The organism is Lysinibacillus sp. NPDC097868 (assembly GCF_044761135.1).
Classification (GTDB): domain Bacteria; phylum Bacillota; class Bacilli; order Bacillales_A; family Planococcaceae; genus Lysinibacillus.
This window is the reverse complement of the sequence record NZ_JBIWBS010000001.1, coordinates 1,334,259-2,257,004: the sequence shown is the minus strand read 5'-3', so window position 1 is coordinate 2,257,004 and position 922,746 is coordinate 1,334,259. Positions and strand designations below refer to the sequence as shown.

Below are 922,746 nucleotides of genomic sequence, written 5' to 3'. Positions count from 1 at the left end.
TTACTACTGTTTCACTTTCCTTCTCAATGACAGCTACAATCGCTTCCTCTTTTAATGCAAGATGGATATAGTGCGCTGATAGAGCTAAAGCTTCGATCATTTTCATGAGATACCTCCAAGTCTTTATAAAAACAGTGATTTCTAGATTATTCCTTCACTGTAGCATACTAATTGCTAATTCAAAATAGTAAAAACATTCATTTAACAGAAAAAAGATATTTTTCTATGGCATGGGTATTATTTGAAGAATTAGTGACACAGAATTATACTTTCTATGAAATTGTCAAATAAAAATAGTGGGAACAAAAAGAAAAGTTCATATAGTTTGTCTAAGTTTTGACAACCTTCCAGTGTTTTTTACAGATTGTTGTATTAGAATAATAGATAGCTAGAACTCGTCACTGAAAGGAGATAAAGATGGACTATATAGAGAAGGGAACAAAAGCATTTAACAGAGCAAATTGGGCATTATTTTTAGCAGGGTTTATTACCTTCGCGAACTTATATGTATCGCAGCCATTGTTACCGACATTTGCAGAAGAGTTTCATGTTTCGCCAGCAGTTGCGAGTTTGTCATTATCGGTAACTACATTGGCACTATCGATTAGTATGATAATTGTCGGCTCGTTTTCTGAAGCTTGGGGAAGAAAGTCGTTAATGACAATATCTATATTTGCAGCATCGGCTTTAACGCTAGCCCTAGCTTTTTCACCAAACTTTGAAACTATATTAGTTTTGCGTGTTATTCAAGGTGTTGTGTTTGCTGGGCTACCAGCTATTGCTATGGCTTATTTAGGTGAGGAAATTGCCCCGACTAGTTTAGGTGTTGCGATGGGGCTTTATATAAGTGGCAATTCTGTAGGGGGGCTAAGCGGTCGTGTCATTATAGGTACGTTGACAGACTTGTATAACTGGCAAGTTGGCATGATTGTGCTTGGTGTAATTAGTTTGATGATTAGTGTGTTATTTATATGGATGCTACCGAATTCCAAGCATTTTACGGCACGGCCGTTACAAATAAAGGCGCTAACAAAATCACTTATTCAGCATTTAAAGGACCCATCTATGCTTTGTTTATTTGGCATCAGCTTTGTGTTAATGGGAAGCTTTGTGACGCTCTACAACTATATTGGTTTTAAATTAATGGCACCACCATATAATTTAAGTTCCACAATTGTCGGGTGGATATTTGTTATTTATTTAGTAGGGACATTTAGCTCGGCATGGTTTGGCAGTTTGTCCGATCGATTTGGGCGTCAAAAAATGTTATTGTTAGCAATTGCTATTATGCTTGCAGGAGCCATTATTACATTACAAAGTCTTCTTTTATTAAAAATTGTAGGTATTACGGTTTTTACATTTGGCTTCTTTGCAGCCCATTCAATTGCCAGTGGCTGGGTAAGCAAACGTGCCACTCATGATAAGGCACAAGCATCATCGCTGTATTTATTTTTCTATTATTTTGGCTCGAGTGTGGGTGGAACCGCAGGGGGTGTGTTTTGGATGCACTTCGGCTGGATTGGTGTAATTGCAATGATTACAGTATTTTTAGTCATTGCTTGTGTGCTAACATTTGTATTAAAGGGCGTCATTGCTAAACAACGGTTAGATACTAGCTTAGTAAAGTAAGTACTAAGTTGATAGAACTCATTTTATTTTTCACATGACGGAAAATTGAACAATCACCTCATCTCTAACTGTTCGTAGAGGTGAGGTGATTTTTTATCCTCTTGAAAACAATATTTAGTATATATTATTGACAAAATGGAAAGTTGTACCATAAAATAGTATAGACAGACAGTCGGTCAGTAAGGGGGAAGAAATGCGAAAAGAAGCGGAAGAACGTCGAAACGAAATATTGGATGTAGCTGATGAACTTTTCGGTCAAAAAGGTTTTGATAGCACAAGTACAAATGAAATTTTAGAAAAAGTAGGTATTGCACGGGGTACGCTTTATTATCACTTTAAGTCGAAAGAGGATATTATGGACGCGTTGATTGAACGCTATACGATGCAAATTTTAGAATCTGCCAAGAAGATTGCAGCAGATAAGAATATATCCGTCTATGAGCGTATTATCGGCGTTGTCATGGCATTGAATATAAGTGACGGTAATGGCAAAGAAGTAATAGAGCATATGCATAAGCCGCAGAATGCGCTTATGCATCAGAAAATCCAAAAAGTTATAGTTAACGAGGTTCCACCAGTATTAACTGGGATTATTCGTGAAGGTATTGAGCAAGGACTATTTAATACGCCATATCCATATGAATGTATGGAAATGATTGTGGCATATACCAATACTGTTTTTGATGACGCAATGGTCAATTTGACGAATGCAGCGTTCGTCGGTCGAATACAAGCATTAATTTTTAACGTCGAACGACTGTTAGGCGTTGAAAGTGGAAGTCTTACGCACATGATGAGAATGTTTGAAAGTGGAAAAGGGGCTATCGGAGTTGAGAAAAATGCTGATTAATTTGGCTATATTTCAGGAAATTCCTTTTTCTTAGGTCAGGAAGGCTAGTTGGTGGGGTATGTTTTTCAATCTGTTAAAAAGCTCAAACAGAGGTGACGTATGTATTACAGAATAATCCGTAATGACATTTCAAATAGCAAACTAATTTCGCTAACAACAATGATATTTGTTGCGGTCGCGGCTATGCTTGTTGCGCTATCAGCAATACTTGTTGTCAATCTTTCGGGGGCGTTAGATACACTTATGAAGCAGGCGAAAACCCCTCATTTTATGCAAATGCATGTAGGTGATATTAATACAGTGCGACTTAGAGGCTTTGCTGAACAGAATAGTAACGTCCAAGATTTTCAAGTGCTTGAGTTTCTTAATATTGACGGTTCGCAAATTATTTTAGGCAATAGTTCTTTTGCAAATAATGTTCAGGATAATGGTTTTAGCATTCAAAGTGAGAAATTCGATTACCTGTTGGATCTCGATGGTAATATTATCAACGCATCTGATGGTGAGCTTTATGTTCCATTGCGTTATATGAAGGAAAACAACGTAAAGGTCGGGGACAAGGCAGCGATAAGTGGGAAACCATTTACTGTTGCGGGATTTTTAAGAGATTCACAGATGAATTCCATGCTCTCCTCTTCGAAGAGATTTCTTATTAGTAAAAATGATTACGCAGACATAAAAGGCTTTGGCCGTACGGAATATTTAATTGAGTTCAGATTAAAGTATTTATCGTCGCTCGGCGCATTTGAAACCGCCTATGCTACCGCAGGACTTGAAGCGAATGGACCGACAATAACATATCCACTGTTTAAAACGATTAATGCTCTTTCAGACGGGATGATGATAGCAATCATACTTCTTATAAGTGTACTAGTTGTTGCCATTGCATTTATGTGCATTCGTTTCACCCTCCTTGCGAAAATTGAAGTAGACTACCGTGAAATTGGTGTTATGAAGGCAATCGGATTACCAGTCTCAGACATAAAGAAGATATATCTTGCAAAATACGCAGCAATTGCGTTGGCGGGTAGTGTAATCGGTTATGCATGTGCATTCTTGTTCAAAAATATGCTTCTTGAAAATATTAAGCTTTATATGGGGGAAAGCAACAATTCATCTCTTGCATCGCTTTTCGGAATAATTGGTATAGTAATTGTATTTTTTGCAATTATTGCTTATGTAAATGGGGTGTTGAAACGCTTTCGGAAAATTTCCGCTGCTGAAGCAATACGCTATGGCACTTCGCAAGAAAAAAACGGTGCTACAAAGAGGTTTTGCTTAAACAGCAACCGTCTATTGAACACAAATATATTTCTTGGCATCAAAGATGTACTATCAAGAAAAAGACTTTACGCCACAATGCTAACAGTGCTTGTAATTTCGGCATTTATCATGATTGTTCCACTAAACCTTTACAACACGATTTCCTCAAATCATTTCATCAAGTATATGGGTATTGGAAACTACGATATGCGTATTGACATTCAGCAGACTGATAATATTTCTCAAAAAACGGAACAAATTTTATATGCCATAAACAACGACAGTACCGTTTCAAAGCATACTGTTCTTTCGACAAAAACATTTAACGTAAAAATGGAAGATGGAACAGAGCGAAATATCAAAATCGAACTTGGTGATCATTCAATCTTCCCAATAGAATATTCAACTGGGAGGGCACCCACTTCACAACTTGAAATCTCACTTTCAGAGTTAAACGCTGATGAGCTTGGTAAAAAAATAGGCGATATTATAACTCTAATCATTGCAGGAAAGGAGCAAAATTTCACGATAAGCGGCATTTATTCCGATATTACAAACGGTGGAAAAACTGCAAAGGCTATTTTTAATGACAATTCTACAGACATGATGTGGAGTGTTATTAGCGTGGAATTTACCGATAAAGCTGTGCTGGATAGTAGAATGACAGCGTATACGAATCTCTTTACCTATGCAAAAGTTTCAGACATTAATGATTACGTCTTACAAACTTTCGGCTCAACAATTGATGCAGTTGGAAAGGCTTCTCGTGCCGCAATTGCCGTTGCGCTCTTTATTACTGTATTAGTTACGTTATTGTTTATGAAAATGCTTGTCGCAAAGGATAGATACTCTATTGCTGTAATGAAAGCGTTAGGTTTTACAAATTCAGATATTACGACACAGTATGCTGCCCGTTCATTATTCGTTCTACTGATTGGAATTGTTGTTGGTACACTTTTTGCTAACACGCTTGGGGGATTACTGGCAGGCGCGGTTATCTCTTCTTTTGGTGCTTCGTCGTTTACATTTTCGGTCAATCCGTTAGCGGCGTACTTACTTTGTCCGCTATTGATGGCATGCTCGGTACTAATTGCAACAATTATTAGTACTTCAGGGGCTGGGAAAATAAAAATATCCGAAAATATAAAGGAGTAGTTTATGAAGAAAATGATTATCGGAGACAATATTGTAAAATCGTTCGGTGAAGGAGAGAAAAAGCACAATGTTCTGAATGGTGTGTCTGTTGAAATAAATGAGGGAGAATTCGTTGCTATTATGGGTCCATCTGGCTCAGGGAAATCTACACTTATGTATGCAGTAAGTGGAATGGATAGCATTGACACGGGAAAGGTGTTTTTTGAAGGTATGGATTTGTCAATACTTAGTGAACAGGAGCTTGCCGATTTACGGAGAACAAAAATGGGATTTGTTTTTCAGCAGCCGACTTTACTTAAAAACTTAAATATTATAGATAATATTATACTTCCTTCCATGCGTGATAACAGAAAAAGCGTTGATAAGATTACAAAAAAAGCAAGAGCGCTTATGAAAAAGGTAGGTATTAGCGATCTTGAAAAACGTCATATTACACAAGTTTCAGGAGGACAGCTACAACGTGCAGGAATTTGCCGCGCACTGATAAGCAATCCTAAAATTATTTTTGGTGATGAGCCGACTGGTGCGCTTAATTCAAAATCAGCACAGGAAATAATGGACATCATTACTGAAATTAATGCAGAAGGGACAGCGGTACTGCTTGTAACGCATGATCCAAAGATTGCAGCAAGGACGGATCGTATACTGTTTATGCGTGACGGAAAAATAGTCGATGAAATACAATTTAATCGACTTACTGTCACAAATATTGAAAACAAAGTGGAAATGATTCTAGAGGAAATGCGGAAAAACGGCATATAATTTCTATCTGTAGCAGTAAATAAAATTAGAAGAGAATACTAGTTGATGGTAGCTGAGGTGAGTGACTCCTGCAGGAACAGCACAAAACGTAAGCCGCACCAGGCGGCGCGCAAGCGACGGTTGCGGCTTACGATGTGCCCGCGGAAAGCACGCGCCGTAGCGGACATCAACGGTGCAACAAAAAAGTGTAAGAATGATGGTATTTTTCCGCTATGTAAAATGAATGAAACCATAGCTGTTCTCTTTTGCAGTAAATAAAATTAGTAAGAGAATACTAGTTGATGGTAGCGGAGGTGAGTGACTCCTGCGGGAACAGCACAAAACGTAAGACGCAACAACAGCGCCATAGCTAGGCTTGCGGCTTACGATGTGCCCGCGGAAAGCACTTGCCGTAGTGTGTATCAAAGGCGCAGAAAAAAAGTGTTAGATTGATTGAAGTCAATCTAACACTTTTTTTCTTTTATTAACCCATAATATTGTAGCCAGCGTCGATGTAGATTGTTTCGCCAGTTACCCCACGTGATAGGTGAGATAGCATGACAATTGTCATATCAGCTACTTCATCTTGTTGAACATTGCGTTTTAACGGTGCTGTTTCTTCGATTTTGTGTAAAATTGTATTGAATGAAGGAACACCTTTTGCCGCAAGTGTACGAATAGCACCAGCAGAAATTGCATTTACACGGATATTGTCTTGACCAATATCAGCAGCTAAGTAGCGCATTGACGCTTCTAATGCAGCTTTGGCAACACCCATTACGTTATAGCCATCAAGTACGCGTTCAGCGCCTAAATAACTCATCGTTACAATAGAGCCACCTTCTGTCATATACGGGTGTGCTGCTTTTGCAGTTGAAATAAGCGAATACGCACTTGTATCTTGTGCGAATGCATAGCCATCGCGTGTTGTTTCTAAAAAGCGATTGTGTAAGTCTTCTGCATTGGCAAATGCTACAGAGTGAACAATACCGTGGATAACGCCTACTTTTGCACCGATTGTATCGAAGGCTGCTTTTGTGCTTTCATCACTGTTAACGTCACATTGTACGACAAATGCATCTGCTTGCCCGTAGTTTTCAAGTTGCTTTTGTAATTTTTTTAATGAACGTTCTTGGCGATACGTGAAAATAACATTAGCGCCTACGTCAAATAAACGTTTTGCAATACCCCAAGCAATACTGCGATCGTTTGCAACACCCATTACGACAATGTTTTTATCTTTTAATTGTAATAAATTGCCCATCATTTATAAGAACCCCTTTACGAAATAATATCTGTTATTAGTACCAACTACTAAAATCTTATCATACATAAATTATGGTTGCAATAACAAGATGAAAAGAGCTTACAACTTCATTTGAAATTACCTATACTCACTCTATATCTTAATATCAAAATATAAATAAAACTCATACAAAAAGGCATCCAATGAAGGATGCCTTTTTTTAGTAATGGTGTTTTACTATTCGAATTTTAAAGAGTCGCCATCAAAAGGTTCATCAGCCACTTTGATAGAATCTGTTGGGCAACCTTCAAAAGCGTCTTGCATGTCTTCTAGTAGATCTTCTGGAACTTCAGCAGTTCCCATGTTATCATCTAAAATAACGAAGGCAATTCCTTCATCATCATAATCATAAATATCGGGTGCTGCGGCTCCGCATGCGCCACAAGCGATGCATGTATCTTTATCAACAATTGTGTATTTAGCCATTTCTTTCTCTCCTTTTACGATGGTCCTACAAAGCTTCATACTCATTTTAAAGATGTTTAACTTACATTTCAACCTAATACTATTAAATTGGAGGAATTTGCTTCAATGTTTTATCAAATTTTATTGCAAATCTTTCAAAAACTTAATAATGAACGTACAGTTTCTGCAGCTTATCATATCCTTAGAGGAAAGCGCTCAGGTCAGACAATCCAAGATGTTGGACTGTTTCAGCTACATAACTATTTTGGATTACTTCCCAAGTTACCGCGCGCGACATTTGACGAGGCTGTAGCAACTTTTTTGCAATATAGTTGGTTAAGTATGCAGGAATCTGGTCATTATTCCATGAAAAAGCTAGGTTTACAGCGCGCAGAGCAAACATCTACTTTTTTATTTGACGGCTGGCATTATCGAGGAAATGAACATGTATTTTTTGCTCGTCTTTCTTTAGTTGTGCAAAGTCTGTCTTATCAAAAAGAGGGGATTCGTTCATTTTCACCTATTAGTAAGGATGCCCAAGTTCAATCATGGGTACGTAATTTTTTGCAGGACTATCAGTATCAATCAGGAAAATTGCAAAAACAACTACTGGAAGAGTGCCTTCGTGTATTAACTACTTTACCTGTATCAGATAGTAATAAACAACTCGTTCTTTACCGATTAAGTGGCCATAGTTTACCTGGTTGGACATGGCAGCAGCTTTCTAATGAACGTAAAGAAACTGTGCTTGATAGTCAATTAGCATTTATCGAATTACTACATACATTAATGAATGAAGTGCATGCAACAAATAATTACCCGTTACTTGGCCAAATGGCTGAGGAACTTCGCGTTAAAGCATTGTTGACTGATTCTGCACAACAAACGGCCATTTTATATGAACAAGGATATTCAATTGACCAAATTGTGCAAATAAGAAAATTGAAACAAAGTACGATTGAGGATCATTTAGTTGAGTTAGCGATGAATGAACCGAACTTTTCTATTGGCCCATTCGTCTCATATAAAGAAGCGGAAAAAGTTTGGCAGGCTTCCAAGCAATACCAAACGAAAAAATTAAAGGCATTGCACGAAGTAGTAAAAGATATGAGTTATTTCCAGCTGAGACTTGTCCTCGCGAAAGGGGAAGTATAAATGGAATTAGAGCAAACATTAGCTAAGCACTTTGGCTATACAACATTTCGACCAGGTCAAAAGGAAGTAATTGAAGCAATTCTTGATGGAAAAGATGTAATTGCGTTATTGCCAACTGGCATGGGTAAATCACTGTGTTATCAATTGCCAGCATATCTATTGCAAAAGCCGGTGTTAATCGTGTCACCTTTATTGTCTCTAATGCAGGACCAGGTAGAGCAACTTAAACGTTTTGGCGAAAAAAGAGTAGTAGCATTAAATTCATTTTTAGCAGCAGATGAAAAACGATATGCACTCCATTTTTTAGAACAGTATCGCTTTATTTTTACGTCACCAGAAATGCTTTTGCAACAACAGGTGCAGGAAAAACTAGCGAAAATGTCATTAAGTCTCATTGTAGTTGATGAAGCGCATTGTATATCGCAGTGGGGATTTGATTTTCGTCCCGATTATTTGCGAATTGGTGACTGGTTTTCGCGAAACAATCGCCCACCAGTGTTAGCTTTGTCAGCGACTGCAACCCAAAAAGTAGTAAAGGATATTCATACTACACTTTCGCTGAACGCCCCGTTTGAATTTATGTATAATGTGGATCGTCCTAATATTCATCTTGGGCGTGTTGGATTTGAGGATAGGGCTGATAAGGCAAGATGGATTTTAGAGCATGTCAAAAAAACAGCTGGACCAGGTATTTTGTATATGTCATCACGTAAACGTGCAGAGCAATATTGTGAAACATTCATGCAAGCAGGTATTCGGGCTGCCGCATATCATGCAGGTTATAGTGCAGAGGATCGTCAATTTATTCAGCAGCAATTTATTGATGGAGAGCTAGATTGGATTGTGGCGACCAATGCTTTTGGCATGGGTATCAATAAGGCAAATATTCGACAGGTGATCCATGAAACAATGCCAGCCAATGTCGCTAATTATATGCAAGAAATAGGACGCGCAGGTCGTGATGGAAAACCAGCTCTAGCCATTTTACTTTATAGTGATGGTGACGAGGAGCTTGCGAAATTTGTTGTAACAGGCGATTTGCCGTCAGCAAGTCATGTCGACCGTTATCAAGAGCTTGTAATACAACATATCGAGCCATCGCAAATGTTGAAAAATGGTGAGTTGAGTGAAACAGCCTTTCGTGTGCTAGATTACTGGTACCATCAGGAATCTGTTCAGGAAGTGAAAGCGCGACTTAATTATTTTGCACTTGAAAAATACCAGGCAGTTGATGAAATGTTAAAAATTACTCAGACAAAAGGCTGTATTCGTGAGCAGCTTGTCGGGTATTTTGGGCAAAAATTGCAGAAAAAACCTGAAAACTGTTGTGAAAATTGTGGAATCCATTATGATGAAATCAATATAGTACGCGTTAAGGAACAGAAAAAAGTAGAAATGGTTGCTTGGGAAAGTCGATTAAAACAGCTTTTATTAAGCGATTAGACTATAATTGACGGTCATTTACTTTTTTCGCAAAATTCGTCATAATAGAATGATAGAAGAATGCGTAGCAAGGTTGGAGGAAAGTCGAATGAGTAAAGAAGACTATCGTGATAAAATCGAAGAACATCGTCAGTCATTTGAAGAAGAACAACAAGAACAGCAAAATCTATCGAGAGTTTCAAGAATGAATAAAAATGGAAGCAATAACAAAAAGCCGAAAAATACAAAACGAAAATCACCGTTAATGACGATACTTTTTGTTACATTTATTTTAATTCCATTAACTATATTAATTTATTTCGTGCAATTCTATGATCCTGGTAAAACGATTGAGGAAGCCGAAAAGGATACGATGGATTCTGTTGTAGAAATTGATAAGACTGGTAGTAAAGCGGAAGCATCTACATCATCTGATAAAGACAAAGATGATAAAGCAAACGACCAAGCCAAAGAACAGGCACAAAAAGACGCTGAAAAGTTAGCTGCACAACAAAAGGCTGCTGAAGAAGCGAAAAAGGCTGAAGAGGCGAAAAAAGCCGAGGAAGCTAAAGTGGCACAGCAACAGGCTGAGGTAGCAAAAAAAGCAGAAGAAGCTAAAAAAGCTGAGCAAGCACGTAAAGCAGAACAGGAAAAGCAAAATGCTGCAAAAGCAAAAACACATACAGTTAAAGCAAATGAAAACCTATATCGTATTGCATTAAATTACTACGGTGATGGTAGTGAAGCAACGTTAGCGAAAATTCGAGCTGCGAACGGTATGCCTAATGACACTGTATTTGTTGGTCAAGTCATTAAACTACCGTAAGAAAAATGGTGTCATTCTTTGGCAATGATGTTTTTCTAGTATAAAATAAAGGACAATCGTCAACACCAATGAATGGTTGAGGCAAACGTCTGATTAGCAAAGAGGCGATTCTACAGCATAATGAATCGCCTTTTTGCTGTCATAAGGAGAAGTGAGGGAATGATATATATTGGACTATTTCTTTTAATAGTTATCGCCTTCCTACTCTATATGTGGAAGGTCGCGCATGAAAATAATGTGTTGCATCATCAATTATCACTTAAAGGTGAACAAGAAAAGATTCGACTATTTTTTATTTCAGATACGCATTTAAGAAAAATTAATCGTCCAATGATTGAACGATTAAAAGGCACATTTGATGCGGTAATAATCGGTGGAGACTTTGCAGATGGGCGCACACCTATTCAACGTATCAATGACAATCTCGATTTATTGACACCGTTAGGACCTACTTATTTTGTCTGGGGGAATAATGATAGAGAAGTAGGTGAGGAGCGATTTCGAGACATTCTACAACAACACGGTGTCGAAATTATTGCCAATGATGCGGTTTTATTACCTAACAAGAATCGCTTATGGTTAAGTGCGATTGAAGATACTTCTACGAAGAAATATAGTTTTGATGCCGCTTTTGAAAAAGTTGGCGAAAATGATTTAGTTGTTTTTATTTCACATAATCCTGGTGTCTTTGCCAGAGTGCGTGCGAAATTTAAAGCTGACTTAATGATCGGTGGACATTTGCACGGTGGTCAAATAAGAGTTGGACCGTATGGTGTTCATCCGCTTGGTTCTTATCGGGAACGTGACGGTGTGATGACACTTGTGAGTAACGGCTATGGCACAACGCTATTGCCATTCCGTTTAGGAGCGAAACCTGAATGCCATATAATTGACATTGAAATTTCGGGTAAATAAACAACCAATAATGCGTAGAAGGCGTATAATGGAGACGAGAGTTATTTTTAAAAATGTAGATGCCCAATAGAGGGATTGTAATCTGCATGAAAGCGAAGCATCTGTGTTAACTACACTGATGCCTATTTGATAGGAGTGTCAAACAATGCAACAAGTTGATGCAATAATTGTTGGAGGAGGCCCTTGTGGTTTAGCGGCAGCAATATCTTTACAAAAAATTGGTTTGCGACCGATTGTCATTGAAAAAGGAAATATCGTAAATGCCATTTACAATTATCCAACACATCAAACTTTCTTTAGTACGAGTGAACGTTTAGCCATTGGTGACGTACCATTCATTATTGAGGGACGTAAGCCAAAGCGAAATCAAGCACTTGTTTATTATCGTGAGGTAGTGCGCTTAAAAAATATTCAAGTTAACCGTTTTGAAAAAGTCGGAAGCGTTGTGAAAAATGGAGAGATTTTTACGGTAACGACGGATAAGGATGTATATGAAACGCCATATGTTGTCGTAGCAACAGGTTACTACGACAATCCTAACTATATGGATATTCCTGGTGAGGAATTACCAAAAGTTCACCATTACTTTAAAGAAGGACATGAATTTTTTGATACAGATGTCCTTGTAATCGGTGGAAAAAATTCAGCTGTAGATGCAGCATTAGAATTAAACAAGGCTGGAGCTCGTGTCACAGTTGTGTATCGTGGCAGTGAATATTCTCCAAGCGTAAAGCCGTGGGTTCTACCTGAATTTGACGGGGTTGTACGTGGCGGGGAAGTTACAATGCACTTTAATACAAATGTAGTAGAAATTCGTGAGCATGAAGTTGTAGTAAATATTGACGGTCGTGAAGAAGTATTAAAAAATGACTTTGTTTTTGCTATGACAGGCTATCACCCAGATCATTCATTTATTCGAGCGATGGGTGTTACGATTGACGAGGAAACAGGTCGACCATTTTGTCAACCTGACACAATGGAAACAAATGTAGCAGGGTTATTTATTGCTGGGGTCATCGCAGCAGGCAATAATGCCAATGAAATTTTTATTGAAAATGGACGCTTCCATGGTGATTGTATCGCACAAACAATTGCAGACAGAAGTTAAATATAAGAAGCTGTATAGGCGTGACTGCTTATACAGCTTCTTTTAGAATAGAGGCTATAAAGGTGGGGGAAAATGACTTGGTTATATTGGATAATTAGCTATTTTATTGGAAACTTTTTGACTGCTTTTTTCGTTGGAAAAGTATATGGCGTCAATTTGCAGGAGGAACGCAGTAAAAACCTAGGTGCACGAAATGCAGGGAGTGTAATAGGGAAGGCTGCATTTATGTGGACATTTTTTGGGGATTCATTGAAAGGTGTTCTCGTTGTGTTATTAGGAAGTATTTGGCATATGGAACAGTGGGCAATTATTGTAGGAGGCTGTCTTGTTATAATCGGACATATGTATCCCATTTGGCTGAAATTTAAAGGTGGCAAGGGCGTGGCAACATTTATCGGTGTTGGGCTTGCTTTATCACCGACTGTATTTTCCTTGATGATTGTCGGCACAGCAATTGTGTTTAGTGTAACAAGAAGCCTTACACTTGGCATGTTGGGTGGCTTCGTGTTTTACATTGGAGCAATCGTACTAACAGGTCAATTACTGCTATACATACCGATGCTAGTTGCAATTATTTGTATGTTAATTAAGCATACATCCAATATTAAGGAGTCTTTAAGAAGAAGGAAGTGATTTTATGTATTGGTGTAAAGTCGCACAGACAGAAAAGGAATTTGATGCGATCGCGCAGTTGAATTATGAAACCTTTGTTGAAGAAATTCCACAGCATGAACCAAATACGATGAAAAGAAAAGTAGATCGTTTCCATCAAGAAAATACGTATTTAGTTGTTTATAAAGGAACTGAGCTTATTGGAATGTTAGCCTTTCGAGATCAACGACCGTTTTCAATAGATGAAAAAATTGGTGAAGTGGAGCAGTATTTACCAAAGGAAATTTGTACAAAGCTTTGTGAAATTCGCTTACTTGCAGTGAAAAAGCAATATCGTACAGGACGCGTATTATTAAGATTGACACAGGCGTTGAATGCTTTTGCTTATGAAAAAGGCTACTCAGCAGCTGTAATTTCAGGTACTACGCGTGAGGAAAAATTGTATAAGCAAATGGGCTTTACCCAATTCGCACCAGCAGTAGGTACAGCTGAAGCTATGTTTTTACCAATGGTATTAACAAGGCAACAATTTGAACATTCCTTACAACAAAAACTGGCACAAGAAAGTTTTACATTTTACCCAGGACCAGTTAAACAGCAAGGAGCTATTTTGTATTCTGAGATGTCGCACCGATCTCAAGCCTTTCAATCACTATATGAACGTATGCGCAGCAAGCTTTTTGAATTATCAAATGCCACGCATATCGCTACTTTAGTAGGAACAGGGACATTAGCGAATGAGGTGATGCTCGGACAACTCAAGGCACAAAAAGTTGGTCATGGACTTATTTTAACGAATGGGGAATTTGGAGAACGCCTTCACAAGCAGGCTGAGCGCTGGTCATTAGATTTTGACGTCGTTACACAAGAATGGGGAAGCGCATTTGATTTAAAGTCAGTGGAGGCAATATTACAAACGGGTTCCTATCATTGGCTACTCATGGTGCACGGGGAAACTTCAACAGGTACATGTAATGATTTAGAAGGTATTTTACAATTGGTTAAGCGCTATAATTTAAAGCTTTGTGTTGATTGTATTAGCTCATTTGGGGCAATGCCGTTTTCATTAGCTGAATGCTACTTAGCTACAGCGGTGAGTGGTAAAGCGATTGGGGCTCTTAGTGGCTTGTCATTTGTATTTTCCCAACAACTTGTGGAGCCTTCCTCTACTATACCTGCTTACTTGGATTTAGCTAATTATCAACAAGGTGTTATTCCCTCTACGTTACCAGCAGTGCTTATTGGCAATGTAGTAAATGCTTTACAAGCATACCCAGCTCGCTATAGTCAACTACAGCAGCACTATGAAGCGCTGCTGCAGCTACCATTTATGGACTATCGCTTACCAACTACTGCGTATCCAATGATTTTGACATTACAATGTCCAAGGAATCTCACTAATTTATCGACCGATTTAAAATTAAACGGATTATATGTCCATGGAGATAGTGAATATTTACGCAACCGAAATTTTATACAGTTGTCAGTAATCCAACCTGATTTTGAGTTGGCACTAGGTCGCTTACGTGATCTGTTAACTTATTATGAGCAAACAGTAGATGTATAAGCGAACTTATAAATTATGTTTTAATGGCGCTATTTCATGATTTAGTGGCGTTATCGAGAAATTCATAGGACTTACTGGAAAAATTCCTTTAAGTCCAATGGATTTCCTTCTTTATTTAAACCGATTAGCAATTTTAATCGTGCTTTTTGTCCGTTAATGCCTGTCGCAAAAATTGCGCCTAAGTCTTCTAGCATTTTACCACCACCAATGTAACCATATACGCCTTCAGCAATGCCATTGAAGCAACGGGATACAAGCACAACAGGGATACCGCGTTCCAATAGACTTTCAATGCCCTTTACTACTGTTGGTGGAACATTTCCTTGTCCAAGTCCTTCAAGTACAACACCGTCATATTGACAGGCAAGGACAACGTCGAGTAAATCTACTTCCATCCCTGCATAGACTTTCAGCATGGCTACTCGCTTCGCTAAGCCCTGTATGTCTACATATTGGCGACGAATTGGGGCATGATGAAACAAAATGCGTGATTTTGTAATAAGTCCGATTGGACCGTATTGTGGCGATTGAAACGTATTGACAGAACTAGTACTCGTTTTTGTAGTATTGACTGCTAGATGGACTTCGTCGTTCATCACAACGAGCACTCCTTTGTCACGTGCTTCGTCATCTACAGCTACGCGAACTGCTTCAACTAAATTGTAGATGCCATCTGCACCTAACTCATTGGAGGAACGCATCGCACCTGTCAAGACAATGGGAATGGATAAATTGGTTGTTAACTCTAAGAAGTAGGCTGTTTCTTCTAATGTATCTGTGCCGTGTGTAATAACTACACCATCAAATTGTTCAGTTGAAGTTTTTTCCATAATTAAATTACGTAAACTAAGCATTTCTTTTGGTGTAATATGTGGTGAAGGAAGATTAAATGCCTCCACTTCCTTAATAGATGCAAGTGAATCTAGTTTTTTACTTTCTTTTATTAGTGGATTTTCCTTGTTTGGCATAACCGCACCCTCTTCACTCATTGCCATGGAAATCGTTCCGCCAGTATGAATTAATAAAATTGTTTTTCTCATAAAAAATAAATCCCCTTTTAAAAAAATTTTTGTCATTACATGGTATAATGATATCAGTCTACTGTTGAAAGGAGCCGGCAACATGATCATTCTTTTATCAGCTGCCATTGCTCCAGGTCTAGCGCTTTTTAGTTACTTCTATTTGCGCAATCAAATGGCAACGGAGCCACGAAAAACTTTACTTCAAACGTTTTTGTATGGTGCTTTTTTAACATTCCCTATCTTGTTTTTACAGTATGTATTAACAGAAGAAGGGGTTTTTCAATATCTTTATTTACAGGATGTCCTATTTTCAAGTGTCATTGAAGAGTTTTTTAAATGGTTTGTTCTGTTAATAGCGATCTACAATCATGTAGAATTTGATGACCCTTATGATGGAATATTGTACGGTGCAAGTATATCTCTTGGATTTGCTACGATTGAAAATGTATTGTATTTATTTTCTTTTGGTTTGAATACAGCATTCATGCGAGCATTATTACCCGTATCGAGTCATGCTCTGTTTGGAGTAGTAATGGGCTATTATTATGGTCGTGCAAAGTTTTCGAAACATGCAAAGACGAAAGAAATGATTGCGATGGCAATTTGCGCACCCGTAGTATTACACATTTTATACAATACAATATTATCATTTAAAGGACATTGGGTATATTTAATGATACCGTTTATGCTATTTTTATGGTGGTTTGGTTTACGTAAAGTAAAGCTTGCGCATTATCATCTTATCCAACATTTGCATATGCATAAAAAAATATAAAAGCGTAGAAATCTAAAAATGATTTCTACGTTTTTTCTATTTTATAAATGTATAAAAAGTGCTGTTTGTTTCAAGCTATAAAAAAAGGAGTGATGATTGTGCGTTTAATTAGTATACTTTTTGCTTTCCTACTTGCGATTAGTATAGTCTCAATACCACAAAACAACGCAACAGCGTTTAGCGATCAACAAATTACCCGTGGTGCTTATGGAGATGACGTCATTGAGTTACAGGCTAGACTACAATACTTAGGATTTTATAAAAGTAAAATTGACGGGAAATTTGGCTACAACACTTACTGGGCATTACGAAATTTCCAAGAGAAATATGGAATACCAGTAGATGGAATAGCAGGCACAAAGACGAAAAAAGCGTTAGCAGGATATTCAGATTATGATGAAAACTGGGTGAAAGCGCAATTAAAAGCTGGCAATCAGTTTACCTATTATGGTGGTGTTCCACTTGATCAGCAGGTGAAAAGTACTGGTAATACTGGCGGGAATTCTGGTGGTGGCGGTACAGCAAATAATGAAAGCACTGGTAGTAGTAATGGTAATGGTACCGATACACAAATTCCACCAAAGTATACGGAACGTGATTTACAGCTAATCGCCAATGCAGTTTACGGAGAGTCTAGGGGAGAACCATATGAAGGCCAAGTAGCCGTAGCAGCTGTAATTTTAAATAGATTAGAAAGCCCTGATTTTCCTAATACGATTTCGGGTATTATTTTCCAACCTTTAGCATTTACAGCAGTAGCGGATGGACAAATTTGGCTAGAGCCGAACCAGCGTGCAAAAGAAGCGGTTATCGATGCAATGAATGGCTGGGATCCGTCGGAGAATGCATTGTATTACTTTAACCCTAAAACAGCGACAAGTAAGTGGATTTGGTCTCGTCCTCAAATAAAACAAATAGGTGAGCATATTTTCTGTTCATAAGAAAGGAGGAAAATAGATGAGAACAATGCTCGTTATTTTAACAATAGCAGTTATAGGTTTAGGAGCATACAGTATTGATTTACATGGAGATAAAGAAAGTTTACAACGTACAGTGCATGCGCAGTATACAGAAAAACTAACGGATGCCTCAGAAAAATTATCGTACTTACAAAGAGCAGTTTCACAATCCTTGTTATTTAAGGATGAACAGGCAATACACAGTGAGCTTGATTCTATTTGGCGACTTAGCTCTGAAGTGCGTTCATCTATTTCAAATATTCCAATTGGGCAAGAGCTTTCTAATCAATGGCTAGGTTATTTAGGAAGACTTGGTGATGAAGCGAAAAAAACAGCGAAGTCCGGAGATTATGAAGCTTGGCGCGAAAAGATGCCACAAATTTCTACGAATTTGCAAGCTTTATCTGATGAATGGACAACAGCAACTGTTGATTATTATAAGCAAGATGGAAATATGGATGTTTGGATGCGTCAAGTAGACAATAAAAATCCTAATACATCATTTGATAATATTAAGAAGACATTAAAAGATTATGGCGAAAGTGATTTCCCGCTTACATTGAGTGAATCAGATTGGCAAAAAAAATTAGAATTAAAAGCATTACAAGATTCAGTCGTTACGGAAAAAGAAGCTTTAGAAAAAGTAAAATATTTATTCCCGATTATTAAAGATGCTACATTTACTGTAACAAAAAGCAACGATACAGCACCATATCCGTTTTATCACATACAGTTCCACCAAGGTATTCGCTTAGGCTATGTCGACTTAACTGAAAAGGGAGGACATTTACTATCTTATTTAGTTGAACGTCCTGTAGATGAGGCCAAGCTGTCACAAGAGGAAATTATTAAAAAAGCGGAAGAACATTTAAAGAGACTTGAGATGAAAGATGTTGCATTTGTCGAGTCACGTGAAAACCATTTAGCTTGGCATGTTACTTTTGCACGCGTTAATCCAGGTGACAATGCATTAATTTATGCAGATGGCGTTCAGTTAAAAATTGCAAAAGATAATGGTGAGTTACTTGGCGCAAATGCAATGGAATATATACAAGAAGAAGCGATAAAACCACAAAAAGCCATTCCGATTGATTGGAAAACTTTCTTTGATGACAATGTACGTGTAGAAGAAGTAAGAAATATTTATACGGATAACGGACAATTCGAGCAACGACTTTGCTATGAAGTTATTGCAGTTCGAGACGAACAAGCGCAAGAAACATTCCGAATTGTAGTTGATGCGGAAAATCACAATGTGTTAAAAGTAGAATATTTAACTTAAGAATAGAAAAAGCTCCCAGTTCATATAGCCAAAATTTACATCCCATGCAATAATAGGGGTATATATATATTGTTCGGGGAGATGCTCATGGAAATAAAAATTGGTACACTACTACAACTTGAACCTACTTATACAGAACGTATTGAAAAATTCCGCTGTAAAGTGGTTGAACAAAAAGACAATATAGTTTATATTGATTATCCAACAAATGTAATAACTAAAAAAACAGCTTTTTTAATAGATGGTTCAGAATTTAGGGCAACCTTTCGAACAGAAGATAAACAATCCTACGCCTTCAATACAGAAGTAATTGGACGCAAAGCAGGCAATATACCGATGATTATGTTGCATTGTCCTCAAGAGGATGAGTTTATCAAAATTCAACGCCGTGAATATGTGCGTGTTGAGACACCTGTGGATGTGGCAGTTCAATTTAAAGACTATAAATACCAGCTAGTAACAACGGATATAAGTGCAGGTGGACTCGCCCTTATCTTAAAAGGTGATGTAGCCTTTAAAGATGACGATGACATTAAGTTAACGATTGTCTTACCATTTGCCAATGGCGATGTAAATTACGTCGTTACAGATGCAACAGTTGTTCGAATATTTGAAAAAGATGACAAGACAATTGCTACCATTCAGTTAACAGATACGGATGATATTGATCAACAACATATCGTACGTTTTTGTTTCGAAAGACAGCTATTAAATCGCCGTAAAGAAATAAATCCATTCGATGATTAAATTCACAGTGGCCCTCTTGCTCGTAGAGGGCTTTTTTTTATTAGTATGTTACAATATGGTGTGAAAGAAAGTAGGGAAGCATAATGAACAAAAACATTCAAATTGCGATTGACGGTCCTGCAGGTGCCGGAAAAAGCACAATCGCGAAAATCGTTGCAGAATCACTAGGATTCACGTATATCGATACGGGAGCGATGTATCGAGCAGTTACGTATAAAGCAATGCAACAAAACATACATTTAGATGATGAAGCAAAATTAGCAGAAATGTTAGCAGCTAGCTCAATTGAATTAAAGCCTTCTCCTCAAGGTCAACTTGTTTTTTTAGATGGCGAAAACGTATCTGATGCAATTCGCTCCAATGAAGTAACCTCTTCTGTTTCGCAAGTAGCAGCACATGCCAAAGTGCGTGAATTGTTAGTAGCACAGCAGCAAAAACTTGCCGCAAATGGTGGTGTTGTCATGGACGGACGTGATATTGCTACACATGTGTTAAAAAAAGCAGAACTTAAAATTTTTATGTCTGCAACTGTAGAAGAACGTGCAAGACGCCGCTATATTGACAATGAAAAACGAGGGATAGCGTCTTCAATAGAAAAGCTCCAAGAAGATATTGCTTTGCGCGATAAGATGGATAGTGAGCGTGAAGCTTCACCACTGATTCAAGCAGCGGATGCTATTTATTTAGACACAACGGAGCTATCAATTGATGCCGCAGCGCAGGCCATTTTAAAATTAGCACAAGAAAAAATGGTATAAATCCTAAAATTTCAGACATTTTTTGAATTTAAAGGATTTATTTTTGTCTTTGTCTTCAATATCGAATAAAATAGTAAGGGAAGATGCGAAGGAGGGTTACATATGTCTGAAGAAATGAACTATGCAGAACAAACGTTTAACGAAGGTGATATCGTCAAAGGTATTGCAGAGCAGGTTGATGAAAAAGCGGTAACTGTTTCAATTCCAGGTGCACCGTTTGACGGTATCGTACCAATAAGTGAATTATCGAGCTTACACATTGAAAAAGCGTCTGACGCTATCTCCGTTGGGGATGAGTTAGAATTGATGATTACAAAGGTTGAAGAAGAAAACTATGTATTATCAAAACGTAAAGTAGATGCCTTAAAAGCATGGGATACACTAGAACAACAATTTGCTGCTGGAGAAGTTTTCGAAGCGGAAGTAAAGGATATTGTTAAAGGTGGTCTTGTTGTAGATTTAGGAGTACGTGGGTTCGTTCCAGCATCCCTAGTAGAAGATTATTTTGTCGATGATTTTGAAGATTATAAAGGGAAAGTACTAAGCTTTAAAATTGTCGAGCTAGATAAAGAAAAAAATCGCTTAATTCTATCACATCGAGCAGTAGTAGAATCTGAGAAAGCCTCTCAGAAGAAAAATGTTATTAACCAAATTAAAGCTGGCGATGTATTAGATGGTAAAGTACAGCGTATAGCATCATTTGGTGCATTTATTGATCTTGGTGGTATTGATGGACTTGTCCATATTTCACAAGTATCACATGAGCATGTGAGTGATGTCAGTGAGGTATTATCAGAAGGACAAGAAGTAAAAGTTAAGGTTCTTTCAGTAGACCCAGAGAATGAGCGTATTTCGTTATCGATTAAGGAAACAGTTCCTGGACCTTGGTCGAATATTGAAGATCGTGCTGCGAAAGGCACTGTGCTTGTAGGTAAAGTAAAACGCCTGACGTCATTTGGTGCTTTTGTAGAAGTGTTCCCTGGAGTGGAAGGTTTAGTGCATATTTCACAAATTGCGCATAAGCATATTAATACGCCTCATGAAGCGTTGAAAGAAGCGCAAGAGGTACAAGTAAAGGTGCTAGATGTCAACGTTGACGAAGGGCGCCTTGCATTAAGTATCAAAGATTTATTGGAAAATCCAGAGGTGGAAGAAGTAATCGACTATGAATTACCAGAAGAAAACACAGGTTTCTCTCTCGGTGATGTAATTGGCGACCAACTGAAAAACTTTAAATAATAACAAAAAGCGAGGATACGTAGTGTATCCTCGCTTTATTTTGTCTAAATTTTTTTCATTTAGTTACAGTTGATTTCCGCTGAGGGCGGTGCTTTCACCTCCGTATAACGTAAGCCACAACAGGATAACTAGTTGGAGCCGTACCTGCTAAAAAGGAAATGCTTGGAACGAAAAATAGCGGTTATGTTAAAGAGAAAGCTAAAAAGTACTCTTCATGATGGATATGTTATGATATAATGGCATTTTTCGTGTATAATAGCGAAAGACAAGAAGTTGGAAGGATGAAGTACAGATGACGAAACCAGTAGTAGCCATCGTAGGTCGTCCGAACGTAGGTAAGTCGACGATTTTTAATCGCATCGTTGGAGAACGTGTCTCGATTGTAGAAGATATTCCGGGAGTAACACGTGACCGTATTTATAGTTCGGCAGAGTGGTTAACACATGATTTTAATATTATTGATACAGGTGGTATCGAAATTGGAGACGAGCCGTTTTTAGAACAAATTCGTCAACAAGCTGAAATCGCTATTGAAGAAGCAGACGTTATTATTTTTATGACGAATGGTCGTGAAGGTGTAACAGCAGCAGATGAGCAAGTTGCAAAAATTTTATACAAAACAAAAAAGCCGGTCGTTTTAGCAGTTAATAAAATTGATAATCCAGATATGCGTGAAATGATTTATGATTTCTATGCACTGGGATTTGGTGAACCTTGGCCAATTTCAGGCTCCCACGGATTGGGCTTAGGAGATTTATTAGACGAGTGTGCAAAGCACTTCCCACAAGAAGATGAAAATCAATACGGAGATGACGTGATTAAATTCTCTTTAATTGGTCGTCCAAATGTCGGGAAATCATCATTAGTGAATGCGTTCCTAGGTCAAGATCGTGTCATTGTAAGTAACATTGCGGGTACAACGCGAGATGCTATTGATACGCCTTACGAATACGATGGGAATGAATATGTAATTATTGATACTGCCGGTATGCGTAAAAAAGGGAAAGTGTACGAAACGACAGAGAAATATTCTGTTTTACGTGCGCTACGTGCTATTGAGCGTTCTGACGTTGTTTTAGTTGTTCTGAATGCTGAAGAAGGCATTCAAGAACAGGATAAAAAAATTGCAGGCTATGCACATGAGGCTGGAAAAGCTATTATCATTGTAGTTAACAAATGGGATACCATTGAAAAAGACGACAAAACAATGAATGTATTTACACACCAAATCCGTGAACACTTTTTATTCTTAGACTATGCACCGATTATTTTCGTGTCAGCAAATACAAAACAACGAGTACATCAAATTTTACCGATTGTACAGCGTGTAAGTGAAAATCACGCGATGCGTATACAATCATCTATTCTAAATGAAGTGATTGAAGATGCGGTTGCACGTAATCCAGCGCCAACTGATAAAGGTCGTCGCTTACGTATCTACTATGCAACACAAGTGGCGATTCAACCACCAACATTTGTGGTATTTGTAAATGAAACAGAATTAATGCACTTCTCTTATGAGCGATTTTTAGAAAATAGAATTCGTGATACATTTGATTTTGAAGGTACGCCAATTCGTTTAATTACACGTGCGCGTGCATAATCTAAAATATAACTTATTCAGTACGCCAACCCGACCATTGTTGTTGGGTGGCGTCTTTTTTCAAAGGACTAGGCTAAATCACAATTTGGTTAAAATTTGTTAGATAACATGCATTTTGCCCGCGAAGATTTACCTAATGGAAATAGAAGGGGGAATTTGAATGGAACGAGTTTGTGTACTAGGAGCAGGATCATGGGGAACAGCACTTGCAATGGTACTTGCGGAAAATGGACATGATACCCTTGTGTGGACGCATAGAGCCAATCAGGCAGAAGAAATTAATACACAGCATACAAATAAAAAGTATTTACCAGAAACGATACTACCAGAGAATTTACATGCTACAAACGATATTGCAGAGGCAGTATCACATTCTAATACAATCGTTGTTGCAGTGCCAACTAAGGCTATACGAGAAACTTGTGAAAAGATGACCGCTACATTAGACAGAAAAGTATTATTTGTCCATGTTTCAAAGGGAATTGAGCCGGATTCATTAAAACGTATATCTGAAATTTTGGCCGAAAGCTTGCCTTCTGAATTTGTAGAAGACATTGTAGTGCTCTCAGGGCCAAGTCATGCAGAGGAAGTAGTATTACATTCCCCAACGACGATTACAGCAGCCTGTGCCAATATAGAGGCGGCTGAGAAGGTACAGGACTTGTTTATGAACCAATTTTTCCGCGTATATACGAATGAGGATGTTATAGGCGTGGAAATGGGTGGTGCATTAAAAAACGTTATAGCGTTAGCTGCAGGCATAACAGATGGCTTAAATTATGGTGATAATGCGAAGGCTGCACTTATTACACGTGGACTTGCTGAAATTACTCGTCTAGGTGTCAAAATGGGCGGAAATCCATTTACATTTGCAGGGCTGACAGGCATGGGTGATTTAATCGTAACGTGTACAAGCGTGCATTCTCGCAATTGGCGAGCAGGAAATATGTTAGGTAAAGGCATGAAGCTGCCAGAAGTACTCGATCAAATGGGTATGGTAGTGGAAGGCGTACGGACAACGAAGGCAGCCTATCAACTGGCCGAAAAATATGATGTTGCCATGCCAATTTCGACTGAACTTTATGGCGTATTGTTTAACGATGTAGAGCCGAAAGTGGCTGTCGATGCATTAATGATGCGCGTGAAAAAGCGCGAGATCGATGAACTGATGAACTAAATTATATTAGTAATAATGTTTTGAACCAGTAACAATATATAACTTGTCATGAAATGGACACAAAAGAGGCATCTCAGAAGAATCTGAGGTGTCTCTTTTTTGAACAAATTGTAAAGTAATAGGTGGTAATAATACTTTTTTTGCCTTAAAAGTTATTTTTATAATGATGAATTTCTCCACCTATAGTAAAAATATGATATGATTTCCACGGAGAATTATATGTTGTAGCGTTCACCTTAATTTATATGAGCTTGTAAGGATTATTTTTTCGTATATCAAAAAAATAGCATGTTAAGCACCTTATAGCACGCCATTTTTACTTTTGGGAAAGCGCCTTCTTTTTTAAGGATGCCCATAGTATAATAAACGTTGATTGTCTCGTGTCATTGAAGAAAGGTGGTAGACTTAAATGGGTCCGTTAGCACATATGCCAGCACTGGATATCATGTGGGTATCTTTTTATTGTATCGGCTTTATGATTATTTCAGTTGGTTTAATTTATCTAGGTCGCAATAAAATTTCAAATGGTTTATTACGTACAATCGTAAATTTATTAGCATACATACTGTTTGGACTTGGAACATTTTTAATGGTACTTATAATTGCTACATGGCCAGCTTAAAAAGGGGGAAAAACGTGAAATGAAAAAACTAAATGCTTTTCTTTTGACAGTGGCAATAACCGTTTTGCTAGGTGGTTGCGCATATCCTGAGGAGGAAAAGGCCGCAAACCAAGTGCCAGATGTCGATCAATTAGCATCTGTCCAACGTGCTGTCAATGAATATCGTGAAGCTACAGGTGGCCTAGTACCAATTAAAAATAGTGAATTGGATACGGATATCTATATAAAATATTTAATAGACTTTGAAAAACTTATGCCAAAATATATTACGCAAATTCCAGGGAATGCATATGAAAAAGGCGGTATTTATCAATATATTATTTGGGATCCAGAAAACAGCGCCGAAGTAAAATTAGTAGATTTAAACTCTGCGGAGCGTATGCGAGAGATTAATATTCGCAAATTGGGTACACAGTATATTCCGACAAAGGGTGCAATTGCTGATAATGTCTACCAAATTAACTTTGAAAAATTAGGCTACAAATCAGAAGTAACAGTCAAAAGTCCATATTCAGGTGCGGAATTACCAATATTTATGACAGGCGATGGCGAAATGCATGTGGATTATTCAATCGATTTAGGTCAGCTATTAAAAGAGGACAAGCCAGATGTAAAGCCAGGCGAGGATATTCGTCAATTACTTGTCGATAAATATCCCGTTGTTCCAGCCTATTCAGTGCCATACACTGTAGATGTAAATGGCGAGCCAACTTATATGATGGATGCCTATAAAGCGGATGCAAAAAAGGCGAAGGAAGAAGCTGAAGCAGCTCAAGAAAGTGAAAGTAAAGCTACCGAATCGAATTAAAGTTTTAATTACCTCAATCGTTAGAGAACATCTAATGATTGAGGCTTTTTTATGCCAAAATAGCTGTCGAAATTAGTGCCAGGCACTCAAACAATTACTTCGCGGAATTAATACCTTGTTCCGCGGAATTATCACTTCATTCCGCGGAAAAACTACCTTGCTTCGCGGAATCACCGTCTAGCGGAAATATAAATTCTATTCATATTGCTACAAAGGAGCTTTTCATATTTATCTTCGTGGATGCATATAGTGAAAAAGCGTAGATAAAGGAGGCAGAAACCTTGAGTGAAGCAGTATTTAAAGAAATTGCAGAGCGCACAAATGGCGATGTTTATATTGGTGTTGTAGGTCCAGTTCGTGTAGGTAAATCAACATTTGTAAAAAAAGTAATGGAAGCTGTAGTGTTACCGAATATTGTGGATGACACAGAAAGAATGCGAGCACAGGACGAGCTGCCACAAAGCTCGCCAGGCCCAGTAATCATGACTGCTGAGCCGAAGTTTGTGCCTGCTCAAGCGACACGTATAGCGGTCGGCGAAGATGAAATGACATTCCAAATTCGTTTAGCTGATTGCGTTGGTTATGTCATTGATGGTACAAAGGGCTATGAGGATGAGAATGGTCCAAAATTTGTGCATACACCTTGGCATACAGAGCCAATTCCTTTCCAGGAAGCGGCGAAAATTGGCACGGATAAAGTGATTCGAGATCATGCTAATATCGGTATTGTTGTGACAACTGATGGAACAGTAAATGGTATTAGCCGTCGTGCCGCTGAAAAAGCGGAAGAAGAAATTGTTGCACAATTAAAGGAAATTGGAAAACCTTTTGTTATCGTGTTAAATTGTCAAATGCCAGCACGAGAAGAAACAGTACAGCTTCGAAATGAGCTATTTGAACGTTATAACGTTCCTGTAATTGCGATTTCAATCGATCAAATGCGTGCTACTGATATTCAATATATTTTGCAAGAGGCGTTATTTGAGTTTCCAATTCGGACGATTGAGGTTGAGAAACCAGATTGGCTTGATGTACTAGATGCTACACATCCTTTAAACGTGGCATTGATTGATTCGATGGAAGAAGTGCTTTCATCTGTCATGAAAATTAGAGACGTGCAACAAGCTTCTGATGCCTTTAAAGAGATTGATTTTATTGATCAAAGTGAAGTGATTCATGTAGATTCTGGAATCGGTACAGCCGTCATTCGAGTGTCATTACAAGGAGAATTGTATAAGGCAGTTTGTAATGAATGGTTAGATGAACCGATTGAAACAAAGCGTGATTGGTTGCTATTTATTAAAGAGGCTGCTGAAGCAAAAGAAGCACAAAAACGCTTTAAAGATGCAATAACTGAAGCGGATACGAGTGGATATGGTGTGACTTTACCAATGATGCAAGAGTTTGAACCAACTGCTCCAGAACTTATTAAGCAAAATAATTTCTATGGAGTTCGTATGAAGGCAACAGCGCCATCCTATCATATTATTCGAGTTGATATGGAATCAGAATTTGCTCCACTTATTGGCTCTGAATTCCACAGTCAGCAATTACTGAAAGATTTGAATCATGCCTATTTACATGATCGTGATGCACTTTGGCAAACACAACTTTTTGGTACACCATTGCATGAAGTGTTAAAAGAAGGAATTCGCTACAAAATGAGTGCAGTGCCTACTACAGCTAAAAAACGTATGCGCCAAACAATTGAGCGAATGGTTAATGAAGGCGACAGAGGATTGGTTACTTTTATTTTATAGAGATAAAATGGAAATTAGAGAGCAAAAAAATAGTGCAGGGCTATTCGTTTTTATGCGAAAAGTCCTGTTATTTTTGTTTTTTGGGTGAAAAACGCATATTTTGGTTATAATCATGAATGAATACAGTTGCGTCGCGGTTTCCTATGTGTTACTCTTTTTACAGAATTGGTTCATGACCCTTTGAGAGGAGGTGAATGGTGTGAATAAAACAGAATTAGTAAACTCTGTTGCTGAAGCTGCAGGTCTTTCTAAAAAAGACGCTTCTAAAGCAGTTGAAGCTGTATTTGATACAATTCAAGATGCTCTTGCAAAGGGTGACAAAGTACAATTAATTGGTTTTGGTAACTTTGAAGTACGTGAACGTGCGGCTCGTAAAGGTCGTAACCCACAAACTGGTAAAGAAATCGAAATCGCTGCTAGCAAGGTACCTGCTTTCAAACCAGGTAAAGCGCTTAAAGATGCTGTAAAATAATACACGTCTAGTAGTTACATAGAGCAGTCTTCATGTAAACGAGCATGAAGGCTGCTCTTTTTAACTTATTTATAAAATAGAACGAATAGCAGTATTTCTATAAAATACAAAATATTAGTCACAAGATGGCTTTGTTTTTTACTGTATACATAGCACGATGAACGAAAACTTTAAGAAGATATGTTGAATTTCTTTTAAATCAGGTAAGTCGTTTTGCGCTTAACTTTTGGATATGCTACGATGCATAAGGAAATGTGTAATGCTTTGATACGCAGGAGGGTTTTTACGAATGTCGAATGTTGATTTATTGAAAATAGAAGAAGCAGTAAAAATGATTTTAGAAGCTGTGGGCGAGGATGTTAATCGTGAAGGATTACTTGATACGCCGAAACGTGTTGCTAAAATGTATGCTGAAATGTTTAGTGGCTTACATGAAGATGCAAAAGATTATTTTAAAACTGTTTTCCATGAGGATCATGAAGAATTAGTGCTTGTAAAGGATATCCCATTTTATTCAATGTGTGAGCATCATTTAGTGCCGTTTTATGGCAAAGCACATGTAGCTTACATACCTAACGATGGCATTGTAGCGGGACTAAGTAAATTAGGTCGCGCGGTTGAAACAATTGCACGTCGTCCGCAATTACAAGAACGTATTACTTCATCAGTAGCTGATACGATTATGGAAATGCTGTCTCCAAAAGGTGTTTACGTAGTAATCGAGGCAGAACATATGTGTATGACAATGCGTGGTCTGAAAAAACCAGGATCTAAAACTGTTACATCTGTGGCACGAGGCATTTATGAACAAGATGAGGTAAAACGTAGAGAAGTCTTGTCATTTATTCAAATGTCTTAAACTGCTTGTCTAATTATGTTATGATGGACTAAGAATTTGTCGGATTTAAGGAGTGTACAGACAATGGCGCAAGATTATATAGTAATTCAGGCAGAAGAAGATGGCGTACATGTAATAGGCTTAACACGTGGTACGGATACGAAATTCCATCATTCTGAAAAATTAGATGCAGGGGAAGTCATGATTGCTCAATTTACTGAGCATACATCTGCCATGAAAATTCGTGGCAAAGCGCAAATCCATACAGCACATGGTGTTATCCAAAGTGAAGGAAAAAAGTAACGTAGGTATTGTATTGTAGCTTTTATCGGCAAGGTCCATATACAGTGCCGATGATTGTTAGTTATATTGTGCACGGATGCATGACACATACGGGAACAATAAGTATGTGTTCTTGAAACTGGTTTTTACGGGCAAGTAGATTTCCTACCAATTTTTTCTGAGCATTTCTATGGTGGATTTCTACTGCCCGTTCATGTTGGTGAAAGTAAAAACTTTTTATTCCGAAACGATGCTTATGCTATAATGACTCAGTGAGCAAACGTTAAGTCATATAGATGATTAACGTATTTGAAAGTGAAATGGAGTAAGGTCTATGAATGCAACATACATTCAAAATTCAATTGCACAGTTAAAAACAGAGATTTTCATGGATGTTCGTCATAGAACTTTGCAAAAATACACAGGAGTCCCTGTGCTCGATGAAAATCAACTGTTTTACTTGTTGGTTCCCTTTTTGAATGGCGAAGAGTGGCAACAAGAGCAAAGGGAAGCAGCAATAACTGTTGGAATTGTATATGCAGCTCTAGCGGCACATGATCATATTAAAGAACTAGATGCCACTTCAAAAGAACAGCAGCTAACCGTTTTAGCTGGGGATTTTTATAGTGGACGATATTATGAAATTTTAGCAATGTCAGGAAATGTCGCATTGATTCGGAATTTGTCACAAGGAATTGTGACACGCTGTGAACATCAAATCAAAGTATATGAAGCAGAACAGCGTACATTTGAACAATGGTGTTCTTCAATAAGCAATATTGAATCAGGTTTAATTGCAAAGTTTTTTGAGCTTTATGCATTGCATCATTATATTCCATTAATGGAAAAGAGTTTATTATTGTTACGATTAGAAAGAGAATGGGCTATGTATCAGCGTGGACAAAAATCTTTAATGAGTAAAGCGCTTGAACAAAGTGCATTACAGGCAGGCACGACCTTCAATGTCGTCTTACAAGATAAAATTGCCCGCTTAAAAACAGAGCTGTTGCAGGTGATAGACCAAGCATCATTTTTACAAAGTGATGTGAAACAAGCTCTACAAGCACGTGTAGAGGCATCTATTGCTTCTACAAACGGATAAGAGAGGTTTTACTAAAATGGCTAAATCGAAAGAAGAGCACGTTCACGAAGTATTTGAAAGTATTTCGGAGAATTATGATAAATTGAATGGCGTTATTAGCTTCCAAATGCATGTTGGCTGGCGTAACGATACGATGAAGCGTATGGCTGTCAAGCCTGGATCGAAAGCGTTGGATGTGTGTTGTGGAACAGCTGACTGGACAATTGCGTTAGCTGAGGCAGTTGGAAAAAGTGGCGAAGTAAAGGGATTGGATTTCAGTAAAAACATGCTGAAAGTGGGCGAACAAAAAATAACGCCTTATCCGCAAATTGAGCTTATACAAGGGAATGCAATGGAATTGCCTTTCCCAGACGATACATTTGACTATGTGACGATTGGTTTTGGTCTACGTAATGTTCCTGATTATTTGCAAGTGTTAAAAGAAATGAATCGCGTCGTAAAACCTGGTGGCATGGTTGTATGTTTAGAAACGTCGCAATCAGAAATTCCAGGCTATCGACAACTATTCCGTTTTTATTTTAAATTTATCATGCCGATATTTGGTAAAATTTTTGCGAAAAGCTATAAAGAATATTCCTGGTTACAAGAATCCGCAAATAATTTCCCAGGTATGAAGAAGCTGGCGGTAATGTTTGAACAGGCAGGTTTAGAAAAAGTAACGTACAAAGCATACAGTGGCGGTGCTGCGGCAATGCATATGGGCTTTAAAAAGATACGTTAATGGGGGAAGGTTTTCAAGCGTGGAAAAGATGAAGTTAAAACTACTCTATTCCGATTTGAAGTCAGATATTGATATCATCGAACAAGAATTAGAAAAAGCGGTGAATTCGTCTTCGCATTTAATTAACGATGCTTCTCTCCATTTATTACAAGCTGGTGGCAAACGAATCCGACCAATTTTTGTGTTGCTTGGCGCAAAATTTGGCGATTATGATATCGAAAAGATGAAAAATGTGGCTGTGCCTTTAGAGCTCATTCACATGGCGTCGCTAGTGCATGATGATGTGATTGATGATTCCGATATGCGACGAGGACGTCCAACTGTCAAATCCCAATGGAATAACAGAGTAGCAATGTACACGGGCGATTTTATTTTTGCGCGTGCACTTGAATACATCACAAAAATCGAGGATCCACTTGTTCATCAAATTTTGGCACGAACAATGGTGGAAATTTGTAATGGTGAAGTTATTCAAATCGAAGACAAGTTTAGATTGGATCAGGGTTTAAAGGATTATTTCAGACGTATTAAACGAAAAACGGCACTACTTATTTCTTCTAGCTGTGAGATTGGTGCAGTGGCAGCAGGTGTAGATGCCAAAACAGTAAGCCATTTGAAACGCTTTGGTTACTTTGTGGGCATGAGCTTTCAAATAATCGATGATGTATTAGATATTATGGCGACAGATAAAGAATTAGGGAAGCCAGCAGGTAGTGACTTATTACAAGGGAATATTACTTTGCCGATTTTGTTATTAAAAGATGATGAACAGATGCAACCTTATTTAGCAAAAGTGTTTGCGGGAACATTAACAGAGCCCGAGCGCCAAAAAATGTTGCAATATGTGCGTAAATCTGATGCTATTACACAAGCTAATAAAATGAGCGACAAGTATTTGAAAAAAGCTTTACAAGAAATAGATGCTTTACCAAAACATCCTATTAAGAAAAAGCTTCGTGACATCGCATTGTTTATGGGCAAGCGTAAATTCTAGCTTTTTGTTGTGCTAAAGCTCATTTTTTGTTAATATTTATCGGTAGGTGTAAAACCTGTTAGACGAATTTAAGGAGTGTTTTAAACATGGCAATCGAACAAACTTTTTTAATGGTTAAGCCTGATGGCGTAGAACGACAAGTAGTAGGAGATATCGTTGATCGTTTTGAACGTCGCGGTTTTGTATTAAAAGGCGCTAAATTAATGGTAATCCCTCAAGAATTAGCAGAAAAACACTATGCTGAGCATGCTGAACGTCCATTCTTCGGTGAATTAGTAGACTTCATCACTTCTGGTCCAGTATTCGCTATGGTATGGGAAGGCGAAAACGTAATTAAACTTGCTCGTACAATGATGGGTGCTACTAAACCAGAAGAATCTAACCCTGGTACAATCCGTGGAGACTACGCAACAACTGTTTCTCACAACATCATCCACGGTTCTGACTCTCTTGCATCTGCAGAGCGTGAAATTGGCTTATTCTTCGGTGAAGATTTAGTTTAATTTTATAAAATATAGAGCGATATCCATTAACTTGGAGTCGCTCTTTTTTTATTGCTCAAAATAATCTTGAAACAGTAAGCAGTATCACTTAGGCTTTCGTGGGGGAGCTTAATGCCGAATCTTGATTACTGAAGAAGGACTACGCCTTTGGTTTAATGAAATGTGGTCTAACTATCTTTCTACTCTATTAAAATACATAAAGAATTGTTAATAACTACATTGTCATGTAAAATAAATAATATAATATTCAGATAATTAACAACTAGTAAATAGTTTCATAAAGCGGTATATATTTTCTACCAAGCAAATAAACTTAAACGTAAATGAATTAAGGGATATGACAGAATCATTTTAGAAAAGGGGTATTTATATGAGAGAAGTAGTGATTGTAGCAGCTGTTCGTACAGCAATAGGACGAAGCAAAGGCGCATTAAAAGATGTACGTGCGGATGATTTAGCAGCAGATGTACTACAGGAAGTTATAAAGCGTGCATGTATCGACAAAGGACAAGTAGAGGATGTTATTTTTGGTTGTGTTACACAAACAGGTGAACAAGGTGCAAATATTGCACGTACAGCTTTATTAATGGCAGGCTTCCCAGAGAAGGTTCCAGGCGTAACGATTGACCGACAATGCGGTTCTAGCCAGCAAGCTGTACATTTTGGAGCACAAGCTATTTTAGCAGGGGATATGGATGTGGTGATTGCTGGCGGTGTTGAAAGTATGACAAGGGTGCCAATGTTTTCGAATATGCAAACTGCCCATAAAGGTAAACGCTTACAAGAAAATTATCATATTATTCATCAAGGGCTATCAGCTGAGAAAATGGCGGCAAAATGGCAGTTTTCAAAAGACATGTTGAATAACTATGCTTATGAAAGCCATAGACGAGCATTAGCAGCGATAGAGGCAGGCCATTTTCAACAGGAAATCATGCCTGTCCAAATAACACAAGAGGATGGAACCGTTACTACATTTGAAGTCGATGAAGGACCTCGAGCAGATACGACCATCGAACGATTAAATGACTTAAAAACAGTTTTTCAAGAGCACGGGGTTATTACAGCTGGCAATGCAAGCCAAATGAGTGATGGTGCATCCGCTGTCGTGCTGATGTCGTTAGCAAAAGCACAGGCGCTAGGTATTCAACCGCTTGCAAAAATAGTGACACGCATTGTAATAGGGTCAGATCCAACGCTTATGCTTACGGGTCCTATCGAGGCTACGAGACAAGCCTTAAAACGCTCAGGACTGACGGTTGAAGATATTGATACGTATGAGGTGAACGAAGCATTTGCCCCGGTTCCACTTGCTTGGTTACATGAAATTGGTGCAGACCAAGCAAAGCTAAATCCAGATGGTGGAGCAATTGCTTTAGGACACCCACTAGGGGCTACTGGTACAAAGTTGTTAACGACGATGCTATATCGGATGCAACGTGAAAACTTACGCTATGGCCTACTCGCTATTTGCGAAGGTATGGGGATGGCAAATGCTACAATTATTGAAAAAATGTAAAGGGGTTGGGTTCTATGAAATGTCATGACGTTGTCGCGATTGTAACTGGGGGTGCATCAGGCTTAGGGGAAGCGACTGTACGAAAAATTGTTAAAGAAGGCGGCAAAGCTGTAATTTTCGATGTTAATGATGAAAGAGGGCATATAATCACGCAGGAATTAGGCGAAAGTGTTCGCTATGTCCGCGTTGATGTTACACAGGAGGCAGATGTAGCTGCTGGGCTTGAGCATGCTATCGCTACATTCGATCGAATTAACGTGGCGGTTAACTGTGCGGGGATTGCTAATGCAAGTAAAGTGATTTCAAAACGTGGCGTACATGCACTTGAGCTATTTTCTAAAGTAATTTCTGTTAATTTAATAGGCACATTTAATGTTATTCGACTTGCAGCCGAAAAAATGCAGCAAAACGAGCCCGACGAAGATGGACAACGAGGCGTTATTATTAATACAGCATCGGTTGCCGCTTTTGATGGTCAAATTGGACAAGCAGCTTATAGCGCCTCAAAGGGAGGAGTTGCGGCAATGACATTGCCGATTGCACGTGAGCTTGCAGATTTGGGAATACGCGTAATGACCATTGCACCAGGGTTAATCGAAACGCCGATGTTTGCGTCATTAGCAGAGCCAGCTCGCACGGCACTTGCTAGCATGACGCCATTCCCAAAACGTCTTGGAAAACCATCTGAGTATGCGATGCTGGTGGAAAGTATTATTCATAATGTTATGCTCAATGGTGAGGTTATTCGCCTTGATGGTGCGATACGAATGCAGCCAAAATAATGGTTTAAAAAGTTTTTAGTACATGTGAAGTAAATGGGGTCATCATTCTTAAATGTAAATATCTTTTTTGTAGCAGCAGTCAGCTTTGGTGTTAAAGCAAGTTAATGTGAAAACGAAAGGGAGCGATATTATGCATATGATGGACACACCTTTACTATTAACAAGTTTTTTAAATCGAGCGGAGCGATATTTTCATGCGAAGAAAATATATTCGCGTACTAGCGCTACAATAATTCATGAGTTTACCTATAAAGAGTTTGCCAAGCGTACACGTAAATTAGCGGATGTTCTTACGACACTTGGTATGGATCGTGGTGTAAAAGTTGGTACTTTTGCTTGGAATCACCATCGCCATTTAGAGGCATATTTTGCTGTACCGTGTGCAGGTGCTGTGCTGCATATGATAAATATTCGACTAGCGCCTGAACATATCGTGTATGTAATTAATCATGCAGAAGATGAAATTTTACTCATAGATGAAAATTTAGTGCCTGTTATTGCACCAATTGTGTCACAGCTTAAAACGGTGAAGCATTTTATTATCATGGGGGATGCTGTTGAGTTAGAAAATTCGCCATTACCGAATGCTCTTTCCTATGAAGAACTTCTTGCAGTGGCAAATGATGATTTTGTCTTCCCTGATGATATAGATGAAAATGCACCAGCAGGCATGTGTTATACGAGTGCAACAACAGGCATGCCAAAGGGGGTTGTCTATACACATCGCAGTATAGTCCTTCATAGTATTACAGCGGGACTTTCTGATAGCATAGCAATATGCGAGGGCGATGTAGTGTTACCAGTCGTACCAATGTTTCATGCCAATGCCTGGGGCTTACCGTTTGCTAGTGTGTTATTTGGAGCAACGCAAGTATTACCAGGACCGATGTTTACGCCACAGCTATTACTCGATTTGTTTGAGCAGTACAAAGTAACGTTAACAGCGGGGGTTCCGACTATTTGGCTAGGCGTTTTACAAGAACAACGTCAACAGCCACGAGATTTATCTTCCTTACGTTCGATTATTTGTGGTGGCTCTGCATCTCCAATGGGTTTTGTGCGGGGCTTTGAGGAGGAGCAAAACATTCCGTATTATACAGGCTACGGTATGACAGAGACATCACCGCTTGTTAGCTTATCAACATACTTATCGCACATGCAAAACTATACTACAGACGAAAAAATGCACGTTCGCACAACGCAAGGTATAACGATGCCTCTTCTTGATATGCGCATTGTGAATGAACATGGTGAGGTACCTTGGGATGGCAAGACAATGGGCGAAATTACATTAAGAGGCCCTTGGATTGCTAATGAGTATTATAAGGATGAGCGCACAACAGAAGCCTTTAAAGATGGTTGGTTATACACAGGAGATATTGCGGTTATGACGCCTGATGGATATATTAAAATTACAGATCGCACAAAAGATTTAATTAAGAGTGGTGGCGAATGGATTTCGTCAGTGGAACTTGAAAATGCTTTGATGACACATCCGAAAGTATTTGAAGCGGCAGTGGTAGCAATACCACATGAAAAGTGGCTGGAACGACCTTTGGCATGTGTTGTTCCGAAACCTGAGCATAAAGATTCGATTACAAAGGAGGAGCTGTTGGACAGTTTGCGGTCACAGTTCCATAAAACATGGATTCCTGATGATGTAGTCTTTTTAGATGAAGTACCGAAAACATCTGTAGGAAAATTTATGAAAGCAAAGCTAAGGGAACATTTAAAAGACTATCGTGTAGAAATTTAACTATCAATGAAAGCGTAAATTGACCGTCTTCATTTTAGAGTGGCGATAGAAGGCATCAGGAAGTTAAAACTCGATGCCTTCTTTTAGTTTCTGGTATGGAGGGTTGCGATTCCTGTACTGAAGAGCCGAGCTTTCTCCCGATTAATAGAGAATTGATTAGAGAAATTTCAAAAAAGGAAACTATTTTTTGGTTTTATCGTATAATCTATATAGAAAGGGGGAAGAAAAAAATGGAAATTGCTATTGTTGCTATTATTGGCGGCATTATGGTCGCTTTAGCTGGGATATTTACTGATGCACGTACAAAAGGGCAGAAATTAAAATTAAAAACAATTGAACAAGAAGTTGAATTAGAAAAGCTAAGATTGGAATCATATACAAAAGAAACAGAAAAATTGCGACTAGAATTAGAACATTCGAAAGTGCTACTATTAGAAGAAAAGAAAAATACGACAAAGTAACATTGAATACACGGAAAGACTATTTCAGTAAAGGCATTTTTCCGCTATAATGGAAATACGACGCTAGAGGGGAAGATGACCGTATGTCTGATTATGAACAATTTGTTGAAGGTATTAAGCGCAAAACTGGAATTGATTTAGCGTTATATAAAGAAGCGCAAATGAAAAGACGATTAACCTCACTCTACGAGAAAAAGGGATATCGTAATTTTGTTGATTTTCTAAAAGCACTCGAGCAAGATCGTGATTTGATGAATGAGTTTTTAGATCGAATGACGATTAATGTGTCTGAGTTTTATCGAAATGGAAAGCGCTGGGAAGTGTTGCAAAAGAAAATTTTTCCGAAGTTACTACAATCCAACAAGCGTTTGAAAATTTGGAGTGCTGCATGTTCAACTGGAGAAGAGCCATATTCATTAGCAATGGTATTATCGCAATTAGTACCATTATCGCAAATTCAAATAATCGCCACTGATTTAGATGAAAATGTAATTCAAAAGGCAAAGCTAGGTGTTTATCCGGAGCGTTCTTTAGCAGAGGTGCCAAAAGATATTCAAGCAAAGTATTTTGAGCAAGAAGGAAACTTCTACCGAGTTAAAGATGAAATTAAGCGCTGTGTCACATTTAAAAAGCATAATCTGCTAAAAGATCATTACGATTCTCATTACGATCTAATCGTGTGCAGAAATGTTATGATATACTTTACCGAAGAAGCAAAAGATCAAATATATTCGAACTTCAGTAAAGCATTACGACAAGATGGCATATTATTTGTAGGGTCAACGGAGCAAATTTTTAATCCATCTCGTTACGAATTTGAAGTGGAAGATACTTTCTTCTATCGAAAAAAATAATTAATTAAATGATGAAAAGCTTTCGTACAGTAAATAAGATGACTGTCACGTACATAAATTGCCAAGACACTAGACATAGATGACCGTACGCTTTTCGCTTGTATAAGCAAAAAGCGTATTTTTTATTAAAGTAAATCGGTTTCACGTTAAAAATCTTGGACTTATTGTGTGGCGTTTAAGTTAGCTAAAAAAACCTCTTTTTTTAAATAAATCGTTCAGAATATTCGCATATAATGCTATGCTGTCTATCTTTATTGATTTATGAATACGTGCTATGACATTTGCAAAAGGACTGTTTTTTTAGAGAATATATGTTATAGTGAAAAATACATACTTTAGCGAGTTGAAGGGAGAAAGCGTTTATGCGTTACTTAACAGCAGGAGAATCACACGGACCGCAATTAACTACAATAATTGAGGGTTTACCGTCACTTTTACCAATTACAGCAGAAAAAATTAATCACGATTTAAAACGTCGCCAAGGAGGTCATGGCCGTGGTCGTCGTATGCAAATCGAAACGGATACAGTAGAAATAGTAGGTGGTGTTCGCCACGGACAAACACTTGGCTCTCCTGTTGCGCTAGTTGTCACAAATGATGACTGGAAGCATTGGACGAAAATTATGGGCGCGGATCCATTAGCAGAGGATGTTAATCCTGATGATATTAAACGTCAAATTTCACGCCCACGTCCAGGACATGCTGATTTAGTAGGCGGCATGAAATATGGCCATCGAGATTTACGAAATGTTTTAGAACGTTCTTCTGCGCGTGAAACTACTGTCCGTGTTGCCGTTGGAGCTGTTGCAAAAGCATTATTAAATGAGCTTGGTATTTCAATTGTGTCACATGTAACGGAAATTGTAGGCATTAAAGCAGACACGTCTGTAATTGAAGGAAAGACTGTAGATGAAATTCGTATGATCGTCGAAGCCGATCCATGCTACTGTGTAGATCCTGTTGCTTCAGCAAAAATGGTTGAGGCAATCGATGAAGCGAAAAAAGCAGGCGATTCTATTGGCGGTGTTGTTGAAGTAATCGTTGAAGGTATGCCAGCCGGTATTGGTTCTTATGTTCATTACGACCGTAAACTAGATGCAAAATTAGCAGCCGCAATGTTGTCTATTAATGCTTTTAAAGGTGTTGAATTTGGTATTGGTTTTGAAATGGCTCGACGTAAAGGTTCAGAAGTACATGACGAAATCATTTGGTCTGAAGAGCAAGGCTATACTCGTGCTACGAATCGACTTGGTGGCTTAGAAGGCGGAATGTCTACAGGTATGCCGATTGTTGTTCGAGGTGTTATGAAGCCAATTCCAACATTATATAAACCATTGCAAAGTATTGATATAGAGACAAAAGAACCGTTTAAAGCAAGCGTAGAACGTTCAGACAGCTGTGCAGTACCAGCAGCTTCAGTAGTAGCTGAACATGTTATTGCCTGGGAAATTGCCAATGCGATTATGGACCAATTCCATGGAGATCAACTACCACAATTAAAAGCACAAATTGAAGAACAACGCCGTTACGCAAAGGAGTTTTAATATATGCGTGTACCAGTAGCAACAAAATCACATCAATATGAGGTAGTGCTTGGGCATAATTTTTTAGCCGAAGCAGTCAAAACATTTGATGATAAACTGCAAAAAGCAGATAAGCTTATTGTTTTTACAGACGCCAATGTGTGGGCTGCCCAAGGGGAATATTTCAAGGGGAATTTCCCATATGCGTTTGAGGTATTTGTGCTACCAGGTGGTGAGGCTTGTAAAACATTTGAACAATACAATGCAGCACAAACTTTCTTGCTTGAACAAAAATGTTCACGTAAATCATTTATTTTTGCATTTGGTGGAGGCGCAGTTGGAGATTTAACAGGCTTTGTTGCAGCTACATATATGCGTGGAGTGCCATTTATCCAAATACCAACGACGATTTTAGCTCATGACTCAGCAGTAGGCGGTAAAACAGCTATTAACCATCCACTAGGCAAAAATATGATTGGTGCGTTCTATCAACCAGAAGGGGTAATTTACGATACAGTCTTTACAGAAAGCTTACCTGAGCGTGAAGTGCGTTCAGGTACAGCAGAGGTCATTAAGCATGCGATGATATCGAATGCCATTTGGCTTCAAGAGCTAATGGCTGCAGATTCAGTTATCCATTTTAGTACAACAGAATTGGCCAAACATTTAAAAGCTGGAATTGAAGTAAAGGCAAAAATTGTGTCTGAGGATGAAACAGAGCAGTCAGTGCGCAAATATTTAAATTTGGGTCATACATATGGCCATGCCATAGAAGCAGCTGCGGGTTATGGGAAAGTTGCACATGGTGAAGCAGTGATGATTGGTCTTGTGTATTGTCTATTATTAAGTGAACGATATGGTAAGTTGAATCGGGAATTTACAACATTGTTTTTACGTTTTGCGCTGAAAAATGGCTATCCTTTTGATGCGGTGAATGATTATACATTTGAACAATTAACAGACTATTTATTAAAAGATAAAAAAGCGGAATACGGTGTCCTACAATTTGTGTTACTCGAAGAAATTGGGAAGCCTTTTGTGCGACCAATTGAGTTAGCAGAATGCAAAGAGGTAGATGCTGAATTCCGACAGCTATTAGCGGAGGTGCTTGTATGATTCGTGGACTTAGAGGTGCTATTACAATTGAATTGGACAAGCCAGAGCTTGTATGGGATGAGACAGCGAGATTAGTGCGTGAGGTTGTGGCAGCAAATCATGTGGAGATAGAAGATATTGCATCAATCGTTATTTCAACGACACCAGATATTACATCGGCGTTTCCAGCTCGTGCTGTCAGGTTAATGGACGGCTGGCAGTATGTTCCTGTTATGTGTATGCATGAAATGGATGTGCCAGATGCCCTGCCATTATGTATTCGTGTTTTAATCCATGCGAATGTGGAAATGGCACAAAAGGATGTTCAGCATATTTATTTAAATGATGCTGTGAAATTAAGACCAGATTTAGCCCAAGCTAAATAATAAGAGGAGATGTTTGAGATGAAATGGAAACAACAATTGGACGGTATGCAAGCATATAAGCCAGGTAAACCAATTGAAGAAGTACAACGTGAATTTGGCTTACAAGAAGTCGTAAAGTTAGCATCAAATGAAAACCCATTTGGTTGCTCACCTAAGGTAACAGCATATTTACAAAATAGTGCAGTAAACTATGCAATCTATCCAGACGGCTATGCACAAAATTTACGTTCTGCTGTGGCTAAACATGTTGGTGTCAAAGAAACACAGCTTCTTTTTGGAAATGGTTCAGATGATATAATTGCAATTCTTACTCGTGCTCTGTTGTATCCAGGTGTGAATACAGTCATGGCAGATCCATCATTCTCACAATACATTCATAATGCTGAAATTGAAGGTGCGGAAGTTCGTAAAATTCCTTGTATTGAAGGTGCACACGACTTAGACGCAATGGCAGCAGCTATTGATGAACATACTTCTATTGTGTGGGTATGTAGTCCGAATAATCCAACAGGTGTTGTCATTGCAGATACAGATTTACGTGCTTTTTTAGCGAAAGTACCTAGCGATGTACTTGTAGTTTTAGATGAAGCGTATATCGAATATGTGACGCATCCAGGTCATAAAGAAACTCTACCTTTAATTGATGAGTATCCAAATGTCCTATTAATGCGCACATTTTCTAAAGCATATGGTCTTGCCTCCTTCCGAGTAGGCTATGCAATTGGTCAACCAGAAGTCATTGCAAAACTGGATCCCGTACGTGCACCGTTTAATAATACAATTTTAAGTCAAGCTGTAGCGGCCATTGCATTAAGTGATCAAGACTTTTTAAAAACTTGCTGTGCAGCAAATGAAATAGGTAAAAAACAATACGTTGATTTTTGTGAAAAGCATAATTTGACATACTACCCATCTGATACAAACTTTATTTTCTTTAACACGAATGCTGATAGTGATGTTGTTTTCCAAGAGCTTATGAAGCGTGGTTTTATTATTCGTAGTGGTAATGCTCTAGGTGCGCCAGGTTTTATCCGCGTAACAATTGGTACAGAAGCACAAAATGCAGCATTATTAGAGCATCTTGAAGAAGTGTTAAAAGAACAAGGGGTTTTTGCATGACACGCAAAGTGCTCGTTATTGGTTTAGGCTTAATTGGGGGCTCGATTGCTCTTGCTTTACAAAAGGCACCTGAAACTAAAATTATTGGCTATGACATGGATGAAAAAACCCGTGAACATGCCAAAACATTAAATATTGTGCATGATATTGTGACAGATCCAAAAGATGTGGCAGCAGAGGTAGATATTATTATTTTTGGAACGCCTGTCAACGCTACGCTCGAGTGGATGGAACAATTAAAAACATGGCCGTTAAAAAATAAAGTTATTGTAACAGATACAGGTAGTACGAAAAAAATGATTATGCAAAAAGCCGGTGAGTTACGTGAGCTTGGTATTACGTTTATCGGTGGACACCCGATGGCAGGCTCTCATAAAAGTGGTGTATTAGCTGCGAAAGCGCATCTTTTCGAAAATGCGTATTATATGCTGACACCACTTGCAGGCGAAGAAATTATTAATATGGCTCAGCTAGAAAGCCTTTTAAAATTTACACATGCAAAAGTTGTTAGTGTATCCGCACGTGAGCACGATCATATGACGGCTGTAGTTAGTCACTTTCCGCATGTTATTGCTGCATCACTTGTGCATCAATTAGGCGGGGAAAATGGTGAATACCCAATGACACGTTCACTTGCAGCAGGGGGGTTCCGAGATGTAACACGTATTGCATCCTCTAATCCGATTCTGTGGCGTGATATTACACTTCAAAATCGTGATGAATTAGTATCACAGCTTGAAGGCTGGCAAACTGAAATGGATCGTGTCAAGGAACTGCTATTAAATGGTAGTTCAGCAGACATTGAAAGTTATTTCGCTATTGCTAAAGAACTGCGTGATGAATTGCCAATTAGTGCTGGAGCAATGTTTACTTCGTTTGACTTGTACGTCGATGTTCCTGACTATCCAGGGGTGATTTCTGAGGTAACAGGCCTGCTTGCTGATGAAGCAATTAGCATTACGAATTTACGAATTGTAGAATCACGTGAAGATGTCTTCGGTATTCTTGTGATTAGCTTGCAAAGTGAAAGTGATCGTGAACGTGCCGCAGCATGTATTCAAAAGCGAGCAAATTTCGAAACGTATATTTCATAGATTAGTGCATTTACGTCTAATAAGAGGCGACGAATGGCTAAGTATAATGAAGAAAGCGTCGATCTATCGGCGCTTTCTATCTTCATATGGAGGCGAGAGATGACTATGAGTGAAAAAGTATTACAGTATAATAAACCATCTTTACAAGGGCTATTAACAATCCCTGGTGATAAATCTGTTTCACATCGTTCTATTATGTTTGGGGCGATTGCAATAGGGAAAACAACGGTTGACGGCTTTTTACTTGGTGAAGATTGTTTAAGTACTATTGATTGTTTCCGCAAGCTTGGTGTGAAGATTGATGTGGACGGTACAAATGTAACAATCGAAAGCGCAGGTATGGAAGCTTGGCAGGAACCTAGTGAGGTGCTTTACACAGGGAACTCTGGTACAACAACACGCTTAATGCTCGGGATTTTAGCTGGTTCCAAAGTACATAGCGTGATGACTGGAGATGCATCCATCGGTAAACGTCCGATGCGCCGTGTTATTGATCCGTTACGTCAAATGGGTGCTCATATTACAGGTCGTGCAGATGGACAATATACACCACTTGCCATCCAAGGTACAAAGCTACAAGCTATTGACTATCAAATGCCTGTTGCCAGTGCACAAGTGAAATCAGCTATTTTATTAGCAGGTTTACGTGCGCAAGGTACAACAGTTGTACGTGAAACAGAGGTATCTCGTGACCATACGGAGCGCATGCTACGTCAATTTGGGGCGCAAATAACTGTGGCAGATGGTGTTATTACTTTTGTAGGTGGACAAACACTTTCAGGCACACATGTGTCAGTGCCAGGTGATATTTCATCTGCAGCATTTTTCTTAGTAGCGGGTGCAATTTGCCATGATAGTAAAATTGTCTTAGAAAATGTTGGGGTTAATCCAACGCGTGATGGTATCATAGAAGTTCTTCAGAACATGGGAGCGTCTATAACAATAGTAGCAAATGAAGACGGTCAATCTGAGCCAACTGCAACAATTACTGTTGAAACGTCTACTTTAAACGGAACTATTATTCAAGGGAATATGATTCCGAGATTAATCGACGAAATTCCAATTCTTGCACTTTTAGCAACACAGGCACATGGTAAAACAATTATAAAGGATGCTGAGGAGCTCAAGGTCAAAGAAACGGATCGCATTACTGCAGTGGTGGATGAGCTAAAAAAACTAGGTGCTCGTATTGAAGCAACTGAGGATGGTATGATCATTGAAGGACCAACGCCATTATATGGGGCAAGCTTGAAAACATACGGGGATCACCGTATCGGTATGATGGGCGCTGTAGCAGCGTTAATAACGGATGGGGCAGTGACATTAGACGATGCAGAATGCATCGCTGTTTCCTACCCGTCGTTTTTCGAGCATGTTGAGTCTGTGAAGAAATAGTCAACACTGGACTCCCCAATCCTTTTGGGGAGTTTTTTCTTGTTTCAAAAGAGAATATTTTGTAGCATAAAGATATACATGAAAGAATAGGTGAATGACTGTGAATAATGCAATGACGGAAATGATGCAAGCACTTGAGCAAGGGGATTTAGCTTTAATAGATCAGCTTCTAGAATCTTTTTTAATGAAGGAATTACCTGAGGAAATATACGCACTAGCGGAAGTTTTTATGCAATATGGTTACATGAAAGAAGCGGACCGTGTACTGGAGCATCTGCAATTTTTATTCCCAGAGGAGGCACAACTAAAAATTGACCGTGCCAACGTCTTAATGGAGCTTGATGATGAGGACGAGGCATTAGACATGTTGTTAGCAGTCGAAGATACAGCCCCAGAATATCCGCAAGCATTACTAGTGCTAGCGGATTACTATCAGATGCAAGGTTTATTTGAAGTGGCAGAAAAGCGCATTAATGAGGCGTTAGCGATCTTACCCGATGAGCCACTACTACATTTTGCTAAAGCAGAGTTATTATTTGAGACAGGGCGTTTTCTAGAGGCTGCGCGCCTTTACGAAGAATTACATGAACAACAAGAGGAATTTGCAGGCGTCAGTCTTGTTGAACGACTAGCAGAAGTATATCGTGCGGGTGCTGCCTATGAAACAGCCTTAGACTATTATTTAGCAGCCCTAGATGACGAAGTGAAGCCAGATACTTTATTTGGTGCTGCATATGCTGCGTTCCAATCGCAAAAATATGAATTGGCGATTAAGCAATTAGAGGACTTAAAAGAATTAGACCCTGACTATTTCTCAGCTTATTTATTGCTAGCGGAAAGCTATGCCATGACAGAGGACAATAAAAAAGCTTATACAGCTATTAAAGAAGGCTTGAAGCGCGATGAGTACGATAAATCATTATTCTTATTTGCAGGTAAAATGGCATTAAAAAACGCTTTGCCAGAAGAAGCAGAAAATTATTTACAAGAAGCAATTGCGTTAGATCCTGAGTATATGGAAGCCGTGCTAACACTTATTTCCGTATTTACGCAACAAGAACGCTATGAAGATGTCGTTGAATTATTTGAGACATTACAAAAAAATGATTTTGAATGGATAACTTTATATCCTTACGCTGCAGACGCATATGCAAATTTAGAATTGTACGACCGTGCATACGAATTTTACCGTTTGGCATATACTGATTTTAAGGAAGACGCAGCATTTTTAGAAAAATATGTTTATTTCTTATTAGAAGAAGGCAAGCGTTCTGAAGTTAAAGAAGTTCTCGGTCATTTAATCAAGCTTCAACCGGGTGAACCACAATGGCAAGAGATGTTAGAAGGCTTAGAATTAGAGTAAAGGAGGGAGTGGGTATGACTGCTTCTGTATCAGTTGTCGATAAAAAAGCATTTGTTCGCTGGTTTTTGAAAAATTACCAATTAAAACGTCGTGAGTGTGTATGGATTTTAAATTACTTATTAAGTAATGATGAGTTGTTAAAACGAATACGGTTTGTAGAAGAAGCGCACTATTGTCCTAGAGCTATGGTGATGTCTACAGTAGACTCAACAGGTGTACCATTTCGTTTTTATAAAGGCAATGTGATGACAGCCGATGCTGAAAAATCGTTCCATGACTTACGTTTACATGAACAAGAAGATATGTATATACAATTGAACTTCCCAAATATACCGCCAAGTGCACAATACTTAGCAGTTCTTGAAGAAAACCCTTATATGCCAGAAACATTAATTGTTAGTGAAAAAGACCGTTTACTGGCAGAAGAGTTACTTTCCAATAGTTTACTCGTATTCCAAGAAGAAAAATTACTCGCACAAATTGATGAAGCCTTAGATAAAGGCGATGAAGAACGATTTTATGAATTGTCTAATTTGTTACAAGTTTTAAAAGAAACTGCCAATTTACAATAGTCTTAAGTCAATAGGTAAAAATTGAATGCCCTTTATCCACCTCTATATGGTAACATGACTAGTGAATGATTGTTTTCACTTTTTATTGGTTATCCTATAAAAGAGTGGAAAAGGGCATTTTTATATTTGTAACAGTAGGGGGGTTATTGGATGTATTTTAATGCAAACGATGTGACATCGTTTTTAGCGCAGAAGGATTTTATTGATACGGCAATTATTCCACTTGTAGGAATCGATTTTACTGCTGAAAAATTGAAGCAAAGTGGTGCAGAATCAGATTTTTTGTTATCGCTTACAGCTTTTATCGAACAACAGTTTAAAGGCCGCTTATTAGTCATGCCACCATTTTCGTATAGTACTGCCTTGAAAAACGAAGAAATGCCAGTGCAATTAGAAACACAATTACATACTGCTGGCTTTAAGCATGTGTTCTTCATTACTTGTGACCATTTTTGGACAAATATTGGAGATGTTGTAAATATTATTTGGTTACCAGCTATTCCACTAGAATCCATGGATATGAGCGTGAAAAATACCATTCTCGAAGATCAGTTACGTCAAGTAATACCTGTATTTTCGACCAAATGGGCACAAATTTAGCAATTTGTTTCAATAAATGTTCACATTCTCCAGGTTTCCACAGAATGCTATATTGACCAAGCTATGGACTTGATATATCATAGATATGTCCTAGTATTACTATTTGTAAAAGTATGTCCGTTGGACTGACCTTTAAAGTTAGAGGGGGGAAAAGGATGAGTAACAATCGAGTTTCACGTCGTCAATTTCTAAGCTACACACTTACTGGTGTTGGCGGATTTATGGCGGCAGGTATGTTGATGCCAATGGTTCGTTTTGCAATTGACCCAGTTTTACAAAAGCATGAGGGTGGGGATTTTATCAAAACCGAGCATAAAGTCGCTGACATCAATACAGAGCCAGTTAAAGTTGACTTCACATTTGAACAAGTTGACGCTTGGTACAAATCTAATGTTACAAACGTAGCTTGGGTTTACAAAGAAGGCGACCAAATAATTGCTCTATCACCTGTTTGTAAGCATTTAGGATGTATGGTGGACTGGAATGGCGATTCAGCACACCCAAATCAATTCTTCTGTCCTTGTCATGCAGGGCGTTACGAGAAAAACGGGAAAAACATTGCAGGTACACCGCCTCTAGGTCCGTTGGATGAATTTGAAGTACAAGAAAAAGATGGTTATTTAGAGATTGGTCCAGCAAGAGCAAATACTCTAGTTTAATTTGTAAGGGGGTACGAATTCAGTGCTAAACAAAATTTATGATTGGGTCGATGAACGATTAGATATTACACCTATTTGGCGTGATATTGCCGACCACGAAGTGCCAGAGCACGTGAACCCTGCACACCATTTTTCAGCATTCGTTTACTGCTTCGGTGGATTAACATTTTTCATCACAGTAATTCAAATTCTATCTGGTATGTTCTTAACAATGTACTATGTACCAGACGTCGTGAATGCCTGGAAATCAGTTTATTATTTACAAAACGAAGTAGCATTTGGTGAAATCGTGCGCGGTATGCACCACTGGGGAGCTTCATTAGTAATTGTAATGATGTTCTTACATACGCTTCGTGTATTCTTCACAGGTTCTTATAAGAAACCTCGTGAGTTAAACTGGATGGTTGGTGTAGGTATTTTTGGTGTAATGATGGGTCTTGGCTTTACAGGATACTTATTACCATGGGATATGAAAGCATTGTTCGCTACTAAAGTAGGTATCGAAATTGCGGCATCTGTACCATTTATTGGTTCGATGATTAAAGTATTATTAGCGGGTGACAGTACTATTCTTGGTGCTCAAACGTTAACACGATTCTTTGCGATTCATGTATTCTTCTTGCCTGCAGTATTGTTTGGGTTACTTGCAGCACACTTTATCATGATTCGTCGTCAAGGAATTTCAGGGCCGTTGTAATAATTCTTGACGGTTCGATGATTTTTTAAAGGAGGGGACACTATGCATCGCGGAAAAGGAATGAAATTTGTCGGCGATTCTCGTATTAAAGCGAATCACAGAATGCCGAACGTTCCAAAGGATTATTCCGAATATCCAGGTAAAACTGAAGCTTTCTGGCCGAACTTCTTACTAAAAGAATGGATGGTAGGTGCTGTTTTCTTAATCGCTTATTTATTGTTAACAGTCGCTCACCCATCTCCACTTGAAGGGCCAGCTGATCCAACAAGAGCATACACGCCATTACCGGACTGGTACTTCTTATTCATGTACCAACTCTTAAAATACTCATTTGCTTCTGGTCCATATAATGTTATCGGAGCAATTGTCATTCCAGGTCTAGCATTTGGAGCGCTATTATTAATGCCATTTTTAGATAAGAGTCCAGAACGCCGTCCGTCTAAACGCCCGTTACCAACTGCGTTTATGTTATTAACATTGGCTGCTATGTTCTATTTAACTTGGGAGTCAGTTGTAAATCATGACTGGGAAGCTCAAAAAATTCAAGGTGCTATCGTGGAAACTGTAGAGTTCGATAAAGGCTCAGAAGGTTACCAAATCTATGCTGGCTCTGCATGTATTACATGTCATGGTGAAGGCTTAGAAGGTGGTGCTGGTGCGCCAACACTTATGAATACAGGCTTAACAGCTGATGAAATTAAAGACATTGCCCACAATGGTTCACCAAGTGGTAAAATGCCAGCAGGTTTATGGACAGGATCTGATGAAGATCTTCAAAAGCTAGCTGAGTTTATCGAAAGCTTAAAAGCTGAATAATTTTAAAAAGAGTCGGGAAACTGACTCTTTTTTTCTAGCTTTTATTAAACATTAAGCCCATGGTTTGATATAATTAATTAGGAAAGTCTATGGCTAAAACTTCATTTTGCAATTAGCCACCTGTTGTAATATAAAAGTGCCATAAAGGCTTAGCCGCCAAAAAATACATAAAAATTAAAGAAAAAGACATCTTAGTATGGACGGATAGTAAAGGAGTTTTAATCATGCAAATGACACGTGCAAATATTTGGTACCTCCTTACGCATAAAACATTTTTAATAGTATTACTACTTATCAACTTATTAGGAACGATTTACGGCTATTATTGGTATGGCTGGCAATTAGCGATTACGAAGCCGATTTTTTATATTTTTGTACCAGATAGTCCGACTGCTAGTTTGTTTTTTTGTTTTGTGCTGTTGGCATGGATATTAGGAAAAAGATGGCCATTGATGGAAGTGTTAGCACTTGTCACATTAGTTAAATATGGTATTTGGGCAGATGTAATGAATCTCTGGACTCTAGTTGAAACAGGCTACATCGGCTGGCAAGGCTGGATGCTTATCGGCTCACATTTTGCGATGGCATTACAAGGCGTCCTTTACATCGGTAAATATGTATTTTCATATTGGCATGTTGTGGTTGCAGCTGTATGGACCTTGCATAATGATGTCATAGACTATGTATTTGGGCAAATGCCAATGTATCGTGATTTAGCTGAATATACAAGTGCCATTGGATACTTTACTTTTTGGTTATCAATTGCTTGTATTTTTATCGCTATTTTCTCAATTAGGTGGCGCAAATATTTGCCCAATTAGGGAAATCTCTATAGAATTATAGTATCGAGGTAGAAAGGGGTTAGGAAATTGTCAACAGGCATGTATATTGTTTATTTTGCGATTATTATGCTACTGCCATTGTACGCTCAAATGAAGGTAAAAGGTACGTATAATAAGTTTGCAAAGGAACGTACCATGAAGGGACAAACTGGTGCTGAGGTAGCAAGGGCGATCTTAGATGCGAACGGCTTGTACGATGTGCGAGTTGTGCCAACACAAGGTGTGTTATCTGATCACTACAACCCTGCGACAAAAACAGTCGCATTATCAGAAAGTAACTTTTATGAGGCAAGTGTAGCAGGTGCAGCAGTTGCTGCCCATGAAGTAGGCCATGCCATTCAGCATAAAGAGGCATATTCAATGCTTACTTTACGAAGTAAGCTTGTTCCAGTGGCTAATATTTCATCAAACGCATCTTGGGTTTTCGTTATGATCGGAATTTTTTCTGGTTTATCTAATATGTTATTGTTAGGTATCGTTTTATTAGCAGCAGGCGTAGTGTTCCAATTAGTAACATTACCAGTTGAGTTCGACGCATCAAAGCGTGCCCTCGTGCAAATGAATTCACTTGGTATTATTACGAACGAAGAGGAGCGTCCAGCACGTAAAGTGTTAAGTGCCGCTGCGTTAACTTATGTGGCTGCTGCTGCAGTAGCTGTTTTAGAATTATTACGATTAATTTTAATCTTTACAAATATGCGTAATGACGACTAAGAAAAACTTGTTATAGTGGGATAACCACTATAACAAGCTTTTTTATTTGTTTGTTAATAAGCAGATGACTTCCGCTACTTTAAGTGGGGATGAATCACCGGTAAGACAGGAGAAATCGCAGATAGAAGTCCGCGAATCGCCGGAAAAACCTGCTGAAAGCAACCGCTGTATTGGACAACATCGTAGCAATAAAAAGTGTTAGATTGAATTACCGTCAATCTAACACTTTTTCTCTTTGTGCCTATTCTCAATGTAATGGTTGTTTTTGATCGTCGAGAGTGAAGCCTTCTCCAGCAACATCTCGAACTTCAGAAATAGAGACGAAGGCATGAGGATCGACCTCATGGATAATCGATTTTAAACGTACAACTTCATTGCGTCCAACAACGCAGTATATCACTTCTTTTGCCTGCTTTGTAAAGTGACCATGCCCCTCTAAAATAGTGACGCCGCGTTCCATGCGCAATGCAATCATGTCCGCTATTGCACTCGATTTTTCCGAAATAATGAGTGCTCCACGTCCTGCATAGGCACCGTCCTGAACAAAATCAATTACGCGCGCCCCTACAAAGACAGCAACAAGTGTGTACATCATTGAACGTGCATCTAAAAATGTTAGCCACGATATTAAAATAACAATTGCATCGAATATGAACATTGTTTTACCCATACTCCAGCCTAGATATTTATGTCCTAATCGTGCTAATATATCCACACCGCCCGTAGTGCCACCATAGCGGAAGACAATACCTAGCCCTAGTCCAACGAAAACACCGGCAAACAATGCCACGAGGAATAAATCATCCTCTAAGTGAATAGTGAACTGATATTTCTGAAAAATTTTCAAGAAAATGGATACTGAAATTGTACCTATTAATGTGTAGATAAAAGACTTTTTACCGAGTAGGCGCCAACCTAAAATAAACATTGGAATATTCAAGATTAAATTAAGTAATGCGGGGTCCCAACCTAGTGTAAAATAGAGAACAAGGGTAATCCCACTAAAACCACCTTCACCTAGCTGATTTTGCATATTAAAGTGTACAAAACCAAAGCTATAAATGGCTGCTCCGAGCATTATTGCGATAATATTACGAATTTTGATCTGTTTGAACATATGACCTCCTGTAATTCCTAACTATGAAGTAGTGGTTATATTATCTGTCATTTTATTGTTTTTGACAACAATGGTGTAAATTTTATACGATGGTAAATAGGAGTGTGATATTGGATGACAGAACAGATAACGATGCAAGCCTTGCAAAAACGTGTGGATGACTATATAGGACAATTTAAGGAAGGTTATTTCCCTCCTTTTGAACTACTCGCACGTTTAACGGAGGAGCTTGGAGAATTGTCACGCGAAGTGCAAGACGTTTATGGACAGAAAAAGAAAAAAAGCACTGAAGAAACGAATAGTATTGAAGAAGAATTAGGTGACTTTTTCTTTGTTTTAGTATGCTTTGCTAATGCACAAGGTATAAAATTAGATGAGGCACTTTTACGCGTCATACATAAATTTGAAACGAGAGATAAGGATCGCTGGACAAGAAAGGAAGAGGAATAATGTCGATTCGTGTAGCAATTGCAGGGCCAAGAGGAAAAATGGGAGCTGAAGCTGTACATACAGTTATGAAACATGCCAAAATGGAGTTAGTAGCTGTACTAGATTATAAAGAGGTTGGCCAGACATTAGCTGATTTAGAAATGTTTCCAGCAAGCTATACAGCACCAATATTTACAGATATGAACGAGCTAGTAGAAGCAACTGCCCCTGACGTTTTAGTAGATTTAACGAATCCACATGCAGTATACAATCATACAAAAGAGGCTTTAAATTTAAATGTACGACCGGTTATTGGCACAACTGGTTTTACAGATGCTCAACTTGAAGAATTATCAGCACTTGCTAATGAGAAGGAGTTAGGCTGCATTATCGCACCAAACTTTGCAATTGGGGCAATCCTGATGATGAAATTTGCTAAAGAAGCAGCAAAATACTTACCAGATGTAGAAATCATTGAAATGCACCATGACCAAAAGTTGGATGCGCCATCTGGTACTGGTGTCAAAACAGCACAACTGATCCAAGAGGTGCGAGCACAAAAAACGCAAGGTCATCCACAGGAAAAAGAAACGATTGAAGGAGCAAGAGGGGCTGATTTTGATGGTATGCGAATTCATTCTGTTCGCTTACCTGGTTTAGTGGCACATCAGCAAGTATTGTTTGGAGGAGACGGTCAACTATTAACAATCCGTCATGACTCATTAAATCGTAACTCCTTTATGTCCGGCGTTGCATTCTGTGTAGAAGAAGTTATGAAAATGGATCAGCTAGTTTATGGTTTAGAAAACATCATCTAAAGAACGGATGGAAAACTTATGAAAATCGCATTAATTGCACATGATCGCAAAAAAGATAATCTAGTACAGTTTGCTATCGCTTATCGTGATATTTTAAATGAACATACGCTTTATGCAACAGGTACAACAGGGCAACGTGTTATGGAAGCTACAAGCTTAGAGGTTACACGTTTTCGCTCGGGTCCCCTTGGTGGGGACCAACAAATTGGCGCTATGATTGCCAATAATGATATGGACATGGTCATTTTCTTCCGTGACCCATTAACAGCACAACCACATGAGCCGGATGTTTCTGCACTTATCCGTCTTTGTGATGTTTACCAAGTGCCACTGGCAACAAATATGGGAACTGCAGAAATACTACTAAAAGGCCTACAAGAGGGCTTTGTGGATTGGAGACTGATTCAAGAAAGACGAGACTAAAAAGACGTGAATTTAGAAAGGATGATTATCGAATGAGAAAGCTAAAAATCGGCATTACCTGTTATCCAACAGTTGGAGGCTCTGGTGTTATTGCAACAGAATTAGGAAAAATGCTTGCAGAGAGAGGCCACGAAATTCATTTCATCACCTCAAGCGTACCATTTCGATTGAATAAAATTTATCCGACCGTCTTTTTCCATGAAGTAGAAGTGAACAATTATTCAGTATTTCAGTATTCGCCGTATGATATTGCATTAGCGAGTAAAATGGCGGACGTGATTAAAGATGAAGGGTTAGACGTACTACATGTACATTATGCAATCCCACATGCCGTATGTGCGGTGCTAGCCCGAGAAATGAGTGGGCAAAATATAGGTATTGTGACAACACTCCATGGCACGGATATTTCCGTACTTGGACAGGATTCTACGCTGTCACAAGCCATCAAATATGGTATTGATAAGTCTGATATTGTAACTGCAGTTTCAGAGTCACTAAAAGAACAAACCTACGAACTTATTGATACTGTTAAGCCAATTGAAACGATTTATAACTTCGTGGATGAGCGTGTCTATCGTCCGCAAGATGCTGGTAACTTAAAAGAGCAGTTTGGCATTCAAGAAGATGAAAAAGTCATCATTCATGTTTCTAACTTCCGTAAAATTAAGAACCTCCCTCATATTGTTGATGCATTTATGAAAATCCGTGGAAATGTAAAAGCGAAGCTATTATTAGTAGGGGATGGACCCGAAAAGCATCGTGTGATGGATCAAGTAAAAGAAAGCCCGTATGTCAAGGACGTATTATTTTTAGGTAAACAAGAAAATTTAGCTGAATTGTACGCTATTAGTGATCTGAAGCTATTACTTTCACAGCAGGAATCTTTTGGACTTGTATTGCTTGAAGCAATGGCTTGTGGTGTGCCATGTATTGGTACGACCGTTGGTGGAATACCAGAAGTCATTGATCATGGTGTAGATGGCTATTTAGTGGAATTAGGTGATACGGATGCTGTAGCTGACTATGCTGTACAGTTATTGAACGATGAAGATAAATTACTTCGTTTCCGCGAAGCAGCGATGCGGGCAGTTAGTGAAAAATTCCACTCATCTAAAATTGTCGAGCAGTATGAACAACTGTATGAAAAGGTTGCTGAAAAAAACCATGCAAAACAATAAAGAATGGCAAGCTGCTTTCTCAGTTATTGAACAATTAGAGGAGGCAGGCTTTGAGGCAGTTGTCGTAGGCGGAGCTGTGCGAGACGCCCTATTAAATCGTCCAGTACATGATGTAGACGTAGCGACAAATGCATTGCCACAAGAAGTTAAAACTGTTTTTAATCGTACCGTTGATATTGGTATTCAACATGGCACTGTGCTTGTTCTTGAGCCAACTGCACCAGTTGAAGTAACAACCTATCGCACTGATGGAGAGTATACTGATCATCGAAGACCAGAGGAAGTCCATTTTGTAAGGTCCCTGAAAGAGGATTTACAGCGCCGTGATTTTACGATGAATGCAATAGCTATGCGTCGAGATGGCACGGTTGTAGATTATTATAATGGGCAGCATGATATTGAGGCTGGCGTTATTCGAGCAGTAGGAGAAGCAAAAGTGCGTTTCGCTGAGGATGCCTTACGAATGCTAAGGGCTGTGCGTTTTTCAGCACAGCTTGGCTTTACAATCGAAGCTGAGACACTTCAGGCAATACAGGAAAAGGCTTCCGATATGGCATGGGTTGCCAAAGAGCGCATTAAGGCCGAACTTGATAAGCTGTGGGTAGGGAAAGATGTTTATAATGGCATTAGAAATCTTGAAGAAAGTAGACTAGTGTCCTATTTGCAAGGTGACTTCCAAGTAGAACATTGGCAAGGCTTTTCTGTACAAAATGCAACTTGCGGTTGGGCTTATTTTGCTCTTATACAAGAAAACCAATGGCAGGAAGTGTTACGTGCCTATCGCTTATCGAATAAGGAAACGGCTTTTGTTAAGGCTGTTTTAGGTGCGTTCCATGCGTTCCAAAAGGGTTGGACGAGTATGGACTATTTTACGTATTCGCTAGAGGAGCTCGAAGTAGCACAATACTTTGCACAGTTGAAAGGGCTAATGAACAACTCGCAGCAAAGCATACGGGAGGTTCAGGCGAGCTTACCAATAAGACATCGCCAAGAGCTTGTAGTAAATGGAATGGATTTATTGCAATGGTCTGGACAAAAACGGGGACCATGGTTAAAAGAAGCCTTGCAATTGATTTTAACGGCCGTTGTTCATGGGGAACTTACTAATGAGCGAAACCACATCAAAGATTGGTTTGAGCGGAAGTATGACCTTAAAGGATGAATAGTTGATTATATAATGAAAATACTGCAAGTGACAAAAAGTGACCATTGAAATTACGTCATTAAAAGGTCACTTGCTTTATCTTTTTGTTGGGATGTTGAGTGAAAACGATTTATACATAAACAAAATTTCAATCAAGTGGGGGTATGCTGATTGACCATTTAATAGGTGAGAGAGTTATACTGAGAGATGGAGCTCTGCAAAAGTATTAGAAAAAATCGGTATGATTAAAGAAGGGAAAATAAGACAAGATTTGCTATTAAGAGATGGCTGGCGAGATTCCCTTTTATACAGTATTTTAAAGCATGAATGGTAAATCTTATTGGCATTTCATACTAACGAGCCATGTTAGTTATAGATGATATTTTTGAAATGCCACTGTTGTGATTAGATGCAATGAAGAAAAATACTAAAGGATTGGTTTGAGTATGAGTATGTCCATGAAGGATGAAATTTTAAAGAGATTATTAGCAGCTAGCGGTGAGGCGGTTTCAGGACAAGAGTTGGCAGATTCACTAGGGGTGTCGCGTACTGCAATTTGGAAGCATATGCAGTCGTTACAGGAGGAAGGCTACACCTTTGAAACCGTCAAGAAAAAAGGTTACGTGTTGACAGGTGTGCCGAATAGCTTAAGCCCAACACAATTAGAATTATTTTTAAAAACAGAGCGGTTAGGTCGACAAATTCACTATTTTGATGTCGTGGATTCCACACAAACAATTGCGCATAAGCTAGCACAAGAAGGTGCTCCCGATGGTACGATTGTTATTGGTGAAGAACAAACGGCAGGGCGTGGCCGCATGTCTAGACCATGGGAATCAGCAAAAGGTACAGGTATTTGGATGACTATTATTTTACGACCAGATGTATCACCACAGCAAGCATCTTCATTTACACTTGTCGTTGCCGTTGCAGTTACAATGGCGATTAAAACATTATATAAACATGTAGAACCTGCAATAAAGTGGCCAAATGATTTACTTATTAACGGCAAAAAATGTACAGGAATTTTAACAGAAATGCAGGCAGAGGCAGACCTTGTACAAGCATTACTTGTTGGGATTGGTATCAATGCTAACCAGCAAGAAAAAGATTTTTCTCCTGACATTGCAAATATTGCCACGTCGCTAAGCATAGCTGCAGGAGAGGAAATTAATCGTGCTGCACTTGTCGCAACGATTTTACAATATTTAGAGCAGTTTACTGAGCTATTCGTAAAAGAGGGCTTTTCCAGTATTAAAGAGCTATGGGAACAAATGTCATGCACAATAGGACAGCGTATCGAAGTGACGACTTTACGAGAACGTTTTGAAGGTATTGCAAGTGGCATTACAGATGAAGGTGTGCTACAGCTAACATTAAATGATGGTACAATTCGAACAATTTATTCGGGTGATATTAAAATTTTATAAAAAGAAAGTACTGGGACAATGCTTTGTTCGTAAATTTTGCTATTTAATTTTGGCGAAGAACATTTATCCTTTCTTTTGCACTCAATAAAAATTAAAAGAGAACACTAGCGGCAAGCGCCCGTCGTAGCCGACATCAAGCGGCATAGCAAAAAGTGTTAGATTGATTGTAATCAATCTAACACTTTTTCTACTTGGTCTCAGCATCTTTATTTTTTATTTATTTTAGAGATAAATCTACATCTCCATGTGACAGAGAAACGCTTAGCTGATTTTCTCCTGCAAGGAGCTGAGAAACCTTACTATTTTGCGAACTATCATTCACTGAAATATCTCCGAAGCTTGTATTCAATTCGAAACCTACATCACTTTTTTTATTGTCTAAGTGTAGTGTAGCATCTCCAAAGCTAGAGGTGATCTTGGATTGTCCGTTAAGTGTCCCATTAATATTAATATCCCCATGCTCACTTTCAACAACAAGGCCGTTACTTTTAAATTGCTCGAGTGTTAAATCACCGAAAGACTGAATAATCTCCGTTTTTTCGCCAGCAATATTCTTCAATAGAATATCTCCATAATCCTCATTTAGGCTTAGTTGCTTGTATTGGAATCCTTTAAGCGTTGTATCGCCAAAATTACTGTCAATAACTATGGAATTTAGTTTTGTATCTTTTGGAACAGTAATTTTTATGGAAGGTGATTTGAATGTCCCGATGCCAATCGTCATGCCGTTTTTTCTTTTACTTTTAGTTTCAACTGTCAAAGTACCATCTTTAATGCTATAAGTTACGTCCGTATTTTTCATAACATTTGATTCTAATGTATAGCTATCTGACTGAAGTATTACAACATCTCCGTAGTCATTGTTTATGTGCAGGTCTGTAAATGCTTCAAGTGCATAAAAATTATTTTCAAGCCCATTTTTAGCAGGAACAGTGAAGCCGTTATCCTCTTGTAAGATAAACCATCTTCCTCCAGAAGAAAAACCAATTACGGCAAGTAAAATTCCTAAAGTAATCATACTAAGGGCAATGAGCTTATATCGCGAAATCATCTAAAATCCCCCTTTACGCTTTTTTGTAATTTTACGGAATAAACTTGCCAATACTTCTACACTAACAAGCCCAATTTTCTTAATCAAGCGGGCTACGGCAGGGAAAAGTAGAACGCCCAATCCTGTTACAATTAGTCCTATTCCCATAAAGAGCAATGCTGTTGGCCAGTGCTCTGTTAAAACAAAGAAGCCTGCAATAAGTGCCATAACTCCGCCTAGAAAGATGCTTAGAACTGTTGCAACAATCGCCACAACAACGCTAAAGATGACTGCTCCAACTGATATAATAAGTGCTACCGCAACTGCTAGTAATGGTAAAGAAAGTGGTGCCGACAATATTGCAAGAATAATAAGCCAAATAGCGGTCATATTTTTCTTTGTAGAAGCGGGTGTTGCATCTAAATCTTTTAAAGCAAAGTCAGCCATTATTTGTGAAGCAACAACAGAGGGAGAACCTAGTTGCGAAATGACTTGCTGCTCATTTTCTACGCCTGCTTCATCAAAATACTCTTCATAATAGACAAGCGCAGCATTTAGCTCATGCGCTGGAAGCCGACGTAATTTGCCTCGTAGCTTTTTTAAATAGCTTACTCTATCCATCTAATTTCCCTCCTAAAAGTACACAGTCAACTTTTTGCTTATACATTTGCCACTCTTGTAAAAGCTCTAGCAATCGTATACGCCCTTGCTCGGTTATTTGATAATACCGTCTATTTCTCCCTTGGTAGGGCTGGTCATATGTTGTTAGGTAGTTTGCTTTTTGTAAACGGCGTAAAACCGGATACAGTGTTGATTCGGATATATCCATCACAGATTGTACCTGCTGTGTTAATGAGTAGCCATATGCATCCTCCTTATCAACAATCGCAAGTACACAAGCATCGAGTAATGCGGAGCCTAGCTGAAATGTCATCTTCCCACCTCACATTCAATTACCTATACAAGGTTTTATATTATATGCTGTATAGTATGCTGATAGTATATGACGTATAGTATGTGTTTGTCAATTTTTGTGAAAATAATGTTCGGACGAAATTCCACCCAGAAGTCAATTGCTAGAAAAAAATATTTGAAGATTAATTGGAATCTGTTATAGTAGTGCTGAAGGGCAGTATCCTTTGTGAACGGCACCTTCAAAAGCAATTGACACATTACAACAAATATCTGCCTTGATCTTTATAGACAGGGACGGAAGAAAACGATGCGTTCAAAATTTAACTTGATTAAGTAGAAATAGTCTAACTATAAGAAGTTGAAATGGCTGGTTTCTATTTGTTTAAATGAAGTTAAAACCTCATCGTCATGTCACGGATTTTTAGTTGCTTAGGCACACAAAATCCTTCTGGTATGTTAACAACAATGAGGTAAAACGGTTCTGAACGAACACATGACCTTTCTGTCCATTTTTAGGAATAGAAAGGTCTTTTTGTTTTTTTCCTTAAAAAAGGAGGACTACACAGTGAAGACGACATCAGATTTTTTAAAAATGAAAGCAGCAGGAGAGAAAATCGTTATGTTAACGGCGTACGATTACCCTTCCGCAACATTTGCAGAAGAAGCAGGCGTTGAAATGATTCTAGTAGGCGATTCGCTTGGAATGGTAGTACTTGGTTATCCTTCAACGATGCCAGTAACCGTAGCGGATATGGTTCACCATGCAAAAGCTGTACGACGAGGGGCAAAAAATACGTTTGTTATCGTGGATATGCCATTTGGGTCTTATCAAGGTGATATTAACGACACTTTAAAAACTGCGGTATCCATGATGCAGGAAACTGGGGCAGATGCTCTCAAGCTAGAGGGGGCAGGGGATGTACTGCCGGTTATTAGTAAATTAACATCAGCGGGTATCCCGGTTGTTGCGCACTTAGGCTTGCAACCGCAATTAGCAGGAGTGCTTGGTGGCTATAAGGTACAGGGAAAGACAGCCGAACAGGCAAAACAACTTATTGAGGATGCCAAAAAATGTGAAGCTGCGGGTGCTTGTGCAATAGTGTTAGAATGTATTCCACATCAGCTAACAGAGTTAGTTTCCGCTGCACTAATTATTCCTACGATTGGCATTGGCGCTGGACTTGAGGCAGATGGACAAGTGTTAGTTTTCCATGACATGCTTAGCTATGGATCACATCATGTACCTAAATTTGTGGAACGCTTTGCCGATATGGGAAGTGAAGCAAGTAGTGGTATTGCTAATTTTGTAAATGCCGTGAAGGCGGGTACATTCCCTACATTAAACCACTCCTTCACGATGAAGGATGAGGCATTGGATCAGCTATACGGAGGCGTTAAATAAATGAAAGTCATCACGACAATCGAAGCACTAACTGCAGAAATTCAAGCAGCAAAGCTAGCGCAACAAACAATTGGTTTAGTGCCAACGATGGGTTATTTGCATGAAGGCCATTTAACATTAGCGTCAAAAGCACGTGTAGAAAATGACCTTGTTGTTATGAGTATTTTCGTTAATCCGACGCAATTTGGTCCAAACGAGGACTTTGAAAGTTATCCTCGTGATTTAGAACGAGACACGGCTTTAGCACAATCTGTAGGTGTAGATATAGTCTTTGCACCAAGTGTTGAAGAGATATATCCGCATAATGGTGGTATTCGTATCTATGCAGGCGAGCAGGCAACCATTTTATGTGGGGCAAGCCGACCAGGGCATTTTGATGGCGTATTACAGGTCGTATCTATATTATTTCACTTAACCCAGCCAACCCGTGCGTATTTCGGTCAAAAGGATGCACAGCAAGCGGCTATTATCGCTACGATGGTACGTGATTATCATTTCCCGTTAGAAATGCGTGTCGTGCCTATCGTACGTGAGGAGGATGGCTTAGCAAAATCTTCGCGCAATGTCTATTTGAGTGCTATAGATCGTCGTGAAGCACCGGCTATATATGAGGCTTTACAGCTTGCTAGAGATAGCTTTTTAGCAAATGGTGATGCAACGGGAGCACTGGTAAAAGCAAAGGCGCACATCACTGCACGCACACATGGAAAAATTGATTATATTGAATTATTGGCTTATCCAGACCTATTACCAGTAACAGCTCAAACGGAACAAGTCCTTTTAGCAGCTGCTGTCTATATCGGTCAAACGCGATTAATCGATAATTGTATCTTTAATGTGAAAGAAGGAAAATAACATGTTACGAATGATGATGAATAGCAAAATCCACCGTGCTACTGTAACGGAAGCGGATTTAAATTATGTAGGATCCATCACTATCGATGAAGATATTTTAGATGCAGTTGGTATGCTACCAAACGAAAAAGTGCATATCGTAAATAATAATAATGGTGCTCGCTTTGAAACTTATATTATTGCAGGTGAGCGCGGATCAGGTGTTATTTGTGTAAATGGTGCAGCAGCGCGCCTCGTACAACGCGGAGACATCGTCATCATTATCTCTTATGTTTATGTGGATAATGCAAAGGCAAAAGAACATAAACCGACAGTAGCGATAATGGGAGAGGGAAATTCAATAAAAGAAATGATTGCGTACGAGCCTGAAGCAACTATATTGTAGTGCCAGTCACTCACACAATTCTGAAACAATTTTGAAATCAAGCAGCTCTGCAAGTAGGAAAATTTATTATAACTAACTAAAAATCCACGAAGACTCCAGCGGGAACAGCACTTTGAAAGACGCAACAGGCGGCGCGACAGCAACGGTTGCGGCTTACAAAGTGCTGCGCGGAAAGCGAAGTGGATTTTTACGCTTTAAGAAGCCTATGTTTTGCTAGGTGCCTATGCAAAAGTGTCAGGCACTCAAACAATTTAGAGGATTTTTATGGAAAAACATTAGCGAAAAAGCGTTTTCTTTCATCCAAGATGGTGGAAGGATGACCAGCGCGATGAATTTATGATAAAATTCATCTATCTAATGTGAACTGTGAGTTGAGATGTATGATGGAAAGTCAAAAGTATGCAATTGTTGATTTGGAGACGACAGGTCATTCTCCAGCAAATGGTGACCGTATGATTCAAATTGCCATTGTAATTATGAAGGATTGGGAAATAGAACGCACTTATACGAAATTTATTCATCCAGGTAAATCTATTCCGTCCTTTATTCAAGATTTAACGCATATTACGGACGAGGATGTCAAAGATGCCTTGCCGTTCGAGGCACATGCGGACTACATATATGAATTGATTGCCGATTGTGTTTTTGTCGCGCATAATACCGATTTTGACTTATCCTTTTTACAAGCAGAATTCAAACGAGCTGGTTTACCGAAATGGCGTGGTAAGAAAATGGATACGGTAGAGCTAGCAAAAATTTTATTCCCTATGTCACTTAGTTTTAAGCTAGGTGATTTAGCAGCGGATTTAAATATTGAACTTGAAAATGCACATAGAGCGGACGATGACGCACTTGCAACAGCTGAGCTTTTTAAACGTAGTTGGAATGAGCTTTTAAACCTTCCACAGCTAACGCTTGAACAAATGCATAAACGCTCGTTCCGTTTAAAATCTAATTTATCCCAGCTTTTCTTTGAGGCACTACAAATAAAACGCCATCAAAGTTCGACTGATGAAAATATTACCTACTATCGCAATTTTGCGATTTGTGATGGTCGCCAAAAACAAGTTTTTAAGCCAGAGCTAGCACCCTATCCTCAAACTACAAAAGACAAAGAAGCAATGATGACAAAGGCTATGCCTAACTTCGAGCAACGACCAGCTCAATTTGCGATGATGGATACAATTTGGCAAGCATTAAACATGAAAGAAGAATGTATTATCGAGGCTTCTACAGGCATCGGTAAAACGGTTGGTTATCTTTTGCCTGGTATTTTATATGCACGAGAGCACAATAAAAAGATAGCGATTAGTACGTATACAGCACATTTACAGGAGCAGCTTGTAGAAGAGGAACTACCAAAAATCGAAAGAATTCTTGGCACAAAAGTAAACGTTGCAGTACTTAAAGGCATGCAACATTATATTGACCTCGCACGCTTTGAGCAGTGTATGGCATATGCAGATGAATCATATGACGATACGTTTACAATTTTACAATTGCTTGTATGGCTGACAAAAACCCAAACTGGTGTGTTAAGTGAACTCAATGTTTCTGGTGGAGGACAGCTATTTTTAGAAAAAATCCGCAAAATACCTGATGAAAAATCGACAAAAGGCTTTGATTTCTACGAGCAAGCATTAAAAAATAGTGCAACAGCGGATTGCATCGTGACGAATCACGCGATGGTAATTAGTGATTTAGTTCGCCAAACGCCAATTTTCACACAAATCGATGGTTGGATTATTGACGAAGCCCATCAAGTTATTCAAGCAGCTATGCAACAGGATGAAACGGTCTTTTCATATACCCAATGGAAATATGTTTTTGGCCAAATTGGTACAATGGAAGAAACAGCTCTCTTTCAGCAATTTAGTCAGGCTGCAAAGAAGAAGCAGCGCATTCCGATGCAAAGCTTACAACAACTCGACAAACAATTTATACGCCTACAGCGTGTGTTTGACGAAACAATCCAGCGTGTAGTACAAAAAGTACAACAGCAAATTAAAGGCAAACAGACAAGTAGCAAGTGTACACTGTTTTTAGAGGATATATTACTTGCAAAAGAGTCACTTTTACAAGTAAGCAAACTATTACAGCAATGGCTAGACCTTGCAGTAGAAGCTGGCAAAGCTTTTGAAAATAATATTGAGCAATTAGACAAAAATGAGGTATTTATATTATCCGAGTGGCATTACTGGATTCGTGAAATGAAGCTAAGAATTGCAGAATGGGAGGAAATTTTCCTATTACCACAGGATGATAATTCAGTGTGGTTTGAGTTTGATTTGCGCAGTGTACCAGGTAGTCTCCATGTTTATAAAAAGCCGGTAAATGTCACACCAATCATTGAAAAGGTACTTGCACCACTACGTAACCAAGCAAGTATCGTCTGGACTTCAGGAACATTAACTGTACCAGGCAATGAACGTTTTATTACACGTCAGCTAGGTATTTCAGACAATGTGCAGGTCGTACAGTTACAGGCACCTCCTTCGTACTATGCAGGTGCAAAGGCGTTTATCGTCACGGATATGCCGGATATTCAAAAAGTGACGCAGGCGGAATATATTGAGGCAGTCGCGCACGCCATTACACGTACGGTTCGCATGACGGAAGGCCGCTGCTTTGTCTTATTCACTGCACAAGATATGCTGCGAAAAACAGTCGAGCTAATACAAGATAGTGAACTACTCGATGATTATATGCTCTTTGCACAAGGTGTTACTGGTGGTAGTCGGATGCGTATTCTCAAATCGTTTCAGAAATTTAGCCAGGCAGTTTTATTTGGAACAAATAGCTTTTGGGAAGGAGTAGACGTCCCAGGTGACGCACTTTCTTCCGTAATCGTTGTACGTCTGCCATTTTCTTCTCCAGAGGAGCCAGTGTTCAAGGCACGTGCCAAACACCTCACAATGCAAGGGCGCAACTCATTTACAGAGCTGTCTTTACCTGAAGCGATTATGCGTTTTAAGCAAGGTTTTGGCCGATTAATCCGTTCTTCGCAAGATAAGGGCGCATTTATTGTGTTAGATCGCCGTATTAGCACAAAATCGTATGGAAAAGAATTTATTCATGCATTACCACCGATAGATGTGAGAAAATTACAATTACCAGAGCTTTTAAAGGAATTAAGTAATTGGCAGAAATAATAAAAGTCCCTTTTAGCATTATGCTAGAAGGGATTTTTAATAGTTGGTGCAAAGATGTGGCTTTTTAATTGTCATTAAAGTACCTGTATTAGACCATAAGAGCAAGAATGAGGACGAAATGACTGTTGAACCCCTGATAAGATGATACCTATCACGTATAGGGGGATTAAATATGACGACAATAAAAACATTCAATGCGTTACATGCCACGCAAGATTTATTATTATTAGGGAATGCCTGGGATTTACTATCTGCTTTAACACTAGAAAAAGTAGGATTTAAAGCAATTGGTACAACAAGCTGGGGAATCGCGAATTCGCTCGGATATGCAGATGGTGAGTGTATAGATTTTAATAGACATTTAGCTATAATTAAAGCGATTACGGATAATGTAAATATCCCAGTTTCAGCAGATATTGAGGCAGGTTATGGAAGCGATACGAAAACAATTTTGGATAATGTATTAAGAACAGCCGATATTGGCGTAGCAGGTATCAATATTGAGGATTCACTAAAACAACAAAAAGGACTAAGAAATATTAATGAACATTGCTCCCTATTAGAAGAAATGAGAATGATGTTAGATCAATTTGGCTATAAAGACTTTTTTATTAATGCAAGGACAGATACATATTTTCAAACGGAGCAGCCATTTTTGGAAACAATGACAAGAGCAAAGGCATATGTGGACAGTGGTGCTAGTGGAATTTTTATACCGGGGCTGATAGATCATGAAGAAATAAAAGAAATTACTTCAGCTATAGATGCGCCCATTAATTTAATGAGTTTACCAGGTTTAACGAATTGTCAGACGCTACAAGAATTAGGTGTTAAACGTTTTAGCTTTGGCAATGCATTATCAGATACAATCATTGCCTATTTGACAAAAAATGCGACACAATTAGTCGAGACGAGGGATACGTCATTTTTATATGAAAAATAGCTGTAAAAAGGAGGCATTTAATGGACAGTAACGTAAATCTTTCATTTGATGAAATGTGGGAGAAAATAATCGCCTGTGATCGAACTTATGATGGATTATTTTTTACGGCAGTGAAAACGACAAAAATTTATTGTCGTCCCTCGTGCAGGTCAAGAAAACCGAAAAAAATAAATGTAGCATTTTACGATGATATAACAGAGGTTGAGCAAGCAGGTTTTCGTGCTTGTAAACGGTGTCAACCTGAAGTTGAGCACTCACCACATGCGCAACTGATCAAAGCGGTTACATCATTTTTAATGAAAGAATACAAGCAATCGCTTACGTTGCAGCATATTGCCAATCATGTTGGGATAAGCCCATTCCATCTTGAACGATTATTTAAACAAACAACTGCTGAAACCCCACGAACGTATTTAGAAAAAATAAGAATCGATAAAGCAGCACATTTACTAAAGAGTACGAATTTAACCATTTTAGAAATTTGCTTTGAAACTGGATTTCGCAGTTCTTCTAATTTTTACAAAGTTTTTCGTCGCCAAAAAAAATGCTCTCCTACTGAATATCGAAGCCTTCAATATAAGGAGCTATGAATATGAAACAGTCAGAGGAAAAATGCCACATCGAGCTAAGTACCCCAATGTTATTTAACTATGATGAATGCTTATTATTTTTAGCGAGATCCAATCAAGAGGTACTGCATACGATAAAAGATAAAATTTTATACAAATTACTAAAAATTAATAATGAATTCATCTTATGTAAAATTGGCTATAGCGCACAAAAGATTCAGGTTCACTTTCCACTCAAAACGCCTTCCAAAGCTGCTGTTGAACAAGTGATAGCTTATATAAGGGAATGGTTCGACTTAGATCGAAACTTGGCGCCTTTTTATAAAATGGCACAAAAAGATGATATATTGCAGCAACCTGTAAAAAAATATTATGGATTACGAATAATAGGTATTCCTGATTTATTTGAAGCGCTTGTATGGGCGATTATCGGACAACAAATAAATTTAACATTCGCCTATACACTAAAAAAACGATTTGTTGAACAATTTGGTGAGAGTGTGACTTATGAAGGGGAAAACTATTGGGTATTTCCAACCTGCGAAAAAATCGCGTCTTTAGAGATAGATGATGTAAGAGCATTGCAATTCACTGTTCGAAAAGCTGAATATATCATTGCAATTGCACATGCGATGGCAAGTGGTGAATTAAATAAAGAAAAATTGCTGAAGGAACAAAATAGTACCAACATTAAAAAATTTCTTATGGCAATAAGAGGAGTTGGCGCATGGACTGCGGATTATGTCCTAATGAAATGTTTTCATGATCCAACCTCGTTTCCTATTGCAGATGTAGGACTTCATAATGCCTTGAAAATGCAACTAGCATTAGATCGAAAACCGACAATAGATGAATTAAAAGAGTTGGAAGCACATTGGCAAGGGTGGCAAGCATATGCAACCTTTTATTTATGGAGGTCATTATATGACAAAGTATAAAGTGGATTACAATTCTCCTATCGGTATTATAGAAATTATAGGAAGTGATGAAGCTGTCTGTTCAATTATGTTTTCCGAGCGACAACAAATAATAAATATCCCAAAAGATTCAACACCGAAAATTTTACTTGACTGCCTAAAGCAATTGGATGAATATTTTCAGGGACAACGTTTTACTTTTACTTTTCCATATAGCGTTGAAGGCACCAACTTTCAAAAACGAGTATGGCAAGCATTAACTAATATAGGATACGCTGAAATAGGGACTTATAAAACGATTGCCTTGTCAATTGGCAATGAAAAAGCGATAAGAGCTGTTGGCAATGCAAATGGCAAAAATAAACTTAGCATTGTTATTCCTTGTCATCGTGTTATTGGCTCAAATGGAACTTTAACTGGTTATGCTGGAGGTTTATGGCGGAAAGAATGGTTACTTCAGCATGAAAAGTCATTTCATAAAGGTAATTAACTAGTACTAAATATTAAGCGCTAATAAATGTCCATTTTGGGGATTTATTAGTGCTTTTTGTATGCTCTTTTGCAGTTATGGACTAGCAAAGCGTACCTTTGTATAAAAAAACAGTTATTGCGAAAAATAAGACCGTCATTATGAGTGTTGTAAATAACTTACATGACACATTGACAAATGGCCAGTTTGCCATTAGTCATAGCAGCGCGTTGCTTTTTACAATGGTGAAGGTTTACCTTTGCCAGACATTTGATTTGCTTCGCCACTATAGAAAGAAAGGAGGTACTACGAATGGGTGTAATATATAGGATTGCCTTAGTTCTTGTAATTATAGGTGCAATTAACTGGGGACTAATAGGATTTTTTAGATTTGATTTAGTCGCATATTTATTTGGTGGACAAACAGCCGTGTTGTCTAGGTGGGTATATGCACTTGTCGGAATAGCTGGACTAGTATCAATTCCAATCCTCATGAAGCGATTGGATGAAGAAGCGGATTTCGATACACATACTCGTATTAACAGCAATCCGAGTTATGGTATGGAAGCTGGGGAAGAAGCAGATTTCACAGATGTTCCAAAAACGAACAAAAAAGATACAAATAACAAGAAAAAGTAAGCACTAAAAAACTGATGGCCAATTTGGTCCATCAGTTTTTTAGTAACAAATAGCCGTCTCATATATACACTGAGACGGCTTGTATTTCTAGTCGTTATTACTTGGAAAAGCAAAGGATGATGCAGATTCTGTAGTATCCTCAAACCACTTTTCGGAAATAGTTTTAGCTTTCGTAAAGAAGCGGACTTGGTCTGGTCCAAACATATGACCTTCCCCAAATTTTGAACGTTTCCAGCCCCCAAAATTATGGTAGCCGACAGGAATTGGGATAGGTACGTTTACGCCTACCATACCAACTTCAATTTCAGAAGTAAATTTACGAGCGGCTGCTCCATTATTTGTAAAGATAGTTACGCCGTTTCCTAATTCGTGATTGTTAATTAAATCAATAGCTTCCTCCAATGTTTGAACACGTACGACATTACGAGCAGGTCCGAATACTTCCTGCTCATAAATTTCCATACCTGGTTTTACGTGATCCAATAATGTTGGGCCTAAATAAAAACCATTAGATTTTTTCGAAATTTCTGGTTGACGACCATCGCACACGATAGTAGCACCTTCTTGTAGACTGCGTTCAATAAAGCCTATGATGGCATCTTTCGATTGTTGCGTAATAACAGGACCAAAATCAACTTCTGAATCAGTATAAGGTCCTACTTTTAAAGCTGCAATTTTATCAGCTAATATTTTTACAAGCTTATCAGCTGTAGTTTCGCCAACTGGAATAATTGTAGAAATTGCCATACATCGTTGTGATGCTGCACCATAAGCTGCACCTAAAAAGGCATTTGCAACTTGTTCTAAATCTGCATCAGGCATAACAACCATATTGTTTTTGCCACCACCTAATGCTGTGACACGTTTCCCATGTTTAGAGCCTGTTGCGTAAATATATTCAGCCACTGGTGTTGATCCGACAAATGAAATAGCCTCAATGGAAGGATTCGTTAAAAGCTCATTTACAGTATCCTTGTCACCATTTATGACTGTCCAAATCCCATCTGGTAAACCTGCTTCCTTCCAAAGCTCTGATAAAAAGAGAGCAGAGCAAGGAACACGCTCAGACGGTTTTAAAATAACGGCATTCCCTACAGCAACTGCCATACTTGTAATAGCAAGTGGAACCATCACGGGGAAATTAAAAGGGGAAATCGCTGCAACAACGCCAAGTGGTGCTTTTGCAGAATATGCATTAATATTCCCGCCTACATTAACTGAATACTCACCTTTTACTAAATGAGGGGCATTGATTGCCAAGTCAACGGATTCCAAGCCTCTTGTAATTTCACCTTTGGCATCTTCAATCGTTTTCCCGCTTTCTGTACAAATCAAGTCGATTAATTCATCCATGCGTGCTGTTAGTAATTGCCGAAATTTCAGCACAATTTCAGCACGTTTTCCAACTGAAAGTCTGCGCCAAGCTGGAAATGCATTTTTAGCACTAACGATTGCCGCTTGCACTTCTTCCTTTGTTGCAAGTGGGACACGTGCAATTACTGCTCCTGTACTAGGGTTGTATACATTAGAAAAGTTCCCACTTTTGCCAACTACAATTTCCCCATTAATAAAATGCCCTAGTTCTTTTACGCCTGTATTCGTTACCATCCTAATCATTCCTCCTTCAATTCTAGCAATGATGAACTATTCAATCTTTAGCAATACTACTAAAACCTATTACCAGTCATTAATGTTGCGCTTAATTGCAACAGATGGCGTTTACTCCATTATTACTTTATATGAATAGTTTTATTGTTTTAGAAGGACAATATATTGATTGAAAATTCAGACATAAATAACAGAAGGAGTACCATACTACAAGCTTTAATTAATGATGTGTTAACACATCTTCTATTAAAAAAGCTAAGTAGAGATTTGTTTTTGTAAATGGATTTGTTAGATCCATATCTAAAAGCACTTCTATTTTTTTAATTTTGTATAGGACGGTATTACGATGTATAAATTGTCGTTCGCTAATTTTACTCGTACTGCCATTTTCCTCGAGAAAAATGCGTAAAAATGCTACATAATCCGTGTTGTGTAGCTCATCGTAGCGATGTAATTGACCTAATATATCTTGGCTAAAGGATTGCATTAATGGTTGGTTTTGAACGGCCATAATAATTTGATAGGCGCCAATATCTTTATATTTATATAAAAATCGGTTGTTATGAAGCTGTGCTAATTGAATAACAGTTAATGATTCTTCATAGCTTTTACGTATATTTTCGTGCTCTTTTTGATAGTTTCCTTTACCGATAATCATATCGAGGGTGCCATTTTTTTGTTTAATTTTATCATAGATTTCTTCAACAATTTTCGAGAAGGGGATGTTCGGTGTATTGATTTGTGCTCTATCAATTAAAAAAATGAGGTGATTTTTATGCTTTAGTTTTAAAAACCGTTTATAGCGATGTTGAAATGCAAATTGGACCATGACCTCATATCGGTCAATGCTAGACTGGGTGCCTATCGTTGAGCAAGTGATGATCGCAAGCTCTCTACCTTGTGGGAATCCGAGTTGCGCTAGTTGTTCTTTTGTCGTGTCCATATGTTTTTTATAGTGAAAAAGTAAATTATAAAGGACCTTTTCTTCGATGGAATGCTCTTGATGATGGTTCGCAATAAATTGAAAAGTTGTTTTTAATAAATCAGCTATTCGACAATGCCAAGGCATTTGAAAGACAGGGAAATCATGCTCATTAGCAAAAGTGATGATCGAATGTGGAATAGCAGAAATATAAGGGCCTATGTTAATAATAAAACCTGCTACTTTTTTTGCGTAAGCTAACTTAACGAGTTGTTCTAAGGAATCTTCTTGCAGTGATAAGTTAATACCTGTAGTGACGACTAGTTCATTTGGTCGGCAAAACATAATTAAATCAATGCTCTCTACTACGTTAATACCGGTAACTCTGCGATGTGCTCCACTTTGTCCAGCTACTAATGTCAGCATAGGGAATTGAACTCCCTCCACAATTTTGCGAATCGTTCCCATAGTTTCCCCCCTTAATATGAACATAACTTACCATATATCATGTGCAGATGCACATATTTTTTTAGTTTTATATCCATATCTCGTAAATTTTATCTAATTTAGAATATTTATTAACTACTGTGAAAGAGAGGACTTGCATATGTATAAATGTAATAGTAGACGATTGCAAGATTCAATTGAACAATTTAGTCAGTTTGGGGCTACTATAAACGGTGGCGTAACGCGTTTGTCTCTTTCGAATGAGGATGTTTTAGCTAGGGATTATTTTTGTAAGTGCTGCGAGGAATTAGGTATGGAAATCAAGGTGGATGATATGGCCAATATCTATGCCCTTCTACCAGGAAAAAAAGAAGTTCCTCCAATTGTCATGGGATCACATTTAGATTCTGTTGAAAAGGGTGGCAAGTTTGATGGTGTTTTAGGTGTTTTAACAGCTTTAGAAGCGATTAGAACATTGAAGGACAACGATGTAGAGCTAGATGTGCCATTAATGATTGTTAATTTTACAAATGAAGAAGGTGCTCGCTTTGATCCAGCGATGATGAGCTCAGGCGTAATTGCTTCGAAATTTGAAAAGGACAAAATGCTACAGTCGGTCGATAAAAGTGGCATGTCCTTTCAAGAGGCATTAAAAGCTAGTGGTTATGAGGGTGACCCGCAGCATCGTTTAAAAGAAGCGCTATCTTATATCGAACTTCATATCGAACAAGGGCCAGTACTAGAAGCGAAGCAATTAGAAATTGGCGTTGTCCAAGGGGTACTTGGAATGGTATGTTATGAAATTACTATCACAGGTGAATCTAATCATGCTGGAACGACCCCGATGTCAATGCGCAAAGATCCGATGATTGTTGCAGCAAAAACAATGCTGTCTTTACATGAACAGCTTGGGGAAATTGATGAACAATTAGTGTTCACGTTTGGACGAATGAATGTTTTTCCTAATATTCATACCGTTATTCCAAATAAAGTGACGTTTACTATTGATTCGCGTCATCAAAAGCCTGAGGTAATGCAAAGGGTTGAAGAGATATTGAGTGCCTTACCTACAGAGGATATGGGTTGCCACATACAGCCAGCTAAACTGTGGGGTAGAGATACGGTAATGTTTGATACACAAATTTGTGATGAAATCGAAATGTCCTGCCAACGCTTTGGTTATAGCTCTCATCGAATGTTTAGTGGTGCAGGACATGATGCGCAATATATAGCTAGTATGATTCCTTCAGCAATGATTTTTGTACCGAGTATTAATGGCAAGAGTCATTGCGAGGAGGAGGAAACATCGTTTGAAGATTGCGCAAAGGGAGCAGATGTACTACTTGAAACGGTACTAACAATGCAAACGAAATTTAGTATAGGGGCATCGTATACGTTAAATTAGTTTTACTAGAATGAGACGGACTCTTACTTTTCAGTAAAGCTAGTAAGAGCTGTGCTAGCAGTGTAAGTTAAAATTTTTATGATGATTTTGCAAACTATCAGGCTACTAGAATAGATTCAACATAATTTACTTGAATTGACACGAAAGGTGAGGGATAGCATGAAAAAAATCATTCAAGGTGGACGAGTAGCAACTGCTTCAGATGTGTACGAGGCAGATATTCTCATAGAAAACGGAAAGATTGTACAAATTGGTAAAAATTTATCCGTAGAAGGCGCAGAAATCATTGATGCTACTGGCAAATATGTTATGCCGGGAGGGATTGATCCGCATACTCATTTAGATATGCCCTTTAACAATACAGTGACAGATGATGACTGGAAATCTGGTACGATTGCGGCGGCGTTTGGTGGTACAACAACCATTTTAGACTTTTGTTTAACGGCTGGTGAAAAGAAGCTTTCTACAGCTGTTGAGAAGTGGCATGATAAGGCAAAAGGGAAATCGGCGATTGATTATGGATTCCACTTAATGATTGGTGATTTAACGCCAGAGACAGAGGCGGAGTTACCCGTGTTGCTAGAGCAAGAAGGGATTACATCTGTAAAGGTCTTTATGGCCTATGCAAAGGAATTCCAAGCGACAGATCGCACGCTTTTTAAAGCTTTTAAAATTGCAAAAGATGTTGGCGCTACCGTTATGGTGCATTGTGAAAATGGCTCTGTAATCGACGAGCTTGTTGAAGAGGCGAGAAAAGCGGGACATAAAGAGCCTATTTACCATGCCCTTACTCGTCCAGCAGAATTAGAAGGTGAAGCGACAAAGCGTGCGATTGAACTAGCTCATTTAGCAGGTGCAACACTGTATGTTGTCCATGTTACTTGTAAAGAAGCGGTAGACGAAATTATCGCAGCGCGTGAAAAAGGCTACGACGTGTATGGGGAAACATGTCCACCTTATTTAACTTTAGATCAGTCTGCTTTAGCACAACCAGGCTTTGAAGGGGCGAAATACGTTTGGTCACCACCACTTCGTCCGAAATATCATCAGGAGCATCTGTGGAATGCCTTAAAAGCGAAGCAATTACAAACAATTGGTTCCGATCAATGCTCATTTAGTTTTAATGGTAAAAAACAATTAGGATTAAATGATTTTTCAAAAATTCCGAATGGTGGACCGTTTATTGAAGATCGCTTTAGCATCTTATATTCAGAAGGTGTCGCAAAGGGCAAATTATCAATTAATGAATTTGTCGATATGATTTCGACGAGTGCGGCAAAAATCTTCGGTCTATTCCCACAAAAAGGAACAATTGCAATTGGCTCAGATGCTGATATTGTTATTTTCGATCCGGATGTAAAACGCGAAATTTCAGCTAAAACACATCATATGAATGTCGATTACAATCCGTATGAAGGCTGGGAAGTTACTGGTGAACCAATTTCTGTCCTTGTACGTGGTGAATATGTTATTAAAGAAAAAGAATTTGTCGGTGTCTTAGGTAGTGGGCGCTTTATAAAACGAGAGTTGAAAGCATCTGCTGCAGAAACGATAAAAATATAACTTGCTTCAGCAGATTTTCTATTTTTATAAGTGTGAAAAGCATACAAACAAGCACTTACATTCAGTGGGGTTCACCCCCGGCTAAATCAAGTAAGACACAATTGAATAAAAGGCAATGCATGGCCGATTGTTTTGACTGGAGAACAAGACAATCGGCTATTAAACAATGGCGAGTCACATCAAGAACACATGAGGGGGATGTGGAAATGGTTCCGATTCAAGAACATGAAATGACGAAGCAACTTAAACGTAATTTTGTTGAATTAACCAGCAGAATGACAAAAAATGAAGCAATTGAAGAAGCAAATCGTTGTCTCTATTGTTATGACGCACCTTGTATTAAAGCTTGTCCAACGAGTATTCAAATACCAAATTTCATAAAAAAAATTGCATCAGGTAATATGAAGGGCTCTGCTACTACTATATTAGAAGCAAACCCAATTGGTGCAAGTTGTGCAAGAGTTTGTCCAACAGAAGAGCTCTGTGAAGGGGCATGTGTATTAAATGCCTCAACAAAGCCAATCAAAATCGGAGAACTACAGCGTTATGCTACTGATTGGGCAATGGAGACAGATACACAGCTATTTAAGAAAGGCGAAAGTAATGGACTAAAGGTCGCTATTATTGGAGCTGGTCCAGCGGGTCTTTCTGCGGCACGTGAGCTTAGTCGTTTTGGTTATAGTGTCACAATCTATGAGGCTGAATCGAAAGCAGGTGGGTTAGGAAGCTACGGCATCGTGTCATTCCGATTACCAAATGAGGTAGCCGATTGGGAAGTTGAACAAATTGTGAAGCTTGGTGTAAACATTCAAACAAATACTAGGGTTGGTATCGATATTTCAGCAGATGAAATTTTAGAACAATTTGACAGTGTTATTTTAGCAGTCGGTATGGGGGCAGTGCCGAATCTTGGCATCGAGGGAGAAAATCTTGTTGGTGTCCATGATGCAATTGAGTTTGTAAAGCAAACAAAAGTGGGAGCGCTTCCAACTGATATGGTAGGGAAACGCGTAGCTGTTATTGGTGCTGGTAATACAGCAATTGATGGGGCTACTTGTGCTGTGCGATTAGGTGCGGACAATGTGAAAATTCTTTATAGAAGAACGCAAAAAGAAATGACTGCCTACAAATTTGAATTTGAATTTGCCAAGCAAGATGGAGTGGAGTTCAACTGGTTAACTGCGCCGAAAAAAATTATCGGCAATGAAGCTGGGGAAGTTATTGGCATTGAATGCATGAAAATGAAGCTAGGTGCACCAGGAGCTGATGGTCGCCAAAGACCAGAAGAAATTGCTGGGTCCAACTTTATAATAAGCGTGGATGCAGTTATCAAAGCGATTGGTCAAACACGTTTCGTATCATTAATTGAATCTTTTGGCATACAGCATACAAATGGTGTTGTCGATATTGATGAAACGACGATGCAAACATCAAATAAAAAAGTGTTTGCATGTGGTGATGTTGTGTTTGGAAACGGACAAGGTGAGGCAATGGTTGTAACAGCAGTTCAGCAAGGTAAAGATGCAGCTTATAAGATTCATGAGCGTTTAAGAAAACCAAGCGAGATTGCATAAGGGGGGAAGTGACATGGCAGATTTACGAATTGATTTAGCGGGGATCAAATCACCAAATCCATTTTGGCTTGCATCAGCACCGCCAACGAACTCAGGCTATCAAGTGCAACGTGCATTTGAAGCGGGGTGGGGTGGTGCTGTATGGAAAACATTGGGTGAACCGATTTTAAATGTGTCTTCACGATTTGCAGCGGTCAGTTATAACGGACAACGAGTGGCAGGCTTCAATAATATTGAATTAATTACAGATAGACCGTTAGAAGTAAACTTAAAAGAAATTTATGAAACGAAAAAAAGGTTCCCTGACCATGCCATTATTGCTTCCCTTATGGTAGAACCGAAGCAGGAAAAGTGGCATGAAATTGTAAAACGAGTAGAAGATGTGGGGGTAGATGGTCTTGAGCTTAATTTTGGTTGTCCACATGGGATGGCAGAACGAGGAATGGGCTCCGCCTCTGGTCAAGTACCTGAATTGGTGGAAAAGCAAACGTATTGGGTGAAAGAAGCCGCACGTACACCAGTTATTGTGAAGTTAACGCCTAACATAACGGATATAACAGTAACTGCTGAAGCGGCGACAAGAGGTGGGGCAGATGCTATTAGTATGATTAATACAATTAATAGCTTGGCAGGTGTCGATTTAGATACTTGGAATACTGTGCCTCATGTTGCTGGTAAAGGAGCACATGGCGGCTATTGTGGTCCAGCTGTTAAGCCAATTGCACTGAATATGGTAGCAGAGTGTGCCCGTAATCCTCACATTAATGTTCCGATATCGGGTATAGGTGGTATTTCTAATTGGCAAGATGCCGCCGAGTTTATCTTAATGGGTGCAACAGGTGTGCAAGTATGTACAGCAGCAATGCATCATGGATTTAGTATTGTCGAAGATATGATTGATGGACTAAATAATTATTTAGATGACAAAGGAATTGCATCTGTGATGGACTTAGTCGGTCGCTCGGTGTCTCGCTATTCAGACTGGGGTAATTTAGATTTAAATTATAAAATTGTCGCGGAAATTAATAATGATGTATGTATTAACTGTAATAAATGCCATATTGCATGCGAAGATACATCTCATCAATGTATTGATTTGTATACAGAAAATGGAGTGCCGATGTTAAAGGTTCGTGAGGAAGATTGCGTCGGTTGTAATTTGTGCTCCATTGTGTGTCCAGTTGATGGGGCAATTACAATGGTTGAAAGAAAATCTGCTATTGCGCCAATGACTTGGAATGAACGTCAATTAATTATGAGTAGTCTATCTAAATAAAAGGTTCGACTGTTAATTAGTAACTGTTATTCCACCTCCCTTTAGTGATTGTTTTCATATCGTTTGAAGGGAGGAAACCTCAAGTAGATGTCACGGAAAATTTCATTCAGTAGGGCAGTCATACTTTGCCAGGTAATGATTCGCTACTTGAATGAAAAATCATGCTACCGGCTCATGTCACAAATGATGAGCGATATCGACTGTACGCATCATTCGGATTGCTTGATGCCGATGCATAATCTATTAAAAAGGAGCGAAATGTATGGAACATGACGGGAATTATTTGAAATCCCCTGATTTACTTCCAGTGACACATCAACAAAGAAATATTGGAACATTCGGTTTTGCAGTTATTTGGATAGGAATGGCTATAGTATTAGCGGCCTTTGCAATTGGCGGTGCTGCTATTATTAGTTTACCATTACCTATGGTAATTTTGGCTACGTTAATTGGTTCTTGTTTAATCGGTGTATTTATGACGTTAATTGGTGATATCGGGATAGAGCATGGCTTGTCTTTCCCTGTATATATGCGTGCGCCTTTCGGTACGTTTGGAACACATATACCGTCGTTAGTTCGAGGTGTGACAGCAGCCTGTTGGTTTGGTATAAACACATATTTCGGAGCAATGGCTATTAACGGTATTTTAAATTTACTATTTGATTTTAATAATTGGTTTCTATGCTTTCTTGTCTTTGCCGCCCTTCAGCTATTTAATACTTCATTAGGCATTAAATCAATTGAGCGGTTTGCAGATTTAGCGGCGCCGATTATAATATTGATTTCCTGTTGGATGTATATAACATTAGCAGATGCTGCCACAGCTCAAGGAAAAGATGTTTGGTCTTGGGTGGAAACGCCAGCTACAGGTGTAGCGGCTTTTACAGCATTTATGATTGTCATTATGGCGAATATGGGCTTCTGGGCTACATTAGCAGCCGACATGCCGTCCCTTTCTCGCTTCTTTAAAGCACCAAAAAATGAGCGCAATTGGTTTAAACGCAACAAAACGCAGTTAGTCGGCTCGTTAATTGTTATGCCTATTACAAATACGTTTATCGTTACAATCGGAGCGGTTTGTTATATGGCTGTCGCATCTGCTGATCCAATCAACGCATTACAGCAAAGCGCAAGTGGCATTATTTTAGGGATACTATTATTAATGATCGTTTTAGCACAATGGTCAACGAATACGTCTGCTAATGTAATACCGGCAGCTACCATATTCTCAAATATTGGCGGTCCAAAAGTTCCGTTCTGGGTAGGTGTTGTCATTGCAGGGGTTATAGGAATCCTTGCACAGCCATGGAGCTTATTTGATGTCTTAGTGAATGCGCTATTAATTATAGGCGGTATATTAACAGCAATTGTTGGTATTTTATTCGCAGATTATTATTTGATCCGTAAACGACGTGTGAACGTAAAAGATTTGTATGAGCTAAATGGTCAATTCAAATATATGAATGGCTTTAATTTAGCAGGTTTAATCGCTTGGATTATCGGTGGTGCAGTGGCAAATGTATTTTCCGCGTATTCATCGCTAGTTGGATTCGGTGTAGGAGCGCTCGTTTACTATGTGTTAGCGAAGTATTGGTGGTTCAAAAAGTATCCACAAGCTGAACTAGAAGATCCAAGTGATGCAAAGTATTTAGGTATAACTGCTGGTCACAACTTGGATGAACTTTTTGGTCAAGAATTAGTGTCTCAGCCGGCAGCCAATCCAGATGACGTTGAGACAGCAGATCAAGCTAATCCAATACTTGAAATAAAAGGTGCTGAATAGAAAGTAAAAGAGGGGTGTGGGTATGTCCGATTTCTTACAAAGTACGGAAGAAATAAAAAAGGTTGACCACTTTTTAGATAATGGCTTTAAAATCAAATATGTTTATGAAAACTTAAGTGGTATGTTTGTGGAGTTTGCGCGGCAGGATGAGGTTGTACATTTGCAAATTCTTACCGCGGATGCGCGCAAATATTTTGCGGCAAAACTTCAGGAACAAACATTGTTGCAATAATTCGATAAGACTTATAAATCGTAAAAATCCGCTGAGCTTTCAGCGGATTTTATTTGTTGTAATCGGACAAAAAATTGTTTGAGTGCCAGGCACTCCCGTGGGCTTACCGTAAGCTGCAACTCGCGCTAATGCGATCTTGTTGCGTCTTACATTTCGTGCATTCCCACCGAAGTCTACGTGTGAAGATAAAATTCAGAATTGTTTGAGTGCCAGGCACTCTAATTTAGACACTTAATTCATTGTGCTATGTTTCAGCCCGTATACAAAGTATATAATCAAGCCAAATATAAACCACAGTCCACAAGCAATCCATGTATGTACGGATAGCTGTGAAATTAAAAATAAACACATGAAGAATGACAAAATAGGTAACACAGGGAAGAAGGGTACTTTAAAGCCGCCTGAAGGAATGTTTTTATTTTTTCTTAAATAAATGACACCAATTGAGACGATTGTGAAAGCTACGAGTGTTCCCATATTGACAAGCTCCGTTAGCTTTGACAAAGGAACGAAGCCAGCACAGAAAGCAACAAGCACTGCGAATACCCAAGTGTTTTTCACTGGTGTTTTGAATTTTGGACTTAGCTCTGCCATGCTTTTTGGCAGTAAACCATCACGTCCTAGTGCATATAGTAGGCGTGTCCCTCCATAGGACATAACAAGAATAACTGTCATCATTCCTACAACCGCACCTAATGAAATGATACCAGCAATCCAATCTTGATGAACGAGTTGCATGACATAGCTTACAGGATCACTGACGTTTAGCTGTGTGTATGGGACCATGCCTGTTAGCACTAGGGAAACAACGACATAAAGAACAGTACATATTAATAGTGAACCAATTATCCCAATGGGCATATTTCGTTGAGGATTTTTTACTTCTTCAGCTGCTGATGAAACAGCATCAAATCCTAGGTAAGCGAAGAATACAAGCGCTGCGCCACCCAATACTCCGCTTACACCAAATGGTAGAAATGGCTGCCAGTTTGTTGGTTCGACGTAAAATATACCAACGCCAATAAATAGTAAAATCACTGCAACTTTCAAGAACACCATAATGGAATTTAATCTTGTTGATTCTTTTATGCCAAGTGTTAAGAAAAATGCAGTAGCGAAAATTATGACAATAGCGGGTAAGTTAATATACGTACCAGCAGAGGGATTGAATGAACCCGAGATTGCTGTTGGAATTGAAATTTGGAAGCCAGCAAGTAAAGCACTTAAGTAAGAAGACCATCCGGTTGCAACGGCTGCAACGGCTAAGCCATACTCTAAAAGCAGCGCCCAGCCAACTAACCAAGCAACAATTTCACCAAATACAATATACCCATAGGTGTAGGCACTCCCAGTGACAGGTACACTCGATGAAAACTCAGAATAGCACATGCCAGCTAAGGCGCAAACGATAGCAGCTATGATAAATGAAAAAACAATTCCAGGTCCTGCGTGAGTGGCAGCAACTGTGCCAGGCAAGATGAAAATTCCTGTTCCAACAATAGCGCCGACGCCAAGCAATATAAGGTCAAAAGCTCCTAGCGATTGTTTGAGCTGAAGTGTTCCATCTTTTTTTTAATAAATCAGTTATATTTTTTCTTCTAAATAATAAATTTCTCACATGTAAGCCTCTTTTTCATAGAAATATGTAAAAATATTATATTTTTTTGACTTTCTGGTCAATTGTTTTTGCTAATTTTTCGTTAAGTTGGTTGAATTTTAAGAAATATTAAAATTAAATGAAAAATAATGTAATTATTAAGGTAGAATAATAATTAAGAATATTCTGAAATAATAATTCATATACTTAATACAATTTTTATTAGTTTGTTTTAAATTTTAAAATTGTAATGTAGGACGTTTCTTTATTTTAAAAATGAATAATAAATCTCAAATGGAGTTTGTCCACTTACACCTTGATATAAGTGGATTTTAAGTCCCTTCAAATGTTTCGTGTTAAAGCATATTACAACAAAGTTATGAGATAATACGCTTGCTGTTTTAATTCTACTATTAGAAAAAAATATGTTTTTCCTAAAAATACATTTGTATTTATCGGAAGAATTTATTATTATTTATAAAGTAAATTATCGAAGCGTTATTAGTCAAAAGGGGCGTATACAAGTGGCAAAAAAAGAATTAAATAGAGGCTTGGAGGCACGACATATTCAAATGATTGCTCTTGGTGGTACGATAGGTGTAGGTCTATTTATGGGTTCTGCCAGTGCTATTCAGTGGACTGGGCCATCCGTTCTCCTTGCATATGCTATATCAGGCATTTTTATATTTTTTATCATGCGTGCAATGGGTGAGATGCTATATGTTGAGCCAAGTACGGGATCATTTGCAACATTCGGTTATAAATATATTCATCCATTAGCAGGTTATTTAACGGCATGGAGTAACTGGTTCCAGTGGGTTATCGTTGGGATGTCCGAAATTATAGCTGTCGGAACGTACATGCAGTATTGGTTCCCTGATTTGCCCGCTTGGATTCCTGGATTGATTGCTATGGTGATACTTGGTGTTGCCAATTTTATTTCAGTTAAATCATTTGGTGAATTTGAGTTTTGGTTTGCGATGATAAAAATTGTCACGATTGTGCTAATGATTGTGGCGGGCTTTGGCCTTATCTTCTTTGGTATTGGCAATGGAGGCATTGCAATTGGTCTATCAAATCTTTGGGCCCATGGAGGCTTCTTTACTGGCGGATGGACAGGTTTCTTCTTTGCATTATCTTTAGTGGTTGCTGCTTACCAAGGAGTAGAGCTTATTGGGATTACAGCGGGAGAAGCAAAAAATCCCCAAACAACAATTACCAATGCGATACAAAGTATTATTTGGCGCATATTAATTTTCTATATCGGTGCAATTTTCATTATTGTAACGGTTTATCCTTGGGATGAGTTAGGGACTATCGGCAGTCCGTTTGTTGCCACTTTCGCAAAAGTGGGTATAACTGCAGCGGCAGGTATCATTAACTTTGTCGTGATTACAGCAGCTATGAGTGGCTGTAATAGTGGGATTTATAGTGCTGGGCGCATGCTTTACACTCTTGCTATGAATGGTCAGGCACCTAAGTTTTTTGCAAAGCTTTCAAATAATGGTGTACCAATCCTAGGTACAGTTGGTGTACTAGTTGGTTTAGTTGTTGGCGTTGTTTTAAGTTACATTGCTCCACAAAACCTATTTGTCTATGTTTATAGTGCTAGTGTACTGCCAGGAATGATTCCGTGGTTTGTCATTTTGATTAGTCAGATTCGCTTTAGAAAAGTTAAAGGGTCACAATTGGAAAATCACCCATTTAAAACGCCTTTTGCTCCTTTAACAAACTATGCTACAATTGCGTTTTTAATAATGGTACTCATCGGTATGTGGTTTAATGAGGATACACGAGTTTCATTAATTGTAGGGATTATTTTCCTTATTCTTATTACACTGAGTTATTATGTGTTCGGTATTGGGAAAAGTCGATCTGAAAATAAACATACAAAATAATAGAAAAGGATATATTTCTAGCTTGAGATATATCCTTTTTTGTCGTTTTTAAAGAAACAATTAATACATATTTATTCAGAAAAAGGACAAACTACATGAATAATATGGTGATGGTGTATGCGTGGTACATATAAGCGTTAAATGGAGTGTGCCAATTTCAATAAGCGTTATAAGGGGGGAGAAATGACATGGAAGAAAAAGAACAGCAAGTAATTGAAAAGATAAAGAAGAAGATACAAGAAATTGATGATGTAGTTATAAAAAAAATGGCTACAGATGCAGGTATTGTTACGATTTTTTATTTCTCTTCTCTTATCGAGAAAATGACATTACAATCGATGGTTTTCATTCCATTAGCGAATCATGTTAATCAAATATTTCAAGTATCGGAATCAGTTGACATAGAAGATATAGATGTAATTATGCAAAAATTAAATGCTGGTCAAACTTTAATATTTTTCCACAAACCTTCCCTATTGCAGGTGATTGACACATATAGTGCCCCTACACGTTCGATAACGAATACGGAAACGGAGTCAACAGTTATAGGGCCTCAAGATGCTTTTACAGAATCATTAGAGACCAATATTTCATTAGTAAAAAGACGGATCCAAAATCCCATGTTAAAAAATGAAACGCGCACTGTAGGAACCGAAACGAATATTAAAATTTCAATTTTGTACATGGACAATATCGTAAATAAAGAAAATTTAGACAGGCTACGAGAGCGAATTGATCAATTACAATATCCTTACTTTACAGATATATCAGAGCTCAAGCAGCTGATTGAAGATAATCCGTTATCTCCTTTCCCACAGCATTATATGAGCGTACGACCAGACAGTGTTAGTCAGTATCTTATTGATGGAAGAATCGTAATTTTTATGGATAATAGCCAAGCAGCTATTGTTTGTCCAACATCATTTTTCGAACTGTTTGTTTCTGTCGAAGATTATTATAACCGTTGGACAACGGCATCATTGCTACGGATGCTTCGTTTTTTCGGTTTTTTTATGACCATTATGATTACACCGATGTATATATCTGCTTTGACATTCCATCCTGAGATTTTACCATACGAGCTATTGTTAAACTTGCAGGAATCTAGAAGTAAAGTACCATTTCCACCACTAATAGAAGTATTGTTTATAGAGCTAATTATTGAAGTGCTCCGCGAAGCTGGGTCACGAATGCCTGCTAAAGTCGGGCAAACGATTGGTATCGTAGGAGGTATCGTTATTGGTACTGCGGCGGTTGAAGCTGGATTGCTTAGTAATATTTTAATTGTATTAGTTGCAACATCTGCCTTACTGTCATTCCTCCCACCAATCTTTTTATTGAGTAATACAAGTAGATTTATTCGTTATATTTTTATTTTATCAGCAGGGCTTTTTGGATTATACGGGTTAATGCTCGCGTTTGCATGGCTATTTGCTCATTTATTACGACTGAATTCTTTAGGTACACCATATATGACTCCAGTTGTTCCACGTAAGGCGAGAGATTTATTCGATGGTATTATTCGCTTTCCGATAAAATATTTATACGAAAAGAAAGGTATTTCTAGAGCGCAAAAAAAATAAAAGCTGTTACAGAATTTGAGGTGGTTTAAGTTGAGTACAGGTAAGAGCAAGAAGCTATTAAATCCATATCATGTAGTTTTTTTGGCACAAAGCGTAATGATCGGTACTGGCATTCTCTCACTACCTCAGCAACTTAGTTCTTTAGGATATAGCCAGGCATTTATGCCACTGCTTTTTGGTGTTATTGCGAGTGTTACACTTTACCCAATGGTTTGGATTAATTCAAAATATCCAAATGAAAACCTATTCCGAATAAATGAAATTCTACTAGGTAAATGGTTAGGGAAATTTATCAACCTTTTTTTCATTATTCAATTTATTATTTTTATTGCAGGGATTATTAGTAATTACATGCATCTCATTCAAAGTACTGCGCTTCAAGAGCAAACAATTACTGGACCTGTTTTTTGTTTTTTATTATTGCTTATTTACATTGTCAGTGGAGGCATTAGATCTATTGCTAGATTTTGTATAATGACCTTTTTTCTAACGATTGGAATGGTATATTTTACACATTGGGCATTTGAAAAAGGCGATTTCAGTCATTTTCTACCTTTATATAATTTTTTTAGTGTGAACGACTTTTATGAAGCGGTAAAAAGAGGTTATTTATCGATTTTAGGCTATGAGTTAATCATGTTTTATTTTCCTTACATTGTCGATCAAAAAAAAGCATATCGGCATACATTAATAGGCATTTGGATAAGTATCCTACTTTGTTTTATCACAACAGCGATTAGTGTGATGTACTATTCCGAATGGCAGCTGGAAAATATTGAATTCTCAGTATTAAATTTATTTAAAGCTGGAGAGTTTTCTTTTATTGAAAGGATTGATATTTTCGGCATTACATTATGGGTATTTTTAATATTATCTACGGTAGCTGCTTATTTATGGTGTGCGAAAAAAGGTGTAGATTCTTTACTATCTAAAAAAAGTAATGCTTATTTATATATTTTAGCAATAATTATTTTCTTTGTTGTGAAAATGCCGTTTTCAAGAGATTTTCAAGAAAAATTATTTTATGGTGCAAACTATGTTGCCTATATGTTAATTTTATGGCCCATTTTATTAATGATGGTTTATGCACTTCGAAAAAAGAAGCAGGTGCAATTATGAGCAGAAAACTTCTTCGTCTGATGCTTTTTTTACAGCTTTTATTTTTGGCTGCTTGCGCAGAAAGAGAACAAAAAGTACCACTGGAAGATGTCGGTATGGTTGGTATTATCGCCTTTGATTATATAGATAAGGACAGCATGAAATTAACCGTCGCAATTCCTCAATATTCACCTGAAGCGCAACGTAGTACACAGACTTTTACGGTCGTCACGGACCTCGTATCTAATGGAATTGTCGAAATAGAAAAGCTTTCAGACAAAAAAATTGTTTTTAATCAATTACGTGTTGTGTTGTTTAATGAGGAGTTTGCGCGTCAGGGTAATGTGCGAAAAGTGATTCAACATTTATACCGAAATGCGGAAGTTGGTAATAAAGTACTTATTGCGATTGTGAAGGAAAAGGGAGAAGATATGCTGAAATATAATTATCCGGATAAACCGAATATTAACTTTTATTTAAACGATTTATTGGAACCAAGCATTAATACAGCATTTAATCCTAATACAAACATTCACGATTTTATGTATACGATTACCAATCCTGTGTTTGATCCTATTATTCCGTTTGTAGATAAAAATAGCGATAAAATTGAAATAAAAGGAATTGCCGTGTTTAGAGGTAACCAAATGTTTGAATTAATAAATCCAAAAGAGGCACTTATTATTCAAGCAATACAGGGAAGAAAAAACCTTGCCCCATTGGATATTACGATGGAACAGGGACATGGCAAAGAAAAACTATTAATTGACTTAGTTGAAAATGATGTGCACATAAAGAGCAATAAAAGTATGACTTCACCAAAGCTCACTATATCAATAGAGATAAAAGGAACATTAAGTGAGTACAAAGGCGAAAGAGAAAACGATTTATTTACAACGGAAAGTTTAGCGGAATTAGAAAAAGATGTAAATAAAGAGTTGGAGCAAGATATTAAAAAATTTTTAGAAAAACTTAATGAATGGCAAGTAGATCCAAGTGGTATAAGTGAATATTTCCGTATGTACTATTACGGAAAATGGACAACTGAAAAGAAGAGGGAAATCGTTAGTAAAGTAGCAATCGATGTTCATGTGAAAACATCAATCATTAGTACGGGAACATTAAAATAAGCATCTTTCTATAAAGCAAAATGGCGATCGTTTTAAAGAACTGCTAACCAATACAAATGCATGCTAAAAATAGCTAAGTAAAGGATGAGAATTCCCGATAAACAGATCGTGTAAAGTTTTTGAAAACGAGTACCGCTCAGTCTATAAACTAAATAGGAAAGATAGGAAATGGATAATGACAGCATCATTTTCACTGCTAAAAACAACGCAGGACTTGAAACCCATAAAAAGTTCATAATCGGGTTTAACTCTTCAATTTTATTGTAAAGTAACCCAAAGTGTGTCGCAAAACCATCAAATATATTCAATAACGAGATGAGCAAGCTAAGTAAAATAATATATGGAATATAAATAATTATTCCTCCTATACAATAATGAACTTGAAAACCAAGGGACATGTTATATAGGATAGCCATTTTCTGTGCAGTTTAAAAAATGAGGATATGTGAAATAACCATATAGAAGGAAAGGCAATTTATCATTATTAAAATTGTGATAAATTGCCTTTTTGCATGTTAGTGGTATATGATCCTTATGATTTTCGCATGATAAAGCTCAAATGTCTGCCACACTGTTTATCTTGACGGTAGGAGAAACCTTCGTCACTAAGAAACGTGCACGTATTATCAATTGTAATTTGATGTGAAGGAATGCCTGCAAGCTCACATTGCTTTTTCACAGTTTGTTGGTTATCAATGTGATACTTATTTGTTTGTGCATTGTAATACATAAAATCATCTGCATAGCCTAGACGATTAAATTGTTCGTAGACATCGGCATCTACCTCAAATTTCTGTTGGCTAAGAGCCATGCCGATTTGCACGTAGAAATCTTGAGGGCTACATTGCTCTGTCTCTATTAAATGCTGGAAGAGTTTGACTGTCACTTCCTTGACTGTCCCTTGCCAGCCAGAATGAATAACACCGATAACACCATGACGATTATTATAAAAAATGACAGGTACACAATCAGCCGTAAAACTACATAGCATTAAATCTTTTTCAAAAGTGTAAAGCGCATCGGTGTTCGCAATGGCTGTATCTTGTTGTAGTGCCCCTAACCCTTTATCGGCGAACGTCGCTCGATGAAAATTAGCACTATGTGTTTGTTGCGTACAAATAAAATCATTTACATCACAGTGTAAGGTTGCCGCTAAATTTTTTCGATTGATTACTACATCATCTGGGCTGGTGCAAATGTGTAGTGCCATATTGTTTTGCTCGAGTTCCGTACTATCTTTTAAGGTAGTTCCTGCTATGAACTGCTCATTGTTGTAATAAATTTTAGTTTTCATATCATCACCCCGTTTAACTATATCGAATTGAATTGCCAATGTATAGCTTATGCAACGTGCATCTTAACTTACAGGCTAATTGACTGGAGCGCTATATTTTACTTGTATAAAATTGTACCTCTTCCAACTGACATAATAGATTCATTACTAGTCATACAGTAACAAAGAAGAGGTTGCATTCTATCAAGCAAATTAAAAAGGAGCGTGTTTATGAGTCAATATTATTTTCTATTTATTTGCCAATTAGGCATGGGATTATTTTGGATTTTGACATACATACTTATTATTAAACGAAGTTTCAAAGATGAGAAATATGGTATGCCAATGGTTGCAATATGTGCCAATATTTCATGGGAATTTATCTTTACATTTATTTATCCGCAAAATGATTTACAAAGTGTTATTTCGTTTATATGGTTTGTACTCGACCTTGTCATTATGTGGCAATATTTAATATATGGGCGCAATGAATATAAAAAAACGATTTCATCTAAACTTTTTTACACATCATTCCTCTTTACACTTACCGTAAGCTTTTTAATCATTATTTCACTCTCACAAGAACTACATGATATGGAAGGGAAATATGCAGCATTTGTACAAAATTTAATGATGTCTGGACTATTTATCGGTTTATTACTTGGTAGGGGAAGTTTAGCCGGACAATCTATGTCCATTGCGGTTTGTAAAATGATTGGGACGTTATTTGCTGCCGTTGGTTTCTTTATTTATTTTAGAACCCCATTCATTACCATTACCTCTATGGCAACCTTAATGTACGATTTACTGTATATTGCTTTAGTTTATCGATTATCGAGAAAATGAATTTAAACATAAAAATGGTACATCGGAAACATTTCGATATACCATTTTTTGTGGATATTTTTACATAGATAAATGGATAGAGGTAAGTATTTCCTGTTAAAAAAAGTATAATTATTTTACAAAAAGCAAAAAAATACGAAAGAAAAAATTTTTTTATGTAACGTAAGTAGATGATCCACGTCTACTCCCATTGAATCACAATAAAAAAGGAGTTTTTAACATGAAAAAAACAATAATGATATTATTAACGGCTATGCTTGCCATGGTAATTTCGGCTTGCTCAGGAGATAAAGAGGCAACAATTGAAGTAAAACAGTCTGCAAAGGAAATGGCAGACCAAATGTTAGAAAAGGTGGAGCAACCTGTTTTAATAGAATTATCTGCAGAAGAATTAAAGGATTTATACAATATTGATGCAGCAAAGCTTGCGGATTATTCAGTACGAATCCCAATGATGAATGTTAAATCAAATGAAATTGCTATATTCAAAGTAAAGGACGCTAAGGATATCCCAGACATCGAAGCGGCAGTAAAACAACGAGCAGAAAATGTTCAAAAACCATTTGAACAATATTTACCAGATCAATACGAAAATGCTAAAAACTACAAACTAATTACAAAGGGAAATTATGTGCTACTAGTGATTTCTGATAGTGCCGACGAGTTGATAAAAGTTTACAATAGCTTCTTTGAAACAAAATAGCACATGGTATTTAGTAGCCTGCTCTTTCTATTCGTATTTTTGCCAATAGTGCTAACGCTTTATTATTGCTCGCCACGAAAAATTAGAAATTTAATTTTATTTTTAATGAGTTTAATTTTTTATGCATGGGGCGAACCAGTTTATATCGTTATTATGCTAGTGTCTACGCTGACAGATTATACTTTCGGTTTGTTATTAGATAAGCCAAATATGTCATCAGTAAAAAGAAAGGGCATTGTTGTATGCTCTATTATCGTCAATTTAATGCTGTTATCTTATTTTAAATACGCAGATTTTCTTATTCACAATGTGAATGCGTTACTTGGCACGGATATTCCGTTAACAGAACTTCCTTTGCCAATCGGCATATCCTTTTATACGTTCCAATCAATGTCTTATATTATAGACGTCTACAGGGGAACAGCTAAAGCACAGCGGAACTGGATTGATTTCGGTACGTTTGTCGCACTGTTCCCACAATTAGTGGCTGGCCCAATCGTGACATATAATACGATTGCCCAACAACTCCAGCATCGTGCAGAAAGTTTAAGTATGTTTGCTGAAGGTGTGCAGCGCTTTGTTATTGGCTTAGCTAAAAAGGTGCTACTTGCAAATAATATAGGCTTACTTTGGGATACGATTTCTAGCTCGAATGTTGAAACGATGCCTATGTTGACAGCTTGGTTAGGAATTATTGCTTTTGCCTTCCAAATTTATTTTGATTTTAGCGGTTATTCTGATATGGCAATTGGACTTGGCTTGATGTTTGGTTTTCGATTTAATGAAAATTTTAACAAGCCTTATATTGCCCAAAGCATTACTGACTTTTGGAGAAGGTGGCATATTTCACTGAGCAGCTGGTTCCGAGATTATGTATACATCCCACTTGGTGGCAATCGTAGAGGGTTAGCCAAACAAATGCGTAACATTTTAATCGTTTGGCTACTTACAGGCTTTTGGCATGGAGCGAGTTGGAATTTTATATGGTGGGGGCTGTATTTCGGCGTTATCCTTATTGTTGAAAAATGGTGGGGGCTATCGTTACTTTCTCGTCTACCTCGTTGGACAAGACATTTATACGCAATCTTCCTTATTTTAATTGGTTGGGTGTTGTTCGCCTTCGATCAACCGTCTTTAATAGGAAAATATTTGGCTGCCATGTTCGGATTTAATGGTCAATCACTTTGGAATAATGACACTGGGTACTATTTTTATACGAATATAGTGCTAATACTAGTGTTAATCATTGCCTCAATACCGATGAAATTATGGAAGAAAACGAGTGAGTTATCATATTTCCATATTGCTTGGTATGGCTTATTATATTTTCTTTCTGTAGCTTATTTAGTCGACGCTACGTTTAATCCATTTTTATATTTTCGTTTTTAAGGAGGTAGCCAAATTTGAAGCAAAATGCAGAGCGATTATTAGTTTTTGGTTTTGTCGGTACGATGCTGTTCTTTGCTCTACTATTTTTCATTTTGCCTCATCACCGCTTCTCTGAACTGGAAAATAGGTATTTACAAGCAGCACCACATTTATCATGGGATGATGTAGTATCGAAAAAGTATGCCGAGGAAGCGGAGCGTTTTGTTACAGACCATTTCCCATTTCGGGACAAATGGTTGTGGTTGAAATCAGCCACGGAAAAAGGCCGCTTGCAACAAGAAAATAATGACATCTATCAAGGGAAAGACGGCTATTTATTCGACAAGTTTACAAAACCGGATAATACGAAAGTGCAACAAGATATAAATGTAGTAAAGCAATTTACCTATAAGCATCCAAAAGTGAACATGACATTTTTGCTTGCACCGACATCAATTGGTCTTTATCCAGAGCGCTTACCGTTGTTAGCACCAGCGTATCCTCAAAAAAAAGTCAATCAATTGATAGAAGAGCAGCTGCACAATGACTTAACGTTTATCAATGGTTTTGTTTTTTTAGAGCCACATGCATCTGAAACAATTTACTACCGTACTGACCATCATTGGACGACATATGGAGCGTATTTAGCATATGTTGCGTATGCAAAGCAAATGGGGTGGGAGCCTCTTTCACAGAGCGATTTTTTAATTAAAAACGTTAGTAATTCATTTCTTGGAAGCTATCATACTCGAAGTCAATTTACGAATGTAACGCCTGATCAAATTCAAGCTTATATTCCACGTAAGCAAGCAAAAACAGAGATGTATATCGCAGATTCTAATCAAACCTTCACTACAATGTATGATACAAGCTTTCTAAAGAAAAAGGATCAATATTCTTATTTCTTAGGTGGAGTACATGCGCTTCTGAAGCTTACGACAAAACTTGACCCACAGCAGATAGAACAACAGAAGCTTTTAGTCATCAAAGACTCTTATGCTCATAACGTCATTCCATTTTTGACAAATCATATCCCTGAAATACATGTCATCGACCTGCGCTACTATAACGGTAATATAACGCAGTATATGACTGAAAATAGTATTGAAGATGTGCTATTTTTATTCAATACAACAACCTTCATAGAAGATACGACAATTTCAAAGATAAATAAATAAAAGTGCCAGTCACTTAAACAATTCTGAATTTTCATGGGTATAGCCAGTAGGGTTTACCGAGATGACTTCAAAGTGCCAGGCACTCAAACAATTTTGAATAACACGAAGACTCCTGTGGGAACGCACGAAATGTAAGACGCAACAAACCGCGCGTACGCGAGGGTTGCGACTTACAACGTGCCCGCGGAAAGCGAAGTGGATTTTTACGCTTTAAGAAGCTGATATGATGCTAGGTGTATGCCTATGCGAGTGTCAGGCACCCAAACAATTAGAAGGTAACGATATGGATGGTGTCTTTGCAAAGTGCCAGGCACTCAAACAATTTTGAATAACCAAGTAAAAATCCACGAAGACTCCTGTGGGAACGCACGAAATGTAAGACGCAACAAACCGCGCGTACGCGAGGGTTGCGACTTACAACGTGCCCACGGAAAGCGAAGTGGATTTTTACGCTTTAAGAAGCTGATATGATGCTAGGTGTATGCCTATGCGAGTGTCAGGCACTCAAACAATTAGGCATTAAAACAATTTATTTTCTATTTATTGGGTTTTAAATGAATGAAAAGGTATCATTTCTACTAAAAATCTTATAGTAATTTATTCCTGTTACAACTATATTTCAAATTTATTACTAAAAAGTAGAGAAAAAAGACTGTTAATCTGGCAATCTATTCGTCAATTATTTCAGATGTAATACAACTGTAAAAATCCTTCCAAATATTTAGTGATGAATTATGTTGCAAAACTATTTACCATGAATATAGAGCAAAACAGGAAGGAATGAATTACATGTTTAAAAAAGTAAAAAAAGTCGCGATGGCATCCGTATTATCGGTATCCTTATTAGTACCGATCAGCGCAATGGCAGCTGATTCATATACAGTAGTAGCAGGTGATTCACTTTGGAAAATTGCCGTAAACACTCAAACAGGCGTACAGGAGCTAATTGATGCAAATCCTCAACTAGCAAATCCTGATCAAATTAACATAGGACAAAAAATTAACATTCCAACTAATGAGCAAGCATCTGTAGAACAAGAAGTAGTTAAACTTGTCAATGCAGAACGAGCAAAAGCTGGTCTTCCAGCATTAAAAGAAGATTGGGAGCTTTCAAGAGTAGCAAAATACAAATCTCAAGACATGCATGATAAAAACTACTTCGATCATACAAGTCCAACATATGGCACACCATTTACAATGATGAAAAACTTCGGTATTACGTATAAATCAGCTGGAGAAAATATTGCCAAAGGTCAAAAATCAGCTACTGAAGTCGTAAATGCTTGGATGAATAGTGAAGGACACCGAGCAAATATTTTAAACAAAAACTATACACATATCGGTGTAGGCTTTGTGAAAGATGGTAACTACTGGTCTCAAATGTTTATACAAAAATAACATAAAAGAACTGTTCCAACGTATCGGGAGCAGTTCTTTTTTGTACATTAACTAGTTTACTCACTATTATTAGTCAATAAATGTTGATCAATCTGCATATTTGTCCACTATAATTCTAGCACCCTTACTATTAAGATGAATATTCATTGTTTTGCCAAATATCTTAATTAAAACTAAAAAGAGCAACTAACAACAATCACTAGCTGTCAGATGCTCGTTTTCATATTTACTTTTTTGAGTGGAGGATTGCCTGTGTGCGGGATTTGACACCTAGTTTTTGATAAATAGTAGATAAATAAACGCGAACGGTTCCATCTGATAAATTCAGCAGCTTCGCAATTTCTCGATTGGTGACACCATTGGCTAAAAGATCGAGTAATTCCATTTCACGTGGTGTCAATATTTCGCTACGAACTACACTTGTTGTGCAACTTTGAAGATAATTGAAATAATAATCTGGGTAAGGATTCCACTTTAATGCATACGTTTCTAATTGAAAATATTGCTCTAGAAGGGGGAGTAGATCCTTCTCATCTAATAACGTCCGAACATAATAATATTTTGCTGCTAATTGTAACACTTCATGTAAAATGTCCAGTGCGATAGGCGTGTTTCCAAAACGATGCTGGCAAATAGCCTCTAGCACTGTCGCTTCTATAATCGTTGCAATTTGCTCATCTTGCTGAGCCTTCGTTTTAACTTGAATGACGACAGGTAATGCATCGTTTAGCTCGCCCTTTAATAACAGTAAACGAGCATAAACTAACTGCCAAAATGGTTGCTTCGTTTTTGTTGCCTGTAACAGCATCTCTGCATTTCGACTATCTCCATCAACTATAAAGCAATAAGCTTGCATAATTTGAATGGAAGTTCGCCAATGTTTTTCCGAAACATCTTCTAATATTTGTGCAAGCATTGCACGGGCTGTATTTGCTTGTTGTTGATGTGTGTAAATTTTTGCTTTTAATAAATACATAGGAATAAATAAACCAGGATCTTGATGGTGATGACCTAAACCAATGGCGATTTCAAGCTCCTTTTGAGCATATTCTATTAAACTTCGTTCGTATAAAGATTCAGCGGCGACCCCATAGCTAAATGCTGTAACATTTGCAGTTTGTAACGATGTTTCTCGAAAAAGTTTACCAACAGCTTCGCCATCTTCCATTATTTGAAGTTTCCCTTTTGAGCCGATACTAGTGCGAGAAAGTTTGTATTCGAAAATATTATAAGGAATCGGAACGTTATCCCAACGTGAAGGAGCAGGACCTTTAGCAAGCAGATTGCGCATAATTTCTTCAACTAACTGTAAATTCCCACCAGAAGCGACAATAGCATATGCCTTAGCACTTTCATATATATACGCCATCGCAGCATGCTCTTCTTGCTCCATCCAATGTTCTACATGTTGTCGTATTTCAAGCTCCTCCATAAGGGAAGTAGCTATTTTTGTGTCCATTGTTGTAATAGAAGTTAGGAAACCGATAACAAGCATTTCATATGGAGCGATATAGTGAGCACTCCGAAGTTGATGTAACCATCTCATGTATGTTGTCGTTTGTCCGGAAGCGTAGAGCTGTACAAGATGTTCTGTTATCCATGAAGCTGCTTGTTCATATTGCTCATATTTAAGTGCTAGCTCAATAGCAGAAATATAATTTCCCTGCTTGTAAATAGAATGAGCAACTTCTTGGACAATCGATTGTACTTGCTGAACTGAATATTGTTTGTTTAGTTCTAATTGTAGAGCTTCAGCAAATAAATGATGGTAGCGGAAAACAGGCTTTTTTGATTGCAGACGAATAATAAATAGACCTTTTGCTTCTAAATTTTCTAATAGTTCAAGACTATTTGATTGCTTTGTTAGCTGGTCACATATAGCAGGTTCTAGCTCGTGCAGTAGAGATGTCTGTATGAGAAACTTTTGTGTTGTTGTCGGAAGGTTTTGAATAATTTCTTGCCATAGAAACTCAGAAATAAACGGCTGTGCGATATGATTGAATGGGTCCACCTGTTGTTCATTCGCCAAGCGCGTTAACAATAATCCGGCTACCCATCCTTCCGTTTTGTCTAAAACATTTTGTAAATGTTGTTGATTTAGTGGAGTTGCATGTTTGCAGGAAAAAAATTGCTTAGTTTCTTGCAATGTAAAGCGTAAATGATCCGCATTGAATTCTTGTAGCCATTGTTTCACACGCCATTTAGCAGTAGGAAGTGCAATGGCTGTCCGAGTCGCAATATATATATGTGCCTCAGAAGGTAAGTACTCTATGAACTGAGTCATAAGTTGATGAATTGTGGGGTTATCAATTACATGATAATCATCTAATACAATATGTATTGGTTTTTCTAATGCATTGAGTTCTTCCAAAAATGAATTAATAAAAAATTCAAGTGTTGCTAAGTCTTGAGCATGTAATAGTGGCGCAAGTATTTGATCTATATTGCACTGATAAGCTTTGGCAACGGCATGCACAGCATAAGTCCAATAACGAATCGGATCATTTTCAGCAGCATCAAGTGAAACCCAAGCCACAGCTTCCTTACTATTTTTAAACCAGCTGCTTAGGACAGTTGTTTTCCCATAGCCTGCTGGAGCACGTAAAATCGTTACTTTTTTATAAGTATGAAGTCGTAAAAGATCAAATATTTGTTTTCGCTCAATTAAATCAGGTGCGTTGAGAGGAATCGTTAATTTAGAAGATAATAGTGTAGTAGGCATCTTTTCTACCTCCTTTTCGAAATTTAGGATAATGATGTAATTTATTTTACTACAAGCTTCAGCATTATTTCGAATGTTAATAGTCCTAAGCATAACTTTGTTCGTTGACTTTTTCTATATATATAGTAGAAACATGGGACTTTATGCAAGTTCATAGTTTTATAAAAGAGGTTAGAAGTTTAAAAATGAATTGTCGAAAGGCAAAAGATCAAAGAAAAAGAGGTAGATTTTAAATAGAGGAAATTGCTGTAGATGGCGTTTGTAAAAAAATGAAGAATAACATACAAAAATGTTGAAACTGATAAAAAAATATAATATTTTATAATCAAATCAGAATTCTAATTATTCTAAAATGAATTTATTGAATGCATTCTAAAGAAAGGAAGGATGAGAATACTATGAATAAAATTTTATTTTTTACTAGGAACAATTTACCTTTCTGCAGTCGTTTTAATCACTACAGTTACATTAACGTTTATACCAGTTAAGTCATTTGCTATATCTCTTTCTGTAGATTTGAGAAATGACAATTTCAGAATATTGGAAATTATTGATTTTACGGATAAACGGCTGTGCTCGACACAGTAAATGACGAACACTTAATTTTGAACAATTCATCACTCTTCAAAAGCGAGCATCTACTAAATTTTTATGGAGAGTTTTCTAATTGGTTAGATTATGTAAAATGAATAAAAATTACACTACTATTGATTGGTTAGTAACCTAGTTCTCCATAGTTTATATAGAATTATTTAAGCAACGACCAATAAAAATGCATGAAAAGAAACACACTATCCTTACTAGTCGAATAAGATGTTGCTGTAAGTAAGTTAGAGGTAGGTGTTTGAACTTGAAGAGATTGATGTCTGTACTTTGTTTAGGATGTGCTATTGCTTTGGCTGGTTGTCAAGAAAAATTAGAGAACGAACAAATGGAAATGGACGATGTAAAGCAGCCAGTGACGTACACGGAGGACAAGGAACAGGAAGCTGGACCTGTAGTGGTTGAAATTGTTGATCCACAATCTTTGGAAATCATCCACATCATATCACCACAGGAACTAGGCTATGAAACAGACTCTGAATCGTATAAAATGAAAATTGAGCAATTTGCACAGCAGTTAGCAAGAGGCACAGATACAGTAGTTGGTTTAGATAAGCGAATGGTACTCGACAAATTGGATGATAATGGTGGAATTATTAAAGGCAGTCCATTGATGATTTTAAAAGAAAGTGAATTGGTTGAAAGGGTGTTAGCTGTATCTGCAACGGGGGGCAAGGTAGCAATGCCATTGTATATTACAGAAAGTGGCTATTATCTTGAAGACATACCGTATTTAGAGGATGTTGTTGTGGCTTCTTATACAACATACTTCAATTCATCAGATGCAGGAAGAAACAAAAATATTGAGCTTTCAGCAAATGCCATCAATAACGTTATTGTTGGGAGCGGAGATACTTTTTCTTTTAATACTGTCGTTGGACCTAGAGATGAAGAAAACGGCTATCAGCCCGCACCTGAAATTATTAATAAAAAGCTTGTCATGGGCATCGGTGGGGGAATTTGCCAAACTTCCTCAACGTTGTTTAATGCTGTCGATCAATTACCTATAAAATTCGTGGAGCGACATCATCATTCATTAGATGTAGGCTACGTCCCAAAGGGTAGAGATGCAACGGTGTCGTACGGTGGATTAGATTTTAGGTTTCAAAACACGAGTGATGTACCATTTTTGATAAAGGCGACCTATGGAAAAGATTTTTTAACAGTAGAAGTGCGAACATCAGAAAAATACCAAGCGGTTTTAAAAAAGCTTACAACTCAATAGAAAGCTAATCATGTAGTTAGCTTTGACGACAACAGGCATCAAGAAATTTAATCTTGTTGCCTGTTATTTAGTTATTGGCGTAGAGGAAGGCGACCCCTTTACGCAAACAAGTTGCAGCGTACCATATGCTGAGCGGAAAACGCTATGAGCGCAAGGAAATGTGAAATTTTTTACTTGCTTTAAATGATATTTAATATTTCTGCTGGAGAAAATACTTTGTAATCCGGCTCTTCTGATTGAATAACCTCCATTGCGTCATATCCCCAATCAACCCAAATAATTGGAATACCTACTTTTTTGCATGCGATGATATCCCGTTGCTCATCACCAACATATAACACGTCGGATCTTTTGATGTTCGCTTCTTTTAAATATTTTTTAATTACTTTATCTTTTCCAAAAATATGGCTAGAGCACAGTACTTCGGAGACATGATTGATGCCATTCATGTTTAAAAATTCCAAAATATTGTCTTTTGAATTAGAGGAGATAATCGCGATTGTATAACCTTTGCTTTCAATTTCTTTTAATACATCTTTCATACCGTGAAATAGATGAACTTCTTTTAATGACTGTTGATATAATCGGTAAAATTGAGGAAGTATAATAGGTAGCTTGCGGAGGGGGAAGTTAAATAATTTACTTCGTTCAGTAATTGATATTTTTTTTAGCGAATCAATATCCTCTAACTGAACTTCCTTAAAATCATATTTTTTCGCGATTATGTTCCATACAGAGGCGAGCACTTCTGTGGAATCTGCAAGTGTTCCATCAAAATCAAATATTATATGTTTCATTGTATTTTTTCTCCTTTAGGTTGTAGTTGGATTTATCATTATTATCTAGATGTATGTTTTAAATACATATAATCATTCGTTCATAATGACATGAATGCAGAAAAAAGAAACAAATCACGAGTTTTTTGGTGGAGAAGACCTAGTGGATAAAAGAAGAGCGGGGGAAAATGCATATTAGCAAATAATAAAAAAATCTGTAAGAGAGAATTGCAATACACTAAAAAAATTTACAATACATATTACAAAGAGCTCTCTCTTTAAAAGACATATTATTATTTAATCCAATTCATCTAAAATTTTTGTAATATATTGATTAATGTTTTCCTTGCTACATCCCGCTACATAAGCTTCCATAATAATGGTCTTTATAGAAAGTTCAAGGTTGTGTAAATGGGATTCGTCTACTACTTGACTTGAGCTAGCGATAACTTTTGCCTTTACTCGATTCTCCATCTTTATAATCCCTTTTTTCTCAAGTTCATGATAGCTTTTAGAAACTGTATGTATGTTTATTCCTATATCTTTCGCCATATTTCGAACAGAAGGAAGCCTATCATTGTGTTTAATTTGGCCTTTTGCAATATGTTCAATAATTTGATTTACGACTTGTTTATAGATTTGCAATTGGCTACTCGTATCTATCTTCATTTCCAACATAGTATTCCCCCTAAGATAAACGTCAATCTATTCATGAATAAACTTGGTTGAAATTTGCTTAGTAGGTATTTCTTCTTTTTAACCATTGCAGCACATTATCAAATGCTGAAGAAACACCCAATATTATTAATTTTAAGCATAGCTATCAGGGATAATAGTGATAGCTATGGTACGTGTAAGTACGTTTTCATTACTATTTTTTTGATAGTACTTTAGCATTAAATTATTTAACTCACGTTGAAAGTTTTCAAATTCTTCTTCTTTAATGTTTAACTCTAAAAGAGAGAATGTTGCACGGTCATCTGAACAGCTCTTATTCTCCAAAGAAGAAAGATAACCTTGATATTGTGACAATAAAGATAATTGATAATAGGATATATAACTAATTTTATCCTCTATATTTGTGGTTTTCCAATCGTTTGAATCCAGACGAGCAGCATCTTCATTAAGAACATAGTATTTTTCCGTGACGGATCTGACCTTTTTTTCTTTAATAATTTTGATAATCCCTGCATCAAGCAACAATTGAATATGCCGATAAAGTGTTGCCTGTGGAACATCCTGTATGATTCTCACCATTTCAAGAGGCGTTAAACCATTTTCTTTGTTCCGCATAAGTGCTTGACTAATTTTAATTCTTACAGGGTGCATTAAAATTTCAGCTTTATTCACCGTATTAACTCCTTTTATACAGTATTGTATTTGATAGTGTTAAACATTATCTATTTTGATAATATTATCAAAATAGATAATAATGAATGTTAACATAAAGTTTAAATAAAAAACAGGTGCAATTCCAAAAAATGTGTGTTATTGTTATCATTATCAGTAATGATAATGTAAATAAAAAGGAGAATTTTAAATGAAACTTCACTACGGGTTAAATGAGTTGAAAGATATCGATTGGTTGGCAGTACTACAGATTGCATTACCGTTTATGGTTGTTGGACTCATTCTTATTCTTATTGCACTGTTTGATTTGTATCGGCATCGTAAGACAAGGGCAAATGTTCTTTTATGGACAATAGTTATCTTATTTTTCAATACAATTGGACCAATTTTATATTTCACTATTGGACGAAAAGGAGAGAAAGCTTATGAAGTTAGAAATTAAAGATGTAACGAAAAACTTTAAAACAAAGACAGCAGTCAATAACTTTTCTATGGAAGTTGAAACTGGTCAGTGTGTAGGACTCATAGGGCCAAACGGTGCTGGAAAGTCTACGTTAATTAAAATCATTGCAGACATTCTATATGCGGATAAAGGCGAAGTACTTTTAGATGGGAAAAAAATTTCTAATATGAAAAGAGAAATAGGTTATCTTCCACAATACCCAGACTTTTTCCATTGGATGACAGCCAAAGAAACACTCTTCTTTATGGGACAGTTATCAGGGATAGCAAAAGATAAACTTATTGAGGAAGTACCAGCAATATTAACAAAAGTTGGATTATTTAACGAACAAAATGAGAAAGTCCAAACGTTTTCTGGGGGAATGAAGCAGAGATTGGGCATTGCCCAAACGCTTTTACATAAGCCATCTTTTATTGTCATGGATGAGCCTGTTTCGGCATTAGATCCAATAGGTAGGAGAGAGGTTTTAAATTTAATTCAAGAAATTAAACATGAAACAACTATTTTATTATCAACTCACATTTTAGGTGATGCAGAAGAAATCTGTGAACGATTTGTCATCATGAAACAAGGAAAGAAAATCGAAGATACGACAATAGATAAATTATTAACGCATAACAATGAATCGGTTGTTCATCTTGAAATTGCATCGGAAAATATGCTTTGGGTGCAATTAATTGAAAAGCTTCCATATGTGAAAAATGTAGAAGTAAGCGGAAAAAGAATGAAGGTTACCCTTGAAAATGTTCAGAAAAATAAAGATATGTTAATCCGTGATGCTCTGGAAAACAAGATAGATATTGTTCGATTTGAAGTTGGAAGTAGCGACACGTTAGAAGAAATCTTTTTAAAAATGGTGGTGAGCGTATGACGCCTTTTTATATTTTAACTAAAAAAGAATATGTACAAATGTTTCGTGATTTTAAAGTTATTTGGCTACCTCTTGCTTTTATGTTTTTAGGCGCAACGCAACCGGTTGTTACATATTATTTACCATCAATTTTAGCAGCGCTTGGTGGAAATCAAGGCATTACGATTGACCCTTCAATGATCCAGCAGGATGGAGCGCAGGTAATGGCCGCAACTCTTGGGTCACAATTCGATCAGTTGGGCATTATGATTGTTGTCATTTCTATGATGGGCATCATTCAGTCAGATAAAGCAAATGGGATGCTTGATTTTATTCTAACAAGACCTGTAAAAGTAGGATCATATATCGGTGGAAAGCTTTTTTCTAATTTCTCATTTGTAGCTATTAGTGTGACATTTGGATATGTTGTATCTTACGTATATGTAAATTTCTTGTTTAATAATATTTCATTTCTAGATATGATACTAGCCATTGTTTTTTATCAATTATGGGTTCTTTTTATGATTTCCTTTACTTCGATGGTTAGCACTATTTTTAATGGACAGGGCGTCATCGCTTTAATTAGTATCGTTTGCTTGTTTATTTTTAAAATGATTAGTGGATTACATCCAATAATTGATTTATTAAATCCTGCAGGCATGAGTCAACATGCAATGATGGTATTAATAACGGGTTCAGTCGATTCGCATTTATACGGCAATATGTTAATTACTTTCATATGGATTTCTTTAACCATCACTATTTCGCACTATTGGATTTCAGAAAAGAAATATCATAAAGATTAATATACAAAGAGGTGGACTACTAGTCCAAAACCATTAGTTAGTTTGCTCTTTGGATTACATTATTTGTTATCGTAATGATTGTTCATTTAGATGTGTATGCTTGGTAGCATAAAACAACGATATTAAAATTTTTAAAAAAATAGTGCCAGTCACTTTGAGTGACTGGCACTTTCTTGTGCGCTTACTTTTTCTCGTGTTTTAATTAAATAATAGGCATTAACAGATGATGCGATGGGGATAATGGCAGCTATGCCGATTCCCGCACAAAAAATGGTGATAAGCTCAGTGCTGAACACTTTAGAGTTGATGATTTCGCCAATCGAGTAGTTTAAATCTTTAAACCATATTAAAAGACCTAAATATCCACCGAAAAAAGCGAAAAATAGCGTATTTGTATCTGTTCCTAAAATATCTTTCCCAATGCTTAAGCCTGATGTGAATAATTTTTTTCTGCTAATGAGAGGGTTGTGGTGAAAAATTTCATGCATAGACGAAGCAATGGAAATGGCGACGTCTAAAATGGCTCCAATTGTACTCATAATAATTACAGAAGCGCCAATTTGAACAAAGTTAACACCAATATAAAGTGAAAAGATACTAATTTCCTCTGTAGATTCTTCTCCAAATCCTTGAATCATAGACTTCCCAGTGACAACCACAATAAAAAAGAGAAGTATCACAATCGTAATCATCGTCGAAATAAATGCGGTGATGGTTTTGCTGTTCTTTTCATTTATATAAAATAGGCTAATCCAACTAATGATTGTGCAGGCAATAAACGTTAAAACAATAGGGCTGTTCTTAGGATTAGTCATTAAAAAAATCGTTACAAAGAGCACCCCGAAATTTAAAAATAGAGAAAGAAAAGAGCGTACCCCTTTTTTTCCACCAATAACGATCATTAATATAAATAAAATGGCTGCTAGCCACACTAATACATTCATATCAATTTACCCTCTTTCGTTTAATGAAAAAAATAGAAGTATAAAGACTGATGGGGATTGTTAATACAACGCCAATACCACCTGCTAAAGCGCGAGCTAATTCTAATGAAAGATTCATGGAAAGTGTTAGCCCTAGCGTAGACGAATTTTTTAAATATAAAATAAGCATAGGAATGGAACCACATATATACACAAAAAACAAAATACTCGTAATTGTCCCCATCACATCTTTTCCAATATCAAGCCCTGAAACTTTTAATGCTTTATCAGAAATTGATGGATCTTGTTCATATAAAGCAAACATGGAAGAAGCCATGGTAATTGACACATCCATTACAGCTCCTAATGCCCCAATAAATAAACCAGCCATAAAAACCATACGATAAGGACGCGTTAGAAATTGCATTTCCTCGTATCGAAGGCCATTTTCAGATGTAATCCACAATACGAAAAAGCTAATAAGTAATGAAATGAAAGTTCCTAAAAGTGTTGCCAGCATTGCCGCATAGGTTTTTTCATTTAAACCATTTATGAGTATCAACGAAACACCAGTAAATAGCAGAACACATACACCGCTAACGAACAACAAGCTGACGTTAGCATGCTTTACATATAAATCCAATGCAAATGATAATATAAGTGCATTAACAATCAAACTAACTATGGAAAATAGCCCCTGTCTTTTACCAACAATTAATAAGGCGAATATAAAAATCCATGCAACTATTAACACGTATTGATCGCGTTTTACGTCTAAAATTGAACCTGATAATTGCCCTTTTTGAGCATTGTCTTCCTTTATGGAAACGAAAAGTTTGTTTCCGACCTTGTATTCATGATCAAAAGCACCAGAGGAAGAATACTCATTTGTTAAATATATAAGTTGTCCTTTGTCCTCTCCATTTATCACTAATGCAGTTATTTGCTGCATAAATAACTGATCGTCATTACTATACATATCTGATACAGGTGTTGAATCTTCCAACTCTGTTTTTATCACTTCTGCAATTGGCCGCTCATAAAAGGATTCATTGTGAGAAACAAATAAAAAGGAAGCCACAAAGCACAGTACTAATAGGATATAGAATAATATCCGTTTTTTATTAGAAATAATAGTAAACATAAAAAAACCTCCAATGAGGGGAATTTGACTATGTTCGTAGCAAGTGAAGTGTCCGTTGTACAGAAGCTGCGTTGAACAATGACTCACAATAACATTCCTATTTTTCTATGTCAAGGCTGGTCAAAAGTAGTCACGTAGGAAGTAACGCTCTTTACCAATTAAGGTTTCCTTTTACGATAAAGGAGCATGCCGTCTATGATGGTTTGCCTGTGCTTTCCATTGAATATTTAGTTTTAAATAAGTTGATTTGCACGTATCATTTTTAGTCATCGTACTGAATATGTAAAAACATTCAGATGATTGTTGTTGTCTGTCTGTTATGGATCTGGGAGGGGAGTGACAAGCTATACAAAAAATGTGTCCGTGTTATAGGAATGGCGTACATTATACATTCATCATTATGCGAATACTAGATAACATGGAGTTGTCCCGCCACTGTCTCTATTAAAAGGAGTGAGGTTGCCGAAGGAGGATTTAGAAAAGAAAAAAGGACGATAACCACAATCATTTCACAATCGGGATAACGTCCTGTTTTTTTTTTTAACGTATAGATTTTGGTGAAGATTTACTTTGTGTAGAAGAGCTGAGAAGTTGTATTTGCTCTTCTAGTACTGTACTTGCGTTTTGTAAAAACTGTGAAATGAGAGCAAGCTCTTCTTGCTTGTAGGATGAAGCTAGTTGAAGCATGGCTTGGTGAAGCGACTCATAGGTATGACGGATTTCTTCTCTCGATTCATATTCTGGGACTATAATGACCCTGCGACGATCATTAGGATCATTTTCTCTACGCACGTAACCGATTTTTTCAAGGCGATCAACTAATGCCGTAATGCTGCCTGTAGCAAGGCCTGTTTTTTTTGAAAGCTCTCCGGCAGTAATTGGACCGGTTTCACGTAAAATATCCAAAGAAATAAAATCATTATTGTATAGCCCAAGAGATGCAGCCACATTTTGCTGGTGTAATATTGTGCGAGTACCTAGCCCGCGCATAAGTGAAGTGAAATGTTCACGTGGATCAGTCATTTGATTTTCTTGATTGCTTGACAAAAGATAAGCCTCCTTTTAGACTATTAATATCTTGATGGTCGAGATATTAGATGGTCGAGATATTAGATGGTCAAGATATTTGATGGGTGTGTAATTGTTTACGTGTTCATTCTAGCGAAGGTATTAATAATTTGTAAAGGGGTTTCTAGATGGAAGCATCGAAAAGTAATAGTAATACAAAGTTGGTTGTGGCAGGTTTACTTCTTGCCATTTTTATGTCAGCAATTGACAATACAATTGTTGCGACTGCAATGGGAACAATCGTATCGCAACTTGGAGGCATGGATAAATTTGTTTGGGTTACTTCTGCTTATATGGTAACAACAATGGCTGGTATGCCTATTTTTGGTAAGTTATCCGATATGTATGGAAGAAAAAGATTTTTTATTTTTGGTCTAGGTGTGTTTTTACTTGGTTCGGCTCTTTGCGGTTTCGCTCATACAATTGAGCAACTTAGCATTTTTCGCGCGATTCAAGGGATTGGTGCAGGTGCGCTAATGCCAATCGCATTTACAATTGTATTTGACATCTTTCCACCAGAAAAACGGGGGAAAATGGTAGGGCTACTCGGCGCTGTATTCGGTATCGCAAGTGTCGTAGGACCACTTCTCGGTGCTTATATTACAGACCATTTTGGTTGGGAATGGGTTTTTTATATTAACCTGCCAATCGGTATCGTTTCATTAATTTTAATTATAAAAAATTACAAGGAATCTCCGGTGCTTACAAAGCAGAAAATCGATTGGTGGGGAGCGGCGACACTTGTATTGGCTGTTATCAGTCTTATGTTTGCATTGGAGCTAGGAGGTAAACAGTTCGATTGGAATTCAGCACCGATAATTTCATTATTTATCAGTTTTGCTGTGTTCTTTATTGTGTTCTTTTTTGTAGAGCTGAAAGCAGAAGAACCAATACTTCCTTTCTTCTTATTTAAACGTCGTTTATTTGCCTCTTCGCAAATGTTAGCTTTCTTATATGGCGGTACTTTTATTATTTTAACAGTATATATACCGATTTATGTGCAGGCTGTATATGGTGCTTCCGCAACGAATGCAGGGCTAATTCTGATGCCAATGATGTTGGGGTCCGTGGCAGGAAGTGCTTTTGGTGGTATTTTCTTAACGAAAATAAGCTATCGAAACTTAATGGTTATTTCAGTTATATCTTATTTTGTAGGTATGTTTTTACTAAGCACACTTACGCCAGATACGGCTCGAATACTTCTTACGCTGTATATGATTCTCGTAGGCTTTGGCATGGGCTTCTCCTTCTCATTACTACCGACCGCTTCACAGCATAATTTAGATGCTCGTTATCGGGGTACGGCGAATTCAACCAATTCGTTTCTGCGTACGCTAGGTATGACGATGGGAATTACAATTTTTGGAACAATTCAAAACAATGTATTTGCTAGTAAGCTAACGGAAGGTTTTAAAAATATGGGGCAAGGCTCAAATTCTGCAATGTTTGATGTTGGCGATATGAGAGAAATTTTTGAACCTAGTGTACGCGAGAATATCCCTGCAAACATTCTTGATATTATTGTGAATGCTATGTCTAACTCTGTTACACATGTATTTCTTCTTGCGCTCATTCCTATTGTTATTGCAGCCATTTTCGTTTTCATGATGGGGAACTCCCGAGTGATTGTTACAGCTGAAAAAGACAACAGGGAAAACTAAATAAAATATAGTAAGAATTTAAGCTATTGATGATACTAATAAGTCGTACGATGTTCAGGAGGACAATGATGAAAGAGACCATTTTTATTAAAGGTGCTTGGGAAAATAATTTGAAGAAAGTGTCGCTTTCCATACCTAAATATAAGCTAGTAGTACTGACTGGACCGTCTGGCTCAGGGAAATCAACGTTAGCTATGGATACGCTTCAGCGGGAATGCCAGAGACAGTATTTAGATTCTATGGGAATGATGGCTAATGCGATTAGCAAGCCTAAGGTTGAGTTTATTCGAGGACTGTCACCGTCAATCAGTGTTGGGCAGCATGTTACGAATCGAAATCCACGTTCAACGGTAGGAACAGTAACAGAAATTTATAAGTATATCCGTTTTATCTTTGCCAGACTTGGTGAACAAGTTTGTACTTCATGTCATGTAAGTATTCCTGCTTCTTTTGAACCAACAGAAGCGTTCGTAGAGGAAGATGAGGAAATAGATAATCAAATCATTAGTTGTCCAAATTGTCATGAACAGCAAGCGAAGTTAGGTATGTTACATTTTTCTTTTAACAAGCCAGAAGGTGCTTGTGAAACTTGTAGCGGCCTTGGTCATGTGGCGAGTATAAATGAGGCGATGGTTTTTAATCCTGAGCTTAGCTTACGCGAAGGAGGCGTAGCATCCCTTAAGGGGGTCCATCGTGACATTCAAATGCGTATTTTAGTGGCAGCAGGAAAGCATTATGGCTTTGAATTTGACCCTGATCTACCATTAAAAGATTACGATGATGTTCAGCGAGATTTATTATATTATGGTGTCGAGAGCGAGGAATTTAAACGTCACTATCCAAATAGTAAACCGGCCGCAGGAACAAAGTTTGAAGGAGTCATACCGAGCTTATGGAGACGTTATAAGGAGAAAGAGGGGGAATCAGGAGCTAAAGAAAAAGAAGGAAGTTTCTTTCATGAACAACTTTGCCCAGATTGCCTTGGTGCACGCTTAAAGAAAGAAGTGCGTCAAGTTAAGGTAGCGGACGCAACAATTTCGGACGTATCAGAGTGGTCACTTGAAGATGTATTGGAATGGACGAATAGCTTGCAGACGGCGTTCCCTGAAGCAAGTCATCATTTATTGGTGCCTATTATCGAGGATATGTTAACAACACTTCAGCGGCTTATCGATGTTGGACTTGGGTACCTTTCATTAAACCGTCAGACGGTATCATTGTCAGGAGGAGAAACGCAACGTTTACGACTTGCTACCATACTTGGTTCCGCTTTAACTGGCGTTCTGTATATTTTGGATGAACCGACAACTGGTCTTCATGCAAAGGATACAGCAGGTCTCATTCGAGTGCTTCAGCAATTACGTGATTTAGGTAATACTGTACTAGTTATCGAGCATGATGTTGAGATGATGCATGCTGCAGATCATATCATTGATATTGGTCCTGGTGCGGGAATACATGGTGGTACTGTTGTAGGTGAAGGCAGTCTGGATGATTTAATGTTAAATGGGCAATCAGTGACTGGAGCTTATCTAGTAGAAGAATGTTCCCCTTCTCCTGTTCGAGTTCGTAGGGAGGGAAATGGACAACATATCACTATTCAACAAGCAAAACTTCGAAATGTCGACATCCCTACTGTTTCTATTCCATTGGGCTGTCTCGTGTCAGTAACAGGCGTTTCAGGTTCGGGGAAATCCACGCTTGTTTTCGACATTCTTGCGCAAGGAAAATCGAAAAACCTTGCCCAAACAGGTTGTAAGGAAATTAGTGGGTTAGAACATATCGAAAATATCGTTATTTTTGACCAATCGCCAATGGGAAGAGTACAGCGCTCTAATGTCGCTACCTATACGGATGTCTTTACGCACCTCCGCAAATTGTTTGCAGGATTACCAGAAGCAAAAGAAAGAGACTTAACTTCAAAGCATTTCTCATTTAACTCTCCGGGTGGACGATGTGAAACATGCCAAGGTTTAGGTGTACTATCAGTAGATATGGACTTCCTAGCAGATATAGAAGTGACATGTACAAACTGCAAAGGTAAAAGATTTACTGACGAAGTGTTGCAAGTTAAATATGAAGGGTACTCCATTTCGGATTTGCTAAATATGTCTGTGGAGGAGAGCTTACCAATTTTGAAATCGGAAACAAAGATTTCACGCATGATTGAAATGCTATGTGAGGTAGGGTTGGGTTATCTTCAATGGGGACAATCGGTCAAAACTTTATCTGGCGGTGAAGGACAGCGTATTAGGCTGGCAAACGAATTAAGTAAAGCATCCAAAAACCACACGCTTTATTTATTGGACGAACCTACGACGGGTCTTCATCCATCTGATATTAAACTGCTACATGCTTTATTAAACAGACTTGTGTGCGCGGGCAATACCGTTATCGTCGTCGAACATAGTCTAGAATTAATCCGTGAATCTGATTGGGTTATCGATATTGGACCTGAAGGAGGAGCCGCAGGTGGAAAGCTTGTAGCTGAAGGAACGCCGGAACAAGTGGCAAAAGTATCGGATTCCTATACGGGGATGTTTCTGAAAGAAGTACTCGCCGAAGAGTTCTAATTACATTTAATAAAAAGAGAATACGCTCTTTTAGTTAAGATGAAGGCTACTGAACGACCTTCTACTAAAAGAGCGTATTTATTTATGAATCCTTCAAAATTTCATTCGACGTTACTAATTTTAAATTATCCCCAAAGTCACTAGCTCCTTAATACGCTCAATTGTTAACTGGTTGTTTTAATTTGCACATTTGGATTGTGCCAAGGCAATTAAACTACACAAAATAGCTATTAAAAAATTTTAAGTGGATAATGTATTAAAATAATGTTATCGTATGAAGTAACTAAATAAACATATCCTTCAGGGTAGGGTGAAATTCCCAATCGGCGGTGATGAAGTAATTCAAAGTCCGTGAGCGCAAGCTGATTTGGTGCAAATCCAAAACCGACAGTTACAGTCTGGATGGGAGAAGGGTATAGTATAAGCTTTTTAAATTCATAGGATTTTAAAAGGTCTATTTGGCTACGCTTATATACAAAACCACTTCCCATCGCATTCGTTGGGGAGTTTTTTATTTAGTTAAAAATATAATAGTAATCTGTTCTTCGGGGTAGGGTGAAATTCCCAATCGGCGGTGATGAAGCAATTCAAAGTCCGTGAGCGCAAGCTGATTTGGTGCAAATCCAAAACCGACAGTTATAGTCTGGATGGGAGAAGAACGATGAGATGGTAACCTGTGGAAAAATTTATAGCCATTAGGTTTATTTAGTGTCGTCTTATGAATGAGAACTCCCAAACCCCATTTTTATATGGGGTTTTTTATTTGTCTCGTTTAGGCAATTACAGGTCAAAATTTAAAATTAGAAAGTAGGTGGGAAAATGTTTACAGGTATTATTGAGGATGTTGGTACAATTAAAACCTTGCAAAACAATAGCCAAAGTATGAAAATAACTGTTATTTCGCCAAAAATAGTATCGGACATGAAGCTTGGAGATAGTATAGCTGTCAATGGCGTGTGTTTGACAGTTACACATTATAATGAGCAGGAAATGACAATGGACGTAATGCCTGAAACAGTGAAAGCTACAAATTTGCAGCAACTCAGGGTTGGTAATGCAGTAAATTTAGAGCGTGCAATGCCTGCAAACGGACGTTTTGGTGGTCATTTTGTTTCAGGGCATGTTGACGGAGTGGGAAAAATAGTACGCAAACGTCCAATGGCCAATGCAGTATACATTGATATAGAACTTTCAGAGGAGATAACTAGCTATTGTATTCCTAAAGGTTCAATCACAATTGATGGAACGAGTTTAACGCTCTTCCATGTGGAAAAAAACAGCGTCACCGTAGCGCTTATTCCGCACACATACAAGGAAACAGTATTAGGAACAAAAAATGTTGGATCACCAGTCAATATTGAAACCGATTTAGTTGGTAAATACATTATTCAACAGCTACTGCGTGGTCAGCAATCACCGACCATTACAAAAGATTACTTAGCGAAGCATGGGTTTTAATCTGTCTTTGAAAGTATAGAACGTACAGGAAATGAAAGTTTATTAGGAGGTGGCAATTTTGCTACATTCAATTGAAGAAGCAATTGCAGATTTAAAACAAGGCAAAATGATTGTTGTCGTGGATGATGAAGACCGTGAAAATGAAGGGGATTTACTTGCCCTTGCGGAGTTTATGTCACCAGAAACGATAAACTTTATGGCCACATATGGAAGAGGGCTTATTTGTACGCCAATTTCACAGCGTCTTGCACAACAATTAGCGTTGCATCCAATGGTCGTAAATAATACGGACCATCACCAAACGGCATTTACCGTAAGTATTGATTATAAAGATACAAAAACAGGCATTAGCGCCTTTGAACGCGCTTTGACGATTCAGAAAATGCTAGACTCACAAGCGCAAGCAACAGATTTTCGTAGACCTGGGCATGTATTTCCCCTTATAGCAAAGGAAAATGGTGTTTTAGAACGTAGAGGGCATACGGAGGCTACGATCGATTTAGCAAAGCTTTGCCAAAGCATACAAGCAGGCGTTATTTGTGAAATCATGGGGGATGATGGTGAAATGCTACGCTTCGATGACTTAGTCAAATATGCGAAAAAACACAAATTAAAAATGATTTCGATTGATGCATTAGCAGCCTATCGCCGTCAACAAATGCAAGGAAAAAATTCACTTACAGTGTAAACGAGGAGAATCAATTTATGGGAAAAACATTTGAAGCACAATTAATTGGCAGTGATTTAAAAATAGCGGTAGTAGTTGGTCGATTCAATGAATTTATTACAAGTAAATTATTAAGTGGTACATTAGATGGGCTAAAACGTCATGGTGTAGACGAAGCGTTAATTGATGTTGCCTGGGTACCAGGTGCATTTGAAATTCCATTTATCGCTAAACAACTAGCTGAAACAAAAAAATATGATGCCATTATTGGTCTTGGTACGGTTATTCGTGGCTCTACAACACATTATGATTATGTTTGTAACGAAGCAGCAAAAGGCATAGCAAACGTTTCTCTTGCTACAAACGTACCAGTTATTTTTGGTGTTGTCACAACTGAAAATATTGAGCAGGCAATTGAACGCGCTGGGACAAAATCTGGTAATAAAGGCTATGAAGCGGCAATATCAGCTATTGAAATGGCGAATTTACAGAAAATGATTGGCTAAATTATAATCACATAATGTATAAGTGACAAGGATAATTGCTGCATAATTTGTTGGACATTGGGAAAAATATTGTATATGCGTTAGTACTATATTTTGTTTGAATCGAGTTCAGTAGGAGATGAGGAATATTCAATCAATGAATCGAAATATGGAATTGAAAACGTTGAAAGAACTATTTCAACGCTCTGCTGACGTGATATTTCAAACTTATACCTTTCAACAGCATAGTGTTCATTTTATTACATGTGAATCAATGTTCGACCAGTTATTATTGAATAAGGTCATTATAAATCGAGTCCAATCTTTGTGCGAAGATGCTTCAACAACATTATTAGAAGAGCAAATAATAAATGAATTACACATTCCCAATCTTCAAAAAATAACGGATTTAGAAGATGCTATTACGCGTGTATATACAGGATATGCCTTACTTTACTTTGAAAAGGAGAAAATTTTATTCTCTAGTAAAATTTCTAATAAGCCTAATCGAAATCCTGAAGAAACAAAAAATGAATTAGTAATTAAAGGACCGAGAGACGATTTTATAGAAGATGTTTTTATTAATATTGCTTTAATTCGTAAGCGACTACCAACTAATTCATTGAGTGTAGAAACGGTGGAAGTTGGTAGGCGCTCTAAAACAACAGTAGCCGTTCTTTATATGGAGGACATTACCAATAAAACGATGGTGGATGAAATTAAAACGCAATTACGTAAAGTTGATACAGATGTCGTAATTAGTGGCGATATATTGATGGATGGGGTGGGCAAAACCGCTAAAATTCTTCCACTACATGACTATACAGGTCGACCTGATTTTGCAGTACAAGCGTTAAGTAGAGGACGTATTCTTATTTTAGTCGATGGAGTGTCCTATGTAATCATAACACCCCCTAATATCTTTTTACTCTTTAAATCAGGAGAAGATAATGATTATCCAGCTATTGTAGGCTCTATAGAACGACTGCTACGAATCGTAGGTATATCAATAAGTATACTTGCACCAGGTTTTTGGCTTGCCTTATCGACCTATCATCAAGAGCAAATGCCCATACTACTTTTAGCAACAGTTGTGCAATCAAGAACCGGTTTGCCTTTTCCTACCATACTAGAAATATTGCTAATGTTATTTATGTTTGAATTATTTCGCGAAGCAAGTCTTCGCTTACCATCTCTTTTGAGCGGAACCATGAGCGTTGTGGGAGGTTTAATTGTCGGAGATGCGGCGATCAAGGCGGGCATAACGAGTCCTTCAATGATAGTAGTAATTGCTATTTCAAGTATTGCAGCATATACACTTGTAAATCAATCGTTTGTAACGGCCATGAGTGTTTTCCGTTTATTTGTCGTCTTAATGGCTGCTTTTTTTGGCTTATTTGGTTTCTTTTTGTCCCTATTCTTTCTTCTTATTTATGTTGCGAATATACGGGTGTTAGGTGTACCGTACTTAAGTCTTGGCGCAAATTTGAATTGGACTGATATCAAAAAATCTTTAATACGTGCAGCTCCAAGTGGATACAATAAACGCCCAAAATTTTTACAGCCTCAAGATAAAACTCGGTCTTCCAGTAAAAATTAAAGATAGCCATTTTAAATAAATAATAAGTTATTTTCATGCTTTGCTTGTAAAAACGCTTGGATTGGACAAAATACTTAATGAAGAGTATGGATTAATGCTTATCTATATTTTTCTAGACCAATCACAAGGGGTGGATAGTTATGCCGAATGTTCAAGTAAGCTGTGCTGTATCAAATTGTGTTTTCCATGCCAAAGGTAATTTTTGTGGTGCTGAAAAGATAGCAATCGATATGGATAAACGTATCGATAACAAACATGATACAGAGTTTGCTTCTGATTTTGAGTTGCATATGTCTAAAGAGGCGGCAAGTCAATCATCAGATACGTGTTGTAAAACATTCAGGTCTAAAGAAAAAGAAAAACTTTAGATGATAGGTATAAGTTGTTTAACTAATTGCAAATAGAGAATTAAAGGCAATATTTAAATAATTTATCTTTACCTTAAAATTAATGATATGGTCACTTTGAAAGTTGTCTTCCTATATGGAAGACGACTTCTTTTTTAGCATTTTTTGTATAGTGATACCATTGACCTTCCAGTTACTTGAAGGATTACTATAATATTAACATCCGATTGGAGTATGGGAGGTATGGAAATGAAAAAATACGAAGATTTAGTAGTGAACGTAGTTTCATTAATGGGAGATGCTTATGACGTGGGTTTCCAACAAAGTAAGGAAATACAATCATCTGCTCATTTAGTACAAGAAGAACTGCTCCTTGCATTATCAGCTACTTGTAATGCAAGGAAGGCTCAAGAGGCATTACAGTATGTTTCGCCAAATCTTTTGCAAGAGATAAAAGGGTTAGCTTCTGGTTTAGAACAGTCATATGAATCCATTATAAAAATGTATAGTGGTTATAATATGACATTTCCCGATATGGGATGTACGTCGTTTGTGCATGATGGGCATTATGTGAGAAATTATGATTTTAGCCCTGCTTTATATGATGCAAGACTCGTTTTTTCTAATCCGTCAGAAGGGTATGCAAGTGTTGGATTTAGCCAGCAAATAATTGGCAGGCTAGATGGAATGAATGAAAAAGGACTAGTTGTAGGACTTCATTTTGTTAATAATGAATGGGAAGGGGATGGCTTTCTGGCGTCAACGATTGTTCGAATATTACTGGAGCGGTGTGAAAATATTGATGAAGCCATTTTACAATTAAAAAAAATCCCACATCGTTATTGCTACAACTACTCGATGACTGATCCAAGTGGAAAAGTGGTTGTGGTAGAGGCTACACCAACGGAACAAATTATTTTTGAAAAACATTCATTTACTTGTACGAATCATTTTGAATCACAAGAATTGAAAGAGAAAAATAAAGCATATATAGATAATTCAGTACAACGCAAGCGCTATGTAAATCGTTTTGTTGCAAACGCATGTACGACTGCTATGTCTGCTTTTCAGCATTTTAATGATGGAGATTCACCGCTATTTTTTAAACAATATAAAGAATACTTTGGTACATTACACACAGTCGTATACTCACCAAATCAATTAGAAATCATTGTGGGGATAGGTGAGAATAGCAAGCCACATACGTTTTCCCTGCATCAATTTATAAGGGGTGACCTTATTCTTCCGACAACCATAAAAGGAAAAATACTTCAGGCTATCTAATTCGTCATGCTTGGTTTATAATTTAATAGATAATAGGGGGAATGGCATAACTTTTGTTGGGCTGTTCTCCTTTCGTTTTGTTGCTATTTCGTTTTTCGAAAGAAAATGAAATTATTTTATATTGTATAACAATTTAAAATTGTTATAAAAATTAAACTTGGATATAAGTTATATTTTCAAGGTTTTTTTTTAAAACAAACATGAAAAAATAAAAATTACTATAGTATAATATTATTGCAGTTATTATAAAAATTAATTGTTACAGTAGTAAATACACATATTTTAAATATTTAATACAATAGATGAGGAAGTACCAGTTTGTATGAAAAAACGTAAAATTAAATTAATATTAGTATTAGCGACAGTATTATTATCATTGTTCACAAGTTTAAATGTTGTCACTTCTTATGTGAAAATGAAAAAAACTGTGGAAGAGTCAATCGCTAACCAAAGTCTGGAAGCGGCTATATCCATTGCATCATCACTTGATGTCAAACAGTATCAGCAATTTTTAAATAATCCTGTGGAAAGTGAAGATTATTGGGAATTAAGAAGCTATTTAAATGATGCAAGAGAAAAACTGGGCGCCTTATTTGTGTATACATTAGAAATTGATAATCCTCAAGTATCCAAAGCGTTGATTGCTGGTGTACCTGATAACTACACAGAAGGGTTTGAAATAGGACAAATTTGTACTGTACCTGAGAAGCAAATCAAACTAGCTTATAAAGGGCTAACTTATGTTACGAATGTAATTGAGGATCCTGACCATGGCGATTATCTTTCTGTAGGAGCACCTATTAAGAATGAAAATGGGCAAATTATTGGCTACCTCGGTATTGATATTGGTGCAGACAAAGTTAATGGTATTAAAGGAAAAGTTCTAGAAAACAATTTGCTCATGTTTATATATAATGGACTATTTATTTTAATCGTTATTGCTTCTTTCTTCTTTTTACAGAGATGGTATCAAAAAGAAGTAACAAAAGAAGTAGGGGTAACTGAAGATACGTATCAAGCTGAAATTAAAGCGTTAATTACCTCTGTATCTTCTTTAAGACATGATTTCACCAACCATATACAAGTGTTGCATGGGCTACTGCAACTTGGGGAGCAAGAACAAGCAAAACAATATTTATCATCATTATCTAAAGATGTGCAGGCAATTAAATCACTAAAATTAAATATAAATCACCCTGGGCTATCAATCTTGTTGCAAACGAAAAAACTTGCAGCCCAAAATCATAATATTGAGATGGATATAACTGTCTCACAGGATGCTTTTATTAATATTAAAACAACAGATTTAATTAAGTTATTATCAAATTTAATTGATAACGCCATTGATGCCACAACTGAATTACCTGAGAGTGAACGTAAAATGACAATTTGTTGTCATGCGGATGAAGCAAAGTATGTCTTTGAAATTATTAATACAGGACCGACAATATCAGAGCCGGATCAAATATTTAAACAAGGGTTTACAACAAAAAAACCTGAATTCGGTAAAATAAGAGGGCAAGGATTATTTATCGTCAAAGAGGTTGTCAAAAAATATCATGGAAACATCTCTATTCAATCGACAGCCGAATTAGAAACAACAGCGACTGTAATCATTCCTCTAAAGTGAAATAGTGCGGGACAATAAGTGTGTGTATGTACTCAATGATAGAGCCCCATGGACATCAGAGTGTTCGTGTAATTGTTAGATTTAGCGACTCGATTTATGTTTACTGGATATAAAATCGTAATAAGGTTTTTATAAAAATAAGCAGACAGCTCCCTATAGTAAGTAGTAGGGGGCTTTTGGTTTTGGAGTAAGTTCACGTGTTATGCGCCATCATGTTATGAACAATGTAAGTCATACATTAACAGTAAATCTTTAAGGTAGGATAAGGGGGCAAAGAAGGATTTGGAACAGCCAATTCTTGATTTACTGCGAGCTGGTGGCTTCATTTTCTATGTTAGACATGGGGAAGCAATAGTTGGAGAGGATCAGCCATATTTTAATTTTCAATATTGCTATACACAACGTAATCTGTCTGACTACGGTCGGAGAGAAGCCGTTTACTATGGACAAATGCTTCGTTATTGGCAAATTCCAATTAATTCACCTATTATTGCAAGCCCATTGTGTAGAACAATTGAGACAGCGCAGCTTGCATTTCCAACAATGTATATTCAAATCGACCCTTTTTGGTTTGAAATTAATAAACTAGGAGGGAATATATCAGCTATAGAACAGCAGCAAATTTTGAAAAATGTCCAATCACAATTAGAAAAGACACCGCCCTTTGGGACAAATCAAATAATTATAGCGCATAGTTTTCCAAATGGGATAGGTTTAGGTAAAATTCCTAATATGGGAACGGTCATTGTAAAGCCTAAAGGTGAAGGTAACGGTTATGAAATTGTAAAACAGCTACCATTAACCGATTTAGCGACTTTAGGGAATCCTCTTAATAAATAGGTAGTGAAAGTTAAGTGTATTCAACCTAAAAAACTCTTATTTCCATCCATCTAATGAGCGTTCCGATTTTTGAAAAAATGTTTATACTTGCTCATTATTTATTGTGAAATAAAGTCAAATGAGAGAATTTATGAATAGGCGGTTGATAATATGAAACGAGAGGGAATTGTTAAATGGTATAAAGAAGAAAAGGGCTATGGTCGTATTATGCTGGATGGAGAAGATGGAAATCATGTCCATTTTAGCTCTATTTTACCAAATAATGAAAAATTTCCAGATGGCTATAGATTTCTTAAACAAGGTCAAAAAGTGTCCTTTGATCTAATTGAGCAGCCACATGCTACTGACCAAAAGCAAGTGGCAGAAAATGTTGAAATCCTATCAGACTAAAGAGGAAGTAGTGTAACCGATTGTGTTATCTAATAGCTCAATTTTAGCTATGTATAGAAAGAGCTATCATCTTAATAGAGATTTACATTCAATATAAAAGCGTTCATCCAATAACAAGATGAGCGCTTTTTGTTGTGATGTTTCAATTATTTAGTCAGTGCTCTTAATTGAAATATCTTAAAGGAGAGGAAATCAACATTCTGTTAGCGTGGTAGCAAATCTTTATATTCTTTCCGAATCGTATCTAACATTTCAAGTTTCATCATTGATTGTTCACCCGTTTCTTTACCGACAGCGATAATAATATTTTCTACGAGAAACGTTGGCGCAATCATCGAATGAAACTCCCAAAGTTCGCCACGACTTGCAAATAGTAATATATCCGCAAGCATATTGAAATCCGATACTATGCTATCAGTTATGACGGTAGATTTCATGCCAAGTTTTTTTGCATGCTCTAGTAAGACACGAGATTCGGGATGAAGTTTCACAAAACCAAACATAAATAGGGCGTCATCATATGAGAAATGCAACAAAGATTCATATATTTCATGTCCACTTTTTGGCAAAACTTTAATGTTGAATCCAAAGCGTGATAATCGATAATTCAATAAGTTCCCTAAACCTTCAGATGGTCCTGGACTATAGATATAAATGGTTTTCGCCTTGGCGATTGACTGTACCGCTTTCTGAAAATCCTCAGCATTATTCTGAGCTAGTGTTAATTCTAAATGCTTTACACTCATTGTCATCATTTGCGCATGTATAGTTGTTGAACTAACTTGCTCCATAATATTACCTAATTTATTTGCAGGTGAAATATCCATCGTTTCCTTATAACTGTTTTTGTAATCTTTAAAGTTTTTAAAGCCTATTTTGCGCCAAAAACGAGAGACTGTAGCATTACTTATTTGTAGTGATTTGGCGATTTCATCTTCCGTATACATTAATACGGCCATCCCCATTTTTGCAATAAAATCAGCGATTGTCTTTTCATTTGGTGTTAAATGTTGATCTTCAAAAAGTATTTGATCCATTTTAAGCCTCCAATCTTTCTTCCATTTAAACATATTTTAAATAAAATGAAAATTATTTTTCATAATAAACTTAAATGAAAAAATATTTACATAACCTTTGCAATGTATCCATATTCCGTTAACAGTACTCCTATATATTGGGATTATTAAAAGAAGGAGGTAGAAAAAATGTCGATTCAGCGCCCGTATCAATTAACACAGTCACAAAAAATGATGGTATTCATGTTATCGATGTCACTATACGGATTATCAAACATGTTTACAGAATTAATTCCATCAGTACAATTAGGGTTTATCGAGTTATCTGTAGAATATTTTGCTTTTATTCCGCTAACGTTGTGTATATTGTTTCATCCTTTTTATGCAGCAATTGGGGCTTCACTTGGAGAAATTATTTTTGGTGAATTAATGCTTGGACAATTTGGTGGTATTGGAGAAGTAGAAAAATTTATTACCTTTTCGTTAGGCATGTATATTGCAGGAATTTTAGTGCGTAATCCTTTAAACCGTAGACAAGTTACATTTGCCGTCATTGCAGGGCTCCTTGTCCATCATTTATTAGGGACGATTGTGGATATTGGAAAAGTATGGGTTGGTGTAGATGAATTTGAGGCTGTCACAGGTTTAGCAGAAAGTATAGTCATTATTGAAGGGATCTCTCTTATAAATGACTTATTATTCTCAGGAATTTTATTCGCATTATTACCAACTTTATATTTAGTACCGCGCTTGTATGGGAAAATCGAACCGTTGTTAGGGATGAAACCACGTAACAAAAACATGACGTATACAATTGGAGCCATTGTTACACCTAAATTAGTCGTTGTCTCAATCATCCTTGCTGTGACGGCTATAGTTGCTGAATTTTTATCTGAAACAGATTGGGCATTTGGTGAATGGGAGCCTGACTTTTTAGCTACTTTCGGCGATTGGTTTATTTGGGTGCCAATTGCTTTATCCATAATTGTTACAATACTTGTACTTGTCATGATGCGCTCTAAATCAAAACGTAATACAAAGGAGCTTGAAAACCTTGGTTAAGCCGATTATTCAAGTAAAAGATGTGTCCTTCATGTATCCTGGCGCTGAAGATACAGTTTTAAAGAACGTCAATTTCACAGTAAATGAAGGCGAATTTGTTGCGATTATCGGAGGGAATGGCTCTGGTAAAACGACGATATGTAAAACATTTAATGGACTTATTCCTAAATTTTATGTAGGTGATTTTGAAGGGAAAGTATATGTTGATAACCGTGATACATCGCAATTTTCAGTCGCTGAGTTATCAAAAGAAATAGGGTATGTATACCAAGATTTTGAGAATCAAATTATGCGGCCAACCGTTCTTGATGATGCATCGTTTGTGCCGTTGAATTATGGATTGGCAGACTATAAAGAAAGAGGACGATGGGCTTTAGAAGTAACAGGATTGACTGCCATTGCGAATGAGTTTATTTGGGAATTGAGTGGTGGACAAAAGCATTTATTGGCGATTGCAGGTGTTCTTGCTATGAAACCTAAAATATTAATAGTCGATGAACCAGTGGCACAGTTAGATCCTCAACATGCAGAAGAAGTATATCGGGTGCTGAAAAATTTAAATGAACAATTTGGTATGACAATTATTGTAATTGAACATCATACAGAACTGATAGCAACATATTGTCAATCTGTAGTGTTGATGGATCAGGGCCGTATCTTGTGGAAAGAGCCTGTAAAGCTAGCTTTATCTAAAGTAGATGAATTAGTTAGTCGTAGTATTTACCCACCGCAAATTACACAAGCGTCGAAGTTGATGGAAGTCAATGGCGTAGCTGCTATAGAGCTACCAATGACTATAGAAGAAGGAATTGCACATTTTAGTAAGTTTTCGACAATCACTAAAACATCGTTAGCCAATAAATCTGACATCCAATTAAAACACAAAAAGAAAGCAGTCGTCCGTATGGAGCAAGTCTCTTTGCAATTCCGCAATTTAAAAAAGCAGAAAAAGCAAGTATTAAATAATATTAATACCACTTTTTTTGAAGGAGAGCGGATAGCGATTGTTGGTAATAATGGTGCCGGTAAATCTTCACTAATCAAGCTAATAGCAGGAATTGTGAAACCACATAAAGGTCAAGTAACCGTTTTAAATACATCGACAAATAATGCGAGTCCTGAAAAATTAGGTAAACATGTATCGTATGTTTATCAAAATCCTGAAGAAATGTTTATTGAAGATTCGGTAAAAAGGGAGATTGAGCTTTTCTTAAAGGCTAGAAAAGTGGAAGGTTACGAAAGCATAGTTGAAACGATTTTAAATGATTTCGCACTAATGGATTTAAAGGAAAGAGATGCGAGGCTTTTAAGTGGTGGTCAAAAAAGGAGAGTATCTTTGGCGATTGGTGCTGCTATGCAACCTAGTGTCATTTTACTAGATGAACCAACAGCGAATTTAGATATTGCCACGAAAAAGCATGTTGTTCATATGTTAGAAACATTAAAAGAGCATGTCAAAACTGTTATTATCGCTACTCATGATATGCAATTAGTGTCCGAATGGGCGACGCGAATTATCGTCATGCATAACGGTGAAATCATTGCCGATGGTAATCGGCATGATATTTTCAATAATCAAATGTTACTACAAAAAGCGGGATTAGTTATGCCGCAAATAGTTGAACTGAGTATGAAACTAGGTTTACCTGAACCAATTTATACGGTAGAAGACTTTTGCCAACAGTTCGCCATTCTAAAAAGTGAGGATAAAGCTTATGAATATATTTAATAGCATATCTGAAAAGCTTTCCTTGGAATATGTAAAAGGAGAACTATTGAAAACAGCCTATGGTAGTGGCGACACTTATTTAGGTCGATTAGACCCAAGGACACTTGTTTTCTGGTATTTATTTTTCGCAATTGTGCCATGGTTTATCCATAACGAAATGATATTAGTTTGCTTTTTACTGTTTATGGTGGGGATGACGATCTTAGCACGGGTAAGTCCTCTTATATTATTCATTTTATTTGTTGGTTTAGTAAGTGAAATAGCCGTATTATTTATCATCTCTTTATTCTTTGGTGGAGATTTAGCATCAATTGAACCTATGTTTTGGCTGACGATTAAACTTGCAGTTATTTCATTAGCAAGCGTAGCTGTATTTACGAGTTTGGATCCTGAAAAGTTTAGCGATGCACTAATACGTTTAGGTGTTCCTGTTCAAGTCTCATTTAGCGTTTCCTATTGCTATCGCATTTTACCTACTTTAATGGAAGAGTTTCATAAAGTAATCCTGTCGTATCGTTTACGTGGCAAAGCGCCTGAAAAAATGGGTTTTTTATATTGGCGCATGGGGGTTTATTACATGAAAATCTTAGTTTTATCATTTTATCCGCTTATTTTAAATGGAGCAAAGCGTTCAAGAACCACTATAGAAGCACTTGAAACAAAAGGGTTTAGTCATTCTACAAATAATTCAGAAGTAAAAAAGCTTAAGACGGCTTACTTTACCTTCAAGCGAAATGATTACTTTTTTATAGTCTTCTCCATATTTTATATTGGGTTCAGTTTTACATTAGGTATTTACTATTAAAAAGGATGTGCATTCATATGAATTTCGATTTTCACACACACGGTAAGCTTTCAAAAAAGGTTGAGTTTTCATTAGATTACTTTAAAAATATGGTGAAATCAGCGCAAGAGAATGGTCTTACTGCCTTCGCTTTAACAGAACATTTTAATACACGCAATTTCTTTGATGTCTATAACACTCTTGATGAAGTCTATCCTTACACACATAATTATTACTTAGTAGATAGTGTGAAGATTTTCCCTGGGATGGAAGTGGATATTCAAGAGGTGGGGCATATTTTAATTATAGCTGACAGAGCTATCATTCGCGAAATACGTATGATGTTAGAACCATATGTAGCAAAAGGTAGCTTTATTAAGTTTGCTCAGTTACTTGACCTTGTCGCGCCATACGAAGTATTAATTATTGGCGCACATCCGTATCGTAAAAGTACTCCTTTGTATAATCTTGATCCACTATTATTAAGTAAGCTTGATGCGTTTGATTTAAATGGGAAAGATTTATATTCAATGGGAATTAAAGAAAATTCGCAGCTTGTCTATCAATTTGCTAAAACATTAAATAAACCAGTTATAGGTGGAAGTGATACACACCACCTTTTACAGTATGGCTGTATTTATAATGAACTAGAACAAGAATGCTACACAATAAGTGACTTAAAGAAGGTAATTTTAGATGGTCGTTATACTATTCAAATTTCTAACAATTTGCTAGAAAAAGTAATGGAAGCGACAGAGCAAAAAGCAATTGAGAAAAAAATGATGGAATCAGCTACTATTTAATGAAAAAAATTAGAAAACAAGCTGTTGAGTTGTTGGTGGTGTGGAATTGCGTATCTGTATTACCATGTGTTAACTAAATTATTAAGGCTTGAAAAATTCGCTTAAAAACATTATTTCTGAAATTAAAAGGGTAGTTCACCTAATACTTTGGTGAACTACCTTTTCATAATTATAAGCACATCTGGTAAAAAAAAAGATGATAGATTGATTTAAGTAGAATTTATCGGAGAATATACGTGTACAAATGAAACTATTATTATTTTCCGGAAAATAAAATATTCTAATAATTTTGATTGTTGTATGGTAAAATTTATTTGGTACAGATGGTGTTATATAACAACATGAAGATAAATCAAATAGTTTTAATGTGCAAAAAATCGCTTATGAAAAAGGAGGGAAAATATTAAATCGAAGCGTTAACTCTTGATAGATTTGATGAAAGCGTATACAGTAGCTAAGGAGGAAGATGACTAAAAAACCTTTTGATTTGTAAAACATATGTAGTTAGCAAAACAATTGAAGTCAAAGCATTTTGCTATTCTGCTATGAATTCATTAGACGTAATTGTTTCGGTTAAAAATTATGTGTCTTTGCGTACTATACATACTTTAGCGTATGAAACATTCTGCCGAAAAAGTGAAAATTAGTTTAAAGGTACCTTATGAATGTTAGTGAATCATGTAAAATAGAGTCGATTGCGGGCTATTAGACTAAAAGTTCTAGGGCTTTTTAAATAAGCGAAGTTATGAAGTATCCATTATGTTAAATAAGCGATGGATAAATTATTTTCGTAGTAGCATACTAAAATTTATTCAGTTGACTTTATTTTAAACGCGATGCGCTTAGCAGAGTTGGCAAATGTATTGGCAAACCATTGCAATACCCCTGGAAATGGGGGCAAGGTCTTGGTTTTAATATATACAAATGACTTTATGGGCTGACTTCGCACTTTTTACTACTTTTTGATTAGTTTATTACTATAATATTGTAGTAGATATTTTATTCTTTAATTAGTTGTGATAGACTATTGTAAGTTTATAGTTGATACAGAAAAGGTGTGTGACTAGATTACACCTACATCATTTCTGCAAATCTTAAAATATAAGGATGGTAAAAATGAGTAACAGAGTAACTAAATCAGACGTCATCTTAATTGGTGCCGGAATTATGAGTGCGACTTTGGGGACAATGCTCAAAGAATTAGCACCGGACTGGAATATTACTGTGTTTGAAAAACTTTCAAACGCCGGTGAGGAAAGCTCTAATGAATGGAATAATGCAGGAACAGGGCACGCAGCACTGTGCGAGCTTAACTACACTTCTGAAAAACCAGACGGTACGATCGATATTAGCAAAGCAATTAATGTTAATGAACAGTTCCAGGTTTCGATGCAGTTTTGGTCTTATCTTGTAAAAAACAAGCTTATCCAAAATCCGCAAGACTTTATTATGCCATTACCACATATGAGTATGGTAAGAGGCGAAAAAAATGTTGAGTATTTGAAAAAACGTTATGAAACAATGTCAAATAATCCTCTTTTCAAAGGTATGGAATTTTCTGATGACCCAGAAAAACTAATGGAATGGATTCCTCTTATTATGCAAGACCGTCCAGCAAACGAGGCCATTGCTGCAACAAAAATTGACACTGGTACAGACGTAAACTTCGGTGCTCTAACACGTATTTTATTTGACCACCTAAAACAAAAAGATGTAGATATCAACTACAATCATAGTGTCGAAAGTATTAAGCGTACGAAAGACGGTTTATGGGAATTAAAAGTGCATGATAAAGATGGTTGTAAAATGGAGTACCATACAGCAAAATTCGTCTTCCTTGGTGCTGGCGGAGGTAGCTTAGAGTTACTACAAAAATCAGGCATTCCTGAAGGAAAACACATTGGTGGATTCCCTATCAGTGGATTATTTATGGTATGTAAAAATCAAGAAATTGTTGAACAACATCATGCTAAAGTATACGGTAAAGCTGCGGTTGGTGCGCCACCAATGTCTGTTCCACATTTAGACACTCGCTTTATCGATAACAAAAAATCATTATTATTTGGACCATTCGCTGGTTTCTCACCAAAGTTCTTGAAAACAGGTTCAAACATGGATTTATTTGCTTCTGTAAAACCGCATAATATTACTACTTTATTAGCGGCAGGAGTTAAAGAAATGTCATTAACAAAATACCTGATCCAACAACTTCTATTATCAAAAGATCAACGTATGGAAGAGTTACGTGAGTTTATCCCAACTGCTAAGAGTGAGGATTGGGATATTGTAGTTGCTGGTCAACGCGTACAAGTTATTAAAGATACTGAAGCAGGCGGTAAAGGAACATTGCAATTTGGTACTGAAGTAGTAAGTGCTGCTGACGGTTCAATCGCTGCTTTATTAGGTGCTTCACCAGGTGCGTCTACTGCCGTTCACGTTATGCTGGAAGTTATCAAAAAATGCTTCCCACAACAAGCAGAAGAGTGGGAGCCAAAATTAAAAGAAATGATTCCTTCTTACGGTATCTCATTACTACAAAACCCTGAGCTTCTTGAAGAAGTCCATGCTTCAACAGCGGAGGCACTTCGTCTAAACAAAAACTAGTTATTAAAAAATATGAACCTTTGATCCATTTTGGATTGAAGGTTCTTTTTTCGTTGGTAAGGGCTAGCATTGTGACATGAAATGAAATGGGGTTAGTATACCCTTGGTTTTCATGACATTTTTATTTTATATATCAAGAGACTCACATTAAAGGCAAAAAAAGTAGTTAGAATGAAAAGTATAAATGAACTAGCTTTAGTTGTAAACAAAATAATAATCCAGTATACTTTTTTGTAAGGAAAGTTTGAAAAGATTGTGAAAAAGGATGAGTATAAATGACATTTGAAGAAGTATTACCGCGTTTAAAAGCAGGCGAGAAAGTAATCCGTGAAGGATGGGGCGGTGCTGAATTATATGTGAAGCTTGTTGGACAAAGTGAGCATGACGGAGTAAATTTAAATCCCTATTTTTTAATCAATGTACGTGGTGAGGGCTATACGATGTTCACACCAACTGTCTGTGATTTATTAGCGGAAGATTGGAAAATCGTAAACTAAATTACCGTTTTTAAAGAGGGAAATAGTATGCTAGGTGTAACTTAGTATGCTATTTTTTTGATGTCAAAGTAACCTTCTAATAGAACAATGGATAAGCATAACAACTGGATTTTTTTATTAGTAGATTGCTTTTTTATAGAGGAGAGATGTTATGAAGTTTGAAGAGTATAATGGCAAGACAGTTTTTATAACGGGTGCGGCTTCAGGTATTGGGCAAGCTCAAGCCGTTGCATTTTTAGAAAATGGGGCCAATGTTTTCGGTTTCGATATAGATGAGCTGGGGTTATTGAATTTACAAAAGCAATACCCAGGATGCTTTGCTTATATGGTAGGTAGTGTAGATCAGAAAAATGATGTAGAGCTAGCATTTGAAAAAGTACTGGCGATGTTTAAGGAAGTGGATATTTTACTAAATACTGCTGGCGTTTTAGATGGTTTTGCAAAAACGCTTGATACTGATGAGGCACTTTGGGACAAAATTATGAATACGAATGTAAAGGGAACTTTTTTTGTAACGAATACAATATTACCCCATATGTTAAAACGCAAAGCTGGTATCATTGTTAATATGGCGTCTATTGCAGGGCTAATTGCAGGTGGCGGTGGTGCGGCATATACCGCGTCTAAACATGCAATTGTAGGCTATACGAAACAATTAGATTTAGACTATTGCCGTGAGGGAATACGTGCCAATGCTATTGCACCAGGTGCTATTCAAACTCAGATGACCAAAGCTGATTTTGAAGGCGATGGTGCAATGGCAAAATGGGTTGCCGACGAAACACCTGCAGGTCGTTGGGCACAACCAAGTGAAGTCGCGAATTTAACGCTTTTCTTGGCAAGTCATTCAGCTGATTATATGCACGGAGCTGTAATCCCGATTGATGGCGGATGGATAGCGAAATAGTGTTGTTCAATGTATCATTCTTCTGCTATAATACGCAAGTAAGCAAAATATAGCTTACACTACGGCACTTCAGTTAGGGCATCATGCTCTCTTCCTTTGGTCGTAGTTAGTACTAAAATAGCAGACTGCTATTTTACAAAGGAGAATGTAAATTGAATACATCTATTGTAAAAGATTCACCGCGAACTTCTGTAAGGGAACTTACAAAGGTAGCACTGGTCGCAGCCTTGTATGTGGCTGTAACTGTAGTATTGTCAGTTATTAGTTTTGGCGCAGTGCAACTACGTCTATCAGAGATGTTCAACTATTTGGCACTGTACAATAAACGCTATGTAGTAGCAGTAACACTAGGCGTAATATTAGCGAATTTTATGTCACCGACTTGGATACTTGATGTACCTATCGGCGGTATAGCGACATTTCTAGTATTAATTCTTTGTCGATCAGTAACGAAAAATATTAAGAGTGATAGTCGGAAAATAGTCATCACAGCATTGATTTTTGCACTATCAATGTTCACCGTTGCAGGGCAATTAACCATTCTATATGATCTGCCATTTTGGGCTACTTGGTTTACCGTTGGAGTCGGAGAGTTATTATCAATGACTGTCGGCGGAGTGACGATTCACTTATTAAATAAAAAAATAGATTTATCAAAATAAAAAACACATTCGCGAAAGCGAGTGTGTTTTTTTCGTGATTTGATAGCGATCGCTGATAGGAGCCCGCGAATCGCCGGTAGACTACCGTAACGATTTATTTAAAAATAGGTGTTTTTTTCAATAAAGCACAAACTGGTATGGCTACAATCATCCCGAGAATATTTTGAACTAAATCTCCAGGAATAGATGTTAATGGTGCAATCCAGTTAGCATATAAAATAGCTTCACCAACGTAATAAACAGCAATCATAAATGGAACTGAAATAATCATTGCAAAAAGATTAAAGGGAATGCTGTTTCCTTTGCGTCCATTCGACCAAGCGATTTTTCCTACAATATAGCCTTGCAAGCCACGAGCAACAAATGTAATAGGTGCCCACAACATCCAACCAGAAACGACGTCAAATAAACCCATGCCAATTGCACCTGCGATGGCTCCTTTTTTAGAACCAAAAAGAATAGATGCCGTAAAAAGCATGCCTGTTCCAAGATGGACCAATCCACCATTCGCTTTAATAGGTAGTTTAATATTTAATGTGAGTGTTGCCACGAAGACAAGTGCAATTAACATTGCCGATAGAATAAGATCAAAAGTTCGTGAATGTGAATAGCTTATTGTTTTTTGCATAGTTGTAAACCTTCCTTATTTTGCTTTATAGATATCAAAGAATAGTTGCGCAAAACCTTACTTTGTAAATCAATGTTGCATGCTAGGATAACCTTAGCAAAGGCTTGGCCTATTTAAAAGTATCAATTTTGCAAAAAAAATAGTGGTCAGTTTTTATGGAAATTCAAATAATAATTGTTGACATGGAGTAAACTCCATCTTTTAAAGTGAAAGGATAAAAAGAATGGAGTGATCCAATGATTATTATTACGTATGGATTAATCGGGGCATATGCACTATTAACAGGACTTGCAGGTTTGCTGCAGTGGAAAGAGAAAGGATATCAACGGAGATCATTACTCTTTGTCATATTATCCACGAGTATTCTCTTAACGATATGGATTCCGTACAAAGAATGGATACTTAAACTACTAATTCTCGAATTTATTATGCTTCATCTATTAGCTATTATAGAAGGATTGTTAACAAATAATAAGCTTAGATACAGTCACCATATCATTCGATTCATATTCCATTGTATACTGCTAATATTGGTTTCTAAATTTATGAAATATTAGGAGATAATTATGAAAATTAGCGAATTTGCAATATGTACTGGTCTTAGTAAGGATACAATTCGTTATTACGAAAAAATCAATCTATTACAACCGGAAATAAAAAATAACTATCGTGAGTATAATGAACATCACATTGAAATTATTAATACAATCCTTAAACTCAAGCAATCTGGTTTTTTACTGCAAGAAATTAAAATGCTTTTTCAATGGACTGACAATACTGATCAAAATCATCAATTGTCAAAAGTAGAAATCGACAATCTTCTACAATTAAAAAGATTATTTCAAAATAAATATGAACAAATGGTTCAAAAAGAAAAAGAGATAATACAAATAAAACAAGTATTAATGCGTGCTAATAGCAAACTGGAGCAGCTCTTAGAAAAGAATGACATGTAAAAAATTCTCTTCGTTTTGTGGTGAGATTAGAACGCAACGCTAACAAAATGCTAACATAATTTTCTCCTTCTTAAGCCAAACTAATATAAATGCTTTAGGAGGGTAACGTACATGCAAACTTATAATGCAGGGGATATTGTTTATATTTTTTATCGCAATCCGCATATTCAAGATGTAGCGAATATACAGGAGGCGGCAGTCGTGAATAATCCAGAAAATCCAAATGAATTAGCGCTCTTTCTGTTTGAAACGTACTATCCGTTAACAAATGACTTTGTTATTTTTAGAAGCGAAATGGATGCTGAGCAAGCGTATAATCAGTATTTTCATTAGGAGGTAGAGGATGAGAAAACCATTTACACCTCAGCTAGTCTATTTTGAGCCTGATGCGCTCGATTATCCACTAGGACAAGAATTGAAAGAGAAATTTGAGAAGCTGGGTGTGGAAATCCGTTATACGACATCTCATAATCAGGTGCGGAATCTCCCAGGTGAAAACGATTTGCAAAAGTATCGTATAGCCAAGTCAACGCTCGTCGTGGGTATCCGAAAAACACTGAAATTTGATACATCTAAACCGTCAGCAGAATATGCCATTCCGTTTGCAACTGGGTGTATGGGGCATTGTCATTATTGTTATTTGCAAACAACGATGGGCAGCAAGCCATATATTCGTACGTATGTGAATGTCGATGAAATTCTTGAGGCTGCAGATCACTATATGGCAGAAAGAGCTCCTGAAATAACTCGATTCGAAGCATCTTGTACGTCAGATATTGTAGGGATTGATCATTTAACACATACGTTGAAGAAAGCCATCGAGCATTTTGGTCAAAGTGAACATGGGTTGTTGCGATTTGTAACAAAATTCCATTATGTTGATCATTTATTAGATGCCAAGCATAATGGTAGGACGAGGTTTCGTTTTAGTGTTAATGCGGATTATGTCATAAAGAACTTTGAGCCCGGTACATCTCCTTTAGACTTGCGCATTGAAGCGGCTGGAAAAGTAGCAAGGGCGGGATATCCACTTGGCTTTATTGTCGCACCGATTTATCTTCATGAAGGTTGGGAGGAAGGGTATTACCATATGTTTGAGCGTCTTGATGCTGAATTACCACAAGATGTACGGGATGATATTACCTTTGAATTTATTCAGCACCGCTTTACAAAGCCAGCGAAAAGAGTCATTGAAAAAAATTATCCAATGACGAAATTAGAATTGGATGAAACAGCTAGAAGGTACAAGTGGGGCAAATATGGGATTGGCAAATATATTTATCAAAAAGAGGAAGAGGAAGACATTAAAGAACATCTTTACGGTTACATGAAGAAATTTTTCCCCAATGCTAAATTAGAATATTTTACGTGAAGACATACTGTAGCAGTAGTTTAATTCTATGAGTTTGCCTAATCTCGACACACCATTGTTTTTGGTGTGTTTTTTAAGTTCATGTTGCTTCGTATAATCTTAATGTTGATGGTAACGCTAACAGTGATAGTAAAGAAAAGGGGGAGAAAACACCATGTATTCATTTCAACCAAGTTGTTGGTCAGAACATGGAGAGCTTACGGCTGTGATGCTTTGTGCACCTTCCAGTTTAGATGTGCCGGATTTAAAAATAGCAGAAAATGTGCAATGGAGCGCACCTGTTTTACATGCACGAGCAATGGAGAATTTCATGGAGCTGAAGGGCACATTACAGCATGCAGGCGTGCAAGTAATTGATTACTCAACGGAACTATTAGCAGACGCACAGCAGCTAAGCGAACAACTTCTAAATCGTTATTTTGTGCGTGATCTTGCATGTGTATTTGGCAATCAAATGCTGTCAGGTGAAGCAGGTAGTTCTATTAGACGTCCTGAATATGGACATGCCCATACATTACTTGAAAAGTGGTTTCCTCAAAACTTTAAAGCATCTAAGGAAACTGGCGATGTATTGGAGTTTGGGGATGTGATGGTATTGAATAAGGATGCAGTGCTGATCAATATTGGCGTACGGACAACTAAACAGGGTGTGGAACGTGTGAAGCAAAGAATATTTGAAGCAGGATTTTCTGAAATTGGCATTATCGACTTGCCTCGGAGCTCAGACACACTCCACTTAGATATGAATTGTAATGTTGCTAACGAAGATGTTGTAATAGCGAAAAGCTTTATGCGATATTTTCCTGTATATGTTATGACAGCAAGTACAACACGCTTTGATATGACGGAACAATTTTTTAATCGTCATGGCTTCGATATCTATTGGCTAGAAAAATATAATACGATTCCTGATATCAATTTTTTAAATTTAAATCCTGAGACTTTGTTAGTTAGTAAAAAAGCTACAAAACAGCAATTTAAAAACCATCCAAAATTACAAAAGAAAAATATAGTAGAAATTGAAGTGACAGAACTTGAAAAAGGCGGTGGTGGTATTCGCTGTATGACATTACCATTGGTGCGGAAATTGTAAGAGGGGTGATCGAAATGGAGTCAAAAACAAGCAATGGCCAAATGTCTTGGTGGCAGTTGTCTTTATTAGGCGTAGGTTGTACATTAGGGACAGGTTTTTTTCTAGGTACAAGCATGGCAATTGCCAAAAGTGGGCCTGCTGTTTTAATTCCATTTTTATTAGCAGCCATTGGAACGTACCTTGTCTATGATGCACTTGTGAAAATGTCTGTTGCGAATCCAGATAAAGGCTCATTTCGTACTTATGCTAAACAAGCATTTGGCAATTGGGCTGGCTTTAGTAATGGATGGGTATATTTGATTTCGGAATTATTGATTATGGGTAGTCAATTAATGGCATTGGGGATTTTTAGCCAATTTTGGTTTCCTGCCTTACCGCTATGGATGACGGCATCTGGTTTCGGTGTACTTGGTTTGCTCATTATACTTACTGGAATGAAAGGCTTTGAAAAGTTTCAAAATATATTCGGGGCGATGAAGACAGCTGCTGTCGTGATGTTTATCATAGTTGCTGTCGTCCTTCTAATAAAAGGAATAAATAGTGAGCCAAAGCAAATAAATGCTTTTATTACTAACTTTCAAGTTTTTTTTGCTGAAGGAGTAAAGGGCATTTGGCTTGGACTCCTGTATGCATTTTTTGCTTTTGGTGGCATAGAAGTGATGGGGCTTCTAGTAATTGACTTAAAAGATCCAAAGCAAGCACCGAAAGCTGGAAAAGTGATGATTATCATACTGACAACGATTTACCTAATTGCCCTCGTATGTGCGCTTGCATTAGTGGGATGGGAAACATTTTCAATAAATGAAAGCCCGTTCATTACCGCCCTTACAGATTTTCACATACCATATGTAGCAGATATAATAACCGGCATTTTAATTATTGCTGGATTTTCCACGATGGTTGCTTCCTTGTACGCAGTGGTAACGATTTTAACGGCTTTAGCAGAAGATCATGATGCGCCATCGATATTAGCGAAAAAAGGGAAAATGAAAGTGCCGCTACCTGCATTTCTTTTTCTAACAGTTGGTTTAACCATCACCATTGTGATAGGCTTTCTTATTCCAGAAAAGATTTTTGAATATTTAATAACGGCAGCTGGGTTAATGTTAATTTATAACTGGCTTTTTATATTAGTGACGTATGCAAAGCTAATGACATTAACGAAATGGCAACATGTAAAAAATGTTGTTGGGATGCTATTAATAGCGGTAACCGTTTCGGGTACATTAGGTGAAAAAACAAGCAGACTCGGTTTTTACATAAGCGTGCTTTTCATAGTCATCATTGCTGTTGCGACATTTATTGTTATGAAAAAACGGAGCAACAATAGCTCCGCTTAATTATTTCTCTCTTTTGGAAAGGTTAATTGAAGATTTCCCCTTAGAAATGGACATGTGGAGGGACTATGCTCATCGTCGCTTAAAAAATATTGTTTCCATTCATAATTGTCTTTTTGACCATACCATTTTAAGTCTGGATGACCTGGAATGGCGTCATACAGATTGATGCGCTTTCTTATTAGCCTTTTTAATTTTTGGCCAAGGACAGTTGTATCATTAATGTCTTCAAACACCCAGCGTGGTTGAAAGGCCATAAGCAATGTTGAAAAATGGCGACTTTTTCGAAGTTGGTGGGCAGGTGTTGCACAAAATACAAAGTAAGGCTCCCCATCAAAACAAAATTCCCATGTATGAACAGAAGGATCGGAGGGAATTTCTCTAGGCCATTCTTCTTCATCAAATGCAGAAACGTTGTTTAGCACTGTCCAAAATAGGGCTCTATAATCCTCCACCTCATAATTTTCAAGCATATCCTTTGGCGTTTCGAAAAAAATAGCATGTGAAGTATATTTTCCAGCAGATCGTGCGCAGTATCCATATTCCTTTAAGCAAGTTGCTAACGCTTTCGCTGATTGTAGCTCTCGGGGATCTCCGATAAAGCTGAAGCGTAGTTGATTCGATAAAAAACCTGTTCTAGCAGGAATACAGGGGAAAGTATTTGCTTCATCTGCAATCATTAAAGAAAAGTCTTTAAAGGCGTTCTGTTGCCATAAAGGAAGAGATGGTAAATGTTGATCAAGCCAATTTTTTTCAAATACTACACCCACATTAGTCACCTCCTTTATACATCATTAGACTATTAAAGGAGGGGCTAATCGGTGACGAATTATTAGGGATTATTTCTAACTAGTTGCCTTAGCACGGTATATTGCCATTTACATAAATGTGATAAATCCAAGCAAACTCTTTCCTGTACAAGCAGAATAACGATAAGAGGTTGTGAAACAATGAACTTTAGTGCATGGGCAGGTGAAAATTGGTGATATCTTTTTTAAAATTTAAAGTATGGAAACCAATTGTTGAATTACATTGTAAATAAACAGGTATTCTATATTTAAATAATACGAATAATTTCTGAATTATTTAATTATTATATATTTTTAACTTTTGTTAATTTTAATGATTTGATAAGATAAAAGTAATATATAACATAAAAATATACGGGAGGTCTGTACTATGAAGTTTCGTTCAATTCTTTTAACATCAGTAGTTATTCTTGGTCTTTCAGAATCGTTTTGGAAATGATTCTATTACTTGGGTTGGAAACTTCAATGTTTGGACAGTAACGGGTAGTTATGCTAATCCATCTCTTCGAATACTTAAACCAGTAAATACTTCTTGGCACGATGAAGCTCGATTATCAGCACAATTTAACATGATTTTTGAAATAGGCTCCTTTAATAGAAGTCTCTCTTTCTACGTGGGTAATAATAGAACCGGCTGGGGATGGAATTCGTATTATTAATATTAAGTAAATTTATAAATTAAAATTTTTTTAAAAATGAAGAGTTGGTATACTCCTTTATCGTCAATAAAAAGGAAGGCTTTTCCTATGTTAAAAGGTTGTTATATTTAAAATCGTCAGCAATGGATTTACAAGCCTTCCTATATTAAATTAAGACTTATTTATCGATTTCAATTTGATGAGTTATAAGTCAATAATCGCAACTAAACTATTTGAAAATTGTAATTATTTAAGCTGCCCTCGTCATCGCTTCTTTATTCTTTGATATACAAAAGTTAAAAAAGGAGAGAATTTTAATAATGCCAAAATTACTTGTTGGAGATATATTTGCATTTTTTGCTACATTAGTCGCAATTTCAATGCCACTAACAATTATTGGTTTATTAATCTACATAGCTAAACTAATTAAAAACCTTGAAAAAAGGTGACCTCAAATCAAATTGCATTTGAGGTCACACTTATAGTCTGTCCTAACAATTAACGGAAGTAAATCATGCGTCTTAAAGCTTACCTTGTTGTTTAAAAACCTTCTGCTGCAAAATATCTAATGCGTGCTTAATTTCTTCTAAATCTTCTTCTGAAACATCTTGAATAAGGTGTTGAAAACGGACTTCAATACATCGAAATGCCTCATCCATCATTTGTTCCCCATCTTCGGTAAGGCGCACATAATGTTTTCTGCGATCCTCTGTATCACTCATTTTTTCAATTAAATTTTTCTCTTGTAGTTTCTTAAGCTCTCGACTTGTATTCGGTAACGACATTTGCTGACAATCACTAATTTCAGTAGTCGTAACAGGCTGGCTTACTTTTATATGTTCAAGAATTTTATATTGAACAGGGGTAATGGCGTCCGTTTTAACGTTTTGTGTTAACTCATTTGTTACTTGATGAACGGTTGCTGTAAAAGTAACAAATTGATTGAATAATGCATTCTTGTCCAAATATCTCACCTCTTACTGACAAGATAACAAATAACTTATCTTAAAACAATTATCATTTGACAACTAAATAAGTATTGCGTATTATTTACTTATCAAATGATAAGTAATGGAGGCCGTTATGAAAACATTAATTATTTATACGTATCCAAATCATCAAAGTTTGAATTATTCTTTTTTGCAGGAAGTTGTTAAAGGGTGCAATGAAAATCCGTACATAAGTGAATTACGAGTGGTTGATTTATATGAAGAAAAATTTGATCCGATTTTACACTTTAATGAACATAGACGACGACGTGATATGTATCGTGATCCAAAACTAGAGAAATATAGAGAACAAATAACTTGGGCAGATAAGATTGTTTTTGTTTATCCAATTTGGTGGGGAAGACCGCCAGCAATGCTTTTAGGCTATATTGATCAATTATTTGCATCCAATTTTGCCTATAGAGATAAAAAGGGATTGTTTCCTGATGGTCTCTTAAAAGGGAAGTCAGTCGTTTGTGTTTCGACTATGAAAGGCCCTACTAAATATCCGCTTTTATGGTTGAATAATGCTCACAAAGTATTGATGCGAAAAGCATTGTTTAATTTTGTAGGAATTAAGAAAGTGAAGTTTTTTGAATTTGGGAATATGGAAAGTAAAAAGGGAGGACAACAGAAAAAGTTAGCAAAAGTTTATCAGTATTTTAGACAAGTAGCGTGTTAGAAGAAGCGAAAGAGCATAGGGGGTGAACAACTTTCACATCCTTTGCTCTTCCTTATTTGTAGCAACGCTATCTAAAGGGAGTGTTATCAAAAATTTTGTTTGTTCAGCAAGTTTACTTTGGACAGTAATAGTACCCTTATGCATGTCAATAATTTTTTTTACAATGGATAAACCTAGTCCGCTACCTCCGTTTGTAGCGATTCTTGATTGATCTGCTTTATAAAAACGTTCAAAAATATGCTTTTGCTGCTCATCTGTTAAGCCGATGCCGTTATCACGAATGCTTACCATCACTGTGTCATTTTGGGCGGTCATCAATATACGGATTTGTCCATTATTTTGTGTGAATTTGATGCTGTTACTGAGTACATTCATCCACACTTGGTTCATTAAGTCTTCATCAGCCTTAATCGTTATGTTTTGTAATTGAATATCAATATCAATCTGTTTTTCTAACCAATTAGGCTCAAGAGCTAAAACAACATTACGCAACTGTTTATCTAGTCGATAGTACTTCGGTTCAAATGGATGGTGCTGTGATTCTAATGACGTTAGCTTTAATAAATTATCACTGATTTTTGATAGACGATGACTTTCCATTTCGATAATGGCTAAATAGTGCTGACGTTTCTCTTCAGTTAAATCCATATTTTTTAATGCCTTTGCAAAACCATTAATAGATGTGAGAGGCGATTGAATTTCATGCGAAACATTTGAAATAAATTCTTGACGCATACGCTCTAATTCACCTAATTCAACAGCCATATGATTAATCCCACTAATTAGTTGGCCAAAATGATCATTTTCATCATCAGACATTTTATCTAACTGTACATTGAAATCTCCTTTAGCCATTCGTCCAATGGCATCAACAATCGTATCCCAATAATTGTGCTGTCTTTTTAAACCGATTAAAAAAATGCAGGCGGCAGTGCAAGCAAATAGTACAAATACACCAAGAACTGTAGTTAATTGTCGCCAAAAACCTTGAAGATGTATGTCCACCCGCTGAAATAGCAAAGAAGTTACGTGGAAGGAAATAAAGGCAAATAATATATTCGCTAACAGAAACATGATAAAAATCATTAGGAGCTTAAAGAAAAATTTCCAATATTTCATAGTGCTAATTCCAAGCGATAGCCAAGTCCACGAATCGTACGGATTGAGAAGCCACTTTTTTCTTCAGGGAATCGTTCACGCAATCTTTTAATATGAACATCTACCGTACGTTCATCGCCTTCATAGTCAAATCCCCAAATTTCTTCAATTAGCTGCTCACGGGAAAATGTCTTTCCCGCATAACTTGCTAATGTAAATAATAGGTCGAATTCCTTTAGGCGTAACGTAGTGCTTTCACCGTCATACAATAGTTCATATGTATGGCGATTCATCTTAACATATCCGATTTCAATCGTTTGAGAGAGCGCAATACGATACCGTTTTAAAATGGATTTAACGCGAACAATTAATTCAACAGGCTCAAATGGTTTGACTAAATAATCGTCTGTCCCTAGGTTAAATCCTTTCACCTTCTGTGCTGTTTCACCTTTAGCGGTTAGCATCAAAATTGGTAAATCACTGTTGAATGTCCGGATTTCCTTGCATAATTGCCAACCGTCCATTTTAGGCATCATAATGTCCATAATCACCATGTCGACTTTTTCTGTATCCAATTTGGACAGTGCATCTACACCGTCCAATGCTTCGATTACGTCAAAACCTTCATTTTGTAAAAATACTTTTACTAATTCTCTAATATGGTCATCATCATCCACAACTAATAGTTTTGTCATGATAACAAATCCTTTCGTCCTTAATCTTTAATGCGCAATTGTTGCTTAGCAAACTCTCTATACATAACGTGTGTTTCAAATAATGTATCATGTGTCCCACAGCCTGTAATATGGCCTTTCTCTATGAATAATATTTGGTCGGCATCTACGACAGTAGAAAGACGGTGGGCAATTACGAGTGTTGTTCGTCCTTGCATTAAATTATCCAGTGCTTTTTGTACGTAGATTTCTGAATTACTGTCAAGGCTAGAAGTCGCTTCATCTAGCATTAAAATTTGAGGATTGCGTAACAAGGCTCTAGCAATCGAAATTCGTTGTCGTTGTCCACCTGAAAGCTTAATTCCTCGTTCGCCGACTTCGGTGTTAAATTTATCTGGCAGTTCATTGATAAATTGATCAGCATAGGCCATTTTCGCCACTCTTTCTAGTTCCTCGTCTGAAACGTCTCTTGCAATCCCATAACAAATATTTTCACGAATCGTTCCTGATAGAAGCGCACTTTCTTGTGCGACATAGCCAATTTGATTTCTCCATGAATGAAGAGAAAATGTATCAATCGGTGTATCGCCAAGTGTAATCAAGCCATTTGTTGGTTGATAGTAGCGTTCTAACAGCGCAAAAGTCGTCGTCTTTCCGCCGCCACTCGGCCCGACAATGGCTGTCACTTTACCTGGTTCAATTGTAAAGTTGATGTTAGATAAAATGGGCTCCTCACCATAGGCAAAGTCAACATTTTGGACATGGATTGGTTCATTTACAGCATCTAATTGTCGTCCTTCATAAATATTTTCTTCGTCATGCTCAAGTAAAGCACTGATTCGTTCTGTTGCCCCCATAGCTTTTTGTAGCTGGGTAAAGAACATCGTTAATTGCGTCATTGGCATAATGATTTGAATTAAATATAGAATAAAGGCAACCATATCACCAGCTGTAAGTTCACCAGATGAAACACGAACACCGCCATAGCCAATGATTGCTACAAGTACGCTCATTAGTATGAATGAAATTAAAGGTGAAATAAGTGCATGGATTTTTGCTTCTTTCAGACCGAAATTAAATAGATTAGTAATGCCTTTTTTGCCACGTTCATATTCGATGTTCTCAGCATTTGAAGCTTTTACTAAACGTGTTTCAGGTAAAACTTGATTGAGAATAGCTGTAAATTTAGCGGTTTCGTCTTGCATACCTTTTGAAATGACAAACATACGCTTTCCTAATAACATTAAAATAATCATTGCGAGAGGAACAGCAATGAGCATAACTAATGTCATTTTCCAATCTAAAAATAATAGAATGATGACAGAACCGACAATTGAAATAACACCTGTTAAACAATTTGCAAGATGTTCAGTAATTAGCTCTTTCACTACAGCTGTGTCATTTGTTACACGACTTAACGTCTCACCAGTATCGTTATCATCATAATAAGGGATTGGTAAATGAAGCAATTTGCGCCATAATTGATCTCTCAATTTTGCTACAACCTGATGGCCAACACGATTTAAAAAATAAATGGAAAGTCCGCTCGCAATGGCTTGTACGATAAAAGCAATTCCTAGTAAAATAATTTGCCAATAATTAAGGGATTGTAACGAAAAGCCATCTACTAATTTTTTAGTGAACAGTGGCACGATAAATCCTACCCCAGTGGTCGCTATACTCATACATAAAGCGATTATTAGCAAAAGCATCGGTGGCTGCGCCTGTTTTACAAGCCCCACAAAGCGCCGCCAATTTTTTATTGGTACTTCTTTTGTTGTTGTGTTATTCATTAATAATTATCCTCCTTGATTACGGTAAACAATAGAATCATTGTTTGTGTGACTTTACTATAGCATGCATTTATGAACTGAATATGAAATAAGAATAGAGCGCTAAATTAGAGTGACAGGCACTCAAACAATTCAGAAAAATTCTTGACCTTTAAGGAACTTGAAGGTTTACCATTGATGTTGAAAGGTGTGTCGCTCTTGCATAACTATATGACCATTCAGGAATTTTCTAATAGAACAGGAATTTCTAAAAGTACGTTGCGTTTTTATGAATCGAAAAATTTATTGTTGCCAGTAGAACGGAGAGGAAATGGATATCGCATATATGCATCGCATCAAATTGCAATAGTAAAATTGATTACCACTTTGCGTATAGCAGACGTACCTATTAAGGACATACAACATTACTTACTAGAAAATGACGAACTAGCTCGTCAAACAATGATGGATAATTGGATTCGCTCTTTAAGGAAAAAACGGGAGCTCATCGATGTTAGCTTAAGGTTTTTAGAAAGTGATTCAATACGAGAGGATATCTATCTAATCGATAAAAACGAAGAAAAAATAATTTGGTTCATGGAGCAATCCACAACGGGTAAGTTTGGAGAGCATTTTGCGAAAAGAGCCAATGAATTAAAGCAAAACAATATTCAAATTAACAGCTATTATGTAAATTATTTATCAGGACAAGATTTGATAAAAGTACAAATCGGTTTTGGTGTAACAGAACTTACAAATATAAATGGATTAACTGGCATTGATTTTATCGAGCATATGCCTGCTTGTATCTGTCTAGCACTACCATTTAAAGATCATCTCACGGAAATAAAAGAGGGGTATCAAAAATTACTACAATATGCCATCGAACATAGTTGGGCGCCAACCCGTTCAATTATCGAGTGGTACCGAGGGGAAGATTTTACGCAATTAGATTTATTATTGCCTGTCATTCAATTGGAGCGAAATGAGAAATGATGGGTGAACTAGCTAAAACTATCTATTTTACAAACTGAGGTATTCGACAGTGTTAATGGCAAATACCTCGGTTTTTTATTGGGCATTAAACAGGCATTACTACGAGCGTCTTCTACGCCATCTATTTGCCATGTTAGGTTGTGTTTGGCTTCTATTTGAAGGATAAATTGGTTGAGGTACAAACTGTGAGATATTCTGTGTATGAGTGGCAACGTGTGGCAATGTCTCTTTAGTAACTGACAAATCTTGTTTGTCAGTAACTGTAGGTGCATGCTGTGTTGGATTGCTTGTCGTAGCAATGCTATGAGCACTGTTCAAAAGTGGGGCAGTGTTCTCATTATTATTTGAAATTGTTGTTACTGTGGCACTATGGTTTTCTGAAGTATGCTCTATTTCGACATGTGGCTCCGAGACGGGATGAACATCTTTCATCACGAGAATTGGTCGCATCATATCATGATCCTCGTGCTCAAGAAAATGGCAATGCCACATGTAATTTCCGATATGGTCTTTCCAATGCATAATAATTTTTGTAACCTTCCCTGCATCAGCTTTTACAGTATCTTTCCAGCCTCTCTCAAAGTCACGAGGTTCTTCAGCTGGACCAGTAAATTCAAGCCTTCCTTCATTTTGATAGAGCTCCATATCGAATGGCCGTCGTTCAAGTATTTTAAATTGGATTAAATGTAGATGGATGGGGTGTATAAATGGAGTGGCATTAATGAAATTCCAGACTTCTATACTATCAAGAGCCGGCTTTTCAGTTGCGGGATCATGGTACATACGATCATTTAATAATAGCATTGGTCTTCCAAAATCATCTGTCGACGCACTTAAAGGTAAGTTGCGTTCGATATGTGCATGATGCGGATGTAAATCCATTGAAACGGCAAGCCTTTCTGGAATTTCGCTCGTATCTTCACAGTGCAGTGGACAATTCACTTTAAATTGCATAATTACGCTCGTATGCTCGTCAACAAAATCTGTATCCCCATTAATTAATGTTATTTCCTGACCTTCACACTTTGAAAAGTCAATGATGACATCCGTTCTTTCAGCAGGCAATAATTCCACAGAGTAAATTTCGTTAGGTGTTGTTAAAAAACCGCCATCTGTTCCAAGCTGGATCATAGGCTGCTCATTAGAAAGGCCGATGACATAGCCTCTTCTATTCGAGCCATTTAGAAAACGGAAACGATATTTGCGGGGCTCAACATTTAAATAAGGCCATACTTTACCGTTCACTACAATTGTATTCCCTACAAAGCCTGGTGTAATCGATGGATGAACAGGCACGGGAAAAGGTGGTTCATCAGGATAGAAGAGAGAGCCGTCTTCATTAAAGGACCTATCTGCAATTAATAGTGGATATTCATAATCACCGCACGGTAAGTTTGAGCGCTCCTCAATAGTATCTCGAAGCAAGTAGAAACCAGCAAGACCTGCGTACACATTTAAGCGCGTTAATGCCATTGCGTGGTCATGATACCACAACGTTGTACCTGGCTGATGATTCGTGTATTCATGTATTTCTTTATTGAATTTGGGACCAGTATACATAAAGTCTCTTGTATACCAAGCCTCAGGATGGCCATCACTTTCCCAATCAACGTTGGCTCCGTGAAGATGTGTTACCGTTCTAACCTCTTGTGAATCATTGGCTGCATGGAGAGTAAAATCCACAGGTAAAAAATGCTTTGAAGGTAATTGATTTTTGTATTTGACATAAATCGTTTTGTCTTTTGAGGCCTCAATGGTTGGTCCTGGGTAAAGTCCGTTATATCCCCAAATAGTGGATTTCGGAAAGTTCTTATGAAAACAATGTTCCGCTTCCATCATCTGCAACTCATAATATTCTTTCTTCGGCTGGCCGCTACTGTATTTTGGCTTTGCAGTAACAGGCTTCGGTAGTTCATCTACAAATTTAGGAATTGTTGCTGGATCTGATGGATTAATATTTTTATTCACAACATCACGTCCCTCATGTTTTTACAAAAAAATACTCAATCAACTACATCATATGGGTAAAAACAATGAGAAACGAGGACAATAATGGAATTATTTGTGCTAATATATATAAAAAAATATTGAATTTCAAAAATTCCTGCAAATAAGCTGTTATTCTAGCCCTGTATTAATTACAACTAAACGGAAGTAAGTTGGTGGTGTAAAGGTTAATGGTAATCGTAATCGTAAAGACAGGTGAAATGTTGTTTCGAACAAATACATTCGCTTAGTTTTTTTGTGACTGTAGAACATGGCGTGAATACTCCATTCTAAAACATTATCATTCGATATATTTAGTAATTTATGGGATATGCTTGAAATGACGGACGAGGACATGGACTTCGCTTATAATTAATGTATAGGCTAACTGCTACATTAAAGTATTATGGATAAGGAAAATTCCGAGCATAGAGAAGTGGTGATTATTTGGAGTTAACATTAGAAGAATTAAATAAAACAATCATGGAAATGCGGACGAAAGGGCGTTTAACAGAAGCTCTAAATCTTGCTGAACAGGGACTTTTAGTAGCATTAGAAAATGATAATCATAAGCATGGACTAGATTTATTCTTCCAAAAAATATTAATTCATCATGCTCTAGGCGATACATTAAGCATGGTGAGCCACATCCATGACTATGAGGCGTGCTGCCAAAAGTACGGCACGACAAAGGATTTTATGAATTACTATCTTGTTATGTCTTTAATATACGATTTAGTTGGTGTCAGAGAAAAAACAGTGGAAATGACCAAAAAATCGATTGAATTTGCTACACAGCTAAAAGATATTAAAATGCTTGTACGTTGCTATAGCAATCTGTGTTATCTTGAAGTCGAAAATGGTTGTTATCAGGAAGCTCTTAATGCTGCTTTTATTGCAAGGAATTATAATAAGGAGCTTGCGAAAACACAGCCAGAATTGGCGAAGTTACAAGAAATTCGCATTAATAATAATATGGCTGATGTGTATATTCTAGATGGTGATTTTGACACTGGTCAAGCATTATTAGATCATACATTGAATTCGGATATTATTCAAAATCATAAACGAGAAAAGGTAGCCGCCTTGTTTGGCTATGGCTTTTTATATGAACATCAACAAAAGCTAGAAGAAGCGGTGAAATATTATAAGCAAGCGATAGATTTAGCGCAATCATATGGCGATAATCCAATTACAAAAAGGGTCATGCGTATGCTGTTAAACGTTCTTTATCAATTGGATTACCGAAATGAGATTTTTGATGTGCAACGAGCTTATATAGAACTTACAGAAAAAATGAGTGCTGACAATTTGCTTCAGCAAGTCATGAACTTAGATTTTAATAGACAAAAAGAGAAACTGGAAAAAAGGGCGCTCTATGATCCTTTAACCGGTGTCCTTAATCGTCATTTTCTGGATAGCGAGCTAAATGATTGGTTGAAGGAGGCACAAATTTCTCAGCAATATGTTTGCGTAATTGTCCTCGATATCGACTATTTTAAAGCATACAATGATAAGTATGGTCACTTGTTAGGTGACATGGTGCTACAGCTACTTGCTACTGGATTAAGGGATTTTTTACGTAATGAAGATGCGGTCATTATACGTTATGGTGGAGATGAATTTATCGTTTGTCTTCGTCATGACAATAAGCTGTTTATCAATGACTTTATTAAGGAACTACATGCCTATATTTTAACTTTAAAAGTAGAACAAGACTCTGATAGTTATCCGTTAAAGATTAGTTTAGGCGCCTGTATGAATGACCAAGAAAATTATGAATACATTCAGCTTTTTAAGCAGGCAGACCGCAACTTATACAAAGCGAAAAATAATGGTCGTGCAAACTATGTCATCAGCTCACTTTAAAAGTCTATCAAATGATATAGCCTCGTTCCCACTGTCAACAAAAGGCAGTGGGAATCTATTTATTGATGATTTGTGACTTTTGTCCTTTTTGGTATAGTGGAAAAGTGATTTTTTTACAAATATATACCTTTCTTTAGTGTGAAAAAAATAGGAACTTTTGACGATAAAGTACAGTCTTTTTTAGTGGAAGAGAAAAAAATGAAAATCACTCCTCGAATCATTTGAAAACGCTGGTTTATCAACGTACAATAAATGAAATTAGCAAACACGACAAGAGAATTTTGGTGTATAATGTTGTGGTATGAGGAAAGAAAGCAGGTTGACAAAAATGGTAAGCAAAATGAGAGCGTGTGTAGTTATAGACATGCAAAAATATCAGGCATTCTTAGCGAAAAAAAAGCTAGGTGTGAAACATAAGGTGAAAATATGAAAAACTGGTTGATTTTCATATCTGTCTTTATGGTTTCCTTGTCACTTGTCATTAGTATTTTAGTACTCTGGAAAGCCGAGGCTCCATTTAGTTCAATTGAAGAACAGGCTGAACAGTTGGCGCTTGATGCCAAAGCCCTAGCAATTGTCACGGAGTCATACACATATAATGGCAAACATTCGTATGTTACTGTGTTCGGGGTAGACGAATACGGTGACAAAAAGGCTGTCTTTGTTCCAACGAATCTAGAAGAGGATTCCATTCAGGAAGTATTTTTGAAAGATGGTATTACGGAAAAGCAAGCATTATCGGTTTTTAAAAATGAAGGAAATGTCCAAAAGGTTCTTCATATGAAGTTAGGCTATGAGGAGGTAGGGGCTGTTTGGGAAATTTCTTACCTAAATAATCACGATAAACTCAATTATGTCTATATTTTATTTAAGGACGGCGACTGGTGGAAGCGCATTAAGAATTTATAAGAGGAGTAGATCCCGAATGAAAAAATTATTAGCAAACCGAGTGAAAACTTTAACACCATCTTCAACATTAGCAATTACTGCAAAAGCAAAAGAATTAAAAGAGCAAGGTATTGACGTAATAGGACTAGGTGCTGGTGAACCTGACTTCAACACACCGCGCAATATTCTAGATGCGGCTATTGAATCTATGGAAAAAGGTTTAACTAAATATACCCCTGCAGGCGGTCTGCCAGTGCTTAAGAAAGCTATTATTGATAAACTTCAACGCGACAACAATCTTACATATAAACCGAACGAGGTTATCGTAGGCGTTGGGGCAAAGCATATTCTTTATACTTTATTCCAAGTAATTTTGAATGAAGGCGATGAAGTAATCATCCCTATCCCTTATTGGGTATCGTATCCAGAACAAGTGAAACTAGCAGGCGGTGTGCCAGTATATGTTGAAGGGACACGTGAACAAGGCTATAAAATTACTGCAGCTCAATTACGTGCAGCTGTTACCGATAAAACAAAAGCAGTTATCATTAACTCGCCAAGCAATCCATCTGGTATGATTTATTCTCGTGACGAGCTAGCAGAACTTGCTGCTGTTGCAGAAGAAAAAGATATTTTAATCGTGTCAGATGAAATTTATGAGAAGCTTGTATACAATGGTATTGAGCATTTTTCAATTGCGCAACTTTCAGACGCAATGAAAGCACGTACAATCGTAGTAAATGGTGTAGCAAAATCTCACTCTATGACAGGCTGGCGTATCGGATATGCAGCAGGTGATGCAGACATTATTAAACCAATGACTGACCTTGCTTCACACTCTACTTCCAACGCAACAACAACTGCACAATATGCAACAGTGGAAGCGTATAATGGACCTCAGGACACTGTAGAAGAAATGCGCCAAGCATTCGAATCTCGTCTAGAGAAAATTTATCCACAAATTAGTGCAATTCCTGGCTTCAACGTATTAAAACCGCAAGGCGCATTTTATTTATTACCAGATGTAGCAGAAGCAATGGCACATACTGGCTATGATTCAGTAGATGCATTTGCTGCGGATATTTTAACAGAAGCAAACGTAGCAGTGATTCCAGGCTCTGGCTTTGGTGCACCAACTACTATGCGATTATCTTATGCTACATCTTTAGAATTATTGGAAGAGGCAGTCCGTCGTATTGATGCATTTGTAAAATCAAAATGGCAAGACTAATCCTTCTAACCAACTTTGGAGGATTTCTATGAAAAAAATTATGATTCAAGATATGCCACAGCATATCGGAGAAACAGTCAAGCTAGGTGCTTGGTTAGCTAACAAACGTTCAAGTGGTAAAATTGCTTTCTTACAACTACGTGATGGTTCTGGCTTTGTACAGGGCGTTGTTGTGAAAGAAGAAGTAGGCGAAGAAATTTTTGCAATTGCAAAGGGTATGACACAAGAAACTTCGATGTACGTTATTGGAGAGGTGAAAGCAGACGAACGTTCAAGCTTCGGCTGTGAGCTAGCAGTAACAGGAATTGAAGTGTTACATGCAGCAACAGATTTCCCAATTACACCAAAAGAGCATGGCCCAGAATTTTTAATGGATAACCGCCACTTATGGTTACGTTCTCGTAAACAACACGCGGTAATGAAAATTCGTAACGAAATTATTCGTGCAACTTACGAATTTTTCAACAACAATGGCTTTACAAAAATGGACCCACCAATTTTAACTGGATCAGCACCTGAAGGTACTTCTGAGCTATTCCACACAAAATATTTTGAAGAAGATGCCTACCTTTCTCAATCTGGTCAGCTTTATATGGAAGCGGCTGCGATGGCGTTAGGGAAAGTTTTTTCATTCGGTCCAACGTTCCGTGCTGAAAAATCTAAAACACGCCGTCACTTAATTGAGTTCTGGATGATTGAGCCAGAAATGGCGTTTGTAGAATTCGAAGAAAACTTAGAAGTACAAGAACAATATGTGGAACATATTGTGCAGTCTGTTCTGGCAAACTGTACTCTAGAATTAGAGCGACTTGGTCGTGATACATCGACGCTTAAAAATATTAAAGCGCCATTCCCTCGTATTTCATACGATGATGCCATTAAACTATTACATGAACAAGGTTTTGATGACATTGAATGGGGTGATGACTTCGGTGCGCCACATGAAACAGCAATTGCGAATTCATTTGACAAACCTGTATTCATTACGTGCTACCCAACAGGTATTAAACCATTCTACATGCAGCCACATCCAGATCGTGATGATGTAGTATTATGTGCCGACTTAATTGCGCCAGAAGGCTACGGTGAAATTATTGGTGGTTCGGAGCGTATTCATGATTATGATCTATTAAAAACTCGTCTTGAGGAACATAATCTATCATTAGATGCTTACGCATGGTACTTAGAGCTACGTAAGCAAGGCTCAGTACCACATTCTGGCTTCGGTCTAGGGCTAGAACGTACAGTGGCTTGGATTTCTGGAACAGAGCATATTCGCGAAACTATTCCATTCCCACGTCTATTAAACCGTTTATACCCTTAATCGGTTAGTAACAAAAACGTAAACAACTTAAAAGTCGCGTAGTGAAATTTCTACGCGGCTTTTCTACTTACTAGAAAAAGGAGTCATGTCTACATGAATACAAAAAATAATCGACTCCGTACATGGACCGAGCAGAGAACTATACAAATTCCTCAGCTCTTTTTTCAGTTTTATAAGGAGTTAAATATTGAGGATGATGAGGCGCTTATTGTGATGCACTTACTTGCCTTTCGTGTGGAAGGAAATGATTTTCCTACACCAACAGATTTGATGAATCGTCTTACGATGCCTAGTAATGATATTACTTCTCGCTTACAGCGTCTAATGCAAAAGGGCTTTCTTGAGATTACACGTGATGTCGATTCAAATGGCACGCTATACGAAAAATATTCGGTGTACCCCCTTTGGGAACGTATATTGCAGATGATCGAAATGAAAGAACAAAAAAATTCAGCAGCTACACTTCGTCAAGAAGAGGGTGAAGTATTCCGTTTATTTGAAGAGGAAATGGGGCGTCTTTTATCTCCTTTAGAGCTAGAAAAAATCGGCTTTTGGCTAGATGAGGATAAGCACAGTCCTGCGCTTATTAAAGAGGCGTTAAAGGAAGCTGTGTTTGCTGGTAAATTGAGCATTCGCTATATTGATCGGATATTATTGGAGTGGAAAAAGAAAAATATCACGACACCACAAGCTGCACATAAACAAGGCGAACAGTTTCGTGAAAAACAAAGCTTGAATAGACCGCCAGCACGTACGTTACAGCAAGAAACACAGTCGACAAATAGAGTACCATTTTATAACTGGTTAGAAGAAAGAGAATAGGGGGTTTTTTAGGGAATGTTAACAAAAAAACAGTGGGAGCATTGTCTAGCTGAAATGGACCGCATGTTTCCTAATGCGCATTGTGAACTTGTGCATGACAACCCGTTCGAGCTGACAATCGCCACGTTATTATCTGCACAATGTACGGATGTACTTGTCAATAAAGTAACGAAAATGTTGTTTCAAAAATATAAAAAGCCAGAAGATTATTTGGCAGTGAGCTTAGAAGAACTACAACAGGATATTCGTTCAATCGGTCTTTATCGCAATAAGGCTAAAAATATTCAACTTCTATGTGAGCGACTTTTAACTGAATATGATGGGCAAATTCCCGCAAGTCGTGAAGAGCTCGTGACATTGCCAGGTGTTGGTCGTAAGACGGCGAATGTTGTATTATCAGTAGCTTTTGACATTCCAGCACTTGCTGTTGATACACATGTAGAACGCGTATCTAAACGATTAGGTTTATGTCGCTGGAAAGATTCCGTGCTTGAAGTGGAAGAAACAATAATGAAGAAAACACCAATGGACAAGTGGTCGAAAACCCATCATCAGTTAATTTTCTTTGGACGCTATCATTGTAAGGCACAAAATCCAGGCTGCCAAACATGTCCGTTACTCAATGATTGCCGAGAAGGGCAAAAGCGTTTAAAAAAAGGGCTGGTGAAGAATGCGTGAACATTGATGCAATATCAAAAGAAAAAATAGATGAATGGTTTACAGAATGGACAATGCTGGAAGCTCAAATACATGCTGCCCATGATGCTCGTAATGGGGAAGCAAAGGGACTCATGGAAGAGGCTATCATGTTGTTTGAACGTTTAGTTATCGAAGCAGGTGAAGAGGTAATGCCGATTAATGGGGTTGAGCGTATGGCCTTTATTAAAACGAAACCAGGTCAATATGCGTGTTATCGTCAATTAGATGAATTATTTAAAGAAACAAAAAAACGAACAGCACGCTTGCGTTTACAGGCAACCAAAAACTAAGGAAAAAGTACGTAGAAGATGCAAATGAAAAAATCACATACTATTAATAGAATAGGCGTTGTCCTTTAAGTTATATAGAGGACAATCTTTTTATTATGAAAAAACAGGTGTAGAAAACATTTCGTTTTCTACACCTGTTTCATTTTAGTGAGAACCTTTTAAATCGTTACTCACCGTCATCATTATCGTTATCATCGTTTGGCACTACAGGATCGGTTGGCGTAACAGGAGGTTGGCTTCCGTTATTGTTGCCGTTGTTACCGCCATTCCCGTTATTGCCATTGTTACCATTGTTACCATTGTTACCATTTCCGTTATTGCCATTATGATTGCCGTTGTTACCATTGTTACCGTTATGATTACCATTATTGCCTTGATCAGGCTGTGTTGGTTGCTCAATGTCCGGTTCATCTGGATCCTCAGTACCTAAATCTTCATCAGGCATACTCGTTATCTGGAAGGATGTCGTTCCAGGTTCACTTCGCGTATCATCCACAATCGCTACGACAGAAATCGTGTAATTACCGTCTTCTAATGTGTTGCTAACCGTTAAACCTTTACTTTCAGTTGTTCCAAGTACAACCGTTTCTCCACCTTCTCTTGTAGCAGATACTTCAAAGGTAGTCGGCATTGGTTCATCCGTTTCTGGGTCAAGAATCGCATCATGTTCCCAGCTAATGTTGATAGATTGTCCTGCTAAATCTAAACTTGCACTTACATTGTAAGGTGTAGAAAGTTCAGGAGCTTTGTATTCATTAGAAACTTCTGTAGGTTCTGTACCGCGAACGAATAGCTCTGTTTGACGTAATTCACTTGGTGTATAGTCACTTGCTAATTTTAGTGGACTAGAGCCTACTTCAATCGTAGCTTCTACAACCGAGCTTGGTTTTTTGAAACGTTCAGTTTCAATGTTCGCAGAAAGATCTCGCATTATATCTTTAAATAAATGTTGAGGTAAACGACGTTCGTCCCATGTTGTAATTGGGTCAGAACGTTTTTCGTAACCACTCCAAATTGCAATTGAATAATTGGTAGTGTAACCAGCAAACCAAGAATCTGGCACACTTGTACTTGGTAAATTATATTTGTTAAACTCGTCGTTTGAATAGTTTGTTGTACCTGTTTTACCAGCAATATCTAATCCAGAAACATTTGCTACAGTACCAGATGCATCTGGTTTATTGCTGACAACATCACGCAACATATCAGTTACCATGTATGCTGTATATTCTTCCATGGCAACATTTGACTTTGGTGTATAGTCTTTCGATGATTTACCATCGCGATAAACAATTTTTGTAATAGCATAAGGGTCAGTGTAAACACCGTTATTCCCAAAAGCTGCATAAGATGCTGCCATTTGAATAGGGGACATCGTAATGGCACCACCACCAATGGCATCTGCTTCATAAGCATCCTCTGTTTCAATTCCTAAACGGCCAATAAACTCTTTTGCTTTGTCTGCGCCAACTTCTTTAAAAGTTTTAACGGCTGGCACGTTCCGAGAAGCATATAAAGCTTTACGTGCTGTCATAGAACCAAAATATTTGCCATCCCAGTTTGTAATCGTTTGGTTTGATTTTGTATATTTCATTGGTTCATCAACAAGTGTTTGACCTGTTGACCATTTTAAATATTCAATTGCAGGACCGTAATCAAGTAATGGCTTCATTGTAGAGCCTGGATGATTCATCACTAAGTCATCCGCATAGTTAAAGCCACGGTTCCCGTAGTTTCGTCCACCGCCGACTGCTTGAATTTGACCTGTTTTTGTATCAACGACAGCCACACCAGATTCAATTTTCTCTGTAGGGAAATTACTGTCATCGTTCATGATGTTTTCTACAATTTGCTGAGCATTCGGATCAAGTGTAGTGTACACTTTAATGCCCTCTGCCATAGCAGTGCCATCACCATTTTCCTCAAGTTCATTAATAACGATATCTAGAAAGGCATCGTATTTAGAGCCAGCAAATGTTTGGCGTGTAGCATCGTCTGCAAGACCTGCTTGCACATCAACTTTTTTCGCTTCTTCCATTTCAGCTTTTGTAATTTTTCCATGTTGGTACATTAAGCCTAAAACTGTATTGCGTCGTTTTTCTGCCAGGTCTGGATTTTTTAATGGATTGTAAGCGTTCGGACGCTGCACTAAGCCTGCTAGTAGCGCTTCTTCATCCAATGTTAAATCTTTTAACTCTTTGCCGTAGAAATATTGAGCGGCTGTGCCAAAGCCATAGATACGGCCTGACATCAACATTTTATTAAAGTACATTTCAAATATTTCTTCTTTTGAATATTTACGTTCAAGCTGGAATGCAAGCCATGCCTCTTGTGCTTTTCGTTTTAATTTTTTCTCATTTTGTAAAAATGAGTTTTTGACAACTTGCTGCGTTAAAGTTGAAGCACCTTGTGCCCCGAAGCCATCACGGAAGTTGGCAAGTATTGCACCACCAAGGCGATAAAAATCCATACCATGATGTTTAAAAAAGCGAACGTCTTCTGTTGCTAGAATGGCGTTAATCATATCTTCAGGAATTTCATCGTATGTTACGTATTTTCTGTTTTCAGCACCGATTGTGGCGAAAACTTCACCGTTTTTATCATAAAACTCAGATGAAACAGGGTCCTTTAGTAAATCTTCATTAAGCTCTGGTGCAGTGCTTGCATAATAAGCAAAAACACCTGCTCCGCCGACCAAGCCAACAACTCCTATGATAAGTATCGTTAGGACAATACGCTTCAACCATGTTTTGGTCGAAGATTTTGCTGCTTTCGGCGCTTTCTTTTTATTTTTTTGAGCGAGAGCCTTTTGATGCTCTCCGCGTGTTTGACGACGTTCACTCATTTTTTAATCTCCTCACTTTCAGAGCCATGACTTGTTGCTTCAATGAACTGCTGAAGAACGGGTAAATAATCGATACGTGGATAATAGCTTGTTGGAATTTCATAAGCTTCCTTTTCGATGGTTGAAAAGGGAATCGACTTTCGTTCACCATTGTCCATTGCATGCCAGGCCTTTTGTAAAACTTCGTATGGCACTAAAAAGTAGCGTTCAAAAGCTGAAAAACGAACGATAATAAATGCCACACCATTGTGTTCCTTCACTTGCTGCATATGTTTCATTTGATGTCCATGTATATTTTTTAATGGAAAGCTCGTCTTGGATGCGGTTTCCTTAGCATCAAAATCAATATAATGCCCATTCCAAACGCCATTGTAGTCAGTTGTAGAGGGCGTTCGGAAATAAGCTTCACGAATTACAGCAGCACTTCGCGACGGATACTCTACTTTGACGATTTGTACGGGAACAGGTTTCTTATGAATAATAGCAAGTTGCTTTTCTAAATAAAAGTCGTTTGCTTCATTTATTTCATCCTCTAACGTCTTCCCTCGATTACTATAGGAAAAATCCTTTGTTTTCCCCTTTTTCTCAGCTTTTTGAATAGCTGGAGCAGGGGTGTAGACTTTACCATTTGGATAACGAATTGTCACTTAGCTCACCTTCTATAATACTGCTATTATACACAATAGTTTACCATGATTCAGTATAACTTCACCACAGGTAGAACGTGGCGCTAAAGATAGTTTACTATTGCTGATAGATTTGCATGATTCGCTGTTTAAAGTAGAAATTTCGCCAATATAATAACTGCATTCGCCATTGAAATTGTTAAATGGTTACACCCCTTTTTTCCTAGAACCGTTGAGAATCATTCTATTTCAGCAATTTCATTAATAGTGCTCATTAAAAGTCACAATTAAAAATTTATCGAAATTCTTCTTCTTTCAGCTAACTTACGCTTATTTTGTCACGCATGAAGGTTATTTTATACATGCGAGGAATACTTAAGTAAAGATAAAAGGGGGCGTTGTATTGAACAAATTAGGACAATTAGTTGCACAGTTGGATCTAGTCAATCAATTACTTTTAACGAGAGTGTCATTGGAAAACAATGCACACAGCCTGCAATTTTTTATGCAGCTCAAATCTGTTAGCCAGAAAGTAAGCTTAGCAGAAAAGAACTGGCAAGTAAAGAATGCTTGTTCGCCTATTAGTAGTGAAAAACGATAGACTTTGGTACACTAATCTTATACAAATAAAAATGATTCATTTGATGCAATCATTTAAGGCCTTTAGCGGGTGTTAGGAATTATGAAGAGAATCTTTCAGGGTAGTAGGATATAAATGTCGCGAAATAAGTGAGATCGCACACAGTCCTGAAAGTCAGCACTTTTCTTTAATTCTAATACATGTTAATTGTTGTAAACGTAAAGTGCTCGCGACAATTATGCTAAAGGTACATTTGATACGAGATGAGGTGCGAAATTGTTACTAATACAGCAAACTTCCATATTAATAGATGAATGTGAAAAATGTGTTGCACGCTTTTGGCAAATGCGTGAGGAGGATCGTACGCCAGACTTTTTTGCAGAGGTCAAGCCACATGTTGATACGATTCATCAACTATTGAAAGAGTGGCAACAAGAAGCAAATGCTTGGATTCAAAAAAACAAACCGAAATATATGCATTCAGGACAAATTGCTTCAGCGGTTGAATCGATGGAGCAATTTGTTGTGCAGTCTTTTTATAAAGAAACAAGTAAAAAACGTTTTTTAGATGCAACTCATTCTACTTCCTATACGCTAAATAATTTTTATCGCTTAGTGAAGGAGGGGCAATCCGATGCTATCGAAAAAACGGACGATTAGTGCGCTGTTAAATGAGTGGCGATATGATGAGGAACTAAAAGAGCGAATAATTCATTGGCAAACATTAGACGGACGTGATGCTAAACTTGCTCCTTTTCCACAAAATTTACATCCTTCACTTGTCAAAGCATTACATGCACGCGGCATCGAGCAATTATATACACATCAGCGAGAAGCGTTTGATTTGGCGACAAGCCACAAATCATTTACAGCAGTTACACCGACTGCCTCAGGTAAATCATATTGCTATCATTTACCTGTATTACAAAAAATTTTAGAAGATCGAAATGCACGCGCAATTTATCTTTTTCCGACAAAAGCGTTAGCGCAGGATCAGAAAAATGATTTAAATGAACTGATTGAACAGAGTGGGGAGGACATTTTAAGCTATACGTATGATGGTGATACAGCTCCTGGTATACGCCAAAAGGTTCGAAAAGCAGGCCATATCGTGATGACGAATCCAGATATGCTGCACTCAGGTATTTTGCCGCATCATACAAAATGGGTGTCGCTCTTTGAAAATTTGCAGTATATCGTTATTGATGAATTGCATACATATAAGGGTGTATTTGGTTCACATGTAGCGCATGTTATTCGAAGACTGAAACGCATTTGTGAATTTTATGGCAGTAAACCAGTGTTTATTTGTACGTCTGCAACCATTAAAAATCCAAAAGAACTAGCACAAAATTTAACGAACGAGACGCAAACGTTAATTGCAGATTCAGGAGCACCAGTTGGCAAAAAAACATTCCTTTTTTATAATCCACCGATTATCCATAAAACTTTTGGTGTACGTCGAAGTGCAGTTTTAGAGGTAAGTGATCTGGCAAAAAGGCTTTATACAGCAGGAATTCAAACGATTATTTTTGCAAAAAGTAGAGTGCGTGTTGAAATGATAGTTACCTATTTAAAGGAACTGACTCGCAATAAATTACAAGATGAATCTGTGCGTGGCTATCGAGGGGGATATTTACCCTCTGAGCGTCGTGTTATTGAACGTGGGCTTCGGGATGGAACAATTCAAACTGTCGTGAGTACGAATGCGCTGGAGCTTGGCGTAGATATTGGTCAACTACAGGCATGCATTATGACGGGTTATCCGGGAAATATTGCGAGTGCATGGCAGCAAGCGGGACGTGCTGGGCGTCGTCAAGACGAAGCACTCATTATTTATGTAGCACAATCGACAGCACTAGATCAGTACGTTGTAGATCATCCACTATTTTTACTTGGAAGCGAACCTGAGGAGGCACGCATCTATCCTGAAAATATGTTGATTTTAATGGATCATTTAAAATGTGCAGCTTTTGAGCTACCTTTTACAACAAATGATTCGTATGGAGAATTTGAAATACAAGAACTACTGGAGTATTTAGCAGAGGAGGGTGTTGTTTTCAAAACGAGTGAAAAGTGGCATTGGATGAATGATCGTTTTCCGGCACATGATATTAGCCTTCGTTCAGCATCTCAGGAAAATGTTGTCATCATCGATATGACTGTACCTGCTCGTACAAAGGTAATTGGAGAAATGGATCGTCATAGTGCAATGACACTATTACATGAGGAAGCTATCTATTTGCACCAGGGCATTCAATTCCAAGTAGAAAAACTTGATTGGGAAGAAAAAAAAGCTTTTGTGCGTGAAGTAGATGTAGATTATTACACGGATGCTAATTTAGCTGTGGAAATGAAAGTACTTGAAGAAGATCGTAGCCGAAACTACCAAGGCGGGACAATTAGTTTTGGTGACGTAGGATTAGTAGCACAAGCTACAATCTTTAAAAAAATTCGCTTTGGAACGCATGATAACATTGGCTCTGGCCCAATTCACCTCCCACCAGATGAAATGCATACAAGTTCTTCATGGCTGTCATTTTTAGCACCGGAAAAATGGACTGAAGAAGATTTGACGGATGCTATGACGGGTGCAGCCTATGCAATGAATGCCTTTATACCATTATTTATTCAATGTGATAGTAGTGATGTAGCGGTAGTGCCACAAGTGAAGGCAACGCACAATGAACAACCTACGTTTTTTGTCTATGATAAGTATCCAGGTGGTATTGGATTAAGTGACAAGGTTTATGATTTATGGGAGGACTTAGTGATGAAGGCACAGCAGCATATTACAGCCTGTCCTTGTAAGTCTGGTTGCCCGTCATGTATTGGTCCACAAGAATCCATCATTAATTCAAAAAGTAAAGTTGTTAAACTTCTTCAATTGTTAAACGGAAATATTTAGTTTACAAATGAGGGTTTGAAAGTAAACATAAAAACGATTTTTATTAAGTAATGTAACGCTCTACGAAGGCGAATGCCGTTGGAGTAATAACTATTTAGTAGTCTTAGCACAACAAGGAATTGCATTGGGGGATGATGGCTATTTTAGACCCTAGGACACGTGCACAATTTGTTGCCTTGATGTATCGTGCAATGAATTGATAACAGAAAAAGCACATCTTCTCCCTTTTTACATAAGGGAGAAGATGTGCTTTACTAATTATACAGACTTTTAAATTATAGGTTTAGAGAATCTATATGCTGAGAGAGATAGAGGAGTAATTACTTTCTTCTTCCGAAAGTTTATATTTAAACAATCTATTTATTAAATAGCTCAAAATAAGCGCTACGTAATTTTTGAATCCTTTACATGGAGGCGCTATTCTTATAGACATAGTTAATAATGATAACCATACACACTTATTCGCAAGTGAGATATTCATAGAGAAATAAACGTTGCATAGATCATTCATTAAAATTCATTTGGGCACGTATGATAACATTGGCTTAAATCATGATCTCATACCATACAGGGTAAGACATGTATATCAAACTATATGATAACTACCATTAGCCGTTTATGAAAATTGGATTGATGCGATGAATGCCTTTCAAACATTATCTATTCACTGTGGGAATATGTAACGGTAGTGACTCGAGGTTTATGATTTATGTGACGGGTTATTTGCAAAACGAAAGTAAAAAATAGCTTGCACAAGTATTAAAAATTTTACAGGCAGAAAATGAGTGAAGTTAATGTCTTACGAAAATAAAATATTACAAATGAAAAAAATGCTAGGAAAAAAAGTAGAAAAACAGGTAGCTAAAGAAGAACAAATCTTTCAAAAGCCGAGCGCTCCTAACTATGCGGGGCAGTGGGAAAAGGCAGGTCTTACGCGTATCGATAATGACTTTGGTATCGTTTTTAAACGACAAGTGCATTATCCATTCAATTATCAGCACGGGCACTATCAATTGCAGTCATTTTTTGACGCGCTAACAAAATGGCAAAGTGCTGATTTTGAACATCCTTATGCATTAGATATGGGTGAGCAAGTACTGTTTTTTGATACAGAAACGACTGGATTAAAAGGTGTTGGGACACAAATTTTTCTTCTAGGTTTTTTAGAACTGACAGAGCATGATTTTGTCTTAACGCAATATGTTTTAGCAGATCCAGGGCATGAAGCAGCCCTGTTATTTGAATCTAAGCTTTGGCAAAAAACAGCGACGATTATTACGTATAATGGTAAAAGTTTCGATTGGCCACAACTTGAAACACGTTGGACCCTCAACCAAAAAGTATTGCCTAAATTACGAACACAGCGCCAAATAGATTTACTGCATAGCTCTAAGCGATTATGGAAAAATGATATGGAGCGCATGAAATTAAAATCAGTAGAAGAGGAGAAGCTTGGCTTTTCACGTATAGGCGATATCCCTGGCTATTTAGCACCAATCATTTATCTTGATGCTGTGAAAAGTGGTGTACCTGATGCACTTATGAAGGTCCTTTTTCATAACGAATGGGATTTGCTATCGCTCATAACCTTATATGTTCATTCTACTAACTTATTATTTGAAGAGGCGAGCGATGAATCAGCCAATACTTACACGAATATTGGGAAATGGTATGCCGATCTAAAGAAGAGCCCCCAAAGTGTTAACGTTTTAGAAAAGGTAACGGCACAATTTGATGCGCGAGAAGCGGGCAATGCTCAATTTTATTTGGCAATTCAACTTAAAAAAAATAAGCAATTTAACGAAGCAATCGATGCATTTGTAGCTTCACTCCACTTTATAGAGCCACGTAAAAAGTTGCATGCTTTAGAACAATTAGCTATGATCTATGAGCATCAAATGAAAGATTACAAGCAGGCCCTTAATTATACATTAGAAGGCATACAATTGATTACTTCGACTGAGGAATGGCGAGTGGAACAAAAACAAAAATGGGCAATTTCTTGGGAAAAGAGGTTGCACAGATTAGGAAATAAGCAATGATTTCCCGGGTAAGCGCAAGAAACGACAAGTTTAGCCTTACAATTGATGGTTTCAGACGATATAATGTTAGGAAATATGCTATAATGAATTCGTGTATGTAGTGCGAGGAAGGGCGATGTGAATGGACATTAAATTAACGTCAAAAATGATTCTTGAAAAGGAATTTAAGAAAAACTTTAAAGGCTATAATGTAGAAGAGGTCGATTCTTTTCTTGATGAAATAATTCAAGATTATGAATCGTTTGAAAAAGTTGTTGCTCAACTGAAAGAAGAGAATAGACAGCTAAAAGAAGAAATAGAAAATACGCCAAAGAGACAACCGCAACCTGCCGTATCAGCAGCAGGTACAACCAACTTTGATATTCTCAAACGACTTTCAAATTTAGAAAAACATGTATTTGGTAGCAAGCTTTACGAATAATTTTTATCATATACATTGTATTTATCATAAAACTCTAGTATAATCTTCGTATCATCATGAAATTCGAGTAATCGCTGCGACGCTAGACGTCGTAGAGGAAAGTCCATGCTCACACGGTTCTGCGATGGCCGTAGTGTTCGTGCTTACTGAAAAAATAAGGTAAGGCAGCTTAAAGCTGACGGCGGAAGGAAGACCTAAGTCTATTTGATATGGTTGACACTTCCTGAAAGTGCCACAGTGACGAAGCTTGTTTGGAAACATACAAGGTGGAACGAGGTAAACCCCACGAGTGAGAAACCCAAATTATGGTAGGGGCACTCTCTTGAAGGAATTGAACGGATAGAGGGACAGAGTTCGCTCTGTAGATAGATGATTACTGCCCGGTCGTACGAGGCGCAAGCTGTTTGAGTACTCGGGAACAAAACATGGCTTATTGAATTTTTTGATGCTTAACTACGAAATAACAAGCGCTCTCCAATTCGGTGGAGAGCTTTTCTTTTGAACTAATTAAAGTTGTATCTATTACTTATGATGTCTAGTCATGCGCGATATACGCCTGAGGTTAGGCTAACACCATGTTGGCCGCGCCTCTGTCGATACGCTTCGAAGTCATAACATCACCGTTATCGTATGGACGCGACATACATACCTACGCAAAAAGTAGGAACGCGCTTTTCTAAAAATAAGGGTAGTATCGATAGATAGGATGGAGCGGAAACATGGGCGGAGTAATTAATAATCTGGAGAAGATTAATTCGATTTCTAAATACCCCACTTCCTTACTGAAGAAAATTTTTGAAAATGTATCTGAAGGCATTATGATTACGGATAAACATAAGAAAATAGAGATGGTTAATCCAGCATTTGAATTCGTTACAGGCTATAAACGCGATGAAGTGATAGGGAAAACGCCCGCGGTGTTGCAGTCAGGTGTACATGAGTTATCCTTCTATTTGACAATGTGGGAAAAGATTCGACAAGAAGGAATATGGCAAGGTGAAATTTGGAATCGTCGTAAAACAGGAGACGTGTATCCTGAATGGTTAACAATTGTAAGCATAACAAATGATATCGGAGAAATCACAAACTATTGTGGTATTTTCACAGATCTTTCTGAAAGAAAAATAGTAGAAAATGAACTAGAAAAACGTTTGTTAACAGATTCCTTAACAGATGTATCAAATCGATTTGCTTATATTGAGAGAATGGATAGCCTACTAGAATCGTCTTCTACTATTTCTCATTCAGTACAGCATGCTGTCTATTTCCTTGATTTGGACAGATTTAAACAAATAAATGATACTTTAGGTCATGCAGTAGGAGATACGATTCTTGTAGAAGCAGCAAAACGTATTCAAACATTGCTAAAAAACAAAGATATCATTGCAAGATACGGCGGAGATGAATTTATCGTTACATTAACGAATGTAAAAAATGTTCGAGAAGCTGCGAAATTTGCTGAGCAAATTATTGGAATTATAGAACAACCGATGAATATAAATGGACAAGATATCTTTATCTCCACGAGTATTGGAATTAGTATGTATCCTGCTGATGGGGAGACGTCTGAGGAACTTATTACTTGTTCAGATAAAGCGATGACCTTTTCTAAAAAGAATGGTCTTAATAGCTATTCATTTTATTTTGATGAATTGCAAACTGACAGTCAGCGTGTCCTACTGCTAGATTCAGAGTTACGTAGAGCAATCGAAAATCGCGAATTTGAGCTCCATTTCCAACCGAAAATTACTGTGGAAAATGAAAATATTCAAGGACTTGAGGCACTCGTTCGCTGGAATAATGAAAGACTTGGATTTGTATCTCCAGCAGAATTTATTCCATATGCTGAAGAAACAGGTCTTATCATTCCTTTAAGCGAAGTCATTATTGAAATGGCTTGTGAAGCAGTAATTAAATTACAACAATTTGGTCGTAAAATTCCGATTGCAATTAATATCTCAAGCATTCATTTTAAGCAGCAAAACTTTTTAGAGTCGATTCAGACAATATTGGAACGATATAACACGTCAGCAAACAATTTTGAAATAGAAGTTACAGAGCGCACTGTGATGAATAGTGCTTCGGAAACGGTTAGCAAGCTCGTTCGACTAAAGCAACTAGGCTTTAAAATTTCGATTGATGATTTTGGCACAGGCTATTCATCGCTGAGCTATTTAGTTCGATTCCCACTCGATTGTTTAAAAATTGATCGTAGCTTCATTCAACATATTAGTTCGCTCGATGAAAAACAGGCAGTTGTAGATGCCATTATTCAAATGTCACATCGTCTAAAAATGAAAGTTGTAGCAGAAGGTGTAGAACAAGCACAACAAGTGGATATACTACGGAAAATGAACTGTGATATTATCCAAGGCTATTATTACAGCAAACCATTACCACTTCCCGAATTGCTGGAGTATATCGAGTTTTGGGAAATTGAACATCAAGGAAGGAAATAATGTATGGCAAACTATAAATTAGTAGCAACGGCTGCAATGGGCTTAGAATCGATTGTAGCACAAGAAGTACAGGCTCTCGGTTATGAAACGACAGTCGAAAATGGCAAGATTTATTTTGAAGGTGATGAAACGGCCATTGCCCGCACGAACTTATGGCTACGTGTGGCAGATCGAGTAAAAATTGTTGTAGGACAATTCCCTGCAAAGTCTTTTGAGCAACTGTTTGAAAGTGTTAAGGCTTTACCATGGGAAAAATATTTACCAGTAGACGCATCATTTCCTGTGGCAGGAAAATCGGTAAAGTCTAAATTATTTAGTGTGCCAGATTGCCAAGCAATTACGAAAAAAGCAATTGTAGAACGCATGAAGCTGCATTACAAACGTCTTGGATTTTTAGATGAATCCGGTGCAACTTATAAAATTGAAGTTTCAATTTTAAAAGATGTGGCTACACTTACCATTGATACTTCTGGCGCTGGCCTACATAAGCGTGGCTACCGACAAGCTCAAGGGGAAGCACCGTTAAAAGAAACTTTAGCCGCTGCACTCGTTCAGATTTCAAAATGGAATCCGAATCGACCATTTGTAGATCCATTTTGTGGGTCAGGTACGATTGCTCTAGAAGCAGCAATGTTCGGACAAAATATCGCACCAGGCTATAACCGTGAATTTATTTCGGAGAGTTGGCCGTGGATGAAAGCGAAAATTTGGGAAGCAGCTCGAGATGAAGCAGATAGCATAGCCAATTATGATCAACCACTTGAGATTATTGGTTCAGATATTGATCATCGCATGGTGAGTATTGCGCAAGAAAATGCCCTAGAAGCAGGTTTTGGGGACATTATTACGTTCAAGCAAATGCAAGCTCGTGATTTTACAACATTGCTTACAGATGGCGTTATGATTGGGAATCCACCATACGGTGAACGTATTGGTGATGTAGAAGTTGTGGAGCAGGTCATTCGTGATTTAGGTCAAGTCATGAAAAACTACCCAACTTGGTCAGTGTACATGCTGTCCTCCATGAAAAACTTTGAAGAATTGTACGGTCGTCAATCGACGAAAAGACGTAAGTTATTCAATGGTTTTATTGAAACGAATTATTATCAATACTGGGGACAAAAGTCTAAAAGAGACTAACTAGAGTAACGGAAGGTGAGATTTTTTCTTATCTTCCGTTTCGTCGCGTATAATAGGAACAGATTGTATGAGGGGGAACGTCAATTGCGTAAATCTTTACCATTTGCATTAACGAAGGATCGCTCGTTTTTCGAGTCATTAGGTGACTGGATGGGAGACGTCCTTTATGATGAATTACCAGAAAAGGGATTTGAATGCCGAGATGAGCAAATTTTTATGGCTTATCAAATTGAACAGGCTTTAAAAGAGAAAAATGTATTATTTGCTGAAGCGGGAGTAGGGACAGGGAAAACGATTGCCTATTTATTACCTGCTGTATCCTATGCACGCTATACAGGTAAACCAGCATTGATAGCCTGTGCAGATGAAACATTAATCGATCAGCTCGTTAAAGAGGGCGGCGATATTTATAAATTACAAAAAACACTCGGTTTAGAAATTGATGTACGTTTAGCGAAATCACGTGATCAATATTTATGCTTAAAGCGTTTCGAGGAAGCGGAAAAAGTCGAAACAGATGAGTGGATTGATGATATAGCATTTTCAATTCCTGACGGCGTCTATGCACAAGGCTCGATGATTGCTGTGCAACCATACGGCGACCGCAGCGATTATCCAACGGTTAGTGATGAAGATTGGCACAAAGTGAATTATAACGCAATTATGCAATGTTCAGTATGTGATCTGCGTAATCGTTGCGGTCAAACCCTTCACCGTGCACATTACCGTAAATCAACGGATTTAATTATTTGCTCGCAAGACTTTTTGATGGAGCATTTAGCAACGAAAGAGTCGCGTGAACGTGAAGGACAGTTAGCGTTACTCCCAGAAGTATCGATGATGGTGCTAGATGAAGGACATTTATTAGAATACGCTGCGCAGAAAGCCATGACCTACAAAGTTCAGGCAACGACGATTGTTCCACTATTAGAACGTTTAATGGTAGACGGTGTTCGTGAACGAACTTTGTATGCAATGGAAAAATTACAAGACGATCACGAACTATTTTTTGACCAGCTGCGTGATGATATTGTAGCTTCTGAGGAAGAACGTAAGCGTATAAACAAATCCGCAACACTTTTAAAATATGGTAAACAACTTATTCAAGATGTAGAAATACTGCTTGAGGAATTTGTTTTTGAATCAGAAATGTATATGATTCCAGAGTATGAGTTAAATATGGCAGAAGAATATTTGGAGCAATATCAAGCTTCACTTCGCATTTTTACAGCGCAAGGTGATGCAGTTGACTGGCTAGAGGAAACAGATGGTGAGGAAACGCTTGTCATTATGCCACGACTTATTACAGAAGTTTTAGAAGAAAAATTATTCTCGAAAAAGCTTCCAATCGTATTTTCTTCTGCAACACTATCTGTCAATAAGGATTTCTCATATATTGCTTATAGTCTTGGCATTCATAATTACCAATCATTCTCAGTACCGTCACCTTTTGATTATGAAGCGGTGATGAGAATTTACTTGCATGAACTATCTCAAAATAATAAAACTGCTCGTGTCCAACAACTGTTGGGAGATGGTGAAAAAACATTAATATTATTTAAATCAAAACAAGCGATGTTAAACTTTAAAGCAGAATTGCCTCTTATGGAACGCATGTATATTGCATTTGAGGGAGATCGTGAACTATCTGCAATTGTACGTGATTTCCAAGAAGGTACTGTAAAAACGTTATGTTCCTATCATTTATGGGAAGGTTTAGATTTACCTGAAGAAGCACTGACACGTGTCATAATTTATGACTTGCCTTTCCCTCCACATGATCCATTGTTTGACGCAAAACGGACATTTGCTGAAAATCCGTATGAAGAAGTAGAATTACCATTTATGCAATTGCGTCTACAACAAGGAATGGGACGATTAATTCGTACATCTAACGATCATGGCGATATTCATATTTTGTTAAATGAAGAAGAAGCCAAGCAGCGCGAAACATTTGAAAATATATTAGCAGTGACACCAGAAATAAAATAGAAAAAAGCGAGTTTGCCATCGATGCAAACTCGCTTTTTTAATATATTGAAATAATAATAACATCGTGATATTTATATAGTATCGAAAAAAAGTGTTGAATATTTCTCTTTTAAACTATATAGTTCTTTGTAATGTGATGTAATTGATTGAAGCACAAAATTTTTCTTCTTGAAAATAATTTTGCAAAAGGTTTATAATGATGACAAGAAATTTAAGGAATAGTTACGATTACTGGTGAGTATTCTATGATAGGGGGTGGACCTGTCGAGCATTCAAACGCTGTGTAGTAAATATACAAACTTATCCGAAACAGATATCGAGAAGTTAGTAGAGCTTGAAACTACACTTTCCTATTACGCGGAATTGACAGATTGCTATATGTTTATAGATTGCATGGTGGAAAATTTACCACATGCTATTGTTGTGGCAGAGGCATTCCCTACAAAAGAGATTGGTTTATACGAAAAATCAGTAATTGGAAAAATCGTATTTGAAAGCTTTGAACCAGCAGTATTTGCAGCTTTTAAATATAAAGAAAAATCATCCATTTCCCGAGCAATCACACAGGAAGGTATAACCGTTGAACAAAATGTTGTTCCAGTCTTTAATGATGAAGGACAGGTTATTGCCATGTTGATTCAAGAAAAAAAGGTCAAAATGCAAACTGCACCAAAGGATGATTTTCAAAATATGCCTTTTGCTTTAATTGAGCATATCGTCGAGCCAAATTCGCAACCAATTCCTGTTGTGTCTGATTTATTAGTAGAGTCAATTATTCTCACAAATCATGAAAACAAAGTGATTTATAGCAACCCAGCAGGCTACCGTTTTATTACGGAGCTTTCAGGGCTAGAGCATTTTAACAATATTGCGTTGGATAAAATTTTACCTTTTTTACAAGAGGTCTATGATAAAGGCGACGATGTCTTTTTCTTAGAAATTACGATTGATCGCAAATCGTTTATAGTGAAAAAAATTCCAATTCGCAGTCAACATGATAAAGTGACACTTCTTATTATTCATGATCTGACAGAGTTAAAGTTGAAAGAAAATGAACTGATGATGAAGACATTTGCTATACGAGAAATTCACCATCGTGTGAAAAATAATTTACAAACGGTTACAAGCCTATTGCGATTGCAAATGCGAAATGACCTAGCAGCTTCCAATGCAAGTGCTTTTCAAGAGGCATTAAATCGAATATATAGTATTTCCTCTGTCTATGAACTTATTTTAGAAAATGAGGATAATGCGGAAGAAAAAGTTGACGTTATCGCTTTGTCTAAAAAGATAGGGCATAAAATGATTGGAACTACCAATACACAATCCATTCAATTAGTCTTCCACGATGATGATATTCAGCTATATTGTCATTCGAAAAAAGCTGTTTCGCTCGCATTAATTATTTGTGAGCTACTACAAAATGCATTAAAGTATGCTTTTATCGAGCGCGAGGAAGGAATAATCGATATTCAATTTCTTCAGGATGCTTCTTATATTTCACTTCATATTTCCGACAACGGCGTTGGCATGCATGAGGTGAAGGCATCATTTGGAATGGAGATTATTACAAGGCTTGTTGAATATGATTTAGCTGGCACATTTACAATTATCCCTAGTGAACAAGGTACACATACTCAAATTCAGTTTCCTGTAAGTGAGGAGGTATTTATCCTAAATGACTAGGAAAGTAATGATTGTCGAAGATGAATCACTTATCGCCATCGATTTGAAATTTATGCTAGAAGATAATGGCTATGAAGTCGTTGCTCAAGCAAATAATGGAGAATCAGCGATTGAGCTAGCTTTTACTCATAAGCCACAGTTGATTTTAATGGACATCAAAATGCCGAAACTAGATGGTTTAAAAGCAAGTAAAATTATTGAACAGCAGTTAGGTATACCGGTACTTTTTATATCAGCTTACAGTGAAAAAGAATTGTTATTGTACATGAAACAGGATAATATTTTAGGTTATGTTATGAAACCGTTTTCTGAGAAAAATGTCCTGCCGGCGCTGGAAGTGGCATTTCATCAAATTGATAAATTCAACCGTCTGAACGGAGAAATATTGCATAAGCAAAGTGAATTAGAAAAGCGAAAACTAATCGAACGAGCGAAGGGGTTACTGATGCAATCAGAAAAACTTAGCGAGGACGAGGCTTATAAAAAAATTCGCAATGAAAGTATGCAAAGTCAGCAGGAAATGGTAACAATAGCAAAACGAATTATTCATACATTACAAGTTAATAGATGAAGCAAAGACGCTTAAAGAGAATTTTTCTTTAATGCGTCTTTTTTTCTATATATTTATCAAAATCAAAGGGGGGGATGAGTAAGATGGCAATGATAGGAACGATAATCGTTTACATTATTATGATTTGTGCAGTTTTAGGTGCAATCGGAGCAATTCGAGATGCAGAGTATGGTATTGGTAAAGAATTTATGAATGGTATCCATACTGTAGGGCATATTTTTGTACCCGCGGCAGGGATCATGGCAGCTATACCTTACTTAACGTGGTTTATTAGTCATTTTATTAGTCCGGTTTTTGAGTGGATTGGAGCTGATCCAGCAATAGCCGCAACAACAATTTTAGCGTCGGACATGGGGGGATATCAATTAGCAAACGCCTTAAAGGAATCCTATGAAGGATGGGTGATGGCACTTGTTGTTGGTTTTATGTCAGGTGCAACCATTGTATTCTCAATTCCTATGGGTCTTGCGATGTTAGACAAGCGTGATCATAAGTATATGGCATTAGGAATTATGGCGGGCGTTTTAACAATTCCGATTGGTGCATTTATTTCATCAATCATGATTGTGATGTTTAACACTGAAGTTCGTGAAGTCATTAGTACTACATCTGCACCAACTTATGTATTTGCCATTTCTGTTTTACAAATATTACTTAATTTATTGCCTTTATTTATTTTCGTAATCTTAATCGCGTTAGGGCTAAAGCTCATACCAAATGGCATGATCAAAGGTTTTATGATTTTTGGACGTGTAATGGATGCCGCGATTAAGCTTGTACTTGTGTTCTCGATTGTTGAAATTTTTACGGGTTTATTTACAAAGATTTTTGGGGCATGGGGCTTTGATCCGATCATGGCAGATAGTGTTGACCAATTCCGTGCATTAGAAACGGCTGGTTATATCGGTATTATGTTAGCGGGGGCATTCCCAATGGTCTACTTAATCCGAAAATATGCTTCTAAACCGCTAGAAACAGCAGGGAAAAAATTAGGTCTTTCATCGGTAGGAAGTGCAGGGATTTTAGCGACGAGTGCAAATATTTTAGCTATGTTTACACTCATTCGTCAGATGCCGCCAAAAGATAAAGTAATCAACATTGCCTTTGGAGTTTGTTCAGCATTCCTGTTAGGTGATCATTTATCATTTACTGCTAATTTCCAGCCAACAATTATTTTACCTGTAATGGCAGGGAAGCTTTTAGCTGGTATCATTGCCATTTTCTTTGCCTATAAGCTATCAGTTCCTACAGCTTTAAAATTGGAACAAGAAGATCGCAAGGCAGGCATCATTAAAGAAGGAGAATATTTAACAGATCAAAAGTCTTGAAAGAAAGAAGTGATGTCGTATGAGTGAAGAAAAGAAACGATTTATTCAGGAATTTGTGCCGGGTAAGCAACTAACGTTGAGTCATTTAATAGCAAATCCAGATCCTGAAATGTTTCAAAAACTTGGGATTCAAGAAGCGGGTGCACTTGGCATTATGACTTGTACACCGAGTGAAACAGTCATTATTGCTGGGGATATAGCTACAAAGGCAGCGAATGTAAAACTAGGGTTTTTAGATCGTTTTACGGGCAGTCTCGTTATTGTAGGCAGTGTCTCTGAAGTTGAAATGGCGATGTTAGAAATTAATCGTTTTCTTTCAGAAATGCTAGGTTATACGCCATCTAAAATAACGAAGTCATAGGATGTGCCATATGAAAAATCGAGTAATGATAATAGGCGGTGTGCAAGCTGGTAAGTCAACGCTAATGAATGCGTTATTAGGCAAAGATAGAACAGCCAATAAAACGCAAGCACTCGTTTTTGATGACTGGATTGTTGATACACCTGGAGAATATATAGAAAATCCGATGTATTACAGAAATATTATGGCAACATCGCTTGAGGTGACGCATGTAATTTATTTACAGGATGCTACATCCGCAAGGAGTGTTTTTCCACCACAATTTAGCTTGGGCATTCCCAAAATACAAATTGGCGTCATTACCAAAATAGATGCACCCCTTGCAGATGTGGACAGAGCAACAACTTTATTAAAAAACGTTATGACACACGGTCCAATCGTCCAAACATCTTCGTGGCAAATGCTTGGGATTGAGTATATTGCACCGCTAATTCAGCTCAATTCAGACGAGGAAATTCGTCAATTTGTTAAGGATCGTCATAGTCCCTATCTCATTTATTGTCCATAGTGGCGTAGAGGGAGGCATAAGTTGAAAACAGAAAAAATTTATAGTGCAGGCATTGATATTGGGACAAGTACAACAAAGATGGTTGTTAGTAGTTTTCTGTTGAAAAACGTTGCTGGTGTGACACATGTGCCGCGTATAGAAATAATTGAAAAAACGGTGTTACATCAAAGTCCTATTATTAAAACACCGTTTCTCAATCATGACATTATCGATATGGAACAGATAGAACAATTTATATTTCAGCAATATGAACTTGCTCAAATTTCAGCGGCAGATATATCAACAGGTGCCATTATTATTACGGGTGAATCTGCTACAAAGGAAAATGCCAGTGAGGTTGTCCATGCAATTGCTGACTCAGCTGGTCACTTTCTAGTTGCGACTGCAGGGCCTGATTTAGAAGGGATTATTGCCGCCAAAGGTGCAGGTACTGTCCAGCTATCAAAAAATACAGGCAAAGTCATTGCCAATATAGATATTGGTGGCGGTACGGCTAATATCGCGGTTATGCAGTACGGTGAAGTCATTGGCACATGTACATTGCATGTTGGTGGTAGATTAATAGAATTTCATAATGGCAAAATCCTTTCCATTTCACCACCTATTCAGAAGCTCATGGAGAAGTGGCCAACACCATTACAGCTAGGGGATTCGGCAGACGATGCTCGCGTTGCACAGCTTATTCAAGAAATGGTGCGCTTCTTAGCTAAAACATTAAATGGGCAAGAAATTGATGCCGAGCATCCATTGTTATTAGGACATAGGCCAAATTGGCATAAGCCAGTCGATGCAATCGTCTTTTCAGGAGGGGTAGCTTCCTGTATTTATAACCATGATTGTACACATCGTCAATATGATGATATCGGCGATAAACTAGCAAATATGCTGTTACAGCATGAGCAACTGCAAACATTTTTATGGCTACAGCCACAAGAAACTGCACGAGCAACAGTGACTGGTGCAGGTACACAAACAACTGAAATTAGTGGTGCGACCATTCAAGTGGATGCAGATGTTTTACCGTTAAAAAATGTTCCTGTATTTAATTGTCATATGAGTTTAGCATCAAAAGCGTTTGATTATATGGTGAAGTCAGCAGTGGATAGAGCTGATGCACTCTTTTCGATAGAGGATAAACACTCTCCATTTGCACTCTATTTTAGTGAGTTACCGTACTTAAGTTTTCAAGATGTCCATACATTATGCGAGGCAATTTTACAGCATTTAGGAACAAGAAGCTCCAAGGACATACCAATTATCATAGTCATTCAATCAGATTATGCAAAGGTTATAGGGCAGACGTTGCAAGCTATTAATCCATCGGTTCCTATACTATGTATCGATCAAATAAAAGTAGAAACAGGTGATTATATTGACATTGGGGAAGTGCTACCTTCTGGTGTTGTCCCTGTCGTTGTCAAAACACTAGCTTTCCACTCAAAGTAAGGAGGATGAATGTGAATCTATCGGTGATATTTGGTGGCGAAAAATATAATTTTCATTCATTAAAAGACGTAATGGCCAAGGCCAATGAAGAAAAATCGGGAGATCAGCTAGCGGGTATTGCTGCTGAAACCGTACAGCAACGAATTGCAGCAAAAGCTGTGTTAAGTGAATTACTAGTCAAAGATATACGCGAGAATCCTCTAGTTCCACCAGAAAATGATGAGGTCACACGCATTATTGAAGGGGATATCAATGAACAAATTTACGGAGAAATAAAAAATTGGAGTATTGAGCAGCTAAGAGAATATATTTTATCGAATAATACAGGAGATCGAGAGTTAAAGCGCTTAAGTAAGGGCATGAATTCAGAAATTATTGCCGCTGTTACGAAGCTAATGTCTAACTTAGATCTCGTTCATGCGGCCAATAAAGTAGAAATACTTTCAACTTGCAATATTACGATTGGGCAAAAGGGTACGCTTTCCTCAAGACTTCAGCCCAACCACCCAACAGATAATATTGACGGAATTATCGCCTCCTTAAAAGAAGGATTGTCCTATGGAATAGGCGATGCCGTTATTGGTATTAACCCTGTAGACGATTCTGTCGAAAGCGTTAAAAAGGTTTTACATGCTACAAAAGAATTCATCAATGATTGGTCGATTCCTACACAGAACTGTGTATTGGCACATATTACAACACAAATGAAGGCCATCAAGCAAGGGGCGCCAGCCGATATGATTTTCCAAAGTATTGCTGGGACTGAAATTGCTAACCGCTCGTTTGGTATTTCTGCAGACTTAATTCGAGAAGCAGAGGAGCTTGTGAAAAAACAAGGAACGGGAACTGGCCCGAATTTATTTTACTTTGAAACAGGGCAAGGCTCGGAGCTTTCGGCAGAGGCACATATGGGCATTGACCAAGTAACATTGGAATCACGCAATTATGGATTTGCAAGACATTTTAATCCGTATATTGTCAACACAGTTGTTGGTTTCATCGGTCCTGAGTATTTGTATAACAATAAACAAGTTATTCGGGCAGGGCTAGAAGACCACTTTATGGGTAAAATGCATGGCATTCCAATGGGAGTTGATATTTGTTACACGAATCATATAAAGGCGGACCAAAATGATGTAGAAGATTTAAGTGTGTTACTAACTGCAGCAGGCGTGAACTTTATTATTGCAGCACCTATGGGAGACGATATTATGTTGAACTACCAGTCAATGAGTTTCCATGATGTTGCAACGTTGCTTCAAACATTTGGTAAAAAACCGGCGCCCGAATATTTAGCTTGGTTAGAAAAGATGGGCATTTACGAAAATGGGCGACTTTCAGCTAGAGCTGGCGATTTATCGATATTTGAAAGGTAGGTGAGACCATTGAATGAACAGCTAGTATCCATGATTACGCAGCTTGTTATGGAGAAAATGAGTAACGATACATCAAACAATTTATCTGAAGAAATAACTACACCGACTGTAGAACAGAGAGAACCACTTATTAAGTTCTATGCAACAGCAGTTAATCATTCTGAAGAGCTACAAAATCCAATTGCGACATCAGATCAACCATTAATTAAGCTTTACAATCATGCATCATCTACACAAGAATATTCGCACAGTGCAACGATTGAAGACCATACTTCTACAGTGGAACCTGCTAAGGCATTTCAGTTTGAAGAGGAAACTATATCTGAAAGTGTACAAGCGGCAAAAAAACATACACCTGCAAGAATTGGTGTAGGTAGAGCAGGAACAAGGCCAAAAACAAAAACTTGGCTAAAGTTCCGCCTCGATCATGCAGCAGCAGTAGATGCCGTATATGGAGAAGTGACAGAAGAGTTATTACAAAAATTGAATGTCTTTCAAGTATCAACACGAGTAACTGATAAAGAAGAATACATTACTAGACCGGATTTAGGTCGTCGCTTATCAGATGAATCGAAAGCACTTATTCAATCATCATGCAAAGCACGTCCAACAGTCCAAATCATTATTTCTAACGGCTTAAGTGCGAGTGCAATTGAAGAAAATGTACAGGATGTCTATTTAGCATTACAGCAAAGTCTTAGCAATTTAAATATTGAAATAGGTACTACTTTTTATATAGATAAAGGGCGTGTTGCCTTAATGGATGAGATTGGCGAACTATTGCAAGCAGAGGTCATTGTTTACTTAATTGGTGAACGTCCTGGGCTTGTGTCAGCTGAGTCAATGAGTGCGTATTTATGTTATCAGCCGAGAATGGGCACTGTCGAAGCGGATCGAATGGTTATATCGAACATTCATAAAGGTGGTATTCCGCCCCTTGAGGCAGGTGCTTATTTAGGTACAGTCGTTCAAAAAATTTTGCAATATAAGGCAAGTGGCGTAAATCTTGTCGCTAAAGAAGGTTAGGGGGTAAGTAATGAATCCTCAAAAAATAATGGCTGAAATTTTGGCAATGCAGATGATTCCTAGAGTGAATAGAGAATTAGCAGCACAGCTTGAGCTACAGCCAAATCAGCATAGCATTGGGCTGGTCACACTAACGATTGATGATGTCGGATACGTGGCATTAGACGAAGCGACGAAAAAAGCTGATGTGGATGTCGTTTATGCAAAAAGCTTTTATGCAGGGGCGGCACACGCGTCAGGCCCATTATCGGGTGAAATGATTGGCATTATTGCGGGTAGCTCACCAGACGAAATTCGCAGTGGCTTGGAAGCAATTGAACAAAAAATTCAATTCGATACTTATTTTGAAGCAATCAATGGCAATGAAAGCCATGCTCTTTTTGCGCATACTGTTGCAAGCTGTGGAGCCTATTTAGCCGAGTTAGCAGATGTGAAAGTTGGCACTGCACTCGCTTACTTAATCGCACCACCACTTGAGGCGGTCGTTGGTTTAGATGCCGCTTTAAAAGCAGCGGACGTAGAGCTAAAACTATTTTTTGGACCACCTTCGGAAACGAACTTTGGTGGTGGCATAGTAAGTGGCAGTCAGTCTTCATGTCAAGCTGCTGCAGACGCTTTTAGAGAAGCAATAGAAAATGTTGCGAGAAATCCGGTTATTTAGAAAGGAGGCGGCTTTATGGCTTCTTTAGATAAAGATTTATTAGCCATTCAGGAAATGAGAGATGCCGTTAGACAGGCAAATACAGCACAAGCAGCCTATATGCAATTTTCACAGCAACAAGTGGATACTATTGTAAAGGCTGTGGCGGATGCCGCATTTAAAGAGGCAGAACGATTAGGCAAAATGGCTGTACAAGAAACAGGGATGGGTATCCCAAATCATAAAAAAATGAAAAATGAAGTTGCTTCTAGAGATGTTTATGAAGATATAAAAGATTTAAAGACTGTTGGTGTAATAGGCTCTGATCGTATAAAGAAAGTTACAGAGATTGCTAGCCCGTTTGGTGTCATTGCAGGTATTGTGCCAACAACGAATCCTACTTCAACGGCCATCTTTAAAACACTTATTTCATTAAAAACGAGAAATGGTCTTGTTTTGAGCCCGCATCCTTATGCTGTTAAATGTACAAAGGAAGCTTTAGATATTTGTAGAGTGGCGGCGGAAAAGGCTGGTGCACCAGAAGGATTGTTGCAATGTTTAACAATGTCATCAATGGAAGCGACGCAGCAATTAATGAAACATCCTAATATTCATTTGATTTTAGCAACGGGTGGCGGTGCATTGGTAAAAGCGGCATACAGCTCTGGAAAACCTGCCTATGGAGTAGGGCCAGGAAATGTGCCAGCTTATATCGAAAAATCAGCCAATATTCAAAAAGCTAGTCGTCAGCTTGTACAAAGTAAATCGTTTGATAATGGCACAATTTGTGCAACAGAGCAGGCCATTATCGTGGATAAAGCTATTGCAGAGCAAGTTTTAGCAGAGTTAAAGAAACAGCATGCGTATATTTTAAGTGCAGAAGAGAAGTTGAAGATGGAGAAGCTGATTTCTCCTGTGCCAGGAAAAGTAAACCCTCAAATTGTTGGGAAATCAGCAGTGAGCTTAGCCAAATTAGTCGGTATTGTCGTGCCAGAAGAGACAAAAGTACTTGTTGGGTTAGAGACGATGATTGGTAAAAACATTCCATTTTCCCTAGAAAAGCTTTCACCGATATTTGCGTTCTACACAGTAGAGGACAGCACAGAGGCTAAACAAGTGATGATTGATCTACTGAACATAGGGGGACGAGGTCATTCATGCTCAATTCATACGGAAAATGCAGCATTAGCAGAGCAGTTTTCGCTTGACTTACCAGTGTCGCGTATTGTTGTTAACACATTATCTTCGATTGGCGCAGTTGGCGGTACGACTGGATTAGCCCCATCCTTTACATTAGGCTGTGGTACATTTGGCGGCAATATTACGTCCGATAACATTACAGCTAGACACTTATTGAATATTAAGCGTATGGCATATGGCATTAAGGATGTTGAAGTGCCACAACCGGAATTCGATATAGAGCCGGTAGTAGAGAATATCAAGGCGCAAGCACCATCACTGGATACAGAAGTGGTGCAACAAATTGTAGATCAAGTATTAAAGCAAATCACATTACAAACTAAATAATTTGGAGGAATGACAAATGAGTACAGCATTAGGAATGGTAGAAACAAAAGGTCTTGTAGGAGCAATTGAAGCGGCAGATGCAATGGTAAAGGCTGCAAGTGTTAATTTAGTTGGGAAAGTACATGTTGGTGGCGGAATTGTCACTGTGTTAGTTCGAGGCGATGTAGGTGCAGTAAAAGCAGCAACGGATGCAGGTGCAGCAGCAGCACAACGTGTTGGAGAACTTCTATCTGTGCATGTAATTCCACGCCCTCATAACGAATTAGAATTAATCTTACCAAAAGCAGAAGCTTAATTACAGCTGTGAAAGGGAGGCATTCATCTCCTACTGTAGATGGAGATGAATGCCTGTCATCAGTCAAAAATAATTGTTACTAGATTTAGAGGTGGCTAACTTGAACATAAAATCAAAAGCTTTTCCAGTTGCCATTTCAGCTCGTCATATACATGTAAGTGAAGATGATTTACAAGCACTATTTGGTCCAAACGCAACGTTGACGAAGGATTTTGATCTTTCTCAGCCAGGACAGTTTGCAGCGAAAGAGCGTGTTTCCATTGAAGGACCAAAAGGTGTTATTCACAATGTGCGTGTATTAGGACCTGTTAGAGCAGCAACGCAAGTGGAAATTAGTCGAACAGATGCAATGAAACTAGGTTTAAACCCTCCAGTAAGGCAATCGGGAGATATCGCAAATTCAGCTAGCATCAAACTAATTAACCAACGACAAGAAATTATGATAGAGCAGGGAGTCATTATTGCACAAGCACATATTCATATGACAGAAGAAGATGCGCGAGTATTGGAAGTCAACAATAATGAATTAGTGTCTGTAGAAGTTGACAGTGAAAGACCTGTAACATTCCGAGGTGTAGTCGTGCGTGTATCGAATGATTTTAGCTTAGAAATGCATATTGATACAGATGAAGCGAATGCAGGCTTTATTGAACAGCAAGCAAAGGGAAGAATTGTTAAATCATTTTCGTAAGGAGGAGGTTTGATGCAGGAACAATTAGTGCAAAAAATCGTTGAAGAAGTTTTACAACAAGTATTAAAAAATCAGCCTTCCCAACCAGATGACGGTAAAATTCCTATCGGTGTATCAGCTCGACATGTCCATCTTGCACAGGCAGAAGTGGAGCAACTTTTTGGCGAAAATTATCAATTAACGCCCAAGTTTGAGCTGTCACAGCCAGGACAATTTGCAGCCGAAGAAACGGTAGTTATTGCGGGACCTAAAGGCTCGATTGAAAGGGTTCGCATATTAGGTCCAGCACGCGCTTTAACACAAGTTGAAGTTAGCTGGACAGATGCGATGAAACTTGGCGTCAAGCCACCATTAAGAATATCTGGAGATATTAAAGGCTCAAGCCCTGTTACGTTAATTGGACCAAAAGGTAGTGTTGTACTAGCAGAAGGCCTCATTATCGCGCAAGCTCATATTCATATGTCACCTGCAGATAGCGTGAGATTCCAAGTAGTGGATGGGCAGTCAGTGCAAATAAAGATTCAGGGAATACGGCCTATTATTTTATCCAATGTAATTATTCGCGTGTCTGAGCGCTATCGCATGGAAATGCATATTGATACAGATGAAGCAAATGCAGGCTTGATTCAACAAGGCACTTTTGCTGAAATCGTCAATGGCCAAGCGATTGAACCGATGACTGCGAAAGAACGCCCTTTAGTCGTAAAGCAAACACCGGAAAAACAATCGATTTATCATTTTGAAAAAAAGCTCCTTTCACAGGTGGAAGTGCTTGAGATAGAAGCTCAAGAAATTGTTGTACCGAAAAGAACCATCGTGACAGCACTAGCTTATGACAAAATAAGAGAGTTGAATAAAAAATTAACGATTCGCTCTGAATAATAAGTATTATCCAGGCAACATAAAGAGGGTGAGTTCATGCAGATGGGAAGAGTGATTGGAAGCGTATGGGCAACGCGCAAGGAAGAGGGGTTGAATGGCTTAAAGCTATTAATTATTCAACCAATTGACTCTAATCAGCAGCCAATTCGCACGGAAATGGTTGCAGCTGATCGTATAGGGGCAGGCATTGGCGATGATGTGCTCATTACGAGTGGGGGATCATCCCGTTATATTATGAAAGATAATCCACTTCCTATTGATGCAGTTGTAATAGGAATTATAGATTCAACAGATGTTATGCGAGGTGAAGACAATGAGTAGTGCAATTGGCATGATTGAAACAAAGGGATTAGTAGGCTCTTACGAAGCAGCAGATGCGATGATTAAGGCATCTGATGTCACGATTGTTAAACAAGAATTTGTGGATGGTGGTATCGTGACCATCGTCGTAAAAGGTGATGTTGGATCGGTTCAAGCAGCAGTCGATGCTGGCAAAGAGGCAGCTAAGCGCGTCGGAGAATTATTAAGCGCTCATGTCATTCCTAGACCTGATGAAGAAGTATTCAACATGATTAAAGGACCAGAAACGCCAAAGAAAAAACTAGCACCAACACCCGCGCGTGCTAAAAAAACGACAGAAGCTACGGACAATTGAGGTGAAGCATAATGGCATTTCGAAAAAATAAAATTGCTGTTATTGGAGCCGGTCACACTGGTGCAACTTTAAGCTTATTCTTGGCACAAAAGGAATTAGGTGATGTAGTGTTGCTAGATATTCCAGAAGCCGAAAATCCAACAAAAGGAAAGGCACTGGATTTATTACAAACAGGACCGATTGAAAAGTTTAATGTATCTATACATGGAACGAGTAATTATGAGGATATTGCAGGTGCATCTATCGTTATTATTACGGCAGGTATCCCTCGGAAACCAGGGATGAGTCGAGATGATTTAGTTACAACAAATGCTAAAATCATTCAGCATGTTTCAAAACAAATAAAACAGTATGCCCCTAACAGTATTGTAGTGGTTTTAAGCAATCCTGTTGATGCGATGACTTATGTTTGCTATAAGGAAACAGGCTTTCCGAAAAATCGTATCATCGGTCAATCCGGTGTGTTAGATACCGCGCGATTTAATGCATTTGTAGCACAAGAGTTACAAATTGCTCCTGAAGATGTATCAGGGTTTGTATTAGGTGGACATGGTGATGAAATGGTGCCATTAATCCGTTATTCCTATGCAGGGGGCATCCCATTAGAAAAGCTTATCCCGCAAGATAGACTACAGCAAATCGTCGAACGTACACGCAAAGGTGGCGGCGAAATTGTTGGTTTATTAGGAAATGGCAGTGCTTATTATGCACCCGCAGCTGCCTGTGCTCAAATGGTCGAAATTATTATGAAGGATCAGCGAAAAATTATTCCTTCAATCGCCCTGCTAGAAGGCGAGTACGGCTACAATGATTTATTTTTAGGTGTACCGACGATTTTAGGCGGTAATGGCATTGAATCGGTCATTGAATTACACCTAACACATGAAGAAAAAACGGCGCTCAATCAATCAGCAGAAGCCGTTAAGCAAGTATTACAAATTTGCCAAAACATTTAACTTGTATTCATATAGACGATCCCCAACGTTATATGAATTATTTTAAAGTATGTTTGATTGGAAACCGAACATGAACGTGAAATCCCCAATTTAAAATAGAGGCTCCCTTCATATAGAAGGGAGCTACTTTTATTTGAAATAAATATAGAGACTATTACCGATGTTTGCGTAATCGCCGATAGAACTACGCAAACCGCCAATAGAATCATAGAAATCGCCGGTAAACCTATGAAAAACGCCGATTAACCTACCGAAATCGCTGGTAAGGTATGGGGAGATGCAATCTAGCGGGAGTCTCCGTGGATTATTACTTGGCTAGTCATTAATTACCAAACTGGTAGTCTATATAGATTTTAATTGTCAGAATTGTTTGGGTGACTGGCACAGAAGGCTATGACCGCTACAATGCCTAGGGTTAAAAAAGCCACTGTCCGTGATATTTCATTGGCAATGTATGAAAGTAATAGTCCCAACAAACCTCCAAAAATAAAATACCAGAAATATTTCATTTGAAACCCTTCTTTCTTTTTTGTAATATTCTATAAAATTATTTTATATTTTCTTTTTTTATTGTACAATTATTACACTAAATTTTTAGGAGGGAGTAAGTAAATGAAATTTTTTTTCTATTTCTAACATTTATGTTGGCCTTTACTGCAGTTGCTCCTAGTTCAGGTTATGCTGCAAACAATGAAGCGGGAAAAAGAGATTTATTACCTCGAGTTGATAATGAGCCAGTAATTGAACCCTATAGTTTAGAAGATAAGAGTGAAATTTTAGAACAATGTTTGAGATATGAATTTTTAAATCAGTCAAGTAGAGTCTCCGTATTTTCTTTACCTGGGGACTTTACAAACTTGTGCAAAATTGTTGAGACACAATATAGAGATAATGTGACTTATAATAATTGGGAACAAAGAGTATTGACTTTTCTTATAAATGGTGGAGTAGCAGTTATTGTTGGTAGATTTACAGCTACACGACTTAGAACATTTGTTAGTAGTGGGGTTGCATCACTATTTATCACTGTTCCAAGAAGCCAAAATTTATATACAACTATTCAAGTGAGAGAATGTGAGGATTCAACAGGCATAAATAGATATTTAATAATCACGTATTTCAGTGATAGTGCGAGAACACAACAATTATATACACACTACACAAGAGCTTAAAATAAATAAGAAATAGATTCAAAAAAATATTATTATAGTTTTAAGTTAAGTTAAACCTCCTTTTAAGTCTACTTGTGTTGCTTATCTCATGCGATATACAATTAATTACTTATTTTATTGGTAGATTCCAAAATTGTCGTTATGCTGAAGCTCCCTTCTAACTCAAGGGAGCTTTGAACTTTCTAAAAAAGTGATAATATATATCCTTACGAAAGGTCAATTTAAACAGACAATTAACTATGTCCCACAGATATTTCCCTCAGAAGTGTTCAAAGAATTTTTCTGAAAGAAGAATAATCTATATAACTCAAAATTCAAAAGTCCAAAATATACAAAATATTCGAAAATATGCTAAACTAATAACGTGAAAAAAGGGGGATGATTGGATATGACTGTACAGCAATTTACAGACTATGTGAAAAAAATGCAGCACTATCAGGAAGCGTTAGGTGTGATGTATTGGGATATGCGCACTGGTGCTCCTAAGAAGGGATTAGCGCAGCGTTCAGAGGTAGTAGGCACATTATCGGCCTCCTTGTTTGATATGCAAACGAGTGAACAATTAGGGGAACTGCTAACTACTTTAGAAGCACAAAAAACAGATCTTGATTATGTAACACGACGTTTAGTGGAGGAAGTACGTAAAAACTACGATCAAAATAAAAAAATTCCAGCTGAAGAATATAAAGAATACGTTATTTTACAAGCGAAAGCAGAAACCGTTTGGGAAGAAGCAAAAGCAACGAATAATTTTGCGCAATTTTTACCTTATTTAGAGGAAATCATTCAATGGCAAAAGAAATTTATTCAATATTGGGGCATTAAAAACGGCTCTACATACAATACGTTACTCGATGTATATGAACCAGATATGACTACTGATGTGTTAGATCAAGTATTTGGTGAATTACGTGAAACGATTGTGTCACTTGTACAAAAAATTGCAGTTTCTCCGAATAAACCAGATACAAGTATGCTATTTAAACAATTTCCCAGAGAAGCACAGCGAGCATTATCATTAGAAATGCTTACACAGCTTGGCTATGATTTTGAAGCGGGTCGCTTAGATGAAAGTGTCCATCCTTTTATGATTGGCATTAATCATGGGGATGCGCGTATTACAACAAAATATGATGAGCATGATTTCCGTTCTGCTATATTTGGCACGATTCATGAATGTGGGCATGCGATGTATGAGCAAAATATTGATGCTAAACTTGCTGGTACACCGTTAGCAATGGGTACATCGACAGGCATCCATGAATCGCAATCACTATTCTATGAAAATCTTGTCGGCAGAAATGAAAAGTTTTGGGAGCGTAACTATGAGCGCTTGCAAAACCATTCGCCTGCGCAGTTTGGTGATGTTCCTTTAAGTGATTTCCTTCGTGCCATTAATATGGTGGAGCCATCACTTATTCGAATTGAAGCGGATGAACTAACGTACCCACTGCATATCATGATTCGTTACGAAATTGAACGTGATTTGTTCAATGGAGACTTGCAAGCAAAAGATCTTCCTGAAGTGTGGAATGCAAAGTATGAGGAATACTTAGGCATCCGACCAGACAACGATGCGAAAGGCGTTTTACAAGATGTGCACTGGGCAGGGGGTATGTTTGGGTACTTCCCATCTTACGCATTAGGAATGATTTATGCGGCACAATGGAAGCATGCGATGGATAAAGATATTCCAAACTTTGATGACCTACTGGCAAATGGCGAGCTCCTGCCAATTCGTGAGTGGCTAACGGAGACAGTACATCAATACGGTGCGCTGAAAAAGCCGTTTGAGCTACTTCAAGAGGCGACAGGGGAAGGCTTAAATGCCAAGTATCTTGCAAACTACTTACAAGAAAAATATACAAAGCTCTATCAGCTATAAAAAACAAGCGATTTCTCTATAATGAGAAATCGCTTGTTGCGTTACCAAAGCTTAAAGCATTTTGAGACTGCTGGTGAGTTCGAAATAATTTCGAAGATTGGAATTGTGTAAGCGAAAATGATTAATGCTACTAAAATGGCAAGTACAGCATTTTTATTCATATCCATTCTCCTTACTTGTATATATACCCATGTATTTATCTCTTTTCAGGCATTCCATCACGTGTGAGGATATTTTTCCACATTTCATCTGGAATAGAGAGTGTCTGTTGACTATCACGTGGCAAATTAGTTCGAATATCTTCTTCTCTACATTCTTTTAGTTTCTTCACCCAATCCGGCTCCATTAGAATCTCTCTGCCTAACGCAAACAGGGGTATGCCTTTGTCTAATACAGCCAATGCATCGTCCGGTGTATGGATAGAACCAAGTGACAGGAAAGTTGTTCTGTCAGCGATTACATTCCGAAATATCTCTGATCTTGTCTTCGTTTGATCCGAACCACTACGAGGCATAGACCAGACATTTTTAACAGAGAGATGTAAATAGGTAAGATTTAAATCAGCTAGCCGATCTACTAATGCGATGCTCTCCTCCATTATTATCCCACCCTCTTCTGGTTCTTCTGGTGAGAAGCGATACCCAATTATAAAGTTGTTGTCCGCATATTGATCCCGTACCCGTTTTACTTCTTCTATCACAGCAAGCGGAAAACACATTCGTTTTTCCAGTGTTCCCCCCCACATATCTGTTCGGTGATTTGAATATCCAGAGAAGAATTGTTGGATAAGGTATCCGTTCGCCCCATGAATTTCTACACCATCAAAACCTGCAAGTATGGCCATTATAGTTGCCTGTCCGAAATCTTGAATATTAGATAGTATTTCTTCATGTGTGAGTGTACGCGGAATGTATGCTTCTCCTGCGTCCTTATAGATACTTGCAACAACGCCGCTTGGACTTACCATTTGCTTATCTTCAATATATCCGATCAGGCTCTCGCTCCCTCCGTGATGAAGCAGGAGAATTGCTTTTGCTCCTTTTTCTTGAATTGTAGCTGCCAAATTGGCGAGACCTGAAATATTCTGCTCCCCATAAGCCTTCATTTGGCGAGGAAAGCTTGTGGCAATGGGGGATATTGTTGCAGCAGCTGTAATGAACATGCCAGGGCCATCCGCTCTTCTTTTATAATAAGCAAGTTCCTCATGAGAAACGCTCCCATCTATATTTCCGGAATAGGTCGTCATTGGAGCCACGACTACTCGATTAGTAAGGGTTACTCCATTTGAAAGTGTGTACGGTGAAAGAATCTTTTCATATTGCTGTTTTGTCATAATATTTGTGCTCCCATTTCTGTGCTGTTTATATGATTTGTATTACAACGAATATTGTATTTCTAAAAGTAATATAAGTAAAATGAATGTTTCCTATGTAAACTATTCGAATCTCTCATGTATAATATAGAAAAGGATGTGAGACGATTTGAATTTCTTCCAACTTGAAGTGCTGTTGAAAGTAGTAGAGAGTGGGAATTTTACTAAAGCAGGGCAAGAAATCGGGTTGACACAATCAGGTGTGAGCCACAACATTACTACGCTAGAATCGGAACTTGGTGTGACACTATTAAAACGTGGAAGGGGCGGGACCTCACTAACAACTGCAGGTGAGTATATCATTCCACATATACGAGGTATTGTAGCTAATATGGCTCATATTGATCAGAAAGTTGCCTCCATAAAAGGACTGGAATTAGGAAAGATTTCTATCGGGAGTTTTCCTAGTTTTACAGCCTCATTTATACCTGCTTTGTTTTCTATATGTAAAGAACGCTTTCCTAATATCGAAATCGTATTATATGAAGGTGGGTATGAAGATATTGTAAAGTGGGTTGAAGAGGGTACTGTAGACCTTGGCTTTACCGCATTACCAGTTAAAGGTGTAGAATGTATACAACTATTGGAAGACCCTTTGTCTGCAGTTATATATGATGGACATCCTTTCATAGAAAAAGATGCTGTCACGATGGCAAACTTTGTTGAGGAATCGTTTATTATGTTACGCTCTGGATGTGAAACTCTAATAGAGGATGAATTTCGTAAAGCCAAACTTCCTCTGCATGTTTCCTATAATAGCAAAGACAATGAAACGGTACTCTCCATGGTAAAAGGAAAACTTGGCGTTACTATTATGCCGAATCTTGCCATTCCTGAAAATCTAGAGACGATGCATATTTTGCCTTTGTTTCCGCAGCTAGTCCGAAATATTGGATTAATCATAAAGTCTTCCGAAAACCTAACACCCATCGCACAAGAATTTCTTAAAATTGTAACAGATTATTTTAAAGAGCAAGGGAGTAAGGTTTAACAGGTGTTTCTGTATAAAGAGGAGTCTTTTATATTGTATGAAATGTAGTTTGTGAAAGATTGTACCTAAACTAATGGAGCAGGTTAATTGTATAGTGTTATTTTATAAATGTTCAACAAAAGGGCGCGATTCTGTAATAAGAATCAGCGCTCGTTTTTATTAAAGGGCCAGATTGTTGGAAACAGTTGAAACATATATATCATTTATTTGAAAGGAAGTACTTAGATGAATCTCAATCCGTTACATGGCTCGTTACAAAGGGTATGGGTATCGAAACTCGTCCTGGTCGACGCTACCTCTACAACTAGCGTTCCAAAAGAATTTACAAATAAAATCATCGTGGATACAAATCATGACCGAACGCAAATGCTGCAAGACCAAACGCGTTTTTTTTCTTTCAGTATATTTCCGAACTGAAATCCGATTGGTTCGATTAAATGAGATTACAAGCGGCGAATGAGGGACATTTTTCTGGTTTTAGAGAAAAGATTTATCCTTCATAAACTACCTTTCGTGTCAGCACCCTGATTTTTTAACGTAACGGAGGACTGACCTTTTTTTAGCTCCTGCAATTTTGTAGCGATCCCAATCGTCATTTCTTCTGTTACTTTAGGAAGATAAGACTTTAATACCTCATTAACCAACGGTCCCAATGCACCACCAGCATTAATCTCAAGAAAGCCTGTTATCCTCGTTTTATTTTTATCTATTACTTCTGCCAGGAAATAGCCACCGCCTGAAAGTTCCTCATTTAAACCCTTTAAATTAAAAGTAACCCTTGTCGGTTCAATCCATTCTTGTATAGTGGCCATTAGATTAATCCTTTTCTTTATGATTCCAATGTTACTATAAAATTCCCAAGTGGATTGACGATTAGTAATTTTTCGATGTTGAATATATCCAGGAATAAGTGGAGCCCAGTTATCCATATCCTTAACAAAATTCCAAATCTTATTAATCGGTAACTCTACCTCAACCTGATGCATTCCGCTTGGCATTTATTTTCCTCCTTCCATCTCAATAGTAAGGCCTTTATATATGTATATGTCATTTCCAACAAAGGGAGAGTTGTCCCTCATGCCTGGCTATATAACAACCAAATAGTTTCGAATCATAACTGATTTGAATACTATAAGAGTATAAATAATCATTAGAGGTGAAATATGGGTTACAGTCCTTTCCGTTATCTGGCGATGGGTGATTCCCTTACTGTGGGTATCGGTGTTCCAGCGTCTCTGCTCTTATTAATCTAACGTGTGCATTAGTTGAAAAAATAGTATAATCCTTGTTAAAAGTTTTAACACTTTCCAGAAAAAAGAGAAAATCCTACTGAAAATCCGATAAGTTAGCTTTTCAGTGGGATTTTGTGTTGATTGGTATCTAGAGTTTATAATGTTAATTCTTTAATGTTCCTCTTTTAGACTGGATATATTTTTTTAAGAATTCCAGTGCTTAATGTGGAAGACACTGTAATGAAGTAATTTGAGTTTTCAGTAGTTTGCTAATTACAGATTAGGATTATTGATATTCATGAAGGTGGAGATAATAAATAGAATTGAAGCATTTGATGACAAAATTACTTGCATTTTTAATGATTTAAACATGATCCCCATTTATTAAGTAAACTTAAGTTGAAATAAGGTTAATATATTTATGGTAATTAATACATTAATAGGTAGATTTGTTATGAAAATTTGTTGGTTTATCTAATTGTGTTTGTCCCTAATTATTTCCCATATCGTTTTTAGTTTACGAAGGTCATCTTCTGTATTTTGAGGAAGTTCATTATACCATAATTGAAGTTTTGGATTATGAATAATAGCAGCAATGTGACCTTTATTATATGTGGATTCCAAGATGTTTGTCCTACCAAGAAGGTAATCAGTGCTAACATTTAAATAATCAGCAATAGACTGTAATGTGTCGTAATCAGGTTTTCTATCATCAGATTCATACCTAGATAATACAGTACTCGAAACACTAATTTGCTTAGCAAAATCTTTTTGAGAAATATATTTTTTTCACGCAAATATCTAATTCGATTCTAAAGAAACCAAATTAATCACCACTTATTAAAGTAATTTATTAATTAAATGTTAGCATTTACTCCATTATTAAGTACTTTTGTTACCAAAAAGGCAAAAAAATATTTAGATTCACGCTCCCTCAAAATCCAGCAGACATTAGTAGCAGATTTATTTCAACGAATGACTGGTTTGGAATATTTGATACGATGCACTTTAATGTTTCTATTTTTAGTTATTCAGCTTTACTTTATAATTTTATTTTATTTGTACCGTTTGGGATTTTCTTATTACTCCTTTTCAATTTAAAAAGTAAGAAAAAAGCAATTTCTATTGTTATTTTAAGTTGCTTAGTGATACATGTCGCCCATCGTTTACTTGGGTGGTCTGGTTTTACTAAGAGCCACTTTGGTAATATGGATATTATCTGTTTGTTATTTAATATTTTGGGTGGGGTCGTAGGAATATTTTTAGTAAAGTACGCAGTAAATTATATTCACTCATATAAAATAAACAACCAAACAAAAATTGTCGAGTAAAATATACACAAATATACCTAAAAACGTTCCCAAACAGAATTTTGGAAACACACCAAGCACGAACATTGTTAAATCAGCGTTCGTGTCTTTTTACGATGACTATTGTTTATACAGCTTTTTATGCAAAGGTAAATTAACATTTCTTCAATAAGACTACTTCCAGGGACTTTAGTTGGAAATAATTTTCAACTATCGTGGGCTTTTCCGAATCATGTTGCGAGGTGAGATTTGAATGGGGATTAATATTTTGATGCATACAATGGTCTTTTTAGGGCAATTAATTAGCGTCAGTTTAATATTAGCTATTTTTACTACTGTTTTTGTGAAAAGTAGGAAGCAAGGTTTTGTATTTTTAACTATCTATATATTACTAAATATATACTCTCTAACTATTGGATTTAAATTTTCATTGGTAATGGGGAGCGGTATGTTGATTATATATATTTGCTTAGGTATATCAACTTACTTTGTTATTAAAAAGAAACTTTTAAACAGAACTGCTGTTTAGATTAATCAAATAAAGGGACCTATTTTGACAAGCAGAAGGCAAGATCACTGCCTCGATATTCCACAATCGTGCGCGATTCTTTAATAAGAATCAACGCTCGGTTTCATTAAAAGCCATATGGATAAAGTTTCGTGTGCTACTAGAGGTCATTCATTTTTTTGATAAGAAAGTTTCATTTGTTTTCAAATTATTTCCTTAATAAATAAGATACTTTTAGTATAAGGATTTATTTAACAAAAGATCATGGACACATTAAATATCCAAATATTGTGTAGTTATGAGTGAACACTTTGAGGATTATGTTCAGTGTTTGAAGGGTTTTCTACAGAGGAATTAGCTCTTTATGAATCTTTTACTTCGATCTAATGAATGCTTTATTAATTTGTAAATCGAGCATAAATTTTTTAAGTTAGCAGGTAGAAGCATCCTATAATTATCAAGGTCGTACGAGAAAGCTTGGTAAGGCAACATACAATTTAGTTTTGAAATAAGGGAAAATTGAGACTTTACAAAGAATTCTAACTCCTGTATATTTATTCTCTATTAACGACATAAAACGACAGTGTTGTGATATGTCTAAATCTATGAAAGGCGTGTGATTTAATGGAAAATGAACAGAGCGTAAAGAAGAGGAGTTGGCTCAAAGTACCGCATACATATACAATTATTTTTGCTATTATTTTTTTAGCAGGTATTTTAAGTTATATTATTCCAGCAGGTGAGTTTGATCGTGTCGAAGATGATGAAGGGCGAATGCTCGTTGTAGATGGAAGCTATCATCATATTGAGAGTGATCCAGTTTCATTTTTCGAAATGTTTACAGCGATTCCAATGGGGCTTGAAAAAGGAGCTCAAATTATTTTCTACATTTTCTTAGTTAGTGGTGTATTTGGAATTATTCATTCAACAGGTGCCATTGAAGCTGGTGTCTATAAAGGGGTAAAAGCTTTAGAAGGCAGAGAAAAATTACTTATTCCTTTATCGATGATTTTATTCTCTGTTGGTGGTTTTACAATGGGAATGGCAGAAGAAACAATTATTTTCGTACCAATTGGTGTGGCCATTGCACGCGCGATGGGCTTTGATGCTGTAACAGGAACAGCCATGATCACACTTGGTGCTGCCAGTGGATTTTTTGGAGGAATGCTTAATCCCTTTACAGTAGGTGTTGCGCAATCATTAGCAGATGTACCATTATTCTCAGGGATTGGCTTCCGTGCAGTAGTCTATGTTTTTGTATTAGGTTTTGCTATTTTCTATGTATCTCGCTATGCTTTTAAGGTGAAAAAGAATCCACGGGCAAGCGTTATTTATGATATTGAGCAAAAAGCTAAATCCAATGTATCAGTGATTGACATTCCTACATTAACTGGAAAGCATAAATTTGTATTTATTGTCATGGCTTGTGGAATTGGCTTTAATATTTATGGTGTCTTTAATTGGGGCTGGTTCTTAACACAGCTAACTGCATCCTTTTTAATTATGGGGTTAGTTGCAGGATTAATTGGTGGTTTAAAACCTGCCACTATCTTTGATTCCTTTATTGAGGGAGCTAAGGCTGTAACGTTTGGTGCTTTAATTGTAGGCTTTGCCCGTGCCATTACAGTTGTTTTGGAACAGGGGAAAATTATTGATACGATCGTGTATGCAGCATCTGAAACAATTGGACATTTACCACATGCTATTAGCGCAATCGGCATGTTAATTATCCAAGCACTTTTAAATTTATTTATTTCATCAGGCAGTGGACAGGCGGCAGCAACAATGCCAATTATGATTCCAATTACTGATTTATTAGGATTAGAACGACAAGTGGCTGTTTTAGCCTTTCAATATGGGGATTCCCTAACAAACTCTATTATCCCTACTTCATCGGCATTAATGGCGTATTTAGCTGTTGCAGGTATCCCATATGAAAAGTGGATTAAATTTATTTGGAAGATGATACTTGGTTGGATAGTTATTGCTTGTCTAGCGTTAATTGTTGCGGTAGCCATAGGAATCACTTAAAACATGAAGTAATCTGACCCACAAAAGTTAGACAAATAATTTAAGCAAGTTCTAAGATCTGAGTCCGGTATTGTATTGGATTCAGGTTTTTTAATTTTGCTTTCATACGTTAGGATGACTCTCTCTTCAGCTTTTAAACGCTTAACGGCTTGCTTCAACATATAAAGGGCGTTTTGCTGACGTGTACTGGACAGGGGGGATGTTTGGCTACTTCCCATCCTACGCATTAGGGATGATTTATGCGGGCAATGGATAAAGATCTTCCAAACAATGATGACTTACAGGCAAAAGGCGAGCTTCTGCCAATTCGGGAGTGGCTAACAGAGAAAATACATCAATACGGTGCGTTGAAAAAGCCGTTTGAGTTACTACAAGAGGAGACAGGGGAAGGCTTAAATGCAAAGTATCTTGCAAACTTACTTACAAGATAAATATATAAAGCTATATCAGTTATACAAAACAAGCGATTTCTCTACAACGAGAAATCGCTTGTTGCTTTTAAAAAAACGGTTTACCAAAGCTTGAAGCCTTTTGAGCCAGCTGGTGAGTTAGAGATAATATCAAAGATTGGTATTGTGTAAGCAAATATGATTAATGCTACTAAAATTACAAGCCATACTTTAAAGTTTTCAAGAATTGGTGGTGTTGGACCACTGCTTTCATGGATCGGACCAATAGGGAATTCCTCTTCACCTTTTGGCGCAAACCAAACTAATTTTATTACGATGTACGTAATGACTAAAATCGCTATGAATAAAATAGTACCGCCAACAGCTTGTGCAATTTGATATGGAATCCAATCATACGCTTGTTGAGCACCGCCATACTCTGAGTAGTCAGAGCGACGAGGAGCACCGATTAATCCTGCAATATGCATTGCACCGGACATAATAGTCATGCCCACGCCCCATAAAACACCCGAAACAATACCAAGTGAATTTAACGACTTCGTTAGTGTACGACCAGTTAAATGAGGAATTAACCAGAACGCTGCACCGAAGTATGTTAACACTACTGCACTAGCAAATGTTAAATGGAAGTGTCCAGTAACCCAAATTGTATTATGGATGAGTTGGTTCATTTGATAGGATGCATTGACAATACCGCCTGCACCACCAGGGATGAATGATAGCATACCAATGAACGGAACTAAGAAGCGTGCATCTTTCCACGGTAATTTTTTAAACCAACCAAAAATACCTTTACCTCCAAGTTCGCGGCCACGTAATTCAAACGTTGCGAATAGAGAGAATGCTGTCATTAAGGAAGGGACAACAACGGCCATTGTTAAAACAACTTGAATGAATTTCCATGTTGTATCGATTCCTGGCTCTGTTAATTGGTGATGTAAACCAACCGGTACAGAGAAGATTAAAAACAGCATAAATGATAAGCGAGCTAATGAGTCAGAGAAAACTTTCCCGCCAATGACTTTTGGAATAACAACATACCATACCATATAGGCAGGCAATAACCAGAAATAAACGAGCGCGTGACCAAAATACCAGAATAATGTCCGAGACAATAACACATCTACACGTTCAATGAGACCAAGAGACCAAGGTAACAGTTGGAATAAAACAGAAACTGCTACACCTAAAGAGGCCACGAACCACAGTAAATTATTGACTACAACCATAAAAGATAATAGGGGAGACGTTTGGCCTTTATGTTCTTTCCGCCACTGAACGTAACGTAAAATTTGTCCTGCCGCGCCAATCCAAGAGCCGACTACTACGAGCGTTAAACCGAGATAGAAAATCCAATGTGCTTGCAATGGAGCGTAAAAAGTATAAAGAACAGTTGCTTTATTTAATAGCACCATGACTGCAGCTGCTGCTGTACCGATAGTCATTAACCAAAAACCGATCCAGCCAAGTAATCGTTGTTTATCTGAAAGTGTACCAGATGTTCGGCTAACCCCAGCAATTTGGAAACCGAATATAAAGAATGTTGTTAAAATAAGACCGAGTAATACGCCGTGAACAGTTAATACTTGATAATAACCAATACCTGCTGGCAATGTGAATTGTCCTGAACGTACAAAAACTTGTAATAATCCAGCTAGACCACCTAATAATAATGCGATAAATGCCACATAAATATGGGCAAGTGCAAGTTTCGCATCACGACGATCCACCTTTGTCAAATTATTATTTAGACTCATTTGGATCCACCACCTTTAGCATAGAATGCATAAGCGTATGTCCTGTACCGCAGTATTCATTACATACTATTAAAAATTCCCCAGCTTGATTGATTTCAGCTACATATTCAGATATATAACCAGGTTCAAGCATCATGTTAATATTTGTACCTGCGATTTCAAATCCATGTATAACGTCTTCACTTGTCGCGATAAATTTTACCTTTGAACCAAGTGGCACTTCAATTTCGGGTGGATTGTAAAAGAAAGCAGATGCTAAAATGACAACTTCGTAATCCCAATCCTTACCTTCTACTTTGTGTACACCTGGATTCGTAAACGGTGCAATTTCTTTCACTTTTTCATAATCGATGGTTTTCTTATTACTGTTTGGATGAGAGCCTTGGTGAAACGCACCAATACCAAGAATAATAAGAAATGCAACTAAAGTAGCTACTCCAAATACAAGCCAGTACTTTTCGTATTTATGTATATGCATATCTCTGTCGTCCTTCCTCTGTCGTATTACTTACATCTTGTTGACGGAATAGTTCTTTTTGCTAATAAAATTAAAAGCGCTCAATGAATAAATTGAAGCAGTAAATCCAAATTAAAATTATGATAAAGCCGATACCAAACACTCCATAAAGTGAACCTTTTAGATTATCTTCTGACTTTTTTTTGTTGGCCATTTTTTACTCCCTCCTACGCTTTCATAGTGGCTTTCTTAAAGTCATGATATTGTAAATCAATTCTTTTTGATGTGAAAAAAATCACACAACCGAGTGGATTGTGTGAAAAAAATGTGAAATATTAGTTGAAATACGAAAGGAGCTGACTCAAATATGAGCCAACTCCTTTTTATGCAGATAACGATTTCGTATTCATAAATACTAGCTATAATTGCATAGAATGTATAGTTTGAAAGAATCAAGCTTATGTTCTTATTACTTCTTCCTCAATCGTTAGTAATACTGTTAATGCACCAACGTCTGGAATAGTAACGGGTAGTACAAATGCTTTTTCAAAACCGTATAATTTTGTGTTTCCAACCATTACAGTTGGTGGTGTAATATCTATATCTAGGCTTTCTTGTCCTACTGCAGTACATAGATTACCTGCAATCATGTTTCCGAATTCGCCAGTAAAAGACTCTAACATTTCGCCTTCAAGTGGCATGCCGAACATAGAGCTGCCGATACCACTAAATATGTCAGGGGAGGAATCTATAATTACACGTCCCTTTACATCTCCAATAAGGCCAATTAACACACCCATTTGCTGTTGTTGAAAGGGCTCAGAAATAATACTTGGCGTTTTCACTTGAATATCCATAGGGAGAATCGTTTTTAATGCATGGATTGTCCCGTTTAAAATAGTTTGAAAGTACTTCGAATTACTCATCATTACCGCATCCTTTTTCCGACTTTTCTACATCTTACCATGTTAAAAGGGTAAGATGAAAGTATGTCTTGACGAAATAAGGCGAAATTTATATTATATTAATGAGAATGATTTTCAAAATCAGTTAATTCACGCTACGGCATTCGTTGCTTTAGCTTACTATTTATAAGAAAAGGGGCGGTCAGCAATGACATTCGTATTGATCGGAGCAACAGTTGCTATTTATATTGGAGTGGGGAAATACGTCATGAAACAGGCGACTGCACATTTAAAATAATAGCGCTTTCGTTAGTGCTCTTGTTTTCAACATTTTTTACTATAAATGAATATATACCTAAAGAGTATGACCTGCGTCATACTCTTTAATTAACGTAAAAATTTCAGGAGTGGAGTTATTTATGGATTCATTATGTAATTGTAAAGAACTTGTGCAAATAAAAGTGGAAGCAGATTTTGGTTCTGATCCGTTATGGTGTAAGGTTTGTGGCTTTAACTTGGATATGGATAAAATGGAAATTTCTCCTTCTTTAAAGATACAGCTAAGATCATGGATAAATGATTATGGTGTTTGGGTAAAATGTGATTCTGATAGCTTAATTGTTGGAGGTGAAAATTTAGAAAAACAACATAATGAAGTAGGGCTTAAATTAACAGAAAAAGTGATAAATGAGTTGAAAAATATTAATATTGTATTTCAACCTTCTACTATGTATTTGGATAGTAATTAAATAGAAAGGAATAATCTAAATGAAAAAAGTAATTGTTCATTTTATGGTTTTTACTCTTTTATTTGCTACTATTGGGACAACTGTAAGTTATGCTAATGATGAAGAAGTTTTTGATGAAGATGATTACATAGTTGATTACCATGAGGGTGTTGAAGGTTTTGATTGGGCGATATTTCTGGATGATTCGGATGATAATGAAGGTTCTGACAATGATTCGGTAGAATCTCAAATTCAAGCAAGGGCTCTTCCTTTTGTACCTATTGTTATTGGGGTCGTAATAAGATTAGTTGCCAAATGGGTAGGAAAACAGGCTGTAAAGAAAGTATCTAAGCATGCAGCTGAAAGAGCTGCTCAAAGAGGTATTACTGAGAGGCATTTTGCATCCGCAATGGCGTATGGAACAAAATATGTAGATAAAAATACGGGAGCGAAAATTCTTTATCATTCACCAACTCAAACTACTTTAGTACTTGATAAAGCTGGAGATGTAGTAGTGACTTCTTATAAGCAACAAGTTCCTAAAGAAGCTTGGATAAACAAAAATTGGTGAACTATCATTTATTACTTTAATCTATAGAATTCTTTTGTCTAAAATCTGAGAGTATGACTTGTGTCATACTCTTTTATTTATGGAATTTTACAATTTGCGGCTTCAATTTGGATATGAATAAAATGAGCAATCGATAATTTAATAGATAAGAAAAAAATTTAGAAAAATAAAATTATTTCATAGCATGAAGAGTATTTGTTGCCGTTGTTTGTTAGAATTAAAAAGAAAATTTCTCTACAACAAGAAGCCATATCTACTAAAGTAAAAAAACAAAATAAAAATGGATGGGCACTAAAGCTACGTTCAATAGAAATTTAGGTGATGAATATGACAAAAATATTATTAACTGGATTTGTACCATTTTTAGATTATAAAATTAATCCCACTATGCAAATTGTTGAATATTTAAACGGAAGTTTGATGGAAGGCTATGAAATTGTGGGACGTACTCTATCCGTAGATTTTCAGCAATCCGCACAGCAGTTGAAGCAATATATTGCGGATATAAAGCCTGAAATTATTATTTCATTAGGATTAGCTGGAGGGCGTTTTAAAATAACACCAGAGCGAATTGCCATTAATGTTAAAGATGGAGAGCCTGATAATAATGGCTATACACCTGTAGATGAAAGCATATATGATGGTGGTGAGGATGCGTATATTACAAATTTACCTATTCGAAGTATGGTTGATCGATTATGTAAAGAAGGATATCCTGCAGAAATTTCAAATACCGCGGGTACCTATTTATGCAATAACATCATGTATGAAGGGCTAGTTTATGCAACGCAACATGAAGGAATTCGTGCTGGATTTATTCATATTCCTGCATCTTTCGAATTAGCTATACAGCATGGGAAAATACCGGGTTGGAACATTCAAGATTTAATAACTTGCATTAAGCTTTGTATCGAGGAAACAATTCATGCAACAACAAATAATTGAGTTTCCTCATACAATGTGGATTAGTCGACACACGATCCGTTTTGCCTTTAATGAAGTAATATCACAAGAAAATTTTCTTATTGTGCAAAAGTTTAATAGCTTTCTAAAAAAAGTACTACATTCAAATCTTATTGAAAGTGTAGCTAGCTATCATACTGTTACAGCATATGTTAAAGACAAAATTGATTTAGTTTTTTTACAAGAACAATGGCTTTTCATGCAAATTACCTCTCAAGTCGATGAAGGAACAAATCGTCAGCTACAAATTCCAGTTTGTTACGATGAGGAATTCGCTTTGGATATGTACCGTGTGATGGATTATACAGGTTTATCATTTGAGGACATAAAAAAAATGCACATGTCTAAATCATATAGTGTGTATTTAATCGGCTTTTTACCTGGGTTTCCATACTTAGGTGAGTTAGATAGCAAATTATTTGTACCTCGATTAAAAAAGCCACGGAATTTCGTGTCTGCAAGTTCTGTAGGAATTGGAGGGTTACAAACAGGGATTTATCCGCTCGATTCCCCAGGTGGATGGAATATTCTCGGTAAAACGCCAGTCAATTTATTTGATATTCATAGGAAAGACACCTTTATCTTTTCTCTCGGAGATCAAGTACAATTTTATGAAATTACTAAACAAGCGTTTTTAGAAATAAAAAGTAAAGGAGTGTAGCAAATGAAGCCACTTCTTATGGTTAAAAAACAAGGTGTTTATGGGAGCCTGCAAGATCAAGGGAGATACGGCTACCGTGCGTATGGTATTCCTCTATCTGGGCCAATGGACAAAATATCATTTCGAGTTGCCCATAATATTTTAAATAATGAGAAAGACCAAACGTCATTTGAAATGTTTATAGGTGGTTTTGAATTTCAAGCTTTAAATGAGGGAACTTATGTATTGACTGGCGCAACTTGTAATTGTTTAGTAAATGGTAGCCCTATTGAAATGTGGAAAACCTTTCAATTAATAAAGGGAGATATTTTATCAATAAAAAGTGTCAACCATGGCTCTATTGTATATCTCACGCCTAAAGGTGGCTTTCAAATAGATTCAATACTTGGTAGTAAGTCATGCTTACCCATCGTCGGTAATGCGATTAATGTAGGAAGTATCTTATATGGACAGAACGGAGAGACGTTACGATTTACAAGAGGGTTATATGCACCTTTTCGTCCTATAGTTAATACAGCTATTACAGTAAGAATTTTTAAAGGTCCTCATTTTGATTTATTTACAGAAGAGAGTAAACAACAATTTTTGAATAACTCATATCAGTTTGCTGGTGGAAATCGTATGGGCTATTATTTCAAAGGTAACGCCCTACATTTAAAAGACATAAAAGACATTCTTTCAGAAGCAACCCAATATGGGACAATTCAAGTTCCACAAAGTGGTGAGCCTATTGTTTTAATGGCAGATGCCCAAACGGTTGGCGGCTATCCAATCATTGCAACAATACACGAAGATGATTTACATAAAGTTGCTCAAATGCGCATGTTTAACACAATAAGATTTGCATTAATGGAGGAATAGATATGCCAATTGATATTAATTGCGATATAGGTGAAAGTATGGATGCTTTTACACTAGACAAAGATGAAGAAATTTTAGACTATGTGACGTCAATCAATATTGCTTGTGGTTATCATGCAGGGAATCATACCATTATGCATAAGACTGTACGAAATGCCATCCGAAAAAACGTTCTTATTGGAGCTCATCCAGGATATCCTGATCTTCAAGGATTTGGCCGACGGAATATGGATTTTAGTGCAGATGAAATATATAATATGATCGTTTATCAGGTAGGAGCTTTGCAAGCATTTGTTTCAGTGGAAAAAGGAGCACTTCATCATGTGAAGCCACATGGAGCGCTCTATAATCAAAGTGCTAATAATATAGAAAAAGCAACAGCTATTGTCAATGCAGTATATGATCTAAATCCAACTTATGTTTTATATTGTTTGGCTGGTAGTGAAATGGTGAAAATTGCAAAGAAGAAGGGTTTACGAGTATACGAGGAAGTTTTTTCAGATCGTAATTACAATGAAGACGGTACGTTAGTAAGTCGAGAAGACGCAAATGCGATAATTCAAACTGAGGAAGAAATGTTCGTTCATGTCAAAAGTATTTTGACTTCGAATGAAGTAATGTCGGTGCAACAAAAGAAAATCAAGATTTCTGCGCAAACATTATGTATACATGGAGATGGCCCACATGCACTAGCCTATGCAAAAAAAATTTATGAATTAAGAAAACAAATAGGATAAGTGAATAGGTAGTATGGATGCCCTAACATAGGCATTAAATTAATTTAGAGCATCCATACAGATAACATAGCTAATAGTTATATCGCATACTTAATTGCTGTATTTAATAGCAAAATAAGCAGACTGAAATTCTACGATTGATTAAATAATAGTCGATAATTCAACAGCTTCAATAATTATTGGAGTTCCAGCGGCGATAGAAGCTGTAACTATGTTAAAAGTTAGTTCAGTTGAGGAAACTGAATAGGAATCACCTTCCTGTAGCACACCATTGATATATAAATTATAGTACCCATTAATTATGACTGGGAAAGCAGTTGCTGCAGTACCGCTGTCAGTTAAAAAAGTTGTTGCAGCAAGCGTTGTACCATCTGTAATTGCGAGCGGGGTAGCTAAAATATTGAAAAACCTTGTGGATGTGCTAGAAACATTGACATTGATATTAATAATGGAAAGCGCCATGTACGTTCACCTCCTTTCAAAAGTTTTAGTTCACTTCAGTAAAAAAACCAATAGATTCGATAATAATTGGCGTCCCTCTATAAATGGTTGCGTTATCAGCATTTAAGCTTAGGGAAGTCGAAGATACGGAATAAATCCCACCTTCTTGCATGACGGCATTAATAAAGAGATTTACATAGCCATTTGGATGTTCTATGGAAAATTCTGTTACTGTTGCTCCGTTGTCATCTGAAAATAGATTAGCGGCAAGTGTGACCCCGTTCGTCAAATGAATATCTGATGTCACTATATAAAAATATCTATTCACTTTAGGTATAATTCTTTCATCGGAAACAATGATGGGAGGAGGTGCAATAACAGGGACATTAAGAGCTGTTATACGTGGCCATATAAATCTATCTTCACAGTCACATAAATGAATAATCTGACGACAATCTTTTTCCTTTACCATATATATAATCACTCCTTTAATTTATTTGTGCCCCTTGCTCCTATCTTCTTGAAAACTTTTCTTATTTTGTGCTTTGAAATATTAAAGGGAGTTAATAATTAAGTTGGTATTGTTATTCAGCTTTTCATAGTTCGCTATTCTTCTAAAATATGAAAAAAATCACAAGAAACTTAGTTATGCATCCATTGTGAGGGTAAATGTAGTAGATTTTTTTAGAACAATCGTGCAATGTCATTTTGGATAAACATGACTTTGTTGACGAATATTACGTCTGAAACCTTGATATATATGCTTTTCAAAGTAAATTAGTGTTATACTTTGCATATCTAATAAGGTAGAATACTAATTGTGAATAATTAAAAGGGTAAAGGGGTTTACGTTTTATGAAAGAATTTGAACAACAACTGGAAGGGCTTTTAAAGCAAGCTTCGTTACAATACATAATATATCAGCATAACGGTGATACAGAGCGTATGGATAAGACGTCACTATTTGCACGTAAATTACAACAAAAAGAGTATGTCATTGGCTTTGCTGGCCATTTCTCTGCTGGTAAATCAAGTATGATTAACGCTTTATCTGGTGAGAATTTACTTGCTTCCAGTCCGATTCCGACGAGTGCTAATATCGTAAAGGTCCATAAATCCGAAGAGGATTTTGCCATTGTCTATATGCACAATGAAAAGCCAGTTAAGTTTGAAGCAGGGTATGATTTTAAAACCGTAAAAGAGCTTAGTAAAAATGGGGATCTTGTATCGCAAATTGAAATTGGTCATAGTGCGTCTACATTACCAATTGGCGTAACGGTTATGGATACACCAGGTGTAGACTCAACAGATGATGCGCACCGCATGTCTACAGAATCAGCACTCCATATTGCAGATATTGTATTCTATACAATGGACTATAATCATGTTCAATCGGAGTTGAACTTTCAATTTACTAAACAATTAATGAAATACAATCCAAATGTCTATTTAATCGTTAATATGATTGATAAGCATAAAGAAAATGAATTAAGCTTTGACGAATTTAAAGCAACTGTCCACAATTCGTTCTCTGCTTGGGGCGTAGAGCCAAAGGGTGTGTTTTTCACTTCTTTAAGAGAGCCAGAGCATCCAAATAATGATTTTGAAGCTGTCAAAAAAATCGTCATGGATAGTATGAATGATTGGCAAGATCAGCTTGTTCATACAGCGACAAATACGCTGCGTTTATTGCAAAGCGAGCATGACAATTATTTAATGGAAGAAAAGCAAGATCGTTTAGAGATTGATGAGGACATATTGAGTGCAGATGATTGGGCACACCATCAAGATATATTAGAGCAATATAATAAATTAAGTCGTCAAGTAGAATTATTCTCAGTGGAAGCTTGGAATGAAACTTTCGAAGAAGAACGTAAAGAATTACTTGCGAATGCGGCAATAATGCCAGCAGATGTACGTGATAAATTACGTCTTTATTTAGAAAGTAAGCAGGAAGGGTTTAAAGTAGGCGGTTTATTTTCAGCAAAGAAAAAAACCGAGGAGGAACGCAATCGTCGTAAAGAGGATGCGTATAGTGCCTATCAAACAGTTGTCCATGCACAAATTACGGGTCACTTAAAAGCACTAATGAAAAAAGCATTAAAAGATGTCGGTGCTTTAAGTGAAGAGCGCGCACAAGCAGTGGATGCCTATGTGTTTGATTTACCATTTTCATTGATTGAACAACAAGTGCAAGTCGGGGCAATATTAACTGGAGATGCAGTTCTCAATTTTGCCAACCGTGTTGCGGAGGCAACAAAGCGTTATTTTATTCAAGAAACAGATGTCTGGAAAGATGCACAAGCAACAACGTTACAAGCTGTTGCAACTGAAACCGCTGCTCCATCTAAGTTGAAAATGGCTGGGATGCAAGCGAAAGTAGATGCCATTCAAGCAGTGCTAGAAATCGAAGGCTATCAGCAATATAGTGCAGGTGTAATGCATCAAGCAAGCAATGAAATTCGGAAAGAAGCGAATTATCAGCTCGAAGTTTGGGATAAAGCGTTTGAGCAAGACTTGGCTGATATTCGAATATTTGACGACTCCATGTTAAAGCCAAAAGAAGAGATCATGCAGCAAGAGGAAGCGCAGCAGGCGGTAAGTGCTGCGAGCTTGCCAATTGATGGTGTGATTAAGCGTGCATTGCATACAGCAAATGCAGTAAAAGAAGTACAAGGCTTTGCTGAAGTAGCAAGTTATTTAGAAAACAAAGTAGAGCGATTACAGAAAAAAGATTTTACGATTGCATTATTCGGTGCGTTTAGTGCTGGGAAATCTTCATTCTCTAATGCACTAATGGGTGCAAATGTGTTACCTGTATCACCTAACCCAACAACAGCGGCAATAAATAAAATTCGACCAGTGACACCAGAGCATCCTCATGAAACAGCAGATGTCCAGCTAAAAACTACTGCACAAATGCTTGAGGATATCCAAGGTTCATATGAGGCAATTGGTTTAACCGTTGCATCGTTAGAAGAAGCGTTTAACCGCGCAGATGAGGGACTTGCGGTACAGCTTACAGATGAGCGATTAAATGTGCATAAATCGTTTATCCGTGCATACAAAGAAGGCTACCCAACGTTTAAATCAGAACTAGGTCAAGTTTTACGTGTAGAGCGAGAAGAATTTGAAAAATTTGTCGCACAAGAAAATAAATCATGCTTCGTAGATAATATTGACTTCTACTATGATAGTCCGATAACGCGTATGGGTGTAACACTTGTTGATACGCCAGGAGCAGATTCAATCAATGCACGTCACACTGGGGTTGCTTTTGAATATATTCGTAATGCAGATGCCATTTTATTTATTACGTACTATAATCATGCATTTGCGAAAGCTGACCGTGAGTTCTTAATCCAATTAGGCCGTGTCAAAGACGCATTTGAGCTGGATAAAATGTTCTTTATCGTCAATGCAATTGATTTGGCAACGACAGAAGAAGAGCAAGAAGATGTCAAAGGCTATGTTCGTTCGGAATTACAACGCTTTGGCATTCGTTTCCCTCGTCTATACGGGGTATCAAGCTTAATGGCTTTAAAAGAAAAAGTAGAGGGTGGGTCATTTGCATCCGGTATGCCTCCGTTTGAGGATGCTTTCCATACATTCTTAAATGACGAACTAAGTGCATTGGCGGTGCAAGCACTTGCAGAGGAAGTTGATAAAACAGAGCAACGTTTAGGGGATTTAATTGCTCAAACAGAGGAAAACTTAAAACGTAAAGATGAACGTTTGGCGGAGCTAACAACGCTTGAACAGCACGTTAAATCTAAGTTTAATGCGTTAAATACTAGCATGATGGAAAGTGAGACAAAGCAGGAACTTGATGAGTTATTGTATTACGTCTTACAGCGTGTCTATTATCGCTACCCTGAATTCTTTAAGGAAGGCTATAATCCTTCAACTTTTGCCGCTATGCCTGCACAGCAAGCGTTGGAACATGCGTTGAAAGAAGTGTTACAAAGCTTACGTTTTGACTTTACACAGGAAATGCGTGTTACAAACTTCCGCTTATCACAATTTATTAGTAAGAAAATGCAACTGCGCTTTAAAGATGAAGTACGTGAGTTGAAAGAAATGAACCGTAGTTTCTCGTTTTTAGCATTTGAATCATCAGAGCCAGATTTATTAGCATTTGAAGGTCCGTTTGCTGAAATTTCAAAATATGCAAGTGTGAAATCGCATTTCCGCAATCAAAAAGCATTCTTTGAGAAAAATGAAAAAATGAAGCTAAGTGAAGCGTTAGAAGCATTAACAAAACCGGATGCACAAAACTATTTAGATGGACAAAAAGTATCTCTAATGACTTGGGCAATTACCTTTATCAGTGAGGAAGCAGAAAGATTACGTCTGCATATATACCATCAGGCATTAGAGCAAATCGCTACTGAACGACTTGCATTACAAGAAGAAAGTCGACTAGCATCGTGGAAATCTATTTACGCACAACTACAATACGCATGAGGTGATTCACATGGGAAAAGTATTCAAAACAGTTGAGGAAATTCAAGTTGATAATGTTCGTTTTGTGGATGCTCGCTATGATTTACAAAACAAAGAATCAGGGAAACAAGCATTTGAAGCAGGTCATGCACCTGGTGCCGTGTACCTAGATTTAGAGCAGGATTTATCGGATATGACAAGTGAAAATGGCCGTCATCCGATGCCATGTAAGGAAAAGCTAACGTCTGTGTTTCAAGATTTAGGCCTCCGCTATGAGGATCAAATTGCCGTTTATGATCAGGGGGCATCACCGTTCGCACCCCGCGCTTGGTGGATGCTAACGTATGCAGGCTTCCCGAATGTCGTAATTGTCAACGGAGGAGTGGCAGCGCTTGAAAACAAAGTAACTTTCACAAAGGATATTGTCAAATATGCCCCAACGACAATCGACTTTAATTGGCAAGATCATCTTTATGCACCACGTGAAGCAGTGAAGGCCATTGTAGATGGAGCGCAGTCAGCAACGCTATTAGATGCTCGTGCCGCTGCTCGCTACCGTGGTGAGGTTGAACCACTCGATAAAGTAGCTGGCCATATTCCAACTGCTAAAAACTTTGATTGGGAGCAATTAAAGGTAGAAAATACACTACAAGCCAATGATGCGCTGCGTGCAAAAGTTGCACATGATGAACATATTGTTGTGTATTGTGGTAGTGGTGTCACAGCATCACCGCTCTATGCAGTGCTTGCAGATGAAGGCTACGAAAATATTCAGCTCTATACAGGTAGCTTCAGTGACTGGATTACAGCTTATGATGTAGAAACAGGAACAAATGAATAATTGAAAATAACAAACGCTCACTTTAGTGGGCGTTTTTTTCTTTCTTCAAGATAGAAGGCTAGTCCGTGTAACAAATGGTAACATACGCCAAAAAATGACTCGCTATTCATTTTGTGCTACACTTTTTTTACAAAGGGTAAGGGGGAGAAAATATGTTTAAACTAGAGAAAAGCATTGATATTGAACAGAATGATGATGTGCGATATGCGCATGGGAAGGTAGCTGTTCAAGGTATTGGCATGAGTGTGTATAGCTTTTATGTGGATGGCTTACTAATTGATACGGGTTCGAACTCACTTACAGAGGAGTTTCAATCATTTTTTCGAGAGCTGCCGATTGAACAAGTTGCCTTGACTCATTCGCATGAGGATCATTCAGGTAATGCTGCATGGATTCAGCAACATATGGGTGTTCCAATTTATGTTCATCATGAGTCAGTTGCGGATTGTGCCCAAGATGGAAACTATCAGTTGTATCGTCAAGCGCTATGGGGACAGCGACCAGCGTTTATTGCACAGTCGTTTCGTGACACGCTTGAAACAAAATCGGCTACATGGGATATTATTGCTACGCCAGGACATACAACAGATCATTTGTCTTTTTATAATCGTGCAACAGGTGCCATGTTTACAGGTGATTTATATATTCAAACGAAAACAAAAGTTGTACTTGATGAGGAAAATGTTGTACATACTTTGGCATCGTTAAAAAAACTACTACATTATGATTTTGAAAAGGTCTATTGCTGCCATGCAGGTTATCTACCAGATGGTCGGGCAAAAATTATCGAAAAAATTGCCTATTTAGAAGAGCTGGAGGGAGAAGTTCGTAAGCTCTATGAACGTGGCTACTCAGTAGATGATATAACGAAAGCAATCTTTCGTAGAGATTACCCGATTACTAAAGTATCGGGAGAACAATGGTCGTCCAAACATATTATTACGGCTTTTACGAATCAATTTATGCAAGAGTCTTTACGCTAAAGTCTGTTGATTCCGTAGCGAGCGGACGCTTTCCAAGGGTATACAGTAAGCCACAATCCTTGCTAATGCACGGTTTGTTGTGTCTTACATTTTGTGCGTTCCAGCAGGAGTCGCCGCTCTCCACTCCAATCAACTGAATAAAACATAATGAGTTGAGCAACCTTTTGTCAACACGCTGAGAGTCCTTGTGCTAAGGTCTCTTTTTTTATGTTTTTTAGGGTGAAGTAGGGGAAACATTCACTTTTTGCTTGAGAGGAAACGTTTGTACGTAAAATATTTTCTAAAAAATAATAAAAATGTTTGTGAAAAAATGTGAAGAAAATGTGGCAAAGATAGTTGTAGCAATGGATGCGCTTACATAAGTTTGTGAAATTCTTCTCATTTACTGTAGAAAAATACTATGTGAAAAGTTGAACAGGCTTAGTGCCGATATAAGTGCATTCTAGCAAAGGTAAAAGAGGTTGTTTATTATTTTGGTATAATAGATTGTGAAATACATAACAAAACGAAATTTTGTAATTATCGATGAATAACGTTGATTTATCAAAGAAAATTTTGCTTTTTGAGTTATTTTCGTTGACTGTTATTTCACAAAGTATTATGATTCTGACATACAATAAAAACATAAAAAGGGGCGGATAGAATGGATATTATGAAAAAGGCGTTAGACATGCATGCACATTATAGTGGAAAATTAGAGGTGATTTCAAAGGTTCCTGTACAAGACTCTTATGACCTTAGTCTTGCATATTCACCAGGTGTAGCGGCACCATGTATCGAAATTGAAAAAAATCCATCTCTTGTCTATGACTATACAATGAAGGGCAATATGGTTGCGATTGTTTCGGATGGGACGGCAGTGTTAGGTTTAGGGGATATTGGACCGAAGGCAGCACTACCTGTTATGGAAGGAAAGGCGATTTTATTAAAGCGTTTTGCCAATGTTGATGCTTTTCCAATTTGTTTAGATACAAAAAGCACAGATGAAATCGTCAGCATTGTGAAGGCGCTTGCGCCAACATTTGGTGCTGTTAATTTAGAAGATATTTCGGCACCACGTTGCTTTGAAATTGAAGATCGTCTACGTCAAGAATGCGATATTCCAGTATTTCATGATGATCAACATGGCACAGCAATAGTTGTAGGAGCGGGCATGATTAATGCGAATCGAATCGTTAAAAAAGATGTTGCGACGATGAAAGTAGTCATTAATGGTGCGGGTGCAGCAGGCATCGCCATTTTACGTATTCTTGTGCAAATGGGGTATAAAAATATTTATATGTGCGATACAAAAGGGATTATTTATGAAGGTCGCGCGGAAGGTATGAACCCGATTAAAGAGGCAGTTGCACATTTAACTAATCCAGAAAAAATTCATGGTACGTTGGAAGACGCACTAGTAGGTGCAGATGTCTTTATCGGCGTGTCTGTTGCGAATTTATTAACAGAAGCACATATTACATCTATGAATGAAAATCCGGTTGTCTTTGCATTAGCAAACCCGAATCCAGAAATTACGTATGAAAATGCTAAAGCTTGGGGCGTTCGTATTATGGGTACTGGGCGATCAGACTATCCAAATCAAATTAATAATGTGCTAGCTTTCCCAGGAATTTTCCGTGGCGCACTAGATGTCCGTGCAACAGATATTAATGAGGATATGAAGTTAGCGGCAGTAGAAGCCATTGCTTCCCTTGTTAGTGATGCAGAATTAACGGAGGAATATATCGTGCCGAAATCATTAGATGAGCGTGTTGTTGAAATTGTTTCACGTGCTGTCAGTGGGGCAGCTGTTGCATCTGGTGTATCTGAGTTATTCCAGCAACAAACGGTACTTTCTGTTTAAATGTTAGAAAGTTGTTTTAGACGAAAGAATCTCCCGCTCTCAATAGAGAGGGGAGATTTTTTACATCATGCCGATACCAATCAGACCGATAAAGAGCACAAGAATAAGTACAAAGACAATGATTCCTCCAATGATAGAAGGGATAAAGATTGTAAAGAATGCTTTCCAATTCGAGATTTGATGTGCTTCCCCTACAACAGCCACTGTCGTGACAAAGGACCAAACACCAACTACAGCTGTCACGAGCATTGTCAGCCAAAAGATCCAAGGGGCAGAACCTAGAAAGTTAGTATCCATTAAAGACTCTGGAGATGTGAATAACCAAATCAAATAGAAAGGAACGACCACGATAAATGGAACAGCAGTTAAGCTCAATGCTTTAAACATGTCAGAATACGTTGCAGTACCTTTAAATAATTTACCAACCAACCAGAAAATGAGGGTAGAAAAGGCTGTACCAATAATTGCTGCGATTGGCGCTAAAATCACACAAAATAGCACGATAATCCAAGGTGATACGTCTAGTAAAAAATTACTATCTATAAGGCCTGAAAGCAAAGAACCAATATAACCGATAGACATGACAAGGATTGCATAACCGATAGATTTAGCATCAATCATGTAGCGTGCTGTTTGCTTTGGATGCATCCAAGTAGACAGAAACGGATTAACTTTAGGCCTTTCTTGTTGCGTTGTTTCATTATAGTTTTCCATTAAACTACCTCCTGAGATGATAAGATTGTTTCTACTTAATATACGAGTGAAGTGGTGAAAGGTTTCAAAAAATGGGACCAAATTTTTTCGACCAACGTATTCGAGCTTAAATGAAAGTAGTACGTATAGCTACAGGGAATTATCGGTAATTTATAACAGTGAGATGTTTTACAAAAAGAATAAACAAAAAAACCTTCTAAGCAAATGAATTACTTAGAAGGGGATTAGCTATTAGTCTGCTAACATAATTTTTTCAAGCTCTAATGGCTCGATGTATTGTTCGCCTTTGTATGCACGCATATTACCACCAGAAATTTCATCAATTAATAATATTTCATTTGTTTGTGCATCACGGCCGAATTCTAATTTAATATCATAAAGCGTTAAGCCTTTTTTTGCTAGCTCTGCACCGACGAATTTAGAAATTTCAATTGTTCGTTGTTTTAAAATTGCATATTCCTCATGTGTTAACAGGTTTAACATTGCTAAAGCATCTTCAGAAATTGGAGGATCTAGACGATCGTCATCTTTGATTGTTACCTCAACGAAAGAATCTAAAGGTTGTCCTTCTTGTACATAAGCGCCATAGCGACGTAGGAAAGAGCCAACAGCTTTGAAGCGGCAAATGACTTCTAAACCCTTGCCGAAAACTGTTGCGGGCTTTACAGTCATTGTAGCATCGTCGAAGTTTGCATCTACGTAGTGAGTAGGGATACCTTGTTCATTTAGTTTTGAGTAGAAATAAGAAGTTAAGCGAAGACCAGCTAGGCCAGCACCATCAATTGTTAAGCCTACAGTATTTGCACCAGGGTCAAATACGCCATTTTCTCCAGTTACATCATCTTTAAATTTTAATAAGTAATGACCATCTTCTAACTTGAACACATTTTTCGTTTTACCTGTATACAATAATTCCACAAAAAACCCTCCAATATTTCATAGTACTCCATAATTATAACACGAATGTTTATAATGTTTAATATAAAAATTGTTCGTTATAATCTTATTTATGATTATTTTTTTACCTGTTTTATACGAAAAAATAAGATGATAACGAATATTCGTTATCATCTTATGTGAAATTAAGAAAATTAAAAATTTTAATAAAGGATTCTAGTTACTAGATGGTAGAATAACCGAATAAATTGTATTAAAGGTTATTTAATAGATACCTTCAGAAAGCATTCCATCAGCAACTTTTATAAAGCCGGCGATGTTAGCCCCAACTACTAGGTTTCCTGGATAGCCATATTTGTCAGCAGCAGCTTTACTATCTGCATAAATATTTTTCATAATTTGGTGTAACTTCGCATCTACTTCTTCAAATGACCAGAATACACGGCTAGAATCTTGTGCCATTTCTAGTGCTGATACCGCCACGCCACCAGCATTAGCCGCTTTAGCAGGTCCAAATAATACACCAGCGTCTAAAAATTCGTTAATTGCTTCAAGGTCAGATGGCATATTGGCACCTTCACCGATTGCTTTTACACCATTTGAAATTAATGTACGAGCAGCGTCGCCATTGATTTCGTTTTGTGTTGCACATGGAAGCGCAATATCACATGGAATAGACCAAATTCCTGTACAACCTTCTGTAAATGTAGCATTTGGACGGTAGTCGACGTAAGTTGATATACGGTCACTTTTTACTTCTTTAATTTCTTTAATGACATCAAGATCTAATCCTTCTGCATCATAGATATAGCCTGAAGAATCAGAGCAAGCAACAACTTTTGCACCGTATGCCTGAGCTTTTTCAATTGCATAAGTTGATACATTCCCAGAACCAGAAACAACAACAGTTTTACCGTCAAATGAATCATTTACGTCTTTTAACATTTCTTCAACAAAGTATACTGTACCGTAACCAGTTGCTTCTTTACGAGCTAAAGAACCACCGTAACCAGGCGTTTTACCTGTTAATACTCCAGATTCGTTTGCTTTTGTAATGCGCTTGTATTGACCCCATAAATAACCTACTTCACGAGCACCTACACCGATATCACCAGCAGGAACATCGACATCTGGACCAATATGACGGTATAATTCAGTCATGAATGCTTGGCAGAAACGCATGATTTCTGAATCGGATTTACCTTTTGGATTAAAGTTAGATCCACCTTTACCACCACCGATTGGTTGACCAGTTAATGCGTTTTTAAAGATTTGCTCAAAGCCCAAAAACTTAATAATAGATTCGTTTACTGAAGGGTGGAAGCGAAGTCCGCCTTTATAAGGCCCCATGACGTTGCTGTACTGTACACGATAACCACGGTTTACTTGCACTTGGTTGTTATCATCTTGCCATGCTACACGGAATGAAATGATGCGATCTGGCTCAACAATACGAGAAAGAATATTTGCCTTAATATATTCAGGGTGTTGTGCAAATACAGGGACTAATGAAATGAAAATTTCTTCAGCTGCTTGTAAAAACTCCGCTTGATGACTGTTTTGGTTTTTCAGTTGCTCGAATACGCCGTCAACGTATTCTTTTGCTAATTGATCGTTCTTTACAGTTGTTGTTGTCATATTGAAAACCTCCAATTAATTGATAGGTGTATCGTATATCTATTTTTCACACTATTCAATAAAATACTTTTTCCAGGTCGAATAAGTTTGTGAAAAAATGAGCAATCGAGGTCTGGAAAATATTATATGAAAATAATATATAGGTGCTTGATTCATCTAATTATGAGAAAGGAATGATGCTTTATTGTGAAGGTATTAATTGACGCTGATGCCTGTCCAGTCGTGGATTTAGCGCTATCTATATCATCTGAGTTTGAGATTGAAACTATCTTGTTTTGCGATACATCGCACCGTATTGAACGTGATAATGTAATAACAATTATTGTACCGAAGGGGCCAGATTCGGTTGATTTCACGCTAGTGAATGCGCTTTCAAAACACGATATTGTGATTACGCAGGATTACGGTTTAGCAGCCATGGTTTTGGCACGAGGAGGGTATCCAATCGATCAAAATGGTAGGGAAATGTCTAGTGAAAATATCGAACGTTTGCTCGATATGCGCCATGTTGGTCAGAAGATTAGACGTGCAGGCGGACGAACCAAGGGACCTAAAAAAAGAACGAAAGAAAACAATATGTTGTTCGAATTGAAATTTCGACAAATTTGTGAACGAGCAATTTTAGCACAAAAAATGGAGGGATCTGCAGATGGAAAATAAACTAAAAAACGAATTATTTCACCTATATCCGGAACTAGAAAAGATTAAAAATAGGGATACTGTTTTTTGGGAAAACACAAAATGGATAAAAAATGCGAGTACCCCTCTCTTTTCAATAGAGGAGGTTGAGGATGCGGAAGAAACGCTAAAACGCTTTTCTTCCTATTTAATTATCGCATTTCCTGAGCTAGTAGAAAGCAAAGGACTGATTGAGTCCTCTATTCAACAGATAGATGAAATGAAGCTAGCACTTGAAAAAGAGTTCCAAATATCGATTCCCGGTCAAATATTTTTGAAATGTGATCATGCGCTGCCTATTTCGGGTTCAATCAAGGCGCGAGGTGGTATCTATGAAGTATTAAAACATGCCGAGCGATTGGCAATTGCGAATGGTAAGTTGAAAATAGATGATGACTATGCAGTGTTTGCTACAAAAGAACTACGAACGTTCTTCCAGCAATACACAATTGCAGTAGGCTCAACAGGAAATCTAGGTCTTAGTATCGGCATAATGGGCAAAAAACTCGGGTTCAATGTCGTTGTACATATGTCGAGTGACGCAAAGGAATGGAAAAAGGCATTATTAAGAGAAAAAGGGGCAACGGTCATTGAATATGAGGCGGATTATAGTGTAGCTGTAGAGCAGGGAAGACAGGAAGCTTCACAAAATCCAATGTGCCATTTTATTGATGATGAGAATTCAAAAGATTTATTTGCGGGCTATGCAGTAGCGGCGAAGCGCTTAAAAGTCCAATTCAAAAAGGCAAATATTCTAGTGGATGATGCCCGTCCATTGTTCGTGTATTTACCATGTGGTGTTGGTGGTGGACCTGGTGGGGTTGCATATGGTTTACGAGAATTGTTTGGGCAGCATGTTCATATTTTCTTTGCTGAACCAACCGCTTCACCTTGTATGACAATTGGGCTCATGACTGGCTTACATGATGAAATCAGTGTAGAAGATATCAGCTTGGATAATAAAACAGAAGCAGATGGTCTAGCTGTGGGACGTGCTTCAAAATTCGTTGGCAAAGTGATGGAAACATATATTAGCGGCTGTTATACAGTGAAAGATGAAGAATTGTTTACTTCACTCGGTTTAGCCATGGACAGCGAACGGTTATTTTTAGAACCATCTGCACATGCGGGAATGTTCGGACCGATTCAGTTAATGAAGAATGGGCGAGATTTTTTAGAGAAGCATCATTTATTAGATAAAATGGAGCAAGCTACACATCTTGTCTGGGCAACAGGGGGCAGTATGGTGCCACAGGAGATGCGTGAGGAATATTTTAAAAAACTTGTTAGATAGTTTCATACAGTAAAAATAGACTGCTGATCGATTTTATCGTCAGGCAGTCTATTTTTGTTAAAACATGTGTTATTTATGCTGTGCCGCTAAAAACACTTTATGCGCTGCGTTAACACCAGCACCTGGCTCAAAGTCGTAAGAAAAGTCTTGTAGTGCCGCCTCCATTAAAGAAACCGCTTGTAAAACATCACTAGGGAAGCAGTAGCCCATATGGCCAAATCTGAAAATTTCTCCTTGCAAATCACCTAATCCACCCGCAAAATCTAGATGATATCTTTGTTTAAGATGTGTCAGAAACTCACCTAATGCAATACCTTTAGGAGCCATAATTGCTGTAATTGTAGGCGACGCGTATTCGTCGGCTGTCAATAGCTCAATATTAAGTGCTTTCATCGCACTGCGTACCATGTTTTTCATCAGTTCATGACGGGCAACAGTTTGAGAAAATCCACCTTCTTGTTCAATAAGTTTACACACCTCATGTAGACCATAAATTAGTGTAATGGCAGGGGTATTTGGTGTCATCCCTTTTTCTGCCCAATCGCGATAGCTTAATAAATTCAAGTAATAAGATGGCGCATGATTTTCTTCAATGACCTTCCATGCCCTGTCGCTTACACTAACGAGAGAAAGTCCAGGTGGAAGCATCATAGCCTTTTGTGAGCCTGTTACGAGAATATCAATGCCCCATGCATCCATTTCAGCAGGAGCACCACCAATACAGCTTACGCCATCAACAATTACTAACGCATCACTTTCTTCACGAACAACCTGTGCTAATTCTGCAATTGGATTTAAAATACCTGTTGAAGTTTCATTATACGTAACAAAAACGGCTTTAATATTTTGCAAAGGTTGTAAAAAGTTACGTAACTCTTCTGCTGTGCATGCTTGTCCCCATTGTTTCGCAAGCTTATGTACGTTAAAGCCATATTTTTCACAAATTGAAACGAAGTAATCCCCAAAAGCGCCTACCGTAATGACTACAACATCCTCACCTGCACAAACTGTATTGACAGCTGCAGCTTCTAATGCTGCTGTACCACCAGATGGAAGCAATAAGATGTCTTGCTTAGTGCCGAAAATAGGTTTAACGAGCTCAGTTGTTTCACGATATAGCTCCACAAATTCATTGCTTCGATGGCTGAAGATATCTCGGTTCATCGCAAGCTGAACTTTTTTTGGAATAGGTGTCGGTCCTGGATGTCTTAAAATATTTTCAAACATAATTAAAAATCCCCTTTGCTTTGAAAGTTAGAAAGTCTAAATTTTCTAACTATAATATAGCATATCTAACGTAATTTCTAACTTCTTTTTTGAAGAATATTGGAAAGATGAGGAAAAAGCGCTTCGTAAAATAAATTGAATAAGGTAAGAATAGAAGAGCTTACTTAAGCAAAAAAATCCTCTTTCAGTCTTTTAAACGAAAGAGGATGTATAGGACTATAAACGCTGAAATTTATACTATGAATGGGCGTTTCATTCGCATTAAGCCGTAAATGGCAAAGAATAAGCCACCAGTAATAATTGATAAAATCATATAGAGAACAGCTTTGCCAGTATCTCCAGTCCAACGATATAAGAGACGATAAGAGTAATAAATCCAATAGCAAAACATAACGAGTGACGCGATTACACCAACAGCAGGAATAAACGAAACGATAAATAAACCTGCATAAATTAAGGTCGCTTTTTTCGCTGCAGCACGAATTGTCACATCATCTTCACCGTTAGCAGTTAGTAAGAATAGGCTGTAAATGTTTATAATAGGAATCCAAGCGATATAAGCTATATCGCTAAAGCCATTTGTTTTCGACGTCATAAAATAAATTAGAGCATTAACAATATACCCAATAATTAATATTACAAAAAATATTAAAAAGAACACAACCATGAAGCCACCGAAAACTGCATCATAATCACTATAATACGGATCATAATAATTCATCAAAAAACCTCCCTTTCAATAGATTTAATAATTCACTTAGGATGGAAAAACCATAACAATTCCCAAGAAATTTTTAGCAATATTCCGAGATGAATAGACTAAATATTTCAGAGAACATTAAATCACTTTATGAATTCATCCAGTTTTTCATGCTATGTAAATAAAAAAATACGTTTAATTTAGAAAATATTGGTATAATCATAGTGGAATGATTTGTGCTTTGACTTACCAATCTAGTTGTTGGACGGGAAGAAATAAATACTAAAACTAGAACCTAAAAACGAGTTATAAGGAGGAAAGAATTTGTGTTATTAATTTTCTTGCTAATAGTCATAATAATGGCAATATCAATTATTTATTTTAAGCAAAAAAACTATCGAGCAAGTACTTACTATGAGCTAACGAATGATAACATGTTTAAGGTAATATTCGATAAAGGAAGGTATGGAGAGTATTTAACATCACGTATAATTGAAAAGTATGCTTTAAAAAGTCATAAGCAATTATTGAATGTGTATATTCAAAAAAAGAATTCAAATGACTGGACGGAAGTGGATTTAGTTTATATAGATCGGACTGGTTTATATGTAATAGAGTCTAAAAACTATAGTGGATGGATTTTTGGCAATGAAAATCAAAGCCAATGGACACAAACAATGCCTAATAATAAAAAATTTAAATTTTATAACCCAATTCGTCAAAATGCCACCCACATAAGAGCCATTCAAAATTTTCTAGGACTACCAGAGGAAGCTTTACATTCTGTCATTGTTTTCAGTGAGCGTTGTCAGTTGAAAAAGGTGGAAGTAACGTCTGAAAATGTACATGTGTTAAAGCGAGAAAATGTAAGACGTTTTATAGAAATCCGCAAACAATCAGGTACTTCAATTTTCTCGCAAAGTGATATAGAAGCCATCTATAAGAAACTACTGCCTCAAATGCAAGTATCAGAGGTGGTAAAAGCGCAACATCTTCAAACCATTCAACAAAAATATAAAAATTAGGACTGATTTTTGAATATAATAAGACATAAGCTGTTCTACGGAAAAATTACATACAAAAATTTTTGATGAATCTAATTCCCCCAAGATTTATCTACTAGACAAAAGGAGGTCCGTTCGCATGTGTAGTCCAATTTAAAAATCCCCCATTTGAATGAATTTCATTTCGTGAAAAATGGGGGAGGAAAGTTTACATGAATAGTCCAATTTAAAATCACCCACTTCGATAAATTTAATTTCTTGAAAATGGGGGATTGTTTATGAAATTGGGTAGAAACTTTTCATTATTACTGATCGGTCAATCACTGGCAAATATCGGTGATGTTTTATATATAGTGAGCATTATTCATTTAATTTATGTTGTAACGGAATCGGCTATTGCAGCATCATTTGTGCCATTTACAATTGCTTCGTCAATGTTTGTATCAAGTATATTGACTCCGCTTTTGTTTGAAAAGGTGAATTTAAAATGGTTAATGGCAGGCTCACAAATAGGAAAGACATGTTTATTATTTTTATTAGGGCTGCTGTTATATGTAACAACAGCAACTAACTTTTACTTGTTGTTTATTGTAATAAGTATGATTGCATTTCTTGATGGCTGTGCGAATCCAATAAGACAGACATTGGTTCCACATTATGTGAAAGACGAACAATTATTGAAGGCAAATGGCATTGATGAAGCAGTAACTCAATTTATTCAAACAGTTATGTGGTTCGTAGGTAGCCTATTTTTACTTTTTCTAAGTTCCCAGCAAGTAGTTTGGGTAGTGGGCTGTTTGTTTACAGTGGCCAGTATTGTCTTATGTTTGTTAGAAAATGTTGACCATCAATCACTTGCACAACTAGGGAAAATAGAACAAGTTATAAAAGGCTGGAAATTACTTTGGTATACTCCACCGTTAAGAAGGATTGTTTGGATAGATTTTCTCGAATCGATTGCTGGTACAGTTTGGATTGCAGCGATTATATTGGTATTTGTCACTGATGCTTTACAAGTTGACGAGCAATGGTGGGGTTTTTTGAATGGCACATTTTTTGTAGGTTTAATAACAGGAAGCGTTTATTGTGTCAAATATACCTCTTTTATTGAACGGCAATTAGCGAAAGTAATGTTTATAGGTTCTTTCTTTATGTTTATTGCAACCATTTTCTTTAGTATTAATAGTGTTCCAATTATCGCATTATTACTAACGTTTTGCGTTGGGTTTTTTGGCCAAATAAAGAGCATCCCACAACATACGGTTATTCAAACGAGTGTTCCAAAAGGAGAACTGTCCTCTGTTTATACTTCTTTAAGTGCGATTTCAACGGGGGCATTTGGCATTTCTTCTCTAATGATGGGAGTAATTGCAGATGTTATAGGGGTAAGACTAGTCTTTATGATTTCGGGACTTTTACTTGCTGTCGTAAGTGTCATTATAGTGAAAAATAGGCATTTGTTTAGACGTAAAGTTATTAAATGAACATAATCGAAAGAGGCTCACATTCCTACTATTGGATGTAAGCCTCTTTTTTTGGATGCTTTATTTAAATTTAAAGGTTTCATAGTTGATGTCGATATCGCTACAGTTGGATTTGAAATGCTTGATAAAGTGCTTCACCATTTTTACAGGGCCACATAGAAAGATGCTCGTACGCGCGGGTACTGAATAATGTTTGAAAGTAAGTCTGTCCATGGTGGTCGTATCGATAAAATTCACTTTAAAATGCTCATTGTTTTCTGCGTAGTTTTGTAAAAAATCTTTATAGATAGCATCGTTTTCTCCGCGGAACGTGTAATATAATTCAATTTCGCGATCAGTAGGTTGCGATTGTAAATACGATAAAAAAGGCGTAATGCCTACACCACCAGCTATCCAAATTTGTTGTTGATGACCTTTGGCAAAGTTTAGTTGTCCGTAGGGACCTTCTATGGATACTTGTGTTTGCAATTGAATTTGTGTATTTACCTTTTTAGTAAAGTCGCCAAGTGCCTTAATCGTTACAAAAATTTTATGTCCATCTCCGCCTGAAATGGAGAAGGGGTGCGGTGCTTTTTCTAAACCAGCTTGGAATATTTTTAGAAAGATATATTGACCATTACGATAGGGAAATTTTCGATCTAATGTTAATTCTAATTCAACTACGCTAGCACCCATCTTTCGGATACCTGTAACGTTACCTGTATGTTTAAATTGCATATCTTGATACATTGTAAGCATATATAAAGCAGACATTGTCCCAATAGTGGCTGTTATCACTGTAAAAATACCGAGGGGTGTCATTTGAAATAAATCATATTTGCTTGAAAAGTAGGCATGGTAAAGGCCAAGAGCGTAAGGTAAAAGCAATAAACGGTGAATAAAGCGCCAATGCTCATATTTCAGAAATTTTGCTAATAGTGCTATGATGATTAGCCCAATAAACCCATATTGTGCAAGCTCACCAAGTTTCTTTGCTAATTCACTGAGCGGAATTTCTAACCCTTTATCCTCATGTGGTACTAAATCTTGCAATTGACTGTGTAAAATCACTAGCCCTAATGATAGAATCGCCAAATACTTGTGATATTTATAGACATGTTCTAAGCCATGAAACCACCGTTCGAGAATTTTACTTCTTGTAGCAAGTAAAAATACAAGGAAGAATCCTGTAAGTGCCATGCCCCCAACAATATGGCTGAGCGTATTTAACTCATGTAAAGTTTCAATCGGCGTGGCAAAGTACCATAGTAACGCGCTCCCAAGCATTGTGATGAAAATAAATAGCAGTCCTTTATATGTTTTCATAGCTACCTCCCGTAGTCATTTTTCTCGTTAGACCTACTAGATATACAATAGTTAATGGAATTATTTCAAAAATTTTAGGTTCGCTTTGAAAAATTTCTAAATTAGTCAACGTAAAGTAAAAAAATAAAACATATGTTTGGAATGTATGTTCTTTTTGGAGGAGAATATGTTACATTAGGAAAGTAAAATTTCAGTACATAGAGAGGGAGTAATTATGCAAGGGAATACACACATCATTGGAGGCATCACGGCTAGCCTTGCCTTTGCTCATATTTCAAATGATAATCCATTCGTATTAGTTGGAGCTGGTATTATTGGTGCATTAATTCCGGATATTTGTCATGGCGGAAGCAAAATTGGGCGGACATTTCCCATCATTTCAAAAATTGTTAACAAGCTATTTGGACATCGCTCCTTTACACATAGTTTACTGTTTTTGTTTCTTGTAGCAATGCTGTTACACGCAATAATCCCATATGAATCGATTATTGCCGGGCTTTTAGTAGGCATGATGAGTCATATCGTCCTCGATATGGGGACGAAACAAGGGGTGAAGCTATTTTTCCCGATAAACATGGCAGTGCGCTTTCCTTTAACAACGAAAACTGGCGGAAAAGTAGAAAAGGTTGTCTTTACATTATTATCGGTACTTTCTCTATATTTCGGCTATGAGCTAATTAGTCGATTCGTCAGCGTCATATGAACAACAAAGCCCTTGAATGAGACAGTTCTCAACACAAGGGCTTTTGAATTTTTATGAATTGTAGTGAATTGTGTGAATTGTGTGGGTGCCAGGCACCTATTTTTGAATCTCTTCTACAGTTTGCTCTACTTCAGCGCGCGTCATTTTTTCACGACCTTCTTGCATCGCTTTTAATGTTTTATGGGCTAAAGCAAGTGGGAGACGACAGAACAATAAAATCGTGCGCTTATTGATTGCTTTCATATAAAGATCTGCTTTCGCTAGGTTTTCTTCGGCATAGGCAAACAAGTCTTCTCGTGTCCAACCGTCCGGCACAAAGCTTACACCACGCTCGTCTAAATCCTCATGCTGATTACGTAAGATATTGACGGCTTGTAGTCCACGACCGTAGCCAATAGCTAAATCGCGATCTGTTTGAACGTCTGCACCCCATGCCCATAACTCTGACAGCATTGTCCCAACGAGTCCTGCAACATAGTATGTATAGTCATCCAAATCTTCACGTGTATGCACTTGCCAATTTGCTTTTGCCCATTTTGCCATGCCATATGCCATTTCACTTGTGGATGCTTGGACAATTTCTCGAGAGCCGTCTGGGCAAAATGTTAGCCAATCCGCTAAACGAAGGGAAACTTCGGGTAATTGCTCAGCGTATGGCGCTAGTAAGGTATTATAGGCTACTGCATCGAACTCTTCCTTTAATAATTCACTTGTTGCGGAAAGTAAATCGAATTTCACATCATTCGAAAGTTCTTCATGGTCTTCGATTTCGTCAATGGCACGCATCGCTAAATATGCAGCAGCGACTGACATTTTTAAATCATTTTTTAAAAAAGTAATAGGTATATAAAATGTACGACTCGTTTCTTTTAAAACTTGCATCGCTTCTTTATAAAGTGTTTTTTGATCTTTCACGTGTTTTTCCTCCGTTCAAATAGTCAAGCCTCAATGTATATCGTATCGCAAAATTGAGGAAAGTGAAAACAGATTGTTCAAATTTCGGTCATATTCTTTGAAAACGCTTCAAAACTATGATAAAGTTTATTAGTAAACTATTTAAACATATACAGTTTAATAAAAAACTGCATTAGTTTTAAAGTGCTAGGCGAATGTTTGTACTTAAGTTACATAACAACGCTCAATACGCTTAGGCGAAATAGAAGAGAGAGGAAGTTTTTTTAATGGGACGTTTAGACAACAAAATCGCAATTATTACAGGTGGCGCATCAGGAATGGGCGCTTCAATGGCAGAACTATTCACTAAAGAGGGAGCAATCGTAATTGCTGCTGATATTAACGAAGAAAATTTAGCTAAAATTTCTGAATTAGAAAACGTAGAAGGCATGAAATTAGACGTTTCTTCTGATGAAAACTGGGCTGAATTTACAAAAGCAGTTGTTGATAAATACGGACGTATCGATATTTTAATCAACAATGCTGGTATTTCTTCACAAAAATCTCCTCAAGATATTACAGACCAAGATTGGGCTATCATGCACAAAATTAACTCATTCGGTCCTTTCTTAGGAATTAAACACGTTTCTAAATACATGAAAGAAGCTGGAAAAGGCTCAATCGTTAATACATCATCATACACTGCTATTATCGGTTCAGGTTTAAACTCTTATACAGCATCAAAAGGTTCTTTACGTGCAATCGCACGTGCTGCTGCAGCTGAATTAGGTAAATCTAACATTCGTGTAAACACAGTTTTCCCTGGAGTAATTGAAACACCAATGACTGCTAACATCGGTCAATTCAAAGAAGCAATGGATATGTTAGTACGTGCTACTCCAATGGGCCGTCTTGGACAACCAGAAGAAGTTGCAAACGCTATTTTATTCTTAGCATCTGATGAAGCTTCTTACATCACAGGTGGCGAGCTTGTAATTGATGGCGGATACTCTGCACAATAATTGTAAGCTTTTATAGAATGTTATAATATCAAAAAAGAGTCGACTGTTTTAACAGCGGCTCTTTTTTTACATAAAATGTTAATATTTGTTGGATTTATCTATTAATTATGCTATTTTTCATGTTTTTTTTCATGAAAGTTTGCCAAGTTATTGCACAATCATTTCAACAGCGGTAAAGTTTAGGGAGGGCGAATATTCAATTGCGCCTCGGCTTAATTATCGCTGACGTTTCGCTTTCACGCAGAACCAGTGTGTCAGGATTTTGAATTGTGCATAAACAATAATAAACTCCTTTCGAAATCGTTGACAATCGCCGGAGGCATGAACTTTAATCAGTTAGCGTTTAGACCCTCACTGAATAAAAGAGTAAACTAGTATTCATCTAACCATCTATTTAGGTAGAAAAAATTTTTCTGCTGAATAAAGTTAAAGGAGAATGGTATGCCAAAGGCTATAGGTATTGATGCAGGTGGCACATTGACGAAGGTTGCCTACTTAGACGAGCATAACGAACTTGTTTTAACAACTTTTCCGTCAAATGATTTGCAGTCTGTAATGGAGTGGATTAAAAATAATCCAGATATTGAGGATATTGGTGTTACGGGGGGACGTACAGAACAATTACTTGATGTCATAAAAACAATGAAATCGATTCATTATATAGTAGAATTTGAAGCTACATTGAAGGGTGTTCGTTTTTTACTAAATAAAGAAGGTTATTACTTTGAGCGTAGTATGATTACCAATATTGGAACTGGAACTTCCATTCATTATATGGAAGATAATACACATATTCGTGTTGGTGGTACAGGCGTAGGCGGTGGAACATTAATTGGATTGTCAGCGCTTACAACAGGAATTACAGATTACAATGAAATCCGTGAGTTGGCTACAAGAGGTAATCGTGAAGGTGTAGATTTACTTGTAAAAGATATTTATCAAGGAATGGATACGCCAATTGACGGGCATTTGACTGCAAGTAATTTTGGTAAGGTCGGTATTACTGAAGAAGTGAAACATCCTCCAGAGGATATTATTGCGACTGTACAAGGACTTGTCGGTGAGGTTATTACTACACTAAGTATTCAATATGCCGAGGAAAAAAATGCGCAGCATATCGTTTATATCGGCTCAACTCTTAGTCATAATGACCACCTTACACATGTTATTGCCAATTATACACGGACGAAAAAGCATACACCTATATTTATCAATGACCATGGTTTTTCAGGTGCAGTTGGTGCTTTACTTAATATAACTGAATATACAATTGTCTAAATGACAAATAAAAATGTACATTACTAATGATTATTGGTGATGTACATTTTTTCTATGTAAAACGGAGTGGGAGCAGCCTTTTTTAAAAATTCCCACTGTTTTTGATTGTAAACCTTGCCATTGTATCTTCTCCCATTGAAGTTTTCCCCAAAGCATAATTCCTTCACTCCTGAGCAAATTACAAGTAGGAGGTGAATATGCTATGGGCAATAGAAATAACAAAAACAGCAAAAAAACAATGAATGCAAGGACACACAATCCTTTTGGAACTTACAAAAGTAAAGACCTTGATGACAGTAATAGTAATAACAATAATCCAAATGATAATCTAAATGAAGAATTTAGTGCGGAATTTGATGCCAAAGCGAAGAATAAAAACAATAAAACCAATCATGATAAAAATCAACAATCTAATAAAAAGAGCTAAATTGGAGGGAGTTAGCAATGGCAAAGAAAAGTAAAACAAGCTTCAAAAAGAAAAAGAAGGAAGATACACATAAAAGAAATGATCGGGAAGAATATTCAGCTGAATTTAATAAAGTAATTCATAATAACCCTCAACAACCAAGTACAAAAAGACACTAAACTATTGGATGCTCCAAAGATATCATCTGGAGCATTTATTTTTTGTAGTTACAGCAAAGCTATACCGAAAAATACATAAAAAGAACAGTGCCATTTTCTTCAATTAAGCTGAGAAACATAATGATTTTTTGTATGTTGCACATTCTATAAAAAGAAAGGAGCTCAAAACATGCGAAAATTACTTGTAGCACTTGGAATTTTTATGTTACCTCAAGCTGTGCCACTACAGATTCTGGATGCACATGCGGAGGTAACCCCTGCCTATGCTAAATGGGGGAAACTCGCTATTGAAAAGACACAATCATCATACCCCAATTCAAAAATTATTGACTACTTACATGAGGGTAGTGAAGTGAATGAAGAGGCAACCATTGAAAAATTTAAGCTTTGGTTAAAAGAGGGAGATAAAGAATTCGGTGTTTATGTAAGAATTAAGTATACAACTGAAACACAAAAAGTGTTGGATATTGAGCTTCAGGAAACAGCTAAATAGAGGATGCCCAATTCGGCATCCTCTTCATCTTTATGCTTCTACTTTTTGAATAAATTCACGCATTAATCCAGGTAAATCAGGCCAAGCGTGACCACTAATAAGGTTGCCATCTGTGTGCAAATTTGCGTCGATATACGTACCACCCGCGACTTGGACTTCTGGTTTGCAGGCAATATAGGCAGTAAGTTCACGTCCTTTAAGTACGTCTGGAATTGTTGCAAAAATTTGTGCCGCGTGGCATACAGCAGCAATAGGTTTATTCGCCTCAAAGAAATGGCTCACAATCGCTGGGACATGCTCATTTAATCGAATGTACTCAGGCGCGCGACCACCAGGGATGATTAAGCCATCAAATTGTGTTGGATCGATATCGGCAAAGGCAGCTGTTGCTTCTAAGCCATAAGCTGGACGCTCTATATAAGTGTCTACACCCTCAACAAAATCATGACTAACGGTTTGTAGTTTTTTTACTGACGGTGCAGCAATGGACACTTCGTATCCAGCCTCTAAACAGCGGTAATATGGATAATAAATCTCCAATGCCTCTACAGCATCACCTGCGATGATTAGTATGTGTTTCCCCATGTTCCCATCTCCCTTTTTTATAAGTCTAGTAGCTGTATTCGACATTTATTGTAAATTACCTGCTAACACTAATAAAAGCATTGAATCGCCGATAACCTCTTGAAAACGCTCATAAACGCATGGGAAACGCCACTAAACCCGAAAGAATCGTTGATAAAATCCAATAAATCGCCGATTGTGGCAAAAACAACATACTTTACAACATAAAAAATGAGGCGTATAGTATTTATTTAGCTAGGTAAATAAATAAGGAGAGTGATCATATGAATCCCGTTTTCCATGCTTTATTTCAAAAAAGTCGCTATTTAACAAATTGTTTAAATGAAGTATTGAAACAGCATCAGCTGTATAGCTCGCAATGGACAATTTTATATTGCTTACATACCCATGGTTCAATGACATTGACACAAATTTGGAAGTATTTGAATGTCGAAGCGCCAAGTATAACGAGAGCTATTTCCAGGCTAGAAACTTTAGGCTGGGTGGAACGAATAGATGGAGAAGATAAGCGCGAAAAAATTGTGACATTATCAGCTATGGCGGAGGAACGACTACCAAAGATTACTGAAACGATATTAGCGTTTGAGGAGGAAATGGTAGGTTCACTTACTGTTGAAGAACAGTCACAATTTATAAATCTATTGCAAAAAATGAAAGGTTGATTGATGTGCAGCAAGAGGGCAACACACAAATATGGACGAAGCGGTTCATTAGTTTATTTATAACAAATATATCGGTATTTTTTGTTTTTTATGGTTTGGTAACGACTTTGCCACTGTATGCGATTGGCGAGCTACACCAAACAGATAAGGAAGCGGGATTACTATTATCAGGTTTCTTATTATCAGCTATCATTGTACGTCCGTTTTCAGGTAAATTATTGGATGTGTTCGGCAAGAAAAAGCTTTTAGTCATTGCGATTATAGGATATTTCTTATGTACGATATTATATTTATTTATTCATCCATTTGGTCTTTTACTAGCTTTACGATTTGTACAAGGGATTTTCTTTAGTATTATTACGACAGCAGCAGGTTCTTTAGCGGCAGATATTGTACCGGTCAGTCGAAAAGGCACAGGGCTTGGCTATTTTACAATGTCCACGAATTTAGCAGTTGTTATTGGTCCATTTATCGGTTTACTCCTTATTCAATATAGCAGTTTCAATGTATTATTTATTATCATGAGTATTTGTGTTTTAGCAGGTGGTATTCTAGCAGTAACGATTAATACAGATGATTTACCGAAACCCGAACATCAAGGGAAACTAACTTTTAAATTCAATGATTTATTTGAACGAAAAGCGTTACCAGTAGCGGCAATTGCCAGTTTGGTTGCGTTTGCCTACGCTAGTGTATTATCATTTTTGTCAGTGTACGCACAGCAAAAGGATCTAATGGCAGTGGCAAGTTTCTTTTATGCAGTGTTTGCAGCGGCCATGCTAATTACACGACCTTATACTGGTAAGCTTTATGATATGAAAGGGCCGCAATTTGTAATTATCCCTGGTATTATTTCATTTGCAATTGGATTAATCCTCCTTGCGAATGTTTCAGGACCAGCGTTATTCTTATTTTCGGCAATTTTTGTTGGATTTGGCTACGGAGCGGTAACAACAAGCTTACAAGCACTAGCTGTCCAATCAACAGCACATACTCGTAGTGGCTACGCAACAGCAACATATTTTACAATGTTTGACCTTGGTATTGCCCTTGGATCATATATTTTAGGGATGATTGCAGTGCAAGTAGGGTATGCGTCCGTCTATTTAACAGGTGCAGGTGTACTGGGCATAGTCTTTATCATTTATTTACTGCGTTTAGCAAAATTAAAATCGAAAAAGGTAGCACATATTTAGTAGGAATAACCATTGATAATCAACGGTAAAACCTTTGAAATCTCCGATAAACCAATAAAAATCGCCCATTACAATTGTAAAGGGCGATTTTATTTTGGCTTTACCATTGATTCTATAAAAAAACAGTTAGGACATGCCTAACTGTTTTCATATAAATTATAAACGACCATAACCTACAAAATATTTCTTCCAGTAGGTGCTGTTAATGTTAGCGATGCTAACGCCACCGTCACTTGCATTAATCATTTGGTTATTTCCGATATAAATACCTGCATGAGAAATACCTGCTTTATAAGTGTTAGCGAAAAATACTAAATCACCTACTTGTGGCGAACTTATCTTTTTCGCTGCATAATAAAAGCCTGCTGCTGATTTACGGCTCGTTGAAATGCCGGCATTATTATATACATAAGTGATATAGCCTGAGCAATCAAAGCCTGTGCTCGGTTTACTGCCTCCAAATGTATATTTTACGCCTAATTGCTGTTTCGCAATTTGGATAAGGTTTGCCGGTGTTTTAGCAGGGGTGCTAGGAGCCTTATTAGCTGTGCTATTTAGAGTTAATTTTTGTCCAACTCGAATATTTGATGAAGTGAGGTTATTCCAATTCATCAATGTTTGATAAGAAATGCCGTTTTGAGTGGCAATCTTCCAAAGGGAATCCCCAGATTTAACTGTATATGTTGCAGCTGATGCTGTGTCGATTGTTGAAAAAAGTACAGAAGAGCCTAACGCTAATACTGCTAATTTCATCCCCCACTTATTTCGTTTATTCTTTTTCATATTATGTATCCTCCTAAAAACATTAAAACGTATTACTTGGTACAATAATGATATTAACACGCTTATATTACAGTTCTATGTCAACAAAATAACATTAAGGATACATTTAATATAATATTAAAGTGATTTTCAATGAGAGTAAGACTTAAGCATCAAAAAACTAGCCTTGCGCATCGCAGGGCTAGTTCTTTTTTTATTTTGTATTTAATTGGAGCGCAGGACCGAAGAATTCGTAATGAATTTGACTGTCAACGATATTGCATTCATGTAAAGCATTAATAGCTGCTTCCATAAATGGTGTTGGTCCGCAAATGTATACTTGTGTATCTTTCGTTAAAAGAGGGCGGAGGACGTTAGCGTTAATGTACTCATTTTTTTCAGAGTATAACACTTTATGATGTGCATTACTGTCTTTTTTGAATACACTGAACAGCTTGCTTAAACCAGTTGGGCCGTTTAATGCGTTCATTTTATTTTGAATGTCTTCATGGAAAGCAAGGACATGTTCATTACGTGCACATTGTATGAATGTAACGTTCTCTTTATTTTGAATTGTTTGTAACATTGCATTTAAAGGTGTTACGCCAATCCCACCACTAATGAATAGTACTGGTGCATTTGTTGGTTCATATGTGAAGACACCTGCTGGCGCACTAACGTCAATTGTTGTGCCCAGAGCAGCATCGTGTAAAAAGTTTGATACTTTTCCTTTAGGATTGTGCTGGCTTTCACGTTTCACAGAAATACGGAATTCTTGTTCATTACTTGGTTGAGATAAAGTATATTGACGATTTAATAAATATTCTTCCCCTGGAGAAGTTACTCGAATAGAAATATATTGTCCTGGTTTATAAGCTGGTACTTTTGAACCGTCTGTTGGCTGTAAGTAGAATGATGTAACGTCATCGCTTTCTTTTACAGTGCGAGCAATTTTGAACTGTTTAAATGCACGCCATCCATTATTTTGCTCTGCAGCTTTATATAAATCTTCTTCTACTGAAATAAAGATATCTGCAATTACACCATAAGCTTTACCCCATGCTTCGATAATTTCGTCAGTTGCTGCATCACCTAACACTTCTTTAATTGCTGCTAGCAGGTATTGACCTACAATCGGATAATGCTCAGGTAAAACCCCAAGACTTACGTGTTTATGTGCAATTTGTACGACTACAGGAACGATTGGTTCTAAGTTGTCGATATGCTGAGCTGCTGCATAAACTGTATTTGCTAAAGCGCCTTGTTGGCGACCTTGAGTTTGGTTTGTGTGATTAAAAATATTTAATAATGTTGGATTATCCTTAAATAAGTTGCTATAGAATTTTTTTGTAATGGCTACGCCGTGCACCTCTAATACAGGTACTGTTGATTTAATAACGTTAATTGTGTGTTGATCTAACATGTTGAACACGTCCTTTCGAGATTTACTATATTCCTAAAGTATCTTTAAAGCAATATATAAAATACATCTTTAACAAAATAGACACAAACATGTATCTATAATACTTCTTTTATATGAAATTTCTTAGAAGCTATTGTTATATTATTTTGAAAAGCGGTTAAATATATTGGGGTGTATTGTACTTTTTGTATTATTTTAGTGAAAAAGGCAAAAGTAATAGACGTAAAATGAAAGAGAGAAATGGAAACAGTTGCATGACATTATAATATTTTAAAAAAGTAATTTTAGATAGTAACACATTTTTTATGAGCGAGGACGTTTAATTAAATTAGGCATACTGAAGGCCGCTACTTTAAAAGTGATGGTTTTTTTGTTTGATGGTTGAATAAAAATTGAAACAAGAAGTACTATAACTTTTTTCACTAACATTGTGTAAGAGTTTACCCGCAGGAGGATTTCTTGTTAATTATTATTTTAATTTCCATGATATGGTTGACGCATGTTGTGTATTAAGCATATAATACACTTTGAAGGGTGTATTAACCTATTAATACAAAGAACGGACTAGTTACTTCATTGCTTACAAGATTTATCGGATTGCTCTTTTAATTAAAAATCATGGCCAATTGTTTTGCCTAACGTGTATTAAGTGATTAATACACGAAATATTTTTTCAGGGAGTTGAGAGAAGTGGATGTAAAGTTTAATAATCGGGATCCGGTTTATGTTCAGGTTATTCGGCATTTTAAAGAGCAAATAGCCAAAGGATATTTTGAACCGGGTCAGGAAATTCCGTCAAGAAGGGAACTGGCCAATCAACTGAAGATAAATCCAAATACTGCACAACGAGCTTATAAGGAAATGGAGGAACAAGGATTGATATTTACTGAAGGAAATATGCCGAGTTGCATTACAAAAGATAAGATAGTCCTTAAAAGTGTCCGTGAGGAGTTAATGATTGAAGCAGTTGATTTATTTTTAGGATCTATTAAATCAATCAATGTACCGTTAGCAGAAGTGTTGGAACTTGTGAAGAAAAAGTACGATGCTGAAAGTGGAGAAGCGGAGGAATTGACATGATTGAAGTGAAAAATGTCCAGAAAAAATACGGCAAAAAGCAGGTTTTAAAAGGGCTTTCCTTTACTGCTAATAAAGGTGAAATAACTTGCTTAATCGGTATAAACGGAGTAGGGAAGACGACAATTATGAAAGCTATTATGGCACTTACGCCGCTTGATAGCGGTGAAATTTTGATTGATGGCGAAAAAATTAAGAAAGAAACCTATGAAAAAGTTACATTTATTCCAGATTCCATGACGATGTTATCGAAAATGAAAATTTGTGATGCTTTCGAGTTTATGGCGGATTTTTATAAAAGTTGGAATTCACAACGAGCACAAGAATTATTGCGATTTTTTCAACTTGAACCTACTAATCGAATTGGCAATTTATCGAAAGGGGGTAGGGCTAAAGTCAATATGATTTTGGGTTTAGCACTAGATGTGGATTATATATTGATGGATGAACCATTCTCGGGTATTGATATGTTCTCCCGTGAGCAGATTGCAGAAGTGTTTACAAGTCACTTAATTGAAGAGCGTGGAGTCATTCTCACTACTCATGAAATTAGTGATGTAGAACATTTAATTGATAGAGCCGTATTGATTGATGATGGAGAAGTCTTAAGACAATTTAGCGTAGAGGAAATACGTGAAAGGGAAGGCAAATCAGTCGTAGATGTTATGAGGGAGGTATATTGTAGATGAAAAGCTATTTAAAGCTTGTAAATTTTGAAATAAACCGATTTTTCAAACTGTACCTAATCATAATTGGTTTAACAATTGTCAGTCAGCTCATCGGGACGATTATTGTCACAAAAGGAAAGATGAATGAAGTAAATCAAGTAATTTACGAAAATCAACTATCAGTGAGCCAATATATTAAAAACTATGGGACATTTTCTTTTCAACGTGTCATATATTCTGAATGGTTTATTATGCCGATTTTCTTTTGTATCGTAATGTTAATGATTTATGTTTTTTTTATTTGGTATCGGGATTGGTTGGGTAAAAATACTTTCATTTACAGATTATTTATGTTACCAACCGAAAGAATTACAGTATATATCTCTAAATTGTCTGCAATCATGCTTTTTGTATTTGGCCTAATTACATTACAAATCATCTTAATACCAATTGAAATGTTTATTTTTAACAGAATTGTACCATCAGATTTTCGAACATCATATCCACTTTTTGATTTCTATAGTGTAGAGATATGGAGATGGTTGTATCCTACCAGCGTTATCGAATTTATCATCATGTATGGAATGGGGTTAATCTTAGTTGTAATATTATTCAACGCAATATTATTTGAACGAAGTTATGGGTTAAAGGGCATTTTCGCTGCAATTGTTTATGGAGTGCTTTCGTTTGGAGTCCTTTTTGCACCAATCATAGTATCCCGTATTGTCACAGGTTATTTTTACCCACTTGAAATCTTGTTAATGGAACTAGTAACAAGCATCATCGTATTAGGCAGTGCCTTTTGGATAGCGAACCAGCTACTAAAGTATAAAATCCGGGTCTAACAGGGAGGAAAAAATGAAAAAATATTGGAAAATGGTAGTAATTTTTTTCGTGATTGTCATAACAGTGGGTGTATATTATATGCAGTTAGCAGTCGCTTCTAAAAACGACGTTTCCTTTAAAATTGAAACGATTAGCGGAGATAAAGAAGAAATCGAAAATCTAATGTTCCAAGCTAATTATCAGAGTGGTGATAGTGATCGACGGTTATACATCACAAAAGATGGTTCTACACCTCAAATAAGACACTCAATTATTGCAAAGTTAAAAGATCCATTTCAGACGTTGATGTTTCAAAATTATATTGAAGAACATCGGAATTTTATGCGAGGTAAAGTATTATTCCCAAGTAATTTTTCAGAAAATGAAACACATATAATTTACGCAGCACCGCCAAATAATGGTCAGAAAGTAATACAGGGAAATCTATTAATACTCAATATCGATTTACTCGATAAAAAGAAAAATGACAGTTTATCATTTGAAGTCAGTACGACAGCCCAAGCAAGCTATAATTTTATAGTTGTAAATAATATCTATAAAGAAAATGGAGAAATCAAGATTTTAGCAACGGGCGCTCCGATTAATGGCGGTGAGGAGTTACTTTTATATTCAGTCGATGTAAACAATAAGAAATTATTATCTGTTTCCATTCTTGCAAAGGTAGAATCAGATAAGGAAATTAAATCTAGTCTTAGTAAATTTAAAGATAATAGCAAATATCAAAATGACTATTTTGTCTATATTATAGAAAAATATAAAGATCAATACGAAGATGGTGGACGAAATACTATTTCTAGACAAATTTCTCTTTATAATAATAAAAATAATGCACAAGAAGAGTTGATGATCCCTGAAGAAATGACGCCAGATTTTTACAGGTTAATGCTTCGCGAAGGTGATATATTTATTCCTGTTTATTCGTCTGATGGTTTACAGTTGAATCGATATAATATAGAAAAGAAACAATGGGAAAAGCCTTTACATTTTAATCTTGTAAGCCCGGTTAATGATGAGAGGGAGCCTTTTCTCCAGATTGCCAATGGTAAAGTCTATTTAGCCGAAAGTGTTTCTAATGAACATTTGTTCTTTATCTATGATTTATATACAGGTGAATCATTATATGAAGGTAAAATTATAAAAGAAAACGGAGAAAATACAGATTATACATTGCATTTTGAACTATTAAATGAAATTAATTACTAAATTTTTTAGCTAATGTACAGGTAGGAATTCGAGTGAGAATCCTACCTGTGCATGCTTAAAATCATACAAGGCGGCTACCAATCGTTTTGCGATATTGCTAAAAATAAGAACTAAAAAGAGGTGATTAAATGTAGTTTTATTTATTGGGTGAAGAAAATGAACATGTTGAATTTGGCGTGCTAACAAGAAGCCATCCTAATAGTATAGATTACTGGGAAGTGAATTGGATTGTTTCAACGATAAAAATCGAAATACCAGGCTACTTGGTTCAATTTAATGCGGATTTAAGAACGGATGAATTGAAGGATTTTCTTGACGAATTAAACATGATAAGAAGCAATTTAAGCGGGAAAGCAATACTAAAAAATTTAGACGACCAACAAGGGTCAATTATTGTGGTCAGTTCGGACTTGTTATCCTGCGGGCTATGGAGCTGTGTTAACTTTTGAATTTATATCTGATCAATCGTATTTGCCTAAATTAGTAAAAGAATTAGAAGATATATTAGTTGTTTTTCCGTTAATCGGAAAACGATAATCAGAAGAATTGCCATTTAAGATAGCCATTTTTGAGAAACAAGTTGAAAACGATTAAGTCGGGCGTGAAACCAAATGACTGCTCGACCGTATATATATTATGCAATCCATTGAACGTGTTACATACATAGAGCTTATGTGGAGGTTTTCGAATGAATCAATTTAAGGCCATATCGGAGTGCCCAAAATGCGGTGGAGTAGATTTAGGGAAGGGCAAACATCATGGATATGCCGTGATGCACCCAACGAATAAGATGAGCTTTGGCTCAGAAGTAGAATACATTCTTTGTACTGACTGTGGGTATATAATTGAAAGCTACGTAAAAAAGCCAGAGAAATTTAAGGGAACGCTTTAGGTTCTATTTAAACGCTCGATGAATATTTGGGTTATTGCACTTTTTATGTGATTTTATAATAGGGTGATTGACGTACAAAAAAGGAGCAATTAAGAAGCGATTCAGAAATAAGTACGTCTTTTTTAGATGTATTTGGCTGTTAAAGGAATAAATAGCGATTTTGTCGAATAATAAATAGAAAATATATGGAATTTGTTAGGGGGAAGCTTTGTGACGAAGATTGCAATCATTTCAGATATCCATGGGAATAAAACGGCATTGGAAGCTGTTTTAAAAGATATTCGATTTAGAAAGATTGAAAGAATTTTTTGTTTAGGAGATATAATCGGTAAAGGACCACAAGGATCTGAATGTATAGAACTCATCAAAAAGAACTGCGAGCGAGTTGTTCGAGGCAACTGGGATGTATTTATTCAAGCACCTACGGATAATGAGTTTATCCAGTGGTACAAAGATCGATTAACAGAAAAAGATTTTGAGTATTTAAATTCGTTACCATTTCATATTGATCTTGAATTGAATGGACAACTAATAAGGTTTTTCCATGCCTCTCCAAGAAGTGAATTTGAACGTATTTTGGATAGTCATCCAATTGAAAAACGTTTATCGATGTTTGAGAATAATGAAATAACAAATTCCATCCATTACAATAAACTTCCTGATATAGTATTCTACGGCGATATTCATACAACTTTTTTACATACATATACAAATGGTATTTTGTGTAACGTTGGGAGCGTCGGAAATTCACTTGACTTAACTTCAGCGTCATATGCAATTCTAGATGGAACATATGCAAATAATGCCATTCAATTTATTAGAGTAGATTATGATAGAGAGGCTGAGCTTAAAATTGCAGAAGAGTTAGGTTTACCGCAGTTAGATAAATATTATGATGAAATTATGTTAGGGAAATATCGGGGTGCATAAATCATATCATCTATATATTCAAGGATAAAATGCATCAAGCAAAGTTTCCATCCATATAAACCGTGTTAAACTAACGGAGGGCGTTATTCCGAAAAGGGATAAACGCTTTTTTATTTTGGTTTTTGTATAAACACTGTACTAAACCGTCAGATTGTATATATTAATGTTGGACAATATTACTTCTAATGATTAGTTATTAGGCTATGGCTAAGATACTAGAAAAAAGTGTATAGTAGATGAAAAGGATTGTTAAAAAATATATTTAATAGAGGTTACTTTATGAATAATTATTTATCGCTAAAAGACCATGTTTATAATTATATCGTAGATCAAATTAATAATGGAAATCTGATTGCTGGAAAAAAGGTGAATGAAAGTGCTATTAGCGAAAGCCTAAATGTCAGTAGGACACCGGTTAGAGAGGCGTTAATACAACTTTCTTCCGAAGGGCTATTAGAAAATGTGCCAAGAAAAGGCTTTGTCATTAAAAACCTTACGACGGAAGAAGCTAAAGAAACGTATTTTATAATTGGGGCATTGGATGGCTTAGCTGCTGCTTTAGCTGCACCTTTTTTGACTGAGAAGCATATGAATGAAATGGAATTTTATATTCAAAGTATTGATTTGGCCATTAATACTGGCAATTTCTCTATGTATCATAAAATGCAGGAAGCTTTTCATGGCGTATATTTATCGGTTTGTCCAAACAAAAGTCTTGTCAACCTGCTATTACAATTAGAAAAGAAGTTTTTGAAAAACTTTCATCATGCTGATGAGCCAGAAATCACAAAAAAACGACTGTCTCAAACAAACAATGAACATCGAAAAATGGTAGAACTATTTAAAAAAGGTGAGATAGCTGAATTAGAGAGATACATGAAAGAAGTACATTGGAATATTGATAAAGCAGAGCTTATACCACTTTAGGTGCTAATTTGCTCGCTTAAACACGAAAAGTAATTCTGTTTTTAAATAAACAGAATTATTTTTTTGTTGAAAAAATTTAAATATAATATACAATATACAATATACAGAAATTGATAAATTCAGTTTACCCTTTAAAATTTATATAGAAAAAGAGATTAGGGTGAAAATTTCAAAATCAGCTTTTTAGGAGGATATACACATTGAACAGTCAAAATTTCGAATTAGCCAAACTATTGCGTCACGAATTACACCAACATCCCGAACTTTCTAATGAAGAAGTATGGACAAAACAGCATTTAATTGATTTTTTGAAAACGTATACAAAGCTTGAGATTGTAGATAAAGGCAACTGGTTTTATGCCATCTATCATGCTCCATCAGCAAAGCAAAGCATTGCTTTCCGTGCAGATTATGATGCACTTCCGATGGATGAAGTGATCGATCTTCCATGGGCTTCTCAATTCCCAGGAAAGGCACATAAATGCGGTCATGATGGTCATGCAGCGACATTAGCGGGATTTGCGCTTGAAGTCGATCAGATGGGTGCCGACAAAAATATCTTTTTCCTTTTCCAGCCTGCTGAAGAAACAGGGGATGGGGCCATTCAATGTGTTGATTTCATTAAGGAACACAATATCGATGAAATTTTCGCCTACCATAACATGAGTGGACTTCCTTACAAAACTGTAGGAATTATTGATGGTACTGCTTTATGTGCATCAAAAGGAATGACCATTCATATGAAAGGTTCACCTACACATGCTAGTCAGCCAGAAAAGGGCATCAATCCAGCGTTTGCCATTGCAAATATTGTGAATGCAATTCCTAAATTTATATCCCCTGATTTACATAAAGGACTTGTTCTTTGTACAGTTGTACAAATCGATGTAGGTGAGCACGCTTTTGGAATTGCAGCATCGACAGGTGATCTTCGTTTAACTATACGTGCCCTTTATGAAGATGAGCTGAATAGGTTACAAGAAAATCTTGAAAATTTTGCGAAAAATCAAGCACAACAATATGGGTTGCAGGTAAGTTTTGATTATAATGATGAATTCCCAGAAACGTTCAATCACAAAGAAAGTGCAGACAAAATACGTTCTGTTGCGATATCTGAAGGAATGACATTACTTGAACTAGATGAAGCTTTTCGTGGATCCGAAGATTTTGGCCATTTTACAAAGCTAACAAAGGGAGCTTACTGCTTCATTGGTAATGGAGAAGACTACCCGCATGTTCATACACATGAGTATGATTTCCGTGACGAATTGATTGAATCAGGCGTGAATCTATTTAAAGCATTAATTAAATAAACGAGTAAGAGGGGTTTGGAGGATTTTTCATGTCAGCAAAGGAAAAACAAAAAGGCATTAATTTCCCACATGTTTATATAATGTTTATGCTAGTAATGCTACTAGTTGTGTTACTATCGTGGATTGTTCCGAGTGGGGAGTATGAACGGATAGTAAATCCAGATACGGGGATGACCGAACTAAATACTGACAATTTTTCGTATGTGGAGCAAGCAAAGCCAATAGGATTCATGGATTTTTTCACAGCTTTACATAATGGGGTTGTACAATCAGCAGATATCATTGTGATGTTGCTGTTTGCAAGTGGAGCGCTATTTATTCTTGAAAAGTCTGGTGCAATTGCAGCAGGTATCCATAAATTATTAAGCGTCGCAGCAGGAAAAGAAAAACTAATTATCATCTCATTACTCGTATTGTTCTCCGTATTAGGAACAATTGGATTCGGAGAAGGGGGTATTCCATTTATTCCGCTTGCAATGGCAGTCGTAATGGGATTGGGGTATGACCGCATCACAGCTTTCGCTATTCCAACAGTTGGTTTAGCCATTGGTTTTACAGCTGGAGTAGTTAATTTCTATACGACAGGTGTAAGTCAAACGATTGTTGGCTTGCCTATCTATTCTGGACTAGTATTCCGTATCGTTGCTTTGATTGTCTTTATTATTATTTCAATGATTTACATTCTGCGCTATGCGAATAAAACAAAAGCAGATCCAAGTAAAAGTATTGTTGCTGCTGAATATTTAGAAGAAATTGAGAATACAAAAACAGCTGAGTATGAAGAAGAAGAATTTACATTGTCAAGAAAGTTAGCATTATTAGGGTTAGTTGTCGTTTTAGTTGGGAGTGCATTCGGTGCTATTAAACTAGGATGGGGGATGCCTGAACTTTCTGCTGTCTATGCTATTTACGCAGTCTTATTAGTCATCATTTTAAAACTTAAACCTAGTGAAGCAGCTGAAACGTTTGGTGTTGGTGCAGCTAGACTTTTACCTACAGGGCTTGCAATCGGTTTTGCTCGTTCGGTCATGATTTTAATGACGCAAGCACAAATAATTGATACAGCCGTACATTCATTATCGAATATATTAAACAATACGGGGACAATTATTACTTTATTAGTACTATTTATCGTTGTTATTTTCTTTAACTTCTTCGTTGTTTCGGGAAGTGGCAAGGCGATTATTTTAATGCCAATTATGGGGCCGTTAGGGAAAATATTAGGGATTAATCAACAAGTAATGGTTGTAGTGTATCAATTTGGTGACGGCTTTACGAATTATTTATGGCCGACTTCTGGTGGGCTAATGGCAGCGCTTGGCATGTCGAATGTTAGCTATTCTGCTTGGGTTAAATTCTCAATGAAACTATTCCTTATACTACATTTTGCGGCATTTGTCTTAATATTAATTGCTCATTATATGGGGTTAGGACCTTTCTAATAGATTAGTTCATTCAAAACATTGAAGTTCTACACTACGATTAAACTATAAAGGGGATTTCTACATGATGAATATTTTAGAACATTCTAAGAAATATGAAGAACAAATTATAAAAGATCGTCGCTATTTGCATGAGCATCCAGAAATCGGCTTTGAACTTCCGAACACACAAAAGTATATCCAACAACGCTTAGACGAAATGGGTATAGCGCATAAGCAATGTGGAGTAGTGCCACCTGAAATTAAAGAAAAATATGCCATAGCAGGATTTGGTTCACAAGATCAATGTACGGGTGTAGTTGCGACAATTGGACAGGGTGCTCCTTGTATTCTTCTTCGCGCAGATATGGATGCATTACCAATTCAAGAAGAAGTTGAATGTGAATTTACATCCAAACATCCTGGTGTAATGCATGCTTGTGGTCATGACTCACATGTTGCAATGCTTTTAGGCGCAGCTCAAATCTTGAAGGACCATGAAGCGGAGTTACAGGGGACAGTTAAATTATTGTTCCAACCTGGGGAAGAGTGGGGTTATGGCTCAAAACTAATGATTGATGATGGTTTACTACAAAACCCTAAAGTGGATGCGGCATTTGGTATTCACATTATGCCAGATCAACAAGCTGGCACATTATCTGTCCATAAAGGTACGTTAACACAAGCGATGGATACGTATATCGTCAATATTCAAGGAAATGGTGGACACAGCTCACAGCCCCATAAAACAATTGACTCGAATATGATTATGAATCAACTGTATACAAGTTTAAACCTATTAATGACACGTGAAGCTGATCCAAATCATAGTGTGACATTTTCAGTAGGTGCGATGAGTGGCGGTACGGCGACAAATATTATTCCAGACAAAGCTGTTTTACAAGGAAATATGAGAAGCTATGATCAACAAACACGCGACCATTTATGTAAACGCATCCCAGAGATGATAGACCATACTGTAAAAGCATGGCGTGGAGAATATCATACAATCGAATTCCATACGCCAACAACATATAACAATCCAGAATTTATTGATGCGATTACGCCATTTTTAGAAAATGTAGTAGGAGCCGAAAATGTGGTGGATAAAGGATATCTCGGTGGTTCAGAAGACTTTTCTTACATCTCACAAGAAGTACCTTCTGCATTTGTAGTGCTAGGAACAGGAAAAGAAGGCGAGGCACCTGTGCACAACCCTCGTATGCGTCAAAATGAGGCCATTTTTAAATATGGTGCGGCATTACATGCAAATGTGGCAATTGAATGGTTAAAACAACAGCATAAATAAGAATCTACTTTGAAAACAGTTCAGCCGGAGCTTTCTGGGTGGGCTGTTTTTGAATTCTAGTATAATATTCTAATAATTCAATTAAGATATTGACAACAATGCGTCATTTTGATATTCTTTAACACGTTAGTAGTTTAGCAAGAGAAAGCGAAACTATTATTTCTATTAATTAATATAAAATGTTAGGGGATATTAGATAATGAAGCGCATTTTCACAATACTTTGCATGCTTACAGCGGTACTAGCTTTAGCAGCTTGTGGTACTTCTGGAGAAAAATCGAGTTCAACTGATGACTCGAAAGATTCAGATAAATCAACAGCAAAAGTTATAATCGGAATTGATGATAAGTTTGCACCATTAGGATTCCGTGATGATAAAAATGAAATCGTTGGCTTTGATATTGACTTAGCACGTGCTGCTGCTGAACATATGGGTATGGAAGCTAAATTCCAACCAATCGATTGGAAAACGAAAGAGGCTGAGTTAATTAGTGGTCGCATCGATTTAATTTGGAATGGCTATACAATTACAGACGAGCGTAAAGAAAAGGTACTATTTACAAAGCCTTATTTAGAAAATGCACAAGCAGTCATGACAATAAAGAAATCCTCTATTAACGCTCTAAGCGATTTAGCAGGGAAAGAAGTTGGGCTTCAAGCGCAGTCTTCTGCTGCGGAGGCGCTGAATGCAAACCCAATCCACAAAGAAGTGAAAAAGGTAACAGAGTTTGCGGACAATGTGTTAGCGTTAACCGATTTAAAAACAGGACGCTTAGATGCAGTCATTATTGATGCAGTTGTAGCGGAATACTACATGACGCAAGAACCTGACACATTCAAACTATTAGATGAATCATTAGCACCTGAGCAATATGGAATTGGTGTCAAACCAGGAAACGAAGCATTATTAGAAAAGCTACAAGCCGCTTTAGATAAAATGAATGAAGATGGCACAGCTGCAGAAATTTCTACAAAGTGGTTTGGTGAAGATAAGGTATTGAAATAGAGTAAATGTCTCATGTACTTACGAGCTGGATTGCCACCTGTTCTTTCTGGTCGTAATCCACCTAGTCGTACTAGATAATTGAATGTTATCAGTTGGCAAGAGTTTCCTCGTGAAACTCTTATCTTTTTTGGAGGGAAAAGAGTTATGGCGGATTACTGGCAAACAATGATTTTGCCGATGCTAGAAGGCGCAAAAATGACGGTGCTGCTGTTCATTATAGCCATTCTTGTATCGATTCCATTTGGGTTCTTGCTTACATTAGCTGTGAAAAGTCGTATTAAACCATTGTCTTGGTTTGCTCATACGTATATTTATGTCATGCGCGGTACACCGCTGTTACTACAGTTATTATTAATTTGTTTCGGTTTACCGATGGTGCCAGTGATTGGTGAATATATGGTACTTGATCGCTTTGTTGCTGCCTGTCTTGGCTTTATTTTAAATTACGCTGCATACTTTGCAGAAATATTCCGAGGTGGCTTATTGGCAATAGATAAAGGCCAATACGAAGCGGCACAAGTATTAGGCTTGTCAAAATGGCAAACAACGACACGCATTATTTTGCCACAAATGTTTCGTGTAGCATTACCTGCTTTATCGAATGAATCGGTCACTTTAATTAAGGACACAGCACTTCTTTACGCTGTAGCTGTACCAGAATTGCTGCATTTTGCACAAACAGCTGTAAACCGTGATTTTACCATTGTGCCGTTCTTTATAGCAGGTATTATCTATTTAGTGATGACGCTCGTCTTAACAATATTCTTTAAGTGGCTTGAAAAACGTTTTAAATTTGAATAGAGGTGACACGAATGGCACTGCTTGAAGTATCGAATTTGAAGAAATCCTTTGGCGAGTTAGAGGTGCTAAAGACGATTACATTTAACATAGAAAAAAACGATGTCGTGGCTGTTATTGGACCTTCCGGGTCTGGTAAAAGTACAATGCTACGAAGCCTAATTCATTTAGAAGAAATTAATGGGGGAAGCATTTGTGTCGATGGTGACTACTTAGTACAAGACGGTGTATATGCCAAGCAACAAGATATTAAAAAAATGACAGCGAAAATGGGCATGGTATTTCAGCATTTTAACCTTTTTCCACATTTAACTGTTCAGCAAAATCTTGAAATAGCGCCAGGCTTACTGAAAACAGAATCAGCTGAAGCCATTAGCCGTCGCTGTCAGGATTTACTACAAAAAATAGGTCTTGCTGACAAAGCAAAAGCTTATCCAGCGAATTTATCGGGCGGTCAAAAACAACGCGTAGCTATCGCACGTGCACTTATGATGAACCCTCAAATTTTATTATTTGATGAGCCGACATCAGCACTTGATCCAGAACTGACAGGTGAAGTATTAAAGGTAATGAAGGATTTAGCAGAAGATCATATGACAATGATCGTTGTAACACACGAAATGGGCTTTGCACGCGAAGTCGCAAACAAAGTCGTCTTTATGGATGGCGGCGACATTATCGAGGCAAACCATCCAGAAGCTTTCTTCACTAATCCACAGCATGAGCGGACAAAAGCATTTTTACAAAGGAATTTGAAATAAGATAGAAGCTGTCTCATTTGAGATGGCTTTTTTTATTTATGCCTACTGCCGTTGATTTCCGCTACGGGCGGCCCTTTCCGCGGGTACACCGTAAGCTGTCGATACGATGGCATACCCCGCATCTAGAATCGCCAGTAAAACTTCAGGTAACGCCAAGAAACCATCGGGAATCGCCACGAAAACAACAGAAAACGCCACTAAACTCTCAAGAATCGCCATTAACTTTTTATACGAAAATTGAATGAACATCTACTTAAAATATATTGACACTCCTTATTGAGAGAATTTAGAATAATCTTAAAAAAATCTTCTCTTGAAAAACTTCAATTGTCTTGTAGAGAACTAAAAGGATTTATACATAATAAATCTATTTTAATTTCCGACATGACCATCACTTAACTACGAAAAAGCCTACAGAATAACTCTCTTTAGAGAGCCCATCCGTGTTGGAAATAATTTTAACAACTACATAACAAGGTGGTGAACGCTATCAATAAAAAATTAGGTGTGTTTTTGTCTCTGATTATTTTCTTTCTTTGTTTTTTTACATTCGGACAATTAGCAGTAAAAAGTGATAACCAATATATAAAAGTAGCTGTACTGGATAGTGGTATTAATAAAGAGTTGGATTTCTTTCAAGGCGTCGTATTTGAAGAAGTCAATCTAATTCATCCTGGAGAAAAGATTGTTGATGATTTTAATCATGGTACGCCAGTGGCGGGAATTATCGTAGGAGAAGGAAATGCTCCGTTTGGTAGGAATTTGAAAATATACGATATTAAATTATTAGATGAAAAAGGCAATGGTACGATTCAACATTTAATAGAAGCTATTAATTGGTGTATAGATAAACAAGTAGATTTTGTAAATATTAGTTTTGGTTTTCAAACACCACATGCAGAACTAGAATCAATCATTAACAAAGCATTAGAACAAGGGATTAGCATTGTCGCCGCCGCTGGCAATACATATGGTTTGGCAACCGACTACCCAGCAAAATTGGATGGTGTACTGTCCATCGGTTCAATGAATGAAAAAAATAAACGATCCTCTTTTTCAGCTATTGGAAAACTTGATTATGTTTTTAAGGGGGAAGATATACAAAGTATTAATCATCATGGTCAAGCATCTGTCTTTACAGGAACCTCTTTTGCAGCTGCTTATGCAACACATCTATTCATTCAATTGAAAGAAATATATAAAGAAGTTGAGACAAAAGATTTTAACTCATATATACAACAATATACTGTGACAAAAGATTTTTGGAATGAAGCTGAATATGGCAAAGGTACAATATTTATACAATAATAAAGGGGAAATGAAACGATGAAATGGAAAAAACACTTCATATCTATTATTATTGCAGGGTTGCTATTTGCAAATATTGGGCCCAATTTAATTGCTGCACAGGAATATGATGTAATGTCTGATGAGCCTATTGTGATGGTTTCCATAGATGATTTTCATGACGTTAATACAGAAGAATACCAACAAGAATTGTTCGAGGAATTAAATAAAAATCTTATTTATTCAGACGATAGTACGATAAATATTCGGAATATTGAAATATATGATAACGAATTACTTGTTCAAACAACTTTTGCGTCCGAGGATTTGAAAGCGGATTTAGACATCAAGTTTGATAGTGAAAGCGAAGAAATAGTAATCGATAGTGTTATCGAAGAAAACGGCACTGTAGAGCAAAACCATTATCGTGTAACGATGCAACAACTGGAAGATGACCATTATAGTACAATCTTTACGGATTTAGAAACGCAGGAAACGTATGAAAGCAATCCTGCAAGGTTAGAGGCATCGATTATACATGCCATTGTATACAGAATCGGTAGTGCGATTATTCAATATACAATAAAAAAAATCGGTACTAAAAAAATCCTGCAAATTGGCAAACGCTCATTTTACAGCAAGTCAAAAGATGCAGCGAAAAAAGCTGTAGCAAACTTTACAGATATCACTTTGGATGTAGGCGGTGGTAAAAAGGTTTACTTTACGAAAGCTAAAATGAGACATATTTTAGAAAGACATCATCCGAATTATTGGACTGGAAATGAGAAAAAGACGTTTTTTGATCCAGATTTATCTGTAAATGATATTAAAAATATTGTCACTACGGTAATTAATAATAATAAATCTGCGATATCTAGAAGTTTAAATAGTAATCATAGTATTAAGGTATATGGAAAAGTCAATGGAATTAATTACAGAGTGTATGTTGAAAAAGATGGAATTATTAGTTCAGCTTATCCAGTTGGAAAATAAAAGAAGGCGTGGTGCTTATCATGAGTAAACTTAGGATTGAAACATTTATTGTACAAGAAGATTTAAATGCTTTTCCAGAATGTAAAATTGAAAGCTATTCTATTCATAATCCATTAGCTGTTGATATAGCAAAGGGTATTTTGGAAGAAAATGAAGGTGATTACTTATATGGGTTTATAAGCTTAATATATAATGATTCGGTTATTTTTGGCGAAGAGCAATTAACAGATAATTTATTAGATACTTGGAGTGATTTAGTTTACATTTTAGATCATAGATATGATGGTAGTGCTGAAAGTATCATTTTTTTGGATAATGCAACTTATGAAGATGCCGTTATTGAAATAATTGATCAATATTATCAAATTCACCTTGATAGTTCCTATAGCTTCCAATTGCCTATAGAGCCATTTAAAAATGAGGTGAAAAAAGGTTTTATTGCATTTATGGACTTTTGTAAAAATGGAAACTTTCTATTCTCAGAAGAAAGTTTATATAAAAGTCATTTAAAAACATATAACGAATTACTCAATGATAAAGACAAATGAAACTAGTGGATAAGGGACTGCTTATTTCCAATAAGCAGTTCCCATAATTTAAGGTTTTTAACATGAGACTCATTTTCAAAAAAGTGTGGTGCTTCGTATGAATAAACTAAAAATCGAAACATTTATAGGGGAAGAAGATTTAATGGCTCTTGTTAATAAAATCGAAAGTTATCCTATTACCAATCCTTTAGCGGTGGAAAAGGCACAAAAGATATTAGAAGAAAACGAAGGTGATTACTTATGTGGTTTTATAAGCTTGATTTATAATAATGTGGTGATTTTCGGCGAAGAGCAAATAACGGAAAGTTTATTAGATACGTGGAGTAGTTTAAGTAATATTTTAGATAGTAGATATGATGGGAGCAAAGAGGAGATAAATTTTTTTGGATAATTATCCCTATTACTACACTACAATTCAAGAAATTGATCAATTTTATGAAATTCAACTTGATAGTTCTCAGCACTATCTGTTGCCTAAAGAGCTATTCAAAAAAGAAGTGAAGAAAGAATTTTTAAAATTTGTGGAGTTTTGTAAAAATGAAAAATTACAGTTCGCCGAAGACAGTTTATATCGTGCACTATTAGAAACATATGATGAATTACTTTTTTGAGCTGTCCTTACAATATATCTATATTGGCATTACTCATCATCATATAATTTTTTTAGATAATTATCCTTATATCGATACTACAATTCAAGAAAATGGTCAGTATTATGAAATTTAACTTGATCGTTACCAGTGCTTTCTTGTGCCGATTGAACCATTTAAACAAGAGCTGAAAAAGGAATTTTTTAAATTTGTGGAGTTTTGTAACAATGAAAAACTTTGGTTCTCGGAAGAAAGTTCATATAGAGGGCTTTTAGAAACGTACAATGAGTTAAAATTAAGCGAACAGGGGACTGCTTAAGCAGTCCCACTATTATTTTAATTTTTTTCCTTAATAATTGCCTTACGTGCTAATGCATCTGCCGCTTTATTTTGTCCATCTGGAATCCATTTGATAAAAAATAAATCAAAGTTGCTTGCCAGTTTTAATGCTTGCACAAGAAAAGGTTTAAATTCTTCGTTTTTGACATATTCTTTTTCTATAGACGCAACGACAACCTTTGAATCGGAGCGAACAGAGACAATGCTCGTACCAAGCTTTTGTGCTTCCTCTAGGCCGCGCACTAATGCGGTGAATTCGGCAATATGATTATTTGTATGACCGATATACTCACTAATTTGTACGTGATGGCCTTCTCCTTTAATAAAAATCCCAATGCCGCTAGGACCAGGATTGCCTGCACTTGCAGCATCTATATAGATTTCTAACATGAAAATCCCTACTTTGCGATTAGACTTCCATTTTATTGTACAGCAATCGTGCTGTTTGACAACCTTCAATATAAATCAAACATTTTTTACTAAATAAGGATGAACAAAATAGTTGCTTGAACACAACGTTCGCTTCATAATAGAAAGACATGAAATTTGGACGTGAAAGGGGCGAACGTTCTTAATGGATAAAGTGACGGTTATGAAAGACATTGATGAACTACATGATATGTACTGTGCTGATTGCTTAGTCATTAAGCAACTACGTAAAGAACGTGGGAAACCAGAAGCCCATCGTTTTTGTATTGAGGAATGTACAGTAGGGGAGCGACTGCAATTTCTTGGTGAAGAGCTAATGAAAGTTTATAGCAAATAAGAGCCAATAGATGTGGAATCTCACAAAAAAACTTAAAAAGAAATATTCATGCATGAAATTAATCATATTTACTGTCTTGCTTGCATAAATAACAATATGTTCGGAAATAATAAAATTGGTTGGTTACCATAGAAAAAGCTACCTTGTGTTCTGCTATGCAGATCACAAACGTAGCTTTTTTCTATTTTTAGTGTAAATCGTGGGCAAACGAGAAGAAATCGCCGATAGAATTACGTGAATCGCCAGTAAAGTCGTGAGAATCGCCATTAAAAGTCAGCGTATCGCCACAAAAATCTAAGGAATCGCCACTAAACTTGTGAAAGTACCGCCATAACAAAAAAGTGTTAGATTGACTGCAATCAATCTAACACTTTTTCTTTTTTTTATTTAGTTGAAGCGTATTGACTTAAATCTTGATAGTATTTTGTTAAAGAGGAAGGAGAAATATCGAAAGTCGCTGCAATTTCTTTGACAGTTAGAGATAGCGATTCAAATAGTTCTTTTTCTTGACCGTAGCGAATTGCACCCGCTGCGATTGCTGCTTCTTTACGTGCAGATGGTTGTCCTTCGATTAAGTAATCCTCTAATAATTCCAGCATTGGTGCTGTTTCGCGCTCATTTTGCTCAAGGAATTCCTTCACTTGCGCAATAACACCGTTTTCGAAGCTTGTAAATTCTTCACCCTTGTAGCCATTAGACACAAGTAGCTCCCAGAATGAAAGATGATCTTCTTTTAAGAATGTTTGAACCTTTTTCTTAGAAGCCTCAAAGTTTTCTTTTAACTTCACAAATACCTTTTCATGGTCTTGTGGGAAGAATATAAGAGTAGACACCGCTAAATAATGCGCTTCTTGCTTCGTGCCATCTGGTAAGATGAACGCAAAGACATGCATTCCCTCAGGAATTGGCTTATCATTTTCGCGACGAATATAAATTTCTTCATTAGATAGGACATGACTAGCTTTGAAATATTTCTCCTCTACAACAGTCACTGTACCGATAAATAATATTGGTTGTGACCAGCCTTCTAGCACTTTTAAAGTAGAAGGTCTAACCGTTTTTTTCTTCGTTTTCTTTAAATACCCTTTCCAAATAGATGGCTCTTGATGGAAGAAGAAGTCGTCTAAAGCAATCGCTTCAATAAGCTCACGTTGAAGTACGCTCTCTAATTTTGGCTGCCATGTGCCAACATGCTCGATATATGCACGAACATCTTTGCGTTCTGGATATTCTAGATAAAATGTTTGTAGTACACGCTCTAGTTCTTCGATTGCTACAGCTTCTACTGTAACTTGCTGTTTACCTTCACAACATTTTTTGTATTTTTTGCCGCTACCGCATGGGCATGGATCATTACGTTTTACCATAATTAGAAACACTTCCTTTGAAAATTGTTAGTCGATTTTTGCTAAATAAATTGCGTACTCTTAATAATAACGGTACTTTTGTACGAAGAAAAATGATTATCTATTTAGAAATATCAAAAAAGTTAATGGGGCGAGCCCTGATTCTAGTATATGTATATGTTTTCTCGCTTAGAACTAAAAAATGAAAACCACCTACGCTCTAGAAGAGTGCGTAGATGGTAACGTTAAAAAGTTAAGAAAAAGAATAGATTCTATTAAGCTTCAATCTCTTCTGTTAGGCTTTCAAGTTCATCGATTAAATGACCAATGTAAGCAATCGTCTCACGAAGCGGTTGATCAGTCGTCACATCTACGCCTGCCATTTGGGCAAGCTCTACAGGTGATTTTGTGCCACCCGCTTGAAGGACAGTTAGCCATTCGTCTACTGCAGTACTACCTTCTTTTAAAATACGTTGCGATACTTGTGTAGAGATTGTTAAGCCAGCACTATATGTGTATGGGTATAAGCCCATATAATAATGAGGCTGACGCATCCACGTAAGCTCTGCACCTTCTGTGATGTTGACAGTGTCTCCCCAGAAATCTTCTAAAACTGTACGTTTTAATTGGTTTAACACAGTCGCATTAACAGATTCACCTGCGTCTACTAATTCATATACTTTACGCTGGTATGCTGCTTCTAATAAATGTGTAACGAAGTTATGATAATATGTTTTCGATACGATGTTTGAAATTACCCAACGTTTGAAGCGTTTATCGTCATTATGTGTCAGTAAATAGTTTGCTAGGAGCATTTCATTCATTGTAGACGGTGCCTCAATAAAGTATAGAGAAGGACGACTATTTAAATAAGATTGATGTCCATGCGAATTAACAAAATGGCCTGCGTGACCAAGCTCATGGATAAGCGTAAATACTTCGTTCATCCGTTCATTCCATGACATTAAAATGTATGGATGACTGCCGTACGGGCTTGAACAAAATGCACCTGTAGATTTACCCTTATTTGGTGCGTAATCAATCCAGCGCTCGTTGAACGCTCTTTCAATCATTTGCTCATAATCTTTACCCATAACAGCTAATGATTTTTCAACATAATCTTTCGCTTCTGCCATTGTTAGTTTTGGATCATAGCTCGGATCAAGCGCTATTTTTAAATCAGCAAACGTCATTTCTTCTAATCCATGCGCTTTTTGCACAAGTTTTGCATAACGACGCATATGTGGTGCAAGCTCTTTCGTAATAAGGTCAATTTGACGATTATATAGTGAACGATCTACTTCTTGGTCAAACAATAAATAGTCAATTACAGAATCGAAGCCCCGTAAATCAGAGATTGTTTTCTCTTGCTGAATATGTGTGTTATACACTTTTGCCGTTGTATGTTGATACTCACGAAGTTTGTTAGAAAATGCATTAAAAGCTGCATGGCGAATAGTTGTATCGGTTTCAAGCTCCCAGTCATTTTCGAATAATACGTAGCTTAGCGGATGCTTCTTACCATTTGCCTCAAACTCTCCAAAATGCATATCTACAAGCTTTGTCGTGTTATAGATTTCATATGGTGCTTCAAACGTAGAGCTTAATGCTGCGAGCGTTTTTTCTACTTCTGGATGTAATTGATGAGGCTTTTGCTTTAATAGCTCTGTAATATAGCGCTTATAAAGCGGGCTGGATGCTGCAGCTTCCTCTAAAATGGCTTTATCCAATGCAAGCAATTCACTGTGTACAAATGCGATGGAACTGCTAATTTTACCAACTGCGGTACCAAATTTTGCTGCACGCATTTGTGCAACTTCGTCCGTACGATCAGCTTGGATATTTAAGCTTGCATACGTTCCGATTGGGACAATGCCTACTTGTAATGCTTCATAAGCTGTAAGTACATCAATTACTTTTTGGGCATCAGTAATTGTACCTTTGTATGTGCTTTCGAATTTTACTGCATCCTCAACAAACTGAGCTAAAGCAGGTTCGAAATCAGCATCATTTTCAAGCAAATCTTGTAAATTCCACGTTTCCTCTACTGCGACATCTTTTCGTAATGGTAATACTTCCATGTAAGAACACCCCTTTTGACGTAAGTGTTACCATTATAACGAAACTATTTCGAAAAGTGAAATAATTATAGAAAGAAGTTTACAATATTAATAGCTAATTTTTTGTCAAAGAAGACATCAACTATAAATAATTAATTGTTAACTATGTAATTAGATGTTTGAAAATGTGTCAGTAGGGAAAATATGAGGTATAGCCAATACACAATATAACGCATACTAAAGGCTAGTATATGATTTATTGGAGGAGATATTATGACACAAAATTTAAACAAACAATTGAACAAGCTGGTAGCAACATGGTCTGTACTGTATACAAAATTGCATAACTACCATTGGTATGTAACGGGCAGTTCCTTTTTTACACTCCATGCAAAATTTGAAGAGTTATATAATGAAACAACACTAAATTTAGATGAAATTGCAGAGCGTATTCTTTCTAAAGATGGAAAACCAGTTGCCACTTTAAAAGAACATCTTGAGCTTTCTTATATCGAAGAAGCATCAGGTAAAGAAACGACAGAAGAGATGGTCGCAACAACGATTTCAGATTTTCAAACGCTCATGAAGGCTTTAAATTCCGCAATGGAGTTAGCGGCTGAAGAGGGAGACGATCGTACAGAAGACTTACTAAATGCTATGTATCAGTCACTTGAAAAACATGCTTGGATGTTAAAGGCATATCTTAACGAGTAATAATGAAACAAGCACACTAAGCAATTATGAAGAAAAAGGTAAGGGCAATTCCTCTGATACGAACGTGTCTTGAGTGGGCCATAAAAATTAGGAGGACTTAAACAGCATGATTGAACAAAATCCACATATTGAAGTGGCACACTCGAAAGAGGAAATGCTAGCAATATTAACAAATATGCATAGTCAAGGCTATCAAACAAATGATATTCATATTATTGCCAAAGACTCTACACCATTTGAAGACATTAAATGGGAAACCGATGTGAATACACATGAGGCAGGTAATTGGGTAGATCAATTTAAATCATGGTTTACAGGTGAATCGGCGATAAAGGAAGGCATCAAGCGTTTTCATTTAACTGATGGGCAAACAGCCTATTATGCACAGCTTGTTGAACATGGCTCTATTGTTATATTTGCTGAGAAGGCAGATACGGATGGTCCGTTACAAATAGCTATCGACCAAGAGGAAAATCGATATCGCCATAATCCACTTGAGCCTCGGGTCACAGCGCCAGAGCCATTTATTGATACGATTGATAACATTGAGACACCTCAACAGCGCGAAAATCGCTTAAGGGCTGAAGAAAGTATGGAAGAAATGGAACATTTGAATAGAGACAAAACAGAGTGAAAATACCCCCTTCAAGCGACGAAGGGGGTATTTTTTATATTTTAAGCATTAATGAATATTTTGTTTTCGTTCATACCATTAAGAATTATAATAGAAAAAATGACGGTTAAACGGAAAGGAAAGCCCAACTTATGCCAAAGGGAAGAAAAACGACTTTAGATGAACGAATTCAAATTGTTTTATTTTGTTTAAAGAACGACAACAATTATCAACTAACAGCAGATACGTATCAAATATCATACCAACAAGTTTACCAATGGGTAAAAAAATATGAGACTGGTGACGAACAAGCGCTGAAAGATAAACGTGGGCGAAATAAAGAAGAACAAGAACGAACTATAGAAGAGCAATTCAAGGTAAAAATGAAACACCTTGAACGTGAAAATGAACGGCTACTTACAGAAAATGCATTATTAAAAAAGCTAGAGGAGCTCGAGGGGAGGAAAGTAATGTAATTAATAAATATATGGCCGTTCAAGCATTGCATCACAACGACAACTTGTCCATCTCTCTACTATGTGAATTCGCAGGGATTGCACGCTCTGCTTACTATAAATGGACACAGCGTACACCAACGAAAAAACAACAGGAAAATGAAGAGATAGTAAAAGAAATAAATAACCTATATGAAAATGCTGAAGGAAACTATGGCTATCGCAAAATGACGCTACATCTAAACGAAAAATTCAATAAACAGTATAATCATAAACGGGTTTATCGATTGATGAAGTTAGCAAGCTTAAAATCGGAGTGGAGTAAAAAAAATGAGGACTACCTAAAAAGCCCCAACTGAGAATCTAAAAGATGAGTAATGATGATTAAAAAATTGCACTATGTAAAGCTCAAAATGCTGGTATTCTAGCGTTTTAAGCTTTTTTTAACTCTTGAAATAGTGAGGTATTTATTAGTGTATAAATATATGCAATATTTTATTATTGAAATAAGAATTTTCTGTTTTTTTATTGACTTATAAAAGGAAAACTATTATAATGCCTATAAATTATTTTAGGTACTATCAATAAATCTAAGAAAATACATAATTTTTACATCTTTAGATTGCGACTCATTCAATTAATCCAATACATTTTAGCTAAAGAAGCTAATTAATTAGTTTGTAATTTGATTTGATTTATAGGTAAATCTAAAAATTTATTTGTAATTGAAGTAAGTACTTTTTTTATAATCAGAAATTTCTGAATTTTACAATAAATTACGTTTTATTTATTTCCTAAATTTAATATGTAGAACATGATTTTAAATTTAATTTTCGCCTAATGATTGAACATTCGCGTATTGTTTATGAAAGGGGGTGATATGTATGGGTACAACAGCTATATTAAAAATCCATGAGTTTTCCAATTCAGAATCTGTAATTTCTCCTGTTCTATATGTTTCACCAAATACGAAAGCTTTAACTTTGGTTGAAATGATGGAAATGTTTGAACAAAGAATGGTGCATGAAGAAACGAATTGTAACTCTTCTGAAAACCATGTAATGCATTTATAGTATTGCCAAAACACAATGTTATAAAAGTAGTTTAAGTCTTTTCAAACTTAGGCTACTTTTACAATTGAGGAGGTGTTAAGTTGTGAATAATGTTGGAACAACATCTTTTATTAGACGAATGCCAATCGAAATTAAAGATAGATTAGATAGAAAATTCAAAATCGATGGCGTGATAAATGAACCGATTTCATCATTTTTAAATAAAAATCACATTCCAATTGATGCTGTAATTGTAAAAAAGGATGGAAGTATAATTGACGATTGGCAAGAGAGAATAGAAGAAAATAGTGAATATGTTGTGGAAATGGTAAGAGCTTACCATCTTCCCGATTTATTATCTTTATTAAGATTGTGGGATACAAAATTAGTTACAGGAAAAATAAAAGTAACTGAACATGCTTACTACACAAAAAGACTATTCCTACACAATGATTACAATGGTGATTATACTTCCACACAAACATCATTTAATAAAGGCGAGTTTGTTTCTTATCTTGATAAAGTTTTCGTTGATGGAATAATAATGATTCACATTATTGAAGATAATGACAGAATTGCACTAGCAATGTCTGGAGGTAGAGATAGTTTATCTTTAGGTTATTTTTTAAGTCGGAATAGAAATTATCTACCAGAGCATACAATAAGTTCATTCCATGTAACTACATTTTCGAAACCAAAAGAAACGAGATTCGCTCAAGAAATTGCGGAAAAGTTCAATTTTAAACATAATATTATTACAAATAATCAAGTAAGAGAGCAATTTAGATTAAAGAAGGACCCTAACGATGTACTTGAACTTCTAAAATATGATTTCAATAAATCTTATTCAATTGCAGGTACACATATAATTATGAGATCGGCCGTTGAGAAAGGAGCTAGAGAACAGGGTTTTAAAAAACTTTCCTTTGGACTAATGAAGGAAGATTTAATGTCTACGATAATTAAGTGTATTTTTGTCGGGTTTCCGTTCAATGGTCCATTTAATCGGAAATTTGGAGACTTTGATGTTATTTATCCTCTATGGCCTATCTCAAAAAAGGAGTTAACGTTGTATTTGGAAGCAATAATGCCAAGTCATAATCGTCAAGAAAGTCCTTCAGAATTTGAACGTGGCTCGTTAACAAGAGATATATATTATTTAATCGCTGATACAATCGAGACTATTCTACCGGGTGCAGGACTTCAATTGTTGAATTCTCAAAAAACAACATTAAAACATTTGGTACCAAATGACTATAAGCAATGTGAAAATTGCACCGGAACGTATTCTACTTCATATCAACCGGATTATACAATTATTGATCGAGAGTATAAAGATGTTGGATTATGCGATTTATGCAAGATTTTAGAAAATATTAATTTAATTAAATCGTAAAAAACATGGTGGTGAAGTTTTATAGAAGGGAAAATATGCCGAAATAGAAACATAATATATTCACAAGTTACGGCATCAATCGGAGAAGTGTTTTTAACAATTGCATTAGCATCTTTGACTCTTCAAATTACTGGTTCACCTATACAAGCTGCCTGGTTGATTTCTATTAGTGCCTTAGCAACTTTTATTATGGGATTAGTTGCTAGTTGGTTTATAGATAAATTTCCTAGGAAACATTTAATGTTAATTTGTGATATTCTTCGTGCCTTTTTAATTATTCCACTGTTTTTTATTTCAGATGAAAACTTTTGGTTTGTATATATAATTGTATTTCTTATTGCATGTTGCAACTCTGTTTTCATCCTTCAAGAGAAGGGTATATTCAATCTCAATTTGAAAAGGATGATAGATTAGAAATAGTCTCAACTATTCAAAGCTATTTATCTTCAATCAGTTTAATTGGTCCAACGATAGCAGGAATATTAATTGTATTTTTTTCACCAAGGACATCCTTTGTAATAAACTTAACATCTTTTATTATTTCCGCTCTTTTTATAATGAAGATATCCAAAGATAGTCCAGTTAGCGATTCTAATTTAGAAACATTTTGGAAGAAAATAAGTTCCGGATGGGTTTATTTATTTAGAAATAAATCACTATTAAAATTGAATATAAGTAGAATCTTTTTAACTAGCGCTTTAGCTATTTATGTAATAGTTAATTATTTATATTTAGCTAGTATGGTAAATCAAACAATTTTCAATGTCACATTAACGTTTCCCATTTTGCTAGGTTTAGTTAATACGATTCAAGGAGCTGGTGCATTAGTTGGAGGCTTTGTAATCAAGAAGAATAAAAAAGAAATATCGAATAACTTAGAAAGGTTATTTATTTATTCTGGTGTGATTTTTGCAACCGGTTTCATTTTATGGACTTTCGAAAATATAAACTCAATAATTTTAGGGAGCTTTTTAATAGGTATTGGATTGATTGTATGCAGAACTGGTATTTCTTTAATTGGTCAATTATTAACTGATTCAAGGTATATAGGTAGGGCAATTACAGCTGGAGATGCAATAGTGAGACTTAGCAATATTACAGTTACGAGTCTGACATCCATATTAATTATATATTTTAGTCCTAAATTATTATTAAGTATAAGTGCTATATTAGCAATTGTGATTTCTATAAATTATCTTGAAAGGAAAGGTTGAGTAAAATGACAAATCAACCGATCGTATGTTCACTTCCTAAATTAAATACAGACATGATAAAAGAAAATTGGTATGAAGATTATTTTAATAATGATTATTGGAATCTTGTGTATTATTCTTGTTCATCAATAGAAATTACAGAAAATGAGTTGTCTTTCATAAAATCAATACTGGAAGAATCAAACGCATCTACTATATTAGATTTATTTTGTGGAATTGGAAGGCACGCAAATAGATTAAGTGAAGAAGGTTATATTGTTACCGGTTTGGATATAGATCCAAATACGATAAAAATTGCAGAAAGTTCAAGTGAAAGTCATGTTGATTATATAGTTAGTGATGCAAGAGATTTTACCACAAATAATAAATATGATTGTTGTCTCTTAATGCATACTTCTTTCGGCTATTTTTCAGATTTAGAAAATCAAAAATTAATCTCTAAAATTTACTCGCTATTAAATGAAAATGGTATTCTTATTATCGATATACCAAATAGAGATAATATGTTGAAAAATTTTAGATATAGAGATTGGGTAACAATAGACGATAAAACTTACGTCATATCGCATCAATTTGATTATATCAATAGTAGAAGAAATACTACTATGAAAGTTATTGATAAACAAGGACAAAGAGAGCAAACTCATAGCATAAGAATGTATTCAATTTCTGAAATAATCGCAATACTAGAAAATAGTGATTTTGTGGTACAAAAATTGTTTGGAGATTTTACTATAAGCAATGTTCGTTTTAATAATGATTATAGAAGATTACAATTAGTTGCTCAAAAAGTAGGTGGTGGAGTATTTAATTTTAAATGATAAAGTTATTCAAACTTGATTTTAGATTATGCTACGAAACCAAGAAATTATGGTAAGTTAGAAAATGCAGCTATATTTGAATCTAGTAATCCAGGTTGTAACGATGTAGTTTTAATTTATATAAATATATGAATTAAAAATTAGTTTTTACGTTCGAAGCTTTAGGGTGTACATTATCACGTGCTTGTGCATCAATCTTATTGGAAGGGAATCAATGGATAAATAATGTTTATAAGAAATTAGACATTATGGTAAAGGGTATTTAGAAGAGATTATTGGTTCTGAAATTATTAATAGTCGACCTAGATGTTTAACTTTGGCTTTAAATACCGTGACGAATAGTTAAAGAATTGACATATACTACAATTAAATGAGATTTTAGTAGAGGAAACTATGGCCATCGCATAACACAGGCTATCTCAAATTAACAAATTCCTTGCGAAACTATTAAATGATAGTAATTGAAGTTTTTCCATTAGTAGATATGCAAAATAAAACTTACTCCATTTTAAGCCTCGAAATGCTGGTATTCAAGCTTTTGGGGTTTTTTCTTTTTAAAAATATGCATGAAAGCTTGTTGATGAGGTATGGAATGTGTATAATTCTATTCATTTTGAGCTTGAAATTTTAAGTGAATCAGATTCCATTTCTAATAAAGATAAGAGAAATGTTTCGTTGATTTTGGGAGTAGAGGCTAACTTTAAAATTAAAATAAATGAGGCGTTATATTTTGAAGAAGAACTAGCTTTTTTGGAATTTTATAAGTCTCTGTATGTGTGGAAAGAAAAATTAAAAGAAGATGGGAGGTTGGAATTCCATTATTTTTCAATAGAGTATGACAATTATGATGATGGAGCTGTACTTTCGTTAATACCTTTTTCTAACAAAGCTCGTGTAACATCCATTTGGGCAAAATCTAACGTTTATAATGTTTTTGACTTAGATTATATTGTAAATGAATTTTTAGCTTTAGAGAAAAAACTTAAAGAAGACATTGAAAGTTATTTTAATATTGAATTAGGCAAGTTTATTAAACATATTCCTTATAGTGTCACTGGTAGATAAATTTGATTTGAGTAATTTATTAATTAGTTAAAAACATAAAAACAGTAGCCACCGATCAAATAAAATTGATAGGTGGTTTACTAGTTTAAAAATGAATTTTATTTATTGAATTTAAAATTAATTCATTTTCAGAAACACTACTTATTAAAAATTGCTTCCGAAACGCTCCAACGATAATAAACAAACTTCACATTTTGTCCATGCATTGTAAACTCCTCATTACTTGTGCCAGTGTAGGTAAAGCCATTTTTCTCTAATACCTTTTGTGAGGCTATATTATTTGTTGTTGTTTTCGCCGTAATTTGTGATATGCCTTGATTGCTGACGTTCGCTAATAACAACTGTAACGCAATATTGGCAATACCTTGACCAATATGTTTTTCCCCAACTCTATAACCGATATGACCTAGCTGTTGATCTTTATCGATATCTGTTAAATTGATGCGTCCAACGATATGTCCGAGTTCATTTTTAATTAAATAGAAATAGGATAGCTTTTGCGCTTGTTCGTCAAGTAGCAAAATGTTTTTCTTTTTAAAAATAGTAAAAGCATAATAATCCTCGCCACGACTAGGTACCATCTTTTCAAAATATGCTCGGTTTTCAAGCTCAAATGCATATAAATTTTCCATATCATGATAGGCCAATTCGTTTAATGTAATCTTCATAAAGTCTCCTATGTTGGATTGGTTTTATTCCATTGTACAATAACGTGCACTAAGTGGAATTGAAATATATTCACTGTCAAAGGTTTTAAGAAGAGAGAATTTTTATTTCACTAATTATTTTTTATTTTATTTAATGTGTCTACTTGACAGGGTGCGGCATGTTGTTGCATACTAAAAACCTAAAAAAACTATAATTTGGAGGGGTAATTATGCCACAAGATTTAAACAAGGAATTGAATAAACTAGTCGCAACTTGGTCAGTACTGTATACGAAACTACATAACTATCATTGGTATGTAACAGGTAATGCCTTTTTTACACTCCATGCTAAATTTGAAGAATTATATAATGAAATTACAATTAACTTCGATGATACAGCAGAGCGTATACTGTCAAAAGGTGGAGAGCCAGTTGCTACGTTAAAAGAATATCTCGAGCTATCATATGTTGATGAAGCAACAGGTAAAGAAACTGCTGATGAAATGGTAGCAACGACTGTTTCAGACTTTGAAAAGCAAATGCAAGCTATTAATCATGCTATGCAGCTAGCGGCAGAAGAAGGGGATGACCGTACTGAAGATTTATTAAATGGGATGTACTTATCCCTTGAAAAACATACTTGGATGTTGAAAGCCTTTCTTGATAAAAAATATGCATAATGAACATTGGCACTTGGAGTAAAGTTAATAGCTCCAAGTGTTTTTTAATAGCGATTAATAGAATATGACAAAAACGCAACAGAAAACAATATGATGTGACAAATATTACATTTATTTAAAGGATGCATAAAAAAGGTTTTTTGGGAAAGTGGCAGGGTACATACATAGTAAGCCTTACAAAATTAGGAGGAATTGAACATGATGAATGAACAAAACCCAAAAATTGAAGTTGCACATACGAGAGAAGAGATGTTTCATATTTTAAAATGTATGCGCATGGAAGGTTTTAACGCAGATGAAATTCATATTATTTCTAGAGAAGCAGATGAAATTAAAGATGTTAAATCAAATGGTGATGTGAAAACACATGAGGCAGGTAATTGGCTTGACCAAATTAAATCATGGTTTACAGGTGAGACAGCTGTCACAGAAGGTTTAAAAAGATTTGATCTTACAGAGGGTCAAACAGCTTATTACGCTCAACTGGTTGAAGAAGGAGCCATCGTATTATACGCGGAGCATGATGATGTAAATCCTACATCGTCTACACTTACCGCAGATTCAAAACGCGCTCAACTTGATCCATTCGATACACATGTAACGCCACCTGAATCTATCGTTGATGAGACACCAGTACAACGCGAAGAGCGACTAAAAGCTGAAGAGCAAATGAACGAAGCTGAACAAATGAGAAGATATTTATAAAGGTAAAGTGGCTAGAATTTAACTAGCTTGAAAACAAGCAAAAAGTGAAATGGTATGCACTCCATTTCACTTTTTGCTTGTTTTTTATAACAGTGTGCATCAAAGCTTAGATAATCAGAAAAAGACCCTGAAAATTTTTCAGGGTCTTTTTCTGATTAATGCATCACTTTTTCTTGTTCATGTTTTCGCATAAATCGAAGAATATGAAGTTGCTCTAATTGAGCGACAAGATTACCAATTAAAATAAAACTTCCACCGATAAGTAATTTTACCGTTAGTCCTTCGCCGATGAACATCATCGCAAACATCGCTGCGAAAATAGGTTCTAATGAGAAAATTAGTCCTGTATGTGTAGCAGAAGTGTACTGTTGTGCAACAGTTTGGCCAACGAAGCAAAATGCACTACAGATAATACCAAGCCCTAAAATCGCAATCCATGAAGTAGTTGAATTCGGAAGTGTAGGTGCTTCAAAAAGTAGTGTTAAAACAAGCGCATAAATTCCAGCAAAACCGAGCTGGTAAATACCATAAGAAATCGATTCTACGCTACGTGTAAAATGACCGTTTAACAGTAAATAAATCGAATAACATAATGCCGCGATTGCAACTAATATATCGCCCATTTGAAATGTAAAAGAATGTTGAACAGTTAATACTGTAATACCAATCATCGTGCAAATAATCGCAAAACTTACTGCTTTTGATGGCAACTTTTTCTCGATAAAGCTACTGAAAATGGGCACTAAGACTACTGTAAGGCTTAAAATAAATCCTGCATTTGAAACAGAAGTTGTCTCTAATCCAAATAAGCTAAGTGCAAACACAATGAATAACAGCAAACCTTGAATAGCTGCGTATTTCAATGTTTTGAAATTGACCTTTATCATTCGTTTATAAAAAATAATGCCTGCTGCCAAAAATGCGATGATACAGCGTAATGCTACCACATTAAATACAGCTAAAGTTTCAAGTCCCATTACCATAAACGTATAAGACAATCCCCAAAACATTGTAACTATGACCATTAATAAATTTGCTTTCCCTTGATTACTCATTATGCACCTTCTATCTCTGTGTACTAAAACAGTTTCATACTAAAATTTACTATATATCTTGTATTGTGATTAGTAAAACGAATGTTTATAATGATTAGTATTAAAAAAATTCATGTATATATGAGGGAATGTGAATGAGTTTAGTCAAATATGAGATTTTAAATAAAGTTGCAGAAGTTTCGAGCTTTACGAAAGCTGCAGATGCCCTGGGATTAACCCAATCGGCAGTTAGTCATGCTGTTTCCAGCTTAGAGAAAGAATGTGGATTTGCCCTTATTCATCGAAGTCGAACAGGAGTGACATTAACGAGCGAGGGACAAACAATGCTTCGGGCTATGCGAAATGTTCTCGATGCGGACGAATTATTACAACAAGAAGCTGCCCATATTCTTGGTGTAACTCGAGGGAAATTACGAATAGGTGTAATTTCTAGTATTTCTTCCAACTGGATGCCAGAAATTATCCGTATTATGGACAATCAGTTTCCAGGTATACAAGTAGAGTTACGTGAAGGGGACTATTATGAAATCGAACAGTGGCTACAAAGTGGTGAAGTTGACGCTGGTTTCCTTAACGGTCAAAAATCGGAGCAATTTCAATTTATCGAATTGGTCCAAGACCCCCTTTTGTGTATAGTTTCTGATCAAAGCTCTCTCTATAATCGTTCAGAAATTGATATTACTGAACTAGAAGACATGCCTTTTATAATGACATCGTATCGAGGAACTAATGATGTAAAAGTAATTTTAGAGCAGTACCATGTTAAACCGAATATTCGATTTGAGCTATCGGAGGAGGTTGGGATTATTTCGATGATTTCACACCATTTAGGCATTACTATTTTACCTCGATTAGTGATTAACCGATTACCGTCCTCATTAAGGGCTATCCCACTAAAGCAAGGTGGTTATCGTACGATAGGGCTAGCGATGAAACATCAAGCCTCACCGGTAACTAAAAAGTTTGCGGAAATTTTAAGTGTGTGGCTAAAAGAACAAAATAAGAAATAGGTTATTTAAGCTTTTTACGTTAAAATAGAACATGTAGATTGCTTATTAATTTGTTATTTTTCAAAAATGATAGTTTGAAAAGAAAAGGTGAGTGTGAGTGGGGACATTACAAGGAAAAACCGTACTCATTACAAGTGGGGGAACACTTGAAAAATGGGATCGTGTGCGAGGGCATACGAATTTATCGAAGGGGTCAATGGGCTGTTATTTGGCTGAAGCAGCTCTAGACGCAGGTGCAGACGTCATCTATATGCATGGCTATTTTGCGCAACTGCCGATTAATCAAGATAAAATGCGTACAGTACGCTTTGAAGGTATTGAAGATTTAAGTGACAAGGTTCGTCATGCTGTACAAAATGAACAAGTAGACATCGTTATTATGGCAGCTGCAGGCTCTGATTGGGTCATTGATAAAGTATACGATCAATCCGGGAATTTAATGGAAGGTGCAGGGAAGATGCCGTCTGACGAGCCCCCTGTTATTCACTTTAAAAAAGCACCAAAAGTGTTAGGGCAAATAAAGGGTTGGCAGCCAAATGTCACTTTAGTAGGATTTAAGCTAGAGGCAACGGACGATGAGGAGTTTTTACTGTCCCGTGCACGTCTTCGTATGAAAACAGCAGATGCACAGTTGATGGTTGCCAATAGTTCACAATCTTTATATGGCGGACAAGAGCCACATTGGATTGTACCCGCACAAGGACAACCTATCAGAGTCATTGGTAAACAAGAAACTGCAAAAGTGTTAATGGAATACTTACAAAACGAATAAAGAGCAGCTGTGTAGAATATATAATTCTGCACAGCTTTTTTATGTTTTGAACATTCATACTAATGCTTTCAAGATCATAAGTTGGATTTCGAGAAATTTTCGAGCAATAAAAATGTACCTTTTTTCGCTATTGTATAGTATTCAACTAGGTTTTATAATATTTATATTGACAATAGGTTTTCTGAATTATAGAATTATTTCCAAGAAACGTAAACTCTTATCGCGAGAGGTCTGGAGGAATGAGGCATAATGAAGTCTCGGCAACTGAGTTAATCGGTGCCAACTCCAGCAAAGTTATCTGAGAGATAAGGGGAGGCATCAAATCGTCTTGATGCGTGGATCTCTTTTATACACAAAAGTATGAAAAAAAGAAGGGGTGTATCGTATGTCTCAACTGTCTAAGATTGATGATAAGAAATTAGAAGTTATTGCGAAGGCTATTCAAAATTTAGAATTTGGTGAAGTGCAAATTACCATTCAAGATGGAGTTATTGTCCAAATTAATCGACTGGAAAAACAAAGATTTCCTCAAAAAAAGTAAAGTTTTAAAAGAAGCAGAGAAATTAACTCGGGACCAAATTTTAAGCTTATTGTCGCCACATAGTGTCCTGAGTTAATGTGCAACATCAATGAACTTGGTTCATGTTCCAATATTGAACGCAAGGGCAGTTTGTTCTAAATATTTTTAACTTACAAACAAGAAAAGTAGGCATCTCAAAATAAAATTTGAAATGCCTACTTTTTATTTTATTCGTAAAAGCTCGTTGGGATTTGACCAATATGCCTACGATGATAAAGCAATGGCTCCTTCTGCGCATTATCAATTTCTAAAATATGACCAATGAAAATCGTATGGTCTCCTGCATCAATTTTTTTAAATGTTTCGCATTGCAGCGTAGCTAAAGTATCATGTAATATTGGCAAACCATGTAAAGAATTAGACCATTTTACTTGCGCAAATCGGTCAGGGATTTTGCTTGAAAATACCGTACATAAATGTGTTTGATCGTTCGCTAAAATATTTACCGCAAATTTGTTCGTATTACTAAAAAGTGGATGCAGCTGCGATTTTTTGTCCAATGACCATAGGATAAGGAGTGGATCTATGGAAACAGATGCAAAGGAATTGACCGTTAAGCCAATCGGTTCATTCACATCATTGTAAGCTGTGACAACTGTGACACCTGTTGGATAATTACCTAAAGCCTGTTTAAAAGCAGTTACTTTGTCCGTCATACAATCACCTCTTATTATTTTATGGAGAAAACAGGTTGTTTGTTCTTACTCATTTTTCTGTTGCTATAAAGGAAAGCCTACAAAATAATCCAGCAACTGTAAAGCGTATATTATTCAGTTGTTATAATATAAAAATTTCTAAAAAGAGAAAGAGATCTTAAATATGGGTATTTGATATAGGTTTTTAAAGAGATACTTATTTTATTTATTGACTATATTAATGACATATGATAGAAATTCCGCAATAATTTATAATTATAATTTTCTGAAAATTTGAATTGTATTTACTTAATAAAAAATGCTTGATTTATTGATTCTTCGCCTATTGAATGAGTTAAGCATTTTCAAATCACATATGTTAACTCGACATCACCCGAAATATTGGGATGGGTCAATAAGGGGAAATCAATCGTTTTATAATCAAAATTTAAGTGTAGATGATGTAAAAAGTATTGCTTTAAATATAGCTAAACAAAATAATACGATATTAGCCAAAAAAGGAACAAATGGTATGTTCAGAGTAGAGGGACAAGTAGATGGTGTTAAATACGTATTAGGGATTAAAGATGGGCATATTAGACAACTATATCCAAAAAACTAATGTGAGGTGAATATATGATGGAAGTAGTAACAATTAATGAATTTGTTGTAAAAAGAATTATCGACGATTTGGAAGATGCAGTCAACAATCCTGATAAATATACGATAAGCATAAACGATAATTGGGATGAATTTGTTTCTTTTATCAATAACACTCAAAATAAATATATAGAAGAAGACGGTCTTCTTAGACTTGATGGTGGGTTATCGATTAAATGCTATAATAAAGAAATTTTAGGTGTTCGATATTGGGACTATCTCCCTGAGCTATGGGGATATATTGTCAATGTGATTGAAGATTACTTAGAGGACGGCATTGGGAAAAGTTATTTTCCTGATCAACCAGTTAAAATACAATTAAAGCAATTAAAAAATAAAAAAGTACAATTTTTATTTGATAACGACGATCATGTGTTAGAATTTGAACAAAAAATGCTATTAGGTATCTTTTTAAATCGTGCTGAAGTCTTTTTTACTGTTCTTGTAAAAGAACTTGATTTGACTAAATATAGCTACGAAATTGAAAAAATTCAAAAATTAAAAACCCGGATATGAAACAATTTATATTGAGTGCAACTAATCAAAAAGTGTTAGATTGATTGAATCAATCTAACACTTTTTCTATACCGTTGATGTCCGCTGCGGCGGTGTTTTCCGCTCAGCACAGTAAGCCATAACCCTCGCTATTGTGCAGAGTGCCTCCGCCTTTCATTGTGTGCTGTTATGAACAGGAGTCACCAACTTCGCTACCATCTTAGCCAACAACAACAGGCTTTTCAGTGCCTTCGTTGCCTTTGTTTTGTCCACTATTACCTGGAATAATACGATCTTCAGTTTCTTTATCGAAGAAGTGTACTTTATTCATATCCAATGCCAGTGGCAATACTTGGCCTGGTTTAGCAGTGGCATTGGAATCTACACGTGCAATAAATTGATGACCTTCGATTTGTGAATAGAGCATAATCTCTGCGCCCATTAATTCAGCTACTTCAATTGTTACATCGACTCTTGAACCTGGAGTTGATTCGATAAATGCTTGTTCATCGTGGAAATCTTCAGGACGTATACCCATAATAACTTCTTTATTGTTATAGCCTTGCGCAAGTAAGTCTTTCATTCTTTCTTGTGGCACAGTAATGGACGTATTCCCAATGTGGAATTTGCCATCTGTAAGTGTACCCGTAAAGAAGTTCATAGCAGGGGAGCCGATAAAGCCGCCGACAAATACATTATTCGGTTGCTCATACACTTCTTTTGGTGCACCTACTTGTTGAATAATGCCATCTTTCATAACAACGAGGCGAGTAGCCATTGTCATGGCTTCTGTTTGGTCATGTGTCACGTAAATTGTCGTTGTTTGTAAGCGTTGATGAAGTTTTGTGATTTCAGCACGCATTTGTACGCGAAGTTTCGCATCCAAGTTTGATAAAGGCTCATCCATTAAAAAGACTTTTGCATCACGCACGATGGCACGTCCTAAAGCGACACGTTGACGTTGACCACCTGAAAGTGCTTTCGGTTTACGATTTAAGTATTCTTCCAGCCCTAAGATACGGGCTGCCTCGTTCACGCGGCGATTAATTTCATCTTTCGGTAATTTGCGCAGCTTTAAGCCAAATGCCATATTTTCAAATACGCTCATATGTGGGTATAAGGCATAGTTTTGGAATACCATGGCGATATCACGATCTTTAGGCGCTACATCATTCATTCGCTTTCCATCAATGATTAAATCTCCCTCTGAGATTTCTTCTAAACCAGCAACCATACGTAATGTAGTAGATTTACCACAACCTGAAGGACCTACGAAAACAATAAATTCCTTATCTTCAATATCAAGATTGAAATCCTTTACTGCTGTGACATTCTTATCATAGATTTTAAAAATATGTTGTAATTTTAATTCTGCCAAAATCGTCATCTCCCTTATGTAAGTGTTTTTTTAGAGTATAAGAGAAAAATATGTAAAATGTATACGTATACATTACACAAAACATGTTTGGGCACATTGTACAACTATTGATAATTTTCTGATTTCAACAGTATCATTGCAAGAGAAACAAAAGCAGCGTTTGCAAAGGACCTAATATCTATACCAGTGTTTTCAATAAATTTATCCAATCGATATTGCAGGCTATTGCGATGGATATAGAGCTTTTTTGCCGTTAAAGAAGCATTTAAATTACATTGCAAAAAAACTTGAATAGTATGAAGCATTTCTTGTCCTTCAATACTTTCTATAAAAAGATCGGACAGTATATCTTTTTTTACGAACGATGGTGAATGAATCATCAATAATGGTAAAGCTTCGTAAAATGTAATTGTCTTTTCACGATTTGCATAACGATGAATTGTGTTAAAGCATTGGAATTCATGGTCGAATTTTTCTTTCAATAAATAATTTGCTTGATGTAGTTGACCGATATAACTATAAATTTCAACAAAAAAATCACTAGTTAATGTATCACTTAGCTGATTAAACGACTCTTGATCGAAAACTACTCGTGGCTTTTCGTCTATTATCATACCTTGTGTGTCATTGATCATTAAAATGATTGGTTGCTGAAATCCCCCAGTAATCGCTTCTTTAAAGTTGTTGAAATCATCAATTGGTTGTTTCAAATAGAAATAAAAAAAACGTAATGTTTTTACATCTTGTGAAAACGGTACCTCTTTTGCATCATTAAATAAAAAATCATACCACTTCTGCTGAATATTCGAATTATTTTGTTCGATAGTAAGATGCTCAACGGGAAGGAATAAAGTTTTTAATAGATTGTGTTCTGAATTGGAAAGGGCCGTTTTGCTAATTCCAAATTTCCTGCCATCATCTGTTTGGAACCAATATCGATTATTATCTTGCGCATTATATGTAGTCGTAAAAGCTGTTTGAAAAAGATTTTCTAGTTTTTCAAGCATTTGTTTCTCCTTTTTAGACTGATTGTAAACAATTTTCAGCCTTACTGTAAAACAATATCGCTAATCATTATTTAATTGTTATGACGAGAAGCGCTACATAACAGCTGTATTAAGTTATTTAAAGTAGCATTTATAGGGTAATTCTTTTTTTATGCTTAAAGAAGGTGAAATTTTTCTCCAAAAAATAAAAAAATAAAGAAAATTATTTACATTTTATTTTGAATTGTTATAATATTAATTGTAAGCGTTAACAGCTGGTGGTTTCGAATAAGGTCATGCTTTGCTTACGAAGTATCGTAATATTTTTCGTGATGTAATGTCACATAAGGTTTTATTAAAATTAATTAGGTGGTGTTCAAAGTTGAATTTAGAAAAATATAAAGGTATCATTCCTGCTTTTTATGCTTGTTATGATGATCTAGGAGAAATATCTGAGAACCGAACAAAAGAACTTTGCGACTATTTATTCAACAAAGGCGTTAACGGTCTTTATGTAGGTGGAAGTTCAGGGGAATGTATTTATCACAGCCTTGAAGAAAGAAAAGCAACTCTAAAATATGTAGCAGAACATGTAAAAGGGAAGCTCACGTTAATTGCTCATGTAGGGGCACCATCGACAAGGGATAGTGTTATTTTAGCAAAATATGCTGAGGAATTAGGCTATGATGCTGTCTCGGCTATTCCACCAATTTACTTTAAATTTTCAGAAAGTTCAGTTTATAAATACTGGACGGAAATTATGGATGCCACGAATATGCCATTTATTATTTACAATATCCCTCAAACAACGGGATTTGATCTTTCAATCAATCTATTTAAGAAATTATTAGAGAATAAGAAAGTGATAGGCGTAAAAAATTCTTCGATGCCAGTTATGGATATTGAAAGATTTAAGTCAACTGCAGGTGAAGATTTTATTGTATTTAATGGACCCGATGAACAATATGTTTCAGGTAGAGTAATTGGTGCAGATAGTGGGATTGGTGGAACATATGGCGCGATGCCGGAACTGTTTATCAAAGCAGAGGAATTTGTATCAAACGGGGATTTCGCAAATGCGAGAAAAATTCAGCATGATATTAATGATATTATCGTAGCTTTATGTTCATTAAATGGTTCCATGTATTCAACGATTAAAGAAGTTTTAAAATTAAACGGGGTTACTATTGGCAGTGTAAGAGGCCCATTAGAGCCAGTATCTGGTGAGGATTTAAATAAAGTAGCAGGCATTAAAGCGTTAATCGATCAAACAATATTAAAGTACAAAGAGTAGCTAAAAAGAGATTCAAAGTATTGAATTTCTCAAAGCAATGGGAAGTTGTTTCGCATTAGGAGGGAGGTCACAAGCTTATTACTTGGCTTGTCTTTCATAAAGGTAATTTTAATTTGTAAATTAAATTATTAAGGGGGAGTAGTTTATGTTTAAAAGGCGTTATCTAGCAACCGCAATAGCAATTTTGTTTGTACTCTCAGTGCTAGCTGGTTGTACAAGTAATTCTACAGATAGTTCTAAATCTAGTTCTTCTGATGAGGTAGAATTAAAAGTTTGGTTAACTCCACAGTGGAAAGGTGTTTTGGATTCTTCAGAAGATGGAGCCGATTATGATAGCTTTTTCAAACATGCAGGGGAGCGATTTGCTGCTGAGTATAAGGACCACAAAGTAAAGGTTAATGTAGAAGTTATTGCAGGAGATCAACGTGATGAGCTATTAAACGTAAGCCTTAATGGTGGAACACCTCCTGATGTGTTTTTTGAAAGTGTGTTTGCTATGGGTGACTATGCTCATAGAGGTGCTTTAGTACCGTTAAATGATATTGTTGATGACGAATCGAAAAAAGATATTGCGCAAGGTTATTGGGATAGCGTGACATTTGGTGATGATGTTTACTTCTTCCCTTACTCTCATAACCCAGGTACTTTAACTTACAACGCAGATATGTTTAAAGCTGCTGGACTAGATGAGTACATTGGTGGAGAGCATGAAATCAAAACTTGGACTTTAGCTGACTATGAAAAAATTCTAAACAAGTTAAAAACGGATTTACCTAAAGATAAATATTCAAATGCGTATCCAATGGGATTATACGCGCTAAATAATCAAGGTGATACTTGGAATCTTGCTTATTTAAGAATGTTTGGCAATCAGTTCTTTGATAACAATGGAAATTTAATCATTGATGACGCAAATGGTGTGAAGGCTGCAAATTGGTTAAAGAAAATTTATGCTGAGGGCTTAACAAACCCAGGTGCGGAATCCGTTTCTTCAAACGACGTGAACGCAATGTTCCAAAATCAACAGCTTGCAATTAGTTTTACAAACGCAATTTTATTCAATAATGCAAAGGCTGATATGGAAAGTGGAAAAGCGCCTAAGTTTGATATAAGACTGGCTAATATTCCTTCTGAGGGTGGGGACCCATTAACATTTACTTATGTAACAGGTGCAGCCGTTTTTGATACAAAAGACGAAACAAGAATTAAAATTAGTAAGGATTTCGTGAAATTTATTTCAACTGATCCTGAACTTGTAAAGGCATCTAAAAATGGTGTACCAGTAAGAACAACTGTTGCTGATGAGTTTAAATCAGAAAAACCTTACTTCGAGGCGTATTCTGCTAATGATCCGTACATGTTTAATTTCACTGGAAATGTACCTGGATACAGCCAATTAAGACAAGTTTTATATCCAGAATTACAAGCTTTATATACTGGTGGTAAAACGGCAGATGAGGCTGTGAAAGATTACCAAACAAAAGGTAATAAAGTTATAGAGGAATCAAAAGTAGACTCTGTAATTTATAATAAATAGCTCTGCGCGTATATAACTTTACAACAATTTAAGCCCCTTTATCTCGGGGGCTTAAATTGTAGAAAGGTAAATGATACCGATGAAAATCAATAAAAAATCTTTTAAAGAAAATATGACAGGATACTTGTTTATTGGACCTCAAATATTACTTTTTCTAGTATTTTTAGTTTACCCTATCATTGAAGGGATTCGCTTAAGTTTATTTAAGATTAACTATCAGAATGAAATATTTGTTGGGTTTGAAAACTATCGAAAATTATTTAGCGATCCTGTTTTTGTGCAATCTACAATCAACACAATTATTTTTGTTGTATTCATTGTAGCATTAACAGTAATTTTCGCTCTGTTTGTTGCATCTACTGTTTTTGATAAAAATGCAAAATATGTGTCCTTCATACAAGGAGCTTATTATATTCCGGTCATGGTTTCGATGGTTGTTATGAGTATGATTTGGAGTTTTTTGCTAAATCCTGCAAATGGACTTATACCATTTATAGCGAGGAAAATGGAAACCTCAGTCAATTTTTTAGGGGATACACATTGGGTACTGCCTGTAATTATTTTCGTAACCTTTGCGACAAATGTAGGGCAGGCAATCATTCTTTATATTGCCTCTATGATTGGTGTACAAAAGGAACTCTTTGAAGCAGCAGAAGTCGATGGTGCAAGCCGAATGAAAATAATATTCAAGATTATTATACCAATGGTAAAACCAACAACGATTTACATTATTATTATGAACATTATTGCTGTACTCAAAATATTTGTCGTAATACAGCTATTAACAGGTGGGGGTCCAAACAACGCCTCTACGACACTTATGTATTACTTATATAATAATGCATTCAAGTATAATCAGCTTGGTATTGCTTCTGCAGTAGGTGTAATTATGTTCCTTATTACATTAGTGTTATCTACTCCACAGCTAAGAGCTATGTTTAAGAAGGATTAGAGGTGAATGAGTATGTTAAGAAATAAGAATAAGAGGAAAAGAGAAAAAATAGAAATTATAACAAACTGCATTGTTATATTTTTCGCTGTTTTAAGTCTTTTTCCATTATATTGGCTTGTGACAAGTTCTTTAAAGAACAGTGCGGATGTTGTGAAAATGCCACCAGATTGGTTTCCTAAAAGCTTAAACTTTAGTAACTATGTAGATGTGTTTAATAATCAGCCTGCTCTAACATGGACGTATAATAGTTTATTTGTAGCGCTGATGTCTACATTTGCTTTAATTGTTGTTAGTTCGCTTGCAGCTTATGCTTTTTCACAGCTGAAATTTAAAGGGAAAAATGTTATTTTCATTATTTTTATTTCAAGTTTAATGATTCCAAAAGAAGTTATGATTGTTCCACTGTTTAGAATTATTCAAGACTTAAATATGGTAAATACGTTAAGTGGCATGATTTGGCCTAACGTAGCAACAGCATTTGGCGTATTTTTATTAAAAGGTTTTTTTGATACTATTCCTGATTCATTAAGAGAAGCCGCAAAAATCGATGGTGCTAGCGAATTTCGTATATTTTATAAAATCATGCTACCGCTAGTTAAACCGGGTATTGGTGCGTTATTTATTCTTAATTTTGTTCAGGTTTGGAATGATTACTTATGGCAACTCGTTGTAGGTCAAGATGTTAACTCAAAAACACTAATGGTAGGTATTGCAACTTTAATGCAAGATTTAAATCCAAACTTCGCTTATAAGATGGCGGGTGCTACTGTAGCAGCCATTCCTATGCTACTAATATTTATTTTCTTCCAGAAGTATTTTACAAAAGGAATTACGATTGGGGCAGATAAGTAATATGATTATCCATGGAGATGTATGCAAATGAATAAAAAACAGCAAGTTTTTGATGATATTAAAAGACAACTGATTGTTTCATGTCAGGCACTTCCAGAAGAACCTCTTCATAGCTCTTTTATTATGGGGAAGATGGCTTATGCAGCAATGCTTGGAGGTGCTAAGGGAATTAGAGCAAATAGTATTGAAGATATTAGAGAAATAAAGAGTATGGTTGATCTACCCATTATTGGCATTATCAAAAAGTCATCTGACGAATCGGACGTATGTATTACACCGACTAGTAAAGAGGTCGAATTGCTTTACAAGGAGGGGGTAGATATTATCGCTCTTGATGCCACGAAAAGAATTAGACCTGATGGCACTACAATAAGTGAAATATTCCCTGAAATTAGAAAGAAGTATAAAGATCAGATTTTTATGGCGGATTGCTCTACTTATGAAGAGGCTAAGGAAGCGTATGAATTAGGGTTTGATTGCTTAGGTACAACATTAAGCGGTTATACAGAATATACAAATGATAAAAAATTACCCGATTTAGAGTTGATTAAAAGACTAATACAAAGTTTTCCTATTCCTGTCATTGCTGAAGGTGGCATTTGGACTCCAGACGAACTAAAGCGTGTTTTTGATCTTGGCGTTCATACAGCAGTTGTTGGTACTGCTATTACAAGACCGATGGAAATTACTAAAAGATTTGTTAGTGCGATCAATCAGTATAAAGTAAATTAGATAGTCAGGCTAAAGGGATGATTGAAGTGAAGATATTAGCAGCTGATATTGGCGGCACCTCGATAAAAGTTGGCATGTCTGATGAAAATGGGCAAATAGAATTATATAAAGAATATGATACAGAAAGTAAAAAAGGTGGAAAGTATTTAGTTGAAAAACTAATTAAGATAATAAGTGAGTATCAGGGCTTTCATGCAATAGGTATTAGCACTGCAGGACAGGTTAATAGTACAGATGGCTCTATAATATATGCGAATGATAATATTCCAAATTATACTGGTACTCAACTAAAGGCTATCCTTGAGCAACAATTTAAAGTTCCTGTTAAAGTTGAAAATGATGTAAACGCAGCTGCATTAGGGGAAAAGTATTTTGGTGCAGCAACGGACTATAAAGATTTTCTTTGTTTAACATATGGTACAGGTATTGGGGGTGCCATAATAATAGACTCTAAAATTTATAAAGGACATAATGGATTGGCAGCAGAATTTGGGCATGTTATTACCCATCCATTCGGTGAAAATTGTAACTGTGGTAAGAATGGATGCTATGAAACGTATGCATCTACAACCTCTTTAATAAAAAGAGCACAGGAAATAAACGCTGACTTTATAAATGGTAGAGTCATTTTCGAAAGAATGCATCAAGGGGATCAAAGTTTAGAAAAGGTTCTTCAGGATTGGATTTTAGAAGTAGCATTAGGGTTAGCTTCCTTCATTCACATTTTTAATCCACAAGCAATTATTATAGGTGGTGGTGTAATGGAGCAAGAAAATCTCGTCAACAATATAGCTGAAAAAGTTAAATTGTTAACGATGGAGAGTTTCTCGGATGTAAAAATCATGAAAGCCTCTCTTGGAAATAAAGCTGGCATTCTTGGCGCAGTATCACTTCATTTAAGAGGCGATTAATAGAAGGAGTACTATTATGGGAAAACAAGATATATTTTCACTTATTCATTCGAGATACAACTCATTTACTAACACGGAAAAAAAGGTAGCAGATTATATTCTCGAAAATATAAAAGATGTCATTTACATGTCAATTACTGATTTAGCTGACGCGTGTAACGTAGGTGAGTCAAGCGTGTTTCGATTCTGTAAAACGATGGATCTTAAAGGATACCAAGAGTTTAAAATTATGCTAGCACATAGCATTACGCTTGATAATGAAACCCCGCAACTTTCCAGTGCGATTACGATGCAAGATACAATTGCAGAACTATCGTCAAAGGTTTTATCGTCAAATGTCCATGCGCTGACTGAAACCTATAATCTATTATCGGAAAGCGATATAGCGCATGCTGTGGAGTGCATGATAAACGCTCAAAGAATACACTTTTTTGGCGTCGGTTCTTCCTTAATGACAGCAATGGAAGCAAAAAATAAATTTATGAGAATTACCAATAAAACTGAGTGCTCAGTGGATTCTCATCTTCAAATTATGTCTGCTGCTTTAATGACTGAGCAAGATGTAGCTGTTCTCATATCTTATTCAGGTTCAACGAAAGATACGATTGAAGTAGCAAAAGTAGCAAAAGAAAGAGGCGCAAAAATTATTTCGATAACGAGATTTGCAAAATCTCCTTTGACAAGTTTTGCAGATATTACACTGCTTTGTGGCGCAAATGAAGGGCCACTGCAAGGGGGCAGTTTATCTGCAAAAATTTCACAGCTCTATCTTTTAGATTTACTTTATCTTGAATACTTCAAGAAAACGAACAAAGAATCTGTTCATAACAAAGAACTAACTGCTCAAGCAGTTATTGAAAAGATGTTTTAGAGGGATACTTGAGGTTGCTAAAAGCTTGTAAAATGTGGAATGACTAAGCTAAATGAATTGAGAGGTAAGATAGAATGGATCAATCAATTGTTTTAATCAATGCAAAAATTTATGCAGAAAATCAGATTATTTCCGATGGATTTATTAAAATTGATGAAATGAAAATTCAAGAAACTGGCTGGATGACCAACTATAAAGCAGATGATCAATTCTATGTTATCGACTTACAAGGACAATCAGTAATACCTGGCATGATTGATATTCACACGCACGGGACAGCTGGCGCTGATGTTATGGATGCAGAAATAGCATCTCTTGAAACAATTGTCCGAGCATTGCCACAGGAAGGTACAACAAGCTTTCTAGCAACTACTATGACCCAATCTGATGAGAATATTTCAAAAGCATTGAAAAGTGCAGCGAGCTTTATAAAAAGCTATCAAAAACCAGGCCAGTCAGAGCTGCTCGGCATTCATCTTGAAGGGCCCTTTGTTAATCCTAGCATGGCAGGAGCGCAACCAGTCGATTTTATTATCCAGCCGGAAATCCCACTATTTGAAAAGTGGCAAGACCTTGCCGAAGGAACAATTAAACTGGTTACGTTGGCTCCTGAGCAAAAAGACGGATTGGCACTCATTCGCTACCTTAAAGAAAATGAAATTGTCAGTTCAATAGGTCATTCAGATGCGACGTTTGCAGAAGTAAAAAGGGCAATAGGGGCTGGCGCTACACAAGTTACTCATTTGTTTAATCAAATGAAAGGGTTGCATCATCGAGAGCCTGGTGTTGTGGGCGCTGCTTTGCTTCTTGAAGAATTATATGCAGAGTTAATTGTAGATGGAATTCATGTATGTCCAGCAATGATTCAGTTAGCATATCAAAACAAAAAAAGCGAAAAACTAATTTTAATTACAGATTCCATGCGGGCAAAATGCTTAAAAAATGGCAACTATGATTTAGGCGGTCAGATGGTCATTGTGAAAGATGGAATGGCTGTATTAGAGAATGGCACATTAGCAGGCAGTGTTTTAAAACTAAGTGATGCGTTAAAAAATATGCTGAAATATTGTGATGACTGTACACTCGAGGATGTTATTAGAATGACATCAACTAATCCTGCAAAACAGTTAAATATAAGAGATCGTAAAGGAAGTATTAAAGCTGGAATGGATGCAGATTTAGTGGTGTTAAACAATGATTATGATGTGCTGATGACATTTTGCCGAGGGATTTTATCTTATCAAAAAGAAAGCCCGATGGAGGACTAGCATTATTAATCTTCTAATCGTTTTTAGCAATGAACTTTTAAAGCTAGAGATAATAAATGATTATATTGTAAATCTCTTTGTTAATATACCCTAGCAGACTATTTATAGGGGAATAAACAAAGGGAGCGGTTAACGAAGAACGCGATAATTTTCTTGAACTAGTCATTTACATAGTTTTGAAATTTGACGCGTTCTTAAATGAATTATTGATAAATTGCTTTTGCGACTTCCAGCGTAGCCTATATTCCACTAAGGTTGTCGATTCTACCTCATTTCTCTTTTAGTTCTCCTTTTATAAAAACAAAGTAAAAACTTTTTAACAGTTGAATTTTCGGAATATTTAGAATTTTAATAAGGTGATCTAGAAATAAATGCAATCCCCAAAGGAGGTGATTGGAGATATTTTGTCATTATCTTTAAAAGAAATTTGATGTAATTTCCATATTAAGAGGAGGAGAAATTATGAAAAAATTTTTGGTAGCAGCTATGACATCCATGTTGGTTTTGGGCGTAGGCATTGGAAGTAAAGTAGAAGCTTCTAAAGGCGGAGATTCAGTGGAAAGAATAACATGGCAATATGCAGGAGAACTAGAGGCGCAAAAAGGATTTGAAAAGAATATTGGGACAGCTGGCGTGTTATCTGGCTCATATAAAGATTATTTAATCGTAGGAGGCGGCGCGAATTTCCCTTATGATACAGTATTAAATGGAGGCGCGAAGCAACATTACTCAGATATATATGTTTATAAAAAAGAGAAAGATCAATTAACAATGGTGGAACATACGAATCTTAACCATGAAATTGGCTATGGATCTTCCGTAACGACAGAAAAAGGAATCTATTATATTGGTGGAAGTCCTGACAAAGAATATGCAGACGATATTACTTTATTAACGATTGATAAAAATAAAAAATTGAAAGTAGAAAAAGTAGGAGATCTTCCATTTACTATTAGTGATGGGATAGCTGCTGAGAAAGATGGAAAATTATATATTGGACTAGGGAAGCAAAATGCAAAAGAAAGCAATAAATTATACGAGTATGATTTAAAAACATCTAAAACTAGAGAGCTAGCGACAATACCTGGAGAAAGTGTTAGAAATCAAAGCGTAGCTCAAATATTAGATGGAAACCTCTATGTATTTAGTGGTGGAGGATCAATTGCTTATACAGATGGCTACAAATACAACATCGAGAAAAACCAATGGTCAAAAGTTTCTTCTGTAAAAGTAAATGGGAAAGAAATTTCTTTACTTGGCGCAAATTCGGTCAAATTAAATAAAAATGAAATGTTGGTAATCGGTGGCTTTAATAAAACAGTGTATGATGATGCTGTAAAAAATTTAGGATCATTAAAAGATGAAGAATTATTGGCATTTAGAACAAAATACTTTACTGCAGATCCTTATGAGTTTAACTGGAATAAAGAGGTACTAATTTATAATGCGCAAGAGGATACTTGGCGCTCTGTAGGAAAAGTTCCATTTGATGCACCTTGTGGAGAGGGCTTAGTATTAATGGAGAAAAATATTTACTCTATTAATGGAGAAATAAAACCAGGAGTAAGAACGAACGCAATTTATGCTGGAACATTCCTTACAAATTAAGGACATAATGCTATTTTAGCGAGAATAACTTTCCTATGTCGTGGGAAAGCACGTTATGTAAGCCGCAAAAAACCGCACGTTAGCGGGGGTTGCGGCTTACGATGTGCTCGAGTTAATCGTAAGCCCGTAGCGGAAATCAAATAGCATTTGGAAAAATGTATTATTCACTCCCCGAGTTCCTTCATTTTATTACCTCTATAAATACCTTCAATTATTTCACCTTCTACAAATGAAGGTATTTCTAACCCTAATAAATCATAAATTGTAGGCGCTATATCTAAATTAGATGTGGATTTAATTTCTTTTCCTTTTGAAAATTCTGCTCCAGTAGCGATAAAAATAGGTCTAAGCATGCTTCTGTTTGCATCTCCTCCATGTGTCCCTAATTCAATTGGTGGCGTTACATTTTTTTCAACGTCGCTACCAATAACATAGCCAGGTGCACCTATTAACACGACATCGCCTGCATTTTGATGTTCCAAAAGGGTTATATTTTCATTTTTCAATACACTTTCATAAGGATGGATTCTTGGTTCCAACAGATGGCTCCAAATATTTTTGACATGCTGTTGAAAAGTAGAGAACGAATAATTGTCCGTTTGTATGGCAGACTTCATTTTTTTCATTTCATATTGAAGCAATACTCCTTTATTATATGTGACTTCGACATCTTTAAAAGCTTGGATGATCTGGTCACGGATATGATTATATTCTTCTTGAGGGACAATTCCGCCTTTTTCACGGTTTTGTAGGTTAATATATACATTTGCTGCTGATCCGCTTGGAATGGCATATGCTTTCGATTTTGCATAATTAATTTTATTTTTATCTTGTTGATCGACCGTTAATAACCCTGCATCTTGTAATACTTTGTTAGGCGAAAGAGTAGAATGAGCAGGTTCCATTCCATGGTCGGAGACGACAAACAAATAATCATTGTCTTTTAGGGAATTCAATGTTTCACCAACTACTTCGTCGGCTAAACGGTAAGACCACTCGATATAGCTCATATATTTTTTTGACTTTTCATCTGAATAGTCTGGCTGACGAGGGTCTATTAATAAATATTTATGTTGTTCATGATCAATATGCGGTGTATAAAACATTAGCAAATCAGGATTGTATTGCTGTTTTATATAAAGAGAAACTTTTGTGACCCACATGATATGTCGTTTACTAATCTCCTCATATTCCTTTCTTGTAATCCATCCTTTCTCAAGGGCACTATCATCATCTTGTGCTGGGTAAAATCCAAATTCCTTCTCAATCTCTTCGGCAAATCCTTTAGGACCACTAATTCGACTAGAAGTTACTGCTGTTCGGTACAACTTTACAGGACGGCTAAGGTCTTCGTTATCTACTTTCATTTTGAACCAAAAGCCCGCAGATTGATGATTTTTTATTTGGATTGGAAGTGATCCCCATTTGCTTCCTTTTACAATAGCGTCCTCAGAATCTACTTTTTTATCTTCAGATAATATAAACGTGTCATAGTTTTCATTTTGATCATCAGTTGAGTCAATCGCCAAAATGTGAATGAGACGATTGTTTTCATTTTTCATTTTAATGGAGAATTCCGCTTCCTTTAAAGGACTGAAGCTTTTAGGGGATTGAACCCATTCAGTAGTTTTCTTAAAGGTTAACGATTCCAACTTGCTTGGAGACCAAGTTTCTCCAAAATATATAGAATAATCGCCTTGTTTTTCCTCTTTGGGATTAGCACCAGGAAAAGCGATAGTGGCCGTTGTTTTCCCTTGTTTTCGAGCTTCTACCCATAAAGGAGGTACTTCGCTTTCTGCCTGAAAACCGCTTTCTTCATTATCTAAAGCTGTGTTTGGTTCGTGGAAATGATTACTTACGATGCCGGTTTGTTTCGGTGTAGCCCCTGTTGCAATTGCTGCATGTGAAGGCGCAGTAAGAGAAGGGGTAATAGTAGTAGGTTTTTCGGCAGTAACGCCATTTTCTAGCATCTGTTTGATATGAGGTAATTTATTCTCTTTAACATATTTTTTAGTATAGTCATTTTTCATTCCGTCAAACGAGATAAGGATGACCTTTCGATCCGTTTCGTGATTTTCCTTTGCCTCTACTTCCTTCATTATGGTAAATAGGCAAAAATTAAGGATGATTAGGCCTACATAAAAAATTTTTTTCATTTTCTTATCCTTTCTGACCGCTAGCTCTTCTTAAAAAAATTAGTTTGTCCAAAAAAAGCACATTAACAAAAGACAAAATGAAGAATGTCTGTTATATCAATATTTTTGACTATGAAAAGGAGCATCTAAAAGTCGAAAAAACGACTATGGATATAGCTCCTTTTAAACTCTAGCTGATTCTGTTTAATTCATTTATCAATAAATTACCCTTTTTCCTATGTATGAAACTTTTCTGTAGTTACGTACTGGCGTTCATTTTAAAAAGCAAATAATTTATAATATAAGGACTATTTTGGAACTATTTGAATTTTGGGGCGTATTAATAATAATAAATTAAACTTCTATGAGGCTAAGGAGGAGTTTTTTATGAAAAAATGGTCACCTTATTTATGGAAATTAATGTGGGTTATAGGTTTATTTTTATTAACAATAATCAGTTTTGATATTAAAAATGAAATTAAAGTTATGTCAGCTTCAACATTTAGTATAACTCTTGTTATTTGGGCTAACTTTATTACTCTCTTTTTGTGGGGTGTCTATTTATCACTTATTTTTATAAAAAAATGGACCATTCATTTAAATTTGCCTTTACTTATTTGTGTGTTTATTCCTTGTTTTCTCATTTCGATTTATGTGCCATTGTCCACAATTTTGCCTTTGTCAAATCCGATAGGTGGTGTATGGTTTACTAAAGTTATAAGTTCCTATTTCATTGAGATTGTTGCAGGTTTAACATTCATGCTAAGCATTTTTAATAATTTAAAAAGTGAAAGTGAATAAAATAGTGTATGACAATATACATAGATCTGTAGTTATGATTAATCTCTACTCTTCCAAATAGCCAATTAAACACCATTAATTATTTGAATATTCCTAATTTTAATTTAAACCTAGAAAACTAACAGGTTAAGTATATAATGAAAGGACAAAAAGGGGGAAGAAGAATGACTTTGTATTTTGATCATATCGTTCATCAAGTTCAATCACCGGAAAATATGAAAGTCTTTTTAAATAAACGTCATATCCATACCGTAAATGGTGGTCAGCACACAATGTGGGGAACGTATAACACATTAAGCTATTTTGGGTTAAGCTACATTGAACAAATAGCGGTTTATGATCATGCGCTATTTGAGGAAGCAGCGAAATTACCGTATTCCTTACATTATACTTTTAAACAGGACAATGAGTGCTATGGTTTTTCTAGAATTGCTTTACGTACTACAAAAATAGAAGAAGAGGCACGGCGTTTACGTGCGCTAGGTTTAGAAGTTTATGGACCAGATGCTTGTAGTCGAACACGACCTGATGGATCAGTTGTTGAATGGAAACTATTACATTTCGGGAAACAAGAGCAAGTAATCGATTTTCCATTTTTTATTGAATGGGCTGATGGGGATGAGGAGCGTTACGCACAATTAGAGGCAAGTGGCGCACTAAAAACAACACAAAATATTTCGATGGAGTCAGTACAGTTTTATGTCCAAGATGCGAGAGCAACTGCAAAGGTATGGCAAGAAGTATTACAATTATCAGAGCCTGAAGTACACTCGGAGTTTATTTCATTACATTTGCCTAATATTCGTTTAGATTTTTACGAAGAAGCTGCCGCAACAAAAATGATGCTTGGTCGAAAAAGTGAAGGGCCGTTCGGTGTTACGTTGAGAGATACAGATCGGACGAAGGAAACATTAATTTCTCCTGGAGCATTTTATTGGCTTAACCCATAATGACATAATAAAAATAAAGAAGGAGCTGTTCATTTGTTGAACAGCTCCTTGTTGCTTATAATTTCACAACATTTGACGCTTGAGGGCCACGATTGCCTTCCACTACATCAAATGAAACCTTCTGTCCTTCTTCAAGTGTACGGAAGCCTTCCTCTTGTATGCCCGTAAAATGTACAAATACATCTTCTCCATCATCACATTCAATAAAGCCATAACCTTTTTCGTTATTGAACCACTTTACGATTCCTTGTTGCATAAGCATTCGCCTCCAATGCGCTTGAATGTAAAATACTATCAATTAACTCTTGGCATAATTGATAAAAAATGAAAAAATTGCATTTTCTCTTAGAACATACATGAATTGATTACAGTTGTCAATTGATTGTCGAAATATTGCGTAACTAACTGTGTTTTCTTTCTCAATAAAGTCTATAATGGAGTTAAATAATATAGAAAGTAGGGTGCCACATGACAACGAAGAATCAACCTTTAACAGATTTAGAAATCGCTAGTCAAGCGGTTATGAAGCCTATTATAGACATTGCAAAAGCGGCAGGTATTCCAGAAGATGCACTAGAACAATATGGCCGCTACAAGGCAAAAATAGATCCTTTAAAAATAACAGCACAGGGCGATGATGCGAAGGTCGTTTTAGTGACAGCGATAAGCCCAACTCCAGCGGGTGAAGGAAAATCAACAGTAACGGTTGGGTTGGCAGATGCACTTCATCAATTAAAGAAAAACGTTGTTGTCGCATTGCGTGAGCCTTCTCTTGGCCCAGTAATGGGTGTAAAAGGAGGCGCGACAGGTGGAGGATACGCTCAAGTTGTACCAATGGAAGATATAAACCTGCATTTCACTGGCGACTTGCATGCCATCACAACGGCCAACAATGCGCTTTCAGCCTTTATAGATAATCATATCCATCAAGGGAATGCATTAAACATTGATCCTCGCCGTATCATTTGGAAACGAGTAATGGACTTAAATGACCGTGCGCTTAGAAAAGTGGTTATCGGTCTTGGTGGTCCGGTGCAAGGAATGCCACGTGAGGATGGCTTTGATATTACAGTTGCCTCGGAAATAATGGCGGTATTCTGTTTAGCTACAAGCATCGATGATTTACGTGAGCGTTTAGCAAGCATCGTCATCGGTTATACGTATAATCGTGAGCCGGTTTTTGTGCGTGATTTACAAGTAGAAGGCGCACTAACACTGCTATTAAAGGATGCCTTTAAACCAAACTTAGTGCAAACATTAGAAGGAACACCTGCTATTATTCATGGCGGCCCATTTGCTAACATTGCACATGGCTGTAACTCGATTATGGCAACACAAACAGCGCGGAAGCTTGCGGATATCGTTGTAACAGAAGCGGGCTTCGGGTCCGATTTAGGCGCTGAAAAGTTCATGAACATAAAAGCACGAAAAGCAGGCTTCAAACCAAGTGCGGTAGTAATTGTAGCTACGATTCGTGCATTGAAAATGCATGGCGGTGTAGCAAAAACTGCACTCGTTGGAGAAAACGTGCCTGCGTTGTTACAAGGCATTGAAAACTTAGCGAAACATGTGGAGACAATTCGCACATTCGGTGTTGAACCAATTATCGCGTTAAACCGTTTTATTACAGATACGGAAGCTGAACTTGAAGCAGTGCTAAACTGGTGTCATGAAAATGATGTTCGCATTGCCCGTACAAATGTCTGGGAAGAGGGCGGCAAAGGCGGATTAGCCCTAGCAGAGCAAGTACTATCTGTCCTTGATGAAGATAATAATTTCTCCCCTTTATACGATGTAGCAGAATCGATTGAAGAAAAAGTTCGTACAATCGTACAAAAGGTCTATGGCGGGAAAGATGTTCATTTTACAGACCAAGCGAAAAAGCAAATCGTGCAAATCGAAAAATTCGGCTGGGACGTTCTGCCAATTTGTATGGCGAAAACGCAATATTCGTTATCTGATCAACCAACTTTACTTGGTCGTCCAGAAGGATTTACCGTAACGATTCGTGAAGTCATTCCAAAGCTTGGTGCAGGCTTCTTAGTTTGTCTGACAGGTGATATTATGACAATGCCAGGTTTACCAAAGCAGCCAGCTGCTTTACGTATGGATGTCGATAGTGAAGGACATGCGGTAGGATTGTTTTAAATAATTATAAAATATTAAAGGCTGCTCTTTTTTAGTCAGAAAGGGCAGCTTAAATATTTTTAAAAAAGTTAAAGTAGATCGGCACCATATTTACTAAGTAAAAAAACTCCATAAAAATAGGGCTATTCGAAAGAGTGTTTTCATTGTAAATTCAAAGGCAGAAAGCTTTCTTTCTCGCTTTATCTTTCTAGAAGTCTTACGATAAACAGGGAACATAGAAGAAGTATGGCGATAGATAATTCATAAACGTTTTCCAATAAACTTATATTTTCTAAAAGGCTTTTTATTTATAATTATCCTCTCCTATAGAGGATATGATTTTTTTATAATTATGTAGTTTAGGGCTCTGGTGTATAACCAGGGTCTTTTTGTGTTTTTATAACACGAATAAAAGCGAATTTATAAAATGTAATGGTAAGAAAAAGAGGGTTTTTACCATGAATTTAATTGTCAAATGAATTTTTATTTAAAAAATACATTGAATTTTCTTTTTATTTTAAATATAATTTATTTAATTCTTAATTGGAACACTGTTCCGATAATAGGAACACGGAGGGATGAAGTCTTGAAAATCGCAACAGATATCGGCGGTACATTTACTGACCTAGTTTACACAGATGTGAAGGGAAATCTTCATTTTGATAAGGGACATACGACACCAGGTCATTTTGAGGACGGTATTTTAAATGTATTAGGGCGACACGTTACGGAAGATTCATTGATTGAATCATTTATTCATGGTTCAACGGTCATTATTAATACATTAACGGAAAGAAAAGGGGGCGTAGTCGGGCTGATTACAACGAAAGGCTTCCGTGATGTATTAGAGATTGCTCGTGGTAATCGTCCAGACCTTTATAATTTTAAATATAAAAAACCAGAAGCTTTTGTAGAGCGATACTTAAGACAAGAAATTGATGAGCGCATCGATTTTAAAGGAAATATTATGAAAGCGCTTAATACCGATGAAGTTGGAGTAATTGTTAGTAAATTCAAGGAATTAGGTGTAGAGGCTATTGCTATTTCATTGATCCATGGCTATAAAAATCCAATTCATGAATTACAGCTAAAAGAAGAAATTGAAAAGCTATGGCCAGAGGTGTACATCACACTTTCAAGCGAAACGATTAAAGAATATCGAGAATACGAAAGAACAAATACTACTGTTTTAAATTCATATGTAAAACCAATTGCACACGCTTATTTAAAAAACCTAAAAGAAAAATTAAGCTCGATTGGTATAACAGATCATTTGAAAATAATGCAATCAAACGGTGGAACGACAAGCTTTGATAAAGCGATGGAATTGCCAATTAATCTAGTTGAATCTGGTCCTGTAGCGGGTATGTTTGGTGCCGCAAAACTAGGAGAGCTTTTAAATGAAGCGAATATCATTGCATTTGATGTTGGCGGAACGACAGCAAAATGTTCACTCATTACGGAAGGAAAAGTAAATGTTACAACAGATTACTATATTGAAAGAAATGAAAAATTTGCAGGTTATCCGATTAAAACACCTGTTGTAGATATTGTTGAAATCGGTAATGGTGGTGGTTCCATCGCACGCGTTGATCCATTCGGCTCCTTAAAAGTTGGTCCAGATTCTGCTGGAGCAAATCCAGGACCTGTTGCTTATGGTTTAGGCAATACGCAGCCAACAATTACAGATGCAAATGTCTTTTTAGGTAGATTATCATTAGAAAATTTCGATAATCCAGTGTCTATTGACAAAGTGGAGGAAGCACTTACTGAAGCAATTGCAAAACCGTTTAATGTGACAGCAGAAGAAGCAGCGCAAGGAATTTTAGATATTGCCAACTCTAATATGCTAAATGCTCTTAAGCTCATTTCTATTCGTAAAGGCTATGACCCTGAGGATTTTACAATGGTTGCCTTTGGTGGCGGTGGTCCACTACATGCGATTAATTTAGCTGAAGAACTGGGCATGAAGAAAGTTATTATTCCCTATGGCTCATCAGTCTTTTCAGCATTAGGGATGTTGATGACAGAATATCGACAAGATTATATTCAAACCAGCTTAATGAATTTTGATAATCATCATTTAACTGCTATCCAAAAAAATATTGATGAGGCTATTGAAAATGCTTATGCGGATGCACCTTTATCGAAGGAACATTATTATTTCGAGATTAATTATGATTTGCGCTATAAAGGTCAAGAGCATGCAGTTAAATTAAATGCCTCTAATATTTCGCTTCATGAAAAAGAGCTAGCTCAATTAGCAGAAGCTTTCCATATCAAACATAAACAGGAGTTCGCTTTTGACTTACCAGAGACTTCAATAGAGCTAGTAAATTTACATCTGACGATTTATGGAAAAGATGAAGCGGTCCAGTTTAAGGAGTTAGATTTCTCACATATTGATGCTTCGACATGTATAAAAGCAACACGAAAGCTATACGTCAAAGAAACAGGCTGGGTAGAGGTTAACGTATACGATCAACAAAAGTTAGTACCTGACTATGTTATTGCTGGTCCTGCTATTGTGGAAAGTCCTACATCTACAGTTGTGATAAATGAAAAGCAATCTATTGAAATAGATAAATACGGAAATCTAATTGTAGAGATGGAGGGGAAATAACACATGAAAAAAGATGTTTTTGCTATAGAAATTATTCAGGATTCATTGCTGGCCATTGGAGATGAGATGTTTGTTGCATTAGCACGCTCATCGATGAGCCCTGTTATCTATGAGGTTTTAGATTATGCCTGCGGTTTAACTGATGCCAAGGGTAATTTGATTAGCCAAGGTAATGGTGTGACAAGTTTTATTGGGATGTTAAGTCCAATGGTTCAACGTGTCATAGAAAAATATGATAATGGGAGAAAATTAAACGAAGGTGATGTCATCATTATAAATGACCCTTATGTTGGGGGAGGCTCGCATTTATCAGATGTAGGATTAGTTTTACCAATTTTCTACAATGGAGAAATTATTGCTTATTCTGCAAATAAAGCACATTGGACCGAAGTAGGTGGGATGGACCCTGGTTCATTTACAAGTAATTCAAATGAAATCTATCAGGAAGGTCTTCAGCTACCAGGTGTGAAGCTTTATCAAAAGGGGGAGCTTAACGAAGGCATTTATGAAATTATATCTACAAATGTTCGTCTACCAGAGCTATCTATTGGAGATATGTTAGCGCAAGTAGCAGCCTTGAAAACAGGTGAGAAACGGATTTCAGAGCTTTGTCAGAAATTTGGTGCTGAATCGGTGAAGTTGTCCATTCAAAAATTATTGGACAAGGGTGAAAAAATTGTAGAGCTTGAGCTTCAACATCTACCAAAAGGTGAATTTTATGCAGAAGACTTTATTGAGGGCGATCCATTAAAAGGTGGACCTTATCCAATTAAAGTGATAGTAACGATTAGCGATGAAGAATTTATTTGTGACTTTAGAGGCTCACACCCTGCTGTGAATGTGCCAGTAAACTGTTCACAATTTGGTTTAATGGCTAGTGTTCGTGTAATGTTCTTAGCATTACTTGGAGATATTGATGTGATTAACGAAGGTGTCTTTAAACGCTTAACAATCCTTACAGATGAAAATTCAATTGTATCAGCCAAGCGTCCACATCCTGTTTCAATGAACTTTGAAGCACGTATTGGAGCAGCAGACTTAATTTGGAAGGCGCTTGCACCTCATTTACCAGAAAGATTATCAGCAGGCCATTTACAGTCGGTTTGTACATTTATCTTAACAGGCAAAAATCCTGAAAATAATGAATCCTTCCTAATAGTTGAGCCTTCAGTAGGTGGATGGGGAGCGTCAAATGATGACGATGGGCAAAGTGGACAATATTGTATGGGAGATGGAGAAACATATAATCTTCCAGTTGAAATTGCAGAGACAAAATACGGAATTCAGATTGATGAATATAGCTTAAATTGCGATGGTGCTGGTGCAGGGCAATATAGAGGTGGCTTAGGTGTACGCCGAGTTTATACCGTTAATCATGATAGCCAAAAGGTTTCTGTCAACTTAGGTAGACATAAATTTGCACCGTTTGGCTTAAATGATGGTGAGGAAGGCTCGCATAACTATCTGATTATTCATAAAAAAGATGGTACAAAGGTCGGACCAGTAGGAGTGCTCGCCAATTATGAATTACAGAAAGGCGATCGTATTGAACTTGTCACAGCAACAGGGGGAGGCTATGGCAATCCACAAGAGAGAAGTACGAAAGCAATTGAAAAAGATCTATTAAATGGATATATTTCTTTAGAGGTAGCTGAAAAACGTTACGGTTACCAAAACGCATAAAAGGAGAAATATATAAATGACTGTCAAGACATTAAAAAACTCGTTGGATATACTAGAATGCTTTGCAACTACAGAAAGTGCTTTAGGTGTACGTGAAATTGCACGCATGACAAAATTGCATACAAGTGTTGTGCAAAGAACGATCAATACATTTACTGAAGCAGGGTATTTATTACAGGATGAAGCTACAAAAAAATATAAATTAGGTTATAAAATGTTTATATTTCATGACATGCTCTCCCATACAAATGACCCTCACTTTACAATTTATGAATTGATGCAAAGTCTTGCAAGTGAAATCAATGAATCAGTCTTTCTAACTTATATGGATAATGAGTATGGAGTCACAACAAAAATTGCTGAAAGTAGTAAGAATATAAAATATGCGGTGTCTTTAGGTACAAAAACACCGCTTTATATTGGTGCTTCCTGTAAAGTTATGTTTGCCTATTTAGACAAAGAAAGGCAGCTTGAATTGTTAGCCTACTTTCATGAAAAGCAGTCTGAAGAGGAGCATAAAAAGCTACTTGATAATTTACAAGAGGAGTTACAAACCATACGAAAAAATAAGTGGTGTGTTACTGTCGGGGAGTACAATGAACATGCTTTTGGTATAAGTGTACCATTATTCAATCATAAGAAAGAAATCATGGCATCTCTAACGATTTCTGGATTAGTATATGACATTGACGATCAAAGGGAGAAATACATGCTTGAACAGTTAGTGAAAATTGCTCATCAAATTCAATCTCACATATCTAAACTATAACAACAATAGGGGACCTGACATTATGAATAATAAAGTATTACATCCGCGGGCTTTGGAGCCTGTAACTTTGCTAATGATTGTCTTAACATCTGTTGTAGGGGCAATTATTGGGATACAGCTAATTACGACTTTAGGTATTTCTGCTAATACATCCATCATTGGTGCGATATTTGCGATGATTTTAGGAAGAATTCCTATTGGCAAGCTAATTGCATTCAAATCCGTGCATAGACAAAATATTATACAGACAGCAATATCCTCGGCTACGTTTAGTGCAGCGAGTAGTTTAATGTTGCCAATTGGTATTCCGTATGTTTTAGGGTATGAAAATTTAGTTTTACCATTGTTTATTGGTGTTATATTAGCGATGTTTGTGGATGCTTTATTATTATATAAATTTTTTGATACAAAGATTTTCCCAGCAACAGGTACCTGGCCACCAGGGATTGCAACAGCAGAGGCTATTAAAGCTGGCGATAAAGGCGGTAAAAATGCAAAGGTATTAATTGGTGGTGTGTTAATCGGTATTGTGGGGTCTGTTCTTAAAATTCCAATGTCAGCTTTTGGGGTAGCATTTATCGGAAATATTTGGGCGCTTACGATGTTTGGAATTGGTCTTTTACTGAGAGGTTATTCTGTTCCATTATTTAATGTCGATTTGAATGAATATTATATACCACATGGTGTTATGATTGGAGCGGGCATTGTAGCCCTTTTCCAGGTTGCTTTTACTTTGCTAGGTAAAAGAGCAACTAAAGAGTCAGAAGAATTAATCTATTCAAAAGACCAAAAAGAAATTCGACAAGGTTTCGGTGTAGGTTTTATTGCTTATTTAGCGATTGCATTATTAATTGCTTTAATAGGTGGTATGATTTCACATATGTCTTTTGGCATGCTCATCGGCTTTATCATTTTCGCAACAATTGCAGCATTTGTTCACGAACTTATCGTTGGGATTGCTGCAATGCATGCAGGCTGGTTCCCTGCATTTGCAGTAGCGTTTATCACACTAATTGTCGGAATATTAATTGGTTTCCCGGCACCTGCTCTTGCTTTGTTAGCTGGCTTTAGTGCGGCAACAGGGGTAGCATTTGCAGATATGGGTTATGACTTGAAAACAGGTTTTATTTTACGTGGAAATGGCAGTGATCCTGTATTAGAAAAAGAAGGACGTAAACAGCAAATGATTGCTGGTATGCTAGCATTTTCAATAGCTGCTGTTGTAGTTTTACTTTCATATCAATCTTATTTTGAACAGGGTTTAGTAGCACCTGTCAACCATGTATACGCAGCCACTATCCAATCAGGAGTGACTGGTGACGTAGCAAAACAGCTATTGATCTGGGCGATTCCTGGGGCATTGATTCAATTAATTGGCGGTTCAAAGAGACAAATGGGTATTCTGTTTGCGACTGGTTTATTACTAATCAATCCTATAGCTGGTTGGGCAGTATTAGTAGGTATTTTACTTCGTGTTATTTTCACTTATATGACAAAAGGTAAGAGAGAATCTGAAATGACTGTTTTTGCAGCAGGTGTTATTGCTGGAGACGCTTTATATAGCTTCTTTTCTTCCATTCTGAAAATAGGAAAATAGAAAGGGGGAAGTGCAGATGGTAAAGGTGTTAACGTATGAGGATGGTTTAGCTGCTGTTTATGGAGGGGCAATCCTAGGAGGCGGCGGTGGTGGCCTCCTAGGGGAAGGCTTAAAGTTAGTTGAGGAAATTTTCGCTGCTGGAAACCCTCAACTTATCGATCTAACTGCATTAAACCATGAAGATTTAGTAGCCTGCGTAGCGATGGTTGGAGCACCTTCAGCGGAAGAACAATATGTATCCAATGAACAGCTATGCTGGAGCTATCAACATATGAATGCTTATATGGATCATCGATTAAAAGGAATTATTACGAATGAAAATGGTGCTATAACGACAATCAATGGTTGGTTACAATCGGTATTATTGAACGTACCAGTTGTTGATGCCCCTTGTAATGGACGGGCTCACCCGACTGCCATAATGGGTTCCTTAAACCTACATGAGCAACAAGATTATCAATCCGTTCAATTTTATGCAGGTGGAAAAGATGATTACGCTATTCAAGGCTTAGCTGAAGGTAATTTACAAAACACTGCAAAAACAGTTCGTCATGCTTCTATTCTAGCTGGAGGAATGGTAGCGGTGACACGTAATCCAGTAACAATAGGCTATTTGAAGGAACATGGTGCACCAAATGCAATATCTGCCGCTATTGAGCTCGGATATAGCTTCCTATATGGGCGAACAATGGATGAAAAATTAGATAATATTATTCAACTGTTAAATGGCGAACGTATCGTATCTGGAGCAGTAAAGGATTTTTCTTTGATAAAGGAGAACGGCTTTGATGTCGATAGCTTAACTGTTGAGGATGTTGAATTAACTTTCTGGAATGAATATATGACATTATCAAAGGCAGGGACTATTCAATCGAGATTTCCAGATTTAATAATGACATTTGATATTGAAGCGATGGTACCTATACCAAGTGCTAGCATTAAAGAAGGCATGCATATAGCTGTTATTCAAGTTGATCAAAGCCATTTAAATTTAAGCTCAACGATGAAAAATGCCAAGCTATTACAGGAAATTGATACGGTTATTGGTAAGGGTTTGTAAAAAGGAAAAAATAGAATGCTAAAATAGAAAGAAAGCAACCTAATTCATAAAAGCTGCCAACATCTCATCGAGATGGGCAGCTTTTATTGTTCCTTCAGCGGGTGGGTATTACATACGATCAATTTCTTTCCTACTTCCTTCATAACGTATTTCTTACTTATGGCTTAAATGAACTTTCATTGTCTAAATGAATTATCGAATATTGTTAACACGACTCTAATGAAGCGGCTTTTCGCAAAATGATCGCATAGTTGGTTATACATTAATCATTAAAAGTAGAGGTTACGTTCAAACATATTCAGTAAAAGCATGGTAGAAGGTAACATCGTTTAATGATAAATCCATAAAGCCTTGCTACATTTGGTCAAAGCCTTCGCGGACGCGAAAACAAAGCTAACTCGTTGTTCACATTTTTGTATTGTACTTCCACTATGCGGGTCAACAAACTTGAAATTTTAGGGAAAGTGTTCACTTTTATTGAAGATGATCGGTTACACTATACGTATTTCTTTGCAAAACAGTATTCAATTGTATACCCGCTGAAGTTGTTTAAAACTGTAAAAACACATAGCTTTTGTACATTACGCAAATTGTGAGCTTACAGAACAATAAAGTTTGTTCTGTATATTTATCCTACAATATTCTGAATAATTAGTCAATTGATATGTATCTTTTTTTATTTTTCCTATAGAAAAGGCGACATCGTTACCAACTTCCCATAGCAATACAGTATAATAGGCAAAGAGAAAGGACTGATTAATAATATGAATGAGTTAAAGAACAAGGTACGTAGCATATATGAGCAATTTGATGCGAGTCATGACTTTCAACATATTGAGCGCGTTTACCAAAATGCGTTAGCGATTTTACATACAGAGCCTAAAGCAGATGCAGACGTTGTGAAAATGGCGGTGCTTTTGCACGATGTAAGTGATAAAAAGTATACAGATAGTAAAGAGCAAGAAGACAAGTTGATTCATGAATTGAAAATAAGTGAAGCTAAAAAACAACATATTCGTGATTGTATCGCACAAGTGTCATTTAATGGTGGCAATGAGCTAGAGGCAACTTCTATTGAAGCGAAAATTGTACGGGATGCTGATCGTTTAGATGCAATTGGAGCGATTGGAATTGCGCGGACATTTGCTTATGGTGGTGCCAAAGGTCGGAAATTGTATGATGACACAGAGGAAGCAAGAACGACAATGTCTGAGGAAGATTATCGTAGTAAAAATACATCGTCCGTTACTCATTTTTACGAGAAGCTTTTATTATTAAAAGATTTAATGACGACCGATAAAGGCAAGCAAATGGCTAATGAACGCCATCAATTTATGGTATGCTTTTTAGAGCAATTACAAAATGAAAGAGATGGAAAAGCATAATGAGTCATTTAATCGTACAAAATTTAACGAAGACAGTGGGCGATAAAACGCTCTTTCAAAATATTGAATTTACAATATATGAAGGGGAACGTGCGGGTCTAATTGGCATTAACGGAACAGGGAAATCGACATTGTTATCTATTTTAGCCGGTCAAATCGAAGCGGATGCAATAGAGATGGATCGCCCAAATAAATATCGTGTTGCTTATTTACCGCAAGAACCTACATTTAATAGTGGCGAAACAGTACTACAGGCAGTGTTTGCCGGTGATTCTCCCGTTTTACAACTTAACCGTCAATATGAAGAAATTGTTGCAGCCCTCGCGTTAAATCCAACATCAGAAAGCTTACAAAAAACATTGTTTAGCTTACAGCAGCGCATGGACGAGGAGCAAGCTTGGGATGTCAATGCACTTGCTAAAACTGCGCTGACAAAGCTTGGCATTGAAATGTTTGATAAGGAAGTTTTAACGCTGTCAGGTGGTCAACAAAAACGGGTAGCGTTAGCTAAAGTGTTAATTGAACCAGCAGATCTTTATTTATTAGATGAGCCGACCAACCATTTAGATGTTCAGTCAACAGAATGGCTACAGGAAATGGTGTTACGCTTAAAGGGTGCTGTTATTTTCATTACCCATGATCGTTATTTCTTAGATGAATTGTCGACGCATATTTACGAAATAGCAGACCAAACGCTATATCGCCACACAGGGAATTATGGAGACTTTTTAGAAGCACGTGCAATTCGCGAGGAAATGGCTGCTGCTTCAGCCCAAAAAGATCGCAATCGTTATCGTTCAGAGTTAAAATGGATTCGCCGAGGTGCGAAGGCACGCTCAACAAAGCAAAAGGCACGTATTCAGCGCTTCGAACAGCTAGAAGATAACTTAGAGCGCAAGTCAGATGATGTTTCTCTTGAACTGGGCTTAGCAACAACGCGACTTGGACGAAAAGTATTAGAGGCTGAAAATATATCAAAGGCTTTCGGTTCGCAAAAAATAGTAGAGCATTTTACGTTTTTACTGCAACAGGGCGATCGAATCGGTATAATTGGTGCCAATGGCGTTGGAAAGTCAACTTTACTCAACATGCTTGCTGGTGAACTGTCGCCAGACAAAGGAGAAATTCATGTCGGTTCTACTGTAAAACTTGCACATTTTAAACAAACATTACCCAAGATGAATGAAAATGAGCGCATGATTGAATATATTCGTGAAGCGTCAAATGATATTACGGATGCAGAAGGTGTACGCTATTCTGCTGCGCAAATGTTGGAGCGTTTTTTATTTCCACTACATGCACATGGTACGCCGATTGGTAAGTTATCCGGTGGAGAACGCAAGCGTCTGCACTTATTAAGATTATTAATGGAGCAACCGAATGTGCTATTACTGGATGAGCCAACCAATGACTTAGATATTGAAACACTTGGGGTATTAGAGGACTTTATTGAACATTTCCCAGGTGTCGTTATTACTATTTCCCACGATCGCTTCTTCCTCGATCGTATTGCTAAAAAACTATGGGTTTTAGACGGACAAGGACATGTAGATGAGTCACTTGATGTTTATAGTGATTATTTACAGAAGCGGGAGCAGGAAACGTCTGTGAAAGTGGAAGCACCGAAAGCCGACAAGCAAAAGATAGAGAAGCCAAAATCAGATAAGAAAAAACTATCATTTAAAGAACAAAAAGAATGGGAAACCATTGCAGATGATATAGAAAAAACAGAGACGGCAATTATGGAAACAGAAGAAGGTATTGCCAGCGCTGGCGCTGACTTTACTAAATTACAGGAGTTAACGGCTAAACTAGATGAGCTGAATGCAAAATATGAGCATTTAATAGAAAGATGGTCGTACTTAGATGAAATTGTAAACGGATAAGGAGCGTATAACATGAAAATTATTACAATTGAGCCGACACCAAGTCCCAATTCTATGAAGATTATCGTCGATACGGAGTTACCGTTTGGCAAAAGCTTTAACTTTACAAAGGACAATAAAGACGAAGCTACTGGTGAAGCGGCAGCAATTTTAGCCATTGAGGGGGTTAAAGGTGTTTATCATGTAGCAGATTTCTTCGCAGTTGAGCGTAATGCAAAATACGCATGGGAAAGTATTTTATCGAGCATTCGACAAGTATTAGGCGAGGATGTAACGGAAGCTAGTGATATACAAATTGCCAATGAATTTTACGGTGAAGTTTATGTCCATGTACAGTTTTACAAGCAGGTCCCACTGCAAGTAAAGGTATTCGATAATCAACGCGAATACCGTGTAAGCTGTGGTGAACGCTTTGTCGATGCTTTCAATAAAATTATTGAAACAGATGTCGATGAAAACTATATCTTCCAACGTAAATGGATTGACTACGGTGTTCGTTATGGCGAGCTTGAGGAAATTGCTGAAGCGGTCAAACAGGAAATTGATGTAACTTATTCTGCACAACGTTTAGCTGACATTGTGGCAACGATTAATGATACAGAAAAGGTTTACCAAAAGCCTGCTAAACTAAAAATAACGGTGGAGCAGTTCCAACAGCCAGAATGGGAAAAACGTTTCCAATTACTTGACCAAATGGCGGATCCAGAGCTAGATGACTTGCCACTTTTAGATTTAGCGCTGCAAGATGAACAAATGTCTATTCGCCGTCTTGCAACAGTCTACTTGGGCATGATTGAGGATGTGGCGGTTGTACCATATTTAGAAAAAGCATTGCACGATAAAAGTGCTGCGGTGCGTCGTACGGCGGGAGATTGTATGAGTGACCTTGGTTTTGTGGAGTTTGAAGAGGCAATGCAACAAGCACTACAAGATAAAAATAAACTTGTTCGTTGGCGCGCAGCGATGTATTTATATGAAGTAGGAACAGAGCAATCATTACAAGCGTTAAAGGCAGCTGAAGATGATAAAGAGTTTGAAGTGAAGCTTCAAGTAAAAATGGCCATCGCCCGTATCGAACAAGGCGAGGAAGCAAAAGGCTCGGTATGGAAACAAATGACGGAATCACGTCAGCAATAGAAGCAAACAACGCAAGAGCATCTAAACGTAGATGCTCTTGTTGTATTTTTCGCTGCTAGAACCGTGAGAATCGCCATTAAAACCAATAGAATCGCCACTAAGACATCGGAAATCGCCATTAAAACTATAGAAATCGCCATTAAAACTATAGAAATCGCCGATAAATTATCAAGACAGGGCTTGGGAAATGGTTTTCTCGTAGGTTCTAGTTGCTCTTTTTAAGTAGTAGGTGAAGCCGCTTTTTCAAAAGCTTTTTTAAAGGCATGCATATAATTTTCAATTGCTCGTTGACTGATTTCTGCTTGAGGGACCATGTGTTCAAAGCCATGGAAGCAACCTGGATATAGATGGAATTCGGTCGGTACACCCGCCTTTGTCAGTCTCGCAATATAATCTATTGTTTCATCACGGAATGGATCTAAATCTCCTATAAATGTATATGTAGGAGGTAGATCGCTATAATCCTCTGCATGCAAAGGAGCCGCATAAATAGGCGCATCATCAGCATATTGAGCCCCTAAATACATTTCCCATGCTAGGTGATTTTGTGGACCATTCCATACTCGAGCATCTGTAATTTCATCATTTGAAGGTAAAATACAACGATTATCAATCATTGGATACAGTGGCATTTGGAAAGCGATTTTAGGTCCTTTTCGATCCCGAGCTAAGAGGGAAACCGCGGCCGTTAATCCGCCTCCAGCACTTGCACCATGGACAGCAAGTCGTGTTAAATCAATGCCTAATTCATCAGCATTTGCCGCTACCCATTCAAGTGCAGTATAGCAATCTTCTACACCAGCAGGGTAAGGATGCTCGGGTGCTAAGCGATAGCCAACAGAAACGACCATACAATCTAATTGTGAAACAAGCATCTGACAACTTGCATCAAACATTTCGATAGACCCAATGATAAAACCGCCGCCATGGATATACAGAATAGCAGGCAACGTGCCATATTTTTCAGTTGGTTCATAAATTCGAATACGTACATCTGGTGCTCCGTTAGGACTAGTAATAAAGCGTTCTGTCGTTGTAACGTTTTCCATTTTCACTTCTTCGCTGCCAAGCGCTTCATTCATGACATTACGTGATTCAGCAATATTCTCTCTTGTTAAATTTAATCCCTGCATAGCTGATAAGAACGTTGTTAACTCAGGATGTACTCGTTTTTCCAATTGCATGCCCTCCTTATTTTGAAAACGCTATCATTTTAATTGTGATTAAAATATCACAATTAAAATATAGTACAATGAATAAGAGAAGTCAAATTAAAAATAGAGTATTTTGAAAATTGGGGGAATGACAATGCAGCTACTTATCCAATCGGGTGATCTGGGGCCAAAATGGTTCCATGTAGCATTGCGAGCAATCGTCCTAATGGCGGAATCGAATGAACTACAAAAAAGTAATGTTATTGCGGAGAAGCTAGGGGAGGATGCTACCTTCGTTAGGAAAATGCTTGCGAAGCTTGCAGAACATGACTATGTACAGGCGCATAGTGGCCGTTACGGTGGCTATTGTCTCAATAAAGCACCAGCGCAAATTACGATGCAAGATATTTATATCGTGTTAGGAAATGATAGTGAAACACCTTATTGGTCAGTACCATCTACCGGTTCAGAACGTTTTATTTCAATGATTATTGCGAAAGCGGAAAAAACGTTTCAATCTGTGCTAGCAGATTATACGGTTCAGGATATTTTGGATAACAGAAGTAAATAGGGTGTAGGCGAGCAGGGACCGACAAGGTAGAATATTTTAAAAATAACACTATTAAATTAGGTACTTATGATGCTGTTTTTAAAAGAATTGGTGATTAGTTTTTGATAAAATCTAATTAATATTTTAAAAATGGAGGTGCATCTATCTGTGCATAGAGAAATCGGCTTTCAATGGCGTATTACTAAATATAATCCTGCTTATCGAAATGCAGAAGGACATTATTTGAGGGATGAGTGGACAAGTGCTTCAGAAATTGGAAAATCTTTTCTTGGAGAAATATTAACGTTAGACGACTATTTACAGGTCGAGAAAGCATATGTCGATACGGTGATGAAATTTCTTGAGGTTTATCAAATTGAGAACGTACGACTGATTCATCTTGAGACGTATGGTTTGAGTAACGTGGATAAAACTTCGCCTTTATATGACCCATCGTTTGATACAATTCCATTGGCAGAAGATATGCTAGTAACGATTGATGAAATTCCGATTGTCTGTAAAATGGCGCTGAGAGATTATATTTATTTTCAACTGATTACCGAGGATTTCTTTGTCCAGTTCGGTGATGACTATTACCTATTTATTGGTGCTAATAGCATACAACAGGAAGCGATACAATTTGCGAGCGAGCAGAGACTTTTTGTAGAACAAATGATATCGCCGTATTATCTTTCTGAAAAAAATGTTATTCGAGAAGTGGCATGGAGCTTTCCTGGAGAAACAATAATAGAAGATAGTGAAATATTGAAAGATATGTCTTTAGAGGAGTTACAAAATATTTTTCAACTCTCTTCAATTCATCCAGTTACAGGTTCATACAAAATTACAGAGGACAATGCGGAGTTTTTCCAAAAGAAAATCAAGCATAAAATGGACTTTACTAAGTATGAGTACTATTTATTAGCTGGGAGTTAAGTAAATAGTAGGTTTTCAAATCCGTAAATTATAAACAAGCAAAACACTCACCCAAAACGTTGAGCTCACAGCGTTTGGGTGAGTGTTTTCTATTTGGGCGACGTCTTTTTTTGTAGATTGCCATCGTTACACCTTATTTTTCCATATGGATAGTAGCAAAAAACTTCATGGGATTCTATGAATGATTATCAATTTAACCAATATATTAGTAAATATACAATATGAAAATATGATTTGTAAATTTTTTACTAATATAAAGGGGGCTTCCTAAATGCTAGAACCAACTATAAAGACAACGGAAACGTATAAACGTGATCGAGAAACGGTCATTGCATTAACACAAAAGCTCGTTCGGATCGAAAGTGTTTATCGCGAACATGATCCTCATGGCAATGAACAGGAAGTAGCCAATTACGTGGCGCAATATTTACGAGCTATCGGTATTGAAACGTTTGTGGAAGAAGTTGTACCTGGAAGACCAAATGTCATTGGCATTATTGATTCGGGGAAGCCAGGGAAAACCCTACTATTTGAAGGACATACAGATGTCGTCACGGAGGGCAATCGTGAGGCATGGACATATGATCCGTTCGGCGCGGAAATTATTGATGGGCGTATGTATGGTCGGGGCACAAATGATACAAAAGGGAATCTCGCATGTATGATTACTGCTTGTCAGTCATTGTTACTAGACGGTGAGGAATTTACAGGCAAAATCATGTTATGCATCCCGTGTGATGAAGAGGGGCTAATGCTTGGCATTAAACATTTTATCCGCAATGGCTGGGCAGATGGCGTAGATGGGGCCATTATTTGTGAGCCGCAAGAAAACAATGTGTGCATTGCACAGCGTGGCGCCATTCGATTACAGGTCGATATTTTCGGCAAAATGGCACATGGCGCGATTTCTTGGAGTGGTATTAATCCGAATTGGCGGATGGCACGTTTGATCGTCGAGCTTGAAAAGTTAGAACAAGAAGAGCAGGCACGATTAGGGAAAGACCCAATGCTCAACTGGCCATCGATTACACCAACGATATTACGTGCTCCTGTGAAAGGGGATGCGCAAATTAATGTCATTCCTGATCATTGTATGACGACACTTGATATTCGCACCGTACCAGCGCAGGATCATGATGAATTACTTGGGAAAATTGATGCCATTATTCAACGACTGCAAGCAGATGATCCAGACTTTAAAGTAGAGCTTACTGTACTTGATAACCGCCCTGCAACAGCTACTGCGAAAGAAGAGCCCGTTGTACAAGCTATTTACGAGGCAGTGGCAGAAGTGACGCAAAAAGAGCCGATTTATAACGGTGTCCCAGGTGCAACAGACGGAACTTTCCTCCATGTGCATGGTGTACCAATTGTAACAGTAGGAGCAGGCGATCGAGAAATACCACATCAAATCGATGAGTATGTTGACATCGAAGAGCTTGCCGAAACTACTGCCATATATCGTTTAGCAGCATTGAAGTTTTTAGCAGGTGAAGTGTAATGGTCAAAATCGCTGTTATTCCTGGAGATGGTATAGGCAAGGAAGTAATGGTGGAAGCGTTAAAAGTGCTTGACCAACTTCAGCAAGATGACCCATCTTTACAAATTGAAACGACCATTTTTCCGTGGAGCTCGGATTATTACGTACAACATGGCACTATGATGCCAAAAGATGCACTTACAATATTAAGGAACTATGATGCAATTTTATTCGGTGCAATCGGTGATGCTCGTGTACCAGATGATGTTACAGTATGGGAATTCATTATGCCCATACGCAAACAATTCCAGCAATATGTAAATTTCAGGCCGGTTAAATCGCTACAAGGTATTGCGTCACCACTCGTAAATGGCAGGGATATAGATATGGTTATTTTTCGTGAAAATACAGAAGGTGAATATTCCAATAGCGGTGGCCATATTTATCATAATCAGCCACAGGAAATGGCTATTCAAAATACGATTATGACACGGCTCGGCGTTGAAAAAATCGTACAAGCAGCCTGTGACTATGCATGTAAATATGGTAAGTCGAAAATTACAAGTGCTACAAAATCAAATGCTATTATTCATTCCATGAAATTTTGGGATGAGCATACGAAACATATTGTGGAAAAAGCCTCGCCAATATTAACGCTAGAATCAATTTATATTGATGCATTAGTCGCTTATTTTGTAGAGCGTCCTCAAGATTTTGAAGTTGTTGTGGCATCCAATTTATTTGGTGATATTTTATCGGATTTAGGGTCAGCGATTGTCGGGGGACTTGGGCTGTCTCCTTCGGCAAATTTAAATCCTGAAAAGGAGTTTCCATCGATGTTCGAACCAGTGCATGGTTCTGCACCCAATATTACAGGGAAAGGGATTGCCAATCCGATTGCACAAATTTGGTCTCTTGGATTATTGCTTGGGCATGTTGGTAGAGCAGACGCAGAAAAACGAGTTGTTTCAGCGATTGAAGCCGTACTAAAAGAAGGTGCTGTAAAAACGGCGGATATTGGGGGACAAGCGACAACCTCACAAATGGGCGATGCCATTTGTCAGGCGCTTGTAAATATAAGACAAACAGCAGGGGGTGTGTAAGATGGCGGTAGCACAGCAAGTACTTATTGTGACAGGTGCTGGTGGTGGTATGGGAAAAGCGATCATACAAGGGCAGCTTGAGCAAGGAAATATTGTAATCGGTATCGATTTATCAGTTGCCTCACTGACTAACCTAGCGCATGAATCTTTACAAACGTACGAGGTCAATGTTCTACAGGAAGAAAGTATTCAGGCGATTACCAAAGAAGTTTTCACGAAATATGGTCAAATTGATGGACTCGTCAATGCACTAGGTATTGCACAAGCTGCAACACCAATTGAGCAAGTAACGATGGATGAGTGGAATCGTCTTATGGACGTAAATGTAAAAAGTTTATTTATAACAACGAAGGCTGTTGTTCCATATATGAAGGAGCGAAAAAAAGGCTCGATTGTGACGGTAGCATCTATTTCCGCAGTCCGCCCCCGTCCTGGCTTGCAGGCGTACATTGCTTCGAAAGGAGCGGCGGAAAGCTTTACCCGTGGGCTGGCGATTGAGCTTGCATCACATCAAATTCGTGTTAATACAATTCATCCAGGACCAGCGAATACACAGATGCTAGCGCAGTTTACAGCAGAAGGTGCAGATGCAGAGCAAACAAAGCATGATGTCTTTATCCAATCAGTGCCACTTGGTCGATTAGTCGATCCAACTGATATAGCAGGTGCAGTAAATTATTTACTATCAGATGCATCAACAATGGTGACAGGCACAACATTACATGTTGACGGTGGTCGTGGCTTATAGGAGGGGTACGATGCAAGTGATACCGATGCTCATAAATGGTAAGTGGGTACAAGGAGATGGTAAGGGATTAATAGATGTCGTAAATCCATCTACTGGTGAAGTACTCGCGCAAATTAAGAATGCTAGTAAGGAACAGGCAGACGAGGCGGTACGTGCAGCTCGGTTTGCTTTTGAAAGTGAAGAGTGGCGTCAAGTGAAGGCTTTTGAGCGGGGACAGCTACTCATACAATTAGCACACTATATTCGTATGCATGCCGAAGAATGGAGTTTGCTAGAGTGTCGTGATGTTGGTAAGCCTTTGACACAGGCACGGGCAGATGTGGAAGCGGCTGCTCGCTACTTTGAATTTTACGGCGGAGCGGCAGACAAGATTATGGGGGACACAATTCCTATCGAAGACGGTATTTTAAATGCGGTTGTCTTAGAACCAGTTGGGGTTACTGTCCATATTGTGCCATGGAACTATCCTTTACAAATTACAGCAAGAAGCGTTGCCGCAGCTATTGCAACAGGGAACGCAGTAATTGTTAAAAGTGCTGAGGATACGCCTTTGACGACGCATGCTATGACGAAATGGTTTGCTGAAAAATTGCCGAAAGGGATTTTTCAGCATATAACAGGCTTAGGTCGAGATGTAGGACCATTTTTAACGACACATACTGATATTGATCATATAACTTTTACTGGTTCTGTCCCTACTGGTATTGAAGTGATGAAGGCAGCGGCTCAAAACATTGTTCCTGTCACTTTAGAACTTGGTGGCAAATCGCCAAATATTGTCTTTGCAGATGCGCCGATGGAACAGGCACTAGAAGGGGTAGTCCGTGCCATTATCCAAAATGCTGGACAAACATGTTCTGCGGGTGCGCGGTTACTTATTGAAAAAGATGTGAAAGAAGCTTTCGTCGAAAAGCTAGTTACGAAATTTCAAGCATTGAAGGTCGGCCCAGGAGAAGCGGATGTTGATATGGGGCCACTTTTAAACCAACGGCAATACTTGAAGATTTCCACACTTCTGCAGCAGGCGAAAGAAAATGGCTATGTCATCTCTGGTGGCGAAACCATTACGATTAAAGGCTATGAAAAAGGCTATTATATTCAACCGACCATTCTCGATGGTGTAGATGCAAATGCTACATTAGCACAGGAGGAGATTTTTGGTCCTGTGTTAACAATATTAACGTTTACCACAGTGGAGGAAGCGATAGCACTAGCGAATGGTACCGATTATGGATTAGTGGCAGGTGTTTGGTCAAAAGATTTAGACACAGCACATTATGTGGCAAGTCGGGTGAAGGCTGGCCAAGTGTTCGTCAATAATTATGGTGCGGCAGGCGGGATTCAAATGCCATTTGGCGGTTATAAAAAGAGCGGCATCGGTCGGGAAAAGGGCTTTGTTGCTTTAAGAAATTATACACAAATGAAAAATATTGCGATACGCTATGCAACACCCAATCTCGACCGTGAGTAGGAGGGGAGCATGTGGAACAAGCACAAGACAAGCAAGTGTTGTTAGAAGTTAATCAATTAAATGTACAATTTCATTTGAAAAATGGTAAAAAGGCAAAAGTAGTAGATGATGTAAGCTTTGTTATTCATAAAGGTGAAACCGTTGCACTTGTTGGAGAATCTGGCAGTGGCAAGAGTATAACATCACTGTCAATTATGCGCTTGCTTCCGATGCCACCTGGAGAAATTACGAAAGGTGACATTATTTTAAATGGAAAAAATCTATTACATTATAAAAATAAAGAAATGAGTATGATACGTGGCAATGAAGTGAGTATGATTTTTCAAGAGCCGATGACATCACTTGATCCTGTTTTTACAATCGGCAATCAAATGATGGAATCGATTCGAAGGCATCAAAAAGTATCCAAAAAACAAGCAAAAGCAATGTCACTACAGCTATTAAAAGAAGTGGGCATTGCCAATGCAGAAAAGATCATAACAGAATATCCACATCAGTTATCAGGCGGGATGCGACAGCGTGTAATGATAGCAATTGCAATGTCCAATAATCCACAACTCTTAATCGCAGATGAGCCTACAACAGCTTTAGATGTAACTGTGCAAGCGCAAATCTTAAAGCTAATGATGAAAATGAAAAAAGAACAGCACTCAGCCATTTTGTTTATTACACACGATATGAGTGTTGTTGCTGAAACGGCAGATCGTGTGATGGTCATGTATGCTGGACAAATTGTGGAAGAGGCTTCTGTCCGAGAGCTCTTTCTTCAGCCCAAACATCCTTATACAGTTGCTTTATTAAAAACGATGCCTAGTCTTGAAACAGATATGACTAGATTACCTTCTATCCCTGGCACTGTGCCACCAGCCTATGCACTGCCGGATGGCTGTCGTTTTGCACCACGTTGTCCATTTGTTATGGAACATTGTCGTCAAGTAACGCCACAGACTAGGCTTATCCAGCATGATCATAGCGTACGATGTCATTTATTCACGGAGGAAGGAGCCCTTACACATGACGGAGAGAGAAGTTTTACTTGAAATTCATCATTTAAAAGCCTACTTTCCTGTGAAACGAAAATCTATGAAGGAAGAGAAAAAAGTCGTCAAGGCTGTAGATGATATTTCAATTGCAATCTTCAGTGGTGAGACACTTGGAATTGTAGGAGAGTCAGGTTCAGGTAAGTCCACATTTGGACGTACAATTTTAAAGCTCGTTGAACCGACAGACGGAGAAATTTTATATAAAGGCCAACCTATTCAACATTTGAAGGGACGCCATTTACAAAAGTATCGCAACCAAATGCAAATGATATTTCAAGATCCGTTCGCATCGTTAAATCCACGGATGCGTATTGGATCCATCATAGAGGAACCGATGGCATTACAATTAACGTTGTCAAAAGTGGAACGTAAAAAACGAGTTAGCGAGCTTTTACAAAAGGTTGGTTTACCTGAAGATGCTATGTATAAATTTCCCCATGAATTCTCGGGTGGGCAACGACAAAGAATTGGTATCGCTCGCGCACTTGCTATCAATCCAGAGTTTATTATTGCAGATGAGCCTGTTTCTGCATTAGATGTTTCGATACAATCACAAGTATTAAATTTAATGATGGATTTACAGGATGAATTTCATTTAACGTATTTATTCATTTCGCATGATTTAAGTGTTGTTAAACATATTAGTGATCGTGTTGCAGTGCTGTATTTAGGGAGAGTAGTAGAGCTAGGCGCGAAAAAAGAGTTGTATGCAAATCCTCTCCATCCATATACACAGGCATTACTATCCGCGATTCCGGTTGTGAATTTTGATGAGCCGAAGCAAGTAGTGCCATTACAGGGGGAGCTACCAAGTCCGATGAATCCACCAATTGGCTGCGTATTCCATACGCGCTGTCCATTTGTCATGGAGAAGTGTCGTTTAGAACGACCTATACTTCAACACCTAAATGCGCAACAGCAAGTAGCATGTTTTTTATATGATTAATAATCTGAATATTCAATCTTAAAGGTGGTGTATAGATGTTCCGCAATATTACCGACGTACCTGGTGTGAAGGTAGGTCATGCAGAAAATAAAGAGGGGATAACGGGATGCACCGTCATTCTAGTAGAAAATGGAGCAGTTTGTGGCGTCGATGTAAGAGGCTCTGCACCGGGCACCCGAGAAACAGATGCGCTCGATCCAATCAATGAAATTCAGCAAGTGCATGGCATATGCTTAGCTGGTGGCAGTGCATTTGGCTTAGATGCCGCCACAGGTGTCATGCATTACTTAGAGGAGCAAGATGTTGGGGTAGATGCAGGTATTGCAAAAATACCAATTGTACCTAGTGCAGTATTGTTTGATTTATTTATCGGTGATGCACATACAAGACCGACAGCTCAGATGGGCTATGAGGCAGCGGAAAATGCGTCGATTGGACCTTTTTTAAATGGAAATATAGGTGCTGGATATGGCGCTACAGTAGGTAAGCTAGCAGGACCGCAATATTGTATGAAAGGAGGATTGGGCAGCAGCTCGCTTGAAGGCAAAGAGGGACTTGTAGTAGGAGCACTTGTTGCGGTAAATGCAGTAGGTGATATAAAGGATCCCAATACAAGAGCAACGATTGCGGGAGCCCGTAACCGAGAAACGGGTCAATGGCTGGATAGCTGTATGTATTTAGAAGATCATGGACAATCACAGGCCCTGTCTGGCACGAATACGACAATTGGCGTCGTTGCTGTGAACGCAAAGTTAACAAAAGCAGAGGCAAAAAAAATTGCCCAACTAGCACAAAATGCATTAGCGCGCACGATATATCCTGTCCATACAATGCTAGATGGCGATACGATTTTTGTTTTGGGCACTGGACATCAATCGTATCCAGTAGACTATCTTGGGCACTTAGCAACGAAGGTCGTAGAGGAAGCCATTATTGCTGGTGTTAAAGCTGCTACTAAATTAGAAGATGTAGAAAGCTATTCAAGTATTCAACAACATAAAGGATAAAGGGGGAGAAACACTTGAAGCCGATTAAAAAGTGGTTTTTGCTAATGCTGTTATTGCTAGTAGGGGTGATTATTAGCGCATGTTCAAATGATAACGACAAAAAAGATACAAATAAAGTCACTACAACTGGGCAAGCGCCAACGGAAGCACCACAAGAAATTGTTGTTCGAATTAATGATGACCCGGATTTTTTAGATCCGCATAAAGCGACAGCGTCTATTTCCTACCAGATGATTCTTAATATTTTTGAAGGGCTGATGGCTCCTGAAACAGACGGCTCATTAAAAGAAGGGCTTGCTGAAAGCTATGATATTTCGGAGGATGGTCTAACCTATACATTTAAAATCCGTTCAGGTGTGAAATTTCATAACGGAGAGGATTTAACAATAGAAGATATTCAATATTCTTTTGATCGCTTAATGGGTAAAAGTGGTGGAGAAAAAATGTCGAATAACTTTGATAATGTGGCGACTACCGAAGCACCAGATGCTAGGACCTTTGTTATCAAGTTAAAAGAACCGAATTCTAATTTCTTATATTCACTTACTGCTCGCCAATCAGCAATTATACCGAAAAGTAATGATGGCAAACACAATGAAAATCCAATTGGGTCTGGCCCATTTGCCTATGTAAAATATGCTCCTGGTTCAAATTTGGTACTGAAAAAGAATGATAGCTATTGGAAAGAAGGCTTGCCTAACTTAGACAAAGTAACCTTTACCTTCCAATCGGATGATCAAGCAGCCATTATGAGCTTAATGGCAAATGAAGTTGACTTAACAAGTGTTCCTTGGCAACGCGTTAATGAAGTGGAGAGTAGTCATCATTTATCGCATCAAAACAATAACTCTTCCTTAATCGTGACGTTTAATGAAACGAAAGCGCCTTTTGATAATGTGAAAGTGCGTCAGGCAATGAACTATGCGATTAGTAAATCGGATATTATTGACTCGGTATTTGCAGGCTATGCCGTACCACTTGGCTCGAACATGAGTCCAGCAATGGGGGACTATCAAAAGAAAGGTTTAGAGGACATGTACAAGCTTGATGTGGAAAAGGCGAAAGCGTTATTAGCAGAAGCTGGTTATCCAGACGGCTTTAAAACAAAAATTACAGTGTCCTCACATAACGATATTTATTCAAATATAGCGCAAATTGTTGCGGCTAACTTAAAGGAAATTGGCGTGGATGTAGAAATTGAAGTAGTGGAATGGGGTATTTGGCTTGATCGTGTGTACTTCGGCCGTGACTATAATATGACAACGATTGATTTAACAGGTCGCGCATCTGCCTATGAAATACTAAATGACTATATCTCTACAAATGATAGTGAAAACTTCTTCTTATTTAAGAATGATGAATACGACAAAATCATGGCAGACGTGTTAAAAGAAACAGATACTGCAAAGCAAATCGACTACTACCAACGCGCACAAGAAATTTTAGCAGAGCAGGCAGTGTCCGTTTATGTGGCGGATTACCAAATCGTGTGGGGTTCTGATAAGCAAGTGACAGGTCTGAAGAGCTATCCATTCTGGTTCCACGATATGTCGGAGGTAAAATTCTCAAACTAGAAAGAGATGATTGCAAATGATGTATATCATACGTCGATTCATCCTGTTAATAACAACGATTCTTCTAGTGTCAATCATAACATTTGGTGTTTTTCAAATTTTACCTGGAGATCCTGTTCGAACAATGTTAGGAACGGAAGCAGATTCTACACAAATTGAAAATTTGCGGTCTGAGCTTGGTTTGGATCGCCCCCTTTATGAACAATACGCTGATTGGATGAAGGGATTATTGACAGGGGAATTAGGCAATTCCATTCGTTTCTCAATGCCTGTAAAAGATTTATTGTTTGATAGACTTCCTGTAACGATGTCATTAGCATTGCTCACACTAACTATTGTATTGCTCGTTTCCTTGCCGCTTGGCATGTTTGCAGCGAGACGACAAAATAAGCTGAGCGATGTGTCATTATCGACGTTGACACAAATCGGAATGGCTGTTCCTTCATTTTGGCTAGGTATGATGCTTATTTTATATGTCGGAATGAAATTTAGCTTTTTTAAAATTAGCGGCTATATCCCTTGGACACAAAGTGTATCTGGTGCGTTAAGTACGCTTGTCCTTCCAGCGTTAACAATTGCTATACCCCAAATTGCTGTCAACTTCCGGTACGTGCGAACTGCTATTTTAGAGCAAATGCAGCTTGATTATGTTCGAACAATACGCAGTAAAGGAATGTCGGAGCAAAATGTTATGTATAAGCATGTTTTAAAAAATGCGATGATACCGATATTAACGGTCTTTGGATTAATTATGGCAGAAGTGGTGGCAGGGACAATTATCGTAGAGCAAGTATTTTCATTGCCAGGTGTTGGTCAGTTACTCATTACTGCTATAAGTAATCGCGATTTTCCGTTAGTTCAAGGAATTGTCATGTATATAACGGTTGCAGTAGTTGTTATTAATTTTGTCGTCGATATTTTATATTCTGTTTTAGATCCAAGAATCCGATTACGATGAGAGGTGGATGCAATGAAAATGGTACAGCGCTACATGAAAAATATAAATTTAATCATTGGTCTACTCGTCATAGTCGGATTTTTAGTTGTAATGGTCATCAGCTTCATTTACACGCCACATGATGTCAATACGATGAATATACCCGAAAAATTGCACAGTCCGAGTAGTAAGTATCTCTTTGGGACAGACGAATTCGGGCGTGATATTTTTAGTCGGATGATGAAAGGGACACAAACTGCATTTGCGGTCGGCTTATTAACGGTATTTATTGGCTCAACATTTGGTATTTTAATCGGTGGTATAGCAGGGTACATCGGTGGCTGGGTAGATGAAATTTTTATGCGTTTGATGGATGCTTTAATGGCATTTCCAGGGATTATTTTAGCTTTAATGCTAGTAGCTGTTTTCGGACCTGGGGTAGTCAATACGGCGATAGCACTTGGGGTTATCGCAATACCAGCCATCGCTAGAATTGCACGCAGTGGTTTTGTTCAACATCGTGATGCCGAATATGTACTAGCTGCTAAATTAATTGGTGTAAAGCCATATAAAATTATGTTTCGCCACATTTTGCCTAATATATCATCACAAATTATTGTGGCAGCAACGGTTACTTTTGCCACCGCAATGCTCGCTGAAGCAGCACTTAGTTATTTAGGGCTTGGCGTACAACCACCAAATCCTAGCTGGGGACGTATGTTAAAAGATTCTCAGGCTTATTTAGTGAAAGCGTCTTGGTATACATTTGCACCAGGAGGAGCCATTTCGATGTTAGTTCTAGGATTGTATATGCTGAGCAATGCCTTACGTGATTACCTGGATCCTCGTTCAAAATCATAAAAAACGGCTATTGTCATTGCGATAAAAAACATTCTATACTATATAGATTACGCATGCTAAATACGAGGGGGCAATATACATGAACACAACAATTATTACAACAGAAAATGACTTACAAATAGCTTTTGCTATTCGGAAAGCTGTATTTATTGAAGAACAACAAATTCCAGCTTCAGAAGAATACGATGAATATGATGCACTCGATGCTGTATGTGATCACATTCTTGTGTATTACAATGCGCAGCCTGTTGGCACAGGTCGTTTACGAGTTGTAGATGGCTATGGGAAGCTTGAGCGAATTTGTATTTTAGAGGAATTTCGAAAATATGGGCTAGGAAAAGTAATTATTCAAACGCTAGAAGCATTAGCACAAGAAAAGGGCTTAACGAAATCGAAATTAAGTGCGCAAGTATATGCAGAGGGCTTTTATGAGAAGCTCGGTTATACACGGACAGGCGAAGAATATCTGGACGCAGGTATTCCCCATATTTTAATGAAGAAGCAATTTAACTAATAGACAAAATTATCCTATATTTTAATGAAACCAAAAGAGGTCTTCTCAAATGATTTTTGAGAAGACCTTATTAGTTATTAAAATTACTTAGTAATAGGATGCCATACACCTTGTTCGTTTTTAACAAAATTAATTTTGAATGTAAAATCCATAAATCGTACAAGTATAGTTCCTTGCGTTTCACTTAGTTGTTCAAATTCTGCTTCCTCAATACCATTATAATTATAAGCACTTAAAAGCATCTGAATTTCCTTTGTATAATAATGTTCCTTTATTTTTTGATTATTTATATACTTTTCAATTTCCGATCGTGTATGTGTCGCTAATAATGAATAATGTGCTAAGTAATCCCCTTGTGCTTCTGAAATTGCATACATCTTCGCAATGGATAGAGGTTTAACACCTTTAAGAACATTTAAATCATAATTTTCTTTAAATGCATTATAAAGTGATTGTTCCTTATCGGTTAATGTAAAGGTTGGTTTAAGCTTTTTTACTCCGACAACTTTTCCGATAAATGCTTCATTATTTACTACTTCAACTGTCCCACCTTTTTTATTCATATAAACGGCATACTCATTTTCTTGCAATGGTGCAAGGTTTACATCAATCGTTTGCATTTTTACAGCATCCATATGAAAGCGACTGTTAAAATAATATTTATAAATTTCCTGCTGTTCGGGTTGCGTGAATTGCACAGGAGCCACTGCACCTGGCAAGGCAAGGTACTCACCATTTAACATTACTTGCCCATTCGATGTTTGTACTTTATCGCCTTCAATACCAAATACAGGAGAAACTACAGTGTCAAATTTATCGGAATAAGCAATATAATCACCTACTTTGATTTTTGCATTTGGGTCAACCACCATTTGAGTATGTGATAAAACCCACTGTTTACCCATAATAAAAGAAATGGTAGGGTCAATCACCAATTTACCATTGGATTCGATAATCGGTAGCTCGGTTTCATTTTTTTGCAGTAATTTGACAACGTCATAAGGATCTGTTGGTAATGTCGCAACTGTTTTTGCTGCGGTTGCCTCATGCGTTGTGAATTGTAACTTCAAAACGACACCTAAAACCAAAACAAATGTCAGCGCAATTAAGGGTACTTGCCAATATTGTTTTTTGATGCGTTTATTTACAGGTCGGTTAGGCATGAGCATACGTTGTTTCATATCCTCCGTAAATGGAACGTCTGCACGAAGCTCTCGCTTTAATTCCTCCTTTAAATTATTCATGGAAAAACACCTCCGGCTGTGCTGATAATTTTGATTTTAGTAATTCTTTTCCTCTACGTAATCTTGTGCGCACAGTATTTTGAGAAAGATTTAGCAAATCGGCAATTTCTGATACCTCAAATTCCTCATAATAAAACAATATAATAACTTCCCGATAGTGAATCGGTAACTTCATCACTTCTTGCTTTAACGAAAGAAATTGTTGCTGTCGCATTACTTCCTGTTCAGCAGATTGTTCATTCGTCCAAAAGGGTATTAAAAATTGCAATACGTTTCTGCGCTTTATTTTACGCAATTCATCGTGACAGCGATTAATTAAAATTCTTGTTAAATACGTTTTTCAATGATGCATCTTTGCGAAAAGCGTCACTCTTTGTGGCAAATGTAAAAAATACATCCTGCGTAATTTCCTCTGCGAGTTGCTTGTCCTTCATATATAAATAGCTTAGATGGAATAGGTATTCACCGTATTCCTCGACCAGCTGTTCCATATTACGACCACCTTACTTGTCTTTTAATCTTAGACGAAAAAATCTAACGAAATTGTTCAAAAAATAAAAATTGTTAAAATAACTAGTATTCTATATGATTATTAATAAAGATGTGTAGAAGGGGTTATGTACATGATTAGACATATTGTGATGTGGAATCATAAAGATGAATTTAACGGAGAGCAACAAACACAGAATGCACAAATCGTCAAAACAGAGTTAGAAAGCCTGACAGATAAAATTAACGGGATTATCTCATTAAATGTTATCACAAATCCATTAGCATCTAGTAATCGACAAGTACTGTTGAATAGCCTATTTGAAAGCGAAGAACATCTACAACAATATCAAATTCATCCAGACCATGTCCGTGTTAGCAAGTTGGTAGGTTCATTAATGAAAGATAGAACATGTATGGATTTCGAGGAAGAACTTTAATTTTATAAAACGAACTCCATTTTAATTAGTTCAAAATGGAGTTTTTTGTTTATAAAACGATAATGGCGCTTCCTGTTTCGTTGGAAAAGATGTGATGTCACCATGTTTTGTTGTGGTTGCACCGGAATACCGATTAGCCAAGGAAAGAAGGGGGGGAGTTGTTGAAAGAGAAGAAAAAGAGTAGCAGAGATTGCTACTCTTTTTTTGTTCGTTAGATGTCTCATAAAGTAATTTGGTTTTCAATTATGTTATAAAACTACCCCAGTTGGCAAACATATGAAGTTTGTATTTAATGTATGGTGAGTTGTAAAACCAAGGTAATTTAATCCTCCACCGATAGTGAATGCATAAGTACTGCCTAAACCAGTAATACGAGCGTTTACTCCTGTTCGCATGAAATTCCCTTCTGAAGCAGTGGTGCGTAAATTAGAATAGCTAGCAAATACTTGACGACCACCAGATAACTGTGTTGTAAAAGTTGCAGATACTGCTATATCAACAGGCGTTGAACCATGTCTAACTCTGACCTTACGTGATGCAGAAGTAGTAGAGAATGGCGTTATTGTATTTGAAAGAGCTGCAACAGTGTTTGCTTGTGTGTTCTCAATTGCTTGGTGATAAAATATGTCTTCTGAACCCCAACCTTCATCTTCCAAATAATTAAAAGGAAGTTCAACAACGCTAGATGTTGTCGTCTCAATTGCTCGTTGTTTAAATACTTCTAGAGAAACCCAAGCTTCTTCTTCAAAATCCTCAATTGGAGAAACTTCAATATCTACTAGACCGTCTCCCCATGTCACTGTGGATTTTACTTCGTTTAAAATTTCTATATATTGTTGATGTAATTGTTCTTTTTCTTCTTGACTTAACTTAGTTGCTGATGCGGTACTATTATTTGTAATAAAGAGAATACAAGCGAAAGCAAAAAGGGCCGTGAAAAATTTGTAAGTTTTTATCGACGATTTTTTTTCCATTTTATCCTTCTCCTTATCTTTCAAATTAACTCACTAGTGTCGCATTTTTAAATTTTCAATGTTCTGATTTTTAAATCAACTTGGTTTTAATAAAAAACAAAGACACTCAAGTAGAGATAGTGAACATCTATTTTTTACTATAATCTCAGACTGGTGCGACAGAGACTAAATAACTTTATGAGACGGTACTTCCTGAAATAGTGTAAAAGCACATCTTTGCGCGTTTCTATAAAACTAATTTAATATAAGTAGCTACTAATTTATACTTGTGTTTAATTTGGTGCTTAACTAAGCAAGTACAATCAAACAGTAGCAATCATCGCGATATTCCCTTAGTTGTGTACAGCTTGCTCAATGTAACTGTACTTTTTTAATTCAGTGATACTCTTCATAAACATATGCAGTAAATGAAGAATATTAAGTTATAGTGTTGAATTATGTTCATGCGACGATAGTGAGGATAATTAAATTTTATAGTGATTTTATATTTTTTGTCTAGTGATAATATAGAAAGCGAGAGTATAAAATATTTAATATAAATGAATAAGAAGAGAATAAAAGGAAGCGCTTTTCTTTGTGGAATAATGTAACCTCAATCAATTCATCCAGACCATGTCCGTGTTAGCAAGTTGGTAGGTTCATTAATGAAAGATCGAATATGTATTGATTTTGAAGAAAATCTATAAAACAAACTCCATTTTGATTTTTTCAAAATGGAGTTTGTTGTTTAAAATGATAATGGTACATCATGTTTCGTTGGAAAAGATGTGATAGCACCAAGTTTTGTTGTGGATGCACCGGCATAATGATTAGCATAGCTAAGGAGAGGAGTAGCAAACGTTTCGCAAAATGCTTCGACTGTCTCTGCTGTAATATTTTTCAGCAACAACATACTTAAAATGGATCCAATAAAGGCATCACCTGCACCTGTTGTATCAATCGCTTGTACAACATTAGCAGAAACGTACACATGTTGTTGCTTCGTATAAAGACTAGCGCCTTGTGCACCATGGGTCACGAAAATCACTTGGACCTTCCCTTGGAATAATGATTGAACCGCTTGTTGTACATTGTCTATATGAGTTAGAAACGATAGTTCCTCGTCAGAAAGCTTCACGATATGTGCGCTCGGAATAAAATTCAAAATCGTTTGTTTACATGCTTCAGTGTCTTGCCATAGAGGGAGTCGTACGTTCGGATCAAAAGATACGAGGCAGCCTGTATGATGAGCCTGCCCAATGATTGCCTCATGTGTGTGCTTCATTGGACTGTCTACTAAGTTCACTGAGCAAAAGTGGAGGATGTCTTTCGCTGTAAGTAAATTAGCTGGTAATTGTTCTGGTCGATATAGTAAATCAGCCGCATTTCTGCGGTAAAATAAAAAGTCACGATCTCCATCTGCTGACAAAGAAACAAAGGCGAGGCTTGTTTCGCCTTCAGTTGTTTGCGCAATATATTGGGTGTCCACGCCAGCTTGTTTTACTGTATTGATTAAAAAGTCACCAAATGCATCTTGCCCTACCTGTGATAGTAAAGCAGCATGTTGTCCCATTTTTGCACAGACAGCGGCCACATTGGCAGGGGCACCTCCAGCATTTTTTGTGAATTGTTCTACTGATGAAAGCGAGTCACATTGTTCAGTAGGGGTAAAGTCAATTAACAGCTCACCGATTGCATATAGTTTACGCATACAATTCCTCCTCTTACCATAGAAAATTCATTCCTCTAATAACTTAGCTTTTTGATTAGGGATATAAATTGTATAAAAAATCCCTCCGAAAATTAAAACAATGCCAACAGTTTGCATAATGCTAGGCATGAAATCGAGCAATAGCATATCTAATAAAATAGCAACGACTGGATCTACGAATACTAAAACAGAAACTAGTATAGTAGATAGATTGCGAATACTATCGAAAAATAAATAATAAACGAATCCAGTGTGAATAAAGCCTGTACCTAAAATATAAAGCCAATTCGTTGTAGTTAATCCTTCAAATAGTGAAAAGTCCACAAAAGGTAATAGTATGACAATACCAACAGTCGTTTGTATAAATGTTAATGCATAGGAACTTAAATTTTTAATCGTTCTGCTCGTTAACATTGTAAATGCATAAAACAAAGCAGAGAGTAGTGCCCAAACGAAGCCTGACTGCATAAATTCAGACAGAGAAACAAAATTTTGTAAACCTATAATAAAAATACTACCGATAAAACAAGTTAATGTTGCGACAAGAGCTTGTACTGTCATTTTTTCCTTTAACAATAGAGCCCCTAAAATAAGCACAAATATAGGTGCCAAATTATAAATTGAAATGGCAATCGAGATCGACATTTCTTCAAATGCTTTAAATAAAAATACCCAGTTTAAGACGATAAATACGCCGCATAGAAGGGTACGTGCTATTTCTTTTTTGTCCCATACTTCGTTTTTATGACCACCTGTCATTAGCCATAATAAACAAAGAAAGAGGGTAGCACAAATACAACGGATAAAGACAAGCTCAATAGCAGGTACACCAGTATGGATAGTAAAAAAGCCGATGGAGCCGAAAATGGCCATCGATACAGTAAGTTTTATTACTGCAGAAATATTCATATCAAACCTTCTTTCTCGTAGACAAACAATAGCTACTGATTTTTTTAGTTATCATGTTAGTAAAGAAACCGATAGTGTGTTTTACTGTCGGCTCTTTATATTGGTAAATAATCGTTACTCGCGGATTTGCCCATTTCCATGGATAAAATACTTTGTTGATGTTAATGCAGGTAAGCCCATTGGTCCACGTGCGTGTAATTTTTGTGTACTAATACCAATTTCGGCGCCATAGCCGAATTCAAAGCCATCTGTAAAGCGAGTAGAGGCATTATGGTAAACGGCTGCCGCATCTACATTATTTAAAAATGTATCTGCTACAAGTGGATCTTCCGTAATAATGGCTTCCGAGTGGTTTGTACCGTATTGATGAATGTGCTCGATGGCCTCAAATACGTTTTCGACAACTTTAACGCTTATTTTTAAATCTAAGTATTCCGTAGCAAAATCTTCCTCTGTAGCGAGCTGCGCGAAATCTACCGCTTGGCAAACTGTTGCATCACCGATAATTGTTACGCCTGCTTCGTGCAAAGCGTTTAGTAGCTTTGTACCGTATTCATTAAACCAATCCGGATGAATAAGTAAGCTTTCAGCAGCGTTACAAACAGAAGGACGTTGTGTTTTGGCATTTCTACAAATTCTTTCTGCTTTTATGTAATCAGCAGTTTGGTCAACATAAATATGGCAATTGCCTGCTCCTGTTTCAAGCACTGGCACTGAAGCTTCACGAACGACTAAATCGATAAGTGCCTTACCACCACGAGGTATTAATACATCTAGGTATTCTTTTAAATGAAATAATTCCTTCGCTGTTTCACGACTCGTATCTTCGATTAGTTGCACTGCATCAACAGGGATAGACGTTTTACCAAGTGCTCGGTGAATACTTGAAACAAGCGCTATATTTGAAAATTTAGCTGAAGAGCTTCCTCGTAAAATAACGGCATTGCCTGTTTTCAACGATAATGTTGCTGCATCAACAGTAACATTTGGACGTGCCTCATAAATCATGCCGATCACACCAATTGGTACCATACGCTTTTCAATATGCAAGCCGTTATCTTTGTCAATGTGCTCAAGTATTGTACCAACTGGGTCATTTAATGTTACAAGTAAATGAATTGCATCTGCCATTGCTGTAATTCGGTCCTTGTTTAACATAATGCGATCAAGTGTTGAAGCGGGCATACCTTTTTCTTTGCCACTTGCTAAGTCCTTTAAGTTTTCTGCAATTAGCATATCTTGATCGATGATTAATTGCTCAGCAATTTTAGTTAATGCATCATTTTTCTCGCAAGTTGTTTTAATATTTAATACATAGCTTGCTGTCTTTGCGAGTTGTCCTTTTTGATAGACTTCACTAGTCATCTTTATGCCTCCCTAATTCGTTTGTATTTTTAACCATTTGTCTCGATGAATGACTTCTATTGGATAGTTCGTTAATTCATCGGTCCGTTTTCCCATCGCATGTGCTAGCTCAAGTGATGAGTATAAAACTTCGCCACGTCCAATAAGCCTATTTTCACTATAAACCTCTACAACGTCACCTTGTTCAAAGTCTCCTTCAACACGGTAGACACCAGCTGGTAGTAAGCTTTTACCATTTTCTAATAAGGCAATTTCCGCGCCGTTATCTACAAAGATTTTACCAGAAATTTCCGTAAGTGCAATCCACTGTTTATTATTTGTTAATATAGCGAGCGCCTCATGCTCAACATATGTCCCATCTCCATGACCATCCATAATATCGACGAGCTTATGCGCACCGTAGCCTGTGCCGATAAACACCTTAACACCAGCATTTAAAGCTGCTCGCGCTGCCAATAGTTTAGACTCCATACCACCTGTTCCGACTTTTGAACCTGCACCATCAGCGAAGCCAAGCATTTCATCTGTTACTTCTGTTAAACGATCAATGCGCTTTGCTTGCGGATTTTTATTGGGATTAGCATCGTATAAGCCGTTGATGTCTGTTAGGATAATGAGCTGGTCTGCATGAACAAGTCCGCTTACAAGTGCGGATAGCATGTCATTATCGCCAAATGTTAACTCACTGACAGATACAGTATCATTTTCATTAATAATTGGGAGTATAGCTCGCTCTAACAATTCCTCAAATGTTGCATAGGCATTTTTATAGCGTTCTTTTTTCGAAAAATCAGTACGTGTAAGTAAAATCTGAGCAGGCATAATATCATAAATACTAAATAGCGCATGATATGTTTGAATAAGCAAACTTTGGCCGACTGCAGCAGCAGCTTGTTTCCCTTTAACTGTCACTGGACGAGAAGGGTAGCCTAATTGTTTAAAGCCTGCTGCTACAGCACCTGAAGATACAAGTAAAACTTCATGGCCACATTTTTTTAATTCTGCAATCGCTTGCACATGATCCATTAAGCGTACTTTGTCAATTTCGCCTTTTGCATTCGTTAAGGAGCTACTGCCAATTTTTACGACGATTCTTTTTCTTTCCATCACATTTCCTCCAGTTCACCATTCATGGTCGCACGTGTCTTACAACATGAAAACATTTGTTAAATAACAATAAAAAACCTTTTCATCCTAAAAATTAGGACGAAAAGGTTGCTTTCCGTGGTACCACCTACATTGAATATCTTGAGATATTCCACTTTCCTCATAACGCTTGAGACTGCGCCTAGTTTGGCTAGGACGTTTCACGAAGTAGGTTCAGTAGTCTTTTTTGTACAATGCCTTTCAGCCGGTGGGCATCGCTCTCTTAGCAATTAGTTTCTACGTACTAGTCTTCGTGCGCTTTATAGGTATTGATTATTTTAGAGAGGTCCGTACCATGTATAATGGCCACAGGCTCTCGTTCGTACTAGTAATTGAATAAAGAATGCACTACTTCTGTGTGTCTGTCAAGCTGAATCGAAAAATTCTGTGTAAATGAGGACAAAATGCTGAAGTTGTGAACATTCTACTAAATGGGGGATGTCCCATAAACTTGCTTAAAGTGTCAAATAGAAAAACATCTTATTTAAACCACCAAATGGCAACAAATAAAGGTAACATGGCCAAAATCATCACAAAGAAACTCCACAATATTTGTTTACCTGTTGTCATATTTTTTGGCTTAATGCTCATTTTTTCATAGAGTTGGTTGATGGCGCTTTGCTCTTTTGCGTAGAGCATTGATTGAAATTCATCATAATCTTGTATATAACTTGATGGAGGTCTGGGGCTGAAACGTAAATTTCGGATATCGTCCGTAATATCTTTTTCACCAATCCAATAGGTAATAACTGGTGCCAAGCCAGAGGATTGCATTGCTTGAACGTCGATATTATGTGTTTTCATTTTATAAAAGACATTCCCTTGCTCGTCCTCCAATTCTTGAACAATATCGCTTACTGCCATCGACGACACCTCTTTCTTCTTACAATATGGACTAAATATAGAGTGTTAATTTTCATTATAATGCATGGACGAAGAAAAATGTTGTGTGAACGAGCATTAATTGAAACAATAATTTTTTGTAAAAATTCTATATATAGTCATAAACTCACAACTAAAGTAGCGAGTGTCGTGTAGTATAATGAAAATACAACCATTATAATTATGGTTTTTTCTAAAAGTAGTGGAAAGAAGGGGAATAATTGGAATTTTCAACGTTGCTAACGTTTTTAGGTGCAGCAGTCATATTAACGGTAATGCCAGGGCCAGACAATTTATTTGTCCTTGCACAAAGCATTACACAAGATAAAAAGGCAGGCATTGCGACTTCATTAGGTTTATGTACAGGTTTGCTTGTTCATATCGGAGCTGCAGTTTTAGGAATTTCAGCTATTATTTATCAATCGACGGTTATCTTTTCGGTTGTCAAATTTGCAGGTGCCGCCTATTTATTATATTTAGCATGGCAATCATTTCGAGCAAAAGATAATCTATTTACATTGGAGCAACAAAATATTCAAGCTTTAGGTTTGCTGTATCGCAAAGGAATCTTGATGAATTTGTTAAATCCAAAAATTTCTTTATTTTTCTTAGCACTATTGCCACAGTTTGTAAATCCAATACACGGCCATGTGGCGTTACAAATGCTAATTTTGGGTATGGTATTTTTAGTGCAGGCACTTATTTTATTCTCGTTATTTAGTATTTTTGCAGGGAAAGTTAGAAAAGTCATTATAGGGCGGCCAGCAATTGCTAAACGCTTGAATATGGTACAAGGCATACTATTTACATTTATCGGTATACAAATCGCACTAAGTAAACAATAAAAGGAGGAGGCTATATGGCTATTTTACATATTACCTTTAGCTTGTCTACACACGGTTCTATTAAACACGCGATACGACAACACCATTTACAGCGAGAAGAGTCGGTGATTTGTGTCAATGATGTTTTCTCAATCGGACCACTTGCAAGCTTGGAAAATCGTAAAAAATGGTTAGAAACTAATGTTTTTAAGGATATAGAAGAAAAAGAATTATACGAGGACATCCATAAGATGTGGATGAAATCAATAGCCGGCATCCCTTGTGATTTGGATGTTTGGATTTGGTATAGTCAAAATTCACATGAAGAAATTGGTTTGCGCTATGTGATGAGCGAGTTTATAACTAAATGCAGCATGGTATTTGGAATAGATACAACCGCAGCTTTAAAGCGAATTCAGCCAGATATGTCCATTCGGCATACTGGAGAACTATCATCGGATTTGCTTATGAAACTTCGATCTGATGCTAAACGGTTTACACATGAGGAGTGTCGGCGACTTGCTAAAGAATGGGAAGAGCTAAAGCAAAATCCAAGTACATTGCGCGTTTGGCAAAAGGGCATTGTTCATGCAGAGGAGCACATTTACGATGCAACTATAATTGAATGTGCAAAAGATTTACGAGCTAACAATGAGGAGTTATGGCTTTCACCAGTGAGTGTCATTGGGCGAACTTTCAATAAAATCGAGGACTATATGAGCGAAGCCTTTTTAGAATATCGAATTTTCACCCTAGCTAGGAAAGGGTTATTTGAAATTAGCGGTGACACGACAGATATGTATTCTTATCAGATAAAATATATAGGGAAATAATTAGTTTCCTACAATAACTTTCAAATCATAAAATTAAAAGCGGAAGAATGCTATAAAGCATCCTTCCGCTTTTAGTCGTTGTTTCTTGAAGGTCCCATTTTCTCATAATAATCAAAAACAAATTTCTGAAATTGTCGTGCGGAAGGGGAAAGGTAACGATTTTCAATCCAAGCCATCCCGATAATACGTTCACAGACCATATCTTCAACATGAATTTTTACGACTTTTTTTGGATTAAGATCTTCATCATCAGGTAGTAGTGATACGCCAAGGCCTGCGCCTACAAATCCTGCTACGGTCGAGACCTCATCACCCTCATAGGTAATTTTGGGCTTAATGCCCGCTGCGTTTAATAATCGATCAGCAGTACGGCGCAATGCATAGCCTTTTTTCATAAGTACAAAGTTTTCATGCTCTAGTTCCTTCATTGTAATGCTTTTACGATTGGCAAGGTGGTGATCAATTGGCACCATAATGTAAAGCTCATCTCGCCACAGTTCCTTCCAGCATACAGGTGGTTCTGTGTTAATAGCAGCAAGTAGGCAAAGATCAAGCTCACCTGCAAGTAGTTGTTTTAATTGTGAGTGTGAATAGTTTTGTGTGAAATGAAAGCGGATTTGCGGGTGTTGCTGACGAAAGGCGCGGATCAAATCAGGTACAATACTCGTTCCAAGTGTATGTAAAAAGCCCAGTGACACATCTCCAAGCTCAGGATTATTAAGCTCTTGTAATTCTAATACTGCCTTTTCATATTCTTTGCGCATACGCTGCACACGATATAAAAACTGTTCTCCATAACGATTTAGCATGATGGAACGCCCTTGGCGGTCAAATAAAGGAACACCTAATTCCTCCTCAAGCTTAGAGATTGAGCGACTTAGTGCAGGCTGGGAAATAGCTAATACATCCGCAGCACGTGTCATATGTTCAAGCTTTGCTACTGTTGCGAAATATTCCAATTGTTGCCATTCCATTTTTTTCACCTCCAATAATAGTATTACTATTAGTTACCTGCATTATAACGGTAAAAGTATAGGAAGTATAGGTAACGTGGAAATATTTTATAAGGTATAACAAAGGATTTTTAATAAAGTCATTTTTATAATTTTTAAGCAACCCTAAATGGTGATTATACAAGGCTTCAACCTCACATCATTCATGCATGAAAAGTATCGAAACGATAAAAACTATAAATTGTACATTATGAATAAAGGGTGTTAAGATAGACACATAAAATACACAAATACAAATTTCCGTGAAGGGGATATTATAAAATGAAGTTATCAAAGCCGCAACCTCTAACAATTGAGGGAGGCAAAAAAGCCGTACTATTACTGCATGGATTTACAGGTAGCACAAAAGATGTGAAAAAGCTAGGGGAATTTTTATCAACACGTGGTTATACTGTTCATGCACCTATCTATAGTGGTCATGGAGTAGAACCAGAAGCCCTACTTGAAACAAAGCCTGAAGACTGGTGGAATGATGTAGTAGAAGGCTACAACTTCCTAAAAAATAAAGGCCATGAAGAAATCGCAGTAGTAGGAATTTCACTTGGCGGTGTCTTTTCATTAAAAGTAGCAGAGCAATTTCCTGTTAAAGGAGTTGTTGCCATGTGTGCGCCGATAACACGCGATAGCTCAAAAGGATTATTTACACGTTTATATAATTACGCAAGACTTTATAAACACTTTGAAAACAAATCAAAAGACCAAATTATTTCTGAATTACATGAATTACGAATTACACCAAAAGATTCTTTAGATGGCGTTACACGCTTAACTGAAGAAACGCGTGAAGATTTACCAGCAATTAAAGCGCCAACTTTAGTACTGCAAGGATTATTAGACGATGAGCTATATCAACAAAGTGCTCCGTTTATTTTAGATACAGTTAAAACAGATGATAAAGAAATTATTTGGTATGAAAATTCAGGTCACATTATCACGTTAGATAAAGAACGTGAGAAAGTTTATGAAGACGTGTACAATTTTTTAAACCATATTGAATGGTCTGTTGCAAACTAAGAGCTGTCTTCTGACAGCTCTTTTCTTTTTTAATTTAACTTATTAGCTAGTAACTGTACAATTAGCAATCAACTACGAAAAAACTATTGTTTTTATAATAAATGCCTGTTACCATAGTGAAATTGTAGTGAAAATTCATTCGATTTAACTTATTTTAGCAACTCCTCTACTTCTATAAGTGGGGACGAACCTAATAATCACTGAATTATGAGAAAGCTTAAACCAGTTTGAATCAGGTTTAAGCCCCGGCGGAGATCACAGATTTTAAGAGTGCTTTTCGAGCAAGCTCGAAAAAATCTGGACGCAACTACGCCAAGGTAATTTGCTATAGTCAAACACATCTAAGGAGTACATCAATTATGCAAAAGAAAATACCTTTTTCTACTTATGCAGTCATAGGAACGATGTTATTCGGACTGTATTTTGGAGCGGGGAATCTTATTTTTCCAATTCAACTTGGACAACTTGCGGGAACAAACTTTTGGTTTGCACTGATCGGCTTTTTAGTTACCGCGATCGGTTTGCCATTTTTAGGCATTTTAGCGATTGGTTTATCGGGTAGTAATGGTCTGCGTGATTTAGCAAGCCGCATTCATCCTTTATTTGGCGTTGTTTTTTCACTAGCGCTATACTTAACAATCGGTCCTTTTTTTGCAATTCCTCGAACTGCTACAGTACCATTTGTCGTTGGTTTTGAACCATATATCAATGCGGAATATACAACAATTTTACTAGCTCTGTTTAGCTTTATATTTTTTGCAATAGTCTATTATTTCTCGTTAAATCCTGCGAAGATTATGGACTATATCGGTAAGGTACTAACACCAGCCTTTTTAGTTGTATTATTTATTTTAATTATTATCAGTATTGTGAAGCCGATGGGTCATTTCCAACAGCCAATCGGTGACTATATCCAGTCTTCCTTTATGACGGGCTTTAAAGAAGGCTACAATACGATGGATGCACTAGCGTCACTTGCATTTGGTATCGTCGTTATTAATGCTATAAAAAGTGCAGGTATTACAGATAGAAAAGAAATTGCTAAGGCAACATGGACATCAGGTATCTTTGCGATGGCATTAATGACACTAATTTACGGGCTCATTACGTATATGGGCGCATCGAGTATTGAGGCTGTCGGAACATTTGAAAATGGTGGATTAATTTTCGCAGCAGTAGCCGACCATTATTTTGGCTCATTTGGTGCAATTTTATTGGCTGTAATTATTGTGCTAGCTTGTTTAAAAACAAGTATTGGCTTAATTACTTCTTGTAGTGAATTTTTCCATGAAGTTTTCCCGAAAATAAGCTATAAATGGTTTGTATTCATTTTGTGTGTTGTGTCATTTTCAATAGCCAACTTTGGTTTAAATAATATTATTCAATTTGCGATTCCGGTGTTGATGTTCTTATATCCACTAGCAATTGTCCTTATTTTACTTGCTTTAAGCTCTTCGCTATTTAACAATAAGCAAGCAGTTTATGCATCTGCGATGTTCTTAACATTTTTCGTTAGCCTAATCGATGGCTACAATGCACTCGTTAATAGCATTCCAGAAGCAAAATTAAGCTTTTTGGATTCAGTAGCAGAGTTGTATTCAAATGTTTTACCTTTATATGATATCGGGTTAGGCTGGATATTACCGGCTGTAATTGGTGTTATTATTGGATTAGCTATGCCTTCAAGAAAAGTATCAACAATTAACTAACACATGAGAAAGCACACACATAGTAAATGATTAATGTGTGTGCTTTTATATATAAAAATATTATATGCAGAAAATTTATTCAATTTAATTTATAATGATACTTAGTATTGGTTTAAGGAGTGAATATATGCATGAGATTTGGATGTTTACAGCAGTGGCATTGATGATTGTTATGGTGCCTGGAGTGGATTCGCTTCTAGTGTTAAAAAATACAATCATCCATGGAAAGAAAGCAGGCTTTTTTACAATGGTGGGGATTATTCTTGCTCTAGTAGTTTGGACAACCCTTGCCGTTCTTGGGCTAGCTACGATTATCTCAAAATCAATGGTCGTATTTTTAGCGATAAAATATGCAGGTGCCGCGTATTTAATCTATTTAGGCATCCAATCTTGGCGTGCAAGGGCACAAAATATAATATTACAAGAAGAGCTACCTTTACAGGTAGAAGTAGAAAAAAATGTATCGCTTAGCTGTATGACCCAAGGCATTACGACTGATCTATTAAACCCAAAAACATTGCTATTATATGTAACATTAATGCCTCAATTTATTCAGCCAAATTTTAATATTAACTCTCAATTAATCGTATTAGCAGGCATTTTAATCGCGTTATCAATTGTTTGGTTGGGCATTGTGATACTCGTTATGAATGTCATTCGAAAATGGTTTATGAAACAGACGGTGCAGGCAATGTTTAATAAAATTACGGGTGTTATGTTAGTTGGAATTGGCATACGGATAGCGACTGAAAAAGTATAGAGCTAGAAAAATGCACGCAAAGGTCATATCCCTTTGCGTGTATTTTAACTAGGCTTAGTAAGCGGTCCATCCACCATCAACGGCAATGATTTGTCCATTCACAAAGCTTGCTTCATCTGAGCCTAGGAAAATAGCAAGTTGTGCAATTTCTTCGGGTTGCCCAGCACGTGGATTGATTGCTAGTCCTAGTGATTGACGAGCCGCACCAACTTCGCTCATATTGGTCATTGTTGCAGCGATATTTGTCATAACAGCACCTGGTGCAATACCATTACAACGAATGTTTTGGTTTGCATACATAAATGCTGTATTTTTTGTTAAACCAACTACTGCATGTTTAGATGCAGTATAGGCAGCACCAGCACGTGCACCGTATAATCCGCCAGCAGAAATATTATTAACAAAAACACCATGTCCTTGCTCTAGGAAAATTTTTGTTGCCATGCGCATTGAACGCATAACAGCAGTTGTATTTACGGCAAATACTTTATCCCACCGCTCGTCAGAAATCTCACCGACAGGCTCCATTCCATCCATAATGCCCGCATTGTTAACTAAAATATCTAATTTACTATAAGCATTTTTTGTTTCATCGAATAAGCGTTGCATGTCCTCAGTTGAAGCGACATTTGTTTGTATAGCAATAGCTGTGCCGCCATTTGCTTGAATACCATCAGCAACAGCCTGTGCACCGTCTAAATTTAAATCTGAAACAACAACTTTAGCACCTTCTTTTGCATAACCTTCTGCAATTGCTTTTCCCATTCCTGAAGCTGCACCTGTAATGATTGCTACTTTACCTTCTAATCTCATGTCAAAAGACCTCCTATTAGATCAAATTTCCCTGAGGACAAAGTTATTTTGTCCTAAAGCTTAACCAGAAATAAATATGCACTCGCATTTACTACTTCTGGTTATGTATTGAACATGTGTTCATTAAAATATTATAATACTCATGTAAGCGATTTCAATATGCAGAATTCGTAGAACTGTTCAGTAATCAACACATTTAAAATATTTGTTTAATATGGAGGTGAAAATTTTGACCGTTAACGATTTGCGGGTAGTAAAAACAAAGCAAGCGTTACATAATGCATTGCTTACTTTGTTAAGCGACAAACCGCTAGAAAATATCTCGATTGCGGAAATATGCCGTGTAGCAAAAGTGAATAGAGGCACATTTTATTTACATTATGAACAAAAAGAGAAGCTGTTTGAGGAATACTTTCAGGAAATTGTGGAGGATTTATATAATTCCTATGAGGAACCATATCGCGCTGCATCGATCATTATTAAAAATGAGTTAGATCCAAGTACGATTCGTATTTTTCATCATATAGAACGGTTTAAACTCTTTTATCGAATTGTCTTTTCAAAAAATGTACCGCTAACCTATTATTATATGTTATTTAATGAAATTCAATCGCTATTAAAAAGAGACTTAGCTCAAAATAAAATAGGCAAAATAACAACTGACTTTTATAGTGCCTATCAAGCAAATGCAATTATCGGCATGATTATTGAGTGGTATCGTCATGATTTTGCCGAAAGTGCTAATGAACTAAATCAGCAGCTTGCGGCCATTTTACGTCTTGAAGAAAGTTACGACAATGCCGGTAAACCTAGGAGAATCGCCGATAAACACTGAGAAGTCGCAGATAAACTCATGCCCAACGCTGGTATACCAGAAGTACTTGAACAACAGTAAAAAAAGTTAGATTGATGGCAGTCAATCTAACTCTTTTTCTCTTATGGCACAGCCTTTTTGTTTTATTATTGAAGTTATTATTGATGAGTAGTTACGCTTAATTCTTGTGCTATTTTAGGTCTTTTTAAGGCAACCGCAACTGTAGCAATAACGAGTGTGACAGCAATGATCATAGCTAACGAACAACTATTATGAATTAGACTTTCAGAGCTACCTCCAAATATAATTGTATAGTAGCCATCAGCCCCGTAAGTTGCTGGCAAAAGGGAAGCGAGGCGATGGTAAAAGTCTGAAAGCATAGCATTCGGTACGAGTACGCCAGATGTGACAAGCTGTAAGGAAAGTGCGCAAATATTAAAGACCATGCCGAGATTACCAAATACGATGACAAAGACCTGTGCTAAACATAGAAAAGCCCAAAACATGAAAGCTTGGAATAGATAAATAGTGAAAAAGCTTTCCGTACTTGAAATTGTAAATAGATGCATCAATCCTATTGTCAGTAGTGGAAGAATAAAAGCAACAGCAATATTTACAAGCTGTCGAGCAAAAAATAAAGACCATTTCGAAACAGTATGTTGTACGATTTCAGCTGCCTGCTGATGTTGCATAATCATCACCATTGCACCGACAAATGATGAAATAATAACCATTAACGGTACGAAATTTGCTGCAAAACCTTTGACGTCATTCGTTTTAATAATAGTAGATTCAACTGTTCGGTCTTTAACACCCATAATGGTTGAAGCAACAGTATCTTGAACTTTAAGTGCTGTATTTTGTTCTAAAGGAAGCTGTGAAAACTGCTGTGAAAATGCCTTTATAATCTCTCCTTGCTGTACTGGATACAGACTATGATTGGCTTCCTCTGTAGCTTGTTTTGCTACGCTCTCCATCAATGTTTTGGCAAGGCTTGCGTTCGCTTGATTTATGGAATAAATAATTTTAGCTTCTTCACCAGTCTGTAATTGGGCAGAAAAATCAGCCGGTATGTGAATAATCATATTTATATGACGCAAATCCAAATCTTTTTCTGCCATTTTAATTGAGGTGAATTCTTTCGTAGCAAAAGGCAATGATTCCTTTAATCCGCTAATCACTTCTTGACCAAAGGCTGAATCTTCACTGATCAAGCCAATCGTTAAGTTATCAGCTCTATCATTTATGCCGTCGTATGCGGTCATCCAGATAGAAAAAAATATTAATTGAAATGCAATTGTAGCGGCAATACCAATATAAGTTTCGCGAATTTTAAATAACGCTTGTAATCCTTTCATTATAAACCCCCTATAAGTAAGTACTTACTTGCATACTTGAGAAAAATTTTTTCTAGGAAATTAATCCCCTAGAAAAAATTGCAACACTTGTGTTAATCAGTTCTTCAGTTGGAAGGGTAGAAACGGTCGTACCTAATCGAGCGCGTGAAATAAAGTGACCGAAATTAAGGGCAATAAGAGATAGTGCAGCAGCTTCATAGTTGACTTCACGGATTTTCCCTTTATGGTGCATCTCTTCAAAATAATGAATTAACTCATTTTTGAAGAGAAGGGGGACATTCGCTATTTCATTACTAATTTCTGGAAATTGCATCGATTCCTTAAAGCCAATCATAACAAGGTCCTTTATGGACATCATATATTCAAAATACTTCATTGAAAAATGTTTTAAATCTGTTTCTAAATCCCATGTAACCTCTTCGCGAATCATTTTTTGCAAAATAGGGTTGTAGGAAAACCTGTCCACAATGGTCTTTAAAATCCCTTGTTTATTGCCAAAGTGGCGAAAAATCGTTACTTCATTGACCTGTGCTAAATCGGCAATTGCCTTCGTTGTCGCTGCGGTGTAGCCCTTTTCACTAATTAGCTGTATGGCTGCTTCAATAATTCGATCTGCTGTTTCTTTCGTTGTCAATAAAATACATCCTCCAATGCAAGTGGTTACTTACATGTTAACATGAGTGATTTGTATTAGCAATAGCTCAAACTGAATCATTCGCCAGTTTTGTCATTGACAACTATATCGGGCGCTGATATATTTTATTTATATCGTCAGTCGATATATTGTTTGGCGATATAGAGGGAGGTATTTTTTATGGCACAGACACAGGAATATCCGCCTTTAACAGAGGGTGTTTATTATATTTTATTAGCATTATTTGAAGCTCGACATGGCTATGGCATTATGCAGTTAGTCGAGGAAATGAGTAAAGGTCGTGTGCGTCTTGGGGCAGGCACGATATATGGCGCTATTAAAACATTGTTGGAACGTCAATGGATAGAAGCATTAGATGGTGATGGTCGTAAAAAGGAATATATAATTACGGAAAGTGGAAAAAAAGTAATAGAATATGAAATTTTACGATTAAGGGAACTTTTTGATAATGGTATCCGTATAACAAATGGGAAAGCATAAAACGCATTTTTATATAAGAGGTGTTGATATGAAAAAAATTAAATTTCGCTTTTTTCTGGACTATGAAAAAGAAGAGGTATGGGTCAATGAAATGGCCGAGCATGGATGGCATTTACGAAAAAATATAATCAGCTTCTTTGTATTTGAACAAGGCGAGCCTGGAAAATATATTTATCGTAATGAATTGGTAGTCGGTGTAAAGAAAGATTATTGCGAATTTTTGGAGTCATTAAATATTGAATGCGTTTCTAAATTCGGTGTTTGGGCATATTATCGTAAAGAAGCAGCTGATGGAGAATTTGAATTATACTCAGATGCACCTTCTAAAATAAAATATTTAAAATCAATTAGTAGGCTGTTTATTCCAATTGCCATTCTAAGTGTTTTAATAGGATTTTTCAATATATTCGCGGGGCTAACAACATCGCCAGCAACGTTCATGACTATTAATCTTGGTTTTTTAAATGTGTTTTTAGGGGTTTTAATGTATGTACCAATTAGAAAAATTCAAAGACGCAAAAAGCATCTAGAACATGATTTACATATATTTGAGCGGTAAGGAGGATAAATATGACATTACAATTACAGCAGGTCACAAAAAAATACAAAGATTTCACAGCGGTTGATAATTTAAATTTCACGATAGAAAAAGGTGAGATTTTTGGACTAATTGGTCAAAATGGTGCAGGAAAGACAACGACATTCCGTATGATCTTAGACTTGCAGGAAACTACAGCAGGAACGATATCATGGAATGGAAAGCCTGTGAATTCAATAAACCGTGACGTTCTTGGTTATTTACCAGAGGAACGTGGAATTTTCCCTACAATGAAGGTTGAGGAGCAGCTCTACTTTTTCGGAGAGCTACGAGGCATGAAAAAAGCAGAGCTTAAGAAGGATATTGATTTTTGGATTAGCCGTTTTGATTTAGAAGAAAAACGCAAAGATAAAGCGGAGACGTTGTCTAAAGGAAATCAACAAAAGGTACAGTTAATTGCAAGTTTTATTCATAAACCACAATTTTTAATTTTAGATGAGCCTTTTAGTGGTCTTGACCCAGTGAATAAAGACTTACTGAAAGATGCCATTTTACTGTTAAAAGAACAAGGAACAACGATTTTATTTTCAAGTCACCAAATGGATAATGTCGAAGAACTTTGTGATCACTTATGTCTTTTAAAGCGGGGAGTATCACTTTTTTCCGGCAGTTTATTAGATTTAAAGAAACAGTATGGCAAAACGAAGCTGTCTGTACGAACTGATTACTCTACTACAGAGTTACTTCAGCTCGAAGGTGTTAAAGACATACGTGTGGAAAAAGAGCAAACGGTGTTAATGCTTGAGGATGAGCATTATGCAGAAAGTATTTTCCAACGTTTATCTGCTGGTAAGTACATCGAAAAATTTAGTTTAGACTATTTAACACTGGATGAAATTTTTAAAGATAAGGTAGGTGGCAGCGTTGTCGAAGTTTAGTTTGTTAATGAAGCAATTATATAAATCAAAATTAAAATCAAAATCATTTATTTTAATGACACTTCTATACGTGCTTGCAATGTCTGTTGCTATTTTTTGGTCAGATATTAAGGAGCTTTTCACAGGGAACGATGAGGCACAGCAAATCGCTATTGTTAATGATACGACCGCAGATTTAAGCGGAATATTTGTATCAAATAGTGATATGGTGTTTATTCAAGATGAGACAAATTTAGAGAAGTTAGAGAAAAAAGTAAAAGATGGTGAACTTGATGCTATCGTTGAAGTGAGTGATCAGAACGGTCAGTTGCATGCAGAAATTTCAACATTTAAGCCTTTGAAATTAAATGATCAATCGACGATATCTTCTTTATTGCAATATGCTGGACAGCATTATGCAGTACAAAAACTATCCCTATCGTCAGAGCAGGCAGCTCAAATTATGGCTGCCAAAACGATTATTTCAAATAAAAATTTAAATGAAGAAACTACTGGTGGAAAAAGTGAGGAAGAAAAACAATCAGGGCTATGGGTATCCTATGCTGTCGGCATTTTAATTTATTTCTTTATTTCCACATTCTTATCGATGATTACAACTGAAATTGCTTCTGAAAAGGGCTCACGCGCTATGGAAATGCTATTAGTAAGTGTGAAACCTGCCACGCATTTTAAAGCAAAAATTGCAGGTGTACTGCTACTAGCAATGACACAAATGGCGATTATTGCAGTTGTCTTTCTTATCTATGCAAAGTTTGCGAAAGACGGCGTTATTTGGGAAATGGCAGCAAGTATTGTTAAAGAATTATCGCTTGGATATGTGCTGTATGCAATTCTGTTTTTACTGTTAACAATTGTTTTATACTTGATTGTTGGCGCATTATTCGGCTCATTAGTGTCTAAAGTAGAGGAAGCCGGTCAAGTGCTAATGCCAGCAATGATGATTACCTTAATCGGCTTTTATGTAATGCTTTCGGGAATTGGTAATCCCGATACAATTATTATTAAAGTTTTCTCTTATATTCCATTCACATCGGGTATGGTGATGCCAATGCGTATTGGAGCGACAGATATAGGTATGATTGAGCCTTTACTATCACTTGGCATTTTAGTTGTGACAATTATTGTTGCATATTTATTTAGCTTATCGTTCTACAAACGTAGCGTCTTGACATATAGTACAGGCGGCGTGATTCAAAAGTTCAAAACGGTATTAAAAGTAACAACATAATGATGGAAAGCAGCTATTTACATGTAGCTGCTTTTTTAAATAAATAAAGAATACGTTGATTTCCGTTCCAATCGCTCCCTTATCGCAGGCACGGCTCCAACTACGATGAGCGCCTTAAAAAGGGATTTTAAGCTCGAGCTGTTCCTGCTGAAGTGTCGCGCTTTTCACTTCAATCAACGTGTATAATTAACTGAAATAATTGCTACTCCTAACCTGCATACAAAGGAACAGGAAAACGTTCATAAATACAAAATGGTTAATGTAGTTGAGTTCTCTAGGCTATTGACTACAGTCTGACAGCTATTAGGATGTATCTGTTTTCGACATCAATATACTAATTTTTAGAAAAGATGTAAGGCGAATTGAAGATTCAGTCGAATTTTCAGTTCAAACAGGCTATAATTTGAGGAGAAGGAATGATGGAATGCTTTGTGAATGAAGGTAAATACCGCCCACTCAAACTTCCCATTAGACCGAAACTTTAATTAAATCGAACGTGTATTGCTAAAACAGATGAAACTTTTTCATCTACTAATCGTATGTAATAGAAGAGATTAATCGCAGGGGGTATTACTTATGTCTGAAATGAACAATGACCTATTTAAATCAAAAGATCCATTCGCAACTGAAAGTCCACAATTACAACCTAACCCATTAATGCATGCTGAACCAGTGCATACACCAACATTGATTTCTGAGCAAGAGCTATCACAAATTGCTCAAAATCAGCTTGTTTTAAAGAAGGATCCAGAGGTTCATGCACTTGCTCAAAAAATTGATGTAAAAGACCAAATCGCTATGTTAGAGCTAGGAAAAGAAACGGCGAATGGCATTTCTACATTTTCAGATAAAATGCTAGCAACAATGAGAGCTAGTAAGCTGGAAGAATCCAGTGTATTGTTAAATAATTTAAATAAAGTGATGGATAAATTCGATCCGCAAGATTTTGCAGAACAGAAAAAATCGGGCTTCCTTACAAAGCTGTTCAGCAAAGGAAAAGAACAATTAGAAAGATTTTTATCTAAATATGACAGCATGAATAAAGAAGTTGATGTGATTTACCGTGAAATTCAAAAGTATGAAGTTGAAATGAAACGTAATACTATCGACCTGGAAAACTTATACGACCAAAACTTAGATTATTTCCAAACATTAAGTAAATTTATTGCGGCGATTGAAGTAAAGGCAGATGAAGTTCGTGCTGCGTTACCAATGTTAGAGCAAAAAGCGCAAACAGGTGACCAACTAGCCGCAATGGAATTTGAAACGATGCAACGTGCAGTAGAATTACTTGAGCAACGACGTTATGATTTAGAAATGGCACAGCAAGTATCGTTCCAATCTGCACCACAAATTCGCTTAATGCAGCAAGGTAATAACCATCTAATCGGAAAAATAAACTCTGCATTTGTAACGACTATTCCAATTTTCAAACAAGGTTTAATCCACGCCGTAACATTAAAGCGCCAAAAGCTTATCTCAGATTCAATGAGTGAACTGGATCGTCGCACAAATGAAATGCTTGTGCGCAATGCAGAAAACATTAGCAAAAACAGTGTCAATATTGCACGCGCTGCAGGTAGCCCAAGCATTAAAATTGAAACAATTGAAACAACATGGCAAACCATTATGGCCGGTATCCAAGAAACAAAGCAAATTCAAGCAGAAACTGCGAGAAACCGCGAGGAAGGCCGCAAACGTATCGAAAAATTACAGCTTGAATATGAAAAATTAAAAAAAATGTAATGATAAACATGGGACAGAAGACAAACTCTAAAAATAGAGTATGTTTCCTGTCTTTTTTTCTTTACTAAAATTGGGGTTAATGTACTTTGGGTAATTTAAAACATTTTTCTCAGTTTCAAAGAAAGTTGAACAATAATAACGATTTAGAACACTATTATTTCAAAGACTAATGGATTGCAAATTATAGGATTTATCTAGTTTCGTAGACTAGTTATTAGGTGTTTTATTAGCGGTTTTCCTAAATCCTCCAATTTAACATCATCTAACTGCAACCCCCAATAATATATGGCTCCCATCAAACTTTGTACAATCATCTGAAAAAATTTTTCCGTAGAATCAATGTGTCGAATGGAATTATCTTCTTTTCCTTCTTCAATTATTTGGTAAAGAATGACATACAGTTTACGATTTTCATTTGTAAAGAAAGTATGCTCATTACTTATGATTGCTGCGGAGTAAATAACGCGCATTAAATCCTTTCCCATTTCTTCCTCTATACAACGGAATACGGCTAGACAGAAGGCTTCCAACCGTTCTATTGCTAAAGTATATTGTAGCTTTAATTCCTCATAGATATGTACATAACTTTTGTCCATTTCCATAAAACGCATCATGAAAATGCTTGATTTAGATGGGAAATGTTGATAAAAGGACCCCTTTGATGTTTTACTTTCCTTGACAATTCGATCCACGGAAACATTATCGTAGCCAAGCCTTTTAAATAATTCGAGTGCTACGGTCATGATGTGAAGTTGTGTTTGAATACCTTTTGTTGTTTTATTCTCTAAATCCATTATTTCTCGCTCCTTAAAGAAAGAATTTTCTAAAATATTTGACTATTATTTATTCCCATTATATCATCAGACTATAGTCTAGTCTAATAAGGAGTGATAGTAAAAGTGGAAAAACTGAGAAAAGCTGAAGAGCTAGAATTTTTGTTTAAGGATTCTATGCGTCTATTAGTCGGGGGTTTTGGCATTTCAGGTACACCGTTAACATTATTAGATGCTGTTGCGAAGTTTGAAGCAGGAAATTATGAAGTTGTCAGCAATAATCTTGGGGATGAAGGGAAAGGTCTTTATAAAGTGTTCGAGGCAGGAAAAATCGATAAAGCAATTGGTTCATTTTTCACGATTAACAAAGAAGCTATAAGGGCTTGGTCAATGGGAAATTTGAAAATTGACTTAATGCCCCAAGGTACTTTAGCAGAGGCAATTCGCAGTGGAGGCGCTGGCATCGGTGGTTTTTACACGCCAACTGGTGTGGGAACAAGACTAGCAGAAGGAAAGGAAGTTCGAGAGATTGATGGTGTTCGTTATTTATTTGAGAAGGCAATCAAAGGGGATATTGCCCTCATTAAAGCAGCGAAAGCCGATAAAGCGGGCAATCTGGTTTATCACACAACTGCAAGAAACTTCAACCCAATAATGGCAACAGCTGCAGAAACAGTCATTGTGGAAGTCGATGAAATCGTTGAAATAGGGGAGTTAAATCCTGAAGAAATTATAACACCCCATATTTTTGTAGATTACGTTATTAAAAGTAAATACATCAAACAAGGGGGGGCCTATGTTGAAGCTAAATAGTCGAGAAATAATTGCTATGCATATTGCACGTGAGCTAAAAGATGGCGATGTAGTCAACCTAGGCGTGGGAATTCCAACGCTAGTTTCAAAATATATTGATAATAAAAAGATATATTTCCAAACTGAAAACGGTTTAATCGGCATGGGTCCACCACCTAAAGAAAATGAGCAAGATATAGATTTAATAGATGCTGGGAAAGCTCCTGTCACAATTACGCCAGAAGCAGCATTCTTTGATAGTGCTTTCTCATTTGCGATGATACGGGGTAAACATGTGGATGTAGCTGTTCTAGGAGCACTTGAGATTGACCGTTATGGCGAGATTGCGAATTGGTCTGTACCGAATCAACCCATTTTAGGTGTCGGGGGCGCAATGGATTTAGTCGCTGGTGCGAAGAAGGTAATTGTAGCAAGTACCCTTTTCACCAAAAATGGTTCTTCTAAACTAGTAGAAACTTTAACATTGGATTCTAGCGGTGAACGGCGTGTTAACCAACTGGTAACGGAGTATGCGAACTTTTTATTCCAAAATGGGGAGATTTTCATAAAGGATATTTATGGGGATTTAACATTTGAAGAATTAGAATCACGTATTGGATTACCATTAAAACGAAAAATTAGTATCTAATTGAAGGAGGAAGCCTATGTGGAGTTTAATTACGATTACAATTTCATTAATTTTATTAATCGTATTAGCACTAAGAGGATTTAGTATTATCATTATTGCTCCGGTTGTAAGTTTATTCGTTATGGTGACGAATGGGTTTCCGATTTTAGAAACGTTCCAAGAAACGTATATGACTGGGTTTATCAATTACGTTCGAAATTATTTTCTAATTTTTTTGTTTGCAGCAATGTTCGGTAAGCTAATGGATGATAGTGGAGCGGCTCGTCAAATCGCCAATCTATTACTTCGAATTATCGGAAAAAATAGTAAATATAAAGTGTTAGTAGCAATTATGGTTATCTGTGCGTTCTTAACGTATGGTGGTATAAGTTTATTTGTAGTTATTTTCGCAGTATTACCAATAGCGAAGCCATTATTTAAAGAGTTAGATATTCCGTGGCATCTATTTATGGCAGCGTTTTTTACAGGGATTGGGACCTTTACAATGACGATGTTACCAGGTACCCCTTCTGTACAGAACATTATCCCGACAAACTACCTTGGTACATCGGTTACAGCAGCTCCATTATTAGGGATTATCGCAGCGGTTTTCGTTATTGCGATAAACCTATGGTATATGAAATTTGCGTTAAAACGTTCAGAACAACGCAAGGAAACCTATGCAGGTATGACAAACCCTGATAATAATGGCAAAGATGGTATTAAAGATATTTACGAGGGGCGTACATTACCAAATGCATTTTTAAGTTTAATTCCGCCAATTGCCTTGTTAATCGCATTGAATATTTTCAAGGTTGAAATCATTTACACGCTAATGGGCGTTGTATTATTAACAACCGTCTTATTCTGGAAATACATTGAAGTCAAAAAAAATACACTTAACGAAGGCGCTGTATCAGCGGTACTGCCAATTATTAATACGAGTGCGGATGTTGGTTATGGTTCGGTTATAGCGATTACCACTGGTTTCAGTATTTTTAATGAAGCGATGGCGCAAATTCCAGGTAGTCCGCTTATTTCACTTTTCCTAGCAACAACGGCACTTGCTGGAATCACCGGATCTTCAAGTGGTGGGCTAGGAATTGCAATGGAAGCGTTATCATCGACTTACTTGAAAATGGGTTTAAATCCTGATGCTATGCATAGAGTAGCAGCAATTGCTTCGGGCGGACTAGACTCGCTACCGCATAATGGTGCAGTTATTACAATTTTAGTAGCTTCAAAGTTAACCCATAAGGATGCTTATAAACATATCTTTGTGGTTTCGGTTATTGCACCATTAATTGCAAGTATTCCAATGCTAATAGCAGCAATTTTATTATATTAATACTTAAGGGGGAAGGAAGATGATTCAAAAAATTGGGGTTATAGGATCCGGAACAATGGGGTTTGGTATTGCTTTTCAATTTATCACGAATGGAATACCTGTTGTTTTACAAGATATTAGCGAAGAATCTCTACGATTAGCTAATGAAAAACTGAATACGTATCTGACAATTTTTAGGGAGGAGGGGACAGTGTTCGAAGATTCGGATAAAACGATTGTTGAACGTTTAACATTTACTACAAAAATAGAAGAGCTTGCTGATTGTGATTTGGTCATAGAATCTGCCACGGAAAATCTTGAGCTCAAGCAGAAAATTTTTAAGCGGCTTGATGAGGTTTGCGCTGCTCATACAATTTTGACATCAAATACTTCAAGCTTAAAACTTTCAGAAATCGTTCATTATGTAGAGAAGCGAAAAGATAAAGTGATGCTTACACATTTTTTTAACCCTGCGCATATTGTGCCGCTTGTGGAACTGCTTAAAGGTCCTGATACAAAGCAAGAGACATACGATGAAGTTGACGCATTGATGAAAAAAGTGGGCAAGGTAACAATTAACGTTCGTGTTGAAGTACCAGGCTTAGTAGCAAATCGTATTCAAGTAGCATTAGCACGTGAAGCATTAGCAATGTTAGAAGATGGTGTTGTGTCAGAACAGGATCTAGAAAAAGCAATATTCGCAGGTCCAGGTTTCCGATTTGCCTCTAGTGGTTTATTGAAGATCATCGATTTTGGTGGATTGGATGTTTGGGGCATAGTATTGGATCAATTACAGCCAGCAATTGAATCGAAAGTTCGCTCGTATAGTGTGATTAATGATAAAACTGAACAGGGCTATCTAGGTGTCAAATCTTCTAAAGGTTTCTTTGAATATCCTGGGAAAGGTTTAGATGAATACGTAATTGAGCGTGATCGTTCATTAATTCAACAGCTAAAAACATTTACTACTATTCAAAGGGGGATTGAACATGCGTAATATTTTAGTGACAGGTGCAGGTGGAGGTCTAGGATCAGCAATGGTGGAAAAGTTTGTAACTGAAGGAGATTACGTATTCGCTGCCGATGTAAAGTTAGAAGCTGCACAGGCAGTGGCAGAGTTATATCCAGGAATGGTTAAAGCAGTTGAGTTAGATGTTTCAAACGCAAATTCGGTTCAGCAAGTAATAAATCGTATTTGTGAAAATCACGAACTCCATGTGCTAGTGAATAATGCGGGCTTACAACACCGTGCTAGAATTGAAGATTTTCCAGAAGATAAGTGGGATTTACTTCAAAGTGTCATGCTAAAAGGACCGTTCTTAATGACGAAATATGTATTCCCGTATATGAAAAAGCAAAAACATGGTCGTATTGTTAATATTTCTTCGGTTCATGGTGAGCTGGCAACACCAGAAAAAGTGGCATATGTGGCAGCGAAGCACGGTGTAATTGGTTTAACACGTGTAGCATCACTTGAAGGTGCTGCGCATGGGATTACGGTAAATGCGATTCTACCAGGACCGGTGAAAACACCTTTACTGGTGAAACAATTAAAAGATCTTGAAGAAAGTAGAGGCATGACTGAAGCAGAGGCGTTAAACGAAATTGTATATCCAAAGCAAGCAATGCAACGCTTTATTACAGCTGAAGAAATTGCAGATAGTGTATACTTCATATCTTCAAAACATGCAACGGCTATAACGGGCGAAGCACTGAATGTTTCGGGTGGTATGTAAAAAAGGGGGATTAACCATGTCAGCTTATATTGTAAATGGTAGTAGAACAGCATTTGGTTCTTTTGGAGGCGCCTTTGCTAATACAACTGATATCGATCTAGGTGTTGTCGTTGTAAAAGAAGCATTACAACGTTCAGGGCTGAAGGCAAATCAGATTGAAGAAATCGTGTTTGGTAATATCATTCAAACAACAAGTTCCTCGGCATATTTAGCACGACATATCGGATTAAAAAGTGGTTTATCGGAGGACAGTACTGCGCTTACGGTTAACCGTTTATGTGGGTCGGGCTTACAAGCAATTGTTTCTGCAGCACAGGAAATTGAACTTGGAAATATTCAAGCAGCAATTGCTGGAGGTACAGAAAATATGAGCCAAGCACCTCAAGTATTACGAGGTACACGCTTTGGATCTCCCAATAAAGCACCGATCGTAGAAGATATGTTGTGGGCGACTTTATACGATGAAGTTGCAGGATGTGGCATGGGGATGACGGCTGAAAACTTAGCGGAGAAATATGAAATATCACGTGAAGAACAGGATGAGTTCTCCTACAACTCACATAAACGTGCAGCGGAAGCTCGTCGTTCAGGTCGTTTTGCAGAGGAAATTGCACCAGTATTAATAAAGACACATAAAGGTATGATTGAGATAACTGAGGATGAACATATACGCGAAGAAATTTCGATGGAAGCCTTAGCAAAACTAAAACCAGCATTTAAAAAAGATGGGTCGGTATCAGCGGGGAACGCAAGTGGTATTAATGACGGTGCCGCAGCAATCGTTCTTGTATCGGAAGCTTACTTACAGGAGCATCAGTTAAAGCCATTAGCAAAAATCGTCACTTCAGCAACAGCAGGTGTCGATCCAACAATTATGGGAATTGGCCCAGCTCCGACGATTCGTAAATTATTGAAAAAAGTAAATTTAACTTTAGAGGATATCGGATTGTTTGAACTAAATGAAGCATTCGCTGCACAGTCATTAGCAGTTTTAAAGGAATTAGGCATTGATCAAGAAAAAGTTAATGTCAATGGTGGAGCAGTGGCGCTTGGGCATCCAGTCGGTGCAAGTGGTGCACGTATTACTTATTCGCTTGCATTAGAAATGCAAAAACGAGGTGTTAGATACGGCGTAGCAAGCTTATGCATTGGTGGCGGACAAGGTATTGCTATTTTACTAGAAAATCCAACAGTGTAGTATGGCAATTTCATTTAATACTGTTTGAGGGTTCTAACATCAAAAAACTTATAGAGTGTATTAATAGAAGTAAAAAGATTTTTTATATAGGAAAGTTTGATTAAAAATCATCTCACCTCTTAGTATTCTAAGAGCTAAGATGATTTTTTTGTAGATATTTTCGATAATAGAATCGCGTTTACAGTATATTTCCAATAAAGTCTTTGCTGCTATTTACTATTGTAAGCTAGTCCTCCCTGCATATAAACAGGGTGCTTTTTTATTTTGACAAAAATGGATTTTCTCATTACGATAAAATAAATGAGAATGATTATCATATACCAGATGATGAAGATTTTGAATAAAGCAATCAGTGACGTGATCAATTTTTTACTCGTTTGTGAATGAGAAGAACGATGAATAATATAAGAAATTGACGAATGTCACAGTTAAACAAAACCAAATAGACTAATAAAAATAGTATTAGAAGCAGGATATAATATTTAGGACAGGGGTTGATGAGTAATGAAGTATCAAGTTCTTAGTCGAATACCACTAAAAAACCTAATGGATTTAAAGATTGATTTTGCTTTTAAGCAGCTTTTTGGTAGTGAACGAAATAAAGCGCTAACAATTGTTTTTCTGAATGCTATATTAAACCGGACAGGTAGCAACAAAATAAAAGAAATAAAAGAAATAACGTTTATTAACCATGAAGTAGGTGGGGAGTATAAAGAGGATAAACAATCCCGCTTAGATATTGTCGTAAAAACAGAAAAAGAAGATATAATTAATATAGAAATACAATTAGCGAATAAAAATGACATGTTCAAACGAACTTTATTTTATTGGTCAAGGCTGTATAATTTGCAGTTACAAAAAGGAAAAGGTTATTATACACTGAATCCAACTATTACAATTAATATTTGTGATTTTACATTGTTCAAAAATATTGCTCATTATCATAGTACGTATCATTTGTATGAAGATAAGACTTTACAGCGTGTACAAAAATCAGATGATGTTTTAGAAATTCATTTCATTGAAATGAATAAATTTTTAAAGGCTTGGCTAATGGAAGAACTAAATCCTATTGAAGATATAATCGTAAAATGGTTGCTATTGCTTGGAATGGTAGATGGTCGCAAGCAGAAAGTATATGAAGATATCTATAAAGTATTGGAGGAATTAGCGATGAAAGACAGAAACTTACGTGCAGCGTTTGAAGCGTGGGAAGAACTAAGTCAAGATCCAGAATCCATTATTGCGTACGAATCACGAGTCAAATTTATGATTGACGAAGTGGCAACATTAGAAGATGCAAAATACCATGCAGAACAAGCAGGGTTTGAAAAAGGAATTCAAAAAGGAATTCAAAAAGGAATGCAAGAAGGTATACAAGAAGGCATACAAGAAGGTATAAAAGCCATTGCAAGAAAGATGATAGTAAAAGGAAATAGCAATGAAGAGATTATGGAGTTAACAAGCTTAACGTTTGAAGAAATTCAATCGTTAAGACAAGATGTAGAATGATAGATAGAATAAGCTCAAATAACTTACTAGTTATTTGAGCTTTTTTATTTCAGCAACAATATCTTCTTAAAATCAAGCAGTCGAAAGTCAAAGGGATAAAAATGTAAGGTGAGCATTAACAACTGAGTACCTCGTTTCCAAGAACCATCACGTAGTAAGCGATTGTGCGACTGTAATCAACCTTTTGATCCCTTCTCTTATTTGTTTTTCATTTGCATAAGAATAACTTAAACGTATCCAAGAAGATTGTTGTTTTAATGGATCGCATATTTGACCTGGCACAAAGGATATAGATTGTTCGATACTTTTCGATAATAATATTTCAGTTGAAAGTTGATCAGGGAGCTGCACCCATAAATTTAGACCACCATTTGGACTGACCCATTGCCAACCTGTTTCTGCTAGCTCTTCCTCCATAATTTCTTTTCGTATTTGTAGGGCGATCCGAATTTTCTCCAAGTGCTGTTGTAACCTTAGTGATGAAAAGTAATGGAGAAAAATTTTTTGATTGAGAAGCGGAGAGCCATTATCAGCTAACGATTTTTCTGTTAATAGTAAGTTCATTAATGATGGTTGACAAATAACGGTCGCAATTCTCAAACCTGGTGAAATGTATTTGCAAAAGCTTCGGATATAAATGACAGTTCCCGCTGTATCAAATGTGTAAAGGGGTGGTGGTGGAGCATAGTCAAAGTAAATGTCGTGATAGGCATCGTCCTCAATTAATAGACATCGATATTGTTCTGCTAATTCTATTAATCTTTTACGCTGCTCGACTGAAACAGTATAACCAGTCGGGTTATGGAATGTTGGGTTGACATAAAATAGGCGTGGTTTGTATTGTTTCATATAGTATTCAACTTGATTTAAATCATACCCCTCTGGATGGATGTCAACCGTTACAATGTGTGCTCCTTGTGCTCTAAAAATATCAATCGCCGCACTATAGCTTGGCCGTTCAAATAAAACGACGTCTCTTGGCTTAATAAACGTTTGAGCGATTATGTGAATCGCTTGCTGTGAGCCAGAAGTAATTAATAGATTATCTGCATGGAGATGCGTTTTATATTGGTTGATAAAATATTGAGTAAGTGTTTCACGTAGCTCTAAATCACCTTGCACAGTGGAGTAGGTTGCAAGTACTTTGGGATAAAGGTCAAACACTTTCTTCACGTAATCTGAAAAGTAATGATTAGGCAAAAGATTTGGATCAATTAACGCCTGAGAAAAGTTATAGGAAACAGGTGATTGATGGATTTCAGATAAATGATTTTTTTGTACATATGCAGAAATAATTGGATTGTCCTGATATGAGAGTTCGGAATTTTTTGTTAAATCACATTGGACAAAATAACCTACTTTATCTTTTACATAAACTTTGTCGTGTTGTTTTAGTAAACGATAAGCCTTTAATACAGTTAATCGATGAATATTCATTTCTAATGCTAATTGTCGGACGGAAGGAATCTTTTCATGCTCTTTCCATTCATTACGTTCTATTCGGTGCAGTACATAATCATATACTTTTTTAAATAGATAATCTTCATTTTGTAACGCTTTGCTCACATCGATTCCTCCTATTCATAACGATTGTACCATGACCTAATCGAGTCTGTTCTATCTTTTTCAATCTGTTCTATCTTCTTTCTTTTATGATAGAAAAAGAGGAGGAGTTTGCTATGGTTATGATTAATTATTTCTTTATGTGTTTAATTTTTGGAACGACATTTTTAGCGATTAAAATTGGTGTGGATGCAGGAGTGCCTCCATTTTTATCAGCTGGACTTCGTTTTTTCATTGCTGGCTTGCTGCTATTTAGTTTTATGGTTTGGCGAAGAAAAACGACAATAGGGTTATTCTTTCGGAAGGAGATGTTTTTTACAGGGGTGGGTTTAACCTTTGGCACGTTTGCCGCATTATACTGGGCAGAACAATATGTGACATCAGGCATTGCAGCAGTTTTGTCTGCTACAGGTCCGATGATGATTATCATTATTCAGTCATTCATACTAAAACAAAAAGGAAATCGCAACTCATTCATTGGCTGTGTTGTCGGAGTCATTGGTGTCACGTTTTTGATTTTACCTAGTTTTTCAATTGAAATAAGTTCTTTCTGGATGGTCGGTTGTTTTGCCATTATAGTTGGAGAAGTTTTTTATGCAGCGGGAACAATTTATACGAAGAATGTCGTTCAAAAATATGATACGACATCACCGATTGCTTTAAATGCAGCGCAAATGATGCATGGTGGGATTTTATTAATCGTTTTATCCCTTTTTACCGAGAACATTCAGCTTGATTATCTTGTAAGCTCAGCTTCAATGGGCTCTCTTCTTTATTTAACGATTGTTGGCTCAATGATTGGCCATAGCATGTATTATTGGCTTGTCACACGGACAAATCCTATTTTTCCTTCTACATGGCTATATATCTCACCATTAATTGCCGTTATATTAGGTGTACTTTTTTATCATGAATATATTTCTTGGCTAACAGTCATAGGTACTGTGACGATTATTGTAGGTACGGTTTTAGTCAATTTTGAAACATTGCGGGATTTGCTTTGGCGGAAGGGGACTGTTCTTAAGGATGTTAAAAATTGACCTTGATCTTCTTGTATTAGAAAACAATTTTTTACATCGAAAAATATATTGATAAAGGAGTACAAAAAATGGAAGTTTCTAAGGGTGTAAAGATTCTCGAGATTGATTTTAATGGGATTATCATTTTTCCAACTCTTTTATGGGAACAGGACATGGCTGTTTTAATAGACACTGGATTCCCGGGACAATTTGAAGATTTGCGCGTAGCAATGGAGAAGGTAGGGGTGTCGTTCGATAAACTAAAAGTTGTCATTTTAACTCATCAGGATATAGATCATATTGGCAGCCTCCCTGAAATATTGCAGGCTTGTGGAAGTAATATTAAGGTTTATGCGCACGCACTAGATAAGCCTTATATTCAGGGAGATTTACCTCTTTTGAAAGATGGACACATAGAAAGCCCACCTAAGGGAATAGTGAATGACACTTTAAAAGATGGTCAAGAATTGCCGTATTGTGGAGGAATTCGTATTGTCCACACGCCAGGGCATACACCTGGTCATATCAGCTTATATTTGAAACAAAGTAAAACGCTTGTTGCTGGAGATTCGATGTATAGTGTAAACGGCAAATTGGAGGGAATTCATGTTCCAACGACATTGGATATAAAGGTTGCACAACAATCTTTAAAGAAATATTTAAACCTAGACATTGAATCTGTAGTTTGTTACCACGGAGGATTGAGTTCCGGAAATATAAAAAAGCAGATTCAGAAATTATTAATTAATGAAAGAAAGTGATGCATTTATCCAACGAAGGTTTTTAGGTAGGATAGTGCTAAGGACTCCTTGTATTGTACACAGGGAGCTTTTTTATTTTGACAAAATGTGCTTTTCTCATTATGATAAGATAAATGAGAATGATTATCATATAAAAGGAAGCTGAAGGATGTTAAACAAAGTAATCCCATTACACGAACAATTTAGTAATGGAGTGAGAAAAAAATGACGAACAAAATGGATTTATCAGCATTATCATGTGAAAAAATGCAAGATGGCACACTTGCTGTCAAAACGACAGAAACACTTATGATGTTAACGGAAAGTCGCTATAAAGAATTAATGCATATTGAACAATTGTTTAATGCCATGCATATTGATTTAGATGAGAAGCAACTTGTATTGGAGCAAGAGCGGAAAAATTTAAAAAAACAAAATACTAAGCTTACTGAGGACATGCAAAAATTGATACAACAAAATGCAGTGTTACAAAAAAAGCTAACGGAGTATAATTGTGCCGTCGACGAGCTGAAGGAGCTCCGCCGACAAAATACCGACTTGCTGATTGAGCTTAGTAAATACACGGCTCTGTCTAGGGAATCTCTCTCAGGTCCTTTAAAATCGATGATTCGAGATATGCGGGAGCAGGGGGTAGGCATAAAAGAAATTCATATTCGCATTAAGCGTCAAATTAATCCGGATATTAGTTATAGTATGGTGCGAAAATATATTTCTGAGCTGGAAAGCGAAAATAAAGCTTAATGTCTGGTGTTTTAGCAATAAACAATATGTTCATAGTAAAATTGTGCATTTACAGTTGCCAGTCAAAGTCCTATAATTAGTCTATTCTTTCACATTATGAATAAGCGTCGAACTTGTGAAATTACGAGAGTGTCATAATTGATTTAAGAAGAGTAGGAGAATTAAAGACAATGTCAAATGAAAAAAAAGGGGTATTGGCAGCGTTTTTTGCCTATGCCATTTGGGGAGCATTCCCACTTTACTGGAAACTACTTGAGCATGTGCCAAGTATGGAAATTTTATTAGGGCGTGTAATATGGTCCTTCGTCTTTACAGTACTAGCCGTCATTATTTTTGGTATGCGCAAAGATTTATTAGCTGATTTAAAATATTTATGGACACACCAGAAGATTTTTTGGCAGTTAGCTTGTGCATCTTTTGTCATTTCAATGAATTGGTATTTATATATTTGGGCTGTAACTCATGAACATTTGATTGAGACAAGCCTTGGCTATTATATTAATCCACTATTGTCGGTCATTTTTGGTGTTGTCTTCTTTAAAGAGACATTGAGTCGCGCACAATGGGTTGCTACAGCCATTGCGTTTATTGCGGTTATCATACTCACTGTAAATTATGGTACAGTACCTTGGGTGGCAATTTTAATTGCCCTAACTTTCGCTATTTATGGGGTACTAAAAAAGAAAATTACCCTTGATGCAACAAGGGGTCTAGCCATTGAAACCATGTTTATTCTTCCATTTGCGTTAGGCTATTACGTCTATTTATTTTCAACAAGCCAAGCATCTTTCTTACATGTGAATACTCACACAGATGTATTAATGATTGTAAGCGGTATTGTGACAGCTGTGCCTTTAGTTTTATTTGCTAAAGGTGCTCAAAATATTCCGCTTTACCTATTAGGCTTTATACAATATGTAGCGCCTACAATTGTTTTAATTTTGGGCGTGGTACTTTATAAAGAACCATTCAGTCAAGTTGAACTACTGGCATTCAGTATTATTTGGGTAGCCTTATTATTGTTCTCAGGTTCAAAAATTATAGAAATTAGAAAAGCACATCATAAATCTGCGTAACGAAAAGGACTTGTAGAGTTTTCTACAAGTCCTTTCAGCATGTAGACAAGCATCAAGCAGTGAACTCTTGATGCTTTGTCCTTTTAGTGGTCATAAAATAAAAATTCTCTCAGTTGATTGGAGCGTAAGGCTGCGACTCCAGCGGGAACGCACAGAATGTCAGACGCAACAAACCGCGCGTTAGCGAGGGGGGCGGCTTACGTTGTGCCCACGGAAAACGTAAGCCCGTAGCGGAAATCAACAGCTTCTACGGGCCATTTAAGAATCGATTTGTGCTTTAATCGTAAAATACGTTTCCTCAATTTTTTGCTTATAAGGTAGGTCGATTAAATCTTTCGAATCAATATATGCTTTTTTGGCAATTTCGTAAGCAGTTGTTAGCTCGCCAAACTGTGCGTAGCATAGCGCTTTATAGGAGAAACATTCATTCATACTTAGCAAATCATAAGGGTGTGAAACTAAAATGGGTATTTCTGTAAAGTAGTTAAATACTGCAAGTGATTCTGAATAACGACCAAGTAAATACAATGATTTTCCCTTTTCAGCATAATAAAAGTTTTTATTTAGTTTTGTTGAATCTGTAAGAGCATTAAAATGTTCAATTTCAACTAATGCTTTATCATACTCATGTGTATAATTGTTATAATAATGGGCTTTTAAGACGTATATAAAGGCGTCGACATCATCTTGTTCAACAAAAATACGATACTGCTCCAACTTCATCATCATTTGGTCAGCCTGCTCGAAATCACCATCAATCATGGCGCAATAGGAACCAATGCGGTATAAATCATCGATATGATAAAACAATTGGTTTTGATGAGCATGTTCAATGGTTTCGTTAATTAATTTTTTACCCGCCTCATGCTCACCAATGGCTAGCTGAAAAATACTAATATAATAAGCCAATTTCCCCGTATCACGTGAATCTAGCTGATAGTTTTCGCGGGCAACTTCCTCTTTCACTTGTAAAATACATCGATAAGCTTCGTCATATAAGCGATTTTCTGATAAAATGCCAAGCTGGAGCATGTAGGTTTTGAACCAATGACTCCACAAATTGATTTCTTTAAATATTCGGCGTGCTTGTTGAAGCGGTGGTTCCCATGTCGTTAAACCTGCCACATACTGCGCATTCGCATAAATATATAATAAACGCCCGGCTTCATAGCTAAGAGGTAAATCGTCTATGTATGGGTGAATGATATCAACAATTTGCTGATGGTTGTCCGCATCGCCAAACTTTACCTCGGCAAACATAATTTCTACTTGCTCCAAAAGATGACGGATATCAGATGATGTCACTTGTTCGAGCAATTCGCTTGCTTTCACACCAAGACGTTCCGCAATATAATCTAAGCTTTCCATAGAAGGTTTCGCTTTATCATTTTCTATTTGACTTAGCATACCTTTTGTTAGACGATCGGCAGCAAGTGCCTCTAATGTTAATTTTCGTTCTTTTCGTAATTTGCGAATCCTCATGCCTAAAGAGTCCACTGCCTCGCCTCCTTTCTACACTATTAACAATAATAACTATTCTTCGCAAAGTCTATACATTTACCCAAAAGAACTGAGAGTGCTAGGGAAGACCCATAAATCTCAGTTTGTTTAATTATATTAAACTTTTTGTTGCGAGGAAAGCAAGTGATGTGGTATATTTTGTTTAATAAAATTAAACTTTTAAATTTAACTAAAATATGGAGGGGTTTTTTCCGATGGATGAAGCAGCAAAATATAAAAAGGCGACCTATCATTTGTGGACCTTTACGGCAAGTAAAATGATTGCCATGTTAGGGTCACATGTGTTGTCCTTTGGTATTAGTTTGTATATTTTAGCGATGACTGGTTCTGCCACAAGCTTTGCAACAAACATGATATGTTCCATATTACCTCGAGCACTCATTGCACCATTAGCCGGTTATGTAGCAGATAATTATTCTAAAAAACGAACGATTTTATTAGCGCAGGCTGGAACGATTTTGACGATGGCCGGTTTACTGCTATATACAGAGACGTTTGGTATGTCGGTCAATGCGATTTATGTGACAACAGTTTTTTATACACTCTGTTCTGCATTTTCAGGTGTAACCTTTAGCTCAGCTATTGCTACACTTGTAAATCCAGAACGTTTACAGCGCGCAATGTCATTTAACCAAATGTCTATGTCTGTTGCAGCCGTTGGAGGTCCGGTTATCGGTGGGATGATGTACGGATTTTTCTCAATGGAAGTTTTTTTAATTGTGCATATGATTGCCTATACGATTGCTTTTTGCTTAGAGGCAACGATGAATTTTAAGTTGTACAGTACAAGAGGGGACGATGTTAAAACTGAAAAGATATGGAAAGGGCTTGTTAGTGGCTTTAGCTATATTAAGCAACACAAAGTTATTAAAGTTGTGATGTGGCTATCATTGTGGATTAATTTATTTTTCTCAGCAATCGTAGTCGGTGGAACGTATGTGGTTATCGAGTTACTCAAGGTCGAACCTACTCATTTTGGTTTTGTTGAAGCGTCAGGTGCGCTTGGCATGCTAGTAGCTTCCATCTATTTTGCAACACGTGGCGAAATTAAAGTACCACTTCGTTTTTCAAAATTTTGTTTATTATTGCTATCAAGTAGCTTAGCATTTGCGGTTATCCCTTTAGTTACGGATTTTTCATATTCCATGATTGTTGTCTTTTATATTGTGCTCTACTTCATTTTTGCAATTTTTGAAATGGGCGTAAATATGCCTCTAGGTGTATTTATGCAAAAGCTTATATCTGAGGAATACCGAGGACGTGTATTTGGACTTATGGAAACGATGGCTATGTCTATGATGCCAATTGGTATGCTCGTTTATGGTATTTTGTACGATATGTTACCAGCAACCGGTATTTTACTTGTCACAAGTGCGATTATAGTTGTTATGACGCTTGTATTACTACGCACAGCTGTCTTAAAAGAAGCTCACCCAGAATTTTACGATGAAACGACGATGACAGAGAGAGTAGCAAATTAATTACCCAAAAGTAAGGAATGTATTCTATCAGCGGTAACGGGGGGTTTACTGACGTTAACAGGATTTTTATTGGCGATAACGAAGGTTTACCTGGCGATAGGTAGGGATTTACTGGCCATTACAAGGGTTTTATGACGGTAGCGAAAGGTTTTCCCGGTGTTAATGTCTGTTCTATCTACAATAATACAAATTTTACCATAGCAACAGGCATGCATAGTTTCCCATGCATGCCTGTGCTACGTTTATTGATCCTCGATGACGATATAAGTTGCTTTAATAGGGCCGTGGACACCAACGACAGGAATCATTTCAATATCTGCGGAATTACTTGGACCCGTAATAAAATTAATACAGGAAGCAATATGTTCACCATTTTGAACTTTTTTGCTAATCCATCGAGCTGCTTGGGTAATTCGTGGAACAATGGTACTTTTAGGAATTAAAATAATCGACTTTTCGGGTAAAAAGCTAACCGATCTCCCTTTATGCTTATCACTAAATAGCACGGCGGTACCTGATTCGGCTAATGTCATCTCACTAATTGTTATACCTATGTTTGCTTTTTCTGCTTGTCGAATATTTTCCTCTGGCTGTGTCTCATTCCATACATAAAGTTGAATATTTGTTTGTGGCCATTGTGTATACATCATATGGGATAATCCATAGTGATCAAAGCGTTCGTCTTGCCATGTGATGACAGAGCGACCACCGTAGATATCTACGACTGCCTGTAAATCAGCTGCAAGATTAGCTGTGTTGGTTATGAGCATATTTGTATTAATATTTTTACATTGCTCCTCTAAGACGGCTACTAAATCATTCTTTGTAGCATCTTTTAAAACACGGTCCTGTGGCTGATATTGCCAAATCGGCTTAGTTAATTCTGTTTTTGGCGCTCGTCCGAGTTGATTGGCTATATTAGATAAAAATGCATCTCTATTTAGAATGCTTCCTGCCATTATTCAGACCCTCCTTTAGTACGATTGTTAAACCAGCTACGGAAGTTTTCCTTATTCGGTGCAGGGAAATCCCGCGCTTCGGTCCATGCTTTTAATGGCCCGGGACCGCTTGAAATTTTATTATCCTTTGTAAATGGTGACATCGCTGGTGATGCCATTTTCGTCGCCATTTTATATAAAGTAGGGGAGGAAGCACCTAAGCCGAACGCTTTCATGAGAAGTTTTTCAGACACTGGAGCCTTCCCTTCATTTTCAACGATGACCTGACGGTGCCGATGTATCAGTTGATGCAATGGGATTTTGACAGGGCAAGCATCTGTGCAAGCACCGCATAAAGTAGAAGCATATGGTAACTCTTTAAAATCATCATACCCTCCCAAAAGTGGTGATAGTACAACACCGACTGGCCCAGAATAAATCGACCCATACGTATGGCCACCAACATGACGGTATACAGGGCACGCATTGATACATGCTGCACAACGAATGCATTGCAATATAGGCTGGAATTCACCACCTAAAATATTCGAACGGCCATTGTCGACGATAACTAAATGGAATTCCTCAGGCCCATCTGTATCGTCCTCATCTTTTATACCTGTTAACGTTGTAATATAACTTGTCAGCTTTTGCCCAACTGCACTTCTTGTTAATAAACTGACAAGTACTTCCATTTCTTCGAAAGTAGGAACAATACGTTCCATTCCCATCACTGTAATTTGTGTTTTAGGTAAAGCAGTTACTAAGTCAGCATTACCTTCATTTGTAACGAGCGTAATTGAGCCACTTTCTGCGATAGCAAAGTTACAGCCTGTAATACCAATATCAGCTGTTAAGTACTCGTTTCGTAGTTTTTCACGAACATAAAGTGCCAGTTCTTCCGGTTTTTCTGTTTTGTCATAGCCTTGTTTTTCTTTAAAAATATCACGAATTTGTTCTTTATTTTTATGCAATGCTGGCACGACGATATGAGAGGGTGGTTCATGGTCACCAACTTGCAAAATATATTCACCAAGGTCTGTTTCAATAACTTCACAGCCGAGTTGTTCGAGAGCAGGGTTTAAATTAATTTCTTCCGTTACCATTGATTTAGATTTAACAATTTTCTTTGCTTGTTTCTCTATTGCAATCTGTTGGATATAGGTAGTTGCTTCTTCAGCAGTTTTAGCGAAATACACATGTCCACCACGTTTTGCAACATTTTCACTAAGTTGATATAAGTAATAATCTAAATTGGCAAGTACATGTTGTCGAATTTCCTCACCATGGGAACGCCATTCTTCCCAGTGTCCAAGCTCATCAGCTTGTTGTAAACGACGTGTTTGAAAGCGTTCTTGAGCGCTTGATACTGCCCCACGCATAAAGGTATTTTCTAACTCTTTCGTTACTCGCTGGTTAAACCTATCATCGCTTGTTTTCATTGCCATTCGATTATCCTCCTCTTTATCGGCAGTTTAGCACTTCCGCAATATGCATGACTTTAATTGGTTTCCCTTGTCGCTCAATTCGACCGCCGATATTGATTAAACAGCCAGCGTCCGCACCAATTAAAATATCTGCTTCTGTTTGTTCCACGTTTTGTACTTTTTCACTAACCATTTCTCCAGAAATATTCCCCATTTTTACTGAAAATGTGCCACCAAAACCGCAACAGCGTTCTTTGCCAGGGAGCTCCACGTATTGTAAACCTTTAACATGCCCTAATAATTTGATAGGCGCTTCTTTCACACCAAGCAGTCTGGTCATATGGCAAGAAGTGTGAAAAGTTGCCTTACCCTCTAAATGGGCACCTACATCTTCAACTTGTAAAACATTCACAATAAAATCAGTGAATTCGTATGTTTTTGCTGCTAATGCCTGCGCTTTATGTTCCCATATAGGATCTCCTTTAAATACTTCAGGATATTCTTTAAACATATAGGCACAAGAGCCAGAAGGGGAGACAACATACTCTGCATGTTCAAAAGCTGTAATCATTTTTTTCATAGCATTTTTGGATTCTTGGACGTAGCCGCTATTGTAGGCAGGCTGTCCACAGCAAATTTGATTTTCTGGAAAGTCGATGTCACAGCCGAGTCTCTCTAATACTTCAACGACAGCTTTTCCTACATCACCTTGAAACATATCGACTAAACAAGTCGCAAACAGTGTTACTTTCATACTCATCACTCCTTATGTGATAATTCCTATTCAAACGATTAATCAACTGGTCATCAGATGACTTGGTATGTAAATAGATTGTTTTAATAATACTACAACCATCTAGATTGTTGAAAGTGTTAATTGCAAATTTTCAAAAAAATAGTAGCTACCCATGTTACAAAGGCAGCTACATTTACTTAATGACTCGTTTCGAAGTATTGCATTAAAACTTCCTCGACGTTGCTTAAATGAGAGGACATCGCATGCTTTGCTAGCTCTTCGTTTTGTTGCTTAATAGCTAGAAAGATCTGCATATGCTCATCATATAATTTTTCACTTGTTGTCTTTTTCGAATACAGCCAAATACGGCGTGTTTCTTTCATCGTATCGATCATTAATCCAGATACTTGGACTAAAATTGTTGCCAGTAGGGGATTTTGGGAGGCTTCTGAAATTGCTGCGTGAAACTGAAAGTCTGCTTTTTCGCCTAGCTCACCATCACCTTGTGCAAGTTTCATGTCATCTAAAATACGAAGCATTGTTTGTAAATCTTCTTCTGTACGATGGATGGCAGCGCTTGCGGCAGCACCCACTTCGATAATTTTCCGTACTTTTAATAAATGAGAGATATCTTTTTTATTTGTTAAAGTTAGTGTTGAAAATGGGAAATCAAGCTTTTGGGAAGGAGTGCTTTTTACAAAAGTCCCAGAACCCTGTTTGATTTCGATTAAGCCCATTGCTTTTAGGGCGGATAATGCCTCTCTTATGGCAGATCTACTAACTTGTAATTGCTCAGCAAGTTGCTCTACTGAATCAAGACGATCTCCGGGCTTCAGTTCACCAGCTCGAATTTTTTCATAGAGCATTTCTGATACTTCCTCATATATTTTTTTTTGTTTAATTTTCTTTAATTCCAAGGAGCTACACCTCATTCATCTCGATCGATTGCTCTGCATTATAATTTTATTATACATGATGAATAGATTTTTACTCACTGTTTAAAGTGAATAGTTTAGATTGACCATTCATGAAAGCTTTACGGTAATGTCTAATTCAATAAGCTTAAAAGAATTATGAAAAAATATTGAATTTTTAAAATATAGTTACTATAATTTTATCATATAGTTATCAGATGACTTAATCTATTGATGTTAGGAGGGCTTAGGAAAGTTAAACGAATAGTTTTGTAATAATTTGTAGGTGTTTGCTAAAGGGATAACTTCATTTGTAGTTTCTACAAAGGTTTTGACAATGCGTAGGTATGAGCATGTAGCTAATTGGCCTGCAACTCATACAACGAATCAAAATGTGGTTTGTTGTTGCTTACAGTCATTAATTTGCGAGAAATTTTTATTTGGGGGTATGTAACTTGACATTTACACAAAATTTTACAGCTGTTGGGGGAAGTTTGACTTGGTCTGCAATTGTCGCAGTTATACCTATTCTTTATTTTTTCTGGGCGTTAGCAATTAAAAAAATGAAAGGCTATATGGCGGGGTTAACGACTTTACTTGTTTCTTTAATTTTGGCTACTATTGCTTTTAAAGTGCCAATCGGAACAGCGATAATGTCCGCTACACAGGGGGCTGTTTATGGACTCTTACCAATAGGCTGGATCATTATCACTTCCGTTTTCTTATACAATATCACCGTAAAAACAGGGAATTTTCATATTATACGTCATTCAGTCTTGTCTATTACGGAAGACCGACGCATACAAGCATTATTGGTAGCGTTTTCATTCGGGGCGTTTTTAGAAGGAGCTGCCGGTTTTGGGGCACCGGTTGCTATTTCTGCTGCGTTATTAGTAGGGCTTGGCTTTAACCCGTTGTATGCTGCAGGACTTTGTTTAATTGCCAATACTGCACCAGTTGCATTCGGTGCCATTGGTGTTCCGATTACTGCAATGGAAGGACCAACAGGCATCGCAGCATTTGAAATTTCAAAAATGGTAGGACGTCAATTACCCTTTTTAGCAGTATTTATTCCATTCTTTTTAGTGTTAATAATGACTGGCTTTAAAAAAGCTTGGGAAGTAATGCCAGCCATTTTAGTGTCAGGTATTTCATTTGCGGTGACGCAATTTTTGAGCTCGAATTTTTTGGGCCCTGAATTACCCGATGTTTTATCTGCACTAGTATCGCTCTTTGCACTAGCTATTTTTATGAAATTTTGGCAACCTAAAACGATTTATCGCTTTGCTTCAGAACGTGAAGTGATCGCTGATGCAACGGCAACAAAAGAGTCATATAGTGGAGGCACAATATTAAAGTCTTGGTCACCATTTATCATTTTGACAGCTTTTATTTCTTGTTGGGGAATACCGTTAGTTAAAAGTGCATTAACTGGAAATTATGACGGTACAAATGTCATTTTAAAAGGCATCAATGTAATAGGACAAGCCTTGACATTTACAGTAGAAGTACCGCTTTTACATAATCAAGTATTAAATGGCACTACAGAGGAACCAATAGCAGCATTTTATAAACTAGAATTGTTAGGTGCAGCTGGCACAGCGATATTATTAGCTGCACTCGTTTCTAAATTTATTTTTAACGTTTCTTGGCACGAATGGGGTAAAACTTTTTTTGAAACGTTAAATGAAATTAAGTTTCCACTTATGACAATTTGTAGTGTTGTAGCATATGCTTATGTCACAAATACTGCTGGTATGATGACAACACTTGCATTGGTGTTAGCTAAATCAGGCGTAATGTTTCCATTTTTCGCACCTGTACTAGGCTGGCTAGGTGTATTTATTACGGGATCTGATACATCTTCAAATGTACTATTTGCCAAGTTACAGCAAGTTACTGCTGAATCTGTTGGTATGGATCCAGTGCTAGCGTTAGCTGCTAATGCCTCAGGGGGCGTGACAGGGAAAATGATTTCGCCACAATCTATCGCAGTAGCAGCTGCAGCGGTTGGACTTGTCGGTAGAGAATCGGAGTTACTACGTTTTGCGTTAAAGTATAGTGTTATGCTACTGTTATTTATTTGTATACTAACATTCTTACAAAGTAATGTCCTCGTGTGGATGATTCCTTAAGGGGATTGAATAGTTTTAATGAAAGGCATTGAGAATGGATTTCTCAATGTCTTTTTTTGATTGGCTTGTCGTGTGGAGCGGAGAGCACTACTGCAAAGCGTTCACTCGTAACAAATACACTGTTTTACTTCTGATATAATAGTGAATTTCATTGACAGAAAAACGCTCCGAGAGCATAATTCAGAAGTATATTTATAAACATATCGATATTTCGCATTTTTTGTCGCTTTTCGTCATGAAACGTTCACAAGCTAAAAGGGCGCAATTTCCATTGTTTTTTGGTACGATGGAGGCAGTAACTGTAAGGAGAGAATGAAAAAATATGGAAACTGATATTAACGTATTTTTAGCGTTTGGCGCAGGCTTTTTAAGCTTCATTTCACCGTGTACGCTCCCACTGTATCCTGCATTTTTATCATACATAACGGGAATGACATTAGACGAGCTAAAATCTGAACGGGGCATGATGCAAAAGCGTGCTATTTTGCATACGCTATTCTTTTTACTAGGCTTTTCAATTATTTTTATAATGATTGGCCTTGGCGCATCTTTAGCAAGAGAGTTTTTCCTCAATTATCAAACATTGTTACGTCAAATCGGCGCTATTTTAATTGTTATCTTTGGGTTAATGATTGTAGGATTACTTCAAATTGATTTTTTAATGAAAGATCGGAAATTCCAATTTAAAAATCGGCCATCCGGCTATTTAGGTTCGATTTTAATCGGTATTGCATTTGCAGCGGGGTGGACACCTTGTACAGGACCTATCTTAATGTCCATTATTACACTAGCTGGAGCAAATCCTTCTTCAGGGTTTAGCTATATGTTTGCTTACTATTTAGGATTTGCGATACCATTCTTTGTGCTATCATTCTTTATTTCACGTATGAATTGGATTCGCAACCATAGTCAAAAAATCGTAAAAGTCGGCGGCTATATTATGATCGCTGTAGGGATATTGTTATTCTTCGACGGTTTAACGTACATCACACGACTATTACAGCCTATTTTCGGTGGATTTATTGGCTTCTAATCTGCTAAACTTAAGGGCATACCGTACTTTAACGTGGAGGGAGATGAATACGTGCCTACAGTTTTAGTAGTGGATGATACGCTATTTATGCGTGTTACAATCAGTAATATGTTTAATGAATGGGGTTACGAGGTAGTCGGCAATGCAGTGAATGGTAAGGAAGCTGTAGAGCTGTATCGAGAGTTACAACCTGATCTTGTAACGATGGATGTAACCATGCCCGTAATGACAGGTATTGCGGCTGTAAAAAGAATCGTCCCAGAATTTCCTAATGCAAAGATTGTCATGATTACTGCTTTAGGTCAACAAAAATTAATTGTAGAAGCGCTTGAAAGTGGTGCGAAAGATTTTATAACGAAGCCTTTCGAACCGGAAAGATTAAGGGCTATAGCAGACCAATTAGTTGGTCAAAATTGCTAATTTAACATCAGAGGAGGATTTTTTATGTTAAGCAATATCCCTTCTCACTATTATGTTATAGGTTCGACTATAATGGCCATTATAATGGGTAGCTTCGTTATGGTAGTACGTGTGCGGGCTTCCAAAAAACCTACAAATGAGAAGAAAATTATTATTCCACCGATTGCAATGTCTTCAGGTGCGTTAATGTTTTTATTTGCACAATTTCGAGTGCCACCTATGCAAATTTTAGAAGCAGCTGCTGTAGGCGTAGTGTTCTCGACAATTTTAATTGCTACTTCTAAATTTGAAGTAAAAGGTCAGGATATTTATTTAAAACGTTCAAAAGCGTTTGTATTTATTTTAGTTGGACTGTTAATATTCCGTGTTGTGGCGAAAATGATATTAAGTAGCTCAATAGATGTCGGCGAGTTAGCAGGCATGTTTTGGATATTAGCATTTGCTATGCTAGTCCCATGGCGAATTGCTATGCTTATTCAATTTAAAAAAATCAAAAAAACAATTCCGCTCAAAAGTATGTAATGAAAAAAACTACATTAGCACTTGTGCTGTTGTAGTTTTTTTATGTTAAAGCGACTCGAAGAAATAAATTGTGCTTTTGCTACAAGCCAACAGTATCGTGGTATACTAGGAAGCATGTTAAAAAATGAGGAGTTTATTACATGAAATATTTTAAACCACAGATGCAGCAGCTAGTAAAAGAAAACCGTGAATTACATGATCGACTAAAAGAGCTGATGGCTGACATGGATTTGCAAAAAAATTACGCATTAAAGGCGCTGTATCATGCAGAAGTAGCAGACGGTGGACGCTACCAACAAGATTATCAAGCGTTAGATCATTTATTTAAATAATACAATATTTATAAATCGACTCAGGTTCGCTTTATTAAGAAGCAGGGACATTGCTTTAAAGTATTTTAAGCGGGAAATTAGCAGAGAAGACTAGTTGATGGTAGCGAAGGCGGTGACTCCTGCGGGAACAGCACGTAGCGTAAATCGCAACAAACCACGCGTTAGTGCGCGTTGCGGCTTACGGTGTGCCCGTGGAAAGCATCCGCCATAGCGGACATTAACGCCATAGCAAAAAAGTGTTAGATTGATTGAAGTCAATCTAACACTTTCTCTCTTTTATTCAAATAGATGCTCATACGGGGAAACATCAATTTGCAGTTGATCTAATTTTTTGCGTAAAAACTTATGATCACGTTTAGGTGTAGCTTGAATATAGCCACGAATGATTAAGTCATTGTCAATAGCTTTAGCTTTCTCTTCTAAAGCAAGTTCCCCAATTTTACCCGCAATTTTTTCTTTAGCAACTTGTCTAAATAACTCAGGTACTGGGCTCACGAGCTCATAAAGAAGTTCCTTCTCAGGTTGCCCCCATAAATGAATCGTTTTATCTAAATAAAATTCCTGCCAATCTAAATCCGATTTCCCATCCTGTTTTGGTAATGCCTTTAAAAATTTGCGGAACATGAAAAATCCGCCAATTGCCATTAGCGAGATAAGGACGACTACCCAAAATAAAATAAACCATAAAAACCAACCATCTAACAAATCGTTCACCTCTTTGTCTTCACTCACTCTATTATAAAAGCTTCAACAAAAAAATTCATCCTTATTGTGCCTGTTTTTACAATTAGTTTGATGTATTTAATGAATTCGTTGTAGTTTTTGTTTTATTTAAATTTATTTTAGAAATAATATGCGAAAAATAAATGAGAATGTGGCAGTGATTTGTAAATTATCTTTGTATATGATAATCATTTTGATTTATTTTCATTTCTTATTATCATATTTTTATTAAAAGTGTGATATAGTTTTTAATTACGATTAACCTAATGGAAAGTGTTGATGAAATCTATTTATACATAGAGGAAGAAGTAGAGATTATAGTCTGGAATTCTATTGCAGGAGATGAAAATAAATATGGGTGGAGTAAGGAATGGAAAAAAATAGAACAATAACTCATTTATTATTAAGTAGTTATACAATTGGTTTTGTTTTAGGAGGCCTAACATTTTTTATTTCTGAAAGGAATATAGATTTTCAATATAGTTTTTCAATAGAATATATTGTTTGTTTTCTTTTTGTATTACCTATTATTTATTGGATTTATCGTTATTCCGGCAGGGTCTTTAATATACAAAGTATGAAAGTGAAATTACTTTACATTGCGTTATGGATAGTGGGTATGTTCTTTGGTTTAATCTTTTTTGAATTGATTATAAAATAACTATTCAGTAAATTTGTTGATTTTTCTTAGAAGGGTAGCAAAGATAAATAATTAAATAATTAATTTAACGAAAGGTAGATTTCCGAGAGTACGGTACGGACAGGAGAGAACAATGAATTTTAAAGCTTATTTTACAAAATACAAATGGTCAATTATTATTTTTTCTATTTTATATGCAGCTAGTTTTATTTTGAGTTTTATATTAATTAGAGGACCAGTAACTTATTCTGGACCATTGGGTACATTCATCGGTTTTTGTTTATTACAAGTATGGCAATATCATCGATTTAAAAATAGGCAGCAGAATAATAAAATAAAATTGGAGTAGGAAGGGGTTAAAGCGTGGTAATAGGAAATCAAAAAAATGATGTTGTAAAAAATTCATTATTAATTGTAGTACCCTATGATTTTATTACCAATAAAACAGATTTATCATGGAGAGAATTATATTTTGGGGTTAAGTGTGGATTCATCTTACCTGATGCAGCAATTGATAAAGCTGTTAAACTAATTGAACAACAAAAAAAGGAGAATTCAACTACATTATTTGAATTAGGAAGTTTATACAAACATGAAGAATCCTTAGTAGAAGTATATTTAGTTGAATTAGCTGAACAAGAAATAGTCCAAGATATTACTGATATTAAAGAAAAGTGGTTATTTTTGATACTAAGTTGGTTACTTAACAATCAGGAACAATATAATTTTTTATTTGCAGAAGTACCGTATGAAATAGAAGGTGCTTATGAAAAAGTATCTGTGATTTGGGATGATTTTGACCGAATATCTATTATTGAGAATCTTTTTGTAAAAAAGTTCATTAATGATACATCGGATTTTATATTAAATAAGGATAAGCTTGATTTAACTGATTTCTATCAAGAATGGGAAAATTATTTAAACATACAAGGAGAACGTTTTAAAGCAATATAAGTGGAGTGAAAAATATTGAGGTTTCATTATCATATGTATTGGTTAGAGAGATTTACCTCTGTAAACATTATTAGAATTCAAGAATTTATTGAAGATTATCTAAAAATGAAGTCCGTTAAGGATGTATTGAAGCAGATTAGTGAAGGTGAAATTATTTTCCTTGTCCATACAGAAACGAATATTTTTGAAGAGTTAGCATCAAGCAAGTAGGATTACTCTGCATTATTTTAAAACTTTTCATATACAAAAAAATCCCTTCTTTCAATTTGAAAGGAGGGATTTTGATATTTTAATCGTTATTGGGTGAGCGAAAAAGGTGGTTATTATTCCTTCCCACCTTCAACAAGATTCATTTCCTTCATTAACATTCATTTGTACGTTTGCCAGTTTGGGCTGCTTCCAGATAAGACGTTGCATGAATATACCTGTCATGCCAATAATGGTTAGTCCAAGTCCAATTGTTTTAAATGTGGTTAATATCCCTAATTGTGTGATGAGTAGTCCGCCAAGAAGAGGGCCTGCAATAAAAAGGATACTCATTAAGGAATCGATTATACCGGTAACTCTACCTATAGCTTCCTTAGGTGGTTCCGTTTGAATGAGATAATTTATGGCTGTAAACGTTAACCCGTTGCCGATTCCACCAACAATCGAAAGAATAATAGCAAGTGCTATGAAATTGTATTGCAATAGGAATCCAAACCCTCCAGTCATTACACCAATTAGAAGACTTCCAACACCGAAAAACCAACCAAATTTAGAAATTTTTTTAAATTTGGTTAGAAGGATGACTACAAGAAGGGAACCAATTCCGATAGCAGAAATTGCCCAGCCAGTAAACGCTGGCTTGTTGGGGAACACCTCACTAAACAAAGTAACAATTTGTGCGTCAATCATTTGTATTGTTAAGGTACTGAATATCCCGAAAATTATGCTCGCTAAAAGGATTTTGCTTTTTAATACAATATGCCAACCTTCTTGCCAAGAATGTAGAAATCCAGATTGTGAATCTTCTATTTTTACATATGATTCGATTTCTTGTACCTTAATTTGTGTAAGCAGTATGCCAGAAATAGTGAAAGCTATCGCATTAAGTGCTATGGATGCATTGGGAGAAAATATTCCTGCTACTGAACCCCCTATAAGTGGGCCAATGACCTTTACTAACTGAAACAAACTGCCATTAATAGTGACGGCTTGCATGATATTTTTTTCGTCCACAATACTCCTCATTAATCCTTGCTGTGCAGGAAGGCTTAATACCCCAGCAGTGTTTCGTAAAAATAGGATGGGCAAAGCTAACCAAGGTGTAGGCGTAAAGACAAGCAACAAGGTTAACGCTGCACGAAACCAGTCAGAATAGATAAGGATTTTTCGTTTATTTCTTCGGTCTGCAAATACGCCCGCAAATTGTCCTAAAAGTATACTAGGAATGGCATACATAATAGGAATAAGTGCAATCAGCATCGGGTCAGCCTTCCATGTATACCTAAATAAAATAAGGACCCCAACAAAATCAAACCAGTTTCCTAAATTGGCTAAAGTATTAGCAGAAAAAAATTTGATAAAATTGCTATTACGCCATATTGATATTTCCTTATTCATAAATAATCCCTCCACGCTCGTGTCTCTACTAACGAGCATAACGAGCAATTATCAGAGGAATATCAGAGAAAATGAAATTTTTCACTATTATTTTAAGTTGTATTGTAACTGATGTTCGATTTTACTATGTATTTCATTTAATTTGAACTTGGATATATACTGTTCTTTTAATTCTTTATAATCAGTTTGTAGTGTACCACTCACGCCAAAATCGTCTACGCAAAATAAAATCATATTGATGTTCATTAACACCCCGGGTATGAATTTAGCTTCCAAAAGTAGCTGAAACCCTTCATCAAAATAATCTTTCGCTTTCGATTCATTGTTTTTAAGAAGCCAGTAGCATCCTTTAATAATTGATAAATTCGCATTTTCTCTTAGATAAGGAAAACTTGCAAGCTTATTTTCTGTTTCTTCCATCCTTTCCTCTATCTTTAGAATGTCCTTGTGAAGTAAGGTAAGCCAAAGTTCGGAAAGCAAAATTAAGGGGATGAAACCTTCCAAGTTTTTCTCATAAATCTCATTTTTAGATCGATGAAGAAGGGTAGCAGCTTTATCTAGTTGTTTAGTAAATATCAATAATGATAGACGGTTTAACAATTTTATTTCTAAACGATGATATTCAGGTATTTCCTCGGCAGATAAAGCGCAAGTAAAGTAATCAAAACATTTCTTCTTATCTGGTTCAATTAATGAATAGATATGCAATAGATAAAAGCATTTTTCCCAAAAATTGATTTCTTGCGCATCAAGAAACCAACTGAAATCGCCTTTCATGAAATGGAGATACAGAAGGTTAGGCAAATCGATTTGGAAGCCAAACACATTCTGATTTTCTGCTAATAGTTTTAGGGCATCTCCCTGCCCGTAGCGATGATACTTGCGAAAAAGACTTTTAACTTGAGTAGATACTTCGTCGTCCTTTAATAATGGACTTTTCTGTACCTCTTTCATTGACAAAAGGTATCCTTGACCTCTAATTGTTTCAATTTCAACGACGGATGAAAGGGGATGAATTTTCTTCCTAACCCTATAAATATGGTCATCTACAGTTCTATCGACTGGATTTTCCATTGGCCAAACAGCATTCAACAGTTCCTCCCTTGAAAAAATGCGTGAAGGATTTTGATATAAATATTTAAATAGATGATATTCCCTCGGTAAAAATACAATTTTTTCGGAACGATATGTTACGTTATAATCGGTTTTGGAAAACTGAATCTTTTCCATTCCTTCACCTCAACAATGGGATATTTTTATAGCTCATTTTAACAGATAGATTATTTAAAGCCTAATTACTATTCCAATAGAATGAACATACGATGCTTGTCATAATTACATTCAAAATGGCGAGCATGTTAAAGCGAAAATTTGATTATTAACCTTTTCTCAAAGTAGTAGCTGGAGTTAAAATGCCGTCTATTAATCTTTTAGTAATTGGCATAAAGAAATTAAGTATGAGCCCACCTAAGCTAACGGTTAATAGAGTGCCAACACCAATCGGTCCATTAAAAAGCATTGCTAAGAGTAAAAACAGCAGATAAATGGATGTTCTCGCAAATAATATATTTTTTCCTGTTAATTGTTGTACGACTAAAGTTAATCGATCGACTGGAATTGGTGCAAAATTTGTTTGTAAATAGGTGGCAGTTCCTAAGCCAATAATAATCAAACCAATTCCAAAGCAAATGGTTTTGCTATACCACAGTTCTGGTGTTACCAAATTGTGTAATAAAAATAACCATATATCAATCCCGATACCTGTGATAAATGCAGTTATTAATCCTAAAAACTCAGGCCTTTGTTTTGCTAATATTGCATTACAACCGATCAATATTAAAGCTAAAATTACTTCCCAGCTCCCCACTGTTAGTCCTACATTAATAGATAGTCCTACCAAAAGTGCATCAAAAGGAGAAGTTCCAAGATTTGATTGAATAGTGAAAGAAATACCAAGGGTTAATAGTAAAATTCCTAATACATATAAGCTATATTTCACTTTTTTCGACCTCTCTACCATTGGTTTTTTGTTGCATTTGCAACAAAGTTAGGTTAGATTCAATATATATTCTTTTTATTGCATTTGCAATAAAAAACGGAGGAGTTTATTTATGGAGGAAATTCTTCGTGAAATTGGCATGATTTCAAGAGCGTTAGATTCTATAAGTAATATAGAATTTAAAGAATATGACCTGACAAAAGGGCAGTATTTATATCTTGTACGAATTTGTGAAAATCCAGGTATCATACAAGAAAAGCTAGCAGAAATGATTAAAGTAGATCGAACAACAGCAGCTCGGGCTATAAAAAAACTTGAGATGAATGGCTTTATTGAAAAGAAAGAGGATGACCATAACAAAAAAATAAAAAAACTCTTTCCAACAGAAAAAGGAAAAATGATTTTTCCGATTATCAAAAGGGAAAATGATTATTCCAATAGTGTCGCGTTAGCAGGATTTTCTGAAAGTGAAGCAGAAACGATTTTTCATCTTCTCCAAAGAGTTCGAAAAAATATAGAAATAGACTGGGATTTTGTGAAAAAGGGAAATAAAAGAGATTATTGAAATTAAATAAAGGGGCTGTATTAAAATGACTGTAAAAATAACGAAGTGCAACAAGGAAGACTTACAAGTACTCCAAGAAATAAGTATTGAAACGTTCAATGATACATTTAGCAATCAAAATTCACCTGAAAATATGAAAGCTTATTTGGATAGAGCATTTACCTCTAAACAACTAGAGAAGGAACTAGCCAATCGTTTTTCACAATTTTATTTCATTTGGTGCGATGAAGAAGTTGCGGGTTATTTAAAAGTCAATGTACATGATGCCCAATCAGAAAAAATGGGGGATGAGTACCTAGAAATTGAGAGAATTTATATAAGAAACAACTTTCAAAGAAAAGGGCTCGGAAAATACCTAATAGATAAAGCGATAGAAATTGCTAAAGAACAACGCAAAAGCAACATCTGGCTAGGTGTTTGGGAAAAGAACGAAAATGCAATAAGCTTTTATAAAAATATAGGCTTTGCTCAAACAGGAGCACACTCATTTTATATGGGTGATGAAGAACAAATTGATATTATCATGACTAAAAAACTCATTTAAATGATTAAGGAGGACATATATGTATATTCCTAAATACTATAAAGTCACGGATGTTAATGAAATTGAAGAATTTATTCAAATGAACGCTTTTGCTACACTAGTAACAACAAAACAAGGAAAACCAATTGCGACTCACTTGCCTTTAATGTTCAATAAAAAGGACGGCGATTATTATCTTACAGGGCATATGGCATATGGAAACCCTCAGTGGAGAACATTTGCATCTAGTGAAGATGTGCTCGTTATGTTTCAGGGCCCGAATGCGTATATTTCTTCTTCCTGGTATTCACATGAAAATGTGCCAACGTGGAATTATCAAGCTGTTCACATCTATGGAAAGGCTAATATTTTAGACGAAGAAGCATTAATCGAAGATTTAACAATGCTGTTAGAAAAATATGAGAAAGATAGAGAGAAACCTATATTGTGGGATAACCTTTCACCTGAGCTTTTAGAAAAGGAAATGAAAGGTATTGTTGGATTTAAAATAAAGATTGGCGAAGTTCAGGCTGCCTATAAATTAAGTCAGAACCGTAATGAAGTTGATTATGAAAACATCATGCATCAATTAAAAAATGAAGAAACTCCAAATTCGAAACAAATGGCTTTATTAATGGAAAAGAGATGCAAAAAGCAAATATAGACGTATATTTAGAAGTAGTGTTGATAAATTACCAGCATTAATTGTTTTAAAAATACCCGTTAATGGAAATATGTTATTATTAGAAAAAATAGCAGTTATAAAGGAGATTTTTAAGTGGAAAATTTACAATCGATTGAGCAATTTGAAGAACTGAAAAAAGGAGAACGTACAATATTTGTTTTTTCAGCAGATTGGTGTGGAGATTGTCGATTCATCGATCCTATAATGCCTACAATTGAAGAAAACTATAGTCAATATAGTTTTGTAAAGATTGACCGTGATGACTTCATCGATCTATGTGTTGAATTAGATGTATTTGGTATTCCAAGCTTTGTAGCTTTCGATAAAGGCAATGAAGTTGGGCGATTTGTTAGCAAGGACCGTAAAACACAGGAAGAGATTGAAAGTTTTATTGATGGATTAGCATTATAATGTAAGAGGGGTATGCTCGACATTTGAACTTCCTGTAAGTATATTATTTATATTTATTTGCAAAAGCTATAGGGGCGAAACTTCCTCCTATAGCTTTATTCGTATTTTTATCCTATTTCAAGTTGTTGCATATGTAATACAACGTTCCACAAAGTCTAATACCTCTTCGGAAATCGGATATAGCCCAGTTTCCTCAACGGGTAGTTTTCTAACCTCCCAAAACTTCTCGATCAATTCTGTATCTCCTTGAAAAGTGTCATTTGATAGCTCTATTAATTTGGAACCAATTTGAAAACCCTCGTCTGATTCGGCTTTAATATTGTGCTCTGTACACCATTCAATTCGTCGTAGTAATGCAATATATTGCTGTGTTGTTTTATCATTGTTACCGAGGTTGGGGATTATTTCTTGTAAAAATGATTGTTCATCATCTTGGAAATAATCGATCCACTTTTTGGGGATGTTTTGTGAATTCTCAACAAGTTCAATAACATGCTCCCACGATAAAGACTCTTCCAAATCAATCATATTAATTAATGAAGTCGTATTAGAAATGCTTGTTTGTAGTTGGGACAGTTGTTCTTGTAAGTAATTATGATGCGAAATTAAAATTTGTTTATAGGAGAGTTTATCTAATAAATCACGTATAGTATCGAGTGGAAGTGAAAGTGATTTTAGAATGATAATTTTCTCTAATCTAAATAAATCCTTTTCTGAATAGTACCGTCGGCCATTATCATCTTTAAAACTAGGTGTAAGGAGATTCACCTGATCATAATAACGAAGTGTACGAATAGAAATATTCCGCTGTTTCGATACCTCGCCAGTAGTCCATTGTTTCATTTCATTTCCTCCTGAAAAAAAGGTTGCAGGTGACGTAACGTCATCTATTACACTTGGATTATACCATAAAGAGGAAGAGGGATAATGGATGGAAATAAAGCAAATGAACTGGAAAGAACAAGACTGTTGGAGATGGAAAGAATTCATCTTTTTAATATTACTTGAATTTGTGTTTGTCATAGGTTGTATTAAATTTGTTGTTAAACCGATTTATTTTCACTTTTTTAATAATGAATTATATGCTGGAACGTTAACGGGGTTAACAATTGCGATTACGCTTCTTTTCGGTGTTTATTTTATAGCCCTACGTCCTAAAAAACTTTCTTGGCGTGAAGTAGGGTTAACATCATTCGCTGCAAAGGATTGGAAACTCATTATTATATATTCTATTATGTTGTTAGTTGGTGCCGTGATAATTGTCGTGCTTACTAGTTTCATAGGAATCTCCGTAGAGAACAGCAAAACAAATGCAATGCAGCAAAGCGTAACTTTTTTCACGGTTTTCATTGCTTTTATCTCTGCGGCTGTTATCTCACCAATATACGAAGAAATTTTTTATCGCGGTTTTTTATATCGTTGGTTTCGTACACGCGTAGGATTTACTGGTGCCATTTTAATTAGCTCGCTCATCTTTACAATAGTTCATATACCGACATATAATGTAATGCCCGTAAATTTCTTTAGTGGTGTCATTTTTGCTTTAGCATATGAACGCACTAATTCGATTTGGGCACCAATATGTATTCACGGAATTACGAATGGGATTATGGTTTTGCTGACAAGTATGGGATGAAAATTATTCAACTATAGGACAAATTGAAAAAGGTAGTGAATCTGCAATAATGAAAAATATTTTTAATCCTACGCATACAGCAGAAATTTTATAGCGGATAGATAAATTAAGTCCTAATTCACAACCCAAATGGGGAAAAATGGATGTTGCTCAAATGCTTGCACATTGCTCAGCCTTCTAAGACATTGCAATGGGAAATGCATTTCCGACAAGGAGTTGGTTAGGAGTAATCGTAGGGGGATTTGCAAAACCAATGATTTACAATGAAAAGACATTACCTCACAATATGTCTACAATTCTAACTATTTTGATTGCAGATGCTGGAATGTGCTAGAGAAAAAGAAAAGCTTACACAAAAATTACGACCTTCCAACAGAATGGACCAGAGAAGTGTACAACGCATCCTCACCCCTTTTTTGGAAAACTCACGCTAGAGCAATGGGAAAAGGAATATACAAGCACCTTGACCATCATTTAAAACAGTTTGAAGTGTAAGCACAATGTAAAGATTTTTCAGTCCAATAAAAAGCCTCCTAACTAAAAAATGAGTTAGGAGGTTTTTGCTATTTCGCCTATTTATCATCCTCGTACCAAGGATTGAGGTGAATAAGAACTTCTTCTACATTAGGATGCCTTTCCATTATCGTTTTCTTTATTTTACGGATAATGTCATGCCCTTCTTGAATTGTTAAACCTCCAGGTACACTTACACGAAGATCCACTAATACATAATGGCCGTGCTCTCTAGCTCGTAGGCGATCTATACGTTTTACTTCTGGAATTGTTAGAATTAATGTTTCGAAATGATCCAGTGTATCACGACTTACACTTTTCTCCATAAGTGTGTCTATAGCTTCTAATAACATCCCATAGGCAAGTTTGAAAACTAATATTGTCACTATGATACCAGCAATTGGATCCCCATATGTAAGGATATGAATATTAGTAAATTCCCCAACGAGCGCAAGCCCAATTCCCAATACAGCAGCTATTGAAGCATACACATCAGCAAGATGATCATATGCAGTGGCAATTAAGCCTTTACTATTTGTTCTTTTGCCAATTTTAATGGTATATACGTATAAAATGAGCTTCCAAACGAGTGAAATGATTGCAGTAATAAATGCAATTAGACTTGCTTTTTCTGGTTCGTGAAAGAATGCTTTGATCGATTCATAAGCAATATACAATGCTGCTATTATTAAAATGATCCCCACAATAGCGGAACTGATTACTTCAGCCTTACCATGTCCGTAAGGATGATCTTCGTCGGCAGGGCGTTTAGAAATACGCATCGATGTTAAAGCGGCACCACTTGCAATAACATCTCCGGCATTATGATAACCATCTGCTAGAAGAACTGGACTATGGAAGAGAGTACCAACTACAATTTTTAAAATTGTTAATACGATGTTACTTATTAAACTAATCCATCCAGCAACAATGGAAGCATTGGAATTTGTGCTTTGATTCATAAAAGTATACCTCCAATAAAATTCTTTCCTAAAAGCAACAAAAACCTTTGACTAGTTTTAAGTCAAAGGTTTTGTTTAAAAAAATATAGTTTTCGTGAACTTGAAATTTGAATCATATTTCTCACTCCTATATAGGCGTCCACTGAGTGTAACACATTCTATTCGATGGTTCAATAATGGTTTGTCTCATTTCTTTTTCAATAATCCTGTCTTTAAAACAAAATGAATACAGATTGCTTTTTCGGGTGAGACTCCTCGGCAAATTATAGTTGTGGTTACTTCAGAGTAAATATTCAATGGGGGATACGGATAATGTGAAAGTTTCTATAAAGTAAACCATTGAACTAGAAAGACTCTTTTAGGACCTTATTATAAAAGGAAATAAAAGGTCATTCCTTATTTTCTTAAGTAAAACAAATGCTAAACGCTAAAAAGACTTGGCGATTAGCAATATTTTCATTTGTAATCCTCATTGTGGCTGAAGTAAGATCAGAAAAAGCCAGGCCACATTTTACTTGAGAACCTGGTCGATTACTTAAAATAATTGAATTATTATTTCGCTTTACGATACCATATTATAACAGGAATTAGTAATAATGATAAAAGTCCACCAGTTAAAGATAATACTGCGTAACTTGAATTAGCTACAATGACCCCCGAAAGCGCTCCTCCTGTAGCACCAGCTAACGCAATAAAAACGTCAATTGTTCCTTGAATTTTAGCTCGTGTTGATGGTTCTGTAGAATCAACAATTTGGGCAGTTCCACTGATTAAGCCAAAATTCCATCCTAACCCTAATAAAGAAAGGGCCAATATGAGCATAAACATTGAATCACTTGGTGCATATGCAGCGACTAAACCTGCAAACAGTAAAGTAACACCTGCAGCAATACTCATAGCTGTTCTACCAACCTTATCTACAAGAATTCCAGTTACAAGAGATGGGAGATACATTGACCCAACATGAAAACCAATTACAATCCCTACAGCACCTAAACTATGTCCATGATGTTGCATATGAATTGGCGTCATTGTCATAATAGCCACCATAACGATTTGCGTAAGGACCATGACAACTGCGCCTACAAGAATACCATTTTTATTCATTAAAGGACTAGAATGATTGATAACTGCTTCAGCGTCTTGTTGTGAATGGGCTTCTATTGACTTTGCTAGCAATAAAGGATCAGGACGAAGCATGATGAAAAGAACCAATCCGGCCATTATAAATGCTACTGCAGATAAGATAAATGGGCCAGCTAATGAAGGAATACCGATAGAAAGTGCAAATTTCCCCATCACATTAACTAAATTTGGTCCTGCTACTGCACCGAATGTTGTCATAACCATCGTAGTACTAATAGCTTTTGCTCGTTGTTTTTTATTTGCTAAGTCTGTCCCTGCATATCGAGCCTGTAAATTTGTGGCTGTTCCGGCACCGTATATAAGTAGAGAAGCGAACAATAAGAAAACACTGTTGAGTACAGCTGCAATAACAACGCCAATCGCTCCAAGCCCACCAGTAATAAAACCTGTAGTTAGACCAATGCGACGTCCGTAGCGTTGAGAAAGCTTTCCAACTATAAAAGCCGATATCGCAGAACCTAATGTGAATAGAGCAGAGGGTAATCCAGCAAATGCGTCCGTCCCAAGCATCTGTTGCGCTAACAGTGCCCCTACAGTAATACCGGCTGCAAGACCTGCTCCACCAAAAATTTGTGATAAGCTCACTACAATTAAAACTCTTTTATACATTTTTTTTAGTTTTTCGGGAGAATTTACATAACGCCCGATTGAATTATTCGCACTAGCCAATTATATGTAACACCATCTTTCTAGCTATTTGATTAACTTAATTAAATAAGTTAGAACTTTATTAACCCATTTACCAAGCTTAACATGATTATACAATTGTAGAAATATTACATCTGGTAAAGTTTCTATCACTGTTGAAGAGGTTTGCCAAATAACAAGAACATCTTATTTTTCTCATCTCAATTTTTAATCCAATCAAATAGTTGTATTTAAATTTATAGGCAAGTCAATACGAGAGAAGAATAAGAATCTATACTACTTAAAAAAGGTAGACTTTTACATAGATGTGCTTTTGGGGATATAATTGACATAAACATTTGAGGTATTACAAGCAGTTTAGATTCGAGATCACGACGCATTTTATTCATATAAAAAGCATTTCAGACCTTTAACAAAAATTTCAAGTTGAAAGGATGTAGAATAATGAAGCAAATCATTGCACTAGGTGGTGGTGGATTTTCGATGGAGCCTGAAAATCCTTTGTTGGATAAATATATTCTTCATCAATCTAAGAAAGCAAATCCGAAAATTTGTTTTATTGCAACAGCAAGTGGAGATTCAGAAAATTATATTTCTCGATTTTATCATTTCTTTGAAAAACAGGACTGTCAACCATCACATTTATCACTATTTAATCCACCTACAAGAGATTTAGAAAGTTTCTTACTGGAGAAAGACATTATTTATGTTGGTGGTGGTAATACAAAAAATTTATTAGTTTTATGGAAAGAGTGGGGATTGGATACCATTCTGAGGAAAGCTTGGGAGCAAGGAATAGTACTAGCTGGTATTAGTGCTGGTTCCCTTTGTTGGTTTGAGGAAGGGGTGACAGATTCTTATGGAGATGGACTTGAACCATTAAAGTGTTTAGGGTTCCTAAAAGGTAGTAATTGTCCTCACTACGACGGAGAATCTGAAAGAAGACCTTCTTACCAAAAGCTAATTGCTACTAATAGCATTAAACCTGGTATTGCAGCAGATGACGGTGTTGCTATTCATTTCATTGACCAAGAAATCAGTCATATTGTGAGCTCAAGACCAAACGCTAAGGCGTATAAAGTTTATAACGATACGGAAATTACTGAGATTAAACTTGAAACAAATTATTTAGGTCCTATTTAAGCTAACTAGGAACTTTAGTGAAAATAATTGCAGGATTTTAAAAGTGGTTATTTAACATATACTTGCTGTTAATTGTTCCACTAAAATCAATAGAAAATTGTTTGAGTGCCTGGCACCAAGTACAAATGTAAGCCGCAACCCTCCTAATGCACGGTTAGTTGCGGCTTACGTTTTCTACGTATTGAGCAGGAATCTAAGTGGAGAAATTGTTTGAGTGCCTGGCACTTTATATCAGATAATCCCTCGTTCCAAACTGTTACTTTCTAATGTTGATTTTTGAGGGAGAAGACTGACAACTATTGTTACGATTGCATTGATGATTAACATATATAAACCATTGTTAATGTCCAAAATAAATGAAGGTAAATTAGGGAATAAAGTTGCCATCGTTGTGCCCGTCCCTGCTGAAAATAAAGCGATTGAAATACCAACGATAATACCAGCAATTGCACCTTGTTTTGTCACGAAGTTTTTCTTCAATAAACTAAAAAATAGAGCAGGGAAAAGCTGTATGATAAAGTTATAGCTTATTAATTGTAGCAATACGAGTGCTCCACTTGAGTTTAATGATAAGTATAGACTAATAATCGCAGCAATAATTGCGAAAGATCGTGCAATGTTCATTTGCTTACGAGTGGAAGTATTTGGTTTCAATTGAACATAAATATTAGAGGTTATCATTGAACCAATTGTAATAAGCATAACGGAACATGGTACTAACGATGCCAGTAATCCAGCGGCTCCGATTAATCCCACAAACCATGGATCAAATGTTTGAAATACTAATTGAATTAAGGCCAAATCACTTTCCGCGCCAGATAAGTTTGGGATTGTTAATATCGCAGCTAATCCGATAAAGCATGAAAATAGCTGCATTAATGAATACAGTGGCATCAAAATCGTATTTTTCCGAAGTGCCTTGTCACTTTTTGCTGCATATGCTGATAGAAACGTATGAGGCCAAATATATACTCCTAACCCCATTAATATGATGGTAGAGATAAACCATACTAGACTTAGTCCCGCATCTGGAAAGAACAATACTTGAGGCTTCACTTCAGAAATATTTTTTATCATGGATTCAACACCATCATGATAATGGAATGGTAAGTACAAACCTAAAAATAAAAGTACGCCAAATGTTAAAATGTCCTTTATCAAAGCAACGCGAGAAGAACCGTGGAGTCCTGAAATTAATGTATAGATGACGACGATAATGCTTCCAGCCCATATAGCTGTTGTAGAAGATATTACCCCGTAGGATGCAACAGACACAATCAGCCCCAACCCTTTTAATGCCATGACAATCATAGGGATAATTGCAACTACACCAACAATCGTAATGAGTTTTCCTAAAAATGGACTCGTATATTTCTTTTCAAAAAAACCACCTTGGGAGATTAAATTATGTTCTTTACTGTAACGTCTGATTTTTGGTAATAGGAAATAGCCTAGTACGCAACCAATTGAAATATAAGTCATAATATAAAGCGTTGCAATGCCACTATTATAAGCTAGTCCCACTAATCCAGTAAGTGAGAATGCGGTAAAAAATTCTCCTGCTAATAAGAAGAAAGTAACGATAGCACCCATGCCTCGTCCACCTAACGCCCATTCTTCCATATTCTCATTTTTACCTCTACCAGCTTTAATTGCCCAATACATACAGACAATGACAAAGGAAATCATAATTGTAATAGAAATATTCATTCTACACCCTCCTCATCATGCTGGTCGAACTTATACATAATCCAAGTAGTGAAAGAAGTTAGAACGACACAAAGAACAATCCAAAACATTGAAAAAGGGAGCCCTAATACATAAGGGTCAACCCGATTCGTTAAAGGTACACCAACAAGAAAACCTAGAACTGGAATAAACGCTAAATAATATAATGGCTTCAAATTAATCAACCTCCTCAAATGCTTTTTTTAATAGGGGATGTACAAACTGTTGTATACGCTTCATACCTTCTTCTAAATCATGCATTGAACATGCATACGAAATGCGGATATACCCTTCGCCATATTCAGAAAATCCATAGCCTGGTATGACTGCCACTTTCTCTTTTTCCACAAGCTGATGGACAAATTCATTTGAACTTAAGCCTGTTTTTTCAATAGAAACAAATAAATAAAACGCACCATCTGGTTCAATTGCCTCTAAGCCAATGTCCGTAATACGTTGGAAAATATAGTTACGTCGTTTTTCATATTGTTGGCGCATTTCTTCGACTTCTGGTAAATCCTGATCTAATGCGTTAATGGCAGCGTATTGACTAACTGAATTTGCACATACACAGTTGAATGCATGAACTTTAAACATTTCTTCTGTTATATAAGCAGGGGCTAATGTGTAACCGATTCTCCAACCTGTCATCGCATGGGATTTTGATAAACCATTGATGACGATGCATTGCTCTTTCATTGCTGGAAATGAAGCGATTGACATATGTTTCAATCTATATGTTAGTTCACTGTATATTTCATCTGAAATGATAAAAATATCTTTACCTCTTAATAGGTCTGCTATTTCTTCTAATTCATGAGCCTCTAACATTGTACCTGTAGGGTTTGATGGATATGGTAAAACGACACATTTTGTTTTTTCTGTTAAGTTTTCTTCGATTAATTTTGCAGAAATTTTACAATTATTTCTACGTGTATCCACAAATACAGGTGTTGCGTAGCACAAACGAATAAGTGGTTCATAACCAGGGTAAATAGGTGCTGGTAAAATGACTTCATCACCTGGCTCTAAAATCGTACGGAATGCAATATCTAACGCTTCGCTTGCGCCCATAGTAATTAAAATCTCATCTTCTGGATTATAATGGAGTTGGTAGCGTCTTTTGACAAAGTTAGCAGCAGCCTGTCTAAGTTCAAGTACACCTGCGTTATGTGTATAACCAGTTTTATGTGCATCAATAGCTTGTTTTCCTGCTTCTAAAATAGAATGTGGTGTTACAAAATCTGGTTGTCCAATTGTAAGATTAATAATTGACGGGTCATTTGCCACCTTGTTTCCAATTTCACGTATTGCAGAAATTTTAATGTCTTTGATCGTTTTATTAAGTAAATATTTCACGTTGCTCTCCTTCTCCTATCTATTTATTTGGGGACAGTTTAGTAATATGCAAAAAGCATGCCAATTTGAAAACATTGATAAATCAAGGTTTTCAATAAATACCTCATTGAAATAATGGTTCAAAATTGACTCGTTGAATCGTTTTCGACTCAGTTTTGTATAACGCTCCAATATTAAATGCTATCGTTTGTTACATCAGGGTTTAAAAATGAGTCGTTTTCGAATCGAAAATACTGTTTTTCTTTAATATTGACCTGTATATTGGCATTATTTTATTAATTAACAAATAATAGAACGGCTCATTTTTATAGATTATTTATTAAACTTTGGTAGAATTGAATGAAATAATATAGAATTTGGTGATTCAAATGGATAAATTAGCTCTTTTTCAAGATGAAAAGAATCAATTTTTTTTAGATATTATGAACACTATTAAAGATGGTATTTGGGTACTTGATAAAAATGGAACTGTCATTTGGGTAAATGATGCTGCAAAGCGGGGACTGTTTGATGTTGATGAAGTTGACTTAATCAATCAAAGTGTATTTGACATGGAAAAAAGGGGGTTATTTTCACCTTCAATTGCTCGTCTTGTATTGAAAAATAAGCAGTTTGTCAATACAGTGCAAGTTATAAAGAACAACCAGAAATTACTAGTATCTGGGGATTATATTACTGACGAAAATGGTGAAATTGAATTTATTGTTACCCATGCTCGCACGCTAAGTGAAGCATTTAATATGAATATGGAGTTGGAAAAGGCAGAGGATCTTTTACAACGTTATAAAAACCAAATTAGGGAAATGATTAGGCATCAAAATAAAGAGCAAGAGCTAGAAACATTTGTTGGAAAAAGTAAAGCTTTTTACACAGCTCTTGAGTGGCTTGAAAAAGTGGCTGATGTGGATACAACCGTTTTAATTACAGGGGAAACAGGTGTAGGGAAGAGCGCTTTTGCCCAAAAAATGCACCAATTAAGTAATCGCAGTGACAAACCTTTTGTCCACTTAAATTGTGGAGCTATTCCTGAGTCTTTAATTGAATCTGAGCTTTTCGGCTATAAAAAAGGTGCATTTACAGGAGCCAATAATAACGGAAAAATAGGGCTAATCGCTGCAGCGGAAAATGGCATATTATTTCTTGACGAAATTAGTGAACTCCCATTGCAAATACAGTCTAAATTACTTTTGTTCCTTCAAAATAAAACGTATACACCGATTGGCGATACACAAGTCCATCAAGCAGACGTTCGAGTCATTGCTGGCTCAAATGCTAATTTACTAGAAATGACAAAAGCTGGACAATTTCGGGCGGATTTATATTACCGCTTAAATATCTTGCCACTAACGATCCCTCCTTTGAGGGAACGCAGGGAAGATATTGTTCCTCTTTTAGACTTTTTCTTAAAAAAATATAATAATAAATATCAAAAAGATCGTAACTTATCTGGTAAACTAACTAATATTTTATATAACTATGATTGGCCAGGAAATATTAGAGAATTAGAAAATCTATTAGAACGATTGGTCATTACAGCTCCCAATAAAGTAATCAATGAACAGGACCTTCCGAGTGACTTTCGTCATGAAGAGACAGCTAATATGCTGGATACCTTGCCTGAAGGTCAATCATTAACAGAATACCTTAATCATATTGAAAAAGAGATCATTGAAAAAACGTATAATCAACTTCAAAGTACAAGAAAAACAGCTGCTAAACTAGGCGTCACCCAAGCCTATATTGCAAGACGGTTCAAAAAATATAATTTAAACATTACAGAAACGAAAAATTTAACTAGTACGGAATAACGTTTAAAGAGGGGGAGTCAGAAAATCTCTATCGTTAAAAATGAAGGATAAAGGAAGTGGAAAATTTATTTGAAAAGAACATTTTTTTATAGTTTTTATAGTTTAGCTTTTATTTTAATGCTAGTTGTTCAACTATTTAACCGTAAATATCCTTTTTTTGAAGCATTGATGCATACATTTATATTTACAGTTACGATTATGATTTGCCATATCATATCTGAGAAAATAAATAAGACCACTTCGTAATCAGCAGTACCTAATTGGTATTAATAAGAAGTATTTACGGATGATTGGCGTTTGGAGGAATAGAATGAGGGAAATGCAAATTATTGCAAAAGCTATTTGTCTATTTAAAAAAGACGATTATATACTTGTCGCTGAAGGTTTTGATGAAGTTAAAGAGGAATATTACTATCGGCCGATTGGTGGGAAAATTGAATTCGGTGAGACAAGTGCGCAAGCAATACAGAGAGAAGTACTTGAAGAAATAGAGGCAAATATACATAATTTAAACTATATAGGAACAATTGAAAACATATTTACATATAACGGTGACCTTGGACATGAAGTAGTATTTGTATATAATGCTGAATTTGTAGACAAGTTCTTTTATGCAAACCCTTCTTTTCTTGGAAAAGAAGATAATGGCGCAACGTTCAAATTGCTATGGAAGGCAATTAGTGATTTTACACATAATAAATTAACTTTAGTTCCCGACGGATTATTCGATTTGCTTTGAATGACTACATGAGTTAGGAACCTTCTTACTCTAAATAAACACATAAAATATTTTTAAGTCGTTCGGTTAGTCGGACGGCTTTTTTATAGGTGTATTTTTCACGCTAGTTAATTTTGTAGTGGTAAACTGCTGCTTTCAAAATAAAATTTGAAATTAGTGTCCCTTCGCACAACAAATAGTCGTATATAGTGTGCAGAAAGGGGGTGTTACCGATGCCAAAAACGAATTTTTTAGGTGCAACGCTTCGCTTAAAGTATTTAGCAGGACACAATGAAAAAAATGAGCCGAAGTTCGCAATCAAAACATACCGTAATTTAAATGGTACGCATACAACAGCGGCGTTAGTAGCGGTAGCTAAAGCGATTGCGAGTCTTTCATCACAGCCACTCGACAGTATTATGAAGCAAGAAACAACAGAATTATCGTAAATTCAGTCAAAACAAGGGGGGATTATAGTGGCAAAAGTGTTAGAGTTACAATTTGAAACAGAGACGGGAAAGACGGCGACGATTGCGATTGATGCACCGAAACCAAATGTTACACCTGCTGAAATTCAACAAGTAATGCAAACGATTATTACGAACAGTGTATTTGGTGGACAAGCTGGTGCTTTTGTTGGCGTGAAAGGCGCACGCATAATTGATCGCCAAGTTTCAGAATTTGAACTAGGTATGCATTAATGAGTGAAATGGTCTTTGCACTAAGGTGCAAAGACCATTTTTAAGACGTAAGCAAAATTCGAAAGGAGGGGGCGGTGTGGAACAGTGGCTGAACATGGTATCCAATATTGGCTTTCCTATCCTCATGTCGTTTTATTTATTACATCGCGTTGAAGTATAACTTGATGCGATCCATGAAGTGCTTGTTTCGATTAAGGAAAGATGATTTCACAAAGATGTAAGAAAGCTGTCACTACAGGTAGTTGTCAACGCTTACACCATTCGATAAGATGAGGGTAATGTTGGTAGGGAGTGTGTGTAGATGAAAAATAAGGTAATAGGGTTTGTGTTACTATTAGCGTTAGTTACAGTACTTAGTGCATGTGGGAATGTGAAGTTTAAAGCTGATTATAGTTATGAAATACAAGATTTTGACCATGTCAATCAACGTGGAGAAAACGTTTCACTTGAAAGTTTAAAAGGCAAACCTTGGTTAGGCATGTATATTTTCACGAATTGTAATTCGGTTTGTCCACCAATGACGTTTAACATGACGCAAATACAAGAAAAGCTCATGAAAAAAGGAATAGAAGATTACAACCTTGTCGCTTTTTCAGTAGATCCTGAAGTGGATACACCTGAAGTGCTAGCTGACTATTTAGCGAGATACACAGTGCCTGATGAATCAAAATGGAATCTCCTTACGGGGTATTCTCAGTCATATATTGAGCAATTTGCAGTGAAATCCACTAAATTACTAGTAAAAGATGACCCGAATTCCGATCAAGTTATTCACGGTATCCAATTTTTCTTAGTCGATAAAGATGGTATCCTTGTAAAACAATATGACGGCTATGCGAAGGACGCAGCAGATGTACCGATCGATACGATCGTTGGCGATTTAGAAACATATATAGACGAAAACTTATAAAAAGAAAGCTAGTGCTAAATGGATATAGCACTAGCTTTCTTGCGTAATCGCTTATATTTTCAACGGAATCTTCATCTTAACGACCGTTCCCCAACCTTTTTTGCTTAAGATAGTAAGCCCTCCATGATCACCAAAGGCGACAAGGAGTCGCTTGTGTGTATTACTTAACCCAATATGGCTGTATTGCTCATTTTGCTGAAGACGCTCACGTACTATTTGTAGCTGACTTCGGTCCATGCCTTTTCCATTATCGATAACGACTAAGGTCATCAAATCGGCTTGAACGGTCATTTTAATTTTAATATGACAAAGCTGCTTTTGTGGTTTTCCATGCTCGATGGCATTTTCAATTAATGGTTGAATCGTCAACTTCTTCACTTTGAATGGCATAATATCATCATCATATTCCCATAGAACGTGGAATTGATTTTGATGACGCGCTTTCAAAATATCAATATAGTGCTTCGTGTATTTAATTTCCTCCATTATTGGTACCATACTTGATTCATCATCTAGTGAGTAGCGGAGAATTGTCGCTAAATTATCAATCATGTCATTTAATTCATTTGGTTTCCCTGTTAACGATATCGCGCGCCAGTTCAATGTTTCCAGTGTGTTAAATAAGAAATGGGGGTTCAATTGGGATTGTAGGGCGGCTAGCTCTAACGTTTGCTCCTTGTATTTTTTCTCAGCTAGCTTTCTTTTCAAAGTATTTTGTTCCGTAAAATTCAATAAAACTTTATGTGTAATTAGACTATAAACATCATTAACAGGGATTGAAATGTCAGGTAATGCACCGCCTTGTTCAGCAGATTGGAAAATAGCTAATATCTTTCGCATATGAACAGTTGCTTTTCTTGTTACCCAGTAGGCATAGATGACACTGCCTATAATGCAAATCGCTGAAAGAAATAACACAAGCTTCAATAGTTTCTTTGGTACTTGGTAAAGACTCGTTTTAGGATTGATAGATAAAAATGTCCAGTCATATTTTGATGACTCCATTTTAGAAATAACGTATGGCTTGCCATCAATCGTCATATCAAAAAAAGCATTAGGATTAGATGTCAGCCTTTGTATAATTCGGTTACCTAGCTCATAGTTTTGCTCGTTAAAAATAATATTATTTTTATTGTCCACGATTACTAAATTTCGTCCAACTGTCGTTGACAGTGACGCGAGTTGTTGCTGTAAATAGTCTGCTTTAATATTTAACACAAGCACGCCATTATTTTTAGGAATGGTCCGATACATTGTAATAATATTTAAAGGTGTATCCATTTGGTTATTCGTCATTCGTTTAATGGTCCGTGATTCTGCCCAAGTTTCCTCATAGCCGAGATGGGTCACAAAGCTATGATACCAATTAAAATCGAGTGTATTTCTTAATTCGACTAAACCCGTTGTTGTCGTCGATAAATACTTTCCAGAATCGTTTTTTACATAGATGTATATCGAGTGAATATATTCTCTTGCTTCTTTTGGTGCATCAATAAAATTTTTTAATGTGACAAGGTCCTTATAGTCTTGGTGAGTAAGTGTTGGCTTATCCATAAGCTGCTGTAGGTTGTCAAATTGATTTGTACTAGAAATAATATAGCTATTTAACGAATCGAGCTCATAAAAAATAAGCTCGATATTTTCCTTTGTTTGCGTTAAAAGATCTGTATTGCGATCAATAATATCCTGTAATACATATTGTTGAATTAAAAAAATGGATAATGCCCCTAATACAATGAGTGGAATAAGCATTGGTATTAATAAGCTAATTAAGTTTTTTAAAAAATAGGTGCGTATGTAATGGTTAGTCAATGTGAAGGCCACACTCCTCGTTTCGATATTCACGAGGTGTTTTACCATAATATTTACGGAATGTCCGGGTGAAATTTTTAGCATTGCTATAACCCGTTAATTCACTAATTTCATAAATTTTATAGTCAGGATTTTTTAGAAAAATCGCTGCCTTTTCCATTTTTACTTCTACGACAAAATCAGAAAAGTTGCGACCCGTTTTTTCCTTGAAATATTTACTGATGTAGACAGGATTTAAATGAACAAGCTGTGACGCTCCTTCTAGGGAAGCATGTTGATAATGCTCGTTAACATAATTTAATATCGTTTCAATGACCTTATCATGATTAAAGTCCGTTTTAAAGGTTACATATTTTTCGTCGAGCTGTGCTTTAATCTTTGTAAAAACTGTGACCAGTTCACTGTATTTTGTTGGTTTGGTTATGTAGTTTTTTACACCATATTGGATAGCTTGCTGTGCATAATCAAAATCTTTATAACCACTTAAAAACACGATATGGATTGGTGATTTTTGTTCATCGAGCTGTTTAGCAATTTCGATTCCTGTTAGCTCTGACATTCTTATATCTGTGAGTAACACGTCGACATGATGGTTATTAATAAAAGCTAAAGCCTCTATACCATTTTCAACAGCACCCACTATTTCAAAACCAATTTCTTCCCATGGAAAATAACTGCTTAAGCCATTACGAATTTCAAACTCATCGTCAGCAATTAATAGTTTATACATCGCAAATCATCACCTTTTAAATAATTAGAAATATTAAAATAATTACTTTTTATCATACTCTATTTATAAAGTTTATGAATCCCAAATGTTGAAAATTGATACTTTAAGTAAGTGTAAGGGACTAACATATTAAAAAAAGATACTATTTTGTCTAATAACAGCCCTTTTTTCAACAATATTATTACTGTTTAATTAAAAGTATATTAATTATTTAGCAATTTAGTAATTTCAGATAATTGATATATTTAATAAATATGCAAGGGGATTATGAACGAGGGGGAGTCTTTAATTTAGAAGAAAAATATCAATATATAATGGTAGACAAAAAGTCTAGTAACACCAATTAAAAACAGTGAGATTACAAATGAGATCGAAGTGGTTGCAGGAAGGATGACAGCAATGATTGAAGTAAACAATTTAAAAAAATCCTTTGGCCCCTTACAAGTTTTAAAGGGGGTAGATTTACAAGTACAGCAAGGGGATGTTGTTGTATTAATTGGAGCGAGTGGTTCAGGAAAAAGCACATTGTTACGTTGTTTAAACTTTTTAGAGTTATATGATGAAGGACAAATACGTATTGAAGGGCAGGCCATACATGCTACTAAAACGGATTTAAATAAAATTCGAGCCGAGGTAGGTATGGTGTTCCAGCATTTTAATCTTTTCCCTCATCGGACAGTACTTGAAAACATAATCGAAGCACCAATCTTTGTGAAAAAGCAGTCAAAAGAAAAAGCAACTGCTTATGCATATGATTTACTTGAAGAAGTAGGGTTACGTGATAAAGCGGCAATGTACCCTGATAGTTTATCAGGCGGTCAAAAGCAACGAGTAGCCATTGCTCGTGCATTAGCGATGGAGCCAAAAGTGATGTTATTTGATGAACCAACCTCTGCATTAGATCCAGAGTTAGTTGGGGAGGTACTACAAGTCATGAAACAGCTTGCTAATGATGGTATGACGATGGTTATTGTGACGCATGAAATGGGCTTTGCACGTGAAGTAGGGAATCATATTGTCTTTTTGGAAGGTGGACAAATTTTAGAAGAAGGCCATCCAGACACATTCTTCGATAATCCAAAAAATGAACGAACGAAGCAATTTTTAAACAGAATTTTACACATAGGGGGTAGTAAACATGAAACGGTTCAAGCTTAAGGCATTATTAGCAACTTTAACATTAGGGGTAGGTCTTTTAGTAGGCTGTAGTTCAAATGAAGAACCAAAAAAAGCAGCATCGTCAGGCACTGAACAAGAGGAATTTGTTTATGCAATGAGTGGAATTTATAAGCCATTTAACTATAAGGAAAATGGCGAGTTAGTAGGATTTGACGTAGAACTCGGAGAAGCGTTGGCTGAAAAAATGGGCATGAAGCCTGTTCCAATGACTTTCCCGTTTGAATCTATTATTCAAGGTCTTTTAGACGATAAATTTGATGCGATTTTAGGGAGTATGACAGTCACTGAGGAACGCTTAAAGGTTGTTAGCTTTACAGATACTTACTATCGTTCAGGCTCACAACTATTTGTAGCTGAAAATAATACGACTATTAAATCAGGAGCAGATGCACAGGGCAAAGTAATTGGTGCTGTACCTGCCACAAATTATGAAACTGATGCGTTAAAATTAACAGCTAAGGAAAATGTTATTACTTATCCGCAAGGGGATGTTGCAGCATTGATGGATATTAAGACAGGTCGGTTAGATGCTGTTGTAGCAGATAATATTTTTGCGCAGCTTGCTATCGACGAAGCGAAAATACCAGTTAAAGCTGTTGGTGATTTATTAGCAGTAAATGAACAAGCAATTGCAGTTAATAAAAAAAATGTGGAATTAAAAGAAAAGTTAAATATAGCATTAGCACAACTAATTGCGGATGGAACATATGCAGAGATCAGTGAAAAATGGTTTGGTTTTAACTTAATGGATGAAAGAGTTAGTAAATGAGCAACGGAGGAAACATTCCTCCGTTACCTTACAACAATGATGACAACAGAGTGGGTGAATAGATGTTAGAAATTTTTCAATCGAATTATAAAATGCTTTTTGATGCACTATGGGTAACTCTTTCAGTAACGGTTTGTTCATTAGTATTAGGTAGTATCGTCGGGTTAATTATCGCTTTTTTTAATATGTCAAAAATAAAAGTACTGAAATATTTTGCTGCAGTATATTTAGCCATTATCCGTGGTACACCGATGATTGTTCAAATTTTTATTTTATATTTTGGTATTTCTTCGTTCCTAACGCTCCCTTCTTTTTGGGCAGGTGTATTAGCATTAGCTGTCCATAACGGAGCGTATATTTCTGAAATTTTCCGAGGTGCAATTCAGTCAATCGATCGTGGTCAAATGGAGGCGGCTCGTTCGTTAGGGATGTCTCAGACATTGGGGATGCGCCGAGTAATTTTACCTCAAGCTATGCGTAGAGCGATTCCGCCCCTTGGCAATCAATTCATTATATTATTGAAGGAATCTGCGCTTGTTGCTTATATTGGTATGTCAGATTTATGGAGTACTACATTAGCCATTGCCGGTGCAAACTATCGTCCATTAGAAACATATATGGTCACAGGTGCCTTTTATTTAATACTAGTATTAGCATTTACATTTATTTTCAATAGAATGGAAAAGCGTTTGAATTTACAGACGCGTCATTAAAGGGAAACTGTAGCAACGAGTGCGTTTGCTACAGTTTTTTTTGAGTTGAGGTGCCTGACACTAAAAAGATTAGCAAAATTCAAAATTGTTTGAGTGACTGGCACTTGTTATAATATGAATGTTCCGGCTTCAAATAAGGGGAGGTAGTTTTGTATGAGCATAGGTGAAACGTATTTAAACGTTGTACTAGAGAGATTTAAATCTGTCAAAGCGGATGGCGATAAAACAATTGCACAATTAGACATTGAGCAATTGCACTGGGCTTCCAACGAGGAGTCAAATAGTATTGCGGTCATTGTCAAACATGTTAGTGGAAACATGGTTTCAAGATGGACTGACTTTTTATTAACGGATGGCGAGAAAACGACAAGGAATCGTGATGATGAATTTATTGATAGCATTGATACTAAAGAAGAGTTAATAGCAATTTGGGAAAGGGGCTGGCAAGTATTTTTTAAGGCTTTACATAGTTTAACTAAAGAAGATTTGTTGGCGAACGTCACAATAAGAGGACAGCAACATACAGTGATAGATGCTACTGAAAGACAGATGGCGCATTATGCTTCGCATGTCGGGCAAATTGTCTACGTAGGTAAGCAAATAAAAGGTGACGCTTGGAATACATTGAGTATTCCAAGAGGGCAATCGCAGGCGTTCACAGACGCTATGATAAAAAAGGGGTAGCATAACTGGCAAACTTCAAAATTGTTTGGGTGCCAGGCACATAAAATGGCACAAAAAAAGCCATCCACCAAGTTAAGCTTGAGGGATGGCGTTTATTTTATGATCGATCATCTTCCCAGCAATCTGTATTTTTCAATCCTGGGATAGATTTTGCGTAAAAGACAGGGTTTTTTCCTTTTTTACGTTGCTGTGTGAAATCATCTAAAACTCGGAATGCTATTTTACCGAGAATCATAATAACCGTAATATTGATTAGCGCCATTAGCCCCATAAATAAATCAGCTAAGTTCCAAACAAGTTGCACTTGAGCTACTGATCCGAACATTACCATGGCAAGTACTAAAATGCGATATACAGTCATCCAGCCTTTATGCGCATTGATAAACTCAATATTTGATTCGCCGTAATAATAATTACCAATAACGGAGCTGAATGCGAAGAAAATAATACTAATCGCGATAAAATAAGGTGCCCAATCGCCAACATGTACAGCTAATGAGTTTTGCGTAAGGATAATACCATCACTTTCCCCTGTTTTGTATAAGCCTGCCAAAATAATAATAAAAGCAGTTGCTGAACAAATCATAATTGTATCAAAAAATACGCCTAAACTTTGCACAAGTCCTTGTTTAGCAGGGTGTGAAGTATTGGCTGTTGCTGCTGCGTTTGGCACACTACCCATACCTGCTTCATTGGAGAATAATCCTCTACGAACACCTTGCATAATGGCAATTCCAATCGCCCCGCCAGCCGCTTCCTGAAGTCCAAATGCTTGAGAGAATATGAGCTTGAACACTGCTGGAATTTCTCCAAAATTTGTTACAACGACATAAAGTGCAACGAGTAAATAAAATACGGCCATTACAGGTACAATTACTTGTGTAAATTTAACAATTCTATGTACACCACCGAAAATAATCATCGCCGTTAGTACCACTAATAGAATGCCAATAACAACTGGTTTAATATTAAATGCTTCACCTACAGAAGTAGCAATTGTATTTGACTGTACAGCGTTAAAAATAAAGCCAAAGCTCAACGTTAAAAGAATACTAAAAACGATTCCTAACTTACGTTGTCCTAAGGCCTTTTCTATATAATAGGCAGGACCACCACGAAAAGTATCGCCGTCTTTTACTTTATAAACTTGAGCGAGTGTACTTTCAATAAAAGCTGTAGCCATACCGAGGATGGCAATAATCCACATCCAAAATACTGCGCCAGGACCACCAACACCGATGGCAAGTGCAACCCCAGTTATATTACCAGTACCTACACGCGACGCTGCGCTAATCGTAAAAGCTTGAAACGGAGAAACACCAGATTCACCATCTCTTTTCTCAGCTATTAAACGAAACATTTCAGGGAAAAGACGTATTTGTACAAACTTAGAGCCAATTGAAAAATATAATCCAGCTGCTAATAATAATATAATTAAGAGGTACGTCCATAAAATATTATTCGTGTCATCTACAATATTTGTAATCCATTGCATATTGTCTTCCTCCTTTTTTCAATAAGTTTTTATTTTACACTTACTTTTTATGAAACATCAAATTTTTAAAAATTCATAATAATAAAATGATATTTTGTTTTTGAAATGCATTGTTATTTTGTAAATACTTATATGGTGGTAAAATAGTAGTAAAAAATAGGCTGGTGTTGACTACAGTGGTTGTGGCTAATTCTTTTTAATTTAGTATTGATCTTGGTTTTTGTTTTATACCTATAAATAGAAAAAATGGAATGATTGTTTATAGTATAAACTACTAAGGAAAGCGCTGTTATTGACAAAGGAAGTATTCTTTTCCCTTCTATTTTAATAAAAATTTACGATGAAATCACGGGAGAGGTTAATGACGAAAAGAGGTTTTTATAGAAAAGGAGTGGATGATTTGAAGACAATTGGATTAATTGGTGGTATGAGTTGGGAGTCTTCGGCTATGTATTACCGTCTTCTTAATGAAAAGGTACAGCAGCAATTGGGTGGCTTACATTCAGCAAAATGTATTTTATATAGTGTCGATTTTCAAGAAATTGAGCATTATCAAGCGAACGGACAATGGCAAAATGCGGGGGAAATATTAGCGGAAGCGGCATTATCATTAGAAAAAGCAGGTGCCGATTTTATTGTCATTTGTACAAACACAATGCATAAGGTAATGAATGTTATTGAGACGAATATTACAATTCCGATCTTACATATTGCCGATGCAACTGCCGTTCAAATTCAACAAGCTCGTTTACAAACTATTGCATTGTTAGGTACAAAATATACGATGGAACAGGATTTTTATAAAACTAGAATCGAACAGTTTGGCATTAACGTAATAGTGCCAAACGATGAAGAACGAACAGTCATCAATCGAATTATTTATGAAGAGTTATGTTTAGGTAAAATTGAACGGACTTCAAAAGAAGCCTATTTACAGGTTATTGAAAGCCTTGTGAAATCTGGCGCGCAAGGAATTATTCTAGGCTGTACTGAGATTGGATTATTAATTCAGCAAGAAGATGTTCCAGTCCCTGTTTTCGACACGACCATTATTCATGCGCTAGCCGCTGTAGATAAGGCACTAAAATAGAGAAAGGCCATTGATAAGGAGCGATAAAATGACAAAAAAAGTGCGGGAAATGGGAATTGCTATTGGCACGTTACCAGTAGGTAAAAAAAATTGTATTACCGATGTACAAGGTGTGAAAGTAGGGCATGTCACTCTTGATGAAAGGTTAAATGAAGAAGGGGCATACGCTTGTACAGGGGTAACGGCCATTTTACCGCATGGTGGAAATTTATTTCAACAAAAAGTTACAGGTGCAAGTTATGTGTTAAATGGTTTTGGCAAGACAACAGGACTTGTTCAAGTAAATGAGCTAGGTGTGATTGAATCGCCAATTATGCTGACAAATACTTTTGGTGTGCCTGCTGTAACACAAGGAACTTTGCAATATATGTTAGAGACGAATAAAGAAATTGGCGAAAGCACAGGGACAATTAATCTTGTTGTTGGGGAATGTAATGATAGTTATTTAAATTCTATTCGGACATGTCCAATCACACCAGGGCACGCATTAGAAGCGATTTATAACGCATCTGAAGATGTAGCAGAAGAAGGCGCTGTTGGGGCGGGAAAAGGGATGATTTGTTTCGGCTATAAGGGGGGAATAGGATCATCATCGCGCATTGTGACAATAGAAAATGAAGAAGAAATCAACTACACAGTTGGTTGTATGGTGCTAAGTAATTTTGGCCATAGCTCAGAGTTTTTAACTGAACACTACAACGTGCCAAATGCTCAAAGTAACACTGTAATATCACCAACAGATGGCTCGATTATCATGGTGTTGGCGACGGATGCACCCCTTAGTAGCCGCCAACTAACTCGGGTTATTAAACGCTGTGGAATCGGACTTGGACGAACAGGCAGTCATTATTCTCATGGAAGTGGCGATATAGTGATTGGCTTTACGACAGCAAGGCTTATTTCACATAGTAAGGATCAATATTTGGAGACACGACAGCAGCTACGCGAAGATCACCCGATTATGAATCAGTTATTTACAGCCGCAGCGGAAGCAACAGAGGAAGCCATTTTAAATTCACTTTCACAGGCGCAAACAACTACTGGCCGAAACGGTCATGTAGTAGAAGCTTATAAATTTAAAAATTAAACGAAAAGCTATTGAGCACTAAAGTGTTTCAATAGCTTCTTTATTTTTCAACTAAAAAAAACAGTAAAAATTTCTTTATGTCGTTTTCTCCTGCTTGTAAATCACTGTATATTTTTTGCTTTGCTAAATAGTAAGCATCTGATAAATGCAGTAATTCATTTATTATCCATTCAGCACGTTCCTCTAACTGTATAAAGTCAATAAGTCTGAACAGCATTGACGCCACATCACCTTGATTCTTTGAGTATGTATATTCACAACTGAACATGCCAATCAGGATTTGTAAAGGGGAATCGTTGTAAGGGCTTCCATAAAAGGACTGTATTAATGAACAGATATCAATCGATTTTGCTTTTGATGATAATGAAATATCAATTAATTCAACTGGTGGATGTTCAAGTTTTTCGATAATATCCTCTGCCCAATCAATAACGTCCTTTTGCAATCCCTAATCGATAGACCTCTGCGATCACTTTTATATCCATTGTAAACTCCTTTTAAAACTACAATTTTAGGCAAAATGACCACGATGCCATTATTTGATTTATTTCGGCTGGATTATACAACCTTCAATATAAAAATTCGCTAAATACTTATAAAATAGCTAAAATTTCTCCTGTTGTATTAATTTTTTCACTATTTATAGCATAATTTGTGTAATCAGTAGAGAATAGCTAATATTTTGACATTATCCTTTTTTTATCTAGTCAACAATTATGTGGTATGTTAATATTCAATGAAAATACTGAATTATCTAATAATTTTACTTGTTTCCTACAAAGAGGTGGGTATGATGCAAGAAAAGATTTATCAGCCGATTGAAGTGAATTATACTCCGAAGAATCAACAACCAACTCCTATCATTCAAAAAAGCCTCGAGCCTTTGATTAAAATTGACAAACAACAATCTAGAATTTTTACTCAACCTGTTTATTACCTATAACAAATTGCTAACAGTTTACAATCCATTTATTTGCGTAAAGAAGCTTTTGAGCGATTACAGCAAGCTTTATTGCTATTGCCTGAAAATTATAGCTTTATTTTATATGACGGATACCGTCCATTCCAGGTGCAACAATTTTTATTTTCGCATTTTTCTGAAGAAATTCAACATCAACATCCAAATTTTACAAAAGAAGCAGTTTTTAAAGAGACGTTAAAGTATGTGGCTTTTCCAAGCGAAGGCCAAGAGCATTTTGTTCCGCATGTAACAGGTGGGGCGATTGATTTAACTCTAGGAGATGATAAAGGCAATGCGTTAGATCTTGGTACAGCATTTGATGAAATTAGTGAAAAATCAGCAACCCGCTATTTTGAACTACATTCTGATGAAAATAAGGAAGCGTGTGTTCATCGTCGTCTTCTGTATAACTGTATGACGGCGGTAGGATTTACGAATTATGCTGAGGAATGGTGGCATTATGACTTTCGCAATATTGCGTGGGCGAGAAGGGTAAATGCTAAAGAAGCCAATTATGGTGCTATTGAAGCAAAGATTGAAAATTATTTAATAAAGGAGTATCGATATTTATGAAAGTTTATATAAGTGCAGATATTGAAGGAATTACAGGAACAACCTCGTGGAGCGAGACAGAACTGAATGGACCAGATTATCATTTTTTTCAGAAACAGATGACGAAGGAAGTTGAGGCAGCAATTGAAGGTGCGCTAGTTGGTGGTGCAACGGAAATTTTATTGAAGGATGCCCATGACTCAGCTCGAAATCTTGATATTGCAAACTTGCCCATCAATTGTAAAGTCATTCGTGGTTGGACATATGACCCGATGTGTATGGTAGCAGGACTTGATAGTAGCTTTGATCGTGCGATTTTCATCGGGTATCACAGTAAAGGAGGAAGCGAGCGCAATCCATTAGCACACACGCTTTGTGTATTTGCAGATATTAAAATAAACGGCGAATATGCAAGTGAATTTCTCATTAATACGTACGCTGCTTCCCTACATGGCGTTCCAGTATCTTTTGTCAGTGGAGATGTTGGGCTTACGGAAGAGATTCAATCATTCAATCGCAACATCGTAACTTTTGCCACTAAAGAGGGGGTAGGCAATGCAACAATAAGTGTCAGTCCCCAATTGGCAATCGCCGAAACAAAACGACTTGTAGAAGCATCAATGAAAATATCACGTAATGACTTACAAGTGACATTGCCCGACCGATTTGTAGTGGAAATTATTTACCGTGACCATACACGTGCCTACCGAAACTCATTTTATCCGAACGCAACATTTAAGCCGCATAACACAGTCGAATATGTAACAGATGATTATTTTGAGGTACTTCGAATATTACAGTTTTTAACATAAGAATAGACTGTAGGTGAATAGATGAAAATTAAAAATATAGTTGTAAGGAAGGTTGAAGCTCCGCTCATTGTGCCATTTAAAACGGCATTGCGTACGGTTCATAGCATTCAAAATATTGCTGTTTATGTCCATACAGAGGATGGCCAAATTGGCATAGGTGAAGCAGCACCAACTGCAGTCATTACAGGTGAGACACTTGGTTCTATCAGCCATGCTATCGAACACCATATTAAACCAGCAATTTTAGGGATGGATATAGAAGAAATCGCATCCATTATGGAGCGTTTAGATAAAAGTATTTATCAAAATACGAGTGCTAAGGCAGCGGTTGATATGGCGCTTTATGATTTACATGCACAGTACTACAAAACCCCGTTGTATAAATTATTAGGGGGCTATCGAAAGGAATTAGTAACGGATATTACAATCAGTGTGAATCATACTGAAGAAATGATAAAAGATAGCCTTGCTGCAGTAGAGCGTGGCTTTCAAATACTAAAGATTAAGGTTGGAAAGGATCCAGCGTCAGATGCTAAGCGGGTGGTGGCAATACGGGATGCTGTAGGCCATGCGATAACATTACGAGTTGATGCCAATCAAGGATGGACGCCGAAGCAAGCAGTGCGAATTATAAGTGCACTTGAAGATGCGGACGCCAATATTGAATTAGTCGAGCAACCTGTTCACTATGATGACCTTGTCGGCATGCAATATGTGACAGCCAATACATTAACTAATATTTTGGCTGATGAAAGTGTATTTTCAGCAAAAGATGCTTTCACGATTATCGAACGACGTGCTGCCGATTTAATTAATATTAAGCTTATGAAAACAGGTGGCATTTTTCAGGCGCAAAAGATATGCAACATAGCAGAAGCCAATGGCATTCCTTGTATGATTGGTTGCATGCTTGAAACGAAAATAAGTGTCAGTGCGGCAGCGCATTTCGCCGCCTCACAGAAAAATATCACAATGGTAGATTTAGACGGACCGAGTTTATGTATGAATGATCCTATTGCAGGAGGTCCCATTTTTAACAATGATCGAATAACGATGACGGATGCAATTGGAATAGGGTTTTCATGATAAAAAAAGCTAAGGGGGATGCTTATGATGAAAAGGAAATGGTTTCTTTTAGTATGTCTAGTCGCCTTACTTTGTGCGGCCTGTAGTAATGATTCTTCGGAAGAAAAAAAATCTGAGTACCGGGTCGTTTATTCAGGAGAGATTAAAACATTAAACTATTTAAAAACATCTGAAACAAATGAATTTGCTGTCGCTGCAAATTTAGTTGACGGGCTAATTGAATACGATAAGTATGGTGTCGTTCAACCAGGCATAGCGAAAGAATGGTCATCAAACGAAGATGCAACTGTTTGGACATTTAAGCTACGTGATGATGTGAAATGGGTTACGCATGAAGGTAAGGAGTATGCCGATGTTGTGGCCCAAGATTTTGTGGATGGCCTCAATTATGTGTTAGATGCAAAAAATGAATCTTCTACCGTATGGAGTGCGACCGTTGTAAAAAATGGTGAAGCGTTCTATAACGGTGAGCTAACTGATTTTTCGAAGGTGGGAATCAAGGCGATCGATAAATCGACGGTCGAATATACTTTAGAGGCGGCTACTCCTTATTTCCTTTCGATGTTGAACTATGTTTGCTTCTTCCCTGTAAATGGAAAGTTTTTAGCTGAAAAAAGTGATAAGTTTGGGACTACACGTGAGAACTTCCTTTATAACGGTGCATATATATTAGACAAATTTGAACCTCAAAATGAGCGTGTCCTTGTGAAAAATGACACGTATTGGGATAAGGATAATGTCCTAATTGATCGAATTCGCTATAAGTATAATAAAGAAGCGGCAACAGTTGCTCCAGAGCTATTTTTACGTGGCGAAATCGATTCAGCAGATATTCCAACATCCATTATTGACGAATGGTTCAATGATGACAAGAAAAAATCGCAAGTACGTCAAACGCAAAATAATTTTTATTCGTATTTCTATGCTTTAAACTTTAATCCGCAATTCGATGCGGAATATGAACCTGATAACTGGAAGGTCGCTGTCAATAATAAAGATTTCAGAAAATCATTATTCCATGCATTTGATCGTGTATCAGCGATGCTAACAGTCGAACCGTTTAATCCTCAAGATTTACTAAGTAATACAATCACACCGAAAAATTTTGTAGATGTTGAAGGCGTTGACTATACACAACTTGAACCTTTAGCTGCGATTACAAGCAATGATTCCTTTAACAAAGATTTAGCATTAGAGTTTAAGGAAAAAGCAATGGCAGCGCTGGAAGGGAAAGCGACATTCCCAGTAAAGGTATTGATGCCATATAACTCTGGGATGCCAGATTGGGCAAATCGTACACAAGTTATTGAGCAACAAATCGAAAAATTATTAGGTGCGGACTACGTTGATATTATCGTAGAAGCGGGTCCATCGACAGGCTTCTTATCAGAAGTTCGACGTCCAGGTAAATTTGCATTAATAGAAGCAAACTGGGGTCCAGATTATGCGGATCCGTCAACGTATACAGAACCATTTAGCGTAGATGGCACTTACAATAAGCCGGAATTAGCGGAAGGGTATACAGAAGCAAATGGTCAAACAATCTACTTGAATTTATTGGATAAAGCGAAGGCAACAATTGAGACGGAAGAACGCTATAACTTATTTGCCAAAGCGGAAGCCTTCCTAATTGAAGAGGCGTTTGTAATTCCATACGCCGTTGGTGGCAGCGGTTATGTTGCTTCAAAACTAAATCCTTTTGAAGCTCAATACTCACCATTTGGTGTGACAGCAGAGAAGTTTAAAGGGCAAAAAGTGTTAGAAAAACCAATGAGTAACGATGAGTTTAAGGCAGCTTTGGCACAGTGGGAGCAGGAACGTGCGAATGCATTAACGAATGCAACAAAATAAAAGAGTGAATTAATCATTACCAAGATTCAATCAGTGAGCAAAAGTGGTGATTTTTCAATACAGAGGAGATGACCGAAAATGCTGATTCGGCATCTCCTTCATGCTTTGTAAAATTATTTAAATGGAGGGGAGGGTTTTGTGTATGTTGTGGTATGTAGGAAAGCGTTTGCTACAATCCGTTATCACACTGTTTATTATTATCACGATTGTGTTCTCATTATTACGATTAATGCCCGAAGAAGGATATTTAGGGGCAGCGGCCGAGAAAATGTCACCAGCTCAAAAGGAAACTTATTTAACAAGTTTAGGGTTACGTGATCCACTACCTGTGCAATTGGGGAATTTTTATGTGGATTTATTTCAAGGTGATTTAGGCAAATCTGTTACATATCGTACGGATGTTCCTGTAGTCACAATTATTTCAGATAAAATAACGTATTCATTGTTATTTGGATTAGGAGCTGTAGCTTTATCGCTTCTTATCGGTATGCCACTCGGCATTTTGATGGCTCAAATGAAGGGACGCTGGTTGGATCGACTAGGAACTGGCTACATTGTTTTTGTCGTAGCTGTACCAGCAGCAGTGTATTACTTAGTAATTCAAATGTATATTACGGACATTTTTCATTTGCCAATGCTTTTTGATGAATATAGGCCCATTACTTGGCTATTACCGCTTACGTCAATGGCGTTAGCACCGACCGCCTCCTACGCAATGTGGATGCGCCGTTACATGGTAGATGAATTAAACAAAGATTATATTAAGCTAGCACGTGCAAAAGGAGTAAAAGAGCGCACGTTGATGTTTAGTCATGTACTGCGAAATGCCTTTATCCCGATGGCGCAATATTTGCCAGCAACAATCCTTTTTACAATCACTGGCTCTATTTATATAGAATCCTTGTACTCTATTCCAGGAATGGGAGGATTACTAGTTGATGCTATTCAACGGCAAGATAATACGATTGTACAAGGCTTAGTGCTTGTTTTTTCATCACTTGGTATTATCGGTTTGATTTTAGGTGATATTGCCATGGCACTCGTTGATCCACGCATTAAATTAGGGAAAGGGGAGAGTGTACGCTAATGAGCATTTATACAGAAGAGATAGATAATATATCAGACAAATCTCGTGCAGAACTATTTGAATTTTTTGAAGCTAATGATCGTCAGGCGGAAGAAACAGCCTACTCCAATTATTCCTATTGGCGTTCTACTTGGAAATCCTTTTTGAAAAACCGCGTGGCTGTCTTTTTATTAGTAATGGTTTGTATCATTGTAGCTTTCACTATTTTTCAGCCATTTTTACCCGCACAAAAATCACCAACTGAAATATACCTCGATGAACAAACGGGCTTACAGGCACGTAATATTGCACCGAACGCGGAATTTTGGTTTGGCACTAACTCGATTGGGCAAGATTTATGGTCTCGTATTTGGGCTGGGACAAGGACGTCGTTAATGATTGGCTGTGTTGTCGCATTAGTGGAAGCGGTTGTGGGGATTACAATCGGCACACTATGGGGCTTCTCTCGTAAATTAGAATTGCCGATTACTCAGCTTTACAACGTAGTAGATAATATACCAACAACGATTGTCCTTATTTTAATGTCATATATATTACGCCCTAGCATTTCGACCATTATTATTGCAATGTGCATTACAGGCTGGGTAGAAATGGCGCGCTTTATCCGTAATCAAATTGTTATTTTACGAGATCGAGAATATAATTTAGCATCAAAATGTTTGGGGACACCGGACTATCGAATTATTATTAAAAATCTACTACCGTATTTAATATCTGTCATCATGCTTCGGATGAGTTTGGCGATTCCATTTGCAATTGGGGCAGAAGTATTTTTAACGTATATCGGCTTAGGATTACCCATTAGTGAACCTTCATTAGGGAATTTAATCAACGAAGGTCGTGTTCTGATGATGTCACCAGATTTGAGGTATCAGTTAATTTTCCCAAGTATTGTACTAAGTATTATTACAATAGCATTTTATATTATTGGTAATTCATTTGCAGATGCAGCAGATCCTAAAAATCATGTATAGGGGGGATTGAAATGGTAGTGGAGCAAACAAAATCCCGTATTTTAACGATTCAAAACTTAGTCATCAAATTTACACTTCGTGGTCAAGTTCTCACAGCAATTCGAGATATTTCCCTTGATTTATATAAAGGTGAAAGCCTTGCCATTGTTGGAGAATCGGGTTCAGGTAAATCAGTGCTCATGAAATCAATCATGGGCTTACTCGATAAAAACGGTTATATCGAACAAGGGCAAATTTTATATAACGATATGGATTTAGCGCAGTTTAAAACGGAACAACAGTGGTTGAATATCCGAGGTAAAGAAATAGCAATTGTTACACAGGACCCTATGACATCTTTGAATCCTTTAAAAACAATCGGTAAGCAAATAGAGGAGTGTGTTGTGTTACACCAAGGGCTAAAAGGCAAAAGTGCATATGCAGAAACACTCAAATTATTAACGGATGTCGGTATTTATAATGTAGAGAAACGCTATAAGCAATACCCTCACGAATTTTCAGGGGGAATGCGCCAACGGATTGTCATTGCCATTGCACTCGCATGCAAGCCGAAAATTTTAATATGTGATGAGCCAACGACAGCACTGGACGTAACTATTCAAGCACAAATTTTACAGCTTCTAAAAAATCTTCAGCAAAAATACGGACTGACAACTGTTTTTATTACACATGACTTAGGCGTTGTAGCAAAAGTCGCAGATCGTGTCGCTGTGATGTACGCAGGGGATGTTATCGAAGTTGGTGGCACACATGAAGTATTTTTTAATGGTAAGCATCCATATACATGGGCACTTCTTTCTTCTTTACCTCAGCTTGGGTTGAAGGGGGAACAGCTCTACGCCATTAAGGGTACCCCACCAAACCTTTTTAAAGAAATTAAAGGTGATGCTTTTGCCCCGCGCAATCAATTTGCTCTAAAGATTGATTACGAAATACGTCCACCATTTTTTCAAGTAAGTGAGACACATTATGCACGTACATGGCTATTAGATTCTCGTGCACCAAAAGTAAAACCTCCCGCAGCACTACAAGCATTTTTTGAAGAAGGGAGACTGTATGCCAATGGGCAATAAAGAAGTATTAGTCGAAGTGAAAAACTTGAACATTGTGTTTGGTAAAGGGAAAAATAAGTTCGTGGCAATTGACAATGTTAGTTTCGATATTTATAAAGGCGAAACATTCGGCTTAGTAGGTGAATCTGGCTCAGGAAAAACGACCATTGGCCGTGCCATTATGCGTATCAATGAAGTAACGGGTGGTCAAATTTTGTATCATGGCAAGAAAATTAACGGCAAAATCACAAAAGATTGGGACCGTGAAATTACGCAAAAAATTCAAATGATTTTCCAAGACCCGATGGCATCGCTCAATGAACGGGCAAAGGTGGACTATATTATTTCTGAAGGTCTGATGAATACGAAAAATTTTAAAGATGAGGATGACCGACAGCAAAAAGTACAAAATGCGTTATTAAATGTTGGCCTATTGCCTGAATTCGCTAGTCGTTTTCCTCATGAATTTTCTGGCGGTCAGCGTCAACGCATTGGGATTGCGCGTGCACTAGTGATGGAGCCTGAATTTATTATTGCGGATGAGCCTATTTCCGCACTAGACGTGTCCATTCGAGCGCAAGTGCTTAATTTGCTATCGAACATTCAAGAAAAAAATAACTTAACATACTTATTCATTGCCCACGATCTATCAATCGTACGATTTATTACAGATCGTACTGCCGTCATTTACAAAGGGAATATTGTCGAGTTAGCAGAGACAGAAAAGCTATTTACTAACCCAATTCATCCATATACGCGGGCGTTGCTATCAGCAGTACCTGAGCCAAATCCATATAAGGAGCGGGCGAAAGTAGTAGAAGTTTATAATCCATTACAGCATCGATATGATATGACGCCACCTTCATTTGTGGAAGTTGAGCAAGGGCATTTTGTTTTAGCAAATGAAGAGGAAATCGAAAATTACCGTACATTAAAAAAAGTGGAGGTAAGCGAATGATTCGACCTAAAGCTTTGACAGAAGGGGATACAATTGGACTTATCAGTGCTTCAGGTGCTACGCCACCAGAAAAGCTATACCCCGCAATCGCTAGTATTGAGAAACTCGGTTTTAACGTAATAGTGGGGGAAACATGTCGAGCAAGACATGGTTATTTAGCTGGTTCAGATGAGCTTCGTGCGCATGATGTAAATGAAATGTTCCGTAATCCCCATGTGGATGGGATTTTCTGTATACGAGGAGGGTACGGGGCAACGAAAATTTTACCTAGACTTGATTTCGACATGATTAAAGAAAATCCAAAGGTATTTGCAGGTTATAGCGATGTGACGGCATTACATATCGCCTTTAATCAAAAATGTGGTTTTGTTACTTATCATACGCCCATGCCATCGACGGAATTTATTGCACAAAACATGGATCAATTTACGTGGGATTCGTTTATTAAGCAGGTGATGGCAACAGATAACAACTGCTTGCTGCTAAATCCACCACAACAACCAATGACAACACTTGTTACGGGTAAAGCGACAGGGCAACTTGTAGGCGGTAATTTAACATTGATAACGGCATCACTAGGCACGCCGTATGAAATTGATACAAAGGGTAAGATTTTATTTTTAGAAGATATAGATGAGAGCGAGCAACGTGTAGATCGCATGCTTACACAGTTAAAATTAGCTGGTAAGCTCGATGAAGCACAAGGGCTGTTACTAGGTGCATGGACGAATTGTGGTCCTGAAAATCCGGAGCACCCAGAGCGTAGCTTATCACTAAACACTATTTTTGAGGAGATTTTAAAACCGTTAAAGAAACCAATTTTAATGGACCTTGCCTGTGGTCACTGTTTACCGACGATGTCACTTCCTTTAGGGCGGACAATTACCGTACACGCAGAAACGCAAAAAATTAAAGTTATAGGGTAGGTGAACTATGCAACAGACGATTCAACATATTATAGATGATGCTCCGTACAAAGTGCATATGTTTGTGAAAGAGTTGAAGACGAATCAGTTCATGATGACAGAACGCATAGATGAACCATTCTCTAGTGCAAGCTTAATTAAAGTGCCAATACTCATTGCCGTATTGGATTATTTAGAAAACCACAATGTGCCTTTAGATCAAGTTATGACGATAAGTCGCGAGGACTGGGTCGATTATAGTGTTATTAGTGAACAAAAATTAACGACAAGTACGATTTATGAACTGTTAGTGTGGATGATTGCGACAAGTGACAATACAGCGACAAATGTATTAATAGATTTTATCGGTATGGATACACTTAATAAGTTCTTTCGTAAAATTAGCCTAAAACATACACAAGTGCAACGAAAAATGATGGACTTTGAGCGACTAGCAAAAGGTGTGGACAATATTACCTCTGCGCGTGATATGGCACATCTTTTTAGCAAAATTTATGCAAAAGATCTACTAAATCCTGTGTTTAGTCAGCTTGTAATTGATATTTTGTGTCGCCAGCGTTTTCATGAATCTTTAAGACGGTATATAGCCGATGATGTGGAAATAGCCCATAAAACAGGTGGTCTTGATAGTGTTGACCACGATGTAGGAATTGTTTACAGTGACGTTCAAGATTATTGTATAGGCGTATTTATTACAGAAGTTACTGAAAATGATATCGCTCGGCAAATAATAGGTCATCTATCAAAGGCCGTTTATGACAATCTAATCGGACTGAAAGGAGAGGCGCCATGAATGCAATTGTCATTGCTATGATTGCGAATTTACATGCTAAACCAGATGGTGCTTCAGAGCTGATTGATGAAGTCCTTTATGGTATGGCTGTTCAAGTTATAGAGGAGCTAGCGAACGATTGGGTGCGAATTCAAACTGCCTACCGCTACGAAGGCTATTGTGAAAAAAGGAATTTGCTAATAGATGATATGAAAACAAGTACTTGGCTTCTAAAAGCCCAACATGTTATTAACCAGCGTTTTGCAGATGTTTTACAAGCACCGAAAATTCAAAGCTCGATAATCATGACATTCGTAAAAGGGTCAATTGTGCATGTCGTTTCAGATGAGACGTTAAGTAAAGAATGGGCAGCAATTCAATTGGCGACAGGAGAAATAGGTTATTTACGTCAACAATGGCTGCACCAAAAAGTTGCAGAAAATAGCCTTGCGGAGCCTGTATTCCGAGAAAATGTCGTGCAAACGGCACTTAGCTATTTAGCAACCCCGTATCGCTGGGGAGGAAAGTCACCGCTTGGCATTGATTGCTCAGGCCTGTGTTCGATAGCCTATATGCTAAATGGTGTGACGATTTTCCGTGATGCTAAAATCGTTGAAGGTTTTCCAATTAAAGAAATAACATTTGAACGAATGCAAAAAGGAGATTTATTATTTTTCCCTGGCCATGTTGCAATGTATATTGGCCAGACACTGTATGTACATTCATCGCTCGGTGGCAATGAGGTTAATATTAATAGTCTAGATGAACAGCATGTGTTATATCGTAAAGATTTAGCAACGACCATTACAGCCGTTGGGAGCTTATTTTATTAAGACCTATGAATCTTGGATGAAAAAAGAGGTATTCAACGGACGGGACGTTGAATACCTCGAAGGTTGCTATTTTTTAGGTAGCTTTTTTTCTCAATATTGATAAATATTTAATTGTTGCCCAGCTTCAATAGTATCTGTGCGAAGCTGGTTCCATTGCTTAATAGATGTGACCTTGACATTATGAGCCTGTGCAATATGCATCAGAGAGTCACCATCCGCAACTGTAATTGTTTTTTTTATTTTTACGGGGCTGTCATATTGTTGTAAGTCGTACTTGGCAATTAGGCTATTTAGCTTTTCGTTGTATGTTGAATCCGTTGCGTAGGAGCCTGTTAAAAATTTTGTCGCATCTGTATAGGACTTTGTATTACTTTTAAAGACCCCAGTATAAAAATTTTTGTTCCAGGATACACCGTTGCGAAGTAAATGGACATAATCCTTCATGGATTCTTCATAGGAAGGATATTTGCGGAATTCAGCCATCACAGTTGTTAGATTACCAGAGCCATCATCCTCAAATGTTTCAAGTGTCACGGAATCGTTTTGATATTTGCCTTTCATGCCAAATAGATTGTTATTAGGAGCCGCACCAAGACCACTTTCTCCTTGCTTGCTCTCTAAAATGGCTTGTGCAATCATCACAGATGCATAGAGGTCATTTTCTGCTCCAAGCTGTCTTGCAGTTTCTGCAATGGAACCAATGAATTCTTCAACACTCGGACCTTCATCTACATATTCTTGTACGGGATTATTTGCAGGCTTGAATAGCTGGATCATCATATAAGTGGAAATACTGATTACGGATGCTATAACAACCATACCGATTAACAGTTTTTTTAATAATCTCATGTCGTTTATAGATGTTGAATATTTGCAACACCTTCCTCCTTTCTTCTCGAAAATAGATTACTCTCTTATTATTGTAAAACAATTAGATAATAAAAAGCATCGTTTTTTCATTAGAATTCATAATTAATAGAACGAACTTTAACAAGAAAAAGTTTCGTTATGTTTGTGTTTGTGTCTAAGAAATGTATGAGAAAAGGATATCGTTATAATATAAAAAGTCGAAATTCTCTTTTATGGTTTTAATATAAAATTATGTAAAATAGGGTAGTGAGAATTGAGTGGTTAGGATGTTCGGTAGAAGTACGGCGTTTTTTGCAGTTTATCTTCTTGAGAATGTGGAAAGATATACTGGAGAGACGAGCGGTGCTAGCCAATTTATCAAAAAAAGTGAGAACTTTTTATTAACAAGGAGCTTAGATCATGATCGCATTTGAGAATGTTACGAAAACATATGAAAACAACCAAGTTGCAGTGAATTCCATCAATCTTGAAATACAGAAAGGAGAATTTTTTGTCATTATAGGCCCTAGTGGTTGTGGAAAAACGACACTACTAAAAATGATCAATCGATTAATTCCTTTAACTGAAGGAACAATACGAATTAACGGTAAAAGAATTAGCGATTATAACATACATGAACTACGATGGAATATTGGTTATGTGCTCCAACAAATTGCTCTTTTTCCACATATGACAATAGAAGAAAATATTGCTGTTGTCCCTGAAATGAAAAAATGGAACACGTCAGAAATCCAGCAGCGAGTTCGTGAATTATTAGAAATGGTAGGGCTTGAACCAGACAAATATAGTGAGCGCAAGCCAAAGGAGCTTTCGGGTGGTGAACAGCAACGGGTTGGTGTTATTCGTGCATTGGCCGCAGATCCTGAAATTATATTAATGGATGAGCCATTTAGTGCACTAGATCCAATAAGTCGTACAAAATTACAAGATGATCTTCTAGAGCTTCAACGAGCGATACAAAAAACAATCGTATTTGTTTCCCATGATATGCAAGAAGCGTTGAAGCTAGGGGATCGAATATGTGTGATGAAGGATGGGGAAATTGTCCAAATCGGTACGCCACAAGACATTATTCAAAATCCAGTTAATGATTTTGTACAAAAATTTATTGGGATAAAGGATAATCCGTTCAGTGTATTTACCATTCAACAAGTAATGGAACCATTTGCTGAAGAGGAACATCAAAATTATGTTAAATATAGTGTTACTGTAGAAGATTCCTTACAGAGCATTCTTCAGCAATTGGCTCAACGAGAATGTGTTGTAGTGAAAAAGGATATTGAAATAATTGGAATCATTACAAGGCAATCCATGTTGCAGTTTTTAGCCTCAGAACGAGGTGATGCAAATGACTAATTTTTTTGACGTTTTGAATGAACGCAAAGGCCAGCTAATTGCTTCATTAATAGAGCATGTCCAAATTTCTTTCATTGCCCTCTTTTTTGCAGTCATTATTGCTATACCTCTAGGAATCTATTTAACGAATAAAAAGAAAATAGCAGAAAGCGTTATTGGAATTAGTGCAGCTTTACAAACAATTCCTTCATTAGCTCTATTAGGTTTGTTAATTCCATTGCTTGGTATTGGGAAAACACCTGCTATTATTGCCCTTGTAGTCTATGCGCTTCTTCCCATTTTACGCAATACATTTACAGGCATAAATGAAGTAGACCCGTCTTTAAAGGAAGCGGCAATGGCGATGGGGATGAATACAACAAGAAGATTAGTGAAGGTAGAACTGCCACTGGCGATGCCTGTCATAATGGCGGGCATACGGACAGCGATGGTCTTAATAGTCGGCACAGCCACACTAGCAGCATTAATTGGTGCTGGTGGGTTAGGAGATATTATTTTGCTTGGTATTGACCGCAATAATACATCACTTATCATCTTTGGTGCTGTACCAGCCGCTATTTTAGCATTAGTATTTGATTACCTATTGAAAAAGCTAGAATCACTGTCATTTAAAAGAACAGTTACGGCATTAAGTGCGATTTGTGTGGCGGCAATTGTGTTAATTGTGTTGCCATTCTTAAACTTTAATGACAAAGAGGATATTGTGATTGCGGGGAAACTTGGATCTGAGCCAGAAATACTGATTAATATGTACAAATTATTAATTGAAAATGACACAGATTTACATGTGCAATTAAAACCTGGACTTGGTAAAACTTCCTTTGTCTTTAATGCACTTAAATCAGGAAGCATCGATATTTATCCTGAATTTACAGGTACAGCAATAGCAGAGTTTTTAAAAGAGCAAGCGGTAAATAATGACCAAAAGGATGTTTATAAACAAGCAAAAGAAGGCATGCTGGAAAAATTCGATATGGTCATGCTCAAACCAATGCAGTACAACAATACGTATGCATTGGCTGTTTCAAAACAAATGGCTGAAACTTATCAATTACAAACGATATCAGATATTAAAGCTATTCAAGACACAATCAAAGCGGGCTTTACGTTAGAATTTAATGATCGTGAAGATGGCTATTTAGGCATTCAAAAGCGCTATGGTATTAATATTGCTTCTATTACAACGATGGAACCAAAGCTTCGATATCAAGCTATTCAATCAGACAGTATCGATTTATTAGATGCATATTCAACTGATAGTGAGCTACGACAATATGATTTGACTGTTTTAATAGATGATCAACAGCTATTCCCACCATATCAAGGTGCGCCATTGTTAAGAAAGGAAACACTCGAAAAGTATCCTGAGCTTGAAAAGGTATTAGGCAAGCTTGCCAATCAAATAACAGATGACGAAATGCGTGAAATGAATTATCAAGTAAATGTTGAAGGAAAAAATATAGAAGATGTAGCACGGACATTTTTAGAAAATGCAGGATTGCTGTAAGTCGGAACGTGTAGAGAAAGTCCCAAATAGTGCATACTATTTGGGACTTTCTTTGTTGACGATACTTCATGTGACGTTATACAATAAAAAAAGACCGTCCAGACGGTTTTTATTAGAAGTTTTTAAGGAGGGATACGATGTCATCGAAGGCAGATTTAAAACGTGCCCATATTATCCAAACGGCGATTCAATATTTAAAGGAACATGATTTACATACTTTAACGTTGGACAAAATTGCCCAAAAGGCGAATATCAGTAAGGGTGGTCTTCTGTATCATTTCAAATCCAAGGATGACCTTTATTCGGCTATTGCGCAAACCATTATGACAGAATTTGTCGACTCTTTTGAAGCACTAACTAAGCTGGAGCATGGTACTGGTAAAAGAACAAGGGGGTTTATCTTAGCTTCACAAAAAGATTATGAAGACGGAGCTTGGATTAATATAGCTATTCAAATTCTCTATAATGACGATAACTCAATTTCCATTGCCTATGAGCAATTACTCGAAAGTCTGCTACACGATGGCCTTGATTCATCAATCGTTCATATGATTCGCTTAACGATTGATGGTTTGTATTATTCCAAGTTATTAAATATCGCACCAGTATCTAAGCAAGTAACTGAAACTGTTTTTGATCAATTATTGCAAATGACGAGAAAGGACGATCAAACATGAGTGCATTAGGTTTTTTATTCATTGCAATAGTTGCGGAGGTTTTTGCCAGTTCAATGTTGAAACTAACTGCAGGATTTAAGCGGTTGTTACCTTCACTAGGCGTTGTCATAGGGTATGGGGCTGCCTTTTATTTTTTATCATTAACATTGCAATCTTTACCGATTGGCACTGCCTACGCGGTATGGGCAGGATTAGGCACAGCGTTAACGGCTGTTGTTGGCGTGGTTTTTTATAAAGAATATTTTAATGTCAAAAAGCTTGCGGGCATTTTATTGATTATAATCGGTGTGGTAATTTTAAACCTCGCCGGCGGAAGCCATTAGGGGGATTTGAAAATGAAAGGTTATATATATTTAACGATATCTATTGTCTGTGAAGTGTTTGCGACAACAATGCTCAAGCTATCTGAAGGATTTACTGTACTTGGTCCATCATTCGCAGTTGCATTTGGTTATGGCATTTCTTTTTACTGCTTGTCTTTATGTTTAAAAACTTTACCATTAAGTTTAGCCTATGCGATTTGGTCAGGGGTTGGGACAGCTTTAACAGTCGTTCTAGGCATTGTCATTTGGGGAGATATTTTTAATCTCTATACAGCAATTGGCATTTCATTAATCATCGGTGGTGTAATACTGCTCAATCAAGGGAATCAACATCATGCACATTAGCATCGCGGGAAACCTATTGCGAATCGCGGAATTAAAGCATAGAATCGCGGAATAACCATTGCGAACCACGGAATTAATACATAGAATTGCGGAAAAATCGCACTGAACCGCGGAATTAATGCAATACTTCGCGGAAATTTCATATCAATAGTGTGAAGGATGCTAGGTAAACTCCTAGCATTCTTTTTTTTGTAAAACGCTGTTATTTTTTAGTGTCACCTTATAAATTATGTCGTCATATTTCAATAACGTACATATTATAACGAGAAAGGACAAATAAAATTTTTGCTACTGTTCGAGTAATGATACATTGCGAAAATGGAATAGGAAGGGGCTGGGGAAATTGGGTGTTGAAAAAGGAAGAAACCACTTTGTAAGTGAAGCGCTATTCGATATAAAAGCACTTCAGGATATAATCACAGATTTTCATTCGAAATATTATGGTCAGCTTCTTGTGAAAATAGTTGGTAGTGATACCATTCCCTTTTTTTTAATAACGCACAATGGAGCACATTTACGATTAATAGATACTGTCAAACAATTTGAAACAGAGTATTTCCGTATAGAAGAAATTGATAAGGAGCGTTGCCGAGGAACCATTTCACTGTTACGAGGTTATGATTATGAAGGCAATGAAACGAACTCAATTGCTGATGTTGTAAGACTAGAAAGAACAAGTACAGAAAAGTCTATTGAATTAGGAAGTATTTCAGCTATACAGCTATTAAATCCTGATTTATTAAAAAAGAAATTCATTATTGAGCCTAAGTGGTAAGAAACGTTCTATGGTAAAACTACTAAAATAATTGAAAAACTAGAGCATCTGTCCATATGCAAGCTGCGTAATCTGAATTTAATAGAAAGAATCTATAGAAAGGAAGATTAACGCATGACAATTATAGGGATGTTGCATCATCGTCTAGATCCTAAAACTGTTCTCAAGTCATATGCATATGCAGCAGTTGCAAAAGCAGAAGGGGTAGATTTTTTTTACTTTACACCTAGAAAGGTAAACTTTGACAACCGTACTATCGATGGGAAGGTATTAGAAGATGGGCAATGGCATGAAAGAGTGATGCCCTTTCCAGATGTCATTTATAATGCTGGAAGTCCAGAAAAATTATCGGTGTCGAAAGATATTATAGAGAGATTGAAAAAGGAAATACCATTTACTACACATTCTATAGGAAATAAATGGAATGTTATGGAGCGATTAAAAGAAGCCAAAGAATTTGATAAATATATTATTCCTACAGAAATAGTAAAAAACATCGATGTATTTCATAGTTATATTGCCCATCATAAAAAAATAGTATTTAAACCGATTGATGGTCGGAAAGGTAAAGGAATTTATTTCATTATAAAAATAGGGGATAATTTCGAGGTACGGCAAAATAGCGATAACCGTATGTATTCAAAACCCCAGCTAAACGCATTAGTAAATGAACTACTTGCTACAGGAACATTTATTATGCAACCTTATATTCAATCAAAAATGAAATCGGGTCAAGTATATGACTTTCGTCTACATGTGCAAAAAAATGGTGAGGGAAAATGGGTTGTGACGACAGTTTATCCACGAATAGCGCCACATGGCTCGATTATTCCAAATATAAATAACGGAGGATATACAAATTATTTAGATCCATTTTTGGAGCAGGAATTTCAGGAAGAAGCTTATAATATACGACGAATGTTAGAACATTTTTCATTATCTTTGGCACGCCATTTAGATGATATTCAGATGACGAAGTTTGGAGAAGTCATTGATGAAATTGGGATTGATGTTGGGTTAGATGCGCAACAAAGAATTTGGGTCTATGAAGTAAACTGGCGTCCAGGCTGTCCACCAGCATTTTATTTAGAATTAGATGTCGTGATCCATTCAATTCGCTATGCAAAATACTTAGCAGAAAACCACCAACCTGTAAAAAAAGCGAAGGTTAAACAAAAACCAAAACTCGTAGATTCTAAACCTAAACCAGTAGAGCAAAAGCCTATGGTTGTAGAGTCAAAGCCTCAGCCGGTAGAGCCAAAGCCAAGTTATATAGATGCAAAAACCGATAAACCGATTATTGCAATTACTGGAAGTGCAGGGAAGACAACATCGAAGGCATTTTTAGGGTCTATATTATCTAAAAAATGGAATGTATTCGAATCTAAAGATTATTGGAATACGACCGAGCATACTAAAAAACATGCTGAAGAAATTAATGAGTCCCACCAAGCCGTCGTTCTTGAATACGGAATGGCCTATCCAGGGATTATTACGAATCACTGTAGTATTATTCAACCGAATATTAGTATCGTAACGAATATTGGTCTTGCTCATGTTGGTAACTTTGATGGTGATGTGAGACTAGTTGCGAAAGCTAAATCAGAATTGATTCAAGGTATGGACCAACAAGGGTTACTTATCTTAAATAAAGATGATGAAAACTCGAAATATTTATTGACTGATCAATTTAAAGGGAAAATACTGACAACTGGAGTGAAGACGGAAGCAGACTATCGAGCTTACGATATTCAATATAAAGAAAATGGCATGTCCTTTAAAATGAAACTCCAAGGGCAGGAAATCCAATTATTTATTCCAATATTAGGAGAACATCATGTATATAATGCGCTAAATGCAATCGCAGTTGCTGATTATTTAGGGTTTACGCCGCAGGAAATAAAAGCAGGTTTACATTTCAAAAAACCGCCAAGAAGGCTGACAGTCTATAACTGTCGTGAAAATATAACGGTTATAGATGACACTGTGCATTCCCATCCTCAAGGTGTAAGGGCTGCTCTTGAAGTATTGACAAATGTCGGTAAGAAGAGGCGGATTGCCATTATTGGTCAGATGCGGGAACTAGGAGATTTAAGAGAAGAAGAATATCGTAAATTGGGTGAATATATTGCTGACCAAAGTATTGATCTTTTAATTACTTATGGGTTCAGGACCGAAGAAATTGGTGCAGCAGCAAAGGCTAAAGGGATGAAACAAGAGAACATATATCATTACACGAACAAAGATCATTTGCATGCCTTGCTGGAGGAACTTATTAAGCCTGATGACACGATTCTCGTGAAGGGCGCAAGTAAAACTAATATGTTTGAAACGGTTAAATTTTTAGATAAAACATTTAAAGCATAAATAACATAACCCGAGCAGTTGCCAAATTGATAGGTCAACTACTCGGGTTGTTTATGTTTGTGCTGTATTTAAAATGATATGTATAAATTGAATGTCGTACTTGGATGCGTAATTTTAGAGCGGATGTAGCAGGACAAAGCCACATCCGCAAAAACTGCTTCATTTGTAATCTTAACAAGTGTATTGAAAAATTTATAAGGCTTTTATTAGAAATTTGATTTCCTTAGCGGCTGTTATGGCATTATTTTTAGCTTGAACTAACGATTTGCCCTCAGCAATGACGTAGGCATAGCGATGCCCCATAGATAATGGAGGGGTTAAAATTGTTCCTTTTCTAGGTTTTACATAGACATCTACAACACCTGTTGATTTTGAAGCCCTAGTTCTTCCAATTACTCTTTCTAACACACCTTTACTTTCTACAATCACATATTTTGTGAAAACGAACTTATTATGGCGTGGGTTTATATTAGGTTGTTCACCTAAAAATAACTTAAGTGTTTCTTCCACATAACTAAATCCGAATGCAGCATGTAACATGTTATTCATAGCGCCCCCAGAAATTCTAGGATTAATTTCAATGAGCTTCCAACCGTTATCTGTTAAACGAAGTTCTAAATGCAATGTTCCATTTTCAATATCAAATACATCAACGATAGAATGGAGCACCTCTTCAATTCCTTTTTGAATATGCGGTGGTACTTCTGCGAGTACACCATAGCCTGTAATAATAAATCGCTTGCCTTGTGTAATCTCTTGTTCAATAATACCAATCGTATGAACTTGGCTCTTATAAACCAGAGCTTCAACTAAATATTGAGGGCCATCAATATATTCTTCAATCATGATGGTTTCCCCAGGATTTTTGTTTTGGAGAAATGTGAGGTGTGTATCGAGTTGGTCTTTATTTGTTGCAAACAGTACGTCTTTAGAGCCTGTTGATTTAGGTGATTTAACGATTAGTGGGAATACCATATTATTTGTAAATGATTCGTGTGGTTTTTTTAGAACAAACTTAGGGGAATAAGGTTGATCCTTTAAGATATTCCTTGTTTTTTCTTTATCCTCCATCATTTCAATAGCAGATGATGACGTATAGTTTTGACAAAATTCATCACATAAAATAGAGGCAATATGAACAAATGGGTCTACAAAACTAACAATTGATTTTATCTCTAATCCGGTATCAAACAAATTGTGAATTTCTTCTATCATTTCTTCTATATTGGAGGTGTCGATAAGAACCATTTTATGAATGTCTGGATAGGCTTTTCTCTGTTGTAATTGTTTTGTATTGTTTGTGAAGAGTACCGTAAAGTAACCCAATTTTTCTGCTGCTTTTATCGCTTCACGACTAGATCCAGATTTGTTTGTACCTATAAATATAATTGCCTTCAGTATAATCACTCCTTCAGTTGGCACTTGGATTATTAATATACATTTTATATATATGCTGTGAAATAGTTTTCTTCTAGTTATGTATCATGTTTACATCCAAGCAACTTTTGTGTCTATTCATATAATAGAAATGAAAGGAGTGTGAATTGATATGAAGCCTCTATCGGTGAAGAATTTAACAGCGATTACTGCAGGTAAATTATTGCAAGGGTCGGATGAGGTGCTGATCCAGTATGGCGCATATCGACTAAAACAAGTTAAAAAACCGTATACTGCACTTTTTACAAACAAACGCATTATCAACTGGAAAAGTCTAGAGTCGCTTTCCCCACTAGTACTTGTAACAGATCGTTTGTATAGTCAGGATGAAATTCCTCAAAAAGTAATCATCATTCAAGTAGAGAATGCAGATGAGGCCTACTGGAAGTTTGTACATTATTATCGTAGTCAATTTGAAATCCCTGTTATTGCAATTACCGGTACCTCTGGAAAAACAACAACGAAGGAGATGATTAAGCATATTCTTTCTGCTGAAAAAGAAGTTGCTGCAACTACATTAAGCAGTAATTCTAGAACAGCTTCTTTGCAATATCTACTTAGCATCGATGATGAAACAGAAGTTGCTGTCTTTGAAACAGCGGTTGGATCACCTGGGGATGTAAGGAATGCAGGAAAGTATTTCAAGCCGACTATCGGCATTATTACCAACATTGGAGCCCACCATTTAAACTATTGTAAAACGTTAGATGGCTATATACAGGCAAAAGGCGAAATGGTTGAAATTGTGAATCCAGCAGGTTCATTAATTCTCAATGCGGAAGATGCAAATATTAAAAAAATCGATTTGTCGAAATTCAAGGGAGATATTATTAAAATCGGGCAGCATGCATCATGTGATTTTAAAGCAAGTCATATTCGGTATGTTGAAAATGGCATGCAGTTTACGATGCATCACAATATGAAAAAATATGACGTTTTCGTCCCTGGATTTGGAGAGCATCAAGTATATAATGCATTAGCCGCGATTGCTGCTATTAATGAATTAAATGTACCGATTTCTTTAGCAATTAAACAATTAGTGTCATTCAAGAAAATGAAAAAGCAGCTACAACTTTTTGAAGGCATTAATAATTCACTGTTAATAGATGATACTTGGAGTTTAACAACGACTTCATTAGAAGCAGCTTTAAAGGTCTTAAATTCAGTAGGAGAGGGCATGAAAAAGATAGCCGTTATTGGAACGATCACCGATTTAGGATCGTGGGGTTATGTTATCCATGAGCAAGCAGGAGAGTTAATCAATCGCATTGGTGTAGATGTGCTAATTACAATAGGAGAGCATGCCCGAATTATGGCTGATCATGCAGTGAAACTAGGATTTAGAGACCCTGTTTATACTTTTAAAAATAGTACACTCGTCTATAAGTTATTACATGAAATAGTAGATGAAAATACAATTGTCCTGATAAAAGGAGATATGTATAGTAAACAAATTTCCAATCTGGCAGCAGATTTAAAAATAAAAAAATCATTTAGAGATACAAAGTAATGATGGATGCAATGACAACAGGATAAATACTGTGTCACATGAGGTCATTTAATAATATTGTATAGTAATCTACTAGAAAGGAGCGCTCTGAATAAAAGATAAAGTAATTCAACAAATAATAGTCGTTGCTAGAAATAGGGATGGATACGCTCCTTTACCCAAACTTCTAGCTATCATTTTTCATACTATAATAATGAGAGGGGGGACGGAGTTAACGTGCAAAATATAAGTGTGACTGTGATTAGAAAGTTACTACAAGGGGTTTTAGTAAGCGGTTCTGAGCAGTGGTTTGTCAAACATGCTATTTATTATAACCGCCATGATTTGACACAGAAAAATACACTAATGTTCATTAATAAAAGTGAGTCTATTAATTGGAAGGAAATCGACCAGAAGGGGCCATCCCTCGTCATTTCAGATAAACCTTTAAATGAACTTAAAAACGCACTCGATAATACAACCGTTATTCAAGTAAAAAGTACTTTGCAGGCGTACTGGAAGTTTATTGAATACTATAGAGGCCTTTTTGATATACCAGTTGTCGCATTAACCGGAACATGTGGGAAAACAACAACAAAAGAAATGATTAAACATATTGCAAGTAAAGATTGGAATGTGCAGGCATCAGTTAGTAGCAAAAATGAGCCTCGCCAATCTTTACCGTATTTAACGGGCATCGATAAAACAACGAAAGCAGCTGTATTTGAGCTAGGTCTGGGGAATACAGGTAACATCAAACATCAATGTATGATCTACAAACCAACAATTGGAATTATTACAAATATTGGTGTGCATCATTTAGATGGATGTAAAAATCTTGAGGGCTATATAAAAGCGAAAGCTGAAATTTTAGAAGGGTTATCGGAGGATGGCACGTTAATCATCAATGGTGATGATGAAAATACAAAAAAAGTACCCTTGCATAAATTTAAAGGGAAAATTATCACTATTGGCGTTCAGCAGCATGCAGATTACAAAGCTTCTAACATTGAATTTACGAACAACGGCATGAAATTTATCCTGCAAGTATCTAATGAAAAGTATACGATCTTTGTACCTGGTTACGGAGAACATCAAGTGTATAATGCGCTAGCGGCTATCGCAGCTATAAAGGAAATGGGAGTGTCTATCCAAACTGCAATCTCGCGTTTAAAAACATTTAAACCGATGGCAAGGCACCTGGAATTTTCAACTGGTATCGGTGAAAGTACCATTATAGATGATACATGGACGAATAACCCAACATCGGTTGAAGCTGCTTTAAAGGTTTTAGATACGATAGGAAAAGATAAAAAAATAATCCTTATATTAGGTGATATAAAGCGATTGGGTCTTTTCGAAGAAAAGTATCATCGTGAGATTGGTTCTATGGTGGCACAGAGAGATGTTCAAATGCTTATTACGATTGGAAAAAGAGCTGAAGATATAGCAGCTCAAGCAAAAAAAGATGGAACAACTGCGGAGGTTCATATATTTAAAGATGTCACAGGTGTACTAGAAATACTTAAAGCAAAACTTGATAAAGATACGATTGTATTAATAAAGGGCCCTATGTCTAGTCGATCCATGATTGAATTTGCTAATCAATTAAAGGAAAAATAGCCTTTTCTAAGGCCGTACTAGCGACTACTCATCAGTAGCTATTTTATGCGAAAGAATCCTTATGTGCTTAGATAAAATCCATTTTACGGTAATGTAAGGTTCCGCTGATTATATCAAAAACATAGCATACAAAGCGTGGTAATTACACTGCTTGTATGCTATGTTTTATTATTTTTATAGAGTGAAGATAAGACGTCGTGCTGTCAAATAGCAGCTGATTTTCTTAAAATACGCGTTTTGCTGTTAAATAATGCTCTTTATAGTAATCAACAAAGAGTACTCTAGTAGTAACACCACTTGAAGTTGGAATGATGATACGCTGATCTCCAGCATAGATACCTACAAGGGAAGGGTTTTTTGACCCTTTCACACTATTAAAGAACACTAAGTCGCCCTTTTTTAAATTGGCGCGTGATACCGTAGTTCCTTTAGCCATTTGTTCTTTTAAGGTTGTTGCGCCAAGTTTTACACCGCTCTTACGATAGACATATTCTACGAAACCAGGTGCTGTAAAACGTAAGCTTTGTTCTTTATTTAATGAGCTTATTGTTACTTTATTTTTATAAGTTAATGCATTTTCAACAACTGTATCGCCTTTCGTCGCAGGGTTAGCCGATAGTAATGTTGGTAATACTCTTCGTGCAGATACGTAGTTGTCAGTATAATAAGGCTTACTACTCATATCCGAAATGACGATATTTTGCTTGGAATCAGCCATATGAATAATTTTGTTATTTCCAATGTACATGCCTACATGATCGGGGTCTGTGCCCGTTTTTTTACTTTTAAAGAAAACTAAGTCGCCTTTTTGCAATTGGCTTTTAGGAACAAATGTCCCTTGCTGGATCATATAATTTTCATTATAAGTCCCAATATCTACTCCATTCTTTTCAAAAATATACATAATAAATGAAGCACAAGAAAACTTGTAAGGATATGTAGACTTGTAAACTGAATTACTATATGTGGCCTTACCAATTAAACTTTTTCCTGTTTGAATAAGTTGCTCAGCTTTCGCTGCGACAGCTTTGTCATTATGTTGTGCATTTGTCGTTGCAGCCTCAACTTTGATTGGTTCAATGGATGCTTGAACGATTCCGAATGAGCTAAATCCAATCGATAATGCTAGTGTAGTTTTTAAGAATTGTTTTTTCATGCTGTTTTTACCTCCTGTAAGCGAGCAGTAAATTCATATCTGTTTGCTTGCTGTTGCAATAATCGTAGCATGAAAAAGTAGGGGTTCTGCGAGGTAAATGTTTCCACAGGGAGCCGTACTTTATGTAAAAACCTTGATATATAAGGCTTTATCGCTTGAATTTACAGTTTCATTACAAATGTTTCAGTTTGATAAATAGTGCATACAAAAAACACTAGTAACTATGCATTGTTACTCATAGAAATAATGCTAGGCAATGTGCAAATAGAGAAATCAAAATAAGGGTAAGGAATGATATAAAAATAACTTTATTAGTCAAAGTGTACTTATAAAAGCACGTATTATGGGAATTTTATTGTTGATCATTAAGTGGGAAATATATAGTTCGAGTCATGGGTATTATAGGTAATATATGTTATATTTAGGTAGAAATAGATTAAAGCTTTGCCCGCAAATATTGGCGAAATTAGTTGTTCAATAGTAGTAATTTATATAATTTCACGAACGAATTTCACGAACGAAAGGGGAAAATAGTATGTTGCAAATACTTAGGTTCAAAACAATTAGAGCTAAAATTTTAAGTGCTTTTTTCATTGTTGTATTTTTCATCGCCTGTTTTAACACCTATAGCTTTTTCGCCAATAAACGTGTTATTGCTGCTGGAGAAGAAATTGTTAATAAAGAATTACAGTTGTTAACAGCAAGTGAAAAGTTATCATCGACCATTAGTGTTCGAACAACTGCTGCTAAAAGCTACGTCCTAACAGGAAATCAAATTTATAAACAGGAATTTGATGATTATATAAAAATTGCAGAAGAAAATAATACAATATTAAATGATTTGTCGACAGATAAAAGCTTAACGGCAACAGTTGAAAAAGCAAGACAATGGCGAAGTTTTGTACAAACGAAAGTATTTGATGAATATGATAAAGGAAATATAGAATTGGCTGTTCAAAACCTTAATTCTGTTGATAGTCTCGCAGTAGAAATTAGAGAAGGATACGGGGACCTTGCAAGTGCAAGAGAAGCATCTATTAATAAGCTTGGGCAGGAAATGATCGCTCAATCGAAGAAAACGATGAATGTCGGTTTAATGATAGGAGTAATCACAACTGTAGTTGCAATTGTAACCGCTTACATATCGGCGTATATGATTGCTAATCCGATAAAAGCAGTAATAGAAAAAATATCGCAAATGGCAGATGGCGATATTAGTCAGCCCTCTTTGCCTGGAAGAATGAAGGACGAAATCGGCTTACTTGTGCAATCGACAAATACATTGAATAGTAAGCTCCATGAAATTATTGGTTCTATAAATGTTGTTTCAGGCAATGTTGCTGCCAACAGTGAACAACTTGCACAATCTTCTTTAGAAGTGAAAACGGGTGCAGAACAAATTGCACTAACAATGCTTGAACTAGCGGGGGGCTCTGAATCACAAGCACAAAATGCAGGGGATTTAGCGCAAATGATTGATACATTTAAAATAAATGTCCAGCAAGCCAATGCACAAGGCATAGATTTACAAGGCTATTCGAGTGAAGTATTGCAACTTACTACAAATGGCCAACATTTAATGAATAACTCAACACAGCAAATGTTTGCTATTGATAAAATTGTCCAAGAGGCTGTTGCAAAAGTAGAAGGCTTAAATAGGCAATCACAGGAAATATCTAAATTAGTTTCTGTCATTGACGATATTGCCAATCAAACCAACTTATTAGCATTGAATGCTGCAATCGAAGCGGCACGTGCAGGGGAGCAAGGCAAAGGTTTTGCTGTTGTGGCTGACGAAGTGCGCAAGCTTGCAGAACAAGTATCATATTCAGTGACGGATATTTCATCTATAGTAACACGAATTCAAAACGAAACAGTTGGGGTAACAGCATCACTTCAAACGGGGTATGAAGAAGTGAAAAGGGGCACAGAGCAAATTACGACTACTAATACTACCTTTGAACAAATTGCCTCTGCTGTTAATAGTATGGTTAGTAATATTCAAGGGATAACAGAAAACTTGCAGGGCATTTCAACAGCAACTGAGCAAATCAATCGTTCTATCGATGAAATTGCAGCTATATCAGAGCAGTCTGCAGCTGGTGTAGAGGAAACGACTGCCACAATTGATCAAACAGTTGCAACAATGGATGAAATCTCGAAGAATACAGATTATTTAGCATCGATGGCAGAGAATTTAAACAAAGAGGTTCAGCACTTTAAACTGTAAATAAAAAAGCAGCCATCGATGGCTGCTTTTTTTAAAATTTAAATTGGCTGAATAATTTCTACCCGATTACCAAAAGGATCTCTAAATTCAAAGCGCTCAAAATTCGGAATTGGAACAGAATCGAGGATTTCGATATGATGCTCTGTTAATATTTTTTTCCAATATGCTACATCTTCTACTTGATAGGCAATATGCGCTTTCGTTGTTAGTCGATCAAAGCCGTCTTCTGTGCCAACATGTACTTCTTGATGACCAACTCGTATCCAAAATCCACCACGCCCTTTAAGGGATTCTGGTTTCTCTATTTCTTTGAGCCCTAACACATGGCAATAAAACCCTTTCCCTTGCTCTTCGGTACCTTTTGGAATCGTTAATTGTACGTGATGTAATCCGACAATCATAGTAATCCTCCTCAGTATTTCTTGTTATAACTATATATTCAACAAATTCCTTTAAATACCTCTTTGTTAGTAGATTGTTATATTATGATGTCGTCAATCAGTACAATAGAGAATTACTAAAAGAACTATGTACCGAAATAATATACATATCTTCATAAAAGTTATACTTTTCAGAAAAATGTATGTTATAGTAAGAAACATAATTAAATATTGTGTAAGAGTTGGTGCCAAATGAAAGTTTGGCTTAAAAGGGAAGTCGGTGTAAATCCGACGCTGTCCCGCAACTGTAAATCGGAGCAAATCACATATGCCACTGGGGAACTGGGAAGGCTGTGAGGCGTGTTGATGAGAAGCCAGGAGACCTGCCAATGTCTAGTACACACCAAATAACCTACGTGGAAATAGGTGGTGAGATGTGACCGAATCGGCACTGTGCGACTAACGAATATATACGATAATTAATATATTATCGTATCGCCTCGTCATAGCTAATTTAGATATACATTAACTACCATTTTCCAAAAAAGGAAGATGGTTTTTTTATTTTAAACCAGAGGAGAGAAGTAATATGACGTATACAACGACTGTAATAGGCTACCCATACATAGGGGAAGACCGTGAATGGAAAAAGGCATTAGAGGCATTTTGGAGAAATGAACTTACAGAAGAAGATTTTTTACAAAAAATGAAAGAAATTCGTCTTGCACGCATCGACAAGCAGCTTTGTAGCGGTATAGATATTGTCACTGTTGGGGATTTCACCCCGTATGACAGAATGCTTGATACAGCGATGATGTTTGGCTTAGTGCCAAAGCGCTTCGGCTGGCAGGGTGTAAAGGTTGATTTACAAACGTATTACGCGGTAGCGCGTGGAAATAAAGAAGCTGTTGCTAGTGAAATGACAAAATGGTTTAATACAAATTATCATTACATTGTACCTGAATATGAAGGACAAGCTCTGCAACTAACAGACAATAAAATACTTGCAGATTTCCTTGAGGTTAAAGAAGTATATGGCATTACTGCAAAGCCAACGCTAATCGGGCCATATACATTTTGCAAGCTAACAAAAGGTTACGATAAAGTATCACAAGTTGCGTTTATTTTAGCACTACTACCACTGTATGCGCAGGTTATCCAAGAACTAGTATCAGCCGGTGCTGACTGGGTTCAATTAGAGGAGCCTGCATTAGTCACATCATTAGATGAGGCAGAGGTCAAACTTGTGCAAGAAATATATACACAATTAGCAGCGGCTGTACCAGAGGCTAATATTATGTTACAAACCTATTTTGAATCGTTATCAGCTTATAACACACTTATTGAACTCCCTGTACAAGGATTTGGCTTGGATTTTGTTCATGGCTATACGAAAAATATGGAGGCGCTACGTCAATTTGGCTTTCCACATGATAAAGTATTGGCAGTAGGTATTGTTAATGGACGAGATATTTGGAGGGCAAATTTAGCAGAGGTAAGTACAACAGTTAGGGCAATTGAACAGCTGACTAGTGCACAGGAGCTGTGGGTTCAATCGTCATGTAGCTTACAGCATGTGCCGATTTCGACCGCACTTGAAACAAAATTAGAGCCTGTCTTGAAAAATGCGCTTGCATTTGCTGATGAAAAATTAGCAGAAATATCAGAGGTGGCTAAATATTTAAAAGAAAAAAATCACACGTCAAATCATACTATCTCTGAGAGCATGAAAGCAATTGAAGCATTAAAAAAACATTCCGTACGAAATAATCTAGCAGTTCAACAAGAAGTACAAACGATGTCAACAGAGGATTTTGAACGTCAAAATGATTATAATGCGCGTCAGATTATTCAACAACAGTCACTGCAGATACCCCTATTCCCAACGACTACGATTGGTAGTTTTCCTCAATCTGATGAAGTGAAGCGCACACGTAATGCATGGCGTAAAAAACAGCTTGCAGATGAAGCATATGCTGACTTTGTCGCACAAGAAACGAAACGGTGGATTGCCATACAAGAAGATTTAGATATTGATGTACTAGTGCATGGTGAATTCGAGCGTACGGATATGGTGGAATACTTTGGTGAAAAACTAACAGGCTTCGCTTTTACAGAAAAAGCTTGGGTCGTTTCGTACGGCTCACGTTGTGTGAAACCACCGATTATTTACGGTGATGTTGCATGGGAAGCACCGATGACAGTGAAAGAAACTGCCTATGCACAAAGTTTAACAAATCGATATGTGAAAGGAATGTTAACAGGTCCCGTTACGATTTTAAACTGGTCATTTGTACGTGACGATATCGCAAGAAAAGATGTAACCTATCAAATTGCACTTGCACTAAGGAAAGAGGTTGAGGCACTAGAAGCGGCTGGCATTGCTATTATTCAAGTCGATGAACCTGCATTACGTGAAGGCTTGCCTTTACGTAAAGAAAATTGGGGCGAATATTTGGATTGGACAGTGAAGGCTTTTAAGCTCGCTACGGCTAGTGTAAAGGATGAAACACAAATTCATACACATATGTGTTACTGTGAGTTCAATGATTTTATTGAACCAATTAGTGCATTGGACGCTGACGTTATATCTATAGAGACGTCACGCAGTCATGGAGAGCTAATTGCATCACTGCAAATAAACCCATATGAAAAAGGGATTGGATTAGGTGTTTACGATATTCATAGTCCTCGTGTGCCAAGCGAACAAGAAATGTTAAGTATCATGCAGGATAGCCTCCAAGTATTATCGACAAATCAATTTTGGATCAACCCAGATTGTGGTCTAAAAACGAGAAAAGAACCTGAAACAGTTGCAGCGCTCGCTCATATGGTTGCTGCTGCCAAAACATTACGACAACAAGTACAGCAATCAACATATTGATTATCTAGAATAAGAGAAAACGATCTTTTCATTACAAGCGTACTCTAAAAAATAACATCCCCTGAGAGGCGAAAATTCTCAGGGGATTTTGTCTGTATTTTGGACAAGATAGTCTTGTTACATGTTTATAACAAAAACTAAAATATTTGTTTTATTTAAAACAATGAATTTAATGTGAAATATTTAATGAAAAATTATTATAAAAACTAGTATTTCGGAATTAAAAAAATAATAATATTTTGGGAATTAATTAAGGTGAAATTAAAATTTTTGATAATTATTTTTGCTAAAATCAAGTAAAAAAATGTTATTTTATTTTTTCTGAATTTTTAGTATTATGATGGAAAATAAAATATATCTTTGTTTTTAATCTTTTAAACAGATTGATAAGGACTTTCTTTTAATTAATGGTACGACTGGAGATGCAAAGGAAATTAACGGAGCGAAATGGCATTTCTTTAAAAGTGATAAAACAGGTAAAGTAGGTGCAAGTAAAGCTGTGTTAAAGTATTTGAAGTCAAAAGGAATTCCTTATGAAATTTATGATTAGAAATAAAAGTTGACATAGAATTTTGATTATTTATATTAAAATATCGTTGGTAAAGCTAAAATCGGAGGGAATACAAATTATGACTTTATCCCATAGTCGTCTATTAATGATAAAAGCATTAAAAAAGCTAGTAGTACCTTATTTAAGAGAACATGGTTTCAAAGGCTCGTTTCCACATTTTAGAAGACAAAATGAAGAGCATATGGATGTCATTACTTTTCAATTCAATCGTTATGGTGGCTCTTTTGTGGTAGAAGTAGCTATATGTGGGAAAGATGGTTTCACAACGAGTTGGGGGACAGAAAATTCCTGCAAACAAAGTAACTACATATGATCTAAATTTAAATGATCGTTGTAGACTGAGGGAAAATACAAAGAAAACTGGTTATAATGACCCTTGGTTTTATTATGAGGAAGCAAAGGCAGACGAAGATTTTGAACAAGTAGCATCAAAAGTACAAATTCGTATACAAGATGTTTCTGATTACAATTGGATAAAAAAACTAGTTTCATTAAACGAGGATTGGGAATAATCGCAAATGAAAAATCAACTATATCATTTATCGGTGCTTTTATAAATGAGTTCGATGAGGCACCGGACTCATTTATAATTTCGTTGGAGGGAATACGAATGATGACTTTATCCAATAGTCGTATACTAATGATTAAGGCGTTAAAAAAACTAGTAGTGCCTTATTTAAGAGAACATGGCTTCAAAGGCTCGTTTCCACATTTTAGAAGACTAAATGAAGGGAATATAGACTTAGTAACTTTTCAATTTAATCGGTATGGTGGCTCTTTTGTAGTTGAATTAGCTGTTTGTGGAAAAAATGGTACAACGATGAGTTGGGGAGAAAAAGTTCCACCAAACAAAGTGACTGCCCATGATGTAGGGAATCGTTTTAGATTAAGAGAAGATATATATGGAACAGATGACAATGAGTGTTGGTTTCATTATGAAGAAGCGAAGACAGATGAAGACTTTGACGTAGTTGCATTAAAAGTACTGAAGTGCATACAAGATGTTTCGGATTTCAATTGGATAAAGAAACGAGTTTCATTGAACGTGGATTGGGAATGAATCTGAAGAAACTCAATCTATTTATTCCGGCGCTTTTATAAATGAGTTCGGTGGGACAGAGGACACAGGACTCATTATTAATTTTACTCTAGTTTGTATGGTGTTGGTTTACTCTCGAAGTACCAAAAATATCGTTGGAGGGAATACGAATCATAACTTTATCCAGTAGTCATTTACCATTGATAAATGTATTATAAAAACTGGTAGTGCCTTATTCATAAGTACGCATTCTCATTCAGAATGTATCTGATCGGAAGTGGATAAAGAACTAGTTTCAGTAAACGTGGATTAGAAAAATGCGAATTCCTTTCCTTAGTTAGGTTTATTGAAAACCATTTGGCAATGAATTATTTTACTATGTTTTTAATGTATTTACCGATATATGCAAGGATATCGGTACATAATAAGGTTTACGTCAGTAAAATAAGGTATAGTATATTTGTTGAATAGATTCTTCTTTAAGGATTAGAAAAGTAGGTGAACAAAGTGGGGAAATATCAATTGGATACTAAAGGTAAGGTAGCTGTGACAAAGTATCATGAAAAAAACAAACCTGCCAAATTTGATAAAAAGCAGCAAATTGAAAAAATACGTGCGGAGTATTTGAAAAAGAAGCAAGAACAAACAGAAAAATAATAGAAATGAAAACATAGGGAGACTTAATTTATTATAGGTTATCTATATACTAAATGCACTTGAAGCCTTTATGGAAAAGGGTTTAAGTTTAGTATATATACTAAAACTTTTAGTAGAGGCATCGTCAAAAAATGCGGTCTTAACAACATTAAGAAATATGCATAACCGTCGATAGTGCCACAATGTTTCAAATACAACTAAAGCATTGCTATGACTGACATTTGAAGAACGTGCATAAAAAAATGTATAAATAATATTCCCAAGGAAAGCCACGAAACGTTGATGATACAACATTCGTGGCTTTTTTATGTGCGTCCACAATTTCATTGGGAACGTTATTTTTTATAGGTATTTTTATAGATTTTAAATAAAGATTAATCAAATGTAATAAAGTCTGATAATTTATAATAAAGTCCAATAATTAGTAAAAAAGGTGTGATACAATTGCTTTGACTAGATGGGCAATGACACTTCAACTAAAGGCCATTTTATTGAATACCATCTACACAAGACCTTCGATCCAACAAAGACTTCAGATAAAGAAATACATGGTTATCTCAAATCATTTCGTGTGATGAAACAAGATGAACACAATAAAAAGCTTAAAGGAGAGAAATCAAAATGAGTGTAGAAATTTATAATGGAGAACGTTCTGAAGAAAGTATTCAATTTGAAAAATGGATAACTTCCCAAGGTAATAAAAGGAGTTTTGCTAGTATTGAAAACACCAAAAGCTTCCTTATGCAAAGGGGAACTGAAAATACTAAGCCCTATGTTATTGGGGAAGATGTTAAATTTTCAAGTGATATTCAGGAGATGACATTCGAGGGCATGCAAGTCTTCACATTAAATGACAAAAAGTCGTCAAAACAAAAAGTTATTCTTTATATACACGGTGGTGCTTGGACGAGTCAACCTTTAGATTTACACTGGTTGTTTATGGATAATATGGCACAATCTTTAGATGCAAAAATTATTGCTCCTATTTATCCTAAAGTCCCTCATTTTAACTATAAGGATACCTATCCGAAAATCCTAAACCTCTATAAAGAAATTCTTAGAACTATTGACAGTATCAATCAATTGACTATCATGGGAGATTCGGCTGGCGGAAATATCTCACTTGGTCTGGCCCATCTTTTAAAGATGGAAGATCTCCCTCAACCGAAAGATATTATTTTATTATCTGCATGTGTTGATATGAGTTTGAGCAACCCTCTTATACCTGAATATGATGAAAAGGATCCTCTGTTAGCTCGTGAAGGAATGGAAGAAATTACAAAGATATGGGCAGCTGATAAAAGTGTAACTGACCCATTGATTAGTCCAATTTATGGTGACTTTAAAGGACTTGGGAAGATTACTCATTTTATTGGAACACACGAAGCTTTATATCCAGATGCTATGAAACTTGATGAAAAACTAACAGAACAAGGAATTGAAATCAATACCTTTGTTTATCCTCAAATGATTCATGTGTTTGTTGTTATGCCAATCCCTGAAGCAAAAGATGCTCAACAAAAAATTATTAATATAATTAATAACTAAGTGCTTTCTTCTAAGTCATGGAATAGTTGTTTTATATTTAAATGGAGACAGGTTAGCAGGCAATAGGTAGAAATCACAAACTTAATATTCAACGAGCGCGATTACAAAAATCAGCGCTCTTTTTCATTAAAGGGCCATAAAATCGAATAAGTTCTTAATAAGTTATGGGGTATTTATGGTTAATTGTATAGTAAAGGAGATATTTGTAGAGTTTGGGAATAGCGTAAATCACAGTAGCTCTTATTATTAGGTGGGTTAGATGTAGGTAATAGATCTGAAGCTGTTTAACGTAAATAATCATAGGGTATTCATTAAAATGTAACAGGATATAGTTAGTGCAAGCTCGAAAAAGCTTTGCGAAACTTTTTTATCTTTAAAGTTTAATAAATATACAAAATAGGAGATGATTTTTGATGGGAAACCCACATCTAACCGATCCTCGTAAGAAATTTCATACGGAAAAATTCCCTGATCAAGAACAGGACACTCCAGCGCTACAGAATGAAATGAGCCCCAAACCTGACTGTGGAGAAGAATCATATAAAGGATACAATCGCCTGGAAGGGCGCAATGCCTTGATTACCGGAGGCGATTCCGGGATTGGCCGTGCCGTCGCCATTGCTTATGCACGCGAAGGAGCAAATGTGGCCATCCAATTCTTCCCTGGTGAAGAGGAAGATGCCAACGAAGTCAAAGAATTAATTGAAAAAGCCGGCAGAAAAGCATTACTGCTACCGTATGACTTGCGGGAAGACGGCACAGCGACTGAGATTGTTACAAAAACAGTGGAAGCTTTTGGCGGATTGGACCTGCTGGTATTGAATGCTGCGCAACAAATCGCCCAGCCATCCTTAAGTGACTTAACAATCAAACAAGTGCATGACACTTTCAAAGTAAACGTCATTAGCATGTTTGAGACTGTAAAAGCTGCTGAAAAACATCTGGAACCAGGAAGTGCGATTATCACCACTACATCGGTTCAATCTTTCGATCCGTCCTCATCCTTAATGGATTATGCCGCTACAAAAGGTGCGATAAGCAACTTTATGGTATCCCTGTCTTCGTACTTTGCTTCTAAGGGAGTGCGTGTCAATGGTGTCGCGCCAGGCCCGATTTGGACGCCATTGCAGTTGGATAATGGAAAGTTGGAAGGCGAAATTCCTGTTTTTGGCCAAAATACGCCTCTTGGCCGTGCGGGACAGCCAGTGGAGCTTGCACCGGTGTATGTTCTTCTAGCCTCCAATGAAGGAAGTTATATCACTGGTCAGATTTATGGGGTGACTGGTGGCAAGCCGATAGACTTGTAATCTTAAGTATGTGACAAAAAAACGCCCTCGAAATCAGTGATGTTCCTCTAACATTCCTTTAATACGGCACGGGAACACATAAACGTAATAAATAGTATGCTTCCTACAGTTGATGTTTTGTGTTTTAACTTTTGAAGGCAACTAGATGCTTCTTTAATAACAGCCTTCAACATTGTGCGCTGTAGTTTAATAAGCAACGGTAGAAGAATGATAAGAAAAAGGGCTCGATTCCATTAAATAGGAATCGAGCCTTTATATTTAAACCCATCAGCACCAATGTGGTGCCACATACACTCCACAGATGGAGAGGCTGGCGCATAGTTAAAAATCTATATACGAATCTCAGCCTCTCTGCTATTTTCATTTAAAACTTTAAATGGTTAGTTTTATTTATTTAATTCCTTATATAAAACGTATTTTAAAGCAGATAGTTCATCTTCAGACAGTTTACCTTCAATTTCGGATAATACTTCATCCTTATTAATAGAACCGTTTTGCGCTTGTTCCTGAATTTCAAGTAAACGATTAACGCCTACTTTTTTTATTAACACACGTGTCGCTTCTTCCTTAGTTTGAAAGGGAAGTGTATCCGGATTTGTCGTTGCTGCCTCGCTCACAATTTCTTGAACCTTTGGATCGTTCTGGATATAGGATTTAACTTCTTTTAAATTTTCGTCATCTAAAGTAGATTCCACTTTTTCAATTATTTTTTCGGAAGCGATATTTGTCCCAAAATGCCACACAGCATAGCCAGCTGCTCCGAGTAAAACAAGAATTATTGCGGTAATTGTTAAAAATTTTTTCATCAACTCACTCCTAACACTTTGAATATAGCACAACTTCTAAAAAACCACGAAAAAAAGATATTTTTTATAATTGGTTTAATTACAATTATTTGTGAATCTAGAGCAGATAAGAATTCACCTTATTGTAGGTATATTTCGAATTAAAAGCTAGTCTGATTTTTTCAGACTAGCTTTTTAATTTCCTTATGCAGCTTGAAAAATAAGAAGAGCACTCCGATTTCTACAATGAGCGGGACAAAAATCATATTCAAATGGAAGAAAAGTATACTTATGAAAATAGCTAGACAAATAAAAATTGAACTATATCGATAATTTTTTGATTGATAAAAGAATGAATATGGTAACAAATGAGCACCGTAAATAATTGCATAAACAGGTAACACCCACATCGGTGCTTTCATTAATAGAAGAATACAAATAATTAAATATAAAATTTGATTGTTTGTTGCAATCAATAATCCATTAATCAAAGGGTTTTCTTTATAAAATAAATTAACTTTTAATATTTTGGCACAAACAATTGAAACAGGAAATAGCAAGGCACCACAAGATAAGATGGCAATGTTTTTAATCATTAAATCTAAAGGCAACAATGTGATTGTTGTAATAACGCCCCAAATAAATAGGGAGGCCATTATAAAAGGAAGACCCTTCTTTTGTTTCTGTGCAATATCATTTAATAGTACTTGTAAGCTAGTGTCGAGGTTCATTTTCTGTCTCCTTAATTTTCTAGCGAGTTATTTAAACTCTCCGCTATTTTTTTGTTTTCATATTTTGAGAAAAAATAAAATCCGATAATATGACCAATTAACGTAATTGCTAATATTAGCAACAAATAAGGTTTAATAAATCCCACTACTTCCGCCGAAAATAGATATACACTTCCTACGCTACTGGAAAAATTCAAAAGAGTACTAATTGTAATTTTTGAGGTTACTTTTAATGTAGAATAGTTCCACAAGTAAGGATAAGCAATACCAAAAACAATACCCATTAACACGCTAATACCAATTAAATTCCACATATAAAGGAAGTTGACCAATTCTTCATGAAGATTAAAAATTGTCATTAATAAGACAATCAAAATCAACCCCAAAAATGACGTGGACAAAAAGCTGTTTTTTAAGTCTTTTATCATATCAATTTCTCCTTAATAGATTTTGCATAATGTCTGCTGACAATATATTTATGTTGTTGTTTTGTAATGACTTCCAATCTTGCATGACTTCCAGAAGCAAACGAGTGTATTTGATTCAAATTTAAAATCATCGAATTGTTGATTCTAACCAATCTGAATGATTCCAAGTAAGCTAATTCTTTTAAAATTTTATTTAGCAATAGCACTGTACCATCTACTAAAAAGATTTTAGTAAAATGACCTGATGCTTCAATTGCTTCGATATTATTGAGGTCAATCATAACCTGGCGATTTGTTTTGTAATCGGTTGCGCTTAATGTAATAGGTTGTGAAAAATGCTGTTCAAATGTCAAAAGCAATTGTTTATTCGATGGATTACTAATAATGTCAATTTCAGAAGTTGATTGTTTGTTTTTCCAAATATAGTTGAATTTCATCTGTTCTCCTTCCTGTTTTTATCGTAGCAACACTTCTCAGTACTTACGATAATTTTTCGTTTTGTTGCAAAAAAAATAGTCTTTGTTACAAATTGATTCAGTGAATGAAAGGCTAGCGTCTTCCCACCATCAATCAACGGTGAAAAAATATGTACCTGAATTTCTAGGAGCTCGAGCTGAATTAGCAACTAGTCTGGATACAAACCAATGAAGCAGGTAGCATTTAAAGTAAAGATAGGATGACATCACGCTCTTTTTTTGTGAAAAAAGGAAATGTGAATAAATTTCATTAAATGGATTTATTGGAAAAATAGCGCCGTTACATTAAATATTAGTAATCTATTAGGATAGTGTCAATGTACATAAATCTTTATGGTATAATAATAAAAACGGAATAATAAGATAGAGGTACAAATCGGAATACCGATTTGTTTAAAAGGGAAGATCGGTGAAATTCCGACGCTGTCCCGCAACTGTAAATGGGAGCACATTTCAGAATAACCACTGTTACGGTAGTGTAATGGGAAGGTGAAAAGTGTGATGAACATTAGCCAGGAGACCTGCCTTTATCTAGTACAACCAAAAAACCTACGAGGATAGGGGGTGTTGAGTGTGACTAGAGAATTTCTTCTGCATGCTCATAGTACGACGATCGTCAAGAGGGTAGCTTCTATGCGTAATAGCAAGCTTTTTCCGTCATGGCAATCGACGTATTATGTCGTGTATTTGTCATAGTAGGCATCTTTCTATAGAAGGAAAGATGTTTTTTTATGCTAAAAATGAAGGAGTGTACCACATGAATCCACAAGTTATCGAGTATTATGAAAATCTTTTTAAATATGAAATTATGCAAAAACAGTTTGATGGGGCTAGAAAAACGTTAGTAGAGCTTGTCGAATATTTTTTTGGGCAAGACGAAGCGCACCATTCAGACATATATACAGCTTATTGCAATGTAAGAAAAGAATTAATCGGATAAAATAACAGATGGCTACTTAACGCAACCTGATTTCAGGATGTTAAGTAGCCTTTTTTATATTTCAAGCTAGTCATACATAGACTTTTTCAATATTTCTCTAGGACTTCATTCTTATTTCACTTTTATTTTATATAATAAATTTGCTTTTATTATAATAGATTGGGGAACAAGAGATGAAAAATGCAACTTATTCAAGTTTTTGGCGAATGCATTTTTATGCTGCATTATTTATTACACCACTTCTCATCACATTGACATTAAGTGGTATAGGGTATTTGTTCTATACTAATGTAGAAAATCATTTATATGAAGACTACTTCTTTGGAGATAGTGGAAAAACAGAAGCTTTAACTATTGATGAAGGTGTTCAACAAGCGGAAGCGGCATTTGCAGGCTATACGACGACTAAAATTATTGAATTAGATGAACCTTACAATACTCGACTTACGATGACCAATGCCGAAGGTGTTCAAAGATATTTGTTTTTAGATAAAAACAATCAAATCGTTGGTCATCAAGATCCGACATACACATTTTCAAATGCGTTAAGAAGTTTGCACAGCTCCTTATTTTTAGGAGGAACTGTTGTCAATTATTTAGTAGAATTGGCTGCTTGCTGGGCAATCTTTTTACTGCTATCTGGTCTGTTTATGACTTTTAAAGGAAAAGTATTAAAAAAAGTGAAGCAAGCGAATAAACGACAAAAAAATAGAAGATGGCATGCTCTTATCGGTACGATTATTACGATTCCGATGATTGTTATTATTTTCACAGGATTGCCTTGGTCTGCTTTTATGGGGAACATGATTTATAATGCATCACAAGCAAATCCGTCATTTGGTACGCCATTATTACAACAACAACCGCCTACCTCAGATGTAAGCGAAATTCCTTGGGCGACACGTAAGGAAGAGGCCCCTTCTTCATCCAAACATGCGCATCATGGAATGGGTGTAACAAGTATAAGCAAGAATCCAAATCAAGTAAAAGTGGAAAACTTGCAACAACAAATTGAAGCAAATGATATTTCAAAGCCATACGCCATTGTTTATCCGACTAGTGATGACGGAGTATTTACGGTAGCAAAATCAAGTAATACAGGTGTAACAGGACTAGATGTTAGTCCCTATGATGAAACGACAATCTACTTTGACCAATATAGTGGGAAATTTATTTCAAAAGTTAGCTATGACGACTATGGTATTTTAGCGAAATGGTTTACATGGGGAATTCCATTACATGAAGGTCACTTATTTGGTTGGCCTAATAAGTTATTAAACTTACTTGTTTGTGTAGCATTTTTAGGCGTTATTTTCTGGGGATTCTATACGTGGTTGTTGCGCAAGAAAAAAGGTTTACTGTCAGCACCACCTCAATTATCTCAAAAAATATCGATTCCTTTTATCGTTATTATTATTATTTTAGGTGTCATTATGCCGTTATTTGGCATTTCTTTAATCATTGTCGCATTGCTTGAACTAGTGATGAAAATAAAGGGTAAAAATAAATCAGTAGTAAATGATATGAACTAAAACTCAAATGATAGATAGTATGCTTGGATTAGTCCTAGCATACTTTTTTTATTTGTTAAGCATTTTATCTTTTAAATAAAAATTAAGACGAAATTGTTGCACAATGATATGAAATATTTGAAAAGGGTTTGCACGTATAACAATAGTGCTGCGTGGGCAAGAATGGTAATTGAGGAAGGATAAAGTTTGCAAATTTCGCAAAGGAACAAAGAGCGAGAAAAATCACTTGAAGGGGAGTCAAAATTATGACGAAAAGATTAAGTATTATCGCGCCCATTCTTTTAACAGTAACTTTAACGCTATCAGGGTGTAATTTCCTAAATAAACAAACGGAACAAAAGGAAGGGCAAACACAACAAGAAACGAAAAAAGAAACGAAAGAAGCAGTTCAAATTACAGAAATAAAGCCATTAAACATAATGACATTACAAGTAACGTTTGCTGAACCATTATCTGAAGAAGATGTGAAAGTAGAAAATTTAGAAGCAATAAAAAAAGACTTTTCATTCAATCATGAATTAAGTATCGTCAATGTTCCTCGATTAAAAATAGGGGCTAAAAGTACGTATATAGTGCCAGTCACTATTCAAAAGGCAGGAACTAACTACACATTAAGATACAAAGGTGGAGAAACGACAGCCTTTGATGCCAGCGATGAATTAATAAATATTAGCCAAGCGAAACAAGTTACAAATGATACGTTTGAAATTGAATCATTTAAAGATGAAGGTGTAACAGATTATTCAAATATTATTGAGGCATATAAAGAGGCTAGAGGTGACCTTTCGTTCCAAGTGAATGATGAAAATAAGGACGAAAAAGGCAAGCAGTATCAGGTCATTTCCTCCTTACGTGATCGTGTCGTTACACTGACGGCAGATAATGGTGAGAAAATACAGGCAAATTATGTACTGTTTACACAAGCGGCAGATGGAAGACAGGCGCCAAAATTCCGCTTACCTGAAGGAAAAGCATTAAAGTCAGGAACGAAATATACGGTAACAGCTGACTGGGCAATCCTTAAAAATCCAACATTTTCGGCAACTGAAATAGCACCTTTAACGATTAAGTCGCTCGAACCAATCGATGCAACTTCATTCGAAGTTACGCTCGACAAAGACCCAGGGATGGAATTATTTGCAGGCCGCAGTGTAGAATTACAGGCTGAAGATGGCTCAAAATTACAAGCTCAATATCGTTATTCATCTCGTAAAGGGGCTGTCGGTATTTTTGATGTAAAAGACGCAACATTAAAGTCAGGTGGTACTTATAAAGTATTACCAATCAACAATTGGGCGACTGCCGATAATGTAACTTTAACAGCGAAGTAAAAATTAAGAAGCCAGTAGTGAATCGTTTCGCTACTGGCTTTTTTGATGGTTTATTTTAAGCTTAAAGAGTTGTATTAACCTTTTTCTTTAACATAAGATAGTACTACATACACTTAGCAAGGGGTTAGATAATGAAAGCATTGGTATTTGAAACATTTGGCGGTCCAGAGGTATTACAATATAAAGAGATAGCAGATCCTATCATTACAGATAACGAAATATTAGTACGAACGAAGGCGGTTGGATTAAATTTTGCTGATATTTATCGACGAAAAGGCAATTACCATTTAGCAGGCCAGCCACCATTTATTTTAGGGTATGAGGGTGCTGGTATCGTAGAAAAAATCGGTGCAAATATTCACAATATCCAAGTAGGTGACCGTATCGCATTTGCGGATGTTCCGTTTGCGAATGCGGAATTAGTGGCAGTTCCACTAGATAAGGTAATTTTATTACCAGATGAAATTTCCTTTGAAACGGCGGCTGCGATTTTATTACAAGGTTTAACGGCTCAATATTTAGTGACAGATAGCTATGCTATTCAACCAGGTGATACGGTTCTAATTCACGCAGCAGCAGGGGGTGTAGGGCAAAACTTAATCCAGATGGCTAAGTTAAAAGGGGCTCACGTAATCGGTCTCACATCTTCGAAAGAAAAAGCAGAAGTAGCATTTGCCATCGGTGCGGACCATGTCTTTTTATATAAAGAGCAGTGGGTGCAAAAAGTGAAGGAGAACACTGGAGGTCAAGGGGTTCATGTCGTGTACGAATCAGTAGGTTCTACCCTGCAAGATAGTTTAGAAGCAACTAAAATCGGTGGAACCGTTGTGTTTTTTGGTATGTCGGGAGGAGATCCTGTGGCGGTGGATCCACGTATGTTAATGGATACTTCGAAAACATTAACCGGAGGAGACCTTTGGAATGTCTTAACCTCTTTTGAAGAAAGAAAAATACGTTCACAACAACTATTTGAATGGATTACAGATGGAATGATAAAAATTCACGAGCCGTCTATTTTTGCCCTTAAAGATGGTGCAGAGGCTCATGCTTTGTTGGAAAGTCGTAAAAGTGTAGGGAAAATTTTATTACAACCATAAGCAATGCAGGTGGAGGATGGCACGCCTCCTCTGCATTTTTATTGTGCCAAATCTTATTTGCTAGTTCGAATAGGATGATTTAGTCTAATAGTCTTTATCCAACTACCTATTAATGATACGATAAAATAGAATATAAACTATTGAGGTGAGCATAATCTCATGTTTCTAGATAAATTGAAGCATCAACTACAGCAAAATCAGCAATTATTTATAGGAGAGGAGACAGCTTTTCGTTCAGCCGTTTTAATACCATTAGTTCAAGTGAATGGCGAATGGCATATTCTTTTTGAAGTGCGTTCATTCACGATGAGAAAACAGCCTGGCGATATTAGTTTTCCAGGTGGTAGAATTGACGCCACAGATGCATCACCATTGGCAGCCGCTTTACGAGAAACGTACGAGGAATTAGGAATCGATCCGAAAACGGTTCAAGTTATAGGGCAATTAAGTCCATATATCGCATCTTCTTCATTTGTTACCTATCCATTCGTAGCAATTGTTGATTTCAATCAAATCATTCATGCTTATAACAAAGATGAAGTTGAAGAAGTGTTTACAGTACCAATCAATTGGTTATTACATCATGAACCCTATATGCATTTAGTATCTATTGAACCAGTGCCTTCTTTAGACTTTCCTTTTGATAAAATTGTTAACGGTGCACAGTATAACTGGAGAACTCGATCAATGGAAGAATGGTTTTATGATTATGAGCAATATACCATTTGGGGTTTAACTGCTAGAATTTTAAAACATTTTATAGCAATAATTAAATAACAATTTAAATTAACTACGATTTATCCTCACAAAGCCTGATGAAATTACACAATAATTAAAAAGAAGCGTATGATTTTCACAGTTGGCACTTAACTATGCAGTGTGAAAATCATACGCTATTCTTTATTTCGTACAACTATAAATTCTATAATCTAGAATTCCATCATATTTTAAATTCATTTCAATGTGTTGATCCATGACCTCATAAAGTTCAGATTCGATATTTTGTGAATGCTGAAATTCAGGTGCTGAAGAAAGCGATTGATTTTTGCGTATACGAATTGTTTGAAATCCAGCATTGTTCAATAGGGCAACCCAATCTTTTTTCATTAATAATGTATCGAAGCCATAAAATTGTTCAATTTCCTTCTTACTCTTTTCGTCTAACAATTGATTAATAGTGAATTCTATTGCAATGAAACGACCACCGTATTTTAATAAACGATAAATTTCATCGAGAGCTTTAGACTTGTTGACAAAGGAAAGAACAGATTCAGAAATAATCAAATCAAATTGCTCATTGCGTAAAGGAATTTCTTCGATTGAAGCTTCTATGATTGTGACTGGTAAGCGATGCTTCTTCATTCGGTTTTGGGCTTTAGCGACCATGATTGAATTGCGATCAATACCAGTAACAGCAGCTTTATATTGGGAAGCTAAAAAGGCAGCTGTTTGGCCTGTACCACAGCCGACATCTAATATTTTACAAGCGTTGCTAATATTTTCAGCACTTAATAGTTCCTTTGTTAGTGCCATACCACCAGGATGTGCCCCCCCAACACCAAATTTGGACAAAAAATCTAGATATTTGGATTTATGAATTTCTAACACCTTCTTTATTGTTCTTCTTTGTATAATATGAAAATAAAAATAGTATGGTTCCTAGAAGGAGATAGGACGGACTATATGATATAAAGCAAAATACAACGTAGCAATTAGTTATTTCAATATGTTTACGTAGCACTCATTTATACTATTAATTTTTATAAACATCTTCAAAAGTCTAAACGTAAAAAAAATCCAGACGTATAATATATAAACGTTTTTGTATAGGAGGTGAATTGATGCCATATTATTCGCCGAATCCTAGAAGGAGGCCAGTACCAAGGAGATATAGACAAAGTTATAATCCTATGATTCAAAGTATGCGTCCACAACCCAACTCGTTCAATAATCAACAACCTCGAATTTCTCGGTTTGGAAATTTAGCAGAGAATTTCAGCGCAATGAAGGGCCACGCAGACACTATTTCGAGTGGGGTTAATATGCTTAGGCAAATGGGGTCATTATTAAGTCTATTTAGATAGTTATATGTAGTTGTGGGATTCAGTAAAGGGCAGATTGTAATGTATTAAACAAATAAAGAGGATATGACGTTTAGTTTAGTAGCGTATATTCTCTTTTTTTATTTAAAACAATAGACAGCTTTACATGTTTGTTTGGGAATATAGGATATAGCCATGGATGATTTTGCGCATCAACTGGACAGAATCTCAACGAATGTCTTATTATTAATCAATTGGTAATTGAACAAAATGATGTTGATAGTAATAAGGCAAAAATTAAAGAGGGGTGTCGTTGATGACAAAAATGAAAACAAATCCTAAAGTTGATGAGTTTTTAAATAAAGCTAAAACGTGGAAAGCAGAATATGAAGCATTGAGAAATATTGTTCTTGATAGCGGACTGACGGAAGAATTTAAGTGGATGCACCCTTGTTATACTTTAGAGAACAAGAACATCGTATTAATACATGGATTTAAAGAATATTGTGCACTGTTGTTCCATAAAGGTGCGTTGTTAAAGGATACGAAAGGCATTCTTATTCAACAAACTGAAAATGTACAAGCGGCACGTCAAATTCGCTTTACAAATGTCCAACAAATCATTGAAATGGAAAGCGACTTAAAAGCCTATATTAAACAAGCCATTGAAGTTGAAAAAGCAGGTTTGGAAGTGGAGTTTAAAAAGAATAATGATTTCGATATGCCAGAAGAACTGCAAGCTAAATTCAAAGAACTCCCTGCTTTAAAACTAGCATTTGAAGCATTAACACCTGGACGACAAAGAGCATACATTTATTATTTTTCTCAGGCTAAGCAAGCCAAAACTCGCGTGTCTAGGATTGAAAAATATACACAGCAAATTCTCGATGGTAAAGGTTTGAATGATTAACTTGGAATAACTTTAGCTCAAAAAAAACGCTGGGATATAATTTAAACATTTCTACTTGCTTTCAGAAGTCCATGAATCGCTGTTAAGATAGAGAAATTACCGGTAGAAGCTCGCGAAATGCCGGTAAACATTTGGAAATAGCCTATCATTGCAGACATCCATGTTCGCGGCAAAAAAGTGTTAGATTGATTGCAGTCAATCTAACACTTTTTCTCTTTTAGCTTCTTTTGGATGATTGCAATACTTTACGAATCCATTGTTTTATCTCGACAAGCTATTTTCAATTATGGAGCGATTTTTTTCTTTAAAGATTTCATTATGAGAAGATACGACCGCATTACGATTAGCAGTCGGTTCTAAATACGTTTTGATTGAGTTGACAGCATTGGCAGCATCTTGGAAGGTTCCTAGTAGAAGATGAATTTTCCCTTCGAATGATAAAATATCACCTGCTGCAAAAATACCTGGTTGGACTGTTTCACCAGTTGCTTTTCCTTCAAAATAATAGTCGTCTTTTTTAGGAATCGAGATGGCCTCGTCAAATGTAAGAGATGCTTCACGGTTATAGCCATGACTTACAATGACTTCATCCACTTGGCGTGTGTAGCTTTGCTTTGTTTGAGAATTTTCGCATGTGACAAATTCAATCGCTGTTTTATCTGTATTTGCCGTTAACTTTGTAATTGTCGTGTTACATTCAATTTGAACGCCAGCATTTAACGCTTCTTGTATTGTCGCTTCATGAGCAGAGAGCGTGTCCTTACGATATACAACAGTTACGTTTTTAGCGATAGGGCTAAGCTCCACTGCCCAGTCAATTGCAGCATTACCGCCACCAGAAATAATAATGTCCTTATCGACAAAACGCTTATATGACTGGACAGTATAGTGCAAATTAGACATTTCGTATTTTTCAGCACCTTCTAGCGTCAGTTTTTGAGGATTAATAATGCCCCCACCAACAGCTAAAAGAATCGTTTTTGAATAATGTTTTTCTCCTTGTGCTGTATGTAAAACAAACATTTCGCCTAGACGTTCGATAAAGTCAACCTTTGTGTCCGTTAGTATTGTTGGATTGAATGTTTTAGCCTGCGCAATTAATTGTTTAACAAACTGTCCACCTAAAATAGGAGGGTGCCCACCAATATCCCAAATTAACTTTTCTGGATAAAGTAACACCTTACCACCTAACTGTTCCTGGCTCTCTATCAATTTTGTTTTTAGGCCTCTTAACCCGCTATAAAAAGCACTATATAAGCCCGCAGGCCCACCACCTATAATCGTTACATCGTATAAATCATGCACTTATATCGTCACATCCTTGAAAAATATTAAAAAAGTATTTGACAAATCCTTAGTGGAAAACTAGACTATCTTTAGTGATAATGATTATCAATATCGCTTTCGATGTTATCATATCATGTGTATTAGTAAAAAGAAAGAGAGGGCATGTTTTGCGTTTACAAATTGAATCGATCCGTGTTGGCTATGAGAACAAAACCATTGTGCATGACTTATCATTACAAATTCCAGATGGAAAAATAACAACAATTATTGGTTCCAATGGTTGTGGCAAATCTACGCTTTTAAAGGCAATTACAAGAATACTTAAGCATGAGAGTGGGCATGTCATTTTAGACGGTCAAAATATTTCCAAAATGCATACGAAAGATTTGGCAAAAGAGCTAGCGATTTTACCACAAAGTCCTGAAAGTGCGCACGGTTTAACGGTAGAGGAGCTTGTGTCCTACGGTCGATTTCCATATCAAAAGGGCTTTGGCAATTTATCTCAAAAAGATAAAGATGTCATTGATTGGTCCCTCAAGGTAACAAAAACAGATGCTTTTCGTCAGCATGCAGTAGATGCGTTGTCTGGTGGACAACGTCAGCGCGTATGGATTGCGATGGCATTAGCACAGGAAACGGATATCATTTTTTTAGATGAGCCAACAACTTATTTAGACATGGCACATCAATTAGAGGTTTTAGAATTATTAAGCAAGCTAAACGAAGATGAAGGTCGCACAATTGTCATGGTGCTCCATGATTTAAATCAAGCAGCCCGTTTTTCTGATTATATTGTAGCGCTTTCACAAGGAGAGCTCGTAAAATTTGGTACAGCAGAGGAAGTCATTGTACCTGAAGTATTACAAAAAGTGTTTCATATAGATGCAGTCATTGGAAAAGATCCTCGAACAGACAAACCGATGTGCATTACATATAACTTATTACAAACAACTTAAAGGGGATATATAAATGAAAAAGTGGCTTTTACCAATGTTTATGATTGTCGTGCTTGTACTTGCAGCGTGCGGCAACAAAGAAGATAATTCGAAGAAAGAAGACGATGGCGCAAATGAGTCATCATCAGCGGATACAATTACGTATCAATCTGAAACAGGTCCTATTGAAGTACCAGCGAATCCTAAACGTGTAGTCGTGTTATCATCATTTGTTGGGCATTTATTGCAACTTGGCGTAAATGTTGTAGGGATAGATTCATGGGCTGCAGATAATCCAAACTTTAAAGATGCTATTAAAGATGCAGTAGTAGTTGAAAATACAGATATTGAAAAAATTATTGAACTAGATCCAGATTTAATTATTGGTTTAAATGGGATTGAAAATGCCGAAAAGCTAGCTGAAATTGCACCAACTGTCTTATTTACGTACGGTAAAGTCGATTATTTACAGCAATTTATTGAAATCGGTAAAGTCGTAAATAAAGAAGATGAAGCAACGAAATGGGTAGCGGATTTTAAAGAACGCGCTGCTAAAGCAGGGTCAGAAATTAAAGCGAAAATCGGTGAAGATGCAACAGTTACAGTAGCGGAAATGTTTAATAAACAAATGTATGTCTATGGCGATAATTGGGGTCGTGGAACAGAAATTTTATATCAAGAAATGGGCTTGAATATGGCTGAAAAAGTAAAAGAGGATGCGCTAAAACCAGGCTATTTCGCTATTTCTACAGAAGTTTTAAATGAATACGCTGGGGACTATGTGATTTTTAGTACGTTTAATGGCGAAGAGACTTCTATTGAAAATGCTGGTTGGTATAAAGATTTAGATGCTGTGAAGAATGGTCATTTATTTGAAGTAAATGGTAACGCATTTTACTTTAACGATCCTATCACATTAGAATATCAACTAAAATTCTTTAAAGAGAAGTTTTTACAATAATTTCGGTAGAGAGTAGCGAAGGCAAATGATAAAGTTTCGGCATTTCCCGTTTTGGCTTCAAGTGTTATTATCACTGCTCGTGTTAGCAGTAATAATAACAATTTCGCTATGTATTGGTGCTGCGAATACGAGTATTCAAGATGTTTATCAAGCAATTGTCGGACAAGAGGGCGGCAAGCATTATGCGATTTTACGTGAAATCCGATTTCCACGTATAATTGCAGCTATTTTTGTTGGTAGTGCACTTGCAGTTGCTGGCGCTATTATGCAGGGCGTCACAAGAAATGCTTTAGCAGATCCAGGGCTTCTTGGACTTACAGCAGGTGCAAATGCTGCTTTAGCCTTAACGATGGCATTACTCCCGTATTCCTCGTATTATATACTAATTTTTGCATGCTTCATTGGTGCAGGAATCGGGATGATTATTGTTTATAGTATCGGTGCATCAACAAAAGGTGGCTTTTCTCCATTGAAGCTAGTTTTAGCTGGTGCCGCGGTATCGGCTCTTTTACAAGCGGTTGCTGATGGTACGGGTATTTTATTTAAAATTGCAAAAGATGTATCGATGTGGACAAGTGTGGTTTAATCGGCACAACGTGGCACGCTTTAATCATCGTACCTGTTATTGTAATCGGATTAGTTATTGCGTTTATATTCAGTCGTCAGCTAACGATTTTAAGTTTAAATGAAGAGGTAGCTGTCGGTTTAGGTCAGAAAACAACAGTGGTTAAAGGGATTATGATGTTCGTAGTAGTTATACTTGCGGGCTCCGCTGTAGCGCTTGTAGGGAATCTAGCATTTGTTGGCTTAATGGTGCCACATATTGTACTTGCTTTAGTTGGTACAGATTATCGTTTCGTGTTACCGATGAGTGCGCTAATAGGTGGCTTACTGATGGTAGCTGCAGATTTGTTAGCTCGTATAGTGAATGCACCATACGAAACGCCTGTAGTAGCCATTATTTCAATTATCGGCCTTCCATTCTTCTTATTACTTGTACGGAAGGGAGGTCGTCAATTTGCTTAAAATGGCACAAAAAAACAACGAACTTGGCTTCTTATTTGGCTAGTGCTAACATTCCTTATTTTTGTAATGGGCATTTCACTAGGTGCTGCTTCGGTGTCCATTGATCGTATCCTTCCTATCCTACTAGGCGATGGTACTTTTAAAGAATCCTTTGTCTTGTTTTCTGTCCGTCTACCAAGGCTATTTATTCTCGCAGCAGCAGGCATGGCTTTAGCATTGGCAGGAGCTGTATTACAGGGGGTAACACGTAATGATTTAGCGGACCCTGGGATTATTGGTATCAATGCTGGTGCAGGAGTGGGAATCACCATTTTTTATTTATTTGTCAATGGTGATCTACCAAACTTTGCGTATATATTGCCAGTAGTAGGATTTTTTAGTGCTATAGTAACGGCTCTTAGTATTTACTTTTTTTCATATAAGCGCAATCAAGGTGTCCAACCTGTAAAGCTAATTTTAATCGGGGTAGGCGTGGCATCAGCATTATCGGGTGTGATGCTGTTAATTTCCTCGGCTGAGCGCTCAGATGTCCAGTTTATCGCACAATGGCTTGCAGGAAGTGTATGGGGAACTGATTGGCCATTCCTATGGGCATTAGTACCATGGCTAGTCATATGTATTCCGTTCATTTTTTATAAAGCAAATGTTTTAAATGTGCTAGCAATGACTGAGCAAACAGCAATTGGGTTAGGCGTGAATATTGCTAAAGAGCGACTACAATTATTAATGGTGGCTGTTGCCCTTGCTGCCGCTGCTGTATCTGTAACAGGTGGCATTGCATTTATCGGCTTAATGGCACCACATATTGCAAAGCAGCTTGTTGGACCCCGCTATCAATTCTTTTTACCAATAACATTATGTATTGGTGCTTGCTTATTAATGCTAGCAGATACAATCGGCCGCGTGGCCATTTCAACTGCCACTGTGCCTGCCGGCATCGTTGTAGCATGTATCGGTGCACCTTATTTTTTATATTTATTAAGAAAAAACGACTGAATGGCTCGCGCTGTTCAGTTGTTTTTTTGTTCAGAAAGATTGGGCAAAAATAGAAGTGTAGCAAACTTCAACCTAGACAAACGGTGTAATTTAATATATAGTTAGCTAGGCTAACTAATTAAGGAGGGATTTTTTTTGACGATTGAACAACAATTTTTTAATGAGTTTCGTTTAATGTACCGCCCGTTTACGAATCAACTCAACAAGCAGTTGGAACAATATCAACTATATAGCTCTCAGTGGGCAGTTTTACGCTTCTTAATTGATAAAGGTCCGCATTCACTAGTTGAAATCGCGAACTTTATGTCTATTGAAAAGCCTAGCGTAACGAGGCTTGTACAGAAGCTAGTAGATCTTGGTTATGTAGAGACGGTGGCTGGGAAAGATAAGCGAGCAAAAGTTGTACAATTAACGCCATATGGTGAAAAAAACGTGGACGAAATCCAGGAGCATATAAAACCTTTTTTAGAAAAAGCATTAGCTGGTGTATCACAACAGGATATTGAAATTGCTTCTCAGGTTTTAGCAAACATAAGTAAAAACATTCATCAGTAGGAGAGGAAACAAGTGGAAGCAACTAGACAGAAACTATGGACAAAAGACTTTTTAATCGTTTCACTTATCAATTTTACGATTACGTTAATTTTTTATTTATTGATGGTCACAATAGCTGGCTATGCAGTGGAGAAATTTGACGCTTCGACAAGTACAGCAGGGCTAGTGTCGAGTATTTTTATTATCGGGACGTTATTTGGACGACTTGGCACAGGACGCATTATCGGTGATTGGGGCAGTAAAAAAACATTATTTTGTGGATTATTGTTATTTATGTTGTCTACGATGTCTTATTTTATCGCCTTAAATTTACCATTTCTTATGCTAAATCGTTTAGTGCAAGGGATAGCGTTAGGTATAGCAAGTACAGCAACAGGTACGATTATTGCACAAATTTTACCACCAGAACGACGTGGTGAAGGGATTGGCTATTACAGCTTAAGTGCTATTTTAGCAACGGCAATTGGTCCATTTATCGGCATATTACTAACGCAGTTATTTGAAGATTATCGAATGATTTTCGCGGTAGATTCAGTATTAGCAATTATTTGCTTTATGATGTATTTTATTGTGAAAGTTCCAGGGGCACCTAAAAATGCGAAGGCAGCTGCAGAGAAAGCGGGCTTCAAGCTATCTAACTTTATCGAAATGCGTGCCTTACCGATTGCCTTTGTAGCGCTTGTTATTGGCTTTGCTTATTCAGGTGTGATGTCATTTATGACGTTCTACGCTAAAGAGCTTAATTTGGTAACAGCAGGTAGTTATTTCTTTATCGTTTATGCAATTGTAATTTTAGCTACTCGACCGTTTACCGGAAAATTACTCGACTCAAGAGGAGCAAATATTATTATTTATCCTTGTCTTGTGTTATTTGCAATTGGTATGTATGCTTTTAGCTCAGCGACAAGCACGGGTGTATTTTTAATAGCTGCAGCTTTTATTGGAATTGGTTATGGTAATTTCAACTCAGTAGCACAAGCAATAGCTATTAAGGTTACACCAAATGAACGTTTAGGGCTTGCAACTTCAACGTATTTCATTTTATATGATTTAGGATTAGGTATAGGACCTTATTTCTTAGGATTTTTTGTACCGACAATGGGATATAGTGCCATATTCTTAGCGATTGTAGCCGTTATTTTTATTTCAATCGTGCTTTATCATTTCTTATATGGAAAAAATGAAAAGATAAAACAAGTCAATATTTAGTAGTTTAGAATCATTATATTGTAGAAAAAACGTCATTTTGCTAGTTGGAAATAAATTTCAACTGCAAAATGACGTTTTTTTCTTAATTTAAAAATACTTCTTGCAATCAAATATGATAATGATTATCATTCACGTTAGAGACTAATTCGGAAGTAGGTATTAAGCATGATAAATAAATCATTATTGTCAGTATTAGTAGCAGGTGGCATCCTTATGGCGGGCTGCGGTAATACAGAGGAAGTAAAAAAAGATGAGAAACCAGCAACAGAGCGAGCAGATCAAGCGATAGCGGTAGATTTATCTACTGAACTATCAGCCTATCAACAATTTGCATTAGAACAAATGGATCAATTTTTGCTAAATACAGAAAAGTTTGTGAACCTGTTCAAAGCAGGTGATATTGAAGGCGCGAAAGCAGCGTATGCGCCTGCACGTATGTATTTTGAGCGATCTGAACCAATTGCAGAGAGCTTCGGTGATCTTGACCCACGTATCGATGGCCGTTTAGCGGATATCGAAGAAGAAGGTAAAGGCAAAGAAGAATGGACAGGCTACCATAAGCTTGAGTATGCACTTTGGGTAGAAAGTAAAACTGAAGGCTATGAGGCGGTGGCAGACCAGCTGCTTGCTGACGCGAAAGAATTACATGCACTCGTTCAAACAGTAGAAGTGACACCTGATGTAATGATTACAGGTGCAGTTGATTTATTGAACGAGGTATCTACTTCAAAAATTACTGGAGAAGAAGAAATTTATTCACATACAGACCTATATGATTTTAAAGCTAATATTGAAGGTGCAGAAAAAATCTTTGAAATTCTTCGTTCAAAATTAGAAGAGAAAGACAAAGATCTAGTAGCAACGTTAGATGAAAAATTCAAAGCGGTGGATGATTTATTAGCTCAACATGCAACAGCTGATGGGGGCTATATTTCTTACGAAGAATTAACAGAAGAAAATACAAAAGCACTTGCAGCTGCGGTGAACCAGTTAGGTGAACCGTTAAGTCAAATGGGAATTATTTTGGAGTGATAAATAATGACATCGTCAAAAGATGATAAATGGATCGATAAAAAAATATCGCGCCGTGAAATGTTAAAGCTAACAAGCATGGGCGTGGCCGGTATTGCTATTGGTGCTTCTGGCTTTGGTGGTGTGATGAAGGCGATGGGCTATGATGTTTTCGAGCCTGTCGCAGATAGCGCAACAGCAAAAAATAAGGTTAATTTTTATGGAAACCATCAGTCAGGCATTACTACACCCGTTCAAAAAAATATTTATTTTGCTTCTTTAACTGTCCTCGTGTCATCAAAAGAAGAGCTACAAGAGTTGTTCAAAAAATGGACACCTCTTGTTGTCCGTTTAATGAATGGTGAATTAATGGTAGATTTAACAACAAATACACGAGTGCCGACAGGTGATACAGGAGAAGCAGAAGGTTTAAATGCTTCTAATTTATCGATTACTGTCGGTGTAGGTCCTTCTTTATTTGATAAGCTTGGAATGACCCATTTAAAGCCTGCTGAATTAGCTGATTTGCCACATTTTCCAAAAGATCAGCTCCAAAAGGAATATACAGGCGGGGATCTTTGTATTCAAGCATGTGCTGACGATCCGCAAGTAGCGTTCCATGCAGTCCGTAATTTAGTGCGTGCTGCTTCCGGAAAAGTGGAAATTAAATGGTCGCAAGCGGGCTTTAACTCATTTCCAGCAGAGGGGGGCACGCCTCGTAATTTATTCGCATTCAAGGATGGCACAGTCAATCCTTCAATTACGGATGAACAAGACTTAAATAAAGTCGTGTGGGTCGATAAAGGATGGTTAAAGGGTGGCTCCTATTTAGTTGCTCGAAAAGTTCAAATGCATCTTGAAACATGGGATCGTACATCTTTGAAGGATCAGGAGGCAACGTTTGGGCGCTATCGCGATAGTGGTGCACCATTAGGTAAAACGAAGGAATTTGATGATTTCGATATCGAAGCAAAAGATAGCAAGGGCGAGTATATTATGCCTGATACATCGCATGTGCATTTAGCACGTAAATCAGGTGCTCGCATATTACGTCGATCTTATTCATACGCATCAGGTGTGATGTCGAATACGGGTGCGCATGATGCAGGACTAATATTTATCTCTTTTCAAAAAGATCCGGCACAGTTTACAACGATTCAAAACAGTTTAGGGCGAATGGATAAAATGAATGAATATATTACCCATCGAGGCAGTGCGGTGTTTGCTTGCTTCCCTGGAGTACAAAAGGGGAGTTACTTAGGTGAAGCACTTTTTAACGCGCTGTAGCATTATCGTATGCTTATTACTGACACTTGCAGTACCCGTACAAGCAGCCGAATCTTACAGTCATTTATACATTTCGATTAGTGATGCGCTTATGAGTACAAAGCAAGACAAGGAAGCAGAAGCAAAACGCGCACTTGAACAATTCGCAACAGATTGGTCTTCTGTTTCATCGGACCAAACGGAGGCGAAAAAAGAAGTCGATAAAATACTCGACCAAGCAGTAAAGGCTTCTTCTAAAGAAGAACGTTTAACGGCATTGTCAGCACTTTCAAATGCTTTGCGCGCTTTAGAAAAGCTTGAAAACCCTGTAGATGAAGCGGCACAGCGAGCAGAATTTGGACAAAAGTTTAAACCTATTATGAAAGCATTTGAAGAAGCTTTGGCAAGCGGTGATGTTGTTTCAATTAACGATGCTTATAAAGATTTCAATGCGAAATGGAAGAAAATTGAACGTCCTGTACGTGAGCAAAGCATAGGGATGTACGGTCAAATTGAAACGCAAATGGCTTTTATACGAATAACACTTGCTTCAGAAGAGCCTGAAGTAGCGTTAATGCAATCACAATATGCTGACTTAAAGCAAACAATTGAGGATTTCGTAGCAGGTCATGATACTGCGCAAGTAGTAGAAGGCGACTATTCTTTATCAACATTAATTGCCTATATTGATGATGCCAATGATCTAATTGATGAAGGCAACTACAAAGCAGCATCCGATAAAATCCGAGAGTTCATCAAAGTATGGCCAAGCGTAGAAATCGATATTTCAACACGTAATGGTAGTCTTTATACAAAGATTGAAAGTGATATGCCGATACTAGTAAGTGACTTATTAAAATCTCAGGTGGATGGCAAAGGCATTAAAAGTAAGCTTGATCAATTCCGGACTGAAATTGTATTAATTCAAGGAAATTCAGATTATACTATTTGGGATTCAGCATTAATTTTACTACGTGAAGGCTTAGAGGCATTATTAATTATTTTAGCATTAGTGTCATTTTTAAATAAATCTGGGCAAAAATCGCTGCGTAAATGGATTTATGTAGGAGCATTAGCTGGAATATTAGTATCAGCGGTAGCTGCCGTATTAATGTCTACGATTTTCAACTCAGCAACGGTGGATACGAACCGAGAAATGATGGAAGGATATGTAGGTCTTGTTGCTGCTGCGATGATGATAGGTGTCGGTATTTGGCTACATAGTAAATCAAGTGTCGCAAGCTGGAACCGTTACATTTCAAAACAAATGGGCAACGCCATTTCAAGTGGATCGGTATTTGCGATGGCATCGGTTAGCTTCTTATCGGTGTTCCGTGAAGGGGCAGAAACACTTGTTTTCTATGCTGGGATTGCCCCGAAAATGGCGACATCTCAATTTATACTGGGTATTATCCTAGCACTTATCATTCTAGCGGTAATAGCCATTGTATTATTTAAAGCGAGTGGCAAAATTGCCATTCATAAGCTTTTTGCCGTGGCAACGGTGTTAATTTATGTGTTGGCATTTAAAATTATCGGTGTCAGCTTGCATACATTGCAACTTAGAGATAGTGTGCCAACGACAATCGTTGATGGTCTACCAGTTATTAGCTTTATAGGCTTCTATCCAACTGTTGAAACAATCATTGGGCAAGCTATTTTACTTGTGCTCGTTATAGCGACTATTCTTTATAAAAGAAACAAGTGAAGTAACAAAAAGGGACAGATTGAAGAGAAAGATGCTTCTAATCTGTCCTTTATTTTTGTATTGAATTATGCCAATGTGTCGGCATGCTTAAATAAAAGGGTAGTTTCGTTTCGTGATTACCAACTGCTGAATTGATTTGCATTTGCGTTAAAAACATCGCAGTAGAAAGATTTGCCCCGCATACATTGGCATCACGTAAATCAGCACCGATAAAATCAACCCCTCTTAAATCCGCTTGTTGCAGGTTTGTCGCAATTAACAATGCACCTCGCAAATCGGTTGCTCTTAAATCTTTGCCTTTTAAATTTTTCCCCATCCAATTGGCCCCACGATAATTAGTTTTTCGACCATTTTGTTTACTGAACGTGTTTATTACAAGCTCATTGCGAATTAGTTCACTTGTCTCTAATAGTAAGGTATTTACGGGTAGTCGAATATGAGAGATATCAATAGCTAACAGTGCTTCTACGTTTAATTTAGTTAGGTGTTGCAAGTTCTCTAACTGTTCATGTAATTTATCGTATAAGCGCTGTGAGATTGCATAAGACATTGCCTCTGCTACAAAGGCAATCATTTCGTATAACTGTTCCATAATCGGGAATATCCGAAACATTTTATTAGCAATTTCAGAATTGTTGCGCCAATCTTGTCCACGAAACGTCGATTGCGAAACCCATTGCCCTGCCCCTAAACAATCGTATACGGTGCATCCTTTAAAGCCTTTGTTTCTGAGCTCACGATGAATTTGACAGCTAAAGTTAGATTGCAAATTTGGACATGGTGTACCAGCGGGTTTATGAATAGCGAAATCGCTCGATGCAACAATATTTAGTGCGGTACAGCATAAGCCAAAACAGTTTCGACAATCTGCTTGCATGCTCTTACGTAAATCATTTTCAATAGAATTACCGATTTTTATTACTTCTGACATTGTCTTTTCCTCACTTATATTTTAAATTCACTTATAATTTTACCATTAAATAACTTTTAATGGATATTTTTTAAGTTGCATTAGGTGATTAATAAACGAATACAAAAGGGGAGCAGGCTGACAGCAAGAAAATTTCTTGAAAAATGTCTATTTTTGAAACATTTTGTCGAATGTGATACTCTTTTTCATAAGGTATCGACTTTTGTGATACCCGTAATATTTAATAGAATGCAAATTTTTAATAAAGTAGTGGTGAAGGAATATGGGGGTAACAGTAAACGATTTGCTGCAATTACCATCATTTAGAGGAGCAGAAGTATTAACGGGGCGAAATAATCTTAATCGAACTGTTTCCTCTCTATCTGTTTTAGAAGTTTCAGATGGAGATTTTTGTTCGAAGATTGTCCAAACAGTCCAAGAAGAGTGGTATGCGGAAGAACTAGTGATCAGTTCTTTTTTTTCCATTCGAGATAGTGTGGAAAAACAATGTAGTACCATTCAATATTTACATGACCTAGGAGAATTGGGTTTAATATTATATTATGTCGGTATTGTTTTGCCAGAAATCCCAAAGGAAGTACTGCAATTAGCAGATTCACAAGATTTTATTATTATTTGTATGCCTAAAAATGATTATTCACTAAGGTATAATGAAGTCATTTATGAAGTGATGGAGACAATCATTAGTAACCAAGTGGTCAATGATCATTTCGTTAAAGAAACATTAGAAAAGGTTTCGCTGCTACCAGAGCATTTACGCAGTGTAGAAATTACGCTGAAAATGTTATCGGATCGCCTAAAAGCGAATATTGTGCTGACGAATACGAATTTTGATATTGTCAATCAAGTAATGTGGCCTAGAAATTCTTCCTTAGATGTGTCCAAAGTCATCGAAGAATTTTCCAAAAGTTTAGTCAATCAGGACAAGGGGGAGCTTGAGCTTTTAAATAATGATATCACTTGCGTTATTGAATATAAAAGCGTTCACCAAAAAAATGGCGAGCTGCTGTATTTATTCCTTATTAAAGAGAATACGAAATTGCCTGCAAAAACGATTGAAAAAATTAGTGAAGTGGTACAAGTGGCAATTAATCTCTGGGGAGATAAACATGATGATGTAAGTGAGTATGCATTGGTCAAAGCGATTATTAATGATGAAAGTGATAAAATGCGCAGATTGGCAAACGTACTTCATATTGATGTCTCTGCTGTGCAGATGATGTGGTTAGTTACGATTAATGATTTAACGAAAGAAAAAAGTATTCGAGATGAATTGGATGAACAACTTTCAAAATATTACAAAACAAGAGTGATTCAATGTATTGATCATTGCATCATAGTTCTTTTAGGAAATTGTTTATATAAATATAACGAATTTGAAATTGCTAGTGAGTTTATTCAAACGTCAAATTACGACGCCAAAATTGCTAAAATTGTGTATTCACCGAAAATGAAAAATACGAAAGCAGTAAGACAAATGTATCAGATAGTGAATCAAGTCGGCGAAAAGGTTCATGCCATTTTTCCTTTGCGCAAATTGTATACGGCAGCTGAAATAAGATCCATAAAGCGGGCGATTGATTTAAGTAAACAAGGGGAAGAGATGATTGAAGAATATTTGTCAGCGATTGAACCTATTTTGAATGATGAGGAGTCGTTAAAAACTTTAATGACGTTTCTCTTAGATGCAAATGGTAATTTTGATGACTGTAGTAAGATTTTATTCATTCATAAAAATACTGTAAAATATCGTATAAAAAAAATAAGTGAATTGATTGGCAGTGATGTCACAATCTACTCGGAATTTTACGATGTTTATATGGCATGTATGCTCTATCGTTTAATTAATAATTAAAATAATCTGGAATTTTGTTCGAATTGACAAAATTTCAGATTATTTTTTTTATTTATGAAAAAGACGTACCATTACCTATTCTCTTATAATTAGATTCATTCAAGAAACAAGGAAGTATAAGGAGGGAGTATTATGAGAAACGAAGGCAATGAACAGTCCTGGTATAGTTTAGGTATTATTTGGGCTGGTGCGATGATTTGTATCCCGAGTTTACTAGTAGGGAACACGCTTATTTCGAGTATGAGTTTACCAATGGCACTTGCCGTAGCACTCGTTGGCTATACGATTGTTGTTATTATCATGGTTTTGCAAGGTATGCAAAGCAGTGACTTAGGAAAGCCAACCGTTCATATCGCAGGACATGTATTTGGTAAAACAGGATCTCGCACGATTTTGTCTATTATATTAGCCATCGCTTGCTTGGGCTGGTTTGGTATTCAGGCCAATGTTTGTGGGGTAGCGTTAGCGAATTTGTTAGCGCATTTTAATGTGAATGTACCAACGCCATTCGCTTCTTTCCTTAGTGGGTTGGTCATGGTGATTTCAGCGATTTATGGAATGAAAGTATTACGTGTATTAAGTTATATTGCAGTACCGTTATTAGTTGTAATTTGTGTATTTGGTTTAGTACAAACATTGACGGGAGATCATCTACAAATTATTTTGGACTACAAACCGAAACAAACGATGAGCTTTATGGATGGATTAGCTGTAACGATTGGCTCGTTTGCCTTAGGAGCAGTAATAGCTGGTGACTATTCGCAATTTTCCAAAAAAAGAGCGGATGTATTTAAAGCAGCTACCTTCGGCATCATCCCTGCTGGTATTTTAATGATTGGCGTAGGGGCTGTGTTAACAATCGCTTATCAAACAAGTGATATTACGGCTGTCTTTTTAAATATTGCAACACCATTTATTGGCGGTGTGGCGCTAATTTTAGCGACATGGAAAACGAATTTGGTCAATGCCATTTCAGGAGGAATTGCTCTTATTAATGTCTTTAACGTTTCTAAGGAAAAAGAAAAAGTGGCAATAGGTATTGCCGGAACAGTTGGGACATTATTGGCTGTGGTAGGGATACTCAATTACTTTACACCGATTATGTCAATATTATCAGCGATGATTCCTCCAGTTGCGGGCGTAATGATTGCTTCATATTGGTTTATGAATAAAGGTGATAAAAATAGTTGGCATGAGGTAGAAGGGGTCAATCGTTTAGGTGTATTTTCATGGTTAGCTGGCGCAATTATTGCCAGTGCTCCTGTTGTTTTATCCTTATTCCCTGAATTACCTCAAATACCTAATCAGCCTTTAATCGGGATTGTCATTTCATTTGTTATTTATTATATAGGGCATCGGATAACTGTACAAAAATCGATAATATTGGAGGAAAATAGATGAGATATTTAGATAAAGAAGCAATTGAAAACATTGCGATTGGCGCAGCATTTTTAGGCACTGGCGGAGGCGGTGATCCTTACATTGGAAAGCTTATGGCGCTTTCTGCTATTGAAAAAAACGGGCCTGTCAAATTGTATTCAGTAGATGAAATAGCAGATGAGGACTTTTTTATTCCCGCTGCAATGATGGGAGCGCCCTCTGTTTTAGTCGAGAAGTTCCCACGTGGCGATGAATTCGTGAAAGTTTTCCAAAAGCTTGCTCAGTATTTAGGAAAAGAGCAAATTGCAGGTACGTATCCAATGGAAGCCGGTGGTGTGAACTCGATGATTCCAATTGTAGTAGCTGCACAACTTGGTTTACCACTAATTGATTGTGATGGGATGGGTCGTGCTTTCCCAGAATTGCAGATGGTGACATTCCATTTAGATGGTATTTCAGCAACACCGATGGCGATTACTGATGAAAAAGGAAATATTGGTATTTTTGAAACAATTGATAATAAATGGACAGAGCGTTTAGCTCGTACAGCGACAGTAGAAATGGGCGCAAGTGCTTTAGTGAGCTTATATCCTACAACTGGTGCACAAATGAAGAAAAGTGGTGTGCATCACATTATCACACTTTCTGAAAAAATTGGGGAAATCATTGCGTCCAAAAATAAAGAAGTAAATGACAAGCTACAAGAATTGCTAAACCTCGTTTCAGGCTTCGAATTATTCCAAGGTAAAATCGTAGATGTCATTCGAGAAACGAAGGGTGGCTTTAACCTGGGGAAAATGAATCTTGAAGGCATTGATGCCAATAAAGATGAACAGATGAAAGTCCATTTCCAAAATGAAAATCTACTAGCAGAAAAAAATGAGCAAGTTGTTGCGATGACTCCAGATTTAATTTGTTTAGTAGATTATGAAACATTATTACCTGTAACAACAGAAAGTTTAAAATATGGTAAACGTGTACGTGTTATTGGCCTGCCTGCTAATGAAAAATGGCGTACGGCAAAAGGGATTGAAACAGCAGGTCCAAAATACTTTGGCTATGATTATGATTATGAGCCTATCGAGGAAATCGTGAAAAAGGGGGTAGCTGAGCATGTATAAAATCGGAATTGACGTAGGTGGAACAAATACAGATGCCATCCTTTTAGATAACAATAATAAGCTTATTCATAGTGTAAAATCACCAACCAGCTTAGATATTAAAACAGGGATTGAAACGTCTTTACGACATTTACTGCAAGACTTAGCAATTGATAAAACAAAAATTAGCCATGCGATGTTAGGTACAACACAATGTACAAACGCTATTGTAGAGCGTAAAAAACTCGCTAAAGTAGGTGTCATTCGCCTTGGCTATCCTGCAACTGCATCAGTATTGCCATACACTGCTTGGCCGAAAGATATGGTTGAAAACCTATCAGGCAATTATGCTTTAGTGCATGGTGGTTACGAATATGATGGGCAAGTATTAGGACAGCTTGATGAAGATGAAATAAGATCGCTATTAGAGGGCTGGCGCCACCAGGTAGAGTCAATAGCTATCGTTGGGGTTTTCTCATCTATCAAAAATGATCAAGAATTGAAAGTCCGTGATATTATCCAACAAGTGTATGGCGAAGCGTTTCCAATTTCTTGTTCTTCATTGATTGGGTCAGTTGGGTTAATTGAACGTGAAAATGCAACAATTTTAAATGCGGCGCTTTGCAAAGTAATTGAAACAACGACACAAGGTTTCGTGCATGCATTGCAAACAGAAGGGATTTTTAATGCGGAAGTGTATTTATGTCAAAATGATGGAACGTTGATGTCAATCGATTATGCAAAACAGTTCCCAATTTTAACAATTGCTTGTGGACCGACGAACAGTATTCGTGGTGCATCTTATTTGTCACAAATTAAAAATACGATGGTGTTGGATGTTGGCGGAACAACTTCTGATATTGGTGTCCTACAAGATGGTTTCCCAAGAGAATCGTCTGTCGCTGTAGAAGTAGGGGACATTCGTACAAACTTTAGAATGCCAGATATTATTTCAGTTGGACTAGGCGGAGGTAGTATCGTTCGTGTCAATGATGGCAAGATTACGGTTGGCCCTGATAGTGTAGGCTATAAAATTAGCCAAGAGGCACTGGTCTTTGGAGGCGACACATTGACAACAACAGATATTGCTGTTCGTTTAGGTCTTGCAGATGTAGGAGATAGTAGTTTAGTAGATCATCTTGATGAAGCATTTGCCAAAGATGTACAAAAAGAAATGGCGTCGTTACTTGAGCAGGCCATTGATAAAATGAAAACTTCATCAGAAGATGTGCAACTTGTTTTAGTCGGTGGGGGCAGTATTATTGTGCCTGAATCGTTACGAGGGGTAGCTAAAATTATTAAAAATGAACATGGTAGTGTTGCCAATGCGATTGGCGCCTCTATTGCGCAAATTAGTGGGCAGTATGAACAGATTTATATTTATGCTAAAGAACCACGTGAAGAATCATTGCAAGATGCACAAAATAAAGCAGTGAAGCAAGCGGTATTAGCCGGAGCTCTTACTGAGACAATTGAATTAGTAGAAGTGGAAGAAACGCCACTTGCATATCATCCAGAAAACGCAACAAGATTAAAAGTAAAAGTTGTCGGCAAAATGGCATAAATAACAAGGAAGAGCCATTAACTAGTAAGTGGTTCGTTTATGAAGTAGAAAATGTTAATTCACAAGTAAAATATCAATTTAAATGTCATATTTTCGAAGTAAATTGCACAAGAAAACGCAGAGGTTTTAGTATCCTCTGCGTTTTCAATATCGCATTCGGTTATTGAATAACTACAAACAATATTATCTATAATTCATATGCGAAAGCACCATTCTTATTGTGTATAAAATCTCTTTTATTACTAACTACATTTGTATAATCAATCTCAATAAAATAAGTAGCTTTGCTTAGAATATCATAAAAGAAAGGAGCAAATTCTAAATCTTTAAATACAAAAATTTCTAGTTGTTTATCGTTATTTCGATAAGCTTCAAATAAGCGATGGTTGCCATTGATACAATAAGGTTTATTATCAGTTAAATAATGACTTTGAAGTATCATTACAGGATTTTTATGATTTGGCTTTATTTTGTTTGGATCTTTATTTATGTTACCGTGGTCAACGGAATGAATAATGCTCGATGGAATAACCTTGACTGGTTTCAAATTGTTTTCTTTTATGAGGGTACAAGCACCATCTATATCTAAAGCATATTCAAACACCCCTGTTGGGAATTCTGCGTATAATGAAAATGTCTCTTGACCAATCGGATGCACTACTGGGTAAGCTTCATTGATTAGTATTTGATTTAAAATCTCCGTCCATTTCAAAGCAAGTTTAGCTCCATAACTACTCTTATTTTCCATTTCTTGAATTCGTGAAATAAAGTGTTTTGAGGGTTGGAATTTCTGAAATTCACTTTCATAAAATTTAATTTTACTTTCCATTCTTTAACTCCTTGTGCCTAATAATTATTTTTTTAGTTTCCTATATTCCGGTGTCTCCATAAGATTTCCGAAAACTCCTTTTTGACTTCCCTATACTTATCCATTTCTTTCCCTTCATAATACCGCTTTATGTAAACATATTCCATTCGATATATACCATTAATTAAAAGCCCCCGTCTCAATTCCCAAAAAAGTGCCTGGCACTTGGAAGGCATCAAGAGCCTGTTCTTCTTTTTAAAATAGGAAAGGTCGCAATTATGCTACTAGTTAAATAAAATATCATCGTAAAATATCAATTTTTGTCGATGAAATATTTATTTTTTACTAGCGTGGAAATATAATTATTGTAACTAACTAAAATTTTAATGGTCTAGACAACTATACCAAAGGAGGCTAAATTATGTTTGCTTTTTTACAGAAAATAGGTAAGTCATTAATGTTTCCGATTGCCACACTACCAGCTGCCGCATTACTTTTACGTTTAGGCTCTGGAGATATGCTTGGAGTAGTGGAAAATGAGGTTGTACAATATATTGCTAGCATAATGGCTGCGTCGGGTAATGCAATTTTGGGGAACTTACCAATTATTTTTGCAATTGGTATTGCAATGGGTTTTGCACATGATAGTAGTGGTGGCGCAGCTTTAGCTGGTGCCATTGCTCATCTTGTACTCGTTGCTGTATTAGCGTCTCTAAATGAGGCATTAAATATGGGGGTATTTGGTGGTATTATTGCGGGTATAACAGCAGGTTTACTTTATAATAGATTTTATAATGTTAAGTTTCCAGAATGGTTATCGTTCTTCGGGGGGCGGCGATTTGTCCCTATCGTAACATCAATGACTATGGCGGTTGTAGCTAGTATATTAGCGATTGTTTGGGGGCCAATTCAAGGTGGTATTGATGCAATAGGGAATTGGCTTATCGGCGCAGGATCGCTAGGAGTGGGCATGTATGGTTTCTTAAATCGACTATTAATTCCAGTTGGCTTACACCATGTAGTGAATACCGTGATCTGGTTTGATTTTGGGGCATTTACTAATGCTACAGGTGAGTTAGTAAAAGGAGATATCCACCGCTTTTTAGCAGGTGATCCATCAGCTGGACATTTCCAAGCAGGTTTTTTCCCCATTATGATGTTTGGTTTACCAGCGGTTTGTCTTGCAATGTACTTTGCGGCAAAAAAAGAAAAGCGTGCAGCTGTTGGCGGTATGCTTTTATCGATTGCATTAACAGCATTTTTAACTGGCGTTACAGAGCCAATTGAATTTTCATTTATGTTTTTATCCCCAATACTCTACGCAATCCACGCTGTATTAACAGGGCTTTCACTTGCGATTTCCTACATTATTGGCTTTCGTGATGGCTTCGGTTTCTCAGCAGGCTTAATCGATTATTTATTAAACTTTGGTTTAGCAGATAAACCGTTGTTGTTAATTCCACTCGGATTAGGTTTTGGTACTTTCTACTTCGCAATATTCTATTTCATAATAAAAAAATTCGACTTGCAAACTCCTGGACGTGAAGATATTGATGAAGATGAAACAAAAGGGGACTCTATTATATCCGATGATTTAGATTTACGCGCTTTCCAGACTATAGAAGCATTAGGTGGAAAAGAAAATATTAAACAGATTGATTTCTGCACGACGCGTCTTCGTCTGTTAGTGGATAATACAAATAAGGTGGATGAAAAAAAGCTCAAGCAAAGAGGTGCGCTGGGTGTTTTATGTATTAGCAATACAAATGTCCAAGTGATAATCGGACCATCTGTAGAGTTTTTAGCTGAGGCAATGAAGGAACAACTGAAGAAGGGTAATCCAACCACAACAAAGGAAGGCATTCGAAAAGCAAAACCAATAGCAGAGGCGACAGAGAATAATCCTTTCATTTTACTAAACGATTTTGATATGCCCATATCCGGAGAATTAATACCATTAGCTGAAGTACCAGATAAAGCATTTTCAACTGGCATCATGGGTTCAGGTTTTGGGATTTATCCGAAAGATGGCACTGTTTATGCGCCAGTTGACGGTCAGGTAGTGATGGTCTCTATGGCAAAGCATGCTGTCGGCTTATTAACCGACACGGGTGCGGAACTATTAATTCATGTTGGATTAGACACGGTAAAACTAGAAGGTGAAGGCTTTGACAGTTATGTGACAGAAGGTCAAAGGATACAACGTGGCGAGGTATTACTAAAGGTAGATTTACCTCGTATTAAAAATCAAGTTCCTTCAATCATTACACCTGTAATATTTACTAATTTGCATGGACTAGAAATAACACTTGAAAAGCTCGGTTACCAAAAAGCGGGTACACCGCATATTATTTCGATTAAAAAATCATAACTTTATAATTAGTGAAAAAAATGAAGAAAGTTAGCATTGATTACGGTAAACTAAAAGAGAATATAGAGTGAAAGAGTGATGGCATGCTACAGGTAAATGTGGAGGATTCAAGTTTAATATTAGAGGGTGGAACGTTTCGTACATTGTTTACATCCGGTGTATTGGATGCTTTTTTAGAGCATGACATTATGATGCCTTATGTTGTAGCCATTTCAGCAGGTGCCATTAATGCTTGCTCTTATGTGTCACAGCAAAAGGAACGATCTTTACGTGTATTAATGGATTACCGTCATGATAAGCGTTATATGGGCTTGAAAAATTTCCTTAAGGAAAAGAGCTTATTTGGCTTAGACTTTGCTTATAATATTATTCCAAATGAGCTTGATATTTTTGACTGGAACACGTACAAACAATATGACGGGAAATTACTTTTTGGCGTAACGAATGCAGCAACAGGGCAAGTTGAATATATGGATGCAGGAGAAATGGATCGTCAATGTATGATGTTGCGTGCAACTTGTGCTATACCTATTCTATTCCCAGAAATCAAACTAAATAATACGCCCTATTACGATGGTGGTTTAGCGGAGCCAATTCCGATAATGCATGGTGTCGAAAATGGTTTTAAAAAGCATGTACTTGTGTTAACAAGGCCTAAAGGCTACCGTAAACAAATGGATCGCCAAAGCAAGTGGGCTATGAAATTACTAGCAAAACGTTATCCTAATTTGGTGAAAAGCATGCAAAAACGTGCAGACCATTATAATGCTTCTCTTGAGTATTGTGAAAAGTTGGAGGCACAAGGAAAAGCATTTATATTCCGCCCAACACATGCACTCAACAGCTTTGAGAAAGATACGGTGCAAATGCGTAAAAATTACGACATGGGCTATGAGCAAGCTATGCAACAAATCGATGCATTGAAGCACTTTTTAAAATAATTGCATATAATCGAATTCAGAAGGAGAGTGCCTTACATGTTAAGGTGCTCCTTTGTCCTTTTTAGTCAATAATAATAACCTATATAGTTTGAAAGATTTCAAGTCACACTATAAATTCGTTATAATGAATGAAAAACTAAAAGAGGCTTTGTCTATGGAAACAGAATGGTTACGGACGTTTATCGTGGCAGCGAAAACCGAAAATTTTCGTGAGACGGCAGAAAGATGTTTTATTACACAATCGACAGTATCGAAACATATTCAGCATTTAGAAAAGGAATTACAAACACCGCTGTTTGAACGGCAAGCAAAACATGTAAAATTAAATTACATAGGGGCACAGTTTTTACAGCAAGCCCAAAAAATAGTGGCAACCGTTGATGAAGCATTACATAGTACACAATCTTTGAAAAGTGGTTTTACTTCAACATTAACGATTGGCGTAGCTCCGCAAATTGCGAATTCTACATTACCAGCTATAATTGATTATTTTCACCAGCAAAAACCTACAATTCAGCTCTCAATAGAACTGTTAAAATCCAATGAAATCGGAGAAGCGGTACATGTAGGAGCTGTCGATATAGGTATCTCGAAACTGACGTCCACACGAGCTATCCATATGGAAATGCTTGCCCAAGAGCCACTCCAACTGATTGTACCGATAGGCAAAAAATTTACTGACCCAATGACACTTTTACAGCAAGAAACGATTTTAATCCATGAATATGCGCCATATTGGCAAGAGGTACAGCAAGTACTACAACAATTATCGAGCTATAAAAGTATGCAGGTTAATCAAACCGAAGTCATAAAAAATTTTGTCAAGCAAGGCTTAGGTATTGCTTTTTTACCAAAAAGTGTAACTGAAGCAGCCTATATGGAGCAATGGCTTCATAGTTATTCAGTAAAAGAATTTTCACATATTGTTTCAAATACTTATTTTTTATGTAAATATGTAACTGCAGATATTAAAGCATTTTTGGCGGTTTGTTATGACATTTATAAAAACAAATAGTTTAGCTGTCCATTACTAGGATTGAAGGTGATAGAGGCATGTATAGTTTGATGTCAGAAATTAGTCGCTTCTTTAGCGCTCCAATTACTTTATTTTTAAACTCCTATGAACATTCTCCACTAATTATAGCTTTACTTTTAGGCTTAGTTGGCGCCCTTGCTCCTTGTCAATTAACTGGCAATATGAGTGCTATTACTTTCTATGGTAATCGCACGATTCAAATGAAAAATAATTTGGGGGAGGTAATATTTTTTATCATCGGTAAAGTCGTTGTGTTTAGTGTAATCGGATTATTGGCTTGGCTCTTTGGTCAAACATTTGAAACGACAATGACAACCTATTTTCCAATTTTCAGAAAGGCGCTAGGGCCTATCATGTTGTTGACCGGTTTTGTCCTAATTGGCATCTTAAAATTAAAATGGCTACATCAACTTTCAACACGTATCCCACTTGTATTGAAAGAAGGAAAGCTTGGTTCCTTTATAATGGGTGCTTGCTTTGCCATTGCCTTTTGTCCAACGATGTTTGTGCTATTCTTCGTTTGGCTGATGCCGACAGTTGTTACAACTTCTTATGGCTTTATTTTGCCAGCGATTTTCGGCATTGCAACCTCAGTACCATTAATCTTAATGCTGACACTTATCCATTTGTTTGATACAAAAAGCCTTATTATGAAAAAAAGCATGAAAATGGGAAGAGTGATACAAATCGTAGCAGGTATAATTTTAATTATCATAGGTGTAACGGATACGATTACCTATTGGGGCTTCAATATATGAGGAAGGTTAGTTGAATGTAGGGAAAATCAAAAGTATTACATATAAGTAGAAAGTGGGAAGATATGATTTACGCTTTTATATTATTTATCGTAGCAGGAATTGGCGAAATTGGAGGGATTGCATTAGCATTATATGGCGTTGTTGCAACTTTTCAATCATTCCCAACTTTCGGTAGAGTCTATGCAGCATATGGAGGCGTCTTTATTGTGCTTTCTGTAATGTGGGGCTGGGGAATAGATAAGCAAAAGCCAGATATGTTAGATTTAATTGGTGCTGGCATTTGTATAGTAGGGGTCATGGTCATGTTATGGCCTCGTTCGTAATAAGAAGCGGAGACAATGAGAAAAAGTGTTAGAATGACGGCAGTCAATCTAACACTTTTTTTGCTATGCAATTGATGGCCCGTTACGGGAGATGCTCGCCAAAGGTTTACTGGCGATTTCACTAGGTTGATATGTCACTGTCAGTTTTCGGTATCTTTTAGCCCTTCGTCGCAGCAAAACGTAATCGCCAATAATCGGCAATCCATTGCTTGCCTTGATAATGGTTTGGCTTTAACAATTCTTCACATTTAGCGTAAACTAGCTCCTTTTCATCGTCACTTAACTGCTGAAGAATATTATTGCTAAACATGACTAACCAATTGCGTAGGCCATCGTCGCCTTGAAGTGGGGTCGGACGTTCATATAAAGTTATCATTTGAACTGTAAAGCCCGCGTTTTCTAGCATAGTTTGATATTCCTCAGCCGTAGGAAAATACCAAGGGAAATATTGCTCCTCAAAAGGAAGCTGAAGCTCCTTCATACTTTTTCGAAGTGCCTCCACAATTGAAGCAATGTTCCCTTGACCGCCCATTTCTGCAACAAAACGTCCGTGTGGTTTCAGTGCACGGTAAATGTTTTCGATGACTTTGTCTTGTTGTTTCATCCAATGCAGTGCAGCATTGGAAAATACTGCGTCAAACTGATATGTGTAGTCCATCAAAGCAGCATCCTTTGTTTCGAACGAAAGTGCCGGGAATTTTTGTTGTGCGCTTTGAATCATTTCATTTGAGGCATCAATTCCTATAACGACAGCATCAAATTGAGCAATTTCATTTGCTAAATCGCCAGTTCCACAGCCAACATCTAAAATACGTTCATGTTTTTGGGGAGCAAGTAAGTTCACTAAGCTTTCCCCGAATTTTGAAACAAAGTCATGCTTTTGATCGTATAGATTTGCATTCCATTTTATTGTCATTGTTATTCCAACTCCTTTGCTTTAGCATAACAAAGCTATTTATTGTGCGGAAATGCAAAAAATTCACTGTTTTGATTCCAATTTGGAATGATGTAAATAGAAAAAATCTGCAAGTAATCTACGAGGTAATGACGTAGATTGCTAGCAGATTTTTTAATGCTAATCTAATTTTTCAAGCTTTGTTAATGTTTTGCCACTCCAACCAAATAGTACTGTTAAAATTGGCCCGAGTAAACAGAAGAAGGTGAATGGAAGGTAAGTTGTCGTTGATATATCTAGTACACTTGCAATAAAAATTCCACACACGCTCCAAGGCACAAGCGGATTGACAACAGTACCAGCATCCTCCATCACACGTGATAAATTTTTGGGTGCAAGTCCGACCTTTGCAAACTGAGCTTTAAAAGCCTCTCCTGTAAGCAAAATAGATAAATATTGCTCGCCGATCAATGTGTTAACACCAATCCCAGTAAGTGCTGCACCAGTAATAACTGAGCCTGCACTTGTAAATAAACTTTCTACTTTGGCTAAAATACTTTGAATAATACCGAGCGTAAATAGGAGTCCTCCCATTGTTAATGCTAGTAAAACGAGCGCAATCGTAAATAGCATACTATTCATACCTCCCCGCGTCAGCAGGGCATCTACTTCCTCATTTCCAGTATTGGATACATAGCCATTAAAAAGCATTTCGAATACATGAGAAAGTGCAAGTGGTTCTTGAATGTAAGCAAGTCCAACACCAACGATCGAAACAACTGCAAGTGTAATAAGTGCAGGAGCTTTATATAATGTCATGATGACAAGCACAACGATTGGTAGCAATGTATACCAATGAATAAGACCCGTTGATAGTAACCCTACTTTAAATCGTTCGACCGATTCAAAAGAAGTATTGGCGCTAGATGGAGACAACAAGGCATACAGTACAAATGAGATGATAAAGGCGGGAATTGTCGTCCAACCCATATTTTTAATATGCTCAAATAGATCAACACCTACCGTACCAGATGCTAGATTAGTCGTATCGGAGAGTGGTGACATTTTATCGCCAAAAAAGGCGCCCGAAACGATTGCACCAGCAGTTATTGCTAATGAAATATCCATCGCACCGGCGATCCCCATAAAGGCAACACCAACTGTTGCGACTGTTGTTAGTGAACTACCGACTGATACTCCGACAATGCTACAAATTAGAAAAACAATTGCAAAGAAAAAGCTAGGTGAAACAGTTAAAAAGCCGTAGTAAATGAGCGTTGGGATGGTGCCACCCATAATCCAACTGGAAATTAAAATACCGATAAAGAAGAAAATAAAGACGGCGCCTAAACCAGCACTAGCACCAGCGATCATCCCAGATTCAAGCTCACGAAACGGTACTTTTTTAAGCAGTCCATAGGCAATTAAAATCGAAATGACTAGAACAATAGGAATATGGGGCGTTGCCTTTAAATAGCCGATACTAATTGCCATTGTGGCAATAATTAAAAGTGTAATGAAGCAAGCCTCAATAAATCGAGGGTTACTTTTTGCTTCAATTCGAAACATATGAATCCTCCTAAAAATTACTTTTGCGCTTCAATGCGGTGAAGCCCAAAAGTATTATAGCACGCTAACGATTATTGTCAATTGATTGAAAATTCAATTAAATTAGAAGGTAGCGATATTGATCGCTACCTTCTAATTAATGAGAGCCGAAATAATCCCATGCATTTTTCATAATTAAGATACAAGTCATCATAACAAAAATAATACGCATTATTTTCGTACCGCGTGTTAATGCAAATTTTGAACCTAAAATGGCGCCGAAAATCATCACGAAGCCCATCGGTAAACCGTACAAAAAATTAACCTGTCCTAATACTAAAAACATTGCAAGGGCTGCTAAATTCGATGTGAAATTAAATGCTTTTGCATTGCCTGCAGCTTGTAAGAAGTCATTACCCATCATTAATAATATGAATATGAAAAAAGAGCCTGTTCCTGGACCGAAAAATCCGTCATAAAAGCCGATTGCCGCAAAAGCACAAAGAAATCCAAGTTTCTTTGCTGTACTTAAAATGCGTTGAGTAGGTTGTTGTCCCCAATCTTTTTTTAAAATTGTATAAGTAGCTACAAGTACGAGCATAACAAGCATAAGTGGCTTTAAAATTGAGGGAGACACGAGGTGCACAGTGTAAGCGCCAATTAGTGAGCCAATAAAAATAAAGGGTAAGGTTTTTCCAATCTTTTTAAAATCTACTTTACCTGCTCTCAAAAATGTTAGCATGCTTGTGCCATTACTAATGGTATTTGCAAGTTTGTTTGTAGCAATTGCTGTGCTTGGAGGTAAGCCAACTGCCATTAACGCTGGTAAAGAAATTAATCCGCCACCACCAACAATAGCATTCAAAAAGGATGCAATAAAACCAAAAACTAATAATGTTCCGAGTGAGAGTAAATCAATATCCATATAAAGTAATACACATCCTTTTATAATTCATCGCTTTCTTATAAGCGTACTGTGAGTGGCTAAAAATAACAATGGTGTTTGTTATTTTAGTGAAAAAAGCCTTTACAATTCCTTTACATTAAAAAATAGAAAGAAAAAAATTTTTTCAAGTATTTTTATAAAAACTAAAGAAAAAATGTTACATTTCACAGCAAAAACCGTGTTTTTATTAGAATATTTCCAACGTTTGTAACTTGTTGAAGTATACTGAAATGAAATGTGGCGATTTTTATATTACATTATTGTAAATTCAATTTATTATCTTTAAAGTTATGTAGAATTATGTAAATGTTTTGTTATGATAGTTGCAGCAATCGACAATATTTAATCAACAGGAGGAACATAATGTTCAACTCAAGTAAGCAAGATCCATTTTTCCAAGCATTATTAAAAATCTCTCAAAATGTGAAAGAAGGCATTTACTACGCTCATAATGCGCGTATTCAAGATAATATTGATGCATTGAAAGAAATTGCCGATACAATGAAACAATATGAAACAAGCGGTGACAAATTAATTCATGAGCTAATTGTAATGCTTAATAAATCATTTATGACACCGATTGAACGTGAAGATATTTTAGCACTAGCAAATAAATTAGATGATGTAATTGATGGGATGGAAGGCTGTATTGCTCATTTTAATATGTATAACTTAACAGAAGTAACAGAGCCGATGCGTCAATTCCTTACTTACATTGCGAAAAGTACAGATGAAATGGTACAAGCAATGGAACTGTTAAATAGTAAAAAGCTTGTTGAAATGCGTAAACATGCAATTCAAATTAAAGATTATGAGCGTGAATGTGATGAAATTTTCCGATCTTCTATGAAGCAATTATTTATTCAAGAAAAAGATCCAATGCGCATCATCGTTTTCAAGGATATTTACGAACAATTTGAAGATATTGCAGATTGCTGCCAAACAGTAGCAAATACAATTGAAACAATAATCATGCGAAATGCGTAAGATGGAGTGTACTAAATAATGGATACGATATTACTGATAACAATATTAGTCGTTATGTTCGCACTTGTATTCGACTTTATTAACGGCTTCCATGATACAGCCAATGCGATTGCAACATCTGTATCAACACGTGCATTAAAGCCTCGTACGGCTGTTTATATGGCAGCGGTAATGAACTTTATCGGAGCCATTACGTTTGTTGGTGTTGCGAAGGCATTAACGAAGGATATTGTTGACCCGTTTACCTTAAATAGCTATGACGGTGATATTACAGGCTCAGTCGTTATTTTAGCGGCATTACTTTCTGCCATTACATGGAACTTATTAACGTGGTATTTCGGCATACCATCTAGTTCCTCTCATACTTTAATAGGTTCTGTAGCCGGGGCTGCTATTGCTGCAGCTGGCTTTGATATTCTAAATTACGCAGGTTTCATTAAAATACTTCAAGCACTTATTTTCTCACCTTTACTAGCATTTGCTGCTGGGTTTTTAATGATGTCACTATTTAAAGTAATCTTTAAAGATATGAATTTATATCGTACAAATAAAGGATTCCGAACAGTACAAATCGGTACAGCGGCATTGCAATCATTTACACATGGTACGAACGATGCGCAAAAGGCGATGGGAATCATTACACTTGCGTTAATCGCAGGGGGCTTGCACCAAGGGGATGATATTCCGTTCTGGGTACGTTTTGCAGCTGCCTGTGCGATGGGTCTAGGTACATCGGTAGGTGGTTACAAGATTATTAAAACGGTGGGTGGTAAAATTATGAAAATCCGCCCAGTCAATGGTGTAGCAGCAGACTTAGCATCAGCTTCGATTATTTTCGGAGCGACGTTAATCCATTTACCTGTATCAACAACACACGTTATTTCATCTTCCATTATGGGTGTTGGTACTGCACATCGTGTCAAAGGAGTTAAATGGGGTATGGCACGTAAAATTGTGACGACATGGGTAATCACAATGCCTATCTCAGCAGTTATGGCTGCTACAATTTACTTTATCTTAAGCTTATTTTTCTAAATTAGATTGAAGGAATGTACGACTTACGTGCTTTCCACATTGTTGACAAAAGGCTCAATAAGTTGAAATGATGCCTTTTGTCATTTTTTGAATTATAATGGAGTCACTCTACTGACATGTTCGGTTGATTGGAGCAGAGAGCGGCGAATCCTGCTTTGAACAGCACAAAATGGAAAGACGCAACAAACTGCGGGTTAGCGAAGGTTGCGGGTTACGTGTGCGACCGTGGAAAGGTCCGCCCGAACGCGGAAATCAGCGGCAGTAGTTTAATTCTTTGAGTTTGTCTACAGTCAGGAATGCACAATTAATGTGCATTCTTTTTTTGTTTTCTTTTTGATTTGCCCTTGTTAATACAGGAAAGTCCATCTATCGTAATTATAAAGAAAGTATAAAGTTCAGAGGAAATGCATGAATCCATAGTAAGGTAAGTACAGGAGGAAAACAGATGAGTGAAAAGCTATTACTAATTGAGGATGATCCCGCAATAGGACGCATAGTCAAAGATACGCTAGTTCAAGAAGGATATGTAGTTACTTGGGCTACAACAGGTTTAGAGGGGATAGCAGATTTTCAAGCACAACCATTTGATTTAGTATTAGTCGATTGGATGCTACCTGAAATGGACGGACTTACTGTTTGCCAAAATATACGTTGGGAAAGTGATGTACCAATACTAATGATGAGCGCTCGTAAAGACGAAGCTGATAAGGTTGAGGGTTTACAAGGTGCTGATGATTACTTAGCGAAGCCTTTTAGCTTGGCAGAATTAAAAGCACGTGTTGCCTCGCATCTACGTCGATGGCAACGCTATAAGAAAATAGAAATTACGGAACATGTAGCTACATTTGCTTTTGGTTTAACAATTGACTGGCAAAAGGAAATAACGACACTTCAAAATAAAGAACTGACCTTAACACAAAAGGAGTTTGCACTTTTAAAACTACTGGCAAAAAACCCTGGTCAAACATTTTCTAAGGAAGAACTATATCAGCATATTTGGCAGCAAGCAAGCGTTGATGAAACACATACGGTAACAGTACATATTAAAGCACTACGAGAAAAACTACAGGATTCTGTTAAAACCCCACGTTATATTCAAACAGTTTGGGGCAAGGGCTACCAATTCATTGGAGATCCGTTATGAAAATCAAATCTTGGCTTCTCATCATGTTTTTCATCGTCATGATTGTACCAATTGGCGGGGCATATGGCTTATACATGTGGATTAATGCATATTACCATGATAAAAGCTTTGCAGAGTATATGGAAAAATGGACGGAACTAAATCGTGTAAAATCGGTTCTTAACGATCCAGCATTGTATACAAAAAATGCTGATTTGCAACAGGTGAAAGTACTGACGAGTGATCAACTTGCTATTACGCTGTACGCTAAATCCGGTTTTGTTTATTATTCTTCTAATCCTTTGAACTCTGGGTTTGTTTCAAGAGAAATCATAATGAAAAACTTGTATGAATTACAGCAAAAATATACTGCATTTACATACAAAGAACCAATTTATCAAAAAGGGGATTTAGTTGGAATTTATGAGATCCAATTAGTGAGGAAGGACTGGGTTCAAGGTGTAGAGAGCCGTTCATGGCTTGTTATTGCTAGCATCATTACATTATTTCTAGCAATTTATACGACTGTGATTTTGTTGCTTAACCGTAAATTGAATCGGCCATTACAAAAGCTAATGCAACAAATGCATGCCTTTGGTAAAGGAAAACATGTAGAATCTGCTATTGCAACAAGAAAAGATGAAATTGGGGAGCTTGCAAACACTTTCCTCAGTATGCAAAGTGAAATTGAAACAGCACGTGCTCATTTAAAAGAAGAACAGCAACATAAGGAGCTGATGATTGCCAGTATCTCACATGATTTAAAAACACCATTAACGTCAATTCAAGCATATGCAGAAAGCTTACAAAACCCTTTACTCTCTTCTCAGATGAAGGAGGAATATCGTGCGGTTATTTTAACTAAGGCAGTGGATATGAAGGAAATGCTAGAGGATTTACTTATGTATACATTGCTTCAATCTACAAGCTATGATGTATCACTTGTTCAAGTAGAAGGTCAGGAATTTTTTGATATGGCGCTTTCGGAATATGAACCACTTTGTCAAAGCAAAGGATTTTCGCTGCGTACATTATGTGAAGTAGAGGGAGCATATGCTGTTCATCCTTCCCAAATGCAACGGGTGATTGATAACTTAATGAGCAATGCGTCACACTTTGGAACATCGGGCACTACTATTGGTTTAGCGGCAATCAGTAATCGTAAAATAGACTGGGGCTTTGATTTTGTTAATGCAGCGCTTACCCAAAAGAAAGGAATGTATTTAGTTGTGCAAAACAGTGGGGCTGGCGTATGTGAACAAGAAATCAATCAATTATTTGAACCACTGTATCAATCAGATAGCGCTAGAACCAAGACAGGACAACGAGGAACTGGACTTGGCCTTAGCATAGCGAAACAAATTATTGAAAAACACGGTGGAACTGTAAATATGGTATCACAACAAGGTGTTGGTACAGCAGTGCTCTGCTGGCTACCACTATACAAAGGAGCAGATGAACAATGAACTTGAAACAAACATTATGTGTAGGAGGAATGATTGCACTGCTGACCATTAGTTTAGTTGGCTGCAATTCAGAAGCATCCTATTCGCCACAGGAGATAATAGATCAAGCATTACAGGAAACAAAAGAGCTAGAAAGCTATTATGGTGAATATACTATGGATATAGATGAAACTGGGGTCGCTACAGTAAAAGAATGGATGAAGGATGGTAAGCGTCGAATTGAAATGACAGTCGATGACGATCATGTAATTGCAGTCAATGATGGTAAGCAGATTACTACTTTTAGTAAAAAAGAAAATAAGGCTTCGATTATGACATTTGAAAATGGAGAATTAGAAGAACTAATGGGGAAATCGGCAAAAGACAGTGCCCAAGTATTATTAAACATTGTGAAGGACTCCCATGATATCTCAATAGCGGGTGAAGAAAAAATTGCTGGAAGAGATGCTTATCATATTACGGCGAAAGCCCAAAAAAAGAATACGTTACTAGGCGACATTGAAGTGTGGATCGATAAAAAAACGTGGTTGACGTTAAAAACAATCACGACGAACGCAGGCAATGTGACGCAACAAGAATATACGAAGCTTGAAGTTAATAAGAAAATAGATGATGCGTTGTTTGCCTTTGATATACCAAAGGGTGCAACAATTGAACAAATTGATACGTTAGATCAGACAGCACCTACGACATTAGATGAGGTAAAAAAACAGCTTGGTGATTTTTTACTACTACCTGAAGAAAATGGGTTGACCCTATCAACGATACTAGATATGAAAGTAGAAGAACGTCCAGAATTTTCTTTTGAATATGAAAAAGATGAGCAACCTGCATTTTCAGTCTCAGTTTTTAAAGTAGTTAGTAATTATCAAACGTTGGGTGGTAACCTTGCGAATGAAGAAGATATACAAGTACGAGGAGTAAAGGGGACATATATGGATTTAGGGGAACTCTTTGTTATTACTTGGTATGAGAATGGCTACGAATACAGCATTATTACTGAAAATCCTGAATTGACAAAGGAAGAAATACTAGCATATGCGGAGGAAATGACCATTGTTCAGTGAGGTGAACGGTATGCATAAGGCGAAATTTATTAAATGCTTTGCCCTGTTTTTATTTACTACTGGCTTTTTATATGGTGTCGGTGAAACATATAACATACCATGGCTTGCATTCCGATTTTTAGGACAGTACGATGCTGAAGGTTTTTATTTTAGCTTCAGTTCACTTATTCCTGTCTTTGGTGGCTTGCTCATGGTTGGAGTATACGAAACGCTCGTTAAACGATTTATTTAAGTATTAGAAGATCCACTATTGAAATAAAGTGGGTTTTCTCTTTTTTTTTGCATTCATATAAAAAATTTACATAATGTGAAACGGACGTCGATTGGTAATCGTTTATAGTGTAAGAGGAGGAGGTGGACGGCATTCTTGAAAAAATTATCGATGATCATGCAGAGCATTTGCTTCGCCTCGCTTATTTTTACGTTAAAAATCGACATGTAGCAGAAGATATTGTACAAGAAGTGTTTATCAAATTTTCAGAGCATGCATATGAGGAACGTGGACAGCTACGTGCTTATTTATCGACGCTGACGATTAATAAATGTAAAGATTATTTAAAAAGCTGGCATTATAAAAAATGTATTTTACAAGAAAAGTTATTTCTAACACAAGCAAAAAGACAGCGAGAAGCACTAATTGAAGCGGAGGAAAGGTCACTAATTGGAGCCGCAATACTAAACCTTCCGCTAGCATATAGAGAACCGATTCTACTTTATTATTATGAAGAAATGAAGATTGCAAAAATTGCACAAGTGCTTTCGATACCTGAAAATACGGTCAAAACAAGACTAAAAAGGGCACGTGAAGCATTAAAGCCACATTTAGGGGAGGAATGGGAGGTGTTACTACATGAATGACGTAAAAAAAGAGTTGATTAAAATTGCAGGCGATATGTTACCGAGTAAAGAACGTGTTAAACAACGTGTTTTACAGCGGCATGAAGTTAAACCTAAAAAGTCCATGCGCTTTAGAGCAATAGCTACCATTGTTACGCTATGTATAGTAGCATTCGTCATACAGCTATTAGATAGTGATAAAAAACAGTCGGCACCACTATTTAATCAGACTCAGCTCGCCTATTATGAAGATATTTTAAAAATCATTTCTTTTAATCCAGATAGAGAATCTAATATGGAAGAGGCATATGAGCGCTATGAAAAACGTGTAGCCTCCTATTATTTTGCGCAGTCTCTTGGTATCGAAAGTACAAAAGAGGAACGTGAGGCAGAAGGAAAAAAGCGCTTCGAGGAGTTGCAAATGCTTCAGGAATCACCTGAATATGCCAAGCTTTTTGAAAAACAAGGATTAAAAGGCTACTTTACAAAGTATATTGAGCCGATGTTACCAATGATGGTAGCAGAGGAAAAGCTAAACGCATTTTACATGGAAAAGTATCCTACATTTCCTAGTTTTATAGTGAAGGACATAGCTACGCGAGAGGCGCTTAACTACTTTAATGCACATTTTTCAGAACAGGCAAAGGCCTTTCAGGAGGAATTAGGATTAAAATATTATTCAAATATTCGTCAAGGTACTAATCATATTGGGACTGTAGTTGCAATCCAAGATAATGCCTTTTTACTTGTTGAAGGGTCTGTTCCAGAGGATATTGTCAATCTAACGCAGGAACAAATTGTTGAAAAATATCAAAACGCTACATGGTATCCACTCATCGATAATATTTCCTTGCAAAAAGGAGATTATGTAGGTGTTCAGTCAGTAGGAGGAGGCTCGACTGATGAGGATGGATCTGTAAAACGTTTTGGCTTAGTAGATGCAATAGAAATTATCGAGCCTACTGTTACAAAAAAACTTAGCCCTGAAAACACGGATGAAGTTAAACAATTTCTTCAACAAATAACTTGGAGAGCAAAAGAAAAAAACATTGAGAGACCACCAAAATATTCCTTTGTTTTAGATGAAGTTCGAGTGGACATTTGGGACGGCTATGGCCATTCACTTTGGCTACAAGCGCCAGAATACGGTGAAATACAACTTAGCCAAGAAAGAGCTGACCAATTAAAAGCGTTATTAAAAATTGAAGAATAGTAGCAATTCTCTTTTAAAGCGCCTTCAGTCAATTGTTTGAGTGTCTGGCACTAGCAGGTGGTATGTAAATCGTAAAAATCCTCTACGCTTTCCGCTCAGTAAACCGTAAGCCGCAACCATCGCCATGCGCGTATTGTTGCGGCTTACATTGATTTTTCGGATAACCCTACTAGCAGAACGATAAAAATTCAAAATTGTTTGAGTGCCTGGCACTTAGTTGCTGCACTCCACTACAATGAATATTAAAAAAATAGGCATTAAGAGTGTACCTCTTGATGCCTTTGTGATGCTTTGAAGCTACATCGCATGATGGTTTCAGCATCAAGTTATAGCTCTCACCGTAAATATTACTATGCATTAGGTTAAATTACTCATTAATTGGAAAATAAATAAGGATAAAGAATTGTAATATTTTATAAGCAAATGTAGTATTAAGGGAGTAGGGGTTGAAAAAGGAGGGTGCGGTATGGATTTACAAGAATTTGAAGAACTATGGATTACGCTAGATGAATTATATAGTGCGAATCGCTATTTAGAATATATCGAGTTAAGTAGTGCCGCTATTGAAAGTGCCAATGCACTTGCATTGTATGATAAAGCAATGCATTTATTACGTTACAGCTGTATTAGCTATTTTCAAGTAGGGGATCTCCAAATATCCATCAATTTATTAGATAAATACCGAGAACTAACTTTTTTATATGGTAATGATATTGACATCATTCAATATTATTCTCTAGCCTCCATTTACTGGGGAACATTTGGACATTTAAAAAAAGCGGAAGAGCTATTAATGAAAGGCCTAGAAATTGCAGAGCGTATACAACATATAGAAAGCATGGGGAAAATCTATAATAATTTGAGTGGTTTAGAAATTGAACTCGGTAAATATGCAAAGGCAAAGAGACTTGCATTAAAGAGTTTATATTATGCCAATGAATTTGAAACGAAACATGATGAACCCTATAAAAGTATTATACACTCTAAGACAAATTTAGCTACTGCGCATATTTGGCTGAAGGAATATGATGAAGCGGATGTTCTAATAAAGGAGTTACTAATGATGGTTAAGGACCCTCCCTATAATAAGGCGCAATTAGAGGTATTCAATGCACAAGCATTACTATTTGAAAAACAAGGATATATCGGCGAAGCGATTGATATGTACCAAAAATCGAAGCACTACGCATTGCAAAATAATGATTTATCTTTGTTACAGACCATCTACAATTCATTAGTTAAGCTTATTGAAGAGCAGGGAAATAAAATTATTTTAAGTGCCGTGCAAAAGGAATATATTAATATATTATTAGAGATGCAAAGAGAGAATTATACGCAAGTATTATTCGAAATGGAATATAACAATCAAAAGAAGCATCTTGAAAGAACTTCCTACATCGACCCACTTACAAATATATATAATCGTCGCTATTTTGATGAACATGCAAAAGCAATGGTGGAAAGTGCAACAAATGGTCAGAAATTAGCTTTACTCATGATTGATTTAGATCATTTTAAATCCATTAATGATTCAAATGGTCATTTATTTGGAGATGACGCTTTAACAATGACAGCCACCACATTGCAACAGTTTTTTCAGCCGTACAAATCAATTGTCGCTCGCTTTGGTGGTGATGAATTTATTGTTCTCATCCATTTAAGAGAGGAAGAATCCATCTCCTTAATAGCGCAAAATCTATACAATACATTAACCTCACTTGTATTGACAGTAAATGATGATATTGTGCAATTGGAATTTAGTATAGGTGTTAGCACGAATGAGGATGCTCACATTACAAGTGTCGAGCAATTAATTCATTATGCTGATAGTGCACTTTATACATCAAAACGAAATGGACGTAACCAAATTACGCTCTATAACCAATATAGCAATGTGGGGAATAGTAAATAAAGTAATAAAAAGGTAATTTATTGAACATCCTTTAAATGATTAAGTAAGTATCCGTGACCTTTATGTAGAACATTGAACATTGCAATACCTCACCAGCAAGCGTAAGGTATAGCGTTGTTCGTGTAAAGGGAGCGGATTTTTGTAGTTGTTGGACTAGCTTGTAAGTATTAGAAAAATGTTTTCTCTTTTGAAAAAATTTCATATAAAATGAATCGGAAATAAATTAGGTTACGTCAGTAGTTTAGAAAGAAGGTGAGGCAGCAATGGAAATTGAAGAAATTATTGCAGAGCACGGGGATTATCTACTGAAGGTTGCCTACTTATATGTAAAGAATGAAGCAACAGCAGAGGATATTGTCCAAGATGTGTTTATTGCCTTTTATCAAAAGCAACAGCAATTTCGACATGAATCATCATTACGTACATATTTGGTCAAAATGACGGTCAATCGCAGTCACGATTATTTACGTAGTTGGAAAAGTAAACGGCTGTCGCTGTTTGAGAAAATAACTGGACGTTCAACGACCGTTACGCCAGAAAAAGAAATGCTCGCTAAATCGACTAAACAGGAGCTAGTAGAAGCTTTATTTACCTTGTCGGTACAATATAGAGAGGTTTTGATTCTCTATTATTTTGAGGAAATGACAACAGTAGACATCGCTAAGCTTGTACATTGTCCTGAGGCAACTGTGCGCACGAGATTACAACGAGCAAGAAAGCAGTTAGCAACAGTAATCGCTGACTATGACTGGGAGGTGCTACGCTATGAATCAATTTAAAGAAAACGTGTTACATGAGCTACAGCATGTAAAGCTCTCGGAGGAAAAAAAGCAACGGATTGCACAAAAAGCAAGAGCTAAAAGTAAACATAGAAGCAGTAGCCAACTGCAGTATCGAATCGTGCTGGCGACGTTTACACTGCTTGCTATTGGCTTTAGTGTTATTGTGTCACAAAAAACAGAACCACGCACAAGACATTCGCAAGGCGCAGCATTACAGCAAGAAACAGAGAGATGGAGCCTTTGGACGTTAGTAGAGCTTGATTGGGTGAAAGGGTTGCTCCTCATTAGCATTTTTGTAAGTATAGCATTAATTATTAAGCGTATTTTGCATAAAAAAGGATATGGCTTGCCGGTATGTGTTGAATGTGGAGAAATTTGGTCTGCTAAGCAAGTGCGAAAATTGTATTGGAAAAATGGGCAAATGGAATGTCCACATTGTAGTAAAAAGCAATATCGTACAAAAAAGTCGGTACAATTATCTGCCATACTTAATCTGCCAATACCATTTATCGTGTTTTTGAACCAAGCATTTGATCATTTCTTTATCGGTATCGTATTTTTTATCGCAAGTAGTGTAATTTATCATTATTTATTACTACCTGATATAGTAAAATTACAAGAGGAAGATCCTACTAATGAGCCCCTCTGGTAAAATTAAAAGTCTCTTTTTATAGTAATTTGTCAAATTCGATTGACAACTGTTTTTATTTGCATTATCTTTTTGTTAACTTATTTTAAAAGTAGGTTAACAAAAGGGGGATTTTCGTTTGAAGAAAAATAGTACTTACAATTATGTGTTAGCGGCGTTCGGAGCGGCTATTATCGCAGTTCTTGCACAGGTAACGATTCCGCTACCACTCATTCCAATTACAGGTCAAACTTTAGCAGTTGGCTTAGTTGTCACGATTTTAGGTACAAGACTTGGTACATTATCTGTACTTGTATATATTTTACTTGGCACAGCAGGTATTCCAGTATTTAGTGGGATGTCAGGAGGATATGGTATCGTCATAGGACCAACAGGGGGATATATTGTAGGCTTCCTTGCGGCGGCGGTGTTAATGGGTTTATACTTAAATAAATTTGGCATTACCTTTGTACAAGCAATCATCGCTAACATTATCGGTATGGTAGTGACATTGGCGTTTGGTACAGTTTGGTTAAAAATTGTTGGTGATTTAACATGGACTTCAGCATTTATGGGGGGAGCTGTTCCATTTATTGTTGTTGGCATATTGAAAGCAGTCCTTGCTGCATGGCTTGGTGTCATTGTACGTCGACGCTTAGAAAGTGCGCATTTAATCGAAGCAATAGCATAGGGGGAAAAATTGATGGCAACACTTTGGACAGGTGGAACAATTTATACGATGGAACGAGCGGGCGAAACAGTTGAAGCAGTTCTTGAAAAAGATGGACAAATTTTGGCGGTTGGCTCCGCTGATAGTTTATTACCACAAGCCACAACGGTCCGAGATTTACAAGGAAATGTGATGTACCCAGGGTTTGTTGATAGTCATTTACATATTATTGGCTATGGCGAAAAATTAATGCATATTGATGTTTCGAACGTAACTAGTAAGGAAGAATTGTTAAATATTATTCGTGACCGTATGCAAGGCGCTTCTGCAGAGCAATGGGTTGTTGCTATTGGCATGAATGAAACAGGCTATACAGAGACAATTTTCCCCACTTTATCGGAGCTTGATGCACTTGGTGACGCCCATCTGATCATTAAACGTAGTTGCCATCATTTAATTTTAGCTAATTCTAAGGCACTAGCATATGCCGGAATTACAAATGATACACCATCACCAGAAGGTGGCATTATTGATAAGAAAGATGGTCAATTAACAGGTGTTTTAAAAGATACAGCATTATATTTAATTGTTAACCATATGCCGTATTATACGCCTGAATATATTGAAGAAGCTCTTCAAAAGTCCGTGGCATCGCTTCAATCTTACGGCTTAGTAGGAGGTCATTCGGAAGATTTAAGCTATTTCGGACCTCCTAGTCAACCAATAAATGCTTATCGGAAAATAGTTGATGCTCAAAAATCATTTAAAGTGCACTTATTACAACACCATACAGTTTTTGAAGAAGTTGCTATGTTAAACGAGCAATCAACACCATATGTACAATTTGGCGCAATGAAAATATTTGTCGATGGGGCATTCGGCGGGCGTACGGCAGCTTTACGTGAACCATATTGTGACGACCCAAACAATTATGGCATACTTGTTCATTCAACTGCACAATTAGAGCAGTATGTGCAACTTGCACGTCGCTATGGTCAAACAGTTGCTGTTCATGCAATCGGTGATTTAGCAATTGACATAATTTTAGATGTTTTTGCAGCATTCCCACCTCGTGAGGGGCTATTAGACCGATTAATTCATTGCAGTTTAGTTGACGAGGTTATTTTAGACAAGTTGGCAGCATTACCGATAGCTGTAGATATGCAACCACAGTTTGTGCAAGGAGAGTATTTAGCAGAGCTTGTAAAGTTAGGCGAGAAACGCTCACAAGGTCTACATCCATTAAAATCACTTCTAAATCGCGGACTAATCGTAGCAGGTGGTAGTGATGCGCCGATTGAAGTGCCGAATCCTTTATATGGCATTTATGCTGCAGTGACAAGACGAAATTTTGGTGAAGGCCACGATGGTTTTGGTCCACAGGAGAAAATTTCGCGCTTCGATGCAGTGCGCCTTTATACAGTAGGCTCTGCTGAAATAATTGCTCAGGAGCATACGAGAGGCAAAATAAAAGAAGGATTTAGTGCTGATTTCACCGTATTCCAAGATGATATATTTGAGGTAGATATAGAAAAAGTACCACATATTCAAGTTGCCTATACAGTTGTGGATGGTCGTATCGTATATGAAAATACAAAAAATCGTTGTGAGGCTTAGTCTCACAACGATTTTTTAGTTTCAAATGACTAAAAGCGATTAATCTATCGTCTTTCTGATAGATCCTGCTCTTGTCTCTCCAATTGTTTAACGCGTGTCGTAAGTTCATTTATTTGTTTTTGAAGCGTTTCTGGAGGAAGCGGTAAAGGGGTAGACTTTCCAATCTTAATCATCTTTATCAGAAAGAAAAACATAGCGCCCAAAACGACAAGAATAAAAATAGTACTAATAATATCACCAATGTAGAATTGCATCTAAATTCCTCCTTCTAATTAGGTGTGATTCTTTATTTACTGAGTCGGCTAACAAAAGGTTTCAAAAAATTATAGCTGTACCCCTTAAACATTTATCTCATCATTCGTGATAATTTTTTGCGTTTAACTTGCCTGAGCAGAACTCCGCAACTTCTATAAGTTGGGATAAATACTTACATGATTGTTTCGAGCAGCTCAAAAAATCTAGACGCTACAAAATCGAGGCATAATTGATAACATTTTCTATTTGAAAGATAACTTGAAATGCAAAAATTATCATACGTTATAAGAAGAAATAGCGTGAAACGGCTAGTAACGGTTAGTACGCGACAGGGGTGAGGTAATGCAAAAAGCACGTCAAATTATGCGACAAGCCATCTATAATATTTATACGTATCGTATCGACTATATCCGAGTTTTCATTATGATTCGTGTATTTCAGTTTTTATTAGTAATACCGGTGTCTACAGTCGTTTTGAAGCTAATGCTAAATGTAACGGGCTACACCCACATTACTGAACAAAATATACAAAGCTTTCTTATGCACCCCTTTGTCCTAGCTATGATGCTTCTTTTAGTACTGGTTGTCTTGCTTTTTATTTATTATGAGATGGGTTTTTTATTTATCATGGCTTTTAATCAGCAAAGGGGTATCCGTTATCGTTTTCTTACTATGTGGCAGCAATTAAATCGTAAGCTTGTCTATTTTTTTAGCCTGCAAGTCATTTATTTAATCATTTATATTGCCCTATTGTTGCCTTTAGCTTCATTTATGCTTCCTCTAACATTAACGCAAGGGATTACATTACCTCACTTTATTACAAATGAAATAATGAGTACACGTTTAGGAAGGGTACTTTATACAGTGGTAGCCAGTATCTTAGTTATAGTGAGTATAAGAAGTATGTTGACATTACCAATTTTTACAATACAGCCTAAAATATCTATTCGTCAGTCATTTCTACAAAGCTGGCGTTTTTCAAGACGAGGGTTGGTTGAGTTACTTGTATTACTGGCAATGATTTTAACAGTTCATTTATTTCTTTTATTGGCTATTACAGTTGTCAGTACATTGCCTCTATTTTTCTTGGAGCGAAATATGCCGAGTACAGCGCTTGTAACGGCAGGGCTAACACTAGCGTTTTTAGAAATGGTCTTTGTTGTGTTATTTAGTTTGTTGCAAGCAATGTTTTCGCAAGTAATGGTTGCTATTACTTATAATATCCGTAATTTGGCAATACCAAGATATTCTCGTAAAAGCAAACGCCATAACACTTTGCCACTACTGCTTTGTGTTGTTTTTTCAATATTAAGCATCATGAATATTGATTCGTTAGAAAAAAGTGTTTACGCACCTGATACAAAAATTATTGCACATCGTGGATACACAGCAGGAAACGTAGAAAACACCATTAGCGGACTTGTTAGTGCGGCTAATGCAGGTGCAGATATAATTGAACTAGATATTCAGCAAACGGTAGATGGGGAATTTGTCGTTTTTCATGATCGTACATTAAGGCGCTTAGCTGGTAAAAATGGAGTTATTGCAAATATGACACTAAGTGATCTAAAAACAATCACCATCTATGAAAATGGTTTAACCGATAAAATTTCATCTTTAGATGATTTTATAGAAATCGCAAAAGCCCTTGATGTTACATTGCTTATTGAACTAAAGGTGCACGGTAAAGAAAGGGAAGACTTATTGCCTCGATTAGTAGAAAAGTTGCGAGCTTATAAGGTGCTTGATACGTACTATGTACAGTCCTCAGATTCACAATTGATGACACAGTTAAAGAATTTAACACCTAATTTGCGGGTAGGAATTGTTTATGCGCTGAATATTGGACCGATAGATGATTTAAATGTGGATTTTATTGCATTAGAAGAATCGTGGGTGAATGAGAATTTAATTACAGAACTAAAGGCACAACATATGGATCTATTTGTTTGGACATTAAACAAAGATCGTTCATTACAAGAGTTTATTGAGAAAAATGTTTCGGGTGTGATTACGGATCATCCCGATGTGGCATTAGAAATAAGATCAAAGCAAAGTGAGCAACAATATTTTTTACAACGGATATTAAATAGATTGTCCTTTGTTTTCTAGCTCGTTAAATCATAAATATTCTACTTTTAGACGATTTTGAAAATAATTTGGCAATAATGTAACCTTTTTCTTTTGAAATCGACTACTTCATTGAATTCGTGAAATGAAGGAGATGTATTTTTTATGAAAATGACTAAGGTCGTACCATTTGCAATGACAGCATTATTACTAGGGAGTGTAGCAATCGCTCCATCTGCATCAGCAAACGGAGGAGAAGCAGTTGTGACAAATGCTACACAACAAGATGAACAAAGCCCACAAGTGCAGCCGATTTTTATAAAAGTAGCTGGAACTATTGAGAATGTGGAAGAACGTAACAATGCGACTTATTACACAACGAAAGATGGAGAAAATACGAACGTATTTGTTGTAAATAAGGACACACTTATTTTTGATAATACAGGCAAAGAAGTAAAGCTTCAAAAAGGAGATAAAGTAACGGCTTATACGTACGCAAATAAGCCAATGCTGATGATCTATCCACCACAATATAACCCTGAAGTTATCATTGTAGAGTCGAAGGAAATGGGCAGTGTGACTGTAGACTTTTTCAATAAAGATCTAGTGAATACGGATAACAGTCTAAAATTAAACGTTGGGGAAGAAACAGTAGTCCAAAGCCAATCAGGTAAAGAAGTATCAGTTAAAGATTTAGCAGAACAACATTTACTTGTGTTCTATACAATTACAACAAGAAGTATCCCAGCACAAACACCGCCAACAAAAGTAATCGTGTTAGATGCTACAGCTGAAGAACAAGGTGAAGTAGGAGAGGAAGCTTCTTCTAATTCAGCAGTTCAAGAAATTATTAAAAATGATTTCTATGATATTAATGGCACAACTATGGTGCCTTTACGATTAATTGCTGAAGAACTTGGCTTTAAAGTAGAATCAACAGGAACTGGCGCAATTATTTCAAAAGGCGCATTATCTTATACAATTACACGTGGTGAAAAAGCATATGGCTACAATAAAGCTCTTCGTCACTTTGAGGTAGCACCTGCTTTATTAGAACCAACAAAAACATATGTACCTGTTGAATTTTTTGAAGAATTAATGCAATAACATATCAAAACCCCCTCTAATGTTTTTGGAGGGGGTTCTTACTATATAAAATTCTGAATTGTTTTGGTGACTGGCACTTTAACTGAAAAAATAGTCATAGGTGTTTTTTAAAAGAAGGGTCATTGTGACAATTATGAACAATTTCCGCACAAAGGTACTACCCTTTTTAATTGCAAACTGTGTCCCTACAATAGCGCCAAAAATTTGAGCAATCCCCATAATAAATCCATATATATAATGAACTTCGTCTAAATAGATAAACATAAGAAGTGCCGCCATATTACTGCCTAAATTTAAAAACTTTGCATTTCCAGCCGCCTTTAAAAAATCTAAGCCAAGCATTAAAAAAGTAAAAATAAAAAAGGAACCTGTACCCGGTCCTAAAAACCCATCATAAAAGCCAATCGCTAATAGTAAAAAGATTAATCCGAAAATCCGAACGGGTGACAGTTTATTTATTGTAGTGCTGCCACCCCAATCCTTTTTAAAAATCGTGTAAATCCCCACTGCAGCAAGCATTATGAGCATTAAAGGTTTTAATTTATCTGGACTAATTAATGTAACGGTCCATGCTCCGATAAGTGACCCAATAAATGCTAATGGGAAATACTTTATGACAGATCGAAAATCGAGTTTTCCAGAACGATAAAAAGAAATAACAGAAGTTAATGACCCCATCGTTCCTGCGAGTTTGTTAGTGGCAACAGCAGTTGTTGGATTTAAACCTACAAATAAAAGAGCTGGTAGTGCTATTAAACCCCCACCTCCAACAACAGAATCAATAAAAGCAGCTAGAAAGCCAAGTAATATAAGGATAGTTAAAACTTGTGGATCTATATCAAATATCATATTGTCACTCTTTTCATTTTAGTTACTACTGTAATAGTAACTAAAATAAATTTATAAGTAAAGACTATTTTCATTCGCAATTAGATGAATAGATTTACTATAATGAAACAAATGGAGGTAATGGATGATGGAGTTAATTTCCCAATTGAAGCAATTAGGTTATACAGAATATGAAGCGAAAGCATACATAGCGCTTGTACAAAATAATAATGTGACGGCATATCAAGTGAGTAAAGATTCTAAAGTTCCAAGAGCACGTGTATATGATACGCTCAATCAATTGGTGGAAAAAGGACTAGTTATGAAGGAAGAGACACCTGACCAAACAACCTATTCAGCGATACCAATTTCTATTTTTATACAAAAAACAGAGCAGCAATGGCAATCCAATTTTACGTCCATTACGGATCAATTAAAAGTTTTAGAACAAAAAGAGAAAGAAGAAGATAATCAAATATTAATCATTCGAGATAAGGAAACAATTCTTAGCTTTTGTACTGCGATGTTAAAACGAGCGAAAGAAAAAGTACTAATTTCAATGTGGGATGACGTTTATAATATTTTACGTGAGGACTTAGAGGAAATTGGGAAAAAAGTGCCTATTCATGGCATTACAATAAATGTAGATAACCCAATTACTACTGTAGACCAACATCGAACAACAAACTATATTAAAGCACAAACAACTGCCCATTGGTTTATTATCGCGGTTGATGGAAATGAAATGATTTATGGCCCATCACCTTTTCGCAAAGATTTAGCTTTTTTTACTGATGATGCCTTTCATATTAACTTTTTAGAAGATTATATTTGGCATGATGTACTCGTTAATCGATTAGTAAAAAGAAGTGATGATAATTTGAATGATTGGATTACGAAAGAAAGAAGTTCATTTTTTTTAGAAAACAAGAAAAACAACTGACTGACACTTATTTTTTATTAAAAAATTTCATTCAGCCACCAAGTTTACCTCTCAAATGGTACTAGGTGGCTGCTTTTATTGTAAAAAGTTAACACTCTAAGATCTTTTCTTAATTGTTACTCTAAAAATAATAGATTGAAAAATTGAAATATTTTAACATTCAGTCTACAATTTGGTTTATATAGAGGGGGGAAATGATGACATTACAAGTAGGTGAAAAGATTACATTTGAACGTACGTTTACAATGGAAGATGTTGAATTATTTACAAAGGTGTCAAAAGATGAAGGGGTTCATCATATTACACCAGATGAACAAGGTCGTTTTGTTGTGCAGGGACTTTTGACAGCTACGCTACCAACAAAAGTAGGCGGTGACTTTAACGTATTAGCCCGTACAATGAATTTCGAGTTTTTACGTCCCGTTTTTAGTGGTGATACCATTCAGTGTGATGTCATAATTGAACAATTTGAATTAGATGAAAAAAACCGCCAGGCGATTAGGACAACATTTTCTTGCATAAATCAACTCAACAAAGAGGTATTAAAGGGGAGTTTTGCTGGCATTATTCTATAAAAATATAGAAGTGGGGGCTAACATATGAAAACTGCAAATATTATGTTTTTTGAACGTCCATTTCCAAGTGCCAATAGTATTGTGATTCAAGATGATCAAACCTTTTTAGTTGATACGGGCTTTGGCAGTGATGTACTCCAAGCGGAGAAACTTTTATCCGATGCAGGGATTTTCCCAAAGCAATTAAATAGTATCATTAATACACATTATCATAGTGATCATGTTGGGGGTAATCATTATTTTCAACAGCGCTATGACCTACCGATTGCTGCACATCTATGGGAGGGGGAAATGGTGAATCAATGTGATTTAGAGTCATGTGGTTCCCACTATTTAGATCAGCCTGTAGAACAATATGTCGTGCAACAGCTCCTAATAGATGAACAAGAAATTATTACAGGAAATAGTGCTCTTAAGGTTTTACATACACCAGGACATACATTAGGGCATATAGCTTTATATGATCAACAGCAACACATATTAATTTGTGGTGATTTGTTTCAATATAATGATGTAGGTTGGTTGAATATTTTTCGTGAAGGTACAAATAGTGTAAGACGTTCTTACGAAAGTTTAGAGCGACTCGCTAAATTGCCAATAAAAATAGCCTATCCTGGCCATGGACGAGCGATTGAAGACCCATTACTAATGATAGACAAAGCAAGAGAACGACTTGAAAAGTGGATGATAGCTCCTGAAAAAATGGCTTGGCATGCATGTAAGCGAATTTTTTCGTTTACGCTGATGCTGAAAAATGGATTAACGAGCAAGGAAATTCCACAGTATCTACTTGGCTGTGGCTGGTTTCATGATTTTGCCGTACACTCTTTCCGTTTAGAGCCTAATGAATTTGTCCAGCTATTACTTGATGAAATGATTCGCTCTAAAGCAGCCATATGGCACCAGGACAAGTTATTAGCGACAGCACCATACGAAGTACCAAATTCAAAATGGATAGATGAAGATTGGAAGCCGATTAATTGGAAAAAGTAAGTAAACAATTTTCACTAGAAAAACGGTTTTAGAAGTTAAGAGATTTCTAAATCTGTTTTTTTTTTTGAATTAAAATAACTTAAGGATTCTTAAGAATTTTTAACATGTCCTCTTAAGGTTTGAATATTAAAGTATCATTATCAATTCAAACCAATGAGGTGAATAAGTATGAAAAACCTTTCTTTCTTATATCAATTTATCGTGAATCCTAAAAAAATTGGAGCCATTCTTCCAAGTTCAAGTTTCCTTGGAGATAAAATGATTGAAAAAATTGATTTTAAAGAAGCGAGATTTATTGTCGAATATGGTCCAGGTACAGGTGTGTTCACAGAAAAATTGCTAAAAAAAAGGAATCCTAATACAGTTATTCTATTAGTGGAAAATAACATAAAATTTTGTTCGTTGCTTAAAGAACGATATAAAGGAAAAGATAACGTATACATTAAATGTGGATCAGCAGAAAATATTGAACAATATTTGAAGGAGTTCAATATTCCTTGTGTCGATTATGTTATATCTGGGCTCCCTTTTTCTAGTTTGCCTAACAAGATATCATATGAAATTTTATTAAACACCACAAAAATCATAAAAGATAATGGCGTATTCATTACATTCCAATACACAAAATTAAAAAAGGCATTCATTAAACAGTTTTTTGCAAAATTAGATATAGCAAAAGAATATAGAAACTGGCCACCTGCCTACATCTTTAGCTGTTCGGTTTCAAAAAAACATACGGAGGAACTTGATGATGTCAAGAATATTAATTGTAGATGATGATAAAGCGATAAGAAATCTTATATCAGTATATTTAGAAAATGAAGGTATGCATACAGAAAAGGCTGAAGATGCTGTTGGAGCGTTAAAAATGCTCGAAAAAAATGAGTTTGATCTTATTATTTTAGATATTATGATGCCGAAAATGGATGGTATAGAAGCATGCTTGAAGATTAGGGAAGAACGAAGTATGCCTATCATTATGCTTTCAGCAAAATCAGAGGATATGGATAAAATTAAAGGTCTTGCTGCTGGTGCCGATGATTATTTATCAAAACCATTTAATCCATTAGAGTTAATAGCTAGAGTAAAATCTCAATTAAGAAGATATAAAAAGTACAATACTGATACAACTTTCGAAAAAAGTGTCCTTGATATAGGGGATATGAAGATGAATACAGATACACGTCAGGTTTGGGTACAAAGCAAAGAAATTAGATTGACGCCAAAAGAGTTTGATATTTTAGAACTTCTAGCTCGAAACAAAGGAATTGTCTTAAGTGTTGCAAAAATTTATGAGGCTGTTTGGAAGAATGACTTTTTTAAATCAGATAATACAGTGATGGTACACATTACAAAAATTAGAGACAAAATAGAGGAAGACCCAAGACATCCAATATACATTAAGACAATTTGGGGAGTAGGATATAAAATATGAGAAATATCAAGTTTAGTAATAAACTATCTGTCCAGCTCCTTGTTATGATTGTAATCAGTTTATTTGGCGCTATTTTTGTAATGAACGTTATCTCTCGTCCTATACTTAGTTTCATTAGCATGATAATTAACCCTAATGAATTTAGTATTTTGCAAGCAAGTGTGGCCTTTATTCTTTGGTTTTCACTAGCTATAATAACTTTTATTGTTATTTTCATAATGCTAGTAAGGAAAAAAATTATGTATTTGAAATTAATCTCCGATACCGTTCAACATATTGCAAGTGGAAAACTAGGGCAAACAATTGATATTAAAGGTAAGGATGAACTATCACAGCTAGCACAGAACATCAATTATATGTCTAAAGAGTTAGAAAATAAATTTATACTTGAAAGACAATTAGAAAAAGAAAAAAACGAGCTTATTACAAATATTTCCCATGATTTACGGACACCATTGACATCAATTATTGGCTATTTGAATTTAATAAAAGAAGGTCAATATAAAAATGAAGGACAACGGCATGAATACTTCGAAACCATTTATTCTAAATCAAAAAGATTAAAACACTTAATTGATGAGCTGTTTGAATTTACCCGTTTATCAGGTACGGATGCGATGTTAAATATGAGTAACGTTGACTTAGCGAGCTTACTGCAGCAAATCGTTGGAGAGTATATTCCAATATTTGAAGAACAACAATTGAGTGTCAAAAATTCGATAACTGAGGAAGACATACCTGTTTTAATCGATATTGAAAAAATCGTTCGTGTATATGAAAACCTTTTAATAAATGCGATAAAATACAGCCAAAAACCTTCTTTGATACAGGTATCCCTTAAAGCTGAAAGTAATACCGCCGTTTTAAAAGTATCAAATAAAATGGAAAATCCCCCGATGGACGATATAAATAAAATGTTTGAACGGTTTTTTAGGGGGGATAAAGCAAGAATAGACGCACAAGGGACTGGTCTTGGACTTTCCATTTCAAAAAGAATCATTGAGCTTCATAATGGGGATATACGTGCGGAATACAAGGATAGGCGGATAACGTTTATTGTTGAACTGCCCTTATCTAAATAACATTTAACGAAAGAAGCTGGAGATGTCATACCGATACATCTCTTTTTTATTTTGTAACAATTTCAATAATCACTGCATAACGCTATTTATCATACATTGACATAAGTATTTATATTGGTCATCTTAAGAATCCTTAATGATTTCAAGGTGTTTTTCTTAATTTTTATTTCTTATTATGTGTTTAGCGAAGTGTTGAGGTGAGGAAGAAATGAGAAAGAAATTAACCATAATCGTTATTTGGATCTTATTCGCTTATATATTAAAGCAATTTAATTTACTGTCACTCGATATGAATACACTAAAGGATTTTATTTCTGGCAATAAAAATAATGCATACTTATTGTTTATTGGTTTATGGCTAATCAGGTTTATGTTTTTAATCCCAGGTACTACTTTAATGATTTTGGGTGGCGTTTGTTTTCAGCCAATGGAAGCTTTAATGTTATCTACAGTAGGCATTGTATTGAGTGAAACAATCGTTTATATATTCTCAAGACATTACGCTGGAAATAAAATCAATAAATATTTAGAAAATCGGTACCCCGAATTGAATGATTTATTAGAAACCTACAATTACAAATTTCTAGCAATAGGCGTTATTTGTCCGATAGCACCAGCGGACGTAATCTGTTTTTTATCCGCATCCGTAGGGATAAAATTTTCAACCTACATTTTTACTATCATTATAGCGAGTACCCCATTAAGGATATTATATAGTTTTATGGGAGGTAGCCTTCATAATTACACAGTTGGTCTTGTATTTGTCATAGTATCACTAATTTTAGTATTCGCAGCATCCATAAAAATTTGGAATTCACTTAAACAAAAACGAAAAATAGAGTTGCAACAATAGCTTAGATGAGTAAAGAGCCTGACTACAATAAAATAGTAAGGCTCTTTACTTTCCTACCACTTATATTAAAATTTTAAAATTGAACAAGGAGAACTTATTAATACTTATGATTTAAGTTTTGTAGGTGGCGGTATTGAAAAGAGAAAAATTGATCCAACTGACATTCAATTAATAGAACCTCTACCTGTTAATACGGATACATTATTTACTGTTACAAAGGATACAGTGCAGCATATTAAACCGTATCTCATTAATAATAACGATTACTATCAAAGAATTGCGGGTCAATTGAAGGCAGGAACTGTTTTAAAAAGTGCAGGCTTTAAAATTGGCAACTATTACGCAGTGAAGTTTGCTGCAGAACCAGAGCTATATAGCACATTTTTCGTTCCTCAAAGCCATGTAGTTGAAAAAGCTACGTTAAAGGATTAATTAGGATTTTCAGACAAAGGAAAAAGCCTTGAAGTAATATCAAGGCTTTTTCTTATGTGCAGTTTGCTTAAATTTCCCCTGCATTTCTATCATTACGCGTTTGGATAAATCATTGTAGCTGGGTCAACATATTCATTAAATTGTTCTTCTGTTAACAAGCCAGAAGCAACGGCAGCTTCTTTTAATGTAGTGCCTTCTTTATGTGCTTTTTTCGCAATTTTAGCGGCATTTTCATAGCCAATATAAGGATTTAATGCAGTTACTAGCATTAAGGAATTTTGCAGGTTATGATCAAGTACTTCAATGTTTGGTTCGATACCAATCGCACAGTTATCATTAAATGATTTCATCGTATCAGCCAGTAGGCGAGTTGATTGTAAGAAATTATAAATGATGACTGGTTTAAAGACGTTAAGTTCAAAATTCCCTTGGGAAGCGGCAAATGCAATCGTTGCATCATTTCCAACGACTTGCGTCACGACCATTGTCATCGCTTCACTTTGAGTTGGATTTACTTTACCTGGCATAATGGATGAGCCGGGTTCATTTTCTGGAATGGTAATTTCACCGATACCAGAACGAGGCCCACTTGCTAACCAACGAACGTCATTGGCGATTTTCATCAAGTCCGCAGCGAGTGCTTTTAATGCTCCATGTGCCACGACAGCTTCGTCATGACTTGTTAGTGCATGAAACTTGTTAGCTGCAGATGTGAATTGTTTCCCAGTCAGCTCGCTAATTTCAGCTGCTACACGGTCGCCAAATTCGGGATGTGCGTTAATACCAGTACCTACAGCCGTTCCACCAATTGCAAGTTCTTTCATGTATTCTACATTATGTTTAATCATTTGCTCAGATTTGCCTAACATTGCGGACCAGCCACTTATTTCTTGACCTAAAGTCAGCGGGGTAGCATCTTGTAAATGGGTACGTCCGATTTTAATAATATCTTTAAATTTCTCAGCCTTTTCATCGAACGTTGCTTTTAATAAGCGAAGGCGAGGCAGTAAATAATCTTCTACTTTTAGTACTGCGGCAATATGCAACGCTGTCGGGAATGTATCGTTGGAACTTTGTGATTTATTGACATCATCGTTTGGATGAATGCGGTCAGATTCACCAGCATCCTGTAAAATTTGATTTGCACGATGCGCAATAACTTCGTTTACATTCATATTGGATTGTGTACCACTACCTGTTTGCCATACAACAAGTGGGAACTGATCATCCCATTGTCCGTTTAAAATTTCATCTGCGGCTTGCACAATAGCATTGGCTTTAATATCTGAAAGTTTCCCTAATTTATTGTTCGCAAGTGCTGCACTTTTCTTTAGAATAGCCATTGCTTGAATAAGTTCAATAGGCATGTGCTCAGTGCCGATTTGGAAATTTTCCTTACTGCGTTGAGTTTGCGCTCCCCATATTTTATTGGCAGGTACTTTGATTTCACCCATAGTGTCTTTTTCGATACGATAATCCATTTAGAACAGCTCCTTCGATTTATGTAATGAAAAAACGGATATTCTTAGTCTGATGTAAGAATATCCGTTTAATGCACGTTTATTTCAAAAAATAAGGGGGGATTCTGAAATAAACAAAATAGAGAAAAGAAATAATTTATATGATAATGATAATTGTTATCAATTAAAAAGTCAATCTTTCTGCTCAATAAATTCTATTGAATGAGAATAAGTCGCACTGTAATTAGTAGAGATAATATAATTTACCCGTTTTGTCTGTTGATAAACTTGCTCACCCATGGAATTAGGGAAGAACTATCTTTTTTTCTTCCCTAAATCTTTTGTTAAAGGTTGTTTTTTCGGAATTTTTTCAAACAACACAATTACGTGATACTGGCGTTCATCGATTTGAATAACATCGATTACTTTAGCCTTACGTCCTTTTAGTTGGATGTTTTCGTCCACTGTGGGAATACGAATTAATAACTGATTTAAAATCGAGGACTTATTTTCATAAAAATGAACAACATGCATATTCACAGTTCTCCTTATTCTGTATTTTAGTCAATTTATGAAACATCGATAGCATATAGAACTATTGATAGAGAGGGAAAAGACGTTAGGAATATTGGTAACGCTTTGAGTTCATTGAATTCCGCGAAAGGAAGGTAGGATTCCGCGAAAGAGAGAAGTAATTCCGCCAACGAATTAAAAAAGGAATTCCGCGTAAGTATGTCGGAATTCCTTGTTCTTTAATGAGAAGAAGTTATACTTTGTAATCGATCTATTAGTTTTTGACTGGAAGTATCGAGTCCCGTTATTTCAACTGTAATCCCTTTTGCTTGTAGCGAATGTTTTACTTTATGCAAGGCGCCTACAGCAGATTCATCCCATAGACGACTATTTCTAAAATCTATAGTAATAGTAGTATTCATGCCTTCAAATTTTTTAAAGTAATGGACAAAGCTATGTGTGGCAGCAAAAAATAATGGACCTTCTATATTGTATATATCTCCATTTTTTATGACTTTCAAAGTTGAAATTTTTACTACAAAGAAGATTGCACTTAAAATAACCCCAGCAATAACTCCTTTTGATAAATCATGTGTGTATACTACGATGATAACCGTTACTAGCATAACAATTGCATCACTAGGAGGGGCCTTCACTAAATACTTGAAAGAATTCCAATTAAATGTACCGATACATACCATAATCATGATGCCTACAAGTACTGGCATTGGAATCTTTACTACTAAATCACCTAAGACAATAATTAAAAACATTAAAAATAAACCTGCTACAAATGTTGAGAAGCGCCCTCGTCCACCAGACTTAACATTGATGACAGATTGACCAATCATCGCACAACCGGCCATTCCTCCAAAAAATCCATTAATGAAATTAGCAATGCCTTGTCCTCTCGCTTCTTTATTTTTTTCACTTTCCGTCCCGGTCATATCATCCACGATTTGGGCTGTTAATAAAGATTCGATTAGTCCAACGATTGCTAATGCTAGCGAATAGGGGAAAATTATTTTTAATGTTTCAAATGTAAAAGGTACATTCGGAATAGCAAATGTCGGTAGCGTTTGCGTGATAACACCTAAATCACCAATAGTTCGTAAATTAACACCACTATAAATCGCTATAGAAGTTAATACAACGATTGCTATAAGTGGTGCTGGTATTACTTGAATATATCGTGGTAAAGTATACAAAAGTAAAAGTGTCAATGCGACAAATATATATGTCATCGTAGACATTCCGATAATTTGAGGTACTTGTGCTAAAAAAATTAAAATAGCTAATGAGTTTACAAAGCCAATCATTACAGCATTTGGTATGAATTTCATTAACTTTGCTATTTTTAACAAGCCAAAAATTATTTGAATAATGCCTGTTAAAATTGTAGCAGCGAGTAAATAATTTAGTCCGTAATCTTTTACTAATGGTGCTATTACGAGTGCCATTGCGCCTGTAGCTGCTGAAATCATACCAGGTCTACCACCGACAAAAGCGATTGTGATAGCGATACAAAAAGATGCATATAACCCTACCATTGGGTCAACGCCTGCGATGATAGAAAAGGCAATGGCTTCAGGGATAAGAGCAAGTGCTACGACAATGCCTGCTAATAGATCGCCTCGCATGTTTCCAAACCATTGTTGTTTTAAACTTTGCATGATGTACTCCTTTAATTTTAAAATTCTTTGAGTATCATACCATTCACATTCCCAAAATGGAACCTTTTTGAGGCAAGATAAGGAGGTAAATTGATGATTTTCGGTTATGTACGACCTTTATATGATGATGAAACGTGTGAAAAACAGTTAAAAGTAGTATCTAAAAAATGCCAAACTATATATCGTGAACTGCATGCTTCACCTAAAAAGCGACATAAATTAGAAGAATTGCTGATGGCATTGCAACCAGGAGATACGATTATTGTTGAACGGATGTTTGCACTTGCAGACACGACACGACAACTGCAAGACATCTTCAATGTATGTGAAAAAGACGATGTGAGCATTCATTTTGTAAATGAGGATATTTCTAATAATCAATCTTTAACATGTACATTACAACAAATGATGAAACACTATATCCAGTTCCAAACAGATGTGGCGAAGCAGTCAGCTATTATCGGCATTTCCAATGCAAGAGAGCAGGGAAAGACTATTGGCAGACCGAGAAAACCAGATGTAAACATTCAAAAAGCTATTTCGATGTACCATTCAGGGAAGTTCACATTACATGATATTAAAAATGAAACAGGCATTAGTAAATCGACATTATATCGATCTTTGGAGTCAGTGGAAAACCTTGACGAGAATCGCTAATTAGTGCCTAGTTTTAGTGTATTTTATTTTATGCACAACACATTCTATTGTATAGATAGGAGTGGGGTGCATGAAAGATGTAAGCTACTTACAAATAGCAATAGAAACAGTCATAACTTTTTTTGTACTTCTTGCACTAACACGTTTTTTAGGAAAAAAACAATTAAGTCAACTTACGTTTTTTAACTATGTAACAGGAATAACAATTGGCTCAATTGCCGCTAACATGATTGTTCTTAGTACAAAAGATTACACAAAAGATTTACTGAGCTTGGTTATATGGTGCTCGCTAACAACACTTATTGGCTATATAAGTCTAAAATCTGGAAAAATAAGGATGATTCTCGATGGTCAACCTACAATCGTAATAAAACACGGCAGAATCGATCGAAAAGCATTGAAAAGGACGGGCGTCAATATCGATGACCTAACGATGATGATAAGACAATATTAAGTTTTTTCAATTGATGAAATCGATTTTGCGATATTAGAACCCAACGGCACGCTTAGTATCCTAAAAAAACCTCAATTTCAAGGTGCGCAAAAAATAGATATAAACATTTCACCTAAAAATCCACCATTTTTACCTATAGAAATAATATCAGACGGAAAATTATTAAAAAGAAATTTGTTAGAAGTTGGGAAAAACAGAGAGTGGCTAAAAAGCGAATTAAAAAAAGCAGGAATCAAAAATATTGAAGAAGTCTTTTATGCTGAAATCCAATCAGATGAAAAATTATTCATACAAAAATTTTAAACCAGAACTCATTGTAAAATGAGATGCTGGTTTTATTTATTTTGATTATATGCTCAAAATATATTAATATCGAAAACTATTACTCTTATACAAATATGGATATAGTTTAAATATTTTTACATTATATTGATATAAATCCTGAAATTTACGTACCAATTTTCTAAAAAAACAATAAAAATGAATAGTTTTAATCTTTCGTTTTTGAAATTTCTGACAAAAACATATATAAAATTTACAAAATAAGTATCTTTATTCATTGTAATTGTTTTTATGCATTCGTTTATGCAAGAGAAAATCTATGTTTCTAATAATCTAAACTGTATAAAAATTAAAAATAATGTCGAGTTGAGTCAATTTTTCATTTTCTTTATACTGTGAAAGTAATTATTGGAGAGGAGAAAATATCATGCGTAAAGAAGTTACAATTATTGGGGTGCCTATGGACTTGGGTCAAACTAGAAGAGGGGTTGACATGGGGCCGAGTGCTATTCGATATGCTGGACTAACAGATCGACTTGAAGGCCTTGGTTATTCGATTGATGACGTAGGAGATTTGAATATCGAATTTGTAAAAAATGATGAAACAATAGAAACAGCATCAAACTTAAAAAATTTAAAAACTGTAGCAGATGCTAATGACAAGCTTGGTCAAAAAGTAGATCAAGCTATTTCCTCAAATCGCTTTCCTTTAGTTTTAGGAGGAGATCATAGTATTGCCATTGGAACATTAGCAGGTGTTTCGAAACACTATGATAATTTAGGCGTTATTTGGTATGATGCCCATGGCGATTTAAACACAGGTGAAACATCTCCTTCAGGAAATATCCATGGAATGTCTTTAGCAGTAAGCTTAGGTCTTGGACATCCTGCACTTACGAATATTGGCGGCTATGCTCCAAAAGTAAAACCTGAAAATGTAGTAATTATTGGAGCCCGTGATTTGGATCCAGGAGAGAAAAAGCTTATTAAGGAAATTGGCATTAAAGTTTATACAATGCATGAAATCGATCGCTTAGGTATGACGACAGTAATGTCAGAAACGATTGAATATTTAAAGGAACGTACAGATGGTGTCCATTTATCTTTAGATTTAGATGGCCTTGATCCAAACGATGCACCAGGTGTCGGAACGCCAGTTGCAGGTGGTATTAGCTATCGTGAAAGTCATCTAGCTATGGAAATGCTATCGGAAGCAAACATTATTACTTCTGCAGAGTTTGTAGAGACAAACCCAGTATTAGATCAATATAATAAAACAGCTATTGCTGCGGTTGCTTTAATTAGCTCTTTATTTGGCGATACATTACTTTAAACAATGGATTGGGGAAAATCAATTAGCTGATAAGGAAGAACTTTTTAGTAAAATGAGGTCGCGACAACCAAATTTAAGAAAAATGCTCTCCCTAATTGTAGTTTACAATAGAAGGAACGAATGCTCTAGACTAATTAAGCACTTTTATTTGTCAGAAAATTGAATGTTCACAAAATAGATTTAATTTAAAACATCACATCTATTAATATTTCTCATAATTATCTTTTTGCACTTTAAAAAGAAAGTGCTTACATGATAATAGTGTAAGGGGTTATTTTATGGCAACAGAACAACATGAATTAAAAAGAAGTATGAAAGCTAGACACTTATTTATGATTTCACTAGGGGGATGTATTGGGACTGGCTTTTTTCTAGGATCAGGTTTTACTATAAATCAAGCTGGGCCAACTGGTGCTATTCTTTCTTATTTAGTAGGCGGGTTAGTGATGTATCTAACGATGCTTTGTTTGGGTGAATTATCTGTTGCTATGCCAGTATCTGGTTCATTTCAAACATATACGACGAAGTTTATTGGTCCTGCTACTGGCTTTGCCGTTGGCTGGCTCTATTGGCTGGGCTGGGCAGTAACGGTTGCCCTTGAATTTTTAGGGGCTGGACAACTTATGCAAAGATGGTTTCCTGATTCACCAGTATGGATGTGGTGTTTAATATTTGGTGCCTTGCTCTTTTTATTAAATGGTTTATCAGCTAAGGCATTTGGTGAAGCAGAATTTGTTTTCTCAAGTATAAAAATATTGGCTATCATAATGTTCCTTATTGTTGGGGGAGCGGCTATGTTTGGTCTTATTGAGATGAAAGACGGATCTAGTGCTCCATTCCTTACTCATTTTTATGAGCATGGGCTATTTCCAAATGGTGTAACAGCACTACTTATTACAATGATTACTGTAAATTTTTCATTCCAAGGGACTGAATTAATTGGTATTGCTGCAGGGGAGAGTGAGAATCCTGAAAAGACAATTCCTAAATCTATTAAACAAACAGTTTGGCGTACACTTTTCTTCTTTGTATTATCTGTAGTAATACTTGCAGCTATGATTCCAATGGATAAAGCTGGAGTTGTTGAAAGTCCATTTGTAGTTGTACTGGATAGTATAGGCATTCCTTATGCGGCTGATATTATGAATTTTGTTATTTTGACAGCACTATTATCGGTTGCAAACTCTGGACTATATGCAGCAACACGTATGTTGTTCTCTTTATCTGTTGAAAAGATGGCTAGCCCAGTTTTAGGGAAAGTTAATAAAAGAGGAATTCCGATGAACGCATTATTAATTACACTTGCTGTAGCTGGTTTATCACTATTATCAAGTGTATTCGCGGCAAAAACAGTATTTGTTTGGTTATTATCTCTAGCAGGTTTAGGTGCTCAAATAGGTTGGATAGCAATTACAGCATCTCAAATAGCCTTTAGACGTTCTTATGTTCGTCAAGGTGGAAAAGTGGAGGATTTAAAATTTAAAGCACCACTATATCCAATCATTCCAATCTTAGGTTTAACAGCTAATTGTATTGTTATGGCAAGCTTGGCATTCGATCCATCTCAACGATTAGCTTTATATTGTGGAGGAGCATTCTTTATCGGCTGTTATATCGTTTATTATGTAAAAGTGAAGAAAACGAAGGCGATAAAAGTAAACCAACAAGAAGTACAGTTAAAATTAGATCAAAAAATGTTTCTTTAAATAACAAGAGTAGCTGCAATGATGTGGCTACTCTTGTTGTATTATTTTGGTTTACAAAAGACGTATTTTATAAAAAATTGTTCCACTGAAAAACGAAATAATTTATCGTATTTCGATAAAAAAACATTGAAATAAGATAAAATATCATTTATTCTTCATACAAGAAGAGATTAGTCTTACGCTAGTTAATTTTCTCGTACTTTGTTACATGAGGTGAATAAATGTTGAAAAATTTATTAAAAGACTTAGGGTACTTTACGTACCATCAATCCTTATCTTGTATTTTTCCTGTTGTCATATTTGTTACGCTTGCGCTGTCAAAAATTATTCATTTACCACTTGCAAGATATGATTTTATTTTAATAGTCTGTCTTGTGACACAATACCTGATGTATAAATTTGGTCTAGAATCTAAAGATGAATTAAAAGTAATCTGTCTGTTTCATATTATTGGTCTTATACTAGAATTATATAAAGTGAACTATCATTCTTGGTCTTATCCAGAAGTGGCGTGGTCCAAAATTGGTGGTGTGCCCTTATATAGCGGCTTTATGTATGCCAGTGTGGCTAGTTATATATGCCAAGCTTGGCGTAGGTTTGATTTAAAAATTATAAATTGGCCAAAAAGTTATGTTGCTATCCCATTAGGAGCTATGATCTACTTAAATTTCTTCACACACCATTTTATATATGACGTGAGATGGCTGTTAATGGCTGCACTTTTTATTGTGTTTTACCGGACCGTTGTCCAATTCACAGTACGGCAAAATCACTATAAAATGCCTATTGTTGTATCATTCCTTTTAATTGGATTTTTCATTTGGATTGCTGAGAATATTGCAACCTACTTTGGTGCATGGTCATATCCTAATCAAGAGGTAGCTTGGACGATTGTGCATTTTGGAAAAATTAGCTCTTGGTTTTTACTTGTCGTAATTAGCATTATGATTGTCGCTCAGCTTAAATTATTTTATCGAGAACAATGAAGAGGAAGTTCATCCTAAGTAATAGGAACGAAAAGGCAACAAAGACCAACAGTTCGACATAGTGAAGTTCTAATAAAAAGGATGAAGATTTTACGTTGTACCCATTCCTTTTCATCAAACTGTCCCTTTTTTAGAGGACAATCCTGCTATAGACTCTTTTTTAGAAGTTAGAAGTTTTTATACTCGTAAAAAAGGGAGAAGTGATTAGGTTGGAAACTAAAATTCGTATGGTGAATAGAACATGTACAGACGAGGGGCAAATCAATAAATTTTTACGAGGAGCACAAACAGTTTTTCTTGGGTTAGTGGATAACAACATGCCATATGTAATTCCTTTAAATTTTGTATTTAAGGATGGAAACTTTTACATTCATGGTGCAAATGAAGGAAGAAAAATTAACATTTTAAACAATAATGCTAATGCATGCCTGACAATAAGTGAAATTTACGGAACAATCGCAGATCCGATTCCAGCGAATACAGATACAGCTTATATGAGCGTGATCGCAAATGGAAAAATCGAAATTGTAACGGATTTAAATGAAGCAACAGCAGCTATGCAAGAAATGCTTGATAAATATGTCCCGAATTATTATAAAGTACCTTTATCGAAGGCACATGTCGAAAAATATCTATCTTCTTTAGGTAGCAAAACTGTAGTACTTAAATTGAAACCAATTACCATGACCGCAAAGGAACATAAAGGTGATGAACAAATGAAGTTTTACACTGGAAGAAGGGTAACCCAAGATATAAACCGATAATATGTTATTTCTTCAAACAAAGCATAGGACTTTGTAGGTGCTACGAATGTAATTGACAAACAATCCCTTTGAGTATTCATTATATTTCCTATCTATAAAAAAATGCATTATAGTAAATATATTCTATTACATTTAGGAGGATACTATGGGGAGATTAGTTCATTTTGAAATTCATGTCAGTGACATGGAGCGTGCCAAGGCTTTCTATGGCAACATATTTGGATGGTCATTTGAAGATTGGAGTGACTACGCTGGTATGCCGTATTTTGGGGCAGTGACAGGTGGCGAGGATGAACTTGGCATCAATGGTGCATTAATGCAACGACAAGGCCCTCCTCCAGAACCAAACCAGGCTATAAATGGATTTGCTTGTACAATGGGTGTGGAAAATTACAATGCAACAGAAGCCAAAATTATTGATAATGGTGGGAAGGTAGCAGTACCAAAATATGCTCTTCCTGGGATGGCATGGCAAGGTTATTATACAGATACAGAAGGTAATGTATTTGGTATTCATCAGCCAGATAAAAATGCAAAGTAAAAATTTTTAAATGAGGTTATTTGCTTAGGATGGCGGGTAAAATCCCATATAGTTGCACTATTAAGGTAAGAAAAAAGTCTCCAAACTTTTGTTAGGAGATTTTTTTAGTTTAACAGTACTGGTAAGTTGTCGCTAAGTGGATATTTACAATTGAATAATTCCAATAGCAATGACAACAATTAAACACTTTTTATTGTGAAGCAATAATAATAAAGACCTTGATGAGAATAAATAAATGACTTCTTATAAATCCTAATAATTTACAATGATTAGGAATAGCAACGAAAATTTTTTACTTGCAGAGAGATGATGGCTGGTGAAAATTATCGTAAATGATTCGTGAACTCGTCCAGGAGTTTTTATACTGAATAAGTAGGTAAACGGTAGCTACCGTTATAGTTAAAGTAAGCATATATGCTAAACAGAATGGTACCGCGGATAACTTCGTCTCTATATTTATTGGAGATGGAGTTTTTTGTTTTAGGAAATAATGATAAGTGGGGAGATGAATGGACATAACGAAGAAACGTAAAACAACGATAGGGCTACTAGTACATATTATTTCAGCGCTTTTTACTGCAATGAGTCAAGTAGTTTATGCTAAGCAAGTACAAGAAGTACCGGCATTTCTATTTACAGGTATTAGTTTATTTCTAACTGCATTCTACTTTGCATTTTTTGCACGTACACATAAACAACATAACAAATGGCAAGGAACAATCGGCTATGTTGTGAAATTAAATGGAGCGTCTGTTCTGGCCTTTATGTGTTTTTATTTTGCATTAAATATGTGGAGTCTGCCATAGTTAGTGCACTTGAAATGGATATTGGCCCATTATTTGTCCTAGTTGTTGCGGGCATTGCAAAGGAAACGATTCCAAGGGCGCAGTGGCTAATTGCCATCGCAACTATGATTGCGTGTATTGTACTTATTGTAGCTGTACTTAGCGGAAACTCAGCAATCCAGTTAGAAATTAACAATGCCTGTTATCATAGCCTTATTTGCCAGTATTAGCTGTGGGGTGGGTGCTTTTTTATGCACCGTATATTCAAGGAAATTAAGTGAGGCGGGCTGGACAACTTCTATGATTTTGATAAATCGGTATTATGGCATAATTTTATTATCTTTTTTAGCTTCTTATGATGTGTTCTTTGAGTATTTCTCAGGAAATATTGGCTGGATACTTGCTGTAACAGCAACAGGTGTTATGCTTCCAATGTATTTATTGCAATTAGGCATTCAGTATTGTTCTCCTTTAATGGAGATGATGAGTTTATGCTTTGTTCCAATATTCACTTTTTACTTTCAATTATTCGATTTTAGACTTACGTGGTCACCTATTACCTTAATTGGTATCATCCTAATATTCATAGTAGGTATTATTAGTTTGAATTTGGAAAGAAGGACCGTTTCAGAGTAGCGTATGCGAGTTATAATAGTACTAAGGAGGGGACACAATGTATTTAAAATCATGTAAGGTTTTACAGGACAACATAGACGATAAACGACTTTATCCATTTAATATACCCAGTTTGCACGATTTACAAGAGCTAGAGTTTCCAACGAATGTGACATTTTTTGTTGGGGAAAATGGCTCTGGGAAATCAACGCTTCTGGAGGCAATTGCGGACCGCTGTGATTTTAATACAGCAGGTGGTGGACGTCAAAACATTTATGAAGTACATAAAGCGGAATCTGCACTTGGAGACTACATACGGTTATCGTGGTGGCCTAAAGTTTCTAACGGCTTTTTTCTACGATCAGAAACGTTTTATCAATTTGCAAGCCATATAGATTTGTTAGAGAATCACCCTAATAAGTATGCTGCATTTGGAGGGAAATCCCTACATCAACAGTCACATGGGGAGTCATTTTTATCGCTGTTTATGAATCGTTTTAAAGGAAAGGCGATTTATTTACTTGATGAGCCTGAAGCAGCTTTATCACCTACGAGACAGCTCAGTCTTCTAAAAATAATGAAGGATTTAGAGCATGAAGCCCAATTTATTATCGCTACACATTCACCTATTTTACTCGGTTATCCGAATGCTACCATCTACAGTTTTGAAGATGGAGGAATTGAATCCATCCGATACGAGGACACTATACATTATATTATAACGAAGCGATTTTTAAATGCTCCGGATACCATTTTTGCAGAGCTATTTAATGAGGAGAGAAAAAAATGAATCAACGAAAAGGTTTAGTAATGCGAGAAATACGACTAGATGAGATGGCCCAATCCATCGATTTGCTAAACTATGTATTTCAGATGTCTATGTCCATTCATAAAGATCGTCGTTTCGTTAATGCCAAAAGTAAACAGTTTGACGAAGGGCATGCTTTTGGTTGGTTTGACGGCTCACAACTTGTATCACAAATTTTAAATTTGCCTTTTCAAATCAATGTACATGGGAAGTTTTATGAGATGGGGGGAATAACGGCAGTTGGTACGTACCCTGAGTATTCTAGGCACGGCTTAATGGAAAGTCTCATTATAAAGTGCTTAGAACAAATGCGTGAGGAAGGCAGGTATATATCTTATTTATTCCCTTATTCAATTCCATATTATCGCAAAAAAGGCTGGGAAATTATGAGTGATATTGTGGAATTTCAAGTGAAGGATACTCAACTTCCTCATTATGGTGGATTAAATGGCAAAATTCGTCGTGTCGATCCTAAAGATAAAGATGTTGTTGCAATTTATGCACGTTATGCAATCAAGACACATGGTGTAATGGTGCGTAATAGCATTGCCTGGAATGAGAAATTTCAAGAAGATTTTTGGGAAGAAAAATTTATAGATAGTGATGTCAAACTACAGGCAGCAGTCTATTACGATGAGGAAGATGAGCCACAAGGTTATATGTTCTATCGTATTATGGAAGAAAATTTTTATATCGATGAAATCGTTTATATACAAGAAGAAGCTCGAAAAGGGTTATGGAATTTTGTCTCTGCACATAGCTCAATGGTTTACAATGTATATGGCAAAACGACTGGCAACGAAGCGGTGGCATTTTTACTTGAGGACAGTGAAATTATTCAAAAAGTATCTCCTTATTTTATGGCACGTATTGTAGACGTAAAGGAATTTTTATTGCGCTATCCGTTTGTAGGGAATGACTTTCAACTTCGCTTAGCAGTAAGCGATCGTATTGTTGCTTGGAATAACGGTACGTTTGTGGTAACGGTACAAAACGGAAAAGTATCCGTTGAAAAGGTCAGCGAACAACTTTCAGAGAATGCGATTCAACTCACTGTCCAGACGTTAGCAACGATGCTACTGGGCTATAAACGCCCTAGCTATTTGGAGAAAATCGAACGATTACAGGGTGAAGCGATTGAAATGGCGCTATTAGAAGCAGTGTTACCAGTAGGTATTCCGACGTTTATCGATTATTTTTAAAAGAATTTGTACAGCGAATAACTGTGCAAATTCTTTTTTACTTTAAATTTAGTGCTTCTCCGTTACGCAATATGGCATAATTAGTGAATGGAGGGGATTTGTATGCCAAAATGTATTAAATGTAAGGAGAAATGGACTTGGAAACAGTCGATGCGTTCGATTGTGACATTTTCACGATTTATTAGTTGTCCATATTGTGCAAAAAAACAAATGTTTACATCAATGACACGCATTTCAATTTTATTATTGGTATTTGTACCTTATATCACAATGCCTTATGTGATCGATGATGAAGTTAAAGGCTCAGCTGTAGCAATCGGAATTGCAATCTATTTAATCGTATTACTTATGATGATGCCATTGTTAATGGATCTCCGTGAAATACCAAAGCATTTACAAAAATATGCTCAAAAATAATACATAATCAATAAAAAAAGCAGGAATATGACTTTCCTGCGTTTTTTATTCGTTGAATGAAGGCAACTGCCACGCTTTTGCTAACTGTTGAACCCCATGCTTGATGTCTTCTATTTCCAACTTACTAAAGCCTAATTGTAGTATTGGTTCATGTGTGGATTGTTGAAGAAAATACGGGCTTGTCGGATACACTTTTACGCCGTATTTCACTGCACATCGGATGAGCTGTTCTTCTGACTGTTGTACATGTAACTTGACCAATACATAAAGGCCTGAATGCTCCCCTAGTATTGTAATACTGGCACCAAATTGTTGTTGTAGCAGTTCTACAAGATAGCTCATTTTCTGTTTATAGATAAGACGCATTCTTTTAATATGACGTGTCCACTCACCATTTTCCATAAAGGCTGCCATCGTTAATTGATGGAGTGTCGATGCATTATGTTCAAATTCACTAAACTGTTCCTTGTAACGATGTAGAAGTGACTTAGGTAATACCATATAGCTTAGTCGAATAGCAGGTAAAAAGGATTTTGAAAAGGTCCCAATATAAATAACACGTGTATGATCTATGGATGCAAGCGCAGGAAAAGGCTGCTGCGCATAGCGAAATTCACTGTCATAATCGTCCTCGATAATGTATCCATCCACCGTTTTTGCCCATTGAATAATTGTTTGGCGTTGCTGTATAGACATTGTGACGCCGTAAGGAAAATGGTGTGAAGGTGTAACATATAAGAGTCGTGATTGCATTTCTGATAATAATTGTAGCTGAGCACCTTGCTCTAAAACAGGGAGTGCTTCTAGTTCAAAACCGTTTAGTTTAAACGATTGTCGTGCGCCAATATAACCTGGATCCTCGACAATCATACTTGCGAAATCGTGCTTCAAAATAAAACCTAGGTACAGTAGCATTTGCTGGGTACTACTACCGATAATCATATCATCCGCTTCGCATTTAACCCCGCGTGCTTGTAATAAGTATTGGACAAGCTGCTCTTTTAATAAAGGTTCACCAAACGGTTCCCCATACACAAAACTTTCCTCTAACTGGAGTGCACGATTAGCAAATTGTCGCCATGCCTTCAGTGGGAAATGTGCTTGATCGACAGCTCCTGCCCGAAAATCAACTTTTATAGCTGGACGCACCTGCTTTGCGTTTGGCGTAATCAATGATGTTTCTTCTTCCTTTAAAAAGACTTGTTCCAATACATTGACGAAATAGCCCTTACGTCCTTCACCTCGTATGTATCCCTCTGCTACAAGCTGCTCATAGGCAGTCAACGTAGTATTGCGACTGACCTGTAACGTCTCTGCCAATCTTCGAATAGAAGGCAAGGAATCATTCGACTTCAAGTTACCTTGCTCAATTAATGTCTTTAATTGCTGATAAATCTGTTTATATTTTGCTTCTTCATTGCTAAATGGAAAAATAAAATCGTGCATATGTAAGACCTCCTTGACATGCAAAAAGAGATAATAATGTGCTTTTTTATATGTCAGATTGTTATGTATTATAGTACAGGAATCCACGTTGAAAGGAAATGACATATGAGGTTTTTATAAGGGAAATGTCCTGCTTATTAATGACAATAACTGTTTTTTGAAATGTACTTATTGAAAAAAAGCCATATTATAATGTACTGTTAATGAATATTCAGTTATTGATTATTTCAAAAGCACGCGTATGGGGGAGAGAAAAATGAAGATAGTAGAACTACCAATTGAATTTGAATTTAATGGACAAAAGAACACTATTTATCCGAGCTTAATTGTTGTGAATGATGAACTAACATTGGTCGATACAGGGTATTCAAATTTTTACCCTATGATTGAAAATGAAATATTAAAAAATGGCTTTGCGATGAAGAATGTAAAGCATATTATTATTACGCACTACGATGATGACCACATAGGTTCCTTATATGATTTTAAAGCAAAATATCCTTGGGTTCACGTCATAGCAAGTGAAATAGAATCGAAATATATTAGTGGTGAAATGAAGTCTGAGAGATTGGTGCAAGCCGAAGAAATGCTAGAACATATGCCACAAGAAGAAATTGAATTTGGGAAATGGTTTATTCAACAATTAAAGGATTTAAAGCATGTTGCAATCGATAAAAAGGTACATGATGGGGACATGATTCTACATAACGAATGTAGGGTAGTCGCAACACCTGGGCATACATCAGGGCATATTTCATTATATTTCCCAAGTTTAAAAAGTGTCATTACCGGAGATGCAGCTGCACATGAAAATCAAGAATTGGTCATTGCGAATCCACATTTTTGTTTAAATATAGAGAACGCAGAACTGTCTTTGCGTAAGATTAAAAATCTTCAAGCTGACACGTACTATTGTTATCATGGTGGGAAATTTACTATTTTAAATAGCAAGGTGAAGTGAGGAGTCAAAAAGGAATAAAATACTAGTGACTACAAATAAAATAAAAAAGAGGATTTGGAAAAATTACGAATCCCAACTCCTCTTTTTAGTTCGCTGATGGTAGGAGGGAATTAGTTAAATGAAAAAACAATTTTTTTACGTCTATAAGGACGCTGTTGAAACATTATGATGACTTGTTTCAACAGCGTGTTTATTTTTATAGGTGCACACTTTCAAATATTACTTAGTTTTACGTTGTAATTCTTTAAGAGAACTTTTAGCAGTTTTATTAGAAGGGTCTAACGCTAAAATTTTATGGCAAATGTCAATCGCTTTTTCATCACTCACTAATTTATCAGGAACGATATTAAGGAATAATAAATGTTCTAAGCTAAGTGTATCTTGTTCATTTGTTAACTCGACAGCCTTTTGTGCGTGATAGAGGGCACAATGATGAGGGGCGCCGATAGGGGTTAAAGGGATAACAAATAATGAAAAGGCAAGATTGTGTAACTTCGCTGACTCTTCTTTCATTAATAAATAAAGCAAAAAGGTGTAATTAATCATATTGCGGTTATCATAAGCGATTGATAGTAGCTGATCATGAAATTGTTGGAAGTCCATTTTATGATAGATTTCTTCAGCATCTTTAAAGTTGGCTGATAAAATGAGCTGTTCTAAATTTTTTAACACGTTTCATTCTCCTTTGGTTTTATTTTCGTCATTAAGAAAGTTTAATAGTTTCTAGGAACTATTTAAATTTACGCCTATTTATAAATAGGCGTAAGAGAAAAGATAGCTAGATAAGAAAGGCGCTTGTACTTTTTTCACAAGTACCTAAGATCGTTTACTTCATTCTGCGTTGGACCTTTTTAAGTACACTTTTGGCAATTTCATTAGAAGGCTCTAACGCTAAAATTTTATGGCAAGTTTCAAGGGCTTTTTCATCACTTACGACTTGATCAGGCACCCCGTATATGAATAATAAATTTTCTAAATCTCCTACATCTTGTTCATTTGTCAATTCGATAGCTCTTTGTGCGTGATAGAGAGCACAATGATAGGCACCGTCGATAGGTGTTAAAGCATGTACAAATAATGAAAAGGCAAGATTGTGTAACTCTACGGTTTCTTTCTTCATTATATGATAATGCAAAAAAGTATAGTAAATCATATTGCGGTTGTCATAAGCAATGGAGATTAATTCACTATAAAATTGTTCAAAATTGCTTTTTTGATATAATTTTTCAGCTTCGTTAAAGTTGCCTGATAAAATAAGATGCTCTAGATTTTTTATCATTGAATAATCACCTTCATTTTACTGATTTATTGCTATTCTTACATTTTAAATAACATCAATAAAGGAGAAGTACTTTAACTTTTTAAATACCACTAGGTTAAAACGAATTATTCAAACGTTTTAACCTAGTGCTTGTACGTCTTTTCACCAGTGTAATAGAAATTTTACTGAGTTTTACATTTTAACTCTTTAAGGGAACTTTTAGCGGTTTTATTAGTTGGGTCAAGCGCTAAAATCTTATGGCAAATTTCAATTGCTTGTTCATCACTGACTAATTTATCAGGTACGATATTAAGGAATAATAAATGTTCTAAGCTAAATGTATCTTGTTCATTTGTTAATTCAACTGCTCTTTGTGCGTGATAGAGAGCACAATGATAGGCGCCTTCGATAGGAGTTAACGCATTTACAAATAATGAAAAAGCGAGATTGTGTAATTCCGCTGATTCTTTTTTCATTAATAGATAATGCAAAAAGGTATAAAATAGAATATTATGGTTATTATATGCACTGATGAATATTACATCATCAAATTGTTGAAAATCCATCTTGTGGAACTCTTCTTCAGCTTCTTTAAAATTCACTGTTAGAATATAATTCTCTAAATTATTTGTCGGCATTATTTATTCACCCACGCATTTCCTATGTGTATTTTTCCATTCTTTCTTGCAAAAGTTACTGTTATTGTTTGACCATTCATATTTAATGTTTTCTTTCTTGCAGACCCGTATGGACCCTCTTTTCCGTAGCGCATCACGTAAGACATGACTTTTGCTACATCATCCCAATTATTCTTCGTTACTTTATGCCAATCATGTTTTGGATCTAGGATGTGCTTGCGTGAATTAGCATCTAATCTTGCTACAGAAGATAATACTTTATCAAAATTTCTACTGCGAATCGCATTCGTTGTGGCTTTTTTACCGTATTTTTTTATAGCATAAGAAATACCATATCTTGCTACGGCAGCTATAATGACTACTGGTAAAGCAAAAGTTCAGTATCTTCTATTCCGAGCTCTTGTAGTATTTCTTCTTCTACTTCAATAGTGTTATATTTGATGCTGTTCGCTTTATCGTTTGGTAAGATTTGAAAGGCTCAACGATGTGTGAATTAATATGCTCATTTGATGTTTTTATAGTAAATGATAATTAAATATTTTTTCAGAATATTCATAAAAGAATATTTTCCTCTATGATTTTTATGTCTGATAAAAGGATAGAAGTATGCATAAAGTTTTGAAGGAGTTTTATTTTTTATTATTCTTTTAGGAATATTTTGTTTGATTTTTCTAAAAATATTGTAAATTTATTTTATAACAAAAGGAGGTGTAATTATGAAGTTAACAGTTGAAGAAATAGAGACAATTGAGCTTTCTCAAAAAGGAACAAGCAGTACAAGTTATGGTTGTGATGATGCATTAAGAGGTTTTTGAATTTTTTAAAATTAAGGTAAGAAAAACAAATTCACTTTTAGTGAATTTGTTTTTCTATCTGGGGGTAGAGTTAATGGATATAGAAAAGTTAGAAATGAAATCTCGAAAAACTGAAGATAGTTTTAAACTTTGGAATTGTTATATTATAAATGCTAATTATGAAGAACAAAAACAATTAGTAAAGCAACTTTATGATTTTTTTGGAGAAATAGGCAATAAATTTTGGTATATTAGAAAATCTTATTTGAACCAATCTCACCTTAGAGTAAGATTTCCTATGGATGTTCAGGGCTTCGAAAAATTTTTATTAAATAAAAACTATACTACTTCAAAAGTTGTATATGAACCTGAAGTCTATTTATTCGGAGGACAATTGGGATTAGAAATTTGTCATAAAATTTTTTGTGAGATAACTGAATTATGTTGCTTATTTACTTTAGAAAATTTAAATAAAGATAAGTATTATGCGTTTATTGCCTGGTATAGTAATTTTTGTGTTAATAAAATAATTCAAGATGACTTTGAGAGATGGGATTGTTGGAAAAAGATATTAGAATTAAGGGCTTTTGATGAATCAAAATATAAAATGATGCTATTAAATATGATTAGTGAAATTAATCTTATTATTCGACTAGATATTGAAAAAACTCTTGAGGATGTTAATCAAAATATAAAAGATGAAATTTTGAAAATTAATACAAATTTAATTAAGTTGTTTGAAGAACTTCAGAGGTTATATTATCATGGAAAGCTTACAAGAGGTATTAGAGGTATAGTAAGTTGTTTGATTATTTTTATGTGGAACATTTTGGGAGTACAACCAGGGATACAAGCAGGTTATTCTTATTCATTTTCATATTTAACTTCTCCTGATAGGGGGTATAAGCATGGAGATTTTAGCCATTAGATTACCGGTTAATAAAATTGATTTTTTGTATAGAGATTTGACTTTTGAAAGCTACAATTATGCCAAATTAATATTAAATTTAAAAAATCAACTAATTATTGAAAACGAGCAAATTTCAGCAATTTTATTTGAGGCAGTAAAAGAAGCACAAAACGACAAAGAAAGAAGAGAATTAATTAATTTTAGGAGAAAAATATACAAATCTTTTAAAGAATATGCAGATGATTTAGCCAAAATAAAGGGGGGGTTTTCAAAAAATATTCTAAAACGATTAGAGTCTCATAATTTCTTACGTATACGTTATAGAGAATTAAATCAATTAATTCTAAAGGAAATAGAAAAAGAAACTGAACAAATTGAAAATATTATTAAGTTGCAGTTATCATCAGATTGGTTTTCCAATGCCCTTTTAGTAGTTAATCAAAATTTATTTAATAGTATTTATGATGGTAGACAGACTCTTGATAAAAATAAATATACTACTTTATTAAGATATTTGCATAAATCTAGTATTATGCCAACACCTTCTAGTCTATGGGCCGGAATAGTAGCAGGTTATTTTGGAGATAAAGACAATTTTGAAATAGATTCATCAAATTTTAATATAACTTTGGAATTTAATTGTAATATAGCAAAGCATCTAGCAAAAAGAGAGTTTAAAAAAGAAATAAATCCTTTTAAACCTTTGTTATATATAAATCCAACTGCTTGTATAATCGAGAATAATATTTATTTCTGGTCTAGCCCATATAATGTCTTGAGAAAATGTAAATTACGTTATAAATATTTTATGAAAGATTTATTTTTACAAAAAGATAGAATATTTAGCATTTGTGATTTAGAAAGTATATTAATTCATTATATAGAATTTGAAACATTGCGAGAACAAATTTATTACTTAATAGAAATGGATTTTTTAAAAGTACTGGGAACAACCTATTATGCAGATGAAAATCCATTAAAAACTATATGTTCTGTATTAAAGAATCCTACTTTAGCATACATTCCTGAAAGATTCTATACGAATTCTTTTGAAGAATTTAAAGAGGATTTTTTAAAACTATCAAGTATTACTGAAATTTATCCAACTCAATTAGTCAGAGCTAATTTAGCTTATAAGAAAGAAAGTATTACTATACATCGAAAAATAAAAAATGAATTTAATAAAGCTATGAGTATTTATATAAAATTGTTCGAATTCCTATACCCTTATACCTCTGAAAATAATATTGTAAAATATATAAAAGATAATTATGGAGAAAATCAGTCTATACCTCTTTTAGAGCTGAGCTTTTTAATAAATAGTAAAACGTTAGATTATAAAACCTATAATTATCGATCTTGGAGAGAAACATCTCAAAATAAAGAAAACTATAAAACTTTTATAGATATTATAAAAAAGAAATTAAACAGTGAAAATAAAGTATTGAAATTAACTATTAACGATTTTGAGGGAGTTTTTCCTAAGGAATTATATGGCATAGATAAGTTAGAATGTATTTTTCAATTTTATGAGGAAGATAATCATAAAGTATATATAATTCCAGAGATGTTATCAATACAGGTTGGAAGACTACTTGGTAGATTTTTAAGATATTTTAATCGAAAGGAAAGGGAAATATTTGAGCAATTAATATACAACTGTTTATCTAATGAAAGAAATGTAGTACAGGGAAATATTCATATAAATAGTGATTTAGATGGGATAGGATTTTCTATTCCTTTAATAAGAAAGCAATTATATATATATGACCGTAATGTAAAGTCAAAACAAGAAATCAGTATTAGCGACGTATATTTAAAATTACAAAATGGGGCTTTAATTACTCATTTGAAAAATGATGAGGAAATTTTCATTTGGAATGCATCATCTATTTCACCAGGAAATGATCGAATTTACAAGCTTTTAAATTATATTTCTCTACAAAATAATTTGAATCTTAATGGACATGCGTATACTCGTATAGAATTGGATTTAGATTATCAACCAAGGATTTGCATTGAGAATTTAGTTATAAGCAGAGAAAGATTTCGATTAAGATTAAGAGATTTTGATTTTTTAAATTCTAATATCTCATTATCTAAAAAGTTAATCGAGATGTTTAACCTATTTATCAAATTAAATTTACCTAATGAGTTTTTTGTTTATACTGATTTGGATTTCAAAGCAACCTATATTAATTTAAAAACTATCTATGATTTACTGATTTTTCAACGAGCAATTAAAAATACTAACATTTTCATTTATATTGAAGAACTTTTACCTCAAAAAAAACACTATAAAAATAAAACTAATTTGGAGGTGTGGGCTAAATATGAGAAATAATCGAATACAACTTTTTATACCAGGTAAATCAGAAAATCGCATAAATCCTTTACTTTGTAGAAATGATGTTGACACTTGGCTAATGGGCTGTTTGTATCAAGGGATTATGATGTTTAATGAAAATATTGAATTAGTACCGAGATTACTTTCAGACTATTATAATAATTGTGATTGCACTCAACATATTTTAGAATTAAAACCAGATTTATTATGGTCAGATAATAAATCGGTAAGCAGTGAGGATATTAAGTTTACAATTGAAATTATTTTATCTGGATTTGGTAACTTTCAAAACCATTATTTTAAGAATATTAAAGAATTAATAATAATTGATTCACTAACCTTAAGAATAGTATTAAAAAAACCAGACAAGTTTTTTAAACACCGTCTATTGTTACCTATTCTTCCTAAACATATTTTTGAAAATATTGATTTAGCATCATTTTATTCTAATAAATATAATAAAAATTATATAGGATGTGGACCTTATAAATTAATAAAAATAGAAGGTGATAAATACTTCTTTGACCGAAATGATGCTTTTCATTTAGGTGCCCCCAAAATTAGAAATATGATTATTCAAACAGGAAGTATAGAGGAATTAGAACAACTGATTTTAGAAGAAAAATTAGATTTTACAACTCTTCCAATAAGACTTTTATCTAAAAAAGATATATATATAAATTCAAATTATAATATATACCCGTTAACAAAACCAGAAATCATTTATATAGCAGTAAATCATAGAACTGATTTTTTCAGAAGTATAGAAAATAGAAACTATATTTATAGATTTATTGACAAGAAAAAAATTATAAATAACGTGTACCACGGTTTTGCGGAAAATCTTAATCAATTTTATCCTAAATTATTAGAGAGATTTAAAAATGAACACAATCATTCTGAATCGAGATATACTTTTAATGACTATCCATTATCTTTAAAACTTGGTTATTTTATTAATAATGAAGAACATGAGTTAATTGCCAAAGAATTGGTTAGAGATTTTAAAGTTAAAGGTATAGACATTATTCTGAAAAAATTCGATTCGAATATTTGGAAAGAAGATTTTAGAGAAAATAAGCTAGATATGTTTATAATAACACAAACTTTAATGCTTCATCCTGATCCGTCATTTGCATTTGGTGAAAAGGGAATTATGAAAGAGATTATTGGGTGGGAAGATGAAGAGAATCTTAGCTTAATTAAAAAAGGTTTAGAAGTAGATCCAATTTATTTCAAACAATGGTCTAAATATATTGGCGAACAATTACCGGTTCTTTTTATATGTAGCCCATACGATGTCCAAATTATTAATAAACGGATAAGAAATATTAAGCCCGATCCTAGAGGAGTTCTATGGAATATACATGAAATAGAGATGATTGAGGAGTGAGGAGTATGAAATTCATTCCGAAAATTTATTTTATTAACAAACAATTCACACAAATTTTTTATGCACAATGTCTTTCAGGTCTTGCAGATAAAATTATTCTCTTTATTTTACCTCTTTGGATTTTAGAAGTAACAAGATCATCCATCTTCGTTGCTATTTTAAATGCTACAAGTACAATTGCTATCGTGATTCTGTCGCCTTTAATGGGGACATTTGTGGATAGATTATATAAAAAAAATTTAATGATTGTTGCAAACAGTATACGATGTATGTTATTAATCATACTTGCGAGTATTACAATTTTGGGCTATTTTGAATTTTTATATATACTCCTTATTTTTATTGTCTATTCATTTGGCAGTACGTTACATTCCCCAGCAGCCAATGTTGCGCTAACAATTATTGTAAATGATGATGAGCTGAAGGAAGCTGTAGCTCTTAGACAAACATCGAATCAGCTAGAGGGCATTTTAGCGCCAATGTTAGGTGGGCTGTTATATAGTGTACTTAGCCCCGGTAACTTCTTTCTTATTAATGGGTTATGCTTCGTTCTTTCTCTTCTTATACTGTTGACTTCCAATATTACAGAACAGCATAAAGCTAAATCAAAACAATCTTTTCTTGTAGACTTGAAGGAAGGAATGTCGATTCTTTTTCAAGAAAGGATATTAAAAACCTTTCTTTTTAGCGCTGCTATTATCAATATTTTAGGTGCTGCTCTTATGTTAACACTTCGCGTGATCGTTATTAATATGGGAGTAAGCTCATTATGGTGGAGCATTATTTTTGTTGGCTCACCTGTTGGGGTTATAATCGGGGCTGTTATATCAATGAAATTGAAATTCCAATGCAACATATTTATTTACGGGTTTATATGTTGTGCGGTCATGGGTTTTTTTAATATATTGATGAGTCTAGCTAATACGCCACTTGTGCTAACGATTTTTTACTTTATATCGGGTATAGCATTTGGTATGGGGAATACCTATTTTGGCATAATGTATAGAAGGGAAATTCCTGTTAAAAAGCAAGGTAGATTTTTTGGATTTTTAAGTTCTGCATTATTAATATCCATTCCAGTCGGACAAGTCTTGACGGGTGTGTTATTAGATTCTATAAATCCAAACCTTGTTATGGGAATATTGGGCTTGTTAACTGTCGTTACTGCTTTCGTTTCATTAAAAGTGTTAAGTGGAATGGACACAAGGTAGAATATACATGTTTTGCGGTTGATTTGGTTGTTTGAAAGAGAAGTACTTCTATAAATTTAAAAAGCTTTGCAAACCCTCTATGTGAAGTTGGTTTGCAAAGCTTTTAGCTATGGACAACAAAAAAACGCCAATTGTACAATAGAGTTAGAACTGGACAACAATGATAAGATTGTCAGTAGCTCAATTATTACATTCATTCAAAAACAGGGAAGTGGGGCTTAATGAACTTGTTATTAGCTTCCTGTCCCTGTACCGACTAACCAAAGTGTTGAAGTTGATTTTTCAATGTTTATTACATCAATCAATTTAGTCACCCCCTTGTAAATTATATAATTGCATACATTTCAATCGTTTTAGCTAAATATTCTTGAAAGAATATTTTGTAAAGGAGTGAATGTCAACGTGAAAGGTTATGGTGAGATTACAAAACAAATTAGAATTGGTAAAGGGTATACGCAAAAATATGTGGCAGCTCACCTGTTAACACAAGGTGCATATTCAAAGTTTGAAAATAAGACTACTGACATAAACTTTGCGACGATGCGTGGGATTATAAATCGACTAGGCATTACATTTGAAGAATTTTTTTATATTCAAAATGGCTATCAATACAGTAAGCGTGATGAGATAATTACCCAATTTTATCGTACATCATATAACGATGAAGAAGTACTGAGAGGACTTTCGGAGAAGTGCAAACAATATTTAAGAGAATTTGAGGAAGATCAACAAATTATTCATATTTCAATTATTTTAGATGGACTTATCATATTAGCTAAAACAGGTGATTTTGAGAGAGCGAAAGAAATCGTTGAACCAGTTTGGCGTGACTTATCTAAACACAATCAACTTTATATTGCTGATTTATACATGTTGAATGCGATTTTATTTTTATTCCCTTTACCAACAGTCCTTCAAATAAAACAATTTGCTTTACGACACATCGCCTTATTTGAAAACTTTCGCCATGTCTCACGATTACGAATTAATATTTCAATGAATATTGCTTTACTATTAATGAAAGATAATGAGTATTCAAAAGCACAAAAAGAAATTCTAAACGCCATATTTTTATGCAAAAAAGAACATGATTTCATCCTACTTGCTATTTGTTATGTAAGAAAGGGCATCTGTCTTAATCACCTTAGTCATTCAGGTGAAAAATGGATAAGGAAAGGTGTAAATATGTTAATGACCCTTGAGCAATTTCCATTATTAGAAATGGTAGAAGAAGAAATAAAACAATACTAGGCTATTAAATAAGAAATTGCATTTCACTATCACTCCTTGCATAATGAAGCATGGGATACGTACTACATTAGACATTACTATGCTTTAGCCTTGATTAGGATAGTACTTCGCTAGTTATACTTCTATTAGGTATTATTAATCGAGAATCCTCGAAAAAGAAAGGTCGGGTTTATATGACAGAATGGCCAAAAGGCGTTGCTAAACCTGCTATTCGTGCATTGAATGCTGCTGGATATACACAATTGCAACAGCTAAAAGAGGTCGATTTAGAGAAATTAAAAAATTTGCATGGCATGGGTCCCAAGGCGCTTGCTGCAATTGAAGCGGCATTAAAAGAAAGTAGGTAACAATTTGAATAAACTAACATTATTTTTATTAGCAATGGTTGTATATTACATCTTAGTTATTTTTGTTGTTAGTAAGCTATTTATCTTTCCGATTATAAAAGTTATGATGCTCATTTTCTTTATTGGAGCTGGCTTTCTATTCACCAGAAGGATGAGGAAGAAATTACAGTAGCGATAGTTTAGGAACGGTACATAAATTTGCTCTATGTTTTTAGCTAGAATGTATAATTACATTACAAAATCAGTTAACAGTCGATTGAAAGGTATAAACAACCTTTAATGGGCTGTTTTTTGAAGAGTTTTATTATCTACCTGATTTGTTATCTGAAAATTTCGTGAAAAGATTAGTGAACCAGATGTATAAGAAAAATAGGGTTGTTAAAATAAAAGAGTCGCATGGTCTTTTCTATTTGACAAGTAGTTCTTATACTATTTTGCAGAATTCTATACATGAGAGGAGGAATACCGTGAGTAAAACTGTTACAGTAGACTTTCTTTATAAAAATGAATTGTTTGATTATCTTCAATTGAGGATTAATATACCTTCAGCAATGAAATCTCTTAACATGATGAATATTATACCTATTCAAGTGACAGGAATTCCACTCGTGGAGCAACTAGCCTGTTTTAAAGTATCTTTTGGCATTTCTTAAAAAGCCGTCCTTGCTTTTTTGCAATCCTAACAATGGTGTTAAGTTTGATTGTTCAAAATTTTATCTAGAGGTAGCATATAAATGGTCGTTTATCATATTTTTCACTGGGTTTCTTATTAAGAGGGGAACGCATGATTATTTTTAGTATCTTGCTTATATTTATGAGTGTAATTTGGCTCAACTTAAAATGAAACTAATTCGAAGGAAGGGATGCGATTGATTTCTATTTTAGTTGTGGATGATCATCCAATTGTTTTAAAAGGTTTAAAAACGTTGTCTCTGGAGATAGAAGATATAAATATTGAAATCGAGAAGAATCCACATAAAGTTATTGATAGAATGCAAGAGGAAGAATTCCATGTATATTTAATTGATGCTTGTATTGCTACAAATAACAATCTAGAACTTACGACAGAAATTAAAGCAAAGCAGGGACAAGCCATTATTATTTTATATACGACAAATGATGTTTGTTCGTATTTTTCCCTACTAGTTGAGAAAAAAGTGGAGGGCATTCTTGTAAAAACAGCTCCTATTGATCAAATCATCTCAACAATTCGTTTAAGCATTCAAGAGAAAATCGTGGTTCCAACTGATTTTTTAGATTATATAAATGAAAAACTAAATGATCGTTATGCTAATTTAAAGCTAACACATCGAGAAATAAAATTACTGCAGATGCTAATGAAGGGCTACCCTAATAAGAAAATCGCAGCAATATGCAATGTTTCTGTGCGTACGGTAGAACGCCATTTATCACAACTTTTTAGCCTGTTAGGTGTATCTACAAGACTAGAAGCGGTTGAGGTTGCAAAAGAGAAACAATTGCTTGATGAATGTAAAGATATTTGATGATAAAAGTGTCGAGGTAAATCGGCACTTTTTTAATTTCTTTTCAGCTACACAAATCACTTGTCATTGGCAACGACTAGAAGCGAAAAAGCTCGAACTTGGGGTATTTAGAAGACTGTTAAGTAAGGAAATGTAATCGTGACCGACAGAAATTTTGACGGTACCAACAATAATATTGTCGGTTGAAATGTCGGTTGGTAAGGGGATATGATTAATTTAACTCGAGTAGAAGTGTGCTATAGCAGATAATATCATAATAAAGTAAAAAATCTTGATTTCCACGAAAATTGATTTTATACACAGATAGCAATTGTTGGAATCAAGACATATAGTTATATTTTTTATACATTATATTAAACAAAGTAAAGGGGAAATGTATATGATTAAAAATACTTTAGTTGTAAAAGTAGTTGTAGTTTTAAGTTTGGTATTTTCAATAATTTTCGCTTCATCTTTGGGATCATATAGGGATATTGAAGCAAGTGCAAAAATGCAAGAAAGACAAGATTTACTGCAAGATTTATTGATTAAATCTGAAGAATTCAATAAAAATTTGATGATGCAAGTGAGTTAGTAACAAAAGAATTTGAGGAAAACACAAAAAAGCTAATTTTTAATGATGATATTAGCTTATATACAAATGGTGAATTATCTTTATCTGACCTAAATGTAAAAACTAGTGACGAACACAATGTCGTTTATCTTCCAATTGAGTATGAAAATGTTAAAAGTGAGCTGAATAAATCTTTCTTTTCTATTATCTTTGATAAGACTGGCAATCTAGAATATTATGTTGAAACTAAAATTGTTGGTAATGATGTTAATTATACAGCTGAGGTTGAGGTATATAATAACGGAATCTTATCAAAAAAAGAATATTTACAATTTGATAAAGATGATTTTGATTCTACACTTTTAACTGAGGAGTCAATCTCTCAAAATAATACTTTATTTATTAAACCTATAAAAGTAAGTGCTGGTTTTTGGAGTGAATTTAACGATTGTTTAGCGAGTAAAGGTATTGCTGCTTGGGCAATAACAGCTTTATCGGTTGCATGTGGATTAGCATGTATAGGTACAGCAGGTGCTGGGTGTATCCCTTGCTTGTTAGGAGCTGGCTTAGCTACTGAAGGAGTAGTAGCTTATTGTGCTTTTAAAGTCAGAGCAAATTCATGATGAAAAATTTCCAAAAAGAGGTGTTATTCTAATTATGATTAAAAATATTTTTTCATTGATTATTATGATTTGTGGGCTTTTAGTGGGTTTAACTTTACTTGATATTATTCACCTACCGTTGTTCTTTCCTTATGCAGGAATAATTATTAGTACAACCGTTATATTAATCATTCTCTTCAAAAATAGAAGGAATCTAGCAAATAATGAATGATAGAATTTAAACAAGCAACTTCTTATTGATATGCTCCTCATTAAATGGTTGATATTCTGCAATTGCTAGTTGGATCATTGGTATAATGTTCTTTTTTGGAACAATCTTTTTTGCAAATGCTCGATATTATTTAAGTAGGCATAAAATGTAGAAATCTAGCTGTTTGTTAAGTATTAGACGAATCATTCGCATTTTTGGACAAAGAAATGAAAAATTTCATTATATCACTCTTTTAATTAAAATGTTGTAAGGTTAAAACCCGCTCAGATAACAGTTCTGAAGCGGGTTTTACAATTACTTGTGATTAAATCATTTATTCATTGATGTCATAAATTAAGATATCAAATAATTCTTCATTAGTATAAAGCAGAATTGCCCATTGTCCTTTCTCTGGTATTTGAACGTGCGATGGGGCGTGGGCATCTGCGCCATTATTTGCTCCTCCAAGCCCAGTTTTCCAACCAGTCGTTAATATGGGATGAATCATTCCTGTTTCTTTGTGATAACCTACTACCGTTAATTCTGTTTCTGATGGATGTTCAATTCCCCAAAGATGCCACATCCATTTTTGAACATTTAAACTTGGCGCATTTACACCAATCACGCCTGACTTATTTTCATTTCCAATAATATTGTTATTGAGTGGTACCGCTTTTTTATCCCAATCAATCTTTTCAAAATCACTTGCTTGAACAAAATTAGGAATGCCTTCGGGTAGCGATATCTTTTTACTTGTTTCGTTTGATGTACACGCTGCTAAAACTAACAAGCTTAAAAAAATGAATATAAACAGTAATTTCCTTATCATAATAATTTTACCTCCCCATTATAGAATCAGACGAAAATTTAAATTTATAGTTTCTTATTTTTCTGACAATTTTAAAATATGCAGTACAATCATTAGAAAAATTAACTGCAACCGACAGAATTTTTGACGGTACCGACAGATATATTGTCGGTTGAAATGTCGGTTATGGACAAGATAAAATTAAACTAACTCGAGTGGAAGTGTAATATAGCAGATTATTTCTATATTCTACTGGAATGGTTCAACAAAGGTACCTTTTATAGGAGATATGAGATTGGATTAAGGAAAATTACAATAAATATTTTGAAAAAATGCAGCTTAATAAATATGGAGGGAGTGTTTATATGAAAAATAAAATTTTAATATTTGTGTTAGTTGCTATGTTTTTATTTGGAGGAGAAGCACTGTCTGCAAATGCGATAAGGGTTAGTGATACTTGGAGTGGTACTATTCGTCACTTTAGTTTAATGACTGGAACAACAAATACAATTTATACTTATAACATTGATGTTGATAAGAATTATCTAGCTAGAGCAGAAATTACTTATAGTGGCTATACCGCTAGTTACTATACCAATAGATTTATGGATCCGAATATTTCTCTTGGCTTTAATGCTTCCTTTATCTATAGAACAGGTAATTCTTCTGGAAATGTGATTGGTTCTATTTCTTCTTTGGAATGGAGTCAGGGGAATAAATACAGTTATATTCTACCAGGAAGACCTTATAGAGTAAGTTCGGGAGGTTCAACTAAAAACATTGTAGCCAGAACAGGTGAAAATGCTCACTTGACTACTACTATTGTAATAACATGTGAAAAAGACACTGCTAGTTTGGCTTGTGGTGATAGAACATTTATGAAACCTATTTAGATTATCAGAAAGGAGAGTTTAATGTGCAGAAAAAAAATATAGTAATTATGTTTTCAGTTAGCACAATTGTATTATTAGTAGCTATTAGTAGCCAAATAGTATTTGGTAAAGATAAAAATTTTATAGATAATGATAATGTAGATTTAGAATCAGCTGTAGCAAAGATTTTAGATGAAATGCCTGATATGAAGATAAAAAAAGCTAAATCTTTAGGAAGAAGTGTAAATTTAAATTCAGAGTCAGTTGAAAATACATTGAATAATAGAAAAGCAGAGTTTCGATTAAAAGTCCATAATGAAATGAGCAATTTGAAACATGATAATGCTTACTTGGAAAAAGTCGCTATAGAGGAAACAAAAAGATATCTAGAAGCACTTCGAATTGCTAAAGAGATTTATAGTGTAAGTATTACCCAAGAGGATGTAAATCAATATATTGATACAAATGTTGCTGATTTTGTGTTGCCCGAAAAAGAACGCTATGCTAAGGCATTGGGTATATCTGTTTATGATTTAGATTATAGCTTTGATCGAGATTTTTATGTAATGGACACGTTATGGGATAAATTAATGCCCGTTTTACTGGAGCGTTACCCGCAAGAAGATGGGGAGGATCCTAATTTATATTTAGACAGAATAAAAAATGAATTTTATAGCCATTCTTCAATAAGGTGACAACTATAAATATAATTGTTGCTAATAAGGAGTAGCCTTCATGAAAAGGATGAAAGCTTTATCAGTATTAGGAGTATTGGTAATGATAGTTTGGAAGCAACAGGAGTAAGTACATATAATGCCAAATTTAGCTTTGATATGAATACTGGTCTTTTCCATGGAAAGGCATATACAACTCCAGCGTACAAGTATGCAAAAGATGAAGATCCATTTCTTCAAGTTGATTATATTGAATCCAGTGTTTAACTAAAATCTATTACGTCATGTCAAGTATAGAATTACATGGTAGTGATGTTGTCATGTTACTAATTCTTCCACTCGTTGTTTTAGGATTCGGCAAGAGGTCGAATGAAAAATAAATCAGCCCAATAAAAAGCATTCAGGAAACATAACGGTTCCTTGAATGCTTTTTCTCATTTTACAAATACCAAACCAATAGGTATTTTGGTTAATAGCGCTGAATTATCGTTTTTAAACGCCCATTTTTCTACGTGTATTACTTGTTTTTTTTGTTTGTTGGCTTTTCATTTTCTTTGTTGAAGTATCGCCATTCGTTTTCCCTTTACTAGAAGCGTTTTTGTTCTTTTTGTTTTCAAGCTGTTGCTTTACTGCTTCTTGTAGAGTCATTTTCTTTTTTGGTGCTTCAGTCTGATTATTTTCTGTCATAGGAGATTCCCCTTTTTGAATAAGATTGTTAATAGTAAGTTCCAGTATAATCTATTTTCCGTAATTTGTGAAACTCAGTACAATACGGAATCTTAGCCTCGTAACATACATGGCTAAGAAATCTATTTCTGGGGTATAAATTAATAAAGAAAAGCTCTGTGATAATTTACAAATAAATGTTTAAAATATGCATATTTTCATTTGATTTTTCTCATTCTAATATATACAAGCACATCGAAAGGAAGTGGGAAGTATTTTGTACAGCAGAAAACAATTCATCTGGGCTTATTGTATTTCTAGTGTTACTTCAATTATTGGCACAATCGCTATTTTTTTAATATTAGATTATTATCAATATACAGCTGATTTTGGCTTATTTTATAAACTGTTACTTTCATTTATTAGTGGAGGACTTATTGCCTTTGCTTTAGGGCTTATATTAATGAATTTATACTTTGAAAGTAGTTTTTCTCATAATAAAAAGAAAGTGAACGATGTGATATAAACGATAAAGTCGATTGGTCCGAAATGTTGGAATTCAATCGACTTTTGATATGTGATGTTAAAATTGGGTTTATTTCAAAGAATCCAGACTATTTCAACGATTAGATTGGCACATTGTGGTTCTATACAGAAAATACTTTGATAATATCTAGTTCTGCCTCTTCCTTTACAATAAAAGTTAATTCTACCTTTTCAACGCTTAATAAAGAGCATGTGATTTGAATTTTATGAGTTGAAAATGTGCATCTTACTTATTTTTAAATGGGTAGTTTAGAATGAAAAATATGACACCTACAAATACCGCAAAAATAATTGAGCTTATTAGGTTTGATATACTGATATCATCAGTGTTCACAATTATCATGATGAAAATACTTATAGAGAAAAATAAAGATGCTACTACTAATCTATTTTTTATTATATTTTTAACTTTAAACACCTTCTCTAACTAGCCAAGTATACTTTTTAATTATTCACAGTTACTTTTTCCAGGGAATTTCTTATTCATTTCTTTTGCACACTGATATTGAATATACCCTAATGTTGCAATTGCTCCAGCAATATTGGATCTAATACCGAGCTTTAATATATGTGAAGCAGCTAATTTGAACTTTTTATCATATATTAAATTCGCTAAGGTGCTAATTGAGGAAACTAAACCAAAATGTGCTTTTAATCCTTTGGAAAGACAGCTGTTTTGTGCCGCTCTGTATTCAGCAGTTGGTCTCATTAAATGCCATTCACACGCAACAGCACTAGTTCCAAAGTTCGATTGGATAGAAACATCTACTTTATTAATATCTATGATTAAATTTTCATCTTCGAATGCTTGAATAAGCTCTTCATAACTATCATATTTTTTTAAACTGTTTACAAATTTTTCTTTATCATATCCTAAAAATTACCTTGATTGTCAGTTTCCTTTTTCATAAATTAACTTTAGAGATTCCTCAATCAAAGCGAGAACCTCTTCGTCATCTGGGTATTCGTTCGCAACCGTTTATTCTGTAAATACACCAAGAATAGAAAACATTACAATAACAACGACCATAGTTCCTTTAAATAATGTATATGGACTATTTTTTATCATAATATCACTCCAGTTTAATGTATTTAATAAAAATTATTTGCTATTAAATGGGTACTTTAAAATAAAAAATATCCCAGTAGCTATTGTAGCAAAAAGAGTATATGCAAGTAAATCTTGTAGATTTATAACATCAAAATCCTGAATTAACTAAACGAAAAAAACGATAAAGAAAAAGCCAGATGCGATTAATGCTTTATCTTTTTTTGTATTATCTTTAATGGAAAACACCTCCTGAATATTTTGAGGAAGAGTCATTTAATTTAAATAGAAGAGGTTCATATATGAATGAATGCCTATCCACCGAACTCCATTAGTAATAGAAGTACTAATCAAATCCAAAAGGAAATCTTATATCCAAAAGTGTAACAATACATGTTAAGAAAAGAGCCCATACCATTGTCGTTAGTAATCTTCTTGTATAGGAGGATTTTGGTGTTTCCTTGTAAGGAGAACCCGTTACAAACATAGATACAAAAATAATTAACGTAAAGTACAAAAAATATGCGAGCGATTGATATTACCACATGAATCGTCACCAACTGAGCAAATATTGTATAGTCTGTTTACCACTCACACGAAGTAAAGAAAAGTCTAATCAAATCCAAAAGGAAATCTTATATCTAAAAGAGTAACAATACATGTCATGATAAGAGCCACTACCATAGAGGCTAGTAATCTTCTTGTATAAGAAGACTTTGGGGTCTCCTTGTAAGGAGAACCCCTTACAAATGAAGGAATAAAAATAATTAGCGTAAAGTACAAAAAATATGCGAGCGATTGATAATACCACATAATACATCACCAACTTTCCTTGAAGTACGAAATGGTTGATAACTTGAATTGTACTTTTTGCACGAGAATGTTACTAATTAAAATTCTTATGTGCCAAATACCTAGTTTCATAGTAGAAGGGTCGATTCGTAAATGTGGATTTGCCTGCACTTTAGTTGCGCCTTTTTCGAATCGTAAAAGGTTGTCCATTATATAGTAGGTTTCTTCAGGACTAATCCGTTCAATTGTGATAATATGCGCTGTTGTTTGCGCCATTTACGCCAAGTGTTACTCCTAAGCCAATACCAGTTGTTTTACTGCTTTGAAACAACAGTTGTAGCAACATTTTTAACGTGTACATTTGCTTTGTTTAGATTGGCTGTTTCTCTAGCTATTTTTGCATCTGATATTCCACCACCTACCGCACTAGCGATAGTTGTAACTGGCCATATCTGATCATTAGCCGTTTTTTTAGCTGCATTGGCAATACTTGTTCCCCAACTCGATATAAGTCGTCCTCCTTTGTCATTTTATCGTTTATTTACGAAAATTTTATCATTGAGAATCGTTCTCGGTCAATCGGTTTGCGGGGAAATTGTATTAGTTTTTTGCCAATAGTTGATGATGAAAGAGAAGCATTACTAAGCGATTTGTCAGTGTTTTATCATAAAAAAAGCTAGTTGCACGTAGGTGTTTGTGCAACTAGCTTTTTGCTTTACGTTAGAGGTATAGTCCACGAATAATACCCGCTATGAAGATGATGAATAACAAGGCAAGAAATGCATAAGCATGCCATTGTTGTAAAATACGATTGTGTCCCATTGCCACTGATAAATCATTGAAAAGTGAATATGTAAAATACAGCAAAATACTGTTTTTCATAAGACAGAAGGTGATTATCCCATTTTGTCGCTCAATATGAGATAAGGTAGGCTTATGTTTACGTACTAATGGATAAGCCGCTTTTATTTCCAAGTAATGCAAAAGTAAAAAGAGCATTAACGCTACAAATGGTAAATAAAAGATAGCGATTTTAGGCCCGAACTGTGCATGGTCCGTCGAAAAGCTTTGTAAAACTGGAATGGAGGAGGGGAGCTTTCGATATTGAATCATAGTTGCGGTAATGCCAGCTGTAAAAATGGTTGCCACAATTATTGTTAGTTGTTTACACAGCTTTGGAGTAGGTGTTTTTTGTTGTGCATGCATAAGATCACCTCGATATTGTCTTCTTTCAAAATAGGATTCTGTTATACTGTAACATAAGATTGATATCAAGTGGTTAGAAAGAAGGATTAGATGGAATACGTTTTATTTTTAGTAATCGGTATTGCAGGTAATGTCATCGGCACATTAGTTGGCGGTGGTGGATTAATCACATTACCAACAATGATGTTGATGGGTGTACCGGTTCACTCAGCAATTGGAGCGAATAAAGTTTCCAATATGGTAAGTGCTTTTTCTAGCTTTTATACGATTTTTAGAAGAAAGGAATTGTCTTGGGCGGAAATGCGTTCAGTTCTGCTTGTATCTTTGATTGGTGGAACTTTGGGTGGGCTCTTTGCTTCCTTTATGAGCGGCCAGACGTTAACGCTTATTGCTATTATTTTACTTGGCTTCGCACTCATCATGTCCTTTATCGGTGGTGCAGATTTTGGTGATGTAGAAAGATTTAAAATGACTAGGAAAAATGGTCCCATTTTGCTTGGCGTAGGAATTTATGATGGCTTATTTGGTCCTGGTAGTAGTACATTGGCGCTGTATACGTATGCGCATGAAAAACTTTCCTATATAAAAGCTGTAGGCTTGTCTCGTGTTGGGGTTTTTGCGATGTGCTCAGGGGCTGCTATTACGTATATTGCGACCGGAAAAATAGAATGGCCGCTCACAATCGTTTTAATGTTTGGATCCATTATTGGCGCGCAAATTGGCATTGTGCTTGCAAGAAAGGTAAAGGCAAATCAAGTAAAGATACTGTTACGTGTTGTGACTATAGTGCTTATTCTACAACTTGTTTATGATTTCTTCCAACAGTTATAAGGAGGGTTCGTATGTTTGAAATTTCACCTTTTCCGACTTTTTCGTGGTCACTTTCACGCCATAAAACCTTAACGAGCTGTGCCAGAAAATATGGCTATGAATATTATTTTTCTCATAATGGATGGCTGAGCCATCAGGTGGAACCATTTCACCAGCATGTGTATCGCTTAAAAAAGCTGCAAGCGATGCCTATATTATTTGGGCAAATTGTCCATCGATTAATCGAGCAAACAATTATCGATTATTTGCAAACGAAGACAGTGCCGTCTGTGTCAGAGCTTGTAAATCGTGCGCGTGGCCAACTAAATGCTGCCTTTATTGATTCGACTCGACATGTGGATTTATGGAGACATAAACCTAACAAGTTTTACATGATGCAGGAAATCTATTATGAGGGAAAGCTAAATGCTGAGTTAATTACGGATTATAAAAATCGGCTGGAAGCGGTGTTTACGAATTTCCTTTTAAGTGAGACGTTTTTACAAATTACTGCTCATACAGGATCATTACGAATTGGTGAGCCCGAACAGTTTCGTTCGATGAAAATTGAGGATACGCAAGTTTTTGTCGTGATGGACTTTCATTATTACGATGATATGGAAGATAAATGGATTATTATTGACTGGAAAACGGGTGGTCAATCAGATGATGATCGTCAACAATTAGCGCTTTACGCTTATTATATCCAACAAAAATACGGTGTTTCACTAGAAAAAATCGAAGTTTATAATGAATATTTAGTGACAGGGCAACGCAAACAATATACGTTTACATCGTTCGATATGGACAATATTTTACATACATTTCGACACAGTGTTTTAGAAATGAAAAAGTTTCAAGCCGATATTCTTTCAAACGAGCCAGTAGACCTTGAGGATTTTGAGCAAACACAAGATGAATGGCGCTGTTTGAGATGTAATTTTAAAGAGCTATGTTACAACAAATAAGTTGAAAAATTAAGCAAGTGACCAATTAATTTTAATCATCGAATTGGTCGCTTGCATTATTTTTAACCATACTTGTTAAGTGACTAAAGGTGTTTATTGTCAAATTTATATCGGAGTGCTCTAGTTTCTCCTTTATAATCTTAAAGTTTACATTTCGGCTGACTATAAATAAGGCATTAATGTCACAAAGCAAGCAAATTCAATTATGGAAAGTTATACTTTTCAACGATTTTTCTCCAGATTATATCTCTAGCAGTCGGTTTGATGGATAACCGTCTGAATTTGTAAAGATGAAAATAGTGTCAGTGCCGTTTTTGGCAAGTTGAACGCGATAGTTGTCCACAATCTACAGGTCAATGTGCATCACCGTTAGAAAATTGGTTGGAATTATGAATAGATATTGTTGTGAAGAAAATTAAAGGACAATGATTTTTTTGTGGGAATTATCAAAATAAAGTCTAATTTGAGGAGAGTTAACTATGCAGTATTCTATACAGCCAGTAGCGATTGTAAATAATAATAGAAAAGAAATTGAGGATGATAATTGGGGTTCAATAATGTCAACAATTGAACTTACAGAAAATATTAATGAATCGTCTTTAAAGGGTATTGACGAGTTTTCTCACTTGGAAATCATTTTTTATTTTGATAAGGTTGCTGATGAAAAAATTCAGTACGATGCAAGGCATCCTAGAAACAATAAAAATTATCCTGAGGTTGGCATTTTTGCACAAAGAGGAAAAAATAGACCCAATAAATTGGGGGTAACTATTGTAGAACTAATAGATATAAAACAAAGAACATTAATTGTTAAAGGATTAGATGCGATAGACGGAACACCTATTATTGATATTAAACCTGTAATGAAAGAGTTCTTACCAAAAGGCGATGTGAAACAGCCAAATTGGTCAACATCATTAATGGATAAATATTGGGATTAAATTGATTTTCTCTAACGTAATTTACCTATTTATTAGCTTTGGAAAAAGACCACTCCGTGATGAACCGCACCACAATTGTTAGAATGTGTCTAACAATTGGGAGTGAGGTTCAGTGATGGGGGGTCTTTTGCTATCGTGACTAAAAAGTGACCAACAGGTGACCTAAAACGTTTATTAGTTAGTGATTAATAAAGAAAAAACTACGATAGAAAGACGTTCGTAATTAGAGCTTTTGATTTACACTTAAACTATATGAAAGCTATAATGATGTTTCAAGCCTGTCTTCGTTCAAATGAGCGAGTAAGTTAGAAGGATTTTGGGTAAATAGCAGATGAAAGAGCTATGTGTAACATAAATCAATGATAGCTATCGTAGTAAAGTTATTTGTTTAAAACAAAAAAAGCGACAATCGCTATAAATGTGAATAAAACGTTTAAAAGCATATAAACAGGTCGTAGTTCTTTATACGTGACTACCATCGCAATTATAGCTGATAACACCGCCAAAGGAATAGTGACATAAAAGATGTCCCACAAATAGAAGCCATCAATGTACACAAAAACTGTTAAAACAGCAGTAATAATGGTCCACTTAATTGTGTGATTTGACATAATATTTCCTCCTTATGCTTAAAAATACAAAAAAATAATAGCATAATTAGGTGATTATCGTAAACTATGAGACTACAAGGAGATGTAATGCAACGTGTTTAAGAAAATGATAATATTTAGTGCTGTTGTAACAATGTTAGCAGCTTGCAGCAACAATGAAGTAACTGAAAAAAATGAGGCTACAAATCAAGATACCTCTCACCAGCAGGAGCAAGGAAAAAATCAGATTGAACAACCAATACAACCAGAACAAAATGTACAAGGTGAAGATAAGGAAAATATTGACCTTAGTGAATGGACTTCATTACCTGAATATAGCAAAATTCACGAACAAATCAACAATAAAGACGACATTCACTTTGAAAAGGTAACCGATACCAGTGATAAACGTATTTTATTAATTATTGATGAAAATGGCACAAAGCTTTATAAATCTATTTTTATTAAAAATACGAATCGTTTAAAAATAATTAATATAAAAGATGGTGGACAAATTTTTAACGAAGTTTTATCCTCATGATGGTTGAATTTTGTTGATGGTCCTATCAGCGATTTCCTATATTCGAGGCCATAATAAAATCGGTGGGTATGAGTTAACCCACCGATAAAGTTAAGCTATCTAGTTAATGCCATAAATTCACTTAATTCTTCGGCTGTTAAAGGCTCTGTTTTACCAATCTCCGTATGAACATCAAAGACGGCGGAGTTTTTAATTGTTCCAGATATTTCTCCAGAAGTATTTTTGAGTACACTTGTCGCGTTAAGGAACCAAAAATAATGATCTTGCACTCTCTTAGGGAAGTTTGCACCAAACATGCCATTGACAAAAATCGGTGCTCGGAAATGCATAGACTCTTTTTTTAATGTCCCAACTATAACAACTTTCTTTTTACTTCTTGGTGGTACTGTCACCTCTATCTTGGCAGTTGCCGTTTTTGATTCTGTTTCAGTTTTTGATTCCCCTATAGTAGTACTAACAGAAAATTCCATGCCTGATTCAAAAAATCCCTCTATTGTAAATTTAGAAGAAAAAGTTAAGCCTGTTGTACTTTCGGTAGACCATGTTTGTTGACTTTGCCAACTGCCTTGTACTTCTAAAGTCATAGTGGCTGCTTCATCCCCATGATTTACAGCAATATTACTACCGACGATAACAGATTTAGGGGGTGCCCCGTCTCCTTTAGTATAAGTAAATTCTCCAAGTGTTTTGTAGCAAGGGTGGCCATATTGCTCAGTGATTGCAGGCGTAACCCCTTTAAAATAAGTTTCGCTATTTACTGCAATGCCATCTGGATTTACTTTGAATTTTTCTTTGAACGCTTCTCTTACTTTGTCATAACTTGAATTCATTGCAGGTAAATCTGAAAATAAAAATTTCTCTCGTATTAGCTGAGTTTGCATTTATTTCCCTCCTTGTATAGTCGTGCTTATTAGTAAACTCGAATTTCTACCTTAACCTAAAAGGAAACCTCCTTCATTTATATTTTGATACTCAACTTTATGTAAGTACCTCTCTGTAACTGTAAAACAATACGTGACAATGAAACACTGATGAATGTTAATAATTGGATTACTAACAATTTTTAACATGTTTCTAATGACACGAGCGATTCTCATGATTCCATCTGCGATTGCACAATTAGCTAGTACCATCTAACTGAACATGTGCCCAATAATTAATATAAAAGAGATCATTGCAATAAAAACTAAAGTTATCGTAATGGTAATATAGCTAATAATTAAAGTAGTCCTATTTTTAATATCTTTCATCCCGATAAGGGCTAGAAAGAAACATCCTATTGTTAGGAGTAATATAGCGTTCAAAGGATGAAAATGTAAATGAGCGATGAAAAAGCTTATAAATGTTGCGGATGAACCTACAATAAAAAATAAAATGATGTAACATATTAACATAATCAATGACCATATATTCAAGGTAATTTCCATACATTCCCTCCTGTTTTGATTAAACGAATTTTATACCTCTATGTTCCTTAGAGTGCCTTCCTAAAAATAAAAAGAAACGGCTATACTTTGTACTAAATAAATGATTAATGGTGGTGAGATTGTGGGAGTAGCAGAAGTTTTAACCATCGTCTTTATTGTGCTAAAGCTAACAGAAGTCATTACATGGTCGTGGTGGTTAGTGCTGTTACCATCGATCATTTCTTTTAGTATTTACGTATTAATTGTATTGGTAAAGATAGCAATCGTTATTGCAACGATAATGACTGTGAAGAAACGTAAAGAACGATAGGTGTTGAATGAAGTATGTAACTAGTGATACTTTATTAGTAGAAATATCGAACAATCATCCAAGGGGAGACAGCGATACAGTGTATTAAGGGGGAAAACGATGAATTATAATGTAGAAGTTTTATTAGAAAATCATGAATCATTTGTCACATTTCTAAATACAAGTTTAAGAGAGTTTAATAATGATCATTCTGCTTACCATAAAGAAATAAGAAAAGAGGGTGCAGTGCAGCCGTTAAATGTTATTGTTTCAAATGATGGTCAATGGATTGGTGGATTAACAGCGGAGGTTTATTGGGACTGGCTAGAAATTAATAAGTTTTGGTTTAGTAAGGAATATCGAAGGCAGGGATTGGGTGAAAAATTGCTGTTACAAGCTGAAGCAACTGCTATCAAAATGGGGGCAAAAAAGGCATTATTAACTACTTATGATTTTCAAGCTCGCTCGTTTTATGAAGCAAGAGGTTATGTAGTTGTTGGGGAAATAAAAGATTATCCTCCGGGAAGTAGCTATTTCACAATGATTAAACATTTAGTTTGAAAATGCTAGTTTCCATTAAAACTACATTAGGGTGCAGTGTAAGACGCAATATTCTTGATGCGCGGTTTTTTTGCGTCTTACAGCATGTACTGTTACCACATGATTTACTGTGGATTTCATTCTTATTTTAGCCCTATATTAAAATAATTCTTCAATATAACTAGTATCCAATTTGTCTAACAGTTTATAGTCTTTCATGTAATTTTCCTCGTATAAATAAACAAATAGGTGTGTTGAATCATCAAGGCGTATGCCGACTTCACGATTATCATTAATCTGTAATGTTAACCAGTATGCCTCGTTAAAATCTGACTTCGCAAAAAATACTTTTCGAATTTCTTTGCTTTCAAATAACTGCATAATTTCACTGATTTTGGCTGCATCTTTTACTGTAATTGTTTTCTCGTCAGATGCACGAATAATTTCAATTTCATTAATCTGTTCGATATCAAGTCGATCGATAACTTCCTTATTGAAAGTAGAATCTCGAGTTAGTAATGATGTCGTCACATACAAGATAATAAGGGGGAATAGGACAATTAAAATTAGCTTATAGATTTTTTTCATGTTAATCTCCTTAAATTCTAAAAATTCACACATATGTATTCTGTTCCACGCTATAATTGAGCATATACTGAATTGATAAAGGAAGGCAATAAAATGAACTATAATCATCAAGAAAAAGAGCTTTTTTACCCAGATGGGAAGATAATGTACAGTGGTGGCGTTAAGAAAAACGATTTTGGCCATGACATTTATGATGGCAAGGGGACGGTTTTTGATCAGGAGGGTGAGTTGTTATTCGAGGGAGAATTCGTCAATCATATGAAGCAAGGCAACGGCATTATGTATTTAAAAGGTCAAATGATCTATCAAGGCGAATTTATTCAAAATAAAAAACAAGGACATGGTATTTTATATAAAGATGGAAAGGTTTATTACGATGGACATTTTCGCAATGACTTAATGGATGGCTATGGTGTTTTATATTATGAAGAGGATGTCATTGCACCATTTAAAGATTTACGGGAGCGGTATCCGCACTTAAATCGACCGCAATTTGAGGGAGATTTTGTACATGGTATGAAAAAAGGTAAGGGTATACAATATTACCCAAGTGGTTTTTTGCAATACGAAGGTGATTTTATGTGGAACCATATGCAAGGGGCAGGCAAGCTGTATTATGTTCCTGAAACCCCAACTGCAATAGAGCTTCAATCGGGTGTATCAGCTCTACACTACGAAGGTTATTTTTTTGAAGATATGAAGCATGGAAAAGGTAAAGTCTTTTCAAGGTTAGGTGTGCTTGAAGCGGAAGGTCAATTTAAAGAGGATGTTATGACTGGGAAAGGCACGCTTTATTATGTGAATGGGCAAGCATCCTATATTGGCGACCTTGTAAATGGGGAAAAACATGGTCGTGGCGATTATTATAATGAAGAAGGCAAAATAATTTATAGTGGAGAATTTATCCATGGTGAGCGTCTGCGTATCACACCTGAAATAGAAAGGGAAATAAATAAGCTACAGGCACAATTAGATGGACTTGTAGGGCTCCCGAATGCTAAAAAGGAATTACATAATCTAATCAACTTTATAAAAATTCAAAGCTTACGCGTTGACCACGGCTTAACAAGCTTCCCTATTACGTATCATCTCGTATTCTCTGGAAACCCTGGAACTGGAAAAACAACTGTTGCTCGCATTATTGGTCAAATATACAAACATCTTGGTGTTTTGTCCAGTGGGCATTTCGTTGAGACAGATCGTGCGGGTCTAGTAGCAGGCTATGTTGGACAAACAGCCTTAAAGGTACAGGAAGTTGTGAAAAAAGCAACAGGTGGCGTGTTATTTATCGACGAGGCTTATGCATTACTTAATGATAAGCAGGATGCATTTGGTAAAGAAGCGATTGATAGCTTGTTAAAAGCAATGGAAGATTTACGTGATGATTTAGTTATCATTGTGGCAGGATATACAGAGCTAATGGAGGAATTTTTACAAGCCAATCCAGGTTTCAAATCGCGCTTTAACCATTTTGTACAATTTGATAACTTTAGGACAGACGAGCTATACGAAATTTTTGCGATGCTATGTAAAAATAACGATTATCGTTATGGCGACGCTTTTGCACAGCATATGAAGACACAATTAAACCAGATTCCTGTTGAAACAATACCGAATTTCTCAAACGGTCGTTATATTCGCAATGTATTTGAAAAGCTGGTGACAATTCAATCGAATCGTTTAATCCAGCAGCAAAATATTACGAGAGATGAGCTAATGGAATTTACAGATGCAGATATTGTACAAGCAATTTCTGAAAATCTTTTTGATAGTACGTTTTAATAGCTATTTGGATGAAAGTCACAACGCTTTACAACTATTTTAAAAATCATAAATACAAGGCTCTATTAATATAGTACATAGATGATTTTTATATAGTAGGGAGAGTTTGATGAAGAAAATAGTGCCATTGCTGTTGGTTCTTGCGTGTGTTTTACCAACATTTTTACACATTAAGATTACGATTAATAACAATATCGATGTGCATAAAGGTAGTAAAACACAAGATTAGACGTATTATCTCATTGCCCCTAACAAACTGTTAGGGGCTTTTTTTATATGCTTTTTTGATTGACAAAATTTAGAATTAGCCTTAATCTGATTTTAACATACGGTAGTGTATGTTAACAGGGGGATTCATGATGCAATTAACAAGAGAAGACTGGGTCAAGGCTGGTCTACACCAATTAGCAGATGCTGGTATACATAAAGTTCGTATTGAAACGCTTGCGCGACGTCTGAAAATAAGTAAAGGGAGTTTTTATCATCATTTTCGGGATCACCAAGAACTGTTAGATGCGATGCTAGATTATTGGGAAATGCATGCAACAAAACGAATCATTCAAAGTATGGAGCAAGAAGAATCGTCATTAGAACAGCTCTTAACAATTAGTTTTAGTAGCGATAAAAAAATTGAAATGGGCATTTATGCTTGGGCTAAATATGACCAAGTTGTCGCAAGTCGACTAGTTGATATTGAGGAACAAAGAATTCGATGTATTGCATTGTTATATGAAAAGAAAGGAAACAACGCTTTTGAAGCTTTAGAGCGAGCTAGACTTGCTTATTTAACTTATATAGGCTGGATGACGAGGTTTGAAGAGAATCCTAATTTCACGATAGGAACAATGTTGGAGCTTTTAGCAAAGATATAAGATGAATGTCTCTCATCAATATGAGGGACTTATTCACAATCGAAACATACGTTATAGTATGTTTTAAAATGTTATTGGAGGAGAAAAAATGGTCATAGGTTTACTATATTTGGCTGTCACTGTCCTGATTCTCATTAGTATGTTACATGTTTATTGGGCTTGTGGGGGGAGCTGGGGCTTTAAAGTGGTGTTACCTGTAAAAAATGGAGGGCAAGAACCCGTTTTTGTCCCTAGAAAAATAGGAACATTATTAGTGGCATTTCTCCTTCTGTTCGGAGCAGTATTGTTGTTTATTCAAGGAATTTATTTGCAAAATGTTCAACAATTCACCTTTTTTACACTTGGTTGTATGGTGTGTGCGGCTCTATTTTTTATTCGAGCAATAGGGGATTTTAAATATGTCGGGTTTTTCAAAAAAATAAAACATTCTCAGTTTGCAAGAAATGACACATGGTTTTATAGCCCGCTCTGTTTGCTAATAGCCGTAATGTATTTATTTGTACTAATTTAGTTTTACCTGTACAATCTGATTATCTTTTAGCATTGTAGAGGGGGAATATGGTTGAACCAAATTATTTATTTACTGCGTCATGGAGAAACGGTTTTAAATACACAAGGACGATACCAAGGGGAGCTTGATTCACCATTAACGGATGTTGGCATCGAACAAGTTCAGCAAAATGCATATATGTTGAAAAGTTTAATTGGTAATCCACAAGAGTGGAAAGTATTTTCAAGCTCTTTAGGAAGGGCCTTACAGAGCGCAGAAATTATTTGTAATACAATAGGCTATGATTTTAACAATGTAGAACAGGACAACCGACTAACTGAGGTGGCTGTCGGAGATTGGGCTGGCTTAACAACGAAAGAAATTGAGCATACTTGGCCAAATCTTTTAGAAAATACAGATCATTATAACTGGTTTTTCAATGCGCCAAATGGAGAAAGTTACGACACAGTTGTGTGCAGATTAACGGAGTGGCTTGAGAGCATCAAAGATGAACCAAAAGTAATTGTTGTTTCACATGGTCTTACTGGGCGAATTTTACGTGGGGTCTATGCTAGTCTAGCCAAGGAAGATGCACTAAAGTTAGAAGTTTCCCAAGATGTATTTTTTAAATTAACACAAAAAAAGATTCAAAACATCTCTTTAGAATTTGATGATTTTTATTGATAAGTAGCATTTGTTTTATTACATAATGTGAGATTATGCGCAATCCTTAAGAATTTCTTCATAAATTTCCTACAGGAATATTCATAATTGCCTCCTATTATAATGTGTGGGAGGCGTTTTTTTATGAAAAAATTTGTATTATTTTGTTGTATATGTGCTGTAGCAATATTTTTCTATACTAATAAAACAAACGAACAAGTAGTGGACATTGAGCTACCTTCGTTACATAGTAAAAATGCTTTATTATTAAACGAGAACGGCGATGTGTTATATGAAAAAAATGCAGATGCTATTATCTTTCCAGCATCGTTAACTAAAATCATGACAGCAATCGTAGCAATTGAGGCGAGTAAAGATCTTCAAACACAAACAATGGTTACACCACAAACAATTGCAAAATATACTGCGCAAAATGCTTCGATGGCGGGCTTTCAAGCAGGAGATTTTGTGACGATTGAGGATTTATTATACGGTACATTACTAGCATCTGGTGCAGATGCAACTGCTACGCTTGCTATTGCCATTGCTGGTAGTGAGGAGGCATTTGTGGCAATGATGAACGATAAAGCGCGGGAGCTAGGGTTACATGATACCCATTATGAAAATGTCAGTGGGCTCCATCATGCTGCCCATGTATCTAGTGTTCGTGACATTAGTAAGCTCTTTCAATATGCGCTTGAAAATCCTACATTTTATCAAATTTTGACTACCAAAAGTTATACGACATTAGTGCCAAATGAATTAACGATAGCGAGCACATTGTTTACGAAAATGGATGGTGTGGAAGGTGCTATTCTTGGTGGAAAAACGGGCTATACACCTGAGGCAGGACTTTGCTTAGCGTCCTTAATGGAAAAGAACGGTGAATTATTTATTTTTGTGACGACGAATGCGGAAGGGCATGTATGGACCCCTCCATTCCATGTAGAAGATGCAATGGCAGCTTATCAAGCACTATAGGAGGAAAACAATGACGAAATTAGTAGCTTCTTTTCTTTTTTGCTTAGTTTTCATTACAGGATGTACTGCTCAAGCCCCTGAAGTGGAGGAGCAGGCCACGTGGGCGCCTTTTATTGGCACATATGTAGGGGATGCGATGAATGTTGGCAAAATTGCAAATACAGTCTTTTTACATGGGGATACAATCGATCACTTTGATTTGCGAGGGGAGGTGCTTCGCGTTATTTATAAAAATGATGATGAAGCATTAAGTAAGTGGTTTTCTTCATCAATATCCAAAGATAAAGCAATTGTTTATAACACAATGATGGGTGCCATTTTAGTGCCAAATGCCAAGGGCTTCGGCTTTGCGGTGGACGGAGACTTGTATGAAATTTCAAGAGATGTCTTAATCGATGAAATGGAAAATTTATTTTCTACATTACCCAAAGGCAATGAATTGTTTGATGAAGAAAAAGTAAAAGCATTTTTGCAAAAGCATGAAGAAACAATTCAGCAGCATGCTGTTGATTCAAATTATCAAAAAACATTCCTAGCTAAATTTTCAATTAGTAAATCTAGTTGATTATTACTATTTTCTGGTATGAAATCTTCATCTATAATAAGAATCAAATCCTATGTTTTTCAGCATATTTTACACGGGAGACGACATCAGTGATAGTAAAAGGCGGTGTAGAATGATGAAGAAATTATTACCATTTGCTTTAATTTGGGCATTTTTATGCAGTATTGCTGTTGTAGGGCATGCTTCTGCAAATACAGTTAGTACGGCTGCCATCCAACTTGTTACAAAGGATGCTACGGTTTATGTAGAAGCTTCAGCAGAAAGTAAGGTGAGCGGTCATGTAACAAAAGGTAATTTTGTGTTAGCCACACCTTTGAATGAAGAATGGGTACATATCCAAATGTCACAGCTAGAAGGGTATGTAGAAGTAACAACATTAGCTGAGGTAACACCAGAAAAGGCTGTAGTCGCTAAAAAAGGCGGCACAAACTTATTTACTTATCCAAGTCCAAATGCACAAAAAGCAGGACAGCTATATGAAAATAGTATGTTGGTTGTGTATGGTACAGCGCCTGGTGGTTGGTCGTATGTTCAATACGGAAATGGATTCGGCTATGTCGCAACAAATGCGCTTAAAAAGCCAACAGGGACAAAAAAGCAGGTAAACGCTCCTAATGGGTCTGTAATTCATTTAACAGCGAGTCCAAGTGGTGAAGTGCTAGGTACACTAGCGAATAAAACGATTGTCCAGCAGTATACAATAGTGGCTGGTTGGGCATATGTGGAAGCAGGCGAACAAAAAGGTTACATAAAGGCTTCTGAGCTAACAGATTTAACGATAGTTGATAATAAAGTTTATAATAAAGGTATCCCTGTCGCAAAAGGGGCAAAAAAACGAGTAGCTTTAACTTTCGATGATGGACCTGATGCGAAGGTAACACCTCAAATACTAGCCATTTTAAAAAAATATAATGTGAAGGCCACATTTTTTATGGTTGGAAAAAATGCCTCTAGCAATGGCAAAATTGTAGAGCAAGTTTATAAAGAAGGTCATGAAATTGGAAATCATACTTGGAATCATCCGAAGCTAACCAGTTTGGCGAAAGCAAGTGTTAAACAAGAAGTTGATCGAACAAGCAATGCTATTTATGAGGCTATCGGTCAATATCCTACTGTTTTTCGACCACCATATGGCGCAACAAATGACGAAGTACGATCTGTTATAGCTATGCCTTCTATTTTATGGTCGATTGATACACTCGATTGGAAACATCGGAATGCCGATAAAATACTAACGTATGTGAAAGCATCTGTAAATGACGGGAGCATTATTTTAATGCATGATATTCATCAAACGACAGCTAATGGGCTAGAAAATGTCATTCTTTATTTACAGAAACAAGGCTATGAATGCGTAACGGTTAGTGATATACTACATTAATTAAATCTAGTACGTTCTTTACTATAATAGAAGAAGCCGTGCAACTGTCTTATGTAGACGGTGCACGGCTTTTATCATGTTATTTAAATAAATTAATCGTTGTAATAATAATAGGGATACCAAAAACATCGATTAAAAATGCGCCTACAATTGGTACAACAAGGAAAGCCTTTGTAGAAGGACCAAAGCGTTGAACAACGGCAGACATATTCGCCATTGCATTTGGTGTTGCGCCTAAGCCATGTCCTGCAAAGCCTGCAACCATTACGGCAGCATCGTAATTTTTGCCGAGTAATTTAAATAATACAAATATACAAAATAGAACGATAAATAGTACTTGTACAAAAACAATTACAAATAGAGGTAATGCTAAATCAGCAATTTCCCATAGTTTAATGCTCATTAACGCCATAGATAGGAAGACACCTAGTGTTACGTCGCCGATTAAAGAAATACTTTTCATGTTAATTGCGTTAGGTTTCACTTTATCTAAAATATTACGAACTAATACAGCGACAAACATTGCACCAACATAGCCTGGTAAAACAAAGCCTGTAGCTTCTGAGAATAAAGTTCCAACATATGTTCCTACAGCCATACAAAATGTTATGATAACTACTTGTGTAAAGAATGAATCAGATGTTATTTGTTCATTTTTATTCTCATATTCGACTGCTTCAGTTTCTTGTTTATCAGGTGTTAAATTGTATTTTCCGACTAAATATTTTACAATCGGTCCACCGATTAATCCACCTGCTACTAAGCCACATGTTGCAGCAGCAGCACCGATTGTCATCGCTGATGAAATACCTAAATCTTCTAAAGTTTGTCCAAATGCAGCAGCAGCTCCATGACCACCTTCCATTGATACAGCGCCAGCCATCATACCGATTAGTGGATGAATGCCCATAAGTGAAGCAAGTGATACACCAATTACGTTTTGCATTAATGCAAGGAAGCCACAAGCTAACCAATAAATCACAAGTAGTTTACCGCCAAGCTTTACAAGTTTAAAGCTAGCTCCTAACCCAATTGTTGTGAAAAACGTAATCATAAATAAGCTTTGTAATGAAGTATCAAGAGATATTTCTAAAACGCCAGTTGTTTTTAAAATTGTTGCTAATGCTGCGAACAGTAAACCACCAACAACTGGTGCTGGAATACAGAAACGCTTTAAAAAGTTTATTTTATTGATAAGAAAGCTCCCGAATGCAAATAGAGCGACTGCGAGAAATATGGTAGTAATTTGATTAATTTCGATCATGAACCGTTCCCCCTAATTAAGTGATTGAGTGCATCGTAGACAAAGTAAGCACCCAATTTGACTGTTTGACCATTTTCATCCAGTAGCGGATTCACTTCACATATATCAAAAGAATGTGTATGTGGATGTGATGCTACTTTCTGAATTAAAGAGCGAACAGTTTTTGTATCGAGTCCAAAAGGTGATGGCGCACTTACACCAGGTGCAAAAGCAGTGTTAACAACATCCATACATAAAGTAAGTAAGATATAGTCATGCTTATCCATAAATTGCTGTAAATCATTCATTATGTTCGTGTGATTTACTGCTGTCATTTGTTCCTCTAATACATATTTCACCTGTAGCTCATGTGCCTTGTCAAAAAGCTCTTTTGTATTTCCATAACGCTGAATGCCTAGTACAAAATATTCCGCATGTGGATCTTGTTCTAAAATTTGACGGAACATTGTACCAGATGAAGGCTGTTCATTATATGGTCGTAAATCAAAATGCGCATCGATATTGATAATTCCGATGCTAGCATCTTTTGGTAATGCTGCACGAACGCCTAAATAATGTCCATATAAAGTTTCATGACCGCCACCAAGAATAATGCACTTCATGTTTTTGGCTCGTAACCTTTGGACGATCTCTCCTAGCTCACGTTGCGCATCCTCTAACGCATGATTTAGGCAAAGAATGTTACCCACGTCGATAATTTCCTGTTGATCATCAAATGTCCATGGTAAGCTTGCTAGAGCTTCGCGCAATGCATTTGGTCCATTAGCTGCACCAACACGCCCTTGATTACGGCGTACACCTTCATCACATATAAAACCTACAATCCCAGCATTTTTCTGTTCTGAAGCGCTTACATCATTAATAGCTAATCTTTTTACTTTTTGATGTAAACGGAAACTGCTAGTATTTGTAGTTGAATCTATTCGACCTTTCCATTGTTTTTGATCTGTCATTGTATACATCTCTTTATCAACTCCATTAACATTATTCATGTAGTGTTAATTTATTATATATTCACATAATTATATTTACTAATATATAATTATTATTAATCTATAGCTTTAAACTATAAATGTGGAGGTATGTTGTTTTGGATTTAAAACAATTACAATATTTTATCGCAGTTATTGAGCATATGAATTACTCGAAAGCAGCTGAAAAACTGCATATTTCTCAGCCTTCTTTAAGTAATGCGATTAAAAAATTAGAGCAAGAAGTGGGTTCTTCTTTACTTGAAAGAAATACAAGAAATTTGCACTTAACTGAAGCGGGGCAGCTTCTTTATGAAAGAGCAAAAGTTATATTAAAAAATATGGAAGTATTAAAAATTGAAATGGACGAGGTCATTGTACATGGTACGAGTGATTTGACTATAGGGGTGATGGAATCAATCAAGCATTGGTTACCAAAAGCGATTGTTGAATATAAAAAGGTCTATCCACAAATGAAGTTTCATTTAGTAGATATTTTAGGCAGCAAACGTGTTAAAAAATCACTAAAAAGTTATAAAACACATGTCATTATTACAAATCAGTTGATTGATGATGAAGAGCTCGAGGTGAAGTGTTTGTATGAGGAACGACTTGTTGCAGTGTTACCTTTAAATCATCCATTAGCTGAAAAAGAAGTTTTGTCTATATCGGATTTAGGCAATGAACCTTTCATTATTAGTACAGATGGTTTTCAAACACGCCAAGATATTTTGAAAGCATTTGAAAATGCAGGTCAAGAGATTAATGTACAATTTGAAATCGAGCGTTTTGAAACCGCTGTATCACTCGTTCGTGAAAATTTAGGTATTACGATTTTGCCTGAAAATTATTTACAGGGGCCAACAGCAAAGACAATTGTTCAAAAAGAAATTGATTGCCCACATTTACAGCGCAATGTTTATTTAGTGTATTTGAAAAATCGACATCTTCCTTTTGCAATCCGCCAATTTATTGAAGGTGTTATGCAATACTTTGCTAGTAAAAGATAATAATTATATTTTTTTAAAATAGTTAATATCTTGTATGTGTTTCATGGGAAGAAGGGAAAAGCGGTGCTTAATTTAGCTGTTTTGTGAATGGATTATCTCTTTTATTCTATTTTTTGTGGAATTGATGATTGATTTAGATGGCATATAGCGGTAACATTTAATGTAAGAATAAGAATGAATAATCATTCCTTTTTCATTCGCGTTGTCAATCAAAGGGGGCGTTCATATGAATTTTTCTTATAGTGAAAAAGTAGTAGAACTGCAAGAAAAACTGACAAATTTTATGGAGCAATATGTTTATCCAAATGAGGCAGTATATACGGCACAGGTGGATGCAATGGCGGATCGTTGGGGAGCGATTCCTCCAATTATGGAAGAATTGAAGGGCAAAGCACAGGAAGCGGGGCTATGGAATCTGTTTTTACCTGATAGTAAGTATGGCGCAGGTTTATCGAATTTAGAATATGCTCCTTTGTGTGAAATTATGGGGCGTTCATTAATAGCTCCTGAAGTCTTTAACTGCAATGCCCCTGATACGGGGAATATGGAGGTACTTGTACGCTACGGCTCTGATCAGCAGAAAAAAGAGTGGCTAGAACCGTTATTACGTGGGGAAATTCGGTCTTGCTTTGCGATGACAGAGCCAGCAGTAGCTTCAAGTGATGCAACGAATATTGAGGCAAGTATTGAACGTGATGGCGATTATTACGTTTTAAATGGCCATAAGTGGTGGACAACAGGGGCTGGAGATCCTCGTTGTAAAGTCGCTATTTTTATGGGTAAACATAAGGATTCTAATGCACCTATACATGAGCAACAGTCAATGATTTTAGTACCGATGAATACACCAGGTGTCAAAATAGAGCGCATGCTAACTGCTTTTGGTTATGATCATGCACCGGAAGGACATGGAGAAGTTACGTTTACAAATGTTCGAGTACCTGTGGAAAATATTTTATGGGGTGAAGGCAAAGGCTTTGCGATAGCACAGGGTCGTCTAGGTCCGGGACGAATACACCATTGCATGCGTCTAATTGGAGCAGCCGAACGTGCTTTAGAGGAAATGTGTATTCGTTTACAGGAGCGTCAAGCTTTCCATCGACCATTAGCAGATCAAGGCGTAATGCGTGAACGTATAGCAGAGTCGCGAATTGATATTGAACAGGCAAGATTGCTCACGTTAAAGGCCGCTTATATGATGGACACTGTGGGCAATAAAGAGGCTAAGGCTGAAATTGCGATGATTAAAGTTGTTGCTCCAAATATGGCTTTACGTGTTATTGATCGTGCAATTCAAGCGTTTGGCGCTGCTGGAGTGGGACCCGATACAACATTAGCAGCACAATGGGCCAATTCCCGTACTTTGCGATTAGCAGATGGACCAGATGAGGTTCATCGCAATACTATAGCGAAATTGGAACTGAAAAAACATGCCTCAAAGCAAAAGGAGTTGGTGAAATGAGTGTACTTGACCTATTTTGCTTAAAAGGGAAAACTGCTATTGTTACAGGTGGCGGTCGTGGACTTGGTACACAAATAGCCCAAGGCTTTGCAGAGGCTGGTGCGAATGTTGTGCTATGCTCACGAAAAGTGGAGGCTTGTGAGGAAGTGGCTGCACAGCTTGCGAAATTGGGTGTCCAGACACTTGCGCTTGCCTGTGATGTGACAAAACCCGAAGAAATAGCTAATGTCGTGTCCAAAACATTGGAGACATTTGGGAAAATTGATATTTTAGTAAATAACAGTGGCGCCTCATGGGGTGCGCCTGCTGTAGACATGCCGTACGAGGCTTGGCAAAAGGTTTTTGATGTGAATGTCAATGGGACATTTTTAATGACGCAGGCAGTTGGTAAAGTGATGCTCGAACAAAACGCTGGGAAAATTATTAATATTGCTTCTATTGCAGGGCTTGGTGGTACACTACCTGATTTTATGGATACAATCGGCTATAACGCTAGTAAAGGTGCAGTCATTACGTTAACGAAAGATTTAGCTGTGAAATGGGGACCAGCAGGTGTCAACGTCAATGCCATTGCCCCAGGATTTTTCCCAACGAAAATGTCGAATGTCTTAATTGAACGAGGACAAGATTATTTAATGGGCGCTACACCGTTAAAGCGTTTAGGTTCTGAAAATGATTTGAAGGGAGTTGCACTATTTTTAGCAGCAGCAGCTTCGGATTATGTGACAGGTGAGGTCATTGTCGTAGATGGTGGAATGAGTGCAATTATTTAAGGGGGGGTTCCTATGGATACGATGCAAGTAAGGGCAAGTGAACGGATTGATGCAGAGCAATTATATGCTTTTTTAAAGCGACATTTCTCAAACTTACCAGAGGGGAAACTAGAAATTTCTCAATTTAGTGCTGGCCATTCTAATTTAACTTACTGTTTAAAAATAGCGGATTTTGAAGTCGTACTTCGCAGGCCACCTCTTGGACCAGTTGCAAAAAAGGCGCATGATATGAAGCGTGAATTTACAATTTTATCTGCACTCCATCCGTTTTTAGCAATTGTGCCAAAACCATATGTTTATGTCGATGATGACAGCATTATCGGCAGTGATTTTTTCTTAATGGAACGAAAAAAGGGTGTTGTATTGGATACGCATTTTCCACCGGGTACCGATACGACAGTAGAACTAGCCCGTCAGTTATCTGAAAAGATGGTGGAATCTTTAGTAGCGCTCCATGCCATCCCGTTTATGGAAACACCATTAAAGGACATGGTCAAGCCTAAAGGATTTATGGAACGCCAGGTGCATAGCTGGATTGATCGTTACGATAAAGCGAAAACTGCTGAGCTTTCAGAGGTAGCAGCGCTAACAGCTTGGCTAAAGGACCATATACCGACAAATGCTGAGGCAACAATCATTCATTATGATTATAAGTTCAACAATGCGATGTTTTCACAGGATTATTCACAAATGATTGGGCTTTTTGATTGGGAAATGACAACAGTTGGGGATCCTTTAGCAGATCTTGGTGTTGCCATGAGCTACTGGATGCATGCAGATGATCCGAAAATGTTGTTGTACGCACTTGGGGAGCCACCGATTACAACTTTACCTGGCTTTTATACAAGAGAAGAATTTATCGCTCGCTATGCGGAAAAAAGTGGACGCGATGTCTCAACAATCGGCTATTATATAACGTTTGCTTATTTTAAATTAGCGGTGATTTGCCAACAAATTTATTATCGCTATGTTAACGGGCAAACGAAGGATGACCGTTTTGCACAAATGGATACGATGGTAGCTGCACTTATTCAGCAAGCTGCTAAAAGTATTAAGTAGAAGATAAGGCAGTTCGATTGTAGATTATCCTAATTTTAGGGAGCATCTACAATCTTTTTTTGTTGGTTGCGAATGTAATTGTTAGATAATAGCAACAGATTATCCGACGCTATATTTTATAGTTTTAAATTATCTTCTCGTACCATGATCATAGTATGAAACTAAATATTCACGATAAAGAAATAAAAGAGGGGGAATGTGTGTTCTTGTTTTGCGTTTTGCATAACAGAAAGAAGTAATACCGATTTAAAAGAAAAAAACAGGTTCACATTGAAAAACCTAATCAGCACGCCCATAACAATTTATTTATTGTAATCCTCTCCTGCCTCATACTAGCATCCACAGCACGACAAAAAAGAGCAGACGATTTTGTCTACTCTTCTCAAGTCATTTTAAAATATTTTCATCATTTATTAAAGAATCTAGTACACGCATACAAACCTGTAACACCTGTAATTTCTGCTGCTAAACTACGTAAAGCTGATCCCCCCACACGTAATTTTTCTTCCCAAGATGTAGCACCCGCAATTAATTTTGCACTTTCTTTAAAACCACCGAGAGCTTTAATATAATTTCTAACTTTGATAATTTTAGCTGCTACAAATAAATTTGAACCAACAAACCAAACTAAAGCTGCACTACATGCTCCTATTGCTACCCAATCTGGATCTGCCAATACAGGAAATGCAGTATTTTCATTAAAATTCACGGTTTGAATTAAAGTGTTATCAACCACTTCATAATAAGTGGGTACATCTACACCATTAGCATCAACTGCCCACGCTTTCCCAAAAACACTTTGAATAATATTATTTTCATCTACAATAAAGACTTCTTCTGTATCTAACTCATTTCCAGGGACGTCACCAAAGTAATCAGCAGATGAAATCAGCTTATGTCCTTCTGGTATATCCAACTCAAATTTATATTCCTTTGGAGCACTTGAATCTTTAATGTTTATAATACTTCTAACTCCAAACTCCGTCGGTTGCAAAATCAAGTCTACTGGTCCGTCATTCATATACTCATAGCTGCCTGATTCTGTAATTGTAGGTTTACTTAACTTCATATTATTCGGTACACCAATTTTTAAATCTTCTCCGGTCCCCTTACTTTTCAGAAGAATTCCATCATCAAACTCACTCGGTAGATTAATAATATTAAAATCATTTTCCGCAACACCATTTTCGTTTGTTTTAATTAAATCATTAGTACCAGTAATTTCTTCTGTCTTAATAGCCGCTGAAGGAACTAGTGAATCTGCATATGTAGCACTACTTAAAGTTGCACTCAATAAAAGAAAAGCGGCAAATAAACTAGTTATTTTTTGTGTTAATTTCATATCATGCACCTCCTAAGTGTGTTATTATTTATATACTAGATTAAATTAACTGAAATATCAAATAATTTAAAGCTAGAAAGGGTGCATCGTATGTCTTTCAAATATAATAAATATGTAAGCTATATTACTGCAATTGCAATCCTTGTACTAATTTTATTCTTTACTAATAAAGTAAGCAAAGAGGTGTTTCTCCTCTTATTTGCTCCTCTAAGTATAGCAATGCTAATATTGGGATTTTTAGCGTGTAGAAACGCTTTGAAAGATAAAGAAAAGATTGATTTACATGCATCAGATATTAAAAGAAAATTAAAAAAATAGAATGAAAACTAATTAGTATGTCTGCATTCATACAATAGAAAAGAACAGCTTTCGTAAATGTCGGTAAGCTTATTTAATACAAAGTTAGGCTTGCTAAACTAATATATAGTAGGTGTTTATATATGAAAGATACGAAAATATTAGTAGATGAGTTTATTAATCATTGCTTGATAGCAGAACAAACGCCGATGACGGGAGATTATAAAAGAGGAAACAAATCTAATAAGGCGCTGTTAGCTATTTTGGATCAACTAAAACAATCATCTGAACTTGCAACTGCCGTGTTAGATGAGTTATTTTTACATGAAAATTCTTTTGTCTTATATGTTTGCAGTATTTATGCAATTGTAGTTGACTATCGCAGAGCTGATGCTGTAAAAATGCTTGAAAAGATCACAGGAATGGAACAGAATATAACCAGTTTTGAGGCAAGCATAGTTCTTGAACAATATGAATCAGGCGAACTTTTTAAACTGTATGGTGTAAGTAAATAAGTTCTAAGGAAATGGCTTAGCGATGATAGTTGTTGGTTTTTTCTAAATTAACTTAAAAGTGGTGATTTAGATGGATAGTCAAATGTGTTTACTAATGGAGGTTCATGAATTAATTGAAGAATACTCTAGAATGGGTAATAGCCTACGTCATCCAGAAAACGCGATAATAGGCGTAGAGGATGAGCTTAAATTAACTGCTGAGGAAATTAAAGCGTTAAAAGCAAATGAATTTGATTTTCATAGTATATGTGGCATTGAAAAGATTGTTCGCGATCGGATGCTTTCACTTTTTTTTCACTTTTTCTGTATTATAGATGGTGTTGGTGATCCTAAATTTAGATATGATGATACGGTGTGGTTAGGGCTAAAACTAGAACGGAGAGGTCTAGATGAGGAGCGAGAGTATGAGGAATTTCTACACGATATGCTATATGAAGCATATTGGAAATGGCAAGAAATGAAATCTAATGCATGATTGTAGATTCAGTTTATGGCGCTGTTTAATGAAACAAACATTCATATAAGATAGACAAGTGAAAGCACGCTAAACAGATAGTCCTGTTTAGCGTGCTTTTATTGATTAGGAAAAGATAACGTAAAGTTGAGCTAATGATACTAAACGTACTTTCCAATCCAAGTTCTCTATAATTTATTTATTGTAATCCTCTTGCAGGATACTGTAAATTTCTAAATCAATAACGCCTTTGCCAGACCAGAATGAAGCTTGTCTGAATAATCCTTCTTTGATAAAGCCACTTTTTAAAAGCACTTTTTTTGACGCATCATTCATCGGCATAACCTCTGCTTGAATTCTATTGATGTCGGCTTCATCAAATAGAAATTTTATAATTGTTTGCACAGATTCCGTTGCAATGCCCTTATTCCAATAGTCCTCAGCTAAATAGTAACCAATTGTTACCATGTTCACTTTTTGATTAAAATCCATCGCTTCTATTATGCCGACTAATGTATTTGGTTGATCCTTTAAAAAAATACCCCATTTCACCCTGCTTTTTTTAGTGAAATCACGTTCAAAGTGACCGATCATTTTTTGGACTGTCTGGATATTGTGTTTCGGAATTATGCCACAAAACTCAAATACATTTTCATTATCGTAGATGGCAAATAGCATGTTTAAGTGGCCTTCTTCAATTTTTTTAAATTGTAGGTTGCTTGAACTTAATAGCGGGAAGCTTTCAAAGATTCTTTCTACATTCATCGTATTCTCTCCTTAGTGAGTTTAATAATTTAGGAAAGCTATTTAAAAAGCTTTTTTTAATATTTTCTAGTTCATACATTATATTGTAAAATAGTGCTGGAGTATATTCTTTTTAATAAAAACAATAAAAAAAGCTGCAACGTATGAAATACGCTACAGCTAAAGAATTGGTTGTGCCCTTTGATGGTGCTACTCGAAGTAGTATACCACAAAATAAAAAATTATAGTTGTATTTATGTATTATAAATCTTTTGAAATCATTGTCGATAAGTTGCGATTGTCTTAAGAGGAATTAGGTAAGTACCTATTGACAAACGATAAAAATGCAGTTATATTCAATTTACTCAACGTTGAATATAAAAAGGTGATTATTGTGACTAGATTATTAGTTCTTGCGATGCTAGGCCTAAAGCCAATGACAGGCTACGATATTAAAGTAATGCTTGAAATGAACGATGCCGAAAGATGGGGCGGCGTTCTTATTGGTTCTATCTACAATGCTTTGAAGAAGCTTGAAAAGGATGGATATATCGAGGTAGCCAGTATTGAATCGACAGGACATAGACAAAAGGCGATTTACCAAATTACTGAAAAGGGAAGACTATATGAGCAACAATTAATTATCGAAGCTCTCGAAAAATCTTCTGTTGTTTATCCAACTACATTGTATTCTGGTGTGTCCTTTGCATTTAAGCTTCCTAATGAAAAAGCAATTCGTGCATTAGAAAAGCAACAGAAAATTTTAGAGGATGAAGAAAAAGCAATATCGGTCGGTTATAATGCAAAAATGAACGCGATGCAAGGAGAAATTCCTGAACTAACGCAATTAGCATTTGATAATATGTTAGAAATTGTGAAAGTGCAATTAAAATTTGTTCAGCAAGCTATAAAGATTATGCAAAAATAACTCTCTCGAATGAGAGAGTTAAAAAATGCGTATATAGTCAAAGTTGAGTATTCAATATTGAACTGGAGGGCAAAAAGTGAAAAAACTAATTAGTGCTTGTAATTTAACGAAAAATTATAAGGATTATTGTGTTGTGGATGCTATAAATTTCGATATAGAAGAGGGGGAGACGATTGCACTGATAGGATCTAATGGAGCTGGAAAAACGACAACTATTAGTATGCTTCTTGGTATTACTCCTCAAGATGCTGGGACAATCGATTACTGGACGCCAAATTTTAAAAGTGAGATTGGTACGCAGCTGCAATCAACGCCTTTTTTTGAAGGCTTCACGGTAGAGGATAATGTAAAACTATTCGCTGCATTATACAATGTTGTTCTTTCCAATGAAATGATTGATGCAAAACTCGCCTCCTTTGATTTATTACATGTAAAAAAGACGCCTGCTATTAAATTATCTTTAGGGCAACAAAAGCGTTTAGCTATTGTTGTGACAACTTTGCATAATCCGAAATTAGTTATTTTGGATGAACCGTCTGCAGGGTTAGATCCAAGAGGTCAAAAGGAAATTCAAAATATGATTATAAGTCTAAAAGAAAAAGGTGTTGCGGTTTTATTCGCTTCACACGACATGTTAGAAGTGAGAAAAGTCGCTGACAGAATCATGATTATGAATAAAGGTAAAATCGTTGCGAATGGTTGTTATAATGATTTACTAAAGAAATATCATATTGAAGATTTAGAAGATTTATTTTTTGAATTAACGAAGTGAAGGAGAAGGATAAAATGAAGGCTATTTTCATTTTAAATTTTAAATTAGGTATGAAAGACATGTATCTACTTTTTTGGTCGATTTTAATGCCATTTGCTGCGATTGTTGCCTTAAGGATATTTGCTCCTAGCTATTCTGCAAACTATGTGGAGGGAATTATTGCAACTAGTGTTTTCTTTTATTCATTCATGACTACGGCTTTTATCTCTTTATCACAACGGAGGAGAGGCGTTTACAATTTACTTCATGCAACCCCTATACCTCTATGGAAATATATTATTAGCGTTTCATGTGCATGGTCTTTAATTGCTATAGTCCTTTCATATATTGTGCTTTTGTTTTTCAAAGCCGTTCATCCATTACAGCTCTCGCTAAATGCTCTTCTTTTAATGGCACCCATTATTTTAATCGCTTCATTAAGTTTCGTTTTTCTGAGTTTTTTTGTTTCAAGCTTAGTGAACAATGAAGGGCATTTAAGTATGTCGGCAAATGCACTCATGTTACCTATGCTACTTTGTAGTAATGCATTTTTCTCAATGGAGAATTCTCCTAAAATCATGCAATATATCAGTATGGTCAATCCATTTGAATGGTTTTTAAATGGAATTAATGGCGCATTACTAATTAATTGGAGTATTTGGTGCCAGTCACTATTTATCTTAATAGGATGCTTTGTATTCGCACTCTGTGTATCATTGAAATCATTTAAATATAGTGTTTGATAAGTTAATTTGCCCCCTTGACGCTAATAGTCGAGGGGGCTTTTATTTCCCTTAATATGGTAAATATTATAAGTTTACGTCAACAATAGTATAAAAAATTAAATCTCTATATCAATTATTATCATACTGGATTAGGACAAGGAATAGATTGTTATAGTTCGAATATTTGAAGATGGAGTAGATTTGGAGAAACGTATTTTAGAATGTGATTTTCTCGAAATTCATGAAAGAAATTTCGGAGTTTGTAGTTGGAAAATACAAGGGAAATTGAAATTTGGTAGCTAAAAGACTATTTAATAGACGTTTTCCTTCTATTGAAATAGTCAGCTCTACGATGAATGACACATAAGTTATAATGGTCTATTCGAGTTTTGCGAGACTCTATTGTTAGTAAAATAGCAGCAATCGTTTTTCGTCATGAGTATGATAGTCTAATAAAATTACACTGGAAGGAGAAATAAATGAAATGACACAATATCATCAGCAGTCGTCCGCAGAAGTCATGAATAAATTGAGCGTGACCAATAAAGGATTGAGTGATTCTGACGTTCAAAAGAGGCAAGAAGTGTATGGTTTTAATGTATTAGAGGAAGGTAAAAAAATAAGTACACTTGCCGTTTTTTTCGGACAGTTTAAGGATTTATTAGTAATTATTTTAATGATAGCGGCTTTTATTTCATTTCTATTAGGTGAAGTAGAAAGCACAATTGTCATTTTGATTGTCATAATTTTAAATGCTGTTCTCGGTACTGTGCAGCATGTAAAGGCGGAAAAGTCTTTAGGTAATTTGAAAGCTTTGTCTTCTCCAATTGCGAAAGTGATGCGAAACAATCAGATTATCGAAATCCCGTCTAAAGATATAGTAGTAGGAGATCTTCTGTATTTGGAGGCTGGTGACTATATAAATGCTGATGGAAGATTAGTAGAAAGCCATAATCTTCATATAAATGAAAGCTCACTTACTGGTGAATCTTTAGCGGTTGCGAAATTTTCTGATCCCATCAAGGAAGATGTAACGGTTGCTGATAAGAAAAATATGGTTTTCACAGGGAGCTTTGTTACGAATGGCCGGGGTATTGTGATTGTCACAGCTATCGGAATGGAAACGGAAATTGGTAAAATAGCAAATTTGCTAGATACTGCGAAAGAAAAGAAGACTCCGCTACAAGTTAGCCTAGATCAATTTGGAGAGAAATTAGCTTTAGGAATCACGATGATCTGTGTAGTTATTTTCACGATTGATCTTGTTCGAGGCCGTGAGTTGGTAGAATCATTTATGTTTGCCGTTTCATTGGCTGTTGCTGCTATACCCGAGGCGTTAAGTTCGATTGTGACAATTGTGTTGGCTTTTGGGACACAAAAAATGGCAAAGGAAAATGCTATTATACGAAAGCTCTTTGCTGTTGAAAGTTTGGGAAGTGTCTCTGTTATATGTTCAGATAAAACAGGAACTTTAACTGAAAACAAAATGGTCGTGCAACATGTATTTGTTGATCAAAAAGTTATTTCACACGATCAGCTACAAATGAAAAACACAATCGAAAAAGATCTGATTTGGAAGGCACTATTATGTAATGATGCGTTGGAAAGAGATCATAAAGAAATTGGTGATCCTACTGAAATTGCGCTTGTGAAATTAGGGAAGCAATACGACTTTGATGAATTAATCGTCAGAGAAAATTGTCCAAGGGTAGCAGAGCTTCCTTTTGATTCAGATAGAAAACTTATGAGCACGGTGAATCGTATTAATCAGCAAAATATTATGATTACGAAGGGAGCATTAGATGTTCTCCTTTCAAAAATTACAAAAATCAATACTTCTAATGGTTTATTAACTATTACTCATGAACATAAGAAAAAAATCGAAGAAGTTAACCGAGACTTTTCGATGAATGGTTTAAGAGTTTTGGCTATTACGTACAAGGAGGTATATGAACCTCGAGCAATCTCCGTTGTAGACGAAAGAGACTTAATCTTTGTCGGATTAATCGCAATGATGGACCCTCCTAGAAAAGAATCAAAGGCAGCAGTTGAAAGTTGTATCAAAGCAGGGATTAAACCTGTAATGATAACAGGTGACCATAAAATAACAGCCACTGCGATTGCAAAACAAATTGGTATTTTACAGGATCCAAGTGAAGCGATTGAAGGAGCTGAAATTGAAAAATTAACTGATCGGGAACTGCAAGAAAAAGTGCAAGATTTCTCAGTTTATGCCCGCGTAACACCAGAGCAAAAAATTCGTATTGTGAGAGCCTGGCAAGAAAAAGGGAACGTCGTTGCTATGACGGGGGATGGAGTCAATGATGGGCCAGCCTTAAAGCAAGCCGATATAGGTGTCGCGATGGGAATAAGCGGTACTGAGGTGGCAAAAGATGCATCTTCTATGATCTTAACAGATGATAATTTTTCCACGATTGTCAAAGCAATATCAAATGGAAGAAGTATTTATACAAATATTAAAAATGCCATTTTATTTTTGCTATCAGGGAATGCAGGAGCTATCTTTGTCGTTTTATATGCGACTATTTTAGGTTTACCAGTTCCATTTGCGCCGGTTCATCTATTATTTATTAACTTGCTGACCGATAGTTTGCCGGCAATTGCCATCGGGCTGGAACCAAATAATAAAAACACTATGAAGGACAAGCCAAGAAATATTCACACACCATTACTAAATAGAATATTTACGACCCAAGTGGTACTTGAAGGTTTATTAATTGCTATTTCTACGGCTGTTGCTTTCGAAATAGGATTGTCAACAGGAGATACTTTAACAGCAAGTACAATGGCGTTTACAACTTTATGTTTATCAAGACTAATACATGGCTTTAATTCTAGATCCAAACAGTCGATCTTTGCCATCGGTGTATTTTCGAATAAATATACTTGGTTAGCATTTTTAATCGGCTTTGTTGCTCTACATGTAGTATTATTTGTGCCATCTTTCACGGATATATTTGAAGTTGCCACATTAACTGGCGCACAATTAGGCTTTATTTATAGCTTATCGTTCTTACCGTTTTTAGTTAATCAATGGTACAAACTATTGTTTGTAAGAAGTAAATAATGCACTTAATAAAAGTGCCAGGCACCTGACATCAAATGCTTTATGCTCGCTAATCAACTAGCGGGCATTTTTTTATGTTGAAAATGATTTTAATCGCTTTATAGCACTTGTTGCATCGACCCAACAACACATGGGGTATCCGATTGCAAACAAATTGGAATACTACATATTAGCAAAGCTTCAATTAAGAATTTGTTGATTCACCACCATCTACATGTAATACTTGCCCAGTAACATGTCTAGAATCATCAGATGCTAAATATACAAATGTAGGAGCAACTTCAAAAGGCTGAGCCATTCGATTAAATAAGTTCGTTCCGTGTAATGCGTTTTCATCAGAGGAAAAACTGGAAGGGATAAGTGGTGTCCAAATACGACCAGGTGCTATTGCATTTACTCGAATCTGTTTTTTTGCAACGCTTTTTGCTAAAGATCGAGTCCACCCTACGATTGCCCCTTTTGTAGCAGAATAGTCGATTAATAAAGGTTCTCCTGCATAAGCTACAACCGAAGCAGTTCCAATAATCGAGCTTCCTGCCTTTAAATAAGGAAGAGCAGCTCTTGTAGTATAAAAATGAGAATAAATGTTAAGTTTAAAAGTTTCGTCGAACTGTTCATCTGTTATTTCTGTGAGATCATTTTGCTGAAATTGAATACCAACATGGTTACATAAAATATCTAAGCGACCAAAAGTATTAACAGTTTCTAAAACGATGTTTGCACATTGTTTTTTATTACGAAGATCCCCAGGTAGTAGTAAACACTCTTTTCCCAATTCCTCAATTCTTTTTTTTGTTCTTAAAGCATCTTCGTGCTCATCTAAATAAGCAATTGCTACATTGGCTTCTTCTTTTGCAAAGGCAATGGCAGCGGCTGCTCCCATTCCACTATCACCCCCAGTAATTAGAGCGACTTTCCCTTTTAGTTTTCCACTACCTTTGTAATGAGGGTTTTCAATAATGGGTTTAGGCACCATTAAATTTTCTAACCCTGGTTGGCGGAATTGTCTCTGTTCAAGCTGAGTAATAGGCACTTCTTTATATTGAGTTATCTTGCCATACACAGGATATTGGGGATACGGGTCTTCTTTCTTGTTTTCTTCAAACCATTTTTGATATGTTCGAATTTGTTCAATCAATTCATGATAGTTTTTAGAATTCCAATCATTTGAATAACCATTATTAATAACGAATCACTCCTTATATTCATATACTATGTATGCTTGATTTTTTATGTGAAAACATTGAATTTTCAAGGGTGAAAGAGGGGGGTATAGTATGATGATTGAGTTTTTTCCACAAATCACTAGGCTATTAGAAAATAAAGCGGGGGAAGTGGAGGTTTATTATTTAAATTATTCTTGGTTAGCACCGAGTATAGGCGTTCGACCACCGTATTATTGTTATCCAATCTATCAGCCATATTTTGCACTGCTATAGGGTGTGTTTAGTTACCTTTTCTGAAAATACGATTGCATTTTATTTACTATTAAATAAAGGTTGTAGGAGGCTTTATAAGCACCCTCTATGTTAAATGGACTGCATGTAATACTTTCCTAATATACTTTGTACTATTTTGATAAAAAGTTCGAAATAGGTGTCGCCTTAAGCATTTCAAGCCTTCTATAAGTGAGCTTTATTGGAAATAAAGGGGGCTCTTTGGTGAAAAAAGTGCTTTTATTTGGAGATATTGGCATTGATGATACAGCTGCGTTAATCTATGCTAGACTACATCAAGAAATAGAAATTGTTGGATTAGTTGCAGATTACGGAAATGTTTCTAGAGAAGTTGCAGTGGCCAATATTTTATATTTGCTGAAATTGTTTAATTTTCCTAAGGGAATCCCTGTTATTTTAGGGGCAGAAGTACCTTTAACTGGCGAACAGCCAACATACTTTCCGGAAATTCATGGAGAACATGGGCTTGGACCAATCATACTAAATGAAGACTACGATTTAAAAACTGAAAATTTTTTGGAAATCGTAAATATCATTAAAAAATATAAGGATGAGCTGATCATCGTAAATATTGGTCGGCTCACCTCACTTGCCACGATGTTTATCTTCTACAAAGATTTAATGAAAAACGTGAAGGAATTTTATATTATGGGTGGCGCTTTTGGGGTTCCAGGAAATATAACTACTGTCGCTGAGGCGAATTTTCATGGAGACCCTTTTGCGGTAAATATTGTACTCACATACGCTACGAATGTGACAATTATTCCTTTAAATGCAACACAAAAAGCCATTGTTACACCCGGCATGGTTGACTATATTGATCATTTTGGGAAGGCGAAAATCTTTAAACTATTAATGGAATACTATACGCGTTTTTATCAAGAAAGGGACCCCTCACTTTTAGGGAGTCCTCTCCACGATGCACTAACCATTATGGCTATCATTAATCCCGACATGTTCACGTATGAGTCCTATCCTGTTACAGTCGTCGATAAATTAGACGGTCCTGCACGGGGGCAAAGTATTACGGAAACCCGACCATACGAAAACCTAAAGAATGGGCAAAAAATGCATCGTATTGCATTTGATTTAAATTATGAAAAATTCTTTCATGATTTTTTGTCCGTTATGACTGGCCAACAAGTAAATAAGGAATCAAAATAATTTTGCTTTAACTATTGAACGAAAACAATGCAATTTATTCAAAAACACCATTTCTTACGATAACAAATTCGACCTTCACATTCACTTTGATGTCTTTATACATCTCATGCCATTTTTCTTTTGTCAGATTCGAGTTTCGCACAGTGCTTCTATATTTCTCGCCAAAACCAAAGACATCTGACTGGACTTCCTGGCTTTGTGCAATAACTCTAGATATTTCCTTTGATAATTTTTTACTAATGGCCTCTTCAAGTTCTGCTACCTGCTTAGGATTGCCTAGATTTATATCTTTGTGTATTTCTAATACTCTGGCCTTCATTTTGATGTTTAGGTCAAACTCTGTTTTAGAAGCATCGACTAATTTAATGTCTCTTTTGGATTGAATGGCATCAAATGCTACAGGGATTTTCTCATCTTTTTTCAATAATGTTGAGGTCACATCATCTTCTTGTAATGTGGTTTCAAAAATCCCTACCTTAAATGTATCTCTGACAACCTTGATGTAAAAGCTATCTTTCGCCGAGAGTTTGCTGACCATTTTGCCGCCTTTAAATAGGGCTACTCCACTTAATTCAACAAGTTCTTTATCTCTTTTTAAAATAGGCATAGCTATATCTTTACCGGTCGTATAATAATCGTGCGCAATCTCATGAAGTGTTGGGGATATCATATACTCTTGTTTAATGTTTTGTTCTAAAAGCTTATATATATGCTGACCAATATCATCAATATTTTTATATTCGTATTTAAGTAATGGTGCTGTTTCGCCTTCTACGACAGCCATATACAAACCATTGCTTACGCTTGCATTTTCCAGATTTGTATTAATGTAATAATGAAGATCATCTTTCGCCACTTCCTCGCCAAATAATATAACCCTCATTTGACCGACCATAATCTTTTTAGCTAGCTTTCGATTAGATTTCATCCGATTTCCTTTACTAGTGGTATCCTCTGTTGTAAGGACTTCTACATTACTCTGAAATTCGGGATTTACTTCACGAATAACGGCAGTCGTAGCTATTTTCTCTTCCTTTCCAACATCGTAGCCAACTAAAGTCGTTAAGCCCACTTGATCTAGAATATTGGTCTCTGCACATCCATATAAAAAAATAAATAATAAAAGAAGAATAATAATGTGCCTAAGCTTTTTCATTTTGATGCTCCTTCTTTGATATAAATGTTTTTTTCAGAATGGCGATGATAAATAAGAAAATTGGATAAACAAATATAATATAAAAAGCTACTTTTCCGAATTGTGTGTTAATCGTATTGATTTGGGTGCGCGTTTGAACGAGTAATGTGGCAATGAAAATAAGAATAGAGAAAATCCACACGAATTTCGTTCCACTTATATTTACTAATCGTAGGGTTCCTCGATAAGCAGCCCATAAATAGAGACAAAGATTTGGTAAAATAATCAACATCCAAAAACAAACTGCCACAAATTCAAATCGCTCCATAAAAGGAAAGCTGATAAAACTAAATAATGTCAATGTTGCCCATATTGTTTTTAGTAGTTTTCCTTCACTGTAGTAAGTAATGGAAACCAACATCACAGCTAGATATAGGATAGTTGTAGCCAACAAACTCATATGTGCATACTTGCTGACGTTTTTTTTGTCCTTTATGAAAGGGTAAATAATATTAAGAATTTCAAATCCAATAATTGTAAAAGTTATTGATTGTGCACCTTTTAATATTGAACTAAAGTTCGTTTCTAAAATAGGGAGTAGACTATCTACTGTTGAAAACTTCATTGGGAATAATAGCATAGGGAAAATCCATAAAGAGAGTACGATACTAAAAAAAGAAACACCGACAATTACTCGAAGTCCACCGGTGAAGGCATATATTATGATTATTAGTAAAGTAGCTGATAGAAACCATGTACCTATACTAGGGAAAATCCATGCTTGAATCACTTCAATATAATTCCGTAAAACAGAAAAGAATGCTACAAAACAATAAGCTATATACACTGCATTCAAAAAATTGCCTATCCACTTGCCAAAGATATCTTGCTGTATCCCATATAAATCATTAGAACCGTATATTTCCAATGTTTTTATCATACAAAAAGTGACGATATGTGTGGCAATGCCCGCCAACAGAACTGAAATCCATGCATCATGTCCTGCATCTTTGTACACAATACGTTGAAATCCCTGTATACCGACTCCTACTTGAGCACCGTGGATAACAAAAAAAAGCAAATAAGCATTTATCATGTCTTTAGGGCTAAGTTGTAACGGATTTTTCATTTATTTCACCTTCAATTTAACTTTCTTCCGGTTTTATAGGTTCAGCGTCGTACTTTTCCTGATTAGAGGGCCTTGTCAGGGCAGGTCTTTTTGCCGTTAATGGCATAGGCATTCTAATAACACTATCCCGCATTTCTCTCATTCTAGGTGGATAAAGTGGAGACATATACGGTGCACCTAAACTAGATTGACGTAAAAGGTGAATTAAGATAAAGCAAAAGGCCAACATTATACCATAAAAACCCCAAAATCCTGCTAGTATTATAATTGGGAACCGAATAAGCCGAATAGCATTACCCATCATATAACTTGGTGAAGTGAAAGACGCCAAGGCGCTTAATGCAATAATAATAAGTAATATATTACTTGTAATACCTGCCTGTACGGCTGCCGTTCCAATTACGATACCACCAACAATACCGATTGTTTGTCCGATTTTTGTTGGTAATCTTGCCCCAGCTTCTCTCAGTAATTCAATAATAAATTCAAGAAGTAGTGCTTCAAATATTGGTGGGAAAGGGACTAAAGCTCTGGACTCACTTAATGGAACTAAGAAAGCTTGAGGAATTACCTCATAATGAAAAGTTAACGCTGCAACGTAGATCGGTGTTAAATAAACAGATATAAAGAATGCAGTAAGGCGCAATATTCGAACAAAGGTAGCAATTTGCCATCTTAAGTTTTGATCTTCCTGACTTTGAAAAAATTCAGTAAAAGATTGAGGGCAAACAATTGCCATCGAACTACCATCCACGATAATGCCCAGCTTTCCATCTAATAGACAATTGCAAAATCTGTCGGGCCTTTCAGTCAACAACATTTGAGGAAAGACGGACATTGAGTTATCGTCAATCATTTCAGCTAGAACCGCACTATCGAGTAACGCATCTATATTAAGATCTTTAATTCTTTGATGTAACGTATTCACCATTTGCTCGGAGGCAATACCATTCATATAGATAAGCGTGATGGAAGTATTTGTACGTTGTCCAACTTTTATTTTTTCAATACATAGATCAGGGTTGACTATGTAGCGACGAACTAAGGAAATATTCGTAGCAAGGCTCTCATTAAATCCAACCTGTGTTCCAATCACTTGTGATTCATTTTCAGGTGCAGACAATGACCGTGATTCTCGGCTTGCAATATTTGCTACTATTAGTTGTGCGAACTCATCTACATGGATAACAACAGACCCATTTACCATTGCTTCTATTGCTTCCTCTAGAAGACTGGTTACATTGACTTCAGGTATCGAGAGGTTATCCTTTATGTTTTCTGGTGTTTCATTTGTTTTGTTTTGTAAATTAGCTATAATATCATTGTTTAATGTCTGTTTATCCACTAAATTATCAATATAAATAAGGGTAATGTTGGGTGGAAGCGACTTAATAATTAAATCATATGGATTATTCGTAGCGTCTTTTATTGACTGAATAAAACAATCTGTTGATTGGGCAATTCTCTCGGAATTTTCTTTAGGTATATGCACTTCTACAGGAGTTTTCTTTTTCCAGAAAGATAGTTTAAATTTCATATTGAATTGTAGGCTCCTCACATTTCTTGCTTAGTTTTTAGAATAGACTTTAATAGGATGTTCTATACTTATTTCAATAATTTTCAATCATTCTTAAGTAGGGGGAGTACTTGGGATTAATTAGTATTGTGTGAATCCACATAACAAACATCAGAAAAATGCGATTTTAGATACTGCTTAGTCATTTTACAGACGTCTACTATATATGGATAATCCAGGGACTTATTTGAGTAACTGGTCTTTTTTTGTTTCCAAAAATTTAATCTTGCCAAGATACAAACATTTGTTCTATTATGTATACAAACAAGTGTTCTTACATAAGATAGGTAAAGGGGAAAATTATTGTGCCAATACTAATTAGGTAACCTGAAGCGAACAAAAATGGTTGCTATTGGATACAAAAATTTTTGAATGACTGGCACTGAGGAGGAAACTAAGATGAGAGAGCAACTGATTAAAGTTATGCAACGCAGTCAATTAGTGAACATGATGTATATAGCGAAAGATGGTTCCGTGACAAAAAGGCGTGTAAAAGTCATTAAAATTGTTGGCGATTCATTTCAAGCATTTTGTTTTACAAGACATGCAAGGCGTACTTTTTTAATCAGCAATGTTCTAGCCATTATTCCTATTGTTAGTAAGGGACGTGAAGTTGTATGAATTATGAAGGAATGCCAAATAGACCTATTATGTGTATCGATATGAAATGTTTTTATGCAAGCTGCGTAGCAATGTTACATGGGCTAGATATTCTTGAAACTCCAGTTGCAGTAGTAGCCAACTTTGACCAACCAGGCAGCGTAGTACTTGCCGCATCACCACTGATGAAAGAGAAATTTAAAATCAAAACTGGAAGTAGACGCTATGAGATACCAAAGCATCCTGACATTAGATTGTTTGAGCCTAAAATGAGTTTCTTTATTCAAATGTCGATGACGATTACCAAATTGCTTTCTAATTACGTACCGGTTGATGCTATACATGTATATAGTGTGGACGAAAGCTTTGTTGATTTAACTGGCACTGAAAAGCTATGGGGCTCGCCTGAGGAAACGGCTAAGGAAATACAAAAAGCTATTCTTGATCAATTTAATGTACCTAGTGCAGTAGGTATGGGTCCAAACATGTTAATAGCTAAATTAGCTTTAGACCTTGATGCCAAGAAAACGGGTTTTGCCAAATGGACGTATGAGGATATTCCAAAGAAATTATGGCCTGTACGACCTCTATCCGAAATGTGGGGCATAGGAAAACGAATGGAATCAAATCTAAATGCTATGGGAATACAAACTGTTGGTGGTTTAGCTCATACAGATTTAGAAGAATTAGAAAAGCGCTTTGGTGTAATGGGCAATCAGCTCTATTACCATGCATGGGGAATAGATTTGTCCAAATTAGGAGAGCCGTTAATAACAAACGGAGCTTTAAGTTTTGGGAAGGGTCAAATGCTAATGAGGGATTATCACACACGAAAAGAGATTTCGGTAGTGCTCCTAGAAATGTGCGAAGACGTAATGAAACGAACACGTGATGCAGGGTTTGTTGGCCGTACAATCAGCTTAGGTCTTTCGTATAGTCACAATGCTATGACCAAAGGGTTTCATCGTTCTAAAACAATTGCAGTGCCGACAAGTGAAACGCTTGTGATGTATAAAGCTTGTATTGAATTACTGGATGAACATTTTGCTGGAGAGCCAGCACGACAATTATCAGTCAGAATATCCAACCTAGAGAAAGAACATAGCATTCAATTGGATTTATTTGATGAACGTAAACCACAACGTCAAATCATTGGTCCTACAATGGATGCAATACGCAATAGGTTTGGAGCTACTTCAATATTAAGAGCAGTTTCTTATACAAAAGCTGGTACAGCTATTAAACGAGATCGCTTAGTTGGTGGTCATTTGGCATAGGAGTGAGTGGAATGATAAAGGATAGAGGGAATATTAAATGGGCATCGATGATGTTACCAGAACATTTGGAGCTGCTTAGAGCGTGTAAACAAATAGAATATGTAGAGCCACCAAGAGAGCTAACGGATTGGGAGTTAGAAGAATTACAACAAACAATAAATCAAGCCTATAATCAGCAAATAAATATTAAGTTAGAAGTATGGATGGACAGTAAAACTACGCAATGGATTGGATTAATAAAATCGATTAATTTCAATACCAATGAACTTATACTGGAGACACTTATAAAAACTAAACGCATTCCTTTACAGCATGTACAATCAGCACAATTGGAAGCTGATTATTATGATTAAAGCTGAGGAGAGACAGTTATTACACAAATATTTGTTGTTGGAGTTAGCTGTGAAGTCATTGCAAATCGATTATAAAAAAACAGAACAATTTAAAATGAAAATAGTCTTTCTACCTTTAATGGATTCATTGCTCAAGGAACTGCGTCAAGAATATTTTAACCTCAAACGTCAGCTTGCACAGCACCGCATACGAGTAGTAGGATGGCAGCCTGTAGATGAATACTTTAGTGACGTGCAAGTCGCGACGGCAGGTAATGATGTAGTGCTCCGCTACGCTAATCAGGCCCTTAAATCACAAGTGGAAAAGCTGTTGATTAATCATATAAGCAATAGCAAATGACAGGTACTCATTAGAGACCTGTTTTTTATAATAAAGAAGCCATTTAAGTAGTAGCATTCACAGAACTGTGCTATTTTTAATGTGTTTTTTACAGATTGGCTGGGTAGAAAAATGCTAAAGCACAATTGCTACAAAAAAATTATATTTTTTTAAAATTCATTGAAACTTTTTCAACTCTCTTATTCTCTTCTATTTTATAAAGATTAATTTTAGAAAAGAAAGGTGTATTGGAATGAAAGGAAGGAAAAGAATTAGATGGGCTAGAATTGTGGCGGTCATTGTGTTCTTTACTATAATGCTAGGAACTAGTTATTACTTATTAGGTGGAAAAATCGAGGAGCATGGACAAGCTGAAAATTTTGTAAGTAATGAGGCAAGCCTTGTAGAAACCGAAGTAATAGCAGAAGAAATTGAACCTAATGTGGAAGTAATAGAAGAAGTAGTAGAATCAATTGCATTAAATCCAGATGGAAAATACATAGCCCTTACATTTGATGATGGGCCGAGCTCAAAAGTAACACCACGGGTATTACAAACTTTAAAGCAGCATGATGCAAAAGCAACTTTCTTTATGTTGGGGAACAGAGTTGAAATGTATCCAAATATTGCGGCACAAGTAGCTGCTGAGGGTCATGAAATAGCAAATCACACTTTTAGTCATCCAAATTTAAAGAAATTGACGCATAAAGAAATGATAGAAGAAATAGATAAAACGAACAATATTATTGAAATGGCAACAGGTATAACATCAACTTTATTTCGTCCTCCATATGGGGTATACAATCAAGATATTTTAAACTATACAACGTCAAATAATTATACTACCATTCTTTGGTCTGTTGATTCACTAGATTGGAAAAGTCGTAATCCAATAACGATAAAAAAAGAAATTTTAAGTAATGTCACAAATAGATCTGTCGTATTAATGCATGATATTCATACAGCAACAGCAGAGGCTTTACCAGAGTTATTAATGTCACTAAAAAAAGAAGGATATGAATTTGTAACAGTATCGGAACTTTTAACGCTAAAAGAAGAAAAAGTCGATCCCTATTTTGGCAATTGATTGTGCCGGGAAACAAAACTAATCAATTAAAACATTCAAGATGTTTGTTCAATCATTCGTAGATTGCATTCCCTCGTATCATTAAAGGGAGGTGAGTCTTTGGATACGCAAGTAGTCGAAGAAAAATTTAACGAAATTTATGACAAAACTTATCATCAATGTTTAATATATGTCATTAGTAAATGCAATCATACGAGTGTTATTCCTGATATTATTCAAGAAATATATTTAGCGCTTTATCAAATACTAAAGGAAAAGGGACTCGATTACATTAAAAATCCAGAGGCCTATGTAATACGAATCGCTAAATCTAAAATCTACAACCATTATTCTTTAAAGGAAAAAGTAAAAAGTATCATACCGTTGTTTGATATAAATAAAGAAGATAAAGAATATAATCAGGCGGATATAAATAGTGAGCTATACGAAAATGAAATAGAGATTACATTAGAAAATAAAGAAGTGCTATCGGATATTTGGCGCTTTTTGCAAACAAAACCACAAAAAGTGCAAAAGGTATTTTACCTATTTTATTATGCTGAACTATCAATTCCTGAAATTGCTCAATTACTGCATTTAAATCAATCCACGATAAAAAATCATATTTACCGCACCACTCACGAAATACGAAAAAAGTTTGGGAAGGACGGTTGAAGCTAAATGAAGGAGCATGAACGAAAAGTATTAAAACGTGTTATTGAAGAAAACTTAGCGAATAAGGAATTGATACGAAAAAAAGTACTATCGATGGCTGAAAATGAAACAGTACCGAAGAAGAGAGTAACAATTATGAAAATGAAATCTATTGCAATTCCTTTAACGGCATGTCTTATATTTATGTTCTTTGTAAACTTAAGCCCTACATTTGCACTGGCGGTGTCAAAGGTTCCTGTACTAGGGGCTGTAGCCAAAGTAATTACAATTGATGAATATATAGAAAAGACCGATTTTATTGATGCGCATATTAAAATTCCACAATTCACTGATATAGCTAATCCGTCAATAGAAAATCAAATCAATACGATGATTAAGGAAAAAATTGAGAGCCTTGCGGAGAAGGCAAAGCAAGACTCAGCTGAGTTTAAGAAAAACTTCCTTGGGGAAGGAGAGGATGCCGAGGATATTGACTATACGCCTAGCACATACAAATTTGATTACGAAGTGAAAAGTTCAAATGAACAGACTTTGTCATTTATCATTAATGAAACAGAAACAACAAACGGACTAACGTTTGACACGAAATATTTTTATAATATTGACCTGAAAACAGGAAAAGAACTAACACTCGCTGATATACTTGGTCCAGATTACGAGAAAAAAGTAGATCCAGAGATTGAACGTCAAGTGAAAGAACGTGCGAAAGATGATGCAAATCTATTATGGTATTATGAGCAATACTATGCTTCAAAGGGAGTTGGCGGAATAGATGAGTATACATCTAAAAACTTCTATATCAATGAACAAGGGAACCCTGTCATCTTTTTCTACGAATATTACATTGCCCCACCATATGCAGGCCCACAGGAATTTGAGATAAAACGCTAAACAGTATTGAAACATATAGAGGAAGACTAGCTACTTATAAATAAAAAGTAGCTGGTCTTTTTGTATAACACGAAACAGTATGGAATGGAAAAATAGTAACTTTATATTATTGTTAATAAAATGTTAATTAAATATAGTGATTTTAACAAAAAATACTTTACGAAATAAACTGAATAATAGTAAAATTATAATAATTGAATGACCGAAAATAGTGAGAAACACATTACAATCCGAAGGAGAGCAAAATGAAGAAATCTAAACTTTTTGCTAGTATTGTAGCTGTTAGTTTGTTGACTATAGGGTTTGGTTCATTTGCAAATGCGTCCCCAACTTATCACGAATATTCAGGGAAAGTTCAAGTAATAAGTGATTTAGAAACTAATGATGCCGTTAAAGAAAATACGGGCAGTGCTTACAATTTAGTGTCGTATATACAGAGGGGCAAATTAGTGTCATGGGTAGAAAAGGGGACTAGAAATGTAACAACAAAAGAAATGTACTCAGAACGTAAGACTGTTCCAATGGATTATTTAGGGAATGCGAGTTCATTAGTAGGAGAAAAGGTTTATTTAAATATATCTACTTCAATAGGAACATTTGAATCAGTTGATACTGCAGGAACGTGGACACCTAATTAATCGATTTGATAAAAAACCTCAATTTTTGGTCATTCAATCAATTGATTAAAAATGATGAAAGTTGAGGTGTTATGAGTTGCTGATGTATATCAAACAAGAGTTTAAAAGAGCATTGTTATCCAAAATGGGACTTATCACAATGGTATCCTCTATTTTACTAGTGTTTATTGGTATGCTGGAAGCATTAATATGGATTAATAGCGGGGTGATTTCAATTGTATACGCCTTTTTACAAGGCTATAACGCTGGTACTGCATCATATATTGTCATTACATTTCCAATTATCGCATGCATGCCGTTCGCGAATTCCTATCGAACAGATATACAAACAGGATTCCATCATTATATACAATACCGTATGAAAAAAAGCCGCTATATGACAATTCGTTTAGCTGTCAATGCACTTGCCGGAGGGATAGCTGTTGCAATTGGTCCTATCATTGCTTTTACTTTTTTAATGGTTTTAAAGCTTCTATTAAATGTACCAATGTTAAGATCCGAGCAAAGTTTGGAACCGGTGCTTTTTTTTCAAAGTATCGGTATAAGTTCACCAATTCTCATGATGATGATAATGATTGGAATTATGTTTTGTTGTGGGATGATTTTTGCAACTCTTGGTTTAGGAATATCAGCGATAATTCAAAATAAATATATTGCGATATTTATACCGTTTATTTATTTAATTGTTTCAGTGACAGTATTGGCGAAAATTCACCCTGCTTTAAATGCGATGGCATTATTTGATGTGGATATCATCGACCAATATCAGATTGAACAAACTTTTCTATACGGCGTAGTGCTTGTTGTAGTGGGGATGACACTATTTTTTATAGGAGGGGCATCGAAGATTGAAGAGCGGTTTAAAGAGTAAAAAACAATTAAAGCTATATTCATCCAAAAAAAGTATCATTTTTGTTTATATTGTGTTGATGCTATATTTCTATAATTTGTTACTATCAACAAAATTACTCGAAGGAAATATCTTTGATTTATTACTTCATCTTACAGAGTTTCATCCTCTTTTTTATGTTATCATGCCTGCATTTACATTGATGCTAATTTCATACTTTTCAATAGGGAATGTGCAAAACTATTTGCTATTTCGTTTTTCTACAAAACGGCATTGGTATCATGCAAACCTATTACGAGTAGCAAAGTCAGCTACATATTTCTGTCTAATGCTTGTTGCCATAATGGTACTTGAAGCTATATTTGTCTTAGATTTTAAGAATCAATGGAGTAATTATAGTGTTCAATACTATAAACATCATACTGAGTTATTGAGAAATAGCACACCTACTTTCTTAACTACGTTGTCAGTCATTCTGTTATGGTTGTTTTTAATATTTTTTGGACTGCTTTTTTACATAAGCTATGTATTTACAGGAAGGATATTATTAGCTTGTTTAGTCGTTCTTTTAGTCAACATGTTGAATATAGGTGTGTTTTTATCAAAAATAACGGCGATATCTGCCTATTTATTTTATGACCATATCAATATTTTTCAATATACTAGCACAATGTCTGAAATAGGAGAAGTTCCCTATATAATTCTACAGTATTGGATTGTGTTAATTTTAATACTATATTTCATTGGATTTTACATTATCAAAAAAAAGGATATGTATATTGGAGAGAGAAAATAATGCTGAATAAATTGGTTTGCTACTATTTACGTTCTTTCTTTAACCTTACGTATGTTCTATGTATCGTTGGCGTTTTTGTACTGAATGGTATTCTTGTTCATGCCTCATATGACGATCTCATTCCAGATGGCTATGCAAATCAGATTGTATTTATGTTCTATATGCCTTTAAATATCCAATTCGACTTATTACGTTGGTTATTGATTTTTATACCTATCCTCCTATTTCTTAGTTCGTTTATTTTACGTGAGATGCGTGATCATCCAACATACCTCATTCTAAGAATGAAAAGTTACCGTCATTGCTTTCACAGTATGTTTATTGCCATTTGCATTAGTTTAGTTGGAACACTTGGAATAGGTTATGGGGTTACGGGAATAGTTGTTTTCTTATTAAATCATCAAATAGATCAAAGTGACATAGGCTTATCGTTGTTCCTAAACACGAATGGATGGCAACTACTGTTAAATCATTTTTCGCTATTTATCTTGACGTTATTGTTATTACTTATTGTCCACACTATTTTTTCGTTTATTATGCATAATGCTGTCTTCGCAATGTTCACCGTTATTATTAGTATGATTTCATCGGCTACTATCGGTTATTTGTTTCCATCCTTACTAAAGTTTTTACCGTTAACGTATTTCTTGCTCGGTTTGAGAGAAATGCAGGAGGTAACCTTTGCTTGGTCTAATAGTATAATCCTGCTATGTATCGTTTTGTCCTATTGTGTGCTTTATATGCTTTTTATTAATTTACGAGAAAAAATAGTTGGTGTTTAACGTAAAAGGGGGTTGTATAAATGACAATACTCGAAATACACAATTTATATAAAAAGATAAAGGGCCGTGAGCTGCTGAAAAATATAAACTTAGTCATTGATAAACCTGGAATATACGGGATTGTTGGAAGAAACGGTTCAGGCAAAAGTCTATTATTTAAGACGATTGCAGGGCTATTTGTTCCGAGTAGTGGCACTGTAAGTGTGTTTGGTGACATTATCGGGAAAGGGAATTTTCCGAAATCCTTTGGTGCACTGTTAGATACGCCGGGATTTCTGACACATTATTCAGGTTTCCAAAACTTAAAGATACTCGCCTCAATTCAAAACAAAATCAATGATAAGGATATTGAAAATGTTCTGACATTAGTTGGCCTCGATTTTAATGATAAAGGACCGGTTCGTAAATATTCTTTGGGCATGCGGCAAAGGTTAGGGATTGCACAAGCTGTTATGGAAAACCCACAATTACTATTATTGGATGAACCGATGAATGGACTGGATGAATCAGGTGTATCGGAAATGCGCGATATGATTCTTAACTTTAAAAAGCAGGAAATAACCATTCTTTTAGCGAGCCATAATCCTGAAGATATTTCTTTACTTTGCGATGAGGTTTACAAAATGGATGCAGGGGAGTTAGCTCGTCATACTATTAATAAGGGGACACAGCTTATTTAAAAATACAGCATCCTGGAAAAGGATGCTGTTTGGGGTAATCTAATCTATCAATTCAACAAATTCCTGGATGTTTTTCTCAATAAGGTCATTTATTTTTCTAACTGTTAATGGTGTTATTTGGTCAAACATAGTATGGAGCGGAATAATAGAAGCTTGAATTTCTTTGTTTTTGTCTAGGTCTTCACGTGTAACAGTAAAGTTTGCTAAAGTGTTCGGATAATTATTTTGTAGAAATACTCGTTCAATCTTTTCAAAAAGCGCTAGCAAGGGCTCATCCTCAAAATACTTAGTACTGGCTTTAAGTGCTAGCCAACTTTTAGGTTGGGCGTAATAATAGGCACTCCACCAATAAAATTCAATAAGCGATTTACTGGCATGGTTATAATACGTATAAAATACAAATAACGCCTTTTGACCTTGGGATAATTGCATGTAAAATTGTTCTTTAAATTGGGTAGTATCCGTTTCATTGGATATGCCCTTTTTATAAAGATGAATAAGTGGCTCAAAGCATTGGTCGCTTAAGTCAGAAGCAGTTAAATTAAAACCTTTTTTTTTCATTTTTACCAACAAAATATTATCACACTCCCTACTTAAATTATACTACATTTGGAAATTACATATGAAAATAAATTAAAAGCAACCATATTAGGTTGCTTTCTTCGTTAGGATTCAACTGAACTAGTTAAATCGAATTTGCTCTAGTATCAATATATTGTTTTGTAAGATAAATAACATATTTATATAAAACATAAAAAACAATAATAAACGCAATAATCGATTCCAAAATGGCAACCCAATGGAACAGTGCTGAAGTAAATCCTAGTTGGTTATAAAAATTGGTAGTTGCAGTAATGGCAGTTGCTGAAATGACTAAAGGAAACGTGAATCCAGCATAGCTTGGATAAAAGTCAATAGTTAGTAATTTTGGAAGCTGAGTCAAAATGAGAAAATATAGTCCTTGAGATAAGACAAATAGCAATGTGACAATTAGGACATTTTTATTATCAAAAGCATTTAAATAGCCTGTTAAACAAAGAGATCCTGGTGCCGCAATAATTGTAATAAGGGGAAGTGTAGAATCCTCCATATTTTTTATATTAAAGACACGGTGCAAAATTATTGGTAATAACACTAAATATAAAGATAATGCAATCCAGAAAATCCAACGGCCAAATGCAGGATAAAAATTACATGACGTTACAGTAATAACGCCTATACCTACATAAGTAATAAACCAACTAGGATAAACGTGATGGAGTTTTACTGATTTTGTTATTAAGAAATAGTGTGTGAAATAAGCCATTAACATAAAATGCACGATAACAATACCTAGCCATAAATAAGACAAATAAGGTGTTAGCCAATCGACTTCAAGAAAATAAGTGCAAATAATCATCAATCCCATTGTAAAAGTGGGAGCTACTGAAGCCACAATCGGATTTTTTAAAAGAGAAAATGTATGTTTAAATGTAAAGATGAGTTTAAATATTACCAAGCACATTAATACCATTCCAATAAGGCCGACTAAAATACCAAATCTCGGCATTCCATCAGTTTTTATAAGATTTCCTAAAGAAACTAGTGCTAAAATTAAGCCACAAATAGGTATAGGAATGTTTTTAAGAAAGTTTTTCATTATGTTCCCTCCGGTTAATTAATTCAATTTTACCTTGTATAATCATTGTAAATCGGATTATACTATTTGTGAAATTGATAATTTGGATACCAATTATTAATAAATCCAATAATTGAATCGGAGTGTTGAGTATGTTTCAAAGTTTAAAAACATTTGTGAAAGTATATGAAATGAAAAACTTTACAAAGGCAGCGGAAGAGTTATATCTATCACAACCAACAATATCCACTCAAATACTTAATTTGGAGAAAAAATTAAATGTGACCCTATTTACTAGAAAAGGGCGACATGAGATTATTCCAACTAGAGATGCTGATTTTCTATATAAACGAGCGCAAAGTATTTTAGATAACTGGGAAGATACAATAGAAACACTTAATAACAAAGAAATTGTCCGAACAAAATGCCGTATTGCCTGTTCTAATACATGTGGGATTTACTTTCTTCCAAATATAATGAAGTCTATTCTAGAGAACTTTCCGGATATGGATTTTTCCTTACAATTGATGAATTCAGAAGAAGTAGTAAAACGCTTAAAACAAAACGAAGCGGATTTAGGGTTTATTGAAAAAATAGTGGATACAGGCAGCTTGAAACGAAGTCTATTAAATGTAGATCAACTTGTATTAGCTGGTGATCCTGAATCTAGTTACTGGTTAAACCGTGAAGAAGATTCGGGGACACAATTTTACTCCGATATGTATGTAAAAGAGAATAATGTAAAACCGATACATATTTATCTAAATAACAATGAAATGATAGCGGCGTTGCTAAAGGCGGGAATAGGACAAACCGTAATTTCCCAAAAAATTGTACCTGAGGGTGTTAATTGGCAAGCATTGTCTCCGAAATATACTCGAAACTTTTATTTTTTGGCAAAAGAAAACCAATTAAAAACAAGAATCAACGAGTTAGAAAAGTTTATTATGGATAGAGGTGCCTGACACTCAGACAATTCAGAATTGTTTGAGTGTCAGGCACGTGGGCTCAGTATATATGTGAACGTTCACTACATCGGGAATTGAATATGCTAGAGAAGGTGCAGAAATTTAAACGAGAGAGAGGAGGATTTAATATGGAAATTTCAAATAATGCACTAACGCTCATTGCAAAATGGGAAGGGTTTCGCGCTGATGCTTATGTTGGTTCAGATAATGTTTGGACAATTGGCTATGGTACAACAAAATGGCCAAGTGGAAAATTAGTAGAAAAGGGGCAAACAATTTCAAGAGAAGAAGCGTGGGAACTACTGAGAAAGCAAGCTCAAGAGCATGCAAATACAATAGAATACTATGTTAATGTTCCTCTTAACCAAAATCAGTACGATGCTCTTGCCAGTTTCCAATATAATTTAGGACGCTACATTCTAAGAAACAGCACACTATTAGAATACTTGAATAATAGGCAATGGGAACAAGTAACCAAAGAGATGTTATTATACATCTATGCCGGAGGGAAAAAGCTCCAGGGACTTGTTAATCGTCGTTTGGACGAAATTGCACTTTTTTTAAAGCCAGTGGCGATAGTTGATGTAAGTAAAAAAATCGAATATATGGAGCTTGACAAGGAGCCAAAGAAATTTCGTATTCAAAGTGGGAGATACAGTAGTCAAGAAGCAATGATGGCCGCGATGAACGAAGCAATAAAACAGAAATATTTATCGTACGTAGAACCAGTAAAAGATAGTTCAAATGAGAATGGTTGGCGGTTTATTAGCGGTTGGTATAATACCCAAGAAGAAGCAAAAATAATTGCCGAAAGAGCTATCATAGCAGGGAAATTAAACTACGCAACGATTCGTGGTACAGCGCAATAGTAGTGTGACAGGCACTCAAACAATTTTAAATTGTTTGAGTGCCTGTCACCTTAATAACGAATCGAGGTTCGTAATCACTAATCACTTCAAAAATCCCATCATTGTAACAATAGATATGATGCTCTACGTTTGGTATCTCTTTACTTCCTAACCAAGGTAATTGATCAAACCACTCAATATAATCTGAATTGCTCATTTTGTAAAACCACTCAGCACAAGGATTGATTGGTGAGTTTTGTTCAATGGCTTCGTTGACAAGTGGCAATAAGTCCGACCTTGGGATTTCACCAACATATCTGAAAGACCAAACAAAATCTTGGATTGGAGAAATTTTATCATAAATAATATCAACTTCTGTTCCGTTAGTATCTGTCAATGTTAAATATAAACCAAGATCACTATAATTTAATCTAGCATTTACGATTTGAGCCCTTAGTAAACATGTTACTGGTTGCCAAATATGAAGTTTGCGTGTACTCATAATAACTCCCCCAGAAGTGCCTGTCTCCTAAAAGACCAAGATTGCGTAGTTTGCTATCTTGGTCTTTTTTTTATCTATCATATTCATAGTCGTAAGGAACATTTTTATTACCACATCCAACAAGTAAAAATGAAAATGATACTATTAAAATTGAGCAAAAAAATAATTTCTTCATATAAAATAATATTCCTCCGTTTCACACGAGCCAGTCCTATTGTTTACATTTTATTGGAACCATTCTATAAAGTATATAATAAAAATTTCTTTAAAACTGTAATTTTTCTGTTTGTAAGATAAGAATTTACAATTGAAGACATACAAGTAGGCAAGTGTGCACGTATTTCATTTAAAACTGAATCTTGATAGGGGTTAAATAGGTAAAAGATAATACCTTGAAGTTGGAAAATAAGCTAGCAGATATATAAATGGTCCATATTAATTATGTATATTTTTGAACAGCGTTGATATGACAACACTCAGTTGTTATATCCGTAGATAGTTAAGAATACCGCTAACTGGTCGGAAAATATAAACATGAACACATTTCAAATACAGGGATGATCCAACGCGTTTAGAAAAGATGCATTACATAAGGTAAAATAAATTAAGATTGTAATGAGAGCCGATATTACTAGGGAACGAAAAAGCAGCTCTCAGAAAGAAAAAGGCCACAAAGAAAATGTGACCTTTAAAAGAAAGAATGGTAGGTAAAGGATAAGTCTACGTTATCCAAAAAATTATGGGCTCGAAAGCGAGCGCAGAATCAGTGAGCATTTTAAATACTAATATGAGATGAAAGTAGCGCCAACAATAATTAGAAGGATAAATAGTACTACAATTAGCGCAAATGATGAACCTGATCCATAACCATTACCACTACCACCATAATATTCTTGAGACATAATTACTTCCCTCCATTCTATAATTTATTTCTTTCTAAAATTAATATATGAAAAGTTGTGAAAATGAATTGCGATAAATATCTAGAGTATATAAATTGAAAAATAAATGTTACTACTTGGAGGTTCAATTAAGAGAAGGGTAAGAGACTTTGATTAAAACTAAAAAAAAAGATTAATACACGATAGTAGCTCCCACAATGATTAATAGAATAAATAGAACAACGATTAAAACAAATGTAGAACCATAACCGCCGCCTTCATTGCCGCCTCCATAATAACAACTATTGTTGTAATTTCCAACATTTCCTTGGTATCCCATGACTATCCCTCCTTTCTAATTATATAATATGTATAGTTTTAAAAAGTGTAGAGGTTTTTATCCAACCCTTTAGAGCTAACATTTTGAAAATATTAATCGTGATACATTTTGTGAACAAACAAGTGGTACCTGTAGAAGTGAAATAGAAGGTTACGACGGTCAACAATACTAAAACTTATAAATGCGATAAAAAATTCTCAATCTTCTGTGACTACTTTTTTTAACTGACATTTGCCATAAACCATTGTTTATCTTATTTTGTGTTATAATGAATTGACTAAACCATTTAGAGCTGTAGCGTGTGACGACGCTGCAGCTTTTTTCAGTTTTAATGTGTATTCAAATACAAAAGGATTTCCGCCATCTAATCAATTTTTAAATATTTCAGAAATAATGACCAAAACCTAAGTGGATAGTAAAATATAGGAAATAAAAAATAAGTGAGGAATAGTCATATGGAAAAATTTAAACAGATTGAATTAAAGCATTTTTCAAGTAAATATCTGAAAGAACTAAATTCTTTTGTACTTACAGAAGAACAAAAACAATTTTCTGCACTACCAAGCAAATTTGAAGAAATTAATGAAGGACAGTATCGTGTTGTTATTTTAAGTGATAATACACCTGTTGGTTTCTTCCTCCTTAATTCAAATGAAAGAGTAAAGAAATATTCGAGTAATTTGAATGCTTTGTTATTGACTGCACTATCCATTAATCATACAGAGCAAGGAAAAGGGTATGCAAAACAAGGAATGACATTACTCGGTGAGTTTGTTAGAGCGGAATTCCCGAATTGCGATGAAATAGTTTTAGTTGTAGACAAAGATAATATACCTGCACAAAAACTATATTTAAAAGTGGGATTTGAAGATACAAATGAGAGGTTAACAGGTCGTATTGGCGAAGAAATTATCATGAGACAATTAATAAAATAAAAATAACTTACGTGTATCATGACCAGAGTCGATTTTACATTTTGTAGCTCAACTCTGGTTTTTATGTGGAAAGTTTTGTAAAACAATCAAATGAAGATAAAAAAAAACCGACAAAAAATTTGTCGGTTTAAAAAGCTTAATTTGAATTATTTTCATTTGCAAATCGACCAGATGCGAATTTTTTGTTCGCCTCAGCTTGTTGGATTTGTTGTTTAATTTGATTAACATCAGATTCCATCCCGAATTCTTGACTCATTGAGTTCGCAGATCCAGAAGCTTGTTGTTTGTTCGCTTCAGCTTGTTGAATTTGTTGTTTAATTTGATTAACGTCAGACTTATTCCCAAAGTTTTGGTTTGCCATTGTAAATCACCTCCTGAATATAGCTTGTGCAGAAGGTGTTTTTGTATCCTACAAATATTTTTAATCTCAGATCTTTTTAATGAAGCAATTTAACAGATCGATATAGCTTAAGCAAAAAAAGGGTCACAATGCAAAGAAGTGACCCTAAGTAAGAATTGAGGGAGGTAGTGACGGTCAACTAGCGCCACAACCTAATAAGTGCGTGCGATACACTCAATAATAATGTGTGCAAATTAAGGTTACTTATACATTAAAAAGCTGCAACGTCGTCACACGTTACAGCTTAATGATTAATTATTCATATCTTTAAGACCAGGACTGTGTTCATTTGGCATCTCTGGCATAAGTGGTACTGGGAATCCTTCAGGTGGTGGAGTCACTTCTAAATCTCCGCCATTCCTACTTGGAGTTTGGCCTTGAAAGATTTCACCGATACGTGTTGGATCTAATCTAAAGTTAAATTGAGCATTATGATAACCCATTTCAACGAACTTCCTACACTCAGGATATTTGTTAATATCGTAGTTCGGTACAGGGAATAGTTTTCCCCAATCAACACCTAAAGTTTCTAATGCTTTAGCAAATGCATTTTGATGAGCATTGTCACGAACAATTAGAAAAGCTAGTGTTTCCCTAAAGGTTTGATTAGAACTCATTTCATATATCCGTGTTTTTTGAAGAACTCCAGTTGACTCAAGTACTAAATTATCTAATAAATCTGCTATTAAGTTTCCGTGTGCATATACCCACGAACCATTCCAAGGATTACCTGCAGCATCAACAGGTAAAGATGATTGTGCTCCCACAATATAATGGTGTGGATTTGCATGTCTAACGGCATCATCTAAAGGAGCTTGGTCTATACCATGATTTCCAGGTGCAGAAGAATCGCCAGAATCATTTAGTAGTTGGTTAATTGTATTTTGTACTAGTTCTACGTGAGCAATTTCTTCTAAGAAAACACCGCGAAGCAAATCACGGTATTGTGTTTCTTTGCCTCTGAAATTTGAACTTTGAAAGAAGTATTGCATCATGGTTCTCATTTCACCATAATGCCCACCTAGTATTTCCTGCATTACACGTGCTGCTTGAGGATCGGGTTTGTCAGGTTTAATAATATTAATTAACTCTTCTTTGTAATAATACATTTTTTCACTCCTCGATTCGATTCAGTGGGGAAGTGATTTTATTTTTCTGGATAATCAACATGTAATGGCGGTGGTACAAGCCAGCCTTTATTTTTATTAAGACGTAGTAATTTAGAACCTAGTAGAGCTTTTGCTGTGTGGAATTGACCATACATTAAAGCTATATCTTCTCGAGTAGAAGTTCCCATTGCTTGGCTGCATGCAACTAATCCAGCAGCTAAATCAGCAGAAAGAGCAGCACTTATTTCTGGATCATTAAATTTTGCGCCTGGAGGAATATCTTCCATTCTTGCAACAGGTCGTTCAGGTGATGCAGGTGGTAAAGCGATACCATTCGTTTTAAGAATTTTTTCTAATTGCTTTACTTCTTCTCTACATGCTTCAATGGTATCTTCAAGTATCTTTTTAAGATCTTCATCACCAGCGTGATTATAAAACGTTTGATAGCCAGAAATCATACCATAGTCTGCAATTAGACTAGTCCAAACACTAAATACTTCACCATAATGCAATGGTTCATCCTTTGGGTTTCCACCTAATATTCCCATATTTACACTTCCTTTTAGTTTTTTTTCAAACAAGGATAGTATGAAGTAATGTTATGAGAATTATGTATATAAAAAGTAAGGTTTTTTAAAAGCAATATAAGAATAAAACATATCCTTTTTGCTCACGATAAGCTGAATATTTTAAAGGGGATGATTGGATGTTCAATCGTTTATCAGCACAAAATGGTGTATTTAGATTACCGCCAATACAGCGGAAAAATAATAAAGAGTTAGATGTTGCTATTGCTGATCTCGAAGCAAGAGGATTTCGGTTGGTAAGGCGTGGTATTCAAAATGAACGAGTTCAAACGATTAAAAATCCAACTTATAATAAAGTATGGGCTATAATGGAAAAACTTATGTTTTGAATTTAAACTACATGCTTTTATGAAAAATACAAAAAAGCTACAGTGCTTATTATCACTGCAGCCCTATAAGTAGTGAAACACTACGAAATATTATTTTGGCTGGATGTTGTTTATTTATACGTTATTTGTAGTATTCGTAAAGTAAAAAGTATAAATCCTGCTGATAAGGATAGATTAGTATCTATTGGAGGTGAGTCTCATGACTAAAGAAAAGAAAAAGAACGAATTAGAACAAGAAGAATTTGCAAATGAATTTTTACCTGAAGAGTTTGAAGAAGAAAAAGAAGAAGAAAAACAACAACAGAAAGAACAACAATTTAAGAAAGAAAAGAAGTAAGAAAATAGTGCCACAATCTTCGGGTTGTGGCTTTTCTTACATTAAAATACCAGTTCTAATGGGCGAAAGGGAAGGAAGGGGTTTAATATGGACAATGATTTGAATTATGGTGAAGATTATAAGTTTATACCTGCTACTTCGGTGGGAAATGGGGTCGGTATAGAAGTAATGCCTGATTTATATCAGTATACAATTCAAATTGTAAATATTGTGCTTTATGGTAATAAGAATACAAATGAATTTGTTCTTATTGATGCAGGTATGCCAAAAAGCGCGGAAGAGATTATTTCAGTAATAGAGGAACGATATGGTCCTAATTCTCGTCCTAAAGCAATAATTTTGACTCACGGCCATTTCGATCATGTCGGAGGAATTATAGAATTAATAAAGCGTTGGAATGTCCCTGTTTATGCCCATTCTTTAGAAATTCCTTATTTAACAGGAAAACAAAACTATCCAGAACCTGATCCTTCTGTAAGTGGTGGACTAATTGCCAAAATGTCACCTTTATTCCCTAATGAAGCAATTAACTTAGGTGACAATATTGAATCAATTCCTTCAGATGGAAGTATTCCTTTTATGCCAGGTTTTCGGTGGATACACACACCTGGTCATTCACCAGGACATATCTCATTGTTTCGTGAAAAGGATCGAGTTCTCATTGCTGGAGATGCATTTGTTACTGTCAAACAAGAATCTCTTTATAAAGTATTAACACAAACAAAAGAAATTAGTGGTCCACCTCAATATTTAACAATGGATTGGCAAGCTGCTCGAGAATCTGTTGAGAAGTTAGAAGCGCTAAAACCTCTCATTGCTATTACAGGTCATGGATTAACGATGAAAGGAGAAGAACTCAAAATCAACCTTAAGAAGCTTGTAGAAAATTTTGATCAAATCGCTCTACCAAAGCACGGGAAATATTCAAATTAATGCATACACTAATCAAGTGGAGTAACAACCATAATAAAGATAGTGCTCTAACGCGACAATTAGTGAATAATACGTAAAAGCCTTTACCTTGCATGGTAAGGTTTTTCAACTATTCCCTATGAATAATTAATGATCTTTAAAAGGCTATTATCCTAAATTAGAAACACAAGTTCTTGTTGTTTATTGAAAGATTTCGTCGGAGAAAACATTGTTGGCAAGAAAGAGTTACTTTATTCCAACTGCTGTCACTCAGTGATTGAACAAGGGCAAGATGAATTAATCATTGATCAGAAATTCTGCTGGTAATGTAAAACTTGTCGTTTCTTGCGCTTACCCGGGAAATTATTTTTTTATTTCCTAGCCTAAAAACATTTCCAAATAGGGAAATACATATAAGAGATTGATCTGTGTAATCTGAAATAGAAACTAACAGGTTAGTTCGCAAGGGAAAGACAGAGCGAGTGTCCATAGTGTAAATAATGATTAAGTGATAAAATTAAATTGTTATCGATAGGAGGTGTAATGAATGGCGTTTTTCATTGTAATGATATTTTTGGCTATATGTATTGGGATTGTAACTACATTGAAAAAGACAGGTTGTAATAATGTTAATTCTTCTAGTAGTTCTAGCTATTCAGGTAATAATGCGACTGACTTTAATACAACAGGTTCTGTAATTTCGTTAATTAACACGGATAATAATAATTGTTCGGACACCACTTCGAGTAGCAGTGATTCTTCAGGAAGCTCGTGCGATTAAGTATTTGAGTCATTTCTAAATCGGAGATGGCTTTTTTATTTTACTAATCAGCTAGCATTTGGGATGAATCATTAATTGAACCATATTGTAAAGAGCGGAAACAATAGAAAGTTAAGATTTCTTTACCTTGCCGAAATTCTATTGATTTCATATAGAAATAAAATTAAGATGTTGACGGGGAAATAAGTTGAAAACTATTGCTGACGGATCGCCGTATGCGATGAAAGTCGCTCGTACGGTGAAGGCTCGTTATAAACTGAGAAGATAAAACGAGAATAGCGGAAATGTAGTGCCAGTAAATCCAGCAATTAACTTAAAGGCAACACCTGGAGCGACAGGCTCTGGGGAAATAAATATATCTTGGAACGGCAATAGTGATCCAAATTGGTCACATTATACAATGTATATTTTAGTTTCCAATACTAATGAAGCTGACGAGAGCAGTCCAAAGTATGCGGATATTACTTATAAAGGTAACGATGGTTTCGGTGATTGGCACAGTCCAGGAACAAGGGTTTCATATGCGCTTTATTATATTATGAAAGATGGTTCTAAAACTGTTCAAAAAGTTACTGTTACTGCTCCATAATTGAAGCAAAAGAAAACCTCACTATTTCAGTGAGGTTTCTATTTATCCATAAATGGGGCGCTAACACAATAGTTTACTAGGTGGATTTAAAGGCATTGTTAGAGGACAAAGATTTACATGCCTACTTGGTCTCACTATTTGATATAGTGCAAGTCATATGGAAAAGAAGCAGTTGTTATTGGAACTATTTGATCTTTAAAATCACTTTCCCTTTAGCTCTTCCAGATTCTACGTATTCCATTGCCTTTTGTGCATCTTCGAATAAAAAAATTCGATCAATTAAAGGTGTAATTTTACCTGACTCAATGAAGTCTGCGATAATACGTAATTGATCGCCACTTGGCTTCATAAATAAAAACGAATATTGAGCCTTATGCTTCTTTTCAAGAGAAGTAAGTTTATGACTTGCTACAGAAAATAACAATGTTTTGAAAAGCCCTGAGCCATATTCTTTAGCAAAACGAGCATTCGGCGTACCCGAAACGGAAACAATTTTCCCTCCGTCTTTAATAATATTAAAAGATTTTTCAAGTGTTTGTCCTCCAAGGGTATCAAACACTGCATCATAATTTTTAAGTATATCTTCAAATTTTTCTGTTTTATAATTGATTACTTCATCTGCACCAAGAGATGTAACTAAATTTGCGCCAGCTTCACTAGCAGTTGTTGCCACTATGGCACCCATAACTTTTACCAGTTGAATAGCAAACGTACCGACACCACCGGAACCGGCATGAATTAAAATTTTTTGCTCTTTTTGTAATTGCATGATGTCATGTAAAGCTTGGTAAGAGGTTAGGCCAATAAGGGGAATAGATGCAGCTTCCTCAAAGCTCAAATTTTTAGGCTTTAGCGCTACATCATCTTCATGAACAGAGATATATTCCGCAAAAGTACCGATTTTATTCTTGCGTGGACGTGCATATATTTCATCTCCAACTTTAAAACGAGTCACTTTTTTGCCAACCTTAATTACAACGTCAGAAAAATCATTTCCGAGAATAAACGGCATTTCATACTTGAGTAACATTTTCACTTTTCCATCACGTATTTTAAAATCAATAGGATTAATACTAGCTGCATGAATTTCTGCAAGTACCTCGTAATCATTCATTTCAGGTGTAGGTATTTCCGTTAAACGCATCGGAGCTTTACCATATTTATCAATAACCAAAGCTTTCACTGTGTTCATTCCTCCATAATTGTATTAATAAGCTATTCAATCGTATTGCTTTAACAATGTTTCAATATCCACAATCAGCGTTTTTAATAGGCTTAATTTTGTTCGTATATCAATATAATAAAAGTTTTTTGTACCTTCTTTTCGCATTAAAATAATTCCAGCATCTCGTAAAATTTTTAGGTGATGTGACACTGCAGGTCTAGAAAGGTGTGTTTGTTCAGTAATTTCACCAACTCGTAATCCTGTTTGACAATCGGTTCCCATTAAAACTAACAAAATCGATTGGCGGGTTTCATCACCGATAGCCAATAGTACTTTTTGACAATTCATAAAATCTTCTTTAATAGTGTTTAGTTGGTCTTTTTTATTTATCAATTAAATACCTCCGATGGTTAGTTGAATAGTTTAAATTATTGAACCATGTTATTGAATACAACAATATATTAATGCGATAACCTCTGCAATATTGAGAAAGTAAATCGAGACGAATGCCATTTAGAAGAAAACGCTAAAAATAATTGTTCTTTCAAGAGATGATTTTTACATAAACACTCAGGAAAGTTGATTTTAACCACAAAAATAAAAATATCCCGAGGGAAGAACCCACGAGATATTTTGACAAACTGCCCATCCTCTTAAAAACACATATTATATAAGCAGATGAATGAGCTGATTTATTCTTTTTTAGCTTTAATCTGATAAGTAATGCCGAACACTATGTTAAAAATCAAACCAAAATTTAACGGATTTAAAAAAACCCAAAGCAGATTTGTTTCTAATGCTAAAAGTAATAAAATCCATAAAATCATGCAAACATAATAAGCAAATATCATCGGCCAACAAAAAACTTTATCTATATCAAACATATAATTCCTCCTATTCGCTAATCAAAACAAGAGGATGATGCACCAGACATAGCTCCACCCGCTGCACCTACAATAGCTCCTCCGACAGCACCAGCCGCATTTCCAATACCAGGTAATACAGTTCCAGCACCAATACCTACGCCTAAACCAGTTATTGCGCCAAGATAATAACCACTAAGAACTCCTAATGCACATTTCCATTTAGTCGGTTGTTCACCGTTATGTAATTCTATCATCAGTCCATTATCAACTGATTTATATATTAAAGTAACCTCATTCCCATTACTATCTATTGCTTGAGTTGGCAATACTTCTGTATAATCACCTTTTTTAATAATTATATTGCCAACTGCATCGTTTTCAAATGTTGTCTCTGCATTTAATAATTCTAAACGCATCGTACTTTCATTTAAAATGGTAATGGCAAAATCATCATGCTGTTCAGCTGCAAATACAGTTGAATTATTAAAAGCCATATTTCCCGTGAAAAAGAATAAAAGAACCAAACAAGTCAACATAAAAAATAATTTTCTCATTTGTAAAACGCCTCCTTTAATATTCTGATTCTTCTTTTATTTTAAAAAAAAATAATAAAATAAAAAATATAAAACACAAAATTGTAACAAAAAATATATTGTTTAGATTTCAACAAAAAAATATTTTGATAGCTGAAAAAGTAAATCGTGTACGATCGTTTATGTAACGAAAAATCCGTTATAAAATGTGAGGGAGGTCAGTGTTGGAAAGGTTTCCTCCCTTGGTGCTTATGAAATACTAAATATTAGGGGAAAGACAGACCGGCCTACTAGTGCTTGGCAGAATTGTTCGGAGCGTGCACTAGTAGCATAAATTGAAATCGCAGGTAGAAGAATTACTGATAATTAAGAAGTCACTCGATACTAGCAATTGAAAAGCACTCAAACAAAAAAGTTTCTATGTTTGTACAAAACCCATACAAACATAGAAACTCACTAATTCGTCTGCACTCGGCAGGAATCAAACCTACATCTTAAGAACCGAAATCTCACGTGCTTTCCATTTCAAGTGATTGAGCAACTTTCTAAAATAATTACGTGTTATTTATGCGAACAACGAGCATTTAATCCGCCCTCACTCTTTGGAGTGAAGAAATACTAAAAATTTACCATCCTGAGCGTCATTAGAATAACGTTCTGCTTCATCATCTGGGACTCCAATTTCCATAAGAGCATGCTTTAATCCACCAGCACCAGAGCTAGCACCTACGACTGCTCCTCCAATTGTTGCAATAATAGGACCTGCAGCCAACACAGCGCCAAATCCGGGAATCAATACAGTGGATAATCCTGCTATCATGCCTGCTATGCCAATGGCAGCTCCAGTTGCAGCTCCAGCAAGTGCCCCATCCATAGTAGAGGGTTTTACTTCCTGTGTGTTTTTAGATAGTTCTTTTGTTTCTTTAGTAATAACTGAAATCTCCTCTGTTGTATAGCCCTTCTCTTTTAAATCTTCGACAACTTCAGCCGCTCTTTGTTCATTATCGTATACGCCAATAACTTGATTCTTCATTAACAATTACCTCCTGTTTGCTTTAACTATGTATTCTTTACCCGTTTGTTAGTATTACTAGACACATTTCACCTTCAAGCTTCATTCTTTTTAGAATTCCACAGCTGTTTTGTTTTTTAGCTCCTTTTTTCAAACATAATGATCTTCAGTAATCTAGCTCAATTCCAAAGTATAGGAACTGTTTAAAGTTATTTATTTCCGCAAATTTACACTTAAGGCATAAAGGACGGCTGTAAAAAAATCATCTGGAATGATAATTCCTAGATAGTTGATATGAATGTGATGGTTATGTTCCACACCTGATACGATGAAAGTAATTTCGTAGTCTCCTGGTGTGGTAACAAAAATCAATTATGATTATCGGCTTAAAAAGCCAATGAAATTAAAAAGTAACCTAAATTTGAACCTAAAACAGAAAAGTACTCAAGGTGAAATTGAATGGAATAATTATAGTAAAATGTATAACGAAAGATCTAATATACCTAAGAAGTTAGTCGAAGCAACATTTGAGAGGGTCATAGGAGAACTTACACGGAAATTAGCGATGTAGTTACTGAACAATATGAGGAAAGAAACTATAAAAGGGTCACCGGATTGGGAGGCGACCCTTAGAATGGAAAATTAATATCTAGTATTTCAAGAAAGTAGCGCCGACAATAATTAGAAGAATAAATAGAACAACGATTAGGGCAAATTGAGAACCATTACCATAACCGCCGCCAGAATAGCCGCCGTTTTCAATGCCACCAACATTTCCACCATAGTATCCCATAAAACCACCTCCTTTCTACAATTTATAATATGTTCCCTGTAGAGAAGGAGTGGGGGTGTTAAACCATTTAGAAATACTAAAAAATATATTTTTATGAGATAAGAAAATAAAAAAAGAGCCACTTGGGATGGAGTGACCCTTAGTAAAAAGAAAAGGAGACGTAAGGCTAAGTTTAGCGTTACCTTACTATTATTATGATGTGATAGTTATGTTTGTATAGTTCATAGCCTTTGAAAACAAAAAAAACTATAGCGTCATCACACGCTACAGCTCGAATTGTGCCCTTTGATGGCTTAGTAAACAAGGATTATATCATAGGGGGCAAAACTATGTTAAAAGAGAAAACAGAATTAAATCGCTACCAACTAGATAAGGCCATCAAGAAGTATCACGACAACATGTGTAAGTACATGAGAATGAAGGACGAACTTGTTTCAATAACAGCAGCCGCATCTTCTGTACAATACGGAATTGAGGCAACAATGCCAAAAACAGTTGGTGGCACAAGTGATCTAGTACATACGCATGTTCAAATCAGAGAAGTGCGAGAAGTGCGAATTAACAAGATTAAAGAAGAACTAATTTTGGTTCAAAATTTAACAAGCAAGGTAGCTGGAGATATAGAGCAAGAAGTACTTTATTGGTTGCTTGAGGGCATGCCTTTCCGTTGGATTGGTGCAAAGCTTAATAGGAGCCATATAAGCGTACAACGAGTACGAGTTATTGATTTGATGATGAAGAAACCTTGGACTACTTCTTTTTTTATGTTCAAAAATATAAGACTGATATTTTTAGAAGATTAATTAGGTAGAATTATGTATCATTTAAAACAGTGAAAATTTTGAGGTGTCAAATGGATATAAAATCAGTAAAAGTTGAAGTCTTACTACCAGAAGAATACATTGAACAACTAAGGAATGAGCTAAATAAATTAGGGGTTTTAACGGTAATTATGACCATGTTGTTTCTTATACTGTTACAGAGGGATATTGGAGACCACTTGACAAAGCGATACCCTATGATGGGGAAATTGGAGAAATTTCATTTGGAACTGAATGTAAGCTGGAATTTAGATGCCTATATTCATATTCAAAAATAGAAGAAGTGAAAAACGTAATAAATGTTATTCATCCTTATGAGAAACTTATAATAAATATAATTCCTTTATTAAACTAGATTGTTTTCGAAAAGATTGTTGCTATCCAACTAACGGAGCAGTTTAGTTGAATAACGATATGGGTTTTTGTGGTAAAATGTTAGACGGTAGGTGCATCTTCATCTTTACAGGAAAGTGGGATGGGCTATCGTTTAGTTAGGAGGTAGAGGCTTTGAGTTATTGGATGTTTTGGGGTAGTTGTCTTATTTTGATTTTGTTAGTTGCAGGAATTTTATTTTGGTCGGCTGGATTACTGAAGATTAAAAGTAAAAAATTGTCATTTATTATGTTTAGTTTGGGATTGATTGTAATCGCAACGCCATTTGCTTTTTTTATAGGTGGAATGGCAACAGACTCACCGACCAGTACTATGAAAGATTTTTGGACAGGTTTTTTTATCGCCCAGGCAATTCCACTTTTAATACTAATAATTGCAATCTTAAAATGGCTTATAATTGACTTAAGAAAAATAAAGAAGCGTGTGGACAGTGATAATTAATTTAGTTTAAAAACAAGTTTGTGAAGAAATCTACTTAAACTCTAGGGTGCTTTAGTTGAAGAAGATAGCTAAACCAGAAGCAACAATCTTTGAGAAAACAGCCTTAAACTAAGGTCCGATGTAGTTAAATTTATGAAATGTTACAAATGTTCCAGAAGTTCCAAACGTATCATTTTGGGTAAGCTGCGATGAGTTTTTAATTGATCGTAAACGATATGAGCACGGTGCTATGCAGAATCAGCTAGCAGATGAAGAATATACGCAATTATTAACAATAATGAAAGTACAGCAAACGGCATAATCGTCCCATATTGTTTAGTAACATAGTAAACGTAAGCAAAGGCTTAGCGTTATTTATATTGTTATTAACATTACTATTAACATTCGTCAGTATTGACATTATTTAAATTAATATATAATTATCTGAGGGAAATAAGTTTTAAATATCTATCGCTGACGGATCGCCGTATGCGATGAAAGTCGCTCGTACGGTGAAGGCTCGTTATAAAACTTAGAGACAGAGAAGGATAAGACGAGAATAGTACAGTTTTAAACTCTGCAAAAAACACAACTGGGGCAGCAATTGCTGTGGTATTGAGTGGAACAGATATCCCATTACCTAACGATCAACAGTTAAATAATGTAAATATAAATGGAGGAAATACTATTTTCACAGTTCAACAATCAGGAACTTATGAACTTGAGTATCATGTTTATCTCATTACACCAATATTGGTTTCTTCTAGAATACAGTTAAATGGAACTCAAATTCCAGATAGTGTGGTAAATCCAGTAGTACCTACGAATTATTTAACTAAAAAAGCTACAGTAAACTTAATTGCGGGTGATTCTTTAAGTTTGCAATTATCTAATCTTTTGGGTGTAGCTGTATAAACTCCTGGTGATCCGACTAAAGTTACTTCGTTAAGTATTACAAAGAAATAATGATAAAGAGCATCCACTTGGGTGCTCTTTTATTTTTCCTTCCGCAATTATCTGTGGAGGATATTTATTATCCGCTATGAGAACAATCGAGATTGGCGATGGTAAACGTTACTGAATCTCAATGCTTCTCAGGGCTTTTTATTTTGAATAGGGCAAAGGATTGGTGATGGAATGGATTCGGTAACAACAGTAACAGCTGCAAGCCAAGTAGCAAATTCAAGTCGTATGGTCGATTCTATGTATTTGCTTAGTTGATTTCGTTTTTTGGAGCGCTTATAAACGGGAGGTGAGACTACTAAAGAATTTAGAAATGATGACTGACTGTTTAATTGGGTTGTATAGTACAATTCAATAGCGGAGAGGCAAATAGTAAATAAATGAAGTAATACCAATTAGTATGGAGAATTTTCAAAAAATGCTAAGATTGAAAAATAGAATGGGAGGAAAATAAATTGATTACATTAAAACCTATGAACCAAGAAGAGTTCAAACATTATATCAGTTTTGCAATTGAAGATTATGCAAAAGACAAGATCGCTTCTGGAAATTGGAGTGAAGATGAAGCGATTGATTTGTCGAAGAAATCATTTAATCAACTGCTACCAAAAGATGAGCAGACAGAGAATAATCATTTATTTTCTATCTTTCACAATGATATTTTAGTTGGAATGATTTGGATTGCACAAAAAGACCCTACAAAACCTAATGAAGGTTTTATTTATGATTTTATGATTTTTGAACAATATCAAGGGCAGGGTTATGCTAAGAAAGCAATGAAAGAAATTGAAACTATTGCTAAAGGGTTAGGTGTAAATAAAATTGGTTTACACGTTTTTGGTCAAAACAAAATTGCACGTGGCTTATATGAAAAAATGGGTTATGAAATTACGAATATAACTATGGCTAAAACTATTTGATCATGTAACAGAAATGCCTAGGTACTCAATTAATTTTGAGCCTGGGCTTCTTTTATTTCTCAAAAATATACACTTGTCAAAAAAAGAGCAATCGTTCTGTTATAAATACAAACGAACGTTCTTGTAAAAGGAGAGATCAAAATGTCATACACAGCTGTGCCAAAACTAACAAAAGGCTCAAAGCCAAAGAAGTTAGATAAACGATGTAACCATAACTACAGTTGGTGAAGATGAAGTGATGAGATGTGCGCAACATGCGTTAAAATCAGGAGTAGAAGAAATATTGATAGGGCAATAAAAAATCACTCATTTTAAAAAATAATGAGTGACTTTTTTATTAAATTAGCTATGTAAAACCATAATGTTGATTTTCGACTTAAAGAAAACGTCCAACAAAAGGACGGTTGATTATGTTTAAGTTATCGTTCTCCATTTAACCTGTTCTGAGAGTCTCGTAAAAAGCATAATGTTACTCAATTTCGGAATCATCCACTTCAGAGAGAACGGCGGTACATTTATTTGTATTCAACTCTGCTACCATAGACATGTAAATGTCAATAAGATCCTCACTATCCACTTTAAAACCAAACCGTTCATATAGACGTTGAGCAGAGCTTCCTTGCAGGACGTTTAATGTCACTCGTTTTCCTATTACATAATCTTGTTTTAGAAGATATTTTAATACCTGACTACCAATACCTTTACCTTGGTAATTGGGATGAATATAAAAATGCTCCACCAGATACCCATCTAATATCGGTTTAAAAGCTACGCAACCAATAAAGGAGGAACCTACTTTAATGATCCATGTATGAACTGGGTCAAATGCATCACGAAAGCGTTGGCGTACCTTTTCTTCATCAAATCTTCCTAGTCTAGTTAAATCATCATGCAGTACAATTGCCCGTAAATTAGCAATTGTCTCAACATCCGAATTTTTGGATTGTTGAAGGGTAATCTGTTCCATCTAACATTACAACTCCTTTTTCTTGATTTTCACCATAGAGTTTACTTTGTTCTTCTATTGATAGTTTTTTATTGTATCACTAATGGTAGGGAATATCAGTATTATTTTTCTAATAATAGTCCCTTTTTCTACAATTATGACGAGGCAAATGTATGAATAATCACTCATTAAAAATAAGTGTTATTCGGATAATCCGAGGGCAGAGGTGACGATTGAGTGGATCGAAAAGTAAAAGGAAGATACATTTTATTCCAAAATTTATTGGTATGGGGGAAGCTGATTTCTCTATCAATTTAATTTATAGCAAGTTGAATATTCATATTGTTAGCGCTGCTCTAATTGCTATTGATTTGGAGTTGTTGGGAGTAATCAAACCAAGGAAACATGAGTTAATCGGCAAAAGGTAGATGGTGATTATGATGATTGGTTTGAGGAGTTTAAGAAGAATAAAGAACTAGTGCTGTGTAATAGTTGAAAAAAATTGTGCAGTAACTTTTGTATAAAAAGAGAACCCCACCGAATGGTGAGGTCATAAAGAAATTATTTACGGAAACGTTATTGTATTTGAATAAGGGCTCTCTACTCCGTTTACGACTTGTGTTACGCACCAAGATGAACCAGAAACAAATTGAGGATTTTGATGGTTTATTATTCCATTGTTAGTTGGAAAATGAACATAATAAGAAAATCATAAAGTATTTTTTCCAAACTTGCCATACTTTCAATATTAGTTAAGATTAAAACAATAATGTAAACTCGGAGGTAGGTTCTGTGCGGTAAAGGTTTCCTCCCCTGGTATTTATAAAATCCTAAATATTAGGGAAAGACAGACCGACGACCGACCAGCGCCTCATAAAGTCGTTCGAGGCAAGACATACATGGCCGGCCTAATTATTTAAAAAGATTAGGTATCTTAATAGAGAAAGGTGAAAAATAAAAAATTGGAGTGATTTAATTTGACTAAATTTACACCCTTGCAAGAAGCTCAAGCCTTCGCAGAAGCGTTTTTACTACCTATTGAGCAGTTATCTATAAAACATCCTTATAAGAGGGATAAAGGTCGATATCCACGAGTGAGAAAATTTATCCAAAACTATTTATTAAATGGTTCAAGTGAAACATTCAATTCTTCTCCAATTCAACAAGGTGTTGGACAATTAATGATGTTCTGTGCTCAGTTCGCCCAACAAAAGGCTCAAGCTGGAGAACATGATGCAGTTTACAAAGAAATTGTTAATACTGTTATTCCAAAACTTATCGATAAAGCTTTTAATTTTCCGACGAATCCAATTGATCAACTAGCAGGTTTAATTTATCTTGGGACAGCGATGCTTAAGAAATTAGATGAATCTCAGAGCGATGTTTCATTTTCTAATGTAGATACATTGTTAGATCAATACCGAGACCATTTTGCTAATGAAGTATTAAGTTCCAGAGAATACAATATTTTAAAGTATTATCGTACTCCGTCTGCTTGGACATACGATGATTCAGAAAAATCATATCGTTTTGCTGCTGGGCCATATGAGGGGCAAATCGGATATTGGATCACTACAGCGGATTTATCAACTGATCCTCAGAATGATTACTTAGATAATCCAACTGTTCTTGATGATTCGGGAAAGGTTACGTTCGCTGGTATTCAACCAGGTACAAGCGGTAAAGATTATATTAATCATCATGCATATTTTAGTACTAAAAACGAACGATTTATTCTTAATTCCTCACTAAATGCTGTTGCTTGTTGGATGGCAGCGCATGTATATGATGTAAAGGTTAATGAGACTGGAGCTTCATTAGATCCTGCACATAACCTGAAAAATGCAATCCGAGATGTTCTTAGTTATACTCAATGGGGTTCCAATACTTCAGTGGCTAATGCTTCAAAAGGTTGTTTCCTGCAAGAGCCCTATAACAATTCATTATCTGCAAAAAGAGTACTTCCTGTTCACGGGTTTTCTGATGTGAACCTGACAAATAATATGCTACGTGCTCGATTCGATTCTCCTGCATATAATGCTTTTTCAATAACATTCTTGCAAATTTATGCAAGCTTAATTGAAAACCCAACAGCCTCATTATGGCACAGTCTTGTTCCGAATATAGTTTCGGATTCTGGAGTTATGGTTACCCAATTAATTAATACCTACAAGGAGATTTTTGATAACTATTCAACTATTAAAAATAACTTAGTTAGTCATTCGTTTAGCCAAGCGAAATATTGGGGAATGTATATTCCTGAAAATGCCATGTTAGGTTCATCCGAGTTGATTAAAAATCCGTGGCAAATGCCTAATAAAGGTGAGGGAATCAATCAAGCTATGGTTGGATTATTTAATGTTTATCCTGGAATTACAGGACAAGGAATAGCAAGTATGGATAATAAAGTATCAAAAGCAATTAAACTTCAACTTGATGTTGGTCAAGCTTTACACGGTCAAAGTAAGTTTCCATCGCACGGTCGTTCTGGCCTTTGGGATTTGGCTCGCTTAGATATATTAGCCGATACTTCAAATACAAGTGGAACTGTTGATTCTGCTACAGACCTTACTACCACTGATAAAGAATCTCCGAACTGTGCTGGAGCTCGTCGAGCATTCTACGCTTTAGCTATGGCATTAGCAGTTGATGGTTCTAGAGGTTTTACATTAGCTTAATAGGAACTTAGGCTTCCTTCTTCCAAACTTCTATGACCTGAAGAGTGAGCCATCGACAATTATCATAATAACTAAATAGAAGAATGCAAGACCCCTTGAGCGGATTCGAGGGGTTTTTATTTTGCTTTGAAAACTACATCAAACAGCCGTATTACTGCTTTCACAAACTTCATAAGTGGCGTCAGAATTTGATACATTACCCAAATACGAAAAAGCATTCGTTATAGCTGCTGTGCAAATTAAACTTGCTGCTGATGAAAAGGCTGAAAAGGAGGCTAAACGAAGTGGTAATGGCAAGGGGAAGAGAAAGCGATAAATTACCCATTATGCAAAATTGATATAGTTAAATCCCTCTAAATTCTGTATATTTGTGTATGAGGAGGGATAATAGTGAAATTTTTTTTGCGTCTTGTATCACTATTTTTATGGTTTTGGGCATTTATTTTTACTATGGCTGGAGTTATAGCTGTCATTCAAACTAATTACTTCATAGGACCGATATTTATTTTACTAATATTTATTAGTATATTTATATACTTAGGAATTTACTTATGGAAAAAGCCTATGAAGTATAACAAAACTATTGATCAAGGAGAAACAGCAGCTGAGAGATTTGAAAGGGAAAGTGAAATTCCAGGTTCAAAGGCTCGTCAACAAAAACTAAATGATACTATTGAGTTGGATATTTTGAAAGGGAGCGATGTAGAGATGGTTAAAGCTTTAAATTGTCCAAATTGCGCTGCAGCATTAAACCCAAAAGAAAACCATTGTGAATACTGTGGTACATCATTATATCAGAAATAAAGCAAGTAACATATATGTGTTTATATGGCGTAGAGTATTTATTGATATTTTAAGTTAATTTCAAAATTTTTTAACCTTCATTTTACAACCTATCGAAATCTCCCAAGCCTAAACCCCGCCAAGTCAATATTTTTACGCTATAATGTAGGACGAGGTGAAGAAAATGTTTGTGAGTGAAAAACAGATTGAGATTCGATATGCGGAGACGGACCAAATGGGCGTCGTCTACCACGCAAACTACATCATTTGGATGGAGATTGGACGTACACAGTTAGTAAGTGATGTAGGATTTGAGTACGCAGCATTAGAAAAAGAAGGTTATGTATCGCCAGTAATGGATTTATCGATTTCTTATAAGGCAGCTATGCACTACGGCCAGGTGGCAACTGTACGCACTTGGGTAGAAAAACATGATCGACTACGTACAACTTATGGTTATGAAATTTTACATGAAGATGGCACGATTGCTGCTACAGCACAATCAGTACATATTCTAGCGCATAAAGAAACGTTACGCCCGGTTTCTTTAAGTAAAATTGACCCAGCTTGGGATGCGAAATATAAAGAAATTGCTATTGAAAGAAATTAGAACAAAGGCTGTTATCGCTCCGCGTTTAAAATACGAATAAGAGCATCAATTATGAAGGCAGTACCAGAACAAATCGCTGGTGCTGTCTTTTGTTTTGCTAGTTTCTTCCTTATAAAGTTGTTAAACAACTTGGTTAATATACCACAATAATACATTTTTATATTGAATATCAAACATAATATTGATACAATAAGAACAAATGTTCTAGGGGGAGAAACCATGCAATTATACATATTTGAAGACAGCTTTATGCCGTTAATTGAACAGTATCAATTAACTGAAGAACAACTTGAATTTACAGGAACACCTCAGGAATGTCTTGAACTTTCTAAAGTGGATGCCAATCGTCACTCAATTTTAGCTATCGATGAAGGAAAGCTTGTTGTTTTCTTTGTATTACATCGAAAAGAGGGGGTAAAGCCATATTCTAATAATGAAAATGCGATATTAATAAGAGCCTTTTCAACTGATTACCGTCATCAAGGGAAAGGATATGCCAAAAAGGCTCTAATGCTATTGCCTGAATTTGTAAAAAAACAGTATAGTGAGATAAATGAAATTGTATTGGCTGTAAATGTAAAGAATGAAGCCGCACAAGGACTATACAAGAAATGCGGATATACCGATAAAGGTGAAAGAGTAATGGGGATAAAAGGGGAATTAATCGTAATGAGTCATGATTTGTAAAGAATGATACTCACGAACTGCTCATTAAAAGGATACAAATTTTAAAAATCCACCTTGCACTAGTAGAAACAGTTTACACTGTGACCACTAATAGCAAGTGGATTTTATTATTTATTAATTCGAATAGTGCTTATCGGAAGCCCCTTGTACTAATGCTTAGATCGTTTAAACATGAGCTTCCAAGAAATGAAATTCGCGATTAGAAGTACTATCAAATAAATAATTGTGCCATAGGAAATGCGTGTCGCCATGTAATAGTGCAGACCTGCTAGAATACCTAAAGGAATAAATAAGATTAAGGACTGCCAGCTCTGTCCATCACCGATTTCGTCATAGGGCTTCGTAAAGGGAATCTTACTTCCAGAACCTACATAACAAATAATCTTGTACAAACAGCTTGCTACTAAAACAGTCAATAAATCTGGAATGATTCTTGGGCCATAAATAAAGCAAAATACGATGCTAAGGACAATGTACAAAGGAATATACAACTTTATTAGAAAAGCTTTTAGACTGCCTTTTTGTAAGTCTGTATATTCTTTAATTGGGAAGACTTTATATATCCAAGCTGCTTTAAACTTTGCTGAATGGCCAAGCATAATCACGGCTGACGGGATGATTAGCATACTAAAATAAATGTTTAAATAGCTCATACTGACAGAATAATCAACATCTTCTGCACGAATAATATTAAATATAAAAATAAAAGGAATGACGAATGAAAAGCCTAAAGATGGATAAACCTTCAATTTAAACTCTCGCTCTTGTTTCATCATAAGGGAGGCAAATCGGTAAAAGGCTCTTTCCTCTGATGTTCGGCAAATGAACGTTAATAAATAATCTTTTAAGCGACTTTTCTTTTCTTTTTTTGATTTACTTGTACCTAATAACTTTTGTAAATTACGTTCAAATGTAGGGATAAGCCTAATATAAAGCAATATTGATAAAAGTGGTACGATGACAGAGAAAATAGTACATAAAATAATGAAAAATGAGTTATTCCCATTAAGGATTAGCTCATATGGAGCAGCAAACCACATCGGGATGATGAAAATACTCCACCAATTAGACGTTACGACTATATTAAAATCAACAAATTCAAAGGATCTAATCAGTACTTGGTAACCAATCATCAAAACCAATGATAAACCGATTTGCACATAATTGATGATATCCTTTAGTTTTTCTCCATCAAAAAATCTCAAAATCACAATATATAAAATCGACGTTAAAACGACAATGAAAATATTAATGAAGATAAGTGCTAGTACAGTTAATAGAAAGAATAATACCCCTTGAGTAAATAAGCCGACTAAAAGCGGAATTGCTGTTAAGGCAATTGTTAAGTAAGTTAAGTAGATGAGTATATGCATACATTTGGCAGCGTTCACCGTTTTAGCAGTGATGGGCTTAGTTGAGAGGATGCTTCGATCACGTACATCCAAAAGTACTGAAGAAAAGTCAGAGATTAATGTTGTCATGATGATAAAAATTATCATACCAAAAGCAATGCTCATCTGAAAATGATAGTTTTGGCCAAAGACGATAAATGGAATTAGCACAAGGCCGTATAGTGCATAAATCCATAAAGACTTTATGTAACTATTTTTCTGATCTTTTTTGTTTTGGTTAAAGATGGTCGGTACTTTTCTTTCATCCATAGTTAGTTTAATATGAAGGATTTGTCTCATAATCTGATAATCAATGCCTAGTTTGCGAAAAATAAAATGCAATTTATCAAGCAGTTGCAGGATTTTGAAATCTTTCATTTCTACACCTCCTGGACTACCGATACGAATTGTTCACCAATTTCCTTATGATTATGGAAACCTGTAAGTTGATTGAAAATCCCTTCTAAAGTTCCTGCGGTATTAGCTGTTTGTAGTTGGGCAAATGTTCCGTCAGCAGCGATTTTTCCATCGTTCAATAAAATGATGCGACTACTGATTTTTTCGACAACATCCATGATATGAGAGGAATAAAAAATTGTTTTCCCTTGGGCTGCTAATTGCGTTAAAATCTCTTTGAAAATCATTACACTATTTGCATCCAAGCCATTAATAGGTTCATCCAAGAACAGTAAATCTGGATTATGTATAAGGCTAGCGATAATTAATAGCTTTTGCCTCATACCTTTTGAATACGAGGATATCCTTGCATGATATGCTTCTCCAACACCAAACAATTCCATTAATGATTTAGACTTAGTAGCGGCAAACTCAAAATTTAAACCGTAAAGCTGGCCGATGAAGGTCAAATACTCGTAACCAGTTAAATTATCATAAACATCGGCTATTTCGGGCACATAGCCAATTTTTCGTTTATATTCAATGTTATTTTGCCTAATATCTTCTCCAAATAGCTTTATTTCTCCACCGTATTCGGCCTCGATTCCTAAAATGATTTTAACAGTCGTACTTTTGCCAGCGCCGTTCGGACCGATATAACCAATAATTTCTCCTCTTGAAACATGTAAGTCGATTCCTTTTAATATTTCCTTACTGCCATAACTTTTTGTCAAATTCGTAATCGTTAAAATTTCATGATGCTCCATGTTATAGCTCCTTCCTGTTTGGAAAATTACCAACAAAAGTACTATCAAGTAAAATAGTTCCACATAGTTATTATACATGATTTTAACAATTTGTTATTATTTACAATTTTATTCTTTTCTGACAGGAACCTTTCCGTAAATGTCGAATGTTCAAGTATAGAAATTGCATAGCAAATTAGAGGTGGTAAAATGGATCATTTAAAAAGGGGCAATGCAATCGATGCAGCACAACGGTTTATTAATAAGCATTTCCCTAATTGCGATGGAGCGTTATTAGCTGGCAGTGTAGTTCGAGGTGAAGCAACAGATACATCTGACCTAGATATCGTTGTTTTTGATAATTATCGCATGACATCTTATAGAGAGTCTTTTAGAGCGTTTGGTTGGGCGATAGAGGTGTTTGTACATAATTTGACATCGTATAAGCAGTATTTTGACGAAGATTATAAAAGAGCGAGACCTTCCATGCCAAGAATGGTTTCAGAAGGTATCATTTTAAAAGATAACGGGATAATTGATGCTATTAAAGAAGAAGCGAATCAACTTTTAGAAATGGGGCCAGAGAAATGGTCACAACAAACGATTAAAAGAAAACAATATTTTATCACTGATGCATTGGATGATCTTGTAGGTTGCTCAAATAAAGCAGAAGAATTATTTATAGCGAATGCACTTGCTGAATTGGTAAGTGAATTTGTGTTAAGAACGAACCGTCAATGGATTGGTCATTCGAAATGGATAGTACGTGCATTAATGCAATATGACGAGACATTTACGCAACAGTTTATTAATGCTTTTGATATTTTTTATAAAACGGGCGCTAAAGAACAGATAATAAATTTAGTGGACAAAGTACTTGAGCCGTACGGTGGGAAATTTTTTGAAGGTTTTTCGATAGGGAAATAACGTCCGAGCAAAAATTTTGAAACAAATTGTGCTTTCCTGCGTAATACAATAGTGAGTTCAATATTTTTAATGATAAAATAGTGTTAAGTATTTATTTAAAGGTGGGAAATAAAATGGGTTTATTAAAAGCAGGTATTGGTGCATTAACAGGTGTATTAGAAGATCAGTGGCGAGAGTATTTCTACTGTGAGTCTTTATCAGCGGATGTGCTTGTCACTAAAGGTGTAAAACGCTCTTCAAAACGTGGCTCAAATAAAGGAAATAATAATATTATTAGTAATGGCTCTATCATTGCAATCAATGAAGGGCAATGTATGATGATTGTCGAGCAGGGTAAAGTGGTGGAGTTTTCTTCAGAATCCGGTGAATATGTCTATGACACATCTACTGAGCCATCTATTATGTATGGCGATGACCTTTCTTCAAACATTACGGAGACGTTTAAGCAAATTGGAAAGCGTTTCACCTTTGGTGGAGAGCCAGGAAAAGATCAGCGTGTGTATTATTTTAATAAGAAAGAAATTGTCGGCAATAAGTATGGGACACCTGCACCGATTCCTTTCCGTGTCATTGACCGCAATATTGGCTTAGATATTGATATTGCAATTCGTTGTCATGGTGAGTATTCTTATAAAATTGTAGACCCATTGTTATTTTATACAAATGTCTGTGGAAATGTAGAGAGCGAATATACTCGTGACGCAATTGATAGTCAATTGAAAACAGAGCTTATGACAGCGTTACAACCAGCCTTTGCTCATATTTCTGCAAGTGGTGTACGTTATAGTGAAATACCTGCCCATACAGTGGCGCTAGCTGATGCCCTTAACAAAGTATTATCAGAAAAATGGCTAGCAACACGCGGTTTAGCTGTTGTGTCTTTTGGAATTAGTTCATTAAAGGCATCTGAAGAAGATGAAGCGATGATTAAACAACTACAGCGTAATGCAGTAATGCGTGATCCAGGGATGGCTGCTGCTCACTTAACTGGTGCACAGGCTGAAGCGATGATTGCTGCTGCACACAACGATGGGGGTGCGATGGCAGGGTTCATGGGTATGAACATGGCAACACAAGCAGGTGGTGTCAATGCAAGTCAACTATTCCAAATGAGCGAGCAAAATAAACATGCGCAAGCAACTACGCAAACACAATCAAGCCCTTCTAATACTTGGACATGTACATGTGGGCATGAGAATACAGGTAAATTTTGTTCTAATTGTGGGACATCAAAGCCAGTAGAAAAGGGCTGGACATGTGTATGTGGCACAATCAATAAAGGTAAATTCTGTAGTGAATGTGGGGCTAAAAAACCGACAGGAGCATTGCAATATGCTTGTGATAAATGTGGGTGGGAACCAGAAAACCCTGCAAATCCTCCAAAGTTTTGCCCTGAATGTGGCGATATTTTTGATGATAATGATTTGAAGTAAGGAGATGACTGATGATGACGACGCAAGAAGCGGAAAACGTCAAAGAGGCAAAGCTAGAATTCGATGCCGAATGTCCATCATGCAGTGCATCAATTGAATTTAACCCAGCAACTGGCAGGCTGACTTGTCCTTACTGTGGCTTTGAAACAGAGATTGCTACACCAGAAATGGAACAAGAAAAAGTGGCGCAGGAAATGGATTTTACAAAAGCTGAGGAACGAGGAAACTTTAACTGGGGCGTAGAGAAAAAAACAGTTATTTGTAAAGCTTGTGCAGCTGAAACAATTTACGATGCATTACAAGTAGCGGATAGCTGTCCGTATTGTGGCTCAAATCAAGTAATGGAAGCCAGTGCTGAAAACACACTTGCTCCAAATGGCGTATGTGCTTTCGAAGTAACAGATAAACAAGCAGGGGAAAATTTTCAAAAGTGGATTAAAGGAAGATGGTTTACGCCGAAAGCAGCAAAAATTAGTGCAAGGCCAGATTCTTTTAAAGGTGTTTATTTACCGTATTGGACATTTGATACAAAAACAAGCTCACGCTACTCAGCAAGCTATGGCAAACACCGTACGGTAACTGACAAAGATGGCAATCAAAAGACTGTAACAGATTGGTATTCTACAAGTGGTTTTTACCAGGAGTTTATAGATGATCATTTAATAAGTGCAACGACCCGTTATGATCGTCAAATGATGCGTAAAATTGAGCCATTTAACTTACTGAATAATAAATCCTATAAGCCAGAATATGTGGCAGGTTTTCTGTCAGAGCGATATAGCATTGGGTTACAGGATGGATGGAGTCAAGCAAAGAGAGAAATTCATGACCACTTAAATGCACAAATTACTTCAAAAATTCGTATGGAGAAGTTTGCAGATGTTGTGTCCAATGTGCGCTTCTCTACAACACATGATGACATTACATATAAATATTTAATGTTACCAATTTGGCTTTCTTCTTTCCGATATAAAGATAAAATTTTTAGATTTATGGTGAATGGTCAAACGGGGCGTGTAGGAGGAGATGCTCCGATTTCACCACTACGTGTAACGATTGCAGTTCTTTTATCGTTGATGGTCCTAGCTGTAGTTTGGTATTTCTTTACGAATGAATAAGCGATAGCAGTATTCTAAAAGTGTGAACACTACATACTTTTTGGAATACTGTTTTTTTGCGAATATTGTCGGAATAATGTCGAACAATGTAAATAAATTTTCTGATTATGATAAATGTCACTATTCATCACGGTTCTGTCTATGTATAGTTGCATAAGCTATAAGGATAATAATATTTTACAATAGACAAGGAGCACAGCATTTAATGAAAAAGAAAATAGCATGGGTTACAGATACAGCAGCATTGTTAGATGCAAAATTCATACAGGACAATCAAATTCACGTTTTACCACTTAATATTGTTTTTGACGAAGGTGTATTACGCGAAACTGTTGATATGACACATGATGAATTTTATGACAAACTTCGTACTACTAAAACACATCCAAAGACATCTCAGCCTGCCATTGGTGATGTGGTAGAGTTATATAAATCGTTAAAGCAGCAGGGTTATGCCTGTGCTATTGCTATTCATACTTCGCAACATTTGTCGGGCACTTATTTAAGCGCTTTCACAGCAGCACAACAAGCGGAATTTGAGGTATATCCAATCGATTCAAAAATCGGCTCATTTCCAATGATGAAAATGATTGAACTGGGTCAGCAATTAGAGCGAGAAGGTTTCGAACCAAATCAAATCGTTGAAAAGATAAATGAACTTGCTGATCATAGTGAGCTATCCTTTATCCCGGCAAGCTTATCACAATTGCATAAAAGTGGTCGCGTTTCAGGAACACAGGCATTTTTGAGTCACCTATTAAATATAAAGGTCGTTATTTCTTTTGAAAATGGGAAAGTTGTTATGAAAGAAAAAGTACGCGCAGCAACAAAAGCAAAAGCATATGTGGAGAACCTTTTAAGCAACGATTTGGAATCAAGTATTATCCCAGAGGTGGCAGTTATTCACTGCAATAATGAAGAAGGCGCGATTATTTGGAAAGCAACTTTAGAAAAAGCTTATCCTCTTATTACTTTTCGTGTTCTGCCATTGAGTGCTTGTGTTGGCGTTCATGCAGGAGAGGGTACGCTTGGATTGAGCTGGGTGCGTCTGCCAGAACTTATAGCACCGAAACGGCAAGAAAAAGAATTAGTGACCATTTAAAGTGATTGGCTATTGGCCAAAAATTGTGCATGTGAAGTTGCGAAATTCCTATAAACACACTATTATACAGTCAGAGAGCTTTTTCATAAAATGAACTGTAGATGTAATGTTATTTTTGAATAATAATGATTATTCAAGTATGGAGGTTTCGACAATGGACGCAATTGAAGTGTTAACTAATTTAGATCAAATACATGGGTATTTTCAACCTATATTTAGCGCTGATGCGCATACGGTGATTGCCTACGAAATTTCCGGTCAGTTACAAATAGAAGGACAGCAAATTAACTTAAAAGACTTTGTTAATAATGAAGATATTCCAGAAGAATATCGTATTGATATGGAACATAAAATTTTGCACGCAGCACTAACCCAAATAGACACAATAGCATCTGACATTGATATTTATATTCCTAGTAATCCGAATTTGTTAATGCAAGATTTCGGTGAAAGTCACTTTAATATTATTCAACAATATATTGGCGAAGATGACTTACACCGCATCGTATTGGTGGTTTCCGAGCATCGGTTTTTAGGTGATATCAATAAACTACACCATGCACTTCGTTATTTTACAACATTTGGTGTAAAAATAGCTGTACAGGAAGTAGGAGCTGAAAGCCATTTAGAGCATATCGCATTATTATCACCTCAAATTTTAAAGGTAAATATTCGCGATTTGAATTATGATTCGTGGTCTGCTCAATCCGACATGATTTCTGCAATTGGAAGTTTGGCTTATAAAATAGGCGCAAACCTATTGTTTGAAGGGATTGGCACAGTTTATCAATTGCAATTTGCTTGGAAAAATGGAGGACGCTTCTATCAAGGCTCTTATTTAGCAAATGCTGCAAAGACATTTGTGGAGAAAGATATATTAAAGGAACGTTTTAAGGAAGAATGCCAGCAATTTATTACTTCTGAAAAGAAAATGCTTGAGGCCCAATATTTCGAGTTAAAGAAATTAAGAGAAGAACTAGAGGCAATTGTTCATCGTGTAAAACCTTCTAGCGATAATATTTCACAATTAGAGCATTTAGCAGAACTATTAGATCATTATTCATTCCGATTATACATTTGTAATGAGGATGGTTTCCAATTAACGCCCAACGTTATGCGTTTAGAAGGGAAATGGGAGTTACAGCCAAACGCTATTAATAAAAATTGGAGTTGGCGACCATATTTCCTGCAAACGATTATTAAAATGCGTAATGATCAAAATGGGGAAATATCAGAACTGTATCGAGATATCGAGACAGGGGAAATTACTCGGACGTTTTCCATTGCCATCAATGAACACGAATATTTATTCGTCGATCTTTCTTATGATTTTCTCTATGAACATAAAATATTTCGCTAGAGCGGTAAATGCTTATATATCAAGGGTTGAGGGGCGCAAATTTAGTTTGTACTCCAATAAGCATCTCATATGAAGTAGAAAAATATGATTCATTCAAATTGTTAGCTTAGCTACTAGTCATATTGAATATTTGTAAGAGAAGAAACAATATCCCTTTTTTCTATTTTTACCTTTTCAAGTTTCGTGATAGGTGAAAATAGGAAACAAAAAACACGCAAAAACCGTTGTTAGGAATTTTTTGCGTGTTTTTTAATTTTCGTTTTCTGTTATATGAAAAATAGAAATTAACTCCCATCGCTACTAAAAGTCTTTAGATAGTATATAATATCTATACTTTCCAATCCAAAGCTGAAGTAGGGTTTATTTTTATTCTTGACTTCAACTCTTTATCATAGTCTTTATATTTTTTAAATTCAAAATCTCTTTGTTCTAATTGCTCATCTAATTCAATCAATACTCCCCATTTTTCAGAAAATCCATTTTGATCTTCTTCCATTAACATAGGTATATCAATCCCGGCTACTGCATATCTAGGTGCTATATTTTTTTTTCCGATAATGGGTATTTCATAAATACCTATAATTAATTTATTTCCATTATATAATTTACCCAATGGAATTTTATGGTAATATTTTGTTGAATTTCATTTATTTTTCATTAACTGCTTCAAAGTTTTCATTCACAAATTCACATAAAATAATTTTTTTATATACAAAGTAGAATACCCCTTTATTTATTTTGTTAATCCAAAAAATTTAGCGGTATTCCCTATAGCATATTTTACAGAACCTGTAATAGCACCATTTATAGCTCCAATATGTGCTCCAACTACAGCACCACCAATGGTTCCAACTTTAGGTAATACCTTATTTTTTCCCCTAACTGTGCTTAAAACAGTAGCACCTGCATATCCAGTAGCACCGCCTATAGCAGCACCTAAAGCTGATTTTTTGCCAATTTCTTTTTCTACTATGTCTGAGTTACTCCAACTGTTTAAAGTTGATTTTACATTAGACACTATGGACATTGATGTTTCAACTTTTTTTTTTTGATTTTACCAAAAAATAAGATTTTGTAAATATTAATTTTTTGCGTAAATTTGTTGTTTTATAGTAATTTATATGATATTTATATAAGTAAAGTATTGGTTTAGCGAATATTCCGTTTTTTCTATTTTAATTAGATTGGAGGAAATAGATGATGAATCTTATAACTATAGGCATAATAGCAATTATTATTGGAATTATTTTGATTCCAGTAGGATATTATGAGTTTAAGGAACAATTGAAACTAGTGAAAGAGCAATCGAAGAAAAAGCGAATATTTATTTACTTAGTAACTTTCGTTAGTTTTTTAAGCTTGGATAATTACTTAGGTTGGATAATTAGCTTAGGAATATTATTAATTTTTACAGGAGCTACTTTTATTCTTTTTGCAGTCTTTTAGTATTTCATCGGAAGAAACTATGCAAGATAATTTTACTGGAAAAGTGATTTGATAACATGCAAGCTTAGAAATTGGACGTGCTACAGAGGCAATTACTTGCGTCAAGAGGTACAATACGATCTTTCGAATGAAAAACAGGCATTAGGCCTGTACAATTGATTGCAAACAAGGCGGAAAGGGGTTTGTTTCATGAGGATGAACACAGGTAAAGAGTAAGTTAAGGTGTAAAATCAGTAATGTTAGTGAGATCTAAAGAAAAGTCTCTCATATTTACAAAATAGTTAGTAACGTTGTGCGATTTACTTACATAGTTAAGGTTTTACTAGTTTTAAGTTACTTAAGTATTGTCAAGATTTTTTGGAGTATTACCATTATCGTACCTAAATTTAAAGATTCAGTTTGTAAGTAAAGGATGTGGCGTTTTTTCTTATGAAAAAAAGAAGAGATTTCGGTTCATTTATAACAGCGCATGGTTCATTTATAATTACCGCATATTTTGTTGTGTTTTTTATCATTTCAAAAATATTTTCTTTTTCTGCTTTAAATAATTGGATTGTCATTTTTATTGGTTTTATTATGACCTTAATCATGATGAAAATTAGAAAAGAGAAGCACAATCCTTAGCGAAATAAAATAATGGAGCACATATTAGTGAGAACTAATTTGTGCTCTTTATATTTTCGGTTCTATAAACAATATTTACCTATTATAAGGTATGATGATTTTAGTGAAAATCTACAAGGAGTGAATCGTATGGAATACAGTGGTGCAGCAGCTTACGACGATGCAACGTTTTTCAAGGATTACTTAACGAGAAGAAATCGTATAGAAAGTCCGAATAATAGTATTGAAAAACCGATTATATTAGAACTGATGAGTGATATTAATGGGAAAAAGGTGTTAGATTTAGGCTGTGGTGATGCTCAGTTTGGTGTGGAGCTTCTACAAAAAGGATGTATTCACTATGATGGTGTTGAGGGATCAGAAAATATGGTGAGAGAAGCTAGTAAAAATCTTCAAACAACAACCGGCCATGTCTATTATTCTGCAATGGAAGAATGGAATTTCCCAACAGAAACATATGATATCGTTATTTCACGATTAGCACTCCATTATTTAGCAGACTTACAAGGCATCTTTTCAGCTATTTATAACACTTTAGTATCAAACGGAAAATTTATCTTTAGTGTGCAGCATCCTATTTTAACTTCCTCATGTAAAAGTGCAGTGCCCTCAGCCGCTAAGACAGATTGGATTGTCGATGATTATTTTAATAGTGGTAAAAGAGTAGAACCTTGGATAAATAAAAATATTGTGAAGTATCATCGAACAGTTGAAGAGTATTTTCAGCTTTTAAAGCATGCTGGATTTACAATGAGGGATATGCGAGAAGGCATGCCGACAATCGAAAATTTTAGTAGTGAAAGTGAATTTCAACGTAGAATGAGAATTCCGCTTTTTTTAATGTTCTCATGTGAAAAAGAACAAAGGAGAAGATAATCATGGATATTAAAACGTTTGGAAAAAAGGAAGAAGGAATAGATTACATATGGAGACCAGCTGTCTATTGTTTAATGTTCAATCATCAGCAAGATAAAATTGCCCTTATTCAAACAAGTGATGGCAAGTTTTCTCCAGGTGGCGGGTTAGAAAATAATGATATCCATGAGCAATGCTTGAAAAGAGAGGCACTTGAAGGGATGGGAATGGTTATAACAGTGGGGCATTTTGTAGGACGGGCAAGGAGATATTTTTATTCTACAAATGAATTTAAATATTATCTTAGGGATGGCTATTTTTACTTATGGGCCGCTCCAATAGAAGAAGGTCATTTTCTAAAATGGGTAGAACCGAATGAAGCACAAGAAATACTATTCCATGAACATCAAAGCTGGGCAATCAATGAAGCATTAAGAAGCAAATAAGGGAGGTTACTAATGTTGCCCATAAAAAAAGCTTATGGCTATATATGCCGAGTTAATGAAGATATAATACAAGTGTTAGTTTTTCGACATTCCATTTTGGAAGCGGGCATACAAATTCCTAAAGGAACTGTAATGCCGAAAGAAAGTACTAATGATGCCACTATTAGGGAAATGCAAGAAGAAACCGGACTGAAAGATTTCAGAGTCGAAAAGCTACTTGCAGAAGACTTTTGGGAAAATGATGATGGTATTATACATAATCGATTTTTTTACAAAATACACGTATGTGAAACACCAGATGAATGGGATTATGCCCCAACAGGTGAAGGGGAAGAAGCTGGGCTAATGTTCCATTATTTTTGGATTTCATCAAAAGATGAGGTGGAACTAATTCGAGGCCACGGCGATTATTTACATTTAATTTTTAATTAATGACTATGAAACAAATGAGGAGAAAAACGAATGAAACTAAACTTCCACCATATGAATTTAAATGCGTTACCAAATATAGAAGTACCAATAGAAGCAGTTACACATTTAAGCTTATTTGATAATGCATTCACAACAATTCCTGCTGCGATTTACAACATGGAAAACTTAAAAACATTAAATATATCGGTTAATAAAATTAGTCATATGCCTGCTGCGATAGGGAATTTAACAGAACTGGTTATGCTAGACGCAGGACATAATAACTTGGATGTAGTCCCATCTGAAATTGGCCAGCTTCATAATATGGAGGATTATTTATATCTTCATAACAATAAGCTCCAATCCATCCCATCTGAAATTGCCAAACTAGTCAAAGTTAAATATTTAAATCTTAGTGATAATCAATTAAGACATTTGCCAAATGAGCTTGGGCAATTAACGAAACTAGTAGAGCTCAGGATTATGAATAATCAATTGACAGCATTGCCGACAACAATTGGTAATTTATGTAATTTAAAAGAATTGCATTTGAAAAATAATCAACTTACTGCACTTCCAGCAAATATAGGAGAATTAGCTTTACTAAGGGTGTTGGATTTGGAAGAAAATCAATTACAAGCAATCCCTTCATCGATACAGCACTGTCTAAAACTAAGACGATTAAATGTAAGGCACAATCAATTGACAACATTGCCAGAAGAGATTGGACAATTAAAAAATTTAATCGAGATTGATTTACGCAGCAATCTACTTACAGAATTACCGAAATCTTTGTTGGATATAGAAGGATTAGAACGTCTAGATCTACGTTGGAATCATGAATTACACATACCAACGTGGTTAGAGGAATTAGAGGAAAGAGGCTGTATCGTTTATTTATAAAGGGTAGGGTGACATACTAAGTTTATTCGAGCTGATGCAAAAAATCAGCTCGAATAGTATAACCTTTTGATTTAATCTGTTAATTACACAATAAAATTTGACGTAAAAACCGCTGCTTTTTAGCAATACATCTGTCTACTATAACCAATCCGGCATCTGCTAGTAAGTCATCAATTGTTTCAATTGTCACAATAACAACTTGTTCGGCAATTCGGCGAGCATGTTTTACAATTTCAAATTGATCTTCGCGGGATGAATGTGTAAATAAGTTATAAGGTAAATCAATGATAGCTACATCATAGTGTTCCGTTACTTCTGAAATAGGGCCTAATGTGATTTTGCCTTGTAATCCAAAATAAGCAATGTTTTCTCGTGATCCTTTGCACACAAGGGGATTTATATCTCGTCCCTCAATCGTCATTCCCATCGAAAGTGCTTCGATGATGACCGTCCCGATACCACAACATGGATCAATTGCCCGAATCTTTTGAGGGTGAGGAACCGCGATATTTGCAACAGCGCGAGCTACTCTTGTACTAAGTGCCGTTGAATAACTATGTGGCTTGTGTAAATGTTTACGCCAAATGGATTCACTTTTGCTATGTATACCAAAGTACCATTTGCCATCTATTAAAATAACTCCAAAGACCACTTCTGGATAATCAAGATCCGGTTCTCCCTCAATAAGTAATCCTAATTCACGTTCTAGCAATCGGCGTTCAGGCTGAGCAATTTTCTTCGTATTACCAATATCAAACGTATTTAAACAAACAACTTTATAGGTTTTCGCATCTATTATGAAATGTTTGACTAATTTCTTGATGTTGTCGATACTGTTTTCTTCATATAGCACTTCAAGTCGTTCTTCTATAAAAGGACTACGACTAGGGTCGACTTCAACGTTGCTTATAATAAAGTTTGCTTCGGAATCGAGGTTGAAAAATGCACGCATCTCCATTCTACATAGATCATATTCGTCTACGTGATGTACATATGTGTATATATATTTTCTCTCACTTTGTATGTTACGCAATTAATTCATCCTTTTCTATTTACTATTGCTTTAAATTCTCAATTCTTTTATTGTAAATTTACTAAAAAAGACAACCAAATATGTAGATGTCTATGTGCACTAAATTTTAAGTCTAACATAATTTCATACATAATTGAATTCTTAGGAAGAAAGTAGGCTTTGCTCTCTAAATTTTGACCGATTTTTAGCAGCATACTAACAGTCGAAAAATACATAGGCTAAAATCCAAAAAAGAGTCACTTCCATATAGAAAGTGACCCCAAAACAGGAGAGTTTTTGTAAGCCTATCTAAGCTTTACACTACTAATAATATGCTGATGAAGCTCTAAAGAAATAGCCATTTGTGCAATAGAATAAAAAATCTTTTGTAATAGTTAGAGTAAAGCTAGATAGTTGCTTAACTAATTTTAGTGCCATTTGGTACTGCTTGATCAGGTGTTAATAAAATAACATCTCCCTCAATCGGTACGCCGCCGATAACTAGAACCTCTGATTTAAAGCCTGCTACTCGACGAGGGGGGAAATTGACAATTGCTACTACTTGTTTACCAACGATTTCATTTGGTGTATATCGTTTAGTAATTTGTGCGGAGGATTGCTTAATTCCTAACGTTTCTCCAAAATCAATGCTCATTTTAATCGCTGGAACACGAGCTTTCGGTAGTTCTTCTGCTTGGGTAACCGTACCGATTCGAATATCAAGTGCTATAAAGTCTTCAATGGTCGCCATAATTGATCTCCTCTTATATGTGTTTTTGTAAATGTTAACATAAAATGGTTTGATATCCAAAGGGAGATATTTACGTGAAGTTGTTATGATTGAACTTAAAATCGCCGATAGCATAGGTTAAATCGTCGGAAGAACGTGAGAAATCGCTGATAAACTATGTGGAATCGCCAATAAATTTCGGAAAACGAGACTCGGACAATTCGTTAGATTCCTAACTAAAATGTTTGACTTCTATATATCGATATTTTATTATTAGTTAGAAATCTAACTAAAAAGAAAATCTAATTGAAAAAGGTGATACGATGAAAGAAGTCAATTATCAATTTCAAATTCGTATGATTGGTCATCAAATGAAGCAGCGGGGAGACAAAAAGCTCGAATCGTACGACATTACGATTGAACAGGGGCATGCTCTAGATTACTTAGTTTCACATATGGAAGATGGCATTACGCAAAAACATATGGAGAACGTCTTTCAACGTAGAGGCTCATCTATCTCAAGTATTGTGACGAATCTTGAGAAAAAAGGTTTAGTTGAACGTAAGACGGATTTAACGGACGAACGTCGTAAAATTATTCGACCGCTTCCTAAGGGCATAGCAATCGTTAAGGATTTTCAATTGTTTTTTAAAGAGCTAGATGACGAGATGACAAAGGGCTTCTCACAAGAGGAAAAAGAACAGCTTATATTATTGTTAAACCGCATAATTAAAAACTTAGATTAAGAAGGCTGATTGATTCAGTTCTTCTGCTTATTTAGTTAGATATCTAACGATTTATCAAAAAGGAGAATTTTATATGGAGAACACATATTATTTTGAGAAAGCGCCCATTGCAAAGGCTGTGGCTCATTTCTCATTACCAATGATGCTCGGAATGTCTGTCAGTGTCATTTATACAATATTAAATGCCTATTTTATCGGTTTACTACACGACTCAGTTATGATGACAGCTATTACACTGACAATTCCTATCCTTGCAGTGTTAATGGCACTTGGGAATTTAATTGGAGTAGGGGGCGGTACATTTATTTCACGTCTGCTCGGAGAAAAAAAGCTTGAACAAATAAAAGAAGTATCATCTTTTTCATTTTACGCCTCTATTGCTTTAGGAATTATCGCCATGCTAGTAGGGATTGTAGCTACTAATAGCATTACAACAGGGCTAGGAGCCAGTGCAGCTGCTTTTGACTACACGAAGCAATACATTTTAGTAATGCTAATTGGTTCACCATTTATTATATTAAACTTTTCACTTGAGCAAATCGTACGTGCTGAAGGTTCTGCGATCGTATCAATGGTCGGTATGTTTATAAGTGTTGCCATTAATTTAATTTTAGATCCTATTTTTATTTTCGCTTGTCACTGGGGTGTCCCAGGTGTTGCATTAGCGACACTTATTGGTAACATCGGAGCGGTAATTTATTATAGCTGGCATATAATCCGTAAAAGTGAGTATTTAACTTTTTCAATTAAATATTTTAAAATCAAAAAATCAGTAGTTTTTGAAGTGTTGAAAATTGGTATTCCAATTGCGCTAATGAGTGCTTTAATGGGATTAACAGCATTGGTGTTCAACAATTTTGCGGCTAGTTATGGCGACGCAGCAGTTGCTTCTTATGGTATTTCACAACGCATTTTGCAATTTCCAGAGCTCATTATTATGGGACTTTGTGAAGGTGTTGTACCACTGATTGCCTACAACTTTACATCAAACAAAAAACGTATGAAATCAACGATAAAATTTACGAGTATGACCGTAGCGATTCTCGCAGCAATATTTGCGATACTTGTATTTTTAACGGGTAATCACTTAGTTGGTATATTTACGACAGACTCACAGTTAATTGAACTAGGAAGTTATGTTATTAAAGTAATTTTCCTTTCATTATTTGTCACTGGTTTTACATTCCTTATCATCGGAATTTTCCAAGCGACTGGGCAAGGAAAAGCAGCGATGATTATGTCCCTTACACAGGGTCTAATCATGATACCAATCCTATTTATAATGAGTAGTATTGCAGGGTTCCATGGGATTATTTGGTCAATTTTTATAGGGGATTTCCTTACTTTCTTAATTGGGATAACTGTTTTATATGTTCTGCGCAATAAATTAACAGTTAATATAGAAGAGCTGCAATTTGACTAAAATAAAGATTGAAAATGAAAGAGCACGTGTTGGCTAACATGCTCTTTCATGTGCAAGACATGAACGATTTATATAGCTCACCAATGATTCCTTTCATTTGATGAACACCTAAATCTGTATTTGTCATAATAATAAATCCTTTTTCTAAATACGGATAGGCAACGAGCATGCATTGAAATCCAACCCCCCACCCAAGAGAGGAAATTTCAACTTCATGTTCTGAGCCATCAAGAAATAAACCTAGGCCAGTCCATGCCTTGCCACCTTGTGGTTGAATAGCCTCCTTGGCAAGCTTTGCAGAGATACCAATTTTACTATACCCCTTTATAGCATTCATAAATTCTAGCAGTAATTTCGTTAAATCAGTGGGGGAGGTCCATAAGCCACAAGCAGCAGGATAAGGATATATTGGATAGTTACCTGCAACTAATTCTCCATTTGGATGATGACCACAAGCGAATGTTTTTTCTTGTGAATTTGTAATAGCTGTAGAAAAAGTGCTATTTTCCATGTTTAACGATTTAAAAATAAGTTCGTCCATAATAGCGTCAAATGATTGTTTCATAACGTCTTCGATTAATTGCTGAATTATACAAAAGCCCGCATCTGAATAATGAAATTCATGCCACGGCTCATATGACACTTCAATTCGACTTTGACAGTATTGAGTTTTGCCATTTAACAAGTCTACAATTGAAGGATTCGCTTGAAGAGCGTGTAATGGGGGAAAGCTATTAGCAGGGTCAATAATCCCTGATTGATGACATAGCAAGTTACGTAATGTTACTTTTTTGTGCTTCGTAAATGGATTTTCGGGTACCTTCCACGCTATTAGTTTTTCATTAACGTCCTCATCTAAATTTAAGTAACCTTGTTCTACTAATTTCATCACTAACATGCTAGTTAAAAATTTACTAATTGAGCATGCATTGAAAATAGAATGGTCATTTACTTGATGTTGCGTTCCTGCTTCAAGCGTCCCGTGGTGTTCTATTTTACTGATGTGGCCATGTTCAATAAACAATAAACTTAACCCTTGCACACGATAATGTTTCATTCGTTCTTCGATATTTATGTTGGTCATTTATACACTCCCTCCTTTCATTTTAGTGTATCACAAACGGCAAACGTACGTTTTCTTATTTATATTTTCACATAAGAAACATCATATTTTCTCCAACGGCATGAGCGCATAATAAAGGCATCGAGAATAATTTTCTCGATGCCTTTATTTTCGTTAGGCAGAGCGACCATTACGCATTTTTCTTCGTTTTGGTTGCTCTTTTTCTTGTTGCTGGTTTTTTGGTTTTATCTAATGAAGCTTGGAGTGCTGACATTAAATCGGTGACATTATCAGGTAGAGGACGTTTATCGCTTGCAGAAACTGAATTTGTCGTTTTCTTTTCCTCTATGAGTTCCATCAAGGCATTTCGATATTCATCCGTATATTTTTCAGGGTCAAATACAGTTGTTAATTGGTCGACAAGCATTAGCGCAGCGTCCAATTCCTTTTGAACAATCGTTGGCTCGCTCGGAATATTTGGAACATCTTGTACACTTCGTACTTCATCAGGAAAATGGATTGTTTCCATCACTAACGCATTTTGATAGACACGAACGATTGCAAGCTGTTCCTTTGAACGAATGATAATTTTAGCAACACCGATTTTACCTGATTCCTCTAATGTTTGTCTTAATAGCGCATACGCTTTACTGCCAGTAGTATCAGGTGATAAAAAATAAGTACGCTCAAAATAAATAGGATCAATTTCTCCTAATTTAACAAAATCTATAATTTCAACTGCCTTATCTTCATTTTCTTTACGTAAGTTTTCTATTTCTTCTTCATCAAGAACGACAAATTTATTTTTTGCATATTCATATGCTTTCACTATATTTTCATCTGTAACTTCTTGGTTGCAGCCCTCACAAACTTTTTTATAGCTAATAGGTGTATGGCATTCCTTATGAAGCTGTCGTAATTTGATGTCTTTATTTTCTGTAGCTGCATGTAATTTTACAGGAATGTTGACAAGTCCAAACGATATACTGCCTTTCCAAACTGTATGCATGTTGTCACCTCGTTTTTCTTACTATGTTATATTTTGATGATTTTTATGTATGCTAAATAGAAATAGTCACTACTGGACGAAAAAAGAAAGTAGGTGTGCATCATGAAACCAATGCTATTAACAGAAGCAATTGAACCACCAAAAGGAGAAGAGTGGTTTTACGAAGCAAAATACGATGGTTTTCGCTGTATTTTACAGTGGGCTGAAGAAGAACCTATATTAATAAGTAGAAATGGTAATGTTCTTAATCATTTATTTCCTGAGATTATAGCGTATTGTAAAACTATTTATGATCAAATAAAAGCATACTTACCATTAACATTTGATGGTGAACTAGTCTTTTTAATGAACGACTATAAAAGTGAATTTTCGATCGTACAACAAAGAGGTAGAATGCAAAATAAAGAAGTAATTGCTGCACACGTAAAATCTTTTCCATGCCATTATATTGTATTTGATTTACTATATTTTAAAGGGGAAAGTCAAGCAAATCGGTATTTAAAGACACGTAAACAGCAACTAGCGACCCTTTTTACTAATTTGAAGCTACCGAATACTATTAATTATGAAGAGAACCGACGTTTGCAAGCAATCGATGTTTTCGAGGCGAGTCAAACTTTATGGCATTTAATAACTATCAATAATGGCGAAGGTCTTATTGCGAAGAAAAAAACGAGTAAATGGCAGGAAGATGTACGCTCCACGCAATGGATGAAGGTAAAAAATTGGAGAATTGTTACGGTGATTGTCACCAAATTTGATAAAGGAAATGGTTATTTTCATGGTTGTGTAGAGCGACAGGGCGAATTAACGGAAGTTGTTGTTTTTAGACATGGTATGAAAAATGATGAGTTAGATACACTCATCGCGTTTTTCCAAGCAAATGGTCGCAAACAGAATGAAACATGGCAATTAGAACCATCCATCTGTGTTGATATTGCATGTATAGATTTTGATGGAAAAAAGTTAAGAGAGCCACGATTTCATGCCTTTCGATTAGAGATGGATCCTGAGGAATGTAATTGGCAACAAATGCAACGACAGCTAATGCCGATACCTGAAAGTGTACAAGTAACACATCCAAACAAGCCGATTTGGCCAGAAATCGGTATTACAAAGGATAGCTATTTGCACTACTTACACCTGATATCACCTTTTATACTGCCTTTTTTGCACCAACGACCTTTGACATTAATTCGTTTTCCTCACGGGGTACCTGGTGAGAGTTTTTATCAAAAAAGCAGTCCAGACAATCTACCGGAATTTGTCGCAACGGAGAAAGTTAGTGATCATCATGCGATTCTATGCAACAATCTTGAAACATTATTGTGGCTAGGAAATCAGCTTGCGTTAGAATTTCACATTCCTTTTCAAACAATAGACACTGAAAAGCCGACTGAAATCGTTTTCGATTTAGATCCGCCTTCGGTAGAGGCATTCCCACTTGCGGTAAGTGGAGCACGCCACTTAAAAGAAATATTTGATTATTTTAAGTTACAGTCATTCATTAAAACTTCCGGTGGCAAAGGCTTACAAGTTTACATTCCATTGCCGTATAATGCTTTTTCGTATGAGCAAGTTCGAGAATTTACAGAGTTTGTAAGTCGTTTTTTATGTGAGCAAAAACCCGAATTATATACAATTGAGCGGTTAAAGAAAAATAGAAATGACCGATTGTATTTGGACTATATTCAGCATGCGGAAGGAAAGACTATTATTTCACCATTTTCCACTCGTGGTAATCCAATGGGTTTAGTAGCTACACCGCTATATTGGGACGAAGTAAATGAACAGCTAAGACCGGAACACTTTACAATACCTGCAATCATTGAGCGAATCAAACAAGTAGGTAACCCATTTAGAAATTTTCGAGCAATAGGGGAGGAACAGGATTTTCATTCTGTGCTCCAGCATTTAAATAATCAATGACTATCGTAAAAAATCTGCAAAATTTCTCGAATTAGTATGGAGAAACATTGCAGATTTTTATTTTTTATTTTGTTAGACGTTTTTCTTTTTTTGAAAATAATCGAGAATACCCATAGCCGATACGATTGTATCATAAGGAATCGTTTGATAGACAGGATGGCTTTCTGCTATACCATTTTCTTGTAGAAAATGATGTAATAACGTTTGCAATCCACTATCTAACAATTTAACTTGTTCTGTAAATATATCAGATGTTGCTAGTGCCTTTTCACCTTCAGCTAAAAACAATGGTGTCCAGTAGCGTACTTGCCGATAAGCTTCAGTAGGATTTTGATAGGCACCGTAATGACCGAAATACAATTCATGTACATTTAGTTCCTCGTATAATTGAATAGATTTTTCCATTGTTTCAGGGTCGTACTGATTTGGGGAGGTAGAAGGGATGATTAAATCAATTGCTTCATCTGCCATCTCTGGATATCTGACCCCCGTAGTATCACCTACAAATAATCCGTTCGTAGCAGAATAATGCATCGATACGTGGTGCTTTGCATGACCTTCCGTATGATAAAACGTTAGCTGTTGGCTGCCTAATGACAATATATCCCCATGTCCGGCTTCAATAATACGTTCTGGAGCAATGGGCACTATGGGGTCGAAAAGGCGCTCAAATTCATTACCATATACAGCCTTTGCACTTGCAATTAGACGAGTTGGATCAACCATATGCGATACACCACGCGGGTGTACAACCAACTTTGCGTTTGGGCAGCTTTGAAGAAAAAGTCCCGCTCCACCCGCATGATCTAAATGAATATGTGTAACAATGACATAATCAATATCATCTAATGTAATTTGCAATTCATTTAAACCTTCTATTATATAGGGAACAGAAGGACTAGCTGATGTCTCGACTAAAGCAATTTTTTCATCAATCAGTAAATAGGCACTTGTACGTTCCTTTCTATTTAAATCATTTGTATCAATGCAAAAAAAGTTTGGCGCTATTTTTTGTGTTCGCTCCATTAAATAAATCTCCTCCTAATTTGAAAAAACCTATTTTTTCTCTAAAATACCTTTTTTATCTACAAAAAATAGTAGTTATACTATATAATAATGGAAAAACAAACTGAATGTCCATTCATTTTTAAAAAAGGAGAATGATATAATGGAGAAAAATATCCGCTATGACACACGTAAAGTTCATCAAGTTAATTTAGCAATCATTTCAATTTTGGCCATTCTTATATGTGGTCCAATGATTCTTTCGAAAGGTATTGTATTTTTATTCATTGGTCTAGCGGTAATTGCTTTAGCTATATGTAATTACTTTTTACCAATTAGTACATATGTTAAAGGTTTTATATTCGGCATGATTCCTACATGTATTGTCTTTACATTGTTTTTACTTGATAGCTTTTCTTTAAACAAACATTATATTTTGCTTTGTACAATTGCTATTATTGCGTTGTATTTTAAAAAGGAGCTAATAGTCGCTTATGGGGTTATACTAAACAGTTGTTTTGTTATTTTATATATCTTTAAATCAGAATCGTTATTAGGGCCATTTAACGATATTATTGTATTCGTTACACTTTTAGCTATTACAAATGGGGTAATCATCGTTTTCTTCCTACTTGCGAAATGGGGGAATGAGCTTATTACACATGCAGCTGCCCAGCAAAATGAAGTAAGGATTTCTCTTGAACAGCTACAGGCGACCTTCAATCAAATTGAGCAAAGCAGTTATCAACTAGATGAGCATGCAACATTATTTCAACAAAATATGAATAATATTTCAGGATCAAGTAAGCAAATACTTCAAGCAACCGAAGATATTGCAGCAAGTATTCAACAAGAGGCATCAAGCTTACAATTGATTCACGGCACTATGAAGCAATCAGTACACTTTGTAAATAAAACATTTACAATATCAAAGGATACTGTATCTAAATCAAGTGATCTACAACAGGAAGTGTTAGCTGGTTGGGAGAAAATGCAAGAAGCGATGGCTCAAATGGGTGTAATGAACAATGCGATGTGCTCAACTGCTGATACAGTACAAGCGCTACAGCATAGTTTGCAAACCGTTGATACGTTATTAAAGGGAATCCATCATATAGCGCAGCAGACCAATCTATTAGCGTTAAACGCTGCTATTGAGGCAGCTAGAGCTGGTGAGCAAGGAAAAGGTTTTGCTGTTGTGGCAGATGAGGTGCGAAAATTAGCTGAAGAAAGTGCTGCTATTACTGTTAGCATTACAAATGTAACAAAAACGTTATTTGAAAAATCTACGGAAGCACAACATCGATCAAGTGAAGGAGAAAAAGCTTTACAGTATGGAGAAAGCCTACTGCAGGAAGTCAGCCATTTTTTCAATGTTTTAAAGGAATCTTATGCAAAGACCAATACAGATTTAACAAATGGTATGAATGAATTAAGTAGTGCTATCCAGCAGTTTGAAAAAATTCAACAACAAATTGAAAAACTAAATGAGATGACCGAAGAGAATGCAGCTTCTACAGGTGAGATTTTACTTTCAGTAGAGGATGAACACCAAATGCTTGAAATGATGACGACTACAACGGATCAAATCCAAAAGCTAAGTATTAGGTTGAAATCACTTGTTACAAATGAACAGTTACCAACATAACATAATTGCAACACCAACTTTTTCTCTCAGAATTTGGTGCATTAAGGATATATTCCTTGTATTTTTATAGCAAACAAATAGTTTTACTATTGTTCAAAACTATATATGAATATTTTTTTAAGAAATGTTCACAATAAATTAGGCCGAAATATGTCATTTTCGTCACAAATTCGCTCTTTCATGTAAAATAAACGAAATAAATTCAATGTCATAAGAAATACTTATTGAAAAAGATAATATTAATGTAATTTACTTATGAATATAAATACGCTATCATGGGTGGTGGAGAAAAGATGCTTTACATTAGGCCTTTTCAAAAAGATATTTAGGGGGATCCGCAAATGGCACAAGGTAATTTACACAACAGCCGTGCATCATTCGAAGTTAATGGTAAAACTTACAATTACTACGACTTAGCTGCGATTGAAAAAGCTGGCGTTGCAAAAGTTTCAAACCTTCCTTACTCAATCAAAGTATTATTAGAATCTGTTTTACGTCAATATGATGCGTATGTAATCAAAGAAGAGCACGTTAACGAGTTAGCAAAATGGGGTAACGGTGCTGATCCAGAAGCTGAAGTACCATTCAAACCTTCTCGCGTAGTATTACAAGACTTTACTGGTGTACCAGTAGTAGTTGACCTTGCATCTCTTCGTTCAGCAATGAAAGAAATGGGCGGAGATCCAAACAAAATCAACCCTGCTATTCCAGTTGACCTTGTAATTGACCACTCAGTACAAGTTGACAAATATGGTAATGCATCTGCATTACAAGCAAACATGGACCTTGAATTCGAACGTAACGCTGAGCGTTATAACTTCTTAAAATGGGCTCAAACTGCTTACAATAATTTCCGTGCTGTACCACCAGCAACTGGTATCGTTCACCAAGTAAACTTAGAGTACTTAGCTCCAGTTGTACACGTAAACGAAAATACAGACGGTACATTCGAAACATTCCCAGACTCAGTAGTAGGTACTGACTCACATACAACAATGATCAACGGTATCGGCGTTCTTGGATGGGGTGTTGGTGGTATCGAAGCTGAAGCAGGTATGCTTGGTCAACCTTCATACTTCCCAATTCCTGAAGTTATCGGTGTTAAATTAGTTGGCGATCTTCCAAACGGAACGACTGCAACTGACTTAGCATTAAAAGTTACACAAGTATTACGTCAACGTGGCGTAGTTGGTAAATTCGTTGAGTTCTTCGGACCTGGCGTATCTAAATTACCACTAGCTGACCGTGCAACAATTTCTAACATGGCTCCTGAATACGGTGCTACATGTGGTTACTTCGCAATTGACGAAGAATCATTAAACTACATGCGTTTAACTGGTCGTGACGAAGAGCACATCGCGGTTGTAGAAGCTTACTTAAAAGCTAACCACATGTTCTTTGATCCATCATTAGAGCCAGTTTACACTGACGTATTAGAAGTAAACTTAGCTGATATCGAACCAAACCTTTCTGGTCCAAAACGTCCACAAGACTTAATTCCACTATCTGAAATGCGTTCTCGTTATAAAGAAGCAGTAGTGGCTCCACAAGGTACTCAAGGTTTCGGTTTAACTGAAGCTGAATTCGAAAAAACTTCTGTAGCTAAATTTGCTGAAGGTGATGTAGAAATCCCAACAGGTGCTGTAGCAATCGCTGCAATCACTTCTTGTACAAATACATCTAACCCATACGTATTAATCGCTGCTGGTTTAGTTGCGAAAAAAGCTGTAGAAAAAGGTTTAACTGTTCCTAAATGGGTAAAAACTTCTTTAGCACCAGGTTCTAAAGTTGTAACTGGTTACCTTGAAGATTCAGGTTTACAAACATACCTTGACCAAATCGGTTTCAACACTGTAGGTTACGGCTGTACAACATGTATCGGTAACTCAGGTCCATTACTTCCTGAAATCGAAGACGCTATCAAAGACAACGACTTATTCGTAACGTCTGTTCTTTCTGGTAACCGTAACTTCGAAGGTCGTGTACACCCACTTGTAAAAGCTAACTACTTAGCTTCACCACCACTTGTTGTTGCTTATGCACTTGCTGGTACTGTGGATATCGACCTACAAAAAGATTCTTTCGGTAAAGACAAAGATGGTAACGAAGTATTCTTCGCTGATATCTGGCCTTCAACTGAAGAAGTTAACGCAGTATTAGGTACTGTAGTTAACCGTGAATTATTCCAAAAAGAATACGAAACTGTATTCACAGCGAACGAAAAATGGAATGCAATTGAAACATCAACTGAGTCTCTATACACATTTGATGACAAATCAACTTACATTCAAAACCCACCATTCTTCCAAGGTCTTGCTAAAGAGCCAGAAGCTATTAAAGGCTTAGACGGCTTACGCATTATGGCGAAGTTCGGTGACTCAATTACAACTGACCATATTTCTCCAGCTGGTGCAATCGGTAAAGATACACCTGCAGGTAAATATTTAATCGAAAACGGTGTTGCAATCCGTGACTTCAACTCATACGGTTCTCGTCGTGGTAACCACGAAGTTATGATGCGTGGTACATTTGCAAACATCCGTATCCGTAACCAAGTAGCTCCTGGTACAGAAGGTGGATTCACTACTTACTGGCCAACAGGCGACGTAGAGTACATCTATGACGCATGTATGAAATACCAAGAGCAAGGTACTGGCTTAGTAGTACTTGCTGGTAATGACTACGGTATGGGTTCTTCTCGTGACTGGGCTGCGAAAGGTACATTCCTACTTGGCGTGAAAACTGTTATCGCACAATCTTACGAGCGTATCCACCGTTCAAACTTAGTAATGATGGGTGTTCTTCCTTTACAATACTTAAACGGTGAATCTGCTGATTCTCTAGGTTTAACAGGTAAAGAAGAAATCTCTGTAAACATTACTGACAACGTAAAACCACGTGATATCTTAACAGTTACTGCTAAATCTGAAGACGGTACAGTTAAAACTTTCCAAGCTTTAGCTCGTTTCGACTCAGAAGTAGAAGTAGACTACTACCGTCACGGTGGTATCTTACAAATGGTTCTTCGCGCGAAAGCTGCTGAATAATTATGTTATTAAAGCCGATCTCTTAGGAGGTCGGCTTTTTTGTTGTGTAAAGTAATCTGTACTAGTGTTTTAATACAAAAAAGGGTTTCAAAACATAAAACAAGTTCTGAAACCCTTTTACAAAGTATTATTTAAACCCCATTAAATCCTTTACTTTCTGTGTGTTTTCAGGAGTTGTTAGCATTTCAAGCAAACTAAAAGCTACATCGAATGCAGTACCTGGGTTCGAAGATGTAATAACGTGCTCTGTGTGCACAATACGTTCATTAACTATATCTACACCATAAGATTGAAGCTGTGCTAATCGTTTACTCGTTGGATGATTGTAGGTTGTCGCCTTCTTATGTTGTAAAATGCCGCTATGTCCTAAAGCAAGAGAAGCTACACATATCGTAGCTATCGGCTTTTTATAGTCGTTAAAGTGACGAATAACTTGCTGAAATTCTTCACTAAAAGCATCCTCATAAAAACCCGCTTCCTCAAAGCCTCCAGGAATAGCAAGTGCATCAAAATCCTCTAGTGCAATCTCATGCAGCAATTTTTCTGGTGTTACCTGAAAATTCCATGTACATTGTAGGTGTTTATGTAATCCAACAGTAACGACTTCCGTAGTGCCATCGCCCTCCCATTTATTCCAGCCTAGTACATCGGTAAAGACACTAGCTTCTACAGCCTCAAAACCATTTGCTAAAAGTAATAATATTTTTTTCATGTAGTTTATGCCTCCTTTATAGCTTTAATTGTAATAAATGAAGTGATTTAATTACATACGCTATATAATGTAAATAAGAGTGTTTTCCTAATATTCAAAGGATTTATTTGAAAACTCATTAATAAAAAAAGGTGGATTCTAATGGATAAAATTGATACGGAAATTTTGCGCCAATTACAGTTAAATGCAAAAATTTCAATGAAAGAATTAGCAACGAACGTTCATTTATCATCTCCAGCTGTAATAGAACGTGTTAAAAAGCTAGAAGAGCAAGGGAGTATCGAAGGGTATACAACGAAGGTAAACTTAAAGAAAATGGATCGATCTATTCAGGCTATTATCTTGTTTAAGTCCATCGATTGTAAAAGTCTTTCGAATTTTTGTAATGCCCATCCAGATGTCCTTGAGTGCTATCGGGTAGCTGGCGAAATTAGCTATATTGTCAAACTTGCTACGTACTCAGTTGAAACGTTAGAGCAGTTTATTGATGACGCAATGCCTTACGGTACGCCATCAACAAATATTGTGCTCTCTTCACATGAAAAAACAATGATTCTTCCATTTTTTGATGAAAATCTATAATAAATTCCCAAAAAACAAACCTTTGTATCTTGAGCACCGTTTATAGGGTAGAGAAGGGAGGCGAGACGTTGCTAGTAAAGGAACTAGAAGAAATAATGACGCAGCATACCGAACGACTTATTCGTCTTGCTTATTATTATGTGAAGGATTTACAAGAAGCAGAGGATATTGTGCAAGATGTATTTATTAAGTTTTACGACAATCAACAAAAATATGAAGAGCGCGGAGAGCTAAAGGCGTATTTATCGAGGCTTGCCATAAACAAAAGTAAAGATTATTTACGCAGTTGGAGCTATCGAAAAGTACAAGTGCAACAGAAAATTTTTGCTAAGCAAACGATTGAGAAAAGGGATATGCTCGTACAGCAAGATGAGCAAACGTTAATTGAAAATGCCATATTCGCACTACCATTAAAGCAACGGGAGGTACTGAGTTATTTTTACTTTGAAGAAATGACCATAGCGGAGATTGCCAAGCTTCTAAATATAACTGATAGTACAGTGAAAACAAGGCTTCGTAGGGGAAGAGAATTATTAAAGCCTAAGCTACAGCATATAGAATGGGAGGTGTTGCTACATGAGTAAAATGGATGTACGAGTAATAAGAGATTTAACAGAAAGTAAAAAACGTGTGATGACAAATGTAGTAAAGCAAATTGAACAACGTGCCATCTCAAAGCCATCGAGACGCTGGCAGTATAGTATGTATACTGTAATCCTGACAATATGTATAGGGTTATTTATATACACACAAGTCAACAATGGGGACCAGTTATCAGCAAATGCTGTACCGATATTAGATGAAACATACTATGATATGATTTTCCAAGATGCAATTGAGACAAATGAAAGCCAAGAATCTATTAATATGACTTTTCAATCATTATTCGAATTGGATGCTTATTATGTCTATGCAGAAAGTAAAAACATCAAATTTAGCGAAAAGGCAATTGCTAAGCAGATGCAAGCGGAAAGAGAAAAATTAGAAAAGTCATATAAAGAGAGTGCAGTATTTAAAGCAGGTTTAACAAGACTCAATCTAACATTAGATGAATTTTTCGATAAATATATGAAAGCAAATGCACTTAAATGGTTTGCCCAAGCAGAACTAATGAAGGATTATTACCGAAAATACGAAAATAGTTACCAAATGCATGCTTACTTTGCAGTGAAAAAAGAAGCGATGGATTATTTCACTGCTAAATATGGCCAACAAATTGCTTATTTAGAAAACAAATACAACGTGTCTAAACCTAACATGTCTACACAATACAAATATGGGACAGTTGTTGCTATGGAGGAAGACCGATTTTTAGTTGTGACAGGGGCATTACAAGAGGAAATCGGGCAATTATCGAATGAAGAAATCATTAATAAACACACGAATGGAGTCTGGTTTCCACTTCATGAAGTACAGGATAAAATTGCAATTGGACAAAGTGTAAATGTCACTTACAATTGGCAAAATTCATTAAATCAATATGATTTTGTTGCTAATTTGGAGAAGATTGAAATCTCAGACTAGCACCATTTAGAAACAGCTTATCATGATAAGCTGTTTTTTCTTATGGATTAAGGTACAATTAATGTAAGTAACTGTATAAAAATGACTAGAGGAGATTTATTATTGATTGATTATTTCGAACGGACATTAAGGTTAACAGATTTGGAAGTCTGGACAATACGTATTCAACGAGTCCTTTACAGCTTGATTATTGTGGATGAAAGAAGAAAGGCTACTGTGGAAGAATTGGATACAGCTGATTTTATCATTGATGAAGACGATCTACGAACTAATTATGTATCAGTAAGTATTTTTTCTGAGAACAATGTCCAAGACGGGCATATTGAGCCATTAGCGGATTTGGCAAAGCAATTAACAGAGCATTTAGCACTTGCGCATTGTGATGTAATAACAAAATTTTATACCGAGCAGCCAGAAATCGCTATTGATCGTTTGCTAGTTGAGAAGTATGGCTATAAATTAGCGGACATCTCATTGGAAAAATTATGGCATTTAAATCAAGATTAAAGAAGTTGAAAACAAAAGGGGAAATGATTACATATGATATTACATGAAAAATTATTAAGTGAAGCTGATTTAAAACGTGAACTTCAAGCATTCCTAAATGACAGTAATGTCTGGCAACAAGCAGATCAACAAATACTCATTCAGTCAATGCTTGCACATATTGGTTCAGTAGATAGCGAACTGCGAGACGGATTAATCTATGGTTCCTTTTATACAATGATTTTAGAGAAAAATTTATTAGATCATGCCATATTAAGCGACACGTTGGACTACTGTTTAACTGTTTTATTATGTGAAGGCATTGGAGAAGATAATTCAGATTCAGTTTTTACTAGAACGTTTACTTTGTTACTAATTGCACTAATATTAGCAAAAGATAATGAAGCTGATTTTATAGAAGTGCACAAAATCGAGGAACTTACAAATAGGTTCAGCACTTATTTATTGACTGAAAAAGATGTAAGAGGCTATATACCTGTAAAAGGGTGGGCTCATAGTGTGGCACATGTGTCAGACGCAGTAGATGAATTAGTGAAAAGCCCGAATTTCAAGAAAGCTTCTTATATGGATATTTTACGTCCTTTATGGAACATGATGTTGCAAACAAATTATGCATTCATTCATGATGAGGATGAAAGGCTATTAGTACCTATTTTCACAATGCTAGAACAAGGTTTGCAGCAGCAAGAAGTCATCACATTATTAAATGAAACAGTGGGGATGATGGCTGCTCAAAAGGCACAGCTTAATGTACAGCACTATCGAATATTACGATTTAACTGGAAAACATTATTAAAAAGTTTATATATTAAAACAGCACATAGTCCTCAATATGCGGCCCTTCATCAAAGTGTCGTAGATTGTCTGAATATTGACAAGTGACTGGCAGTTTGTTAAGATGGGTCACAATAAAAGCATACAAATTCGTTGATGAGAAAGAGTAGTGTTTCATTTTGTTCTACAGAGAGCCGACATTTGGTGGAAGTCGGTGTGCAAATGTTTCATGAAGATCCTCTCTGAGAAGATTAGCTGAACATAGTAGGCTAATTCGGGTGTCTACCGTTAAAAAGAACACGTATGATTGTACGTTGCTAAGTGCTATTGAGCGGTTTTCAATAGAATTAGGGTGGTATCGCGGTTAACCCCGTCCCTTACTTGGGACGGGGTTTTTTGTATGCCTTTTATACACTACTGTATAGGAGGAGATTGCATGCAAGTCGAAGAAAACAAAGAGACAACTGTAGATAGGGAACAAAGAGTTCGTAAAATATGGGAGGAAGAGAGTACATTTCAATTATCTATAAAAAATCGTGCCACTAGTAAGCCCTTTGTATTTTACGAAGGACCACCAACAGCAAATGGCTTACCTCACGTAGGTCACGCTTTTGGCAGAACGATTAAAGATGTGGTGGCACGTTATAAAACAATGCAAGGTTTTTACGTTGAACGAAAAGCTGGATGGGATACACATGGGTTACCTGTAGAATTAGGTGTGGAGAAAAAATTAGGGATATCTGGTAAACAAGAAATTGAAAACTATGGTGTAGAACAATTTATTAAAGAATGTAAAGGTAGCGTCTTTACGTACGAAAAGAAATGGCGAACGTTTACGGAACAATTGGGTTATTGGATTGACTTGGATGACCCTTATTTAACGTTAAGTAATGAGTATATTGAATCGGTTTGGCATATTTTAAGTCATGTGCATCAGGAAAAGCTTTTATATAAGGGTCATCGCGTATCCCCTTATTGCCCAAGTTGCCAAACATCATTAAGCTCGCACGAAGTAGCACAAGGCTATAAGGATGTAAAAGATTTGTCGGTAACGGCGATGTTTAAACGTAAAGATAAAGACGAATATTTTCTTGGTTGGACGACTACGCCATGGACATTGCCTGCCAATGTAGCGTTGGCCATGAATCCACATATCACATACGTTAAGGTAAAACATGACAATACAATTTATATCCTTGCAAAAACACTTGTTGAAAAAGTATTTTCTAAACCTGTTGAAGTGTTAAGTGAGCATGTAGGTCAAGACTTTGCCGGTGTTGCCTATCAACCGCCATTTTCATATGTAACAGTGGAAAAAGGGCATGTTGTCGTAATGGCAGACTATGTAACGGATCAAAGTGGAACGGGCATAGTGCATATCGCTCCAGCATATGGCGAAGATGACTATAAAACGGTGCAACAACACCAGCTTTCTTTTGTCAATGTGGTGGATGTCAAAGGTTGCTATACAGAAGAAGTGCTAGAGCTTGCAGGTAAGTTCGTTAAAGACTGCGATGTCGATATCATAAAAATGCTTGCGGAAAAAGGGCTGCTGTTTGCGAAAGAAAAATATGAACATAGCTATCCTTATTGTTGGCGCTGTGATTCACCGTTACTTTACTATGCAACAGATAGCTGGTTTATCAAAATGTCGGCATTGAAGGAGCAAATGCTACAAAATAATGAACAAGTCACATGGTATCCTGACCATATTAAACACGGACGTTTCGGCTATTTCTTAGAAAATATCGTAGACTGGAACATTAGCCGAAATCGCTACTGGGGTACACCGTTAAATGTATGGCTTTGTGAGACATGTGGTCATGAAGAAGCGCCTAATAGTGTTGCTGCGCTAAATAAACTAGCAAAAGATGCATTGGACGAAAACATGGAACTGCACAAACCCTATATCGATGACGTAATTTGTAGTTGTCCATCATGTCAAGGGGATATGCAACGTACACCTGAAGTGATTGATGTATGGTTCGATAGTGGTTCGATGCCGTTCGCTCAGCATCATTATCCTTTTGGTAATGTTGATGCATTTTCCAATCAGTTTCCTGCAGATGTTGTCATAGAAGGCATCGACCAGACACGCGGCTTTTTCTACAGTTTATTAGCAGTATCCACATTATTTACAGGGAAAGCGCCATACAAAAATGTGTTGTCCTTAGGCCATGTATTAGATGAGCACGGACAAAAAATGTCGAAAAGTAAAGGCAATGCATTAGAGCCAGTTGAATTAATCCAACAGTATGGTGCGGATGCTTTACGATGGGCATTTTTAGTGGATAGTTCACCTTGGAATTCGAAGCGGTTTTCTAAGAAAATTGTGATGGAGGCAAAGTCCAAACTCGTTGATACATTCGATAATACATTTAAATTTTATCAGTTGTATGCGGATATAGATGGTTTTCAATACGATGCTAAAAATACTGGTAAACGGACGAAGTTAGATGATTGGATAAAATCCCGGTTACATCATACGATTCAGCTTGTGACAAAATATATGGATGATTTTCAAATGACACAAGCTACAAGGGAAATTGGCAAACTTGTAGAAGAGCTAAGCAATTGGTATATACGTCGGTCACGCACTCGTTTTTGGGCAAACGGTTTATCAGACGATAAACGTGGTGCCTTCAGTACATTGTACGAAGTGCTGACAACTGTAAGTAAACTGCTTGCACCATTTACGCCTTTTCTTGCAGAAGATGTATACAGAAGTTTATGTGGCGAAAGTGTCCATTTACAAGACTATCCGACGTACGAAGCAACACTGCTAGACCAACAACTTGAACAACAGATGGCTAATGTCCTTACTGTAGTTGAACTCGGCCGAAGTATACGTAATAGTGAAGGGCTAAAAGTGAAGCAACCATTGAAGGAAATGTTGATGTCAGTAGTTGGAGAAGTGGAAGATTATGCTCAGTATAATGATATTATTCGTGATGAATTAAATGTCAAGGAATGTAAGTGGATTCATGACTTTTCTGCTTATGAAACCATTTACTATAAACTAAATTTCAAAACAGCTGGTGCTGCTTTTGGATCACATGTAAATAAAGTAAAAGATTATGTTATGCAATTGAGTGAATTAGAAAAAATGACATTACAGTTAAAAGGTGCGATTGAATTAGACGTTGATAATCAAAAACTTACTTTATTAAAAACGCACGTGTTAAAAGAATCGATTGTTAAAGAACATTATCTAGTAGCTGAAGAGAATGGTTGTCGTGTTTTACTTAATACACGTTTAACTAATGACTTACTTCAGGAAGGGCAAATAAGAGAGTTAATACGTACGATCCAAGATACTCGTAAAAAGTGGCAATTACCTGTTGAACAATATATTTCAATTTCAATCTCTGCAGATGCTGAAACGAAGAAAATCATCCAACACTATACTGCTTTATTAAAAGCGAATGTATTGTTAAATGACATTTTGTTCGGGGAAGTGCAATCAGGAGAAAATGTCATTCAGGCGAAATTGTTTGATAAGGAAATCGAGATTACTTTTAATTTCTAATATATAGTTTAGGAAAAGTTGATTAAAAGATGCGCTAAAACCTTTTAATCGGCTTTTCTTATTATTTTTATTTGAAATAATAACGCAGTTACCTAATAAGGTGGCTCTAAGCTATTTTCTATAAATAGTTAAGATAGCTTATTGTTTTCTTTAATGCCCAAAACAACAGAAAGCGCCCCTATTAGAAAGAAGATTAAACCTTGAGAAAAACCTAAGACTATAAATATTCCACCGATAAATAGATAACTTGCCACATTAGGATTTTAATAATTAATCGTTTTCAAGATGTCTCCTCCTACAAATAATATCATTTTAGTTCACGAAATATTCAAAAAATAAATACTTTTCATCTTGCAAAAGGCATTTTATACTAATTGTAAAAATTATATTCATTTTCAAAGAGGGTGAGTAGAATGTCTTTAAAATTAATAAAAGTAGAAAATATAAGTAAGGAAATAAATGCCGGCGAAATTTGTGCTGTTATTGGTAAAAATGGAGCAGGGAAATCAACTTTGTTTAAAATAATGACGGGACAAATAACAGTAACTAAAGGGCAATTATTATATAGCTATTCAGAAAAAAGGTCTCCTAGTATAGGTGCTTTGATTGAACGGCCTGCTTTTTTTAGAGAAATGAGAACCAATACGGAGAAAATTGCCGAAATACTTAAGTTAGTAGAACATACTAATAATAAAATACTTTTCTCTGAATTTTCTTTAGGAATGAAACAAAGATTGGGCCTAGCATTAGCTTTAATTTTAACCCAGATTTATTAATTTTAGATGAACCTGTAATGGACTTAATCCTGAAGGTAATAGGGATATAGGTGAGACTTCTAAAAAATTGAGAAGGAGAGATTAAAATGAAAAAATGCCATAAAGCTATTAAAGTAATGGTGGTGTTAATACTTTTTGTATTTGCATTATCTAGTTCAATCTTGGAGACAAATGCTCAAACTAATGACTTTGCTAATTTAAGTCAAACTGCACAAATGATAACGATTGTAAAAAATCCTATTAAAATTCAGGAAATTAAAGATATAACACTTGATGCTATAGCTAATAAAAGCGTCCTCAGTAATGTTCCAAATAATGACTTAAATTATGATGAAATTAAAATTGGTGAAGTTTTTGTTGATAATGATACTTATACAATTTCAACAATCCCCATTACTTCCAGTAACTATAATCCTATAAGCAATTTAACCCTAATTATTCAAGATAACACCACCTTACCCTAAATGTAGTTAACGAAAAAAAGAAAATAAAGGTTATAAAAATAATATCATCTTTTTTCTGAAAATTTTAATTAAGGGATATATTGAGATTGAGACGCAAAATCAGAACTTATTCTAGCAATATAAGATGAAATTTATAAAGCACAAAATGGGAGGCAATTTGAACAATAATTTCTATTTTAAAATATGATAAAGGTGATTTTTATGGATAACTTAGGTCATACTTTTCGCAAGTTACGGTTACATAAAGGTTATAGTCTTAATAATACAGCAAAAGATATAATGTCTGTTTCTCATTTATCTAAATTTGAAAGAGATGAAACGGGCATAACTGTTTCTAAGTTATTATTGTTACTTAATCGAATTAATGTAAGTTTTGAAGAATTTATCTATATCCATAATGAATTTAAAGTAGGGCATTTTGAAGAATTAATTATAAACATGAAGGAAGCTTATTTACGTGGAGATTTAAAGTTTTTAAATAAGTTAAGAAATGATGAAATTTTTAAATTCGAATTAACTAATGTATTGTCATATAAATTAAACAGTATCATGATCGAAGCAATTATTTCGGACCTTACTAACAACAAAGTTAAACAAGAAAATTTAGAAATACTCGTTGATTATTTATGGCAAGTAGAAGTCTGGGGAGAATATGAAATAATTCTTTATGGAAATACATTACATTTATTGGCTATAGATACTGTAATTATGCTATCCTCAGAAGTCATAAAAAAGAGTATGTATTTCAAAAACATGTTAAGTTACAAGCGTAATTTATTTGATGTCTATTTTAATACTATTAGAACATATCTTGAGCATAATAAGTTGAAAGAAACAGAAGCCTACTTATATGAATTAAAGAATCAAAATATACCTGAAATCTTTATTTTAGAAAAAACAATTCTAAATTTTTACTTCGGTTTATTCAAAATGCATACAAAATATAAACAAGGTCTTGAACTTGCTCAAGAATCAATAGATATATTACATAAGGTTGAATCCTTGAATCATGCTCTAAATTATGAAGAATACTTACATTCATATGTAAAAAAGCTTAATAACGAATAAAAATATAAATCCAGCTATCAATAAAAAACAGATAGCTGGATTTTTTAAGAATGTCTTTCTTCTAAGATTTCCTTTTTATCTCGTAAAGAGGGTAAGTAGAAAATCGTTACTAAAGCAATTAGTATTAAATAGGCTGCAATAATAAAACCTGTATTAATTATGCCGATACGATCAATAAAGTATCCGAAAAGTAGATATCCTGGCAAGCTTACTCCAGTGTAAACGAAATGGTATAAGCTGTATACTCGTGAAAGATATTTCTCTTCTACATTGCTTTGTAAATACGTATTTAAAAAAATTAAAAATAAACCTTGTGCAAATCCACCGATAAGTAATCCTATTAACAATACCGATAGTGGTAATTTCAATGAAAATAAAGCGATAATAATACCAAAGAATAGACTTGAAGCATAAAGCCCTATTTTAGGATTAATTCGTTTGTATAAGTAAGGTGATATTAAAGATCCTAAACCAATTCCAATCAAACTATATGTGGTAATTATATATAAATCTTCATGTGGTCGTTCCAATATTTCCACTAAATACGATATTAAATAAAGATCCACTGATGAACCAACTAACCATGCAGCACCAAATATTTGAAACAGCTTACTATATAATTTATTTACTTTAATATAAGCTAATCCAGCTTTTACGTCTTGTATGATAGTTTTCGGTTCGTTGTTTGATAAATTTTTGTGATATGGCTTTACTGCTAAAATCATAATCATCGAAATAATGTAAAATGAGCCTATGATAAGTAGCAAACTAGAATAACTCAATCCACTTTTAATCAACCAGGCCCCCACGCTATAAGAACCTATTTTTGCAAAGAGCATTGTGATTTGGATATAGCTATTTGCATTCGCTAAATATTCCGTCTTAACAATTTTGGGCAATAGAGACGAATTGGCCGGGATGTAAAATACATTACACAGGACAATGGCAAAGATAAATATATAAATTATAGTAGGTGTTAAATGAATCGCGTTAATTATTGCCAGACATCCAACTAAAACAAATCGTATTATATCAGTAAAACTCATGACTTTTTGAAGGTATTTTCTTTCAATAATTGCCCCTGCTGGCAAAGAAAATATAATTGCTGGGAGTGTAGAAAATATAAAGAAAATTGAAAGTCCGATAGCGCGAATACCGAAATTACCCAATATAGATAATAGAATTATAAATAACATAGCATCCGCAAATACACTAAAAAAACGAGAGAAAAACAGTAAAACAAAATTATGATTTTTAAACACAATAGCCCCCCTAGGCGAATGATTACTGGCTTGTCATCTTTACTTTGTAAACTACTCACCACTTAGCTAAACCTAAAAATTCTTAACGCTTGAAGTGGGCGCTTCTTGGGGATAGAGCATACTTGCAAATGTATGTCTTTACTTGCACGGGTGTCTCTTATTTCTAGCTAAGCGAATGCTATCATTCTTAGATCTACAGTCAGAATATTGATACTTGTATTTAAATCGCAGTCATAATGAGTATGACAAATAGGACAAGTCCATTATGGAATTTCGAGCAGTTTCTTGCTGTCTTTGTATCCAAGTGTTGAACAGATTTGGCTAGGTGAATTAAGTTAAAATAATCTGATGTTTATTAATCTAATTTGTATACATTTCCTGTAGTTAAATCTAATCCTAATCCATTATTACTTCGCCAATCAATCGATGGACTATTTGTCATTGAATTTTTTATTTCCATCCAACTATTCACATAAAGATGATGCCTATACCAAAATCTCCATAATTCAGGTTGATTGATTAGTGTGTTTCTAAAAATGGTGTAAATTTCATTTACAGATTGCTCAAAGTTCTCTTTCCTAAAGTATTTTAGATTCTCAGCTTTCAAACGAGGTTTTCCATCCGAATTTAAATCTGTCATTACAAGACACAGTGGCTTTTTAGTTAACTGCAGCAATCGGAAAATACCGCTTCTTAACCTTATTAATGATGTAATGTGTCGAACTTCAATTGGTTTTGAATCTTCACCAGCACCTGTATTTCCATCTAAATATAAAAGAAATGAGCCTCCTTGTTTCAGTAAGCGAAGCAACTTTAACCCACTTATATTTTCCTCTGCTATTATGTAACTTATATTATTCTCTTGCTTAATTTCATTCCACTTTGTTAATTCTAATTCATTATTATAAGATTCTCTGTCCACAACAATATCCAATGAAAATTTGTTACCTTTATTCAAAGATTTTGTTAACTCAAAAGGCACGTGACGGTAATAGCCAAAATGAAAAGTAGCAAAAACCCCACCTTTTTCGAAGCAAGAGATAATATTCTCCATACCTATTTTTTCCTTAAATCCCGAAAAAGCAAATGGTTCCTGTCTTAAGTAGTTTTGTACTTCATTATTAAAGCGATACTTTTCCCATACTTGTATTATTTTTAATTTATCATATTGTAATAAAGGTTGTAGTTCTTTTGATAAATTCACTAATGCTATAAAATTATCAAAATCTGATCCATACATCGATTCCTCACTTAATTTCAGCATACAATCGTGTTGAATTTGATTTTCACTTTTTATCATGACTACTTTCCATCTCCCTTATTAGTTAACCCTTCCAGTAGATATAATAAAATATGAAGAACCGAATCATATTGTTCAGGTTCACCTCCTGATTGTCCTTCGACTATATCTACTGCTTTTATGGATGGTACAATTTTGAAAATTTCCTGTATCATATTGATAACTTCTTGTAATTTTGGTCCTTCAATTTTTGGAAAATCTACTAAAGGGAAATCTCTAGGTTCTAATACATCAACATCGAATGAAACATACCCAATTATTTCACCTCCAGTATTTAATAATTCAGATACAATTGAATGAAGCTTATCTAAATCAGAAAAATTGAGTTGAAAAAGTTTAGGGTGATTATAATATTGTCCTAATGATCTCAGTCCTCTAACACCTATTTGAATGATTCCGGCAACCAATTCCTCTTGTAATAAAAAACGAACAAAATTGCTATGACAAATCTCTTGATCCATTTTTAAAATATCCGATCCGCAGTCATGATGAGCATCAAATTGAATAATAAGTATTCTTTTCGATAATAGTTTTGTTAGATTTCTTACAAGAGAATAGGTGATTGAATGATCTCCACCTATTACACAAAATTTTGTTTTTTGACGTACTATGTAGTTCAACACTTGGAATATTTGGTGATTAGCCTCTTCTAAACTATCGTTGACTATCGATAAATCACCATGATCGACTAACAAACAATTTTTCATCAAATATTTATCTCTTAAATAATCATAAATACCCGAAGTTTTTTCATCATATTCATCTAAATATATAGGAAGTCGTAGGCTCGATTCCCTTAAAGTAGCAGCAAAATTTTTTACTTTTGAATTACTTTGATTAGACCCTTTATTAAAAGGAATTCCAAATAAATGAACATTCCCTAATTTTTTTAATGGGTAGGAAAAGAAGGCTTTATCTACGGAGGTAAAGAAATCCATTTCTTCTTTATCTGTATTTTCTTTATGATAAATTTCTCCAAATTCCCAAAATGAGGAATTGTTCTCGTTTGTTAAAAGAATTTTGGAATTACCATATCTTACTTTATATTTTTTATCGGTTGTTTCCATATTCAACGCTCCTATACTTACTTATTTTTCTGAAAAGTTTATATAGTAATAGCGCGGGTAATATCATAATAATTAATGAATTACTGAATGAACTATCGAATAGTACAAATAAATATTTCCAGGTGAAGTATATTGATATAAGGATAGATAAAATAAATAGCAAATAAAAGAAAATAATAGAACCTTTTATATTTTTAAATAGTGGCAAAAGATAATACCCATCTAACGGTTTTAAAGGCAAAATATTAATTAAAATTGCCGGTATATGAATAACAGCAACTATTTTTATGAATAAGCTATAGTTTTGAAACAAAATCAGTATGGAAAGCGTTAGTTGCAATATGACCCCAGAGAGCGTTATGATGCAATTTTCTAAATTGCTCATTTTCCTTCCAAAACTGAAAGTGGTACTAGGATTAACATTTTTAATATTTAGTACAATTCTTGTTTGCGTTGCTCCAAGAAGTTTTGCAGCAATCAAATGTCCAAATTCATGAACATATAGACTTAAATACGTATATAAATTAAAAACTATAAAGAATAAAAATAGATAAAATAATATCATTTTCCCAACCTTCAAAGAAAATCATTTGTCATTTATTTCTCCTAATAAAAACTCAAACGTAAAGTAGAACACAAAGAGCGAATAAAATTCGTTCTTTGTGTCTTAAAACTAGCATCGAATAATAGTAATCTTGTCACCGTTACGAACTTCTTCAAACTTTACTAATTCTTCTGACGAAATAGGTTGTAATTTGCTCATTTCTATATCCTCCTCCCTTATGATAGTTTAAGTTTATAATAATAAGTCGGATTATTTAAAATATTATAATATTTTAAATTAGATATTTATATGAAAAGAGTGGATAGCATCCTCTAAATGTATACTAAGCTCTTATTTTAATGCTGTTGAAGAAGTAAAGTATAAGAAATATATTTTCATTTCGGGTTTCCGTTTTTTCATATATTAGAAATCGTTAGTATATACGCTCAGATATTTGTAAATAAAATAGAGATGATTTTCACAAAGTACAAAGGGGAAAATTTCATTAAGAAGGGAACTATCAGAATAGCTATTACAAAGTTGGAAACCCATTTAAAAAATATAGGACGATTACTATAAATTATAGATTTTTAAAACATTAAGACCACTCAAATAGCGAGTGGTCTTAATGAAAATTAAAGAAGTATATAAGGCTGCTTAGACCGATCATCATTGAAATGTACATAAAGCGTAAATCGTTGATATATTAATGCAATTACATCAATTATTATAAAATGTATCCCTAAACTATGTACCAGATTAAAGTAAACCACTAAGTAAATAAATAGCGGTTGCCCAAATAAAGATTGCAGAGCATTTATTGAAAATATTCATCAACTTGCCTGAGCTATCAAGCTTTTTGAATGATGCACCGGCCAATGTGAGACCAAAAAACCACAGCCAAGAAATAAGTACACATGCAGCAGTAAAGAGTACTTGTTCTGTACCATTATATTTTAAGGCGCTTGTGCCAATAACACCGATTGTGTCCAAGATGGCATGTGGGTTTAATAAGGATACAGACAGTGCGAAAAAAATTTGTTTTTTAACGGGCAGTGCTTCGTTCTTTTCGCTAGTTGTCGGATTCGAGCGCCAAATGCTATAGCCTATATACAACAAAAATATAATACCAACGCTCATTAATGCAATTCGTAACCACTCAAATTGCAAAACAATAACGGATAAACCAAAAACAGCAAGCAAAATCAATAAAGTATCACAAAGTGCCGCCGTAATGCTAGCGGGTAAAGCAAGTACTAATCGTTGTTGCGTCGCTCCTTGTGAAAAAACAAAGACGTTTTGCACACCTAGCGGTAAAATAAGTCCAAATGCTAATATAATCCCATGCAGAAATGCCTCCAATGACAATCCCTCCTTCCAATACACATTCTACCTATGTTATAACTAAAAGAAAACGACCAATTGGATGGTATTTTACCCACCCAATTTATGAGGTAAAAACATGAACTGGCAACCGACTCGACAAGGGGATAGGACATTACATCAACAAATTGTGACATGGATAACAGAGCGCATTGAGCGAGGTGATTGGGTTGCTGGAACGAAACTACCAACGCAAAGACAACTTGCGATGCAATTAGGGGTTAACAGAAGTACTGTTCAGCAGGCATTAGAGGAATTAAAAGCTATAGGCATACTTGAAACGACGGTAGGTTCAGGAGTTTATGTCGCAAATACTTCCTGGCATTCATTAATTAAACAAAGACAACCAAATTGGCAAACGTACATTGAAACAAGTTTGCACAAACCAAATTACCATACGATTCAATTGATCAATGAATACGAACAACGAGATGATATTATCCGCTTAGGTACAGGGGAGCTTGCGCCAAGTTTATTGCCAACCAATGAAATGGAGGCATCGTTGAAGGAGCTATCACTACAGCCAAAAGCTTTAGGCTATTCATCTCCGCAAGGCAATAAGCGACTGCGGGAAGCAATTTGCCAATATGTACAAAAAAGAGGCATACAGGCTGAAGCTGAAAATGTTTGTATTGTGTCGGGTGCACTACAAGCATTGCAGCTTATTGCGGTTGGTTTGCTTGAGCAGGGGTCTATCGTATTTCAGGAAAAAACGTCTTATTTAAATTCGGTTCATCCTTTTCAATCTGTTGGAATGCAAATGATGGCGATCCAACGTGATGAACAGCTCGCCCAAACATTAGCCCTTAAGAAAAGAAAAAGACAGGCTGTTTTTTATGCGGTACCTACGTTAAATAATCCAACTGGCACCGTGTGGACATTGCTTGAAAAAAAGCAACTCTACAACGCGTGTAAACAATCGCGTATTCCTATAATCGAGGATGATGTCTATCATGAATTGCTTTTCAATGAAGAATCACCATCTATAAAGTCACTGGATGATAGCGGACAAGTTATATACATTGGCAGTGTTTCCAAAACACTCAGTCCTGGACTTCGCATCGGTTGGTTAATCGGACCAACAACTGTGATTGAACGGTTAGCAGATATAAAAATGCAAACGGACTATGGCTCAAGTGCCATTTCGCAGGAAATTGTGTTGCACTGGCTGCAATCAGGTAAGTACGAACGCCATATTGAAGGCTTACGACATGAGCTTCAGCAACGGGCAAACTTTGTTGAAAACTTATTACATGAAAAATTGAAGGACATTGCGAGTTGGGAACAACCAAAAGGGGGTTTCTATATTTGGCTAAAATTTCACGCACCGATTGTAGATAAAGCATTTTTTATGAAGTTATTGCAGTTAAATATCCTCATCAATCCGGGTTATATTTATGGTGCTCAAGATAACCAGCATGTTCGTCTTTCATATGCCTATGCAACGAGAGAAGAATTGCAATACGGGATAGAGATGATGTATCGAGTAGCTAGAGAATCTTCGAGCAAAACTGCTGAGGGATAATCATTATTTAAACTGAACCTTTTAAGGGTAGTTTTTGTTTTTAATTAATAACAAAAAATAGTGCTTTGTATTCATAGTTCTCATCTTAAAATAAAAAAGCCTTATAAAGGCTTTTTTATTTACAGTTTAGTTTTCACAGCAACCAACCACCCATCTAATTGACCATTTACATGGGTAGGATACATTGTTGTAACGGAAGTTTCTGATATAAACTGTCCATGAAGCAAGTTTCGTATTTTACCTATTGATTTTCTTACTTTTGGATCAAATCGCCAATACCCTGAATAGCCAGGTTCTATTGTCATTGTGTGTGAAGAATTGATACTTCTAGAGTTTGAAAAAGTGTATGAAACTCCATTCTCTATTGATCGAAGTTGCAAATGAGTAAGGCTTGTACTAGTAGAAAAAGTTTCTGTATATTCATAGGAGAGAGTAAATGTATCAGAACCAGGTCCTGGATTTTCCTGAATTATGCTAGCGCGCTTCCCGAATATTCTTGTTTCGTAGTTGCTAAATTCATTGTAAATATGGCTCCAAGTAACAGCCAACGGGGAAATTGTCGGGAAAGAGTCTTGAGCATATTGAAATTCATTTTTTTCATTTTCCTCCATTAAAATAAACTCTTCAACAGAAATAGATTCAACTACTTTTCCGCCTTCAACCCTGTATATCTCGTCGATATAACCATTTTCTCTTATATCAAAGTATTTAAGGGTTTCCGTATCATAAAAAATATTTGGGTTTGTAGTTTTATGCATATTTTGTAATTGACTATCATTCCCTGAAGCTGCGACAGTAAATACAATAGAAAATATTGTAAAAGCTAATAAAAAGGTTAAAAAAGTAGATTTCACATATATTCCTCCCTTTAAATGATTGATATATAAATACTTTTAAGAAAAATGGGGGAAAAATCAACTTCATTTTTTTGAATATTTCGTGTATATTATTTTTTATAAAAATGATATACACTTTTTTTAAAATTGAAAGGGAGGATATTATGGAAGACAAAATTATAGGGACACTGTTTTTGGTTATTGCTGCTATTTTAATTTCATCTCAGTATATTGTTACGGCTGTCATCGTCTCGAATTTAACGTATGTAGGTCGGGAAGCATTCTATAATTCATTTTTTGATTCAGGCTATATATTGTTTCTGTTCAGTATAATATTTTTTATCTTGGGTGTTGTATTAATAGTGAGAGGGTTTACAATTCATAAAATTGATGAGTAAATTGCGGACAAGTTTCTTTGGCTAGTTGTTCGATCCAACAATAACGGATATTAAAATGCAAATACATAATTGAAGATGATGTCTATCAAGAATTGAATTTTTACGAAGAATACTTATCAATTAAGTCACTGGATGATAGCTGACAAATTTTATTCATTGGCAGTGTTTCAAAAATACTCAGCCCTGGGCTACGCATGACTGGTTAATTGGACCAACAACAGTGATTGAACGATTAGCAGATATTAAAATGCAAACAGACTATGGTTCAAGTGCCATTTCACAGGAAATTGTGTTGCACTGGCTGCAATCAGGAAAGTATGAACGCCATATTAAAGTGTTAGGACAAGAGCTCCAGCAGCGGGCAAACTTTGTTGAAAAATTATTAAATGAAAAAATAAAAGACTGTGCGAGCTGGGAACAACCAAAAGGAGGTTTCTATATTTGGCTAAAATTTCACCACCGATCGTAGATAAATCATTTTTTATGAAGCTATTGCAGTTAAATATCCTCATCAATCTGGGTTATATTTATGGTGCTCAAGATAACCAGCATGTTCGTCTTTCATATGCTTATGCATCACGTGAGAAATTGCAATACGGGATAGAGATGATAGTTCAAGTGGCAAAGTCGCATTTGAAAAAATTGTACTAAAAGATTCTCCTATGTATATTGAGGGATATAAAAAAGCATTTTGTATCGTGAAAAGACGAAGCAAAACGCTTTTTTTTAGATATATTAATTCTAGTATCAACAATTACTTATCCACTATCTGCAAAAACCCTAAGTAGGATAGAATGCCAGTTACTATAAAATATAATGTCGCTGGAATAGCTCTTTTTTGTGGAGTATTGTATTTACGACTCAAAAAATATTCAAAAAAAAATATTTTTAACACCATTAGAATATAAAGTATGACAGTAGGGTAGATGGTTCGTGTGATATGATATATGGTTAGACACGTAAATAGAAAGGTAGTTGAAAAATTAACAGAAATTTGGTATTTCTTCAAAAAAGATTTTAGTTTGGACATGTGAGTGTACCTAAATAGTAAGGCGTTGAAAGAGTTTAAAATAGATTTCATTTTAAATCCTCCTTTAAATTGAATAATATATAAATAATTTTATAAAAATTTGGGTTAAACTTGTGTTTGAGGCTGTGATAAAAAAGTGAATGGCGTGAATTGGCGTGATATACAAATATTAATTTATTTGCCGCCATTTTTTGGCGTTAACACCGTCAATTATTGGCGACAGCTCCACTTTAACCAGCTTAGGTGAAAGTGGGGCTATTTTAATGATGGCATTCATACAAGTGCGTGCGGAACCTTACATTAAAAGAATAAAACAAATGATACATCATACATTTTATATAACGATTACTTGATAAAGAGGTGAATAGTTGGATAACAAGCCAGAGGGCTATTATTATGTTCCGCAGCCTATTCGGAATGATGGTGCGGGAGGGGTGGATAAAGGGCCGCGAGATATTATGCGGGATTTAGAAAATCCAGATATGCTAATTCCACCCATAACAGATGCAGGCCTTTTACCGAACTTGAAATTTTCTTTTTCTGATACACATATGACATTAAATAATGGTGGTTGGTCTCGAGAAATTACTGTGCGAGATTTGCCGATCGCCACAACGTTGGCAGGCGTCAATATGAGTTTGACCCCTGGTGGCGTGCGTGAGCTTCATTGGCATCAACAGGCGGAATGGTCATACATGCTTCTTGGTCATGCTCGGATTACTGCCGTAGATCAAAATGGGCATAATTTTATTGCCGATGTTGGGCCAGGAGATTTATGGTATTTCCCGCCAGGAATAACTCATTCTATTCAAGGGCTTGAACATGGCTGTGAATTTCTACTAGTGTTTGATGACGGGCATTTTTCAGATCTTAATACATTATCTATATCTGACTGGTTTGCTCATACGCCGAAAGATGTGCTGTCATCTAATTTTGGTGTTCCAATTAGTGCATTTAACAATATTCCGAACGAGCAGGTCTATATTTATCAAGATAAAGTGCCAGGACCTATCGAAACACAGCAAGTACAATCTCCATACGGTAAAATTCCTCAAACATTTAAACATAGTCTGCTTGCCCAAACGCCAATTAAAACACCTGGTGGCAGTGTGAGAATTGTAGACTCCACGAATTTTCCAATTTCCAAAGCTATTGCCGCGGCACTCGTTGAGATTGAGCCTGGTGCGATGAGGGAGCTACATTGGCATCCGAATAACGATGAATGGCAATATTACCTTCAAGGAACAGGTCGTATGACCGTGTTTGCAGGAAACGGTACAGCTAGAACCTTTGATTATCGTGCGGGAGATGTAGGATACGTGCCGTTTGCAAACGGTCACTATATTGAGAATACGGGGACTGAAACATTATGGTTCCTTGAAATATTTAAAAGTGATCGATTCCGGGATGTTTCCTTAAATCAATGGATGGCGCTTACACCATCTGAATTAGTAAAGAGCAATTTACATGTAGGTTCTGAACTTCTCAATGCTTTACGAAAGGAAAAATGGCCAGTAGTCAAATATCCTGGATTTTCTTATTATCCAAGGTAGCATTTAGAAAGTAGCTGGGACAAAAAAGAAAAAGTGTTAGATTGATTACAAACAATCTAACACTTTTTTGCTATCCGCCTATGTTTTTAATAATGAAATCTATTTCTAGTAGCTAGTAATATCCCGATTGCCGGCACTGTACAAATAAGCATTGCCGCAAAGGCAAGACCAGGGGAAATTTCATATAAATAGCCACCTAAAAATGTAAGAATTGCTGTGCTTAATCCCATTGCAAGTGCCGAGTATAAGCCTTGTGCATTAGGAATTTGTTCTTTCGGTAGGTTTTTCGTTAAATAGCCAATGAATGCAAAATGTGCAAGTGCAAAGGATAGGGCATGTAATACTTGTGAGCCGATAAATACCCAAACGTTTGGAAATAAGAAGATGAGTAACCAACGTAATGACGATCCACTAGCAGCTAGCAGCAAAAGTGAAGATGAGCGCCATTTTTTAAACAGTGTATCAGCCTTCATGAAATATAAAATTTCACAAATAACCGCGATGTTAATAATCATACCCATATAAAATGGATCAACATGTAAATCCTCTAAATAAATATAGCCATAACTATAATAGGATGCATGTGCACCTTGTAATAAAATAACGATAAATAACACAATAGGAAAACCTTTAATATTCCATAATGTTTTCATCGATAGTGATTTTGCTCGTTGTTCTTTCGTTGGTACAATAAGTAATTCTTTTGGTGTTGCCATTTGTTGCATTAGTAACATACCGATGATGCCAAGGATCATACTCCAAAAAATAATTTGTTTACCGAAAACACCTGTTAACATACTAATAATGAGTACCGCTATTACAAAGCCAAATGATCCATAGGAGCGACTTTTACCGTAATGTACGTTGCCATGTTGTACTAGCGTTGCCGCGCTGCTTTCCACAGCAGGTAATAGAGCAGGGTAAAAAATACTGAATAAAATAGTTACAAAGAGAAGGGCGATAAAGCTAGTACTTGGAATGTAAAGTAAAGCCGTTAGCAGTGCTCCTATTGCTAAAATTGTAATAAGACGTTTATTGTGTACGTATTTTGCAAGGATTGGAAAGAAAAAAAGATTTGACGTTGCGCGAGCCAAAAGACCACAGCCCATTACGACACTCGCTTGAGATACGGTAAGGTGCTTCGCATCGACGAGCCAACCTGTCCAATAAGGTAAGAAAATACCCCATGTAATAAAAAATGCAAAGAAATTTTGAGAAAGCCATCGTTGATTGTTCATAAAATTTGGTACCTCCATTTAACTATGTTGAATAATAGCATGTTCCCCGCTACAATAATGTGAGATATCTCATATTTTGAATAGGAGGTAATAAAAAAATGCAAAAACTTACAGGTGAAGAACGTTCTTACTATATAGAAAATTTTCAAATTGATGATTTTTTTTCATTCGATATTCATCCATATATAGAAATATGTAAATTTGAAAAGGGAGAATGGATTTTTAAAGAAGGCTCTTTTCCAGATACGATGTACTATATGATGGAGGGGAAAGCCAAACTGTATATGACACATAAAAATGGGAAAGTTTCACTCATTGAATATATTGAAGCACCATGCTTTATGGGAGAAATTGAATTGTTAAATGAGGCGAGATATACAAAGGGAATTCAAACCGTGACAGAAACGATCTGTTTATCAATTGCCACACAGGCATGTAAAGAAATGTTACTCGCGGACGCGCCTTTTTTACGGAAATTATGTGTATTTCTAGGTGAAAAAGCGTCTAAGATGACATCAAAATACACACAAAATCAGGCATATCCATTGGAAAATCGATTAGCGGCTTTCATACAGCTTTCTTCCGACAAAGGTATTTATAAAGAAAAACATACGGAAATATGTGAGTATTTGGGGGTTTCATATCGTCATTTGTTATACGTACTTGCTCAGTTTTGTGAGGAAAATATTTTACAAAAACAGAAGAATGGCTATCACATTATAAATGAAAAGCGACTTTTTCAATTAGCACAAGAAATTCAATAAAGAAATTATGGGAAACGCACCTTTGCAAAGTGCTTTATTGTACTCACTTTTTTTTATGAACCAGCGAGCTATTTGTTTCTCACTATGGTAATAGTTATGTGTTTTGTTACTATCATGTTCAATTATTGGAACAGATAAAGGTATATTGGCAGGACAAGCTGTTTTTCTCTTCACTTGCTGTATACTGAAGTATTTGCTTGTAGAATATCTTAACTTTGCCTCAACTGGAATCCTTAAGGATGAAACAAAAATTACGTTTTCTTCGGGATTATAAAAAACCGGTGTTTTACATAGTGAATAACAATTACCTTTCATTCAACATGCCCCCTTTATCGTTATTTATATTGTACAAGACCCATGTTGCAAAAAGTCTTGATTTACAAGCCTTTTACGAAAACTTAATGGTTCTTTATATTTTTTAGTAATTTGTAACCGTATTCATGCCATTCATGTATAGAAATCATAGAAAACTTGTATGATTTCACGAGAAAAACACGTACTCAAACTATTGTGAATTTTTCTAACTCAAAGTATTATTGTAATTAGATTTAACGTGAAAGTTTTCACATTGTCACGTTAACGTGAGGAGGAATTTTAATGAGTGCAATTCGAGTAGGTATTGTCGGTTATGGAAATTTAGGGCGCGGTGTAGAATTTGCTATTTCACAAAATCCAGATATGGAATTAGTAGCAGTTTTCACACGTCGTGATCCTTCAACAGTAGGCGTTGCAAGTAACGCGAACGTATATTTAGTAGATGATGCTGAAAAATTTCAAGATGACATTGATGTAATGATTTTATGTGGTGGCTCTGCTACTGATTTGCCTGAACAAGGACCACATTTTGCGCAATGGTTTAACACAATTGACAGTTTTGATACTCATGCGAAAATTCCAGAGTTTTTCGAAGCGGTTGACGCCGCAGCTCAAAAATCTGGTAAAGTATCTGTTATTTCTGTAGGTTGGGATCCAGGTTTATTTTCATTAAATCGTGTCTTAGGAGAGGCAGTACTACCAGTAGGCACAACGTACACATTCTGGGGTGATGGTTTAAGTCAAGGTCACTCGGATGCAGTTCGTCGTATTGAAGGGGTAAAAAATGCTGTACAATATACATTGCCAATCAAAGATGCTGTGGAACGCGTTCGAAATGGCGAAAATCCAGAGCTTACTACACGTGAAAAACATGCACGCGAGTGTTGGGTAGTGCTTGAAGATGGTGCAGATTCGGCAAAAGTAGAGCAAGAAATTGTTACAATGCCAAATTATTTCGATGAATATAACACAACTGTAAACTTTATCTCTGAAGAAGAGTTTAATGCAAATCATACAGGTATGCCACATGGTGGTTTCGTTATTCGCAGTGGAGAAAGTGGCGCTGACGATAAACAAATTCTAGAATTCTCATTAAAACTTGAAAGTAATCCAAACTTCACATCAAGTGTCCTTGTAGCGTATGCTCGTGCAGCACACCGTTTAAGCCAAGCGGGCGACAAAGGGGCAAAAACAGTACTCGATATTCCATTTGGTCTGTTATCTCCAAAATCTGCTGCGCAATTACGTAAGGATTTATTATAATCAAAGCCCAAATCCCGATTATCTATAATGATAATCGGGATTTTTTTTATTTGTTAGAATACTAGTGATAACTAGTCGATGGTAGCAAATGCGGAGACTCCAGCGGTTGATGCACAAAACGTAAGCCACAACAAACTGCTCATACTGAGTGTTACGGCTTACGAAGTGTTCGTGGAAAGTATCCGCCGTCAACGACATAGCAAAAAAGTGTTAGATTGATGACAGTTAATCTAACACTTTTTCTCTTTTGTATCACATAAAGTACTAGGATGGAAGAAACAATTCATTGGAATAATGTAAAACTACATATAGTATATGGTAAACTGTCAATAATTTAACTATTCGAAAAGAATGGCATGTAGTTTATGTCACAACCCGTATTACTGTAATTATGGGGGAGGTAAGTGTAAGTAATGACAGCAGATATTATTATTCAATCGAAATGTATTCCACCTAATCCATCTAGTCATTGTATTCGTAGAGCGTCATTAATGAAAAAATTAAAAAAAGGTCATGGACATACTTGTACATTTATTCATAGTGGTGCTGGATACGGAAAGACCACTATTCTTGCACAATTTTTACATGCGGAATCAAGTAAATTCTCTTGGTATAGTGTTTCTGAAGAGGACGATAACATATTACCCTTCCTAAGACATTTATTTCATAGTATTAGACGAATTACACCACTTTTTGGTGAACAATTTGATAATTGGAATCAGCTATCACGCTTTCCGAAAATCGAAGAATTGAATCGGTGGTATAAGCTCTTTGTTAATAGTTTATGTGAGATACAAGAGAACTTTTTCGTTGTTATTGACGACTACCATTTAGTAGACCATGAATTTCATATTAACTATGTAATGGAGAAAATTATTGAATTTTCACCTCCCAATATTCACTTTATCTTTGCATCAAGAACATTACCGAATTGGGATATTATTAGAAAACTAAAAATGCACATGAAAGCACATTTTATTACAGAAGCGGATTTAGCATTTACAGATGAAGAAATTGCCGTTTTTTTTGAAGATTATGTAGCAATACATCTTTCGGAAGATGAAATATCGAAAGTATTAAATATTACAGAAGGTTGGGCAATCAGCATTGCATTGCTAGCTGAGCAATGGAACAATGAAGCATTAGATTACTGGTTAACAATTCATTCAAATGATCTGTTTACCTACTTATCAGAAGAAGTATTTTTAAAGATGCGTAAATTCGAGCAAGATGCACTACTCAATTTAGCTATTTTCCCTACTTTCTCAGTGGAATTAATTACGCAATTTTATAATAGAGAAACCGCCGACACGCTAAAACAGTTATTAAAGAAACATCTGTTTATTCAACCAGTTGCTGAGAATGGCTCCTATCGTTTTCATGCGTTATTTAGCCGATTTTTAGAGATGAAGTGGAAGCAATTTCCGACACACTATGTGAATTTGCATAAAAAGGCTGCTTTATATTACGTCAATAACAATAATGTTCATGCCATTTTACATCATGCATTTAAATCAAATGATGCAAATTTTAGTGGTGAACTACTGCAAGATCATGCTGAGAGTATAGTGAAAGCTGGTCAGTTTGAATGGCTGTTAGAGAAAATCCATCGTTTATCGACTGATGTAAAAATAAAGTTTTACCGTTTGTATTTTTTTGAAGGGGAGTGCCACCGGTATCGTGCCTATTATGAAAAGGCGAAACATGCTTACGAAATGAGTGAGCAGCTTGCTAAAAGGAACAACGATGCACTCTTTATGACGAAGGCACAGGCTGGATTAGCTCACATTTATCTTGATACAATTCAGCCTGCTTTAGCAGAGCCCTATTTAAAACAAGCATTACAATTAGCTCCTGTTGCGTCATTAAGCAAGGAAGAACATATAGAATTACAACGACAGTATACTGAAAATCTAGTGAATTTAGGAAAAGCGCAAAAGGCAAAACAATTTATAGAAAAAGTAAATTTAAGTGAAGCTGTTTTGTATAGAGCGAATGTTGATGTGCGGATATTGTTAAGAACGGGACAGCTGTTGGAGGCAAAAAATCTCTTGATTAAAAGATTGGAAATGCCCCCTCAATTGGTAGCCACACATAGGGAAAGTGAGCTCTTAGCATCCTTCGTTTTTGCCTTATTAGGTCAAGGAGAAGAAGCTTGGTATTCTGCACAGCATGGTATTCGGAGAGGAATACGTGAAAAGTCCATTTTTATCGAGGCAGTTGGCTATAATCGAAAAGCTCATGCGTTATTGTTATTAGATTATCCTAATTATGAAGAGGCTTGTGATGCTTATGAGAAAGCTATTGCGCTAATGAATACAATTAATATTTCACGTGTAAAGGCTGAACCATATATGGGACTTGCAATTGCTAAACATGCACTAGGGGATTACGTCGCTGCTCGGAAGTACTTAGCACTAGGTTTACAGGAAACGGAACAAGTACAAGATGCTTGGATGACAGCACTTATTTTACTAGCTGAAGTGAAAGTGATGATTTCTTGTAATGAATGGCAAGAGGCAAAACGAATTTTATCAAAGGCACAAAAGCTATTCCTTAATTGTGGTGATCAATATGGGGAAATGCATGTTTTTTTCTATCAATCTGTTATCGCCTTCAAAGAGAATAATGCAGTAGTATTTACAAATTGTTTTCAGCATTTTGCTAGTTATTGTATAGACAATGGCTACGATTATTTTTTTCAAAGAAAAACGATTCTCGGTCCAACGAATTTAACGATTTTTTATGAGCTATTACAGTATAGCGAGAGCTGTAGGGAAGACAATACAGCGATTCATGCGATGCGAAATTATTTTCAAATGGAAGGGAATATCGTTTATCCTGCTGATGAAATGCAAATAAATTTATTTGGTAGTTTAAATTTAATTAGAAATCATCGCAAATTAGGAGACAAAGAATGGCAGCGAGAAAAGTCGAAGGAGCTTTTTGTCTATTTATATTGCCATCGCCATAGGTATATGCCCAAAGAGGAAATTGCACAAGCATTATGGCCAGAGCGGTCAGTAGAAACATTAGATCGGGACTTTAAAGTAGTTTTAAACACTTTATTAAAAGTGCTTGAACCGAATCGAAATGCTCGTCAAGATAGCTTTTTTATTCATCGTAAAAATAATATGTATCAGCTACAGCATATTCAATTTTTGCATATCGATGCAGAACGTTTTCATTATTATTATGCGCTAGGTATGGAAGAATTTGATCCACTATTGTCAGATGAGTGGTTGCAAATCGCTGCTAATAGTTACACAGATGTATTATATGCTGAAAAAAAGCAAATCGATTGGCTGACGCAAGATCGTGACAAACTGCAAACTTTATATATTGAAGTACTTGAACGATTAGCTCAAAATGCAACACGACAACAACAGTTTAAACAAGCTATTTTTTATGCCGAAAAGATGATTCAAGAAGATGTACTTTGGGAGGAAGGATACCGTCTTTTAATGTATAGTTATTATCAATTAGGGAACCGATCTCTTGCATTAAAGTGGTATGGAAAATGTGTGCAACAATTACAAAAGGAACTTAATACATTACCGATGGAATCGACAATGGCTGTTTTTGATTTAATAATGAATTAGCACACTTATACATTGAAATATTGGAGGGGCACGCATGCCATTTTGTAAAGTAACGAATGCAAATATTTATTATGAAGTGATAGGTGAAGGAATACCGATCATTATGTTACATGGATTTTCCCCAGATCATCGCCTTATGAAAGGATGTATGGAACCGATTTTTAAAGAGAATGATGGCTGGAGGCGTATTTATATTGATCTTCCAGGCATGGGCAAGACAGAAGACTATGAAAATATCAGCAATTCAGATGAAATGTTAGCGACTGTGCTAGAGTTTATAAATACATTTGTGCCCAATCAACCTTATGTAATAGTGGGGGAATCATATGGTGGATACTTAACAAGAGGTATTATGCAAACTCATAGGAATCGTATTTTAGGTGCTGCTTTTATTTGTCCTTTGATTTTACCAGAAAAGCAAGATCGAATAGTGCCGGCACATTCGATCATAGCTGAAGATCAATCATTTTTAGCCACATTAACGAAACAAGAAGTAGAGGATTTTAGTTTGCACCAAGTTGTCCTTGATGAATATAACTGGAACCGATATACAAATGAGGTGTTAGCCGGTTGCCTTATAGCAGATGAGCAGTTTCTAGAAAAGATTCAACAAAGCTACGGCTTTTCATTTCACCTCGAGGATATTATTTTTCATCAACCAAGTCTCTTTTTATTAGGAAAACAAGATGCGGTAGTAGGCTATAAGGATGCTTTTGACGTGATAGAGTTATTCCCAAGAGCAACATTCTCGATTTTAGATCGGGCAGGACATAACCTACAAATTGAACAATCCAATATTTTTTATGCACTTGTGAGCGAGTGGTTAGATCGAGTAAACGAATCAAATCGCTCTTCTTTCTTGTAGGGTCAAAACTTTATTTAACTTGAGTTCGGTCTTGTACCGGACTCTTTTTTTATTTACTTATTTTAGCGAAAGAAATTTGTAACTGATTTGTAACTGGACTTTTATATAGTTAGTGTATAGCAACGAAAGCGCTTTCTTTACAACTCATTTTGAAAGGGGTTTTGGGATGAACAAGGTTTGGTTATGGTTACTGTTAGCCGTTTTATCACTGATGATGGTGGCTTGCAATGGAGAAGGGGCAAAAGAAAATTCAGCAGATGATCCTGCTTCAAATGATGAGGATAATGGGTCAGAAGTGAAAGCTGAGGGAGGCACAATTAAAATCGGAGTACTTGCTTCTTTGACAGGTGCCCTCGAATCGTATGGTAAGCAAACACAGCGTGGTTTTGATTTAGGCATTGAATATGCAACAAACGGCAGCATGGAGGTAAATGGTAAAAAAATCGAAATTGTGTATGAAGATACAGAAACGAAACCTGAGGTAGCAGTTCAGAAAGCAACAAAGCTATTAGAGGATGATAAGGTAGATTTTTTAGTTGGCTCATCTAGCTCAGGTGACACGCTCGCTGTATTACCGCTAGCAGAGGAATACGAGAAAATTATGGTCGTTGAACCAGCCGTAGCAGATAGTATTACAGGTGCTGAATTTAATGATTATATATTCCGCACAGGTCGTAACTCTTCACAGGATGCATACGCAGCAGCTGCTGCAATCGCAGGTAAAGGCGTGAAAATTGCAACGTTTGCACCAGATTATTCATTCGGTTGGGATGGTGTGAAGGCATTTAAAACAGCTGCAGAGAAACTAGGTGCTGAAATTGTGCTAGAGGAGTATGCAGATCCAGCTGCAACAGACTTTACCTCTAATTTACAAAAGGTAATTGATGCGAAGCCAGATTATTTATTTGTCGTATGGGCTGGGGCAAACTCGCCTTGGAATCAAATTGCCGATCTTAAAATTCAAGAAAAAGGTATAAAAATTTCTACAGGTGCGCCCGATATTATCGCCCTAAAATTTATGAATCCGCTAATAGGAATGGAAGGATTCTCGGTTTATTATCATACGTTACCGCAAAATGATGTGAATAAATGGTTAGTAGATGAGCACCAAAAACGCTTTAATGAAGTACCAGATTTATTTACCCCTGGTGGGATGTCTGCTGCTATTTCAATTGTAGAAGCATTGAAAAAATCACAAGGGGACGCAGATGCAAAGAAACTAATCGGCATTATGGAAGGTATGTCATTTGAAACACCAAAAGGCAAGATGACTTTCCGAGAAGAAGATCATCAAGCTTTACAGTCAATGTATTCTATTCGTTTAGAACAAAAAGAAGGTGTTGATTACCCAGTGCCAGTGCTCATTCGTGAACTAAGCCCTGAGGAAACTGCGCCACCTGTTATGAACTAGACTTTTCTTAGAGAGACAGAAATATACGTAGTTCTGTCTCTTTTCATCTCATTTCTGTTGAGAGTAGATGAAGAGTGATAGAAACGCTAGAAAGGAGATTGAAATGGAGCCCATTTTACGAACAGAAAATTTAACAATTCGTTTTGGTGGCCATACAGCAGTCGATCAAGTGAACTTTACGATGCCTGAAAAACATTTGAAATCAATTATTGGCCCCAATGGTGCAGGAAAAACGACCTTCTTTAATCTAATTAGTGGGGAGTTAAAGCCCACTACTGGTGATGTGATTTTCAAAGGGCAATCACTTGCACAAGTATCATCGGTTGAAAGGACGCGCATGGGACTAGGACGGTCATTTCAAATTACAAATGTTTTTCCGAATTTAACTGTTTTAGAGAACGTACGTCTAGCAGTGCAATCTAAAGAAAAAATACGCTATCAATTGTTTCGCCATCATAAAAGTTATAAGGCAATTACAGAAAAAGCGGAGGAACTATTGACGCTAGTTTTGCTTGATAATAAAAGAGATGCGCTGACGACGATGCTGTCCCATGGTGAAAAGAGAAAGTTAGAAATTGCCATGTTGCTAGCGCTAGATACAGAAATTTTACTGCTTGATGAACCGACTGCTGGCATGTCATTAGAAGAAGTACCTGCCATTTTAGAGGTTATTCGTACAATAAAAAATAATGGAGACAAAACAATTTTGCTTATTGAACACAAGATGGATATGATTTTAGATTTGTCAGACTCCATTATGGTGTTATTTAATGGTCAGCTTCTTGCAGATGGAACACCAGATGCCATTATGCAAAATGAAACTGTTCAAAATGCCTATTTAGGGGGGCTGTACGATGAACACCTTACTGAAATTAAATGATGTTCATACACATATTGGGCAATACCATATTTTGCAAGGCGTAAATTTTGAAGCGCTTGAAGGACAGGTCAGTGTCTTACTAGGGAGAAATGGCGCAGGAAAAACGACCACTTTAAAAACAATTATGGGGCTAACACCCGCTTCTAAAGGGGATGTTGAATTTCGAATGAAATCGATAAAAAAAAGCCCCACTCACAAAGTGGCTAAATTAGGCATTGGCTATGTACCTGAAAATCAAGGAATTTTTGCGGATTTAACGGTAGAGGAAAATATGAAAGTTGCAATGCGCAAGGAGGACAATGCGGCAATGGAGCGACAACAATATGTTCTCGAGCTTTTTCCGGATTTAAAGAAATTTTGGAAAAAGGCTGGCGGTCATCTTTCAGGTGGTCAAAAGCAAATGCTGTCAATGGCAAGAGCATTTATCAATGACAGTAAATTAATTTTAATAGATGAGCCGTCAAAAGGACTTGCACCGATTGTTGTTGAGAAAGTAATGGAGGCAATCGTTGAAATGAAAAAGCAAACGTCCATCGTCCTTGTAGAGCAAAACTTTATAATGGCGAGCCGAATTGGTGATACGTACACATTAATAGATGATGGTCGAACGGTACATTCAGGAAACATGAAAGATCTTATCCAAAATGAAGAGTTGAAACGTAAATATCTTGGAATCGGATAAAGGAGGTGTGTTTCGTTGGAGCTAATCGCAAATTTAGTAATCAACGGGCTGGCTACAGGCATGTTAATCTTTTTGCTTGCAGCAGGACTGACGTTAATTTTTGGGCTAATGGATGTATTAAATTTTGCTCACGGTGGATTATTTGTATGGGGCGCTTATGCCGGAATTTTTACGTATATGTACACGGAAAGCTTTTTAATTGGCATTATAGGAGCAATCGTCGCAGGTGCTATTTTAGGCTTACTGACAGAGAAGTTTATTATTACACCGGTATACGGCAATCATATCCAACAAATTTTAATTACGTTAGGGTTAATGCTTGTTTTACAAGAGATGATTAAAGTCGTTTTTGGACCAAATGGTGTGTCAGTGAAAACACCTAGCTATTTAGCAGGGAGCTGGGAAATAGGTGATGTCATTATTATTAAATATCGATTATTTATCATTATAGTAGGTTTTGTGATTTTTGGCATTTTCCAATACATGCTAAAACGAACAAAAATCGGGCTAATTGTACGAGCGGGTGTACAGGATAAAGAAATGGCACAGGCGCTTGGTATTCATATTAAACAAGTATTTTTATATGTCTTTATGGTAGGTGCGGCGTTAGCGGCATTGAGTGGCATGTTAATGGCGCCATATTCGGGTGTTATTTATGCCGAGATGGGGATGGAATATGCTATTTTAGGCTTTATCGTTGTCGTCATTGGTGGAATGGGGAGTTTTTCTGGCTCACTGCTCGCTGCCATTTTAGTAGGGCTCGCTGGTAGCTTTATGGCTTATTATGTGCCTGTGTTATCGCTTGCTGTCAATATGATTTTAATGGCTATCGTGTTAATTTTCCGACCTCAAGGCTTATTTACAATCGGAAAGGAGAGATCGACATGATAAAAAAGCTTTCGTGGAAACATCTAAGTTTTGTTATACTGCTCGCTATTCTCGGTCTTCTTCCATTCGTTAATGACTCGAGGACACTCATTATTTTATTAACGCAAATTTTTATCTTTGGTATTTTAGCAATGAGTTACGATATTTTGCTCGGGTATACGGGTATCGTGTCATTTGGGCATGCGATGTTCTTCGGAATCGGAGCTTATACAACAGCAGTTATGCTGAAACAAGTCGATACGACGCTTTCCATCTTTTTATTGTCTATTGTGATAGGAATGTTTGTAGCAGGTATTGTAAGCTTCCTAGTTGGATTACTAACATTGCGTTTAAAAAGTCATTTTTTTGCGATGCTTACACTCGCCTTCTCTGGACTGTTTCTAGTTGTTGCTGAAAAATGGCGTTCCATTACATATGGCAATGACGGATTTACGTTTAGAGCACCAGAAATTTTTAAAGATCGAATCACATTTTATTATTTTGTATTAGCATGCTTAGTTGTAATTTTTATTGCCCTCTATCGATTTGTTCAGTCGCCAACGGGACGTATATTAATTGCTGTGAGAGAAAATGAGCAAAGGACGAAATCATTAGGTTTTCACACATTACATTACAAAGTCATTGCATCAATTGTGGCAGGAACTGTAGCAAGCTTAGCAGGTTCTCTCTATGCGTTGTCACTACGTTTTGTGAATACAAGTGTTATGACGATGGACATCACACTTGATGCATTGTTAATGACGATTATAGGAGGTGTAGGCACATTAGTCGGACCACTGCTTGGTGCAGCGGTTATTGAATATGCACAGCATACACTTTCAGGATTAGCTAGGGATTATCCAATTTTCGAGCGATGGATTATTTTCTTCGGGATTCTCTATATTTTAGCAGTCATCTTTTTCCCAAAAGGAATCATCGGTACTATTCGGCTCATGGTATGGAAATGGAGAGTAAAACTTAAAGAAAGACGGAAAACACCATCGGCACTGTCGCATGAGAAGGAGCGATTTGAATGACTGTAGGCATTGTTAGTACAGGTATTTATATTCCACAAACGAAAATGACATCAAGCGAAATAGCCCATCTTTCGTCTATTCCCGAGCACATTATTCGCCAGAAGATGGGCATACACGAAAAGCCAATACCTGGTGAACAGGATCATACTGTGCAAATGGGCATTTGGGCTGCACAAGAAGCCTTACAAAAGGCGGGGATTGAGCCAAAAACAATTGATGTTGTAATTTATATAGGAGAGGAACATAAGGAATATCCACTTTGGACGGCATCAATTAAAATGCAAGACGAACTTGGAGCAGTCAATGCTTGGGCATTTGATGTGCAATTACGATGTGGTACGACGATTATGGCACTTAAATTAGCAAAAAGTTTAATGGAATCGGATGAAGCTATTCACACCGTCTTACTCGCAGGTGGCTATCGTAATGTTGATTTTATAGATTATCACAATCCGCGAACACGCTTTATGTATAATTTGGGTGCGGGTGGAGGTGCTATTGTTTTACAAAAGAATTATGACAGAAACCACCTGTTAGAGGCAGATATTATGACGGATGGTTCTTTTTCAGAGGATGTGGTAGTCCCTGTTGGAGGTACAAAAAAGCCACTAACTCCTGAGCATTTAGCACAAAATCTATATCAATTAGATGTTTTAGATCCAGTAGGCATGAAGGAGCGGCTTGAACAAAAATCATTAAATAATTTTTTGAAGGTCATTCGATCATCTTTAGCGAAAAGTGGATTAAGAGAAGAAAATATTAACTACCTAGCGATGCTTCATATGAAAAAGTCTGCACATGCTTATATATTGTCAGAACTTGGCTTACAAGGGGAACAATCCATTTACTTAGAAAACTACGGTCATATTGGACAAATCGATCAAATTTTATCATTACAGCTTGCTTTAGAAGAAAAACGTATTCACGATGGGGACATCGTAACACTTGTAAGTGCTGGTATAGGCTATGTCTGGGGAGCTATTACAATTCGTTGGGGATAGGGAGGAAGGGCAATGTTACAAACGGTTCAACTATTAAATGGGGAAACAATTGCTTATCGTAAACGTGACGGGGGTAGCCATACTTTATTATTAATTCATGGCAATATGACCTCCTCTAAGCACTGGGATGTGCTAGTGGAAGCTTTAGATGCAAAATACACGATTTATGCCATGGATTTACGCGGTTTTGGAGGTTCCTCTTATCATCAACCAATTACCGCAATTAAAGATTTTAGTGATGATGTCAAACTATTTGTAGATGCGCTTGCATTAAAACACTTTGATTTGATTGGCTGGTCTACAGGTGGAGCGGTGAGTATGCAGTTTGTCGCAAATTACCCTAGTTATTGTCAACGGCTGATTTTATTAGCTTCTGCTTCGACAAGAGGCTATCCATTTTACAGTGATTTAGGAACGGGTAATCAATCCTCATTCAAAAGAGCTTCCACCTATGAAGAAGTACTCGTAGATACGTCTAAAACTAAGACAGTACAAGGTTTCTATGATAGCAAAAATGCGCAAGGCTTAAAATCTATTTGGGATGCACTGATTTATACAGAGCAAAAGCCAGATTCCGTTCACTATGATGAATATGTAGAAGATATGCTGACGCAAAGAAATCTAGCTGAAGTATATCATGCATTAAATACATTTAATATGAGTGCAGTCGACAATGAAGTAGCAAAAGGGACGAACGAAGTACAACAAATTAACATTCCTATTTTAGTGTTAAGAGGAGACCGAGATTTAGTCATAACAGAGCAAATGAATGATGAAACAATGCTCGATTTACCTAAGCATACGCAGTTTGTCAGCTTAAAAAATTGTGGTCATTCTCCTCTAATTGATGATTTACAGCAACTTACATTAGAAATCGAAACATTTTTACAATTTGGAGGGGAACATAATGCGCTTACACAATAAAGTAGCAATTATTACTGGGGCTGCAAACGGCATCGGATTTGCAGCTGCAGAACGGTTTATTGAAGAAGGAGCCATTGTTTTTATTGCTGATTTTGATGACAATGCAGGGATTAACGCAGCCAATCAACTAGGTGAAAAAGCTATGTTTGTGCAGGTTGATGTTGCTGACAGAGACAGTGTAAAAAGGCTTGTGACAACAGTAATTGCGCATGCTGGACGTATTGATATTTTAGTCAATAACGCAGGTATAACGCGTGATGCAATGCTGACAAAAATGACGGAGGATCAATTTCAGCAAGTGCTTGATGTGAACCTATCAGGGGTCTTCCACTGCACACAAGAGGTTAGCCCTCATATGGTTGCTGCTGGATACGGTAAAATTATTAATACTTCCTCTGTAAGTGGGGTTTATGGAAATGTTGGTCAAACAAATTATGCTGCGACAAAGGCTGCGATTATAGGTATGACGAAAACATGGGCAAAAGAGCTTGGGCGTAAAGGGATTAACGTAAATGCTGTAGCTCCAGGCTTTACAGAGACAGATATGGTTAAAAAGATGCCTGAACCAGTGCTAGAAAAAATGCGTTCGATTGTGCCGCTTCAAAGATTAGGAACACCGAGGGATATCGCGAATGCTTATTTATTTTTAGCATCTGAAGAGGCTTCCTATGTCCATGGTCATACTCTCCATGTGGATGGCGCTATTATGATGTGATAAAGGAGGAGTTCAAGATGTTTGCAGAGCAAGCTTGGATTTTAAATCGTGCATCTTTAACACCGCATCGTTTAGCATTAGTTAACCTAGAAACAAAGGAACAATGGACATATCAAGAGTTAACACATGAAATTGCAAAATGGAGCTGTTTTTTCGAAGAACAAGGTTTACAGACGGGTAGTCGTGTAGCGGTTTTTGCTAGAAATAACATGCATCTATTTGCCATTTTATTTGCTTGTGGATTGCGAGGGCTTATTTATGTCCCTTTAAATTGGCGCCTGAATACGAAGGAACTAAACGAAATTATTGCAGATGCTACCCCTTCCTTGCTTCTTTATGATCAGGCCATTCGTTGTCCTTTACAACTAAAAAATATGTATCCAATCCAACAAGTTCCGCAATCAGCAACTGTTCCTAGCACGATAGAAATGGATTTAAATGAACCTTGGCTAATGATTTATACAGGTGGCACTACCGGTAAAGCAAAGGGGGTAGTTCTGTCCTTTAATTCTGTTAATTGGAATGCAATTAATACAATTATTAGTTGGGGGCTAAGTGAAGAAGACTGCACGCTAAACTATATGCCGATGTTCCATACAGGGGGGCTAAATGCTTTATCCATCCCGTTGCTTATGGCAGGCGGTACGGTTGTAATTGGAGATAAGTTCGAAGCGGAAACGGCTCTTATAGCAATAAATCATTATAAGACAACCATTTCTTTATTTGTGCCAACAATGTATCAGGCAATGATATCAACAAATTACTTCCAGATAAGTAGTTTTCCATCTGTGAAAGTGTTCTTATCTGGCGGGGCACCGTGTCCACTTCCAATATATGATGCATTTTTTAACAAGGGACTTTATTTTAAAGAAGGCTATGGATTAACGGAGGCTGGGCCGAATAATTTTTATATCTCTCGTGAAGATGCCTATTTAAAAAAAGGAGCAGTAGGGAAAAGCATGCAATTTAATGAAGCAAAAATTATGAATAAAGAGGGGAAAAATTGCACTGCTCATGAGGTAGGAGAGTTATTTGTCAGAGGCAAGCATATGTTTAGATTTTATTGGAATAATCAGCAGGAAACTGATAATACGATACGTGATGGGTGGTTAAGGACCGGTGATTTAGCCACAATGGATGAGGATGGTTATTTCTATATTGTTGGTCGTAGGAAAGAAATGATAATTAGCGGTGGTGAAAATGTTTATCCACAAGAGGTAGAGCAATGTTTATTACGTCATAACCTCGTAAAAGAAGCGGCAGTCATCGGGGTACCGGATAACTATTGGGGCGAAATTGTAACGGCATTTATTGTTTGCCAACATGAGACAGATACGCTAGTTGACGAAGTGGAGGCACTATGTCGAAACGAATTAGGTCACTACAAAATCCCTAAAAAAATTATTATTATTGATGAATTGCCAAAAACAATCGTTGGCAAAATCGACAAAAAAGCGCTTCAAATGCATTTGAAAAGTTCTTGATCATAGAAAGTAAATGAGGAAACGCCGAGGGTTGGGCGAAATCGGCAATAAGGCAAAAAAGCTGCAAAAGACTTACAAAATACTTCATTCAACAGGAATTGTTCGCTAACTTTCGTTTTTTTTATCTATTTTTTCGCAAAGCTTCCCATAATACCTACATACCAGTAAAATAGAGTAGGTTAGGGGGATTCTATATTGAAAGATCAACGCTTTAAAATTGCGCATCGTGAAGCGCTCATTGGCATTGGACTTGTAATTGTCAACTTTGCTATTTGGTACGGCTTTGCATATGGCCTAGGCTCGGGGGATCCAACAAAATATACGTATGTTTGGGGTTTCCCTGCTTGGTTTTTCTATAGTTGTATCGCTGGAACAGCTTTTATGATTGTCTTAATTTGGCTCGTCCTAAAACTCTTTTTCAAAGATGTTCCATTTGAAGATGGGGAGGTGGATGAATAATGCATTGGCAAGTTATTTTTCCACTCTTCATATTTTTAATTATCATTTTTGGAATAGGTATATGGGCGAATAAACATGTCCGTTCATCGAACTCGTTTTTACAGGAATATTTTCTTGGTGGTCGTGAAATGGGAGGCTTTATTCTAGCAATGACCATGATTGCCACTTACGGAAGCGCAAGTAGTTTTATTGGTGGACCAGGTGTCGCTTATAATAAGGGACTTGGATGGGTACTGTTAGCGATGGCGCAACTACCTGCGGGTTATTTTGTATTAATGATTTTAGGCAAGAAATTTGCGATAATCGCTCGCCGTTATCAAGCGATTACATTAATTGATTTTTTACGTGAACGCTATAACAGTCATGTCATCGTGATTTTATCTGCAATTAGTATTATTGTCTTTTTATTTTCTGCGATGATGGCACAGTGGGTAGGTGGAGCGCGCTTAATTGAATCATTAACTGGTTTAAATTATACTTCGGCACTCTTTATTTTTGCAGCGTCGGTATTAATTTATGTTATTATCGGGGGCTTCCGAGCTGTAGCTTTAACGGATACGGTACAAGGTTCGATAATGGTAATTGGTACTGTTATTTTACTAATTGGGACAATCGTTGCGGGCGGGGGAATTGATCAAATTATGACATCCCTTGTTGCAGAAAATCCAAAACTCGTGACCCCATTTGGTGCAGAAGGAGAACTTACTCCGTTGTATGTCTCTACATTTTGGATTTTAATAGGAATTGGTGTAGTTGGGCTACCTCAAATTGCAGTTCGTGCTATGAGCTATAAAGATTCAAAAAGTATGCATTTAGCGATTATTATTGGCACCATCGCCATTGGGACAATTATGTTCGGTATGCACCTAATTGGTGTGCTAGCGCGTCCAGTAATGCCAGGCATTGAAATTGGCGATAAGGTGATGCCACTACTAACGTTAAAAGTTTTACCGCCATTTTTAGCGGGTATTGTTTTAGCAGCACCAATGGCAGCAACGATGTCTACGGTTAATGCGTTGCTCATGTTAGTTAGTTCAACAGTCGTGAAGGATATTTATTTAAATTACGTGAAGCCAACTGCCAGCGATGGAGAGATTAAGCGCGCCAGCTTCATCGTAACTACAGTAATTGGTTTGGCGGTCGTTGTATTTGCGTTAAATCCTCCAGACTTACTTGTGTGGCTCAATTTATTTGCATTTGGGGGCCTAGAAGCGGTCTTTATTTGGTCAGTTGTCCTAGGCTTATATTGGAAAAAGGCTAATAAATACGGCGCTATTGCTTCCATGATTACGGGCATGACGTTATATATTGTAATCGATCGCTTTTATCCGTCAATCTTTGGCATGCATACAGTGACAATCCCAATAGTGGCTTCATTCATTATTTTTGTCATCGTAAGTTACCTAACAGCTAATAAATTTAAAGATGAAAAAATATTTATTTAAATATTAAAATACCTTGGGAGAACAAAGCTCTCAGGGTATTTTGCATTTTTGAAGTAGAAAAAGAAAAACCGTTAGCATGTTTCATGCTAACGGCATTTGTTAATAAAATACTTTTTCAAGATTATATTTTGCACGGAATGTGTTAATTGCGTAAGTTTCGTAAATTTCACGTTCCATTGGATCATCAATTTCATATACTTCAATTTTGAAAATTTCATCACGGTATTTTTTCATTGGTGATACATTATCTTCAAAATGCTTTTTAATGCGTTGACGAATTTTACGCGCTTTCCCTACAAACAATAGCTCGTTTTTTTCGTTGTAGAATAAGAAAATGCCACCTTTTTCGCGAGTGATTTTATGGAAATCAATAAAACCATGGAATGGCGGGATTTCTACATCCCCAGGTTTTAATACTTGCTCACGTTGACGAATTACTAAGTCTGGTTTTGGGAGTTCAATTTTAATCAAAATATTCACGTTCCTCTCTGTTACTAAAGGTATATGTTAACATAATACCTCTTTGATTACCATTACGATTTATTTGTATAAAAATCTATTTACTGCGCATAGCTGTAATCGGGGGTGATTTGTCATTTCTTTGTCATCTAATTAGGCTAATAGATGGTAAAAATGATTTTTAAGCCGTATTTACGTAACTTACAAAAGCTTTAGGTAGAATTGATTATAGTGTTTAACAAAAAATATGCTTCCATTCATTTAAATACTAAATATTCTATGTATTATTGAAATTCTTAATCGTTCATGATACAATTCTTTTTAATTAAATAATCTTATCAAGAGAAGCTGAGGGATTTGGCCCGATGACGCTTCAGCAACCTCTAACAATGTTAGAAAGGTGCTACTTCCACCAAAGGATTTTTCCTTTGAGAGATAAGAGTGAACGTGATAATTATCCTTCTCATTCTTGCTCTAAAGGAATGAGGGGGATTTTTTAATTTTAATTAGATAGAGAGAAAAAATTAACGAAAAGGGGAATTCAACATGCCTATTAATATTCCAAAAAACTTACCAGCTGGAGAACATTTACGTGGAGAAAAGATATTCGTAATGGAAGAAGACCGCGCCAAAACGCAACAAATTCGTCCTTTAAATATTTTAATTTTTAATTTAATGCCAGAAAAAGAAAAGACAGAGCTACAATTACTGCGATTGCTCGGTAATACACCATTACAAGTGAATATTACATTTTTAAATACAGCAACACACGAATCAAAAAATGTTAGTAAATCACATTTACAGCTATTTTATTCAACGTTTAAAGAGATTCGCCATCGTCGCTTTGACGGTATGATTATTACGGGGGCTCCTGTTGAAAAAATGGCATTTGAAGAAGTGAATTATTGGGAAGAAATCTCAGAAATAATGGATTGGTCCGTGAAAAATGTTACGTCCGTTATGCATATATGCTGGGGTGCACAAGCTGCGTTATATCACCATTATGGTATCGGTAAATTTGAACTGCCAGAAAAATGTTCTGGCGTATATTCACATGTCATTACCGATTTAACAGTCGATCTAGTGCGTGGCTTTAGTGATTTATTTACAGCGCCACATTCACGCTATACATCGGTTTCCATTGATGAAGTACGTAAGCACCCAGATTTACGCTTACTGTCCTATTCAGAAGATGCTGGCGTCTTTATCGTGCAGTCAAAGGATAATAAGAACATAATGATTACAGGTCACTTAGAATACGACGCGACAACATTAGCTGATGAATATTACCGTGATGTTGAAAAAGGAATTGATATTGCGATTCCTGTTAACTATTTCCCGAATAATAATCCTTCTAATGAGCCGATTAATACATGGCGAGCACATACGCATTTACTATTTTCAAATTGGCTTAACTATTATGTTTATCAAGAAACACCGTACGAATGGGACTTTGTTGATGAAATTGAATACCATATTTAATTTGGAACAATTAACATACCGTTTTACAGTTAGAAAAACCACATTTCTCATTAAAAGTGAGAAATGTGGTTTTTGTTGTTAACTTATTGAGATTCGGACGAGTTTGGTTTGGTAGCATCTTGCTGCACTTTTGATTCTTGTTGTTCTTCTTTTGGAGCTTGCTGCACTTTTGATTCTTGTTGTTCTTCTTTTGGAGCTTGCTGCACTTTCGATTCTTGTTGTTCTTTTGAATTTTGCTTGTCTTTTGATTGTTGTTCTTGAGATTCTTGCTGATTACTTGAAGAGCTTTGACTGTCTTCTTTCTTTTTTATTTTGCGAATTTTTGCGACTGTTAGTAACAACAATGGAAGTAAAACAGTTAATAATCCTGAATATAACGGCCAAATATTCTCATTATAATTATTAGAATGGACGATATTCGGGTGAGCAATTTGAGCCAGTGCAACCATACATAATCCAAGTGGTAAAATGAGTGGGCGAGGATCTTTTATTTTAAATATTTGTCCTATGCCAAGTACCGTTGCGTAAAAATAAATGAATGTCCGAATGTAAATGGATATAATCCACATAACAGCCATGATAATTTCCACTCTTTGGAAAAAATCTCCTATCGAAATTCTTTGAGCTAGCGCATAGCTTGGAAATGTCTTAATTGATGTATTAGTTGAGCCAAGAACGAGTGTTGAAAGGGTAATAATGAGAATTAAGACAATTCCGCCTAGTAGTGTGCCGATATAATATCCTTTTTGAGCTGCTTTATGTACATTGACTCCAGAAGGGAAAAACATAAGCAACACAGCAAGTGGGAAAGAAAAAACACTCGTAAAGTTTAGCGTACCTACGATTAATGATTTTGTGTCTGTTTCATAGACTGGCATAATATTTTCTATATTGATTTGAGGGGAAATACAAATAATAAAAATAATAAAAATTAACATAAATATTGGAAATAGTATTTCCACAGAACGTGCAAAAACTTCAATCCCTAAATACGACGCGAAAACGATAATAATTGTAAATAAAACAGCAAAGGTCAGAGTAGGCGTTTCGGGCATCACTTCCGTTTGCATAAAAATTCCGATGAAATATAATAATTCGCCTGCTGAAAAAAAGGTTAAAGACATAAAACAAAGCGATGTCAAAGTACCGATGAATTTGCCGAAAATTTTTCCATTTGCTTCAATAAACGTAAGGTTTGGAGTTTGATTTCCTAATGATACAAAGAGCTTTATTAATAAAAAGCTTAATAGTACACCAATAGCCGCTCCAATCCACGCATCCTGGCTGAGTTTTTCTGTAATACTTGCTGGCACAATTAATATAGCTGTTCCAATTGAATAGAGAAGGGTAATGACTGTAAATTGTCTTGCGCTAATGAGTTGTTTATCCATCGTACACTACCCTTTCTTTTCATTTTTTATTGAAAAAGTGTAAGTAACAATTTTCTAAGGGGCGTTAAAATAAATGTAATGAAATCTAAAGGGCTGGGAATGTTCTTTTTTAATCCAATGGCAATATTTAATGCCGCTCCTATGCTTAATATAATAGAAAAGACGATAATTGTTTTTTTTTCGCCTTTTTTCTTTAAATTAGGAATGACACTGTAAGCAATGGCCAAAGAAAATACTACGAAAACAATCGTTATAAACATCGCTAGCTACTCCTTTGAATTGTGCAATAATGAATTTTGGATTGTTCCTAATCCTCGTGTAGCCACATTGACTTCGATATTGACAGCTACCTCGGGATATATTGTAGACCATTCTTTTTTTGTTTCCTCCCATTTTTTAGGATCTTTCCGATGGAGTGCTTCCCCAAAGCCTAATATATCGAGTTTATAATTTTTTTGAATCGTATCTAGTGTTTTTTTCGTTTGTTCTTTTATCCGTTCTTCGGTCTTTTTATTAATATAATGAATGCTTTTGTCTTTAGTTAAATTAATGGGACAATTTACTTCGCCGATATTTTGTGTAATATCAATTTTTATTGTTATTTTTGGAATGCCATTTTTAAAAGTTCCCTTAATATTAGATGTCGATTTTGTAATTTCGGTCGACAACTCTCCACCATCAGGGCAAGAAAGAACTTCTATCGTACTTTCAATTTTGTTATTTAAAAAATTATAGTAAATACTTTCCTCTTCGGATAAAATCCCTATCAATTTATCTTCTTTAAAAACAGCTATACCAATATATTTTAAAATAACGGGCGTTGTAATTCTTTCTACATTTGTTTGATCTATTCCTAATTTTGTATCTCCTTCTATTTCAACAACCGATAAAACAGCACTTTTTTCTTTGCTACTAAGGGTATTTAGTAGTTCGTCTGTATTAACAGATAATGTGGAACCCCAAGATTTTTCGGATACCTTAATTGAATTTAACAATTTATTGGCAGGCATTTTTTCAATCGGGGTTAAGACGTTGAGCACTTCTTTTGCTGTTGAATCATGCGTTATGATAACATCAAAATCATTTCGAAATTCATGATCTCTTGCGATAAAGTCCAGTGGTTCGTTTATTCCTTCTTCAGCTAATTTTTCTCCGATAACTACCATTTGTAAATGAGCAAAATAAGGTCTCCGTGGTGTTAAGGTCGTCATTCTTCGAATTGCTTCAAACACACTTTTTCCCTTCGAATTATAAGTGACTACAGGTGATCGTCCGCTAGAAGGTTGCTTTGAAGAAATTTCACTAGTATCAACAACTTGGATAGAAATTTCATATTCATCATCTATTTTATCTACACCAAGTGCAACGACAATTGCTAATTCGTTTAACTCTCGCTTACTCCAGCAACCACTTAATAATAAAGTGAGGATGAACAATAACAAAATCATCTTCATTTTTGACATGACGTATTCCTCATTTACACATTATTGTTAATTTCTTTTTTTTCCTTCGTGATATCGTTGTTCTCTAACTTTATTTTTTTGACTGAACAGCCTCGGTCTTGTGAGTAAATCTCTACGTGGGAACAAGATCATTGCATCTTTTTGATCTTTCATAATAAGTGGCCCAAAAGGACTCATATATGGAACGCCAAATGAACGTAAACTACATAAGTGAAGAATAATTATCATAATGCCAAACATAACGCCGAATAAACCAAACATCGCGGCTAAAATCATCAATGGGAAACGTAGAACACGAATCGTGTTTGATAATCCATAGGAAGGAAACAGAAAGCTACAAATGGCTGTTAATGCAACAATAATGACCATTACAGCTGATACTATGCCCGCTTCCACGGCTGCTTGACCAATTACTAATGTCCCTACAATGGAAACTGCTGGACCAATCGTTCTAGGCATTCGAAGACCTGCTTCACGCAAAATTTCAAAGGCAATCTCCATAATTAGTGCTTCTACTACAGCGGGAAAGGGCACACCTTCTCGCTGTGAAGCGATACTAATAAGCATTGCCGTTGGAAGCATTTCTTGATGAAAGGTAGTAATGGCTACATATAGGGAAGGCATTACTAATGCAAGACAAATACCAAAAAAACGTAAAAGTCGAATTAATGAACTAATAATCCAATTTTGGTAATAATCTTCTGCAGCCTGTAAAAAAGATGTGAATATTACTGGAACGGTTAGTACAAGAGGGGTTCCATCCACTAATATTGCTATTTTACCTTCTAACAACTCTGCTGCAACGACATCTGGGCGCTCCGTATTATAAATCATTGGAAATAAAGAGAATTTAGAGTCTTGAATAAAATCCTCTAAATAGCCGGTTTCTAATACGCCATCAATGACAATATTATCTAAACGATCTAACACCTCTTGGACAATTTTGTCATTGGCAATGCCATTTATATACATAACAGCTACGTCTGTTTGCGTTACCTCTCCAATAATTCGAGATTTTATCCAAAGGTCAGGACTTTTAATCTTTCGACGGATGAGTGCTGTATTTGTACGCAATGTTTCAGTAAAAGACTCTCTTGGACCTCTAATTACGGACTCTGTTTGTGGCTCAGTGACAGCTCTATCTTTTGCGCTTTTGGTGTCTGTCGCAATCGCAACCGATTGGCCCTCTAATAGAATGACTGTTTCACCATTTAGGATGGAGGCAAAAAATGCGGTGAAATCTAAAATATCCTTTGCACCGCCTACCGCTAAGCATTGCTTTTTTATATAGTCGTTTATGTTGGTTACTTTATTGTCAGATCCATTGTCAATTTCAAGCATCAAATCTTCTAATATAAAGTCTGTAATCACATTTTTATCGGATATGCCATCAATGTTAATTAGCGCGATTGATTGGTTATTTAATTTGTCTAGTGTAATTTCACGAATAATTACATCGTTGCTATTACCAAGAGCTTCTTTAATCGTAAAAATATTTTCTGAAAGAGAAGTGTGCAGTAAAGTCGTTGAAGGATTTTGCTGTTGGGAGGTATTGTTGTTTTCTGAAACTGGCATTATGTTTCCTCCTCAAAATATAGATTGACTAGTTAGAGGATGGTCAATTTTACGAAGAGCTAAACCAAATAGTGCAAACTAAAAATTGTGATTGCACAAAATGAAAAAAGCGTTTCCTTTCATTTTGGTGAAAGGAAACACTGTGTTATTTTAAATAGTCATATTTTAATTCGTAAAGTTGTTTGTCAACGTCAATGTGTAAGTTATAATCGTTAAAAAACCATAAATCTTTCTCATCGATATAGTAGGTCACACCATCAATGACAGTTTGAACGCCTATTTCGAGAGGTTCTTCGCGAGTCATCCCAAGAGAAAATCCTTCATGGAAAGGGCTTGAACCACCATATCTTGCATAAAAGCGTATTGTATCACCTGTTTCGACTTCCATTTCGTTTTTAAACCATTGAAGCGCTTCATCTGTCAGTGCGATATTCATGTGTGAACTCCTTTCATGTTAAAGCCATTTCACTTTTGGTTCAGTACCATTTTTAATGCGCGTAATATTTGCTCGATGACGATAAACAATAAAAATAAATAAAAATGCTACTAATATAGCTAATGCGAAATCGCCTGTCACAAAAAAATAAATAATCGAATAGATTAATGCAACTAGTGCAGCAATTATCGATGTTAGGCTGACAATTTTCGTAAGCTTTAACGTTACGATAAATGCGATGAATAGTAAAATGAATAGTGGCCAAGAATAGCCAAGTAGGACGCCAGCTGATGTGGCAACAGCTTTTCCGCCACGGAAGCTTGCAAAAATAGGAAACATATGACCAATAACCGCAACAAGTCCTAAAATAAGTCCGTGAATTGTGGCATCAGAGAATACTGGGAGTGTCACTAATAACACTGCAGCTGTACCTTTTAAAATATCCATGATTGTAACAACTAAACCTGCTTTTTTTCCTAATATACGGAAGGTGTTGGTAGCACCTAAATTGCCACTACCATGCTCGCGAATATCTGTTTTGTAAAATATTTTGCCAATCCATAACCCAGAAGGTATAGAGCCGATAAGATAGGCACATAAAATAATAAGTCCGTTTAACATAGGTGGACTCCTTTCATCCAAATAATAACACTTGGTACTAATAGTTTGTAACAAGTATTTTACACTTTTTCTCTTTAATCTACAATGATATGAAGGAGATTTCATCATGGGCCTTGAATTCAATACAAGAGGAAAATATTTCACCATGATTTCAAAGTCAATGGCTTATGTTAGCTTATGTTAGGTTGTACGACACTATTATAGTATCAACACCTAAGCCCTTTCTTAAAAATATAGGTAAAATGGCAATTTTGTCAATCACACATTCCTTTGGTAGAATAGAAGTCTATCTTTAATTTCTATGTGAAGCTATAAAAAATCATCATTCAACAGAAAACGCCTACTCATCACGTTTTGGAAAGCTGAGTGTAAGCATGAAGTTAGCGTTTATTGCTGGCTGAATGAAGATAGAGCCTATGACGATAGTTGTGGATTTTGTATAGTGGTCATTGCAGTAAGCTCCAGGCAGTTGCTGTCATTTATGTCCGTTAACTGACTTTAGATTGGTCGTTTAACAAAATTCATAGAAGACATTACGCCATAGCGTAAACAAAAATTTATATATCTGTCACTAGCTATTGACAGGAAATGCTATTATTATTAGGATGAGAACGTAATCAGAACATGCGTTTGTTTTTTGGAGGGGAATCTTTTGGCGAATAAACAGTCACCAAGCGTCTATAATGATGACGCCATTCAAGTATTAGAAGGATTAGAAGCGGTACGAAAGCGACCCGGCATGTATATCGGTTCCACAGACGGCAGAGGACTTCATCACCTTGTATATGAAATCGTGGATAATGCGGTGGATGAAGCACTAGCTGGCTTTGGTTCTCATATCATAGTCACTATTCATAAAGATCAGAGCTTAAGTGTTCGAGACTTTGGACGAGGGATGCCAACAGGTATGCATAAAATGGGCAAGCCTACCCCTGAAATTATTTTCACTGTATTACATGCAGGCGGCAAATTTGGGCAAGGTGGCTATAAAACGAGTGGTGGCTTACATGGTGTTGGTTCTTCAGTTGTCAATGCTTTGTCGACATTTTTAGAAGTAACGATTCATCGTGATGGCAAAAAGTATAAGCAGCGTTTTGAAAACGGAGGACACCCTGCAACGACACTTGAAGAAATTGGTCAAACAAAACAAACAGGAACACTTGTCCATTTCCTACCAGATGACACAATCTTTTCAGTCACAAAATTCAATTATGATACGCTTGCAGAACGTTTACGTGAGTCTGCATTTTTATTAAAAGGATTAAAAATTGAGTTAATCGATCAACGCGAGGAAGGCAAAGGTGATGTTTTCTTTTATGAAAACGGCATTGAAGCTTTCGTTGCGTATTTGAATGAGGAAAAAGATGTTCTTCATCCTGTGAAATATGTGGAGGGTGAACAAGATGATATCGAGGTTGAATTTGCCTTCCAATTCAACGACGGCTATTCAGAAACCATTTTATCGTTTGTAAACAACGTTCGTACACGTGATGGTGGCACACATGAAACAGGTGCAAAATCTGCGTTGACGCGAGTTTTCAATGAATATGCACGTAAGATTGGTCTATTGAAAGATAAAGATAAAAATCTTGAAGGGACAGATATTCGTGAAGGTTTAGCGGCGATTATCTCTGTTCGTATTCCAGAGCATTTATTACAATTTGAAGGCCAAACGAAAGGTAAGCTTGGTACGAGTGAGGCGCGTTCTGCAGTAGATAGCGTTGTTTCAGAGCAGATTTTATATGTACTTGAAGAGAACGCGGAGCTTTCAGCTTCCCTTGTTCGAAAAGCGATTCGTGCACAACAAGTTCGTGAAGCGGCGCGTAAAGCGCGTGAGGATGCTCGTAACGGGAAGAAAAACAAAAAAGGTAGTACGATCCTTTCAGGAAAGCTAACACCTGCACAATCTCGTAATGCTGCGAAAAATGAATTATATCTAGTCGAAGGTGACTCTGCCGGCGGTTCAGCAAAACAAGGGCGAGACCGTACATTCCAGGCAATTTTACCGTTACGTGGTAAAGTCATCAATACAGAAAAAGCGAAGCTCCAAGATATTATGAAAAACGAGGAGATTTCAACGATTATTCATGCTATTGGTGCTGGGGTAGGAGCGGATTTTTCAGTAGAAGATTCTGCTTACGATAAAGTTGTCATTATGACCGATGCTGATACGGATGGCGCACATATTCAGGTGCTACTATTAACGTTCTTCTATCGTTACATGCGCCCGTTAATTGAGTCAGGTAAAGTATTTATCGCACTGCCACCACTTTATAAAGTATCTAGAGGTGTTGGTAAAAAAGAGGTCATAGAGTATGCTTGGACCGAAAACGATTTACAAAAAGCCATTAAAAAGGTCGGAAAAGGCTATATCCTGCAACGCTATAAAGGTCTTGGTGAGATGAATGCAGATCAGCTGTGGGATACAACGATGAACCCTGACACACGTACTTTAATTCGTGTCACGATTGAGGATGGAGCACGTGCAGAGCGTCGTGTGACGACGTTAATGGGCGATAAAGTAGAGCCGCGCCGTAAATGGATCGAAGCAAATGTAGACTTCGGCATGGAGGATGATTCAAATATTTTAGACAATGAATTCATCCAACAAGAGGAGGACCAAGCATGAGTAGTACGGAAAAGTTTCAAGATTTACCTTTAGAAGAAGTAATGGGTGACCGATTTGGTCGCTATAGTAAATATATAATTCAAGACCGAGCGTTGCCAGATGCGCGCGACGGTCTTAAACCTGTACAACGTCGTATTTTATTTGCGATGTATACAGAAGGAAATACGAATGAAAAACCGTTCCGTAAGTCTGCAAAAACAGTCGGGAATGTTATCGGTAACTACCATCCACATGGTGATAGTTCGGTATATGAAGCAATGGTGCGCATGAGTCAGGATTGGAAGGCTCGCCATATGTTGATTGAAATGCATGGTAATAATGGTTCGGTTGACGGTGACCCTCCAGCTGCGATGCGTTACACAGAAGCGAGATTATCAGCAATTGCTGCTGAGATGTTACGTGATATCGGTAAAAAAACAGTGGAATTTATACCGAACTTTGATGATCAGGATATGGAACCAACTGTATTACCTGCTCGCTTCCCGAATTTGCTTGTAAACGGCTCCACAGGGATTTCTGCTGGTTATGCGACGGATATTCCACCTCACGCACTTAATGAGGTGTTAGATGCGGTTTTAATGCGTTTAGATCAACCGAATGCTACTGTTGATGAGCTCATGACGGTTATTAAAGGTCCTGACTTCCCAACAGGTGGGATTATCCAAGGTGTAGATGGCATTAAAAAAGCTTATGAGACAGGGCGCGGCAAAATTATTGTGCGTGCTCAAGCAGCCATTGAACCATTAAAAGGCGGGAAAGAGCAAATCGTTATTACGGAATTACCGTATGATGTTAATAAGGCGAATCTTGTTAAGAAAATTGATGAACAACGTGTCGATAAACGACTTGAAGGCATTGCTGAAATCCGTGATGAATCCGATCGAACAGGATTACGCGTAGTAGTTGAGCTGAAAAAAGATGTGCCAGGACAAGGAATTTTAAATTATTTATTCAAAACTACTGATTTGCAAGTAGCCTACAATTTTAATATGATCGCTATCCATAACCGTCGTCCTACGATGATGACCTTGCCACTGCTACTTGATGCGTACATAGCCCATCAAAAGGAAGTGGTGACAAACCGCTCGATTTATGATTTGCAAAAGGCGAAAGACCGTTCGCATATCGTTGATGGTTTGATTAAAGCCCTTTCTATTTTAGATGAAGTAATTACGACGATTCGTTCATCGAATGATAAACGTGATGCGAAAACGAATTTACAGGTCAAGTATGACTTTACTGAAGTTCAATCTGAGGCCATTGTGAGCTTACAATTATACCGTTTAACAAATACGGATATTACAGAGCTACGTCATGAACAAGATGAATTAAATGCACTAATTACAAAGCTAGAAGGTATTTTGCATAGTGAGGCTAAGCTTATTCGTGTCATAAAACAAGAATTGCTCGACATTAAAAAACGTTTTTCTGAGCCACGTCGTTCGAAAATCGAACAAGAAATTGAGGAAATTAAAATTACGCTAGATGTCCTTGTGCCAAGTGAAGAAGTTGTGGTTACAGTGACAAAAGATGGCTATATTAAGCGTACATCTACTCGTTCTCACGCAGCGTCCAATGGGCAAGATTTTGCGATGAAAGATTCGGATTATTTATTGTATGAGGCAACGTTAAATACACAACATCATGTACTGCTGTTCACTAATCGTGGAAATTATATTTATCAGCCTGTGCATGAATTGCCGGATATTCGTTGGAAGGATCTTGGTCAGCATATTTCAAGTATTGTGCCAACGGGTGAAGATGAAACAATTATTGCTGTTTATGGTTTTGATTCATTTGAGCAGCCGAACACCTATATTTTAACGGCTACAAAAGAAGGGCAAATCAAACGTTCACCATTAGCTGATTATGCAGTTACACGTTATTCTAAACCGATTAAAACGATGAATGTGAAATCGGGTGATGAAATGATACTTGCGGACATTGTATCAGATGATGCCGAATTGTTATTAATCACAGATACTGCATATGCTATCCGCTTCCCGATTGAAGAGCTGCCTGTCACTGGCGTTAAAACTGGTGGTGTGAAAGGTATTACTTTAAAAGATGGGGAAGTATTGGTTGGTGTCACAATATTAAGACCTTCTGACACGGAGTATGTTGTAATTGTTACACAACGTGGTGCTGTGAAAAAGATGAATGTCGCCGAAGTCGATATAGCTAGCCGCGCAAAACGCGGGTTAAAAGTGTTAACCGAATTAAAAGCGAATCCACACCGAATTGTTGCGGTTGTGAGGGCTAGTGATGAGGAACAGGTTATTGTTGAAACGGATAAAGGCGTGCAAGAAATCATTGATGTCAAAGGGTTAACTCGCGCTGATCGTCATTCAAATGGCTCCTTTAAAGTCGATATCGCTACAGATGGTGCCATTTCTCATGTAGTTAAAAGGAAAAAAGAAGAATAACAAACTCCTGCCCATGTTCTATCAAAGAACATGGGCTTTTTTGATAAAGACTTTTTCCTATGTATATCCCAAAATGATACATGTGTTTGTTGTCATACCAATCCCTGAAGCCAAAGATGCTCAACAGAAAATTATTAATGTAATTAGTAACTATGCGTTGTTTTATTTTTAAATGTACTCAGGTTAGCAGGCAATAGGTAGAAATCATAAACTTGATATACAATAAACTGGCGTAACCTCAAGAATCAGCGAACGGTTTCGTTAAAGGATCATTTAGTTGAAAAACATTTTTTAGGGTTAGCGAGTGAAGAACAAAACCAGCGAGTGAAAACACCTTGCTGTATACACCTATAAAAATCTCATAAGGAAAGTCATGAATCGTTGATTTAAAAACATTTGTGACTTTTTAATGTGTGCACGAACTTTAGTCAGTCGATATTTCCATTCAAAAATTTATCAAAAGTTTATAAGAATTATATTTTTCTACTTTAATCTGTATTTATAATTGAAAGGGGCAAGTAGAAAATGAAAAAAATGATGAAGTGGTTTTCGATAAGTTTCTTCACTTTATTGATTGTGCTTATCGGTTCTGTATTTAGCTTCCATAAGTTCAAAGAGAATAAAGAGACATTGTTACTAGAGAATAATATGGGCAAGTTAATCGATTTTAATGGGAAGAAGATTAACATTTATTCTGAAGGTCAGAATGCAGATACATTTGTATTTATGGCTGGCTCAGCAGTAGCAGCACCTATGTATGAATTAAAAAGCTTGTATCGTCATTTTTCAAAAGAAAATAAAATTGCCGTTGTGGAAAGAGCAGGATATGGGTATAGTGATGAATTTAACGACGATCGAGATATAGATGTAATATTAGAACAAACGAGGGAGGCACTAATTAAAAGCGGCAATAAGCCCCCTTATATTTTAGTACCACACTCTATTTCAGGAATCGAAGCTATCTATTGGGCGCAGAAATATCCGAAAGAAGTTAAAGCGATTGTGGCGTTAGATATTGGTTTACCTTCTCAATATATAAAACATCCGGTAGGTTTCGTAGAAAAGGCTTTTATGAAGGCAGGAACTATATTAAGTGAATTAGGATTCCAAAGAGTGTTTCCGATTTTAGCATATAACGATGCCGTCTTAGAGAAAAATTTTCTGACTTCACAAGAAAAAGATATATTTAAAGCGATATCAAATAAACAGGGAATCAACAATGATATGGAACAAGAAATGCTACATTCCGTAAAAAATAGCAAAAAGTCTACCGCATTATCTATTCCAAAAACAACCCCTATTTTATTTATTGATGCTTACCTTGATAAAAATTCTGAAGCTGCTAAAGCATCACTAAAAGACTATCAAGATTTCGCAAAGAAGTTAGACGTTTCAAGTGTTATTCAAATAAAAAGCAAGCATAGTATTTACTTGTACCATCCAACTGAAATTTATGAAGAAACCCAAAAGTTCATGCAAGAAATGGCTGAAAAATAGTGAGGAAGAGACAAAAATGTTGTTTACAATTTTACTTGTAGAAGATGATAAAATGATTGGAAGTTTATTGGAGAATATACTTCAAAAAGAAGGTTATAAAGTAATCTGGTTAGAAAATGGAGCTTCTTTATATACAGTTATAAAGCAAGTGGACATTGTTATTATGGATATTATGCTACCTGGCGAGGACGGGTATCAGATTTCAATGCGAATTAATCAGTTAGGGCATAATATTCCTATAATTTTTTTAACTGCTAGAAGTGACATTGATAGTAAATTAAGAGGGCTTGAAATTGGAGAAGATTACATGGTGAAGCCATTTGATCCGAGGGAATTATTAATACGAATAAAAAATAAATTAGTTGCTTCTTACGGAATTCACAAACAAATACAGCATTTATCCATTGATGTTACTCATATGCGTGTCATTAATAATCAGAATAATAAAGAAGTCGAATTTACAGCCATTGAAAAGAAAATATTCTTTTACCTCTATGAAAACGCAGATTTTATTTTATCTAAAGAACAATTCATTGATTATCTTTGGCAGCTAGAAGATCGTAATCCTAATTTAATTAACGTGTATATTAAAAAGGTCCGCAACAAGATTGCCGATACAGATGGTGTGATTATTCAAAATGTATATGGAGAAGGTTATCGTATGAATACCCATGTTAAACAATGAAACTAAAAAAGAAATATCAACTATTGCTATTGTCGGTTATATTCAGTGTTCCTCTTTCGATTGTAGTGATTAATGTAATCGTAACGGTAATTTACAATCATTTTTCAAATAATACAGAAACACGTTTTTTTGAGTCAAAAGCCTATCCAATTATGCTAGGATTATTTATCGTCTGTTTTTTTACTTTGGCTATTTTATTCTCCAAATCCATTAATTCATTAATTAAACGAATTAATGAATTAAATCAAACCATTATGGAGTTGGCGAGTAACGATAAGAAGAGACTTCAAAAGATTCCTTACTCTCGAAATGATGAATTAGGGGATTTAACCAATGCAGTAAACCTTCTCATTGACCGGACGATATCGAAGGAAATTGAAATAATGCAACAAGAGCAAATGAAACTAGAACTTTTAACTCAGTTGCGCCACGATATTAATACACCTTTAACAGCTATGCGCTTACAACTTTACACAATCGAAAATGATTTTTCACAACATCAGGATATTTTCAATTCTTTAAACGAACAAATAAACTATATTTCAAAGTTATCCAATGAATATGACTTTGAGCGCTTATCTCGTGTTGATAATTCCTATATAATCATGGAAAAAGTAGATGTTCCAAAACTTATCAATACCATTATTTTAAAGTGGAATTTTTTATATAAAGTTAACCAAATCTCTATTGTGTTAAACGATTCCTCAACTAAATTCCATTGGAAGAGTAATGAAATTTGGTTGCACAGATTATTTGATAATATCTTCCAAAATATTTTGCGCCATGCAGCGTGCGATACATTGGAAATCACTTTGCAAAAAAACTCAATTATATTTAAGGATAATGGGGTTGGGTTTAATGTGGAGGAAAAGGGTACTGGCCTACGAATCATCGAAGATATTTGCCGAATGCTTGAACTACAGAGTACAATCCAATCTAACGAAAAAGGTACTCAAGTCACCATAAGTTATGCGCAACATTAAAACTTTAGTAATTGCAACAGCTCTAATTGAAAGCTTCTCAAAATCTTATTTGAGAACATCTTTTAACGTTGTAAATGCTTAAATTATATAACAATCGTGTGCTTTAGTTTAACTAGCAACAATAGAAAAATGATAGAAAAAAGGACTCGATTTCACTTAATAGGAATCGAGCCTGTTTTATTATACCCACTAACACGAATGTGGTGCTTAGCTGTATTGAAAATTTTTATGTGAATCTTTGTCTCTGTATTTTTAATTGAAATTTTCAAATGGCTAGTTTTATTTATTCAATTCCTTATATAAAACATATTTTAAAGCAGAAATTTCATCTTCAGACAGTTTACCTTCAATTTCGGATAATACTTCATCCTTACTAATTGAACCGTTTTGCACTTGTTCCTGAATATCAAGTAAACGATTAACGCCCACTTTTTTTATTAACACACGTGTCGCTTCTTCTTTAGTTTGGAAGGGAAGAGTATCCGGATTTGTAGTTGCTGCCTCGCTGGCAATTTCTTGAACCGTCGAATCGTTCTTGATATAGGATTTTACTTCTTCTCGTTTTTCGTCATCTAAAGTAAATTCCACTTTCTGTACCAAAATGCCATAAAGCATAGCCAGCTGCTCCGAGTAAAACAAGAAATACTACGGTAATTTTTAAAAGCTTTTTCATCAACTCACTCCTGACACTTTGAATAAAGCACAAACTCTCAAAAATCACGAAGAAAAAATGTTTTCTATAATTAGTTTAATTTCAAATATAACTAAATGACACATAGCAACTATCTTTTCAAAGGGTGATGGAAGTTATATCGTGTAGTATGGAGAATAACTCTTTTTTAACTTGTTGGTTTTGCAAAAGATTAACTGTTTCGTATTGAAGAATTTTTGATGTTCCAAATTCCATGCATAAAAACATTTCTATTTGCAAAAGTCATGTTGCAGAATACTTGTATAGTCCAATAGAAGCTCATTTTTATCAATTACGAAAATTACTAGCTTGTCATTTTACGATAGATATGGGTATAATAATCAACGAAAAGTTCATAAGTTAAGAATGTAGGGGGGCTGGAAGTTGCCAGCTGAGATTGCGTCCGTTTAGACGCTGACCCTTTGAACCTGATTTGGCTCGTACCAGCGTAGGGAACATCTATTCAAAAATATTCGTATACTATTTTTTGATACCGTTTGCAAACGTCTGGGATAATTCCTAGGCGTTTTTTGTTTAGGACTCATTATTCCGCCTAAAACTAGGTGTAATCTATTAGAAGCGATGCAAATGGCCTAAGAATACCTTTTCTGGTGAAAACATTCAATCTTGAACACTTTCAAACTACTAGACTTGGAGGACACAGCATGAAAAAGTGGTTTTTCGTTCTTGTTGCTGCATTATTAACATTAGTTGGTTGTAGCGAAAAAGAGGACAAAGAGGAAACAAGCACATTGAAAAAGGTATCCGTTGTACTGGACTGGACACCTAATACGAATCATACAGGACTTTATGTTGCGAAAAAGCTCGGCTACTTTGAGGAGCAAGGTTTAGACGTAGACATTATATTACCTGGTGATGCAGGGGCAGATCAACTTGTTGCATCAGGCAAAGCTCAGTTTGGCGTTAGCTACCAGGAAGGTATAACGCAAGCACGTGTTCAAGACGTGCCTCTTGTATCGATTGCAGCAATTATTCAGCATAATACATCTGGCTTTGCATCAGATGCTTCAAAAGGCATTACGTCACCAAAAGATTACGAAGACAAAACGTATGGTGGTTGGGGAAGCCCGATAGAACAAGCTGTTTTACAATCTCTAATGCAAAAAGAACATGCCGATATTAAGAAATTAGATATCGTTAATGCTGGAGATTTAGACTTTTTCACAATGATGCAGAAGGATATAGATTTTGCATGGATTTATTATGCTTGGACAGGTATTGAGGCGGAGCTTCGTGGAGAAAAATTAAATATGCAGTATTTAACAGACTATAGTGAGCAACTCGATTATTATACACCTGTACTTGCAACGAATGAAAAGATGATTAAGGATAATCCTGATGTGGTAAAGGCATTTGTTGCAGCTACTACAAAAGGTTATGAGTATGCAATTGAGCATCCTAATGAAGCGGCTGATATATTGCTTGAAGCGGTAACTGATTTAGATAAAGCACTTGTGCATAAAAGTCAGGAATGGTTAGTGAACAAATATCAAGATGATGCAGCACAATGGGGCGAACAAAAATTAGCAGTTTGGGAAAACTATGCGGACTGGATGACAAAGAACAACGTTTTAGAAGGCGAATTTCAAGCAGATCAAGCTTTTACAAATGATTTTTTACCAGAGAAAGGGGCAAAATAAATGGCTAATTCATTAATTAGTGTACAAATTATACCTAAAACAGAAAAATACGAGGATGTAATTCCATTCGTTGATGCAGCGATTGCGATTATCGATGCTTCAGGTGTGCGCTATGAAGTGCAGCCACTAGAAACGACTATGGAAGGTGAACTGTCTACCTTACTGCAAATTATTGAAGAGATGAATAAAAAAATGATTGAATTGGGTGCCATTAATGTTATTACGCAAGTGAAAATTTTATATCAGCCAACTGGCATTACAATGGGGACGTTGACGGAGAAGTATCGAGGATGAAACAGCTAGTAACGAAAGGAAGGTCGATTATTTTTATCGCCTTCCTGTTAGTTATCTGGGAAATCATTATCCGTTTGGCTGACATCCCACATTGGCTATTACCAGCGCCGAGTGCCATCGTTACTGAAGGTGTTCACTCTTATAAAACGTTCATGCCCCATGTGTTCGCCACTATACAGCTAGCGGTACTGGGCCTTGCTATTGGTATATTTTTCGGCTTGAGTGTTGCGATATTATTACACCGCTCAGCGACGGTAAGGGCATTTGTGTATCCGATTTTAATTGTGTCACAAAATGTGCCTGTACTTGTCCTTGCACCATTATTAATTATTTGGTTTGGTTTCGGGCTGTTACCGAAGCTGATTATTATTTGTCTCGTTTGCTTTTTTCCAATCGTTATTGCGGCCATGGATGGATTTCGTCAAACATCACCTGAGCTTAAGCATTATTTTGCAATGATAGGTGCTACAAAAGGTCAAACATTTTGGAAATTAGAATGGCCGTTTGCTTATCCTTCTATATTTTCTGGTATTAAAATTGCAGCGACTTATAGTGTGATGGGGGCTGTCATCGCAGAATGGCTTGGTGCGAAAAAGGGGATTGGTGTCTATATGACACTTGCTCAATCATCGTTTCGTACTGATCGTGTATTTGTGGCGATATTTGCGATAGTTTTGTTAAGTTTATTGCTATTTAGTGTTATTCGTTTTGTTGAAAAGCTTGTTGTAAAGGGGAGGGGATCACATGCTGAACATTCAAGACATTTCTAAATCCTTTGGCTCGCTTGAAGTAGTTAAAAACTTATCCTTTACGGTAAAGGAAGGCGAATTTGTGGCGATCATTGGTCCCTCTGGTAGTGGTAAAAGCACGCTCTTTCAATTAATAGGAGGAATAACGCCTTTGAATCATGGTGCTATTTTGTTAAATGGAGACGACATTCAGCAAAAAACAGGCACTATTGGCTACATGCCACAGCAACCTTGCTTATTACCGTGGCGGACAATTTTGGAAAATGTCACAATCGTAGAAGAATTGCAGCAGCGACCTAATATAGAGCTTGCAAGAAAATGGCTAGAAAAGGTTGGCCTATCTTCTTTTGAAAATGCTTATCCTCATGCTTTATCAGGAGGCATGCAACAACGTGTATCATTTCTGCGAGCTATCGTCAGTGAGAAACCAATCTTATGCCTAGATGAGCCGTTTTCAGCGCTGGATGAGTTTACAAGATTAGAAATGCAGGCATGGTTGTTATCCATTTGGGAGGAACATAAAAAATCAATCCTGTTTGTTACACATAGTATCGAAGAGGCATTATTTTTAGCAGATCGCATTATTGTATTAACGAAACGTCCAGCTACTATCAAGGAGGAACTAATTGTTCCATTTGCACGACCACGATCCGAGGAAATTCGCCATTGTGCACAGTTTACACAATTAAAACAACAACTTTTCCATTACTTAAAAGAAGAAAAGGACGATCCATATGTTGATTGATGCACATATCCATTTAGATCAGTATAAGGAAGAAGAAGTGCCTCTGCTACTTGAAGAAGCACAATATGTCATCGCGGTGAGTACGGACTTGCCATCTAGTAAGAAAACGCTGAAGTTAACAAAATCATACGATAAGGTAAAGGCAGCCTATGGTTTTCATCCTGAACAATCTTTACCAAGTGACGAGGACAGACAAGCTTTATTTGATTGGATACGGCTTCATGCTAGTGAGATGATTGCCATTGGAGAGGTCGGGTTACCTTATTATCGTAGACAAGCTCAGAAGATTGATGAGCGGCCTTATATACATTTATTAGAACAATTTATTAAATTGGCTAAAGAGCTTCGCAAACCGATTGTGTTACATGCTGTTTACGAAGACGCTTTAATCGCATGCGATTTACTTGAGCAACATGGTGTGACGAAAGCACATTTTCATTGGTTTAAGGGAAGTGAAGAGGCAATTGTGCGTATGATACATAATGGCTACTATATTTCAATTACACCTGATTGTGTTTATGAAGCGGAAATTCAAGCATTGATTAAAAGATATCCATTGGAACTCATGATGGTTGAAACGGATGGTCCGTGGCCATTTGAAGGACCTTTTGACAAAGCTCGTACTTCGCCGTATATGATGTCTAAAACCATTGAAGTTATTGCAACTATTAAAGGCTTAACAACACAAGAAGCGGCAAAAATTGTAACACGAAATACGAAGTTATTTTATAATTTATAAAGACACGACAAAAACAGCCACATCTAGTACGACGAATCGTCTACATGTGGCTGTTTCCTATGCTTTGTTCTATCTTGTTCTAATGTTGCACGCTTCGTTTTAGTAACGCGCTCATGTGTACTGAAAGGGGAAGTTTGACGCTTTTTCTCAACGTCTTTACCTTGTGTACGTTTTAAATGCAAACGCTTCTTTTTAGCCTTAGATTGTGCCATGATAATACCTCCATATAATATTACCAATATATTACCGAAAAAGGAGAGAAAAGTAAAACCTCGTAAGCTGAATGCCTACGAGGTTGTTAGTCATAATATTAGTGAGATACGTCTTGTACTGAAATACCAGTGTTTGCTTTAACATCAACTTCGCGGTATTTCGCATCATCAGATTCTTTAGAAAGTAAAGTTCCGATGAATCCACCTAGGAAACCAAGTGGAACAGAGATAAGTGCTGGATTCGTTAACATAATTAACGGTTCACCAACGAAGATTGCTTTTCCTTCAACTGGATTCCAAATGTTTGGTGATACAGCTACAAGTACTAAAGCAGAAATTAAACCTGTTAACATCGCTGTTACTGCACCAGTAGTATTAAAGCGTTTCCAATAAATTGTGTAAATAATTACTGGTAAGTTTGCAGAACCTGCAATACAGAATGCTAGTGATACTAAGAACGCAACGTTTAACGTTTGTGCACCAAGAGCAAGAAGAATTGATACTATAGAGATAGTAATAGAACCGATACGAGCAGCAAGTACTTGCTCTTTTTCTGTAATTTTACCTTTTTTAATGATTTGACCATAAATATCATGTGATAGGGCAGATGCACCAGAAAGTACAAGACCTGCTACTACCGCTAAGATTGTTGCGAATGCTACCGCACAAACGAATGAGAATAGAATGTCGCCACCAAGTGCTTCTGCAAGAAGTGGAGCAGCCATGTTACCAGCCGCGTTAGCAGCAATAATTTTATCTTTACCAACGAATGCAGCTGCACCGAATCCTAAGAAGATCGTTAATACATAGAAAATACCTACGATCCAAGTAGCCCAAATTACTGAAGAACGAGCTGTTTTTGCGTCTTTTACAGTGAAGAAACGCATTAAAATATGTGGAAGACCCGCAGTACCTAATACAAGTGCGATTAACATCGAGATTGTATCAATACCGTTAGTATACTTAAGACCAGGATTTAAGTATGCAGCACCGCTTTCAGTAGCAGTAGTCATTTCTGAGAACATATTTGTAATACTGAAGCCGAACTCTTTTAACACTAAAAACGAAATAATGACTGTACCTAACATTAATAGACAAGCTTTAATAATTTGTACCCAAGAAGTTGCAGTCATACCGCCGAATAAAACGTAAGTCGTCATCATAACACCTACGATTAATACTGCAACCCAATAGTCGATTCCTAGAAGTAATTGAATAAGTGCGCCTGCACCAACTAGTTGTGCAATCATGTAGAATAAAACAATTGTAATTGTACTTAATGCTGCTGTACCACGAACTTTTGAATTGTTAAAACGTGCTGTAATCATGTCAGCTAATGTGAATTTACCAAGGTTACGTAATGGCTCAGCTACGATATAAAGAACCACTAAGTAAGCTACTAAATAACCGATAGAGAAGAAGAATCCATCAAATCCGAATAATGCAACGGCACCAGCGATACCAAGGAAAGAAGCTGCTGATAAGTAGTCACCAGCGATAGCTAGTCCATTTTGCCAGCCAGTTAAACCACCACCTGCTGTGTAAAAGTCAGTCGCAGAAGAAGTACGTTTAGATGCCCACCATGTAATAATTAATGTAAGACCAACGATTGCTACGAAGAAGAATATTGCTATTGGGCTCATAGGCGGCCACCTCCGTTTTCATATTCAGCGATAATTGCTTTTGCTTCTTTGTCATAGCTATTTGCTTTCGCAACATATAGGTGACATAAGCACCAAGTCATGATGAATAATCCTGCTGCGTAAATCCATACCCAAGTAACTTCCCCAAAAGCTTTTTGGTGTAGGATTGTTGTGTAAGATGTAAGAATCGGAAGCAACAGGTAAGCTGCTAAGAAGAATACAGTGATTGACCAAAGAAATGCGTTCTTCTTTTTTACAAGTGCTTTAAACGATTCTTGTTTTGCAATTGCATCATAATCTATTACAATGCTTTTGCTTGCTTGATTGTTCGCCATAAACATTCCCCATTTTGTGTTTATTTTTACTGCTTAAATACTGAATTTTGCTACTTTAGTGAATTCACATCTTAATTTTATGAGACAGTTCACAAAATTGCAATACATTTCAGAAAAATTATGGAAAAAAAATTTCCGTAAAAATAGTCTTGAAAGAGAAAATACAAGACAAAGCCTAGAAATTAAAGGGTTTTGCAATATTCAGATAAATTAACGAGGTAAGGATATTACTAGCTTCTTGACAAAAATGAGGATGTAATAACCGAGAAAAAATGCGTTTTTTCCAGAAAAAATAAACACTATTTCTCTAGTGAAAAATGGATATTTTCTTAAATTTGGAAAATAAATAGTATTGTTCAATAAGTAAAATGTTTGAATTTTTATAGTAAAAAATAAAAAAACCCGACCGAAGTCGAGTCTTTTTATTAATAATTGATGTTAGATTACGATATAAATCTATTAATGAGAAATATCTGAAACTGATACACCTGTATTCGCTTTCACACGAATTTCTTTGTAAATACGATCTGCTTCGGCTTGAGACACTTTGCTTGCAGAAAGAACTGAACCTAAGTAACCAGCAATAAAGCCTAGTGGAATCGTAATAATTGCTGGTACTGCCAGTGGCACTAATGGCTTCCCAACAAAGAGTGCAGCACCTTCTATTGGACTCCAAACGTTCGGACCCATTGCGCCTAAAACTAAGCAGGAAACTAAACCTGTTACCATTGCAGTAACAGCACCAGTTGAATTGAATTTTTTCCAGTAAATTGTGTATAAAATGACTGGTAGGTTAGCAGATGCTCCGATACAGAATGCAAATGATACTAAGAATGAAACATTTAAGCTTTGAGCAAATAATGCAAGAATAATAGAAACAATGGCAATAGAAATAGAGCCTGTACGAGCAGCTACAACTTGTTGTTTCTCAGTTAATTGACCGTTTTTAATAATTTCTCCATAAATATCATGAGAAATAGCAGATGCACCTGTTAACACTAAGCCAGAGACTACCGCTAAAATTGTTGCAAAAGCGACTGCGCAGATGAATGACATTAATACATCACCACCAAGGAATTCAGCCAATAGTGGTGCCGCAGTATTACCAGCCTTGCTTTCTGCGATGATTTTATCAAGACCTACAAAGTGCATTGCACCAAAGCCTAAGAAAATTGTTAACGAGAAGAAAATGGCTGTAATCCAAGTTGTCCAAGAAATAGAAGCACGAGCTGTTTTCGCATCTTTAACAGTAAAGAAGCGCATTAATATATGTGGCAAACCTGACGTACCTAAGACAAGTGCCATCATCATCGATACAGAATCAATCGAGCTAGAGTACTTCATACCTGGTACTAAAAATTTATCGCCATGATCGGCAGAGATAGTATCAAACATCTTTACTAAAGAGAAATCAAATTTCATTAGTACAAGTGTTGCTAATAGACCTGTCCCAAATAGTAAAAGTCCAGCTTTAATAATTTGTACCCAAGAAGTCGCCGTCATACCACCAAACAATACATAAGTTGTCATCATAACTCCTACGATTAGCACCGCAACCCAGTACTCAATACCAAATAATAATTTAATAAGTGCTCCAGCACCGACTAATTGCGCAATCATATAGAGAATAACGATAATAATTGTTCCAGTAGCAGCTACACCACGAATACGCTTTTCATTAAAGCGAGCTGTTAACATATCTGCCAACGTATAGCGTCCTAGATTACGCATTGGTTCAGCTATTACATATAATAGAACTAAATTTGCAACGACATAACCAACAGAGAAGAAAAAGCCATCAAAACCAGTTAATGCAATAGCTCCGGAAACCCCTAGAAATGCTGCAGCTGATAAGTAATCACCAGCGATTGCAAAACCATTTTGCCAACCTTTTAGACCACCGCCAGCTGTATAGAAATCACTTGCAGAAGAAGTGCGCTTTGCTGCAATATACGTAACGATTAATGTTAAACCTACGATTCCTAAAAAGAAACCTACTGATACTAAATTCATTTATTTTCCACCTTTCGCTTGATACTCTGCAAGAACTGCAGCAGCAGCTTTATCGAATGAAGCAGCTTTTTTTACATATACTGTACAAAGAACAATTGTCATGATGAAAAGTCCTGCTGAGTAAATCCAAACGCCCGTTATACTGCCTATAATTTTTTGTTGTAGTACAGGCTGAAAAGCAAGGATTGGCAATAGAATATAAAGAAATAAAAACCCTGCTGTGATAGAGAAAAGGAAGGTATTTTTCTTTTTCACGAAAATGTTGAACGATTCCATAGCTTCAATTGCATTATAGTCAACTGATTGCACGTTTTTGTTCTCAGTAATGTTAGCCATTATTATTCCCCCTAAAGTTATATATTTCTGTTTTAAACGACATATTTCTTTGCTAATCGCCGTTATATTCACTTATTTTATGAGGTAGAATCCTATAATGCAATACTAAATTTTTAGTTTTTTAAATTTTTAGTTAAATTTAGATTGTCGAAATAATGTAGAAATAATAAGGATTTAATAGAAATTATCCGTAAGAAAGAGAACGCATTTTATTTTTAAAATAGTATTTTAGAAATAGTTAATTGATAATAATTTTGAATGTAGGAGAAAAAACGAACGCAAAAGAGAAATTTAGTGTTTTTCTTATTTTTGTATAAAATGTAAGTAATAAAAGAATAGCAAAAAAACATTGTTATATAACAATGTTGCGATGTATTGGGAAATAAGAAAATTAGTAAAAAAATGTTGTGAATTTTTTTTGAAAATTTTCTGAATTAAAGGAGTGGAATGAGTATTTAAATACCAAAAACATACAGATTAAGAGCGAAAGACATAATGGAGGAAATGATTCAAGTTCATTATCTTGTATTTGTATTCTATTATTTATACAATAAAATACGATGATAAATTGGAGGGAAGTGTACATTTTGATGAGAAAGAAAAGGATCATGCTAGTTGGGTTACTAGTATTAAGCACCATATTGGCAGCTTGTGGCAGTTATAAATTTGAACCTGAAATGAGCATTGATGTAGAAGATTTTTCATTTACGAATCAAAACAATGAGCAAGTAAGTCTTGATAGCTTAAAAGGACAGCCTTGGCTAGCAATGTTCATATTTACAAATTGCAACTCGATTTGTCCGCCGATGACATATAATATGACCGATGTGCAGAAGTCATTAAAGGATGAAGGTGTGAAAGATTATCAAATAGTGGCATTTAGTGTAGACCCTGAAGTAGATTCACCAGATGTTTTAAAAGATTATTTAAAAACATATTCAGTAATTGATGATAGCAAATGGCAGCTATTAACTGGCTATAAGCAACAGTATATTGAGCAATTTGCCCGAAAATCATTTAATTCATTAGTGAAGAATGATCCGAATTCTGATCAAGTTGTACATATGTCGAGCTTTTATTTAGTAAATGCTGACGGAGTTGTCGTGAAAGATTATGACGGCGCTACAAATGTACCTGTTGAAACAATCGTAGCAGATATGAAGGCATTAACTAAATAAGATGAATAACTCAGATGATTTAACGATTATCTGGGTTTATTTTAATTTTGTCTCACTATCATAAGTATACTTTTCAATGAAACGTAACTTCCTATAATTTATATTATGTAAACTAAAATTATTTTACGTGGAGGAGGGCCTGGATTCGTCTACTACTCTACATGGACATCTGTATATGGACAAGAACTTGCAGACATTCATATAAAATTAAATGTAGTCTTTTAATAAAAATTCATTAAAATGTTGTTTTAAAATAAAGTTTGTTCAAAAATTCTTCACAAGCCAGGTAAAAAGAATCCATTTTGAAAAAAGATTGATCAAAATGGATTCTTATCCCTCAAATTTAAGATTGGTTTTTATAAAAAAGATCGATTATTTTCTACCAACAGGCTTTGAATCTACAGGTTTTTCTGGTTGCTCTGGCCCTTCAGGTGTTGGCTCTATTGCTACTGGTAAGGATTTCCGCCTTTTAGAACAAAAGCAGTTTTACTTTCCACACCTGTAGCAGATATAGACTTTATACCATATGTGTATACTTTACTATTTTTTGCAATAGTATCTACATAAACAGTATTACCTTGTGTGTTATAAACCACGTCTACTATATTTTTAACGTCTTCATATGATCCTTCTTTTGTTCCATCAAAACGGTATATTACATATTTCCTTGGTTGAGTACTATTTTCATCTGTAATAGTAAGCTTCATGCCGAAAGACTCTTTACTCAATTTAACATCAGTTGGACATAAAGGTATTGCAGAGCCTTTCCAATAAATTGTAGGTGTTAAAGCTTTATAATTGTATAGTTGCTGATTTAGATAAGAAGCATATCCAAGAGCGTTATTGTTAATACTTTTTAGAGAAAAATGCATTTGCCCTTGAGCATTTTTATTTGCTCTGTTGGCGATTACTTGGCTGATAAGTTCCGTCTTATTATTCCATGCAGTATCAGAATCATTTCCAACTTTATAATTGGCCATGCCAATATATAAATTAACAGGATGGACTTTTGCGTATGTTTGAACTTCTCTTCCCCACCAATCTAATAAAACAGAGTAATTTGCTGCTTTATGATTTCTGGACCAATAGATTTGAGGCGCAATATAATCGATACTTCCATCTTTAATCCACTGTCTTGTATCAGCATAAAGATCATCGTAGTTACTCATTCCATTCGTGTTACTACCAGTAGAATCTTGCCCTTTGTTTCGCCAAATTCCAAACGGAGATATTCCATATTGAACATGAGGTTTAATTGCCTTAATGCTTGCATAAACCTTTTTTACTAATTGATTAACATTATTTCTGCGCCAGTCTTCAATATTATTGAAAGAGCCACCATACTTTTTAAAAGTTTGTTGATCTTTAAAAGTCTCTCCTTTTATTTTATAAGGATAGAAATAATCATCCATATGTACAGCGTCGATATCATAGTTGCTTACTAATTCTTCTATGGTTGATAATAAGTAATTTTGAACTTCAGGCAAACCAGGATCTAAATAGTATTGTTTACCGTATTTCACTACCCAATTAGAATTTTTACGGGCTACATTATCGGCAGCAAGATTAGTCAAAGATTGCGAAGGCATAGTGACCCTATATGGGTTTACCCAAGCATGAAGTTCTAATCCTCGCATATGTGCTTCGTCCAGCATTATTTGCAATGGATCAAAACCCGGATTGGTCCCTTGTGTATTGCCTGTTATATACGATGACCATGGAGCAAGCTTAGACGGGTACAGTGCATCATTTAATGGCTTAACTTGAAAAATAACTGTATTAAAGTTATCAGCTTTTAATTTGTCTAAGGTACTTTGAACCCATTGAGTATATTGGGTTTTACTCATTCCTGCTTTCATATCAATATTAGATACTGTTGCAATCCAGGCTGCACGCATTTCATTTTGAGGTAGTGAATTAGCTGTAGCCTTTTGATTTCTAAAAACAGGAATAAGTAAAAGTAAAATAAAAAAAGTTATTAAGCACTTTCCAAAAAAATTTTTAAACATAAATAATGAAATCTCTCCTTTTAATTCTCAGCTATTAAAACCTAGCTGTTACTATAACCTAAGTAAATACCATTTCAGTCTATTCTATAAAAGTAGGAACTGATTTATCCTTCTAAATTTTGTCGGCAGGACCCCCTATTGGTAATTTCAATTGTTTGCGAAGCTCGTTGGAAAATTTTATTCTGTTTCTTCGCTCACTATATAATACCACAAATCCCCAATTATTCTCCCTTCACCGGTAATCTCCATTTATTTAAATTCTTGACGCCAATTTTATGATAGCGTTGAATAGCAATCATTTGGTCAATTGTTAAGTTTGTTTGATAAAGTGGACCATACGGTGGAAGGATTGGAAGAAATTTTTCACAAGATAAACATCAGTTTTAACATAAATGTCCAATAAAAAAATCATCTCAAAGGATAACTGAAAAGATGATTTTTATAAAACTTTATTATTTGTTTATCTTAGGATAACGACATTCAAACATATGTAAATAAAGAGTTAAAACATATTATAAATATCAAATATGTTCGAACTCTTTTGTTGTTGCTTTGTAAAAAATATTGATTAAGAAGGTGCTAACATTGAATTAATGACAGAAGAAAAACCATCATTTTGAAAAAACATTGATCAAAATGAGAGCTTTTTTAGTACATTTGAATATTATTTTGTAAAAAAGATTGATTATTTCGGAAAGCGAATCTTTAACTAACGCACCCCGTTAGCCATCCATGAAGCGCAAAAATCTGCTCTTCACCACAGAAAATGTAAGATGATTAAGTTCTTTCAAGGGAGTTGAATAAGAAAAGAAACGCTTAAGCCACAATCGCACCCTTTAACGGAATAACACATGAGCTTCTATTAGCTAGTTTTTTAATAAGAGGCTCTACTACTTGGTAGAAGGTGACTGGCAGCCATAAGAGTATGCAAGACATAGAAAACCACTCTTTTCTAGGATAGGCCTACTCATTGAACTGGCGTCAACAGTAAGGAAAGGATGCCCATTTTCATATGCCTTTTTTGCACGAGTAGCTAAAAGTGCTGTATAATAACCTTTTCCCACACTCTCATCTGCTAGTACTACTATTTTTTATTACCAAATTAGCCGTTTCACTCGGATGGTTAAGAGGAAAATGATGACCATAAGGAACAAAATCAACCTTACCAAGATGCGAAGGAGCAGAATAGCCTCTGTCATAATCCCCCCAAATAATGCGAAGATTATACTTTGTTACTTCATTGAAATTACCTTGAACGTTTTTCAATAGTAAACTGTTAAGCTGAACCGTAGTATTTAAAATTCTAGGAGAAGTAAAACTGTTACTTATTTTTTCAATATAATGTTCAGGGATGCTCTCCGTACTTTCAAATAAACCATTACTTAATAAATAACGCTCTATCAAATTAGTAGTTGCCAATTTCAATGTCCATTTGTTCATAAATTGAGGAACATTTATCGATTTAGTATTTTTTTTAGCAACAGGTGGCTGAAGTAAAGTAATTGTATACTTCTTATCTATGTACTTTTGTACTAATGCTTCCAAAAGAATATACGCACCAAATGAATGGCCAATTAGATGGGCACCATTAGTAGCTTTCTCCAATAACTTTTTCAATACATTCAAATAGATATTTAAAAGATTTTTCTCTCGTTTAAAAGGAGAACGTCCCAAACCTGGAAGGTCCATGATCCATACAGGTCGACCCGTTTTTTCATGAAGCTCTTTCCCTAAAGGAAATAAATCCTCTCCATCACTTAATAAACCATGTAATAAAATAAACGGTTTACCCTCTCCTTGTGATTGGTAAATGGTAGTATTATTACATAATGTTCGTTTAAATAAATGACTGTGCTGGCCATTTTGATACATCATGCGATAATCCAGATCAGCTATTACGGCTGGGAGAAATTTCATTACATTTGTCTCCTTAAACCAATCTTCTCCCATAATCTTTTTCGCTGAACCATTGGGAAATGTTCGATTTGTAATAAAGTTCAGCCCATCAGCAGGAATTTGGGTTATTTTGCTTACGCCACTATTCATAAGTGCTTTCATAAATGGCAATGGGGCAGAAATTTTAGGTGCAGTCATATTCATACTTTCTGACATAGCATCTAATAATTCTGAAATATTCTGATCATGTTGTTTATCTTCAACAAGTGTATATGTTTGTATAGTTGGTTGCTCCAATCTGAAAACCTGCACAATAAACTTTGCTAGTTCATCGTTTGCAATAAGTGGTAATCTATATTCCTTACCTCCAGGAATCACTGGCATGAGCCCTTTTCGCATACTCATCACAAGCAAGCCTAAGCCTCCTGTTTGCTCCGTACTTCCTGTTTTACTACTACCAACTACAGTTGGTGGATTAATTACTGAAAGCGGATAACCTACTGTTGATGCCTGCTGACGAATATAAAGATCTGCTAAAAACTTTGTTCTCTCATATGGATTTTTTATTTTCAAAAAATTGTTTCCTTCTTTAAACACATCTATCGCAATCTTGCTATTTTTATCATCAAAGGGACTCATATAGCCTACAACATGAATAAATTGTTGCAATCCCTTCAATTGATGAATATTTTTAGCGAATTCACTAATATGTTGGGCACCATTCAAAAATACGGAAGCTGCCTCTTTGCTTGTCGCTTGAATATCCATGGGGCCTCCTGCGTGAATAATCACATCCGTTTTCAATACCCACTCCTTATCTTCAGCACTTAGACCTAAGTCTATTTTCGTCAAATCACCTTCAATAAAGTGCATAACTGCCTCTTTTAAGATGCCTCTTTCTTGATAAATGCGTGTTGCTTTACTTTTCGATCTCACTAATAGAAGAATTGTAACATGCTCTTTGGCTAATTCCCTCACTAATTGCTTTCCAATAAAACCTGTTCCACCAGTTAAAAATACGGTTTTCATATAAATCCTCCTTTTAGTACTATTCAGTACTAATTTGATGTAAAAAAAATGCTTCTTTTATCGAAGCAAGTTAAAAAAATGATCTGCTGTTTTCATGATTACAGTTGCATCCTTCAGTGTTTCTGAAATAAATAGCGCTCCTTCAAGATTTGTAATAAAAAGAGATGCAACCTCGTCATTATTAATTGTCTTTCTAAATTCACCATTCTCTACCCCTTGTTTAAGTAATAGAGAAACTTTCGTTTGTAATCCTGCAAAAAAAAGACCTATTTTTTCTTTTACTTTTGTGGCATTTGTAGGGCTTTGAATATAAAGAGTAATAAATGGACAGCTCCCCTTATATTCTCTCGCCTGAACTCCTTGTGATAATTGCTTTAAAAACAGTTGGATACGATCTTCAACTAATAATTGGTTTTGAGATAGTAAGCCATCAATTGCAGATTGATACATTTCAATCCAATAATCAACGACCCCTTCCAACAATTCTTCTTTATTAGAGAAGTGATAATACACATTAGACTTTGAAACTTTGCTTACACGAACTAATTCATCCATGCTTGTATAAGCAAACCCTTTTTCTAAAAATAATGTTGCAGCTACTTCAATCACACGTTTTTGATTCATTAATTTTACCCTTGTCATAATTAGTACTATACAGTCCTATAATAGGTGTTGCAAGTATTTTTGTTAGTTTAATAATAAAATTAATCAAAAAAGCTATACTTTAATTGATTTTACTGCTAATAATTAATCTCATTTTGAACAAAGTTGAACTGAACCCCAAAACTGTTTTGGATGGCTTGCAATTCAACAATCTGGCCCTTTAGATGAAGAAAGACGCATTCATTATAAAAGTAATGCGCCCGTTTATGTAATAGCAGTTTACTTCTTTTTGTTTGCATGCCTTTTTGCAAATGTAGAAGGGGAAAATGAAACTTTGTATTTCCCTTCAAGTTCCTTTCTTACTTTTTCCGTTAGCTTTAATCCTTGTTGATTATGTATTTCTTCAAGTTCAATCCCATTAGGAACTATTCCATCATTAGCCCAATCAATCCACTCAACATATTTTAATATCCATTTTGTTAATTCCGATTGTAGTTCGATGGAAATTGAAACATATGATATTTCAAAGTTACCGAGGCATTTATTACACCATATAGCGTCAGCCCCGATATCTGCTTCTACTCTTAAATCATATGTTTCATCACATTTACATTGTTCAATCATTGCTTTTTATCTCCTCTTATCTTTTCTCTACTATTTTTTGAGTAAAGAGATGATTTCTTTGTTTTGATGATCTGAACCCATCTTAATAGTAACGCTACTAACAATATAGGTATTAACTGAAACAACAATCCAACCATATCTACCGTATCTCCAGAAAAATTCATGCAACCCCTTCTCTATAACATAATTTTACCATATATAGAATTCAGTTTAACAAAAAAACAATATGGCCCTTTTCATGAAGAAAGATGTTTTCCTCATTACTGAAAAGCGCCCGATTGCGGAATACTTTTGATTTACACTTTTTATATAAAAATTACCTGATAATGTATTTTTTTAAAAGAATCAAATTGTTATTAGAATTTCTTATAGATAGGGAGAAGATTATAAATTAATTGGACCCGAAGTTCTTATCATTTTACACTTCGTTTGTTTAAGTAGAAAAGGCTTTTCCTCCATAGATGAAGTAAAGCCCCGGTTAGTTCAATTATTTTTTAAACAGAAGTTTTAAAATATTCTTTGTAAACTCTTCATATGAAGAATTCTTTCCCCACTGGTTATACCACTTTCGAATCGTTTCTACTAACCAAAACGGCACAGGATTTCCATCTATTAAATGATAGTATTGCTCATATCCTTTTTTTAAATGCTCCCATCGAAAATCATTACCTTGTAATGTGTATTCTGAGACATCAATTATTTTTGCTCTTCCATTTTGTAGTAAAATATTTTTCAAATGGATATCACGGGGGGTGAGGCCCTTATTCCGAACATACTCTCTTGCATCTTCCACTTCATTTACAACCTGTTCTGGAATGTGAATACCTTGTAGAATGCAGTCAAAGAGAGTCGTTCCTTCTTCATACCCTAAAACGAGATATTCGTCATATGAAGCAAAACATGTTGAAAAGAAAGGTGAATTCTCTAATAATTGATAAACATTTGCTTCAACTTTTACTTTGTGTAATTTGTCCTTGGCATATATTTTAAATGCATAGGCTGGGGCAGAAAGAGACTGAAAAACAGCCGCATCTGTCCCAACACCTATACACTTCAAATCATTAGCTTCACCACTTATGGTTACTGGATCGTTATTTGGATTTGAAAATACTTTAATTTTAGAAAGAGAACCAATAGCTTTGTCCCAGTCGTTTTCCAAATAATCACTCCCTTCATTAGCGTTGAAGAAAACTACATTATCCAATTTACTTTAAAAGGGATTCTCTATTCCTCTTAACAAAATTCAGATTATACATTGCAGTTCATTGATTTTCACCTAACACTCCCGTAAAAGCTTGGAGGGTACTATTTTCATCATTATTTTGAATACCTCATTAACATATTCTTAGATTTTAATTAAATTCCTGAACATCGAATTTTTACTTTGAATTTTTTAAATTGGTTTTTTGTAGAATGATTGGTTTTAATTATTTTGATCCTCAAAGAACATATATTGTGATTCTGAAAAACCCAGCTACGTTCATCACTCTTTGAATAATTTTTATGAATATTGGACAAATCTACATTGAACGATAATTAGCATTATTTAAACGAATAATCCCCTTTTGAACGTTAAATTATAGGAAAATTCGGATAACTAGAAAGTTGTGACCAAGATAATTATATTATGTAAACTAAAATTATTTGGCGAGGAGGAGGACTTTATTATGTCCTCTAACTCCCCATTTCATTTTCTGTATATGAGCTAATTATTTTCTACTACTATAACGCTGTTTTGAACTTCTTGTTATTCTTTTCCACTAAACTCTAAAATATTTAAACCCTCGGATGCTTCTGGTGCTTCAAAAAATTTAGTTACATGAATAAACGTCGCTTCCGTGTCAAAAGCTGCTCTTTCGGGTTGTTCGTTACGCCTCTGGGCAATTTGAAATAAGCATTGCTCGTTATTTAAATTAAGGAAAATTAGTTGATGGTTTGCATTGACCTCTGACGCTATATCAAAAAACCATTTTCGCTGTTTTTGAGTGTTACCTGGAAAATCCATCACTACATTGGTACCAACTGTTAATATATTTTGAACATGCTTTTTCACCATCGGCTTGAGCTACACTGAAAATTTTAGATACTCTTCAAATGATGTGATTGATAGGGGTAAAGGGATGAAAGCCATTCATCCTCAGATAACAGTACCGCATGTTTTTCTATAGCTAATTGTTTTGATTTAGATGATTTTCCAGCTCCCATTTTTCCACAGAAAAAGTATAGAGTCCCCAATTGTTTCATATTTTTATTCCTCCGGGCTTATTTTATTGGTTGTTGCCTCACCTTGTAAAACTAAAAATGACAACCTATTTTTGTTTTAGGAAAGCTATGCCGTTAGTTCAAAACTTCAACAAAAAAACCTTCAATCCTTTTTAAACAACAAAGAAAAAACGAATTCTAAAATCAAAATCCGTTCTTCTTGATTTGTTATATTAACTCTAACACAATGTTTGAAGTATATGTGGCAACACATTGGCGCTGATGTGTAATTATATTAGCTAAGTTCCTATTTAGTTGAAGCAGAAGGTCTTATGACGAATCAGAAGCGCTCCATCGTTAGATCGGTATTTACTGAAACCGCAGCTTTATTACCTTTAGCAGCTGAAATCATTAAGGAGGATGGTTTAGATCTTTCGGTTTCCCCTGCAATATATACATTTTTTTGGGATGTTCTACCAACACCATCTGTTATAACTTTCCCATTTTCATGAATTTCACAGCCTAGCTTCTCAGCAAATTGATTTGGGCGATAATAAGATGGGGCAACAAATCCACCTGATCTTATAATTGTTGCTCCTGATTCAAACTCTATTTTTTGTAAGTAACCGTCATTACCTATTATGTCTTTTATCTTTTCCGATATAATTTTGATATTGTGTATTTGTAACTTCATTTTACCTTCTTTAGATAATTGAACTCCATTCGTTAAGACAACCAAATCCTGCGACCAATTATAAATTAACTTAGTCAGATGCAGTACATGCTCTTCTTTTTCTGCAATAACCACTAATGGCTTATCTTTTTGCTCCCAGCCATCACAATACGGACAACTAAAAAGACTTTTACCATAAAACTTCTTTATACTTGGTATCGTAAATATTTCTTGAATACCGGTGGCGAGTATTATTTTTTCTGAAACAAATTCCTGACTAGTAGATGTTTTAACAGTAAATCGCTCATTACCTTTCTCCTTAATGATTTCAGTAACTGTTGCAGTAAAATAAGATACGGATGGGTAATTCTCCACCTCTTTTAACGCTATTTCTTTAAACGCTTGTGGTTTTATCCCATCTCGAGTAATAAATCCATGTGACGATTGTGTCACTTTATTCCTATTTGTTCCATCGTCAAATAATGCAATGTTTCTCCTGGCCCTTCCTAATGTTAAGCTAGCACTTAAGCCAGAAGGACCTCCACCTATAATGATACAATCAAGGACATTCATTTTTTACCTCCGTATTAATATCGTCTTCTTTTGAATTGTATTTGTAACAGAGAACTACAGTATTCCCCCATCATGAATTTCCATTCTTTCCACACTAAGTTTTGATACCTTATTACACTAACTAAATAACATCAACATAAAAACGTATCGAAATAAAAAATTCGATACGTTTATTGTTTGATTATTTATCATAGCTTTCAACAAATAAGGCTAGCCATTCTGTTTCTCCAGTTAAAAACCTACTGCACCATGCTAGTTCTTTACGTTTGGAGGGATATTTACTCTTTAGTCGTTGGGCTAGCTTACTTCTTGATACCAAACTTCCCCACCTATAATTGTGAGCTCCAATGAATCGAAATTACTCCATTAAATTTCCGTTTGAACCGATTGATGCTTTTTATCTGGGAAGTGATATAAAAACAAATAAATAACTAATGAAACTAATGAAATAACAGCCGCAAAGACATACATTATTCGATAACTGCTAATGGATGCAGTGAACCCCATGAAATAAGAGCCTAAACCATATCCAAGATCATTTAGTAAAAAGAATGTGGCAGTAGCAGCACCACTTCTAACTGCAGGCGATTGTTTGATCGCAAGTCCTTGGAAGCAAGGGAACAGAATACCGTAGCTAAGCCCCATAAGAATGCCTGCAATTAAAATGATCGTTACTGAATGAGCCTGGCTTAACAAAAACATACCTATCGTAAAAACGATGATTGATGGATAAAATATATAATGTTCCTTAAAGCGATCAAATAGTTTAGCAACTACTGGGCGAAAAACAACAATCATTAAGGCAAAGACAATAAAAAATAAACCAGTTATAGAAGATTGATGAATTTCCTTCGTATATGATGCTAAAAAGCCTGATAATGAACTATAGGAGAAAAATAAGAAAAAGGAAACGAGAGAAATTGGCAACGCTTTGATTTCTATAATATCATTCCATTTTAATTTTTTCTTTTTGGTTGTTTCTGGTTTTACTATTTCTGGTAGTTTGACACGGGCTACTAAAAGTAATGCAATTGCAGAGAGAATAGAAACTACAATTAAAAGCAAATTAATGTTTTCACTTTCCCATAAAAGTAGACCAATTGAGGGTCCAACAACCATGGCTAAACTAAGAAACATACTAAAGTATCCAATTCCCTCACCTTGACGAGAACGCGGTAAGACAGAAACTACTGCTGTGTTTGTTGCTGTTGAAGCAACGGCATAACTCATCCCGTGAATAAAACGGACAAATAAAAATAAAATAATCCCATTAATTACACCAAAATAGGATATCGTAGCAATAAAAAATATAGTAAATCCTATTATACTTATTTTCTTATTACCAAAACGGTCCACCCATACACCTGAAAAAATACGTGCTATTACACTACCAATTACATATATCGTAATAACTAAACCCATTTGTTGTTGGTTACCATTCATTCCTGATTGTACATATAGAGGAAAAACTGTCGCCAGCATATAAAACATCAAACCAATTAAAAAATTACTACCGCAAAGATACAAGAAATTTTTTGTCCAAATTTTTGGTCGACCCAATTCTGCCTCCCCACTTTCTATTAAAAATATAACGATATTTATTATAAAGTTAAATTAATTTAATGTATAATTAACTTTAATGATGTTTTGTATTAGTTTTACTAATGGGAGGACTCCGATGAATTTTGAACAGTTTGAGTATGTTAAAGCAATTGTCGAGAATAAATCGATGTCGATTGCATCACAACAATTGCATGTCACCCAATCTGCAATTAGCCAGTCCATTTCGATGCTTGAAAAGGAACTAGGTATTCAATTATTTCAACGTTCTCGAAATGGTACATTCCCAACTGAAGATGGTCTGTGGATTATTCCAAAGCTAATGGATATTTTGCAAAAATCTAATAAACTTAAAATGGAGATTCAATCCAAAAATGCAACCTTTTCAGGAAAAGTTGAAATCGCTACTATTCCGAGCATTTTTATGACCCTGTTACCAGATGCGTTGGTAAATTTCAAAAAAGATTTTCCACTTGTACATTACTCGATTTCAGAAATGGAAAATCATAATGTGATTAAAGCAATCATGCAAAAAAAAGCAGATGTTGGATTTATCACATTAACAAATGAATCACAATCGTTAGACAATCAGCTGATTTTCCATCCATTAAAACTACAAAGTAATTTTTATCTTCTTGTTTCAGCAAAATCAGTTCTTGCGATACACTCCGAGATTCAATTACAAGATGTACTAAGTGAATCCTTTATTTTATATGGAGAACATTATTATAGAAACTTAATGAAGGAATTTGAAGAGAAATATGGTCAAATATCCACTATATTTCATTCCTATAACCCGGAAGTAATAAAAAAATCCGTAGCCGCTGGTCTGGGTGTTAGTATTGTCTCAAAAATGATGATTGAAGACGATCCTTATATAGATAGTGGCAGAATTAAGGCTATACCGTTAATCGGATATCCTTTTAATTTTTCCTTATCTTTTGGTGCCATTTACGATCGAAATCAGACGAATGATAAATTGATCCAACGAATGCTTGCGTATTTTAATGCATAAAATACTTCCTTTTACCTCCTTCATCCTCTACCTCGAAATAAAGTTTGATTAAAAACTTCATGCAAAACCGCATTCTATTGCAATCAAAAAGAAGCCATTTTGGAAAAATTGATCAAAATGGCTTCTTTTTTTGATTGAAAAATCTTTAAGATATTTGTGATGGATAATAATATAACGTATGTTATTAAACATCGATTTTGCGACTTGCCATCCAGCGAATCATTTCAGGATCAGCATGAGTGAAGAATTGGCTTTCTCCTTCGTTTAATGTCGCGATATCTTTCTTGTCTTCCCTAGTAACTTTGCTCGATAGTTTGCAGACAATCCTGACACACTAAAAAAGTTGAAAAGGAGAAATACTCCTTTTCAACTTTTTAGCGATAATTAGCATTATTTAAGCGAATTATCCCCTCTTGAACGATAAATTATGTATTATATGTACCTAGACTATTTCTTTTTAAAAACAGAAAATGGATATATAAAATGATTCTATTTGATTAGAATCATACATATATTGATTTTAATATTTCATTAAAACAGAGGTCTATAATTATACTAATGATGCAAATATAATAAGCGAAAATTTTCTATAAAGATAGGATGATGACAATTATTGAAAAATCTCTTCTTGCTATGGTGATTTTACGCGTACTATCTGGAAGTATTGAAGTAAGTGCTGGATTTTTGATGCTAAAGTTTAATAGTTTAGAAAAAGCTTTCTATATTAATACCATGCTTGCATTGGTTGGTCCAACAGTTTTAATCGTCACGACTGCAATTGCATTATTTGGACTAGCTGATAAAATCCCTGTGGCGAGAATCATTTGTCTATTTACGGGAATTACACTTATTCTTATTAGCTCACATATTAAGTAATAATAAAGTCAAGTAAAAATTAATAAAATTCTTTAATACGTATGTTTTGTAACGATATTAATTACATTATTATACATTAAAACGGGACATATTTACTTAAAATTCACTGCTCAATTACAACATACATATCAGTATACCAATATACCAATGGTAGTAAAATGCGAAAACAATATGCACTTTAGGGCAATTAGCTTATTTAATTATAGTATTTATATTTGAATTTCAATTGAGACTAGGTCCTACCCAAGTAGAACCTAGTCTTTTTCATTTAACTTCAAACCCTTACTTAAAGAAAGAATTTTAAAATATTCTCATTGTCATTTTCTCTGCCGGGGGTTTTATTCCCATGAACGTATCATTATGCTTTCACTTTAGATTCAACGAATTGATTCAAAAATGAGAGGATTTTTTGATAAACAGCAATTTCATTTTCTTTTTTAGAGAACCCATGTCCTTCGTCTTCAAGAAGCATATACTCGACATCACGACCTTTATCTCTTAAAGCTTGCACGATTTGATCAGATTCTTCTTTCACAACACGTGGATCATTCGCTCCTTGGATAACTAACATTGGTTTCACCATAGTTTCTAGATAAGTAATTGGTGAGTATCCAATGAGTTTTTGCTTGTCTCTTTCAGGGTTTCCTACCCATTGATCCATAACTGGCTTCCAGTCTTCAGGAACCGAGTTGATAAATGAGAACAGATCAGATGGACCAAATATATCTACTACGGCTTTGAAATAATCAGCATGTCTACCGTGAAGCAATAAGGCCATGTAACCTCCATAACTTCCCCCCATCAATAAAATATTGCCTTTTTCCGCGTAGTCGTTATCTATGAGCCAGTCGAGCCCAGCAACATTATCAAGGCGTGGACCGTGTCCCCAATCTCCTTCTACCATTTTCGTGAAAGCCAATCCATAGCCTGTTGAACCACGGAAATTTGGAGCAAAGATGCTATACCCATGATTTAAAAAGAATTGGAAGGAAGCTCTAAAAAATTTACGCTCTGCAGCTTGCGGACCACCATGCGGCCAAAAGATGATTTCACCATTATCATTTTCCTTTTTAGCTTTGAAAAATAAGGACTCTATTTCAAGTCCATCAAAGGATGAATAAGTAATCACATCTGGCTCAACTAATTCTCTTTGATCTACACCTGGAACTGTGTATTCCGTTAAAGATGTCCATCCGTTTTCCTTAAGTTGATAAATATTATGCGGCTTTGTAGCGCTTCTTCCTAATAAATATAAATTACCGGATTTTGTAACTATAAGTTTTTCGATGACACTGCATGGTGAATCTAGTTCTTTCCAATTATTCGATAGCAAATCATACATGTATAAATGATCTTCTACTCCTTTTTCACTGATTACATAAAGGCGCTGCTTTTCTTTGTCATATTTCAACGTAGTAAAGCTTTCATTCTCCAAATCTTTTAATTTTACAAACTCATTTGTCTCTAAATTATACGAAGCCAAATACGTAAAGTCAGCATCGTAATTCGTTAGTAAATAGATGAGCTCATCGGAGACAAAAACTGCGTCACTGACCGTATGTTGCTGATCTGTTGGCGGTGTCAGAAGAATATGTTCCTCTCCTCGTTTGGCGTATAGGAGTGTATACGTATTAGCAAAATGTTTATAGTAGAGGGCTACCTCTTCATTCGGGCTAAAATCGAGTAAAAAAGTGGGTGCATCTTTTCCCTCAAGAACTGTTTCTTCCTCGCCAGTCACCAAGTCATAGACATAAGCATTTAAATACGTTGGGTTTCCTTTCGAAGATGTATAATAAAGCTTGGTCCCATCTTCTGATAAAATTGGTCCCATATTGCGAGTTCCTTCTTCATAAATAATTTTCTTCATTGTCCCACCTTGAAGCGGAAGTCCATAAAATTGCGTATTTTCGTTCCCATTTTGGTCAAAACCGGCAATGATGAACCGTCCTTGTTTATCATAGAGAAGGCCATGACAGCTTTGGTCAATAAAAGTAAGCGGCGTCGGGAACGTGTTCGGTAAATTCAGGGCCCATAAATTATATTTGCCACTTAAATTGGTACTAAAAACTAGTTGTTTTTCATCTGGACTAACCGCAAAATCACCAATTGAAAATGTTCGTAAAAACTGTTCTACATCTGGTTTAGAAAAAGATATCATAATGAAACCTCCTACTTTTTTAAATTGAGCGAAAAGTCTATCTATTTATAAAATACCATTATTACACTTCAATGTATAATAAGATATCAATACTGTTTCTACATTTTCATATATGTATGTATCTTTAAAGTTATGAACCTAAAAGATACACTTTGTTGTTTTATTCTTATGAATTTCTAATCTTTTGCACCTTATTCTTTAATTTTTGGTTGTTAAGTTAATTAGATTAGGGAATACTAAAAGTTCAATAAAAAAAGATGAAAGGAGTTTGTCATTATGCTACAAAATTTTGAGGTAATTTCGCCGCTGTTTGAAGGTCACGTTCACGAACGTTTTCAATTTAAAATAAACATTGAGGGGAATGACTATAGAGGAATCTTTCATGATAATGAAGTTCAATGGTTTCAACCACAACCTCATAGTAAAATTAACAAAGATCAACTTAAATCCATTGAAGCTCATGTTCACAATTTGATGAGTTAACGTTTATTACACTATCAAGCGTGGCTATCTATTAGCTGCGTTTTTTATGCAAATTTATTGCTATGCGGAGAGGATAAAAGAAATCAATAAATAGCAAAAAGCATAAGCATTTTACGCCTACGCTTTTCAAAAATTAATGTTCAGCCATCGAGATTCTTTTACATGCTATTTTTGCTGCGGTAGTTCCAACCCCAGCCTCAAGTGCTGCATCTACCGATTCTCCCCAAGAACCACTGCTAGCCTTTATTTCGTTCCCTGCTGTCAAAACTCCCTCTGCTACACTTTCAACACATTCATAATAGTCTGGATTAGGTTTATTATCAAGGTACTGTGCAGCTAGGTCGTCTGCTTTCTTTTGTATTGAAATTCGTGCTTGTTCAGCTAATGAACTAAAAACACTCTCAGCTTGCCCACCAAAATGTACAATTCCGTCGTTAATGTCTCGACCAGTACGAGGTGTTTCTCCCATTTCAGATGACATATTTAGTCCTCCCAATCCTTGAAATTTGAACCTTATAAGTTCACAAATATTTTATCCCACTGAGATTGTTCTTATCCATCAACATGTCCAGACATCTTCTAAAAAATTGCTTATTTAATGCATTTTCGGGTTGCAGTAAATTCATGTCCGCGTTCATTTGCACATAAGATTAACGCTATAGAACGTATCGAGATTCAGTAAAACGTACCGTAGCCCATCTCAATCGCTCTCACAATGCAAAAAATACCTTCTATGTTTTACTGAATTTTACATAAAGTAATAAAACGTTAAAAGGAATTGAATAAGTCTCTTGTGTTCAAAAATCAAAAGTATTTTTAATTAAGAATAATTTATATTATTATCGTTCCAATACTATGCAATATTGTTCTTTATATTTTTTATGGTTCCAATTGTACATTTGTACCAGATGATTTAGAGATAACTCTTCATAGTAACATCCGATTGTAGACATCAACTTCAAAACGCAATATTGCATGATGTCCTTCATCCCCTACCATCCCATTTCCCTCTTATTGTTCTAAAAAGGACTGTTAGCTTTCGCTAACAGTCGATAAATTAACAACATGTATTTGATTGATTGACAAGATTAATACTACATACGCCTGTTTCTGGAAGATCCAATTCCACACGTTTTGATGCTTCCTCATCGCCAGATAAGTAAGATGTTATTGAACGGACTTGTTCATAGCCTGTTGCCATTAAAAATGTTGGTGCGCGGCCATAACTTTTTGCACCGGCAATATAGAAGTCTTTTTCTGGTTGTCTTAGTATTTCTTCTCCATGTGCTCGTACTGTTCCGCAACTATGCTCATTAGGGTCAATTAGTGGTGCTAATGCTTGCACACTTTCAGTTGCTGAATCAATAGATAGGCGCAGTTCACTGTTCAATGAAAAATCAGGACGATTACCTGCATTAACGATAAGCTCATCGAATCCTGTTAATACGTTCTGTTTACCTTTTAAAGCACCAATAATGTTAATTTTTTCTTCTTTTTTAACCTGAGTAATATAGAAAGGTGTTACTACCTCAACTTTACCTGTATCTACTAATTCACGAATACGTACACCGAGTGCCCCTCGTGCTACTAATGCATCTTTTTCTTCGCCACCATAGGCTTCTTCTACAGAATTTTTTCGCATAATCCATACTAACTTTGTTGAGGGATTTTCTTTTTGTAATTCTGCAAGTGACAGTAACGTATTGATTGCTGAATGACCACCACCAATAACAGCAATCTTCTTATCGGCATATCTCTTAAAATTCGAACTTATATCTGGAATACCATACTCAATGTGATTTGCTAATGCTTTTTCATTTTGTAGCCATATTCCTGTAGAATTCGCTGGGTTTGGATTGGCCCAAGTACCTGTCGCATCTATGACAGCTCTCGCCTCTACGACCTTGATGTCATCCTCTTTTTCTACATAAACGTTAAAAGATTGATTTAATCGATTTTTTGACTTCATCTTATCATTATATTGTCGTGAAATCCCTACTACTTTTGCCTTTAATTGAATGTTAGGCTTTATTTGTCCTAACTCTGCCAAAGGTTTTAAATAGAAATCAATTAATTCATGTCCCGTAGGTAACGTATCTAAATTAGGTTCTACCCAATCGGAACTCTCTAATAAAGCTTTGGCAGCTTTATTGATGTTATATCGCCATGGAGAAAATAACGTAACATGGCCCCAACTACGAATATTATGTGCTATTTCCTGCCCTGCTTCTAGTAAAATAAAAGCTTGCTTTTGTTCTACTAAATGAGCTGCTGTAGCTAATCCAATTGGGCCTGCGCCAATTATTACAATGGGTAAATTATTTTTCGAATTATTCATGCCCTTTTGTACCTCAATATCGGTAGCAGGCGTACAACAAGATCCATTTTGATTGATTACTTTTAGTGATTTCATAATTAACTTCTCCTCTTTTATTCTTACATAAGCATTTGCTTATATAAAAAGCATTTAGCTATCCTTTATTTTAAAAAGTTTATATGGATTGCTCCTTATAATTTACTGGTTTTAAAATATTTTTTTTGCCAACGTAAGGAAACCCAAACAAGACCTATGAGAACAGGTACTTCTACAAGTGGACCAATAACAGCGGCGAATGCCACTCCACTATGAAGACCAAACACGCCAACAGCCACAGCAATCGCTAACTCAAAGTTGTTACTTGCCGCTGTGAATGAAAGAGCTGCTGTGACAGGATAGGATGCCCCAGCTTTACGGGAAGAGAAAAATGACACAGCAAACATGATCACAAAGTAAATAAATAATGGAATAGCAATTCGCACTACATCAAGTGGCAGTTCTACTAATTGCTCACCCTTTAAAGCAAACATCATCACAATCGTGAACAGCAGTGCAATTAAAGTAAGTGGTGAAATTTTCGGTAAGAACTTTTCTTCATACCACTGTTTTCCTTTTGCTTTTATCCCTATCCATCGTGTGAGGAACCCTGCAGCAAATGGAATACCTAAGTATATAAGTACGCTTTTTGTAATTTCCCACATAGAAATAGATACATGGAAATTTTCTAAACCAAACCAACCAGGTAATACATTTAAGAAAAAGTAAGCAAAAATTGAATACGTCACGATTTGAAAAATGGAGTTAAAAGCAACTAAACCAGCTACGTATTCACGGTCGCCACGCGCTAAATCATTCCATACAATGACCATGGCAATACAGCGAGCTAGACCAATCATAATGAGTCCAGCCATGTATTCAGGATAATCATGCAGGAAGATGATGGCTAAAAAGAACATTAAGAACGGTCCGAGTAACCAATTTTGAAAAAGGGATAGTAAAAGCACTTTCCAATCCTTAAACACTCGCCACATTTCTTCATACTTTACTTTCGCTAAAGGGGGATACATCATCACAATTAACCCTATAGCAATCGGTATAGATGTAGTACCAATAGACATGGACTCTAGTGCTTCACCAATATTGGGCATCGTAATACTCAATAAAACGCCTATACCCATCGCAACAAATATCCAAAGGGTAAGGTAACGATCTAGAAAAGAAAGCTGTTTGGTTAAAGACGTATTACTCACGATCTGTACCCCCCACATGGCTACAATCTGTTCCACAATTGCACCCGTTTAAAGGCTGAATTTGTTCTAAAATACCTTTCATTAGTGGCGTTTGTACCTCTACTAAACGGTAATGTTTCCAAGTCCCTACTTTACGTTCCGTAATAATACCTGCCTCCTTTAATTTTCGTAGATGCTGACTAACTGCTGGTTGTGATATGCCTAGAACATCCACAAAATCACATACACATACCTCCCCATTTTTCATGCATGCAAGTAATTTAATGCGATTCAAATCTGCAGCTGCTTTTAATTGTTTCTCAATTAGTGTGTTTTCCATTTATCTGCACCCCTTATATAAACATTTGCTTATATATTATTTTAAATAAAATCACCTCGTTAAAGAAAGGTGACTTATCAGTGTATAACTATATACTTATATTATGATTTAATGTTTGAATTTGCAATAGATATTTACTCAATTTGAAATTTCTTTTTACAACGCCGTTAGTTTAATAAGTTAAAAAAGTAGTGGCAATTTTATTTTAAGTTATTAGTTTTCTATTCTGATGAAGCATTTTTCTAAAATCTCTATTGCTTCTATTTGTAGATTGTTTAAATCAATTTTTAAATAATTCTCACGCTCTGCACCTTCTTCGCCCAACCAACAAATAAAGATTTCACAATAATCACCTTGTGGAAGCAACTCTTTTAGTAAAAGACATAATTGTTGAAAAGTCTTTTTTGATTTTTCATAGTTATGAGTTGAATGAATCTTTTGATATTTATTTATTTGCCACAGAGGTTCACCTTTTTCAAAAACTTCATAAATATAGGGCGTAGAAAAATGCTTCTGCTTAACTACATAACGATGTTCTTCGTCTGAGAAAACATAATTAATTTCAACTTCCTCTGTATAATACTCATTAAGTTTTACTGGAAAATTTAAGCCAATATAAGTTACCATACTCATTTTCAAAACTCCTTTAATAGAGTCAATGTTAGCGAGGAAAGGGAATTATCCCCCTTTCATTATGACCGTTATGATTATACTGCGATAGAAGCATTACCGAAAGTTTTGCCCATATGAAAATGAAGGCATCAGTCCGGCAAAATCACCTGCCAAACTAGCAAGCGGCTTCCACTTATCGATAGCTATTTTATAGTTACCTGCATAGATTGCTTCGTCTATTTGGACACATTCAACTTTTCCAAGCACTAAATAATCTCCACCGACAGGAATAATTTGGTCTAACTGTAGTTCTATCGAGATTGGCGCTTCTAGCACTGCTGGTACATTCAAAACTTTACCATTCTGGACAGTCACTCCAGCAAGCTTTTCTCTGGCTCTACACTAGCCGATGAACGATACATCGCTTCCCCAAGCTGCTCAGGTACCATATTAATTATATATTCCTTTACATCACGAATGTTCGTTAACGTATCCTTTATGCTTCCCATTCGTTCATTAACGCCTGGTCCTATTGAGATCAAAAGTGTTGGTGGATTTCGAGAAGCAACTGTAAAAAAGCTGAATGGTGCTAAATTTAAAATACCGTCCTTACTTTTGGATGAAACCCATGCAATCGGTCTTGGTATTACAGAGCCAATTAACAATTTATACATCTCATCCTCGCTTAAATCATTTGTATTAAATATAAGTTTCTGTTCTTTAGACATCTATTCATCCTCCTTCAACTATATTTGATTAAGTAATATGGCGATTCTATAATAGAATTATTATAGACTTCTGAAATACTCATAATTCCATCCTAAATTATATACTCGAATACAAATAAAACTAGTATGCACTTGTTTGTTAGGTACTTACTTAAAGGAGAGTAATATTATTGCCAGAATTAAGTAATAATTTCACGCGAGACAACAAACAAAGACCCTTTGACTTCACATTATCGTTAATTGGTGGCAAATGGAAAATGAAAATTATGTATGAATTATCCTCTGATACGATTTTACGTTATGGAGAGTTAAAGCGGAAAATTCCAGCTATCACTCACAAGATGTTGAGTTCTCAGTTAAGAGAACTAGAGGACTCCGGAATTGTTCACAGAGAAGAATACCCTCAAATTCCTCCGAAAGTGGAATACTCCTTAACGCCAAAAGGAAAGAGTTTAATGCCAATATTAGAGGAAATGTGCAAATGGGGCGTGGTAAATCAAATATGAAAAGTGCTATGTAGCTCTAAGTCAAGATTCCGGACAAATAAAAAGTGCTGAGTTGGGCTATTCTTATTTGATTTTGCCAAGCTAGAGGCTCTCTATACTGAGGTAGCACTAACCCAAGCGAATGTGTGTGAAAAGGCTTAGGAATATCTACTAAGCCTTTTTGAAGGGACCAATTTGTTTGATGTTACTTCAGTACCGCATTTAAATTTTTCTTATGTTAGAGATGTTTTTTTGACCTGATTCATCTAAAAAAGAGTTTGAATCAGTCCACTACAAATCGAATAATTTTTATTCTGATATTAATTGAATCTTCACTATTATGTTTTCTATTATTGAATTTATTTCTGCATATCCATTGTAACGAACATATATAACGGCTTTACCCTTAGAAGCAAATACTTCTTTTGAAGACCCCTCCTCATGAACAATCAAAAGATCTAATTGTGGATGATTTATTTCAACAAAATCTTCATGATTATCCCCATACCTATATCTTTTTATTAAATCAGCAATCAGATTATCCGCTAGAGCCGATATGCTCAACTGATATACCTTAGTACGAATACTTGGTGAATATTCACCACTCCAGTCTTCCCACATTTCTCCGGGAACGATTCCACTTTCATCTGTATCATATTGCACCGGTGCCAATGGACCCCAATTATATGTATACCGGTTTTCCCAATCAACATTATCCCTCATATATGAAGTTTCTCCTCGAACTAAAGCAGGATTCTTCTCGACATCTGCTAATCTGACAATGGGTAAATCCACATTTTCTTTGGGCAATGTTTTCGTCTCACCTTTTACAAGCTGTAACAATGGAAATATTGCACTCAATCCAATAACTACTGTAATTAAGAAAGCTAAAGTTGAATTTAATCGGTAGTGCTTTTTCCAAGGGGCATGATGATCAATCGGTTTTCCTTCGATAAGGTTTTTTCGCAAAGTACGAATGGAAAAAGCTGCTTGTAGCGCATTATAGGTCGTATATCCGATAAAGGCGGTTACAATAGATTGTTGAATAGCGAATCCTTGAACCAAAATGAGGGTAGGTGTTCCATCAAGAAACCAAAGAGCAGACAACATACCGATCATTAAAATCATGGCACCAGTAGCTATACATGCATTCATCACTAATTTCTTATCCAGTTCCTTTAATGTATAAGATTGCTCAGCGGGGTCTGTATGTAGTTCTGGTGCATTGAGTTCAACGGGTGAAGAATATACGTGAAAAAAATTATAGCTTGTCACATAATCCCATCCATTTTCCTCATACATCTGTATTTGTTCTGGCGTAATCTTCTTATTAATGGATACATCTATTCTAAACCTCATTTTTTTCGGTTCACCTTTAACAAAATGGGCGAAATGTAACCCCATCTTTTTTAGATGGAATCCCATTGCAGCCATGTCTGAAAACCAAGATTCATGTTCACCGATGCGCCATAAATCACTAGGTCGAAGTTTACGGACGATTGTTTTCATGCTCATCACCTTCCTCTAAAATGGTGCTATCTTTTATCAACGCTTTTAATCGACTATACTCGCAACGCAGCGCTTGCTCTCCTTCTGTAGTAATTTGATAGGTCTTCCTTCTGCCATCATCTTCCGCTAATGAAATAAGACCGTCTTTTTGCATTCGGGAGAGTACACCGTAAAGTGTCCCCGGTCCCATTTTTAATCGGCCATTCGAAACTTCTGTAATGGAATGCATAAGCTGATACCCGTGGTTAGGACGCATTAACGCTAGTAATACATAATACATTGCTTCTGTCATCGGTCCACCATTATATGCCATCGGTTACAAACCTTCTTTCATTCTACAAACTATTATGTTATACGATATATCGTATAACATAATAGTACTTAATGGTATATCTAATGTAAATAAATATAAATAGTTTTGTACGTGGTAAATTGTTGTGAAAAAAATTATATGTTAGATGATTTGATAAAGAACTAACAGCCTAATGTATTTTTCTCAATTTCAACTAAATTTCTCAATTTCAACTAAACATAAGGAGGAACAACACTAAATTTTATCACGATTTTTATATGACAAAGGTGTATATTTTTAAGTAAACAAAATTATGTGGCATATAGTGTAATCTGCTTACAAGCTTACTTAGCTTACATAAAATATCCATAACAATAAAAAGACAAGTGTAAATTAAATTTACACTTGTCTTGCAATGAACATTTCAATTATTTTGTAAAGTCAATAACCATACGGCCAGTAATTTTACCTTGTTCCATTTCTTCCATAATTTCATTTATTTCTTCTATTTTACGTAATGTTACTTTCGGTACTACTTTACCTTCTGCTGCAAATTGGAATGCTTCTTGTAAGTCTTGGCGTGTACCAACTAATGTGCCAATTACTTGAATACCGTCTAGAACTAAACGTGGGATATTCAAATCCATAGTATCTACAGGTAAACCAACAGCGACAACGCGTGCGCCAGCTTTTACAACATCGATAGCTTGGTTGAATGGCGTTTTAGCTACCGCTGTAATTACTGAAGCATCTAAACCTCTACCATTTGTCAGTTCTTTCGCTTTTGCAATTGGGTCTTCATTTAATAAGTTTACGACAACGTCTGCACCTACTTCTTTAGCAAACGCTAACTTATCATCATTTATATCGAATGCAACTACTTTTGCACCGTAAACATTTTTAGCGTATTGGACAGCTAAGTTACCTAGACCGCCAATACCAAATACCCCGATCCATTGCCCAGGACGGATATTTGATACTTTCACAGCTTTGTAAGTTGTAACGCCTGCACAAGTTACAGAAGAAGCGGCTGCTGGATCTAAATTATCAGGGACTTTTACAGCATAATCAGCTGATACGATAACCTGCTCAGCCATAGCACCATCTACTGTGTAACCTGCATTTTTCACGTCACGACATAGTGTTTCGCGACCTGTCGTGCAATATTCACAGTGTCCACAGCTTTCATACATCCAAGCGATTGATACACGGTCACCAACTTTTAGAGAAGTAACGCCTTCAGCCACTTCGATAACTTTACCAATACCTTCATGTCCTAGAACGATTCCTGTTACATCACCAAAATCAGCATTTTTTACGTGTAAATCTGTATGACATACGCCACAAAATTCTGTTTGCACTAATGCTTCACCATGTTTTAATGATCTAAGTTTTTTCTCTTCCACACTTACACTTTTGTCTTTTGTTACGACTGCTGCTTTCATAATTAATATGCCTCCTTAAAAGTAAGAAATTCATGTTAATTAATAATCGTGCATGCACTTAAATGTGAATTCGCTTCCATTTTAAAAAAGATTTAAAATGAATACAATATATTTAGATAAATTCATAAAAAATAAGTCAAGGTTCCTAAAAAATTGCTATATTTTTATATAAAGTGAAATATCTTATATCTAGATGGTCGTTGTTTAGTTATCAAAGTTACTTTTCCTCAATGAAATTTGTTAACCTTTTCTAAAATAAATTAAGGATACTAAATCATCTTCTGTACAGACTAGTTGCAGGAGGTGATTTTCAATGGCTAACAATAATCAATATAAGACAGATGTAAATCATGTGAAACAGCAAAATCAACAAGCAGAAGCGAAGAAAAAATATGCTTCTGGTTCCACGAACTCGATGAAATCAATGGATGTGGAATTTGGGACAGAAACCGATGTAAATCATGTGAAACAACAAAATCAACAAGCAGAAGCGAAGAAAAAATATGCTTCTGGTCGTTATGCAAACGAAAATAATTCAAAATAAGTTTAAGCTCCTAAACCGGCAATTATTTTGCCGGTTTTTTTGAATTATTTCTTCAGTTGTTCAAAGCTTTTGAGTTAAAAGGACTGTTAGCATGCACTAACAGTCCTTTTTTACAACATATATTTAATTGATTTGACAATGACAAGATTAATACTACATAAGCCTGTTTCTAGTAAATCCAATTTTACACGTTTTTTTTAATGTTTCCTCATAGCTGATTCAAATCGGCTACTGCTTTTATTTGTTTTTCAATTAGTGTGTTTTCCATTTATCTGCCCTCTCTACATAACCATTTACTTATATATAATTTAAAAGGAAATCACCTCTTTAAAGTAAGGTGACTTATCAGAATATAACTTTATTCTGATATTAAGATTTTGTGTTTTGTATTGCAACAGATATTTACTCAATTTGAAAATTCTTTTATCAATCCGGTTAGTTAATTCTTATTATTGAACTAACTCAACTCATCAGTTCAATAAGGAATGACCTCTTCACAAATATTATCAACTATCAAAATCTACTCAGTAATAAAAGATCCAAAAAATCACCTCATCTATAAAGTAACTATAGGAATAAGGTGATTTAAATCAAGCTAATAAAAATAACGCCAATTATTTTAAAATAAAAATCGGCACTACGTTTAGCGTGATTCTTTTATAGGTTGGCATACTTCACATTTTGTTTGGTTTTTATTTTTAAATTTCGCAAATGTTTTTTCAAAGTTATTACCACATGCACATTTGAATAGTAACTTTTGAGAAAAACCGTGATACTCCGTCGATAGCAACTTACTTTCCGAATTGTTTTCAACAAATTTTTTAATTTCACCAATCGTCCAACGTTTATTCATTCTCATACACCTCTATACTTTATCGTTCTGCGGAGGCTTCTTTTAGCATCCGTTCAAATAAAAAAGTCTTAATTATCTTAAGCTCCTCATTATAACATGAGCTGACACACAATAAAACAGATGAAAGGTATCTAATTAAACTAAAAACATTAGGTAGCGTTATTATGATTAGGGCCGAAACACAACCCCCTTACTACATAAGTAAGGGGGTTGTGTTTATTTTTATTTATGACTACCTTTACCTTTTATTGAATAGCTATTCTACAAGTTCATTTGGCTTCCTCGTCTGCTGAAGGACCGTAGAAACCTGGCACTGGAATATCGAGTAGGCGTAAGTATACCCCAAGCTGCGCACGGTGGTGGACCATGTGGCTTATACCAAAGGTCCGGAAAGCAATCGCTCGTGGCTCACGGCGGATGATATGATCACCATGGCGTAGTGTCCATTCTTCGCCAAGCGTTTTTTCGTCGCATTCGGACAGTAACTTTCCAAGCTTGCCGACGTTAATATCAAACTCATCCAGAATGTCAGCGCGTTTTTTTAAAGCCTCTCGCCGTAGCGGCACTGTAAGAAGATCAAAGTCCTGGTACTGAAATATTGCGATTTGCCAATTTAATAGGTTGATCAGGTGTGTGGCTAGTCCGCCAAGCGTCATCGATTTTTCGTGTGGCCGCCATGACATATGCTCCTCGGGCAAGCGTTCCAAAATGCGACGTGTAGAAGATAATTCTTGTGTTACGTCGCCGATAATTAATTGTTTAACCATTTATTCCTCTCCTCCTTTATCGTTAGCTATAACAATCTGCCTGATTTATTTCTTTTGATAACTTCAACAAAAAAAGCGTTAATCCTTCATCGATTAAAGCTTCTATTTCTAATCCATTAATAATAGCATTTTAAATTTTTCTATAATCCTTAGTATATCAATGGTTAGAAGCTTTTTGTAATAAAACATATTTACTCTCAATAAGGCTAAAGGGGGAAAATCAACAAAGAAAATTTAAGAAAGCTAATTTGATGGAAAATGGCTAGATTAACAATTATAATCAGCTGGTATTAACACTGTAGATGTATTTTATGCAGAAGTCCAAAAGGATGGGACCTTGTATATCGATATAAAGAATGATACTATCTTTTAAATTCTAAAAATTATTTATAATCCTCAGAACAAAGCGTTGCATTTATTGCAACGCTTTGTTTTGTATCGTTTCTCTTTTTCGAATTGTTCAATAATCGATCACCTTTCCATTAAGTGTTTATATTATAGGTTTTACGTGCTTCCTAGCTATTAAGAAGTCGTGATGCTGATTTAAATGAAGATATTGCTGCCGAAGAAAAGGCGCGTGCAACTTATCAATGGATTATCGTTTTATCAGATGATACGGATTTAAATGATAGCTTGAAGTTTCTACGTGAGCGAGAGGTTATCCATTCCCAGCGTTTTAGAGAGGCTGTAGAAATTTTAAAAGATGACAGAAATCAAAAAAAATTTATAGAAGTCATGTATCTGTAACAGTCCCTCATATAACGGTTAATTTTAAGATAATGATCGTTCATCCCATACCCATGCATATACTTAAAACAAAGAAAATGACCTAGGGCAGTCCCTTTTGTCATCAATACCCTTATTTATAAAAGTCCATATGCGGTATGTTCGAATTGTTCATATGGATGCGACACATAGTAACAAAAACCTCCAAAACAGAGAATACAAAACCAAAAACCCTATTAGAATTGCCCTTTTAAATTGTCCTAAAAGTCATTGCCTTCGAATAAAATGCAAGTACATTTTGATAATTGGAGGCTATTTTATGAATTCTATATTTGCCCATATCTTTTTAGGTATATCAATGGCTGCAACCATTGGACCTGTTAAGACTGTCCTATTAAATACAGGTTTAAAAAACGGCTTTTTTCATGCATGGTTTTTTAGTCTGGGTGCCATAGCCACTGATATTATATATATGTTTATCGTCTATTTTGGAATTGGACAATTTATCAATTCCATCTGGCTAAAAACAATACTTTGGTCTTTCGGCTGTTTTGTCCTTTTGTACACCGGTATTGAAAGTTTACTGTCGCTACATAAAATTGAGATGGATTCGAAAACCAGTAAAAGAACAAGACTGAGACAATCCCTCATAGCCGGTTTTTTCATGTCTTTTTTGAATCCCCTAACCATCCTTTTCTGGCTGGGAATATACGGCTCCATACTTGCAAAAACAGCTGATATCTCTGCAGGATATGAAATCATTTTGGTCAGTATCGCCATTTTAATTGGCATTATTTTAGTAGATTTTATTTATTCCTTTTTATCTAGTGTCGCTCGTAAATTATTATCCACAAAACTTCTGAAAACGGTCTCTTTTATCTCAGCCTTATTAATGATTGGTTTCGGGCTCTACTTTGGCAAGCAGGCTTATCAAGTGTTATTCCAATAAACTTAACAACAGCGCATAAAATGAACACGAAAGGAAACCATACCTTTAAAAGAATATTAGTCGAGGTGTGGTAATGGACAAAGAGAAGGTTAATATAAGTATCTGGTGTATTGTAAGTTTGACTTCCATACCCCTCATCATGACACTGGGAAATTCGATGCTTATTCCCGTGCTACCGAAACTGGAAGATAAGGTCGGAATCACATCATTTCAGTCGAGCATGATTATAACAAGCTATTCAGTCGCAGCTATTTTTCTTATCCCCGTAGCTGGCTATTTATCGGATCGTTTCGGCAGAAAAATAGTAATATTACCGAGCTTAATTTTAGCTTTAATCGGTGGTTTGGTTGCTGGATTTGCTTCATGGAAAATGGATGACCCGTACGCAATGATTATTGCTGGCAGAATTATTCAGGGAATTGGGGCGGCTGGTGCCATGCCGATCGTATTGCCTCTTGTAGGTGATCTTTATCAGGATGATGACGAAAAAATAAGCTCCACATTAGGGATTATTGAAACGTCTAACACGTTTGGGAAAGTGTTGAGTCCCATTTTAGGTTCAATATTTGCTGCTTTTTTATGGTTCCTGCCATTCTTTTCCATTTCAGCGCTTAGTTTGATTTCGATTGTACTTATTTTTTTCTTCGTTAAAGCTCCTAAAGATGATGATGAACCATTGAAGTTCAAAAAATTTTTACGTAATACAAAAAAGGTTTTCAAGGAGGAAGGAAAATGGTTGTATACCGTATTCCTTAATGGGGTCCTCGTAATGCTTATATTGTTTAGTATGCTATTTTTCTTGTCCGAAAACCTCGAAAAAGTTCATGATATTAAAGGGATTAAAAAAGGCTTTGTCCTGGCCATCCCGCTTTTATTACTTTGTATAGCTTCTTTTATATCTGGTCGAAAAATTAAAGGAAATCTGGGGAGAATTAAAAAAATAATCATTGTCTCCTTGATTGTAATGTCTGTCAGTATTGTCTTCGTTGGGTTTACAAGCAAAAAACTGATTCTTTTATTAATCGTAACGAGTATAGCGGGGATTGCTATCGGTGCACTATTGCCTGCACTTGACACAATTATTACGGACAATATTAGAAAAGAGTTAAGAGGAACAGTATCATCTTTTTACAGCTCGGCACGATTTATAGGCGTTGCAGCCGGTCCTCCTATTATGTCACTAGTCATGAAAAACTATCTCAATGCCAGCTATATTACGGCAGGTGTATTGGGATTCATTCTCCTGTTTGTTGTCTTGAAGTTTATCAAAGTAGAAGATATTGAAAAAACCAATGAAATGGCATAAAAAATAAGGACCTGACAGTTATTGAGGTTGAAGGTCCTTTTTTGAAAGCACTTAGTTTTATCGAGATTTCATACTAAAAATAAAAAGGAAAATCCCTTTTCTAAACATGGAAATTGTCCATTAATGCGGTAGCTGTTAACTCTATGCTCCTGAGATCAGTCTTATCCTCTGTTCCCTATTGCAGCCCGTCAAAAAATTGGTCTAATGTCAGCCTTACAACATTAAGGAATAACTAAAACCAAAAAAAATTTTACTTTACTTGTTTCCGAGTACTGTTCATCATTTACTTGCTCAAAGCATTTTTTGATTGCTTGCGTTACTTGTATCTGCTAAATACTGGATTTTCAGTTAGGTTATTTAGAAGATGTATAGAGTGAAAATAATGAGGGATATTCAATTTTAATCCAGAGTTCTCTTTACTTACTACAGTTATTTCATCAAACCGTCCTTTAATACAAGATTTTCTAGCCATCAATAAAGTTTTAGAAATACAGTTTAATCCCTAAGGCGAATTTGTATAAATATACTTTCTATAGGGTAGACTTTTTAAAGAAAATTTGGAGGTGCGAATTACGTGTTTGAGAAAAAATTAGCACTTCATGAAACAATGGAATTTCATGAAGTCATTAACTTTATGACAACTAGTTTACTTAAATCAAAGCTGAGTCAAGGTGTGGTATTTGATGATGATTTAAGAGCACTATTGGACAAAAATGTAAAATTATCTACCCCAGCACTTACTGCTATGGTTAAGCTCTACTCTAAATCGGAATTAGAATATTAGGAGGACAATTGTATGGAAGACTATTTAGATCCTATAAATTCAATTGGAATGCCTGAACTAACTGATTCGGGGATTGCTCTTGAGTTTTTACTTACAACAAAGACGGGTATTAGAAATCTTTCAATAGCCTTAACAGAAACTGCTTCCCCTGTTCTTCAGAAACTCATGAGAACTCAGCTGGATGTCATGATGGATTTATATTTTGAAATTTCTGAGCTGATGTTAAAAAAAGAATGGTTAAAACCTTATGATCTAGAAGGTCAAAAAGAACTGGATATTAAAGCTGCCGAAAATGCGATTAGTATTGCACAGTTGGATTTATTCCCTAAAAGCATGAATCGAAAAGGAATGTTCCCTACCCCACCGAAAAAATAAACGAAAATGAGGGATTTTTTTAATGAAAGCTGTCACTTTTCAAGATATAAAAAATGTTGAGGTTAAAGAAGTAAAAGACCCTAAAATAAAAAAAGCCGATGATATTATTGTTCGTGTAACCACTACTGCCATTTGCGGATCAGACTTGCATTTAATCCACGGAATGATTCCAAATATTGGACAGGACTATGTCATTGGCCATGAACCGATGGGCATTGTAGAAGAAATTGGCAAGGGTGTGACGAAGGTTAAAAAGGGTGACCGAGTTGTCATTCCTTTTAATATTGCATGCGGGGAATGCTGGTATTGCAATCATGATTTAGAAAGTCAGTGTGATAATGCAAACGATAATGGCGAAATGGGTGCCTACTTTGGCTATTCAGACACAACAGGCGGTTTTCCGGGAGGACAGGCAGAGTATTTGCGAGTTCCATATGGCAATTTTATCCCATTTAAAATTCCAGAGAAATCTGAAGTTCCTGATGAAAGTCTAGTTCTCCTTGCCGATGCTGCCTCTACTGCTTTTTGGAGTGTAGATAATGCTGGTGTAAAGAAAGGAGATACTGTTGTTATTCTTGGCTGCGGACCTGTTGGACTATTAGCACAAAAATTTGCCTGGTTGAAGGGAGCAGAAAGAGTAATCGCAGTTGACTACATCGGGTATCGTCTTAAACATGCAAAGAAGACAAATAACGTCGAAATCGTAAATTTTGAAGACCATGAAAATTGTGGTGAATATCTGAAAGAGATTACCAAGGGCGGTGCAGACGTTGTCATTGATTGTGTCGGGATGAGCGGAAAAATGACACCTCTCGAATTTCTTGCAAGTGGCGTAAAACTTCAAAGTGGTGCTATGGGAGCTATTGTCACAGCCAGTCAAGCTGTACGTAAAGGAGGAACTATCCAAATTACCGGTGTATATGGTGGTCGATACAACGCCTTCCCACTCGGAGATATCTTCCAGCGAAATGTAGCGATTTGTACTGGACAAGCCCCAGTTGTTCATATCATGCCTCATGTCTATAACTTAATCGCTGATGGTAAAGTGAATGCAGGTGATATCATTACACACGTCCTCCCTCTTGAAAAAGCTAAACACGGTTATGAAATATTCGATACAAAACAGGAAGACTGTATTAAAGTGGTTTTAAAACCCTAAATAAAGTTTAGGTACTTTTGTCTCTCTATTGCAAAAGTACCTTTTTCTATTGTCCTAGGGGTACATTTATATTTGGAACTACTAACTTTTTAAACTATATTTCAGTTCAATATTATTAAATACGCACTGAGCATTAGGTTAAATTGATAAATTGTTTGATCAGAATGAGCACTTCATTTGTGAAACACTTTATAACATTTATAAAAAAGTTTAATTATTTTCTCTAATTCTATTTTCAAAAAAATGTTCTTAAACGCCTTAATGAGGTTACTAAAATATGGACGACTCAGTATCCTTCTACTATGAATCGTTGGCACGACAACTGGGGTGTAATTACCTCAATTTTTACAATCTCCCCCACATATTAGCATTCTAATTCAAAATATATTCAAATGAAAATGTCTGCTTGAACTAAAGTGCATTATTAGCTTGTTCCACAAAAAACTAGCCTCCATTTTTTAGGGGACTAGTTTTTTTAACCTATTTATGATTGCATTCTTTTTTTCTTGCCTGCCCTGTATTGTACAAAAATTGACTGTATATAGTATCTTTGATTAACCTACTCCAATTACCCTAATTTTTTTGCATTTTAAAGGCTATTATAGAAATGACTATTGCGATGCAAGTAATTGTACCACCGATTATTGCATTTAATTCGACATAATATGAGTCTATAATATTTCCACCTATTGTGGAGCCTATTGCCATCCCAATATGAGAACCAGAATTATTTAAGCTTTGATGGATATCTGATGTAGTCGATGAAGAAGAAACAATATAGCTTTGAATAGCAGGTTGAAGTGACCAACTTAGCAAACTCCATAATAATATGGCTCCAATGAATAAAACAACGGAAAATTTCAGTAGTGGTATCGCAATAATAGTTATCGTAAATAAGGACAATACTGAAATAATAGTATGTTTTGCACTAATACGATCTGTAAAATAACCACCTAATAAACTTCCAAATATCGAGAATACACCAATGATTAAATACATAAGGCTAAGAGATTTCTCTGACAGATGCAGTGTTGACTGAAGAAATGGTGTTAAATAAGCATATAGAGTCATGTGACCTGTAAAAAACACTATAGAGATCGAATGAATAAGTAAAATTTTTCTATCCTTTATAGCTTTTACTTGTGCTTTCAAAGGCAATTTCTTATTTGGCTCAATTTTTCCCAATGCAAGAAATACTAATATCATAAGCAACAATGTCAAAATAGCAATAAATAAAAACGGTGCTCTCCACCCTAATTCGCTTCCTAACCATAAACTAAACGGAACTCCAAAAACTAAAGAAGCACTAACCCCCATTAATACAAGGCCAATTGCTCTTGCCGTATGCGAATCATCGCTTATTTGAGAAGCGATTGTGATACACAACGAAACAAGTAGCGACGCACACATGGCAGATAAAATTCTTGCTGCCATAAGGAAAACATACAAATCACTCAACACAATTATCATATTAGACACAAAGAAAATGAACAAGACAATTAGAAATAACCTTTTGCGCTCCATCTTTGAGGTTAAAGATAACAAAATGGGACCTGATATTGCAAAACTTAACGAAAACATTGAGATTAACAATCCTACTTGGCCATATGAAATATTCAAATCTTCAGCTATAAGTGGAAGCAATCCTCCAATAACTAATTCAACTAGACCTACTATAAAAGTAATAATCGCAAGTAGGTAAATTCTTTTATCCATCTTTCCACTCCTAAATAAAATAAAAATGCAGCGCTCCTAAGATGCTAGGAGGCGCTGCATTTAAACATTTTCTTTGTTAATTCGCTAACATGACGTCCATAGTCATGTCGCCTTATTCAATTATTTAATATAAATAATATAATCAATCATTTCACTTTACAAGCAAAAATTTTCATTACAAAATGTTTTTGATTTTAATAATGACGGGTGTTGTAAATTGAATATAACTATTTATTCCGAAGAAAAATGAACCTATGCATTCACGTTCTACTCCTCTTCTTCGAGTAAAATAACACTTTCTAAATTAATGACAAATCTTCTTAATTCTTTTGCCAATTCATTATTTATATTACCAGCTTGATACCATTCATTTATAAGGCTTCGTTGTGCTTCAATTGCTATTAAAGCTAAGTATTCTTTTAGTTCCTCCTGTTTGGAAGAATCCATTTTATTCGTAGCATATTGTGGATGACGATAGTACATCGCCACTTTTTGCGCAATATCTAAAGAATGTTCATTCGTTTCTTGAACATGCTTTACAATTGATGATGATACATAATCCGTTAAATCTTTTTTTACATTATTTATTTGTTCTACAATATCGATAGGTAGTTTGCTCAACTTGCGTTCACGTGAAAAATTACGCAAACGACGTTTTAATAAAGTAAATGAACGGTTATTCAACATATCTTTTCTTTCTTTAAGAAAATAGTTTATTTCATGTTGAATTGTTTGATTAAATCCGTGCTCAGTCATATATTGATGTGTATAAAATATTTCTAATTCCATCCCAACTTTCCTAGCTTCCAGTATTTTTTGCTTGTAAGTTTGAAGTACTGCCTCTGACTGTTCTAGCTCAATATTTAATAACATGGCGTTATATTGATTTATTAAACTTAAAGCAACTGGAGCATTTTCCTCATCCGTTTCAAGTTGAATACTTTGAATGGCATGTTCAATCATCTTTCGTTTTTCATTCATTAAATTGGATTGTTGTGTTGCTTCCTGTTTGTTTAAAAAAGGTAAAAATAAAGTAGCCATTACCAAGGTAAATAAAATTACACCTGCTGCTAAGAAGAGGAGTAATTGTCGCTCAGGAAATAGATCCCCTTGGTTGGTTAGTAACGGTATCGATAAAATCCCTACCATCGTAATCGTTCCTCGAACCCCTACAAGTGTTGTCACGATATGATCTTTAAAAGTTAAAGTATCTTCACTTTTAAATAATTTTTTATCCAGTAGATCGAAAAACATCGTCCAAATAAAGCGGATTCCTAACACCAGAAAACCTATAACCAATACATATAAAATAAGTACACTATTGTTTATTTCTTCACTTACGAGTATAAGTTTCGTTGCAGTAGGTAGCATCAATCCAAGTAAAATAAAAATTATTCCATTTAATGTAAATGTTAGCATTGACCAAAAATGCTGTGTTACTAAATGTTCCTGTGCAATAATACTTACTGCTTTTTCTTTAATAATGGTTGCAATAATTCCTCCCGCAACGACAGATATAACACCAGATGCATGAAATACTTCTTCGGATAGGAAAAATAAAATAAAGGGTGCTAGTACTTGTAGCAATACGTAAAATGTTACATCTACAATTCCTATGCGCCGTAATTGAAGGCGTATCCAAAACAGAAATAATGCACCGAATATCCCAATAAGTGCGCCTATAAAGAACATGTATAGAAAGTCAATTGTTGCTGATTTCATCGAAAAATAACCTGTTACAATTGCTGCAACAGCATATTTAAACGCGATTAACCCCGATGCATCGTTGATTAAAGATTCACCGCGAACCAAATTCATTATATGGTCTGGAATGTGGACTCTTTTGGCGATACCATTTACCGCGACTGGGTCAGTTGGCGATAAAATAGCCATTAAAGCAAATGCAGCAGCTAATGGTATTGAAGGAATCATCCAGTGCACAAATAGACCACCGACAATAGTAGTTAATAATACTAAGACAATTGCGTTACCTAAAATAGGTAACCTCATTTTCCATAATTGTTCACGGGGAAAATGTGCCCCATCATAATAAAGTAACGGAGCAATAAACAATAGTAAAAACCATTCTGATTCAATCTCAAAGGTGAAATCTTTTGTTACTAAAGCAACGACAATGCCAACTGCTATTTGTATAAGAGCAATTGGAATGAAAGGAATATAATGTGCGAGCACATTTGTAACTAATAATAAAACGAGTAAAAATAATATTGATATTAAAATTTCCATGTACGGTCCCCTTTTTGTAAAGCATTCTGTATAATAATTTTTCAAATCCAAGCAAATTAGAATGGATTAATTTCCCCTTGACTTATACACTACCCAAATTTGTTCTTCTCTACTGCAGTAAATGCTTTTTTACCAGTTAGCTTTTGTTAAATGACTGTATTTTACACTCATTTTCCCCACCACAAAGCGTTTATAAGCAAAGATCAAGCCGTTTCCTTCAAGGAAACGGCTTTTCTGTTACAATATTTTGAACTACAAACTTCTATTTGTTATTTAAATATAGTCTTAATGATAATTCTATTATTGCAATCACAAAATCCAGCCAATTTTATAGAAATATTATTGTATCAAAACATGCACTCATTTGCTGCAAATGAATTTATTTATAAAGATAATTGCATTACACAAGAATAGTTATGGATTGTTATCCATGAAGAAAATGATGACGTTTTGCGATATTCTTCTTTTGATAGATTTCAAATGCAATAAAAATAATTAGCGCTAATACAAGCGTAAGTAACCCGGACGAAACATTTGAACTTGGAATATACACTTCCCAAAATGAATTAATTAAAGCATGAAATATAATACAGAGAAAAATACTTTTCGTATATTGATAAATGACTGTCATAAGAAATGATAATGCTAAAGCAATAAGTGTAAACCAAAGAAAATTCATGCTCGTTTGATTTGAACCAACCACAAACCATAATGGCAGATGCCATATTGCCCATATCCCTCCCACCATGAGAGTGCTAGTAAAAGGTGACCATCTTTTTTGCAATGCAGGTTGTAAATAGCCCCGCCAGCCGATTTCTTCCAAACCCCCTCCAATAATCATAATTGGCAAGTAAATAAATGTTAGATAAAGAGGTTTCTGCATAGTTGCTCCACCCCAAAGAGTTGGCAAAAAACAAGCTATAAACGCTAGTCCGACCGTAAAAAGATACCAGGCTAAAGGATGTCTAGGATTTTTTATATTACTAATAAACAGCTTAAACTCATCTGTAGAACTATACTTCTTTTTTAGCCAAATCTCACTAATACCAGGTGCTATACCACCAAGAATAAACAATATTATTGAGAAAGCAGTTCCAAACTTAAGCAAATTGATTTGTGTTAAAAATGCTAAACCACCCCAAGGAATCCATGACAAAGAAAATGTATAGAATAGAAACCTTCCTACCTCTTTACCCATGTATACTTCCCCCTCATTTACAACCCAATAATGATTGTACAGACTTGCATAAAGTGTTCATTAGTCGAATCTCATCAAAAGATGCTTTTTCTTCATTTTGGAACATACCGTAACATTTTTGTAAAACAACATCTCTGACAATTCCATCAATAGAAGTCATTATAAATGTAAATAAATCTTCTAGTGGTACAGCAAGATGAAAATTCCCTAAAGAAATACCCTTATGAATTGTATTAAAGATTTGCTCGACTAAGTATTGTCCGCTTTCATTTTCGGTAATGTTAGGTAAAATTTTTATTTGTCTCTCAGGATTGTTGGTAAACAAGATTGTAAGTTCAAAATGGATTTTGCCTACCGTTGATAAGTTTTCTTTAATGTACTTACCGAGAAAAGTAAACAGCTTTTCTAACGTCTCTTTAGGTGTACAGCTGTTTTCAATTATGACATCTACATCCTTCTTATAGTCGGCATTTGCATTAGCTTGATTAATTATTTCAACAAGTATTTCATCTAAATCTGAATAATAGCGATAAATCCCCCCTTGGCTTACGCCGGATGCTTTAATAATATCCCTCATCGTAACTTCATAGATTGGCTTAACTTTACACACCGATAAAGCTGCTTCTAATATGGCCTTTTTCTTTCTTTTAACATAATCATGACTTACCTTTGGCATAGCTATCTCCCCCCCATACAATAAAAATGACACCAGTGTCATTTTTATTGTATGTTTCGAATCACTTATCGTCAACACTTATATTACAATGTTGTATATTTTTAACAACAACTGCTCTCAGAATGATAGATATGAAGAAAGTCTCTTTGCTTAATCGCTAAGAGAACAGAAAAAAACATATCAAAGGTAAGAACGTTGCCCAGATGGGTTTTATAGTGCAATTTTAAACACAAGAACATACTTTGAATAAAGAATAAGCTAAGCTTTCCGCTCCTACAGTTCAACATCCATGTTAAGTGTACATTCAATATATTGTTCGGGTTTTAATCATTTAGTAAAGTATCCAGCCGATGAGCAAACAGCATTTTTTCATTTTTTACACGAACGTTTATACAATATGTACTTAAAATAGTTCGTTAAAAATCTCTTGATTTGATTTTGTGCAAACAATCTTTTTTATAATAGATTCCTTCAAACCTCTTTTTTTCTAACAATGTTTCAAAAGTATCTTCCCTTTTAAAAATTGAATTCATTAAGTTAATTTAACCTAAATAATGCAGGTGTTTTTTGAAGTATGAAGAAGTAATAATTATGGAGATGTATGTAATTCAGCTAATATATAAAGAGGTGAAGCATGGTGAAAATAAAAATATTTTTTATTTTAGTTATTTGTTCTCTATGGCTAATAGCCTGTAACGATAATAAGGAAACAACGACAACTATAGAAATTCAAGAATTGATGAATTTCGAGGAAGTAAAACCTGATACATTACAAACAGTATCTGATGCGAAGGATATTAAAATTATTGAGAAGACATTTAAAAAAGCGAGAGAATTTGGAGAGGTTGACAATAAAATTGTTCCACAATATAAGATCAAACTTAACGATAGTGAATACTATTTATGGATAGACCAAACAAAAACAGGTACAATAGCGAACGTAAATAGTAGAAATATGTTTTACAATATACTAGCTACCGATGAATTTAAAGAAGCCATTAATTATCCAAATTAATATTGAAACCTTTACTATATCTACTTTCTAGAAAAGCAACAATCTATGCGAAACGAGCATTTTGCAACGCATTAAGAATTTTCTTGAGCTCCTTCTTTGTATCTTCTGACTTTGAACGTATGTCCTTTGCAAAGATACCTTTAATTGATCTTCCGCTTCTATCGCTACATGCTTTACTTTTTATCTCTAAATTAAAAGCCTTTCTACAGTGAAAATTAGAAAGGCCCTTTAAATTATTTATAGTTTTGATTGTTCATGTTCTTAAGCAAGCACTAGTGAACAACCTATGAAAAAATTAATCAATTGTTCCTGTAGTTTTTAAATTGACGTCTACAGTTACATCAATTGGTAATTTAGGATAAGCATTTTCCCACTTTTTAATGATACCCTTTTGATGTAATTGCATTGTTCGGTACCTCAAGCCAAATCCATAAGGATCAAGGTCTTTTTCTTGAAGGGAAGTAAACATTTCTTCCAATTCCTGTTTTATTTCTCTCGCAGCTAATTGATTATAGTCTTCCAACTTATCCATTAATAACGTCTTATTTGACTGACTTATTGTACCAGACATCTCTACATTAACCTTTATAGATTTCGGTTTTCCATTTTCTTGTATGATGGTGTATTTCATTTTAGTTGTCGTCATATTTATTAATAATTTAAAACCTTCGCTTTCAAGCCTAAAACTATATCCAGGAACGCTATTTTTAAGAGCATTAAAAGCTTGCGTATATTTAGAGGTCAGTTCAAGTGGTTTCCCCTTATCCCCCACTACTAACAATTTATTTACAATTAATTGTGTACCTGATTTGTTGGTCTCAACGATAGGTAGTATTGCATCTATCCCTTTACTGTGAAAATCCCTTCGAATTTCATATAAATAGACAGAGACTACATAAGTACTATCATTCCCTGTTTCACCAAAAAACTTTGTTAACGGAGAAGCCACTACGGATTCCCCTCTTGGTAAGGTTCGTAATACCTCTTCAGCTGAACTTCTAGCAGCACCTATATATGCAATAGATTGGATGTCACCTCTTCTAAATAAATAATCCATAAAATCCTTTAAATTTTCTTCTAAAAGTGTTTCATTAATTAAAATAACTTTGGCATGACCAAACTCTAAAACTTTATCCGTATGGGTCTCTAATATTTGGATAATCTCTCCGATATTATCTCCCTCATGCACTAAAAATTGATAACTTGAACTTGTATTACTCTTTTCTTTGATGGAAACAGGGATCGCTAATTTCAGTGTGACTCTATACTTCCCCTCCTCGTTCTCGGAAGGGTCAATTCCAATCCCTGTAACAAACACTCGGTTATCAATATCTTTAAATCCACAGCCCGTAAGAAAGCTCATAACGACAATGAACATAATTAAATATTTTAAATGTGCCATTATAATTTGAGCCTCCGTTTAGCAGTTAGTAAACTAACGATTAAAACACCGTAAAATAACGGTAATAAATCATAAAAAAGCATTGATAATTTCACTAATTCAAATTCATTAATGACACGTGTCGTAGCTAATGCAATTAATCCGAATAGAAGAATAACTAAATATGGTGTGAGGTTTGTATCTTTCCATTTCAATTTTTTAAAATGGACTATGCTTTCAAATAATTTTAACGAGACATACCAGTGTATCAATAAACTAATAAAGGCAACCCCTATAAATACGATGACAAAAAGGAACGTGACGCGTTCAATTAACGAATATTTCATGCGTACAGAATCACTCGTAGTAATCCAAGGAAACGTAAGATTTTCAATTTGTTCAAAGCCATTAAATCCAATTGGTATAAAATAGGTTGTAAATAAAGTAAAGGCACCTAATATACCTAATATGGCAAAATGCTTTAATCCGGCTTTTTTCTTTATTTTTATATATTTATTAAAAATAATGATGTTCACTGCACCAATAAAAATATACGTAGATGCTGAAAAAGAATTATAACTAGGATAATCATTGATGTACGTAAAAGCTATTTTTACAAAGTCCCATTCTAATTTTGGTTCAGTATATATTTTTATGATTAAAAAGATAATGATAGGTAAAAAAATGATTAAAATAAGCTCAGTTATATAAAGAACACTATTCTCTTTTATAAACATGCCAAAAGAAATAACCAATAAAAATGCCAGTGTCGTAATGGTAATAGAGGTTTCATAGGACAAAAATGTATTAAACATAAAGACATACGTTGAAAGTGTAATAAGACCCGCTGCAAACCATGAACAGGCGAAATATAATAAAATGGGATAATAAAACCATTTAGGCGTACTCTTCTTCAATATTTCGGGTAAGGTCATATTTGGAAAGTAACTAAATAAATTTATGACAATGATAGTAAGAATAACTCCAGAAATGACTGCAATCATCATAGATAGTATGACGCCATCTTTACTATCTCTCATTAAAATTCTAGGCACCGATGCTATAAGATTTGTAACCATTGTGACAAGTATAAAGTAATATAGATAACGGCTCATCCTTTTGTTCGCACCTCTAATTCCTTCCTATCTGACCGCCAATACACTTTTAAATAGGGCTCACCAAAACTTCGTTTATTTACCAAGAACATTAACAGCCATATAGATCCTAAAATTAACCCCATCATACCGAATAGCGTAGTATAGATGACTAATAAATACCTGCAAATTCGAATAGAAAAACTCATTTCACTAATCGGAATGACAAAGCTTGTAATGGCAACAGCTGAAACAATAATAATCATTATATTCGAGGCTAATGTAGCTTCAGTAACCGCAGTTCCTAAAATTAGCCCACCAACTGTCGTAGCTGTTGCACTAATAGCCTTTGGCAATCGTATACTTGCCTCCGTAAGAAACTCCATAAAAATAAGCATAAATATTACCTCGATAAAGGACGGATATGGAACGCCTACTCGACTCCCAGCAACAGTAAGTGCCAATTCCGTTCTTGGTATGTCTGGCGTATAGGATGTGATTGCAACATACATAGCAGGTAATACAAAACAGACAAATAAACCAATATACCGGAGAATCAATGTAAACGAAGTGATCCAATAAGTATGATAGTTATCTTCCATCGATGTCATAAAGTCAAAAAATACAACGGGAGCGATCAAAGCCTGAGGACTCCCGTTTAACATAATTACCACTTTCCCTGCAGCAAGATTGTAGGAAATACGGTCAGGTCGCTCCGTCAATATGGTAATGGGGAAAAGGGAAAATTTAGAACCATTTAGATGTAGCTGTAATTCTCCAGTAGATTGAATAAGCGGGACGTCTAAATTTTTTATTTTTTCTTGGATATTTTGAAGAACAGATTGCTTTACTGTCCTTTCATCATACATAATGACCAAAGTCTTGTGACTTTTCCCTTTTAAGGCATGCGTGTCAAACTTTAATGATGGTTCATGATAACGCTGACGAATGATGTTTAAATTCGTCTCAATATCCTCGCTTAATGCTGTTTGAGGTCCGTATACAGTAGGCTCAATGAGTGTTTGTTGTAAAGCCATTGAATTGACTAATTTAATATCAATCAAATAAAATGCATCATTAATCGCTAATAGGACATATCCCTTCGTTATTTCGATTAGTAGTTCTTCCCCAAATTGCATTTTTGTTAAGTTAGGTAATGATTCAATATAGAATGTAAAACTCTTATTTGATTTCATCTCGAAAAAAGGTTTTATAAGCATTTCATGCAATTTAGTACCATCTATTGCTGATTTTAAGTAAAAGATATAAACTGTATTATCTTCTATTTGTAAAGGCTTTAAGCTTATGTCATCCGAAGGTGGAAACTTTTCTAATAGCTCAATCATTAACGGAGGAAAATTCAAATTAGCCATATTATCCAAGCATTATACACCTCCATATAAGTATTTTTGAATACAACTAGGTTAACCGATAGCACTTTATACTAAACGTTCTATTCGCTCGTTTAATTTGGAATTTTAGGCACGCAGGATGGTTGAAGATGCGTGATTCGTAGGCTTTCGAAGCTGATAATTATTATTACAATCCATCCACTACAAGTTTTTTGACGTTATTAAAACCAAGTTGTAATTCGCTAGATTTTAAGATTCTCTATTTGAAGCATGTTATAATATAAGAAAAAAATAAAGAAGGTACGTCTATGGAGATTCGCCAGCTTGAATACTTTAAAGTACTATGTGATGAACTTCATTTTACAAAGGCTGCAGAAAAATTAAATATTTCTCAACCAACGCTAAGCCATCAAATTAAAGTATTGGAAATGGAGCTTGGCATTCCACTCTTTGATCGTATAGGGAAAAAAATCGCGATTACAGAAGCCGGTAAAATATTGCAAGAGCAATGTATTCATATATTCCGTGCAATCGATAATACAAGTAATCAAATTAGTGACTTGAAACAATTAAAAGCAGGTAAATTAGTAATTGGTACGTTACCTGGTGAATTAACAAATTTGGTGTCCAATTATTTATTAGACTACCATCGTGACTATCCAGTTTTAGAAGTATGTATTAATAGCTCGGATGATTTATTAAAGCAGTTTAAAGACAATAAAATTGATTTTGCTATTTCCTATAAACAAGCGTATTTTGATTATGCAGAAGAGCAGCTTATCATGATTCCACTGTTTACAGAAGAACTGCTATTCGTAGCACATCGTGATTATCCTATAGAATCTGAAGAAATCGCATTTCAAGATGTATTAACGACACCACTTATCTTGTTTCCGGCAATCAATCAATGCAGGAAATTGATTGATCGTGCAGCTCGTAAAGAAAAGCTTCATGTCCACCCAAAGATAGAGACTGCAAGTGTTCAAGCCATTTTTAATTTAGTTGAACAAAATGTTGGCGCAACAATCATTTCAGAAACGCTTTATGACCAATATTTTTCCAATACGATTTGCAAGCGCACTATATTTAATCCTCCCTTAGAACGTGAAATCGTACTATTATATAGAAAAGATAAATTCATTAATTTTGCAGCGAAAGCTTATATTCAATTAATGATTGATGGACTTAAAAAAGCAGGTTTTTCTATTTCTAAAGAGAGTCTAAATCTTATTCATCTATTAATAAAATCTTCTTAACAAAACAAATCCACCAAACTACGCTGTTCATATGCCAAGTTTGGTGGATTTTCTATTTTGGGCTAATGAAAAAAATGACTAAGTACTATACTTAGTCATCTTTCGCTTTATTTTTTCATTGTCTTTGTTTTCGCAAGTTGCACATGCCATGAAAGTGCTTCTTCAAGTAAATGAGGTGTATGATGATTGCCTGTTTTCTCTACTGCAGCATGGAAATATGCCCATAATTGCGGACGATAATCTGGATGTGCACAATTATTGATGATTAATGGTACACGTTCTTTTGGTGCTAAGCCACGTAAATCAGCTACACCAAACTCTGTCACAATAACGTCTACGTCATGCTCGGTATGATCCACATGAGAGACCATCGGGACAATACTTGAAATATTACCGCCCTTGGCATAGGACTTCGTTACAAATATACCCAAACGTGCATTGCGAGCGAAATCGCCAGAACCTCCTATACCATTCATCATCTTCGTTCCAGAAACATGTGTAGAATTTACATTTCCATAAATATCAACTTCAAGTGCTGTATTGACAGAAATCAAACCTAAACGACGGATAATTTCAGGATGATTCGATATTTCCTGAGGTCGTAAAATCAAACTGTCTATATAGTTTTCTAGTTGACTATATACTTGCTCACCACGTTCTTTTGATAATGTAATGGATGTCCCAGAAGCAGTTTTCACTTTGCCTGCATCGATTAACTCAAATACCGCATCCTGCAATACTTCCGAATAGATTTCTAAATCCTCGAATTCGGATTCTAAAAATCCATTTAAAACGGCATTTGCTACCGATCCTACACCAGATTGTAGCGGTGCTAACGTTTTTGTTAAACGGCCAGCCTTCACTTCATCACGTAGAAAATTAAGTAAATGCTCTGCCATATTAGCAGTTTCTTCATCTGGCTGTACAATTGTAGATGGCGCATCTGTTTGTTCAGATAGCACGATTCCTCGTACCTTTGTAACATCGATGGGAATACCAATCGTTCCAATTCGCTCCCCTGCATTCGTTAATGGAATCGGCACTCTTTTCCCTTGTACATCAGGTATATAGATATCATGAATACCTTCTAGTGCATCAGGATGCGAAACATTTAGTTCAATAATAATTTCTTTAGCCATTTGTAAAATAATTGGAGAATTACCTACAGAGGTAGTCGGTATAAGCAAGCCATCCTCAGTAATCGCAGTTGCCTCAATAATGGCAAAGTCAATCGGCCCGACAATGCCTTGGCGAATTAATTCCGCATTATGCGATACATGGGCATCTGTATACAATACTTCTCCACTATTTATCAGTTGTCGAATAGCTGGATCACCTTGATAAGGTGCACGTTTACGAATAATACCTGCTTCCGCCATCAGTTGATCCACCTCTGGACCAAGTGAAGCTCCTGTATAAACATCCACTTGGAATTTTTCCGTTTTTGCTTTTTCTACAAGTGCTAGTGGTACTATTTTTGCATCACCCGCCCGTGTAAAGCCACTCATTCCTAATAACATGCTATCTTTTATCCAAGATGCCGCCTCTTGAGCAGAGACAATTTTATGTTGTAATGCTTCGTGTCGAATTTTCTTTTGTGCAAGTTTTAACATCTATATATCCCCCTTATCTACGCTTAATTTATTCAGACCAAGGTGAGTGCAATACGCAATCACAAAAGTTTTTAGGCTTATAGTCTGGAATATATAGGGCACAAACATCCGATTTTATATTGCCAAATGTTGTTTCAGGCTTATGTCTAAATCCTTCAAAAAAGGCTGGCAAAATTTCTTTTTTAAATTGATTACGTGGAAAAGCTTTTATAATGGCATTTCGTTCTTCATCAGTCAAATCATAATAGCCCTCTCCCATCACATCGAGCCCTACCCCTGCATAGAGTAATGCCACTTCATTTTCTTTATGCTCAGCTACGCCGATTGTCGTATGGAGTGCGATGGCATCCCAGACTAACTGAATTGAATCTTCATCAATTTGATAATGTGCTAAAAATTGACGTGCTGCATTGGCACCATCTACCTCGAAGCGCTTGTCTTGACTACTATAATGCTTTGTTAAGCCTAAATCATGAAACAAGGCACTTACGTATAGAAGCTCTCCATCATATTTTTTCTTTGCTTTTTCTCCTTGTAGTGCACCAAACAAATACACACGATTTGAATGATTCCACAGCAATTCTGAACCATGCTCCTTTAAAATATCCTGTGCGTCTAATGCCAAACGACTGTCAGGTATATGAATACCAGCAATATTTGTCATCTGTAGTTCCTCCTTCATTTGCAATAATTAGTGCTTATATAAAATTATAAAAAAATACCATCTATCAATCAATTCTATAATTTCTATAATAACCATAGATTTTTTCTATGATAACTCTTCACCGAATTGTTCTTAAGCGAAAGGCAAAATGCGGATTGATTAATATTTCTCCCTAAATGCAGTAGGCAAATGACTCTCTTGACGTTACTGACCTACTTGTAATTGAAGTCATAACAAAAAAGAGAGCTTCCTCTAGGAGGAAACTCTCTTACTAAAAATATGAGCGATGTTAAATAACTTCAATACTTTCTTCCATGTCAATCTCCTCAACATTTAAGCGCTTTTTCTTTGTCATACCATTAGCAATTAATATACAAAGCATACTGAGTATAAATAGTCCTAAAAAAATGATCCATGCCACTTTGTAGCTTTCTGTAAGATCATAGATAAGACCAGAAACGATAACGCCTAGTGAGCTCGTTGCAACGAAGAATACCTGCACGAAGCCAAAAATGGCACCGAAATCTTTTTTGCCAAACAAATCATCTGTCATAAACGGAGGGCCGATTGTCGTGATGACAATGCTAAATCCGTAGGCAATAGCGAAAATGAATGCAAAGCTCTTAGCGTTTGCCAATAGCAATGACACCATCGCTATTGTCATACAAACACCTACAAATAGGATTCCGCCTGTTGTTCTAAATTTATCGAAAATGGCTCCAAGAATTAGCTTTCCAACAGTGTTTGATAAAGATAACAGACCGAAAATTGTACCAGCAAATAACGCAGGATGGCCAATATCAATTAAATAAGCCGGTATATGCATTTGTACCCCGCCAGCAACAAGTGCGAAGCATACGACACCTAAAATAAATAGCCAAAATACACCTGATTTCTTTGCCTCATTCAGCGTTAAACCCGATTGAGTGGTATTCGCTTGCTCCTCTTGGACACGATCAGCACCAAGTGCCATCGTCCCTTTTTCAGCAGGGTTTTTCTTAGTGAAAAATAAAATTAATGGCAATGAAATTACGATAATTAGTACGCCTGCAATGACATATGTTGTTCTCCAACCATAATTTGAAATTAACGTTGTTAAAATAGGGCTAAGTGCTGCAGTCCCGACACCTGAACCAGCGAATGCCAATCCCATAGCTAGCCCCTTTTTTTCATAAAACCAATTCGTCAGCATAATGGATATAGGAATATTGGAAAATCCAGCAACACATACTCCTATAAAAAAGGCGATGATGGCAAAATAGATTGCCGACTGCGCAAAGGAATACAACATAAAGCCACAGCCTGCAAATATAACACATATTGACATTATTAACTTCATATTACCTTTAGCAAGGAGCTTTCCCATAAAAGGTGAAGCTATCGCAACACCTAGACCTCCTACGGAAAGTACAATCGAAAAAGTTGTTCTTGTCATGCCCAATTCGCTTGTTACCGGCACAAGAAATAAACTGTGTAGAGAATTTACTATGGAGAATGCCGAAAACATAATCAAGAAGCTTGTTAAAACAATATACCATCCATAAAATAGTCCGTTTTTTGTTTGTGGCATACTATTCCCCGTTTCATTTTTACTTGTCCTACGATTATATTTTCATACCTATCTATCCGTCGTTACACGTTAGCCAATTTGAATATAGCATGTTTTTTCACGCGTGAATTCGAGTACAGAGTCTGTACCAAAGCCACTCGCTTTTTGGCCACCGAATGGAAGTTCAGTTCCAACGATACGATACGTATTTACCCATACATTTCCAGATTCGATAGAGCGAATCATTCGATGGGCACGATTTAAATCAGATGTCCAAACACCGGCACCTAATCCGTATTCTGTATCATTGGCAATGGCAAGTGCCTCTTCTTCTGTATCAAATGGTATCACGACAGCAACTGGCCCAAAAATTTCTTCTTGGCAAACTTGCAAGTTATTACTTTCAACTTTTAGTAAGGTTGGTTCGATCCAATAGCCATCCGCTAAATCATCTTGACCTGGTAACAAGTTGGCACCACCAGAGCGTCCGCCAACGATGATTTCACCGCCTTCTTGTTGTCCTAGCTCAATATAGGAGCAAACCTTTTTGTATTGCATTTCATTGGCAACTGGTCCCATGGGCGTTTGCATGTCTAATGTGTTGCCCAATTGAATATGTGTTGCCATTTCTTCTTTCATTAGAGCAATCATTCTTTCTAAGACAGAGCGCTGAATTAGGATACGTGAGCCTCCGACACAAAGTTGTCCTGCATTGCCTGTAAAAATACCATTTACTGTGACGCCATTTGCTGCTTTCGCTAAATCAGCATCTTCAAAAATAATATTCGGTGATTTGCCACCTAGTTCTAATACCATTGATTTAGGATGTTGCGCAGTAGACTCGGCGATTGCCTGCGCCGTTTTTCCTGAACCTGTTAAGCTTACTTTATTAACGTTTGGATGACGGACAAGCGCATCGCCCACTTCAGCCCCTGTACCAGAAATAACATTTAATACGCCTGGTGGTAAGATACTTTGAATAATTTCACCATAGCGGAGCGGTGCAGCTGCTGCTAGCTCTGATGGTTTAATGATAACTGTGTTACCACCTGCAAGTGCTGCAGCTGCTTTAACTGTAAAAGTCCATAATGCTGAATTCCAAGGAATAATGCCTACCACAACCCCGAAAGGTTCACGAATTGTAAATCCTACAGTGTTTGGCCCAAGCTGTACGGTTTCGCCCTTGCTCCCAACATTTGTCGCTGCAGCTGCTGCATCGTACCAAATACTTGATAATATAGGAATAAGTCCGAATTTTGTTTCACGAATAACCCAACCATTATCTTTCGTTTCTAGTTCTGCCAATTCATCGCCATATTGTGAAATCATATCGCCAATACGTCGTAAATAATTTGCTCTTTCACTAGCAGGAAGAGCTGACCAACTTGGAAGGGCAGTACGAGCAGCTGTCACTGTTGCTTCAACATCTTCAACAGTGCTACAAGGAATGGTTGCCCATACCTTACCAGTTGCAGGATCATAGCTATCAATTTTATTACCTGAAGATGATGGAATTGCCTTACCGTTAATGACATTTTGATAGTCTTTCAAATTATTCAATGTTTTCAATGTCTTTCCCACCCTTTCAAATATGAGATTGCTTAAACATTGCAACATACTGCCTTTGCAATGTTTAAGACGTAAGATAATCTACTACCAACCTAAGGCAACTGCTGCCTGCTCATAATATTGCTGTGTGCTACCTAGATAATTTTCATAGAAACGAGCTCTTTTCAAATATAGATGGCAATCAATTTCTTCTGTAAAACCGATACCACCATGAATTTGAATACTTTGAGATGCGACTTTAATAAATGCCTCGGTAGCAAATAATCTAGCACTTGAAACCGCTTCTACTTTATCATCTGCATTACTTTCAATCGCCCAGTTTGCATAATAGGCTAACGAACGAGCTGTTTCTAAATCCATTTTCATATCGACTAATCGGTGTTTAATCGCTTGGAATCTTCCAATCGGTTGATTAAACTGTTCACGAATATTCGCATATTCAACGGCAGTTTCAACGATTTTTTCCATACTTCCAACAATCGATGAGCAGAGGGCTGCATTAAATGATAATAGACCCTCTTGCAGTACGTCCCACCCAAAATCAATGGTGCCAAGAATTTGCTGACTTGAAACTTTGACATCATTAAAAGTCACTTCTGCAAGTAAACGAGTTTCATCCATGTTTTTTTGAGGTTGCACTTGTAGCGCCACATCATCACAATCCACAATTACTAATGATATTCCTTCCGCACCTTGCCCTTCAGAAGTACGCACTAGAACGAGTAAGCTATTTGCAAGCTCAACGTCCGGTACTAATGATTTCACACCATTCAACGTTAGAATGTCATCCTGCAGTGTGCCATTTAATTTCACATTTGAAGGCTTGTAGTTTCCACCAGGCTCTAACCATGCGACAGTAAACGTATGCTCACCACTAGCAATAGCTGATAAATATTTAGCTTTTTGTTCTTCAGTGCCAAATCTCTCCAATAGCGGTACAGCTAAAGCATTTGTTTCTAAATATAAGCCTGGCAGCAAAGCGCGACCAGTCTCTTCTAAAATAGGTACTAAATCTAACTGACCTAGCCCCATACCACCATTTTCTTCTGACACATTCACACTTGCACAGCCAAGTTCAGCTAAACCAGCATACAGCGCTTGAAATGAGCTTGTATTACCTTCAGTAAACTCGCGGGCTACTTTTGTTTGTCCGACATCATCTAAATATTTGCGTACATAGTTTCGAAACATTTCTTGTTCTTGATTTAAAGAAAAATCCATATCTTACACCCCCGCTTTTTATCGACCCATATCTTTTGGTAAACCTAGAATTCGTTCAGCAATGGTATTCTTTTGTATTTCGCTTGTTCCTCCGCCAATTGTCTGACCAAAAGAGTACAAATAATTGTCCTGCCAATAGGACCGATCCATCAATGCGTTTTCTTTCCATAGAACCCCATGATGACCTTGCATCGAAATCGCTTGAGCAAACAGTTCTTTTGTTAATTCACTAACAAGTAGCTTATCCATAGAGCTTTCTGCACCAGGATGACCATTTTTCAATTGCTTTGTTAAATTTCGATAATAGTTTAATAGTGACCCACGCGAACGAGTGTATAGGTCTACCATTGTTTTACGAATGAATGGATTTTTAATGAGCGGCTCATCTTCATCATTCAATTCCTTAGCTAACGCAACTAAATCATTGAATTGTTGCTCTAGCGTAAATACTTGGCCACCAATTCCAGTTCGTTCATGCATTAGAAGGGCAATGATAACCTTCCAGCCCTCATCTACTTGACCGATAATTTCTGCATCATACGCAATCGCATCATTTAAATACACCTCATTAAAATCTTTTTGACCATCCATTGAGACGATTGGTCGAGTTTCAACCCCTGGCTGATGCATATCGAGAAGGAATACCGTAATGCCTTTATGTTTTTTCTCTAAACGATTCGTTCTAGTAATTAAAAAGCAGCGATCTGCTACATGACCGAAACTCGTCCAAACTTTTTGCCCATTGATAATCCAACGGTCACCATCTTTTACAGCAGTCGTTTGAATAGCGGCTACATCTGAACCGGCATTCGGCTCTGAATAACCTTGGCACCAAACTTCTTCACCTGTAATGATTTTTTCAATATATTTTTCCTTTTGTTCATCCGTACCGATTTGCATCAATGTCGGTGCAACCATATGCAGACCTACATAATTTATTAATGGTGGTGCTTTGACACGTACCATCTCTTGTTGATAGACAATCTCCTCCATCAGCGTTGCATTGCGTCCACCATATTGTTTAGGCCACGCAATCGCTGCCCAACCGCCTTCATATAGTTTCTTTTGCCAATCTCGTAAAAATAGCTCATATTCTTTTGATTCCTTATCTAATTGCACTTCGCCTTGTAACCATCCATCTGGTAAATTCGCTTGCAGCCAAGTTCTTAACTCTTGACGAAATTGCTCTTCCTTTTTCGTAAATGAAAAATCCATTTAATCATTCCTTTCTATTAAAACGATATTAATCAGTTAAGCTTGTATCCATTGTGGAAGAGCTCGATCTTCCGTAATATCCTGCCAAGTCATTTTTACAGGCATGCCGATTTTTACATCCTCTGGTGGACATGCTAGCACATTGCCAATTATTTTTACTTCTTTCAAATTGTCTAGTTGTACGACAACAATAATCGTTGGTAAATCATCTTGGAAACCCGGTAGGAACGGGCGATACGACACAACATACGAATAGATAGTTCCCGTAATATCCGAACCTTGACTTTCCCAGCTAAGTTCTGTGGAACCACATTTTGCACAAGCTGGTCCAGGTGGGTGATTATAAGAATTACATGTTTCACATTTTTGTATAACTAGCTCATGCCGATCAGCTGCATCCCAATATGGTTGATTGTCTTGTGTTTTAAGTGGAATTGGTTTTTGATAACTCATGATTTTCCCTCCTAGTTTCTTAAAATCATTGCACCCGCAATATCTGGGCCAGACCAGCCAGTACAAATGCCAATTTCGCAATTTTCAACTTGACGATCTGTACCTTTGTACTCGTGACGAATTTGACGAACAATTTCAAGGACATTGTTCATGCCATGCGTATAGCCTTCCGATAGCATGCCCCCTGCTGTATTTGTTGGAAGCTTGCCACCCATTTTCAGATTGCCACTTGCAACGAAATCACCTACTTCGCCACGTGCAGCAAAACCATATGCTTCTAATTGGCGCAATACTACCCAACTAAAGCAATCGTAAATCGAAGCAACTTGAATATCCTGTGGTGTAACCCCTGCTTTTTTATAAAGGGAAGGTGCGACGAAGTCTGATGCCACTTCATCTAAATTCGTCCAGTAATGCGCATGTGATACAGTTCGTCTTGCTTCAATGCCCATAATATAGACAGGTCTTGACTTGCAATCTTTTGCTTTCTCAGCGGATGTGACGATAATGGCATTTGCCTCGTCTGATTCTAAGCAAAAATCATGTTTATTGAATGGATAGCTTAAAGGTGGTGTCTTTAAATACTCTTCCATTGATAGTGGCTTACCATAAAAGAACGCTTTTGGGTTTCGTTGTGCATGCTCATAAAAGCTAACACAGACGTGCCCTAAATGTTCGTGTGTAAGTCCTGATTGCTGCATGTGACGCGTTGCGAATAAGCCGAACCATTGCCCTGGTCCACCTGCTCCATATGGAATAAAAAAACTTCCGCCATCCATTGCCCCTTGAAGCATATTTACATCCCAGCCACCACCGCCCATACGAACGCCCGAGCGGCCATTCATTGCACGATAAATTAGCACAGTATTGACTTGACCTGTTTCAATTAATCCGATGGCATCCGCAATTAACATTTCTGTACTGCTTCCGCCTCCCATAATATCTTTGACATATTTCGGTCGCGCGCCTAAATAGGTTGCTAACTGATGGGATGTACATGAATCATTTTCAGAGTAGCTCATAAAGCCATCGATTTCTCTCGCTTCTAAACCAGCATCTTTTAACGCAGCACGGGCCGCGTCTAATGCTAAATGTAAAGGTGTTGTACCTGAATTTTTTGAACGTTCACTTTCTCCTACGCCTACAATGGCATAGCGATCTTTAATAGTAGCCATATTGCCAACCTCCTTATTTCCATTTGTTAAATCACTTGTAATGTCGCTTCTCCAAATCCAACTACTTTTCCTGGAGCTTTTTCCGCATATAGTTCTAAATCAACGAATTGTTTAGCTTCGTTTTCATAAATTTTTTTGACAATGGCAGAGCATGTAATTTCGTCACCAGGTCTTGTCATCGCACCAAAGCGCATTTTAAAATTCGTCGGTGCAGCAGAAGTCCCTGCTAGGTCCATCATGTATTGACCAAGAAAGCCCATTACAAGCATGCCATGTGCAATAACACCCGGCATCCCAATACTTTGCGCAAATGCATCATCTGTATGTAACGGATTAAAATCCCCTGATGCACCGGCATATTTCACAAGCTGTACCTTTGTAACAGCAGGCTTCAAAAGTGGTTCGAGCTTTTGTCCTTCATGTAAATTTTTTAATTGAAGCATGATTTTTCCCCCTTTTGTGATGGATTAAAAGTTGAACGAAGACGTCAGTATCTTCGTTCAACAGTTTATTTATGCTTTACTATTCGCTACAGCACGATAAATGATATTTGTACGACTAATCACGACTAGCTCGCCTTCTTCATCCTTCATTTCTGTATCCATTACTAAAAACTGCATTGGCCCATTTTTTCCTTCTTTTTCATATACATCAGTCACTTTCATTTGGCAGTGCAAACGATCACCTGGGCGAATTGGACGATGATAAATGAACTCTTGCTCTCCATGCAGCATGCGACTAAAATCCAAAGGCAAATTAATTCCTTGCCCACTGTCCGCTCCTATCGCGACTGGAAAGCTTGGTGGTGCAATTATGCTGCCATAAATCGTTGATTTTGCATATTTTTCATCCACGTATAATGGATTAGGATCACCAATTGCTTCGGCAAATTGGCGAATGTGTCTTTTTTCTACTTCAAAAACATATTGTGGTCCTGTTAAACCAATTAAGCTTTGATCTAGCTCCATACCATTACCCCCTGACTACTGACTTTTCTAACACATCTTTCTGCACGACGATCATTGCATCTGCTGCTTTTACGCCGTCTTCATAGACGATTAATGGATTAATATCTAATTCTTCTATTATCTCTTCATTTTCAGTGACAAGCTTCGATACCTTCAATAACACGTCAATGATGGCTTCAATATCGCCATGCGCTTTTCCACGTGCCCCTGTCAGAAGTGCTTTACCTTTTACTTCTTCAATCATTTCAACTGCATCGGCTCTTGTTAGTGGCGCCACTCTAAATGAAATATCTTTAAATACTTCAACAAAAATACCGCCTAAGCCAAACATAACTACTGGACCGAAATTCGGATCCTTTGTTGCGCCGATAATGACCTCTGTACCTTCAGGAAGCATTTCCTGAACAGAGATACCGTTGATGTGTGCATCTGCTTTGTATTTTCTTGCATTGTGATAAATTTCAGTAAACGCTTTCATTACATCGTTCGCTGATTGAACATTTAGTCGAATTGCATCTGCCTCGGTTTTATGTGGAATATCCGCTGAATCAACTTTTAACACGACTGGGTAACCAATCGTATTCGCAAACAAAACAGCTTCCTCAGCCGTTGTAGCGACAGTTCGTTTTGTTGTTGGAATCCCGTAAAGATCTAAAATGTCAGTTGCCTGGGCTTCACTTAAAGTCGAGCCGGTTACATGTGCCATTTCTATACGTTTCTTAGGTGAATCCTCTTCTTGGACCGTTGCTTGTTGATGTTTTCTATAACTTTCGCTATATTCTACAAGCTTTGCTAAGCCTTTGATTGGATTTAAATTACCTGGAATGACCGGAATGCCATTTTTCTCAAGTTCATCTTTTCCTTTAGGGACAGACATGCCTTCTAATGGGAATGTCGTAATAAAGACGAATTTATCTGAGTTTTTACATATATCAATAAACTCCTGTAAGTATGGATTATCTGCTTCCCAGTACAACGGAAATTCAGTTAAGATAATATTATGAACTTCTGGATCGGCTACAAGCGCTCGAAGTGGCGCTATATATAATTCTGGATTCGTTACTGAAGCGGCTGCTGTTAAGTCAATTGGATTGATTGCACTTGCGTAAGATGGAACATGCTTTTTGATTTCTGCCTTTGTCTTTTCACTTAGCGCAATAATATTTAACCCTAGCCCTTCGCAACGATCTGCTTCGTTAATACCTCGTCCACCCGAGCTTGTAATTAATACTGTATTTTTCCCTTGTGGAAGTCTATTAGATAAAAATAATTTTGAAAACGTAATAATATCTTCATAGTCATCGACTCTAACGATACCGCTTTGTCTGAAAAACGCATCATAAACTAAATCTGATCCCGCAAGAGAGCCTGTATGTGAAGCCGCTGCTCTGCTGCCGGCTGAACTTTTTCCTGTTTTCATCAACGCAATTGGCTTGTTAAGATTAAGTGCTTCCTTTGCTAAACGTCGAAGCTTCTTAGTATCTTTAGCCCCTTCTAAATAACCGGTAATGACTTTTGTTTTTGGATCATGAATCATGTATTCTACTACATCTGAAAATTCTGTTTCCATTTCGTTTCCGACACTTGCAAAATAATTAAAGCTTAAACCATTTTGTGCTGCAGCCATATACGTTAATACACCAAATGCGCCACTTTGTGAAACGTAGCCCACAGCTTTTTCTTCATGTAATGGTACTGCCAAAATGGCTGGTGAAAATGTGCCGATCATTCCATTCGTTGTATTCACTAATCCAACACAGTTTGGACCTATGATTCGGATGCCATTTTCCTTTGCAATGTTAGCTAACTCCTGCTGTAACAGTACACCCTCTTCCCCAGTTTCAGAGAATCCAGATGCGAAAATAATTGCTGTTTTTATATTCTTCTTCGCACAAGCCTTGAGATTGTCCAGAATTTGTTCTGCACCTACACAAAATATTGCTAAATCTACTTCCCCCGGGACAGCTGTGATAGAAGGATAGCAAGTTAAACCCTCTATTTCATTAGCTTTCGGATTAATAGGATAAATGTCTCCAGCAAAACCGCCGTCTATAAGCGCTTTCAATTGAATGTATCCAATTTTATATGGATTCGTGGAAGCACCAAGTACTGCAACAGTCTTTGGATTAAACAATGGTTCTAGCGATTCATAAGCTTTCAATTCTTTATTCATTATTTCACCTCGGTTTCGAATAATAGAAAAACAATTGATTATGTTGACTATTGTAACGAACTTGTTTTAAATATTCTGAAAATAAATGCATGTAAAATGATTTAATTATTAGGGAGTAAAAAAAAGAAAAACATGTGGAAAACGTACATATAGCAAGGGTTCAAATATTTGTATTTTATTTCTTGTACACTCTACTCACGACATCTACGCTCGATAACCTCGACTTATGGGAAGGATAAAAGCTAAAAAACGAAATATACGCCATTTAAATGATTATTAATGTACAAGATAACAGCCTAGAAATGGTGAAAGGAGCAAAAAATAAAAATAGAAGCTATATGTCGACAAATAAAAAAACTGCCTTTTTATATCGTATTTGCGCGATATATGAAGGCAGTTGTAACATTCCAATATTCTTTTAAATAAACTTTTGCATCCAGCGACTTATATTATTTTGAATTTTGACCGAGGGTGTTTTAAGCCCTCTTTCTATATTACTAATATAAGAAGGTGAAATTTCAAGTTCTTCTGAAACTTGTAAAAGAGACAAATTAAATTGCTTGCGTATCGCTCTTAATTGATTGCCAATAGTGGCTCCTTTCGCTTTATGTTGAGCACTGTCTTGGAAATCTAGTGCATAATGAGTTGTACTTTTTGTTTTTTCGATAGAACGGTATTGATTTTTTATAATTTCAGGTGGTTCTACAAGAATGGTTGAATCTAACCATAACCGAACCCAACCTTTATTATTAGCTATTGTCTCATCCCATTTATGATAATGCCATGCAGACAGTACGCCATCTTCAAGCAATTGATCCAATGCTTTTTCAAAGCGGTCTCTCGTACGGGATGGTGTGCGTTCATTTACATTTTCTCCAATTGCTTCTAGTAAAGTGCGAATTTTATTTGGTTGCAAGAAATCGCCCTTTCTTGCTTGTGTTCGCCATCGCCAACTAAAATACCTCGCCAATCTTTTTTCCCATTTTTGACTGTACGGATTGTAATGTAGCGTTTGAATAGGTAAAAGGGCAATTTGTCGTCCTGATCCATACAAATACTTTGTAAAAACTTTATCAACTGTAAATGTAAATGTTTTTTGTTTATCTAATTGTGCGATATCATATTCATTTCGATTATGATCGACAAAAAGGAATGTTCTTCCTTGAAGCTGCGTTTGAACAGCTTTTCCTTTTTCATAGACCGTTGCTTTATTTAATTCAAGCCATAAGCTCTGAATTTTTGTAAGCGATTGCAAAACCTTGTCCTTTTGTTGTTGCTCATAACCACCTCTTCTCCCTTCACCTCCTAACTTTGGCTTTAGACCGCGAATCACCAATAAATCAGTAAAGTGTATTTCTATGATATCTTCTGTATACCGTGCTTTTGATAAAAAGATACTACATAATGCATCAAACATATCTACGTCTAAATCTGTTAAGTTTTGCGCTTGATTATATGCTTTTTCAATCGACAATTGTGTAGCGAAAGGGTTCTCAGTAGTGTGATATGGACGTATTTGAATAATCCCTTCCAAATTGCCTTTATATAAAGGTGTCGTGGGCCATGGTGTAGTTTCTATGTTTTGAAAACTGTTTTTATAAAGTGCTTCCCTCACATATTGATAAGGGGCATTATTCATGACATGCAGTTGATGTTCCACGCCTAATGAAAAAGCGATAGTTTTACTAAGAGGCAGGGCATCCTGATTCTTAGGTGTAGTTATTTGCAACATAGATTCAATTTCTTCCACTGTTAAAATCGCTAGCTTCATTGATTCAATAATATTATGAAACCATTCTGTCATATAGTTGTTCACTATGTTTGTATATTTTGAAATAAACGTATCATTTGACGACAGATTTTTCGTCATTTGTTGATAGAATACTTCATTTAATTCCTGATTGCTCATCTGGTCCATCATTTCATAGCCAATTAAACTTTCTAGCTCCTCAAGAACCCATTCTGTTAGATAAACTTGAAACCAAGAGCAAAACTCTTCCCATGCAGTATCTTCCCCAAGAAAAGTGTTTGCTTTGATAATATGCTCCATACGATGAACATATTTTTCAAATTGAAGGGCATTACGATGTGTTGATTTTCGCTTCTGTGATTCGTTTAACTGGTCCTCGTATTTTTGCAGTAAAAACGAAACAATGTTTTTGGCTATTTCAGTAATTACGCGATTTCTAGAAGAAATCCGTAAATTCATGAATAATTGTTCACTCTCTTTATAGGTACGATCCCAAATAACAAAGGAATTAGAGATTACATTTTTAGTCAATGTAATCGCTTTAGTCGTATTATTATTACTCGCAATTTTCTGTTGTTCATAAATACAAAGTACATAATAGTTATCAATTTTATTGAATAAATTTCTATTCATTTTCGTTCTATTAATTTCATTTCGAAGCATTTCCAATTGGTTAAAGGCAACATTCTCGTAATCATTTTTATTTATCATGAATACCTCCTTGAAAAAAATACGAACAGTATGACTTTTAACTTGTACTATATGTTTGTAATTGTAATTTTATCACCAGTTAACAGAATATTCTATATTTATCTTTTTGATAGTGTTTATTTATATGGAATCTACTTTATAAAAAGAAGACTACTGCAGTTGATTTCCGCTACGGGCTAGCGCTTTCCGCGGGCATATACGTAAGCCGACTAGTAGCGTAGTCTAATTGTGTGAGTGCCTGGCACATTGTAATCGCCGTTGATTTCCACTACGAGCGGTCGCTATCCAGCAGGAGTCGCCAACCCTTCATTTCACTCAACCAAGGAAATACTTCGTTTCTTATATTGTCTAAATTATCGAGAATTGACTATCGAATTAACATCAAAAGGTACGTTCGTTTATGAATATCATTAATGAAGGACACGATTAGTGCTTAATGAAGGAGATGAATGCTATGAAGCGTATTGTATTATTTCAGGCTAAAATGTGCGTTTTTTTGACCTTTTCATAACAAAAAGAGCCATCATAAATACGATGGCTCTTTAGTTTTTCAGTTTAACTAATGTTGAAATACATTTTCAACTGCTTGTGATAAATTAATTGCAATCTCGCACCATAGAGCTATTATAAAAGCAGAATATCGCTTTTTTCATTGTTTTTAGGGTCAGCAAGTAATTCTTTTAATCATTGTAAGCCTTAGAATGGAACAAATTAGTCCGCCCATCTTCTTCCCCTACATTATCACTTTAATTACACACTAATTTTTATAAACATCCAAGTTAAAGTAAAAACGATAAACGTTGAAGCGATACACATCCAAATAATATTACCTTTTGTACTTACATTCTTAGTGACAATCAGTTTTTTCAAATAGCTTGTTAAATTTAAACACAAAACAATTGCGAAAATTGGATTAAGCATGAAAGATAAGACCAATATTTAATCTATCAAATGCATCACTTTTCCTTTTTTAAAAACTATAAAGAGTCCCCATAATAATAGGAAGACTCTTTACTTAGAAATTATTTTCAGCTAAATCTCCAATACAATAATTCCGCAGTTTCTTTATAAAGTACTGCACCTGATTTTTCTAATACTCTATGAGATGCGATATTATCTTTTTCAGTATCAGCCACAACAAACTTCACATTAGGCTGGCTTAGCAACCAGTTTTTTATTGAATAAATTGTTTCTGTCATATAGCCATTTCCTTGATATTCAGGCAAAGTGTAATACCCTATTACTACCTCACCATTGTCGTTTGGAAGCCCTTTTAACATGATTCCTCCAACACTACAGTTTTGACTTTTCGACACAATTAACCAATTGGTATACCAAATATAGTTTTCCTTATCACACAACAACTTAGCATATCGAATTTCCATCGCTTGTTGAAGTTCCGCATCTAAAAAGCTATCTGATTCCGTTAATGATAATTGAAGCTCCAACTTCTTAGGGTTATCAATAAGTAATCTTAGGTTTTCTGCATTTAGCGCAAGTATTCTTAATCTTTCTGTGTTCAATTTAATCATACGTATTCTCCTATTATCATTTTTGACATCATTTTATAGACAAAAATATTAAAATAGGTATATGTTATTGGCAGCTACTCCCATTATTTTTCATCCAAATTAATTGTGGCATTACATATTGTATTGCTATATTAAATGGTAAATAAATTTTAGCATTAATCATAATTATTGTAAATTAGGCGTCTGATTAGCTCTAATTAGGGGTGACTACTTTGATTAATGACACGGACAAAAATGTTAGATATAACTACTGAACTTTTCTATTTTTCCAATCCTCTATATGCAAAGTGTAATGTCGATATATTAGAGCATCTATTTCAATATTTTCTTTGAAAACAAAGCCACATTTTTCAATCACCTTCACAGAACTTATATTTCGAGGTTGAACGATAGCATTCAGTTGTTCGATATTTGTCTGTTCAAATAAGAAATGTAGTAAACCTTTTACTGCTTTAGTTGTGTAGCCACGATTTCTGAAATGTTTTGACATAGCATAGGCAATTTCTTGATTTGGTTCGGTTAGCTCTTCTTTCGTCCCTGTATTGCAAAAACCAATGAATTCCCCAGTTTCCTTTAATATGATTGCTAGTTTCAAGTAATTTTGACCATTGATATTAGGAACAGCAGATAAAAATGCTTTATTGGAAGGTATTTCATCATTTATTATCCAGTTTAATCGTTGTTCTCTCGTAGAACGCCAATCTGGCAAAAACTCATATACTTCTTGTTGTGAAGTAAGTTTATAAATTCCATCGACATCTTCACTACTAAACTCTCTCAATAAAATTTCACCGCAGTCGATTGTAAATAAATTATGCATTGTTAAACCTCCATTTATTTCGAAGTTAAATCTTTTTTCAAATAGTAATGCTTAAAGTCTCTACCTACATTATTTAAAGTCCCAAATACTTGATAACCGTGCTTTTCATAAAATGCTAACGCTTGAAAACTTAATGTATCTACCTTTATAAAATCGCACTGCTTTGCTATAGCCATATGCTCAAGTTCTAGTAATAATTTTTTGCCAAATCCCAATTTTCGTATGTCCTCATCTATCATTAAAGTGTGAATCTCCAGCCAATTCCAACATACTTCAGCAAGAATACCACCACGAACATTGTCGTTTTCATCTTTAAGGAATACATTAATTTCTTCGTAATTGCCTCTTAAATCTACTGGAAAATGCTTTAAATTAAATTTGTAAAGCTCATTATTCACTATTTGTTTAGCTTGATCGTTTAATTCTTTCGTTATATACAAAGACATTATTTATTTCTCCTATCAGCTTATATTGTTAGTTCGATTATAAATGACTGACATTCAATAAAAAAACCTCATATTTGTTTCATAAAAGAAAATAAGCCATGTGGTAAAAACCACACAGCTTCTTTTTATATGTTTGTTCTTTTTCTTTTTTCCTTTAAGATAATTCGTTGAATGCTCTTTAAAGACAAATAATATGTTGCACTTAAAGTCTCCATATCGGTGCCTGAAAGATATTCCTGATAAATATTATTATTCCTTACATCTAATTCAGTCCTTGTAGTAGTGCCCGCCCCCCAACTCTTTTTACTATCTTTTCTTCTGGGGATATAAATATATTCACCATCTACATAGTTTTGAATTAACGCGATTAACTCTGCTGGTAACAGATTATTTACTTTCTTATAGCTCATGTTTGCACTCCTAAATGTATTATCGTTCGTTTAGGAAGAGCAAAGGCTATTTAATTTTAAATTTAATTTTATGCAATAGCCTTTGCTATGCAAAAATAGTATGCTTTCTCATACGACCAATCCTCCTTTTCTAGAGTTTTTACATGCAAATTGTACCATGTATTTTTTAGAAAATGTAAATATATTTTTGTTTTATAATTTTATTATGTAAACTAAAAGGGATTAAAAAAACTAGCCCCTCTTAGGAGCTAGTTGTAATGGTTAGCGATTGATTTAATATGTTAGTTGTAAAGTCTTGCACTGATAGCGGCTTGCTAAAATAATAGCCTTGGACGAACTCACAGCCATGTTCACGAAGAACGTTTAATTCAGCTTCTTCTTCGACTCCTTCAGCTACTACTTTGAGGTTTAAAGCATGTGCCAATGAAATCATTGCTGAAATCATCGCTATGCCTGTTTTCTCAGGCAGAATATCACGCACAAATGCCCGATCTATTTTTAATACGTCAACAGGGAATTTTTTTAAATAATTTAATGATGAATAGCCTGTTCCGAAATCATCTAAAGCAATGGTAATACCTAATGCTCGTAGCTGCTCAATCGTATTTATCAACTCTTCTGTATAATCAAGCATACTCATTTCAGTAATTTCAATTTCTAATGAATGCGGGTCAATTTTTGTTTTTTCAATTACATCGCGTACCATTTCAACAAAGCCTGGTGTGCTAATATGGATAGGTGAAATATTGACAGCTACGCGTAAATTTGATTGAAACGTTTCGTTCCATGCACATACTTGCGCACAAGCTTTATGTAATACCCATATACCAATATCATTAATAAGACCACATTCTTCCGCAAATGGGATGAAACGATCTGGTGGCATCTGTCCTAATTCAGAATCATACCAACGAAGCAATGCTTCCATACCTACCACTTGATCTGTTTTTAAATCAATTTTTGGCTGATAATGTAGCTCTAATAAATCCTTTTTTAATGCTTGATGAAGTTTGGTTTCAAGTAATAACCATTTATCATTTGCCTCATCCATATTATGTCGATAAAGCTTATATTGATTACCACGTGTTGATTTTGCAGCATACATGGCGATGTCGGCATTTTTTAATAAATCTTCAATTGAATTAGCATGATCAGGGAAAATGCTAATACCAATACTAATACTCGCATAAAATTCATATGCATCTACGATGAAACTGTCATCGAAAACAGCAATGATTTCTTTCGCCATTTCCTCGATACGTGAAACATCATTTAAAATCATGACGAATTCATCACTGTTATGACGATAAAATGAATTGGATGTGAAGTCTACATTGCGTAAACGGTTTGCCATTTCCACTAGGAACATATCGCCTATGATGTGGCCAAGTCCATCGTTAATGTTTTTAAAACGATTCACATCAATGAAAAATAACGCAAACTTCTCTCCTGTACGTCGAGATTGATGGAATTCATTTTCTAAACGTTGTTCTAATTTACGACGGTTTGGTAACCCTGTTAATTCATCATGATACGCAATATGTGTAATTTTTTTTATGTCCTTTTGTGCGGTAATGTCAACTCTAATGGCAATATATTGATAAGGCTTGTCATTATCATCGAGAAAAGGAATGATTGTTGTTTTTACCCAGTATAGACTACCATCTTTTGCACGGTTGCACACCTCACCATTCCACATGTCACCTTTTCCGATTGTTTTCCACATTTCTCTGAAAAATGATTTGGGATGGAAACCCGAGTTTAGTAAACGATGATCTTGTCCAATTAATTCTTCACGCTTATATTTAGAAATTTTACAAAAATGATCATTAACAAAGGTAATTTTTCCTGTCCGATCTGTAATAGCAACTATGATCGAACTGTTCATTGCTGAAAAAATATCTTGTAATTCTTTCAGGCTGTAGTTAACTTGATTAATACTACTAGGCGTGATATTCATCATCTTCATTCTCCGTTCGTTAAAATAAGAGGGTTTAGTACTTATTCTTTATATTACAGTGAGGTATAAAGTTGTGGTAGATGGCCCTTTTTTATGTAATTATATTATAGTCTTAGAAAAGCAGTTAATTCAACCCAAATATACAATATGCATAGATCAAATTTGATAGATTTCTATAAATTAGACAAAAAAGAATGACTTTAAACGCACGTGTTTCACCATTTTTCCATTTTTAATAATTACATTTGTACTACTGTTAAAACTATAGAAATACTATTTACCTTGTTAACTACTAAAGTCTAAATTGATTTATAAGTGAAAATGCCTTACTGTCGCAGCTGGGCAGTAAGGCATTTTACATGTTAAGAGATATCATATTCAATATGACCTCCTATAATTTTCGCTTGTTCATTATAAGCATCAAGTTGTTCTTGTGATAAATTTAAAATATAGTAGTGAAAATTAATTGGCTCTAACTCGTGTTTGTTACATATTTGTAGGTAAAACTCATAGCCTTGTCGATAGTCTATCATACGACTAACTTCCTTTCGTGTGCTGCATCATTGAAATCTTTTAATTGCTCTTGCGATAACTTATTAATATAGTAATAAATATTAATTGGCTCTAAATTAAATTGCTCGCATTTTTTACAATATAACTCATATCCTTCTCTATACTGTGCCATTCCAATACCTCATTTCTTTGTACTATAACAGTTATTTATTTGTATAAATAATATATAACAGATATGTTATCAAGTCAATAATAATTCTGAAATTTCTTTCATATCAATAAAAGCCCAGTCTACTAATTTAGTATGGCTGGGCTTTTCATAAACTATTCACTTTGGCGTCCGTCATAAACACATCCTTTGTAGCTAATGTTTTAAATTCCTAGTTGTTTCGCTTGCATATTATAAGCGGAAAGCTGTTCTTGTGATAATTGGATAACATAATAACGGAATGAAATTGGCTCTAACCCATAACGATCACACATTTCACAATAAAACTCATAACCATCACGATATTTCGACATCATAATTCCTCCAGTTCAAACTGTTTTATAACAGTTTATTTTATTTTTATTTAATATATAACAGATTATGCCGTTCGTCAAGAGGATATTCATGTAGGAAGATGAAAAAAAGCCCGATTTCTCAGTAAAATTCAAGTGTGAGAAGTCGGGCTTATAGTTGTTTGGATTACCATAGATGTTTCAATAACAGAATGACCAGTCTTGGAATCCATAAAATGATATTCCAGATTACTTCAAATAAAATAGTGTTTCTAAGTTCTGTTAAGATTTTTTTCGTTTACAACTTTATCTTTCTTCTTTTCATGTTCACTCCTATTATACTTTAACTTACAATACCTTTCCTTTCATGGATTTGTTCAATATGTCTTTGTTCATGCAAATACACCTGCTCTATCCATTGGTCGAGCGGTAATTTACCAAAAGCAGGGTGGTTCACGGCTTTTTTAGCTAGCAAAGATGGCTCTTCTAATGCATGCAGAAAAGTAGTGAATTGTTCTCGTGTATCCTTTAGTAGCGTCAAAATTTCTTGTATCTCGAAAGGCTCGGATGCAGGTTCAACGATTTTTGGCGCTATCAACTTTCTCGATCTGTCTTTTATTTGCTGAACATTTATACGTTCTGGATTAGTATTTTCTTGTGAGGATAACCCCCAAGCAATTGCCTTGATAGTCGATGCTTCTACTAGCACTAGGTGATGACATATTTGTGCAATGCTCCAACTGTTTACGTCTGGTTTTAGATTAAATTGTGTATCGTTAAATATTGCTATTTCTTTGAGTAATTGCTCTCTTGTCGAACTTAATTGTTCAAGTAATGAAGATATCATACACTATCCCCTTTCTATTTTAAGGTCCTACTCTGAATATATGCTCTGTACTAGTTCGTATTCTCTTTCTCTAGCTGTTATCGACGATATTAAATGGGTTATTTTCCAGAACGTGCTGTAACTGTTCATCCTCAATATGAGTATAGATTTGTGTTGTAGCGACACTAGAGTGACCAAGTATATGCTGCAAACTTCGAATATCTGCCCCAGCTTTATACATCATAGTGGCAGATGTATGACGTAGTTTATGAGGTGTTAGCCGATCTTTTTGTAGCCCCGATTGTTTATTTATTTGTTTGACGATTTTGGCTACTGTTTGCCGTGTAAAACGTGTTCCTTTTTGCGAAATAAAAAGTGGTTCTTCTCCTTCGCCTTTGTATGTCGTTTTTCCACTTTGTTCGTATTTTTTAAGTGCCAAAATGCAGCTATCGTTCAAATAAACGGTCCGTTCTTTATTGCCTTTTCCGATAACAGTCAAATAGCGTCCTTGTATTGACGATGTATTTAGTTGGCAAAGCTCGGATACCCGTATGCCTAGATTTAAGAAAAACATCATCATGCAATAATTGCGTGGAGAAGCGCGATGTATTTGAATGCCCTCGATAAACTGTGTTGCCTCATCCATATTCATATAAATTGGTTTTCTACGTCCAATCTTCGGTGTTTCTAACTCTTCGGCTGGATTCTCTTCAATGAGACGGCGTTTTCCTTTAATGTATTTGAAAAACGATTTTAATGTAGCTACTTTCCGTGCTCTAGCAGAAGCGGAATTTTGACGTTGTACTTCGCAGTATTCCATAAATAAGTAGAGATCCTCCAAAGTAATAGCACGGATTTCTTCTATTGTAATAGTAGCAATATTAATTTTTTCTATTTGCGCTATCTCAATATCGTTTTGCATAGCTAAGTGGAAACGAAAGAATAATGTAAGATCGTATTCATATTCTTTTCTAGTGCGCTGAGATTTGCCTTTTATCGTCGTTAAGTAGACAAGGAAATCTTTCATTATTTTAGGTAGTTGAGCTTTTTGCATAAAATCACCTCTATTATCTCTATTTTACCACGAAAAAACGTTCCCAAATATAAATTTGGGAACTTTATTGTAAAAAAAGTGCCCTTTTATAATAAATGGAACAAATGTTCTTTTTACAAGATAAAAAAAGATGACTTCTAAGTAATAGAAATCATCTCTCGGTTAGTCGACAACAGTTTTTTAATTATCACCATCAAAGCTAAACATCAAAGCTTCTCTCGAATTTCTCACATTGCAGCTAAGGGTCTCTCCCCTTCATTTCTTTATTAATGAATCTATTAATTTTCACGGTATATTAAGCCTAACCCGATGGAATTTATTAACCTTATATAAGAAATATTTTTCGTAATAAAAAATCAGCTTTTTCACTATTTTTTTATTAGGTTTCTCTTTTTATGCATAAACCGTTCTTCGAATGAATATTAAACTCTAGTATACTAGTATGCGCTGAGACGAATCGAAAAATCAAACGTCGGGTAACGATACGAGTCGATTCGTCTCATAACGCGCGTGGTAATTTTTGGATATTTGTAATTATTTAGCGAAAATACTATATGTACCATCATTTTGCTTTGTTAGCTTCCAGTTAGTAGATAACATATTTCGAATTTTCGAAATAGTATCCTCGTCGCAAGCTAATTTTTTAATTCCTGTATCTTCTACTTGGAAATCCTTTGTTTCTTCTAATTGGAAACGAAGATGTAGTAAACGCTGAATACCCGGTAATGTTACATATTTAATTCGATAATTACCGTGATAGGCATCAAGAAATGTTTGTTCCCCTTCTTGATAAAGAGCCAACGTTTCATTAAATTCATACTTTGGTTCCAGATTACGCCATGATGACACATCCCCTGTTTGCAAAGTCTGTAAAATTTTCTCGTCAGATAAATCTAGTTTTGATAGCTTGTCTAACTCATAAGCTTGCATTAAGTTAATATTTGTCATTTATACTAGCTCCTTTTATGTATTTCTTATTAGTGTAACACGTTTTTTCTACTACTTAAATTCGGAGGCGGTTCACATGATGAAATTGTATGATTCAGGTTCTTTTTTTGATGAAATGTTAGATGGTGATCAGCCGAAACCACATTATCGCTCTTTCCATCGTAAGCTTAGTGCTTTTTCACAAGATCAGCTAGAAGAAAAATACCAACAAGCTCAATCAAGCTTCCTTAGACAAGGTATAACATTTACTGTATATGGTGCACAGGGTGGGACGGAGCGGACAATGCCGTTTGATTTTGTCCCAATTATTATCCCACATGCGCAATGGAATATAATTGAAACAGGTATGAAGCAGCGTGTTAAAGCGTTAAACTGTTTTTTACATGATGTTTATAATAGACAGCTAATTGTTAAAGATGGGATTATTCCAAGTAGCCTTATCGAACAAAATCCATTTTATTATCCAGAAATGCTTGGTGTACAAGTACCTATTAATAATCATATTTTTTTAGCAGGAATTGATTTAATTCGCGATGAAAATGGTGTTTATCGTGTACTGGAAGATAATTTACGAAATCCTTCAGGCATTTCATACGTTTTTCAAAACCGTTATGTAATGAAGGAAGTGTATCCTGAGTTCTTTTCTAAACATACAATCCAATCTCTTGAGAAACAAATGACAATTATGAAAAATGCCCTACTTTCACATCGGCCAACAGCTTTAAAAGCTAATGTAGAACCAAAAGCAGTACTTTTAACAGCGGGGATGTATAATTCTGCCTATTACGATCATGTATTTTTAGCGCAACAACTAAATATTCAGCTTGTGGAAGGACGGGATTTAATCGTTCAGGATCTTAAAGTTTATATGAAGACAATATATGGGCTTGAGCAAATAGATATTATCTATCGCCGCATTGATGATGATTTTTTAGATCCTACTGTCTTTCGAGAAGATTCTTTACTAGGAGTGCCTTATTTAATAGCGGCCTATAAGGCGGGAAATATAGCAATTTTGAATGCTGTTGGCAATGGTGTTGCGGATGATAAAGCGATGTATGCATATGTACCCGACATGATTCGTTATTATTTAAACGAGGAGCCGATTTTAGAAAATGTGACGACCTATCATCTTGAGGATGAGAGTCAACGAGCATGGGTTCTTGACCATTTAAAAGAACTAGTAATTAAAAATGTAAGTGCTTCAGGTGGTTACGATATGCTGATTGGACCACATGCAAGTGAGGAGGAAATCGCAAGTTTTTACGAAAAAATAGTAAAACATCCAAATCAATACATTGCGCAACCGACCATTCAACTATCGCGTGCACCCGCATATCAGCATGGTAAGTTTTACCCTTGTCATGTCGATTTACGTGTTTATGTTATGAACGGTGGTGATATTTTTGTGCTTCCTGGAGGTTTATCGCGTGTTGCACTAAAAGAAGGCTCGTTAATCGTTAATTCATCTCAAGGTGGTGGAGCAAAAGATACGTGGATATTAAAGGAGGAATTGCAACATGCTAAGTCGAGTAGCAGACGCACTATATTGGATGGCAAGATATAGTGAACGAACAGAAACTAATGCACATATATTACAAGTACAGCTGTTGAATATGTTGGAGCAATCTGGTAAGGAAAATGAATATCTTGATCACTGGGAAGCAATATTGGACATTTGTGCATCGAGAGAAGAGTTTATATCAAGCTATGAAGTCATTCGTGTTAATCCTCTTATTGAATACCTTTTATTTTCGGAGAACAATAGCAATGCTATACATGCAACATTAAGAGCCATTCGAGAAAATGCACGTATTACACGTGATAGTATTCCTATTGAACTATGGGAATTACACAATGCCTTTTATTTATACATGCAGCAAGAGATAACAGTGAGAGAACGCCCTTTTCCGTTAATATCTTTAAACTATTTTTTACACAATGTTCGTAAGACATCTTTGACGGTTACTGGATTAATTGAGGGTTCTATGGAACGGGATTTGCCTTTTTATTTTATGCAGGTTGGCAAATGGCTTGAACGTGCTGAAAAAATGATTCGAATGATTTTAATTATGCTAGAGCAACAAAAACTAATGGCTAGCGATTTACAAGAGGCAGACGGCACATTTTTGCTCGATTTATCAAAAGCAACAGAGCCTTACCTACGTAAGCATCATCAAACACATTTACTAAATGTTATACATTATTTATTGCATGATGATCATTTTCCTCGCTCAGTGATTGTTTGTCTTAAAAAACTTGAAGAGGCATTTACGCATATCGAAGAAGACCATCTAACAGAACGATTTTTAGCACTTAACACGCCGTTAAGAGCATTGTTAATTGCTATTAACAATATCAATTTATCGACATCTTCCTTAGAGGAAGTAATATTTTCAATGGAGGAAAGATTGTGTCAATGTATTGATTTTGGTCATACATTTTCGACAATTTATCATTTATATGAACCCAGCCTACAATCTTGAAAGGAACAATTCAGAGCTCCTTTTCAACACGCAAGTCAGTAATCAAAAGGAAGCGGACACGATGAAATTTGAAATTCAACATACAAATATTTTTCAATATGAATCTGAAGTCGATCAAAGCTTGAATACCATCCGCTTAAAGCCTCGAAGTGATGAGCGGCAGCGCTTGCTATCCTATCGTATTGCTATTTCGCCTTCTTCATTGACGCGCGAGCATGCGGATATTTGGGGCAACACAGTCGGTACATTTTATATTCCTGAGCAACATCAAGAACTAGAAATAGAAACAACGTCTATCGTCAGTATTCAACGAGCACCATTTATTCATCGGATACAATATTCACCCGAAATGCAGACAATTTTCCATTCGCAGCTATTTTATGAGCATTATTTGCCCTATTTAAAATCAACGAACTTTACGTATATGACTGATGCACAAATAGAAGAAGTTTTTCATGCTATAGGTCACGCAGAAAATCCAGTACTGTTTTCGCTTAATTTAATGCAGTATTTATATTCGTCTTTTGAATATGATCCAACAGCAACAAATGTCACGACAACTGCAAGCCAGGCATTTGATTTAAAACGAGGTGTTTGTCAAGATTTCACACATGTAATGCTAGCGATTTTACGTGCTAAAGGAATACCTGCTCGTTATGTTAGTGGCTATTTATATGTTGATGAAAATTCAGCACTCATCGGTGATATTGCTACACATGCATGGGTTGAAGTTATGATTCCCGGCATCGGTTGGATAGGTTTAGATCCAACAAATAATGTAGAAGTATTAGAAAATCACATTATTTTATGCATTGGCCGTGACTACACAGATATTAGTCCCGTTGAAGGTGTCTATACAGGCGGCAAGCATGATTTGACGGTCAAAGTAAATGTTAAAGCATTAACACATTTTTAATAGAGCGTGCAGTGAAATTTGTGAAAACATCTTTTACTGCACGTCTATTTAAATCTTTCGCCTCGTTCCGTTAACACCCATTTTCGAACATATCCCATGTTTTGCTGAATCGTTTCAATTGTTTTTTCACTTTGTAGTGCCTTCTGAAGTACAGTGTAACGTACATCCGTTGCCCGCACACTTGTGCCGATATCTTTAGATATCGTTTGGAAAATCCGCTCTATTGTTTTTGTCGTGATCGGTTTCGTTTGGCTTGCATCACTTACCCAAAGCCATTCCCCCACATTTTTCTGATGTAATTCCTCCGTTGCATCTTTATAATGCATCAACATTTCCACTAAAACATTTGAAAGCTTAATGTCTCTCTTACCGTTATGATTTGCAATAGAAATATGTAAATTATCCATGCCAAGATGGGCCCATTTCATGCGAACAATTTCTGCTGGCTTACAACCTGTTTCAATAAACATTTGAACAATACAGCCATTTCTTCTTGCTAGCCAAGCATGCTCTTGCGTTTTTGCGTATTGAAAATAAGTTGGCCATACTTCTGTAATGCTCATTAATTGTTCTTTATTAAGCAATTTTAAGGAATCCTTACCTCTCTTCTTGGGCTGTAAAATGCTTTCATAATCGAAAGGTTCTGCCCACTCTCTCAAAAAAATAAAGTCTACAAAACTCCGAAGTGAGGCGATTTTGTGATTGAATGTATTAACATTTGGATAGTTCTCTTTTAAATAATTACTATATATAAATATTAATTCTTTCAATTGGTTGTCTACATGTGCAAAGTTTTGCTCACTAGCAAAAGCTAAAAATTGCTGTCCATCAATATTGTATTGTTTTTTGGTAGCAGCACTTTTCTTTAATGATTCTAAAAGCAATAAATAGCTTTGCCATGCTTCCTTCAGTGTCACCATTTTGCATCCTCCTTATTAGATAGGGCGTAAGATAGTTTAATTTTATAATATTTTTAGGGCGTGTAGTGTATTATTTTCTATAATCATAATGTCGGATAATCTGTTATAAAAATAGATTACCGCTCCTTGTATGGAAATGTCTCTTTTCAATAAAGAAACAAACGTTCCTATAGTAGCTTCTCATATCTTTTGCTTTATTACAATAGCAATATTCTGTTGTAGTACAATCGCTTGGATTTGCTTGTAATTTTGTATAACAGGCTGAAAATACATGAAAATTCGTATTATTTAGTGTTTCCCCTCTTTTGTGTTATATAATATAAGTACTATCTGAATGTAGGGGGCTTTTCAATTATGCAAGTAAGAACGACTCGTCTTGAGGCTGAAGATGCCAAAATTATTTATCAGGAAACAGCTGGACTTGCGATCATTACCATTCACCGACCGCAGGCGAAAAATGCGCTAACAGCAAATATGTGGGATCAATTAGCTAACATTGCCCTAAAAGTGTTGGATAATCCGAAAAATAAAGTACTTCTTTTACGTGGATCCGGTGAAAACTTTACTGCTGGCTCTGATATTAAAGAATTTAACGCCATCTCACTTGAAAAAGCAGAGGAAGCATTTTTACATATGGAAAAAACGATTTCAACAATTGAACGTTTACCAATTCCAACTATTGGTGTTATTAATGGCCCGGCGATGGGTGCTGGCTTAGAGCTAGCTTTAGCTTGTGATATTCGTATCGGCTCTGAAAAAGCGAAATTAGGCATTCCCGTAGGCAAATTAGGCATTACATTAAACAACAAATTCGCTCAGCGCCTTGTCCAACTTGTCGGCCCTTCTACAACGAAGGATTTAGTATTTACGGGTCGGATGTTTAAAGCGGAAGAAGCATTTAAGCTTGGCATGCTCAACTACTTAGTTGCTGAAAAAGACTTAAATAAATTTATGATTCGAATAGGTAAGCTTGTTGCTGGTATGTCACCAGAATCATTACTAGCTGTAAAGCAATCTGTACAAGAATGTGTCGATAGTGTACCAGCACTTTGGCAAGGTTCTACACCTTTTGTAGGTAGCGATTTTGCAGAAGGCTGTCGCGCCTTTGTCGAAAAACGTCAACCGCAATTTACACGCCCGACAAAATAAAAATACAGGTACTCTTCTCGCCTTTTCGCAGATGGAGTACCTGTATTTTATTTTCGTTTATGCAAAGCTGCATGAACAAAAAGATTGATAACATCTAGTTCATAGCCAAAATGTTGAAAGAAGGAACGTTGTATTTCTTCTTGTAATTGATATAAGCGGTGTGGTAATAAATAATCAATCGGCATTTTTAATTGCAATGAAATGGTCGCCTTTGCCTGTTCTCCAAGACTAAACTGTATTTGCTCAACCTTTTGCACAATATCTTGCTGATTACAACAATACGTAAGTAACTGTACATACACTTGCTTTTCAATTTCAATATATTCTTGTTGGAAATCAGGTCGAACGATTGTTGTTTCACCGATTTTTTCACGCTTAGGAGTGAAAATCTCTTTCCCTTTTTGAATGAGTCGTTTAAAAAAATTTTGCTCGACTTGGCGATACGGTATCGGCATAACATGCTTTCCTTGTGTCTGGCGAATAAATTTCGCTTTTTGTATTTCCTTTTGCGAGCGAATATCCTCGACATAATAATATGTTTCAATTGGTCCCAGCTCTAAACGCTGGGCAATATTTTTCGTCATTTTATCAGACGTGCCAATGAGTAAAATAGATTGAACACTGTATGTATCGAGCGCTTTAATGACTTCCTCACGATGCGTTTCCTCTGTGAAAATCGCTCGTCGAACAGCTGTTATTGTATTCTTTTCAAATTTCGCAGATATGCCCGCTACTTTCACTCCATTAACAATTAGTAAACCATCATCAATTATCGCCTCTACCCCTATTTTGTGTGCAAAAACGAGAGCACTAGTACTTTTCCCTGTTCCACTCGGTCCACTTAACGAATATACCTTCATCAAAACATCCACCTTCTTCGCTTAATAATAGCAGAATTAACACTCTTTTTTTGCTGATATGGGCAAGACGCTATTATATGCTCAAGTTTTTCTCATATTAGCTTAAATTTTTCCGCTAGTCTATGCAAGCATCTTCTCCATTAATAGAATATATTCTTTTTTCAGAATAACTTCCCCTTTCTGTGCTTTAGTATGTTAAAATGTGAACTACTATTATTCTGTTATACAACTATAAGGAGTGTACTAGTTTTGAAAATCGTACCATCAAAAAAAATGTCTTTATTTACACCAGCAATTTTCGGAGATTTAAAGAGTTTCGCAAAGCAACAACAAGAAAAAGGAATGACTTTAATAGATTTAAGCTTAGGTAGCCCTGATCTTCCACCTCATGCGAAAATTCGTGAGCATTTATCATATCGAGCTAGCTTAGAAGAATCATATGGCTATACGCTATCAGGGACACAACGCTTTTACGATGCGGTAAGCCGTTACTATAAACGTCGTAGTAACGTCGATTTAGATCCTACTAATGAAATCATTCAAACGATTGGTTCACAAGAAGGTTTAGTACATTTACCTATCGCCTTTTGTGATCCAGGAGACATCGTACTATCAACGAATCCAGCGTACGTCGCATACGATGCTGGCATTCATCTAGCTGGTGCAACACCTTACTATATGCCTCAAACGGCTGAAAACGATTATTTACCGGATTTAGACGCAGTGCCGGAAGAAATTGCACAAAAGGCAAAATTACTTATTTTAAATTTACCAGGAAATCCTGTACCTGCCATGCCTTCTCTTGCATATTTCGAAAAGGTAATTGCTTTTGCTAAAAAATATAACGTTATTGTGCTTCATGATGCAGCATACTCAGAGTTTTATTTTACTGGTGATGGTCCTATTAGTTTTTTAGCAACACCTGGCGCAAAAGAAGTTGGCATGGAAATTAATTCGCTTTCAAAAAGCTTCAGCTTAGCTGGAACACGAATTGCTTATATTGCTGGTAATGCAGAAATGATTGCTGTCTTAAAGCAACTTAAATCAAATTTAGACTTTGGTATTTTTGAACCGATTCAAGATGCTGCTGTAGTAGCATTAGATAATGCAGAAGAAATTACAACGAATTTGCGTGCAACTTTCTCAGAGCGTCATAAAACACTAATGAGCGGCTTGCATGAACTAGGTTGGGATGCAGCGCCTTCTGATGGTGGTATGTTCGTTTGGGCAAAATATCCGTACGATATTGACTGTACCGAATTAGCATTTAAGCTGATTGAGCAAATCGGTGTTGTCACAGTACCGGGAACTGTTTTTGGAACAGCAGGACAAGGTTACTTGCGCCTAGCACTTGTGCAACCAAAGGACGTATTGCAAGAAGCAGTAAACCGTCTGAAAAACGTTTCACTTTAATACCTATACAAAGCTTATTTACTAATAAAACAGCTACCGCGAGCTCGCGGTAGCTGTTTTTTTATACATCATATTTTTGTACTTCTTCATCCTCATAGCGATTGTATCGTTTCTTAAATAATTTAAATAAATGTGTTACAAGGACTTTAAAGATCGCATAGCCCGGAATCCCTAAAATAACGCCTGGTACACCAAATAGCGAACCTGCTGTTAATAATACGAAAATAATGGAAACTGGATGGATACTTAATGATTTCCCCATAATTTGTGGAGAAATAAACTTGCCTTCAATCAACTGCACTACTGTCCAAACGATTGCAAGTTTCACTAGCATGAATGGAGAATTAACAAGCGCGATAATGGCTGCTGGCGTAATGGCTATAACCGGCCCTAAGTATGGTACTACACTTGTAATCATCGCTAGGAAGCCAAGTAGTAATGCGTATTTCATGCCGATAATTAAGAAGCCAATCGTTACCATTGCTCCGATACACATTGAAACTAAAATTTGCCCTTGTATGTAAGAACTAATTTGCTTGTCCATATCGTGTAAAACATCATGTAAACCTGTACGCATGCGAGGCGGGCAAATTTTCATGACGAATCTCGGTAGTTTTTCTCCATCTTTCAGTAAATAAAATAAAATAAAAGGTACTGTAACGAGCGACAAAATAATGCCAGTTAAGGTTGAAAGAAATCCTGTTATACCAGTAGCAACACCTTGTGCTAAATTTGCCGCTGTATCTTTTACTGTTTCGATAATGTCTGTAGTGAAATTCATTACTACTTTTTCATAGTTAAAATCCATATTGGCTAAATACTCATTTACGCGTGAGTTATTTAAGTACTCCACAATATTTTGGGTTAGTGCCATAAAATACACAGGGAATTCTTGTGCTAAATTTGTAAATTGATCACGTAAAAAAGGATAAACTAGCACGACAAGTAACGTAATGACGCCAATGACACCGATATACAAAATTAAGATGCCCCATGCTCTTGGAATACGCCACTTTTCAAGTATTCCTAATAATGGTCGTAATAAATAATATCCTATTACGGCAAGCACCCCTGGTAAAATAACAACTTCGAATAATACTTGTAGCGGGGTAAATATGAAGGAAACTTTTCCAAACATAAAAATCACACATGCGAGTAATAATAAAATAATCAACGTAAATAATAAATTTTTACCACCTAAAAAGCGGATAAACTTCGTTGAAAAAAAGTTTGAATGCTCTCTTGGTCTTTGTTCTCTCATATTCACACCCCAATCTAAATCCAAATGCTCACCTATATTTTACAGGATAATGTTGGCTTTTGCGAAACATCACTCTAAAGAAATACCTAAAAATTTACTTAAAAACTCTTTATTTTTCTGTTCATCAATAACAATCGCAGACCCTGCATGGCTAAAGTTTTGGAAATCATAGCTGCCTTCAATCGGTACTGTCGCTTTCTCTATTGATATTTTCCCTTTAGACACCATTTTTAAAACTTGTTGTATTTCGCCTGTAGACGAATAATCAGTTGTCACATAGCCTTGGGCTGCACCAATAAATTTTGGTAAGTTGAATACATTTTGGGGTGCTAATATTTCATTTTTTAATGCTTCAATTACTTTTTGCTGGCGGGCAACTCGACCAAAATCTCCTTCCTCATCATGACGGAACCTTGCATAGCCTAGTAATTCCTGCCCATTGAGGTTATGCGTACCTTTAGTAAGCGTAACGCCAATTTTTTCAGACATATCTTTTTCTACATCTATTTCCACACCATTTGGTGCTAAAATATCAACAAGTGATTCAAAATTTTTAAAATCTACAAGTGCGTAGTGATGAATTGGTAATCCAAACATATTAGTTAATGTATCTTTTAATAGCTGAACACCACCTAAATAGTATGCGGTATTTAGTTTATAGGATTGGTAGCCAGGAATGTCTGCATAAATATCACGCATAAATGAAACAAGCTTGACATCATTGGTTTTCTTATTCCAAGATAATACCATCATTGTATCAGTTCGTGATTTTTCTTCACCACGTGTATCAATTCCTAATAATAAATAGTTTTCAATATCACTATTGATTTTGTCCCCACTAAAATCTTCTTGTGCTACCTTTGTGTCAGTTGCTAATTGTAAACCACTACGATATTGCATAATGCTATATCCCGCAATTACAATGACACAGAGTAATAAGAACGTAAACAATGCTCTCCCTTTACGCAATCGACGTTTTTTTGGACGTTGCGAGCGTCTTGTATAGTCTTGCTCTTCCATATCAAAATAACTCCTCTATTTTTTTATAGTAATGTAACGATTGCTAGTAAGGAAAGTTTCATTTTCTTTCTAACCTCATCAACATCTCTCTATTCGTTATTTTACACCCTATTTGCCAGTTATGAGCAAAATAATGCTATAATATTTTCACGATAGAAAGGATGATGAACATGATTGAAAAAGCGACGTTTGCAGGTGGCTGTTTTTGGTGTATGGTTAAGCCATTTGTTGAGTGGGACGGCATACATAAGGTCACATCTGGCTATATGGGTGGCCATTTAGAAAATCCAACATACGAAGATGTTAAAAAGGGCAACTCCGGTCATTTAGAAGTAGTAGAAATCGAATTTGATTCGTCGATATTTAGCTATGAACAATTACTTGATATTTATTGGATGCAAATTGATCCAACAGATGCCTTTGGTCAATTTCACGACAGAGGCGAGTCATACTCAACTGCAATTTTTACTTATTCAGAAGAACAAAAAAGGATTGCAGAGGCATCGAAAGAAAAACTTGCGAATAGTGGTCGCTTTGATAAACCTATTGTAACCATTATTCGTGATGCTCAACACTTTTATCCAGCAGAAGATTACCATCAAGATTATTATAAAAAAGAATCAGATCATTATAAACAGGATCGCGCTATATCTGGGCGTGACGAATTTATTGCAGACCATTGGAAGAAATAAGCGGAATAGTCGGTAGCGAGGCCCTCCTATTTCATTTCAACAAGAAAAGAATCCATTGTGTTTTCACAATGGATTCTTTTCTTTTACTCGTTAATTTTTGAGGTAAGGTTAAATGACTGCATTGCCTCAAAGAAACGCTTACCATATTTCTCAAATTTCACTTCACCTATACCACTAATTTGTCTTAGTCCCTCGAGTTCTATAGGCTTTTTATCACATAACTCACGCAACGTTTTGTCAGAGAACACAACGAATGGTGGCACCTTTTCTTCATCCGCAATCTCTTTCCGTAATAATCGTAAGTGTTCAAATAACGGGTCATTGTCTGCAAGTACTCGAACAGTAACCGCTTCTTTTCGCATAACTATTCGACTGCCTAACAGTACGGATTTCCCTTCCTCTGAGACATAAATCGTTGGAAATGTCCCATGCTTCACTGCTAGTAACCCTTCCGCAATTAAAAACTCAATAAAATTTGAAACTTCCTTTGAAGATTGACCTTTTAAAATGCCGTATGTTGAAAGTCTAGAAAACCCAAATTCAAGAACCTTTTGATTTTTAGAGCCGATTAATACTTGCGCAACCATCGTTTTACCGAATTTTTGGCCCATCCGTACGACGCAAGCCAAAACTTTTTGCGCGTCTACAGTGACATCTTTCACTTCACGGCTGTCATTACAGTTACTGCAACGATTACAAGGTTCGCCTGCTTCTTCACCAAAATACGTTAAAATCGCATTCTGAAGGCAACCTTCTGTATGACAATAATCAACCATTGTTTGTAATTTTTCTAATTCCTGTGCAATTCGTGTTTCATCACGTGTTTGCTCTATTAAAAATCGTTGTGTTTGCACATCTCCCGAAGCATAAAGCAATATACAGGCACTTGGCAGTCCATCGCGTCCTGCACGACCCGCTTCTTGATAGTAGCTCTCCATATTTCGCGGCATTTGATAATGAATAACAAAGCGAACATTACTTTTATCTATTCCCATACCGAAAGCATTCGTTGCGATCATAATACGAGCCTCATCCTTTAAAAAACGTTCCTGTTCAGACATGCGCATATCCTCTGATAGCCCAGCATGATACTTTGCGACCGATACACCGGCACGAACTAGTATTTCATACAAACTATCAACCGATTTACGTGTCGCCGCGTAAATAATACCTACTTCTGTTTTATTTTTTTCAATATAATTTTTAATATATCGTTCTTTATTTTCACCGATTAATACTGTAAAAGCTAAGTTTTCACGTTCAAAACCAGTAATAAGCGTTGCCTCTTCATCAATCGTTAATAATTGACGGATATCCTCGCAAACGGCCGGTGTCGCAGTAGCAGTTAATGCGAGAACAGTTGGTTTTTGTGGCCACAGTGTAAACAATTTTTGAATCGCACGATAACTTGGTCTAAAATCATGTCCCCATTGTGAAATACAGTGAGCCTCATCTACCGCTAGCAATGGAACGTATAATTGTGATAACGCCTGTAAAAAGGAGACGCTTTCTAATCTTTCAGGGGCAATATATAGAAGCTTTAAATAGCCTGCACTCGCTAGCTGCATTGTTTCATCTACTTCTTGTGTAGATAACGTACTGTTAATATAAGCAGCTGGTATATTTGCTGCTCGCAACGACTCTACTTGATCCTGCATGAGTGATATTAACGGTGAGATAACAATCGTTAAGCCATCAAGCATCAGTGCAGGAATTTGATAGCAAATCGATTTCCCCCCACCTGTAGGCATAACACATAGGCTCGACTGTCCACTTAACGTTTGCTCAATAATTTGGGCTTGTCCGGTGCGAAACGAATCGTACCCAAAGTGGTGCTGTAGCATTTGTTTTGCTTGCTCCATATTATTTCTCACTCCTCTGCTGTAAGACGAATTAACTTATACTCGCCCTGATCGTTTTTAAAAATTTCATATGTCATAATGGAATTGGCCAGTGCCTCCTGCCCCGCAGAATTGGTCAGCACATATTCCGTTTTTGCGCGCACAACAATATTTTGCCCAACTTTCTCTATACGTTTAATTGTCGTATTAGAAAAATGAATTTTTGCTTGCTTAGATGCATAATAGGCAACCATGTCATTAAGCGTGCTTTGTAAATCCTCTGCTCCAGTGACAGTATTCATTACGCTTGCATCATTAATCGCAACAGCTGCTTTTAGATGCTCATGGAATGTGTCAATAAATATTTTTACCTCGTCCTCATTATAAGCAAAAACATCCTTACCATATTTCTCGATAGCTTGTTGCACTGCTTCTTTGTCACCATTTTCACTATACGTGTATAGGTTTTTTGATTGAGACAAACGATCTTTTGCCTTCATGCCGTCTGTAATCCATTCATCAAGTAATTTTACTATATCCTGCAGTGGCAATATGTATGGTTGTGAAACACCTTGTTGCTGCCGATTAAAATAAATGCCCACGATTTGACCTTTCTCCGCCTCCATCACCGGGCTACCTGGTGGTAAGGCTTCCTCTCCATCTATATAATAAGCAGCTACCTTGTCATTATATTTTTTGATTGTGTGTGGTAAGCCATCGACATACACAGCTAGGTTATCCAATTTCCCATTATAAACTGTTGGAACGTTGACCGAAGCGTTATATTTCACTTGTAGCACGGCTATATTATAGGCTGTCGACATATAGCGTACTTCAGCTTCTACAAGTTTATCGTTACTAAATTGCACAAGCGCTGTAGGCTTTGATGATACGAGTGCTCCATTCGTTACAATATAGAGCATCTTTCGCTCTTTTTTCACTATAATGCCTGCACCAATTCCGTTCTCTCCTACAACCTTCACCTCTGGAACAAGCTTTTCCTCCTGCTTTTTCACAGGCTTTTCCGATTTCACCTCAGCCTTATCCTTATTAAACATTTCTGCAACGGACTGATCACCACAGCCAGTTAATAGGAAGGTTGCCGCTCCAACGATTAGCATTTTGTTTCGCATACATTCACCAATACTTTCTATCTCAACTTCTTTCCTATTCTATCATAAACAAGGATTTCGTTCGTTTCAAGTTTACATAATATTATTATTGATTTGTTTTCTTCAGAACAAACGCTTTATATCAAAAAAAGAGAATAAACCTATAATTTATTAATAGTAATAACTAACTGACTTTTTCACGCCTTATCTCTATACGACATAAAAAAAGAAAAACAGAAATTAATTCTGTTTTTCGACTGGAATACCAAAAACTCGGAATATGTAGTCTTGCTCTTGTTCTTTTGAAGCAGGATTTCAACACAAAACAGAATTCTTCCTCCTTCATTTAACTGCAATTGATTTCCATTACGGGCGGACGCTTTCCGCGGGCATAACGTAAGCCGCAACCCTCGCTAACGCGCGGTCTTTTGCGTCTTACATTTTGTGCTGTTCCCGCAGGAGTCGCCTCCCTCCACTCCAATCAACTGAATAATTTAGGCATCAAGAGAGTACTACTGGATGCATTTTGTAATATGATTTATGAAAAAAGACATGCCCTATTATTCAAGCATGCCCGTCATGTATTTATTTTTTCTTTAATACGAGAGTGGTGCCAATAATACCGAGCATTAATGCCAAAAAGATCGCATAGGTGAACGAATGGTTGCCCGTTAAATCATAGCAATAACCAATCAATGTCGGAATAACGGCGCTCATCATAAAACCGCCAGATAATACCATTGATGACCAGCTATTGGCTTCTTCATTGTTACGTGCTTCATCCAATGGTAATAATAATCCGATTGGAAACAATCCACTGAGCACTATCCCAATAATTAAAACAGCCACCCATAATATGAATCCTGTTCCTATCCACAATAGTACAAAACCGATGACCCCCATAATGCCTAATGATAGAAGCCAATGAATGCGACTTGACCATTTTTCCATTAGCAGCGGTACGACAATATTCCCGATCATTTGTACGATAGATAAAAAAGTTAGCATGGAACTAGCAGCAACAAGTGAAAAGCCTTTATCTTGTAGCATTGGCGTTAGCCAAGACATCATTGAGAAAAATAACGATGTTTGCAGACCAAAATAAAGTAAAATCATCCACGCTCGACCGTTTTTCCACGGATTACGTGCTGCTACCTTTGTAGGATTTTCCACTTGTACAGACAGGTGACCTTGCTTGTTTTGGATAACGAGCAACCAAATTATAAGAGCGAATACTGCAAGCACGGCCCAACTCCCAAGTGCAACTGTCCAGTTGTTATGAAAGCCATTATAAAATGAAACCGTTAATGCCGCACTTAATGTTGCACCTGTCCCGATGCCAAAAGAATACACCCCAACAACTGTGGTAAAGCGACTAGGGAATTTTTCTTTAATAAATGCATTTAACATCGGACCGATAATAGCTATTGCAAATCCTGCTACAAAACTTGTCACGACTAGCAATGCATAGCTTTCTTTTATCAATCGTAATCCATTAGCTAAGAAAAGCAGTGCTAATAGCAGTGCAATAGCAGACTTCGTACCAAGACGTTTTTGTAACGGCACGGCCAGTGGTGCAAACAGTCCCATACAGAATACTGGAATAGATGTCAGTAAACTCATTTGTGTATTGGATACTTGTAGCGACTCCATTAACACATTAAACAAGGGGCCAATCCCTGTCACAGCGGGTCGCATATTGAGGGCCACGAAAAAAATACTGACAACAGCGAATACGATGGCAGTCGTCCATTGTTTATTATTCATAACGATTAATACCTTTCTTCACGCCAAATTCATTCGTTCTCTTTCAATCTGCACTTAATGAATTTCTGTCGTTGTCAGACATCTGATTTCTTATATTCTTTTTACCATTTTTTATGCATATCGTCAATATTTCGGTAAATTATTTATAAAATTGCTTAGTTCAAGAAAATAATGTTGTGCATTATATAGATATATACAAACAACATTACATATTTTTGGGTGCACTAATGCCTAAAAGTGCTAACGATTCTTCTAGCATGATTGCTACACATTGACATAAAGTTAAACGAGAACTTTGAAGATCATCATTCGATAAAATCTTATTATTAGCATAATATTTATTAAAAGCGCGTGCTAATTGTAGTGCATATTTAGCAACTAATGAAGGATCAGCTTGGTCATAAGCATTTGTAACAACTCGAGGAAATTGTTCAAGTAATAGAATGACTGGCCATGCCTGCACGCCTAATGGTTGATAAGTCATTTCTCCCAGTTGAACATCCGCTTTTTCTAAAATTGAGAAAATACGAGCATACGTGTATTGAATATATGGACCTGTCTCTCCTTCAAAGTGCAGCATTTGCTCAATAGAATAATCAATATCATGTAAGCGATAATTTTTTAAATCATTGAAAATAACTGCACCGACACCTACTTGCTTAGCAACCTGTTCCTTATTTTGTAAATTCGGATTTTTCGATTGGATATTTTGTTTTGCCGCCTCTATAGCTTCAGTCAACACGTCATTGAGTAAGACAACCTTTCCTTTACGTGTTGACATTTTTTTGCCCTCTTTTAAGATCATGCCAAAAGCTACATGACTTAAATCTTTTGCCCATTCATAACCCATTTTCTCCACCACATTAAATAACTGTTTGAAATGCAGCGATTGTTCATGTCCTACAATATAGAATATTTTTTCAGGATGATACTGTTGTATACGATAAAAGACAGCTGCTAAATCACGTGTTGCATATAGTGTCGCGCCATCTGTTTTTGTAATGATACAAGGAGGCATTTCCTCTAATTCAACAACATATGCCCCTTCTGATAGTGTCAGCAACCCTTTTGCTTGTAATTCATTTACCACATTTTGCATTTTATCATTATAAAAAGCTTCGCCATCGTAAGCATCAAATTCAATACCAAGAAGCTGATAAAGTGTCGTGAATTCTTCCAATGAAACATCTCTAAACCATTGCCAAAGCTTAAGTGCCTCGTCATCCTTATCCTCTAACGATTTAAATGCAGCTCGCGCTTGCTCAATTAGAGTAGAATCTTTTTCAGCTTCTTCATGAAACTTCACATAAATTTTCAATAATTCTTTAATAGGTGCAGCTTTAATTGTCTGTTGATTTCCCCAATATCTATAAGCAACAATTAGTTTTCCAAACTGCGTTCCCCAGTCCCCTAAATGATTAATGCGAATAGCATTATAGCCATTTTTCTCAGCGATATTGGCGAGTGCATTACCAATGACAGTTGAGCGAAGATGCCCCATTGAAAAAGGCTTCGCAATATTAGGAGAAGAAAAATCGAAAACAACGTTGCCTTTATTTATTGGGCTTCCTCCATATAATTTTTGTTCTTTCATTATTTTGCTTAGTATTTGTTGTGTAATGACATGTTGATTTAAAAATAAATTAACATATCCACCGACTATTTCAATCGACTGAATCAAATCACACGTTAAATTTTTTTGAATTTCAGATGCAATTAGTTGAGGAGATTTTCCAAGCTTTTTAGCCAGTTTAAAACATGGTAATGAAAAATCACCAAGGTCTACATGTTTAGGTTTTTCAAGTAATTTTTCAATCTCTTCTACTTTCACTTGATGATTGCACGCTATAGCAATACTCTTCGCAATTTGTGAATTCATTTGTCCCTTTCCCCCTTTTACAAAATAAAAAAAGCCCTCGTCTCAATAAGAGACGAGAGCATAGATTCCCGTGGTACCACTCTAGTTGCCATTATTATGACCACTTTCTATTGATAACGAGGTGACTCCCCGATATTCTCTACTGACATTTCGAGAAACTTCTCCAAAGTGCGTTTCATTCATACGGTCTGCATTAGGCTTCCACCATCCCTAATTCGCTGAGCAGCACAAAATGAATTACTTTCTTTTTCACAGAATTTAGCAACTATTGATTTTGGAATATTCTATATGATCCAATCTTGAAAGTCAACTTCAACATTATTTTTTCTTCTAAAATGAATATTTGTATCTTTATTCATTGATAAGCAACGACTTGTACTAGTGATTGCACTATTAGATGCATTACTATTATCGGTAAACGTTGATGTCATAATGTTTATAGACTATGGAACATATTTCATGATATACTAAAGCCATTGTGAAAAAAGGAGGAACTTGCATGATTCAAGTAAGTAATGTAGGTCTTCGCTATGGCGATCGTAAACTATTTGAAGACGTAAATATAAAATTCAACCCAGGAAATTGCTACGGTTTAATCGGGGCAAATGGGGCAGGAAAATCAACATTCCTAAAAATTCTTTCTGGTGAAATTGAAGCACAAGAAGGAAATGTATCAATGGGTAAGGACGAACGCTTATCTGTCCTTAAACAAAATCACTTTGAATACGATGAGCATACAGTGCTTGATACTGTTATTATGGGTAACAAACGCCTGTATGATGTGAAAAATGAAAAAGATGCTATTTATGCAAAAGAAGATTTCTCTGATGAAGATGGCATGCGTGCTGCTGAATTAGAAGGTGAATTTGCGGAGCTAAACGGTTGGGAAGCTGAATCAGAAGCAGCAACATTATTAAACGGTTTAGGCATCTCAGATGATCTTCACTATATGTTAATGGGTGATCTTGAAGGTTCTGACAAAGTCAAAGTATTATTAGCACAAGCATTATTCGGTCAACCAGATGTATTATTACTGGATGAGCCTACCAACCACCTTGACTTAAAAGCGATTCAATGGTTAGAAGAATTCCTAATTAACTTTGAAAATACAGTTATCGTTGTATCCCATGACCGTCACTTCTTAAACAAAGTATGTACACATATCGCGGATCTTGATTTCTCAAAAATCCAATTATATGTTGGTAACTATGATTTCTGGTATGAATCTTCTCAATTAGCACAAAAAATGGCGCAAGACCAAAATTCTAAAAAAGAAGAAAAAATTAAAGAATTACAAGCGTTTATCGCTCGTTTCTCTGCCAATGCGTCAAAGTCAAAACAAGCAACATCACGTAAAAAAATGTTGGATAAAATCGAGCTTGATGACATTAGACCTTCTAGCCGTAAATATCCATTCATCAACTTCCAAATCGGCCGTGAAATCGGTAATGATGTATTAACAGTTGATGGTCTTACAGCAAGTCAAGACGGTCAAACGTTATTTAAAGATATTCGTTTCTCAATGAATAAAGACGATAAAATCGTTTTACTTGGTAGCCCTATGGCTAAAACAGCTCTTCTTGATATCTTAATGGAAGATAAAGAAGCTGATGCTGGTACATTTAAATGGGGTGTTACAACATCTCAAAGCTATTTCGAAAACGATCATGATAAATACTTTGAAGGTTCAGAAAAGTCATTAGTAGAATGGCTTCGTCAATATTCACCTGATGATGAAACAGAAAGCTTCCTACGCGGCTTCTTAGGTCGTATGTTATTCTCTGGTGAAGAAGTGAAAAAATCCCCTTCTGTATTATCAGGAGGAGAAAAAGTACGTTGTATGCTTTCAAAAATGATGCTAGCAACAGCCAATGTTATTTTACTAGATGAACCAACAAACCACCTTGACCTTGAATCAATCCAAGCTCTAAATGAAGGCTTAATCCGCTTCAAAGGTGCCATGATTTTCACATCTCATGACCATCAGTTTATTCAAACGATTGCAAACCGTGTCATAGAAATCCGTGAAGATGGTTCAATTTTAGACAAACAATTAACATATGATGAGTTTTTAGAGTGGAAAGATAGCCAAGGCTTAAACTAATCCATTCTAAAATAAAACCTCCCCCACTCGCTTGGGTGAGGTTTTTTAATTTATAAAAATGAAAAAACGGCAAATACGCAATGTATTTGCCGCCTGTTGCTATTTTTGCATTTCTTTTGTTGGTCCAAGTACACCTGGTACTGGTAAGCCAGCTTGACGTAATAGTACTGTCATTTGTCCACGATGATGTGTTTGGTGGTCAATTAGTGCACGTAATAATGCGCCTCGAGTGATCGGTCCTTTAAAACCATTCACTTCCTCCAGTAAGTCTTCATTTGAAAGCTTGGCAGCTTCTTCTTTAATACTGTTAGCTGTCGTTTCATATGTCGCTACAATTTCAGTTGCTGTCGCTGGAACAGGATCTTCCTTACGAATCATCGGCACCTTTAAACCTACTAAATAACTAAAATAGCCTGCCGCTCCTACTAAATGCCAGCCTAACCAGCCAAGTGAATTATGACCTTCAACAATGCTTTGATTTAATGTTTCATCAGTCATTGCTTTTAATACTTTAGCAGTTCCTTCTGCTGCAATCGACCATTCACTTAGAAAATCCTCTACTTGTCGATACATATAATCGCCCCCCCAATTTTAACTCTTTACTATCATAGTAAAATCCTTATGGTATCGCAAGTTTCTATTATTAAGTTTACATAAAAATATTATTTGTTTTTCTCTTTACTACGAATGTTCTAAATTTCCGTTGATTTTAACCTCTCTTTCCTCAAGTTAAAGACTTTGCGCATATTTTTGTTAAATCATGTATAATGGGCTACAACTTAAACGAATAGAAAGAGGTATTTTATGTTTTCCCCATTAAAAAAGGGCGATACTATTGGTATTTACTCGCCTTCAAAACCAGCTTCAGTTATTGCCCGCACCCGATACGAGCGAGGAAAGGCGCGGTTACAGGCACTTGGCTTTACGATTAAAGAAGGTTCATTAACTGGCAAGAATGATATTTATCGTTCTGGCACACCTAAGGAGCGCGCCCAGGAGCTCAATGACCTATTACACGACCCTACTGTGAAAATGATTTTACCTACAATGGGCGGTACAAATGCAAATAGTATGTTGCCTTATATAGATTATAAAGCGATTCAACAATCCCCCAAAATACTAGTTGGCTTATCAGATGTGACAGCAATTCTCCTTGCCATCTATGCTAAAACTGGCGTACCAGTATTTTATGGACCCTCTGTTGCATCTACATTTGGTGAATTCCCACCATTTGTGAATTACACAGAACAATTTTTCATCGATCTCTTTATGCAAAGAGTACCCATTCCTTATGAAATATCGATTCCCCCTATTTGGACAGATGACCGAGTCAATTGGCTTGAAAAAACTGTAGAAAAAACGCAGCATGACAATTCTTGGATAACAGTTCAACAAGGTAGTGCCGAAGGTCGATTAATCGGTGGTAATATCAATACGATGTATGGCTTTATTGGCACCCCCTACTTCCCTCAAATTAAAGAAGGCGATATTTTATTATTAGAAGATACATCCAAAACAATTGCCGTAGTGGAAAAAAACTTTGCAATGCTAAAGTTACATGGCTACTTCGACAAAATTGCAGCGATTATTTTAGGTAAGCATGAGCAGTATGATGATGAAGGAACAGGTCGAAAACCTTATGATGTTTTATTAGAACAGCTGGACGGGAATCCTATACCAATCTTGGCTGAGGTGGATTGTTGCCACACACATCCACTGCATCCATTGCCAATCGGCTTACGTGTTAAAGTAGATGCAACGAATAAACGCATTTTGTTGTTAGAAAGCTGGTTCTCTTAATATTCGTATATAATAGTCCCTTCACGTATACTTAAAGAAAATTGCTAAAGGAGTTTGATAGTATTCGAATCTTATTCTACTTTTCTCTAGCAATAATTCTTGTCGGTTGTACAGCCAATCCGAATACAAATCCACAGCCTAGCCATTCGACTAAAGCTGATGAGCAAGATGGTAAAGAACAAGCAACTAATCGACCATTCAGTAGTCTTCTCGCTTCCTACTTCCCACCGGATGGAACAACTGCTTATTTTCAAGGTGAAGGGAACGAGTTTGCTAGTTACACACTTCAAACGACCTACATCGATGAAACGGCAATCGCACAAGTAGAAAATAATGGCGGCGTCACATTGTTAAAAGTCTATCGAATTACGAATTCTGCTATAGAACTTGTCTATATGGAAGCAGTCGATGAAGCGCCAACATTGCCAACAGCACACGAAATAGCAACTTTTCCGGTTATTGAAACCATTTTACAACAGCCTTTGGAAGTTGGAAGCCGTTTTAATGGGTGGGAAATTCTTTCAACTACAGCTTCTATGCCCACGGGCTTAACCACTTTCCACGATGTAATTGAACTTATTAAAACGACGGACAACATGACGACTTCTAAATATTTTGCCAAAGGTATAGGTCTTATCCGAACAAAAGACGAAATGGTAACAAATAACGGAGAATCATTTATCATTACGTCAACTCTGCAAAAAATTGAATGAAATGTCTGAACAGGCGTCTCGCTTGGCGCCTTTTTCTTACGTAAGGAGGTAACATTCATGAGCGACATACATAAGCACACTGCTGAGGAAGAATTAACGGAAGAGGAGTTTATAGAACTTGTACTGGCAGAGCAACAAAAAGCGCTAGCTGAGGAAAGAGAACGACTTCTCCATGGTAAAAAGAATAAGAAACAAAAGCCGATTATGAAATGGATTATGTGGGTTATGGCGTTCGTACTTTTTTTTAATACTTTTGCGCTTATTTTTCAAATTTACTCCATTCCTGCTATCGAATTTATAAAGGTCTCAAGTCAATTATCGCAACAAGAAGATATTCAAACGTATAAAAAAGCGATTGTAGAGGTTTCTACGGGCTCAAGTAAAGGTACAGGCTTTGTTATTTCTCCAGAAGGTCTAATTGTAACCAATGCCCATGTAATAGAAAACGCCCTTACATTGTCCGTTGTATTTCCTGAAAAAGGGCTTATGGAAGCTCAGTTACTACAAAGCTTTCCTGAAGTTGATTTAGCACTTTTGCAAGTTACTAGTACCAATCTACCCTCGCTAACTCTTGCAAACAACCCTAGTTACCAAGAGAATGAGTCTGTTTATTTCATAGGTAATCCACTATCCTTCACTGGTATTGCTAATAAAGGTACATTACTTAAAGAAACTTACCTTGACGATTGGCAGGAGCCCGTCATGATGATGCAAGCACCTGTGAACAAAGGCAATAGTGGGAGCCCTGTTCTAAATAGCGATGGCGAAGTAATCGGTATTATTTTCGCCACGATGAAAAAAGAGCCTTATGGACGTGTAGGATTATTTATCCCTGTACATGTGTTAGAAGAGTACATCCTACAATATGAGAATACACAAAGTGAAAATTTGAAATAGCCCGCTCCTTCTAAGGAAGTGTTGTTCTCCTATTTATCGTCGAAATGATAAACTAACTGTAGCTTTTCTTTTATTAGATCATCTAATTTGTTATTATTACTAGCTTTTAAATGATTTATTTTCATCGTCATATCCTCTCTATTTTTCAATTCAGCAAATACAACTTGATGTTAGTGAAGGTAATAGTCAGCACAAAGAAAAATTAAAAAAGCAAACGGCTTTATTCCATATTTAGCCGTTTGCTTTTTTTATACACTAACTTTATACAATAAACAGGATTTGAGGTTAGTTTTTATATTTCCTCTAACACTTTTTCAAAACCGTTAAACCAATTTAACCAACCATATCTTGCACCTTCTACTGCTTGAGCACTTGAAATACCTGTTTGCTCAAGATGAAGATTTACCTTCCCATCTTCTAATTCTTTTAATGTCCATGTTACAGTATGCTCTTCACCGCTTGCGAAAGTATAAGATAATTTGTATGGTTCATCAACTATTAGCACTTCCCCATCAATAATCCCATTCCACCATTCTGTCGGTTGTGTACGAAACTGGAAACGGTGTCCTACAACTGGTTTAAAATCATTTTCCATTATCCATTTTGCAAGTGTTTCTGATTCTGTTAATGCATTCCATACTTTCTCGATTGGACTTGTGAACTGAAAATCTAATGACAATTCTGCCATTTTCATTCCTCCTCTAATAAATTTTTTAAAAGTAACGCTTTTTCTTTCCAAAACTTCTCGTAATGGCTTACCCAATCCTTAATTTCACTTAAAGGAGCTGCATTTAATCGATATCTTGTTTCCCTACCAACTTTACGATCTGTAACTAAACCAGCTTCTTTTAATATAGCCAAATGTTTAGAAACGGCAGTCCGACCCATTTGAAATTGTACTGTTAATTCGTGAAGAGGTAATTCTTCTACTTCTGATAGCAGACGTAGCAATTTCCTTCTTGTTGGGTCAGCGACTGCTACATAAACATCACGTTCTTGACCTTTATCGTTCAAACTCATCCTCTCCTAAAATAGGACACCAATTGGTGCCTTAATTATAGGACACTGTTTGGTGTCCAGTCAAATTTATTTTCATCTCTCAGGTCACATATAAAAGTTCACCCCATTTTTTAAGTAATAACTACACGATTTTTAAAGGTATAATTAATTAACTTAAACTTTAAATTAAAATTATTAATAATTAAATTAAATTAATTAAATTTTATTGTTTATTTCCTTAACTTCTTGTTGTATAATCGAATTAAATTAAAGAAAGGAATTTCAATATGGCTTATAAAGTAATAACGAATTGTCCTGTCTGTAATAAAACATTAAAAATTACCAAGCTCCATTGCTCTCATTGTCACACGACGATTGAAAATGAATTTGAATTATCAAAGCTCGCCTCTCTATCAAAAGATCAGCTTCATTTTGTGGAAGTGTTTTTAACATGTAGAGGGAATATTAAAGAAGTTGAAAAAGAATTAGGGATTTCGTACCCGACTGTTCGAGGAAAGTTAACAGAAATCATCTCATCGCTTGGCTATGTACAAAAGAAGAAAAATGAAGTGGACGAGAAAAAAATTGTCACTATGTTGGAAAATGGCGAAATCACACCAGAAGAAGCCATAAAGCTCTTAAAAGAGGAATAAGGAGGAAATCATTATGAAAGAGGAAATTTCAAGAGTGTTAACAATGATACAAGAAGGAAAGCTTGATGCAGAGAAGGGATCCGAACTTATTCAAGCATTAAAAGACAAGGAGGATACAGGAAATAATCTTTTAGAAAAAACAACGAAATATTTAGATAAAACATTAAAAGTTCGTGTTGTATCATCTGAAAATGATAACGTGATGGTCAATTTACCTATAAAACTTGTTAAAGTAGTATTAATGGCTGGCCACAGCATCGCAGCTAGTATCCCCCAATCGGAAAAATACGTTAAAGATATAGATATCAACCTTATAATTGAAGCAATCGAAAATGAATTAGATGGCCAAATTGTTGATATAAAATCTGCAAACGGGGATACCGTTTCAGTCATTATTGAGTAGTGATTTGCTTATGATGCATGTAAAAGTGAAAACAAAAGGCTTAAATTTTACTATCCCTATTCCATATGCAATTTTAAACATCCTTATTTCTATCTTATTTTCAAAGTTCGTTCAGCAAATTGCAAACAAATGGACAAAAGAGCATTTCGATAGAAAAAAAATAGACTTTACTATCCCACTTATAGATAAAGAAATACTTACACCTATTGTCAATGAACTGAAAAATTATAAAGGTATTATACTTGTAGATGTTAAAGCGCAAGACGGGACCGAGGTTAAGGTCAAATTATAATTTTTTACACAACACACCGACCAGCGAATGGAACATTGAAAATGAAATTCACAATACTAGTTAGAAATTAATTTTTAATAGCACAAATAACGATAACCCTGTTCTAAATTTAGGACGGGGTTAAATTTTTGTTGTAAGATTAAAGAAGAAAGTTAAAATTACAAATAATGTGCTCTTGAATGGCACGTAACAAAAAAGTAAAAACCATACTCCTGTTCCTCCCCTCCACTAAGGATGCAATAGCTATTACATTAATCGGTGTTATTGGTCAAACTGTATGTTGTTATACATATACAAACTAAGGGTATTACGGCTAAACATAAACACATCATGATTTCTAAATACTCGTCTTATTTTTTTAGTAGCTCTAAATGATTCTCCGCCCTATCTTATTCTAAAATGACTTAAAAGTTAAGGAAGAAAGAGGAATTTTATTAGTAAGGCAATAGTTATTTTTATTTGACCGAAGGAGAGATCATTTTGAGTAAAATTATGTTTATTACGATTTTATTTTTAGGATTTATATTTTTATCTGGATGTTCTGAAGAAGATAAGAGTAGCATAATACGTCCAAAATCTTCTTTAGACCCACATCCAACAATAGATGAGACAAATACATCTGAGGATGCTATAGCAACCTTTAAATCAGATAAAGATTTCAGTAACTATGAAATCTATGATTACGTCTTAGTGAAAGATGATAAAATACCATTGTTAAAAGCCGTTATTTCTTTTTACGATAAAGAGACAAATAATAGTAGTAATCTTGCTTTTATTTACGATGATTTGAGTAGAAAAATATGCTTTGCGGTGAATGAAGTAGAGGGTGTAAAAACTTACGAAATAGATGAAAACAGCCAGTTAACCTATGTTGGTAATGGTGCTGTAACTACATCCATTCGTCAAATAGAAAATAATGTAGTATTAGATTATAAAATCACTTTTTCATATGAAGAATCAACCTCAACTACAACTATTAAAATCGATTCAGAAAAACCATCGAATTAAGATAAATATCAATTTTGAATATCATGAAGTCTGTACACCAAATTCCCTACTTACTTAAATTACTTAGAGTAAGTAGGGATTTTTCTTATTTTATTTATTAAATTTTAAGTTATTCTCAATAGTCATTCATTTAAATTAGGTTTACATAATAATATTATTCAGATTTATTTTTAATATATTTAGTAAATATTGATTTTACAGGCATTTTACTTAAGAATTGATTGCTCTTATCCGTGATTTTCTGTAAAAGCTCAAGTAATTTTTCATCCCCTGTCCAATGTTTTTCGATTACTTCTGGACCTAATTTATTGATTGTCATATTGAGGACAAAAGTGGCCAGCATAATATCATCGAGAAAGCCCCCAAAGCCAAATATACCTTCTGGTAGAAAATCCATTGGGAAAATAAAATACGCGATTGTAGCGCCAATTAATGACTTACTTTTCGAATCGATAGCAGGATCTGCTACTATCTTAATTAATAAATGAAAAATATCAGGAACGAACAATAAATAATCAGCATATTTGTGCTTCATCCCCGCCTTTGACACAAGAAATTGTTCCAATTTTTTTCGCAATTTTTGATAAAAATCTTTTTGCTCCTGCTCATTAGGAATGTTTCGGTAGTCGTCCATTGATCTTCCTCCTCCTGCTCTCTTTACCTATTACCCAAAAATCAAAAAATTAATCGTAACTGTAGGTAAAAAGGGGTTGTTATAGTGTAAGTCAATAGTAAAATACCAGCATTTTCTATGTGACATTTGCCGAAAAGTATAGAAAAAAGCACCCTATTAATATAGGGTGCTTTTTTTAACGAAAGTAATTTTAATTACTGAGAATTAAAGTTTATTTACGTTAGCAGCTTGTGGTCCGCGGTTGCCATCTACAACTTCGAATTCCACTTTTTGACCTTCGTCAAGTGTTTTGAAACCTTCGCCTTGGATAGCTGAGAAGTGTACGAATACGTCGTTTTCGCCTTCAACTTCGATGAATCCAAAACCTTTTTCTGAGTTAAACCATTTTACTGTACCTTGTTTCATGTAAAAAAACCTCCAAAAAAATAAAAGTGAACAATATGTAATTTCTTCAACGAATTAAAAAAATTCACATATTACAAAGAGTACCGAACTAACGCGATCACTTTTTGTAATATGTGAATCCATGTTTCCGGTGAAGCAATTAAATTGTTAAGTTAAGTATACCACCATTCATAATTTTGTCAAATAAAGAAAATTGTTTTTTTAATTAATTTGAAAATTATTTTAATTATGCTCTTCAAATACCATTATGCCATGATATACTTGTGCATCATCATCACAGGCCTCGCAGTAAAAGCTTTCATCTTCAGACCAAAATGCCCAATATCCACCCTCCTTACTCGCCTCATGTTCGTATGCTGATCGGAAATGATTTAATTTCCGTTGTAATGCTTGCTCAAATTGTTCTTTTGTTTCAAACGTTTCTTTCGTTTGAATAAAAGCTTCCCAGCCTTCAAATTTCCACCAAGGCTCATAATCAGCTTTCATGTAAAGTATTATATACATATTTGCCACATTCCTTGCTGTAATAAGATATTCTAATTTTAGCAAACGCTCCTGAAATGTCTATTAAAACACCCTGCAATATGCTATTATTACCTTATTATTCATTATTTATTTTGGAGGTTTTTTTATGTTTTCAAGTATTCGACCTAAGGCCGAACTAGATGAATTATTAAAACGTGGAACAAATTTAAGTGCAACAGGCCGATTCAATAAGACATTAGCTTTTAATCACTTTAATTCACAAGATGAAGAAAATTTAAGAGCACTCTTTTATAAATTGAAAGATATTACCCCTTCTATGAATGCAATATTTAAAAATTATTTAAGTGAGATCTCTCCCTCCTCCCAACAAACGATTAGCGAAGAAAATATAAATCAATATTTAACTCAATTTTTTTTAGCAACTCGTGATGATGAATATGTAAATGAAACAGTAAAGTTTTTTAATTTGTTTCGAAAAAACCAATATGAACCTGGTAAATTAATCGTTGTTTTCAATCAATTTGCCTTTTATATTACAACATATATTTTACATAACTTTGGTTTAAAACCAAACAAAGCTTTTGAGTATATGAAATCTTTCCAATCAGCCGTCAATGTAGACCAAGAATTGCTTGTAGAAGTATTAACAGAGCGAATTGTTGAAAACGTTGTCTCTGAAATTTCTTCACTAATGGATGTCAATGCGAAAATTATGTACATGAAAGATTTAGTATATAGCTTAGACAAGCAAAATGAAGAAATCCAATCATCTACAGCTGCAACTGAGGAAATTGCCGCTTCGATTAATGAAGTAGCCCGAATGTCTTCTCATATATCAGAGAAAACAACGGAATCAGTTGACCATGCCGTTAAAGGAAAAAATGCGATAGAACATGCTTTATCTGAAATTTTCAAAACAGAAGAAACGTTTACAACGATCGTTGACTCGTTTACTGAATTACAAAAACGTGTAAATGATATTGAACACGTTGTAACTTTGATAAACCAAATTGCAGATCAAACAAATTTACTAGCACTGAATGCTTCGATTGAAGCTGCTCGTGCTGGTGAACATGGTAAAGGGTTCGCAGTTGTTGCACAAGAAGTACGTAAGCTGGCTGAAGGCACCGTTACTGCTCTGAGTGAAGTTTCTACAAATGTTCACCATCTAAAAAGTTATTCCAATGATGTGTCGCACTCTATTACAGAAACAACATCTATTATTAAAGAAGCAACAATTGAGGCAAAGGAATCGTTACCTTTGTTAAATGCCATTGTTGCCGCAATTGAAGGCATTAATCTTGATGTGACGAATACCGCTGCGATTTCGCAGGAGCAAGCTGCCGCAATTGATGAAGTATCTGCCAGAATGATTGAAATTTCTAACCTTCAAGATGATATTCGCAACTATAGTTCTAATACATCAAGCGATATTCACTTATTAGGAAAAGAGATTAACCGTTTCCGTAATGACATTATTTCAAATAATAATGTCCAGCTTTCTTCAATTGCCCTATTACAACTTTCTAAAGCTGATCATATTTTATGGAAATGGCGTATTTACAATATGTTCCTTGGTTTAGAAGAAGTACAGCCAAGTGATGTATCTACACATACGGAATGTCGTCTAGGTAAATGGTATACTGCTTCCCGTACTGTGGAACGCTTAGGTCATTTACAGGATTATCGTGATTTAGATGAATATCACTCACGAGTTCACCAATCTGCCAAACTGGCTGCAGAAGCCTTTAAAGCTGGTAATATTAAAAAAGCGGAAGACCATTTGAAAGAGGTGGATGAAGCTTCTGAGCGAGTTCTATTCTTTATTAATAACTTAATTACTTATTTGGAAAAAGAACGTGTTATGCAGTAAGTTAGAGGGATTATCCCTCTACTACTTTTGGGAGGTTTTAGCGTGAACAAGAGAGCGCTGATTAAATTTTTTGGAGATGTTTACGGGACAGGCTATCGCTTTTTTATTAAACAAAAAGCAATTGAGCTTGGTTTAAAAGGTTATTGCAAGTTAAATGCACAAGACCAAATTGAAGTAGAAGTAGAAGGCTCAAAAAAAGCAATTGACGAATTTCTACTATTTGTTCAAAAGGGTGTTAGCCCTCAGGCAGACTCTAACTCATTTACTTTAGAACTTTACGACGATTTAAAAGGTTATGTACGTATGGAGTCGGACATTGTATAAGTCTGGCTTCTTTTTTTCTACTTCCCTTTAAACGCAACAAAAACTTAAGATTAACGGACTATTGGTAATGGTCTTTTTATAAATCGAACATACTATAAAGGTTAGAAGTACACCATTAGGCAAGTTTAAAGCTTTTGCGCAGGTGTATTCATTGAGAAACTTAGCAAACAGCAGTAAAATTAAAGAAAGCACTATTATTATTATTGAAACTTTATGTCGATTATTACGTATTAGAAGATAGACATACTGAAAAGCAAGGAGGAAGAAACTATGCTCAGTATAGGACAGTTTTTCTCTAGACATACCGCTAGCCTTTTAATTTCTCTATCAACTGTTTCTATCACAGCGTTTGCAGCAAATCCAGGATACTTCCTTGGTGGTTTATTGTTCGCTGGAACATATGCAACGAGTACAACGTTGCTAAAACATAATCAAAAAAGAAAAGTTATGCACATAGCTGGTATTTCGAAGGATGAGTACAAACATATAGAATTACAGCTATCAACGGCAAACAAGCATATTCAAACATTAAGTCAAAACTATTTACGCGTACGTTCAGTTTCTGCTTTTAAACAATTACTTGAAATGACTCGTATTTCAAAAAATATCGTTAAAATTGTAAAAACTGATCCGCAAAAGTTTTACAATGTGGAGCCGTTTTTTTATGCGCACCTCCCTTCTGCAGTTGAATTGACTGATAAGTATACAATGCTATCAAAGCAACCTGTCAAAGATAAAGAAATCCAAGTAACTTTATCAAAAACGCGCGAAACGTTATCGGATTTAAATTCTACATTTCAAATTGACCTGAAAGATGCACTTTCAAATGATATTGATCATCTTCAAATGGAAATTGAATTCGCGAACCGTTCCAATTTAAGAAGAAAAGAACAACTGGACTGGCGAGGCGATGAAAAATGACAGCTAACAGAGATTCTATCTTTCCATTAGAATCGTTGCCAGGAATCTCACCTCTTGTACAAACCTATTTAGAATCGTCAAATCAAGAGGCAATGACTACCTATGAAACGCTATCACCTCTTGCTCAAAGTCGAGCACTTTTATATGCAAGTCAAATTGACCTAACTAATTTTGAATCAGTGTTAACTTTAGGCCAAGACTCTCAACGCGCCGTCTCTCAATTTGCAGATCGCATGCTTGCACAAGTAAAGGATAAGGATGTCACAAAAATCGGACAGATGCTTGATTCATTAATGCAAACGTTAGACCGTGTAGACCCTGCTGCATTAGAGCCTAAAAAACCTTCCTTCTTAAAAAAAATGTTCGGTAAAACAGAGCCAACTGTTAAACAAACCCTTACGGAGTTTGAACGAATTAGTATTCAAGTAGAACGAATAGGCGTCCAACTCGAACGTGCACAGCTACAGCTAATAAGAGACGTTGAATTGCTAGAGCAATTGTACACACATAATCGAGGTTTTTTTGAAGAGTTAGCAACTGCCATTGCGGCTGGACAGATGAAAAAACACCAGGCTATTGAATTTGAGCTACCTTCAAAAGTCAGCATCGTGCAAGCGACTAAACAACCGCTCGCTATTCAACAGCTCAATGATTTCACGGCGCAACTTGAACGTCTTGATCAGCGTATATATGATTTACAAGTATCCCAACAGGTAGCATTACAAACAGCACCTCAAATACGCATGATTCAACAAGCAAATCAAACACTTGCTGAGAAAATCGAGTTTTCAATCGTCACACTTATTCCTCTTTGGAAAAATCAATTAGCTATGATGCTTTCGATGAATATGGATTCTCATTATGCACAGCTAGAAGAACGACTAGCACGCACAAATGAACGATTTACAAGCCCATCTTTTGAACAACAGGTATCGAAATTTAAAGAAACACAACAAGAGCTTAAAATAGCCATTCAAGATGTTTTTGCTTTACATACAGCTACCGAAAAGGAAAAACAACATCTGCAACAAGATGTAGCTGGCATGAAACAATCAAAAACGATGGAATAATATTATGGGGCGCTAAATTATATAAAGGGGTGTCTCAGCAATTATGTGAGACACCCCTTTATATTATTATGCAAAATACTCTTTATAGTAACCACCAATATTACCAGTGTTGTCAATAATGAAAACGAACTCTTCTGTTTCATTTTTCACTTCATATTCTTTCCCAACTGTTAATACGTTTGATACTAAATATTTAGATGCGTTCGTGTGTTTGCAAGTAACTGTACGAAGTGTTGGTGCATCTTTCCATTTTAAATGTAACATAAATTCTCTACCTCTCTTTACTAGCCATTAGCTAACATCTATTGTTTATTTTATACGATTTTGGCTCTTTTGTGGAGAAAAAACTATAGAAGTCTATATTTTGTCCTTAATAACGAATTGTTTGCTTATTTGATACTATAAAATTTATACTCGAGGTGTTGTTATGAGTTTCGGTGGAGTTCCACAATGGTTTTTTATCATCGCTGCCGCATTTGCCATTTGCTTCATTTTATATGCAGAATGGAATTCTAGAAAATAAGTATAGTTGTCTATTGCCGTTGATTTCCGCTGCGTGCGGATACGATAAGCAAAAGTGAGTCCTTCGCTCTGGACTCACTTTTTTAGGCATTATTTTATACAAACATATGAAAACAATTGAAATACTATAAAACTTACTTCAGCGTTCGTTTTAAAAATTCTTTTGTACGTTCGTGTTCCGGGTCTACTAGCACCTTTGAAGGAGGACCCTCCTCAACAATTACACCTTTATCCATAAACACAACACGGTCTGCAACTTCCTTCGCAAACTCCATTTCATGTGTAACAATCAGCATCGTATTTCCAGCATCTGCTAACTCACGCATTACTTTCAACACTTCCCCAACCATTTCTGGATCTAGAGCGGATGTTGGCTCATCAAAAAGCATTACATCTGGGTTCATAGATAATGCACGTGCAATGGCCACACGTTGCTTTTGACCACCAGAAAGTTGACGAGGTTTTGCATTCACATATTGATCCATCCCGACGATTTTAAGATACTTTAAAGCTGTTTTTTCAGCTTCTTCTTTTGAACGTTTTAACACTTTTACCTGTCCAACTGTACAATTTTTAAGCACATTGTGATTGTTAAACAAATTAAACTGTTGGAAAACCATTCCTAAATGCGTACGATAAGCTTGAATGTTATGCTTTGCGTGTAAAATATTTTCCCCTTTATAAATAATTTCCCCACCATTTGGCGTTTCAAGTAAATTAATGCAACGAAGGAGTGTTGACTTGCCGGATCCGGATGAACCGATTAGACATACAACCTCTCCCTTTTCTACTTTAAAATTCACATCTTTTAATACTTGGTTACGACCAAATGATTTACTTAAATGTTCTATTTGAATGATTGCCATTTGTTCGTTCCCCCTAGTCAATTTCTTTCAGTTCTTTGTGATAAGCATCCGGACCGTCAAGACGTTTTTCTACATATAGTAAAATTCTTGAAGCCGTAAATGTCATAATGAAATAAAGCACACATGCGACAAAGAAAGATTCGAAATAACGGAAGTTGTTACCCGAAATCGATTTTGTTTGAAAGAATAATTCCGTTACACCAATTACACTTAAAACGGCCGTATCCTTAATATTCATAATTAATTGGTTTCCTGTTGCTGGTAAGATGTTGCGTGCAACTTGCGGTAATACAACATGCATCATAATTTGCACATGCCCCATGCCAATCGCAGAAGCAGCCTCATATTGACCTTTATCGATAGAGACAATCCCACCACGTACGATTTCAGCCATATAAGCACCAGTATTCAGTGAAACGACTAAAATACCGGCAGTAATGAAGTGCATATCGATACCAAAAGCAATATCTAATCCGTAAAATACTACCATTGCCTGTACAATCATTGGTGTACCACGGAAAAATTCAACATAGCATGTCAGTATAAAATTAATTAATTTTAATAAAAAATGTTTTATACTTTTTTTACGAACTGGAATGGTATGCATAATCCCAATAAAAAATCCGATGAATGCACCAATAATTGTACTGATTGTTGAAATGAGTAACGTATAATACGCACCTCGTAAAAACATTTGCCAGTTGTTTTCTATAATAGAAATGATCCATTCTAAACTCATGATGTTCCTCCTAACAACGTGTTGTTGCTTTATATCAATTATGCCTTTAGTGAAATCATCTCTTCATTTGAATTAATTTGCTTTATTCAAAATATGTGACACACTTCTTAGACATGACTTTATTCAGAATGACTTCCTCTCTGAACAAACTAAATATGATAAAGGTTGTCCTAGTCGCTCTTAGTAAAATGTCACGACTTTCAATTAGTAAAAATCAACTTCTCTTTTCATATGTTGTAGGTGAATTTTCTCTTGGAGAAAACAGCATACTCGGAACTGCCAGTATGCTGTTTTTTTGTTAAGGACAACCCTATCACTTTTTGCATTACTGAGCTGCAGGTTGTTGAAGAATAGCTTCTTCCATAATTTTTTGGCGATCATCTTCTGAAATACCTTTTAAAATTTCATTGATTTTATCTAGACTAGCATCACCTTTACGTAAACCAACTGCAATTGAAGTATTTGAAATATCTGTATCAAATCCCTCTTCAAAAGATACAAATGTGAATTTGTCATTAGCTGCTGCTGCCGAAATACCTTCTGGACGTTCAGCTACATAGCCATCAATTTTGCCAGCTTCTAGCGCTACACGCATTGCAGAGAAGTTTTCCATCGCTGTTTGCTTTTCTACACCTTTAATTTGATCGATAACATTATAGTTAGATGTATTTAGCTGAGATGTAACTTTTGCGCCTGAGAAATCTTGAATTGATTTTGCATTTTCATACTTGCTACCTTTTTTAATAACCATTACAAAATCAGAAGTATAGTAGTTTTCAGTAAAATCAATTGTTTGTTTACGTTCTTCTGTTGGAGACATCCCTGCTACAATCGCATCGATTTTTTTTGACTGAAGCGCAGGTACTAAACCATCCCACTCCATTTTTACAACTACTAATTTTTTACCTAAACCTTCAGCGATTTTTTTCGCCATTTGTACATCATAACCGCCTGCATACTCTGCATTATCAGCAATTTTTACTGCTCCATTTGCATCATCTTGCTGAGTCCAGTTAAATGGTGGATAACCTGCTTCCATTCCAATGCGGAATTCTCCACCAGTTTCTTCCTTTGAACCATCACCTGTTGTCTTTTCATCCTTGTCACCAGTACCGCAAGCCGCTAACAAGATTGCTGTCATTGCTGTTAACATAAATAACAACCATTTTCTTTTCATCTAAAACTCCCCTTTTCTGTAAAAAAAATAAAGCAACTGTACAAAAAAAGACCTAAGTTTTGAACTTAGGTCTTACCTTTTATTGACAGTTGCCCAAATCCTCACTATAATTTCCATGTATCCGAGATAGCACAACCTAGTAAACTGGAATTAAATTTACTAGGACAGTCCTGCACTTATTCACTGCAGACCCAGCATAAAAGTACGAGCTCCTTTTATACTTCGGCGATATTTCCTTCTCCATTACGTCTTCGCTTGCTTATACTCAGCAATGGACTAATAAATACCGCGCCTCTACCTCACAAAAAACAAAAACAAAAGTGAGGTTTGTTTATTTAATTGTTATATAGATATTACTATAAAGCTAGCATAGTCGTCAAGATAGTTTTATCATTTTTCTGACTAATTACAAAATTAGTCTATAATCCTTTTAAAATCCATAAATAAAGTAGAATAACATTAACTATGTTTGCCATCATTTCACAAATTTTTATTATAAACAACAAGATTTATAAACCATAAGAATCGATTTCCCAGTCCAATAAAGGCCATTTATACCATCAAGTAAATTTCATTAAAGGGGAAATCAATCTAAAATGAAAAACCCTGCTAAACAGTTAAGTTTGCAGGGTTTGAACACATAATTTATTGAATTAAGAATTTAATAATAAATCTTCTGGATTTTCAAGTAACTCTTTAACCGTTTTAAGGAAGCCTACAGAATCTTTACCATCGATAATACGGTGGTCGTAAGATAATGCTAAGTACATCATAGGACGAATTTCAACTTCGCCATTTACTTCTACTGGGCGTTTTTTAATTGAGTGCATTCCTAAAATAGCAGCTTGTGTACCATTCATAATAGGTGTTGACATTAATGAACCGAATACACCGCCATTTGTAATTGTGAATGAACCACCTTGAAGATCAGCTAAACCTAATTTTTTATCGCGTGCTTTTTTAGCTAAGTCTGCAATTGAATCTTCAATTTCAGCAAAGTTTTTGCGGTCAGCATCACGTACAACTGGTACTACTAAACCTTCTTCAGTTGATACAGCTACACCAATATCAAAGAAGTTATTTAAGTGAATTTCATCGCCAACGATTTGAGCATTCACATAAGGGTATTTTTTAAGTGCTGCAACAACAGCTTTTGTGAAGAATGACATGAAACCAAGCTTAGAGCCAGTAGACTCAAAGAATTGATCTTTTTTACGAGAACGTAATGCCATAACATTTGTCATATCTACTTCATTGAATGTTGTAAGCATAGCAGTCGATTGCTTAACTTCTAATAAACGTTTAGCAATTGTTTGACGACGACGGCTCATTTTTTCAACTGTAACACGTGACTCGTCAACAGCTACTACTGCTTTTGGTGCTGCTGGTGTTGCTTGAGGTGCTGCTACAGGTGCTGTACCGTGAGCTGCAACGTCTTGTACACGTACGCGACCTTGTGGATCAACTGGAGATACAGCTGCAAGATCAATACCTTTTTCACGAGCAAGTTTACGTGCAGCAGGAGATGCAATTACACGCTCGCCAGAAGTTTCTTCTACAACAGGTGCTGCTGGTGTTGGTGCTGCTACCGCTTGAGGTGCTGCTGGTGTTGGTGTTGGTGCTTCCGCAACTGGTGCTGCTGCTGCTGCTGGTGCTGGTGCTGCCCCTTCGCCCGCTTCTACAACTGCGATTACTTGACCTACTAGAACAGTATCGCCTTCTTCAGCTAAAATTTGTGTTAACACCCCAGCTTCTTCAGAAATGATTTCAGCATTTACTTTATCTGTTTCAAGCTCAACGATGAATTCACCTTTTTCCACGCGGTCTCCCACTTTTTTAACCCATTGTGCAATACTACCTTCTGTAATCGATTCTGCTAATTCAGGGACTTTAATTTCAGCCACTTTCATTTCCTCCTTTGATTAACGTGCATGCGTATCATGCACATAAAAGGGCTACCGCCTTAGGCATGTAGCCCAGCTTCCAGTAATAATGATATATTTAGTTTACTTTTACCGTTTCAGCAACTGCTTCTTCAATTAGAGCTGATTGAGCTGCTTTATGAGAATCTGCATCACCTTCTGAAGTTGAACTCATTGCAGGACGACCTACATAACGAAGCTTTTTGCCTTCAGATAGTTCATATAATGTTTCCAATGCGTAATTCCAAGTACCTTGGTTTTTAGGTTCTTCTTGTACCCATACGATTTCTTTAGCGTTAGGATACTTAGCAATAATATCAGCAACTTGCGCTGTTGGGAATGGGTAAAGTTGCTCTACACGAACAATGTGTAAATGATCGAAGCCTTCTCCATCTTTCACGCGGTCTGCTAAGTCAATCATTACTTTACCCGTACCTAATACAATTCGTTCAACAGATTTAGTTTTTGAACCTAAACCTGGTTGCTCGATTACTTCTTGGAATGAGCCATTTGCTAATTGTTCAGCATTTGCTGCAGCTAATGGATGACGAAGTAACGATTTTGGTGATACAACAACTAATGGACGCACACCTTCTGTTTCCAACAATGCTGCTTGACGACGTAATAAGTGGTAGTAGTTCCCTGCATTCGAGCAGTTTGCAACAAACCAGTTATTTTCAGCAGACATTTGTAAATAGCGCTCCATACGGCTTGAAGAGTGTTCAGGACCTTGCCCTTCATAACCGTGAGGTAAAAGAATGACGAAGCCAGATTTTTGCCCCCACTTAGAACGTGCCCCTGAAATGAAGTTATCAAACATCACTTGAGCCATGTTCGCAAAGTCACCAAATTGCGCTTCCCATACTGAAAGTACGTTACCTTTTTCTAAATTGTAACCGTATTCAAAGCCAACCACCCCAGCTTCTGTCAATGGTGAGTTGTGTACTGTAAATGAAGCGCTTGCACCAGAAATATGGTGAAGTGGTGTAAATACGTTACCGTTATTTTTGTCATGTAACACTAAATGACGTTGTGAGAATGTACCACGTTGAGCATCTTGACCAGTAAATCGTACTGGCGTACCATCTTGAATAATTGTTGCGTATGCTAATGTTTCAGCATGACCCCAATCAATTTTTGCAGATGCAAATGCATCACGACGTTTTTCTAAAATTTTGCCTAATTTCTTTTGTGGCTCGAAGTTTTGTTCAAACACAAGTAGTTCTTCGTTAATCGTTTCTAAACGCTCAGCACCTACCGCTGTATCAACTTGTGGGAAATTAATTTTTAATTCTTCTGGCATTTCTAAATGTTTATGTTCATCTTTTTCTGCCATTTCTTTTACGTGATCGTAAGCAACCTGCATCTCAGCATAAATAGCTGAATCAAGTGCCGCAACTTCATCAGCAGTAACTAAACCTTCTGCTACTAATTGCGCTCCGTATAATGCACGAATTGTCTCATGTTTCGCAACAAGTTTGTATGTTTCTGGATTTGTTACAGTTGGGTCATCTGTTTCATTATGACCATGTCGACGGTAACCAATTAAGTCAACAACAATATCTTTACCGAATTTTTGGCGGTAGCTTGCTGCAAAACGACCTACTTGAGAAACAGCTTCTGGGCTGTCTGCGTTCACATGAACAACTGGTACTTCATAACCTTTTGCTGGATCTGAAGAATAGACAGATGAACGTGAGTCTTGAAGCTCTGTAGTGAAACCAATCATGTTATTGGCAATGATATGAATTGTCCCACCTGTTGAGAAACCTTCTGTTTTCGAATAGTTTAACACTTCTGTAACAATACCTTGACCAGGGAATGCAGCATCACCATGTACAAGAATACCTAAGCCTTTAGCTGGATTATGCACAGCTTGCCCTGGTTTTGATGTATCATCTTGCGTTGCACGAGTAGAACCTAATACAACTGGGTTTCCAACTTCTAAGTGAGAAGGGTTATATGCTAGTTTTACGTTCATGCCTGATTCACGAGTATATGAAGCACCCATGTGGTATTTCACATCGCCAGTCCAACCTTTTGTAATTTCAAGTCGACCATGTTCTGGCATAAATAAATCGTTTGAAACATGTGCAAAATCTGAGAACATCATGTCATATGGTTTATTTAAAATATGTGTTAGTACATTTAGACGACCACGGTGCGCCATCCCTATACGAACATTTTCAACATTGTTTGCTTCTACTGTTTTTAAAATTTCATCAAAAAGGACGATTTGAGTATCTAAACCTTCTCCAGAGAAACGTTTTTGACCAACAAATGTTTTGTGAATGAATTTTTCAAAGTTTTCAACACGTGTTAAACGATCTAATAACGCTTTTTTCTCATCTGAAGTTAGTGCTTGTTTTAAAGAACCAGATTCGATTTGTGCTTGAATCCATTCACGTTCTTCAGTTGCTACAACATGCTCATATTCAAAAGCTACTTTATCTGTATAGACAGATTTCAAATAGTCAATAGCATCCTTACCATTTTTCACGCCCGCTGGCACATCTTTGAAGAAGATAGCAGCAGGTATTTCTGCTAAATCCGCAGGACTTAAGTTGAACGCACTTTCTTCAATTTGTGCTGTTTGAAGTGCACGATTTTTTAAAGGATAAATATCTGCAGCTAAATGCCCTTTAGAACGAATTGCATCAGCTAATTTAACAGCTGCCAATACCTTTTTATAATCGCCAGCAGGAGCTGCTGAACCACTTACTACAGCTACTTCACCTTCTACTTCTACTGGTGCACCAAATTGTTGGAATAATGATACTAACTCCGGTTCTACTTCTTCAGGAGACTGTAAGAATAAGTCGTATTGCTCCATCACATATCCTAAGTTAGGACCAGAGAAAGCTGACCATGGAGAACTTACAGTTGTAACGTTGTTCGACATGAAAAATGACCTCCAAATTTTGCCTATCGGCAGTTCCATTAATTAAATTACAATTAATTATATAATATTATCCCGTTCTTTTAAAGGATGTTTGACACAAGTTATCCATATTTTAAAGAACGTTTTTTCCATCTCAATCTTACTACTCTTCACAAAAAATACAACACTTTTTAGCAAATTAAGCAATTTTTTTCCCGAAGGCTAAAAATCTTAAATAAACCGCGCATTTTCTTTAATATTTTAGCGGTAGCCTCAACAAGAAAACGGTTCCAACATTTTCTTCACTCTTGACTTCTACCGAAGCATTGTATTTTTCAAGTAGCATTTTAGAGATACTGAGACCTAAGCCTGTACCGCCAATTTGGCGATTTCTTGCCTCATCAACACGATAAAAACGATCAAAAATATATGGTAAATTATTTTCAGCTATACCAATACCGTTATCAGCGATTTGAATTTGCATTTCATCTTCCTGTTTCGAAAGGGAAATATTCACTTCCGGAACTTTTTCACAATAACGAATCGCATTTTCTACTATGTTGCGAACTATTTGACTAAGCGCATTAGATGTTATAAACACTGCCCCAATTTCACCATTTTTCGACAGCGTTATTTTTGCTGTCGGGTTTAGAAGCACCATTTCTTCTATCACACTTTCAATTACTTCTATTGGATTTGCTTCACTCATCTCATCTTTTTCTTCCCGTCGTGCAAGCTCCAGTAACTCTTCAATCATTTTACGCATTCGAGTAATTTCCGTCAGCGATGTGTCTATAGACTCTTCAAGAATAGCTGGATCGTCCTTGCCCCAGCGTTTCAATAATGAAAGATGTCCCTCTATCGCCTGAATCGGAGTCCGTAATTCATGTGAAGCATCTGCGACAAATTGTTGCTGTTGAGCAAAAGAAATTTGTAGTTCATTCATCATTGCATTGTACATTTTCAACAAATCGCCAATTTCATCATGTGATGTATAGGATAGCTGAATTGGTTCATTAAAACCTTGATCCATTACTGTTTTCATTGATGCATGTAATGCATGAAGAGGCTTCGTTAAATAATTTGCTAAATAATATCCAATGGAACCTGAAAGTAATAATGCACCTACACCAGCAATGAGCATAGCAGTCAACAAATAACGCATTAATGATTCAAAACGTGTTAACGGATGTATCACTTGTATATATACTTGAAAAAAACCAAGCTGTAACGGTTCATTAACAACATACGCATCTTTTTTGTCAATGGTCGTCTGTACAATTGACCCCATTGGAGAAAGCGGGGCAGCTTGTGAGGCATTATTAATACGTAAAATTTCAATACCATCATTATTATATAGTCTAACAGTTTGATCACGATCGACAATTGATTTTAATAATCCCGTATTTTGCTGAATTTGTTGTATCGAGATATTTGGTCCTTGTGACTCTAAGAATGAAACAACATCATCTCTTGTTCGTTTCACTTTGCTTTCTTCATCATTTAAAAGCCAAGTATGCAGTGATACATATACGACTATACAAATAATCGCATAGCTTATAAAAATAACTGCACTAGATGTCAACATCCATTTTCTTTGTAATGATAGATTACTTACGTATTCCTTTATTTTTTTCATTCGCGCATCACGTATCCTACTCCACGAACGGTCTCAATATAGGCATTTGAATCACCGGGTAGTTTTGTCCGTAAATGGCGAATATATACATCAACGACATTTGTCTCGATATCAGCATCATACCCCCAAACAGAAGTTAGAATTAGCTCACGTGTACAAACTCGATTTTTTTGTTCCATTAATAGCTTTAACAAATCATATTCGGTTTTAGTCAGATCAAGTTTTTTACCTTGAACCAATACCTCATATGCATCAATGTCAATTTCAATATCTCGAAATTGAAGTATGTCCCCTCCCATTTTTTCGTTAGGCTCTACACGGCGCAAAATAGTTCGTATGCGGGCAAGCAATTCTTCGATTGCGAATGGCTTCACTATGTAATCATCAGCCCCAGCATCTAAACCAGCAACTCTATCCATTACTGCGTCTCTAGCGGTAAGTAAAATGATCGGTACCTGGGATTGAGTACGTACCCTACGGCAAATTTCAATTCCATTAATACCAGGTAGCATCACATCGAGTAATAGCACATCATAATTTTCAGTTGTGGCAAATGCTAGCCCTTCTCGCCCATCAAAGGCAACGTTTACATTATAGCCCTCATGTTGTAACTCTAGCTCTACAAATCGGGCAATATGCTTCTCATCTTCTACTAAAAGTATTTTCTTAGGCATTTGATCACCTTCTAATTTCAAAATATAAACATCATCTCTATTATAGTACTAGCATAACATCAATTAAAAAGCCTGTACCACAAGTAAATACTCGTTTGTACAGACTTTTTTTAAAGTGGTCCAGTAATAAATAAATTATTTTTTCCGCATTCCTTCGCTTTATATAAAGCTTGGTCTGCTAAATCCATTAACGACTCAAGAGTTGTTGCGTGGTCAGGATAATAAGCTATCCCAATAGATGCAGTAGGTGCAAAAAAGTACTTTTCTATAGTCCATCCATTTTTCAATTCATTGCGAATACGGTTAATAATATGCATTATCTGAACTTGTCTCTCTTCAGAATTCCGCGTTAAACCCGTTAATATAATGATAAATTCATCTCCACCCATTCGGATGACTAAATCATGACTACGTACAGATGTTATAAGCACATTACCGAAATTGCGGATAAAATCATCTCCCATATCATGCCCATATTGATCATTTACATCCTTAAAGTCATCTCCATCAATATAAAGCATTGCGATACAAGTGTCTTTTGCATGTGCGTCCGAAAGAAGTTTGGGGAATTCTTTCAATAAAAACCTTCGATTTGGTAACTGCGTAAGGCTATCGTGATAGGCTAGATATAGTAAATCATTTTCTCGTTCTTTTCGATGAGTAATTTCACGTGAAACCATTATTATTTGGGAAATTGTTTCGCGTTCTGTATCATGCACGACCGTTACATTTCCTTCAGTCCAAACAGGCGTACCATCCTTTGACTTAAGCAAAAGCTCAAACTGTGTGTCCGGCTTAGCTGTAAAATCATTTAGAAATGCTTGCCACGCTGGCTTACTTTGCTCGTCGATTATACTATTGTAAAACTGTCCCTGTAATTCAACAATCTCATAGCCTAAATACATCCTATAGGACGGTGAGGCATAAATAATAATGCCATCCTCATTTATGATGACAATTAAATCATTTGTATTTTCAGTAATTAATCGGAAAGTACGCTCAATATTTTTCAATTCCGTTAACATTCTTTTCTTGTCCGTAATATCATAGTTAATGGATAAATATTGTTCCACTTTGCCAAATTCATTTTTCAATGGCACAATGGCTGCCTCTACCCAATAGTCTGCATGATATTTGGTGCGATAGCACAGCTCCCCTCGCCAAACCTCCCCCAATACAAGGGATTCGTTGATTGTTTGAAAAACTCCTTTTTTATTATTACGTGGCTCGATAAGATTATACGGTTGACCAATTAGCTCTTCAGCAGTAAATCCCGAAGCATTTAAAAATAAATCATTAACTTCCATAATTGTGCCTTCGTTATCTAAAATAGCAATAGAAGTCGCGAAATTTAAAGCCGCCTTAAACACTTCGAGACCATGGGTTTTTGAACGCAGCTCTGCCTTTTGCTCTGTAAATTGTGTAAAATCTTGCATGATAAGAAAAATAGCAAAGGAGTTATCACCTTGCATTACTGGTGACAACGAAACTAAATACATGCGCTCCTGTTTATCCAATGTATGAAGCTTAATCAGCTTTTCACCAATATTTTCGCCCATTGCAGCCCTTTGTAAATAGTTTTGTATTTTCTCTATTTCATCATAAGGGATAATAGGTAAGTCAATGAACGGCTGATGTTTCACCATATCATTATCTAAATTAAAATCTTCTATGAAACTTGTATTTACTTCATATATACTACCTTCTGCAGATAAAATGACTGTTGAAAAATAAGCATGATCAAACATTGATCGCATAAATAAAAATTTATCTTCAATACTTCTGTCATATAAGATTTCTTTTGTAATAGCTAAAATATAGTAATCATCCCCGTCTTTTATCGGCCGGACAGAGGTCTCATATTTTCTAACTTCTGATTTAACATAAGCATAATCCACATAATCGATTTGTTGATGCTGTTCAATAGCTCGGTGATAATTTTCTTGAATAATGACAAAATTCCGACGAGAAGTAACAGCTGACAGCATTTTCCCAAGGGCATTTGTAGATACCAGAACTTGGGCAGCCTGATTTAAGCGAACATATTGATAATCGTCTCCTACTTTTTTCATTAAATAGACGAAATCTTCTCCAATAAATAGTTGATTGAAAAGTTTTTCGCTTAAAAGATATTCCATAATGTCACTCTCCATTATAAAGTCACATATATATAAATTCGTTATAAATGGTATTTATTTATAACATAAAAATTACACTAATATTATACCATATTTACATTCGTTTAACTTTCTTGAATTAAGAAAGATTCTATCCTTTTTGGAGAATAATTTGATGATATTTTATTAAAAAATAAAGAAAACGATACAAAGGTAATACCATTTTCGCCATTTTGATGTAATATAATACTATAATAGACTTTTTATCCATATATAACATAAGAAAGCAAATGGTGTTTTTTCTCTATTATTCTGAATTAACTGACAATTAAACTTATTTTTTGTTTAAAAGAGCAAATTGATTGCACCAAGCAGTAGACTTGTTATATTATATCAATAAAACTAGCCATTTTTCGGTATGGTCGCAAAATCAGTAAGACAGCGGGAGATTATGGATATCATAGTTATAACGTCTAGTTCTTTGGGTTTTTAATTCCAGTACGAATTTTAGTTTTATTCTTTATGCTTTAACGGAATTGTTTTGACTACCCTTGTAAAGGAGGCGTTTCGTATGCTTAAACATCGAGACCTACATGAATGTACAGAGCTTTATGAGCTATTATCGCATCCATCTGTTTTTCCCTTCGTCCGTCAAAAAGCCAAATCGGCGGATGAATACTGGTTTATGACCAAGCAACTAATCGAAGAAGAAGCGAGAGGGCTCGCTATCTCAAGGACAATTACCGATGATTGGGGGCAACCAATCGGCACCATTAGCATTCATGATGTTGAGGACGGTGCGGGCTTCCTCGGAACGTGGATAGGACTCCCCTATCAAGGGCAAGGTTACAATCAAAAGGCAAAAATGCTTTTTTTGAATGAATTATTTTTTGATTATAATTTCAATACAGTTTTCCTTCGTATTCGAGTAGAAAATATTAAATCACAACGTGCCGCATTAAAGTTACCTTACGTTGTAAGTGCAAACGATAGTCATCCTACATTATTAACACAAGTTAATAGTGGCGAGGCACAATTCAATTTATATAAAATTCCACGTGACTTGTTCTATCTGACAACCGCCAATCAAACACAAGAAGGCGAAGAACAAGCAATGTAATAGAAACAATCAAAAAAAGGCAATGTGTACTGTTTATCATAACAGCACACATTGCTTTTTATTTTTTATATTGTAATATTAACTTCGCCATTTCATCTGGCGTTTTCGGTCTTTGGGTTTTTGCCATCGTAGCTGTCATTTCAGATTTTCGCTCTGTTAATGTATATACCGATTTTATGAAAGATTCCTTCGTTAGCTCCTCTTCTTGCAATACTTCGGCATATCCTTGTTTTTTGAATAAGTTTGCATTCAAAATTTGATCTCCACGACTTTTTTGTGCAGAAAGAGGAATTAATAACATTGGTTTATGAAGTGCTAAAAATTCAAAAATAGAATTAGATCCTGCACGTGAAACAACAAAATCGGCTGCATGCAGCAAATCAGGTAATTCAGTTGTCACATAGTCAAATTGTTTGTAGCCAGGCATTGACTCCAAGCTTTCATCTTTATTCCCTTTTCCACATAAATGAATTACTTGGAATGTTTGAAGTAACTCAGGTAGATTATGGCGTAATGCATCATTTAACACTATAGAGCCAAGGCTTCCACCCATAACTAAAAGAACGGGTTTAGCTGCTGTAAATCCACAGAAAGAAAGACCTTTTGCTTTGTCACCAGTAAATAATTCTTCTCGAATAATGGAACCAGTACATGTTGCCTTTTCATTTGGTAAATGCTGGAGCGTTTCTTCAAAAATAGTGAAGATATGAGAAGCAAAAGGTAGGGCAATTTTATTTGCCAAGCCAGGCGTTACATCTGATTCATGTATAACGACTGGTACACCTGCCAATTTAGCTGCCATTACAACAGGCACAGAGACAAAACCACCTTTTGAAAAGATGACCTCTGGCTTCACTTTTTTAATAATACTAAACGCTTGCATAATCCCAGCAAGCACTTTAAAAGGATCTGTAAAGTTTTTCATAGAGAAATAACGACGCAATTTCCCACTTGCTATCCCATAGAAAGGGACTTTAGGAAATGCCTCGCCTATTAATTCTTTTTCAATACCTTGCTCCGAACCAATATAGTGGACATCATAACCTAGTTCAAGTAAAGAAGGTAATATCGCTTGGTTAAGTGATACATGGCCTGCAGTCCCACCACCGGTTAAAATGATTGTTAGTTGTTTCACGTAAATTCTCCTATTCCTTAAAAGCCATTGTAGCCATTCGCTACTTTTTGTTTACAGTCTTTTATTTTACTATATGCGAAAGAAAAGATATAGATGAAGCTTTTAATTTTTCAGTCATATTATGTCTACTCTATGCTATACTAATTCATTATGCTTATAAAGGAAGTTACTCACTATGGATAAAACGAAAACGTTAAAACAAAAGTATGCTTTAATATTAAAAATCATTGTACCGATTTTAGTCACCCAAGTAGCCATTTATCTTATCTCGTTTTTCGATATTTTAATGTCTAGCCGCTACGGAACAGCCGATTTAGCTGGGGTTTCAATAGGCTCTTCCATTTGGATGCCTATTTATACGGGACTTTCTGGTATTCTATTAGCGATAACGCCGATTGTATCCCAACTCGTGGGAGCAAAAAAAGAACAAGCTGCAAAAAAGGCTGTTCAGCAAGGCTTATATGTTGCACTAGTTCTTTCTGCCATAATATTTATTTTATTATTTGTCGGACTCGATTGGATACTGGGAAATATGCAATTAGAAGAAGCCGTACATAACATTGCCAAATCCTATATTCATGCAATGTGTGTTGGACTTATACCACTTTTTTTATTTTTTGTCCTACGTTGCTTTATCGATGCGTTAGGTCAAACACGTGTAACAATGATTATAACGCTACTTGCAACACCTATTAATATATTACTAAATTACATTTTCATTTTCGGCAAATTTGGTGCGCCAGAGCTTGGCGGTGTTGGTGCTGGTGTCGCCACCGCCATTACTTATTGGTTAATTTTCTTTATCACCGTTTGGATAGTAGCCAAGCGGGTGCCTTTTGAACACTTTCATATATTCCGAGAATGGCCTAAGCTGGAATGGCTAAGCTGTAAAGAGATTTTAGTTATTGGTGTGCCAATCGGCATCTCCTTATTTGCGGAAACAAGTATATTTTCTGCCGTAACGATGATGATGAGTAGCTTTAGTACTGAAATTATTGCTGCACATCAAATCGCAATTAACTTTACATCGTTGTTATATATGGTTCCTCTTAGTATTTCAATGGGTGTTACGATTTTAGTAGGTTTCGAAATTGGCGCTGGTCGACTACGTGATGCAAAAATTTATAGTTATTTATGCGTTGGGACTGCCATTGTATTTAGCTTTTTTTCAGCTTGTATTCTTTACTTATTACGCGAACAAATCGCGACAATGTATTCAACGGATCAGTTAGTTTTAAAATATGCACAACAATTTTTAGTGTTTGCTGCCATTTTCCAGCTATCTGATTCTATTCAGGCTCCAGTACAAGGAGCTTTAAGAGGATACAAAGATGTCACGATAACATTTATTATGGCGATTATTTCCTATTGGATTATCGGATTACCTACAGGTTATTTACTAGCTAACTATACTAACTTCGGGCCAGTTGGATATTGGCTAGGGCTTGTAGCTGGTCTATCTGCTGGAGCTATTACATTATTAATACGCTTACTGCTCGTACAAAAAAAATTCGTTTTACGATAAATACAACGCAAAAATGTTGCATATAGACATTTTTGCGTTGTTTTCTGTATCAAACGACTAAAAGCCCTTACTATCGGAGAATTCCTGTACGAATAATCGAAACTTTCACTTTCGGCTCTAATGTAAGTGAAGCAAATTGCTCGTGCCAGTCATCCTTAAACATTTTTGGATGATAGGCACGAATATATCGCCCTATCCCTAAAGTATCTGACTTTTGTTCTTGTAGAATTTGAAGCACTTCCTCAAAGTCAGCTTGAATTCTTTGTTGGAAATTATCCTCTAGCGTTTTTAAAGTTTCTTTTTTATACAAATGATTCTTTGAAAACTCATCAATTTCTAAATCAATTTTATAGTCCATCGTTATTTTTTTCATGTCTTCGTAGATTGTCCACTTTCTTTTTAAATGAATGACCTCTGAAGTGACTGGTATTTCCTGATCATTTAAATTCATCATATATTCAATACGTGCGTGTTGACTTGCTTCATCCCTTAATAAAAGCATACTTAACGATTGTTTAGGATTTAAGATTTTCCCTGTAAATATCTGACCAGAAAACAAAGCAACCCCTGCTGCTTCTGCTATATTTTTTTCTTCATTCATTTTTATATAGGGAATTGATATATCTATTGCATCATCAAACAGCGTCGAGCCAATTATTTGTAAATCAAGTTTGGGGTAAATTGTATTTTTCTCAGCACTTTCAATAAAGCGCTGATAGTACCCTCCTGCATTGTCTGTTACTTCCTTAGTTAACTCAATAAAAGGCTTTACATCCCCTTCAGTCAACGCAACTTTAATAGATATCGGATTTTGGGGATCACGAAAATAAATATCTAAAATGTCATAAAGAGGTTCCTTTGCAGTATCACTTGAAATAAGAAGTGTCGCTAATTCAGACAAATCTAATGTTTGTTCCACTTTCATGTCAGCTCTATTACGGATATCGCGGGGAGAAATACCTTCCGCTTCTATTACCATTATTTTACTTTTATTATCAATTAACTTAGGGTAAGCGTAATATCCTTTATATTCGCCTACTTTCCCTTCAACTCCAACGAGTGACACAACTGACGAGTTTTTATATAAACGTTCATCCCAACAACCAGCAAGGAATACAATCAACAGTAATATTATCCCTTTTCGATACACTCTTTCCCCCTCCATTTATTCCAAAAAATAATGAGTATAGGCAATAGAAAGGTAAAAATTAAAAATATATAATGGAAGGAACTTTTCATAAATTCAATCACTCTAAATTTAACAAAAAAAAGTGGGACAATCGCTAGCAAAACATGATAAACAATAATTTGCAACTTAGGACGTTTTCTTTCTTTTTTAAAATGGATGACTCTAAAGGTAAAATTCACAATCATTACAGTGACAATTGACCAAGATAACCAAATATACACAAAGAAAATATCCAGTCGCTTCACAAATGTCACTTCTTGTGATTTAAGAATATAAATAATTGGCTCTGGTACTAATTTAATTTCCTCAATAGTGAAAAACATTTGAGAAAAAAGCACTGAGATTAAATAAAATATAAAAATTACAAGCTGATATATTAATATCGGCTTGCCCTTTAAAGTTAATTCCTTTTGTAAAAAGGGGCGAAATATTAAAAACAATTCTGCGCCCATAAAAGCAAATGCACCATGAATAAAGCCCTGTATGATTTCTTTTTTATTAGTAAAATCAAGCGGAAATAAGTTTGTCCAAGTAAGATCTGGTACCGCTAGCATTAAAAAAATGATAAAAATAAATACGAGTGGAATAAGCATCACACCAATATTGATTACTGTTTCTGGTCGACTTAAATTGGCATATAACGATAGTGCCACAATAAAAAAGATGACAATCCATTCCGGTGTTTGAGGTAAAACCCATGATGCTAATACAAATTCCATATAGGCTATAAATGACGCGATCATTAAAAACCAATAAATTTTATATACCCATTGAAAAAATGTATTTAAATAGAAATAACGATAATAACGTTCAAAAAATATTAATAAAAAATAATGCCATATTGCTGCTACGATAAATAGCACCCAAGCCATATTTCTACTTTCACTAATTAATGGCGTTTGAAAGGATATATAAATAAATCCTGTTTCAATAAAAAATAATAGTAAAAAAAATTGTCCTTTAGATAGGGAAAAATTCAAGGTGTATCACCATTCTTTACACTGTTATCCTTCGGTGGACTAAACGTTGTGACTTGGACAGTTGGTTTGAAATACGGTCCTCGTACAAACACTTTGTATATTTCCTTTGGCTGAAAAGGCACAATTGGTGCAAAGTATGGTTGTTTTAAAGAACTTAAATTAATCAAGTGAATCAATAACACAACAACTCCAATGACAATACCGAAAAAACCAAATAATGAGGCGAGCAACATAAATGGAAATCGAAGCATACGAATTGATGTATTTAGCTCTACGGAAGGCACTACATAGCTTGAAATTGCGGTTAAAGCGACTACTATCACCATTAAATTTGATACTAAGCCAGCACTTACGATAGCATCTCCTATTACTAAACCACCCACGATGCCTATCGTCTGTCCTACTGATTGTGGCAATCGTATACTGGATTCTCGAATAAGCTCCATAATAATTTCTAAAATAAGTGCTTCTATTAACGGTCGATAAGGTATTTCATTTACGTCATGCTTTACTTGATTACTCAACTCTAAAGGAAGTACTTCAAAGTGAAAACTGATAATAGCAATATAAAATGCAGGTAAGAAAACAGCTGCAAGAAATGACATTAACCGAACTATCCGATAAAAGGTACCGACCAACACACGACCATTATAATCATCAGGCGATTGATAAAAGGAAAAAAACGTTACAGGTGCTATTAAGGCTGTCGGGGAAATATTTGTTAACAATACGACTTTACCTTCTACTAAATTAGCTACAACGCGATCAGGTCTCTCCGTATTTAGCAATTGTGGAAAAGGCGACCAAACAGAATCCTCTAACTCATCACTTAATTGGCCAACACTATAAAAATATTCAATGTTAATGGCGTCAATACGTTTTTCAATCTCATCCAAAGTTTCAGGTTTTATGACCCCATCAATATATAAGTAATACGCTTTCGTATTTGTCTCTTTACCGATTGAAAAAGATTTAACTACAAGCGCTGGATTTTGAATTCGTTTCCGTAATAATGCTAGATTTGTTTCGAGGCCCTCAACAAGCCCCTCATGTGATCCTCGGAGAACATGCTCATTATTTGGCTCGTCAGGACTTCGTTGTACTTGGTTCACAACAGTAAGAGAAAGCATGTCACCAGTTTCGGGTATAACGATCAGTGTTTCGCCATTACAAATATGCTCAATAGCTAGTGGTAGAGAAAATAGCTCAAGTGTGGTTATTAACGTTTCACTCCAAAAGGGCTTGTTTGTATCTAAACGTGCATAAATAGTATCGAGTACTCTCTGCACTTCTTTTGCATCTACGAGCGAGGAATAAAAGCATAAAATAGCAGACGTTCCTTCTCGCCAGTCTACTTGTCTCACTGTAAAATCAGACGAATGATTAAATGCTTTTTGTAGGCTTTTCATCATTAATTCCACTTTATCCATAAAACGCCTCCTATACATGGAAGTATAGGCAAAAAAGGCTTTTTCCAAACTGCAATGTCTTCTTTTTAATTGTTCAGTTTTCTGTTCTTGTCAAAATAAAAAGACGCCCAAATAAGTCTTAAAGACTTATTGGACATCCTATTTTTGCATTGTTTTGTTTCTCGTAAACATTCACATTATTATTTTTGAATAAATTGTTGTGTCCAGTAGTTTCCAGACTTCACATAACCAACACCAATATGTGTGTAAGTAGCATTTAAAATATTAGCGCGGTGACCTGGTGAATCCATCCAAGCTTGCACTACCTCTTGAGGTGTACGTTGACCTTGAGCGATATTTTCGCCGGCACTCTTATAAGTAATACCTAAAGCTTTCATACGATCAAATGGTGAACCAAAAGTTGGGCTAGTATGTGAGAAATACTTTTTCGATTGCATATCTTGAGATTTTTCTCGAGCAGCTGCCATTAATTTATCATCTGTTTGTAATGCTTTTAAACCAGCTTTTGTACGCTCAGCATTCGTTAATTTGACTACCTCTTGTTCAAAAGCATTCACATCCGAAGTTGTTGTCGTCGGTTTAGAAGTAGTCGGTGGTGTCGTTGTTGTATTATTTTGTTGATTTGTTTGTTGATTTGTTTGAGTATCTTTAGATGGTGCTGTCGTATGTGGTTTCGTTACAACCCACTTGTGATTTGACCAATTATTATAATAGTAAACTTTGCAGTTAGTTGTCTGATTTGCTGTGTTCCCCTCTGTAGTATTAGAAGCAGCAGAAGCCAACTGAATTGGAGCTGCTAAAAGAAATGTTGCACAAATTGCAGTAAGTGTTTTTTTCATTTTGCAATCTCTCCTCTCTGCAAACTATCGTAAAGTACGATTCTATTAAAAATCTTCCCAACATTTGCTAGCTTCTCCAACAGAAAAGTAGTTTACGTTAAACAGGGGTTTTTTTGTTATAATTTTTAGCAAGTTTCACCAAGCAATGAAATACTTACGTTTTATATAGGGTTGACAATACTCAAAATGAAGCTATTAATAGACTATGTTTTTTTAAAAAGAACAGTTTATTACTGTAGCAATCCATTAAATAAAGTAATAAAATTTTATAGAATCTGAGATAAAATAAAAAAATTCTGCTCGACCCTACTGGATAGCTTGACGCTATCTAGTAAGTGCACGCGCAGAAATACTCTTAAAACCTATTTTTAGCTCAATTTAATCAATACCAATTACATTAACACGCCCAATATTTTCACCTATTAAAACAAGCTTTGCTGGCATTTTAATGTATTCTGGAAGCCATTGCACCATTCCATAGGCATATTGAAACAGCATTGGATTTTTAACACCTTCGATTGGAACGTACCCTTTCATCCGATATACCGAATCTGGCAATGTCCGTACCCAATCCTCAAATTGCGCCTGTGTAAAGTGCACACCGTCGAACTCCACTAATCGAGAGCCTAAATGCATTGATGATATGGGAGCTTTAATAATATTTTGTTTATCGATTTGTACTGTAGCTGTTAAACTTTCAAGTAAATGTAATGGTACACGTCCATTTGTAGTTTGCAAAATAAAAGCATGTGGATTAAAACCTTGTAGCTCATAGACAACTTTAGCTTGCTCCGCTTCGCTTAGTAAATCCGTTTTGTTGGCCAGTAATAAATGCGCATGGCGAATTTGTTCCATAAATAATGTACGAACTTGTGGCGTTAATGTTTCACGATTTAACCATAGCTTTGAGTCTGCAACTGTAACAATGCCCTTTACATTTAACTGCTCGGCAAAAATGGGTGAATAGACAGCATCCAATGCTTCTACAGGATGAGCAGCTCCAGTAGTTTCGATAATTAGCACATCAAATTCACTATCTAATAGTAGAGATTGAATTTGAGCTTCTGTTTTTTCAGCACCTGAACAACAAATACAGCCTTCTAGCATCTCTTTAAGAGGAACATCCTCCTCCACTGCTTGTGAGTCAAATGGCAGCTTACCAAGCTCATTCATTATAACAGCTGGCTTTAATCCCCTTTCTTTTAGTTGACGAATTACGTCTGTCAGCATAGAAGTCTTACCGCTTCCTAGAAACCCACTAAATAAATATACGTCCTTCACAATCATTCCTCCTATAAAAAAAGCCATCGCATGGGCCGTACGAGACGACTTCTGCGACAGCTACTGTGTTAGTTTGTTTTTTTCTCAGTTTGATCTTTTGCATCAGAAATAAGTTCTTTTGCTTTTAAAAGTTGAGGATCTTCTGATTTCATTTTTGCACGTAATGCATCCATTAATGCGTAAGTTGTTTCGTTCGATAAAATACCTGTTTCTTCAAGCTTATTGTCAGCTTGCAGTTTTTTCACCGCACGCTCTGTAAATTGGTCAAAGATACCGTCAGCTTTACCAGGCTCATAACCTAGCACCTCTAGCATTTCTTCAGCCACTTTTATTGAGTCTGATTGCAAGCCGTCTTTCATTTCGATCGTTGGATCTATAATTGGTAAAGAAGCATATGCAGGATAAGCTACTGTTACATCTGGTTCAATACCTTTTTCATTGATCCAGTTACCGTTTGGTGTTAACCATTTACCAGTAGTGAATTTTAAATTAGAACCATCTTTTAATGGCGTAACATTCTGTACTGTCCCTTTACCGAAAGAAGTTTCACCAACAATTTTTGCACCAACTGACTCTTTTAAAGCGGCAGCTAAAATTTCGGATGCAGAAGCACTCCCATTATCAACTAATACAGTTACAGGTAAATTATATTTTTTCCCTGCTGCAGCATTCGTAATTTCAGGCTCTTCGTCTTTTTGTTGCACTTGCACAATCGGTTTACCTTCGGGCACAAATAAATTAGAAATTTCAACTGCTGCATTTAAATACCCACCAGGATTTTGGCGTAAATCAAGGACAATCCCTTTCATGCCTTTTCCTTCGTATTCAACAAGTATTTTTTCTAGCTCTTTTGCTGTTTCTTCACTAAACGATGTAATTTGAATATGTGCAATATCTCCATCTAGCATTTCACCATAAACCGTTTCAACAGGAATATCATCCCGAACAATCGTCATTTGAATTGGCTCAGCATTTTCTCCGCGTTTCACTGTTAGCTTAACAGGAGTACCCTTTTCACCACGAATTAGTGCAACTGCTTCAGAAGCGCTAAACCCTTGTATACTTTTGCCGTCAACAGTTAAAATTATGTCTTTTGGTAATAATCCCGCTTTTTCAGCAGGTGAATTTTTAATAGGTGACACAACAGTAATGAAACCATTACGTTCTTGAATTTCAGCGCCGATTCCCTGGAAGCTCGAAGATAATCCAGAATTAAACTGTTCTGCCTCATCTTTCACCATGAAGTCAGAATATGGATCTTCTAATGCATCGAACATGCCGTTAATAGCACCATCCACTACTTTTTCATCTTCAATATCTTTGTAGTATTTGTCTTTTAGCATATCAAATGCTTCGTATAATTTTGTAAATTCCGCACGTTCTATCGGAACTTTTACTTCTACTACTTTCTTTTCACCGAATGTTAACGCAAAAATTGTTAAGCCTGCGGTAATTAAGATTGTAAAGAACATCAGCATAATAAATTTAAACGGTTTCATCTGAATAAATTGTCCCGCTGGTTTTACCTCTACTTGCTGTGTTTGCTCTTGCTGTTGTTCTAAACCATCTTTTTTCTGTTCATCCATCTTGATTGTCACCACTCTCATATACACTAACTTGTTGTCACACTATTACCATCTTAACAGGTTATAGAGGAGACGAAAAGAAAAAGCGTGTCAAAATTTCATGACAGCTCTTGTCCCTCTATTAACTTCATAAAATTGCACATTAAAAAGGCTGTTTTTCCTAGACAATTTTCTATGAATAGAACAATATCTCTACATAAGCTTTCTATTTACAATTTATAAATAAAAAGCGCCTCAGATACCTTCCTGAGGCACATCAATGCTCTTAGCTGCTAAGTTTAAAGTATATAATAGTACTGCTTTTCTATTTTACTCATTTCCTATATGCAGTCAACTAAAATACTCATAGATTTTGATTTATAGTAATTAAGCTTCTACAATATATGTTACTTGTGCTAATTTTGCCGTTTTTATTTTTATTTCTGCACTTTTGGCAGCAGATAGCCCTGTAAATGTTCCTGTTTTCACACGATATTGCGCGCCATCCTGTTCAATATAAGCAACCCAGCCAAAACGTTTCTGCATTACATCTACTACGCTGACAGCTGCATTTCGATTGCTATATGTTCCAGTGATGATACGGTACTTCATTGACTCGGTTGGTGGTTTTTCGGGCTGTGGCGTATCAATATTTGTTATCATTTTCAAAAAATTAGCCCAGGAGACTTTCCCCGCACGTATATTTCTCGGACAGTTTTTGCCACTGAAATAATGATGTTGAACGACATTTTGGATTGATATATTTTCATCTTTCATTATTTTTGCTATTAAAGCTGCTGCATTTTCTACAGCTTTATTAAAATTGCCATCACTATTAACACATATTTCAACCTGAATTCCTTGGGTATTTCCTGTATAAGTTCCAGCTCCCCAGCATTCCCAATAGTGCTCAAAAGATTGTACTGCTTCATGATCATCTACTTGCCAATGCCAGCTTGCCGCTCTGCTATTACCATTAATTTGTAGTCGAGCATGGGCATCTGCATCTGCGCCTACGCTCGTATTGTCTGTTTCATGGACAACGATGTATTTTTTTGCATTGTTTTTTCCATTTGTAATCTTGGCAGCTTGATTTGCAGATACTAATTTTTGTCTTATTGATACCACGCGATTCCCCCCCCTCCTATTAAATTACGTTTCATATCTTTATAGTGACTCATTAGAAAACCGACTACTAAAACTGTAATCGGTCCAAATAACGAGCATTATTGTTTAACTTACTTGCTCCAGTCTCGTCACTTGCTAGAAGTAACATCCATATGAATAGATGCTTAATTCTATAGTATGCGCTATCGCCAAGTTCAGTTGTGTTTTTATATCCACTCTATTACATGAAACGCCTAACGCTATTGCATCTCAACTTTTGATTTATTTTTGCGTAATTTATGAAAGCATGATATCCATTCCCCTTTTTTGTCTCGGGCGCATAAGATAGTCATAAGAAGACCGAGAATTAAAAGGAATTAGGGAGGGCTTTACAATGAACAACAATCAAAATAATTCAAACCAATCTACGGATTCACTCGATATTTACGCAGCAAAGCTTGCCTATATAGGGACGTCCATTTCAACATTAGGAGATGGCATTCAAACAATTGCTGCGGGGCTCACTTTAGAATCTTTAAAAAAAGCGAGCAACCAAAGTTCTCAAGACTTACCGAACCAAACAAAACAGACGGAAAACATGCAAAAACAAATCGATTATTTAATAGCTGAATTAAAACACATAAAAAAATATTTGAAATAAAATACAAGCATAGATCTTCCAATATCTTTAGCCAGGCATCTAGCCCATTTACATAATTAAAGCTCCCATAGTGAATTGTAAAAATCCGTAATGAAGCATCCGTCCAAACCTCTATCGCTAGAGGTTTGGATTTTTGTTGAATTTAACAATAACTTGGTGCAACCTCATTAAATTCTCGAATCTATCATTATATACAGTTATATATTGCAGAAGAGGACAATGTAGAAATTTGGTCAATTAAATATTGAGAAAAGGTGGAATTTAATCAAATCTTACAATCAGACTGATGACACCTATTTCAATCACTTACATTTTTCCAATTAGCTTCCATACACGACATTATTATGTTACAATTTTTGTAAATATTTATTAGTAACAAAGTGAGGTGAACTTAGCATGTCCTATGTAAACGATTTACAATACTACCTAGACAGTAGTTCAATCGGTGTTATAGTAGAACTTTTATTGGTTACTTCTTGTATTGCAACAATCGTTTTTATTGCAACTAAAAATCAATATATCTCCTATTTATCATCGGCGCCTATATTTTATTTCTTTTCAAAATGGTTCTATCAAAATACACATTTAATTTTTATCGTACTTGCGATGACTGTACAAGCACTCATTATTTTATGTATCCAAAAGAAACAAAATAGAAATGAAGAAGCCTTAAAGAGCGAAATGGTAAAACAATGATTCTACTTTTTTTACTGGACTTGCGATTGAGAAATGATTTTTCTAGACGTAAGTTCAGTGTTATACATAACCTTTTACAACATACATAATGGAGGATAATCAAAATGAGCCGAACAGTCACTTTTGCAGTAGATACTAAATATAAAGAAAGAATACAAGAGACATTTACTTTTGCACAATTAGGAATTGACGAAAGGATGAATAACGAAGAAACGAAAATGGTCATAGATAAAATCTTTGAGTCGTGGGTTTGTACAAAACTCAATATTTCTTACAGTATTGTTTTCCATACGGCTAGTGAATAGCGTTTAGTATACATATGTATTATTCGTCCAACGACAAGATGTGATGAATCATTGACTGCCTTTCAATGCTGCTCTTTCCCAGCTAGAACTCTTACGCAATCTGTTTACTCCCCTTGTTAATAGCTCAATGTGCTGTAAATTATTTTTCCGTAATATCCCATTTCACATGGTACAATTAAATAAAAAGCGTACTAGCTCGACTAGGTAGGTGAAGTTGTATGAACAAATTTATTATTTTCACGTTACTCTTCATTGTGCTATGTCCATATTGCCTTGTGCAATTTAAGAAGCAATTTTATGAACATAAAGTTTACGACCATTTATATAGAAGCAATCAAGTATACAGAGGAAGATATTCAATCCATTGAGTGCCAATGGTATTTAGGAGGATTACCAAACTGTTCGGTGAATGTTATGTTTGCTGATGAGCCAAATGTTGTCCATATTTATTTTGTTCATGATAAAGAACACATAGCACAGTTTGAACACTATACAATTTACGGCAAAATTCTGCCTCCACAACACTTAAAGCATTGTACGCCTTATGATTTTTAGATAACACCAAATATATGACATAACTGGACCTATTTTTTCGAAGTATTATTAAGCCATTGGAGGTTTATAGATGATTCTGAAAATAGTGAACGCCATTATAGGTTTCGTGATTATTTTTATTGGATCACTTTTTATGAATATAACTGTCTTTAATGAAACATTTAAAACGATTACTTATAAAGGTATTGGATGTTTAATTATAGTTGCTGGCTTTTTTTACCTTAATAAAGTCGGGAAGTTTTGGAAGCAATAATTTTTTGGGGAAATGGTGATTGCATGGAGAGGTTTGAAGTTTCGTTTAAAAATAAAGCTGTGAGGGTTTGGTTTTACACGGTTTTCCCCGCATTAATCATTGCCATAGTTCTTTTTATGATTTTGCCTTATGAACAAAATCGATATGTTTCATTAGGTCTATCAGCTGTTACCACTTTGTATTTTATTTGGTTCGTGATTTATTCGAAAAGAAAGCGCAATTAACGGGCTATCTCTATCACTCGCCCAAAATCGCCATGTTTGAAATGGAAACTTTCGGGGTAATATAACTCCCCTTTCAACTCTCTGATTCATTTGCAAAAAAGAGGCGCGTTCCCTATATGGTACGCGCTTTTTGATAAACTGAATAAAGCACCCTTCGTTACATAATGAATCGATTATTTTTTTTGGTTCTCTAACTTTTTAATTAAATCATTAAAGTCTTGGACTGCTTCTTGCACAGCAGACTTTTTAGCTAATTCAATTCCCTTTTGGTAAGAACGATAAGCTTCTTCTAATTTATTTGCTTTCATTTGGGCATCTGCGAGGATTTAACATCTAATCATACCCTTTCGCACTTCTGGTTAGCATTTTGCAATCTTTTAAGAAATACAATTAACATGAAAATATTTAAAATGACAGTTACGCAAAGAAGAACTGTTGCAGCGAAAATGACACCTCCTGTAGTGTCCATAAGCGCACTCCAATCCTCAATAATAACGAGATGGTATTGATAGTACAGTTGAAAAATAAGTGAAATGCTACAAGCACTCAAACTCAAACTTGAAAGCAACCCCCATTTTTTAAAATCATTGTTTTTAGATTGTAAAAGACCAATGAGCGGAAGTAGCCATGCAATAAGACCAATCACTAAACTGCCAACATTAAGTAAACCAATCACTTCTAAACCCCCCTATTAAACCTTTGCAATTTCCATTTTTTTAGCATTTAGACGTTCAGGGTATACAAATAGTTCCAATTTTCATTTATCCTCTACATCAATTAAATAAATAGCCTTTTCAAACCCACCTCGTTTAGCCTTCTTCTGCTCACGAATCACTTCTAGATCTTCATAACTTACACCTAGCGCATTTAAAGCTGTATGTATTAGTTCTAAAATATCGGCTAATTCTTCAACGCCCTCCTGAACCCTATCTGCCTCATGAAACTCTTTAGCCTCTTCCATCATTTTTGCTTTTACTTCTACTAGAAGCTCCTGTGGTTCTAAAATTCTTGCATTAAACTTTAAACCATCTGCTTCAATAATTTCTAAAATCTGATCTCGTACTAACTTATTATAAACAGGCATTGTCATTCTCCTTTATAGTGGCACATCACACTTTTATTGTAATATATTTCTAGTTAATTTTTAGCTCTATTCAATAGTTTATAAATAGGCACAACAACTTTCTCTAATGTTAAAGAAAATTTCATATGTAATCGACACTTCGATACAACTCGAAATATTAATATTTTACAATGAAATTTGAAAATAAGAATAATTAGTGGGAGGAATTAAAATGAAAATAATAAAGCAAAAACCCATCCAACATACAAAAATTATTAATCCTAAAATTTTATATTATGGATTCCCTGTAATTTTACTAAGTACTTTAAATGAGGATGGAACAGTAAATATTAGCCCTTTATCATCTTCTTGGGCATTAGGAGACTATATTGTATTAGGTATTGGCATTGGTGGGAAGGCAATTGAAAATTTAGAACGTCATCCTGAATGTGTCATTAATATACCAGACCCCTCACTTTGGGAGAATGTTGAACAATTAGCCCCGTTTACAGGGAAAAATCCAGTTCCTGAATATAAAAAGCAAAATGGCTATACTTATAAAAAAGAGAAATATGATATTAGTGGATTAACGCCTATTAAGGCTATTTTAGTAAAACCTACTCGAATTATGGAATGTCCTATTCAAATCGAGGCAAAGGTTCAACACATTCGTATCCCAGACTATGCTCCTCATTTTGCCATTGTCGAAACACAAGCAATACACGTACATGCACATACGGAAATTATTATTGAAGAAAATCATATTGATCCAAATAAATGGAGCCCACTTATTTATAATTTCCGTCATTACTTTGCCCTTGGTAACAACTTAGGAAACAATTTTAGAGCCTAGATAATTCCGAAGTTAAGATAGTAGCTCTAATTAGCTATTTTACCCTTAACAAAAATTTTCACTAACCGAAAGCTAACTATAACGAAAAAGCAACCTACTTCTTCAAATTCATTAAAAAAATGATTGATTATGCTCGGTTGCTTTTTTCTTATTGTTTTATATAACCCTTGCCATATCAACTTCACTTGAAAAGCACCATCGATTTTTAATCCACAATTGCCATTAATCTTGAAAAACACTCCGATAATTATTCCCGCTATAACTTTCCTTCGTCCAAACGCTCTTCAATACGATCTTCAATTTCTTTCCTTTCTTCGTGCCACCATAATGCTTCTTCTGGTTCTTCTAAAATCTCCTTAATTTCAGCTTTCTCTTCGACAGCTGGCGGGGAACCTCGAAGTGCTTTGCCTGAAGTATCTTTTAGAAAGATACTTACTACGATAATACCGACAACAGATGCAAATATGACATAGTAGGCAGGTATCATTTCATTCATCGTTTTGCTAATTAACCAAGATACAAGTAAAGGTGTTGTACCACCGAACAATGACGCAGAAATATTAAATGTAATCGCCAATGCCCCATTCCTTACATTTGTAAAAAATAGGGAGGGCAATAGTGCTGGCATTGTTCCCTGAAAAGAAGCCGAAAATACTGCTAGAATCAATAACCCCCAAAATACATGTAATGTGTTTCCGCTACCAATCAAATTAAAGGAAGGTATACTTAAAAGGATTAGTCCAATTAACCCCCCTTGAATAATCTTTTTCGCTCCTATGCGGTCACTAAAATACCCCATTAATAGAACAATTGGAATCATAATAACCATTACAATGACAATTAATAAAAGACCTTCTGCTTCTCCATATCCAAGAACAGCAGTTAAATGAGATGGCATATAAGATAAAACGATATAGTTTACAACAATGTAAAAGAAAACAACAAACATTCCGACAACTATTGCTCTCCAATGAAATTGTAAAATATTTTTTACAGATATATGATTATCATCTTCTGATTTTTTTTCTTTCATTGCTTCAAAAGCAGGTGTTTCTTCTAAATTATTTCGCAAATAAAAGCCAATTAAACCAATTGGAGCGGATAAGAAAAATGGAATTCGCCAACCCCAATCTAACATTGTTTCCTCCCCTAAAATATAAGTAAGTAAAGTAACAAGACTAGCTCCTGCGATATAGCCAACTAAGGTCCCAACCTCAAGACCACTTGACATAAACCCTCTTTTCTTATCTGGAGTGGACTCAGCAATAAACGTCATAGCACCCGAATATTCTCCACCCGATGAAAATCCTTGAACTAAACGTGCAATGAGTAAAAGTACTGTGGCAGTATACCCTATAGATGAATGAGCTGGAATCAAGCCAATACTCAATGTCGCCAGAGCCATCATGACTAAAGTAATAGCTAAGACTTTTTTACGGCCTAAACGGTCCCCAAGCATCCCAAAGAAAATTCCTCCAATAGGTCGAGCAATAAAGGCAACAGCAAACGTCGCAAAAGAAAATACTAATTGCATAGGACCACTTACTTCAGGAAAAAATACTTGTCCAATTGTAGCAGCTAAATAAGAGTAAATTCCAAAATCAAACCATTCCATTCCATTACCAACAGCAGTTGCTATAACAGCCTTTCGGGCGGAACTCGTGTCAACAACAGTAATTTCTTCTTTTTTCAACTTTGGTTTCGATTTTCTTTTAAATTTTGGGCTATTAAGGTTATTGTAATCAGCCAATCGAAATCCTCCTCGTTGTTAAAATTAATTGATACTATTGTTAAGCTATCCAATATGTAATTTATTATTAATTTCTTTAAAGTAAAAAAACAAAATTTCATCGAAAATGCCTTTTAAATCAATGTTATTGGAAAAAAGAAAAAATTTATATAAATGAATTCTTATAGGAGTATCAGGAAAACAAAATAATGGTCAAACCAGCCAACAAAATAAGCGATAATGTGTCTGTTTCCCTTTCCCACCTTCCTATTTATATAAAAAAAGCCCTCCACAGTTTATGTGGAAGGCTTTTAAAACATTTGTAAATTAAATTCAACACCTGTAAGTTCACTATAAACATCATTGCACATTATTCTTTTTAGAAAAAAATCCTTCGAAAATCATATACAAAGCGAGTACGATCCAAAAGCTAAATAACCATGTGGTATTTTCTTTTAAGTCTGTAATAATTACAATCGCACCAAATAGCGTAATAAGTATTTTAATGATTAATTTGACCAAAATACATACTCCTTTCTATCGATAGAAAAATAATGATATACCCGAGTCAATTAAACTATTATTTTCAAATGTAAAATCATTGTTCTTTTTTATAATTTAACTGCAATAATTTCACAGCTAATTCCAACACCAAACATTAGTGTCAGGATTACTACTTCAACATAGTATGATGTTGATCTATATCATTTGTAACATATCCTTCTTTACCTGCTCCAATACCAACAATTAACAGAACGAACGAAATAAAAATGAGTAAAATAAGAGGGATTGACCATCCGCCAGTTATATCATGAAGTGTGCCAACCAACACTGGTCCAACGGCCGCTAAAAGGTAACCGAAAGACTGAGCCATTCCTGACATTTCTGCGGCTTCTTTTCCATCATTTGTTCTTAGTGTGAAGAACATCATGGATAGGCTGAAGGCACTCCCTCCTGCAATTCCAAGAATGATAGCGCATAAAGGAACTAGCACAGAATTTCCTTGCAGTAGCCCTGCTAATCCAATAATAAACAGAATGGCCGTTGTAATACTTAGACCAACTTGATTTTTCATTTTTTCCGCTAGTACTGGAACAATGAACGTTATAGGAATAAGTGAGAACTGCATTAGAAAAACAATCCAACCAGCAGCATTTGAGTTATACCCTTTCATATTTAAAATATCTGGTAACCATGTGATTAAAGTATAAAACATGAGTGATTGTCCACCCATAAATATTGTTATCTTCCAAGCGAGTGGAGAACGCCACAAACTACCTTTTTTCTTTATATTTACTTTAACTTGTACTTTCTCACCTTTTTGTCGTTTACTAAGTTGTGGTAGCCACAGCAATAAAGATATGAGTGTCAACACTCCCCATATGCCAAGCGCACCTTGCCATCCAAAATTACCAATAGAAGCAATAGGGACACTTACCCCAGAACCAAGCGCCCCGAATAGATTCATAAATATAGCGTATATTCCAGTCATCAAACCTATTTTTAGTGGAAAATTCATTTTTACAATTCCTGGAATAAGCACATTACCCATTGCAATTGCCACCCCAATTAAAATAGTACCTGTAAATAAAGAGAAAATTCCTGAAAATGAACGAACTGCAATACCAATTATAAGTAATATAAGGGATAAAGTAATCGTTAATTCCATGCCAATCCGATTTGCTATTTTTGGAGCAAACGGAGAAAGCAGTGCAAAGGCAAGTAAAGGCACTGTTGTAATCGTTCCTATAAGAGCATTACTGATACCAAGATCATCTCGTATCAAAGGTATAAGTGACCCAGCAGAAGTTAAAGGCACTCTTAAATTAGACCCCACTAAGATTATACCAATAAGTAATAACCAACTATTTCTTGTATTTTTATTTAATGTGGATGATATGGCTTCCTTATTCATGTTGTTATTCCTCCATCAATTTAACAATTACTTTTCTTAATGCCTCCATATAGTTTTCAACATAGGTTGCAGCAGCTACTTTATCCTGACTACGAATGGCTGTATATAACTCAATGTGAAGTTCTTCTTCAAATTTAAAAGGCGCATTCATTGTCATTAAATCTTCCACAAACGAATAGATGATTTCTAACAGTGGCTCGTATAAATCAATTAAGAGCTGATTGTTAGAAGCCACTACAACGGCTTTATGAAAGCTAATATCTAATTCTATAAAGTGTTCACGATCACTATTTTCAGCAGCTTGAAGGGAATCTTGAATATAGGATTCAAGTTTTGCTAAATCCGCTTCTGTCCTATGTTCAGCAGCCAACTGGGCAGCCTGTTTTTCTAAAGCTAAGCGCACATCAAGGATTTCAAGCAACGCTGATTTTTTTACATAACGTTTAAGTGCTGCTCCAAGAGAATTGGCAGAACATACGGTTGTTCCACTGCCTTGTTTCGTTTCAAGTAATCCTGCATGTACTAAGGCACGAATTGCTTCGCGAAGTGTATTACGGCTGACATCGAACTTTTCCATCAATTCCATTTCAGGTGGAATCCTTTCCCCAACTTGCCAGCTTCCAGATTCAATTAACTGCTCTATTTGAGAAGCAACCTGTTCTACTAGGTTCATTCGGTTTGTTTTTTGAATCATAATTATGCCTCCTTAAATTTGTAGGATGATTGGTATGTTGGTAAAGTTAACATAAAGAAAAAGGATTGTCAATCCGATGTACATTCTTATGAACATTGCTGAGATATATCGGTAAAATGCGCATGTGGATTTCTAACTTGTCGGTAGGAATAAAATTTCTGATTGTAAATTAAAGGAGAATTAAATTCATGAGGGAATTATTTAAAAACAGATATAAAATAATATTCTCAAACTTTTAAGAGAATAAATGCGTGTAAAAATGTGTTTCCCTGTCAAAGTATGCTTTATTTTAGTACTCAACCGAACAAATGGTTATGTAAATTGATTTTGTTAAATACTATTGGCGAGAATATTCAATTACCGGATACGGGAAACTTTAAAATCAAACCTTTCAGTTGTTTAAAAAAATCCTTACTATTTTTTCTATTAATTTAATATTTTCACTATCTAGCCAATCGCCATGCACGTCACAACAAAAGAGCAATCCCGAATATAGTTGTGGATTGCTCTTTTTTGTATATATCAATTTAATTTCCTACGTCTACCATATGTGATGTGAAGTTATCGTTATGGATTCCTTCATGAACTGGTATGAAGATGCTTATCTGTTCAGTAGGTTCGACATCGTCATTAGCAACAGAGTGAACAACCCCTTTTGGAACTAGGAATGTGTCACCTTCATTATAGGATTTCCATTCGCCGTTTTGTAGGAGTTTTACTTTTCCTTTTGTAATATGAATCACTTCAGCCACGTCGTGATAATGGGGCAATACGGCTCCGCCCACCTCAATGCGTTCTCTTAAGACCGAGCTGACACTTACACCTAGTTCATCCGCCTCTTTGGCACTTAGGAGCTCTTGGTGATGGACTTTGCGGTGCTCTGTAAATACATTCCACTTTAATTCATCACCAAATTTCACCTTCGTCTTTTTTTCGGTCATTCCAATCACTCCTTATATGATATTTTCATGTCCTTGCGTTACTCGTTTAGTCGAAAATAACGGTACCTGTCCTTCCAAGGATTGCATCCTTTGCTTTATCTAGCGAGGTAATTATCGACTTTCTTCCTTGCTTGCCTCTGACGAATGAAATAGCTGCCTGGACTTTAGGAAGCATACTTCCTGGTGCAAAATGCCCTTCTCTAATTAATTTTTCTGCCTCGTCAACGGATAATTGATCAAGGTTTTGCTGATTCGGTTTACCAAAGTTGATCGCGATTTTTTCGACGGCTGTCAAAATGAACAAAAAGTCTGCATTCAACTCATCGGCTAAGCATCTGCTTGCCAAATCTTTATCAATGACCGCTTCCACGCCGATTAAGGAATGGTTGTTTTCCTCGACTACTGGAATACCTCCGCCACCAACAGCAATCACAATTCGTCCTGCATTCACCAAGTCTTGAATAATATCTTTTTCAACGATTTTAATAGGAACAGGCGATGGAATAACCCGGCGATAGCCGCGGCCGGAATCCTCAATATAAATGTCATTTGTGTCAGCCATTAATCTTTGTGCCTCTTCTTTTGAATAAAAGGAACCAATCTGTTTTGTAGGATTTTGAAAGGCGTGATCGTTCTTATCAACCACCACCTGACTGACAATCGTTGCGACTGATTTATTGATGGAGCGCTTAAACAGTTCTTCTTGGATTGCATTTTGCAAATGATAGCCTATATACCCTTGGCTCATTGCCACGCACTCAGCAAATGGCATGCTGGAAATGCTTGCATGTTCCTTCGAGCTTTTTTCAAATGCAAGATTAATAGAACCGACTTGAGGCCCGTTTCCATGGGCAATAACTACGTCATGGCCTTGTTCAATTAAATCGACAATCGGTTTTGCCGCACCGTGTACTAATTGCTGCTGCTCCTGAGGCGTAGACCCAAGAGCATTTCCCCCAAGAGCTATTAATATTCTACTCATTTGCAGCGCCCTCTCCATAAACTTTATAGAAACGAAGGAAGCCTTTTTCGAAGCATTCCATAGGAGGGTGGACGATACCTGCACCAATTTGCCCGATTCCAGCAACTTTATGTGCTATACCTGTATTAATGACTGGAAGAATGTTTGTTTCAATTACTTTTCTAACATCAATTCCAAAGGCAGCTCCACGAAAGTTTAAAGTTGGAATGGAATAATTGCTATTTTCACTTACCGTAATTTCATACATTTGCTCGCTATATTGAATGGCGTCTTTTACCTCGCCTCCAACAAATTGAACAATCGCAGGGGAGCCGCCCATCGCAAATCCGCCAATTCCCATCGTCTCGGTAATGGCACTATCTCCTAGATCCCGAGTTGCCTCCTCCTCAGAATACCCTGGGAAAAATAAACCTTTGATAAAGTTTGCAGGTGCTGTAAACCATTCCTTTTCACCTAGCCCACTAATGCAAATGCCAAATTCTACACCATTTCTGGCCATTGTCGTGACAACAGTGGAATATGGAACACCATGCCCTGCATCAAGTGCAGCTTTACATGCTGGCATGGACAGGTTTAAGAAATAGTGTTCATTGTTTTGGATGTAACACAAGACCTCCCGCAGAGTGTCAGTCTCGATATCGATTTGCATGAAATAATCAGCAATCTCCCGGTAAAAAAGGCTTGTTGCCGCCTTATTACGGTTATGGCATTCATCCCCCATATGAAGAGCTTGAGCAGTGATGGATTTCAAATCAATTCCACCTGCTAGCACAAGAGCCTTTTTCAATGCAGGGGCAAACACATCGCGCAGCCACTTTAGCCGATCAATTACTTCACTGGAAAAAGCACCAAAACGCAATACCTTGCCTAGACCTTCATTAATCGAACAATATGCTCTGTTTCCATGTGTTCTGTTTTCAATGACATGCACTGGCATGGATGGCGAGACAATGCCCGCCATTGGCCCAACTGTTGAATGCTCATTGCATGAGCCAAATTCAATTTCTCCAGCATTAATCAATGCTCTCGCATCTTCCTCGTTCGCTGCCATTCCTTCGAAAATGAGCGCTCCGATAATTGCACCCTGCATTGGGCCAGCCATGTTTTCCCAGGCGATTGGAGGCCCAGAGTGCAGTATTTTTTTGCTGTGCATACTTGGAATAACATCGATAGCCCGCTCAATATCTATTAAGAAAGGATGGGCATCCTTAATGCGTTGAATGGCTTCCTGGTTTGCCTTTTCCACCTTTTCATTGTCCTGAAAGAAATCTAATGCTTTGAGTAGTTGAATATTGCCTCCTGCGGGCGGCTGCCAGTCAACTTGGATTGTTTCGATGCCTTGCAGTTCCAAATCTTCTTTAAATTTGGACGTTCCGATGTTCATCACTCGTAATGGCTGATTAAAAAGCTCATTTAGCGTACTCAATTTTATTGACCTCCTTTTCCACAAGCTTTGCTGCAGTTCTCGTTGCCATTTCATTGCTGTCAGCCACATAAACGCCTACAGATTGAAGTTTTTTTTGCTGCTGCTGATAATCTTGCTTATCTTTAGAAGTTCCGCAAATATAGGCAACGACCGGCAAGTACCTTCCTGCCTGTGCGGCCTCATCCCTTGCTAATTTAATCGTATCTAGCGTCACACCTACTGGATCTTCATGGGCACCAAATCCCAATTCAAAGTCCAATAATAGGACAGCGGTTTTTGGGTCTTTTGCTTCTTGAAGAATCCGCTCATTTCTAAGTGAGGGCTCTATCATCGGATGAGGTTTACCCTTTGTAAATTCGTCATCCCCCATATCCAGCAACGTATGGCCTACACTATAGGTAATATCGCTAAGTTTCTCTTCCACTTTTTTCGCTACATTGCTTTTGACAGTTTTTCCTGTAGTTCGAATTATTGACAATGCTTCAGCCGTCAGCGTACCGCCGCAAAATAATCCGCGAATATCCTGTTGGGAATCAACTAATTTCGCTTTTTCTGCAGTGATCCATCTTTGAACACCATCCGTAATTTCAGTTTCAATTACTGCTTGTGGATCAAGCAATTTAACAGACTTGCGGGCAGCATCAATTAATGTTGGTGAAAAAGTTGCTCCTGCTGCCTCTACTGCTTGTGCATCTCCATCCAGGAAGCAGACCACAACTGGTTTTCGGCATTTTTTTACTTCTGCAAGAATTTTATCTTGAACAATTGGGGCAGGCGGCTTAGAAATTAGTGTGATGACCTTTGTCTTCTTATCATTTTCTAATGCTTTAAGCCCTTGAAGCATCATAATTCCACCAATTGATTCATGAAGATCTCGACCTCCCGTGCCAATCGCTTGTGTAATGCCGTATCCAAGACGATCGATTTGCACTGTCACTTCTTGTAGCCCAGTACCAGAAGCTGCGACTAGTCCAATGCCTCCTTCGCTGACTTTATTGGCAAAGCAAAGTCCGCTGCGATTGATAATGGCTGTCCCGCAGTCTGGTCCCATGACGAATAATCCTTTGTCTCTACCTGTTTCCTTCAATACTTTCTCATCTTCGATACTGACATTGTCACTGAACAGCATGACATGCATGCCCTTTTTTAAGGCTAGACTAGCTTCTCGCACTGCATATGTTCCAGGAACAGAGATAATTGCCAAGTTAGCACCTGGCATAAGATTCAGCGCAGAATTTAAAGTTTTTGCTGTTTGATCTTTGTCTTTTTCTTTTTTCGCCATCTTGGATGTTAATTCTGACTTGATGAGCTCCATCACTTCCTCTGCACGCTCATCTGTATCGGTAATCAACGCAATAATCAAATCATTTCCTGTGGATTCTTTTGCCTCATCCGTTAACAATCCGATATTTTCTAACAATTCTTTATTCATTTGGGTGGCCATCGTGACAACTGCCTGTTCGACACCCTCAATACTATTCATTTTGCTAGATAATGACATTAACGTTACCGAGTCATGATAGGTGTTTCTTTCTATCAATACTTTTGATGCCATTATGTTTTCCCTCCTTATAATTTATAAGCTGTTGGTATGCCACACTGACACCAATCAGCATATCTGTCCCAGAGGTTGATCCAATTTCTACAAGTCGCTGTAAATGGGAAATTGGATTATTGTCCAAGTTCTCCAATACATCCAGCAAAGCTTCATTGACCTGCCCCTCCAAGCATTGCTTTAGCATAAAATAGCTTACCGTGGTTGTTCTTCCTTTCAATTTTTGCAGCCATTCGGCGATGTGACTTTCGACTTTCTTGTATAGATGGGCTTCATCATAATACTGCCAAGTGGCCAGCAGCCCTGTTAGAAAGTCGTCACCTGATGGAGTCAGCCCGATTCCAAGACCAGCAAACTTAAAAATAGACTTATCAAGCTTATCCACCTTGATTTCCCGCTCTAATTGGTTAAACCCCTCCATAAAATTGTAAAAGTAAATATTTCTCCTTGTGGCAGTAGAAACTTCCCAATCTGGATAAGTGAAGCTTTTCCATGCTGGGAAAACCCCTCCTGTTGCTCCGTTATGTAGTATGAAATGATTCAACAACTGCAAACTGGAAAAGGTTGTTTCTTTCTTAGCTTTGCTAGGTGGATTAATTGCTCTGTTCCAAACTACCGCTTTAGAAAAGTCCCATTGCCAATCACTAATTTTCAAAAGACAATAATCAACTAAACAAACTTGTTTAGTCGACTTTAAAGTTGAGGACATCTCTGAAAAATAGACATTTTCAAAGGTTTTCATCATTCCTGGTGATTGGACTACCTCATTTTTTGCCAAAGAAAAGAGCAGGGTACCATCATCGGTTATAAAATTCACCACCTTATCGAAAACACTGTGGACCGCTCCGATTTGTTCACCGATCGGTTGGTGATGGAACCATTCAAGCAGACGCCCGTCCATTTGATTGATTTTACAAGGATATATTCCAACCATTCGTCTCACCAAATTCTTAAGATTTATTTCTGTAAAATTTATATTTTAGTGAAGCACCTCGAACTCGCTACCTATACCGCTTTAAGTAAAGCCATTCTATCTTACCTATCGTACTAGAGCAGCATGAGATATAAATGAAATACGGGCATGCATTGGACGCGTGAATAAAGCATGCCCTCGAGGTCTTCTTTAACTATAACGAAAATCTATTTTAGGCTTTACTTTCAAAATGCCAAGTGGAAAGATATCTTCCCTTAATCATCGAAAGAAGCAAGCAGATTGCGCGAAGGTGCTGTCCATCCAAAGATGCCACCTTGTTGGTTAATCATGTGAATGGAATCTTCATGGTCTCTTGGATCAAATGCCGCTGAGCAATCTTCGAGTAACAAGCATTCGAATCCACGGTCATTCGCTTCACGAATTGTTGTTTGCACACAGACATGCGTCGTTACGCCAGCGACAAGCAAATGTGTAATGCCTTTATTTTTTAAAATCACTTCAAGGTCTGTTTGATAGAAAGCGCCTTTCCCAGGTTTGTCAATAACAATCTCGCCTTCAACCGGCTTTAGCTCATCCACAATATCATGACCATATTCACCTCGGATAAGAATTCTTCCCATTGGGCCTTCATCACCGATGCCTGCACCTTGCTTGCTGCCGCGTTTCAGTTTGCTTGGCGGGCAATCCGACAAGTCTAGTCGATGCCCTTCACGGGTATAAATCACCATCAAGCCTTTTTCACGTGCAACTTCCAGTACTGTCTGAGTGGTAGGAATGATGGCGCGTGTTAGCGTAATATCATTCCCCAGTTTCTCGCCAAAGCCGCCAGGTGCACAAAAGTCACGCTGCATATCAATGATAATTAGGGCAGTTTTTTCTAACTCAAATTCAAAACTATAAGGTTTCGCATCTATTGCATATACTTTACTCATGTAAATCTCCCTCTCAAATGTTATTTAAAATAGATGAATATTGGCTACTACCCGCAATCCGTTTTTACAAGGATTCTATTTGTTATACTGAATAAAATACCGAAAAAACTATTGTCCATTTTTTTAAGATATACACAAACTTCCATATGTTAATCTTTTAACCGGTTAGACAATAAAGGATGGAGGATTAAATGTCTTTTTTAGAAAAGATGAAGGACAGCGTTTACTAACTCTGCGCCAAGAAAGATTCCTATTACCCCGACAATTCCGATGAGAGGAGGAGCCGGAACTGGCAGCTTAATGAATTTGAATAATATGCCTACAAGTAAACCTCCAATTAAAGACAAGACGATCTGCAACATCTTACATGCTCCTTTTTTGTGGATTGTATTTATCAAAAACTTAGCAACCAATCGAACACTCTTAATTTTTTATGTACTCACCTTTCTCTTTTCTTTAAGGGAATTGAAAAGAGAATCCATTAGTACACCTCCTAAAAATATACCTACCATTCCGAATATTCCAACTAACGGAGGGGCAGGTAACGGTAGCTTAACTAACGAAAATAAAATGCCAACAATCAAACCACCTGCTAAAGACAATAGATAGTCACGCATTTTAAACACTCCTTGTATCCCAAAGTGTAAACAGAAACCTATTACTTGAATCTTGTTTCTATGACGGCTGTATATTGATTACCTCCATCCTTTAATACCTAAATAATAGCACTTGAAAGCGGTTTAATCATTGTAAGAAGTTGATATTTATTTCTCTTTTAATTGGCAACTTCCTACAAAGTGGAACGTCTTTTTTACAAAAAAAAGACATTGCCATGTAGACAATGTCTTAAGTAAAGTCAGTTGGGAGTTCCCCCATCCTTACCCTTTTTTCAATTGCAAGTATTGATGCAATTGGTAGGCCAATGCAATTTCTGTTAATTCAAATCCGTCCTCACCGTCGATTCCAAGTTCTTTCAGCTTATTTATTCGATAGCGCATCGTATTATAATGAACAAACATATCCTCTGATGTTTTTTGCACATTTGTATTGTTTTTAATATAGTACCTAAGGGTTTCTAAAAGATTAGTATTCTTCCTTTTGTCATATTCGAACACTTTACCTAATTTCTCCGTTACGAAATCTTCTAGGATGAAAAGATTCTCAACGTAATGGAAAAGGCGGAACAAGCCGATATCACCATAAAAATGAACATAGGATTGTTTTTGTAAGTTCTCTTTATACACTTGAAATACTAATGTTGAATTGTCGTAATACTCTTTAATCTGGTTAAAACGATGCACTGTATCGGAAATGCTGACTCCAAGATTACCGTACTTCTCAAACAGTGAAAGAATTACATCCCCTAGATTTTGGAGTTTTTGCCGAACATTATTTTCTGAAACAAGACTGATAAAACATACTAAAGAATCATTAATATAAAGAACCTTGCAATTTTCTATAGGAACATCGACAATTTTTGAAGCAGACCTTTCAATCAAACCTGAATCGAGCATTTTGTTGAAAATTGCTAATTTCTTTTCGCTTTCTTTCTCATTTGTTTTGATGCTCACCAAGACAAATGGGAATTGCAAGTTCCATTTAAACACTTTCGCTTTTTCAATCATTTCGGTTTGGGAGGAATATTGATTATGAAAAATGTCCCTGACAAAACTGCTTAAATGATTCCTTTCTTTTTGAAGCAATGTTTGCTCTGTTTGAAATAAAAAAGCAATGATAAAGGATGCCTGTTCGATGGCAATAATTATGTCCTCTGTCAGATTTTTTTCTTTATCCAGCAAAACGACTAAAAAGCCATACTCGTTGCCTCCAGCGTAAATGCACTGAATAAAAATGTCATTTTTTTCATAAAGGGTATTACCTACTTGAACGGAAAACGTGCTCTTGCTCGAGCCCGAATTATATGGCTTGCGATGAATTGATATTTCGTGTTCTTTTTGTATAGATGACCGAACATATTCAAAATCATTGTTTAGAAGCAGGATAGGGGCATTAACAAGATTCGCAATAGAAAGAACGAACTTGTTTACATCAGTGCCTTCCAATAATAGCTCTAGCAATTGCTGGTGCATCTTATTTCGGAATTCCAACAGAGATGTCTTTACGTCTAAAAACTTTGTCAGTACCTGATTGGCAAGTGTTGATAAGTTTGCACCATCTGGGAGCTGCATTAACGGAATCCCAAGCTCGTTAGCTTGCTCCACCATAATTTCGGGAATTTCAGCGACATATCTTCCTGGCTTGATTGCAATTCCTGCAACATTCATTTCTGCCAATTTTGGAATCAATGTTTCAATATGCTCCGGTTTATCCGCAATAGGATACAATGTGGTAAGCAGTAAGCCATTTTGTTCGATATATGCGTAAATGTCGGGAACTTCCATAAAATACACGTTTTCAACTCTGCGGCTTAAACCGGAATCGCTAGCAATCACTTGTACGTCTTCAAACCCTTCCATTTTTAATACATCACATATAGTAATAAACATAACATCACTCCAAACGAGGGAAGAATGTTCCCATAATTTCGTTTTTTAGGTCAAATGCTTTGCGTGACAGTTTTATTATGAATGGTTGCGGTGATTGACAGGAAAATGAATTCACCGCCCGAAACTTTTATTAAAATACATCTTGAGAGAAACAAGATTTTTTTAATTATAACACGACTACGAGGACGGACCCCGGCTTATCACTGAAGGCTGTAGTCCTTAATTTTTTACAATATATCGATAAAAAAAAGACCAAGACGCCTATCAAATATGCCCTCTTAGTCACTGATGATTCTATTTATTAAATTTTGTTTCAAATGCAGGAACTTCAATCATCTATTAAAGGGCGAATGGTATAGTTTATTCGTCCTCAACTATTGAAAAATCTTTTTCTTTCCAACGGTTTAATATGTCTAAATATGTTTCACTATGAAAAAAGACGACTTTCTCTTCTTTGGCTATCTGCTTTCACCACAGAAAATGAAAGATGATTATGTTCTTTCGTGGGAGTTCAATTAATAATGCCCTTCATTTGAGAGCGAGCAAAGTCTGCAGCCGCGGCGATGTCGATCTTTAATCAGGGAGCAAAGACCTCTGGATTATCGTCTCGCCATGCGCCAATGCAGCCAATTAGACAGACCATGTAGCTTCTCATCACGCTATCCATTTCACCGTCCGCATATTCAATTACAATATTTACACCTGGCTTGCGCCATGCCAAAATTCGACCGGAAAATCCAGACCAACTACATTCTTCATCGATTTCAGGTTGACCATATGCCTTTATCGACTGATCTGGTGTTGAGCTCATCGTGATTCCCTTGGGAAGTTTTCCGGCAAACGGAGCTTTAATTCTGTCATCCGACCCGGGCGCAAGAAAATGTAGGGCGCCAATAATCCATTCATCCTGATTTGTATATTTGAGTCCAGTCAGATCATTTATTTTTGGTGCGCGATAAATATCGATGCGTATCGATGTTTTCACAGACCAAATAATATCGTCTTTGAAATAACTGTTCGGGTGTGGCATTCTCTTGACACCGAATGTTTGCAGCAATGCTTGAACATTCCTGGGATTATACGGATGGCCAAGCATTTCAATGAGCAGTTCAGATGGTTCTTTCATGCGTATATCCACTCCTTTCGCTTCTTTCTATGGACACAACTTGATGAAATTGTAGTGTCACTTGAAAGAACATTTTTCTGATAATACCGTCTTCCGTCTAGATGTGCCGGGATAAAACCATGAGCTCTGTATTAATCCTTATATTCTATATTGCTTCCAATTTCCCCTTCTTCTACTAGACTGCCCCGTTAGCTACCCATGTCATAGAAAATCAACACTATACAACAGAAAATAAAAGTTTATTACGATTTTTCATGGAAGTGAAAGAAGGATTTTTAAACAACTTTATTTTCACCGTACAATTTGAGTTCATAAAATTCTTTAACTCTCCCGCCTATATTGTATAGCACTTTCTTTTTCCAAAACGATATGTCTTTTTTTATTATTTTTGGACACATGATAAAATCTGAATAAGTTTCGTCTAGATAGGAAAAATATCTGGTTTATAAAGTTTCTTCAAGAAACTCATCTTTTGGCACCCTAGGTTAAATAGAACTTATATTTAAAAAATCACAAATAAAAGAGTAGGGATTCCCGACTCTTTTACTCGTTTAGTAAAATATTCTCTAATGCCTGTGCATTTTCTTTATCTAAATTTCCATAGCCTTCTTTTTCATTATTGCTAATAATTGTAGCTGTATCATTCTTTTGATTGAACCAAATCTGATATTCAAATAATCGTTCAGGCATATTTTCATCATACTTATAAAATAGTGTTGCCTTTATATCTTTTTCTCTAGCCATTTTAGATTCTACATTTGGTTCCCATTTAATTTGTTTAAATATTTTCCTTATGATCTCCAATGTTTTTTCTTCAGTAATCATTACAGATTCTCCATAGCTTCCATCTGCCTTAACCTCTTCAATATCTATCCTAGTGAGTTGTTTTAAATCAAACTTATTTGGAACTTTATTTATACAGCCCATTAAAAACATTACAAAAATAAAACAGATGACAAACCGAACATTTATTTTTTTAGACAACAAACCAACTCCTATTTTCTAATTACGCATCTCATTATACAATATTTTACATACAACTCACTTTAACTATCATAAATAGTAATACAACAAAGACAATATTTTTTCCCATGTTATTTATCTATCTTTCTTCGATTTTATGAAGATTTCAAACTCAAAACTGGATTAAAAAATAAAAAAATTGCTAATTGCTCGATCGTAAAGAAAAGATATATAACAAACCCTTAATAAAATAAAGGCAAGATTACATCTTGTAAATGGTCTCCTTTTTGTCGCCTATAGCACCTACCCCTTTAAAGAAAAAAAGCAACCGACTTTTTCGATTCCATTTTTAAAAATGGTCACTTTTTAGTCGGTTGCTCTTATTGTTTTATGCTTGCTTTAAACGTTGATTTATCAACTACTCTTGAATAGCAGCCTCTATAGCTACAACGATCATGTGATTTGAATTATGCGTACTTTTTATATTAACCGCATACTTTAATTGCCTTGATTTAACTACGTTTTGCATTTCCTTTAATTGATAACTAATTTTACAATGTTGGTTGCTTTTGGGTCGCCCAAAGTCGCCTTTTATTTCTAGACCGCCCTTCATGGAGTGGTCTCTTAACGAAGTAACAAATCTTATAGTTCTCTTCCCTATGGCGCTATTCTATCATTTAATTAATTCTTGTTAATTCTATTTCTTATTTCCTTTTGTTTGCCACGAAACAACTTATTGTAATGAGAATGATGCCAACGGTTAGTAATAACAGTTTGGAATGAAAATCTTCATTAACCAAAGTGAAGAAATAAAATGTTTTAAGATATTTGTCGCCAGTGAAAAGACAAATAATATAATAAGCTATAGGTGCAATTAAGCCTGTCACAGGTTGCATCGTTAGCGAAAATATTAGGCACATCAACCCTGCTAGGAAACATACATCTGCCACTCCGCCAAATAAAAATTGGCCAAATTTTATCTCTGAATTTTTCAATTGAAAGATGATAAGGCAGATAATGGTGAAGAATAGTAACGTAATAAAGATTTGCACTAAACGAATACTCAATATTTTCAAATATGAAGTTTTCTTGGTCTGAATTACCTCTAAAGTATTTCGATCACAATCAGGCAAAAATAGCGGTATGAACAAAACCAAACCGATAATTGGAAAAATTCGTTCATAAACATTCGCACTTTCAACAAATGCCAAATTTTCTATTCCGAAAAACAACGGAAAAAGTAGGATTAATATAAATGATATTACGAAAAAAGGAAGGAAATGAAACCTTAAGAAAACCTTAGATATTTTATCTACTCTTTCCAAGGATTTTACCCCCTTTACGTTTATAGTCATAAACTATGACACTAACTAAGAAACACAGAATACCTATACATGCCCAAAGTATTCGGTTTACTACTAATTCTTGATAAATCCCTTCAAAAATTACCGTCGAACCAACGTTATTAAAACGTGGAATTAAGTTAAAGCCCACTTTCCCAACAATATTTGTAGATCCTACTGAGATAGAAATAAACCAGATAGCTACTTGCACCATCACACTAGTTATACCACCAAAAAGTGTGGTGATTAAGAAGCTGATTCCAACTACCGCAATAATGGAAGGTAACGTCCAGCCCAAAACATATTGATAAAACAGCCAAATATCTCCAGATTGATTAAACTTCTGAGCGATTAGGTTGGCTTGTAATGCCGGCATAATACTAAATAATAAAACTGGAATAAAAATAAGAACTACTGTCGAGAGAAATCGCATAGTCTGTAATTTTACTGATGATATTGCTTTTGTATAAATGACTAACTGACTTTGGGCACGTTTGTCTCTTAAAATAACTGTTGCTGCTAGAAAAACAGGAACCAAAGCCAAAATGATGCCTAAATAATCACAAACTAACCTAGCATAAGCACCTGAGACTTTATCTCTTTTCAAAATCATTTCGAAATTTTCGTGTACTTCTTCATATGAGAGTGATTTGATAGCAGAAGCTTTATACTTAGCTTCTTCAAAATCAGAACCATGCCCAATTATTTTCACAACCTTCTTCATATCCTCTTGAAATTGTTGAAAGGAGTAATCCTGTGCAATAGGAAAATAATCAAAATCTTGGTGAGCGTACATTTGAAATTCGTTCGCAGACTTATTTTCTTTTTCCGAAATTTCACTTATTTCCTCAAGGGATATCCCTGTTGCCTTCTCGATAATTTTGCCGATTTCTTTTTGATCAGGGTTTGATGGAGTAACTACTTTTAGAAAGCCTAAAGGATACGTATTATATTGTCCAACGTCATATTGATAGAATAAATTACCCATCGTTTGTTTTTGAATAGATATTTTATCATTTGTCACACCAACACCATAATTATCCTCATTAGGTTGCGGTTCTTTAAACGAAGTTAAATCCGTTCCCAATTGACTAAAGATAAAAACCCCTATAAACACAACTACTAACCAATAGGTGAGGCTTTTTAGACTAATAAAGAACTCTTTTTTAAATAGCCCCACTTTCTTTCACACCTTTCTCTGAAAGAAGGTATAAGTAAGCATCTTCAAGTGTTGGCTTTTCTTGAAGGACTAGGGGATGATTCATAATGCTTGAATGCTGATTGCCAATAAAACGAATCTTACTTAGTGTACCTTCTTGCTGTAAACTAATTACTTGAACGTGTTCCTTCATAGATTTTAGTTCTGTTCGTGGAACTTCCACTGTAAAAATCCTTCCTTCTGCTTGTGAAATTAATTTTTCAATTGATTCAGAAAAGATGATGTGCCCATTGTCCAAAATAGCGATATTCTCTGCTGTTGCCTCAATATCACTGGCAATGTGAGTAGAAAGGATAACTACTTTTTCCTCACTAATTTCTGAAAGCAGATTACGGAATCTTAATCTTTCTTCAGGATCAAGACCGGCTGTGGGTTCATCGACTATTAAAACCTTTGGGTCATTTAACAATGCTTGGGCAATCCCTAATCTTCTTTTCATACCACCAGACATCGCTTTTACTTTGACATGTTTATGAATAGATAAATTCACTTGTTCCAAAAGTTCCTCGATCCTTTTTTTGCGAGTAGTAGAATCAATTTCACTAAGAACACCTAGATAGTCCATTGCTTGATAGGCAGTCATATTTCCGTACATTGAAAAGTCTTGAGGTAAAAAGCCAACCATCGAACGGATTGCTTTTTTCTTTTGAATGGATATGCCATCCATACTAATTTCGCCAACTGTGACAGGTAAGAGCGTTACTAGCGTTTCCATTAAAGTTGTTTTACCAGCCCCATTTCTCCCCAACAAGCCAAACATTCCTGTTGAAATAGTCAAGTTAATATCATGAAGAACTTGTTTCTTACCGTAATATTGATTTAAATGTTTAATTTCAATTTTCATAGCTCATTCCTCCTTGTACTCATCATAAACAATAAATATCTACAAACTATCTACAAAAAAATCTGAAAGCAATGTTGCTCTCAGATACATGTGATTATTCAAGTGAAAAAATAGAAGTGACAATGGCACCGCCATCTACGCTGTTTGAAAGTTTTAAGGCTCCACCATGCTTTTTTGCCAGTATTTCAGAGATGGTTAAACCTAAGCCAAAATGACTTTCTTTATTGTGAGAGTAATAGGGATCAGTAGCGATTTCCAATTCTTTTTTCGAAAAGCCTTTGCCATCATCTTTTACAAAAATACATAAGAATTTTTCATCTACCTGCATTGTTATTTCTATTTCCTTAACTGCAAAGCGAGACGCATTACTTAACAGATTTTCCATAACCTCATCAATTAAATGAATATCATAATTAAATTTCAATTCAGGATGATAATCTGTTTGAAGGAAGAGCTTTTTCTCAGATAACGTTTTTCCCAATTCACGAAGATGGGCTTCTATATGAGTAAGTGACTGTTGTGTTTTTTTTAATGGCATCTCGTCAATCTTTTGAATTTCTTGCATGGTCTGAGAAAAATCAACCAGTCGGTTCACGCTACTTTGGATTTTAGTGACCGACTTATTAAAAAAAGCCTCTGTCATACGCCCCTGATGATACAGTTCTTCCATTAGTTCAATATTATTTTGGATGATTGCTAAAGGAGTACGTAAATCATGGGAAAAAGCGGCATTGATTTTTTTCTGCTCTTGGTGAAGCTCAGATAAATCTACTTCTTTTGATCTTAAAGTTTGACTAAGACTGTCTAGGCCCCGAACGGTACCTTCGAATTCATCGTAAGTATTGAAAAAAAATGGTTGATTGTAATTTCCCTTTTTAATTTGCTGAATACTGTGTTCAACGATTTTCAAAGGCTGTAAAATTCTTTGTTTATAAAAGAGTTTTGTAATCAAAAAAACAGCTAAAACACCATAGATTATAGGACTGAAACCTTTGATTATTTCCAGTATCATGATGTGAAATTCGATATTTTTCGGAATAACAGAAGGAACCTGCCAAGAAAAAATATTAAAGTAGCCTTCTAAAGGCTGAGTATCATCCAAAATAAGCCGTTCCCAACCAACACAAATAGAATAAGTTAGACTTGTTGCAATAACCGTAATAATAATCCCAATGAACAAGTACAAAAACAAGGTTCGATTAAGGTTTCGATTTTTGCTAAAAAGACGTGTAATAATCTCATCTAACCAATCCATTTATATCCTTGCCCCCAAACTGTATTGATTATCTCTCGATCAGTTTTATCCATAAACTTTCTCCTAATACGACGAATATGTTCAGTAATAATGTTTGAATCGCCATCTTTATCGTAACTCCACAAATAATCATAAATATCATTCTTTGAAAAAGTCGTGGGGGAATTTTTTGATAATAATTCAATTATTAAAAATTCAGTTTTAGTGAAAGGAATGTCCTGATTGTTCACTGATATTCTCTTCTCGTCATAATGGATGGCGATATTCCCAGAAAAAGCAACTTTAGATGGAAAAGTTTTACGCTGTTCTCTGCGAAGATGCGCTTCTACTCGATACGAAAGCTCTTTTAGGCTTACTGGTTTAATTAAATAATCGTCACCACCTACCTTAAGTCCTTCAACTTTACTTTCTTCATCCGTTTTGGCTGAAAGAAACACAATTGGCACGTTTATGTGGTTACGAATTTCTTTGCAGAAGGAAAAACCATCCATCTCTGGCATAGAAACATCTAAGATGATTAGATTAGGCTCATATTTGAGTTTTTTTAAGCCTTCACTTCCATTTTGTGCGGTATAAACAAGATAACCAAGTAGCTGAAAATAGTCTTTCAAGGTATCCAATAGATCTTTTTCATCGTCAATAATCAGAATTTTTTTCATTGTTATACTCCCAAATATAGTAGGTTCTTAAGTATATTAACAATAACACAATAAAAAATGAAATTCTTAAATGGTCTCCTTTTTATCGCCTATAGCACCCATTCATTTTAAAAAAAAGCAACCGACATTTTCGATTCCATTTTAAAAAATGGTCACTTTTTAGTCGGTTGCTCTTATGCTTATTGTTTTATGCTTGCTTTAAACACTTGCTATATCAACTACTCTTGAATAGCAGCTTCTAAAGCTACAACAATCATGTCGTTGAATTAGGGTTACTTTTTAATATAGCAAGGTACTTTAACTGCCTTGATTTAACTACGTTTTGCGCTTTATGAATTTCATCTTATAGTGTTTAACTTTTTATAAAGTTATCAAAAATTACAATGTTGGTCGCTTTTTGGTCGCCCAAAGTCGCTTTATATTCTTTCATAAATAACATTGAGACCACCCTATATGGAGTGGTCTTTCTGTTTTTATAAAACATGAATTTGAAGTATTTTATTACAAATTTACTTGTTCCAGTCCAAGTAACAGCTATCCTGTAAGTTCCAGGTCAGCTTCTTTATACAAAAATATCACTTGGTGCTCATTACTTTAATAAAAGGGCAAAAATACAATATGATATCCACCTATCGCATAATTTGATAGGTGGTTTTAATTTGTTAATATAAGTTAATGCACTAATTTAAAATTACCAAAATGAATTTATTTTATTTAGATAACTAAGTATCTCTAAATTCTTATCAACAAATTCATGTATTAGTTTGACCTCTCCTTACTTTAAATGTTTCTATACGATTCAGATATAAAACATTCCATATGTTCATCAAAATTAATTTATTATCTTTTTGGAAATCTTTGCATGTTTCCAAAATTAAACCTATATACTTGCTAACTCAGATAAGATCCAGTCTAAATTATTGATCATTTTTGAGATATTATAACACTTTGTTAAATCCAAATTTTAGGACTAAATAATATTTATTCTTTAAATTTAATGATTAAATTTAGCCATTTAAGTTGACTATTTAATTTCCTTGAAATTTGAATTTTTTAATAATATATAATTAATAAACATAGCTATTGCAGATAAGATGAAAATATAATGGACAGGCCATATTTCAACCCAAATCCCTCCTAGTAATAGACCTGCTGGTATAGTTAACTTCATGAGCATAGACGAAGTTCCAGCAACACGTCCAAGTAAATTATTTGGGGTAGATTCTTGGCGGATTGCTAAGAAGATGATATTTGTTATTACGGATATACATGTTCTAATAGCAAGTAATATTCCAATTAACCACCAACTTTTTGTAAAGAAAAATAAAATTAAAACAATCATATCAATAATGGGTAATGTAGCGAAAATGGCCCCACGATTGAAATGTTTTCGTAAAGGTGATAGAACTTTGGCTCCAACAATCCCACCCAAAGCAGAAATAGAATACAGTAGTCCTAGCTGCTCCTTAGTAGCTCCAAGTATATCAATTACGTAAAAAGTCAAAATTCCAATAATTAAACTTGTAGCAAAGTTAGAAATCAATATTGTAAGAGTTGGAATAAACACCTGTTTATTACCAATTAATTCATGGATACCATCCTTCATATCCTTCCAAATTGATTGTTTGATTGGACGGATAGGTGATTCTGTTCGATCAATAAAACAAGAAATTAGCCAACTTAGAGCCATACACACTACATAGATTCCCAAAAAGTGCTTATAGGAAAGCCAAAATAGTAGTGCTCCTACAATAGACGGTCCAATAATTGAACTAATTGTTAAAATTAGAGAGAATTTAGATTGAATTTCCGTCATCCATGATTTCTCAAATAGCTGTGGAGGTAATGCATTCAAAGCGTTTCCCACCGTATAACCAATCGTTGCAATAAGGAACCCTAAAACATATAAATGCCAGATTGCTGTTCCCTCAGTTGTAATGGAAAAATACAATAAAAATGATAGTAGAAACTTTAAAAATCCACCATATATTATCATTATATTTCTATTAACACGGTCTACAATGACTCCAATAATCATACCCAGCAATATATTAGGTAAGAACTCCATCACTCTCATCGTACTCATAGCAAATGCAGATTTTGTTAAATCATATAAAATAAGTGGTATTATAAATGTATAAATTGTCGCGCTAATAGAAGATAAAATTGTAATACTATATAAATATCTGAAATTTTTATTGGAAAAAAAATTCACTTTCTCACCTCTAACTTATTTACTAGATATTCTTTTAAAAAAACACTTAAATCTTCATTTAAATGAACATCTGAATATTCTATTAGTTTAGGATGAGAATTTTTTACTGCAACTCCTACAGAACTATTTTTTATTAGAGATATATCATTATTTCCGTTCCCAAAAGAAATTAAATCCTTAACTAATAAATTATTTTTTTTGAGCACACTATTTAATCCATTATATTTATCAGTGTATTTAGGTGAAATTTTTATAAACTTTTCAAATAAAGTTTGTTTTTCAAATGGATAATATATTTTATAAAAGCTATTTTTCCATTCATCAAGAGTAAGTATTTCTTTAGGAAATGCATATATATTCAATATACCTTTTATCTCATTTATTATAGATTTTATGTCAGTAGTATACATAAAATAACTCTGATCTATAAATGAAAAATTCGATAATATTAATGTGCTAGATAGTTCAGTGTAAAATAAATTATTATTTGTTTCAATAATCCAATCATAATTATCATTATGTACCGATATGAATCGATTTAAATATAAAGGGTCTATTTGATTTATTAACTCATCTTTTTCGTGTATAATATGCAAATTACCATCATTACTTAGTATATTTTCATTAAATATTTCTCTAATGTCATTGAATATAGGTAATGAAAATAAACTAAACTTTATTCTTCCAGTTACTAAAAACAATTCGAAATTATTTGTCTTTAACTCTAACAGCACCTCCTTTATACCTTTGTAAAATTCGCCATCGTTATCTATTAGAGTATTATCTAAATCAAATGCTAATATTTTTTTTCCACTCAATTTATCTCTTCCCTTTATTTATCAAAATAATTTGTATTCCTACTTACTTATATAGTCTGAAATTCTAATGGAAGCACCATTTGTACTTCCATCAGCTTTTAGCTCTTTTATTCAGTTAGATTATTTAAAATTTTTTCTATCTTCACTTAAAAGATGCTAGGAAACAAATCTGAAGAATATGGACAACCCCTGTTAACTACTTATAACACTCAAATCTTTTTCTAGAATTTCAATAGCTTGAGCTAAAATCTCTTCTTCAGATAAATTGGCATTTATAAAATTAACAGGTATTTTTTCTTTTAAGATATAGTACTCGTATAACTCAACAGCTTTACTTAGTTGGTCTGGATACTCTTTAGGTGTTAAAGGCTCACCCCTTTTAAGTATTCTTTCCCAGGCTATCTTTGTATCAATTTTTAAATATAAGTATATATCTGGTTTAACAAGAGAAGCATGTACTTTTTTCAATAAGCTAATATCTACCCCGTTTAATTGTGAAAATACTAAATTACAAATATTATATCTATCTAATATAACTGTTTTACCTTCAGTCAAATTTGGTTCAATGATTTCATTTGCCTTATAAAGCAAATCTAACCCCCAGGCAGTTCCTCTAATCAACGGAGAGAAACATTGTCTTCTAGTTTGAGACATTTTACTAGCTACTACTTCTAATTCATTTGTGAAAATAGATATCTTGGATGAAGGAACACTAATAACATCCTGTTTTTTAGATAAGTATGTCTCTAGATTTTTTACTAATGTTGTTTTACCTGAACCATCTATTCCAAACACATATATTAATCTACTAAGATTATTCATGTAGTTACCCCTTCTTGCTTATTCAGTTTGTTGTAATAATCAATTAGATAATTGAATAATGATTTAAAATAATCATTTAATTTTTCTATATCAACTATTTCTCCAAATCTTAACATTTCTTCAGCAAATATCAGATATTTTAATTGATTATTGATTAATTCTTTTGGCATTATTTCCATTTCCTTGACTTCTTTTTCGTTATATAAACAAATTTTTCTAATTTTTTCATATTGATTTTCATAAACATGTAAACTATTTACCATATGTGTATAAATCCCTAACTCAATATTTAATATCTTTGCAACGTATTCTTGAATCATTGTAAAAGTAAAGACATCATACGGTAATCCTAAATAAACGTCATTTGATCTCATATGAACAAATAAATCTAATTTATTTTCCCTTATAAAAAATTGAAGACTCGAAGTACAAGGGATATCTTTACTATTCATCCCTACATCATTTTTTGAATAAATAGGAATTAAAGCTCTTCTACTATTAGGATCTTCTTGTAACAATCTAATCACTTTTTGTATTGCATCACCTATTCGAGGACCATAAGCACCATGTAAAGTTTCTCCATTATCAGAGTATTTATGATAACTTGGAGCATAAAATTGAATCATATCCAACTTATTAGTTTTTTTCATAATCCATAACCACTCAGCAAAAGCATAAGAAAGTGAGAACTTTCTGGTAGGATTATTTAATATCCTTGATCTTGGTCTTTTTAACTTTAATATAACTCCTAATATTTCTTTAGTTTCTAAACCTCTTGGAGATATATTTTTACCCTGATTCATTATTTCATTACAAATTTCCACATATAATTGATCAAATGATTCTCCTTCAAAATACACAATATTATCCTCCCTTCAACCATTTTTCGCAAATTTCAATCAATTTAAATCGTTCTTCTACAATTTCTTGAATATATTTTTCATCTAATATTTCCTTTTTGCTTATAGGGAAATTACTTTGCAAAAGATAGTACAGCAAATTTTCAAGTGATTCTTCATATGTTAACTTATAGTCCGGAGCATTTTCTTTATATGTGTTAAAAAAATCTATTGTATTATCTTTATTAAAATTTGAAAAAAGTATTGAACTTCTCATTAATTCAATGCTCGGATCATCTATAGCTGCAAAGTCAAAATCTATAAAATATAGATTATGATTATTATTAATTATTACATTGGACGGCCGTAAATCACCATGTACTATACAGTAATTATTATCGTTATAAATAATTTTATTGTTTAGAATAATATGTTTACGTTTTTCTAATAGTTTTAATAATAATTTATCTTTATTATTATTACCTGCAATTTTATCTTCATAAAAAGTTATTTTATCTATTGTTTCTTCCATTGAATAATATTTTTTCTTTAAACTTAATATAGAGATTTCATTAATTACGAAATGTAGTTGAGCAATATCTTTTGCTAATACTTTTAGAATACCTGGCTTAACACTGTACTCTTCTCCAACTAAATACTCTTGTAATATAAAATACCCTCCTTGGAAATCACTTACAAATTGTCCGTTTTTATTTTTATAAATATAAGGTGTCTTTTTACATTGTATATAAACTTCCATTTGTATCTTTAATGTATTTTCTAGCTCTTCATATAAATCATTATAAATCTTCAATATAAATGTTTTTTTAGATGTTTGTAGTTTAAATAATTGGTTCAAACTAGTAGAATTAATTTTTTCAAAATTAACTATGTTATCAATTTCATAAAAGTCTTTAACTGCCCATTCAACAAGTTCCTTTATGCTTCCTTCTTTTTTTTTCATATTTTATACTGACCATTCTACCCCTTCATTTTTTGTTATTACTTTCCCATTTATAAATCTATTATTAATTAACATTTCTTTAAGAAAAGCCTTGTGGTAAATAGGCACTGATTTGTTTGTAAACACCTCAGTTAAGTTTATCCAATGTGAAGTTTGCTTATCAATTTCATTTGAAATAAGTTTTCCAGTCACATCATTAGTTAAAAAGAAAAAACAAACTGAATGTGTGTTTTTTATATAATTCTTAAAAGTGACGACTCCCTTTAGTTCTAGGTTACTTACACTTAACCCCGTTTCCTCTTGAACCTCTCTTGAACATGCATCTTCAAGATTTTCAAAATTCTCAACATGTCCCCCCGGTGGTATATATTGATTAAAAGTAGAATAATTCTTATTTACTTTTTTAACCATAGCTATTTTATTATCTTTTATAGCAATACAAGATACCTGAACTTTTATTATATTTTGCATGTAATTATCATTCATTTTTATTTCTCCCCATTAATAATTCTTTTATATTCTCTTCTTCTTTTTCTTCAAGTAGACAAAAATTCGTAGCCAAAAATGTACCTATAGGAGTTGTAACTACATGATACTTTTTATATTTCCGCCACATAAGATTTCCGCATTCTCCCATATCAAGTGGATAAAAATTACAAATAACACCACTTTCAAAGCGATACTTTGGAGACATAATTAAATCAAACTTTCTCACTAGCGATAATAGAATATTTTTATTTACTAATAAATCTCCAAAAATTTTAATGTATTTACAATAAAATTTAGATATATTTCCATTAACAATAGTTTTAGGTATCTCGTATTTAAATTCTCTATCAAATTTATTTATCTTAAAATTCACATTTGAATCTTCTAATTTTAATGACGTATTATTTTTTTGTAGCTTATTTAATACTTTTAATAAGAATTTGTCTCTCAGTTTTTCTGTAACAAAATCAAAATCTATTTCACCAGCGTTCTCAATAAAATAAAAATCTACAATATCTCGAATAAAAAGATTTTCCCTACCACTTGCTTCAATAACTAGAAGAACTAAATTCATATTATCATTTGGAATTTTGAATTCTATTCCTTGATAATTTATTAATTGTGTATCAAGCCACAAATCTTTATCTTGAAACCAAGTTGTTTCAGAAATAACATAATTAGCTATATTTATTTCAATCCATATAAATGTTTTTTCATCTAATTTTTTTTGGTACTTAACAATTCCTGAAATTTCATTTAATTTTGTAAACATTGGAATATAAAAGAAATTATATCCCATTGAAGTTAAAACATTATGAGTTTTCCAAAAATTTTCTATATTCCTAATTAAAAAGTCAAAATCATTACTTTGCCTTACTACATCCTCATTATAGTATTTCAACATTGCTAACCCTTTTAAATTTAAGAATTCAATATTTTCCCTATTCAATTCTTTAATTACATTTCCTAATTCTTCGAACCTCATTTTTCTTTTATGTCCTTTTAAAACCCAATCCCCTTCTTTAATTTCTAATGATTGTTTCGAATTTAATAAAGGATCTATCAAACGGTTTTCACGAGCCCTCTCAATAAGTAAATCTTGGTTTTGATTAGATAACTCGATATGTTTATATTCACCAGTTGCTATATTAAATAACAAATTATTAACATCCATATTAAATCTCCCTATATATTTATATTAAATAAGCATACTTTCTAACTCCTTAATTGTTTTCTAAATACAGAACTAAACCATCAACCACCCAATTTTCCGAAATTAGGGAATTATAAATTTTTAATGTTCTATGTACATCACCAGCAAAGCTAACGTTTCCACACAACCTTTCAAACCCCATTTTATTACATATATATTCACTTTCTTTAATTAAATAAGAACTTACTCCTAATTCTTTAAACTTTTCAATAATATAGACATCTATTAAAAAAGCAGTAGGTTTGTCTCCCATCGGATATACACTATATGTAATATGACCACAAAACTCATTGTCTATCTCAGCAACTAATGATATTCGACTATCATTTAAGAATGGATAATAATACGTTTTTATATTCTCTTTAAATTTTTCTTTTCCAATAGATTTATATTGATTTTTTAATGTACCATTAAAGTATGCTTTTATAATACATTCAAGAATTGCATTCTCATCTGCCTTAGTAGCTTTACGAATCCTTAAATTGTTATCAAACTGCTTTTTATATAAATCTAATTTTTCTTTTTTTACGTTTATCGAAGAAAAATGGTATTTGCTTTCTAAAATATATTCCAAACTAAGCATTTCCGAATATAGTTTTGCATTTTCAAAAAATAATTGAATATAAATCCAGTCCATCAATTCTTTGTGCATAATATAATTAAGAATTTCATTTATTATTTCATTTATATACATTACCTTAAAATTAAAGTCCCTTATAAAAATGTTAATATAACATTCGTGATTTTCTGTAATTTCGTTTAGTCCTCCATAGTATATTACAGCTATTTCTTCTACATTTTCGTTTGATATATAAAAGGAGGCCCCTCCCATTTCATCTTTAATATTTTGATAATAATTAATATTCTCCTTAAGATTTTTAAAATCATTTAAGAAAGTTTCCTTTTTTTTATTGAAAGTTAGCATATTTGTAACCTCCTATCTAGTAATTTATATGAATATCTTTTATGTATTAGATAATTTAAAGAGACGCAGGGTAATCTTTACCCTGAGTCTCTTTTAAAAACTATTTTTTAACTTTTTTATTACCGTTAACTCGTTTGATAGTACCATACGGAGCAATTTGTGGCATTTTTTTCAACTCCTTCCAATTCTCTTACAAACATTGTATTTTTAATGTATTATTTTGTCAATGGTATTTCCTGAAAAAATTACATTTTTTAAAATTTTTAAAATTATCTAAAAATAAGTTTAACCAAGTTCTTACAAGGCTTACTCCATGACTAATAGAAAAAAATAATCTTAAAAGGGGTACGAAATACTCATTCGTGGATATAACTTTTAGGGAGGGAAATTGTGGATCAATATATAATTCAAGGCTTCGTTTTAGAAAATTGCATTTTCAATAACACTTAGGATATTATAAATTGTTTCAAGTAATTTACCTCTTTTGTTGAAAATAATATCTTACTAAAATATAAATATTTTTCCTACATCTTAAATTTCAAGAATAAAAAATATCTGTAGAAAACAACTTATTTTTTATTGGCCAACTACAGTTACAATATTGCATTTTGCTATTTTATTGGATTTAAGAGTGACTGTTTAATGAATGATATGCATCATTAAATATTCTCTTTTCAATAATTCAAAAAGGAACATTTGTTTGTAATGTGTATAAGAAAAAATTTGAGTTTAGTAATACGAAAATTATGTAAACAAAAAAGACTAAGAAAGCATACCAAATTAGCACCACGGTCTGTTTTGTATTCACTATAACTACTTTTATTTTACAAAATCGATTGAATAATGAAGTTTATATTACATCCTGGAACATTAGCAGCTATTAAGATTCGAAATATGTATAAATTTTATGATAAATAATGTTGCAAGGTACATCTTAGCTGAAACAGCAACATTGTTCTTCCAATTTATGAATTAGCTTTTTCAATTTCAGCTGATTTTTGTTGTTGCTGTTGATGTGACTAAACTGTGACAAGTTAAGATCAGGTATATGATCAAGGTATGTTTCTTTAGCTATTTTTATTTGTTCACTTGTTATACCGATAGCCAGTAGTCTTTCTTCTCTATATTTTCTATAATTTCCGCGCCCTTTCTATTAAGTACTTCATAGTTCTTTGATATTTTTCTGTTCAACTACAAAAAATTACTTTTTTTCTAATTATACATATATTTTCTCAAATCCCCTCCAATCTTACCTTATAACTTACTTACTCTTCTTAATTTTCAACGATAATTAAATATAGCGTAAAATATTTTTATAGAAATTCAAAGAATCAAAAAGGGATTATTTAATAAATATAAAAAAAAAACCAGTAGCAGGTTCAATACCGACAGCTGGTTGTTTTTATTTTCAATACTAAAAATTCATTATTGATTCTGAATCTCTATTATTTCCTCTCCGTATGTTTTTAAAATAGTTTCTTTAATTTCTTGATTTTGTAATAAGTCTTCAGGTCGCTTGTGCAATAATTATAAGTTCTGAATTTTGCTCTAACGTATCAAAATTTTCATAACTTACAAAGTTTCCGTTTGAATTAACAACAGGAAGCTCATCTATTTTCTCTTTTTTAGGAATTTCATCTAATTTACTATCTTGTTGCTTAATTGGTAGATTAGTAATAACTATCATTAATCCCATTAATGCTACGATTACTGTCAAAAATATTAGTTTCTTATTCTTCATTGTTTACCTCCTGTAGTCCTAACCTAATTTATAGTGTATCTCTAAATATGTAAATTCTATAAATTATAAAATTATTATGTTATTTACTTAGTAATTCTTCCATTTTGTATATGCATTGTTTTTATCATATGTTGTAATTGTAATATTCCCACTACCACCAGGAATAGGTTTCCAACCTATACACATTACAGTACATGATCCATTTAAATCGAATGTCCAATTTCATGAGCTGCATTAGTAGGATTAATCAGCACCCACATTCTTCCGCCAAACGAAAATTCATCACCATTTCTCAAATCCTTCATACTTCTAAATTTCAATAAACCTTGCTTTGATTTTTCTTCTTTCTTAATTTCCTTTACTTCATTCAATGTTTCAGCTATAGAAATATCATTATCAGGAATTATTATAGGTTCACTTGATGTCTGAACTTCGGCTTCATTGGTATCAATTACTTTTAATTCAATAGAACTCTCTGCTGCTCCCCCTTCAGCTGTTAGAAATACACCGGAACGTGTTTCAGACATAATGACCCAATCGGGGTTGTTACGTAATGTCGCCTTGACTAAGTCTTACATTGTGATTTTTTAGTTCGCTCTTCCGAAAGTAACGTTTGCCAGCCGTATATGAATTTTCTCTGGATATTACGCCTTAATATGACTATCACTAGTATCTTCAATTAATTCAATTATTTTAGTATCATCAATCGGTCTCATAAACAATTTTGAAGTTCCGTTTTTTTCGAACCTGTTCGTACAGCATTTAACTTACCACTTCTTACTTTTCATGGATTACGTCACACTTACGCTTCGTATATGATTAGTAAGAATGTAAATTTCAAAAACATTCAAAAACACCTCGGGCATACGTATATAAAACAAACCCACATTACCTACAGTCATTGAACAAAGCAGAACAATATAAAGGCAAGTAACTTGTTCGTCGACATCTTGTAAATGTCTCCTTATTGTCGCCCATAGCCACCCATTCATTTAAAGAAAAAAAGCAACCGACATTTTCGATTCCATTTTAAAAAATGGTCACTTTTTAGTCGGTTGCTCTTATGCTTATTGTTTTATGCTTGCTTTAAACACTTGCTATATCAACTACTCTTGAATAGCAGCTTCTAAAGCTACAACAATCATGTCGTTGAATGTTGTTTGACGTTCTTCAGACGTCGTTACTTCGCCTGTAATGATGTGGTCACTTACTGTTAAGACAGAAAGAGCTTGGTATGAAAGGGTTTGTGGTACTTTTACGAATCAAGTTTTCAACATAAAATACTTATGCACAGTGATTCTTCTCTTACAATAAAGCTACTTTTATGTCCCTTTTTGTCCCCTGTTTTTAAGGGGACATTTTCGTTTCTGATAATGATTCATTTAGTATTGTTGCTATAGGACGCTTTTATATTAGTATAACCCCCGCCACTCCCTCAATAATTGGAAGCCATAAAAAAAGATAACCAATCAGCTATCTCGTAAAAGTCCACATCTAGCAAGTAGAAGGTAATCTACTACCTCAAATAACATAGCTTAAATATGGTAAATAGGAGCATACCAAGCATTTTTTCAATCATCTCAAAATCACCTATAAGATTTTTCGACCTTAAATGAACATAAATGTTCCTAGTATCAATGACAAGCTGTGGAAGCTTTCTGTGACTTCTCTAATCATGATACCCCTCGTTCATGTATGTTAGATGTAAAACTAATAATCTTTTGGTACAATTAGGAAAAGGAGTTGGAACTATGAATGACATTATTGACGAACTAATTGAAATGACTAGTAGCGAGCAAATAAGAAAGTTCAGAAGTCACCCAAAAAAACTATACAAATATTACCTCGCAGGCATTTTAAATGATATTTTTTTTGAAAATTACATTCACGAAAGTTTCTTTTATCATCAGGCTAAATTTTTGTTCCATGCAGCAGAACAGCTTCCAAATCAAGACGGTGAAGGGTATCGAAAAAACAAAGCATTAACTATCAAGACATTACAAGATAATTATTTCATCAATCCTCAACAAGATAGCCAAGTAGATTTACTCATTGCCTTTCTTAGAATGTACCTAAATGATTTAAAGCTTAATAAGAAAACCTTATATTTAGTTTCAGATTTAGAAAAAATAATACGAATTAAAGATTATTTTAGAGTTAAAAAGCAACACACCATTAAAAACCATCATTGGATAGATGTAACTCTCAATGAACCGTTAGTACTTACTTTCCCTGAGTTCTTCAACTATCAGGATTTAATTAACCTTTGGAATGACTATATCGAAAAATATACTAAAATTTTTGAATTAAAGAAAAGTGGCGTAGCTTTAAAAACTAATCCTGAGTATAGACGACTTGACTATTCTATTAAGGGAAGTGAAAGAACATTAGTTATTTTGGCTACAAACTTTGTTGAATCCTATTTATATTATTATTTCTATAACATCAAATCTTCAAAAATATATCCACAGAACAAGCTACATAAAATGAAAGGTTATATTCAAGATACTCAAATTTTTGAAGATTTAATCTTTGTAGAACACCCAAATATTAAAGATAATGTTGCTATATCACTACAATATAAGAAGTTTAATGATTCTATTAAAATAAGGGATAGATTTGTACATACTTCTGCTTTTGTAGAACAAACAAATAAAATAGCTCAACTTCAACCATTACTAAATATAAGTACAGAAGAAACAATATCAATACTGCAAAATGCAATTGATTTTGTCTACTCGATTGATAACAATCTTCCTGAAAATGAAAAAATTCTATTTTGGTGGGAACAATTTGAAACACCCGATTTTAGTAAACATCAATTTATCAATCCACTAAATATTCTAAGAGTTTAATTTGAACGAGAAGGAGAAAATACATCTTCTTCTCGTTTTCCATTTCCACAATAATAGCTATGTCGTTTCGATTACCTTATCGGGGTGTTGATATGCTAGTGGTGTATATAATTTTAGTACATACAGTACTAGAATATCGGTAAACACCGCTCCTTGTTCTCTCAAATTCATAGAAATTCTTACAGTTTATTATTTAGATAATCTAAACTAAATAAAAAAAGAGACAACCATTTGGCTATCCCTCATTATCAATTACTCAATTACTACAATTGATTCAATATAAGATTCATACATACCATACCCTCTAAACATAATTCGTGACGAACCTTCACTAAGAACATTTAATAATAGCGAAAACTCTCTTCTTTGTTCATCAAACCGCATTGATACATTAGCATTAAATTCTGACTCCCCAAACATCTCAAGATGCTTCGATTTAATTCTTACAGTTTTGCCTTGACAATCAAAAAATCTATTATTAGTAATATCCTTTGTCTTAAGATGTATCATTTTTAGTTGAACTAACTTTTCGTGATAAACTTTCTTTACAGAAGTATCATCTATTAAGTCGGTAGGTACTTTACTAAAATAACCTTCTTTTATACTCTCTTTTCTTAAGTTAGGTTTCAGGGCATTTATTATAAACCTATAATCCACATAATCTTCTTCCGTTTCTTGTGTAAAAGTTGACCTAATCCAAAATTCAAATCTTTAAATCTTGCCATTGTATTATCCTGTTATTCCTTAGTAAATTCCCTTTTATAAAATCAAGGTTCTACTACAGAATACAGATATAGAAAATAATTAAAATAATGCTTATTGATTGTTTCAAGGTTCTTATTATCACTTTGTTTATTAATAGATCTAGGTCTGCTCCTGATTTGTGGTAGAACGAGAATTATTTTATGAATACTATATACACCATTTCTAATTCCATTGCTTTATCGTATTCAAAAAGTTTAACTTTTTCCTTATACTCATTTGGTAAATTATTCAAAAAATGCTCTATTGCTTTTAAAGTATATTCTCCAAAATCATATATCACTAAGAACTTATAATAGTTTTTAACATCAATTGACTTTACTTTCGGTTTCCCTTCTAATAAACACTTAATATCCTTGATAATGCCATTGCGTTGTGCTGAACCAAACTTAAATCCATTGTTAATTGGTTTATTACATTTCACTTCTGCTAGAATTTTCATTTCTCCACTAACTACCACATCAAACCCATTATCGCTAGGCTTAGTAGCTAATATTTGTTCTAATGAACTCTCGTAATATGGTGATAGTATTGAAGATGTGTCATTCAACCATTTCATAAAATTAACGGTTGTTTTGTATGTGATAATATTATTTATATCTTGCAAAGTAGTTTTTAGTTCAAAAAAATCCTCTATACTTAGATTTGAGTAGTAGTCTTTACTCTCATTTGTGATTTTTATACTAATAAAATCGTTAAACTTTTCTTGCAATTCTTGTTCTTTGTTATATAAATAGTTCATTTTTTCTCCTTTAAATTTTTCATATTAATAACTCTCTTCGTTGTCACAAACAGTTATACAAATTATACCTTTTAATTAAACTACCTTGATATAATAAAAAAAACGAAATAAACACAAAGTTTATATCGCTTGTTATCGAAAATTTAGCTCTTTATAAAAAGATGACGTTACTTAAAGATTTCCCTTTTGGTGTGCGTGTAGCAGGTAGCCCCAATTCTTCATTCAATAACAGCAAAATATCGGAAATTACCCCCTACCTGAGCCTTGCCATGTGACACTTGTAATGGCTCTGTGACAAGCTTCTGAACTCCACTAAGCAATATTCAACTCAAGCTATAAGAACAAGCTATGAATCTACTATGCACTTATCACAAGCCATCTGAAAGCTTCATGAACGCTCCTAAAAACTACATCAACTGTTTACTCACCTGTCTACCAAAATCGTCGTTTTGACAAAAAGTGCAAGCTATGCCAGCACTTGATTGTTTTAGCTATCATATCGTTTCGTTCGGTAGGTCAATTCGTGTTTGTGGAGCAGGACTTGGTGTGTTGTAATTAATGGTATGCTGAATATCCCTAATTAGGGGGGCTACCTACCGCTGTGACAAAATTTTTAAAACTCTACTCTTTCACCTTTTTTGGTTTTTATTTCATATAAAAATTTTCTAACCTGTTGCTCCCAAAATTGATACATAGTAGAAATCAACATTAATCGAATATTGTATTGCATTAACAAATACTCATTGTGAGCGTCCATACCTTGTTTTACTATGAATTTCTGAAGGGAGGAAGGAAGTGATACCATTTCTTCTTCCCTCATAAAATCGTCAGCAAGGAAATCTATATAATCTTGACTTTCTTCTGATAAATTTTCAAATATTGGAATAATGCTAAATTGATACATACTCTCGAAATTATCATAAGGCTTTTGCAATCCTTTAGTTAAATGTTGAAACTGTGCTTTTTCCATTACTCACACCCACTTTCAAGAAATAAAAAAGAGCCGTTCTTAGCCCTCATAAGTGCATATTAAAATGTAACCCAACACCTGCTCTGAACTGCACCTCCAATTGATAGATGTGTCTAACAATTGGGGTGCAGTTCACTATGGATTAGAAGGTTAAATAAGCGGCATTCAAATTGTTGATAATTCATCAAAAAAAAGAACGTTTAGCAAAAGGGTTAATAACCCTACTTTTTAAACGATGATTTAACTCTATTTCTGACATTATATCGACGTATGGAGACTGCGAGAGTTATAGGATCTTCTATAAAAATTGTTGCAATAGCAGTATTTATAAAGTTTTTCAGCTGCTATTAAAAAGCAGTGACCAAGGTTTTTTTTACCTTACGGAGGCAAGATGTTTTTTATAGTGACACTATTATTATTCTCATATTCACTCTAGATAAGAAACTACTTCACAATGTCTATAGTGTTAGGTGTGATACAAAAAAATTATGTAGAAATATTGATATTTACCCATCTTTTAACCAAAATATTTTCGTTTAATATCTGACATTTCTGGTTCAACTAATATTTGTTCTTCTTATTTCGAATATAGCCTTTAATACCATTTAGTCATCCGATAGTCATACTCACTTTCGATTCAAATACTTCTATGAAATCCTTTACCATTTTACTATACTCTTCAGAAATCATAGCTTTTTCTCTTAAATCCTCAAGCAACGCATTTCTCAAATCTGGAAAAGTAGTATTTTGAATTTGCATGATAAACCCATCTAAATTTTTCAAATGCTTAGTTCTATTTTCTACAAGTTCTGTTCTATTCAAATCTATTTTTAACTTTGTTAAATTTCCTCTTTCTGAGATACTACATAAGAGCGGTCCTCCAAAAAACAAATGCTCGGATGGTTCATCTTCATATGGGTCTATTAGGATGTTATTTGTATCATAGAAATCTCTTTTTCTATTATTGCAAACTGTACAAGCTAGAGTTAGATTGCTCCATTCAAAACATTTCTCAGGTACTTCACTTTTAGGAAGAATATGCTCTATATCACCAAATGTAATATGTAATATTTTTGATTCACAATAGGCGCATTTCCCATGTGTTTCCTTAACTAAAGTTTTTTTAACTTCTTTATGTGAATATTTTGTACCAACTAACTTGGATACACTCTTATCCCCCGCTTTATATGCTAAGTATAAATCCTTCCAATCTTCAGCGTTTTCTTCTAGAATGCTCGGTTTGATTAATTTAGTAATTTGAATCATCTTACTTACACCCCAAACCTTTGTAACATTTCTGATAGATAATCTTCTAATCCTTTATTCTTTAGATAAGATTTCAGACGATTATAAGAGTTCAAATCTAAATTTTTAGTATCAAAATCTTTAATAGCTTCTTCAAGCTCTTTTTCTAACCAGACTGGCATAGTGACACGTACTCCTAAGACTTCCTTCAGTATGTCAAAAGCATCTTTACTAGCATTTTCAAAGTCCAATTTTAGTGAAACAACTCTATTTTTTTCATTGTATTTTAAGGCATAAACGTATGCTTCTTTTATAGAGTTAACAACGAATGGGCTATGTGTACTTATAATAAATTGTGCTTTAGGGAAAGCATTTATTAGATTGGGGAGAATTTCTCTTTGCATAGAAGGATGAAGATGATTTTCAATTTCATCAATTACAACCGTAAATTCTGTATTATCTTCATTGAATGTAAACACTTGCCAAGCTAAATCTATAAGTGCACCAAGTCCCCCGGATACAGCATCTATTAAAAAATCCCCACTATCTGTTTTTAAAACAACCTCTCCAGATTCTATTCTTATTTCATTAAAACCTATATGTTTAGGTAAAAGATTTCTTAGAACTTTTGCAAATGCATCAAACTTTTTTTTAAATTCCCGATTCGGTTCTACTAATGAATTTCCTTCACCGAATACAGCTAATGACATTAGGGATTTTTTCATATAATGCACTGGGGAATTTCTATGATGATAAAATTCTTTATTTAATGTCCTTGATTGAAGAGATTCTAAATACTCATTGTATAACTGTTTTGTGTCATCGATTCTTAATGGAATTTCTTCGACTCTAACATAAGAGTATGGTTGCCTATGTGATGATATATTTACACCTTTGATTATTTCTTCATCAGGATAAATTTCTTCATCTGAGTCAAAATACGTAAACCTTGCTGCAACTTGGTAAGAGGCACTGTTTACTTCTTCCGGAACATAGAATTTAAAAACTCCTTTATCAGTATAAAGTGTACCCATTACAATATTATCTAAACTAAATGAATCAACCCACGGCTCATCAAAATTAAAATCTTCCCAAGCAATCTTTTTTAGTTCTCTATTATGTTCTGCGAATTCCAACACTTTTTGTAACTTTAACCCTGCTAAAAAAAGACTTTTATCTTTGTTAAAGGCTAGTTTTGCAACTTCTTCGTAATCCCAACCGATTTGTTTAGCTATTAATCTAAGAATAGAGCTTTTTCCAGCACCATTGGCTCCTGTTAAAATTGTTACTCTGGGATGAAATTCAATCTTCACCTCATCAAATTGATTCCAATCTGATAATTCTAGTTTAACTAACACCTCATTAGCCCCTTTATAATACTTTTTTAATAATTATACCATATATAAATCATTGTTTGTTTTTTTAAAAGTAATAAAATAGTAGATCTGCCAATCCCATATTCTTTTACGATAGCAGTAGCACTCTCACCAACCTCAAATAATGTTATACCAAGCTTCTTTATCCTATCATCATTAGATGATCAGCATCCAACTCGATTACGTTTGCGAACAGCTTCTAATCCCGCTTTAATCCGCTACTGAATAATATTTCTTTCAAATTCAGCAAATACAGCTAACATTCCGAACTGAATGAAAAACCCTAATTTCCCCTATAACATCCAAAACTTAAAAAAGTGTTTTGGATTCACTTCACCTCAATTATGAAATTAGTATTTCAAAAATTTAGTTATAAATATCCCCCTACATACTATATATTGAATAATGTGAACTAATATCGAGTGCTTGTTAGGAGGAAATTAATTATGAAAAACGACATAAAACTTCTGTTAGCTATGGGTGCGCTACTGTCATTGTTTATTGTATTGACTGCATGTACGGAAACTGAATTGACTGTTGATGTGGATGAAAATGCAGATATGTAAAGTGTTAATGCGGAAAGCACGGTTGATCTTTCAAAGTACCAGAAAGGTGTAAAGGATTTAAACATTAGCATAAAATACTTTAAAGTTATGATGGACTATTTTAATGAGTCTGGGGATTATGGTAAGGAAATGTCTACTATGAAAAAATGGCGAAAAAATTATCTGATACATAGAAACAAAAATTAATTGTTTTAGTCGAGGGTTATTTAGTTTATTTAAACGGTATACGTCATGATGTTAAAAGTGAAATTGACAATCACTTTATGCCATTAATTATTCATCAAGAAAACATGGCGACTTACTCAATCAAAGTTTTAAAAGGTGATTCGTCATATTAATCGTTATTATATTCCGAGGTTGAATCAAATAAGGAAACTGTATATGCATTGTTAAAAATCATGGATAAATACGAATTATTTCTTGAAGAATGAGAAATGATTTAAAGCAAGCCCTATCATGGTGGTTGCTTTTATTATGTCTACAAAAGGAGGATTAAAGATGTCTGGTGGTGCATAATATTGGCTTGAACATAAGCAAATTCTGATACATGAAGCACAACCGAAAACTTGGTTAGATATCATCAATAGAAAATTAAATACAAATTATAAATTTGAATAATAATAGATAAGTCGTATTTCTTTAAGTTTTGTTACGGTAACTATTCTCCTTGTAAAGTCGATTATTTTATTCAAGTTGTGCGAGTCTAGCAGGTCAGTCATATATCGATTCCTCAAACTAGAAACTTGATATTTATTTACCCCCCTCCGTGAAATATCTTTTAATAAAAACAGCATTAAATGACTAACAATACAAATGAGTATTTTTGTGTTGATATATTCTCCCTATCAAATAATTACTTACAGATTGTTCTTGATAAACTTTCTGTTTATCGACCCTTTAGATGTACACAAATAACTTAGTCTTTATCCTTTCTTTTTCCCGTCTTTTTTTCCTTTTCAATACCTAACTTTTTTTCACTTTGACCTTGCTTTCTCCAGTCCTCAGGCAATTCATCGAGTAGCGAATCTTTCAGTTCCGTAATTGTATATCGCATTTCTTTTAAGCATTCTGCCTTTACAACTGTATTTGTAATACTGTGAACACTTCCTGGTAATCTAAATATCTGTAATCCACTTCTCGCAGCATTATCAGCATGCAAACATTGTAAACGCTCATAAATAACTTTCTGCATCCTACTCCATAATTTAATATATTTCTCAGTATAAACCATACGATCTATTAGCCATACCAATCGCAATCCTCTGCCACTATATATAATTACATTAGGTATTGGTATTTCTTCTGCTCCTATTAAGTCATCTTTTTTACTACGTGCTCCATGTATATCTATACTTATTTTGTAAAAATCCAACTCTGTATACAAGGCATTTAATCTAACAGTATTTTCAACTTTTCGACTAGAATTTTTAAATGTGTTTAAAGAAATGTATCAATCCGCTTCAATCCAATCATTAGCCTGCTCAAGTGCCTTTTTTATCGGAAATGCTCGATAACGATTCATTAATTTATTTTCAAGTTGTATAAAATGTATCAACGCTTTACTATCTCCATGTAAAAATTCAATAAAATTATAAGCTGACTCCATACGGACATCATTATGTTGGCTTTGACTTTTCAACAATCATTCCTCTTCTCTAAATAGTACATATTAAATCGCTAGTAACTCATAGGAGCAATAATCCATACTTTGAATAAGAATGTTAATTATGTATAGGAATTTTGCTGTCGACAAAATACAATAAGTTACTTAATAATAGTCTGATTTATCAAGGTGTTTTAACTCCCAAAATGCTCGACCATTTCAAATTTCAGACTCTCTAATTCAAAATACTGACGAGAATGCTACTTTAATTTCTTTGGATTGAACACTATTCCATAGTATTTCTTTCGCTGTAGCGAATTAGCTTAGAAATGCACTATCTCTTTTCCTTTAAAGCATTGAGTACATTAGATTATTGGTTTATTATTGCTCTTCTTCATATAAATTCTCCTCCTCTTCCAACAAACTTCTATCTGTTACAGCTATTATCCGACCTCATATCACCATTCTAAAAAACTCTTAGAGACTCTATTGACACCTCCCAAATTATATTTTATAATCTTAATACAATTGGTTAATTATTTTTATATATATTTTTCAGATAATTAAGTTTAATATATAGTATTGATAGGAAACTATCAATACTTATTTATGCTCATTTTTAATAGATATGGTTCTAAAATAAAAAGGCCTTGCTACATTAGCTTGGCTTTTTTATTTGTTTAAAACTATTCATTTTTGATCTTTTTAGTAAATGTATAATACTTTATAATTTATAATTATTTTTCGCCGCTTTACACTACATTCAAAACTTCCAAATTATACAATTTCATTGTTACCGCTAAATCACTGGATCTAAGAGGTTTTAATACCTCACATTTTTTACACAAATCCTTTTAAATGTATTTTCAGGGACATTAAAAGTACATTTACAAGCCTCCTAGCAGTATAATTAACTTGAAGAGATGAATTGGATAAGTTTCAAAAAACTCTACTGAGGATTTGCTATACATCTCTAAGGAGCATTAAAATGACACATTACAAAATCCTAGCCCTAATAAGTCAGGACAGCCAAGAATCAAAATTATTGTGGACTTTGGATATGACGAGAATGGAAAAAGACTAAGAAAGATGAAAACCGCTATTTTACCTAAGCTATCAGAAACTAACATCATTAATGCTATTACTCAGTTTGAAAAATCACTTGGTTCAGCGCAGCAATACTTCTCAAAGACCAAAAAACTAACATTCAAATCCTTTTCAGAACATTTCATGAATGATTACGTGAATGTAAATTTAAAAGTGAAATCGCGTAATACTGACGAAAACTATTTAAAACAAGGGGTACTAGAGTTTTTCGGTATTATTTTGCTCCATAAGATTACTCCAACACAAATCAACCTATTCTTTGTACAACAGAAAAAGGTGGAGGCGGGTTCAATTGAGGAGAAATTCATGCTATTGAATACAATTTTCAATAAAGCGATTGAATGGGGGCATATTGAGGTCAACCCTTGTGCGAAGGCTACTAAGCCCAAACGATCTAAATTGAAACGTATTAATTACTATACAGAGCAACAAATGCAACAACTGCTCTCAATCCTTCCAAAGCTTTATATCAAACATCAGCTACAAATCAAAATTGCTATGTATTGCGGGTTACGCATGAGTAAGATTACAGGACTGCGCTTCCATTCTTTTGATTTTGATAACAATACTATCTATGTTGATAGAATATTACAGTATGATAAGGAGCAACAGCGATTCTTCTTAGACTCCACAAAAACAGGCGAGAATCGCCTTGTATACGCTCCTGAAAGCCTTATGAACGAGTTACAAACTTACATAGAGATAAAGCAAAAGAAGTTATCTAAACTTGGAGATAGGTTCAATCCTATTTTAGATAAAGACGGAAATCCTATTTATTTAATGTTCTCAAAGGATAATGGTTTTCCAAATCACCCTGATCGCATGAGTAAACAATGGCAAGATATTGTACGTCAATTTCCGCTACCTTCAATTACGTTTCATGGCTTGCGACATACATTTGCTTCTTACATGCTTTCTAAAGGCGTTAACATCAAAGTCATCCAAGAGCAATTAGGACATGCTACAATACATGAAACACTTAATACGTACTCTCATGTTGCTCAAGACCAAAAAGAAAGGAGCTACGGAGCTTTTTAACTCTTTATAAACAAAAAAACCTCAACAGGCTCTCATTTATCGAGTCACCCATTGAGGATTAAAAATCTATTTAATTTTTAGTTTAGTCCCTTTTAGACCCTTTGAAATTTATTCCAAACTTCAAACCCTTGATAATACTACTCTTGAATAGCAGCTTCTAAAGCAACAACGATCATGTCGTTGAATGTTGTTTGACGTTCTTCAGACGTCGTTACTTCGCCTGTAATGATGTGGTCACTTACTGTTAAGACAGAAAGAGCTTGACGGCCAAATTTCGCTGCTAATGTGTAAAGTGCTGCAGATTCCATTTCAACTGCTAATACGCCGTATTTAGCTAGCTTTTCGTTTTGGTGCTCATCTGAGTAGAACAGGTCTGCTGTGAAGATGTTACCAACTTGAAGGCTTAAACCGGCTTCTTTCCCAGCATTATACGCTTTTAATAATAAGTCAAAGTTTGCGATCGGTGCAAAATCAATGTTGTTGCCCCAAATGATTTGATTCATACGAGAATCAGTTGTAGCACCTTGAGCTAAAATAACGTCACGTACTTTTACATCTTTTTGAATTGCACCACAAGTACCTACACGAATTAATTTTTGTACATCATATTCTTGCATTAACTCTGTTGCGTAAATAGAAATGGAAGGCACACCCATACCAGTACCTTGTACAGAAATACGTTTACCTTTATACGTACCTGTATAACCAAACATATTGCGGACTTCGTTATAGCAAGTAACATCTTCTAAAAATGTTTCGGCAATGTATTTTGCACGTAGTGGATCTCCCGGAAGTAAAATAGTGTCAGCGATTTCGCCTTTTTTTGCATTAATATGAATACTCATACTGCAATCCCTCTTTTCTGTCAGTTATCATTATAAATAATACTTTGTTTCACGTATTTACGCAATGCTAGACGTCTAGCAACTCTAAAAGAAAGAATAATTAAAGTATTTAGATATTAACTACCTTGTTCACTATATAAATCCCATAATTCATCAAATACCTCTGTCGTTAAGTTATCTGTTGCATATGTTTCGATATATGTAGATAGCTCATCAAAATCTATGCTTTGTTTAGGAAAGTTATGTTCATTAAATACTTCTTCGGCAAAGCGAACTTTAGCATCCGACCAATCCCCTCCACGAAATGTTAGTACATATAAATAAAAGCTCTTTTTCATAACTGAAAAGTGCCCTCCTCTTGTCATTTTTACTTTCCGCTAGTTTATCAAAAAAAATACATTTCGTCATAAAATGGACCACATTTTTATTTAAGTAATTTTTCCTAGTAAGTAAAATGCAAAAAGTCTTTTTCACCTTATTAGACTTTTGTCATGCAAAAATATTACGCTTTTTTATCTGAAAAATGAAAATTTTGTGAATTTAAGATAGAATTTTTTAGTATTATACGATAGAATTGTAGACAATACTGCAAAAAATTAGGAAGGTGATGGCGATGAAAAACAAGAAAAAATCAAGTAAACCAACGAGAAAACGCCCGTCTCTCTTAGATTCTAGCTTTTTCAAAAGAAAGAAAGCTATTGATTCTAACGTTAGTAGGCATAATCTCCCTCCTACTACAGAAAAACGACAACGTTTTTATCATTTAATTCGCGGCAAAGTACTTATTATTTTCTCTCTTCTTATTTTTATTACCGCCGCAATGGGTATATTGTCGTACAACAATATAACGAATCTTCAACAGCAAATGAAAGATTTTACTGAGAAGAATGTACAGGAGCAACTTACCGTTAATCAGCTAGCCTATGAAATTGCTAGATTAACCAACTTAGAACAAGCCTACATTATAACAGGAAATGGTAGTTATTCCACTTCTTATAAAATGAAGATCGATTCTATCAATAAAAAAATAGCTGCTTTACAAGAAAAATTCGCAGACCGCGAAGTTGAGCTTGGACATATACAAGCAATCGGTCAATATTATAAAAATTACCTTGAGTACTCGAAAAAGGTCATGACGATGCGTGATGAGCTTGGTCTTGAACAAGCTCGAAAGCTAATGATCGAAGGTACCGGCGAAACGATGAAATTGCATATTGATCAAAATATTGAATCCATCAACAACGTAATGGATAAATCCAATAAAGCTAAACTTAATATGTTGAACAAGCAGGTAACTTTGTCAAACAGTACTTTTTTAATTATTTCAATTATCGGTCTTATAGCAATCGTTATTTTTGGCATTATGCTATTTAAATCATTGAAAAACAATACGCGCGCTATTAATCACTCTATACTTGATATTGCCCAAGCTGGTGGTGATTTAACAAGACGTGTTCATGTACGTAATAACGATGAATTTTCTATAATTGCTAACTCTACGAATACCCTTATCATTTCAATTTCAAACCTTATTAAACGTGTTAGCGAACTCGCTGATCACGTCTCAAGCAGTAGCCAGGAGTTGATGACGTTAGCAGATGATAATGCCCGTACAATCCAAAATATAGCGGATGCAAGTGCTGATATAGCAAGTGATAGTGAAAATACAATCAATAGTATGAATAGTGCCCAACAAAAAATGAGTGATTTAGATCATTCTATGCATCAATTAAATGAGCAGGCGAATGCTGTTCAACGGGCATCATTGGCCATGCAACAAGCCGCTGATGAAGGTAGTCGATCAGTTCATCAATCTACATTAGTTATGCAATCTATTGAAGAAACGATTGCTTCTACCTCTACAACAGTTGAGGCACTTGGTCGAAAATCAGCAGATATAACATCTATAATCGGCACCATTACAGCCATCTCAGAGCAAACAAATTTACTTGCATTGAATGCCGCCATTGAAGCTGCACGTGCTGGGGAGCATGGTCGTGGTTTTGCTGTTGTAGCAGATGAAGTGCGCAAGCTCGCTGAGCAATCACAAACTGCGGCTAAAGAAGTAACAACGATTGTAACATCCATCCAAGATGAAGTCGCATCAATTATTACACAAAACCATGAAGGTGTAACATCAGTTATTCGAGGAGTCGAAGTGACGAATGAAACAAACCAGTCATTGTCCAACATTCTAATGCAAACGAAAGAAACGACTACAATTATTGCTACAATGGTTGATAAAATAGCGCAAACACTTGATTATAGTAATGCTGTAGCAAATGATTTTGTGCATATTAACGCTTATGCTGAACAAACCGCTTCCAATACGGTGATGTCTGCAGCTGCTGCTACACAAGGTTCTGCATCCATGCAAGAAATTAATGCAGCCGCTACGGAACTAGCCCATCAAGCAGATAGTTTACGCAATGTCGTGGGTGCGTTTAAAATTTAACAAAAAAGAATGTCTCCGCAGAGGCATTCTTTTTGTTTGCAAAATATTTCTTTAAAACGAGGTTGGGACAAATAAGAAAAAGTGTTAGATTGACTACAATCAATCTAACACTTTTTTGCAGTGAGCGTTGTCCGCTACGGTAAGCCATTCCGATAGTTTACCGACGATTCACAAACTTTTATCGGCGATTTCCTCTGTCTTTCCGGCGATTCGCGGGCTTCTATCGGCGATTTACCTAGGTTTACTGCAACTCGCTTACGTACTCTTTTTATTATTTAAATAATGATAAATATTCAGCGTAGCCTTCTTTTTCTAAATCAGCTTTCGGGATAAAACGAAGTGATGCAGAGTTGATACAATAACGTAAGCCACCTAACTCTGCAGGACCATCTGGGAAGACATGTCCTAAATGAGAATCCGCGTCCTTGCTTCGTACTTCAACACGGCGCATGCCATGGGATGTATCAAAATGCTCTATAACTTGTTCTTGTGCAATCGGCTTTGAGAAAGCTGGCCAGCCACAGCCTGAGTTGAATTTATCGTGCGAGCTAAATAATGGCTTGCCTGAAACGATATCAACATAAATGCCTTCTTCAAAATGTTGATCATATTCATTGCGAAACGGTGCCTCAGTACCATTTTCCTGAGTTACATAGTACTGGATATCCGTTAGTTCTTTTAATCGTTGTTCTTTATTCATTTTCTATGCCCCCAGTGTAGTTCTTGAAATGCTTTTCGCCCAGATCCCACTGCATAGCGTTCATAATGCATCGGGTTCTTTTTATAATAAAATTGATGGTAATCCTCAGCAGCATAAAATGTACTTGCAGGTAAAATTTTCACAGCAATTGGCTTATCAAATTTACCTGATGCCTGTAAATCTGCCTTTGAACGTTCAGCTAATTCATGTTGTTCTTCATCATGATAGAAAATGGCAGTAGTGTAGGATTGTCCACGATCATAAAATTGTCCACCTGCATCTGTCGGATCAATTAACGTCCAAAATGTCGCTAATAATTGCTCGTATGAATAGATATCATCATCAAACGTAATTTGAACCGCTTCTACGTGGCCTGTCGTTTCCGAACAGACTTGTTCATAAGTTGGGTTTTCAACATGTCCACCAGTGTAACCAGAAACTATAGCTTCAATGCCAGGTGTTTCATCGAATGGCTTGACCATACACCAAAAACAGCCACCTGCAAATGTTGCCTTTTTCATTGCCATTTTTATTCACTCCTTATTCTCCAGGGACGATGATTTCAAGTAAGATTTTATCGTTTGGTAAGTCTAATTCCTTCGCACGTACACGAGATCCTGATGCAATATTTACTCGCGATAAGTCAATATAAATTTCAGCCTTATTCGGATTAACAGTAATCCACGAAGGGAAATCCACCGAATCTCTCATAATTTTCATTGTCGTCTCCGGTGGAATATTTAATAACCCCACATTCATCCCTGTTTGCTTTAAAATAATATTCCCCTTATCATCGACAATAGGCTCAAAATTCATTGAAATCGGGATTTCTGTATAAAAAACAGTTAATTTACTTCGTAATTCAATATCATCCCCAATGGAAAAATCTAATGGGAGTGGCGAGCCTTTTGCACTGTCTTTTAAATATTTCTTCGTAATTGACTCTAACTCTTTCGTAGTCGTTTGGACAACTAGTACATTTCCTGTTATTTCAGTATCACTGTCTGAGCTCTTTGCTAAATCATATCCATCTACTGGTTTCGTTGCTAAATAAACGACGAGGAGGATTGAAAGAAGAACCATACCTGCTAACGCAAAAAATGCGAATTTCCATTTATTCATTTAGTCACTCCTCGAAGCCTATTTCCTTATTAATTTTTTGTTCCATTTTACATTGCTCCATTGCCGCTAATATTCGCTCAGTCATTTTATCATAGCCTTTTGCATTAGGATGAAAAAAATCTGTATGATAGACCAGTTCTTGATTCGAATCGAACAAGTCTTCAACTGAGACATAACAAGCATTCGAATCTTTACTTGCTATTTTTTTAATGACATTATTCCATTCTGTAATAATTGTATCAAATTCATTTGCCTCATTTGTGACAATGGAAAAAGGATTATAAAATCCGATGAGTAATAAAGGCACGGTTGGATTTTTTGCCCTTATATTATCAATAATTTTACCGTAACGATCCTCATAGGTTAATAATTCCTTATCAAACGCATCTCGTTTTAGATTAAACAGATCCTGTTTGACTACTTTCATTACATCATTTCCACCCATAGTTAATGAAATAAGCTGTGCTTGTTGCAACTCTTCATCATAATGCCCTTTTTTGATTAATTTTAATAGCTGATCACTCCGCCTTCCCCTTTTTCCTCGATTATCAACATCCACTTCTGAAATCGAAGTCCAAGCTAGCATCGAATCTGCTAATCTTCCAACATAACCGTCTTGACCATACTCATCCCCGACACCATCTGTTAATGAATCACCAAGTGCCAAGTAATGTAGTTGTTTTGCGTTATCATCATCAATTTGCCGTAAATCCTCTTCTGAAGGTTCAAAAAAATGTTCAAAAATTTGCGTCAATACATTACTAGAAGGTTTTGCCTCCTCTTCTGCTTGTTGCTCATCCTGTCTCATATCTTGCTCCGTCTCTACCTGCTCACTTTCTTTATCTGCAGGTGCATTCGGTTCATCTATTGATATTGCACAACCACTTAGTACTAAGACGATCAAACATGACAAAATAATTCGCCAGATGCCCATTTGACCACCTTCCATCATTTACTGTTAATTCTATTATAATTAGTTGTCGCTACAATGAAAAGTGACGATGCTTCAGTTTAGCAAGAAAATCCAAGCATAATCATCAAATTACCTGTATACGATTTTTACAACTAGCCACGTAAAGCGTTAAAAAGCTACTACAATTACTTATGTAGCAGCTCTTGTCAATTATTCTGAAAAATAGATAAAACCTATTGCACCTGGTCCAGTATGTGTAGAAATAATCGGTGACGTAAAAGCGATTTCAACATCATTGAAGCCTGTTCCTTCTACTAGCTCTTTTAATGGAGCGCCCATTGTTGTCAAACCGTCAGCATGTGAAATACCTACAGCCTTAACTGTTTTACCAGCAGTATCCGCTTGGAATTGTTTGAATAAGTAGTTCACGACCTGTTTATGACTACGAACTTTGGATACAGGGTTATATGCTCCCCCCTCTAGGTTCGCAATGACTTTAATGTTTAGTAAAGAACCAATAAATCCTGTCCCTTTACCAATTCGACCGCCTTTAATTAAATTTTCTAGTGTGTCAACGATTACATATAAATGTGTATTGTCACGCACCTTGTCTAAACGTGTGACGATTTCTTCAACAGTCGCTCCTGCATCGCGCATTTTAATAGCCTCTCTTAATTGAATAGCAAGCCCAATTGCGATAAAACGAGAATCAATGACCGTTACATCTGCATCCGTCATTTGTGCAGCTTGTCGAGCCGATTCCACTGTTCCACTCATTCCACCAGTCATATGAATAGAAAGTATTTGGTCTCCATCTTTGCCAAGCTCGTCATATAGTTCTTTGAACTTCCCTGGTGCAGGTTGCGAACTTTTCGGCAATTCTTTAGCGTTTTTCATCAAGCCTAAAAAAGGTTGTGGATCTAAATCTACACCATCTATATATGTTTTCCCATCAATTTGAATTGTTAACGGTACTATATGTATACCGTGTTGCTCTACTTCTTCTTTTGTTAAATCACAAGTTGAGTCCGTTACAATATGAATTCGTCCCACTTCGACACATCCTTTAACATCATTGAAATTATTATATAGACTAATGTTTCCATATGTAAACATGACATTTGTCATCTCAAGTGTCTATTTCAAGTCTTTTTCATTTCCACTTCCTTCGCTACTATAGCCTTTTTTCTATAAATTTGTCTAACAATTTCCTCTAAAATTCGACATGACATTTTAGATAAGTAAATATGTGACAAATGTAAATAGTAAGACACACATTATTGGGCTATAGTAAATAGACAACGAAGGGAGTGTTTATTATGGTGGATTCATTTGACTATAAAACATGGAAGGAAGAATTGTGGAATGCCATTACGCACGGTATAGGCTTACTTGCAAGTATTCCAGCACTTGTTATTTTAATATTAACTGCCGTCCAAAACGGGAGTGCATTGTATATTACAACTTTTAGTATTTTTGGTGCTTCTGTCATCATCTTGTTTCTTATGTCAACATTACTCCACAGCATGCCTGAAAAATACAAATATTTTTTCGCTATTCTTGACCATTCTTCTATATACATTTTAATTGCCGGTACCTATACACCGTTTTTATTGATTGCTATCGGCGGCACATTAGGGATTACTTTATTATGTATCATTTGGGCACTTGCCTTACTTGGCGTTGTTTTTAAATGCTTTTTTATTAACCGTTTTGAAATACTATCCCTTATTTTCTATATTGGTATGGGCTGGCTTATTATCTTTGCCATTAAGCCTATTTATTTTTTCTTAGGAAGTAACGGCTTTGCTTTTTTATTAGCTGGTGGTCTTTTCTATACATTTGGCGCTATTTTTTATGCTTGGCGCAGCCTCCCTTATAATCATACAATTTGGCATCTTTTTGTGTTAGCTGGATGTGGTTCAATGTATGCCTGTGTGTATCTTTATTTATAATAATGAAGTTTTTCAACTAAAAATATGTATCTTAAACAAGAAAAGCACTACGGAATAAGTCCGTGTGCTTTTTCTCATAATTTAGACTACACCTTCAAACAACGTCTACTAAGTGGCAAACGCCTCAAAATACATTTATTTTCTGCGTTCAAAAATTTGATATTGAAATGTGTAACTTTCTGGTGCTGTTACTGGTTCTTGTGACGAGACTAGCACAAAGTCATCTTCATATTCTGGGAAAAATGTATCCCCTTTAAAGGAATGATTAATTTTTGTAGCATATATTCGATCTGTTATGTCCATTGATAGTCTAAAAATTTGTTCGCCACCGATGATCATGATTTCAGGTACATCACCCGCTAATGACAGTGCTTCGTCGAGACTCGTCACAATTTCAGCCCCATCAGCACGATAGTTGGCATCACGTGTAATGACAATGTTGCGTCGCCCTGGTAGCGGTCTACCAATCGATTCAAATGTTTTACGTCCCATTATCATTGGTTTGCCCATCGTTTTTTCCTTAAAATATTGTAAATCACCAGGTAAATGCCATGGCATACCGTTTTCATATCCAATGACATTATTATTATCATGCGCTACTATTAATGAAATCATAATTACCCTCCAAGTTATATCATTCATCCTATTATAAACATAATTTTACTTTACTATCGGAATATTTCTGCTCATTATTAAAATAAATTTCTTCTTCAACGTTAAATCATAGTAAATTTATAAGAATAGTTTATAATAAGAGATAACAATAAAAATTACTAAAGGATGATGTTATGACACATTTAACAAAAGAGGCCGTTTGCTATATTCAAGCTACGGATTTAAAACCACATTATTATGAAATGACACCACAAGAAGCAAGAGTTATGCGCGCAGTTCCAACTTGGCAATCTGTCCATATGCCTCACCTTGCATCGATTGAGAATCGAAAAATACCTATGCGCGATGGACAAGAGATTAATATTCGCCTTTACATTCCTGAAGATGCAAAAAAATTACCTGTTATTATTTATTATCACGGTGGTGGATGGGTATTTGGCAATTTGGAGTCATCAGATGCCGGTTGTCAGTTATTAGCTGATAAAGCGAAAGCCATCGTCGTATCTGTAGATTACCGCTTGGCACCTGAATACCCCTTCCCTATCCCACTAAACGACGCATATGATGGGTTACTGTGGGTATTTGAAAATATTGCGTCTTTCGGTGGTGATAACACGCGAATAACGGTCGCTGGTGATAGTGCTGGTGGTAACCTCGCAACGGTAGTTTCTTACTTAGCAGCGTTATTTGATGGTCCAACTATTACTTCACAAGCACTTATTTACCCTGTAGTAAACCTTGATTTTACGACCGCTTCTTATAGTGCTTACGGAGAACATTTTGGTTTAGATAAGCAAGGTATGCAATGGTTTGCTGAGCATTATACAAAGCCAAATCACTTTAACAATCCTCTCATTTCACCTTTGCAAATTGAAAATTTTGGCGTACTTCCAAAAACAATAATTATCGCTGCTGAAGCAGATGTACTTTATGACGAAGGACTTGCTTACGCTCAAAAATTAGCGGAAGCAGGCGTGTATGTGGAATATGTCAAAATGGCGGGTTTGATTCATAGTTATTTCAGTAAAATGGAGTTTTTCGAAGCTGCTACAATTGAAACAGTTGAAAAAATTGCGACATTCGTGAAATAAGTTTGTGTAATGCTACTAAACAATGCGATAATAGAGCAAAATGTTTTATAAAGGATGACAACATGACACAAAGTAAGGCATTGGTCGCTAACAGCCAATGCCTTTGAAAAAATAATATATTAGACATTTTTTGCTAAAATAATAAGCAAAATACTGTTACAATGGCGTTTCGCGTTTCGTTGTATATTAAACAATCGTTAGTTTGTTCCTTTTCTTATATTTTCACTGGTTTCTAAAGCAAACTCATATAGTTCACATGATTTTTTATACAACTTAATGTTTTTATAAAAGTCTGCGAATAATTTTGTATAAAAAATTAATAAATTATATAATTTATTTTTTTTAAAATATTTCAAGCATGTTTCTTCTAAATCACTAAAACTATTAGCCACTTTACTATTTAATTGCCCTAATAAAATAAACGAAAAAATATCCCGTTGATATTGTAATTTAAGTGGAAGTTCTTCATGAATATTATTTACATGGTTTAAATACTCTATAGCTTCCCCTAGATCCCCCTTCTTATATGTACAACGTATAATATTAATATAATCACCTCCTTCTTTTTTATAACTTAACGCAAGTTTATAGTTATAAATTGCTTTTTCTAAATTACCCTCCCTCTCAAAACAACACCCCAAATTTGAATAAACCATATTATAATTCTCAGGGTGATTCATTTTTTCAGAATTTTCCAATATATTGAAACATATATTAAAATGAGTTCGTGCTAAATTATATTGAGCTAGATTATTTTTAGCTATCGCTAATAAGATGTGACATTTAAAAGAAAAGTTCGGGAGATATACCGTTTTGAAATATTCTAGTGCATTTTGACAATAATCAATTGACTCTAAATGCCTGTATTCTTTACATAAAATTAATGCAACGTTAAAGCGGAAACACGCTACTTCGAAATCACTCCCTTGAATATTAAAATTATTTTTATTATTTATTATTAAGTTTAAGGCTTTGTTTGTTTGGTTTGTAAGATAATAAAGTGATATTGCAACATTTAAATAAATAAACTTATTTCTATTAGAAAATGAGTTATATATTACACTTAGTTGATTAATAATATCCTCTGCTTCTAAATATTTTTGTAAAGAAAGTAAATATTTGCAATTTATAAGCCTTGATTTTATATATAAATCATTATTACCTAAATACAAATATGAATTTTCGAAAATTCTCAAATCATAATCCTTAATATCTTCTTTTTTTGAAAGAAGTTTTGAATAAATAGTTTCTAAATTGTCGTCTAAATTATTTAGATCTTCAATAAACTTATCGTAATCCAGATTTAACCGCTCTAATATTAATTTATACGTTTCTTCACTCGGAATTACATGACAATTTTCAATTCTACTTAAATAAGATGGAGTACATATACCATCACAAATTTCCTCTTGTGTATATCCAAATCTCCGTCTAGTAATTTTAATCAGAGGGCCAAAATTATAATCCCTTTTTTTCATATAAAATCTCCCCTTTTTATTTTTTTATGTAATTTTTATAAAAATACACTCTTTAATGCCCATTTACTTTCTTAATTGTTAAATGGTATTTTAATTTGCTAATTAATATAATAATTACAAAGATAGGAGGTGATATTATGAACAAAGTATTAGAATTACTACGATTACCGGCTGAGAAGACAGAAAAAAATGTACGAATGGCTAAATCTACAAAATGCATAGAAAAATCAACTAAAACAACATTATAATTACTGAGAACCAGAAAATTCTCATATACGAATTTTCACCAAACTAAAATATCAGTATGATTAATGTAAACAATCATACTGATATTTTTTGATTTATTCCAGAATTTAAATAATTTTTTTGACTGAAGGAGTATTAAATGATGGATAAATTACAAGTAGAAGATTTTCTATACGGTAGTAAGATGCACCAGTTAAAATTAAAAGAAAATATAATTCCCACATTAATGATTAAAAATGTTGCAAATTTTGAAGAAAACTTTTTTTCAATATTTCATTTATATATTTACAAAAAATCTATCTTACCAAGACAGGGGTGGAAAGTTCATATTTCATGTACAAAATTAAATTATCAACAAGTCTTAGATATTGTTTACAAATTTTGTATAGATAATAACATTAGCTTCAAGTTTATTTATAATAAATCTGAATTCTTTTACTGTATATCTGGCGAAAATTCTCCATTACAGATAGGCAAATTTATTACTATCTATCCCATCGATAAAAGTCAATTTAAATACATTATACATTCATTATACAAACTATTAGAAAACTTCAAAGGTCCATATGTATTATCTGATAAACGCTATAAAAATTCGAATATTTATTATAGATATGGAGTAATCGGATCTGATAGCGATTACTTAATTGCCCCTAATGGAGATAAAATTTTAGATGAACGTCGTTTTTATTCTGTTCCTTCATTTGAAGAAGAACCATTTATAAATGAAAACTCCATTGAACAAGAAAATAAATACATTGATAAAATCATTTTTCCAAAAAGAATAATTCATCAATCAGCATCAGGGAATGTATACTTTTCAATCTATAATGAAAAAAAAGCAATCCTAAAAGAAGCTAGGCCATATGTTACAGGTATATGGGGAACAGCAATTGATGACTTGAAAAATGAAATTAGAATATTAGATATACTAAAAGGAATTCCAGGTATACCAAGAATATATAGTAAATTTATTGAATGGGAAAACTTTTTTGTTATACAAGAATTTATTGATGGGGTTACCTTTACTGAAATAAGAGCTGATGTCACACTTAATAAAGATATAACCATTCATAAAATTATTAAGGAGTCTATTATATTATTAAAAAAAATACACCAAAAGAATGTTATTTTAAACGATATAAGTCCAAATAATTTTATGTTATGTAGAAAAACAAAACCTTATGTTTGGATTTGTGATTTTGGTTCATCTTATATTTATAATGACTATTCTCCTCCTCATTTTAAATTGGGAGCTACAGAAGGTTATTATAATAATAATCTCGCTAATTTAACCGCATTCGAATCTGATTATCAAAAATTAGGTTATTTACTAATGAACTTTATATTCCCATCTAATAGATTAAACTATATTGATTTAAGTGGAGCATCCTCATTGAAACAATTTAATTTATATTGTAAAGATAATAAAGTTCCAATATCTGTATCTAAAATAATAAATCTATTAATTAACCAAAATGAAGGTTGGAAAGAAGAGCTGTTTACATTACTTAATAATGTTAATTATATGGAAAGTTTAAGTAAAGAACCTACTCCAAGAAGAGAAATTTTACTAGAAAAAATAAAAAATTCATACTTAAAGAATTTAAACACTATTCAATTTGTATATGATAAATATTTCAATGAGTATCACCTTTCACCTCCTAATACCTCTTTTTTTAATATTTTATCCGGTTTCTACATTCCAACGTTGGTTGCTGGAATTAACAAACATGACCTAATATTACCAAATGATATAGCTTTAGGGGGTGTAAATAATAGTAACCTAGGATTCTTATTAAATCCTCATTTTAAAAAAGAGTTTTTTGCAAAAAAAACACTTGATTTAGACATCATAAATTGGTTAAGAAATTCTACTGATTTAAGCATTTCAAACGGGATAACAGGATTTGGGATAATTTTAATGCTTTGTGATCCTAAAAAGGAAATCTTTGAAATAGAAATTTATTTAAGCCTAATAGATAAAAAAATAAATGATAAACTTTTACTCTTTAATAAGGGAGAAAATTTAGGTCTAATTGATGGCTATCTTGGACTAGCTTATTTTAAGTTATTACTTTATAACAGGAATAAAAATAAAAAGAATTTAAATAGCTCCTTGTCCATTATTAATAAAATAAAAGACTGTATTATTAAATTGGAACCCAATGAAACACTATATTTTCCAATTACTATTGGAAGCAATACATCCTCACCATATCTAATGGACGGGCTGTCTGGATTTCTTTATGTAACATTAGAATTATATTTAATGGATGACTTAGATGATACTATCAAAACTGAACTTAAAGACAAATATATATTCCCCTGTGTTAAAAGCTTATTAAAAGAGAAGTGGGCTCAATACCCTGGTTTTATTGATGGGTTAACAGGAATTGCCTATACGATTTTCAAAGTGGGTAAAGCTTTCTCTTTAAATACTTTGTTAGATGAAGCTATGTCTATTTTATTAAATGTCGATACCTTTAATATTGATAAACACTTCTGCGCATATATCCCAAATAGAACATATAATAATTTTACTTTCGACTTTAAATCTGGTAATGCTGGGATCGCCTATGTACAATATAGGATTTTGGAATCTTTCAAAAAGGATATGTAACAATGAATATATTCATAAAAAACAGAAATTTCAGGTATCTTTTAACATCAAATATATTAAGTGTCATTGGAATAACTCTATTTGATATTGTCTTTATCATATATGCAAAATCTTTTCCTAATCCCGAATTAGCAATCAGTGCTGTTACATTTATTTCTACATTACCTTATTTATCAGATTTTTTATTAGGATATGTTGCAGATAAAACTAGAGACAGAATCAAGATGTTTATTAAGATAAGAGCTTTTCAAGCTTCACTTTATTTTATTTTTGCGCTAATAGTAGGTTTTTCTCAAAGTTGGCTAGTTTTCGGGATTGTGCTTTTAATTAATTTGCTTAGTGACTTATCAGGTACTTATACTACCTACCTAACCTTACCTATTACTAAAAATATTGTTGAGCAAAAGTATTTGACGTCTGCTAGATCCTTTCAAACTGGTGTTATGAATATAATAGATTTGACTGGAAAATTATTTGGTGCAACTTTAATCATTCTATTAAATTATAACTACACATTGTTTGGGTTATTAAACGCGTTTTTCTTCTCACTATCTTGTATTTTATTTTGGGTAAATCGAAAAAATTTTTATGAGGTTGTTGAGGTTGTAAAGAAAGAAAAATGTGAAAATAAAATCTATATAAAAATGATTAAACAGTTTTATATAGACTCCTTAAATAATTTAAAAATTTTGAATTCCATTCGTCAAATATTCCATTTTACTATTGTATTTTCTATAATGAATCTAATTAGTTCTGCACAGTTTTCTTTAATTCCCCTGACATTCAACAAATATGAACATCTACAATTCAGTTCATTTGGATTGACAATTGCTTTATTTGGAACTATAGAAAGTTTGGGATTAATCATAGGTGCTCTAATACCCTTGGGCTATTTTAGAAATAAATCTATAGAGTCTAATCTAATAATGGAAATCTTTTTAACATGCGGGATAATTCTTAATATAATATATATTCAAGATAAGTATATATTATTTCTACTTACCTTTTTATCTGGTTACTTTTTAGGTTTATCAAATCCTAGGATTGATTCTTTTATAATGATAATTACTCCTGAAAACTCTTTAAGTTCAGTAACTAGTATTTTTTATTCCATTATACAGATCACAGTACCTATAGGAAGTGCAATTTTTTTATTAATGGCAAATACTGTATCAGTTGAATTTTCATGGTTCATTTTATTAATAATTTCTTTTATATTATTATTTTTTTCTATTATACTAAGTAAAAAATATTTTACAATTCCTGAAAAACTATAAATTAAATATCAACTTTATCAATCTTATCTGGACTCCCCTTTATTTGTATCCAAAATAGAGAAAGAGATCAAAACTAGGATTAGTCAACTTATTCATGTTTATATCTTATAGGCTTATTCGATTAAGATTTCTAATCCTTCTGTATTTTTTCAGTAGGATTTTTATTTTTAAATACGTATACATTCATACCAAATAATTGGAATGATTATATACAATATGTTAATAATCACTTCATCTCTATATTATAAAGTTGGAGGTCATACTAATATGAAAATAGAAATTAGAAATCTGAACTTCTCATTTGGTGCGCTTGAACAACCTATATTTCATAATGTCAATTTGAATCTAGATACGAGATGGCGTCTTGGTTTAATAGGAAGAAATGGTCGGGGAAAAACTACGTTATTAAACATACTTATGCAAAAATACTCTTACGAAGGTGAAATTATTTGTGATGTAGATTTTGTATACTTTCCTCAATCTATTCCGAGTAAAGAAAACTTAACTTACTTTGCGATTGAAGAAATTATGCCCGTAGAATTGTGGAAGCTAGAACGAGAATGTCAATTACTATCGTTAGATAAAGAAATTTTGTGGCGACCATTTGAAGAATTATCTGGTGGTGAACAAACAAAAGTTCTGTTAGCAGCTCTTTTTTGTGAAAAGTCAAGATATCCTCTTTTAGATGAGCCTACTAATCATTTAGATATTAATGCAAGAAAGACTGTCTCAGAGTATTTGAAGAAAAAGAAAGGCTACATTGTGGTAAGTCATGATCGGCATTTTATAGATGAAGTGATTGATCACATATTAGTTATTGAAAAATCCCAATTAACTATTTATAAGGGGAATTTTTCGACCTATGAACGACAAAAAGAATTAAAAGATCAATTTGAAATTGAACAAAATAGTCGGATAAAAGTTGAAATTGAGCGTTTGAAGAAAACTTCGAAGGAAAAAGCTGATTGGGCACTTAAGAGAGAAAAAAATTCAGGAAATGATGCATTTGAGAATGCACGGGCGGCTCGCATGATGAAAAAGTCAAAAGTAATCGAAAAACGTATGCTTTCAAAAATTGAAGAAAAAACAAAACTACTAAAAAATATTGAAAATGTTAGTTCTCTTACGATAAATTGTGTTTTCAATCACCGAAATCCAGTGCTTCGTGTGAAAAATTTTTCATTAGCTTTTGAAGAAAAGTCAATTTTTCAGCCAATTACATTTGAAATTTTTCAAGGAGAGCAAGTAGCATTAGTCGGACCAAATGGAAGTGGAAAAACAACAATCTTGAATTATTTAATCAATCATAATTTTCCAGGAAATGTTAGTGGTGAGCTTATTATTCCCCAAGGTATTACGAAAAGTATTATTCGCCAACATTACAATGACAATGATGGATTATTAAAAGATTTTGCTAATGCACATCATCTTGACTATACACTTTTCTTACATAACCTTCGTATTTTAGGGATTGAACGTGACGTATTTAATATCCCGATTGAACAAATGAGCGATGGACAGATGAAGAAGGTGGAATTTTCAAAGTCACTTGGAACACCTGCAGAGCTATTTATTTGGGATGAGCCTCTAAATTATTTAGATGTCTTCAATCAAAAGCAAATTGAAACTATGATAGTAAAATATAGACCTACACTTTTATTTGTTGAACATAATCAAACGTTTATTTCGAATATTGCTTCAAAAATTATAGAGATAAATCCTTATTAATTTACCTAATAATCAATTATATAGAAACGCCCTCACTTAATTTTCCACTTATTTTCTCGTTAAAATAGAAGGGTTTTCTCGTTTTCCCTCTTATTTTATCTGTTTCATACACTATCTCTATTTACCGTGAGCTAAGCATAAAAAGAAAAATTGCGACATTCGTGAAATAAGTTTGTGCAATGCTACTAAACAATGCGATAATAGAGCAAAATGTTTTTTAAAGGATGACAACATGACACAAACGATTGCATTACAAATTAATAATCAATATGCAGGCCCATTGAAAAAAGGCTATCCACTAATCTCAAAGGAAGCAGTCGATACTCGAAAACTGCCTACTGAGGAAGGTGCAGTACTTCGTCTATTAGATATTCATAATCGCTTTATCGGCACTGGCTATTACGGTATCCAAAATAAAGGCATCGGTTGGCTATTAACTACGGATGCTAATGAAGAAATTGACAAGGCGTTTTTTGCGAAAAAAATAAGCAAGGCGCTACAAAATCGTGAAGCATTTTTCAATAACGCTAATACGACGGCATTTCGTGCTTTTAACGGCGAAGGTGATGGAATTGGTGGCATGACCATCGATTTCTTTGATGGCTACTATATGGTGAGCTGGTATAGTGCAGGTATTTATTCATTTAAAGAAGCCATTTATGAGGCACTTTCAGAAACAGTCAACTTTAAAGCAATTTATGAGAAAAAACGTTTTGATAGTAAAGGGCAATATATTGAACAGGACGATTTTGTTATGGGTACACCTGGTGAATTCCCACTTATCGTGAAGGAAAATGGCATGAACTATGCTGTTCATTTAAATGATGGTGCAATGACAGGCATTTTCCTGGATCAACGTGAAGTGAGACTTGCCATTCGAGAACGCTATTCTCAACATAAAAGCGTGTTAAATACATTTTCTTATACAGGTGCTTTTTCTGTAGCAGCAGCACTTGGTGGCGCTATGAAAACAACAAGTGTGGATGTAGCCAAACGTAGTTTAGCGAAAACTATTGAGCAATTTAGTGTCAATAATATTGACTATGAAGCACAGGACATTAAAGTAATGGATGTATTTCATTATTTCAAATATGCGCAGCGTCATCAGTTGAAGTTCGACCTTGTCGTATTAGATCCGCCTAGCTTTGCGCGCACAAAGCAAATGACGTTTTCAACAGCAAAGGACTATCCTAAATTATTAATGGATACAATCGCTATTACTGAAAAGAATGGTATCATTGTGGCCTCTACGAACAATGCAAGCTTTGGCATGAAAAAGCTTAAAGGCTTTATTGACCAAGCATTTAAAGAAACAAATACGCGTTATAAAATCGTTGAAGAATACGGTTTACCAAAGGATTTCCGCGTGCCGCGTGAGCATCCTGAATTCAATTACTTAAAAGTTGTTTTTATTGAAAAATTAAGCTAAAAAAGAGCGACTCTCAGAAAGTCACTCTCAGACTGTAGACAAAGTCGAATTTTTCAACTTTGTCTACTATTTTTTTTGAAACAAGTTTCCATTACTTTGTTAAAAAAACAAAAATATACCCTAAAAACATTAGGATAAAAAAACTAAAGAATGTGATGATATTCCCTATAATTAAAATTTTAGATTTAACGCATACGGCTAAGACAATACCTATGCCTGATAATACAAACGTGAAAATCCATAAAGTTGATGCTTTTTGAAACACAATATTCGGTACCCAAAGTAATAAAGAAATAATGATCGTACTTACAGCTAAAGCTTTCACCATTTTAACCATTCCTTATTTCAACGGATTACATAAATTGTTATTAAAATATATTTTTATCGCAGAAGCAAATAGTTTTTCTTTGAGTCCCATTCTATGAAAATTTCTATCTATATAAGCAACAAGCTCCCAATCACATGAACAGCTAAAATACCCTTTATCTTCATAGCACATATCATGTATTTGACAACCCCTATCTAATACATCTTGTGGAGGGCCAGAACCATGTCCAGGACCACTCCAATTCCCCCAAACAGGTAGCCCTTTTCTAGTACTCATTGTATTGTTTGCTTGATAGTTAACGTAACTATTACTAATGTGATTCACCATCAAACTAATTTCAATATATTCCTCTGCTAAGCCATCTAAATTTACTTTTTCAATATTAACAAACGGTTTTCCGTCCTCATAATAAATATAAGATTCTAACTGTTCACCAGCATTTAAAAGTTCTTTATCTGTCAAAGTTGACTCTTCTCCTGTCGTTGCGAAAACTTTTGTAACTCCCCCAAAAAAGAGTGAAGAAACTAAAACTGACATTGCAACAAAGAACGAACCTATTTTTTTCCTCTAATCTTAGCTCCTTTCGATATTTTATTAGGTAAAATACCATTATTATGGCTCCTCAAAAGGCTAGAATAACATTTTATAAAAAAAGAAAATGGATTTTAGAATGTTAGCTGTTGGAGTGAAGTCTGGATGCTCATGAAAACGCCCAGCGGAAATGGAGGACAACCCTAGTTATGGTAATGAACCATTATGATAGTATTTGACCAGTCGTTTATATTTTTATTTTATTAAACGAACTGAAAATTCGCAATATAATAAGCGATTTTTTATGTGAGGTTATTAGTCAGTTAATATAAACTAATATAAAGAAAGGAATACGTTTTACCAAAGGATTTCTGCGTACCCCGTGAGCATCCTGAATTCAATTGTTTTTATTGAAAAGCTAAGCTAAAAAGAGTGACTCTACACTACTAATTCATAAAAAAAAGAAATCAACATACTTATTAATATCTCTTATCAAATGTTCCTATTGAACTATATTAGCTTCTTTTCTCCGTTTTACCAAGAAAAAGACAAAGTATCAAATAATCAGATACTTTGTCTACAGACTGAGGTTGAGAAATTATTTTCTCAATCTTTTTATTCATTATTTTTTTACTCAATATTTTATACATTTAAACACTTAGTTTCACAGTAATAGCCTTTGCCACCAACATAAACTTTTTCTATTTCATTCTTGCTATTAGTTGCTAATTTAACTAATATTTCGGAAGGCGAGTGTAAAGAATAACCTTGTTCAAATACATAGACTTCTTTTTGCAAGTAGTGATGTTCATAAAGGTAGCAAGCTAATGCACCGTTGGAAGTTCCAGTCGCTGCTTCTTCATTGATGTCGTATAGTGGAGCAAAATTTCTGCATATCATTCGATTGTCATTAAAAGTATATAGATGCATCCCGACAACATTATAATACTTGCTTATTTCTTTAATTTTTTCAAAATTAGGTTGCAGTGCATATAATTGAGTTTCGCTTTTTATAGGAATTAAAATATCTTTTAAGCCCGTGGAAACAATTTGAATTGGGTATTTATTGTCTATAGCTTGAATGTCAAAACAGTTGATGAACTCGTTTGGAGACACAACATCATAGAATATTGGTTTGTTTTGTTCCATAAATATGATGTCATCTTTTATAGTAATAGTAAGAACACCGCTGTTCGTTTCAATCGTATAGCGATTCCTGAAAAGTTTATGTAAATGCATCAGTATCGCGAAAGAGCCAATTGTGGCATGACCACATAAATCAACTTCTTCTTTTGGTGTAAAATACTCAAATTTATAATCAGCAATCTCAGATTCTGATATAAATGCGGTTTCCGCATAGCCCAGTTGTTTGGCTATTGCCATTTTTTGAGTAGTGGTCAATGTATTCTCAATAAATACCACTCCTGCTTTATTTCCACCTTTTTGATCCTTGCTAAATGCACTTGCAACATAAACGGATATTTTCATAAGACACCTTCCTCCCTCACTTCTAGGAAATTGTAGCATAGAAAGCACTACATATAAATGTCGCTAGATAAATTTGCTATAAAGCAAGAGACAAACTATTTTTAGCATCTGAACTCACCAAAAATAGTTTGTCTACAGTCTGAGAGTGACTCTACATGAGTCACTCTTTCTTTAATTAACTTTTAATGTTCCTTTACTGTTTTGCAGTTCACGGTCTCGTGGTCTTGCTGCCTTATACCATTGCAAGCAAAGTATAAATATTATCATGGCATCAATTACATCTCCACCATAGTACATAAACATACTTCCGATTTCTGCTTGTTCTATTGGAACACCTTTAGGAGGATGAGCATAAATATACTTTGATAAAATTCCATGTCCTGCTAATGCGATAATTAAAACTATTGCTCTGTAAATAAAGGATTTTCTATGATATACAGGATCAAAATAAATGATAGAAACGGTAAATAAATATCCTGCAATGAATACATGTAAATGGACAATTACATGTATTAGACTATTGTCGTGCATTAATGAATAAAGGTTAGTAGTGTACAATATCCAAAGTCCGCCTATATTTAGAAAGCTAGTGACTAGTGGATGAATAAGTATACGTGCTAGCCAACTTCTTAGAATTCTTGAAAGTCCCCGAGCTAATGGGGTGCTTAAAGTTCTAAGTATTAAGGTCATCGGAGCAGCAAGTACAATTAATAACGGTGCTAGCATACCCAAAAGTAAATGGCTAAACATGTGTGCGGTAAAATCTATAGAAGCACGATTTGCTAAAGGACCAACAACAGCAATAATCGCCAACAAAATGCCAACAACAAAACTCACTATACGATAAAATGGCCATTTTTTATAATTACGATTCGTAATTACAGTAGCACTACTATACAAAATTAATATAGTAATAAACAAAATTAAAAAAATTAGTTGAGGATGAATGATCCCAAAAACTTCATGACTAGGTCCACCCTCTACTATTTGGTGATGGTCAGCGTTCATTCGTGGTAGCCTCTGCTTTAAGATTTTTATTGCGAGTGCGAACGGCAAGATAAAGTCCTATTATGAGGATAATTGCAGCAAATACATTCCAAATCACATCGTATACGATTACATTTTCTACATATCTAATCTGGTGTATTCGCATTAGCTTATGTTGAATGATACCATCATATAATTGGAAACCGCCTGCGCCTAGTAACATGCCACCAACCCATCGCTTCAACCAAAACTCACTTTTACGACGAATATCTGCAAGTAAAAATAATCCTGCAATTGTAGCAAACCAACTAAAAGCATGGAATATACCATCAGAAATTAAGCCAATATCCGTTGTCGACTTATCATAAAAATGATGCCAGCGAAATAGTTGATGAAAGATAGTCTCATCTATAAAAGCAACTAGCCCCATCCCAAATAGAAACCCTGACAATAAATTACGGCTTACATAAACTTGTTTATTTTTATGATTGTTAATTATGGTCATACCTTCCCCCCTACATTTAGATTTTCGTCCTTATCATTCCCTATTTTTTAATATTTTAATCTAACGTTACGCTAAAACTCCCCCTTTAAAGACATTATTTTTAACAACTAAATCCTTACCTAGTCATCTATTGTTTCCATTAAAAAAGAGCTAGCTAGAGCTACCTCTTTGCTTTCATTCAGTTGTTTATAAGGACATCGCTCCAAAGGCAGAAATCATCAATGGCGGAAAATCACTCTTTCTATAATGCTTGCCAATATTCAGCGCTATTTGTTCTACGATAAAATTTATGGAAAGGTTCATTTGGTCGGGCGTGTTTCTGATAAAGCCTGATAATTTGTTGTAGAAAGCTTTCTATTTTTTGTACTGAAACCCTTTTAGCGAATAGTGTACCTGCCTTTGCATTGGCCCCCATCGGCACGGCGCCTAAGTAAACATCGAAGCTATCCTTTTGATAAACAAGCCCAATATCATCATATACAGCATTATAGCAAGCCGATGCACAGCCATTAATATTTAAGCGTAGTCTAGAAGGTACCGTTTCTTCCTGCAAAGCTTCGTATAGTTGTTCTGTTATTTCGGCAGCCTCCATTTTACCTCCATCACAAAAATCACATGCTTTTATCGCTACGATAGGACCTTGCTTTGCAATATATAAGCCTTCTTCTTGAAGCTCGCTTATAATTTCATTCAATTTTATAGTTGGGACTGTCAAAAGAATACTATAGGAGGCCGAGTATTTAATTGCGCCACTTTCACCTACAACCTCAGCAATTTTTTGAAATTGAGCTGGTGTATAATGCTTATTGATAATACCTGGACTTACTGCAAGGCGTGTAAAATTCCCATTTGTATTTAGTTTTTCAAATGTTCGATCTGGTGTATTGGAACGAAAGGCATTCATTGTTTGTTCTCCTTATGAAAAAAAGCTAGCAAGTTGCTAGCTCTTTCGATTATTATTTAAAAGTTTTCAGGATAAAATCCTTTTGCTAAAATTTCAATAGCCTCTGCAGCACGAACCCCTTCTGAAGCTGCTGAAAGTGGTAAAATGACAAAGCGTTCATTTTTCACAGCATCTGTTTCTTTTAATGCTGGATCACTTTTTAGGAATTTCATTTTGTCTTCTGCAGTTTGGGAACCATAATCAATTACGACAATGACTTCAGGGTTGCGTTCAACTGTTTCTTCTTTAGATACCGTTGTCCAACCCGATTCAACATCGCCAAAAATGTTTTTACCGCCAGCAACTGTGACAAGTTCATCCATAAAGTTTTGTGCAGCTGTAAAGACTTCCTTGTCCCCACTATCGTAAACTAGAACACGTAATTCTTTTTCACCTTGTGGCAACTTTGCGCGAACAGCATCAACATCCTTTGTCATCTGCTCAATTAATGCCTCTCCACGGTCTTCAAAGCGGAAGATTTTTGCAATATTCCGGATATCGGTAAATATATCCTCCAACGTTGGTTTTGTAATACTTGAAGAAGTATGTAAATATGTGTGAATACCAAGTGCTTCTAACTCTTCTGGTGTACCAACACCCTTTTCGCTAAAGCCACTTTTCCACCCAGCGTATAAAAAATCCGCTTCACTATCAATTACTTGTTCTTTTGTCGGGTACTGCTCCGCTATCACTGGTACTTTATCGTAAGCTGCTTGTAAAGGCTCATAAATTTTATCATCTAAATAGGCAGTACCAACCATTGAATCTTCTAAACCTAATGCTAGCATTATTTCTGTGACGTGCTGATTTAAGCTAATCGCCTTTTTAGGAGCTTCTGTATAAACTTGTGTCGTATCGTTATTATCAATTGTTACTTCTTTTGCCTCTGCTTGTGCTGGTTCAATGTTTTCACTTTGTGAAGCTGATTCTGAATCATCCTTTGCACTACAAGCACCTAAAATGCTCAATAGTGCAATTGTAAGAACTAGCCACATGCCTTTCCATTTGTTCATGTTTGTTTCTCCTTTAGTTTGTAATTTTTCATCTTTATAGTAAGAAATCAATGACTTCTTTGCTACTGATCACGAGCATTTCTTGACGTTTCATTTCCTAGTAAAAACATGAATTGCTGTTTAATGCTACGGTTCCTGCTTAATCTACGGTCTTTCAAAATGGACACAAAAAACCCTCTTGTTTCCAAGAGGGCGACATAGTGAAAAAATGGTTATTCAACCAATCACTATCCCCATCCTCGTGGTGTTAAGTAAAATAATATATATTGGCAGGTATCCTGGCTTAGGTTCAACGTTTATACGTCTTCCCATAGTTAAACTACAGTGACTGTGTTGTATAAACTCCCCATTTACAGTTGCGGGACAGCATCGGATTTACACCGATTTCCCTTTTAAGCAAATGATATAAACCATTTGCACCAATATATAGAAGTATTAAGTTATAAAAATAGCCTAGCAGAAGTAATTTTTGTTTTCAATCACACAAAAAAATCCATAACTAATAATTATGAATAATCGACCACTATTCAAACATAAACGAGAACTATTCTACTTGAAATGTTTTTTAGCACTATCTGTTACAATAAGAATATAGGAAAAATAGAAATGAGGATTTTTTATGTATAAAACGATTGGTGTGCTCGCACATGTCGATGCAGGAAAGACAACCTTTTGTGAACAACTACTATTCCATACGAACAGTATTCAAACGCGCGGAAGAGTCGATCACCAAGATACTTTTTTAGATAATCATACTATCGAACAAGCTCGTGGTATTACCATTTTCGCGGAACAAGGACGGATGCAAATTGGTGATGATACATACACACTAATCGACACACCTGGGCATGTCGACTTTTCACCAGAGATGGAACGCGCCATTCGTGTAATGGATTACGCCATTATTATCGTAAGCGCTGCTGAGGGTGTACAAGGTCATACTGAAACCGTGTGGCAATTGCTACGCCAATACAACGTACCAACCTTCTTCTTTATTAATAAGATAGATCGTGAAGGCGCTAATGTAGATGGAGTTATGATGCAGCTTCGAAATGAATGTTCAAACGACGTACTTTTAATAGACGATCCATTGCGTGCAGATAAAGTCCAGAGCCACATTGCTGAGTGGCTAGCTGAACGTGATGAACAACTACTCGATGCCTATTTGACAGAAACTCTCGATGCACAAACATGCCTATTACAGTTGCAAAAGTTGATTAAACAAGAGCAAGTATTTCCTTGCTTTACTGGTGCGGCATTAAAGGATATTGGAATAAAAGAATTTTTATCACAGCTTCCCCTACTGACGGAGACTCAATTCGACCTTCAAGCATCATTTCAAGGTGAGGTATTTAAAATTCGCCATGATGGTTCTCAACGGTTAACTTTTATCAAAGCATTGCACGGAACTTTACATACACGCCAAGACTTTACATTTGGTGATGTAACTGAAAAAATAACTGAAATTCGTTTATATAATGGAAGCCGTTTTGACACAACACAAGAAGTGCAAGCAGGAGAAATTTTCGCGGTAAAGGGGCTTAGTCTTGCAAAAGTCGGTGATATTTTAGGTAGTACAATACCTCCTCAGCCATATGAGCTCGTGCCTACGTTACAAGCTAAAGTACAGTATGATGGACAACAACACATAAAGGAGGTTTTACAAGTATTCCGTTTACTTGAAGCCGAGGAACCATCGTTGCGAGTCGTTTGGCATGAGAAGTTCCAAGAAATCCATGTACATATTATGGGTGTTATTCAACTTGAAGTACTTGCTGAAGTGTTAAAAAATCGCTTTTCACTTTCTGTTACTTTTGGTGAGCCAAAAATTTTATATATGGAATCAATCGTAACGACTGTAACAGGATACGGTCATTTCGAGCCTTTAAAACATTATGCTGAAGTACACCTGTTAATGGAACCTAATATTCGTGGAACTGGTAACACTTTTGTTAATGCTTGTCATGCTGATGATTTATCAGTTGGAAACCAACGACTAATTGAAAAACATCTATTTGAACGAGACCATCACGGTGTTTTAACTGGCTCCCCCGTTACGGATGTATGCTTCACCCTTTTGACAGGACGTGCTCATATCAAGCATACAGAGGGAGGCGATTTTCGCGAAGCAACGTTCCGTGCACTTCGACAAGGCCTAGAGCAAGCCGAAAATATATTGCTTGAACCATATTATCGCTTTAAATTGAAAGCATCGAATGATTTTATCGGTCGTATGATGAACGATATCCAGCAAGCAGATGGTACTTTTGATGCCCCCGTATTAACAGAGGAACAAGTAACATTAACAGGACGTGTACCCGTTGCAACATTTATGCATTATAGTACTACATTCGCTGCTTATACGAACGGCAAAGGGTCAATATCGTTACAATTTGATGGCTACGATAAATGCCATAATAGTGAAGAAATAATAGCGCAAATCAATTACAATAAACAGGCAGATCCCGACTATACATCCTCCAGTATTTTTTGTGCGAAAGGAAAGGGCTATTCAGTTCCTTGGTATGAGGCAAAAGAAGCCATGCATTGCTTGTAATCATCCGAGAAACAGCATTTTCCAATAGCATAATAGCGATTAGGGATGGTTTTATCGGTTATTTAGTCATTTTTATTGGCGATTTCAAAAGTTAACGGCAAAATTCATCAATATTATTTACCATAATAAATGACTGAAGGCATCGAGAATATCTCGATGCCTTTTATATAAATCCTATAAAGCCTTTTTTGCTTTCGCAACAAAAGTATTAGCTGATTCCACAATTACGTAACCATTACTATTCGAAAAATCAACAAGAACCGAACCAGGTTTACTCTTTAAAATTTGTAATTGCTCAATTAATTGGAGCAATAATTGATGACCATTGCCTCGTGGATGCCAATTTAAATGATAATCATTTAAATCTTTAACCCTTTGAAGAAATTGAGCATATTCGGACTCTACATACTTTATTAAATGTACTATTTTATTACTATCTTGATTTGTATGAACTACTAACGACAACTCTTCTAAATAGGTGTGATAGAACCGCATAACCATCGAGCAAAGTAAATCATTGACTCTTGCAGCACTTAAAATGGGCTTCGGCTCTAAATCAAGCCTATCTAAATTTGGTTTAGCTCGAATCGAATCAATACGTGTTATTAAATGATACGGCTCACCATTTACTTCATAAACAATTGGATTTGTTGGCATGTACATCATAAAGCCATTCTTTTTTGTTTTCAGCTCATCCGCCACACTTGCCTTAGCAAATAGGCAGCCCTCATACACCTCATTTTGAATCCAAATGATGTCTTTATTATAGAAAATTTGATTAAATAAACGTTCTTTTTGAATAAGTCCTGTTGCTAAAAACTGATCAACAAGTGCTTCAATGACCATTCTAGTTTTTGGCTGCTTGGCAACTTCAATGCGCGGCAGTTTACAAATCTTCATATCTTCATATTGCTTTTCCTGTGTTGTACAAACATGAATCTTCGTCATACGTGCACCTCGTTTCGTACATATTTTCAAAACAAATGTTTAGATCACATAAAAACGGATTTCCTGTTTTGAGAGGAAATCCGTCATCCGGCTAATCATTATCATTCATCCAGCAACATCAAACACTGCACCAATTGGAGAGATTTGGCTCGATGCCGTATCCCTATATTTGCTTTGGTTTTGGTCGTTTGACGTACTGGGACGAATAGAACATTCTGTTTTGTCAACATGCCACCTCCTATTCCTCGTAGGTTACTGGTGTGTACTTGTAACAGGCAGGTCTCCTGACTTATGATCATTGCTTCTTTTCACCTTCCCATCATTTGACAGTGGTCTTCGAAAAGTCGCTCACATTTACAGTTGCGGGACAGTGTCGGACTTACACCGACTTCCCTTTTCAGTAAATTGCACGCAATTTACACCTATTACTACACGCTATTCAGTTGTAATAAAATTTATAGTATCGCTAGTATACTATTAAATCATATTGTAAAGTAATGGAATTTCAATGTCAATGAACAGTACAACGTATCTATTTGGACTTACAGATTAGTATAGTGTTGAGTACATTCGTAAAAATGATACTTTTCCATCCAAATCAAAGCTAATTATTTTCAAATATCATTCACTTTCCATCGCTTGAAATAGCTTTTGAGCATAGCTATCGGTGAAATTAAATCCATCTTGTTCCTTGTACTGTTCATCGACAATTTCGCCAGCTTTCATTACATAAATCCGTTCACTTAAATATGAAACTGCTTTTAAGTCATGGGAAATAAATAAAATAGCCATGTTTCTTTCTTTATTTAACGTAATTAATAAATCGATAATTTCCCGCTGAATTAAGCGATCTAAGCTAGAAACAATTTCATCACATACTATCAATTTTGGTTCAACTAGAAGTGAGCGTAATAAATTTACTCTTTGCTTCTCTCCACCACTAAGTTCAGAGGGCAGAGATTGTAATATATCGTTTGATAACTTGACCTTCTCAAGCATCGTTTGTAAATAGGTGTCCGTCAAGAATTTTTGGTGCTGCAATGGCTCCTTTAATAGTTCCTTAACCGTCCACATAGGGTTTAAAGCATTACTAGCATTTTGGAATATAATTTGGCACTTTTCATAAAAGGACTTCCGATTGTTCTTTGTGATTTGTTGATTTTGAAAATTTAAGGTCCCTTTATCAGGTGATTCTAGCTGCATAATGACTTTGGCTAAAGTACTTTTACCGCTTCCACTTTCTCCTACAAGTCCGACGATTTCGCCTTCTCCTACAGTAAGGTTTATATTTGCTAACACTTGCTGTCCTGTTCGATAGCTTTTATTTACGTTTTCTACCCGAAGCAACTAAAACGCCTCCTAAAAATGATTTGTGACAAGCCGTTTTGTATACGGATGTTTTGGTTGCTCAAAAATTTCTGTCGCTTGCCCCTTCTCGACAATCTCTCCATTTTTCATCACAACAATCGTATCCGCTAGTGAAACTGCAACTCCTAAATCATGGGTAATCAGTATAATAGTTGTTCCCAGTTGAGCATGAAGATTTTTTAGTAATGTAATAAAATGTTGTTGATGTAACATATCTAAGGCAGAAGTTGGTTCATCAGCTATCAATATGTCTGGCTCATTATACAATGCACAGGCTAGCATGCAACGTTGCAGCATACCACCTGACAACTCAAATGGATAGCAATTTAATACATCATCGGTCAAGTTTAATTCCTTTAATATAGCGGTCATTTTAGGCACAAACATTTCTTTCTCCTCGCCCATTCGTAAGGCAGTAAACATATACAATTGTTGTTTCATTTTTTGGGTAGGAGAAAAGCTATTTGTAGCATCTTGAAAAATAGTAAAGATATGCTTTGTTCGTAACAGTAACCTATCTTTTTTTGACATCGCCATTATATTTTTCCCATTAAAGTACACTGCCCCTGTTGCCTCAGCTTGTGGCGGGAGCATTCCTAAAATAGCTGATACGGTTGTGCTTTTCCCACTCCCACTTTCACCAATAACTGCTGTAATTTGGCCTTTCGGCACAGTTAACGAGATATTGTGGATGAGATTTTTATCGTTCACTCGAACTGTTAAATTGTCGATTTTAAACATGTGATCGTTCTCCTCCTTGTTTGAAAGTGTTCCCGATCGCTTGCACACATAATATCGTCGCAAAAATCATAAACCCAGGAAAAAGGCCGATCCACCAAGCACCAACGAGTAAATCATTTTGCGCTGTATACAGCATCGTTCCCCATGATGGGATGGCTGGCGGCACACCGATACCTAAAAAGCTTAAAGACACTTCGGTAAAAATCGCACCAGCAAAATTAAATATCGTCACGACAAAGATGGCTGGCAAACTATTACGTAATAAATGACTAAATAATATTTTCCACAATGGGGTACGGAACATTTTAGCCATTTGGACATATTCCATTTCCTTCAAACGAATAAACTCCGAGCGCACGATTCGAGCTGTGACAAACCAGCCTGTGAATCCGATAATCATTGCCATTCGCCAAACACTTCCTTGCATAATTGCTTGCAGGGCAAGCACAATTACCAAGGATGGGATCGTTAAAAAAGCCTCTAAGATGCGCATCATAATTACATCGACGGCACCACCAACAAAACCGCTAATACCACCGTAGATAATGCCTATAATGCTAGAAATGACGACTGACACAATGGCGATGAAAAGTGTCACTTTCCCCCCAACAAGTATTCGTGATAAAACATCTCTGCCTAGCTGATCTGTACCGAGTAAATGTGTAAGATTAGGTGCTTCATAAATATGATTCATATCCATTGCATTTGGCTCAAAAGGTGCCAACATTGAGGAGAAGATGGTTGTTCCTAATATTATACAAAGAAGTGCAAGCCAAAATAGTGGCATCTTCTGTCGTTTTCTCATACTATTTTCCCTCTTCTCAATCTAGGGTTAATGCAAATCATTAAAACGTCGATTACAAATAAGCAAATGACCACCACAACACCAATAATCAGAATGGCTCCCATAAGTACAGGAAAATCCTTGACCATAACTGATTTCACTAGCAGTGATCCTAAACCGGACCAGCCAAAAAGTGTTTCAACTACTATGGAACCACCAAAGAATGAAGGAATCGTCACACCAATATAATTGATATACGGAATAACAGAATTCCGAAGTATGAGGTTTCTTATTTGTCGGTCTGGTACTCCATTTGCACGCGCAACTTGGACATAATAGCTACGATTCTCTGCCTTAACACTGTCCTGTAAAAAACGTGCGAATATACCAACATGAGAAATCACTAAAACGATTAGAGGGAGTACGATATGATTTAAACGATCAAGCCAACCTCCATTCTCACGCACATCATTCATACCTGAAGAAGGAAACCAACCAAGCTTTAGCGAAAAAATTATAATACAGACAATACCTAGCCAAAATGGGGGAATCGCAGAGCTCGCAAGACTAAAGATGGATAATCCTCGATCCAATAAAGAACCTTCTTTCATTCCTGCCCGTAAACCTAGCCAAGTAGAGACAATTGTAACGATAAATAATGTGAGTGCCACCAGCTGTAATGTGTTCGGTAAACGCTCTAATAAAATCGTTATTACTGGTCTACCTTCTTTTGCAGAATAGCCTAAATTCCCTTTTACCGCTTCACCTAGCCAAGTGCCATATTGAAGAAGGACTGGTCTATCTAAGCCAAACGCTTTTTCAATTCGTTCTTGCTCAGCTGTTGTTAATGTTTGAGCATTACCTCCATAATAAGCCGCCGCCTGATTGCCAGGTGCAACATGCATAATGAAAAAAGAGAGGAAGCTCACGATAATGAGGACAATTGTCCCCATTATCACTCGCTTCCCAATCCACTTAGCGATCATTCCATTCCCACTCCTCGACATTCCATAAGAAGCCGGCACCGTGATGACCTAAAATACGCTCTTTAACACCACTAATATTTTTATTAATGCCATAAACAGCATCAACATAGGCAAAATAAGCGAACGGTGGATCTTCTGCTAGCTCCTCTTGTAATGCCATATAGACTTCCTTACGTTTTTCAGGATCGACAGTTGTTCTTCCTTCCTCTAGCAAAGTATCTACTTTCGCATTTGCATAGCTACCATAATTGTAGCCGGCACTTGTTACGCTAGATTCGTCAGAATAGAATAAACTGTACGTATGGTGGTCGGCATCATACGGACTTCCCCAGCCCACCATAAACGCTTGTGATTCTTCAATAACGATATTGCTCCAATCAAGTGCAGCTACTTCTACATCTGCCCCTATTTCTTTATAGCCTTGCGCGACATAATTGGCCATATTGACGCGAACTGTATCTGTAATCGGTGCAGTAATAGTAAAGGCAAGCTTGTTACCGTCTTTATAGCGGAATCCATCATCTGCTAATAACCAGCCTGATTTTTCTAATAATGCTTTTGCTTTTTCAACATCAAAAGTATAATGTTCAATATTTTCGTTTACATAGGCATGCTTTTGTAGCGGCGAATACGCTTCTGTACCATAACCATGTAAAATACCTTTGACAATGCCAGCTCGATCTGTACCGTAGCTTATCGCCTTTCGAACATTGACATCCTTCCAAAGTGGATACTTCATATTAAATAACACGCCACGATAATCTGCTGATTCAACTTCATACATTTTTAACTGCTCTACTTTTGAAAGTTCTTCAACCTGATTCGGATCAAGTAAGGCAATATCTACCTCACCCGATTTTAGTTGTAATGCACGAACATTACTATCAGGAATAAATTTAAAAATGACTTTTTCAATGGATGCTTTTGTTCCGAAGAAAGATGGATATGCTTTAAGCGTTAAGCTAGTTCCTTTATCCCATTTCTCAACCATATAAGGTCCAGCACCAATAGGTTCTTGGTTAAACGTAGCCGTTCTCATCTCTTGTCCTTCAAAGACATACTTCGGCAAAATTGGCACTGTTAATTTATCTAACATTGGCGTAAATGGTTCATCCAATTGGATTATCATCGTTGTGTCATTTACTTTTTGCATCGCAGTAACATGGATAAAATCTGACTTTAAATAAGACCCATTTGTATCATCAAGAATACTGTTAATAGTAAACATTACATCATCTACTGTTAACACTTGCCCATCATGAAATGTCACATCATCACGAATCATGATTGTATACGTTAACAGGTCATCCGATATTTCAACGCTTTTGGCAATATCATATACTGGTACATTATGTTCATCAAAGCGCATAAGACCTCTAAAAAGTAATGCATCTAAATTCGTTTCCTCTAAAATTGGATTTAACCCTGCAAATTCGGATTCAGATGCATAAATAAGCTCATTTGCTTTTGAAGAGGAAGCAGCGGATGGCTGTTTTTCCTCGCCCTGACTAGACTCATTACTACAGCCAGCAAGACTAAGTATGAATAATAAAATAAATACTGAAAACTTTTTCAATTCTCTATCTCCTTCATCACCACAGAAATTTAAAGTATTGTTGCCACATGTTCAAACATGCGATTGATTTCTTTGTGAAGTGTTCGCTGCTCTTTTGAAAGCCATCTACAATGGATTGCATGATCTGTTAATTTTGTAACACTTGCCTGAATTGAACTCTCCTGTTGGATCATTTCCTGTAATTCTCGTATATTGAGATTCTCAACTTGTGGAGACACAATCCATAACGAACCGATATAATATGCCATCTCTAACAGACCAATCGTAGAAAGGTTCATTTCCGTAGGTTTAAAATGGAATGAATCAAATGCAATTAGAGCTTCCTCAACAAAGATTTTGTATTTGGATCGGAAGGATTGATAATCAAAGATTTCTCCTCGCATTTCTCGACCTGGTGCAATAATTTCACCCCATATTAATGTAGAGTTTTCTGCCATGCGAATCGTTGTATTCACTTGAAATTTCGCTCGTTCAAAAGGAATGGTCACCTCAGGTAGCCATTCTAATCTTGCCCCTTCTGCTATTTCCACCGTAATTTCTTGCGTGCATCGTTCACCATTGTGAGAAGGATAAATTTTTAGAGCGGATTGTTGTTTTAATTTCACTTGACTATCTGGTGCAAGTTTTACAGAGATTTCATTTCGGTCACCCGCTACCATTCCACCAGATGATTCCATTATAAAAACTGTGGCAGTTGGCTTATTGTCAGCATACAATTCTCTGCTTGCCTTCAACGGCGGCTGCTGGTATACATGAACAAGTCGTGTATAGCCCCTTCTTGGCTCAAATGCCATCTCTAATTTGCCATAATGATTCACTTTTCCTTGATTAAGCATTCACGTCAGCTGCTTCGGCGCCTTCAAGTAACATGTGATGCTGAATCCATTCAACAACCTTGTCGACATTTGTTTGAGAACGAACGTCTGCAAAAATATATGGACGTCCAGCACGCATTTTTTTCACATCCTGGTCCATGACCTCTAGGTCTACACCAACATGAGGTGCCAGTGATGTTTTATTGATTAGCAGTAAATCTGAACGTGTTAATGCTGGGCCACCTTTACGAGGTATATCCTGTCCTTCAGCCACATCAATTACGTAAATATAGCCATGAACAAGTTCTGGGCTAAATGTAGCAGATAAATTATCTCCACCACTTTCAATGAAAATAATATCTAAATCTTCAAAGCGTTTGTTCAAGTCATCAATTGCAGAAAAGTTCATCGAGGCATCTTCACGAATAGCTGTATGCGGGCATCCGCCTGTTTCTACTCCGATAATACGGTCCTCTTCTAGAACACCATTTGTAATTAAATACTGGGCATCCTCTCTTGTATAAATATCATTTGTGATTACTGCCACATTGTATTTTTCATGCATTGCACGTGTTAATTGATCTACTAAAGATGTTTTCCCAGAGCCAACTGGGCCTCCTATACCAATTCGAATTGGAGTCATTTATATCCACTCTCTTTCTATGAAATAAATAATCTTGAAAATAAAAATTCATGTTTCATCGATGCTAGTTCAATACCTAAAGCATTATTAGAGAGGTCATCTATCGTTAAGGTCATGACCTTTTCCGCAGCTTCCTCTATACAAACAAGAAGTTTATTTAATGCTTGTACACCTGTATTTTGTCCGAACGGCACAGCACGAACAGCATTTTGTACTAATCCACTAATGGATGCATACATATAAGTCATCACTGCATGATAGACATCTACACCAAGTGCTTCACTATAAATCGCATAAAGAACTGCGTAATGGCCTTGCACTTCTTCTTTGGCTATCTTTTCTTGCCATTGCAATAATAAAGGGCTGTCCATAAGAGGTGCCACTGTTCGTATGAATTGCTTGCCAACATTGACACTAGCATCTCTTGATTCTTTTGCTAGTTTGATAGCGCCGCAAAGTTCGTCTAACTCTGTGAGACGACCACCATCTCTTACTTTTGCTGCATGGAACGCATTCTGAATAATTAAGGCGTCACCATTCACTAAATTATGAAATAAATACGATTTACAATAATCTATTAATTGTTCCTTTGTGCGAATAACATCTTCCTGAATATACGTTTCCATCCCATATGAATGAGTATAAGAGCCTATCGGAAATGCAGAATCATGAATTTGTAATAGGCGCAATAACGAAAAATCAGTGAGCGTGTCCGCGGTATTTGAATGGTTGTTTAAATCGTCGTTCTGTCGTTTCATAGTTCACTCCTATTTCATCTAATAATGGATTAATCGTATGATCAGCTCGTACGATGATTTCATTATGTTCAATTAAGCAAGGTGTATGGCGATTGCCTAATTCAAATGCAGATTTCCCCATCTCATACATATCCTTCGGTGATATGACAATAACTGGTTCGAGTTTTGTACGAATCGCAATGCGACGGCTATCATCCTCAAATAATAAGTCACCATATTGTAATGGCTCGTCACCTGCTAAACGTAAAGCAATATCCGTGCCTTTATCTGTTTCAGTTCGTAGGATACGTTTGCTTAATTCCTCCCACTCAAGCTCTATCCACTCTGTTGTTTTATGTGAATGTTCTTCTTCATTAGCAATATTGCCGATAATTTTTTCAATTAACATCTATGTTGCACCTCTTCATCGATTTATTTGACTGTTCCTCTGTTACTGTTACACACTCTCTATTTTTTTCTTAAAATAAGAAATATCGTTGGGCCATTGGCAAAACATCAACTGGTTCACATGTAGCTAATTCACCATCAATTTTCACTTCATATGTTTCCGGATTCACATCAATTTTCGGTGTAGCATTATTAAGCTTCATATCTGCCTTACTAATATTTCGGCAATTCTTCACTGTCCCTATCATACGTTTTAAACCTAATTTTTCCGGTAATCCTTCCTCTACTGCAATGTTTGGTAAAAATGTCATACCACAATTTTGAGGGCCTTGTCCATAGAAGCCAAACGTCCGACGACCTTTCATAGGCTGCGGTGTAGGAATTGACGCATTCGGATCACCTGTAATACCGTAAACTGCAATACCACTTTTTATAACAACTTCTGCTTTGACGCCAAAGAACGCTGGATCCCAAAGTACGATGTCCGCTAGCTTGCCTTCTTCTAATGAGCCTACTTCATGGCTAATTCCATGTGCAATCGCTGGGTTAATATTGAGCTTAGCCATATAGCGCTTAACGCGGTAATTATCGTGATCTTTCCCTTCATCTTGCGGTAAAGCACCACGCTGTTTCTTCATTTTGTCTGCCGTTTGGAACGTTCGTATTGTCACTTCTCCAACACGCCCCATCGCTTGTGAATCGGAAGACATAATACTTAAAATCCCTAAATCTTGCATAATATCTTCTGCAGCAATCGTTTCTGGTCGAATACGAGAATCGGCAAACGCCACGTCTTCTGGTACATCATGCTTCAAATGATGACAGACCATTAACATATCTAAATGCTCATCAATCGTATTCGTTGTAAACGGTTTTGTTGGATTAGTAGATGCTGGCAATATATTAGGTAATGATGCCATTACTAATTGGTCGGGCGCATGTCCACCACCTGCACCTTCCGTATGGAAAATGTGAATCACACGACCATCAATAGCATTAATCGTATCTTCTACGAATCCGGCTTCATTTAATGTATCTGAATGTAATGCCACCTGAATATCATACTCATCAGCAACTGTTAAACTTTGATCAAGTGCTGCAGGTGTTGCACCCCAGTCCTCATGTATTTTCATACCAATCGCCCCAGCACGAACTTGCTCAATAATTGGCTCCGGATCAGATGCACTACCTTTGCCAAGTAATCCAACGTTTATCGGAAAACCTTCTACAGCTTGTAGCATGCGATGTAGATGCCATTCACCAGCAGTTAAGCTTGTCGCCTTAGAACCAGCTGCAGGACCTGTACCACCACCAATAAAGGTTGTTGTCCCCGCTAATAACGCTGTTTCCACTTGATCTGGACTAATGAAATGAATATGCGTGTCGATAGCGCCAGCCGTTGCGATAAGACCTTCACCTGCATACACCTCTGTGCCAACGCCAATAATCATATCCTGATCGACGCCGTCCATACTGTTCGGATTGCCTGCTTTGCCAATGCCAATAATACGCCCATCTTTTATACCAATATCAGCTTTCACAATCCCAGTATAATCAATGATAATGACGTTCGTTATTACTGTGTCAAGCACTCCTTCATTTCGCGTATTTTTTCCGTTTTGTCCCATAGAGACACGCAATGATTTACCACCACCAAATACGCCTTCATCCCCGTACGTTGTATAGTCCTTCTCGATTTCAATCCATAAATCTGTATCGGCCAGCCGAACCTTATCTCCTACTGTTGGACCAAACATTTTCGCGTAAGCTTCATGTGTTACCTTCATTTTTCTTCCGCTCCTTTAAAGCCACCTTCAATTGCCTTATCTAATATTTCATCCTTATGATGAGTAGAGCCTTCCGTTAGCATGTTCAATCCAAAAACATGCTGTTTGCCTCCAAACTCGACAAGCTCCACTTCTTTTTCTTCCCCAGGTTCAAATCGAACTGCTGTGCCTGATGGAATATGAAGATGCATTCCGATCGCATCTTCTCGGTTAAACTCTAGAAATCTATTGACTTCAATAAAATGAAAGTGGGAGCCTACTTGTATCGGACGGTCTCCCGTATTCGAAACAAGTACTTTTTTTGTTGCTCTTCCTACATTTATTTCGATAACATCATTTTTTGGTCTGATTTCTCCAGGAATCATATTCAATTCCTCCTTTACTGAATTGGACGGTGTACAGTAACAAGCTTTGTTCCGTCTGGGAATGTACACTCTACTTGCACATCGGAAATCATGTCACCCACACCTTCCATAACATCCTCTGCAGTTAGAACATGTTTCGCTTCACTCATTAATTGTGCAACTGTTTTTCCATCTCTAGCGCCTTCCATAATAAAACTACTAATAAGCGCTACCGCCTCTGGATAATTCAGTTTTAACCCACGTGCTTTTCTTTTCAGCGCAAGTTCTCCTGCCACATGGAGGAGTAGTTTTTCTTGTTCTACTTGTGATAGCTTCAATCCAATCTCTCTCTTTCCAAAATTCAGAATTATCTTTCTATAATGATTCAATATAATTCAGTCTTCCAATTTTCTTACAATTTAGTTTTTTGTTTTTTCATATAAGTTATGATTTCGCTGGGATTTGCGAAGGTTATAGAAATGACTTGTTGACCCGGCGAGAGCGGGTTGCAATAGTTGAAGTGTGTTAAGAAGAGGTAACAGTTAGTCCATTATAAGAAACAATATTAAAAAATTCAACATTTTTATTTGTCTGTGAACTTACAAGTTTTCTGAATGAAAAATAAAAAAGAGACTATTTCGCAAAAATAAATTACATTTGCAAAATAGCCTGCTATATTCAAACATAGAAACGTTAAAAAAGGTATATTAAAAAACTTATTATTTTATTTTAAAGAAGCATTTATTGACCCTATATATATCCCTCTTGTTAGGGTTAAATTACTTGAAACCGATTTGTAACCTTTTGCAAGTCATCAGCCTGAATCGTTAATTCCTGTGAAACTTGATTGACTGCTTGCATAGAAGCCGTTTGCTCATCCATAGATTGTAACACAGCTTCCGTATAGTTAGATAATCTATCCATGCCACCTGCAATGTTGGTTACTAATGTGGCTACCTCATTTGCACTTCCTGACAAATGTTTTGCAGTAGTCGAAATATCTTCGAGTTGATTAGTCATTTGGCTCACATGATTTGAAATATTACCAAAAGATTTTGTCGCCTCATCGATAACATAAACACCCTGTTGAACATTTTTTAAATCTTCCTCAACAGCTACAGCAACTTGCTTTGTATCACTTTCAATGCCTACTACTAGGTCAACAATTTGAGTAGCCGAATGTTTGGATTGCTCTGCTAAATGACGAACTTCCTCTGCAACTACAGCAAAGCCTTTGCCATGCTCGCCAGCACGTGCAGCCTCTATCGCAGCATTCAATGCAAGTAAATTCGTTTGATCGGTAATCGTTGTTATCATTTCTGTCATGGCTTTAATATCTGTCATTTTATTTGTTAATTGTTGCATTAATCCACTCGTTTTATCAGTAGAAGATGAAATAAATTCCATTTGTTTTTTCGCTACATGCAATATTTCTGCTCCGTTTCCTGCTATATCATTCGCTTCTTTAGCATGGTCGTAAACACCTTGTGTTGCAGTTGTAATATGTTCAATTCCATCTACTGTTTGCTGCATGGCAATAGCACTTTCATTAGCAGATTGTGCAGCTTGTTTTAAACCAGTTGACGTTTTCTCCATTTGATGGTCAACCTCTTTTACAGCTATCGTAATTTCATTAGTACTTGCTGAAAGCTCCTCTATGCTTGCAGATAAATCGGTCGAGCTGTTCGCAATTGTTTGCGTCATAGTATGTAGTTGTTCTTTCATTTCAAGAAAGGCTTTAGCTAACTCTGATATCTCACTATTGTCATGTGTGGCAATTGTAATAGAATCAAATTCACCTAATGTAATTGCTTTCGCAGCATTTGATAATTGGTTAATCGGTAAAATTACTTTATATTTGACATAGAACATATAAGACAAAGTAATCGAGATACCAACGATTGTTAAAATTGTAGAAAGCCAAGCTAATGATGTTAAATTTGCCAAATCAATAATTAATACAATAATCATAATTAAATTTAAAACAGAAAAACCGATAATGCTTTTTCTTCGTAAACTCATACTAAATTCCCCCAACTATAATATTACTATAATACCATTATTATAGTTGATTTAGCCTAATATTCACAGAAAAACGCCTACTTTATATTTAGGGGAAAAGAATAAAAAGACAAAGACATTTAATTTCTACTAACTCGTTTGTAAAAGACACTCTTTATTAAGTCCTTTAAAGAAATAAAAATACAAAAGGCATCAAGAGTTCACTCCTGATGCCTTCTGTCGACACGATCAGTACTAAACACATAGCAAAGTACTCTTAAAAAATTATTTTAATTTCATCATACTAGAACCAGCGATACCTGGGTGTGTCATTTCATATGGATCTAAAATTAAATCTAATTGTTCTTTCGTTAAAACACCCGCTTCAATACAAAGCTCACGAATCGAACGTCCAGAAAGTATCGCTTCACGCGCAAGACGTGCTGCTACTTCATAGCCAATATGTGGGTTCACTGCAGTTAGGACACCAACACTTTTCTCTACATACTCTTTCATGCGCTCTTCATTTGCTTCAATATCTTTTAAACAGTTTTCAGTAAATGCACGGAAAACATTATTCATAATGCTAATAGATTGAATCAAGTTAAAGACAAGTACAGGCTCCATAACGTTTAACTCTAATTGACCAGCTTCAGATGCTAAAGAAATCGTATGGTCATTACCAATTACTTGGAATGCTACTTGATTTAGCACCTCTGGCATAACAGGGTTAACTTTACCAGGCATAATTGATGACCCAGGTTGGCGTGCTGGTAAAATGATTTCACCTAAACCTGCACGTGGACCAGATGCCATTAAACGTAAGTCATTCGCAATTTTAGACATATTAATCATACAAATTTTAAGTGCACCGGACACTTCAGTATATGCATCTGTATTTTGCGTAGCATCTACTAAATGTGTAGCACCTTTTAATGGCAAGCCAGAAATGTCAGCAAGATGCTCATCTACAGATTTAATGTAATCTGGGAATGCATTTAACCCTGTACCAACAGCAGTTGCACCCATGTTTACATCATATAAGTTTGGACGTGTTTGTCGAATACGGACAATATCACGGTTAATTACACGGCAATATGCTTCAAACTCTTGTCCTAAGCGAATCGGTACCGCATCTTGTAAATGCGTACGTCCCATTTTAATGACATGGGCAAATTGCTCTGCTTTTTGATGGAATACAGCTTGCATATTTTCCATTGTAACAAGAAGTTCATCTATTAAATTTAAAACAGCGATATGAATAGCTGTTGGGAAGGCATCATTTGTTGATTGTGACATATTAACATGACTATTTGGGCTAATCGTTTGGTATTCACCTTTTGCTTTACCCAAAATTTCAAGTGCACGGTTCGCAATAACTTCGTTAGCATTCATATTAATAGAAGTGCCTGCACCACCTTGGATTGGGTCTACAAGAAACTCTGCATCCCATTTACCATCGATGACTTCTTGTGCAGCCTCGACAATTGCCTCTCCAATCTCTTTTGATAATAGGTGTACTTCCATATTACCTAGTGCAGCAGCTTTCTTAACTATTCCCATTGCTTTTATAAGGGCTGGATGAATTGTGTAACCTGTAATCGGGAAGTTTTCTGTTGCGCGAAGCGTTTGAATCCCATAATAAGCTTCTGCTGGTAATACTCGTTCACCTAAAAAATCTTTTTCTATACGTTGTGTGGACATTATTGTCGTCTCCTTTGAAGTAATACTCACACTGATAGTAGCTAATAAATGCCGTCTTGTAAACAGTCAGTTCAACATAATACGAAAGTTTTTTTCAATTTTGACGATAATCAACAAAAACCGAGCGCATTTCGCACGCTCGGTAGCATTATTATTTCGTTGAAGAAACTGTAAAACGTTTATTAATATTTTGTGGATTTTCAATTTCATCTAAAACGGCAATGGCAAAATCACTGTAGCTGACGTAACTTTCACCCGACGCATTTACGAGTAGATGATCATTTCCTGTAGTATAGTGCCCTGTTCGTGGACCTTCTGGATCAAACATTGCAGAAGGACTTAAAAATGTCCACGTAATACTTGATGCTTGTAAATCCGTTAAGTTTTCACCTTGATTTTTTGCAGTAGCAAAGAACATTTCCGGAAAATCTGGTGTATCCATAACACGAACTGTTTTCTCTGGATCCACAAATAAACTTCCTGCGCCACCGACAACAAATAATTTTGTTGCAATGCCTTTGAAAATAGCAATCAAATGACGTCCTACTCTCACATGTAACTCCTCTTGTCCGAAAGGCGCTCCAAATGCATTAACAACAACATCAAAATCCTTCATGTCCTCTTGAGTTAATTCCAATACATCCTTCTCAATCACTTTAATGTCTTCTTTTACTTTAGAAGCTGAACGAACGATGGCAGTAACTTCATGGCCACGTTGCAATGCTTCCTCAACTATTTTTTGTCCCGCTTTCCCTGTTGCTCCAATAATGCCTATTTTCATTTTAAATTCCTCCTCTATTGAATTGTAACCATTTTAGTTACAGGTTAATCGCAGAAAGACCGACCTCGTTTTACATTAACGAAGTTGATCTAGCACATCTTGTAAAGTTTGTGCTTGTAACTGTTTTTCCATTGCATGCCAAACATCTATATAAACGGCTTCTAACGTGTGCTGAATTTTTCGACCAACCGCACACGCTGGATTTGGCTCATCATGAATTGCAAAAAGTTGCTCAGGACCTTCAATCGCACGATATATGGTCAATAAAGACAAATCCTTTGGTTCAATAACGAGCCCGTAGCCTGCAATTCCTGATTGCGATGTTAACAAACCAGCTCTTTTTAATACACCAATCATACGTCGCACGACTACTGGATTTGTATTCACACTACCAGCAATATAATCCGATGTTAGCTGACTTTTATCAGATGTTGTTGCAATGAGCGAAAGTATATGGATTGCGACCGAAAATCGACTGTTCACCATATGAATCACCACCTGTTGTAACTATTATAGTTACAGGTTCAGATAATCACAAGTTTTTTGCTTTTATCTTAGCCTGTTCATTTTGCTTGTACACAATACATGTTGGAAATGCATCATGAAAACTCTCAACTTTAATCTTATATTTTTGACACATAAATAACGAGCTCTTGTTGGATTTGCCCATTTTCTTCATAAAAATCTAGGTTATGAAATTCATATTTAAAATGGCCAACAGGAAACGTTACGCTCTCCCCTTGCGCAGCTGCAAGTATGCCAGCGACATCATGTGACACTATATGTAAAAGTTCCATCCCTGAAATCGTTTCAATAAAAAACACGTTCATATAAAAACACCTCCTTAGCTATTATAGCTTAGAAGGTGCTTGGATTTATAGCGTTTATTTCTTGCTAATTAAGTTGAATCCCTATACTAAAAAAAGTGAAAGTTTTAATTAAAATATTACTTTTGCATGTGTCGTAGCTTCTGTAAATTTACTGGACTGACTAACTGATAAAAAAGACTAATATAATGGTTTCCTCCCTGTTTTTTTTCTTAATTTAATGATAAATTTTTAAAAAAATCAGTAAAAGTATTTTCTATAAAAAAGGAGGATATTTAGTATGAAAATCAAAATATTACCATTAGTAATATGCTTATTTTCACCATTCCTATTATTAGGAGTGTTCATTTACGGAAATGCTTATTATAAAGACTATCATCTAAAATCATCCGAAACGACAGTGAAAGATTTTATAGAGGAATTTATCGACAGTAGCATACAAATAATGCATTTTGAACGAATAGAAGAAACAAATATGTGGTTAGTACAATTGAAAATTAACGATAGTAAATATGGTCATGCACGTTTTAATAAAGGTTGGAATGGTAAACTTAAATTTATTTATTTAGCCACAGATCCCTCAGAAACCTATCGACAATATAAAACCAATAAAGGCAACTATGGCACACTATATGTACACGAATTAGACAGCAATGTTGCCAAAATCAACTTAACAACAAACTGGAAGAATTTCGAAAAAGAAATTGAAGTTGATACATCCGCACCATTTATGAAAACTTTTAAACTACCTCCTAATGCAGAAGATACGTTTCCTGCAATTTTTACTTTTTATGATAAAACCGGAGAAGTCATTTCTTATTAATTTAATACACTTTCTATCTATTACTAAATAGTTTTAGAAAAACAAGTTTTTTCATACTTGTCTACTTGAAATTTTATGTATATAACCTAGCGCATATAGAAGACGCTTACATTTTACTGTTTATTTATAACCATAAAGCCGAATTTCCTCAACAATTTGCATCATTTTCACTATTTGTTCTTGCGATAATGTTGTTGATATATGTGGACTATCGTGTTGAACCTGTTGATTTCTAAGCAACGAAGCTTCTCCTTGTGTATTTTTCTTCAACCGAAGAAATTTCGCATTTCTTGGTGTTTGAAGCAACAATCTTTCTTTCAACACAGCCACCCCTAAACATTTTATTAGAAAATATTCCTATTAATACCATTAACACTATAATAGACGTGCCAATACTTAACCATCCGACTTCTTTCCTATTTATTAAAACAGATTATTCGATATTTTTAATCAAAAGAGCAGCAACCATTTTGGTTGCTGCTCTCTTCTTTTATACCGCAATTGGTGCTTTAATTGCTGGATGTGGGTTGTAGCCCTCGATAGAAAGATCTTCAAGTTCTATTTCGAATATTGACGTTTTATCTGAGTTTATTTTCAAGGTTGGTAGTTCCCGTGGCTCACGAGAGAGCTGTTCTTTCACTTGCTCTATGTGATTTGCATAAATATGCGCATCGCCAATACTGTGAATAAATTCGCCAACTTCAAGTCCACATTCATGGGCAATTAAATGTGTTAGTAATGCATAGGATGCAATATTGAATGGACAACCGAGCAACGTATCAAGGCTTCTTTGCATTAATTGACAGCTTAACTTACCTTCTGCTACATAAAATTGGAACATTACATGACAAGGTGGCAAAGCAGCTTTACTGCCCTTTGCACCTGCGTCAATCACATCCTCTGGGTTCCAAGCATTTACAATAATGCGGCGTGAATCTGGATTATGCTTAATTTGGTGGATCACATCTTGCAGTTGGTCTAGACTTTCCCCATTTGACGTTGTCCAATTACGCCATTGCTTGCCATAGACATTACCAAGATCCCCGTATTTCTTCGCAAAATCATCCTCATTTAAAATGCGTTCACAAAACGATGACAGCTCTGCTTGATATACCGTATTAAACGCTTCATCCGTTAGACAACGACGACCAAAATCAGTCATATCAGGTCCACGATATTCATCAGATTCAACCCATTTTTTAAATGCCCACTCATCCCATATATGATTATTATTTTGCAATAAGTAGCGGATATTAGTATCGCCTTTAATAAACCAAAGAAGCTCGCTTGCTACAAGTTTAAATGGTACTCGCTTTGTCGTTAAAAGTGGAAAACCCTTACTTAAATCAAAGCGCATTTGATAGCCAAAAACGCTGTATGTGCCTGTACCAGTACGGTCTTCCTTTTTAACACCATTTTCTAATATATGTTGTAGTAAATTTAAATACGCAGTTTCTGGATGCGTCAATTTGTCACCAGCTCCTTCAAATATGCTGTTGAACATTATACCATTTAATGTTGGTAAATGGACGCCCAAATAGAAAACAAACTACAATTCAACATCTACCTTAGAATCTGTTGTTATTTGTTTTTCATCTTCTTTTAAAGGTCAATTACATGTCTGAACCCAACATTTTATCGTGTAATTCTTTAGAAATTTCATTTTCCGTTGCAACGAAAAACATCGGTAACATTATAATTGATACAAGAATAGGCCCAACAATAAATAATAAATCGATGCCAGGGCTAAAAAAGAGTCCAAATGCTGTTAGTAATCCAGACATCACTAAAAAAGCAATTTGTGCAATGACAATTAATAACGGAATGAGCTGATATAAATAGTTTAGTTTTCTAAATTGATGCATATTTTCTGGATGCTGAATAATTCGTTTTTTTAAACGTTTAGATAAAATCAAGCATGTAAAAATTTGAACGATCATAAAGCTAAAATACATAATACTACGTAAAATCATTTGTTGTTTTGCAATTGCCCCATCGAAATGCGCAACTCGCTGCTGTAACAGTTCGTTAACTGCACCATTATAGACGTATTCTCGCTCACTCAAAAATGTTAGTGGCTGGTCAAATCCAAATGTTGACCATTCTTTAGCATTTACTTGCCAATTTGCTAATTTACTTGCCATAATACGCAATTGTATTGCCTCATCTTCACTAAACATCCCTACTAATGTGCGATAGGGGATTGATAGTTTCAATTGACCATCTTGTTTCTCTTGAAACAAATCCCCGATAAAAAATGTATAGGCTACATCAGATTGATTTGTTTCAAAATGAGCACTTTCCACTTTCCAATGACTAGCTAAGGAGGCTTCAATATCATTTTTCATTTCATTATAATGCGTACTGTTATGTAACTGTTTAGGAATCTTGTAAACAAAATGATTGTCACTTCCTATGATGCAGATATCCACTTCAACAGGATTTTTAACAATAGTTTTAGCGATTGATGTCATCGGATACATAGAGATGGCGACTAGGAAAAATAGGATTAGTGTTAGCACACTTCTTTTCATGCAGGCTCCCCTTTCCTTCTCATAAGCTAGATTCACATTATCACAGCTTTTACCGAAAAGACTATTTCGTTATTCCGAAAAAATGATAGTGGTTTTCCGAAACGCATTTTTTCGGTATTCCAAAAAAACCTAAAATTATGGATAATGATAGTAGATACTTATTGATGAAACGAGGCATTTTCATAATGATTATGAAAAATAAAGAGGATATATTATGCACAAATTGACTTCTAGTATTTTTATCACCTACTTACTTATTGGCATTTATGTACTTGTTATTGCAATTCGTGCCCCTTTTATTAACATTTTAGTCGATACGTCTAATGAGCTCCCAGTCGTAATTCATCCTTATTATATAGGTTGGGCACAACAACAGAATATTGATCAAGGAGACACTATTCTGACCATTGATCAACAATCCACGAAAGGTTTTGTATCGTCCCAACGAGATAGTTACGTCGCCAGTGCAAATGAGCTGTCGATTTTAAAAGCTGATAGTACAGTACATACAATTGAAGTAAAGCACCGTGATCTTCCTGAAGAATTTTATACACATATTGTTTTTCCGATGTTTTATTTTATTCTTTGTTTTTGTGTTGCTTTCTACTTATGGAAACATAATAAAGATAATTTCATAACAAAATTATTAATACTATTTCTTTTAACGTGTTCGTTAGCTTACACAAGCACTGGTGCTTCAAGTCGAGGGAATGTAGTTGGCATGATTGTCAATGGAGTTTGTATCGTTTTATGCTTAGTATTAATTATTCACTTTTTACAACAGTATTTCCGTTATTTACTTATAAAATGGTCTTACTTGGATACGAGGTGGCTCTATTTTATTCCTTTAGTCATCATACCATCTTGTTATGTCGTTGAATTATTTGTGCCACAATTTAGGAACATCACGCCTAATGTTACGCTAGGTTTATTTGCATTACTCATTTTATACGCTATTTTTATATTACTAACTAGCTATTTACGAACACGGTTAGCGAAAATACGATTAATCGCCATTTCATGTATTATTCCTTTTTTGCCGTTTTTATTATTATTTGTTGTACCTGAAATTTTAGCTAACAAAGCAATCATTCAGCCTGAAATAAGTGTTTTATTTATTTTGTTTATTCCTTTTTCCTTTATTTTCATTCAGTTAAATGAACGTTTGTTTGATATTGAGTACCAATTATCTCGTTTTCGCTATTATTCATCACTTGCCTTTTTTATCGCACTCATTATAACGACGTTTTTAGCATTATTGTTATTTGAACAGCTTACAATTGCAATGCTAATTGTTGTTTTTATCGTTCTTTTCATAGGTTTTATTACAAGCTTTTATGTAAAAGAGCAACTTGATTTTAAACATCGAAAAATTATATTCTCGTCATCGGGTGATTATGTACATAATTTATATGCGGCTGTTAATCGCATTGGAAATGCAAAAAATCAACAGGAGTTACTTCATAAACTAAAAAATGAAATTACCGAAAAACTTGGTACTACAGCATTTACCCTTGAAACAATAACCGAGGATGTTCAGTTTCCACAAGGTGGCATCCAAATTGAGAACCAAATGACACAACTACTTATCCATGATACAGTGGATGAAAAGATTCTTATCCGGATACGGCACACTTTACAAAAAGAAGAGCTACTTTGGTTGGAGTTACTTGCTTTATATGTCTCTATGTTTATCGACAATTTAAAGCATATTGAAGATTTAGTACGCGATATACAGCACATGAAAGACACGAATAACACTCAACTTCCCTGGCTCGATAAATTATTATGGAATATTATTGAGAAAGAAAAAAGTATTCTTGCACAGGAGTTACATGACACTATTTTACAGGAGCAGCTCCATTTGGCGAGGGAATTAGATGTTATAGCAAGCTCCCCTATTATTGAAGAGAAAAAAGTTTTAGACATTCGAGAGCAGCTTATTAATGCCACTAAAGATTTACGGGAGTATTGTGAAAATCTAAGTCCCCCGTTACTCGATACTTTTGGTTTAGAAATGGCTTTAAAAAAATTTGTACAAAAAGTAAAAATTCGAGCTAACTTTCTATTGAATACTCAAATTGACCGAGTTCAGTTTCAAGATGCAACGTTACATTTAGTCGTCTATCGTCTAGTTCAAGAACTGCTCAATAATGCGATTAAACACGCTGATGCATCGAAGGTTTCGCTAAAACTACTTGCGATTAACAATGGTTTTGTTCTCCAATACGACGATAATGGTATCGGCTGCAATATTGAGGATTTAATGCAATCATCCGCTTCGATGGGCATTAATGGAATTCGAGAACGTGTTCGAGCGTTTAACGGAGAAATGACTATTACCTCCAAACCAAATGATGGCATGCATGTTTTTATTCAAATTCAAGAGGAATGTGAGGAACCATACAAATGATTGATATATTGATTGTAGATGATCATCCTGTCGTTTTAGACGGAACGAAAACATTATTACAAGACTTAGAAAATGTCCATATTGAAACAGAGCAAGAAAGTGCTAATGTCGCTTCCAGAATGGAGACTCAAACTTTCCAGCTCTTTTTAATTGATATTAATATGAAACCGATAAATGGCATTCAGCTTGCTGAAATGATTAAGAAAATACAACCTGAAGCATTGATTATACTTTATACAGGCTATGAGTTGTCCGATTATTACGAGCTACTCGTTGAGAAAAAAGTGGATGGACTTTTATCAAAGCTTGCTACGAAAGAACAAGTTATTCAAACAATCCAAGCTACTTTGCGCGGGGAAATTTTATTATCGGCTGATTTTTTGGACTTTGTCAAACAGCACTCGAATCGTTCCAATGCAAAGCAGGAAGTATTACTAAGTCATAAAGAACAGGAAATTTTGCAGCTCGTAGCACAAGGTTGTACAAATAAAGCCATAGCCTCTGCAATTGGGGTTACCCAACGTACAGTGGAAAATTATTTATCTAAACTCTTTGTAAGATTGCAAGTGGAATCACGTGCTGAGGCAGTAATTGTTGCAAAAGAAAAAGCATGGATTGACTAAAGTCATACAGGCTACCTAAAAATTTTGTATAAGATTACATAGTCTCAACAAATGTGAAAAAAATATAAAATCCATTCAATTTATCGCTTTTTATTAACAAAATAGGTTGTTTATACCTCTTTTCTTTCAGTAAATGGGTCAATCATTATACTTAGAAACAATATTATGTAATTTTTTCTTACTAAAAAACGGCATTTGCTGGATAAATGTATGAATCTGTTATATAATGAGAGTAATAATTAAATTACTTCATCGTAAACAATGAATCCACGTATTCAATAGTAACGTGTTCGTGCGATCTTCTGATTATGTGTTTATTTTATACAGAATGAAGGAATATGATTGTTGAATTTATTTTTGGAGGTTTTTTAAATGACTCAAGGTACAGTAAAATGGTTTAACGCAGAAAAAGGTTTTGGCTTCATCGAAGTAGAAGGTGGAAACGATGTATTCGTACACTTCTCTGCAATCCAATCTGAAGGTTTCAAAACACTTGAAGAAGGACAAAAAGTAGAATTCGGCGTTGAAGAAGGTAACCGTGGCCCTCAAGCTACAAACGTTGTAAAACTTTAATTCTTTTTCAAGAATTAACAGTTCAAACTCCAAGAGACATCCATTATGGATGTCTCTTTTCATTTATAATTATTTCTCTACGCGTAAGAATGGAGACCCGCAATCACTAAATTAACGAATACTTGATTAAAAACAATAATGCCAAAGCCGGTTATAGATAACCATGCAGTTTTCTCCCCTTCCCATCCTTTGGAAAGCCGTAGATGTAAAAAAGCAGCATAAAATAAAAATGTAATAAGTGCCCAGACTTCTTTCGGATCCCACCCCCAATATCTTCCCCAAGCAATTTGAGCCCATATCATTGCAAATAATAAACCACCTAAAGCAAACAATGGGTAGCCTATCACAACTGCTCTATAAGAAATTTCGTCCATTAATGCAGGCTGTACACGTTTTGTCAGTGGCTTTAATAAAACAATAATCGACTTTCTAAAGAGAAGCCGAATGATACAATATAAAATGGTCCCCACAATAAATGCCCAGACGATAGAATTCAACTTTTTTGCGTCTATAGTTTGAGGTACTTTCAATAATCCTGAAGAATCACCATTTTCCTTTAACGCTCCGGCATTGACAATAAGGGGTGTCATCGTATAGACTACCTGTTCTTCCTTGCCCTGTGTATTTTCAAATTGAAGATGTACGTCATCCTTCATTATATTAAAAACAGTCGATACGCCGCTAAAGCCAATGACAACAAGCAAACAGTACATGACAAATTCTAACATAATCGTACTAACTGATCGTTTTTGAACATCCAACGTTTTTAGCAAATAAATTATCCCCGTTGCAAATGAGATAGATAAAATAGCACTAGAAAAAGCAACTGTCATAACATGAATTGTTAACCAATTACTTTGTAATGAAGGTACAAGTGGTGTAACTTCATTTGTAAAAACGCTTCCATAGCCGAGAATCATTAATACTACGGGTATTACAAACAACCCTACAACAATTTGCTTATACAAATAATGAATAATGAGAAAGCTAGCCGTTAGCATAATGCCAAAAAACGTCATAAACTCGTACATATTACTAACTGGTGCGTGTTTTACTGCAAACCACCTTAAAATAAAATAGCATAATTGTAAGACAAAGGCGGAATATGTAAGTATAAGACCAAGTCTCTTAAACGTACGTCCTGATGATTTTACTGCGAGTCCAAACGGTAAAATGGCAATTAACAGTAAAATAAAAGCTGCAAATAATGAATACCCACTCATACTTAATATTTTTTCAGTTTCCAACATAACGACCTCCAACATCCTTTTTTGGTAGAAGCTGTGAATGCCTCTCCTTAAAAAGAACGTAACACGTTACATTAAGTGCCTTCTTTCCATTGTAAATTATTCCTCTTAATGGTATTTGTTACAAAAATGTGACAACACAAGAAGAAGCAAACGAATACAAACAGGATAATACCACCTTTTATGCCTTCTTGGGTTTCTAATGATACGGACATTTACTTAAATAAAAACATTCATCACCCATGTAATATACAATCTCAAAAAAAACCAACTTTTCACATACGCAAAAAGTTGGTCTTTATGAAAGTAGATATGCCTCTATCTACATATTACCAAAAATTATATTATAAGTCTATTTCTTTCTTTGGCTATATGGGAAAATAAAAATGCGCAAATGAAACATAACGTTATGTAAAATAATTCGGAGGTTTTACATGCAGCAGAATATTTATGATAATCCAAATTTTTTTAAGCAATACCGACAATTACGAACATCACCAATCAATTATAATCAATTACTTGAGCAGCCAGCATTGAAAGCATTACTGCCCGATCTACATGATTTACAGTTACTTGATATAGGCTGTGGTATGGGGGAATTTGCATCGTTTTGTATTGAGAACAAAGCAAGGCATGTAACAGCGATAGATGTGTCGAAAAATATGCTTGCAGTTGCTAAAACATTACATGCGCATCCAAACATTTATTATTGTTTACAATCATTTGAGAAATTTAATGCACCTGCAAATAGCTTTGATTGTATTACAAGCTCTCTCGCTCTACATTATATAGAAGATTTTGATGCAGTAATTGCTAAAGTATCATCCATGCTTCGCAAAGATGGTGCAGTCATTTTTTCAATAGAACACCCGATTGTTACAGCACGCAAAAATATGGATAATTGGATTTGCGACGAGGATGGTGATTTATGTCATTATGCAATTGATGATTATCAAGCGGAAGGTGTACGGGAGCAAGTCTGGTTAGTTGAAGGTGTTATAAAGTATCATCGGACGCTATCAACAATACTCAATACATTAATTGCACATGGACTCACTATCGAGCAAATTGAAGAACCTATCCCTTCTATCGAAGCAATACAAGCTCTTCCAAAACTAAAAAAAGAATTACGGAAACCTTCCTTTTTATTAGTACGAGCAAAGAAGCAGTAAATCTTCCGTTGAATAAGTGACAGGCACTCAAACAATTCTGAATACTTCAAGCAAAAATCCACTTAGACTCCTGCGGCATACACTGTACCCGCTGAAAGCTAAGTGGATTTATATATAGTAATCATATTATGCTAGGTGTGTATGCTAAGTGACAGGCACTTAAACAATTACTTCCCAATTTCAATCAACTTTTGATTTAAAGTAAATGATTTCGGGATCACCATCATCCAAGTTTTCAATATAGCCACTTCTATTAAATCCAGCCAATTCAAATACTTTTTGCATTTGCAAATTTGAATGATTTGTAGAGGAGAAAATTTTGGGTGTTGGTGCCATATTGACAAAACTAGCTAGTAGTAATGAAGCCACCCCTTTTCTTCGTTCAGATGGTTTAACAATGACCAATGAAATAAAACTACATTCAAAAAAATTAGTCGTGAAAATTAAAAATCCTGCTATACCGCTGTCCGTTCTTTGAATAAGGCATCGCTTTTCTTCAATTGCTTTTATGATCATATCCTTTCTTGAATAATCTCCTATTACTTCTTTATCCATTGTACATAAATCATCAATATGCTTTATACTAGCCTCTATTACTGTCATCTTTTCATTCACCCTTATTTCATTTGATAGATTATAAATAATAACTCATTACTTTCAGCTCATCGTTAATTCCTACTGCATTGATGCCTTCATCTACAAAGCCACATTTTTTATATAGTGCCTGTGCCGCAATATTAGGGAAATTCACACCTAAAACTAGTTCGTTAATGGTAGGAAAATATTGTTGCACAAACGAGGGCAATAATTGTAATGCTTCAGTTGCATACCCCTTACCTTGTTCATTAACATCCGTTGAAAATGCTCGTATTAATAAAGCTTGATTATTTCCAGTGTAAGGTTTTACCCCTTCCTTCTCATGAAGAACAAAAAAAGTAACGAGCTTCCCTTCTTTCATTGCTAACACTGCATGTCGACTTTCATCAGTTTTAACTAATTCCATACTTGCCTGAGGGGACATCGTATAGCGAAGCTGCTCTTTAGTTAACGTGTATTGCTCAATCAATGGGTGATCGGATACTTCATAAAATTTTAGTCGCATTTTATCCCTTCTTCCATTCTCTCAAATAACCCTAACATATTTTAGCAATTAATAGCAGGTGACCAAAGTTTAAAATTTACTAATTAATCACACACTTTTGTGTTATTTTTTCATTTTATTACTTTAAATTCCAAACTATGCTATTATTATACTATTCAATTTAAAGGAGATGCGACTATGATTGCGCTAAAAGCAGTAGAAATGTTTGGAACAAACTAATTTCAAAGGGATGTTAAACTTACACTGCAGCCCTTGAACAAGGGAGAATTTACATGGAACAATATTTTAAAGATTTTCTTAATGGACAATCGATTATTTTAAAGCAAATGGCATCTTCTGATTTAGAAGAGTTTATAAAGGTAGAGAGTGAAAAACATACTTTATTACTTGCTAATGATGAAATTCCATTCCCACATACAGTAGAAGACCATTCTTCATTCTTTCAAAGTATTAGTGGAAAAAAGGAAGAATTTTTCTTTGGTATTTTTGAAAAGACGACGCAACAGCTTATTGGTTCATGTGGTGTATATTCTATTAACTGGATTAATAGCACATGTTTAGTAGGAATATCTTTGAGTGAAAAATGGCAAGGCAAAGGATTAGGAACTGATGCTATGCAGACTCTCATCACGTTTATCTTCGACTACATTGCAATAAACAAAATTAAACTACAAGTGTTCAGCTTTAATGTAGGAGCGATACGTTCCTATGAAAAATGTGGATTTACAAAAGAAGGTACCCTTCGTAATGAAATATTCCGCTTCGGTAAATTTCACGATATTATCTTATTCGGCCTATTACGTGAAGAGTGGCCCCCACTTAGTTAAAAAAGCGCACACATTCAAAATAATGAATGTGTGCGTTGCTCGTTTATAGTGTACCTGATATTGATTTTGCTTTCTGATCATTTTAAAAAAGTCTATATATGTCAAGTAATTTTAAGAAAAAGAATTATTCCTAATAATTAAACAGCAAATAATAGAATTTGATAAATTGCGACAAGAAATGAAATATTGTAACGTGTCTCATCAACTATTCTAGTTAGATTGATTATACTCTATAGTAAAAAAGACACATATACAAAAAGTTTAATTCTAAACATTTTTCAAAGAAAAAACACTGGCAATTCGCTATTTACATAACTTATTAATCTAACAAAAGGGTAAAAAATTTTCACTAGAATTCACATTATTTTTATAGTTACTTAGACTAATTTGTGACTAAATTACGAATTTCAATTTCAATACACAATGTGACAATTTTTTTGTTTTAACTGATATACAATGAAAAAGCTGAATCAAAGTCATTGGAATTTTAAATCAAGAATATGCGGAAAAAAATTAGGAGGAGAATAAGTTGGTACATTTATTGCTTAAACAATTCTTGAAGTTTGAAATTGAGATTAAAAGAAGAATTATGTATAAAAAGGCAAAAGATTTAGGATTTACACACCCCGCCGTAGTAGATTATAGCCAAGAACTTGATGTTTTACTAAACAAATATTTAAAACAAGCGTCCTAATAAAAAGGAGGAATATTTATAAATAAATTTTATAATGTAATCCCGTTTTCGATAAAACCAGTCAGAAATAATGTTTACTTGGCTGGTTTTTCGTTCAGTCTAATTACTTGTTAAAGAGCCATTTCGATATTCCTTAGTTTTCAATATGTTACTGTAATGAAACGTATACATAACAAAAAATTGGGAAATCTACCTATAACACTAATTATAGGAGGCCAAATTATGCAAGTGCTGTTTTTAACCTTGGTCGTTATTTCTAATTTATTTTCACACACAGAGACTTTACCAAAAGAGTCGACAACTACTATTTGTGAACCTATCACAACATCTGACACTACGCTTCAATACCCTAGTAATCACTTTCAATCATTTCTTGTTGAAGACGCATTTTATAAGCAATTAGATAAATCCATCTATGAAGAGTATAAAGATGCATCGTTAAACGTTCGCCAAAAAATTCTATTTAAAGATGTGCCTGACACTCATAAAATTTTTAATATGCAAACAAATTACAACAGTAGAAAATTAGATCTCTCAAATCACATTATGATTCATCCAAACAGACAAGTATATTTTTTAGCTTCATATCGCCAAAACGCACAAGAAGAATTTCATAAATATATAGTGATCGATGCAGAAACGAATAATATACTATTAGGTAGTAGTACGTATTCACCAATACTAAAAGCTGATAAACCACTTTGATACTTTATAATGTACATTTACTATATACTATGCTTGAATAACCATTACTAGAAGCATATTCTTTGCTATTTTTAATAAATAGGTTATTTTTATTTAAAATGAGAAAAGCCTGATTGAAATATCCAACCAGGCTTTTCTCTATTATTAACTAGTAGGTAAAGCTTTTTGCAAAATTTCTTGTTTGACTTCATTAACAAACTGCTGCAATGTTTTTTCATTTAACTCTTGATTACCAAATTTGCGTACAGTTACACTTTGATTGTCGCGCTCTTTATCGCCCAATACGAGAATATATGGTATTTTCTTCATCTGTGCTTCTCTTATTTTTTTTCCGAGCTTCTCCTGACGGTTATCTGCACGGACACGTATTTGTTCTTTTTCCAGTGCGTGTACAACCTGTTGAACATATTTTTGATGGATATTAGCAACCCCTATCACAATTACTTGTTGTGGTGCTAACCAAGTCGGAAATGCACCGCCAAAATGTTCAATTAAAATGCCTAAAAAGCGATCAATTGAGCCAAAAACAGCACGATGGATAACGACAGGTCTTACTTTTTCATTTTGTTCATTTAAATATGTTAAATCGAATTTCTCAGGCAGTTGGAAATCAAGTTGAATTGTTGCACATTGGTGACTGCGTTTAATAGCATCTTTTATGTGAATGTCAATTTTAGGTCCGTAAAATGCGCCGTCCCCTTCGTTTATTCTATAAGCATACCCTGCATTATTTAAAACATTTTCCAATGCTCTTTCTGCTTTATCCCAAAGCTGAATATCCCCCATAAAATCAGCAGGACGAGTCGATAATTCAATTTCATATTGGAAGCCAAATACTTGATACGTATGATCAATGATCTTCAGCGCTAAATTAATTTCATCCTCTATTTGCTCAGGTGTGACAAAAATATGGGCATCGTCTTGGCAGAACGTTCGTACACGTAATAGACCATTTAATGCACCGCTAAATTCATGTCGATGCACTTGCCCAAATTCCGCCATACGAATCGGCAAATCACGGTATGAATGTCTTGCATTTTTGAAAATCAACATATGTCCAGGACAATTCATAGGCTTTAATGCGAAACTTTGAGCATCTACTTGTGTAAAGTACATATTGTCTTTATAGTGGTCCCAATGTCCCGATTGTTCCCATAAACGCTGGTTCATCATAAATGGTGTACGAACCTCTTGATAGTCATACTTCGTTTGAAGATTTCGTAAAAAGGATTCTAATTCATTTCGAATGATTTGACCATTTGCTAAATAAAACGGCATGCCTGGTGCTTCTTCGGAAAACATAAATAATTCAAGTTCTTTCCCTAATTTACGATGATTGCGTTTTTCTGCTTCTTCTAGAAATATAAAGTAATCCTGTAATTCTTCTTTTGTAGCAAATGAAACACCATAAATGCGCTGAAGCATTTTATTTTGGCTATCGCCGCGCCAATAGGCTCCAGAAACTTGCATTAATTGAAAGTGTTGCAATTTACCTGTTGACGATACATGCGGCCCGCGACATAAATCATAAAAATCACCTTGCTCATAAACTGTAATTATTTCTTCTTCGGGAATATCAGCTAGTAATTCCAACTTTAATTTATCATGCTGGAACAACTGTTTAGCTTCTTCTCGCGATACTTCCTTTCGATGTATTTCAATATTTTCCTGAACAATTCGTTTCATCATTTTTTCTATTTTTTGTAAGTCTGTTGGTACAAGGGATTGTGCTAAATCGATATCATAATAAAACCCATTTTCGATGACTGGCCCTACCCCAAACTGCGCATCTGGATAGATTCGTTTAATAGCTTGTGCTAATAAATGAGCAGTGGAATGGCGAATAACCTCGACTCCCTTGCGTGAGCTAGCATCAAATAGATTGATTTGGGCATCTGCCAATATAGGGCGCGTCAAATCAGTGATGGTTCCGTTCACACTTCCTACAATTGCTTTTTTGCGCAGTGCAGGGCTAATCGCCTGTGCAATGTCGGTTAGTGTAACACCTTTTGTAAATACTTGTTGTTTTCCATCCGGAAACTGAATGTTTAATACTTGATTTGACATGTTCTTTTCTCCTTTACTAGAAAATAAAAAAAACACATATCCGTCCCAAAATAGGGACGAGTATGTGTAATTTACCCGTGGTTCCACCCAAATTCCCACTAGATGCACTAGCGGCTCATTGACTTTGCTGTAACGTCGCAATTACGGTGCATGTTTCCAAGCACTGCTCCAAGGTAGTAAAAAATGATGCGGCAATAGGAAGTTTTCAGCTAGGCTTCCCTCTCTGTAAATCGTTCATCAAATCTCTTGTCCTTGTCATGGCTATTTTCATTGTTTCATGAAATTGGTATTTACTATATCGGACATCTAAATACTTGTCAATATTTGAAAATTATTTTTCACATTAACAAATATAACCTGTTTATTGATATCACTGCATTTAAAACGCATACATTTTTACTAAAAATTTTTTGTTTTGGGCTTGCGCATTTGTTGTTAAGTTCAATCCTTATGAGTTAATAATGGTTGACTACTACTTCATTATGCCAGCTTATAGATTCTGACAATTGATAGGACACTAAGTTAGCAGTTACAACCAGCATAACACCTGCTCTAGACAGCATTGTATGCGTCGGTTTTTCTAATACAAGAACAATATAGCCCTCACCACTACCATGACTATCAATTGCATTCGTCGCATCTATATCAAAAGTAGTGTATTTATCTTCTATCAATGTAGGGATTCGGTCTTCCCTATAACTTCCATGTTCTTTCAAATTGTAGCTGACTGGCATCCATCCTTCTGACCAATCAATACTACCGATAATTTCTTTACTACGACTGGCAAGTTTTCCGATAGAAAATGTAAAGTATATCTTCATAATGGCCTGGTCCAATTCATTCTTTCCTTCACATATTGCTTCAACCTTGAGCATTATATCACCTTTAGACTGCTTCTTAACAACAACTAAAATGGTACCTAAAATACTAAGTACAAGCACGACACCAACTATTACTAATCCCATTAGACCCCTCCTATCATCGCAATAACTATTACCATTAGATTACCATGATTTAGGAATAAAGGGATTTTTTCATCAAACAATCTTATGAAATGACATCGGCATAAACGATATGACAAATAATTTAGGTAAGCGTAAATGATGACTGCTTCGTTTTTTATCTATTTTGATTTGGTATCATTTTCTTGCTCGTTATTTGGTTGAAGCTCCGCTGTTAATGTAAATGGTATCTTTAAATAGTTATATTGAATGGTTACCTTTTGAATCGTTGTAGCATTTACTTGTATTGCATAATGTTGCGGTTGTTTACCAATCGCCTGTCTATCTATGTATTGACTTGGGAAAATCCTTACTTGCGTTAATTTATGAAGTGTCATGTTTGGGTTGTTTTCAATTTTTGTACCAATTTCAAATGGTTCTGATTTGCTGACAATAAGCTTAGCACTTTCAGGGTACTTTTCATCGACAAGAATCGTTTGTAACTGTAGCTCTCTTATACCTTTATTTTCAATTTCGATTAAACGGATAGTAGGGTTACCATCAGCGCTTGTATACCCATTAATAACAAGTGGCGGATTACTTTTCAAATAAATCACAAATGCCGCTCCCACTACTAGCACACTAAAGAATAGGATAAATAATATTTTTTTCATTGGATTCCTCACTTTCAATCTTCAACATAATTATAGCGAGAAATGATAGGCAGCGGAATATATTTCACCATAGTGGCAATCGTTTCAAATGCAAAAAACCATCTGTCTCAAAACGAGAAAGATGGTTTTTGCAAACGTATTTCATCACGAATAGGAATTCCGTCATTGCCGATTAGTGGAATCTCAGGTTTCACTGCTCTTGCACGTTCTACTGCATTTTGTAAAATTTCTACGAGGTAATAGCCACGCTTTTGGTAAAATTTTAATGCATGTAAATTATCATTCGTAGTAATGAGTGAAACAACTGTACAATGATGTTGGCGGGCTTGATCCTCTACTGCTTGAACAAGTAATGTACCGATACCTTTTCCCTCTTCTGCACTATCGAGAGATATAATTTCGCATTCATTGTCTCGGATTATGTAAGTTACTAGACCTACAATTTTTTGGCTTTCATCAAGAAAAGCAAAGCCTTCTAACTTACTACAATCATAAATCCCACTGGAAATGACCATTTCTGTAGTTCCCCAATGTGCTTGAAAAAACTCGATGACATCCTTTTTATTCACTTGTGAAATCTTTATAACTGACACTTTACTTCACCTACTTTAAATTGAAATATGAAATACTCCAGCAATGGCTTTCTGAATGCCTAAACATATTGCCCATGAGGCGACTCCAAGCGCTATAGCAAATACAATATGGATAGATGATTTCATCGCCATATACATAACAAAAAGCATGACCATCGTTGCTGGAAGTCCAACGATAACCCCTACCATAAAGCGCTGAATATGCTCATTGGGTTCGCTTTGAACTGTTAGCCAAATAATACTTAAAATACTGACAAGCGGTAGCGCGGCAATCACACCCCCGTATGTAGGAAATCTTCTCGCAACTTCTGTCACAATAGCGATAATTGCGGCGGAACTAATAATTTTCACGAGTGTATACATCATTTCGACACCTCACTTAATAGCCGAAATGCTTCCATAATACTTTGTTGTTCTTTTTCGGTTAATAGGTTCAATGCTTGCTTAAGCTTATTATCGTCTAATTCCGTATTTTTCTTTAAAACAATTCGCCCTGCATCCGTAAGATAGAGCTTAACTTTTCGTTGATCATCGGTTGCTCGAATCTTCTCAACCCAGCCATGACGTTCAAGCTTTTTTATATGCTCTGAAGCTGTATTTTGTGAAATATTCAGTAACGTTGCAATATCTCGAACTGTCACTTCATCTTCCTTTTGAATCATCTGTAAAATACGCACACTTTGATGGGAAATCACATCTTCATGTGTTGTATGGAGATGATAAAAAATATTTGTGAAATAATGGTTAATATCGTGTATCATATCTTTTATGCTCCTTTAATATATCGTTAATAGCGATTATATCGTATATAACGATATATTAAAAGAGATTACTTTTAATATAATAGAATTTTATAATGCGACAAGCTATCGTTCTACTGTCGGTTTCTAGTTTTTAACGAAAATGGAATCGATCAACAATAATCATTGAGAACCTTAAACGTAAGTAGTCGTAAAATCTTTTTCACCTCAGTGCTGAAAATCGCTAGTTATTTCAAATGGATTCCTTTATTTGATAACCTTTTTCTTCTTACTTTAAATAGGCTCTTGTAAGCTTGTACTATGTGCAGTATCATTACACTACAAAATCTAGAAGAGAATACGAAATTGAGGGTTACGCGTGTTATATTTGGTGTACTTTTTTGTCGGTGGAGCCATTATGGTATTAGCTTTGCTTTTAAGTCAGTCAAAATATTTATTTTTATCGGGCATTATTACTGCCTTGCCAATTCTGACGCTCATTAATATGGGTATGCAAATGAAGAATATGAAAGCAGACACCTTTCATAGCGTTTTACAAAATACAGTTTTTGGTGCAGTAGGCATGTTACTTTTCACTGTCCTCGCCTTCCTATTAACATACTGGTATAAGCCTGGCATTGCTGTTATAGGTGCATTACTCGTCTATGCAATTTTCATGCTTTCAGGGAAATTTATTATGTCTATGGTGTCATAAATCCAATAATTCACGGTTTTAGGGCTGCTTAGCACAGTCCTTTTTTATTTTAGAAAAACGCCACCTCTTTCTTTATTTCATTGCCTTAAAATGTTAAAATAATAATAGTTCTCTTTACAAGGAGGAATCGAAATGGTCGCATTCTATTGTAATGCCTGCTCTAGACCCGCCTATCTACAGGTCGAAGAGGTCTAGGTTAACTCCACAAATGGATGATCTCTTTAGGCCACAAATACAAAAGCCTAATTTACAGGAGTGATTTCACATGGAAAAACAAGCAATTCAACCGTTTTTAACGGTTGCAAACTATAATTTACTTGGTCAACAAATGAATAAAATTTTACAAACATTAGCTACTTCAAAAGATACAAATGTCATTCAAACTGTGCGTGGCCTTGTCGAAAAAGTGATTTCTGAAAATGTTGTCATGACAACTTCAGAAGCCCAACTGATTGAGCCCATTTATTCAGTAACAGAGCGTGCAGCAGGTGAATCGTATTTACAAGACCTGAAGTCATATGTCATCCCATTTAAGCCAATTACAGCAAGCACTATAAAAAGCTTGTTTAAAAAAGAAAAAAAGCTAAAGTTGCCAAATCTAGAACGATTAGATTTTCAGCAAATTTGTTACTTCGCCTGGGATGATCCTGGTACACATCGTAAATATGTCATTCTTGAGCAAGACGATAAGCTAAAAGCAATCAAAGGCACTTTTGCAAATAATACGGTGCGTGGAATATGTGCAATTTGTAATCGTCACGCTGATGTTGGACTATTTACAACTTCCATCAAAGGGAATGTCGTTGGCACTTATACGAACCATAGTAATTACATTTGTGCTGACAGCGATACGTGTAATCAACATGTAACAGATATGAATAAAACAATTACGTTTTTTGAGCGTATTACTTGATCATAAACAGCCTTCCCTACTTTAGGGAAGGCTGTATTTTGTATGTTGTTAATGCAATCTGGAAATTTTTCCCCACAAAAAAACCATCCTTAAAAGCAGTTGCCATTAACTTTAAAGGATAGTTTGCCTATATTTTATAAATCAAGCATGCGCTTATCGGTTGTTATAATGGAAGATGCGATAATAACGAAGCCAAGCATAAGAACAAAGATTAAATCGAGTAAACCTGTATGCATTGAAACGGTAAACACGGTAATTGTAAATGCGTAAGCGACAGTGTGGAAACTGCGAATACCATTTTGTTTTACTTTATTATAAATTAATGAAATTAAGACACCATATAATAAGAAACCGATCGCAACTAACAAATAGCCTCCATCTAAAAATAATTGACCTATAAATGTTGGGGTTGTTGTGCGCATTTTCCGTGTAACTTCTATACCTCGTTCGACCGTAATCGAGTTGACGACCTCGGTAACCTTCATGCGTGGTGAAATTTGCTCGCCAGGTAATATCGTACTAAATATACCTTTATGGATTTCACCTTTTAAATAACCTTCTTCTTCTGTGTATTCGATTATCGTACTTAAAACGATATGACTTGTGACAGCTTCAGCATTTAATGCACGAACCCATTTTGGAACTAAATTTACTTTTTGTTCAGCCGTTAGTAGTCTATCTCTTTCCTCAGTCGTTAATTCTACATCGGGTTTATCCCGATAATTGAATTCTTTTGACGTATCTTCTGTAAGGACACGTATAAATCCAAACAACGAGAATGCTACACCAATTACGACCAATGCGGTTAAAAACCATGTTAATTTCACTCTTTTTACAACATAGTGAAAAATAATGATGCCAGTAAATAACATAATGATAAGTGGCGTACGGTAGCCCATTAATAGAAATAAAAACATGACAACCGCAAAAATTGAACCATATACGATTGCTTTATTCCATGTCATCGTCTTCTCCAAAATCATTTTATAGGACAAGAGCAATAGCACACCAAACCATAGTAATTGGCTAAAGAAGTTTAACTTGGGGTCTAAATTACGACGGTTTGCTTCGTCCGTTATCCCTAAGTTACCACTAAAAATCATCATTAAATAGGAGCCTAACCCAAGCACTGTCAAGACAACTATAAAATGAATCACATATTTCCCTAAAAACGACAGTCCGAACGATGGAATTGTCCACTCAAGTTTATCAATTATCAATACACCTATGTAATAACAAATAACAGCTAATATTACTGCTGGCCATATAGATACATGTATACCGAAATGCTCAAATTTATGCCAATCAAATAAACTGATAAAAAAATATAACAGTAAAATAAATGGCAAAAAGAAATACGGAGAAAACATATCAATTTTATTTAATTTTCCAAAACTTTGTTTCAATTTGCTCATACATATCACACCTTATAGATGTTACTTCCCCTCCTCTTTGATTTTTGTAAAACAAAATCAGTATATCATATTTTTTGTAAATTTTATATATGGTTTCCAATTTATACGAGGGATTTAAACAATTTTACAGTTTAGTGCCTATTCATTACATACAAGGATTTAATAGCACTGTTGCATTAGTGGTAAAAACAATCTCTATAAGAGTAAAAAGATGTAAATGTATAAACAAAAAATTATTGTTTTAAAAAATAATTAACAAGCGATCCGATAATCAATATAATGATAAAAATTAGGAATCCTTTGAAAGTAAATCCTTTCACTATATTTCTTTCTGGAATCCAATTATTATCATCATTGCGTACATTGCGTTTTTTGTTTTCCATTACTACACCTCTCTTAAATAATATGTTTTCCTCTTATAAAAATAATACAATAGGATTAGAGGAAACATAAAATTAAATGTCTAATTATAAATAATATTAAAATAAGGAGAGAATTTGTTTTTATTAAAGGAGGAACTATCATATGAAATTACTTTTATCATTCATTTCAAGTTTAATTTTAGTAGTGTTTCTAGCTTTTAGTTCAAGTGCCTTTGCAGTTTCTCAAATTGACTCTTAATCTAGTGTACTAAAAGTTGAGTAATTTTCTAGATATCAAATATCCGATGATTTATTGATAGAACAGGCATTAGAAGGTCATTTAGTGAATAAATATATGGTTTCCAATTTAACAGAAAACGAAAAAGACAGCATAAGCCGTCTATTTCTCTTCTATCACTCTTAATAGTTTATAGAAATTAACATTTATATACTTTCTTTTGAGAACCCATCAAAATTCAAGAACCTATTAATTTTTCAGTTTATATCCATCCCCTTATAAATACATTATACTTAAGTGTTTATTAAATGGTATTATTGTATTAATATAGCAGGATTTTCAATAGGCATATTTAGACACCTAATAGGTAAGTGGCTATTTTAATACATACAAATAATTTTTTTAAAAAAGGATGGTTAAACATGGGCTTTTTTAGTTTAAAACAAGTATGTGGTGTATGTGAACAAGAAGTGGGTTTAAATCGGTTTCGAATAGCTAATAAAGAATGGGTGTGTGCTTCTTGTTATAAGGAAGCTAACCTAAAAAAATTAGGTCTTAGTAAAAAGTATATTTTTCATATGACCGTCGAAGATATAAGGAATGCAATCCATACACAAAAAGAAAATAAACAAGAATTAAAAGCATTTAATCCTACAAAAAGAGTTGGAAATTTTGTAGAGTTTGATGATAACAATAAAAAATGGCTTATTTTATCCACGATTTTAGGGAAACGTGATAAATCTATTGTGTATGACTATAGTGATATCATCAATTTTGAATTACTGGAAGATGGCGAGACTATAATTTCTGGAGGCTTAGGTCGTGCTCTTGTTGGAGGAGCTTTATTTGGAGATACTGGTGCAATCGTAGGTGCTGTAACCGGCAAAAAGAAAACAAAAGGTATTTGTAGCAGTTTAAAATTAAAAATTACTTTAAATAATATTTACAACCCAGTCGTTTATGTTCACTTCATTGAGACAGATATGAAAAAAAGTGGAGTGCTATATCAAAATGCATATAATGCAGCTCATGAATGTCTATCTATTTTAGAATTAATTTGTAGTCAACAACAACCTACCGTTGAAGCAATTAGGCATCAAGGGCAATCAACTTCTGCAGCAGATGAGATATTGAAGTATAAACAACTATTGGATATGGGGGCAATAACACAAGCAGAATTTGAAGAAAAGAAAATCGAACTTTTAAAAATTTAAAAAAAGCATCCAAATGAACACTTTTTCTTAACCATTAATTCAGAATATACATTCCTAATCAAAAGAAACGATATAGGTTTATACTAATTTTAGTAAAAAACAACTGCCCCTATTTAAAGAAGGATGGACATCTCTCGAAAAAAAAGGAAAAATTCAAAATTGAAAGTATTCTATGAGTACCGACATGGCGAAATGATAATAGAAACAAGGTTTTGCTGATGTAAATTTAACAGTACCTCTATTAATTGAAACCATCATCTGCATTTCATTAATAAGTTGTCCTTTATAGATATATCTCAAACATTGATATATCAACGTTTCCACACAAAAAAACACTCGTATTCAATACGAGTGTTTCGAGCATGCTATGACAACCATTTCGGTGGTGTGTTTTTTTCCCAGTATATATCACCAAGATTGTTATGAGCCATAAAGTTGTCTTCAGCGCTGTGGTAATGGAAGTTATAGTAATAGCCTTCTTGTGGACGCTTTTCAGTGCGTACGTGGAAGCGGATTAAATCATCTCCTGTTTCGTTATTAACGATATTGAAGATTTTCTCTCCGTAGTTACCACTTGGTTTTTCTGTAATTGTGAGATTTGCCAGTGATCTGTCTTCTACATTTGCAACGGTCATCGCAATTGCCTCTTCCATTTTTGGAAAGATAATGGAGTCAAATTCATTGCTAATTTTAGGACCAATTTTTGTCCCAAACTTCACATATGACTGCTCTTTCGCTGCATCGACAAGTAACGCACCATAGTCAATCGCATCTTGCTGTATTTCGGTCGCTTCTTCTGCTATTGCTTCTGGTTCAGCTGCTAGTGCAGTGCTTGTCCCAGGTGATGGACCAATGGAAGCACGATTTGATGGATTATGATCGAATGCATCCCAAATTTCATGTGTTGGCGTAATTAATCCAAATGTTAAAAACGCAACCATAATTACGATACTTTTTTGAACCCACTTTTTCATTAATTAACACCTTCTTTTTTATGTACAAATTGGTAATTCTACTTATAATATAATACGTTCCAACCAATAAAAGGTTTCATATTTCTATATTTCATTGTACAATAATTTATGTATAAATGTGTCGTTTTTTAAAAGGA

909 protein-coding genes, 1 other RNA gene, 19 pseudogenes, 10 riboswitches and 3 other annotated features (1 of these 942 cut by a window edge) are annotated in these 922,746 nt (G+C 35.7%); of the genes and pseudogenes, 572 read left to right on the top strand and 357 right to left on the bottom strand.

All coding sequences use genetic code 11. The features are described 5' to 3' along the window. Positions 1–106: the start of a methyl-accepting chemotaxis protein gene (locus ACIQXJ_RS11165; RefSeq protein ID WP_401008335.1), read on the bottom strand. The gene continues 719 nt to the left of window position 1, outside the view; 106 of the gene's 825 nt are visible here — the first part of the coding sequence; it begins with the start codon at positions 104–106; the stop codon falls past the left edge of the window. A 311-nt stretch (positions 107–417) separates the two neighbouring features. Between ACIQXJ_RS11165 and ACIQXJ_RS11160 the strand changes: the two genes are divergently transcribed. The 4 genes from ACIQXJ_RS11160 to ACIQXJ_RS11145 all read left to right on the top strand — a co-directional run bounded on the left by ACIQXJ_RS11160 (position 418) and on the right by ACIQXJ_RS11145 (position 5,659). Then, a complete protein-coding gene (locus ACIQXJ_RS11160; RefSeq protein WP_403053356.1) occupies positions 418–1,629 on the top strand; it encodes an MFS transporter in 1,212 nt (403 codons plus the stop codon). Positions 1,630–1,822: 193 nt separating this feature from the next. Beyond that, positions 1,823–2,479 (top strand): TetR/AcrR family transcriptional regulator, encoded by a 657-nt coding sequence (locus ACIQXJ_RS11155; protein WP_403053353.1) that lies wholly within the window; start codon positions 1,823–1,825, stop codon positions 2,477–2,479. A gap of 99 nt (positions 2,480–2,578) precedes the next feature. Next, positions 2,579–4,897 (top strand): ABC transporter permease, encoded by a 2,319-nt coding sequence (locus tag ACIQXJ_RS11150; RefSeq protein ID WP_403053350.1) that lies wholly within the window; start codon positions 2,579–2,581, stop codon positions 4,895–4,897. Positions 4,898–4,900: 3 nt separating this feature from the next. Then, positions 4,901–5,659 (top strand): ABC transporter ATP-binding protein, encoded by a 759-nt coding sequence (locus ACIQXJ_RS11145; RefSeq protein WP_403053347.1) that lies wholly within the window; start codon positions 4,901–4,903, stop codon positions 5,657–5,659. 463 nt (positions 5,660–6,122) lie between these two features. Here ACIQXJ_RS11145 and ACIQXJ_RS11140 read toward each other — a convergent pair whose 3' ends face one another. Together ACIQXJ_RS11140 and ACIQXJ_RS11135 are read right to left on the bottom strand one after the other, a co-directional pair. Continuing rightward, on the bottom strand, positions 6,123–6,905 hold the full coding sequence (locus ACIQXJ_RS11140) for an enoyl-ACP reductase FabI (RefSeq protein ID WP_403053344.1): 783 nt from the start codon (positions 6,903–6,905) through the stop codon (positions 6,123–6,125). Between the two features lie 216 nt (positions 6,906–7,121). Then, a complete protein-coding gene (locus ACIQXJ_RS11135; RefSeq protein WP_024362357.1) occupies positions 7,122–7,370 on the bottom strand; it encodes a ferredoxin in 249 nt (82 codons plus the stop codon). A gap of 105 nt (positions 7,371–7,475) precedes the next feature. Here ACIQXJ_RS11135 and ACIQXJ_RS11130 point away from each other — a divergent pair, with 105 nt between their 5' ends. From ACIQXJ_RS11130 to ACIQXJ_RS11100, 7 genes are all read left to right on the top strand, one after another. Further along, positions 7,476–8,504, top strand: coding sequence for a YpbB family protein (locus tag ACIQXJ_RS11130; protein WP_403053341.1), 1,029 nt, complete (start codon positions 7,476–7,478; stop codon positions 8,502–8,504). Continuing rightward, positions 8,505–9,947: a RecQ family ATP-dependent DNA helicase gene (locus ACIQXJ_RS11125; protein ID WP_403053338.1), complete on the top strand. Its 1,443-nt coding sequence runs from the start codon at positions 8,505–8,507 to the stop codon at positions 9,945–9,947. Between the two features lie 88 nt (positions 9,948–10,035). Continuing rightward, the gene (locus ACIQXJ_RS11120) at positions 10,036–10,752 is read left to right on the top strand and encodes a LysM peptidoglycan-binding domain-containing protein (protein ID WP_403053335.1); all 717 of its coding nucleotides are present in this window, start codon (positions 10,036–10,038) and stop codon (positions 10,750–10,752) included. 159 nt (positions 10,753–10,911) lie between these two features. After that, complete coding sequence (locus ACIQXJ_RS11115) at positions 10,912–11,667, top strand: metallophosphoesterase (protein WP_403053332.1); 756 nt, start codon at positions 10,912–10,914, stop codon at positions 11,665–11,667. Positions 11,668–11,812: 145 nt separating this feature from the next. After that, positions 11,813–12,775, top strand: a complete 963-nt coding sequence (locus ACIQXJ_RS11110; RefSeq protein WP_403053329.1) for a YpdA family putative bacillithiol disulfide reductase — start codon at positions 11,813–11,815, stop codon at positions 12,773–12,775. 72 nt (positions 12,776–12,847) lie between these two features. Next, positions 12,848–13,408 (top strand): glycerol-3-phosphate acyltransferase, encoded by a 561-nt coding sequence (locus ACIQXJ_RS11105; protein WP_403053326.1) that lies wholly within the window; start codon positions 12,848–12,850, stop codon positions 13,406–13,408. Positions 13,409–13,412: 4 nt separating this feature from the next. Then, a complete protein-coding gene (locus ACIQXJ_RS11100; protein ID WP_403053323.1) occupies positions 13,413–14,954 on the top strand; it encodes an aminotransferase class V-fold PLP-dependent enzyme in 1,542 nt (513 codons plus the stop codon). A 71-nt stretch (positions 14,955–15,025) separates the two neighbouring features. Here the strand turns inward: ACIQXJ_RS11100 and ACIQXJ_RS11095 are convergent, their stop codons facing one another. Next, positions 15,026–15,994: an asparaginase gene (locus tag ACIQXJ_RS11095; protein ID WP_403053321.1), complete on the bottom strand. Its 969-nt coding sequence runs from the start codon at positions 15,992–15,994 to the stop codon at positions 15,026–15,028. Positions 15,995–16,076: 82 nt separating this feature from the next. Between ACIQXJ_RS11095 and prsW the strand changes: the two genes are divergently transcribed. The 37 genes from prsW (at position 16,077) to ACIQXJ_RS10910 (ending at position 50,865) form a co-directional block, all read left to right on the top strand. Beyond that, positions 16,077–16,751, top strand: coding sequence for a glutamic-type intramembrane protease PrsW (gene prsW / locus ACIQXJ_RS11090; protein WP_173478441.1), 675 nt, complete (start codon positions 16,077–16,079; stop codon positions 16,749–16,751). A 98-nt stretch (positions 16,752–16,849) separates the two neighbouring features. Beyond that, positions 16,850–17,692, top strand: a complete 843-nt coding sequence (sleB, locus tag ACIQXJ_RS11085) for a spore cortex-lytic enzyme (RefSeq protein WP_403053318.1) — start codon at positions 16,850–16,852, stop codon at positions 17,690–17,692. Between the two features lie 16 nt (positions 17,693–17,708). Continuing rightward, positions 17,709–18,992, top strand: coding sequence for a PepSY1/2 domain-containing protein (locus ACIQXJ_RS11080; protein ID WP_403053315.1), 1,284 nt, complete (start codon positions 17,709–17,711; stop codon positions 18,990–18,992). Positions 18,993–19,079: 87 nt separating this feature from the next. Further along, a complete protein-coding gene (locus tag ACIQXJ_RS11075) occupies positions 19,080–19,739 on the top strand; it encodes a flagellar brake protein (RefSeq protein ID WP_403053312.1) in 660 nt (219 codons plus the stop codon). Positions 19,740–19,822: 83 nt separating this feature from the next. Then, positions 19,823–20,497, top strand: coding sequence for a (d)CMP kinase (gene cmk / locus ACIQXJ_RS11070; RefSeq protein WP_403053309.1), 675 nt, complete (start codon positions 19,823–19,825; stop codon positions 20,495–20,497). 102 nt (positions 20,498–20,599) lie between these two features. Continuing rightward, positions 20,600–21,736, top strand: a complete 1,137-nt coding sequence (gene rpsA / locus ACIQXJ_RS11065; protein WP_403053306.1) for a 30S ribosomal protein S1 — start codon at positions 20,600–20,602, stop codon at positions 21,734–21,736. Between the two features lie 292 nt (positions 21,737–22,028). Further along, positions 22,029–23,339 (top strand): ribosome biogenesis GTPase Der, encoded by a 1,311-nt coding sequence (der, locus tag ACIQXJ_RS11060; RefSeq protein WP_403053303.1) that lies wholly within the window; start codon positions 22,029–22,031, stop codon positions 23,337–23,339. Positions 23,340–23,499: 160 nt separating this feature from the next. After that, the gene (locus ACIQXJ_RS11055) at positions 23,500–24,516 is read left to right on the top strand and encodes an NAD(P)H-dependent glycerol-3-phosphate dehydrogenase (protein ID WP_403053300.1); all 1,017 of its coding nucleotides are present in this window, start codon (positions 23,500–23,502) and stop codon (positions 24,514–24,516) included. A gap of 409 nt (positions 24,517–24,925) precedes the next feature. Next, positions 24,926–25,138, top strand: a complete 213-nt coding sequence (locus tag ACIQXJ_RS11050; RefSeq protein ID WP_340825217.1) for a DUF2768 domain-containing protein — start codon at positions 24,926–24,928, stop codon at positions 25,136–25,138. A gap of 19 nt (positions 25,139–25,157) precedes the next feature. After that, positions 25,158–25,946, top strand: coding sequence for a hypothetical protein (locus ACIQXJ_RS11045; protein WP_403053297.1), 789 nt, complete (start codon positions 25,158–25,160; stop codon positions 25,944–25,946). 281 nt (positions 25,947–26,227) lie between these two features. After that, positions 26,228–27,706: a stage IV sporulation protein A gene (gene spoIVA, locus ACIQXJ_RS11040; protein WP_401008295.1), complete on the top strand. Its 1,479-nt coding sequence runs from the start codon at positions 26,228–26,230 to the stop codon at positions 27,704–27,706. A gap of 199 nt (positions 27,707–27,905) precedes the next feature. After that, positions 27,906–28,178, top strand: a complete 273-nt coding sequence (locus tag ACIQXJ_RS11035) for an HU family DNA-binding protein (protein WP_004232618.1) — start codon at positions 27,906–27,908, stop codon at positions 28,176–28,178. 289 nt (positions 28,179–28,467) lie between these two features. Next, a complete protein-coding gene (gene folE, locus ACIQXJ_RS11030; protein ID WP_173478452.1) occupies positions 28,468–29,037 on the top strand; it encodes a GTP cyclohydrolase I FolE in 570 nt (189 codons plus the stop codon). A gap of 63 nt (positions 29,038–29,100) precedes the next feature. After that, complete coding sequence (gene mtrB / locus ACIQXJ_RS11025; protein WP_010858802.1) at positions 29,101–29,319, top strand: trp RNA-binding attenuation protein MtrB; 219 nt, start codon at positions 29,101–29,103, stop codon at positions 29,317–29,319. 313 nt (positions 29,320–29,632) lie between these two features. Then, entirely contained in the window at positions 29,633–30,400 is a 768-nt protein-coding gene (locus ACIQXJ_RS11020; RefSeq protein ID WP_403053294.1) for a heptaprenyl diphosphate synthase component 1, read from the top strand. Positions 30,401–30,416: 16 nt separating this feature from the next. Beyond that, positions 30,417–31,121 (top strand): demethylmenaquinone methyltransferase, encoded by a 705-nt coding sequence (locus ACIQXJ_RS11015; protein WP_401008290.1) that lies wholly within the window; start codon positions 30,417–30,419, stop codon positions 31,119–31,121. 19 nt (positions 31,122–31,140) lie between these two features. Continuing rightward, positions 31,141–32,115 carry a heptaprenyl diphosphate synthase component II gene (gene hepT / locus ACIQXJ_RS11010; RefSeq protein WP_340825211.1) on the top strand — a complete coding sequence of 325 codons (975 nt, stop codon included), beginning with the start codon at positions 31,141–31,143 and terminating at the stop codon, positions 32,113–32,115. A gap of 86 nt (positions 32,116–32,201) precedes the next feature. After that, complete coding sequence (ndk, locus tag ACIQXJ_RS11005) at positions 32,202–32,618, top strand: nucleoside-diphosphate kinase (protein ID WP_173478456.1); 417 nt, start codon at positions 32,202–32,204, stop codon at positions 32,616–32,618. Between the two features lie 370 nt (positions 32,619–32,988). Continuing rightward, positions 32,989–34,137 (top strand): thiolase family protein, encoded by a 1,149-nt coding sequence (locus ACIQXJ_RS11000; protein ID WP_403053291.1) that lies wholly within the window; start codon positions 32,989–32,991, stop codon positions 34,135–34,137. Positions 34,138–34,151: 14 nt separating this feature from the next. Beyond that, positions 34,152–34,919: a 3-hydroxyacyl-CoA dehydrogenase gene (locus tag ACIQXJ_RS10995; RefSeq protein WP_403053288.1), complete on the top strand. Its 768-nt coding sequence runs from the start codon at positions 34,152–34,154 to the stop codon at positions 34,917–34,919. A gap of 130 nt (positions 34,920–35,049) precedes the next feature. Beyond that, positions 35,050–36,675, top strand: coding sequence for a long-chain fatty acid--CoA ligase (locus ACIQXJ_RS10990; RefSeq protein WP_403054892.1), 1,626 nt, complete (start codon positions 35,050–35,052; stop codon positions 36,673–36,675). A 230-nt stretch (positions 36,676–36,905) separates the two neighbouring features. Continuing rightward, complete coding sequence (locus ACIQXJ_RS10985) at positions 36,906–37,136, top strand: hypothetical protein (protein ID WP_340825205.1); 231 nt, start codon at positions 36,906–36,908, stop codon at positions 37,134–37,136. A gap of 83 nt (positions 37,137–37,219) precedes the next feature. Beyond that, complete coding sequence (locus ACIQXJ_RS10980; RefSeq protein WP_403053285.1) at positions 37,220–37,990, top strand: CheR family methyltransferase; 771 nt, start codon at positions 37,220–37,222, stop codon at positions 37,988–37,990. 362 nt (positions 37,991–38,352) lie between these two features. Continuing rightward, positions 38,353–39,534 (top strand): chorismate synthase, encoded by a 1,182-nt coding sequence (gene aroC / locus ACIQXJ_RS10975; RefSeq protein ID WP_403053282.1) that lies wholly within the window; start codon positions 38,353–38,355, stop codon positions 39,532–39,534. A 3-nt stretch (positions 39,535–39,537) separates the two neighbouring features. After that, entirely contained in the window at positions 39,538–40,629 is a 1,092-nt protein-coding gene (gene aroB, locus ACIQXJ_RS10970; RefSeq protein WP_403053279.1) for a 3-dehydroquinate synthase, read from the top strand. Next, a complete protein-coding gene (gene aroH, locus ACIQXJ_RS10965) occupies positions 40,626–40,994 on the top strand; it encodes a chorismate mutase (protein WP_340825201.1) in 369 nt (122 codons plus the stop codon). Before aroB ends, aroH begins: the two co-directional genes overlap by 4 nt. 18 nt (positions 40,995–41,012) lie before the next feature. After that, a complete protein-coding gene (gene hisC, locus ACIQXJ_RS10960; protein WP_403053276.1) occupies positions 41,013–42,113 on the top strand; it encodes a histidinol-phosphate transaminase in 1,101 nt (366 codons plus the stop codon). Continuing rightward, positions 42,110–43,207 (top strand): prephenate dehydrogenase, encoded by a 1,098-nt coding sequence (locus ACIQXJ_RS10955; RefSeq protein WP_403053273.1) that lies wholly within the window; start codon positions 42,110–42,112, stop codon positions 43,205–43,207. Before hisC ends, ACIQXJ_RS10955 begins: the two co-directional genes overlap by 4 nt. A 105-nt stretch (positions 43,208–43,312) precedes the next feature. Continuing rightward, entirely contained in the window at positions 43,313–44,602 is a 1,290-nt protein-coding gene (aroA, locus tag ACIQXJ_RS10950; protein WP_403054890.1) for a 3-phosphoshikimate 1-carboxyvinyltransferase, read from the top strand. A gap of 94 nt (positions 44,603–44,696) precedes the next feature. Continuing rightward, the gene (locus ACIQXJ_RS10945) at positions 44,697–45,965 is read left to right on the top strand and encodes a tetratricopeptide repeat protein (protein WP_403053270.1); all 1,269 of its coding nucleotides are present in this window, start codon (positions 44,697–44,699) and stop codon (positions 45,963–45,965) included. A gap of 14 nt (positions 45,966–45,979) precedes the next feature. Continuing rightward, positions 45,980–46,537, top strand: coding sequence for a ReoY family proteolytic degradation factor (locus ACIQXJ_RS10940; RefSeq protein ID WP_024364265.1), 558 nt, complete (start codon positions 45,980–45,982; stop codon positions 46,535–46,537). 150 nt (positions 46,538–46,687) lie between these two features. Next, positions 46,688–47,137 carry a DUF2487 family protein gene (locus tag ACIQXJ_RS10935; RefSeq protein ID WP_401008269.1) on the top strand — a complete coding sequence of 150 codons (450 nt, stop codon included), beginning with the start codon at positions 46,688–46,690 and terminating at the stop codon, positions 47,135–47,137. A 155-nt stretch (positions 47,138–47,292) separates the two neighbouring features. Beyond that, positions 47,293–47,796, top strand: a complete 504-nt coding sequence (locus ACIQXJ_RS10930) for a Rieske (2Fe-2S) protein (RefSeq protein WP_401008267.1) — start codon at positions 47,293–47,295, stop codon at positions 47,794–47,796. 22 nt (positions 47,797–47,818) lie between these two features. Further along, positions 47,819–48,493: a menaquinol-cytochrome c reductase cytochrome b subunit gene (qcrB, locus tag ACIQXJ_RS10925; RefSeq protein ID WP_024364262.1), complete on the top strand. Its 675-nt coding sequence runs from the start codon at positions 47,819–47,821 to the stop codon at positions 48,491–48,493. Positions 48,494–48,535: 42 nt separating this feature from the next. Beyond that, positions 48,536–49,309, top strand: coding sequence for a menaquinol-cytochrome c reductase cytochrome b/c subunit (locus ACIQXJ_RS10920; RefSeq protein WP_340825191.1), 774 nt, complete (start codon positions 48,536–48,538; stop codon positions 49,307–49,309). Between the two features lie 224 nt (positions 49,310–49,533). Continuing rightward, positions 49,534–50,130, top strand: coding sequence for a lipoprotein heptaprenylglyceryl N-acetyltransferase LhaT (gene lhaT, locus ACIQXJ_RS10915; RefSeq protein WP_403053265.1), 597 nt, complete (start codon positions 49,534–49,536; stop codon positions 50,128–50,130). Between the two features lie 60 nt (positions 50,131–50,190). Beyond that, entirely contained in the window at positions 50,191–50,865 is a 675-nt protein-coding gene (locus tag ACIQXJ_RS10910) for a zinc metallopeptidase (RefSeq protein ID WP_340826499.1), read from the top strand. A 247-nt stretch (positions 50,866–51,112) separates the two neighbouring features. On the opposite strand, the gene ACIQXJ_RS10905 is transcribed toward ACIQXJ_RS10910, so the two are convergent. Further along, on the bottom strand, positions 51,113–51,982 hold the full coding sequence (locus ACIQXJ_RS10905; protein WP_401008262.1) for a YitT family protein: 870 nt from the start codon (positions 51,980–51,982) through the stop codon (positions 51,113–51,115). A gap of 114 nt (positions 51,983–52,096) precedes the next feature. Here ACIQXJ_RS10905 and ACIQXJ_RS10900 point away from each other — a divergent pair, with 114 nt between their 5' ends. From ACIQXJ_RS10900 to ACIQXJ_RS10870, 7 genes and pseudogenes are all read left to right on the top strand, one after another. Continuing rightward, the gene (locus ACIQXJ_RS10900; RefSeq protein ID WP_024364257.1) at positions 52,097–52,432 is read left to right on the top strand and encodes a nucleotide pyrophosphohydrolase; all 336 of its coding nucleotides are present in this window, start codon (positions 52,097–52,099) and stop codon (positions 52,430–52,432) included. Further along, on the top strand, positions 52,432–53,229 hold the full coding sequence (gene dapB, locus ACIQXJ_RS10895; protein ID WP_340825187.1) for a 4-hydroxy-tetrahydrodipicolinate reductase: 798 nt from the start codon (positions 52,432–52,434) through the stop codon (positions 53,227–53,229). The genes ACIQXJ_RS10900 and dapB overlap by 1 nt, the downstream gene beginning before the upstream one ends. 18 nt (positions 53,230–53,247) lie before the next feature. Continuing rightward, a complete protein-coding gene (gene mgsA, locus ACIQXJ_RS10890; protein WP_340825186.1) occupies positions 53,248–53,652 on the top strand; it encodes a methylglyoxal synthase in 405 nt (134 codons plus the stop codon). A 32-nt stretch (positions 53,653–53,684) separates the two neighbouring features. Further along, on the top strand, positions 53,685–54,830 hold the full coding sequence (bshA, locus tag ACIQXJ_RS10885; RefSeq protein WP_403053261.1) for an N-acetyl-alpha-D-glucosaminyl L-malate synthase BshA: 1,146 nt from the start codon (positions 53,685–53,687) through the stop codon (positions 54,828–54,830). After that, complete coding sequence (locus ACIQXJ_RS10880) at positions 54,817–55,992, top strand: CCA tRNA nucleotidyltransferase (protein ID WP_403053258.1); 1,176 nt, start codon at positions 54,817–54,819, stop codon at positions 55,990–55,992. Before bshA ends, ACIQXJ_RS10880 begins: the two co-directional genes overlap by 14 nt. Before the next feature lie 196 nt (positions 55,993–56,188). Beyond that, positions 56,189–56,308 (top strand): annotated as a pseudogene (locus tag ACIQXJ_RS10875) (GNAT family N-acetyltransferase); the annotation flags it as partial. A 112-nt stretch (positions 56,309–56,420) separates the two neighbouring features. After that, positions 56,421–57,404 (top strand): biotin--[acetyl-CoA-carboxylase] ligase, encoded by a 984-nt coding sequence (locus ACIQXJ_RS10870; protein ID WP_403053255.1) that lies wholly within the window; start codon positions 56,421–56,423, stop codon positions 57,402–57,404. A 217-nt stretch (positions 57,405–57,621) separates the two neighbouring features. Here the strand turns inward: ACIQXJ_RS10870 and ACIQXJ_RS10865 are convergent, their stop codons facing one another. Genes ACIQXJ_RS10865 through ACIQXJ_RS10855 form a run of 3 tightly spaced genes read right to left on the bottom strand, consistent with a single transcriptional unit; the run spans position 57,622 to position 59,368 of the window. Then, the gene (locus tag ACIQXJ_RS10865) at positions 57,622–58,455 is read right to left on the bottom strand and encodes a DUF4097 family beta strand repeat-containing protein (protein WP_403053252.1); all 834 of its coding nucleotides are present in this window, start codon (positions 58,453–58,455) and stop codon (positions 57,622–57,624) included. After that, positions 58,456–59,055 (bottom strand): DUF1700 domain-containing protein, encoded by a 600-nt coding sequence (locus ACIQXJ_RS10860; protein ID WP_403053249.1) that lies wholly within the window; start codon positions 59,053–59,055, stop codon positions 58,456–58,458. It lies immediately after the preceding gene. Next, positions 59,048–59,368, bottom strand: coding sequence for a PadR family transcriptional regulator (locus ACIQXJ_RS10855; RefSeq protein WP_173478483.1), 321 nt, complete (start codon positions 59,366–59,368; stop codon positions 59,048–59,050). The genes ACIQXJ_RS10860 and ACIQXJ_RS10855 overlap by 8 nt, the downstream gene beginning before the upstream one ends. Positions 59,369–59,914: 546 nt before the next feature. Between ACIQXJ_RS10855 and panB the strand changes: the two genes are divergently transcribed. The 9 genes from panB (at position 59,915) to ACIQXJ_RS10810 (ending at position 68,680) form a co-directional block, all read left to right on the top strand. Then, on the top strand, positions 59,915–60,751 hold the full coding sequence (gene panB / locus ACIQXJ_RS10850; RefSeq protein ID WP_403053246.1) for a 3-methyl-2-oxobutanoate hydroxymethyltransferase: 837 nt from the start codon (positions 59,915–59,917) through the stop codon (positions 60,749–60,751). After that, positions 60,752–61,606: a pantoate--beta-alanine ligase gene (gene panC, locus ACIQXJ_RS10845; protein ID WP_403053243.1), complete on the top strand. Its 855-nt coding sequence runs from the start codon at positions 60,752–60,754 to the stop codon at positions 61,604–61,606. 1 nt (position 61,607) lies between these two features. Further along, a complete protein-coding gene (gene panD / locus ACIQXJ_RS10840) occupies positions 61,608–61,991 on the top strand; it encodes an aspartate 1-decarboxylase (RefSeq protein WP_403053240.1) in 384 nt (127 codons plus the stop codon). A 380-nt stretch (positions 61,992–62,371) separates the two neighbouring features. Further along, positions 62,372–65,143 (top strand): ATP-dependent DNA helicase DinG, encoded by a 2,772-nt coding sequence (gene dinG, locus ACIQXJ_RS10835; protein ID WP_403053237.1) that lies wholly within the window; start codon positions 62,372–62,374, stop codon positions 65,141–65,143. 172 nt (positions 65,144–65,315) lie between these two features. Beyond that, on the top strand, positions 65,316–66,086 hold the full coding sequence (locus tag ACIQXJ_RS10830; protein WP_403053234.1) for an isocitrate lyase/PEP mutase family protein: 771 nt from the start codon (positions 65,316–65,318) through the stop codon (positions 66,084–66,086). Positions 66,087–66,106: 20 nt separating this feature from the next. Next, positions 66,107–66,676 (top strand): bifunctional transcriptional activator/DNA repair enzyme AdaA, encoded by a 570-nt coding sequence (locus tag ACIQXJ_RS10825; protein WP_403053231.1) that lies wholly within the window; start codon positions 66,107–66,109, stop codon positions 66,674–66,676. A gap of 2 nt (positions 66,677–66,678) precedes the next feature. Further along, positions 66,679–67,593, top strand: coding sequence for a DNA-3-methyladenine glycosylase family protein (locus tag ACIQXJ_RS10820; RefSeq protein ID WP_403053229.1), 915 nt, complete (start codon positions 66,679–66,681; stop codon positions 67,591–67,593). Next, on the top strand, positions 67,580–68,062 hold the full coding sequence (locus tag ACIQXJ_RS10815) for a methylated-DNA--[protein]-cysteine S-methyltransferase (RefSeq protein WP_403053226.1): 483 nt from the start codon (positions 67,580–67,582) through the stop codon (positions 68,060–68,062). The genes ACIQXJ_RS10820 and ACIQXJ_RS10815 overlap by 14 nt, the downstream gene beginning before the upstream one ends. 291 nt (positions 68,063–68,353) lie before the next feature. Beyond that, positions 68,354–68,680, top strand: a complete 327-nt coding sequence (locus ACIQXJ_RS10810; RefSeq protein ID WP_403053223.1) for a DUF378 domain-containing protein — start codon at positions 68,354–68,356, stop codon at positions 68,678–68,680. An 87-nt stretch (positions 68,681–68,767) separates the two neighbouring features. On the opposite strand, the gene ACIQXJ_RS10805 is transcribed toward ACIQXJ_RS10810, so the two are convergent. Together ACIQXJ_RS10805 and ACIQXJ_RS10800 are read right to left on the bottom strand one after the other, a co-directional pair. Next, positions 68,768–70,288: a CoA-acylating methylmalonate-semialdehyde dehydrogenase gene (locus ACIQXJ_RS10805; protein ID WP_403053220.1), complete on the bottom strand. Its 1,521-nt coding sequence runs from the start codon at positions 70,286–70,288 to the stop codon at positions 68,768–68,770. A 220-nt stretch (positions 70,289–70,508) separates the two neighbouring features. Next, positions 70,509–71,678 (bottom strand): PucR family transcriptional regulator, encoded by a 1,170-nt coding sequence (locus tag ACIQXJ_RS10800; RefSeq protein WP_403053217.1) that lies wholly within the window; start codon positions 71,676–71,678, stop codon positions 70,509–70,511. A gap of 139 nt (positions 71,679–71,817) precedes the next feature. Here ACIQXJ_RS10800 and ACIQXJ_RS10795 point away from each other — a divergent pair, with 139 nt between their 5' ends. The 6 genes from ACIQXJ_RS10795 (at position 71,818) to ACIQXJ_RS10770 (ending at position 79,490) form a co-directional block, all read left to right on the top strand. Next, the gene (locus ACIQXJ_RS10795; protein ID WP_403053214.1) at positions 71,818–73,062 is read left to right on the top strand and encodes a Zn-dependent hydrolase; all 1,245 of its coding nucleotides are present in this window, start codon (positions 71,818–71,820) and stop codon (positions 73,060–73,062) included. Between the two features lie 159 nt (positions 73,063–73,221). Further along, the gene (gene hydA / locus ACIQXJ_RS10790; RefSeq protein ID WP_403053211.1) at positions 73,222–74,625 is read left to right on the top strand and encodes a dihydropyrimidinase; all 1,404 of its coding nucleotides are present in this window, start codon (positions 73,222–73,224) and stop codon (positions 74,623–74,625) included. A gap of 206 nt (positions 74,626–74,831) precedes the next feature. After that, the gene (locus tag ACIQXJ_RS10785; protein WP_403053208.1) at positions 74,832–76,199 is read left to right on the top strand and encodes an NAD(P)-dependent oxidoreductase; all 1,368 of its coding nucleotides are present in this window, start codon (positions 74,832–74,834) and stop codon (positions 76,197–76,199) included. Between the two features lie 13 nt (positions 76,200–76,212). Then, entirely contained in the window at positions 76,213–77,475 is a 1,263-nt protein-coding gene (gene preA, locus ACIQXJ_RS10780) for an NAD-dependent dihydropyrimidine dehydrogenase subunit PreA (RefSeq protein WP_340825157.1), read from the top strand. Positions 77,476–77,737: 262 nt separating this feature from the next. Continuing rightward, positions 77,738–79,258, top strand: a complete 1,521-nt coding sequence (locus ACIQXJ_RS10775) for an NCS1 family transporter (RefSeq protein ID WP_403053205.1) — start codon at positions 77,738–77,740, stop codon at positions 79,256–79,258. A 22-nt stretch (positions 79,259–79,280) separates the two neighbouring features. Continuing rightward, on the top strand, positions 79,281–79,490 hold the full coding sequence (locus ACIQXJ_RS10770; RefSeq protein ID WP_401008216.1) for a hypothetical protein: 210 nt from the start codon (positions 79,281–79,283) through the stop codon (positions 79,488–79,490). Between the two features lie 231 nt (positions 79,491–79,721). On the opposite strand, the pseudogene bcaP reads toward ACIQXJ_RS10770, so the two are convergent. Further along, a pseudogene (bcaP, locus tag ACIQXJ_RS10765) lies at positions 79,722–81,108 on the bottom strand (branched-chain amino acid transporter BcaP). A gap of 503 nt (positions 81,109–81,611) precedes the next feature. On the opposite strand from bcaP, the gene ACIQXJ_RS10760 reads away from it, so the two are divergent. The 4 genes from ACIQXJ_RS10760 (at position 81,612) to ACIQXJ_RS10745 (ending at position 86,796) form a co-directional block, all read left to right on the top strand. Further along, positions 81,612–82,985 (top strand): amino acid permease, encoded by a 1,374-nt coding sequence (locus tag ACIQXJ_RS10760; protein ID WP_403053202.1) that lies wholly within the window; start codon positions 81,612–81,614, stop codon positions 82,983–82,985. A gap of 188 nt (positions 82,986–83,173) precedes the next feature. After that, positions 83,174–84,568 carry a spore germination protein gene (locus ACIQXJ_RS10755; RefSeq protein WP_403053199.1) on the top strand — a complete coding sequence of 465 codons (1,395 nt, stop codon included), beginning with the start codon at positions 83,174–83,176 and terminating at the stop codon, positions 84,566–84,568. Positions 84,569–84,598: 30 nt separating this feature from the next. Next, positions 84,599–85,687: a GerAB/ArcD/ProY family transporter gene (locus ACIQXJ_RS10750; RefSeq protein ID WP_403053196.1), complete on the top strand. Its 1,089-nt coding sequence runs from the start codon at positions 84,599–84,601 to the stop codon at positions 85,685–85,687. Next, positions 85,684–86,796 (top strand): Ger(x)C family spore germination protein, encoded by a 1,113-nt coding sequence (locus tag ACIQXJ_RS10745; protein ID WP_403053194.1) that lies wholly within the window; start codon positions 85,684–85,686, stop codon positions 86,794–86,796. The genes ACIQXJ_RS10750 and ACIQXJ_RS10745 overlap by 4 nt, the downstream gene beginning before the upstream one ends. A 32-nt stretch (positions 86,797–86,828) precedes the next feature. Here the strand turns inward: ACIQXJ_RS10745 and ACIQXJ_RS10740 are convergent, their stop codons facing one another. Both ACIQXJ_RS10740 and pgeF read right to left on the bottom strand, forming a co-directional pair. Next, positions 86,829–87,194, bottom strand: coding sequence for a DUF5658 family protein (locus tag ACIQXJ_RS10740; protein ID WP_403054888.1), 366 nt, complete (start codon positions 87,192–87,194; stop codon positions 86,829–86,831). A 134-nt stretch (positions 87,195–87,328) separates the two neighbouring features. Beyond that, entirely contained in the window at positions 87,329–88,090 is a 762-nt protein-coding gene (gene pgeF, locus ACIQXJ_RS10735) for a peptidoglycan editing factor PgeF (protein WP_403053191.1), read from the bottom strand. A gap of 210 nt (positions 88,091–88,300) precedes the next feature. Between pgeF and ACIQXJ_RS10730 the strand changes: the two genes are divergently transcribed. The 5 genes from ACIQXJ_RS10730 to ACIQXJ_RS10710 all read left to right on the top strand — a co-directional run bounded on the left by ACIQXJ_RS10730 (position 88,301) and on the right by ACIQXJ_RS10710 (position 93,562). Further along, a complete protein-coding gene (locus ACIQXJ_RS10730) occupies positions 88,301–88,915 on the top strand; it encodes a transmembrane-type terpene cyclase (RefSeq protein ID WP_403053188.1) in 615 nt (204 codons plus the stop codon). A gap of 220 nt (positions 88,916–89,135) precedes the next feature. Next, positions 89,136–89,618 (top strand): DUF4358 domain-containing protein, encoded by a 483-nt coding sequence (locus ACIQXJ_RS10725; RefSeq protein WP_403053185.1) that lies wholly within the window; start codon positions 89,136–89,138, stop codon positions 89,616–89,618. A gap of 3 nt (positions 89,619–89,621) precedes the next feature. Then, positions 89,622–91,007 (top strand): MBOAT family O-acyltransferase, encoded by a 1,386-nt coding sequence (locus ACIQXJ_RS10720; RefSeq protein ID WP_403053182.1) that lies wholly within the window; start codon positions 89,622–89,624, stop codon positions 91,005–91,007. Positions 91,008–91,021: 14 nt separating this feature from the next. Further along, entirely contained in the window at positions 91,022–92,164 is a 1,143-nt protein-coding gene (locus ACIQXJ_RS10715) for a DHHW family protein (protein ID WP_403053179.1), read from the top strand. Positions 92,165–92,953: 789 nt separating this feature from the next. After that, complete coding sequence (locus ACIQXJ_RS10710; protein ID WP_403053176.1) at positions 92,954–93,562, top strand: CAP domain-containing protein; 609 nt, start codon at positions 92,954–92,956, stop codon at positions 93,560–93,562. Positions 93,563–93,788: 226 nt separating this feature from the next. Here ACIQXJ_RS10710 and ACIQXJ_RS10705 read toward each other — a convergent pair whose 3' ends face one another. Continuing rightward, positions 93,789–96,284: a winged helix-turn-helix domain-containing protein gene (locus ACIQXJ_RS10705; protein WP_403053173.1), complete on the bottom strand. Its 2,496-nt coding sequence runs from the start codon at positions 96,282–96,284 to the stop codon at positions 93,789–93,791. Between the two features lie 862 nt (positions 96,285–97,146). On the opposite strand from ACIQXJ_RS10705, the gene ACIQXJ_RS10700 reads away from it, so the two are divergent. Beyond that, positions 97,147–98,112 (top strand): VanW family protein, encoded by a 966-nt coding sequence (locus ACIQXJ_RS10700; RefSeq protein WP_403054886.1) that lies wholly within the window; start codon positions 97,147–97,149, stop codon positions 98,110–98,112. Positions 98,113–98,291: 179 nt separating this feature from the next. On the opposite strand, the gene ACIQXJ_RS10695 is transcribed toward ACIQXJ_RS10700, so the two are convergent. The 3 genes from ACIQXJ_RS10695 to ACIQXJ_RS10685 form a co-directional block, all read right to left on the bottom strand. After that, positions 98,292–98,909 carry an HAD-IA family hydrolase gene (locus ACIQXJ_RS10695; RefSeq protein WP_403053170.1) on the bottom strand — a complete coding sequence of 206 codons (618 nt, stop codon included), beginning with the start codon at positions 98,907–98,909 and terminating at the stop codon, positions 98,292–98,294. Positions 98,910–99,185: 276 nt separating this feature from the next. Next, positions 99,186–99,566 carry a GntR family transcriptional regulator gene (locus ACIQXJ_RS10690; protein ID WP_403053167.1) on the bottom strand — a complete coding sequence of 127 codons (381 nt, stop codon included), beginning with the start codon at positions 99,564–99,566 and terminating at the stop codon, positions 99,186–99,188. A gap of 132 nt (positions 99,567–99,698) precedes the next feature. Continuing rightward, positions 99,699–100,238 carry a helix-turn-helix domain-containing protein gene (locus ACIQXJ_RS10685; protein WP_403053164.1) on the bottom strand — a complete coding sequence of 180 codons (540 nt, stop codon included), beginning with the start codon at positions 100,236–100,238 and terminating at the stop codon, positions 99,699–99,701. Between the two features lie 190 nt (positions 100,239–100,428). Here ACIQXJ_RS10685 and ACIQXJ_RS10680 point away from each other — a divergent pair, with 190 nt between their 5' ends. From ACIQXJ_RS10680 to ACIQXJ_RS10670, 3 genes are read left to right on the top strand one after another with little or no spacing between them, the layout of a single operon-like run. After that, a complete protein-coding gene (locus ACIQXJ_RS10680) occupies positions 100,429–100,680 on the top strand; it encodes a PLD nuclease N-terminal domain-containing protein (RefSeq protein ID WP_403053161.1) in 252 nt (83 codons plus the stop codon). Beyond that, complete coding sequence (locus tag ACIQXJ_RS10675) at positions 100,664–101,572, top strand: ABC transporter ATP-binding protein (protein ID WP_403053158.1); 909 nt, start codon at positions 100,664–100,666, stop codon at positions 101,570–101,572. Before ACIQXJ_RS10680 ends, ACIQXJ_RS10675 begins: the two co-directional genes overlap by 17 nt. Further along, entirely contained in the window at positions 101,569–102,357 is a 789-nt protein-coding gene (locus tag ACIQXJ_RS10670) for an ABC transporter permease (RefSeq protein WP_403053155.1), read from the top strand. Before ACIQXJ_RS10675 ends, ACIQXJ_RS10670 begins: the two co-directional genes overlap by 4 nt. 149 nt (positions 102,358–102,506) lie before the next feature. Here the strand turns inward: ACIQXJ_RS10670 and ACIQXJ_RS10665 are convergent, their stop codons facing one another. The 3 genes from ACIQXJ_RS10665 to ACIQXJ_RS10655 all read right to left on the bottom strand — a co-directional run bounded on the left by ACIQXJ_RS10665 (position 102,507) and on the right by ACIQXJ_RS10655 (position 105,447). Next, positions 102,507–103,301, bottom strand: a complete 795-nt coding sequence (locus ACIQXJ_RS10665; protein ID WP_403053153.1) for a YibE/F family protein — start codon at positions 103,299–103,301, stop codon at positions 102,507–102,509. A gap of 1 nt (position 103,302) precedes the next feature. After that, the gene (locus ACIQXJ_RS10660) at positions 103,303–104,424 is read right to left on the bottom strand and encodes a YibE/F family protein (RefSeq protein ID WP_403053150.1); all 1,122 of its coding nucleotides are present in this window, start codon (positions 104,422–104,424) and stop codon (positions 103,303–103,305) included. Positions 104,425–104,964: 540 nt separating this feature from the next. Beyond that, positions 104,965–105,447, bottom strand: a complete 483-nt coding sequence (locus ACIQXJ_RS10655; RefSeq protein ID WP_403054884.1) for a MarR family winged helix-turn-helix transcriptional regulator — start codon at positions 105,445–105,447, stop codon at positions 104,965–104,967. Positions 105,448–105,620: 173 nt separating this feature from the next. Here ACIQXJ_RS10655 and ACIQXJ_RS10650 point away from each other — a divergent pair, with 173 nt between their 5' ends. From ACIQXJ_RS10650 to ACIQXJ_RS10600, 11 genes and pseudogenes are all read left to right on the top strand, one after another. Next, positions 105,621–107,153, top strand: a complete 1,533-nt coding sequence (locus ACIQXJ_RS10650; RefSeq protein WP_403053147.1) for an MDR family MFS transporter — start codon at positions 105,621–105,623, stop codon at positions 107,151–107,153. A 68-nt stretch (positions 107,154–107,221) separates the two neighbouring features. Beyond that, a complete protein-coding gene (uvrA, locus tag ACIQXJ_RS10645) occupies positions 107,222–109,726 on the top strand; it encodes an excinuclease ABC subunit UvrA (protein ID WP_403053144.1) in 2,505 nt (834 codons plus the stop codon). 292 nt (positions 109,727–110,018) lie between these two features. After that, positions 110,019–110,144, top strand: a riboswitch (FMN riboswitch). A 119-nt stretch (positions 110,145–110,263) separates the two neighbouring features. Then, positions 110,264–110,389, top strand: a riboswitch (FMN riboswitch). A 156-nt stretch (positions 110,390–110,545) separates the two neighbouring features. After that, the gene (gene ribE / locus ACIQXJ_RS10640; RefSeq protein WP_403053141.1) at positions 110,546–111,184 is read left to right on the top strand and encodes a riboflavin synthase; all 639 of its coding nucleotides are present in this window, start codon (positions 110,546–110,548) and stop codon (positions 111,182–111,184) included. A 58-nt stretch (positions 111,185–111,242) separates the two neighbouring features. Then, positions 111,243–111,833 (top strand): annotated as a pseudogene (gene ribB / locus ACIQXJ_RS10635) (3,4-dihydroxy-2-butanone-4-phosphate synthase); the annotation flags it as partial. Between the two features lie 56 nt (positions 111,834–111,889). After that, entirely contained in the window at positions 111,890–112,357 is a 468-nt protein-coding gene (gene ribH / locus ACIQXJ_RS10630) for a 6,7-dimethyl-8-ribityllumazine synthase (RefSeq protein ID WP_403053138.1), read from the top strand. A gap of 136 nt (positions 112,358–112,493) precedes the next feature. After that, positions 112,494–113,936, top strand: a complete 1,443-nt coding sequence (locus ACIQXJ_RS10625; RefSeq protein WP_403053135.1) for a spore germination protein — start codon at positions 112,494–112,496, stop codon at positions 113,934–113,936. 140 nt (positions 113,937–114,076) lie between these two features. After that, the gene (locus tag ACIQXJ_RS10620) at positions 114,077–114,304 is read left to right on the top strand and encodes a DUF1540 domain-containing protein (protein ID WP_403053132.1); all 228 of its coding nucleotides are present in this window, start codon (positions 114,077–114,079) and stop codon (positions 114,302–114,304) included. Between the two features lie 228 nt (positions 114,305–114,532). Continuing rightward, complete coding sequence (locus ACIQXJ_RS10615; protein ID WP_403053129.1) at positions 114,533–115,567, top strand: C45 family autoproteolytic acyltransferase/hydrolase; 1,035 nt, start codon at positions 114,533–114,535, stop codon at positions 115,565–115,567. 322 nt (positions 115,568–115,889) lie between these two features. After that, positions 115,890–117,197: a Spo0B domain-containing protein gene (locus tag ACIQXJ_RS10610; protein ID WP_403053126.1), complete on the top strand. Its 1,308-nt coding sequence runs from the start codon at positions 115,890–115,892 to the stop codon at positions 117,195–117,197. A gap of 282 nt (positions 117,198–117,479) precedes the next feature. Next, the gene (locus tag ACIQXJ_RS10605; RefSeq protein WP_403053123.1) at positions 117,480–118,037 is read left to right on the top strand and encodes a histidine phosphatase family protein; all 558 of its coding nucleotides are present in this window, start codon (positions 117,480–117,482) and stop codon (positions 118,035–118,037) included. A gap of 150 nt (positions 118,038–118,187) precedes the next feature. After that, positions 118,188–118,427, top strand: a complete 240-nt coding sequence (locus tag ACIQXJ_RS10600; RefSeq protein WP_403053120.1) for a cold-shock protein — start codon at positions 118,188–118,190, stop codon at positions 118,425–118,427. 203 nt (positions 118,428–118,630) lie between these two features. Here ACIQXJ_RS10600 and ACIQXJ_RS10595 read toward each other — a convergent pair whose 3' ends face one another. After that, on the bottom strand, positions 118,631–119,464 hold the full coding sequence (locus ACIQXJ_RS10595) for a MurR/RpiR family transcriptional regulator (protein WP_403053117.1): 834 nt from the start codon (positions 119,462–119,464) through the stop codon (positions 118,631–118,633). A 168-nt stretch (positions 119,465–119,632) separates the two neighbouring features. Here ACIQXJ_RS10595 and ACIQXJ_RS10590 point away from each other — a divergent pair, with 168 nt between their 5' ends. From ACIQXJ_RS10590 to ACIQXJ_RS10555, 8 genes are all read left to right on the top strand, one after another. Next, on the top strand, positions 119,633–120,505 hold the full coding sequence (locus ACIQXJ_RS10590) for a DUF8171 family membrane protein (protein WP_403053114.1): 873 nt from the start codon (positions 119,633–119,635) through the stop codon (positions 120,503–120,505). Continuing rightward, positions 120,498–122,234, top strand: a complete 1,737-nt coding sequence (locus tag ACIQXJ_RS10585) for an ABC transporter ATP-binding protein (RefSeq protein WP_403053111.1) — start codon at positions 120,498–120,500, stop codon at positions 122,232–122,234. Before ACIQXJ_RS10590 ends, ACIQXJ_RS10585 begins: the two co-directional genes overlap by 8 nt. Beyond that, positions 122,221–123,039, top strand: coding sequence for an energy-coupling factor transporter transmembrane component T family protein (locus tag ACIQXJ_RS10580; RefSeq protein ID WP_403053108.1), 819 nt, complete (start codon positions 122,221–122,223; stop codon positions 123,037–123,039). Before ACIQXJ_RS10585 ends, ACIQXJ_RS10580 begins: the two co-directional genes overlap by 14 nt. Before the next feature lie 17 nt (positions 123,040–123,056). Then, positions 123,057–123,821 (top strand): PHP domain-containing protein, encoded by a 765-nt coding sequence (locus tag ACIQXJ_RS10575; RefSeq protein ID WP_403053104.1) that lies wholly within the window; start codon positions 123,057–123,059, stop codon positions 123,819–123,821. Between the two features lie 1,116 nt (positions 123,822–124,937). After that, positions 124,938–126,425: a malate:quinone oxidoreductase gene (locus ACIQXJ_RS10570; protein ID WP_403053102.1), complete on the top strand. Its 1,488-nt coding sequence runs from the start codon at positions 124,938–124,940 to the stop codon at positions 126,423–126,425. 275 nt (positions 126,426–126,700) lie between these two features. Continuing rightward, a complete protein-coding gene (locus ACIQXJ_RS10565) occupies positions 126,701–126,922 on the top strand; it encodes a DUF2829 domain-containing protein (protein ID WP_340825109.1) in 222 nt (73 codons plus the stop codon). 151 nt (positions 126,923–127,073) lie between these two features. Then, positions 127,074–127,829, top strand: a complete 756-nt coding sequence (locus ACIQXJ_RS10560) for a 3-oxoacyl-ACP reductase (RefSeq protein ID WP_403053099.1) — start codon at positions 127,074–127,076, stop codon at positions 127,827–127,829. A 152-nt stretch (positions 127,830–127,981) separates the two neighbouring features. After that, positions 127,982–128,491, top strand: a complete 510-nt coding sequence (locus ACIQXJ_RS10555; protein WP_403053096.1) for a QueT transporter family protein — start codon at positions 127,982–127,984, stop codon at positions 128,489–128,491. A gap of 94 nt (positions 128,492–128,585) precedes the next feature. Here ACIQXJ_RS10555 and ACIQXJ_RS10550 read toward each other — a convergent pair whose 3' ends face one another. After that, positions 128,586–129,119: an ECF transporter S component gene (locus ACIQXJ_RS10550; RefSeq protein ID WP_403053093.1), complete on the bottom strand. Its 534-nt coding sequence runs from the start codon at positions 129,117–129,119 to the stop codon at positions 128,586–128,588. Positions 129,120–129,355: 236 nt separating this feature from the next. Between ACIQXJ_RS10550 and ACIQXJ_RS10545 the strand changes: the two genes are divergently transcribed. From ACIQXJ_RS10545 to ACIQXJ_RS10520, 6 genes are all read left to right on the top strand, one after another. Continuing rightward, positions 129,356–129,676: a hypothetical protein gene (locus ACIQXJ_RS10545; RefSeq protein WP_403053090.1), complete on the top strand. Its 321-nt coding sequence runs from the start codon at positions 129,356–129,358 to the stop codon at positions 129,674–129,676. A 9-nt stretch (positions 129,677–129,685) separates the two neighbouring features. Beyond that, positions 129,686–130,075, top strand: a complete 390-nt coding sequence (locus tag ACIQXJ_RS10540) for a helix-turn-helix domain-containing protein (protein ID WP_403053087.1) — start codon at positions 129,686–129,688, stop codon at positions 130,073–130,075. 111 nt (positions 130,076–130,186) lie between these two features. Continuing rightward, positions 130,187–130,408 (top strand): transcriptional regulator SplA domain-containing protein, encoded by a 222-nt coding sequence (locus tag ACIQXJ_RS10535; protein WP_401008143.1) that lies wholly within the window; start codon positions 130,187–130,189, stop codon positions 130,406–130,408. 10 nt (positions 130,409–130,418) lie between these two features. Then, positions 130,419–131,447 (top strand): spore photoproduct lyase, encoded by a 1,029-nt coding sequence (splB, locus tag ACIQXJ_RS10530; protein ID WP_403053084.1) that lies wholly within the window; start codon positions 130,419–130,421, stop codon positions 131,445–131,447. Between the two features lie 154 nt (positions 131,448–131,601). Beyond that, positions 131,602–132,540, top strand: a complete 939-nt coding sequence (locus ACIQXJ_RS10525; RefSeq protein WP_403053081.1) for an arginine deiminase family protein — start codon at positions 131,602–131,604, stop codon at positions 132,538–132,540. Positions 132,541–132,554: 14 nt separating this feature from the next. After that, positions 132,555–133,880 (top strand): amino acid permease, encoded by a 1,326-nt coding sequence (locus tag ACIQXJ_RS10520; protein WP_403053078.1) that lies wholly within the window; start codon positions 132,555–132,557, stop codon positions 133,878–133,880. Here ACIQXJ_RS10520 and ACIQXJ_RS10515 read toward each other — a convergent pair. After that, positions 133,877–134,647, bottom strand: coding sequence for a YqcI/YcgG family protein (locus ACIQXJ_RS10515; protein WP_403053075.1), 771 nt, complete (start codon positions 134,645–134,647; stop codon positions 133,877–133,879). The genes ACIQXJ_RS10520 and ACIQXJ_RS10515 overlap by 4 nt on opposite strands. A 997-nt stretch (positions 134,648–135,644) precedes the next feature. On the opposite strand from ACIQXJ_RS10515, the gene ACIQXJ_RS10510 reads away from it, so the two are divergent. Further along, complete coding sequence (locus ACIQXJ_RS10510; protein WP_403053072.1) at positions 135,645–135,773, top strand: hypothetical protein; 129 nt, start codon at positions 135,645–135,647, stop codon at positions 135,771–135,773. Between the two features lie 72 nt (positions 135,774–135,845). Here the strand turns inward: ACIQXJ_RS10510 and ACIQXJ_RS10505 are convergent, their stop codons facing one another. Continuing rightward, positions 135,846–136,289, bottom strand: coding sequence for a MarR family winged helix-turn-helix transcriptional regulator (locus tag ACIQXJ_RS10505; protein ID WP_403053069.1), 444 nt, complete (start codon positions 136,287–136,289; stop codon positions 135,846–135,848). A 118-nt stretch (positions 136,290–136,407) separates the two neighbouring features. Between ACIQXJ_RS10505 and ACIQXJ_RS10500 the strand changes: the two genes are divergently transcribed. Continuing rightward, entirely contained in the window at positions 136,408–136,995 is a 588-nt protein-coding gene (locus ACIQXJ_RS10500) for an NAD(P)H-dependent oxidoreductase (protein ID WP_403053066.1), read from the top strand. A gap of 33 nt (positions 136,996–137,028) precedes the next feature. Here ACIQXJ_RS10500 and ACIQXJ_RS10495 read toward each other — a convergent pair whose 3' ends face one another. Genes ACIQXJ_RS10495 through ACIQXJ_RS10485 form a run of 3 tightly spaced genes read right to left on the bottom strand, consistent with a single transcriptional unit; the run spans position 137,029 to position 140,560 of the window. Next, entirely contained in the window at positions 137,029–138,114 is a 1,086-nt protein-coding gene (locus ACIQXJ_RS10495; RefSeq protein WP_403053063.1) for a HAMP domain-containing sensor histidine kinase, read from the bottom strand. Next, complete coding sequence (locus tag ACIQXJ_RS10490) at positions 138,111–138,788, bottom strand: response regulator transcription factor (RefSeq protein ID WP_403053060.1); 678 nt, start codon at positions 138,786–138,788, stop codon at positions 138,111–138,113. Before ACIQXJ_RS10490 ends, ACIQXJ_RS10495 begins: the two co-directional genes overlap by 4 nt. 20 nt (positions 138,789–138,808) lie before the next feature. Beyond that, positions 138,809–140,560, bottom strand: a complete 1,752-nt coding sequence (locus ACIQXJ_RS10485; RefSeq protein ID WP_403053057.1) for an ABC transporter ATP-binding protein — start codon at positions 140,558–140,560, stop codon at positions 138,809–138,811. Between the two features lie 198 nt (positions 140,561–140,758). On the opposite strand from ACIQXJ_RS10485, the gene ACIQXJ_RS10480 reads away from it, so the two are divergent. Next, positions 140,759–141,535, top strand: coding sequence for a MerR family transcriptional regulator (locus ACIQXJ_RS10480; RefSeq protein WP_403053054.1), 777 nt, complete (start codon positions 140,759–140,761; stop codon positions 141,533–141,535). Positions 141,536–141,634: 99 nt separating this feature from the next. Here the strand turns inward: ACIQXJ_RS10480 and ACIQXJ_RS10475 are convergent, their stop codons facing one another. Further along, positions 141,635–143,503: a multicopper oxidase family protein gene (locus ACIQXJ_RS10475; protein ID WP_403053051.1), complete on the bottom strand. Its 1,869-nt coding sequence runs from the start codon at positions 143,501–143,503 to the stop codon at positions 141,635–141,637. 465 nt (positions 143,504–143,968) lie between these two features. On the opposite strand from ACIQXJ_RS10475, the gene ACIQXJ_RS10470 reads away from it, so the two are divergent. The 7 genes from ACIQXJ_RS10470 (at position 143,969) to ACIQXJ_RS10440 (ending at position 150,644) form a co-directional block, all read left to right on the top strand. Continuing rightward, on the top strand, positions 143,969–145,390 hold the full coding sequence (locus ACIQXJ_RS10470) for a tetratricopeptide repeat-containing diguanylate cyclase (protein ID WP_403053048.1): 1,422 nt from the start codon (positions 143,969–143,971) through the stop codon (positions 145,388–145,390). A gap of 426 nt (positions 145,391–145,816) precedes the next feature. Continuing rightward, the gene (locus ACIQXJ_RS10465; RefSeq protein WP_340825084.1) at positions 145,817–146,299 is read left to right on the top strand and encodes a cell wall elongation regulator TseB-like domain-containing protein; all 483 of its coding nucleotides are present in this window, start codon (positions 145,817–145,819) and stop codon (positions 146,297–146,299) included. Between the two features lie 16 nt (positions 146,300–146,315). Then, on the top strand, positions 146,316–147,509 hold the full coding sequence (locus ACIQXJ_RS10460; protein WP_403053045.1) for a pyridoxal phosphate-dependent aminotransferase: 1,194 nt from the start codon (positions 146,316–146,318) through the stop codon (positions 147,507–147,509). 28 nt (positions 147,510–147,537) lie between these two features. Beyond that, complete coding sequence (gene asnS / locus ACIQXJ_RS10455; RefSeq protein ID WP_401008115.1) at positions 147,538–148,833, top strand: asparagine--tRNA ligase; 1,296 nt, start codon at positions 147,538–147,540, stop codon at positions 148,831–148,833. A gap of 93 nt (positions 148,834–148,926) precedes the next feature. Next, positions 148,927–149,655 carry a DnaD domain-containing protein gene (locus ACIQXJ_RS10450; RefSeq protein ID WP_403053042.1) on the top strand — a complete coding sequence of 243 codons (729 nt, stop codon included), beginning with the start codon at positions 148,927–148,929 and terminating at the stop codon, positions 149,653–149,655. Positions 149,656–149,670: 15 nt separating this feature from the next. Beyond that, positions 149,671–150,333 (top strand): endonuclease III, encoded by a 663-nt coding sequence (nth, locus tag ACIQXJ_RS10445; RefSeq protein WP_403053039.1) that lies wholly within the window; start codon positions 149,671–149,673, stop codon positions 150,331–150,333. Then, complete coding sequence (locus ACIQXJ_RS10440; RefSeq protein ID WP_403053036.1) at positions 150,330–150,644, top strand: YpoC family protein; 315 nt, start codon at positions 150,330–150,332, stop codon at positions 150,642–150,644. The genes nth and ACIQXJ_RS10440 overlap by 4 nt, the downstream gene beginning before the upstream one ends. 166 nt (positions 150,645–150,810) lie before the next feature. Here ACIQXJ_RS10440 and ACIQXJ_RS10435 read toward each other — a convergent pair whose 3' ends face one another. Further along, positions 150,811–153,489: a PBP1A family penicillin-binding protein gene (locus tag ACIQXJ_RS10435; protein ID WP_403053033.1), complete on the bottom strand. Its 2,679-nt coding sequence runs from the start codon at positions 153,487–153,489 to the stop codon at positions 150,811–150,813. Continuing rightward, positions 153,486–154,136 (bottom strand): Holliday junction resolvase RecU, encoded by a 651-nt coding sequence (gene recU / locus ACIQXJ_RS10430; RefSeq protein WP_403053030.1) that lies wholly within the window; start codon positions 154,134–154,136, stop codon positions 153,486–153,488. Before recU ends, ACIQXJ_RS10435 begins: the two co-directional genes overlap by 4 nt. Before the next feature lie 382 nt (positions 154,137–154,518). Between recU and ACIQXJ_RS10425 the strand changes: the two genes are divergently transcribed. From ACIQXJ_RS10425 to ACIQXJ_RS10295, 27 genes are all read left to right on the top strand, one after another. After that, positions 154,519–154,716: an endonuclease gene (locus ACIQXJ_RS10425; RefSeq protein WP_340825073.1), complete on the top strand. Its 198-nt coding sequence runs from the start codon at positions 154,519–154,521 to the stop codon at positions 154,714–154,716. Between the two features lie 255 nt (positions 154,717–154,971). Further along, positions 154,972–155,355, top strand: a complete 384-nt coding sequence (locus ACIQXJ_RS10420; protein WP_340825072.1) for a YppE family protein — start codon at positions 154,972–154,974, stop codon at positions 155,353–155,355. After that, entirely contained in the window at positions 155,330–157,603 is a 2,274-nt protein-coding gene (locus ACIQXJ_RS10415) for a DEAD/DEAH box helicase (protein WP_403053025.1), read from the top strand. The genes ACIQXJ_RS10420 and ACIQXJ_RS10415 overlap by 26 nt, the downstream gene beginning before the upstream one ends. A 794-nt stretch (positions 157,604–158,397) precedes the next feature. Further along, a complete protein-coding gene (locus ACIQXJ_RS10410; protein WP_403053022.1) occupies positions 158,398–159,645 on the top strand; it encodes a ribonuclease H-like domain-containing protein in 1,248 nt (415 codons plus the stop codon). Positions 159,646–159,766: 121 nt separating this feature from the next. Then, positions 159,767–160,066 (top strand): cell division regulator GpsB, encoded by a 300-nt coding sequence (gene gpsB, locus ACIQXJ_RS10405; RefSeq protein ID WP_172770968.1) that lies wholly within the window; start codon positions 159,767–159,769, stop codon positions 160,064–160,066. A 59-nt stretch (positions 160,067–160,125) separates the two neighbouring features. Beyond that, positions 160,126–160,504, top strand: an RNA gene (rnpB, locus tag ACIQXJ_RS10400) — RNase P RNA component class B. A gap of 281 nt (positions 160,505–160,785) precedes the next feature. After that, positions 160,786–162,525 (top strand): putative bifunctional diguanylate cyclase/phosphodiesterase, encoded by a 1,740-nt coding sequence (locus ACIQXJ_RS10395; protein WP_403053019.1) that lies wholly within the window; start codon positions 160,786–160,788, stop codon positions 162,523–162,525. Between the two features lie 3 nt (positions 162,526–162,528). After that, positions 162,529–163,665, top strand: a complete 1,137-nt coding sequence (locus ACIQXJ_RS10390) for a THUMP domain-containing class I SAM-dependent RNA methyltransferase (RefSeq protein ID WP_403053016.1) — start codon at positions 162,529–162,531, stop codon at positions 163,663–163,665. Between the two features lie 84 nt (positions 163,666–163,749). After that, complete coding sequence (locus ACIQXJ_RS10385; protein ID WP_401008094.1) at positions 163,750–165,657, top strand: ATP-dependent DNA helicase; 1,908 nt, start codon at positions 163,750–163,752, stop codon at positions 165,655–165,657. 255 nt (positions 165,658–165,912) lie between these two features. Continuing rightward, positions 165,913–167,343, top strand: coding sequence for a histidine kinase N-terminal domain-containing protein (locus tag ACIQXJ_RS10380; protein WP_401018629.1), 1,431 nt, complete (start codon positions 165,913–165,915; stop codon positions 167,341–167,343). Further along, entirely contained in the window at positions 167,336–167,914 is a 579-nt protein-coding gene (locus tag ACIQXJ_RS10375) for an ANTAR domain-containing response regulator (RefSeq protein ID WP_340825060.1), read from the top strand. The genes ACIQXJ_RS10380 and ACIQXJ_RS10375 overlap by 8 nt, the downstream gene beginning before the upstream one ends. Positions 167,915–167,997: 83 nt before the next feature. Continuing rightward, entirely contained in the window at positions 167,998–169,242 is a 1,245-nt protein-coding gene (gene eutH / locus ACIQXJ_RS10370) for an ethanolamine utilization protein EutH (protein WP_340825058.1), read from the top strand. Positions 169,243–169,261: 19 nt separating this feature from the next. Then, on the top strand, positions 169,262–169,603 hold the full coding sequence (gene eutS, locus ACIQXJ_RS10365) for an ethanolamine utilization microcompartment protein EutS (protein WP_340825057.1): 342 nt from the start codon (positions 169,262–169,264) through the stop codon (positions 169,601–169,603). Between the two features lie 10 nt (positions 169,604–169,613). Next, a complete protein-coding gene (locus ACIQXJ_RS10360) occupies positions 169,614–170,111 on the top strand; it encodes a EutP/PduV family microcompartment system protein (protein ID WP_403053012.1) in 498 nt (165 codons plus the stop codon). A 21-nt stretch (positions 170,112–170,132) separates the two neighbouring features. Next, a complete protein-coding gene (locus ACIQXJ_RS10355; RefSeq protein WP_403053009.1) occupies positions 170,133–171,557 on the top strand; it encodes an ethanolamine ammonia-lyase reactivating factor EutA in 1,425 nt (474 codons plus the stop codon). Between the two features lie 5 nt (positions 171,558–171,562). Beyond that, a complete protein-coding gene (locus tag ACIQXJ_RS10350; RefSeq protein ID WP_403053006.1) occupies positions 171,563–172,933 on the top strand; it encodes an ethanolamine ammonia-lyase subunit EutB in 1,371 nt (456 codons plus the stop codon). A 9-nt stretch (positions 172,934–172,942) separates the two neighbouring features. Further along, entirely contained in the window at positions 172,943–173,959 is a 1,017-nt protein-coding gene (gene eutC / locus ACIQXJ_RS10345; protein ID WP_403053003.1) for an ethanolamine ammonia-lyase subunit EutC, read from the top strand. Between the two features lie 10 nt (positions 173,960–173,969). Then, positions 173,970–174,620 carry an ethanolamine utilization microcompartment protein EutL gene (gene eutL, locus ACIQXJ_RS10340; protein WP_403053000.1) on the top strand — a complete coding sequence of 217 codons (651 nt, stop codon included), beginning with the start codon at positions 173,970–173,972 and terminating at the stop codon, positions 174,618–174,620. Positions 174,621–174,635: 15 nt separating this feature from the next. Next, the gene (locus ACIQXJ_RS10335) at positions 174,636–176,126 is read left to right on the top strand and encodes an aldehyde dehydrogenase family protein (RefSeq protein ID WP_403052997.1); all 1,491 of its coding nucleotides are present in this window, start codon (positions 174,636–174,638) and stop codon (positions 176,124–176,126) included. Positions 176,127–176,142: 16 nt separating this feature from the next. After that, complete coding sequence (locus ACIQXJ_RS10330; protein ID WP_024363388.1) at positions 176,143–176,421, top strand: BMC domain-containing protein; 279 nt, start codon at positions 176,143–176,145, stop codon at positions 176,419–176,421. A gap of 100 nt (positions 176,422–176,521) precedes the next feature. Further along, on the top strand, positions 176,522–177,112 hold the full coding sequence (locus ACIQXJ_RS10325) for a phosphate propanoyltransferase (protein ID WP_403052994.1): 591 nt from the start codon (positions 176,522–176,524) through the stop codon (positions 177,110–177,112). Positions 177,113–177,124: 12 nt separating this feature from the next. Beyond that, on the top strand, positions 177,125–177,994 hold the full coding sequence (gene pduL / locus ACIQXJ_RS10320) for a phosphate propanoyltransferase (protein ID WP_403052991.1): 870 nt from the start codon (positions 177,125–177,127) through the stop codon (positions 177,992–177,994). A 36-nt stretch (positions 177,995–178,030) separates the two neighbouring features. Then, the gene (locus ACIQXJ_RS10315) at positions 178,031–178,315 is read left to right on the top strand and encodes a EutN/CcmL family microcompartment protein (RefSeq protein ID WP_401008073.1); all 285 of its coding nucleotides are present in this window, start codon (positions 178,031–178,033) and stop codon (positions 178,313–178,315) included. Further along, entirely contained in the window at positions 178,308–178,649 is a 342-nt protein-coding gene (locus tag ACIQXJ_RS10310) for a BMC domain-containing protein (RefSeq protein WP_403052988.1), read from the top strand. The genes ACIQXJ_RS10315 and ACIQXJ_RS10310 overlap by 8 nt, the downstream gene beginning before the upstream one ends. Positions 178,650–178,660: 11 nt before the next feature. Further along, on the top strand, positions 178,661–179,605 hold the full coding sequence (gene mdh / locus ACIQXJ_RS10305; protein ID WP_403052985.1) for a malate dehydrogenase: 945 nt from the start codon (positions 178,661–178,663) through the stop codon (positions 179,603–179,605). A 641-nt stretch (positions 179,606–180,246) separates the two neighbouring features. Then, entirely contained in the window at positions 180,247–180,777 is a 531-nt protein-coding gene (locus ACIQXJ_RS10300; RefSeq protein ID WP_403052982.1) for a hypothetical protein, read from the top strand. A 388-nt stretch (positions 180,778–181,165) separates the two neighbouring features. After that, a complete protein-coding gene (locus ACIQXJ_RS10295) occupies positions 181,166–182,662 on the top strand; it encodes a carboxypeptidase M32 (RefSeq protein ID WP_403052979.1) in 1,497 nt (498 codons plus the stop codon). 196 nt (positions 182,663–182,858) lie between these two features. On the opposite strand, the gene ACIQXJ_RS10290 is transcribed toward ACIQXJ_RS10295, so the two are convergent. Then, complete coding sequence (locus tag ACIQXJ_RS10290; protein WP_403052976.1) at positions 182,859–183,995, bottom strand: NADH-dependent flavin oxidoreductase; 1,137 nt, start codon at positions 183,993–183,995, stop codon at positions 182,859–182,861. Positions 183,996–184,143: 148 nt separating this feature from the next. Between ACIQXJ_RS10290 and ACIQXJ_RS10285 the strand changes: the two genes are divergently transcribed. Further along, the gene (locus tag ACIQXJ_RS10285; protein ID WP_403052973.1) at positions 184,144–185,025 is read left to right on the top strand and encodes a LysR family transcriptional regulator; all 882 of its coding nucleotides are present in this window, start codon (positions 184,144–184,146) and stop codon (positions 185,023–185,025) included. A gap of 497 nt (positions 185,026–185,522) precedes the next feature. On the opposite strand, the gene ACIQXJ_RS10280 is transcribed toward ACIQXJ_RS10285, so the two are convergent. Next, entirely contained in the window at positions 185,523–186,023 is a 501-nt protein-coding gene (locus tag ACIQXJ_RS10280) for an SRPBCC family protein (protein WP_403052970.1), read from the bottom strand. Positions 186,024–186,731: 708 nt separating this feature from the next. Continuing rightward, entirely contained in the window at positions 186,732–187,037 is a 306-nt protein-coding gene (locus ACIQXJ_RS10275; RefSeq protein WP_403054882.1) for a helix-turn-helix domain-containing protein, read from the bottom strand. 89 nt (positions 187,038–187,126) lie between these two features. Here ACIQXJ_RS10275 and ACIQXJ_RS24110 point away from each other — a divergent pair, with 89 nt between their 5' ends. From ACIQXJ_RS24110 to ACIQXJ_RS10260, 4 genes and pseudogenes are all read left to right on the top strand, one after another. Then, entirely contained in the window at positions 187,127–187,588 is a 462-nt protein-coding gene (locus ACIQXJ_RS24110; RefSeq protein WP_483869688.1) for a VanZ family protein, read from the top strand. Positions 187,589–187,820: 232 nt separating this feature from the next. Next, complete coding sequence (locus ACIQXJ_RS10270) at positions 187,821–188,096, top strand: hypothetical protein (protein WP_403052967.1); 276 nt, start codon at positions 187,821–187,823, stop codon at positions 188,094–188,096. Positions 188,097–188,699: 603 nt separating this feature from the next. After that, the gene (locus ACIQXJ_RS10265; protein WP_403052964.1) at positions 188,700–190,106 is read left to right on the top strand and encodes a YfcC family protein; all 1,407 of its coding nucleotides are present in this window, start codon (positions 188,700–188,702) and stop codon (positions 190,104–190,106) included. A 184-nt stretch (positions 190,107–190,290) separates the two neighbouring features. Further along, positions 190,291–190,559, top strand: a pseudogene (locus ACIQXJ_RS10260) (carboxypeptidase M32); the annotation flags it as partial. 58 nt (positions 190,560–190,617) lie between these two features. Here ACIQXJ_RS10260 and ACIQXJ_RS10255 read toward each other — a convergent pair. The 4 genes from ACIQXJ_RS10255 to ACIQXJ_RS10240 form a co-directional block, all read right to left on the bottom strand. Continuing rightward, on the bottom strand, positions 190,618–192,273 hold the full coding sequence (locus tag ACIQXJ_RS10255) for a b(o/a)3-type cytochrome-c oxidase subunit 1 (protein WP_403052961.1): 1,656 nt from the start codon (positions 192,271–192,273) through the stop codon (positions 190,618–190,620). Next, positions 192,260–192,751, bottom strand: a complete 492-nt coding sequence (locus tag ACIQXJ_RS10250) for a cupredoxin domain-containing protein (protein ID WP_172770986.1) — start codon at positions 192,749–192,751, stop codon at positions 192,260–192,262. Before ACIQXJ_RS10250 ends, ACIQXJ_RS10255 begins: the two co-directional genes overlap by 14 nt. 70 nt (positions 192,752–192,821) lie before the next feature. Then, positions 192,822–192,944, bottom strand: coding sequence for a hypothetical protein (locus ACIQXJ_RS10245; protein ID WP_255639709.1), 123 nt, complete (start codon positions 192,942–192,944; stop codon positions 192,822–192,824). Positions 192,945–193,188: 244 nt separating this feature from the next. Further along, positions 193,189–193,656: a chemotaxis protein CheX gene (locus tag ACIQXJ_RS10240; protein WP_401008054.1), complete on the bottom strand. Its 468-nt coding sequence runs from the start codon at positions 193,654–193,656 to the stop codon at positions 193,189–193,191. A 398-nt stretch (positions 193,657–194,054) separates the two neighbouring features. Here ACIQXJ_RS10240 and ACIQXJ_RS10235 point away from each other — a divergent pair, with 398 nt between their 5' ends. From ACIQXJ_RS10235 to ACIQXJ_RS10210, 6 genes are all read left to right on the top strand, one after another. Next, a complete protein-coding gene (locus ACIQXJ_RS10235; RefSeq protein WP_402760034.1) occupies positions 194,055–194,384 on the top strand; it encodes a hypothetical protein in 330 nt (109 codons plus the stop codon). Positions 194,385–194,403: 19 nt separating this feature from the next. Next, complete coding sequence (locus ACIQXJ_RS10230) at positions 194,404–194,934, top strand: hypothetical protein (RefSeq protein WP_340825010.1); 531 nt, start codon at positions 194,404–194,406, stop codon at positions 194,932–194,934. Positions 194,935–195,261: 327 nt separating this feature from the next. Then, complete coding sequence (locus tag ACIQXJ_RS10225) at positions 195,262–195,879, top strand: pyroglutamyl-peptidase I (protein WP_403052958.1); 618 nt, start codon at positions 195,262–195,264, stop codon at positions 195,877–195,879. After that, complete coding sequence (gene pxpB / locus ACIQXJ_RS10220) at positions 195,860–196,558, top strand: 5-oxoprolinase subunit PxpB (RefSeq protein WP_403052955.1); 699 nt, start codon at positions 195,860–195,862, stop codon at positions 196,556–196,558. Before ACIQXJ_RS10225 ends, pxpB begins: the two co-directional genes overlap by 20 nt. 3 nt (positions 196,559–196,561) lie before the next feature. Beyond that, complete coding sequence (locus ACIQXJ_RS10215; RefSeq protein ID WP_403052952.1) at positions 196,562–197,419, top strand: 5-oxoprolinase subunit C family protein; 858 nt, start codon at positions 196,562–196,564, stop codon at positions 197,417–197,419. Positions 197,420–197,421: 2 nt separating this feature from the next. Beyond that, positions 197,422–198,156 (top strand): 5-oxoprolinase subunit PxpA, encoded by a 735-nt coding sequence (locus ACIQXJ_RS10210; RefSeq protein WP_403052950.1) that lies wholly within the window; start codon positions 197,422–197,424, stop codon positions 198,154–198,156. Between the two features lie 141 nt (positions 198,157–198,297). Here ACIQXJ_RS10210 and ACIQXJ_RS10205 read toward each other — a convergent pair whose 3' ends face one another. Both ACIQXJ_RS10205 and ACIQXJ_RS10200 read right to left on the bottom strand, forming a co-directional pair. After that, positions 198,298–198,618, bottom strand: coding sequence for a DUF4183 domain-containing protein (locus ACIQXJ_RS10205; RefSeq protein ID WP_403052947.1), 321 nt, complete (start codon positions 198,616–198,618; stop codon positions 198,298–198,300). 25 nt (positions 198,619–198,643) lie between these two features. Next, positions 198,644–199,069 (bottom strand): DUF4183 domain-containing protein, encoded by a 426-nt coding sequence (locus tag ACIQXJ_RS10200; RefSeq protein ID WP_403052944.1) that lies wholly within the window; start codon positions 199,067–199,069, stop codon positions 198,644–198,646. A 383-nt stretch (positions 199,070–199,452) separates the two neighbouring features. On the opposite strand from ACIQXJ_RS10200, the gene ACIQXJ_RS10195 reads away from it, so the two are divergent. From ACIQXJ_RS10195 to ACIQXJ_RS10180, 4 genes are all read left to right on the top strand, one after another. Next, the gene (locus ACIQXJ_RS10195; RefSeq protein ID WP_403052941.1) at positions 199,453–203,064 is read left to right on the top strand and encodes a dynamin family protein; all 3,612 of its coding nucleotides are present in this window, start codon (positions 199,453–199,455) and stop codon (positions 203,062–203,064) included. A 10-nt stretch (positions 203,065–203,074) separates the two neighbouring features. Continuing rightward, positions 203,075–203,884, top strand: coding sequence for a sulfurtransferase (locus ACIQXJ_RS10190; protein ID WP_403052938.1), 810 nt, complete (start codon positions 203,075–203,077; stop codon positions 203,882–203,884). A 152-nt stretch (positions 203,885–204,036) separates the two neighbouring features. Beyond that, a complete protein-coding gene (locus tag ACIQXJ_RS10185) occupies positions 204,037–204,867 on the top strand; it encodes an MBL fold metallo-hydrolase (RefSeq protein WP_403052935.1) in 831 nt (276 codons plus the stop codon). Positions 204,868–205,510: 643 nt separating this feature from the next. Beyond that, complete coding sequence (locus ACIQXJ_RS10180) at positions 205,511–206,713, top strand: NAD(P)-dependent malic enzyme (RefSeq protein WP_340824993.1); 1,203 nt, start codon at positions 205,511–205,513, stop codon at positions 206,711–206,713. Between the two features lie 60 nt (positions 206,714–206,773). Here the strand turns inward: ACIQXJ_RS10180 and ACIQXJ_RS10175 are convergent, their stop codons facing one another. The 3 genes from ACIQXJ_RS10175 to gdhA form a co-directional block, all read right to left on the bottom strand. Next, positions 206,774–207,427, bottom strand: coding sequence for a YIP1 family protein (locus tag ACIQXJ_RS10175; protein WP_403052932.1), 654 nt, complete (start codon positions 207,425–207,427; stop codon positions 206,774–206,776). Positions 207,428–207,658: 231 nt separating this feature from the next. Further along, on the bottom strand, positions 207,659–208,345 hold the full coding sequence (locus tag ACIQXJ_RS10170; protein ID WP_403052929.1) for a phosphoribosylaminoimidazolesuccinocarboxamide synthase: 687 nt from the start codon (positions 208,343–208,345) through the stop codon (positions 207,659–207,661). Positions 208,346–208,588: 243 nt separating this feature from the next. Continuing rightward, positions 208,589–209,962 carry an NADP-specific glutamate dehydrogenase gene (gene gdhA / locus ACIQXJ_RS10165; protein WP_403052926.1) on the bottom strand — a complete coding sequence of 458 codons (1,374 nt, stop codon included), beginning with the start codon at positions 209,960–209,962 and terminating at the stop codon, positions 208,589–208,591. Positions 209,963–210,148: 186 nt separating this feature from the next. On the opposite strand from gdhA, the gene ACIQXJ_RS10160 reads away from it, so the two are divergent. After that, positions 210,149–210,622: a YaiI/YqxD family protein gene (locus ACIQXJ_RS10160; RefSeq protein WP_401008020.1), complete on the top strand. Its 474-nt coding sequence runs from the start codon at positions 210,149–210,151 to the stop codon at positions 210,620–210,622. Next, positions 210,612–211,934 carry a D-serine ammonia-lyase gene (locus tag ACIQXJ_RS10155; protein WP_403052923.1) on the top strand — a complete coding sequence of 441 codons (1,323 nt, stop codon included), beginning with the start codon at positions 210,612–210,614 and terminating at the stop codon, positions 211,932–211,934. Before ACIQXJ_RS10160 ends, ACIQXJ_RS10155 begins: the two co-directional genes overlap by 11 nt. Positions 211,935–212,003: 69 nt before the next feature. Here ACIQXJ_RS10155 and ACIQXJ_RS10150 read toward each other — a convergent pair whose 3' ends face one another. After that, the gene (locus ACIQXJ_RS10150) at positions 212,004–213,161 is read right to left on the bottom strand and encodes a pyridoxal-phosphate-dependent aminotransferase family protein (RefSeq protein ID WP_403052920.1); all 1,158 of its coding nucleotides are present in this window, start codon (positions 213,159–213,161) and stop codon (positions 212,004–212,006) included. Positions 213,162–213,393: 232 nt separating this feature from the next. Next, on the bottom strand, positions 213,394–213,882 hold the full coding sequence (locus tag ACIQXJ_RS10145) for a hypothetical protein (protein WP_403052917.1): 489 nt from the start codon (positions 213,880–213,882) through the stop codon (positions 213,394–213,396). A gap of 305 nt (positions 213,883–214,187) precedes the next feature. Here ACIQXJ_RS10145 and ACIQXJ_RS10140 point away from each other — a divergent pair, with 305 nt between their 5' ends. Both ACIQXJ_RS10140 and ACIQXJ_RS10135 read left to right on the top strand, forming a co-directional pair. Next, positions 214,188–214,886, top strand: a complete 699-nt coding sequence (locus ACIQXJ_RS10140) for a nuclease-related domain-containing protein (protein ID WP_403052914.1) — start codon at positions 214,188–214,190, stop codon at positions 214,884–214,886. Between the two features lie 257 nt (positions 214,887–215,143). After that, positions 215,144–216,349 carry an MFS transporter gene (locus tag ACIQXJ_RS10135; protein ID WP_403052911.1) on the top strand — a complete coding sequence of 402 codons (1,206 nt, stop codon included), beginning with the start codon at positions 215,144–215,146 and terminating at the stop codon, positions 216,347–216,349. A 60-nt stretch (positions 216,350–216,409) separates the two neighbouring features. Here the strand turns inward: ACIQXJ_RS10135 and ACIQXJ_RS10130 are convergent, their stop codons facing one another. After that, positions 216,410–217,654 (bottom strand): ferredoxin reductase family protein, encoded by a 1,245-nt coding sequence (locus ACIQXJ_RS10130; protein WP_403052908.1) that lies wholly within the window; start codon positions 217,652–217,654, stop codon positions 216,410–216,412. A gap of 214 nt (positions 217,655–217,868) precedes the next feature. Here ACIQXJ_RS10130 and ACIQXJ_RS10125 point away from each other — a divergent pair, with 214 nt between their 5' ends. Next, positions 217,869–218,357, top strand: coding sequence for a metal-dependent hydrolase (locus tag ACIQXJ_RS10125; RefSeq protein ID WP_403052905.1), 489 nt, complete (start codon positions 217,869–217,871; stop codon positions 218,355–218,357). A gap of 96 nt (positions 218,358–218,453) precedes the next feature. On the opposite strand, the gene ACIQXJ_RS10120 is transcribed toward ACIQXJ_RS10125, so the two are convergent. Beyond that, the gene (locus tag ACIQXJ_RS10120) at positions 218,454–219,272 is read right to left on the bottom strand and encodes a squalene/phytoene synthase family protein (RefSeq protein WP_401008001.1); all 819 of its coding nucleotides are present in this window, start codon (positions 219,270–219,272) and stop codon (positions 218,454–218,456) included. A 266-nt stretch (positions 219,273–219,538) separates the two neighbouring features. Here ACIQXJ_RS10120 and ACIQXJ_RS10115 point away from each other — a divergent pair, with 266 nt between their 5' ends. The 5 genes from ACIQXJ_RS10115 (at position 219,539) to ACIQXJ_RS10095 (ending at position 222,629) form a co-directional block, all read left to right on the top strand. Next, positions 219,539–220,273, top strand: a complete 735-nt coding sequence (locus ACIQXJ_RS10115; RefSeq protein ID WP_403052901.1) for an SDR family NAD(P)-dependent oxidoreductase — start codon at positions 219,539–219,541, stop codon at positions 220,271–220,273. Between the two features lie 441 nt (positions 220,274–220,714). Beyond that, the gene (coaW, locus tag ACIQXJ_RS10110; RefSeq protein WP_401007994.1) at positions 220,715–221,551 is read left to right on the top strand and encodes a type II pantothenate kinase; all 837 of its coding nucleotides are present in this window, start codon (positions 220,715–220,717) and stop codon (positions 221,549–221,551) included. A 202-nt stretch (positions 221,552–221,753) separates the two neighbouring features. After that, positions 221,754–221,978 carry a hypothetical protein gene (locus tag ACIQXJ_RS10105; RefSeq protein WP_172771013.1) on the top strand — a complete coding sequence of 75 codons (225 nt, stop codon included), beginning with the start codon at positions 221,754–221,756 and terminating at the stop codon, positions 221,976–221,978. A 17-nt stretch (positions 221,979–221,995) separates the two neighbouring features. Then, on the top strand, positions 221,996–222,136 hold the full coding sequence (locus tag ACIQXJ_RS10100) for a hypothetical protein (protein ID WP_401007991.1): 141 nt from the start codon (positions 221,996–221,998) through the stop codon (positions 222,134–222,136). A 169-nt stretch (positions 222,137–222,305) separates the two neighbouring features. Further along, entirely contained in the window at positions 222,306–222,629 is a 324-nt protein-coding gene (locus ACIQXJ_RS10095) for a DUF3889 domain-containing protein (protein ID WP_403052897.1), read from the top strand. Between the two features lie 30 nt (positions 222,630–222,659). Here the strand turns inward: ACIQXJ_RS10095 and ACIQXJ_RS10090 are convergent, their stop codons facing one another. Beyond that, the gene (locus ACIQXJ_RS10090; protein ID WP_403052895.1) at positions 222,660–223,214 is read right to left on the bottom strand and encodes a DJ-1/PfpI family protein; all 555 of its coding nucleotides are present in this window, start codon (positions 223,212–223,214) and stop codon (positions 222,660–222,662) included. Between the two features lie 263 nt (positions 223,215–223,477). Here ACIQXJ_RS10090 and ACIQXJ_RS10085 point away from each other — a divergent pair, with 263 nt between their 5' ends. Continuing rightward, the gene (locus ACIQXJ_RS10085) at positions 223,478–223,876 is read left to right on the top strand and encodes a MarR family winged helix-turn-helix transcriptional regulator (protein ID WP_403052892.1); all 399 of its coding nucleotides are present in this window, start codon (positions 223,478–223,480) and stop codon (positions 223,874–223,876) included. Beyond that, a complete protein-coding gene (locus ACIQXJ_RS10080; RefSeq protein ID WP_403054880.1) occupies positions 223,876–225,072 on the top strand; it encodes an MFS transporter in 1,197 nt (398 codons plus the stop codon). The genes ACIQXJ_RS10085 and ACIQXJ_RS10080 overlap by 1 nt, the downstream gene beginning before the upstream one ends. Before the next feature lie 156 nt (positions 225,073–225,228). Here ACIQXJ_RS10080 and ACIQXJ_RS10075 read toward each other — a convergent pair whose 3' ends face one another. Next, positions 225,229–225,855 carry a C40 family peptidase gene (locus ACIQXJ_RS10075; RefSeq protein ID WP_403052889.1) on the bottom strand — a complete coding sequence of 209 codons (627 nt, stop codon included), beginning with the start codon at positions 225,853–225,855 and terminating at the stop codon, positions 225,229–225,231. Positions 225,856–226,048: 193 nt separating this feature from the next. Further along, on the bottom strand, positions 226,049–227,257 hold the full coding sequence (gene hmpA / locus ACIQXJ_RS10070; protein ID WP_403052886.1) for an NO-inducible flavohemoprotein: 1,209 nt from the start codon (positions 227,255–227,257) through the stop codon (positions 226,049–226,051). A 690-nt stretch (positions 227,258–227,947) separates the two neighbouring features. Here hmpA and ACIQXJ_RS10065 point away from each other — a divergent pair. The 20 genes from ACIQXJ_RS10065 (at position 227,948) to ACIQXJ_RS09975 (ending at position 243,847) form a co-directional block, all read left to right on the top strand. Further along, positions 227,948–228,337, top strand: a complete 390-nt coding sequence (locus ACIQXJ_RS10065) for a GntR family transcriptional regulator (RefSeq protein WP_403052883.1) — start codon at positions 227,948–227,950, stop codon at positions 228,335–228,337. Then, a complete protein-coding gene (locus ACIQXJ_RS10060) occupies positions 228,334–229,023 on the top strand; it encodes an ABC transporter ATP-binding protein (RefSeq protein WP_403052880.1) in 690 nt (229 codons plus the stop codon). Before ACIQXJ_RS10065 ends, ACIQXJ_RS10060 begins: the two co-directional genes overlap by 4 nt. Continuing rightward, on the top strand, positions 229,020–229,847 hold the full coding sequence (locus ACIQXJ_RS10055) for a hypothetical protein (protein WP_403052877.1): 828 nt from the start codon (positions 229,020–229,022) through the stop codon (positions 229,845–229,847). The genes ACIQXJ_RS10060 and ACIQXJ_RS10055 overlap by 4 nt, the downstream gene beginning before the upstream one ends. A gap of 13 nt (positions 229,848–229,860) precedes the next feature. Continuing rightward, positions 229,861–231,051, top strand: coding sequence for a hypothetical protein (locus ACIQXJ_RS10050; protein WP_403052874.1), 1,191 nt, complete (start codon positions 229,861–229,863; stop codon positions 231,049–231,051). Positions 231,052–231,194: 143 nt separating this feature from the next. Then, on the top strand, positions 231,195–231,500 hold the full coding sequence (locus ACIQXJ_RS10045) for a WapI family immunity protein (RefSeq protein ID WP_403052871.1): 306 nt from the start codon (positions 231,195–231,197) through the stop codon (positions 231,498–231,500). Beyond that, a complete protein-coding gene (locus ACIQXJ_RS24105) occupies positions 231,487–231,588 on the top strand; it encodes a hypothetical protein (protein WP_483869684.1) in 102 nt (33 codons plus the stop codon). The genes ACIQXJ_RS10045 and ACIQXJ_RS24105 overlap by 14 nt, the downstream gene beginning before the upstream one ends. A 151-nt stretch (positions 231,589–231,739) precedes the next feature. Further along, positions 231,740–231,943 (top strand): transcription initiation factor TFIIIB, encoded by a 204-nt coding sequence (locus tag ACIQXJ_RS10040; protein ID WP_403052868.1) that lies wholly within the window; start codon positions 231,740–231,742, stop codon positions 231,941–231,943. A gap of 210 nt (positions 231,944–232,153) precedes the next feature. Then, a complete protein-coding gene (locus ACIQXJ_RS10035) occupies positions 232,154–232,873 on the top strand; it encodes a metallophosphoesterase family protein (protein WP_403052866.1) in 720 nt (239 codons plus the stop codon). 279 nt (positions 232,874–233,152) lie between these two features. Beyond that, positions 233,153–233,800, top strand: coding sequence for a GntR family transcriptional regulator (locus ACIQXJ_RS10030; protein WP_172771022.1), 648 nt, complete (start codon positions 233,153–233,155; stop codon positions 233,798–233,800). 200 nt (positions 233,801–234,000) lie between these two features. Continuing rightward, positions 234,001–235,113, top strand: a complete 1,113-nt coding sequence (locus ACIQXJ_RS10025; RefSeq protein ID WP_403052863.1) for a M20 metallopeptidase family protein — start codon at positions 234,001–234,003, stop codon at positions 235,111–235,113. Positions 235,114–235,142: 29 nt separating this feature from the next. After that, a complete protein-coding gene (locus tag ACIQXJ_RS10020) occupies positions 235,143–236,555 on the top strand; it encodes a YfcC family protein (RefSeq protein ID WP_403052860.1) in 1,413 nt (470 codons plus the stop codon). Positions 236,556–236,619: 64 nt separating this feature from the next. Next, positions 236,620–237,843: a M20 metallopeptidase family protein gene (locus tag ACIQXJ_RS10015; RefSeq protein WP_403052857.1), complete on the top strand. Its 1,224-nt coding sequence runs from the start codon at positions 236,620–236,622 to the stop codon at positions 237,841–237,843. 199 nt (positions 237,844–238,042) lie between these two features. Then, on the top strand, positions 238,043–238,849 hold the full coding sequence (locus tag ACIQXJ_RS10010) for a transporter substrate-binding domain-containing protein (RefSeq protein WP_403052854.1): 807 nt from the start codon (positions 238,043–238,045) through the stop codon (positions 238,847–238,849). 144 nt (positions 238,850–238,993) lie between these two features. After that, on the top strand, positions 238,994–239,650 hold the full coding sequence (locus ACIQXJ_RS10005; protein WP_403052851.1) for an amino acid ABC transporter permease: 657 nt from the start codon (positions 238,994–238,996) through the stop codon (positions 239,648–239,650). A gap of 11 nt (positions 239,651–239,661) precedes the next feature. Then, positions 239,662–240,408 (top strand): amino acid ABC transporter ATP-binding protein, encoded by a 747-nt coding sequence (locus ACIQXJ_RS10000; RefSeq protein WP_403052848.1) that lies wholly within the window; start codon positions 239,662–239,664, stop codon positions 240,406–240,408. Positions 240,409–240,888: 480 nt separating this feature from the next. Beyond that, the gene (locus ACIQXJ_RS09995) at positions 240,889–241,716 is read left to right on the top strand and encodes a S8 family peptidase (protein WP_403080853.1); all 828 of its coding nucleotides are present in this window, start codon (positions 240,889–240,891) and stop codon (positions 241,714–241,716) included. An 18-nt stretch (positions 241,717–241,734) separates the two neighbouring features. Further along, complete coding sequence (locus ACIQXJ_RS09990; RefSeq protein ID WP_403052842.1) at positions 241,735–242,688, top strand: SAR2788 family putative toxin; 954 nt, start codon at positions 241,735–241,737, stop codon at positions 242,686–242,688. Positions 242,689–242,708: 20 nt separating this feature from the next. Then, the gene (locus tag ACIQXJ_RS09985; protein ID WP_403052839.1) at positions 242,709–243,236 is read left to right on the top strand and encodes a hypothetical protein; all 528 of its coding nucleotides are present in this window, start codon (positions 242,709–242,711) and stop codon (positions 243,234–243,236) included. A 97-nt stretch (positions 243,237–243,333) separates the two neighbouring features. Then, complete coding sequence (locus ACIQXJ_RS09980) at positions 243,334–243,627, top strand: hypothetical protein (RefSeq protein ID WP_403052837.1); 294 nt, start codon at positions 243,334–243,336, stop codon at positions 243,625–243,627. After that, positions 243,620–243,847 (top strand): hypothetical protein, encoded by a 228-nt coding sequence (locus ACIQXJ_RS09975; protein WP_403052834.1) that lies wholly within the window; start codon positions 243,620–243,622, stop codon positions 243,845–243,847. Before ACIQXJ_RS09980 ends, ACIQXJ_RS09975 begins: the two co-directional genes overlap by 8 nt. A gap of 315 nt (positions 243,848–244,162) precedes the next feature. Here ACIQXJ_RS09975 and ACIQXJ_RS09970 read toward each other — a convergent pair whose 3' ends face one another. Further along, positions 244,163–244,555, bottom strand: a complete 393-nt coding sequence (locus ACIQXJ_RS09970; RefSeq protein WP_403052831.1) for a ribonuclease HI family protein — start codon at positions 244,553–244,555, stop codon at positions 244,163–244,165. A 184-nt stretch (positions 244,556–244,739) separates the two neighbouring features. On the opposite strand from ACIQXJ_RS09970, the gene ACIQXJ_RS09965 reads away from it, so the two are divergent. Next, on the top strand, positions 244,740–244,931 hold the full coding sequence (locus tag ACIQXJ_RS09965; RefSeq protein WP_172771035.1) for a zinc-finger domain-containing protein: 192 nt from the start codon (positions 244,740–244,742) through the stop codon (positions 244,929–244,931). 383 nt (positions 244,932–245,314) lie between these two features. On the opposite strand, the gene ACIQXJ_RS09960 is transcribed toward ACIQXJ_RS09965, so the two are convergent. After that, positions 245,315–246,298: an SEC-C domain-containing protein gene (locus tag ACIQXJ_RS09960; RefSeq protein ID WP_403052828.1), complete on the bottom strand. Its 984-nt coding sequence runs from the start codon at positions 246,296–246,298 to the stop codon at positions 245,315–245,317. 254 nt (positions 246,299–246,552) lie between these two features. Beyond that, positions 246,553–248,358, bottom strand: coding sequence for an oligoendopeptidase F (gene pepF, locus ACIQXJ_RS09955; protein WP_403052825.1), 1,806 nt, complete (start codon positions 248,356–248,358; stop codon positions 246,553–246,555). Positions 248,359–248,610: 252 nt separating this feature from the next. Between pepF and ACIQXJ_RS09950 the strand changes: the two genes are divergently transcribed. From ACIQXJ_RS09950 to ACIQXJ_RS09910, 9 genes and pseudogenes are all read left to right on the top strand, one after another. Continuing rightward, positions 248,611–249,051, top strand: a complete 441-nt coding sequence (locus ACIQXJ_RS09950; protein WP_403052823.1) for a Dps family protein — start codon at positions 248,611–248,613, stop codon at positions 249,049–249,051. 106 nt (positions 249,052–249,157) lie between these two features. Continuing rightward, positions 249,158–249,685 carry a general stress protein gene (locus ACIQXJ_RS09945; RefSeq protein ID WP_403052820.1) on the top strand — a complete coding sequence of 176 codons (528 nt, stop codon included), beginning with the start codon at positions 249,158–249,160 and terminating at the stop codon, positions 249,683–249,685. Between the two features lie 131 nt (positions 249,686–249,816). Further along, on the top strand, positions 249,817–250,140 hold the full coding sequence (locus ACIQXJ_RS09940; RefSeq protein WP_403052817.1) for a helix-turn-helix domain-containing protein: 324 nt from the start codon (positions 249,817–249,819) through the stop codon (positions 250,138–250,140). An 11-nt stretch (positions 250,141–250,151) separates the two neighbouring features. After that, on the top strand, positions 250,152–250,478 hold the full coding sequence (locus tag ACIQXJ_RS09935) for an IS3 family transposase (RefSeq protein ID WP_403052814.1): 327 nt from the start codon (positions 250,152–250,154) through the stop codon (positions 250,476–250,478). A 525-nt stretch (positions 250,479–251,003) separates the two neighbouring features. Further along, positions 251,004–251,192 (top strand): hypothetical protein, encoded by a 189-nt coding sequence (locus ACIQXJ_RS09930; RefSeq protein WP_403052811.1) that lies wholly within the window; start codon positions 251,004–251,006, stop codon positions 251,190–251,192. A gap of 82 nt (positions 251,193–251,274) precedes the next feature. Continuing rightward, positions 251,275–252,567 (top strand): adenine nucleotide alpha hydrolase family protein, encoded by a 1,293-nt coding sequence (locus ACIQXJ_RS09925; RefSeq protein ID WP_403052808.1) that lies wholly within the window; start codon positions 251,275–251,277, stop codon positions 252,565–252,567. Positions 252,568–252,654: 87 nt separating this feature from the next. After that, positions 252,655–253,781 (top strand): annotated as a pseudogene (locus ACIQXJ_RS09920) (MFS transporter). Between the two features lie 5 nt (positions 253,782–253,786). Further along, entirely contained in the window at positions 253,787–254,602 is an 816-nt protein-coding gene (locus ACIQXJ_RS09915) for a class I SAM-dependent methyltransferase (protein ID WP_403052805.1), read from the top strand. Positions 254,603–255,196: 594 nt separating this feature from the next. Then, a complete protein-coding gene (locus ACIQXJ_RS09910) occupies positions 255,197–255,667 on the top strand; it encodes a DUF7878 domain-containing protein (protein ID WP_403052802.1) in 471 nt (156 codons plus the stop codon). Between the two features lie 137 nt (positions 255,668–255,804). On the opposite strand, the gene ACIQXJ_RS09905 is transcribed toward ACIQXJ_RS09910, so the two are convergent. Next, on the bottom strand, positions 255,805–256,335 hold the full coding sequence (locus ACIQXJ_RS09905; protein ID WP_403052799.1) for a GNAT family N-acetyltransferase: 531 nt from the start codon (positions 256,333–256,335) through the stop codon (positions 255,805–255,807). Between the two features lie 209 nt (positions 256,336–256,544). On the opposite strand from ACIQXJ_RS09905, the gene ACIQXJ_RS09900 reads away from it, so the two are divergent. Further along, on the top strand, positions 256,545–256,994 hold the full coding sequence (locus ACIQXJ_RS09900) for a Dps family protein (protein WP_403052796.1): 450 nt from the start codon (positions 256,545–256,547) through the stop codon (positions 256,992–256,994). A gap of 198 nt (positions 256,995–257,192) precedes the next feature. Then, positions 257,193–257,699, top strand: a complete 507-nt coding sequence (locus ACIQXJ_RS09895) for a general stress protein (RefSeq protein WP_403052793.1) — start codon at positions 257,193–257,195, stop codon at positions 257,697–257,699. Between the two features lie 155 nt (positions 257,700–257,854). Here ACIQXJ_RS09895 and ACIQXJ_RS09890 read toward each other — a convergent pair whose 3' ends face one another. After that, the gene (locus ACIQXJ_RS09890) at positions 257,855–258,754 is read right to left on the bottom strand and encodes a DMT family transporter (protein ID WP_401007922.1); all 900 of its coding nucleotides are present in this window, start codon (positions 258,752–258,754) and stop codon (positions 257,855–257,857) included. Positions 258,755–258,888: 134 nt separating this feature from the next. Here ACIQXJ_RS09890 and ACIQXJ_RS09885 point away from each other — a divergent pair, with 134 nt between their 5' ends. From ACIQXJ_RS09885 to ACIQXJ_RS09875, 3 genes are all read left to right on the top strand, one after another. Next, positions 258,889–259,764, top strand: a complete 876-nt coding sequence (locus tag ACIQXJ_RS09885; protein WP_340824911.1) for a LysR family transcriptional regulator — start codon at positions 258,889–258,891, stop codon at positions 259,762–259,764. A gap of 97 nt (positions 259,765–259,861) precedes the next feature. After that, on the top strand, positions 259,862–260,536 hold the full coding sequence (locus ACIQXJ_RS09880) for a phosphopantothenoylcysteine decarboxylase domain-containing protein (protein ID WP_403052790.1): 675 nt from the start codon (positions 259,862–259,864) through the stop codon (positions 260,534–260,536). A gap of 214 nt (positions 260,537–260,750) precedes the next feature. Next, a riboswitch (SAM riboswitch) is annotated at positions 260,751–260,848 on the top strand. 73 nt (positions 260,849–260,921) lie between these two features. Further along, positions 260,922–261,077, top strand: a complete 156-nt coding sequence (locus tag ACIQXJ_RS09875) for a YezD family protein (RefSeq protein ID WP_080653350.1) — start codon at positions 260,922–260,924, stop codon at positions 261,075–261,077. 206 nt (positions 261,078–261,283) lie between these two features. Here the strand turns inward: ACIQXJ_RS09875 and ACIQXJ_RS09870 are convergent, their stop codons facing one another. Continuing rightward, positions 261,284–261,772 (bottom strand): flavin reductase family protein, encoded by a 489-nt coding sequence (locus tag ACIQXJ_RS09870; protein ID WP_403052787.1) that lies wholly within the window; start codon positions 261,770–261,772, stop codon positions 261,284–261,286. A 355-nt stretch (positions 261,773–262,127) separates the two neighbouring features. On the opposite strand from ACIQXJ_RS09870, the gene ACIQXJ_RS09865 reads away from it, so the two are divergent. Together ACIQXJ_RS09865 and ACIQXJ_RS09860 are read left to right on the top strand one after the other, a co-directional pair. Beyond that, positions 262,128–262,373: a hypothetical protein gene (locus ACIQXJ_RS09865; protein WP_403080852.1), complete on the top strand. Its 246-nt coding sequence runs from the start codon at positions 262,128–262,130 to the stop codon at positions 262,371–262,373. A 14-nt stretch (positions 262,374–262,387) separates the two neighbouring features. After that, positions 262,388–262,927 carry a hypothetical protein gene (locus tag ACIQXJ_RS09860; RefSeq protein WP_401018532.1) on the top strand — a complete coding sequence of 180 codons (540 nt, stop codon included), beginning with the start codon at positions 262,388–262,390 and terminating at the stop codon, positions 262,925–262,927. 199 nt (positions 262,928–263,126) lie between these two features. Here the strand turns inward: ACIQXJ_RS09860 and ACIQXJ_RS09855 are convergent, their stop codons facing one another. Together ACIQXJ_RS09855 and ACIQXJ_RS09850 are read right to left on the bottom strand one after the other, a co-directional pair. After that, positions 263,127–264,284, bottom strand: coding sequence for an ABC transporter ATP-binding protein (locus tag ACIQXJ_RS09855; protein WP_403052784.1), 1,158 nt, complete (start codon positions 264,282–264,284; stop codon positions 263,127–263,129). Between the two features lie 104 nt (positions 264,285–264,388). Next, complete coding sequence (locus ACIQXJ_RS09850; RefSeq protein WP_403052781.1) at positions 264,389–265,291, bottom strand: PucR family transcriptional regulator; 903 nt, start codon at positions 265,289–265,291, stop codon at positions 264,389–264,391. A gap of 361 nt (positions 265,292–265,652) precedes the next feature. Between ACIQXJ_RS09850 and ACIQXJ_RS09845 the strand changes: the two genes are divergently transcribed. From ACIQXJ_RS09845 to ACIQXJ_RS09805, 9 genes are all read left to right on the top strand, one after another. Beyond that, entirely contained in the window at positions 265,653–266,564 is a 912-nt protein-coding gene (locus ACIQXJ_RS09845; RefSeq protein ID WP_403052778.1) for a dihydrodipicolinate synthase family protein, read from the top strand. Positions 266,565–266,709: 145 nt separating this feature from the next. After that, complete coding sequence (locus ACIQXJ_RS09840) at positions 266,710–268,101, top strand: ABC transporter substrate-binding protein (RefSeq protein WP_403052775.1); 1,392 nt, start codon at positions 266,710–266,712, stop codon at positions 268,099–268,101. Between the two features lie 70 nt (positions 268,102–268,171). After that, entirely contained in the window at positions 268,172–269,053 is an 882-nt protein-coding gene (locus ACIQXJ_RS09835) for a carbohydrate ABC transporter permease (RefSeq protein WP_401007901.1), read from the top strand. A 12-nt stretch (positions 269,054–269,065) separates the two neighbouring features. Beyond that, the gene (locus ACIQXJ_RS09830; RefSeq protein WP_340824901.1) at positions 269,066–269,905 is read left to right on the top strand and encodes a carbohydrate ABC transporter permease; all 840 of its coding nucleotides are present in this window, start codon (positions 269,066–269,068) and stop codon (positions 269,903–269,905) included. Between the two features lie 27 nt (positions 269,906–269,932). Continuing rightward, positions 269,933–270,637, top strand: a complete 705-nt coding sequence (locus ACIQXJ_RS09825; RefSeq protein ID WP_403052771.1) for an N-acetylmannosamine-6-phosphate 2-epimerase — start codon at positions 269,933–269,935, stop codon at positions 270,635–270,637. Positions 270,638–270,654: 17 nt separating this feature from the next. Then, positions 270,655–271,548, top strand: a complete 894-nt coding sequence (locus ACIQXJ_RS09820; RefSeq protein WP_403052768.1) for an ROK family protein — start codon at positions 270,655–270,657, stop codon at positions 271,546–271,548. A 16-nt stretch (positions 271,549–271,564) separates the two neighbouring features. Further along, entirely contained in the window at positions 271,565–272,419 is an 855-nt protein-coding gene (locus ACIQXJ_RS09815; RefSeq protein ID WP_403052765.1) for a MurR/RpiR family transcriptional regulator, read from the top strand. Between the two features lie 74 nt (positions 272,420–272,493). After that, the gene (nagA, locus tag ACIQXJ_RS09810) at positions 272,494–273,687 is read left to right on the top strand and encodes an N-acetylglucosamine-6-phosphate deacetylase (protein ID WP_403052762.1); all 1,194 of its coding nucleotides are present in this window, start codon (positions 272,494–272,496) and stop codon (positions 273,685–273,687) included. A gap of 462 nt (positions 273,688–274,149) precedes the next feature. Continuing rightward, positions 274,150–275,295: a cyclically-permuted mutarotase family protein gene (locus tag ACIQXJ_RS09805; RefSeq protein WP_403052759.1), complete on the top strand. Its 1,146-nt coding sequence runs from the start codon at positions 274,150–274,152 to the stop codon at positions 275,293–275,295. 164 nt (positions 275,296–275,459) lie between these two features. Here the strand turns inward: ACIQXJ_RS09805 and ACIQXJ_RS09800 are convergent, their stop codons facing one another. After that, positions 275,460–277,451 carry an alkaline phosphatase family protein gene (locus ACIQXJ_RS09800; protein WP_403052756.1) on the bottom strand — a complete coding sequence of 664 codons (1,992 nt, stop codon included), beginning with the start codon at positions 277,449–277,451 and terminating at the stop codon, positions 275,460–275,462. A gap of 366 nt (positions 277,452–277,817) precedes the next feature. Between ACIQXJ_RS09800 and ACIQXJ_RS09795 the strand changes: the two genes are divergently transcribed. Continuing rightward, entirely contained in the window at positions 277,818–278,231 is a 414-nt protein-coding gene (locus tag ACIQXJ_RS09795) for a hypothetical protein (protein ID WP_403052753.1), read from the top strand. 164 nt (positions 278,232–278,395) lie between these two features. Then, positions 278,396–279,181, top strand: coding sequence for a VOC family protein (locus tag ACIQXJ_RS09790; protein WP_403052751.1), 786 nt, complete (start codon positions 278,396–278,398; stop codon positions 279,179–279,181). A 55-nt stretch (positions 279,182–279,236) separates the two neighbouring features. On the opposite strand, the gene ACIQXJ_RS09785 is transcribed toward ACIQXJ_RS09790, so the two are convergent. Further along, entirely contained in the window at positions 279,237–279,437 is a 201-nt protein-coding gene (locus tag ACIQXJ_RS09785) for a cold-shock protein (RefSeq protein WP_004269397.1), read from the bottom strand. Positions 279,438–279,649: 212 nt separating this feature from the next. Between ACIQXJ_RS09785 and ACIQXJ_RS09780 the strand changes: the two genes are divergently transcribed. Beyond that, positions 279,650–281,329, top strand: coding sequence for a formate--tetrahydrofolate ligase (locus tag ACIQXJ_RS09780; protein WP_403052748.1), 1,680 nt, complete (start codon positions 279,650–279,652; stop codon positions 281,327–281,329). Between the two features lie 93 nt (positions 281,330–281,422). On the opposite strand, the pseudogene ACIQXJ_RS09775 reads toward ACIQXJ_RS09780, so the two are convergent. Then, positions 281,423–281,616: pseudogene (locus tag ACIQXJ_RS09775) on the bottom strand (hypothetical protein). A 278-nt stretch (positions 281,617–281,894) separates the two neighbouring features. On the opposite strand from ACIQXJ_RS09775, the gene ACIQXJ_RS09770 reads away from it, so the two are divergent. The 8 genes from ACIQXJ_RS09770 to ACIQXJ_RS09735 all read left to right on the top strand — a co-directional run bounded on the left by ACIQXJ_RS09770 (position 281,895) and on the right by ACIQXJ_RS09735 (position 293,448). Further along, complete coding sequence (locus tag ACIQXJ_RS09770) at positions 281,895–283,931, top strand: hydantoinase/oxoprolinase family protein (RefSeq protein ID WP_403052745.1); 2,037 nt, start codon at positions 281,895–281,897, stop codon at positions 283,929–283,931. 3 nt (positions 283,932–283,934) lie between these two features. Further along, complete coding sequence (locus ACIQXJ_RS09765) at positions 283,935–285,614, top strand: hydantoinase B/oxoprolinase family protein (protein ID WP_403052742.1); 1,680 nt, start codon at positions 283,935–283,937, stop codon at positions 285,612–285,614. A 16-nt stretch (positions 285,615–285,630) separates the two neighbouring features. After that, positions 285,631–286,383 (top strand): IclR family transcriptional regulator, encoded by a 753-nt coding sequence (locus tag ACIQXJ_RS09760; protein ID WP_403052739.1) that lies wholly within the window; start codon positions 285,631–285,633, stop codon positions 286,381–286,383. Positions 286,384–286,405: 22 nt separating this feature from the next. Beyond that, on the top strand, positions 286,406–287,980 hold the full coding sequence (locus tag ACIQXJ_RS09755) for an OPT/YSL family transporter (RefSeq protein ID WP_403052736.1): 1,575 nt from the start codon (positions 286,406–286,408) through the stop codon (positions 287,978–287,980). A gap of 16 nt (positions 287,981–287,996) precedes the next feature. Next, positions 287,997–289,040 (top strand): S-methyl thiohydantoin desulfurase domain-containing protein, encoded by a 1,044-nt coding sequence (locus ACIQXJ_RS09750; RefSeq protein ID WP_403052733.1) that lies wholly within the window; start codon positions 287,997–287,999, stop codon positions 289,038–289,040. A 764-nt stretch (positions 289,041–289,804) separates the two neighbouring features. Beyond that, positions 289,805–290,425, top strand: coding sequence for an HD domain-containing protein (locus ACIQXJ_RS09745; protein ID WP_401007860.1), 621 nt, complete (start codon positions 289,805–289,807; stop codon positions 290,423–290,425). Further along, a complete protein-coding gene (locus ACIQXJ_RS09740; protein ID WP_403052730.1) occupies positions 290,425–292,311 on the top strand; it encodes an ABC-F family ATP-binding cassette domain-containing protein in 1,887 nt (628 codons plus the stop codon). The genes ACIQXJ_RS09745 and ACIQXJ_RS09740 overlap by 1 nt, the downstream gene beginning before the upstream one ends. Before the next feature lie 12 nt (positions 292,312–292,323). Continuing rightward, on the top strand, positions 292,324–293,448 hold the full coding sequence (locus ACIQXJ_RS09735; RefSeq protein ID WP_403052727.1) for a conserved virulence factor C family protein: 1,125 nt from the start codon (positions 292,324–292,326) through the stop codon (positions 293,446–293,448). Positions 293,449–293,666: 218 nt separating this feature from the next. On the opposite strand, the gene ACIQXJ_RS09730 is transcribed toward ACIQXJ_RS09735, so the two are convergent. Then, the gene (locus tag ACIQXJ_RS09730) at positions 293,667–294,626 is read right to left on the bottom strand and encodes an alpha/beta hydrolase (RefSeq protein WP_403052724.1); all 960 of its coding nucleotides are present in this window, start codon (positions 294,624–294,626) and stop codon (positions 293,667–293,669) included. Between the two features lie 130 nt (positions 294,627–294,756). Here ACIQXJ_RS09730 and ACIQXJ_RS09725 point away from each other — a divergent pair, with 130 nt between their 5' ends. The 13 genes from ACIQXJ_RS09725 to ACIQXJ_RS09665 all read left to right on the top strand — a co-directional run bounded on the left by ACIQXJ_RS09725 (position 294,757) and on the right by ACIQXJ_RS09665 (position 307,772). After that, positions 294,757–295,173 (top strand): RrF2 family transcriptional regulator, encoded by a 417-nt coding sequence (locus tag ACIQXJ_RS09725; RefSeq protein ID WP_403052721.1) that lies wholly within the window; start codon positions 294,757–294,759, stop codon positions 295,171–295,173. Positions 295,174–295,320: 147 nt separating this feature from the next. Beyond that, on the top strand, positions 295,321–296,088 hold the full coding sequence (locus tag ACIQXJ_RS09720) for a DUF7683 domain-containing protein (protein WP_403052718.1): 768 nt from the start codon (positions 295,321–295,323) through the stop codon (positions 296,086–296,088). Between the two features lie 271 nt (positions 296,089–296,359). Further along, positions 296,360–297,589 (top strand): M20 family metallopeptidase, encoded by a 1,230-nt coding sequence (locus tag ACIQXJ_RS09715; protein ID WP_403052715.1) that lies wholly within the window; start codon positions 296,360–296,362, stop codon positions 297,587–297,589. Next, positions 297,589–298,671, top strand: coding sequence for an isocitrate/isopropylmalate dehydrogenase family protein (locus ACIQXJ_RS09710; protein WP_403052712.1), 1,083 nt, complete (start codon positions 297,589–297,591; stop codon positions 298,669–298,671). Before ACIQXJ_RS09715 ends, ACIQXJ_RS09710 begins: the two co-directional genes overlap by 1 nt. A 1-nt stretch (position 298,672) precedes the next feature. Further along, positions 298,673–299,419, top strand: a complete 747-nt coding sequence (locus ACIQXJ_RS09705; RefSeq protein ID WP_403052709.1) for an SDR family NAD(P)-dependent oxidoreductase — start codon at positions 298,673–298,675, stop codon at positions 299,417–299,419. Positions 299,420–299,429: 10 nt separating this feature from the next. Continuing rightward, positions 299,430–300,890, top strand: coding sequence for an aldehyde dehydrogenase family protein (locus tag ACIQXJ_RS09700; protein ID WP_403052706.1), 1,461 nt, complete (start codon positions 299,430–299,432; stop codon positions 300,888–300,890). Positions 300,891–300,901: 11 nt separating this feature from the next. Then, entirely contained in the window at positions 300,902–301,930 is a 1,029-nt protein-coding gene (locus ACIQXJ_RS09695; protein ID WP_403052703.1) for an ABC transporter ATP-binding protein, read from the top strand. Continuing rightward, a complete protein-coding gene (locus tag ACIQXJ_RS09690; protein WP_403052700.1) occupies positions 301,905–302,879 on the top strand; it encodes an ABC transporter ATP-binding protein in 975 nt (324 codons plus the stop codon). The genes ACIQXJ_RS09695 and ACIQXJ_RS09690 overlap by 26 nt, the downstream gene beginning before the upstream one ends. 35 nt (positions 302,880–302,914) lie before the next feature. Continuing rightward, a complete protein-coding gene (locus tag ACIQXJ_RS09685) occupies positions 302,915–303,886 on the top strand; it encodes a P1 family peptidase (protein ID WP_403052697.1) in 972 nt (323 codons plus the stop codon). Positions 303,887–303,930: 44 nt separating this feature from the next. After that, positions 303,931–305,460, top strand: a complete 1,530-nt coding sequence (locus ACIQXJ_RS09680; RefSeq protein WP_403054878.1) for an ABC transporter substrate-binding protein — start codon at positions 303,931–303,933, stop codon at positions 305,458–305,460. A 16-nt stretch (positions 305,461–305,476) separates the two neighbouring features. Then, positions 305,477–306,418, top strand: a complete 942-nt coding sequence (locus ACIQXJ_RS09675) for an ABC transporter permease (protein ID WP_403052694.1) — start codon at positions 305,477–305,479, stop codon at positions 306,416–306,418. A gap of 12 nt (positions 306,419–306,430) precedes the next feature. Then, positions 306,431–307,258 (top strand): ABC transporter permease, encoded by an 828-nt coding sequence (locus ACIQXJ_RS09670; protein WP_403052691.1) that lies wholly within the window; start codon positions 306,431–306,433, stop codon positions 307,256–307,258. Between the two features lie 79 nt (positions 307,259–307,337). Then, entirely contained in the window at positions 307,338–307,772 is a 435-nt protein-coding gene (locus tag ACIQXJ_RS09665; protein ID WP_403052688.1) for a GNAT family N-acetyltransferase, read from the top strand. An 83-nt stretch (positions 307,773–307,855) separates the two neighbouring features. On the opposite strand, the gene ACIQXJ_RS09660 is transcribed toward ACIQXJ_RS09665, so the two are convergent. The 3 genes from ACIQXJ_RS09660 to ACIQXJ_RS09650 are packed head-to-tail and all read right to left on the bottom strand — an operon-like array spanning position 307,856 to position 309,507. Then, positions 307,856–309,016, bottom strand: coding sequence for a hypothetical protein (locus ACIQXJ_RS09660; protein ID WP_403052685.1), 1,161 nt, complete (start codon positions 309,014–309,016; stop codon positions 307,856–307,858). Continuing rightward, complete coding sequence (locus ACIQXJ_RS09655; protein WP_403052682.1) at positions 309,009–309,311, bottom strand: sigma-70 family RNA polymerase sigma factor; 303 nt, start codon at positions 309,309–309,311, stop codon at positions 309,009–309,011. Before ACIQXJ_RS09655 ends, ACIQXJ_RS09660 begins: the two co-directional genes overlap by 8 nt. 16 nt (positions 309,312–309,327) lie before the next feature. Beyond that, on the bottom strand, positions 309,328–309,507 hold the full coding sequence (locus ACIQXJ_RS09650; RefSeq protein WP_403052679.1) for an RNA polymerase sigma factor: 180 nt from the start codon (positions 309,505–309,507) through the stop codon (positions 309,328–309,330). 132 nt (positions 309,508–309,639) lie between these two features. On the opposite strand from ACIQXJ_RS09650, the gene ACIQXJ_RS09645 reads away from it, so the two are divergent. After that, entirely contained in the window at positions 309,640–309,945 is a 306-nt protein-coding gene (locus ACIQXJ_RS09645) for a Dabb family protein (RefSeq protein WP_403052676.1), read from the top strand. Between the two features lie 248 nt (positions 309,946–310,193). Here the strand turns inward: ACIQXJ_RS09645 and ACIQXJ_RS09640 are convergent, their stop codons facing one another. The 6 genes from ACIQXJ_RS09640 to ACIQXJ_RS09615 form a co-directional block, all read right to left on the bottom strand. Next, entirely contained in the window at positions 310,194–310,919 is a 726-nt protein-coding gene (locus ACIQXJ_RS09640; protein ID WP_403054919.1) for a hypothetical protein, read from the bottom strand. A 727-nt stretch (positions 310,920–311,646) separates the two neighbouring features. Continuing rightward, complete coding sequence (locus ACIQXJ_RS09635) at positions 311,647–312,609, bottom strand: carbohydrate kinase family protein (protein WP_403052673.1); 963 nt, start codon at positions 312,607–312,609, stop codon at positions 311,647–311,649. A 27-nt stretch (positions 312,610–312,636) separates the two neighbouring features. After that, positions 312,637–313,518 carry a DMT family transporter gene (locus tag ACIQXJ_RS09630; protein ID WP_403052670.1) on the bottom strand — a complete coding sequence of 294 codons (882 nt, stop codon included), beginning with the start codon at positions 313,516–313,518 and terminating at the stop codon, positions 312,637–312,639. Positions 313,519–313,632: 114 nt separating this feature from the next. Beyond that, on the bottom strand, positions 313,633–314,883 hold the full coding sequence (locus tag ACIQXJ_RS09625; RefSeq protein WP_403052667.1) for a glutamate-5-semialdehyde dehydrogenase: 1,251 nt from the start codon (positions 314,881–314,883) through the stop codon (positions 313,633–313,635). Positions 314,884–314,895: 12 nt separating this feature from the next. Further along, a complete protein-coding gene (proB, locus tag ACIQXJ_RS09620) occupies positions 314,896–315,990 on the bottom strand; it encodes a glutamate 5-kinase (protein WP_403052664.1) in 1,095 nt (364 codons plus the stop codon). Between the two features lie 519 nt (positions 315,991–316,509). After that, positions 316,510–316,893, bottom strand: a complete 384-nt coding sequence (locus ACIQXJ_RS09615) for a sodium:proton antiporter (protein ID WP_403052661.1) — start codon at positions 316,891–316,893, stop codon at positions 316,510–316,512. 239 nt (positions 316,894–317,132) lie between these two features. Between ACIQXJ_RS09615 and ACIQXJ_RS09610 the strand changes: the two genes are divergently transcribed. Together ACIQXJ_RS09610 and ACIQXJ_RS09605 are read left to right on the top strand one after the other, a co-directional pair. Continuing rightward, positions 317,133–317,756, top strand: coding sequence for a LysE family translocator (locus ACIQXJ_RS09610; protein WP_403052658.1), 624 nt, complete (start codon positions 317,133–317,135; stop codon positions 317,754–317,756). Between the two features lie 14 nt (positions 317,757–317,770). Then, positions 317,771–318,568 (top strand): DUF1835 domain-containing protein, encoded by a 798-nt coding sequence (locus ACIQXJ_RS09605; protein ID WP_403052655.1) that lies wholly within the window; start codon positions 317,771–317,773, stop codon positions 318,566–318,568. A gap of 71 nt (positions 318,569–318,639) precedes the next feature. Here the strand turns inward: ACIQXJ_RS09605 and ACIQXJ_RS09600 are convergent, their stop codons facing one another. Next, on the bottom strand, positions 318,640–319,542 hold the full coding sequence (locus ACIQXJ_RS09600) for a LysR family transcriptional regulator (RefSeq protein ID WP_340824840.1): 903 nt from the start codon (positions 319,540–319,542) through the stop codon (positions 318,640–318,642). A 300-nt stretch (positions 319,543–319,842) separates the two neighbouring features. On the opposite strand from ACIQXJ_RS09600, the gene ACIQXJ_RS09595 reads away from it, so the two are divergent. The 3 genes from ACIQXJ_RS09595 (at position 319,843) to ACIQXJ_RS09585 (ending at position 323,064) form a co-directional block, all read left to right on the top strand. After that, positions 319,843–320,595, top strand: coding sequence for an alpha/beta hydrolase (locus ACIQXJ_RS09595; RefSeq protein WP_172771105.1), 753 nt, complete (start codon positions 319,843–319,845; stop codon positions 320,593–320,595). Between the two features lie 359 nt (positions 320,596–320,954). Beyond that, positions 320,955–322,304, top strand: coding sequence for a branched-chain amino acid transport system II carrier protein (gene brnQ / locus ACIQXJ_RS09590; protein ID WP_403052652.1), 1,350 nt, complete (start codon positions 320,955–320,957; stop codon positions 322,302–322,304). Between the two features lie 127 nt (positions 322,305–322,431). Next, positions 322,432–323,064 carry a LysE family translocator gene (locus ACIQXJ_RS09585; RefSeq protein ID WP_403052649.1) on the top strand — a complete coding sequence of 211 codons (633 nt, stop codon included), beginning with the start codon at positions 322,432–322,434 and terminating at the stop codon, positions 323,062–323,064. A gap of 54 nt (positions 323,065–323,118) precedes the next feature. Here the strand turns inward: ACIQXJ_RS09585 and ACIQXJ_RS09580 are convergent, their stop codons facing one another. Then, on the bottom strand, positions 323,119–323,877 hold the full coding sequence (locus tag ACIQXJ_RS09580) for an SDR family oxidoreductase (protein WP_401007796.1): 759 nt from the start codon (positions 323,875–323,877) through the stop codon (positions 323,119–323,121). Positions 323,878–324,106: 229 nt separating this feature from the next. Between ACIQXJ_RS09580 and ACIQXJ_RS09575 the strand changes: the two genes are divergently transcribed. Beyond that, positions 324,107–324,712: a TetR/AcrR family transcriptional regulator gene (locus ACIQXJ_RS09575; RefSeq protein ID WP_401007794.1), complete on the top strand. Its 606-nt coding sequence runs from the start codon at positions 324,107–324,109 to the stop codon at positions 324,710–324,712. 137 nt (positions 324,713–324,849) lie between these two features. On the opposite strand, the gene ACIQXJ_RS09570 is transcribed toward ACIQXJ_RS09575, so the two are convergent. Then, entirely contained in the window at positions 324,850–326,049 is a 1,200-nt protein-coding gene (locus ACIQXJ_RS09570; protein ID WP_403052645.1) for a YhgE/Pip domain-containing protein, read from the bottom strand. A 52-nt stretch (positions 326,050–326,101) separates the two neighbouring features. Further along, positions 326,102–326,683, bottom strand: coding sequence for a TetR/AcrR family transcriptional regulator (locus tag ACIQXJ_RS09565; RefSeq protein WP_403052642.1), 582 nt, complete (start codon positions 326,681–326,683; stop codon positions 326,102–326,104). Between the two features lie 180 nt (positions 326,684–326,863). On the opposite strand from ACIQXJ_RS09565, the gene ACIQXJ_RS09560 reads away from it, so the two are divergent. The 5 genes from ACIQXJ_RS09560 (at position 326,864) to ACIQXJ_RS09540 (ending at position 331,634) form a co-directional block, all read left to right on the top strand. Continuing rightward, positions 326,864–327,184 (top strand): PadR family transcriptional regulator, encoded by a 321-nt coding sequence (locus tag ACIQXJ_RS09560; RefSeq protein ID WP_403052639.1) that lies wholly within the window; start codon positions 326,864–326,866, stop codon positions 327,182–327,184. Between the two features lie 28 nt (positions 327,185–327,212). Beyond that, a complete protein-coding gene (locus ACIQXJ_RS09555; RefSeq protein WP_403052636.1) occupies positions 327,213–327,743 on the top strand; it encodes a DUF2812 domain-containing protein in 531 nt (176 codons plus the stop codon). A gap of 11 nt (positions 327,744–327,754) precedes the next feature. Continuing rightward, on the top strand, positions 327,755–328,660 hold the full coding sequence (locus ACIQXJ_RS09550) for an ABC transporter ATP-binding protein (RefSeq protein ID WP_401007785.1): 906 nt from the start codon (positions 327,755–327,757) through the stop codon (positions 328,658–328,660). Then, on the top strand, positions 328,647–329,888 hold the full coding sequence (locus ACIQXJ_RS09545; protein WP_403052633.1) for an ABC transporter permease: 1,242 nt from the start codon (positions 328,647–328,649) through the stop codon (positions 329,886–329,888). Before ACIQXJ_RS09550 ends, ACIQXJ_RS09545 begins: the two co-directional genes overlap by 14 nt. 576 nt (positions 329,889–330,464) lie before the next feature. After that, on the top strand, positions 330,465–331,634 hold the full coding sequence (locus ACIQXJ_RS09540; protein ID WP_403052630.1) for a toxic anion resistance protein: 1,170 nt from the start codon (positions 330,465–330,467) through the stop codon (positions 331,632–331,634). A 194-nt stretch (positions 331,635–331,828) separates the two neighbouring features. Here ACIQXJ_RS09540 and ACIQXJ_RS09535 read toward each other — a convergent pair whose 3' ends face one another. Beyond that, complete coding sequence (locus ACIQXJ_RS09535) at positions 331,829–332,428, bottom strand: TetR/AcrR family transcriptional regulator (RefSeq protein WP_403052627.1); 600 nt, start codon at positions 332,426–332,428, stop codon at positions 331,829–331,831. 105 nt (positions 332,429–332,533) lie between these two features. Between ACIQXJ_RS09535 and ACIQXJ_RS09530 the strand changes: the two genes are divergently transcribed. The 7 genes from ACIQXJ_RS09530 (at position 332,534) to ACIQXJ_RS09500 (ending at position 339,600) form a co-directional block, all read left to right on the top strand. Beyond that, a complete protein-coding gene (locus tag ACIQXJ_RS09530) occupies positions 332,534–333,220 on the top strand; it encodes a CoA transferase subunit A (protein WP_403052624.1) in 687 nt (228 codons plus the stop codon). After that, the gene (locus ACIQXJ_RS09525; protein ID WP_403052621.1) at positions 333,204–333,848 is read left to right on the top strand and encodes a 3-oxoacid CoA-transferase subunit B; all 645 of its coding nucleotides are present in this window, start codon (positions 333,204–333,206) and stop codon (positions 333,846–333,848) included. Before ACIQXJ_RS09530 ends, ACIQXJ_RS09525 begins: the two co-directional genes overlap by 17 nt. Positions 333,849–333,864: 16 nt before the next feature. Further along, complete coding sequence (locus tag ACIQXJ_RS09520) at positions 333,865–335,175, top strand: GntP family permease (protein ID WP_403052618.1); 1,311 nt, start codon at positions 333,865–333,867, stop codon at positions 335,173–335,175. A 19-nt stretch (positions 335,176–335,194) separates the two neighbouring features. Beyond that, positions 335,195–336,151, top strand: coding sequence for a 3-hydroxyacyl-CoA dehydrogenase family protein (locus tag ACIQXJ_RS09515; RefSeq protein ID WP_403052615.1), 957 nt, complete (start codon positions 335,195–335,197; stop codon positions 336,149–336,151). Next, on the top strand, positions 336,144–336,890 hold the full coding sequence (locus tag ACIQXJ_RS09510) for a 3-hydroxybutyrate dehydrogenase (protein ID WP_403052612.1): 747 nt from the start codon (positions 336,144–336,146) through the stop codon (positions 336,888–336,890). Before ACIQXJ_RS09515 ends, ACIQXJ_RS09510 begins: the two co-directional genes overlap by 8 nt. Before the next feature lie 16 nt (positions 336,891–336,906). After that, positions 336,907–338,088: a thiolase family protein gene (locus ACIQXJ_RS09505; RefSeq protein WP_403052609.1), complete on the top strand. Its 1,182-nt coding sequence runs from the start codon at positions 336,907–336,909 to the stop codon at positions 338,086–338,088. 504 nt (positions 338,089–338,592) lie between these two features. Further along, a complete protein-coding gene (locus ACIQXJ_RS09500; RefSeq protein ID WP_403052607.1) occupies positions 338,593–339,600 on the top strand; it encodes an Rpn family recombination-promoting nuclease/putative transposase in 1,008 nt (335 codons plus the stop codon). A gap of 147 nt (positions 339,601–339,747) precedes the next feature. Here the strand turns inward: ACIQXJ_RS09500 and ACIQXJ_RS09495 are convergent, their stop codons facing one another. Continuing rightward, on the bottom strand, positions 339,748–341,166 hold the full coding sequence (locus ACIQXJ_RS09495) for an aminotransferase-like domain-containing protein (protein WP_403052604.1): 1,419 nt from the start codon (positions 341,164–341,166) through the stop codon (positions 339,748–339,750). Between the two features lie 113 nt (positions 341,167–341,279). Between ACIQXJ_RS09495 and ACIQXJ_RS09490 the strand changes: the two genes are divergently transcribed. From ACIQXJ_RS09490 to rarD, 4 genes are all read left to right on the top strand, one after another. After that, positions 341,280–342,203: a DMT family transporter gene (locus ACIQXJ_RS09490; protein WP_403052601.1), complete on the top strand. Its 924-nt coding sequence runs from the start codon at positions 341,280–341,282 to the stop codon at positions 342,201–342,203. A gap of 68 nt (positions 342,204–342,271) precedes the next feature. After that, positions 342,272–342,943 (top strand): MBL fold metallo-hydrolase, encoded by a 672-nt coding sequence (locus ACIQXJ_RS09485; protein ID WP_403052598.1) that lies wholly within the window; start codon positions 342,272–342,274, stop codon positions 342,941–342,943. A gap of 204 nt (positions 342,944–343,147) precedes the next feature. Next, on the top strand, positions 343,148–343,684 hold the full coding sequence (locus tag ACIQXJ_RS09480; protein ID WP_403052595.1) for a hypothetical protein: 537 nt from the start codon (positions 343,148–343,150) through the stop codon (positions 343,682–343,684). A 170-nt stretch (positions 343,685–343,854) separates the two neighbouring features. Next, a complete protein-coding gene (gene rarD, locus ACIQXJ_RS09475; protein ID WP_403052592.1) occupies positions 343,855–344,760 on the top strand; it encodes an EamA family transporter RarD in 906 nt (301 codons plus the stop codon). 258 nt (positions 344,761–345,018) lie between these two features. On the opposite strand, the gene ACIQXJ_RS09470 is transcribed toward rarD, so the two are convergent. Continuing rightward, on the bottom strand, positions 345,019–346,257 hold the full coding sequence (locus tag ACIQXJ_RS09470) for a helix-turn-helix domain-containing protein (protein ID WP_403052589.1): 1,239 nt from the start codon (positions 346,255–346,257) through the stop codon (positions 345,019–345,021). 218 nt (positions 346,258–346,475) lie between these two features. Here ACIQXJ_RS09470 and ACIQXJ_RS09465 point away from each other — a divergent pair, with 218 nt between their 5' ends. After that, positions 346,476–347,762, top strand: coding sequence for an MFS transporter (locus ACIQXJ_RS09465; RefSeq protein ID WP_403052586.1), 1,287 nt, complete (start codon positions 346,476–346,478; stop codon positions 347,760–347,762). Between the two features lie 242 nt (positions 347,763–348,004). Here ACIQXJ_RS09465 and ACIQXJ_RS09460 read toward each other — a convergent pair whose 3' ends face one another. The 4 genes from ACIQXJ_RS09460 to ACIQXJ_RS09445 all read right to left on the bottom strand — a co-directional run bounded on the left by ACIQXJ_RS09460 (position 348,005) and on the right by ACIQXJ_RS09445 (position 351,780). Next, positions 348,005–348,721 carry a LutC/YkgG family protein gene (locus ACIQXJ_RS09460; protein ID WP_403052583.1) on the bottom strand — a complete coding sequence of 239 codons (717 nt, stop codon included), beginning with the start codon at positions 348,719–348,721 and terminating at the stop codon, positions 348,005–348,007. After that, the gene (locus ACIQXJ_RS09455) at positions 348,721–350,148 is read right to left on the bottom strand and encodes a LutB/LldF family L-lactate oxidation iron-sulfur protein (RefSeq protein WP_403052580.1); all 1,428 of its coding nucleotides are present in this window, start codon (positions 350,146–350,148) and stop codon (positions 348,721–348,723) included. The genes ACIQXJ_RS09460 and ACIQXJ_RS09455 overlap by 1 nt, the downstream gene beginning before the upstream one ends. Before the next feature lie 16 nt (positions 350,149–350,164). Further along, positions 350,165–350,881: a (Fe-S)-binding protein gene (locus tag ACIQXJ_RS09450; RefSeq protein ID WP_403052577.1), complete on the bottom strand. Its 717-nt coding sequence runs from the start codon at positions 350,879–350,881 to the stop codon at positions 350,165–350,167. A 179-nt stretch (positions 350,882–351,060) separates the two neighbouring features. Then, complete coding sequence (locus ACIQXJ_RS09445) at positions 351,061–351,780, bottom strand: FadR/GntR family transcriptional regulator (RefSeq protein ID WP_403052574.1); 720 nt, start codon at positions 351,778–351,780, stop codon at positions 351,061–351,063. Between the two features lie 452 nt (positions 351,781–352,232). Here ACIQXJ_RS09445 and ACIQXJ_RS09440 point away from each other — a divergent pair, with 452 nt between their 5' ends. The 5 genes from ACIQXJ_RS09440 to ACIQXJ_RS09420 all read left to right on the top strand — a co-directional run bounded on the left by ACIQXJ_RS09440 (position 352,233) and on the right by ACIQXJ_RS09420 (position 356,219). Next, positions 352,233–353,912: an L-lactate permease gene (locus ACIQXJ_RS09440; RefSeq protein ID WP_403052571.1), complete on the top strand. Its 1,680-nt coding sequence runs from the start codon at positions 352,233–352,235 to the stop codon at positions 353,910–353,912. 322 nt (positions 353,913–354,234) lie between these two features. Further along, on the top strand, positions 354,235–354,945 hold the full coding sequence (locus ACIQXJ_RS09435) for a cytochrome c biogenesis CcdA family protein (protein WP_340824771.1): 711 nt from the start codon (positions 354,235–354,237) through the stop codon (positions 354,943–354,945). Between the two features lie 33 nt (positions 354,946–354,978). Then, positions 354,979–355,365 (top strand): response regulator, encoded by a 387-nt coding sequence (locus ACIQXJ_RS09430; protein WP_401007733.1) that lies wholly within the window; start codon positions 354,979–354,981, stop codon positions 355,363–355,365. A gap of 24 nt (positions 355,366–355,389) precedes the next feature. Continuing rightward, positions 355,390–355,887 carry a CcdC family protein gene (locus ACIQXJ_RS09425; RefSeq protein ID WP_403052568.1) on the top strand — a complete coding sequence of 166 codons (498 nt, stop codon included), beginning with the start codon at positions 355,390–355,392 and terminating at the stop codon, positions 355,885–355,887. A gap of 140 nt (positions 355,888–356,027) precedes the next feature. Continuing rightward, the gene (locus ACIQXJ_RS09420) at positions 356,028–356,219 is read left to right on the top strand and encodes a hypothetical protein (protein WP_340824768.1); all 192 of its coding nucleotides are present in this window, start codon (positions 356,028–356,030) and stop codon (positions 356,217–356,219) included. Between the two features lie 276 nt (positions 356,220–356,495). Here the strand turns inward: ACIQXJ_RS09420 and ACIQXJ_RS09415 are convergent, their stop codons facing one another. Further along, the gene (locus ACIQXJ_RS09415; protein ID WP_172771918.1) at positions 356,496–356,924 is read right to left on the bottom strand and encodes a DUF2621 domain-containing protein; all 429 of its coding nucleotides are present in this window, start codon (positions 356,922–356,924) and stop codon (positions 356,496–356,498) included. 388 nt (positions 356,925–357,312) lie between these two features. Between ACIQXJ_RS09415 and ACIQXJ_RS09410 the strand changes: the two genes are divergently transcribed. From ACIQXJ_RS09410 to ACIQXJ_RS09395, 4 genes are all read left to right on the top strand, one after another. Further along, a complete protein-coding gene (locus ACIQXJ_RS09410) occupies positions 357,313–357,603 on the top strand; it encodes a hypothetical protein (protein ID WP_403052565.1) in 291 nt (96 codons plus the stop codon). A gap of 112 nt (positions 357,604–357,715) precedes the next feature. Continuing rightward, positions 357,716–357,931 (top strand): hypothetical protein, encoded by a 216-nt coding sequence (locus tag ACIQXJ_RS09405; RefSeq protein ID WP_403052562.1) that lies wholly within the window; start codon positions 357,716–357,718, stop codon positions 357,929–357,931. A 14-nt stretch (positions 357,932–357,945) separates the two neighbouring features. After that, entirely contained in the window at positions 357,946–358,536 is a 591-nt protein-coding gene (locus ACIQXJ_RS09400; protein ID WP_403052559.1) for a DUF2247 family protein, read from the top strand. Positions 358,537–358,551: 15 nt separating this feature from the next. Continuing rightward, on the top strand, positions 358,552–358,746 hold the full coding sequence (locus ACIQXJ_RS09395) for a hypothetical protein (protein ID WP_403052556.1): 195 nt from the start codon (positions 358,552–358,554) through the stop codon (positions 358,744–358,746). A 129-nt stretch (positions 358,747–358,875) separates the two neighbouring features. On the opposite strand, the gene ACIQXJ_RS09390 is transcribed toward ACIQXJ_RS09395, so the two are convergent. The 3 genes from ACIQXJ_RS09390 to ACIQXJ_RS09380 all read right to left on the bottom strand — a co-directional run bounded on the left by ACIQXJ_RS09390 (position 358,876) and on the right by ACIQXJ_RS09380 (position 362,140). Then, entirely contained in the window at positions 358,876–360,141 is a 1,266-nt protein-coding gene (locus tag ACIQXJ_RS09390) for an MFS transporter (protein ID WP_403052553.1), read from the bottom strand. 87 nt (positions 360,142–360,228) lie between these two features. Continuing rightward, on the bottom strand, positions 360,229–361,371 hold the full coding sequence (locus ACIQXJ_RS09385; protein ID WP_403052550.1) for a winged helix-turn-helix domain-containing protein: 1,143 nt from the start codon (positions 361,369–361,371) through the stop codon (positions 360,229–360,231). Positions 361,372–361,519: 148 nt separating this feature from the next. Further along, positions 361,520–362,140, bottom strand: a complete 621-nt coding sequence (locus ACIQXJ_RS09380; RefSeq protein WP_403052547.1) for a YczE/YyaS/YitT family protein — start codon at positions 362,138–362,140, stop codon at positions 361,520–361,522. A gap of 112 nt (positions 362,141–362,252) precedes the next feature. Between ACIQXJ_RS09380 and ACIQXJ_RS09375 the strand changes: the two genes are divergently transcribed. From ACIQXJ_RS09375 to ACIQXJ_RS09360, 4 genes are all read left to right on the top strand, one after another. Then, positions 362,253–362,705, top strand: coding sequence for a MarR family winged helix-turn-helix transcriptional regulator (locus ACIQXJ_RS09375; RefSeq protein WP_403052544.1), 453 nt, complete (start codon positions 362,253–362,255; stop codon positions 362,703–362,705). Positions 362,706–362,730: 25 nt separating this feature from the next. Then, entirely contained in the window at positions 362,731–363,249 is a 519-nt protein-coding gene (paiA, locus tag ACIQXJ_RS09370) for a spermidine/spermine N(1)-acetyltransferase (protein ID WP_403052541.1), read from the top strand. A 19-nt stretch (positions 363,250–363,268) separates the two neighbouring features. After that, positions 363,269–363,892, top strand: coding sequence for an FMN-binding negative transcriptional regulator (locus tag ACIQXJ_RS09365; protein ID WP_403052538.1), 624 nt, complete (start codon positions 363,269–363,271; stop codon positions 363,890–363,892). Positions 363,893–364,006: 114 nt separating this feature from the next. Continuing rightward, positions 364,007–364,324 (top strand): thioredoxin family protein, encoded by a 318-nt coding sequence (locus tag ACIQXJ_RS09360; protein ID WP_403052535.1) that lies wholly within the window; start codon positions 364,007–364,009, stop codon positions 364,322–364,324. Positions 364,325–364,441: 117 nt separating this feature from the next. Here the strand turns inward: ACIQXJ_RS09360 and ACIQXJ_RS09355 are convergent, their stop codons facing one another. Beyond that, positions 364,442–365,167, bottom strand: a complete 726-nt coding sequence (locus ACIQXJ_RS09355; protein WP_403052532.1) for a MerR family transcriptional regulator — start codon at positions 365,165–365,167, stop codon at positions 364,442–364,444. An 88-nt stretch (positions 365,168–365,255) separates the two neighbouring features. Between ACIQXJ_RS09355 and ACIQXJ_RS09350 the strand changes: the two genes are divergently transcribed. Beyond that, positions 365,256–365,960 (top strand): CPBP family intramembrane glutamic endopeptidase, encoded by a 705-nt coding sequence (locus ACIQXJ_RS09350; protein WP_403052529.1) that lies wholly within the window; start codon positions 365,256–365,258, stop codon positions 365,958–365,960. Between the two features lie 97 nt (positions 365,961–366,057). Then, positions 366,058–366,455, top strand: a pseudogene (locus tag ACIQXJ_RS09345) (DUF1569 domain-containing protein). Positions 366,456–366,532: 77 nt separating this feature from the next. Here the strand turns inward: ACIQXJ_RS09345 and ACIQXJ_RS09340 are convergent. Both ACIQXJ_RS09340 and ACIQXJ_RS09335 read right to left on the bottom strand, forming a co-directional pair. Beyond that, the gene (locus ACIQXJ_RS09340) at positions 366,533–367,435 is read right to left on the bottom strand and encodes a cation diffusion facilitator family transporter (protein WP_403052526.1); all 903 of its coding nucleotides are present in this window, start codon (positions 367,433–367,435) and stop codon (positions 366,533–366,535) included. Between the two features lie 552 nt (positions 367,436–367,987). Beyond that, the gene (locus ACIQXJ_RS09335; RefSeq protein WP_403052523.1) at positions 367,988–369,250 is read right to left on the bottom strand and encodes an MFS transporter; all 1,263 of its coding nucleotides are present in this window, start codon (positions 369,248–369,250) and stop codon (positions 367,988–367,990) included. 423 nt (positions 369,251–369,673) lie between these two features. On the opposite strand from ACIQXJ_RS09335, the gene ACIQXJ_RS09330 reads away from it, so the two are divergent. Beyond that, positions 369,674–370,372 (top strand): Type 1 glutamine amidotransferase-like domain-containing protein, encoded by a 699-nt coding sequence (locus tag ACIQXJ_RS09330; RefSeq protein ID WP_403052520.1) that lies wholly within the window; start codon positions 369,674–369,676, stop codon positions 370,370–370,372. Between the two features lie 231 nt (positions 370,373–370,603). Here the strand turns inward: ACIQXJ_RS09330 and ACIQXJ_RS09325 are convergent, their stop codons facing one another. Genes ACIQXJ_RS09325 through ACIQXJ_RS09315 form a run of 3 tightly spaced genes read right to left on the bottom strand, consistent with a single transcriptional unit; the run spans position 370,604 to position 373,459 of the window. After that, positions 370,604–372,082, bottom strand: a complete 1,479-nt coding sequence (locus ACIQXJ_RS09325; RefSeq protein WP_403052517.1) for a sodium:solute symporter family protein — start codon at positions 372,080–372,082, stop codon at positions 370,604–370,606. After that, a complete protein-coding gene (locus ACIQXJ_RS09320; protein ID WP_403052514.1) occupies positions 372,079–372,276 on the bottom strand; it encodes a DUF3311 domain-containing protein in 198 nt (65 codons plus the stop codon). The genes ACIQXJ_RS09325 and ACIQXJ_RS09320 overlap by 4 nt, the downstream gene beginning before the upstream one ends. Before the next feature lies 1 nt (position 372,277). Then, positions 372,278–373,459: an aminotransferase A gene (locus tag ACIQXJ_RS09315; protein WP_403052511.1), complete on the bottom strand. Its 1,182-nt coding sequence runs from the start codon at positions 373,457–373,459 to the stop codon at positions 372,278–372,280. Positions 373,460–373,827: 368 nt separating this feature from the next. Between ACIQXJ_RS09315 and ACIQXJ_RS09310 the strand changes: the two genes are divergently transcribed. The 6 genes from ACIQXJ_RS09310 (at position 373,828) to ACIQXJ_RS09285 (ending at position 377,596) form a co-directional block, all read left to right on the top strand. Further along, positions 373,828–375,267: a sigma-54 interaction domain-containing protein gene (locus ACIQXJ_RS09310; RefSeq protein WP_403052508.1), complete on the top strand. Its 1,440-nt coding sequence runs from the start codon at positions 373,828–373,830 to the stop codon at positions 375,265–375,267. A 310-nt stretch (positions 375,268–375,577) separates the two neighbouring features. Then, positions 375,578–376,006 (top strand): NUDIX hydrolase, encoded by a 429-nt coding sequence (locus ACIQXJ_RS09305; protein ID WP_403052505.1) that lies wholly within the window; start codon positions 375,578–375,580, stop codon positions 376,004–376,006. A gap of 212 nt (positions 376,007–376,218) precedes the next feature. Beyond that, positions 376,219–376,434: a DUF1659 domain-containing protein gene (locus ACIQXJ_RS09300; RefSeq protein WP_403052502.1), complete on the top strand. Its 216-nt coding sequence runs from the start codon at positions 376,219–376,221 to the stop codon at positions 376,432–376,434. A gap of 27 nt (positions 376,435–376,461) precedes the next feature. Further along, positions 376,462–376,686, top strand: a complete 225-nt coding sequence (locus tag ACIQXJ_RS09295) for a DUF2922 domain-containing protein (protein WP_401007677.1) — start codon at positions 376,462–376,464, stop codon at positions 376,684–376,686. A gap of 94 nt (positions 376,687–376,780) precedes the next feature. Beyond that, positions 376,781–376,846: a YvrJ family protein gene (locus tag ACIQXJ_RS09290; protein ID WP_403054876.1), complete on the top strand. Its 66-nt coding sequence runs from the start codon at positions 376,781–376,783 to the stop codon at positions 376,844–376,846. A 141-nt stretch (positions 376,847–376,987) separates the two neighbouring features. Next, a complete protein-coding gene (locus ACIQXJ_RS09285) occupies positions 376,988–377,596 on the top strand; it encodes an SCO family protein (protein ID WP_403052498.1) in 609 nt (202 codons plus the stop codon). Between the two features lie 51 nt (positions 377,597–377,647). Here the strand turns inward: ACIQXJ_RS09285 and ACIQXJ_RS09280 are convergent, their stop codons facing one another. After that, positions 377,648–379,408: a sensor histidine kinase gene (locus tag ACIQXJ_RS09280; protein ID WP_403052495.1), complete on the bottom strand. Its 1,761-nt coding sequence runs from the start codon at positions 379,406–379,408 to the stop codon at positions 377,648–377,650. Continuing rightward, entirely contained in the window at positions 379,401–380,138 is a 738-nt protein-coding gene (locus ACIQXJ_RS09275) for a response regulator transcription factor (RefSeq protein ID WP_403052492.1), read from the bottom strand. Before ACIQXJ_RS09275 ends, ACIQXJ_RS09280 begins: the two co-directional genes overlap by 8 nt. A gap of 399 nt (positions 380,139–380,537) precedes the next feature. Here ACIQXJ_RS09275 and ACIQXJ_RS09270 point away from each other — a divergent pair, with 399 nt between their 5' ends. The 4 genes from ACIQXJ_RS09270 to ACIQXJ_RS09255 all read left to right on the top strand — a co-directional run bounded on the left by ACIQXJ_RS09270 (position 380,538) and on the right by ACIQXJ_RS09255 (position 383,483). Further along, positions 380,538–381,296 carry an amino acid ABC transporter ATP-binding protein gene (locus tag ACIQXJ_RS09270; RefSeq protein ID WP_403054874.1) on the top strand — a complete coding sequence of 253 codons (759 nt, stop codon included), beginning with the start codon at positions 380,538–380,540 and terminating at the stop codon, positions 381,294–381,296. Beyond that, a complete protein-coding gene (locus ACIQXJ_RS09265) occupies positions 381,277–382,086 on the top strand; it encodes a transporter substrate-binding domain-containing protein (protein ID WP_403052489.1) in 810 nt (269 codons plus the stop codon). Before ACIQXJ_RS09270 ends, ACIQXJ_RS09265 begins: the two co-directional genes overlap by 20 nt. Positions 382,087–382,148: 62 nt before the next feature. Then, on the top strand, positions 382,149–382,799 hold the full coding sequence (locus ACIQXJ_RS09260; protein WP_172771184.1) for an amino acid ABC transporter permease: 651 nt from the start codon (positions 382,149–382,151) through the stop codon (positions 382,797–382,799). Positions 382,800–382,952: 153 nt separating this feature from the next. Beyond that, on the top strand, positions 382,953–383,483 hold the full coding sequence (locus ACIQXJ_RS09255) for a DUF1572 family protein (RefSeq protein WP_403052486.1): 531 nt from the start codon (positions 382,953–382,955) through the stop codon (positions 383,481–383,483). Between the two features lie 97 nt (positions 383,484–383,580). Here the strand turns inward: ACIQXJ_RS09255 and ACIQXJ_RS09250 are convergent, their stop codons facing one another. Beyond that, positions 383,581–384,978, bottom strand: a complete 1,398-nt coding sequence (locus ACIQXJ_RS09250) for an alanine/glycine:cation symporter family protein (protein ID WP_403052483.1) — start codon at positions 384,976–384,978, stop codon at positions 383,581–383,583. 400 nt (positions 384,979–385,378) lie between these two features. Here ACIQXJ_RS09250 and ACIQXJ_RS09245 point away from each other — a divergent pair, with 400 nt between their 5' ends. Both ACIQXJ_RS09245 and ACIQXJ_RS09240 read left to right on the top strand, forming a co-directional pair. Beyond that, entirely contained in the window at positions 385,379–386,068 is a 690-nt protein-coding gene (locus ACIQXJ_RS09245) for an aspartate/glutamate racemase family protein (protein WP_403054872.1), read from the top strand. Between the two features lie 28 nt (positions 386,069–386,096). Continuing rightward, the gene (locus tag ACIQXJ_RS09240) at positions 386,097–387,155 is read left to right on the top strand and encodes a DmpA family aminopeptidase (protein WP_403052479.1); all 1,059 of its coding nucleotides are present in this window, start codon (positions 386,097–386,099) and stop codon (positions 387,153–387,155) included. A gap of 40 nt (positions 387,156–387,195) precedes the next feature. Here the strand turns inward: ACIQXJ_RS09240 and ACIQXJ_RS09235 are convergent, their stop codons facing one another. After that, positions 387,196–387,600, bottom strand: coding sequence for a hypothetical protein (locus ACIQXJ_RS09235; protein WP_403052476.1), 405 nt, complete (start codon positions 387,598–387,600; stop codon positions 387,196–387,198). A gap of 345 nt (positions 387,601–387,945) precedes the next feature. On the opposite strand from ACIQXJ_RS09235, the gene ACIQXJ_RS09230 reads away from it, so the two are divergent. From ACIQXJ_RS09230 to ACIQXJ_RS09175, 12 genes are all read left to right on the top strand, one after another. Then, the gene (locus ACIQXJ_RS09230) at positions 387,946–388,098 is read left to right on the top strand and encodes a hypothetical protein (RefSeq protein WP_403052473.1); all 153 of its coding nucleotides are present in this window, start codon (positions 387,946–387,948) and stop codon (positions 388,096–388,098) included. A 30-nt stretch (positions 388,099–388,128) separates the two neighbouring features. Then, complete coding sequence (locus tag ACIQXJ_RS09225; protein WP_403052470.1) at positions 388,129–388,689, top strand: M15 family metallopeptidase; 561 nt, start codon at positions 388,129–388,131, stop codon at positions 388,687–388,689. Beyond that, complete coding sequence (locus ACIQXJ_RS09220) at positions 388,686–389,480, top strand: M55 family metallopeptidase (RefSeq protein WP_403052467.1); 795 nt, start codon at positions 388,686–388,688, stop codon at positions 389,478–389,480. Before ACIQXJ_RS09225 ends, ACIQXJ_RS09220 begins: the two co-directional genes overlap by 4 nt. A gap of 21 nt (positions 389,481–389,501) precedes the next feature. Continuing rightward, positions 389,502–390,566, top strand: a complete 1,065-nt coding sequence (locus tag ACIQXJ_RS09215) for a dipeptide epimerase (protein WP_403052464.1) — start codon at positions 389,502–389,504, stop codon at positions 390,564–390,566. A 24-nt stretch (positions 390,567–390,590) separates the two neighbouring features. Continuing rightward, the gene (locus ACIQXJ_RS09210; protein WP_403052461.1) at positions 390,591–392,417 is read left to right on the top strand and encodes a peptide ABC transporter substrate-binding protein; all 1,827 of its coding nucleotides are present in this window, start codon (positions 390,591–390,593) and stop codon (positions 392,415–392,417) included. A gap of 142 nt (positions 392,418–392,559) precedes the next feature. Continuing rightward, entirely contained in the window at positions 392,560–393,504 is a 945-nt protein-coding gene (locus tag ACIQXJ_RS09205) for an ABC transporter permease (RefSeq protein ID WP_403052458.1), read from the top strand. Continuing rightward, positions 393,504–394,478 carry an ABC transporter permease gene (locus ACIQXJ_RS09200; RefSeq protein WP_403052455.1) on the top strand — a complete coding sequence of 325 codons (975 nt, stop codon included), beginning with the start codon at positions 393,504–393,506 and terminating at the stop codon, positions 394,476–394,478. Before ACIQXJ_RS09205 ends, ACIQXJ_RS09200 begins: the two co-directional genes overlap by 1 nt. 11 nt (positions 394,479–394,489) lie before the next feature. Continuing rightward, positions 394,490–395,551, top strand: coding sequence for an ABC transporter ATP-binding protein (locus tag ACIQXJ_RS09195; RefSeq protein ID WP_403052452.1), 1,062 nt, complete (start codon positions 394,490–394,492; stop codon positions 395,549–395,551). Next, positions 395,541–396,488 (top strand): ATP-binding cassette domain-containing protein, encoded by a 948-nt coding sequence (locus ACIQXJ_RS09190; protein WP_403054871.1) that lies wholly within the window; start codon positions 395,541–395,543, stop codon positions 396,486–396,488. Before ACIQXJ_RS09195 ends, ACIQXJ_RS09190 begins: the two co-directional genes overlap by 11 nt. Further along, positions 396,485–397,414: a S66 peptidase family protein gene (locus ACIQXJ_RS09185; protein WP_403052449.1), complete on the top strand. Its 930-nt coding sequence runs from the start codon at positions 396,485–396,487 to the stop codon at positions 397,412–397,414. The genes ACIQXJ_RS09190 and ACIQXJ_RS09185 overlap by 4 nt, the downstream gene beginning before the upstream one ends. 7 nt (positions 397,415–397,421) lie before the next feature. Beyond that, positions 397,422–398,207 (top strand): serine hydrolase, encoded by a 786-nt coding sequence (locus ACIQXJ_RS09180; RefSeq protein WP_403052446.1) that lies wholly within the window; start codon positions 397,422–397,424, stop codon positions 398,205–398,207. After that, positions 398,204–399,019 carry an NlpC/P60 family protein gene (locus ACIQXJ_RS09175; RefSeq protein ID WP_403052443.1) on the top strand — a complete coding sequence of 272 codons (816 nt, stop codon included), beginning with the start codon at positions 398,204–398,206 and terminating at the stop codon, positions 399,017–399,019. The genes ACIQXJ_RS09180 and ACIQXJ_RS09175 overlap by 4 nt, the downstream gene beginning before the upstream one ends. 90 nt (positions 399,020–399,109) lie before the next feature. Here the strand turns inward: ACIQXJ_RS09175 and ACIQXJ_RS09170 are convergent, their stop codons facing one another. Continuing rightward, entirely contained in the window at positions 399,110–399,868 is a 759-nt protein-coding gene (locus tag ACIQXJ_RS09170; protein ID WP_403052440.1) for a glucosaminidase domain-containing protein, read from the bottom strand. 420 nt (positions 399,869–400,288) lie between these two features. Between ACIQXJ_RS09170 and ACIQXJ_RS09165 the strand changes: the two genes are divergently transcribed. The 7 genes from ACIQXJ_RS09165 to ACIQXJ_RS09135 all read left to right on the top strand — a co-directional run bounded on the left by ACIQXJ_RS09165 (position 400,289) and on the right by ACIQXJ_RS09135 (position 407,239). After that, entirely contained in the window at positions 400,289–401,245 is a 957-nt protein-coding gene (locus ACIQXJ_RS09165; RefSeq protein ID WP_403052437.1) for an ABC transporter ATP-binding protein, read from the top strand. Beyond that, positions 401,238–402,752 (top strand): ABC transporter permease/substrate-binding protein, encoded by a 1,515-nt coding sequence (locus ACIQXJ_RS09160; RefSeq protein ID WP_403052434.1) that lies wholly within the window; start codon positions 401,238–401,240, stop codon positions 402,750–402,752. The genes ACIQXJ_RS09165 and ACIQXJ_RS09160 overlap by 8 nt, the downstream gene beginning before the upstream one ends. A 137-nt stretch (positions 402,753–402,889) precedes the next feature. Beyond that, complete coding sequence (locus tag ACIQXJ_RS09155; RefSeq protein ID WP_403052431.1) at positions 402,890–403,429, top strand: TetR/AcrR family transcriptional regulator; 540 nt, start codon at positions 402,890–402,892, stop codon at positions 403,427–403,429. Further along, complete coding sequence (locus tag ACIQXJ_RS09150) at positions 403,426–403,752, top strand: DMT family transporter (protein ID WP_340824701.1); 327 nt, start codon at positions 403,426–403,428, stop codon at positions 403,750–403,752. The genes ACIQXJ_RS09155 and ACIQXJ_RS09150 overlap by 4 nt, the downstream gene beginning before the upstream one ends. Before the next feature lie 12 nt (positions 403,753–403,764). Further along, positions 403,765–404,097 carry a DMT family transporter gene (locus tag ACIQXJ_RS09145; RefSeq protein ID WP_403052428.1) on the top strand — a complete coding sequence of 111 codons (333 nt, stop codon included), beginning with the start codon at positions 403,765–403,767 and terminating at the stop codon, positions 404,095–404,097. A 343-nt stretch (positions 404,098–404,440) separates the two neighbouring features. Continuing rightward, complete coding sequence (locus tag ACIQXJ_RS09140) at positions 404,441–404,872, top strand: hypothetical protein (RefSeq protein ID WP_403052425.1); 432 nt, start codon at positions 404,441–404,443, stop codon at positions 404,870–404,872. 114 nt (positions 404,873–404,986) lie between these two features. Beyond that, positions 404,987–407,239: a YheC/YheD family protein gene (locus ACIQXJ_RS09135; protein ID WP_403052422.1), complete on the top strand. Its 2,253-nt coding sequence runs from the start codon at positions 404,987–404,989 to the stop codon at positions 407,237–407,239. Positions 407,240–407,431: 192 nt separating this feature from the next. On the opposite strand, the gene ACIQXJ_RS09130 is transcribed toward ACIQXJ_RS09135, so the two are convergent. Next, entirely contained in the window at positions 407,432–408,637 is a 1,206-nt protein-coding gene (locus ACIQXJ_RS09130) for an ATP-grasp domain-containing protein (protein ID WP_403054869.1), read from the bottom strand. A 151-nt stretch (positions 408,638–408,788) separates the two neighbouring features. Between ACIQXJ_RS09130 and ACIQXJ_RS09125 the strand changes: the two genes are divergently transcribed. Both ACIQXJ_RS09125 and ACIQXJ_RS09120 read left to right on the top strand, forming a co-directional pair. Beyond that, positions 408,789–410,186, top strand: a complete 1,398-nt coding sequence (locus tag ACIQXJ_RS09125; RefSeq protein WP_403052419.1) for a Mur ligase family protein — start codon at positions 408,789–408,791, stop codon at positions 410,184–410,186. 216 nt (positions 410,187–410,402) lie between these two features. After that, complete coding sequence (locus tag ACIQXJ_RS09120; RefSeq protein WP_403052417.1) at positions 410,403–411,788, top strand: UDP-N-acetylmuramoyl-tripeptide--D-alanyl-D-alanine ligase; 1,386 nt, start codon at positions 410,403–410,405, stop codon at positions 411,786–411,788. A 223-nt stretch (positions 411,789–412,011) separates the two neighbouring features. On the opposite strand, the gene ACIQXJ_RS09115 is transcribed toward ACIQXJ_RS09120, so the two are convergent. Further along, positions 412,012–412,944 carry a C40 family peptidase gene (locus ACIQXJ_RS09115; RefSeq protein ID WP_403052414.1) on the bottom strand — a complete coding sequence of 311 codons (933 nt, stop codon included), beginning with the start codon at positions 412,942–412,944 and terminating at the stop codon, positions 412,012–412,014. Between the two features lie 535 nt (positions 412,945–413,479). Here ACIQXJ_RS09115 and ACIQXJ_RS09110 point away from each other — a divergent pair. Beyond that, positions 413,480–415,174 (top strand): methyl-accepting chemotaxis protein, encoded by a 1,695-nt coding sequence (locus ACIQXJ_RS09110; RefSeq protein WP_403052411.1) that lies wholly within the window; start codon positions 413,480–413,482, stop codon positions 415,172–415,174. Between the two features lie 38 nt (positions 415,175–415,212). On the opposite strand, the gene ACIQXJ_RS09105 is transcribed toward ACIQXJ_RS09110, so the two are convergent. Continuing rightward, entirely contained in the window at positions 415,213–415,575 is a 363-nt protein-coding gene (locus ACIQXJ_RS09105) for a VOC family protein (protein WP_403052408.1), read from the bottom strand. Positions 415,576–415,780: 205 nt separating this feature from the next. Further along, a riboswitch (cobalamin riboswitch) is annotated at positions 415,781–415,959 on the top strand. 184 nt (positions 415,960–416,143) lie between these two features. Between ACIQXJ_RS09105 and metE the strand changes: the two genes are divergently transcribed. The 7 genes from metE (at position 416,144) to ACIQXJ_RS09070 (ending at position 423,560) form a co-directional block, all read left to right on the top strand. Then, positions 416,144–418,438, top strand: coding sequence for a 5-methyltetrahydropteroyltriglutamate--homocysteine S-methyltransferase (gene metE / locus ACIQXJ_RS09100; protein ID WP_403052405.1), 2,295 nt, complete (start codon positions 416,144–416,146; stop codon positions 418,436–418,438). Positions 418,439–419,067: 629 nt separating this feature from the next. Then, positions 419,068–419,322, top strand: a complete 255-nt coding sequence (locus ACIQXJ_RS09095) for a DUF4304 domain-containing protein (protein WP_403052402.1) — start codon at positions 419,068–419,070, stop codon at positions 419,320–419,322. Then, on the top strand, positions 419,264–419,521 hold the full coding sequence (locus tag ACIQXJ_RS09090) for a hypothetical protein (RefSeq protein ID WP_403052399.1): 258 nt from the start codon (positions 419,264–419,266) through the stop codon (positions 419,519–419,521). Before ACIQXJ_RS09095 ends, ACIQXJ_RS09090 begins: the two co-directional genes overlap by 59 nt. Before the next feature lie 98 nt (positions 419,522–419,619). Continuing rightward, a complete protein-coding gene (locus tag ACIQXJ_RS09085; protein WP_403052397.1) occupies positions 419,620–420,069 on the top strand; it encodes a DUF4304 domain-containing protein in 450 nt (149 codons plus the stop codon). Positions 420,070–420,555: 486 nt separating this feature from the next. Next, positions 420,556–420,705, top strand: coding sequence for a hypothetical protein (locus ACIQXJ_RS09080; protein ID WP_401007602.1), 150 nt, complete (start codon positions 420,556–420,558; stop codon positions 420,703–420,705). A 621-nt stretch (positions 420,706–421,326) separates the two neighbouring features. After that, complete coding sequence (locus ACIQXJ_RS09075) at positions 421,327–422,253, top strand: alpha/beta hydrolase fold domain-containing protein (protein WP_403052394.1); 927 nt, start codon at positions 421,327–421,329, stop codon at positions 422,251–422,253. A 413-nt stretch (positions 422,254–422,666) separates the two neighbouring features. Then, positions 422,667–423,560 (top strand): SDR family oxidoreductase, encoded by an 894-nt coding sequence (locus ACIQXJ_RS09070; RefSeq protein WP_403052391.1) that lies wholly within the window; start codon positions 422,667–422,669, stop codon positions 423,558–423,560. A 386-nt stretch (positions 423,561–423,946) separates the two neighbouring features. Here ACIQXJ_RS09070 and ACIQXJ_RS09065 read toward each other — a convergent pair whose 3' ends face one another. From ACIQXJ_RS09065 to ACIQXJ_RS09050, 4 genes are all read right to left on the bottom strand, one after another. Beyond that, on the bottom strand, positions 423,947–424,366 hold the full coding sequence (locus tag ACIQXJ_RS09065; protein WP_403052389.1) for a hypothetical protein: 420 nt from the start codon (positions 424,364–424,366) through the stop codon (positions 423,947–423,949). Positions 424,367–424,527: 161 nt separating this feature from the next. Beyond that, positions 424,528–425,076, bottom strand: a complete 549-nt coding sequence (locus tag ACIQXJ_RS09060; RefSeq protein WP_403052386.1) for a DUF7010 family protein — start codon at positions 425,074–425,076, stop codon at positions 424,528–424,530. Positions 425,077–425,087: 11 nt separating this feature from the next. Further along, positions 425,088–425,504, bottom strand: a complete 417-nt coding sequence (locus ACIQXJ_RS09055; protein WP_403052383.1) for a hypothetical protein — start codon at positions 425,502–425,504, stop codon at positions 425,088–425,090. Beyond that, the gene (locus ACIQXJ_RS09050) at positions 425,501–425,941 is read right to left on the bottom strand and encodes a LytTR family DNA-binding domain-containing protein (RefSeq protein ID WP_403052380.1); all 441 of its coding nucleotides are present in this window, start codon (positions 425,939–425,941) and stop codon (positions 425,501–425,503) included. The genes ACIQXJ_RS09055 and ACIQXJ_RS09050 overlap by 4 nt, the downstream gene beginning before the upstream one ends. A 389-nt stretch (positions 425,942–426,330) precedes the next feature. Then, positions 426,331–426,523: riboswitch (cobalamin riboswitch) on the top strand. Between the two features lie 214 nt (positions 426,524–426,737). On the opposite strand from ACIQXJ_RS09050, the gene ACIQXJ_RS09045 reads away from it, so the two are divergent. The 5 genes from ACIQXJ_RS09045 to ACIQXJ_RS09025 all read left to right on the top strand — a co-directional run bounded on the left by ACIQXJ_RS09045 (position 426,738) and on the right by ACIQXJ_RS09025 (position 431,657). Next, entirely contained in the window at positions 426,738–426,920 is a 183-nt protein-coding gene (locus ACIQXJ_RS09045) for a hypothetical protein (protein WP_401007587.1), read from the top strand. Between the two features lie 173 nt (positions 426,921–427,093). Then, a complete protein-coding gene (locus tag ACIQXJ_RS09040; RefSeq protein WP_403052377.1) occupies positions 427,094–428,452 on the top strand; it encodes a PepSY-associated TM helix domain-containing protein in 1,359 nt (452 codons plus the stop codon). A 245-nt stretch (positions 428,453–428,697) separates the two neighbouring features. Further along, positions 428,698–429,783 carry a hypothetical protein gene (locus ACIQXJ_RS09035; protein WP_403052374.1) on the top strand — a complete coding sequence of 362 codons (1,086 nt, stop codon included), beginning with the start codon at positions 428,698–428,700 and terminating at the stop codon, positions 429,781–429,783. Between the two features lie 131 nt (positions 429,784–429,914). After that, the gene (locus ACIQXJ_RS09030) at positions 429,915–430,880 is read left to right on the top strand and encodes a quinone oxidoreductase family protein (protein ID WP_403052371.1); all 966 of its coding nucleotides are present in this window, start codon (positions 429,915–429,917) and stop codon (positions 430,878–430,880) included. 159 nt (positions 430,881–431,039) lie between these two features. Beyond that, positions 431,040–431,657 (top strand): NUDIX hydrolase, encoded by a 618-nt coding sequence (locus ACIQXJ_RS09025; RefSeq protein ID WP_401007579.1) that lies wholly within the window; start codon positions 431,040–431,042, stop codon positions 431,655–431,657. A 123-nt stretch (positions 431,658–431,780) separates the two neighbouring features. Here ACIQXJ_RS09025 and ACIQXJ_RS09020 read toward each other — a convergent pair whose 3' ends face one another. Continuing rightward, positions 431,781–432,413, bottom strand: a complete 633-nt coding sequence (locus ACIQXJ_RS09020; RefSeq protein WP_403052368.1) for a class I SAM-dependent methyltransferase — start codon at positions 432,411–432,413, stop codon at positions 431,781–431,783. An 825-nt stretch (positions 432,414–433,238) separates the two neighbouring features. On the opposite strand from ACIQXJ_RS09020, the gene ACIQXJ_RS09015 reads away from it, so the two are divergent. Further along, positions 433,239–433,832: a YdeI/OmpD-associated family protein gene (locus tag ACIQXJ_RS09015; protein ID WP_403052365.1), complete on the top strand. Its 594-nt coding sequence runs from the start codon at positions 433,239–433,241 to the stop codon at positions 433,830–433,832. A gap of 261 nt (positions 433,833–434,093) precedes the next feature. On the opposite strand, the gene ACIQXJ_RS09010 is transcribed toward ACIQXJ_RS09015, so the two are convergent. Then, entirely contained in the window at positions 434,094–435,137 is a 1,044-nt protein-coding gene (locus tag ACIQXJ_RS09010) for an NAD(P)/FAD-dependent oxidoreductase (protein ID WP_403052362.1), read from the bottom strand. 149 nt (positions 435,138–435,286) lie between these two features. On the opposite strand from ACIQXJ_RS09010, the gene ACIQXJ_RS09005 reads away from it, so the two are divergent. The 9 genes and pseudogenes from ACIQXJ_RS09005 (at position 435,287) to ACIQXJ_RS08965 (ending at position 444,786) form a co-directional block, all read left to right on the top strand. Next, a complete protein-coding gene (locus tag ACIQXJ_RS09005; RefSeq protein ID WP_401018342.1) occupies positions 435,287–436,075 on the top strand; it encodes an ABC transporter ATP-binding protein in 789 nt (262 codons plus the stop codon). A gap of 13 nt (positions 436,076–436,088) precedes the next feature. Continuing rightward, a complete protein-coding gene (locus ACIQXJ_RS09000) occupies positions 436,089–437,015 on the top strand; it encodes an iron-hydroxamate ABC transporter substrate-binding protein (protein WP_403052359.1) in 927 nt (308 codons plus the stop codon). Positions 437,016–437,040: 25 nt separating this feature from the next. Continuing rightward, a pseudogene (locus ACIQXJ_RS08995) lies at positions 437,041–438,041 on the top strand (FecCD family ABC transporter permease). A gap of 33 nt (positions 438,042–438,074) precedes the next feature. Beyond that, positions 438,075–439,037 (top strand): FecCD family ABC transporter permease, encoded by a 963-nt coding sequence (locus ACIQXJ_RS08990; RefSeq protein ID WP_403054867.1) that lies wholly within the window; start codon positions 438,075–438,077, stop codon positions 439,035–439,037. A gap of 135 nt (positions 439,038–439,172) precedes the next feature. Then, positions 439,173–439,592 (top strand): MarR family winged helix-turn-helix transcriptional regulator, encoded by a 420-nt coding sequence (locus ACIQXJ_RS08985; RefSeq protein ID WP_403052356.1) that lies wholly within the window; start codon positions 439,173–439,175, stop codon positions 439,590–439,592. A 12-nt stretch (positions 439,593–439,604) separates the two neighbouring features. Continuing rightward, entirely contained in the window at positions 439,605–440,801 is a 1,197-nt protein-coding gene (locus ACIQXJ_RS08980) for an MFS transporter (RefSeq protein ID WP_403052353.1), read from the top strand. 165 nt (positions 440,802–440,966) lie between these two features. Next, positions 440,967–441,833: an iron uptake system protein EfeO gene (gene efeO / locus ACIQXJ_RS08975; RefSeq protein WP_403052350.1), complete on the top strand. Its 867-nt coding sequence runs from the start codon at positions 440,967–440,969 to the stop codon at positions 441,831–441,833. 6 nt (positions 441,834–441,839) lie between these two features. After that, positions 441,840–443,099 carry an iron uptake transporter deferrochelatase/peroxidase subunit gene (gene efeB / locus ACIQXJ_RS08970; RefSeq protein WP_403052347.1) on the top strand — a complete coding sequence of 420 codons (1,260 nt, stop codon included), beginning with the start codon at positions 441,840–441,842 and terminating at the stop codon, positions 443,097–443,099. Beyond that, positions 443,074–444,786: an FTR1 family iron permease gene (locus ACIQXJ_RS08965; protein WP_403052344.1), complete on the top strand. Its 1,713-nt coding sequence runs from the start codon at positions 443,074–443,076 to the stop codon at positions 444,784–444,786. Before efeB ends, ACIQXJ_RS08965 begins: the two co-directional genes overlap by 26 nt. Before the next feature lie 49 nt (positions 444,787–444,835). Here ACIQXJ_RS08965 and ACIQXJ_RS08960 read toward each other — a convergent pair whose 3' ends face one another. Continuing rightward, complete coding sequence (locus tag ACIQXJ_RS08960; protein ID WP_403052341.1) at positions 444,836–445,717, bottom strand: pentapeptide repeat-containing protein; 882 nt, start codon at positions 445,715–445,717, stop codon at positions 444,836–444,838. A 262-nt stretch (positions 445,718–445,979) separates the two neighbouring features. Between ACIQXJ_RS08960 and ACIQXJ_RS08955 the strand changes: the two genes are divergently transcribed. From ACIQXJ_RS08955 to ACIQXJ_RS08940, 4 genes are all read left to right on the top strand, one after another. After that, complete coding sequence (locus tag ACIQXJ_RS08955) at positions 445,980–447,572, top strand: PucR family transcriptional regulator (protein WP_403052338.1); 1,593 nt, start codon at positions 445,980–445,982, stop codon at positions 447,570–447,572. A gap of 132 nt (positions 447,573–447,704) precedes the next feature. Further along, positions 447,705–448,973 (top strand): cytosine permease, encoded by a 1,269-nt coding sequence (locus ACIQXJ_RS08950; RefSeq protein ID WP_403052335.1) that lies wholly within the window; start codon positions 447,705–447,707, stop codon positions 448,971–448,973. After that, positions 448,970–450,073 (top strand): S-methyl thiohydantoin desulfurase family protein, encoded by a 1,104-nt coding sequence (locus ACIQXJ_RS08945; protein ID WP_403052332.1) that lies wholly within the window; start codon positions 448,970–448,972, stop codon positions 450,071–450,073. Before ACIQXJ_RS08950 ends, ACIQXJ_RS08945 begins: the two co-directional genes overlap by 4 nt. Further along, positions 450,066–451,616 (top strand): hydantoinase/oxoprolinase N-terminal domain-containing protein, encoded by a 1,551-nt coding sequence (locus ACIQXJ_RS08940; RefSeq protein ID WP_403052329.1) that lies wholly within the window; start codon positions 450,066–450,068, stop codon positions 451,614–451,616. Before ACIQXJ_RS08945 ends, ACIQXJ_RS08940 begins: the two co-directional genes overlap by 8 nt. Positions 451,617–451,803: 187 nt before the next feature. On the opposite strand, the gene ACIQXJ_RS08935 is transcribed toward ACIQXJ_RS08940, so the two are convergent. Further along, the gene (locus ACIQXJ_RS08935; RefSeq protein ID WP_403052326.1) at positions 451,804–452,445 is read right to left on the bottom strand and encodes a hypothetical protein; all 642 of its coding nucleotides are present in this window, start codon (positions 452,443–452,445) and stop codon (positions 451,804–451,806) included. 400 nt (positions 452,446–452,845) lie between these two features. Here ACIQXJ_RS08935 and nagE point away from each other — a divergent pair, with 400 nt between their 5' ends. From nagE to ACIQXJ_RS08910, 5 genes are all read left to right on the top strand, one after another. Then, positions 452,846–454,795 (top strand): N-acetylglucosamine-specific PTS transporter subunit IIBC, encoded by a 1,950-nt coding sequence (gene nagE, locus ACIQXJ_RS08930; RefSeq protein ID WP_403052323.1) that lies wholly within the window; start codon positions 452,846–452,848, stop codon positions 454,793–454,795. An 83-nt stretch (positions 454,796–454,878) separates the two neighbouring features. Beyond that, positions 454,879–455,736, top strand: coding sequence for a patatin-like phospholipase family protein (locus tag ACIQXJ_RS08925; RefSeq protein ID WP_403052320.1), 858 nt, complete (start codon positions 454,879–454,881; stop codon positions 455,734–455,736). Between the two features lie 154 nt (positions 455,737–455,890). After that, the gene (locus tag ACIQXJ_RS08920; RefSeq protein ID WP_403052317.1) at positions 455,891–456,751 is read left to right on the top strand and encodes a LysR family transcriptional regulator; all 861 of its coding nucleotides are present in this window, start codon (positions 455,891–455,893) and stop codon (positions 456,749–456,751) included. 38 nt (positions 456,752–456,789) lie between these two features. Beyond that, positions 456,790–457,530, top strand: coding sequence for an urease accessory protein UreH domain-containing protein (locus ACIQXJ_RS08915; protein ID WP_403052314.1), 741 nt, complete (start codon positions 456,790–456,792; stop codon positions 457,528–457,530). 62 nt (positions 457,531–457,592) lie between these two features. Next, positions 457,593–457,853: a YnfA family protein gene (locus ACIQXJ_RS08910; RefSeq protein ID WP_403052311.1), complete on the top strand. Its 261-nt coding sequence runs from the start codon at positions 457,593–457,595 to the stop codon at positions 457,851–457,853. Positions 457,854–458,010: 157 nt separating this feature from the next. On the opposite strand, the gene ACIQXJ_RS08905 is transcribed toward ACIQXJ_RS08910, so the two are convergent. The 3 genes from ACIQXJ_RS08905 to ACIQXJ_RS08895 form a co-directional block, all read right to left on the bottom strand. Then, positions 458,011–458,769, bottom strand: coding sequence for a class I SAM-dependent methyltransferase (locus tag ACIQXJ_RS08905; RefSeq protein ID WP_403052309.1), 759 nt, complete (start codon positions 458,767–458,769; stop codon positions 458,011–458,013). A gap of 159 nt (positions 458,770–458,928) precedes the next feature. After that, positions 458,929–460,317 carry a Na+/H+ antiporter NhaC gene (nhaC, locus tag ACIQXJ_RS08900; protein WP_403052306.1) on the bottom strand — a complete coding sequence of 463 codons (1,389 nt, stop codon included), beginning with the start codon at positions 460,315–460,317 and terminating at the stop codon, positions 458,929–458,931. Positions 460,318–460,453: 136 nt separating this feature from the next. After that, entirely contained in the window at positions 460,454–461,221 is a 768-nt protein-coding gene (locus ACIQXJ_RS08895) for a sulfite exporter TauE/SafE family protein (RefSeq protein WP_403052303.1), read from the bottom strand. Positions 461,222–461,605: 384 nt separating this feature from the next. Between ACIQXJ_RS08895 and ACIQXJ_RS08890 the strand changes: the two genes are divergently transcribed. The 13 genes from ACIQXJ_RS08890 to ACIQXJ_RS08830 all read left to right on the top strand — a co-directional run bounded on the left by ACIQXJ_RS08890 (position 461,606) and on the right by ACIQXJ_RS08830 (position 474,579). Continuing rightward, positions 461,606–462,229 carry a DUF47 domain-containing protein gene (locus tag ACIQXJ_RS08890; protein WP_401018311.1) on the top strand — a complete coding sequence of 208 codons (624 nt, stop codon included), beginning with the start codon at positions 461,606–461,608 and terminating at the stop codon, positions 462,227–462,229. An 18-nt stretch (positions 462,230–462,247) separates the two neighbouring features. Continuing rightward, the gene (locus ACIQXJ_RS08885; RefSeq protein ID WP_403052300.1) at positions 462,248–463,264 is read left to right on the top strand and encodes an inorganic phosphate transporter; all 1,017 of its coding nucleotides are present in this window, start codon (positions 462,248–462,250) and stop codon (positions 463,262–463,264) included. 445 nt (positions 463,265–463,709) lie between these two features. Next, the gene (locus ACIQXJ_RS08880) at positions 463,710–464,408 is read left to right on the top strand and encodes a response regulator transcription factor (RefSeq protein ID WP_403052297.1); all 699 of its coding nucleotides are present in this window, start codon (positions 463,710–463,712) and stop codon (positions 464,406–464,408) included. Further along, the gene (locus tag ACIQXJ_RS08875) at positions 464,405–465,853 is read left to right on the top strand and encodes a sensor histidine kinase (RefSeq protein WP_403052294.1); all 1,449 of its coding nucleotides are present in this window, start codon (positions 464,405–464,407) and stop codon (positions 465,851–465,853) included. Before ACIQXJ_RS08880 ends, ACIQXJ_RS08875 begins: the two co-directional genes overlap by 4 nt. After that, positions 465,850–466,920, top strand: coding sequence for a LolA family protein (locus ACIQXJ_RS08870; protein ID WP_403052291.1), 1,071 nt, complete (start codon positions 465,850–465,852; stop codon positions 466,918–466,920). Before ACIQXJ_RS08875 ends, ACIQXJ_RS08870 begins: the two co-directional genes overlap by 4 nt. Beyond that, positions 466,910–467,152, top strand: coding sequence for a hypothetical protein (locus ACIQXJ_RS08865; protein ID WP_403052288.1), 243 nt, complete (start codon positions 466,910–466,912; stop codon positions 467,150–467,152). The genes ACIQXJ_RS08870 and ACIQXJ_RS08865 overlap by 11 nt, the downstream gene beginning before the upstream one ends. Positions 467,153–467,274: 122 nt before the next feature. Next, positions 467,275–467,778 carry a sigma-70 family RNA polymerase sigma factor gene (locus tag ACIQXJ_RS08860; protein ID WP_403052285.1) on the top strand — a complete coding sequence of 168 codons (504 nt, stop codon included), beginning with the start codon at positions 467,275–467,277 and terminating at the stop codon, positions 467,776–467,778. Continuing rightward, positions 467,771–468,970: a hypothetical protein gene (locus tag ACIQXJ_RS08855; RefSeq protein ID WP_403052282.1), complete on the top strand. Its 1,200-nt coding sequence runs from the start codon at positions 467,771–467,773 to the stop codon at positions 468,968–468,970. Before ACIQXJ_RS08860 ends, ACIQXJ_RS08855 begins: the two co-directional genes overlap by 8 nt. A gap of 466 nt (positions 468,971–469,436) precedes the next feature. Further along, a complete protein-coding gene (locus ACIQXJ_RS08850; RefSeq protein WP_403052279.1) occupies positions 469,437–470,882 on the top strand; it encodes a tetratricopeptide repeat-containing diguanylate cyclase in 1,446 nt (481 codons plus the stop codon). 263 nt (positions 470,883–471,145) lie between these two features. Beyond that, positions 471,146–471,661 (top strand): RNA polymerase sigma factor, encoded by a 516-nt coding sequence (locus ACIQXJ_RS08845; RefSeq protein ID WP_403052276.1) that lies wholly within the window; start codon positions 471,146–471,148, stop codon positions 471,659–471,661. Next, positions 471,648–472,316, top strand: coding sequence for a TIGR04104 family putative zinc finger protein (locus tag ACIQXJ_RS08840; protein ID WP_403052273.1), 669 nt, complete (start codon positions 471,648–471,650; stop codon positions 472,314–472,316). The genes ACIQXJ_RS08845 and ACIQXJ_RS08840 overlap by 14 nt, the downstream gene beginning before the upstream one ends. 115 nt (positions 472,317–472,431) lie before the next feature. Next, the gene (locus tag ACIQXJ_RS08835) at positions 472,432–472,983 is read left to right on the top strand and encodes a biotin transporter BioY (protein WP_403052270.1); all 552 of its coding nucleotides are present in this window, start codon (positions 472,432–472,434) and stop codon (positions 472,981–472,983) included. 12 nt (positions 472,984–472,995) lie between these two features. Then, positions 472,996–474,579: an amidohydrolase gene (locus tag ACIQXJ_RS08830; protein ID WP_403052267.1), complete on the top strand. Its 1,584-nt coding sequence runs from the start codon at positions 472,996–472,998 to the stop codon at positions 474,577–474,579. 44 nt (positions 474,580–474,623) lie between these two features. On the opposite strand, the gene ACIQXJ_RS08825 is transcribed toward ACIQXJ_RS08830, so the two are convergent. Continuing rightward, the gene (locus ACIQXJ_RS08825; protein WP_403052264.1) at positions 474,624–474,833 is read right to left on the bottom strand and encodes a restriction endonuclease subunit S domain-containing protein; all 210 of its coding nucleotides are present in this window, start codon (positions 474,831–474,833) and stop codon (positions 474,624–474,626) included. Positions 474,834–475,176: 343 nt separating this feature from the next. Between ACIQXJ_RS08825 and ACIQXJ_RS08820 the strand changes: the two genes are divergently transcribed. After that, positions 475,177–476,946, top strand: coding sequence for a glycerophosphoryl diester phosphodiesterase membrane domain-containing protein (locus tag ACIQXJ_RS08820; RefSeq protein WP_403052261.1), 1,770 nt, complete (start codon positions 475,177–475,179; stop codon positions 476,944–476,946). 123 nt (positions 476,947–477,069) lie between these two features. Next, on the top strand, positions 477,070–478,011 hold the full coding sequence (locus tag ACIQXJ_RS08815) for a stalk domain-containing protein (protein WP_403052258.1): 942 nt from the start codon (positions 477,070–477,072) through the stop codon (positions 478,009–478,011). A gap of 78 nt (positions 478,012–478,089) precedes the next feature. On the opposite strand, the gene ACIQXJ_RS08810 is transcribed toward ACIQXJ_RS08815, so the two are convergent. Beyond that, positions 478,090–478,860 carry a TSUP family transporter gene (locus tag ACIQXJ_RS08810; RefSeq protein WP_403052255.1) on the bottom strand — a complete coding sequence of 257 codons (771 nt, stop codon included), beginning with the start codon at positions 478,858–478,860 and terminating at the stop codon, positions 478,090–478,092. A 124-nt stretch (positions 478,861–478,984) separates the two neighbouring features. Here ACIQXJ_RS08810 and ACIQXJ_RS08805 point away from each other — a divergent pair, with 124 nt between their 5' ends. The 8 genes from ACIQXJ_RS08805 to ACIQXJ_RS08770 all read left to right on the top strand — a co-directional run bounded on the left by ACIQXJ_RS08805 (position 478,985) and on the right by ACIQXJ_RS08770 (position 485,152). Continuing rightward, positions 478,985–479,782, top strand: coding sequence for a TrmB family transcriptional regulator (locus ACIQXJ_RS08805; RefSeq protein WP_403052252.1), 798 nt, complete (start codon positions 478,985–478,987; stop codon positions 479,780–479,782). A gap of 197 nt (positions 479,783–479,979) precedes the next feature. Continuing rightward, entirely contained in the window at positions 479,980–480,357 is a 378-nt protein-coding gene (locus ACIQXJ_RS08800) for a hotdog family protein (protein ID WP_403052249.1), read from the top strand. A gap of 24 nt (positions 480,358–480,381) precedes the next feature. Further along, entirely contained in the window at positions 480,382–481,350 is a 969-nt protein-coding gene (locus tag ACIQXJ_RS08795) for an MBL fold metallo-hydrolase (RefSeq protein WP_403052246.1), read from the top strand. Positions 481,351–481,518: 168 nt separating this feature from the next. Then, positions 481,519–482,127, top strand: a complete 609-nt coding sequence (locus ACIQXJ_RS08790) for a class I SAM-dependent methyltransferase (protein WP_403052243.1) — start codon at positions 481,519–481,521, stop codon at positions 482,125–482,127. Beyond that, positions 482,099–482,785, top strand: coding sequence for a response regulator transcription factor (locus ACIQXJ_RS08785; RefSeq protein ID WP_403052240.1), 687 nt, complete (start codon positions 482,099–482,101; stop codon positions 482,783–482,785). The genes ACIQXJ_RS08790 and ACIQXJ_RS08785 overlap by 29 nt, the downstream gene beginning before the upstream one ends. Further along, complete coding sequence (locus tag ACIQXJ_RS08780; RefSeq protein WP_403052237.1) at positions 482,782–483,867, top strand: sensor histidine kinase; 1,086 nt, start codon at positions 482,782–482,784, stop codon at positions 483,865–483,867. Before ACIQXJ_RS08785 ends, ACIQXJ_RS08780 begins: the two co-directional genes overlap by 4 nt. Before the next feature lie 208 nt (positions 483,868–484,075). Next, complete coding sequence (locus ACIQXJ_RS08775; RefSeq protein ID WP_403052234.1) at positions 484,076–484,720, top strand: TVP38/TMEM64 family protein; 645 nt, start codon at positions 484,076–484,078, stop codon at positions 484,718–484,720. A gap of 225 nt (positions 484,721–484,945) precedes the next feature. Continuing rightward, on the top strand, positions 484,946–485,152 hold the full coding sequence (locus tag ACIQXJ_RS08770) for a hypothetical protein (RefSeq protein WP_403052231.1): 207 nt from the start codon (positions 484,946–484,948) through the stop codon (positions 485,150–485,152). A 92-nt stretch (positions 485,153–485,244) separates the two neighbouring features. Here the strand turns inward: ACIQXJ_RS08770 and fumC are convergent, their stop codons facing one another. From fumC to ACIQXJ_RS08755, 3 genes are all read right to left on the bottom strand, one after another. Further along, positions 485,245–486,633, bottom strand: coding sequence for a class II fumarate hydratase (gene fumC / locus ACIQXJ_RS08765; RefSeq protein WP_403052228.1), 1,389 nt, complete (start codon positions 486,631–486,633; stop codon positions 485,245–485,247). A gap of 294 nt (positions 486,634–486,927) precedes the next feature. After that, positions 486,928–487,146 carry a hypothetical protein gene (locus tag ACIQXJ_RS08760; protein WP_403052225.1) on the bottom strand — a complete coding sequence of 73 codons (219 nt, stop codon included), beginning with the start codon at positions 487,144–487,146 and terminating at the stop codon, positions 486,928–486,930. A 218-nt stretch (positions 487,147–487,364) separates the two neighbouring features. Then, complete coding sequence (locus tag ACIQXJ_RS08755; RefSeq protein ID WP_403054865.1) at positions 487,365–488,801, bottom strand: SulP family inorganic anion transporter; 1,437 nt, start codon at positions 488,799–488,801, stop codon at positions 487,365–487,367. 90 nt (positions 488,802–488,891) lie between these two features. Between ACIQXJ_RS08755 and ACIQXJ_RS08750 the strand changes: the two genes are divergently transcribed. The 13 genes and pseudogenes from ACIQXJ_RS08750 (at position 488,892) to ACIQXJ_RS08690 (ending at position 499,348) form a co-directional block, all read left to right on the top strand. Then, entirely contained in the window at positions 488,892–489,455 is a 564-nt protein-coding gene (locus tag ACIQXJ_RS08750; protein ID WP_403052222.1) for a recombinase family protein, read from the top strand. A 70-nt stretch (positions 489,456–489,525) separates the two neighbouring features. Beyond that, positions 489,526–490,212: pseudogene (locus ACIQXJ_RS08745) on the top strand (DUF421 domain-containing protein). Between the two features lie 406 nt (positions 490,213–490,618). After that, positions 490,619–491,524 (top strand): arginase, encoded by a 906-nt coding sequence (gene rocF, locus ACIQXJ_RS08740; RefSeq protein WP_403052219.1) that lies wholly within the window; start codon positions 490,619–490,621, stop codon positions 491,522–491,524. Positions 491,525–491,802: 278 nt separating this feature from the next. Beyond that, positions 491,803–493,230 carry an amino acid permease gene (locus tag ACIQXJ_RS08735; RefSeq protein ID WP_403052216.1) on the top strand — a complete coding sequence of 476 codons (1,428 nt, stop codon included), beginning with the start codon at positions 491,803–491,805 and terminating at the stop codon, positions 493,228–493,230. A gap of 221 nt (positions 493,231–493,451) precedes the next feature. After that, positions 493,452–494,216, top strand: a complete 765-nt coding sequence (locus tag ACIQXJ_RS08730; protein ID WP_403052213.1) for a DUF817 domain-containing protein — start codon at positions 493,452–493,454, stop codon at positions 494,214–494,216. A gap of 209 nt (positions 494,217–494,425) precedes the next feature. Further along, positions 494,426–494,980 (top strand): pyridoxamine 5'-phosphate oxidase family protein, encoded by a 555-nt coding sequence (locus tag ACIQXJ_RS08725; protein ID WP_403052210.1) that lies wholly within the window; start codon positions 494,426–494,428, stop codon positions 494,978–494,980. Positions 494,981–495,125: 145 nt separating this feature from the next. Next, positions 495,126–495,521 carry a VOC family protein gene (locus tag ACIQXJ_RS08720; protein ID WP_403052207.1) on the top strand — a complete coding sequence of 132 codons (396 nt, stop codon included), beginning with the start codon at positions 495,126–495,128 and terminating at the stop codon, positions 495,519–495,521. A 256-nt stretch (positions 495,522–495,777) separates the two neighbouring features. After that, positions 495,778–495,976 (top strand) — a binding site (T-box leader). 54 nt (positions 495,977–496,030) lie between these two features. Continuing rightward, on the top strand, positions 496,031–496,327 hold the full coding sequence (locus tag ACIQXJ_RS08715; RefSeq protein ID WP_403052204.1) for a hypothetical protein: 297 nt from the start codon (positions 496,031–496,033) through the stop codon (positions 496,325–496,327). 14 nt (positions 496,328–496,341) lie between these two features. After that, positions 496,342–496,536, top strand: a complete 195-nt coding sequence (locus tag ACIQXJ_RS08710; RefSeq protein WP_403052202.1) for a hypothetical protein — start codon at positions 496,342–496,344, stop codon at positions 496,534–496,536. Between the two features lie 70 nt (positions 496,537–496,606). Next, positions 496,607–496,942, top strand: a complete 336-nt coding sequence (locus tag ACIQXJ_RS08705) for a hypothetical protein (RefSeq protein WP_403052199.1) — start codon at positions 496,607–496,609, stop codon at positions 496,940–496,942. A gap of 37 nt (positions 496,943–496,979) precedes the next feature. Next, on the top strand, positions 496,980–497,711 hold the full coding sequence (locus ACIQXJ_RS08700) for an AAA family ATPase (RefSeq protein WP_403052196.1): 732 nt from the start codon (positions 496,980–496,982) through the stop codon (positions 497,709–497,711). Then, positions 497,708–498,931 (top strand): GNAT family N-acetyltransferase, encoded by a 1,224-nt coding sequence (locus ACIQXJ_RS08695; RefSeq protein ID WP_402760366.1) that lies wholly within the window; start codon positions 497,708–497,710, stop codon positions 498,929–498,931. Before ACIQXJ_RS08700 ends, ACIQXJ_RS08695 begins: the two co-directional genes overlap by 4 nt. A gap of 102 nt (positions 498,932–499,033) precedes the next feature. Beyond that, positions 499,034–499,348, top strand: a complete 315-nt coding sequence (locus ACIQXJ_RS08690) for a TIGR04104 family putative zinc finger protein (RefSeq protein ID WP_403052193.1) — start codon at positions 499,034–499,036, stop codon at positions 499,346–499,348. 45 nt (positions 499,349–499,393) lie between these two features. On the opposite strand, the gene pdxR is transcribed toward ACIQXJ_RS08690, so the two are convergent. Then, entirely contained in the window at positions 499,394–500,794 is a 1,401-nt protein-coding gene (pdxR, locus tag ACIQXJ_RS08685) for a MocR-like pyridoxine biosynthesis transcription factor PdxR (protein WP_403052190.1), read from the bottom strand. 256 nt (positions 500,795–501,050) lie between these two features. Between pdxR and ACIQXJ_RS08680 the strand changes: the two genes are divergently transcribed. Beyond that, positions 501,051–501,755, top strand: a complete 705-nt coding sequence (locus tag ACIQXJ_RS08680) for an MBL fold metallo-hydrolase (RefSeq protein WP_403052187.1) — start codon at positions 501,051–501,053, stop codon at positions 501,753–501,755. A 219-nt stretch (positions 501,756–501,974) separates the two neighbouring features. Here the strand turns inward: ACIQXJ_RS08680 and ACIQXJ_RS08675 are convergent, their stop codons facing one another. The 4 genes and pseudogenes from ACIQXJ_RS08675 to ACIQXJ_RS08660 all read right to left on the bottom strand — a co-directional run. Continuing rightward, complete coding sequence (locus ACIQXJ_RS08675; protein ID WP_403052184.1) at positions 501,975–502,427, bottom strand: hypothetical protein; 453 nt, start codon at positions 502,425–502,427, stop codon at positions 501,975–501,977. 154 nt (positions 502,428–502,581) lie between these two features. Continuing rightward, complete coding sequence (locus ACIQXJ_RS08670; protein WP_403052181.1) at positions 502,582–503,034, bottom strand: hypothetical protein; 453 nt, start codon at positions 503,032–503,034, stop codon at positions 502,582–502,584. A gap of 164 nt (positions 503,035–503,198) precedes the next feature. Beyond that, complete coding sequence (locus ACIQXJ_RS08665; RefSeq protein WP_403052178.1) at positions 503,199–503,654, bottom strand: hypothetical protein; 456 nt, start codon at positions 503,652–503,654, stop codon at positions 503,199–503,201. Then, positions 503,654–504,025, bottom strand: a pseudogene (locus ACIQXJ_RS08660) (polymorphic toxin type 35 domain-containing protein); the annotation flags it as partial. The gene ACIQXJ_RS08665 and the pseudogene ACIQXJ_RS08660, both read right to left, overlap by 1 nt. Before the next feature lie 517 nt (positions 504,026–504,542). On the opposite strand from ACIQXJ_RS08660, the gene ACIQXJ_RS08655 reads away from it, so the two are divergent. From ACIQXJ_RS08655 to ACIQXJ_RS08610, 10 genes are all read left to right on the top strand, one after another. Then, the gene (locus tag ACIQXJ_RS08655; protein WP_403052175.1) at positions 504,543–505,376 is read left to right on the top strand and encodes a thiopeptide-type bacteriocin biosynthesis protein; all 834 of its coding nucleotides are present in this window, start codon (positions 504,543–504,545) and stop codon (positions 505,374–505,376) included. After that, positions 505,357–507,702, top strand: coding sequence for a lantibiotic dehydratase (locus ACIQXJ_RS08650; RefSeq protein WP_403052172.1), 2,346 nt, complete (start codon positions 505,357–505,359; stop codon positions 507,700–507,702). The genes ACIQXJ_RS08655 and ACIQXJ_RS08650 overlap by 20 nt, the downstream gene beginning before the upstream one ends. Then, on the top strand, positions 507,692–509,098 hold the full coding sequence (locus tag ACIQXJ_RS08645) for an ABC transporter substrate-binding protein (protein ID WP_403052169.1): 1,407 nt from the start codon (positions 507,692–507,694) through the stop codon (positions 509,096–509,098). Before ACIQXJ_RS08650 ends, ACIQXJ_RS08645 begins: the two co-directional genes overlap by 11 nt. Before the next feature lie 5 nt (positions 509,099–509,103). Then, positions 509,104–510,309 carry an MFS transporter gene (locus ACIQXJ_RS08640; protein WP_403052166.1) on the top strand — a complete coding sequence of 402 codons (1,206 nt, stop codon included), beginning with the start codon at positions 509,104–509,106 and terminating at the stop codon, positions 510,307–510,309. Between the two features lie 402 nt (positions 510,310–510,711). Continuing rightward, on the top strand, positions 510,712–511,560 hold the full coding sequence (locus tag ACIQXJ_RS08635; protein WP_403052163.1) for a helix-turn-helix domain-containing protein: 849 nt from the start codon (positions 510,712–510,714) through the stop codon (positions 511,558–511,560). A 173-nt stretch (positions 511,561–511,733) separates the two neighbouring features. Next, positions 511,734–511,907 carry a helix-hairpin-helix domain-containing protein gene (locus ACIQXJ_RS08630; RefSeq protein ID WP_172771294.1) on the top strand — a complete coding sequence of 58 codons (174 nt, stop codon included), beginning with the start codon at positions 511,734–511,736 and terminating at the stop codon, positions 511,905–511,907. Positions 511,908–512,374: 467 nt separating this feature from the next. Then, positions 512,375–512,560, top strand: coding sequence for a hypothetical protein (locus ACIQXJ_RS08625; protein WP_403052160.1), 186 nt, complete (start codon positions 512,375–512,377; stop codon positions 512,558–512,560). A 216-nt stretch (positions 512,561–512,776) separates the two neighbouring features. Beyond that, positions 512,777–513,412 (top strand): response regulator transcription factor, encoded by a 636-nt coding sequence (locus tag ACIQXJ_RS08620; protein WP_403052157.1) that lies wholly within the window; start codon positions 512,777–512,779, stop codon positions 513,410–513,412. Between the two features lie 379 nt (positions 513,413–513,791). Then, the gene (locus ACIQXJ_RS08615; RefSeq protein WP_403052155.1) at positions 513,792–513,986 is read left to right on the top strand and encodes a hypothetical protein; all 195 of its coding nucleotides are present in this window, start codon (positions 513,792–513,794) and stop codon (positions 513,984–513,986) included. 573 nt (positions 513,987–514,559) lie between these two features. Further along, a complete protein-coding gene (locus ACIQXJ_RS08610) occupies positions 514,560–514,799 on the top strand; it encodes a hypothetical protein (RefSeq protein ID WP_403052152.1) in 240 nt (79 codons plus the stop codon). A 313-nt stretch (positions 514,800–515,112) separates the two neighbouring features. On the opposite strand, the gene ACIQXJ_RS08605 is transcribed toward ACIQXJ_RS08610, so the two are convergent. Next, positions 515,113–515,607: a DNA-3-methyladenine glycosylase gene (locus ACIQXJ_RS08605; RefSeq protein ID WP_403052149.1), complete on the bottom strand. Its 495-nt coding sequence runs from the start codon at positions 515,605–515,607 to the stop codon at positions 515,113–515,115. 344 nt (positions 515,608–515,951) lie between these two features. Here ACIQXJ_RS08605 and ACIQXJ_RS08600 point away from each other — a divergent pair, with 344 nt between their 5' ends. The 3 genes from ACIQXJ_RS08600 to ACIQXJ_RS08590 all read left to right on the top strand — a co-directional run bounded on the left by ACIQXJ_RS08600 (position 515,952) and on the right by ACIQXJ_RS08590 (position 517,399). Continuing rightward, entirely contained in the window at positions 515,952–516,479 is a 528-nt protein-coding gene (locus ACIQXJ_RS08600; RefSeq protein ID WP_403052147.1) for a hypothetical protein, read from the top strand. A 23-nt stretch (positions 516,480–516,502) separates the two neighbouring features. Continuing rightward, on the top strand, positions 516,503–517,153 hold the full coding sequence (locus ACIQXJ_RS08595) for a hypothetical protein (protein WP_403052145.1): 651 nt from the start codon (positions 516,503–516,505) through the stop codon (positions 517,151–517,153). A gap of 90 nt (positions 517,154–517,243) precedes the next feature. Next, a complete protein-coding gene (locus ACIQXJ_RS08590; protein WP_403080849.1) occupies positions 517,244–517,399 on the top strand; it encodes a hypothetical protein in 156 nt (51 codons plus the stop codon). 225 nt (positions 517,400–517,624) lie between these two features. On the opposite strand, the gene ACIQXJ_RS08585 is transcribed toward ACIQXJ_RS08590, so the two are convergent. Further along, positions 517,625–517,819, bottom strand: a complete 195-nt coding sequence (locus ACIQXJ_RS08585; RefSeq protein ID WP_401011714.1) for a hypothetical protein — start codon at positions 517,817–517,819, stop codon at positions 517,625–517,627. Between the two features lie 256 nt (positions 517,820–518,075). Here ACIQXJ_RS08585 and ACIQXJ_RS08580 point away from each other — a divergent pair, with 256 nt between their 5' ends. After that, on the top strand, positions 518,076–518,324 hold the full coding sequence (locus ACIQXJ_RS08580; RefSeq protein ID WP_401018213.1) for a hypothetical protein: 249 nt from the start codon (positions 518,076–518,078) through the stop codon (positions 518,322–518,324). A gap of 468 nt (positions 518,325–518,792) precedes the next feature. Here ACIQXJ_RS08580 and ACIQXJ_RS08575 read toward each other — a convergent pair whose 3' ends face one another. The 3 genes from ACIQXJ_RS08575 to ACIQXJ_RS08565 all read right to left on the bottom strand — a co-directional run bounded on the left by ACIQXJ_RS08575 (position 518,793) and on the right by ACIQXJ_RS08565 (position 521,390). Continuing rightward, positions 518,793–519,053, bottom strand: a complete 261-nt coding sequence (locus ACIQXJ_RS08575; protein ID WP_403052142.1) for a hypothetical protein — start codon at positions 519,051–519,053, stop codon at positions 518,793–518,795. Between the two features lie 1,158 nt (positions 519,054–520,211). Continuing rightward, positions 520,212–520,460, bottom strand: a complete 249-nt coding sequence (locus ACIQXJ_RS08570; RefSeq protein ID WP_403052140.1) for a hypothetical protein — start codon at positions 520,458–520,460, stop codon at positions 520,212–520,214. Between the two features lie 444 nt (positions 520,461–520,904). Continuing rightward, positions 520,905–521,390: a DUF1648 domain-containing protein gene (locus ACIQXJ_RS08565; protein ID WP_403052137.1), complete on the bottom strand. Its 486-nt coding sequence runs from the start codon at positions 521,388–521,390 to the stop codon at positions 520,905–520,907. A gap of 90 nt (positions 521,391–521,480) precedes the next feature. Between ACIQXJ_RS08565 and ACIQXJ_RS08560 the strand changes: the two genes are divergently transcribed. The 3 genes from ACIQXJ_RS08560 to tsaA all read left to right on the top strand — a co-directional run bounded on the left by ACIQXJ_RS08560 (position 521,481) and on the right by tsaA (position 524,109). Then, on the top strand, positions 521,481–522,221 hold the full coding sequence (locus tag ACIQXJ_RS08560) for a sulfite exporter TauE/SafE family protein (protein WP_403052134.1): 741 nt from the start codon (positions 521,481–521,483) through the stop codon (positions 522,219–522,221). An 11-nt stretch (positions 522,222–522,232) separates the two neighbouring features. After that, the gene (locus tag ACIQXJ_RS08555) at positions 522,233–523,168 is read left to right on the top strand and encodes a PD-(D/E)XK nuclease family protein (protein WP_403052131.1); all 936 of its coding nucleotides are present in this window, start codon (positions 522,233–522,235) and stop codon (positions 523,166–523,168) included. A gap of 479 nt (positions 523,169–523,647) precedes the next feature. Then, complete coding sequence (tsaA, locus tag ACIQXJ_RS08550; protein ID WP_403052128.1) at positions 523,648–524,109, top strand: tRNA (N6-threonylcarbamoyladenosine(37)-N6)-methyltransferase TrmO; 462 nt, start codon at positions 523,648–523,650, stop codon at positions 524,107–524,109. 380 nt (positions 524,110–524,489) lie between these two features. Here the strand turns inward: tsaA and ACIQXJ_RS08545 are convergent, their stop codons facing one another. Continuing rightward, entirely contained in the window at positions 524,490–524,720 is a 231-nt protein-coding gene (locus ACIQXJ_RS08545; protein ID WP_403052125.1) for a hypothetical protein, read from the bottom strand. A gap of 94 nt (positions 524,721–524,814) precedes the next feature. Here ACIQXJ_RS08545 and ACIQXJ_RS08540 point away from each other — a divergent pair, with 94 nt between their 5' ends. Continuing rightward, the gene (locus ACIQXJ_RS08540) at positions 524,815–525,240 is read left to right on the top strand and encodes a hypothetical protein (protein WP_403052122.1); all 426 of its coding nucleotides are present in this window, start codon (positions 524,815–524,817) and stop codon (positions 525,238–525,240) included. Positions 525,241–525,335: 95 nt separating this feature from the next. Here ACIQXJ_RS08540 and ACIQXJ_RS08535 read toward each other — a convergent pair whose 3' ends face one another. Beyond that, positions 525,336–526,121: a hydralysin-2 gene (locus tag ACIQXJ_RS08535; protein ID WP_403052119.1), complete on the bottom strand. Its 786-nt coding sequence runs from the start codon at positions 526,119–526,121 to the stop codon at positions 525,336–525,338. 667 nt (positions 526,122–526,788) lie between these two features. Here ACIQXJ_RS08535 and ACIQXJ_RS08530 point away from each other — a divergent pair. Together ACIQXJ_RS08530 and ACIQXJ_RS08525 are read left to right on the top strand one after the other, a co-directional pair. Continuing rightward, positions 526,789–526,977, top strand: coding sequence for a transmembrane Fragile-X-F protein (locus ACIQXJ_RS08530; RefSeq protein ID WP_401011695.1), 189 nt, complete (start codon positions 526,789–526,791; stop codon positions 526,975–526,977). Between the two features lie 99 nt (positions 526,978–527,076). After that, positions 527,077–527,517, top strand: coding sequence for a GNAT family N-acetyltransferase (locus ACIQXJ_RS08525; RefSeq protein WP_403052116.1), 441 nt, complete (start codon positions 527,077–527,079; stop codon positions 527,515–527,517). Positions 527,518–527,655: 138 nt separating this feature from the next. Here ACIQXJ_RS08525 and ACIQXJ_RS08520 read toward each other — a convergent pair whose 3' ends face one another. Further along, on the bottom strand, positions 527,656–528,084 hold the full coding sequence (locus tag ACIQXJ_RS08520; protein ID WP_403052113.1) for a hypothetical protein: 429 nt from the start codon (positions 528,082–528,084) through the stop codon (positions 527,656–527,658). Between the two features lie 93 nt (positions 528,085–528,177). Here ACIQXJ_RS08520 and ACIQXJ_RS08515 point away from each other — a divergent pair, with 93 nt between their 5' ends. The 7 genes from ACIQXJ_RS08515 to ACIQXJ_RS08485 all read left to right on the top strand — a co-directional run bounded on the left by ACIQXJ_RS08515 (position 528,178) and on the right by ACIQXJ_RS08485 (position 534,818). Then, positions 528,178–529,866, top strand: coding sequence for an AAA family ATPase (locus ACIQXJ_RS08515; RefSeq protein ID WP_403052110.1), 1,689 nt, complete (start codon positions 528,178–528,180; stop codon positions 529,864–529,866). A 359-nt stretch (positions 529,867–530,225) separates the two neighbouring features. Further along, positions 530,226–530,738: a TetR/AcrR family transcriptional regulator gene (locus ACIQXJ_RS08510; RefSeq protein WP_403052107.1), complete on the top strand. Its 513-nt coding sequence runs from the start codon at positions 530,226–530,228 to the stop codon at positions 530,736–530,738. Positions 530,739–530,826: 88 nt separating this feature from the next. Further along, complete coding sequence (locus ACIQXJ_RS08505) at positions 530,827–531,249, top strand: DUF3995 domain-containing protein (RefSeq protein WP_403052104.1); 423 nt, start codon at positions 530,827–530,829, stop codon at positions 531,247–531,249. A 51-nt stretch (positions 531,250–531,300) separates the two neighbouring features. Next, a complete protein-coding gene (locus ACIQXJ_RS08500; protein ID WP_403052101.1) occupies positions 531,301–531,912 on the top strand; it encodes a histidine phosphatase family protein in 612 nt (203 codons plus the stop codon). A 123-nt stretch (positions 531,913–532,035) separates the two neighbouring features. Continuing rightward, positions 532,036–532,872, top strand: a complete 837-nt coding sequence (locus tag ACIQXJ_RS08495; protein ID WP_403052098.1) for a D-alanyl-D-alanine carboxypeptidase family protein — start codon at positions 532,036–532,038, stop codon at positions 532,870–532,872. Between the two features lie 10 nt (positions 532,873–532,882). Continuing rightward, entirely contained in the window at positions 532,883–533,437 is a 555-nt protein-coding gene (locus ACIQXJ_RS08490; RefSeq protein ID WP_403052095.1) for a hypothetical protein, read from the top strand. A gap of 112 nt (positions 533,438–533,549) precedes the next feature. After that, positions 533,550–534,818: a polysaccharide deacetylase family protein gene (locus ACIQXJ_RS08485; RefSeq protein WP_403052092.1), complete on the top strand. Its 1,269-nt coding sequence runs from the start codon at positions 533,550–533,552 to the stop codon at positions 534,816–534,818. 79 nt (positions 534,819–534,897) lie between these two features. Here ACIQXJ_RS08485 and gltS read toward each other — a convergent pair whose 3' ends face one another. Both gltS and hutG read right to left on the bottom strand, forming a co-directional pair. Further along, positions 534,898–536,082, bottom strand: coding sequence for a sodium/glutamate symporter (gene gltS / locus ACIQXJ_RS08480; protein WP_401011675.1), 1,185 nt, complete (start codon positions 536,080–536,082; stop codon positions 534,898–534,900). Beyond that, positions 536,079–537,044, bottom strand: a complete 966-nt coding sequence (hutG, locus tag ACIQXJ_RS08475) for a formimidoylglutamase (RefSeq protein WP_403052089.1) — start codon at positions 537,042–537,044, stop codon at positions 536,079–536,081. The genes gltS and hutG overlap by 4 nt, the downstream gene beginning before the upstream one ends. A 128-nt stretch (positions 537,045–537,172) precedes the next feature. On the opposite strand from hutG, the gene ACIQXJ_RS08470 reads away from it, so the two are divergent. The 4 genes from ACIQXJ_RS08470 to ACIQXJ_RS08455 all read left to right on the top strand — a co-directional run bounded on the left by ACIQXJ_RS08470 (position 537,173) and on the right by ACIQXJ_RS08455 (position 541,357). After that, positions 537,173–538,063 carry a LysR family transcriptional regulator gene (locus ACIQXJ_RS08470; protein ID WP_403052086.1) on the top strand — a complete coding sequence of 297 codons (891 nt, stop codon included), beginning with the start codon at positions 537,173–537,175 and terminating at the stop codon, positions 538,061–538,063. A gap of 226 nt (positions 538,064–538,289) precedes the next feature. Next, positions 538,290–539,525, top strand: a complete 1,236-nt coding sequence (locus tag ACIQXJ_RS08465) for an acyl-CoA dehydrogenase family protein (RefSeq protein WP_403052083.1) — start codon at positions 538,290–538,292, stop codon at positions 539,523–539,525. Then, on the top strand, positions 539,522–540,298 hold the full coding sequence (locus tag ACIQXJ_RS08460; RefSeq protein WP_403052080.1) for an SDR family oxidoreductase: 777 nt from the start codon (positions 539,522–539,524) through the stop codon (positions 540,296–540,298). Before ACIQXJ_RS08465 ends, ACIQXJ_RS08460 begins: the two co-directional genes overlap by 4 nt. Before the next feature lie 12 nt (positions 540,299–540,310). Continuing rightward, the gene (locus ACIQXJ_RS08455) at positions 540,311–541,357 is read left to right on the top strand and encodes a phosphotransferase family protein (protein WP_403052077.1); all 1,047 of its coding nucleotides are present in this window, start codon (positions 540,311–540,313) and stop codon (positions 541,355–541,357) included. Positions 541,358–541,763: 406 nt separating this feature from the next. On the opposite strand, the gene ACIQXJ_RS08450 is transcribed toward ACIQXJ_RS08455, so the two are convergent. Next, the gene (locus ACIQXJ_RS08450; RefSeq protein ID WP_403052074.1) at positions 541,764–542,699 is read right to left on the bottom strand and encodes a hypothetical protein; all 936 of its coding nucleotides are present in this window, start codon (positions 542,697–542,699) and stop codon (positions 541,764–541,766) included. 90 nt (positions 542,700–542,789) lie between these two features. Between ACIQXJ_RS08450 and ACIQXJ_RS08445 the strand changes: the two genes are divergently transcribed. The 3 genes from ACIQXJ_RS08445 (at position 542,790) to ACIQXJ_RS08435 (ending at position 543,986) form a co-directional block, all read left to right on the top strand. Then, positions 542,790–543,017 carry a hypothetical protein gene (locus ACIQXJ_RS08445; RefSeq protein WP_403052071.1) on the top strand — a complete coding sequence of 76 codons (228 nt, stop codon included), beginning with the start codon at positions 542,790–542,792 and terminating at the stop codon, positions 543,015–543,017. Between the two features lie 122 nt (positions 543,018–543,139). After that, the gene (locus ACIQXJ_RS08440) at positions 543,140–543,511 is read left to right on the top strand and encodes a hypothetical protein (protein ID WP_403052068.1); all 372 of its coding nucleotides are present in this window, start codon (positions 543,140–543,142) and stop codon (positions 543,509–543,511) included. 70 nt (positions 543,512–543,581) lie between these two features. After that, the gene (locus ACIQXJ_RS08435; RefSeq protein ID WP_403052065.1) at positions 543,582–543,986 is read left to right on the top strand and encodes a hypothetical protein; all 405 of its coding nucleotides are present in this window, start codon (positions 543,582–543,584) and stop codon (positions 543,984–543,986) included. Between the two features lie 174 nt (positions 543,987–544,160). Here the strand turns inward: ACIQXJ_RS08435 and ACIQXJ_RS08430 are convergent, their stop codons facing one another. After that, positions 544,161–544,730 carry a GNAT family N-acetyltransferase gene (locus ACIQXJ_RS08430; protein ID WP_403052062.1) on the bottom strand — a complete coding sequence of 190 codons (570 nt, stop codon included), beginning with the start codon at positions 544,728–544,730 and terminating at the stop codon, positions 544,161–544,163. A gap of 373 nt (positions 544,731–545,103) precedes the next feature. On the opposite strand from ACIQXJ_RS08430, the gene ACIQXJ_RS08425 reads away from it, so the two are divergent. The 4 genes from ACIQXJ_RS08425 to ACIQXJ_RS08410 all read left to right on the top strand — a co-directional run bounded on the left by ACIQXJ_RS08425 (position 545,104) and on the right by ACIQXJ_RS08410 (position 550,201). Next, positions 545,104–545,637, top strand: a complete 534-nt coding sequence (locus ACIQXJ_RS08425; protein ID WP_403052059.1) for a PadR family transcriptional regulator — start codon at positions 545,104–545,106, stop codon at positions 545,635–545,637. A 76-nt stretch (positions 545,638–545,713) separates the two neighbouring features. Further along, positions 545,714–546,409: an ABC transporter ATP-binding protein gene (locus tag ACIQXJ_RS08420; RefSeq protein ID WP_403052056.1), complete on the top strand. Its 696-nt coding sequence runs from the start codon at positions 545,714–545,716 to the stop codon at positions 546,407–546,409. A gap of 14 nt (positions 546,410–546,423) precedes the next feature. After that, positions 546,424–547,131 carry an ABC transporter permease gene (locus tag ACIQXJ_RS08415; RefSeq protein ID WP_403052053.1) on the top strand — a complete coding sequence of 236 codons (708 nt, stop codon included), beginning with the start codon at positions 546,424–546,426 and terminating at the stop codon, positions 547,129–547,131. Between the two features lie 466 nt (positions 547,132–547,597). Next, complete coding sequence (locus tag ACIQXJ_RS08410) at positions 547,598–550,201, top strand: cation-translocating P-type ATPase (protein ID WP_403052050.1); 2,604 nt, start codon at positions 547,598–547,600, stop codon at positions 550,199–550,201. A gap of 184 nt (positions 550,202–550,385) precedes the next feature. On the opposite strand, the gene ACIQXJ_RS08405 is transcribed toward ACIQXJ_RS08410, so the two are convergent. Continuing rightward, the gene (locus tag ACIQXJ_RS08405) at positions 550,386–551,339 is read right to left on the bottom strand and encodes an SDR family oxidoreductase (RefSeq protein WP_403052047.1); all 954 of its coding nucleotides are present in this window, start codon (positions 551,337–551,339) and stop codon (positions 550,386–550,388) included. Positions 551,340–551,478: 139 nt separating this feature from the next. On the opposite strand from ACIQXJ_RS08405, the gene ACIQXJ_RS08400 reads away from it, so the two are divergent. Continuing rightward, positions 551,479–551,640, top strand: coding sequence for a hypothetical protein (locus ACIQXJ_RS08400; RefSeq protein WP_403052044.1), 162 nt, complete (start codon positions 551,479–551,481; stop codon positions 551,638–551,640). A gap of 219 nt (positions 551,641–551,859) precedes the next feature. Further along, positions 551,860–552,822 (top strand): nucleoside hydrolase, encoded by a 963-nt coding sequence (locus ACIQXJ_RS08395; RefSeq protein ID WP_403052041.1) that lies wholly within the window; start codon positions 551,860–551,862, stop codon positions 552,820–552,822. Between the two features lie 34 nt (positions 552,823–552,856). Here the strand turns inward: ACIQXJ_RS08395 and ACIQXJ_RS08390 are convergent, their stop codons facing one another. From ACIQXJ_RS08390 to ACIQXJ_RS08380, 3 genes are read right to left on the bottom strand one after another with little or no spacing between them, the layout of a single operon-like run. Continuing rightward, on the bottom strand, positions 552,857–553,978 hold the full coding sequence (locus tag ACIQXJ_RS08390) for a Ger(x)C family spore germination protein (protein ID WP_403052038.1): 1,122 nt from the start codon (positions 553,976–553,978) through the stop codon (positions 552,857–552,859). Further along, entirely contained in the window at positions 553,965–555,086 is a 1,122-nt protein-coding gene (locus ACIQXJ_RS08385; RefSeq protein ID WP_403052035.1) for a GerAB/ArcD/ProY family transporter, read from the bottom strand. The genes ACIQXJ_RS08390 and ACIQXJ_RS08385 overlap by 14 nt, the downstream gene beginning before the upstream one ends. A 16-nt stretch (positions 555,087–555,102) precedes the next feature. Beyond that, the gene (locus ACIQXJ_RS08380; RefSeq protein ID WP_403052032.1) at positions 555,103–556,623 is read right to left on the bottom strand and encodes a spore germination protein; all 1,521 of its coding nucleotides are present in this window, start codon (positions 556,621–556,623) and stop codon (positions 555,103–555,105) included. A 438-nt stretch (positions 556,624–557,061) separates the two neighbouring features. Between ACIQXJ_RS08380 and ACIQXJ_RS08375 the strand changes: the two genes are divergently transcribed. The 12 genes from ACIQXJ_RS08375 to ACIQXJ_RS08320 all read left to right on the top strand — a co-directional run bounded on the left by ACIQXJ_RS08375 (position 557,062) and on the right by ACIQXJ_RS08320 (position 565,589). Continuing rightward, the gene (locus tag ACIQXJ_RS08375; protein ID WP_403052029.1) at positions 557,062–557,283 is read left to right on the top strand and encodes a transcriptional regulator; all 222 of its coding nucleotides are present in this window, start codon (positions 557,062–557,064) and stop codon (positions 557,281–557,283) included. Beyond that, positions 557,280–558,539 carry a Y-family DNA polymerase gene (locus ACIQXJ_RS08370; RefSeq protein WP_403052026.1) on the top strand — a complete coding sequence of 420 codons (1,260 nt, stop codon included), beginning with the start codon at positions 557,280–557,282 and terminating at the stop codon, positions 558,537–558,539. The genes ACIQXJ_RS08375 and ACIQXJ_RS08370 overlap by 4 nt, the downstream gene beginning before the upstream one ends. Before the next feature lie 11 nt (positions 558,540–558,550). Continuing rightward, positions 558,551–558,892, top strand: a complete 342-nt coding sequence (locus ACIQXJ_RS08365; protein ID WP_401011637.1) for a YolD-like family protein — start codon at positions 558,551–558,553, stop codon at positions 558,890–558,892. Further along, positions 558,885–559,232, top strand: a complete 348-nt coding sequence (locus ACIQXJ_RS08360; RefSeq protein ID WP_403052023.1) for a YhjD family protein — start codon at positions 558,885–558,887, stop codon at positions 559,230–559,232. The genes ACIQXJ_RS08365 and ACIQXJ_RS08360 overlap by 8 nt, the downstream gene beginning before the upstream one ends. Positions 559,233–559,464: 232 nt before the next feature. Continuing rightward, the gene (locus ACIQXJ_RS08355; protein ID WP_403052020.1) at positions 559,465–560,298 is read left to right on the top strand and encodes a polysaccharide deacetylase family protein; all 834 of its coding nucleotides are present in this window, start codon (positions 559,465–559,467) and stop codon (positions 560,296–560,298) included. A gap of 99 nt (positions 560,299–560,397) precedes the next feature. Further along, on the top strand, positions 560,398–560,952 hold the full coding sequence (locus ACIQXJ_RS08350) for an RNA polymerase sigma factor (protein ID WP_403052017.1): 555 nt from the start codon (positions 560,398–560,400) through the stop codon (positions 560,950–560,952). A gap of 6 nt (positions 560,953–560,958) precedes the next feature. Continuing rightward, on the top strand, positions 560,959–561,843 hold the full coding sequence (locus ACIQXJ_RS08345) for a DUF3298 and DUF4163 domain-containing protein (protein WP_403052014.1): 885 nt from the start codon (positions 560,959–560,961) through the stop codon (positions 561,841–561,843). A 245-nt stretch (positions 561,844–562,088) separates the two neighbouring features. Continuing rightward, the gene (locus ACIQXJ_RS08340) at positions 562,089–562,481 is read left to right on the top strand and encodes a hypothetical protein (protein ID WP_401011627.1); all 393 of its coding nucleotides are present in this window, start codon (positions 562,089–562,091) and stop codon (positions 562,479–562,481) included. Between the two features lie 82 nt (positions 562,482–562,563). Then, positions 562,564–563,352 carry a hypothetical protein gene (locus ACIQXJ_RS08335; RefSeq protein WP_403052011.1) on the top strand — a complete coding sequence of 263 codons (789 nt, stop codon included), beginning with the start codon at positions 562,564–562,566 and terminating at the stop codon, positions 563,350–563,352. Then, a complete protein-coding gene (locus ACIQXJ_RS08330) occupies positions 563,330–564,127 on the top strand; it encodes a hypothetical protein (RefSeq protein ID WP_403052008.1) in 798 nt (265 codons plus the stop codon). The genes ACIQXJ_RS08335 and ACIQXJ_RS08330 overlap by 23 nt, the downstream gene beginning before the upstream one ends. Continuing rightward, positions 564,127–564,909 (top strand): hypothetical protein, encoded by a 783-nt coding sequence (locus ACIQXJ_RS08325; protein WP_403052005.1) that lies wholly within the window; start codon positions 564,127–564,129, stop codon positions 564,907–564,909. The genes ACIQXJ_RS08330 and ACIQXJ_RS08325 overlap by 1 nt, the downstream gene beginning before the upstream one ends. Positions 564,910–564,929: 20 nt before the next feature. Then, entirely contained in the window at positions 564,930–565,589 is a 660-nt protein-coding gene (locus ACIQXJ_RS08320; RefSeq protein ID WP_403052002.1) for an ATP-binding cassette domain-containing protein, read from the top strand. Positions 565,590–565,628: 39 nt separating this feature from the next. On the opposite strand, the gene ACIQXJ_RS08315 is transcribed toward ACIQXJ_RS08320, so the two are convergent. After that, positions 565,629–566,150 carry a hypothetical protein gene (locus ACIQXJ_RS08315; protein WP_403051999.1) on the bottom strand — a complete coding sequence of 174 codons (522 nt, stop codon included), beginning with the start codon at positions 566,148–566,150 and terminating at the stop codon, positions 565,629–565,631. 124 nt (positions 566,151–566,274) lie between these two features. Then, positions 566,275–567,228: a TDT family transporter gene (locus tag ACIQXJ_RS08310; RefSeq protein ID WP_403051996.1), complete on the bottom strand. Its 954-nt coding sequence runs from the start codon at positions 567,226–567,228 to the stop codon at positions 566,275–566,277. A 131-nt stretch (positions 567,229–567,359) separates the two neighbouring features. Between ACIQXJ_RS08310 and ACIQXJ_RS08305 the strand changes: the two genes are divergently transcribed. Next, on the top strand, positions 567,360–568,172 hold the full coding sequence (locus tag ACIQXJ_RS08305; RefSeq protein ID WP_403051993.1) for a LysR family transcriptional regulator: 813 nt from the start codon (positions 567,360–567,362) through the stop codon (positions 568,170–568,172). Positions 568,173–568,303: 131 nt separating this feature from the next. After that, positions 568,304–569,044 carry a lysozyme gene (locus ACIQXJ_RS08300; RefSeq protein ID WP_403051991.1) on the top strand — a complete coding sequence of 247 codons (741 nt, stop codon included), beginning with the start codon at positions 568,304–568,306 and terminating at the stop codon, positions 569,042–569,044. A gap of 25 nt (positions 569,045–569,069) precedes the next feature. On the opposite strand, the gene ACIQXJ_RS08295 is transcribed toward ACIQXJ_RS08300, so the two are convergent. The 3 genes from ACIQXJ_RS08295 to ACIQXJ_RS08285 form a co-directional block, all read right to left on the bottom strand. Continuing rightward, the gene (locus ACIQXJ_RS08295) at positions 569,070–569,525 is read right to left on the bottom strand and encodes a hypothetical protein (protein ID WP_403051989.1); all 456 of its coding nucleotides are present in this window, start codon (positions 569,523–569,525) and stop codon (positions 569,070–569,072) included. A gap of 782 nt (positions 569,526–570,307) precedes the next feature. Beyond that, the gene (locus tag ACIQXJ_RS08290) at positions 570,308–570,427 is read right to left on the bottom strand and encodes a YjcZ family sporulation protein (RefSeq protein WP_172771354.1); all 120 of its coding nucleotides are present in this window, start codon (positions 570,425–570,427) and stop codon (positions 570,308–570,310) included. Positions 570,428–570,599: 172 nt separating this feature from the next. Further along, positions 570,600–570,746, bottom strand: a complete 147-nt coding sequence (locus tag ACIQXJ_RS08285; RefSeq protein WP_401016479.1) for a YjcZ family sporulation protein — start codon at positions 570,744–570,746, stop codon at positions 570,600–570,602. A gap of 455 nt (positions 570,747–571,201) precedes the next feature. Here ACIQXJ_RS08285 and ACIQXJ_RS08280 point away from each other — a divergent pair, with 455 nt between their 5' ends. Continuing rightward, entirely contained in the window at positions 571,202–571,681 is a 480-nt protein-coding gene (locus ACIQXJ_RS08280; RefSeq protein WP_403051987.1) for a GNAT family N-acetyltransferase, read from the top strand. 136 nt (positions 571,682–571,817) lie between these two features. Here ACIQXJ_RS08280 and ACIQXJ_RS08275 read toward each other — a convergent pair whose 3' ends face one another. The 3 genes from ACIQXJ_RS08275 to ACIQXJ_RS08265 all read right to left on the bottom strand — a co-directional run bounded on the left by ACIQXJ_RS08275 (position 571,818) and on the right by ACIQXJ_RS08265 (position 573,738). Further along, the gene (locus ACIQXJ_RS08275; RefSeq protein WP_403051985.1) at positions 571,818–572,042 is read right to left on the bottom strand and encodes a gamma-type small acid-soluble spore protein; all 225 of its coding nucleotides are present in this window, start codon (positions 572,040–572,042) and stop codon (positions 571,818–571,820) included. 290 nt (positions 572,043–572,332) lie between these two features. Continuing rightward, complete coding sequence (locus ACIQXJ_RS08270; RefSeq protein WP_403051982.1) at positions 572,333–573,190, bottom strand: manganese catalase family protein; 858 nt, start codon at positions 573,188–573,190, stop codon at positions 572,333–572,335. 38 nt (positions 573,191–573,228) lie between these two features. Continuing rightward, positions 573,229–573,738 carry a DUF3231 family protein gene (locus ACIQXJ_RS08265; protein ID WP_403051979.1) on the bottom strand — a complete coding sequence of 170 codons (510 nt, stop codon included), beginning with the start codon at positions 573,736–573,738 and terminating at the stop codon, positions 573,229–573,231. A 158-nt stretch (positions 573,739–573,896) separates the two neighbouring features. On the opposite strand from ACIQXJ_RS08265, the gene ACIQXJ_RS08260 reads away from it, so the two are divergent. The 4 genes from ACIQXJ_RS08260 (at position 573,897) to ACIQXJ_RS08245 (ending at position 576,725) form a co-directional block, all read left to right on the top strand. Then, entirely contained in the window at positions 573,897–574,106 is a 210-nt protein-coding gene (locus tag ACIQXJ_RS08260; RefSeq protein ID WP_403051976.1) for a hypothetical protein, read from the top strand. 199 nt (positions 574,107–574,305) lie between these two features. Then, on the top strand, positions 574,306–574,443 hold the full coding sequence (locus tag ACIQXJ_RS08255; RefSeq protein ID WP_403051973.1) for a hypothetical protein: 138 nt from the start codon (positions 574,306–574,308) through the stop codon (positions 574,441–574,443). Between the two features lie 87 nt (positions 574,444–574,530). Further along, the gene (locus ACIQXJ_RS08250) at positions 574,531–575,376 is read left to right on the top strand and encodes an MBL fold metallo-hydrolase (protein ID WP_403051970.1); all 846 of its coding nucleotides are present in this window, start codon (positions 574,531–574,533) and stop codon (positions 575,374–575,376) included. A 1,049-nt stretch (positions 575,377–576,425) separates the two neighbouring features. Continuing rightward, positions 576,426–576,725, top strand: a complete 300-nt coding sequence (locus tag ACIQXJ_RS08245) for a hypothetical protein (RefSeq protein ID WP_403051967.1) — start codon at positions 576,426–576,428, stop codon at positions 576,723–576,725. Positions 576,726–576,909: 184 nt separating this feature from the next. Here ACIQXJ_RS08245 and ACIQXJ_RS08240 read toward each other — a convergent pair whose 3' ends face one another. The 6 genes from ACIQXJ_RS08240 to ACIQXJ_RS08215 all read right to left on the bottom strand — a co-directional run bounded on the left by ACIQXJ_RS08240 (position 576,910) and on the right by ACIQXJ_RS08215 (position 581,094). Further along, the gene (locus ACIQXJ_RS08240) at positions 576,910–577,908 is read right to left on the bottom strand and encodes an NADP-dependent oxidoreductase (RefSeq protein ID WP_403051963.1); all 999 of its coding nucleotides are present in this window, start codon (positions 577,906–577,908) and stop codon (positions 576,910–576,912) included. A 36-nt stretch (positions 577,909–577,944) separates the two neighbouring features. Then, positions 577,945–578,238 carry an ArsR/SmtB family transcription factor gene (locus ACIQXJ_RS08235; RefSeq protein ID WP_401018127.1) on the bottom strand — a complete coding sequence of 98 codons (294 nt, stop codon included), beginning with the start codon at positions 578,236–578,238 and terminating at the stop codon, positions 577,945–577,947. Between the two features lie 344 nt (positions 578,239–578,582). Beyond that, the gene (locus ACIQXJ_RS08230; protein WP_172771363.1) at positions 578,583–578,774 is read right to left on the bottom strand and encodes a hypothetical protein; all 192 of its coding nucleotides are present in this window, start codon (positions 578,772–578,774) and stop codon (positions 578,583–578,585) included. Between the two features lie 17 nt (positions 578,775–578,791). Beyond that, on the bottom strand, positions 578,792–579,310 hold the full coding sequence (locus ACIQXJ_RS08225) for a hypothetical protein (protein ID WP_403051960.1): 519 nt from the start codon (positions 579,308–579,310) through the stop codon (positions 578,792–578,794). Between the two features lie 574 nt (positions 579,311–579,884). Continuing rightward, positions 579,885–580,322, bottom strand: coding sequence for a general stress protein (locus tag ACIQXJ_RS08220; RefSeq protein ID WP_402760454.1), 438 nt, complete (start codon positions 580,320–580,322; stop codon positions 579,885–579,887). A gap of 628 nt (positions 580,323–580,950) precedes the next feature. Further along, positions 580,951–581,094, bottom strand: coding sequence for a YjcZ family sporulation protein (locus tag ACIQXJ_RS08215; protein WP_401012140.1), 144 nt, complete (start codon positions 581,092–581,094; stop codon positions 580,951–580,953). Positions 581,095–581,423: 329 nt separating this feature from the next. On the opposite strand from ACIQXJ_RS08215, the gene ACIQXJ_RS08210 reads away from it, so the two are divergent. From ACIQXJ_RS08210 to ACIQXJ_RS08190, 5 genes and pseudogenes are all read left to right on the top strand, one after another. Continuing rightward, the gene (locus ACIQXJ_RS08210) at positions 581,424–581,897 is read left to right on the top strand and encodes a hypothetical protein (RefSeq protein WP_403051957.1); all 474 of its coding nucleotides are present in this window, start codon (positions 581,424–581,426) and stop codon (positions 581,895–581,897) included. Between the two features lie 50 nt (positions 581,898–581,947). After that, positions 581,948–582,270, top strand: a pseudogene (locus ACIQXJ_RS08205) (cytochrome C biogenesis protein). Positions 582,271–582,422: 152 nt separating this feature from the next. Continuing rightward, a complete protein-coding gene (locus ACIQXJ_RS08200; protein WP_403051954.1) occupies positions 582,423–582,749 on the top strand; it encodes a hypothetical protein in 327 nt (108 codons plus the stop codon). A 567-nt stretch (positions 582,750–583,316) separates the two neighbouring features. Continuing rightward, positions 583,317–583,643: pseudogene (locus ACIQXJ_RS08195) on the top strand (BclA C-terminal domain-containing protein); the annotation flags it as partial. A gap of 503 nt (positions 583,644–584,146) precedes the next feature. After that, on the top strand, positions 584,147–584,611 hold the full coding sequence (locus ACIQXJ_RS08190) for a GNAT family N-acetyltransferase (protein ID WP_401016510.1): 465 nt from the start codon (positions 584,147–584,149) through the stop codon (positions 584,609–584,611). 469 nt (positions 584,612–585,080) lie between these two features. On the opposite strand, the gene ACIQXJ_RS08185 is transcribed toward ACIQXJ_RS08190, so the two are convergent. Beyond that, entirely contained in the window at positions 585,081–585,578 is a 498-nt protein-coding gene (locus ACIQXJ_RS08185; protein WP_403051951.1) for a GNAT family N-acetyltransferase, read from the bottom strand. A gap of 956 nt (positions 585,579–586,534) precedes the next feature. Between ACIQXJ_RS08185 and ACIQXJ_RS08180 the strand changes: the two genes are divergently transcribed. From ACIQXJ_RS08180 to ACIQXJ_RS08160, 5 genes are all read left to right on the top strand, one after another. Further along, complete coding sequence (locus tag ACIQXJ_RS08180) at positions 586,535–588,235, top strand: hypothetical protein (protein ID WP_403051948.1); 1,701 nt, start codon at positions 586,535–586,537, stop codon at positions 588,233–588,235. Between the two features lie 175 nt (positions 588,236–588,410). After that, entirely contained in the window at positions 588,411–588,551 is a 141-nt protein-coding gene (locus ACIQXJ_RS08175) for a hypothetical protein (RefSeq protein WP_402760470.1), read from the top strand. Positions 588,552–588,625: 74 nt separating this feature from the next. After that, positions 588,626–589,039: a hypothetical protein gene (locus tag ACIQXJ_RS08170; protein WP_403051945.1), complete on the top strand. Its 414-nt coding sequence runs from the start codon at positions 588,626–588,628 to the stop codon at positions 589,037–589,039. Positions 589,040–589,202: 163 nt separating this feature from the next. After that, positions 589,203–589,628 carry an acyl-CoA thioesterase gene (locus ACIQXJ_RS08165; RefSeq protein WP_403051942.1) on the top strand — a complete coding sequence of 142 codons (426 nt, stop codon included), beginning with the start codon at positions 589,203–589,205 and terminating at the stop codon, positions 589,626–589,628. A 219-nt stretch (positions 589,629–589,847) separates the two neighbouring features. Continuing rightward, positions 589,848–590,315: a GNAT family N-acetyltransferase gene (locus ACIQXJ_RS08160; protein WP_403051939.1), complete on the top strand. Its 468-nt coding sequence runs from the start codon at positions 589,848–589,850 to the stop codon at positions 590,313–590,315. Positions 590,316–590,464: 149 nt separating this feature from the next. Here the strand turns inward: ACIQXJ_RS08160 and ACIQXJ_RS08155 are convergent, their stop codons facing one another. Both ACIQXJ_RS08155 and ACIQXJ_RS08150 read right to left on the bottom strand, forming a co-directional pair. Further along, positions 590,465–592,084: a hypothetical protein gene (locus ACIQXJ_RS08155; protein ID WP_403051936.1), complete on the bottom strand. Its 1,620-nt coding sequence runs from the start codon at positions 592,082–592,084 to the stop codon at positions 590,465–590,467. A 2-nt stretch (positions 592,085–592,086) separates the two neighbouring features. Next, positions 592,087–592,869 (bottom strand): ABC transporter ATP-binding protein, encoded by a 783-nt coding sequence (locus tag ACIQXJ_RS08150; RefSeq protein ID WP_403051933.1) that lies wholly within the window; start codon positions 592,867–592,869, stop codon positions 592,087–592,089. 189 nt (positions 592,870–593,058) lie between these two features. Between ACIQXJ_RS08150 and ACIQXJ_RS08145 the strand changes: the two genes are divergently transcribed. From ACIQXJ_RS08145 to ACIQXJ_RS08125, 5 genes are all read left to right on the top strand, one after another. Further along, positions 593,059–593,775 (top strand): nucleotidyltransferase domain-containing protein, encoded by a 717-nt coding sequence (locus ACIQXJ_RS08145; RefSeq protein ID WP_403051930.1) that lies wholly within the window; start codon positions 593,059–593,061, stop codon positions 593,773–593,775. Positions 593,776–593,888: 113 nt separating this feature from the next. After that, positions 593,889–595,208, top strand: coding sequence for an SPFH domain-containing protein (locus ACIQXJ_RS08140; RefSeq protein ID WP_403051927.1), 1,320 nt, complete (start codon positions 593,889–593,891; stop codon positions 595,206–595,208). 14 nt (positions 595,209–595,222) lie between these two features. Continuing rightward, positions 595,223–596,326, top strand: a complete 1,104-nt coding sequence (locus tag ACIQXJ_RS08135; RefSeq protein ID WP_403054863.1) for a TFIIB-type zinc ribbon-containing protein — start codon at positions 595,223–595,225, stop codon at positions 596,324–596,326. Between the two features lie 205 nt (positions 596,327–596,531). Next, positions 596,532–597,428 carry a DegV family protein gene (locus tag ACIQXJ_RS08130; protein ID WP_403051924.1) on the top strand — a complete coding sequence of 299 codons (897 nt, stop codon included), beginning with the start codon at positions 596,532–596,534 and terminating at the stop codon, positions 597,426–597,428. 154 nt (positions 597,429–597,582) lie between these two features. Continuing rightward, complete coding sequence (locus ACIQXJ_RS08125; protein WP_403051921.1) at positions 597,583–598,788, top strand: EAL-associated domain-containing protein; 1,206 nt, start codon at positions 597,583–597,585, stop codon at positions 598,786–598,788. A 328-nt stretch (positions 598,789–599,116) separates the two neighbouring features. Here ACIQXJ_RS08125 and ACIQXJ_RS08120 read toward each other — a convergent pair whose 3' ends face one another. Continuing rightward, the gene (locus ACIQXJ_RS08120; protein ID WP_403051918.1) at positions 599,117–599,401 is read right to left on the bottom strand and encodes a hypothetical protein; all 285 of its coding nucleotides are present in this window, start codon (positions 599,399–599,401) and stop codon (positions 599,117–599,119) included. A gap of 120 nt (positions 599,402–599,521) precedes the next feature. Next, a complete protein-coding gene (locus ACIQXJ_RS08115) occupies positions 599,522–599,815 on the bottom strand; it encodes a hypothetical protein (RefSeq protein WP_403051915.1) in 294 nt (97 codons plus the stop codon). Between the two features lie 170 nt (positions 599,816–599,985). Between ACIQXJ_RS08115 and ACIQXJ_RS08110 the strand changes: the two genes are divergently transcribed. The 6 genes from ACIQXJ_RS08110 to ACIQXJ_RS08085 all read left to right on the top strand — a co-directional run bounded on the left by ACIQXJ_RS08110 (position 599,986) and on the right by ACIQXJ_RS08085 (position 603,473). After that, entirely contained in the window at positions 599,986–600,234 is a 249-nt protein-coding gene (locus ACIQXJ_RS08110) for a hypothetical protein (protein ID WP_403051912.1), read from the top strand. A 429-nt stretch (positions 600,235–600,663) separates the two neighbouring features. Further along, complete coding sequence (locus ACIQXJ_RS08105) at positions 600,664–600,858, top strand: hypothetical protein (protein ID WP_403051909.1); 195 nt, start codon at positions 600,664–600,666, stop codon at positions 600,856–600,858. 129 nt (positions 600,859–600,987) lie between these two features. Then, positions 600,988–601,734 (top strand): class I SAM-dependent DNA methyltransferase, encoded by a 747-nt coding sequence (locus tag ACIQXJ_RS08100; RefSeq protein WP_403051906.1) that lies wholly within the window; start codon positions 600,988–600,990, stop codon positions 601,732–601,734. A gap of 2 nt (positions 601,735–601,736) precedes the next feature. Next, positions 601,737–602,159 carry an NUDIX domain-containing protein gene (locus ACIQXJ_RS08095; RefSeq protein WP_403051903.1) on the top strand — a complete coding sequence of 141 codons (423 nt, stop codon included), beginning with the start codon at positions 601,737–601,739 and terminating at the stop codon, positions 602,157–602,159. Positions 602,160–602,171: 12 nt separating this feature from the next. Next, a complete protein-coding gene (locus ACIQXJ_RS08090) occupies positions 602,172–602,591 on the top strand; it encodes an NUDIX hydrolase (RefSeq protein WP_403051900.1) in 420 nt (139 codons plus the stop codon). Positions 602,592–602,621: 30 nt separating this feature from the next. Further along, positions 602,622–603,473 (top strand): leucine-rich repeat domain-containing protein, encoded by an 852-nt coding sequence (locus tag ACIQXJ_RS08085; RefSeq protein ID WP_403051897.1) that lies wholly within the window; start codon positions 602,622–602,624, stop codon positions 603,471–603,473. A gap of 79 nt (positions 603,474–603,552) precedes the next feature. On the opposite strand, the gene ACIQXJ_RS08080 is transcribed toward ACIQXJ_RS08085, so the two are convergent. Beyond that, positions 603,553–604,506, bottom strand: a complete 954-nt coding sequence (locus ACIQXJ_RS08080; RefSeq protein WP_403051895.1) for a TRM11 family SAM-dependent methyltransferase — start codon at positions 604,504–604,506, stop codon at positions 603,553–603,555. A gap of 397 nt (positions 604,507–604,903) precedes the next feature. After that, complete coding sequence (gene csaA / locus ACIQXJ_RS08075; protein WP_403051892.1) at positions 604,904–605,236, bottom strand: chaperone CsaA; 333 nt, start codon at positions 605,234–605,236, stop codon at positions 604,904–604,906. Positions 605,237–605,538: 302 nt separating this feature from the next. On the opposite strand from csaA, the gene ACIQXJ_RS08070 reads away from it, so the two are divergent. Both ACIQXJ_RS08070 and ACIQXJ_RS08065 read left to right on the top strand, forming a co-directional pair. Continuing rightward, positions 605,539–605,961 (top strand): MarR family winged helix-turn-helix transcriptional regulator, encoded by a 423-nt coding sequence (locus ACIQXJ_RS08070; RefSeq protein ID WP_403051889.1) that lies wholly within the window; start codon positions 605,539–605,541, stop codon positions 605,959–605,961. Positions 605,962–606,034: 73 nt separating this feature from the next. Then, positions 606,035–607,384 (top strand): MATE family efflux transporter, encoded by a 1,350-nt coding sequence (locus ACIQXJ_RS08065; RefSeq protein WP_403051886.1) that lies wholly within the window; start codon positions 606,035–606,037, stop codon positions 607,382–607,384. A 46-nt stretch (positions 607,385–607,430) separates the two neighbouring features. Here the strand turns inward: ACIQXJ_RS08065 and ACIQXJ_RS08060 are convergent, their stop codons facing one another. Together ACIQXJ_RS08060 and ku are read right to left on the bottom strand one after the other, a co-directional pair. Further along, on the bottom strand, positions 607,431–608,468 hold the full coding sequence (locus ACIQXJ_RS08060) for a serine hydrolase domain-containing protein (protein ID WP_403051883.1): 1,038 nt from the start codon (positions 608,466–608,468) through the stop codon (positions 607,431–607,433). A gap of 169 nt (positions 608,469–608,637) precedes the next feature. Continuing rightward, complete coding sequence (ku, locus tag ACIQXJ_RS08055) at positions 608,638–609,456, bottom strand: non-homologous end joining protein Ku (RefSeq protein WP_403051880.1); 819 nt, start codon at positions 609,454–609,456, stop codon at positions 608,638–608,640. A gap of 102 nt (positions 609,457–609,558) precedes the next feature. Between ku and ACIQXJ_RS08050 the strand changes: the two genes are divergently transcribed. Further along, on the top strand, positions 609,559–611,385 hold the full coding sequence (locus ACIQXJ_RS08050) for a DNA ligase D (protein WP_403051878.1): 1,827 nt from the start codon (positions 609,559–609,561) through the stop codon (positions 611,383–611,385). A gap of 72 nt (positions 611,386–611,457) precedes the next feature. On the opposite strand, the gene ACIQXJ_RS08045 is transcribed toward ACIQXJ_RS08050, so the two are convergent. Then, positions 611,458–612,411 (bottom strand): MBL fold metallo-hydrolase, encoded by a 954-nt coding sequence (locus tag ACIQXJ_RS08045; protein ID WP_403051875.1) that lies wholly within the window; start codon positions 612,409–612,411, stop codon positions 611,458–611,460. A 142-nt stretch (positions 612,412–612,553) separates the two neighbouring features. Between ACIQXJ_RS08045 and ACIQXJ_RS08040 the strand changes: the two genes are divergently transcribed. Continuing rightward, the gene (locus ACIQXJ_RS08040) at positions 612,554–614,038 is read left to right on the top strand and encodes a methyl-accepting chemotaxis protein (protein ID WP_403051872.1); all 1,485 of its coding nucleotides are present in this window, start codon (positions 612,554–612,556) and stop codon (positions 614,036–614,038) included. A 341-nt stretch (positions 614,039–614,379) separates the two neighbouring features. Continuing rightward, entirely contained in the window at positions 614,380–617,085 is a 2,706-nt protein-coding gene (gene acnA / locus ACIQXJ_RS08035) for an aconitate hydratase AcnA (protein WP_403051869.1), read from the top strand. Positions 617,086–617,212: 127 nt separating this feature from the next. Here the strand turns inward: acnA and ACIQXJ_RS08030 are convergent, their stop codons facing one another. Next, a complete protein-coding gene (locus ACIQXJ_RS08030) occupies positions 617,213–617,797 on the bottom strand; it encodes a DJ-1/PfpI family protein (RefSeq protein ID WP_403051866.1) in 585 nt (194 codons plus the stop codon). 141 nt (positions 617,798–617,938) lie between these two features. On the opposite strand from ACIQXJ_RS08030, the gene ACIQXJ_RS08025 reads away from it, so the two are divergent. From ACIQXJ_RS08025 to ACIQXJ_RS07985, 9 genes are all read left to right on the top strand, one after another. Beyond that, positions 617,939–618,379, top strand: a complete 441-nt coding sequence (locus ACIQXJ_RS08025; RefSeq protein WP_403051863.1) for an Lrp/AsnC family transcriptional regulator — start codon at positions 617,939–617,941, stop codon at positions 618,377–618,379. A gap of 68 nt (positions 618,380–618,447) precedes the next feature. Then, complete coding sequence (locus ACIQXJ_RS08020) at positions 618,448–618,963, top strand: sigma-70 family RNA polymerase sigma factor (protein ID WP_403051860.1); 516 nt, start codon at positions 618,448–618,450, stop codon at positions 618,961–618,963. Beyond that, positions 618,956–619,903, top strand: a complete 948-nt coding sequence (locus tag ACIQXJ_RS08015) for a DUF3221 domain-containing protein (RefSeq protein WP_403051857.1) — start codon at positions 618,956–618,958, stop codon at positions 619,901–619,903. The genes ACIQXJ_RS08020 and ACIQXJ_RS08015 overlap by 8 nt, the downstream gene beginning before the upstream one ends. Positions 619,904–620,005: 102 nt before the next feature. After that, positions 620,006–620,410: a PLP-dependent aminotransferase family protein gene (locus ACIQXJ_RS08010; RefSeq protein WP_403051854.1), complete on the top strand. Its 405-nt coding sequence runs from the start codon at positions 620,006–620,008 to the stop codon at positions 620,408–620,410. A 33-nt stretch (positions 620,411–620,443) separates the two neighbouring features. Then, complete coding sequence (locus ACIQXJ_RS08005) at positions 620,444–621,292, top strand: DUF2785 domain-containing protein (RefSeq protein WP_403051851.1); 849 nt, start codon at positions 620,444–620,446, stop codon at positions 621,290–621,292. Between the two features lie 36 nt (positions 621,293–621,328). Beyond that, positions 621,329–621,565, top strand: a binding site (T-box leader). A gap of 55 nt (positions 621,566–621,620) precedes the next feature. Continuing rightward, positions 621,621–624,713 carry an isoleucine--tRNA ligase gene (gene ileS / locus ACIQXJ_RS08000; protein WP_403051844.1) on the top strand — a complete coding sequence of 1,031 codons (3,093 nt, stop codon included), beginning with the start codon at positions 621,621–621,623 and terminating at the stop codon, positions 624,711–624,713. A 413-nt stretch (positions 624,714–625,126) separates the two neighbouring features. Next, positions 625,127–625,489 carry an ATP-binding cassette domain-containing protein gene (locus ACIQXJ_RS07995; protein WP_403051841.1) on the top strand — a complete coding sequence of 121 codons (363 nt, stop codon included), beginning with the start codon at positions 625,127–625,129 and terminating at the stop codon, positions 625,487–625,489. A gap of 86 nt (positions 625,490–625,575) precedes the next feature. Further along, positions 625,576–625,953 carry a hypothetical protein gene (locus ACIQXJ_RS07990; protein WP_403051838.1) on the top strand — a complete coding sequence of 126 codons (378 nt, stop codon included), beginning with the start codon at positions 625,576–625,578 and terminating at the stop codon, positions 625,951–625,953. A 201-nt stretch (positions 625,954–626,154) separates the two neighbouring features. After that, positions 626,155–627,021, top strand: a complete 867-nt coding sequence (locus tag ACIQXJ_RS07985) for a helix-turn-helix domain-containing protein (protein WP_403051836.1) — start codon at positions 626,155–626,157, stop codon at positions 627,019–627,021. A gap of 44 nt (positions 627,022–627,065) precedes the next feature. Here ACIQXJ_RS07985 and ACIQXJ_RS07980 read toward each other — a convergent pair whose 3' ends face one another. The 4 genes from ACIQXJ_RS07980 to ACIQXJ_RS07965 all read right to left on the bottom strand — a co-directional run bounded on the left by ACIQXJ_RS07980 (position 627,066) and on the right by ACIQXJ_RS07965 (position 632,556). Continuing rightward, positions 627,066–628,283 (bottom strand): MFS transporter, encoded by a 1,218-nt coding sequence (locus ACIQXJ_RS07980; RefSeq protein ID WP_403051833.1) that lies wholly within the window; start codon positions 628,281–628,283, stop codon positions 627,066–627,068. 355 nt (positions 628,284–628,638) lie between these two features. Beyond that, the gene (locus ACIQXJ_RS07975; RefSeq protein ID WP_403051830.1) at positions 628,639–629,583 is read right to left on the bottom strand and encodes a hypothetical protein; all 945 of its coding nucleotides are present in this window, start codon (positions 629,581–629,583) and stop codon (positions 628,639–628,641) included. A gap of 2 nt (positions 629,584–629,585) precedes the next feature. Next, on the bottom strand, positions 629,586–630,650 hold the full coding sequence (locus tag ACIQXJ_RS07970; protein ID WP_403051827.1) for an arginase family protein: 1,065 nt from the start codon (positions 630,648–630,650) through the stop codon (positions 629,586–629,588). Positions 630,651–631,953: 1,303 nt separating this feature from the next. Beyond that, on the bottom strand, positions 631,954–632,556 hold the full coding sequence (locus ACIQXJ_RS07965; protein WP_403051824.1) for a LysE/ArgO family amino acid transporter: 603 nt from the start codon (positions 632,554–632,556) through the stop codon (positions 631,954–631,956). Between the two features lie 100 nt (positions 632,557–632,656). On the opposite strand from ACIQXJ_RS07965, the gene ACIQXJ_RS07960 reads away from it, so the two are divergent. Next, on the top strand, positions 632,657–634,102 hold the full coding sequence (locus ACIQXJ_RS07960; protein ID WP_403051821.1) for an aminotransferase-like domain-containing protein: 1,446 nt from the start codon (positions 632,657–632,659) through the stop codon (positions 634,100–634,102). Positions 634,103–634,221: 119 nt separating this feature from the next. Here the strand turns inward: ACIQXJ_RS07960 and ACIQXJ_RS07955 are convergent, their stop codons facing one another. Beyond that, complete coding sequence (locus ACIQXJ_RS07955) at positions 634,222–634,956, bottom strand: hypothetical protein (RefSeq protein WP_403051818.1); 735 nt, start codon at positions 634,954–634,956, stop codon at positions 634,222–634,224. Positions 634,957–635,102: 146 nt separating this feature from the next. Here ACIQXJ_RS07955 and ACIQXJ_RS07950 point away from each other — a divergent pair, with 146 nt between their 5' ends. The 4 genes from ACIQXJ_RS07950 (at position 635,103) to ACIQXJ_RS07935 (ending at position 637,919) form a co-directional block, all read left to right on the top strand. Beyond that, on the top strand, positions 635,103–635,336 hold the full coding sequence (locus tag ACIQXJ_RS07950) for a hypothetical protein (RefSeq protein WP_401016605.1): 234 nt from the start codon (positions 635,103–635,105) through the stop codon (positions 635,334–635,336). Positions 635,337–635,556: 220 nt separating this feature from the next. Next, complete coding sequence (locus ACIQXJ_RS07945) at positions 635,557–635,805, top strand: hypothetical protein (protein WP_403051815.1); 249 nt, start codon at positions 635,557–635,559, stop codon at positions 635,803–635,805. Next, positions 635,778–635,987 carry a hypothetical protein gene (locus tag ACIQXJ_RS07940; RefSeq protein ID WP_403051812.1) on the top strand — a complete coding sequence of 70 codons (210 nt, stop codon included), beginning with the start codon at positions 635,778–635,780 and terminating at the stop codon, positions 635,985–635,987. The genes ACIQXJ_RS07945 and ACIQXJ_RS07940 overlap by 28 nt, the downstream gene beginning before the upstream one ends. Before the next feature lie 747 nt (positions 635,988–636,734). Continuing rightward, entirely contained in the window at positions 636,735–637,919 is a 1,185-nt protein-coding gene (locus ACIQXJ_RS07935) for an oxalate decarboxylase family bicupin (protein ID WP_403051809.1), read from the top strand. 86 nt (positions 637,920–638,005) lie between these two features. On the opposite strand, the gene ACIQXJ_RS07930 is transcribed toward ACIQXJ_RS07935, so the two are convergent. After that, a complete protein-coding gene (locus ACIQXJ_RS07930) occupies positions 638,006–639,157 on the bottom strand; it encodes an MFS transporter (RefSeq protein ID WP_403051806.1) in 1,152 nt (383 codons plus the stop codon). A 98-nt stretch (positions 639,158–639,255) separates the two neighbouring features. Here ACIQXJ_RS07930 and yeiL point away from each other — a divergent pair, with 98 nt between their 5' ends. Continuing rightward, entirely contained in the window at positions 639,256–639,921 is a 666-nt protein-coding gene (gene yeiL / locus ACIQXJ_RS07925; protein ID WP_403051804.1) for a transcriptional regulator YeiL, read from the top strand. On the opposite strand, the gene ACIQXJ_RS07920 is transcribed toward yeiL, so the two are convergent. Next, complete coding sequence (locus ACIQXJ_RS07920) at positions 639,901–640,236, bottom strand: hypothetical protein (RefSeq protein WP_403051801.1); 336 nt, start codon at positions 640,234–640,236, stop codon at positions 639,901–639,903. The genes yeiL and ACIQXJ_RS07920 overlap by 21 nt on opposite strands. A 282-nt stretch (positions 640,237–640,518) precedes the next feature. On the opposite strand from ACIQXJ_RS07920, the gene ACIQXJ_RS07915 reads away from it, so the two are divergent. The 14 genes from ACIQXJ_RS07915 to panF all read left to right on the top strand — a co-directional run bounded on the left by ACIQXJ_RS07915 (position 640,519) and on the right by panF (position 656,871). After that, entirely contained in the window at positions 640,519–641,499 is a 981-nt protein-coding gene (locus ACIQXJ_RS07915; RefSeq protein WP_403051798.1) for a diaminopimelate dehydrogenase, read from the top strand. Positions 641,500–641,912: 413 nt separating this feature from the next. Continuing rightward, the gene (locus tag ACIQXJ_RS07910) at positions 641,913–645,101 is read left to right on the top strand and encodes an AfsR/SARP family transcriptional regulator (protein ID WP_403051795.1); all 3,189 of its coding nucleotides are present in this window, start codon (positions 641,913–641,915) and stop codon (positions 645,099–645,101) included. Positions 645,102–645,135: 34 nt separating this feature from the next. Beyond that, positions 645,136–645,966 (top strand): alpha/beta fold hydrolase, encoded by an 831-nt coding sequence (locus ACIQXJ_RS07905; RefSeq protein ID WP_403051792.1) that lies wholly within the window; start codon positions 645,136–645,138, stop codon positions 645,964–645,966. Between the two features lie 166 nt (positions 645,967–646,132). Next, on the top strand, positions 646,133–647,377 hold the full coding sequence (locus ACIQXJ_RS07900; protein ID WP_403051789.1) for a substrate-binding domain-containing protein: 1,245 nt from the start codon (positions 646,133–646,135) through the stop codon (positions 647,375–647,377). Between the two features lie 103 nt (positions 647,378–647,480). Then, positions 647,481–648,257: an ABC transporter ATP-binding protein gene (locus ACIQXJ_RS07895; protein ID WP_401011483.1), complete on the top strand. Its 777-nt coding sequence runs from the start codon at positions 647,481–647,483 to the stop codon at positions 648,255–648,257. Next, a complete protein-coding gene (locus ACIQXJ_RS07890) occupies positions 648,232–648,939 on the top strand; it encodes an ABC transporter ATP-binding protein (protein WP_403051785.1) in 708 nt (235 codons plus the stop codon). The genes ACIQXJ_RS07895 and ACIQXJ_RS07890 overlap by 26 nt, the downstream gene beginning before the upstream one ends. Positions 648,940–648,954: 15 nt before the next feature. After that, positions 648,955–649,827 carry a branched-chain amino acid ABC transporter permease gene (locus tag ACIQXJ_RS07885; RefSeq protein ID WP_403080847.1) on the top strand — a complete coding sequence of 291 codons (873 nt, stop codon included), beginning with the start codon at positions 648,955–648,957 and terminating at the stop codon, positions 649,825–649,827. Next, the gene (locus tag ACIQXJ_RS07880) at positions 649,824–650,843 is read left to right on the top strand and encodes a branched-chain amino acid ABC transporter permease (RefSeq protein ID WP_403080846.1); all 1,020 of its coding nucleotides are present in this window, start codon (positions 649,824–649,826) and stop codon (positions 650,841–650,843) included. Before ACIQXJ_RS07885 ends, ACIQXJ_RS07880 begins: the two co-directional genes overlap by 4 nt. Continuing rightward, positions 650,840–651,844: a 3-oxoacyl-ACP synthase gene (locus ACIQXJ_RS07875; RefSeq protein WP_403051782.1), complete on the top strand. Its 1,005-nt coding sequence runs from the start codon at positions 650,840–650,842 to the stop codon at positions 651,842–651,844. The genes ACIQXJ_RS07880 and ACIQXJ_RS07875 overlap by 4 nt, the downstream gene beginning before the upstream one ends. 12 nt (positions 651,845–651,856) lie before the next feature. Then, positions 651,857–652,768, top strand: coding sequence for an intracellular short-chain-length polyhydroxyalkanoate depolymerase (gene phaZ, locus ACIQXJ_RS07870; protein WP_403051779.1), 912 nt, complete (start codon positions 651,857–651,859; stop codon positions 652,766–652,768). Continuing rightward, the gene (gene fabG / locus ACIQXJ_RS07865; protein WP_403051776.1) at positions 652,752–653,483 is read left to right on the top strand and encodes a 3-oxoacyl-ACP reductase FabG; all 732 of its coding nucleotides are present in this window, start codon (positions 652,752–652,754) and stop codon (positions 653,481–653,483) included. The genes phaZ and fabG overlap by 17 nt, the downstream gene beginning before the upstream one ends. Positions 653,484–653,500: 17 nt before the next feature. Then, complete coding sequence (locus ACIQXJ_RS07860) at positions 653,501–654,967, top strand: class I adenylate-forming enzyme family protein (RefSeq protein WP_403051773.1); 1,467 nt, start codon at positions 653,501–653,503, stop codon at positions 654,965–654,967. Between the two features lie 195 nt (positions 654,968–655,162). Then, positions 655,163–655,426: a YhdT family protein gene (locus ACIQXJ_RS07855; RefSeq protein ID WP_401011469.1), complete on the top strand. Its 264-nt coding sequence runs from the start codon at positions 655,163–655,165 to the stop codon at positions 655,424–655,426. After that, the gene (gene panF / locus ACIQXJ_RS07850; RefSeq protein ID WP_403051770.1) at positions 655,426–656,871 is read left to right on the top strand and encodes a sodium/pantothenate symporter; all 1,446 of its coding nucleotides are present in this window, start codon (positions 655,426–655,428) and stop codon (positions 656,869–656,871) included. The genes ACIQXJ_RS07855 and panF overlap by 1 nt, the downstream gene beginning before the upstream one ends. 99 nt (positions 656,872–656,970) lie before the next feature. On the opposite strand, the gene ACIQXJ_RS07845 is transcribed toward panF, so the two are convergent. Then, positions 656,971–657,342, bottom strand: a complete 372-nt coding sequence (locus tag ACIQXJ_RS07845; protein ID WP_401011465.1) for a nucleotide excision repair endonuclease — start codon at positions 657,340–657,342, stop codon at positions 656,971–656,973. Positions 657,343–657,662: 320 nt separating this feature from the next. Beyond that, positions 657,663–657,772: riboswitch (SAM riboswitch) on the top strand. 104 nt (positions 657,773–657,876) lie between these two features. Here ACIQXJ_RS07845 and metA point away from each other — a divergent pair. Then, entirely contained in the window at positions 657,877–658,812 is a 936-nt protein-coding gene (metA, locus tag ACIQXJ_RS07840) for a homoserine O-acetyltransferase MetA (protein WP_172771430.1), read from the top strand. An 83-nt stretch (positions 658,813–658,895) separates the two neighbouring features. Here metA and ACIQXJ_RS07835 read toward each other — a convergent pair whose 3' ends face one another. From ACIQXJ_RS07835 to plsY, 6 genes are all read right to left on the bottom strand, one after another. Then, positions 658,896–660,203, bottom strand: a complete 1,308-nt coding sequence (locus ACIQXJ_RS07835; RefSeq protein WP_403051765.1) for a GerAB/ArcD/ProY family transporter — start codon at positions 660,201–660,203, stop codon at positions 658,896–658,898. A 26-nt stretch (positions 660,204–660,229) separates the two neighbouring features. Continuing rightward, on the bottom strand, positions 660,230–660,463 hold the full coding sequence (locus ACIQXJ_RS07830) for a hypothetical protein (protein ID WP_337981257.1): 234 nt from the start codon (positions 660,461–660,463) through the stop codon (positions 660,230–660,232). Between the two features lie 6 nt (positions 660,464–660,469). Further along, complete coding sequence (locus ACIQXJ_RS07825; RefSeq protein ID WP_403051761.1) at positions 660,470–661,666, bottom strand: Ger(x)C family spore germination protein; 1,197 nt, start codon at positions 661,664–661,666, stop codon at positions 660,470–660,472. A 27-nt stretch (positions 661,667–661,693) separates the two neighbouring features. After that, a complete protein-coding gene (locus ACIQXJ_RS07820; RefSeq protein ID WP_403051758.1) occupies positions 661,694–663,241 on the bottom strand; it encodes a spore germination protein in 1,548 nt (515 codons plus the stop codon). Positions 663,242–663,386: 145 nt separating this feature from the next. Next, entirely contained in the window at positions 663,387–663,677 is a 291-nt protein-coding gene (locus tag ACIQXJ_RS07815) for a HesB/YadR/YfhF family protein (protein WP_401016651.1), read from the bottom strand. An 18-nt stretch (positions 663,678–663,695) separates the two neighbouring features. Beyond that, positions 663,696–664,298 carry a glycerol-3-phosphate 1-O-acyltransferase PlsY gene (plsY, locus tag ACIQXJ_RS07810; protein ID WP_403051755.1) on the bottom strand — a complete coding sequence of 201 codons (603 nt, stop codon included), beginning with the start codon at positions 664,296–664,298 and terminating at the stop codon, positions 663,696–663,698. Between the two features lie 652 nt (positions 664,299–664,950). On the opposite strand from plsY, the gene parE reads away from it, so the two are divergent. The 6 genes and pseudogenes from parE to ACIQXJ_RS07780 all read left to right on the top strand — a co-directional run bounded on the left by parE (position 664,951) and on the right by ACIQXJ_RS07780 (position 672,518). Beyond that, the gene (gene parE, locus ACIQXJ_RS07805) at positions 664,951–666,927 is read left to right on the top strand and encodes a DNA topoisomerase IV subunit B (protein ID WP_403051752.1); all 1,977 of its coding nucleotides are present in this window, start codon (positions 664,951–664,953) and stop codon (positions 666,925–666,927) included. After that, a complete protein-coding gene (parC, locus tag ACIQXJ_RS07800; protein ID WP_403051749.1) occupies positions 666,924–669,353 on the top strand; it encodes a DNA topoisomerase IV subunit A in 2,430 nt (809 codons plus the stop codon). Before parE ends, parC begins: the two co-directional genes overlap by 4 nt. 43 nt (positions 669,354–669,396) lie before the next feature. Further along, a pseudogene (locus tag ACIQXJ_RS07795) lies at positions 669,397–669,525 on the top strand (alpha/beta hydrolase fold domain-containing protein); the annotation flags it as partial. A 353-nt stretch (positions 669,526–669,878) separates the two neighbouring features. Next, positions 669,879–670,850: an alpha/beta fold hydrolase gene (locus ACIQXJ_RS07790; protein WP_403051746.1), complete on the top strand. Its 972-nt coding sequence runs from the start codon at positions 669,879–669,881 to the stop codon at positions 670,848–670,850. A 16-nt stretch (positions 670,851–670,866) separates the two neighbouring features. Next, on the top strand, positions 670,867–671,535 hold the full coding sequence (locus ACIQXJ_RS07785) for a response regulator transcription factor (RefSeq protein WP_403051743.1): 669 nt from the start codon (positions 670,867–670,869) through the stop codon (positions 671,533–671,535). Then, positions 671,532–672,518, top strand: coding sequence for a sensor histidine kinase (locus tag ACIQXJ_RS07780; protein ID WP_403051740.1), 987 nt, complete (start codon positions 671,532–671,534; stop codon positions 672,516–672,518). Before ACIQXJ_RS07785 ends, ACIQXJ_RS07780 begins: the two co-directional genes overlap by 4 nt. Before the next feature lie 279 nt (positions 672,519–672,797). Here the strand turns inward: ACIQXJ_RS07780 and ACIQXJ_RS07775 are convergent, their stop codons facing one another. Continuing rightward, positions 672,798–673,133 (bottom strand): hypothetical protein, encoded by a 336-nt coding sequence (locus ACIQXJ_RS07775; RefSeq protein ID WP_403051737.1) that lies wholly within the window; start codon positions 673,131–673,133, stop codon positions 672,798–672,800. A 436-nt stretch (positions 673,134–673,569) separates the two neighbouring features. Next, a riboswitch (TPP riboswitch) is annotated at positions 673,570–673,681 on the top strand. A 193-nt stretch (positions 673,682–673,874) separates the two neighbouring features. On the opposite strand from ACIQXJ_RS07775, the gene ACIQXJ_RS07770 reads away from it, so the two are divergent. From ACIQXJ_RS07770 to ACIQXJ_RS07750, 5 genes are read left to right on the top strand one after another with little or no spacing between them, the layout of a single operon-like run. After that, positions 673,875–674,870, top strand: a complete 996-nt coding sequence (locus tag ACIQXJ_RS07770) for an ABC transporter substrate-binding protein (protein ID WP_403051734.1) — start codon at positions 673,875–673,877, stop codon at positions 674,868–674,870. Continuing rightward, complete coding sequence (locus tag ACIQXJ_RS07765) at positions 674,871–675,164, top strand: thiamine-binding protein (RefSeq protein ID WP_340824680.1); 294 nt, start codon at positions 674,871–674,873, stop codon at positions 675,162–675,164. Continuing rightward, entirely contained in the window at positions 675,161–675,934 is a 774-nt protein-coding gene (locus ACIQXJ_RS07760) for an ABC transporter permease (RefSeq protein WP_403051731.1), read from the top strand. The genes ACIQXJ_RS07765 and ACIQXJ_RS07760 overlap by 4 nt, the downstream gene beginning before the upstream one ends. Further along, positions 675,909–676,658: an ABC transporter ATP-binding protein gene (locus tag ACIQXJ_RS07755; protein ID WP_403051728.1), complete on the top strand. Its 750-nt coding sequence runs from the start codon at positions 675,909–675,911 to the stop codon at positions 676,656–676,658. The genes ACIQXJ_RS07760 and ACIQXJ_RS07755 overlap by 26 nt, the downstream gene beginning before the upstream one ends. Continuing rightward, entirely contained in the window at positions 676,648–677,397 is a 750-nt protein-coding gene (locus tag ACIQXJ_RS07750) for a TatD family hydrolase (protein ID WP_403051725.1), read from the top strand. Before ACIQXJ_RS07755 ends, ACIQXJ_RS07750 begins: the two co-directional genes overlap by 11 nt. 23 nt (positions 677,398–677,420) lie before the next feature. Here ACIQXJ_RS07750 and ACIQXJ_RS07745 read toward each other — a convergent pair whose 3' ends face one another. The 5 genes from ACIQXJ_RS07745 to ACIQXJ_RS07725 form a co-directional block, all read right to left on the bottom strand. Beyond that, positions 677,421–677,609 carry a hypothetical protein gene (locus ACIQXJ_RS07745; protein ID WP_403051722.1) on the bottom strand — a complete coding sequence of 63 codons (189 nt, stop codon included), beginning with the start codon at positions 677,607–677,609 and terminating at the stop codon, positions 677,421–677,423. A gap of 98 nt (positions 677,610–677,707) precedes the next feature. After that, entirely contained in the window at positions 677,708–679,252 is a 1,545-nt protein-coding gene (locus tag ACIQXJ_RS07740) for a solute symporter family protein (RefSeq protein ID WP_403051719.1), read from the bottom strand. Continuing rightward, positions 679,249–679,587: a DUF485 domain-containing protein gene (locus ACIQXJ_RS07735; protein ID WP_340824673.1), complete on the bottom strand. Its 339-nt coding sequence runs from the start codon at positions 679,585–679,587 to the stop codon at positions 679,249–679,251. Before ACIQXJ_RS07735 ends, ACIQXJ_RS07740 begins: the two co-directional genes overlap by 4 nt. A 459-nt stretch (positions 679,588–680,046) precedes the next feature. Next, positions 680,047–681,600 (bottom strand): solute symporter family protein, encoded by a 1,554-nt coding sequence (locus ACIQXJ_RS07730; RefSeq protein WP_403051716.1) that lies wholly within the window; start codon positions 681,598–681,600, stop codon positions 680,047–680,049. Next, positions 681,601–681,936, bottom strand: coding sequence for a DUF485 domain-containing protein (locus tag ACIQXJ_RS07725; RefSeq protein WP_172771447.1), 336 nt, complete (start codon positions 681,934–681,936; stop codon positions 681,601–681,603). Positions 681,937–682,526: 590 nt separating this feature from the next. Between ACIQXJ_RS07725 and ACIQXJ_RS07720 the strand changes: the two genes are divergently transcribed. After that, a complete protein-coding gene (locus tag ACIQXJ_RS07720) occupies positions 682,527–683,114 on the top strand; it encodes an SCO family protein (protein ID WP_403051713.1) in 588 nt (195 codons plus the stop codon). A 446-nt stretch (positions 683,115–683,560) separates the two neighbouring features. Here the strand turns inward: ACIQXJ_RS07720 and ACIQXJ_RS07715 are convergent, their stop codons facing one another. The 10 genes and pseudogenes from ACIQXJ_RS07715 to ACIQXJ_RS07670 form a co-directional block, all read right to left on the bottom strand. Next, positions 683,561–685,123: a glycoside hydrolase family 10-like protein gene (locus ACIQXJ_RS07715; protein WP_403051710.1), complete on the bottom strand. Its 1,563-nt coding sequence runs from the start codon at positions 685,121–685,123 to the stop codon at positions 683,561–683,563. Positions 685,124–686,013: 890 nt separating this feature from the next. Beyond that, a pseudogene (locus tag ACIQXJ_RS07710) lies at positions 686,014–686,184 on the bottom strand (GNAT family N-acetyltransferase); the annotation flags it as partial. 7 nt (positions 686,185–686,191) lie between these two features. Further along, the gene (locus ACIQXJ_RS07705) at positions 686,192–688,048 is read right to left on the bottom strand and encodes an alpha/beta fold hydrolase (protein ID WP_403051707.1); all 1,857 of its coding nucleotides are present in this window, start codon (positions 688,046–688,048) and stop codon (positions 686,192–686,194) included. Positions 688,049–688,105: 57 nt separating this feature from the next. After that, positions 688,106–688,672: a TetR/AcrR family transcriptional regulator gene (locus ACIQXJ_RS07700; protein ID WP_403051704.1), complete on the bottom strand. Its 567-nt coding sequence runs from the start codon at positions 688,670–688,672 to the stop codon at positions 688,106–688,108. A gap of 258 nt (positions 688,673–688,930) precedes the next feature. Continuing rightward, the gene (locus ACIQXJ_RS07695) at positions 688,931–689,275 is read right to left on the bottom strand and encodes a hypothetical protein (protein ID WP_403051701.1); all 345 of its coding nucleotides are present in this window, start codon (positions 689,273–689,275) and stop codon (positions 688,931–688,933) included. Then, the gene (locus ACIQXJ_RS07690) at positions 689,272–689,439 is read right to left on the bottom strand and encodes a hypothetical protein (protein WP_403051698.1); all 168 of its coding nucleotides are present in this window, start codon (positions 689,437–689,439) and stop codon (positions 689,272–689,274) included. The genes ACIQXJ_RS07695 and ACIQXJ_RS07690 overlap by 4 nt, the downstream gene beginning before the upstream one ends. Before the next feature lie 323 nt (positions 689,440–689,762). Further along, the gene (locus ACIQXJ_RS07685) at positions 689,763–690,434 is read right to left on the bottom strand and encodes a serine/threonine protein kinase (RefSeq protein WP_403051695.1); all 672 of its coding nucleotides are present in this window, start codon (positions 690,432–690,434) and stop codon (positions 689,763–689,765) included. Positions 690,435–691,022: 588 nt separating this feature from the next. After that, positions 691,023–691,519, bottom strand: a pseudogene (locus ACIQXJ_RS07680) (P-loop nucleotide/nucleoside kinase family protein). A gap of 298 nt (positions 691,520–691,817) precedes the next feature. Further along, positions 691,818–692,723 (bottom strand): NAD(P)/FAD-dependent oxidoreductase, encoded by a 906-nt coding sequence (locus tag ACIQXJ_RS07675; RefSeq protein WP_403051692.1) that lies wholly within the window; start codon positions 692,721–692,723, stop codon positions 691,818–691,820. 366 nt (positions 692,724–693,089) lie between these two features. Beyond that, on the bottom strand, positions 693,090–694,283 hold the full coding sequence (locus ACIQXJ_RS07670) for an MFS transporter (RefSeq protein ID WP_403051689.1): 1,194 nt from the start codon (positions 694,281–694,283) through the stop codon (positions 693,090–693,092). A gap of 118 nt (positions 694,284–694,401) precedes the next feature. On the opposite strand from ACIQXJ_RS07670, the gene ACIQXJ_RS07665 reads away from it, so the two are divergent. Beyond that, positions 694,402–695,298 (top strand): LysR family transcriptional regulator, encoded by an 897-nt coding sequence (locus ACIQXJ_RS07665; RefSeq protein ID WP_403051686.1) that lies wholly within the window; start codon positions 694,402–694,404, stop codon positions 695,296–695,298. 184 nt (positions 695,299–695,482) lie between these two features. On the opposite strand, the pseudogene ACIQXJ_RS07660 reads toward ACIQXJ_RS07665, so the two are convergent. Beyond that, positions 695,483–695,602, bottom strand: a pseudogene (locus ACIQXJ_RS07660) (aldo/keto reductase); the annotation flags it as partial. Between the two features lie 296 nt (positions 695,603–695,898). On the opposite strand from ACIQXJ_RS07660, the gene ACIQXJ_RS07655 reads away from it, so the two are divergent. Next, positions 695,899–696,174, top strand: coding sequence for a YqhV family protein (locus ACIQXJ_RS07655; protein WP_401011394.1), 276 nt, complete (start codon positions 695,899–695,901; stop codon positions 696,172–696,174). A gap of 358 nt (positions 696,175–696,532) precedes the next feature. Here ACIQXJ_RS07655 and ACIQXJ_RS07650 read toward each other — a convergent pair whose 3' ends face one another. Continuing rightward, positions 696,533–698,332 carry a S9 family peptidase gene (locus ACIQXJ_RS07650; protein ID WP_403051683.1) on the bottom strand — a complete coding sequence of 600 codons (1,800 nt, stop codon included), beginning with the start codon at positions 698,330–698,332 and terminating at the stop codon, positions 696,533–696,535. A 276-nt stretch (positions 698,333–698,608) separates the two neighbouring features. Between ACIQXJ_RS07650 and ACIQXJ_RS07645 the strand changes: the two genes are divergently transcribed. Next, positions 698,609–698,815 (top strand): hypothetical protein, encoded by a 207-nt coding sequence (locus tag ACIQXJ_RS07645; protein ID WP_403051680.1) that lies wholly within the window; start codon positions 698,609–698,611, stop codon positions 698,813–698,815. A 133-nt stretch (positions 698,816–698,948) separates the two neighbouring features. Here ACIQXJ_RS07645 and ACIQXJ_RS07640 read toward each other — a convergent pair whose 3' ends face one another. The 7 genes from ACIQXJ_RS07640 to ACIQXJ_RS07610 all read right to left on the bottom strand — a co-directional run bounded on the left by ACIQXJ_RS07640 (position 698,949) and on the right by ACIQXJ_RS07610 (position 704,041). Beyond that, entirely contained in the window at positions 698,949–699,296 is a 348-nt protein-coding gene (locus ACIQXJ_RS07640) for a hypothetical protein (protein ID WP_403051677.1), read from the bottom strand. A 576-nt stretch (positions 699,297–699,872) separates the two neighbouring features. Next, entirely contained in the window at positions 699,873–701,228 is a 1,356-nt protein-coding gene (locus tag ACIQXJ_RS07635; protein WP_403051674.1) for an FAD-dependent oxidoreductase, read from the bottom strand. A gap of 95 nt (positions 701,229–701,323) precedes the next feature. Next, positions 701,324–702,382: an ACR3 family arsenite efflux transporter gene (gene arsB, locus ACIQXJ_RS07630; RefSeq protein ID WP_483869683.1), complete on the bottom strand. Its 1,059-nt coding sequence runs from the start codon at positions 702,380–702,382 to the stop codon at positions 701,324–701,326. Continuing rightward, on the bottom strand, positions 702,375–702,701 hold the full coding sequence (locus ACIQXJ_RS07625; RefSeq protein ID WP_403051671.1) for an ArsR/SmtB family transcription factor: 327 nt from the start codon (positions 702,699–702,701) through the stop codon (positions 702,375–702,377). The genes arsB and ACIQXJ_RS07625 overlap by 8 nt, the downstream gene beginning before the upstream one ends. A gap of 213 nt (positions 702,702–702,914) precedes the next feature. Then, positions 702,915–703,334: a hypothetical protein gene (locus ACIQXJ_RS07620; protein ID WP_403051668.1), complete on the bottom strand. Its 420-nt coding sequence runs from the start codon at positions 703,332–703,334 to the stop codon at positions 702,915–702,917. Positions 703,335–703,427: 93 nt separating this feature from the next. Continuing rightward, positions 703,428–703,664 carry a hypothetical protein gene (locus ACIQXJ_RS07615; protein ID WP_403051665.1) on the bottom strand — a complete coding sequence of 79 codons (237 nt, stop codon included), beginning with the start codon at positions 703,662–703,664 and terminating at the stop codon, positions 703,428–703,430. A gap of 20 nt (positions 703,665–703,684) precedes the next feature. After that, the gene (locus tag ACIQXJ_RS07610; RefSeq protein WP_403051662.1) at positions 703,685–704,041 is read right to left on the bottom strand and encodes a flavin reductase family protein; all 357 of its coding nucleotides are present in this window, start codon (positions 704,039–704,041) and stop codon (positions 703,685–703,687) included. 170 nt (positions 704,042–704,211) lie between these two features. Here ACIQXJ_RS07610 and ACIQXJ_RS07605 point away from each other — a divergent pair, with 170 nt between their 5' ends. Next, positions 704,212–704,547 carry a winged helix-turn-helix transcriptional regulator gene (locus tag ACIQXJ_RS07605; protein WP_403051659.1) on the top strand — a complete coding sequence of 112 codons (336 nt, stop codon included), beginning with the start codon at positions 704,212–704,214 and terminating at the stop codon, positions 704,545–704,547. A gap of 288 nt (positions 704,548–704,835) precedes the next feature. Here ACIQXJ_RS07605 and ACIQXJ_RS07600 read toward each other — a convergent pair whose 3' ends face one another. The 3 genes from ACIQXJ_RS07600 to adhP form a co-directional block, all read right to left on the bottom strand. Beyond that, a complete protein-coding gene (locus tag ACIQXJ_RS07600; RefSeq protein ID WP_403051656.1) occupies positions 704,836–706,035 on the bottom strand; it encodes a DUF2812 domain-containing protein in 1,200 nt (399 codons plus the stop codon). Beyond that, positions 706,016–706,348 (bottom strand): PadR family transcriptional regulator, encoded by a 333-nt coding sequence (locus tag ACIQXJ_RS07595; RefSeq protein ID WP_403051653.1) that lies wholly within the window; start codon positions 706,346–706,348, stop codon positions 706,016–706,018. The genes ACIQXJ_RS07600 and ACIQXJ_RS07595 overlap by 20 nt, the downstream gene beginning before the upstream one ends. 407 nt (positions 706,349–706,755) lie before the next feature. Then, positions 706,756–707,772, bottom strand: coding sequence for an alcohol dehydrogenase AdhP (adhP, locus tag ACIQXJ_RS07590; protein ID WP_403051650.1), 1,017 nt, complete (start codon positions 707,770–707,772; stop codon positions 706,756–706,758). A gap of 313 nt (positions 707,773–708,085) precedes the next feature. Here adhP and ACIQXJ_RS07585 point away from each other — a divergent pair, with 313 nt between their 5' ends. Further along, positions 708,086–708,316 carry a gamma-type small acid-soluble spore protein gene (locus ACIQXJ_RS07585; RefSeq protein ID WP_403051647.1) on the top strand — a complete coding sequence of 77 codons (231 nt, stop codon included), beginning with the start codon at positions 708,086–708,088 and terminating at the stop codon, positions 708,314–708,316. 643 nt (positions 708,317–708,959) lie between these two features. On the opposite strand, the gene ACIQXJ_RS07580 is transcribed toward ACIQXJ_RS07585, so the two are convergent. Continuing rightward, positions 708,960–709,169, bottom strand: a complete 210-nt coding sequence (locus tag ACIQXJ_RS07580; protein WP_403051644.1) for a hypothetical protein — start codon at positions 709,167–709,169, stop codon at positions 708,960–708,962. A gap of 269 nt (positions 709,170–709,438) precedes the next feature. Next, positions 709,439–709,936, bottom strand: a complete 498-nt coding sequence (locus ACIQXJ_RS07575; RefSeq protein WP_403051641.1) for a DinB family protein — start codon at positions 709,934–709,936, stop codon at positions 709,439–709,441. A 537-nt stretch (positions 709,937–710,473) separates the two neighbouring features. Here ACIQXJ_RS07575 and ACIQXJ_RS07570 point away from each other — a divergent pair. From ACIQXJ_RS07570 to ACIQXJ_RS07545, 6 genes and pseudogenes are all read left to right on the top strand, one after another. Continuing rightward, positions 710,474–710,683 (top strand): annotated as a pseudogene (locus ACIQXJ_RS07570) (manganese catalase family protein); the annotation flags it as partial. Between the two features lie 298 nt (positions 710,684–710,981). Then, positions 710,982–711,611 (top strand): LysE family transporter, encoded by a 630-nt coding sequence (locus ACIQXJ_RS07565; RefSeq protein WP_403051638.1) that lies wholly within the window; start codon positions 710,982–710,984, stop codon positions 711,609–711,611. Positions 711,612–711,684: 73 nt separating this feature from the next. Next, on the top strand, positions 711,685–712,917 hold the full coding sequence (locus ACIQXJ_RS07560) for an MFS transporter (protein ID WP_403051635.1): 1,233 nt from the start codon (positions 711,685–711,687) through the stop codon (positions 712,915–712,917). Positions 712,918–713,491: 574 nt separating this feature from the next. After that, the gene (locus ACIQXJ_RS07555; protein ID WP_016993944.1) at positions 713,492–713,701 is read left to right on the top strand and encodes a hypothetical protein; all 210 of its coding nucleotides are present in this window, start codon (positions 713,492–713,494) and stop codon (positions 713,699–713,701) included. A 12-nt stretch (positions 713,702–713,713) separates the two neighbouring features. Further along, positions 713,714–714,076, top strand: coding sequence for a spore coat protein (locus ACIQXJ_RS07550; protein WP_403051632.1), 363 nt, complete (start codon positions 713,714–713,716; stop codon positions 714,074–714,076). A gap of 22 nt (positions 714,077–714,098) precedes the next feature. Further along, positions 714,099–715,235: a zinc-dependent alcohol dehydrogenase gene (locus tag ACIQXJ_RS07545; RefSeq protein ID WP_403051629.1), complete on the top strand. Its 1,137-nt coding sequence runs from the start codon at positions 714,099–714,101 to the stop codon at positions 715,233–715,235. A 573-nt stretch (positions 715,236–715,808) separates the two neighbouring features. Here the strand turns inward: ACIQXJ_RS07545 and ACIQXJ_RS07540 are convergent. From ACIQXJ_RS07540 to ACIQXJ_RS07525, 4 genes are all read right to left on the bottom strand, one after another. Then, the gene (locus tag ACIQXJ_RS07540; protein ID WP_403051626.1) at positions 715,809–716,951 is read right to left on the bottom strand and encodes an MFS transporter; all 1,143 of its coding nucleotides are present in this window, start codon (positions 716,949–716,951) and stop codon (positions 715,809–715,811) included. A 267-nt stretch (positions 716,952–717,218) separates the two neighbouring features. Next, on the bottom strand, positions 717,219–719,198 hold the full coding sequence (locus tag ACIQXJ_RS07535) for a cation:proton antiporter (RefSeq protein WP_403051623.1): 1,980 nt from the start codon (positions 719,196–719,198) through the stop codon (positions 717,219–717,221). Positions 719,199–719,622: 424 nt separating this feature from the next. Further along, the gene (locus ACIQXJ_RS07530) at positions 719,623–720,396 is read right to left on the bottom strand and encodes a CPBP family intramembrane glutamic endopeptidase (RefSeq protein ID WP_403051620.1); all 774 of its coding nucleotides are present in this window, start codon (positions 720,394–720,396) and stop codon (positions 719,623–719,625) included. A 13-nt stretch (positions 720,397–720,409) separates the two neighbouring features. Continuing rightward, on the bottom strand, positions 720,410–721,072 hold the full coding sequence (locus tag ACIQXJ_RS07525; RefSeq protein WP_403051617.1) for a TetR/AcrR family transcriptional regulator: 663 nt from the start codon (positions 721,070–721,072) through the stop codon (positions 720,410–720,412). Between the two features lie 634 nt (positions 721,073–721,706). On the opposite strand from ACIQXJ_RS07525, the gene ACIQXJ_RS07520 reads away from it, so the two are divergent. Beyond that, the gene (locus tag ACIQXJ_RS07520; RefSeq protein ID WP_403051614.1) at positions 721,707–722,087 is read left to right on the top strand and encodes a hypothetical protein; all 381 of its coding nucleotides are present in this window, start codon (positions 721,707–721,709) and stop codon (positions 722,085–722,087) included. 295 nt (positions 722,088–722,382) lie between these two features. Here the strand turns inward: ACIQXJ_RS07520 and ACIQXJ_RS07515 are convergent, their stop codons facing one another. From ACIQXJ_RS07515 to ACIQXJ_RS07505, 3 genes are read right to left on the bottom strand one after another with little or no spacing between them, the layout of a single operon-like run. Next, complete coding sequence (locus tag ACIQXJ_RS07515; RefSeq protein ID WP_403051611.1) at positions 722,383–723,489, bottom strand: Ger(x)C family spore germination protein; 1,107 nt, start codon at positions 723,487–723,489, stop codon at positions 722,383–722,385. Next, positions 723,489–724,583: a GerAB/ArcD/ProY family transporter gene (locus ACIQXJ_RS07510; protein ID WP_403051608.1), complete on the bottom strand. Its 1,095-nt coding sequence runs from the start codon at positions 724,581–724,583 to the stop codon at positions 723,489–723,491. The genes ACIQXJ_RS07515 and ACIQXJ_RS07510 overlap by 1 nt, the downstream gene beginning before the upstream one ends. Further along, the gene (locus ACIQXJ_RS07505) at positions 724,580–725,935 is read right to left on the bottom strand and encodes a spore germination protein (protein ID WP_403054859.1); all 1,356 of its coding nucleotides are present in this window, start codon (positions 725,933–725,935) and stop codon (positions 724,580–724,582) included. The genes ACIQXJ_RS07510 and ACIQXJ_RS07505 overlap by 4 nt, the downstream gene beginning before the upstream one ends. A gap of 287 nt (positions 725,936–726,222) precedes the next feature. On the opposite strand from ACIQXJ_RS07505, the gene ACIQXJ_RS07500 reads away from it, so the two are divergent. Next, positions 726,223–727,170, top strand: coding sequence for a LysR family transcriptional regulator (locus ACIQXJ_RS07500; protein WP_403051606.1), 948 nt, complete (start codon positions 726,223–726,225; stop codon positions 727,168–727,170). A 107-nt stretch (positions 727,171–727,277) separates the two neighbouring features. Here the strand turns inward: ACIQXJ_RS07500 and scpC are convergent, their stop codons facing one another. The 23 genes from scpC to ACIQXJ_RS07385 form a co-directional block, all read right to left on the bottom strand. Continuing rightward, positions 727,278–728,783 carry a succinyl-CoA:acetate CoA-transferase ScpC gene (gene scpC / locus ACIQXJ_RS07495; RefSeq protein WP_403051603.1) on the bottom strand — a complete coding sequence of 502 codons (1,506 nt, stop codon included), beginning with the start codon at positions 728,781–728,783 and terminating at the stop codon, positions 727,278–727,280. Between the two features lie 28 nt (positions 728,784–728,811). Next, entirely contained in the window at positions 728,812–729,447 is a 636-nt protein-coding gene (locus ACIQXJ_RS07490) for an HD domain-containing protein (protein ID WP_403051600.1), read from the bottom strand. 289 nt (positions 729,448–729,736) lie between these two features. Further along, a complete protein-coding gene (locus tag ACIQXJ_RS07485; RefSeq protein ID WP_403051597.1) occupies positions 729,737–731,017 on the bottom strand; it encodes an MFS transporter in 1,281 nt (426 codons plus the stop codon). A 69-nt stretch (positions 731,018–731,086) separates the two neighbouring features. Continuing rightward, a complete protein-coding gene (locus ACIQXJ_RS07480) occupies positions 731,087–732,565 on the bottom strand; it encodes an aldehyde dehydrogenase family protein (RefSeq protein ID WP_403051594.1) in 1,479 nt (492 codons plus the stop codon). An 84-nt stretch (positions 732,566–732,649) separates the two neighbouring features. After that, a complete protein-coding gene (locus ACIQXJ_RS07475) occupies positions 732,650–733,786 on the bottom strand; it encodes an acyl-CoA dehydrogenase family protein (RefSeq protein WP_403051591.1) in 1,137 nt (378 codons plus the stop codon). An 18-nt stretch (positions 733,787–733,804) separates the two neighbouring features. Continuing rightward, positions 733,805–735,001, bottom strand: a complete 1,197-nt coding sequence (locus tag ACIQXJ_RS07470) for an acyl-CoA dehydrogenase family protein (RefSeq protein WP_403051588.1) — start codon at positions 734,999–735,001, stop codon at positions 733,805–733,807. Positions 735,002–735,037: 36 nt separating this feature from the next. After that, positions 735,038–735,454, bottom strand: a complete 417-nt coding sequence (locus tag ACIQXJ_RS07465; protein WP_403051585.1) for a Zn-ribbon domain-containing OB-fold protein — start codon at positions 735,452–735,454, stop codon at positions 735,038–735,040. Between the two features lie 11 nt (positions 735,455–735,465). Then, complete coding sequence (locus tag ACIQXJ_RS07460; RefSeq protein ID WP_403051582.1) at positions 735,466–736,629, bottom strand: thiolase C-terminal domain-containing protein; 1,164 nt, start codon at positions 736,627–736,629, stop codon at positions 735,466–735,468. A 26-nt stretch (positions 736,630–736,655) separates the two neighbouring features. Beyond that, the gene (locus tag ACIQXJ_RS07455; protein WP_403051579.1) at positions 736,656–737,072 is read right to left on the bottom strand and encodes a MaoC/PaaZ C-terminal domain-containing protein; all 417 of its coding nucleotides are present in this window, start codon (positions 737,070–737,072) and stop codon (positions 736,656–736,658) included. A 69-nt stretch (positions 737,073–737,141) separates the two neighbouring features. After that, a complete protein-coding gene (locus ACIQXJ_RS07450) occupies positions 737,142–737,597 on the bottom strand; it encodes a MaoC family dehydratase N-terminal domain-containing protein (protein WP_403051576.1) in 456 nt (151 codons plus the stop codon). 4 nt (positions 737,598–737,601) lie between these two features. Continuing rightward, entirely contained in the window at positions 737,602–739,770 is a 2,169-nt protein-coding gene (locus ACIQXJ_RS07445; RefSeq protein ID WP_403051573.1) for an acetate--CoA ligase family protein, read from the bottom strand. Positions 739,771–740,188: 418 nt separating this feature from the next. Next, positions 740,189–742,231, bottom strand: coding sequence for a helix-turn-helix domain-containing protein (locus tag ACIQXJ_RS07440; protein WP_403051570.1), 2,043 nt, complete (start codon positions 742,229–742,231; stop codon positions 740,189–740,191). A 1,028-nt stretch (positions 742,232–743,259) separates the two neighbouring features. Beyond that, positions 743,260–743,763, bottom strand: coding sequence for a GNAT family N-acetyltransferase (locus ACIQXJ_RS07435; protein WP_403051567.1), 504 nt, complete (start codon positions 743,761–743,763; stop codon positions 743,260–743,262). A 247-nt stretch (positions 743,764–744,010) separates the two neighbouring features. Then, positions 744,011–744,583 (bottom strand): GNAT family N-acetyltransferase, encoded by a 573-nt coding sequence (locus tag ACIQXJ_RS07430; protein ID WP_403051564.1) that lies wholly within the window; start codon positions 744,581–744,583, stop codon positions 744,011–744,013. Positions 744,584–744,597: 14 nt separating this feature from the next. Next, positions 744,598–745,029 carry a GNAT family N-acetyltransferase gene (locus ACIQXJ_RS07425; RefSeq protein WP_403051561.1) on the bottom strand — a complete coding sequence of 144 codons (432 nt, stop codon included), beginning with the start codon at positions 745,027–745,029 and terminating at the stop codon, positions 744,598–744,600. A 125-nt stretch (positions 745,030–745,154) separates the two neighbouring features. Then, positions 745,155–745,439 carry a CD3324 family protein gene (locus ACIQXJ_RS07420; RefSeq protein WP_403051558.1) on the bottom strand — a complete coding sequence of 95 codons (285 nt, stop codon included), beginning with the start codon at positions 745,437–745,439 and terminating at the stop codon, positions 745,155–745,157. Positions 745,440–745,680: 241 nt separating this feature from the next. Continuing rightward, positions 745,681–747,402, bottom strand: coding sequence for a sensor domain-containing protein (locus ACIQXJ_RS07415; protein ID WP_403051555.1), 1,722 nt, complete (start codon positions 747,400–747,402; stop codon positions 745,681–745,683). Positions 747,403–747,761: 359 nt separating this feature from the next. Next, positions 747,762–747,932: a transcriptional regulator gene (locus ACIQXJ_RS07410; RefSeq protein WP_403051552.1), complete on the bottom strand. Its 171-nt coding sequence runs from the start codon at positions 747,930–747,932 to the stop codon at positions 747,762–747,764. After that, the gene (locus ACIQXJ_RS07405) at positions 747,929–748,084 is read right to left on the bottom strand and encodes a transcriptional regulator (protein ID WP_403051549.1); all 156 of its coding nucleotides are present in this window, start codon (positions 748,082–748,084) and stop codon (positions 747,929–747,931) included. Before ACIQXJ_RS07405 ends, ACIQXJ_RS07410 begins: the two co-directional genes overlap by 4 nt. A 200-nt stretch (positions 748,085–748,284) precedes the next feature. Continuing rightward, positions 748,285–748,434: a transcriptional regulator gene (locus ACIQXJ_RS07400; protein WP_401011309.1), complete on the bottom strand. Its 150-nt coding sequence runs from the start codon at positions 748,432–748,434 to the stop codon at positions 748,285–748,287. A gap of 322 nt (positions 748,435–748,756) precedes the next feature. After that, positions 748,757–749,260 carry a DinB family protein gene (locus ACIQXJ_RS07395; RefSeq protein ID WP_403051546.1) on the bottom strand — a complete coding sequence of 168 codons (504 nt, stop codon included), beginning with the start codon at positions 749,258–749,260 and terminating at the stop codon, positions 748,757–748,759. 70 nt (positions 749,261–749,330) lie between these two features. Beyond that, the gene (locus ACIQXJ_RS07390; RefSeq protein WP_403051543.1) at positions 749,331–750,293 is read right to left on the bottom strand and encodes a tyrosine recombinase XerC; all 963 of its coding nucleotides are present in this window, start codon (positions 750,291–750,293) and stop codon (positions 749,331–749,333) included. A gap of 534 nt (positions 750,294–750,827) precedes the next feature. Then, positions 750,828–751,241: a hypothetical protein gene (locus tag ACIQXJ_RS07385; RefSeq protein ID WP_403051540.1), complete on the bottom strand. Its 414-nt coding sequence runs from the start codon at positions 751,239–751,241 to the stop codon at positions 750,828–750,830. 76 nt (positions 751,242–751,317) lie between these two features. On the opposite strand from ACIQXJ_RS07385, the gene ACIQXJ_RS07380 reads away from it, so the two are divergent. The 3 genes from ACIQXJ_RS07380 (at position 751,318) to ACIQXJ_RS07370 (ending at position 754,643) form a co-directional block, all read left to right on the top strand. After that, positions 751,318–752,808, top strand: a complete 1,491-nt coding sequence (locus tag ACIQXJ_RS07380) for a circularly permuted type 2 ATP-grasp protein (protein ID WP_403051537.1) — start codon at positions 751,318–751,320, stop codon at positions 752,806–752,808. Next, positions 752,762–753,727, top strand: a complete 966-nt coding sequence (locus tag ACIQXJ_RS07375) for an alpha-E domain-containing protein (protein WP_403051534.1) — start codon at positions 752,762–752,764, stop codon at positions 753,725–753,727. The genes ACIQXJ_RS07380 and ACIQXJ_RS07375 overlap by 47 nt, the downstream gene beginning before the upstream one ends. A gap of 61 nt (positions 753,728–753,788) precedes the next feature. Further along, the gene (locus ACIQXJ_RS07370; protein WP_403051531.1) at positions 753,789–754,643 is read left to right on the top strand and encodes a transglutaminase family protein; all 855 of its coding nucleotides are present in this window, start codon (positions 753,789–753,791) and stop codon (positions 754,641–754,643) included. 44 nt (positions 754,644–754,687) lie between these two features. Here ACIQXJ_RS07370 and ACIQXJ_RS07365 read toward each other — a convergent pair whose 3' ends face one another. After that, entirely contained in the window at positions 754,688–755,563 is an 876-nt protein-coding gene (locus ACIQXJ_RS07365; RefSeq protein WP_403051528.1) for a tyrosine-type recombinase/integrase, read from the bottom strand. A gap of 354 nt (positions 755,564–755,917) precedes the next feature. Here ACIQXJ_RS07365 and ACIQXJ_RS07360 point away from each other — a divergent pair, with 354 nt between their 5' ends. Continuing rightward, on the top strand, positions 755,918–756,712 hold the full coding sequence (locus ACIQXJ_RS07360) for an enoyl-CoA hydratase/isomerase family protein (protein ID WP_403051525.1): 795 nt from the start codon (positions 755,918–755,920) through the stop codon (positions 756,710–756,712). 47 nt (positions 756,713–756,759) lie between these two features. Here the strand turns inward: ACIQXJ_RS07360 and ACIQXJ_RS07355 are convergent, their stop codons facing one another. Beyond that, positions 756,760–757,572, bottom strand: coding sequence for a nucleoside/nucleotide kinase family protein (locus tag ACIQXJ_RS07355; protein ID WP_403051522.1), 813 nt, complete (start codon positions 757,570–757,572; stop codon positions 756,760–756,762). Between the two features lie 249 nt (positions 757,573–757,821). Here ACIQXJ_RS07355 and ACIQXJ_RS07350 point away from each other — a divergent pair, with 249 nt between their 5' ends. After that, positions 757,822–758,985 (top strand): aminotransferase class I/II-fold pyridoxal phosphate-dependent enzyme, encoded by a 1,164-nt coding sequence (locus tag ACIQXJ_RS07350; RefSeq protein ID WP_403051519.1) that lies wholly within the window; start codon positions 757,822–757,824, stop codon positions 758,983–758,985. A 61-nt stretch (positions 758,986–759,046) separates the two neighbouring features. On the opposite strand, the gene ACIQXJ_RS07345 is transcribed toward ACIQXJ_RS07350, so the two are convergent. Beyond that, on the bottom strand, positions 759,047–760,246 hold the full coding sequence (locus ACIQXJ_RS07345) for an AI-2E family transporter (RefSeq protein WP_401011287.1): 1,200 nt from the start codon (positions 760,244–760,246) through the stop codon (positions 759,047–759,049). Between the two features lie 69 nt (positions 760,247–760,315). Next, on the bottom strand, positions 760,316–761,266 hold the full coding sequence (locus ACIQXJ_RS07340; RefSeq protein WP_403051515.1) for an LCP family protein: 951 nt from the start codon (positions 761,264–761,266) through the stop codon (positions 760,316–760,318). A 170-nt stretch (positions 761,267–761,436) separates the two neighbouring features. Here ACIQXJ_RS07340 and msrA (ACIQXJ_RS07335) point away from each other — a divergent pair, with 170 nt between their 5' ends. Further along, positions 761,437–761,958, top strand: coding sequence for a peptide-methionine (S)-S-oxide reductase MsrA (gene msrA, locus ACIQXJ_RS07335; protein WP_403051512.1), 522 nt, complete (start codon positions 761,437–761,439; stop codon positions 761,956–761,958). 83 nt (positions 761,959–762,041) lie between these two features. Here msrA (ACIQXJ_RS07335) and recQ read toward each other — a convergent pair whose 3' ends face one another. From recQ to argS, 4 genes are all read right to left on the bottom strand, one after another. Then, on the bottom strand, positions 762,042–763,820 hold the full coding sequence (recQ, locus tag ACIQXJ_RS07330; RefSeq protein WP_403051509.1) for a DNA helicase RecQ: 1,779 nt from the start codon (positions 763,818–763,820) through the stop codon (positions 762,042–762,044). 8 nt (positions 763,821–763,828) lie between these two features. Further along, positions 763,829–764,932: a TcaA NTF2-like domain-containing protein gene (locus tag ACIQXJ_RS07325; RefSeq protein WP_403051506.1), complete on the bottom strand. Its 1,104-nt coding sequence runs from the start codon at positions 764,930–764,932 to the stop codon at positions 763,829–763,831. Positions 764,933–765,496: 564 nt separating this feature from the next. Next, a complete protein-coding gene (locus tag ACIQXJ_RS07320; RefSeq protein ID WP_403051503.1) occupies positions 765,497–766,678 on the bottom strand; it encodes an MFS transporter in 1,182 nt (393 codons plus the stop codon). Between the two features lie 205 nt (positions 766,679–766,883). Next, positions 766,884–768,557 carry an arginine--tRNA ligase gene (argS, locus tag ACIQXJ_RS07315; RefSeq protein ID WP_403051500.1) on the bottom strand — a complete coding sequence of 558 codons (1,674 nt, stop codon included), beginning with the start codon at positions 768,555–768,557 and terminating at the stop codon, positions 766,884–766,886. Between the two features lie 45 nt (positions 768,558–768,602). Further along, positions 768,603–768,819, bottom strand: a binding site (T-box leader). Positions 768,820–769,056: 237 nt separating this feature from the next. Between argS and ACIQXJ_RS07310 the strand changes: the two genes are divergently transcribed. After that, on the top strand, positions 769,057–770,661 hold the full coding sequence (locus tag ACIQXJ_RS07310; RefSeq protein WP_340824539.1) for an ABC-F family ATP-binding cassette domain-containing protein: 1,605 nt from the start codon (positions 769,057–769,059) through the stop codon (positions 770,659–770,661). A gap of 99 nt (positions 770,662–770,760) precedes the next feature. On the opposite strand, the gene ACIQXJ_RS07305 is transcribed toward ACIQXJ_RS07310, so the two are convergent. Beyond that, entirely contained in the window at positions 770,761–771,234 is a 474-nt protein-coding gene (locus ACIQXJ_RS07305) for a DinB family protein (protein WP_403051497.1), read from the bottom strand. Positions 771,235–771,465: 231 nt separating this feature from the next. On the opposite strand from ACIQXJ_RS07305, the gene ACIQXJ_RS07300 reads away from it, so the two are divergent. From ACIQXJ_RS07300 to ACIQXJ_RS07290, 3 genes are read left to right on the top strand one after another with little or no spacing between them, the layout of a single operon-like run. Then, positions 771,466–772,461: a S66 family peptidase gene (locus tag ACIQXJ_RS07300; protein ID WP_403051494.1), complete on the top strand. Its 996-nt coding sequence runs from the start codon at positions 771,466–771,468 to the stop codon at positions 772,459–772,461. 41 nt (positions 772,462–772,502) lie between these two features. Then, complete coding sequence (locus ACIQXJ_RS07295; RefSeq protein WP_403051491.1) at positions 772,503–773,174, top strand: hypothetical protein; 672 nt, start codon at positions 772,503–772,505, stop codon at positions 773,172–773,174. A gap of 57 nt (positions 773,175–773,231) precedes the next feature. Continuing rightward, entirely contained in the window at positions 773,232–774,071 is an 840-nt protein-coding gene (locus tag ACIQXJ_RS07290; protein ID WP_403051488.1) for a S1C family serine protease, read from the top strand. 292 nt (positions 774,072–774,363) lie between these two features. Here the strand turns inward: ACIQXJ_RS07290 and ACIQXJ_RS07285 are convergent, their stop codons facing one another. After that, positions 774,364–774,765 (bottom strand): SRPBCC family protein, encoded by a 402-nt coding sequence (locus tag ACIQXJ_RS07285; RefSeq protein WP_403051486.1) that lies wholly within the window; start codon positions 774,763–774,765, stop codon positions 774,364–774,366. Further along, the gene (locus ACIQXJ_RS07280) at positions 774,762–775,085 is read right to left on the bottom strand and encodes an ArsR/SmtB family transcription factor (RefSeq protein ID WP_403051483.1); all 324 of its coding nucleotides are present in this window, start codon (positions 775,083–775,085) and stop codon (positions 774,762–774,764) included. Before ACIQXJ_RS07280 ends, ACIQXJ_RS07285 begins: the two co-directional genes overlap by 4 nt. Before the next feature lie 272 nt (positions 775,086–775,357). Between ACIQXJ_RS07280 and ACIQXJ_RS07275 the strand changes: the two genes are divergently transcribed. The 4 genes from ACIQXJ_RS07275 to ACIQXJ_RS07260 all read left to right on the top strand — a co-directional run bounded on the left by ACIQXJ_RS07275 (position 775,358) and on the right by ACIQXJ_RS07260 (position 777,426). Beyond that, the gene (locus ACIQXJ_RS07275) at positions 775,358–775,723 is read left to right on the top strand and encodes a DUF2089 domain-containing protein (RefSeq protein ID WP_337981186.1); all 366 of its coding nucleotides are present in this window, start codon (positions 775,358–775,360) and stop codon (positions 775,721–775,723) included. Between the two features lie 13 nt (positions 775,724–775,736). Next, on the top strand, positions 775,737–776,126 hold the full coding sequence (locus ACIQXJ_RS07270) for an SHOCT-like domain-containing protein (RefSeq protein WP_403051480.1): 390 nt from the start codon (positions 775,737–775,739) through the stop codon (positions 776,124–776,126). A gap of 10 nt (positions 776,127–776,136) precedes the next feature. After that, on the top strand, positions 776,137–776,418 hold the full coding sequence (locus tag ACIQXJ_RS07265; protein ID WP_403051477.1) for a hypothetical protein: 282 nt from the start codon (positions 776,137–776,139) through the stop codon (positions 776,416–776,418). Positions 776,419–776,898: 480 nt separating this feature from the next. Further along, positions 776,899–777,426, top strand: coding sequence for an EexN family lipoprotein (locus ACIQXJ_RS07260; protein WP_403051474.1), 528 nt, complete (start codon positions 776,899–776,901; stop codon positions 777,424–777,426). Positions 777,427–777,580: 154 nt separating this feature from the next. Here the strand turns inward: ACIQXJ_RS07260 and ACIQXJ_RS07255 are convergent, their stop codons facing one another. From ACIQXJ_RS07255 to ACIQXJ_RS07245, 3 genes are all read right to left on the bottom strand, one after another. Continuing rightward, positions 777,581–778,060, bottom strand: coding sequence for a YkvA family protein (locus tag ACIQXJ_RS07255; protein WP_403051471.1), 480 nt, complete (start codon positions 778,058–778,060; stop codon positions 777,581–777,583). A gap of 204 nt (positions 778,061–778,264) precedes the next feature. Continuing rightward, positions 778,265–778,465 (bottom strand): cold-shock protein, encoded by a 201-nt coding sequence (locus tag ACIQXJ_RS07250; RefSeq protein ID WP_403051468.1) that lies wholly within the window; start codon positions 778,463–778,465, stop codon positions 778,265–778,267. A gap of 222 nt (positions 778,466–778,687) precedes the next feature. After that, positions 778,688–779,014, bottom strand: a complete 327-nt coding sequence (locus ACIQXJ_RS07245; protein ID WP_403051465.1) for a DUF1033 family protein — start codon at positions 779,012–779,014, stop codon at positions 778,688–778,690. Between the two features lie 82 nt (positions 779,015–779,096). On the opposite strand from ACIQXJ_RS07245, the gene ACIQXJ_RS07240 reads away from it, so the two are divergent. The 4 genes from ACIQXJ_RS07240 to ACIQXJ_RS07225 all read left to right on the top strand — a co-directional run bounded on the left by ACIQXJ_RS07240 (position 779,097) and on the right by ACIQXJ_RS07225 (position 783,139). Beyond that, a complete protein-coding gene (locus ACIQXJ_RS07240; protein WP_403051462.1) occupies positions 779,097–780,824 on the top strand; it encodes a methyl-accepting chemotaxis protein in 1,728 nt (575 codons plus the stop codon). Positions 780,825–780,866: 42 nt separating this feature from the next. After that, the gene (locus ACIQXJ_RS07235; protein ID WP_403051460.1) at positions 780,867–781,148 is read left to right on the top strand and encodes an acylphosphatase; all 282 of its coding nucleotides are present in this window, start codon (positions 780,867–780,869) and stop codon (positions 781,146–781,148) included. Between the two features lie 270 nt (positions 781,149–781,418). Beyond that, positions 781,419–782,069, top strand: coding sequence for a 5-bromo-4-chloroindolyl phosphate hydrolysis family protein (locus ACIQXJ_RS07230; protein ID WP_403051457.1), 651 nt, complete (start codon positions 781,419–781,421; stop codon positions 782,067–782,069). Further along, positions 782,066–783,139: a toxic anion resistance protein gene (locus ACIQXJ_RS07225; protein ID WP_403051454.1), complete on the top strand. Its 1,074-nt coding sequence runs from the start codon at positions 782,066–782,068 to the stop codon at positions 783,137–783,139. Before ACIQXJ_RS07230 ends, ACIQXJ_RS07225 begins: the two co-directional genes overlap by 4 nt. Positions 783,140–783,205: 66 nt before the next feature. Here ACIQXJ_RS07225 and ACIQXJ_RS07220 read toward each other — a convergent pair whose 3' ends face one another. The 9 genes from ACIQXJ_RS07220 to ACIQXJ_RS07180 all read right to left on the bottom strand — a co-directional run bounded on the left by ACIQXJ_RS07220 (position 783,206) and on the right by ACIQXJ_RS07180 (position 795,697). Next, complete coding sequence (locus ACIQXJ_RS07220; RefSeq protein ID WP_340824510.1) at positions 783,206–783,403, bottom strand: DUF6501 family protein; 198 nt, start codon at positions 783,401–783,403, stop codon at positions 783,206–783,208. A 392-nt stretch (positions 783,404–783,795) separates the two neighbouring features. Beyond that, positions 783,796–784,527, bottom strand: a complete 732-nt coding sequence (locus ACIQXJ_RS07215; RefSeq protein ID WP_401011762.1) for an amino acid ABC transporter ATP-binding protein — start codon at positions 784,525–784,527, stop codon at positions 783,796–783,798. A 13-nt stretch (positions 784,528–784,540) separates the two neighbouring features. After that, the gene (locus ACIQXJ_RS07210; protein WP_403051450.1) at positions 784,541–785,266 is read right to left on the bottom strand and encodes an amino acid ABC transporter permease; all 726 of its coding nucleotides are present in this window, start codon (positions 785,264–785,266) and stop codon (positions 784,541–784,543) included. Between the two features lie 325 nt (positions 785,267–785,591). Beyond that, complete coding sequence (locus ACIQXJ_RS07205; protein ID WP_403051447.1) at positions 785,592–786,443, bottom strand: transporter substrate-binding domain-containing protein; 852 nt, start codon at positions 786,441–786,443, stop codon at positions 785,592–785,594. Between the two features lie 119 nt (positions 786,444–786,562). After that, positions 786,563–786,748: riboswitch (Lysine riboswitch) on the bottom strand. Positions 786,749–787,096: 348 nt separating this feature from the next. Further along, positions 787,097–788,347, bottom strand: coding sequence for a 2-oxoglutarate dehydrogenase complex dihydrolipoyllysine-residue succinyltransferase (gene odhB, locus ACIQXJ_RS07200; RefSeq protein ID WP_403051444.1), 1,251 nt, complete (start codon positions 788,345–788,347; stop codon positions 787,097–787,099). 97 nt (positions 788,348–788,444) lie between these two features. After that, complete coding sequence (locus ACIQXJ_RS07195) at positions 788,445–791,267, bottom strand: 2-oxoglutarate dehydrogenase E1 component (protein WP_403051441.1); 2,823 nt, start codon at positions 791,265–791,267, stop codon at positions 788,445–788,447. Positions 791,268–791,499: 232 nt separating this feature from the next. Continuing rightward, positions 791,500–792,885, bottom strand: a complete 1,386-nt coding sequence (locus ACIQXJ_RS07190) for a HAMP domain-containing sensor histidine kinase (RefSeq protein ID WP_403051438.1) — start codon at positions 792,883–792,885, stop codon at positions 791,500–791,502. Then, on the bottom strand, positions 792,882–793,559 hold the full coding sequence (locus tag ACIQXJ_RS07185) for a response regulator transcription factor (protein ID WP_403051435.1): 678 nt from the start codon (positions 793,557–793,559) through the stop codon (positions 792,882–792,884). The genes ACIQXJ_RS07190 and ACIQXJ_RS07185 overlap by 4 nt, the downstream gene beginning before the upstream one ends. A 110-nt stretch (positions 793,560–793,669) precedes the next feature. After that, complete coding sequence (locus tag ACIQXJ_RS07180) at positions 793,670–795,697, bottom strand: diguanylate cyclase domain-containing protein (RefSeq protein WP_403051432.1); 2,028 nt, start codon at positions 795,695–795,697, stop codon at positions 793,670–793,672. Between the two features lie 550 nt (positions 795,698–796,247). Here ACIQXJ_RS07180 and ACIQXJ_RS07175 point away from each other — a divergent pair. Beyond that, on the top strand, positions 796,248–796,796 hold the full coding sequence (locus ACIQXJ_RS07175) for a GNAT family N-acetyltransferase (RefSeq protein WP_403051429.1): 549 nt from the start codon (positions 796,248–796,250) through the stop codon (positions 796,794–796,796). Between the two features lie 58 nt (positions 796,797–796,854). Here the strand turns inward: ACIQXJ_RS07175 and ACIQXJ_RS07170 are convergent, their stop codons facing one another. Beyond that, positions 796,855–797,931 carry an undecaprenyldiphospho-muramoylpentapeptide beta-N-acetylglucosaminyltransferase gene (locus tag ACIQXJ_RS07170; RefSeq protein WP_403051426.1) on the bottom strand — a complete coding sequence of 359 codons (1,077 nt, stop codon included), beginning with the start codon at positions 797,929–797,931 and terminating at the stop codon, positions 796,855–796,857. Between the two features lie 175 nt (positions 797,932–798,106). Between ACIQXJ_RS07170 and ACIQXJ_RS07165 the strand changes: the two genes are divergently transcribed. Then, positions 798,107–799,456 carry an MATE family efflux transporter gene (locus ACIQXJ_RS07165; protein WP_403051424.1) on the top strand — a complete coding sequence of 450 codons (1,350 nt, stop codon included), beginning with the start codon at positions 798,107–798,109 and terminating at the stop codon, positions 799,454–799,456. A gap of 70 nt (positions 799,457–799,526) precedes the next feature. Here the strand turns inward: ACIQXJ_RS07165 and ACIQXJ_RS07160 are convergent, their stop codons facing one another. The 7 genes from ACIQXJ_RS07160 to ACIQXJ_RS07130 form a co-directional block, all read right to left on the bottom strand. Then, positions 799,527–800,606 carry a Ger(x)C family spore germination protein gene (locus ACIQXJ_RS07160; protein ID WP_403051421.1) on the bottom strand — a complete coding sequence of 360 codons (1,080 nt, stop codon included), beginning with the start codon at positions 800,604–800,606 and terminating at the stop codon, positions 799,527–799,529. Beyond that, the gene (locus ACIQXJ_RS07155) at positions 800,588–801,625 is read right to left on the bottom strand and encodes a GerAB/ArcD/ProY family transporter (RefSeq protein ID WP_403051418.1); all 1,038 of its coding nucleotides are present in this window, start codon (positions 801,623–801,625) and stop codon (positions 800,588–800,590) included. The genes ACIQXJ_RS07160 and ACIQXJ_RS07155 overlap by 19 nt, the downstream gene beginning before the upstream one ends. Beyond that, on the bottom strand, positions 801,622–803,055 hold the full coding sequence (locus ACIQXJ_RS07150; protein WP_403051416.1) for a spore germination protein: 1,434 nt from the start codon (positions 803,053–803,055) through the stop codon (positions 801,622–801,624). Before ACIQXJ_RS07150 ends, ACIQXJ_RS07155 begins: the two co-directional genes overlap by 4 nt. A gap of 179 nt (positions 803,056–803,234) precedes the next feature. Further along, positions 803,235–803,894 carry a CAP domain-containing protein gene (locus tag ACIQXJ_RS07145; protein ID WP_403051413.1) on the bottom strand — a complete coding sequence of 220 codons (660 nt, stop codon included), beginning with the start codon at positions 803,892–803,894 and terminating at the stop codon, positions 803,235–803,237. Positions 803,895–804,272: 378 nt separating this feature from the next. Then, positions 804,273–805,175 (bottom strand): CobW family GTP-binding protein, encoded by a 903-nt coding sequence (locus tag ACIQXJ_RS07140; protein ID WP_403051410.1) that lies wholly within the window; start codon positions 805,173–805,175, stop codon positions 804,273–804,275. A 68-nt stretch (positions 805,176–805,243) separates the two neighbouring features. Continuing rightward, positions 805,244–806,761: a lmo1851 family serine protease gene (locus tag ACIQXJ_RS07135; protein WP_403051407.1), complete on the bottom strand. Its 1,518-nt coding sequence runs from the start codon at positions 806,759–806,761 to the stop codon at positions 805,244–805,246. A gap of 366 nt (positions 806,762–807,127) precedes the next feature. Beyond that, positions 807,128–807,868: an N-acetylmuramoyl-L-alanine amidase gene (locus ACIQXJ_RS07130; RefSeq protein ID WP_403051405.1), complete on the bottom strand. Its 741-nt coding sequence runs from the start codon at positions 807,866–807,868 to the stop codon at positions 807,128–807,130. Between the two features lie 373 nt (positions 807,869–808,241). Here ACIQXJ_RS07130 and ACIQXJ_RS07125 point away from each other — a divergent pair, with 373 nt between their 5' ends. From ACIQXJ_RS07125 to ACIQXJ_RS07105, 5 genes are all read left to right on the top strand, one after another. Further along, positions 808,242–808,508, top strand: a complete 267-nt coding sequence (locus ACIQXJ_RS07125; RefSeq protein WP_340824483.1) for a translation initiation factor 2 — start codon at positions 808,242–808,244, stop codon at positions 808,506–808,508. 396 nt (positions 808,509–808,904) lie between these two features. After that, positions 808,905–809,204 (top strand): hypothetical protein, encoded by a 300-nt coding sequence (locus tag ACIQXJ_RS07120; protein WP_403051402.1) that lies wholly within the window; start codon positions 808,905–808,907, stop codon positions 809,202–809,204. Positions 809,205–809,308: 104 nt separating this feature from the next. Further along, positions 809,309–809,509: a hypothetical protein gene (locus ACIQXJ_RS07115; RefSeq protein ID WP_403051399.1), complete on the top strand. Its 201-nt coding sequence runs from the start codon at positions 809,309–809,311 to the stop codon at positions 809,507–809,509. Positions 809,510–809,806: 297 nt separating this feature from the next. Continuing rightward, complete coding sequence (locus tag ACIQXJ_RS07110) at positions 809,807–810,064, top strand: hypothetical protein (RefSeq protein WP_403051396.1); 258 nt, start codon at positions 809,807–809,809, stop codon at positions 810,062–810,064. A gap of 70 nt (positions 810,065–810,134) precedes the next feature. Then, positions 810,135–810,317 carry a hypothetical protein gene (locus ACIQXJ_RS07105; protein ID WP_403051393.1) on the top strand — a complete coding sequence of 61 codons (183 nt, stop codon included), beginning with the start codon at positions 810,135–810,137 and terminating at the stop codon, positions 810,315–810,317. Positions 810,318–810,714: 397 nt separating this feature from the next. On the opposite strand, the gene ACIQXJ_RS07100 is transcribed toward ACIQXJ_RS07105, so the two are convergent. The 3 genes from ACIQXJ_RS07100 to ACIQXJ_RS07090 form a co-directional block, all read right to left on the bottom strand. Then, positions 810,715–810,849, bottom strand: a complete 135-nt coding sequence (locus ACIQXJ_RS07100) for a hypothetical protein (protein ID WP_403051390.1) — start codon at positions 810,847–810,849, stop codon at positions 810,715–810,717. Between the two features lie 29 nt (positions 810,850–810,878). After that, positions 810,879–811,217: a hypothetical protein gene (locus tag ACIQXJ_RS07095; protein WP_403051387.1), complete on the bottom strand. Its 339-nt coding sequence runs from the start codon at positions 811,215–811,217 to the stop codon at positions 810,879–810,881. Between the two features lie 81 nt (positions 811,218–811,298). After that, positions 811,299–811,625, bottom strand: a complete 327-nt coding sequence (locus ACIQXJ_RS07090) for a pyrophosphohydrolase domain-containing protein (protein ID WP_403051384.1) — start codon at positions 811,623–811,625, stop codon at positions 811,299–811,301. Positions 811,626–811,836: 211 nt separating this feature from the next. Here ACIQXJ_RS07090 and ACIQXJ_RS07085 point away from each other — a divergent pair, with 211 nt between their 5' ends. Next, on the top strand, positions 811,837–812,457 hold the full coding sequence (locus ACIQXJ_RS07085; protein ID WP_403051381.1) for a flavin reductase family protein: 621 nt from the start codon (positions 811,837–811,839) through the stop codon (positions 812,455–812,457). 256 nt (positions 812,458–812,713) lie between these two features. Here ACIQXJ_RS07085 and ACIQXJ_RS07080 read toward each other — a convergent pair whose 3' ends face one another. The 30 genes from ACIQXJ_RS07080 to ACIQXJ_RS06935 all read right to left on the bottom strand — a co-directional run bounded on the left by ACIQXJ_RS07080 (position 812,714) and on the right by ACIQXJ_RS06935 (position 844,034). Beyond that, the gene (locus ACIQXJ_RS07080) at positions 812,714–814,207 is read right to left on the bottom strand and encodes an MFS transporter (protein ID WP_403051378.1); all 1,494 of its coding nucleotides are present in this window, start codon (positions 814,205–814,207) and stop codon (positions 812,714–812,716) included. A gap of 339 nt (positions 814,208–814,546) precedes the next feature. Beyond that, a complete protein-coding gene (locus ACIQXJ_RS07075; RefSeq protein WP_401011812.1) occupies positions 814,547–814,708 on the bottom strand; it encodes a hypothetical protein in 162 nt (53 codons plus the stop codon). 151 nt (positions 814,709–814,859) lie between these two features. Then, positions 814,860–816,101 carry a CynX/NimT family MFS transporter gene (locus ACIQXJ_RS07070; protein ID WP_403051375.1) on the bottom strand — a complete coding sequence of 414 codons (1,242 nt, stop codon included), beginning with the start codon at positions 816,099–816,101 and terminating at the stop codon, positions 814,860–814,862. Between the two features lie 4 nt (positions 816,102–816,105). After that, on the bottom strand, positions 816,106–816,798 hold the full coding sequence (locus tag ACIQXJ_RS07065) for a FadR/GntR family transcriptional regulator (protein WP_483869687.1): 693 nt from the start codon (positions 816,796–816,798) through the stop codon (positions 816,106–816,108). Between the two features lie 524 nt (positions 816,799–817,322). Then, positions 817,323–817,736: a cupin domain-containing protein gene (locus tag ACIQXJ_RS07060; RefSeq protein ID WP_403051369.1), complete on the bottom strand. Its 414-nt coding sequence runs from the start codon at positions 817,734–817,736 to the stop codon at positions 817,323–817,325. 46 nt (positions 817,737–817,782) lie between these two features. After that, entirely contained in the window at positions 817,783–818,718 is a 936-nt protein-coding gene (gene arcC / locus ACIQXJ_RS07055; protein ID WP_403051366.1) for a carbamate kinase, read from the bottom strand. Further along, the gene (locus tag ACIQXJ_RS07050) at positions 818,711–820,144 is read right to left on the bottom strand and encodes a YlbE family protein (protein ID WP_403051364.1); all 1,434 of its coding nucleotides are present in this window, start codon (positions 820,142–820,144) and stop codon (positions 818,711–818,713) included. The genes arcC and ACIQXJ_RS07050 overlap by 8 nt, the downstream gene beginning before the upstream one ends. Further along, positions 820,128–821,699, bottom strand: a complete 1,572-nt coding sequence (gene fdrA, locus ACIQXJ_RS07045; RefSeq protein WP_403051361.1) for an acyl-CoA synthetase FdrA — start codon at positions 821,697–821,699, stop codon at positions 820,128–820,130. Before fdrA ends, ACIQXJ_RS07050 begins: the two co-directional genes overlap by 17 nt. Continuing rightward, the gene (locus tag ACIQXJ_RS07040) at positions 821,659–822,633 is read right to left on the bottom strand and encodes an oxamate carbamoyltransferase subunit AllH family protein (protein ID WP_403051358.1); all 975 of its coding nucleotides are present in this window, start codon (positions 822,631–822,633) and stop codon (positions 821,659–821,661) included. Before ACIQXJ_RS07040 ends, fdrA begins: the two co-directional genes overlap by 41 nt. 254 nt (positions 822,634–822,887) lie before the next feature. Then, complete coding sequence (locus tag ACIQXJ_RS07035; RefSeq protein ID WP_403051355.1) at positions 822,888–823,565, bottom strand: cysteine hydrolase family protein; 678 nt, start codon at positions 823,563–823,565, stop codon at positions 822,888–822,890. A 200-nt stretch (positions 823,566–823,765) separates the two neighbouring features. After that, positions 823,766–823,927 carry a XapX domain-containing protein gene (locus tag ACIQXJ_RS07030; protein ID WP_172771582.1) on the bottom strand — a complete coding sequence of 54 codons (162 nt, stop codon included), beginning with the start codon at positions 823,925–823,927 and terminating at the stop codon, positions 823,766–823,768. A gap of 69 nt (positions 823,928–823,996) precedes the next feature. Next, the gene (locus tag ACIQXJ_RS07025) at positions 823,997–824,182 is read right to left on the bottom strand and encodes a XapX domain-containing protein (protein ID WP_403051352.1); all 186 of its coding nucleotides are present in this window, start codon (positions 824,180–824,182) and stop codon (positions 823,997–823,999) included. 261 nt (positions 824,183–824,443) lie between these two features. Further along, positions 824,444–826,072 (bottom strand): PucR family transcriptional regulator, encoded by a 1,629-nt coding sequence (locus ACIQXJ_RS07020; RefSeq protein WP_403051349.1) that lies wholly within the window; start codon positions 826,070–826,072, stop codon positions 824,444–824,446. Between the two features lie 577 nt (positions 826,073–826,649). Next, on the bottom strand, positions 826,650–827,198 hold the full coding sequence (locus ACIQXJ_RS07015) for a hypothetical protein (RefSeq protein WP_403051345.1): 549 nt from the start codon (positions 827,196–827,198) through the stop codon (positions 826,650–826,652). A 543-nt stretch (positions 827,199–827,741) separates the two neighbouring features. Further along, positions 827,742–828,182 (bottom strand): hypothetical protein, encoded by a 441-nt coding sequence (locus tag ACIQXJ_RS07010; RefSeq protein WP_403051343.1) that lies wholly within the window; start codon positions 828,180–828,182, stop codon positions 827,742–827,744. Positions 828,183–828,865: 683 nt separating this feature from the next. Next, positions 828,866–829,486 (bottom strand): hypothetical protein, encoded by a 621-nt coding sequence (locus ACIQXJ_RS07005; protein WP_403051340.1) that lies wholly within the window; start codon positions 829,484–829,486, stop codon positions 828,866–828,868. Further along, on the bottom strand, positions 829,470–830,684 hold the full coding sequence (locus tag ACIQXJ_RS07000; protein WP_403051337.1) for a hypothetical protein: 1,215 nt from the start codon (positions 830,682–830,684) through the stop codon (positions 829,470–829,472). The genes ACIQXJ_RS07005 and ACIQXJ_RS07000 overlap by 17 nt, the downstream gene beginning before the upstream one ends. Continuing rightward, positions 830,671–831,567 (bottom strand): ABC transporter ATP-binding protein, encoded by an 897-nt coding sequence (locus ACIQXJ_RS06995; protein WP_403051334.1) that lies wholly within the window; start codon positions 831,565–831,567, stop codon positions 830,671–830,673. Before ACIQXJ_RS06995 ends, ACIQXJ_RS07000 begins: the two co-directional genes overlap by 14 nt. A gap of 94 nt (positions 831,568–831,661) precedes the next feature. Continuing rightward, positions 831,662–832,822, bottom strand: coding sequence for a sensor histidine kinase (locus tag ACIQXJ_RS06990; RefSeq protein ID WP_403051331.1), 1,161 nt, complete (start codon positions 832,820–832,822; stop codon positions 831,662–831,664). Beyond that, a complete protein-coding gene (locus ACIQXJ_RS06985; protein WP_340824423.1) occupies positions 832,810–833,481 on the bottom strand; it encodes a response regulator transcription factor in 672 nt (223 codons plus the stop codon). Before ACIQXJ_RS06985 ends, ACIQXJ_RS06990 begins: the two co-directional genes overlap by 13 nt. 1,024 nt (positions 833,482–834,505) lie before the next feature. Continuing rightward, positions 834,506–835,696 carry an MFS transporter gene (locus tag ACIQXJ_RS06980; RefSeq protein ID WP_403051327.1) on the bottom strand — a complete coding sequence of 397 codons (1,191 nt, stop codon included), beginning with the start codon at positions 835,694–835,696 and terminating at the stop codon, positions 834,506–834,508. Next, a complete protein-coding gene (locus ACIQXJ_RS06975) occupies positions 835,693–836,514 on the bottom strand; it encodes an HAD-IIB family hydrolase (protein ID WP_403051324.1) in 822 nt (273 codons plus the stop codon). Before ACIQXJ_RS06975 ends, ACIQXJ_RS06980 begins: the two co-directional genes overlap by 4 nt. Positions 836,515–836,706: 192 nt before the next feature. Continuing rightward, positions 836,707–837,336, bottom strand: a complete 630-nt coding sequence (locus ACIQXJ_RS06970; protein ID WP_403051321.1) for a dTMP kinase — start codon at positions 837,334–837,336, stop codon at positions 836,707–836,709. Beyond that, positions 837,333–838,196 (bottom strand): thymidylate synthase, encoded by an 864-nt coding sequence (locus ACIQXJ_RS06965; protein WP_403051318.1) that lies wholly within the window; start codon positions 838,194–838,196, stop codon positions 837,333–837,335. The genes ACIQXJ_RS06970 and ACIQXJ_RS06965 overlap by 4 nt, the downstream gene beginning before the upstream one ends. Before the next feature lie 4 nt (positions 838,197–838,200). Further along, positions 838,201–839,139: a phosphotransferase gene (locus ACIQXJ_RS06960; RefSeq protein ID WP_403051315.1), complete on the bottom strand. Its 939-nt coding sequence runs from the start codon at positions 839,137–839,139 to the stop codon at positions 838,201–838,203. Between the two features lie 3 nt (positions 839,140–839,142). After that, on the bottom strand, positions 839,143–839,625 hold the full coding sequence (locus tag ACIQXJ_RS06955; protein ID WP_403051313.1) for an NUDIX domain-containing protein: 483 nt from the start codon (positions 839,623–839,625) through the stop codon (positions 839,143–839,145). Next, a complete protein-coding gene (locus ACIQXJ_RS06950) occupies positions 839,618–840,802 on the bottom strand; it encodes a nucleotidyltransferase family protein (RefSeq protein ID WP_403051311.1) in 1,185 nt (394 codons plus the stop codon). The genes ACIQXJ_RS06955 and ACIQXJ_RS06950 overlap by 8 nt, the downstream gene beginning before the upstream one ends. A 49-nt stretch (positions 840,803–840,851) precedes the next feature. Beyond that, on the bottom strand, positions 840,852–841,766 hold the full coding sequence (locus ACIQXJ_RS06945; protein WP_403051308.1) for a GNAT family N-acetyltransferase: 915 nt from the start codon (positions 841,764–841,766) through the stop codon (positions 840,852–840,854). Between the two features lie 1,507 nt (positions 841,767–843,273). Continuing rightward, positions 843,274–843,507 carry a hypothetical protein gene (locus ACIQXJ_RS06940; protein WP_403051305.1) on the bottom strand — a complete coding sequence of 78 codons (234 nt, stop codon included), beginning with the start codon at positions 843,505–843,507 and terminating at the stop codon, positions 843,274–843,276. Between the two features lie 203 nt (positions 843,508–843,710). Then, complete coding sequence (locus tag ACIQXJ_RS06935) at positions 843,711–844,034, bottom strand: hypothetical protein (protein ID WP_403051302.1); 324 nt, start codon at positions 844,032–844,034, stop codon at positions 843,711–843,713. A gap of 258 nt (positions 844,035–844,292) precedes the next feature. On the opposite strand from ACIQXJ_RS06935, the pseudogene ACIQXJ_RS06930 reads away from it, so the two are divergent. Further along, positions 844,293–844,412: pseudogene (locus ACIQXJ_RS06930) on the top strand (tyrosine-type recombinase/integrase); the annotation flags it as partial. A 201-nt stretch (positions 844,413–844,613) separates the two neighbouring features. Here the strand turns inward: ACIQXJ_RS06930 and ACIQXJ_RS06925 are convergent. Beyond that, a pseudogene (locus ACIQXJ_RS06925) lies at positions 844,614–844,739 on the bottom strand (purine-nucleoside phosphorylase); the annotation flags it as partial. 519 nt (positions 844,740–845,258) lie between these two features. Here ACIQXJ_RS06925 and ACIQXJ_RS06920 point away from each other — a divergent pair. After that, complete coding sequence (locus ACIQXJ_RS06920) at positions 845,259–846,362, top strand: hypothetical protein (RefSeq protein WP_403051299.1); 1,104 nt, start codon at positions 845,259–845,261, stop codon at positions 846,360–846,362. Between the two features lie 252 nt (positions 846,363–846,614). Here the strand turns inward: ACIQXJ_RS06920 and ACIQXJ_RS06915 are convergent, their stop codons facing one another. The 8 genes from ACIQXJ_RS06915 to ACIQXJ_RS06880 all read right to left on the bottom strand — a co-directional run bounded on the left by ACIQXJ_RS06915 (position 846,615) and on the right by ACIQXJ_RS06880 (position 853,662). Further along, positions 846,615–847,019, bottom strand: coding sequence for a hypothetical protein (locus ACIQXJ_RS06915; RefSeq protein WP_403051296.1), 405 nt, complete (start codon positions 847,017–847,019; stop codon positions 846,615–846,617). A gap of 241 nt (positions 847,020–847,260) precedes the next feature. After that, positions 847,261–847,866 carry a hypothetical protein gene (locus ACIQXJ_RS06910; protein WP_403051293.1) on the bottom strand — a complete coding sequence of 202 codons (606 nt, stop codon included), beginning with the start codon at positions 847,864–847,866 and terminating at the stop codon, positions 847,261–847,263. Between the two features lie 613 nt (positions 847,867–848,479). Then, positions 848,480–848,836, bottom strand: a complete 357-nt coding sequence (locus ACIQXJ_RS06905) for a hypothetical protein (protein ID WP_403051290.1) — start codon at positions 848,834–848,836, stop codon at positions 848,480–848,482. 609 nt (positions 848,837–849,445) lie between these two features. After that, entirely contained in the window at positions 849,446–850,102 is a 657-nt protein-coding gene (locus ACIQXJ_RS06900; protein WP_403051287.1) for an HNH endonuclease, read from the bottom strand. A 5-nt stretch (positions 850,103–850,107) separates the two neighbouring features. Beyond that, on the bottom strand, positions 850,108–851,439 hold the full coding sequence (locus ACIQXJ_RS06895; protein ID WP_403051284.1) for an AAA family ATPase: 1,332 nt from the start codon (positions 851,437–851,439) through the stop codon (positions 850,108–850,110). A gap of 26 nt (positions 851,440–851,465) precedes the next feature. After that, a complete protein-coding gene (locus ACIQXJ_RS06890) occupies positions 851,466–851,588 on the bottom strand; it encodes a hypothetical protein (protein WP_403054857.1) in 123 nt (40 codons plus the stop codon). Between the two features lie 1,351 nt (positions 851,589–852,939). Then, entirely contained in the window at positions 852,940–853,407 is a 468-nt protein-coding gene (locus ACIQXJ_RS06885; protein ID WP_403051281.1) for a hypothetical protein, read from the bottom strand. Positions 853,408–853,473: 66 nt separating this feature from the next. After that, positions 853,474–853,662 (bottom strand): hypothetical protein, encoded by a 189-nt coding sequence (locus tag ACIQXJ_RS06880; RefSeq protein ID WP_403051278.1) that lies wholly within the window; start codon positions 853,660–853,662, stop codon positions 853,474–853,476. A gap of 1,053 nt (positions 853,663–854,715) precedes the next feature. Between ACIQXJ_RS06880 and ACIQXJ_RS06875 the strand changes: the two genes are divergently transcribed. Next, complete coding sequence (locus ACIQXJ_RS06875) at positions 854,716–855,771, top strand: tyrosine-type recombinase/integrase (RefSeq protein ID WP_403051275.1); 1,056 nt, start codon at positions 854,716–854,718, stop codon at positions 855,769–855,771. Between the two features lie 137 nt (positions 855,772–855,908). On the opposite strand, the gene deoD is transcribed toward ACIQXJ_RS06875, so the two are convergent. Next, positions 855,909–856,616: a purine-nucleoside phosphorylase gene (gene deoD / locus ACIQXJ_RS06870; protein ID WP_172771600.1), complete on the bottom strand. Its 708-nt coding sequence runs from the start codon at positions 856,614–856,616 to the stop codon at positions 855,909–855,911. A 116-nt stretch (positions 856,617–856,732) separates the two neighbouring features. After that, positions 856,733–856,954: a YozE family protein gene (locus tag ACIQXJ_RS06865; RefSeq protein WP_403051272.1), complete on the bottom strand. Its 222-nt coding sequence runs from the start codon at positions 856,952–856,954 to the stop codon at positions 856,733–856,735. 275 nt (positions 856,955–857,229) lie between these two features. On the opposite strand from ACIQXJ_RS06865, the gene ACIQXJ_RS06860 reads away from it, so the two are divergent. Further along, a complete protein-coding gene (locus tag ACIQXJ_RS06860; protein WP_401011851.1) occupies positions 857,230–859,071 on the top strand; it encodes a methyl-accepting chemotaxis protein in 1,842 nt (613 codons plus the stop codon). A 271-nt stretch (positions 859,072–859,342) separates the two neighbouring features. Here the strand turns inward: ACIQXJ_RS06860 and msrB are convergent, their stop codons facing one another. The 5 genes from msrB to ACIQXJ_RS06835 form a co-directional block, all read right to left on the bottom strand. Further along, the gene (gene msrB, locus ACIQXJ_RS06855; RefSeq protein ID WP_403051269.1) at positions 859,343–859,771 is read right to left on the bottom strand and encodes a peptide-methionine (R)-S-oxide reductase MsrB; all 429 of its coding nucleotides are present in this window, start codon (positions 859,769–859,771) and stop codon (positions 859,343–859,345) included. Beyond that, entirely contained in the window at positions 859,768–860,298 is a 531-nt protein-coding gene (msrA, locus tag ACIQXJ_RS06850) for a peptide-methionine (S)-S-oxide reductase MsrA (protein WP_401011854.1), read from the bottom strand. Before msrA (ACIQXJ_RS06850) ends, msrB begins: the two co-directional genes overlap by 4 nt. Positions 860,299–860,311: 13 nt before the next feature. Continuing rightward, positions 860,312–860,893: a YpmS family protein gene (locus ACIQXJ_RS06845; protein ID WP_340824411.1), complete on the bottom strand. Its 582-nt coding sequence runs from the start codon at positions 860,891–860,893 to the stop codon at positions 860,312–860,314. 4 nt (positions 860,894–860,897) lie between these two features. Next, entirely contained in the window at positions 860,898–861,827 is a 930-nt protein-coding gene (locus ACIQXJ_RS06840; protein ID WP_403051266.1) for a GDSL-type esterase/lipase family protein, read from the bottom strand. 189 nt (positions 861,828–862,016) lie between these two features. Then, positions 862,017–862,859 carry a DegV family protein gene (locus ACIQXJ_RS06835; protein ID WP_340824407.1) on the bottom strand — a complete coding sequence of 281 codons (843 nt, stop codon included), beginning with the start codon at positions 862,857–862,859 and terminating at the stop codon, positions 862,017–862,019. Between the two features lie 266 nt (positions 862,860–863,125). Between ACIQXJ_RS06835 and trhA the strand changes: the two genes are divergently transcribed. After that, on the top strand, positions 863,126–863,761 hold the full coding sequence (trhA, locus tag ACIQXJ_RS06830) for a PAQR family membrane homeostasis protein TrhA (RefSeq protein ID WP_340824405.1): 636 nt from the start codon (positions 863,126–863,128) through the stop codon (positions 863,759–863,761). A gap of 135 nt (positions 863,762–863,896) precedes the next feature. Here trhA and ACIQXJ_RS06825 read toward each other — a convergent pair whose 3' ends face one another. Further along, the gene (locus ACIQXJ_RS06825) at positions 863,897–864,376 is read right to left on the bottom strand and encodes a dihydrofolate reductase (RefSeq protein ID WP_403051263.1); all 480 of its coding nucleotides are present in this window, start codon (positions 864,374–864,376) and stop codon (positions 863,897–863,899) included. A gap of 173 nt (positions 864,377–864,549) precedes the next feature. Here ACIQXJ_RS06825 and ACIQXJ_RS06820 point away from each other — a divergent pair, with 173 nt between their 5' ends. After that, positions 864,550–865,467 (top strand): alpha/beta hydrolase, encoded by a 918-nt coding sequence (locus ACIQXJ_RS06820; protein ID WP_403051260.1) that lies wholly within the window; start codon positions 864,550–864,552, stop codon positions 865,465–865,467. 197 nt (positions 865,468–865,664) lie between these two features. Here the strand turns inward: ACIQXJ_RS06820 and ACIQXJ_RS06815 are convergent, their stop codons facing one another. Beyond that, entirely contained in the window at positions 865,665–866,945 is a 1,281-nt protein-coding gene (locus ACIQXJ_RS06815; RefSeq protein WP_403051257.1) for a helix-turn-helix domain-containing protein, read from the bottom strand. 385 nt (positions 866,946–867,330) lie between these two features. Between ACIQXJ_RS06815 and ACIQXJ_RS06810 the strand changes: the two genes are divergently transcribed. The 4 genes from ACIQXJ_RS06810 (at position 867,331) to ACIQXJ_RS06795 (ending at position 874,248) form a co-directional block, all read left to right on the top strand. Further along, positions 867,331–869,814 (top strand): class III lanthionine synthetase LanKC N-terminal domain-containing protein, encoded by a 2,484-nt coding sequence (locus ACIQXJ_RS06810; RefSeq protein WP_403080844.1) that lies wholly within the window; start codon positions 867,331–867,333, stop codon positions 869,812–869,814. A gap of 2 nt (positions 869,815–869,816) precedes the next feature. After that, positions 869,817–871,091: an MFS transporter gene (locus ACIQXJ_RS06805; RefSeq protein ID WP_403051251.1), complete on the top strand. Its 1,275-nt coding sequence runs from the start codon at positions 869,817–869,819 to the stop codon at positions 871,089–871,091. A 216-nt stretch (positions 871,092–871,307) separates the two neighbouring features. Then, entirely contained in the window at positions 871,308–872,819 is a 1,512-nt protein-coding gene (gene abc-f, locus ACIQXJ_RS06800; protein WP_403051248.1) for a ribosomal protection-like ABC-F family protein, read from the top strand. Between the two features lie 232 nt (positions 872,820–873,051). Continuing rightward, on the top strand, positions 873,052–874,248 hold the full coding sequence (locus ACIQXJ_RS06795) for a class I SAM-dependent rRNA methyltransferase (protein ID WP_403051245.1): 1,197 nt from the start codon (positions 873,052–873,054) through the stop codon (positions 874,246–874,248). 91 nt (positions 874,249–874,339) lie between these two features. On the opposite strand, the gene ACIQXJ_RS06790 is transcribed toward ACIQXJ_RS06795, so the two are convergent. The 7 genes from ACIQXJ_RS06790 to ACIQXJ_RS06760 form a co-directional block, all read right to left on the bottom strand. Continuing rightward, the gene (locus tag ACIQXJ_RS06790; protein WP_401011877.1) at positions 874,340–874,576 is read right to left on the bottom strand and encodes a hypothetical protein; all 237 of its coding nucleotides are present in this window, start codon (positions 874,574–874,576) and stop codon (positions 874,340–874,342) included. A gap of 12 nt (positions 874,577–874,588) precedes the next feature. Continuing rightward, positions 874,589–875,038: a phospholipase A2 family protein gene (locus ACIQXJ_RS06785; RefSeq protein WP_403051242.1), complete on the bottom strand. Its 450-nt coding sequence runs from the start codon at positions 875,036–875,038 to the stop codon at positions 874,589–874,591. A gap of 711 nt (positions 875,039–875,749) precedes the next feature. Next, positions 875,750–876,595 (bottom strand): PhzF family phenazine biosynthesis protein, encoded by an 846-nt coding sequence (locus tag ACIQXJ_RS06780; RefSeq protein WP_403051239.1) that lies wholly within the window; start codon positions 876,593–876,595, stop codon positions 875,750–875,752. A gap of 171 nt (positions 876,596–876,766) precedes the next feature. Continuing rightward, complete coding sequence (locus ACIQXJ_RS06775) at positions 876,767–877,603, bottom strand: cytochrome c oxidase assembly protein (RefSeq protein ID WP_403051236.1); 837 nt, start codon at positions 877,601–877,603, stop codon at positions 876,767–876,769. Then, a complete protein-coding gene (locus tag ACIQXJ_RS06770) occupies positions 877,593–878,087 on the bottom strand; it encodes a DUF2243 domain-containing protein (protein WP_403051233.1) in 495 nt (164 codons plus the stop codon). Before ACIQXJ_RS06770 ends, ACIQXJ_RS06775 begins: the two co-directional genes overlap by 11 nt. A gap of 241 nt (positions 878,088–878,328) precedes the next feature. Next, positions 878,329–878,991 carry a precorrin-3B methylase gene (locus tag ACIQXJ_RS06765; protein ID WP_403051230.1) on the bottom strand — a complete coding sequence of 221 codons (663 nt, stop codon included), beginning with the start codon at positions 878,989–878,991 and terminating at the stop codon, positions 878,329–878,331. A 56-nt stretch (positions 878,992–879,047) separates the two neighbouring features. Beyond that, positions 879,048–880,043, bottom strand: a complete 996-nt coding sequence (locus tag ACIQXJ_RS06760) for an ABC transporter substrate-binding protein (protein ID WP_403051228.1) — start codon at positions 880,041–880,043, stop codon at positions 879,048–879,050. A gap of 251 nt (positions 880,044–880,294) precedes the next feature. Further along, positions 880,295–880,482, bottom strand: a riboswitch (cobalamin riboswitch). Positions 880,483–880,662: 180 nt separating this feature from the next. Here ACIQXJ_RS06760 and ACIQXJ_RS06755 point away from each other — a divergent pair. After that, a complete protein-coding gene (locus ACIQXJ_RS06755) occupies positions 880,663–882,600 on the top strand; it encodes a GTP-binding protein (protein WP_403051225.1) in 1,938 nt (645 codons plus the stop codon). A gap of 174 nt (positions 882,601–882,774) precedes the next feature. On the opposite strand, the gene ACIQXJ_RS06750 is transcribed toward ACIQXJ_RS06755, so the two are convergent. The 18 genes from ACIQXJ_RS06750 to ACIQXJ_RS06665 form a co-directional block, all read right to left on the bottom strand. After that, positions 882,775–883,548: a hypothetical protein gene (locus tag ACIQXJ_RS06750; RefSeq protein WP_403051222.1), complete on the bottom strand. Its 774-nt coding sequence runs from the start codon at positions 883,546–883,548 to the stop codon at positions 882,775–882,777. Positions 883,549–883,805: 257 nt separating this feature from the next. Next, positions 883,806–883,989: riboswitch (cobalamin riboswitch) on the bottom strand. 180 nt (positions 883,990–884,169) lie between these two features. Further along, on the bottom strand, positions 884,170–884,895 hold the full coding sequence (locus ACIQXJ_RS06745; RefSeq protein ID WP_403051219.1) for an ABC transporter ATP-binding protein: 726 nt from the start codon (positions 884,893–884,895) through the stop codon (positions 884,170–884,172). Between the two features lie 12 nt (positions 884,896–884,907). Then, positions 884,908–885,657 (bottom strand): ATP-binding cassette domain-containing protein, encoded by a 750-nt coding sequence (locus ACIQXJ_RS06740; protein ID WP_403051216.1) that lies wholly within the window; start codon positions 885,655–885,657, stop codon positions 884,908–884,910. Then, complete coding sequence (locus ACIQXJ_RS06735; protein WP_403051213.1) at positions 885,650–886,462, bottom strand: ABC transporter permease; 813 nt, start codon at positions 886,460–886,462, stop codon at positions 885,650–885,652. Before ACIQXJ_RS06735 ends, ACIQXJ_RS06740 begins: the two co-directional genes overlap by 8 nt. Further along, positions 886,459–887,427, bottom strand: coding sequence for an ABC transporter permease (locus ACIQXJ_RS06730; RefSeq protein ID WP_403051210.1), 969 nt, complete (start codon positions 887,425–887,427; stop codon positions 886,459–886,461). The genes ACIQXJ_RS06735 and ACIQXJ_RS06730 overlap by 4 nt, the downstream gene beginning before the upstream one ends. Continuing rightward, a complete protein-coding gene (locus ACIQXJ_RS06725) occupies positions 887,417–889,003 on the bottom strand; it encodes an ABC transporter substrate-binding protein (protein ID WP_403051207.1) in 1,587 nt (528 codons plus the stop codon). Before ACIQXJ_RS06725 ends, ACIQXJ_RS06730 begins: the two co-directional genes overlap by 11 nt. 29 nt (positions 889,004–889,032) lie before the next feature. Further along, positions 889,033–889,839 (bottom strand): urease accessory protein UreD, encoded by an 807-nt coding sequence (locus ACIQXJ_RS06720; protein ID WP_403051204.1) that lies wholly within the window; start codon positions 889,837–889,839, stop codon positions 889,033–889,035. Beyond that, on the bottom strand, positions 889,832–890,461 hold the full coding sequence (gene ureG / locus ACIQXJ_RS06715) for an urease accessory protein UreG (protein WP_403051201.1): 630 nt from the start codon (positions 890,459–890,461) through the stop codon (positions 889,832–889,834). The genes ACIQXJ_RS06720 and ureG overlap by 8 nt, the downstream gene beginning before the upstream one ends. 17 nt (positions 890,462–890,478) lie before the next feature. Next, positions 890,479–891,219, bottom strand: coding sequence for an urease accessory protein UreF (locus ACIQXJ_RS06710; protein WP_403051198.1), 741 nt, complete (start codon positions 891,217–891,219; stop codon positions 890,479–890,481). Next, the gene (locus tag ACIQXJ_RS06705) at positions 891,161–891,607 is read right to left on the bottom strand and encodes an urease accessory protein UreE (RefSeq protein WP_403051195.1); all 447 of its coding nucleotides are present in this window, start codon (positions 891,605–891,607) and stop codon (positions 891,161–891,163) included. The genes ACIQXJ_RS06710 and ACIQXJ_RS06705 overlap by 59 nt, the downstream gene beginning before the upstream one ends. 70 nt (positions 891,608–891,677) lie before the next feature. Then, positions 891,678–893,393, bottom strand: a complete 1,716-nt coding sequence (gene ureC, locus ACIQXJ_RS06700; protein WP_403051192.1) for an urease subunit alpha — start codon at positions 893,391–893,393, stop codon at positions 891,678–891,680. After that, complete coding sequence (locus ACIQXJ_RS06695) at positions 893,390–893,758, bottom strand: urease subunit beta (protein WP_403051187.1); 369 nt, start codon at positions 893,756–893,758, stop codon at positions 893,390–893,392. The genes ureC and ACIQXJ_RS06695 overlap by 4 nt, the downstream gene beginning before the upstream one ends. A 14-nt stretch (positions 893,759–893,772) precedes the next feature. Then, positions 893,773–894,075, bottom strand: a complete 303-nt coding sequence (gene ureA, locus ACIQXJ_RS06690; protein ID WP_340824373.1) for an urease subunit gamma — start codon at positions 894,073–894,075, stop codon at positions 893,773–893,775. Positions 894,076–894,511: 436 nt separating this feature from the next. Then, positions 894,512–895,759: a methyl-accepting chemotaxis protein gene (locus ACIQXJ_RS06685; RefSeq protein WP_403051184.1), complete on the bottom strand. Its 1,248-nt coding sequence runs from the start codon at positions 895,757–895,759 to the stop codon at positions 894,512–894,514. A 264-nt stretch (positions 895,760–896,023) separates the two neighbouring features. After that, positions 896,024–897,442 carry an aspartate ammonia-lyase gene (gene aspA, locus ACIQXJ_RS06680; RefSeq protein ID WP_403051181.1) on the bottom strand — a complete coding sequence of 473 codons (1,419 nt, stop codon included), beginning with the start codon at positions 897,440–897,442 and terminating at the stop codon, positions 896,024–896,026. Between the two features lie 151 nt (positions 897,443–897,593). After that, positions 897,594–898,223 carry an NAD(P)-dependent oxidoreductase gene (locus ACIQXJ_RS06675; RefSeq protein WP_403051178.1) on the bottom strand — a complete coding sequence of 210 codons (630 nt, stop codon included), beginning with the start codon at positions 898,221–898,223 and terminating at the stop codon, positions 897,594–897,596. A 75-nt stretch (positions 898,224–898,298) separates the two neighbouring features. Continuing rightward, complete coding sequence (locus ACIQXJ_RS06670) at positions 898,299–898,709, bottom strand: Rrf2 family transcriptional regulator (protein WP_340824366.1); 411 nt, start codon at positions 898,707–898,709, stop codon at positions 898,299–898,301. 137 nt (positions 898,710–898,846) lie between these two features. Beyond that, complete coding sequence (locus tag ACIQXJ_RS06665) at positions 898,847–899,053, bottom strand: thymidylate synthase (protein WP_172771652.1); 207 nt, start codon at positions 899,051–899,053, stop codon at positions 898,847–898,849. Between the two features lie 277 nt (positions 899,054–899,330). On the opposite strand from ACIQXJ_RS06665, the gene ACIQXJ_RS06660 reads away from it, so the two are divergent. After that, on the top strand, positions 899,331–899,873 hold the full coding sequence (locus ACIQXJ_RS06660) for a hypothetical protein (RefSeq protein WP_403051175.1): 543 nt from the start codon (positions 899,331–899,333) through the stop codon (positions 899,871–899,873). A gap of 120 nt (positions 899,874–899,993) precedes the next feature. Here ACIQXJ_RS06660 and ACIQXJ_RS06655 read toward each other — a convergent pair whose 3' ends face one another. The 3 genes from ACIQXJ_RS06655 to ACIQXJ_RS06645 all read right to left on the bottom strand — a co-directional run bounded on the left by ACIQXJ_RS06655 (position 899,994) and on the right by ACIQXJ_RS06645 (position 902,407). Beyond that, positions 899,994–900,194: a hypothetical protein gene (locus ACIQXJ_RS06655; RefSeq protein WP_403051172.1), complete on the bottom strand. Its 201-nt coding sequence runs from the start codon at positions 900,192–900,194 to the stop codon at positions 899,994–899,996. 169 nt (positions 900,195–900,363) lie between these two features. After that, positions 900,364–901,341 carry a thymidylate synthase gene (locus ACIQXJ_RS06650; RefSeq protein WP_403051169.1) on the bottom strand — a complete coding sequence of 326 codons (978 nt, stop codon included), beginning with the start codon at positions 901,339–901,341 and terminating at the stop codon, positions 900,364–900,366. Between the two features lie 145 nt (positions 901,342–901,486). Next, the gene (locus ACIQXJ_RS06645) at positions 901,487–902,407 is read right to left on the bottom strand and encodes a hypothetical protein (RefSeq protein ID WP_403051166.1); all 921 of its coding nucleotides are present in this window, start codon (positions 902,405–902,407) and stop codon (positions 901,487–901,489) included. A gap of 214 nt (positions 902,408–902,621) precedes the next feature. Here ACIQXJ_RS06645 and ACIQXJ_RS06640 point away from each other — a divergent pair, with 214 nt between their 5' ends. The 3 genes from ACIQXJ_RS06640 to ACIQXJ_RS06630 all read left to right on the top strand — a co-directional run bounded on the left by ACIQXJ_RS06640 (position 902,622) and on the right by ACIQXJ_RS06630 (position 906,016). Next, complete coding sequence (locus ACIQXJ_RS06640; RefSeq protein WP_403051163.1) at positions 902,622–904,820, top strand: ATP-binding protein; 2,199 nt, start codon at positions 902,622–902,624, stop codon at positions 904,818–904,820. Next, positions 904,817–905,443, top strand: a complete 627-nt coding sequence (locus ACIQXJ_RS06635) for a response regulator (RefSeq protein WP_340824359.1) — start codon at positions 904,817–904,819, stop codon at positions 905,441–905,443. The genes ACIQXJ_RS06640 and ACIQXJ_RS06635 overlap by 4 nt, the downstream gene beginning before the upstream one ends. Before the next feature lie 372 nt (positions 905,444–905,815). Next, on the top strand, positions 905,816–906,016 hold the full coding sequence (locus ACIQXJ_RS06630; protein ID WP_010859201.1) for a cold-shock protein: 201 nt from the start codon (positions 905,816–905,818) through the stop codon (positions 906,014–906,016). Positions 906,017–906,093: 77 nt separating this feature from the next. Here the strand turns inward: ACIQXJ_RS06630 and ccsB are convergent, their stop codons facing one another. Beyond that, positions 906,094–907,248 carry a c-type cytochrome biogenesis protein CcsB gene (gene ccsB, locus ACIQXJ_RS06625; RefSeq protein ID WP_403054855.1) on the bottom strand — a complete coding sequence of 385 codons (1,155 nt, stop codon included), beginning with the start codon at positions 907,246–907,248 and terminating at the stop codon, positions 906,094–906,096. A gap of 449 nt (positions 907,249–907,697) precedes the next feature. Between ccsB and ACIQXJ_RS06620 the strand changes: the two genes are divergently transcribed. Further along, a complete protein-coding gene (locus ACIQXJ_RS06620) occupies positions 907,698–908,435 on the top strand; it encodes a class I SAM-dependent DNA methyltransferase (RefSeq protein ID WP_403051160.1) in 738 nt (245 codons plus the stop codon). Positions 908,436–908,615: 180 nt separating this feature from the next. Here the strand turns inward: ACIQXJ_RS06620 and ACIQXJ_RS06615 are convergent, their stop codons facing one another. Beyond that, positions 908,616–909,038 carry a GNAT family N-acetyltransferase gene (locus ACIQXJ_RS06615; RefSeq protein ID WP_403051157.1) on the bottom strand — a complete coding sequence of 141 codons (423 nt, stop codon included), beginning with the start codon at positions 909,036–909,038 and terminating at the stop codon, positions 908,616–908,618. Between the two features lie 31 nt (positions 909,039–909,069). Beyond that, positions 909,070–909,537 carry a GNAT family N-acetyltransferase gene (locus ACIQXJ_RS06610; protein WP_403051154.1) on the bottom strand — a complete coding sequence of 156 codons (468 nt, stop codon included), beginning with the start codon at positions 909,535–909,537 and terminating at the stop codon, positions 909,070–909,072. 272 nt (positions 909,538–909,809) lie between these two features. Between ACIQXJ_RS06610 and ACIQXJ_RS06605 the strand changes: the two genes are divergently transcribed. The 3 genes from ACIQXJ_RS06605 to ACIQXJ_RS06595 all read left to right on the top strand — a co-directional run bounded on the left by ACIQXJ_RS06605 (position 909,810) and on the right by ACIQXJ_RS06595 (position 911,763). After that, positions 909,810–910,364: a GNAT family N-acetyltransferase gene (locus ACIQXJ_RS06605; protein WP_403051151.1), complete on the top strand. Its 555-nt coding sequence runs from the start codon at positions 909,810–909,812 to the stop codon at positions 910,362–910,364. 529 nt (positions 910,365–910,893) lie between these two features. Next, complete coding sequence (locus tag ACIQXJ_RS06600) at positions 910,894–911,058, top strand: aspartyl-phosphate phosphatase Spo0E family protein (RefSeq protein WP_172771661.1); 165 nt, start codon at positions 910,894–910,896, stop codon at positions 911,056–911,058. Between the two features lie 222 nt (positions 911,059–911,280). After that, positions 911,281–911,763 carry a hypothetical protein gene (locus ACIQXJ_RS06595; RefSeq protein ID WP_403051149.1) on the top strand — a complete coding sequence of 161 codons (483 nt, stop codon included), beginning with the start codon at positions 911,281–911,283 and terminating at the stop codon, positions 911,761–911,763. 144 nt (positions 911,764–911,907) lie between these two features. Here the strand turns inward: ACIQXJ_RS06595 and thrS are convergent, their stop codons facing one another. The 6 genes from thrS to ACIQXJ_RS06565 form a co-directional block, all read right to left on the bottom strand. Beyond that, positions 911,908–913,830 (bottom strand): threonine--tRNA ligase, encoded by a 1,923-nt coding sequence (gene thrS, locus ACIQXJ_RS06590; RefSeq protein ID WP_403051146.1) that lies wholly within the window; start codon positions 913,828–913,830, stop codon positions 911,908–911,910. A 455-nt stretch (positions 913,831–914,285) separates the two neighbouring features. After that, the gene (locus ACIQXJ_RS06585; protein ID WP_403051144.1) at positions 914,286–914,795 is read right to left on the bottom strand and encodes a hypothetical protein; all 510 of its coding nucleotides are present in this window, start codon (positions 914,793–914,795) and stop codon (positions 914,286–914,288) included. Positions 914,796–914,953: 158 nt separating this feature from the next. Beyond that, positions 914,954–915,445, bottom strand: a complete 492-nt coding sequence (locus tag ACIQXJ_RS06580) for a hypothetical protein (RefSeq protein WP_403051141.1) — start codon at positions 915,443–915,445, stop codon at positions 914,954–914,956. Positions 915,446–915,552: 107 nt separating this feature from the next. Further along, the gene (locus ACIQXJ_RS06575) at positions 915,553–916,038 is read right to left on the bottom strand and encodes a GNAT family N-acetyltransferase (protein ID WP_403051138.1); all 486 of its coding nucleotides are present in this window, start codon (positions 916,036–916,038) and stop codon (positions 915,553–915,555) included. Between the two features lie 15 nt (positions 916,039–916,053). Then, positions 916,054–916,401 (bottom strand): DUF3147 family protein, encoded by a 348-nt coding sequence (locus ACIQXJ_RS06570; protein ID WP_403054853.1) that lies wholly within the window; start codon positions 916,399–916,401, stop codon positions 916,054–916,056. Continuing rightward, positions 916,401–916,799 (bottom strand): MarR family winged helix-turn-helix transcriptional regulator, encoded by a 399-nt coding sequence (locus ACIQXJ_RS06565; RefSeq protein ID WP_403051135.1) that lies wholly within the window; start codon positions 916,797–916,799, stop codon positions 916,401–916,403. Before ACIQXJ_RS06565 ends, ACIQXJ_RS06570 begins: the two co-directional genes overlap by 1 nt. A 397-nt stretch (positions 916,800–917,196) precedes the next feature. Here ACIQXJ_RS06565 and ACIQXJ_RS06560 point away from each other — a divergent pair, with 397 nt between their 5' ends. Together ACIQXJ_RS06560 and ACIQXJ_RS06555 are read left to right on the top strand one after the other, a co-directional pair. After that, positions 917,197–917,493 carry a hypothetical protein gene (locus ACIQXJ_RS06560; protein ID WP_403054851.1) on the top strand — a complete coding sequence of 99 codons (297 nt, stop codon included), beginning with the start codon at positions 917,197–917,199 and terminating at the stop codon, positions 917,491–917,493. Between the two features lie 265 nt (positions 917,494–917,758). After that, positions 917,759–918,406: a FusB/FusC family EF-G-binding protein gene (locus ACIQXJ_RS06555; RefSeq protein ID WP_403051132.1), complete on the top strand. Its 648-nt coding sequence runs from the start codon at positions 917,759–917,761 to the stop codon at positions 918,404–918,406. 134 nt (positions 918,407–918,540) lie between these two features. Here ACIQXJ_RS06555 and ACIQXJ_RS06550 read toward each other — a convergent pair whose 3' ends face one another. Together ACIQXJ_RS06550 and ACIQXJ_RS06545 are read right to left on the bottom strand one after the other, a co-directional pair. Beyond that, positions 918,541–919,821 (bottom strand): oligosaccharide repeat unit polymerase, encoded by a 1,281-nt coding sequence (locus ACIQXJ_RS06550; protein WP_403051129.1) that lies wholly within the window; start codon positions 919,819–919,821, stop codon positions 918,541–918,543. A gap of 233 nt (positions 919,822–920,054) precedes the next feature. After that, positions 920,055–920,204 (bottom strand): hypothetical protein, encoded by a 150-nt coding sequence (locus ACIQXJ_RS06545; RefSeq protein ID WP_172771670.1) that lies wholly within the window; start codon positions 920,202–920,204, stop codon positions 920,055–920,057. Between the two features lie 639 nt (positions 920,205–920,843). On the opposite strand from ACIQXJ_RS06545, the gene ACIQXJ_RS06540 reads away from it, so the two are divergent. Beyond that, complete coding sequence (locus ACIQXJ_RS06540; protein WP_403051126.1) at positions 920,844–921,635, top strand: SHOCT domain-containing protein; 792 nt, start codon at positions 920,844–920,846, stop codon at positions 921,633–921,635. Positions 921,636–922,000: 365 nt separating this feature from the next. Here ACIQXJ_RS06540 and ACIQXJ_RS06535 read toward each other — a convergent pair whose 3' ends face one another. Further along, positions 922,001–922,609, bottom strand: a complete 609-nt coding sequence (locus ACIQXJ_RS06535; protein WP_403051123.1) for a YpjP family protein — start codon at positions 922,607–922,609, stop codon at positions 922,001–922,003. Between the last annotated feature and the right edge of the window lie 137 nt (positions 922,610–922,746).

Coding starts and splice junctions, on each gene's coding strand:
- ACIQXJ_RS09785 (WP_004269397.1), bottom strand. CDS start 279,437: ATGCAACAAGGAATCGTAAAGTGGTTCAATAACGAAAAAGGTTATGGC.
- ACIQXJ_RS08600 (WP_403052147.1), top strand. CDS start 515,952: ATGAAAAATAAAATTTTAATATTTGTGTTAGTTGCTATGTTTTTATTT.
- ACIQXJ_RS07370 (WP_403051531.1), top strand. CDS start 753,789: ATGAAATTTGAAATTCAACATACAAATATTTTTCAATATGAATCTGAA.
- ACIQXJ_RS10650 (WP_403053147.1), top strand. CDS start 105,621: ATGGAAGCATCGAAAAGTAATAGTAATACAAAGTTGGTTGTGGCAGGT.
- ACIQXJ_RS11140 (WP_403053344.1), bottom strand. CDS start 6,905: ATGATGGGCAATTTATTACAATTAAAAGATAAAAACATTGTCGTAATG.
- ACIQXJ_RS07900 (WP_403051789.1), top strand. CDS start 646,133: ATGAACAAGGTTTGGTTATGGTTACTGTTAGCCGTTTTATCACTGATG.
- ACIQXJ_RS09110 (WP_403052411.1), top strand. CDS start 413,480: ATGTTGCAAATACTTAGGTTCAAAACAATTAGAGCTAAAATTTTAAGT.
- ACIQXJ_RS10690 (WP_403053167.1), bottom strand. CDS start 99,566: ATGTTGGAAATGAAGATAGATACGAGTAGCCAATTGCAAATCTATAAA.
- ACIQXJ_RS10135 (WP_403052911.1), top strand. CDS start 215,144: ATGAAATTGGGTAGAAACTTTTCATTATTACTGATCGGTCAATCACTG.
- ACIQXJ_RS07450 (WP_403051576.1), bottom strand. CDS start 737,597: ATGGAGCTAGATCAAAGCTTAATTGGTTTAACAGGACCACAATATGTT.
- ACIQXJ_RS08320 (WP_403052002.1), top strand. CDS start 564,930: ATGACAATACTCGAAATACACAATTTATATAAAAAGATAAAGGGCCGT.
- ACIQXJ_RS09355 (WP_403052532.1), bottom strand. CDS start 365,167: ATGAAACAATGGACTACTGGCGAGGTATCGAAACAGCGGAATATTTCT.
- ACIQXJ_RS06815 (WP_403051257.1), bottom strand. CDS start 866,945: ATGAAAAAAAGGGATTATAATTTTGGCCCTCTGATTAAAATTACTAGA.
- ACIQXJ_RS10825 (WP_403053231.1), top strand. CDS start 66,107: ATGGACAGTAACGTAAATCTTTCATTTGATGAAATGTGGGAGAAAATA.
- hutG (WP_403052089.1), bottom strand. CDS start 537,044: ATGTATACAATGACAGATCAAAAACAATGGAAAGGTCGAATAGATTCA.
- ACIQXJ_RS10665 (WP_403053153.1), bottom strand. CDS start 103,301: ATGAATGTATTAGTGTGGCTAGCAGCCATTTTATTTATATTAATGATC.
- ACIQXJ_RS07085 (WP_403051381.1), top strand. CDS start 811,837: ATGAAAATAATAAAGCAAAAACCCATCCAACATACAAAAATTATTAAT.
- ku (WP_403051880.1), bottom strand. CDS start 609,456: ATGCATACAGTTTGGAAAGGCAGTATATCGTTTGGACTTGTCAACATT.
- ACIQXJ_RS06985 (WP_340824423.1), bottom strand. CDS start 833,481: ATGAAAAAAATTCTGATTATTGACGATGAAAAAGATCTATTGGATACC.
- aroA (WP_403054890.1), top strand. CDS start 43,313: ATGAGTGAAAAAGTATTACAGTATAATAAACCATCTTTACAAGGGCTA.
- ACIQXJ_RS09520 (WP_403052618.1), top strand. CDS start 333,865: ATGTGGAGTTTAATTACGATTACAATTTCATTAATTTTATTAATCGTA.
- ACIQXJ_RS08460 (WP_403052080.1), top strand. CDS start 539,522: ATGAGTGTACTTGACCTATTTTGCTTAAAAGGGAAAACTGCTATTGTT.
- ACIQXJ_RS08570 (WP_403052140.1), bottom strand. CDS start 520,460: ATGGCGCAAACAACAGCGCATATTATCACAATTGAACGGATTAGTCCT.
- ACIQXJ_RS07770 (WP_403051734.1), top strand. CDS start 673,875: ATGAAAAAGTGGTTTTTCGTTCTTGTTGCTGCATTATTAACATTAGTT.
- preA (WP_340825157.1), top strand. CDS start 76,213: ATGGCAGATTTACGAATTGATTTAGCGGGGATCAAATCACCAAATCCA.
- ACIQXJ_RS08390 (WP_403052038.1), bottom strand. CDS start 553,978: ATGAAAAAGCTTAGGCACATTATTATTCTTCTTTTATTATTTATTTTT.
- ACIQXJ_RS10255 (WP_403052961.1), bottom strand. CDS start 192,273: ATGAGTCTAAATAATAATTTGACAAAGGTGGATCGTCGTGATGCGAAA.
- ACIQXJ_RS08510 (WP_403052107.1), top strand. CDS start 530,226: ATGCAATTAACAAGAGAAGACTGGGTCAAGGCTGGTCTACACCAATTA.
- ACIQXJ_RS08585 (WP_401011714.1), bottom strand. CDS start 517,819: ATGACAGAAAATAATCAGACTGAAGCACCAAAAAAGAAAATGACTCTA.
- ACIQXJ_RS07665 (WP_403051686.1), top strand. CDS start 694,402: ATGAATTTTGAACAGTTTGAGTATGTTAAAGCAATTGTCGAGAATAAA.
- ACIQXJ_RS08955 (WP_403052338.1), top strand. CDS start 445,980: ATGGGGGTAACAGTAAACGATTTGCTGCAATTACCATCATTTAGAGGA.
- ACIQXJ_RS07040 (WP_403051358.1), bottom strand. CDS start 822,633: ATGGTTGGAATATATCCTTGTAAAATCAATCAAATGGACGGGCGTCTG.
- ACIQXJ_RS07775 (WP_403051737.1), bottom strand. CDS start 673,133: ATGCTTTATGGCATTTTGGTACAGAAAGTGGAATTTACTTTAGATGAC.
- ACIQXJ_RS07910 (WP_403051795.1), top strand. CDS start 641,913: ATGACAGCAGATATTATTATTCAATCGAAATGTATTCCACCTAATCCA.
- aroB (WP_403053279.1), top strand. CDS start 39,538: ATGCGTGTACCAGTAGCAACAAAATCACATCAATATGAGGTAGTGCTT.
- ACIQXJ_RS10855 (WP_173478483.1), bottom strand. CDS start 59,368: ATGACATTTCAGCTAGGCTCCGCATTACTCGATGCTTGTGTACTTGCG.
- ACIQXJ_RS10590 (WP_403053114.1), top strand. CDS start 119,633: ATGTCGATTCAGCGCCCGTATCAATTAACACAGTCACAAAAAATGATG.
- ACIQXJ_RS10720 (WP_403053182.1), top strand. CDS start 89,622: ATGGTATTTAGTAGCCTGCTCTTTCTATTCGTATTTTTGCCAATAGTG.
- ACIQXJ_RS07385 (WP_403051540.1), bottom strand. CDS start 751,241: ATGACAAATATTAACTTAATGCAAGCTTATGAGTTAGACAAGCTATCA.
- ACIQXJ_RS08825 (WP_403052264.1), bottom strand. CDS start 474,833: ATGCAATTCTACATTGGTGATATTATTAGTACTATTTTTATTCTTGTC.
- ACIQXJ_RS07015 (WP_403051345.1), bottom strand. CDS start 827,198: ATGAAAGAACCATCTGAACTGCTCATTGAAATGCTTGGCCATCCGTAT.
- ACIQXJ_RS10525 (WP_403053081.1), top strand. CDS start 131,602: ATGTATTCATTTCAACCAAGTTGTTGGTCAGAACATGGAGAGCTTACG.
- ACIQXJ_RS06790 (WP_401011877.1), bottom strand. CDS start 874,576: ATGGTGAAAGCTTTAGCTGTAAGTACGATCATTATTTCTTTATTACTT.
- ACIQXJ_RS08060 (WP_403051883.1), bottom strand. CDS start 608,468: ATGACCAACATAAATATCGAAGAACGAATGAAACATTATCGTGTGCAA.
- ACIQXJ_RS09465 (WP_403052586.1), top strand. CDS start 346,476: ATGGATGAAGCAGCAAAATATAAAAAGGCGACCTATCATTTGTGGACC.
- ACIQXJ_RS07975 (WP_403051830.1), bottom strand. CDS start 629,583: ATGATAAAAAGTGAAAATCAAATTCAACACGATTGTATGCTGAAATTA.
- ACIQXJ_RS09340 (WP_403052526.1), bottom strand. CDS start 367,435: ATGAATCAAAGCACAAATTCCAATGCTTCCATTGTTGCTGGATGGATT.
- ACIQXJ_RS06550 (WP_403051129.1), bottom strand. CDS start 919,821: ATGAGCAAATTGAAACAAAGTTTTGGAAAATTAAATAAAATTGATATG.
- ACIQXJ_RS09145 (WP_403052428.1), top strand. CDS start 403,765: ATGAAAGGTTATATATATTTAACGATATCTATTGTCTGTGAAGTGTTT.
- ACIQXJ_RS09040 (WP_403052377.1), top strand. CDS start 427,094: ATGAAAAATGCAACTTATTCAAGTTTTTGGCGAATGCATTTTTATGCT.
- ACIQXJ_RS07425 (WP_403051561.1), bottom strand. CDS start 745,029: ATGTCTTTGTATATAACGAAAGAATTAAACGATCAAGCTAAACAAATA.
- ACIQXJ_RS07430 (WP_403051564.1), bottom strand. CDS start 744,583: ATGCATAATTTATTTACAATCGACTGCGGTGAAATTTTATTGAGAGAG.
- ACIQXJ_RS11115 (WP_403053332.1), top strand. CDS start 10,912: ATGATATATATTGGACTATTTCTTTTAATAGTTATCGCCTTCCTACTC.
- der (WP_403053303.1), top strand. CDS start 22,029: ATGACGAAACCAGTAGTAGCCATCGTAGGTCGTCCGAACGTAGGTAAG.
- ACIQXJ_RS07070 (WP_403051375.1), bottom strand. CDS start 816,101: ATGAATAAGGAAGCCATATCATCCACATTAAATAAAAATACAAGAAAT.
- ACIQXJ_RS07560 (WP_403051635.1), top strand. CDS start 711,685: ATGGACAAAGAGAAGGTTAATATAAGTATCTGGTGTATTGTAAGTTTG.
- coaW (WP_401007994.1), top strand. CDS start 220,715: ATGCCAAAGGCTATAGGTATTGATGCAGGTGGCACATTGACGAAGGTT.
- ACIQXJ_RS08810 (WP_403052255.1), bottom strand. CDS start 478,860: ATGATATTTGATATAGATCCACAAGTTTTAACTATCCTTATATTACTT.
- hydA (WP_403053211.1), top strand. CDS start 73,222: ATGAAAAAAATCATTCAAGGTGGACGAGTAGCAACTGCTTCAGATGTG.
- ACIQXJ_RS08050 (WP_403051878.1), top strand. CDS start 609,559: ATGAAACCAATGCTATTAACAGAAGCAATTGAACCACCAAAAGGAGAA.
- ACIQXJ_RS08655 (WP_403052175.1), top strand. CDS start 504,543: ATGGATATAGAAAAGTTAGAAATGAAATCTCGAAAAACTGAAGATAGT.
- ACIQXJ_RS09210 (WP_403052461.1), top strand. CDS start 390,591: ATGATGAAAAGGAAATGGTTTCTTTTAGTATGTCTAGTCGCCTTACTT.
- ACIQXJ_RS08455 (WP_403052077.1), top strand. CDS start 540,311: ATGGATACGATGCAAGTAAGGGCAAGTGAACGGATTGATGCAGAGCAA.
- ACIQXJ_RS06935 (WP_403051302.1), bottom strand. CDS start 844,034: ATGTCTGAAACACGTTCCGGTGTATTTCTAACAGCTGAAGGGGGAGCA.
- abc-f (WP_403051248.1), top strand. CDS start 871,308: ATGTTAATAATCACTTCATCTCTATATTATAAAGTTGGAGGTCATACT.
- recQ (WP_403051509.1), bottom strand. CDS start 763,820: ATGGAGCAAGCAAAACAAATGCTACAGCACCACTTTGGGTACGATTCG.
- gpsB (WP_172770968.1), top strand. CDS start 159,767: ATGGACATTAAATTAACGTCAAAAATGATTCTTGAAAAGGAATTTAAG.
- ACIQXJ_RS08960 (WP_403052341.1), bottom strand. CDS start 445,717: ATGTCAGAAGTAATAAAAATCGGTAATTCTATTGAAAATGATTTACGT.
- ACIQXJ_RS06580 (WP_403051141.1), bottom strand. CDS start 915,445: ATGAAAAAAATATTATTTATCCTATTCTTTAGTGTGCTAGTAGTGGGA.
- ACIQXJ_RS09540 (WP_403052630.1), top strand. CDS start 330,465: ATGTCTGAAATGAACAATGACCTATTTAAATCAAAAGATCCATTCGCA.
- ACIQXJ_RS10010 (WP_403052854.1), top strand. CDS start 238,043: ATGAAGCGCATTTTCACAATACTTTGCATGCTTACAGCGGTACTAGCT.
- phaZ (WP_403051779.1), top strand. CDS start 651,857: ATGTTACAAACGGTTCAACTATTAAATGGGGAAACAATTGCTTATCGT.
- ACIQXJ_RS07020 (WP_403051349.1), bottom strand. CDS start 826,072: ATGTTTATTACTATATGTGATGTATTAAAAATGGAAGGGTTTGAAGAC.
- ACIQXJ_RS08715 (WP_403052204.1), top strand. CDS start 496,031: ATGGACATAACGAAGAAACGTAAAACAACGATAGGGCTACTAGTACAT.
- ACIQXJ_RS09200 (WP_403052455.1), top strand. CDS start 393,504: ATGAGCATTTATACAGAAGAGATAGATAATATATCAGACAAATCTCGT.
- ACIQXJ_RS07440 (WP_403051570.1), bottom strand. CDS start 742,231: ATGATAAATAAAAATGATTACGAGAATGTTGCCTTTAACCAATTGGAA.
- ACIQXJ_RS08490 (WP_403052095.1), top strand. CDS start 532,883: ATGACGAAATTAGTAGCTTCTTTTCTTTTTTGCTTAGTTTTCATTACA.
- ACIQXJ_RS10230 (WP_340825010.1), top strand. CDS start 194,404: ATGAAAAAAGTAATTGTTCATTTTATGGTTTTTACTCTTTTATTTGCT.
- ACIQXJ_RS07930 (WP_403051806.1), bottom strand. CDS start 639,157: ATGAACAATCAACGATGGCTTTCTCAAAATTTCTTTGCATTTTTTATT.
- ACIQXJ_RS10815 (WP_403053226.1), top strand. CDS start 67,580: ATGACAAAGTATAAAGTGGATTACAATTCTCCTATCGGTATTATAGAA.
- ACIQXJ_RS07535 (WP_403051623.1), bottom strand. CDS start 719,198: ATGGAAATTTTAATATCAATATTATTTTTACTCGTTTTATTATTAGTT.
- ACIQXJ_RS07745 (WP_403051722.1), bottom strand. CDS start 677,609: ATGGCACAATCTAAGGCTAAAAAGAAGCGTTTGCATTTAAAACGTACA.
- ACIQXJ_RS08270 (WP_403051982.1), bottom strand. CDS start 573,190: ATGTATTATTACAAAGAAGAGTTAATTAATATTATTAAACCTGACAAA.
- ACIQXJ_RS10870 (WP_403053255.1), top strand. CDS start 56,421: ATGAGTATGTCCATGAAGGATGAAATTTTAAAGAGATTATTAGCAGCT.
- ACIQXJ_RS08640 (WP_403052166.1), top strand. CDS start 509,104: ATGAAATTCATTCCGAAAATTTATTTTATTAACAAACAATTCACACAA.
- ACIQXJ_RS07950 (WP_401016605.1), top strand. CDS start 635,103: ATGGAAGACAAAATTATAGGGACACTGTTTTTGGTTATTGCTGCTATT.
- ACIQXJ_RS09600 (WP_340824840.1), bottom strand. CDS start 319,542: ATGGAATGGCAACAATTGGAATATTTCGCAACAGTAGCAAAGCTTGAA.
- ACIQXJ_RS10075 (WP_403052889.1), bottom strand. CDS start 225,855: ATGAAAAAGAATAAACGAAATAAGTGGGGGATGAAATTAGCAGTATTA.
- prsW (WP_173478441.1), top strand. CDS start 16,077: ATGATCATTCTTTTATCAGCTGCCATTGCTCCAGGTCTAGCGCTTTTT.
- ACIQXJ_RS07475 (WP_403051591.1), bottom strand. CDS start 733,786: ATGGATTTTTCTTTAAATCAAGAACAAGAAATGTTTCGAAACTATGTA.
- ACIQXJ_RS09555 (WP_403052636.1), top strand. CDS start 327,213: ATGAAAAAAATTAAATTTCGCTTTTTTCTGGACTATGAAAAAGAAGAG.
- ACIQXJ_RS06560 (WP_403054851.1), top strand. CDS start 917,197: ATGGTATTAGCTTTGCTTTTAAGTCAGTCAAAATATTTATTTTTATCG.
- ACIQXJ_RS08415 (WP_403052053.1), top strand. CDS start 546,424: ATGAAGGCTATTTTCATTTTAAATTTTAAATTAGGTATGAAAGACATG.
- ACIQXJ_RS09085 (WP_403052397.1), top strand. CDS start 419,620: ATGATGACTTTATCCAATAGTCGTATACTAATGATTAAGGCGTTAAAA.
- argS (WP_403051500.1), bottom strand. CDS start 768,557: ATGAATTCACAAATTGCGAAGAGTATTGCTATAGCGTGCAATCATCAA.
- ACIQXJ_RS07465 (WP_403051585.1), bottom strand. CDS start 735,454: ATGAGTTATCAAAAACCAATTCCACTTAAAACACAAGACAATCAACCA.
- ACIQXJ_RS10705 (WP_403053173.1), bottom strand. CDS start 96,284: ATGCCTACTACACTATTATCTTCTAAATTAACGATTCCTCTCAACGCA.
- pepF (WP_403052825.1), bottom strand. CDS start 248,358: ATGGAAGTATTACCATTACGAAAAGATGTCGCAGTAGAGGAAACGTGG.
- ACIQXJ_RS09250 (WP_403052483.1), bottom strand. CDS start 384,978: ATGCAATGGATTACAAATATTGTAGATGACACGAATAATATTTTATGG.
- ACIQXJ_RS08220 (WP_402760454.1), bottom strand. CDS start 580,322: ATGAAGAATCAAGTTATTGGCGTATACGATAATGAACAAAGAGCGGCT.
- ACIQXJ_RS07575 (WP_403051641.1), bottom strand. CDS start 709,936: ATGGTTAAACAATTAATTATCGGCGACGTAACACAAGAATTATCTTCT.
- ACIQXJ_RS07735 (WP_340824673.1), bottom strand. CDS start 679,587: ATGGCGAACAATCAAGCAAGCAAAAGCATTGTAATAGATTATGATGCA.
- ACIQXJ_RS09755 (WP_403052736.1), top strand. CDS start 286,406: ATGAATAATAAAGTATTACATCCGCGGGCTTTGGAGCCTGTAACTTTG.
- ACIQXJ_RS08285 (WP_401016479.1), bottom strand. CDS start 570,746: ATGGGATACCAAGGAAATGTTGGAAATTACAACAATAGTTGTTATTAT.
- nagA (WP_403052762.1), top strand. CDS start 272,494: ATGGATCAATCAATTGTTTTAATCAATGCAAAAATTTATGCAGAAAAT.
- ACIQXJ_RS08435 (WP_403052065.1), top strand. CDS start 543,582: ATGGATAGTCAAATGTGTTTACTAATGGAGGTTCATGAATTAATTGAA.
- ACIQXJ_RS10745 (WP_403053194.1), top strand. CDS start 85,684: ATGAGCAGAAAACTTCTTCGTCTGATGCTTTTTTTACAGCTTTTATTT.
- ACIQXJ_RS10030 (WP_172771022.1), top strand. CDS start 233,153: ATGAATAATTATTTATCGCTAAAAGACCATGTTTATAATTATATCGTA.
- metA (WP_172771430.1), top strand. CDS start 657,877: ATGCCTATTAATATTCCAAAAAACTTACCAGCTGGAGAACATTTACGT.
- ACIQXJ_RS07320 (WP_403051503.1), bottom strand. CDS start 766,678: ATGAATAATAAACAATGGACGACTGCCATCGTATTCGCTGTTGTCAGT.
- ACIQXJ_RS07550 (WP_403051632.1), top strand. CDS start 713,714: ATGGAAGACTATTTAGATCCTATAAATTCAATTGGAATGCCTGAACTA.
- ACIQXJ_RS08110 (WP_403051912.1), top strand. CDS start 599,986: ATGATGAATCTTATAACTATAGGCATAATAGCAATTATTATTGGAATT.
- ACIQXJ_RS10100 (WP_401007991.1), top strand. CDS start 221,996: ATGGCAAAGAAAAGTAAAACAAGCTTCAAAAAGAAAAAGAAGGAAGAT.
- ACIQXJ_RS08815 (WP_403052258.1), top strand. CDS start 477,070: ATGAAAATGACTAAGGTCGTACCATTTGCAATGACAGCATTATTACTA.
- ACIQXJ_RS10710 (WP_403053176.1), top strand. CDS start 92,954: ATGTTTAAAAAAGTAAAAAAAGTCGCGATGGCATCCGTATTATCGGTA.
- ACIQXJ_RS09580 (WP_401007796.1), bottom strand. CDS start 323,877: ATGAGATTAGAAGGTAAAGTAGCAATCATTACAGGTGCAGCTTCAGGA.
- ACIQXJ_RS07485 (WP_403051597.1), bottom strand. CDS start 731,017: ATGCCACAAACAAAAAACGGACTATTTTATGGATGGTATATTGTTTTA.
- ACIQXJ_RS07520 (WP_403051614.1), top strand. CDS start 721,707: ATGGTGAAAATAAAAATATTTTTTATTTTAGTTATTTGTTCTCTATGG.
- ACIQXJ_RS06810 (WP_403080844.1), top strand. CDS start 867,331: ATGATGGATAAATTACAAGTAGAAGATTTTCTATACGGTAGTAAGATG.
- ACIQXJ_RS10920 (WP_340825191.1), top strand. CDS start 48,536: ATGCATCGCGGAAAAGGAATGAAATTTGTCGGCGATTCTCGTATTAAA.
- ACIQXJ_RS09425 (WP_403052568.1), top strand. CDS start 355,390: ATGTTAAGCAATATCCCTTCTCACTATTATGTTATAGGTTCGACTATA.
- ACIQXJ_RS10880 (WP_403053258.1), top strand. CDS start 54,817: ATGCAAAACAATAAAGAATGGCAAGCTGCTTTCTCAGTTATTGAACAA.
- ACIQXJ_RS07790 (WP_403051746.1), top strand. CDS start 669,879: ATGAAAAAAATGATGAAGTGGTTTTCGATAAGTTTCTTCACTTTATTG.
- ACIQXJ_RS06920 (WP_403051299.1), top strand. CDS start 845,259: ATGAATGACATTATTGACGAACTAATTGAAATGACTAGTAGCGAGCAA.
- ACIQXJ_RS06640 (WP_403051163.1), top strand. CDS start 902,622: ATGCACAAATTGACTTCTAGTATTTTTATCACCTACTTACTTATTGGC.
- ACIQXJ_RS10205 (WP_403052947.1), bottom strand. CDS start 198,618: ATGGCGCTTTCCATTATTAATATCAATGTCAATGTTTCTAGCACATCC.
- ACIQXJ_RS09000 (WP_403052359.1), top strand. CDS start 436,089: ATGAAAAAGTGGCTTTTACCAATGTTTATGATTGTCGTGCTTGTACTT.
- ACIQXJ_RS07120 (WP_403051402.1), top strand. CDS start 808,905: ATGTCCTATGTAAACGATTTACAATACTACCTAGACAGTAGTTCAATC.
- ACIQXJ_RS11145 (WP_403053347.1), top strand. CDS start 4,901: ATGAAGAAAATGATTATCGGAGACAATATTGTAAAATCGTTCGGTGAA.
- mtrB (WP_010858802.1), top strand. CDS start 29,101: ATGGCGCAAGATTATATAGTAATTCAGGCAGAAGAAGATGGCGTACAT.
- aroH (WP_340825201.1), top strand. CDS start 40,626: ATGATTCGTGGACTTAGAGGTGCTATTACAATTGAATTGGACAAGCCA.
- ACIQXJ_RS08850 (WP_403052279.1), top strand. CDS start 469,437: ATGGATTTACAAGAATTTGAAGAACTATGGATTACGCTAGATGAATTA.
- ureC (WP_403051192.1), bottom strand. CDS start 893,393: ATGAAGGTAACACATGAAGCTTACGCGAAAATGTTTGGTCCAACAGTA.
- ACIQXJ_RS09160 (WP_403052434.1), top strand. CDS start 401,238: ATGACTAATTTTTTTGACGTTTTGAATGAACGCAAAGGCCAGCTAATT.
- ACIQXJ_RS07420 (WP_403051558.1), bottom strand. CDS start 745,439: ATGAGCTATAAGAAAGTAAATAATCTGTTACCAGCAGAGTTAATCGCG.
- ACIQXJ_RS10865 (WP_403053252.1), bottom strand. CDS start 58,455: ATGATTTCGCGATATAAGCTCATTGCCCTTAGTATGATTACTTTAGGA.
- ACIQXJ_RS07210 (WP_403051450.1), bottom strand. CDS start 785,266: ATGAGTTTAGAATGGATCATTTCTATTATAGAAAACAACTGGCAAATG.
- ACIQXJ_RS07895 (WP_401011483.1), top strand. CDS start 647,481: ATGGAGCCCATTTTACGAACAGAAAATTTAACAATTCGTTTTGGTGGC.
- ACIQXJ_RS06990 (WP_403051331.1), bottom strand. CDS start 832,822: ATGGATTGGTTAGATGAGATTATTACACGTCTTTTTAGCAAAAATCGA.
- ACIQXJ_RS09480 (WP_403052595.1), top strand. CDS start 343,148: ATGACGAACAAAATGGATTTATCAGCATTATCATGTGAAAAAATGCAA.
- ACIQXJ_RS10450 (WP_403053042.1), top strand. CDS start 148,927: ATGAATACAAAAAATAATCGACTCCGTACATGGACCGAGCAGAGAACT.
- ACIQXJ_RS09950 (WP_403052823.1), top strand. CDS start 248,611: ATGACACAAAATTTAAACAAACAATTGAACAAGCTGGTAGCAACATGG.
- ACIQXJ_RS11105 (WP_403053326.1), top strand. CDS start 12,848: ATGACTTGGTTATATTGGATAATTAGCTATTTTATTGGAAACTTTTTG.
- ACIQXJ_RS10250 (WP_172770986.1), bottom strand. CDS start 192,751: ATGCATATACATAAATACGAAAAGTACTGGCTTGTATTTGGAGTAGCT.
- ACIQXJ_RS07190 (WP_403051438.1), bottom strand. CDS start 792,885: ATGAAAAAAATAAAGGAATACGTAAGTAATCTATCATTACAAAGAAAA.
- ACIQXJ_RS10390 (WP_403053016.1), top strand. CDS start 162,529: ATGGCAAACTATAAATTAGTAGCAACGGCTGCAATGGGCTTAGAATCG.
- ACIQXJ_RS06605 (WP_403051151.1), top strand. CDS start 909,810: ATGGAACAATATTTTAAAGATTTTCTTAATGGACAATCGATTATTTTA.
- ACIQXJ_RS09015 (WP_403052365.1), top strand. CDS start 433,239: ATGACAAAAATGAAAACAAATCCTAAAGTTGATGAGTTTTTAAATAAA.
- ACIQXJ_RS10990 (WP_403054892.1), top strand. CDS start 35,050: ATGCATATGATGGACACACCTTTACTATTAACAAGTTTTTTAAATCGA.
- pduL (WP_403052991.1), top strand. CDS start 177,125: ATGCAGGAACAATTAGTGCAAAAAATCGTTGAAGAAGTTTTACAACAA.
- ACIQXJ_RS07500 (WP_403051606.1), top strand. CDS start 726,223: ATGGAGATTCGCCAGCTTGAATACTTTAAAGTACTATGTGATGAACTT.
- ACIQXJ_RS08355 (WP_403052020.1), top strand. CDS start 559,465: ATGAAAGGAAGGAAAAGAATTAGATGGGCTAGAATTGTGGCGGTCATT.
- ACIQXJ_RS06900 (WP_403051287.1), bottom strand. CDS start 850,102: ATGATTCAAATTACTAAATTAATCAAACCGAGCATTCTAGAAGAAAAC.
- ACIQXJ_RS09680 (WP_403054878.1), top strand. CDS start 303,931: ATGCTGTTATTGCTAGTAGGGGTGATTATTAGCGCATGTTCAAATGAT.
- ACIQXJ_RS08680 (WP_403052187.1), top strand. CDS start 501,051: ATGAAGATAGTAGAACTACCAATTGAATTTGAATTTAATGGACAAAAG.
- nth (WP_403053039.1), top strand. CDS start 149,671: ATGTTAACAAAAAAACAGTGGGAGCATTGTCTAGCTGAAATGGACCGC.
- ACIQXJ_RS08485 (WP_403052092.1), top strand. CDS start 533,550: ATGATGAAGAAATTATTACCATTTGCTTTAATTTGGGCATTTTTATGC.
- folE (WP_173478452.1), top strand. CDS start 28,468: ATGTCGAATGTTGATTTATTGAAAATAGAAGAAGCAGTAAAAATGATT.
- ACIQXJ_RS09365 (WP_403052538.1), top strand. CDS start 363,269: ATGTATATTCCTAAATACTATAAAGTCACGGATGTTAATGAAATTGAA.
- ACIQXJ_RS09685 (WP_403052697.1), top strand. CDS start 302,915: ATGTTCCGCAATATTACCGACGTACCTGGTGTGAAGGTAGGTCATGCA.
- ACIQXJ_RS07880 (WP_403080846.1), top strand. CDS start 649,824: ATGATAAAAAAGCTTTCGTGGAAACATCTAAGTTTTGTTATACTGCTC.
- ACIQXJ_RS09560 (WP_403052639.1), top strand. CDS start 326,864: ATGGCACAGACACAGGAATATCCGCCTTTAACAGAGGGTGTTTATTAT.
- ACIQXJ_RS07165 (WP_403051424.1), top strand. CDS start 798,107: ATGGATAAAACGAAAACGTTAAAACAAAAGTATGCTTTAATATTAAAA.
- ACIQXJ_RS06740 (WP_403051216.1), bottom strand. CDS start 885,657: ATGTTTAAAATCGACAATTTAACAGTTCGAGTGAACGATAAAAATCTC.
- ACIQXJ_RS07060 (WP_403051369.1), bottom strand. CDS start 817,736: ATGACCGAAAAAAAGACGAAGGTGAAATTTGGTGATGAATTAAAGTGG.
- ACIQXJ_RS08410 (WP_403052050.1), top strand. CDS start 547,598: ATGACACAATATCATCAGCAGTCGTCCGCAGAAGTCATGAATAAATTG.
- ACIQXJ_RS07205 (WP_403051447.1), bottom strand. CDS start 786,443: ATGAAAAGAAAATGGTTGTTATTTATGTTAACAGCAATGACAGCAATC.
- cmk (WP_403053309.1), top strand. CDS start 19,823: ATGAACAAAAACATTCAAATTGCGATTGACGGTCCTGCAGGTGCCGGA.
- parC (WP_403051749.1), top strand. CDS start 666,924: ATGAGTAGTACGGAAAAGTTTCAAGATTTACCTTTAGAAGAAGTAATG.
- ACIQXJ_RS09605 (WP_403052655.1), top strand. CDS start 317,771: ATGGCTATTTTACATATTACCTTTAGCTTGTCTACACACGGTTCTATT.
- ACIQXJ_RS10930 (WP_401008267.1), top strand. CDS start 47,293: ATGAGTAACAATCGAGTTTCACGTCGTCAATTTCTAAGCTACACACTT.
- ACIQXJ_RS09820 (WP_403052768.1), top strand. CDS start 270,655: ATGATTGAAGTGAAGATATTAGCAGCTGATATTGGCGGCACCTCGATA.
- ACIQXJ_RS09515 (WP_403052615.1), top strand. CDS start 335,195: ATGATTCAAAAAATTGGGGTTATAGGATCCGGAACAATGGGGTTTGGT.
- ACIQXJ_RS08565 (WP_403052137.1), bottom strand. CDS start 521,390: ATGCATGCACAACAAAAAACACCTACTCCAAAGCTGTGTAAACAACTA.
- ACIQXJ_RS08145 (WP_403051930.1), top strand. CDS start 593,059: ATGGATCATTTAAAAAGGGGCAATGCAATCGATGCAGCACAACGGTTT.
- ACIQXJ_RS06555 (WP_403051132.1), top strand. CDS start 917,759: ATGGAAAAACAAGCAATTCAACCGTTTTTAACGGTTGCAAACTATAAT.
- ACIQXJ_RS09180 (WP_403052446.1), top strand. CDS start 397,422: ATGCAACAGACGATTCAACATATTATAGATGATGCTCCGTACAAAGTG.
- ACIQXJ_RS10090 (WP_403052895.1), bottom strand. CDS start 223,214: ATGGGGAAACACATACTAATCATCGCAGGTGATGCTGTAGAGGCATTG.
- ACIQXJ_RS10545 (WP_403053090.1), top strand. CDS start 129,356: ATGATTATTATTACGTATGGATTAATCGGGGCATATGCACTATTAACA.
- ACIQXJ_RS09500 (WP_403052607.1), top strand. CDS start 338,593: ATGAAGTATCAAGTTCTTAGTCGAATACCACTAAAAAACCTAATGGAT.
- ACIQXJ_RS09230 (WP_403052473.1), top strand. CDS start 387,946: ATGATGCAAGAAAAGATTTATCAGCCGATTGAAGTGAATTATACTCCG.
- ACIQXJ_RS08310 (WP_403051996.1), bottom strand. CDS start 567,228: ATGAAAAACTTTCTTAAAAACATTCCTATACCTATTTGTGGCTTAATT.
- ACIQXJ_RS07145 (WP_403051413.1), bottom strand. CDS start 803,894: ATGAAAAAAACACTTACTGCAATTTGTGCAACATTTCTTTTAGCAGCT.
- ACIQXJ_RS10510 (WP_403053072.1), top strand. CDS start 135,645: ATGCCAAAATTACTTGTTGGAGATATATTTGCATTTTTTGCTACATTA.
- ACIQXJ_RS07960 (WP_403051821.1), top strand. CDS start 632,657: ATGAACTGGCAACCGACTCGACAAGGGGATAGGACATTACATCAACAA.
- ACIQXJ_RS09510 (WP_403052612.1), top strand. CDS start 336,144: ATGCGTAATATTTTAGTGACAGGTGCAGGTGGAGGTCTAGGATCAGCA.
- ACIQXJ_RS09220 (WP_403052467.1), top strand. CDS start 388,686: ATGAAAGTTTATATAAGTGCAGATATTGAAGGAATTACAGGAACAACC.
- ACIQXJ_RS07415 (WP_403051555.1), bottom strand. CDS start 747,402: ATGATGAATATCACGCCTAGTAGTATTAATCAAGTTAACTACAGCCTG.
- ACIQXJ_RS07650 (WP_403051683.1), bottom strand. CDS start 698,332: ATGATATCTTTTTCTAAACCAGATGTAGAACAGTTTTTACGAACATTT.
- ACIQXJ_RS10995 (WP_403053288.1), top strand. CDS start 34,152: ATGAAATGTCATGACGTTGTCGCGATTGTAACTGGGGGTGCATCAGGC.
- ACIQXJ_RS07835 (WP_403051765.1), bottom strand. CDS start 660,203: ATGGATAAACAACTCATTAGCGCAAGACAATTTACAGTCATTACCCTT.
- ACIQXJ_RS09195 (WP_403052452.1), top strand. CDS start 394,490: ATGGTAGTGGAGCAAACAAAATCCCGTATTTTAACGATTCAAAACTTA.
- ACIQXJ_RS10395 (WP_403053019.1), top strand. CDS start 160,786: ATGGGCGGAGTAATTAATAATCTGGAGAAGATTAATTCGATTTCTAAA.
- deoD (WP_172771600.1), bottom strand. CDS start 856,616: ATGAGTATTCATATTAATGCAAAAAAAGGCGAAATCGCTGACACTATT.
- ACIQXJ_RS07125 (WP_340824483.1), top strand. CDS start 808,242: ATGAACAACAATCAAAATAATTCAAACCAATCTACGGATTCACTCGAT.
- ACIQXJ_RS09615 (WP_403052661.1), bottom strand. CDS start 316,893: ATGGCAGTAAGCGATATTGTTCAAGAATTGGAGGACGAGCAAGGGAAT.
- ACIQXJ_RS10565 (WP_340825109.1), top strand. CDS start 126,701: ATGACATTTGAAGAAGTATTACCGCGTTTAAAAGCAGGCGAGAAAGTA.
- ACIQXJ_RS07355 (WP_403051522.1), bottom strand. CDS start 757,572: ATGAAGGTATATTCGTTAAGTGGACCGAGTGGAACAGGGAAAAGTACT.
- ACIQXJ_RS08735 (WP_403052216.1), top strand. CDS start 491,803: ATGGCAACAGAACAACATGAATTAAAAAGAAGTATGAAAGCTAGACAC.
- acnA (WP_403051869.1), top strand. CDS start 614,380: ATGGCACAAGGTAATTTACACAACAGCCGTGCATCATTCGAAGTTAAT.
- ACIQXJ_RS10225 (WP_403052958.1), top strand. CDS start 195,262: ATGACAAAAATATTATTAACTGGATTTGTACCATTTTTAGATTATAAA.
- ACIQXJ_RS07470 (WP_403051588.1), bottom strand. CDS start 735,001: ATGGATTTTTCATTTACGAAAAAGGAAGAGCAATTTCGTCAAGAGTTA.
- ACIQXJ_RS08795 (WP_403052246.1), top strand. CDS start 480,382: ATGAAAACTGCAAATATTATGTTTTTTGAACGTCCATTTCCAAGTGCC.
- ACIQXJ_RS07090 (WP_403051384.1), bottom strand. CDS start 811,625: ATGCCTGTTTATAATAAGTTAGTACGAGATCAGATTTTAGAAATTATT.
- ACIQXJ_RS10235 (WP_402760034.1), top strand. CDS start 194,055: ATGGATTCATTATGTAATTGTAAAGAACTTGTGCAAATAAAAGTGGAA.
- ACIQXJ_RS09905 (WP_403052799.1), bottom strand. CDS start 256,335: ATGAAGATTACATTAAACGAATTGGCCTATCATGATATGGAAAATTTA.
- ACIQXJ_RS09270 (WP_403054874.1), top strand. CDS start 380,538: ATGATTGAAGTAAACAATTTAAAAAAATCCTTTGGCCCCTTACAAGTT.
- ACIQXJ_RS10465 (WP_340825084.1), top strand. CDS start 145,817: ATGAAAAACTGGTTGATTTTCATATCTGTCTTTATGGTTTCCTTGTCA.
- fumC (WP_403052228.1), bottom strand. CDS start 486,633: ATGGATTATCGTATCGAAAAAGACACTATGGGTGAAATCAAAGTACCT.
- ACIQXJ_RS07610 (WP_403051662.1), bottom strand. CDS start 704,041: ATGTCTAAAGAACAGAAACTTATATTTAATACAAATGATTTAAGCGAG.
- ACIQXJ_RS07730 (WP_403051716.1), bottom strand. CDS start 681,600: ATGAATTTAGTATCAGTAGGTTTCTTTTTAGGAATCGTAGGTTTAACA.
- ACIQXJ_RS08160 (WP_403051939.1), top strand. CDS start 589,848: ATGCAATTATACATATTTGAAGACAGCTTTATGCCGTTAATTGAACAG.
- ACIQXJ_RS10155 (WP_403052923.1), top strand. CDS start 210,612: ATGGAAAATAAACTAAAAAACGAATTATTTCACCTATATCCGGAACTA.
- arcC (WP_403051366.1), bottom strand. CDS start 818,718: ATGAGTAGAATATTAATAGCTCTTGGGGGAAATGCTCTTGGGTCTACG.
- ACIQXJ_RS08140 (WP_403051927.1), top strand. CDS start 593,889: ATGGGTTTATTAAAAGCAGGTATTGGTGCATTAACAGGTGTATTAGAA.
- tsaA (WP_403052128.1), top strand. CDS start 523,648: ATGCAGTATTCTATACAGCCAGTAGCGATTGTAAATAATAATAGAAAA.
- ACIQXJ_RS06695 (WP_403051187.1), bottom strand. CDS start 893,758: ATGATTCCTGGAGAAATCAGACCAAAAAATGATGTTATCGAAATAAAT.
- ACIQXJ_RS09795 (WP_403052753.1), top strand. CDS start 277,818: ATGAAAAAATGGTCACCTTATTTATGGAAATTAATGTGGGTTATAGGT.
- ACIQXJ_RS10415 (WP_403053025.1), top strand. CDS start 155,330: ATGCTATCGAAAAAACGGACGATTAGTGCGCTGTTAAATGAGTGGCGA.
- ACIQXJ_RS07915 (WP_403051798.1), top strand. CDS start 640,519: ATGAGTGCAATTCGAGTAGGTATTGTCGGTTATGGAAATTTAGGGCGC.
- ACIQXJ_RS08115 (WP_403051915.1), bottom strand. CDS start 599,815: ATGTCCATAGTGTCTAATGTAAAATCAACTTTAAACAGTTGGAGTAAC.
- ACIQXJ_RS07290 (WP_403051488.1), top strand. CDS start 773,232: ATGAGCGACATACATAAGCACACTGCTGAGGAAGAATTAACGGAAGAG.
- ACIQXJ_RS10535 (WP_401008143.1), top strand. CDS start 130,187: ATGCAAACTTATAATGCAGGGGATATTGTTTATATTTTTTATCGCAAT.
- ACIQXJ_RS09800 (WP_403052756.1), bottom strand. CDS start 277,451: ATGAAAAAAATTTTTTATGTAGGCCTAATCATCCTTAATTTTTGCCTA.
- ACIQXJ_RS08015 (WP_403051857.1), top strand. CDS start 618,956: ATGAGTAAAATGGATGTACGAGTAATAAGAGATTTAACAGAAAGTAAA.
- ACIQXJ_RS10595 (WP_403053117.1), bottom strand. CDS start 119,464: ATGGATCAAATACTTTTTGAAGATCAACATTTAACACCAAATGAAAAG.
- efeO (WP_403052350.1), top strand. CDS start 440,967: ATGATAAATAAATCATTATTGTCAGTATTAGTAGCAGGTGGCATCCTT.
- ACIQXJ_RS07700 (WP_403051704.1), bottom strand. CDS start 688,672: ATGAATCAAAAACGTGTGATTGAAGTAGCTGCAACATTATTTTTAGAA.
- ACIQXJ_RS09660 (WP_403052685.1), bottom strand. CDS start 309,016: ATGAATAATTTAAAGGAGGAATTAAAGCGAGAGCTTCGTGCAGACGTT.
- ACIQXJ_RS09860 (WP_401018532.1), top strand. CDS start 262,388: ATGATGGAAGTAGTAACAATTAATGAATTTGTTGTAAAAAGAATTATC.
- rocF (WP_403052219.1), top strand. CDS start 490,619: ATGCGTAAAGAAGTTACAATTATTGGGGTGCCTATGGACTTGGGTCAA.
- ACIQXJ_RS09170 (WP_403052440.1), bottom strand. CDS start 399,868: ATGAGATTATTAAAAAAACTGTTAATCGGTATGGTTGTTATAGCATCC.
- ACIQXJ_RS08185 (WP_403051951.1), bottom strand. CDS start 585,578: ATGGAACAGATTACCCTTCAACAATCCAAAAATTCGGATGTTGAGACA.
- ACIQXJ_RS09780 (WP_403052748.1), top strand. CDS start 279,650: ATGACAACGAAGAATCAACCTTTAACAGATTTAGAAATCGCTAGTCAA.
- ACIQXJ_RS07505 (WP_403054859.1), bottom strand. CDS start 725,935: ATGGCTAATTTGAATTTTCCTCCGTTAATGATTGAGCTATTAGAAAAG.
- ACIQXJ_RS07600 (WP_403051656.1), bottom strand. CDS start 706,035: ATGAAAACAATCGTCCGTAAACTTCGACCTAGTGATTTATGGCGCATC.
- ACIQXJ_RS06820 (WP_403051260.1), top strand. CDS start 864,550: ATGACACATTTAACAAAAGAGGCCGTTTGCTATATTCAAGCTACGGAT.
- aspA (WP_403051181.1), bottom strand. CDS start 897,442: ATGTCCACACAACGTATAGAAAAAGATTTTTTAGGTGAACGAGTATTA.
- ACIQXJ_RS07025 (WP_403051352.1), bottom strand. CDS start 824,182: ATGCGTGACTATCTATTGTCTTTAGCAGGTGGTTTGATTGTTGGCATT.
- ACIQXJ_RS11100 (WP_403053323.1), top strand. CDS start 13,413: ATGTATTGGTGTAAAGTCGCACAGACAGAAAAGGAATTTGATGCGATC.
- panC (WP_403053243.1), top strand. CDS start 60,752: ATGAAAGTCATCACGACAATCGAAGCACTAACTGCAGAAATTCAAGCA.
- ACIQXJ_RS09330 (WP_403052520.1), top strand. CDS start 369,674: ATGAAGCAAATCATTGCACTAGGTGGTGGTGGATTTTCGATGGAGCCT.
- ACIQXJ_RS07765 (WP_340824680.1), top strand. CDS start 674,871: ATGGCTAATTCATTAATTAGTGTACAAATTATACCTAAAACAGAAAAA.
- ACIQXJ_RS09525 (WP_403052621.1), top strand. CDS start 333,204: ATGTTGAAGCTAAATAGTCGAGAAATAATTGCTATGCATATTGCACGT.
- ACIQXJ_RS11055 (WP_403053300.1), top strand. CDS start 23,500: ATGGAACGAGTTTGTGTACTAGGAGCAGGATCATGGGGAACAGCACTT.
- ACIQXJ_RS07285 (WP_403051486.1), bottom strand. CDS start 774,765: ATGAAAATGGCAGAATTGTCATTAGATTTTCAGTTCACAAGTCCAATC.
- ACIQXJ_RS09045 (WP_401007587.1), top strand. CDS start 426,738: ATGAATCCACAAGTTATCGAGTATTATGAAAATCTTTTTAAATATGAA.
- ACIQXJ_RS09945 (WP_403052820.1), top strand. CDS start 249,158: ATGATTGAACAAAATCCACATATTGAAGTGGCACACTCGAAAGAGGAA.
- ACIQXJ_RS06765 (WP_403051230.1), bottom strand. CDS start 878,991: ATGAATGCCTTTCGTTCCAATACACCAGATCGAACATTTGAAAAACTA.
- ACIQXJ_RS07515 (WP_403051611.1), bottom strand. CDS start 723,489: ATGGCACATTTAAAATATTTAATTATGTTCATTGTCGTTATGAGCTTT.
- ACIQXJ_RS08915 (WP_403052314.1), top strand. CDS start 456,790: ATGTATAGTTTGATGTCAGAAATTAGTCGCTTCTTTAGCGCTCCAATT.
- ACIQXJ_RS09670 (WP_403052691.1), top strand. CDS start 306,431: ATGAAAATGGTACAGCGCTACATGAAAAATATAAATTTAATCATTGGT.
- ACIQXJ_RS09135 (WP_403052422.1), top strand. CDS start 404,987: ATGACAATTATAGGGATGTTGCATCATCGTCTAGATCCTAAAACTGTT.
- ACIQXJ_RS07405 (WP_403051549.1), bottom strand. CDS start 748,084: ATGGCACAGTATAGAGAAGGATATGAGTTATATTGTAAAAAATGCGAG.
- ACIQXJ_RS06735 (WP_403051213.1), bottom strand. CDS start 886,462: ATGAGAAAACGACAGAAGATGCCACTATTTTGGCTTGCACTTCTTTGT.
- ACIQXJ_RS06970 (WP_403051321.1), bottom strand. CDS start 837,336: ATGAATAATCTTAGTAGATTAATATATGTGTTTGGAATAGATGGTTCA.
- ACIQXJ_RS07830 (WP_337981257.1), bottom strand. CDS start 660,463: ATGTTTATAACGATTGTTTTCGTAGTATTTTCTTTGGCCATTGCTTAC.
- ACIQXJ_RS06995 (WP_403051334.1), bottom strand. CDS start 831,567: ATGAAAATTGAAATTAAACATTTAAATCAATATTACGGTAAGAAACAA.
- ureG (WP_403051201.1), bottom strand. CDS start 890,461: ATGACTCCAATTCGAATTGGTATAGGAGGCCCAGTTGGCTCTGGGAAA.
- ACIQXJ_RS07985 (WP_403051836.1), top strand. CDS start 626,155: ATGGATAACTTAGGTCATACTTTTCGCAAGTTACGGTTACATAAAGGT.
- eutH (WP_340825058.1), top strand. CDS start 167,998: ATGGCAATGATAGGAACGATAATCGTTTACATTATTATGATTTGTGCA.
- ACIQXJ_RS06645 (WP_403051166.1), bottom strand. CDS start 902,407: ATGAAAAGAAGTGTGCTAACACTAATCCTATTTTTCCTAGTCGCCATC.
- ACIQXJ_RS09585 (WP_403052649.1), top strand. CDS start 322,432: ATGCATGAGATTTGGATGTTTACAGCAGTGGCATTGATGATTGTTATG.
- ACIQXJ_RS09890 (WP_401007922.1), bottom strand. CDS start 258,754: ATGAGTAATCAAGGGAAAGCAAATTTATTAATGGTCATAGTTACAATG.
- ACIQXJ_RS09760 (WP_403052739.1), top strand. CDS start 285,631: ATGACTGTCAAGACATTAAAAAACTCGTTGGATATACTAGAATGCTTT.
- ACIQXJ_RS09175 (WP_403052443.1), top strand. CDS start 398,204: ATGAATGCAATTGTCATTGCTATGATTGCGAATTTACATGCTAAACCA.
- ACIQXJ_RS09215 (WP_403052464.1), top strand. CDS start 389,502: ATGAAAATTAAAAATATAGTTGTAAGGAAGGTTGAAGCTCCGCTCATT.
- ACIQXJ_RS09900 (WP_403052796.1), top strand. CDS start 256,545: ATGCCACAAGATTTAAACAAGGAATTGAATAAACTAGTCGCAACTTGG.
- ACIQXJ_RS10775 (WP_403053205.1), top strand. CDS start 77,738: ATGGAACATGACGGGAATTATTTGAAATCCCCTGATTTACTTCCAGTG.
- csaA (WP_403051892.1), bottom strand. CDS start 605,236: ATGGCGACCATTGAAGACTTTATAGCACTTGATATTCGAATCGGTACG.
- ACIQXJ_RS08945 (WP_403052332.1), top strand. CDS start 448,970: ATGAGATATTTAGATAAAGAAGCAATTGAAAACATTGCGATTGGCGCA.
- ACIQXJ_RS09075 (WP_403052394.1), top strand. CDS start 421,327: ATGAGTGTAGAAATTTATAATGGAGAACGTTCTGAAGAAAGTATTCAA.
- ACIQXJ_RS10270 (WP_403052967.1), top strand. CDS start 187,821: ATGGGGATTAATATTTTGATGCATACAATGGTCTTTTTAGGGCAATTA.
- ACIQXJ_RS08785 (WP_403052240.1), top strand. CDS start 482,099: ATGATGTCAAGAATATTAATTGTAGATGATGATAAAGCGATAAGAAAT.
- ACIQXJ_RS08235 (WP_401018127.1), bottom strand. CDS start 578,238: ATGAATTGTCAAAAAGTACTATTGGCTATCGGTGATGAAACCCGCCAA.
- ACIQXJ_RS10315 (WP_401008073.1), top strand. CDS start 178,031: ATGCAGATGGGAAGAGTGATTGGAAGCGTATGGGCAACGCGCAAGGAA.
- ACIQXJ_RS08895 (WP_403052303.1), bottom strand. CDS start 461,221: ATGGATATTGATTTACTCTCACTCGGAACATTATTAGTTTTTGGTTTT.
- ACIQXJ_RS10800 (WP_403053217.1), bottom strand. CDS start 71,678: ATGGGAACGATTCGCAAAATTGTGGAGGGAGTTCAATTCCCTATGCTG.
- ACIQXJ_RS08520 (WP_403052113.1), bottom strand. CDS start 528,084: ATGAAAAAAATCTATAAGCTAATTTTAATTGTCCTATTCCCCCTTATT.
- ACIQXJ_RS07970 (WP_403051827.1), bottom strand. CDS start 630,650: ATGGAAACAACCGATAAAAAATATAAAGTAAGATATGGTAATTCCAAA.
- ACIQXJ_RS08840 (WP_403052273.1), top strand. CDS start 471,648: ATGAATCAATTTAAAGAAAACGTGTTACATGAGCTACAGCATGTAAAG.
- msrA (WP_401011854.1), bottom strand. CDS start 860,298: ATGGCAATGAAAAAGGCAACATTTGCAGGTGGCTGTTTTTGGTGTATG.
- ACIQXJ_RS10085 (WP_403052892.1), top strand. CDS start 223,478: ATGAATCCCGTTTTCCATGCTTTATTTCAAAAAAGTCGCTATTTAACA.
- ACIQXJ_RS09405 (WP_403052562.1), top strand. CDS start 357,716: ATGAATTTTAAAGCTTATTTTACAAAATACAAATGGTCAATTATTATT.
- ACIQXJ_RS10520 (WP_403053078.1), top strand. CDS start 132,555: ATGGAGTCAAAAACAAGCAATGGCCAAATGTCTTGGTGGCAGTTGTCT.
- ACIQXJ_RS07240 (WP_403051462.1), top strand. CDS start 779,097: ATGTTTTCAAGTATTCGACCTAAGGCCGAACTAGATGAATTATTAAAA.
- pdxR (WP_403052190.1), bottom strand. CDS start 500,794: ATGCACGATTTTATTTTTCCATTTAGCAATGAAGAAGCAAAATATAAA.
- ACIQXJ_RS08255 (WP_403051973.1), top strand. CDS start 574,306: ATGACTAAAGAAAAGAAAAAGAACGAATTAGAACAAGAAGAATTTGCA.
- ACIQXJ_RS10940 (WP_024364265.1), top strand. CDS start 45,980: ATGACTGCTTCTGTATCAGTTGTCGATAAAAAAGCATTTGTTCGCTGG.
- ACIQXJ_RS09435 (WP_340824771.1), top strand. CDS start 354,235: ATGGAAACTGATATTAACGTATTTTTAGCGTTTGGCGCAGGCTTTTTA.
- gdhA (WP_403052926.1), bottom strand. CDS start 209,962: ATGACAACAACAACTGTAAAGAACGATCAATTAGCAAAAGAATACGTT.
- ACIQXJ_RS09665 (WP_403052688.1), top strand. CDS start 307,338: ATGAACACAACAATTATTACAACAGAAAATGACTTACAAATAGCTTTT.
- ACIQXJ_RS09300 (WP_403052502.1), top strand. CDS start 376,219: ATGCCAAAAACGAATTTTTTAGGTGCAACGCTTCGCTTAAAGTATTTA.
- ACIQXJ_RS10175 (WP_403052932.1), bottom strand. CDS start 207,427: ATGGAAAACTATAATGAAACAACGCAACAAGAAAGGCCTAAAGTTAAT.
- ACIQXJ_RS08210 (WP_403051957.1), top strand. CDS start 581,424: ATGTTAAAAGAGAAAACAGAATTAAATCGCTACCAACTAGATAAGGCC.
- ACIQXJ_RS10935 (WP_401008269.1), top strand. CDS start 46,688: ATGTATTTTAATGCAAACGATGTGACATCGTTTTTAGCGCAGAAGGAT.
- ACIQXJ_RS08890 (WP_401018311.1), top strand. CDS start 461,606: ATGTTCAACTCAAGTAAGCAAGATCCATTTTTCCAAGCATTATTAAAA.
- ACIQXJ_RS06620 (WP_403051160.1), top strand. CDS start 907,698: ATGCAGCAGAATATTTATGATAATCCAAATTTTTTTAAGCAATACCGA.
- ACIQXJ_RS09450 (WP_403052577.1), bottom strand. CDS start 350,881: ATGAAAGTAACACTGTTTGCGACTTGTTTAGTCGATATGTTTCAAGGT.
- ACIQXJ_RS06950 (WP_403051311.1), bottom strand. CDS start 840,802: ATGGATGTTAATAATTTGTTATTTAATATAGCAACTGGTGAATATAAA.
- ACIQXJ_RS09090 (WP_403052399.1), top strand. CDS start 419,264: ATGGTTTCACAACGAGTTGGGGGACAGAAAATTCCTGCAAACAAAGTA.
- ACIQXJ_RS08005 (WP_403051851.1), top strand. CDS start 620,444: ATGATATTACATGAAAAATTATTAAGTGAAGCTGATTTAAAACGTGAA.
- ACIQXJ_RS10670 (WP_403053155.1), top strand. CDS start 101,569: ATGACGCCTTTTTATATTTTAACTAAAAAAGAATATGTACAAATGTTT.
- ACIQXJ_RS08920 (WP_403052317.1), top strand. CDS start 455,891: ATGGAAACAGAATGGTTACGGACGTTTATCGTGGCAGCGAAAACCGAA.
- ACIQXJ_RS07195 (WP_403051441.1), bottom strand. CDS start 791,267: ATGTCGAACAACGTTACAACTGTAAGTTCTCCATGGTCAGCTTTCTCT.
- ACIQXJ_RS08935 (WP_403052326.1), bottom strand. CDS start 452,445: ATGGAAAGTAAAATTAAATTTTATGAAAGTGAATTTCAGAAATTCCAA.
- ACIQXJ_RS10020 (WP_403052860.1), top strand. CDS start 235,143: ATGTCAGCAAAGGAAAAACAAAAAGGCATTAATTTCCCACATGTTTAT.
- ndk (WP_173478456.1), top strand. CDS start 32,202: ATGGCAATCGAACAAACTTTTTTAATGGTTAAGCCTGATGGCGTAGAA.
- ACIQXJ_RS08665 (WP_403052178.1), bottom strand. CDS start 503,654: ATGCCGACAAATAATTTAGAGAATTATATTCTAACAGTGAATTTTAAA.
- ACIQXJ_RS10560 (WP_403053099.1), top strand. CDS start 127,074: ATGAAGTTTGAAGAGTATAATGGCAAGACAGTTTTTATAACGGGTGCG.
- ACIQXJ_RS08790 (WP_403052243.1), top strand. CDS start 481,519: ATGAAAAACCTTTCTTTCTTATATCAATTTATCGTGAATCCTAAAAAA.
- ACIQXJ_RS08360 (WP_403052023.1), top strand. CDS start 558,885: ATGATTAAAGCTGAGGAGAGACAGTTATTACACAAATATTTGTTGTTG.
- ACIQXJ_RS10190 (WP_403052938.1), top strand. CDS start 203,075: ATGGGAAAAGTATTCAAAACAGTTGAGGAAATTCAAGTTGATAATGTT.
- ACIQXJ_RS08230 (WP_172771363.1), bottom strand. CDS start 578,774: ATGTTTGATATAGATAAAGTTTTTTGTTGGCCGATGATATTTGCTTAT.
- ACIQXJ_RS07705 (WP_403051707.1), bottom strand. CDS start 688,048: ATGAAAACCGTATTTTTAACTGGTGGAACAGGTTTTATTGGAAAGCAA.
- ACIQXJ_RS10755 (WP_403053199.1), top strand. CDS start 83,174: ATGGAAGAAAAAGAACAGCAAGTAATTGAAAAGATAAAGAAGAAGATA.
- ACIQXJ_RS06540 (WP_403051126.1), top strand. CDS start 920,844: ATGGGCTTTTTTAGTTTAAAACAAGTATGTGGTGTATGTGAACAAGAA.
- ACIQXJ_RS07920 (WP_403051801.1), bottom strand. CDS start 640,236: ATGAAAGGTAATTGTTATTCACTATGTAAAACACCGGTTTTTTATAAT.
- ACIQXJ_RS09940 (WP_403052817.1), top strand. CDS start 249,817: ATGCCAAAGGGAAGAAAAACGACTTTAGATGAACGAATTCAAATTGTT.
- ACIQXJ_RS07410 (WP_403051552.1), bottom strand. CDS start 747,932: ATGATAGACTATCGACAAGGCTATGAGTTTTACCTACAAATATGTAAC.
- ACIQXJ_RS09835 (WP_401007901.1), top strand. CDS start 268,172: ATGATACCGATGAAAATCAATAAAAAATCTTTTAAAGAAAATATGACA.
- ACIQXJ_RS10210 (WP_403052950.1), top strand. CDS start 197,422: ATGCCAATTGATATTAATTGCGATATAGGTGAAAGTATGGATGCTTTT.
- dapB (WP_340825187.1), top strand. CDS start 52,432: ATGTCGATTCGTGTAGCAATTGCAGGGCCAAGAGGAAAAATGGGAGCT.
- ACIQXJ_RS08365 (WP_401011637.1), top strand. CDS start 558,551: ATGATAAAGGATAGAGGGAATATTAAATGGGCATCGATGATGTTACCA.
- ACIQXJ_RS06570 (WP_403054853.1), bottom strand. CDS start 916,401: ATGTATACACTCGTGAAAATTATTAGTTCCGCCGCAATTATCGCTATT.
- ACIQXJ_RS07625 (WP_403051671.1), bottom strand. CDS start 702,701: ATGGAAAACACACTAATTGAGAAACAATTAAAAGCAGCTGCAGATTTG.
- ACIQXJ_RS06910 (WP_403051293.1), bottom strand. CDS start 847,866: ATGAACTATTTATATAACAAAGAACAAGAATTGCAAGAAAAGTTTAAC.
- ACIQXJ_RS07720 (WP_403051713.1), top strand. CDS start 682,527: ATGAGAAAGAAAAGGATCATGCTAGTTGGGTTACTAGTATTAAGCACC.
- ACIQXJ_RS08130 (WP_403051924.1), top strand. CDS start 596,532: ATGAAAAAGAAAATAGCATGGGTTACAGATACAGCAGCATTGTTAGAT.
- ACIQXJ_RS07275 (WP_337981186.1), top strand. CDS start 775,358: ATGGCTTATAAAGTAATAACGAATTGTCCTGTCTGTAATAAAACATTA.
- ACIQXJ_RS11150 (WP_403053350.1), top strand. CDS start 2,579: ATGTATTACAGAATAATCCGTAATGACATTTCAAATAGCAAACTAATT.
- ACIQXJ_RS09285 (WP_403052498.1), top strand. CDS start 376,988: ATGAAAAATAAGGTAATAGGGTTTGTGTTACTATTAGCGTTAGTTACA.
- ACIQXJ_RS10265 (WP_403052964.1), top strand. CDS start 188,700: ATGGAAAATGAACAGAGCGTAAAGAAGAGGAGTTGGCTCAAAGTACCG.
- ACIQXJ_RS07325 (WP_403051506.1), bottom strand. CDS start 764,932: ATGCGAAACAAAATGCTAATCGTTGGAGCGGCAACCTTCCTATTAACT.
- ACIQXJ_RS10200 (WP_403052944.1), bottom strand. CDS start 199,069: ATGGTAAAGGAAAAAGATTGTCGTCAGATTATTCATTTATGTGACTGT.
- ACIQXJ_RS09375 (WP_403052544.1), top strand. CDS start 362,253: ATGGAGGAAATTCTTCGTGAAATTGGCATGATTTCAAGAGCGTTAGAT.
- ACIQXJ_RS06875 (WP_403051275.1), top strand. CDS start 854,716: ATGAAAACCGCTATTTTACCTAAGCTATCAGAAACTAACATCATTAAT.
- ACIQXJ_RS08345 (WP_403052014.1), top strand. CDS start 560,959: ATGAAGGAGCATGAACGAAAAGTATTAAAACGTGTTATTGAAGAAAAC.
- ACIQXJ_RS09980 (WP_403052837.1), top strand. CDS start 243,334: ATGAATAAACTAAAAATCGAAACATTTATAGGGGAAGAAGATTTAATG.
- ACIQXJ_RS09960 (WP_403052828.1), bottom strand. CDS start 246,298: ATGGTAAAACGTAATGATCCATGCCCATGCGGTAGCGGCAAAAAATAC.
- ACIQXJ_RS06840 (WP_403051266.1), bottom strand. CDS start 861,827: ATGGGCATCTGGCGAATTATTTTGTCATGTTTGATCGTCTTAGTACTA.
- ACIQXJ_RS10490 (WP_403053060.1), bottom strand. CDS start 138,788: ATGACAAAACTATTAGTTGTGGATGATGATGACCATATTAGAGAATTA.
- ACIQXJ_RS10290 (WP_403052976.1), bottom strand. CDS start 183,995: ATGACAAAACAGCAATATGAAAAGATTCTTTCACCGTACACACTTTCA.
- ACIQXJ_RS08690 (WP_403052193.1), top strand. CDS start 499,034: ATGCCAAAATGTATTAAATGTAAGGAGAAATGGACTTGGAAACAGTCG.
- ACIQXJ_RS08645 (WP_403052169.1), top strand. CDS start 507,692: ATGAGAAATAATCGAATACAACTTTTTATACCAGGTAAATCAGAAAAT.
- ACIQXJ_RS08495 (WP_403052098.1), top strand. CDS start 532,036: ATGAAAAAATTTGTATTATTTTGTTGTATATGTGCTGTAGCAATATTT.
- ACIQXJ_RS09205 (WP_403052458.1), top strand. CDS start 392,560: ATGTTGTGGTATGTAGGAAAGCGTTTGCTACAATCCGTTATCACACTG.
- ACIQXJ_RS09055 (WP_403052383.1), bottom strand. CDS start 425,504: ATGATAAAAGACTTAAAAAACAGCTTTTTGTCCACGTCATTTTTGGGG.
- ACIQXJ_RS10830 (WP_403053234.1), top strand. CDS start 65,316: ATGACGACAATAAAAACATTCAATGCGTTACATGCCACGCAAGATTTA.
- ACIQXJ_RS08845 (WP_403052276.1), top strand. CDS start 471,146: ATGGAAATTGAAGAAATTATTGCAGAGCACGGGGATTATCTACTGAAG.
- ACIQXJ_RS07150 (WP_403051416.1), bottom strand. CDS start 803,055: ATGGATAAAGTGGAATTAATGATGAAAAGCCTACAAAAAGCATTTAAT.
- ACIQXJ_RS08100 (WP_403051906.1), top strand. CDS start 600,988: ATGGAATACAGTGGTGCAGCAGCTTACGACGATGCAACGTTTTTCAAG.
- ACIQXJ_RS10460 (WP_403053045.1), top strand. CDS start 146,316: ATGAAAAAATTATTAGCAAACCGAGTGAAAACTTTAACACCATCTTCA.
- ACIQXJ_RS07530 (WP_403051620.1), bottom strand. CDS start 720,396: ATGGGTAAAGAGGTAGGAAGGTTTCTATTCTATACATTTTCTTTGTCA.
- ACIQXJ_RS07715 (WP_403051710.1), bottom strand. CDS start 685,123: ATGTTTAAAAATTTTTTTGGAAAGTGCTTAATAACTTTTTTTATTTTA.
- ACIQXJ_RS09830 (WP_340824901.1), top strand. CDS start 269,066: ATGTTAAGAAATAAGAATAAGAGGAAAAGAGAAAAAATAGAAATTATA.
- ACIQXJ_RS06585 (WP_403051144.1), bottom strand. CDS start 914,795: ATGGGATTAGTAATAGTTGGTGTCGTGCTTGTACTTAGTATTTTAGGT.
- ACIQXJ_RS09885 (WP_340824911.1), top strand. CDS start 258,889: ATGAGTTTAGTCAAATATGAGATTTTAAATAAAGTTGCAGAAGTTTCG.
- ACIQXJ_RS10675 (WP_403053158.1), top strand. CDS start 100,664: ATGAAGTTAGAAATTAAAGATGTAACGAAAAACTTTAAAACAAAGACA.
- splB (WP_403053084.1), top strand. CDS start 130,419: ATGAGAAAACCATTTACACCTCAGCTAGTCTATTTTGAGCCTGATGCG.
- yeiL (WP_403051804.1), top strand. CDS start 639,256: ATGCAAAAACTTACAGGTGAAGAACGTTCTTACTATATAGAAAATTTT.
- ACIQXJ_RS09535 (WP_403052627.1), bottom strand. CDS start 332,428: ATGGATTTAGAGAATAAAACAACAAAAGGTATTCAAACACAACTTCAC.
- ACIQXJ_RS07695 (WP_403051701.1), bottom strand. CDS start 689,275: ATGATTGAACAATGTAAATGTGATGAAACATATGATTTAAGAGTAGAA.
- panF (WP_403051770.1), top strand. CDS start 655,426: ATGCATTGGCAAGTTATTTTTCCACTCTTCATATTTTTAATTATCATT.
- ACIQXJ_RS10435 (WP_403053033.1), bottom strand. CDS start 153,489: ATGAGTGAACGTCGTCAAACACGCGGAGAGCATCAAAAGGCTCTCGCT.
- ACIQXJ_RS10680 (WP_403053161.1), top strand. CDS start 100,429: ATGAAACTTCACTACGGGTTAAATGAGTTGAAAGATATCGATTGGTTG.
- ACIQXJ_RS07690 (WP_403051698.1), bottom strand. CDS start 689,439: ATGAATTTTTCTGGAGATACGGTAGATATGGTTGGATTGTTGTTTCAG.
- ACIQXJ_RS08085 (WP_403051897.1), top strand. CDS start 602,622: ATGAAACTAAACTTCCACCATATGAATTTAAATGCGTTACCAAATATA.
- bshA (WP_403053261.1), top strand. CDS start 53,685: ATGAGAAAGCTAAAAATCGGCATTACCTGTTATCCAACAGTTGGAGGC.
- ACIQXJ_RS06795 (WP_403051245.1), top strand. CDS start 873,052: ATGACACAAACGATTGCATTACAAATTAATAATCAATATGCAGGCCCA.
- ACIQXJ_RS07820 (WP_403051758.1), bottom strand. CDS start 663,241: ATGCCAGTTTCAGAAAACAACAATACCTCCCAACAGCAAAATCCTTCA.
- ACIQXJ_RS10280 (WP_403052970.1), bottom strand. CDS start 186,023: ATGCCAAGCGGAATGCATCAGGTTGAGGTAGAGTTACCGATTAATAAG.
- trhA (WP_340824405.1), top strand. CDS start 863,126: ATGGTGGATTCATTTGACTATAAAACATGGAAGGAAGAATTGTGGAAT.
- ACIQXJ_RS09690 (WP_403052700.1), top strand. CDS start 301,905: ATGACGGAGAGAGAAGTTTTACTTGAAATTCATCATTTAAAAGCCTAC.
- ACIQXJ_RS08290 (WP_172771354.1), bottom strand. CDS start 570,427: ATGTCTCAAGAATATTATGGTGGTAGTGGTAATGGTTATGGATCAGGT.
- ACIQXJ_RS06845 (WP_340824411.1), bottom strand. CDS start 860,893: ATGAATAAATGGAAATTCGCATTTTTTGCGTTAGCAGGTATGGTTCTT.
- ACIQXJ_RS09550 (WP_401007785.1), top strand. CDS start 327,755: ATGACATTACAATTACAGCAGGTCACAAAAAAATACAAAGATTTCACA.
- ACIQXJ_RS10050 (WP_403052874.1), top strand. CDS start 229,861: ATGAAAAAATATTGGAAAATGGTAGTAATTTTTTTCGTGATTGTCATA.
- ACIQXJ_RS10095 (WP_403052897.1), top strand. CDS start 222,306: ATGCGAAAATTACTTGTAGCACTTGGAATTTTTATGTTACCTCAAGCT.
- ACIQXJ_RS09020 (WP_403052368.1), bottom strand. CDS start 432,413: ATGGCACTAACAAAGGAACTATTAAGTGCTGAAAATATTAGCAACGCT.
- ACIQXJ_RS07620 (WP_403051668.1), bottom strand. CDS start 703,334: ATGAGTATGGTAACTTATATTGGCTTAAATTTTCCAGTAAAACTTAAT.
- ACIQXJ_RS08260 (WP_403051976.1), top strand. CDS start 573,897: ATGTTCAATCGTTTATCAGCACAAAATGGTGTATTTAGATTACCGCCA.
- ACIQXJ_RS07455 (WP_403051579.1), bottom strand. CDS start 737,072: ATGCTTCAATTAAAAAATTTACATGAAGGACAAAAGCTCGAACCACTT.
- ACIQXJ_RS09735 (WP_403052727.1), top strand. CDS start 292,324: ATGAAAATTATTACAATTGAGCCGACACCAAGTCCCAATTCTATGAAG.
- ACIQXJ_RS08370 (WP_403052026.1), top strand. CDS start 557,280: ATGAATTATGAAGGAATGCCAAATAGACCTATTATGTGTATCGATATG.
- ACIQXJ_RS08295 (WP_403051989.1), bottom strand. CDS start 569,525: ATGAGTACACGCAAACTTCATATTTGGCAACCAGTAACATGTTTACTA.
- ACIQXJ_RS06615 (WP_403051157.1), bottom strand. CDS start 909,038: ATGACAGTAATAGAGGCTAGTATAAAGCATATTGATGATTTATGTACA.
- ACIQXJ_RS09965 (WP_172771035.1), top strand. CDS start 244,740: ATGGATAAAGTGACGGTTATGAAAGACATTGATGAACTACATGATATG.
- ACIQXJ_RS10785 (WP_403053208.1), top strand. CDS start 74,832: ATGGTTCCGATTCAAGAACATGAAATGACGAAGCAACTTAAACGTAAT.
- ACIQXJ_RS08670 (WP_403052181.1), bottom strand. CDS start 503,034: ATGATAAAAAATCTAGAGCATCTTATTTTATCAGGCAACTTTAACGAA.
- ACIQXJ_RS10055 (WP_403052877.1), top strand. CDS start 229,020: ATGAAAAGCTATTTAAAGCTTGTAAATTTTGAAATAAACCGATTTTTC.
- ACIQXJ_RS09420 (WP_340824768.1), top strand. CDS start 356,028: ATGAAATATTTTAAACCACAGATGCAGCAGCTAGTAAAAGAAAACCGT.
- ACIQXJ_RS08940 (WP_403052329.1), top strand. CDS start 450,066: ATGTATAAAATCGGAATTGACGTAGGTGGAACAAATACAGATGCCATC.
- scpC (WP_403051603.1), bottom strand. CDS start 728,783: ATGTTAAAACTTGCACAAAAGAAAATTCGACACGAAGCATTACAACAT.
- ACIQXJ_RS09185 (WP_403052449.1), top strand. CDS start 396,485: ATGATTCGACCTAAAGCTTTGACAGAAGGGGATACAATTGGACTTATC.
- ACIQXJ_RS07220 (WP_340824510.1), bottom strand. CDS start 783,403: ATGTTACATTTAAAATGGAAAGATGCACCAACACTTCGTACAGTTACT.
- ACIQXJ_RS08300 (WP_403051991.1), top strand. CDS start 568,304: ATGGAAATTTCAAATAATGCACTAACGCTCATTGCAAAATGGGAAGGG.
- ACIQXJ_RS07270 (WP_403051480.1), top strand. CDS start 775,737: ATGAAAGAGGAAATTTCAAGAGTGTTAACAATGATACAAGAAGGAAAG.
- ACIQXJ_RS10360 (WP_403053012.1), top strand. CDS start 169,614: ATGAAAAATCGAGTAATGATAATAGGCGGTGTGCAAGCTGGTAAGTCA.
- ACIQXJ_RS09190 (WP_403054871.1), top strand. CDS start 395,541: ATGGGCAATAAAGAAGTATTAGTCGAAGTGAAAAACTTGAACATTGTG.
- ACIQXJ_RS08070 (WP_403051889.1), top strand. CDS start 605,539: ATGAAAGAAGTCAATTATCAATTTCAAATTCGTATGATTGGTCATCAA.
- ACIQXJ_RS08950 (WP_403052335.1), top strand. CDS start 447,705: ATGAGAAACGAAGGCAATGAACAGTCCTGGTATAGTTTAGGTATTATT.
- ACIQXJ_RS09240 (WP_403052479.1), top strand. CDS start 386,097: ATGACAAAAAAAGTGCGGGAAATGGGAATTGCTATTGGCACGTTACCA.
- ACIQXJ_RS10125 (WP_403052905.1), top strand. CDS start 217,869: ATGCAAGGGAATACACACATCATTGGAGGCATCACGGCTAGCCTTGCC.
- ACIQXJ_RS09790 (WP_403052751.1), top strand. CDS start 278,396: ATGACTTTGTATTTTGATCATATCGTTCATCAAGTTCAATCACCGGAA.
- ACIQXJ_RS08750 (WP_403052222.1), top strand. CDS start 488,892: ATGATTTTCGGTTATGTACGACCTTTATATGATGATGAAACGTGTGAA.
- fabG (WP_403051776.1), top strand. CDS start 652,752: ATGCGCTTACACAATAAAGTAGCAATTATTACTGGGGCTGCAAACGGC.
- ACIQXJ_RS07215 (WP_401011762.1), bottom strand. CDS start 784,527: ATGGCAATCATTCAAATAGAACATTTAAGTAAATCATTTGGTCGTAAC.
- ACIQXJ_RS08045 (WP_403051875.1), bottom strand. CDS start 612,411: ATGGAGCGAACACAAAAAATAGCGCCAAACTTTTTTTGCATTGATACA.
- ACIQXJ_RS07135 (WP_403051407.1), bottom strand. CDS start 806,761: ATGGATGAACAGAAAAAAGATGGTTTAGAACAACAGCAAGAGCAAACA.
- ACIQXJ_RS10570 (WP_403053102.1), top strand. CDS start 124,938: ATGAGTAACAGAGTAACTAAATCAGACGTCATCTTAATTGGTGCCGGA.
- eutL (WP_403053000.1), top strand. CDS start 173,970: ATGAATCCTCAAAAAATAATGGCTGAAATTTTGGCAATGCAGATGATT.
- ACIQXJ_RS08650 (WP_403052172.1), top strand. CDS start 505,357: ATGGAGATTTTAGCCATTAGATTACCGGTTAATAAAATTGATTTTTTG.
- ACIQXJ_RS10410 (WP_403053022.1), top strand. CDS start 158,398: ATGTCTTACGAAAATAAAATATTACAAATGAAAAAAATGCTAGGAAAA.
- ACIQXJ_RS10180 (WP_340824993.1), top strand. CDS start 205,511: ATGGATATTATGAAAAAGGCGTTAGACATGCATGCACATTATAGTGGA.
- hisC (WP_403053276.1), top strand. CDS start 41,013: ATGAAATGGAAACAACAATTGGACGGTATGCAAGCATATAAGCCAGGT.
- ACIQXJ_RS07365 (WP_403051528.1), bottom strand. CDS start 755,563: ATGGTGACACTGAAGGAAGCATGGCAAAGCTATTTATTGCTTTTAGAA.
- ACIQXJ_RS08555 (WP_403052131.1), top strand. CDS start 522,233: ATGTTTGAAATTTCACCTTTTCCGACTTTTTCGTGGTCACTTTCACGC.
- ACIQXJ_RS08710 (WP_403052202.1), top strand. CDS start 496,342: ATGGATATTGGCCCATTATTTGTCCTAGTTGTTGCGGGCATTGCAAAG.
- ACIQXJ_RS09030 (WP_403052371.1), top strand. CDS start 429,915: ATGAAAGCATTGGTATTTGAAACATTTGGCGGTCCAGAGGTATTACAA.
- ACIQXJ_RS07510 (WP_403051608.1), bottom strand. CDS start 724,583: ATGAGCCGTTATCTATATTACTTTATACTTGTCACAATGGTTACAAAT.
- ACIQXJ_RS06805 (WP_403051251.1), top strand. CDS start 869,817: ATGAATATATTCATAAAAAACAGAAATTTCAGGTATCTTTTAACATCA.
- ACIQXJ_RS10040 (WP_403052868.1), top strand. CDS start 231,740: ATGAATCAATTTAAGGCCATATCGGAGTGCCCAAAATGCGGTGGAGTA.
- ACIQXJ_RS06750 (WP_403051222.1), bottom strand. CDS start 883,548: ATGACGAAGATTCATGTTTGTACAACACAGGAAAAGCAATATGAAGAT.
- ACIQXJ_RS10115 (WP_403052901.1), top strand. CDS start 219,539: ATGGGACGTTTAGACAACAAAATCGCAATTATTACAGGTGGCGCATCA.
- ACIQXJ_RS09985 (WP_403052839.1), top strand. CDS start 242,709: ATGAGTAAACTTAGGATTGAAACATTTATTGTACAAGAAGATTTAAAT.
- ACIQXJ_RS10905 (WP_401008262.1), bottom strand. CDS start 51,982: ATGTTCAAACAGATCAAAATTCGTAATATTATCGCAATAATGCTCGGA.
- ACIQXJ_RS09595 (WP_172771105.1), top strand. CDS start 319,843: ATGAAGTTATCAAAGCCGCAACCTCTAACAATTGAGGGAGGCAAAAAA.
- ACIQXJ_RS06535 (WP_403051123.1), bottom strand. CDS start 922,609: ATGAAAAAGTGGGTTCAAAAAAGTATCGTAATTATGGTTGCGTTTTTA.
- ACIQXJ_RS07595 (WP_403051653.1), bottom strand. CDS start 706,348: ATGGCATATAATGGTGGACCGATGACAGAAGCAATGTATTATGTATTA.
- ACIQXJ_RS09745 (WP_401007860.1), top strand. CDS start 289,805: ATGAATGAGTTAAAGAACAAGGTACGTAGCATATATGAGCAATTTGAT.
- ACIQXJ_RS07180 (WP_403051432.1), bottom strand. CDS start 795,697: ATGGAATATCTTTTAAGCGAAAAACTTTTCAATCAACTATTTATTGGA.
- ACIQXJ_RS10910 (WP_340826499.1), top strand. CDS start 50,191: ATGTATATTGTTTATTTTGCGATTATTATGCTACTGCCATTGTACGCT.
- pgeF (WP_403053191.1), bottom strand. CDS start 88,090: ATGAAAACTAAAATTTATTACAACAATGAGCAGTTCATAGCAGGAACT.
- ACIQXJ_RS08275 (WP_403051985.1), bottom strand. CDS start 572,042: ATGGCAAACCAAAACTTTGGGAATAAGTCTGACGTTAATCAAATTAAA.
- ACIQXJ_RS07565 (WP_403051638.1), top strand. CDS start 710,982: ATGAATTCTATATTTGCCCATATCTTTTTAGGTATATCAATGGCTGCA.
- ACIQXJ_RS08380 (WP_403052032.1), bottom strand. CDS start 556,623: ATGAAATTTAAACTATCTTTCTGGAAAAAGAAAACTCCTGTAGAAGTG.
- ACIQXJ_RS08065 (WP_403051886.1), top strand. CDS start 606,035: ATGGAGAACACATATTATTTTGAGAAAGCGCCCATTGCAAAGGCTGTG.
- ACIQXJ_RS08830 (WP_403052267.1), top strand. CDS start 472,996: ATGGCAACACTTTGGACAGGTGGAACAATTTATACGATGGAACGAGCG.
- ACIQXJ_RS08315 (WP_403051999.1), bottom strand. CDS start 566,150: ATGAAAAAAAAAGGTTTTAATTTAACTGCTTCTGACTTAAGCGACCAA.
- ACIQXJ_RS07380 (WP_403051537.1), top strand. CDS start 751,318: ATGATGAAATTGTATGATTCAGGTTCTTTTTTTGATGAAATGTTAGAT.
- ACIQXJ_RS08925 (WP_403052320.1), top strand. CDS start 454,879: ATGCTACAGGTAAATGTGGAGGATTCAAGTTTAATATTAGAGGGTGGA.
- ACIQXJ_RS08720 (WP_403052207.1), top strand. CDS start 495,126: ATGGGGAGATTAGTTCATTTTGAAATTCATGTCAGTGACATGGAGCGT.
- ACIQXJ_RS07035 (WP_403051355.1), bottom strand. CDS start 823,565: ATGAGTAAAGTATATGCAATAGATGCGAAACCTTATAGTTTTGAATTT.
- ACIQXJ_RS10500 (WP_403053066.1), top strand. CDS start 136,408: ATGAAAACATTAATTATTTATACGTATCCAAATCATCAAAGTTTGAAT.
- ACIQXJ_RS10335 (WP_403052997.1), top strand. CDS start 174,636: ATGGCTTCTTTAGATAAAGATTTATTAGCCATTCAGGAAATGAGAGAT.
- ACIQXJ_RS09155 (WP_403052431.1), top strand. CDS start 402,890: ATGTCATCGAAGGCAGATTTAAAACGTGCCCATATTATCCAAACGGCG.
- ACIQXJ_RS06685 (WP_403051184.1), bottom strand. CDS start 895,759: ATGAGTTTACGAAGAAAAAGCATTATCGGTTTTTCTGTTTTAAATTTA.
- ACIQXJ_RS06630 (WP_010859201.1), top strand. CDS start 905,816: ATGACTCAAGGTACAGTAAAATGGTTTAACGCAGAAAAAGGTTTTGGC.
- ACIQXJ_RS08780 (WP_403052237.1), top strand. CDS start 482,782: ATGAGAAATATCAAGTTTAGTAATAAACTATCTGTCCAGCTCCTTGTT.
- lhaT (WP_403053265.1), top strand. CDS start 49,534: ATGCAAATGACACGTGCAAATATTTGGTACCTCCTTACGCATAAAACA.
- ACIQXJ_RS09460 (WP_403052583.1), bottom strand. CDS start 348,721: ATGGCAGGAAGCATTCTAAATAGAGATGCATTTTTATCTAATATAGCC.
- ACIQXJ_RS10295 (WP_403052979.1), top strand. CDS start 181,166: ATGACTGTACAGCAATTTACAGACTATGTGAAAAAAATGCAGCACTAT.
- ACIQXJ_RS09165 (WP_403052437.1), top strand. CDS start 400,289: ATGATCGCATTTGAGAATGTTACGAAAACATATGAAAACAACCAAGTT.
- rarD (WP_403052592.1), top strand. CDS start 343,855: ATGTCAAATGAAAAAAAAGGGGTATTGGCAGCGTTTTTTGCCTATGCC.
- ACIQXJ_RS10625 (WP_403053135.1), top strand. CDS start 112,494: ATGAATCGAAATATGGAATTGAAAACGTTGAAAGAACTATTTCAACGC.
- ACIQXJ_RS10540 (WP_403053087.1), top strand. CDS start 129,686: ATGAAAATTAGCGAATTTGCAATATGTACTGGTCTTAGTAAGGATACA.
- ACIQXJ_RS09750 (WP_403052733.1), top strand. CDS start 287,997: ATGGTAAAGGTGTTAACGTATGAGGATGGTTTAGCTGCTGTTTATGGA.
- ACIQXJ_RS10980 (WP_403053285.1), top strand. CDS start 37,220: ATGTCTGATTATGAACAATTTGTTGAAGGTATTAAGCGCAAAACTGGA.
- ACIQXJ_RS11155 (WP_403053353.1), top strand. CDS start 1,823: ATGCGAAAAGAAGCGGAAGAACGTCGAAACGAAATATTGGATGTAGCT.
- ACIQXJ_RS07750 (WP_403051725.1), top strand. CDS start 676,648: ATGTTGATTGATGCACATATCCATTTAGATCAGTATAAGGAAGAAGAA.
- ACIQXJ_RS10000 (WP_403052848.1), top strand. CDS start 239,662: ATGGCACTGCTTGAAGTATCGAATTTGAAGAAATCCTTTGGCGAGTTA.
- ACIQXJ_RS08340 (WP_401011627.1), top strand. CDS start 562,089: ATGAAGAAATCTAAACTTTTTGCTAGTATTGTAGCTGTTAGTTTGTTG.
- ACIQXJ_RS10600 (WP_403053120.1), top strand. CDS start 118,188: ATGAAACGAGAGGGAATTGTTAAATGGTATAAAGAAGAAAAGGGCTAT.
- ACIQXJ_RS09050 (WP_403052380.1), bottom strand. CDS start 425,941: ATGAAATTCAACTATATTTGGAAAAACAAACAATCAACTTCTGAAATT.
- dinG (WP_403053237.1), top strand. CDS start 62,372: ATGATGGAAAGTCAAAAGTATGCAATTGTTGATTTGGAGACGACAGGT.
- ACIQXJ_RS07460 (WP_403051582.1), bottom strand. CDS start 736,629: ATGGCTACTATTAAAGATCGCTATGCCATTGTAGGCGTAGGAGAAAGT.
- ACIQXJ_RS07185 (WP_403051435.1), bottom strand. CDS start 793,559: ATGCCTAAGAAAATACTTTTAGTAGAAGATGAGAAGCATATTGCCCGA.
- ACIQXJ_RS08440 (WP_403052068.1), top strand. CDS start 543,140: ATGAAAGATACGAAAATATTAGTAGATGAGTTTATTAATCATTGCTTG.
- mgsA (WP_340825186.1), top strand. CDS start 53,248: ATGAAAATCGCATTAATTGCACATGATCGCAAAAAAGATAATCTAGTA.
- ACIQXJ_RS11075 (WP_403053312.1), top strand. CDS start 19,080: ATGGAAATAAAAATTGGTACACTACTACAACTTGAACCTACTTATACA.
- ACIQXJ_RS07435 (WP_403051567.1), bottom strand. CDS start 743,763: ATGATTAAATTGAACACAGAAAGATTAAGAATACTTGCGCTAAATGCA.
- ACIQXJ_RS09150 (WP_340824701.1), top strand. CDS start 403,426: ATGAGTGCATTAGGTTTTTTATTCATTGCAATAGTTGCGGAGGTTTTT.
- ACIQXJ_RS07300 (WP_403051494.1), top strand. CDS start 771,466: ATGTTTTCCCCATTAAAAAAGGGCGATACTATTGGTATTTACTCGCCT.
- adhP (WP_403051650.1), bottom strand. CDS start 707,772: ATGAAAGCAGCAGTCGTAACAAAAGACAAAAGTGTAAGTGTGGAAGAG.
- ACIQXJ_RS07780 (WP_403051740.1), top strand. CDS start 671,532: ATGAAACTAAAAAAGAAATATCAACTATTGCTATTGTCGGTTATATTC.
- mdh (WP_403052985.1), top strand. CDS start 178,661: ATGGCATTTCGAAAAAATAAAATTGCTGTTATTGGAGCCGGTCACACT.
- ACIQXJ_RS06770 (WP_403051233.1), bottom strand. CDS start 878,087: ATGACCATAATTAACAATCATAAAAATAAACAAGTTTATGTAAGCCGT.
- ACIQXJ_RS07360 (WP_403051525.1), top strand. CDS start 755,918: ATGCAAGTAAGAACGACTCGTCTTGAGGCTGAAGATGCCAAAATTATT.
- ACIQXJ_RS08265 (WP_403051979.1), bottom strand. CDS start 573,738: ATGGGAATATTAGGTGGAAACCCAAAGGATGAACCATTGCATTATGGT.
- ACIQXJ_RS10730 (WP_403053188.1), top strand. CDS start 88,301: ATGAGTCAATATTATTTTCTATTTATTTGCCAATTAGGCATGGGATTA.
- ACIQXJ_RS09640 (WP_403054919.1), bottom strand. CDS start 310,919: ATGGAAAAAAAATCGTCGATAAAAACTTACAAATTTTTCACGGCCCTT.
- ACIQXJ_RS07230 (WP_403051457.1), top strand. CDS start 781,419: ATGCTCAGTATAGGACAGTTTTTCTCTAGACATACCGCTAGCCTTTTA.
- hmpA (WP_403052886.1), bottom strand. CDS start 227,257: ATGTTAGATCAACACACAATTAACGTTATTAAATCAACAGTACCTGTA.
- ACIQXJ_RS07815 (WP_401016651.1), bottom strand. CDS start 663,677: ATGAATATCGCACTGACAGATGAAGCGCTTCAATGGTTTAAAAACGAA.
- ACIQXJ_RS10130 (WP_403052908.1), bottom strand. CDS start 217,654: ATGAAAACATATAAAGGACTGCTATTTATTTTCATCACAATGCTTGGG.
- ACIQXJ_RS09455 (WP_403052580.1), bottom strand. CDS start 350,148: ATGGCAATGAAAACAAGCGATGATAGGTTTAACCAGCGAGTAACGAAA.
- ACIQXJ_RS10580 (WP_403053108.1), top strand. CDS start 122,221: ATGAATATATTTAATAGCATATCTGAAAAGCTTTCCTTGGAATATGTA.
- uvrA (WP_403053144.1), top strand. CDS start 107,222: ATGAAAGAGACCATTTTTATTAAAGGTGCTTGGGAAAATAATTTGAAG.
- ACIQXJ_RS07175 (WP_403051429.1), top strand. CDS start 796,248: ATGCTTAAACATCGAGACCTACATGAATGTACAGAGCTTTATGAGCTA.
- ACIQXJ_RS11110 (WP_403053329.1), top strand. CDS start 11,813: ATGCAACAAGTTGATGCAATAATTGTTGGAGGAGGCCCTTGTGGTTTA.
- ACIQXJ_RS10955 (WP_403053273.1), top strand. CDS start 42,110: ATGACACGCAAAGTGCTCGTTATTGGTTTAGGCTTAATTGGGGGCTCG.
- ACIQXJ_RS06755 (WP_403051225.1), top strand. CDS start 880,663: ATGTATAAAACGATTGGTGTGCTCGCACATGTCGATGCAGGAAAGACA.
- ACIQXJ_RS08465 (WP_403052083.1), top strand. CDS start 538,290: ATGAATTTTTCTTATAGTGAAAAAGTAGTAGAACTGCAAGAAAAACTG.
- ACIQXJ_RS06635 (WP_340824359.1), top strand. CDS start 904,817: ATGATTGATATATTGATTGTAGATGATCATCCTGTCGTTTTAGACGGA.
- ACIQXJ_RS09935 (WP_403052814.1), top strand. CDS start 250,152: ATGGCCGTTCAAGCATTGCATCACAACGACAACTTGTCCATCTCTCTA.
- ACIQXJ_RS07825 (WP_403051761.1), bottom strand. CDS start 661,666: ATGTCAAAAATGAAGATGATTTTGTTATTGTTCATCCTCACTTTATTA.
- ACIQXJ_RS07640 (WP_403051677.1), bottom strand. CDS start 699,296: ATGTCATCTGAAATGGGAGAAACACCTCGTACTGGTCGAGACATTAAC.
- ACIQXJ_RS08400 (WP_403052044.1), top strand. CDS start 551,479: ATGATGATTGAGTTTTTTCCACAAATCACTAGGCTATTAGAAAATAAA.
- ACIQXJ_RS09875 (WP_080653350.1), top strand. CDS start 260,922: ATGTCTCAACTGTCTAAGATTGATGATAAGAAATTAGAAGTTATTGCG.
- ACIQXJ_RS08505 (WP_403052104.1), top strand. CDS start 530,827: ATGGTCATAGGTTTACTATATTTGGCTGTCACTGTCCTGATTCTCATT.
- ACIQXJ_RS09850 (WP_403052781.1), bottom strand. CDS start 265,291: ATGCTTGAAAAACTAGAAAATCTTTTTCAAACAGCTTTTACGACTACA.
- ACIQXJ_RS10195 (WP_403052941.1), top strand. CDS start 199,453: ATGAAAGAATTTGAACAACAACTGGAAGGGCTTTTAAAGCAAGCTTCG.
- ACIQXJ_RS11120 (WP_403053335.1), top strand. CDS start 10,036: ATGAGTAAAGAAGACTATCGTGATAAAATCGAAGAACATCGTCAGTCA.
- ACIQXJ_RS07445 (WP_403051573.1), bottom strand. CDS start 739,770: ATGAATAAAGAATTGAAAGCTTATGAATCGCTAGAACCATTGTTTAAT.
- ACIQXJ_RS09895 (WP_403052793.1), top strand. CDS start 257,193: ATGATGAATGAACAAAACCCAAAAATTGAAGTTGCACATACGAGAGAA.
- ACIQXJ_RS07375 (WP_403051534.1), top strand. CDS start 752,762: ATGCTAAGTCGAGTAGCAGACGCACTATATTGGATGGCAAGATATAGT.
- ACIQXJ_RS10105 (WP_172771013.1), top strand. CDS start 221,754: ATGGGCAATAGAAATAACAAAAACAGCAAAAAAACAATGAATGCAAGG.
- ACIQXJ_RS09490 (WP_403052601.1), top strand. CDS start 341,280: ATGGTTATGATTAATTATTTCTTTATGTGTTTAATTTTTGGAACGACA.
- ACIQXJ_RS09570 (WP_403052645.1), bottom strand. CDS start 326,049: ATGAAAGGATTACAAGCGTTATTTAAAATTCGCGAAACTTATATTGGT.
- ACIQXJ_RS09645 (WP_403052676.1), top strand. CDS start 309,640: ATGATTAGACATATTGTGATGTGGAATCATAAAGATGAATTTAACGGA.
- ACIQXJ_RS08250 (WP_403051970.1), top strand. CDS start 574,531: ATGGACAATGATTTGAATTATGGTGAAGATTATAAGTTTATACCTGCT.
- ACIQXJ_RS10185 (WP_403052935.1), top strand. CDS start 204,037: ATGTTTAAACTAGAGAAAAGCATTGATATTGAACAGAATGATGATGTG.
- ribE (WP_403053141.1), top strand. CDS start 110,546: ATGTTTACAGGTATTATTGAGGATGTTGGTACAATTAAAACCTTGCAA.
- ACIQXJ_RS09740 (WP_403052730.1), top strand. CDS start 290,425: ATGAGTCATTTAATCGTACAAAATTTAACGAAGACAGTGGGCGATAAA.
- panD (WP_403053240.1), top strand. CDS start 61,608: ATGTTACGAATGATGATGAATAGCAAAATCCACCGTGCTACTGTAACG.
- ACIQXJ_RS07525 (WP_403051617.1), bottom strand. CDS start 721,072: ATGCCAAAGGTAAGTCATGATTATGTTAAAAGAAAGAAAAAGGCCATA.
- ACIQXJ_RS08095 (WP_403051903.1), top strand. CDS start 601,737: ATGGATATTAAAACGTTTGGAAAAAAGGAAGAAGGAATAGATTACATA.
- ACIQXJ_RS07490 (WP_403051600.1), bottom strand. CDS start 729,447: ATGACAAATATTGCTGGTATTCATATACCTGACAGTCGTTTGGCATTA.
- ACIQXJ_RS09485 (WP_403052598.1), top strand. CDS start 342,272: ATGGAAGTTTCTAAGGGTGTAAAGATTCTCGAGATTGATTTTAATGGG.
- ACIQXJ_RS09035 (WP_403052374.1), top strand. CDS start 428,698: ATGACGAAAAGATTAAGTATTATCGCGCCCATTCTTTTAACAGTAACT.
- ACIQXJ_RS07675 (WP_403051692.1), bottom strand. CDS start 692,723: ATGAATGTCCTTGATTGTATCATTATAGGTGGAGGTCCTTCTGGCTTA.
- ACIQXJ_RS09350 (WP_403052529.1), top strand. CDS start 365,256: ATGGAAATAAAGCAAATGAACTGGAAAGAACAAGACTGTTGGAGATGG.
- ACIQXJ_RS10615 (WP_403053129.1), top strand. CDS start 114,533: ATGAAAAAATACGAAGATTTAGTAGTGAACGTAGTTTCATTAATGGGA.
- ACIQXJ_RS06675 (WP_403051178.1), bottom strand. CDS start 898,223: ATGAAAATAGGCATTATTGGAGCAACAGGGAAAGCGGGACAAAAAATA.
- ACIQXJ_RS06720 (WP_403051204.1), bottom strand. CDS start 889,839: ATGCTTAATCAAGGAAAAGTGAATCATTATGGCAAATTAGAGATGGCA.
- ACIQXJ_RS06775 (WP_403051236.1), bottom strand. CDS start 877,603: ATGAACGCTGACCATCACCAAATAGTAGAGGGTGGACCTAGTCATGAA.
- ACIQXJ_RS08125 (WP_403051921.1), top strand. CDS start 597,583: ATGGACGCAATTGAAGTGTTAACTAATTTAGATCAAATACATGGGTAT.
- ACIQXJ_RS10005 (WP_403052851.1), top strand. CDS start 238,994: ATGGCGGATTACTGGCAAACAATGATTTTGCCGATGCTAGAAGGCGCA.
- ACIQXJ_RS09265 (WP_403052489.1), top strand. CDS start 381,277: ATGAAACGGTTCAAGCTTAAGGCATTATTAGCAACTTTAACATTAGGG.
- nagE (WP_403052323.1), top strand. CDS start 452,846: ATGTTTGCTTTTTTACAGAAAATAGGTAAGTCATTAATGTTTCCGATT.
- ACIQXJ_RS08325 (WP_403052005.1), top strand. CDS start 564,127: ATGCTGAATAAATTGGTTTGCTACTATTTACGTTCTTTCTTTAACCTT.
- ACIQXJ_RS10795 (WP_403053214.1), top strand. CDS start 71,818: ATGTATAAATGTAATAGTAGACGATTGCAAGATTCAATTGAACAATTT.
- ACIQXJ_RS11125 (WP_403053338.1), top strand. CDS start 8,505: ATGGAATTAGAGCAAACATTAGCTAAGCACTTTGGCTATACAACATTT.
- ACIQXJ_RS10620 (WP_403053132.1), top strand. CDS start 114,077: ATGCCGAATGTTCAAGTAAGCTGTGCTGTATCAAATTGTGTTTTCCAT.
- ACIQXJ_RS09095 (WP_403052402.1), top strand. CDS start 419,068: ATGACTTTATCCCATAGTCGTCTATTAATGATAAAAGCATTAAAAAAG.
- ACIQXJ_RS07255 (WP_403051471.1), bottom strand. CDS start 778,060: ATGGACGACTACCGAAACATTCCTAATGAGCAGGAGCAAAAAGATTTT.
- ACIQXJ_RS08090 (WP_403051900.1), top strand. CDS start 602,172: ATGTTGCCCATAAAAAAAGCTTATGGCTATATATGCCGAGTTAATGAA.
- ACIQXJ_RS07115 (WP_403051399.1), top strand. CDS start 809,309: ATGAGCCGAACAGTCACTTTTGCAGTAGATACTAAATATAAAGAAAGA.
- ACIQXJ_RS10485 (WP_403053057.1), bottom strand. CDS start 140,560: ATGAATAACACAACAACAAAAGAAGTACCAATAAAAAATTGGCGGCGC.
- ACIQXJ_RS10375 (WP_340825060.1), top strand. CDS start 167,336: ATGACTAGGAAAGTAATGATTGTCGAAGATGAATCACTTATCGCCATC.
- ACIQXJ_RS08225 (WP_403051960.1), bottom strand. CDS start 579,310: ATGAGAAAATTATTTTTTATGTTGACTTGTTTGGTTCTTTTATTCTTT.
- ACIQXJ_RS11135 (WP_024362357.1), bottom strand. CDS start 7,370: ATGGCTAAATACACAATTGTTGATAAAGATACATGCATCGCTTGTGGC.
- ACIQXJ_RS07725 (WP_172771447.1), bottom strand. CDS start 681,936: ATGGCTAACATTACTGAGAACAAAAACGTGCAATCAGTTGACTATAAT.
- ACIQXJ_RS07785 (WP_403051743.1), top strand. CDS start 670,867: ATGTTGTTTACAATTTTACTTGTAGAAGATGATAAAATGATTGGAAGT.
- ACIQXJ_RS09630 (WP_403052670.1), bottom strand. CDS start 313,518: ATGAATATTTCTGCAGTAATAAAACTTACTGTATCGATGGCCATTTTC.
- ACIQXJ_RS09715 (WP_403052715.1), top strand. CDS start 296,360: ATGCTAGAACCAACTATAAAGACAACGGAAACGTATAAACGTGATCGA.
- ACIQXJ_RS10660 (WP_403053150.1), bottom strand. CDS start 104,424: ATGTTTACTATTATTTCTAATAAAAAACGGATATTATTCTATATCCTA.
- ACIQXJ_RS07755 (WP_403051728.1), top strand. CDS start 675,909: ATGCTGAACATTCAAGACATTTCTAAATCCTTTGGCTCGCTTGAAGTA.
- ACIQXJ_RS08700 (WP_403052196.1), top strand. CDS start 496,980: ATGTATTTAAAATCATGTAAGGTTTTACAGGACAACATAGACGATAAA.
- ACIQXJ_RS08385 (WP_403052035.1), bottom strand. CDS start 555,086: ATGAAAAATCCGTTACAACTTAGCCCTAAAGACATGATAAATGCTTAT.
- thrS (WP_403051146.1), bottom strand. CDS start 913,830: ATGTCAAATCAAGTATTAAACATTCAGTTTCCGGATGGAAAACAACAA.
- ACIQXJ_RS07390 (WP_403051543.1), bottom strand. CDS start 750,293: ATGCAAAAAGCTCAACTACCTAAAATAATGAAAGATTTCCTTGTCTAC.
- ACIQXJ_RS11095 (WP_403053321.1), bottom strand. CDS start 15,994: ATGAGAAAAACAATTTTATTAATTCATACTGGCGGAACGATTTCCATG.
- ACIQXJ_RS08855 (WP_403052282.1), top strand. CDS start 467,771: ATGAATGACGTAAAAAAAGAGTTGATTAAAATTGCAGGCGATATGTTA.
- ACIQXJ_RS10655 (WP_403054884.1), bottom strand. CDS start 105,447: ATGACTGATCCACGTGAACATTTCACTTCACTTATGCGCGGGCTAGGT.
- ACIQXJ_RS07860 (WP_403051773.1), top strand. CDS start 653,501: ATGTTTGCAGAGCAAGCTTGGATTTTAAATCGTGCATCTTTAACACCG.
- ACIQXJ_RS06940 (WP_403051305.1), bottom strand. CDS start 843,507: ATGAAGAATAAGAAACTAATATTTTTGACAGTAATCGTAGCATTAATG.
- ACIQXJ_RS07760 (WP_403051731.1), top strand. CDS start 675,161: ATGAAACAGCTAGTAACGAAAGGAAGGTCGATTATTTTTATCGCCTTC.
- gltS (WP_401011675.1), bottom strand. CDS start 536,082: ATGATCGAAATTAATCAAATTACTACCATATTTCTCGCAGTCGCTCTA.
- ACIQXJ_RS06960 (WP_403051315.1), bottom strand. CDS start 839,139: ATGAAAAAAAAAGAAGGAAGCATAAAGGAACTTGTTGAATGGGCAGTT.
- ACIQXJ_RS06665 (WP_172771652.1), bottom strand. CDS start 899,053: ATGAACGTGTTTTTTATTGAAACGATTTCAGGGATGGAACTTTTACAT.
- ACIQXJ_RS08870 (WP_403052291.1), top strand. CDS start 465,850: ATGAACTTGAAACAAACATTATGTGTAGGAGGAATGATTGCACTGCTG.
- ACIQXJ_RS11080 (WP_403053315.1), top strand. CDS start 17,709: ATGAGAACAATGCTCGTTATTTTAACAATAGCAGTTATAGGTTTAGGA.
- ACIQXJ_RS07400 (WP_401011309.1), bottom strand. CDS start 748,434: ATGTCGAAATATCGTGATGGTTATGAGTTTTATTGTGAAATGTGTGAT.
- ACIQXJ_RS10310 (WP_403052988.1), top strand. CDS start 178,308: ATGAGTAGTGCAATTGGCATGATTGAAACAAAGGGATTAGTAGGCTCT.
- ACIQXJ_RS10770 (WP_401008216.1), top strand. CDS start 79,281: ATGTCCGATTTCTTACAAAGTACGGAAGAAATAAAAAAGGTTGACCAC.
- ACIQXJ_RS09725 (WP_403052721.1), top strand. CDS start 294,757: ATGCAGCTACTTATCCAATCGGGTGATCTGGGGCCAAAATGGTTCCAT.
- ACIQXJ_RS08545 (WP_403052125.1), bottom strand. CDS start 524,720: ATGTCAAATCACACAATTAAGTGGACCATTATTACTGCTGTTTTAACA.
- ACIQXJ_RS07340 (WP_403051515.1), bottom strand. CDS start 761,266: ATGGAAGAGCAAGACTATACAAGACGCTCGCAACGTCCAAAAAAACGT.
- ACIQXJ_RS09305 (WP_403052505.1), top strand. CDS start 375,578: ATGAGGGAAATGCAAATTATTGCAAAAGCTATTTGTCTATTTAAAAAA.
- ACIQXJ_RS07395 (WP_403051546.1), bottom strand. CDS start 749,260: ATGATATCTTCATTACTTGAACAATTAAGTTCGACAAGAGAGCAATTA.
- ACIQXJ_RS09930 (WP_403052811.1), top strand. CDS start 251,004: ATGGGTACAACAGCTATATTAAAAATCCATGAGTTTTCCAATTCAGAA.
- ACIQXJ_RS08040 (WP_403051872.1), top strand. CDS start 612,554: ATGGAGAAAAATATCCGCTATGACACACGTAAAGTTCATCAAGTTAAT.
- ACIQXJ_RS10820 (WP_403053229.1), top strand. CDS start 66,679: ATGAAACAGTCAGAGGAAAAATGCCACATCGAGCTAAGTACCCCAATG.
- nhaC (WP_403052306.1), bottom strand. CDS start 460,317: ATGTTTCGAATTGAAGCAAAAAGTAACCCTCGATTTATTGAGGCTTGC.
- ACIQXJ_RS07740 (WP_403051719.1), bottom strand. CDS start 679,252: ATGAGCCCAATAGCAATATTCTTCTTCGTAGCAATCGTTGGTCTTACA.
- ACIQXJ_RS09325 (WP_403052517.1), bottom strand. CDS start 372,082: ATGAATATTTCTATTACAATTATGATTTCCTTTGTCATTGTCTGTATG.
- ACIQXJ_RS09065 (WP_403052389.1), bottom strand. CDS start 424,366: ATGAAAAAATTTTTAACAATTACCGCAATAATTCTTGTTTTACTCGGA.
- ACIQXJ_RS10900 (WP_024364257.1), top strand. CDS start 52,097: ATGACAGAACAGATAACGATGCAAGCCTTGCAAAAACGTGTGGATGAC.
- asnS (WP_401008115.1), top strand. CDS start 147,538: ATGAAAAAAATTATGATTCAAGATATGCCACAGCATATCGGAGAAACA.
- ACIQXJ_RS08910 (WP_403052311.1), top strand. CDS start 457,593: ATGATTTACGCTTTTATATTATTTATCGTAGCAGGAATTGGCGAAATT.
- ACIQXJ_RS09625 (WP_403052667.1), bottom strand. CDS start 314,883: ATGACTAGTGAAGTCTATCAAAAAGGACAACTCGCAAAGACAGCAAGC.
- ACIQXJ_RS08695 (WP_402760366.1), top strand. CDS start 497,708: ATGAATCAACGAAAAGGTTTAGTAATGCGAGAAATACGACTAGATGAG.
- ACIQXJ_RS08820 (WP_403052261.1), top strand. CDS start 475,177: ATGCAAAAAGCACGTCAAATTATGCGACAAGCCATCTATAATATTTAT.
- ACIQXJ_RS09505 (WP_403052609.1), top strand. CDS start 336,907: ATGTCAGCTTATATTGTAAATGGTAGTAGAACAGCATTTGGTTCTTTT.
- ACIQXJ_RS07655 (WP_401011394.1), top strand. CDS start 695,899: ATGATGACAATTATTGAAAAATCTCTTCTTGCTATGGTGATTTTACGC.
- ACIQXJ_RS07545 (WP_403051629.1), top strand. CDS start 714,099: ATGAAAGCTGTCACTTTTCAAGATATAAAAAATGTTGAGGTTAAAGAA.
- ACIQXJ_RS10610 (WP_403053126.1), top strand. CDS start 115,890: ATGAAAAAACGTAAAATTAAATTAATATTAGTATTAGCGACAGTATTA.
- ACIQXJ_RS09805 (WP_403052759.1), top strand. CDS start 274,150: ATGAAAAAATTTTTGGTAGCAGCTATGACATCCATGTTGGTTTTGGGC.
- ACIQXJ_RS08105 (WP_403051909.1), top strand. CDS start 600,664: ATGAAAAAAAGAAGAGATTTCGGTTCATTTATAACAGCGCATGGTTCA.
- ACIQXJ_RS09070 (WP_403052391.1), top strand. CDS start 422,667: ATGGGAAACCCACATCTAACCGATCCTCGTAAGAAATTTCATACGGAA.
- ACIQXJ_RS10350 (WP_403053006.1), top strand. CDS start 171,563: ATGAATGTGAATCTATCGGTGATATTTGGTGGCGAAAAATATAATTTT.
- ACIQXJ_RS06865 (WP_403051272.1), bottom strand. CDS start 856,954: ATGAAAAAGAGCTTTTATTTATATGTACTAACATTTCGTGGAGGGGAT.
- ACIQXJ_RS09255 (WP_403052486.1), top strand. CDS start 382,953: ATGAGCATAGGTGAAACGTATTTAAACGTTGTACTAGAGAGATTTAAA.
- ACIQXJ_RS09105 (WP_403052408.1), bottom strand. CDS start 415,575: ATGATTGTCGGATTACATCACGTACAATTAACGATTCCAAAAGGTACC.
- ACIQXJ_RS10145 (WP_403052917.1), bottom strand. CDS start 213,882: ATGAATTATTATGATCCGTATTATAGTGATTATGATGCAGTTTTCGGT.
- ACIQXJ_RS09710 (WP_403052712.1), top strand. CDS start 297,589: ATGGTCAAAATCGCTGTTATTCCTGGAGATGGTATAGGCAAGGAAGTA.
- ACIQXJ_RS08305 (WP_403051993.1), top strand. CDS start 567,360: ATGTTTCAAAGTTTAAAAACATTTGTGAAAGTATATGAAATGAAAAAC.
- ACIQXJ_RS09825 (WP_403052771.1), top strand. CDS start 269,933: ATGAATAAAAAACAGCAAGTTTTTGATGATATTAAAAGACAACTGATT.
- ACIQXJ_RS08150 (WP_403051933.1), bottom strand. CDS start 592,869: ATGGAGCATCATGAAATTTTAACGATTACGAATTTGACAAAAAGTTAT.
- ACIQXJ_RS10725 (WP_403053185.1), top strand. CDS start 89,136: ATGAAAAAAACAATAATGATATTATTAACGGCTATGCTTGCCATGGTA.
- ACIQXJ_RS08375 (WP_403052029.1), top strand. CDS start 557,062: ATGAGAGAGCAACTGATTAAAGTTATGCAACGCAGTCAATTAGTGAAC.
- efeB (WP_403052347.1), top strand. CDS start 441,840: ATGACATCGTCAAAAGATGATAAATGGATCGATAAAAAAATATCGCGC.
- ACIQXJ_RS10945 (WP_403053270.1), top strand. CDS start 44,697: ATGACTGTGAATAATGCAATGACGGAAATGATGCAAGCACTTGAGCAA.
- ACIQXJ_RS08525 (WP_403052116.1), top strand. CDS start 527,077: ATGAATTATAATGTAGAAGTTTTATTAGAAAATCATGAATCATTTGTC.
- ACIQXJ_RS08215 (WP_401012140.1), bottom strand. CDS start 581,094: ATGGGATACTATGGTGGAAATGTTGGTGGCATTGAAAACGGCGGCTAT.
- ACIQXJ_RS10810 (WP_403053223.1), top strand. CDS start 68,354: ATGGGTGTAATATATAGGATTGCCTTAGTTCTTGTAATTATAGGTGCA.
- ACIQXJ_RS08605 (WP_403052149.1), bottom strand. CDS start 515,607: ATGATAAGGAAATTACTGTTTATATTCATTTTTTTAAGCTTGTTAGTT.
- plsY (WP_403051755.1), bottom strand. CDS start 664,298: ATGTTAAACGGACTTATTATTTTATGTGCCTATCTTATCGGCTCTATA.
- ACIQXJ_RS10060 (WP_403052880.1), top strand. CDS start 228,334: ATGATTGAAGTGAAAAATGTCCAGAAAAAATACGGCAAAAAGCAGGTT.
- ACIQXJ_RS10015 (WP_403052857.1), top strand. CDS start 236,620: ATGATGAATATTTTAGAACATTCTAAGAAATATGAAGAACAAATTATA.
- ACIQXJ_RS07110 (WP_403051396.1), top strand. CDS start 809,807: ATGAACATAAAGTTTACGACCATTTATATAGAAGCAATCAAGTATACA.
- ACIQXJ_RS06660 (WP_403051175.1), top strand. CDS start 899,331: ATGAAAATCAAAATATTACCATTAGTAATATGCTTATTTTCACCATTC.
- ACIQXJ_RS08030 (WP_403051866.1), bottom strand. CDS start 617,797: ATGAAAAAAATATTATTACTTTTAGCAAATGGTTTTGAGGCTGTAGAA.
- ACIQXJ_RS07905 (WP_403051792.1), top strand. CDS start 645,136: ATGCCATTTTGTAAAGTAACGAATGCAAATATTTATTATGAAGTGATA.
- ACIQXJ_RS07890 (WP_403051785.1), top strand. CDS start 648,232: ATGAACACCTTACTGAAATTAAATGATGTTCATACACATATTGGGCAA.
- ACIQXJ_RS07265 (WP_403051477.1), top strand. CDS start 776,137: ATGATGCATGTAAAAGTGAAAACAAAAGGCTTAAATTTTACTATCCCT.
- ACIQXJ_RS06945 (WP_403051308.1), bottom strand. CDS start 841,766: ATGCTAACTTTCAATAAAAAAAAGGAAACTTTCTTAAATGATTTTAAA.
- ACIQXJ_RS07250 (WP_403051468.1), bottom strand. CDS start 778,465: ATGAAACAAGGTACAGTAAAATGGTTTAACTCAGAAAAAGGTTTTGGA.
- ACIQXJ_RS08165 (WP_403051942.1), top strand. CDS start 589,203: ATGTTTGTGAGTGAAAAACAGATTGAGATTCGATATGCGGAGACGGAC.
- ACIQXJ_RS08280 (WP_403051987.1), top strand. CDS start 571,202: ATGGAAAAATTTAAACAGATTGAATTAAAGCATTTTTCAAGTAAATAT.
- ACIQXJ_RS09865 (WP_403080852.1), top strand. CDS start 262,128: ATGTTAACTCGACATCACCCGAAATATTGGGATGGGTCAATAAGGGGA.
- msrA (WP_403051512.1), top strand. CDS start 761,437: ATGATTGAAAAAGCGACGTTTGCAGGTGGCTGTTTTTGGTGTATGGTT.
- ACIQXJ_RS09260 (WP_172771184.1), top strand. CDS start 382,149: ATGTTAGAAATTTTTCAATCGAATTATAAAATGCTTTTTGATGCACTA.
- ACIQXJ_RS09675 (WP_403052694.1), top strand. CDS start 305,477: ATGATGTATATCATACGTCGATTCATCCTGTTAATAACAACGATTCTT.
- ACIQXJ_RS09060 (WP_403052386.1), bottom strand. CDS start 425,076: ATGAACCTCGACACTAGCTTACAAGTACTATTAAATGATATTGCACAG.
- ACIQXJ_RS08450 (WP_403052074.1), bottom strand. CDS start 542,699: ATGAAATTAACACAAAAAATAACTAGTTTATTTGCCGCTTTTCTTTTA.
- ACIQXJ_RS08535 (WP_403052119.1), bottom strand. CDS start 526,121: ATGCAAACTCAGCTAATACGAGAGAAATTTTTATTTTCAGATTTACCT.
- fdrA (WP_403051361.1), bottom strand. CDS start 821,699: ATGGCATCAAAAGTATTGATAGAAAGAAACACCTATCATGACTCGGTA.
- ACIQXJ_RS08025 (WP_403051863.1), top strand. CDS start 617,939: ATGGATAAAATTGATACGGAAATTTTGCGCCAATTACAGTTAAATGCA.
- ACIQXJ_RS10985 (WP_340825205.1), top strand. CDS start 36,906: ATGGAAATTGCTATTGTTGCTATTATTGGCGGCATTATGGTCGCTTTA.
- ACIQXJ_RS08805 (WP_403052252.1), top strand. CDS start 478,985: ATGATGGAGTTAATTTCCCAATTGAAGCAATTAGGTTATACAGAATAT.
- msrB (WP_403051269.1), bottom strand. CDS start 859,771: ATGAATAAAGAACAACGATTAAAAGAACTAACGGATATCCAGTACTAT.
- ACIQXJ_RS11015 (WP_401008290.1), top strand. CDS start 30,417: ATGGCTAAATCGAAAGAAGAGCACGTTCACGAAGTATTTGAAAGTATT.
- ribH (WP_403053138.1), top strand. CDS start 111,890: ATGGGAAAAACATTTGAAGCACAATTAATTGGCAGTGATTTAAAAATA.
- pxpB (WP_403052955.1), top strand. CDS start 195,860: ATGCAACAACAAATAATTGAGTTTCCTCATACAATGTGGATTAGTCGA.
- ACIQXJ_RS10860 (WP_403053249.1), bottom strand. CDS start 59,055: ATGGATAGAGTAAGCTATTTAAAAAAGCTACGAGGCAAATTACGTCGG.
- ACIQXJ_RS06760 (WP_403051228.1), bottom strand. CDS start 880,043: ATGAACAAATGGAAAGGCATGTGGCTAGTTCTTACAATTGCACTATTG.
- ACIQXJ_RS08705 (WP_403052199.1), top strand. CDS start 496,607: ATGATTTTGATAAATCGGTATTATGGCATAATTTTATTATCTTTTTTA.
- ACIQXJ_RS06860 (WP_401011851.1), top strand. CDS start 857,230: ATGAAAAACAAGAAAAAATCAAGTAAACCAACGAGAAAACGCCCGTCT.
- ACIQXJ_RS11045 (WP_403053297.1), top strand. CDS start 25,158: ATGAAAAAACTAAATGCTTTTCTTTTGACAGTGGCAATAACCGTTTTG.
- ACIQXJ_RS06905 (WP_403051290.1), bottom strand. CDS start 848,836: ATGGAAAAAGCACAGTTTCAACATTTAACTAAAGGATTGCAAAAGCCT.
- brnQ (WP_403052652.1), top strand. CDS start 320,955: ATGCAAAAGAAAATACCTTTTTCTACTTATGCAGTCATAGGAACGATG.
- ACIQXJ_RS11020 (WP_403053294.1), top strand. CDS start 29,633: ATGAATGCAACATACATTCAAAATTCAATTGCACAGTTAAAAACAGAG.
- ACIQXJ_RS08335 (WP_403052011.1), top strand. CDS start 562,564: ATGTATATCAAACAAGAGTTTAAAAGAGCATTGTTATCCAAAATGGGA.
- ACIQXJ_RS09765 (WP_403052742.1), top strand. CDS start 283,935: ATGAAAAAAGATGTTTTTGCTATAGAAATTATTCAGGATTCATTGCTG.
- ACIQXJ_RS09840 (WP_403052775.1), top strand. CDS start 266,710: ATGTTTAAAAGGCGTTATCTAGCAACCGCAATAGCAATTTTGTTTGTA.
- ACIQXJ_RS07635 (WP_403051674.1), bottom strand. CDS start 701,228: ATGAAATCACTAAAAGTAATCAATCAAAATGGATCTTGTTGTACGCCT.
- ACIQXJ_RS09275 (WP_403052492.1), bottom strand. CDS start 380,138: ATGTATAAACTATTAATTGCTGACGATGAGTTTGAAATTCGTAATGGC.
- ACIQXJ_RS08630 (WP_172771294.1), top strand. CDS start 511,734: ATGACAGAATGGCCAAAAGGCGTTGCTAAACCTGCTATTCGTGCATTG.
- ACIQXJ_RS09115 (WP_403052414.1), bottom strand. CDS start 412,944: ATGAAAAAACAATTCTTAAAAACTACACTAGCATTATCGATTGGATTT.
- ACIQXJ_RS09025 (WP_401007579.1), top strand. CDS start 431,040: ATGTTTCTAGATAAATTGAAGCATCAACTACAGCAAAATCAGCAATTA.
- ACIQXJ_RS07105 (WP_403051393.1), top strand. CDS start 810,135: ATGATTCTGAAAATAGTGAACGCCATTATAGGTTTCGTGATTATTTTT.
- ACIQXJ_RS09990 (WP_403052842.1), top strand. CDS start 241,735: ATGAAATGGAAAAAACACTTCATATCTATTATTATTGCAGGGTTGCTA.
- ACIQXJ_RS09870 (WP_403052787.1), bottom strand. CDS start 261,772: ATGACGGACAAAGTAACTGCTTTTAAACAGGCTTTAGGTAATTATCCA.
- ACIQXJ_RS08560 (WP_403052134.1), top strand. CDS start 521,481: ATGGAATACGTTTTATTTTTAGTAATCGGTATTGCAGGTAATGTCATC.
- aroC (WP_403053282.1), top strand. CDS start 38,353: ATGCGTTACTTAACAGCAGGAGAATCACACGGACCGCAATTAACTACA.
- ACIQXJ_RS08800 (WP_403052249.1), top strand. CDS start 479,980: ATGACATTACAAGTAGGTGAAAAGATTACATTTGAACGTACGTTTACA.
- ACIQXJ_RS10740 (WP_403054888.1), bottom strand. CDS start 87,194: ATGTCCCTTGGTTTTCAAGTTCATTATTGTATAGGAGGAATAATTATT.
- proB (WP_403052664.1), bottom strand. CDS start 315,990: ATGGAAAGAAAAAGAATCGTCGTAAAAATTGGCAGTAGCTCCTTAACG.
- ACIQXJ_RS10215 (WP_403052952.1), top strand. CDS start 196,562: ATGAAGCCACTTCTTATGGTTAAAAAACAAGGTGTTTATGGGAGCCTG.
- ACIQXJ_RS10495 (WP_403053063.1), bottom strand. CDS start 138,114: ATGAAATATTGGAAATTTTTCTTTAAGCTCCTAATGATTTTTATCATG.
- ACIQXJ_RS06545 (WP_172771670.1), bottom strand. CDS start 920,204: ATGGAAAACAAAAAACGCAATGTACGCAATGATGATAATAATTGGATT.
- ACIQXJ_RS09650 (WP_403052679.1), bottom strand. CDS start 309,507: ATGGAACAGCTGGTCGAGGAATACGGTGAATACCTATTCCATCTAAGC.
- ACIQXJ_RS06610 (WP_403051154.1), bottom strand. CDS start 909,537: ATGCGACTAAAATTTTATGAAGTATCCGATCACCCATTGATTGAGCAA.
- ACIQXJ_RS11050 (WP_340825217.1), top strand. CDS start 24,926: ATGGGTCCGTTAGCACATATGCCAGCACTGGATATCATGTGGGTATCT.
- ACIQXJ_RS07645 (WP_403051680.1), top strand. CDS start 698,609: ATGCTACAAAATTTTGAGGTAATTTCGCCGCTGTTTGAAGGTCACGTT.
- ACIQXJ_RS08615 (WP_403052155.1), top strand. CDS start 513,792: ATGATTAAAAATACTTTAGTTGTAAAAGTAGTTGTAGTTTTAAGTTTG.
- ACIQXJ_RS07345 (WP_401011287.1), bottom strand. CDS start 760,246: ATGAGAGAACAAAGACCAAGAGAGCATTCAAACTTTTTTTCAACGAAG.
- ACIQXJ_RS09390 (WP_403052553.1), bottom strand. CDS start 360,141: ATGAATAAGGAAATATCAATATGGCGTAATAGCAATTTTATCAAATTT.
- ACIQXJ_RS06565 (WP_403051135.1), bottom strand. CDS start 916,799: ATGATACACGATATTAACCATTATTTCACAAATATTTTTTATCATCTC.
- ACIQXJ_RS07225 (WP_403051454.1), top strand. CDS start 782,066: ATGACAGCTAACAGAGATTCTATCTTTCCATTAGAATCGTTGCCAGGA.
- ACIQXJ_RS09915 (WP_403052805.1), top strand. CDS start 253,787: ATGACAAATCAACCGATCGTATGTTCACTTCCTAAATTAAATACAGAC.
- ACIQXJ_RS08760 (WP_403052225.1), bottom strand. CDS start 487,146: ATGCATGTTGTTCATTTTTATGAAAATAAGTCCTCGATTTTAAATCAG.
- ACIQXJ_RS10575 (WP_403053104.1), top strand. CDS start 123,057: ATGAATTTCGATTTTCACACACACGGTAAGCTTTCAAAAAAGGTTGAG.
- ACIQXJ_RS10245 (WP_255639709.1), bottom strand. CDS start 192,944: ATGGCCAACAAAAAAAAGTCAGAAGATAATCTAAAAGGTTCACTTTAT.
- ACIQXJ_RS08875 (WP_403052294.1), top strand. CDS start 464,405: ATGAAAATCAAATCTTGGCTTCTCATCATGTTTTTCATCGTCATGATT.
- ACIQXJ_RS08445 (WP_403052071.1), top strand. CDS start 542,790: ATGTCTTTCAAATATAATAAATATGTAAGCTATATTACTGCAATTGCA.
- ACIQXJ_RS10150 (WP_403052920.1), bottom strand. CDS start 213,161: ATGTTTGAAAATATTTTAAGACATCCAGGACCGACACCTATTCCAAAA.
- ACIQXJ_RS09970 (WP_403052831.1), bottom strand. CDS start 244,555: ATGTTAGAAATCTATATAGATGCTGCAAGTGCAGGCAATCCTGGTCCT.
- ileS (WP_403051844.1), top strand. CDS start 621,621: ATGCAAGTCGAAGAAAACAAAGAGACAACTGTAGATAGGGAACAAAGA.
- ACIQXJ_RS10330 (WP_024363388.1), top strand. CDS start 176,143: ATGAGTACAGCATTAGGAATGGTAGAAACAAAAGGTCTTGTAGGAGCA.
- ACIQXJ_RS11000 (WP_403053291.1), top strand. CDS start 32,989: ATGAGAGAAGTAGTGATTGTAGCAGCTGTTCGTACAGCAATAGGACGA.
- ACIQXJ_RS07585 (WP_403051647.1), top strand. CDS start 708,086: ATGGCTAACAATAATCAATATAAGACAGATGTAAATCATGTGAAACAG.
- ACIQXJ_RS09310 (WP_403052508.1), top strand. CDS start 373,828: ATGGATAAATTAGCTCTTTTTCAAGATGAAAAGAATCAATTTTTTTTA.
- ACIQXJ_RS10805 (WP_403053220.1), bottom strand. CDS start 70,288: ATGGTAACGAATACAGGCGTAAAAGAACTAGGGCATTTTATTAATGGG.
- ACIQXJ_RS08430 (WP_403052062.1), bottom strand. CDS start 544,730: ATGAATGTAGAAAGAATCTTTGAAAGCTTCCCGCTATTAAGTTCAAGC.
- ACIQXJ_RS06825 (WP_403051263.1), bottom strand. CDS start 864,376: ATGATTTCATTAATAGTAGCGCATGATAATAATAATGTCATTGGATAT.
- ACIQXJ_RS07030 (WP_172771582.1), bottom strand. CDS start 823,927: ATGTTGCAGATCGTCTTGTCTTTAATTGGAGGTTTACTTGTAGGCATA.
- rpsA (WP_403053306.1), top strand. CDS start 20,600: ATGTCTGAAGAAATGAACTATGCAGAACAAACGTTTAACGAAGGTGAT.
- ACIQXJ_RS07310 (WP_340824539.1), top strand. CDS start 769,057: ATGATTCAAGTAAGTAATGTAGGTCTTCGCTATGGCGATCGTAAACTA.
- ACIQXJ_RS10550 (WP_403053093.1), bottom strand. CDS start 129,119: ATGCAAAAAACAATAAGCTATTCACATTCACGAACTTTTGATCTTATT.
- paiA (WP_403052541.1), top strand. CDS start 362,731: ATGACTGTAAAAATAACGAAGTGCAACAAGGAAGACTTACAAGTACTC.
- ACIQXJ_RS10695 (WP_403053170.1), bottom strand. CDS start 98,909: ATGAAACATATAATATTTGATTTTGATGGAACACTTGCAGATTCCACA.
- ACIQXJ_RS09410 (WP_403052565.1), top strand. CDS start 357,313: ATGGAAAAAAATAGAACAATAACTCATTTATTATTAAGTAGTTATACA.
- ACIQXJ_RS07305 (WP_403051497.1), bottom strand. CDS start 771,234: ATGTATCGACAAGTAGAGGATTTTCTAAGTGAATGGTCGATTGCAGCA.
- ACIQXJ_RS07990 (WP_403051838.1), top strand. CDS start 625,576: ATGAAAAAATGCCATAAAGCTATTAAAGTAATGGTGGTGTTAATACTT.
- ACIQXJ_RS09125 (WP_403052419.1), top strand. CDS start 408,789: ATGAAGCCTCTATCGGTGAAGAATTTAACAGCGATTACTGCAGGTAAA.
- ACIQXJ_RS07100 (WP_403051390.1), bottom strand. CDS start 810,849: ATGAAAGCAAATAAATTAGAAGAAGCTTATCGTTCTTACCAAAAGGGA.
- ACIQXJ_RS10700 (WP_403054886.1), top strand. CDS start 97,147: ATGTCTGTACTTTGTTTAGGATGTGCTATTGCTTTGGCTGGTTGTCAA.
- ACIQXJ_RS06710 (WP_403051198.1), bottom strand. CDS start 891,219: ATGAAACGACAGAACGACGATTTAAACAACCATTCAAATACCGCGGAC.
- ACIQXJ_RS07540 (WP_403051626.1), bottom strand. CDS start 716,951: ATGGATAAAAGAATTTACCTACTTGCGATTATTACTTTTATAGTAGGT.
- ACIQXJ_RS09635 (WP_403052673.1), bottom strand. CDS start 312,609: ATGCGTAAACTATATGCAATCGGTGAGCTGTTAATTGACTTTACCCCT.
- ACIQXJ_RS09700 (WP_403052706.1), top strand. CDS start 299,430: ATGCAAGTGATACCGATGCTCATAAATGGTAAGTGGGTACAAGGAGAT.
- ACIQXJ_RS08880 (WP_403052297.1), top strand. CDS start 463,710: ATGAGTGAAAAGCTATTACTAATTGAGGATGATCCCGCAATAGGACGC.
- ACIQXJ_RS06705 (WP_403051195.1), bottom strand. CDS start 891,607: ATGTTAATTGAAAAAATTATCGGCAATATTGCTAATGAAGAAGAACAT.
- ACIQXJ_RS11160 (WP_403053356.1), top strand. CDS start 418: ATGGACTATATAGAGAAGGGAACAAAAGCATTTAACAGAGCAAATTGG.
- ACIQXJ_RS06595 (WP_403051149.1), top strand. CDS start 911,281: ATGCAAGTGCTGTTTTTAACCTTGGTCGTTATTTCTAATTTATTTTCA.
- ACIQXJ_RS08575 (WP_403052142.1), bottom strand. CDS start 519,053: ATGAGACCAACTGCTGAATACAGAGCGGCACAAAACAGCTGTCTTTCC.
- ACIQXJ_RS06780 (WP_403051239.1), bottom strand. CDS start 876,595: ATGAAAATATCCGTTTATGTTGCAAGTGCATTTAGCAAGGATCAAAAA.
- ACIQXJ_RS08905 (WP_403052309.1), bottom strand. CDS start 458,769: ATGACAATAAAATGGAATGCAAATCTATACGATCAAAAGCATGACTTT.
- ACIQXJ_RS07875 (WP_403051782.1), top strand. CDS start 650,840: ATGACTGTAGGCATTGTTAGTACAGGTATTTATATTCCACAAACGAAA.
- ACIQXJ_RS09815 (WP_403052765.1), top strand. CDS start 271,565: ATGGGAAAACAAGATATATTTTCACTTATTCATTCGAGATACAACTCA.
- ACIQXJ_RS08155 (WP_403051936.1), bottom strand. CDS start 592,084: ATGAAAGATTTCAAAATCCTGCAACTGCTTGATAAATTGCATTTTATT.
- metE (WP_403052405.1), top strand. CDS start 416,144: ATGACGTATACAACGACTGTAATAGGCTACCCATACATAGGGGAAGAC.
- ACIQXJ_RS08885 (WP_403052300.1), top strand. CDS start 462,248: ATGGATACGATATTACTGATAACAATATTAGTCGTTATGTTCGCACTT.
- ACIQXJ_RS09705 (WP_403052709.1), top strand. CDS start 298,673: ATGGCGGTAGCACAGCAAGTACTTATTGTGACAGGTGCTGGTGGTGGT.
- ACIQXJ_RS09385 (WP_403052550.1), bottom strand. CDS start 361,371: ATGGAAAAGATTCAGTTTTCCAAAACCGATTATAACGTAACATATCGT.
- ACIQXJ_RS08730 (WP_403052213.1), top strand. CDS start 493,452: ATGTTGAAAAATTTATTAAAAGACTTAGGGTACTTTACGTACCATCAA.
- ACIQXJ_RS10240 (WP_401008054.1), bottom strand. CDS start 193,656: ATGAGTAATTCGAAGTACTTTCAAACTATTTTAAACGGGACAATCCAT.
- ACIQXJ_RS10300 (WP_403052982.1), top strand. CDS start 180,247: ATGTTGGCCTTTACTGCAGTTGCTCCTAGTTCAGGTTATGCTGCAAAC.
- ACIQXJ_RS11130 (WP_403053341.1), top strand. CDS start 7,476: ATGTTTTATCAAATTTTATTGCAAATCTTTCAAAAACTTAATAATGAA.
- ACIQXJ_RS06955 (WP_403051313.1), bottom strand. CDS start 839,625: ATGAATGATAATTACATGCAAAATATAATAAAAGTTCAGGTATCTTGT.
- ACIQXJ_RS08135 (WP_403054863.1), top strand. CDS start 595,223: ATGACGACGCAAGAAGCGGAAAACGTCAAAGAGGCAAAGCTAGAATTC.
- eutS (WP_340825057.1), top strand. CDS start 169,262: ATGAGTGAAGAAAAGAAACGATTTATTCAGGAATTTGTGCCGGGTAAG.
- ACIQXJ_RS08515 (WP_403052110.1), top strand. CDS start 528,178: ATGAACTATAATCATCAAGAAAAAGAGCTTTTTTACCCAGATGGGAAG.
- ACIQXJ_RS06730 (WP_403051210.1), bottom strand. CDS start 887,427: ATGATCGCTAAGTGGATTGGGAAGCGAGTGATAATGGGGACAATTGTC.
- ACIQXJ_RS08775 (WP_403052234.1), top strand. CDS start 484,076: ATGAGAAAGAAATTAACCATAATCGTTATTTGGATCTTATTCGCTTAT.
- ACIQXJ_RS06670 (WP_340824366.1), bottom strand. CDS start 898,709: ATGGTGAACAGTCGATTTTCGGTCGCAATCCATATACTTTCGCTCATT.
- ACIQXJ_RS07580 (WP_403051644.1), bottom strand. CDS start 709,169: ATGAATAAACGTTGGACGATTGGTGAAATTAAAAAATTTGTTGAAAAC.
- ACIQXJ_RS07995 (WP_403051841.1), top strand. CDS start 625,127: ATGTCTTTAAAATTAATAAAAGTAGAAAATATAAGTAAGGAAATAAAT.